Annotated in this window: 826 protein-coding genes, 26 tRNA genes, 3 other RNA genes, 9 pseudogenes and 4 riboswitches (2 of these 868 cut by a window edge); of the genes and pseudogenes, 300 read left to right on the top strand and 564 right to left on the bottom strand. The window is 61.1% G+C overall.

The window, feature by feature from the left end; translation table 11 throughout:
• The 5 genes from nrdF to sake_RS06280 all read right to left on the bottom strand — a co-directional run.
• A protein-coding gene (gene nrdF, locus sake_RS06300; RefSeq protein ID WP_129360140.1) for a class 1b ribonucleoside-diphosphate reductase subunit beta crosses the window boundary here: on the bottom strand, positions 1 to 847 show its 5' portion. 128 nt of this gene lie to the left of the window's left edge; only the first 847 of its 975 coding nucleotides appear in the window; its start codon is at positions 845 to 847; its stop codon lies beyond the left edge, outside the window.
• Between the two features lie 138 nt (positions 848 to 985).
• A complete protein-coding gene (nrdE, locus tag sake_RS06295) occupies positions 986 to 3,106 on the bottom strand; it encodes a class 1b ribonucleoside-diphosphate reductase subunit alpha (protein ID WP_129360141.1) in 2,121 nt (706 codons plus the stop codon).
• A gap of 29 nt (positions 3,107 to 3,135) precedes the next feature.
• Entirely contained in the window at positions 3,136 to 3,600 is a 465-nt protein-coding gene (gene nrdI, locus sake_RS06290; RefSeq protein ID WP_129359710.1) for a class Ib ribonucleoside-diphosphate reductase assembly flavoprotein NrdI, read from the bottom strand.
• A 176-nt stretch (positions 3,601 to 3,776) separates the two neighbouring features.
• Positions 3,777 to 4,013: a glutaredoxin-like protein NrdH gene (nrdH, locus tag sake_RS06285; RefSeq protein WP_129359711.1), complete on the bottom strand. Its 237-nt coding sequence runs from the start codon at positions 4,011 to 4,013 to the stop codon at positions 3,777 to 3,779.
• A 314-nt stretch (positions 4,014 to 4,327) separates the two neighbouring features.
• Entirely contained in the window at positions 4,328 to 5,428 is a 1,101-nt protein-coding gene (locus tag sake_RS06280) for an App1 family protein (protein ID WP_129359712.1), read from the bottom strand.
• Between the two features lie 42 nt (positions 5,429 to 5,470).
• Between sake_RS06280 and sake_RS06275 the strand changes: the two genes are divergently transcribed.
• Both sake_RS06275 and sake_RS06270 read left to right on the top strand, forming a co-directional pair.
• Complete coding sequence (locus tag sake_RS06275) at positions 5,471 to 5,707, top strand: hypothetical protein (protein WP_178945634.1); 237 nt, start codon at positions 5,471 to 5,473, stop codon at positions 5,705 to 5,707.
• Between the two features lie 59 nt (positions 5,708 to 5,766).
• A complete protein-coding gene (locus tag sake_RS06270; RefSeq protein WP_178945633.1) occupies positions 5,767 to 6,447 on the top strand; it encodes a metal-dependent transcriptional regulator in 681 nt (226 codons plus the stop codon).
• A gap of 13 nt (positions 6,448 to 6,460) precedes the next feature.
• On the opposite strand, the gene sake_RS06265 is transcribed toward sake_RS06270, so the two are convergent.
• From sake_RS06265 to sake_RS06240, 8 genes and pseudogenes are all read right to left on the bottom strand, one after another.
• Positions 6,461 to 7,336: a metal ABC transporter permease gene (locus tag sake_RS06265; RefSeq protein ID WP_129359715.1), complete on the bottom strand. Its 876-nt coding sequence runs from the start codon at positions 7,334 to 7,336 to the stop codon at positions 6,461 to 6,463.
• Positions 7,333 to 8,067 carry a metal ABC transporter ATP-binding protein gene (locus sake_RS06260; RefSeq protein ID WP_178945632.1) on the bottom strand — a complete coding sequence of 245 codons (735 nt, stop codon included), beginning with the start codon at positions 8,065 to 8,067 and terminating at the stop codon, positions 7,333 to 7,335. The genes sake_RS06265 and sake_RS06260 overlap by 4 nt, the downstream gene beginning before the upstream one ends.
• Positions 8,064 to 9,062: a metal ABC transporter substrate-binding protein gene (locus sake_RS06255; RefSeq protein ID WP_178945631.1), complete on the bottom strand. Its 999-nt coding sequence runs from the start codon at positions 9,060 to 9,062 to the stop codon at positions 8,064 to 8,066. The genes sake_RS06260 and sake_RS06255 overlap by 4 nt, the downstream gene beginning before the upstream one ends.
• 295 nt (positions 9,063 to 9,357) lie before the next feature.
• A pseudogene (locus sake_RS13440) lies at positions 9,358 to 9,600 on the bottom strand (aldo/keto reductase); the annotation flags it as partial.
• 59 nt (positions 9,601 to 9,659) lie between these two features.
• Positions 9,660 to 9,782, bottom strand: a pseudogene (locus sake_RS13435) (transcriptional regulator); the annotation flags it as partial.
• Positions 9,783 to 9,954: 172 nt separating this feature from the next.
• Positions 9,955 to 10,023 (bottom strand): annotated as a pseudogene (locus tag sake_RS13430) (hypothetical protein); the annotation flags it as partial.
• A gap of 319 nt (positions 10,024 to 10,342) precedes the next feature.
• Complete coding sequence (locus sake_RS06245) at positions 10,343 to 11,359, bottom strand: aldo/keto reductase (RefSeq protein ID WP_178945630.1); 1,017 nt, start codon at positions 11,357 to 11,359, stop codon at positions 10,343 to 10,345.
• A 619-nt stretch (positions 11,360 to 11,978) separates the two neighbouring features.
• Positions 11,979 to 13,028 carry an NAD(P)-dependent alcohol dehydrogenase gene (locus tag sake_RS06240; protein ID WP_178945629.1) on the bottom strand — a complete coding sequence of 350 codons (1,050 nt, stop codon included), beginning with the start codon at positions 13,026 to 13,028 and terminating at the stop codon, positions 11,979 to 11,981.
• Between the two features lie 89 nt (positions 13,029 to 13,117).
• Here sake_RS06240 and sake_RS06235 point away from each other — a divergent pair, with 89 nt between their 5' ends.
• Positions 13,118 to 13,684, top strand: coding sequence for a TetR/AcrR family transcriptional regulator (locus tag sake_RS06235; protein ID WP_178945628.1), 567 nt, complete (start codon positions 13,118 to 13,120; stop codon positions 13,682 to 13,684).
• Positions 13,681 to 14,112: a hypothetical protein gene (locus sake_RS06230; protein WP_178945627.1), complete on the top strand. Its 432-nt coding sequence runs from the start codon at positions 13,681 to 13,683 to the stop codon at positions 14,110 to 14,112. Before sake_RS06235 ends, sake_RS06230 begins: the two co-directional genes overlap by 4 nt.
• Before the next feature lie 125 nt (positions 14,113 to 14,237).
• On the opposite strand, the gene sake_RS06225 is transcribed toward sake_RS06230, so the two are convergent.
• The 15 genes from sake_RS06225 to sake_RS06155 form a co-directional block, all read right to left on the bottom strand.
• Positions 14,238 to 14,387 (bottom strand): hypothetical protein, encoded by a 150-nt coding sequence (locus sake_RS06225; protein WP_165000969.1) that lies wholly within the window; start codon positions 14,385 to 14,387, stop codon positions 14,238 to 14,240.
• Between the two features lie 30 nt (positions 14,388 to 14,417).
• On the bottom strand, positions 14,418 to 14,735 hold the full coding sequence (locus tag sake_RS06220; RefSeq protein ID WP_165000970.1) for a hypothetical protein: 318 nt from the start codon (positions 14,733 to 14,735) through the stop codon (positions 14,418 to 14,420).
• A 22-nt stretch (positions 14,736 to 14,757) separates the two neighbouring features.
• Positions 14,758 to 14,830 (bottom strand) — tRNA-Ala (locus sake_RS06215).
• 66 nt (positions 14,831 to 14,896) lie between these two features.
• Positions 14,897 to 15,181: an antibiotic biosynthesis monooxygenase gene (locus sake_RS06210; RefSeq protein ID WP_165000971.1), complete on the bottom strand. Its 285-nt coding sequence runs from the start codon at positions 15,179 to 15,181 to the stop codon at positions 14,897 to 14,899.
• Between the two features lie 173 nt (positions 15,182 to 15,354).
• Positions 15,355 to 15,427 (bottom strand) — tRNA-Ala (locus tag sake_RS06205).
• A 125-nt stretch (positions 15,428 to 15,552) separates the two neighbouring features.
• Entirely contained in the window at positions 15,553 to 15,978 is a 426-nt protein-coding gene (rsfS, locus tag sake_RS06200; RefSeq protein ID WP_129359722.1) for a ribosome silencing factor, read from the bottom strand.
• A gap of 31 nt (positions 15,979 to 16,009) precedes the next feature.
• Positions 16,010 to 16,909: a hypothetical protein gene (locus sake_RS06195; RefSeq protein ID WP_129359723.1), complete on the bottom strand. Its 900-nt coding sequence runs from the start codon at positions 16,907 to 16,909 to the stop codon at positions 16,010 to 16,012.
• A gap of 92 nt (positions 16,910 to 17,001) precedes the next feature.
• The gene (gene nadD / locus sake_RS06190) at positions 17,002 to 17,742 is read right to left on the bottom strand and encodes a nicotinate-nucleotide adenylyltransferase (RefSeq protein ID WP_129359724.1); all 741 of its coding nucleotides are present in this window, start codon (positions 17,740 to 17,742) and stop codon (positions 17,002 to 17,004) included.
• Between the two features lie 68 nt (positions 17,743 to 17,810).
• Entirely contained in the window at positions 17,811 to 18,050 is a 240-nt protein-coding gene (locus sake_RS06185; RefSeq protein WP_129359725.1) for a hypothetical protein, read from the bottom strand.
• Between the two features lie 76 nt (positions 18,051 to 18,126).
• Positions 18,127 to 19,434, bottom strand: a complete 1,308-nt coding sequence (locus sake_RS06180) for a glutamate-5-semialdehyde dehydrogenase (RefSeq protein WP_129359726.1) — start codon at positions 19,432 to 19,434, stop codon at positions 18,127 to 18,129.
• 122 nt (positions 19,435 to 19,556) lie between these two features.
• Positions 19,557 to 20,762, bottom strand: a complete 1,206-nt coding sequence (proB, locus tag sake_RS06175; RefSeq protein ID WP_129359727.1) for a glutamate 5-kinase — start codon at positions 20,760 to 20,762, stop codon at positions 19,557 to 19,559.
• A complete protein-coding gene (gene obgE, locus sake_RS06170) occupies positions 20,749 to 22,362 on the bottom strand; it encodes a GTPase ObgE (protein WP_178945626.1) in 1,614 nt (537 codons plus the stop codon). Before obgE ends, proB begins: the two co-directional genes overlap by 14 nt.
• A gap of 139 nt (positions 22,363 to 22,501) precedes the next feature.
• On the bottom strand, positions 22,502 to 22,759 hold the full coding sequence (gene rpmA / locus sake_RS06165; protein ID WP_129359729.1) for a 50S ribosomal protein L27: 258 nt from the start codon (positions 22,757 to 22,759) through the stop codon (positions 22,502 to 22,504).
• A 52-nt stretch (positions 22,760 to 22,811) separates the two neighbouring features.
• A complete protein-coding gene (gene rplU / locus sake_RS06160; protein WP_129360143.1) occupies positions 22,812 to 23,123 on the bottom strand; it encodes a 50S ribosomal protein L21 in 312 nt (103 codons plus the stop codon).
• Between the two features lie 295 nt (positions 23,124 to 23,418).
• Complete coding sequence (locus sake_RS06155; protein WP_371811978.1) at positions 23,419 to 26,433, bottom strand: Rne/Rng family ribonuclease; 3,015 nt, start codon at positions 26,431 to 26,433, stop codon at positions 23,419 to 23,421.
• A 470-nt stretch (positions 26,434 to 26,903) separates the two neighbouring features.
• Here sake_RS06155 and sake_RS06150 point away from each other — a divergent pair, with 470 nt between their 5' ends.
• Entirely contained in the window at positions 26,904 to 27,548 is a 645-nt protein-coding gene (locus sake_RS06150) for a vitamin K epoxide reductase family protein (protein ID WP_238147613.1), read from the top strand.
• Positions 27,549 to 27,635: 87 nt separating this feature from the next.
• Here sake_RS06150 and ndk read toward each other — a convergent pair whose 3' ends face one another.
• From ndk to ileS, 5 genes are read right to left on the bottom strand one after another with little or no spacing between them, the layout of a single operon-like run.
• Entirely contained in the window at positions 27,636 to 28,049 is a 414-nt protein-coding gene (gene ndk / locus sake_RS06145) for a nucleoside-diphosphate kinase (protein ID WP_129359731.1), read from the bottom strand.
• 10 nt (positions 28,050 to 28,059) lie between these two features.
• Complete coding sequence (locus tag sake_RS06140; RefSeq protein ID WP_129359732.1) at positions 28,060 to 29,316, bottom strand: hypothetical protein; 1,257 nt, start codon at positions 29,314 to 29,316, stop codon at positions 28,060 to 28,062.
• A gap of 4 nt (positions 29,317 to 29,320) precedes the next feature.
• The gene (locus tag sake_RS06135; protein WP_129359733.1) at positions 29,321 to 29,764 is read right to left on the bottom strand and encodes a DUF4233 domain-containing protein; all 444 of its coding nucleotides are present in this window, start codon (positions 29,762 to 29,764) and stop codon (positions 29,321 to 29,323) included.
• Positions 29,765 to 29,773: 9 nt separating this feature from the next.
• On the bottom strand, positions 29,774 to 31,300 hold the full coding sequence (locus sake_RS06130; protein ID WP_129359734.1) for a folylpolyglutamate synthase/dihydrofolate synthase family protein: 1,527 nt from the start codon (positions 31,298 to 31,300) through the stop codon (positions 29,774 to 29,776).
• A complete protein-coding gene (ileS, locus tag sake_RS06125; protein ID WP_243155746.1) occupies positions 31,297 to 34,590 on the bottom strand; it encodes an isoleucine--tRNA ligase in 3,294 nt (1,097 codons plus the stop codon). The genes sake_RS06130 and ileS overlap by 4 nt, the downstream gene beginning before the upstream one ends.
• Positions 34,591 to 35,067: 477 nt before the next feature.
• Here ileS and sake_RS06120 point away from each other — a divergent pair, with 477 nt between their 5' ends.
• Positions 35,068 to 35,457: a hypothetical protein gene (locus sake_RS06120; protein WP_129359736.1), complete on the top strand. Its 390-nt coding sequence runs from the start codon at positions 35,068 to 35,070 to the stop codon at positions 35,455 to 35,457.
• A gap of 22 nt (positions 35,458 to 35,479) precedes the next feature.
• Here the strand turns inward: sake_RS06120 and cobA are convergent, their stop codons facing one another.
• The 7 genes from cobA to sake_RS06085 form a co-directional block, all read right to left on the bottom strand.
• Positions 35,480 to 36,688, bottom strand: a complete 1,209-nt coding sequence (gene cobA / locus sake_RS06115; protein ID WP_178945623.1) for a uroporphyrinogen-III C-methyltransferase — start codon at positions 36,686 to 36,688, stop codon at positions 35,480 to 35,482.
• A 12-nt stretch (positions 36,689 to 36,700) separates the two neighbouring features.
• The gene (locus tag sake_RS06110) at positions 36,701 to 38,077 is read right to left on the bottom strand and encodes a sulfate adenylyltransferase subunit 1 (RefSeq protein WP_178945622.1); all 1,377 of its coding nucleotides are present in this window, start codon (positions 38,075 to 38,077) and stop codon (positions 36,701 to 36,703) included.
• Positions 38,078 to 39,040 carry a sulfate adenylyltransferase subunit CysD gene (gene cysD, locus sake_RS06105; RefSeq protein WP_129359739.1) on the bottom strand — a complete coding sequence of 321 codons (963 nt, stop codon included), beginning with the start codon at positions 39,038 to 39,040 and terminating at the stop codon, positions 38,078 to 38,080.
• Between the two features lie 29 nt (positions 39,041 to 39,069).
• Positions 39,070 to 39,774 (bottom strand): phosphoadenylyl-sulfate reductase, encoded by a 705-nt coding sequence (locus sake_RS06100; RefSeq protein ID WP_129359740.1) that lies wholly within the window; start codon positions 39,772 to 39,774, stop codon positions 39,070 to 39,072.
• Positions 39,771 to 41,492 carry a nitrite/sulfite reductase gene (locus sake_RS06095; protein WP_178945621.1) on the bottom strand — a complete coding sequence of 574 codons (1,722 nt, stop codon included), beginning with the start codon at positions 41,490 to 41,492 and terminating at the stop codon, positions 39,771 to 39,773. The genes sake_RS06100 and sake_RS06095 overlap by 4 nt, the downstream gene beginning before the upstream one ends.
• Before the next feature lie 202 nt (positions 41,493 to 41,694).
• Entirely contained in the window at positions 41,695 to 42,465 is a 771-nt protein-coding gene (locus sake_RS06090; protein ID WP_178945620.1) for a sirohydrochlorin chelatase, read from the bottom strand.
• A gap of 9 nt (positions 42,466 to 42,474) precedes the next feature.
• The gene (locus tag sake_RS06085) at positions 42,475 to 43,266 is read right to left on the bottom strand and encodes an SDR family oxidoreductase (RefSeq protein WP_129359743.1); all 792 of its coding nucleotides are present in this window, start codon (positions 43,264 to 43,266) and stop codon (positions 42,475 to 42,477) included.
• Positions 43,267 to 43,411: 145 nt separating this feature from the next.
• Here sake_RS06085 and valS point away from each other — a divergent pair, with 145 nt between their 5' ends.
• Together valS and sake_RS06075 are read left to right on the top strand one after the other, a co-directional pair.
• On the top strand, positions 43,412 to 46,030 hold the full coding sequence (gene valS, locus sake_RS06080) for a valine--tRNA ligase (protein WP_129359744.1): 2,619 nt from the start codon (positions 43,412 to 43,414) through the stop codon (positions 46,028 to 46,030).
• A gap of 123 nt (positions 46,031 to 46,153) precedes the next feature.
• The gene (locus tag sake_RS06075) at positions 46,154 to 47,707 is read left to right on the top strand and encodes an LssY C-terminal domain-containing protein (protein WP_178945619.1); all 1,554 of its coding nucleotides are present in this window, start codon (positions 46,154 to 46,156) and stop codon (positions 47,705 to 47,707) included.
• Here the strand turns inward: sake_RS06075 and sake_RS06070 are convergent.
• The 7 genes from sake_RS06070 to sake_RS06040 form a co-directional block, all read right to left on the bottom strand.
• Positions 47,704 to 48,324 (bottom strand): DsbA family protein, encoded by a 621-nt coding sequence (locus sake_RS06070; RefSeq protein ID WP_178945618.1) that lies wholly within the window; start codon positions 48,322 to 48,324, stop codon positions 47,704 to 47,706. The genes sake_RS06075 and sake_RS06070 overlap by 4 nt on opposite strands.
• A gap of 71 nt (positions 48,325 to 48,395) precedes the next feature.
• The gene (locus sake_RS06065) at positions 48,396 to 48,884 is read right to left on the bottom strand and encodes a hypothetical protein (RefSeq protein WP_129359747.1); all 489 of its coding nucleotides are present in this window, start codon (positions 48,882 to 48,884) and stop codon (positions 48,396 to 48,398) included.
• 183 nt (positions 48,885 to 49,067) lie between these two features.
• Positions 49,068 to 50,363, bottom strand: coding sequence for an ATP-dependent Clp protease ATP-binding subunit ClpX (gene clpX, locus sake_RS06060; RefSeq protein WP_129359748.1), 1,296 nt, complete (start codon positions 50,361 to 50,363; stop codon positions 49,068 to 49,070).
• Positions 50,364 to 50,643: 280 nt separating this feature from the next.
• On the bottom strand, positions 50,644 to 51,327 hold the full coding sequence (locus sake_RS06055; protein WP_129359749.1) for an ATP-dependent Clp protease proteolytic subunit: 684 nt from the start codon (positions 51,325 to 51,327) through the stop codon (positions 50,644 to 50,646).
• A gap of 61 nt (positions 51,328 to 51,388) precedes the next feature.
• Positions 51,389 to 51,991 (bottom strand): ATP-dependent Clp protease proteolytic subunit, encoded by a 603-nt coding sequence (locus sake_RS06050; RefSeq protein ID WP_178946288.1) that lies wholly within the window; start codon positions 51,989 to 51,991, stop codon positions 51,389 to 51,391.
• Between the two features lie 360 nt (positions 51,992 to 52,351).
• A complete protein-coding gene (gene tig / locus sake_RS06045; protein WP_129359751.1) occupies positions 52,352 to 53,689 on the bottom strand; it encodes a trigger factor in 1,338 nt (445 codons plus the stop codon).
• Between the two features lie 156 nt (positions 53,690 to 53,845).
• Positions 53,846 to 53,918: transfer RNA gene (locus tag sake_RS06040), tRNA-Pro, on the bottom strand.
• 118 nt (positions 53,919 to 54,036) lie between these two features.
• On the opposite strand from sake_RS06040, the gene sake_RS06035 reads away from it, so the two are divergent.
• Positions 54,037 to 54,107: transfer RNA gene (locus tag sake_RS06035), tRNA-Gly, on the top strand.
• 122 nt (positions 54,108 to 54,229) lie between these two features.
• Here sake_RS06035 and sake_RS06030 read toward each other — a convergent pair.
• The gene (locus sake_RS06030; protein ID WP_178945617.1) at positions 54,230 to 55,126 is read right to left on the bottom strand and encodes an Fpg/Nei family DNA glycosylase; all 897 of its coding nucleotides are present in this window, start codon (positions 55,124 to 55,126) and stop codon (positions 54,230 to 54,232) included.
• 47 nt (positions 55,127 to 55,173) lie between these two features.
• A complete protein-coding gene (locus sake_RS06025; protein ID WP_129359753.1) occupies positions 55,174 to 55,668 on the bottom strand; it encodes a ribose-5-phosphate isomerase in 495 nt (164 codons plus the stop codon).
• Between the two features lie 112 nt (positions 55,669 to 55,780).
• On the opposite strand from sake_RS06025, the gene pepN reads away from it, so the two are divergent.
• Both pepN and sake_RS06015 read left to right on the top strand, forming a co-directional pair.
• Entirely contained in the window at positions 55,781 to 58,327 is a 2,547-nt protein-coding gene (pepN, locus tag sake_RS06020; protein WP_178945616.1) for an aminopeptidase N, read from the top strand.
• Between the two features lie 51 nt (positions 58,328 to 58,378).
• Positions 58,379 to 58,774 carry a globin gene (locus tag sake_RS06015; protein ID WP_178945615.1) on the top strand — a complete coding sequence of 132 codons (396 nt, stop codon included), beginning with the start codon at positions 58,379 to 58,381 and terminating at the stop codon, positions 58,772 to 58,774.
• Between the two features lie 30 nt (positions 58,775 to 58,804).
• Here sake_RS06015 and sake_RS06010 read toward each other — a convergent pair whose 3' ends face one another.
• Positions 58,805 to 59,500 (bottom strand): hypothetical protein, encoded by a 696-nt coding sequence (locus sake_RS06010; protein WP_178945614.1) that lies wholly within the window; start codon positions 59,498 to 59,500, stop codon positions 58,805 to 58,807.
• A gap of 153 nt (positions 59,501 to 59,653) precedes the next feature.
• Between sake_RS06010 and sake_RS06005 the strand changes: the two genes are divergently transcribed.
• Positions 59,654 to 60,508, top strand: a complete 855-nt coding sequence (locus tag sake_RS06005; protein WP_129360145.1) for an acyl-CoA thioesterase II — start codon at positions 59,654 to 59,656, stop codon at positions 60,506 to 60,508.
• An 88-nt stretch (positions 60,509 to 60,596) separates the two neighbouring features.
• Here the strand turns inward: sake_RS06005 and ettA are convergent, their stop codons facing one another.
• The 3 genes from ettA to sake_RS05990 all read right to left on the bottom strand — a co-directional run bounded on the left by ettA (position 60,597) and on the right by sake_RS05990 (position 63,461).
• A complete protein-coding gene (ettA, locus tag sake_RS06000; RefSeq protein WP_178945613.1) occupies positions 60,597 to 62,279 on the bottom strand; it encodes an energy-dependent translational throttle protein EttA in 1,683 nt (560 codons plus the stop codon).
• Positions 62,280 to 62,302: 23 nt separating this feature from the next.
• A complete protein-coding gene (locus tag sake_RS05995) occupies positions 62,303 to 62,752 on the bottom strand; it encodes a hypothetical protein (protein WP_129359758.1) in 450 nt (149 codons plus the stop codon).
• 133 nt (positions 62,753 to 62,885) lie between these two features.
• Complete coding sequence (locus sake_RS05990) at positions 62,886 to 63,461, bottom strand: single-stranded DNA-binding protein (protein WP_178945612.1); 576 nt, start codon at positions 63,459 to 63,461, stop codon at positions 62,886 to 62,888.
• A gap of 353 nt (positions 63,462 to 63,814) precedes the next feature.
• Between sake_RS05990 and ctlX the strand changes: the two genes are divergently transcribed.
• Positions 63,815 to 64,807, top strand: coding sequence for a citrulline utilization hydrolase CtlX (gene ctlX, locus sake_RS05985; protein WP_371811977.1), 993 nt, complete (start codon positions 63,815 to 63,817; stop codon positions 64,805 to 64,807).
• Positions 64,808 to 64,904: 97 nt separating this feature from the next.
• The gene (locus sake_RS05980) at positions 64,905 to 65,120 is read left to right on the top strand and encodes a hypothetical protein (RefSeq protein WP_178945611.1); all 216 of its coding nucleotides are present in this window, start codon (positions 64,905 to 64,907) and stop codon (positions 65,118 to 65,120) included.
• 88 nt (positions 65,121 to 65,208) lie between these two features.
• Here the strand turns inward: sake_RS05980 and sake_RS05975 are convergent.
• Together sake_RS05975 and mptB are read right to left on the bottom strand one after the other, a co-directional pair.
• Positions 65,209 to 65,281, bottom strand: a tRNA-Arg gene (locus tag sake_RS05975).
• 60 nt (positions 65,282 to 65,341) lie between these two features.
• Complete coding sequence (gene mptB / locus sake_RS05970; protein ID WP_129359769.1) at positions 65,342 to 66,820, bottom strand: polyprenol phosphomannose-dependent alpha 1,6 mannosyltransferase MptB; 1,479 nt, start codon at positions 66,818 to 66,820, stop codon at positions 65,342 to 65,344.
• A 182-nt stretch (positions 66,821 to 67,002) separates the two neighbouring features.
• Between mptB and orn the strand changes: the two genes are divergently transcribed.
• Both orn and sake_RS05960 read left to right on the top strand, forming a co-directional pair.
• Positions 67,003 to 67,632 carry an oligoribonuclease gene (gene orn, locus sake_RS05965; RefSeq protein ID WP_129359770.1) on the top strand — a complete coding sequence of 210 codons (630 nt, stop codon included), beginning with the start codon at positions 67,003 to 67,005 and terminating at the stop codon, positions 67,630 to 67,632.
• A gap of 135 nt (positions 67,633 to 67,767) precedes the next feature.
• Positions 67,768 to 67,843, top strand: a tRNA-His gene (locus tag sake_RS05960).
• 91 nt (positions 67,844 to 67,934) lie between these two features.
• Here sake_RS05960 and sake_RS05955 read toward each other — a convergent pair.
• The 7 genes from sake_RS05955 to sake_RS05925 form a co-directional block, all read right to left on the bottom strand.
• Complete coding sequence (locus sake_RS05955) at positions 67,935 to 68,549, bottom strand: energy-coupling factor transporter transmembrane protein EcfT (protein ID WP_178945610.1); 615 nt, start codon at positions 68,547 to 68,549, stop codon at positions 67,935 to 67,937.
• The gene (locus tag sake_RS05950; protein ID WP_129359778.1) at positions 68,546 to 69,238 is read right to left on the bottom strand and encodes an energy-coupling factor ABC transporter ATP-binding protein; all 693 of its coding nucleotides are present in this window, start codon (positions 69,236 to 69,238) and stop codon (positions 68,546 to 68,548) included. The genes sake_RS05955 and sake_RS05950 overlap by 4 nt, the downstream gene beginning before the upstream one ends.
• Positions 69,235 to 70,356, bottom strand: coding sequence for a thiolase family protein (locus tag sake_RS05945; RefSeq protein ID WP_178945609.1), 1,122 nt, complete (start codon positions 70,354 to 70,356; stop codon positions 69,235 to 69,237). The genes sake_RS05950 and sake_RS05945 overlap by 4 nt, the downstream gene beginning before the upstream one ends.
• 55 nt (positions 70,357 to 70,411) lie before the next feature.
• Positions 70,412 to 71,560 (bottom strand): AMP-binding protein, encoded by a 1,149-nt coding sequence (locus tag sake_RS05940; RefSeq protein ID WP_178945608.1) that lies wholly within the window; start codon positions 71,558 to 71,560, stop codon positions 70,412 to 70,414.
• Positions 71,557 to 72,150, bottom strand: coding sequence for a biotin transporter BioY (locus tag sake_RS05935; protein WP_371811957.1), 594 nt, complete (start codon positions 72,148 to 72,150; stop codon positions 71,557 to 71,559). Before sake_RS05935 ends, sake_RS05940 begins: the two co-directional genes overlap by 4 nt.
• 139 nt (positions 72,151 to 72,289) lie before the next feature.
• Positions 72,290 to 73,183, bottom strand: coding sequence for an anti-sigma factor domain-containing protein (locus tag sake_RS05930; protein ID WP_129359781.1), 894 nt, complete (start codon positions 73,181 to 73,183; stop codon positions 72,290 to 72,292).
• Positions 73,170 to 73,889: a sigma-70 family RNA polymerase sigma factor gene (locus sake_RS05925; protein WP_238147617.1), complete on the bottom strand. Its 720-nt coding sequence runs from the start codon at positions 73,887 to 73,889 to the stop codon at positions 73,170 to 73,172. Before sake_RS05925 ends, sake_RS05930 begins: the two co-directional genes overlap by 14 nt.
• 325 nt (positions 73,890 to 74,214) lie before the next feature.
• Here sake_RS05925 and def point away from each other — a divergent pair, with 325 nt between their 5' ends.
• Positions 74,215 to 74,796 (top strand): peptide deformylase, encoded by a 582-nt coding sequence (gene def / locus sake_RS05920; protein ID WP_178945607.1) that lies wholly within the window; start codon positions 74,215 to 74,217, stop codon positions 74,794 to 74,796.
• A 39-nt stretch (positions 74,797 to 74,835) separates the two neighbouring features.
• Here def and sake_RS05915 read toward each other — a convergent pair whose 3' ends face one another.
• Complete coding sequence (locus sake_RS05915; protein WP_129359783.1) at positions 74,836 to 75,597, bottom strand: YaaA family protein; 762 nt, start codon at positions 75,595 to 75,597, stop codon at positions 74,836 to 74,838.
• 28 nt (positions 75,598 to 75,625) lie between these two features.
• Between sake_RS05915 and rnpB the strand changes: the two genes are divergently transcribed.
• Positions 75,626 to 75,996: RNase P RNA component class A (gene rnpB, locus sake_RS05910), an RNA gene on the top strand.
• A gap of 25 nt (positions 75,997 to 76,021) precedes the next feature.
• Here rnpB and sake_RS05905 read toward each other — a convergent pair.
• Positions 76,022 to 76,930 (bottom strand): Nif3-like dinuclear metal center hexameric protein, encoded by a 909-nt coding sequence (locus tag sake_RS05905; protein WP_178945606.1) that lies wholly within the window; start codon positions 76,928 to 76,930, stop codon positions 76,022 to 76,024.
• A gap of 95 nt (positions 76,931 to 77,025) precedes the next feature.
• Here sake_RS05905 and msrA point away from each other — a divergent pair, with 95 nt between their 5' ends.
• The 3 genes from msrA (at position 77,026) to epsC (ending at position 79,367) form a co-directional block, all read left to right on the top strand.
• Positions 77,026 to 77,553 carry a peptide-methionine (S)-S-oxide reductase MsrA gene (gene msrA / locus sake_RS05900; RefSeq protein ID WP_178945605.1) on the top strand — a complete coding sequence of 176 codons (528 nt, stop codon included), beginning with the start codon at positions 77,026 to 77,028 and terminating at the stop codon, positions 77,551 to 77,553.
• A gap of 83 nt (positions 77,554 to 77,636) precedes the next feature.
• Entirely contained in the window at positions 77,637 to 78,572 is a 936-nt protein-coding gene (gene cysK / locus sake_RS05895; protein ID WP_129359786.1) for a cysteine synthase A, read from the top strand.
• Between the two features lie 210 nt (positions 78,573 to 78,782).
• Positions 78,783 to 79,367 (top strand): serine O-acetyltransferase EpsC, encoded by a 585-nt coding sequence (epsC, locus tag sake_RS05890; RefSeq protein ID WP_129359787.1) that lies wholly within the window; start codon positions 78,783 to 78,785, stop codon positions 79,365 to 79,367.
• A 75-nt stretch (positions 79,368 to 79,442) separates the two neighbouring features.
• Here the strand turns inward: epsC and gndA are convergent, their stop codons facing one another.
• From gndA to sake_RS05875, 3 genes are all read right to left on the bottom strand, one after another.
• Positions 79,443 to 80,972 (bottom strand): NADP-dependent phosphogluconate dehydrogenase, encoded by a 1,530-nt coding sequence (gndA, locus tag sake_RS05885; RefSeq protein ID WP_178945604.1) that lies wholly within the window; start codon positions 80,970 to 80,972, stop codon positions 79,443 to 79,445.
• 187 nt (positions 80,973 to 81,159) lie between these two features.
• Positions 81,160 to 81,232: transfer RNA gene (locus sake_RS05880), tRNA-Val, on the bottom strand.
• Positions 81,233 to 81,363: 131 nt separating this feature from the next.
• A complete protein-coding gene (locus sake_RS05875) occupies positions 81,364 to 81,777 on the bottom strand; it encodes a DUF3052 domain-containing protein (RefSeq protein ID WP_238147618.1) in 414 nt (137 codons plus the stop codon).
• Between the two features lie 350 nt (positions 81,778 to 82,127).
• Here sake_RS05875 and aceE point away from each other — a divergent pair, with 350 nt between their 5' ends.
• The 5 genes from aceE to fabF all read left to right on the top strand — a co-directional run bounded on the left by aceE (position 82,128) and on the right by fabF (position 88,793).
• The gene (gene aceE / locus sake_RS05870; protein WP_178945603.1) at positions 82,128 to 84,869 is read left to right on the top strand and encodes a pyruvate dehydrogenase (acetyl-transferring), homodimeric type; all 2,742 of its coding nucleotides are present in this window, start codon (positions 82,128 to 82,130) and stop codon (positions 84,867 to 84,869) included.
• A gap of 102 nt (positions 84,870 to 84,971) precedes the next feature.
• The gene (locus tag sake_RS05865) at positions 84,972 to 85,874 is read left to right on the top strand and encodes an ACP S-malonyltransferase (RefSeq protein ID WP_129359790.1); all 903 of its coding nucleotides are present in this window, start codon (positions 84,972 to 84,974) and stop codon (positions 85,872 to 85,874) included.
• Positions 85,875 to 85,903: 29 nt separating this feature from the next.
• Positions 85,904 to 86,932 (top strand): beta-ketoacyl-ACP synthase III, encoded by a 1,029-nt coding sequence (locus sake_RS05860; RefSeq protein ID WP_178945602.1) that lies wholly within the window; start codon positions 85,904 to 85,906, stop codon positions 86,930 to 86,932.
• A 215-nt stretch (positions 86,933 to 87,147) separates the two neighbouring features.
• Entirely contained in the window at positions 87,148 to 87,390 is a 243-nt protein-coding gene (locus sake_RS05855) for an acyl carrier protein (protein ID WP_129359792.1), read from the top strand.
• Positions 87,391 to 87,524: 134 nt separating this feature from the next.
• Positions 87,525 to 88,793: a beta-ketoacyl-ACP synthase II gene (fabF, locus tag sake_RS05850; RefSeq protein ID WP_129359793.1), complete on the top strand. Its 1,269-nt coding sequence runs from the start codon at positions 87,525 to 87,527 to the stop codon at positions 88,791 to 88,793.
• Positions 88,794 to 88,952: 159 nt separating this feature from the next.
• Here fabF and sake_RS05845 read toward each other — a convergent pair whose 3' ends face one another.
• The 22 genes from sake_RS05845 to ftsY all read right to left on the bottom strand — a co-directional run bounded on the left by sake_RS05845 (position 88,953) and on the right by ftsY (position 108,820).
• Positions 88,953 to 89,459, bottom strand: a complete 507-nt coding sequence (locus sake_RS05845) for a DUF3145 family protein (protein ID WP_129359794.1) — start codon at positions 89,457 to 89,459, stop codon at positions 88,953 to 88,955.
• 182 nt (positions 89,460 to 89,641) lie between these two features.
• On the bottom strand, positions 89,642 to 90,592 hold the full coding sequence (locus sake_RS05840; protein WP_255411249.1) for a tyrosine recombinase XerC: 951 nt from the start codon (positions 90,590 to 90,592) through the stop codon (positions 89,642 to 89,644).
• Positions 90,589 to 91,437: a uroporphyrinogen-III synthase gene (locus tag sake_RS05835; RefSeq protein WP_165000976.1), complete on the bottom strand. Its 849-nt coding sequence runs from the start codon at positions 91,435 to 91,437 to the stop codon at positions 90,589 to 90,591. Before sake_RS05835 ends, sake_RS05840 begins: the two co-directional genes overlap by 4 nt.
• 104 nt (positions 91,438 to 91,541) lie before the next feature.
• Positions 91,542 to 92,711 carry a DNA-processing protein DprA gene (locus sake_RS05830; RefSeq protein ID WP_178945601.1) on the bottom strand — a complete coding sequence of 390 codons (1,170 nt, stop codon included), beginning with the start codon at positions 92,709 to 92,711 and terminating at the stop codon, positions 91,542 to 91,544.
• Between the two features lie 162 nt (positions 92,712 to 92,873).
• On the bottom strand, positions 92,874 to 94,409 hold the full coding sequence (locus sake_RS05825; RefSeq protein WP_178945600.1) for a YifB family Mg chelatase-like AAA ATPase: 1,536 nt from the start codon (positions 94,407 to 94,409) through the stop codon (positions 92,874 to 92,876).
• Positions 94,409 to 94,780, bottom strand: coding sequence for a YraN family protein (locus tag sake_RS05820; protein ID WP_178945599.1), 372 nt, complete (start codon positions 94,778 to 94,780; stop codon positions 94,409 to 94,411). The genes sake_RS05825 and sake_RS05820 overlap by 1 nt, the downstream gene beginning before the upstream one ends.
• Positions 94,781 to 94,932: 152 nt before the next feature.
• Positions 94,933 to 95,697: a ribonuclease HII gene (locus tag sake_RS05815; protein ID WP_243155745.1), complete on the bottom strand. Its 765-nt coding sequence runs from the start codon at positions 95,695 to 95,697 to the stop codon at positions 94,933 to 94,935.
• Positions 95,694 to 96,482, bottom strand: coding sequence for a signal peptidase I (gene lepB, locus sake_RS05810; RefSeq protein WP_129359799.1), 789 nt, complete (start codon positions 96,480 to 96,482; stop codon positions 95,694 to 95,696). The genes sake_RS05815 and lepB (sake_RS05810) overlap by 4 nt, the downstream gene beginning before the upstream one ends.
• A 59-nt stretch (positions 96,483 to 96,541) precedes the next feature.
• Positions 96,542 to 97,207: a signal peptidase I gene (lepB, locus tag sake_RS05805; protein WP_371811955.1), complete on the bottom strand. Its 666-nt coding sequence runs from the start codon at positions 97,205 to 97,207 to the stop codon at positions 96,542 to 96,544.
• A 5-nt stretch (positions 97,208 to 97,212) separates the two neighbouring features.
• On the bottom strand, positions 97,213 to 97,563 hold the full coding sequence (gene rplS / locus sake_RS05800) for a 50S ribosomal protein L19 (RefSeq protein WP_129359800.1): 351 nt from the start codon (positions 97,561 to 97,563) through the stop codon (positions 97,213 to 97,215).
• A gap of 240 nt (positions 97,564 to 97,803) precedes the next feature.
• Positions 97,804 to 98,628 (bottom strand): tRNA (guanosine(37)-N1)-methyltransferase TrmD, encoded by an 825-nt coding sequence (gene trmD, locus sake_RS05795; protein ID WP_129359801.1) that lies wholly within the window; start codon positions 98,626 to 98,628, stop codon positions 97,804 to 97,806.
• On the bottom strand, positions 98,625 to 99,203 hold the full coding sequence (gene rimM / locus sake_RS05790; protein ID WP_129359802.1) for a ribosome maturation factor RimM: 579 nt from the start codon (positions 99,201 to 99,203) through the stop codon (positions 98,625 to 98,627). The genes trmD and rimM overlap by 4 nt, the downstream gene beginning before the upstream one ends.
• A gap of 124 nt (positions 99,204 to 99,327) precedes the next feature.
• The gene (locus tag sake_RS05785; RefSeq protein WP_129359803.1) at positions 99,328 to 99,570 is read right to left on the bottom strand and encodes an RNA-binding protein; all 243 of its coding nucleotides are present in this window, start codon (positions 99,568 to 99,570) and stop codon (positions 99,328 to 99,330) included.
• 2 nt (positions 99,571 to 99,572) lie between these two features.
• The gene (gene rpsP / locus sake_RS05780; RefSeq protein ID WP_129359804.1) at positions 99,573 to 100,010 is read right to left on the bottom strand and encodes a 30S ribosomal protein S16; all 438 of its coding nucleotides are present in this window, start codon (positions 100,008 to 100,010) and stop codon (positions 99,573 to 99,575) included.
• A gap of 219 nt (positions 100,011 to 100,229) precedes the next feature.
• On the bottom strand, positions 100,230 to 100,940 hold the full coding sequence (locus sake_RS05775; RefSeq protein WP_178945598.1) for a response regulator transcription factor: 711 nt from the start codon (positions 100,938 to 100,940) through the stop codon (positions 100,230 to 100,232).
• Positions 100,937 to 102,208, bottom strand: a complete 1,272-nt coding sequence (locus tag sake_RS05770) for a sensor histidine kinase (protein ID WP_129359806.1) — start codon at positions 102,206 to 102,208, stop codon at positions 100,937 to 100,939. The genes sake_RS05775 and sake_RS05770 overlap by 4 nt, the downstream gene beginning before the upstream one ends.
• Positions 102,209 to 102,375: 167 nt before the next feature.
• Positions 102,376 to 103,479, bottom strand: coding sequence for a hypothetical protein (locus sake_RS05765; protein ID WP_129359807.1), 1,104 nt, complete (start codon positions 103,477 to 103,479; stop codon positions 102,376 to 102,378).
• Between the two features lie 77 nt (positions 103,480 to 103,556).
• Positions 103,557 to 104,048 (bottom strand): NUDIX hydrolase, encoded by a 492-nt coding sequence (locus sake_RS05760; RefSeq protein WP_129359808.1) that lies wholly within the window; start codon positions 104,046 to 104,048, stop codon positions 103,557 to 103,559.
• A gap of 10 nt (positions 104,049 to 104,058) precedes the next feature.
• The gene (ffh, locus tag sake_RS05755) at positions 104,059 to 105,636 is read right to left on the bottom strand and encodes a signal recognition particle protein (RefSeq protein WP_129359809.1); all 1,578 of its coding nucleotides are present in this window, start codon (positions 105,634 to 105,636) and stop codon (positions 104,059 to 104,061) included.
• A gap of 177 nt (positions 105,637 to 105,813) precedes the next feature.
• Positions 105,814 to 106,152, bottom strand: coding sequence for a P-II family nitrogen regulator (locus tag sake_RS05750; protein ID WP_178945597.1), 339 nt, complete (start codon positions 106,150 to 106,152; stop codon positions 105,814 to 105,816).
• Between the two features lie 59 nt (positions 106,153 to 106,211).
• Positions 106,212 to 107,471 (bottom strand): ammonium transporter, encoded by a 1,260-nt coding sequence (locus tag sake_RS05745; RefSeq protein ID WP_255411250.1) that lies wholly within the window; start codon positions 107,469 to 107,471, stop codon positions 106,212 to 106,214.
• A gap of 245 nt (positions 107,472 to 107,716) precedes the next feature.
• Positions 107,717 to 108,820 (bottom strand): signal recognition particle-docking protein FtsY, encoded by a 1,104-nt coding sequence (ftsY, locus tag sake_RS05740; RefSeq protein ID WP_129359811.1) that lies wholly within the window; start codon positions 108,818 to 108,820, stop codon positions 107,717 to 107,719.
• A 94-nt stretch (positions 108,821 to 108,914) separates the two neighbouring features.
• On the opposite strand from ftsY, the gene sake_RS05735 reads away from it, so the two are divergent.
• Positions 108,915 to 110,210 (top strand): MFS transporter, encoded by a 1,296-nt coding sequence (locus sake_RS05735; RefSeq protein WP_178945595.1) that lies wholly within the window; start codon positions 108,915 to 108,917, stop codon positions 110,208 to 110,210.
• Between the two features lie 24 nt (positions 110,211 to 110,234).
• Here sake_RS05735 and smc read toward each other — a convergent pair whose 3' ends face one another.
• The gene (gene smc / locus sake_RS05730) at positions 110,235 to 113,849 is read right to left on the bottom strand and encodes a chromosome segregation protein SMC (protein WP_178945594.1); all 3,615 of its coding nucleotides are present in this window, start codon (positions 113,847 to 113,849) and stop codon (positions 110,235 to 110,237) included.
• Positions 113,850 to 114,107: 258 nt separating this feature from the next.
• Between smc and sake_RS05725 the strand changes: the two genes are divergently transcribed.
• From sake_RS05725 to sake_RS05715, 3 genes are read left to right on the top strand one after another with little or no spacing between them, the layout of a single operon-like run.
• Positions 114,108 to 115,139 (top strand): 3-oxoacyl-ACP synthase III, encoded by a 1,032-nt coding sequence (locus sake_RS05725; protein WP_129359814.1) that lies wholly within the window; start codon positions 114,108 to 114,110, stop codon positions 115,137 to 115,139.
• A gap of 28 nt (positions 115,140 to 115,167) precedes the next feature.
• Entirely contained in the window at positions 115,168 to 117,975 is a 2,808-nt protein-coding gene (locus sake_RS05720) for an alpha/beta fold hydrolase (protein WP_178945593.1), read from the top strand.
• On the top strand, positions 117,972 to 119,096 hold the full coding sequence (locus sake_RS05715) for an NAD(P)-dependent oxidoreductase (RefSeq protein ID WP_178945592.1): 1,125 nt from the start codon (positions 117,972 to 117,974) through the stop codon (positions 119,094 to 119,096). The genes sake_RS05720 and sake_RS05715 overlap by 4 nt, the downstream gene beginning before the upstream one ends.
• A 582-nt stretch (positions 119,097 to 119,678) precedes the next feature.
• Here the strand turns inward: sake_RS05715 and sake_RS05710 are convergent.
• The 3 genes from sake_RS05710 to sake_RS05700 form a co-directional block, all read right to left on the bottom strand.
• On the bottom strand, positions 119,679 to 120,773 hold the full coding sequence (locus tag sake_RS05710; RefSeq protein WP_082470087.1) for a cation diffusion facilitator family transporter: 1,095 nt from the start codon (positions 120,771 to 120,773) through the stop codon (positions 119,679 to 119,681).
• A complete protein-coding gene (locus sake_RS05705) occupies positions 120,770 to 121,141 on the bottom strand; it encodes a metalloregulator ArsR/SmtB family transcription factor (protein WP_047978437.1) in 372 nt (123 codons plus the stop codon). Before sake_RS05705 ends, sake_RS05710 begins: the two co-directional genes overlap by 4 nt.
• A 121-nt stretch (positions 121,142 to 121,262) precedes the next feature.
• Positions 121,263 to 121,895, bottom strand: a complete 633-nt coding sequence (locus sake_RS05700; RefSeq protein WP_030014533.1) for a TetR/AcrR family transcriptional regulator — start codon at positions 121,893 to 121,895, stop codon at positions 121,263 to 121,265.
• 165 nt (positions 121,896 to 122,060) lie between these two features.
• Between sake_RS05700 and sake_RS05695 the strand changes: the two genes are divergently transcribed.
• Complete coding sequence (locus sake_RS05695; protein WP_030014534.1) at positions 122,061 to 123,626, top strand: MFS transporter; 1,566 nt, start codon at positions 122,061 to 122,063, stop codon at positions 123,624 to 123,626.
• Positions 123,627 to 123,948: 322 nt separating this feature from the next.
• Here the strand turns inward: sake_RS05695 and sake_RS05690 are convergent, their stop codons facing one another.
• Positions 123,949 to 125,457 (bottom strand): multicopper oxidase family protein, encoded by a 1,509-nt coding sequence (locus tag sake_RS05690; RefSeq protein WP_030014536.1) that lies wholly within the window; start codon positions 125,455 to 125,457, stop codon positions 123,949 to 123,951.
• 206 nt (positions 125,458 to 125,663) lie between these two features.
• Positions 125,664 to 126,149, bottom strand: a complete 486-nt coding sequence (locus sake_RS05685) for a DUF6153 family protein (RefSeq protein ID WP_178945591.1) — start codon at positions 126,147 to 126,149, stop codon at positions 125,664 to 125,666.
• 103 nt (positions 126,150 to 126,252) lie between these two features.
• Between sake_RS05685 and sake_RS05680 the strand changes: the two genes are divergently transcribed.
• From sake_RS05680 to sake_RS05645, 8 genes are all read left to right on the top strand, one after another.
• On the top strand, positions 126,253 to 126,462 hold the full coding sequence (locus sake_RS05680; protein ID WP_030014538.1) for a heavy-metal-associated domain-containing protein: 210 nt from the start codon (positions 126,253 to 126,255) through the stop codon (positions 126,460 to 126,462).
• Positions 126,462 to 127,409 carry a hypothetical protein gene (locus sake_RS05675; RefSeq protein ID WP_030014540.1) on the top strand — a complete coding sequence of 316 codons (948 nt, stop codon included), beginning with the start codon at positions 126,462 to 126,464 and terminating at the stop codon, positions 127,407 to 127,409. Before sake_RS05680 ends, sake_RS05675 begins: the two co-directional genes overlap by 1 nt.
• A gap of 50 nt (positions 127,410 to 127,459) precedes the next feature.
• Positions 127,460 to 129,748 carry a cation-translocating P-type ATPase gene (locus tag sake_RS05670; RefSeq protein WP_030014541.1) on the top strand — a complete coding sequence of 763 codons (2,289 nt, stop codon included), beginning with the start codon at positions 127,460 to 127,462 and terminating at the stop codon, positions 129,746 to 129,748.
• 49 nt (positions 129,749 to 129,797) lie between these two features.
• Positions 129,798 to 130,139, top strand: a complete 342-nt coding sequence (locus sake_RS05665) for a hypothetical protein (protein ID WP_030014542.1) — start codon at positions 129,798 to 129,800, stop codon at positions 130,137 to 130,139.
• 151 nt (positions 130,140 to 130,290) lie between these two features.
• Positions 130,291 to 130,887: a YdhK family protein gene (locus sake_RS05660; protein WP_030014544.1), complete on the top strand. Its 597-nt coding sequence runs from the start codon at positions 130,291 to 130,293 to the stop codon at positions 130,885 to 130,887.
• 89 nt (positions 130,888 to 130,976) lie between these two features.
• Positions 130,977 to 133,127, top strand: coding sequence for a heavy metal translocating P-type ATPase (locus tag sake_RS05655; RefSeq protein ID WP_030014545.1), 2,151 nt, complete (start codon positions 130,977 to 130,979; stop codon positions 133,125 to 133,127).
• 11 nt (positions 133,128 to 133,138) lie between these two features.
• Positions 133,139 to 133,480: a metal-sensitive transcriptional regulator gene (locus sake_RS05650; protein ID WP_202410719.1), complete on the top strand. Its 342-nt coding sequence runs from the start codon at positions 133,139 to 133,141 to the stop codon at positions 133,478 to 133,480.
• 93 nt (positions 133,481 to 133,573) lie between these two features.
• Positions 133,574 to 134,230, top strand: coding sequence for a CueP family metal-binding protein (locus tag sake_RS05645; protein ID WP_223246099.1), 657 nt, complete (start codon positions 133,574 to 133,576; stop codon positions 134,228 to 134,230).
• 265 nt (positions 134,231 to 134,495) lie between these two features.
• Here the strand turns inward: sake_RS05645 and sake_RS05640 are convergent, their stop codons facing one another.
• Positions 134,496 to 135,353, bottom strand: a complete 858-nt coding sequence (locus sake_RS05640; RefSeq protein ID WP_308495846.1) for a bile acid:sodium symporter — start codon at positions 135,351 to 135,353, stop codon at positions 134,496 to 134,498.
• A gap of 231 nt (positions 135,354 to 135,584) precedes the next feature.
• Here sake_RS05640 and sake_RS05635 point away from each other — a divergent pair, with 231 nt between their 5' ends.
• The 4 genes from sake_RS05635 (at position 135,585) to sake_RS13620 (ending at position 139,239) form a co-directional block, all read left to right on the top strand.
• A complete protein-coding gene (locus tag sake_RS05635; protein WP_178945590.1) occupies positions 135,585 to 136,007 on the top strand; it encodes a MerR family transcriptional regulator in 423 nt (140 codons plus the stop codon).
• A 46-nt stretch (positions 136,008 to 136,053) separates the two neighbouring features.
• On the top strand, positions 136,054 to 136,416 hold the full coding sequence (locus tag sake_RS05630) for a helix-turn-helix transcriptional regulator (RefSeq protein ID WP_030014549.1): 363 nt from the start codon (positions 136,054 to 136,056) through the stop codon (positions 136,414 to 136,416).
• The gene (locus tag sake_RS05625) at positions 136,413 to 138,533 is read left to right on the top strand and encodes a cation-translocating P-type ATPase (protein ID WP_082142010.1); all 2,121 of its coding nucleotides are present in this window, start codon (positions 136,413 to 136,415) and stop codon (positions 138,531 to 138,533) included. Before sake_RS05630 ends, sake_RS05625 begins: the two co-directional genes overlap by 4 nt.
• Positions 138,534 to 138,615: 82 nt before the next feature.
• Positions 138,616 to 139,239 (top strand): hypothetical protein, encoded by a 624-nt coding sequence (locus tag sake_RS13620; RefSeq protein WP_223841873.1) that lies wholly within the window; start codon positions 138,616 to 138,618, stop codon positions 139,237 to 139,239.
• Positions 139,240 to 139,285: 46 nt separating this feature from the next.
• On the opposite strand, the gene sake_RS05615 is transcribed toward sake_RS13620, so the two are convergent.
• Genes sake_RS05615 through sake_RS05605 form a run of 3 tightly spaced genes read right to left on the bottom strand, consistent with a single transcriptional unit; the run spans position 139,286 to position 141,411 of the window.
• Complete coding sequence (locus tag sake_RS05615; RefSeq protein ID WP_030014552.1) at positions 139,286 to 140,578, bottom strand: APC family permease; 1,293 nt, start codon at positions 140,576 to 140,578, stop codon at positions 139,286 to 139,288.
• On the bottom strand, positions 140,571 to 140,906 hold the full coding sequence (locus sake_RS05610) for a PadR family transcriptional regulator (RefSeq protein ID WP_030014553.1): 336 nt from the start codon (positions 140,904 to 140,906) through the stop codon (positions 140,571 to 140,573). Before sake_RS05610 ends, sake_RS05615 begins: the two co-directional genes overlap by 8 nt.
• Positions 140,899 to 141,411 carry an iron transporter gene (locus tag sake_RS05605; RefSeq protein ID WP_030014554.1) on the bottom strand — a complete coding sequence of 171 codons (513 nt, stop codon included), beginning with the start codon at positions 141,409 to 141,411 and terminating at the stop codon, positions 140,899 to 140,901. Before sake_RS05605 ends, sake_RS05610 begins: the two co-directional genes overlap by 8 nt.
• A gap of 80 nt (positions 141,412 to 141,491) precedes the next feature.
• Between sake_RS05605 and sake_RS05600 the strand changes: the two genes are divergently transcribed.
• From sake_RS05600 to sake_RS05570, 7 genes are all read left to right on the top strand, one after another.
• Positions 141,492 to 141,713, top strand: a complete 222-nt coding sequence (locus sake_RS05600) for a hypothetical protein (protein WP_178945589.1) — start codon at positions 141,492 to 141,494, stop codon at positions 141,711 to 141,713.
• A gap of 150 nt (positions 141,714 to 141,863) precedes the next feature.
• On the top strand, positions 141,864 to 142,961 hold the full coding sequence (arsB, locus tag sake_RS05595; protein WP_030014556.1) for an ACR3 family arsenite efflux transporter: 1,098 nt from the start codon (positions 141,864 to 141,866) through the stop codon (positions 142,959 to 142,961).
• Positions 142,958 to 143,974, top strand: a complete 1,017-nt coding sequence (locus tag sake_RS05590) for a metalloregulator ArsR/SmtB family transcription factor (protein ID WP_030014558.1) — start codon at positions 142,958 to 142,960, stop codon at positions 143,972 to 143,974. The genes arsB and sake_RS05590 overlap by 4 nt, the downstream gene beginning before the upstream one ends.
• A 17-nt stretch (positions 143,975 to 143,991) precedes the next feature.
• On the top strand, positions 143,992 to 144,414 hold the full coding sequence (locus tag sake_RS05585) for an arsenate reductase ArsC (protein ID WP_030014560.1): 423 nt from the start codon (positions 143,992 to 143,994) through the stop codon (positions 144,412 to 144,414).
• Complete coding sequence (locus sake_RS05580) at positions 144,411 to 145,460, top strand: ArsO family NAD(P)H-dependent flavin-containing monooxygenase (RefSeq protein WP_030014561.1); 1,050 nt, start codon at positions 144,411 to 144,413, stop codon at positions 145,458 to 145,460. The genes sake_RS05585 and sake_RS05580 overlap by 4 nt, the downstream gene beginning before the upstream one ends.
• A gap of 98 nt (positions 145,461 to 145,558) precedes the next feature.
• The gene (locus sake_RS05575) at positions 145,559 to 145,846 is read left to right on the top strand and encodes a hypothetical protein (RefSeq protein ID WP_178945588.1); all 288 of its coding nucleotides are present in this window, start codon (positions 145,559 to 145,561) and stop codon (positions 145,844 to 145,846) included.
• A gap of 169 nt (positions 145,847 to 146,015) precedes the next feature.
• The gene (locus sake_RS05570; protein WP_035810208.1) at positions 146,016 to 146,447 is read left to right on the top strand and encodes a low molecular weight phosphatase family protein; all 432 of its coding nucleotides are present in this window, start codon (positions 146,016 to 146,018) and stop codon (positions 146,445 to 146,447) included.
• Positions 146,448 to 146,453: 6 nt separating this feature from the next.
• Here sake_RS05570 and sake_RS05565 read toward each other — a convergent pair whose 3' ends face one another.
• From sake_RS05565 to sake_RS05555, 3 genes are read right to left on the bottom strand one after another with little or no spacing between them, the layout of a single operon-like run.
• Positions 146,454 to 147,656 (bottom strand): MFS transporter, encoded by a 1,203-nt coding sequence (locus tag sake_RS05565; protein WP_223841872.1) that lies wholly within the window; start codon positions 147,654 to 147,656, stop codon positions 146,454 to 146,456.
• A 25-nt stretch (positions 147,657 to 147,681) separates the two neighbouring features.
• A complete protein-coding gene (locus sake_RS05560; RefSeq protein WP_030014564.1) occupies positions 147,682 to 148,746 on the bottom strand; it encodes an NAD(P)/FAD-dependent oxidoreductase in 1,065 nt (354 codons plus the stop codon).
• Positions 148,743 to 150,071, bottom strand: coding sequence for an FAD-dependent oxidoreductase (locus tag sake_RS05555; protein WP_178945587.1), 1,329 nt, complete (start codon positions 150,069 to 150,071; stop codon positions 148,743 to 148,745). The genes sake_RS05560 and sake_RS05555 overlap by 4 nt, the downstream gene beginning before the upstream one ends.
• A gap of 74 nt (positions 150,072 to 150,145) precedes the next feature.
• On the opposite strand from sake_RS05555, the gene sake_RS05550 reads away from it, so the two are divergent.
• Both sake_RS05550 and sake_RS05545 read left to right on the top strand, forming a co-directional pair.
• Entirely contained in the window at positions 150,146 to 150,490 is a 345-nt protein-coding gene (locus sake_RS05550; protein WP_030014567.1) for a helix-turn-helix transcriptional regulator, read from the top strand.
• 23 nt (positions 150,491 to 150,513) lie between these two features.
• A complete protein-coding gene (locus tag sake_RS05545; RefSeq protein WP_223841871.1) occupies positions 150,514 to 151,005 on the top strand; it encodes a GNAT family N-acetyltransferase in 492 nt (163 codons plus the stop codon).
• Between the two features lie 183 nt (positions 151,006 to 151,188).
• Here sake_RS05545 and sake_RS05540 read toward each other — a convergent pair whose 3' ends face one another.
• From sake_RS05540 to merA, 6 genes are all read right to left on the bottom strand, one after another.
• Positions 151,189 to 152,163 carry a hypothetical protein gene (locus sake_RS05540; RefSeq protein WP_030014570.1) on the bottom strand — a complete coding sequence of 325 codons (975 nt, stop codon included), beginning with the start codon at positions 152,161 to 152,163 and terminating at the stop codon, positions 151,189 to 151,191.
• A 128-nt stretch (positions 152,164 to 152,291) separates the two neighbouring features.
• Positions 152,292 to 152,429 (bottom strand): zinc finger domain-containing protein, encoded by a 138-nt coding sequence (locus sake_RS13420; protein ID WP_371811952.1) that lies wholly within the window; start codon positions 152,427 to 152,429, stop codon positions 152,292 to 152,294.
• A gap of 465 nt (positions 152,430 to 152,894) precedes the next feature.
• The gene (locus sake_RS05530; RefSeq protein ID WP_243155760.1) at positions 152,895 to 153,782 is read right to left on the bottom strand and encodes a cytochrome c biogenesis CcdA family protein; all 888 of its coding nucleotides are present in this window, start codon (positions 153,780 to 153,782) and stop codon (positions 152,895 to 152,897) included.
• A gap of 39 nt (positions 153,783 to 153,821) precedes the next feature.
• The gene (locus tag sake_RS05525; RefSeq protein WP_030014573.1) at positions 153,822 to 154,337 is read right to left on the bottom strand and encodes a TlpA disulfide reductase family protein; all 516 of its coding nucleotides are present in this window, start codon (positions 154,335 to 154,337) and stop codon (positions 153,822 to 153,824) included.
• Positions 154,334 to 154,564 (bottom strand): hypothetical protein, encoded by a 231-nt coding sequence (locus tag sake_RS05520; RefSeq protein ID WP_371811951.1) that lies wholly within the window; start codon positions 154,562 to 154,564, stop codon positions 154,334 to 154,336. The genes sake_RS05525 and sake_RS05520 overlap by 4 nt, the downstream gene beginning before the upstream one ends.
• Positions 154,565 to 154,666: 102 nt before the next feature.
• A complete protein-coding gene (merA, locus tag sake_RS05515) occupies positions 154,667 to 156,091 on the bottom strand; it encodes a mercury(II) reductase (RefSeq protein WP_030014576.1) in 1,425 nt (474 codons plus the stop codon).
• A gap of 104 nt (positions 156,092 to 156,195) precedes the next feature.
• On the opposite strand from merA, the gene sake_RS05510 reads away from it, so the two are divergent.
• The 4 genes from sake_RS05510 (at position 156,196) to sake_RS05495 (ending at position 158,811) form a co-directional block, all read left to right on the top strand.
• Positions 156,196 to 156,585: a heavy metal-responsive transcriptional regulator gene (locus sake_RS05510; protein ID WP_030014578.1), complete on the top strand. Its 390-nt coding sequence runs from the start codon at positions 156,196 to 156,198 to the stop codon at positions 156,583 to 156,585.
• A 406-nt stretch (positions 156,586 to 156,991) separates the two neighbouring features.
• Complete coding sequence (locus sake_RS05505) at positions 156,992 to 157,402, top strand: carboxymuconolactone decarboxylase family protein (protein ID WP_082470090.1); 411 nt, start codon at positions 156,992 to 156,994, stop codon at positions 157,400 to 157,402.
• 191 nt (positions 157,403 to 157,593) lie between these two features.
• Complete coding sequence (locus tag sake_RS05500) at positions 157,594 to 158,091, top strand: abortive infection family protein (RefSeq protein WP_051687641.1); 498 nt, start codon at positions 157,594 to 157,596, stop codon at positions 158,089 to 158,091.
• 78 nt (positions 158,092 to 158,169) lie between these two features.
• The gene (locus sake_RS05495) at positions 158,170 to 158,811 is read left to right on the top strand and encodes an Abi family protein (protein WP_197964457.1); all 642 of its coding nucleotides are present in this window, start codon (positions 158,170 to 158,172) and stop codon (positions 158,809 to 158,811) included.
• Here sake_RS05495 and mutM read toward each other — a convergent pair.
• From mutM to coaD, 5 genes are all read right to left on the bottom strand, one after another.
• The gene (mutM, locus tag sake_RS05490; protein WP_178945586.1) at positions 158,762 to 159,703 is read right to left on the bottom strand and encodes a bifunctional DNA-formamidopyrimidine glycosylase/DNA-(apurinic or apyrimidinic site) lyase; all 942 of its coding nucleotides are present in this window, start codon (positions 159,701 to 159,703) and stop codon (positions 158,762 to 158,764) included. The two genes, sake_RS05495 and mutM, sit on opposite strands and share 50 nt — an antisense overlap.
• Positions 159,696 to 160,430 carry a ribonuclease III gene (rnc, locus tag sake_RS05485; protein ID WP_129359818.1) on the bottom strand — a complete coding sequence of 245 codons (735 nt, stop codon included), beginning with the start codon at positions 160,428 to 160,430 and terminating at the stop codon, positions 159,696 to 159,698. The genes mutM and rnc overlap by 8 nt, the downstream gene beginning before the upstream one ends.
• Before the next feature lie 9 nt (positions 160,431 to 160,439).
• A complete protein-coding gene (gene rpmF, locus sake_RS05480) occupies positions 160,440 to 160,643 on the bottom strand; it encodes a 50S ribosomal protein L32 (protein WP_129359819.1) in 204 nt (67 codons plus the stop codon).
• 2 nt (positions 160,644 to 160,645) lie between these two features.
• Entirely contained in the window at positions 160,646 to 161,158 is a 513-nt protein-coding gene (locus tag sake_RS05475; RefSeq protein ID WP_129359820.1) for a DUF177 domain-containing protein, read from the bottom strand.
• A gap of 212 nt (positions 161,159 to 161,370) precedes the next feature.
• Entirely contained in the window at positions 161,371 to 161,841 is a 471-nt protein-coding gene (gene coaD, locus sake_RS05470) for a pantetheine-phosphate adenylyltransferase (RefSeq protein WP_129359821.1), read from the bottom strand.
• 126 nt (positions 161,842 to 161,967) lie between these two features.
• Here coaD and sake_RS05465 point away from each other — a divergent pair, with 126 nt between their 5' ends.
• Complete coding sequence (locus sake_RS05465) at positions 161,968 to 163,215, top strand: aminotransferase class I/II-fold pyridoxal phosphate-dependent enzyme (protein WP_238147620.1); 1,248 nt, start codon at positions 161,968 to 161,970, stop codon at positions 163,213 to 163,215.
• A gap of 38 nt (positions 163,216 to 163,253) precedes the next feature.
• Here the strand turns inward: sake_RS05465 and rsmD are convergent, their stop codons facing one another.
• The 5 genes from rsmD to sake_RS05440 all read right to left on the bottom strand — a co-directional run bounded on the left by rsmD (position 163,254) and on the right by sake_RS05440 (position 168,683).
• Positions 163,254 to 163,817 (bottom strand): 16S rRNA (guanine(966)-N(2))-methyltransferase RsmD, encoded by a 564-nt coding sequence (gene rsmD, locus sake_RS05460; protein WP_129359823.1) that lies wholly within the window; start codon positions 163,815 to 163,817, stop codon positions 163,254 to 163,256.
• A 71-nt stretch (positions 163,818 to 163,888) separates the two neighbouring features.
• The gene (locus sake_RS05455; protein WP_178945585.1) at positions 163,889 to 166,165 is read right to left on the bottom strand and encodes an ATP-dependent DNA helicase RecG; all 2,277 of its coding nucleotides are present in this window, start codon (positions 166,163 to 166,165) and stop codon (positions 163,889 to 163,891) included.
• 3 nt (positions 166,166 to 166,168) lie between these two features.
• Complete coding sequence (locus sake_RS05450) at positions 166,169 to 167,125, bottom strand: DAK2 domain-containing protein (protein WP_129359825.1); 957 nt, start codon at positions 167,123 to 167,125, stop codon at positions 166,169 to 166,171.
• 10 nt (positions 167,126 to 167,135) lie between these two features.
• Positions 167,136 to 168,272 (bottom strand): thiamine-monophosphate kinase, encoded by a 1,137-nt coding sequence (locus tag sake_RS05445; RefSeq protein WP_129359826.1) that lies wholly within the window; start codon positions 168,270 to 168,272, stop codon positions 167,136 to 167,138.
• Between the two features lie 3 nt (positions 168,273 to 168,275).
• Positions 168,276 to 168,683 carry a hypothetical protein gene (locus sake_RS05440; protein ID WP_129359827.1) on the bottom strand — a complete coding sequence of 136 codons (408 nt, stop codon included), beginning with the start codon at positions 168,681 to 168,683 and terminating at the stop codon, positions 168,276 to 168,278.
• Between the two features lie 929 nt (positions 168,684 to 169,612).
• On the opposite strand from sake_RS05440, the gene sake_RS05435 reads away from it, so the two are divergent.
• Complete coding sequence (locus tag sake_RS05435) at positions 169,613 to 170,098, top strand: DUF3515 family protein (RefSeq protein WP_243155744.1); 486 nt, start codon at positions 169,613 to 169,615, stop codon at positions 170,096 to 170,098.
• 48 nt (positions 170,099 to 170,146) lie between these two features.
• Here the strand turns inward: sake_RS05435 and sake_RS05430 are convergent, their stop codons facing one another.
• From sake_RS05430 to leuC, 6 genes are all read right to left on the bottom strand, one after another.
• The gene (locus sake_RS05430; protein WP_129359829.1) at positions 170,147 to 171,274 is read right to left on the bottom strand and encodes a D-alanine--D-alanine ligase family protein; all 1,128 of its coding nucleotides are present in this window, start codon (positions 171,272 to 171,274) and stop codon (positions 170,147 to 170,149) included.
• A 53-nt stretch (positions 171,275 to 171,327) separates the two neighbouring features.
• The gene (locus sake_RS05425; RefSeq protein ID WP_243155743.1) at positions 171,328 to 172,440 is read right to left on the bottom strand and encodes an NAD(P)H-dependent glycerol-3-phosphate dehydrogenase; all 1,113 of its coding nucleotides are present in this window, start codon (positions 172,438 to 172,440) and stop codon (positions 171,328 to 171,330) included.
• A gap of 60 nt (positions 172,441 to 172,500) precedes the next feature.
• A complete protein-coding gene (locus sake_RS05420; protein WP_178945583.1) occupies positions 172,501 to 173,316 on the bottom strand; it encodes a 1-acyl-sn-glycerol-3-phosphate acyltransferase in 816 nt (271 codons plus the stop codon).
• A 2-nt stretch (positions 173,317 to 173,318) separates the two neighbouring features.
• Positions 173,319 to 174,650 (bottom strand): UDP-N-acetylglucosamine 1-carboxyvinyltransferase, encoded by a 1,332-nt coding sequence (gene murA, locus sake_RS05415; RefSeq protein ID WP_129359832.1) that lies wholly within the window; start codon positions 174,648 to 174,650, stop codon positions 173,319 to 173,321.
• Positions 174,651 to 174,889: 239 nt separating this feature from the next.
• Positions 174,890 to 175,489, bottom strand: a complete 600-nt coding sequence (gene leuD / locus sake_RS05410; RefSeq protein ID WP_129360156.1) for a 3-isopropylmalate dehydratase small subunit — start codon at positions 175,487 to 175,489, stop codon at positions 174,890 to 174,892.
• Between the two features lie 9 nt (positions 175,490 to 175,498).
• Entirely contained in the window at positions 175,499 to 176,944 is a 1,446-nt protein-coding gene (leuC, locus tag sake_RS05405; protein ID WP_178945582.1) for a 3-isopropylmalate dehydratase large subunit, read from the bottom strand.
• Positions 176,945 to 177,126: 182 nt separating this feature from the next.
• On the opposite strand from leuC, the gene sake_RS05400 reads away from it, so the two are divergent.
• Positions 177,127 to 177,852, top strand: coding sequence for an IclR family transcriptional regulator (locus sake_RS05400; RefSeq protein WP_129360158.1), 726 nt, complete (start codon positions 177,127 to 177,129; stop codon positions 177,850 to 177,852).
• Positions 177,853 to 178,500: 648 nt separating this feature from the next.
• On the opposite strand, the gene sake_RS05395 is transcribed toward sake_RS05400, so the two are convergent.
• From sake_RS05395 to sake_RS05335, 13 genes are all read right to left on the bottom strand, one after another.
• Positions 178,501 to 178,573, bottom strand: a tRNA-Glu gene (locus tag sake_RS05395).
• A 126-nt stretch (positions 178,574 to 178,699) separates the two neighbouring features.
• Positions 178,700 to 178,771: transfer RNA gene (locus sake_RS05390), tRNA-Gln, on the bottom strand.
• 230 nt (positions 178,772 to 179,001) lie between these two features.
• Positions 179,002 to 180,525 carry a glutamate--tRNA ligase gene (gltX, locus tag sake_RS05385; protein WP_129359833.1) on the bottom strand — a complete coding sequence of 508 codons (1,524 nt, stop codon included), beginning with the start codon at positions 180,523 to 180,525 and terminating at the stop codon, positions 179,002 to 179,004.
• A gap of 68 nt (positions 180,526 to 180,593) precedes the next feature.
• The gene (locus sake_RS05380; RefSeq protein ID WP_129359834.1) at positions 180,594 to 181,370 is read right to left on the bottom strand and encodes a fumarylacetoacetate hydrolase family protein; all 777 of its coding nucleotides are present in this window, start codon (positions 181,368 to 181,370) and stop codon (positions 180,594 to 180,596) included.
• 109 nt (positions 181,371 to 181,479) lie between these two features.
• Positions 181,480 to 182,577: a branched-chain amino acid aminotransferase gene (locus sake_RS05375; RefSeq protein WP_238147623.1), complete on the bottom strand. Its 1,098-nt coding sequence runs from the start codon at positions 182,575 to 182,577 to the stop codon at positions 181,480 to 181,482.
• A gap of 94 nt (positions 182,578 to 182,671) precedes the next feature.
• Entirely contained in the window at positions 182,672 to 183,739 is a 1,068-nt protein-coding gene (locus sake_RS05370) for a 3-isopropylmalate dehydrogenase (RefSeq protein WP_178945581.1), read from the bottom strand.
• Between the two features lie 87 nt (positions 183,740 to 183,826).
• A complete protein-coding gene (locus sake_RS05365) occupies positions 183,827 to 184,420 on the bottom strand; it encodes a hypothetical protein (protein WP_129359836.1) in 594 nt (197 codons plus the stop codon).
• The gene (locus tag sake_RS05360) at positions 184,417 to 185,025 is read right to left on the bottom strand and encodes a hypothetical protein (RefSeq protein WP_129359837.1); all 609 of its coding nucleotides are present in this window, start codon (positions 185,023 to 185,025) and stop codon (positions 184,417 to 184,419) included. Before sake_RS05360 ends, sake_RS05365 begins: the two co-directional genes overlap by 4 nt.
• Positions 185,026 to 185,132: 107 nt before the next feature.
• A complete protein-coding gene (metG, locus tag sake_RS05355; protein ID WP_129359838.1) occupies positions 185,133 to 186,686 on the bottom strand; it encodes a methionine--tRNA ligase in 1,554 nt (517 codons plus the stop codon).
• A 144-nt stretch (positions 186,687 to 186,830) separates the two neighbouring features.
• The gene (gene serA / locus sake_RS05350; RefSeq protein WP_129359839.1) at positions 186,831 to 188,435 is read right to left on the bottom strand and encodes a phosphoglycerate dehydrogenase; all 1,605 of its coding nucleotides are present in this window, start codon (positions 188,433 to 188,435) and stop codon (positions 186,831 to 186,833) included.
• A gap of 125 nt (positions 188,436 to 188,560) precedes the next feature.
• Positions 188,561 to 189,586: a ketol-acid reductoisomerase gene (gene ilvC, locus sake_RS05345; protein WP_129359840.1), complete on the bottom strand. Its 1,026-nt coding sequence runs from the start codon at positions 189,584 to 189,586 to the stop codon at positions 188,561 to 188,563.
• A gap of 172 nt (positions 189,587 to 189,758) precedes the next feature.
• Positions 189,759 to 190,268 carry an acetolactate synthase small subunit gene (gene ilvN / locus sake_RS05340; RefSeq protein ID WP_129359841.1) on the bottom strand — a complete coding sequence of 170 codons (510 nt, stop codon included), beginning with the start codon at positions 190,266 to 190,268 and terminating at the stop codon, positions 189,759 to 189,761.
• A gap of 2 nt (positions 190,269 to 190,270) precedes the next feature.
• Positions 190,271 to 192,088 (bottom strand): acetolactate synthase large subunit, encoded by a 1,818-nt coding sequence (locus sake_RS05335; RefSeq protein ID WP_129359842.1) that lies wholly within the window; start codon positions 192,086 to 192,088, stop codon positions 190,271 to 190,273.
• Positions 192,089 to 192,499: 411 nt separating this feature from the next.
• Here sake_RS05335 and sake_RS05330 point away from each other — a divergent pair, with 411 nt between their 5' ends.
• The 3 genes from sake_RS05330 (at position 192,500) to sake_RS05320 (ending at position 193,242) form a co-directional block, all read left to right on the top strand.
• Complete coding sequence (locus sake_RS05330; RefSeq protein WP_129359843.1) at positions 192,500 to 192,952, top strand: hypothetical protein; 453 nt, start codon at positions 192,500 to 192,502, stop codon at positions 192,950 to 192,952.
• A gap of 112 nt (positions 192,953 to 193,064) precedes the next feature.
• Positions 193,065 to 193,137, top strand: a tRNA-Lys gene (locus sake_RS05325).
• Positions 193,138 to 193,169: 32 nt separating this feature from the next.
• Positions 193,170 to 193,242 (top strand) — tRNA-Lys (locus sake_RS05320).
• A gap of 98 nt (positions 193,243 to 193,340) precedes the next feature.
• Here the strand turns inward: sake_RS05320 and sake_RS05315 are convergent.
• Complete coding sequence (locus sake_RS05315; RefSeq protein WP_238147624.1) at positions 193,341 to 193,883, bottom strand: MarR family winged helix-turn-helix transcriptional regulator; 543 nt, start codon at positions 193,881 to 193,883, stop codon at positions 193,341 to 193,343.
• A gap of 152 nt (positions 193,884 to 194,035) precedes the next feature.
• Between sake_RS05315 and bcp the strand changes: the two genes are divergently transcribed.
• From bcp to sake_RS05275, 8 genes are all read left to right on the top strand, one after another.
• Entirely contained in the window at positions 194,036 to 194,515 is a 480-nt protein-coding gene (gene bcp, locus sake_RS05310; protein WP_178945580.1) for a thioredoxin-dependent thiol peroxidase, read from the top strand.
• 119 nt (positions 194,516 to 194,634) lie between these two features.
• Positions 194,635 to 194,720, top strand: a tRNA-Leu gene (locus sake_RS05305).
• 114 nt (positions 194,721 to 194,834) lie between these two features.
• The gene (locus sake_RS05300) at positions 194,835 to 196,454 is read left to right on the top strand and encodes an ABC transporter substrate-binding protein (RefSeq protein ID WP_178945579.1); all 1,620 of its coding nucleotides are present in this window, start codon (positions 194,835 to 194,837) and stop codon (positions 196,452 to 196,454) included.
• Positions 196,455 to 196,630: 176 nt separating this feature from the next.
• Positions 196,631 to 198,112: a malate:quinone oxidoreductase gene (locus sake_RS05295; protein WP_129359846.1), complete on the top strand. Its 1,482-nt coding sequence runs from the start codon at positions 196,631 to 196,633 to the stop codon at positions 198,110 to 198,112.
• Positions 198,113 to 198,351: 239 nt separating this feature from the next.
• On the top strand, positions 198,352 to 199,422 hold the full coding sequence (locus sake_RS05290; RefSeq protein ID WP_178945578.1) for a YihY/virulence factor BrkB family protein: 1,071 nt from the start codon (positions 198,352 to 198,354) through the stop codon (positions 199,420 to 199,422).
• Between the two features lie 8 nt (positions 199,423 to 199,430).
• Positions 199,431 to 200,270 (top strand): alpha/beta fold hydrolase, encoded by an 840-nt coding sequence (locus tag sake_RS05285; RefSeq protein WP_178945577.1) that lies wholly within the window; start codon positions 199,431 to 199,433, stop codon positions 200,268 to 200,270.
• A gap of 121 nt (positions 200,271 to 200,391) precedes the next feature.
• Positions 200,392 to 201,492: an S-(hydroxymethyl)mycothiol dehydrogenase gene (locus tag sake_RS05280; RefSeq protein WP_129359849.1), complete on the top strand. Its 1,101-nt coding sequence runs from the start codon at positions 200,392 to 200,394 to the stop codon at positions 201,490 to 201,492.
• A 2-nt stretch (positions 201,493 to 201,494) separates the two neighbouring features.
• A complete protein-coding gene (locus sake_RS05275; RefSeq protein WP_178945576.1) occupies positions 201,495 to 202,148 on the top strand; it encodes an MBL fold metallo-hydrolase in 654 nt (217 codons plus the stop codon).
• 26 nt (positions 202,149 to 202,174) lie between these two features.
• Here the strand turns inward: sake_RS05275 and sake_RS05270 are convergent, their stop codons facing one another.
• Genes sake_RS05270 through sake_RS05260 form a run of 3 tightly spaced genes read right to left on the bottom strand, consistent with a single transcriptional unit; the run spans position 202,175 to position 207,806 of the window.
• Positions 202,175 to 203,551 (bottom strand): MFS transporter, encoded by a 1,377-nt coding sequence (locus sake_RS05270; RefSeq protein ID WP_129359851.1) that lies wholly within the window; start codon positions 203,549 to 203,551, stop codon positions 202,175 to 202,177.
• Positions 203,548 to 206,643 carry an AAA family ATPase gene (locus sake_RS05265; protein WP_178945575.1) on the bottom strand — a complete coding sequence of 1,032 codons (3,096 nt, stop codon included), beginning with the start codon at positions 206,641 to 206,643 and terminating at the stop codon, positions 203,548 to 203,550. Before sake_RS05265 ends, sake_RS05270 begins: the two co-directional genes overlap by 4 nt.
• On the bottom strand, positions 206,640 to 207,806 hold the full coding sequence (locus sake_RS05260; RefSeq protein WP_178945574.1) for an exonuclease SbcCD subunit D: 1,167 nt from the start codon (positions 207,804 to 207,806) through the stop codon (positions 206,640 to 206,642). The genes sake_RS05265 and sake_RS05260 overlap by 4 nt, the downstream gene beginning before the upstream one ends.
• Before the next feature lie 75 nt (positions 207,807 to 207,881).
• Here sake_RS05260 and sake_RS05255 point away from each other — a divergent pair, with 75 nt between their 5' ends.
• Positions 207,882 to 208,925 carry an ADP-ribosylglycohydrolase family protein gene (locus sake_RS05255; protein ID WP_178945573.1) on the top strand — a complete coding sequence of 348 codons (1,044 nt, stop codon included), beginning with the start codon at positions 207,882 to 207,884 and terminating at the stop codon, positions 208,923 to 208,925.
• Positions 208,926 to 208,938: 13 nt separating this feature from the next.
• Here the strand turns inward: sake_RS05255 and sake_RS05250 are convergent, their stop codons facing one another.
• The 7 genes from sake_RS05250 to clpS all read right to left on the bottom strand — a co-directional run bounded on the left by sake_RS05250 (position 208,939) and on the right by clpS (position 214,198).
• Positions 208,939 to 209,802 carry a phosphotransferase family protein gene (locus sake_RS05250; protein ID WP_129359856.1) on the bottom strand — a complete coding sequence of 288 codons (864 nt, stop codon included), beginning with the start codon at positions 209,800 to 209,802 and terminating at the stop codon, positions 208,939 to 208,941.
• Between the two features lie 15 nt (positions 209,803 to 209,817).
• Positions 209,818 to 210,483: an RdgB/HAM1 family non-canonical purine NTP pyrophosphatase gene (rdgB, locus tag sake_RS05245; RefSeq protein WP_129359858.1), complete on the bottom strand. Its 666-nt coding sequence runs from the start codon at positions 210,481 to 210,483 to the stop codon at positions 209,818 to 209,820.
• Complete coding sequence (gene rph / locus sake_RS05240) at positions 210,480 to 211,241, bottom strand: ribonuclease PH (protein ID WP_129359860.1); 762 nt, start codon at positions 211,239 to 211,241, stop codon at positions 210,480 to 210,482. The genes rdgB and rph overlap by 4 nt, the downstream gene beginning before the upstream one ends.
• 70 nt (positions 211,242 to 211,311) lie before the next feature.
• Entirely contained in the window at positions 211,312 to 212,106 is a 795-nt protein-coding gene (locus tag sake_RS05235) for an MBL fold metallo-hydrolase (RefSeq protein WP_178945572.1), read from the bottom strand.
• 33 nt (positions 212,107 to 212,139) lie between these two features.
• Positions 212,140 to 213,153: a glutamate racemase gene (murI, locus tag sake_RS05230; protein WP_129359864.1), complete on the bottom strand. Its 1,014-nt coding sequence runs from the start codon at positions 213,151 to 213,153 to the stop codon at positions 212,140 to 212,142.
• Between the two features lie 138 nt (positions 213,154 to 213,291).
• Positions 213,292 to 213,846 carry a DUF2017 domain-containing protein gene (locus sake_RS05225; protein WP_129359866.1) on the bottom strand — a complete coding sequence of 185 codons (555 nt, stop codon included), beginning with the start codon at positions 213,844 to 213,846 and terminating at the stop codon, positions 213,292 to 213,294.
• A 4-nt stretch (positions 213,847 to 213,850) separates the two neighbouring features.
• Complete coding sequence (gene clpS, locus sake_RS05220; RefSeq protein WP_129359868.1) at positions 213,851 to 214,198, bottom strand: ATP-dependent Clp protease adapter ClpS; 348 nt, start codon at positions 214,196 to 214,198, stop codon at positions 213,851 to 213,853.
• A 78-nt stretch (positions 214,199 to 214,276) separates the two neighbouring features.
• On the opposite strand from clpS, the gene sake_RS05215 reads away from it, so the two are divergent.
• Entirely contained in the window at positions 214,277 to 215,587 is a 1,311-nt protein-coding gene (locus sake_RS05215; RefSeq protein WP_255411252.1) for a nicotinate phosphoribosyltransferase, read from the top strand.
• Positions 215,588 to 215,660: 73 nt separating this feature from the next.
• Positions 215,661 to 216,296: an isochorismatase family protein gene (locus tag sake_RS05210; protein WP_129359870.1), complete on the top strand. Its 636-nt coding sequence runs from the start codon at positions 215,661 to 215,663 to the stop codon at positions 216,294 to 216,296.
• Here the strand turns inward: sake_RS05210 and sake_RS05205 are convergent.
• From sake_RS05205 to sake_RS05185, 5 genes are all read right to left on the bottom strand, one after another.
• Positions 216,280 to 218,064 carry a DEAD/DEAH box helicase gene (locus sake_RS05205; protein ID WP_129359872.1) on the bottom strand — a complete coding sequence of 595 codons (1,785 nt, stop codon included), beginning with the start codon at positions 218,062 to 218,064 and terminating at the stop codon, positions 216,280 to 216,282. The genes sake_RS05210 and sake_RS05205 overlap by 17 nt on opposite strands.
• A gap of 153 nt (positions 218,065 to 218,217) precedes the next feature.
• Positions 218,218 to 218,547 (bottom strand): DUF3039 domain-containing protein, encoded by a 330-nt coding sequence (locus tag sake_RS05200; protein WP_371811976.1) that lies wholly within the window; start codon positions 218,545 to 218,547, stop codon positions 218,218 to 218,220.
• A 91-nt stretch (positions 218,548 to 218,638) separates the two neighbouring features.
• Positions 218,639 to 220,216 carry a hypothetical protein gene (locus sake_RS05195; RefSeq protein ID WP_178945571.1) on the bottom strand — a complete coding sequence of 526 codons (1,578 nt, stop codon included), beginning with the start codon at positions 220,214 to 220,216 and terminating at the stop codon, positions 218,639 to 218,641.
• Positions 220,198 to 221,109 carry an ABC transporter ATP-binding protein gene (locus sake_RS05190; RefSeq protein ID WP_129359878.1) on the bottom strand — a complete coding sequence of 304 codons (912 nt, stop codon included), beginning with the start codon at positions 221,107 to 221,109 and terminating at the stop codon, positions 220,198 to 220,200. The genes sake_RS05195 and sake_RS05190 overlap by 19 nt, the downstream gene beginning before the upstream one ends.
• A 152-nt stretch (positions 221,110 to 221,261) precedes the next feature.
• Complete coding sequence (locus sake_RS05185; RefSeq protein ID WP_178945570.1) at positions 221,262 to 222,230, bottom strand: tetratricopeptide repeat protein; 969 nt, start codon at positions 222,228 to 222,230, stop codon at positions 221,262 to 221,264.
• 144 nt (positions 222,231 to 222,374) lie between these two features.
• Here sake_RS05185 and sake_RS05180 point away from each other — a divergent pair, with 144 nt between their 5' ends.
• The gene (locus sake_RS05180; protein ID WP_178945569.1) at positions 222,375 to 223,757 is read left to right on the top strand and encodes an AI-2E family transporter; all 1,383 of its coding nucleotides are present in this window, start codon (positions 222,375 to 222,377) and stop codon (positions 223,755 to 223,757) included.
• A gap of 12 nt (positions 223,758 to 223,769) precedes the next feature.
• Here sake_RS05180 and sake_RS05175 read toward each other — a convergent pair whose 3' ends face one another.
• Together sake_RS05175 and sake_RS05170 are read right to left on the bottom strand one after the other, a co-directional pair.
• Complete coding sequence (locus tag sake_RS05175; protein ID WP_129359884.1) at positions 223,770 to 224,564, bottom strand: alpha/beta hydrolase; 795 nt, start codon at positions 224,562 to 224,564, stop codon at positions 223,770 to 223,772.
• A gap of 77 nt (positions 224,565 to 224,641) precedes the next feature.
• Positions 224,642 to 224,977 (bottom strand): ATP/GTP-binding protein, encoded by a 336-nt coding sequence (locus sake_RS05170; protein WP_129359886.1) that lies wholly within the window; start codon positions 224,975 to 224,977, stop codon positions 224,642 to 224,644.
• Between the two features lie 61 nt (positions 224,978 to 225,038).
• On the opposite strand from sake_RS05170, the gene nucS reads away from it, so the two are divergent.
• On the top strand, positions 225,039 to 225,734 hold the full coding sequence (nucS, locus tag sake_RS05165) for an endonuclease NucS (protein WP_129359888.1): 696 nt from the start codon (positions 225,039 to 225,041) through the stop codon (positions 225,732 to 225,734).
• A 212-nt stretch (positions 225,735 to 225,946) separates the two neighbouring features.
• On the opposite strand, the gene sake_RS05160 is transcribed toward nucS, so the two are convergent.
• The 13 genes from sake_RS05160 to sake_RS13415 all read right to left on the bottom strand — a co-directional run bounded on the left by sake_RS05160 (position 225,947) and on the right by sake_RS13415 (position 238,786).
• On the bottom strand, positions 225,947 to 226,213 hold the full coding sequence (locus sake_RS05160) for a F0F1 ATP synthase subunit epsilon (protein WP_129359890.1): 267 nt from the start codon (positions 226,211 to 226,213) through the stop codon (positions 225,947 to 225,949).
• 2 nt (positions 226,214 to 226,215) lie between these two features.
• Positions 226,216 to 227,676 carry a F0F1 ATP synthase subunit beta gene (gene atpD, locus sake_RS05155; protein WP_129359892.1) on the bottom strand — a complete coding sequence of 487 codons (1,461 nt, stop codon included), beginning with the start codon at positions 227,674 to 227,676 and terminating at the stop codon, positions 226,216 to 226,218.
• Positions 227,677 to 227,734: 58 nt separating this feature from the next.
• Entirely contained in the window at positions 227,735 to 228,664 is a 930-nt protein-coding gene (locus tag sake_RS05150; protein ID WP_129359893.1) for a F0F1 ATP synthase subunit gamma, read from the bottom strand.
• Between the two features lie 58 nt (positions 228,665 to 228,722).
• Positions 228,723 to 230,360 carry a F0F1 ATP synthase subunit alpha gene (gene atpA, locus sake_RS05145; RefSeq protein ID WP_129359895.1) on the bottom strand — a complete coding sequence of 546 codons (1,638 nt, stop codon included), beginning with the start codon at positions 230,358 to 230,360 and terminating at the stop codon, positions 228,723 to 228,725.
• 141 nt (positions 230,361 to 230,501) lie between these two features.
• Positions 230,502 to 231,320: a F0F1 ATP synthase subunit delta gene (locus tag sake_RS05140; protein WP_129359896.1), complete on the bottom strand. Its 819-nt coding sequence runs from the start codon at positions 231,318 to 231,320 to the stop codon at positions 230,502 to 230,504.
• The gene (locus tag sake_RS05135) at positions 231,320 to 231,871 is read right to left on the bottom strand and encodes a F0F1 ATP synthase subunit B (protein ID WP_238147626.1); all 552 of its coding nucleotides are present in this window, start codon (positions 231,869 to 231,871) and stop codon (positions 231,320 to 231,322) included. Before sake_RS05135 ends, sake_RS05140 begins: the two co-directional genes overlap by 1 nt.
• 52 nt (positions 231,872 to 231,923) lie before the next feature.
• On the bottom strand, positions 231,924 to 232,133 hold the full coding sequence (gene atpE, locus sake_RS05130) for an ATP synthase F0 subunit C (RefSeq protein WP_129359897.1): 210 nt from the start codon (positions 232,131 to 232,133) through the stop codon (positions 231,924 to 231,926).
• A 116-nt stretch (positions 232,134 to 232,249) separates the two neighbouring features.
• On the bottom strand, positions 232,250 to 232,984 hold the full coding sequence (gene atpB, locus sake_RS05125; RefSeq protein WP_129360163.1) for a F0F1 ATP synthase subunit A: 735 nt from the start codon (positions 232,982 to 232,984) through the stop codon (positions 232,250 to 232,252).
• A 154-nt stretch (positions 232,985 to 233,138) separates the two neighbouring features.
• Positions 233,139 to 233,429, bottom strand: a complete 291-nt coding sequence (locus sake_RS05120) for an AtpZ/AtpI family protein (protein WP_129359898.1) — start codon at positions 233,427 to 233,429, stop codon at positions 233,139 to 233,141.
• Positions 233,426 to 233,857, bottom strand: coding sequence for a hypothetical protein (locus sake_RS05115; protein WP_129359899.1), 432 nt, complete (start codon positions 233,855 to 233,857; stop codon positions 233,426 to 233,428). Before sake_RS05115 ends, sake_RS05120 begins: the two co-directional genes overlap by 4 nt.
• Positions 233,858 to 233,910: 53 nt before the next feature.
• On the bottom strand, positions 233,911 to 234,939 hold the full coding sequence (locus tag sake_RS05110) for a glycosyltransferase family 4 protein (protein WP_178945568.1): 1,029 nt from the start codon (positions 234,937 to 234,939) through the stop codon (positions 233,911 to 233,913).
• Positions 234,936 to 236,846, bottom strand: a complete 1,911-nt coding sequence (locus tag sake_RS05105) for a nucleoside-diphosphate sugar epimerase/dehydratase (RefSeq protein ID WP_129359901.1) — start codon at positions 236,844 to 236,846, stop codon at positions 234,936 to 234,938. The genes sake_RS05110 and sake_RS05105 overlap by 4 nt, the downstream gene beginning before the upstream one ends.
• Positions 236,843 to 238,786 (bottom strand): glycosyltransferase, encoded by a 1,944-nt coding sequence (locus sake_RS13415; protein WP_178945567.1) that lies wholly within the window; start codon positions 238,784 to 238,786, stop codon positions 236,843 to 236,845. The genes sake_RS05105 and sake_RS13415 overlap by 4 nt, the downstream gene beginning before the upstream one ends.
• A 223-nt stretch (positions 238,787 to 239,009) precedes the next feature.
• Between sake_RS13415 and sake_RS05095 the strand changes: the two genes are divergently transcribed.
• Positions 239,010 to 240,065 carry an NAD(P)-dependent oxidoreductase gene (locus tag sake_RS05095; RefSeq protein ID WP_129359903.1) on the top strand — a complete coding sequence of 352 codons (1,056 nt, stop codon included), beginning with the start codon at positions 239,010 to 239,012 and terminating at the stop codon, positions 240,063 to 240,065.
• Between the two features lie 91 nt (positions 240,066 to 240,156).
• Here sake_RS05095 and sake_RS05090 read toward each other — a convergent pair whose 3' ends face one another.
• The 18 genes from sake_RS05090 to sake_RS05005 all read right to left on the bottom strand — a co-directional run bounded on the left by sake_RS05090 (position 240,157) and on the right by sake_RS05005 (position 259,933).
• Entirely contained in the window at positions 240,157 to 241,179 is a 1,023-nt protein-coding gene (locus sake_RS05090) for an L-threonylcarbamoyladenylate synthase (RefSeq protein WP_243155742.1), read from the bottom strand.
• Positions 241,180 to 241,233: 54 nt separating this feature from the next.
• A complete protein-coding gene (gene prmC, locus sake_RS05085) occupies positions 241,234 to 242,157 on the bottom strand; it encodes a peptide chain release factor N(5)-glutamine methyltransferase (RefSeq protein WP_243155741.1) in 924 nt (307 codons plus the stop codon).
• 15 nt (positions 242,158 to 242,172) lie between these two features.
• Entirely contained in the window at positions 242,173 to 243,255 is a 1,083-nt protein-coding gene (gene prfA, locus sake_RS05080; RefSeq protein WP_129359905.1) for a peptide chain release factor 1, read from the bottom strand.
• Between the two features lie 131 nt (positions 243,256 to 243,386).
• Entirely contained in the window at positions 243,387 to 245,402 is a 2,016-nt protein-coding gene (gene rho / locus sake_RS05075; RefSeq protein WP_238147652.1) for a transcription termination factor Rho, read from the bottom strand.
• Positions 245,403 to 245,919: 517 nt separating this feature from the next.
• Positions 245,920 to 246,951, bottom strand: coding sequence for a homoserine kinase (gene thrB, locus sake_RS05070; protein ID WP_129359907.1), 1,032 nt, complete (start codon positions 246,949 to 246,951; stop codon positions 245,920 to 245,922).
• Between the two features lie 5 nt (positions 246,952 to 246,956).
• Positions 246,957 to 248,057 carry a threonine synthase gene (gene thrC / locus sake_RS05065; RefSeq protein ID WP_178945566.1) on the bottom strand — a complete coding sequence of 367 codons (1,101 nt, stop codon included), beginning with the start codon at positions 248,055 to 248,057 and terminating at the stop codon, positions 246,957 to 246,959.
• A gap of 71 nt (positions 248,058 to 248,128) precedes the next feature.
• The gene (locus sake_RS05060; RefSeq protein WP_129359909.1) at positions 248,129 to 249,427 is read right to left on the bottom strand and encodes a homoserine dehydrogenase; all 1,299 of its coding nucleotides are present in this window, start codon (positions 249,425 to 249,427) and stop codon (positions 248,129 to 248,131) included.
• Positions 249,428 to 249,456: 29 nt separating this feature from the next.
• Entirely contained in the window at positions 249,457 to 250,944 is a 1,488-nt protein-coding gene (locus sake_RS05055; protein ID WP_178945565.1) for a diaminopimelate decarboxylase, read from the bottom strand.
• Entirely contained in the window at positions 250,945 to 252,603 is a 1,659-nt protein-coding gene (argS, locus tag sake_RS05050; protein ID WP_178945564.1) for an arginine--tRNA ligase, read from the bottom strand.
• Positions 252,604 to 252,628: 25 nt separating this feature from the next.
• Positions 252,629 to 253,519 carry an urea transporter gene (locus tag sake_RS05045; RefSeq protein WP_178945563.1) on the bottom strand — a complete coding sequence of 297 codons (891 nt, stop codon included), beginning with the start codon at positions 253,517 to 253,519 and terminating at the stop codon, positions 252,629 to 252,631.
• A gap of 41 nt (positions 253,520 to 253,560) precedes the next feature.
• Positions 253,561 to 254,655, bottom strand: coding sequence for a HoxN/HupN/NixA family nickel/cobalt transporter (locus tag sake_RS05040; RefSeq protein ID WP_129359913.1), 1,095 nt, complete (start codon positions 254,653 to 254,655; stop codon positions 253,561 to 253,563).
• A 38-nt stretch (positions 254,656 to 254,693) separates the two neighbouring features.
• Positions 254,694 to 255,596, bottom strand: coding sequence for an urease accessory protein UreD (locus tag sake_RS05035; protein ID WP_129359914.1), 903 nt, complete (start codon positions 255,594 to 255,596; stop codon positions 254,694 to 254,696).
• Positions 255,597 to 256,208: an urease accessory protein UreG gene (gene ureG, locus sake_RS05030; protein WP_178945562.1), complete on the bottom strand. Its 612-nt coding sequence runs from the start codon at positions 256,206 to 256,208 to the stop codon at positions 255,597 to 255,599.
• A 25-nt stretch (positions 256,209 to 256,233) separates the two neighbouring features.
• Positions 256,234 to 256,947 (bottom strand): urease accessory protein UreF, encoded by a 714-nt coding sequence (locus tag sake_RS05025; RefSeq protein ID WP_178945561.1) that lies wholly within the window; start codon positions 256,945 to 256,947, stop codon positions 256,234 to 256,236.
• Complete coding sequence (gene ureE, locus sake_RS05020; protein ID WP_129359916.1) at positions 256,928 to 257,416, bottom strand: urease accessory protein UreE; 489 nt, start codon at positions 257,414 to 257,416, stop codon at positions 256,928 to 256,930. The genes sake_RS05025 and ureE overlap by 20 nt, the downstream gene beginning before the upstream one ends.
• 29 nt (positions 257,417 to 257,445) lie before the next feature.
• Complete coding sequence (ureC, locus tag sake_RS05015; protein WP_129359917.1) at positions 257,446 to 259,161, bottom strand: urease subunit alpha; 1,716 nt, start codon at positions 259,159 to 259,161, stop codon at positions 257,446 to 257,448.
• Positions 259,162 to 259,186: 25 nt separating this feature from the next.
• Positions 259,187 to 259,615, bottom strand: coding sequence for an urease subunit beta (locus sake_RS05010; RefSeq protein WP_129359918.1), 429 nt, complete (start codon positions 259,613 to 259,615; stop codon positions 259,187 to 259,189).
• 15 nt (positions 259,616 to 259,630) lie between these two features.
• Positions 259,631 to 259,933 carry an urease subunit gamma gene (locus sake_RS05005; protein ID WP_178945560.1) on the bottom strand — a complete coding sequence of 101 codons (303 nt, stop codon included), beginning with the start codon at positions 259,931 to 259,933 and terminating at the stop codon, positions 259,631 to 259,633.
• A 191-nt stretch (positions 259,934 to 260,124) separates the two neighbouring features.
• Here sake_RS05005 and sake_RS05000 point away from each other — a divergent pair.
• The 3 genes from sake_RS05000 (at position 260,125) to hrpA (ending at position 265,308) form a co-directional block, all read left to right on the top strand.
• Positions 260,125 to 260,200 (top strand) — tRNA-Arg (locus sake_RS05000).
• Positions 260,201 to 260,271: 71 nt separating this feature from the next.
• Positions 260,272 to 261,150, top strand: a complete 879-nt coding sequence (locus tag sake_RS04995) for an alpha/beta hydrolase (protein ID WP_178945559.1) — start codon at positions 260,272 to 260,274, stop codon at positions 261,148 to 261,150.
• Between the two features lie 42 nt (positions 261,151 to 261,192).
• Positions 261,193 to 265,308, top strand: a complete 4,116-nt coding sequence (gene hrpA, locus sake_RS04990) for an ATP-dependent RNA helicase HrpA (RefSeq protein ID WP_129359921.1) — start codon at positions 261,193 to 261,195, stop codon at positions 265,306 to 265,308.
• Positions 265,309 to 265,580: 272 nt separating this feature from the next.
• Here hrpA and sake_RS04985 read toward each other — a convergent pair whose 3' ends face one another.
• On the bottom strand, positions 265,581 to 266,006 hold the full coding sequence (locus sake_RS04985) for an HIT family protein (RefSeq protein ID WP_129359922.1): 426 nt from the start codon (positions 266,004 to 266,006) through the stop codon (positions 265,581 to 265,583).
• Positions 266,003 to 266,677: an MBL fold metallo-hydrolase gene (locus tag sake_RS04980; RefSeq protein ID WP_129359923.1), complete on the bottom strand. Its 675-nt coding sequence runs from the start codon at positions 266,675 to 266,677 to the stop codon at positions 266,003 to 266,005. The genes sake_RS04985 and sake_RS04980 overlap by 4 nt, the downstream gene beginning before the upstream one ends.
• 179 nt (positions 266,678 to 266,856) lie before the next feature.
• On the opposite strand from sake_RS04980, the gene sake_RS04975 reads away from it, so the two are divergent.
• Positions 266,857 to 267,324 carry a Fur family transcriptional regulator gene (locus sake_RS04975; protein ID WP_238147629.1) on the top strand — a complete coding sequence of 156 codons (468 nt, stop codon included), beginning with the start codon at positions 266,857 to 266,859 and terminating at the stop codon, positions 267,322 to 267,324.
• Here sake_RS04975 and sake_RS04970 read toward each other — a convergent pair.
• The 6 genes from sake_RS04970 to sake_RS04945 form a co-directional block, all read right to left on the bottom strand.
• Entirely contained in the window at positions 267,288 to 268,235 is a 948-nt protein-coding gene (locus sake_RS04970; RefSeq protein WP_178945558.1) for a metal ABC transporter permease, read from the bottom strand. The two genes, sake_RS04975 and sake_RS04970, sit on opposite strands and share 37 nt — an antisense overlap.
• A complete protein-coding gene (locus tag sake_RS04965) occupies positions 268,235 to 269,065 on the bottom strand; it encodes a metal ABC transporter ATP-binding protein (RefSeq protein ID WP_371811948.1) in 831 nt (276 codons plus the stop codon). The genes sake_RS04970 and sake_RS04965 overlap by 1 nt, the downstream gene beginning before the upstream one ends.
• Before the next feature lie 89 nt (positions 269,066 to 269,154).
• Positions 269,155 to 270,126 (bottom strand): metal ABC transporter solute-binding protein, Zn/Mn family, encoded by a 972-nt coding sequence (locus tag sake_RS04960; protein WP_178945557.1) that lies wholly within the window; start codon positions 270,124 to 270,126, stop codon positions 269,155 to 269,157.
• 95 nt (positions 270,127 to 270,221) lie between these two features.
• Positions 270,222 to 271,373: a hemolysin family protein gene (locus sake_RS04955; RefSeq protein ID WP_129359926.1), complete on the bottom strand. Its 1,152-nt coding sequence runs from the start codon at positions 271,371 to 271,373 to the stop codon at positions 270,222 to 270,224.
• On the bottom strand, positions 271,370 to 272,764 hold the full coding sequence (locus sake_RS04950) for a hemolysin family protein (RefSeq protein ID WP_129359927.1): 1,395 nt from the start codon (positions 272,762 to 272,764) through the stop codon (positions 271,370 to 271,372). The genes sake_RS04955 and sake_RS04950 overlap by 4 nt, the downstream gene beginning before the upstream one ends.
• Positions 272,765 to 272,976: 212 nt before the next feature.
• Positions 272,977 to 274,455 (bottom strand): GuaB1 family IMP dehydrogenase-related protein, encoded by a 1,479-nt coding sequence (locus tag sake_RS04945; RefSeq protein ID WP_178945556.1) that lies wholly within the window; start codon positions 274,453 to 274,455, stop codon positions 272,977 to 272,979.
• 333 nt (positions 274,456 to 274,788) lie between these two features.
• On the opposite strand from sake_RS04945, the gene sake_RS04940 reads away from it, so the two are divergent.
• The 3 genes from sake_RS04940 (at position 274,789) to sake_RS13615 (ending at position 279,647) form a co-directional block, all read left to right on the top strand.
• Positions 274,789 to 278,607, top strand: a complete 3,819-nt coding sequence (locus sake_RS04940) for a multifunctional oxoglutarate decarboxylase/oxoglutarate dehydrogenase thiamine pyrophosphate-binding subunit/dihydrolipoyllysine-residue succinyltransferase subunit (protein ID WP_129360168.1) — start codon at positions 274,789 to 274,791, stop codon at positions 278,605 to 278,607.
• A 172-nt stretch (positions 278,608 to 278,779) separates the two neighbouring features.
• On the top strand, positions 278,780 to 279,379 hold the full coding sequence (locus tag sake_RS04935; RefSeq protein WP_129359929.1) for a GDSL-type esterase/lipase family protein: 600 nt from the start codon (positions 278,780 to 278,782) through the stop codon (positions 279,377 to 279,379).
• 193 nt (positions 279,380 to 279,572) lie between these two features.
• The gene (locus tag sake_RS13615; RefSeq protein WP_371811975.1) at positions 279,573 to 279,647 is read left to right on the top strand and encodes a 50S ribosomal protein bL37; all 75 of its coding nucleotides are present in this window, start codon (positions 279,573 to 279,575) and stop codon (positions 279,645 to 279,647) included.
• A gap of 204 nt (positions 279,648 to 279,851) precedes the next feature.
• Here sake_RS13615 and rsrA read toward each other — a convergent pair.
• A pseudogene (rsrA, locus tag sake_RS04930) lies at positions 279,852 to 280,097 on the bottom strand (mycothiol system anti-sigma-R factor); the annotation flags it as partial.
• A gap of 35 nt (positions 280,098 to 280,132) precedes the next feature.
• Positions 280,133 to 280,879: a sigma-70 family RNA polymerase sigma factor gene (locus sake_RS04925; RefSeq protein ID WP_129360169.1), complete on the bottom strand. Its 747-nt coding sequence runs from the start codon at positions 280,877 to 280,879 to the stop codon at positions 280,133 to 280,135.
• 248 nt (positions 280,880 to 281,127) lie between these two features.
• On the opposite strand from sake_RS04925, the gene sake_RS04920 reads away from it, so the two are divergent.
• From sake_RS04920 to hisN, 4 genes are all read left to right on the top strand, one after another.
• Positions 281,128 to 281,640, top strand: a complete 513-nt coding sequence (locus sake_RS04920; RefSeq protein ID WP_129359931.1) for a DoxX family membrane protein — start codon at positions 281,128 to 281,130, stop codon at positions 281,638 to 281,640.
• A 129-nt stretch (positions 281,641 to 281,769) separates the two neighbouring features.
• Complete coding sequence (aroA, locus tag sake_RS04915; protein WP_197964456.1) at positions 281,770 to 283,140, top strand: 3-phosphoshikimate 1-carboxyvinyltransferase; 1,371 nt, start codon at positions 281,770 to 281,772, stop codon at positions 283,138 to 283,140.
• Positions 283,140 to 284,249: a ribosome small subunit-dependent GTPase A gene (gene rsgA, locus sake_RS04910; protein WP_129359932.1), complete on the top strand. Its 1,110-nt coding sequence runs from the start codon at positions 283,140 to 283,142 to the stop codon at positions 284,247 to 284,249. Before aroA ends, rsgA begins: the two co-directional genes overlap by 1 nt.
• 37 nt (positions 284,250 to 284,286) lie before the next feature.
• Positions 284,287 to 285,126: a histidinol-phosphatase gene (gene hisN, locus sake_RS04905; RefSeq protein WP_129359933.1), complete on the top strand. Its 840-nt coding sequence runs from the start codon at positions 284,287 to 284,289 to the stop codon at positions 285,124 to 285,126.
• 84 nt (positions 285,127 to 285,210) lie between these two features.
• Here hisN and sake_RS04900 read toward each other — a convergent pair whose 3' ends face one another.
• A complete protein-coding gene (locus tag sake_RS04900; protein WP_129359934.1) occupies positions 285,211 to 285,960 on the bottom strand; it encodes a DUF4190 domain-containing protein in 750 nt (249 codons plus the stop codon).
• 195 nt (positions 285,961 to 286,155) lie between these two features.
• Positions 286,156 to 286,528, bottom strand: a transfer-messenger RNA (tmRNA) gene (gene ssrA, locus sake_RS04895).
• A 225-nt stretch (positions 286,529 to 286,753) separates the two neighbouring features.
• On the opposite strand from ssrA, the gene prfB reads away from it, so the two are divergent.
• Together prfB and smpB are read left to right on the top strand one after the other, a co-directional pair.
• Positions 286,754 to 287,872: a peptide chain release factor 2 gene (prfB, locus tag sake_RS04890; RefSeq protein WP_129359935.1), complete on the top strand. Its 1,119-nt coding sequence runs from the start codon at positions 286,754 to 286,756 to the stop codon at positions 287,870 to 287,872.
• Positions 287,873 to 287,920: 48 nt separating this feature from the next.
• Positions 287,921 to 288,397 (top strand): SsrA-binding protein SmpB, encoded by a 477-nt coding sequence (gene smpB, locus sake_RS04885; protein ID WP_129359936.1) that lies wholly within the window; start codon positions 287,921 to 287,923, stop codon positions 288,395 to 288,397.
• Here the strand turns inward: smpB and sake_RS04880 are convergent.
• From sake_RS04880 to glf, 5 genes are all read right to left on the bottom strand, one after another.
• The gene (locus tag sake_RS04880) at positions 288,394 to 289,473 is read right to left on the bottom strand and encodes a hypothetical protein (protein ID WP_238147630.1); all 1,080 of its coding nucleotides are present in this window, start codon (positions 289,471 to 289,473) and stop codon (positions 288,394 to 288,396) included. The two genes, smpB and sake_RS04880, sit on opposite strands and share 4 nt — an antisense overlap.
• Positions 289,474 to 289,554: 81 nt before the next feature.
• On the bottom strand, positions 289,555 to 290,310 hold the full coding sequence (locus tag sake_RS04875) for an ABC transporter ATP-binding protein (RefSeq protein ID WP_129360173.1): 756 nt from the start codon (positions 290,308 to 290,310) through the stop codon (positions 289,555 to 289,557).
• Positions 290,311 to 290,355: 45 nt separating this feature from the next.
• Entirely contained in the window at positions 290,356 to 291,219 is an 864-nt protein-coding gene (locus sake_RS04870; protein WP_178945555.1) for an ABC transporter permease, read from the bottom strand.
• The gene (locus tag sake_RS04865; protein WP_178946281.1) at positions 291,216 to 293,222 is read right to left on the bottom strand and encodes a glycosyltransferase; all 2,007 of its coding nucleotides are present in this window, start codon (positions 293,220 to 293,222) and stop codon (positions 291,216 to 291,218) included. Before sake_RS04865 ends, sake_RS04870 begins: the two co-directional genes overlap by 4 nt.
• Before the next feature lie 20 nt (positions 293,223 to 293,242).
• The gene (gene glf, locus sake_RS04860) at positions 293,243 to 294,430 is read right to left on the bottom strand and encodes a UDP-galactopyranose mutase (RefSeq protein ID WP_129359938.1); all 1,188 of its coding nucleotides are present in this window, start codon (positions 294,428 to 294,430) and stop codon (positions 293,243 to 293,245) included.
• A gap of 428 nt (positions 294,431 to 294,858) precedes the next feature.
• On the opposite strand from glf, the gene sake_RS04855 reads away from it, so the two are divergent.
• On the top strand, positions 294,859 to 298,908 hold the full coding sequence (locus tag sake_RS04855) for an FtsK/SpoIIIE domain-containing protein (RefSeq protein WP_178945554.1): 4,050 nt from the start codon (positions 294,859 to 294,861) through the stop codon (positions 298,906 to 298,908).
• On the opposite strand, the gene sake_RS04850 is transcribed toward sake_RS04855, so the two are convergent.
• Positions 298,801 to 299,244: a hypothetical protein gene (locus sake_RS04850; RefSeq protein ID WP_129359940.1), complete on the bottom strand. Its 444-nt coding sequence runs from the start codon at positions 299,242 to 299,244 to the stop codon at positions 298,801 to 298,803. The genes sake_RS04855 and sake_RS04850 overlap by 108 nt on opposite strands.
• Positions 299,245 to 299,542: 298 nt before the next feature.
• Between sake_RS04850 and sake_RS04845 the strand changes: the two genes are divergently transcribed.
• On the top strand, positions 299,543 to 299,791 hold the full coding sequence (locus sake_RS04845) for a WhiB family transcriptional regulator (protein ID WP_129359941.1): 249 nt from the start codon (positions 299,543 to 299,545) through the stop codon (positions 299,789 to 299,791).
• A gap of 114 nt (positions 299,792 to 299,905) precedes the next feature.
• Here sake_RS04845 and sake_RS04840 read toward each other — a convergent pair whose 3' ends face one another.
• A complete protein-coding gene (locus sake_RS04840) occupies positions 299,906 to 301,486 on the bottom strand; it encodes a sensor histidine kinase (RefSeq protein ID WP_129359942.1) in 1,581 nt (526 codons plus the stop codon).
• A 305-nt stretch (positions 301,487 to 301,791) separates the two neighbouring features.
• Between sake_RS04840 and sake_RS13290 the strand changes: the two genes are divergently transcribed.
• From sake_RS13290 to sake_RS04825, 3 genes are all read left to right on the top strand, one after another.
• On the top strand, positions 301,792 to 302,010 hold the full coding sequence (locus sake_RS13290) for a helix-turn-helix domain-containing protein (protein ID WP_197964465.1): 219 nt from the start codon (positions 301,792 to 301,794) through the stop codon (positions 302,008 to 302,010).
• Positions 302,011 to 302,234: 224 nt separating this feature from the next.
• Positions 302,235 to 303,098 carry a hypothetical protein gene (locus sake_RS04830; protein ID WP_178945553.1) on the top strand — a complete coding sequence of 288 codons (864 nt, stop codon included), beginning with the start codon at positions 302,235 to 302,237 and terminating at the stop codon, positions 303,096 to 303,098.
• A 90-nt stretch (positions 303,099 to 303,188) separates the two neighbouring features.
• A complete protein-coding gene (locus tag sake_RS04825) occupies positions 303,189 to 303,701 on the top strand; it encodes an Rv3235 family protein (protein WP_129359944.1) in 513 nt (170 codons plus the stop codon).
• 187 nt (positions 303,702 to 303,888) lie between these two features.
• Here the strand turns inward: sake_RS04825 and secA are convergent, their stop codons facing one another.
• The 10 genes from secA to sake_RS04775 all read right to left on the bottom strand — a co-directional run bounded on the left by secA (position 303,889) and on the right by sake_RS04775 (position 316,945).
• A complete protein-coding gene (gene secA / locus sake_RS04820; RefSeq protein ID WP_178945552.1) occupies positions 303,889 to 306,654 on the bottom strand; it encodes a preprotein translocase subunit SecA in 2,766 nt (921 codons plus the stop codon).
• A 216-nt stretch (positions 306,655 to 306,870) separates the two neighbouring features.
• Positions 306,871 to 307,572, bottom strand: coding sequence for a ribosome hibernation-promoting factor, HPF/YfiA family (gene hpf / locus sake_RS04815; RefSeq protein ID WP_129359946.1), 702 nt, complete (start codon positions 307,570 to 307,572; stop codon positions 306,871 to 306,873).
• A 174-nt stretch (positions 307,573 to 307,746) separates the two neighbouring features.
• On the bottom strand, positions 307,747 to 308,595 hold the full coding sequence (locus sake_RS04810; protein WP_178945551.1) for a ComF family protein: 849 nt from the start codon (positions 308,593 to 308,595) through the stop codon (positions 307,747 to 307,749).
• 90 nt (positions 308,596 to 308,685) lie between these two features.
• The gene (locus sake_RS04805; protein WP_178945550.1) at positions 308,686 to 310,395 is read right to left on the bottom strand and encodes an LpqB family beta-propeller domain-containing protein; all 1,710 of its coding nucleotides are present in this window, start codon (positions 310,393 to 310,395) and stop codon (positions 308,686 to 308,688) included.
• Positions 310,392 to 312,014 (bottom strand): MtrAB system histidine kinase MtrB, encoded by a 1,623-nt coding sequence (mtrB, locus tag sake_RS04800; protein ID WP_371811974.1) that lies wholly within the window; start codon positions 312,012 to 312,014, stop codon positions 310,392 to 310,394. Before mtrB ends, sake_RS04805 begins: the two co-directional genes overlap by 4 nt.
• Positions 312,015 to 312,089: 75 nt before the next feature.
• The gene (mtrA, locus tag sake_RS04795; RefSeq protein ID WP_129359950.1) at positions 312,090 to 312,779 is read right to left on the bottom strand and encodes an MtrAB system response regulator MtrA; all 690 of its coding nucleotides are present in this window, start codon (positions 312,777 to 312,779) and stop codon (positions 312,090 to 312,092) included.
• 160 nt (positions 312,780 to 312,939) lie between these two features.
• Complete coding sequence (locus sake_RS04790) at positions 312,940 to 313,980, bottom strand: hypothetical protein (RefSeq protein ID WP_129359951.1); 1,041 nt, start codon at positions 313,978 to 313,980, stop codon at positions 312,940 to 312,942.
• On the bottom strand, positions 313,977 to 314,366 hold the full coding sequence (locus sake_RS04785) for a chorismate mutase (RefSeq protein ID WP_129359952.1): 390 nt from the start codon (positions 314,364 to 314,366) through the stop codon (positions 313,977 to 313,979). Before sake_RS04785 ends, sake_RS04790 begins: the two co-directional genes overlap by 4 nt.
• A gap of 80 nt (positions 314,367 to 314,446) precedes the next feature.
• Positions 314,447 to 315,622, bottom strand: coding sequence for a tRNA 2-thiouridine(34) synthase MnmA (mnmA, locus tag sake_RS04780; RefSeq protein ID WP_129359953.1), 1,176 nt, complete (start codon positions 315,620 to 315,622; stop codon positions 314,447 to 314,449).
• A 114-nt stretch (positions 315,623 to 315,736) separates the two neighbouring features.
• On the bottom strand, positions 315,737 to 316,945 hold the full coding sequence (locus sake_RS04775; protein ID WP_129360175.1) for a cysteine desulfurase family protein: 1,209 nt from the start codon (positions 316,943 to 316,945) through the stop codon (positions 315,737 to 315,739).
• A 132-nt stretch (positions 316,946 to 317,077) separates the two neighbouring features.
• On the opposite strand from sake_RS04775, the gene sake_RS04770 reads away from it, so the two are divergent.
• A complete protein-coding gene (locus sake_RS04770) occupies positions 317,078 to 317,542 on the top strand; it encodes a tRNA (cytidine(34)-2'-O)-methyltransferase (RefSeq protein WP_129359954.1) in 465 nt (154 codons plus the stop codon).
• A 50-nt stretch (positions 317,543 to 317,592) separates the two neighbouring features.
• On the opposite strand, the gene sake_RS04765 is transcribed toward sake_RS04770, so the two are convergent.
• Entirely contained in the window at positions 317,593 to 319,197 is a 1,605-nt protein-coding gene (locus tag sake_RS04765; RefSeq protein ID WP_129359955.1) for a S1C family serine protease, read from the bottom strand.
• Positions 319,198 to 319,463: 266 nt separating this feature from the next.
• Here sake_RS04765 and sake_RS04760 point away from each other — a divergent pair, with 266 nt between their 5' ends.
• The 3 genes from sake_RS04760 to sake_RS04750 all read left to right on the top strand — a co-directional run bounded on the left by sake_RS04760 (position 319,464) and on the right by sake_RS04750 (position 322,299).
• The gene (locus sake_RS04760) at positions 319,464 to 321,065 is read left to right on the top strand and encodes a TPM domain-containing protein (protein WP_178945549.1); all 1,602 of its coding nucleotides are present in this window, start codon (positions 319,464 to 319,466) and stop codon (positions 321,063 to 321,065) included.
• A 115-nt stretch (positions 321,066 to 321,180) separates the two neighbouring features.
• A complete protein-coding gene (locus sake_RS04755) occupies positions 321,181 to 321,897 on the top strand; it encodes a PspA/IM30 family protein (protein WP_129359957.1) in 717 nt (238 codons plus the stop codon).
• Between the two features lie 93 nt (positions 321,898 to 321,990).
• Positions 321,991 to 322,299, top strand: coding sequence for a helix-turn-helix transcriptional regulator (locus sake_RS04750; RefSeq protein ID WP_129359958.1), 309 nt, complete (start codon positions 321,991 to 321,993; stop codon positions 322,297 to 322,299).
• Between the two features lie 59 nt (positions 322,300 to 322,358).
• Here the strand turns inward: sake_RS04750 and sake_RS04745 are convergent.
• The 3 genes from sake_RS04745 to sake_RS04735 all read right to left on the bottom strand — a co-directional run bounded on the left by sake_RS04745 (position 322,359) and on the right by sake_RS04735 (position 326,925).
• A tRNA-Met gene (locus tag sake_RS04745) sits at positions 322,359 to 322,432 on the bottom strand.
• Between the two features lie 209 nt (positions 322,433 to 322,641).
• Positions 322,642 to 325,653 (bottom strand): UPF0182 family protein, encoded by a 3,012-nt coding sequence (locus tag sake_RS04740; protein WP_243155740.1) that lies wholly within the window; start codon positions 325,651 to 325,653, stop codon positions 322,642 to 322,644.
• A gap of 186 nt (positions 325,654 to 325,839) precedes the next feature.
• Entirely contained in the window at positions 325,840 to 326,925 is a 1,086-nt protein-coding gene (locus sake_RS04735) for a PDZ domain-containing protein (protein WP_178945548.1), read from the bottom strand.
• 232 nt (positions 326,926 to 327,157) lie between these two features.
• Between sake_RS04735 and sake_RS04730 the strand changes: the two genes are divergently transcribed.
• Positions 327,158 to 328,564, top strand: coding sequence for a zinc-dependent metalloprotease (locus sake_RS04730; protein ID WP_178945547.1), 1,407 nt, complete (start codon positions 327,158 to 327,160; stop codon positions 328,562 to 328,564).
• 46 nt (positions 328,565 to 328,610) lie between these two features.
• Here sake_RS04730 and sake_RS04725 read toward each other — a convergent pair whose 3' ends face one another.
• The gene (locus sake_RS04725) at positions 328,611 to 329,192 is read right to left on the bottom strand and encodes a M48 family metallopeptidase (protein ID WP_165000984.1); all 582 of its coding nucleotides are present in this window, start codon (positions 329,190 to 329,192) and stop codon (positions 328,611 to 328,613) included.
• Positions 329,193 to 329,316: 124 nt separating this feature from the next.
• On the opposite strand from sake_RS04725, the gene sake_RS04720 reads away from it, so the two are divergent.
• Positions 329,317 to 330,072: a hypothetical protein gene (locus sake_RS04720; protein WP_129359962.1), complete on the top strand. Its 756-nt coding sequence runs from the start codon at positions 329,317 to 329,319 to the stop codon at positions 330,070 to 330,072.
• On the opposite strand, the gene sake_RS04715 is transcribed toward sake_RS04720, so the two are convergent.
• Both sake_RS04715 and nudC read right to left on the bottom strand, forming a co-directional pair.
• The gene (locus tag sake_RS04715; RefSeq protein ID WP_371811946.1) at positions 330,063 to 331,841 is read right to left on the bottom strand and encodes an ATP-dependent helicase; all 1,779 of its coding nucleotides are present in this window, start codon (positions 331,839 to 331,841) and stop codon (positions 330,063 to 330,065) included. The genes sake_RS04720 and sake_RS04715 overlap by 10 nt on opposite strands.
• A gap of 14 nt (positions 331,842 to 331,855) precedes the next feature.
• The gene (gene nudC, locus sake_RS04710; protein ID WP_178945546.1) at positions 331,856 to 332,821 is read right to left on the bottom strand and encodes an NAD(+) diphosphatase; all 966 of its coding nucleotides are present in this window, start codon (positions 332,819 to 332,821) and stop codon (positions 331,856 to 331,858) included.
• Between the two features lie 176 nt (positions 332,822 to 332,997).
• Between nudC and sake_RS04705 the strand changes: the two genes are divergently transcribed.
• Positions 332,998 to 334,125, top strand: a complete 1,128-nt coding sequence (locus sake_RS04705) for a phosphotransferase (protein ID WP_243155739.1) — start codon at positions 332,998 to 333,000, stop codon at positions 334,123 to 334,125.
• A gap of 9 nt (positions 334,126 to 334,134) precedes the next feature.
• Here the strand turns inward: sake_RS04705 and sake_RS04700 are convergent, their stop codons facing one another.
• Complete coding sequence (locus sake_RS04700) at positions 334,135 to 337,836, bottom strand: ATP-dependent DNA helicase (RefSeq protein ID WP_178945544.1); 3,702 nt, start codon at positions 337,834 to 337,836, stop codon at positions 334,135 to 334,137.
• Entirely contained in the window at positions 337,776 to 341,096 is a 3,321-nt protein-coding gene (locus tag sake_RS04695) for an ATP-dependent DNA helicase (RefSeq protein WP_178945543.1), read from the bottom strand. The genes sake_RS04700 and sake_RS04695 overlap by 61 nt, the downstream gene beginning before the upstream one ends.
• Before the next feature lie 226 nt (positions 341,097 to 341,322).
• Here sake_RS04695 and sake_RS04690 point away from each other — a divergent pair, with 226 nt between their 5' ends.
• Entirely contained in the window at positions 341,323 to 342,045 is a 723-nt protein-coding gene (locus sake_RS04690; protein ID WP_129359968.1) for a 3'-5' exonuclease, read from the top strand.
• On the opposite strand, the gene hemL is transcribed toward sake_RS04690, so the two are convergent.
• The 8 genes from hemL to hemE all read right to left on the bottom strand — a co-directional run bounded on the left by hemL (position 342,042) and on the right by hemE (position 351,149).
• On the bottom strand, positions 342,042 to 343,379 hold the full coding sequence (gene hemL / locus sake_RS04685) for a glutamate-1-semialdehyde 2,1-aminomutase (RefSeq protein ID WP_243155738.1): 1,338 nt from the start codon (positions 343,377 to 343,379) through the stop codon (positions 342,042 to 342,044). The two genes, sake_RS04690 and hemL, sit on opposite strands and share 4 nt — an antisense overlap.
• Positions 343,380 to 343,423: 44 nt before the next feature.
• Entirely contained in the window at positions 343,424 to 344,380 is a 957-nt protein-coding gene (gene hemB, locus sake_RS04680) for a porphobilinogen synthase (RefSeq protein ID WP_178946277.1), read from the bottom strand.
• A gap of 92 nt (positions 344,381 to 344,472) precedes the next feature.
• The gene (locus tag sake_RS04675) at positions 344,473 to 345,351 is read right to left on the bottom strand and encodes a uroporphyrinogen-III synthase (RefSeq protein ID WP_165000985.1); all 879 of its coding nucleotides are present in this window, start codon (positions 345,349 to 345,351) and stop codon (positions 344,473 to 344,475) included.
• A 2-nt stretch (positions 345,352 to 345,353) separates the two neighbouring features.
• Complete coding sequence (gene hemC / locus sake_RS04670) at positions 345,354 to 346,328, bottom strand: hydroxymethylbilane synthase (protein ID WP_129359971.1); 975 nt, start codon at positions 346,326 to 346,328, stop codon at positions 345,354 to 345,356.
• Positions 346,325 to 347,644, bottom strand: coding sequence for a ferrochelatase (locus sake_RS04665; RefSeq protein ID WP_129359972.1), 1,320 nt, complete (start codon positions 347,642 to 347,644; stop codon positions 346,325 to 346,327). The genes hemC and sake_RS04665 overlap by 4 nt, the downstream gene beginning before the upstream one ends.
• Positions 347,641 to 348,366, bottom strand: a complete 726-nt coding sequence (gene hemQ, locus sake_RS04660) for a hydrogen peroxide-dependent heme synthase (RefSeq protein WP_129359973.1) — start codon at positions 348,364 to 348,366, stop codon at positions 347,641 to 347,643. Before hemQ ends, sake_RS04665 begins: the two co-directional genes overlap by 4 nt.
• A gap of 123 nt (positions 348,367 to 348,489) precedes the next feature.
• Complete coding sequence (gene hemG, locus sake_RS04655; RefSeq protein ID WP_129359974.1) at positions 348,490 to 350,037, bottom strand: protoporphyrinogen oxidase; 1,548 nt, start codon at positions 350,035 to 350,037, stop codon at positions 348,490 to 348,492.
• 5 nt (positions 350,038 to 350,042) lie between these two features.
• Positions 350,043 to 351,149, bottom strand: coding sequence for a uroporphyrinogen decarboxylase (gene hemE, locus sake_RS04650; protein WP_178945541.1), 1,107 nt, complete (start codon positions 351,147 to 351,149; stop codon positions 350,043 to 350,045).
• A 127-nt stretch (positions 351,150 to 351,276) separates the two neighbouring features.
• On the opposite strand from hemE, the gene sake_RS04645 reads away from it, so the two are divergent.
• From sake_RS04645 to sake_RS04625, 5 genes are all read left to right on the top strand, one after another.
• Entirely contained in the window at positions 351,277 to 352,590 is a 1,314-nt protein-coding gene (locus sake_RS04645; RefSeq protein ID WP_178945540.1) for a glutamyl-tRNA reductase, read from the top strand.
• Between the two features lie 232 nt (positions 352,591 to 352,822).
• The gene (locus sake_RS04640; protein ID WP_165000986.1) at positions 352,823 to 353,380 is read left to right on the top strand and encodes a TetR/AcrR family transcriptional regulator; all 558 of its coding nucleotides are present in this window, start codon (positions 352,823 to 352,825) and stop codon (positions 353,378 to 353,380) included.
• 105 nt (positions 353,381 to 353,485) lie between these two features.
• Positions 353,486 to 353,719, top strand: coding sequence for a DUF3107 domain-containing protein (locus sake_RS04635; RefSeq protein WP_129359978.1), 234 nt, complete (start codon positions 353,486 to 353,488; stop codon positions 353,717 to 353,719).
• 323 nt (positions 353,720 to 354,042) lie between these two features.
• Positions 354,043 to 355,689: a DEAD/DEAH box helicase gene (locus sake_RS04630; RefSeq protein ID WP_371811944.1), complete on the top strand. Its 1,647-nt coding sequence runs from the start codon at positions 354,043 to 354,045 to the stop codon at positions 355,687 to 355,689.
• Positions 355,690 to 355,707: 18 nt separating this feature from the next.
• Positions 355,708 to 356,553, top strand: a complete 846-nt coding sequence (locus tag sake_RS04625; protein WP_371811973.1) for a site-specific DNA-methyltransferase — start codon at positions 355,708 to 355,710, stop codon at positions 356,551 to 356,553.
• Here the strand turns inward: sake_RS04625 and sake_RS04620 are convergent.
• Entirely contained in the window at positions 356,550 to 357,389 is an 840-nt protein-coding gene (locus sake_RS04620) for a PHP domain-containing protein (RefSeq protein ID WP_129359979.1), read from the bottom strand. The genes sake_RS04625 and sake_RS04620 overlap by 4 nt on opposite strands.
• Before the next feature lie 61 nt (positions 357,390 to 357,450).
• Here sake_RS04620 and sake_RS04615 point away from each other — a divergent pair, with 61 nt between their 5' ends.
• The gene (locus sake_RS04615) at positions 357,451 to 359,004 is read left to right on the top strand and encodes an aminopeptidase P family protein (RefSeq protein ID WP_129359980.1); all 1,554 of its coding nucleotides are present in this window, start codon (positions 357,451 to 357,453) and stop codon (positions 359,002 to 359,004) included.
• 91 nt (positions 359,005 to 359,095) lie between these two features.
• On the opposite strand, the gene sake_RS04610 is transcribed toward sake_RS04615, so the two are convergent.
• Positions 359,096 to 359,962: a general stress protein gene (locus sake_RS04610; RefSeq protein ID WP_178945539.1), complete on the bottom strand. Its 867-nt coding sequence runs from the start codon at positions 359,960 to 359,962 to the stop codon at positions 359,096 to 359,098.
• Positions 359,963 to 360,072: 110 nt separating this feature from the next.
• On the opposite strand from sake_RS04610, the gene sake_RS04605 reads away from it, so the two are divergent.
• The 3 genes from sake_RS04605 to sake_RS04595 are packed head-to-tail and all read left to right on the top strand — an operon-like array spanning position 360,073 to position 363,233.
• Complete coding sequence (locus sake_RS04605) at positions 360,073 to 361,362, top strand: magnesium transporter MgtE N-terminal domain-containing protein (RefSeq protein WP_129359982.1); 1,290 nt, start codon at positions 360,073 to 360,075, stop codon at positions 361,360 to 361,362.
• 49 nt (positions 361,363 to 361,411) lie between these two features.
• Positions 361,412 to 362,089: a DUF1003 domain-containing protein gene (locus tag sake_RS04600; RefSeq protein WP_178946275.1), complete on the top strand. Its 678-nt coding sequence runs from the start codon at positions 361,412 to 361,414 to the stop codon at positions 362,087 to 362,089.
• On the top strand, positions 362,082 to 363,233 hold the full coding sequence (locus sake_RS04595) for an Mrp/NBP35 family ATP-binding protein (protein ID WP_178945538.1): 1,152 nt from the start codon (positions 362,082 to 362,084) through the stop codon (positions 363,231 to 363,233). The genes sake_RS04600 and sake_RS04595 overlap by 8 nt, the downstream gene beginning before the upstream one ends.
• A 100-nt stretch (positions 363,234 to 363,333) precedes the next feature.
• Here sake_RS04595 and sake_RS04590 read toward each other — a convergent pair whose 3' ends face one another.
• The 5 genes from sake_RS04590 to dapE all read right to left on the bottom strand — a co-directional run bounded on the left by sake_RS04590 (position 363,334) and on the right by dapE (position 366,796).
• Positions 363,334 to 363,693, bottom strand: coding sequence for a twin-arginine translocase TatA/TatE family subunit (locus tag sake_RS04590; protein ID WP_129359984.1), 360 nt, complete (start codon positions 363,691 to 363,693; stop codon positions 363,334 to 363,336).
• Positions 363,694 to 363,790: 97 nt separating this feature from the next.
• The gene (locus sake_RS04585; RefSeq protein WP_129359985.1) at positions 363,791 to 363,961 is read right to left on the bottom strand and encodes a DUF3117 domain-containing protein; all 171 of its coding nucleotides are present in this window, start codon (positions 363,959 to 363,961) and stop codon (positions 363,791 to 363,793) included.
• A 108-nt stretch (positions 363,962 to 364,069) separates the two neighbouring features.
• Positions 364,070 to 365,410 (bottom strand): hypothetical protein, encoded by a 1,341-nt coding sequence (locus sake_RS04580; protein WP_129359986.1) that lies wholly within the window; start codon positions 365,408 to 365,410, stop codon positions 364,070 to 364,072.
• Positions 365,407 to 365,613, bottom strand: a complete 207-nt coding sequence (locus sake_RS04575) for a hypothetical protein (protein WP_129359987.1) — start codon at positions 365,611 to 365,613, stop codon at positions 365,407 to 365,409. The genes sake_RS04580 and sake_RS04575 overlap by 4 nt, the downstream gene beginning before the upstream one ends.
• Positions 365,614 to 365,668: 55 nt before the next feature.
• On the bottom strand, positions 365,669 to 366,796 hold the full coding sequence (dapE, locus tag sake_RS04570) for a succinyl-diaminopimelate desuccinylase (protein WP_178945537.1): 1,128 nt from the start codon (positions 366,794 to 366,796) through the stop codon (positions 365,669 to 365,671).
• A 77-nt stretch (positions 366,797 to 366,873) separates the two neighbouring features.
• On the opposite strand from dapE, the gene dapD reads away from it, so the two are divergent.
• Together dapD and galE are read left to right on the top strand one after the other, a co-directional pair.
• Entirely contained in the window at positions 366,874 to 367,839 is a 966-nt protein-coding gene (gene dapD / locus sake_RS04565) for a 2,3,4,5-tetrahydropyridine-2,6-dicarboxylate N-succinyltransferase (RefSeq protein ID WP_178946274.1), read from the top strand.
• A gap of 24 nt (positions 367,840 to 367,863) precedes the next feature.
• On the top strand, positions 367,864 to 368,880 hold the full coding sequence (galE, locus tag sake_RS04560) for a UDP-glucose 4-epimerase GalE (protein WP_178945536.1): 1,017 nt from the start codon (positions 367,864 to 367,866) through the stop codon (positions 368,878 to 368,880).
• Between the two features lie 328 nt (positions 368,881 to 369,208).
• Here galE and sake_RS04555 read toward each other — a convergent pair whose 3' ends face one another.
• From sake_RS04555 to sake_RS04510, 10 genes are all read right to left on the bottom strand, one after another.
• Entirely contained in the window at positions 369,209 to 370,492 is a 1,284-nt protein-coding gene (locus tag sake_RS04555; protein WP_178945535.1) for a citrate synthase, read from the bottom strand.
• A gap of 258 nt (positions 370,493 to 370,750) precedes the next feature.
• Positions 370,751 to 371,884: a succinyldiaminopimelate transaminase gene (gene dapC / locus sake_RS04550; protein ID WP_129359992.1), complete on the bottom strand. Its 1,134-nt coding sequence runs from the start codon at positions 371,882 to 371,884 to the stop codon at positions 370,751 to 370,753.
• 11 nt (positions 371,885 to 371,895) lie between these two features.
• The gene (gene fdxA, locus sake_RS04545; RefSeq protein ID WP_129359993.1) at positions 371,896 to 372,219 is read right to left on the bottom strand and encodes a ferredoxin; all 324 of its coding nucleotides are present in this window, start codon (positions 372,217 to 372,219) and stop codon (positions 371,896 to 371,898) included.
• A gap of 182 nt (positions 372,220 to 372,401) precedes the next feature.
• A complete protein-coding gene (locus sake_RS04540) occupies positions 372,402 to 373,688 on the bottom strand; it encodes a PIG-L family deacetylase (protein ID WP_178945534.1) in 1,287 nt (428 codons plus the stop codon).
• Positions 373,689 to 373,718: 30 nt separating this feature from the next.
• Positions 373,719 to 375,635: a translational GTPase TypA gene (gene typA / locus sake_RS04535; protein ID WP_129359995.1), complete on the bottom strand. Its 1,917-nt coding sequence runs from the start codon at positions 375,633 to 375,635 to the stop codon at positions 373,719 to 373,721.
• 194 nt (positions 375,636 to 375,829) lie between these two features.
• Entirely contained in the window at positions 375,830 to 377,518 is a 1,689-nt protein-coding gene (locus tag sake_RS04530; RefSeq protein ID WP_178945533.1) for an ABC transporter ATP-binding protein, read from the bottom strand.
• A gap of 3 nt (positions 377,519 to 377,521) precedes the next feature.
• Positions 377,522 to 378,598, bottom strand: coding sequence for an ABC transporter permease (locus sake_RS04525; RefSeq protein WP_129359997.1), 1,077 nt, complete (start codon positions 378,596 to 378,598; stop codon positions 377,522 to 377,524).
• Positions 378,591 to 379,517, bottom strand: coding sequence for an ABC transporter permease (locus tag sake_RS04520; protein WP_129359998.1), 927 nt, complete (start codon positions 379,515 to 379,517; stop codon positions 378,591 to 378,593). The genes sake_RS04525 and sake_RS04520 overlap by 8 nt, the downstream gene beginning before the upstream one ends.
• A 151-nt stretch (positions 379,518 to 379,668) precedes the next feature.
• On the bottom strand, positions 379,669 to 381,306 hold the full coding sequence (locus sake_RS04515) for an ABC transporter substrate-binding protein (protein WP_129359999.1): 1,638 nt from the start codon (positions 381,304 to 381,306) through the stop codon (positions 379,669 to 379,671).
• A 255-nt stretch (positions 381,307 to 381,561) separates the two neighbouring features.
• Positions 381,562 to 383,364, bottom strand: coding sequence for a BCCT family transporter (locus sake_RS04510; protein ID WP_129360000.1), 1,803 nt, complete (start codon positions 383,362 to 383,364; stop codon positions 381,562 to 381,564).
• A gap of 260 nt (positions 383,365 to 383,624) precedes the next feature.
• On the opposite strand from sake_RS04510, the gene pgi reads away from it, so the two are divergent.
• A complete protein-coding gene (gene pgi / locus sake_RS04505) occupies positions 383,625 to 385,307 on the top strand; it encodes a glucose-6-phosphate isomerase (protein WP_129360001.1) in 1,683 nt (560 codons plus the stop codon).
• A 212-nt stretch (positions 385,308 to 385,519) separates the two neighbouring features.
• On the opposite strand, the gene sake_RS04500 is transcribed toward pgi, so the two are convergent.
• The 3 genes and pseudogenes from sake_RS04500 to sake_RS13610 all read right to left on the bottom strand — a co-directional run.
• A complete protein-coding gene (locus sake_RS04500; protein WP_371811972.1) occupies positions 385,520 to 385,798 on the bottom strand; it encodes a DUF1540 domain-containing protein in 279 nt (92 codons plus the stop codon).
• Between the two features lie 291 nt (positions 385,799 to 386,089).
• On the bottom strand, positions 386,090 to 386,527 hold the full coding sequence (locus tag sake_RS04495; RefSeq protein WP_129360003.1) for an NUDIX domain-containing protein: 438 nt from the start codon (positions 386,525 to 386,527) through the stop codon (positions 386,090 to 386,092).
• Positions 386,528 to 386,626: 99 nt separating this feature from the next.
• Positions 386,627 to 386,806, bottom strand: a pseudogene (locus sake_RS13610) (hypothetical protein); the annotation flags it as partial.
• A 281-nt stretch (positions 386,807 to 387,087) separates the two neighbouring features.
• Between sake_RS13610 and sake_RS04485 the strand changes: the two are divergent.
• The gene (locus tag sake_RS04485) at positions 387,088 to 389,310 is read left to right on the top strand and encodes an NADP-dependent isocitrate dehydrogenase (RefSeq protein ID WP_129360004.1); all 2,223 of its coding nucleotides are present in this window, start codon (positions 387,088 to 387,090) and stop codon (positions 389,308 to 389,310) included.
• Between the two features lie 174 nt (positions 389,311 to 389,484).
• On the opposite strand, the gene sake_RS04480 is transcribed toward sake_RS04485, so the two are convergent.
• From sake_RS04480 to sake_RS04455, 6 genes are all read right to left on the bottom strand, one after another.
• The gene (locus tag sake_RS04480; protein ID WP_178945532.1) at positions 389,485 to 390,447 is read right to left on the bottom strand and encodes a DUF2382 domain-containing protein; all 963 of its coding nucleotides are present in this window, start codon (positions 390,445 to 390,447) and stop codon (positions 389,485 to 389,487) included.
• A 543-nt stretch (positions 390,448 to 390,990) separates the two neighbouring features.
• The gene (locus sake_RS04475; protein WP_178945531.1) at positions 390,991 to 392,490 is read right to left on the bottom strand and encodes a sugar porter family MFS transporter; all 1,500 of its coding nucleotides are present in this window, start codon (positions 392,488 to 392,490) and stop codon (positions 390,991 to 390,993) included.
• 278 nt (positions 392,491 to 392,768) lie between these two features.
• Positions 392,769 to 394,178, bottom strand: a complete 1,410-nt coding sequence (locus tag sake_RS04470; RefSeq protein ID WP_129360181.1) for an amino acid permease — start codon at positions 394,176 to 394,178, stop codon at positions 392,769 to 392,771.
• Positions 394,179 to 394,453: 275 nt separating this feature from the next.
• Positions 394,454 to 394,954, bottom strand: coding sequence for a thiol peroxidase (gene tpx, locus sake_RS04465; RefSeq protein ID WP_129360007.1), 501 nt, complete (start codon positions 394,952 to 394,954; stop codon positions 394,454 to 394,456).
• Positions 394,955 to 395,001: 47 nt separating this feature from the next.
• On the bottom strand, positions 395,002 to 395,445 hold the full coding sequence (locus sake_RS04460) for a SufE family protein (protein ID WP_129360008.1): 444 nt from the start codon (positions 395,443 to 395,445) through the stop codon (positions 395,002 to 395,004).
• A complete protein-coding gene (locus tag sake_RS04455; RefSeq protein ID WP_178945530.1) occupies positions 395,442 to 396,347 on the bottom strand; it encodes a sulfurtransferase in 906 nt (301 codons plus the stop codon). Before sake_RS04455 ends, sake_RS04460 begins: the two co-directional genes overlap by 4 nt.
• Positions 396,348 to 396,596: 249 nt before the next feature.
• Here sake_RS04455 and sake_RS04450 point away from each other — a divergent pair, with 249 nt between their 5' ends.
• From sake_RS04450 to sake_RS04440, 3 genes are read left to right on the top strand one after another with little or no spacing between them, the layout of a single operon-like run.
• On the top strand, positions 396,597 to 397,931 hold the full coding sequence (locus sake_RS04450) for an LLM class flavin-dependent oxidoreductase (protein ID WP_178945529.1): 1,335 nt from the start codon (positions 396,597 to 396,599) through the stop codon (positions 397,929 to 397,931).
• Positions 397,932 to 397,940: 9 nt separating this feature from the next.
• Positions 397,941 to 398,903: an LLM class flavin-dependent oxidoreductase gene (locus tag sake_RS04445; protein ID WP_178945528.1), complete on the top strand. Its 963-nt coding sequence runs from the start codon at positions 397,941 to 397,943 to the stop codon at positions 398,901 to 398,903.
• Between the two features lies 1 nt (position 398,904).
• Positions 398,905 to 400,839, top strand: coding sequence for an FAD/NAD(P)-binding domain-containing protein (locus sake_RS04440; protein ID WP_165000987.1), 1,935 nt, complete (start codon positions 398,905 to 398,907; stop codon positions 400,837 to 400,839).
• Here the strand turns inward: sake_RS04440 and sake_RS13410 are convergent.
• From sake_RS13410 to sake_RS13525, 3 genes and pseudogenes are all read right to left on the bottom strand, one after another.
• Positions 400,836 to 400,991 carry a hypothetical protein gene (locus tag sake_RS13410; RefSeq protein ID WP_243155737.1) on the bottom strand — a complete coding sequence of 52 codons (156 nt, stop codon included), beginning with the start codon at positions 400,989 to 400,991 and terminating at the stop codon, positions 400,836 to 400,838. The two genes, sake_RS04440 and sake_RS13410, sit on opposite strands and share 4 nt — an antisense overlap.
• Positions 400,988 to 401,793, bottom strand: a pseudogene (locus tag sake_RS04435) (low temperature requirement protein A). The gene sake_RS13410 and the pseudogene sake_RS04435 overlap by 4 nt, the downstream one beginning before the upstream one ends.
• Positions 401,794 to 401,822: 29 nt before the next feature.
• Positions 401,823 to 401,978: a low temperature requirement protein A gene (locus tag sake_RS13525; protein ID WP_238147660.1), complete on the bottom strand. Its 156-nt coding sequence runs from the start codon at positions 401,976 to 401,978 to the stop codon at positions 401,823 to 401,825.
• A gap of 225 nt (positions 401,979 to 402,203) precedes the next feature.
• Between sake_RS13525 and sake_RS04430 the strand changes: the two genes are divergently transcribed.
• Positions 402,204 to 404,219 (top strand): potassium transporter Kup, encoded by a 2,016-nt coding sequence (locus sake_RS04430; RefSeq protein ID WP_238147638.1) that lies wholly within the window; start codon positions 402,204 to 402,206, stop codon positions 404,217 to 404,219.
• A 154-nt stretch (positions 404,220 to 404,373) separates the two neighbouring features.
• Here the strand turns inward: sake_RS04430 and sake_RS04425 are convergent, their stop codons facing one another.
• A complete protein-coding gene (locus tag sake_RS04425; RefSeq protein ID WP_129360013.1) occupies positions 404,374 to 405,729 on the bottom strand; it encodes a nitrate/nitrite transporter in 1,356 nt (451 codons plus the stop codon).
• 157 nt (positions 405,730 to 405,886) lie between these two features.
• On the bottom strand, positions 405,887 to 406,831 hold the full coding sequence (locus sake_RS04420) for an NADP-dependent oxidoreductase (RefSeq protein ID WP_129360014.1): 945 nt from the start codon (positions 406,829 to 406,831) through the stop codon (positions 405,887 to 405,889).
• A gap of 136 nt (positions 406,832 to 406,967) precedes the next feature.
• Here sake_RS04420 and sake_RS04415 point away from each other — a divergent pair, with 136 nt between their 5' ends.
• Positions 406,968 to 407,663, top strand: coding sequence for a mismatch-specific DNA-glycosylase (locus tag sake_RS04415; RefSeq protein ID WP_178945527.1), 696 nt, complete (start codon positions 406,968 to 406,970; stop codon positions 407,661 to 407,663).
• A gap of 137 nt (positions 407,664 to 407,800) precedes the next feature.
• Here sake_RS04415 and sake_RS04410 read toward each other — a convergent pair whose 3' ends face one another.
• Positions 407,801 to 408,556: an SDR family oxidoreductase gene (locus sake_RS04410; RefSeq protein WP_178945526.1), complete on the bottom strand. Its 756-nt coding sequence runs from the start codon at positions 408,554 to 408,556 to the stop codon at positions 407,801 to 407,803.
• 64 nt (positions 408,557 to 408,620) lie between these two features.
• Here sake_RS04410 and sake_RS04405 point away from each other — a divergent pair, with 64 nt between their 5' ends.
• Both sake_RS04405 and sake_RS04400 read left to right on the top strand, forming a co-directional pair.
• Positions 408,621 to 409,307, top strand: a complete 687-nt coding sequence (locus tag sake_RS04405) for a TetR/AcrR family transcriptional regulator (protein ID WP_178945525.1) — start codon at positions 408,621 to 408,623, stop codon at positions 409,305 to 409,307.
• Positions 409,308 to 409,406: 99 nt separating this feature from the next.
• Positions 409,407 to 409,988, top strand: a complete 582-nt coding sequence (locus sake_RS04400; RefSeq protein WP_178945524.1) for a YdeI family protein — start codon at positions 409,407 to 409,409, stop codon at positions 409,986 to 409,988.
• A 465-nt stretch (positions 409,989 to 410,453) separates the two neighbouring features.
• Here sake_RS04400 and sake_RS04395 read toward each other — a convergent pair whose 3' ends face one another.
• A complete protein-coding gene (locus sake_RS04395) occupies positions 410,454 to 411,047 on the bottom strand; it encodes a TetR/AcrR family transcriptional regulator (RefSeq protein ID WP_129360019.1) in 594 nt (197 codons plus the stop codon).
• Positions 411,048 to 411,536: 489 nt separating this feature from the next.
• Between sake_RS04395 and sake_RS04390 the strand changes: the two genes are divergently transcribed.
• The 4 genes from sake_RS04390 to sake_RS13285 all read left to right on the top strand — a co-directional run bounded on the left by sake_RS04390 (position 411,537) and on the right by sake_RS13285 (position 414,891).
• Positions 411,537 to 412,379: an SDR family oxidoreductase gene (locus sake_RS04390; protein WP_129360020.1), complete on the top strand. Its 843-nt coding sequence runs from the start codon at positions 411,537 to 411,539 to the stop codon at positions 412,377 to 412,379.
• Positions 412,380 to 412,470: 91 nt separating this feature from the next.
• Positions 412,471 to 413,403, top strand: a complete 933-nt coding sequence (locus sake_RS04385; protein ID WP_129360021.1) for an alpha/beta hydrolase fold domain-containing protein — start codon at positions 412,471 to 412,473, stop codon at positions 413,401 to 413,403.
• A gap of 106 nt (positions 413,404 to 413,509) precedes the next feature.
• A complete protein-coding gene (locus sake_RS04380; RefSeq protein ID WP_178945523.1) occupies positions 413,510 to 414,301 on the top strand; it encodes a GDSL-type esterase/lipase family protein in 792 nt (263 codons plus the stop codon).
• A gap of 425 nt (positions 414,302 to 414,726) precedes the next feature.
• Positions 414,727 to 414,891: a hypothetical protein gene (locus tag sake_RS13285; protein ID WP_197964455.1), complete on the top strand. Its 165-nt coding sequence runs from the start codon at positions 414,727 to 414,729 to the stop codon at positions 414,889 to 414,891.
• Positions 414,892 to 414,902: 11 nt separating this feature from the next.
• Here the strand turns inward: sake_RS13285 and sake_RS04370 are convergent, their stop codons facing one another.
• On the bottom strand, positions 414,903 to 415,892 hold the full coding sequence (locus sake_RS04370) for a YafY family protein (protein ID WP_178945522.1): 990 nt from the start codon (positions 415,890 to 415,892) through the stop codon (positions 414,903 to 414,905).
• A 113-nt stretch (positions 415,893 to 416,005) separates the two neighbouring features.
• Here sake_RS04370 and sake_RS04365 point away from each other — a divergent pair, with 113 nt between their 5' ends.
• A complete protein-coding gene (locus tag sake_RS04365; RefSeq protein ID WP_129360024.1) occupies positions 416,006 to 416,416 on the top strand; it encodes a VOC family protein in 411 nt (136 codons plus the stop codon).
• 77 nt (positions 416,417 to 416,493) lie between these two features.
• Here sake_RS04365 and sake_RS04360 read toward each other — a convergent pair whose 3' ends face one another.
• Positions 416,494 to 417,573, bottom strand: coding sequence for a KR domain-containing protein (locus sake_RS04360; protein WP_129360025.1), 1,080 nt, complete (start codon positions 417,571 to 417,573; stop codon positions 416,494 to 416,496).
• A 76-nt stretch (positions 417,574 to 417,649) separates the two neighbouring features.
• Between sake_RS04360 and sake_RS04355 the strand changes: the two genes are divergently transcribed.
• The gene (locus sake_RS04355; RefSeq protein ID WP_129360026.1) at positions 417,650 to 418,231 is read left to right on the top strand and encodes a TetR family transcriptional regulator; all 582 of its coding nucleotides are present in this window, start codon (positions 417,650 to 417,652) and stop codon (positions 418,229 to 418,231) included.
• A gap of 157 nt (positions 418,232 to 418,388) precedes the next feature.
• Here sake_RS04355 and sake_RS13405 read toward each other — a convergent pair whose 3' ends face one another.
• From sake_RS13405 to sake_RS04340, 3 genes are read right to left on the bottom strand one after another with little or no spacing between them, the layout of a single operon-like run.
• Complete coding sequence (locus tag sake_RS13405) at positions 418,389 to 418,541, bottom strand: hypothetical protein (RefSeq protein WP_243155736.1); 153 nt, start codon at positions 418,539 to 418,541, stop codon at positions 418,389 to 418,391.
• Positions 418,542 to 418,593: 52 nt separating this feature from the next.
• Positions 418,594 to 419,679, bottom strand: coding sequence for a redox-regulated ATPase YchF (gene ychF / locus sake_RS04345; RefSeq protein ID WP_178945521.1), 1,086 nt, complete (start codon positions 419,677 to 419,679; stop codon positions 418,594 to 418,596).
• A 19-nt stretch (positions 419,680 to 419,698) separates the two neighbouring features.
• A complete protein-coding gene (locus sake_RS04340; protein ID WP_178945520.1) occupies positions 419,699 to 420,157 on the bottom strand; it encodes an OsmC family protein in 459 nt (152 codons plus the stop codon).
• Between the two features lie 99 nt (positions 420,158 to 420,256).
• On the opposite strand from sake_RS04340, the gene sake_RS04335 reads away from it, so the two are divergent.
• The 5 genes from sake_RS04335 (at position 420,257) to sake_RS04315 (ending at position 422,274) form a co-directional block, all read left to right on the top strand.
• A complete protein-coding gene (locus sake_RS04335; RefSeq protein WP_178945519.1) occupies positions 420,257 to 420,412 on the top strand; it encodes a hypothetical protein in 156 nt (51 codons plus the stop codon).
• Positions 420,413 to 420,417: 5 nt separating this feature from the next.
• A complete protein-coding gene (locus tag sake_RS13605; RefSeq protein WP_178945518.1) occupies positions 420,418 to 420,534 on the top strand; it encodes a hypothetical protein in 117 nt (38 codons plus the stop codon).
• Positions 420,535 to 420,653: 119 nt separating this feature from the next.
• Positions 420,654 to 420,812, top strand: coding sequence for a hypothetical protein (locus tag sake_RS04325; RefSeq protein ID WP_178945517.1), 159 nt, complete (start codon positions 420,654 to 420,656; stop codon positions 420,810 to 420,812).
• On the top strand, positions 420,809 to 420,961 hold the full coding sequence (locus sake_RS04320) for a hypothetical protein (protein ID WP_178945516.1): 153 nt from the start codon (positions 420,809 to 420,811) through the stop codon (positions 420,959 to 420,961). Before sake_RS04325 ends, sake_RS04320 begins: the two co-directional genes overlap by 4 nt.
• Before the next feature lie 107 nt (positions 420,962 to 421,068).
• Positions 421,069 to 422,274 carry a DNA recombination protein RmuC gene (locus sake_RS04315; protein ID WP_129360029.1) on the top strand — a complete coding sequence of 402 codons (1,206 nt, stop codon included), beginning with the start codon at positions 421,069 to 421,071 and terminating at the stop codon, positions 422,272 to 422,274.
• On the opposite strand, the gene sake_RS04310 is transcribed toward sake_RS04315, so the two are convergent.
• Positions 422,271 to 423,203, bottom strand: a complete 933-nt coding sequence (locus tag sake_RS04310; RefSeq protein ID WP_129360030.1) for a hypothetical protein — start codon at positions 423,201 to 423,203, stop codon at positions 422,271 to 422,273. The genes sake_RS04315 and sake_RS04310 overlap by 4 nt on opposite strands.
• Before the next feature lie 98 nt (positions 423,204 to 423,301).
• On the opposite strand from sake_RS04310, the gene xseA reads away from it, so the two are divergent.
• On the top strand, positions 423,302 to 424,627 hold the full coding sequence (gene xseA, locus sake_RS04305) for an exodeoxyribonuclease VII large subunit (protein WP_178945515.1): 1,326 nt from the start codon (positions 423,302 to 423,304) through the stop codon (positions 424,625 to 424,627).
• Between the two features lie 65 nt (positions 424,628 to 424,692).
• Positions 424,693 to 424,932, top strand: coding sequence for an exodeoxyribonuclease VII small subunit (locus sake_RS04300; RefSeq protein ID WP_129360032.1), 240 nt, complete (start codon positions 424,693 to 424,695; stop codon positions 424,930 to 424,932).
• Positions 424,933 to 424,993: 61 nt separating this feature from the next.
• Here the strand turns inward: sake_RS04300 and sake_RS04295 are convergent, their stop codons facing one another.
• The 3 genes from sake_RS04295 to sake_RS04285 form a co-directional block, all read right to left on the bottom strand.
• Positions 424,994 to 426,214 carry a pyridoxal phosphate-dependent aminotransferase gene (locus tag sake_RS04295; protein WP_129360033.1) on the bottom strand — a complete coding sequence of 407 codons (1,221 nt, stop codon included), beginning with the start codon at positions 426,212 to 426,214 and terminating at the stop codon, positions 424,994 to 424,996.
• Between the two features lie 132 nt (positions 426,215 to 426,346).
• Complete coding sequence (locus sake_RS04290; RefSeq protein WP_129360034.1) at positions 426,347 to 427,378, bottom strand: ABC transporter substrate-binding protein; 1,032 nt, start codon at positions 427,376 to 427,378, stop codon at positions 426,347 to 426,349.
• Between the two features lie 46 nt (positions 427,379 to 427,424).
• Positions 427,425 to 427,856: an NUDIX hydrolase gene (locus tag sake_RS04285; protein ID WP_197964454.1), complete on the bottom strand. Its 432-nt coding sequence runs from the start codon at positions 427,854 to 427,856 to the stop codon at positions 427,425 to 427,427.
• 96 nt (positions 427,857 to 427,952) lie between these two features.
• Here sake_RS04285 and sake_RS04280 point away from each other — a divergent pair, with 96 nt between their 5' ends.
• Positions 427,953 to 428,978, top strand: coding sequence for a mechanosensitive ion channel family protein (locus sake_RS04280; RefSeq protein WP_129360035.1), 1,026 nt, complete (start codon positions 427,953 to 427,955; stop codon positions 428,976 to 428,978).
• Here sake_RS04280 and sake_RS04275 read toward each other — a convergent pair.
• Positions 428,914 to 429,816 (bottom strand): LysR family transcriptional regulator substrate-binding protein, encoded by a 903-nt coding sequence (locus sake_RS04275; RefSeq protein ID WP_129360036.1) that lies wholly within the window; start codon positions 429,814 to 429,816, stop codon positions 428,914 to 428,916. The two genes, sake_RS04280 and sake_RS04275, sit on opposite strands and share 65 nt — an antisense overlap.
• A 90-nt stretch (positions 429,817 to 429,906) precedes the next feature.
• Between sake_RS04275 and sake_RS04270 the strand changes: the two genes are divergently transcribed.
• Positions 429,907 to 429,979, top strand: a tRNA-Ala gene (locus tag sake_RS04270).
• 173 nt (positions 429,980 to 430,152) lie between these two features.
• Here the strand turns inward: sake_RS04270 and sake_RS04265 are convergent.
• The 4 genes from sake_RS04265 to galU all read right to left on the bottom strand — a co-directional run bounded on the left by sake_RS04265 (position 430,153) and on the right by galU (position 434,998).
• Positions 430,153 to 430,629, bottom strand: coding sequence for a DedA family protein (locus sake_RS04265; RefSeq protein ID WP_178945514.1), 477 nt, complete (start codon positions 430,627 to 430,629; stop codon positions 430,153 to 430,155).
• 496 nt (positions 430,630 to 431,125) lie between these two features.
• Positions 431,126 to 432,685 carry a CYTH and CHAD domain-containing protein gene (locus sake_RS04260; protein ID WP_178945513.1) on the bottom strand — a complete coding sequence of 520 codons (1,560 nt, stop codon included), beginning with the start codon at positions 432,683 to 432,685 and terminating at the stop codon, positions 431,126 to 431,128.
• Between the two features lie 133 nt (positions 432,686 to 432,818).
• Positions 432,819 to 433,910 (bottom strand): hypothetical protein, encoded by a 1,092-nt coding sequence (locus tag sake_RS04255; protein ID WP_178945512.1) that lies wholly within the window; start codon positions 433,908 to 433,910, stop codon positions 432,819 to 432,821.
• A 173-nt stretch (positions 433,911 to 434,083) separates the two neighbouring features.
• Positions 434,084 to 434,998, bottom strand: coding sequence for a UTP--glucose-1-phosphate uridylyltransferase GalU (gene galU / locus sake_RS04250; RefSeq protein ID WP_129360039.1), 915 nt, complete (start codon positions 434,996 to 434,998; stop codon positions 434,084 to 434,086).
• Between the two features lie 200 nt (positions 434,999 to 435,198).
• Here galU and sake_RS04245 point away from each other — a divergent pair, with 200 nt between their 5' ends.
• The 3 genes and pseudogenes from sake_RS04245 to sake_RS04235 all read left to right on the top strand — a co-directional run bounded on the left by sake_RS04245 (position 435,199) and on the right by sake_RS04235 (position 436,957).
• Positions 435,199 to 435,831 (top strand): 5-formyltetrahydrofolate cyclo-ligase, encoded by a 633-nt coding sequence (locus tag sake_RS04245; RefSeq protein ID WP_178945511.1) that lies wholly within the window; start codon positions 435,199 to 435,201, stop codon positions 435,829 to 435,831.
• 41 nt (positions 435,832 to 435,872) lie between these two features.
• Positions 435,873 to 436,016: pseudogene (locus tag sake_RS13400) on the top strand (FmdB family zinc ribbon protein); the annotation flags it as partial.
• A gap of 257 nt (positions 436,017 to 436,273) precedes the next feature.
• Positions 436,274 to 436,957: an SAF domain-containing protein gene (locus tag sake_RS04235; protein ID WP_129360042.1), complete on the top strand. Its 684-nt coding sequence runs from the start codon at positions 436,274 to 436,276 to the stop codon at positions 436,955 to 436,957.
• Between the two features lie 411 nt (positions 436,958 to 437,368).
• Here the strand turns inward: sake_RS04235 and sake_RS04230 are convergent, their stop codons facing one another.
• From sake_RS04230 to groES, 9 genes are all read right to left on the bottom strand, one after another.
• A complete protein-coding gene (locus tag sake_RS04230; protein WP_178945509.1) occupies positions 437,369 to 441,625 on the bottom strand; it encodes a DNA helicase in 4,257 nt (1,418 codons plus the stop codon).
• Between the two features lie 205 nt (positions 441,626 to 441,830).
• Positions 441,831 to 443,429, bottom strand: a complete 1,599-nt coding sequence (gene guaA / locus sake_RS04225) for a glutamine-hydrolyzing GMP synthase (RefSeq protein WP_238147639.1) — start codon at positions 443,427 to 443,429, stop codon at positions 441,831 to 441,833.
• 158 nt (positions 443,430 to 443,587) lie between these two features.
• Positions 443,588 to 444,151 (bottom strand): DUF3817 domain-containing protein, encoded by a 564-nt coding sequence (locus sake_RS04220; protein WP_238147640.1) that lies wholly within the window; start codon positions 444,149 to 444,151, stop codon positions 443,588 to 443,590.
• Entirely contained in the window at positions 444,141 to 445,151 is a 1,011-nt protein-coding gene (locus sake_RS04215; protein ID WP_178945508.1) for an SURF1 family protein, read from the bottom strand. The genes sake_RS04220 and sake_RS04215 overlap by 11 nt, the downstream gene beginning before the upstream one ends.
• 90 nt (positions 445,152 to 445,241) lie before the next feature.
• Complete coding sequence (locus tag sake_RS04210) at positions 445,242 to 446,375, bottom strand: GuaB3 family IMP dehydrogenase-related protein (RefSeq protein WP_178945507.1); 1,134 nt, start codon at positions 446,373 to 446,375, stop codon at positions 445,242 to 445,244.
• Positions 446,376 to 446,413: 38 nt separating this feature from the next.
• Positions 446,414 to 447,931, bottom strand: a complete 1,518-nt coding sequence (gene guaB / locus sake_RS04205) for an IMP dehydrogenase (protein WP_243155757.1) — start codon at positions 447,929 to 447,931, stop codon at positions 446,414 to 446,416.
• A 238-nt stretch (positions 447,932 to 448,169) separates the two neighbouring features.
• Positions 448,170 to 450,287: an acyltransferase family protein gene (locus sake_RS04200; protein ID WP_178945506.1), complete on the bottom strand. Its 2,118-nt coding sequence runs from the start codon at positions 450,285 to 450,287 to the stop codon at positions 448,170 to 448,172.
• A gap of 648 nt (positions 450,288 to 450,935) precedes the next feature.
• A complete protein-coding gene (gene groL / locus sake_RS04195; RefSeq protein ID WP_129360049.1) occupies positions 450,936 to 452,522 on the bottom strand; it encodes a chaperonin GroEL in 1,587 nt (528 codons plus the stop codon).
• A gap of 53 nt (positions 452,523 to 452,575) precedes the next feature.
• Positions 452,576 to 452,872 (bottom strand): co-chaperone GroES, encoded by a 297-nt coding sequence (gene groES, locus sake_RS04190; protein ID WP_129313947.1) that lies wholly within the window; start codon positions 452,870 to 452,872, stop codon positions 452,576 to 452,578.
• Between the two features lie 233 nt (positions 452,873 to 453,105).
• Here groES and sake_RS04185 point away from each other — a divergent pair, with 233 nt between their 5' ends.
• Complete coding sequence (locus sake_RS04185; protein WP_178945505.1) at positions 453,106 to 454,380, top strand: class I SAM-dependent methyltransferase; 1,275 nt, start codon at positions 453,106 to 453,108, stop codon at positions 454,378 to 454,380.
• Positions 454,381 to 454,500: 120 nt separating this feature from the next.
• On the top strand, positions 454,501 to 455,655 hold the full coding sequence (locus tag sake_RS04180; protein WP_129360051.1) for a glutamate--cysteine ligase: 1,155 nt from the start codon (positions 454,501 to 454,503) through the stop codon (positions 455,653 to 455,655).
• Between the two features lie 11 nt (positions 455,656 to 455,666).
• Here the strand turns inward: sake_RS04180 and tsaD are convergent, their stop codons facing one another.
• Genes tsaD through alr form a run of 5 tightly spaced genes read right to left on the bottom strand, consistent with a single transcriptional unit; the run spans position 455,667 to position 459,977 of the window.
• Entirely contained in the window at positions 455,667 to 456,803 is a 1,137-nt protein-coding gene (tsaD, locus tag sake_RS04175) for a tRNA (adenosine(37)-N6)-threonylcarbamoyltransferase complex transferase subunit TsaD (protein WP_178945504.1), read from the bottom strand.
• Positions 456,800 to 457,360 (bottom strand): ribosomal protein S18-alanine N-acetyltransferase, encoded by a 561-nt coding sequence (gene rimI / locus sake_RS04170; protein WP_178945503.1) that lies wholly within the window; start codon positions 457,358 to 457,360, stop codon positions 456,800 to 456,802. Before rimI ends, tsaD begins: the two co-directional genes overlap by 4 nt.
• Positions 457,357 to 458,088 (bottom strand): tRNA (adenosine(37)-N6)-threonylcarbamoyltransferase complex dimerization subunit type 1 TsaB, encoded by a 732-nt coding sequence (tsaB, locus tag sake_RS04165; protein WP_129360054.1) that lies wholly within the window; start codon positions 458,086 to 458,088, stop codon positions 457,357 to 457,359. Before tsaB ends, rimI begins: the two co-directional genes overlap by 4 nt.
• Before the next feature lie 24 nt (positions 458,089 to 458,112).
• Complete coding sequence (gene tsaE / locus sake_RS04160) at positions 458,113 to 458,646, bottom strand: tRNA (adenosine(37)-N6)-threonylcarbamoyltransferase complex ATPase subunit type 1 TsaE (RefSeq protein ID WP_243155756.1); 534 nt, start codon at positions 458,644 to 458,646, stop codon at positions 458,113 to 458,115.
• Positions 458,647 to 458,705: 59 nt separating this feature from the next.
• Positions 458,706 to 459,977 (bottom strand): alanine racemase, encoded by a 1,272-nt coding sequence (gene alr / locus sake_RS04155; protein WP_178945502.1) that lies wholly within the window; start codon positions 459,975 to 459,977, stop codon positions 458,706 to 458,708.
• A 107-nt stretch (positions 459,978 to 460,084) separates the two neighbouring features.
• Here alr and sake_RS04150 point away from each other — a divergent pair, with 107 nt between their 5' ends.
• The 3 genes from sake_RS04150 (at position 460,085) to sake_RS04140 (ending at position 463,777) form a co-directional block, all read left to right on the top strand.
• Entirely contained in the window at positions 460,085 to 461,377 is a 1,293-nt protein-coding gene (locus tag sake_RS04150) for a glycosyltransferase (RefSeq protein WP_178945501.1), read from the top strand.
• A 32-nt stretch (positions 461,378 to 461,409) separates the two neighbouring features.
• A complete protein-coding gene (locus sake_RS04145; protein ID WP_178945500.1) occupies positions 461,410 to 462,177 on the top strand; it encodes a phosphatase in 768 nt (255 codons plus the stop codon).
• A 112-nt stretch (positions 462,178 to 462,289) separates the two neighbouring features.
• Positions 462,290 to 463,777: a sugar transferase gene (locus sake_RS04140; RefSeq protein WP_129360059.1), complete on the top strand. Its 1,488-nt coding sequence runs from the start codon at positions 462,290 to 462,292 to the stop codon at positions 463,775 to 463,777.
• On the opposite strand, the gene sake_RS04135 is transcribed toward sake_RS04140, so the two are convergent.
• The 5 genes from sake_RS04135 to sake_RS04115 all read right to left on the bottom strand — a co-directional run bounded on the left by sake_RS04135 (position 463,771) and on the right by sake_RS04115 (position 471,063).
• Entirely contained in the window at positions 463,771 to 465,420 is a 1,650-nt protein-coding gene (locus sake_RS04135; protein WP_178945499.1) for a bifunctional ADP-dependent NAD(P)H-hydrate dehydratase/NAD(P)H-hydrate epimerase, read from the bottom strand. The two genes, sake_RS04140 and sake_RS04135, sit on opposite strands and share 7 nt — an antisense overlap.
• Positions 465,411 to 465,815: a holo-ACP synthase gene (locus sake_RS04130; protein ID WP_129360061.1), complete on the bottom strand. Its 405-nt coding sequence runs from the start codon at positions 465,813 to 465,815 to the stop codon at positions 465,411 to 465,413. Before sake_RS04130 ends, sake_RS04135 begins: the two co-directional genes overlap by 10 nt.
• Positions 465,816 to 465,912: 97 nt before the next feature.
• A complete protein-coding gene (gene glmS / locus sake_RS04125) occupies positions 465,913 to 467,787 on the bottom strand; it encodes a glutamine--fructose-6-phosphate transaminase (isomerizing) (RefSeq protein WP_129360062.1) in 1,875 nt (624 codons plus the stop codon).
• 115 nt (positions 467,788 to 467,902) lie between these two features.
• The gene (locus tag sake_RS04120; protein ID WP_178945498.1) at positions 467,903 to 469,045 is read right to left on the bottom strand and encodes a mannitol-1-phosphate 5-dehydrogenase; all 1,143 of its coding nucleotides are present in this window, start codon (positions 469,043 to 469,045) and stop codon (positions 467,903 to 467,905) included.
• Positions 469,042 to 471,063: a PTS mannitol transporter subunit IICBA gene (locus tag sake_RS04115; protein ID WP_129360064.1), complete on the bottom strand. Its 2,022-nt coding sequence runs from the start codon at positions 471,061 to 471,063 to the stop codon at positions 469,042 to 469,044. The genes sake_RS04120 and sake_RS04115 overlap by 4 nt, the downstream gene beginning before the upstream one ends.
• A 244-nt stretch (positions 471,064 to 471,307) precedes the next feature.
• Here sake_RS04115 and coaA point away from each other — a divergent pair, with 244 nt between their 5' ends.
• The gene (coaA, locus tag sake_RS04110) at positions 471,308 to 472,264 is read left to right on the top strand and encodes a type I pantothenate kinase (RefSeq protein ID WP_129360065.1); all 957 of its coding nucleotides are present in this window, start codon (positions 471,308 to 471,310) and stop codon (positions 472,262 to 472,264) included.
• 125 nt (positions 472,265 to 472,389) lie between these two features.
• Positions 472,390 to 472,815: a large conductance mechanosensitive channel protein MscL gene (gene mscL / locus sake_RS04105; protein WP_129360066.1), complete on the top strand. Its 426-nt coding sequence runs from the start codon at positions 472,390 to 472,392 to the stop codon at positions 472,813 to 472,815.
• 93 nt (positions 472,816 to 472,908) lie between these two features.
• Here mscL and glmM read toward each other — a convergent pair whose 3' ends face one another.
• From glmM to sake_RS03910, 39 genes are all read right to left on the bottom strand, one after another.
• Positions 472,909 to 474,267, bottom strand: coding sequence for a phosphoglucosamine mutase (gene glmM, locus sake_RS04100; RefSeq protein WP_129360067.1), 1,359 nt, complete (start codon positions 474,265 to 474,267; stop codon positions 472,909 to 472,911).
• Positions 474,268 to 474,287: 20 nt separating this feature from the next.
• Positions 474,288 to 475,400, bottom strand: a complete 1,113-nt coding sequence (gene ppk2, locus sake_RS04095; protein ID WP_129360068.1) for a polyphosphate kinase 2 — start codon at positions 475,398 to 475,400, stop codon at positions 474,288 to 474,290.
• A gap of 139 nt (positions 475,401 to 475,539) precedes the next feature.
• Positions 475,540 to 476,043: a 30S ribosomal protein S9 gene (gene rpsI, locus sake_RS04090; protein ID WP_129360069.1), complete on the bottom strand. Its 504-nt coding sequence runs from the start codon at positions 476,041 to 476,043 to the stop codon at positions 475,540 to 475,542.
• Positions 476,044 to 476,076: 33 nt separating this feature from the next.
• On the bottom strand, positions 476,077 to 476,520 hold the full coding sequence (rplM, locus tag sake_RS04085) for a 50S ribosomal protein L13 (protein ID WP_129360070.1): 444 nt from the start codon (positions 476,518 to 476,520) through the stop codon (positions 476,077 to 476,079).
• Between the two features lie 291 nt (positions 476,521 to 476,811).
• Positions 476,812 to 477,861, bottom strand: coding sequence for a tRNA pseudouridine(38-40) synthase TruA (locus tag sake_RS04080; protein WP_371811933.1), 1,050 nt, complete (start codon positions 477,859 to 477,861; stop codon positions 476,812 to 476,814).
• A 112-nt stretch (positions 477,862 to 477,973) separates the two neighbouring features.
• A complete protein-coding gene (rplQ, locus tag sake_RS04075) occupies positions 477,974 to 478,693 on the bottom strand; it encodes a 50S ribosomal protein L17 (protein WP_178945497.1) in 720 nt (239 codons plus the stop codon).
• A gap of 96 nt (positions 478,694 to 478,789) precedes the next feature.
• Entirely contained in the window at positions 478,790 to 479,797 is a 1,008-nt protein-coding gene (locus tag sake_RS04070; protein ID WP_129360072.1) for a DNA-directed RNA polymerase subunit alpha, read from the bottom strand.
• A gap of 173 nt (positions 479,798 to 479,970) precedes the next feature.
• Entirely contained in the window at positions 479,971 to 480,375 is a 405-nt protein-coding gene (rpsK, locus tag sake_RS04065; protein WP_129360073.1) for a 30S ribosomal protein S11, read from the bottom strand.
• 28 nt (positions 480,376 to 480,403) lie between these two features.
• Positions 480,404 to 480,772, bottom strand: coding sequence for a 30S ribosomal protein S13 (gene rpsM, locus sake_RS04060; protein WP_129360074.1), 369 nt, complete (start codon positions 480,770 to 480,772; stop codon positions 480,404 to 480,406).
• A 152-nt stretch (positions 480,773 to 480,924) separates the two neighbouring features.
• Positions 480,925 to 481,038: a 50S ribosomal protein L36 gene (gene rpmJ, locus sake_RS04055; RefSeq protein WP_030014999.1), complete on the bottom strand. Its 114-nt coding sequence runs from the start codon at positions 481,036 to 481,038 to the stop codon at positions 480,925 to 480,927.
• Between the two features lie 130 nt (positions 481,039 to 481,168).
• Positions 481,169 to 481,390: a translation initiation factor IF-1 gene (infA, locus tag sake_RS04050; protein WP_005505018.1), complete on the bottom strand. Its 222-nt coding sequence runs from the start codon at positions 481,388 to 481,390 to the stop codon at positions 481,169 to 481,171.
• A gap of 300 nt (positions 481,391 to 481,690) precedes the next feature.
• Positions 481,691 to 482,866: a 23S rRNA (adenine(2503)-C(2))-methyltransferase RlmN gene (gene rlmN, locus sake_RS04045; protein WP_129360075.1), complete on the bottom strand. Its 1,176-nt coding sequence runs from the start codon at positions 482,864 to 482,866 to the stop codon at positions 481,691 to 481,693.
• A 38-nt stretch (positions 482,867 to 482,904) separates the two neighbouring features.
• Positions 482,905 to 483,732: a type I methionyl aminopeptidase gene (map, locus tag sake_RS04040; RefSeq protein ID WP_178945496.1), complete on the bottom strand. Its 828-nt coding sequence runs from the start codon at positions 483,730 to 483,732 to the stop codon at positions 482,905 to 482,907.
• Positions 483,733 to 483,860: 128 nt separating this feature from the next.
• A complete protein-coding gene (locus sake_RS04035; RefSeq protein WP_129360077.1) occupies positions 483,861 to 484,424 on the bottom strand; it encodes an adenylate kinase in 564 nt (187 codons plus the stop codon).
• A complete protein-coding gene (gene secY, locus sake_RS04030; protein ID WP_129360078.1) occupies positions 484,421 to 485,731 on the bottom strand; it encodes a preprotein translocase subunit SecY in 1,311 nt (436 codons plus the stop codon). Before secY ends, sake_RS04035 begins: the two co-directional genes overlap by 4 nt.
• Before the next feature lie 234 nt (positions 485,732 to 485,965).
• Complete coding sequence (rplO, locus tag sake_RS04025; protein ID WP_129360079.1) at positions 485,966 to 486,436, bottom strand: 50S ribosomal protein L15; 471 nt, start codon at positions 486,434 to 486,436, stop codon at positions 485,966 to 485,968.
• Positions 486,437 to 486,438: 2 nt separating this feature from the next.
• Complete coding sequence (gene rpmD / locus sake_RS04020; protein ID WP_129360080.1) at positions 486,439 to 486,648, bottom strand: 50S ribosomal protein L30; 210 nt, start codon at positions 486,646 to 486,648, stop codon at positions 486,439 to 486,441.
• Positions 486,648 to 487,358, bottom strand: a complete 711-nt coding sequence (gene rpsE, locus sake_RS04015) for a 30S ribosomal protein S5 (protein ID WP_129360081.1) — start codon at positions 487,356 to 487,358, stop codon at positions 486,648 to 486,650. Before rpsE ends, rpmD begins: the two co-directional genes overlap by 1 nt.
• Positions 487,355 to 487,717, bottom strand: a complete 363-nt coding sequence (gene rplR / locus sake_RS04010) for a 50S ribosomal protein L18 (RefSeq protein ID WP_129360082.1) — start codon at positions 487,715 to 487,717, stop codon at positions 487,355 to 487,357. The genes rpsE and rplR overlap by 4 nt, the downstream gene beginning before the upstream one ends.
• Before the next feature lie 2 nt (positions 487,718 to 487,719).
• Entirely contained in the window at positions 487,720 to 488,256 is a 537-nt protein-coding gene (gene rplF / locus sake_RS04005) for a 50S ribosomal protein L6 (protein WP_129360083.1), read from the bottom strand.
• A gap of 27 nt (positions 488,257 to 488,283) precedes the next feature.
• The gene (gene rpsH / locus sake_RS04000; RefSeq protein ID WP_129360084.1) at positions 488,284 to 488,682 is read right to left on the bottom strand and encodes a 30S ribosomal protein S8; all 399 of its coding nucleotides are present in this window, start codon (positions 488,680 to 488,682) and stop codon (positions 488,284 to 488,286) included.
• Positions 488,683 to 488,753: 71 nt separating this feature from the next.
• On the bottom strand, positions 488,754 to 489,314 hold the full coding sequence (gene rplE / locus sake_RS03995; protein ID WP_129360085.1) for a 50S ribosomal protein L5: 561 nt from the start codon (positions 489,312 to 489,314) through the stop codon (positions 488,754 to 488,756).
• On the bottom strand, positions 489,314 to 489,649 hold the full coding sequence (rplX, locus tag sake_RS03990; protein ID WP_129360086.1) for a 50S ribosomal protein L24: 336 nt from the start codon (positions 489,647 to 489,649) through the stop codon (positions 489,314 to 489,316). Before rplX ends, rplE begins: the two co-directional genes overlap by 1 nt.
• A 3-nt stretch (positions 489,650 to 489,652) precedes the next feature.
• Positions 489,653 to 490,024: a 50S ribosomal protein L14 gene (gene rplN / locus sake_RS03985; RefSeq protein ID WP_129360087.1), complete on the bottom strand. Its 372-nt coding sequence runs from the start codon at positions 490,022 to 490,024 to the stop codon at positions 489,653 to 489,655.
• Positions 490,025 to 490,492: 468 nt separating this feature from the next.
• Positions 490,493 to 493,042, bottom strand: a complete 2,550-nt coding sequence (locus sake_RS03980; protein WP_178945495.1) for a hypothetical protein — start codon at positions 493,040 to 493,042, stop codon at positions 490,493 to 490,495.
• A 160-nt stretch (positions 493,043 to 493,202) separates the two neighbouring features.
• Positions 493,203 to 494,012, bottom strand: coding sequence for an ABC transporter ATP-binding protein (locus sake_RS03975; RefSeq protein WP_129360089.1), 810 nt, complete (start codon positions 494,010 to 494,012; stop codon positions 493,203 to 493,205).
• A complete protein-coding gene (locus tag sake_RS03970) occupies positions 494,009 to 495,091 on the bottom strand; it encodes an iron chelate uptake ABC transporter family permease subunit (protein ID WP_197964453.1) in 1,083 nt (360 codons plus the stop codon). The genes sake_RS03975 and sake_RS03970 overlap by 4 nt, the downstream gene beginning before the upstream one ends.
• Complete coding sequence (locus sake_RS03965; protein ID WP_178945494.1) at positions 495,088 to 496,101, bottom strand: iron ABC transporter permease; 1,014 nt, start codon at positions 496,099 to 496,101, stop codon at positions 495,088 to 495,090. The genes sake_RS03970 and sake_RS03965 overlap by 4 nt, the downstream gene beginning before the upstream one ends.
• 54 nt (positions 496,102 to 496,155) lie before the next feature.
• Entirely contained in the window at positions 496,156 to 497,166 is a 1,011-nt protein-coding gene (locus sake_RS03960; protein WP_129360090.1) for a plasmid partitioning protein, read from the bottom strand.
• A gap of 19 nt (positions 497,167 to 497,185) precedes the next feature.
• The gene (locus sake_RS03955; RefSeq protein WP_178945493.1) at positions 497,186 to 499,507 is read right to left on the bottom strand and encodes a hypothetical protein; all 2,322 of its coding nucleotides are present in this window, start codon (positions 499,505 to 499,507) and stop codon (positions 497,186 to 497,188) included.
• 74 nt (positions 499,508 to 499,581) lie between these two features.
• Positions 499,582 to 500,616: an ABC transporter substrate-binding protein gene (locus sake_RS03950; RefSeq protein WP_178945492.1), complete on the bottom strand. Its 1,035-nt coding sequence runs from the start codon at positions 500,614 to 500,616 to the stop codon at positions 499,582 to 499,584.
• 168 nt (positions 500,617 to 500,784) lie between these two features.
• Positions 500,785 to 502,254 carry an MFS transporter gene (locus sake_RS03945; protein WP_178945491.1) on the bottom strand — a complete coding sequence of 490 codons (1,470 nt, stop codon included), beginning with the start codon at positions 502,252 to 502,254 and terminating at the stop codon, positions 500,785 to 500,787.
• A gap of 32 nt (positions 502,255 to 502,286) precedes the next feature.
• Positions 502,287 to 503,123 carry a thioesterase domain-containing protein gene (locus sake_RS03940; protein WP_243155735.1) on the bottom strand — a complete coding sequence of 279 codons (837 nt, stop codon included), beginning with the start codon at positions 503,121 to 503,123 and terminating at the stop codon, positions 502,287 to 502,289.
• Entirely contained in the window at positions 503,101 to 510,249 is a 7,149-nt protein-coding gene (locus tag sake_RS03935) for a non-ribosomal peptide synthetase (protein WP_178945489.1), read from the bottom strand. The genes sake_RS03940 and sake_RS03935 overlap by 23 nt, the downstream gene beginning before the upstream one ends.
• 108 nt (positions 510,250 to 510,357) lie before the next feature.
• Positions 510,358 to 511,395 (bottom strand): Fe2+-enterobactin ABC transporter substrate-binding protein, encoded by a 1,038-nt coding sequence (gene fepB / locus sake_RS03930; RefSeq protein WP_178945488.1) that lies wholly within the window; start codon positions 511,393 to 511,395, stop codon positions 510,358 to 510,360.
• 51 nt (positions 511,396 to 511,446) lie between these two features.
• On the bottom strand, positions 511,447 to 512,262 hold the full coding sequence (locus sake_RS03925) for an ABC transporter ATP-binding protein (protein ID WP_178945487.1): 816 nt from the start codon (positions 512,260 to 512,262) through the stop codon (positions 511,447 to 511,449).
• Entirely contained in the window at positions 512,259 to 513,392 is a 1,134-nt protein-coding gene (locus tag sake_RS03920; RefSeq protein ID WP_129360097.1) for an iron chelate uptake ABC transporter family permease subunit, read from the bottom strand. The genes sake_RS03925 and sake_RS03920 overlap by 4 nt, the downstream gene beginning before the upstream one ends.
• Positions 513,389 to 514,468 carry an iron chelate uptake ABC transporter family permease subunit gene (locus sake_RS03915; protein ID WP_207718914.1) on the bottom strand — a complete coding sequence of 360 codons (1,080 nt, stop codon included), beginning with the start codon at positions 514,466 to 514,468 and terminating at the stop codon, positions 513,389 to 513,391. The genes sake_RS03920 and sake_RS03915 overlap by 4 nt, the downstream gene beginning before the upstream one ends.
• A 148-nt stretch (positions 514,469 to 514,616) precedes the next feature.
• Positions 514,617 to 515,294 carry a hypothetical protein gene (locus tag sake_RS03910; protein ID WP_178945486.1) on the bottom strand — a complete coding sequence of 226 codons (678 nt, stop codon included), beginning with the start codon at positions 515,292 to 515,294 and terminating at the stop codon, positions 514,617 to 514,619.
• A gap of 135 nt (positions 515,295 to 515,429) precedes the next feature.
• On the opposite strand from sake_RS03910, the gene sake_RS03905 reads away from it, so the two are divergent.
• A complete protein-coding gene (locus sake_RS03905) occupies positions 515,430 to 516,734 on the top strand; it encodes an esterase family protein (protein WP_129360099.1) in 1,305 nt (434 codons plus the stop codon).
• Positions 516,735 to 516,865: 131 nt separating this feature from the next.
• Here sake_RS03905 and rpsQ read toward each other — a convergent pair whose 3' ends face one another.
• The 30 genes from rpsQ to gcvP form a co-directional block, all read right to left on the bottom strand.
• Positions 516,866 to 517,138 carry a 30S ribosomal protein S17 gene (gene rpsQ, locus sake_RS03900; RefSeq protein WP_129359331.1) on the bottom strand — a complete coding sequence of 91 codons (273 nt, stop codon included), beginning with the start codon at positions 517,136 to 517,138 and terminating at the stop codon, positions 516,866 to 516,868.
• Positions 517,135 to 517,461: a 50S ribosomal protein L29 gene (gene rpmC, locus sake_RS03895; protein WP_129359329.1), complete on the bottom strand. Its 327-nt coding sequence runs from the start codon at positions 517,459 to 517,461 to the stop codon at positions 517,135 to 517,137. The genes rpsQ and rpmC overlap by 4 nt, the downstream gene beginning before the upstream one ends.
• 2 nt (positions 517,462 to 517,463) lie before the next feature.
• Positions 517,464 to 517,880, bottom strand: coding sequence for a 50S ribosomal protein L16 (rplP, locus tag sake_RS03890; protein WP_129359327.1), 417 nt, complete (start codon positions 517,878 to 517,880; stop codon positions 517,464 to 517,466).
• Entirely contained in the window at positions 517,881 to 518,708 is an 828-nt protein-coding gene (rpsC, locus tag sake_RS03885; protein ID WP_129359325.1) for a 30S ribosomal protein S3, read from the bottom strand.
• Positions 518,709 to 519,074, bottom strand: coding sequence for a 50S ribosomal protein L22 (gene rplV, locus sake_RS03880; RefSeq protein WP_129359323.1), 366 nt, complete (start codon positions 519,072 to 519,074; stop codon positions 518,709 to 518,711).
• 62 nt (positions 519,075 to 519,136) lie between these two features.
• Positions 519,137 to 519,418: a 30S ribosomal protein S19 gene (rpsS, locus tag sake_RS03875; protein WP_030015038.1), complete on the bottom strand. Its 282-nt coding sequence runs from the start codon at positions 519,416 to 519,418 to the stop codon at positions 519,137 to 519,139.
• Positions 519,419 to 519,430: 12 nt separating this feature from the next.
• Entirely contained in the window at positions 519,431 to 520,270 is an 840-nt protein-coding gene (gene rplB / locus sake_RS03870) for a 50S ribosomal protein L2 (RefSeq protein ID WP_129359321.1), read from the bottom strand.
• Between the two features lie 35 nt (positions 520,271 to 520,305).
• Positions 520,306 to 520,608 carry a 50S ribosomal protein L23 gene (gene rplW, locus sake_RS03865; protein WP_129359319.1) on the bottom strand — a complete coding sequence of 101 codons (303 nt, stop codon included), beginning with the start codon at positions 520,606 to 520,608 and terminating at the stop codon, positions 520,306 to 520,308.
• Positions 520,605 to 521,228 carry a 50S ribosomal protein L4 gene (gene rplD / locus sake_RS03860; RefSeq protein ID WP_129359317.1) on the bottom strand — a complete coding sequence of 208 codons (624 nt, stop codon included), beginning with the start codon at positions 521,226 to 521,228 and terminating at the stop codon, positions 520,605 to 520,607. The genes rplW and rplD overlap by 4 nt, the downstream gene beginning before the upstream one ends.
• 5 nt (positions 521,229 to 521,233) lie before the next feature.
• On the bottom strand, positions 521,234 to 521,890 hold the full coding sequence (rplC, locus tag sake_RS03855; protein ID WP_129359315.1) for a 50S ribosomal protein L3: 657 nt from the start codon (positions 521,888 to 521,890) through the stop codon (positions 521,234 to 521,236).
• 16 nt (positions 521,891 to 521,906) lie between these two features.
• Positions 521,907 to 522,215, bottom strand: coding sequence for a 30S ribosomal protein S10 (gene rpsJ / locus sake_RS03850; protein ID WP_030015043.1), 309 nt, complete (start codon positions 522,213 to 522,215; stop codon positions 521,907 to 521,909).
• A gap of 479 nt (positions 522,216 to 522,694) precedes the next feature.
• Positions 522,695 to 523,318 (bottom strand): hypothetical protein, encoded by a 624-nt coding sequence (locus sake_RS03845; RefSeq protein WP_178945485.1) that lies wholly within the window; start codon positions 523,316 to 523,318, stop codon positions 522,695 to 522,697.
• A gap of 14 nt (positions 523,319 to 523,332) precedes the next feature.
• Entirely contained in the window at positions 523,333 to 524,934 is a 1,602-nt protein-coding gene (locus sake_RS03840; protein ID WP_178945484.1) for a GMC oxidoreductase, read from the bottom strand.
• A 335-nt stretch (positions 524,935 to 525,269) separates the two neighbouring features.
• On the bottom strand, positions 525,270 to 526,460 hold the full coding sequence (tuf, locus tag sake_RS03835) for an elongation factor Tu (protein WP_129359310.1): 1,191 nt from the start codon (positions 526,458 to 526,460) through the stop codon (positions 525,270 to 525,272).
• A 181-nt stretch (positions 526,461 to 526,641) separates the two neighbouring features.
• Positions 526,642 to 528,756, bottom strand: a complete 2,115-nt coding sequence (gene fusA / locus sake_RS03830; protein WP_129359308.1) for an elongation factor G — start codon at positions 528,754 to 528,756, stop codon at positions 526,642 to 526,644.
• Positions 528,757 to 528,822: 66 nt separating this feature from the next.
• Positions 528,823 to 529,293, bottom strand: coding sequence for a 30S ribosomal protein S7 (gene rpsG / locus sake_RS03825; RefSeq protein ID WP_129359306.1), 471 nt, complete (start codon positions 529,291 to 529,293; stop codon positions 528,823 to 528,825).
• Positions 529,293 to 529,667, bottom strand: coding sequence for a 30S ribosomal protein S12 (gene rpsL / locus sake_RS03820; RefSeq protein WP_129359304.1), 375 nt, complete (start codon positions 529,665 to 529,667; stop codon positions 529,293 to 529,295). Before rpsL ends, rpsG begins: the two co-directional genes overlap by 1 nt.
• 398 nt (positions 529,668 to 530,065) lie before the next feature.
• Entirely contained in the window at positions 530,066 to 530,851 is a 786-nt protein-coding gene (locus sake_RS03815) for an IclR family transcriptional regulator C-terminal domain-containing protein (RefSeq protein ID WP_129359302.1), read from the bottom strand.
• Positions 530,848 to 531,573, bottom strand: a complete 726-nt coding sequence (locus sake_RS03810; protein WP_129359300.1) for a 3-oxoacid CoA-transferase subunit B — start codon at positions 531,571 to 531,573, stop codon at positions 530,848 to 530,850. Before sake_RS03810 ends, sake_RS03815 begins: the two co-directional genes overlap by 4 nt.
• Entirely contained in the window at positions 531,570 to 532,256 is a 687-nt protein-coding gene (locus tag sake_RS03805; RefSeq protein WP_129359298.1) for a 3-oxoacid CoA-transferase subunit A, read from the bottom strand. The genes sake_RS03810 and sake_RS03805 overlap by 4 nt, the downstream gene beginning before the upstream one ends.
• 6 nt (positions 532,257 to 532,262) lie before the next feature.
• Entirely contained in the window at positions 532,263 to 533,453 is a 1,191-nt protein-coding gene (locus tag sake_RS03800; protein ID WP_129359439.1) for a thiolase family protein, read from the bottom strand.
• A 49-nt stretch (positions 533,454 to 533,502) separates the two neighbouring features.
• The gene (pcaC, locus tag sake_RS13600) at positions 533,503 to 534,780 is read right to left on the bottom strand and encodes a 4-carboxymuconolactone decarboxylase (RefSeq protein ID WP_129359296.1); all 1,278 of its coding nucleotides are present in this window, start codon (positions 534,778 to 534,780) and stop codon (positions 533,503 to 533,505) included.
• Positions 534,777 to 536,015: a lyase family protein gene (locus sake_RS03790; protein ID WP_178945483.1), complete on the bottom strand. Its 1,239-nt coding sequence runs from the start codon at positions 536,013 to 536,015 to the stop codon at positions 534,777 to 534,779. The genes pcaC and sake_RS03790 overlap by 4 nt, the downstream gene beginning before the upstream one ends.
• Before the next feature lie 3 nt (positions 536,016 to 536,018).
• Positions 536,019 to 536,663, bottom strand: a complete 645-nt coding sequence (pcaG, locus tag sake_RS03785) for a protocatechuate 3,4-dioxygenase subunit alpha (protein ID WP_129359292.1) — start codon at positions 536,661 to 536,663, stop codon at positions 536,019 to 536,021.
• Positions 536,663 to 537,496, bottom strand: coding sequence for a protocatechuate 3,4-dioxygenase subunit beta (gene pcaH, locus sake_RS03780; protein WP_129359290.1), 834 nt, complete (start codon positions 537,494 to 537,496; stop codon positions 536,663 to 536,665). The genes pcaG and pcaH overlap by 1 nt, the downstream gene beginning before the upstream one ends.
• Positions 537,497 to 537,741: 245 nt before the next feature.
• On the bottom strand, positions 537,742 to 541,635 hold the full coding sequence (locus sake_RS03775) for a DNA-directed RNA polymerase subunit beta' (RefSeq protein WP_129359287.1): 3,894 nt from the start codon (positions 541,633 to 541,635) through the stop codon (positions 537,742 to 537,744).
• Positions 541,636 to 541,688: 53 nt separating this feature from the next.
• The gene (rpoB, locus tag sake_RS03770) at positions 541,689 to 545,204 is read right to left on the bottom strand and encodes a DNA-directed RNA polymerase subunit beta (protein ID WP_129359285.1); all 3,516 of its coding nucleotides are present in this window, start codon (positions 545,202 to 545,204) and stop codon (positions 541,689 to 541,691) included.
• A 346-nt stretch (positions 545,205 to 545,550) separates the two neighbouring features.
• Positions 545,551 to 546,999: an L-serine ammonia-lyase gene (locus tag sake_RS03765; RefSeq protein WP_129359283.1), complete on the bottom strand. Its 1,449-nt coding sequence runs from the start codon at positions 546,997 to 546,999 to the stop codon at positions 545,551 to 545,553.
• A 56-nt stretch (positions 547,000 to 547,055) separates the two neighbouring features.
• Positions 547,056 to 548,240, bottom strand: a complete 1,185-nt coding sequence (gene gcvT, locus sake_RS03760; RefSeq protein ID WP_178945482.1) for a glycine cleavage system aminomethyltransferase GcvT — start codon at positions 548,238 to 548,240, stop codon at positions 547,056 to 547,058.
• 28 nt (positions 548,241 to 548,268) lie between these two features.
• Positions 548,269 to 551,142 (bottom strand): aminomethyl-transferring glycine dehydrogenase, encoded by a 2,874-nt coding sequence (gcvP, locus tag sake_RS03755; RefSeq protein WP_178945481.1) that lies wholly within the window; start codon positions 551,140 to 551,142, stop codon positions 548,269 to 548,271.
• 26 nt (positions 551,143 to 551,168) lie between these two features.
• Positions 551,169 to 551,265, bottom strand: a riboswitch (glycine riboswitch).
• Positions 551,266 to 551,357: riboswitch (glycine riboswitch) on the bottom strand.
• A gap of 181 nt (positions 551,358 to 551,538) precedes the next feature.
• On the opposite strand from gcvP, the gene sake_RS03750 reads away from it, so the two are divergent.
• Entirely contained in the window at positions 551,539 to 552,969 is a 1,431-nt protein-coding gene (locus sake_RS03750; RefSeq protein ID WP_238147558.1) for an MFS transporter, read from the top strand.
• Positions 552,970 to 553,062: 93 nt separating this feature from the next.
• Here sake_RS03750 and sake_RS03745 read toward each other — a convergent pair whose 3' ends face one another.
• Genes sake_RS03745 through modA form a run of 6 tightly spaced genes read right to left on the bottom strand, consistent with a single transcriptional unit; the run spans position 553,063 to position 557,458 of the window.
• Entirely contained in the window at positions 553,063 to 553,533 is a 471-nt protein-coding gene (locus sake_RS03745; RefSeq protein ID WP_178945480.1) for a molybdenum cofactor biosynthesis protein MoaE, read from the bottom strand.
• Positions 553,523 to 554,008 carry a MogA/MoaB family molybdenum cofactor biosynthesis protein gene (locus sake_RS03740; protein ID WP_178945479.1) on the bottom strand — a complete coding sequence of 162 codons (486 nt, stop codon included), beginning with the start codon at positions 554,006 to 554,008 and terminating at the stop codon, positions 553,523 to 553,525. Before sake_RS03740 ends, sake_RS03745 begins: the two co-directional genes overlap by 11 nt.
• Positions 554,005 to 554,496, bottom strand: coding sequence for a cyclic pyranopterin monophosphate synthase MoaC (gene moaC, locus sake_RS03735; RefSeq protein ID WP_178945478.1), 492 nt, complete (start codon positions 554,494 to 554,496; stop codon positions 554,005 to 554,007). The genes sake_RS03740 and moaC overlap by 4 nt, the downstream gene beginning before the upstream one ends.
• Complete coding sequence (glp, locus tag sake_RS03730; protein WP_178945477.1) at positions 554,493 to 555,776, bottom strand: gephyrin-like molybdotransferase Glp; 1,284 nt, start codon at positions 555,774 to 555,776, stop codon at positions 554,493 to 554,495. Before glp ends, moaC begins: the two co-directional genes overlap by 4 nt.
• Positions 555,769 to 556,644: a molybdenum ABC transporter permease gene (locus sake_RS03725; protein ID WP_238147557.1), complete on the bottom strand. Its 876-nt coding sequence runs from the start codon at positions 556,642 to 556,644 to the stop codon at positions 555,769 to 555,771. Before sake_RS03725 ends, glp begins: the two co-directional genes overlap by 8 nt.
• Positions 556,628 to 557,458 (bottom strand): molybdate ABC transporter substrate-binding protein, encoded by an 831-nt coding sequence (modA, locus tag sake_RS03720; RefSeq protein WP_129359268.1) that lies wholly within the window; start codon positions 557,456 to 557,458, stop codon positions 556,628 to 556,630. The genes sake_RS03725 and modA overlap by 17 nt, the downstream gene beginning before the upstream one ends.
• Positions 557,459 to 557,674: 216 nt before the next feature.
• On the opposite strand from modA, the gene moaA reads away from it, so the two are divergent.
• Genes moaA through sake_RS03700 form a run of 4 tightly spaced genes read left to right on the top strand, consistent with a single transcriptional unit; the run spans position 557,675 to position 560,838 of the window.
• Positions 557,675 to 558,715, top strand: coding sequence for a GTP 3',8-cyclase MoaA (gene moaA, locus sake_RS03715; RefSeq protein WP_238147556.1), 1,041 nt, complete (start codon positions 557,675 to 557,677; stop codon positions 558,713 to 558,715).
• 3 nt (positions 558,716 to 558,718) lie between these two features.
• The gene (locus sake_RS03710) at positions 558,719 to 558,988 is read left to right on the top strand and encodes a MoaD/ThiS family protein (RefSeq protein WP_178945476.1); all 270 of its coding nucleotides are present in this window, start codon (positions 558,719 to 558,721) and stop codon (positions 558,986 to 558,988) included.
• Positions 558,989 to 558,991: 3 nt separating this feature from the next.
• Entirely contained in the window at positions 558,992 to 559,648 is a 657-nt protein-coding gene (locus sake_RS03705) for a molybdenum cofactor guanylyltransferase (RefSeq protein WP_129359262.1), read from the top strand.
• Positions 559,645 to 560,838 carry a molybdopterin molybdotransferase MoeA gene (locus tag sake_RS03700; RefSeq protein WP_178945475.1) on the top strand — a complete coding sequence of 398 codons (1,194 nt, stop codon included), beginning with the start codon at positions 559,645 to 559,647 and terminating at the stop codon, positions 560,836 to 560,838. Before sake_RS03705 ends, sake_RS03700 begins: the two co-directional genes overlap by 4 nt.
• 447 nt (positions 560,839 to 561,285) lie before the next feature.
• On the opposite strand, the gene rplL is transcribed toward sake_RS03700, so the two are convergent.
• The 8 genes from rplL to sake_RS03660 all read right to left on the bottom strand — a co-directional run bounded on the left by rplL (position 561,286) and on the right by sake_RS03660 (position 566,746).
• Complete coding sequence (gene rplL, locus sake_RS03695) at positions 561,286 to 561,675, bottom strand: 50S ribosomal protein L7/L12 (protein WP_129359258.1); 390 nt, start codon at positions 561,673 to 561,675, stop codon at positions 561,286 to 561,288.
• Positions 561,676 to 561,795: 120 nt separating this feature from the next.
• Positions 561,796 to 562,335 carry a 50S ribosomal protein L10 gene (rplJ, locus tag sake_RS03690; protein ID WP_129359256.1) on the bottom strand — a complete coding sequence of 180 codons (540 nt, stop codon included), beginning with the start codon at positions 562,333 to 562,335 and terminating at the stop codon, positions 561,796 to 561,798.
• Positions 562,336 to 562,636: 301 nt separating this feature from the next.
• Positions 562,637 to 563,692: an ABC transporter ATP-binding protein gene (locus sake_RS03685; protein ID WP_178945474.1), complete on the bottom strand. Its 1,056-nt coding sequence runs from the start codon at positions 563,690 to 563,692 to the stop codon at positions 562,637 to 562,639.
• A gap of 167 nt (positions 563,693 to 563,859) precedes the next feature.
• Entirely contained in the window at positions 563,860 to 564,555 is a 696-nt protein-coding gene (gene rplA / locus sake_RS03680) for a 50S ribosomal protein L1 (RefSeq protein WP_129359252.1), read from the bottom strand.
• A gap of 136 nt (positions 564,556 to 564,691) precedes the next feature.
• Positions 564,692 to 565,120 (bottom strand): 50S ribosomal protein L11, encoded by a 429-nt coding sequence (rplK, locus tag sake_RS03675; RefSeq protein WP_129359250.1) that lies wholly within the window; start codon positions 565,118 to 565,120, stop codon positions 564,692 to 564,694.
• 240 nt (positions 565,121 to 565,360) lie between these two features.
• Complete coding sequence (nusG, locus tag sake_RS03670; RefSeq protein ID WP_238147555.1) at positions 565,361 to 566,212, bottom strand: transcription termination/antitermination protein NusG; 852 nt, start codon at positions 566,210 to 566,212, stop codon at positions 565,361 to 565,363.
• Between the two features lie 82 nt (positions 566,213 to 566,294).
• Complete coding sequence (secE, locus tag sake_RS03665) at positions 566,295 to 566,579, bottom strand: preprotein translocase subunit SecE (protein WP_129359245.1); 285 nt, start codon at positions 566,577 to 566,579, stop codon at positions 566,295 to 566,297.
• A 94-nt stretch (positions 566,580 to 566,673) separates the two neighbouring features.
• A tRNA-Trp gene (locus sake_RS03660) sits at positions 566,674 to 566,746 on the bottom strand.
• Between the two features lie 307 nt (positions 566,747 to 567,053).
• Between sake_RS03660 and sake_RS03655 the strand changes: the two genes are divergently transcribed.
• Entirely contained in the window at positions 567,054 to 568,265 is a 1,212-nt protein-coding gene (locus sake_RS03655) for a pyridoxal phosphate-dependent aminotransferase (RefSeq protein WP_129359437.1), read from the top strand.
• Positions 568,266 to 568,474: 209 nt separating this feature from the next.
• Positions 568,475 to 569,506: a 6-phosphofructokinase gene (locus tag sake_RS03650; RefSeq protein WP_129359243.1), complete on the top strand. Its 1,032-nt coding sequence runs from the start codon at positions 568,475 to 568,477 to the stop codon at positions 569,504 to 569,506.
• A 110-nt stretch (positions 569,507 to 569,616) separates the two neighbouring features.
• Here sake_RS03650 and sake_RS03645 read toward each other — a convergent pair whose 3' ends face one another.
• The 3 genes from sake_RS03645 to sake_RS03635 form a co-directional block, all read right to left on the bottom strand.
• A complete protein-coding gene (locus sake_RS03645) occupies positions 569,617 to 570,768 on the bottom strand; it encodes a folate-binding protein YgfZ (protein WP_178945473.1) in 1,152 nt (383 codons plus the stop codon).
• Entirely contained in the window at positions 570,765 to 571,370 is a 606-nt protein-coding gene (locus sake_RS03640) for an FABP family protein (protein ID WP_178945472.1), read from the bottom strand. Before sake_RS03640 ends, sake_RS03645 begins: the two co-directional genes overlap by 4 nt.
• Positions 571,371 to 571,541: 171 nt before the next feature.
• On the bottom strand, positions 571,542 to 572,237 hold the full coding sequence (locus sake_RS03635) for a hypothetical protein (RefSeq protein WP_129359237.1): 696 nt from the start codon (positions 572,235 to 572,237) through the stop codon (positions 571,542 to 571,544).
• 277 nt (positions 572,238 to 572,514) lie between these two features.
• Here sake_RS03635 and sake_RS03630 point away from each other — a divergent pair, with 277 nt between their 5' ends.
• The 8 genes and pseudogenes from sake_RS03630 to sake_RS03600 all read left to right on the top strand — a co-directional run bounded on the left by sake_RS03630 (position 572,515) and on the right by sake_RS03600 (position 580,864).
• Entirely contained in the window at positions 572,515 to 573,201 is a 687-nt protein-coding gene (locus sake_RS03630; RefSeq protein WP_178945471.1) for a response regulator transcription factor, read from the top strand.
• A 137-nt stretch (positions 573,202 to 573,338) separates the two neighbouring features.
• Positions 573,339 to 574,403, top strand: a pseudogene (gene mshD / locus sake_RS13385) (mycothiol synthase); the annotation flags it as partial.
• A 6-nt stretch (positions 574,404 to 574,409) separates the two neighbouring features.
• Positions 574,410 to 576,701 carry an RNA degradosome polyphosphate kinase gene (locus sake_RS13380; protein ID WP_371811971.1) on the top strand — a complete coding sequence of 764 codons (2,292 nt, stop codon included), beginning with the start codon at positions 574,410 to 574,412 and terminating at the stop codon, positions 576,699 to 576,701.
• A gap of 63 nt (positions 576,702 to 576,764) precedes the next feature.
• Positions 576,765 to 577,709, top strand: a complete 945-nt coding sequence (locus tag sake_RS03620) for an NUDIX hydrolase (RefSeq protein ID WP_129359231.1) — start codon at positions 576,765 to 576,767, stop codon at positions 577,707 to 577,709.
• A complete protein-coding gene (locus tag sake_RS03615) occupies positions 577,699 to 578,529 on the top strand; it encodes a thymidylate synthase (RefSeq protein ID WP_178945469.1) in 831 nt (276 codons plus the stop codon). The genes sake_RS03620 and sake_RS03615 overlap by 11 nt, the downstream gene beginning before the upstream one ends.
• Positions 578,526 to 579,146 carry a dihydrofolate reductase gene (locus sake_RS03610; RefSeq protein WP_129359227.1) on the top strand — a complete coding sequence of 207 codons (621 nt, stop codon included), beginning with the start codon at positions 578,526 to 578,528 and terminating at the stop codon, positions 579,144 to 579,146. The genes sake_RS03615 and sake_RS03610 overlap by 4 nt, the downstream gene beginning before the upstream one ends.
• A 113-nt stretch (positions 579,147 to 579,259) precedes the next feature.
• Positions 579,260 to 580,399, top strand: a complete 1,140-nt coding sequence (asd, locus tag sake_RS03605; protein ID WP_129359225.1) for an aspartate-semialdehyde dehydrogenase — start codon at positions 579,260 to 579,262, stop codon at positions 580,397 to 580,399.
• A 9-nt stretch (positions 580,400 to 580,408) separates the two neighbouring features.
• On the top strand, positions 580,409 to 580,864 hold the full coding sequence (locus sake_RS03600; RefSeq protein WP_238147554.1) for a GntR family transcriptional regulator: 456 nt from the start codon (positions 580,409 to 580,411) through the stop codon (positions 580,862 to 580,864).
• On the opposite strand, the gene sake_RS03595 is transcribed toward sake_RS03600, so the two are convergent.
• From sake_RS03595 to sake_RS03555, 9 genes are all read right to left on the bottom strand, one after another.
• Positions 580,861 to 581,370: a PGPGW domain-containing protein gene (locus sake_RS03595; protein WP_129359223.1), complete on the bottom strand. Its 510-nt coding sequence runs from the start codon at positions 581,368 to 581,370 to the stop codon at positions 580,861 to 580,863. The genes sake_RS03600 and sake_RS03595 overlap by 4 nt on opposite strands.
• A gap of 212 nt (positions 581,371 to 581,582) precedes the next feature.
• Complete coding sequence (locus sake_RS03590) at positions 581,583 to 582,671, bottom strand: UDP-N-acetylmuramate dehydrogenase (protein WP_178945468.1); 1,089 nt, start codon at positions 582,669 to 582,671, stop codon at positions 581,583 to 581,585.
• Between the two features lie 51 nt (positions 582,672 to 582,722).
• Complete coding sequence (locus sake_RS03585; RefSeq protein WP_238147553.1) at positions 582,723 to 584,048, bottom strand: MFS transporter; 1,326 nt, start codon at positions 584,046 to 584,048, stop codon at positions 582,723 to 582,725.
• A gap of 251 nt (positions 584,049 to 584,299) precedes the next feature.
• Complete coding sequence (locus tag sake_RS03580) at positions 584,300 to 584,761, bottom strand: MaoC family dehydratase (protein WP_129359217.1); 462 nt, start codon at positions 584,759 to 584,761, stop codon at positions 584,300 to 584,302.
• 2 nt (positions 584,762 to 584,763) lie between these two features.
• Positions 584,764 to 585,222, bottom strand: coding sequence for a MaoC family dehydratase N-terminal domain-containing protein (locus tag sake_RS03575; RefSeq protein WP_129359215.1), 459 nt, complete (start codon positions 585,220 to 585,222; stop codon positions 584,764 to 584,766).
• 270 nt (positions 585,223 to 585,492) lie between these two features.
• Positions 585,493 to 585,566: transfer RNA gene (locus sake_RS03570), tRNA-Met, on the bottom strand.
• Positions 585,567 to 585,620: 54 nt separating this feature from the next.
• Positions 585,621 to 585,692 (bottom strand) — tRNA-Thr (locus tag sake_RS03565).
• An 80-nt stretch (positions 585,693 to 585,772) separates the two neighbouring features.
• On the bottom strand, positions 585,773 to 587,701 hold the full coding sequence (locus sake_RS03560; RefSeq protein WP_178945467.1) for a DEAD/DEAH box helicase: 1,929 nt from the start codon (positions 587,699 to 587,701) through the stop codon (positions 585,773 to 585,775).
• A 279-nt stretch (positions 587,702 to 587,980) separates the two neighbouring features.
• Positions 587,981 to 589,447: a DUF2079 domain-containing protein gene (locus tag sake_RS03555; protein WP_178945466.1), complete on the bottom strand. Its 1,467-nt coding sequence runs from the start codon at positions 589,445 to 589,447 to the stop codon at positions 587,981 to 587,983.
• Between sake_RS03555 and sake_RS13520 the strand changes: the two genes are divergently transcribed.
• Both sake_RS13520 and sake_RS03550 read left to right on the top strand, forming a co-directional pair.
• Positions 589,446 to 589,577, top strand: a complete 132-nt coding sequence (locus sake_RS13520; protein WP_255411238.1) for a hypothetical protein — start codon at positions 589,446 to 589,448, stop codon at positions 589,575 to 589,577. The two genes, sake_RS03555 and sake_RS13520, sit on opposite strands and share 2 nt — an antisense overlap.
• Before the next feature lie 8 nt (positions 589,578 to 589,585).
• The gene (locus sake_RS03550; protein ID WP_178945465.1) at positions 589,586 to 590,587 is read left to right on the top strand and encodes a DNA-3-methyladenine glycosylase; all 1,002 of its coding nucleotides are present in this window, start codon (positions 589,586 to 589,588) and stop codon (positions 590,585 to 590,587) included.
• 41 nt (positions 590,588 to 590,628) lie between these two features.
• Here sake_RS03550 and trxA read toward each other — a convergent pair whose 3' ends face one another.
• The 3 genes from trxA to sake_RS03535 form a co-directional block, all read right to left on the bottom strand.
• A complete protein-coding gene (gene trxA / locus sake_RS03545; protein ID WP_129359207.1) occupies positions 590,629 to 591,039 on the bottom strand; it encodes a thioredoxin in 411 nt (136 codons plus the stop codon).
• Positions 591,040 to 591,229: 190 nt separating this feature from the next.
• Positions 591,230 to 591,311 (bottom strand) — tRNA-Tyr (locus sake_RS03540).
• Between the two features lie 184 nt (positions 591,312 to 591,495).
• A complete protein-coding gene (locus sake_RS03535) occupies positions 591,496 to 591,819 on the bottom strand; it encodes a hypothetical protein (protein ID WP_129359205.1) in 324 nt (107 codons plus the stop codon).
• 174 nt (positions 591,820 to 591,993) lie between these two features.
• Between sake_RS03535 and sake_RS03530 the strand changes: the two genes are divergently transcribed.
• Positions 591,994 to 592,485 carry a YajQ family cyclic di-GMP-binding protein gene (locus sake_RS03530; RefSeq protein ID WP_129359203.1) on the top strand — a complete coding sequence of 164 codons (492 nt, stop codon included), beginning with the start codon at positions 591,994 to 591,996 and terminating at the stop codon, positions 592,483 to 592,485.
• A 33-nt stretch (positions 592,486 to 592,518) separates the two neighbouring features.
• Here the strand turns inward: sake_RS03530 and htpX are convergent, their stop codons facing one another.
• Positions 592,519 to 593,415, bottom strand: a complete 897-nt coding sequence (gene htpX / locus sake_RS03525) for a zinc metalloprotease HtpX (RefSeq protein WP_129359201.1) — start codon at positions 593,413 to 593,415, stop codon at positions 592,519 to 592,521.
• 243 nt (positions 593,416 to 593,658) lie between these two features.
• Between htpX and sake_RS03520 the strand changes: the two genes are divergently transcribed.
• Both sake_RS03520 and sake_RS03515 read left to right on the top strand, forming a co-directional pair.
• A complete protein-coding gene (locus sake_RS03520) occupies positions 593,659 to 594,210 on the top strand; it encodes a Fur family transcriptional regulator (RefSeq protein ID WP_129359199.1) in 552 nt (183 codons plus the stop codon).
• A gap of 50 nt (positions 594,211 to 594,260) precedes the next feature.
• Positions 594,261 to 595,760 carry a catalase gene (locus sake_RS03515; protein ID WP_178945464.1) on the top strand — a complete coding sequence of 500 codons (1,500 nt, stop codon included), beginning with the start codon at positions 594,261 to 594,263 and terminating at the stop codon, positions 595,758 to 595,760.
• 113 nt (positions 595,761 to 595,873) lie between these two features.
• On the opposite strand, the gene sake_RS03510 is transcribed toward sake_RS03515, so the two are convergent.
• Complete coding sequence (locus sake_RS03510; protein ID WP_178945463.1) at positions 595,874 to 597,316, bottom strand: SseB family protein; 1,443 nt, start codon at positions 597,314 to 597,316, stop codon at positions 595,874 to 595,876.
• Positions 597,317 to 597,442: 126 nt separating this feature from the next.
• Between sake_RS03510 and sake_RS03505 the strand changes: the two genes are divergently transcribed.
• A complete protein-coding gene (locus tag sake_RS03505; protein ID WP_178945462.1) occupies positions 597,443 to 598,807 on the top strand; it encodes a DUF6882 domain-containing protein in 1,365 nt (454 codons plus the stop codon).
• Between the two features lie 183 nt (positions 598,808 to 598,990).
• Here sake_RS03505 and sake_RS03500 read toward each other — a convergent pair whose 3' ends face one another.
• Positions 598,991 to 599,632, bottom strand: coding sequence for a TetR family transcriptional regulator (locus sake_RS03500; RefSeq protein WP_129359190.1), 642 nt, complete (start codon positions 599,630 to 599,632; stop codon positions 598,991 to 598,993).
• Positions 599,633 to 599,749: 117 nt separating this feature from the next.
• Between sake_RS03500 and sake_RS03495 the strand changes: the two genes are divergently transcribed.
• From sake_RS03495 to sake_RS03475, 5 genes are all read left to right on the top strand, one after another.
• Positions 599,750 to 601,486 carry a CocE/NonD family hydrolase gene (locus sake_RS03495; protein ID WP_178945461.1) on the top strand — a complete coding sequence of 579 codons (1,737 nt, stop codon included), beginning with the start codon at positions 599,750 to 599,752 and terminating at the stop codon, positions 601,484 to 601,486.
• 117 nt (positions 601,487 to 601,603) lie between these two features.
• Positions 601,604 to 602,305, top strand: coding sequence for a hypothetical protein (locus sake_RS03490; RefSeq protein WP_129359186.1), 702 nt, complete (start codon positions 601,604 to 601,606; stop codon positions 602,303 to 602,305).
• A 145-nt stretch (positions 602,306 to 602,450) separates the two neighbouring features.
• A complete protein-coding gene (locus tag sake_RS03485; RefSeq protein WP_129359184.1) occupies positions 602,451 to 602,945 on the top strand; it encodes a VOC family protein in 495 nt (164 codons plus the stop codon).
• A gap of 21 nt (positions 602,946 to 602,966) precedes the next feature.
• Entirely contained in the window at positions 602,967 to 603,470 is a 504-nt protein-coding gene (locus sake_RS03480) for a VOC family protein (protein ID WP_129359182.1), read from the top strand.
• A 98-nt stretch (positions 603,471 to 603,568) separates the two neighbouring features.
• Complete coding sequence (locus tag sake_RS03475) at positions 603,569 to 604,090, top strand: nuclear transport factor 2 family protein (RefSeq protein WP_178945460.1); 522 nt, start codon at positions 603,569 to 603,571, stop codon at positions 604,088 to 604,090.
• A gap of 258 nt (positions 604,091 to 604,348) precedes the next feature.
• Here sake_RS03475 and sake_RS03470 read toward each other — a convergent pair whose 3' ends face one another.
• The 7 genes from sake_RS03470 to sake_RS03440 all read right to left on the bottom strand — a co-directional run bounded on the left by sake_RS03470 (position 604,349) and on the right by sake_RS03440 (position 611,094).
• On the bottom strand, positions 604,349 to 605,782 hold the full coding sequence (locus sake_RS03470; protein WP_178945459.1) for a sugar porter family MFS transporter: 1,434 nt from the start codon (positions 605,780 to 605,782) through the stop codon (positions 604,349 to 604,351).
• Between the two features lie 171 nt (positions 605,783 to 605,953).
• Positions 605,954 to 606,748, bottom strand: coding sequence for a creatininase family protein (locus sake_RS03465; protein ID WP_129359176.1), 795 nt, complete (start codon positions 606,746 to 606,748; stop codon positions 605,954 to 605,956).
• Positions 606,745 to 607,719 carry an aldo/keto reductase gene (locus sake_RS03460; protein WP_129359174.1) on the bottom strand — a complete coding sequence of 325 codons (975 nt, stop codon included), beginning with the start codon at positions 607,717 to 607,719 and terminating at the stop codon, positions 606,745 to 606,747. The genes sake_RS03465 and sake_RS03460 overlap by 4 nt, the downstream gene beginning before the upstream one ends.
• Complete coding sequence (locus tag sake_RS13595) at positions 607,706 to 608,194, bottom strand: HtaA domain-containing protein (protein ID WP_178945458.1); 489 nt, start codon at positions 608,192 to 608,194, stop codon at positions 607,706 to 607,708. Before sake_RS13595 ends, sake_RS03460 begins: the two co-directional genes overlap by 14 nt.
• Entirely contained in the window at positions 608,191 to 609,438 is a 1,248-nt protein-coding gene (locus tag sake_RS03450) for a cytochrome P450 (protein ID WP_129359170.1), read from the bottom strand. Before sake_RS03450 ends, sake_RS13595 begins: the two co-directional genes overlap by 4 nt.
• A 1-nt stretch (position 609,439) precedes the next feature.
• Positions 609,440 to 609,901, bottom strand: a complete 462-nt coding sequence (locus sake_RS03445) for a flavodoxin domain-containing protein (RefSeq protein WP_129359435.1) — start codon at positions 609,899 to 609,901, stop codon at positions 609,440 to 609,442.
• A gap of 11 nt (positions 609,902 to 609,912) precedes the next feature.
• Entirely contained in the window at positions 609,913 to 611,094 is a 1,182-nt protein-coding gene (locus sake_RS03440; RefSeq protein ID WP_178945457.1) for an FAD-dependent oxidoreductase, read from the bottom strand.
• A gap of 352 nt (positions 611,095 to 611,446) precedes the next feature.
• Here sake_RS03440 and sake_RS03435 point away from each other — a divergent pair, with 352 nt between their 5' ends.
• A complete protein-coding gene (locus sake_RS03435) occupies positions 611,447 to 612,238 on the top strand; it encodes a GntR family transcriptional regulator (protein WP_129359166.1) in 792 nt (263 codons plus the stop codon).
• A gap of 281 nt (positions 612,239 to 612,519) precedes the next feature.
• Here sake_RS03435 and sake_RS03430 read toward each other — a convergent pair whose 3' ends face one another.
• From sake_RS03430 to sake_RS03420, 3 genes are all read right to left on the bottom strand, one after another.
• The gene (locus sake_RS03430; RefSeq protein WP_129359434.1) at positions 612,520 to 613,527 is read right to left on the bottom strand and encodes a polyprenyl synthetase family protein; all 1,008 of its coding nucleotides are present in this window, start codon (positions 613,525 to 613,527) and stop codon (positions 612,520 to 612,522) included.
• A 134-nt stretch (positions 613,528 to 613,661) separates the two neighbouring features.
• A complete protein-coding gene (locus sake_RS03425; protein ID WP_129359164.1) occupies positions 613,662 to 614,996 on the bottom strand; it encodes a geranylgeranyl reductase family protein in 1,335 nt (444 codons plus the stop codon).
• Between the two features lie 4 nt (positions 614,997 to 615,000).
• Positions 615,001 to 615,702, bottom strand: a complete 702-nt coding sequence (locus tag sake_RS03420) for a demethylmenaquinone methyltransferase (RefSeq protein ID WP_178945456.1) — start codon at positions 615,700 to 615,702, stop codon at positions 615,001 to 615,003.
• A 110-nt stretch (positions 615,703 to 615,812) separates the two neighbouring features.
• On the opposite strand from sake_RS03420, the gene sake_RS03415 reads away from it, so the two are divergent.
• From sake_RS03415 to sake_RS03400, 4 genes are all read left to right on the top strand, one after another.
• Positions 615,813 to 616,505 (top strand): TetR/AcrR family transcriptional regulator, encoded by a 693-nt coding sequence (locus sake_RS03415; RefSeq protein ID WP_129359160.1) that lies wholly within the window; start codon positions 615,813 to 615,815, stop codon positions 616,503 to 616,505.
• The gene (locus sake_RS03410) at positions 616,486 to 619,017 is read left to right on the top strand and encodes an MMPL family transporter (RefSeq protein ID WP_178945455.1); all 2,532 of its coding nucleotides are present in this window, start codon (positions 616,486 to 616,488) and stop codon (positions 619,015 to 619,017) included. The genes sake_RS03415 and sake_RS03410 overlap by 20 nt, the downstream gene beginning before the upstream one ends.
• Before the next feature lie 70 nt (positions 619,018 to 619,087).
• Complete coding sequence (locus tag sake_RS03405) at positions 619,088 to 619,813, top strand: TetR/AcrR family transcriptional regulator (protein WP_165000944.1); 726 nt, start codon at positions 619,088 to 619,090, stop codon at positions 619,811 to 619,813.
• 29 nt (positions 619,814 to 619,842) lie between these two features.
• On the top strand, positions 619,843 to 622,332 hold the full coding sequence (locus sake_RS03400) for an MMPL family transporter (RefSeq protein ID WP_178945454.1): 2,490 nt from the start codon (positions 619,843 to 619,845) through the stop codon (positions 622,330 to 622,332).
• 98 nt (positions 622,333 to 622,430) lie between these two features.
• Here the strand turns inward: sake_RS03400 and menD are convergent, their stop codons facing one another.
• A complete protein-coding gene (gene menD / locus sake_RS03395) occupies positions 622,431 to 624,200 on the bottom strand; it encodes a 2-succinyl-5-enolpyruvyl-6-hydroxy-3-cyclohexene-1-carboxylic-acid synthase (RefSeq protein ID WP_178945453.1) in 1,770 nt (589 codons plus the stop codon).
• Between the two features lie 107 nt (positions 624,201 to 624,307).
• On the opposite strand from menD, the gene sake_RS03390 reads away from it, so the two are divergent.
• The 7 genes from sake_RS03390 to sake_RS03360 all read left to right on the top strand — a co-directional run bounded on the left by sake_RS03390 (position 624,308) and on the right by sake_RS03360 (position 631,443).
• Positions 624,308 to 625,369 carry an iron ABC transporter permease gene (locus sake_RS03390; RefSeq protein WP_129359149.1) on the top strand — a complete coding sequence of 354 codons (1,062 nt, stop codon included), beginning with the start codon at positions 624,308 to 624,310 and terminating at the stop codon, positions 625,367 to 625,369.
• Entirely contained in the window at positions 625,366 to 626,196 is an 831-nt protein-coding gene (locus tag sake_RS03385) for an ABC transporter ATP-binding protein (RefSeq protein ID WP_178945452.1), read from the top strand. The genes sake_RS03390 and sake_RS03385 overlap by 4 nt, the downstream gene beginning before the upstream one ends.
• A 73-nt stretch (positions 626,197 to 626,269) precedes the next feature.
• Positions 626,270 to 627,304, top strand: coding sequence for an ABC transporter substrate-binding protein (locus tag sake_RS03380; RefSeq protein WP_129359145.1), 1,035 nt, complete (start codon positions 626,270 to 626,272; stop codon positions 627,302 to 627,304).
• Positions 627,301 to 628,119: a Rossmann-like domain-containing protein gene (locus sake_RS03375; protein WP_129359143.1), complete on the top strand. Its 819-nt coding sequence runs from the start codon at positions 627,301 to 627,303 to the stop codon at positions 628,117 to 628,119. Before sake_RS03380 ends, sake_RS03375 begins: the two co-directional genes overlap by 4 nt.
• Positions 628,120 to 628,139: 20 nt before the next feature.
• A complete protein-coding gene (locus sake_RS03370; RefSeq protein WP_129359141.1) occupies positions 628,140 to 629,387 on the top strand; it encodes an MFS transporter in 1,248 nt (415 codons plus the stop codon).
• Positions 629,384 to 630,382, top strand: coding sequence for a hypothetical protein (locus sake_RS03365; RefSeq protein ID WP_165000943.1), 999 nt, complete (start codon positions 629,384 to 629,386; stop codon positions 630,380 to 630,382). The genes sake_RS03370 and sake_RS03365 overlap by 4 nt, the downstream gene beginning before the upstream one ends.
• Entirely contained in the window at positions 630,379 to 631,443 is a 1,065-nt protein-coding gene (locus sake_RS03360) for a pyridoxal-phosphate dependent enzyme (protein ID WP_238147550.1), read from the top strand. The genes sake_RS03365 and sake_RS03360 overlap by 4 nt, the downstream gene beginning before the upstream one ends.
• On the opposite strand, the gene sake_RS03355 is transcribed toward sake_RS03360, so the two are convergent.
• Together sake_RS03355 and sake_RS03350 are read right to left on the bottom strand one after the other, a co-directional pair.
• Complete coding sequence (locus sake_RS03355) at positions 631,427 to 631,846, bottom strand: GNAT family N-acetyltransferase (protein ID WP_178945451.1); 420 nt, start codon at positions 631,844 to 631,846, stop codon at positions 631,427 to 631,429. The two genes, sake_RS03360 and sake_RS03355, sit on opposite strands and share 17 nt — an antisense overlap.
• A gap of 1 nt (position 631,847) precedes the next feature.
• Positions 631,848 to 632,888, bottom strand: a complete 1,041-nt coding sequence (locus sake_RS03350; protein WP_129359135.1) for an o-succinylbenzoate synthase — start codon at positions 632,886 to 632,888, stop codon at positions 631,848 to 631,850.
• A gap of 151 nt (positions 632,889 to 633,039) precedes the next feature.
• Here sake_RS03350 and sake_RS03345 point away from each other — a divergent pair, with 151 nt between their 5' ends.
• Positions 633,040 to 633,981, top strand: a complete 942-nt coding sequence (locus sake_RS03345) for a phosphatase PAP2 family protein (RefSeq protein WP_165000942.1) — start codon at positions 633,040 to 633,042, stop codon at positions 633,979 to 633,981.
• Positions 633,982 to 634,059: 78 nt separating this feature from the next.
• On the opposite strand, the gene sake_RS03340 is transcribed toward sake_RS03345, so the two are convergent.
• The gene (locus sake_RS03340) at positions 634,060 to 635,046 is read right to left on the bottom strand and encodes an MBL fold metallo-hydrolase (RefSeq protein WP_243155734.1); all 987 of its coding nucleotides are present in this window, start codon (positions 635,044 to 635,046) and stop codon (positions 634,060 to 634,062) included.
• A 26-nt stretch (positions 635,047 to 635,072) separates the two neighbouring features.
• Between sake_RS03340 and gluQRS the strand changes: the two genes are divergently transcribed.
• The 8 genes from gluQRS to sake_RS03300 all read left to right on the top strand — a co-directional run bounded on the left by gluQRS (position 635,073) and on the right by sake_RS03300 (position 644,708).
• Positions 635,073 to 636,041: a tRNA glutamyl-Q(34) synthetase GluQRS gene (gene gluQRS, locus sake_RS03335; RefSeq protein ID WP_129359129.1), complete on the top strand. Its 969-nt coding sequence runs from the start codon at positions 635,073 to 635,075 to the stop codon at positions 636,039 to 636,041.
• Positions 636,028 to 636,972, top strand: a complete 945-nt coding sequence (locus sake_RS03330) for a DMT family transporter (RefSeq protein ID WP_178945450.1) — start codon at positions 636,028 to 636,030, stop codon at positions 636,970 to 636,972. The genes gluQRS and sake_RS03330 overlap by 14 nt, the downstream gene beginning before the upstream one ends.
• A 153-nt stretch (positions 636,973 to 637,125) precedes the next feature.
• On the top strand, positions 637,126 to 638,640 hold the full coding sequence (gene putP / locus sake_RS03325; RefSeq protein ID WP_129359125.1) for a sodium/proline symporter PutP: 1,515 nt from the start codon (positions 637,126 to 637,128) through the stop codon (positions 638,638 to 638,640).
• A gap of 78 nt (positions 638,641 to 638,718) precedes the next feature.
• Complete coding sequence (locus tag sake_RS03320) at positions 638,719 to 639,684, top strand: 1,4-dihydroxy-2-naphthoyl-CoA synthase (protein WP_129359123.1); 966 nt, start codon at positions 638,719 to 638,721, stop codon at positions 639,682 to 639,684.
• 41 nt (positions 639,685 to 639,725) lie between these two features.
• Positions 639,726 to 640,937 carry an AMP-binding protein gene (locus sake_RS03315; protein WP_178945449.1) on the top strand — a complete coding sequence of 404 codons (1,212 nt, stop codon included), beginning with the start codon at positions 639,726 to 639,728 and terminating at the stop codon, positions 640,935 to 640,937.
• Between the two features lie 106 nt (positions 640,938 to 641,043).
• A complete protein-coding gene (locus tag sake_RS03310) occupies positions 641,044 to 641,919 on the top strand; it encodes a 1,4-dihydroxy-2-naphthoate polyprenyltransferase (protein ID WP_129359119.1) in 876 nt (291 codons plus the stop codon).
• Between the two features lie 4 nt (positions 641,920 to 641,923).
• Positions 641,924 to 643,246, top strand: coding sequence for an MFS transporter (locus sake_RS03305; RefSeq protein ID WP_178945448.1), 1,323 nt, complete (start codon positions 641,924 to 641,926; stop codon positions 643,244 to 643,246).
• A gap of 523 nt (positions 643,247 to 643,769) precedes the next feature.
• Positions 643,770 to 644,708, top strand: a complete 939-nt coding sequence (locus sake_RS03300) for a LysR family transcriptional regulator (RefSeq protein WP_129359115.1) — start codon at positions 643,770 to 643,772, stop codon at positions 644,706 to 644,708.
• A 10-nt stretch (positions 644,709 to 644,718) separates the two neighbouring features.
• On the opposite strand, the gene sake_RS03295 is transcribed toward sake_RS03300, so the two are convergent.
• Positions 644,719 to 645,012 (bottom strand): DUF4229 domain-containing protein, encoded by a 294-nt coding sequence (locus sake_RS03295; RefSeq protein ID WP_129359113.1) that lies wholly within the window; start codon positions 645,010 to 645,012, stop codon positions 644,719 to 644,721.
• A gap of 74 nt (positions 645,013 to 645,086) precedes the next feature.
• Between sake_RS03295 and sake_RS03290 the strand changes: the two genes are divergently transcribed.
• Positions 645,087 to 645,452 carry a PLD nuclease N-terminal domain-containing protein gene (locus sake_RS03290; protein ID WP_178945447.1) on the top strand — a complete coding sequence of 122 codons (366 nt, stop codon included), beginning with the start codon at positions 645,087 to 645,089 and terminating at the stop codon, positions 645,450 to 645,452.
• Between the two features lie 91 nt (positions 645,453 to 645,543).
• On the opposite strand, the gene ccsB is transcribed toward sake_RS03290, so the two are convergent.
• The 10 genes from ccsB to sake_RS03240 all read right to left on the bottom strand — a co-directional run bounded on the left by ccsB (position 645,544) and on the right by sake_RS03240 (position 654,515).
• Entirely contained in the window at positions 645,544 to 646,659 is a 1,116-nt protein-coding gene (gene ccsB / locus sake_RS03285; RefSeq protein WP_129359109.1) for a c-type cytochrome biogenesis protein CcsB, read from the bottom strand.
• Positions 646,660 to 646,738: 79 nt separating this feature from the next.
• Positions 646,739 to 648,364 (bottom strand): cytochrome c biogenesis protein ResB, encoded by a 1,626-nt coding sequence (locus tag sake_RS03280; RefSeq protein ID WP_238147549.1) that lies wholly within the window; start codon positions 648,362 to 648,364, stop codon positions 646,739 to 646,741.
• A 60-nt stretch (positions 648,365 to 648,424) separates the two neighbouring features.
• Entirely contained in the window at positions 648,425 to 649,192 is a 768-nt protein-coding gene (locus sake_RS03275; protein ID WP_129359105.1) for a cytochrome c biogenesis CcdA family protein, read from the bottom strand.
• 8 nt (positions 649,193 to 649,200) lie between these two features.
• Positions 649,201 to 649,839 carry a TlpA disulfide reductase family protein gene (locus sake_RS03270; RefSeq protein ID WP_178945446.1) on the bottom strand — a complete coding sequence of 213 codons (639 nt, stop codon included), beginning with the start codon at positions 649,837 to 649,839 and terminating at the stop codon, positions 649,201 to 649,203.
• 123 nt (positions 649,840 to 649,962) lie between these two features.
• Positions 649,963 to 650,640 carry a histidine phosphatase family protein gene (locus sake_RS03265; protein ID WP_129359100.1) on the bottom strand — a complete coding sequence of 226 codons (678 nt, stop codon included), beginning with the start codon at positions 650,638 to 650,640 and terminating at the stop codon, positions 649,963 to 649,965.
• Positions 650,641 to 650,707: 67 nt separating this feature from the next.
• Positions 650,708 to 651,013, bottom strand: coding sequence for a glutaredoxin family protein (locus sake_RS03260; protein WP_129359098.1), 306 nt, complete (start codon positions 651,011 to 651,013; stop codon positions 650,708 to 650,710).
• A 101-nt stretch (positions 651,014 to 651,114) separates the two neighbouring features.
• Entirely contained in the window at positions 651,115 to 651,213 is a 99-nt protein-coding gene (locus sake_RS03255; RefSeq protein WP_003792170.1) for a 30S ribosomal protein bS22, read from the bottom strand.
• A 181-nt stretch (positions 651,214 to 651,394) separates the two neighbouring features.
• Positions 651,395 to 652,360, bottom strand: coding sequence for a FadR/GntR family transcriptional regulator (locus tag sake_RS03250; protein WP_129359096.1), 966 nt, complete (start codon positions 652,358 to 652,360; stop codon positions 651,395 to 651,397).
• A gap of 61 nt (positions 652,361 to 652,421) precedes the next feature.
• Positions 652,422 to 653,246, bottom strand: coding sequence for a helix-turn-helix transcriptional regulator (locus sake_RS03245; protein WP_178945445.1), 825 nt, complete (start codon positions 653,244 to 653,246; stop codon positions 652,422 to 652,424).
• A gap of 96 nt (positions 653,247 to 653,342) precedes the next feature.
• Positions 653,343 to 654,515 (bottom strand): acetoin utilization protein AcuC, encoded by a 1,173-nt coding sequence (locus tag sake_RS03240; RefSeq protein WP_238147548.1) that lies wholly within the window; start codon positions 654,513 to 654,515, stop codon positions 653,343 to 653,345.
• Between the two features lie 160 nt (positions 654,516 to 654,675).
• Between sake_RS03240 and sake_RS03235 the strand changes: the two genes are divergently transcribed.
• Together sake_RS03235 and sake_RS03230 are read left to right on the top strand one after the other, a co-directional pair.
• Positions 654,676 to 656,085, top strand: coding sequence for a TrkH family potassium uptake protein (locus sake_RS03235; protein WP_238147547.1), 1,410 nt, complete (start codon positions 654,676 to 654,678; stop codon positions 656,083 to 656,085).
• Positions 656,078 to 656,746: a TrkA family potassium uptake protein gene (locus tag sake_RS03230; RefSeq protein ID WP_129359090.1), complete on the top strand. Its 669-nt coding sequence runs from the start codon at positions 656,078 to 656,080 to the stop codon at positions 656,744 to 656,746. Before sake_RS03235 ends, sake_RS03230 begins: the two co-directional genes overlap by 8 nt.
• Positions 656,747 to 656,817: 71 nt before the next feature.
• On the opposite strand, the gene proC is transcribed toward sake_RS03230, so the two are convergent.
• The 5 genes from proC to sake_RS03205 all read right to left on the bottom strand — a co-directional run bounded on the left by proC (position 656,818) and on the right by sake_RS03205 (position 664,368).
• Positions 656,818 to 657,669, bottom strand: a complete 852-nt coding sequence (gene proC / locus sake_RS03225) for a pyrroline-5-carboxylate reductase (RefSeq protein ID WP_129359088.1) — start codon at positions 657,667 to 657,669, stop codon at positions 656,818 to 656,820.
• A 177-nt stretch (positions 657,670 to 657,846) separates the two neighbouring features.
• On the bottom strand, positions 657,847 to 658,647 hold the full coding sequence (locus sake_RS03220; RefSeq protein ID WP_129359431.1) for a sugar phosphate isomerase/epimerase: 801 nt from the start codon (positions 658,645 to 658,647) through the stop codon (positions 657,847 to 657,849).
• Between the two features lie 32 nt (positions 658,648 to 658,679).
• Entirely contained in the window at positions 658,680 to 659,663 is a 984-nt protein-coding gene (locus sake_RS03215; RefSeq protein ID WP_129359086.1) for a Ppx/GppA family phosphatase, read from the bottom strand.
• A 1-nt stretch (position 659,664) separates the two neighbouring features.
• Positions 659,665 to 662,514, bottom strand: coding sequence for a type I DNA topoisomerase (gene topA, locus sake_RS03210; RefSeq protein ID WP_178945444.1), 2,850 nt, complete (start codon positions 662,512 to 662,514; stop codon positions 659,665 to 659,667).
• A gap of 201 nt (positions 662,515 to 662,715) precedes the next feature.
• Positions 662,716 to 664,368, bottom strand: coding sequence for a methyltransferase (locus sake_RS03205; protein ID WP_238147546.1), 1,653 nt, complete (start codon positions 664,366 to 664,368; stop codon positions 662,716 to 662,718).
• A 63-nt stretch (positions 664,369 to 664,431) separates the two neighbouring features.
• Here sake_RS03205 and sake_RS03200 point away from each other — a divergent pair, with 63 nt between their 5' ends.
• On the top strand, positions 664,432 to 665,523 hold the full coding sequence (locus sake_RS03200; protein ID WP_129359080.1) for a glutathione S-transferase C-terminal domain-containing protein: 1,092 nt from the start codon (positions 664,432 to 664,434) through the stop codon (positions 665,521 to 665,523).
• Here the strand turns inward: sake_RS03200 and sake_RS03195 are convergent.
• Positions 665,520 to 666,428 (bottom strand): rhodanese-related sulfurtransferase, encoded by a 909-nt coding sequence (locus sake_RS03195; protein WP_178945443.1) that lies wholly within the window; start codon positions 666,426 to 666,428, stop codon positions 665,520 to 665,522. The genes sake_RS03200 and sake_RS03195 overlap by 4 nt on opposite strands.
• 68 nt (positions 666,429 to 666,496) lie before the next feature.
• On the bottom strand, positions 666,497 to 666,940 hold the full coding sequence (locus tag sake_RS03190; protein ID WP_243155733.1) for a pyridoxamine 5'-phosphate oxidase family protein: 444 nt from the start codon (positions 666,938 to 666,940) through the stop codon (positions 666,497 to 666,499).
• Between the two features lie 119 nt (positions 666,941 to 667,059).
• On the opposite strand from sake_RS03190, the gene sake_RS03185 reads away from it, so the two are divergent.
• Positions 667,060 to 669,600 carry a Zn-binding domain-containing protein gene (locus sake_RS03185; protein ID WP_129359076.1) on the top strand — a complete coding sequence of 847 codons (2,541 nt, stop codon included), beginning with the start codon at positions 667,060 to 667,062 and terminating at the stop codon, positions 669,598 to 669,600.
• Here sake_RS03185 and sake_RS03180 read toward each other — a convergent pair.
• The 8 genes from sake_RS03180 to sake_RS03145 form a co-directional block, all read right to left on the bottom strand.
• Positions 669,535 to 670,014, bottom strand: coding sequence for an Rv3654c family TadE-like protein (locus sake_RS03180; RefSeq protein ID WP_238147544.1), 480 nt, complete (start codon positions 670,012 to 670,014; stop codon positions 669,535 to 669,537). The genes sake_RS03185 and sake_RS03180 overlap by 66 nt on opposite strands.
• A complete protein-coding gene (locus tag sake_RS03175; protein ID WP_129359074.1) occupies positions 670,011 to 670,472 on the bottom strand; it encodes a TadE family type IV pilus minor pilin in 462 nt (153 codons plus the stop codon). The genes sake_RS03180 and sake_RS03175 overlap by 4 nt, the downstream gene beginning before the upstream one ends.
• 112 nt (positions 670,473 to 670,584) lie before the next feature.
• Entirely contained in the window at positions 670,585 to 670,842 is a 258-nt protein-coding gene (locus sake_RS03170; RefSeq protein ID WP_129359072.1) for a DUF4244 domain-containing protein, read from the bottom strand.
• A 62-nt stretch (positions 670,843 to 670,904) separates the two neighbouring features.
• Positions 670,905 to 671,453: a type II secretion system F family protein gene (locus sake_RS03165; protein ID WP_238147543.1), complete on the bottom strand. Its 549-nt coding sequence runs from the start codon at positions 671,451 to 671,453 to the stop codon at positions 670,905 to 670,907.
• Entirely contained in the window at positions 671,450 to 672,154 is a 705-nt protein-coding gene (locus tag sake_RS03160) for a type II secretion system F family protein (protein WP_178945442.1), read from the bottom strand. The genes sake_RS03165 and sake_RS03160 overlap by 4 nt, the downstream gene beginning before the upstream one ends.
• Before the next feature lie 176 nt (positions 672,155 to 672,330).
• Positions 672,331 to 673,428: a TadA family conjugal transfer-associated ATPase gene (locus tag sake_RS03155; protein ID WP_243155754.1), complete on the bottom strand. Its 1,098-nt coding sequence runs from the start codon at positions 673,426 to 673,428 to the stop codon at positions 672,331 to 672,333.
• A 5-nt stretch (positions 673,429 to 673,433) separates the two neighbouring features.
• Positions 673,434 to 674,816 (bottom strand): hypothetical protein, encoded by a 1,383-nt coding sequence (locus sake_RS03150; RefSeq protein WP_178945440.1) that lies wholly within the window; start codon positions 674,814 to 674,816, stop codon positions 673,434 to 673,436.
• Between the two features lie 146 nt (positions 674,817 to 674,962).
• Entirely contained in the window at positions 674,963 to 675,247 is a 285-nt protein-coding gene (locus sake_RS03145; protein WP_243155753.1) for a CHY zinc finger protein, read from the bottom strand.
• A gap of 112 nt (positions 675,248 to 675,359) precedes the next feature.
• On the opposite strand from sake_RS03145, the gene sake_RS03140 reads away from it, so the two are divergent.
• Positions 675,360 to 677,135, top strand: coding sequence for a bifunctional 3'-5' exonuclease/DNA polymerase (locus sake_RS03140; RefSeq protein WP_178945439.1), 1,776 nt, complete (start codon positions 675,360 to 675,362; stop codon positions 677,133 to 677,135).
• Positions 677,136 to 677,198: 63 nt separating this feature from the next.
• Here sake_RS03140 and sake_RS03135 read toward each other — a convergent pair whose 3' ends face one another.
• Both sake_RS03135 and nth read right to left on the bottom strand, forming a co-directional pair.
• Positions 677,199 to 677,939 (bottom strand): CoA pyrophosphatase, encoded by a 741-nt coding sequence (locus tag sake_RS03135; protein WP_371811920.1) that lies wholly within the window; start codon positions 677,937 to 677,939, stop codon positions 677,199 to 677,201.
• Entirely contained in the window at positions 677,929 to 678,807 is an 879-nt protein-coding gene (nth, locus tag sake_RS03130) for an endonuclease III (RefSeq protein WP_129359059.1), read from the bottom strand. The genes sake_RS03135 and nth overlap by 11 nt, the downstream gene beginning before the upstream one ends.
• 190 nt (positions 678,808 to 678,997) lie before the next feature.
• Here nth and acs point away from each other — a divergent pair, with 190 nt between their 5' ends.
• A complete protein-coding gene (gene acs / locus sake_RS03125; RefSeq protein WP_178945438.1) occupies positions 678,998 to 680,935 on the top strand; it encodes an acetate--CoA ligase in 1,938 nt (645 codons plus the stop codon).
• 89 nt (positions 680,936 to 681,024) lie between these two features.
• Entirely contained in the window at positions 681,025 to 681,456 is a 432-nt protein-coding gene (gene aroQ, locus sake_RS03120) for a type II 3-dehydroquinate dehydratase (protein WP_129359054.1), read from the top strand.
• Positions 681,457 to 681,495: 39 nt separating this feature from the next.
• On the opposite strand, the gene sake_RS03115 is transcribed toward aroQ, so the two are convergent.
• The gene (locus sake_RS03115; protein ID WP_129359052.1) at positions 681,496 to 682,674 is read right to left on the bottom strand and encodes a MarP family serine protease; all 1,179 of its coding nucleotides are present in this window, start codon (positions 682,672 to 682,674) and stop codon (positions 681,496 to 681,498) included.
• Between the two features lie 286 nt (positions 682,675 to 682,960).
• On the opposite strand from sake_RS03115, the gene sake_RS03110 reads away from it, so the two are divergent.
• On the top strand, positions 682,961 to 683,638 hold the full coding sequence (locus sake_RS03110; RefSeq protein ID WP_129359050.1) for a Crp/Fnr family transcriptional regulator: 678 nt from the start codon (positions 682,961 to 682,963) through the stop codon (positions 683,636 to 683,638).
• Positions 683,639 to 683,727: 89 nt separating this feature from the next.
• Here sake_RS03110 and sake_RS03105 read toward each other — a convergent pair whose 3' ends face one another.
• From sake_RS03105 to sake_RS03095, 3 genes are read right to left on the bottom strand one after another with little or no spacing between them, the layout of a single operon-like run.
• The gene (locus tag sake_RS03105) at positions 683,728 to 684,708 is read right to left on the bottom strand and encodes an NUDIX hydrolase (RefSeq protein ID WP_243155732.1); all 981 of its coding nucleotides are present in this window, start codon (positions 684,706 to 684,708) and stop codon (positions 683,728 to 683,730) included.
• Entirely contained in the window at positions 684,701 to 685,183 is a 483-nt protein-coding gene (locus sake_RS03100; RefSeq protein ID WP_129359048.1) for a RidA family protein, read from the bottom strand. Before sake_RS03100 ends, sake_RS03105 begins: the two co-directional genes overlap by 8 nt.
• 4 nt (positions 685,184 to 685,187) lie before the next feature.
• Positions 685,188 to 685,388, bottom strand: a complete 201-nt coding sequence (locus tag sake_RS03095; protein WP_129359046.1) for a hypothetical protein — start codon at positions 685,386 to 685,388, stop codon at positions 685,188 to 685,190.
• A gap of 202 nt (positions 685,389 to 685,590) precedes the next feature.
• Between sake_RS03095 and sake_RS03090 the strand changes: the two genes are divergently transcribed.
• The 6 genes from sake_RS03090 (at position 685,591) to sake_RS03065 (ending at position 695,693) form a co-directional block, all read left to right on the top strand.
• Complete coding sequence (locus sake_RS03090; RefSeq protein ID WP_129359044.1) at positions 685,591 to 687,744, top strand: transglycosylase domain-containing protein; 2,154 nt, start codon at positions 685,591 to 685,593, stop codon at positions 687,742 to 687,744.
• 6 nt (positions 687,745 to 687,750) lie between these two features.
• Complete coding sequence (locus sake_RS03085; RefSeq protein WP_129359042.1) at positions 687,751 to 688,704, top strand: metallophosphoesterase; 954 nt, start codon at positions 687,751 to 687,753, stop codon at positions 688,702 to 688,704.
• 77 nt (positions 688,705 to 688,781) lie between these two features.
• A complete protein-coding gene (locus tag sake_RS03080; RefSeq protein ID WP_178945437.1) occupies positions 688,782 to 690,710 on the top strand; it encodes an ABC transporter ATP-binding protein in 1,929 nt (642 codons plus the stop codon).
• Positions 690,703 to 692,541, top strand: coding sequence for an ABC transporter ATP-binding protein (locus sake_RS03075; protein ID WP_178945436.1), 1,839 nt, complete (start codon positions 690,703 to 690,705; stop codon positions 692,539 to 692,541). Before sake_RS03080 ends, sake_RS03075 begins: the two co-directional genes overlap by 8 nt.
• A 25-nt stretch (positions 692,542 to 692,566) precedes the next feature.
• Entirely contained in the window at positions 692,567 to 695,494 is a 2,928-nt protein-coding gene (locus sake_RS03070; RefSeq protein ID WP_243155731.1) for an FAD-binding and (Fe-S)-binding domain-containing protein, read from the top strand.
• 122 nt (positions 695,495 to 695,616) lie between these two features.
• Positions 695,617 to 695,693 (top strand) — tRNA-Pro (locus tag sake_RS03065).
• Between the two features lie 111 nt (positions 695,694 to 695,804).
• Here the strand turns inward: sake_RS03065 and sake_RS03060 are convergent.
• Positions 695,805 to 697,292 (bottom strand): MFS transporter, encoded by a 1,488-nt coding sequence (locus sake_RS03060; RefSeq protein WP_129359036.1) that lies wholly within the window; start codon positions 697,290 to 697,292, stop codon positions 695,805 to 695,807.
• A 176-nt stretch (positions 697,293 to 697,468) separates the two neighbouring features.
• Between sake_RS03060 and sake_RS03055 the strand changes: the two genes are divergently transcribed.
• A complete protein-coding gene (locus tag sake_RS03055) occupies positions 697,469 to 698,536 on the top strand; it encodes an NAD(P)-dependent alcohol dehydrogenase (protein ID WP_129359034.1) in 1,068 nt (355 codons plus the stop codon).
• A 290-nt stretch (positions 698,537 to 698,826) separates the two neighbouring features.
• The gene (udk, locus tag sake_RS03050) at positions 698,827 to 699,447 is read left to right on the top strand and encodes a uridine kinase (RefSeq protein ID WP_129359032.1); all 621 of its coding nucleotides are present in this window, start codon (positions 698,827 to 698,829) and stop codon (positions 699,445 to 699,447) included.
• Between the two features lie 36 nt (positions 699,448 to 699,483).
• Here udk and sake_RS03045 read toward each other — a convergent pair whose 3' ends face one another.
• The 3 genes from sake_RS03045 to sake_RS03035 are packed head-to-tail and all read right to left on the bottom strand — an operon-like array spanning position 699,484 to position 702,733.
• The gene (locus sake_RS03045) at positions 699,484 to 700,365 is read right to left on the bottom strand and encodes a hypothetical protein (protein ID WP_178945435.1); all 882 of its coding nucleotides are present in this window, start codon (positions 700,363 to 700,365) and stop codon (positions 699,484 to 699,486) included.
• Positions 700,362 to 701,867, bottom strand: coding sequence for a CoA transferase (locus sake_RS03040; RefSeq protein WP_178945434.1), 1,506 nt, complete (start codon positions 701,865 to 701,867; stop codon positions 700,362 to 700,364). The genes sake_RS03045 and sake_RS03040 overlap by 4 nt, the downstream gene beginning before the upstream one ends.
• The gene (locus tag sake_RS03035; protein ID WP_178945433.1) at positions 701,864 to 702,733 is read right to left on the bottom strand and encodes a 3-hydroxyacyl-CoA dehydrogenase NAD-binding domain-containing protein; all 870 of its coding nucleotides are present in this window, start codon (positions 702,731 to 702,733) and stop codon (positions 701,864 to 701,866) included. The genes sake_RS03040 and sake_RS03035 overlap by 4 nt, the downstream gene beginning before the upstream one ends.
• Before the next feature lie 167 nt (positions 702,734 to 702,900).
• Here sake_RS03035 and sake_RS13510 point away from each other — a divergent pair, with 167 nt between their 5' ends.
• On the top strand, positions 702,901 to 703,785 hold the full coding sequence (locus sake_RS13510; protein WP_165000940.1) for a LysR family transcriptional regulator: 885 nt from the start codon (positions 702,901 to 702,903) through the stop codon (positions 703,783 to 703,785).
• A 101-nt stretch (positions 703,786 to 703,886) separates the two neighbouring features.
• Here sake_RS13510 and sake_RS03025 read toward each other — a convergent pair whose 3' ends face one another.
• From sake_RS03025 to sake_RS03010, 4 genes are all read right to left on the bottom strand, one after another.
• Positions 703,887 to 704,525 (bottom strand): HNH endonuclease family protein, encoded by a 639-nt coding sequence (locus sake_RS03025; RefSeq protein WP_197964451.1) that lies wholly within the window; start codon positions 704,523 to 704,525, stop codon positions 703,887 to 703,889.
• A 218-nt stretch (positions 704,526 to 704,743) separates the two neighbouring features.
• The gene (locus tag sake_RS03020) at positions 704,744 to 705,388 is read right to left on the bottom strand and encodes an LUD domain-containing protein (protein ID WP_129359024.1); all 645 of its coding nucleotides are present in this window, start codon (positions 705,386 to 705,388) and stop codon (positions 704,744 to 704,746) included.
• A 2-nt stretch (positions 705,389 to 705,390) separates the two neighbouring features.
• Entirely contained in the window at positions 705,391 to 707,151 is a 1,761-nt protein-coding gene (locus sake_RS03015; RefSeq protein ID WP_178945432.1) for a LutB/LldF family L-lactate oxidation iron-sulfur protein, read from the bottom strand.
• A gap of 2 nt (positions 707,152 to 707,153) precedes the next feature.
• The gene (locus tag sake_RS03010) at positions 707,154 to 707,957 is read right to left on the bottom strand and encodes a (Fe-S)-binding protein (RefSeq protein ID WP_129359020.1); all 804 of its coding nucleotides are present in this window, start codon (positions 707,955 to 707,957) and stop codon (positions 707,154 to 707,156) included.
• Between the two features lie 421 nt (positions 707,958 to 708,378).
• On the opposite strand from sake_RS03010, the gene sake_RS03005 reads away from it, so the two are divergent.
• Positions 708,379 to 710,043 carry an L-lactate permease gene (locus tag sake_RS03005; RefSeq protein WP_178945431.1) on the top strand — a complete coding sequence of 555 codons (1,665 nt, stop codon included), beginning with the start codon at positions 708,379 to 708,381 and terminating at the stop codon, positions 710,041 to 710,043.
• Between the two features lie 36 nt (positions 710,044 to 710,079).
• Positions 710,080 to 710,811, top strand: coding sequence for a FadR/GntR family transcriptional regulator (locus sake_RS03000; protein WP_129359016.1), 732 nt, complete (start codon positions 710,080 to 710,082; stop codon positions 710,809 to 710,811).
• Here the strand turns inward: sake_RS03000 and sake_RS02995 are convergent.
• The 3 genes from sake_RS02995 to sake_RS02985 all read right to left on the bottom strand — a co-directional run bounded on the left by sake_RS02995 (position 710,775) and on the right by sake_RS02985 (position 714,376).
• Positions 710,775 to 711,698, bottom strand: a complete 924-nt coding sequence (locus tag sake_RS02995; RefSeq protein WP_178945430.1) for a phosphoribosylaminoimidazolesuccinocarboxamide synthase — start codon at positions 711,696 to 711,698, stop codon at positions 710,775 to 710,777. The two genes, sake_RS03000 and sake_RS02995, sit on opposite strands and share 37 nt — an antisense overlap.
• 73 nt (positions 711,699 to 711,771) lie before the next feature.
• Entirely contained in the window at positions 711,772 to 713,064 is a 1,293-nt protein-coding gene (purD, locus tag sake_RS02990) for a phosphoribosylamine--glycine ligase (RefSeq protein WP_178945429.1), read from the bottom strand.
• 91 nt (positions 713,065 to 713,155) lie between these two features.
• Positions 713,156 to 714,376 carry an LLM class flavin-dependent oxidoreductase gene (locus sake_RS02985; protein ID WP_243155730.1) on the bottom strand — a complete coding sequence of 407 codons (1,221 nt, stop codon included), beginning with the start codon at positions 714,374 to 714,376 and terminating at the stop codon, positions 713,156 to 713,158.
• 145 nt (positions 714,377 to 714,521) lie between these two features.
• Here sake_RS02985 and sake_RS02980 point away from each other — a divergent pair, with 145 nt between their 5' ends.
• The 3 genes from sake_RS02980 to sake_RS02970 are packed head-to-tail and all read left to right on the top strand — an operon-like array spanning position 714,522 to position 717,320.
• Positions 714,522 to 715,571: an ABC transporter substrate-binding protein gene (locus sake_RS02980; protein ID WP_178945428.1), complete on the top strand. Its 1,050-nt coding sequence runs from the start codon at positions 714,522 to 714,524 to the stop codon at positions 715,569 to 715,571.
• 8 nt (positions 715,572 to 715,579) lie between these two features.
• Positions 715,580 to 716,443 (top strand): ABC transporter ATP-binding protein, encoded by an 864-nt coding sequence (locus sake_RS02975; RefSeq protein ID WP_178945427.1) that lies wholly within the window; start codon positions 715,580 to 715,582, stop codon positions 716,441 to 716,443.
• A gap of 7 nt (positions 716,444 to 716,450) precedes the next feature.
• Complete coding sequence (locus sake_RS02970; RefSeq protein WP_178945426.1) at positions 716,451 to 717,320, top strand: ABC transporter permease; 870 nt, start codon at positions 716,451 to 716,453, stop codon at positions 717,318 to 717,320.
• Positions 717,321 to 717,428: 108 nt separating this feature from the next.
• On the opposite strand, the gene sake_RS02965 is transcribed toward sake_RS02970, so the two are convergent.
• The gene (locus sake_RS02965) at positions 717,429 to 718,046 is read right to left on the bottom strand and encodes a TetR/AcrR family transcriptional regulator (protein WP_238147538.1); all 618 of its coding nucleotides are present in this window, start codon (positions 718,044 to 718,046) and stop codon (positions 717,429 to 717,431) included.
• Between the two features lie 116 nt (positions 718,047 to 718,162).
• On the opposite strand from sake_RS02965, the gene sake_RS02960 reads away from it, so the two are divergent.
• The 6 genes from sake_RS02960 to purM all read left to right on the top strand — a co-directional run bounded on the left by sake_RS02960 (position 718,163) and on the right by purM (position 724,510).
• A complete protein-coding gene (locus sake_RS02960; protein WP_129359002.1) occupies positions 718,163 to 719,674 on the top strand; it encodes an MDR family MFS transporter in 1,512 nt (503 codons plus the stop codon).
• A 128-nt stretch (positions 719,675 to 719,802) separates the two neighbouring features.
• Positions 719,803 to 720,798 carry an asparaginase gene (locus tag sake_RS02955; RefSeq protein WP_129359000.1) on the top strand — a complete coding sequence of 332 codons (996 nt, stop codon included), beginning with the start codon at positions 719,803 to 719,805 and terminating at the stop codon, positions 720,796 to 720,798.
• Positions 720,799 to 720,801: 3 nt separating this feature from the next.
• Positions 720,802 to 721,212: a sterol carrier family protein gene (locus sake_RS02950; protein ID WP_129358998.1), complete on the top strand. Its 411-nt coding sequence runs from the start codon at positions 720,802 to 720,804 to the stop codon at positions 721,210 to 721,212.
• A complete protein-coding gene (locus sake_RS02945) occupies positions 721,209 to 721,565 on the top strand; it encodes a hypothetical protein (RefSeq protein WP_178945425.1) in 357 nt (118 codons plus the stop codon). The genes sake_RS02950 and sake_RS02945 overlap by 4 nt, the downstream gene beginning before the upstream one ends.
• Positions 721,566 to 721,678: 113 nt before the next feature.
• Positions 721,679 to 723,328, top strand: coding sequence for an amidophosphoribosyltransferase (gene purF / locus sake_RS02940; RefSeq protein ID WP_178945424.1), 1,650 nt, complete (start codon positions 721,679 to 721,681; stop codon positions 723,326 to 723,328).
• A gap of 30 nt (positions 723,329 to 723,358) precedes the next feature.
• Complete coding sequence (gene purM / locus sake_RS02935) at positions 723,359 to 724,510, top strand: phosphoribosylformylglycinamidine cyclo-ligase (protein ID WP_129358992.1); 1,152 nt, start codon at positions 723,359 to 723,361, stop codon at positions 724,508 to 724,510.
• 159 nt (positions 724,511 to 724,669) lie between these two features.
• Here purM and sake_RS02930 read toward each other — a convergent pair whose 3' ends face one another.
• Both sake_RS02930 and sake_RS02925 read right to left on the bottom strand, forming a co-directional pair.
• The gene (locus tag sake_RS02930) at positions 724,670 to 724,876 is read right to left on the bottom strand and encodes a DUF3073 domain-containing protein (RefSeq protein WP_178945423.1); all 207 of its coding nucleotides are present in this window, start codon (positions 724,874 to 724,876) and stop codon (positions 724,670 to 724,672) included.
• Between the two features lie 172 nt (positions 724,877 to 725,048).
• Entirely contained in the window at positions 725,049 to 725,993 is a 945-nt protein-coding gene (locus sake_RS02925; RefSeq protein WP_243155729.1) for a Sir2 family NAD-dependent protein deacetylase, read from the bottom strand.
• Between the two features lie 99 nt (positions 725,994 to 726,092).
• On the opposite strand from sake_RS02925, the gene sake_RS02920 reads away from it, so the two are divergent.
• Positions 726,093 to 727,355, top strand: coding sequence for an alpha-hydroxy acid oxidase (locus sake_RS02920; protein WP_197964450.1), 1,263 nt, complete (start codon positions 726,093 to 726,095; stop codon positions 727,353 to 727,355).
• Between the two features lie 137 nt (positions 727,356 to 727,492).
• Here the strand turns inward: sake_RS02920 and clpB are convergent, their stop codons facing one another.
• Positions 727,493 to 730,093: an ATP-dependent chaperone ClpB gene (gene clpB, locus sake_RS02915; RefSeq protein WP_129358984.1), complete on the bottom strand. Its 2,601-nt coding sequence runs from the start codon at positions 730,091 to 730,093 to the stop codon at positions 727,493 to 727,495.
• A gap of 167 nt (positions 730,094 to 730,260) precedes the next feature.
• Positions 730,261 to 730,848, bottom strand: a complete 588-nt coding sequence (locus sake_RS02910; RefSeq protein WP_129358982.1) for a hypothetical protein — start codon at positions 730,846 to 730,848, stop codon at positions 730,261 to 730,263.
• Positions 730,849 to 730,968: 120 nt separating this feature from the next.
• Here sake_RS02910 and sake_RS02905 point away from each other — a divergent pair, with 120 nt between their 5' ends.
• From sake_RS02905 to trmB, 4 genes are all read left to right on the top strand, one after another.
• Complete coding sequence (locus sake_RS02905) at positions 730,969 to 731,634, top strand: HAD family phosphatase (RefSeq protein ID WP_178945421.1); 666 nt, start codon at positions 730,969 to 730,971, stop codon at positions 731,632 to 731,634.
• A 125-nt stretch (positions 731,635 to 731,759) separates the two neighbouring features.
• Positions 731,760 to 732,188 (top strand): hypothetical protein, encoded by a 429-nt coding sequence (locus sake_RS02900; protein WP_129358978.1) that lies wholly within the window; start codon positions 731,760 to 731,762, stop codon positions 732,186 to 732,188.
• A gap of 227 nt (positions 732,189 to 732,415) precedes the next feature.
• Positions 732,416 to 733,936, top strand: a complete 1,521-nt coding sequence (locus sake_RS02895) for a sodium:alanine symporter family protein (RefSeq protein WP_178945420.1) — start codon at positions 732,416 to 732,418, stop codon at positions 733,934 to 733,936.
• A 95-nt stretch (positions 733,937 to 734,031) separates the two neighbouring features.
• Positions 734,032 to 734,811: a tRNA (guanosine(46)-N7)-methyltransferase TrmB gene (gene trmB / locus sake_RS02890; RefSeq protein WP_129359422.1), complete on the top strand. Its 780-nt coding sequence runs from the start codon at positions 734,032 to 734,034 to the stop codon at positions 734,809 to 734,811.
• A gap of 38 nt (positions 734,812 to 734,849) precedes the next feature.
• Here the strand turns inward: trmB and sake_RS02885 are convergent, their stop codons facing one another.
• The 5 genes from sake_RS02885 to sake_RS02865 form a co-directional block, all read right to left on the bottom strand.
• The gene (locus tag sake_RS02885) at positions 734,850 to 735,290 is read right to left on the bottom strand and encodes a heat shock protein transcriptional repressor HspR (RefSeq protein ID WP_129358974.1); all 441 of its coding nucleotides are present in this window, start codon (positions 735,288 to 735,290) and stop codon (positions 734,850 to 734,852) included.
• A 3-nt stretch (positions 735,291 to 735,293) separates the two neighbouring features.
• On the bottom strand, positions 735,294 to 736,334 hold the full coding sequence (locus tag sake_RS02880) for a DnaJ C-terminal domain-containing protein (RefSeq protein ID WP_129358971.1): 1,041 nt from the start codon (positions 736,332 to 736,334) through the stop codon (positions 735,294 to 735,296).
• Positions 736,335 to 736,511: 177 nt separating this feature from the next.
• Positions 736,512 to 737,135, bottom strand: a complete 624-nt coding sequence (locus sake_RS02875) for a nucleotide exchange factor GrpE (protein WP_129358969.1) — start codon at positions 737,133 to 737,135, stop codon at positions 736,512 to 736,514.
• Positions 737,135 to 738,994 (bottom strand): molecular chaperone DnaK, encoded by a 1,860-nt coding sequence (gene dnaK / locus sake_RS02870; RefSeq protein ID WP_129657298.1) that lies wholly within the window; start codon positions 738,992 to 738,994, stop codon positions 737,135 to 737,137. Before dnaK ends, sake_RS02875 begins: the two co-directional genes overlap by 1 nt.
• 225 nt (positions 738,995 to 739,219) lie before the next feature.
• On the bottom strand, positions 739,220 to 739,963 hold the full coding sequence (locus sake_RS02865; RefSeq protein WP_178945419.1) for a hypothetical protein: 744 nt from the start codon (positions 739,961 to 739,963) through the stop codon (positions 739,220 to 739,222).
• Between the two features lie 218 nt (positions 739,964 to 740,181).
• Between sake_RS02865 and sake_RS02860 the strand changes: the two genes are divergently transcribed.
• The 7 genes from sake_RS02860 (at position 740,182) to fmdA (ending at position 745,806) form a co-directional block, all read left to right on the top strand.
• Positions 740,182 to 740,769, top strand: coding sequence for a DUF4282 domain-containing protein (locus sake_RS02860; protein WP_129358962.1), 588 nt, complete (start codon positions 740,182 to 740,184; stop codon positions 740,767 to 740,769).
• 39 nt (positions 740,770 to 740,808) lie between these two features.
• Positions 740,809 to 741,315, top strand: coding sequence for a low molecular weight protein-tyrosine-phosphatase (locus sake_RS02855; RefSeq protein ID WP_129358960.1), 507 nt, complete (start codon positions 740,809 to 740,811; stop codon positions 741,313 to 741,315).
• Positions 741,312 to 741,914 (top strand): hypothetical protein, encoded by a 603-nt coding sequence (locus tag sake_RS02850; RefSeq protein ID WP_178945418.1) that lies wholly within the window; start codon positions 741,312 to 741,314, stop codon positions 741,912 to 741,914. The genes sake_RS02855 and sake_RS02850 overlap by 4 nt, the downstream gene beginning before the upstream one ends.
• A gap of 39 nt (positions 741,915 to 741,953) precedes the next feature.
• Positions 741,954 to 743,189: a multidrug effflux MFS transporter gene (locus sake_RS02845; RefSeq protein ID WP_178945417.1), complete on the top strand. Its 1,236-nt coding sequence runs from the start codon at positions 741,954 to 741,956 to the stop codon at positions 743,187 to 743,189.
• Positions 743,190 to 743,244: 55 nt separating this feature from the next.
• Positions 743,245 to 744,126 (top strand): aminotransferase class IV, encoded by an 882-nt coding sequence (locus sake_RS02840; RefSeq protein WP_178945416.1) that lies wholly within the window; start codon positions 743,245 to 743,247, stop codon positions 744,124 to 744,126.
• Between the two features lie 91 nt (positions 744,127 to 744,217).
• Positions 744,218 to 744,508 (top strand): FmdB family zinc ribbon protein, encoded by a 291-nt coding sequence (locus sake_RS02835; RefSeq protein ID WP_178945415.1) that lies wholly within the window; start codon positions 744,218 to 744,220, stop codon positions 744,506 to 744,508.
• Positions 744,509 to 744,549: 41 nt separating this feature from the next.
• Positions 744,550 to 745,806, top strand: coding sequence for a formamidase (gene fmdA / locus sake_RS02830; RefSeq protein ID WP_178945414.1), 1,257 nt, complete (start codon positions 744,550 to 744,552; stop codon positions 745,804 to 745,806).
• A 72-nt stretch (positions 745,807 to 745,878) separates the two neighbouring features.
• Here fmdA and sake_RS02825 read toward each other — a convergent pair whose 3' ends face one another.
• From sake_RS02825 to sake_RS02805, 5 genes are all read right to left on the bottom strand, one after another.
• Entirely contained in the window at positions 745,879 to 747,297 is a 1,419-nt protein-coding gene (locus sake_RS02825) for an FtsX family ABC transporter permease (protein ID WP_129358948.1), read from the bottom strand.
• 1 nt (position 747,298) lies between these two features.
• Positions 747,299 to 748,090: an ABC transporter ATP-binding protein gene (locus tag sake_RS02820; protein WP_371811919.1), complete on the bottom strand. Its 792-nt coding sequence runs from the start codon at positions 748,088 to 748,090 to the stop codon at positions 747,299 to 747,301.
• 138 nt (positions 748,091 to 748,228) lie between these two features.
• Positions 748,229 to 749,020, bottom strand: coding sequence for an energy-coupling factor transporter transmembrane protein EcfT (locus sake_RS02815; protein ID WP_178945413.1), 792 nt, complete (start codon positions 749,018 to 749,020; stop codon positions 748,229 to 748,231).
• Positions 749,008 to 750,669, bottom strand: coding sequence for an ABC transporter ATP-binding protein (locus sake_RS02810; RefSeq protein WP_178945412.1), 1,662 nt, complete (start codon positions 750,667 to 750,669; stop codon positions 749,008 to 749,010). The genes sake_RS02815 and sake_RS02810 overlap by 13 nt, the downstream gene beginning before the upstream one ends.
• Complete coding sequence (locus sake_RS02805) at positions 750,666 to 751,337, bottom strand: ECF transporter S component (protein WP_178945411.1); 672 nt, start codon at positions 751,335 to 751,337, stop codon at positions 750,666 to 750,668. The genes sake_RS02810 and sake_RS02805 overlap by 4 nt, the downstream gene beginning before the upstream one ends.
• A gap of 56 nt (positions 751,338 to 751,393) precedes the next feature.
• Positions 751,394 to 751,493: riboswitch (TPP riboswitch) on the bottom strand.
• Positions 751,494 to 751,634: 141 nt separating this feature from the next.
• On the opposite strand from sake_RS02805, the gene sake_RS02800 reads away from it, so the two are divergent.
• Positions 751,635 to 751,907, top strand: coding sequence for a DUF4235 domain-containing protein (locus tag sake_RS02800; protein ID WP_129358940.1), 273 nt, complete (start codon positions 751,635 to 751,637; stop codon positions 751,905 to 751,907).
• 72 nt (positions 751,908 to 751,979) lie between these two features.
• Here sake_RS02800 and mnhG read toward each other — a convergent pair whose 3' ends face one another.
• From mnhG to sake_RS02770, 6 genes and pseudogenes are all read right to left on the bottom strand, one after another.
• On the bottom strand, positions 751,980 to 752,453 hold the full coding sequence (gene mnhG / locus sake_RS02795) for a monovalent cation/H(+) antiporter subunit G (RefSeq protein ID WP_129358938.1): 474 nt from the start codon (positions 752,451 to 752,453) through the stop codon (positions 751,980 to 751,982).
• A gap of 126 nt (positions 752,454 to 752,579) precedes the next feature.
• Positions 752,580 to 752,837: pseudogene (locus tag sake_RS02790) on the bottom strand (monovalent cation/H+ antiporter complex subunit F); the annotation flags it as partial.
• Positions 752,834 to 753,418, bottom strand: a complete 585-nt coding sequence (locus sake_RS02785) for a Na+/H+ antiporter subunit E (RefSeq protein WP_129358934.1) — start codon at positions 753,416 to 753,418, stop codon at positions 752,834 to 752,836. The pseudogene sake_RS02790 and the gene sake_RS02785, both read right to left, overlap by 4 nt.
• Before the next feature lies 1 nt (position 753,419).
• Positions 753,420 to 755,045, bottom strand: a complete 1,626-nt coding sequence (locus sake_RS02780; RefSeq protein WP_129358932.1) for a Na+/H+ antiporter subunit D — start codon at positions 755,043 to 755,045, stop codon at positions 753,420 to 753,422.
• The gene (locus sake_RS02775) at positions 755,042 to 755,617 is read right to left on the bottom strand and encodes a Na(+)/H(+) antiporter subunit C (protein ID WP_129358930.1); all 576 of its coding nucleotides are present in this window, start codon (positions 755,615 to 755,617) and stop codon (positions 755,042 to 755,044) included. Before sake_RS02775 ends, sake_RS02780 begins: the two co-directional genes overlap by 4 nt.
• Positions 755,614 to 758,775, bottom strand: a complete 3,162-nt coding sequence (locus sake_RS02770) for a Na+/H+ antiporter subunit A (protein WP_178945409.1) — start codon at positions 758,773 to 758,775, stop codon at positions 755,614 to 755,616. The genes sake_RS02775 and sake_RS02770 overlap by 4 nt, the downstream gene beginning before the upstream one ends.
• A gap of 206 nt (positions 758,776 to 758,981) precedes the next feature.
• Between sake_RS02770 and sake_RS02765 the strand changes: the two genes are divergently transcribed.
• Complete coding sequence (locus sake_RS02765; protein WP_129358925.1) at positions 758,982 to 760,319, top strand: MFS transporter; 1,338 nt, start codon at positions 758,982 to 758,984, stop codon at positions 760,317 to 760,319.
• On the opposite strand, the gene sake_RS02760 is transcribed toward sake_RS02765, so the two are convergent.
• The 3 genes from sake_RS02760 to dcd are packed head-to-tail and all read right to left on the bottom strand — an operon-like array spanning position 760,240 to position 763,223.
• Positions 760,240 to 761,322, bottom strand: coding sequence for a MauE/DoxX family redox-associated membrane protein (locus tag sake_RS02760; protein ID WP_129358923.1), 1,083 nt, complete (start codon positions 761,320 to 761,322; stop codon positions 760,240 to 760,242). The two genes, sake_RS02765 and sake_RS02760, sit on opposite strands and share 80 nt — an antisense overlap.
• Positions 761,323 to 761,357: 35 nt before the next feature.
• Positions 761,358 to 762,629, bottom strand: a complete 1,272-nt coding sequence (locus sake_RS02755) for a hypothetical protein (protein WP_178945408.1) — start codon at positions 762,627 to 762,629, stop codon at positions 761,358 to 761,360.
• A 9-nt stretch (positions 762,630 to 762,638) separates the two neighbouring features.
• A complete protein-coding gene (gene dcd / locus sake_RS02750) occupies positions 762,639 to 763,223 on the bottom strand; it encodes a dCTP deaminase (protein WP_178945407.1) in 585 nt (194 codons plus the stop codon).
• A 95-nt stretch (positions 763,224 to 763,318) separates the two neighbouring features.
• Between dcd and sake_RS02745 the strand changes: the two genes are divergently transcribed.
• Positions 763,319 to 763,392 (top strand) — tRNA-Gly (locus tag sake_RS02745).
• 81 nt (positions 763,393 to 763,473) lie between these two features.
• Here the strand turns inward: sake_RS02745 and sake_RS02740 are convergent.
• Together sake_RS02740 and sake_RS02735 are read right to left on the bottom strand one after the other, a co-directional pair.
• Positions 763,474 to 764,127 carry a class I SAM-dependent methyltransferase gene (locus sake_RS02740; RefSeq protein WP_129358916.1) on the bottom strand — a complete coding sequence of 218 codons (654 nt, stop codon included), beginning with the start codon at positions 764,125 to 764,127 and terminating at the stop codon, positions 763,474 to 763,476.
• A gap of 9 nt (positions 764,128 to 764,136) precedes the next feature.
• Positions 764,137 to 764,844, bottom strand: coding sequence for a hypothetical protein (locus tag sake_RS02735; protein ID WP_178945406.1), 708 nt, complete (start codon positions 764,842 to 764,844; stop codon positions 764,137 to 764,139).
• A gap of 59 nt (positions 764,845 to 764,903) precedes the next feature.
• On the opposite strand from sake_RS02735, the gene sake_RS02730 reads away from it, so the two are divergent.
• Positions 764,904 to 765,896 (top strand): hypothetical protein, encoded by a 993-nt coding sequence (locus sake_RS02730; protein WP_129358912.1) that lies wholly within the window; start codon positions 764,904 to 764,906, stop codon positions 765,894 to 765,896.
• A 21-nt stretch (positions 765,897 to 765,917) separates the two neighbouring features.
• On the opposite strand, the gene sake_RS02725 is transcribed toward sake_RS02730, so the two are convergent.
• From sake_RS02725 to sake_RS02650, 16 genes are all read right to left on the bottom strand, one after another.
• On the bottom strand, positions 765,918 to 767,852 hold the full coding sequence (locus sake_RS02725) for an NHL domain-containing thioredoxin family protein (RefSeq protein ID WP_178945405.1): 1,935 nt from the start codon (positions 767,850 to 767,852) through the stop codon (positions 765,918 to 765,920).
• Positions 767,853 to 768,020: 168 nt separating this feature from the next.
• Positions 768,021 to 770,291: a cytochrome c oxidase assembly protein gene (locus sake_RS02720; protein ID WP_178945404.1), complete on the bottom strand. Its 2,271-nt coding sequence runs from the start codon at positions 770,289 to 770,291 to the stop codon at positions 768,021 to 768,023.
• A gap of 79 nt (positions 770,292 to 770,370) precedes the next feature.
• Positions 770,371 to 771,693: a Dyp-type peroxidase gene (locus tag sake_RS02715; protein ID WP_129358905.1), complete on the bottom strand. Its 1,323-nt coding sequence runs from the start codon at positions 771,691 to 771,693 to the stop codon at positions 770,371 to 770,373.
• Between the two features lie 12 nt (positions 771,694 to 771,705).
• Complete coding sequence (locus sake_RS02710; RefSeq protein ID WP_129358903.1) at positions 771,706 to 772,383, bottom strand: copper chaperone PCu(A)C; 678 nt, start codon at positions 772,381 to 772,383, stop codon at positions 771,706 to 771,708.
• 14 nt (positions 772,384 to 772,397) lie between these two features.
• A complete protein-coding gene (locus sake_RS02705; RefSeq protein WP_165000939.1) occupies positions 772,398 to 773,045 on the bottom strand; it encodes a copper resistance CopC family protein in 648 nt (215 codons plus the stop codon).
• A gap of 80 nt (positions 773,046 to 773,125) precedes the next feature.
• Positions 773,126 to 773,764 carry a hypothetical protein gene (locus sake_RS02700; RefSeq protein WP_178945403.1) on the bottom strand — a complete coding sequence of 213 codons (639 nt, stop codon included), beginning with the start codon at positions 773,762 to 773,764 and terminating at the stop codon, positions 773,126 to 773,128.
• 185 nt (positions 773,765 to 773,949) lie between these two features.
• On the bottom strand, positions 773,950 to 774,234 hold the full coding sequence (locus sake_RS02695; RefSeq protein WP_129314580.1) for an HU family DNA-binding protein: 285 nt from the start codon (positions 774,232 to 774,234) through the stop codon (positions 773,950 to 773,952).
• Between the two features lie 68 nt (positions 774,235 to 774,302).
• Entirely contained in the window at positions 774,303 to 774,608 is a 306-nt protein-coding gene (gene rpsN / locus sake_RS02690) for a 30S ribosomal protein S14 (protein WP_129358897.1), read from the bottom strand.
• Between the two features lie 5 nt (positions 774,609 to 774,613).
• On the bottom strand, positions 774,614 to 774,784 hold the full coding sequence (gene rpmG / locus sake_RS02685; RefSeq protein WP_030015328.1) for a 50S ribosomal protein L33: 171 nt from the start codon (positions 774,782 to 774,784) through the stop codon (positions 774,614 to 774,616).
• Positions 774,785 to 774,786: 2 nt separating this feature from the next.
• A complete protein-coding gene (rpmB, locus tag sake_RS02680) occupies positions 774,787 to 775,023 on the bottom strand; it encodes a 50S ribosomal protein L28 (protein ID WP_129314578.1) in 237 nt (78 codons plus the stop codon).
• A gap of 276 nt (positions 775,024 to 775,299) precedes the next feature.
• Entirely contained in the window at positions 775,300 to 776,157 is an 858-nt protein-coding gene (locus tag sake_RS02675) for an SGNH/GDSL hydrolase family protein (protein ID WP_129358895.1), read from the bottom strand.
• 131 nt (positions 776,158 to 776,288) lie between these two features.
• Positions 776,289 to 777,272: a siderophore-interacting protein gene (locus sake_RS02670; protein WP_129358893.1), complete on the bottom strand. Its 984-nt coding sequence runs from the start codon at positions 777,270 to 777,272 to the stop codon at positions 776,289 to 776,291.
• Positions 777,269 to 778,090: an ABC transporter ATP-binding protein gene (locus sake_RS02665; protein WP_129358891.1), complete on the bottom strand. Its 822-nt coding sequence runs from the start codon at positions 778,088 to 778,090 to the stop codon at positions 777,269 to 777,271. Before sake_RS02665 ends, sake_RS02670 begins: the two co-directional genes overlap by 4 nt.
• Positions 778,091 to 778,095: 5 nt before the next feature.
• Complete coding sequence (locus sake_RS02660) at positions 778,096 to 779,172, bottom strand: iron chelate uptake ABC transporter family permease subunit (RefSeq protein ID WP_243155727.1); 1,077 nt, start codon at positions 779,170 to 779,172, stop codon at positions 778,096 to 778,098.
• Positions 779,169 to 780,209 (bottom strand): iron ABC transporter permease, encoded by a 1,041-nt coding sequence (locus tag sake_RS02655; RefSeq protein WP_129358889.1) that lies wholly within the window; start codon positions 780,207 to 780,209, stop codon positions 779,169 to 779,171. Before sake_RS02655 ends, sake_RS02660 begins: the two co-directional genes overlap by 4 nt.
• 12 nt (positions 780,210 to 780,221) lie before the next feature.
• On the bottom strand, positions 780,222 to 781,283 hold the full coding sequence (locus sake_RS02650) for an ABC transporter substrate-binding protein (protein WP_129358887.1): 1,062 nt from the start codon (positions 781,281 to 781,283) through the stop codon (positions 780,222 to 780,224).
• Between the two features lie 270 nt (positions 781,284 to 781,553).
• Here sake_RS02650 and sake_RS02645 point away from each other — a divergent pair, with 270 nt between their 5' ends.
• The 4 genes from sake_RS02645 to sake_RS02630 all read left to right on the top strand — a co-directional run bounded on the left by sake_RS02645 (position 781,554) and on the right by sake_RS02630 (position 785,574).
• The gene (locus tag sake_RS02645) at positions 781,554 to 782,288 is read left to right on the top strand and encodes an HAD family phosphatase (RefSeq protein ID WP_129358885.1); all 735 of its coding nucleotides are present in this window, start codon (positions 781,554 to 781,556) and stop codon (positions 782,286 to 782,288) included.
• 272 nt (positions 782,289 to 782,560) lie between these two features.
• Positions 782,561 to 783,253 (top strand): hypothetical protein, encoded by a 693-nt coding sequence (locus sake_RS02640; RefSeq protein ID WP_129358883.1) that lies wholly within the window; start codon positions 782,561 to 782,563, stop codon positions 783,251 to 783,253.
• 57 nt (positions 783,254 to 783,310) lie between these two features.
• The gene (locus sake_RS02635; protein WP_129358881.1) at positions 783,311 to 784,813 is read left to right on the top strand and encodes an FGGY-family carbohydrate kinase; all 1,503 of its coding nucleotides are present in this window, start codon (positions 783,311 to 783,313) and stop codon (positions 784,811 to 784,813) included.
• A 14-nt stretch (positions 784,814 to 784,827) separates the two neighbouring features.
• On the top strand, positions 784,828 to 785,574 hold the full coding sequence (locus sake_RS02630) for a GolD/DthD family dehydrogenase (protein ID WP_129358879.1): 747 nt from the start codon (positions 784,828 to 784,830) through the stop codon (positions 785,572 to 785,574).
• Positions 785,575 to 785,651: 77 nt separating this feature from the next.
• Here the strand turns inward: sake_RS02630 and xylB are convergent, their stop codons facing one another.
• From xylB to sake_RS02610, 4 genes are all read right to left on the bottom strand, one after another.
• Entirely contained in the window at positions 785,652 to 787,040 is a 1,389-nt protein-coding gene (gene xylB, locus sake_RS02625) for a xylulokinase (protein ID WP_129358877.1), read from the bottom strand.
• A gap of 89 nt (positions 787,041 to 787,129) precedes the next feature.
• On the bottom strand, positions 787,130 to 788,635 hold the full coding sequence (locus sake_RS02620; protein ID WP_129358875.1) for a mannitol dehydrogenase family protein: 1,506 nt from the start codon (positions 788,633 to 788,635) through the stop codon (positions 787,130 to 787,132).
• 69 nt (positions 788,636 to 788,704) lie between these two features.
• Positions 788,705 to 790,396 (bottom strand): dihydroxyacetone kinase family protein, encoded by a 1,692-nt coding sequence (locus sake_RS02615; RefSeq protein WP_178945402.1) that lies wholly within the window; start codon positions 790,394 to 790,396, stop codon positions 788,705 to 788,707.
• Positions 790,397 to 790,525: 129 nt separating this feature from the next.
• Positions 790,526 to 791,620 (bottom strand): zinc-binding dehydrogenase, encoded by a 1,095-nt coding sequence (locus sake_RS02610; RefSeq protein WP_129358871.1) that lies wholly within the window; start codon positions 791,618 to 791,620, stop codon positions 790,526 to 790,528.
• Positions 791,621 to 791,763: 143 nt separating this feature from the next.
• Here sake_RS02610 and sake_RS02605 point away from each other — a divergent pair, with 143 nt between their 5' ends.
• A complete protein-coding gene (locus tag sake_RS02605; RefSeq protein WP_129358869.1) occupies positions 791,764 to 792,711 on the top strand; it encodes a sugar-binding transcriptional regulator in 948 nt (315 codons plus the stop codon).
• A gap of 242 nt (positions 792,712 to 792,953) precedes the next feature.
• Here sake_RS02605 and sake_RS02600 read toward each other — a convergent pair whose 3' ends face one another.
• A complete protein-coding gene (locus sake_RS02600) occupies positions 792,954 to 794,375 on the bottom strand; it encodes an RbtT/DalT/CsbX family MFS transporter (protein WP_129358867.1) in 1,422 nt (473 codons plus the stop codon).
• Between the two features lie 412 nt (positions 794,376 to 794,787).
• On the opposite strand from sake_RS02600, the gene sake_RS02595 reads away from it, so the two are divergent.
• The 3 genes from sake_RS02595 to sake_RS02585 all read left to right on the top strand — a co-directional run bounded on the left by sake_RS02595 (position 794,788) and on the right by sake_RS02585 (position 797,571).
• Positions 794,788 to 795,675: a MetQ/NlpA family ABC transporter substrate-binding protein gene (locus sake_RS02595; RefSeq protein ID WP_129358865.1), complete on the top strand. Its 888-nt coding sequence runs from the start codon at positions 794,788 to 794,790 to the stop codon at positions 795,673 to 795,675.
• Between the two features lie 127 nt (positions 795,676 to 795,802).
• On the top strand, positions 795,803 to 796,861 hold the full coding sequence (locus sake_RS02590; protein ID WP_371811918.1) for a methionine ABC transporter ATP-binding protein: 1,059 nt from the start codon (positions 795,803 to 795,805) through the stop codon (positions 796,859 to 796,861).
• On the top strand, positions 796,858 to 797,571 hold the full coding sequence (locus sake_RS02585) for a methionine ABC transporter permease (protein WP_238147534.1): 714 nt from the start codon (positions 796,858 to 796,860) through the stop codon (positions 797,569 to 797,571). Before sake_RS02590 ends, sake_RS02585 begins: the two co-directional genes overlap by 4 nt.
• A gap of 87 nt (positions 797,572 to 797,658) precedes the next feature.
• Here sake_RS02585 and sake_RS02580 read toward each other — a convergent pair whose 3' ends face one another.
• The gene (locus sake_RS02580) at positions 797,659 to 799,365 is read right to left on the bottom strand and encodes a long-chain-fatty-acid--CoA ligase (protein ID WP_178945401.1); all 1,707 of its coding nucleotides are present in this window, start codon (positions 799,363 to 799,365) and stop codon (positions 797,659 to 797,661) included.
• Positions 799,366 to 799,413: 48 nt separating this feature from the next.
• On the opposite strand from sake_RS02580, the gene sake_RS02575 reads away from it, so the two are divergent.
• Genes sake_RS02575 through sake_RS02565 form a run of 3 tightly spaced genes read left to right on the top strand, consistent with a single transcriptional unit; the run spans position 799,414 to position 801,391 of the window.
• On the top strand, positions 799,414 to 799,557 hold the full coding sequence (locus sake_RS02575) for a hypothetical protein (protein WP_165000938.1): 144 nt from the start codon (positions 799,414 to 799,416) through the stop codon (positions 799,555 to 799,557).
• 53 nt (positions 799,558 to 799,610) lie between these two features.
• A complete protein-coding gene (locus sake_RS02570; protein WP_178945400.1) occupies positions 799,611 to 800,342 on the top strand; it encodes a sugar O-acetyltransferase in 732 nt (243 codons plus the stop codon).
• A complete protein-coding gene (locus tag sake_RS02565) occupies positions 800,339 to 801,391 on the top strand; it encodes a hypothetical protein (protein ID WP_178945399.1) in 1,053 nt (350 codons plus the stop codon). Before sake_RS02570 ends, sake_RS02565 begins: the two co-directional genes overlap by 4 nt.
• A 156-nt stretch (positions 801,392 to 801,547) precedes the next feature.
• Here sake_RS02565 and sake_RS02560 read toward each other — a convergent pair whose 3' ends face one another.
• The 6 genes from sake_RS02560 to sake_RS02535 form a co-directional block, all read right to left on the bottom strand.
• Positions 801,548 to 803,221, bottom strand: coding sequence for a dihydrolipoamide acetyltransferase family protein (locus sake_RS02560; protein ID WP_129358857.1), 1,674 nt, complete (start codon positions 803,219 to 803,221; stop codon positions 801,548 to 801,550).
• 26 nt (positions 803,222 to 803,247) lie between these two features.
• Complete coding sequence (locus tag sake_RS02555) at positions 803,248 to 804,252, bottom strand: alpha-ketoacid dehydrogenase subunit beta (RefSeq protein WP_371811917.1); 1,005 nt, start codon at positions 804,250 to 804,252, stop codon at positions 803,248 to 803,250.
• A gap of 2 nt (positions 804,253 to 804,254) precedes the next feature.
• Positions 804,255 to 805,418 carry a thiamine pyrophosphate-dependent enzyme gene (locus sake_RS02550; RefSeq protein ID WP_129358855.1) on the bottom strand — a complete coding sequence of 388 codons (1,164 nt, stop codon included), beginning with the start codon at positions 805,416 to 805,418 and terminating at the stop codon, positions 804,255 to 804,257.
• Positions 805,419 to 805,512: 94 nt separating this feature from the next.
• A complete protein-coding gene (locus sake_RS02545) occupies positions 805,513 to 806,661 on the bottom strand; it encodes a histidinol-phosphate transaminase (RefSeq protein WP_178945398.1) in 1,149 nt (382 codons plus the stop codon).
• An 81-nt stretch (positions 806,662 to 806,742) separates the two neighbouring features.
• Positions 806,743 to 808,266 (bottom strand): hypothetical protein, encoded by a 1,524-nt coding sequence (locus sake_RS02540; protein ID WP_178945397.1) that lies wholly within the window; start codon positions 808,264 to 808,266, stop codon positions 806,743 to 806,745.
• Entirely contained in the window at positions 808,254 to 808,796 is a 543-nt protein-coding gene (locus sake_RS02535) for a hypothetical protein (RefSeq protein WP_178945396.1), read from the bottom strand. The genes sake_RS02540 and sake_RS02535 overlap by 13 nt, the downstream gene beginning before the upstream one ends.
• Before the next feature lie 195 nt (positions 808,797 to 808,991).
• Between sake_RS02535 and purB the strand changes: the two genes are divergently transcribed.
• Positions 808,992 to 810,443, top strand: a complete 1,452-nt coding sequence (gene purB, locus sake_RS02530; protein ID WP_129358844.1) for an adenylosuccinate lyase — start codon at positions 808,992 to 808,994, stop codon at positions 810,441 to 810,443.
• A 79-nt stretch (positions 810,444 to 810,522) separates the two neighbouring features.
• Here purB and sake_RS02525 read toward each other — a convergent pair whose 3' ends face one another.
• The 5 genes from sake_RS02525 to sake_RS02505 all read right to left on the bottom strand — a co-directional run bounded on the left by sake_RS02525 (position 810,523) and on the right by sake_RS02505 (position 814,334).
• Complete coding sequence (locus sake_RS02525) at positions 810,523 to 811,350, bottom strand: di- and tripeptidase (protein ID WP_178945395.1); 828 nt, start codon at positions 811,348 to 811,350, stop codon at positions 810,523 to 810,525.
• 115 nt (positions 811,351 to 811,465) lie between these two features.
• Positions 811,466 to 812,305 (bottom strand): spermidine synthase, encoded by an 840-nt coding sequence (locus tag sake_RS02520; protein ID WP_129358842.1) that lies wholly within the window; start codon positions 812,303 to 812,305, stop codon positions 811,466 to 811,468.
• Positions 812,302 to 813,225: a cation diffusion facilitator family transporter gene (locus sake_RS02515; RefSeq protein ID WP_129358840.1), complete on the bottom strand. Its 924-nt coding sequence runs from the start codon at positions 813,223 to 813,225 to the stop codon at positions 812,302 to 812,304. The genes sake_RS02520 and sake_RS02515 overlap by 4 nt, the downstream gene beginning before the upstream one ends.
• Before the next feature lie 80 nt (positions 813,226 to 813,305).
• Entirely contained in the window at positions 813,306 to 813,647 is a 342-nt protein-coding gene (locus tag sake_RS02510) for an acylphosphatase (RefSeq protein WP_178945394.1), read from the bottom strand.
• A gap of 9 nt (positions 813,648 to 813,656) precedes the next feature.
• Positions 813,657 to 814,334, bottom strand: a complete 678-nt coding sequence (locus tag sake_RS02505) for an NAD(P)H-binding protein (RefSeq protein WP_178945393.1) — start codon at positions 814,332 to 814,334, stop codon at positions 813,657 to 813,659.
• Between the two features lie 175 nt (positions 814,335 to 814,509).
• On the opposite strand from sake_RS02505, the gene sake_RS02500 reads away from it, so the two are divergent.
• Both sake_RS02500 and sake_RS02495 read left to right on the top strand, forming a co-directional pair.
• Positions 814,510 to 814,585: transfer RNA gene (locus sake_RS02500), tRNA-Thr, on the top strand.
• A gap of 271 nt (positions 814,586 to 814,856) precedes the next feature.
• Positions 814,857 to 815,708 carry a CoA ester lyase gene (locus sake_RS02495; RefSeq protein WP_129358834.1) on the top strand — a complete coding sequence of 284 codons (852 nt, stop codon included), beginning with the start codon at positions 814,857 to 814,859 and terminating at the stop codon, positions 815,706 to 815,708.
• A 94-nt stretch (positions 815,709 to 815,802) separates the two neighbouring features.
• Here sake_RS02495 and sake_RS02490 read toward each other — a convergent pair whose 3' ends face one another.
• Positions 815,803 to 816,552, bottom strand: coding sequence for an ABC transporter ATP-binding protein (locus tag sake_RS02490; RefSeq protein ID WP_371811970.1), 750 nt, complete (start codon positions 816,550 to 816,552; stop codon positions 815,803 to 815,805).
• Positions 816,553 to 816,557: 5 nt separating this feature from the next.
• Entirely contained in the window at positions 816,558 to 817,694 is a 1,137-nt protein-coding gene (locus tag sake_RS02485) for an ABC transporter permease (RefSeq protein ID WP_129358832.1), read from the bottom strand.
• A gap of 137 nt (positions 817,695 to 817,831) precedes the next feature.
• Here sake_RS02485 and sake_RS02480 point away from each other — a divergent pair, with 137 nt between their 5' ends.
• Together sake_RS02480 and sake_RS02475 are read left to right on the top strand one after the other, a co-directional pair.
• Positions 817,832 to 819,157, top strand: a complete 1,326-nt coding sequence (locus sake_RS02480) for a sensor histidine kinase (RefSeq protein ID WP_197964449.1) — start codon at positions 817,832 to 817,834, stop codon at positions 819,155 to 819,157.
• The gene (locus sake_RS02475) at positions 819,154 to 819,789 is read left to right on the top strand and encodes a response regulator transcription factor (RefSeq protein WP_129358828.1); all 636 of its coding nucleotides are present in this window, start codon (positions 819,154 to 819,156) and stop codon (positions 819,787 to 819,789) included. The genes sake_RS02480 and sake_RS02475 overlap by 4 nt, the downstream gene beginning before the upstream one ends.
• Positions 819,790 to 819,877: 88 nt before the next feature.
• On the opposite strand, the gene sake_RS02470 is transcribed toward sake_RS02475, so the two are convergent.
• The gene (locus sake_RS02470; RefSeq protein WP_129358826.1) at positions 819,878 to 820,063 is read right to left on the bottom strand and encodes a hypothetical protein; all 186 of its coding nucleotides are present in this window, start codon (positions 820,061 to 820,063) and stop codon (positions 819,878 to 819,880) included.
• 126 nt (positions 820,064 to 820,189) lie between these two features.
• Here sake_RS02470 and sake_RS02465 point away from each other — a divergent pair, with 126 nt between their 5' ends.
• Positions 820,190 to 820,645 carry a MarR family winged helix-turn-helix transcriptional regulator gene (locus sake_RS02465; RefSeq protein WP_129358824.1) on the top strand — a complete coding sequence of 152 codons (456 nt, stop codon included), beginning with the start codon at positions 820,190 to 820,192 and terminating at the stop codon, positions 820,643 to 820,645.
• Between the two features lie 180 nt (positions 820,646 to 820,825).
• Here the strand turns inward: sake_RS02465 and sake_RS02460 are convergent, their stop codons facing one another.
• Positions 820,826 to 821,326, bottom strand: coding sequence for a dehydrogenase (locus sake_RS02460; protein ID WP_238147532.1), 501 nt, complete (start codon positions 821,324 to 821,326; stop codon positions 820,826 to 820,828).
• A gap of 326 nt (positions 821,327 to 821,652) precedes the next feature.
• Between sake_RS02460 and sake_RS02455 the strand changes: the two genes are divergently transcribed.
• Genes sake_RS02455 through sake_RS02440 form a run of 4 tightly spaced genes read left to right on the top strand, consistent with a single transcriptional unit; the run spans position 821,653 to position 825,054 of the window.
• The gene (locus sake_RS02455; protein WP_178945392.1) at positions 821,653 to 822,786 is read left to right on the top strand and encodes a PLP-dependent aspartate aminotransferase family protein; all 1,134 of its coding nucleotides are present in this window, start codon (positions 821,653 to 821,655) and stop codon (positions 822,784 to 822,786) included.
• Positions 822,787 to 822,802: 16 nt separating this feature from the next.
• Positions 822,803 to 823,636 carry a transporter substrate-binding domain-containing protein gene (locus tag sake_RS02450; protein WP_178945391.1) on the top strand — a complete coding sequence of 278 codons (834 nt, stop codon included), beginning with the start codon at positions 822,803 to 822,805 and terminating at the stop codon, positions 823,634 to 823,636.
• Between the two features lie 13 nt (positions 823,637 to 823,649).
• Positions 823,650 to 824,324 (top strand): amino acid ABC transporter permease, encoded by a 675-nt coding sequence (locus tag sake_RS02445; RefSeq protein ID WP_129358818.1) that lies wholly within the window; start codon positions 823,650 to 823,652, stop codon positions 824,322 to 824,324.
• The gene (locus sake_RS02440) at positions 824,317 to 825,054 is read left to right on the top strand and encodes an amino acid ABC transporter ATP-binding protein (protein ID WP_129358816.1); all 738 of its coding nucleotides are present in this window, start codon (positions 824,317 to 824,319) and stop codon (positions 825,052 to 825,054) included. Before sake_RS02445 ends, sake_RS02440 begins: the two co-directional genes overlap by 8 nt.
• A gap of 357 nt (positions 825,055 to 825,411) precedes the next feature.
• On the opposite strand, the gene sake_RS02435 is transcribed toward sake_RS02440, so the two are convergent.
• From sake_RS02435 to sake_RS02425, 3 genes are all read right to left on the bottom strand, one after another.
• On the bottom strand, positions 825,412 to 825,618 hold the full coding sequence (locus sake_RS02435) for a YbdD/YjiX family protein (RefSeq protein WP_238147531.1): 207 nt from the start codon (positions 825,616 to 825,618) through the stop codon (positions 825,412 to 825,414).
• Positions 825,619 to 825,639: 21 nt separating this feature from the next.
• A complete protein-coding gene (locus sake_RS02430) occupies positions 825,640 to 827,922 on the bottom strand; it encodes a carbon starvation CstA family protein (protein WP_178945390.1) in 2,283 nt (760 codons plus the stop codon).
• Between the two features lie 86 nt (positions 827,923 to 828,008).
• Positions 828,009 to 829,073 (bottom strand): NAD(P)H-quinone oxidoreductase, encoded by a 1,065-nt coding sequence (locus sake_RS02425; protein ID WP_178945389.1) that lies wholly within the window; start codon positions 829,071 to 829,073, stop codon positions 828,009 to 828,011.
• A 116-nt stretch (positions 829,074 to 829,189) separates the two neighbouring features.
• Here sake_RS02425 and sake_RS02420 point away from each other — a divergent pair.
• From sake_RS02420 to sake_RS02410, 3 genes are all read left to right on the top strand, one after another.
• A tRNA-Ser gene (locus sake_RS02420) sits at positions 829,190 to 829,277 on the top strand.
• Positions 829,278 to 829,527: 250 nt separating this feature from the next.
• Positions 829,528 to 830,130, top strand: coding sequence for an adenylate kinase (locus sake_RS02415; protein WP_178945388.1), 603 nt, complete (start codon positions 829,528 to 829,530; stop codon positions 830,128 to 830,130).
• A gap of 21 nt (positions 830,131 to 830,151) precedes the next feature.
• Positions 830,152 to 831,423, top strand: a complete 1,272-nt coding sequence (locus tag sake_RS02410) for an FAD-dependent oxidoreductase (protein ID WP_178945387.1) — start codon at positions 830,152 to 830,154, stop codon at positions 831,421 to 831,423.
• Between the two features lie 155 nt (positions 831,424 to 831,578).
• Here sake_RS02410 and araA read toward each other — a convergent pair whose 3' ends face one another.
• From araA to sake_RS02395, 3 genes are read right to left on the bottom strand one after another with little or no spacing between them, the layout of a single operon-like run.
• A complete protein-coding gene (gene araA / locus sake_RS02405; protein ID WP_129359413.1) occupies positions 831,579 to 833,087 on the bottom strand; it encodes an L-arabinose isomerase in 1,509 nt (502 codons plus the stop codon).
• On the bottom strand, positions 833,087 to 833,845 hold the full coding sequence (locus tag sake_RS02400; protein WP_178945386.1) for an L-ribulose-5-phosphate 4-epimerase: 759 nt from the start codon (positions 833,843 to 833,845) through the stop codon (positions 833,087 to 833,089). The genes araA and sake_RS02400 overlap by 1 nt, the downstream gene beginning before the upstream one ends.
• 59 nt (positions 833,846 to 833,904) lie before the next feature.
• Positions 833,905 to 835,539 (bottom strand): xylulokinase, encoded by a 1,635-nt coding sequence (locus sake_RS02395; RefSeq protein WP_178945385.1) that lies wholly within the window; start codon positions 835,537 to 835,539, stop codon positions 833,905 to 833,907.
• A 335-nt stretch (positions 835,540 to 835,874) separates the two neighbouring features.
• Between sake_RS02395 and sake_RS02390 the strand changes: the two genes are divergently transcribed.
• Together sake_RS02390 and sake_RS02385 are read left to right on the top strand one after the other, a co-directional pair.
• Positions 835,875 to 836,867 (top strand): LacI family DNA-binding transcriptional regulator, encoded by a 993-nt coding sequence (locus tag sake_RS02390; protein WP_178945384.1) that lies wholly within the window; start codon positions 835,875 to 835,877, stop codon positions 836,865 to 836,867.
• Positions 836,868 to 837,182: 315 nt separating this feature from the next.
• Positions 837,183 to 838,637, top strand: a complete 1,455-nt coding sequence (locus sake_RS02385; RefSeq protein ID WP_178945383.1) for a sugar porter family MFS transporter — start codon at positions 837,183 to 837,185, stop codon at positions 838,635 to 838,637.
• 193 nt (positions 838,638 to 838,830) lie between these two features.
• Here sake_RS02385 and sake_RS02380 read toward each other — a convergent pair whose 3' ends face one another.
• Together sake_RS02380 and sake_RS02375 are read right to left on the bottom strand one after the other, a co-directional pair.
• Positions 838,831 to 840,270 (bottom strand): NAD(P)/FAD-dependent oxidoreductase, encoded by a 1,440-nt coding sequence (locus tag sake_RS02380; RefSeq protein ID WP_371811969.1) that lies wholly within the window; start codon positions 840,268 to 840,270, stop codon positions 838,831 to 838,833.
• Entirely contained in the window at positions 840,156 to 841,646 is a 1,491-nt protein-coding gene (locus sake_RS02375; RefSeq protein WP_178945382.1) for an APC family permease, read from the bottom strand. The genes sake_RS02380 and sake_RS02375 overlap by 115 nt, the downstream gene beginning before the upstream one ends.
• Positions 841,647 to 843,109: 1,463 nt before the next feature.
• Between sake_RS02375 and sake_RS02370 the strand changes: the two genes are divergently transcribed.
• The 3 genes from sake_RS02370 to sake_RS02360 all read left to right on the top strand — a co-directional run bounded on the left by sake_RS02370 (position 843,110) and on the right by sake_RS02360 (position 847,112).
• A complete protein-coding gene (locus sake_RS02370; RefSeq protein WP_178945381.1) occupies positions 843,110 to 843,376 on the top strand; it encodes a stress protein in 267 nt (88 codons plus the stop codon).
• 232 nt (positions 843,377 to 843,608) lie between these two features.
• On the top strand, positions 843,609 to 844,796 hold the full coding sequence (locus sake_RS02365; protein ID WP_178945380.1) for an alcohol dehydrogenase catalytic domain-containing protein: 1,188 nt from the start codon (positions 843,609 to 843,611) through the stop codon (positions 844,794 to 844,796).
• A gap of 48 nt (positions 844,797 to 844,844) precedes the next feature.
• The gene (locus sake_RS02360) at positions 844,845 to 847,112 is read left to right on the top strand and encodes a catalase (protein ID WP_178945379.1); all 2,268 of its coding nucleotides are present in this window, start codon (positions 844,845 to 844,847) and stop codon (positions 847,110 to 847,112) included.
• A gap of 94 nt (positions 847,113 to 847,206) precedes the next feature.
• Here the strand turns inward: sake_RS02360 and sake_RS02355 are convergent, their stop codons facing one another.
• The 5 genes from sake_RS02355 to sake_RS02335 form a co-directional block, all read right to left on the bottom strand.
• On the bottom strand, positions 847,207 to 847,932 hold the full coding sequence (locus tag sake_RS02355; protein ID WP_178945378.1) for an MgtC/SapB family protein: 726 nt from the start codon (positions 847,930 to 847,932) through the stop codon (positions 847,207 to 847,209).
• A gap of 67 nt (positions 847,933 to 847,999) precedes the next feature.
• Complete coding sequence (gene ctaD, locus sake_RS02350) at positions 848,000 to 849,706, bottom strand: cytochrome c oxidase subunit I (protein WP_129358786.1); 1,707 nt, start codon at positions 849,704 to 849,706, stop codon at positions 848,000 to 848,002.
• A gap of 92 nt (positions 849,707 to 849,798) precedes the next feature.
• Positions 849,799 to 851,682 (bottom strand): transketolase, encoded by a 1,884-nt coding sequence (locus sake_RS02345; protein WP_178945377.1) that lies wholly within the window; start codon positions 851,680 to 851,682, stop codon positions 849,799 to 849,801.
• 402 nt (positions 851,683 to 852,084) lie between these two features.
• The gene (locus sake_RS02340; RefSeq protein WP_243155725.1) at positions 852,085 to 852,798 is read right to left on the bottom strand and encodes a class F sortase; all 714 of its coding nucleotides are present in this window, start codon (positions 852,796 to 852,798) and stop codon (positions 852,085 to 852,087) included.
• An 18-nt stretch (positions 852,799 to 852,816) separates the two neighbouring features.
• Positions 852,817 to 853,620, bottom strand: a complete 804-nt coding sequence (locus tag sake_RS02335; RefSeq protein WP_178945376.1) for a hypothetical protein — start codon at positions 853,618 to 853,620, stop codon at positions 852,817 to 852,819.
• A 352-nt stretch (positions 853,621 to 853,972) separates the two neighbouring features.
• On the opposite strand from sake_RS02335, the gene sake_RS02330 reads away from it, so the two are divergent.
• Entirely contained in the window at positions 853,973 to 854,590 is a 618-nt protein-coding gene (locus sake_RS02330) for a sigma-70 family RNA polymerase sigma factor (RefSeq protein ID WP_238147529.1), read from the top strand.
• Positions 854,584 to 855,405, top strand: a complete 822-nt coding sequence (locus sake_RS02325; RefSeq protein WP_165000936.1) for an anti-sigma factor domain-containing protein — start codon at positions 854,584 to 854,586, stop codon at positions 855,403 to 855,405. The genes sake_RS02330 and sake_RS02325 overlap by 7 nt, the downstream gene beginning before the upstream one ends.
• A gap of 52 nt (positions 855,406 to 855,457) precedes the next feature.
• On the opposite strand, the gene sake_RS02320 is transcribed toward sake_RS02325, so the two are convergent.
• Positions 855,458 to 857,437, bottom strand: a complete 1,980-nt coding sequence (locus sake_RS02320; protein WP_178945375.1) for an FAD/NAD(P)-binding domain-containing protein — start codon at positions 857,435 to 857,437, stop codon at positions 855,458 to 855,460.
• A gap of 123 nt (positions 857,438 to 857,560) precedes the next feature.
• Here sake_RS02320 and sake_RS02315 point away from each other — a divergent pair.
• A tRNA-Ser gene (locus tag sake_RS02315) sits at positions 857,561 to 857,652 on the top strand.
• A 343-nt stretch (positions 857,653 to 857,995) separates the two neighbouring features.
• Here sake_RS02315 and sake_RS02310 read toward each other — a convergent pair.
• The 6 genes from sake_RS02310 to upp form a co-directional block, all read right to left on the bottom strand.
• Complete coding sequence (locus sake_RS02310) at positions 857,996 to 859,036, bottom strand: YdcF family protein (protein ID WP_129358775.1); 1,041 nt, start codon at positions 859,034 to 859,036, stop codon at positions 857,996 to 857,998.
• A 377-nt stretch (positions 859,037 to 859,413) separates the two neighbouring features.
• A complete protein-coding gene (locus sake_RS02305; protein WP_178945374.1) occupies positions 859,414 to 859,788 on the bottom strand; it encodes a multidrug efflux SMR transporter in 375 nt (124 codons plus the stop codon).
• Positions 859,789 to 859,790: 2 nt separating this feature from the next.
• Entirely contained in the window at positions 859,791 to 860,105 is a 315-nt protein-coding gene (locus sake_RS02300; RefSeq protein ID WP_129358771.1) for a multidrug efflux SMR transporter, read from the bottom strand.
• A 14-nt stretch (positions 860,106 to 860,119) separates the two neighbouring features.
• A riboswitch (guanidine-III (ykkC-III) riboswitch) is annotated at positions 860,120 to 860,185 on the bottom strand.
• Between the two features lie 10 nt (positions 860,186 to 860,195).
• Positions 860,196 to 860,729, bottom strand: a complete 534-nt coding sequence (locus sake_RS02295; RefSeq protein WP_178945373.1) for a histidine phosphatase family protein — start codon at positions 860,727 to 860,729, stop codon at positions 860,196 to 860,198.
• Between the two features lie 118 nt (positions 860,730 to 860,847).
• Positions 860,848 to 861,651, bottom strand: a complete 804-nt coding sequence (locus sake_RS02290) for a winged helix-turn-helix domain-containing protein (protein WP_129358769.1) — start codon at positions 861,649 to 861,651, stop codon at positions 860,848 to 860,850.
• A 650-nt stretch (positions 861,652 to 862,301) separates the two neighbouring features.
• Complete coding sequence (gene upp, locus sake_RS02285) at positions 862,302 to 862,940, bottom strand: uracil phosphoribosyltransferase (protein WP_178945372.1); 639 nt, start codon at positions 862,938 to 862,940, stop codon at positions 862,302 to 862,304.
• Positions 862,941 to 862,969: 29 nt separating this feature from the next.
• Here upp and tadA point away from each other — a divergent pair, with 29 nt between their 5' ends.
• From tadA to sake_RS02260, 5 genes are all read left to right on the top strand, one after another.
• Positions 862,970 to 863,440, top strand: a complete 471-nt coding sequence (tadA, locus tag sake_RS02280) for a tRNA adenosine(34) deaminase TadA (protein ID WP_178945371.1) — start codon at positions 862,970 to 862,972, stop codon at positions 863,438 to 863,440.
• Positions 863,441 to 863,674: 234 nt separating this feature from the next.
• Positions 863,675 to 864,373 (top strand): multidrug ABC transporter ATPase, encoded by a 699-nt coding sequence (locus sake_RS02275; RefSeq protein WP_129358763.1) that lies wholly within the window; start codon positions 863,675 to 863,677, stop codon positions 864,371 to 864,373.
• A complete protein-coding gene (locus sake_RS02270) occupies positions 864,370 to 866,832 on the top strand; it encodes a YhgE/Pip domain-containing protein (RefSeq protein ID WP_178945370.1) in 2,463 nt (820 codons plus the stop codon). Before sake_RS02275 ends, sake_RS02270 begins: the two co-directional genes overlap by 4 nt.
• Positions 866,829 to 867,497, top strand: coding sequence for a TetR/AcrR family transcriptional regulator (locus sake_RS02265; RefSeq protein ID WP_238147528.1), 669 nt, complete (start codon positions 866,829 to 866,831; stop codon positions 867,495 to 867,497). Before sake_RS02270 ends, sake_RS02265 begins: the two co-directional genes overlap by 4 nt.
• A 63-nt stretch (positions 867,498 to 867,560) precedes the next feature.
• Positions 867,561 to 867,648 (top strand) — tRNA-Ser (locus sake_RS02260).
• Between the two features lie 160 nt (positions 867,649 to 867,808).
• Here the strand turns inward: sake_RS02260 and sake_RS02255 are convergent.
• Genes sake_RS02255 through sake_RS02235 form a run of 5 tightly spaced genes read right to left on the bottom strand, consistent with a single transcriptional unit; the run spans position 867,809 to position 873,066 of the window.
• Positions 867,809 to 868,666 (bottom strand): anchored repeat-type ABC transporter permease subunit, encoded by an 858-nt coding sequence (locus tag sake_RS02255; protein WP_129358757.1) that lies wholly within the window; start codon positions 868,664 to 868,666, stop codon positions 867,809 to 867,811.
• Entirely contained in the window at positions 868,663 to 869,424 is a 762-nt protein-coding gene (locus tag sake_RS02250; protein WP_178945369.1) for an anchored repeat-type ABC transporter ATP-binding subunit, read from the bottom strand. Before sake_RS02250 ends, sake_RS02255 begins: the two co-directional genes overlap by 4 nt.
• Positions 869,414 to 870,409, bottom strand: a complete 996-nt coding sequence (locus tag sake_RS02245) for a choice-of-anchor M domain-containing protein (protein WP_178945368.1) — start codon at positions 870,407 to 870,409, stop codon at positions 869,414 to 869,416. The genes sake_RS02250 and sake_RS02245 overlap by 11 nt, the downstream gene beginning before the upstream one ends.
• Before the next feature lie 45 nt (positions 870,410 to 870,454).
• On the bottom strand, positions 870,455 to 872,035 hold the full coding sequence (locus sake_RS02240; RefSeq protein WP_238147527.1) for an anchored repeat ABC transporter, substrate-binding protein: 1,581 nt from the start codon (positions 872,033 to 872,035) through the stop codon (positions 870,455 to 870,457).
• Positions 872,032 to 873,066: a TIGR03773 family transporter-associated surface protein gene (locus sake_RS02235; RefSeq protein ID WP_178945366.1), complete on the bottom strand. Its 1,035-nt coding sequence runs from the start codon at positions 873,064 to 873,066 to the stop codon at positions 872,032 to 872,034. The genes sake_RS02240 and sake_RS02235 overlap by 4 nt, the downstream gene beginning before the upstream one ends.
• 332 nt (positions 873,067 to 873,398) lie before the next feature.
• Here sake_RS02235 and sake_RS02230 point away from each other — a divergent pair, with 332 nt between their 5' ends.
• The 3 genes from sake_RS02230 to hrpB all read left to right on the top strand — a co-directional run bounded on the left by sake_RS02230 (position 873,399) and on the right by hrpB (position 879,995).
• Complete coding sequence (locus sake_RS02230; RefSeq protein WP_178945365.1) at positions 873,399 to 876,281, top strand: choice-of-anchor M domain-containing protein; 2,883 nt, start codon at positions 873,399 to 873,401, stop codon at positions 876,279 to 876,281.
• A 160-nt stretch (positions 876,282 to 876,441) separates the two neighbouring features.
• Positions 876,442 to 877,380 carry an ornithine cyclodeaminase family protein gene (locus sake_RS02225; RefSeq protein WP_129358745.1) on the top strand — a complete coding sequence of 313 codons (939 nt, stop codon included), beginning with the start codon at positions 876,442 to 876,444 and terminating at the stop codon, positions 877,378 to 877,380.
• Positions 877,381 to 877,424: 44 nt separating this feature from the next.
• Positions 877,425 to 879,995 carry an ATP-dependent helicase HrpB gene (hrpB, locus tag sake_RS02220; RefSeq protein ID WP_243155724.1) on the top strand — a complete coding sequence of 857 codons (2,571 nt, stop codon included), beginning with the start codon at positions 877,425 to 877,427 and terminating at the stop codon, positions 879,993 to 879,995.
• Positions 879,996 to 880,064: 69 nt separating this feature from the next.
• Here hrpB and sake_RS02215 read toward each other — a convergent pair whose 3' ends face one another.
• Positions 880,065 to 882,305 (bottom strand): RecQ family ATP-dependent DNA helicase, encoded by a 2,241-nt coding sequence (locus sake_RS02215; RefSeq protein WP_178945363.1) that lies wholly within the window; start codon positions 882,303 to 882,305, stop codon positions 880,065 to 880,067.
• Between the two features lie 153 nt (positions 882,306 to 882,458).
• On the opposite strand from sake_RS02215, the gene sake_RS02210 reads away from it, so the two are divergent.
• Positions 882,459 to 883,187, top strand: a complete 729-nt coding sequence (locus sake_RS02210) for a VTT domain-containing protein (RefSeq protein ID WP_238147525.1) — start codon at positions 882,459 to 882,461, stop codon at positions 883,185 to 883,187.
• Here the strand turns inward: sake_RS02210 and sake_RS02205 are convergent.
• The 8 genes from sake_RS02205 to sake_RS02170 form a co-directional block, all read right to left on the bottom strand.
• Complete coding sequence (locus sake_RS02205) at positions 883,184 to 884,413, bottom strand: cytochrome P450 (protein WP_129358739.1); 1,230 nt, start codon at positions 884,411 to 884,413, stop codon at positions 883,184 to 883,186. The two genes, sake_RS02210 and sake_RS02205, sit on opposite strands and share 4 nt — an antisense overlap.
• Complete coding sequence (locus sake_RS02200; protein WP_165000933.1) at positions 884,410 to 885,456, bottom strand: polyprenyl synthetase family protein; 1,047 nt, start codon at positions 885,454 to 885,456, stop codon at positions 884,410 to 884,412. Before sake_RS02200 ends, sake_RS02205 begins: the two co-directional genes overlap by 4 nt.
• A 130-nt stretch (positions 885,457 to 885,586) precedes the next feature.
• A complete protein-coding gene (locus sake_RS02195; RefSeq protein WP_178945362.1) occupies positions 885,587 to 887,173 on the bottom strand; it encodes an FAD-dependent oxidoreductase in 1,587 nt (528 codons plus the stop codon).
• Positions 887,151 to 887,516, bottom strand: coding sequence for a lycopene cyclase domain-containing protein (locus sake_RS02190; protein ID WP_178945361.1), 366 nt, complete (start codon positions 887,514 to 887,516; stop codon positions 887,151 to 887,153). Before sake_RS02190 ends, sake_RS02195 begins: the two co-directional genes overlap by 23 nt.
• Entirely contained in the window at positions 887,509 to 887,865 is a 357-nt protein-coding gene (locus sake_RS02185; RefSeq protein WP_129358730.1) for a lycopene cyclase domain-containing protein, read from the bottom strand. The genes sake_RS02190 and sake_RS02185 overlap by 8 nt, the downstream gene beginning before the upstream one ends.
• Positions 887,866 to 888,110: 245 nt before the next feature.
• Positions 888,111 to 889,049, bottom strand: a complete 939-nt coding sequence (locus sake_RS02180) for an aldose 1-epimerase family protein (protein ID WP_178945360.1) — start codon at positions 889,047 to 889,049, stop codon at positions 888,111 to 888,113.
• Positions 889,049 to 889,393 carry a hypothetical protein gene (locus sake_RS02175; protein WP_129358726.1) on the bottom strand — a complete coding sequence of 115 codons (345 nt, stop codon included), beginning with the start codon at positions 889,391 to 889,393 and terminating at the stop codon, positions 889,049 to 889,051. Before sake_RS02175 ends, sake_RS02180 begins: the two co-directional genes overlap by 1 nt.
• A 27-nt stretch (positions 889,394 to 889,420) precedes the next feature.
• The gene (locus sake_RS02170; RefSeq protein WP_129358724.1) at positions 889,421 to 891,097 is read right to left on the bottom strand and encodes a sodium:solute symporter family protein; all 1,677 of its coding nucleotides are present in this window, start codon (positions 891,095 to 891,097) and stop codon (positions 889,421 to 889,423) included.
• A 216-nt stretch (positions 891,098 to 891,313) separates the two neighbouring features.
• Between sake_RS02170 and sake_RS02165 the strand changes: the two genes are divergently transcribed.
• Genes sake_RS02165 through galK form a run of 3 tightly spaced genes read left to right on the top strand, consistent with a single transcriptional unit; the run spans position 891,314 to position 894,560 of the window.
• The gene (locus tag sake_RS02165; RefSeq protein WP_129358722.1) at positions 891,314 to 892,114 is read left to right on the top strand and encodes a DeoR/GlpR family DNA-binding transcription regulator; all 801 of its coding nucleotides are present in this window, start codon (positions 891,314 to 891,316) and stop codon (positions 892,112 to 892,114) included.
• Positions 892,111 to 893,238 carry a galactose-1-phosphate uridylyltransferase gene (galT, locus tag sake_RS02160; RefSeq protein WP_178945359.1) on the top strand — a complete coding sequence of 376 codons (1,128 nt, stop codon included), beginning with the start codon at positions 892,111 to 892,113 and terminating at the stop codon, positions 893,236 to 893,238. The genes sake_RS02165 and galT overlap by 4 nt, the downstream gene beginning before the upstream one ends.
• Positions 893,235 to 894,560 carry a galactokinase gene (gene galK / locus sake_RS02155; protein ID WP_129358717.1) on the top strand — a complete coding sequence of 442 codons (1,326 nt, stop codon included), beginning with the start codon at positions 893,235 to 893,237 and terminating at the stop codon, positions 894,558 to 894,560. The genes galT and galK overlap by 4 nt, the downstream gene beginning before the upstream one ends.
• A gap of 17 nt (positions 894,561 to 894,577) precedes the next feature.
• Here the strand turns inward: galK and crtI are convergent, their stop codons facing one another.
• From crtI to sake_RS02140, 3 genes are all read right to left on the bottom strand, one after another.
• Entirely contained in the window at positions 894,578 to 896,209 is a 1,632-nt protein-coding gene (gene crtI / locus sake_RS02150; RefSeq protein ID WP_129358715.1) for a phytoene desaturase family protein, read from the bottom strand.
• Positions 896,206 to 897,114, bottom strand: a complete 909-nt coding sequence (locus sake_RS02145) for a squalene/phytoene synthase family protein (RefSeq protein ID WP_178945358.1) — start codon at positions 897,112 to 897,114, stop codon at positions 896,206 to 896,208. The genes crtI and sake_RS02145 overlap by 4 nt, the downstream gene beginning before the upstream one ends.
• Before the next feature lie 67 nt (positions 897,115 to 897,181).
• Entirely contained in the window at positions 897,182 to 897,826 is a 645-nt protein-coding gene (locus sake_RS02140) for a CPBP family intramembrane glutamic endopeptidase (protein ID WP_178945357.1), read from the bottom strand.
• A gap of 70 nt (positions 897,827 to 897,896) precedes the next feature.
• Between sake_RS02140 and sake_RS02135 the strand changes: the two genes are divergently transcribed.
• Positions 897,897 to 899,357 carry a tryptophan-rich sensory protein gene (locus sake_RS02135; protein ID WP_178945356.1) on the top strand — a complete coding sequence of 487 codons (1,461 nt, stop codon included), beginning with the start codon at positions 897,897 to 897,899 and terminating at the stop codon, positions 899,355 to 899,357.
• 75 nt (positions 899,358 to 899,432) lie between these two features.
• On the opposite strand, the gene sake_RS02130 is transcribed toward sake_RS02135, so the two are convergent.
• Positions 899,433 to 899,663, bottom strand: coding sequence for a hypothetical protein (locus tag sake_RS02130; protein ID WP_129358707.1), 231 nt, complete (start codon positions 899,661 to 899,663; stop codon positions 899,433 to 899,435).
• A 114-nt stretch (positions 899,664 to 899,777) separates the two neighbouring features.
• A complete protein-coding gene (locus tag sake_RS02125) occupies positions 899,778 to 900,236 on the bottom strand; it encodes a ribose-5-phosphate isomerase (protein ID WP_178945355.1) in 459 nt (152 codons plus the stop codon).
• Between the two features lie 189 nt (positions 900,237 to 900,425).
• Between sake_RS02125 and sake_RS02120 the strand changes: the two genes are divergently transcribed.
• Together sake_RS02120 and sake_RS02115 are read left to right on the top strand one after the other, a co-directional pair.
• A complete protein-coding gene (locus tag sake_RS02120; protein WP_178945354.1) occupies positions 900,426 to 900,875 on the top strand; it encodes a thioesterase family protein in 450 nt (149 codons plus the stop codon).
• A gap of 67 nt (positions 900,876 to 900,942) precedes the next feature.
• The gene (locus tag sake_RS02115) at positions 900,943 to 902,640 is read left to right on the top strand and encodes a long-chain-fatty-acid--CoA ligase (protein WP_243155723.1); all 1,698 of its coding nucleotides are present in this window, start codon (positions 900,943 to 900,945) and stop codon (positions 902,638 to 902,640) included.
• Positions 902,641 to 902,859: 219 nt separating this feature from the next.
• Here the strand turns inward: sake_RS02115 and brnQ are convergent, their stop codons facing one another.
• A complete protein-coding gene (gene brnQ, locus sake_RS02110; RefSeq protein ID WP_178945353.1) occupies positions 902,860 to 904,269 on the bottom strand; it encodes a branched-chain amino acid transport system II carrier protein in 1,410 nt (469 codons plus the stop codon).
• A 222-nt stretch (positions 904,270 to 904,491) separates the two neighbouring features.
• On the opposite strand from brnQ, the gene sake_RS02105 reads away from it, so the two are divergent.
• Entirely contained in the window at positions 904,492 to 905,238 is a 747-nt protein-coding gene (locus sake_RS02105; protein WP_178945352.1) for an SDR family oxidoreductase, read from the top strand.
• A gap of 200 nt (positions 905,239 to 905,438) precedes the next feature.
• Here the strand turns inward: sake_RS02105 and sake_RS02100 are convergent, their stop codons facing one another.
• Entirely contained in the window at positions 905,439 to 907,019 is a 1,581-nt protein-coding gene (locus tag sake_RS02100; protein ID WP_129358697.1) for a helicase HerA-like domain-containing protein, read from the bottom strand.
• 219 nt (positions 907,020 to 907,238) lie between these two features.
• Between sake_RS02100 and sake_RS02095 the strand changes: the two genes are divergently transcribed.
• From sake_RS02095 to sake_RS02085, 3 genes are all read left to right on the top strand, one after another.
• Positions 907,239 to 907,424 (top strand): hypothetical protein, encoded by a 186-nt coding sequence (locus sake_RS02095; protein WP_129358695.1) that lies wholly within the window; start codon positions 907,239 to 907,241, stop codon positions 907,422 to 907,424.
• Positions 907,425 to 907,546: 122 nt separating this feature from the next.
• Positions 907,547 to 907,984, top strand: coding sequence for a VOC family protein (locus sake_RS02090; RefSeq protein ID WP_129358693.1), 438 nt, complete (start codon positions 907,547 to 907,549; stop codon positions 907,982 to 907,984).
• A 130-nt stretch (positions 907,985 to 908,114) separates the two neighbouring features.
• Positions 908,115 to 909,461: an MFS transporter gene (locus sake_RS02085; RefSeq protein ID WP_129358690.1), complete on the top strand. Its 1,347-nt coding sequence runs from the start codon at positions 908,115 to 908,117 to the stop codon at positions 909,459 to 909,461.
• Between the two features lie 391 nt (positions 909,462 to 909,852).
• Here the strand turns inward: sake_RS02085 and sake_RS02080 are convergent, their stop codons facing one another.
• Positions 909,853 to 910,401 carry a GNAT family N-acetyltransferase gene (locus sake_RS02080; RefSeq protein WP_129358688.1) on the bottom strand — a complete coding sequence of 183 codons (549 nt, stop codon included), beginning with the start codon at positions 910,399 to 910,401 and terminating at the stop codon, positions 909,853 to 909,855.
• A gap of 42 nt (positions 910,402 to 910,443) precedes the next feature.
• On the opposite strand from sake_RS02080, the gene sake_RS02075 reads away from it, so the two are divergent.
• Positions 910,444 to 910,956, top strand: a complete 513-nt coding sequence (locus sake_RS02075) for a GNAT family N-acetyltransferase (RefSeq protein WP_197964448.1) — start codon at positions 910,444 to 910,446, stop codon at positions 910,954 to 910,956.
• A 67-nt stretch (positions 910,957 to 911,023) separates the two neighbouring features.
• On the opposite strand, the gene sake_RS02070 is transcribed toward sake_RS02075, so the two are convergent.
• A tRNA-Ser gene (locus tag sake_RS02070) sits at positions 911,024 to 911,111 on the bottom strand.
• Positions 911,112 to 911,268: 157 nt separating this feature from the next.
• Here sake_RS02070 and ffs point away from each other — a divergent pair.
• The 6 genes from ffs (at position 911,269) to sake_RS02040 (ending at position 919,403) form a co-directional block, all read left to right on the top strand.
• Positions 911,269 to 911,365, top strand: an RNA gene (gene ffs / locus sake_RS02065) — signal recognition particle sRNA small type.
• A 127-nt stretch (positions 911,366 to 911,492) separates the two neighbouring features.
• Positions 911,493 to 914,669: a DNA polymerase III subunit gamma and tau gene (locus sake_RS02060; protein ID WP_178945351.1), complete on the top strand. Its 3,177-nt coding sequence runs from the start codon at positions 911,493 to 911,495 to the stop codon at positions 914,667 to 914,669.
• 84 nt (positions 914,670 to 914,753) lie between these two features.
• On the top strand, positions 914,754 to 915,545 hold the full coding sequence (gene recR / locus sake_RS02055) for a recombination mediator RecR (RefSeq protein WP_371811913.1): 792 nt from the start codon (positions 914,754 to 914,756) through the stop codon (positions 915,543 to 915,545).
• A gap of 226 nt (positions 915,546 to 915,771) precedes the next feature.
• Positions 915,772 to 917,067, top strand: coding sequence for an aspartate kinase (locus sake_RS02050; RefSeq protein WP_129358681.1), 1,296 nt, complete (start codon positions 915,772 to 915,774; stop codon positions 917,065 to 917,067).
• Positions 917,068 to 917,070: 3 nt separating this feature from the next.
• Positions 917,071 to 918,033, top strand: coding sequence for a 3-methyladenine DNA glycosylase (locus tag sake_RS02045; protein WP_371811912.1), 963 nt, complete (start codon positions 917,071 to 917,073; stop codon positions 918,031 to 918,033).
• Between the two features lie 197 nt (positions 918,034 to 918,230).
• Positions 918,231 to 919,403: a polysaccharide deacetylase family protein gene (locus tag sake_RS02040; RefSeq protein WP_178945350.1), complete on the top strand. Its 1,173-nt coding sequence runs from the start codon at positions 918,231 to 918,233 to the stop codon at positions 919,401 to 919,403.
• Positions 919,404 to 919,639: 236 nt separating this feature from the next.
• Here the strand turns inward: sake_RS02040 and sake_RS02035 are convergent, their stop codons facing one another.
• Together sake_RS02035 and sake_RS02030 are read right to left on the bottom strand one after the other, a co-directional pair.
• Positions 919,640 to 919,930, bottom strand: a complete 291-nt coding sequence (locus sake_RS02035) for a hypothetical protein (RefSeq protein WP_178945349.1) — start codon at positions 919,928 to 919,930, stop codon at positions 919,640 to 919,642.
• A gap of 120 nt (positions 919,931 to 920,050) precedes the next feature.
• Positions 920,051 to 920,401: a DUF488 domain-containing protein gene (locus tag sake_RS02030; protein ID WP_178945348.1), complete on the bottom strand. Its 351-nt coding sequence runs from the start codon at positions 920,399 to 920,401 to the stop codon at positions 920,051 to 920,053.
• A 296-nt stretch (positions 920,402 to 920,697) separates the two neighbouring features.
• Between sake_RS02030 and sake_RS02025 the strand changes: the two genes are divergently transcribed.
• Together sake_RS02025 and sake_RS02020 are read left to right on the top strand one after the other, a co-directional pair.
• Positions 920,698 to 921,759, top strand: a complete 1,062-nt coding sequence (locus sake_RS02025) for a glucose 1-dehydrogenase (protein ID WP_129358672.1) — start codon at positions 920,698 to 920,700, stop codon at positions 921,757 to 921,759.
• A protein-coding gene (locus sake_RS02020; RefSeq protein ID WP_178945347.1) for a glycoside hydrolase family 15 protein crosses the window boundary here: on the top strand, positions 921,756 to 922,746 show its 5' portion. 836 nt of this gene lie beyond the right edge of the window; 991 of the gene's 1,827 nt are visible here — the first part of the coding sequence; its start codon is at positions 921,756 to 921,758; its stop codon lies beyond the right edge, outside the window. Before sake_RS02025 ends, sake_RS02020 begins: the two co-directional genes overlap by 4 nt.

The raw sequence follows: 922,746 nt of genomic DNA, 5'->3' as shown, positions 1-922,746 counted from the left end.
CATCGGTCACCGACGACGGGAACATAGCCTCGTAACCCAAGTTCATGAGAGCCTTGTTCGCGTTGTAGTGAAGGAACTTCTTGACGTCCTCGGAAAGGCCGACGCCGTCGTAGAGCGAGTGGGTGTAGGCGACCTCGTTCTCGTACAGTTCGTACAGCAGATCGAAGGTGTAATCCTTGAGCTCCTGGCGACGCTCGGCGCTTTCCTTCTCCAGCCCGCGCTGGTACTTGTATCCGATGTAGTAGCCGTGCACGGCCTCGTCGCGAATGATGAGGCGGATCAGGTCCGCGGTGTTGGTCAGCTTGGCGTGGCTTGACCAGTACATTGGCAGATAGAAGCCCGAATAGAACAAGAAGGACTCCAACAGTGTGGAGGCCACCTTCTTCTTGAGCGGGTCGTCTCCCTGGTAGTAGTCCATGACGATATTGGCTTTCCTCTGCAGGAACTCGTTCTCACGGGACCAGCGGAAGACCTCGTCGATCTCCTTCGTCGAGCACAAGGTCGAGAAGATCGAGGAGTACGACTTGGCGTGCACAGACTCCATGAAGGCGATGTTGGTGTACACGGCTTCCTCGTGCGGAGTCAACGCGTCCGGCAGGAGGGCGACGGCGCCCACGGTGCCCTGGATAGTGTCCAGGAGGGTCAAGCCGGTGAAGACCCGCATGGTCAGCTGCTTTTCCTCGTCATTCAACGTCGCCCAGGACTGGACGTCGTTGGACAGCGGGACCTTTTCGGGGAGCCAGAAGTTACCGGTCAACCGGTCCCAGACCTCGAGGTCCTTCTCGTCGGGTATGCGGTTCCAGTTGATGGCCTCGACGTTGTGGACCAGTTCGACCTTTTCGCTCATCATGACGGGCATGACTCCTTTTGCGCTCGCGGCGCCTCGTCGCGTGGAATTCGGAATGTATAGGGGCAGCGCCCTCGGAGAATGGGACGCCAGGGCCTGACGAGGGCCGGCGATACCTGCACCGACCCTCGATTGGCACTACAGCATGCAGGAAACGCAGCCTTCGACCTCGGTGCCTTCCAAAGCCAGCTGACGCAAGCGCACATAGTAGATCGTCTTGATCCCCTTGCGCCACGCATAGATCTGGGCCTTGTTGATTTCGCGCGTCGTCGCAGTGTCCGGGAAGAACAACGTCAGGGACAGTCCCTGGTCCACGTGCTGGGTGGCAGCGGCGTAGGTATCGATGATCTTCTCGTAGCCGATTTCGTAGGCATCCTGGAAGTACTCCAGGTTGTCATTGTCCAGGTACGGGGCCGGGTAATAGACACGACCCAGCTTGCCTTCCTTGCGGATCTCGATCTTGGAAGCAATCGGGTGGATCGAAGAGGTCGAGCCGTTGATGTAGGAAATCGAACCGGTCGGCGGGACAGCCTGCAGGTTCTGGTTGTAGATACCGTGTTCCATCACGCTGGCCTTGAGGTCCTCCCAGTCCGACTGGGTCGGAATGTGGACCTCGGAGAACATCTCACGCACCCGGGGAGTCTGGGGCTCCCACGTCTGCTTGATGTACTTGTCGAAGAATTCCCCCGAAGCATAATCCGACTTTTCGAAGCCCGCGAAAGTCTCGCCGCGTTCGATCGCCAACTTGTTGGAAGCGCGCAAGGCGTGGAAGAGCACCGTGTAGAAGTAGATATTCGTGAAGTCGATGCCTTCTTCGGATCCATAGAACACACGTTCACGGGCCAAATACCCGTGAAGGTTCATCTGACCCAGGCCGATCGCATGGGACATCGCATTTCCTCGCGCAATCGAGGGAACCGATTCGATATCCGACATATCCGACACGGCCGTCAGACCGCGGATCGCGGTCTCAATGGACTGGCCGAAATCCGGAGAATCCATGGTACGGGCAACGTTCAATGACCCGAGGTTGCACGAAATGTCCTTGCCGATGGTCTCGTAGTCCAGCCCCGGCTGGTATTCAGAGGGCTGGGATACCTGGAGGATTTCGGAGCACAGGTTCGACATGATGACTTTGCCGTCAATCGGGTTGGCCCGGTTCACGGTGTCCTCGAACATCACGTACGGGTAGCCCGACTCGAACTGAATCTCCGCAAGGGTCTGGAAGAACTCGCGAGCGTTGATCTTTTTCTTCTGGATGCGCGAGTCATCGACCATCTCGTAGTACTTCTCGGTGACGTTGATGTCGGAGAAAGGCATACCGTAGACGCGTTCAACGTCGTACGGAGAGAAGAGGTACATCTCTTCGTTGCGCTTGGCCAGCTCGAAAGTGATATCCGGGATCACGACGCCGAGCGAGAGGGTCTTGATGCGGATCTTCTCGTCCGCGTTCTCGCGCTTGGTATCGAGGAACCGGTAGATATCCGGGTGGTGCGCGTGCAGGTATACGGCACCCGCACCTTGACGCGCGCCCAACTGATTCGCATAGGAGAACGAGTCCTCGAGCAACTTCATCACGGGGATCACGCCGGAGGACTGATTCTCGATCTTTTTGATCGGCGCACCGGACTCACGCAGGTTGGTGAGAGCGAAAGCGACGCCGCCGCCTCGCTTCGACAACTGGAGAGCCGAATTGATCGAACGACCGATCGACTCCATGTTGTCCTCGATGCGCAGCAGGAAGCAGGAGACCAACTCGCCGCGCTGCTTCTTGCCGGCGTTGAGGAAGGTCGGCGTGGCCGGCTGGAATCGACCCGAGATGATCTCCTCGACCAAGTTGGTGGCCAGCTCCTCGTCACCGCGTGCCAGGGAAAGAGCCACCATGACCACCCGGTCCTCGAAGCGCTCAAGGTACCGCTGACCGTCGAAGGTCTTCAGGGTGTAGGAGGTGTAGAACTTGAACGCCCCCAGGAAGGTCGGGAACCGGAACTTCTTGGAATAAGCAAGCTTGGACAGAGACCTGATGAAGTCCATCGAGTACTGTTCCAGAACCTGGGGCTCGTAGTACTGGTGCTCGACCAAGTACTTGAGCTTCTCCTCGAGGTCGTGGAAGAACACGGTGTTGTTGTTGACGTGTTGCAGGAAGTACTGGCGGGCAGCCTGCCGGTCGGCATCGAACTGGATCCGACCGTTCGAGTCGTACAGGTTCAACATCGCGTTGAGCTCGTGGTAGCCCAACCCCTTGTACTTCTCCGGGATGGTGGGGTCATCGTGACCGCGTTCGGCGTTCACTCCGGGTGCGGGAAGTTTTGTGTCCAAAACGCTTTCAATCCTTCGTTGACGCGGGCAACATCATCGCTGGTGCCCATGAGCTCGAATTTGTACAGGACGGGGACCTGACATTTCACCGCTATCTTGTCTGCCGCGATGCAGTACAGCTCCCCGAAGTTGGTGTTCCCGGCCCCGATGACGCCGAGCAACATTTCTCGGTTTTTCGGTTCTCTGAGGAACTTCATGACTTGCGGAGGGACGGCCCCGCCCGAGCGGGGACGACCGTAGGTCGGAACGCACAACACGAAAGGACGGTCCATGCGGACAGTGTCTTCTGCGGTGCGCAGAGGAAGTCGAATCGATTCGACATTCAACTTCTCGACGAATTTGTGCGTGTTGCCGGAGACGGAGGAGAAGTAGACGAGCACGGGCTCGTTTGCCGACACCGGCTTGCCGCGTTGATCTTCAAGCACGGTTTCCATGTAGGGCGCCCCCAAAAAAAGCTTGTGATCTGATGCGTGGTTTTCACATCACTGGGCCTAGTCGAATGATGCCCCGCTGACATATTTAACGCCCGGGGCCGCGGAAATGTTCCGCTGCTCGCCACCGGACGTGCCCAAACGCCTCCACACGGTGGTGGACGCGTTGTGGCGCTCGCTCAGGAGGCGAGAGCGGCTTCGAGGGTGCCGATCTTGTCCGGGCGGAATCCCGACCAGTGATCGTTCTCGGTCTCGACGACCGGGGCCTGCATGTAACCGAGGCCTTTGATGTGTTCGAGTGCTTGGGCATCCTCGGTCACGTCGACGACGTCGTAGGAGATCCCACGCTTGTCCAGGGCGCGGTAGGTCGCGTTGCACTGGACGCAGGCAGGCTTAGTGTAAACGGTGATGGACATGCAATCTCCTCTTGCAGTGGTGTGGCAACCTCTGTTCCCATCCACGGTTTCGCTATGGAGAACCGTGGAGTGGGGCCGGTTGAAGGGCTCGGCCCAATACTACATCTAGTGTCGCACGGAAAAAGGCCCCACAACATATTAGGTTTTTCACCAAATGGGTTATCCCCAGCCTGTGCAAATGACACCGGTGTAGTTGTACCGCGGAAACACGCGGACGAAGCTTTCCAGAACGCGTTCTGACCACAAATTGTCCACAGACACGAGGGCGGAAAATTTTCCGTCGTGCTCAGAATGAACGTGTCGCGAAGAGAAACCTAGAGCAATCCCGAGTGTTTGAGCTTGTCCGAAAGGGTGCCGCCGTCGTTGGCCTCCATCCAGAGCGATCCCGCGGCGATTTCCCGTGCCCGATCATCTCCCCAGACCCGTCCGGAAGCGAGAACCGTCTCCCCTACGGATAGATTACGGATCACGATCGCCGCCACGTTCTTCGGATACCGGAGGGCGAACCCGTTGTAGATATCAGGATCACGCTGGCCGTCGTCACCCACCAGGATCCACTTCATATCCGGGAACTCCTTCGCGAGACGTTTGAGCGAATCGACCTTGTGGGCAGCGCCGGAACGGAACCAACGCGTTCGAGTCGGCCCCCAATCGGTGAGCAACAAGGTACCTTCCGGATACGCATTTCTCGACAGAAAGCGACGAAGAGTAGGTGCCACGTTCCACGCGCCCGTCGACAGGTACATGACCGGCGACTGGGGGTGGGCACGGTGAATGCGTTCGAGCAGAACGGGCATACCCGGCGTGGGCATTCGAGCATGTTCGGACAGAACAAAAGAGTTCCATGCCGCGAGAAGCGGTCGCGGAAGCGCCGTGACCATGATCGTGTCGTCGACGTCGCAGATAATCCCTATCTTCTCGTCATCCGGAACCACGTAAATGCTGGACGAGACAGTCCTTGATCCCGCGGTACTCATTCTGACCTCGTGTATTCCGGGAGGCAGCTCAATATCGAGCTGCACGTCGAGGACACCGCCTCGATCGGCAGAAACCTGGAAATGTCGATCCGCGATCACGACGTCGATCTCAGCGTTGGAGATGGGCACGGAGGTGAATGACCGCCACCCGCGGGCTGGGCTGGTTGCCCGCTGGTCCCCCGCAAAGGACTCGATGATGTCAGAGAACAACATGGTCTTATACAACGCCCTGCCGAGGACACGAACCCAGCTGGTCGTTCCGTATCCGACAAAGGCAACGATGACCGGTTCGTTGCCGGCTTTGACCGCGGACTTGGCGCGTCGCTCGTGAATACGGTCTGCGACCCGATACGCGATATTCACGGCCTCGCGCCCTACCGAGGGCGATCGGCGCTTCTGTGGGACGAATCGTCGGGCCAGAGGCCGGGAGTCAGGCATGGGTCCAGTTTGTCATATGACCCGTGCGCCCGGGGCGAGTACGTGACCCCTGAATGTGGCGAACGGAACCGATTGCAACGACTGCCCTTGGGCTTCATCGAAAACCTGGTCGGAGGGCTGTCGCACTATGCTTCCGTCCCGGCCGGCGTGATCTACAGCTCCGGGGCACGTCACCACCGCAGAATGGTTCAGGGCCGGTTTCTTCGCCTCATTCATCAACGGCCTGATCTGGACGGTTATCGGCTCCGCATGGATGTTCGTGATCGGAATGTGGAATGAGCGGCACCGATTCACGGTCCATGTCGAGGCTTGCAGACTGATTCCGTACGATGGTTGACATGTCCGTCACGTCATTGACCGAAAGCACGCAGAACTACCTCAAGACCATCTGGTCGCTCAACGAGTGGTCCGACGAACCCGTCACGGCTTCCGCGATCTCCGCGGCAACCGGGTTGCGGTTGTCCTCGGTCTCTGACGCGGTCCGCAAACTCACCAACCAAGGCTTCCTCAAGCACGCCCCGTACGGAGCCGTGGACTTGACGGAGCAAGGCCGTCAACATGCCGTCGCCATGGTCAGGCGCCACAGACTGTTGGAAACTTTCCTCGTAGAGACTCTGGGGTACACCTGGGATCAAGTCCACGACGAGGCGGAAGTCCTCGAGCACTCCGTCTCGGATTTCATGATTGAGCGAGTTGCCGAACTCTTGGGCCATCCGGAACGGGACCCCCACGGTGATCCGATCCCTTCGGCAGATGGCACGGTCAAGTCCCCGTCGGCCACTCGACTGACAGACGTACGACCGGGTCAGTCGGTCCAGGTAGAGCGGATTTCCGATTCGGACCCACAACTGCTCCAGTATTTTTCGGCCCAGGGCCTTGCCGTCGGGACGAAACTCAACACATCTGCCGGTGCCCCCTTCTCGGGTGCGCTTGACGTCTCCGTGGACGGCGACGGGGCCTCGCTGAGTTTGGGGCGCGAGGCCACCGACGCCATCTTCGTCTCGGAAGACTTCTCGTAGTCTCGTTGCACCGTCAGTCGATTCGCTCTACCCCGGGTCGGCGACCTCGGGCGACGAGAAGCCGTGCCAACTGGCCGTTCCTGGGCGCCAGAAGATAGACGACGAGGAACAGAGCCCCTTGGCACAGAACAACCGTTCCTCCCGTGGAAGTATCCGCGAAATAACTCGTGTAGATACCCACCAGCGAGCACAACGAAGACAACACCGGTGCGACCACAAGCATCCGTGACATTCTTTCGGTCAGCAAACGGGCAGTCGCTCCAGGGATGATAAGCATCCCGACCACGAGGACCACGCCCACGGCCTGAAGCGCGACCACGCAGGTCAACGCCAAAACGCCAAGCAACGTCGCACCAAGAATGCGTGGGTTGACGCCGATATTTCTGGCGTGTCCCGGATCGAACGCATAGAGACTCAGATCGCGTCTTTTGAAAATCAACACCGCCAAGCACACGCCGGCGAGCGCAGCGACCTGCCTGAGATCCGAAGGCGATACACCCAACAGATTCCCGAAAATGATGTGGTTGAGGTCGACTTGGGACGGTGTCACGGAGACCAGGACGAGTCCCAGGGCAAAGAGAGTTGTGAAGACTATCCCGATGGATGCGTCCTCTTTGATGCGTGTGGTCTCCTTGACGCCTCCGATCAGGGCCACCGCGAGCAGCCCGAAGATCGCCGCGCCAAGGGCGAATGGCAGTCCCAGCGCGTAGGAGAGCACGACGCCGGGCAGTACCGCGTGCGAGACCGCGTCGCCCAGCAATGACCATCCCGTAAGTATCAGCCAGCAGGACAGCACCGCGCAGAGGACCGAGGCCAAGAGCGTGGCCGAGATGGCTCGGACCATGAATTCGAATTCGAACGGTTCGAGGAGAATGTGGACGAGGCTCATTCTTCGCCTCCGAATGCCAACGCTAATTTCTCGGGTCTCAGCACGTCGGAGGCCTCGCCTCTGTAGACCACACGTCGTCGCAGGAGGATGGCTTCGTCGGCCCATTGGGCTATGTTGTCTATCTCGTGCACGGTGATGAGTACGGTGATTCCATCATGGGCCAAATCGCGCAGGACCTCCGTCATGGTCTGAGCGGAAACCCGGTCCACCCCGGCAAACGGCTCGTCGAGGAGGAGGACTTGGGCGTTCTGAGCAAGTGCTCGCGCGAGGAAGGTTCTTTTCTTCTGCCCTCCGGAGAGGCGACCTATCTGTCGTTGCGCAAATTCGGCCAGACCCACGCGTTCGAGCGAACGATTGACAGCGTCCTTGTCCTGGGCCCGGGGGCGTCTGGAAGGTCCCATTGATCCGTATCTGCCCATCATCACGACGTCGTGGACACTGACGGGAAAATCCCAGTCAACGGCCTCGGCCTGAGGCATATAGCCTAACAATCCTGATTTCTGAGCTTGTTTGACCGTGCGGCCAAGGATTCTCACGGATCCCGCCGTCGGGCTGAGGGCGCCGGAGATCGCGTTGAAGAGCGTGGACTTGCCGGACCCGTTCATCCCGAGGAGGGCACATACCCTTCCTTGCCGGACGGTGAAGGTCACGTCCTGCAGTGCCCGGTACTTTCCGTAATCCACGTTGATTCCATTGATTTCGATGGCCGGTGCTTCCGCCGAACCGCTCAATGGCTTGCCTCGTGTTTCCGACCGGTCAGTCCGTCGGAGATCACGCGGGCGTCGTATCTGAGCAAATCGAGGTATGTGGGGACCGGTCCGTTCTTATCCGAGAGCGAATCGACGTAGAGTGTTCCGCCGAATTGAGCGTCTGTGCTCCTGACGACCTGCTGCATGGTGCTGTCGGAAACCGTTGATTCGCAAAACGCAGCTGGTGTCTGGTTGGCTCTGACGTCTCGTGTGACTTCGGAGACGCGTTGTGCCGACGGTTCCGCGTCGGAGTTGACCGCCCACAGGTACTGCTCTTTGAGACCGGCATCGCGAGCGAGATAGGAGAATGCACCTTCACAGGTGAGCAGGGTCCGACGGTTTTCCGGAATTGCGTGAAGAGTCGAGGTCAGTTGATCGTGAATATCTTTCAGCTGCTCTTTGTAGGCCGAGGCATTTTTCTCGAAGTCCTTCCGATGATCGGGGTCCAGTTCTGAGAGGGCCTTCTGAATATTGTCGGTGTACTTTTCCGCGGCCACCGGGCTCATCCATGCGTGTGGATTCGGCTTCCCCTCGGCTTCGCCCTCGCCGATGGATATGGGTTCGACTCCATCAGAGAGCGTCGCTTTGGTCGCCCTGGAATCCTGTGTGAACTTTTCGAACCAAGCTTCGAGGTTCATCCCGTTTTCGAGGATGAGGTCGGCTTTCGAAGCTTTCTTGATGTCCTCCGGGGTCGGTTCGTATTCATGGATCTCGGCCCCAGGCTTGGTAATCGATTCCACCTGGAGGTGGTCGCCAGCGATGGCTTGTGTCATATCGGCCAACACCGTGAACGTCGTGAGGACGACCGGCTTCTTGTCGTCACCGGCTGCCTTGCTGTCCTCTCCCCCGGCGCATGACGCGACCACGGGTACCACCGCCAGCAGCGCCGGTATTTTCAACAGTCGTGACAACAAGGGGCGACGACGAGGAGCCGGGATCTCAGGGCGGGGTTGGTCGGGTGACTGCTCTCGATGCATCTTGGCTTCCTTGCCTCAGTATGGGTGCGGGCGAGAGCGGGTGGGCGTGTCCATGAGTTGGAGCTGGATCATTTTCAAGGAGTACCCCTCGGGGTGCCCACCCGCCTGCCAACATCATATGTTCGACTAAGCGAACTTTCCACTACCAGTTGCACGTAGTTGGTGAAAAAGTTGTCCTCCGGCTGCCGCTTCAAGGTTGACCGAAGTCAGCCACGCCTCCACAGTGGGGGCGGCGCCCTAAGCGGGCTCAGACTTCGGGAATATTGGGGCCGAAGGATTCGGCGCTCGCCGTAGTCGCGGACTTCTCGAAGGCGTGCAGGGCATCGTCGTAGCCGTAGTCGCTGATCCACAGCTTGGTTTCGATGAAAACGCCGGACCGGTCGACGTCCGATTGTTTGATACCTTGGCCGACTTCACGTTCATTGAAGTATGAGGCTGCGGTGTCGATGAGTCGATATCCGGCACGCAGAGCATCCTCGACGGTTGCAGCGGTGGTTTCGGGTGGTGTTTGGAAGACGCCGAAACCCAGTGCGGGCATGTCGCAACAATGTTGTCGGCATTCTGCTCCCAGTCGGGGAAAAATACATGTGCCGCCGGATTCAGGAAAGTGAAGCGGGCAGTATTGCCGCGGTTTGCTGGATCATTCAACAGCGGCGAGTACAGGGCCTTGCCGAGGGAATTCGCGGAGACGAAGTCCATCTTTCGATCTCGGACCCACATAGGGGCTCCCGTGACAGCATCCAGGAACCGCTGTATCGAGCGGTTTCATAGTCTGTTCGTGGTCCCGTTTGCCTCGTGACAAGGATGGTCCCGCGGACCCAGCCAGATCGACCAGATGATCGTATTCGGCTTCGTCGAGTTGAAGCGCCCGTGCCAGCGCGGTCAGAAGCTCGGGAGATACTCCGGCCATGCTTCCGCGTTCCATCCGGGCGTAGTACTCGACGCTGACTCCGGTGAGCATCGCTACTTCTTCGCGTCGCAATCCCGGAACGCGGCGTCGTCCGCCGGCGATGATCCCCGCCTATTCAGGAGCGATCTTGTCCCGGCGGGATCTCAGGAATTCCGCGACCTGCATTCTGTGATCCATAGATCAAGGCTGGCGTTCGACCGATCCGCGCTGGCAGGAACTGTCAGTACACGGGTCACGAGTGTTACTACCCCCGACTGTGCCAAGCGTTGTTCCATGCGGATATGGATTCTCCGACAACTGTGACGAGAAGGACCGGCGGCCCTGCCTTCGCGCGTAGCTTGGGCGGAGGCGGGGCCGCTGGCTTGCTTGCCTAACGCCTTCTCGCTTTGGAAGACAATTCGGCCGCACCGTAGCTGTTGTCTTCCGGGTTGACCGTGACCCCGGGTGCGACGATTTTATCGATCCGGTCCAGGACGTCCGCTGGAAGAGTGACGTCGGCGGCGGGAAGATACGTCTCGAGCTGTTCCATCGTTCTCGGTCCGATGATCGCGCTCGTGATCCCTGGATGGTTCAGAACGAAAGCAATCGCCATCTCAATGAGCGACATTCCCGCTTGCTCCGCGAGCAATGCCAGGTCTTCGACCACGGTGAGCTTCCGCTGGTTAGCTTCCACGGACATATCGAACCTGGCGCCGGGGCGTGCTTGAGAGGCCGGCACGGACGCGCTGTTCTCGCGCCAACGACCCGACAGCCAACCACCCGAAAGAGGGCTGTAGGAGAGAGTGCCCATACCGTAGCGGCGCACTGTCGGAAGCACGTCCTCTTCAATGCCCCGAACGAGGATCGAATAGGGCGGCTGTTCGGTGACGAAACGCTCGAGATTCCGCTCGCGCGAGGCCCACTGGGCCTCGACAATCTGCGATCCCGAATAGGAGGACGAGCCGATGTATCGGACTTTCCCCTGCCGCACAAGGTCGGTTAGCGCGCCGAGCGTCTCCTCGACGTCGGTGTGCGGGCTCGGACGATGCACCTGATAGAGGTCGATATGGTCGGTTCGTAGCCGGCGGAGGGAATTTTCGACTTCCCGCATGATCCAAAGACGTGACCCGCCTCGCGCGTTCGGGTTCTCGCTCATCGGCATGAAGAATTTCGTGGCCAGGAAGATCTCGTCACGGCGACCCTTGAGAGCTTGGCCGACGATCTCTTCTGAGACACCGCCGGAGTAGACGTCCGCGGTATCGACGAAGTTGATGCCGGCGTCCAACGCTCGATGAATGATACGGGTAGCGTCGTCGCGGTCATCATTGCCCCAAGGGCCGAACATCATTGCCCCGAGACACAGAGGACTGACCGATACACCGGTACGGCCGAGAAGACGGTTTTCCATCGCATACCTGCTTTCACTGTTTGACCATCCGCGAGAATTTTCGGGGAACTGCGCCCCTGGACGTACGTATTTGATGCCGATCGCGGCGGAGGCCTCTTCCTTTGAGGCTAGAAGGGAAGGTAGATACGAACAAGGCACTGCCAGTGCGCGTATCGGTCGAAAGCCTCAGCGCCCCGATGCCAGGCCACATCGAAGAGCCCCGCCCGTGAATCCACGAGCGGAGCTGTTGATATCAGTCCTGCGATATACGTCTAGGTGGACGCGGGTGGACTCATACCGAACACCTGGCAGAGGTTCGAGCGGCTCGGTTCCCTCTGGGAGCAGGCGAAAGTCGGTCTTGGCGACGAATCGCGAAGTGCCGTCGAGTACGAACCCGGCGCCGTCGTTGGGGATGAGCACTTCACCGGAAAGCCAGTCGGCCTCGGCTTCTTGGTCACCGCTGAGCCCATATTTCCTCTCATCCGAGAGTAAAACCCGGGCCCGCACTCAAGCACGAAGTGATCGAGTTCTAACACACTGCTGGTTCGCCTGCGAGTCAAAGGCTGGGCACCGATCTCCAGGTGCACGACACTTTTTCCGTTCGGGATCAACGTGCAGAAAAGGGCACTGCCGTCCACCTTCAGAAAATGGTGTCGTGCCCGCCCGTCAAGGTAACTGACCCAGCGTCCGCCGGGGACCCGATTGTGACGACGATCTTGCCCTGGACTCCCCCAGCCTCAAGCCTGGCCTGCGCGTCGCCGATGCGCTCAAGGGGATAAACGCTGTCAATGACCGGTCGCAGGTGTCCGTCCTCTGCGAACCGGGCAACCTCCTCAACTAATGCGGCGGTCGGATGACCTCGAAAGAACTGGATACGGCGTTTGCCGAATATGCGGGAGACGGCGATTCCGCCCAGGCTTCGCATCTTATGTTCTATGTCGAAGGAGATTGTGACCAGCCGCCCGTGAGAGGGGATCAGTCGCCGCAATGCCCATAAATCGGTTCCCCTGGCATCGAAAACTACGTCGTACGTTCCAATCGACGCCAGCGATGTGCGATAGTCAATTACTTCGTCCGCCCCGAGAGCGCGCACGAACTGTTCACTTGTGGGACTAGCTAAGGCTGTAACGTGCGCGCCATACATATGGCCGAGTTGTATGGCGATGCTTCCTACTCCGCCCGCAGCACCACGCACCAGTAACCGCTCACCACGGCGCAGTTGTGCTTTGTCCCGAAGTCCGACGAGGGCAGTTGTTGCACCAGACAACAGACTCACTGCATGGGTTGCATTCCACTCTAGAGGCATCCGTGCGATCCTCCCCGAGTCAACCGCGACCAACTCAGCAGCAGAACCGGCTGAGCCGAGTTCATCGACAGTTCCCCATACCCAATCTCCTACGGAAAACCCCGTGACACCGTCGCCGAGCTCGACGACTTGCCCGGAAAAATCAATGCCAACGAACCTGGGAAGAGACACGCGAGCAATCGTCCGCAGCTTGCCCTGACGTTGCCAGATTTCTCCGGCGTTCACTGTTGTCGCCGCGACTCGGATAAGAACCTGCCCGCTCGCTGCCTCAGGAGTTGGTATACGCATCACCTCCAACACCTCTGGGCCTCCATAGCGCCGGAATCCTGCCGCTTCGATCGTCACGATTTTGATCTCACTCTCGTCTCGATGTCCTTCGTACATGTGACACTAGCCAGAGAAGTGGGCAAGGTGCCCCTTTCCTAGCAAAGCGAGAGAATGACGCTGTCAACCCTCTCAGATTGAAGGCTCTCGTGATTGAAAAAAGTGGACGCAAGGATGCCCGTCGAAACCGCGCTCGCATCGTGGCCGCAGCACGCAAGGCGTTCGCCGACGATGGGCTTGACGCTTCGACCGTTATGATCGCGCGTCAAGCCCATGTCGGCACCGCTACGCTGTACCGCCATTTCCCGACGCGTCTCGACCTGATCGATGTTGTGTTTGACCAAGAGGTCGAGCATTGCTTGTCTCTACTCGCCGACGCCGCCAGGTCCTCAGACCCTTGGCAGGGACTGCGTGAGGCAATCGATGCAGTTGTCGACCTCGAACTCGCCGTCCCTGGCCTCGCGACCCGGATCGCTGGCAGTGAGCGGTCCGCGCCCCTACTCGTTGGTTTTGACCGTCGCGTGCAGCAGGACCTTACGCTCCTCGCCACTCGTCTCCGCGATGTGGGACGGGCCCGCACTGACCTCGTCGGTAAGGACATAGAACTCCTCATTGCGAGCGTCCGAACGATCGCAATGAGATGGCATACCCATGCCAGAGCGCGTTGCCGACGCTTCTCCACGATTATGATTGAGGGACTGAAAGAGCGCCCTTGACGGGGCTAGCTAGCCTCGACATTTCATGGGTGTTCTGCGTTGAGTGCGGACGGCGGCTGATCGTGCAGGACTCCCGTACCAAGACCGGCCGCGTATACAATACTTCGTCTGCCACCGCCGCCGCGACTCTCTCCGCCGGCGACGCAAAGCCCGGCCAACCGCTCAGGTCGAGCAACGAGTCGAAGCCCTGTACCGCACGATCGATTTGCCCCCACCAGCGCGAGCGCATCGAGCACGTCGTGCTCGCTACCCTCCACCGGCAGCAGGCGGAAAACAACGAGCGGCCCGAAGACATCGCCGAGGGACACAAACAGAAGTCGTGGTTGCTGGGTGGCTTGGTCGAGCATCGTGGCGAGTTGTGCTGCGGGATCGGCCTGGTCTTCACCGGGCGTGAGGCGCGGTGCGAGCGCGGTGAACGCCGCCGCTGACCCCACCCGCCCCGCTTACTTCCGCAAGCACAGGCGCACCGAGCTGGGACACGTTGGGGCCTGAGGCTCGGTCACCCCCGATTAAGAACGCATCCGCAGCGAAGCCGCAAACAAACTCGAACGCCTCACAGTAGAAGCCCTCGACCGAAGTAGCACAAATCCAGGGCGTGCTCGGGCAGGTATGCGGCACCCTCGCGGAGTCCACGAACGATGAGCAGAAGCTGCTCGCAGGCCAGAAGGCCAAGCTCGAAGCCGAACGCCTCAAGCTCGTCCAAGCCCACTACGCCGACGCGATTCCCATCGACCTACTCAAGACGGAACGAGACCGCATCCGCGCCAGCCTCCAAGCGATCACCGGCCTCCTCGGCACCTTGGAAACGACCTACGACAAGGCCAAGGTCGCACTCGATGCCGTCCTCGGCCTCCTCACCGACATCGACGAGGTCTACGCCAAGGCAGAACCGTCCGAACGACGGATGCTCAACCGGTCCCTGTTCGACCGCATCACCATCGATGACGAGGACGACGCTACCCTCGAACCCAACGAAGCGATCCAGACGATCCTCGCCACGAAACCCAAGCCACACAACGAAAGAACCTTGCCCCGCGATGATGCGGAGCAAGGTTCTTTCGTTGTACTTTACGTGGAGCTGAGGGGACTCGAACCCCTGACCCCCTGCATGCCATGCAGGTGCGCTACCAGCTGCGCCACAGCCCCAAGAACTTCTATAGCTTAGCAGAGCTCGTCGCCGGATGCGGAATCCGGGCGACGAGCCAGCCGGTCTCAGTCCAGGTCCACTACCTCAAACTCGAGCAGTCCCTCGGAGTTCGAAACCGTGGACTTGGGGTCCCTGGGTTGGCGTTGCGAGGCCCACGCCTGGAAACTCGCTTCATCGGCCCACCGCGTCACCACGAAGTATTCCTTCTGTTCGCCGGCGGGGCGGAGAAGTTCGAATCCTTCGAAACCTGGGGCGGAATCCACGGAATGCTTGCGTTCGGCGAATCGACGCTCGAGTTCCTCGTTGGCCCCGGATGGAACGGACAATTTGTTGATTTTGACGACGGTCATCGTCGGCCTCCTTGTACGTTGATACGTCCATTTTAGGCCGGATCCGACATATACGTCCTGGTCGCCTCCGGCCGCGACGGGCCATGAACGAGGTCCGCAAGCGTCAGAGTCGGGCACTATTAAAAACCATCCCCCGATAACCTTTTTGGTCATCGGGGGATGGTATCCACGAGTGGAGCTGAGGGGACTCGAACCCCTGACCCTCTGCATGCCATGCAGATGCGCTACCAGCTGCGCCACAGCCCCATATTTTCATTGACAATCAATGATTTATTTGTTGCCAGCGTCGGCAACTCCTCTACTATACGAACACCGTGGGGCGGGGCGCAAACCGACGGAACGTGATGTGCCCCACCCTGAGCGGGTTCCGTTTAGGAGCGAGGCTCAGGTGCAAGCTCGCTCGCGTCCGGCAGCTCCTCGACCTCGTCGAGCTCGCTCTCCACGCCCAACGGGATGCGGGGAGCTTCGGCCCAGAGCCGGTCCAGGGCGTAGAACGCGCGCTCTTCCTCGTGCTGAACATGCACGACGATGTCGCCGAAGTCGAGAAGCACCCAGCGTCCGCCGGATTTTCCTTCCCGACGCAGCGGTTTGATATCGAGCTGCTCGCGCAATTGGTCCTCGACCTCGTCGACGATCGCGTCGACAAGCCTCTCGTTCGAGGCCGAAGCTATTAGAAAGCCGTCGATCAGGCCCATGATCTCAGAAACGTCATACGCGTTGAGTTGGGTAGCCTGCTTGGACTCTGCGGCACGGGCCGCAAGCTTGATGGCATCGACTGATTCTTGTGTTGCGGTCATGGTGTCCTTTCGGGACGGTTGTGCGGCCTCGTCAGATGAGGAAGATGATTCCCAACACCACGGCCACAATGAGAAGTAGAAGAACAACGGTGATCAAAGCGATCCGCCCACCGGATTTCGGAGCCTTACGGTCCATTCCGGACAGGTCCAGCCCGTGGGCATCCATCGCCCGGACGGGCTTGACGTCCGCGGGCTCCGACTCGGATGCAACCGTCGATTGGCTCGGCTCCGCCACATCGGCATCGCCCTGTGAACGAGACGAAGGACTGTCAGCCGACGAAGACTCCGCGTCCTCGACCTCGGTCGTGTTGGACCGACCGCCCACGGGCTCATCCTGCGAAGCGACCGAAAATTCGGCGGCCGGAGAGGGTTCCACGTTGTCCGGAGCTGCCTCAACCTGGGATGCAGCCGCACCCTGACCGGAGACGGACCCTTGCGAAGTAGAAGAACTTGCCGGTCCCAGGACCACGGGAACCCCCATAGTCACCGGGCCCAGAATGTGCTCATCGTAGTCGCGTTTGATATCTGTACTGCTGAATCCGGAAAGGTGCGCAGGGTTGATCGACAGACTAGGTGTGTCCGCAACGGTGCCGGACTCCCCCAGGATGTGCCGTTGGACGGCGTTGAGGACGTCCTCTTCCTGGAACTGGACCGCAGAGGCGTCCGCGGCGATCAAGGTCTCGAATTCGTCGTCCTCGCTGAGCTCCACGAACTCGCCGTTCTCATTCAGTGCCCCGGCCAGTGCCTCGAACCGGTGCTGAATCTCCAGAACCTCTGGCGGCGGCTCGTGGACAGGAACAATCGGAACGCCCTGGGTGTGGAGCGGCGGTTCTCCCCTGACCTCAGACAGGTGCTGACGCCGGTAGCGGGCAAGGCGACGCGGACCATACGCCTCCGGTGCCGGAGGGACCTTCGTTCCGTCCTCCGCCACGTACACCTTTTCCGGATCCGAATAAATATCGGTGGTGGTGGGAAGATTGCTACTCAGCTGAAACTCCTTGACGTGTCCGCTCGTCGCGCATGTTAATGTGCTCTTCTCGAGTCTACCGGGGTTGTCATAGCATCGTGATCCCCCGGCAGGCGATCAGGATTCCGACGATTGTTGTCGTCACCGGAATCCTCGTGCGGATCATACAGGTTGTACTTGTTGATGTACTGGACGACTCCGTCCGGCACGAGATACCACACGGGTTTTCCCGCTGCGGACCGTCGTCGCACGTCGGTAGAAGAGATCGCCATGGCTGGGACCTCCAGAAGCCCGACTCCATCCCCATGATACGGCGCAGACAGCTCGTGGCCAGGCCGGGTCACTCCTACGAAGTAGGCGAGATCCCACATTTCTGCGGCGTCCTTCCACGACAGAACCTGCGCCATCGCGTCCGCCCCGGTGATGAAGAACAGATCGGCATTGGGGCGAATCTCACGCAAGTCGCGGAGGGTGTCGACCGTGTAGGTCGGTCCGGGACGATCGATATCGACTCGCGAAACAGTGAACCGAGGATTCGAGGCCGTCGCGACCACGGTCATGAGGTACCGATGTTCCGCCGAGGAAACTTGTTTGTCCGCTTTCTGCCACGGTTGACCCGTGGGCACAAATACGACTTCGTCGAGATCGAAGACGGATGCGACCTCACTCGCGGCCACAAGGTGCCCGTGGTGAATGGGGTCGAACGTGCCGCCCATGACGCCCAGGCGAGTACGCCCCGGGCGGCGAGGGGGAACGGGCAGGCCGTCGGCGGTGGTGGCTTTGAGCTGAGGATTCATGGAACACAGAACCGGGACCGCGCGCTGCGGAACGCCTGCGCGGGCCCCGGTCTCCCTATGACCGTCGTCTAACGGTGGTGCTTTTCGTTGTACTCGGTCATTGCGTCTTGTTCATCCGGTGAGATCTCGGCGGGATTGGACAAGCCATCGCGACGGACCCCACGGCCCGAGAAGGAAACAACGACCAACAACATGAGCAAGAAGAGGCAGAAGAAGATCACGGCAACCAACCAATGGGGAATACCGAGGTCGTAGCCGGCGCTTTCTTCCGCGACGGTTGCGGAGGCCAGAATGGCTGAGTTGAGCATGTGCCTAATGATCCCTTCCGGCGTGCCGCCCAGGGCGACCGCCGCTTAATTCCGGTGCGATGAAGTCACCCCTAGTTTAGCCCCTTGTGTGGCCTTCTCCTCGCACAACCCATTGTGAGGAAGTCAATTGAGCCAAACCCATCGGCCCGCGGGCATGGAGCTTCTGCGTCGAAATTCCGACCTCGGCTCCGAGCCCCAGCTCGCCTCCGTCGGTAAACCGCGTAGATGCATTGACCATCACGGTCGCCGAATCGATGCGAGCGACGAACTCATCAGCCTTTCGGAGGTCATTGGTGATAATGAGTTCCGTGTGACCGGTCGAGTACCGCTGAATGTGATCCAGGGCCTCGTCCATCGAATCCACGACACGAACGGACATTTCCAAAGCGAGACTCTCTGAGTCCCAGTCGCCGTCTTCCGCTGCAACGACCTGACCTGAGTATCCTCCGGCAAGCGCTGCGGCGGCTTCGTCGACGTGCAGGCGGACGTCGGCATCAAGAAGGCCTGTGAGCACGGCCTCAGCCGCCGGGGCGTCCTTCTGGATCAGCAGGGTCTCGGCCGAGTTGCAGGCTGAGGGACGGTGGATCTTGGAGTTCACAACCAACGGAACAGCATTTTCTTCGGTCGCCGTGGTGTCAAGGTAAATGTGCACATTGCCCTCGCCGGTTTCGATCACCGGGACGCGCGCGTTGTTCACGACGGACTGGATGAGGTTTCCGCCGCCTCGGGGAATCAGCACATCGACCTTGCCGCGCGCGAGCATCAAAGCGTTGGCCCCGTCGCGGCCGTACTCGTCGACCGATTGGACGCAATCCATGGGCAGGCCCGCGGAGTCGAGGGCATCGCGGATTACGCCGACCAGGGCTTTGTTGGTTTCAAGCGCTGCGGAGCCGCCCCGCAACATGGCAGCATTTCCGGACTTGAGGGCCAGGCCAGCAATATCGACCGTGACGTTCGGGCGAGCCTCGTAGATGGCTCCGACGACGCCGAGCGGGACGCGAACCCGGGAAACCCGAAGTCCGTTGGGCAGGATCTGGCCGTCCAGGACCTCGCCGATCGGATCGACCTGCGAGGCCAAGTTCTTGAGCGCCTCGATCAAACCGTCGATGCGGTCGTTGTTGAGCGTCAGCCGGTCAACTAGGTTCTCGGCGAGCCCTTTCTCCTTGCCACGGGCGACGTCAGCCTCGTTCGAGCGAAGGATGACTTCGCGTTGGGCATCGATCGCCTCGGCGATACGGAGCAACGCCCGGTCTTTCCGGCTTCGGTCCGCGGTGGCCAGCGTGCGTGAAGCCGCGCGGGCGTCATCGGCCAGCGCATTGACCGCAGACTGGATGTCGTCCGGAACGGAAAAAGTGGACTCTTGTGCCTGTACGTTTTGGCTCATGACCCCAACCTTAGCGGGAGCGTCGTTGGGAATCAGCCGCTTTCACTCTGAGTAAAAGCCACTGCCCTCCCCAACGACGCCACTCTCCCTCCCCTCACGGGCGGAGCGCATCCCCTAGAGGTTCAATACTTACGGCGTAAAAGAGCGAGATTGTCGACGTGGACCAGCACACCGTCGAATCCCTCCCCGAGCTCGTCGAGGGCGTCATCGGTATGTTTGCCTGCCGTCTTGGCGCAATCCTCGCTCGAATACGCGGCGATGCCATGGGCGATAGTCTTCCCGTTCGGCGCCTTGAGCGCGATGGCCTCTCCCGGCCGGAAGATGCCTTCGACTTTGGTGACACCGGCGGCGAGCAGTGAGGTGCGGCGACGAATGGCTTTGACGGCACCGTCGTCCAGAGTCAGGGCTCCCTTGGTCTTGGCCAATTGGGCCAACCACACCAGTCGGACCGAGCGGCGCCCGCCCGTCGGCTTGAACCAAGTGCCGACGTCCTGGCCTTCGAGAGCTGCTGCTGCATTGGCCGTGGAGGTTACCAGCGCCGGAATCCCGGAGCTGGAGGCGATCTTGGCTGCCTCAACCTTGGTGACCATGCCGCCGGAGCCGACGCCGGCTCGACCGATCGTACCGATTTCCACGCCTTCGAGGTCCTTTTCCGGATCCGTCACTTCCGGAATCCGCTCTCCGCCTTCCGCAGGGTGCTTGGTGTAGAGAGCGTCCACGTCCGACAAGAGCAATAAGGCGTCCGCCTTGATGGTGTGGGCCACCAACGCAGCGATGCGGTCGTTGTCCCCGAATTTCAGCTCGTGGGTCGCGACGGCGTCGTTTTCATTGACGATCGGAAGCACGTTGAGGTCCAACAGGCGTTCCAACTGCCGGTGTGCGTTGTGGTAGCGGTTGCGGTGCATGAGATCCTCGGCCGTGACCAGGACCTGCGAAATCGTGACGTCGTACCTGGTGAAGAGCTCGGTGTACCGGGTCATGATCAGTGACTGCCCCACCGAGGCTGCAGCCTGCTGTGTGGCGAGGTCCTTGGGACGACGGCTCAACCCCAAGGGAGCCAGACCCGCTGCGATGGCGCCCGAGGACACGAACACCACCTCGACGTTGCGCGCATGGGCTTTGGCCAAGACATCCGTGATCGTCGCGACTGCCAACTCGTCCAATGAGTTGGCGATCGAGGTCAGAGACGATGAGCCGACCTTGACCACCACGCGCCGCGCCTTGGGAATGTCCGACCTGCTCTCAATGGGGCTGATTCGGTTCTTCCCGCGGTTTTCCGCGGAACGCTGTACCTCAGTCCTCTTGAGTTTGCCTCTAGCCTTGCTCATGCCCTGATTCGTCTCCTTGCGTGTCGCTCGTCCCGGCCGCTGACTCCCGTGCTTTGCGTTCCCGCCTTTGTTCCACGGATTCGGTCCATTTGCCCGCGAGGCGCTCGGATTCCAGCTCGTCACGTGCCGCAGCTCGTGCGTCCTTTCGCTGCTGGTAGTCCTCGCGCTTCTCAGCACGCGTGGGCCGAATGAGTTCTTCGAGACGGACGTCGGATCCGCGTGGACTCGTCAGATTCTCCGCACCGGTCACCATAGTCGGCTCCCAATCGAAGATCACTGCGTCCGCCTCTGATCCGATGACCACGGCGTCGCCGGGTTTGGCGCCCTGTTTGAATAATTCGTCTTCCACACCGAGCTTAGCGAGACGATCGGCCAAGAACCCCACTGCTTCATCATTTGAGAAATCGGTTTGCTTGATCCAACGCTCCGGCTTCTCACCCAGCACGCGGAAGAGCGGCTCCAAATTCCGTTCTTCATGACGGATCGTGAACTCGGATTCTCTCTTGCGGCGGTGGCCTCGGGGCCGGATGACGGCCGGGGCCGGCTCCTCGACCTCCGTCTCGGCTTGATGGGCGCGAGCTTCCTCGACAAGCTCTGCCATGGCGAAAGTCAGTTCGCGCAGCCCTTCGTGCGAGGCCGTGGAAATCTCGACGACCCGCAGTCCGCGGTCCTCAAGATCGTTTCTCACGAACTCGGCCAATTCACGAGCTTCCGGAACATCGATCTTGTTCAGAACCGCAATGTGAGGCCTTTCGACCAGTGGAGTTGAGGTTCCCGCCGAAGGATCCACCTCATATCGCGAAAGTTCCGCGTTGATGGTCTCGAAATCGCTGATGGGGTCCCTACGGGGTTCAAGGGTCGCGCAGTCGATCACGTGCACGATGGCGGCGCAGCGCTCAACGTGACGCAGGAAGCGGTGGCCGAGGCCCTTCCCGTCCGAGGCACCCTCGATCAGGCCGGGTACATCGGCCACCGTGAAGCGGGTATCCCCCGCTTCCACAACGCCCAGATTGGGCACCAACGTGGTGAACGGATAGTCGGCGATTTTGGGGCGAGCAGCACTGATCGCAGCGATCAGCGAGGACTTGCCGGCAGACGGGTAGCCAACCAAGGCGACGTCGGCGATCGACTTCAGCTCGAGAACGATGTCCCGCGTCTCGCCGTCCGTACCGAGGAGAGCGAAACCAGGAGCCTTGCGCTTGACGGAGGCCAGCGCGGCATTTCCGCTGCCGCCTATTCCGCCGTGGGCCGCGATGAATTCATCGCCTTCACGCACGAGATCCGCCAGGACCTCTCCCTCTTTCGTCTTGACGACGGTCCCCTGCGGCACGGAAAGGATAAGATCCTCACCGTGGCGACCGTGGTTGAGAGCGCCGCGCCCGATGTCTCCCTTGGGAGCCGTCTGATGCGGGGAGTGATGGTATTCCAGCAATGTGGTCGATTGACCGTCAACCCGGAGGATCACATTGCCACCGTGACCACCGTTGCCACCGTCAGGTCCGCCCAAAGGCTTGAACTTTTCTCGACGCACGGACACGCAGCCGTCGCCGCCCGCCCCGCCGCTGGCGTGCAAAACGACCCTGTCCACAAAATTCGCCACACAAACTCCTCGAACTGACACGTGCGCTTTTGGTGATTCTAACGATTTTAAACGAGAAAAGAGGGCGTGCGCTGCGAATGAGCACATGCCCTCTCATCTCTGCCGGTCAAAATGGCCGGGCAGTGAAGCAACGAGTGAGTTACTCGGCCGCTTCCAAAATGTTGACGACCTTACGACCCCGACGACGGCCGAATTCGACCTGGCCAGCGGCCAGAGCGAAGAGCGTGTCGTCTCCCCCGCGGCCGACGTTGTCGCCCGGGTGGAAGTGGGTACCGCGCTGGCGGACGATGATCTCGCCGGCGTTGACGGCCTGGCCGCCAAAGCGCTTCACACCCAGGTACTGGGGGTTCGAGTCGCGACCGTTACGGGTTGAGCTTGCACCTTTTTTATGTGCCATACCTGCCTACCTTCGGTTAAAATTTTCTGACGGAAAACCGTGCTGTCGGTTACTAGGCGTTGATGCCGGTGATCTTGACCTTGGTCAGATCAGCACGGAAGCCCTGGCGCTTTTTGTAACCGGTCTTGTTCTTGTACTTCTGGATAACGATCTTCGGACCACGCAGGTCCTCGACCTTCTCTGCAGTGACCTTTGCGGATGCCAAGCTCTTGGCATCTGCAGTGACCGACTCGCCGTCGACCAGCATCAGCACGGGCAGCTCAATGGTGCTGCCGGCCTCGCCGGCGACGCGGTCAAGGGTCACGAGGTCTCCGACGGAAACCTTTTCTTGGCGGCCGCCAGCGCGGACAATCGCGTACACCACTTGGGAACTCACTTCTCTCGACGTTATATGTACAAAGTTTCTAGGGAGGGCGCCTGCTCAGACGACCCCTCACTGAGACGGAGGGCCGGCCTTCTCGCTTCCAACGGCATAAACCGCGGGCATTGCGCTCTCATGCTCATCTCCCGTCTCAGCCCGCTTCGAACGGCCCGGACCATAACGCCCGTCATGAGGTGGCAATGAGCACCGACTAACAAGCCTACGGTACCGCACGAAGACGGGCAAGTGGAGGTGATGCGTGTCGCCGTCGTTCATGGGCGACCCGCATCACATTCCTCTACTCCGGGCGCCGGATTTCGGAAGCCTTGACTCCTACGCCCAGCATCGGGACATCCTCATTCGACGACGAGGTCTCGGCGGCAGCCGAATACGAGGCTGTGGACACGGATCCGCCCTGGGCCTTTCCGCTCTCACCCGCTTGGATCGTTCCCCCGACTCCCGTGCTCGAGGCCGCACGCCGACTCCGTCGCTTCTTCGGTTGAGTGGCCTGGGGCGCGGTTGCGGCCTTCTCAGCAACAGGTTCCGGCGTATTCGACGGCTGCCCGGGCGTCGCAACGCCGGTCAGATTCTGATCATTCTCCGGCTCCACAACCGCCCGTGACGTCTTGCGCCGCGGAGTATCTCGCTGCTGCGGCTTGTCGGAACGCTGTTGATCAGCCTTTTTGTCCTGATTCGATTCCTGCGCAGGTTTCTTACGACGTCCGCCGCGGCCACCGGGCTTCATGTCCTGAAGCGCCTCGAGTGCCGCACGACGCGCCGCTTCTGCGCCTTCTCGACCTGAGCGGTTCCGAGCAGCATCACGACGTCCGCGTCGGACCGGACGAACTTCACGATCCTGCTGGTCCTCTTCCGAAGCCTCCGCCTCGGAAACCGGCTCCTCCGAATTGTCGAGGTTGCTTGAGGCCCCCTTGTTTTCGAAAGCTGCCGCGAGAGAATCGAGACTGAACGAGCCTTGCTCGCCGTAGGACTCTTGCTCCTCGTCCACCTTGGAGCCTTGAGGCAGGCTGACGACCTCACCCTGAATCGTCACGACGGCGTCCGGCTCACCCTCGGCTACACCCTTCTGGTGACCGCTCGAACGGTCCTGGCCGGAAGCGTTGTCGGAGGCCTGGGCCTCGTTGGACCCAGTCACGGGACTGCGGTCCTTATTTCGCTTGCGGCGCTTGCGCTTCTTCGCGGACTTCGATTCGCCCGATTCGGGTGTGTGCTGTCCACGGTTGAGTGAATCTTCACCGGTTTCGGAGGATTCTGAGTCTTCCTGATGAGAGGAAGCTGCCGCTATATTCGCCAGAGCATTGCGCGCGGCCTCGGCCTTCGCCTCGTCCTGCTTCGGGTGCTCGTCGTGATTGCGCTGTTTGCCGCGGTCCTTATTGCGCTTGCGGTCGTTTCGACCGTTGTGCTCTGTCCCTGCACCGCCGGCGCGACCCTTGAGCGGCTGGTCGTGGACGATGACGCCCCGGCCTGCGCAGTGCTCGCACGTCTCGGAGAAGACCTCCAGAAGGCCCGTACCCATGCGTTTGCGCGTCATCTGGACCAAACCAAGCGAGGTCACCTCGGCGACCTGATGTTTGGTCCGATCCCGACCCAGGCATTCGATGAGTCGACGCAGGACAAGATCGCGGTTCGATTCCAGAACCATGTCAATGAAGTCAATGACGATGATTCCGCCGATGTCGCGCAGACGCAGTTGACGGACGATCTCTTCGGCGGCCTCCAGGTTGTTCTTGGTCACGGTTTCTTCCAAGTTTCCGCCGGAACCGGTGAACTTTCCCGTGTTGACGTCGATGACGGTCATCGCCTCGGTGCGATCGATCACCAAGGAGCCTCCGGAAGGCAAGAAGACCTTGCGATCAAGTGCCTTGGAAAGACCTTCTTCAATGCGGTAATGGTCGAAGAGGTCTTCCTCGCCATCCCACTTCTTGAGTCGGTCGATCAGATCCGGTGCCACATAGGTCACGTACGCCTCAATGCTGTCCCACGCTTGGTCGCCCTGAACGACCATGGCGGAGAAATCTTCGTTAAAGACGTCGCGAACCGTCTTGATGGTCAGGTCCGGCTCTTGGTAGAGCATCTCCGGAGCCAAGGTCTTCTTGGACTTGGACTTGGACTCGATGTCTTCCCACTGCGCGCGCAATCGGTTGATGTCATGGGCCAGCTCTTCTTCGGCAGCACCTTCTGCGGCCGTGCGGACTATGACTCCCGCCCCGTCCGGCAGTTTGTCCTTGAGGATCTTCTTGAGACGGGCCCGCTCGGTATCCGGCAATTTACGGGAGATGCCCGTCATTGACCCGCCCGGTACGTAGACCAGAAAACGGCCGGGGAGAGAGACCTGGGAGGTCAAACGCGCACCCTTGTGCCCGATGGGGTCCTTGGTCACCTGGACCAGAACCGAGTCCCCTGATTTGAGCGCGTTCTCGATCTTGCGAGGCTGGCCATCGAGTCCGGAGGCGTCCCAATTGACCTCGCCGGCATACAAGACGGCGTTGCGCCCGCGACCGATGTCTACGAATGCGGCTTCCATGGACGGAAGTACGTTCTGGACCTTGCCTACGTAAACGTTGCCGATGAGCGAGTCCTGCTGGGTTTTGGACACGAAGTGCTCCGCCAGGACGCCGTCTTCCAGAACGCCGATTTGGATCCGATCGTCTTTCTGACGAACGATCATCTGGCGTTCAACCGATTCACGACGGGCTAGGAACTCCGCTTCGGTGATCACATGACGACGCCGTCCGGAGGCGCGGGAATCGCGGCGACGCTGACGCTTCGCTTCGAGCCGCGTCGAACCCTTGACCGAAGTGACCTTATTCGAGGCCGCCCCCTCGGTCAGACGCGGCGTCCGGACCTTGGTCACGGTGTTGGGCGGGTCGTCGTCGTTCCCGCCCGTCAGTTCGAGGTCTTCTCCACCCCGCCGTCGACGGCGACGGCGGCGGGAAACGACTTCGCCGTCTTCGGTCGAGTCGTCTTCCTCCGGTTCTTCGTCGTCTTCGTCGGAGTCCTCGTGCTTTTTCTTGGCCGAGGCTGCGGCTTTGATTTCGTCGAGGTCCGGAGCGTGGAAAAGAAGAGAAGTCGGAGACAACGCAGCTACTGGAGTGCTCGGTTCTTCTTCCTCCCCCGCTTGGTGTTCTTGTCCCTGCCCCGAAATATCGGATTCGGCCGGCTGAGAAGCCTCGGGCGTTCCGGATTCCTGGCGCTCGACGTCGGTTTCGGCGGTCTCCTGCGAATTCGCTTCGGGGGCGTTCGTGGGTTCGTCCACTTCGGCCCCGCCTTCTGCGGCGGTGCCTTCGTTCTGCATGCTCATGTTTAGTTAGTACTCCTATGGAGCCGATCCCGAGCCGCACCCGCGATCTGGCCATTCAAGTCGGTCCTGCCGCGATCTACGCGACGACCGGAAGTCGTTCTCTACCCGGGTGGGGCTCATCGAGCCTGCGCTGTGGAGATGCCGGCGAAGGGCTCCACACGGGCCAATGGATCCGCCGAGCTTCGCATCTCGCTGAAGTCTTGTGCAAAGGTGGTCTTCGCTTCGTTGTCCGAAGCGGTGCACGGCACCTGTCGGCGTCACATTGGGCTTCGAGCCGCGTGCGGCGCGGCTCTCACCTCTCTCAGTATCGCACAGCCAAGCCTTGGCTCGCTGTTCATTGAATTGCCAGCGACCTTTGAGACGAATTCGTAACACCTCAAGTACTACATTCACGTTGCCTCGATAAGATGAATCCGTACGTGCACAGAAGGTTACTGTGCGGAACCGACCCCAAGGAATGACCAGTGAGCACATCCAGCGTCGATCCCGCGCCACGGCGTCGCGCGAATCCGTCGATTTCGAGCACCACCGATGCACGTGAAAAACCATTTGCTTGGCTTCTGGTCACCACAGGCGCTATTGGGTTCATAGCCTCCGCGGCGTTGGTCTTCGAGAGGCTCCAGGTATTTCTCGACGCCGGACACAAGTCCAGTTGCGATATCAATGCACTTCTCAACTGCGGAACCGTGATGCGTACACCGCAGGCCGAACTCTTCGGGTTCCCCAACCCTTTCATCGGGATCGTGGCCTACGCCGTCATCCTTACGATCGGCGTGGGACTCTTCGCAGGAGCTCGCTTCGCACGCTGGTACTGGATCTGCGTCGAAGTGGGAGTGCTCCTGGGGTCACTCTTCACTTTTTGGCTGTGGTACGAGACCACCTTCCAGATTGACGCTCTGTGCCTCTACTGCATGATCGTTTGGATCGTTCAGACCGCGTTGGCGGTCAATGTCACCATGCGGAATATCCGAACAGGGGTGATTCCCGTATCTCCCCGCTTGGCCGAGTCGCTGCCCGGATGGTCCTGGTTCCTCGTCATTATGATTCTCTTGGTTCTCTTCGGAATCATCTTCATCCGGTTCTTCTCTAATATTCTTTCAATGATTTGAGCCAGTCTCTCAACGACGAGGCCCCCGCAGACTGCGTCTGCGGGGGCCTCGTCGTTAATTTCCATAGGGCGTCGCGCCCGGGCGTGTCTAGCCGAACCAGATGCCGATCTCGCGTTCGGCAGACTCGGGCGAGTCCGAACCATGAACCAAGTTCTTCTGGACTTTCTCTCCCCAGTCCCGGCTGAGATCCCCACGAATGGTTCCGGGGGCCGCAGCGGTGGGGTCCGACGGTCCCATCAAGGTCCGAACGGACTCGATGACGCGGTCGCCCTCAACCACTGCCGCCACCACGGAGCCGGACATCATGAATTCGAGGAGAGGCTCATAAAAGGGCTTGCCCTTGTGTTCCTCGTAATGCTGCTCGAGGATCTCACGGGTTGGCGTGAGCTTCTGGAGCTCAACAATCTTGTAACCCTTGGTTTCGATGCGGGACAGGATGGCGCCGATGAGATTGCGCTCGACTCCATCGGGTTTGACCAGGACCAGCGAACGTTCGGACATCAATGAACTCCTAAATATGGGGTAAGTCTCCGCTCTCGATCCTAACGGGGCGGAAGAGGCGCGTTGCCGTGACCCCGATCTCATTCAAGACGGAGGTGCCGAAAGTTATGGTTCCAGCAAGCAGCGAATGCGGGTGCAGTCTCTCGAGAAGACGGTCCCGAGATGCGATCCGTAGGCGACCCTCCGTTTCGGCCGAGAGATCGTAGTCCAAATGATCGCTCACAAGGGGTACGAAGAAATGCTCGACGCTCCGGTCCTCGAGCCACCGAGCCATCCCCTCAATATTTTTGGTCGTGGGAACCGACCAGTACACTGTCGATACCTCGCCCCAGCGTTCTTCGGCCCGTTCGACCGCCGCCGCCAGACCTGACGGATCGATGCACGCGTCGAGGCAGAATTCGGCCCCATTCCGAGTCACATAAAACTGCCCTCGACCGGGCCGGTCCAATTCAACGGTGCCCGAATACGGTTCCCGTCCCAGTACCCTCGCGGCGTACTTGGCCAGTTCACACCCCAAATTCTGATTCTGGCTCAGGAAATCTCCGGCCGGAATCTCGTGCGGTTCAACAGCACGACTCGCGCAAAGAGAGCGCATCACGTCTGTCACAACGCTGTCCTGCGGAACGGTGAAAACAATGTCGCGAGGTCGGATCAGGCCGAACTTCTCTCGCGCAACATCGGCCAGAGTAGGTCCGAATACATCCAGATGCTCGGGAAATACGCTCGTAAAACCCACGGCCAGGCGGTCGAAAACGGAGATTTCGTCGTGCGAGCCGCCCATCCCGGCTTCATGGACGATCACATCCGCTCCGTTCGCCTGAAGCATCGCATGGCCCATAACCGTGAACAGGCCCGTCGGCGACAGGTAACCGTCGGGCTCGACGTAAGCGCGACGAACGGCGTCTTCGGTTCGCCAGAGCCACCGGTTGTACTCGTCTACACCGACTACCATTCCGTCCAGGCTGAACCGGTCAAGATTCGACAGAATGCCCGGGGACGCGACCAAACCGGTCCGGAAACCTGCGGCGCTCAGGTACGCCGCGGCGGTCGCCGCCGTCTGGCCTTTGCCTTTGGATCCCGTGACGAGCACGGTAGGTGTGGACTGCGTGCCGCCAAGGGACTCGAGCACGGACCGGGCAGCGGCGACATCACGATGAAGGCCAGGCCTTTTCCGCCCCCACGATCTGAAGATTGCCTCTGATTCGAGCTCCAGATCGATCTGTGCGGGGTCGGGTTCTCCGGCGTCGCCGCCCACCCATGGGTTCATCCGGTCAGGCCTGCCCGTGGGTGCGCTCCCACTCCTGCTCGGCTTCCCAGCGTTCCTTCTTCTCTCTGTCGATCTTGGTACCCGTAACCATGGAGTACCACCATGCCGCAAGGAAGCAGAGACCGACGATGAACATCGCGGGAAGAAGGAAGCCGGTAGCAACCAAGAGCAATTGGAGGATCCAGCCCATCGCGTACCCCCACGACTTCCTCAGGACCGCACAGTTGTAGACGAATGCCGCAGCCAGGACGATTCCCCCGACCATCACCGTGATCTTGGTTCCGGTACCAGAATGCAGGTGTTGAAGACCGAAATACGCCAATGTCCCGAAGAACACGACGAAGGCCTCTAGCAGAAGCACCGTCGAGGCGAACATGACTTTGACCGAGCCGGGTTTCTTGACCTGGCCGGGACGCCACTCGCGTTGTGCCTTTGTCAGGCGTGCCATGTGATCCTCCTACCGTCCGAGAAGTACGCGTGCTTCGCCGACGACGGTGACCGAACCCGTGATCAGCACGGCGGCGTCCAACTCTTCACGGGCTGCGGCATCCGAAATCGCCGCAACCGATGCGTCGTCGATGCGTTGATGGATTTCGATCGCGTCTTCGTCGAAACCTGCGGTCAACGCGAGATCAGCGAGTTCCTCGGCGGGAATGGCCCGTGGTGACGTCGATGCCGTCACGTACAACCGCGTTTCGAAATCCGTGGACTCCGCGTACTGTTCCCGCATGATCTCGAGCATCCCCAGCGCGTCCTTGTCTCTCAGGATTCCTACGACAAGGTTCAGTTGCCTGATATCGAAGGATTCACGAACCGCGGCAGCGGAAGCGACTATTCCATGGGGATTGTGCGCTGCATCCAGCACCACGACCGGGGCGGTTCGGACGACCTCGAGCCGGCCGGGTGAGGTGACCTCTTCGAAAGCCGTACGGATGAGATCAATAGACAGCTCTTTCTCCCCGCCTCCCAACAACGCTTCGACGGCGGCAATCGCCAGGGACGCGTTCTCGGCCTGATGCTCTCCGAACAGTGGGAGGGCCACATCGGGGTATCGAGCAGCCAACCCCTGTATCGTCACGACCTGGCCGCCGACCCCCGGGGTCCTTTCCGTCACGCCGAATTCGACGCCTTCGAAACGGAATTCGGCCTCGCGCTCTCGGGCCCGACCCAGGAGAATCTCCGCCACCGAAGGCTGTTGGGCGGCCGAGACCAGGAAACCGGCGGCTTTGATGATGCCGGCCTTCTCCGAGGCGATGTCCTCAACCGTGTCTCCCAACATGTGAGTGTGATCCAGATCGATAGGAGTCACCACGGAAACCTGCGCGTTCGCAACGTTCGTGGCGTCCCACTCTCCGCCGAGGCCGACTTCCAGGACCATGATGTCCACCGGGGCATCGGCAAAGATCGCGAACGCCAATGCCGTCATGGCTTCGAACTCGGTCAGAGGTACATCGCCCTGATCCGCCAAACGCTGGTCGACGAGCTCCAGGGAAGGACGAATTTCGTCCCACACCCGGACGAACGTGCGGTCATCGACGGGTTCGCCGTCCACGCAAATACGTTCGTTGACGCGCTCAAGATGCGGCGAGGTGTACCGGCCGGGGCGCAGATCATGGGCCATCAGAAGCCGTTCCACGAGACGAGCCGTGGACGTCTTTCCGTTGGTCCCGGTGATGTGGATGACCGGGGCACTATGTGCCGGATCTCCGAGGAAATCCATGGCCATCCGCATCGCATCCAGCCGCGGAGCGATCTGAGTCTCCGGCGCTCTTCCCTTGAGCTCCGCGAAGATGGATTCGACCGAAAAGGCGTCGTCACTCGTCTCCCCTGAATCATCCGACGTCGGCGAGGCCACATCGGCGTCCTCGTCTAGGTCGATGTCTTCTGCTTCCTCGATGTCCTCCGGGCCCAACGGGCTCAGCTCCTCGGGAAGGTCCTCGGACGGGTCCTGGGAATCGTCGTCGTTGAAAGGTTGGTCGCTCATGCATCACTCTTTACGGTTTCGTCGGCTACCGTTTCCACGGTCACGGACGGTTGTGAGTCTTCTTCCAAGACCAGTTCGGTCGTCAGAGTCTCCCCCGCGACCAGTTTTTCATTCGCACGCAGCGCCTGGACGACCTCAGCCGAATCACGAACGACCGTCCGAATCCGATCGGAGACCTGAAGACCTGCGTCTTTCCTCGCTTGCTGGATCACACGAACCATGTCGCGGGCAGTTCCTTCCGCCTGCAGGTCAGGCGTGAGTCGAGTATCGAGCACGATGAAACCACCGTCGATGACTGAGACTGCTTGGTCCGCGTCGTTGCCCTCTGCGACCACGGTTTCCAGTTCGTACTCACCTTCGTGCAGGGCAAGGCCGGATTCCAGCGTCTCGCTGCCCACGACGACGGTGCCATCCTGCTCGACCTTCCAGTCCCCGGACTTCGCAGCCTTGATGGCGACCTGGACCTGTTTTCCCAAACGAGGTCCCGCAGCCCGAGCATTGACCTTGAGACTGCGCGAAATGCCATACGACTCCGCCGAAACCTCCTCGGACTCCAAAACGATGACCTTCTTGATATTCAGTTCAGAGGCGATGATGCTGGCGAATGTGCCAGCCAGCTCCTTGCCCCGGGGAACTGCGACCGTCATGGTTGCCAAGGGCTGACGAACACGAAGGTTCTCGGCCTTCCGCAGAGCCGAGCCGGCCGAGCAGATGGATCTGGTGGTCTCCATCAGGTCGATCAGATCGTGCTCCTGCGCCAGGACCCCCTCCTTCGGCCAATCCGTGAGGTGTACGGAACGGCCTCCGGTCAACCCGCGCCAGATCTCTTCGGCCTCCATCGGCAGCAAAGGGGCTGCGATACGGCACGCGGTCTCCAAGCATGTGTACAGAACGTCGAATGCCGCGATGTCTTCGTCGAAGAAGCGCTCGCGTGAGCGACGCACGTACCAGTTGGTCAGGGCATCTGCGTAGACGCGGAGGTGCTCGCACGCGCTCCAGACGTCGTACCGCTCGAAATCCGCCGTGGTTTCTTCGATGAGCTGCCGCGTCTTCGCCAAGATGAAACGATCCATCACGTTCTCGCACGAATACCGGAAGCGAGCGTCGTAGCCACGACCGTCGAAAGCCGCGTTCGAGTACAACGTGAAGAAATGATAGGCGTTCCACAGAGGCAGCATGACCTGCCGAACGCCCTCACGAATTCCGCGTTCGGTGACGATCAGATTGCCGCCGCGAAGGATCGGTGAGGACATCAGGAACCAGCGCATCGCGTCGGATCCGTCTCGGTCCAAGACCTCGGTCACATCCGGGTAGTTCTGCAGTGACTTGGACATTTTCTGTCCGTCCGAGCCGAGAACGATGCCGTGGGAGATCACATTGGTGAAAGCCGGGCGGTCGAAGAGCGCCGTAGCGAGGATGTGCAGAGTGTAAAACCATCCACGGGTCTGCCCGATGTATTCGACGATGAAATCGGCCGGGTAATGGTTCTCGAACCATTCCTTATTCTCGAATGGATAGTGAACCTGCGCGTACGGCATCGATCCGGAATCGAACCACACGTCGAGCACGTCAGGTACACGACGCATTGTCGATTTCCCGGTGGGGTCATCGGGGTTCGGACGAGTCAGCTCGTCGATGAACGGGCGATGCAGATCCGGCTTCCCCTCGTGGTTGAGCGGCATTCTGCCGAAGTCTGCCTCCAACTCGGCGAGCGATCCGTAGACGTCCGTCCGCGGATAATTCGGATCGTCCGAGACCCATACCGGGATCGGCGAGCCCCAATACCGGTTTCGAGAAATCGACCAGTCGCGAGCGTTGTCCAGCCACTTGCCGAACTGACCGTGCTTGACGTTTTCCGGGATCCAGTTGATGTCCTCGTTGAGCTCGACCATCCGGTCCTTGAACTCGGTGACGGAGACATACCACGAGGTGATGGCGCGGTAGATCAGAGGATTCCGGCACCGCCAGCAATGCGGATAGGAGTGAACATACGATTTCTCCCGCAACAGCACGGCCTTGGAACGCAGGTGCCTGACGATCGGCGTATTGGATTCGAAGACCTGCAGTCCGACGATGTCTTCGAGCTCGGTACCAGTGAAGAGGGGCAGCACTTTCGCTCCCTCATCGATCGTCAGGACGACGGGGATTCCGTAGCGTTCGCAGGTTGCTTGGTCGTCTTCACCGTAGGCCGGGGCCTGATGAACGATCCCGGTGCCGTCCGTCGTCGTAACGTAATCGGCCAGCAGGATCTGCCACGCGTTTTCGGTCGGGTATTTGTCGGTGTCGGCGAAAGTATCGAAAACCGGTTCGTAGCGAATCCCTTCCAGATCCTTGCCCTGGTAGTGGGTTTCGACGGCGCCCTGTGCCGCTTCGACGTCCTCGTAACCCAGATCCTGCGCGTAATCGGCCAGACGTTCGGCCGCAAGCAAGAAGCGGCTCGCCTCCGCGGCGGTCCCGTTGGGGCCGGCGGGGACGACGACGTAGTCAATCTCGGGTCCGACGGCCAGGGCAAGGTTGGCGGGGATCGTCCAAGGAGTAGTGGTCCAGCCGATGGCCGCAACTCCGGCGAGTTCATGGCTGATCTCGGAGTCACCGTCTTTGAGCATGAACGCGACCGTCACGGTGGGATCCTGACGGTCCTTGTAGACGTCATCGTCCATGCGCAGCTCATGGTTGGACAAAGGAGTCTCGTCCTTCCAGCAGTATGGAAGGACCCGGAACCCCTGGTACGTCAGTCCCTTGTCATGCAAGCGCTTGAAAGCCCAGATGACCGATTCCATGTACTCGACGTTCAACGTCTTGTAGTCGTTCTCGAAGTCGACCCAGCGCGCTTGACGGGTGACGTACTTCTGCCACTCGTCGGTGTACTTGAGGACGGCAGACCGGCACGCATCGTTGAATTTGTCGATGCCCATCTCTTCGATCTGCTGCTTGTCGGTCATACCGAGCTGCTTCATCGCTTCGAGCTCAGCCGGCAGGCCGTGAGTGTCCCAGCCGAAGCGTCGGTCGACTTTGTTTCCGCGCTGGGTCTGATAGCGGGCGACGAGATCCTTGACGTAACCGGTGAGCAAGTGACCGTAATGCGGCAACCCATTCGCGAAGGGAGGACCGTCGTAGAACACGAATTCTTCGGTAGAACCTTGACCGCGGTCACGCTGCTCAATGCTCTGAGCGAAGGTGCCGTCCTCGCGCCAATACTCGAGGACGCCCTCCTCCAGGGCAGGGAAAGAAGGGGAAGCCGGAACGGCATCCGAAGAGTTGCTGGTGGCCTTGGGATAGTGAGTGCTCACGCGGTCATCCTGGATCTCGAAATGGAACATTCGGTTGCGTCAGGACGCCGAAACGACGCGGTACCACCTCACTTGCCGAACAACTGGGACTGCCCGCGGTGGCCATGGAAAGGCCACCGCGGGAGTGTCTCAGCGGACTCGGCCGCTTCATGACGGCTGTCTCGGGCCTACCCGTCCGGGTCTAATAAGGCTGTATCTATTCCGTGAATTCCCGCGCCGCAACGCATAGGTGGGACATCACAGGTACTGCCCGTTCTTCCGGATTGCTCGCCGGTGATGGCCGGGTCTTCGCACTACCTCTCAGTCTAAGCAGTAGTGACATCCCTGTCTAACCCCTGACCGTGATTAAAATCGGGGCGCGGTATGAGCGCCGAGCGGGTGGTTCGATACCCAATACGACCATTCAGGCCACCATTGTCCCGAGCCTTACCGAGGCGGATTGCGGGGGTATCGGATTCACGGTCCTAGACTCGACGTATGACGACTTATCAGCAACGCAAAAGTGCACGTCGGTCCGCTCTCCTCCACGGCGCATTCTTGGCCACGGCGGGGACCCTGCATTTCCTCCGCCCTACAGTATTCGAAGGGCTGGTTCCGCCCCGCCTCCCCGGCTCGGCGCGGACATGGACCCTTGGCTCAGGCGTCGTGGAGCTCGGCGTGTCGGCCTTGCTGCTGATTCCCCACACTCGTCGCGTCGGAGGGCAAGCAGCCACGGCCCTGTACCTGGGGGTGTGGCCCGGGAACTTCAAGATGGCCTGGGATTACCGCCATGAGGAGCCTGCCCGCAAGGTACGAGCTTTCGGCAGGCTTCCGCTCCAGCTGCCTCTGATCACCTCAGCGCTCAAAATTGCTCGGCACGCGCGCTGACCGGATTCCTCGACGATCCGTTTCAGACGAATTCAGGGGATAAGCGGACGACGTCGCCCACGACGATCACCGCCGGCGCCCGAACCCCGCGTTCCCGTGCAACTTTACCGATCGTCGACAAAGTCCCGAAGGTCGTACGCTGTTCAGGGGTCCAGCCGCGTTCGATCACGGCAACCGGTGTCGAACTCGGCCTTCTTCCCGCATCGATCAGGCGGCTTGCGGTCTCGGAAAGTCGCGTGACTCCCATGAGCAATACCAAGGTGTGCTCGGCGCCCCCGGGTACTTCGGCAATGTGCTGATGTCCGGTAATCACTGAGAACCCCGTCGCCACGCCTCGATGCGTCACGGGTATCCCCGCGGCAGCCGGCACGGAAATCGCCGAAGTCACGCCTGGAACGACCTCGGTTTCGATCCCGTGAGCAGCGCAATACTCAACTTCCTCGCCGCCGCGGCCGAGCACGAACGGGTCGCCGCCTTTCAGACGTACGACGCGCAACCCCTTTCGAGCTTCCTGGACGAGGATTTGGTTGATGTCGCCCTGAGGAACCGGATGGTGGCCGGCTTTCTTGCCGACCTCGATCACGCGGGCGTCCTCTCGGATCCTTGTCAGGACCTCGCGTGGTCCGAGTCGGTCCGCGACCACGACGTCCGCCATGGCGACGAGGAACCGCCCCCGAACCGTCAATAGATCCATGTCTCCGGGGCCGCCCCCGACCAGCGCAACGGTCCCGGGCACTTGGTCTGCCGCCAGTGCGGCTGCCCCCGAGCGTGGCCTGACGGGCGCCTCACCGGCGTCGAGAGCAGCCGATACCCACGAGGAGACGGCCTTGGCACGTCGGGGGTCCCTGCCCGCGTTGACCGCAACCGTGACTCCGTGGGCTTTCGCAACGCTCGGGACCCAGGCGGTCCCGGCGTGGGGATCGCCGCCTTTGACGCAGAAAATCCTTCGTCGCTCGGCTTCCACGGCCACCTCATCCTGTGCGAACGGTTCTGACGTGTGGGCAAGAACCAGCCAGACCTGATCGAGATCGGAGCTCTGGAAGCCTCGCTCGTGCCATACGAGTTCTCCGCGATGACTTTGTTCTCGTATCTCCTGGCTGACGCTTGGGGCGACGACGATGACGTGAGCTCCGTCGGACACGAGCGCACGTATGCGACGCGTCGCGACGGGACCGCCGCCGACGACGAGCACCTCGCGCCCGCGCAGTTGCAAGCCGAGTGGGTAGGTCATGGGCTCGTGTCGTTACCCTTCGGCCATCAGCCAGTCGTCGGCGGACGCCTCGGCCTCGGGTTGCTCCGGTGCAGCAATGCCCGCTCCCAGGGTGTCCCCCGATTGAGGGTCAATAACCAGAAAAGCTCCCGTTTGACGGTGTGATTCGTAGTCTTCCACCGGCAACGCCGACGCGGTCTTGAGCCTGACCGAACCGATATCATTGAGGTCGAGCGTCTCCGACGGGATATCCGCCAGATTCGTAAGGTCCAGTCGCCCCCGTACCTCCTCGATTATCGCCTTGACGGTGGCTGTGCCGTGTTTGACAAGAACCTTGGACCCGGCAACCAACGGATTGCTCGACAACCAGGCAATCCGCGCCCCGAATTCTCGGTGAGCGGTCGGCACTTCTTCGGCGTCCGTCAGCATGGATCCCCGTGTCAGGTCCAGCTGGTCATTGATTTCGAGCACGACCGACTGAGGAGAACGAGCCGAGACGATCCGGTCCGACCCGCTCCAGATAGCGGTCACGCGTGTCCTCCCGCCGGTGGCCGCGACGGCGATCCGATCGCCTACGTTGATGGACCCGGCCGAAATCTGGCCCGCGTATCCCCGGAAGTCGCGGAATTCGTCCTCGTCCAAGCCTTGGGCCAAAGATCCCTGCGGCCGGATGACGGTCTGCACGGCCATGCGGAAGGGCTCAGCCGTCTGGAGGCTGCGGTCTCGATCCGGTAATTCTTCCAGGAGACCCAAAAGGGTCTCACCGGTGTGCCACGGGGTCTTTGCGGACGGGCTCACCACGTTGTCGCCCTTGAGGGCGGACACGGGCACGGTCAAAACCGTGTCGATGCCAAGCTCCGTCGCGACCCGGCGGATATCCTCGACGATTCCTCGATACGCTGACTCAGCGTAATCGACCAGGTCGATTTTGTTGACCGCGACAATCACATGCGGCACGCGCAGCAAACGGGCCACGGCCAGGTGTCGCCTGGTCTGTTCGAGGACCCCGCTCCGTGCATCGACCAGCAGAACCACCGCGTCGGCCGTCGATGCTCCAGTGACGGTGTTCTTGGTGTATTCCACGTGGCCCGGGCAATCCGCGAGAATGAAATTTCGCGTGTCGGTCGCGAAGTACCGATAGGCGACATCGATCGTAATCCCCTGTTCGCGCTCGGCTCTCAACCCGTCGGTCAGCAACGCGAGATCGAGTTCCTCTCCGGAGGACCCGAAGCCGCGTTCAGCCGATGTGCGGGCCACGGCTTCCAACTGGTCGGCCAGAATCGCCTTGGAATCGAAGAGAAGCCGCCCGACCAGCGTCGATTTTCCGTCATCGACGGACCCGGCGGTCGCGAACCGGAACAGTGTCCGAGTATTCATGCTCGAAGCCGCGAGCGTATCGGTGATGGTCATTTAGAAATACCCGTCCTTCTTGCGGTCTTCCATGGCCGCCTCGGAAATGCGATCGTCGGCTCGCGTTGCACCGCGCTCGGTAAGAGTCGAGATCGCGACTTCTTGGACCACGTCGGAGGCGGTCGACGCCGTCGATTCGACGGCACCCGTGCACGACATGTCACCAACGGTGCGGTATCGAACCACGCGAGGCACGACCTCCTCGTGCGATTCCGGCTGGGAGACTTCCCCGACGGCCCGAATCATCCCGTCGCGCAGGAAAGTATCACGTTCGTGCGCGTAGTACAGGCTCGGGATCTCGATCCCCTCACGCTCGATATAACGCCACACGTCCAATTCGGTCCAGTTGGACAAGGGGAACGCCCGAACGTGTTGTCCCGGTGTGTGGCGCCCGTTGTACAGGTTCCACAGCTCGGGCCGCTGGCTACGAGGGTCCCATTGACCGAAGTCGTCTCGGAGACTCAGAACGCGTTCCTTGGCCCTGGCCTTGTCCTCATCGCGGCGGCCCCCACCGAAGACCACGTCGTAGCCATTGTGGGAGATTGTGTCGAGGAGGGGGATCGTCTGCAGCGGATTTCGCGTTCCGTCCGCTCGTTCTTCGAGTTCTCCCCTGTCGATGTACTCCTGCACGGATCCGACCACGAGTCGTGTTCCGAGCCGCGCAACCGCCCGATCGCGATAATCCAGCACCTCGGGAAAATTGTGTCCGGTATCTATGTGGACCAGTGGGAAGGGGATCTTGGCCGGGAAGAATGCCTTGGCGGCAAGGTGGGTCATGACCACAGAGTCCTTGCCCCCGGAAAAGAGCATTGCGGGCCGGTCGAACTCCGCGGCCACCTCACGGATGATGTGCACGGCCTCCGACTCCAGAATGTCCAGGTCGGTCAGGTTCTGGCCCGTGGGCTGGCTCTCGAGGTAGCTTTCGGCCACGCGGGCCGTGCCGGATGTGATGTCGGTGCTCATGACGTCAGTCGCTCTTTCGATCCTTGCGGTCACAGGTGGATCCCGCATTCTGTCTTGGATTGACCGGCCCAACGACCGGCGCGCGGATCCTCGCCTTCTGCTACTCGGCGCGTGCACGGCTGGCACCCGATCGAGGGGTACCCGTCGGTCAGGAGCATATTCACCGGCACTTTGTGCTCGTTGGCGTAGTCGACCAATTCGTCGAAGGACCAGGGAGCCAAGGGGTTCACCTTGATGAGACCGTGCGTATCGTCCCACGTGACCAGAGGCGTATTCGTCCGGGTGGGCGCTTCCTCCCGGCGCACTCCGGTGAACCATACTTTGTAGCCTTCGAGCGCCTTGTTGAGAGGCTCGACCTTGCGCATGCGGCAGCACGCGGTCGGATCGGATCCGAACAGATCCTTGCCATAGGTTTTGTCTTGTTCCTCAACCGTCAGCTCGGGTTTGAGGTCGACGATGTTGACGTCCAAGCTTTCCTGGACCATGTCGCGCGTTCCCATGGTTTCAGCAAAATGATATCCGGTGTCGAGGAAAAGCACGTCCACGCCGGGCACCTGGTCTGCGACCAGCGCGGGCAGGACGGCATCTGCCATCGAGCAAGCCACGGCGATATCGGCGGTGTCGAAGTTTTCCGCAACCCAAGAGATGACGTCCTGGGCCGAGGAGTCCCATTCGAGGCGTTCCTCGCCACTGCGGGCAAGGGACCGAAGTTCAGTCTCCGAGGTGGCGGTCATACTAGCTCCTCTTCGTCGGCGTTCTTGGCCCAGCGAGCGAAGGTTTCCCCTTCTTCGCGTGAGGCTATGTACCGTCGGATCAGCTTCTCGACGTATTCGGCGACATCGTCGGAAGCGACCTTCAAGCCCCGGACGGTCCGCCCGAGCTCGCCCGCGGCGTCATTTCGGTAATTGGCCAGTCCTCCGCCGAGGTGCACTTGGAATCCCGAGGTCTGTCCGCCTTCCCCGTCAGGGATGATCTGACCCTTGAGCCCAATATCGGCGGTTTGAATACGCGCGCACGAGTTGGGGCAACCGTTGACGTAGAGACTCAGCTGTTCGGGAAGTTGATCCCGTACGTCGGCTAGCCTCTCTTCGAGTTCTCCGACGACCCTCGTCGCGGTGTCCTTGGTCTCGACGATGGCCAGCTTGCAGAATTCGATACCGGTGCACGCCATGGTGTCCCGCTGGAAGACGGACGGTGCCGCCGTCAGCCCGAGTTCATCGGCCTTCTCGACGAAGGAGGCGACCGATTCCTCGGGAATGTCCAGAACCACCAACTTCTGGTAGGGCGTCGTACGCAGTCTGGCCGAACCATGCTGTTCCATGAGGTCCGCCAGGGCATTGAGCGTCGCGCCATTGACTCTGCCCACCATAGGATTCAGACCGACATAGTATTTGCCGTCCTTCTGCGGGTGAACACCCACGTGATCGCCAGAGTGTTCAGGAGCGATCGGCTCCGGGCCGTCGGCCAGCGAATAGCCCAGGTATTCGTCCTCGAGGACTTGTCGGAATTTCTCCGGGCCCCAATCGGCCATGAGGAATTTCAATCGGGCGCGGTTCCGCAGTCGGCGGTATCCGTAGTCGCGGAAGATGCGGATGACGCCGTGCCATACCTCGGGCGCCTGCTCCGGGGTCACGAAGGCCCCAAGCCTTTTGGCGAGCATCGCGTTGGTCGAGAGCCCGCCCCCGACCCACAGGTCGAAGCCCACCCCGTGCTCGGGGTGTTGGACCCCGACCAAGGAGATGTCGTTGATTTCGTGCACGACGTCCTGGCTGGGGTGCCCTGAGATCGCCGTCTTGAATTTTCGGGGCAGATTGGCCAGTTCCGGATCGCCAATGAATCGACTCTTGATGCCGTCGATCACCGGTGTCGGATCCAGAATCTCATCCGCCGCGACGCCGGCCAACGGAGATCCCAGAATTACGCGGGAGACGTCACCGCAAGCTTCCGTGGTCGACAGGCCTACGCTCTCGAGCCGACGCCAGATTTCGGGAACGTTCTCGACCTCGATCCAATGCAGCTGTATGTTCTGCCGGTCGGACACGTCCGCGGTGCCGCGCGCAAATTCTTCCGAGATTCCCGCGACGGTTCGCAGTTGCTCGAGACTGAGCTGGCCGCCGTCAAGCCGGATACGCATCATGAAGTAACGATCTTCGAGTTCACGGGTATCGAGCTTGGCCGTGCGTCCCCCGTCGATGCCCGGGCGTCGCTGGGTGTAAAGGCCCCACCAGCGGAACCGACCGTGCAGGTCGTCATCGGTGATCGCGTCGAAACCCTCGTGGGCGTACTGCTCTTCGATGCGCTGCCGCACGTTGAGCCCGCTGTCCTCGAGCTTGAACTCTTCGTTGTGGTTCATCGGCTCAGTGCCGTCGATCTTCCACTGTGCGTTCGGCTTTTTGGCGCGCGGTTTTGCGGACGCGGCGCCTCGTTGGTTATCCCGTGTGTCTGCAACCATGCATGGAACTCTAGGAAGACTGGGCGACCAGCAAAAGCCCGAACTCAACACGCATCAACACAACGTCTTTCGGAGTCACACTCGACCTCTGCCGATGGCGAAATGCCTGCATGCCGGCACAAGACAGCCTGAAGGGCGCACCGCGGCGATCAGCCTCGCCGATTCCCGACCACTGGTTGCCTCCGAGGGTCCGAGGCTTCGTTCACGCACTGTCCGGCTGAAGAAACCGATGAAAGCACTCCGCTGCGCGGGAGAGCGCAACCTCCGAGACAAGCTCCAGGGAGCGCGGGTCATCCGTTCTGAGCAGAGTATCGCTCACACTGTCTGCATCAGTATCCATCAAGCGGTCCTGGAACGTTCCTGGAGCAAGGATGTAGGAGGAGACGAATACGCGTGGGGCACCTTGACGTCTGCACTCATCGACCGCTTCTGAGACCGTGGGGCTGGCCGCCGCCCCGAATCCCAGGCCAACCGGCGACTGAAGAACCCTTTCCAGGTACGAGGCCTGCGTTTCCGCGTCAGCCTTTCCAGCGGCAACCGATGACCCCACGACGCCCATGACGACGGCATCGCCCCGCCGCCATCCGGTCTCTGCGAGCCGTCGTGCCTGAAGCCGCGCCAAACGTACCGACGGGCCCAGTGGGTCGGCCGCGACGATCTGATGGTCGACCGTTTGGAAGGTTCCGGACCCGGCTTCACCGAACCGTCGGGCCGCGTTCTTGAGGTCAACCCGTGTGTGGAATCCGGTTGACAGAAGAAGCGGAATGATTATTCCCGAACGGTCAATGGGCAGGCCGGCAACGACGTCGCCGACCTCGGGCTTCTGAACGTCCACCGAAGCCCCATGAACTTCCTGCGGAATTCTACGGTTGATCGACTCGACCAGAGCCGCAATCGTTCTTTGCCCGAGTTCATTTCGCGTACCGTGCCCGCAAGCCACGAGGTGGAGGTTTTCGAGGATTCCAAGATCCATGGAGAATTCCTAAGACTGGCGAATCACCTTGTACTGCGCAGCCTGAGCAACCGGGCGCATCGTGATCTGGTCCAAATTGATATGGTGCGGAAGCGTCACCGAAAACGCGACGACTCGCGCGACGTCTCCCGCGGTGAGAGGCTCTTTCACTCCCTTGTACACGTTGTCCGCGGCCGACTGGCTACCACCGAGCCGCTTGACGGAGAATTCTTCGGTCCGGACCATTCCCGGGCAGATCTCGACGACACGGATGTTGTTTTCGGCCTCTTCGAGTCGCAGAGCCTGCGTCATACCTCGTTCCCCGAATTTCGCGGCGTTGTATCCGCCGCCCCCTTCGTATCCTGCTTCCGCAGCGGTGGACGTCAGGTTCATTACGGTGCCTTGACCGTTCGCCCGCAACGCGGGCAGGAACGCCTGCGTCATGTTGAGGGTTCCGACGACGTTGAGTTCGAACATTTGTTTCCAGTCCTCGGGATTTCCGCTTGCCACGGAGTCGACACCGATAGCGGCGCCCGAAATATTGAGCAACGCGTCGACGGTTCCCTGCTCTTCGATAACCCTTTCGGCAAGCTCCTCTACGGCTTCCCTGTCCGTGACATCCAATGCGTGAGGGATGACACCCGTCTCCTTGGCCAACTCCTCGAGTCGCTCGAGTCTGCGGGCCACGGCATAAATCGTCCACCCCTGCTCCGCAAGCTGGCGGGCCGCTTCTCTTCCGATTCCGGAGCTCGCTCCGGACACGACCGCGATCTTCGTAGCTTTGGTTTGTCGGGGCGAGTTGTCTGTGGTCTGCTGCGTCATGGTCCAAGACTACAAACGGATCCACACGTTCGATAGTAGAATCTCTATTTGTCTGGACATTACGACAAAATAGGTAACACTGTCCGACCTCATGCGTCGGGTCATCGCGTGGGCTGTTTCCGCGAAGCCGTGACAGAATGTCGGCATGGCTGAATTCGACCAGGGCACAGACACGCCCACCACAGTGACCGTTCCCGACAAGCCCGGACTCGAAGGGCTCGAGGAGAAGTACTCGCAGTTCTGGCGCTCCGCCGGGACTTACGCATTCAACGAGGACACCGAGCGGGCCTCCGTCTATTCTATCGACACCCCTCCGCCTACGGCCTCCGGTTCGTTGCACGTGGGCCACATGTTCTCCTACACCCAGACGGATGTCATCGCCCGCTATCAGCGGATGACGGGCAAGAACGTTTTCTATCCCCTTGGCTGGGACGACAACGGCCTACCGACGGAACGACGCGTCCAGAATTACTACGGCGTACGATGCGATCCCACGAAGCCCTACATCGAGGATTACCGGCCACCCGAGAAGCCCGCGAAGAACCAGCGCGACTGGGATGTGGTCTCACGCCAGAATTTCATCGAGCTGTGCGAAGAGCTTGCCGTCGAGGACGAAAAAGTCTTCGAACACCTCTTCATGACTTTGGGCCTCTCCGTCGACTGGGACCGGACTTACCGAACCATCGACGATCACTCCCGAAAAGTTTCCCAGCTGGCTTTCCTCAAAGACCTCCAGGCAGGTAACGCGTACATGGCCGAGGCGCCGACCATGTGGGACGTGTCCTTCCGTACAGCCGTCGCGCAGGCCGAGCTCGAGGACAAAGAACGCGAGGGCGCCTACCACCGCGTGTCTTTCCACCGCCCCGATGGCGGCAAGGTTTGGATCGAAACCACCCGCCCTGAGCTGCTCCCTTCCTGCGTGGCTTTGGTGGCCCATCCCGATGACGACCGTTACAAGGATCTCTTCGGAACCACCGTGACCTCCCCGCTGTTCGGCGTCGAGGTTCCCGTCAAAGCTCATGAGCTCGCCCAGCCCGACAAAGGCTCGGGCATCGCCATGATTTGCACCTTCGGCGACACCACGGACGTAACCTGGTGGCGAGAGCTCCAGCTGGACACGCGTGCGCTGATCGGCCGTGACGGTCGCTTCAGCAGGGAGACCCCCGAGTGGATTACCGACAGCGCAGCGCGCGAACGATACGAACGTTTGGCCGGCGCCACGGTTTTCTCCGCCCAGAAGGCTGTCGTCGAAATGCTCGCCGAGTCCGGCGAGATGGAGGGCGAGCCGAAGAAAATCACGCACCCGGTCAAGTTCTATGAGAAGGGCGACAAGCCGCTCGAGATCGTGACCTCGCGCCAGTGGTACATCCGCAATGGCGGACGGGACGCTGATCGGCGTCAAGACCTCATCCAGCGCGGGCGCGAAATCCAGTGGCATCCCACCTTTATGCGATCTCGTTACGAGAACTGGGTCGAAGGCCTCAACGGAGACTGGCTCATCTCGCGGCAACGCTTTTTTGGGGTCCCGTTCCCTCTGTGGTACTCGGTCGACGAGGCGGGCGAGCCGGATTACGACAATCCGATCCTCCCGGACGAGAACCAGTTGCCGGTCGATCCTGCGGCGCAGGCTCCGAAGGGATTCGACGAGTCCCAGCGGAATCAGCCGGGTGGATTCACTGCCGATCCGGATGTCCTCGACACGTGGGCGACGTCTTCTTTGACGCCACAAATAGCAACAGGCTGGGCCGTGAATGCGGGTCTGCACGAGAAAACATTCCCGATGGACCTGCGTCCCCAGGGCCACGACATCATCCGAACTTGGCTGTTCAGCTCCGTGGTACGTGCCGAGACTCTGGCGTCGACGATCCCGTGGACCAATACCGCGCTGTCGGGGTGGATCCTTGACCCGGATCGCAAGAAGATGTCCAAGTCCAAGGGCAACGTCGTTGTTCCGGACGAGGTTTTGACCAAGCACGGGGCGGATGCTGTCAGGTATTGGGCCGCTTCCGCGCGTCTGGGCGCAGACACCGCCTACGACGAAGGCCAGATGAAGATCGGTCGTCGCCTGGCCATCAAACTGCTCAATGCGTCCAAGTTCGTCCTGATGCAAGGGGTCGACGAGTCATCCATCATAGGTCGGGGAGCAACTGCCGACGTCGTGACGAACGGCTTAGACCATTCATTGCTCGCCCAGCTGGGCGCCGTCGTCAACGCCGCAACTGAAGCTTTCGACAAATACGAGTATGCGCGCGCGCTGCAGATGACCGAGTCATTCTTCTGGACGTTCACGGACGACTACGTCGAATTGGTCAAGGATCGCGCCTATGGCGCCAGAGGAGAGGCTGAGCAGGCCTCCGTGCACGCGGCACTCGCAACCACGCTCGATGCGCTCCTTCGCCTCTTCGCACCGTTCCTCCCGTTCGCCACAGAGGAAGTCTGGTCCTGGTGGCGGGAAGGCTCAGTCCACCGCGCATCCTGGCCGACGACTCAAGGCTGGGCAGAAACGGCCGAGTCCGGAGATCCCGAAGTGCTGACTGTGGTCGGCCGGGCGCTGTCTGGACTTCGCAAGTCGAAGTCCGAGGCAAAGGTCAAGCAGCGCACGGAGGTTTCCTCCGCAACCATCTCTGCTCCGACCGAACAGATCGCTCAATTGCGAGCGGGGCTGGAGGATCTCAAAGCCGCTGGCAACGCCAGAGAGATCGAGCTGGCCGCATCGGCCGGCGACATCGGAGTGTCAGACGTCGAGCTGGTACCGGGCGAATAACCTGATAGCAGTGAGTCTTCCGTGACAGGCCGCAGTGTGCGGAAGCTCTGCTCGAGAAAGGCTCGGCCCCGCATTCTTCCGACCGCGGGGCCGAGTCAGTACGACCCGAGGCAAAGGACCCCCATGAGAGACGATCCGAATTATCCCGTTTACCAGGGAGACACGGAAAAGTCCGGAGAAAGCCGAATCAAGCAACAGTTTTCGGACAGCCGAAGGCTGGTCGACGGATTGTCCGACAAGATCTATTTCGTCTTCGCCGGTCTGGCATCCCTCTGGTTGGCCGTTGTGTCCTTGACCGAAGCGGTGCACCTGAGTTGGTGGTCCGTCCTCTTCATCTTGATCTTCTGGGGCCTGGCCTCCTACCTGACGCTCCCCCGGATGCACCGGATCCTGACCAATATTTACGTGCCCGACTACTTCTTCGGCCGCACGCAAACCAGCGACGGTCTCCTCGGGGATCCCGTCAATCTTTCCTTCAAGGCTGAAGAAGACGACATCCATGAGGCAATGACCAACGCCGGATGGACCAAGGCTGAAAATGTGTCCCTGAAGAGCTCCTGGCGGATCGTCGTCTCCTCCTTGCGCAAGAGCTCCTATCCGGAGGCACCCGTCAGCCCACTGATGCTATTCGGTCGAAAACAGGACTTTGCCTACCAGCAGGAAGTCGGGGGCAACCCCAGCAAGCGTCACCATGTGCGCTTCTGGAAGACCCCTAAAGGTTGGAAGCTTCCCGGAGGTTTGGAGGTCGACTGGTTGGCCGCGGCCACCTACGACCACGCTGTGGGTTTGTCCCTCTTCACTTTCCAAGTAACCCACAAGGTCGATCCGGACACCGATCAGGAGCGCGACTACGTCGTATCCACCCTCGAATATAAGAACCCGGGCGTCAGCCACGAGACGCTGAATGACTTCATGGGCGGCTACAACTCGCGCAACGGGGGCGGGGATCACATCAATACAGACGGGAACCTGCCGATCGTCGACCTCGACGAGGTCGTCCCCGGTGATCACGAAACCGAGCAAGCAAAAGACCCCGACCACAAGCACCGAAACCTGTCCGAACTCGCCAAGAAGGCCCCGCCGGATGTCTGGATCGCGGCCGGGCTGGTGTCTTTGGTGGCACTTCTGCAGCTCGGCCGAAGCCTTTTCCGAATCTTCAGTCCGGGTGTCATCGAGGAAGCCGACAACGACCTCTCGGTGTCAGCTCGCAATTTCGTCAACGATACGGGCAACGACCTGTGGAACTATGCCCTGACAATCGTGACAATCGGGGTGACTCTCGTCGCCTTATTCCAGGTCTTGTTGGCGATCAACGTTGTCCGGGGGCATCATAGGGCCCGCCAAATCAACCTAGCCTTTTTAGGGGCAAGCTTCATCGTGGTCGCGATTCAGATCGTGACCGATACCGCGGACTCGAGCAATGTCTACGCGGTGTTCGTGCTCATGGCCAGTCAGGTTTTCGCCATGCTTTCGTACACGTCGGACGAAGCCGTCAACTACACCTGGGCCAGCTCACAAGAAAAGCGCCGAGCCAAAGAGGCCCGGCGCAATTCCGGTCGAAGGACTTCTGGGGACTCCCCGGATCACTCGAGAACGAAAAGCGACTCAGACTCTGTGCATCCTCGCGGCAGCCAAGTCAGCGATTCCGGCCGGTCCCAGAAATCCGAGAAGGTCTAGTCGAAGATCGGCCCGTTCGTGCGGGACCTTTTGAGTTCGAAGAATCCGGGGTAAGAAGCAAGGGCGAGCGTTCCGTCCCAAACTTTGGCCGCGTCCTCGCCCTTGGGTGCCGGTGACATCACCGGTCCGAAGAATGCGGTGCCGTCAACCGAGATGATCGGAACCCCGACATCGTCGCCGACCAGCTCGAGAGCCCGTGCGTTGGATCGACGGAGTTCCTCGTCGTAGGTGTCCTTCTCGGCATAGTCCGCAAGTTCGGGCGGCAGCCCGGTTTCCTCGAGAGCTTTGTCGATCGCCGCTCGGAATCGACGCCGGTTGTCGGACTCATCGGTCTTCTCGGGGTGAAGTGCCGTCCCCACCGCGTCGTAAAAGGGCTTGACCTTTTCCTGGCCCTGCTCCTCACGAACGGCCATCGCGACGCGCGCGGGACCCCACGAAGCGTCGATGTTCTTCCGATAACCGGCGTCCAGGTCTTTGCCTTCGTTGAGTACTGCGAGGCTGAAGGGGTTCCATGTCACCTCGACATCACGGAGCTCCTCCACTTCGCTCATCCAGCGCGAGGTCATCCATGCCCACGGGCAAATCGGGTCAAACCAAAATTCGGTATTCTGTGTCACTGGTAATCCCACTCCTTGGAAATGACAAGCTGTGAACTGTTCCAGTGGGTGTAACGCAGCGCTCAAAGAATTTATGCCCGGCCGTGATGCGCCAAGTCTCGGGATTCAGAATCCGTGGTTTCACGAACCACTTTCTTGTTCTCGGACAAGTGCCCTCGGCGGAGCCGGTGCAGGTCAATCGCGTAGTTCGCCGCTGACAGCAGTATCAAAACCAGTGATATCCACCCGTAGGTCGGTTTGACCGAGGATTGGTAACTCAAACTGACCGCGTTGGTGCCCACGAGAATTCCCAAAATGAGCCACCCATAAGCCACCGCACACGACGTCACGATGAAACCCGCCGTTATGGAATCACGTGTCCGAGGTTCCGGCTCGATTCCACAGCGAACCGCTACCGCGTACATGGACAAACGGACGACCCCCACGATCGCCAGAACGAGAAAAAAGCCGACGGTCTGGTCGGAAAGACTCAAGATTCTTTGGTCCACCATGACGGTGACCGCAAAAACTCCCGTAATTCCCCAAAAGGAGGAAACGGCTATTCGCAAGATTCGGTGCATGTCATCTCCTGTGTGGTTCGTGCCGTCGCCGGACCAAGCTAAGCACGCGCGAAAGCACCACTCAAACTGAGGAGAAAATCTTGATGAAACCGTTATCGAAATGCAGTGATCACACGTCACGGAGACCGAATCGTGATCTTTTGCTGTGCCCTATCGCTGACTTTTCAAAGGTGAAACCAATGTCTAGGACGCATCTTTCTTCTCGGCATCCAACATGTCTCGAGTGACGATCTGGGGTTCGGCGCCGTTCCGGATCACTTCACTCGTGATGATGACCTGCGCGACGTCCTCACGTGAAGGAATATCGAACATGACGGACTGGAGAAGATCTTCCAGGATGGAGCGGAGCCCACGAGCGCCTGTCCCCCGTTCCATGGCCAATTCCGCGATTGCCCGGATCGCGTCGTCTTCGAATTCCAACTCGACGTCGTCCAGAGCGAACATGCGCTTGTACTGTTTGATCAAGGCGTTCCTCGGCTCCGTCAGAACACGGCCCAGTGTCTCGACATCGAGGCTGGACAGACTCGTGAGAACGGGAAGGCGACCGATGAATTCGGGAATCAGCCCGAACTTCAGCAGATCTTCCGGAAGGAGCTTCTGCAGGATGTCGGTTTCCTTGGAAGCCTGCTCTATGGGTGCGCCGAAACCGATCCCCTTTTTGCCGACCCTTGAACCAACGATGTCCTCGAGGCCAGCGAATGCACCAGCGACGATGAAGAGCACGTTCGTCGTATCGATTTGCAGAAATTCCTGTTGAGGATGTTTGCGTCCCCCCTGCGGAGGAACTGCGGCCACGGTGCCTTCGAGGATTTTGAGGAGTGCCTGCTGAACTCCTTCGCCGGATACGTCCCTCGTGATCGACGGATTCTCGGATTTGCGCGAGATCTTGTCGATCTCGTCGATGTAAATGATCCCCGTTTCCGCTTTCTTGACGTCGTAGTCGGCGGACTGAATCAACTTCAACAAGATGTTCTCGACGTCCTCGCCAACGTAACCGGCTTCGGTCAGGCTCGTGGCATCGGCCATCGCAAAGGGGACGTTGAGTTTCTTAGCCAAGGTTTGGGCCAAGTAGGTCTTGCCGGAACCCGTCGGTCCGACCAGAAGAATGTTCGATTTGGCCAGGTCGACGTCCTCGCCGCCCGTTGCAAGCAATGACTGACCGCTCTGCGGCTGCCCCGAGTCCTTCGCCTGAATGCGCTTGTAGTGATTGTAAACAGCCACCGAAAGGGCCTTCTTGGCAGGTTCCTGGCCGATCACGAATTCTTGCAGATACTCGAAGATCTCTCGGGGGCGAGGCAATTCCATCGAAGTGATCTCAGAGACTTCGGCAAGCTCTTCTTCGATGATTTCATTGCATAACTCGATGCATTCGTCGCAGATGTACACGCCAGGTCCCGCGATGAGCTTGCGCACCTGCTTCTGCGACTTTCCGCAGAAAGAACATTTAAGCAGGTCCGTGCTCTCACCGATTCTCGACATGCTGGCTCCTCATCTCTGAAGGTCTTGCGTGGAAGCCACGTGACGGGTATCCGTACATCATGGATGGCTCGCACTCACTAGGCTACAGGTTGACAACGTCCTGGGCATTATTCGCGCCACTTCAGTGCCTCGAAAATCGGCCCATGACCACCGCGTTCATACGCCTGAGAGGACCAGGTGTCTATGCCGGGAAGCGTTGAGGGGAGGGTCCTGACAGACGACGACGCCGTCCAGTTCGTTAGTATCGAACCGGACGGCGTCCTTTGAGAATCAGCCGAGATCAGTCCTGCGTATTGATCTGCGGCTTGTTGATCTTGCGAGACTCGAGGACCTGGTCAATGAGTCCGTACTCGTGCGCGTCCTTCGCGGTAAGGATCTTGTCCCGCTCGATGTCCTTGTTGATCGTCTTGGAATCCTTGCCCGAGTGCAGAGCGAGGGTATCCTCCAACCAGGTGCGCATCCGCATGACTTCGTTGGCGTGGATCTCGATATCCGATGCCTGGCCCCCTTGCTGGCCTGCCAGTGCGGGCTGGTGAATCAGGACCCTGGCATTCGGCAGTGCCAGACGCTTGCCCGGAGTACCCGCGGCCAACAGGACCGAGGCGGCCGAAGCAGCCTGACCCAAGCAGACCGTCTGGATCTCGGGTCGAATGTATTGCATCGTGTCGTAAATCGCCGTCATCGCCGTGAATGAGCCGCCGGGCGAATTGATGTACATCGTGATGTCACGGTCCGGATCCTGGGCTTCGAGCACGAGCAGCTGAGCCATAATGTCGTCGGCGCTCGCATCGTCAACCTGGACGCCCAGGAAAATGATGCGGTCTTCGAAAAGCTTCGCGTAGGGGTCCTGGCGTTTGTAACCGTAGGGAGTCCGCTCTTCGAAGCTCGGAAGAACGTATCGGTTGGAAGGCATCTCGACGCCGGTTGCCGCGGCGCCCTGAGCATGCGGTGAATTGAAGTTCATGTGTCTGTTTCTCCTGAAAAGTCTGTGCCTTGATCGCCTTGGGCCCGTGGCCCACGCGGTCTTACTTCTCGTCCTTGAGCGTTCCCCCGCCGCCGGAGACCGAACCGGCGCTCTGGGCGATGTGATCGAAGAACCCGTATTCGAGCCCTTCGTCCGCGGTGAACCAGTTGTCGCGGTCGTTGTCTTCCAGGATCTGCTCCACGGACTTGCCGGTTTGCTCCGCCGTCAATTCTGAAAGACGACGCTTCATCGACAGAATCAACTCAGCCTGGGTGCGGATATCCGAAGCAGTACCGCCGATGCCGCCGGAAGGCTGGTGCATGAGGATCCGTGCGTTGGGGGTCGCGTAGCGCTTTCCTCGAGTGCCCGAGGAAAGGAGGAACTGCCCCATTGATGCGGCCATACCTGTCGCGATGGTCACCACATCGTTCGGGATGAGCTGCATGGTGTCATAAATCGCCATCCCTGCCGTGATCGAGCCACCCGGGGAGTTGATGTAAAGGTAGATATCCGCTTTGGGATCTTCCGCAGACAAAAGAAGCATCTGCGAGCAGATCAGATTCGCGTTGTCGTCGCGTACCTCGGAGCCCAACCAAATGATGCGTTCCTTGAGCAACCGGTTGTAGACATGCTCGTCCTGGCCGTTGCCCGTCTCGCGACTCATGACGGGCTGATTATTCGCCGCGCCCTGTCGGGTACCCGCGTCGTATGGAAGGTTATGAGCCATAATGCTTCTGACCTCTCTCGATGTCTTGGAGTTACTCCGGACCCTGACATTTCAAGGCGCCGGGTCACTTGTTCTGCCTTCGAGACTAGTAGGCGAATTCCCTCCTCGCCCGGGTTAGCACCAATAGTTCGCTGATGGCGTGCCGTGCCCTCCCCGTCGGGCCACGTTTTCGCTCATAGCACCACTCACGTTGCGTTCCTGCGGTCATATTGCAGGTACGACGAAGGGGGCGAAGACCGGTTCCCCGGTCTTCACCCCCTTCGTCGTACCTGTTGCGCTCGAGTGCGAGCGAATCAACTATGCTTCGGTGGACTCGACGTCTTTCTCGGCTTCGACGGTCTCTCCATCGCCCTGCGGCTTGATGTACGAGGACAGGTCGACCGAGTTACCTTCAGAGTCCACGACCTCGGCCTTCTCCAGAACGCTGGCAAGCGCCTTGGAGCGACGAACCTCGCCGACCATCATTCCGGCCTGACCGGAAGAATCCAGCATTTGCGCGAACTGGTTGGGGTCCATGCCGTACTGCGAGGACATTGAGATGATGTAGTCGATCAGTTCGGACTGTTCGACGCCGACTTCTTCCTTGTCCGCGATGGCATCCAGAATGACTTCGTTGCGGAAGGCGCGTTCGGTGTTCTCGCGAACCTCGGCACGGTGCTCTTCGGAGTCGTGGTCTGCTTCGGCGTTCGGATTATTGAAGTGCTGCTCGATCTGGTCTTCGATGACCTTCTCGGGAACCGGAACCTCGATGAGCTCGACCAACTTGTCCAAAACCTTGTCGCGAGCGGTATTGCCCTGCTCCACGACCTTGGCCTGGGCAGCCTGGTTCTTGAGGTCTTCCTTCAGCTCGTCGATCGTGTCGAATTCCGAAGCGAGCTGCGCGAAGTCGTCGTCGGCCTCGGGCAATTCGCGTTCCTTGACCGCGGTGACCTTGACCTTGACGGTAGCTTCCTCGCCCGAGTGCTCTCCGCCGGCCAACTTGGTCTCAAAGGTGGCGTCCTCGCCAGCGGACAAACCGGTGATGGCTTCGTCGAGACCATCAAGCATGGTGCCCGCACCCACCTGGTAGGAAAGGTCATTCGCGGCGTCGACTTCCTCGTCACCGATCATCGCGTTGAGGTCCAGCGTCACGAAGTCGTCCTGAGCGGCGGGGCGCTCAACCGACTTGAGGGTCCCGAAACGACCGCGCAGCTCGTCGAGGGCCTTCTGCTCGTCCTCGGCAGTGACCTCCACGGCGTCGACCTCGACCTTGATGTCGGAGTACTCGGGGAGCTCAACCTCCGGGCGAACGACAACCTCGATCGAGACAGAGACATCCGCCTCGCGGTCCTGTTCTTCCGGCTTGTTCTGAACGGCGACCTCAGGCTGAGCCAAAGGAGTCAGCTCGTTCTCGGACAAGGCCTCCTGGTAAAAGCCGTTGAGGCCTTCGTTCAGTGCGTTCTCCACCACAAAGTCAAACCCGACGCGCTGCTCGATGAGCTGGTTGGGGATCTTGCCCTTACGGAAGCCAGGCATCTGGATCTGCTCGGCCAGTTCCTTGTAAGTCTTGGTGAGAAACGGCTTGAATTCCTCGAAAGGAACATCAACCTGGATCTTTGCCAGGGTCGGATTCAGTTTCTCGACGGCGGTCTTCACTTCCGTTGATCTCCTACGATTCGGGGTCAGGAACCGTCCCGCTGTCTGCGGGACAGTATGTCGAATACCTCTGATTTTCAGGTGTCAGAGTCACATCGTGACCTCACGAATACTGAGCCACTAGGGCCGGCATTCGTCGGTCCAAATGTTCCAACGTCGGGGCGACAGGACTCGAACCTGCGATCTCCTGCTCCCAAAGCAGGCGCGCTAGCCACTGCGCTACGCCCCGTAAGGCATACGCTAGTTTATGCGTGAATGCCCCAATGTGCGAATCTTTCCTGCGACACGGTCCGTGATCGATTTGACGAACGGTCCAAAGGTGCGGTTATATTGTCGAGGCCCACCCCGGGGATGTAGCTCAATGGTAGAGCCTCAGTCTTCCAAACTGATTACGCGGGTTCGATTCCCGTCATCCCCTCTCTGGTCAATCCGCCTCCGAGAATTCGGAGGCGGATTTGTTTAAAGCCGATCATCTGAACACCGCTTTCGACGTCCTGATTCGTCTCCATCTCTCCGCTCTTCACGGCGTGAGTCGGCGACTCAGGCTTGGCAGACCGTGCACCAATAGAGCTTTCGGCCTGACATTTCCTCCATCACGATGGTTTCTCCTCCACACACCCGGCACGTGTAACCGGCACGCGCATAGACATAATTCGCGTGGGTCGGCCATGCCTCGGTGGACGAGATGCCCGGTCGATGTTCGGGCGCCGTCGTGACGATGCGCCCCAATTCGACGCCCGCCCGCATAAGCTTGACGTTGTCACGCCACAGCATCGCCGTGGTCTCCTCCGAGAGTTGATGGGAGATCACGTGCGGATTGAGACCGGCCCGGAAAAGAGATTCGGCACGAAAGATGTTCCCTATGCCCGCGATGACTTTCTGATCCATCAACACCGCCCCAATGGGCCGCGACGTCTTGGAACAGGAACGGTAGAAAGGTTCGGGGTCAGCTCCGTGGTCGAGCGGGTCAGGACCCAGAGTCTTGCGAAGTTCCACGACACCGGTTGGTTCCAGAACTCGGCACGTCGTCGCTCCTACCAGATCGGCCCACCCGTTGCCGGACTCCAGCCGAACTCGGGTCGTAGGTTTCGGTGCAGGAGGCCCCGAATATTCGGAAGCCGGATCGTCAGATACCCCGATGGTCTCGCTTTCACCCATTTTTCGCGGTGCGCCGATGGAGGAGGCCGCACGGAATCCGGCGTCCCCACCGAAGGTCCACGCCCCGTACATGCCCAAATGCACGTTGAGCGTCAGCTGGTTGTCGAACTCCAGAAAGAAATGCTTGCCGTGAGCGTACGACTCGACGGCCGTGGCACCATCCAGTAATGCGGCCCCTTGCGCGAACCTTCCCTGAGGGCTCGAAGCCCTCAGAGGCTGCCCTACGAATGCATCGTGAAATCGCTGGGCGACACGATGTATCGAATGCCCTTCAGGCACGACCTCTCCCCCTGGCGTTGACGAATTGCGTGCGCCGAGACTCGAATTCAGTCATCGGTATCGAGGTGTTTGCCCTCGATGTGACCGGTGTTTTCGAACTCTTCCATCTGACCGATCCGGCGGACGTGTCGTTCTTCGCCGGGGAAACTCTGGGCCAAGAAGACCTTGATGATGTCCAAGGCTTCTTCTTTCTCGTGCTGACGGCCCCCGACGGCAACGACGTGCGCATTATTGTGCTCACGGGCAAGTGCCGCAGTTTCATGGTTCCATGCCAACGCCGCACGGATCCCCGGAACCTTGTTTGCCGCCATTTGCTCGCCGTTGCCGGAACCACCGAGGACGACACCCAGGGAATCGATTCCGTTTTCCCGGTCCTTCCGTACCGCGAGAGCCGCATTGATGCAGAAGGCCGGATAATCGTCCTGCGGATCGTACCCCTGTGGGCCGTGATCGACCATGTCATAACCAAGTTCAGTGAGTGATTCGATGAGGTAGCGGCTCAGGTCGAGCCCCGCATGGTCAGTGGCAATATGAACGCGCACGTCTTATCCCGTCCTCGTAGATTAAGCGATGAAATCGTGTGGCGCGTTCAAGCCTACCGGCTCCTGTAATAACCTGAGAGGCAGACCGAATTCTCATTGAAAGGTGGCCCACATGCCGGGACTCAATCTGACGCGCCAGGAAGCAGCCGAACGCGCAGAGGTCGTGACAAAGGTTCGTGCCTACCGCGTTGACCTGGACCTGACTGCTTCGGAGACATATTTCCCCTCGACCACCACCGTTGAATTCGAAGCCGTACCGGGTTCTTCGACCTTTATCGATGCCATTACGGAACGGGTCCACTCCGTGACCCTGAACGGTCAAGAGCTGGATCCGGCGGAAGTCTCGGACGGTGTCCGAATTGCTCTGCCGGACCTGGCGGAGATCAATCACCTGACCGTCGTCGCCGACGCCGCTTACACCAATACCGGCGAGGGTCTTCACCGTTTCGTGGACCCCGTCGACGGAGAAGTGTATTTGTACTCCCAGTTCGAGGTCCCGGATTCCCGCCGCGTCTTCGCTGTTTTCGAACAACCCGATTTGAAGGCAGAGTTCACGTTCACCGTGAAGGCCCCCACGGCCTGGAACGTCATTTCGAATCAGCCGGTGGCCCAACGCGAGGAGGGTTCCGAGGCCGACATATGGTCCTTCCAACCCACTCCGCGTATTTCCTCATACATCACAGCGCTCGTGGCCGGTCCGTACTCGAAGGTGTCCGATGCTCTGACCACCACTGACGGCCGGACCATCTCTCTGGATATTTACGCGCGCAGATCCTTGATCGAGTACCTGGACCATGAAGAGATCTTCACGCTGACCAAACAAGGCTTCGAATTCTACGAGCGTCAGTTCGGGGTTCCCTACCCCTTCGACAAATACGATCAGCTCTTCGTCCCCGAGTTCAACGCAGGGGCCATGGAAAACGCTGGCTGCGTCACGATCCTCGAGGACTACATTTTCCGTTCAAAGACCACCGATGCCATGATCGAACGGCGAGCCATCACGGTTCTGCACGAGCTGGCACACATGTGGTTCGGCGATCTCGTGACCATGAAGTGGTGGAATGACCTGTGGCTCAACGAATCGTTCGCGGAGTTCATGTCACACCTGAGCGCCGCGGAAAACACCCGATTCACGCATGCCTGGACAACATTCTCCGCGATGGAGAAGACATGGGCGTACCGCCAGGATCAGTTGCCTTCGACGCACCCGATCGTCGCGGACATCAAGGACCTTCATGACGTCCAGGTGAATTTTGACGGCATCACGTATGCCAAGGGCGCTTCGGTACTTCGCCAACTGGTCGCTTGGGTCGGCCAGGAAGAATTCATGAAGGCCCTGAATGCGTACTTCTCCAAACACTCATGGGGAAACGCAACGCTGGCCGATCTTATGGTCGAGCTGGAGGCCACGTCCGGGCGGGAATTGCAATCCTGGTCCCGAGCCTGGCTGGAGACCGCAGGTGTCAATACGTTGACCCCGTCGGTCGAGGTCAACGAAGACGGAATGATCACCCTTTTGGAGGTCATCCAGACCGCGCCCAATGAGTACCCGACGCTCCGTCCGCACCGCATGACGGCCGGTTTCTACGATTTCATCGACGGGAAGCTGGTTCGTGTGCACGGCGTCGAGTTCGACGTCGACGGCGAACGGACGGAAATTCCGGATACGGCGGGGCGCCAGCGTCCAGCACTCATACTGCTCAACGACGAAGACCTCGCGTATGCCAAAGTTCGTCTCGACGACGCATCGTTCGACACCGCCAAGACTCATCTTCGGGACTTCGAGGAGTCCCTGCCCCGAGCAGTCGTGTGGGGTGCGGCGTGGAATGGCACGCGTGACGGGCAGATTCCGGCACGACACTTCGTCGACTTGTTGTTGGACAATATCGGCGCCGAGACGGATTCCACCACGATCCTGACGCAGCTTCGCAATCTCGCGACGACCCTGCGCATGTATGTCCGGCCCGATGCCCAGGAAGAGACTCGGGAGAAAGCAGCCTCCAAGCTGTGGGAAATCTCCCAGTCGGCTCCCGAGGGTTCCGATCAACAATTGCAATTCGTACAGGCCTTCGCCTCCCATGCGACGAGTGACGAACAGCTTGACACCGTCGAATCGCTGCTGGCCGGTTCGACCCGGCTGCCCGGGCTGGCCATCGACAAGGACCTCGCATGGAAGCTGCTGACTGCGCTCGTGGCCGCTGGCCGCAAGGGCCTTTCTGATATCGACTCCGCCGCCGAGTCAGACAAGACGTCGACCGGGGCCCAGCGTGCCGCCCAGGCGCGGGCAGCAATACCGACGCACGAAGCCAAGGAGAAGGTTTGGGAGCTCGTGGTCGAAAGCCACGATCTTCCGAACGTCATCCAGCGCTCCGCGATCGCAGGATTCAACACGACCACAAGGGACTCCTTGATCAGGCCCTTCGTGTCCCGGTACTTTGCGTCGATCGAAAAACTGTGGAGGGAGCTGTCCCACGAAATCTCGCAGCAGATCGTCACCGGTCTCTTTCCGCAGATCGTAGACCGCGATGTTCTCGACGCTGCGGAAGAATTCCTGGTTCAGTTGGGCGAGGGCAAAGATTCCCTCAGGCGCCAGGTCATGGAAGGTCGGGACTCCATTGAACGCGCGCTGCGCGTCCAGTCAGCCGATGTGATTTCCTAAGCGATCTTGGGACTTCTCGGCAGCCGGGCTCGTCAGTAGAATGATTTTTCTATGACGAGTCCGGCTTCTTCTGCACCCAGTCCGTACGAACAGATCGGCGGGCACGACGCTTTCCACAAACTGACCACGGAATTCTACGACCGTGTAGCTGCGGATCCGGACTTTCGGGCGCTATACCCCGAAGAAGATCTGGAGCCCGCGCGCGAACGGCTCGAGATGTTCCTGGAACAATATTTCGGCGGGCCCACGACTTATAGTCGACGCAGGGGCCACCCACGTTTGAGGATGCGTCATGCGCCGTTCGAAATCGACTCATGGGCACGGGAAACCTGGTTGAAGTTCATGCGCGAATCGCTTGACACCTTGGATCTTCCACCCATGCTCGATGGCATGATGTGGGATTATTTCGACCGGGCGGCCAGAGCCATGACCAATACCCCTGGCTAACCGGGCCCCGTCCCGGCCGCGTGCTCCGAACTACAGGTTGCTCCCCGGGCGGGAGAGTATGTGACCGCTTTCATTGGATATGCGGTGCCATGGTCCGCACGTGTAGACATCGAAGCCCTTGACCGATTCATTGAATCCCAACACTGTAGCCCCGAAGGCCGCACCTGAGACCATGTCGAACGACGTCGCCGTCCCCCAGATTCGGGCTCGAACGGTGCTGACGACGGCTCCACCGGGGTTCGAGGGCAATGCTTGTTCGACTGCAGACATTCCGTCACGCGCTATGGTTTCCACGGTTTCCGAGTCCAGATGTCCTTGACGTATCCAGCCGGAGGACGGAGGTACTATTCCGGACCACGGTGCATGGACCGTCGTTGGCGGAATCTCGATCATGCCGCCCGTTTTGTCGATCCGAGCAAGCCGATCAAGCACTGCCGCAGCTTCAACAGTGACATCTATCTCCGACGGTTCCGACAGATGCAAAGCGCGCATCCCGAGAACAGTCGGAACCTGTTCGAGAAGAGTTTCCGCGCTCATGACGGGGACCCATACGGCCACGACGGACCCATGGGCTTGAAGCCTCACGGCCGATGACGAATCGATGGACCTTACCCGGGACAACAGGGTCGCAAGATCCTTGGCTTCCCGGAGGTCGGCGAATTTCAGTGGTGCGGAAGAGGACGGTGTGGGCATGATTTCACGATCGACGGGGACTTTTGTATCCATTATGTCCTTCCTCGCCCGAGCCGACATCGTCGGCACGTTCGCTTTGCCCCTTATGACACAGGATTCGACTGGCTCTAAGATCGATGGGTGAGTACTTTCCACGATTCCCAGATTCCTGCGGAGGATTTCGATCCGACCCGCTCTCTGTTGAGTATGCTCGACCTCGAGCCGAATACTCCGTTACGGACCACGGAGGATATATTCGTCGGCTACACCGTCAGCCCGGAAACGCCACGGGTTTTCGGCGGTCAGGTATTCGCTCAGTCCGTCATGGCGGCCAGCCGAACGGTGGATCCCGACCGACCGATCCACTCGATGCACGGATACTTTCTGCGCCCGGGAGATGTCACCAAGCCCATCACCTTTGGCGTAGAGCGCATGCGGGACGGAAGGTCATTCTCAGCTCGCCGTATTCACGCTTATCAAGACGGGAAAGTCATTCTCTCGTCTATCGCGTCGTTCCAAACACACGCACCGGGGATTGAGCATCAGGAGCCGATGCCGACCGACATCCCGGAGCCCGAGAGTCTGCGCAGTCCCAAGGAACTCTGGGGGCACCTGGACCATCCCCTGGCCCGCCGCGTGGTCCACGGTCGGCCTTTCGAGATTCGCTACATTACGGACCCGATCTATTTGAAGCCTTCCGAGTCTCGGGAACCGGTCAATGCGGTGTGGTTCAAAACCCATGGGGCTTTACCTGATGACCCGTTGATCCATCGCGCGGCGATCGCTTACGCCTCGGATTACACCCCCATGGATCCGATCCTCCGGGGCCATGGAAAAACGTGGCAGGACCCAGGTCTGACCATGGCGTCTCTGGACCACGCGATTTGGTGGCACCGTCAGGCACGGGCCGACGAGTGGTTGCTGTATGTCCAGAACTCCCCTAATGCATCGAATTCACGCGGGCTGTCCTGCGGACGAATTTTCAACAGGGAAGGCCTTCTGGTAGCCACGACCACTCAAGAGGCCATGGTCCGCGTCCGTGAAGACGGCGCGGATTCGTGATGCGAGGTCACGCCTTATGAGCCTGCACCGGTAACGACGACGGCCGCTCCCCTATGAGGGTGAGCGGCCGTCGTCGTTACTGAGGTCTCTAGTCGCGTGTGAGGCGACGATGAGTCAGGCGATGGGGTCGAGCAGCGTCGGGCCCCAACCTTTCGACCTTATTTTCTTCATAAGATTCGAAGTTGCCTTCGAACCAGTACCATTTGTCCGGTTCTTCCTCGGTGCCTTCCCAAGCAAGGATGTGAGTGGCCACGCGGTCGAGGAACCAACGGTCGTGAGAGACGACCACGGCACAGCCCGGGAAATCAAGGAGTGCATTCTCGAGCGATGCGAGAGTTTCCACGTCGAGGTCGTTGGTCGGCTCGTCGAGGAGAAGAAGATTTCCACCCTGTTTAAGCGTCAACGCGAGGTTCAGTCGGTTGCGCTCACCACCGGAGAGGACGCCCGCTTTCTTCTGCTGGTCCGGCCCTTTGAATCCGAAAGCCGAAACGTAAGCTCGCGAAGGCATTTCGACTTGACCAACCTGGATGTAGTCGAGGCCGTCCGAGACGACTTCCCAGAGCGATTTCTCGGAATCGATGTTGGCTCGGTTCTGATCGACGTAGGCGATTTTGACGGAGTCGCCGATTTTCAGATTTCCACCGTCCAACGGCTCCAAACCAACGATCGTCTTGAACAGTGTGGACTTGCCCACGCCGTTCGGCCCGATCACGCCTACGATGCCGTTGCGCGGCAACGAGAACGACAGATCTTTGATGAGGCTTCTGTCTCCGAAGCCCTTTTGCAAGTCCTCGGCTTCGATGACCAGATTGCCCAGCCGGGGTCCCGGAGGTATCTGGATTTCCTCGAAGTCGAGTTTGCGGGTTTTCTCGGCTTCTGCCGCCATCTCTTCGTATCGCGCGAGGCGAGCCTTCGATTTGGTTTGACGACCCTTAGAACTCGAACGAACCCAGTCGAGTTCGTCCGCCAGGCGCTTGGCGAGCTTGGCGTCCTTCCTGCCCTGGACTTCCATGCGTTTGCGCTTGGTCTCGAGGTAGGTGGAGTAATTGCCTTCGTATCCGTACAGGCGTCCGCGCTCCACCTCGCAGATCCACTCGGCGACGTGGTCCAAGAAGTAGCGATCGTGGGTTACTGCGAGGACGGCGCCCTCGTAGGACGAAAGGTGCTGTTCGAGCCAGAGCACGGACTCGGCATCGAGGTGGTTGGTGGGCTCATCGAGCAAGAGAAGATCCGGCTTCTGCAAAAGCAGTTTGCACAGTGCAACACGACGGCGCTCGCCACCGGAGAGCTTACTGACTTCCGCGTCGCCGGGCGGGCAACGCAGGGCGTCCATAGCCTGTTCCAGTTGGCTATCCAGGTCCCAGGCGTTGGCCGCGTCGATGTCGCCTTGCAACTTGCCCATTTCTTCCATGAGCGCGTCGAAATCGGCGTCCGGGTTGGCCATCTCTTCCGAGATCTGGTTGTAGCGATCAAGTTTTTCCTTGATCACTCCAACACCTTCCTCGACGTTGCCAAGAACGGTTTTCTCCTCGTTGAGGGGCGGTTCCTGCAACAGGATGCCCACGGAGTAACCGGGGCTCAGTCGTGCTTCACCGTTAGACGGTTCATCCAGACCAGCCATGATCTTGAGGATGGTGGACTTACCGGCGCCGTTGGGGCCGACGACGCCGATTTTGGCGCCTGGGTAGAACGACATGGTGACGTCGTCCAGGATGACCTTGTCGCCCACCTTCTTGCGGGCTTTAGACATCGTGTAAATAAATTCAGCCATATGGACAAGGCTACTATGTTTGCCTAGCCCGTGTAGGCATGCCCAATCATGCAACGTCCGGTGCTGAGCGCAGGCGCGCCGACGGCGGTCACCGTCCGATCAGCCCGAACATCGACCATGACGCATTGCTCGTGGGTTTTGACCGCCGCGTCCACGTTGTCCACGTTCAACCCCGTGGGCGTGCTGTCCTGGCCGGTCTCCACATCGTCGCCGCTCCGCCCGCTCTGTATGATCGCCTCGCGAACGCGGGCTTCGGTCACGTCGCCATCGGATAACGCGGCCTCAACGGCTTCCTTGATCTTGGCTGCATCTACTTGGACCTGGTCATCGGAGCTTGTCGCGCCGGATACTTCTCCGACTGGCGTCTGCGGTTCTGCCCCGGCCGTGGAACACCCGGAAATACCGCCGACCAGCCCGAAAGCGACCAGTACGATCGGCCATTGTCTCCGTGATGATCTTTGACCCTTGCCCACATAAACCCCCGTTCGCATCCACGTGACGACGAAACGCCCATGTCCGACGTCGACGTCATAATACTTCCACCGTCGTTCTCATACCGAGCGATCCTCCCTTCGGACCGATGGATCCCAGCTGGAAGGCCGAGCACTACGAAGAAACGAATAGTTGGCGTTCGACACTCGCGGCTTGGGCGGTCGCCCCGTTGTCTCGCTCACCCTCCGCACCACCTATCCCGCCACATGTCAACCGTCCAGGGCTTTGCGCGGCGCTTTCGGCGGAATCTTGAGATTCTGGGAGGTTCCCCCATGAACCGCGGACCTTGTTTGAGGTGCCCGACGTGATCTCCCCTTGCCTGCTCCGGCTTCCTCCAGCGCGAACAAATGTCGAGGTGCCGAAAGCCAGATCGAGGCCCACAGACCGTGCTTCGATGTCCACGCTCGTCCGTTTTTCCCGATGCGCCGTTTCCCAATTCCGGATTTTGAGTTTTCCCTGCACCAGTAACGGCTGGCCAACGTCCACGCTGGCGGCAACGTTGGTGCCCAACGAACGAAACGAATTCACGGTGAACCAGTTGGTGTGGCCCACGGTCCAATCGCCTGTTTTGCCGTCGAACCAACGCGCCGTGGAAGCCAGACGAAATGAGCACACGGCGGTCCCGTTGGGGAGCGTTCGCAGGTCCGGTTTCGTGGCGACGAAGCCGCGAATAGTCACGTAGTCAGTCATATCGGATCCTCCAGTCCATTCGGTCCACGTCGCGAGCTACGCGATCGCACGTCCTGGAAAGAGCTTGCCTCAGAATCTCGCCGCGCCTCCGGTCCGTTCCTCGATAAGGCGTGTGTTTGTGGATAACTCGCCCACGCCAACGACGGTTTGCTCTGTTTGGGAGGACTCACGTGGGCACTCGGTTCAGGACACCAAATTTCCATATTGAACAGCAGAATGGTGCATTTCGACTCAAAAACTAACAATCTGTTCTCATTTTAGGAATTTCGGACCCATATTGCTGTTCTATATCGTCTTATGCGAGCCGTTCGACCGCGATCCGGATAAGGAGTGCCCCGTTGACCCAGCGCGTTGTGAGCGAAGCAAACCCGAGCGTGGAGGGAGATCATCCACAGAGCCGTGCCTGTTCAGGGGATGCCCGGCCCCACCAAGCCCCACAACAGATAGTCCTGGTACGTCCGCATCGATTCGCGCCCAACCCCTTCACGGAGTTGGACAACCGTTTCCAAAGCCGGCCCGCCCAGGACCCAAGTCAAGTGGCACGCCTTGCTTTCGAGGAAGTCACTTGCCTTGCCGGGAAACTAGAAGAACTGGGCCTCGGCGTCGCGGTCTTTGAGGACCTTACGAACGAAACTCCGGACAGTGTCTTCCCCAACAACTGGTTCAGCACGCATGATGACGGAACCATCGTCCTCTACCCCATGCATGCCCCCAACAGGCGCGCCGAACGGCGCGAGGACGTTCTCGCCCACCTGCGAAAAAGCGGAGTAGTTCGACGCGTCGTCGATTACAGCGCTGCCGAATCCGAGGGGCAGTATTTAGAGGGAACCGGAGCCATGGTCCTCGACCATGTCCATCGGCTTGCCTACGTGTGCCGCTCCCAGAGGGCCTCGGATCGATTGCTCGACAGGTTCTGCTCGGATCTGGGTTTTCAGCCGGTGGTTTTCGACGCCCTCGACGCCCGAGGCGTACCCGTTTACCACACCAACGTTTTGATGTCCGTTGGAACCCACATGGCCCTCATCGGGGCAAGTATGATCCGCGATCCCAGGCAACGAGCCATGGTTCTCGACAGTCTGCAATCGACAGGCCGTCAGGTTATAGAGCTCGAAGAATCTCAGATCCAGAGATTTGCAGGCAATTGCTTGGAAGTATCTGCCGTCGGCGGACCGACGCTCGTCCTCTCCACGACGGCCGCCTCGAGCCTGACGCCGCAACAACGCAGGGCGATTTCCGCCCACGCGAATCTCGAGCCGGTCGATGTATCAATGATCGAGTCGGCAGGTGGTTCGGTTCGTTGCATGATGGCGGGCAACCATTTGCCTCCACGACTAGCAAAGCCCTAGTCGCCCGAATACGACGTTTCAACCAGTGGTGCGCGTTCCCGCAAATTTGCTCAAATTTCCTAGCTGACCAGGGCAAACAGGTGCCTATACTCGGCACATGAACGAATTCCCAGAATCCATCCCGCAGAATGGACCGATCTTCCCCTACACGGTCGGCGATACTTTTGCCGGTGCAACCATCACCTCGGCATTGAAGCGCGGAGGACACGTTGCCATCGAACTAGAAGATGGCAGACAAGGAACCTACACCGACCAGTCGAATATGCTCGGAGCATGGAAGCTGGTCTCCCAGAGCCGATCCAGCGACTCGTGAATCTGCTCGAGCAGCCCACCCGGTCCCGACTCACAAAAAGGAACCCCGCCATAGGCGGGCACATGGCCCGATATGGCGGGGTTTTTCGTGCCCCAGGAGGGAGTCGAACCCCCGACCAAGAGATTAGAAGGCTCCTGCTCTATCCACTGAGCTACTGAGGCGTGGCCAAGTTGACCTCGTCTAGATTACCGCGCAAGGCCGTGGCTCTCCACTCCGCGATGCTAAACGATTGCGCTGACCCTGCGTTCCCGCCGAAAAACGCGCCGGGTCGATGGATCGATGAACATGATGTACAGCCCGTACATCAGAGCAACAACGGCCGCGACGAGACGACCCATGTTCACGTCCAAGCTCAGATAAGGGAAGACATCCAATTGATCGGACACGGCCCACATCATGAAAAAGAGCGTGGTCAAAAGGAAGAAATCGACGTGCCAATCCGAGCGGATTCCCGTGGCAGCAAAAAATGGGATGAGCCAAACCACGTACCAGGCCTGAATCATGGGGTTGAGCATGACGACAAGCGTCAAAGCGATCGTGATGCGCCGAATCAATTTCTCGTCCCGTCCCACGAATGCGAGAATCGCGGCGCCGAGCACGCCCACCATTTGGCCGATCTTCTGCACGAAGGATTGGAGGTCCCCACCGGGTAAGCCCACGGAGTCGCCCCACAAGCGAACCAAGAAGCTGAACAGCCCGACCGGGGCGTACCAGATCCACACGCCGCCCGTCGTCGAAAGCGCTCCGACCCAATCGAAGCCGAACCCATTCGCGAGACCCATGAGCCACAGTTCCAGAAGCGCGATCCCTGCGGTGAGGAACCAGTATACGAATTTCCTGGGCCACGAAGCACCGCGGCCAGCCCAGAGCAGGCCGATGAACGGGAGGATCAGCAACGCTATCGGCTTGACCGCAACCGCGATGGTCGTGAGTGTGATTCCACCCAGCCCGCCGGCGGTATTCCTCCATCGAGCAGAGACATACACCGCGGCCATCATCAGACCGATCATCAAGGCATCATTGTGCGCGGAGACCACGAAATGCACCAAGAACATTGGGTTCGCCAAGCACAGCCAGCAGGCCCTCGTAGGATTGACGCCGTGGAGCTTGGCGAGTTTGGGAAGAAAATAGGCGATCAGGGCCACGCCTATGAGCGCCACTCCGCGGAATAGATAGAAAGCGATGTCCGGAGAATCGCCGGCGACTTGTACTACCAATCCTTCTATCCACAGAAAGACGGGACCATACGGCGGAGGGGACTGACTCCACAATTGATCTGCGCCGTTTTGCAGGAAGTTGTTGACCGAGGAGACTCCGGCTTCATACGGGTTCAGACCCGACTGGTAGAGACGCCCCTGAGCGAAATAAGAGTAAACATCGCGGCTGAACAGCGGGAATGCGACCATCAACGGGATAGACCAAGAGATGATCGCCGCAGTGACCCATTTCTTGGCCGTTTTCTGCGCCCAATCGACCTTCTGGCTCAATCGCATCCATTCGCGCGTCAGGGCCATGGCGCCGATGGAGGTGACGACAATGCACAGAACTACCGCGCCATCGGTATACCTCAGCGAGATAATCCACGGTTGAAGCCGTAGGGAGGAGATGGGTGCGAGCCACCCAATACCGAATGATCCGAACATCAGCAGGAGGGAACCGATCGTTCCCATAATGATGGTGCGGAGCGGGCTCCGTTGCACGAACCGGGGTTCCCTGGTGCGTCGCCTCCGAAGCATCGCGCTGTGGCTCAAGCTTCCCCCTGCAGATATCTCGTGGCCTGAAGTCCGCCAGAACTGGGGCGAGACTCCGTTCGATTTTACAGACACAGAAGGGAACGCGCCGACCCTTAGGCGAGGAAGGGACCGCGAGGTAGGTTTGAAGGGTGTCTAAAACGAATGAACGAATAGTATGGATCGACTGCGAGATGACCGGCTTGGACCTGGAGCGCGACGCCCTGATTGAGGTCGCGGTCCTGATCACGGACGCAGAATTGAACATTCTGGACGACGGCCTGGACGTTCTAATCAAACCGGAGCCTGAAGCCTTGGCTCAGATGAATGATTTCGTACGGAACATGCACACCACCTCGGGTCTCCTCGACGAACTCGACGAAGGCCTGTCCATGTCCGAGGCCGAAGACTTGGTTCTGGCGCACATCAAAAAATATGTGCCGGAAGCCGGAAAAGCCCAATTGGGCGGAAATTCGATAGGAACTGACAAGACGTTCCTCTCGCGGGACATGCCGCGCGTCATCGAGCATCTGCACTACCGAGTTGTCGACGTCTCGACGGTCAAGGAGCTCTCCCGCCGCTGGTACCCACGGGCTTATTACCAGGCCCCGGCCAAAACAGGGAATCACCGCGCCCTGGGAGACATCAAGGATTCGATCGTCGAGCTTCAGTACTATCGCGAAGCCGTGTTCGTGCCCCAACCGGGTCCGAACTCCGACGAGGCACGGGACATCTCGCGACGTTTCTCCCCTGCTTCCTCCGACGGGAATTCAGGCGAATAGCCCACGGATTCTACGAGTCGTGACGCTTATCACTCCAGTGACGTGGCGTCGAATTGGCTCCGTCGGCGCCGCTCATGTAAGCTCTAATTCGTTGTCCGATCGCAGGTTGTCAGCCGCGAAGGACATCGCATCTTGGTGGGCGTAGCTCAGTCGGCAGAGCGCCTGGTTGTGGTCCAGGAGGTCGCGGGTTCAACCCCCGTCGCTCACCCCAAGTACGAGGCCCGAATGTTGCCGCAGGATTCCCTGGACGCAAGCATTCGGGCCTCGTTTTCTGTATACCGTAACGGAACTCTCGGCCGGTCTCACTCCGCCTCGTCTGCACCACCGATTCCTCTGGCTTCCAACGCATCCCCGACCTGGTCCGCGTGCTGGAGCGTCAACACCAGAACCGGCATGACCCACGCCCAAGGAGCAATCCGGGCCCCTCGAGCCTTCTGTGCGTCCCGGACTTCGCGGATGATCCCGCCCAATTGGTTGACCGAGGTTAAGGTCAGGGCCATGGCCAATCCGACCCGTTCCGGGTTGATTCCAAGACGCCGGAAGGGTCCGAGTACGCGTTCACAGGTTTCGATCATGCCTTGCACGGGAGTCGTGCGCGTGACCACCTGAGCCAGCATGATCACCGAAATCACCCGGACCGTATTACGGACCGCTTCCAAGGGCTCAAGGAAAACGGCCTGTGTCACGGCCAGAAAGGCAACCAACACGACAAGTCCTCTCAGATCGCGCAGAAACAGCCCTATACCCAAGCCTGCGAGCGCGTAGCCCGCGGGCGCTATGGCAATACATACGCCGATGGTCCACCAGGTCGCGGGGGCCAAGGAGAGCGCCAGAGCGAAGAGCGCAAAGAGCAACAGCTTGACGCCTGCCGGGAGGCGGTGGACGAAGCTGTATCCCGGGTAGTAGAGCGAGATCATGCCAAGACCCGTTCGTAGGTTTCGATGACTTCGGCCGGCTCGCCTTGTGCTGCGAGTTTTCCGTCGGCGATGAGAATTGCCTGGTCGCAGCGACGGGCGAGGTCCAGGTCGTGAGTTACCAAGAGAACTTGTGGGGCCGCCGGCTCGAGGAGGCGACGCGCGATGATTCTGCGGTGCCGTGCATCCAAGAGGCTTGTGGGTTCGTCGGCAATGACGAGATCCGGTTCCCCCACGAGCACCGAGCACAGAGCGAGGCGTTGCATCTGTCCGCTGGAGAGAGCGTGGCAGGGCCGTTCGGCGAGGTCCTCGAGTTCGTGCAGTCGGATGGCTTCCTCGACCTTGGCCGCGGTCTCTTCCCGGGTGAGCCTGCGTCCGCGCAACGTGAGAGCTATGTCTTCGCGAACCGTGGGCATGATGGTTTGCGCTCCCGGATTGGCGAAGACGAAGCCCACTGCGCGCCGTAGCCGTTTGACGTTCTTGACGGAATCGATCCCGTTCACCGTCACATAACCGGAGGAAGGACGCACAAGCCCCGCTATTGCTTTGGTCAGTGTCGACTTGCCGGAGCCGTTCTCGCCGATAATCGCAATGCGAGGCGCCTCCAGAGTTGTGGTGACTCCGTCCAGCAGGACGGTGTGCCCCTCGGGTCCGTCCGCCTCGACGCGCAAATTCTCAATGCTGATGCTCATTCCACGTACTCCAGAATCATTGTTGCGCCCATCCCTCCGCCAATGGCGCAGGTTGTCAGCCCCAGGGAACCAGGTCCTTCATGTCTGAGTCGGTGCAGGAGTCTCACGAGGCTCACTGCTCCGGATGCGCCCCATGGATGACCCAAAGCCAGAGCGCCGCCCCACGAGTTGACTCGTGGGTCGATCTCTCCATGATGGCTCATCCCCAGAGCGTCGAGTACCGCGAGAGCTTGCGCCGCGAATGCCTCGACGACCTCGATGGCCTGCAGATCGTCGATCCTCAGGCCTGCTCTGTCCAGGGCCTCACGGGTTGCTGCTACCGGTACGATCCCGGGAAGAGACGGGTCTCCCCCGGTCATTGTCGAGGCCAGGACCTTCCAGTGGGGGCCGGTGATACTGTCCTGGGTTGTCACGACGACGCCCGCTGCACCGTCCGAAATGCGCGCGGTGGTGCCTGGGGTGACCGTGGCACTCGGCGCGTCGGAAACAGGTGAAAAGCGTCGGAGGGCGTTGCTCCCGAGGCGCCGCGGACCATCGTCAATAATCGTTGTACCGGCCGGGTCCCGGGCCACGGAGACCGTCTCTGCTCGGAGGAAAGACTTCGCTCCTAAGGAAAGCTCGTGACTGCGCTCCGCAAAGGATTCTTGGCTTTCGCGTGAGATGCCCTTCAGGTGGGCCAGCTCGTCGGCGGCTTCGATCATGTCCGGATCGGGGAATCCGCGGGGCGCAAAACGTGCCCGTGCAAACGGAACTCCGTGGTGCGAACGCGTCGGAGCGGTCGACGCGGATTCGGCTCCGCCGGCGATCATGGTCGCTCTTGTGGCCGCGACGTGATGCATGGCCTGTTGGACGGCGGCCAAACCAGAACCGCACTGAGCGTCGATACCCCAACCTATGCACTCTTGGCCGAACCCCGCAGCCAATGCCGCATTCCGTCCGAGGTTGCCCCCTGGGCCGGTGCAATTGCCGAGTATCACACCGACTGGGCGCTGGCCGGTTGTCGTTGCCAATTCTGCCAAGACCATGGCGGCCAATTCTTCGACACCGTAGTCCGCGAGCGCGCGTGATCGACCGGTGATGGGGGTCCGGAGCCCGGCTGTTATGGCAATGTTCTGCATGGGATTCCTTGTAGTAGCCGTTCGCAGGGCTATGGATTACCAGCTAACGGTGTGTTCAGCGAAGCGCCTGGAATTCTTCGGGCGAGAGTCGCCGGATTTTGCCGACCCCTGTTCGAGGCAGGTATTCGCATGTTTTCCATAGCCTGGGAAGCTGAGCTGGGGTCAGATGACGCCGGGCCATGTCTTGAATGGACGTCAATGGTGGCGGGCTCTCTATCCGGTTCGTCTCGATGGCCGCGGCCACCAGATGCCCGGCACGCCCGTTGGGGATGCCGAGTACGAGTGAGGCGGATACTCCCGGCATCGAGTTGAGCACATCTTCGACCTCGGCGGGTATGACGGTGGCTCCCGCCGTGAGAATGGCGTCATCGTCACGACCGTGAAGCTCCAGCAGACCATCGTTGAGTCTTGCCCTGTCTCCGACTGTTGCCCATGGCCCGTCGGCTCTGAGGCCACTACCGGTGCCCAGTACGGCAAGTGCGCGTTGACTTGTCCGGACCCAGAGGATGCCGTCCCGGATTTCAAGATCTACACCGGGGAAGGCACGGAGACCATCCCCGGCGTCGGCGGCCACCAGGGACAGCTCTGCTGCGCCAAAGTAGCTCACGACGTGCAGTCCGTGGTCCTCGGCTCTAACCCTGAGCGGCGCAGGCAGTCTGTCTCCTCCGACGATCGCGGACTTCAGAGCCGTCGGGTGGCCGGCGTCGAGGAGGTCGACTACGTCTCGCAGGTGCCACGGGGTGCCGTGCATGACCGTGGTTTGGGCGATGTCATCGGGAACGATTCGGCGCGTCCTCGGAACGTGGAAGCGGAACCCTGTGAATTCTGCGTGGGACGCAGCATAGGTAGCCATGGACGAGACCGGGTGGACGGGGATCAGCATCAGGTCCTCTGAACCGATCTTCGCCAATCGGTTCAGACCCGGATATGAGATATCCCAAGAGTGTTGGGTTCTCACGACGATGCGTGGTTCCCCTGTAGTGCCGGACGTCAGGGCGGCCCACGCTGCCTGGCTCGGAACTCTTGCTTCGGAAGCCCTCTTGACCAAAGAATTCCATCGAGCTTCGCTCCAGCGCTCGTCACCGACGAGAGGGACGCCTCCCTTGCGCCGGATGGACAGCGCTTCTCGCAGAACGTGTCCGTGATCCCGCCCCTTCACGACGCGGATACGATGCGGGGAAATGTCGCCGTCCGTTGGTGTCACTTCTGGAATGCTCTCGGGTAGGCCTTCCAGAGCCCCATGGTCACGAGAGTGGCGATAACGACCTTGATGAGATCGCCGGGGAGGAAAAGCAGCGATGCCGTAGCGGTCTGGGCCAAGGACATTCCGGTCACGGCCGCCTGCACGGGTATTCCGACTGCGTAGAGCGAGATCATGCCTCCGAGGATGCAGCCAACAGATACTTTAACCCATGTGGGGCGCCCATTTCCTGCTCGCACGACGACGCCGACCACAGCCGCTCCCAGGATCCACGCAACGAGATAGCCGGCGCTCGGGCCGACGAATGCGCCCAAGCCGCCGCGCCCTCCAGAGAGCAATGGCAATCCCAAGGCGACGAGCGCCAAGAACAGCGTCATGGACAATGCGCCCCGCCATGGACCGAGAACAGCACCGGCAAGCATGACGCCTAACGTTTGTGCCGTAATCGGGACCAACCCGGGAAGCGGGATGTTTCCTGGCATCCCCAGGACCCCGACCAGGGCCGCGAAAACCGCAATGTAGGCGATTGAATGTGCAGCCGAGGCGGGCGCCGCAGGAGTGGCCGTCGGGGTGTCACGGGATACTGAACTCACTGTCTGCTCCATTTCTTTCACGGACGCCGTGGGCCCATGAGACCGTGAAGGGCCAGTCGAATCCGACTGTCGGATTTTGAACAGTGTTCAGATTAGCCGAGAAGTGCACAATTTTCCGCATTGATGTCTTATGGGTTCGTCAGCTTTCGGATTCGAGCATGAACGGATCGCCCGTAGGCGAGGTCGCGTCCTTGTTTTCCACAGTCACACCGAATGCCGCTACGTCACGAAGGTCCTGGTCCGTCATGGTGGTCATTTCACCGCCCGAAGCCGAGTCGGAGGTCTCTCCGGAATTCAGGGCTCCCTTGCCGATGACCTGATGATCTTTGTCCATGAGCCACATCATGTAGACCTTGCCCTCGGGCAGTTTCGGGAGATCATTCGTCGCGACTCCCGCCATGTTGTGCGAGGCGGAATACATCACGGAAATATTCGCGCCATCCATATTTCCCTTGGCCAACGAAAGATCGGAGGCCGCGGAGAGCTGGCCAATAACCGACGTCGACGAACTCGACTGGGCTTGCGCCGCGGAGAGTTCGGATCGGGTCGCATCGAGCTGACGCTTCTGATCCATTCCCCAGACCCCTGCGAAGACTGCCAGTCCAGCACAGGCCGCGGCCACAACACCGGAGGCAACATTCCAACGGATGCGGGCTTTGAGGCGGTTCGGAGGCAGTTGGTTGAGAGACTTCCCATCGGCCGGGCCCGAAGAGTCATGCTCCGAAACGACCGGGAAGACTCTCGACGGGTAGTCCTCCTCGAGAGTGTCCACTCCTCCAGCTGCGTGCCGAGGGACGCGATTCAGCTGTGGAGTCGCCTGAATCTGACGCATCACCCGTTCCTTGAGGGCCGCGGGCGGCTGTTCTGCCGGAATCGACTGGCCCAGGGCAGCGCCCACCTGACTCCATTGATCCGCCAGTTCTTTCTGCTCCCGAGAGGCCTCGGCCTCGAATCTTTTCTGCTCCTCGGGCTCCAGAGCGTCGAGCGCATATGCAGCGACGGCGTCCTCCAAAGGATTTTCAACTCGCTTCATATTCGCCTCCCAACTCGGACCGTAGCCGCTTCAATCCCTGTCTCATTCTCGTTTTCACCGTGCCCAGCGGTATCTCCAACATTGTGGCGATCTTGCTCTGGGACAAGCCGCCAAAGTACGCCAATGTCATCACCTCTACCTGGGTTTGCGGTACACGCGAGAGGGCCGCGTGAACGGATTCGCTCTCGAGGCTCTGCTGGACGGTGGACTCGACGTGCTCATACGTTTCCCTGAACTCGGTTTTCCCCGTGCGCATCTCCCGATCCCAGGCCGACTGTGTCGCACGGACCCTGTCCACCGCCCGGCGATGGGCAATCACCGTGACCCAGGATCCCACCGCGCCGCGGGAAGGATCGTATTGAGGAGCTTTCTGCCACACCTCGAGGAAGACTTCCTGGGTGACTTCCTCGGCGTGGGAACGGTTGCGCAGAATGCGCTGGACGAGACCATAAATCCGAGGAACCAGCAGGTCGTACAAGCGCTCAAAACAGTTCTGGTTGCCCCTCGAGGCACAGCCCATCAAGGCTTCGAGCAGATCGTGCTCGCTTTCCGAGGCCCTGACGGCTTCCGCCACTTCAGGATCCCGGGGCTCTTCGTCCGTGGCACGGAAGCTTCGGGCCATAATCACCATTGTCATTCCGCCGGCCTGTAGACCGGGCTCGAAACCACCTAGTTTTCCAGAGGCGGTCTTGCGCTGAGTGATCACACGTCAGATGATCCGACGGTGAGATGGACACCGCAACAACCTCTGCACAAGGGGTCGCCGAACGTCACATCATGTTTTCTCCCGTCATCCTAGTCTTTATTCGGTCCACTCATCTGAAGGTGAAGCCTCGACCCACGGACAAGCGAGCATCAACGAATCATCGGAAGTTGCCGAACTGGTTATATGAAGTATTCGGAGCCGCCCACCCAATCGGTTTTCTCCCCCACCTGGTGGGGACCCCATAGCACCCGCCCGAAGAGCCAATCGACAGAAAGATCGATACGGTATGGGTAGACATCAACACTTGATCTGCACTGGAGACCTCATGCCCGTACGCCCCATCGTGATTACCGGCGAACCCGTCCTGCACGCACCGACGCAATCAGTCACGGTCTTCGATGACGATCTGCGCACGCTTGTGGCCGACATGTACGAGACCATGGACCTCGCCCATGGAGTAGGCCTTGCGGCAACACAGGTCGGCGTCCCGTGGCGGCTTTTCACTTTCTCCTATGAAAACGACGACGACGCCCCCGACCGAGGGGTACTCATCAATCCCCGTCTTACGCTCGGCAAAATTTCCGAGGTGGAACCGGACAAGGAAGAAGAAGCCGAGGGCTGCCTTTCGGTACCGGGTCTCTCCTTCCCGCTGAAACGCGCCGATTGGGTCCGAGTCAATGCCCAGGACGAGTTCGGAGCACCCATCGAGTTCGAGGCAAATGGGTGGTTCGCGCGGGTCATGCAACACGAGACCGATCACCTGGACGGCAAGCTCTACGTCGATCGCCTCAATGAGCGATGGGGAAAGCGAGCCAAGAAAGCCATCAAGAAGGAAGGCTGGGGGGTTGCCGGCCTGACGTGGACGCCCGGGGTCGACGAGGACCCATTCGGCCACTCCGAAGATTAAACATGAGGTCTAACTTGACCTTTGAACTTCGCGTATCACCTAGTCACTACCGAGAACCAAAGTCAAGGATTGCCCCGAACCGCCCCCTTCCTGAAACTCAACTTTCCATTGAGAGTTAAGAATCTCGACGAGTTCTGGGACGCTCTCAGGCACCATTTCGGATTCGAGGAGCGCTCGGGCGACTTTCCCGCGGAAATGTTTGGCCATATGTGAGACGACCTGACGTTTGCCATCGAGTTCCCGTTCGACCCGAATCGTCACCGTCCTCTCGGAGGGTGCCCTCCATGCCGCCGCATAGCTCGATGACCTGCAATCGATCACCAGATGGCCTCGGCTGTATTCGTCCAGAACCGGCTTGAGCTCCGATCGCCACCACGCCGCGAGGGTGCCCTTCGGTGCGACCCTGGACCCCATGGACAAGCGATAAGCAGGTATTACATCTTCTGGTCGCACCGCTCCCCACAACGCGGAGATGACCACCACGGACCGTCGAGCCCGCTCCTTGGCATTCGTCGAGAGGCTCGGGTAGTCCAACGCGTCGAAAAGCACCCCGGTGTAGACGTCTAGCGCCGGTGCGCTGGCTTCGTGAGCGAGACGAGTGTTCCGTTGGACCTCCGTGGTCAAGCTAGGACCCGTTTTAAGGAAGTCGGCAGCGTCGTCACGAGAGCTGACCTCAATGAGCCGCTCGAGCATGGCTTCGCGGGCTTCTGTGAGTTCGGGAAAGCTCAGCTCCGAAAGGTTGACGCTCGGACCTGAATCGGGAGCGGTCTTGGACTCTGAGGGAGGAAGCAAAATCAACATCCCTTCCAGTGTAGAGTTGTCCAACGGACGGGTCGGCCGGGCGATCGCGCGGCGTGTATCACGCCTCGAGGAAAGTCCGGGCTCCGCAGGGCAGAATGGTGGATAACGTCCACTCGGGGCAACCCGCAGGCCAGTGCCACAGAAAGCAGACCGCCCGCCTCGGCGGGTCAGGGTGAAACGGTGGTGTAAGAGACCACCAGTTCCCGCGGTGACGCGGGAAGCTCGGTAAACCCCATTCGGAGCAAGGCCAGACAGAGTGCGTCACGAGGGCTGCTCGCCCCAAGCATTCGGGTAGGCCGCTTGACCCCTTGAGCAATCAAGGGGCTAGATGGATGATCGCCGCTGCGCAAGGGAAACCGAGCGCCAGTACAAAACCCGGCTTATAGGCCGACCCGTCCCCCGCAAAGCAGAGAAAACGTAACGTCTATTGGCCTGCGGTCCGTCGTTCCCGCGCATAGCCGATCGCATCCGGTTCCGTCGACGCGGATGACGGGGCGGAATCCGGATGAATTGTGAAATCCCAGGGATCAGTATTGAGACTGCTCAACAGCGTTTCGACCTCATACCCTTGCGCAGCCAGCCTGCTACGGAGCATCCGTGCGCCATGAGCGAGCCACAGTTCTTCACTCGCGAAATGCGAACAGTCGATAAGGTACGGCTTTCCCCCGGCCAACAGCGCGCGTTCACGTGCTTCTGACGCCGGATGGTGCCGAAGATCTGCAGTGACGTAAACGTCGGCTTCTGCGCTCCGAACCTCGGCGAACAACGAATCTCCCGCACCGCCGCACACCGCAACGCGGCGCACGACGCCGTCCCTCGGGCCAGCGATTCGGAGCCCCCCAGCGGTCGGCAGCAAAGTGGAGGACAGCCTCTGCCCCAATCTCTCGAGCGTGATTTCCTCCGGAAGGTCACCTACCCGGCCGATCCCGGTCTCGGAATCGGGGTCACACAACGGAACGGAAGTCTCGATTCCACAGGCTGTCATCAGCGCATCAGAGACGCCTCCTGCCATGCTGTCCGCATTGGTGTGGGAAGCCAACAGGCCGCATCCGCCTTCAATCAAAGTATGCAATACGGCGCCCTTGTCGCTGGACGCCGGCAGAAATTGGGCGCCGCGGAGCAACAACGGGTGGTGGGTCAGGAGCAATTGGCACTCGGCCCCGACCGCTTCCCGCGCAGTGGCTTGGACGGCATCTACCGCGAACATGATTCTTCGGACGAGCTGGTCTCCTCGTCCGCTCACCAGGCCGCTCGCGTCCCACCCTTCGGCGAGCGAAACTGGCCAGAGTTCATGAGCTGCACGGACGACGTCGTTCAAGCGAGGAGTCTTCATGAATCCAGTCTAAGGATTGCCGTATTCATTGCCACGGCTCCCCCAACAGCGAACCCCGGTGACGTCACGGCTCCGGGAGGACCAGAATGGAGCGCATGAAAGAATTCACCGTAGCCGCCGGATGTTTCTGGTGCTTGGATGCCGTTTACCAACGAACTCGAGGAGTGGAGTCCTCGGTCTGCGGATACACCGGAGGCCGCACGTCCCACCCGACCTACGAAGAAGTTTGCGGCGGCAGCTCCGGTCACGCCGAGGCGATACGAGTCCGATTCGACGAGAACGTGGTTCCGGAAGACGTCATCATGGACATGTTCTTCACGACCCACGACCCCACCAGCTTGAACAGGCAAGGGTACGACGTCGGGACTCAGTACCGTTCGGCCCTGTTCTATAAGGACGAAGAAGAGAAGAGATTCTTCCAGAGCCAGATCGACCGGGCTCAACAGCTCTTCGACCGGCCGATCGTCACGACTTTGGAGCCGCTCGAAACTTTTCACCCGGCAGAAGACATTCATCAGAACTTCGAACGTGAGAACCCCAACAACGGGTACTGCCAAGTGATCATCGATCCCAAGCTCCGCCGAGCCAGGGAATATTACAAGATGTGGCTCGTAGCCGCCTAAGGCGGCACTCACGGGCTACCGTAGTGAAACAGTACGGGACCTTTCTCGTTTACGCCGTTTTACAGCTCTAGAAAGGCGACAACATGGCTAAAATTCTCGACAACGTCACCGAGGCCATTGGGGCGACCCCATTGGTCAAGCTCAACCAGCTGGACAAGGACCTGCCCGGCAACGTGGCGGTCAAACTTGAGTTCTACAACCCCGCTAATTCCGTCAAGGACCGCATCGGCAAGGCCATCATCGATGCCGCCGAGAAGTCGGGACAGCTGCGTCCGGGTGGGACCATCGTCGAGGGCACTTCCGGCAACACCGGCATTGCCTTGGCCATGGTCGGTGCCGCACGGGGGTACAAGGTCGTTCTGACCATGCCCGAGACCATGTCGACCGAACGTCGAGTGATGTTGCGCGCCTACGGCGCCGAAATCGTCCTGACCCCGGGTGCCGAAGGCATGCGCGGCGCCGTGGACAAGGCCGCCGAGATCGTGGAGAACTCAGACAACGCCGTCCTGGCCCGTCAGTTCGAAAACGAAGCAAATCCCCAGGTTCACTACGACACCACCGGACCCGAGATCTGGGATGCCACCGATGGCGAGGTCGACCTGTTCGTTGCGGGCATTGGCACAGGCGGAACCATCTCGGGCGCGGGCAAGTACCTCAAGGAGCAGAACCCGGACATCAAGATCGTTGCGGTAGAACCTTCCGATTCCCCGCTTCTGACCGAAGGCAAGGCCGGCCCTCACAAGATCCAAGGCCTCGGTGCCAATTTCCTCCCGGAGACGCTGGATCGCGAGATCTACAACTCCGTAACCGACGTGAACCTCGACGACGCCGTCCGCGTCGCCCGACAGCTCGGTGCAGAAGAAGGCATCCTCGGCGGTATCTCTTCCGGAGCCAACGTCTGGGCCGCATTGGAAGAGGCCAAGAAGTCCGAGAACGAAGGCAAGCTCATCGTGACCGTGGTTTGCGACTTCGCGGAGCGTTACATTTCGACCGTTCTGTACGAAGACATCCGCGGCTGATCACCACTCACGTTTCAGTACGCAGCCTGTGCCCACGCGAGAATTCGTGTGGGCACAGTTCTGATTTCGGCCTCCGTCCCCGTTTGCGGGAATAGGGGCGGCAAATCAGCGGTTGAACCCAGACGAAGCATCTGCATCCCACCTGTACCTCGCCGGCAGCCGAGTGCCTCAGAGCCCTCTGCGCCCGCACCCCACGATGAAAGCGACACCGTGAGTTTCCTCAGCCGTCTCAGGGAAGACCTGACCACAGCACGCACGCACGACCCCGCAGCGCGAGGGGACCTTGAAATTGTCCTCAATTACTCGGGACTTCACGCCATTTGGATCCACCGGATAACTCACCGGCTGTGGCAGAAGAATGAGCTTCGCACCCTGGCCCGCACCCTTTCCCAGCTCACCCGCTGGCTCACCGGGATCGAAATCCATCCGGGGGCAACCATCGGTCGACGCTTCTTCATTGACCACGGTATGGGCGTCGTGATCGGCGAGACCACCGAGATCGGTGACGACGTCATGCTCTACCACGGAGTGACCCTGGGCGGCCGTTCCCTGGAGAAAGTCAAGAGGCACCCCACACTCGGGAACCGCGTCACGGTCGGGGCGGGCGCCAAAGTTCTTGGACCGATTGTGATCGGAGACGATTCAGCGGTCGGCGCCAACGCCGTCGTCGTGCACGACGCCCCCGCTTCATCGATCGTCACCGGGATCCCGGCCGAGGCACGTCCCCGGACCCCGGAGAAGAAAGCACCATTAGTCGATCCGGTGACCTACATCGACCCGGCCATGTGGATCTAAAGTCTGCTTCTGTTGACGAAAACGCCCGCTCGCGATTCACTGCGAGCGGGCGTTTTCGTCAATAACCGGGTCGAACTACTTGGTCTGCCGGCCCACGGGAGCAGGAGCCTTCTCGCCCGCGCTGCTGACCTCTGAACGGTCCTCGGACCACAAGGTGTGGAAGGTTCCGTCTTCGTCGACGCGTTGATACGTGTGAGCGCCGAAGAAGTCCCGTTGTCCCTGTATCAAGGCGGCGGGAAGACGGCCCCGACGGAGGCCGTCGTAATAGGACAGTGACGAGGCGAAGACCGGGACGGGAACGCCCAGGGCCGTAGCCTTGCTGACCACACGACGCCAGGACGGCAGCAGATCTTCGAGGGTGCTCAGGAACCCGGGAGCGAGCAACATGTTCACCGGCGCGTTGTCTCCCTTGTACGCCTCCATGATCTCCGCAAGCAGTTCGGCACGGATGATGCAGCCGTTCCTCCACAGCGACGCGATGGTGTCCAGCTTGAGGTCCCAGCCGAATTCTTCGCCGGCGGAAGAGAGCATGTCCAAGCCCTGGGCGTAGGAAACGAGCTTGGAAGCGTACAAAGCCTTGCGCACATCTTCGACGAACTCGGGATCGCCCTTGGCGACCCCAGTTGCTGCGATCAGGCCCGCGGGCAGCTTCTCCTGCGCTTCTTCGCGCGCAGCGGGATTGGATGAAGACAGTGCACGCGCGAAGACTGATTCAGCGATCCCCGACACGGGGGAACCGAGATCAAGAGCAGACTGAACGGTCCACCGACCTGTTCCCTTCTGTCCCGCCTGGTCGACGATGACGTCCACGAGCGGTTTACCGGTCTTCTCGTCCACCTGGGACAGCACCTCTGAGGTGATCTCGATCAGGTACGAATTCAGATCGGTCTTGTTCCACTCCTGGAAGACCTCGGCCTGCTCCTGGGGTTCGAGGTCGGCAACGGAGCGGAGGAGATCAAAGGCTTCCCCAATAACCTGCATATCGGCATATTCGATGCCGTTGTGGACCATCTTGACGAAATGACCGGCGCCATCTGTATCGATCCACGCGCAGCACGGGGCGCCGTCGTCGGCTTTGGCTGAAATCTTTTCGAGCATGGGACCGAGAGACTTGTAGGACTGCTTGGAGCCACCCGGCATGATCGACGGTCCGTTGAGAGCTCCTTCTTCGCCACCGGAGACTCCGACACCGACGAAGTGCAGGCCGTGTTCGGCGCACTCCTTCTCGCGTCGGATCGTGTCCTTGAAGTAGGAGTTTCCGCCGTCGATGATGATGTCGTCCTGGTCCAACAACGGGATCAAGGATTCGATCACGGCGTCAACCGGCGCACCGGCCTTGACCATGATAAGGATCCGCCTTGGACGTTCCAGAGAGTCGACCAATTCCTGCAGGGTTTCGGTCCGGATGAATTGACCGTCCTCGCCGTGTTTGGCCAACAGCTCGTCGGTCTTGGCTGTGGTGCGGTTGTGCAACGCAACGGTGTAACCGTTGCGGGCCAGGTTGCGCGCCAGATTGGCGCCCATAACCGCCAGACCAGTCACACCGATCTGCGCCTTGCCGGAATTTGCCTCGGACTTTTGGGGAGAAGTGCTTTCAACTGCCATGAGTCCAGATTACGCGCAAAACGTTGCTGACGAGCAGGGGCACCCCGAAAACTGCTTCGGGATCGCACACGGCGTACACATGACCGGAACATGACGACGCGGTGGGGACACCGTGAGCTGATCTTCCCCTACAGCAACGCAGACGGCCGGCTCCTTCTTGTGAAAGGAACCGGCCTTGTGCTGTCGGTGGGTCCTACCGGGATCGAACCGATGACATCCACGGTGTAAACGTGGCGCTCTACCAGCTGAGCTAAAGACCCTTGACAATCGAGTGGGCCGCTTTTACAGCGGCCAGCACCCGATCTGATTGATTACAGTACATGAACCGATGAACCGGTGTTAATTCGAGAAGGGCTTCAACGCCGTGGCGTTGAACACACCCTCTCGAGACTCAGAATCGAGTCGTCACCAGTCGTGTCGCGGACCACTCTTCGCTGACCTGAACACTCGTGGTGAGCTTGAGGCCGGCCGTCGGAGCCGCTTCCTGAATATCGGCAGGTGGCACATGACCGTCCCGCCCCGCTTTCGGGGTCATGACCCAGACAACACCGCCCTCGTCCAGGGTGGTCAGCGAGTCGACAAGGGCGTCCACGAGGTCACCTTCGCCATCTCTCCACCAGAAGAGAACGGCGTCCACAACTTCCTGGTCTTCTTCGTCGAGGAGCTCGGATCCGGTGACGTCTTCCAGATCGTCCCGAAGGGCGAAATCGACGTCCTCGTCATATCCGAACTCTTGGATGAGATCCCCATCCTTGAAACCAAGCAGGACAGCCGGACGATCTCCGGCGGTCTTGGTCTCGCTCACGTATTTTCCTCCTGAATATTGGATCGCTCCGGACATGCCCCGGACCGAGCTTTGCGATGGGTGCATCGCAATCGCGTTGACTCTAAGCCAACACTGGATTGCCTACACTATCAAGTAGAACCAGGCAGTGGGTGATCCCGAACACTGTTGAAATTCTAGTTTCCCAATTCTACGGGGATCGAAGGGCTATTTTGCCCTCCAAGCCGGGGCCGATCAACGTCAAAAGTCATCCTGACCCGATCAGTTGTGACACCATAGGACTAAAGCCCAGGTGGGTCGAGTGTGCCTGCCGTTATCATCCCGTCACGGGATGTGAGCTTTCTCCTCACATCGACAAAGAGAGGTTCAACGTGGCTCCCTCAGAGACGAATGACCACATCCTCAGTGCCCTCACCCTGGGCCTGTCGGATCAGGACCACGAAGAGACGTCAGAATGGATCGAGGCATTTGATGCCTTGGTCGAGGCACAGGGCACGGAACGTGCGCAGTTCATCATTCGACGCCTTCTCCAGCGTGCTGGTGCCAAGAGCATCCAGGTCCCGACCGTCACCACCACGGACTACGTCAATACGATCCCCGTGGATCAGGAACCCGAATTCCCCGGCGACGAGGAAATCGAGCGCCGGTACCGTGCCCTCATGCGTTGGAACGCTGCGGTCATGGTCCACCGTGCGCAGCGCCCCGAAATCGGGGTAGGTGGTCACATCTCCAGTTACGCAGGTGTCGCCACACTGTACGAAGTCGGTTTGAACCACTTCTTCCGCGGCCAGGACCACCCGGGCGGCGGAGACCAGATCTATTTCCAGGGCCACTCCTCGCCCGGCAACTATGCCCGCGCATACCTCGAGGGCCGTCTGACTGAAGAGCAGCTCGACGGATTCCGGCAGGAAAAGACCAAAGGCGAGAATGGCCTGCCGTCCTACCCGCACCCCCGGTGTAAGGACGATTTCTGGCAGTTCCCGACCGTTTCGATGGGCTTGGGACCCCTCAACGCGATTCACCAGGCCCAGTTCAACAAGTACCTTGACAACCGCGGTATCAAGGACACCTCGCAGCAGCACGTCTGGGCTTTCCTCGGCGACGGTGAGATGGACGAGCCGGAGTCACGCGGCGCTCTTCAGCTCGCCGCCAATGACAAGTTGGACAACCTGACCTTCGTCGTCAACTGCAACCTCCAGCGCCTCGACGGACCGGTTCGCGGTAACGGCAAGATTGTTCAGGAACTTGAAGCCTTCTTCCGCGGCGCAGGCTGGCACGTCATCAAGGTCCTGTGGGGCCGCGAGTGGGACGAACTGCTGGACAAGGACCAGAACGGCGAGCTCGTTCGCATCATGAACGAGACCTTGGACGGCGATTACCAAACATACAAAGCCGAATCCGGTGGATTCATTCGCGAGCACTTCTTCGGCCGCTCCCCCGAAACCAAAGAGATGGTTTCGGACATGTCCGACGAAGACATCTGGGCGCTCAAGCGCGGCGCGCACGACTACCGCAAGGTGTACGCGGCCTACAAGCAGGCCATGGAGACCAAGGGGCGGCCGACCGTCATCCTCGCACAGGGCGTGAAAGGCTACGGCCTCGGAAGCCACTTCGAGGGACGCAACGCGACACACCAGATGAAGAAGCTGACGCTCGAGGACCTCAAGGTCTTCCGTGACCGTCTGCGTATCCCGATCTCCGATGAGGAACTCGAAAAGGACCTCTACGGAGCGCCGTACTATCATCCGGGCAAGGACTCGCCCGAGATCAAGTACATGCTCGAGCGTCGCAAGGAGCTCGGCGGATTCATCCCCTACCGTGACGGGTCTCAGCGCGAGCTCGTTTTGCCTTCCGACAAAGCCTACTCGGTAGCGAAAAAGGGCTCTGGAAAGCAGATGGCCGCCACGACCATGGCGTTCGTCCGCTTGCTCAAGGACCTCATGCGCGAGAAGGAATTCGGCAAGCACGTTGTGCCGATCATTCCCGATGAGGCCCGCACATTCGGCATGGATTCGTTCTTCCCGACATCCAAGATCTACAACCCGAACGGGCAGAACTACCTCTCCGTGGACCGCGAGCTGATGCTGGCCTACAAGGAGTCCGCGCAGGGACAGCTTCTTCACGTAGGCATCAACGAAGCCGGGGCTACCGCCGCATTCACCGCGGTCGGTTCTTCGTACTCGACCCACGGCATCCCCATGGTTCCGGTCTACATCTTCTACTCGATGTTCGGTTTCCAGCGCTCAGGCGACGCCTTCTGGGCGGCCGCGGATCAGCTCTCCCGCGGATTCATCGTGGGCGCGACCGCTGGACGCACGACCTTGACCGGCGAGGGTCTGCAGCACATGGACGGGCACTCGCCCATTCTGGCCTCGACCAACCCGGCAGTCCGCCATTTCGATCCGGCGTACGGCTACGAGATCGCGCACATCGTCAAGCGCGGCCTCGAGCACATGTACGGTACCGGAGACGAAGACCACAACGTCATGTACTACCTGACGGTGTACAACGAGCCGATCGTTCAGCCGGCCGAGCCGGAGGACGTGGACGTCGAGGGCATCGTCAAGGGCATCTACTTGCTCAAGCCCGCCGAGGTCGACGGTCCCCGGACCCAGTTGCTCGCATCCGGCGTGGGTGTTCCGTGGGCGCTTGAGGCGCAAGAGATCCTCGCGAAGGATTGGAACGTTTCCGCCGATGTGTGGTCCGTGACGTCCTGGAACGAGTTGCGTCGTGACGGTCTTGCGGCCGAGCGGGAATCGATGCTCAACCCGGAGGCGCCGGCACGTGTACCGTTCGTGACCCAGCAACTCGAAGGAGCTGTGGGCCCGATCGTCGCGTCGTCCGATTTCGTCTCCGAGGTTCCGGATCAGATTCGTCAGTTCGTTCCGAACGAATTTGCAAGCCTGGGGGCCGACGGTTTCGGGTTCTCCGACACTCGTGCCGGTGCCCGGCGCTTCTTCCACATCGATGCGCACTCGATGGTGGTCCGTGCCCTGGAGATGCTTGCACAACGTGGCGAGGTGGATGCGGACGCGCCCTCCAAGGCGATCGAAAAATACGATTTGTTGGACGTCAATGCGGGAACCAGCGGCAATGCCGGTGGCGACTCGTAATCGATGAAATCGGCGCTGTGGTCGGCTCCTGTGAAGGGGTCCGGCCACAGCGCTTTTTACTGCGACGTGACTGATTCGAAGGATTCTGGAAAGCTGGACATCGTGTTAGCAATACTTTGCCCTGGACAGGGCTCACAAAAACCCGGATTTTTGGCCCCGTGGCTAGAGTTAGATGGCGTTTCCGAAAGGCTCTCGACCCTCGGAAACGCGGCGGGCCTCGATCTCATCCACTATGGCACCGAAGCCGACGAGGAAACCATCAAGGACACCGCGATCGCACAACCGCTGATCGTTGCGGCAGGAATAGTCGTCGGCGAGCTTCTCGGGGAGCGTATCGGTGAAAGACGAGTTCTGTGGGCAGGCCACTCGGTCGGTGAAGTCACCGCCGCAGCGCTCTCCGGTGTCATGACGCCCGAGGACGCGATGCGTTTCATCAAGGTTCGCGGCGACGGCATGGCGAGGGCCTCCGCAGCCGAACCTTCAGGAATGGCGGCCGTACTGGGCGGCCAGGAAGAAGACGTCCGTGCTGCCATTGAGGAAGCCGGTCTGACCGCAGCTAACGCGAACGGCCCCGGCCAGATCGTGGCGGCCGGATCTGAAGACAAACTTCAAGCCTTTGCCGAGAACCCACCCGCAAAGACGCGCGTCATTCCGTTGAAGGTTGCCGGCGCGTTCCACACTTCCTACATGCGCCCGGCGGTCGGCGACCTGCAGGAGATCGCCCACGAGCTGCCGACGCACGAACCCGTCACAACCCTTTTGTCCAACAAGGACGGCAAACCGGTCACCTCCGGTGCGGCGGCCCTCCAAGGCTTGGTCGACCAAGTGACCCGCCCGGTCCGTTGGGACCTGTGCATGCAGACCATGCTCGACGAAGGAGTGGACCAGATCCTCGAACTTGCTCCAGCCGGAACGCTTGTCGGCTTGGCCAAACGGGGCATGAAGGGGATTTCCGCGACTGCACTCAACTCGCCCGACCAACTCGACGACGTCGTCACCGAGTAAAGCCAGCCCAGCGAGGAAAAGAGACCAGCGTGGTGACTCTCAAGACCAAACCCGTTCAGAAGTCAGCCAAGATCCTCGGCCTTGGTGCCGCCCGGCCGGACGTCGTCGTGACCAATGATGACGTGTGCCGGTGGATCGACTCATCTGACGAATGGATCCGGACACGGACCGGTATCAATACGCGGCGTCGGGCCGATGCCGATACATCCGCCTTCGACCTCGCGGTCGAGGCTGCCAAAGAAGCTTTGGACAGTTCAGGTGTCGCGGCCGAACAGATCGATGGCGTCATCGTCTCGACGGTCTCGCATCCTTACGCGACCCCCTCGATGGCCGCCAAACTTGCGGAGGAAATCGGTGTCACGCCTGCCCCCGCATATGACATTTCGGCGGCTTGCGCCGGATATTGTTACGGAATCGCCCAAGCCGACTCGCTCGTCAGGGCAGGTACGGCCAGGAATGTGCTCGTCGTCGGAGTTGAGAAGCTGTCCGACTTCATCGACAATTCCGAACGCTCCATTTCGTTCTTGTTGGGCGACGGCGCCGGCGCGGTCGTCATCGGGGCTTCCGATGAGCCAGGGATCGGCCCTACGGTGTGGGGCTCCGACGGGTCCAAGTGGGAAACCATCAATATGACCCACTCCATGCTCGAGCTACGCAATCGGGACTGGGTCAACAATCCGGTCGAAGACGGCGAGAAGGTGTGGCCTACTCTGTACCAGGACGGTCCGACCGTTTTCCGGTGGGCAGCGTGGGAGATGGCGAAGGTTGCCCAACAAGCTCTCGACGAAGCAGGCCTCGAGGCCGAAGATCTGGGCGCTTTCATTCCCCACCAGGCGAATATGCGCATCATCGATCAGATGATCAAGACCCTGAAATTGCCTGAGAACGTGGTGGTTGCTCGCGATATCGCGGATTCCGGCAATACCTCCGCGGCATCGATTCCGCTGGCCACCCACCGGCTGCTCCAGGAAAACCCTGAGTTGTCAGGACGTCCCGCCCTCCAGATCGGCTTCGGCGCCGGACTGGTCTATGCTGCGCAGGTCGTCATCCTCCCCTAGCCGCCCAAGCCGGAGCAACTGGCTCCGCCTCGGATCAACAAGATGTAAAACCCAGCACGTCAGGCAGAGATATCTACCGGCGCGTCGGGCATCGAAACGATACAGTAAATAACGGATAAAGCCCGTGAACGCGGGACCCCACGGCTCTGCGGAGCCGCATGCATCCCACGCGCCGCGCGAACGTCGCGTGATCACGAATCAAAGGAGTACACACCATGGCTGACAAGAACGAGATCCTCTCCGGCCTGGCCGAGATCGTCAACGAAGAGACGGGCGTCGAGACCGCGGACGTTCAGCTCGAGAAGTCCTTCACCGAGGACCTCGATATCGATTCGATCTCGATGATGACCATCGTCGTCAACGCCGAAGAGAAGTTCGGCGTGACCATTCCGGACGAAGAGGTCAAGAACTTGACCACTGTGGGCGACGCAGTCGATTTCATCGCCAACGCTTCCTAGGAGTTGTTGGGTACGGGCGCGGTGCCTCGGGTGCCGCGCCCTGGCTTCTCCCCAAGTGTTACCCCCGCCCACGGATAGGTCGTCCGGTGCGGACCATGCCCCGAATCCACGGGCGGAGATAAGAAAGACGTGAGATGAGTCAGAAAGTAGTAGTCACTGGCCTTGGGGCGTTCAGTCCCATTGGCGGGACCGTATCCGAGACGTGGGAGAACGCCCTTCAGGGTGTCTCCGGCATCAAGGCCATCACCGAGGACTGGGTTTCGCAGTACGATCTGCCCGTTTACATCGCGGGTCGCGTCAGCCAGTCAGTTGAAGATTCCGAATTCATTTCCAAAGTCGAGTCCAAGCGCCTTGACCCATCGGGCCAGTTCGCTGTCATCGCCGCACGGCAGGCATGGCAGGACGCTGGTTTCAGCGCTTCGGACGCCGAGGAAGCCGAAGAGCTCGACCCCGAGCGGCTTGCGGTCTCCTTCGGTACCGGAATCGGGGGCGTGTGGACCTTGCTGAATAGCTGGGACACTCTCCGGGAGCGTGGTCCCCGGCGCATTCTGCCGATGACGGTCCCGATGCTGATGCCGAACGGATCCTCGGCAGCCATCGCACTGAATCACAAAGCTCGCGCAGCGGCACAAACCGTGGTTTCGGCATGTGCTTCCAGCACCGAGTCCTTGCACGTCGCGCTCGATCTGATTCGCAGCGGCAAGGCCGACGTCGTCATCTCGGGAGGTACCGAATCGGCGATCCACCCCATGACTTTGGCGTCCTTCGCGAAGATGCAGGCTTTGTCCAAGCGCAACGACGACCCCGAACGCGCGTCACGACCGTACGATGTTGACCGTGACGGGTTCGTGATGGGCGAAGGGTCGGCCGCACTGATTCTGGAGTCGGAAGAACACGCTAAGGCCCGTGGGGCCCGCGTATATGCCGAGCTGGCAGGTACCGGTGTTTCCTCGGACGCCTACCACATCACTGCCAATGATCCCGAAGGTTCCGGAGCCGCGCGCAGTATCGACGAAGCCTTGAAGGCTGGCGAAATCGATCCGAAGGACGTAGTGCACGTCAACGCTCACGCGACGTCGACCCCGGTGGGCGATCCCGCGGAAGCGACCGCTCTGCATGTGGCCTTGGGTTCGCACACGGACCACATTGCGGTTTCGGCGACCAAGTCCATGACGGGACACCTTCTGGGTGCTGCCGGAGCTCTCGAAGCGGTCATGACCGTTATGGCGTTGAAGGACCGGAAGGCACCTGCAACCATCAACCTCGAGAACAAGGATCCTGAGATCGACCTGGATGTCGTGACGGATGCTCGTGATTTGCCGGCCGGAGAGATCGTGGCGTTGTCCACGTCGTTCGGATTCGGCGGACACAACTCGGTTGCTGCATTCCGCACGGTGGACTGACCTGACGGTCCAAGGGCCGGTCCCTGGCGGGCCGGTGCTTTCAAATAAAGACGAGGACGCCCGGACAGGATCACCTGTCCGGGCGTCGTCGTCCCTTGATGCGTTGCGGCGCGGGAAGTCTAGGGTTTGTGGGGCCGTGGGCTGCCGAGAGACCGTGTCTCAGCCGACTCGGTGGAGATATCTGACGTTCGAAGGTTCGGTCGCGCAGGCACGCAACGGTTCGAGTTCGGTATCCCATGCTTCACCGAGTGCCAGCGAGAACTGGCGGAGGAGCGCTGTGGCGTCACCGCGAGCGGCCTCGTAGGCATAACGCACGCGATCCTCGGTGATGACGGTATTGCCCGTCGAATCAATCATCGCGTAGAAGATACCGAGTTCCGGCGTGTAGGCCCACCGTCCTGCGTCGGCTCCGGGGCTGGCGTCTTCGAAGACTTCGAAGCGGATGTTCTTCAAACGACGAAGCGCCGAAGCTATCAGCGCGCCAGTGCCCTGAGGCCCTTCCCATTCGAGGGTCGTCCGGACCTGATCCACGGTAGCCGTCTGGTCACACCACTGAAGATCCGTTGACTGACCAGCCACGGATTCTAGCGCCCAACGAATATGAGGGCACAACGCTTTCGGGGCTGCGTGTACGTGCAGAACCCCCTGAGTCGGAATCATGCTCACAGTAGCTCCCCTGTAATCGACAGATACGTCTTCCCCTACGATCTGTTAGCGGTTCGCTCTGATGAGTCATTCCTCAACGATCACCATTGTGCCCGATCATGGTGCGGAGCACAAAGCCCCGTCGCAGATGAACGGCGAATTCCCAGGCTCGGTGTTCGTGACGGCCAGTGGGCCTGCCTCTTTTACGCCCGGGGGTGAGCCCTGCGGTAGGTCTTGGCGAGCCGGTCGACCGAGACATGGGTGTAGATCTGGGTTGTTGCAAGAGTTGAATGGCCCAACATTTCCTGTACTGCCCGTATATCCGCACCCCCGTCAACCATGTGAGTCGCCGCGGTGTGTCGGAAGACGTGTGCCCCCGACGCGCCGGTACTCGTGGCCCGCGCCAGGATCTCGTTCAAGTCCTCCCGAATCTGGCGTTGCCCCGCACGGGTTCCTCTCGTGCCTACGAACAGAGCGCTTTGAGCGCCCTTGACCCATTGCGTCCGACCGGACTCCAACCAGGCCTCAACAGATTTCATCGCGGGCAGCCCGAGGGGTACCGTTCGTTGTTTATCGCCCTTGCCGACCACGGTGATTGTTCTGCGCTCCGCGTTGATACTCGAAAGGTCCAGCCCGCATAATTCCGAAATTCGCAGACCCGCACTGTAGAGCAGCTCGACCACGGCGATCGTACGAAGGACATGAGGGTTTCCCGGCCTTTGCTTGAGATCATGTTCGAGAAGGGACAGGATTTCCTTCATGTCTTGCCCACTCAGGACCTTGGGGAGGGATCTTCGGCCTTGGGGCGATTTGAGCCGGGCCGCCGGGTTGTTCGTGACAATGCCTCGGCCCTCGGCCCAGGCGAAGAAGGAGCGAACGCTGGACGCTTTGCGAGCCATGGTGCTTCGAGCTTCGTCACGTTGGTACCCCTCCGCAAGCCAGTTGCGAAGCTCCTCGAGCTCGATCTGCCCGAGCGAATCCGCACCGGCCTCTTGAACCGATAGGAACAGGTCTTTCAGATCCGATGAATAGGCCCGAACCGTTTCAGGACTACGGGCTTTCTCATACACGAGGTAATTCTCGAATCCGCCCAAAGCTTGTGCGAATTCCTCTCCGAGCTCACGTGTGCGCGGACTGGCTTCTCGTTTTTTCACGACGTTGTTTCCCCCAAAGAGGCCTCGGGGAAAGATTCTGCCCACATGGCGACACGCTTCAAGAGCGCTCCGAGTCGAAACCTTTGCGGGACGATCGCTGTCAGACCCGCATCCAGGAGCGGCTGTGCCGTGACTGATCCGACGGCGAAAAGGCCCGTCGTGGCGTCCGCCGAAAGGCGACGCAAAGCCTCTCGCTCCTGAGCAGAGACGTGTCGCATCCACGCCTCTGCTCCCCCTGCTGAGGTAAACAGCACGCCGACCCGTTCGCCCGTGGTCGCGTCGATGATGCTTCGGCGGATGGCGTCGGAATCTGCGGATTCCGCGTACTTGTACGTGACGACGGGCGTGACCTCGGCTCCCAGGGAACGTACGACATCGTCGAGACCGTCGGCACCCATGCCGTGGTGCTGGACGACGGCCTTTGTTCCGGTGAGGTCCTCCCCCTCAAGATAACGAGCCACATCGTCCGCCGTTTCCTTCTGGGATACCCACTCCACGTTCAGCCCCTCGGCGAGGATCGCTCCGTTGGCTTTGGCGCCCCGAGCCAAAAAACGTGCCCCACGCAGGGCACCCAGGAGAGGCTCTTTGAGGCCGGCCTGATCTGCAGCGGCCAACCACCCTCTCAACCCCACGCCCGTGGTCACAATGACCAGATCGGGCGGGGACTCGATGATTCTCCGGGTAATGCCCGGTAGGTCCTCGTCTTCCAAGACGGGAGTGGTGATGATCGACGGGCAGTGAAAGACCTGAATGCCTTTACGGCTGAGGGAAGACTCTATGTCGTCGGCGCGTCGTTGCGCCGTAACGTGAATACGCACCGGCTGATCGCTGCTGCTTTCGGACATGTCGCCATTCTCCTCGCCAGTTGGTGGAAATGAACCCAGGGGGCTTGAACTACTGTACCCACCCGCTTCGGAAGCAATGACGAGGCGTCGTTCCGACACCGAGCTCATGACTGGACTCGCGCGCATCTCCACAGCCCTTCCACGTTCTCCGCCATGCCTTTACTCTCCAACTGCGCCAGGGCAGGAATGACGTCTCGAATGTCGAGGCCTGCTGCCGCACATAGTCTTTCCGGCCGCACGGGATGCCCGAAGGGCAATGCATCCCGAACCAATTGTTGTACTTGGGTCAGGTCGCAATGCGTGTCACTCGCACTGGAAGCGATGAAGTCCGACGCCTCACCGGGGAGAGCACGAACCGGCGGTGCTCCCCCATCTCCTGTCGGGGGCGAGGAAGCAGGCAGCAATTGCCTGACATCCTCCGTTGAGGTCACGATGTAAGCGGGAGTCTCTTTCAGCAGCCGGTGGCATCCAGCAGACTGGGCGCTGAAAACTGAGCCTGGAACCGTTGCGACGGGACGTCCCATATCCGAGGCATGATGAGCGGTGTTAAGGGCTCCGGAACGCCATCTGGCCTCGACCACCAGGACCAGGGTCGACATGGCCGCTATCAGTCTGTTGCGTTGAAGGAAGCGATGTCTCATAGGGCTGCAACCTGGATTGACCTCAGTTAGCACGAGGCCGCTCTCAGCTATGTCGCGGAGGAGGCCCTCGTGCGCCCGCGGATAGGACCGATCTATCCCGCAGGCCAGAAAGGCCACAGTACTGGGGCGGTTGGTGGCCGTCGTCATCGCGGCTTTGTGCGCGGCCGCGTCAATCCCGAATGCGGCCCCCGAAAGGATCCCGTATCCTTCCGCGGCGAGATCACCCGCGAGATGCGACGTGACGGAATTGCCGTACGGAGTGGAGTCTCGACAACCCACGAACGCGACGTTCGATTCCGCCGGACGGTTCAGGCCGATCCGGTCGCCGAGCCCCCACAGGCCTATGGGCTGCAGAGGACCGAGATTCCGCAGATCCTCCGGCCAGTCTTCGTCTTCCGGAGTTGCCAGCCATGCACCATGCCTGTTCATGGTCCGCTCCAGTATCTCGGGGTCTTCGAGCGGAGCTCGGCTGGCCCATCGGCGTCTCGCGTTGAGAAAATTGTTTCCCGTGACGGAGCCCATTCTTTCGGGTGAACTCGCCTCGATCGAGGCGAGTTCCTCCTCTGTCAGTCCTCTCCTCTCTGCCACGATCCGGTACGCGTTGTCGGCACCTAGGCTCTCGATCAGTGTCATGCCAGCCCAATCTTGCGGCTCGAAAATATGCATCAGCTGTATTCGCGCGTTTCGCATTTGCCGGTCCCGATCGTGTGTTTTCGGCCGTGCTGTATCCACTTCGGCATGGCGCCCAGGTGTCCGGTCATGCATAGTTCCTTTTCCTCTCTCGAACACGCTCTTTTAGAACTTCGCCCCGGAGCCGATCCGGAGCCCGATTGCCGCATCGATGTCCTCGATTCGTGGGGATCCCACGCCGGCCAGATCGGCGAGACTCCACGCGACACGCTGGATACGGTCGCATCCGCGGAGGGTTACGTCTCCCCGATCCAGCAAACGGGTCAAGGAGCCTAAGACCTTCGGCGACAACCTGAGCTGATGACGAAGGTGCCTCCCGCGCAGTTGCGCGTTGGTTGAAATCCCGAGCGGTCCAAGTCGCTCACGGGCCGCCTGTCGCGCTCGGACAACCCGCGCAAGAACCTCTGCCGACCCCTCGGCCGGGCCACGAGCGGCAATATCCGCTGAGGACAATTTGGGGATCGTGATATGCATGTCGATCCGATCCGCCAAAGGTCCCGAAAGCTTCGACAAATATGTTCGACGTTCCCGTGACGAACACGTGCACCGGTCCGCCATCCCACTGGATCGGCCGCAGGGGCACGGATTGGCCGCAACAACGAGTTGGAACTTCGCGGGGTAATGAGCGCTCGCCCTCGCCCGATCTATTGTGACCCATCCGGATTCCAAGGGTTGCCGGAGTGCATCGAGGACACCGCGCCTGAATTCGGGAGCTTCGTCGAGGAAGAGTACTCCGTGATGAGCGCGAGAAATCGCGCCCGGCTGAGGAATCCCGTTGCCACCGCCCACGATCGCCGCCGACGAGGCAGTGTGGTGGGGAGCCTCCCACGGGGGATCCACGATCAGTTGATTCACGCGCGACTTCTGCGAACCAATCGAGTGCACGGCAGTAACCTCAAGCGAGGCCTCGGCGTCCAAACGCGGGAGGATGCCGGGCAACCGCTCTGCCAGCATGGTTTTTCCCGAACCCGGTGGTCCGACCATGGACAGGTGGTGACCGCCGGCCGCGGCTATCTCCAGGGCCCAACGGCCCTGCTCCTGGCCGAGCACATCGGAAAGATCCGGGGTCACGTGGCCTTCCACAGCAGGATCCAAGGGACTCCGGCGGGCGGGTGGTCGCACGAGTTTGGACGGTTCGGCCCCCGACCATTCCAAAACGTCAGCTAACGCTTCGAAACAGTAAACCCGGGCACCGGGAACAAGCTCCGCTTCCGCGCGATTCTCCGATGCGACCACCACACGTGGATACCCCGCCCCTACCGCGGCGTTGACCGCGGGAAAAACCCCGGGCACGGGACGCAGCGAACCGTCCAGACCCAGCTCGGCCAAGAACACGTATTCCTCCGTCGGACGGGCGTACCCCGAGGCTTGGACTGTTGCCATCACGATGGCCAGATCAAATGCAGACCCGGTCTTCGGCAAGGTCGCAGGCGTCAGACTCACCGTGATTTTTCGAGGGACCAAAGGCATACCGGAGTTCTTGGCAGCAGAACGGATACGTTCTCTGGACTCCATGAGAGCAGTATCGGGAAGGCCCAACAGGACAAATGCAGGCAGAGTCTGACCGATATCGGCCTCAACCTCAATCATGTGGCCGCTCAGCCCTAACAGAGCCACCGAAAAGGTACGCGCGAACCCCATCAGATCACGCCTTCCCTGTGCTCCAGGGAGAAACACCGCGGGCCACCCACCACCGAAACAGCATCCACGCGAAGACCACCCGGATAGATCCCTGTTTCGCGAGCCCACAAATTTCCCAGCAGGCAAAGTTTTTTGGTCTTGGCCGGACCAATAGCCTCGAAAGGATGTCCGAATTCCAGTGACGAACGGGTTTTGACCTCGCAGATCACCAAACGCCCACGATCCGATGCAACGATGTCCAATTCGCCTCGGACAGAAGTCTCACGTGGATCAGGACGCCAGTTCCTGTCCACAATTTTCCAACCACGAATTTCCAAGACGGCCGCCGCAAGGTCCTCGCCCCACCGACCGATCTTCGCCCGTTCGTCCATGTCTTACCTCCCACAGAAAGGATGCGACATCAAGACCCCGGCGGATCCTCAACTCGGGGCGGAATCAAACAACTGTGGAGAAGTCACACACATTCATGGCAACCAGACTTCGGTGGACGATCCAACACGATCGCCAAGAAAGAACAACCGGGTCAGCCTCGGCTGCCCCAGGCCGCCCGCAACTGCTCCGACGACACGCCCAAAGACCACGAGAGACGATGCAGCGCACACGGACCATCGGCGTCCAGGGCCGCACGATGAGACGAAGAGCCATAACCCTTGTTCCCCTCCCAACCGTAGGCGGGATACTTCAGCGCCAGCGACTGCATCACCGAATCACGCTCGACCTTGGCAACCACACTCGCCGCGGCAATGCTCGCGCACCGGTAATCACCCTTGACCTGCATTGTCACTGGCAATTCCCACCCGACGGCGCCGTCCATGCGCTCAGTCACGGGATCCGGCTCCGTCAAGGACAGCAGATCCGCCACACGAGTCAACCAGTCGTGTTTTCCGTCCAACAGTACGGCCGAAGAGTTCATACGGTCCTCACCGACGGCGAGGGCCACCTTGTTCATCGCGCGTAAACCCGCGAGCCGCAACGCCTGTGTCATACCGAGCGCGTCGATTTCCTCGGGTGAAGACGATCCAGTCTCAACATGAATCCACGACCTGATAGCAGGGACCATCGCTTCACGCCTCGGGGCGCTGAGCACCTTGCTGTCCGTGAGGCCCGGGACTTCCAGCACCGCATCAGCAGGGACCCACGAGGCACCAACGGTCACGGGACCGGCCAGTGAGCCGCGCCCGACCTCGTCCATCCCGATGACGCCGAGGTGCCCCTGACCAAAAAGACGTCGTTCAACACTGAGGTCGGCGCCCTCAGCGTAAGCTGACGTCTTTTTCGTGGTCATCATTGGCCGCCGTGGCTCGCCTCGGAACTGGGGATGTCTTTGAAGACATCGTCCGGGGTAGACAACCACGTCCAGCGGCTCACCGGCCAAGCGATCGTGAATGCTCGTCCTTCGATGTCCTTCTTCTTCACGAATTCATTGCCCTCTTGGATGTGGTAACGAGAGTCGGCCGAGGCATTACGGTGATCACCCATGACGAAGTACTCACCATCCGGGACAGTCACATCGAACGGGAAATCCGAGGGTTGTGCTCCCGGATAGAGGTACGAGGACTCGTCAATAGGCTTTCCATTGACCTCGACCTTCCCATCGGAAGAGCAGCAGCTGACGTGATCACCGCCTTGCCCGATGACTCGTTTGATGAGGTAATTCTGTGACGAATCTGGAAGCACCCCAACGAAGGACAGCGCCTCGCGCACAGGATTGGTACTCGCAGGGTTCTGGTTCTCCGGAATCCAGTGCTGTGTGTCCTTGAAGACCACGATGTCGCCGCGTTTGGGGTCATTGAAGTAGTTTCCCGCGACGTTGACGAAAATTCTGTCGTTGAGCTCCAACGTGTTTTCCATGGACCCCGAGGGGATGTAGAAACCGCGAATCAGGAACGTTTTGACGATGAAAGCGATGATCAACGCATAGACGATGACCAGCAGTACTTCCTTGATCTTTGGCCAGAGGCCCTGGGGTTCTTCTTTTCCCTTCTTGTCCCGTGCCGCATGGGAGGAAGGTTGCACCGAGTCCGGGGATCCGTCCGCGGGCTCACCGGATGCGGAATGCTGGCCAGGTGTCATAGAGGTGTCCTTCTCTCACTTGCTATGGTCTGGGTTTAGTCTACTGACCGCCCTCGCGCTCAGCGATCAATTTGGGATATCCGGTTCAGTGGCCAGATCACGGCGACGGGCCGCCCAATGATCTTGTCCGTCTTGATCAGACCGCCGCCCGGGGCAGCAATCAAAGACCTGGAATCGTTGGAATCCGAGCGGTGGTCGCCCATGACCCACATCCTGCCCTCAGGCACGACGACGTCGAATCTGGTCCCGGATGGTGCGTCGCCCTGCATGATGTAAGGCTCATCCTTGGGTTGCCCGTTGACGGTGATGCGGCCGTCGGCCGCGCAACAGTGCACGTGATCACCAGGTACACCGATCACTCTCTTGACGTACACGCCTTGACGAGTCCCGACACCGAGCCACGAGCCGATTTCGCCAATAGTGTCCGTGAGCTTATTGGCGCCGGAGTCGTAAGGAGCAAGAGATCCGGTTCCGTCAAAGACGACGATGTCGCCGCGATTCGGATGATTGCTGCCCGGACGCCATACTGCGACACGATCGTGTTCTTGGAGCGTCGGCTCCATGGAAGCAGAGGGAATGTAGAAGACCTCGAGAAGCAAGCCTCGGACGAGGACCATGATCAGGACGGCTATGACTAGGGCCACCACGACCAAGCGCCGGCTCCCCCACGGGAGCCGGCGCTTCGAGTCTGCGGCCGTAGCAACGGCCTGCGACGGGTTCGTCAAGAACCTTATGCGTTGTCGCGCTTCTCGCGGATACGCGCAGCCTTGCCGTGACGGTCACGCATGTAGTACAGCTTGGCGCGACGAACGTCACCGCGGCTCTGGACCTCGATCTTGTCGAAGATCGGGGAGTGAACCGGGAACGTACGCTCCACGCCTACACCGAAGGAGACCTTGCGAACGGTGAAGGTCTCGCGAACGCCCGCACCCTGTCGGCCAACCACGTAACCGCGGAAGACCTGGACACGGGAGCGATTGCCCTCGATGATGTTCACGTGAACGTCCACGGTGTCACCCGGGCCGAAGTCCGGGATGTCCGTGCGGAGGTTCTTCTGGTCAATGAAATCCAGAGTCTGCATGACGATATTCTCCTCAATCGATGCCGCAGGCCACCGACTGATTGGTACGACGGAGGCTTCCGGGATTGACCCGAAAATGCTTCCGAAGTGATGTATCAGCCAAGACATGATTGGTGTCTTGGTGCCGTCTTCCGTCAGGTCGCTCTTCCCCCTGCGGCAGGGGCGTGCCCGGAGACGGCGCAATTTTTCATTTTGCCACAGTCCAGAGGCTAGTTCCACAGACACGGACCGTGGCCGCGGTTATTCCGTATCGCTCTCGTCACGTTCGACCGCCAAGGCCTCGAGAACCGCGCGGTCTTTCCGGTCCCACCCGGAGGCAGGCACGGATTCGATCAGGTCCGGGCGCCGTCGTACGGTCCGCTCCAATTGCCAGTCCCGCCGCGCTCGAGCGATTGCCGCGTGATTTCCGGATAGAAGAATCTCCGGGACCTCCCGGTCACGCCACACGGCCGGCTTGGTGTAAACCGGATATTCCAAAAGACCGTCAGCGTGGGACTCTTCGACCAGAGATTCGGGGTTGCCGATCACACCGGGAAGCAACCGCGCCGTGGCTTCGATCATGGCCAAGACCGCGACCTCTCCCCCGTTGAGCACATAGTCCCCAAGGCTCACGGGCATGACTCGGAATCTCTCACCCGCCCACTCGAGAACGCGCTCATCGATACCCTCGTATCGGCCGCATGCGAAGACTACGTGCTCTTCTCTCGCAAAATCTTCGGCCATGCGTTGCGTAAAGACCGATCCAGCGGGAGAAGGGACCACCAGCAACGGGCGCGGATCCGCGCCGTCATCCGAAACGGCATCGTCGGAACTTCGGGAAGACTGAGGCGACGCATCCAGTACGGCTTCGAAAGCCTGCGCCCATGGCTCGGCCTTCATGACCATGCCGGCACCACCGCCGTAAGGAGTGTCGTCCACGGTGCGGTGCCGATCAGTGGTGAACTCCCGGAGGTCACGGACAGACAGATGCAACAGCCCAGAACGACGAGCCTTGCCGATGAGGGACAGCTCCAGAGGTTGCAGGTATTCGGGAAATATCGACAGAACATCGTAACGAGGATTCATTCGGAATCGCCTTCGGCCTCGTCGGGGGCCTCGTCGGCGACGTTCAGCTCAAGGAGACCAGGCGGAGGGCACACCACGACGAAGCCGTCCTCGAGATCCACGTCCGGCACGATTTCTTCGACGAACGGAATGAGCGCCTCACTGCCGTCTTCAAGCTCGACGACCAGCAAATCCTGTGTCGGTCCGGTCGTCAAAGCGGCAACCCGGCCGATACGGTTAGTCAGCTCGGTGACCTCCGGCGAGGGTACGGAGTAAACATCCAGGCCCTTGAGCTCGTGCTCGTAATACCCCGCCGTATCTTCCGCTCCCTCCGTCTCCATCATGAGCTTGTGGTTGCGCAGCGTTTCCGCATCGTTCCGGGACCTGACCTCGTCGAATCCGAGAATCATGACGCTCTTATTCCACCGGACGGAGTTGATCGTTAGATACCCGTTCGGGGCCAGAACGGTCGACGGTTCAACCTCGATTGCGGACCCCTTGATCAGGCGCGTCGAAGGATCATCCGTGTACAGCTGAACCGTGACTTCCCCTTTAATCCCGTGAGGCTTACCGATTCTTGCGACCTGAACCTGCACCGCGTCTTTCTCCTTCCTGATGGGCAGCGAACGGCCCACGCCGTACACCGGAAATATAACAGGCCCGCTTCCGCCACACGGGCGGAAACGGGCCTGTTAGCGCGGCTAAATGCCGCAAAGCATGCTATCGACGCCGATCGGTATCGATCACGTCGACCCTAACCTGCTCACCGTCAGCCAGGGCACCGATCACGGTGCGAACAGACTTGGCCGTTCGACCACCACGCCCGATGACGCGTCCGAGATCTTCCGGATTGACCCGGACCTCGAGGGTTTGACCCCGTCGGCCCGAACGCGAGCGAACTTCGACGTCTTCGGGATGATCAACGATCCCCTGCACGAGGTGCTCCAGAGCTTCGGAAAGCATAATTACTCAGCAGACTCTTCGCTGGTCTCGGCCTCATCGGCCTTTTCCGTGGAAGACTCAGCAGCCTCGGCCTTCTCTTCACTCTTGGGAGTGATGGCCTCGGGAATGACCACGGAATCCTTCTCCGGGACCTGGAACTCGGGCTTGGCCTCGACCGGCTTGACGGTCGATTCTGCGTTGCCCTCACCCTTGAACTTGGCCCAGTCACCGGTCAATTTGAGCAGTGCCAGAACCTGTTCGGTCGGCTGAGCGCCGACGGACAGCCAGTACTGAGCACGCTCGGAATTGAGCTCAACCAGTGAAGGGTTCTCGGTCGGCTGGTAGATGCCGATCTCCTCGATTGCGCGGCCATCTCGCTTGGTGCGGGAATCGGCAACGACAATACGGTAGCGGGGATCGCGGATCTTACCCAGACGCTTCAGACGAATCTTTACAGCCACTTGTGTGGACTCTCCTGTATCTATACAAGGTCGGTTCCTATTACGTCAGCTACCCGTGGGGCGGGGTTGTCAGTCAGGAACCTGCGGACCAAATGCTGCACGGTGAGAGGGGCCGCGCACATCGAGTACCCGTCAAGTATGCCAGAGGCAACCACGGTTGACCAGCAGGAGAAATCCGGCGCCGACGTCGGGTGCGTCACGCGATGGACGACCGGAGCTTCACGACGGCTGGGCCAAGCCCGTCCGGTAGGCAAAGATGACAGCCTGGACACGGTCTCTGCTACGGGTTTTCGCGAAAATCCGTGACACGTGAGTCTTGACGGTTGCCAAACCGAGGAAGAGATCGTCGGCAATCTCGGAGTTCGACTTCCCCTGGGCCATCAGGGTCAGGACTTCCTTTTCGCGCTGCGAAAGGGCTTCGACCGCCAGAAGGTCCTCCGGATACATGGTTCGATGCTGAGACTCCTCCGCGGGAGGTTTGTCTGTCACTCCGGAGCCCGAGGGTTCCTCCACGATGCGTTGGATCAATGGGAGGGTCACTTCGGGGCTCAGCAGAGCCTGACCGCCGGCCACGGCTTCTATCGCCGTCACCAAGTCTTCGGCGCTCGCGGTCTTCAAGAGAAAACCGCTCGCCCCGGCCTCCAAGGCGCCAAAGAGGTAGTCCGAACGATCGAAGGTCGTGAGCATGATGACCTTCCCGAGGCCCTCCTGGACTACATGTCGGGTGGCCGTGAGACCGCTCATTCCAGGCATCTGGATGTCCATGAGCACGACGTCTACAGGTTGCTCGCGCAATTGATCCAACGCGGATTGAGCGTTGGCCGCTTGTCCCACAACCTCGATCCCAGGCTCGACGGAGAGCACGAGAGAAAATCCCGAGCGGACCACGGTTTGGTCGTCGACGAGGAATATCCGCAACGGTTGGATCATGCCGGTTCCTTTTCGGGGGACGGTTGGGCATCATGAAGTGGGACCGTGAACCGGGTCTTCCAACCGGGCCATGGGGTCAGCGGACCGTAGACGGCTTTACCGCCGAGAACAGATGCGCGTTCTTCCACCCCACGCAGGCCCGAGCCCGTACTGGGGGCCAGGCCGTGGTCCTCGGGACGCACAGGGTTGCCACGATCGGCCACCTCGACCTCGAGCTCGTTGGTTGTCCACGACGCCCGTAACAGGACTTGGGCCTCGGTCGCATCGGAATGCTTGAGCACGTTGGTCAGTGATTCCTGGACCATCCGATAGACCCCGTGGTGAAGAATCGCCGAGAGACCCGGCCCCTCAAGGGTTTTCCCGTCCTCGGCGGATACGGATAGTCGGACCCTCAACCCCATGGATTCGAAATTTTTCGCAAGTTGAGGAAGATCCTGGATCGTCTTGCTCTCGCCTGTCACAGTTCCGACGTACTCGTCGCGGTTGTCGGATTCGCGCAGCAGTCTGAGCACGGTTTGCAGTTCCCCAATGCCCTCGCGCGTGCTCGTCTCGATGGCTTCCAAAGAATCCCTGACAAGCTTCGACTGCGCCTCGTTGAGGCGCACCGTCCTGCCGTCGTCGCCGGCGGCAAGAATGCGACGCGCTCCTCCAGCTTGAAGCCCCACACCGGTGAAATGGTGTCCGATCGAGTCATGGAGATCGCGGGCCAGGCGGAGGCGTTCTTCCGCAACTGCATTCTGGGCGAGACGGTGGGACTGGCTTCTGATGGTCCGAGCCTGTCCCTCCAGACGATAACGCCGCAGCGCCGCGCGCCATGACGCACGGCCGAAGGCCGCCGCACCACACACGTAAGCGAGATTGATGGCCGTCGCGTAGACCGCATAGGCCAGAACCGGGTCAAAGGGCCCCGCGGGCTCAGCACCGTTTTCTTGAAGGTCGTGCAGGATGTCCTCCGAGCCAACCCATGTGAGCATCAGCCAGGAGGTGAAACTGACCACCACGACCAGGTTAACGACCCATACGGCACGCCGACTCCGAGACCAAGCCACCGCCGTGTAAATCGCTGTGAAGTAACTGACTTGGAAAACCACGGACACAGAAACGGTGGTCGCCATGTAGAACATGGGGACGAACACCGCGCTCGCGACGATCAACGTGATCAGAGGAAAACGGCGACGGACCACCAGACACAACGGAGTGACCCCTGCGCCGATATAGGCGGCCGTGCTCGGTCGGCCGTCTCCCGCGCCTCCTCCGAAACTCTGCATGAGCGTAAGGGTCAAGACGCTCGTGCAAACAAGCAGGAGCGCCAGAAGGACATCGTTCCGTTGTTGCGACGAGCTGGGCCGCGGTCGTTTCCAATTCGGGTTCCGGTCGTCATCGAGCCATCGGCGAAGGGCCCAGACTCTCCTGTCGGACGGTGACACCGCGGGGTCTACTTTTTGCGGCGGAGAATCCAGGCCCCAAGACCCACGCCGGCTGCGGTGGCGATGGCCCAGCCTCCGCGTTTGACGGAATTGCTCAGACGCAAGGCGGCCTCCAGATCCGACTTCGGGCCCGAACTTTGGCCGGAGCCCTCGTCCGCCGGAACGAATTTCTCGTATCCAGGCTGATCGGACATGGATTTGCGGCCGTCGATGATCTTGGCGGGCATGTCGGACAGGCCCAGGAGCTGCAGGACAGATTCCGGGGCATATCGCCCATTGTCGTCGGCGGCGTACTTTTCGAGGCGTCGTGAGCTGACCGGATCGAGCCCGAAGGCCTCCGTCAGATTGTCGACGGCTCGGATTCGAGCTGCGTCGCGGACCTCGATCTCTTCCTGTCCCGCGATCTCCGACTGAAGTGCCCCAGCGGGCGAATCCGAGGGATACGTGAAAACCGCCCCGCGGACAGGGCCCCACGAGAGGGTGATGGGCTCTCCGACGGTCGGGCAGAAAGTCGCGGCCCGGTGCTCCCCGTCCGTGTCCAGGACGACCGCACGCCGAGGCAATTCGTCGACGAGGCTGAGCAGGTCTTCATAGTATTCACAAGTCACGACGACCCAGCGCTCGCCCGATGAGGCGATCTCGAACCAGCCTTCCGGTTGTATGGAGCGGATCGCCTGCCGAAGGGTCCGTGATGAAGTCTCGAACATTCCGACTGCGCTCGGCGTATGGGTTATACCGTCACCGGTCTGCCAGGACGCGTATTCCAGTCCTGGGAAGGCCAGGATCGTTTCCATGAACTCGCCCAGTTCCCCACCCAGACTCAGCTGACCGTGTTCATCCGCTCGGGCCACGTGAGTAATCTCCCCGCGGATATGAACAGGCACCATGAGGCGCAGGTTGTTGTCGCCGGTCGTGTACAGCGCAGGAACGGACTGTTCGCGAATGAGCTTCAGAATCCGCTCGCGCTCGGCGTCTGCTCCGGCGCCGGTCACAACGACGCCGCCTTCAGGGGTCTCGGTCAGTCGTCGATGAAGATCCAAGCGCACGGGGACCCACTGCCAGGAGATTCCGTCCTGGTTCGGGGTCCGGTCAGTGCGATGGTCGTCGGTCACGTTGCGCCTGTCCTTACGTATCGTTGGTGCTTATCACGGTACCCGCGATTCTGGACCGATGGCCCGAGAATCCGAGCTTAATTCCATTGGTTCGAGCTGAGTTCGATGACGGCCTCGGTTCCCCGAACCGAGTGCGCTTGCCGCAGTCGTTCGGAGAAACCGCCACTGAGGTAAGAATCCAACGCGTTGAATTCAACGAACTTGTATTCCGTCAACTCTTCTTCTTGCAATTCAATGGGTGCGTCGGAGGATACGACGCCGCCATCATAGATGAAATATGCCGAATCTCCCCAGTCGCCCATGTTCAGGCCGTGGAAGACCAGAAGCATTCTGCCCCAGGGAAGTTCCAGACCCACTTCCTCGAGGACTTCCCGGAAGCATCCCTCCTGCGGAGATTCGCCTGCCTCAACTGTGCCCCCGGGCAGGGACCAGCCGTCTTTGTAATTCGGCTTGACGATCAGCAAGCGATCCGACTCGTCCGTGATCAGTGCCCCGGCGGCAAGGCGCCGGCGCGGAAGCGAGGCGACGAACGCCCGGAAGTCTTCATCGGACAAGTAAGTATCAGCCATATTTACAGGTCTACTTGTCCCCGAGGAATTTCTCAAAGCCCTTGGGCAAATTCATGGAGTCCATGTCGAAACCCTCTTGTTTCCCGAAACTCGAGCCGTTCTTCTGAGCTGGCTTCTGCGTCTGGCCCTTGAGCTCTGCCTCGCGCTTGGCCGGGTTGCCCGAACGTCCCTTTTTCGCATTCTTGCCTTTGACGGCCTTGCGGTTCTTCTTGGGGCCGCCTGACCCACCCATACCGGGCATACCACCCGGCATACCGGGAACGCCCTGGCCGGAAGCCATGCGTTTCATGAGCTTTTGGGCCTGGCCGAACCGTTCCATGAGCTGGTTGACTTCGGAGACGGTCACGCCGGAGCCACGCGCGATACGGGCACGCCGGGAACCGTTGATAATCTTGGGCGCAACTCGTTCATGCGGGGTCATCGACCGGACGATGGCCTCGACGCGATCGATCTCGCGGTCGTCGAAATTCTCCAGCTGCTGACGCATCTGGGCAGCGCCCGGCATCATCATCAGCATCTTCTTCATCGATCCCATTTTGCGGATCTGCTGCATCTGGGACAGGAAGTCCTCGAACGTGAAGTCCTCACGGTCCTGGAACTTCTTGGCCATTCTGTCGGCCTCAGCCTTGTCCCAACTGGCTTCCGCCTGTTCGATCAAGGTCAGCACGTCGCCCATGTCCAGGATGCGGCTAGCCATGCGATCCGGGTGGAACTGCTCGATATCCCCGACGTTCTCGCCGGTCGAGGCGAACATGATGGGCTTGCCGGTCACTGAGGCAACCGACAGGGCAGCGCCGCCACGAGCATCGCCGTCGAGCTTGGACAGCACCACGCCGGTGAAGTCCACGCCCTCGTTGAAGGCGAGCGCAGTATTGACCGCGTCCTGCCCGATCATCGCGTCGATGACAAAAAGGACTTCATTCGGCACGATCGCGTCGCGAATATCGCGCGCTTGCTTCATGAGTTCCTGGTCCACACCGAGTCGGCCAGCGGTATCGACAATGACGACATCGTGCAGCTTGGCACGCGCGGTCGTCACGCCGTCGCGGGCCACCTGGACCGGGTCCCCCGTGGGGTCGTCGAACTCGCTCGTGGTGCCGGGGTGCGGGGCAAAGACCGGGACACCTGCGCGTTCACCGACGACCTTGAGCTGTGTGACCGCGTTGGGGCGTTGGAGGTCGGAGGCAACGAGCATGGGCTTGTGCCCCTGGGCGGTGAGCCATTTGCCGAGTTTTCCGGCGAAAGTGGTCTTGCCGGAGCCCTGGAGACCGGCCAACATGATGATCGTCGGACCGGTCTTGGCCATGTTGATGCGACGGGTCTCGCCACCGAGAATGCCCTGGAGCTCCTCGTTGACGATCTTGACGACCTGCTGAGCAGGGTTCAGAGCTTCCGAGACTTCGCTGCCTGTTGCTCGTTCCTTGATCGAGGCCGCGAATGCTCGCACCACCGGTACCGCGACGTCGGCGTCGAGAAGGGCACGCCGGATTTCGCGGACGGTGGCATCGACGTCGGCTTCGGAGAGGCGGCCTTTGCCGCGCAGGTTCTTGAAGGTCGATGCTAGGCGGTCGGACAGAGAATTGAACACGTGAAGTGGTCTACTTTCGGTGCAGTCGTTTCGGTGCTGTGGTCTCCGGGAGCGGTGTCCGCGGGACACCGCCGGCCTCGGTTGGTCGGTCGGCTTACAAGACTAGCACCGGTCACCTCGCCCAGCGGCATAGTTTCCACACCGCGAACTGTCCGTCCGGCCAGCCGCCGCAGTGTCTCAGATGGCTTGCTCCCCACGTTCTCCTGTGCGCACTCGTACAATCTCTTCGATGGGTTGGATCCAGACTTTCCCGTCTCCCGTGGTCCCAGTATTGGCCGAGGAGACGATGACCTCAACGACATCGATGGCTTGCTGCTCCGTAGCCAGGATTTCCAGCCTGACCTTGAGCAATAGATCCACGGCGTATTCGGCACCCCGGTAGACCTCGGTGTGGCCCTTTTGTCTGCCGTATCCTGCGGTTTCGGAGACGGTCATGCCGTGTATCCCGAATGCTTCGAGTGCTTCCTTGACGGATTCGTATTGCTCCGGGCGGACAATTGCAGTGACGAGTTTCATGTGTGCCTTTCATCGGATGCTCTTGCGGCATGAGGTGGTGCTTCGGTCGCTACGGCGAATCAGCTTCGGACGCCGATCTGCCCCGACGTTCCGGAGACGAAGGCGTATGCCGTCTCGGCGTGGGATGCCAAGTCAATGCCTTGGACTTCCTCTTCTTCACTAACCCGGAAGCCAATGGTCTTCTTCAGGACCATGGCGATCACGAAGGTCATGATCGCCGTGTAAGCGACGGTGATGACGGTAGCGACCACCTGGGCAATGAGTTGGTCCACGCCTCCCCCGTAAAACAGACCCGCATTTCCTGTCGACGGTGTTGCAATGAACCCGAGGGCCACGGTGCCGATGATCCCCGCGACCAGGTGAACTCCTACGACGTCCAACGAGTCGTCGTAGCCGAAGCGGTACTTCAACCCGACCGCCAGTGCACACGCCATTCCCGCGATGATTCCGAGCACAATCGCCCAGCCGGGATCGACATTCGCGCACGCCGGGGTGATGGCCACGAGCCCGGCAACGATCCCGGATGCGGAACCCAGTGACGTCGCGTGACCGTCCCTCAGACGTTCCACGAGCAGCCACCCGAGCATTGCGGCCGCGGGGCATACCAGGGTATTGATCCAGATCAATCCGGCCTGAGTGGCGTCGGCCGCTGCGCCCGCGTTGAAACCGAACCACCCGAACCACAGCAACGCAGCACCGAGCATCACGAAGGGCAGGTTATGCGGTCGCTGGTTGGGGTCCTTCCCGAATCCTCGGCGTACGCCGAGAATCAGGCACAGGACAAGGCCCGCGACGCCGGCGTTGATGTGAACGACCAGTCCGCCCGCGAAGTCGATCGCCTCACCCAGAACGGAACCGATCGCTCCCTCCGCCGTGAAGAGTCCGCCATCGGCCCAGACCATGAAAGCCAAGGGCGCGTAAACAAGGGTGATCCAGAGAGGAACGAATACACACCAGGTTCCGAATTTCGCTCGGTCAGCGATCGCTCCCGAGATGAGGGCGACCGTGATGATCGCGAAAGTCGCGGAGAAACCCGCGGCCATGAGGTCGCCGGAATCCAGTGAAGCGCCGAGGCCGAAGTCCGCAAACGGACTGCCGACGACGCCCGGGATCATGTTCTTCCCGCTGGACATCGAGGATCCCCACAGAACCCAGACGACGCCCACCAGCCCGATAGAGATGAAGCTCATCATCATCATGTTGAGCGCTGCTTTGACCCGGGTCATGCCTCCGTAGAAGAACGCAAGGCCCGGCGTCATGAGCAGGACGAGTGCGGCGGCAATGACGGTCCACACGTCGCTTGCTGTCAGTTGGTCCACGGCCGTTTCCCTTTCGCGAGTGGGATCCAGGATGCGGATCCTCGGCTGATTGGTACAAAAATCAGTTTCCACTCGCTGTGTTTCGGGTTCCTTCACGCCGAGTTTCGAGGGTGTAACGGCAGGGTTCCGAACGTTGCCAGCTCATTTCATCGTGTTTCGGGCAGATGAACGAAAGGCCCGGCCGATGCCGCACGTCTGCGGATCTGCCGGGCCGTCGCACCGTCATACAGTGACGTGGCTGTGTTTCAGTCGATGAGCGCCTCGACGAAACCTTCAGGATCGAAAGGCGCCAAATCGTCCGGTCCCTCCCCGAGACCGACAAGTTTGACGGGTACACCAAGCTCATTCTGGATCGCCACGACGATTCCGCCCTTGGCTGTACCGTCCAATTTGGTCAGGACAATCCCCGTGATATTCACGACCTCGGCGAAGACTTTCGCTTGGACCATCCCGTTCTGGCCGGTCGTAGCGTCGATCACAAGCAGAACCTCGGTAACAGGCGACACCTTTTCGACGACGCGCTTGACCTTCCCGAGCTGGTCCATGAGCCCAGCCTTGTTCTGCAGCCTCCCCGCGGTATCGACCATCAGTGTATCGACCCCGCGTTTCTTGGCCTCGCTGGCAGATTCGAAAGCCACCGAAGCTGGGTCGGCGCCCTCGGTCTGGGAGCGGACGGTATCGACGCCGACGCGTTTCCCCCAGGTCTCGAGCTGGTCGGCCGCGGCAGCACGGAACGTATCGGCTGCCCCGAGCAAGAGGGTTTTCTCCTCGGCGACCATCACACGGGCAAGCTTGCCGACTGTCGTGGTCTTGCCGACGCCGTTGACGCCGACGACGAGGACCACGCCAGGGTTGTCGCCGCTGCCGTCAAGGCCGAGCTCACGGTCCATGGTGGGGTCGACGATTTTGAGCAGTTCCTCGCGCAACATGGTTTTAACGCGGGACGGATCATCTGTGCCTTCGATGCGAACGCGGGTTTGCAGGGCTTCGACCAACCGCTGTGACGGTTCAGAGCCGAGGTCGGCCATGAGGAGGGTTTCCTCGATTTCGTCCCAGACGTCCTGGTCAATTTTCTCGCTCGACAACAAAGCAAGCAGGCCTTTGCCGAGCATCGAGTTGGACCGGGCCAGACGCGCGCGAAGCCTTTGAAGCCGTCCGGCGACCGGTGCGGGCGTTTCGTACTGCGGTCGGGCTTCTTCTTCGACGGGAGGTGCCGCGTCGTCCTTGTCCCGGGTTTCGGGGTAGCCGCCCTTTGGCGCCTTGGGGCCTTTGAGAAACACGAAAGCCAGGCCGCCGAGGACCACGACGCCGGCCAAGATGTACAGGATCAGGATCAGTGTGTCGTTCACGTTTCCAGCTTGCCACATGCCGCCGCATCCAGGCAGCGGCTTGTGGACGCTTCCCCGTTCGCCCGGAGATTCCGCTACGGGTAAGGTGCTTTCCGTGACTGCCGAACCTCCCGAAAGCGAACCCCATATTGATGGGCCCACCGGTGGCGAGAGCATCCGCGAAAGCGGCAGACGGTCTTTGCCTCGGCCTCCGGTTCCGACCGATCTGAAGGTGTTGGTCGTCGCCGCGTTCGTGATCGCCGCTGGATACGGGGTCGTGGCTCCCGTTCTGCCCCAATTTGCGACATCATTCGGTGTAGGGGCCGCGGCAGCCGGAGCCGTCATGTCGGCTTTCGCCCTCATGCGGGTCGCCTGGGCACCTGCCGCGGGACCCATCATGTCCCGCATCGGTGAACGCCGCACCTATCTGACAGGACTAGCCGTCGTCGCGTTGTCCTCTGCCATCACCGCTTTCGCGCCCAACTATGCGCTGTTGGTGATCCTGAGAGGACTTGGCGGCATCGGTTCGGTCATGTTCTCCATCTCCGCGATGGGTCTGATTGCGCGTCTCGCTCCTCCAACCATTCGAGCCAAGGTCTCGGGATACTACGCGACCTCGTTCATGCTCGGAAGCATCATGGGTCCCGTCATCGGCAGCCTGACCGCCACGTGGGGCCTCAGGGCGCCCTTCATCATCTACGCCCTCGCGCTGCTTCTGGCCATCGTGGTCGCCGCGTGGAAACTACGCCCCGCGGATGCCACCACGGATACCGGTTCCGTCCTGCTGCCGATGAAATTCCCCGAAGCCCTATCCATCGGCAGCTATCGCTCACTGCTCGTCACGAGTTTCGCCCATGGTTGGGCTAATCTCGGTGCGCGAGTCGCCATCATTCCTCTGTTGGCCACTGGGCTGGCGGCTTCGGTGGGGGCGCCGGCCCAAGGCTTCGGCTCCGGGGCGAGTATCGCCGGTATCGCATTGGGTATCTTCGCTGGAGGATCGGCGCTGGCCCAGATCATTTTCGGCGGGCTCTCCGACCGATGGGGACGCAAGCCTCTGCTGATCCTCGGCCTTTCCTTCTCGGCGGTTCTCACCGGGATCGTCGGTCTTTCTCCGGGGCCGTGGGTCTTTTGGATCCTGTGCCTCATGGCAGGGCTCAGCACCGGCTTGTACACCCCGTCCATGCAAGCGACCCTGACCGACGTCGTGGGATCGCGCCGGTCGGGCGGAAACGTCATGTCCGCATATCAGGCGTGTGCCGACGTGGGGCAGATCATCGCGCCCGTGATTCTCGGCGCCGTCGTTGACCGAGTAGGCTTCGGCCCGGCTTTCGGAATCTCCGGCGCACTTCTCGGAATCGCGGCGCTCGTCTTCTTCCTGACCCCGCGCACGTCATTCCCGCAATCCGGTTGAGGACCGCACCCCACTCGGCGACGATCACCGCAAGTCGGCGAGTTTTTGCGAAATCACCTGGGTGATGCCGTCGCCGCGCATCGAGACGCCGTACAGGGCGTCGGCGATCTCCATAGTTCGTTTCTGGTGTGTAATGATGATCAGCTGCGAACTAACCTGCAGCTCTTTGAGGATCGTCAGAAGCCGCCCGAGATTACGATCGTCCAGTGCCGCTTCGACCTCATCCATCACGTAGAACGGCGACGGCCGAGCCTTGAAGATCGCAACCAACATCGCTATTGCTGTCAACGAGCGCTCGCCGCCCGAGAGCAGAGACAACCTTTTGACCTTTTTGCCGGCCGGCTTGGCGTGAACCTCGATGCCCGTCGTCAACATGTCGCTCGGATCGGTCAGGACTAGTTTTCCCTCGCCACCCGGGAAAAGCGTTGAGAAGACCCGGACGAATTGCTCCTGAGTGTCGTGGAAGGCCTGGGTGAAAACCTGCCTGACATGATCGTCCACGTCACGAATGATCTCTTCGAGGTCCGAGCGCGAGGCTTTGAGGTCCTCGAGCTGCTGCACCAAGTACGTGTGGCGTTCCTCCAAGGCCGCGAATTCCTCGAGCGCCAGAGGGTTGACCTTGCCCAGCGCTTTGAGGTCTTTACGAGCCTTGGCCAGACGCTTTTCCTGAACTTCTCGGACAAAGGGTTCCTCCCCCTCTACCTCGCCGGCGTCGTCGAGCACGGGAATCGGAAGGTGCGGCCCGTAATCCGAGACGAGCGTTTCCGCCGTGAGGCTCAGCTCTTCGAGAATCGTCTCTCTGAGAGATTCGAGTTTGGCCTCCCGAGTCGCTCGCTCGAGTTCTCCCGAGTGCGCCTTGGAACGCGTCGAATCCAACTCGTCGCGGATCTTCTTCTCTTCTTCGCGCCCTTCGGCCAGGCGAGACTCGATGCCGGCCCGACGCGTCTGGACTCGTTCACGCTCATCCTGGGCGACATTCAGGGAAGCTTCAATGCGTTCCCTCACGGTGCCGATCATCGCCAGCACCAGGCTCGTCGCGGCGTATTTTGCCTTCCTCTGTTTCTCCTGCCGTTCGACTTCGGCGTGTGCGGCGCGTTCGGAAGCCACCGAGCGCAACGCGGCGTCGTACCTCTGCTTCAACTGGTCAATCTGTCCCTGAGCACCACGCAGGCCGAGTAGGGCCTCGGTCTCCCGTGATCTCGCTGCTTTGGCCTCGTCCGCAGCCTCATTGCGCATTTTCTCGGCCCGTTCCAGGGCCTGACCCCCATCGTGGTCCTGAAGTTCCAATGCGGCCGAGACAGCGCCCACGGCCTGTTTGAGCCGGTCGGCGACCTCCGGTTCCCTTGCTTTGAGCTCATCCAACCGGCGAAGCGCCTGTTCGACTTCCTCTTCCGTCGAGGAGACCAAGGTCCTCGCCCTCGACAAAGCGGCAGCGCTCGCGGTGGACTCGCGGCTGATGCGCGCGAATTCTTCGCGAGCGGCGCGTGCCTCATCGCGAACTCGACGGTGTTCTTCGGAGGCTTCACGGTGTGCCCTCTCGGCCGACGCATAGACGCGGCCGAGCTCGTCGACACGTGCCTGTGCCGCTTCGATCCGCGCGAAGATCTCGAGCCCTGATGCGCCCTCGGCGCTTCCCCCGCGAACTTGCTGTTCCTCGACCACGGTTCCGTCCGAAGCGACTATCCGCCAGGCTTCAGGGAGAACGACACCATGCTCCGCATCATCGATGAACCGCTCACGCAGCTGTGCGGCTGACCTCGCGTCGGGGACAAGCGCGCACCGACGCAAGAGTGAGCGTGCCTCGTCCGCGAGTCGCCCTCCGGCAATGGCCTGAGGCGCCCAGGTCACGTCGACGACACCATCGGACTTCAGCGCCCCGAGGTATTCCCCGAATGCCTCATGACCTTTTGTCCCAACGTCCCCCACCTGGCTGGTTGGGCCCAGCATCAGGCTCAGGACGCCGAGGCCGGCAGCGCGCGCTTCATCCAAGATGGTCCCGAAATCCTCTGTTTCCGAGAGGGCGAGCCCATCAGCAACCGGTCCCAATGCGGTCGATACGGCCGCCGCGGATTCGTGGTCCACCGCAAGCTGCTCGCGAACTCGCGAGGTCTGTTCACGGAACCTTTCGAGGATCGCCTCCGTAGCGTCCGCGGCCGGCATGGATTCTTTCAGGGCCTCTACACGAGCCCGGGCGGCGTCGTGCTCGCGACGGACCGAATTCAGTTCCGTCGCCGCGGCATCCAGGGCCGTTTGGCTCCTTTCGGTGGCAGCGTGGGCGGCATCCGATGCTTCCGAGGCAGTCGAGGTATCTTCCTCAGTCGGCCCGGAAACTTCGGTTTGTCGCTCCAATTCGACGCGGTAATCCTCGAGACGCTGACGAATCGCCTCGACTTCGCGTTCCTGTTCCTCGCGCCGAGCGGTCAGCGTCTCGTGTTCAGATCTCGCCGTGGCCATTTTGCCCCGAAGCGAAGCGATGTTCTCGCGTTGCTCGGCGGCCGCGGCGAGAAGGTTCGCATGGTGCTCTTCTGCGGTTCGGGCTTCCTCTTCCCGGTCCAGACGAAGTTTTCCGTATTCTTCATGCCTCGCGCGCGCTTCGACCAGGGCTGCATCCGCTGCCTCAAGGTCGGAGGCGATCCGATCCGCGTTCTCTTGGAGCCGCTCGGGGTCGCGAAGATGCGCACGTCCCACGGGCGTCGATTGGGTTCTCAACCGCTCCTGCGCGAGTTGGGTCAAAGACTCGAAACGCTCCCGGAGCTGGGACAATGCGTACCAGGTATCTCGCGCGCGCGTAACCTCTGGACTCACCCGCGAAGCTTCCGCCTCCAATTCGGCGATCCTCCGAGACACCTGCTCGTGCGCAGACTCCCGGGCCTTGAGCTGCTCCCGGACCTTCTGGAGCTCATCCGCGTCCGTGTCGAGCGCGGTGGAGGCCTGAACCCAGTCGTCCGCATAGATACGGGCCCTCGCATCACGGACATCGTGCTGGATCCTCTGCGCTCGTCGCGCGACCTTGGCTTGCCGTCCCAGCGGAGTCAGTTGACGCCCTATTTCACCCGTCAGATCTTCGAGACGGGAAACGTTCGTTTCCATGGACGCGAGTTTGCGAAGAGTCTTCTCCTTGCGGCGCCGGTGTTTGAGAACGCCTGAGGCTTCTTCGATGAAACCTCGCCGTTCTTCCGGGGTCGCGTGAAGAATGCGGTCAAGCTGGCCTTGCCCCACGATAACGTGCATTTCCCTGCCCAGACCCGAGTCCGAGAGCAGCTCCTGGATATCGAGAAGGCGACATGAGTTCCCGTTGATCGCGTACTCGGAGCCACCGGTGCGGAACAGCGTCCGCGAGATCGTGACTTCGGAATACTCAATGGGCAGAGCGCCATCGGCGTTGTCGATTGTCAGAGAGACATGGGCGCGACCGAGCGGGGCCCGACCGGAGGTACCAGCGAAGATCACATCTTCCATTTTTCCGCCGCGCAACGACTTCGCACCCTGTTCCCCCATAACCCAGGACAGGGCGTCCACGACATTCGATTTCCCCGAACCGTTCGGTCCGACGACCGCGGTGACGCCGGGCTCGAATTCGAAGGAAGTTGCTGATGCGAAAGATTTGAATCCCTTGACCGTCAACGTCTTGAGGTGCACGCCGCCTCTTTTCCTTCCGGTCTGTTCTTCTCTGCCTCGACCTGGGCCGACCGCATATCCCGGCCACGACCGCCCACTCTATCGCGAGATTCAGGGCTGCCGCTGGAATGGCGCCGAGGGTCCAAACAGACGGAGGAGATTTATGTCAAGGGTGAAATCGCCAGTCATCCGCAAAGCTGGTTGTAGAGTAGTACCTCGAGTGCCACTCACGTAGTTCTCAAATCAGACCCGTTCACTTCCGGATAAAGGCTCGTTTAATTGACCGCTAACTCGTCTATCCACCACCGTAATTCAGCACTTCTTTCAGTGACCAAGGTGGAGGCCGAAGAGGTTCTGCCCTCCTCATATTTCGACGAGCAGCTGGCAGGAACGTACAAACGCCTCAAAATGCCCAAGGGTCTCCTCGAACGCCTTGCAGGCATCAGCGAACGCCGTTCGTGGTCGGCAGACAGCTCGTTCGAACACGGCGCGGCACAAGCCGGACGCGCAGCCCTGGAAGAGGCCGGAATCAAACCGGAACAAATCGGTCTCTTCGTCAATACTTCGGTGACTCGCGACAATTTCGAGCCGGCCGTGGCTGTCGGAATTCACCACGAGATCGGTCTCCCCCGGCATGCGCTGAATTTCGACATGACCAACGCGTGCCTCGGCTTCGTCAACGGTCTCACCGTTGCCTCCTCGATGATCGACGCAGGAGCCATAGAATACGCGTTGATTGTGTGCGGTGAGGACCCTTCGCCGTGGCACGAGACGGCCCTGAATATGCTCAATCGTGCCGATTCGACGCGCGACGACGTTTTGGCTCAGTTCGCGACCCTGACCCTCGGTTCGGGTGCCGCGGCTGCCGTTGTAGGACGGGCGGACCGTCACCCGGAAGGACACCAGATCCTTGGGTCCATCTCGCGCGCAGGTACCGAGCACAAGGACTTGTGCATAGGCGGCGAGGCCGGACAAGGCATGAGCACGGACGCCACAGGGCTTCTCAAATACGGTCTGGAGCTCGTGACCGATGCCTGGGACCGCGCCCACGAAGACGGCTGGGACTGGAACGACATGGATTCCTACATCACCCACCAGATCTCGACGTCCCATACGAACGCCATCATTGACGCCGTCGGTATCGATCGTGACCGCATCCCTGTGACGTTCCCCTACTGGGGCAATGTAGCGGCAGCAGCACTGCCGATGACCCTGGCCCTCGAGGCCGAACGTTTGAAGCCTGGCCAACGCGTCCTCTGCATGGGCGTCGGGTCCGGATTGAACACCGCCCTCATGGAAATCGCCTGGTAGCAACCGCCAACGCACAGAAGAGGTACTCATGGCCGCCGCGAATCGGACATCTCGCCCCACGCCACAGCCCGGGCCGATCCCTTTGAAGCGCTGGCCCGGAGTGGCCAGGCACGCGAGCAGGACGTTGCGTGTCAAGTCGAGCGCTGCCGTGGATCCGGGAACGTACCGGACCTGGCACTTCCTCGACAACGCTCCCGAACTCGAACGGGCCGGCCTCGAACCTGTAGGCACGGTGCTCTGCGTCCACGGGAATCCGACCTGGTCCTATCTTTGGCGCGACGTCGTCGCGGCCGGCTCCGACGCCGGCAGTCGCCCGTGGCGTGTTGTCGCGATCGACCACCTGGACATGGGCTACTCGGAGAGGACCGGGACGGAACGAAGTCTTCAAGACCGGATACGGGACCTGGGCGACTTCACCCAGGCCTTGGGCATCGACGAGAACCCAGGTCCCGAAGGTGTCGTGACGCTGAGCCACGATTGGGGCGGCCTTATTTCCCAAGGCTGGGGCGTCGAGCATCCGGAGCTGCATCGGGGCCGGATTTTCACCAACACGGCCCTCTACCACGCAGAGGGCGAAAAGATCCCCGGCGCACTGCGCCTCGCACTGCATCCGGCCGTACACAGCCGGGGCACCCAGTCCACAACCGCTTTCTTGGACGTGACTCTCTCACTGCACCGCGGCGAATGGGATCCAGAGACCAAGAAGGCGTACCGGTCCCCGTATCAGTCGACCAAGGACCGCAACGGTATTCGAAACTTTGTCGCGGACATTCCGATGGACCCGCAACATCGCGCCTACCCGGAGATGCAACGAATCGCCCGTGCCGTAGCCGATGACGACCTTCCTTGCCTTGTGCTGTGGGGTCCCGCCGATCCCGTGTTCAAACAGCGCTACCTGGACGACATCCTTTCCCGGAACCCCGAGGCAACATTGCATCGCTTCGACAAAGCCGGTCACCTGGTCGCGGAGGACGAGGACATTGCTTCCGTCCTGTTCACTTGGCTCGACGAAGCCTTGCTGGGGTCCCCCAAAGTGGTCGAACGCCATCGGGTCGTCCGAGAGAAGGACCGCAAGTCCTCTCCCCTGGCCCTGGACTACAGGCCCATGATTTCCGAGTTGGACGAAAGGCGCGCCGACGACTCTCCTGCCGTCGTGGACATGGGTCCCGTCAACCATGGAGCGAGACCCAAAGCCACGGGCAAACATGCCACGGCTCCGTTGGCAACGATACGAAGGCAATTGTCCTGGCGTGAACTCGCCGAGAAGGTCGACCACACGGCGGAAGTGCTCCGGGACCTCGGGGTTCAAGCCGGAACCCGCGTCAACCTCATGGTTCCGCCTGGCTCCCGGCTCACGACGCTGATCTACGCGTGCCTGAAAATCGGTGCAGTCATCGTCGTCGCGGACACCGGCCTCGGGATGAAGGGGCTAACCCGCGCGTTGCGCGGTGCTTCCCCGGAGTTCCTGGTGGGCATCCCCCAGGCGATGCTTGCGGCCAAGGCCGCTGGGTGGCCCGGTCGCCGCGTTCTGGCAGGGACGGCTCATTCATCAACCCTCAGGCTGCTCGGCGCCGAGGCGGGTATCGATTCTCACTTTGTCCGTGAGCCTCAGCCCACGACGCCGTGGAATGCACCCCAGCCGGACAACGTTGCGGCAATTCTCTACACGTCGGGCTCGACCGGACCGGCCAAGGGCGTCGCCTATACCCACCGGCAGCTGTCGTCGATGCGAGACGCCATCCAGAACACGTACAGTCTCTCCGAAGGGGCAGGCCTCGTTGCCGGCTTTGCTCCGTTCGCACTCCTCGGACCTGCCCTGGGCGCAACATCTGTCACGCCCGATATGGATGTGACCCAGCCCAAGACGTTGACGGCCAAGGCTCTGGCTCAGGCGGTCGAAGCGATCGAAGCCACCGTGGTTTTCGCGAGCCCCGCTGCACTCATGAACGTCGTGGAGACGCGGGAGGACATGAGCGAGGACGAGCGCGAGGCCATGCGGCGAGTGGGTCGCCTGCTCTCGGCCGGGGCGCCGATTACGATGCCGCTGCTCGAGTCCATGGCGGAAATCTGCCCCAATGCCAAGCTGCATACCCCGTACGGCATGACCGAGTGCCTGCCGCTGACTGATATCAACTTGGACCAGATTCGCGAGGCCGAGAAGGACTCGGATCCGGAAGATGGCGTCGAAGGCGCGGGATCCGGTGTTTGCGTCGGGACCCCGGTATACGGCGCACGCGTACAAGTCGTTCCACTCGATGAACAGGGCAACGCGACCGGCGAACCCACACACGTTCAGAACGTTACCGGCGAAATCATTGCCGCGGCTCCCCACGCCAAAGACCACTACGATCGCTTGTGGTGGACCGAACGGGCGTCGGACACCATTCCCGGCTGGCACCGGACCGGCGACGTCGGGCATTTCGACGCGAGCGGGCGCCTCTGGGTCGAAGGGCGTCTCACTCACCTTCTGTCAACGGAGGAAGGACTCTTGACGCCGGTTGCGGGAGAGACGGCGGCCGAAAAGATTTCGGGCGTGCGTCGCGCCGCCGTCGTCGGAGTCGGGCCGTGGGGGGCTCAGGTTCCGGTGGTCGTGGTCGAGAGAGAATCCACGGCGGCGCGGGGAGGATCTCGGGCGGTCAAGGACGGCCCGGCTCCCCGTGCATTGGCACGCGCGGTCCGAGCCTCAGTGGAGTCCGCTACCGGCGTTCGTGTCGCCGCTGTCCTTCAGGTTCGCGAACATCCGACGGATATTCGACATAACTCCAAGATCGACCGGCCACGCTTGGCCACGTGGGCATCTTCGGTGCTCTCCGGGGGAAAAGTGAGGAAACCATGAACCAGAATGCACGCTGGAACGCGCCCAACCCGCGATACCGTCGGGACATTCTGCCGGACAGCTCGTTGCGGGCTTCCAAGGAACGAACCGTCGTCGTCACGGGTGCAAGCGGACTACTGGGCTCACGCGTGGCCATCAAGCTCATCGAACGCGGTTACACCGTCCGGTGTTTTCAGCGCCGGGATGCGGCGGCCGTACGTGAATCCCTGCAGGAAAAGGGCCTCACGAGGTTCGACCAGCACCGCGGGTCCATCACCAACGCGGACCACGTCGCCCGTGCCTTGGACGGTGCCGACGCCGTGATTCACCTCGCCGCCAAGGTCTCGGTAACAGGCCCTTGGGAGGAATATGTCGAGACCAATGTGACGGGCACACGCCTTCTCCTGGAAGCAGCACGCTCGGCGGGGATCCACAAATTCGTCTATATTTCCTCCCCTTCGGTCTCCCACGCAGGCTCGGCCTTCATGGGCCAGGCCAACGAACCGGCCGATCCGGAGAATGCCCGCGGCAATTACGCTCGATCCAAGGCTTACGCTGAGAAGCTTGCCCTTGACTACGATGCCGAGGACTTCTTCGTCGGCGTGGTCCGCCCTCACCTCGTTTGGGGCCCCGGGGATACGCAGCTCGTGGAGCGTGTCATCGAACGTGCCGCCCGCGGCGGCATCCCCCTTCTGGACGCAGGTGCGGCCCTGATCGATTCGACCTACGTCGACAACGCCGCTGAGGCTATTGTCCGCGATTTCAAACGACTCAAGTCGGTTCACGGCAAGCCCTTGGTCGTGAGCAACGGCGAGCCGAGGACTGTCGGTGAACTCATGACCATGATGTGCGAGGCTGCAGGTGTTCAACCGCCGCATCGCACGGTGCCAGCGTCCCTGGCCAAATTCGCCGGCGGAGTCGTGGAGAAAATTTGGCAGAAGCGCCCCGGTCACGACGAACCTCCCATGACTCGTTTCCTGGCGGAGCAGCTGTCAACCTCACACTGGTTCGACCAGCGCGAAACCCACGAGTTACTCGACTGGCGGCCTGAAGTCTCCATCGACGAGGGCATGGAATGCCTGCGTCGGTATTACCGTCCCCGTAATAGCGAGAACACGGCGTCTTTGCGCCCGCTCGTCTGAGCTTCGGGCGGGTCGGCGGCTTGTCACGCCCTGGTGAAGCCTCGAGGGGTCCGCTGGCACGTGGGGCACCGGTAGGACGATCGGTTCATGAACGCCTCGCGGATTATCAGGGTGTCACTCCCTTCGGTCGCGCACCGTCGGCAAGGTTTGCCCTCGCGTCCGTACACGTTGAGACCCCGTTCGAAGTAGCCCGACTCGACAAGTTTGTGACGTTCACTCACAAGCGAGTCGAGTCGCCAGTCGACTCGCGAATGAATCGGCACTCGACTCGCACTCCCAATCCAGCAGGGCAGGACGCGTTGAAGACCATGATACTGAGGTGAGTCGCCGGGGTGGTCCGGGCGCTTCAATGGAGGCATTCGGCCGCGGCGGCGACGTCGAGCCACTCCTCTTCGGGCGTCGGCGCTCCTCCAGATCTTCAACACCTGCCGGTCGTCGCCTCCTGTAGCCCGCCTTGGACGCTCGCCCTAACGGGACAGTTTTCTGAGACCGGCCCTCGCATGATCGCGGGGCATCGGTCTCGTCTCGAGAAGGAGATGCATACGAGCCGCTCCTAAACGACCAGCCGCATGACGGATCCAGTCACCGCCAGACCGGGGCCACTCGGACAGACATCTCATCCACATTCGGCATGTGCTGCTTCACCGAACTCTCCGCCTCCGCGGCCAGCCGGTCGGCGTCGGAGAGGCTCGTCGCGGAGGTGCGGACGAGCGCGTCGCCATGGAGCCTGTGCCCGACCCAGCGCATCCGCACCCGTTCCACCGACTCGACCTCGGCCAGATGCTCCAGGGCGTGCTCGGCGCGGTCGACGAGCTCCGGCTCGACGCCATCCATCAGCCGTCGGCCGACCGAGCGCACGGTACCGACCAGCAGCACCGCGATCATGGCCGAGATCAGCAGGCCTACGATCGGGTCGGCGAGCGGGAAGCCGAGCAGCACGCCGATCCCGCCGGCCACGACGGCCAGAGAGGTGAATCCGTCGGTGCGGGCGTGGATGCCGTCTGCGACCAGGGCGGCCGAGCCGATCTTCCTGCCCACGCGGATGCGGTAGACCGCGACCGCCTCGTTGCCGAGGAAGCCGATGATGCCGGCGGCGATCACCCAGCCGATGTTCTCCATGGGCCTGGGGTTGAGCATGCGGTCGATCGCCTCCCAAGCGGCGATGACTGCCGACAGGGCGATCATCAGGACGATGAACAGCCCGGCGAGGTCCTCGGCCCGGTTGAAGCCGTAGGTGTACTTCCGCGTGGCGACCCGACGGGACAGCACGAACGCGATCCACAGCGGCACCGCGGTCAGGGCGTCGGAGAGGTTGTGGATCGTGTCGGCCAGCAGCGCTACCGATCCGGAGAACGCGACGACGGCGGCCTGCAGCACGGTCGTTGCCAGCATGAGCACCAGGCTGATCTTCAGCGCGCGGATTCCCTCGGAGTGGGCTTCCATCGCGTCGTCGATCGAGTCGGCGGCGTCGTGGGAGTGCGGGACGAAGATCCCGTACAGGAAGCCCTTGAACCCCGTCGGGTGGGAGTGACCGTGCTCGCCGTGGTCATGGGAATGGCCATGACCGTGCGTATGCCCGTGGTCCTGGCCGTGATCACGATCCGCGTGATCGTGCGCGGACGCTCCGCTCTCCTGCTCGTGGTCAGCGTGCGGATGGGCGTGGCTGTGCTCCGTCATGCTTCTGCTCGTTCCTCGTGGTGGTGTGCCGGGACCTGCCCATTGGCGACAGAGTGCTCGGCCTGGAAGATCGCGTCGGACACCAGCTGGGAGGCGTGCTCGTTCTCCAGCCGATAGAACACCCGCTGCCCCTCCTGCCGGGTCGACACGATCCGGGCCATCCGCAGCTTCGCCAGGTGCTGCGACACCGCGGCCGGCGACTTGCCCACGCTCTCGGCGAGGTGGTTCACCGACAGCTCGTCGCTGCGACGCAGCGCGAGGACGATCCGGACTCGGGTCGCGTCGGCGAGGAGCCCGAACACCTCGACGGCAAGTTCCACGTACTGACTGTCGGGGTCGAGCCCGCATATCTGCTTATCTGCGTCCATACGCAGATTATTGCATACTCGAACGTAAGTGCGCATCGATGAGTGCCCCACGAGACGCCACCGGCCGCCCCACGTTCGGCTCGCGAGGACGACGAATTGCCCTGGCCGGCGATTCGGCGGGTCAGTTGTGATCGTTGGCGGCGAAGGCAGAGTGCAGGGTGACGACGATGACGCGGGCAGCGTCATCTCTGTCGAGCCGGCCGGCGGTGACTTCCTCGGCTGCGGCGTTCATGGTCAGGTGAGTGACCGCGAGGAGCCAGTCGACAGGCAGATCCGCACGGAAGACGCCCTCGCGCTGGCCGCGCTCGAGAAGGCCCCGCATCCGGGCTTCGGCCTTCTCGTGCATCTCGCGGATGCGGGCCGGCTGCAGCTCGCGCTGAGCCACCACGAGCACGGCGCGAATGTGCTCCAGGAGCATCCAGCTCGGGGCGATCAGGGCCTCGAACGCCTGGCCCGGATCACCGTCGAGAGGCACGTCGGCCAGGACGGCCTCGGCTCGTTCCAGGCTGTCGGCGAGGGTCGCGTCGATGAGCTCGGCACGCGTCTTGAAATGCCCATAGAGGGTCATCCGACCGACCCCCGCCTCGGCGGCGATGCCGGCGACGGAGGCATCAGGGTCCTTCCTGAGCGCATCCGGCGTCGCCGCGAGGATCTTCGCCCGATTGCGCTGGGCGTCTGCCCTCTGGTTGGCCGTCTTTCCTCGCCGCACCGGCTTCTGTTCACCAGCGCCGGCCGCGCCCTTTCCGTTCGGCATACCCACCTCTAACTCGTACGGGAATATACGAGCTAGTATAGCGGTTAGAAGTCGTACACCGATGCTTGACTTCGGCTGAGGGCCTCCCGGCCCGTGACAACCCTGTCGAGAACGAAAGGACCAATGGAGCCATGAGAACGACGACGCAGAACAAGGAGGTGCGCCATGTCTGAGACGAATGCACCTGCACCCCGGACCGGGGCGAAGCAGTGGTGGGGGCTCGCGGTCCTCGTGATCCCGTCGACCCTGCTGTTCATGATGCTGACGATCTTGTTCCTGGCGGCCCCGAACATGGCTGCTGATCTGAACCCGACTAGCGCACAGCTGCTGTGGATTCTCGACATCTACGGGTTCGTCATGGCCGGATTCCTCGTCGCGATGGGCGTCCTCGGCGACCGGATCGGCAAGCGTCTGCTTATGGTGATCGGCGCGGTCCTGTTCGGAATCGTGTCCATCGCTGCGGCGTTGACGACCAGTCCCGAGCTGATGATCGCCTGGCGCGCCATCCTCGGCGTGGGAGGAGCCATGATGCTCCCGTCCACGCTGGGGCTGATCTTCGTGCTCTTCGCCGACCCGAAGGCGCGAGGCGTCGCGATCGGCGTCTGGGCCGGCGGGATCTTCGCCGGTGTCGCCCTCGGACCACTGCTGTCCGGCCTGCTGCTCGAGGTCTTCGGCTGGCAGGCGACGTTCCTGGTCGCGGTGCCCGTGATGGCGCTGGTGGCCATCGGCGCGCCGCTGCTGCTGCCTGAGCACAAGGATCCGACCGCGAAGATCGATCTGCTCAGCGCATTGCTCCTGGTCGCTTCGCTGCTGGCCATCATCTACGGCGTCAAGCGCTTCGCCACCCAGGAGCCGGCCGGCCCGTCGATCGGCCTGCTGATCGCCGGAGTACTGGTCGGGCTGTGGTTCGTGATCCGGCAGCTGCGCGCGACCCAGCCCCTGCTCGACGTCCGGCTGTTTGCCAACCGCACCGTCAGCGGAGCACTCGCGGTGTTCCTTCTTTCGGCCGCGGCGCTGGGTGGGGTGTATTCGCTGTTCACCCAGTACCTGCAGCAGGTGCAAGGGCTCTCGCCTATGCAGGCCGGACTGTCGATTTTGCCTGCCGCGGCAGTTCTCATCGTCGTCTCGACCCTCTCGCCGATGCTCGCCCGGAGGTTCCGGCCGGGCAACGTGATCGCCGTGGGCCTGCTCACCCAGGTCGTCGGCTACATCCTGTTCACCCAGCTCGACGCCGTCACCGGTCTCGCGCTGGTGATCGCGAGCTTCGTCGTCACCTACCCCGGGGTCGCGCCCTCCATGGCGCTGACCACGGACCTGGTGGTGAGCTCGGTCCCGCCGGAGAAGGCCGGCGGTGCCTCCGGGCTCGCGACGACCGTCAACGACCTGGGCATCTCACTCGGTGTCGCGGTCATCGGCAGCATCGGGATCGCCGCCTATCGCAGCCAGATCAGCGACTCCTTGCCCGATGGGCTGCCACCGGAGGCGGCGGCCGCGGCCGAGACCGGGATCGACGGGGCCATCGCCGCCGCCGGACAGCTGCCGGGCGACGTCGGAGAGGCACTGACGACCGCGGCCCAGCAGGCGTTCACCAGCGGACTGAACGCCGCTGGGATCACCTCCGCGATCATCGCCGCCCTTGCCGCGCTCATCGCCGCGATCGGTCTGCGGCACATCCGCCCCACCGGGCAGGCTCACGTCGACGCCGAGAAGGAGCCCGCTCAGGAGTCGTGACGCATCCTCGACCGTTCGTGTCCGGCGGACGGATGAGTCCGCCGGACACGAACGCCGACACCCGCCGCAGGTACACCGAGACGGCGGCTGACCCGTCCCGCGACGAGGCCGCCGAAACACGCCGAAGGAGTCCCGATGACCACGCTCAGAACCACCATCGACACTGTCCGACACTCACCGACGTTGCGGCGTGTGCTGCACTGTCTGTTCCGATGCGCCGCGTCGGGGGCATCGGACCGTCTCCCCCGGGTCACGAAGACGCCATGTCCGCGCAATTGAGGCGCAGGGCCGCGCACCCGGTAAGGTGCGCGGCCCTGATGCGTCAGTTCTCCTGGTAGGCGATCGTCGTCATCATCCCGGCTTCCCCGTGGTAGACGTTGTGGCAGTGGGTGAGCCACCGCCCGGGGTTGTCGGCGTCGAACTCGACGCGCAGCGTCGTGCCGGGCAGGACGATCGAGGTGTCCTTGCGCGGCCCGCCGCCGGGAAGCTGGTAGGTGTGCCCGTGCAGGTGCATCGGGTGCCACATCGTCGTCGAGTTCTTGAACTCGAGGGCGACCCGCTCCCCGTCGGCGATGCCGAGGGCGTCGCGCATCGGTTGGTCCATGTTCATGCGCTTGCCGTTGATCGCCCAGTCGTACTTTTCCATGCTTCCGGTCAGCTCGAGGGTGAGCGTGCGGTCGACGCCGCGCTTGGGAAGTGCGACCTCGCCGGCTGCCCTGAGGTCGGCCGCTGTGGCGGGATTTTTCGTCTGCGGCAGCGTCGTGTCCTTCGCGGGTGCGCTGCCCGATGCGGTGCGCAGGACGGCGAGGGCCTGGTCCTGCTTCCCCAGGGCCTCGGCGACGACCGCGAACGCGCCGTCGCCGGCGGTGATGATCGCGTCGTAGCGCTCCCCCATGCCGAGCACGACGCTCTCGGCCTCGAAGGCCTCGACGGGGAATCCGTCGGTGTGGGTGATCGTCAGCGGGTGCTCGCCGACCCCGAAGCGGAAGGCGGTGTCGCCGCCGGCGTTGATGATCCTCAGCCTGATCCGCTCCCCGGGCTTGGCGGTGAAGGTCTGGGGGTCGTTCGCAGGCGTGCCGTTGATCAGGTAGAGGGGGTAGTAGACGTCGCCGGCGTCGCCGCCGAGTAGCGGCGAGGTCGCGCCCATCAGGGTGTTGCCCATCCGCATCGGCCCCATGTCCATGCCGCCGTGGTCCATCATCCCCTTCTCGAGCTCGGCGAGGACCTCGTCGGGCGTCGCGGTGACGCCGTCCAGCCAGTCATCAAGAACGATCACCCATTCCTGGTCGTAGTCGCCCTTCTCGTGCGGATCGTCGATGATCAGCGGCGCATACAGGCCGCGGTCGAGCTGCACGCCGACATGCGGGTGGAACCAGAACGTGCCCGGCTCGGGCAGCGTGAACTCGTAGTCGAACGACCCACCGGGCTCGATGGGCTCCTGGGTGAGGCTCGGCACTCCGTCCATGTCGTTGCGCAGCGCCAGCCCGTGCCAGTGGACGCTGGTCGGATCGGGCAGGTCGTTGGTGAAGTCGACCTTCAGGGAGTCACCGACGTTGCCGCGCAGCGGCTTGGTCGCCGACGCTCCCCGATAGGCCCAGGTCTTGGCGGTCTTCCCTCCGAGGTCCAGGGTGACCGGCTCGGCGGTCAGCGCACGCCGCACGATCGTTCCGGTGCGGCGGCGCTTCGCCTCCGCGGAAGTGACTGCGGTGCTGCTGGACCCAATGAACGAGGTTGTCTTAGTGGCAGTGGTGCTGCATCCGGCGAAGCCGGCGGCAGTCAGCGTCAATGCGCCGACAGACAGGAACTGTCGACGATTCAGGGTGGAATGCATGGGTGATGTCCTTCTGTGTCGATGGTGAACGGGACCACGACATCGCGCCCGCGCGCTCGACGAACACGGGTGATCGGAGGCACAGAGCCGCCTGGGCCCGGAAGATGGGCCAGCGTTTTGGGACACGGTGTCGTGGCAGGCACGGCAGGGTCGTGGACCCGCCGAGGTGGCTGACTGAGGAGCGCCGCATCGGCGCTCCTCAGTGCTCACGTTCGGTAGATCGACAGCTCCAGATGCGTCAGCGCGAACCGGCGGGGCGTCTCGGACGGCGACGACGGCATGGGCGCAGAGACGAGTGTGGGCACAGCTGCGACGGACGGAACGGGGAGGGCCGGAATGCTCTGGGTCGTAGGCGCGGAGACACAGGTGGAGTCGCCGCTGTTCATGGCGTCTGCGCAGCCTCCGGAGCCGTGCACCGGACCCTGTGCTCCGGTCGCGCTCGACATGGAGGCGATAGACGTCATGCCCGTCATGCCGGGCGACTGCGAGGACGCGTGAGCCGGCGACGCCATGGGGGTCGTCGCCGCTGCCGGTCCGCCGACCAGCGCGTGCATGCCGAGGAGACCCGTGATCAGCAGCGCCGTAAGAATGATCAGCTGCAGCCAGTGCCGGCTGCGGCAGGGTTCATCGGTCGCGGTCTCCACAGCCCCAGCATACCCCGGTGGTGTATCCCCTCGACACGTGGGGATCATTCAGCGGCGAGTCCGCATCCCCTTGCGGGAATACCCGTCAGGGGTATACGGTTGCACTCACACAGGTACCCACCGGGGGTACCCAAATTGAGGAGGTTATGCGATGACTGCGAACGAGTACCAGGTGACGGGCATGACCTGCGGGCACTGCGAGATGTCGGTCCGCGAGGAGGTCAGCGAGATCTCTGGCGTCACCGATATCCAGGTCAGCGCGCAGACCGGCAAGCTCGTCGTCTCCGCCTCCGGCGAGGTCGACGACGCGAAGGTCCTGGCCGCGGTCGAGGAAGCCGGCTATACGGCGGTTCGCGTCTGATGAAGGCACCGGTCAGGCTCGCGGCCTACGGCGCTGGGCTGGTGGTGGCGTTCGGCGCGGCCTTCGGGCTCGCCGGCGTCGTCGTCCCCGACAGCGTCTTGGCCGCCTGGGCCAAGAGCAGCGACACGGGCTCGCACGGCGAGGGTCACGGGGACACGGAGGAGCAGAACATGGAGCACGCGATGAACGGCGTCTCGGCCAGCGCTGCCGGCTACGTCCTCTCTCCCGTCACGGCCCCATCAGGCACCAATGATGCCGGCAAACTGAGCTTCCGGATCCTCGATGAGGACGGGAAGCCGGTGACGGAGTACACGAGGACTCATGAGAAGGATCTTCACCTGATCGTGGTGCGCACCGACGGGACGCAGTTCCGCCACGTGCACCCGGACTTGGACGAGGCCACCGGCACCTGGTCGGTGCCGTCGTGGAACTGGGACGAGGCAGGAACCTACCGCGTCTACGCCGACTTCACCCCCGCCGGGAAGGACGCCGAGGGCGTCACGCTCACCCGTGCCGTCGAGGTCGCCGGCGACTACGCCCCGGTCGAGGCGACGGTCTCGCGCACCGACGAGGTCGACGGGTACACCGTCACCCTGGACGGAGAATTAAACGCCGGGAGCACGAGCGACCTGACGGCCACCGTCGAGCGCAACGGCAAGCCGGTCACCGCGCTCGAGCCGTACCTCGGCGCATTTGGCCACCTGGTCGCGTTGCGCGAGGGTGACCTGGCCTACCTGCACGTGCACCCCGCCGGCGACGAACCCCAAGCGGGGTCGACCGGAGGACCAGACGTCAGCTTCGCCGCCGAGGTCCCCACCGCCGGCCGATACCTGCTGTACCTGGACTTCCAGATCGACGGCAAGGTCCGCACCGCACAGTTCGTGGTCGACGCCGGGCACGGCGACGGCACCCAGGCAGACGACGAATCACACTCGGGCGGCCACTGATCCCCAAAGGGCCAGTCCGTCGACGAAGAAGCAACAGGAAAGGACACGCGGTGAGCACCCAAGCTGCAGCGAACACCCAAGCGCCGCTAGTCGCGGACGCCGGCATCGAGCTCGAGATTGGCGGGATGACCTGCGCCTCCTGCGCGAACCGGATCGAGCGTAAGCTCAATAAGCTCGACGGTGTCTCCGCCACGGTCAACTACGCCACCGAGAAGGCCAAGGTCACCGTGCCCGACGGGTACGACCCCGCCCTGCTGGTCGCCGAGGTCGAGAAGACCGGCTACACCGCTGCCATGCCCAAGCCCAAGGACGCGACGCCGTCGGGCCCGACCACGGACGATGGTGAGGCTCCCGACTCCGAGCTGACATCGCTCAAGCACCGCCTCATCGGCGCAATCGTGCTCACCGTCCCGGTGATCGCCATGGCCATGGTTCCTGCGCTCCAGTTCACCTACTGGCAGTGGGCCTCCCTGGCCCTGGCCGCACCGGTGATCGTCTGGGCGGCCTGGCCGTTCCACAAGGCAGCGTGGACCAACCTGCGCCACGGCACCGCGACCATGGACACCCTCATCTCCATGGGCACGACCGCGGCGTTCCTGTGGTCGCTCTACGCCCTGTTCCTCGGCACCGCCGGGACGCCAGGCATGACGCATCCCTTCGAGTTCACCATCGCTCCCTCCGACGGCGCGGGCAACATCTACCTCGAAGCCGCGGCCGGGGTGACGATGTTCATCCTCGCCGGCCGCTACTTCGAGAAGCGCTCCAAGCGCCAGGCCGGTGCCGCGCTGCGCGCCCTGCTCGAGCTCGGCGCGAAGGAAGTCTCGGTTCTGCGCAATGGGGCCGAGGTCAAGATCCCGACCTCCGATCTGGCCGTCGGCGACGAGTTCGTCGTCCGCCCAGGTGAGAAGATCGCCACCGACGGCACCGTCGCCTCCGGAACGTCGGCCGTGGACGCGTCCATGCTCACCGGAGAGTCCGTGCCAGTCGAGGTCGTCGCCGGCGACCCGGTCACGGGCGCGACCGTCAACGCCGGCGGCCGCCTGGTCATCCGCGCGACCCGCGTCGGGTCGGACACCCAACTGGCACAGATGGCCAAGCTCGTCGAGGACGCCCAGACTGGCAAGGCCGCGGTCCAGCGCCTGGCCGACCGGATCTCTGGCGTGTTCGTTCCGATCGTCATCGCCATCTCGGTCATCGCCCTCGGCGCGTGGCTCGGTGCCGGGTTCCCCGTCTCCGCCGCCTTCACCGCAGCGGTCGCGGTCCTCGTCATCGCCTGCCCCTGCGCCCTCGGCCTGGCCACTCCCACCGCCCTGCTGGTCGGCACCGGTCGCGGCGCGCAGATGGGCGTGCTGATCAAGGGTCCCGAGGTTCTCGAATCCACCCGCAAGGTCGACACTATCGTCCTCGACAAGACCGGCACCGTCACCACCGGCAAGATGACCCTGGTCGAGGCGATCACCGAGCCCGGCGTCGACCGCGCCGAGCTGCTCCGCCTGGCAGGCGCTCTGGAGGACGCCTCCGAGCACCCCATCGCCCAGGCCATCGCCAAGGGCGCGGTCCAGGAGATCGGGCAGCTGCCCACTCCCGAGGACTTCGCGAACATCGAGGGCAAGGGCGTCCAGGGAGTCGTCGACGGCCGCGGCGTGCTCGTCGGCCGGGAGTCCCTGCTGGCCGACTGGTCGCAGCACCTCTCCTCCGACGTCGCCGCCGCCAAGGCCGCAGCCGAGGACGAGGGCAAGACCGTCGTCGCCGTCGGCTGGGACGGACAGGCCCGCGGAATCCTCGTCGTCGCCGACGCCGTCAAGCCCACCAGCGCCGAGGCGATCCAGGGCCTGAAAGACCTGGGCCTCACCCCGGTCCTGCTCACCGGCGACAACGAGGCCGTGGCCAAGCGGATCGCCGCCGAGGTCGGCATCGAAAAGGTCATCGCCGAGGTCCTGCCCAAGGACAAGGTGGATGTCGTTACCCGCCTCCAGGACGCGGGCAAGGTCATCGCGATGGTCGGCGACGGCGTCAACGACGCCCCCGCCCTCGCCCAGGCCGACCTTGGCCTGGCGATGGGCACCGGCACCGACGTCGCCATCGAGGCCTCCGACATCACCCTCGTGCGGGGCGACTTGCGGGCCGCGGTCGACGCGATCCGGCTCTCCCGCAGGACCCTGGGCACGATCAAGTCGAACCTGTTCTGGGCCTTCGCCTACAACGTCGCGGCCATTCCGGTCGCGGCGCTGGGCATGCTCAACCCCATGCTCGCAGGCGCGGCGATGGCGTTCTCCAGCGTCTTCGTCGTCGGCAACAGCCTCCGCCTGCGCGGGTTCCGCAGCGTCGCCAAGCAGTGACGCCGCAGAACCAACCATCATCCGAACACACGAAAGGCATCCACCGAGAATGAGAATCGAAGACCAGGCACCCACCAGCTGCTGCAGCACCTCCCCCGCAACCGAGACATCCGCAGCCGAGGCACCGGTCAGCGCAGGATCCGGCTGCTGCGGCACGACCGGCGCAGAGAACCACGCCGCGAATTCCGGCCATCGCGAAAACCTTCTCGTCGAAGGAAGCGACGACATGACCACCTGCCCCGTCATGGTCGGCAATCCGGTCAACAAACAGGACGCCGAAGAAAAGGGCCTCTTCCGTGACTACGACGGGCAGCGCTACTGGCTCTGCTGCCCAGGCTGCGGACCGACCTTCGACTCCGATCCAGCCAAGTACGCCGCCAACATGGCCTGATCCTTCGATGCCCCGGGGCTGCAGTATTACTACTGCTGCCCGGGGCGACTGGATCGAAGCTGAGCGATTCCACGCCCACCGATCGATATTTGACCTATACCCCATAGGGGTATAATGTTGATCGGACTACAATGAATGGATAGGAGACTTTATGCGCAAGCGCCTCATGACCACCGTCGCCGCAGGAGTGCTCGGCGGAGCACTCGTGCTCTCCGGCTGCAGCACCGGAGGAGACCAGGACCAAGCGACCCCCTCGTCGACCAGCCAGCACGAGGGCCACGGAAGCAGTGGCAGCAGTTCTGACAGCGGCGGGATGGAGCATCCGATGGACGGCGGCCCCGCCCCCGAGGGCATCGAGAAGGCCGCGTCGCCGAAGTATCCGGTCGGCACCGAGGTCAAGCTCACCGCCGATCACATGGAGGGCATGGACGGCGCACCGGCCACGATCGCCGGGGCCTACGACACCTATACCTACGCGGTGAACTTCACGCCCACCACCGGCGGGGATCCGGTCAAGGATCACAAGTGGGTCGTGCAGGAGGAGATCAAGGATGCCGGAGACCAGCGAGTGGCCGACGGCACCGAGGTCACGCTGGAAGCGGAGCACATGGAGGGCATGAAGGGCGCGAAGGCGACCATCGCCTCCTCCACCGACGAGACCGTCTACATGGTCGACTATGAGTCCGACGGCATGAAGATGACCAACCACAAGTGGGTCGTCGAGAGCGAGATCAAGCCGGCCTCCTGAGCCGGCCGCCGCGGGCCCTGAAGGGTCCGCGGCGAGACACGACCCGATCGAAGGGAAGACCGGGGAAGAACGAGGGGAAGCGAAGAGCAATGACGGACCCGACCACGCATCACCATCACCACGGCGACGTCGCCGACGAGACCACCGAGTCCGGCCACGTTGACGACTCGCATGCCGAGCACGAAGGCCACACCATGGAACACGGCGACCATGCCGGGCACGGCGATCACGGCAGTGGCCATGGTGGTCATGCGGGCCACGGCGACCACGTCGGCCAGTTCCGTCGACTGTTCTGGATCAACCTCGTCATCGCCATCCCGGTGGTCGCGTTCTCTCCCATGTTCGCCATGCTGCTGGGCTACTCGGTGCCCGGCTGGGCGGGCTGGGTCGCCGCAGTGCTCGGCACCGTCATGTACGCCTGGGGCGGCACCCCGTTCCTCACCGGTGCCGTCAGCGAGCTGAAGAGCCGCCAGCCCGGGATGATGCTGCTGATCGCGCTCGGGATCACCGTCGCGTTCCTCGCCTCCTGGGCCGCCACTCTCGGGCTCGTCCATCACGAGCTCGAGTTCTGGTGGGAGCTGGCGTTGCTGATCGTCATCATGTTGCTGGGCCACTGGATCGAGATGCGCTCCCTGGCCCAGACCACTTCGGCGCTGGACTCCCTGGCCGCGCTGCTGCCCGATGAGGCCGAGCGGATCGAGGGCGACGACGTCGTCAAGGTCGACCCGGCCGAGCTGCGCGTCGGCGATGTCGTGATCGTCCGCCCCGGTGGCAGCGTCCCCGCCGACGGCATCGTCGTCGACGGCCGCGCCGACATGGACGAGTCCATGATCACCGGCGAGTCACGCCCCGTCGCCCGCGGCGAGGGCGAGAACGTCACCGCCGGCACCGTCGCCACCGACTCCGGCCTGCGGGTGGAGATCACCGCCACGGGCGACGACACGGCGCTGGCGGGCATCAACCGGCTCGTCGCTGAGGCGCAGGGCTCTTCCTCCCGTGCACAGCGCATCGCCGACCGCGCCGCTGCCCTGCTGTTCTGGTTCGCCCTCGTAGCCGCCCTGATCACCGCAACAGTCTGGACCCTCTTCGGACTGCCCGACGACGCGGTCATCCGCACCATCACCGTCCTCGTCATCGCCTGCCCCCACGCTCTGGGCCTGGCGATCCCACTGGTCGTCTCCATCGCCACCGAGCGCGCCGCCCGCGGCGGCGTCCTGGTCAAGGACCGCCTCGCCCTGGAGTCCATGCGCCAAGTCGACGCGGTCCTCTTCGACAAGACCGGCACCCTGACCAAGGGCGAGCCCACCGTCACCGGCGTCGAACCGACCGCAGGCATGGATGCCGACCAGGTGCTCGCCCTGGCCGCATCCGCCGAGGCCGACAGCGAGCACCCCCTCGCCCAGGCCATCGTTACCGCCGCCAAGGAGAAGAGCCTCACCCTCGAGCCGTCCAGCGGATTCACCTCTTCCCCCGCGGTCGGCGTCACTGCGACGGTGGCCGACCAGGAGATCCGCGTCGGCGGACCCCGGCTGCTCGAAGAGACCGGGCAGGACGAGGTCGACACGGCAGACGCGTGGCGGGCAGAGGGCGCGATCATCCTGCACGTCCTCCGTGATGGCAAGGTGATCGGTGGCCTCAAGCTCGCCGACGAGGTTCGCCCAGAGTCCCGCGATGCCGTCGACGCCCTCCATGAGCTCGGCGTCGAGGTCGTCATGATCACCGGTGACGCCGAAGCGGTGGCGAACGAGGTCGGCCAGGAACTCGGCATCGACCGCGTCTTCGCCGGCGTTCGTCCCGAGGACAAGTCCGCGAAAGTCGCCGCGCTCCAGCACGAGGGCAAGAAGGTCGCCATGGTCGGCGACGGCGTCAACGACGCCCCCGCGCTGGCCCAGGCCGATGTCGGCATCGCCATCGGAGCCGGCACCGACGTCGCCATCGCCTCGGCCGGGGTCATTCTCGCCAGCTCCGACCCGCGCAGCGTCTTGTCGGTGATCCAGCTGTCGAGGGCCGCCTACCGGAAGATGAAGCAGAACCTGTGGTGGGCCGCCGGCTACAACCTCATCTCCGTCCCGCTCGCGGCCGGCGTCCTCGCACCCGTCGGGTTCGTCCTGCCGATGTCGGTCGGCGCGATCCTGATGTCGATCTCCACCGTCGTTGTCGCCCTCAACGCCCAGCTGCTGCGGCGCATCGACCTCACCCCCGAAGCCAGCACCCGCTCCGTCCTGGAGCGCCAGAAGTGAAGGACACAACCATGGCCAACGACACTGCCACCGACAGCACCGAGATCAGGACCGACACCGGGACCCACCAGCACGGCTACATCAGCGACAAGGACCGCTACCGCAACCGCATGAAGCGCATCGAAGGCCAGGCCCGGGGGATTACGAAGATGATCGACGACGAGAAGTACTGCATCGATATCCTCACCCAGGTCTCCGCCCTCACCCGGGCCCTGCAGGGTGTGGCGACCGGCCTGCTCGATGACCACCTCAAGCACTGCGTCCTCGACGCCGCCAAGCAAGGCGATGAGGACGCGGCTATCGCCAAGATCCAGGAAGCCAGCGACGCCATCAACCGCCTCGTCCGCTCCTAACACCTTGGGATTTCGCTCCGCGCAGGCGTGAGCTGAGCATCGTCCCGCCTTCGGTCCCGGGGCGGGACGGAGGCGGAGATCGGGCCTGACGACATGACCAACATCTACCCGAGAGAAGAGCTCGATATGACCCCTACCCTTGCCGCACCAATCCGACCCTCCAGAAGCCGGCAGGGACTCGGCGCGACCATAACCGCGCTGGCAGCCAGCGCCGTCCTCCTGCTCAGCGGCTGCGCCGGTGCTGACCCATCCCCTTCCGCAGGATCCGATCAGTCTCTGGTAGCCCACCACGGCCTCGATGGCCTGGACGCCCGGGAAATCATCAAGCGTCTTGACACGATGCCGGTCATAGACCGCTCAACCGAACTCATGGCTTCGATCGAGCCCGACCAACTCGTCCTCACCGACGATCAGAACAACCAAACCACTCTGCCGATGCCAGAGGACGACTTCTACGTCTCTATCGCCCCGTATCTCGAGCAGACCCACGAGTGCTACTTCCACAGCCTCACTACCTGTCTCGGCGAGCTCGCCAACACTGACGTCGATGTCACAGTGGTCAACACGACGTCGGGCGAGACCATCCTCGAAGATTCGCTCACGACTTACGACAACGGATTCATCGGACTCTGGCTGCCCCGCGGTATTGATGCGACGCTCACGGTCAGCACCGAAGACCGCACCGCGAAACAGGACATCTCGACCCGCCTCGACGACCCCACCTGCTTAACCACTCTCCAACTGACGTGACGCCCGGATGCTGAAGACGCCGAGGAAGTGCGGATCACCGACGATCAGAGAGCCCCGCCTTCACGAACACCATCCGGTCGACGTGTAGCCGGCATCGACATCCTTCAAAATGGATGCATGTCTAATCAAGCAGTGCCTAGTACCGGCCGACCATCGACATCCTCGCCGCCGCCAAGGCGCTCATTGCTTGACCGTCGGAGTGCGGCAGCCCTCCGAGGACTCCTGCCGACCCGTTGAGGCGCGAGGGCAGCTTCGACTACGAAACCTACGCGGACGCGTCGGCAGCCGGCACGAGTTCCGGCACCAGCAGCGGCACGAACCGGACGAACACGACCATGGCGACGAGCTCGACGAGCGTCTGGGTGACCACGACCAGCGGTGCCAGGTCAAACGCCGCGGGCAACGCGAGCACCAGCGGGAGCACGACGAGCGAGTTCCGAGTCGCGCCGCTGAACACGACGGCGCGCCTGCCGGGCACGTCGAGGCCCGCCGCGCGGCTGACCAGCATCCCCACCGGCACCATGACGGCCGCGAAGAGGACGAAGACCGGCACCGCCAGGAGCAGGGAGCCGGACCGGGCGCTCACCCCGGCGACCTGCGAGGCGACCACGACCGCCAGGGTGGCGACCATCAGCGGCACCATCGCGCCCATGACGATCTCTTCGACCCTGCGCCCGATGCGCCATCGGGCGGCGGCGAGCTGCGTGAGCGCGGCGGCGACCAGCGGCAGGGCGATGATCAGGACGAAGGCCTCGACGAAGGGACCGAACTCGACGGAGCCGACGAACTCCGCGTCGATGAAGATCCACAGGTACAGCGGCAGCAGGAGCATCTGGGCGATCATCAGCAGCGGGGCCGCCGCCAGGAGGCGCTCCTCGTCGCCGCCCGCGAGGCCGGAAAAGACGATGACGTAGTCGATACACGGGGTCAGCAGCACGAACAGCACCCCGACGAACAGCGCCTGGTCGCCGGCGACGATCCGCGACAGCGGCCAGACGACCAGCGGCACCAGGACGAAGTTGACGACGAGGACCGTCGTGAGGAAGCGCCAGTCCTTGAATGCCCGGCCGAGCCTGCCGAACGGGATGCTGAGGAACGTGGCGTAGAGCAGAAGCGCCAGCACCGGGTGAATCGCGTGCTCTGCCGGGTGGGCGATCGTGGGCCGGGACAGTCGACGACGGCCCCGAGGGCCAGTCCCGCGACGTAGAGCGCGACCTGGTGCCTAACCATCCATTCCATACTCGCGCGCATGGGTCTCCTTCTCTGTCGGGCTGGGCGCATGCACTGCGCCGTTTTAAACGCTAGACCTTGAACCCGGGTTGAAGGTCAAGCCGGAGCGCCCTATGGTCGGAACATGAAGATCTCCGAGGTCTCCGAGCGCACCGGGGTGCCTGCGAGCACGCTGCGTTACTACGAGCGCCTCGGCATTCTCGCAGCGGACCGGAGCCCGAACGGGTACCGGGACTTCGACGGGGGCCACCTCGAGCGGCTGGACTTCATCACCGCGGCGAAGCGGCTCGGCCTCGAGCTGCCCGAGATTCGCCGGCTCATCGAGCTCGTCGACGACGGGACCTGCACGGGGGTGAAGGCAACGCTGCAGCCGCTGCTGGCCGAGCAGATCGCTGCCGTTGAGCAACAGCTTCGGTCACTGACACGGCTGCAGGACCAGCTGCGGCAGGCGCGGGACCACGTCGACGGCTGCCCCGACAGTGACGAGCCCTGCCGGTCGGAGTGCGCATTCAGGGCCTTCGCCGGAACGGCTGCCCAGCAGGGCTGATCGCACGGGCTGGCCAATCGGTCAGCAAACACTGTATGGTCAGTACATGCTGACCATTGCTTCACGCGTCGACGTCATGAACCGCCTCGGCCGCGCCATGTCCGACCCGACACGCTCACGGATCTTGCTGTCCCTCCTCGATGAGCCTGGGTACCCGGCAAGACTCGCCCGGGAGCTCGAGCTAACGCGCACGAATGTGTCGAACCATCTGTCCTGCCTGCGGGGCTGCGGGATCGTCGTCGCCGAGCCCGAGGGCCGGCAGACCCGCTACGAGATCGCCGACCCGCACATCGCCGCAGCCCTGACCGCGCTCGTGGACGTGACGCTGGCGGTGGACGAGAGCGCACCGTGCTTGGACCCGGAGTGCTCGGTGCCCGGCTGCTGCGACGCCGACGGGGCTGTGCGATGAACGATGAGTGCTGCGGCGTCGACGAGCCGCGCCATCCGAGGGCGGAAAACCGCCGCTCGTCCCTGCAGCCGATCGGCACGGACGCACCCAGGGCATCGGGCGATGCCTGCTGCGGGCCAGAGACCGTCCCGGCTGCGGTACACGACGACGGCGACGCCTGCTGCGGGCCAGACCCGGCGCGGAGCCCATCGGAACCTGGCGCGGAACCGGAGTCCCGCCCGCCGTGGTGGAGGGACCTCGCCCTGCTCCCCTCAGCGGTCGCCGGCCTGTTCCTCGTCGCCGGGTACGCGCTGGACTGGTCCGACCTGGACGTCGCCGCGCTGGTGACCCAGTGGATCGCGCTGCTGGCCGGCGCGTGGACGTTCGTGCCCGGCGCGGTGCGCCGCCTGATCCGTGGACGGCTCGGCGTCGGCCTGCTGATGACGATCGCCGCGGTCGGCGCGGTGCTGCTCGGCCACGTCGCCGAAGCCGCCGCCCTGGCTTTCCTGTTCTCCCTGGCCGAGACCCTGGAGGATCGGGCGATGGACCGCGCCAAGGAGGGACTGCGCGCGCTGCTCTCGCTGGTCCCGCAGACCGCCCGCGTCTCCCGCATGGGCGGAGTCGCGACCGTGCCGGTGGCCGACCTCCGCGAACTCGACCTGCTCGTGATCGGAGCCGGTGAGCATGTCCCGACCGATGGCGTGGTCGCCGAGGGCCGCTCGAGCGTCGACGCCTCCGCCGTGACCGGGGAGTCGATCCCCGTGGAGGTAGGACCGGGCGACCCCGTGCCAGCAGGCGCGGTGAACGGGTCCGGGTCCCTGCTGGTCGAGGCGACCGCAGACGGACGGGACAACTCGCTGACACAGATCGTCGCCCTGGTCGAGCAGGCCCACGCCCGCAAGGGAGAGCGCGCCCGGCTGGCCGACCGGATCGCCCGTCCCCTCGTCCCTGCCGTCCTCGTCGCCGCGGCCCTGGTCGCGCTGCTCGGGCTCGTCGTCGGCGACCCGTGGACCTGGGTCGAACGGGCCCTCGTCGTCCTCGTCGCGGCGTCGCCGTGCGCGATGGCGATCGCCGTGCCGGTCACCGTCATCAGCGCGATCGGGTCCGCCTCAAGGTTCGGCGTCGTCATCAAGTCCGGGGCCGCCTTCGAGCAGTTCGGCACCATCCGCACGGTCGCCTTCGACAAGACCGGCACCCTCACCCAGGGCCAGCCGCAGGTGACCGAGACCCGCACCGCGCCGGGCGGCAGCCAACAGGACGTCCTCGCGTGGGCGGCGGCCCTCGAGGCGACCAGCACCCATCCCCTGGCGGCGGCGATCACAGCGGCCGCGCCGGACTCCCCGGCGGCGAGCGAGGTGGCCGAGGACGCCGGGCACGGCATCGCCGGCCGGGTCACCGGCCGTTTCGTCAGGGTCGGCAGTCCACGCTGGATCGCCCCGGCCGGCCTGCGGACCGACGCCGACGAGCTGGCCGAAATGGGCATGACGGTCGTCGTGGTGGAAGCCGACGGTGAGGTCGCCGGCCTGATCGGCGTGCGCGACGAACTCCGCCCCGAGGCCACCGAGACCGTGCGCATGCTCCACGACCAGGGAATCGGCACGGTCATGCTCACCGGCGACGACGCCCGCACCGCCCGCGCCCTGGCCGCCCAGGCCTGCATCGACGACGTCCGCGCCGAACTGCTGCCAGCCGACAAGGCGGAGGCGATCACAGGTCTGGCCGCAGCGCGGCCGACGGCGATGGTCGGCGACGGCATCAACGACTCCCCCGCGCTGGCCACCGCGACCGTGGGCATCGCGATGGGAGCCACCGGTTCCGCGGCCGCGGTGGAATCCGCCGACATCGCCTTCACCGGCCACGATCTGCGCCTGATCCCCGCCGCGTTCGCGCATGCTCGCAGAGGCCGGCGCATCATGACGGCCAACATCGTCCTCGCGCTGGCGATCATCGTCGTCCTGTTCCCGCTCGCCCTCTTCGGGGTGCTCGGCCTGGCCGGAGTCGTCCTCGTCCACGAGGTTGCCGAGGTCGTCGTCATCCTCAATGGCGTACGCGCCGCGCGCAGGCCCATCGCGGCGAGCCGAGGGCTGCCTGCAGCCTCGGACCTCCAGCCGGCGCACGGGACGAAGGCGAACCGATGACCATCGAGGCCCAGCGCTTCGGGAGACGCCCGAACCGGGAGCCGCTCGAGGAGACCCGACGCCGACGGAAAGGACCACGACCATGAAGATCACGCTCCAGTACTTCGACGGCTGCCCGAACTGGGAGATCCTCGACTCCAAGATTGCCGAAGCCCTCGACGGGCGATCTGGCGCGGAGGTCGTCCACCAACGGGTCGAGACACCCGAGGACGCCTCGCGCCTCGGCTTCCACGGCTCCCCGACCGTACTGATCGACGGCGTCGACCCGTTCGCCGAAGACAGTGCGCCGGTCGGCCTCGCGTGCCGCATGTATCGGACTCCCGACGGGCGGGCCGGGTCGCCGACCGTCGCGCAGTTGCGCACGGCCATCCGTGGGGCCTCGCGGGACGTCCGCGAGAGCGCCCTGCAGGGTCTGCCGAACGCGGTGCTCATCGCCTGCACGCTCACGCCGGACGCCGGCAAGGAGCAGGTCGAGAAATGGCGGGCCTTCGACGACGGATATCTCCTCGACGTCGAACGCGGCGACGCCCGGATCATCGTCCACTACGCGAAAGCCGACGACTCCGTCCAGCGTCTTCACGACCTCGTGGCGGTCAAGAGCGCCTGCTGTTCGTTCGTCGACTGGTCGATCGACGAGAGCCACGCCGACCTGCGCCTCGTCGTCACCGGCAGCGCGGAGCAGCTCGCGGCCCTCGACGTCGGGTAAGCGTGCACTTCCGCCCAGTCGCCTCACTCCCCCGGGGCGCGGCAGGTCAGTCCGACTCTGCCCCTGGGCCGGGCTTTTCACGTCGATGCAGGACGATCCAGCGGCCGAGCAGGCCGACGGCGAACATGGCCAGTCCAGCGATGATCGACTGCCAGGGCAGGGTCGCGATCAGGACCAGGCAGCCGAGGACGCCGAGGACGTTGAGCCAGCGTGGCCAGCGGCGGTCGGACGGCGGCTGGGTGAATGCGGCGGTGTTGGCGATGCCGTAGTAGATGAGCACGCCGAAGGAGGAGAATCCGATCACGCCGCGCAGGTCGGTGGTCAGCACCAGGACGGACACGACGACGGCGAGGGCGATCTCGGCGTGGTGGGGCACCTTGTGACGGGGGTGGACCGCCGACAGCCAGAACGGCAGATCGCGATGCCGGGCCATGGCCAGGCTGGTGCGGCCGATGCCGGCGATCAGCGCCAGCAGCGCCCCGAGGCTGGCGACCGCGCCGCCGATCCGGACCACCGGGCCCAGCCCGCCGACCCCGGCTGCTTGCACGGCTGTGGTCAGGGGTGCTGTCGCGGCGGCGATCTTGTCCGGCCCGGCGGCGAGCAGGACGCTCACGCCGACGACCAGGTAGATGATCACCACGATGATCAGGGCGATGGGGATGGCGCGCGGGATGGTGCGCTGCGGGTCGCGGACCTCCTCGCCCATGGTCGCGATCCGGGCGTAGCCGGCGAAGGCGAAGAACAACAGCCCGGCCGACTGTAGGATCCCGTACGGCCCGCCGACGGTCAACGCCGGCCAGCCGCCCAGGTTCGTCGGCGAGGGTTGGCCGACGGCGAAGATGCCGACCACCAGCACCGCCAGCGCGACCAGGGTGATGGCGACCAGGATCCGGGTCAGGCCGGCGGTCTTGCTCACCCCGCGGTAGTTCAACGCGGCCAGTCCGACGATGCCGGCCACCGCCACCAACCGCTGGGCCCACCAGGGGCCGGGCACGGCGTAGGTGGCAAAGGTCAGCGCCATCGCCGCGCAGGAGGCGGTCTTGCCGACCACGAAGCCCCAGCCAGCGGTGAACCCGAACCAGTGACCGATGCGCTCTCGGCCATAGATGTAGGTGCCTCCCGAGGTCGGGTAGACCGCGGCGAGCTGGGCCGAGGCGGTGGCGTTGCAGTAGGCGATCACCGCCGCGATTCCCAAGCCGATCAGCAGGCCGGTGCCGGCCGCCTGGGCCGCCGGCCCGAAGGCGGCGAAGATGCCGGCACCGATCATCGACCCGAGCCCGATGATCACCGCGTCGCCGGTGCCCAGGCGTCGATCCAACTGCGGAGTCGGTTCACTCATCAGGTGTCATCCCATCGGGAGCGTCGGGGGTTTCGGTGTGGAGGATTTCGCGCGCGAGTTCGGTCAGGGCCTGGCGTTCGTCGGCCAATACGGCCCGGCCGGCGTCGGTGATCTGGTACAGCCGCCGGTTGCGCCCCTCCACCGTGGTCTGCCGCGAGGTCAGCAGCCCCTGGTCTTCCAAGCGATGCAGGGTCGGGTACAGGGTGCCGGGGCTGATCTGATATCCGTGATGGCCGAGCTCCTCGGCCATCCATGCGCCGTGGATCTCGCCCTCGGCGGCGTGATGCAGGATGTGCATCCGCACCGCGCCCCGGATGAACTCACTCATCGGCGGCACCGAGATCGAGGGTGAAGTCCAGGCTCGAGGGCTCGTCGGTGCCGGTCAGCGCCGACGCGCCGATGTGGACCCACACTCGATAGCTGCCTTCGGGGTCGAGGGCGACGTTGTTGCCGTAGTGCAGACCGGCCGTGCCCTTGCGGGGCCGGGCCACCGGCACCAGCCCCAGCCCCGTGAACTCCGGTCTATCGTCATCGTCGCCGTCGAGGCGGATGACGTCGACGGCGACGTCGAGGTACGGCACCGGATGCCCGGTGTCGACGTCGTAGATGTGTGCGTCGAGGTTGAACAGATCCGCCGGTGGATCTGCCGGGCCGGGCTCGGCCGCGATGTTCTCCACCACTTCGTCCGCCCGGCCGGCGAACACGGCACCGCCGCCCGCATTGGCCGGCTGCTGCCAGTCCTCGGCGTCGAACATCCGGGCGATCGGCCCGACGGCCACATCCACCCGCAACCGGCCGAAGGTTCGCGTCTCCGGCGATCCCCATACATGCATCGCAGTCCCCTTCCCTGATCTATCGGATGCCGATATCGTAGACCGATATTGAAGGCCCAGTCAACGAGAGGAAGCCAGTCATGTCTGATCCGACACAGTTGGCCGAGCACGACCCCCGCCGCCACACCAGCCAGGTCCGCGAGCGGCTGTCAGAGGTGACCGCACACCTGTGTCAGAACGTCACCAAGATCGACGACTCTTGGGCCCAGGCGCTGTTCGAGACCACCGCCGAAGCCCTGGCCGGCCTGGAGAAGGCATATATCGACTTCGAATTCCACGACGAACCCGCCTGGCGATCCTGATTCCTGAATCGGCCGGGACCGGCGCTTCCCTAGGCCGACGCCGCCCGGCAGGGAACTCGATCCAGCGGCGATGTCCTGCGGTGGCAGGTAGCTGCTCACCTCTGGAGGTCCGAAGTTGCCCACTGCATCGAAGCCTGTCAACATAGAAGCATGTCGAATCAAGCGGCGTTCGCCGCACCTCCCGTGACCCGACGGCTCTCAACCCTCGACAGGTGGCTGCCGGCCTGGATCGGACTCGCCATGGTCGCAGGCCTCCTGCTCGGCCGCCTGGTGCCCGGCGTCTCCGACGTGCTCGCCCGGCTCGAGATCGCCGGCATCTCAGTGCCGATCGCACTCGGCCTGCTGGTGATGATGTACCCGGTCCTGGCCAAGGTCCGCTACGACAAGGTCGCCGCGGTCACCGGCGACAAGAAGCTCCTCATCTCCTCTCTAGTGCTCAATTGGCTCGCCGGGCCGGCGATCATGTTCGCCCTGGCCTGGCTGCTCCTGCCCGACCTTCCCGAATACCGCACCGGGCTCATCATCGTCGGTCTGGCCCGGTGCATCGCCATGGTCGTGATCTGGAACGACCTGGCCTGCGGCGACCGCGAGGCGACCGCGGTGCTGGTGGCGATCAACTCGGTCTTCCAAGTCGTCATGTTCTCCGTCCTCGGCTGGTTCTACCTCAGCGTCCTGCCGAGCTGGCTCGGCCTGGACACACAAGGGCTCGAGGTGTCGATGGGCCAGATCGCCCTCAACGTCCTCGTCTTCCTCGGATTACCCCTGATCGCGGGATTCGCCTCGCGCTGGATCGGCGAGAAGCGCAAGGGCCGGGACTGGTACGAGGAGAAGTTCGTCCCGAAGATCGGGCCGTGGGCGCTCTACGGGCTGCTGTTCACCATCGTGCTGCTGTTCGCCCTCCAGGGTGAGCAGATCACGAGCCGGCCGCTGGACGTCGTCCGGATCGCCCTGCCGCTGTTGGTGTACTTCGCCGTCATGTGGTTCGCGGGCCTGCTGTTGGGCAAGGGCATCGGCCTCGGCTATGCACGGTCGACCACACTTGCATTTACCGCGGCGGGCAACAACTTCGAGCTCGCCATCGCCGTCGCGATCGGCACCTTCGGTGCGGCCTCTGGCCAGGCTCTGGCCGGCGTCGTCGGACCGCTCATCGAGGTGCCCGTCCTCGTCGGCCTCGTCTACGTCTCCCTCTGGGCCGCCAAGGCGTGGTTCCGCACCGATCCCTATAACCAGGAGGTACGAACGTCATGACCGACATCGCGCTGACGCCAGCCGCCCCCGATGAAGACTGCCCACCCCAGGTGCCGCCGATCTCAACAGCCCTCGGCCAGGAGGTTGCCGCGACTCTCACGGGCACACTCAAGGCCCTCGCCGACCCATTGCGTCTGCGGATGCTCTCGGCAATCGCTGCCGATCCTCGCGGAGAGTCGTGCGTGTGCGATCTCGCCGACCTCGCCGAGGTCTCACAGCCGACCGTCTCCCACCACCTCAAGGTCCTCCGGACAGTGGGGCTGCTCAATTCCGAGCGCCGTGGGACTTGGGTCTGGTACAGCATCGCGCCAGGGAAGAGTGCCGCCGTCGCCGCCTTGCTCGAGGGGTTCGCGCCCGCGGCCGTTGCCCCCAGCGTGGAACCGGAGACGACGGCCGACGCGGAGCTGGAGAGCATGGACGAGCACATCAGGCGTCTGGCCGCCGACCTCGCGGACGCGACGTCACAGCTGCCGCGGGAGACCGTCACCAGCATCGTCCGGGAATCGTACACGGCGCTGGCCCGGTCGGCGAAGATCACACGCTACCTGGTGCCCCTGACCGAGCGCTTCGCCCGGCAGCGACTGGCCGACCTCACCCGCAACCGAGCAACCGCACCGCCTCAGGTGCTGTTTGTCTGCGTCGCCAACGCAGGTCGTTCCCAGCTGGCCGCGGCGCTGACCCGCAGCCTGTCCGAGGGCAGGGTCATCGCCCGGTCCGCCGGCTCGACCCCGGCGACGGGCATCCACCCGCACGTGCGCGACCTCGTCGCCGACATCGACCGCGAGGCCGCCGACGAGGCGTTCCCCAAGCCGCTCACCGACGACGCCATTCGCGCTGCCGATGTCGTGGTGACCATGGGCTGCGGCGACGCCTGCCCCATCGTCCCCGGAGTCCGGTACGAAGACTGGGCTGTCGGCGACCCGGCACTGGCATCGCCGGAGGGACTCGCCGCTATACGCGACGACATCGCTGCACGCGTCAGCCGGCTCCTCGCCACCTTCACCACCGAATGAACGAGAGAAGCACAGACATGAGCGATCAAACACCCTCCGTCCTGTTCGTCTGCGTCCACAACGCCGGCCGCTCCCAGATGGCCGCCGGTTGGCTGCGCCACCTCGCCGCGGACCGCATCGAGGTCCGCTCGGCAGGGTCAATGCCCGCCGAGCAGATCAACCCGGTCGCTGTAGAGGCCATGGCTGAAGAGGGGATCGATATCATCGCCGAGGAGCCCAAGGTCCTCACCACCGAGGCCGTGCAGGACTCCGACGTCGTCATCACGATGGGCTGCGGTGACGCCTGCCCGTTCTTCCCCGGCAAGCGCTACGAGGATTGGAAGCTCGACGATCCCGCTGGCCAGGGCATCGAGGCGGTGCGCCCGATCCGCGACGAAATCAGGTCCCGGATCGAGACGCTCACTTCAGAGCTGCTCGGCCAGGACCCGGCGCTGGCGTGAGTGACGTCGTCGTCATCGGAGGAGGCCAGGCCGGACTCGCCGCAGGATACTTCCTCCGCCGCGCCGGCCTGGACTTCGTCATCCTCGACGAACAGGAACGACCGGGCGGGGCCTGGCAGCACGGCTGGCAATCGCTCAGGATGTTCTCCCCAGCCCAGTACAGTCCTCTACCCGGATGGCCGATGCCTGCCCAGACCGGCGAGGTGTTCCCCACCGCGAGCCACGTCGTAGACTACCTCGAACGATACGAGGAGCGCTACGAGTTGCCTGTGCGCCGTTCGGTCGGCGTCACAAGCGTCCACCGGGAGCACGAGCGTTGGACCGTGGACACGGACGCGGGCTCTCTGAAGGCCGCTGCGGTGATCAGTGCCACCGGCACGTGGCAGAGCCCCTACCTGCCGTACGTCCCCGGTCAGGACACGTTCTCCGGCAGGCAGCTGCACACCGTCGACTACGACTCGCCCGACATGTTCGCCGGCCAACGGGTCGTGGTCGTCGGAGGAGGGAACTCCGCCGCACAGATCCTCGCCGAGGTCTCCACGGTCGCCGAAACGCTGTGGGTCACGCGGCACCCACCGCGATTCATGCCAGACGATGTCGACGGCAGAGTGCTCTTCGACGTCGCTACCGCCCGCGAGGCAGCCCGTCGCTCTGGCCGGGACCACGACGGTGTGTCCGGACTTGGAGACATCGTCATGGTGCCTCCCGTGCAGGCCGCTCGAGATCGCGGCGTCCTGGACCGTTCGCCCATGTTCGACCGCCTCAGCCCGACGGGAGTCTCCTGGAACGACGGCCGCGAGCACGAGTGCGATGCGATCATCTGGAGCACCGGCTTCCGCCCTCACCTAGGCCACCTGAGCGGGCTCGGACTGACGCGCGAGCACGGCCATCCCGCCACCGACAGTACTCGGAGCATTGACCACCGCGGGCTGCATTTGCTCGGCTATGGCGACTGGACCGGATTCGCCTCCGCCACCATCATCGGCGCGGCTCGCACCGCCAAGCCCGCCGTCGCCGAGATCGGCGCTCGGATGGCTAGGGCTTAACGCTGATGTCGGACGTATCGATGGCGCAGATGATATTGACGTCTATCGATGCGTCGCGTAGATTCTATATAGATCATCATCGAATCAAGGAGTGGCAGATGGACTGCTGGGAACACGAAACGGCCGGCCAGGGTCCTGTCCCCGCCGTCGCATTCTGCCGGCACTGCGGCGCGGCGCTGTGCCGGGATCATGCGACAGTCTGTACGGACGAACGCGTTCGCCAGAACGGCATGGGATCGCCCACGCGCCTGCTGCCTGACGGCCGGAAGATCTGCTGCTCGACCTGCCGCGAAGCTTTCGTCGAGTCCGTCCCCGTGCACCGAGCGGAGCAACGCCTGCGCGATCTGGCAACCACCGGGCCAGAGTCCGCAACCGCGTCGTGCTGACGCGGCTGGCGCGCCTCTGTTGATGAGTGGTGGGCATAAACGCCATCCACTGGTCCCTCGACAATGACGAGCCGCTGGCATGCGGGGACTGCTCGGCCGCGATGACATCGCGGCCCGTGCCCGCGAGCTCCTGGTGGCTCTTAACATCGACTGAACAAAGGTAGACATCGTGATCGAGAAGAAGCCGTCCATCCTATTCGTCTGCGTCAAGAACGCAGGCAAGTCGCAGATGGCCGCCGCACTCATGCGCCAGGTCGCCGGCAACTCCGTCCGGGTGCACTCGGCGGGCACCTCCCCCGGGACGGGGCTCAATGCCCTGTCCGCTGCCTCTGTCGCCGAGGTCGGGGCGAGCATGGCCGACGAGCACCCGAAGCCGATCGATCCCACTATGTTGCAGACTGCGGACCGCGTCGTCGTAATCGGCGACGAGGCTGTCGTCGAGCCCGTGCCGGGGATGGCCGGGACTATCGAGAAATGGACGATCGACGAGCCCTCGGCGCGAGGGATCGAGGGCGAGGAACGAATGCGCCTGGTCCGCGACGAGCTCGCCGAGAAGGTGCGCCAACTTGTCGGCGAACTCGCTGCAGGGCCCGTGGCCTGAGCTGGGTCAGGCCGCTCGCGAGGACGCGACGCCCGCCGAACGCGGGGTCCCCGTGGACGAGCTGGCGACCATGAGCACGGTCCCCACCGCGGCAACCGCGGCCAGGACCGCAAACCCGGTTGCGTAGCTACCGGTGACCTCGGCAAGGACCGCACCGGCCCCGGGAGCCAAGGCGGTGGCCAGCAGGACCGGGAGGCCGAGGACGCCGGAGAGGCGGCCGTATCCGCGCGCGCCCCACCGGTCGGTGACCGCGGTCGCCTGAAGCAGCGTCGCGATGCCGCGCCCGACCCCGGCGGTCATCGACGCCGCGACCAGCAGACCGACCGGCCCGGGGACCACAGCGAGCACCGCGGTGCTGACGGTGACGAGGCCGAACACGGTCGCGGTGCGCACGGTCAGCGAGGCATGCCGGGCAAGAGCGGTGTAGACGAGCCGACCGGCGACCTGACCGAGTCCGCCGAGGCCGAGCACCCAGGCGGCGGCCTGAGGACTCAGGCCGCGCTCGAGCATAAGAGGCACCAGAGCCAGCAACGCAGCGTACATGGCCAAGGCGACCAAAGTCAGTCCAGCGGCAAGCCACCGGAACCGTGAGTCCCGGACGACGCCGGCAGCGTAGGCCTTCTCGGCCTCTGGCTCCTCCGCGTCGGCATGCACCGGGTGGGGCCAGGGGCGTCGCAGCACGAGCGAGTGGATCGGGACGGTGAGGGCCGCCAGCACGACCGCCGCCCAGAAGTACGTGCCTCGCCATCCCAGCTGTTCATACGCAACTGCGGTCAACGGCGCGAAGACCGTGCTCGCCAGTCCGGCCACCAGCGTCAGCGTGGTCAGCGCGCCGAGCCGGCCGGCAGCGAACCAGCCGGTGATCGCGGCGAAGGCCGGCGGATAGAGGACTCCGGCCATGGCGACTCCGGCCAGCGCCCAGCCGACGATGAACACCAGCAGGTTCGTCGACGCGGCGATCACCACCAGCGACACGACGCCGAGACCCGAGCCAGCGGTCATGACGAGACGGGGTCCGTGCCGATCGATGAAGCGCCCGACCGGCACCCCGGCCAACGCCGACACGGCCAGGGCCACAGAGAACGCCGAGGTGACGGCCACCGGCGACCAGCCGGTATCCACGCTGATCCGCGGAGCCAGGACCGGGAAAGCGTAGTAGAGCAAGCCCCACGAGACGATCTCGGTCACGCACAGCGCAGCCAGCACCATTGCCCGCCCAGGCTGCACAGCAGCCTCAGCCAACGACGACGCCTCGCAGTTGCCTGGCCAGGGCATCGACGACGTAACCCGCGTCGCGGTGGACTCCACGCAGGGTGTTCGACGAGAACGAGCGCTGGAACTCCAGGCCCAGGAAGGCTAGGCCGGGCCGCACGGTCGAGACGCCGCGATCGTGCCTCGGCGCGCCGGACTCGTCGAGGACGCCGAGGGATCGCAGGTACGGCAGGTGCGGCCGATAGCCGGTCGCGAAGACCACCGAGTCCACGCGCTCCCGCGAGCCGCCAGGCCACACGACGCCGTCCGGGACGTACTCCGCGAACATCGGTCGCTCGTCTGGATGCGCTGCCTCGAGCGCCGCCCTGTACTTTCCGGCGTCGATGACCGGTGTGCCTGTGATAATCCTGTTCAGGACCGACGGCGGCAGGAGGTCGGCGCGGGTGAGTCGCAACCACCAGTGCAGGTCACGCCCGGCGATGACCTGCGGCGCGTACCGGACCCGGTCCCGCACCGCCAGCGAGGCCTGGGCGTGGTCGGCGAGCTCGTGGGCGATCTGGACGGCGGAGTTGCCCGCCCCGACGACCACGACCCGCTGACCGGCGAACTCCTCGGGCGACCGGTAGTCGGCCACGTGCAGGACCCGGCCCTGGAATGCCTCCCTGCCTGGGATCGTCGGCACGTAGGGGCTGGCAAACGAACCCGAGGCAGCGATGAGCGCGTCCCCAACCAGGCGGCTCCCGTCGGCCAGATCCACGGCAAAGCCCGGGCCGTCGGCGGCGACCTCGGTGACGCGGGCACCAGTGCGGACCTCGACGCCCAGCCACTCTGCGTAGCTGCGCAAGTAGTCGGCGACCTCGTCGCGTCCCGGGTACCCGTCGGGGTCGCCGGGGAACGGGTGACCCGGGAAGGCGCTGTACCGGCGCGGAGAGAACAGCCGCAGGCTGTCGTAGTAGCGCGGCCACGACCCGACTGGCTCGTCACCGGCCTCGAGCACCACCGGCTCCCAGCCTCGGTCGCGCCCGGCACGGGCCGCGGCGAGGCCGGACTGCCCGCCGCCCACGATCAGCAGGCGACCGCGGCTCATCCGTCGGTCCTCGTGCCGATCTGGACCAGCTGGGGCGCGGGTGTGCAGCACCCGCCCGACGTCGCCTGCTCCGGGGCGTCGAACAGGCCGGACCCGCCGCACACGCCGGTGTCGGGCAGCTCCAGCTCGACACGGTCAGCCGCCTCGTGATCCCCGGCGAGCTCGGCGACGACGCTGCGGACCTGCTCGTATCCGGTCATCGCCAGGAACGTCGGCGCGCGGCCGTAGGACTTCGCGCCGACGATGTAGAAGCCCGGCTCCGGGTGGGCGAGGTCAGCGGCTCCCGTGGCGCGCACTGAGCCGCAGGAGTGAAGGTTCGGGTCGACTTCAGTGGCGACCTTCGTCGGAGCCTGCAGGCGGACGTCGAGGTCGAGGCGGACCTCGGAGAGGAACGACAGGTCCGGTCGGAAGCCCGTCGCGACGACCACTCGGTCCGCGGGCTCGAGCCGCCGCCCGTCTTCGCCCACCAAGACTGCCCGACCATCCTCGACGAGGACCCGCTCGACGCGGAACCCGGTGACGAGGTCGACGTAGCCGTCCTCGACGGCCTTCTTCGCCCGCTGGCCCAGGTCACCGCGCTCGGGCAACTCGTCAGCCGACCCGCCACCGAAGGCGTTGCCGACGGTACCGCGGCGCAGCGCCCAGGTCACCCGGGTGCCTGGCTCGCGGCGGACCACTGCCGCGAGGTCGCCGATTGCTGTCGCGGCCGAGTGGCCGCTGCCGACCACGACGACGTGCTTGCCAGCCAGTTCGGCGGCCTCGTCGCGGCTCGGCGTGCGGTGATCAAGCAGGCCGGCTTCGACGGCGGCGTGTTCGCCGAGGGCGGGCAGTCCCTCCGCGCCCGCCGGGCTCGGGGCCCGCCAGGTCCCGGAGGCGTCGACGACGGCCTGGGCTTCGAGCCTCTCTTCTTCGCCGTCAGCGCGGCGGACGTGGACGACGAACGGCTGCTCCGCGCGGCCGACGTCGACGGAAAGGTCGCGGCCCTTACGGCCCACGCCGACGACGCGGTAGCCGTACCGGACACGGTCGCTCAGAGTCTCGGCCAGCGGCGTCAGGTACTCCTCGACCCACTGGGCCCCGGTCGGGTAGCCGGTCTCGGGCGCGCTCCAACCGGTCGGCTCGAGCAGCCGGCGCGACGCTGGGTCAATGAGTTCAGACCATGGCGAGAACAGGCGGACGTGGCCCCACTCGGCCACGGCCGACGCTGGACCGTCGCCCGACTCCAGAACCAGGGACTCCAGGCCTCGCTCGAGCAGATGAGCGGCGGCGGCCAGGCCCTGCGGACCGGCTCCGATGATGACGACGGGATTCACTTCAACCTCCATGTATTGATGTTCTTCGATGGGTCGAGCTTGCCTCACGTATCGACAGATGTCAATGCGTGAGGCAGAATGGAGGCATGAGCACTCCCCCAGCCATCGAATCCGCGGCCGACGTCGCGCCCTGCTGCGTCCTCGGCGAGACGATCGACGACACGGTCGCCCAGGATCTCGCCAGGGTGTTCAAGGCCCTCGGCGACCCCACCCGGGTCAAGCTCATGTCCCTCATTGCCGGAAGCAGCGCGGGCGAGATGTGCGTCTGCGATCTCACCGAGCCCGTCGGGCTATCACAGCCGACCGTCTCCCACCACATGAAGCTGCTCGTCGAGGCCGGCCTCGTCGAGCGCGAGCAGCGCGGCCGCTGGGCCTACTACCGGCCCACCATCGACACTCTCGCCGCCGCAGCCAAGGCGCTCATCACCTGATGGAAGGCGTGTCGACCAGGCCCATGACGCCGACCGACTGGCCCGCCGTCGAGGCCATCTACCAAGCAGGCATCGCGTCCGGGCACGCCACCTTCGAGACCGAACCGCCGCCTGACTGGTACACGTTCGCGTCGAGCAAGCGCCCGGACCTCATGCTCGTCGCCGTCGGCGGTGACGACTGCGTCCTCGGCTGGGCCGCAGCCGGCCCCGTCTCGACCCGCGCCGTCTACCGAGGTGTCGTCGAGCACTCGGTGTACGTCGATCCCGACGCGGCCGGATGTGGCGTCGGTTCACGGCTCCTCGCCGACTTCCTCGGCGTCGCCGACCGATCAGGCGTCTGGACGCTCCAGTCCTCGGTCTTCCCCGAGAACGCAACCAGCCTCAGGCTCCACCAGAGAGCTGGCTTCAGGGTTGTCGGACGGCGCGAGCTCATCGGGCTGATGCCGTGCGGACCTCTTGCCGGTCAGTGGCGGGACACCGTGCTCATCGAGAGACGTGTCCCCAAGTCTGGCTGAGTTCTTCCCTGACAAGGCAAAGAAATCGCATCGCAACGCCTGAACCAAGGCGACAGCCTGCGGAAACCACGTCGCAGCGACCGCGTCGACCAGGACCAGCCTGTGCTACCTTGAGAGCACTACATCCCCCACGCCTCTCCACGATGCGCACTTGGGGGATTTTCTCTGCCCATGTTTGCAAGTTCAGACCTGTCGGTGCTGAGCCTTATCGAGCTCCGCCAGCACCCGGCTTGGATTCTTGATGAGGTCGAACAGGCTGCTTACCCGGCGCGCCCACCGCGCTGGGTCGTCACCCTCAGCAAACGCGGCAGCCGAGGCGAATTGGTCATGGAGGTTGACCGGTAATCGGTCAGCCAGCTCCGTACCGAGCTCGCCAGCGAGGCCGGCTCGAGGAGACGAAGGCCGCAAGAATCTGCCCAGCTTCCCGGTCGCTGGGACCGGTTTGTCCGATGCACCCTCAAGGGCTGCGACGGCGTCAATCACCCAGTCGGCCTTCCAGGAATCCGAGAGCGGCACGGCGACCCGCTGGACCCCGGCGATCGCATCTCGTCCCAGCGCCAGGGAGAGCCCTCCGGGGTCCTCGTGGTAGTTGAGGTACCGGGTGACGTCGACTCCTGGAGGACAGACCTCGGCGAGGACGACGTCGCCGAGCCAGTTGCTGGGATCGACGATCCAGCCCTCCCGCTCGGTGACAGATGGCTTCAGGTGCACTCGGTAGAGGTAGAACTGGCTGCCGTGGTCAGCCTGGTCGCGCATTCGCCGCAGCATGTTGTGGACCGCGGCCTCGTACGTGCCGACATGGAGCGCCTTCGCCTGCTGCCTCGCGGCCCACGCGGCGACCCTCTCGTCGCCGCCCATCATCCTTCGGATCCCAGGCGTCAGGTCCGCCGCCGGGTCGAACTCGCTTGTCGGCCAGTCCGGCTGCGTGCTCGTGTGGTACCAGGAGAACTGAGCGACTTGGTCGTCGTTCAGGGCCGGGTCGCCAGCATCGACCGTCACGCGTGGTGCGTCCTCGTGCTCGCACGTCAAGCCGCAACCGGGGCACTTCTCTCCGCTCTGCTCCCAGCGGTCGATCCAGTCCAGGTCGACGACGAAACAATGGCCGCAGCCGGTACACAGCATGCGCCGATCGCGCCAGAAGTTGATGAATCGTTCCATGGCTCCATTGTCTCGGCAAATCTCGTGGAGCCGTGGGACCCAGGACGGCACGAATCTCTCGTAGCTATGGAAAGTGTGCGAGGATCTCGTCCGGCCAGTCGTAGTCGTGCCGGGCACAACCGCCGAAGCTAGCGTTTCCGTTGGCAGCGCGGGCAAAAATGGCTCGAGCGGTTCCTGAACTTCTCCCGTACGATTGGAGTACCGCAACGGTTGCACGGGTGACCTTCCCGCCCATAGACATTCAACGCATAACGTCCCGACTCCACACGATTGAGACGTTCATGTACTGCGAGTCGACTCGCCAATCGACTCGCAATTGAAGAGGCACTCGACTCGCACTCCCATTCCAGCAGCGCCGGACGCACTGAAGAGCACGATACAGGTGTGAGTCGCCGGGTGGTCCGGATGCTTCGACGGAGGCATTCGGCCGCGGCGGCGACGTCGAGCCATCCCTCATCGCGCGCGCTCCTCCAGATCTTCGACACCTGCCGGTCACCCGCCTTGGACGCTCGCCCTACAATGTTCTGAGACCGGACCTCTCGCGCGATCGGGGAGGTCGGGTCTCGTCCTGCCAAAGGGATGTCTGCGAGACGGCGTCGCGGCTACTGCTTGACGAACCGCGTGCACGACGTCGACCTGAGCGCCCACGCGGCGTCCTACCTCACGCCGACCGCTCTGATGACGAACGGCGTGACTCGCACTCCTTGCCGACCACGCTCGTACGGGCCTGGTCAGCCCTGTGCGGTCGATGCGTCGGGCTCATCGTCTGCCGAGCGCGGCGACTCTGCGCCGCAGCAGTCCTCGGTCGTCATCCGGGCCGACGTCCGACGTCGCCGTTGGAGCGCCCCGACCACTAGGGCCAGCAGCACCGCTGCGATGGAGAGTCCAGTAATGAGGACGGTCTGTCCCTGGAGCCAGCCGGACACCGCCGCGGAGACGGCGGCGATCCCGTCGGTGCGGCCGGAGGCCGGGGCGTCGCTGGTGGCGGCCGGAAACCAGTACCACGTCAGGTAGATCCCGGTGAGCACGAGGACGGCGGCGGTGACTTTGGGGCCGTAGCGAGCGAGTGCCGCGACGCGTCGGGTGAGCAGGGAGCCAGCGGTGGCCGTGGTCATGGCGACGAGCAGCAGGACGGTGGCCGAGCCGGCGGCGTAGACGCCGAAGACGAGGAGCAGGCCGGAGAAGCTGGCGGTGGCCTGGGCCTGAGCGATGACCGCGAGGAGGACCCCGACGGTGCACGACAATGACGCCGCCGCGTAGCCGACACCGAAGACGACCATTCGGACAGTGCTTGGCAGCCTCTCGGTCGCTCGGCCGGGGATGCTGGGCAGTCGAAGGGAAATCGATCGGCCGGCCAGCATCGCCGCGCCGAGCAGCACCAGCACGGCTCCGACGGCGAGCCCGAGCGCTGGAGCCGCCTGAATCAAGCCCCGTGCCCCGGCGCTCACCACGACCCCGGCCAGCGCAAGCGTGCCTGCGAACCCGATCGAGAGCGCGAGCCCTGCCCGCAGGGCCCGCAGAACGCGGACCGAGACCGGGGAGGCGTCGGCGTCACCCAGCGTATGGGCGATCCATGCCGGGAGTAGCGCGAAGCCGCAGGGGTTGACCGGGGCGATCATGCCGGCGGCGAAGGCGAGGGCGAGCAGGCCGCCCATGGCTCAAGCCCCGGCCTTCGCGAGCTCGGCGGTGATCGTCTCGGCATCGGGGTCCGTGGCGCGGAAGGTCACCTGGCCGTCGGCGTCGACGACGATGAGGGTGGACAGAGCAGCGACTTTGAACCGCTGGGACACGGCCGCGCCCTCGTCGATGGCGGCCGGGACGTGCTCGGCCCCGACGTACTCCATGAAGCCCTCGATGGTCTCCTCGGACTCGCGCGGATCCATGTCGACGGCGAGGAAACTGGCCTCGTTGCCGTTCTCGTCTGCGATGGTGACCGCTTCGCCGAGGAAGCGGACGCCATTGACACATTCGCCGCAGCCGACGGAGAAGAAGAACACCGCGGTGGGCTTCCCGGCGGCGGGCAGGCTGATCTGCTGGCCATCGAGAGCGGCCACCGTCACCGGTCCATCGCTCTCGGCCGCGTCGCTGCTGCCGCAGCCGGTGAGACCCAACGACCCGACAGCCAGGACGCCTGCGATTGAGATCGCCGTCCGGCGGGAGATACGGTACGTCATCTGTCTTTCTCCTCCTTCGTTTCGTCTCCTTGGTCGGCACCTGTCTGCGGGGTGGGTGGACAGCAGCCTTGGACGTCGTTGCGGCGTCGTCGTCGCAAGCTGGCGATCACCGCGACCGCCACGACGACGAGTCCGGCACTGATGACCCAGGGACTGCCTAGCACGCCGCCAACGCCCGCGAGCGCGCCGCCGGCGATGAGGAGGGGCAGTGCGCAGCAGAGGACCATCAGCAGTCCTGCACCCGCCACCAGCAGGCCGCCGCTGCTATGCCTCCTATCGTGGTCGGATCCCATCTCGTTCCTCTCTCTCCGCCTCGCCTCGTCGCGCGCTTACGCGCAGCACGACAGTTTCGAGACGTCGGTGGTGAAGGCCTTGGCGGCGATGCGGATGCCCTCGGCCATGGTCAGATACGGGGCCCAGGCGTCGGCGACCTCAGCGATGGTCTTGCCCAGCACGTGGACTCCGGCAGCCGCCAGCTCACCGGCGTCCTTCGCTACCGCGGTCAGGCCGAGGATCTTCCCGGTGTCGGCATTCGCCACCATCTTGATGAAGCCGCGGGTGTCGCGGTTGACCAGTGCCCGCGACACGTGGTGCAGCGGCAGCACTCGACAGTCGCAGCGGATCCCGGCGTCGAGGGCCTGCTGCTCGGTCATGCCGACCGCGCCGATCGCCGGGCCGGTGAACGTCACCCGCGGCAGCCGCGCGTAGTCCACCGACCGATGGGCGTCGGTGAAGGCGTTCTCCGCGACGAGGGTGCCGTGGTGCGCGGCGACGTAGACGAACTCGGGGTGCCCGGTCACGTCGCCCGCGCCCCAGACCCGCGGGTTGGACGACTGCAACTGATCGGTGACCACGACCTCCCCGGCGTCGCCGGTCTTCACTCCGACCGCGCCGAGGTTCAGCCCGTCGGTGACTGGCCGGCGGCCGAGCGCGACCAGGACGTGTCCGGCGCGGAACTCCTGCGACCCGCCGGACACATCCGCGGTGACAACCACCTGGCCGCCGCTCGCGTCGCGGACGACGCGGAGGGGAACCGCACGGCGGACCACCCGAATGCCCTCCTCGGCGAAGACCTCCTCAAGCGTCTTGGAGACCTCCGGCTCCTCCTTCGACGCCAGCCGTGAGCGCACCAGCACGGTGACCTTCGACCCGAGCCGGGCGAACAGCTGGGCCTGCTCCAGGGCGACGTAGCCGCCGCCGAGCACCAGCAGCGACTCCGGGACCCCGGTTAGCTCCATCGACGTGGTCGACGTCAGATACCCGGCCTCCTCCAGGCCGTCGATCGGCGGGGCCCACGGCCGGGAGCCGGTCGCGACCAGAAAGTGATCGGTCTCGACGGTCTCAACAGTCCCGTCAGACGCCATGACCTCGAGGAGAGGAACATCGGGCGTGCCTGCGAACGAGGCGTCACCCCGCAGGACCTGCCAGCCGTAGGAGTCGGCGACGTCGACGTACTTCTCGCCCCGCAACGACTCGACTAGTGCCTGCTTTCCGCCGACGAGGCCGGGCATGTCGACCGGTGCCGCGCTCGTCATGATGCCCGGGAACCGGCCGGTCGCATCCGCGGCGACGTGCCGCGCCTCCGCCGCGGCGATGAGCGCCTTCGACGGCACGCATCCGGTGTTCACGCACGTCCCTCCGAAGGTGCCGCGCTCGATCATCACCACCGACTTGCCGAGCGTGCTCGCGCGGATGGCGGCGGCGAACGCGCCGCCGCCGGACCCGATGACGGCGAGGTCGTACTTCGTAGGCATCCTTGCTCCTGTCGACGCTTGGACTCTTCGTCTTTCTCAGCCATACTGGACCTTCCAGTGCAGGGGAAGGTCAAGAGCGGCGCGCCGCGCGACGGGAGGCAGCGATGCGGATCGGAGAACTCGCCGCGGAGACAGGCACCACGACGAAGACACTGAGGTTCTACGAGGAGCAGGGACTGCTCTCGCCAACCGACCGGACACCGGCCGGGTACCGCGACTACACGCCGGAGGCCGTCGCGCGGATCGACTTCATCCACCGCGGCCGAGCAGCCGGCCTCACCCTCGCCCAGATCCGCCAGATCGTCGAGATCCGTGATGCCGGTCGTGCGCCGTGCGAGCACGTGCGTGACCTGCTCGACGCGCGGCTGAACGACATCGAGCAGCAGATCGCTCAGCTCGGCGCGCTGCGCGACACGATCGCAGAGCTCCGGGAGAACGCCTCGCACCCGGAACCCGATACATGCAGTGTCGATCAGGTCTGCCGATACGTGTGATCGGTGAATTGAATCTTTGCTGCGCATAGGTGGGTAGTTCACGGAGTGTCGGCTGCGGCTGACGCGAGCCAGCACCCACCTATGCACTTAAGGTCATTGGGTCCGGTGCGGTGCCTATGGGGCGGTTATGCCAGACCCTGCGATCCCCGCACCACTAGCGAAAACTGTGCGATCATCACAAGTTCATTCGATGTCAGCTGCGCATCATGGGGCTGGCGAGTTCGAGCGATGCCGGTGTCGGCAAGACGATGCTCTATGTCTGGACCGCATAGTCCAGTGTCGTGGAGTTCATCCCCCGACGAAGCGGCGCTCTGCGATTCGCCCACCGGTATGAGCCCGGCGGCTGAGCGTCGTCTCGTCGGTGAGATGTCAACGGGACGCCCGCGGCGCACGGCCGTTGGGTGTAATGGCGGTTCCTCCCTCCGCCGCTTCCGGAGGTTTAACGTCGATCACGAACGGGACGAGTCTCGTTCTCGGTGGACCCGCAGGAGGATCGCATGGCAAGGAGAAGAGCAGGGCACAGCAGCTGGTAGGCGACGTCGCCCCGAAGCTCGCCGAACTGACCGACGAGGTGCTGTTCGGCGACGTCTGGGCACGGGCTGAACTCTCTCGGCGCGACCGCAGCCTGGCGACCGTCGCGGCCCTGACCGCGCTCGGGCGGACCGACCAGCTGCGGTCTCATCTCAACCTGGCACTCGACAACGGAGTGACCCAGGAGGAACTGGCCGAGGTCGCGACGCACCTGGCCTTCTACGCCGGGTGGCCGGCGGGGATGAGCGCGGCCACCGTCCTCAAAGAGGTCCTCGATGCCCGCTGAGCAGATGACCATGCTTTCGAAGCCGGCGACGTCGAAGGCCCCCGCCCTGGTCGCCGGCCGCAGCCCCGACTGGGTCCTGGCCGATCGTCCAGGACACGTCTATCGGCTGGGTCAGCACCGATGGCCTGCGGGACAAGTGGGTCCGGATCCTGCGCGAGAACGGCTTCGACGTCGACGAGGCCAGCGGCACCGTGCGCATCGGCCGGGCCGGGGCGAAGCTGACCGAGCACGCGCTCAACGCCCTCCCCGACCCGCAGTCCATCCAGGACCACCTGCGCAGGCTCGGCGACAGCGTCGACACCGACCCACGGCTCGCCGTCAGCACCGCCAAGGCGCTGATCGAATCGACCGCCAAGTGCGTCCTCACCGCCCGCGGGCAGAGCTATGCCCGAGCAGCCAAGGTGCCCGCGCTGGTCAAGGCCGCCCAGGTATCGCTCGGCCTCGCCCCCAAGTCGGTCAGCGACGAGGACCGAGCGCTCCGCCAGGCCCTGCAGTCGCTGATCACCCTCACCCAGAGCGTCACCGAGCTCAGGAACAGCGTCGGCATCGACCACGGAGCCGAGGAAGTGCCCAGATGGGTGCGCCCGCGGCACGCTCGCCTCGTCGTTGGCGCGGCCCAGGTCTGGTGCCAGCTCATGCTCGAGACCCTCGCCGATCCCGACGCCCCCTGGCGTCACTCGGAGGCTTGACTCTTACCAGCATTGGCTGCCGACGGGCTCCTCTTCGGTTTCGGCGTTCGATTGCCGGGCGATCTCGTCTCGGCTACTATGGACTCACCAAGACCGGTTCCGCCTACCTCGGTAGGTCCAGGGCCGGTCCTCATTCTTTTCTGGACGGTGCAGTTGGACGGAGCAGTCAAGGAGTACCGCTCCTACGACGAGCAAGTCGACCTGCTCATCCAACGCGGCATGGACGTCGGGGACCGCGACGAGGCCGTCGCCCTGCTGCGGCGCGTCAGCTACTACCGGCTCAGCGGGTACTGGTACCCGTTCCGACAGATCGTCGGGAGCCAACGCCAGGACGACTTCTACTCCGGGACCCGGTTGGCCGACGTCGCCGCGCTCTACGAGTTCGACGCCCGGCTGCGCACCGCGGCCTTCGCCGAGCTGTCCCGCATCGAGCTCGCCATCAGAGCACTGCTGGGTCACGAGCTCGGCCGCGTCGACCCGTGCGCGCACCTGGAGCCGAATCTACTCGGTCCCACGGCCCGCAGCGGTGGTTCCTACGCCGACTGGCTCGCCGGCTACGAGTTCGAGCTGCAGCACGCCCAGCGAGGACTTCGTCGAGCACCACCGGCAGAAGTACGGCGGCAGGCTCCCCGTCTGGGCCGCTGTCGAGCTACTCGACTGCGACGTTCAGCTAGCGTCTTCGCTGGCAGACCGGGCAAAGATGACTCGACCGGTTCATGAAGCGCTCGCGCACGATCGGGGTGCCGCAGCGCTTGCACGGGCGACCCTCCCGTCCATAGACATTCAATGAGCTTCTTCCCGACTCGCCGTTGACGTTGACGTACAACGCGTCGAAGCTGGTTCCGCCTTCGGCCAGCGCCTCGGTCATGACGACCGTGCACGCGCTGAGCAATTCCTGGGCCTGGGATTTTGTCAGGGATCGTGCCGGTTTCGCATAGTGAATCCTGGCCCGCCACAGCGCCTCGTCCGCATAGATATTGCCGATCCCTGAAATCGTGTTCTGGTCGAGCAGCACGCGTTTGATGCCGCTGGATGTCGCTCTCAGGCGCCGCCGAAACGATGCCTCGTTGAAGTGGGGGTCCAGAGGGTCTCGGCCGATGTGGGCCACGGTCGAGGGGATCTCGGGGAGCCCGAGAACGCTGGTCGAAGCGGCGGGAACGGGGGCACCGGACTCATCGGTCACGTTCACGACCGGGTCGAGGTACATACCGCCGAAAATGCGCTGATCCACGAACCTCAGTTCGAGTAGCTCACCGTCGGCTCCCCTGAGCGTCCAGCGTATTCGCAGATGACGTTCGGGCGGAGCCATCGATGGTTTGAGGAGCGTTTGTCCGCTCATTCCGAGGTGAACGACCACGGCCCTGGGGTCGCAGACCGGATCCTCGTGCTCCCGGCTTTCCGTTCCGCGCGTCAGCCTTAACCACATGTATTTGCCGCGTCGGCAGACGTCGCGGATTGTTCCGCCGACCAGTGAGGAGGAAAAGGTGTCGACGGGCCCGGTGTGGCGACGCAGGGAGCGTGCGTCGAGTACCTCTACCGCTTCGATTCGCGCACCGAGGAGGTGCCGGGCAAGCCCGGACCGTACGACCTCGACTTCGGGAAGTTCAGGCACTTTCCGATGCGTCCGCGCGGAGCAGAGTCGTCGGCGCGTCTTCTTGGGACGTAAGGTAACGGTAAGCGGCCTCGGCCGCGGCCCTCTCCGCATGTTTCTTTGCGGACCCGGTGCCCACCCCGTACACCTTGTCGCTGATTTCCAATTGAGCTTCGAAGACTCGGGCGTGGTCCGGCCCAGTACCGGTCACGACGTACTGGATGTCACCCAGATCGAGTTCGGCAGCCAATTCCTGGATCTCCGTCTTCCAATCGCGCCCGGCTCCAAGGACGAACGCGTCATCGAGCAGAGACCCCGTCAAACGCAGGACGAGATCCCGGGCGCATTCGTCACCGCATGAAATGAAGGTCGCTCCGAAGAGAGCTTCCATCGTGTCGGCCAGAATCGAGTCCTTGTCGTCACCGTGGGTCAGCAATTCACCCCGCCCGAGTCGGATATGGGGCCCCAGGTCGAGGGACCGTGCGATCGCGGCAAGGGAGCGTTCGGACACGACGGCGGCGCGTCGCTTGGCCAATTCGCCTTCCGAAAGGTCCGGAAAACGGTTGTACAGCTCGGTGGTCACCGCCAGGCCGAGTACGGAATCGCCCAGGAATTCGAGCCGTTCATTGTGCGGCAGCGGCCCGTTCTCGTAAGCAAATGATCGATGAGTGAGCGCAAGCTGAAGCGTCTCGGCGTCTATGTTGACACCGAGACGCTTCAGGAGCTCTCCGTTTTTCACGGTAGTCATAAGGACGTCTTAGACGTCAGCCACCTTGCGGCCCTTGTACTCGAGGTACAGCGGGGTGCCGGCGGAATCGGTAACGACCTTCGCTTGGTGGGGAAGGCTGTACGTCACCTTGCCGTTTTCAACGGTCTTGACCAGCTGAGGCGCGGTTGCCTTCCACTGGGAGCGACGTGCGCGCGTATTGGCACGGGACATTTTCCGCTTGGGAACAGCCACGGCTATCTCTCTTCTCTCGTCTCGGTTGTCTCGTTTGCGGTCTCCGCACCGAGCAGCCCGGTTAGGGCCGACCAGCGAGGATCCAGAACCTCGTGGTGATGATCGGGATTTTCGTCCAGGCGCACTCCGCATTCGGAGCACAGTCCCTGACAATCTTCTCGACACACGGGCTGGAACGGCAGTTGCGTTATGACCGCATCCCGCAGAACCGGCTCGAGATCGATCGAATCGTCCTCGACGCGGTACTGCTCGTCTGCTTCGTCTTGCGACGGGCCTTCAGGTGCAGGTTCAAAAACATACAGCTCTTGAATGTCAGCCGAAACCGGATAATCGATGGGATCCAGGCACCGGCTGCACTCTCCATGAACTTCCACGGAGGCAACACCACTAACCAAGATACCATCATGCACCGATTCGAGGCGGAGGTTGAGCATGATGTCCGAACCTTCGGGCGCTCCGATGAGAGCATTCCCGAGGTCTTTGGGCGCGGCCACGGTCTCATCGAGAGTATCCATGGTCCCGGGGCGCTTGGCCAGGTCCCTGACCGTAAACCTCAGGGACGATGAATTGTCATGCTTGATGATGAACTCCTGAATCCGACGTGATGACCGACTGTCCAGCCTACTCAGGACTGCCCGACCCCACAAGCCTCAATCACCGTGCAGCTTCCTCCTGTGCTTAACATCATAAGCCAGTAGGATCGCGGGTGTCCGAAGGTGTGGAGAGGCTATTCATCCAGGCGTCGCGCGACCGAGCGCGGCACGAAACTGCGAATGTCTCCGTCGAAGGATGAAACTTCTTTGATGATCGACGAGGACAGGTGACCGTTTTTGGGGTCTGCCGCGAGGAATACCGTCTCGACGCCGCTGATATTGCGGTTCATGGTGGCCATGGGGGCTTCGTATTCGAAATCTTTGGAGTCACGCAGCCCCTTGACGATGGCCGTCGCGCCTTTTGTCCGAGCGAAATCCGCGAGAAGACCATCGGACATCGGTTCGACCGTGACCCCGTCGAGCCACCCGAAAACTTCTCCGACCATATCGAGGCGTTCCTCGAGGCTGAATCGGTATTTCTTGGCAGGATTATTGGACACGGCAACGATCACTCCGCCAGAAAAGATTTTGGTGGCGCGCGTGATGACTTCGACGTGTCCGTTGTGAATGGGGTCGAATGAACCCGGGCAAACGGCAAGACTCATGCCACCAAAGTATCAGGAGCCGTCAGAGCGGACATCCCACGCCAACCTGTCATCGATCACGACGCCGTGTCGGATGAAATATGTGATCCTGCCTACGATATAAGCATGTGTGTTCACCAGACTCCCTTGACCAGTACGGAATCGACTTCTTGCGGCACTCGCTCTGCTGTAGCTCCTCCGTGGAAACGGCTCGCCGAAACCGCGGGCCTGCTGGATCCGAATGGTCGTCTGTCCTCGACGATCTTCGAGGAAATGAGCGCACTTGCGGTCACATACGACGCCATCAACTTGGGCCAAGGCTTCCCCGACACCGACGGGCCTGATGTCCTCGCGGCGGCCCTGAATCGTGCCGTGGCCGCCGGGAAGAACCAGTACTCCACCATCGCAGGGTCACCGGAACTACGCGCGGAACTGGCCCAGCACGAAGTGCTGCACGGACGGCGTCGCCCCGATGCCGAATCGGAAATCACCATTACGGCCGGTGCGACCGAAGCGTTGACCGCTTCAATGCTCGCTTTCCTCTCTCCCGGCGACGAAATCATTCTTTTCGAGCCGTTCTACGACCTCTACCCTGCTATCGCCGGATTGACGGGCGCGGAGATCGTGACCGTTCCTCTGCTTCCGCCGACCTTCGCCCCGGATGCCGACCGGCTTCGCGCAGCCTTTACGGACCGTACGCGCATGGTCCTCGTCAACGACCCGCACAATCCCACGGGCACGATATTCGATCCGGAGACGATGTCTCTGATAGCGGAACTGGCCGCGGAAAAAGATGCCATCATCCTCACAGACTCGGTTTACGAACATTTGGCATTCGATCGGGAGACCGTTGATCCGGCTTCCCTCGAGACAGGCCATGACCGCACGATTCGTGTTTCCTCCGTTTCCAAGACGTTTTCTATTACGGGATGGCGGGTCGGCTGGGCCATCGCACCGCCAGAGCTGACCCGCGGTCTCCGGGTGACCAAGGGGTACCTGTCCCACTCGGCCGCGGCTCCCGCGCAATGGGCTGTGGCCCAAACCATGCGCTGGGCGCGTCAGACAGATTTCTACGCGGAGTTGAAGGACCAATACCTGAATCAGAGACAAACGCTCCTCGAGGGATTGACCGGCGGAGCGTTCAACCCAGTCAGGCCGGAAGGGACTTTCTTCGCCGTGGCCTCGACGGAGAATGTACCGGCGTCATGGGGCAAGGACGGCATCGAGATAGCTGAAGCTCTTCCTCGGAACGCAGGGGTCGCCGTCGTGCCTCTGCAGGCGTTCGCCACACCGGAGAACCGGCATTTGTACGCGAATTGGGTGCGCTTCGCATTCTGCAAACGACCAGATGTGCTCCGGGAAGCCGCGGAGAAATTGGGGACTGCGGGTTTGTGACGAGCTCGTAGCCTCCGTGGCTCACCGCACGGTGATACTTAAGCTTCCGGTTCCGCGAACCACAGGGAAGTCTCACCATACGTTCGATGGCCGAAACGTCGGAGGCTTGTCCCCCACTCGGGTTCGAGGCTTCGGGTCGAACGTTCCACGACGACGACGGCATCGCCGGCCAGTGCGGGAGCCATGACCTCGAGCAAGGTCGCGAGTTCAGCCTCGGACATGGCGTACGGAGGGTCGACAAAGACCAGGTCCCAGGGACCTTCGCCTCGCTTCAGATATGTGGCGGCCGACGAGCTGACGACCTGGATACGAGCGGGTACCCCAGATTTCTCGAGTGTCCGCCGGTTGTGTGTGCAGGCCTCGAGAGCGGCACGGTCGCGATCCACGAGGGTCACGGCCGCGGCACCGCGGCTCGCAGCCTCAAGCCCAAGTGCACCGGAGCCGGCGAAAATATCCAGAACGTGAGCTTCACGCACCACGTCGTAAGTTTCCAGACGAGAGAACAGGGCCTCTTTGACACGGTCGGTTGTCGGACGAGTGTTCTGCCCTTTGACTGATGCCAAGCGGCTCCCGCCAGCCACCCCGGCAATAATGCGGCTCATAGCGTGATTCCTCCATCGCTTCGTCGAGTCACCAGGGCGCCTTGCCCCGGAGTTCGACTTTCAAGTGTGAACTACCCTCGATACAAGTATTCGGTGTTCGCTTGGTCCCCGGCTTCCCGTACGGCGCGCAACAGATCCGGGGCCTCGATCAGATCCGGGTCCCGCTCCACAAGAGCTCTCGCATCCGAACGGGCCTGCTCGATGATCTTCGCGTGACGAAGCACGGATAGATTTTTCAGAGCGGATCGGTGGCCCGACTGGCTGTCTCCGAGGATGTCGCCCTCTCTGCGTTGTTCCAGGTCAAGAGTGGACAATTCGAAACCGTTGCGCGTCGAGGCCACGGCCTGCAAGCGCGGCATAGAGGGTCCATCGGAATTTTGCTCTGTAACCAGCAAACACGTCCCCTCAAGACCTCCACGGCCAATTCGCCCTCGCAATTGGTGGAGGGTCGAGATGCCGAGCCTGTCCGCATCCATGATGATCATGAGGCTTGCATTGGGGATGTCGACTCCGACCTCGATGACGGTGGTTGCGACCAAGATATCTACTTTTCCAGCGGCCATGCGGTTCATGACCTCTGCCTTCTCTGCCCCGTCCATACGCCCGTGGAGCGTGGCCAGGCGAGTTCCCGCCAGGGCAGGCAAGGAGGCCAGCTTTCGGTTCAGGCCTTCTACGGACTGCAAGGGGGAATCCGGCGCATCATATCCGCCGGTGGCCGCCGATGTCGGAGCGTCGTCGCCGATCGTAGGGACCACAACGAATACCTGACGACCTGCGTCAACCTCTTCCCTCGCCCGTTGCCACAAGCGACCTTCCCAGGCCGGGTGGTCCGCAAGTGAGACAACGTGCGTCGAAACCTCTTGGCGTCCGGCAGGAAGTTCGTCGAGGACGGATACGGCCAAGTCGCCGAAGACTGTCATAGCGACCGAACGCGGGATTGGGGTCGCCGTCATGACGAGCCGATGCACCGGTTCGCCATCGCTGCCGGCCAGCGAGTGACGTTGCCGCACCCCGAACCGGTGCTGCTCGTCCACGACGACCAGTCCCAGAGAAGCGAACGAGACGTTGTCCCCCAGAAGCGCGTGTGTACCGATCACGATTCCAGCCGCGCCGCTGGCTATGTCCAGCAAGGCTTGTCTCTTCGCACCCGCCGACGTGGAGGACGTGAGCACCACGACGCCGACGTCCTCGGCGAGCGGGCCCAGGGTGTCAAGGATTGAGCGAAAATGCTGAGTCGCCAATACTTCGGTCGGCGCCAACATGGCGGATTGGCCCCCAGCGTCAACGACCTGCAGCATGGCTCGCAGGGCAACGAGAGTCTTGCCCGATCCGACGTCTCCCTGAAGAAGTCTGTTCATCGGACTCTCACGGGAGATGTCCGCGGCTATTTCCTCTCCGACGCGACGCTGCCCGTCCGTCAGCCTGAAAGGAAGGTTCGTGTCGAAGACCTCGCGTACGCCTCCTGGCCGCGCCGGGTACGGGCTGGTGCGTTGAGCGTCGAGAACGGCAGCCCTCCTCGCCAGAACTGTCTGGAGCACCAGGGCCTCTCGATACCTGAAATATCGCAGAGCCTTGTGCGGTTCTTCCTCGTCACGCGGCCGATGGATGGCCTCATAGGCTTGAGGTGCGGTCATGAGCCGGTGCCGCGTGCGGAGATCCTCGGGCACAGGATCCGTGCACTGCCGCAAATCAACTGTGTCCAAGACCACCGCGACGGACGCCGCAATCCTGTCAGTGGTGTATTTGGCGGTGGCAGGATAAACGGGCAATGGTGCGACCGATGGGTCCGGTTCATCCCCAGGAGCCCCTGCTTGGCCGGTGTCGGTCAGAACGGCGTAGTGCGGATTGGTCAAGGTCAGTTGTCCTCTGAACTCGTTGACCATCCCGGAGAACATGACGTGGTCCCCCGCGGCCAAGTCTTTGGATGCCGTCCACGCATTGAAGAAGGACAAGGTCATGACGTTGCCCGGAGCTGGGCTGTCCGAAGGAACCATGCCGGAAGCGGCCAACCCGTCCAAGCGACCACCGAATCCGCCGTCCACGCGGCCCGCCTGCGTTCCTTCCGGGGCGAGCTGATCGGTCACGGTCACTTCCGCAATCGAGCCTCGTCGAGTGTGTAGCCTCCGCGTGCTCACGGACAAGATCCGAGAGATGATCGAAACGTCCTGACCAAGCGTCAGATCCGCGAATCGAGTCAGTTCACCCCGCGGGAGATAGCGTCGCGGAAAGTACTCCAGCAGTTGGCCCACGGTTTCGAGTTCCAGGTGCCGAGCAATGGCTTCTGCTGTTTTCGGATGCAGAACCGAGCGAAGAGATCGTTCTTCCGGAAGCTCGGGCTTTTCGCCCATGATCTATTTTTCCTTCGCAGACAGAGACTCGGTCGTGATGTCGACGGGTTTCCCATAAGGGCTCAGAATCGACATGGCGTCCGATACTTCTCGTACGTGTACGTGCACTTTCCACCGAATTTTCTCGGTGGTCGTTTGCGATACCGCGGACATGATCACCGAGTCACCGGCTTCCGAGAGTTCGTGACGGACCTGGGCCGCCGAAAGTGCGTCCAATTCGACGCTGCACATGAACTCGACACCGTCCTCACCGATCTCCGCGCCATCCGCGGTGGTGGGCTCCGCAGCGCTTTTCCTGACAGGCTCCGCTATGTCGGGAACCAACAATTCCGCATAAGGCCGCTGGTCAGCACCAGGGAATTCTTCTCCGCGCACGATATGTGCCAGGACGTCCACGATGATCAGCATTCCGAGGGCGCCTGCGTCCACCCGCCCGGTGTCCCGGAGTACCTCAAGTTGTGTGCTGGTCCTCCGTACGGATTTGTGTCCGACCCCGACCAAGTGCTCGATCATATTGCACAAGTTCTTATTCGAGTCGTCGGCGTCTTCCCAGGCTCCCGCGGCGCGGGTGATGTCGTTGACGAAAGACAAGATCGTTCCTTCGACAGGGTCGTGGAGAGCGCCGAGAACACGAGTACGGGCGTGCTCGAGCGCGCGCGCGAAGCCGAAAGCCGTGAGCCGGGATTCGTCCCGAAGTGGCCCAGCACAACCTGCGAGCACGACGGCAAAGAGAGTTCCGGAGTTGCCTTTGGCTTCCTCGAGGCAATGGCGTCCGCAAATCTCGAAGAGTTCGCCAACCAATGACGTGTTTACCATTTCGGCGGCTTGGGCACCCGCGCGCACGGTAATCGCCATATTAGTCCCGGTATCCGCGTCCGCTACGGGGAAAACGTTGAGGGCATTGAGCTCATCCTGGTGCTGATCGAGGGCATCTGCTGCTACCGACAGCCAACGGCGCATAAAAACGGCGCTAGATCCAGTCCTTTGCTGCAAAATGATCCCATCCCCTGTTTTCTCGGGTCCTCCCGTCCACACTGACCTGTGGCTCCCGATCGTCTGATTCTCGACACGAGCCTATCGCAATCACCCCATCCGGAAGTCGAGCTGTGGATGGGAGGCAGGCAAGAATTCCATGGTCTTCTCCACCAGCCAGAACCCAATCCAGCGGGTTCTTTCCGACGAGGTCAGCAGCCGTCTGCAACGGCGCGCACAGAGTTCCCAGGCCCTGCGTGTCCACCTCGATCCCCACACCGGAAGCCCGGGCTATGCGGTCGGCATCCATCACGAGTCCATCGGAAACGTCGATCATGGCCGTGGCCCCAGCGGCGGACAATTCACGGGCGAGGGCCAGAGGCGGCAGAGGCCGCAACTGGCAGGCTGCCAAGGCCGCGAGAGAATCCGCAGGTGCAGCCCACGGCAGATCCCCGCTCCCCTCCTCCGTGAATGCAAGCGGAGGCTCGCCGTTTTCGTGCAGGAGGACGTCCAGCCCAGCGGCCGCACGCCCTACCGTGCCAGCCAGAACCACCAGATCCCCCGGACGAGCGCCCGACCGCAATACCGCAGGCAAAGCCGTGCTGACGAGGTTCGGTCCCGCAACAGCCTCTTCCGTTCCTAGACCGACCAGTCCGAAAGCCGCCACGGTGGCCGAGAGCTCCGTGCCAGACCCGACGTCGCCGCCACCCACGGTGCAGCCCGAGGCGCCGAGCCTCCGGATGGCCGCACAGTAGCCGAGAGCCATCTGGCGGACCATCTCGAGGGGAGTTTGTGGCGGGAGGCTCAGACTGATCACGAGCCCCGTGGGCACAGCCCCCATAGCGGCGACGTCCGCGAGATTCTGGGCGGCGGATTTCCACCCGAGGTCAAAGCCGCCGACGTCGTATCCGCATGGATACGACATGAGATAGTCCTGACCCTGAGTTTGCGTGTCGATGGTGACGACGGTACGACCGCGGGACTGATCGTAGATGGCGCAATCGTCGCCGGGTCCGAGCAGAAGACGGGACGCGCCATCGCGAACCATCGCGAGGTTATGAGCATCGAAGATCTCGAGCATCGGGCGGAGAAGCTGTTCCTCGGTGACGTCCGATACGGTGTGCCGCAGGGCCACGGCTTATTGCTCGTGCTTCTTGTGAGACAGGGTTTTGGAGGTCCGCGCCAACACCGTGCCCACCCCGCCGAGAGCCAGGGCAGTGAAAACGAGAATCGGGATCGGGCCACGCAGTGCCGTGAGGTTACGGTGGTTGCCGGCCTCTTGATGCTCCCCGGAAGTGCTCGCCTGTTGGCCGACGTCGTTGACTCCGGCATTGGCGTCCGAGTCCACCGGGTCGGCCGCCGGGGCGTCGGATTCCTTGCTGTTCAGATAATGGCTGACCCAACTGGATATACCCGTCACGTCGCCGACGGATCTGCCGGTATTTGCCGCTGCGGCTTCGCCATCACCGGAACCCTGTCCTGTGGATTTCGTGTTGCCGTCGCCGGTCTGAGGCGCACCTGCCTGACCGTTGGTTCCAGCGGGCACCTGTGTTGCCTTGCTCCCCGATGCGGGCTTTTCGCTCGACGAGGGATCCGAACTGGTATTTCCCGGTACCGTGCCCTCGTTTCCATTGTTTCTCGACTCTCCGATGCCTCCTCCCGGTTGGGGAGGTACCGCACCTTGACCCGGATCCGGCACAGGCTGAGCGTCCGTGGGGGCAGGTCCTGGTGCCTGAGTCGGTTCCTGGGTCGGCTCCTGTGTAGGCTCCTCGGTCGGCTTCTGAGCGGGTTGACTACTTGGGTTTTGAGTCGGGGTGGCTGTCGGGTCGTCGCTCGGCTGCTCCGTTGGCTCGCCGCTCGGGTCGGCAGTCGGTTGCCCTGTTGGCTCGCCGCTCGGGTCGGCAGTCGGCTGCTCCGTGGGTTCCTGAGTGGGGGTACCAGTAGGGTCCGAGGAGGTCGGCGGCGTGGCCTCCGATGAACTACTCGTTGAGTCGTCCGTGGGTGAGTTGCCGTCGGATTGACCCGATGAGGGTTGGGTGACGGTCGGGGCAGCCGGTCCCGTCGAAAAGCTGGGAGCGTCCGTCATATTTTCCGCAGCCGCGGCGGACACAGTTGTGAGACCCGCCACGCCGATGACTGCGGCGCATGCCGCACAGCGATACGCCAATCGCTGTCTTGCGCGGCTTTTCTCGTCCGGCATGTGGCTGCTACGAATGATTCCTACCTCTTCGAGATGTTCTGGTCAGTCGGGCGGCCCACGAACGAGAACCTTTGTCCTGTGACAATACCCCTTGGATGTCAGATAGCTGGGGTATCCTCGAGGACGTGAATTCACATCGTCTTTCCCGCCTCAGAACGTTCAGTTTAGGACGCTCCGTTGCAAAGGTACAGAATGGCTGGTCAGCGCGAAAGGCGTGGGCCTGTGGCCTCGCTGCTTCCGCCCTAGTGCTCAGTGGATGCTCGTCCGCGGTAACGGTGGACGCAGCCCCTGATGCCACGAATCCGGATTGCGCCAGAGCTCTCGTCGCGATGCCGGACACACTTGCCGGGCAAGACAAGCGGGAGACCACGGCCCAGGCCACTGCGGCGTGGGGCGATCCTGCGACGGTCATTCTCAAGTGCGGGGCGCGCGTCAAAGAACCGGTCCAGGATCCGTGTGTCCGGGTCAACGACGTCGATTGGACCCTGCGGCAAGACGGAGAGTCCGAAGAGTCGCCCGAGCGGAATGAATCTTCGAGCTCGTCCTCAGGCACGGGCGTCGACCAGGGTCAGTCTCTCGACGGAACAGGGACGTGGACAGCCACTTCCTTTGGACGCTCCCCTGCCATCCAGGTGACGTTCGACGCTGCCAAGGTCAATTCCTCGACGTTGCTGGTGGATCTTCAATCGGCCGTGAACCGTATTCATCAGACCAAGGAATGCACAGACGTCTCTGACAATCTGGACTTGTCCAAGAATTGACGGTCCGTGTCGGGAGCCGAGGATCACGGTTACACCTCGTAGCTGCGATCAGCGCAGCCCCGGGGTCCTGTCCAGAGCCAAGCGGATCAGGCGGTCCACGAGCTGACCGTAATCGATCCCGGATTCTGCCCACATCATCCCGTACATTGAAATCGGGGTGAAGCCCGGCATCGTGTTGACCTCGTTGATCACCACGCGTCCGTCGTCCGTGTAGAAGAAATCGCAACGGGACAGACCTTCTCCGTCAAGGGCCAGAAAAGCCTGAACCGCTTTTTCTCGGATGGACTCCCGGACCTCTTGTGGCAGATCGGCCGGGCAACGCAGTTCGGACGAGGCGGTCTCGACGTATTTGGCCTCGAAGTCGTAGAAAGCGTGATCATCTCCGACCATTTCGATTTCGCCCGGGTGGGATGCTTGCGGAAGCTCGTGACGGAATCCGTCCAGGACCGCGCACTCGATCTCCCGGCCGCTGATCTCTTCCTCGACGACGATCTTCGGGTCCAAAGCCTGCGCCTGGTCGATGGCTTCCTCGAGATCCGCCCAGTCTGCCACACGGGTAATGCCGCAGGAGGATCCGGCCCGAGCCGGTTTGACGAAGACGGGGAGAGCCAATTCCTGGATCTTTCGCAAGCTGGCTTGCCGATCGTTGACCCAATCGCGGGCCGAAATCACCCGATAAGGACCTACTTCCAGGCCAGCCGATTCGAAGGCGACCTTCATGAAATGTTTGTCCATACCGACCGCGGAAGACGTCACGCCCGCACCGACGTACCGGAGGTTGGCCAATTCGAGCAATCCTTGGACCGTTCCGTCCTCGCCGAAGGGGCCGTGAAGCAGAGGGAAAACGACATCCAGATGAGGGCCCTCGCCGAAGGTGCCGTCATCGTACTTGAGATACATTCCCTGGTTGGAATCGCCCATCGGCAGCGAGACGCGAGGACCTTCCCCGGAAAAGCGGGGAAGCACTACGCCATCCATCAGTTTGTTGAGTTCTTCTTCGCTGCTCAGGTGCCAGGTCCCCTCGGGTGTGATGCCGATCAGAACTGGTTCGTACTTCTCGTGGTCGAGGACCCCAAGGACCCCCTTGGCGGTGATGAGTGAAATCGAGTGCTCGGAAGAGACTCCCCCGAACAAGATCCCAACGGTGGTGCGACCGGTCGATGCAGTGGTGGTCATGGGCTCTCTCTCACGAAATTCTTGGGTTGATGTTCTCTGGTGACCCGGACGAGTCAGTGCCCCGGAGCGCTGGTTCCTTCGGGTCCTCCGTGCGGAGTCTCCGCTTTGAGCTGACGTCCAAGCAGCATCGGCTGGAGCTGGTCGACGGTGACTTGCGAAGCCAGGACCGCCGAGACCGCCTCGGCGATCGGCATTTCGACGCCGTTGCGACGAGCCAGTTCCAAGACCACCGGAGCGGATTTGATGCCCTCAGCAGTCTGGGTCATGCGAGCCGTGACTTCCTCTTCACTCAAGCCCAGGGCCAGAAGCTTTCCGGCCGTGTGATTTCGAGAAAGAGGTGATGAACAGGTTGCCACGAGGTCGCCCATTCCCGCTAGTCCTGCGAGCGTCTCCGGTCGTCCGCCGAGGGCCACGGCCAGCCGCGTAGTCTCGGCGAGACCACGCGTCATGATGGACGCTTTGGAGTTGTCCCCGTAGTCGCGCCCCTCGCAGATGCCTACGCACAAGGCGATCACATTCTTGACGAGTCCACCGATTTCCACGCCAACGACGTCGGCCGAGGTGTACGGGCGGAAATAGGACGTGGCGCATACCCTGCTGACCAACCCGGCCGCATATTCGGAAGGCGATGCGACGACGGAGGCCGTGGGCTGGTTCTGGATGATTTCCTTGGCCAGGTTGGGGCCCGAGACGACAGCAATCCGATCCTTTCCGCCCGGGAAGACCTCGGCGATGACTTCGGACATTCGCAGGCCTGTACCTCGTTCCAGACCTTTCGCCAAGGACACGAGGACCGCATCGGTAGGGACGAGGGCGGCCATGGATTTCAGCTGCTCTCGCAAGACCTGAGCCGGCAGAGCCAGCACGACGACGTCAGCGCCGTCGAGCGCCTCGCGAGGATCCGCGGTGTATGCAAGATTCTCGGGCAAACGGACATTCGGGAAATATCGGTCGTTGACACCGGTTTTGGCCATAGCCTGCATCGCGGACTCATCGCGTCCCCAGAGGATGGTCTCCCAGCTGGGGTTCTGCTTCGATTCCGTGCGAGCTGCATCGGCGGCGATTTTGGCGAAAGCGGTACCCCAACTGCCCGCTCCCAAAACCGCCACCTTGCGGGGCGTCGGAACGGTTGGCGGAACGCTAGGGGCCTGGGCGGTATCGCTCACGATGTTCCTTCCGGTCTTCTGCCGCGTCGTTCGTCGCCGCGGAGTCTTGCTGATCTTTGGTCAATCCTCGTTCCACGAGGTTCGACCAACCCTCTTCTTCAGGTGGGGGTCCCACCGACCAGCCGGGGCCTTCTCACCGCGAAGTTCTTCGACGAGGGCCGTCAGCGCATCCATCATCCGGTCGGTGGCTTCGGAGAGTGCCTTTTGGCTGACGTGTTCCGTGCGATCCTCTCCCCGGAGATCGGATAGGTCCAGCGGATCGCCGACCAAAACGTGTACTCGTTTCCTCGGGAAGGGACGCGGACGCGTGGCCTTGGGTGCCAGGAATTCCTGATCGCCCCAATGCGCGATCGGAATGACCGGTGCGCCCGTGGCTAATGCAAGACGAGCCGCACCCGAGCGACCCGCCATGGGCCAGAGTTCTGGATCCTTGGTCAAGGTGCCTTCCGGATAGATCAGCACGGCTCCGCCAGCGTCGACCACCGCCCGTGCGCTCTCCAAGGACTTGCGTGCTTCCATCGAACCGCGAAATACGGGAATCTGGGCTGTGCGGCTCAGAACGGTCCCGAGGACAGGTACGCGGAACAGGGATTCCTTGGCGAGAAAACGGGGAATGGTTCCTGACATGTAAACGGGGTAAGCCACCGACATAGGGTCAACTTCCGTCACATGGTTCGCGATGACGATGTACCCCTCATCCCGTTTGAGTTTCTCGACCCCGGTCCATGTCTTGCCCATGGCAAGATCCAGGACGCGCCGTACCACGAAGGCAACGCAGTGGAACAGGATGTTTCCGCCACGGCTGGGCGTCGTGGTCTTGATGGGTCGGTTCTTCCTCGTCTTTTTCCCCTGCGTTGCCCGGTCCTCGCCCGCCATTGCTACTTGGCCGCCATATTCTCGAGGTCGAATTTGGCTCCCAGGCCCTCGAGCTTATCGACGAATCGTTCGTAGCCACGGTTGATGAGTTCAACCCCCGTAACGTGCGATTCTCCCTCACCGGCAAGCGCCGCGATGAGGTGGCTGAAGCCCCCTCGCAGGTCGGGGATGTTGATGTCTGCCCCGTGCAACGGAGTCGGTCCGGAGATGACCGCCGAGTGAAGGAAGTTACGCTGACCGAAGCGGCAAGGCACCGACCCCAGGCACTCGCGGTGCAGCTGGATCGAGGCGCCCATTCGATTCAGCGCACCGGTGAATCCGAATCGGTTCTCGTACACGGTTTCGTGGACGATCGATACACCGTCAGCCTGCGTCAACGCGACCACGAGCGGTTGCTGCCAGTCGGTCATGAAACCCGGGTGAACGTTGGTCTCGACGATGAGCGAGTTGAGCTTTCCGCCGGGATGGTAAAAACGGATGCCCTCATCCGTGATGTCGAGGCCACCGCCGATTTTCCGGAAAGTATTGAGGTAAGCCATCATGTCTGCCTGCTGGGCTCCGCGGACGAAGATGTCGCCGCCGGTAGCCAACGCCGCCGAACCCCACGAGGCCGCTTCGATCCGGTCTGGCAGCGCACGATGGTTGTATCCGCTGAGGTTGGGCACACCTTCGATATGGATCACCCGGTCGGTCTGGACCGTGATGATCGCACCCATCTTCTGGAGGATCGCGATGAGGTCCATGATCTCGGGTTCGGTGGCCGCTCCACGCAGCTCGGTGTTGCCTTCGGCGCGCGTTGCTGTCAGCAGGACCTGCTCGGTCGCCCCGACGGACGGGTACGGCAGGTCGATTTTGGCGCCCTTGAGTCCCTTGGGTGCCGTCATCCGGATACCAGAGGGCAACTTGTTGACCTCGGCGCCGAAATTCCGAAGCACTTCGAGGTGGTAATCGATGGGACGATCGCCGATTTTGCAGCCGCCCAGATCGGGGATGAACGCCTCCCCGATAGCGTGCAACAAGGGGCCGCACAGGAGAATCGGAATGCGGGAATCGCCGGCGTGAGCATCGATGTCCGCGTGTCGCGCGACGGACACATTGGTCGGATCGAGACTCAAATCGCCGTTTTTCGGGTCCTTGGTCACCGTGACGCCGTGCAAGGACAGCAGGTCAGTGACAACGTTGACATCTTTGATCTCGGGAACGCTGCGCAATACCGACGGAGTTGCACCGAGCAGGGCCGCGACCATGGCCTTCGGGACAAGGTTCTTCGCTCCGCGGACCGATACTTCTCCGCGAAGCGGCTCGCCGCCCTCAATGTGCAATGCGCCGATCATAAAGTTCCAATCCTCGTGTGTTCAGGCCCCGTGGGCCCCAGTGATTCTGGCGTGTCCGCAGGTGACACGCATTCTTGAGCTATTTTACGGTACCAACGCCGAGACAGATTCCCGCCTTCCACCGGACTGCAGCGAACACAATACCGGACCGAATTGGTCCTGCTTAACGTCGGCGGACCGCGGCCCATACACCGTAGGTGTGTCATGGGCGCGGCCCCTCAATGGATGCTTCGTCGAGGTCAGGACTTCGCCGGTAGCGTACGTGGCTTGAACGCGGGCCTCGTCTCTTCGAAACGAGTGATCTGGTCCTCTTGCTGCAGGGTCAAGGAAATATCGTCGAGTCCGTTCATGAGGCGCCAGCGCGTGTACTCGTCGATCTGGAACGGCACTGTCAGCGAACCGCACGTCACGTTCTTGCTCTCCAGATCCACGGTCACTTCAATCCCCGGGTTTTCCTCGATGGACTTCCAGATCAACTCGATGTCCTGCTGGTCCAACTGGGCCGCGACGAGGCCTTGCTTACCCGAATTGCCACGGAAGATATCAGCGAAGCGGGCCGAGAGAACGACCCGGAACCCGTAATCCTTCAGGGCCCATACGGCGTGTTCGCGTGAGGAGCCGGTACCGAAGTCCGGCCCGGCCACCAGGACGGAAGCATTCCGAAAAGGCTCTTGGTTGAGGACGAACTCGGGATCCTTGCGCCACGCCGCGAACAAGGCGTCATCGAAACCGGTTTTGGTGATGCGTTTCAGATAAACCGCAGGAATGATCTGATCAGTGTCTACGTTCGAGGCGCGTAACGGCGCCGCGACTCCGGTATGGGTCGTAATCGGTTCCATCATCTTCTCCTAAATGTCCAGCAGATCGGAGGGTGAGCTCAGGGTGCCTTTGACCGCGGTTGCCGCAGCGACCAACGGCGATACCAGGTGGGTACGTCCACCCTTGCCTTGACGGCCTTCGAAATTCCGGTTCGACGTCGAGGCACATCGCTCTCCGGGCTCCAACTGGTCCGGGTTCATTCCTAGGCACATCGAACAACCGGCAAAACGCCACTCGGCTCCGAAATCCTTGAATATCTGGTCCAATCCTTCTTCCTCGGCCTGCAACCTCACCCGAGCCGACCCAGGAACCACCATCATCCGCACGCTTTCAGCTTTGCTGCGACCTTCGATGATGGCCGCAGCAGCCCGGAGGTCTTCAATACGCGAATTGGTGCAGGAACCCAAGAACACGGTGTCGACCGGAATGGCCTTCATCGGCGTTCCGGCTTTCAGATCCATGTATTGCAGCGCCTTGGCCGCCGAGGCCTTGGATCCCTCGTCCGGTGCGTCCTCAGGATCGGGAACGCACTCGGACAGCGGGACGCCTTGACCTGGATTGGTCCCCCAGGTGACGAACGGCTCGAGCTCATCGCCGTCGATGACGACTTCGCGGTCGAATTTCGCGTCGTCGTCGGTGCGCAAAGATTTCCAGTACTCGACAGCCCGGTCCCATTCCTCGCCTTGAGGTGCATGGGGCCGGCCCTGAACGTAGTCGAAGGTCGTCTGGTCGGGAGCGACCATGCCCGCACGGGCCCCGGCTTCGATCGACATATTGCAAATGGTCATGCGACCTTCCATCGACAGCTCCTCGATGGCGGTTCCCCGGTATTCCAGGACGTACCCTTGGCCCCCACCCGTGCCGATCTTCGCGATCACGGCAAGAATGATGTCCTTTGCCGTCACGCCCGGTTTCAGGTGACCGTTGACGGTGATCGCCATGGTTTTGAAGGGCGCCAGCGACACGGTCTGCGTTGCCATGACGTGTTCGACCTCGCTGGTTCCGATACCCAAGGCCAAGGCCCCGAATGCGCCGTGGGTCGAGGTATGCGAGTCGCCGCAGACCACGGTCATCCCAGGCTGCGTGAGTCCGAGCTGGGGTCCGACGACGTGCACGATTCCCTGTTCGGCGTCACCGAGTGAGTGAATGCGCACGCCGAATTCCTCGGCGTTGGCGCGCAAGGTTTCGATCTGCTGACGCGACGTCTGATCCGCGATCCGGGAGAAAATATCTTCCGTAGGAGTGTTGTGGTCTTCCGTGGCGATCGTGAGATCGGGTCGCCGCAGTTTCCGCCCGGCAAGACGCAGTCCTTCGAAGGCTTGGGGCGAGGTCACCTCGTGCACAAGGTGAAGATCGATGTAGATGAGATCGGGCTTGCCGTCTTGCCCCGATACGACTCGATGGTCTGCCCAGACCTTTTCGGCCAAGGTCATTGGGCGATCCGGTGAATCCGCCATGGTGTCCTCCGAAGTCATGTGTGTTTGCGAAATTCATTGTGCCGAGGATTCGTCAGGGCTTCCACAACGTGGACTTGCATTCCAGCATTTGAGACTCCACCATGGTGGGTATGAGTGAAACCCCTGATCCAAAACCGACCACAGGCCTGGCCGCGGGAGATACAGATGAAATCCTCGGAGGCATGGGTACGGCCAATCCCATGTCGGTCAGGGTTCACCCCAGCGGCGTAGGCGTTCTGGACAAGGCCACCCACATTCTGGATTGCCTGGAAGCGGGCCCGGCCAGTCTCTCCCAGCTCGTGGAGGCTACCGGGCTCGCGCGCCCCACCGCCCATCGCCTGGCCGTCGCCCTGGCCCATCACCGCCTGGTGGCGCGCGACGTCCAAGGCCGATTCGTCCTGGGGCCGAGGCTCGGCGAGCTTGCCTCGGCCGCGGGCGAAGACCGCTTGATTGCCGCAGCCGGCCCGGTGCTCAACCAGTTGCGCAACCTCACCGGAGAGTCGGCACAGGTCTACCGACGGCAAGGAGAGTGGCGTATCTGCGTCGCGTCCGCCGAGCGCCCGATCGGCCTGAGGGACACCATCCCGGTGGGTACACAGCTATCCATGAGGGCCGGATCTGCCGCGCAGGTGCTCATAGCCTGGGAGGATCACAATCGCCTCCTTGAAGGGTTACGCCAGGCTCGCTTCTCAGCAACCGTGTTGTCAGCGGTCCGCCGCCGGGGTTGGGCACAGTCGGTTGGTGAACGGGAACGGGGCATCGCTTCGGTTTCTGCACCGGTGCGCAATCCTTCGGGGAAAGTCATAGCTGCCGTCTCAATATCCGGACCTATCGAGCGGTTGACCCGCCAACCTGGACGCTTGCACGCCGACGTCGTCAGCCAGGCAGCACGTCAACTCACGGAAGCCTTACGAGCACCTCAGTGAGGTGTTGGGACGCCACGTCTTCGCCGGAACACCGGGAAGTTCACCCAGGACCTTCTGCGCCCAGGCATAAGCCTCTGAGGCCTTCCCACGGTCACGGCGGCGTGACCCCTGCAGCCCTCCTGACAACTGCTCATTGACTCCAAAGCCCTCCAGGACTCACTCGCGTCCTACGGCGTTCAGGCGATCGTCGTGGTTGAGGATTGCAAGAATCTTGCCGCCGCACCAGGGCAGCCTTGGGTGAGATCAATGTGAATCACATGATCCGAGTACTTCTGAGGGCAAACGCCCACTCCATGACATCGACACGCACAGCGAACCCCTCGGGCTCTCAAGTCATTGGGTTTTCACGCTCCGTAGAAGCTACTCCTGGATGATGCCCAATCCGGCCTCACACGCACCGATGAGGGGTGCGGTCCGATAATGTGCGGGCAACTGGACCGAGCTGTACAAGTCATCGAGCCTCCACGGTGCCATCCAGGCATATCCCGTATCGCCTCAGGCGATATTCACACCGAGGTCACGCTGTCGTCACATTTTCTGGTGTCTGAAACGAATGCCCCTCAGATACCCTTGTCTGCGGGCGCCATCGGGATAGCGGCGTTAAAAGCAAAAAGTCCGGCACAGACGTGCCGGACTTTTTATAGCCTGTGACCCCAACCGGATTCGAACCGGTGTTGCCGCCGTGAGAGGGCGGAGTACTAGGCCGCTATACGATGGGGCCAGGTGTCTTTGCGAAGAATTCCTTCCCCGCTATGACGACTCGACTCAGTTTACACATAACTGCGAATAGTTCCAAATCGAGATTTGTGAATTGCACCACATAGAACATTACCTATGGATACATTCGCTGGGATACCAGGACTCGAACCTAGAACGACGGTACCAGAAACCGCTGTGTTGCCAATTACACCATATCCCACTATGTCGTGAAGTTTTGGCCTTCCGACCGCATCTCCGCAACGAATAAATACTCTACAGCCCCACCTTGCACCATGCAACCTGAAGTGGCGTGGTCTCCGCCACCCTACCCCCACCTGGGCAAAACCGTGGACCAAGCCCTGTCAGGGGCCCTGAGACCCCATCTCTCTCCGGGCCCCCACGCGGGCTCCTGTCCAGGTGGCAGGAGCCGCGCCAGAGGCGTCGTAGGGCTCAGGCCTCTGAGGCCGCCGCCAAATCCTGTCGAAGCGACTCGATACGGGCCAAGGAGGAATCGCGTCCGAGGATTTCCAGCGACTCAAAAAGTGGCGGGGAGATCCGTGCCCCCGAGACCGCAATACGGACAGGCCCGAAGGCGAGACGCGGCTTGATTCCCAAGCCGTCGACGATGGCGGTCCGAAGGGTCTCCTGGATCGATGCAGCGTCCCAGGATTCGACGTCGGTCAAGGCCGCGTGCGCAGCGTCCAAGACCTCGGGTGCGGAGTCCTTGAGCTGCTTGCGCGCGTCGTCGGCAATCTCGATTTCACCGTCAGCACGGAACAGGAACCCGAGGAGCCCCGGAGCTTCACCCAGCAGCTGCATACGTTCCTGAACCAGTGGAGCCGCCTCGCGGAGAATCTGCCGTTCACGCTCGCTCAGCACGTCGTCTACGATGCCTGCATCCCTGAGGTAGGGCAAGAGACGGTTTTCAAAATCCTGGGGTTCCAGCATTCGAATGTGCTGACCGTTGATCGCTTCCGCCTTTTTGACGTCGAATCGAGCCGGATTGGCCAAAACGTCGTGAACGTCAAAGTTCTCTATCAGCTGGTCGACGGTGAAGATATCTTCGTCCGGCGAAAGAGACCAACCCAACAAAGAAAGGTAATTGAGCAGGCCTTCTTTGATAAATCCTTCGTCGCGCAGTAAGAAGAGATTCGATTCCGGGTCTCGTTTGGACAACTTCTTATTGCCTTGCCCCATGACATAGGGGAGGTGTCCGAATTCGGGAATGAATTCGGCGACTCCTATACCCACCAATGCGCGATATAACGCAATCTGGCGGGGGGTCGAGGAAAGCAGGTCTTCGCCTCGCAGCACGTGGGTAATTTTCATCAGAGCGTCGTCGACGGGGTTGACCAGCGTGTACAACGGGCTTCCGTCGGCTCGGACCACGACGTAGTCGGGAACTGAGCCGGCTTTGAACGTGATTTCACCACGGACCACATCATTGAATGTGATGTCTTCATCCGGCATCCGCAACCGGAGCACCGGCTTGCGCCCCTCAGACCGAAAAGCAGATATCTGCTCCTCCGTCAGATTCCGATCGAAGTTGTCATAGCCGAGTTTGGGGTCTTCTCCCTTGGCGCGATGGCGCTCTTCGACCTCCTGCGGGGTCGAGAAATCTTCATAGACGTATCCCCCGTCGATCAGCTTCTGGATAACATCTCGATAGATCTCGCCCCGCTGGGACTGGCGGTACGGCTCGTGAGGGCCTCCCACCCCGACGCCTTCATCCCACTCAATGCCCAACCAGTGAAGGGATTCGAGGACTTGGTTGAAGGACTCCTCCGAATCTCGCTTGGCATCCGTATCCTCGATTCGGAAAACGAGCTTGCCTCCGGTGTGTCGGGCGTGGGCCCAGTTGAACAGCGCCGTTCGGACCATCCCTACATGGGGCGTGCCAGTAGGTGAAGGGCAAAAGCGTACGCGCACGGGGCGGTCTTCACTCACGGTCGGCTTGATAGCTTCGGTTGTCATAATGCTTGGCTACTCATCGCTTTCGTTTTCAGTAGTATGCGGGGAACTCCCCCGCCATTCGCGTGTTACTAGGCCCGACGCATTCGGTTGACGAGCGCCCCGATGCCGCCGACCTCGATCTCGACTTCTTGCCCGTCTTCGACCAGACCGACTCCGGCGGGTGTCCCGGTCAGGATCACGTCCCCTGGCAACAAAGTAAAGGCATCAGAAATGCGGGAGACGAGCTCGGCCACGCCGAAGATCATGTCCCGCGTCGTTCCATCCTGCTTGAGCTCGCCATCCACCCATGACTTGATGGGCAGGTCATCGGTATCCAGCTCGGTCTCGATCCACGGTCCCAAAGGGCATGAACCGTCGAAGCCTTTCGCCCTCGCCCATTGCAGATCCGTCTTCTGCAGATCCCGCGCAGTCAAGTCATTGCCGCAGGTGTATCCGAAAACCACCTCGGGCACGCGCTCGATCGGGACCGATTTGCACATGCGACCGATCACTACGGCCAATTCGGCCTCGTAGGAGATCTCCTCGCTGAAATCCGGGAGGGTCACGGGATCACCGGGGCCGACGACCGAAGTATTCGGCTTCAGAAAGAACTGCGGCGATGTCGGCGCCTGGTTGCCGAGTTCACTTGCATGTTCGTTCCAATTTCGGGCAACACCGACGACTTTGGAGCGGGGAATGATGGGGGCGACCAGACGAACGTCCGCAATCGGGTACGTCTTTTCGGTCGGGTTAATTCCTGTGTAGAACGGGTCGCCAGCCAGAACAGTCAGGGTTTCCTGGCCGTCCTCACCGTCGACGCGTCCGTAAAACAGCTGGTCCTCGGCAGTAAATCGTGCAATGCGCATACGTCCAGGTTAGCGCGTACGCGGCGCACCGTGGCCACCCTTCACCGGCATGAAGCACCGGATGGTTGCGACCGCCGCTCGCAAGTGGCTGCAGTGCCGGCACATCGGGTCAGATCACCCGCGTCATCCACCCGAAGCGATCCTCGACTCGTCCGGTCTGAATGCCAGTCAGCTGGGCGCGCAGCCATTGAGTGACTCTACCGTTCGTCTGGCTCGCGGCAGGGATCTCACCATCTTCGTAGAGCAAACGGCCCATCGGAGCAATTACCGCGGCCGTGCCACAAGCAAAGATTTCGGTGATGTCGTCCTTTGCGATCCCTGCCTGCCACTCGTCGACCGTGATTGTCCTCTCGACCACCTTCATTCCGCTCTCCTGCGCCAGCTCAACGATCGACTTGCGCGTGACACCCTCCAGAATGGTGCCGGTCAACTTGGGTGTGACCAGAGTCCCGTCTTTGAGAACGAAGAAGACGTTCATGCCCCCGAGTTCCTCAACCGCGTGATTTCGATGCTCGTCGGTAAACATGACCTGCTTACAGCCTTTGGCTTCCCCTTCGAGCTGCGGAAGAAGACTCGCCGCATAGTTTCCGCCGCACTTCGCTGCGCCCGTGCCTCCTTGGCCGGCGCGAGCATAATTCTGGGACCACCAAATATCCACGGGCTCGGGACTGCCAAAATAATTGGCCGCGGGCGACGCGATGACCTCGAACAGGGCCTCACGAGTGGGGCGAACCCCCAAGAATTTCTCGGTCGCAATCATGAAAGGCCGGATATACAGGGAGGTGCCCTCCCCCTCAGGGATCCACCGCGAGTCCTTCTCGACCAGAGCATGAACCGCATCAATGAAAATCTCGGTCGGAAGCTCGGGCAACGCCAGTCGCTTCGCTGAGCGACGGAACCGGTCGGCATTCGCCTCCGGACGGAACAGCCACACGGATCCGTCTTGATGCCGATAGGCTTTCAGCCCTTCGAAGATTTCCTGCCCATAATGGAAAACCGACGTGGCCGGATCGAGACTCAAGGGTGCGTAGGGCTCGATTCGTGCATGCTCCCATTCACCACCGGTCGAATAGTCCCCAGTCCACTCGACCTTTGCAACGTGATCGGTCGTGAACTCGCCGAATCCAGGAGCAGCCAGAATTTCAGCGAGCCGCTCGGAAGGGGTCGGATCCTGGTTCTCGGTGATGGTGAATGAGGAAGTTCTCAAGGTGGGCTCCGTTTCGAGCGAGTGTGCTGATGTTCTGTTGTCCGCGAGGGTGACCGCATCTTTGCGGCAACCGTCGCGTCCGGCGTTGGGGCGCTCAGGAGATTCCGGCGAGAATGGCTTGTCCGATGTCCACCGTCGTTCTTCGCTCGGAACCGTGATCCCTCATGTCGGCCTCGACTGCTTCTTCGATGTTACTCGCCGCACGTTCATGACCAAGATGACGCAACAAAAGAGCGCCCGCGAGTATGGCGGCCCGAGGATCGGCGATTCCTTGCCCAGCGATGTCCGGAGCCGAACCGTGCACCGGCTCGAACATCGACGGTGCCGTGAACTCGGCGTTGATATTCCCGCATGCGGCGTAACCTATACCGCCCGAGATCGCACCGGCCTGGTCCGTCAGGATGTCCCCGAACAGGTTGTCCGTCACGATGACGTCGAATCGTGAGGGATCCGTGGTCATGTAAATCGTTGCGGCGTCGACGTGAATGTAATCGGTGGAGACCCGTGGGTACTCATCCGCGATACGGTCGAAGATCCGCCGGTAGAGCCCCCCGGCGTGAACCAGTACGTTGTGCTTGTGGACCAAGGTGACGTGCTGACGTTCGCGGGAGGCGGCAAGGTCGAAAGCATAACGGATCAGACGTTCGACTCCGTGAGCGGTGTTCACGGAGACTTCGGTTGCGATCTCGTGTTCGGTGTCCTGTCGGACCGTGCCCCCGTTCCCGACGTACGGACCTTCGGTCCCTTCTCGGACGACGACGAAGTCTATGTCGCCGGGATCGCTCAGGGGAGACACCGCGCCGGGGTAGAGACGCGACGGGCGCAGGTTGATGAAATGATCGAAGGCAAACCGGAGCTTCAGAAGAATTTCGCGCTCGATGAGGCCGGACGGGACCTTCGTCGAGCGCGGGTCGGCCCCGACGGCGCCGAAGAGAATCGCGTCATGTTCTCGCAGAGACGCGAGTTTGTCCTCGGTCAACGTCTCCCCTGTTCTGAGCCACGCTTCGGCGCCGAGCTCGTAGGGTGTCGGCGAGACGTCGATACCTTCGCGCCGGGCCGCGGCGGTCAGAACGGCAAGGGCCTGTTCGGTAACTTCGGGGCCGATGCCGTCACCTGGGATGACGGCCAAATCGATATTTCGGGATTCCGTGCTGTCGGTCATGGGACTAAGCTAGCTCCGCCGACGGTGACGTGACCACATAGTAGGACGGCTTCTCACCATGTGAACCAGACGTTACTTCTCCACGGTTCAGACGCCCCGTACCAGGAGCATTGCAACACCCGCCCAGGCTGCGGCCCAGAGGAATGAGGCGAAGGTTCCCAGGATGAACCGTTCGACAGCATCGGGCTTCTTGAGCTCGGTGAATCTGCCCAGGGCCTTGATGGCTGCCAGGACGGTCAGGCCCGTTGGCCATCCCATCAGCAGGGTTACGGCGACGCCGGCACGTTCCAGAACTCCGATCCACAGACCGCCATGAAGGGAAGAATCGCGCTCGGGGTCTTCGATGTTCTGTTCGGCGGCGTCCGTGTCTCGTTTGCCCGAACGGTAAATTCGTCCGCTGCGCAGTGACAGCTGCAGAACCGCCGCCGTTACCGGGGATCCCGTCATCGCCGCTGCCGCTGTGCCGAATACTACGGAGAGGACCGCCACGAGCGGTTCGGAGCGGGCCGAATATCCCTGGATGGCCCCACCGGTCGCCAGCAGGGCCGCAGTCGCGAGAAACAGGACGTTGGCAATGGTCCAGATGCGACGAGCCCGGATACTGAGTGCCGGGACCCTGAAGCAGGTAAAGGCCCCGAGAAGAGCGGAAATGATCATGATCAGAAGGGCTATTTGGCTCAATCGGCCCGCTCCTTCTCTCCGGGACGACCGGGAGCATCTAGATACTCTGCCCAGCGGGTCATTTCTCGCTTGAGGTCTTCGAGTTCACGATACATACCTGCGGCCAACCGGCCGGATACGGCCTGTTGACTGATTCCCAACTGCGCGGCTATTTCCGCCTGCGTCTTGCCGGCGAGGGCCCACTCGTATGCTTCTCGCGTGGTGTCGCGGCGCTTCCCCCAAACCGCGATGACGGTCCGTAGACCCGCCTGGATTCCCGCGCCTAAGGGCGAGTCAGATCTGAACCCGAGGTGGTGCGCACCCGATTTCTTGGCCTCGTCGACGGCGTGGCGTGCGTTGACGTACGCCGTTCCCCGCCCCTCACGGGCAGTCCTCGGCAGGGGCTCTTCGATACGTCCTTGCCCCAAACCGCAGTGCCATTGACCGCCCGATGCCAGGGTCAGAGCACAGGCGATCGCTGCGTCGGCGTTGTCGAACACCGCCTGGGCCTCGTCTCCGGCTGTTCGGTCAAAAGGCAGCACGGCCTCACCCGAGACGGAAACCAACTGGGGCACGGCGTCGGACCTTTTTCTGGAACCCACTTGATCGACGGTCAGAACGAACATGCTTCGATCCTTGCACCCTATCGCTCAACTTACAAGGTTAGAATCCGGTTTCTATGACTACCGGATTCTAACCTTGTATTAACAATTACAAGGGCGGTCGTTGTTTTCTACTCGCTGGGTGCCTCGAAACGAGGAAAAATCCCCTGCGGAGCCGGCAACGCGGTCCCCGCTACGATGCGCTGCGGCAACGCTGCAAAGAGTCTTTGGTCTCCTTCGGGCTGTCCCAGCTGGTCCAACAACTTGGCCATCGAACCGGGCATGATCGGTTGGATCAGGATAGCCACGATGCGAAGACACTCAAGGGTCACGTACAAGACCGTTTCCATCCGTGTTTGGTCCGTCTTGCGCAGCTTCCACGGCTCCTGCGCCGTGAAATAGCGGTTCACATCGGCGATGACCTTCCAGATCCGATCCAAGGCCCGGTGATAGTCCAGGCTCTCGAAATCCTCCCGCACCGAAACGTACAGTGCATCGGCTGATTCCAGAATGGCCTGGTCCTCCGCCGTGAATTCATCGGGGCTCGGGACAGCCGCCTCGCAGTTCTTCGCGACCATGGACAGCGAACGCTGTGCCAGGTTGCCGAGGTCATTCGACAGGTCGGAATTAATGCGGGAAACGATCGCAGGAGCACTGTACGAGCCGTCCTGGCCAAAGGTCACTTCACGGAGAAGGAAGAAGCGCAAGGGGTCGACGCCGAAGCTCTCGACCAATTGCTCCGGATCGAGTACGTTGCCCACGGACTTGGACATCTTGGCCCCGTCGACGAGAAGGAATCCATGTGCGAAGACCTTTCGCGGCAAGTCCAGCCCAGCCGACCACAAGAATGCCGGCCAGTATATGGTGTGGAAACGCGTGATGTCCTTGCCGATGACGTGGAAATCCGCAGGCCAATACTTTCGGAAGAGTTCGCCGTCGGTATCCGGGAAACCGAGCCCGGTGATGTAGTTGGTGAGGGCGTCGACCCACACATACATGATGTGCTTGTCGTTTCCCGGAACGGGAATCCCCCAGTCGAAGGTGGTTCGAGAAATCGAGAGATCCCTCAAACCGGATTTCACGAACGAAGCGACCTCATTGCGACGGTATTCCGGGTACGCAAACCCCTCTGATGCGTAAAGGTCCAAGAGCCGGTCTTGGTACTTGGAGAGCCGGAAGAAGTAGGATTCCTCTTCGGTCCACTCGACCTCGGTGTCGGTAGGGATCGCATACCTAACGCCATCTTTCCGGACTTCGGTCTCGTCTTCTCCGTAGAAGGCCTCATCGCGTACCGAGTACCAGCCTTCGTATTTGTCGAGGTAGATGTCTCCGTTGGCTTCCATGCGACGCCACATCTCCTGGCACGAGGCCACATGATCCGGGTCCGTGGTGCGTATAAAACGGTCGTAGCTGATACCCAGGAGATCGTCCATCGCCTTGATTTTGGCCGAATTCTTTTCGGCCAGATCCTTGGCGGTGATGCCCTGTTTTTCGGCCGAGGTCTGCATCTTCTGACCGTGTTCATCCGTGCCCGTCATGAACCGGACGTCGTATCCATCCAGGCGCTTGAAACGTGCCATGACGTCTGTCGCAATGTGCTCATACGCGTGACCGATGTGGGGATCGCCGTTCGGGTAGACGATCGCTGTGGTGATGTAGAACGGCTCGGCTGATGTGGAAGTCATGGCTCCTACTCTATAAGGAGAACTCGAGGCTTATCGGCCCCGGATCGGTGGACTGTGAATACTGCATTTTCCGGTTTCGTCGAACACGACGCCGCCCGCGCATCACGGTGAACAGACGGCGTCGCGATGAGAATTCGACTGTGCTCAGTCCGCGAGGGAGACGAACGCGGTACGGTCGGCCTCGATCGTCGACTTGATCGAAGAGACCATCTCGGGGGAAGCCGGAGAATCAAGGGCCAGAACGGACAGCGCCCGCTGTTCCTTGGCTTGGCTCTCCCCACGCGAAACCTGCATTCCGGCGATGTTGATGCTCGCGGTCCCGAGCAGGGTACCCATGGAGGCGATGACGCCGGGACGGTCGCGGTAATCGAGAATGAGCATGTGGTCCGTCAGCCCAACCTCGAAATCGAAGCCGTTGACCCCGGTCAGTTTCTCGACCAGCTTGGGCCCGGTCACGGTACCGGAAACGGAGACCTGGGTCCCATCGGCAAGGATGGCCGACAAGGTGGTCTCGTTGCGGAACCCCTCGACTTCGGTGGTCGTGACCAAGGTCGTTTCGATCTCACGCTGCTCTGCAATCATGGGAGCGTTGACGTAAGAAACCTTCTCGGAGACCACATCGGTGAATACGCCCTTGAGTGCGGCGAGTTTCAGCGAGGACACGTCTTTGTCCGCGATTTCCCCGGCGACCTTGACCTCCACGCTCGTCAGGGGCGAATCGTGGGTCAACGCCGTCAGGACTCGACCCAATTTCTCCGCCAACGGAATTCCTGGGCGCACGTCTGAGTCGATGGGTCCGCCGGCGACGTTCACGGCATCAGGGACGAGTTCGCCCTCGAGGGCGAGTTTGACAGATTTGGCAACCGATACTCCCGCTTTCTCCTGCGCTTCGACGGTCGAAGCGCCCAGGTGCGGAGTGGTCACGACGTTGTCCATGCCCACGAAGCCCACGCCCTCGGGGGGCTCGGAGACGTATACGTCAATTGCCGCGCCCGCGATTTTGCCCGCCCGAAGCGCGTCGGTGAGGTCATCCTCGTCGATCAGCCCGCCGCGGGCCACATTGACGACAAAGGCGGAAGGCTTCATGAGATCGAATGCCGCGGCATCGACCATGCCGATCGTGTCCGGTGTCTTCGGCATGTGAATCGTGATGATGTCGGATTCCCGGAACAACGTGTCCAGGTCCACCATCTGCGCCCCGAGCGATGCGGCACGCGAGCTCGTGACGAACGGGTCGTAGGCCAGGATTTCCGTACCGAACCCCCGAAGCCGTTCTGCGACCAACCCACCGATGCGCCCGAGCCCGATGATGCCGACCTTCTTCTCGAAGAGTTCGACGCCGGTGTACTGGGAGCGCTTCCACTGCCCGTCTCGCATTGAAGCGTCGGCTGCCGAAATATTGCGGGACAGACCGAGAATGTGGCCGACCGTCAGCTCAGCCGCGGAAATGATGTTGGAGGTCGGCGCGTTGACGACCATGACGCCGGCCGCAGTGGCCGCGGCGATGTCGACGTTATCGAGGCCGACTCCAGCGCGAGCAACGACCTTCAGGCGACGGGCCGCGTCGAAGGCTTCCGCGTCCAGCCGGGTCGCGGAGCGAATCATGATCGCGTCCACGTCGGCTATATCGCGCAGCAACGATTCGCGGTCGGCGCCATTAGTCTTGCGAATTTCGAAGCCCTCGCCGAGGGCGTCGACCGTCGCGGGTGAGAGTTCCTCGGCCAGAAGGACAACAGGCGTTTCAGTCAAAGTCGGATTCCTTTGGTGATTGTTCGGTGCCGGAAATTGGGGAAATGAAAGACAAAAGGGGAACGGCCGGTCATCCGTTGCAGCGGATGACCGGCCGTTGGAGAACCGTCATCAGGTTCCGACGTTTAGCGGGCTGCCGAGCCGTCGGTGTAGTCGGCGTCGGATGACTTCCAGGAGAACAGCTTGCGCAGCTCCTGGCCGGTCTTCTCGATCGGGTGGGATGCGCCCTTCTCGCGGAGTTCCTGGAACTCCTTGCCGCCGTTGGCCTGATCATCCATGAAGCGATGGGCGAAGGTTCCGTCCTGAATGTCCGAAAGAACGGCCTTCATGTGATCCTTGACCTCGGGGGTGATGATCCGGGGGCCCGAAACGTAGTCGCCATACTCCGCGGTGTCGGAGCAGGACCAACGCTGCTTGGTGATTCCGCCCTCGTTGATCAGGTCGACGATCAGTTTGAGTTCGTGGCACACCTCGAAGTACGCAATCTCGGGCTGGTAACCGGCCTCGGTCAGCGTTTCGAATCCGTACTGGATCAACTGCGAGACGCCGCCGCACAAAACAGCCTGCTCGCCGAAGAGATCGGATTCCGTCTCCTCGGTGAAGGTCGTCTTGATGACGCCGGCGCGGCTGGCACCGAGACCCTTGGCATAGGCCAGAGCAAGCTCGAAGGCCTTGCCGGATGCATCCACCTCGACGGCGACCAAGGCCGGAACACCGCGGCCCGCTTCGAACTCTCGGCGCACAGTGTGGCCGGGGCCCTTAGGTGCAACCATCGCGACGTCGACGCCGTCGATCGGCTGGATGTAGTCGAAACGAATATTGAACCCGTGGGCGAAGAACAGGGCATCGCCGGGCTCAAGGTTCGGCTCGATCGATTCCTTGTAGATCTTTGCCTGGACCTGGTCCGGGGTCAGGATCATGATGACGTCGGCTTCTTCGACGGCTTCCGCGACGGTCAGGACGCGAAGGCCTTCAGCTTCTGCCTTGGCCCGCGAGGACGAGCCCTCGGCGAGGCCGATACGAACGTCGATGCCCGAATCCCGAAGGTTCAGCGCGTGTGCGTGACCCTGGGATCCATAACCGATGATGGCGACGGAACGGTCCTGGATCGCCGCGAGGTTTGCGTCGTCGTCGTAAAAGATTTCAGCCATGGGATTGAGAACTCCTCTATCTTCCCCGCGGGCTCTTGCCCACGGTTGATGGTCTTCAGTGGCCCGGCCACTAGGTTTTAAGCCTAGCCTGCCGGGTCATGGTGCACCGGAATGTACCGATGCATGACAGGTTTATGAACGCTCCGCGAGACAAGTGATCTCGCCGAGACAACTAATTGCGGAGGGCCCTCTCGCTCATCGAGCGCACTCCGCGCCCGATGCCGAGAGTTCCGGCACGAACGATTTCTCTTATGCCGAAGGGTTCCAACACCTCCAAGAGGGCCCGGAGTTTCTCCGGGGCTCCCGTGGCCTCGATGACGACGGACTCGGTGGAGACGTCGACGATCGAAGCGCGAAAAAGGTCTGCAGCCTGCGTGACTTGGATCCGGGTTCCGGCATCCGCGCGGACCTTGATCATGATGTGATCGCGTTGCACCGAGGTCTCCGATGGCAATTCCACGATCTTCAGAACATGAATCAACTTGTTGAGTTGCTTGGTGACCTGCTCGAGCAGGACCCCGTCCGCGTCAACCACCACAGTAATTCGGGAGATTCCCGGGACTTCGGTGGCGCCCACGGCGAGGGAGTCAATATTGAATTGCCGCCTTGCGAACAATCCGGATACCCGGGCGAGCACGCCCGGTGTGTCTTCGACCAGGACAGACAGCGTGTGACGAGTCATTGTTATTCCTCTCCGTTCCAGTCGGGCGACGTGTCTCTGGCAATCTGAATCGCGTCATTGGATACTCCTGCCGGGACCATCGGCCAAACCATGGCATCCGGACTGACAGTGAAGTCGACCAGCACGGGCCGGTCGTTGATCTCCAACGCTTTTCGGATGGTTTCGTCGACGTCCTCATCGCTCGTGCAACGGAACGCGGCGCACCCGTAGGCCTCGGCCAACTTGACGAAGTCCGGGATCCTCCGGGAATCATGACCCGTGTTCAGGTGGGTGTTGGAGTAACGGCCGTCGTAGAACAGGGTCTGCCACTGCCGCACCATGCCCAGCGAGGAATTGTTGATCACGGCAACCTTGATGGGGATGTCATTCAGGACGCAGGTCGCCAATTCTTGGTTGGTCATTTGGAAGCAGCCGTCCCCGTCAATCGCCCACACGACCCGGTCCGGATCACCGACCTTCGCTCCCATTGCTGCGGGGACGCTGTAGCCCATCGTGCCGAGGCCCGCCGAGTTCAGCCATTGGCGCGGCCGCTCGTACCCGATGAACTGGGCGGACCACATCTGGTGCTGTCCGACCCCAGAGACGTAGATTGCCTCGGGACCGGTCAACTGACCGATCCGCTGGATGACGTGCTGGGGCGAGCCCAAGCCGTCGTCCGTGGGGACGTATCCGAGGGGGTACTCGTCCTTGATCCGATTCAGCATGGCCCACCAGCCGCCGAGGTCCCTGCGTCCTTCTTCACGCTGAACCTCCTCGACGCATTCGACCAGTTCTGGGATGACGGACTTCAAGTCCCCCACAATCGGCACGTCCGCGACACGGATCTTCGAGATCTCCGCGGGATCGACGTCGACGTGGACGATCTTTGCGTCCGGAGCGAAGGAATCGACGACACCGGTGACCCGGTCGTCGAACCGCGCGCCCAGGGCGACGAGCAGGTCCGCTTTTTGCATTGAGGTGACAGCCGGGACGGAACCGTGCATACCCGGCATCCCCAGGTGGTGCGGGTCCGAATCGGGGAATGCGCCGCGCGCCGTCAGAGTCGTGACCACGGGTGCGTCGGTCACGCTAACCAGTTCCGCTAGTTCCCGTGACGCGCCGGCACGAAGGGTTCCGCCGCCGACGTACAAAACCGGCTGCCGGGCGGCATTCAGCAACTTCGCTGCTTCTCGAACTTGCTTGTTGTGTCCTCGGACAACCGGGTGATACCCGCGCAGCTGCATGTCCACCGGCCAAGTGAAGGACATCAGGCCCTGCTGGGCATCTTTGGTGATATCCACGAGCACGGGGCCGGGACGGCCGGTCGATGCCAGATGAAAGGCTTCCATGATCATGCGCGGAACATCCTCGGGACGGGTCGCCATGTAGGAGTGTTTCGTAACGGGCATCGTCATGCCGACGATGTCTGCTTCCTGGAAAGCGTCCGTTCCCAAAACCTTGGACGACACCTGCCCCGTAATCGCAACCATGGGGACTGAGTCCATATGGGCATCGGCCAGGGCGGTGATCAGATTGGTGGCACCCGGGCCGCTCGTGGCGATGCAGACGCCGACCTTTCCGGTTGCCAGAGCATATCCTTCAGCTGCGTGCCCGGCGCCCTGCTCATGACGAACGAGAATATGATTGATGATCTCGGAATCCAGTAGCGGATCATACGTGGGCAGAATCGCCCCGCCGGGAAGACCGAAAACATCGGTGACTCCAAGTTTTTCCAGCGTGCGAATGACCGCTTCCGAACCAGTAATTCTTGGGGCGCTGCTCTGCGACCCTGAAGTCGAGGCGGCAACCGTGGCCGGCGTCGCCGACGATTCGTTGCTCATGTGATCGTCCTTCTGCTTCTGCTGTGTGCTGCGTTGCGGCGGTGTCTGTGAGTCCGCCTGGTGCTCGTTCGTCTCCGGTGGGATTCGACCTGACACGAAAAAACCCCTCGACCTAGATGTCGGTGAGGGGTCTGCGCGGTACGAGATTTTCTCGTTCTAGGCCAGGTTTGCCGCGCGACCCGCAATAATAAGCGAGACGCGTACACCGGTAAGAACGAGAGACTCGTGATGTGCCATGAACTCATAATCCGGGTCGGGACGTGAAAGGGTCAAAAACGTTTCAGAATGTGAAATCCACGCCACATATTCCGTTCGCATCCGTTCGCGACGGCGAAAGGCGTCGCATGTCAGCAATGACATGATGTGTGTCAAACCATTCGGTAACGGACCGGACCTGGATAGACTCTAAACATGTCCCCCGAAACGGAGTCCCCCCTGAACCTGGCGGAACGGTTGCACACCGTCTTCGACAGTCAGGTCATGAACTACGGCGCATACAACTTGGTCTACGCGACCGGCCGCGCTACTTACAACGAACCTTCCGCCGTTGACCGCCAAGTCACTCCGCAACGACATTTCATCCTCGGTTATCGCCGTTATCCCTCAGAGGTGATCGTGGCGCCCTTCGACCCTCGGGTTTTGGCTTCTTTGGGGCTTCCGATTGCCATCGACAATACGAACCTCGTGGATGCCACAAGCACGGCTCACGGGGAACTCGTCCTCGAGACGACTTCCGGGTCTTCCTTCGATCTGAAGGTGCTGCCTCTCGTGGAGATCGAAACTGCGTACGGCGCCGAAGTCCTCGAGCAGGAGGCCGATGCCGAGGACTTCTTGTCCTACATTCAGGACCTCGTCTCGGTCTGACGTTTCCTGCGTCACAGTGGCGGGTTTCAACTTGCACGGGATGATGCCCCTGCGTATAGTTTCTTTTCGTTGCCGACGCGGTGGGATCTAGAGTCCCCACGCGGAATGGTATGCGCCTCTAGCTCAATTGGCAGAGCAATTGACTCTTAATCAATGGGTTCCGGGTTCAAGTCCCGGGGGGCGCACGGAAGCCTTGCTTCTCGCCCATCAGCGGTAAGCGCCTCTAGCTCAATTGGCAGAGCAATTGACTCTTAATCAATGGGTTCCGGGTTCAAGTCCCGGGGGGCGCACAAATCAAGACCCGGTCCTTTCGAGGGCCGGGTCTTTTGCTGTCCAGGATCTTTCGACCCCGAGAGGGATGAGTCCTCGAGGCCATGGCTCCAAGCGGCTAGTCGGCGGTCGGCTCGGCGGCAGGGTCCGCCGTGGGACGCTGAGAGGCCACGCCTTCAGCAACCCAACGAGCCTCCTCCGGAAGGCTGTCAATGGTTTCCTTCACGATCTTAAGCGGCATCGTGTCGGTATCCGAGAGATCCATGATGACTTGTTCGAGCGCCTCTCGCAGCTCGCCATGCTCGAGAACGCCGGTGCCTGCGAGCGCTTCTTCGATCTCTGTGGCTTCGTGCAAGGCCCGTCTTCCCTTTTCCGTGATTACCATCAGGTAGCTTCGACGGTCCAGGTTGCTTCGCTGTCTCGCGATGTGACCGTAGGCCTCGAGGCGCGTCAGCGTCTTTCCCATGGTTTGCGCCTGCACGCCCACCTTGTGCGCTACCTGGGCCTGGGTCAGGCTGCCTTCTCGGCTGATCACGTCCAGGGCCATGACCCCGGCATGGGTCAGGCCTAGGGACTGCAGCTGTCGATTCCAATTGTGCTCGAGCATCCTTGCTGCGGTGGACATCAATCGACTGATCGACCATTCCTGGAGATGAGGCATGGCTGAAATTATAAGCACCCCATTCTGGACGGGGCGGAAGGGCTCAGTGATATTACGCCCGTACAATGGCCGGACACGTTACGTATTCAGCTGTACGACGGTCGGTGACCATTTTCTCGGGCGCCGTCCCCGCGATGACTGGGAGTTCTCATATGATAGATGCCACGCGACTTTCCACCGGTGACGCCGCACCCGCCTTCACATTGAAGGACGCGGAGGGGAAGGAAATCTCTCTCAAGGATTTTTCGGGTTCGAAGGTGGTCGTCTACTTCTACCCCAAGGCGTCGACGCCGGGGTGCACGACGCAAGCGTGCGACTTCCGGGACAATCTGGCCTCCCTCGAATCCCATGGATACCGGGTGATCGGCATATCGCCGGACAAACCTGAGGCCTTGCAGAAATTCGCCGGTGACCAGTCCCTCACTTTTCCGCTCCTCTCGGACCCGAATCACGACGTCGCAGAAGCATACGGGGCATGGGGCGAGAAGAAGAACTATGGCAAGGTTTCCGTCGGCCTGATTCGATCGACCATCGTGGTGGATGAATCCGGCAGGGTAGAGACCGCTCAGTACAATGTCCGTGCCAAGGGTCACGTCGCCAAGCTCCGCCGCGACCTGGGGATCGACGCCTAGAATCGTTGCCAGTTCATTCTCAGCTCCGTCGCACGCGTGTCGGTCGAGGTGCGGCAACACGCCGCCGGGATCGCCTGCGCGCTGATGTAGACTGTGCCAGTCGCCGAAGTGACTGGCATGCGCGAGTGGTGGAATTGGCAGACACGCAGGATTTAGGTTCCTGTGCCGTGTAGGCGTGCGGGTTCAAGTCCCGCCTCGCGCACCATTTCTCCGGGCCTTTGACGTGTTCCATGAACGAGTATCGGGCCGGAGCCCCTGAAAGTGTTCCGCACCGTCGTGGGATGTGACCCATGACGGCAGCCCATCGAGGAGTTGACACGTGGCAACGACCCGCCGCAGGTTCCTGACCGGTTCGCTGGGAGTCGCTGCCCTGGCACTGGCAGGTTGCGGGCGTCAGCCCCCCGCTGCCCCGGAAGCGAGCGGCTCGAGCGCTTCGTCGGAGACCACATTCGTTTTCGGTAACGCCGCAGCTGCCCCGACGCTGGATCCGTCTCTCACATCGAATCTCGAGACGTCGCGAATTGCCGCTCAAGTGCTTGAGCCTCTGGTTAAAGCAGATCAGGATACCGGCAAGCCGATACCGGGCCTGGCAACCGATTGGACGGTCTCCGGCGACGGGCTGACGTATACGTTCACCTTGCGTCAGGGCGTCACTTTCCATGACGGCACCAAGTTGACCGCGGACGCTGTCTGCCGGAATTTTCAACGCTGGTCCGAGAATACGAAGACCGAGCAGGTCAATCAGACCGCGTACCAAGCCATCTTCCGATCGACCAAAGCGGATGGGACATCCCGCCCGTCCATTTATCGTTCGTGCACCGCCTCGAGCGAGAGGACGGTCCAACTCAGAATCTCGACCCCGTACCCCTCGATCGTCAAGGCTCTGACTCAACCGGCATTCGGGATCGGTGCGCCCAGCGCATTCGACGACAACTCGTATGCTTCGCATCCCGTGGGCACGGGACCGTTCGAGCTGAAGAATTGGGATGGGCAAACGGCCGAATTATCGCGCTTCTCCGGCTACTGGGGCGAGGCAGCCCACATCAGCAAACTCAAATTCGTGACGGTCTCGAGCACACAAAAGCGGTATTACGAGATTCTCATGGGCAACATCGATGCCTACGATCAGATCGGCATCGACGACTTCGTGAACCTTGCACGTCGTGGCTACCAAATTCAGCAACGTGATCCGTACTCGGTTGCCTACGTCAGCATGAACCAGCAGTCCAGCGCCCTGTCGGACATCAAAGTCAGACGCGCCGTAGCGCACGCGATCACGCGTTCCGAAATCGCAAATACCTACTATCCCGATGGCACGAAGGTTGCGAATGATTTCGTGCCGGAGCTCTTCAAGGTCAGTGGATCGGATACGCAATCCGCTTATCGACAGGACCAAGGCCTCGCAAAGAAACTCCTCGAGGAGTCCGAGTACAACGGAGAAGAGCTGCAGTTCTTCTATCCGACGGATGTCTCCCTGGCGTACGTACAGAGTCCTGAAGCAGTCTTCGCGAAGATCGCCGGCGACCTGACTTCGGTAGGCTTCAATATCAAGCCGATGCCGATTAGCTGGAGCGACGACTACCTGACCAAAATCAACGAGTCCAACCCCAAGCGCGCCTTTGCTCTGACCGGTTACATGGGTGCCTTCCGCGACCCGGATGACTTCTTGTCGCCCCTGTTCAGGCAGGAGAACCCGCAATTCGGCTTCTCGAACAGCGACCTTTTCGAACAGGTCCGCAAGGCCTCGTCCATGTCGGACGGGGACGATCGGAACGACTTGTACAAGAAAATCAACGAGTCCGTTGCAGATCTCATGCCCGCTGTTCCTCTGGCATTTCCTATTTCGGCGGTCGCACTGAATTCAAGAGTTCTGTCCTATCCGTTGACGGCAACAGGCGTTGCAAATTTCGCTCGAATCGAACTGCGAGACCAGAAATGACGGCGTCCGACTCATTTCGCCAGAGGTACGAGGTCGGGGTTCGACCCGCACGAGTGCGCGAGATAACCTGAGAGGGAGAATGCGTCCGCGACATCCGGACGGACGCCACCCGCCCCGCGAATCCTCGGCGGGAACCCAACCGCGCATCAACGCGGAAATCATCACAGGAGATATCCATAGTGACACAGACTCACACGACCGACGTCGTCCTGGTGGGCGGCGGCATCATGAGCGCGACCCTCGGCGTCTTGTTGAACGAACTCGAGCCGAATTGGGACATTACCTTGTTCGAGCGCCTCGATCGCGTCGGCGCTGAGAGTTCCAACGCTTGGAATAACGCTGGTACCGGCCACTCGGCCCTCTGCGAGCTCAATTACTCCCCCATGAGCTCCGACGGAACCGTGGATCCGTCCAAGGCTTTGAACATCAACGAGCAATTCCAGACCAGCCGCCAGTTCTGGTCCACACTCGTCGAAGACGGCAAGATTACGGATTCTTCTTTTATCAATTCCGTCCCGCATATGTCCCTGGTGTTCGGTAAGGACCACAGCGAATATCTGAAGACTCGGTACAAGTCCCTGAGCGCCCAGAAGCTCTTCGAGCGTATGGAATTCTCACAGGATCCTTCGCAGATTGCTGAATGGGCGCCGCTGACTATGAAGGGACGCGATTCGAGCGAAACGGTCGCGGCCAATTATTCGCGTGAGGGAACCGACGTCGACTTCGGAAACCTCGCCCGCCAATTCACCGAGCATCTCGAATCCAAGGGCGCGGACATCCGATTCGGTCATGAGGTCCAGGATCTCCGCCAGGAATCGGACGGCTCGTGGAGCCTGCGTGTTCGTAATCGACTCAATTCCGAAGACGACCTGTTGGTCCGCGCGAAGTTCGTATTTCTCGGTGCCGGCGGCGGCGCCTTGCCGTTGCTTCAGAAGTCCGGAATTCCGGAGGGCAAGGGTTTCGGCGGTTTCCCCGTCTCGGGTCTGTTCTTGCGCAATTCCAGGCAGGAAACGGCCTCGCAGCACAACGCGAAGGTATACGGCCAAGCCTCCGTGGGCGCGCCGCCCATGTCAGTGCCTCACCTTGACACTCGGTGGGTCGATGGAAATCGCTCCTTGTTGTTCGGGCCGTATGCCGGGTTCAAGACCAACTTCTTGAAGCAAGGTTCCATGCTGGACCTGTTCAAGTCGGTCAAGCCGGACAACCTCTACCCGATGACTCGGGCAGGCTTGGACAACCTCGGGCTCGTGAAATACCTTCTGACAGAGCTCACCAAAAATCATCAAGCAAAGATCGACGCGCTGCAGGAATACTACCCGGCCGCGGACGGCAGCGAATGGGATCTCATTACGGCAGGTCAGCGCGTCCAGGTCATGCGCAAAGACGCCAAGAAGGGGGGCGTCCTCCAGTTCGGCACCGAGCTCATCACCAAGGGTGACGGGTCGATCGCCGCACTCCTTGGCGCCTCCCCCGGCGCGTCCACGGCGGTACCTATCATGCTGAACCTCGTGAAGAAGTGCTTCCCTGATCGTTTCGACGCGTGGTCCCCCCGTATCAAGGAACTTGTCCCTGCTTATGGTCACAAGCTCAACGACGAGCCCGAACTAGCCGACGAGATCATGGGGCATACCGCCAAGGTTCTCGGCATCAACAACTAGATGCGCTGACCATAGCGTTGTGGTCATCACGGTGCCCGTTGCCTCATTCGAGGCAACGGGCACCTTTGCACCAGGCAGAAGCAAACCGCACGGACGCCGAAACAAGAATTCGGCAACATTCTTCCCAGCGGCGTGGGACACAGTCGGATTTCGGGTACGTTATAGGCAGGCAACATGCGTTGCTCACACCCTGCACCGCGCGATTGAGTCGTGCCCAAGAAACCACGGGATCGTTATTGATGGAGCTATCCGAACAAACAATCCACAAGTCAGAACATACGTCGAAAGCGGCTCATCAGGGCAAGGCCAAAAAGCTTTCCCAGATCAGCAAGCCCGGCTGGGGCTACGTGTTCAAGAGGACGATCAATTCGTTCACGGGCAATGGAGGTACGGACCTCGCGGCCTCGTTGACTTATTTCGCCGTGCTGTCTTTGTTCCCCGGTTTATTGGCGGTCGTCTCGCTGCTCGGAGTTTTCGGAGAAGGTGAAACCACAACACAAGCAATTCTGGACTTCGTTCGCCCGTACGCTCCGGAAGAGCTGATGAGCTTGATCAAGGAGCCCGTCTCCCAGCTGACCAGTTCGACGGGGGCGGGAATCATCGCCCTGATCACCGGTATCGTTGGTGCCCTCTGGACGGCCTCCGGTTACGTCGGAGGCTTCGGGCGAGCTCTGAACCGCATCTACGGCGTGGTCGAGGGGCGTCCCATCTGGAAATTGCGTCCCATCAATTTGGTCGTGACTTTCTTCATGGTCTTGATCGTGGTGGTCATGATGATGGTGCTCTTGCTCTCCGGTGGTGTGCTGCACGCGGCGGGCGACTGGATCGGCCTCGGTGACACTGCGGTCGCGGTGTGGAGCTGGGCGCGTTGGGTCGTGCTGTTGATCCTCGCCGTAGCGCTCATCGCTTTGCTCTACTACGCGACGCCGAACGTCAAACAACCCAAACTCCACTGGCTGAGTCCGGGAGCGGCTTTTTCCCTCATCGCGATGGCCGTTGCCGGTGCGGCCTTCGGTTTCTACGTTTCCAATTTCGGCAATTACAACGCAACGTACGGAACCATCGGCGGCGTCATCGTGATGCTGTTGTTCATATGGATCATGAACAACGTATTGCTCTTCGGTGCGGTGCTGGATTCCGAGCTCGAAAGAGCCCGTGAACTCGAGGCTGGCATCCGGGCCGAGGATCACCTGCAGCTTCCGCCTCGCGACACCCGTCAGGCCCACAAACAAGTCGAAGCTCGTCAGAAATTCGTCGACGAGGGACGCAAATTGCGTCTTCAGAATGATCGTTTGGACTATTCGGACTAGGACCCGCCGTGCCCGAACTTCGCTGGACCCGCGTCACCGGCCGTCACGCCGAGGACGCGGGTTTTCCGCCTCTGGTCGCGATCCACGGATTCGCGACGACAGTCACGCAGTGCTGGCTGGCCACTGGCTGGCTGCGTCGACTTGGCAGCTCAAGGAACCTCATTTTCATCCATATGCCGTGGCATGCCGACGAGTCGGTCACTGATGCCCTGAATCGCCTCGATTCCCGGCGGAAGGTCACTCACGGCAGTATTGAGATCGAGGACTCGGCGCGGCACCCCTTGGGCCCTCTCGATGTTCTTGATGCGTTGTCCGAAGCTGTTCGACAGGCCCTCATCTCCAGTCCTCAGGACACAGGTTGGTCCCGGGCGACTTCGGTAGACCTCCTTGGATATTCTCTTGGTGCCAGGCTCGCCTGGGACTTTGCGGCAGAAGAACCGTCCTTGATACGGCGAGTGGCATTGGGTGGGCTCCCCGCCCATGACGGCTTGGCTGAAGTCTGCCGTGTGCTGAGCGCCGGATCCTTCGCAAGCGTTACTCGGCCGTCGTCAGCTACGGCCGAAATCGAACAGTTCGTCCACGATTCTGTCTTGGACAAGGCCGGATTGATGCTGTGTGCCGAACGGTTGAGTTCGCCGCCTTTCACCCCGTCTTTCGAAAACGCCCCGAAACAGCCCTCACTTCTGGTGACCGGGCAGGAGGATCAGATCGCCAAGGATTCGGCGGAGCTTCTGCGTTACCTCAACGACGGAGCCTGCTTCATCGAGTTACCGGGCCGCACGCACGTCGATGCTCTGACCTCCGGAGAATTTGCCCGTGCGGTCGTCAGACATCTCGGCGAAGATTAAGCCGTGAAGTGAGCTGACAGACTTGGGCCTGAGACATTGTGGTTGACTGATGTTAACGGTGGCCCCCTGACAAGTGGCACACCGCGACCCAGCCCATTCACTGCTCTCCAAGGAGGCTCTCATGCAGAAGGTCAAGGCCGTTATTTCTCGTGAAAAGGACGCACCGGTCGAAGTCACCACGATCAACGTTCCCGATCCCGGTCCGGGCGAAGCGCTCGTCAAAGTTCTGACCTGCGGGGTCTGCCAAACGGACCTTCATTACAAGCGCGGCGGCGTGGGAGACAACTTCCCGTACTTGCTGGGACATGAGGCTTCCGGCGTGGTGGAAGCCACCGGCGATGGCGTCACCGAGGTTGAGCCCGGTGATCATGTGATCCTGAATTGGCGCGCTGTATGCGGCGAATGCCGTGCGTGCCGCAAGGGCCAGCCTCAGTACTGCTTCGACACGCACAATGCCGAACAGAAAATGACCCTCGAGGACGGTACCGAGCTCGAGGCGGCACTCGGAATTGGGGCGTTTGCCGAGAAGACTCTTGTGGCCGCCGGTCAGTGCACCAAGATCGAGGGCGATCTGGACACGGATCAGTATGGCGCCGTCGGACTCTTGGGTTGCGGTATTACTGCGGGCATCGGGGCCGCGATCAATACGGGGCAGGTTGCACGCGGCGAATCCGTTGCCGTGATCGGTTGCGGAGGCGTTGGTACGGCGGCGATTGCGGGTTCGGCACTGGCAGGGGCGACAAAAATCATTGCCGTGGACATCGATGACGAAAAACTGAAGACGGCCCGCAGCCTGGGTGCGACCGATACGGTCAACTCCTCATCGCACGACCCGGTGGAGACCATCCGCGAATTGACCGGTGGGTTCGGCGCGGATCTCGTGATCGATGCCGTGGGCATCGCCAAAACCTTCGAGCAGGCGTTCCAGGCTCGCGATCTGGCCGGACGAGTAGTCCTGGTAGGGGTGCCCGACCCGGGGACCACACTGGAGCTGCCCTTGGACGAGGTTTTTTCACGCGGCGGCTCCATCAAGTCAGCTTGGTACGGGGACACTCTTCCGTCGAGGGACTTCCCTATGCTCGTCGACCAGTACCTCTTGGGCCGTCTGGATCTGGACGCATTCGTCTCCGAAAAGATCGGTCTGGAAGACATCGAACCCGCATTTGACAAGATGCAGCAAGGAAAAGTTTTGCGATCAGTCGTCGAAGTATCGGAGGCCTAGAAATGGCACAGAGCACCGTCCAGCACGTAGAAACCAGTGGAACCTTCAGCCTCGACGGCGGAACCTGGGACGTCGACAATAACGTATGGGTCGTGGGCGATGCACAGGGTTGCGTCGTGATCGACCCGGCCCACGATGTGGATGCTGTTGCAGAACTGGTCGGTTCCCGAACGGTCGAGAAGATCCTCCTGACCCACGCTCACGATGATCACGCGGGGCTCGCGGTCGAAGCGGCCGAGCGATTCGGCGCGCCTGTGTTCTTGCACGCGGAGGAGCAACCTCTGTGGAAGCTCACACACGGCGAGCCGGCACCGTCCTTCCAGCGGCTGACGGACGGGTATGAGATTTCCGTCGGAGACGCTACCCTGACAGCCATTCACACTCCTGGGCATTCGCCCGGTTCAGTGTGTTTCTATTCGGAAGATCTCCAGTGGAATGGTAAATCGCCGGTTCTGTTCTCCGGCGACACTCTGTTCCAGGGCGGCCCAGGCGCAACCGGACGGTCGTACAGCGATTTCCCCACGATCATCGCCTCGATCAGTGAGCGGCTCCTCATGCTACCCGAGCAAACGGTTGTGCTGACGGGTCACGGACCCTCCACGACGATCGGCGATGAAGCGCCTCACCGACAGGAATGGATCGACCGAGGCGAATAGGAACCGAAGCTCCTCGGCGGCAATCATCAGCCGCTCGCGCTGTGCTTGCCGCCGAGGATGTCCGATTCGAAATTCCTGCGCCACAGGTAACCGTAGGTGTGGCCCAGGACGAGGTACACCGCGGCGCTGAGGACCGGCAGCAGAAGGGCCGTGTTGTACCCCTGGGAGTCCCCGAGGACCGTTCCCCACACGAGTCCCAGGGCCGTACCGCCCAAAAGGGCTGCGAAGGTTGACGTCATCACGAGGTCCAAGGCATCCGCGGGCGTAATGGCCGTCGCCACGGAATCCGTGACGATCAGGGCGATACCGACCGCGAACCCCAAGAAGATCAGGGCAATTGCCATGGTTGGGATCGATCCGGGCATCGAGGCGGGAAGAGCGACCAGAGTCAATGCGCAGCCCCAGAAGAGCCACGCGCCCCAGGTCCAGGTACGGACTTGGAGAAGGTTGGCTGCGATCGCCGCGACCAGAGAACTGAGTCCCAGGACCGCGTAGAGCAATCCCACCCCCTCGACGGAATCGAAATTCTGGCTCAGGCTCACGAGCGAGGACTGCATGGACCCCAAGAGCAACCCGAGAGTGCCCATGCCGATGACGGGCAACCACATGAGTTTCCGACGGGTTGCATTGTCCTTTGCCTCCTCCGGACTCACATTTTCCGGTTTGGGCAATGGGGCCTCCGCGTGACGAAGCCGAGTGAGAGCGAAAGCGGTCACTGTGACCACGTTGATGGCCGCGACGAGCAGGAGTGCCGCGTGCGCGTGCCACAACAGCGACGCCACACCGGTGACTGCGGCTCCCAAAGCAATCGCGACGACGTCGGCCACGGATTCGAAAGCCAAAGACGAGCTGAGAAGTTTCCGGTCCGCCAGGCGGTGTGATTCATCCGCCCACCGTATTCGGGCCAGAGCTGCTACCGGGGCGGATGTCGCTCCCGTCAGGATGCACCCCGCCAGAAGGCCGGGGACGGAACCCTGGGATGATTGTTGCATCTTGACAGACTCGCTGATGAGCCACAGGATCGAGGCAACGTTCGAGAATACGCAGAAAAGAAGGACGAGTCTCTGGCCGAACTTCTCGGCAATGGCTCCGTATATGGGGACGACTACTGCGATGCTGAGCGCGACGGCACCGGCGGCGAACCCGCCGAGCAGGATCTCATCCGTCCAGGACACGATCATGATCAGGGTACCCAGCGGCAACATAGCCACGGGCAGTCGGGCAATCACGGAAATGGCGAGATACCCCAAGCCGGCTAGGCCGGTGAGGACTCGCAAGCGGTCCATCGTGCTTTCGGAGCGGCGGCCTCTTCGCCCCGCGTCCCCGTGCTCTTTGGGCTGCTCGTCGGCGGGGCGACGTTCTGAGACAACAGACGGTGAGTCGGTCTGTGACGGATTGATCATGCTGTCTTCGACTCCAATGACGAACCGCTGGGGGAACTTTTGATTCTCACGTGCTGGGGAATTCTCGTTTTCATGTCGGCGACGTGGCTGACGAGTCCGATGACTCGGCCATTTTCGCGCAAACCGTCGATAGCATCCATGACGCCGTCCAATGTGTCTTCGTCCAGGGAACCGAATCCTTCATCAACAAAAAGTGTATCCACCTCTATGCCCCCGGCGCGTGCTTGGACAACGTCCGCCAGCCCCAGAGCGAGACACAGCGAAGCCATAAAGGTCTCTCCCCCGGACAACGAGGTTGTCGGACGAGCCTCGGAGGTCCATGCATCGAAGATCTCCAGGCCGAGACCGGACTTTCTATTCTTTCCGGCAGCCGCGTCAGTGTGCTGGATGCTGAACCTACCGTTGGTCATCTCGCGCAACCGCACCGTGGCCGCGCCCGCAATTTCCTCCAGCTGAGCGGCCAGGACAAACGTCGTCAGCGACATACGCTGTTGATTCTCTCCGCCGATTCCGGAGGCGACGTCCGCAAGGTCCTTGAGCTTCCTCGCTTTCTCCGCGACGTCGCGTACACGATCCTGCAGGGTTTCGTCCTGCTCGGAGACGCGTTTGATCGAACCCAGACCTTCGCGGAAGACCGTCTCGCGAGACAGCGCTTCTTCATGCTGGCTCGTCTTGGCTTCGGCTTGCCGCCGAGCCTCGTCAAGTCCCTCCGCATCGGGCCGAGTCTCGCCGTCGCCCATACGCGCCAGTAGGGACCGATGCCATGGCGCGTTCCACGCTTCGTCGAGCCTCGCCCTTTCTTCCTCGTCACGGCGCAGCTCCTCCCGCATGGCTTCCAATGCCTGGGGTTCAACCAAATTTTTCTCGACGGTCTCGAGGTCTCCGAATCCGCTGTCAGAAAGAGCCTGCTCAAAACTCTGCTGGAGTGCTCGAGCGTTCTCGCGCAATGCCTCCACATGACCTCGGTGTTGAGTCGTTGACGACCGGTTGTTACGCAGTTGTTCGATCCTGCGCTGGATCGTAACCAGCTGGTCCCGGGACGGGACGTTCTTCAAGGCACGTACGGCCTCATCGTAACGACCGTCGAGTTCTTTGATCCGTGAGTCGAGGACTCCGACCTCGAGTTCCACAGAACGCAGCCGCGGCTCGATTTCCCGGATTTCCTCTGCGATCGATTCTTGTTGCCGCTGAACGACCTCGACCCGCCGTTGTTTCTCAACCAGTGATTGATGTTGCTCGGTCGCAGCGCGAGCCGCGGATTCGGCATCGGTCACGCTCTCCATGGCTCCCTGGCTACGAAGCTCCGCTTCGACCCGCTTCAGCTCCGCCGTTTGAGTGAAGGTTTCCTTGGCACGTGCTTCGGCTCTTTCCCGTTCTGCGGCGGCCTGCTCGAGAACCTCTTCCGAGACGAGCGGATCGTCCGACGAAGCGTGCGTTGGTGCCGGCGACGGGTGCTCCTTCGAGCCGCAGACAGGGCAGGGCAGGTCGTCCTGCAGCTCATCGGCCAGCACTCTGACTGCTTGTTGGAACCTGCGGCTCATGAGCTCCTCGACGCGTTGCGAGGCTCTTTGCCGTTGTTTCTCGGCCCGCTCGGCTTCCTCGGCAACCGTGCTGATACGTTCCCGGATGGCCACGATACGGCGCGAAAGTTCCAGGACTTTCGAGGACTCGGCCAGTGCCGCGGAAGCTTCCGGCAAGCCTTTCAGCTCCATTGCGAGCTCATCTTGTTCCTGGGACAGAGCGTCCTTCGATTGCTCGATGGTCTCAAGGCGAGACGCGGCTTCGGAGGCCTGTTTCCGGAGTTCTTCGCGTCTGTCGAGCGGGGCCTGACGGGAGGCCTCGAGATCCTCGACTTCCCCAACACGCCTCAGCAGCTCGTGGACTCGCTCACGGCGCCGATCAAGAAGCGCTCCGTACTTTTCTTCGTCGGCGTCGCTCTCGCCCGACCAATACGCCTTTTCAAGCCTTCTTTCTTCCGCAGTCTCGACGTCGACCGATACTGGTTCAGCAAGCAATGCCCGCGAGCGCGACCGCAGCTCATCGAGCTCCTTCTCCTTCTCTGCCAGAGACCTTTCGCCAAGTGACAATCTCCTCCGTGCCTCGTCTACGGGGACCGCACGTTTCGCGGCTTCAACTCGTCGACGCCGGAGAACAACACACTCCTCCGATTCGGTCACGATTTGCCGTCGCTCCACGAGGCGGTCGTGTTCGGCCCACTCCCCTAGGCCACGTTGCAAAGCATCCGCACGCCGATTCATTTCGGTCGACTCTGCGCTCAGACGCTTTCGGATCCGGGAGGCTTCCTGTGCCGCCTGCTCGAGACGACTCGCCGCGCCCTGCATATCGATCACCTCGACGTCGCCCGCGCTGTCCAGAAGCCCGTCAGTCGGAATCTCCAGACGCCTCAGAAGGGAAGCGACTTCGACGTGACCCCGTCTGATGTCCGTCGTCAAGGACTTCAATTCTTCGGAAGCGGAGTCGGACCTGTCCTTGAGCACGTCCCGTATTCCGGAGTACAGCTCGACGGGGAATAGCCGGCGCAACAATTTTTCTCTCTCGTCCGAGGTCGCGGAGAGGAACCGGGCGAACTGTCCTTGGGGCAGCATCACGACTTGAGCGAATTGTTCACGGTTCAGACCGAAGATCTCGTTGATGATCTTGCCGGCCTCGTCATGGCGAACGGACAGGACGTCCCATGCGGAGTCCGCGTCGGAGGCATAGCTTTCAACGGGGCGTCGAGAGAGCGTGACTTGCGCGTTCTGGGTCACCCATCCGCTTTTCGCTCGCTTGGAGGGGCGAGACCACTCGGGAGAGCGCCGTATTCTGTACCGCTGACGGCCAACCGTAAGTTCCAACTCGACATAGGGTGCCGTCCCCGGCTGAGCAAAATCCGAGTAGAGGCCTTTTGAGTTCTCCGGGCGCGTTGTGGAACCGTAGAGGGCAAAGCAGATGGCATCGAAGATCGTGGATTTTCCGGCGCCCGTCGGCCCGCTCAATAAGAAGATTCCGGCGCTGTTCAGCGGTTGGAAGTCGATCTTTTCTTTCCCTGGGAACGGTCCGAACGCGCACAGCTCGAGATGGTGAATCCTCATGCCTCGGCTCCCTCGGCAGAGGACGCATCCACATCGGAGGCTGCTCTGCGTTTCTCGGCCTGGCCTACGGCAGAGACGATCTCCGCCCGCTCATACGGATCCAGCTCCCGGCCGCGGACTTGATCGTAGAAGGCCGCGCACGCTTCGACGGGCGATTGTGCCCTGGCCAGGCGGGAAGAGTATGAATTCTCATTCGCCCCGGCGAGATTCGCGAAGTTGAGCTCCAGGGCGTCCGGAAAACGAGTTCTGAGCCGTTCCATCGGGTGGGCCGGGCGTCTTCGGTCGGTCACGGTGATCTGGCACAGGCATGACTCTGCCCAGGAATACTCGGGCGAGGACATGAGCTCTTCGAATTCACCCGTGAGGCAGGCCAAGTCCAGCGTGTGCTCCCACTCGTGGTCTTCGACCGTCAGAGCGTCTTCGGAGGTCTCCAGGAGCCAGAATCCTTTGGTGTGGCGCGCTTCCGAGAAGGAGAAGGCCAGGGGCGAACCGCTGTACCTCACGTTCCCGCGCACAATCTGCCTCCCGTGCAAGTGTCCGAGTGCCGCATAGTCGAACCCATCGAAGAGGTTGGCGGAAACCAAGCCCAGGTTGCCGGTGTCCAGGATTCGTTCCGAGTCGGAGGCCTCGGCCCCGCTCGCGAAACAATGGGCCATGACGATGGCGTGTTGATTCGAGCGCCGCTGTCGATCCGTCGCCGCTTCGGCCACGGCCGCGCCCAGCACCTCGTGGTGAGTGGGGTTCGAACCGAGCTCGGCAGCGGCGGACCGTGGGTCGAGGTACGGGATACCGTAGACCAAGGTGCCGTCCTCCAGAGTCACGGGACGTCGGATGTCCTCAATCCGCGTGCGGAAATGGACTCCTGCAGACTCCAACAACTGTGACGCAAAGCCAAGCCGTGCTGCGGAATCGTGATTTCCGCTCGTCACGACGACCTCGATCTCTTGAGCCCTGAGCCTGGTCAGCAGACGCGAAAACTGTTCGATGACGTCGGTACGGGGCGAAGCCTGGTCGTAGACGTCTCCCGAAATCAGCACCGCCCCCACCTCCAGGTTTTCGCAAACCGAAGCCAGCTCGTTGCACCACAGTTCATGGTCGTGGAACAGGGACCGTCCGTGGAATGAGCGTCCGAGGTGAAGATCCGAAGTATGAAGGATTCTCATAGTTTCAACCTATCCCGCCTGAGCGACAAGTGAGGACCGCACGATGTCCCGGCCCTCGCAGATAGAATGACCCGTATGCCCGACATAGCCAGCCTGCCTTCTTCGCTCACTCCGCTGGATCCTGCCTACGAGGACACCGTGCGTCGCCTCACCACGATTGCTACGACCGTCGCTCCAGCGCTGTCCATCGGGGCCCTGGCCGCGTTGGAGGGCATGAGCGACGTTGTCGAGTGGGCCTCTCACGGACAGTCGGCTGACGAGACAGCATCGATCTGGCTCCAGAATTTCCGGTGGGCTCGAATACTCGGTCTCACAATCTCCGATGACGCACCGGTTCCACCAAGAACGGGGTGGGAAGACCTCGTCCTCGACGACCAACCTCGATTCTCACCGCGGCTATCCGAAATCGACCCGGTCAGCGCCGAGGCGCTGGTCCTGGGCCATATGCAGTATCCGGCACGGCATGCGTTCCCCGAGGCGAGTTCGGCGGCTTTTCTGCCGAGACTGACCCCCTTGGCCTTTTATCCCCAGAACTCGGCGCCGCACCTCGGCCAGCTCGCGGCCAACATTACGTCCCTCACGCACGGTTCGCCCGAAGCGCTGGCCTCCGGCATCGCTTGGGTTTTCCTGCTCCGGTATTGCCTCTCGCCGGAGCTATCGGAGGACAGCTCGGACACGGAACGAGTTCTCGACGCGTGCAGGAAAGTGACCGGGTTTCTGCCTCCTTTGGACGGAAATGACACGGAGGTTCCCCAGGGGCTCCGCGCCCAATACGCAGCTACGGGCAGCTCATCGCGCAGCCTCCGGGGGATTTTTTCCTCCGCACCGCTGACCACGGGCGTTCTGAGGGACTACGCGGGACATCCCGGCGCGTCTTCTGTTGACAGACCCGAATGTGTTGAGGCACTGGCCAGCGCAATCGGCAGCGCAGCGGGCTCCTCCTCGCAGCACGGCTCGATTCGGGTCTCCTCGCACCTCGGGCTGGTGTTACGGGAAGCAATACGCTTGGGGAGCACCGGTGATCTGCCCGCTCCCGCTCTCCCCCGGGCCCTGGAATCCTGTCTCGAACGATGGATCGGCGCGATGCACGCCTGGGTCAGGCTCGTTCCGTCCAGGTGAGCGCCCCGGACTATCATCCGGGAAGATGTGCCTTGTGATCATCGAACCAGGCGTCGGTTCGCTCGAGCGATTGCCGAGTGATGGCACCGCCACCGCCATTGACGACGGCATACCCGACGGACTGGAGCGGCATGAGCCGATGCACAATCTTGCCTCGTTCGGCCCAGTCCTTGCCCACGCACTTGGTGATGACGTCCCAACCGTACCAATTTGCGGCGGCGGCGATGTCCCACGACGGGTCGCCCATTGCCGCGTGATCCCAATCGATGACTCCGGTCATCTTGTCCTTGATCCACAAAATATTGTGGCCGGAAAAATCCGAGTGGATGATTCTGGGCTCAACGGGGTCCATCGCTAGGACGTCGTCGATCAGGCGGTGAGCAATCCGCCGGTTTCCCGGAAAGAGCAGCGGGACGACGCGCTCCCGCAAGGTCTTTTCCCAATCATCGCTGCCCCAATGCTGGTGGGCCGGCTCCAGATAAGGTTCGAGCGGCACTGGGTCCATTCCTCCGATGGCGCGCAGCGCTCGGCCGAGAGGTCGAGCGGGCGCCGGCCCGATGTCGCGTGCCTCGCCAGGGATCCAGCTCAACCCGACCGCTGTGAATCCGGATCGGGAGATCACACGCGTCAGCGGGCGCGGAACGGCGAAAGGCAGGTCGTCCGGAAGCGCACGCAGTAGTTGCGTCCTTCTGCCCATCGACTCCCCAGCGCTGAGGGTCTTGGCAACCCTCACGCTGAGGCGATGGCCCGCATTGACGACGATGTGGGCAGAGCCGTTGGAGTGGACGTCCCATTCTTCGGGACCCACGGTCACACCGGCCTGATCCAATACGGCCTTGATGAGGGGGAAGTATCGCATCTGGGCGAATCTGGACATGCGGGACAAGGATAATTACCTCTGTGCGAGATCCGATGAAAGAGCTGCATGGATGTGCGGGACCAGGGCCGTGAAGGCTCGGGCCCGATGGCTGATGGAGTTCTTGATCTCGGACGAGATCTGGGCCGCGGACAGTCCGGCGTCTTTTCCCTTCAGCTCGCTGGGAGCGAATATTGGGTCATAACCGAAGCCGTTCGTTCCGGTGACCCGATGCAGCAAACGACCGGGCATCTGCCCGTGCTCGACGGCTTGGAATCCGTCGGGTCCGGCCACGCTGGCGGCGCAGTGGAAATGAGCACCACGGTGCTCATCCGGGATGTCGCTCAGCTGGGCCAGGAGGAGTTCGACATTCGCGGCATCATCCCCGTGAGTTCCCGACCATCTGGCCGAGAAGATTCCGGGTGCGCCGTTCAGAACATCGACGCACAATCCCGAGTCGTCCGCGACGGCCACCAGTCCGGTGGCCTCGGCGACGGCGTGGGCCTTCAGAAGCGAGTTCTCGGAAAAGGTTGTCCCGGTCTCAGCAACATCCGGTGCCTCGACGGCGCTCGCATCAACGACTTGCGTGTCCACGTCGAGCCCGTCGATGCGGTCCCGAAGGATCTCCCGGAGCTCAACCAATTTGCCCGTGTTGTGGCTCGCCAAGACGACGAGCGGGGTGCCCTGCTCGGTCGAGGTCATACTGTTTCTTCCAAAGTCTTCTGCTGGATCGCTGCCAATTCGGACGTGCCTGTCAGCGCCAAATCGAGCAGGAGGTTGAGCTCGTCCCGGTCGAAGGGCGTGCCTTCGGCAGTTCCTTGGACCTCCACGAAGGAACCAGAGCCGGTCACGACCACGTTCATATCGGTCTCCGCCCGGACGTCCTCGACATAAGGAAGATCGAGCATCGGGGTGCCATCAATGATTCCCACGGAGACAGCGGATACCGAATCCGTCAAGGGAGACTTCCGCCGGTTGATGATGCCTTCGCGCTGGGCCCAAGCAATTGCTTCGGCGAGCGCAACGTAGGCGCCCGTGATGGCCGCGGTGCGAGTGCCGCCGTCGGCTTGCAGGACATCGCAGTCCAGGACCACGGTGTTTTCGCCGAGGGCCTTGGTGTCAATGACCGCGCGCAGTGAACGGCCGATCAGTCGCGAGATTTCATGCGTCCGACCGCCGATTTTGCCTTTGACGGATTCGCGCGCCGAACGCGTATTCGTTGCGCGGGGCAGCATTGCGTATTCCGCGGTGACCCATCCTTTGCCTTCACCCTTGAGCCAGCGCGGTACGCCCTCGGTCAAGGAAGCTGTGCACAGTACCCTGGTATTTCCGAACTCGATGAGCGCCGAACCTTCGGCATTCTGAGACCACCCTCGCGTGATGGATATGGGCCTCAGTTCGTCGACGGCTCGCCCGTCTGCTCTCGTAGCGGCTTTGTTCGGGGAAGTCTGAGAAGTCATGCCTTCACCATACCGCCGGAGGCGCTGAATAGCTCACGATGACTCAAGCCCTCAACGACCGTTTCCCTGCTTATGACGGACCCACCGTGTAGTCGGACAGTGGCGTTACGATCTCCGCCGCTCCGTGGAAGAACTCACGGGCCTCCGCCAGAACGATTTCCTTGTCGTTCCACACGGGAAGATGCGTTAGCAGAAGCCGACGGGCATTGGCCTCTCGCGCAGTTTGACCGGCTCTAGCACCGGTGAGATGGATGCCGCGCAGGTTGTCGTCGCGCCCCTCCATATAAGCGGCCTCGCAGAGAAATAGATCCGCGTCCAGCGCCGCACGAGTGAGTCCCTCGCACGCATCGGAGTCCCCCGAATAGGCCAGGACGACGTCGCCCTGGGGACCGTGCTCGGTCACACGCAGGGCAAAAGGATCCTGAATGGGGTGGACAACGCGGAAAGGCTCGACGGTCAAGGGACCGATGTCCACCGGTTGGTTCTCGGCCCATTCGTTGAACCGGAACTGATCCTTGAGACCCGGCTCCGGCGGCATACTGTGCGTGCGTGCGAGATATTCGTCGGTTCCCTGAGGGCACCACACATCGATGGGACCGGTTGACCACCCACGCGGATCCCAGCGCGCGGCAATATAGAGCCCGGCGAGGTCAACGCAATGATCCGGATGAAGGTGGCTCACGAGCACGGCATCGATCGTGCTGAGCTCGATGTGGCGCTGGATCTCTCCGAGGGCACCGCTTCCCATGTCCAGGAGCACTCTCCAGGTCTTCCCCGAGGAGTCCACCGAAGACACCAGGTAACAGGACGCAGGGGATTCCGGACCGGCGAATGATCCGGTGCAACCGATGATTTTCAGTTCCATGATGTTCCTCTTGATCCTTCGGGGATCTCGTAGTTAGCGGGAATCGCTCCGCGGGAGCTCTGCTGGGGGTGTGGAATCCTCGGGTCCGCTCGGGGCCACATTCACTCGAGCATGGTTCTGATGCTCGGGCGAGACGACGGCGAGCGAAGCCGTGGGATAGGACTCGGCGATACTCGTCGAATGTCGGACCCCGGTCACCGCGGGCCCCAGGAACCGTTGAGCTATGTATTGGAAGGCCTCGGGGTCTCCCGTGGACACGAATTCGTGCTCCGGAGGGGTCGCTTCCGTGCGGAGAAGGTCTTGATTGGTCAATGCCCGGAACAGGTCCTTGGCGGTCTCCTCCGAGGAGGTCACCAAGGTCACTCCATGGCCGAGCACATAGGAGATGACGCCAGTGAGAAGAGGATAATGAGTGCATCCCAAAACGACGGTGTCCACGCCCGCGTCCTGGAGCGGAACGAGATGACGCTCAACCGTTTCCAACAGTTCCGGTCCGGTCGTGATGCCTCGCTCGACGAACTCCACGAATTCAGGACACGCTTCGGACCAGATTTGAAGGTGAGGCGCGGCGGCGAAGGTGTCTTCGTAGGCTCGGGAGGAGATCGTCGCCGCGGTACCCAAAACACCGATTTTTCCGTTACGCGTGGCCGCCACGGCCCGCCGAACGGCCGGCTGAATCACCTCGACGACCGGGATTCCGTACTTCCGCGTGTAGCGTTCCCGGGCGTCCCGCAGTACCGCGGCGGAGGCCGTGTTACAGGCGATGACGAGGGCTTTGACCCCTGAATCGACGAGATCGTCCATGACCCTCAGAGCGTTGGCCCGGACTCGGGCAATCGACAGGGGGCCGTACGGTCCGTTGGCGGTATCGCCCACGTAAATGATTTTCTCGTGAGGCAGCTGGTCCATGATGGCTCTGGCGACCGTGAGCCCCCCGACCCCCGAATCGAAGACCCCAATGGGCGCGCCAGGGGTAGGAGACGCAGGTGCGGTACTCCCCCACGCGGTGAGGTTCGAAGGTTCAACGGAAGGATGTTGGCTGTTCATGTTGCTTTCGAGGGTAGCGGTAAGTGACCTGATCAAGTGCATCGACGAGGCTTCCCGCCGAACAATGCGTCGAACTTCACCCTGGTCAGACCGCAGAGGATCCGCAGGCCAACGCGCGGAATCAGAGTACTTCGGACGTCAGTCGAGGTCTGAGAGCATGGCCTCGACCAAGGAGTCCTGCAACCACGAGACGAACTGGTAGACCAGCGACATATAGGACTCCACATCGTGCGCCTGCGACCAGTCACTGTACGAAGCAACCCGTTGTGCATCGTCCTCCGAGTCGATACCGAGGCGGGTCGCCAAGACGAGCCGGACATCGTTGAGGGCCGAGGCGAAAGCCATGGAGTGTTCGCGGTCCAGATGCAATTTGGGTGATTCGCAATCCATGGCCGCCATGCGGAGGTTGCCGATTTTCGCTTCGCGCACAGACCGTTCCGTCAGCCGGCGGAATTCAGCGGCCTCTTCGTCATCGTCGCTGGCCTGCGGCAGGAGGCGGGCCAGCGCGGGGTCCTCCGGCACGTCCACATCACCTGAAATGCCTACCATTTTCGCGAGAGGGTCCTCGTCGTCGGGCGTCTCGGGTTCGAGAGTAGTAATGACGTCCTGGAACAGCTTGATGAGCAGTTCGCGCTCCGGCCCTTCGAGGCCGCCGCTGATACCTTTGCGCCCGTTTCGGAATTCTTTGGCCATCGTCTTATCCGCCGTCCTTGTCGAATGTCGCCCACAGACCGTAGCCGTGCATTGCGCTGGTGTGCCTTTCTGCTTCTTCCCGGCCACCGGTGAAGACGACTGCTTTGCCGTCTTGGTGAACGGCCATCATGAGCGAACGGGCTTTGGACTCCGAATAGTGGAAGTGCGCCCGGAAAACGTAGGTCACATAGCTCATGAGGTTGACCGGGTCATTCCAGACGATCACTCGCCACGGGGTGTCTTCCGTGGGTCGTTCAAGAAGCCCCACGTCGCTGGACGGGGCTGATTCTGGGGACGTTTCCGCGGCAGATTCACTGGCCACGGGCAGATTCTGTGCAGACTGGCTGACCATAATGGACAATCTTAGACGTTTCGGGTCGCCCGCGTCTGCCACATTTGTTCCGATGTTGTGCCTGGGTAGGCTTGAGGGGTGAGACCAGACTCCCCCGCGCTCCTGACGGACCATTACGAACTGACGATGTTGCAAGCCGCAATTCGTGCCGGTATGCACGAAAGACGTTGCGTCTTCGAAACCTTCACGCGCCGTTTGCCGGCTGGCCGGCGGTACGGAGTCCTCGCGGGAACGGGACGTTTCCTCGAGGCGCTCGAGAAATTCACCTTCGACGACGAACAATTGGCCTTTCTCGAGGAACAACGGGTCGTCGACGGACCGACCCTCGAGTACCTCGCCGGTTTCCGTTTCTCCGGTTCCATCCGTGGATACAGGGAGGGCGAGGCGTTCTTCCCGCATTCGCCAGTCCTCCAGGTCGAAGCGCCTTTTGCCGAAGCATGTGTGTTGGAGACGCTGCTCCTGTCCATCCTGAACTTTGACTCCGCCGTGGCGTCGGCTGCTTCCCGTATGACCGGAGCTGCAGGAGACAGGCCATGCCTCGAAATGGGCTCTCGCCGTGCGCATGAGGAAGCGGCGGTCTCGGCCGCCCGCGCGGCGGCAATCGCTGGGTTCGTCGGAACCTCCAATCTGGAGGCCGGACGTCGTTACGGAATCAACACCATCGGGACCTCGGCCCACGCGTTCACGCTCTTGTTCGACGACGAGGTATCGGCCTTCCGCGCCCAATTGGATTCCTTGGGACTGGACACGACGCTCTTGGTGGATACCTACGATGTCGAACAGGCCGTGCGGACGGCCGTCGATTTGGCGGGCACCGAACTCGGTGCGGTCCGTTTGGACTCCGGTGACCTGGTGGCGCAGGCCTTCGCCGTCAGGGATCTTCTCGATACGCTGGGCAATCGGGACACCAAGATCACAGTGACCTCCGACCTGGACGAATACGCGATCGCCGGTCTCGCCGCGGCGCCAGTGGACTCATACGGCGTAGGAACACGCCTGGTCACTGGATCGGGGGCACCGACGTCGTCGATGGTCTACAAAATGGTCGCGCGCCAGGACGCCAATGGTGACTTGGTGTCCGTAGCAAAACGATCACAGGGTAAGGGCTCGATCGGCGGTGCGAAGCACGCGGGCCGTCGTCGTGATCGCAAGGGTACGGCAACGGCCGAAGCCATCGCCCTGGATCCTGCCCTACTCGAAGCCGACGATTTCCGCCCGCTGATGCACACGCTCGTTGCCGACGGCGAAGTGTTGCCGGGTGCCACGGGCCCAGATGGTGTCCGCGCGGCGGCCGAACGCCACAGGCAATCGACCCAAGAGTTGCCCCGCGCAATTCGCAGGCTCTCGGAAGGCGAACCAGCGCTTCCCACGGAGTTCCTCGACCACTAATCTTGACCCCCAGAATATGGCGGCGCCAGGACGGCTGTGCGTCTGCCCCCCCCTCTTCCGCGGAAGGACCAGTATGACAAGAGCACTCATCATCGTCGATGTCCAAAACGATTTCTGCACCGGCGGGCCGCTCGAAACCGGGCGTGGTTCCGAAGTCGCCTCTCTGATCTCCGGATATCTGCAGACCCACCACGCCGCATACGACGTCGTGGTTACGACTCAGGATTGGCATATCGATCCGGGCGCCCATTTCAGTGACAAGCCCGACTTCAAGAATTCCTGGCCGGTACATTGCATCGCGGACACGGCAGGTTCCGCGCTGCATCCGGACCTTGAGACGGACTACGTCGAGGCCTATTTCCGCAAAGGTGAGTATGAAGCCGCCTATTCCGGATTCGAGGGACTTTTGGCCCCTGAGGAATCCGTGATGACCGGCGAGCATGAACCCGGCCAGATGCCGGAGGACACGCTCAAAGTCTCGCTCGACGACTGGCTCCAGGAACAAGACGTGACCGACGTGGACATCGTCGGCATCGCGACCGATTACTGTGTGCGGGCCACTGCCCTGGACGCCGTGGACGCGGGGTACGAGACGAGGGTCCTGGTCGACTTGACCGCCCCTGTTGCCGAGGATTCCGCGGAGGCAGCGATTGAGGAGCTCGAAGACGCCGGCGTCGACGTGATCGATTCTTCTAGCGTCGGCCGATGAACCAGTTCTGCAATTTGTCGATACGAGCCTGGATCTGCTCCGCGGTCGCCTGAGCGACGGGAGGGCCTCCGCATTCGCGCCGTAACGCATTGTGGACCGAACCGTGAGGTTCGCCTGTGCGGGCGGCCCAGGCCGAGACGTTTTTCGCCAACTTCTGACGCAGGTCTTTGAGCTGTCGGTGATCCGGCACCGACGATTGAGCGGGCCGTGGAGCGCTTCCTGTGGACTGCTGATGACGTTGCTTCAGAAGGGTTCCAACCTGATCAGCATCCAAGAGACCAGGTATCCCGAGGAAGTCCTGGTCGTCCGAGCCTACTTCATAGCCGTGATAGTCCTCGCCGTCGTAGAGAACCCCGTGGAACGACGCCTGTGATCCGATGGCCTCGAACTTTCCGGAGGCCAAACGGGAACTCGCCTTCTCCTCCTGATTTGCCTCGTCGATCAGGTGGTCGTCCAGACCTTCGTCGGCGGCGATGATTTGTTCTTCGTCCGGAGTATCCTTCAGATCCAGCGCGTGGTCCCTTTCCGCCTCCATCTCTTGGGCCAGGTACATCAGGACCGGGACCGAAGGCAGGAAGACGGACGCGGTCTCGCCACGTTTACGGGCACGCACAAAACGTCCGATCGCCTGCGCAAAAAAGAGGGGGGTCGAGGTCGACGTCGCGTACACGCCCACGGCCAGACGAGGCACGTCCACTCCCTCTGAGACCATGCGCACGGCGACCATCCATCGATCCTCGGACTCCGAGAATCGATCGATCTGGTCCGAGGCGGTCTTGTCGTCCGAGAGCACCACAGTCGGTCTGGAACCAGTGATCTTTTCGAGTCTCGCGGCATATGCGCGTGCGTCTTCGTGATTGGACGCTATGACCAGGCCCCCGGCATCGGGAACGGTTCGACGGACTTCGGTCAATCGGCTGTCCGCTGCCGCCAGAACTGAAGGAATCCATTCGCCTCGGGGATCCAGCGCAGTGCGCCAGGCCTGAGCGGTGATGTCCTTGGTGAAGCCTTCGCCCAGATCGGCCGCCATTTCCTCGCCCGAACTGGTCCGCCAATGCATCTTGCCGGAATAGGCCATGAAGATCACCGGCCTGACCACGTGGTCCGCCAAGGCCGGCCCATAGCCGTAAGAATAATCCGATTGCGAGCGCAGCAGCCCTTCCTGGTCTCGTTCGTACGTGACGAACGGGATCTGGGAGGAATCCGAACGGAACGGGGTACCGGTCAGCGCGAGCCGACGGTGCGCAGGGTCGAAGGCTTCTTTCAGTCCGTCGCCCCAGGACAAGGAGTCGCCTGCGTGGTGGATTTCGTCCAGGATGACCAAGGTCCGCGCGTTCTCGGTACGCGCCCTGTGGAGGAGCGGCTTGTTAGCCACCTGGGCATATGTCAACGCAACACCCAAATAGCCTTGGGCGTGGTGCCCGTCGGAGTTCTTGAAGTTGGGGTCGATCGCGATACCGACTCGGGCGGCGGCATCGGCCCACTGGGACTTCAGATGGTCGGTGGGGGCGACGACGGTGATGCGCGAGATCGTCCCTCGGTCGAGAAGTTGTTTTGCCACGCGCAGCGCAAAAGTGGTCTTGCCCGCACCGGGGGTCGCGACGGTCATGAAATCGCGCGGCTCGGTATCGAAGTATTTTTCCAGCGCCTCGGCCTGCCACGCACGCAGTTTCGGTGCCGTGCCCCAGGCGGCGCGATCAGGATAGGCCGGGGGAAGGTCGGCGGCTGCACCACCGAACAATGAAGGCTGGGAGAGGTCTTCGGGCACTGGTGTCTGCTCACTCCTGAAGATGATCGAGGATCTCTGGCCGTGATGTTCGCACCACGGCAAAGACGCCGCGCACTGCGACGGCGTCTTGCTCTTGTTGCCGCTCCGCGCGGCGGGTGGAAGGGTCAGCCAGGGGCTGCCACTGCTCTGGCTCTATTCGTCGTTGTTCTTGTCGTCGTCCTTGCCTCCGCGCATGGATTCATAGATCTCTTTGCATTCCGGGCACACGGGGAATTTCTCGGGGTCGCGTCCGGGTGTCCAGACTTTACCGCACAAGGCGATGACCGGGTCGCCCGAAAGGGCTGACTCCATGATCTTTTCTTTGCGTACGTAATGGGCAAAGCGCTCGTGATCTCCGGGCTCGGCGAGCTCCCGGGTTTCTTCACGCTCGATGGTTGCGGTCCCGCCACCTGGGGTGGTGCCGTAACCGGTGTCATCGAGCGGTTCGGACGAGGCGAATACGTCAAGGGGTCGGTCAAACATCATGGGGATATTCTACGCCTGTACCCCAGACGTTCTGAATCGATGAGCTCCTTCATCACGTCCGGGGCACTTTAGCGTCAACCACGCTGGACTACTGGAAACGCGTCAGGTCCTGGTACAGCTCGGGAGCGCGACGCTCATACCAGCCTCCACCGATTCTGACGCCCAACCAGAGCACCAAGGAACCGTAGATCGGTCCGACGAGAAGGATGATCCAGTCAAAGACTGCGTTTCCGGTAACCATCGAGAGGATCAGGAGGATCCACACAGGCAGCGCCATCACCACGATCAGGAGGCTACCGACCATTTGGACCAGGGCGTTGGCAAGGCCCGCATTGTTCTTCCGAGACTTCCAGGGGCTCTCCCCCGGCGCTGCGACCGGGAGTGCATACCGTACCGACACGCATGCCCCCACGCCGAGACCGGCCAGAAGCAGACACAGCCCCAAACCGAGGTTGGCCGGAATCCCTCCCGGATTGCCTTGGAGCAGCATCGCGATGACCGAGACCAGGACCACGACCGGCACGAAGATGACGGACATTCCGATGGAACGGCCCCACCGATCTTGGGCTCCGGTGATCGGTGACGTGAGGTGGAGAGCAAATGCGGTGTTGTCATACGACACCGAATAGGTGCTTTGCCATGCCAGCATCCAGCCGACCAAAGGGGCGACGATAGTCAACGAGGCGCCGCCGTTGGACATCCCCGTGAACCAGAAGACCACCAGAAAGCCGGGTGCCACCAGCAGGTTCAGATTGAGGCGCGGATCCTTGAGGTAATACGTGGCCGTTTTCGCGGCGATCCCACCTACCTGTGTCGCAGGGAACCGCGAGAAGAGCCCCAGCCATTTACCGGATTTGGTTCTGCCGCCGGATGCCCCCGATGCATTGCCCACATGGCTGGTTTGGTAGGCGATGACCTTCTGCCAAAGCAACAATGCCCCGGTGGTATAGAGAGCGGTGACCACTAATCGCAGGACCAGAACGAACCAGGCACGCTGGGCGACGTCGCCCGGAATCGCCCACGCCGCGCCGAATGGCGTCCATCCGACGACCGAGGCGACAGTGCTGATCCAGGTGGGCGAGAACAGTCCTTCGGTCAGCGTTCCGACCAAGGGTCCGGCGCACAGGAGTGCCAGGAAGAAGACGGCACCGATCCCTTCGGCCAGAAAACGTTTCTGGCGTATGGCCATCCCAAGCGCGCTCATAAGCCGTGAGCAGATCATGAGGAGCACGAAACCAATGACACCCGCGAGGATGGCCGCTGCCACCGGGAGCGGTGATGTCCAGCTAACCGCGGGGAAAAATGCCCCCACCAGCGTCATCATGCCGAAGATGCTGATGAATGAACCTAGGAGTTGCCCACCCAATATCTCCTGCGGTTTGAGCGGATAGGGCGCCAAGAGATCAGGGTCGAGCGTCGAGTCCTGGCCGGTGGCGACGACGGGCACGATGCACCACAGTAATGTCACCACGGCACCGAGAATCACCGCGCTACCTTGAGCGGTCGAGGCCTCGCCACCACGTTGGACCATGAAGATCGCGAAGACCATGAAGAGTCCGAACAGCCCGTAGATGCCGCCAATGACTGTTCCCGCGAGCGCCCAGCCACTTCGTTTCAGGGACGCTACGAAGTAGGCCCATTTGAGACTTAGGAGGTTCCCAACCATGAAATCCCCTCCGATTCGACGCGGCCGCCGACCAGCTCGACGAACTTGTCTTCCAGGCTCGAGCCTCCACGGACCTCCTCGACTGTGCCTGAGGCGAGAATATGGCCTTCGTCCATGATCGCCACGTGATCACACATGCGTTGGACGAGGTCCATGACGTGACTCGAGACAACGACTGTCCCGCCGTGGCGCACGAATCCGGCCAGGATGTCTCGAATATTCGACGCGGACACTGGGTCCACGGATTCGAATGGTTCGTCGAGCACCAGGACCTCGGGCGCGTGCACCATTGCCGAAGCGAGGGCGACCTTCTTGCGCATGCCAGCGGAATAGTCGGTCACCGTTTTGTTGGCGGCATCGGTCAGATCCATCGCGCGCAACAGGTCGTCCGTCCGTTCCAGGACGGTCTCCTTGTCAAGTCCGTGCAGGAGGCCTGCATAGGTGATGAGTTGGCGACCGGTCAGGCGGTCGAAGAGGTGAACGCCGTCCGGCAGAACACCCACGAGCTTCTTCGCGTCACGAGGCTTTTCCCAAACGTCCACCCCACGGATGGTGACGGCGCCCCCAGTGGGTCGCAGCAGGCCCGTCGCCATGGACAGCGTGGTCGTCTTGCCCGCACCGTTGCGGCCGACGAGCCCGTACATCGTGCCAGAAGGAATGTCCAGGTCGATTTCGTGGACGACCTCCCTGTTCCCGAACACTCGAGTCAGGTTCCTGATCGATATCGCTTGCCGGACGATGCCAGGCTGGGCCGGCGCGATATCGGAATCGGTATTGGTCGGGATCTGTCGGTCCTGGACTGAGGGAGCCTCTTCTCCGAAACGGGGAGGTTCGCCTGCTCCGGGAGAAGACCCTGGTTGAGGGCTTTCTGGGTAGTTCTCATCGCTTTTCATGGCTAAATCACATCACACTCCCATAACGGCGTCATCAACCCTGGGTCGGAATCCGTTCGAGAGATGCACCGAACCGGCAATGCCCGGAGGGCCACCAGCGCCTGGCTGATGGCCCTCCGGGCGTTGCGGAGAGAATCCGAAGCGGCCTTTGCCTAGAACAAGGCCCTCATGAGGGCCCCGCGAGCCTTGACCACGCGCTCGTCCTCGGCCCCGACCACCTCGAAGAGGTCAAGCAAACGCTCGCGCACGGTGTCCTTCGTCTGTGCATCGGAACGCTGGATCAGCCGAATCAAACGGTTGAAAGCATCTTCGACGTGACCGCCCGTGACGTCGAGGTCCGCAACAGTCAGTTGCGCTTCAATGTCCTCCGGGTTGGAGGCCGCGGCTTCCCGGGCCTGTGCCAAATCCTCGTTGTCGACGCGTGCGAGGAGCTCGACGCGCGCCAATCCGATTTTCGCGTCGTGATCCGCAGGCTTGTCGCGAAGCGCTTCCCGGTATGCATCGGCCGCGGTCGAGTAGTCCCCCTGCTCCATCGCGTCCTGGGCCTTCTGATGGAGTGGGGGAAGAGGAGCAGGCTCGGTGCTCTCAGGTGCGGCGGGCACCGGTTCAAAGGTGCCGGTGATCTGGGCCTGTTGAGCCAGTTGAAGAACTTGGCTCAAAAGCGCCTGAACCTGGTCGGCGGGAACGGGTGAATCGTACATCGGCGCCGGACGCCCGCCCAGCATGGCGACGACGGTCAGCGAACTCTGGGCTTGGAAAGCCTGGGCGATTTCGGGTGCCTGATCGATGTCGACCGCAGCCAGCAGGAGACGGCCACCGGCTTGGTTGATGAATTGTTCGAGCTGACGGACGGAATCCACGGCTTGCTGGTCTGCACCGCGAAAGAGGGCGAAGATGACCGGTCCCTGACCGGAGATTTGGGCTACTTCCTGGAACTGCTCCGTCGTGGTGACGTCTCGGCGGTAGGTCTGAGCCCCGCCCGCGGTGGGCTGTCCGGCCGCCCGCTGCGTATCCGCGCCGCTCATCTGCGAGAGATCCGGTGCGGAACGGACCGATGCCGGAATGTTTTCTTCGGGCTGCGGCTCTTGAGGTTCGGCGTTACCGAATGTTCCTGAGGTCATGGCGTCATTCCTTTCCCGCTCGGGGGTCCCGAGGTGAAGCAACTTATTTCCTTTATCATCTCAAACACGCGGGAAGGGCCCCAACCGCGTCCGCCCTCCGGGTAATCTCGACTGGGGAGGACCTTCATCGCAGAGAGGATACGCATGCCAGGTAACAAGCGCCGGGTGAGGACCCCGGTTGATCGTGCCGTGGGCCGTTTGCGTTCCTTGATTGGCAAGAAAGGGCCGTCTACTGCGTTCCCCGGAGCCAAACCGCGTCCGAAGTTCGAATTGCCCGACGTCGTGGATCTTCCGGAGGACGACCGTCGAGAGGACTCTTGCAAACCTTCCCCGACTGCGGGCGAACTGAACCGGAGCAGCCTCGGGCCGTCGGGCTCGGCGGTTGACGACGGCGATTCCCGTTCATCTCACGGCGAGTACTCGTCGGCCGCTGCAGATACCTCACCCAGCCGGCCGGATACGCGCGCTGAATACGCATCGGCCGCACGGACTCCGGTTCAGTTCGGTTTCCTGGTGACTGTGGGGGTCGGACTTGCTCTGCTGGTCTATTACCTGGCCGTCAATGTCGGCGCCCTCGGAGGATGGATCACTGGGGCGATGTTCATTGCCCTCGGCCTTGACCCCATTGTGCGGTGGTTCGAGTCGAAGGGTCTGCCGCGCATCCTTGGCGTGGCCATCGTACTCTTGGCCTTTGCCGGGATCATCGTGCTGATGGCGACCGTGGTCATTCCGAGCATCGCCCGCCAGGCCCTGGGCTTCATCAATGGATTTCCGCAAACCTTCAACGACTTCCTGTCATCGCGATTCATGGAAGAACTCGACGACCAATTCGGGATTCGCGACAAAGTCGAGAACGAGGCGGGCCACTTTTTCCAAACGGCCTTCAGCGACTCGAGCCTCGTCGGCAACTTCCTTAATAATCTGATCAATGCAGGGTCGACGATTGCCCAGGTGGTCACGGGCACACTGATCGTGATGTTCTTGGCCCTCTACTTTGTGACGTCCCTGCCCTCGATCAAGGCTTGGGGCATTCGCCTCGCACCCCGTTCAAAGCGTGCACGAGTAGCCGAACTGACCGAGAAAGTCACTCAGTCCGTGGGCAATTACGTCATGGGGCAGGCCGTCGTCGCACTTCTGAATGCCATCTTCGCGCTGATCATCATGTCACTCGTCGGCGTCCCGTTCCCGTTGTTGTGCGCCTTCGTCGTACTGCTCTTGGCGTTCATACCGTTGGTCGGAGGCGTGGCCGCCGGGATCCTGGTTACCTTCATAACTCTTCTCCAAGGATGGCAATCCGCGGCCGTCTACGCGATCTGCTATTTCGCGTACTTGCAGATCGAGGCGTACTTCATCTCTCCGCGCATCATGAAGAAAGCTGTCGCGGTTCCCGGGTCCGTGGCCGTGATCGCCGTCGCCGGCGGTGGCGCGCTCTGGGGCGTCCTGGGAGCCATCATTGCTATCCCGGTCGCCGCGTCGGCGCTCCTGCTGGTCAGAGAGATCTTCATTCCGCGCCAAGACAGGCGATAACGCGCTCGTCGATCACTCCTGGGGTTCGGTACCGATGGCGCCTTCCCAGACGGTTTTGAGGTGCACTCGTTGCCCCGCGATCGTCGAAACGATCTCGTCGTGGGCCCGACGCACATACTTTTCCCCTACCCACAGGTGCTTGGCCCCGTCGATACCGATCACGTCGGCCTGCGGAATGACGGAAAATCTTTCCCGTGCCTCCGCTGGTTGCAGATAGTCGTCCTTTTCAGGGACCAACGCGGTCAGCGGAAGACCGCTCCGGGCCCAGGACCTCAGGTCTTCTTCCGTTGCACGGTGCAGTGGAGGTGACAACAGGATCGCCCCGCTCACTGAGGAGCTCACGGGCTCGTGGGAAGCGTATTTGAGGGCGAGTTCGGTTCCGAAGGACCAGCCGATGATCCAAATATTCGGCAGTCCTCGGTCTTTGAGGAATCTGAGGGCCGCGAGCACGTCGGCTTTCTCTCCCAGCCCTTCCTCGAATTCGCCGTCGCTGGTGCCGCGAGGCGAGGACGTCCCCCGTGTGTTGAATCGAAGGACCGCCATATGGGCCAGAGCGGGAAGCCGATACGACGCCTTCTTGTACACGTGGGAATCCATGAATCCGCCGTGGGTGGGCAGCGGGTGCAGACACAGCAGGGTCGCGGCCGGGTCGGCTCCCTCGGGCAGGGCCAACTCCCCTACCAGCGTTTTTCCGTCCTCGGTTCTGATTTCGATGTTCTCGCGGCGCGCGGGAAGAACCGTTGCCGAGCCGATTTCGGTGGGGCCATTGGTCGTAGAATCCGTTTGCGCAGGTTGTGAAGTCGCCATGGCCACAATTCTAGGGGCGAGTACTCATCGGGAGCGCCTTCACGGCCTCCGCAAGGCGTATTCGGGCCTTCATGAACTCAGTGGATATCCCAACATTTGGTGTGCCAGTGCCTACGCTCCTCGATGGCCCGTTGCTCGCCGAAAATATAGTCGTTTCTCCACACCACGTAATGAGCTGAACGCGTCGCGATACGTCGACCGCATCCCGGGCACGTGTACGTCTTCCTTGCTCCCGACGCCGGGACGAAGCGCACGTACCACTCGCCTCCGGAGTCCCGTTCGATACGAGGTTCGGGGTCGAGGGCTCGCGATATATCTCCTCCGGTCAGATCCGAGAACTTCTGCCACTTGCTGGGACCCGCTTTGCCGTGGCCCGATTGGGCCCTTCGTGGTGTTCGCCGAGATCCTGCCATGCCTTTTATTCTGGCACAGGAGCGACTGCGCCTCACGCGTACGGCCGGTAGAGTAATGCGAGTGCGTCTAGTGATAGCTGATTGTTCCGTAGATTATGAAGGCCGACTCAAGGCTCATCTTCCGCTGGCTACCCGCCTGCTCATGGTGAAGGCCGACGGTTCCGTTCTCGTTCATTCGGACGGAGGGTCGTACAAGCCGTTGAATTGGATGTCTCCGCCAGCAACGGTTCGTATCGAATCCGCCGAGGACCACGACTTCGACGACGACGCCGTCGAGAGGTGGATCGTCCAGGCGGCGAAATCCGATGATCGCCTCATCGTTCGCATTTTTGCGAAGCACCACGAGTCGGATCACCAATTGGGTGTGGACCCCGGTCTCATCAAGGACGGAGTCGAGTCCGATCTGCAGCGTCTGCTCGCGGAACAGATCGAAACACTCGGCAAGGGATACAGCCTGATCCGCCGGGAGTTCCCCACGGCCATCGGCCCAGTCGACATTCTGGCCCGGGACGCGACGGGGCACACCGTAGCAATTGAGCTCAAGCGTCGAGGCGACATCGATGGTGTCGAGCAGTTGACGCGGTACCTCGAGCAGCTCAATCGCGATCCGGTTCTCGCCCCTGTCCGCGGCATCTTCGCCGCACAGCTGATCAAGCCACAGGCCAAGACCCTCGCGGCCGATCGCGGAATCTCCTGCGTAACCCTGGACTACGACGCCATGCGCGGCGTCGACGACGCGGACGGCCGCCTTTTCTAAGACCCGGTTTTCCCGTAATGCAGCCGGCCGTCATCCTTCTCCGAGAAAAGACAGCGGTCGATGACCAGATCAGCAGCCCGCGGAGTCTTTCTCGACGGCCGCCGTCCAAGAGGACGGAAGATTGCCCTATCGATACCACAGCGGAAAGGCCCGGCACTGATTCAGTGCCGGGCCTTCCGTTCGATCGCTGGGGATCGATTGTTCACATGATGTTAGAACTCAGAGCTGCTCGTGGCCGCTATCACGACGGTGTCGTTGGATACCGTGAGGAATCCTTCTTGCAACCGAGCCGTTTTGCGTTCTCCGTCCACCGGGTCGATGACCAATTCCCCGTCATCCGCTAGGAGGGCGAGGGTGGGTGCGTGGCCGGCCAGCACACCGATATCACCGGCGGCCGTCCGGGCGCGTACGTACTTGGCCTCGCCCTGCCACACGACGGCTTCGCGAGAAACCACTTCTACCTTCAGGACGGGTGCCATGATCAGTTACCGCCCTGTTCCTTGAGCTCGGCCCACTTGCGCTCGACGTCGTCCAGGCCGCCGACGTTGTAGAAGGCCTGCTCGGGCACGTGGTCCAGGTCGCCGTCGCAAATAGCGGTGAAGCCCTCGATGGTTTCCTTGATGTTGACGGTGGAACCCTCAACACCGGTGAACTGCTTCGCGGTGTAGGTGTTCTGGGAGAGGAACTGCTCGATACGGCGGGCACGCGACACAACGACCTTCTGCTCCTCGGAGAGCTCGTCGACGCCGAGGATCGCGATGATGTCCTGAAGCTCCTTGTTCTCCTGGAGAATCGACTTCACACGAATCGCGGTGTCGTAATGAGCCTGACCGATGTACTGCGGGTCCAGGATTCGCGACGTCGAGGACAGCGGATCCACGGCCGGGTACAGACCGCGCGAAGCGATATCGCGGGAGAGTTCGGTTGTGGCGTCCAAGTGAGCGAACGTGGTGGCAGGGGCCGGGTCGGTGTAGTCGTCGGCCGGCACGTAAATGGCCTGCATGGAGGTAATCGAGTGACCTCGGGTTGAGGTGATGCGCTCCTGCAGAACACCCATCTCGTCGGCCAAGGTGGGCTGGTAGCCCACGGCAGATGGCATACGGCCCAGCAGGGTCGAAACCTCGGAACCGGCCTGCGTGAAACGGAAGATGTTGTCGATGAACAGCAGAACGTCCTGGTTCTGAACGTCACGGAAGTACTCGGCCATGGTCAGGCCGGACAGCGCGACGCGCAGACGTGTTCCCGGGGGCTCATCCATCTGGCCGAATACAAGTGCAGTGTCTTTGAGGACCCCCGCTTCTTCCATCTCGACCCAGAGGTCATTACCCTCGCGGGTACGCTCGCCGACACCGGCGAACACCGAGGTGCCGCCGAAGTTGCGGGCAACACGGGTGATCATTTCCTGGATCAGAACCGTCTTGCCAACGCCGGCGCCGCCGAACAGACCGATCTTGCCACCCTGAATGTAGGGGGTCAGAAGGTCGATGACCTTGATGCCGGTTTCCAGCATCTGGGTCGAACCTTCGAGCTGCGCGAAGTTCGGAGCCTTGCGGTGGATGGGCCAGTAGTCGCTGGCCTCGATCTGGTCGTCGTCGACGTCGAGGGAGTTGCCCAAAACGTTGAAGATATGGCCTTTGACGCCGTCGCCCACGGGGACCGAGATGGCATCGCCGGTGTCCTGGACCGGCGTGCCGCGGACGAGTCCATCGGTCTGCTGCAGGGAGATGGCACGGACCAAGCTGTCGCCCAGATGCTGAGCAACCTCGAAGGTGATCTTCTTGGTCTGTCCGCCGATGGTCAGTTCGGTGGTCAGAGCGTTGTAGATATCCGGGATCTGGTTGGCCGGGAACTCGACGTCGACCACAGGGCCGATCACGCGAGCTACGCGTCCAACGCCGCCCTGGACCGACGCGGAGGTCGATTCGTTCATGGTGGCAGTCATTCTTTCACTTACCTCTTCGCAGAGAATCTCTGTACGTAGTGTCTGTACGTGGGGGTGGTTAGGAGGCGGCGAGGGAATCGGCGCCAGCGACGATCTCGCTGAGCTCCTGGGTGATCTCGGCCTGGCGTGCGTTGTTCATCAAGCGGGTGTACTTCTTGACAAGGTCGTCCGCGTTGTCGCCGGCGGACTTCATCGCCCGTTGACGCGCGGCCAGCTCGCTCGCTGCCGCCTGAAGGAGGCAGGAGAAGATACGTGTCTCGATGTACCGCGGCAACAATTCGTCGAGTACCTCTTCGGCGCTCGGCTCGAATTCGAAGGATGCGGCATTGTCGAACTCATCATCCCGGAACTCCTCACCGGGCAGAATTTCCTCGCCCAATTCCTTGGAGTCCACCACGGTCAGTGGCAACAACCTCAGGATCTTGGCCTCCTGGGAGACCATCGACTTGAACTCGGTGTACACGATGTGCAGGTCGTCGACGCCGCCCTCTTCGAACGCCGTGGAGTAACGATCGAGCAGAACCTCACCGATTTCACGTGCGGTCTCGACATCGGGGTTGTCGGTATTGCCCGACCACACCTTTTCGAAGGACCGTTCACGAAAATCGAAGTACTGCTTGGCCTTGCGCCCCACGAGGTACAACTCGACCTCGCGGCCGTCGCGACGCAACCGCTCGATCAGGCTCTCGGCTTTCTTCAGCACATTCGCCGAATACGAGCCGGCAAGGCCTCGGTCGCTCGTCATGATCAAGACGGCGGAACGTCGAGATTCCGATCCGTCGCTGATGAGCGGATGCGAGATCGACGTCTGCGTGGCCACCGCACTCACGGCCCTGGTCAGGGCATTCGCGTAGGGACCCGTTTCACTGGAGCGCTTGCGGGCACGGTTGATTCGGGAGGTCGCGATCATCTCCATCGCCTTGAAGATCTTCTTCATGGACGACGTCGAAGCAATCTTCTGGCGGTAAACCCTAATTTGGGCTCCCATAGAGCTTCCTTTCAGCCCGGACGATGCACGGCCCTTGCGAGCCGTGCATCCTCAGGTCTTATCGCTTGACGATCTGTTCCTGATCGACTTCCGAATCGTTCACGGGGGTGTGCTCCTCGTGACCGGCGCGGACCGCACCAGCACCATCGTTCTGACCGGCCATGAAGTCGCGCTTGACGTTGTCGATCGCGGTCTTCAGCTCAGCCAGGGTATCGTCCTCGAGCTTGCCGCTGTCGCGGATCGCCCCCAGGACGTTGGTCTGGCGACGAAGATGGTCGATGAAACGCTTCTCGAACTCGAGCACGTCGGAGACTTCAACCTCATCCATGTAGCCATTAGTACCGGCCCAGATCGAAACGACCTGTTCTTCGACCGGATACGGCGTGTACTGCGGCTGACGGAGCAATTCCATGAGTCGCGCACCGCGCACCAACTGACGGCGAGAAGTCTCGTCCAGGTCGGAAGCGAACATTGCGAAGGCCTGCATCGAGCGATACTGAGCAAGGTCCAGCTTCAGCGTGCCGGAAACCTTCTTCATGGCCTTGATCTGTGCCGAACCACCCACACGCGAAACCGAAACGCCGACGTCGACTGCCGGGCGCTGGTTGGAGTTGAAGAGATCCGACTGCAGGAAGATCTGGCCGTCCGTAATCGAGATGACGTTGGTCGGAATGAACGCCGAGACGTCATTCGCCTTGGTCTCGATGATCGGCAACCCGGTCATCGACCCTGCGCCGAGCTCGTCGGAGAGCTTGGCACAACGCTCCAGCAGACGAGAGTGCAGGTAGAAGACGTCACCCGGGTAGGCTTCGCGTCCCGGCGGGCGGCGCAGCAAGAGCGACACGGCACGGTAAGCTTCGGCCTGCTTGGACAGGTCATCGAAGACGATGAGGACGTGCTTGCCCCCGTACATCCAGTGCTGACCGATTGCGGAGCCCGCGTAAGGAGCCAGGTACTTGAAACCGGCAGCATCCGATGCGGGCGAGGCCACGATGGTCGTGTACTCGAGGGCGCCGTTCTCTTCTAGCGTCTGACGAACCGAGGCGATAGTCGAGGCTTTCTGTCCCACGGCCACGTAGATGCAGCGGACCTGCTTGTTGACGTCGCCCGACTCCCAGTTGTCCTTCTGGTTCAGGATCGCGTCGACACCGATCGCGGTCTTGCCGGTCTGGCGGTCGCCGATGATGAGCTGACGCTGCCCACGGCCGATCGGGATCATGGCGTCGATCGCCTTGAGGCCGGTCTGGAGAGGCTCGTGGACCGACTTGCGCTGAGTCACGCCGGGGGCCTGAAGCTCCAGAGCGCGGCGTCCCTCGGACTCAACCGGTCCGAGATCGTCGATGGGCTGGCCCAAGGGGTCGACCACGCGACCCAAGAAAGCGTCGCCCACGGGAACGGAAAGCACTTCCCCGGTCCGGTGAACTTCTTGTCCTTCTTCAATGCCGGCGAATTCGCCCAGTACGATCGCGCCGATGTCACGGGTGTCAAGGCTCTGGGCCAGGCCCAGAGTGCCATCTTCGAAACGAAGAAGTTCGTTCGCCATGACCGAGGGCAGACCCTCGATGCGAGCGATACCGTCACCTGCACTGCTGACGCGTCCGACTTCGACACGCTGTGCGTCGCCGGGTTCGTACGATGCCGCGAACTCGTCGAGCGCGCTGCGGACATCATCGGCATTGATGGTCAAATCGGCCATCTTGTGTCCCTGCTCTCCTAGATTGGTGGTCCCATTGCTTCTGGAACCGAGTGTACGTGTATGGGTGGGTCGCACCGTGAATTCTTCAATCCCTCACGGGCGACCCAGCTGTGTATCAGACTGAATCGCCGTGGAAGGCGCTCACGAGGAAGACACCGAACGGTCAAGATTCGAGATCCGGGACGACACGGTTCCGTCGATGACTTCGTCGCCGACCTGAACCTTGAGACCGCCCATCACCTCGGGATCTACCGTGACGTCGAGGGTCATGTCCCGTCCGTAGACCGTGGAAATGGCTTTCTCGAGCCGTACGAGCCGTTGCTCGTCCAATGGGGCGCTCGTCGTGACTTTGGCGATAAAACGCTGCGAGAGCGCAACCAATGTCTCGGCGAACTTCTCGGCCAAATCGGCGGGCTGAACACCGCGGGGATGCTCCACGACCTGATTGATCAGGAGGCGGCCTTCCTCTGTCCGTGCGGCACTGATTCGAGCTGCAAGTTGCTTCTTCGCGGCATTGTCAGCCCGCTGATCAGTCAGCGCAGTCTGGACCTCAGGGTCAGCCTGTACCGTCTTCGAAAATCTCAACAAGTCCTCGATGACGGTCGACAAGGTGTCCTGGCCGGCACGATTTTCTGCCGCAAAAGCGGCAGCCAGTACCCCGAGGTGCTCAAGAGCATCTGCAAAGTCCCGTTCTGCCGACCAGCGAGAGGCCGCGGCACGAGCCACGGTTTCCCGAACGGCCGGGTAAACCTTGCCTTCCAATACGCTAGAAGCCACCTTCCCTCGCTGTTCGGATTCGCGGGAAGGATCCGTCAGACCACGGCGCAGAGCACCGTTGTGATCGATCAATTCCGCAACCGAAAACAGCTCTTCGCTCATCGAGGCGTTGGCCTCGCTGGAAAAGCGCTGTTCAAACAGCTGGCTCAGCTTCTTGAGTGATTCAGTCGATACTCCTGCCATTACTTGGTTGCACCTGCACTTCGCTGCTGGGATGCTTCAAGGTCGGCGAGGAAGCGGTCCACCACGCGGTTGGAGCGATCGTCGTCATTCAGCGACTCCCCAACGATCTTGCTGGCGAGTTCGGTGGCCAGAGTGCCCACCTCGGTCCGCAAGGAAACCAGTGCGGCCGAACGCTCGGCCTGAATGGTTTTCTGTGCATTCTCGGTGATCCTGGCAGCCTCGGCTGTGGCACGCTCTTTGTGTTCGGCGACGATTTGTTCGCCTTCCACGCGAGCGTCCTCGCGGATCTTCTGCGCTTCGAGTCGAGCAGACTCCAGCTGCTGGTTGTACTCTTCACGAGCAGCAGCAGCCTCGGCCTGAGCCTTTTCGGCTTTGGCCAATCCACCCTCGATAGCCTCCTTGCGATCCTGGTAGATCTTCTCGAAGGTCGGGGCGATGAACTTGACGACGATGTACAGAAGGATCAGGAACCCGAGGCCGGTGATGAGGACTTCCCACCAGTCAGGGCGAAGGGGGCTTGCACCCTCTTCCGCTGCCATCAAAAGTGACATAAAGGAGATTCCTGTTCTCTAGTTCTGTCTAGGGGTTGAGCAGCCTGCGGGGCTACTGGATGAATGCCAGAACCAGACCCAGAATCGCGAGAGCCTCAACCACGGCGAAGCCCAGGAACAGCATAGGCTGCAGGACGCGCTGGGACTCGGGCTGACGGGCAACGGAGGTCATGTAAGCCGCGAAGATGAGGCCGACGCCGATGCCGCCGCCGATGGCTGCGAGACCGTAACCGATGGCACTGAGCGAACCTGTAATTTCCATTGGCTATTTCCTTTCGTGATGCCCGAGTTCGGGCTTAATGTGCCGCGAGGGCATGTCTATGGCGGTGGATTCGACCGATGGGCAGGTCAAACCCCGATCCAGGTTTCCCCGGAATTCTAGTGTGCTTCCGCCACGGCGCCCTGAAGGTACACCGCGAAGAGAAGCGTGAAAACATATGCCTGGATGGCCTGAATCAACAGTTCCAGGAAGAAGAGGAAGATTCCGAAAACGCCGGAGAAGAGGGAAGCCACAATTCCGAGCCCTCCGACCTGAGTGATCAGGAATGCGGTCAGGCTGGCTGCGACCATGATGGCCATGTGGCCGGCGAACATGGTCGCGAACAAACGCAGGGAGTGGGTGATCGGGCGAATAATCAGGTTCGACAAGAACTCGATCGGAATCAGGATGATGTAGAAAACCGGAGGCACGCCGGAAGGCATGGTCATGGCCTTGAAGAAGCCGCCCACACCTTTGTTCTTGATACCCGCACCGACCCAGCAGAGATATGCGAAACCGGCCATGAAGTAGGCGCTGCCGGCGTGCGAGAAGGTCGGAAGCTGGAAGAAGGGGATCGAGCCCCAGAGGTTGTTGACCAGGATGAAGAAGAAGGACGTGAACAACAGGGGCACGAACGGCTTGAAGTGGTGAACTCCGATGATGTCCTTGGCCAGAGAGTTGCGGACGAATCCGTAACCCATTTCTCCCGCGAACTGGAGTTTGCCAGGAACCATGGCGCGACGACGGCCGGCGACCATGAAGAATACGGCCACCACGGCGACCGCCAGCAGCATCAGGAGCATCTGCTTGCCGAAGCCGAAGCTACCGACGTTGAACAGATCAGGCAGATGCATGTCCTCGATCGTGGGGGCCTGATATGCCGCGACGACGTGCCCGGTTTCCAGCAAGGCGTGTCCTTTCTCAGGAAGGTTTGCGTCCTCGAAGCCAGAGATTGCTCAAGGCCTCGATCAAGTATTCGGTCAGTTGCTTGAGGGAGGTCTGAAGCGACTAGTCGTCGCCGTCCCGCGGCCGCATATGGAGGTACACCAAGTAGAAACCGGCGAAGGCCCCTATGCCAGCGCCGAGCCACACGATCCATCGTGTCCCCAGCAAGCGATCCAGCCCAAAGCCTACCAAACTCCAGAAGGCCGTACCGATCACTACGTAGAGAAGGACCATGATCGACCCGGACAATCCGCCCTGGTTAACGAGGTCCCCGGCGTTGCGAAGATCTTGGTTTTCCGGCTGATCCCGGAACGCTCTGGACCTGGGATTGCCTCCCTGGCGATCCGAAGTCATGAGTCTTTTCCGCCCTCACAGTGGTTGGTCTTCTCCGCGTGCCGAGTAGGCACCGAATCGGCTGATGAGAAATATGGTATCCGGAGACGCCGGATTACCCATAGTTGAGTTCCCAGGATCGTCACTACTGCCCAGATTGCCGCGGCAAGCGCCCATGCTCCGGACCACGACTGCGGGAACGGCACCACGAGCAGCAAAGCTGCGCCGACCATGATCTTGATGACGTAACCGACGAGCAGAAACAGTGCAGGGTCCTGCCCCAGGCGAGTTACGAGCAACGTCACGAACCACGTTACAAGCGCGGAAATCACAACGATTCCCAACCCGAAGACGGCGGCGGGGGCCGCGTGCCTCACGTCATAAATGGCCGCGATGATGACGAAGATCACAAAGGAAACGGCAAGGTTGCCCAAGGAAGCTTCGCTCATAAAAAGCGCGGGTCGATCGGTTTGCCGGTCCCGCCTCAGCCACGGAAGCGGCTTCATGACGCACTTCTCCGCATCTTCCCAAGGATTGTCGGCAGTGCCAGATAGAGGATCACGATGCAGACCACGAGGAGACCCATCCACATCAGCCCGTCCACCTCAAAGGGCAGGGCCACTACGGTAATCACTGTCACCGCAACGGTCGCGAGCGTCACCACGAGCGACGATGCTACGTGGCTGAATCCCAGGTCAGTCAGTTGCTGATAGACGTGCTGACGATGCGGTTGATACCAGGCTTCGCCGCGGTAGATCCTCTTGACGAGGGTGAAGCCCGTGTCCGCGAGATAAATGACCAGCGGGGACAGAATGTACTCGACGTAAATATTCGAAAGAAATGCGCCCACCGCGCAGCAGGCAATGGCACCGCCGAGAAAATACGAGCCGGTATCGCCAAGGAATACACGCTTTCCGGCCAGGTTCCAGGGCAGGAACGCCAGGAAGGCACCTGCGATCGCGGCACCGCAGACCACAAGCCATGTGAGGTGAGTGGCCCATCCCGCGTAGGCATAAGCCACTCCCACGACTAGGCCTTGCAATCCCGAAATCCCGTTGAGCCCGTCCATGAAATTGGCGACGTTGATATATCCGGCGATGGCGAGCATACCCACGGGGATCCACCAGGCCGGGGTGCCCAGAATGTACGTGAGCGCCGAAGTCACCGCCAAGCCGATGAGGAGTTGAAAACCGGCCCGCCATCTGACGGGAAGTCCCCGGTAGTCCTCGGCCCAGCCGAGAGCGGCCGAAGCGATCATTCCGACGACGACCGCCACCATAACCGACCGGTCGACGTCGACGAGCGCCATCAGGGTGCTCATCCCCAACGCGAGCAACGCGGCGATAGCCGTCGCCAGGCCCATTCCCCGGACGGTAGGAACCGTATGGGAGGACCGGTGGCCCGGGATGTCCACGATGCCCAGCCACCTCAGGAAGGGCAGGACCGCGAAGGGCAGGACCAAGCCGAGCACCAGGGCCGTCAGGGCCGGGATCAGAAATTGTGAGGGTCCGGGAGAGGCTGTCTCTATCATGCTGACTCTTCACGGCCGTCGTCATCGGGGCTCGACGCAGTTCCGTCGTTGGATGCACGCTCGGCCCACGTAGGCGACGCCTGACCAATCACGGGCATCTCCTGCGTCGTGGGGATATTTCCCCTGACTTTCCATTCATGGCGATCCAACCGGGCGGGATCGAGCTGGGTTGATTGCGTGTGAGAGATCTGTGGATGGCCCCGATGGGTCCCCAGCTCCCCTGATCCGACCAGGTCCTCGTGCAGTTTCTCGCCCTGCCGCAGGCCCGTGAAAACGATCTCGATGTCGTTGCGGCCACTCATCTGGATGAGATGACGCGCGACGTCGTAGATGCGGACCGGTTGGCCCATGTCCAGAATGAGCACCTCGCCCGGAGCGCCGATGGCACCGGCTTGAATGACGAGCTGACAGGCTTCCGGAATGGTCATGAAGTAGCGAGTGGCCTCTTTGTCCGTCACCGTGATCGGGCCGCCGCGACGAATCTGTTCCGTGAAAAGAGGCAACATCGATCCCCGGGACCCGAAGACATTGCCGAAACGCACCGAAGCGTAGCGTCCGTCCGTGTGATGTCCCATCCAAGCGGTCATTTTCTCGGCCATCCGTTTTGAGTGGCCGAGCACCGTGGTCGGGTCAGCAGCTTTGTCGGTCGAAACGTTGACGAAAACCTCGACGTCCACGGAGGCCGCGGCCTGAAGGACGTTGCGGGAGCCTTCGACGTTGGTCTGCCATGCTTCGTTGGGGTACTGCTCCAACAAGGAAACATGTTTGAGGGCCGCGGCATGGAAGACGACCTGCGGACGGCGCGTCGCGAAGATGGAGTTGAGCGCTTCCTGATCCCGAATGTCCGCGAGCACGGTGTCCTGCCCGTCGAGAAGGCCACGCCCCGTCATCGAAATCTGGGTGGCCTGAAGAGCCGATTCGTCACGGTCCAGCATGATGAGCTCGGAGGGCGAGAAATGTCCGATCTGTCGGCACAGTTCTGAACCTATGGAGCCCCCGGCGCCAGTGACCAGAACACGCTTGCCCGTCAGGTACTTGGCGATGCCCTCCACGTTGATGTCCACGGCCCGTTGCCCCACGATGTCCTCGAGGCGGATGTCCCGCAGATCCAAGGTGTTTCCCGCCGTATTGCCGAACATGTCTCGAAGCGGAGGGGCCGTCAGAATCCGCACGTCCATGCCTTCGAGCTCTTCGTTGATCTGTGTCATAAGCGACGATTTGACGTTGGCCATCGCAATAATCAGAACACGGGCATTCGCGCGCCTCATGACCTGGCGCAAATGCGTGATATTGCCGGAGACCGGAACCGAATTGATGCGCAGGTGCTTCTTGGCTGGGTCGTCGTCGATCAGCGCAACGGGCAGATACGGCGAATCCTTGTCCTGCACCATTTGGGTGATCAGGGTGTTGGCCAAGAAACCCGCACCATAGACGACCGCGTGCGGAGCATGGGCGCTGGGTTTCGACTTCGATTCCACGTACATGCGCTTGAGATAGCGCACCGCCGCCATGAACAGCAGGGCGAAGGGGAAAGCGATCAGGGGAATGGACCGCGGCATGTGCAGAGAGACTCCGAAGAACAGGAGCACGATCTGCACCAGGGCAGTCACGATGACCGTGACCAGCATCAAGGCCTTGGCCTCGTCAAAGCTGCCAAAACTGTATCTGCCGCGGTACAACGCGAACACGCTGCCAACGACCAGCTGCGCAGCGACGGCCAGCACGCAAACGAGTACAAGACCAGGGGTGTGCACGAGCTTGTAGTCCATCTCGTAGCGCAGGAAGAGGCTCAGAAGAACCGCCACGACCCAGGCGACGGAATCCAGGAAGACCTGGGTCCACAACCAAAGACGCGGTCGTTCGTATCCGGTACTCGACCGCTCGCCGGATAGTGCGGAGCCGCTCATAGGGGCTGGTTTCCTTCCTGTGACGCCTCATTCTCTCTCATGACGGAGCGCACCCCCGGGGTTCGTCCATCCTGAATACAAGAAACGCTCGATCCTCGTCTACCGATCAACGCACGGTAGGTTCCGACCCTCCACTGCCGCGGTATGAGCCGGTATCCACCGCGCAACACCACATTACGCGCCCACCGGACGGGGCCGATGAACCCGGAGGCACGGAGGTGTCGTTGAAGGTCCAGTTCCCGAATCGCGGCCGGAACTCCACCGCGCCGATCCCACGATGCCGCCCCCGCGCGGTATTTCACGAGCGGTTCGGCAAAATTCCCCAAAGCGTACCCGGCGTCGAGCATGCGAACCCAGAGACCGTAGTCCTCTGCGCCTGGAATCGTCTCGTAACCTCCCACGTCACGAACCGCCCGGGCGTCCAGGACTACCGTCGGATGGCACAGGGGGTTGCGCACGGTCGCAACCCGTCGAATCGCGCGCTCATCGGTTTCAACTTTACGTATAGATTGAACCTCGCGAAACTCTTCGTCCATCTCGTACATGGCGGACCCCACGGCCTGGTGGCGACCTTCGAGCACGGACGGAACCATCAACTCGAATCGTTCCGGAACGGACTCGTCATCGGCGTCGGCGCGGGCGACGACGCGAAAGCTGCACGCGGCCAGTCCGACGTTCAAGGCATTGGCCAGGCCGCCGTTGCGCAGAAGCCTCTTCACCTGGACCGGTATTCCGTGGTTTTCGACTTCTCTGACCGAGCTCAGGATTTCTTCCTCGAGTTCGGCGCCGACCGGGCCATCGACCACCAGCACAACTTCATCCGGAGCCAAGGTCTGTTCCCAAACATTCGATGCGAAAGCTCGGCGTAACGCCCCTGGCGTGTCACGGTGGTACACGGGCATCAGAAGAGAGAACCCCTCTTCCTCAGGTTCATGTTGAAGCTTTGTGGCCGATTCTTGCTCCGGAGTCGAATGGGAATCAAGGTCATATATGCCGGAGAGAGCCTGGCGGTTGCTCCTGGGGGCACGCAATGCGTCCCAGAAGCCACGCGCCAAATACTTGGTCAATGCCTGGCGGTTCGAGCTGTTTCGGAAAGTCCTGACCCACAGCCGGCCCGTCGCACCCCCGTAGAGAATCTTCTCCCACGGGGCCAGGGACTGACTTCGGCTGAAAACCCAGAGTTTGTTGCGCACGTCGTTGTAGAACCGAGGACCCGGGTCCACGTCCGTTGTGCCGAAAGTCTTGGTGTGGTGCGCCACCACCGAGGACGGCAGAGATATCGCATCCCGGAATCGCGCGAGGCGAGTCGAATATTCGAAATCGTCGTTCCAAATGAAGTAATCGACAATCGGAAGGCCCACTCTCCTCATGGCTGCAGCATCCATGAGAAGGGAAACGAACGATCCGGAACGGATCGTTTTGCCTCCGACTTTTTGCGCTCGTTCTTTCTGCTCTCGTGTCGCCCCGATGCGCTCGATCATCGAATTCATGGGATGTTCCCTGCCATCGGTCCACACGACATTACTGGCGATGAATGCCGGACGTTCCTCAGGCGCATCGGAATAGTCGACCCAGGCTTCCACGGATTCCGCAAGTGTGTCGGCCAGTGGCTCGGTGTCATCGTCCATAACCCAGACCAGGTCGGCGTCGTGAACGGCTAGTGCCCGATCGATGCCGACTGCAAATCCCCCGGCGCCACCGAGGTTCTGGTTGAGACGAACCCTGTCGATCGGCAAGCTGTAGTCGAGGTTCTCCAGGAATTGAGGGGTCTCATCCGTGGAGGCATTGTCCACGAGGACCACTTGATCCGGGACACGACGGCCGTTGGCTACGCCCGAGAGAGTCTTGCGGAGGAGGTGAAGGCGGTTGAAAGTCACGATGACGGCCACCACCCGCGGGTTCGGGGTCTTCCCCCGCCCTGCGACGGATTTCGGCTGCACTCTGTCCTTTCCCCTCGCACACGTCGGCCCGACGGTACGAGCTGATCTGTTCTCCGGGGCGGCTCGTGCCCGCATGGTGAAGTTAGCGCGATTTGGTCAGTAAAGTGGTCTCAAGAAGGTGCGACGATCGCACCCGATGAACGGCAACTGACAGTTTACCGCGGCATGTAGCTCAAATCGGGGCTATCAACGCGATCAGTTGCGTCGACGAAAGCGAGGAAGCATGAGTCAGAGTACCTGGCGAGTTCTCGGGGCCACAGGTTTCGCGGGGTCGGCCATTATGACCAGACTCCAGCAGGAGGGGATCAGTGCCTCCCCCGTGTCCGCGCCGCGGCTGGCGACGTCGTCAGAGTCAGCCGGCCAAGTGATCTCCGAGGCCAGGCGACTTGAATCCGTGATCGACTACTTGGCGGACTCTTTCGCAGGCGCAGACGTAGTGGTCAATGCCGCCGGCTTATCAGCCCCGGATCAGAATGATTTGCCATCTTTGGTCGGAGCCAATGCACTGTTACCCACCGTGGTCGTAGTTGCCGCGCAACGCACCGGCGTGAGGCGCGTGATCCATTTGAGTTCGGCGGCCGTACAGGGAGCGCGTCCCGTACTGGATGCGTCCGAAGCCACTGCCCCTTTCTCTGCGTATTCCTTCTCCAAAGCCTTGGGCGAAGACTGCGTCCTCAGGCTTCGCGATTTCATCAATGCTACTGCCCATGCCGGCGCGGCTCCCGGCTCGGCAGCCTCAGACTTTCCTCCTGCTCCCAGCAAGTCTCCGGCCCAGGTCGAGCCGAACCATGCGGCGGAATTGTGCATCCTCCGCGCCACTTCTGTGCAAGGTTCCGGGCGCAAAACAACGTCGAATCTCGCGCGTGTCGCATCCTCGCCGCTGGCTGTCGTCGCCGGAAACGGTGACCGAGCCACTCCCGTTACGTCGGTCCATGCCCTAGCCGAATATGTCGTAGCGGTCGGTAAGTTCGCGGGAAAACTGCCGTCGATTGTTCTCCAGCCTTGGGAAGGCGCCACAACGGCGTCCGTCATCCGCGACGCCGGACGACGCAATCCCCGTAGGGTTCCGGCCTTCGTCCTGCGTCTTGGCGTCAAATTCGGCCATGTTCTCTCCTCGGCGATGAACGAGCGGCTCCAAGGCGCCGTTCGACGGGCCGAGCTGATGTGGTTCGGCCAGGGTCAGGACGACACCTGGGCTACCGAGAACAATCTCCTCCCGGAGCGGCGTATCGGTGCGGTCCTGAGGGAAGCGCATACCGCGACCGGCTCCAAGCGTTAGTCGCCGACTACGCGTGCACCAGCCGAGAAAGGGGGCCCGTCGATCGTTGTCGATCGGCGTGCCCCCTTTGTCGACTTGGTATGACCCCGACCTACTCCTGTTCGCCCTGATTCTGCGGAAAAAGAAGGGCTCGAGCTTCGTCCACGCCCAGTGGCCGTGCGTCCTTGGCGCGTTCCGTCCTCGTCGATGAGCGGCCATCCGTGACTTTGCTCCGCAACTGGTCGACGGGCTGGTGGTCAGCGCCCCGACTCGATGCGGCATCCGCCGTGAGCAATCCGGCCTCGACCGAGCCTTCGGGCGCCGACGCGGCCCGGGGTCCGTCTCCGGGACCGCGCACAGGTTCGTCCGTCACGCCGGAGGGCCCTTCATCGGCCGGCAACTCCAGGGAGTTCTCAGCCTTCGGCGAAGATATGGAATCCTTCTCTTGCTCCAGCTGTTCCAGAGTGATTGCGGTACGAGCCACGCTCTTGATCTGCTCCAGGCTGATCGCGCCCAGGCGGACCACGACAGGTCGCTCTCCAGTGACATCGACGATCGTCGAGGGGGCGACGTCGGCACTGTGCATCTCCGGATCGCGACCCACCGGACGGACTCCGGCATCGACGATGGCTTCAACCCTCTCGCCGAGTTGGTCGAACGCCTCTTCCCCGTTGGTTGCGGCGGTCAGCCCCGTCCGGTTGGCGCTCGAAACCGCCAACGGGCCGGTGCGCCTCAGGATCTCCCGGGTGAGTTCGTCGTCGGGAACACGCAGGGCGACGGTGCCCTGAGTCTCCCCGAGATCCCAGTTAAGAGAAGGCTGCGAAAAAACAATAAGCGTCAGTGCCCCTGGCCAAAAAGCTTCGGCGAGGGCCTGGGCGTCCGAGCTGAGATCGTCTGCGAGCCCAGGGAGCACGCTCGAGTCGGCTATCAGCACGGGAGGCGGCATTCGGCGCGATCGGCCCTTGGCGTTGAGCAGCTGTTGCACCCCTCCGCGAGAAAAAGCATCCGCGGCGATTCCGTACACCGTATCCGTGGGAATCACTGCGGTGCGGCCATCCAGCATGGCTTTTTCAACTGCGGAAAGAGCGGCCTCGCGCTCTTCCTCGGTGGTGACGGGGTATACGGTTGCGGTCACGATCGATGCGTCTTTCGTTGCTTCGGTTGATGGTCCCGTAGTCCACGGGATATCTCAGACACCAGAGTAACCCTTGGTTGCCCGTGGGCGTCCGGTCAAGTCTGTAATGGTCTCAATAGTGTGGAAACCCATAGTCGAAAAGATTTCGGCGGCGCCTTCGGCCTGGACCTCCGCGTGTTCCATAACGAGCATTCCACCGGGCAGAAGCAGTTGCGCCGCACGCCGGACTATCCCACGCGGGATCGCGAATCCGTCCTCGGATCCACCGTACAAGGCCATGTCCGGGTCGTGCTCGGCGACCTCAGGGTCCTTGGGGATTGCGCCGCTGGGTATGTACGGAGGATTGCTGACGACGGCGGTCACGCTCGATTCCCAACCGATGAGTGCTTGTGCCGCGTCATCGACGATGATCTCCACCGGCAGTCCCGTGAACGCGACGTTTCGCCGGGCCCACGCGGCTGCGCTCGGCGACAGCTCGACGCCGTAAACCTCACATTCCGGGTTCTCCTGCGCCGCCGCCAGCGCAAGGGCACCGGAGCCCGTGGCCAGATCCACGACCACCGGCCGCTCCCCTCGAGGGGATTGCCGCAAGAAAGTATTCAACTCGTCGATCAGTACTTCGGTCTCCGGACGAGGAATGAACACCCCGGGCCCGACGTCGAGGCTCAGATGACGAAAATATGCGCGGCCGGTCAGGTGCTGAAGCGGAATGCGCGAGGAGCGGGCCACGACGAGTTCATCGAATCCCGCGGGGGTTCCGACGTTTCCTGCCATCGCCCACGCAACAACTTGTCCCCGCGAAACGCCTTCTCCGTGCTCGGCCCGGAGCAGGTGCGCGGCCAACAATTCGACATCGGCACGAGGGGATTCGACGCCTGCCCTGCGCAATCGGTTCTCCGCCTCGCGGAGGGCGAGCCCCAGAGGCATCTCCTCGAGCACTCGGCTGGGATCGGAACTGGGAGACTCGCCGGCGGACATCTGACACGGCACTTTCTACTCGGAGTCCTGACCAAGCGCCGCGAGGCGGTGTTCCTCATCCATCTGGATCGCGGATTGCACCACCGGTTCGAGGTCTCCGCCCATCACGGTGTCAAGGTTATAGGCCTTGTACCCAGTCCGGTGATCCGCGATTCTGTTCTCGGGGAAGTTATACGTACGGATACGTTCGGAACGGTCCATCGTCTTGACCTGTGACTTCCGGTGCTCGGCTGCCTCGGCGTCGAGTTGCTCCTGTTGATGTGCGAGCAAACGAGCACGGAGAACGCGCATCGCGGCCTCACGGTTCTGCAACTGTGATTTCTCGTTCTGCATTGCCACCACGATTCCGGTGGGCAAGTGAGTAATACGCACCGCGGAGTCCGTCGTGTTGACTGACTGTCCGCCGGGGCCCGAAGACCGATAAACATCGATTTTGAGATCGTTCTGGCTGATATCGATCTCTTCCGGCTCATCTACTTCGGGGAAAACCAGCACGCCCGCGGCGGACGTATGGATTCTGCCCTGCGATTCCGTGACCGGCACGCGCTGCACGCGGTGCACACCGCCCTCGTACTTGAGGTGAGCCCAGACGCCTTCAGCAGGGTCAGTCGAACTGGACTTGACGGCCATTTGGACGTCCTTGTAACCGCCCAAATCCGATTCGGTCGAAGAGAGGATCTCAGTTTTCCATCCCTTGCGCTCGGCATACCGGGCATACATTCGCAGGAGATCACCCGCGAAGAGAGCAGATTCGTCACCGCCCTCGCCGGCCTTGACCTCGAGAATTACGTTACGGCCGTCGTCCGGGTCCCGGGGAATCAACAGGCGGTGCAACCGTGCCTGGGCCTCGTTGAGAGCCTCTTCCAGGGATGGCACTTCCGCGGCGAATTCTGGATCTTCTCCGGCCATCTCGCGCGCTGCTTCGAGGTCACCTTCCAGCGTTTCGACCTTCCGGTACGCCTCGACGATGCCGTTGAGCTCAGAATACCGGCGTCCGAGCTTGCGGGCCTTGCCTTGGTCGGCGTGCACGGCGGGGTCGGCCAGCTGCCGTTGCAGTTCCTGGTGCTCATCGAAGAGGGATTGGATGGAATCGAGCATGGGGTCCTCGGTGATTGAGATTGTGGTGTGGCCTCCATTATCTCACTCGCTCCCGTGGCCACAGGCAGGGAGCGCGAAAAAACCGACGCCCGGCCCCACGAAGAGTGGATCCGGGCGTCGGTTCAGGGACGCTAGTCGTCCGACTTGGAGCCCAACGTGGTCTTCTGCACCTGAAGCAGGAACTGCACGTTCGTCGGGGTATCACGAAGTTTGCTGGTGAGGACCTCGAGGGCCTGCTGTTGGTCCAATCCGGCCAGCACACGACGCAACCGCCACATGATCTTGATCTCGTCCGGCGACAAGAGGTTCTCCTCGCGGCGAGTTCCGGATTCGTTGACGTCCACGGCCGGGAAGATGCGCTTGTCAGCAAGCTGGCGCGAGAGGCGCAATTCCATGTTGCCGGTGCCCTTGAATTCCTCGAAGATCACCTCGTCCATCTTGGAACCGGTCTCGACCAGAGCGGTTGCCAGGATCGTCAGCGAGCCGCCTTCCTCGATGTTGCGTGCGGCGCCGAAGAAACGCTTGGGCGGGTACAGCGCCGCGGAGTCCACGCCACCACTGAGGATACGACCGGAAGCCGGAGCGGCGAGGTTGTAGGCGCGTCCAAGGCGAGTCATCGAATCGAGGAGGACGACGACGTCGTGCCCCATCTCCACGAGCCGCTTGGCACGCTCGATGGCCAGTTCTGCAACGGTCGTGTGGTCGTCGGCAGGTCGGTCGAAGGTCGAAGCAATGACTTCACCCTTGACAGTGCGCTGCATGTCCGTGACTTCCTCAGGACGTTCGTCAACCAGCACCATCATGAGGTGAACCTCGGGATTATTGGTGGTGATCGCGTTCGCAATCGACTGCAGCATCAGCGTCTTGCCCGCCTTGGGTGGCGAGACGATCAGGCCGCGCTGGCCTTTGCCGATCGGGGCAACGAGATCGACCACGCGTGGGCCGATCTTCTTCTGCTCGGTCTCAAGGCGAAGACGCTCGTTGGGGTACAACGGGGTCAGCTTGTTGAATTCCACACGCTCGCTGAGCTCTTCCGGCTTCTTGCCGTTGACGCTGGTCAGCTGAACCAAAGCGTTGAACTTCTGGCGGGAATTATTCTGGTTTTCGCCCTCACGCGGCGCGCGGATCGCGCCGACGACGGCGTCGCCCTTGCGCAAGTGATTCTTCTTGACCTGGGCGAGCGAGACGTAGACGTCGTTGGGACCGGGCAGGTAACCGGAAGTGCGGACAAAAGCGTAATTGTCCAGTACGTCGAGGATACCGGCAACGGGCAGCAGGACGTCGTCCTCGGTCACCTCGGTGTCGTCGACCTCGGGCCCGTTGTTCCGACCACGCCGGCGATCGCGACGGTCGTTGCGGTTTCGGTTGCGACGGTTCCGACCCTTGCGGTCGTCGTCCTCCGGGCCGTTGTTATTGCCCTTGTTCCGGTTGTTCCGACGATCGTTGTTGTTCTTGCCGCCGTCGTTCCGGTTGTTGTCCTCGGAGTTGTTCTCCTTGGGACCGTTGTCCTTGGAGCCGTTGTCCTTGGGACCGTTGTCCCTGGAGTTGTCCTTGGACCTGTTGTTGTTCTTGTTGCGACGATTCCGGTCGTTATTGCCCTTGTCGTCATTCTTCGAATCCGAACGGCGCTCGTTCTGCCCGTCCTGATCCTGCGAGCCGCCCTGGTTGTTGCCGCGCTGATCATTACGCTTGGTGCGCTCCTGATCCTGCTCACGGCCATTGTGGCGTTCCGCGTTGCGGTCCTCGCCGCGTTCGCGCTGGGAAGACTCGGCAGGGCGTTCCTGGGAGCCCTCGTTCTTCTGCCCCTCCTCGTCGGACTGCGGGACGTCATTCTTGACGTTCCCGCCCGACGTGGCCCGACGTGAGCGACCTCGCTGGGGACGCTCGGACTGGCCTTGTGCTGCGGGCTTTTGGCTGTCCTCGGAACCGTTCTGATCGGATCCCTCGGATTGCCCCTTATTCTGATCCGAGCCCTTGTCGGCCTTGGACTTGTTCTGAGCAGCCTTCTCGTCTCGGTCGGCGACGGCCGAACCGCGCTGATGGGCCGCAATGGCCTCGACCAGTGCAGACTTCCGCATGCGTCGAGCGCCAACGATGCCGAGCTGAGAGGCTAGCGATTGCAACTGCGCCAATTTCAAGGCGCTCAATCCGCCGCTGCTTTTCCCCTGCTCTGCGGCCTGGGACTCGGCTGTGTTTTGCGTGTTTTGAGATTCTGGAGACTCGTTGTTCTGGCGAGTCTGTTCAGCCGAACCGTTGGTTGGCTGTTCCGCACCCGATAGGTCGGTCGATACGGTCACGAAGGATCCTTCCCCCTCGACATGGCCCTCGTATATTGAAACGAGACCCGAATATTAATGGTCAGCACGCACCGCCAGAAAAAACGCGGTACGCACGAAGTCCCCGCACCAGATAGCGCAGAGATCAATGACGCGGTCCTTGCCCTCGCCGCCTCGAAGAATGTCGATTCGACGACGCGCAGGGATTTTCTTGAAATGACTGAGCGTACTCGACCCGTAGGCCGGGTAAACCCTCATCCCCAGAAAACCAAAGCTCAGGGACGATCAGCTAACGCGTCGATCCACCAGATTGGTGAACCATCATGATCCGGTCCCACTCAAACGCCAATCATTCCGATTGACCGTGCGACCGGCGAGAACCGAAAGCTTATAGAAGCTTATCGGACTCGACGTGCTCAACTATAACACCGTTGCGATCAATGGTCAGCCTTTCGACATCCCAATTTACGCGGCGATCTCCGAAGTAATTGGACGGCGCCTGCGCAAATTCCTCGATGAGCCCCGCCGCGCGGTCCGCCGAGTCGGCGTTCTCCGCCAGGACGAGAACCGTCGGCCCGGCGCCGGAAACGATGGCGGCAAGACCTCTCCCCCGCAGGTGCGTTACCAATCCAGCGGTCGGTCCCATGGCACTCGCACGGTACTGCTGGTGCAGAAAGTCCTCCGTGGCAGCGAACAGCTCGGAGGGATCGTCTTTCATCGCGTGAACCAGCAAAGCGGCGCGCCCCGAGTTGCTTGCGGCCTCGCGGTGCGGAACAGACTCGGGAATCAAACCACGGGCGATCCGAGTGGGTACTTCGTAATCCGGAATCGCCACGATCGGGACGACGTCGCTATGGACCTGGACCGACACAGAATGAAAGCCGTCCGGGCCGGAATAAGAAATGACCAGCCCACCGAACAGGGACGGTGCGACGTTGTCCGGGTGCCCTTCCATCTGGGAGCAGATCTGCAGAATAGCGTTCGATGTCAGTCGCAGGCCCTCAGGCACCATGGCGTTGGCCGCGACGACGCCGGCCACGATCGCCGACGCAGAAGATCCCATGCCTCTCGAGTGAGGAATGCTGTTCCGGGCCGTGACCCGCAGCCCTGGCAACTCATGCATTCCAATCGCCCGCCATGCGGTGCGCATGGCACGCACGACCAAGTGATCTTCTGTCTGGGGAACGGTCTGGCTGCCCTCGCCGCTCACGTCGAAAGCGAGGCGACCGGAAATTCTCTCCACGGTCACCTCGTCGTAACGTCCCAGGGCCAAGCCGAGGGAATCGTAGCCGGGACCCACGTTTCCCGTGGACCCGGGAACCGTGACGCGCACCCTGGTGCCCAGGGGGATGATATCCGGCCCGAAGGACGCTGCAGATTCGCCGTCGACAAGGGAGGTCGGCCTGATGTCCATGCCCATGGTGATTACTCCAAGCCGAGGGCATCGGCAACCGAGACGACGTCGAAGTCCACCGTAGTGGGCTCTACGTCGTCGCCGTCTGCTCCCCGCAGGGCCCACTGGGGATCCTTCAGACCGTGCCCGGTCACCGTGATGACGATCGTCGCACCGCTCGGGGCTTCTCCGGCCCGATGCTTCTTCAAAAGTCCTGCGACGCCCGCAGCCGAGGCCGGCTCGACGAAAACGCCTTCTCGGGAGGACAGCCAACGGTGGGCTTCGAGGATCTCGTCGTCGGTCACGGATTCGATGAGGCCCTCGGACTCGTCCCGAGCCATTTCGGCCTTGTCCCAGGAGGCAGGATTGCCAATCCGAATCGCAGTTGCGATGGTCTCCGGCTCACTGACTGGGTGTCCCAGAACAATAGGTGCGGCACCTGCCGCTTGGAAACCCCACATCTTGGGCCGCTTCGTCGCAACGGGCTCAATGGTTTCTCCCGCATCGTTGACGTAGGGCTGCGAGTACTCTTTGTAGCCCTTCCAGTACGCGGTGATGTTTCCAGCGTTTCCGACCGGGAGCAAATGATAATCAGGGGCATCTCCCAGGACGTCGACCACCTCGAAGGATCCTGTCTTCTGACCCTCGATGCGTGCGGGGTTGACCGAGTTGACCAGGAACACCGGGTAGTTCTCGGCGAGTTTCCTCGCGACCTCAAGGCAATTGTCGAAGTTGCCGTTGACCTGTAGCAGTTCGGCCCCGTGTGCGATCGCTTGCGAGAGCTTACCCATTGCGATCTTTCCGTCCGGAACCAGCACGGCGCACTTCAGGCCCGCCTGCGTCGCGTAGGCCGCAGCTGAGGCTGACGTATTGCCCGTCGAAGCACACACCACGGCTTCCGCGCCCTGTTCCTTGGCCGCGGTGATGGCCATGGTCATCCCGCGGTCCTTGAACGAGCCGGTCGGGTTCATACCCTCGAACTTGATGTACACCTCGTTGCCGGTGTGCTCGGAGAGCTTGGGGGCACGGATCAGAGGAGTTCCGCCCTCGCCGAGGGTGACGACTTCGGTCTTGTCGGCGACCGGAAGGCGGTCGCGGTACTCGTTGATGACTCCTCGCCAAACGTGTGCCATGGGGTTCCTTACGTTAGTTATCTCTGGCCCGGGTCGTTCCCGGTCGGACGGATGAGGAAAGAGAGGTGGCGCTAGCCCTCGACCTGAATCACGGAAGCAACGCTGTATACCGTGGACAGCGAGGACAATTCGTCGATCGTGGACTGCAGGTTCTCGTCACTGGTCTTGTGGGTCACGATGCGAATCGTGGCGTGGTTGCCTTCGATGTCCTCGTGTTCACGATGCTTGGTCTGGTGCATAGTCTGGATCGAGACACCGTGCTCGGCGAAGACGTTCGCGATCGCGGCGAGGACCCCGAGCTGATCCCGAACGCGCAGACCGACGGTGTACCGCGATACGACGTTGGACAACGACGTGGCCCGGAGCTTCGCATACGCATAATCCGGGACTCCTGGGCCCCCGAGCATGCTGCGGCGGGCCAAGGAAACGAAATCACCCAAGACGGCCGACGCCGTCGGTGCTCCCCCCGCGCCGGGACCATAGAACATGAGTTCTCCAGCATCCCGCGATTCGACGAAGACAGCGTTATAGGCGTCCCGGACACTCGCGAGCGGATGAGAGCGAGGAATCAGGGTCGGATTCACGCGAATGTTCACACCCTCTCCGTCGAGCTCGCAGACGGACAGAAGCTTGATCACGTACCCGTCGCTCGCCGCGGCGGCGACGTCGTCGGCGGTGATGTCGGTTATGCCTTGGCAGTGAACATCATCGATCGTGAATTCGGAATGAAACGCCAGCGAAGCGACGATTGCGGCTTTCGCTGCGGCGTCCTGCCCCTCGATGTCCGCGGTCGGATCGGCCTCCGCATAGCCCAATTGCTGGGCTTCAGCCAGGGCATCGTCGAACTGGGCCCCTGTCGAATCCATCGCGTCCAGGATGAAGTTGGTCGTTCCGTTCATGATGCCCAGCACTCGGGTGACTTGGTCGCCCGCGAGGGAGTCGCGCAATGGTCGCAGAATCGGGATAGCACCCGCGACAGCCGCTTCGTAGGAAAGCTGCGCGTTGTTCGCACTGGCCGCGCGCTGAAGTTCCGCCCCGTGGGCGGCCAGAAGAGCCTTGTTTCCCGAGACCACGTGCTTGCCGGCATTCAGCGCCCTGAGGATCCGTGACCGCGCAGGTTCCATGCCGCCGGTGAGCTCGATGACGACATCGGCTTGGTCGATCAGGGACTCTGCGTCCGTGGTGTAGAGAGAAGGGTCGGCTGCGTAATCGCGGTCCGCTTCGAGGCTGCGCACCGCGATCCCGACCAGCTCGGGAGTCGCGCCGATACGTTGCGCCAACTCCGCAGAATCTTCCGTGAGTACCCGTGCGACCTGCGATCCCACGGTTCCGGCGCCGAGGAGCGCCACCTTGATCGTCGGTTCGGTCATAGTTTCTCCTAGCAAGTCGGTATGTCGGCTCAGAGGCCGGCGTCCCTGGCGAAAAGGTCTTCCTCGGTTTCACCGCGCACGATCACGCGTGGAGGGCGCCCCGAGGAAGTCGCTACCACGCCGGGACGCGGAAGGTAGTTGTAGTTGCTCGAGAGCGCCCAGCAGTACGCCCCAGTGGCCGCCACGGCAAGAACGTCACCGCTCGCGAGGTCGGCGGGCAAGTAGCAATAACGAACCACGACGTCGCCGGATTCGCAGTGTTTGCCCACCACGCGGGAAAGAACTTGTTCTCCGCTGGGGGCCCGGTTGGCCACAACAACGGAGTAATCCGCGTCGTACAGAACCGGGCGCGCGTTATCCGACATGCCACCGTCTACTGAGACGTAGCGACGCACCTGAGTCCGGCCGGATCCGGAATCGATCGCAACGTCCTTGATGGTTCCCACGGTGTACAGCGTGGTGCCCGCGGGTCCGGTCAATGCGCGGCCTGGCTCGATCGAAATGTGGGGTATGTCCAGTCCCAGTGACGAGCAGGTATCCGCGACGCTGCGTGCCAGATCACGGGCTATGACGTCGGCGCGTCGAGGGGTATCCCCCTCGATGTAGCCGATGCCGTAGCCGCCGCCCAGGTCAAGTTCGGGGATGTTCGCGTCAATTCGGTTCGATACGTCTGAAATGAATGTCAGCAGTCGCTGGGCAGCGAGGCCGAAGCCATCGGCCTCGAAGATCTGGGAACCGATGTGGCAGTGGAATCCGCGCAGGTCCAGCCCGTCCAACGCATCCGCGGTCAGGGCAGCGAGCATCGCCACAGAGTCCGAGGAGGCAACCGCCGTTTCGGACCACAGTGATGCATCGACGTCGGATTCGGCCAATGCAGCCGTCCCTTCGGCCAGCGACAACCCGAACTTCTGGTCCTCGTGGGCCGTGGCGATGAAATCATGCGTCTCGGCATGCACACCGGGGGTGATGCGAATCATGACTGGGGCCGTGACGCCCATGTTGCGTGCGATGCGGTCGATCATGAAAAGTTCGGGAACGGAATCGGCTACGATCCGTCCGAGACCGTTCTCGAGTGCCCTGCGAATCTCGTTTTCCGATTTGTTGTTGCCGTGCAGGGCAATTCGCGCCCCCGGCATGCCGGCGGCAAGTCCCAGGGCAAGTTCTCCCCCGGACGCCGTATCCAAGTTGAGCCCTTCTTCCCGGGCCCACCGTACGACGGCCGAGCAGAGGAACGCCTTTCCGGCGTAATAGACCGAGACCTCGGCGCCGTATTCGCCAAAGGCCTTTTCGAATGCGGTGCGGTACTCGCGAGCGCGGGTGCGGAATGTCTCTTCGGAATAGACGTATTGCGGTGTTCCGAACTGCTCGACAAGGCTGGAGGCAGTCTGGCCGTCGATGGTCAGCTCGCCCGAGCCGTCACGACCATAAGAAGGGGTCCAGATGTGCCGGTCCAGCTCTGCCGGGTCGGAGGGAAGGCTGAGCCATTCCGGGACCACGGTCGACTGTGCCTTGCCCATTTACATCCTCTCCGGTGCGGTGACGCCCAAGAGGTGCAAACCATTGGCCAACACCTGGGTCGTGGCATCGTTCAAGGCCAGGCGAGTCCGATGGATAACGGTTATTTCTTCGTCGCCCTTGGGCGTTACGCGGCACGCGTCGTACCAACGATGGTATGCACCCGCCAGACGCTCCAGATAGCGAGCCACACGATGCGGTTCGCGGAACTCCGCGGCTTCGACGAGCACACCGGGGAACTGCCCCAAGGCCGCGAGAAGTTCCTCATCCGCCGGAGTGCTCAACAACGAGGCGTCGAAGCTCTCCGCCGAACGCGTCACTCCGGCGTCGGCCGCGTTACGGGCTACCGCGCACGTGCGAGCGTGCGCGTACTGAACGTAGAACACAGGGTTCTCGTTGGACCGCCGGGTGAGCAGGTCCAGATCAATGTCGATGTTGGAATCGACCGAGTATCTGGTCAGAGAATAGCGCGCGGCATCGGTTCCCACGGCATCGACCAGATCTTCCATGGTCACGACTGTGCCGGCCCGCTTGGACATCCGGATGGCCTTGCCGTCGCGGACCAGATTGACCATCTGGCCGATCATGACTTCGACAGCATCCGGGTCGTCGCCGATCGCCGCCGCGGCGGCCTTAAGCCTGGCAATGTAACCGTGGTGATCGGCACCCAGCATGTAGATCGCCAGGTTCGCGCCCCGAGCCCGCTTGTCGGCGATGTAAGCAATGTCGCCGGCGATGTATGCAGCGTTTCCGTCAGATTTGATGACGACCCGATCCTTGTCGTCGCCGTAGTCGGTCGACCGGAGCCACCACGCGCCGTCTGCGAAGTAGAGTTTGTCGCTGCCCTTGAGCTGCTCGAGGACCCGATCAACCTCGCCGGAATCGAAGAGCGAGTTCTCGTGGAAATAGACGTCGAAGTCCACCCCGAAATCGTGCAATGACTTCTTGATGTCCTCGAACATCATCGCCACTCCGTATTTCCGGAATACCTCCTGAGGATCATTCGATTCCAAGGCGTCGGGCACTTCACGGAGCACACGCTGTGCGATGTCGTCGATGTACTGCCCGCCGTAACCGTTCTCTGGGGCCGCCTCGCCGCGAGCTTTGGCCAGCAACGAACCGGAGAATCGATCGATCTGCGTCCCGTGGTCATTGAAGTAGTACTCGCGGGTGACCTGAGCACCGTTGGCCGTCAGGATGCGTGCCAGCGAGTCGCCCACGGCTGCCCAACGCGTGCCGCCGAGGTGAATCGGCCCAGTGGGGTTGGCGGAGACGAATTCCAAGTTGATGTGCATGCCGTCGAGCTTGGTGGACCAACCGTACGACGCTCCGGCCTCGAGAATGTTCTGCGCCAGAACACCGGCTGCGGCCGCGTCGAGAACAATGTTGAGGAATCCCGGACCGGCTATGTCCACGTCGGACACGCCGTCGATCGCGATGATCCACTCCGAGAGGACCTGGGCTACCTCACGAGGGTTTTTGCCCACACGCTTGGCGAGCTGCAGAGCGATGTTGGTGCTCCAGTCACCGTGCTGGCGATTCTTGGGACGCTCGACCTTCACTTCTGGCAGGGCTTGTCCCTCGACCAGCTCGAGCTGCCCAGAGTCGATGGCCTGGTGGAGGCACGCGGATATTGCATCGGAGAGTTCTTCGGGAGTCACTCGTCCAGTCTACAAGGATTGTCTTTCACTCCACCTTCGTGACGGCGCGAGGAAAGATTCGGGCCTTCCGAAACTTCACCACGACCATGACGAGCCACATCGAGAGGAGGAAGGGCCAGGTGAACACGGGGCCTCCCGTGAGCGCCAACAGATGGTTGAAAGCCAAAGTCAGCCCGACGCCGGCGACGACGGCGCCGGCCCGCACACCCCATGGCCTCTCCGGTAGCACGACGGCGCCCAGGGCAATCGCTGCCAACACTGCCGAATAGCCGGTCAACCCGGCGCTCAGGTTCGCCGTCGGAGAGTGAACGGCAATGCCGAACCCAATAGCCAAAGCGCTGCCCGCGAGGGAAGCCACACCGATCTTCCAGGATCCGAGAAACAACGAGAGGACGATCACGAGGCCGGTCACGAGACCCGTTGAGAGGATGACCTCCGAGAAATCCTGGAACAGTCCGAGCTCATAGCCGGAAAAGGAGCTCACCGGAGTCGCACTCGACTCGGTTCTGAGCAGGGGCACTATTGCACCGTGCTCGAGTCCCGCAATGATGCAGAAGGGCGCGGTGGAGACCGGCAGGTCGAACCGCCGGAGCCACGGCAAGGACCACAGCCACCGGATCATTTCATGGACGGGGATACATGCGAAGCTGCCTACTACCGTCACAAGAACCGCGGGCCACGTGCCGCCCAACTCCCACGCCGCGGCCGCACCGACCAATGCCCCGTTGTAGCCCATGAGTCCGTCATCGATCTCTGACCGGCGATGCTGGAGGAAGTAGGCACCGAAAGTCTGAACGAGGCTTCCCAGCACGACGAGTCCCGCAATGCTCCACGAGGAGAACGAAAGCCCTATGACGATTCCCAGACCGGTCAGCGCGCTCCGGACAAAGAAGATTTGGCCGAGGCCTCGAGCCACGACGGAAGCAGTTGAGATAAGGGGCGCATACATGTGAACGTTCAGGCCCCGATCCGTTCACTTGTCGACGGGCCGGATTCGGCAGATTTGTGTCGCCGACGTTCCGTCAGGGCAAATCCCGCCCAGACTGCAACGAAACAACCGACGAGAACCAATCCTGCGTCACCCAAGTCGATCTCGGCCAGCCACGTGGTCACAGGATCCTTCAGACCCAAGAGTCCGTGGAAGAAGCCACCCAGCGTGAGGATGGAGATCAGGAGCGCGGCGAGCGATGAGACGGCGGTGACGGTTGCGTTGAATCGTATTCGGGACGTGTTGTCTGCCAGCGCAGAGGAGTACAACCGCATCATTCCGAGGCCGTTCAAGGTGTCGCATAGCGTCATCGCTGCGGTGAAGGCAAAGGGAAGGCCGAGCAATGCGACAGCAGGCACCCCTGCCAACGACGCACTGGCCGTCAGCAACAGCAGTCCGATCGTCGTCGCCGTGTCGAATCCGAGGCCGAAGAGGAAACCAATGACGAAGATGTCACGAGGACTGCGCACTCTGGACAGGGGTCCTCTGAGCAAACGGGATACCAAGCCCCAGTTTTCGTCGAGATCGTGTCGATGTCCCTGAGGCAATCTGTGGCCCGTCCGCGCCCTGCGGATCAGTCGAACCGCGATTCCGCTGTTGTACAGACCAAGGACCAACAGGTAGAAACCCGATACACCGGCTCCTATCAGCCCGAGCACGAGATTCGCCGTGCTCCCCTCCTCGAACGCGCCGTGGACGAAGTGCACGCCTGCTATGACCATGATTCCGGCGAGAGTTACGACCATGGAGTGGCCCAAGCTGAATGCAAACCCTACGCTCGCCGGATTCCTTCCGTCGGCGACGAATTTACGCGTCGAATTGTCGATCGCGGCTACGTGGTCCCAGTCGTAGCTGTGTTTCATTCCGGCGACATAGGCCGTCAGCACGACGCCGAGCGCCAAGGGCTGCGATCCGGGAACGAATGCGGTCAGCAAGAGACCGAGGGCGATGAGATGAAGCGAACCTACGGCGCCCAGGGTGAATCCGACTCGGGTCCTGAGAGGCAGGCTTTCCCTGCGTGTGACGTAGCGGCTGTAGAGCGCCGAGGCAGACACATCCGTCATCGACTCTCCCCTTTCTAATAGGCGTGATTCGAGGGCAATCAGTACTTACGGAGGTTCATCCGTCCCTGGTTGCGCAGTCGCGACCTGACTTCGTTCGCGACGGCGAGGTGCAGGTCGTGGATATCAGCGGTGCTGTGGGCAAGGCTTCTCATGGCCCAGCACGCGAGACCGTCTTGTCGTTGAGCTCCGACTCGAGTCATCCCGGACATGGTGTTCGAGGCGTCCATGATGTCCGCGAGGTCCTCGTAGAGTCGCTCGTCCAGGCGCCGATCCGCGACGAGAAGCTGGCCCGTATGGCTGTGCCCCTCCATGAATCCCACGCCGGAGACTTCCGTTCCCTCGCCCGGTTTGATCCGAAGTTGGTCCACGGCCACCCGACGTCGGCCACCTTCCGTCCGGGCCCGAATCTCGGTGCGCATGCGCAGCTCCTGGTATGCGAAGCTCGCTCCGGTGGGCGACCATCCGGGTGTGATGATTTCGCAGGTCAGCAACGAGGACTGAGGGTGCATGTCGATCACGGTGTCCTGGAAGTACTGTCCTTCCCTGTAGACGATCAGCTGGTCGGGCACGGATTCCAGGGTTGCTCCGCGGCCGAGCGAAATGCGCATGCGTTGACGTGCCGGCCCTTGCGGAGTCTTGTAGACCTTGGTCGCTGACTGAGTCGTGAGGAGAAGGGAAGCATCGTCCTTGACCTCGATGTCTATCTCGTAGACGTCTGATCCGAAGTAGGCGCCACCGGGATTGACCATGGTGTAGACCACTTGCCCCGACGAATCCAGGTACAGGGGCTTGAGGACCCGCAGGGCGTTCTCGTGGTATTGGTCCGCCGCGAACGACCGGCCGTTCCGGACATCGATTCCAAGACGCAACCGTCCTGCCGAGTCACCGCACGACGTCGGGCGGCCCCAGCCCCTGCTGTCCGCTGTCTCCCGATCTTTCACTTAGGCAAGGTCCATCATGAGGACATCTGTGCGTATCCATTTCAGAACGGCTTCGAGCCCTTCGTCGGTCACCAGGTTGGTCATGGCAAAAGGTTTGTACTGGCGGAACACCCGCGAATCGGCCTCCATGACGGACAGGTCGGCGCCGACATACGGGGCCAAATCGGTCTTATTGATAATGAAGAAGTCGGATTTGATCATGCCTTGACCAGCTTTCCTGGGGATTTTCTCCCCCTGAGCAACGTCGATGACGTAGATCGAGAAGTCCACGAGCTCTGGACTGAAGGTCGCGGAAAGATTGTCTCCGCCGGATTCGACGAAAATGATCTGCAGATCCTCGTGCCGCTTCCTCATTTCCCCGATGGCGGCTTCGTTCATGGACGTGTCTTCGCGGACGGCCGTGTGGGGGCATCCACCCGTTTCCAACCCGATGATTCTGTCCTCCGGCAGGACTGAGTTGCGGGCGAGGATTTTGGCATCCTCGATCGTGTATATGTCGTTCGTGATCGCGGCCATGGGTATCTCCTGGCTCATGGCGCGAGAGACGCGCTCGATCAGCTGTGTTTTTCCGGCGCCGACAGGGCCACCGATCCCTATAATCACAGGTTCCATTGTTCTTCTCCTTCAATTCGTGTTTTCAGCTCATGAAGAGGCGCGCACGCTGACGCTCATGTGCCATTTGGGCAATCTCGAGTCCAGGCGATATTGCCCCGAGGTCTTCGGCCCTCAGCTGCCTGGACGCTTCTACAGCGCGCAAGACTTCGGGTTGCAGCGCTGCGACGATTCGCTGTCCTGCGTTCTGCCCCAGTGGGATCCCCCGCACGGCGTTCTGTGTCAGCGAGATCACCGAGGCGTAAACATGAGAGGCAACGGCCTCGTCTTCCGGGACCCCCAGGTCACGCGCGAGCACTGCCATTGAGATGGCCTGATGGCCGTGGCTTCTTCCGTCATCGACCGACCGGGCGTAGGCCTCGGTCCAGCGTCCCGAGTAGCTGGCCGCGCCGATGGACAGAAGCCGACGCCCCATGGTGATCCCCCCGTCACGTATCTGCCGTGGCAGGGCTTGGGCGATAATCAGTTCGTCCAGGTCCACGATTTCTTCTTCACAGGACGCACGGTAGACGATACGGATGGCCGCCGCGTCGGTGTACGTCAGTTGTTGCTCCACGAACATGCGCAGCCAATCGGCGAAAGTATCCTCGTCGTCCAGTTCCCCTCGGCTCATGTACGTTTCGAATCCGAGCGAATGACTGAAGGCTCCGGTCGGTATCGCGGAATCCGTCAGTTGCATCAGACCCATCAAACGAGTCAGTGCCGTGGTGCCCTCCGGTTCAGTGGGTGTGTTCTGCATGACGGAACGGCACAGGCATCACACGTTCTTGACGCGCGTAGTCAACGTTTTCTTCGTGGAGGAATCTCTCGACGGTGTGGTCGTACTGAACGACCATGACCTCGGCTTCGTACTCGCTGTTCTCGTCGAAGAACTGCGCTTGCAAATGCCGGTTCCCCAAGCTGTGCGCGATGCGACCCATGTGGAAGATCGAAATCGGCCGGATGACCAACACGTCCGTTGGCAAGACGCGCACGATAACCGCGGAGTCGCCGTCTTCTCCAGGGACAGCCAAGACATCCCCGTCCTTGAGGTCCGGGGACCGAGACGGAAGGCGGAGCCCCAATTCGTTTCCATGGTCCGTGGTCAGCCGTTGGATCCGTTTAACCAGGTCCTGGCTGGGGAGTACGACTTTCTCGACGTGACGGTCCGCAACGAGGGCCTGGCCGTCGGGTTCGTGCACGTTAGCGAGTACGCGGGTGACAATCATGAGCTGTCTCCTGGGCTGGATGGTTCGGTTCAGAATAGGAAGTATCGCTGGGTCAGAGGCAGGTCCTCGGCCGGCTCGCACGTGATCGGCTCGCCGTCGACCTTGACTTCGTAGGTTTCCGGGTCGACTGACAACTTCGGTGTCTCCCCGTTGAATCGGAGATCAGCCTTAGTCAGGTTGCGTATACCGTGGCACGTTCGGATGACCTTGTTGAGCCCCAGCAGACGAGGTACTTGAGCCTGGACCGCGACCTCGGACAGGAACGTGATCGAAGACGAAGCCGTCGCCTGTCCGAAGGCTCCGAATGCCTTTCGGTAATTCCGGGGCTGCGGGGTCGGGATCGATCCATTCGGATCCCCCATGGGACCGTGGACCATTTGTCCGCCCTTGATGATCAGATCTGGCTTGGCCCCGAAGAACTTCGGCTCCCAGAGGACCAGATCCGCGAATTTCCCCTCTTCGATCGAACCCACCGAGTCCGAAACGCCGTGTGCGATGGCCGGATTGATGGTGTACTTGGAGATGAATCGCTTGATGCGGAAATTGTCTCCCGCGGTTCCTTCGTCCTCGGCGAGCTTGCCTCGTTGTTTTTTCATCGAGTGGGCTACCTGCCAGGTCCTCAGGACTACCTCACCGACGCGGCCCATTGCCTGCGAGTCAGATGAGGTCATCGAGAAGATTCCCATGTCGTGAAGGACGTCCTCCGCGGCGATCGTCTCTTTGCGAATCCGCGAGTCCGCGAAGGCGACGTCTTCGGGGATGTCGGCTCGAAGGTGATGACACACCATGAGCATGTCGAGATGTTCCTCGATCGTGTTGCGGGTATAAGGCAACGTCGGATTCGTCGAGGCGGGCAGAATATTGGGCTCCGCGGCCAGTTCGATGATGTCCGGCGCGTGCCCGCCACCTGCCCCTTCCGTATGGAAGGTGTGGATGACCCTCCCGTCGATGGCCGCTTTGGTGTCCTCGACGAAGCCGGCTTCATTGAGAGTGTCGGTATGGATGGCGATTTGGACGTCGTACTGGTCTGCTACCTGCAATGAGGTATTGATCGATGAGGGCGTCGCACCCCAGTCTTCGTGAACCTTCAGTCCAATGGCTCCCGCACGGATCTGCTCGCTCAAGGGCGAGACCGACGAACCGTGCCCTTTGCCGAGAATCCCGAAATTCATCGGGAACGCTTCGAACGACCGGAGCATATTGTGAATGTTCCATTCACCGGGAGTGATCGTCGTGGCCTTCGACGATTCGCTGGGTCCTGTTCCTCCGCCGATCATGGTCGTGATCCCTGAGACCAAGGCCGTTTCGATCTGGTCGGGGCTGATGAAGTGGATGTGAGAATCGATGCCGCCAGCCGTCAGGATTTTTCCTTCGCCGGCGATAACGTCCGTCGCAACGCCGATGACGATGTCGACTCCGTCCATGGTGTGAGGGTTTCCGGATTTGCCGATCTTCATGATGTGCCCGTCCCGAACGGCGACATCGGCCTTGTAGATTCCGGTCCAATCGATGACGATGACGTTGGTGATCACCAGGTCGGGAACGCCGACGTCCCTGACCAATTGACCGTTCTGGCCCATGCCGTCACGGATCACTTTCCCACCGCCGAACACGGCTTCTTCGCCCGGGGTCGTGAGATCCTGTTCTATTTCGGCGAACAATTCGGTGTCCGCCAAGCGCACGGCATCTCCGGTCGTGGGGCCGTACAGATTCGCGTATTGGTCGCGGCTCAGTTCAAAGCTCAAGAATTTCTCGGTTCTTTCCAGGCGCTCAGCGCGTTTGATTCGAATAGTCGTCGTCGTCCCGGCTGGGCAGCGGATCCGGGGCGTCGCCGGCCGCCGACTCGTGACGGGCCGGCGTGGATTCGTCCCTCAGCCCCGTCGACTGGGCGGCGTCGAGCGGCCCGTCCACGAGGTCGCGGAACCCATAAACGGTCCGGTCGCCGCCCAAGGCCACCAAATTCACGGTCTTTCGGTCGCCAGGTTCGAAGCGAACCGCGGTCCCGGCCGGAATGTCGAGCCGGAATCCACGCGCAGTGTGCCGGTCAAAGGCCAACGCGCGGTTGACTTCAGCGAAGTGAAAGTGCGAACCGACCTGGACGGGCCGGTCCCCTCGGTTCAGGACGTCGAGGGTTATGGTCTCTCGACCTGAATTGCATTCGATAGGCGACTCTGCGAGTCGGTATTCTCCGGGTATCACGATGAAAGTCCTTTCCTAGCGAATGGGTTGGTGAACCGTGACGAGCTTGGTTCCGTCAGGGAACGTGGCTTCGACCTGGACGTCGGGGATCATCTCGGGGACACCTTCTTGAACGTCGTCGACGGAAAGAATCGTGGCGCCCCAGCTCATGAGGTCGGAAACACTTCGTCCGTCCCTGGCTCCTTCGAGCAATTCGTAAGTGATGACCGCTACGGCCTCCGGGTAATTGAGTTTGAGCCCCCGCGACTGACGTCTCCTGGCGAGATCGGCTGCCACAACGGTCAGCAGTTTTTCTTGTTCGCGGGGTTGCAGGTGCACGGCGATTGCTCCTCGGGCGAAGGAAACCGGCGCATTGGTCGTGCCAAACGCCGGACTATTTAGCGAAACTATGTTTCTCGCTTCTATTATTTACTCCCCGGTTCTGGAAGATTCCTGGAAAACGTTCGAAGAAAATGTAGAGCGTCGGGTTGTCCTCGCCGACCGCATTTCCTGGTATGCTGGTACGCGTTGCCCTCGTAGCTCAGTGGATAGAGCGCTTGCCTCCGGAGCAAGAAGTCGTAGGTTCGAATCCTATCGAGGGCACCATCTGACCCCGTCCCGTTCGCTCGGCGGCGGGGTCAATTCGTATCGATTCAGGTCCATACGGAGGAAATGACATGCTCGGCGGATTTTACGCAGAGCCCGGAGATGCCAATCGCTCTTTCGACCTCTACCCGCCGGCTGGTCCGGTCGTTGGACCCGCTCCACTTCTGATTCACCTTCACGGTGGCGCTTGGCGGTTCGGGGACAAGTCTTCCCTCTTGTATTCCGATAATGGACAGCATCATTGGCGCGAGCGACTTCAGGCCGCTGGCTTCGCGGTGGCTTCCATCAACTACCGGTTGTCACATCGGTCGTTCTTCCCTGCACAGCTGAATGACGCCAAGACCGCGGTACGGTTCTTCCGTTCGCAAGCCAATGAGTTCGACATCGATCCCACCCGAATCGCTGTATCCGGGGCCTCAGCGGGAGGCCACCTCGCCCAGCTGCTCGCCGCGACGCCGGATTCCGGTATCCCCTACCTCGAGGGACAAGGGGGCCTTTCAGAATCCACCGACGTGACCTGCGCCGTGAGTTTCTATGGTGTCAGCGACCTCCGGTCAATTTTCGACGACCGCATGCTATGTGGTTTCCCGGCAGATCACCCCGACGACGACGGTGCAGAACGACGTCTGCTCGGCTCGTCGTACCCCGCGACTCCGGGTTCTCCGGCCGAGGCAGCGTGGGCACGCGCGCACCCTATTGACTATGCTCGTTCGGACGATCTCAGCCCAAACCATCGCCCCGTTTTCTATGTTCACGGAGATTCGGACTCCTGTGTGCCGTGGAAGCAATCCGGCGACGCCCACCGGGCGCTGCGGGGACGCGGCATTTCGACCGCTCTCGAAATCGTGCCGAAGGCCGAGCATTCAGACGCGCTCATCTTCCGGGACGAGGCACGAATCGAGCGCATCATCGGGTGGATCCGTGCCCACTGGGTGACCCCGCGGGACTGACCGTGCCCGTCGGTGCGGAAGGCCGGTAAACTGGGACGCAATATGTCTGATCAGCCCGTAGCATCCGCTTCCGTCCCTCTCCACATCACCTATCCGGAGTCCTTGCCCGTCTCTGCCCGCAGGGAAGACATCATGGAAGCCATCCAGGATAACCAGGTGGTCGTGATCGCCGGCGAAACCGGTTCGGGCAAAACTACGCAGATCCCCAAAATGTGTCTCGAGCTCGGGCTGAACGAGGCCGGTACCATCGGCCACACGCAGCCGCGCCGATTGGCCGCCAGGTCCGTTGCCGAGCGTATCGCCGAGGAATTGGGGCAAAAAATCGGCCAGACGGTCGGCTATCAGGTCCGATTCACCTCCGAGGTCAGTGATCGGACCGCGATCAAACTCATGACGGACGGGATCCTTCTCGCCGAGATCCCGCATGATCCGTTGCTCAAAAAGTATTCCGCGATCATCATCGACGAGGCCCACGAACGGTCCTTGAATATCGATTTCATCTTGGGCTATCTCAAGCGAATCCTCCCCCAGCGCCCTGACCTGAAGCTCATCATCACGTCGGCGACCATCGATCCGGACCGTTTCGCCCGGCATTTTGCTCCGAGCTTCGACCCAGTCGAGGAACGTGCCGAGGACGAGAAACTGCCCGATGACGCGGCGCCGGTGATCGAGGTTTCCGGCCGCACGTACCCCGTCGAGATTCGTTATCGTCCCCTGAGCGGTTCTCCGGAAACTTCGGACGACGAGACCGGCGACGGCCTGGAGGTCGATGACAGGGACCCCTTGGATGCGGTATGCGATGCTGTCCTGGAGCTTAAGAAAGAGGATCCAGGCGACATTCTCATTTTCTTCTCGGGAGAGCGTGAAATCCGCGATGCCGCGGACGCGCTCGAGGATCTGTCCAAACGCGAACGGTCCCTGGCCGGAACCGAGATCCTCCCCCTCTTCGCGAGACTCTCGATGGCAGAACAACATCGGGTATTTCGGCCTTCCGGCAAACCCCGTATCGTGCTGGCGACCAACGTTGCCGAGACCTCGCTGACTGTCCCGGGCATCAAGTACGTGATCGATCCTGGTACCGCCAGGATTTCTCGGTATTCCGTGCGGACCAAAGTCCAGCGTCTGCCGATCGAACGAATTTCCCAGGCCAGCGCGAACCAGCGTTCCGGACGTTGCGGACGTGTTTCGGACGGCATAGCAATTCGCCTCTATTCCGAAGAAGATTTCGATTCCCGCCCCGAGTTCACCGATCCCGAAATACTGCGCACCAATCTCGCATCGGTGATTCTCCACACGATGTCGATCGGCGTCGTGCACTCTCCGGGGGATATGGAAAGATTCCCCTTCGTACAGCCGCCCGCCAAGCGTTCGATCTCCGACGGTGTGAATGTGCTCCGCGAGCTGGGAGCCCTCAAGGATGCGCCCGCCCAAGCGACTCCGGAAAAATTCGATTCACAGCCACGACGCGGACACGGCAAACGAAAGTCCAGGCCCTCGCCGTTGACCGCCGTCGGCCGTCAGCTGGCCGCTTTTCCGGTGGATCCGCGGCTCGGACGCATGATTGTCGCTGCCCAAGATCACGACGTGGCCAAAGAAGTCATGGTTTTGGCCGCTGCCCTGACGATCCAGGATCCCCGTGAAAGACCCACGGAGAAGAGGGCTCAAGCGGATCAGTTCCATGCGCGCTTCAAAGACGATACCTCGGACTTCTCGAGCTATCTCCTGCTCTGGCAGTACCTCCAGGAAAAACAGGAAGAATTATCGTCTTCCCAGTTCCGGAAGATGTGTCAACGCGAGTTCATCAACTTCTTGCGAGTTCGGGAGTGGCAGGACCTCTACGAGCAATTGCGGCAGCTTGGTTCGCGGGCAGGCATCAGAGTTTCCCGCGGGCGCCGGATTCGCGTCGGGGGAAGTGAGGAAGCCGTCCATCGATCTCTTCTGACCGGTCTGTTGAGTCATATAGGCCTCAAGGACGAGCGCAGACACGAATACCAGGGGGCGCGGGGTACCCGGTTCTCCATCTTCCCGGGATCCGGTTTGTTCAAGAAGAACCCGGACTGGATCGTCTCTGCGGAACTCGTGGAAACCTCCAAGCTTTGGGCTCGGGTGAATGCCTCAGTGGATCCTCGATGGGTCGAAGACGCGGCCGGGTCGCTGCTCAAGCGGACCTATTCCGAACCGCACTGGTCGGCCAAGCGCGGTTCCGTGATGGCTTATGAAAAGGCGACCCTATTCGGGGTTCCGGTCGTCACGGATCGACCCGTGAACTACTGGCGTATCGACCCGGTGCTCTCCCGCGAATTGTTTATTCGGAAGGCCCTCGTGGAAGGCGACTGGCGCACGCGTCATCGTTTCTTCCAACGGAACCGAAAACGCCTCGCCGAGATCGACCAGCTCGAAGCGCGGCTTCGACGTCGTGATCTGCGCGTCGATGACGATGTGATCTTCGATTTCTACGACGCTCGGATCCCGGCGGACGTCGTCTCGGAACGTCACTTCGACCGGTGGTGGAAGAGGACTCGTCCGCAGAATGAGCATCTTCTGGACCTCAACCCGGAGAACCTCATCGACGAAGAGGCCCGGGACTACGACGAATCCCAATTTCCTCGCACGTGGGTTCTGCCTACTTCGGATTCGGAGCTCAGGCTGGATCTCTCCTATGAGTTCGCGCCCGCGGCCCCGGGTGCGAGCCCGGAAGCCGATGGCGTATTCGTCCAGGTGCCGATTGTCTTTTTGAATCAGATCCCTCAGGAGCCATTCGAGTGGTTGATTCCGGGGCTGCGGCACGAATTGGTCACGGCCCTCATCAAGTCCCTCCCCAAGGCCTCGCGCAAGAATTTTGTTCCTGCACCGGATGTCGCTCGAGATGCGGTCGAGGCGCTCGAGACAGATTTCGATCCTGCACACGACGAGCTGCTCCCCTCACTCGAGCTGGTGCTCCGTCGGCTCAAGGGACACGTTATTCCCTCTGGGTCATGGAACTGGGACGCCGTTCCGGAACACTTGCGGATAACTTTCCAGGTCCGCGATGCGAAGAACAAACTCCTCGGGGAAGGCAAGGATCTCGCAGCCTTACAGGAGCAACTACGACCTCAGATACGGTCGGCACTGGCCGCTTCGTTGGGGGCCTCTCCGGAAGCCCTCGCTCGTCTGACGGAACAGGGGCGTGCCCCCGAGCCGGCACCGATTCCACAAAACAAGCTCCAGGGGAAAAGCAGTAAACCGAGTTCCGGTCAAGACCCCACGCGGCTCACCCCGGGAGCGGGTGTCGTCGAGGTTTCTGGCCTCAGGGATTGGCCGGAAACGGACGTTCCGCCCAAGATCACCCGGACCATTTCCGGGCAACGGGTCGAGGGATATCCAGCCCTGGTCGACGAAGGCGAGACCGTGGCCGTGCGTGTTCTGGCCTCCGAATCCGAACGGAATCGGGCACAGCGAAAGGCAACGATCCGTTTGCTGTCCTTACGAGTTCCTTCACCCCACAAATACGTGTCGGAACATCTGAAGAACCAGGAAAAAATCGTCTTCACGCAGAACCCCCACGGTTCGGTCGACTCGTTGATCGCCGACTGCACCGTTGCTGCGCTGGACAAACTCACCCCAGAGACCGCGCCCGTCACCCGTCAGGAATTCGAAAGCCTGTTCCACGAAGTCCGAGCCGAACTCATCGATACCGTGTTCACGGTGACGAGTTTGGTTGCTGAGATCCTCAAACAGGCCAACCAGGTGCGCAAACAACTCAAGTCCTCAGCCTCCTTGGCCGTTATCAACAACTTCAACGACATGAAAGCCCAACTCGAGCACCTCGTGTACCCAGGTTTCGTGGCTTCCACTGGTTACGAACGTTTGGTCCATCTCCCGAGATACCTTGAAGGCATGAGTCGCCGCATCGCGAAGATCGGCGAGCGCGTCGGCAAGGACACGACGCTGATGCTTGAGGTCCAGGAACTCGAGGACGAATACGATTCCGCTGCCGAGAAGTACGCGGTGGACGGGGAGGTACCTGCTCAGCTCGCGGACATCGGCTGGATGATCGAGGAGCTCCGAGTAAGCTACTTCGCTCAGGAGCTGGGAACTTCACGGCCCGTCTCCGCCCAACGGATCCGGAAATCGCAGAAGCAGGCTATCGACATGTTGAATCAGTCAGGACGTGCATAACGGTTCCGACGATTCGAAGACTGGCCGGCCTGGCGCAATTCGGCGGTTGAGATACCGCAGGACTGCGGTCAGCCTCCCGTGGGCATCGTCGGATTCAGCCAGGCCGAGCTTCACGAAAACCCTGTGCATGTGTTTCTCGACTCACCCCTCGGTGATGACGAGCCGCTCCGCTATCCCGGAGTTGTGATGCCGCTTAGCTATGAGTTGGAGCACTTCGGTTTCCCTCGTGGAGTCGGGCCGCCCCGAGTCACCCGATCCGAAAATCCTTCGTCTCAGGATACTTCGGCCTCGGAATGCCCGGCTCTGGTCAACACGTCACGAATAGCGGCAGCTGCCTCGTCCATGCTGTCCTGGTCGGGATCATTGTCCACTTGGTCGAAGCTGAATTCCTCGATCGAATTGGTGGGCCACACGTGCAGGTGCGCATGAGGCACTTCGAACCCTTGAATCATCAGGCCTACACGAACGGGGTCGTAAACTTCATCGATGGCCTGCCCGATGGTCTGACAAACCTTCATGAGATGCACGGAAAGGTCCTGAGGCAGGTCAACCCAATGGTCGACCTCTTCACGAGGAACAACCAGGACATGGCCCATGGACAACGGCGCAATTGAGAGGAACCCGACGGCGCGCTCGTCCTTCCACACGAAGCGGGCAGGCAACTCGCCTTCGATGATCTTGGTAAATACCGTGCTCACATTGTCTCCTCGATAGTGATGGATTCCCCGGTTTCCAGGCGGTGGTACTCGCTACCGTACTTGCCCCCGAAGTTGGTCAAGTGATTGGTCAACATGGCTTTGCCGTTTTCGGCTAGAAGCCCGTCATGAAGGGGGTAGGCGTGATGGGGCCGAACCGACGTCAAGAAGTCCACGACCTCGTGCAACTTGTTCCACGGAGCATGAATCGGGACCAAGAGGTTCCGAACCTGGGCCCTGTGCGGAACGATCAGGCTGTCGCCGGGATGATATATGTTGTCGTCCACCAGAAATCCGATATTTTCCACCACAGGCACGAGTGGATGGATCAAAGCATGCTGGCCGCCAAAGGTCCGTATGGCGTACGGTCCGAGGTCAAAGGACTCCTCGCCGTGGACCTCATGGATCCTCCCGGGGTGCTGGACCGACTCGCTCATCTCCCGGGCAACGGGACCAGGTGCGTAAACCTGGACATCCGGCCGTGTATCGAGGTACTCATTGACCGTGTCGCGGTCGTAATGGTCCGGGTGCTCGTGTGTGATGACCACATAATCGACTCCTTCGAGAGCCGTTCCGATCTCCGCAGCATCGGAGAAGTTGCCGGGATCGAAGACGAGAACGGATCCGTCCTTTTCCAGTCGGACGCATGAGTGCGTGAACTTGGTGAGTCGCATAACACCCAGAATATCGTCCTGAGCTGTTCGGGGTAAGGGCAGTGTCGAGCCGTTACGCCCTGGGCGATGCCGAGGATCCATCACACCTAGAATGAGGACAATATGGTGCGAAAGAGCAACCGCACCGTGGGCGGGCATCGGGCCGCCTTCAGACATCGGTAAGAAAGAGGATTGAGGCCGTGGCCGCGCAGCAACCCGCGCACGAAGGATCCGAGGGGTCCGCAGGAGCGCGAATGACCCAGGAATTCCGCAATACTCGGCAGCGCAGAACGGTGGTCGAGGCGTTGGATACTCTGGAAGAATTTCACTCAGCCCAGGACTTCCACCGCATCGTCTCGGATCGAGGAGGCAGGGTTTCGTTGGCCACCGTCTACCGCATCCTCCAATCTCTTGAGGACACCGGCGAAGTGGACGTGGTCCAGTCAGATGACGGCCAAGCCCTGTACAGGAAGTGCCTGGCCGATGATCACCACCATCATCTTCTGTGCCGTCGCTGTGGGGCCGCGGAAGATATCGAAGCCGACGTCGTCGAGCAATGGGCCGAACAGGTTGGATCCAGGTTCGGTTTCACCGAAATCGCACATACCATCGAGCTCACCGGATTGTGCGCTCAGTGCACTCGCGAGGTTGCGCGTTCCTCATCATGAGGTGAGGCGGCAACCGGCATTTTTCTTCCGGACCCCGTCACTCGCCGACGCACCGTTCCCACGATCCGGCAGACGATGTAGATCAAGAAGGAAATGGTTGTGACATAAGGGCTGATGGGCAGAGAGCCCGCCAGCGCGAGCATGATTCCGCCCACGGTGGATATTTCGGCGAAGACGACCGAGAGAACCACGGCCTTGACCGGCGACGCCGTCAGTTGGATCGCCGCCGCTGCTGGCGTGATCAGGAGCGCCAGAACCAGAAGCGAGCCGACCACTTGCACGGACAGAGCAACCGAGATGCCGAGCAACAGCATGAAGACCATTGCAAGGCCTCGCATCGGAACACCCTTGGCGATTGCAACGTCAGGATCGAGACTTGCAAAAGTCAGGGGACGCCACACGATGAGCAACCCGCCGATCACAACGACGGCCCCGATGGCCATCTCGGATACCTGAGCTGCGTCGACGGACACGATCTGCCCCGTCAGGAGCGAAAACTTATTTGCCGATCTGCCTTGGTACAACGAGAGGAACAGGATTCCGAGCCCGAGGCCGAAAGGCATCAGCACACCGATGAATGTGCTGTTGTGGCTTGCCCTGGCCCCAAGGATCCCGATGATCGCCGCGGCTGCGATCGACCCCAGCAATGACCCGGTGATCACGTCCATCCCGACGAGCAGGAAGAATGCGGCACCTGCGAAGGAAAGTTCGGCTATTCCGTGAACGGCGAAAGAGCCGTCACGCATCATCACGAATGTCCCGATGAAGCCCCCGATGAGAGCCAGAATGGCTCCCGCGACGACGGACTGGCTGAGAAGAACAAACAGTTCACCGTAGTCTTCGAAGACAAAAATCCGGCTCCAGAAATCGCCGACGGCGACCAGCGACGGGGCTAGTGCATCAATGAGCATCAGGCTTCCCCTCCGATGTCGTGCGCGTGGCAGTCCGAACCAGAGGCCTCGGAAGCAGATCCGGCGCCCACGACGATATAGCGACCGTCGACCTGGACCACGTTCACCGGTGCACCGTAGACACGCGTGAGGGTTTCCGTGGTCATGACTTCCTCGACGCTGCCCACCGTGAATCGACCGTTGGCCAGATACAGCACGCGGTCGACGTCGTCGATGATCGGGTTGATCTCGTGAGTCACAAAAACCACCGTGGCACCCGACTCCTCTCGGTAGTCTTCTATCAGTCTGCTCACCGCGCTCTGATGGCGCAGGTCCAAGGAAAGCAGCGCCTCGTCGCACAACAACAGCCTGGGCCGGGACGCCAGGGCTTGGGCGACACGCAACCGTTGTTGTTCTCCACCGGACAACAGCCCCACAGGAACGGCCGCGTATTCCGTGGCACCGACGCGTTCCAACGACTCGTCAACACGGGCTCTGCGCTTCCGGGACAGCAGCCCCGGCCCCCAGCGATGCCCGTCCAGTCCCATTCCCACCAGGTCTCGGGCCCTCAATGGGGTATCCGGCGAAAACGGACGCTGTTGGGGCACATAACCGATCTGTGGATTACCGCGCCGCACCGTCTCCCCCAGCACGCGGACTGAACCGCCCGAAAGAGGCAGAAGCCCGAGCAAGGTCTTGAGGAACGTCGATTTGCCCGATCCATTCGGACCCAGGACAGCGAAATACTCGCCCTGGGGAATATCCAGTGTCAACTCGGTCCAGAGGGTGCGCTCCCCAAAGGACAGCGCAGCACGGTCCAGAGCGATGCTCGGAGGCTGCAGTGGGGACACAATAAAACTCCTTGACGAGGCGGTATGTGGTAACAAATACGGTGACGCCGGATTGGGGCCGGCGTCACCGTTCGGGAAGGCAGGTCAGTTTACGACTGGCTGTCCAAGGCAGAGGAAATATTGTCCAGGTTCATGTTCATCCAGCCGACGTAATCCTGGTCATCGGGAAGGGTCTCGGTGAAGGAAACCGTCGATACGTTGTGGTCCTCGGCGTATTTCTTGACGTCCTGGGTCTGCGAAGACTCGGTCTGCGAGTTGAACCCCAGTAAAGCGATGTTACCGGAGTCCAGCTCGTCTTTCAGAGACTTGATCACGGAAGCCGGTGCGTCAGTGTCGCCCTCGATCGCTTCGCAGAAGTCCTGAGGAGTTGCGTCCTTGAGGCCAGCAGCCTGCAGCAAATATCCGGGAACCGGTTCGGTCGCCAAATACTGACGGCCATCGCCCTTGAGCGAGGAGGCTCGCTCCTGTAGCTTTCCGAGCTTATCCCCGAGTTCCTGTTCCCGCTTGGAATAATCATCCTTGTGATCCGAGTCGAGACTTCCGAGTTCGTCGGAAATCTTCTTGCTCACGGTCTCCATGACTTTCGGGTTGTACCAGACGTGCTCGTTAAAGGAGCCGTGATCGTGGTCGTGCTCATGACCCGAGTCGGAATCGTGATCGTGGTCATGACCGCCCGCTTCGCCTGCTCCGGGCAGCCCGGAGAGCTCGACGGCGTCAATCTTCTTTGCATCGGATCCTTCGCTGATGTCTTCCATGAAGGCGTCGTATCCGCCGCCGTTCTCAACGATCAGATCGGCGTCCTTGGCCTTGAGTCGGTCCTGCGCGGTCGCCTCATAGGAGTGCGGGTCCTGGCTGGTGGAATTGATAATGGGTTCGACCTTGACGTTGTCCCCTGCAATGGACTTCACGATGTCGGAATAGACGTTCGTGGAAGTCACCACCGTGATTTTGTCGTTCTCCGAACGACCTGAGGAGCCCGAATCCGAATTCGAGCAACCCGTCAGAGCGACCCCGCCGATTGCGGCGATGGCCACAGCCCTGACCCAGCCCTTACCACGCATGTTTTCTCCTTCTAGGCACCATTCAATAAAAAGCGAACGAATCGCATCTGCAAAAAGTCTACTCAGATGCGAATCGTTCACAATTTAGCGATGGCTTATGCTTCCTTGGTAGGGCGCTTCGCGGTGGCCGCCGTCGCGCCTCGGCCCGAAGTTTTCGGGAGCATCGAACGTGCGCTTTCCTCACGGTAAGAAATTCCGGTGCGTCGATAGTCCATGGCCTGCGTTGAGTCCTTGACCTCACCGATCAACTCCTCCAGCACGTCCTCAAGGAACAGAACGCCGATCGTCTCGCCACTCTGTGCAACGACGCGGGCGACGTGCCCGTGAGTACGTTGCATCGTGCTCAGGGCGTCCTCGACGGTGGTGTCCGGTCGAAGGTTGATCAGCGAACGGACCCTGGTCAACGGGGTGGGCTGGCGATAACGCTCGTCGGGGATCGACAAGACGTCCTTGACGTGAAGGTACCCCAGGTAGCTTCCATCGTCGGATTTCAGCACGAAACGCGAAAAGCCGGTTCGTCCCACGGCTTTTTCAAGGTCGTGGGGAGAGCAGTCTGAAGGCAGGGTGACTAACCGATCCACCGGGACCATGACTTCCCCGACACTTTTTTCCGAGAATTCCAGCGCTCCGGAGAGCATGCCGTCCGCGTCGGTGACCAACCCTTCTGCGGTTGATTCCTCGACAATCGTCTGCAATTCCTCGAGTGTGAACGTAGAAGAGACCTCGTCCTTGGGCTCGACTTTCAGGATCTTTAGAGCCGAATTGGCGAGCCAGTTAAGGAAGACGATGATCGGCTTGACCGCATGAGAAATCATGACCAGCGGCGGGGCCAGGACCAGCGCCGCTTTGTCGGCAACCGAAACGGAGATGTTCTTGGGAACCATCTCACCGAAGATCACGTGCAGGAACGTCACCAAGAGCAGTGCCAACAAGAACCCCACGATGTTCGCCGCCGAGGAAGGAACCCCCAGGTTTGTCAGCGGCCCGGCCACAAGGTGGTGAACCGCGGGTTCGGCAACGTTCAGGATCAGAAGCGAGCAAACCGTGATGCCGAGCTGACAACAGGCCAACATCAGGGACACATGCTCCATGGCCCGCAACGTGGTTTGCGCACGCTTGTTGCCGGCCTCGGCGAGCGGTTCGATCTGGGAACGACGCGCTGACATGATCGCGAATTCGCCGCCCACGAAGAATGCGTTCCCCGCGAGGAGAACTACCAGCAGTGCTAGGGAAACCCAATCGTTCATCGAGTGCTCGCATTCTTTGCCGGGCGGACGGCGTCGATGCTGCCATCCACGGCCCTTACCGGGCCCAGGTCCTCGGTAAGGGTTTCGTCAGATCCGTGCACGGAGGGGGTGAAAAGGATCCGTTCCACACGGCGATGGTCCATTCGCTCGACTTCGAGGATTCCCGTTTCGATCGGCACGGTGTCACCGATTTCGGGGATGCGTCCGAGCCGATCCATCATGAAGCCGCCCATAGTCTCGAAAGCAGGATCGTCGTCGACGTCCAAAGGGGTGACTTTTTCCGTGACTTCATCCGGACGCAGAAGTCCGGGGAAATGCCAACGGCCGTCCGCAGTCTCGAGAACGCCAGGGACGGCGCGATCGTGCTCGTCCGCAACCTCGCCGACGATCTCTTCGACAAGGTCCTCCAGGGTTGTGATGCCCGCGGTTCCGCCGTATTCGTCAAGTACGACAGCCACCTGCAACGCAGCTTCGCGCAGTTGTCTCAACAAGGCATCGAGATGGATGGTCTCCGGGACCCGGAGCACCTCATCCATCAGCGCGCCGGCCTGGACGGTATCTCGCCGGTCAGGAGGCACACCGACGGCCCTCTTGATGTGGACCACGCCTTTCACATCATCCTGGTTCTCACCGTACAACGGGAAGCGAGAATGTCCGGTTTTCCGGGCCTCGGCAATGACCTCGTGGACGTTGGCGGTGGTCGGCAACATGACGACCTGGCGACGGGCAGTCATCACGTCGGAGGCGGTGTGTTCGGAGAAGTTCAAGGTCCGTGCCACGAAATTCGCGGTCCCGACGTCGAGGGTTCCAAGATCGGCGGAACGCCGAACCATGGAGGATAGCTCCTCCGGTGAACGGGCACCAGAGAGCTCTTCCTTCGCTTCGAGACCCATGAGGTGAAGGACTTTGTTGGCGCTACCGTTCATGACGATCACGAAAGGTTTCATCAGTGCGGTGAAGGCAAGTTGATACCGGGCTAGCGCCTTGCCGATCCTGAAAGACTCCGCGATCGAGAGGTTCTTGGGTATGAGCTCACCCAAGGTCATCGACAGGAGGGTCGCAATGAGCATCGAGACGATCAGGGTCGACGCGGATGCAACAGCCGGGGCAATGCCCCACCCGTCTATGGTTTCGGTCAACAGACCTTGGATCCCGACGTCGAGCGTGTAGCCCGTCAACAACGTGGTGATTGTGATGCCCAACTGGCAACTCGACAGTTGCGTGGACAATGATTTTAGGCATTTCAGGAGCGGTTCGGCCTGCCGATCGCCATCTTGAATATGGCGTACGACTGTGGGTTGGTCCAATGCCACGAGTGAGAACTCGACCGCGACGAAGAATCCGGTGCCGAGAATCAGGAGGATGCCGGCCAGAACGAGTAACCATTCCACGGGATCAATTCACCGTCCCGGAAGTGTGGCGGCGCGCAAGAGGCGGCCCAGGATGAGAGCAACTAAAAGGGTCGTCCATAAGGCTTTTAGTGTAGCGCGGGGTCTCCCCCAGCGGTATGCGAGGCTCAAGAAAACCTCGAGTTTTCGACCCGGGCGAACAAGAACGCCGTCGCCTCAGAGGCGACGGCGTTCGTAAAACATGCCGATCTGGGCTAGACGAGCCACGAGCGCGAACGCGCACGTCCTTCGTCGTATCCAGAAGCTGCCTGGACTCCCACAACAGCCCTTTCGTGGAAGGCCGCCAAGTCGTTGGCGCCCGCGTAGGTCAGCGACGAACGCAAGCCAGCGGTGATTTTGTCCAGGACGTCCTCGGCACTCGGGCTCTCCGCGTCCAGGTACATGGTCGAGTTGGAAATGCCTTCCTCGAACATTGCCTTACGGGCCCGGGTGAAGGAGTCTTCCTGCCGCGTACGGTGTTTGACCGCGCGCGTCGAGGCCATACCGAAACTTTCCTTGTACAGGCGCCCTTCGTCGTCGTGATGCAGCTCCCCCGGTGATTCGTAGGTCCCGGCGAGCCACGAACCCACCATGACCTGACTTGCCCCGGCCGCGAGCGCCAAGGCAACGTCACGCGGGTACTTCACGCCGCCGTCGGCCCACACGTGTTTTCCGAGTTCCCGGGCAGCGGCCGCACATTCCAGGACCGCTGAGAATTGCGGCCGGCCGACGGCCGTCATCATGCGCGTCGTGCACATCGCGCCCGGCCCCACGCCCACCTTGACGATGTCAGCTCCCGCTTCGATGAGATCCCGCGTTCCGTCAGCGGAAACCACGTTCCCGGCCACGATGGGCACCTGGGGGTTCAGGGACTTGACGGCGGCCAGGGCATCGAACATTTTCTGCTGATGACCGTGAGCGGTGTCGACAACGAGCACGTCGGCCCCGGCGTCGAGCAGTGCACGCGCCTTGCCGACGACATCGCCGTTGATCCCGACCGCGGCACCGGCGATCAACGCGCCGGAACCGTCCAGGGCCGGTTGGTACGTGGTCCCGCGCACCGCACCGGAGTGCGAGAGGACACCGGCGTACCGTCCGTCGCGAACGACCACGGCCAATTCGATGCCGAGCTCTTCGCACTGGGCAAAGACCGAGCGCATGGCGATGGTTCTCTGCTCACTTCGCCACGGGGCTTCTGGAGCCAAGTCGGCCTCGTCGATAACCAGGGGAAGAGGATGCATGACTTTTTCGACCGGCGCAGCCGGGTCCTCATGCTGGCTTTCTTCGCGACGTACGACGCCGACGGGTCGGCCTTCCTCGTCCACGACGACCGCCTCACCGAAGCGTCGGTCCCCCAAACGGCGCAAGGCGTACTCGATCGATGTGTCCGGTGAAACGATCACCGCGGACTCGACAAGAGGACTCGCGCCCTTGACCTCTTCGATGATCCGCCGAGCCGCGTCGAGGGGAACGTCCTGGGGAAGAATAGCCACGGCGCCGCGCCGCGCCAGAGTCTCCATCATTCGGGCCCCGGCCACGGCCGTCATATTCGCAGCTACCACGGGAATCGTGGTGCCAGTGCCGTCTTCGGTCGAAAGGTCGACGTCGAATCGCGATGCGACCTCGGACCGCGAGGGTACGAGGAAAACATCGTTGTAGGTCAAGTCGGTTGAGGGGGTATTCAAGAATCGCACTTGTCTCATCTTACCGAGAGCTATCGAATTCCGATATGAAGCCCGGACGATGCCCAAATACCGGACCACTGGGGTGTCGACGGGCACAAAGGACTGTGATGTGCCGGTCGGAGGTGCGACATGGGCCGTTTTCAGGTGGATAACGTCGGCGCAACCCTAATAGACTCAAGGGCAGAGGTTGCGCCTCCCGCATCGTCGCGGGACACTCGGCGGCTCCCTAGGGCGTTGTAGCCCGGAGAACCACCGCGCTTCGGTAGCATCCACAAGAGGGTACGGAAGATTGACCGCTCAATCTTCCGGACAGAAACAGCTAATGGAAGAGGCGTGAAGCTAGTGCCAGATCAGCCACATCACCAGATCCCTGAGGAATTTGCAGGTAATGAGTGGCTCGTAGATGAGCTCTTCGAGCAATACCAGCAAGACAAGAACTCGGTGGACAAGAAGTGGTGGCCCATCTTCGAATCCATGCAGGAACAAGAGAGCAAGAGCTCGCCGTCCGGCACCCAGTCCAGTGTTCAGGCCGCGAAGCCCGCAGCGCCCGAACCGTCGGCTTCAGCGAAGCCGAAGAAGCAAGAGGCTCCGGCGAAGCCATCCGCAAAGCCCGCGTCGCAGCCGGCGCAGAAAGCCTCCACCCAGAAGGCCGGCGCCAAGAAAGAAACCGATGCTCCTCAACAGGCAGGGGCCGAGGCCAAAGAATCTCCCACGACCAAGCGTCCCATTCCCGCTCAGCTGCCGGAGGGCGCCAAGAGCAACGTGGAGACGGAAGAAGACAAGGTCGAGACTCTCCGCGGGCCGGCCAAGGCCGTCGTGACGAATATGGAGGAGTCGCTCACGGTCCCGACCGCGACGACGGTACGAGCCGTTCCGGCCAAGGTTCTGATCGACAACCGCATGTTGATCAATGACTACCTCAAGCGTTCGCGCGGCGGAAAAGTCTCGTTCACTCACATTATCGGGTACGCCGTGATCAAGGCTCTCAAGGCCTTTCCTTCGCAGAACGTGGTCTACGGCGAGAATGAGAAGGGCCGTCCCGCGGCCATTCATCCCGCCCACATCAACTTCGGTTTGGCCATTGATATGCCGAAGCCCGACGGATCCCGCAACCTCGTGGTTCCGAATATCAAAAAGGCCGAGACCCTCAACTTCGCCGAGTTCTGGGGTGCCTACGATGACATGGTCAAGCGCGCTCGGGACAACAAGCTCTCGGTCGAGGACTTCAAGGGCACCACGGCATCATTGACCAACCCGGGCGGAATCGGAACCGTCCACTCGGTCCCCCGCCTCTCCAAGGGCCAGGCCTGCATCATCGGCGTCGGTGCCCTGGATTACCCTGCCGAGCGTCGTGGAACGTCCCCCAAGACTTTGGCGCGGGAGGGCGTCTCCAAGATGTTGACGCTGACGTCCACGTATGACCACCGAGTCATCCAGGGCGCGGGTTCCGGCGAATTCCTCAAGCTGATCGATCAGTACCTGCTCGGTGAGCACGGCTTCTACGACGAAATCTTCGAGGTCCTCCGTATACCCTTCGAGCCCGTGCGCTGGGCCGTCGACAACCAGGTGAACCCCGAGGAAGAGGTCAACAAGGTTGCACGAATCCAGCAGCTGATCCACGCGTATCGCGTTCGTGGCCATCTCATCGCGGAGGTCAACCCTCTCGAATACGTGATGCGCAAGCACCCGGATCTCAACATAGCGACCTACGGCCTGACCCTTTGGGACCTGGACCGTGAGTGGCCCACGGGAGGGTTCGGGGATGCGTCGAAGCTCTCCCTGCGGAACATTCTCGATCTTCTGCGCGATGCGTACTGCCGGACCCTGGCGGTTGAGTACATGCACATCGAGTCCCCCAGCGAGCGCCAGTGGTTCCAGCAGCAGTTGGAGCACGGCTATACCAAGCCGAGCCGGGACGAGCAACTGCGCATCCTGGGCAAACTTAATGCCGCCGAGGCATTCGAGACCTTCCTCCAGACCAAGTACATCGGACAGAAGCGCTTCTCTCTCGAGGGCGGAGAATCGCTGATCCCGTTGCTCGATTCGATCATTTCGGGCGCCGCTGATGACGGCCTCGCGGGTGTCGGCATCGGGATGGCCCACCGTGGCCGTCTCAACGTGCTGACCAACATTGCGGGCAAGTCCTACGCCCAGGTGTTCCGCGAGTTCGAGGGTGAGCAAGATCCTCGCCTTGTTGGCGGGTCGGGCGACGTGAAGTACCACCTCGGAACCGAGGGCGTCTTCACATCGGACACCGGCAATGAGACGCAAGTTTATCTCGCGGCCAACCCGTCGCACCTCGAAGCGGTCGACCCTGTGCTCGAAGGAATCGTCCGAGCGAAACAGGATCTCCTGGACGAAGGTGGCGATTCGGAGAACTCCTACGGAGTCCTGCCCATCCTGGTCCACGGTGACGCCGCCTTCGCTGGTCAGGGCATCGTGGCCGAGACCATGCAGATGTCGCAGCTGCGCGGATACAAGGTTGGCGGCACGGTGCACATCGTCGTCAACAACCAGGTCGGCTTCACCACGACTCCGGGCGAGGGCCGCTCCTCAACGTACTCGACCGACGTCGCCCGCATGGTCCAGGCGCCGGTCTTCCATGTGAATGCGGATGATCCTGAGGCCGTGGTCCGCGTGGGCCAGCTGGCCTTCGAATACCGTCAGCGCTTCAACAAGGACGTCGTGATCGACCTCGTGTGCTACCGCCGCCGCGGCCACAACGAGGCCGATGACCCGTCGATGACCCAGCCGATGATGTACCAGCTCATCGAGGCCAAGCGCTCGACCCGCAAGCTGTACACTGAGTCCCTCATTGGCCGCGGCGACATCACGCAGGATGAAGCGGATCGGGCGCTCAAGGACTACCAAGAGCGCCTCGAGCGGGTGTTCACGGAAACCCACGAGGCCCAGACTTCTTCCGCACCCCTGGTCACGGGGGATGCTGCTGCCGTGTCGAACATCGAGCGTCCCGCTGCTCAGCAGATCGAGGACTCGGTCTATTCGCCGGATACTACGGCCGTCTCGCGGGAAGTCGTCGCCCGCGTGGGCGAGGTCCACAATGAGATGCCGGAAGGCTTCCAGGTTCACAAGAAGCTCGGCCAGCTGGTCAAGAAGCGCTACGAGATGTCGACCAACGGCAAGATCGACTGGGGCTTCGGCGAATTGATTGCTTTCGGTTCACTGCTCATGGAAGGCGTCCAGGTCCGCATGTCGGGTCAGGACGTCCAGCGCGGTACGTTCGTCCAGCGCCACTCGGTTCTTCACGACACCCAGTCGAATGCCGAGTGGGTGCCGTTGCGGAATTTGGCGGATGACCAGGCCAAGTTCATGATTTACAATTCCTTGCTCTCCGAGTACGGCGTCATGGGCTTCGAGTACGGCTACTCCGTGGAGCGTCCGGACTCGCTAGTCATCTGGGAAGCGCAGTTCGGCGATTTCTTCAACGGCGCCCAGACGATCATCGACGAATTCATGTCTTCGGCTGAGCAGAAGTGGGCCCAGCGTTCCTCGCTGGTGCTCATGCTTCCGCACGGTTACGAAGGTATGGGCCCGGACCACTCGTCCGCCCGCATGGAACGTTTCCTGCAGATGTGTGCGGAGAACAACATGACCATCGCGGTTCCGTCCACCCCGGCCAACCACTTCCATCTATTGCGTCGTCACGTGTACAGCAGGCCTCACCGCCCACTGGTCATCATGACGCCGAAACAGCTCCTGCGTCTCAAGGCGGCGACATCATCGGTCGAGGACTTTACGCAGGGTGACTTCCAGACGGTGATTCCGGACCAATTGGGTCTCAATGACTCGGATGTCAAGCGAGTCATCATGGTTTCGGGCCGGCTCTACTACGATCTGGCTGCCCGCCGCGAGAAGAAGGGCCTCAGCCAGACGGCGATTGTCCGAGTCGAACAGCTTTACCCGCTTCCGCTCGACGAGATCAAGGAACAACTGTCGCGGTACCCCAACGCCGAAGTGGTCTGGGCCCAGGACGAGCCCGCCAACCAGGGTCAGTGGCCTTACCTGACGACAGCGTTGTTGCCGCTCTTGGACCGTGAGATACGCTTGGTGTCCCGGCCTGCCTCCGCGTCCCCCGCGACAGGCACCGGCAAACGTCACCAGGCCGAGCTCGAGCACCTCGTTCAGCAGGCCGTCGAGTAAATCTCGGCATGTCGTCCACGAGCCCTCGTATTTCCCATGTTTCTATGGTCAATGCGAGGGTTCGGACATGCGGGCGCAGCAAAGAACGTTTATCGTTACGTTAGATGCACTCGTTGAACGTCCGTAATCGGGCGGCCAACGATCTGACGCCGAAGACAACAGAAAGAATCTCGTGGAGCAACGAAACATTCGGATCGTGGCGGTCGGCGACGACCTGCTGGCTGGTATTGGTGACCCGCGCGCCCTTGGTTGGTTCGGCCGGGTCATGGCGCGTACGCCCCAGAACGTGGCGCCTGTCGTCTCGTACAACTTGGCCGCCCCCGGTGAAGGCAGCGAGACCCTCAACGAGCGTTGGTTCGAGGAGGCTAGTCGTCGTTTCGCTAGCGGAGCGGACAACCGGTTGGTCATTGCGCCGTCGACCTTCGACATCGACACGGGCCTCACGAACGCCCGCAGTCGGCTGAATCTCGCCAACATGGTGGATTTGGCCTCGCAGAACAACATCAAGGTCCTGGTCGTCGGTCCCCCGCCCACCCTGGATTCCGAGCAGAACCGCCGTATCGCGGACCTTTCCGCGGCTTATGCGGACGTTACGACCCGACGACGCCACGTCTACGTGGATACGTTCAACCCGTTGCAGCACCACGAGCAGTGGCGCCAGGATCTGGCCGCAAACGATGGACGCCCCGGTCAGGCCGGTTACGGATTGATGGCATGGCTGGTCCTGCATCGCGGCTGGTACTCCTGGTTGCAGCTTCCGGAACAGCACTGACTCTCGGTTGGACCGAGATCACGCTCGCATTTTTCGGTGGCGATGTGCACCGGCGTCGTGTTGTCTGGCAGAATGATGCACAATGCCCATTGCCTGATCCCGCGCGCCCCTGCGCCGGGTGGTCCGCGGTGGGCTGACCATTTCAGGGCCGCTCTTCATACGTGAGTACGAAGATGCGCGGAAGGAGGCTCATATGAGCAAGCGTGGACGTAAGCGTAAGGATCGTCGTAAGAACGCAGCCAACCATGGCAAGCGGCCTAACTCCTAAGGAGTTGGCTTGGCCGTGGCACCGGCCCTCGCCTTGTGCGAAGCGGCTGGGCTGCCGAGAAAAAGGGCTGAGATGCTTGAAAGCATCTCAGCCCTTTTTGTTCCTTGGGGCGTGGCCCAGTCAGGAAGCCAGCGGGCGGTCCGAGGCGTCGTCGCCTGCTCCACCCAGAGCCGAATGGTCGTGTTCTGAAGCGTCGGTGCTGCCGCGCAATGAGTCGATTCTTGCGAGGATCGATTGTTTGAGCTCTTCCGGCGCGGGCTCGCAGCATGAGCGCTTGACCGCTGACCGGATCACGCATTCCAGGTCATACTCTCGAGCACACGTCTCGCACTCATTCAAGTGCTTACAGATGTCTTCGATGTCTTCCGCGGAGAGAGCGCCGTCGAGGTATTCATAGATCCGATGGATCTTGTCTTCGCGGCATCCGCCGGTCTCTTGGCAGTCTGTCATAATCCTTTCCTTCCTCACGATGGGCGTTCTCACCGCTATTTGGCGCCCTGGGCGCCTGTTGAATTCTTGGTCTTCTTATTTCCGGAGCCGGTTTTTCGACCGCCTTCGGTGCTGAATCCGAGGCCGGAGGCGTATTCGGCCAGCTGTTCGCGCAGGAGCCTGCGTCCTCGGTGGAGGCGGGACATGACGGTACCAATCGGGATATCGAGGATTTCTGCGATTTCCTTGTACGCGAATCCCTCGACGTCCGAGTAGTAGACCGCCATCCGGAAATCTTCCGGGAGGGACTGTAGCGCGCTTTTGACGTCACTGTCCGGCAGATGCTCGAGCGCCTCCGACTCCGCCGACTTCAACCCTGATGATGTGTGGGCCGAAGCCTGGACCAGCTGCCAGTCCTCAACGGAATCCGTATTCGCCTGATGCGGCTCGCGTTGCCGCTTGCGATACAGGTTGATGTACGTGTTGGTCAGGATGCGATAGAGCCACGCCTTGAGGTTCGTACCCGGCTTGTATTGGTGAAACGCAGAAAAAGCCTTCGTGTACGCCTCTTGGACGAGGTCCTGTGCATCCGCCTGATTTCGGGCCATGCGCAAGGCGGCAGCATACAACTGATCTATATATTGCATGGCTTCCCGCTCGAAACGAGCCTTGCGCTCTTCGTCCGATTCGCGGGACAGATCGACTGTGTCCACGGATTCCTTCCGCTTGGGCCTACTGATGAATTCATCCCAGTCTAGAAGGTTTGTCGACGTAGATGCTCCGGACGTCGGCCCGGACGTCATCAACGGCTTTTCCAACGTTGCCGTCACCCTGCATCACCCCTCAGCACTGCTCAGTATTTGTCGTCGTGAATTTCAACGGACCCGCGGTTCGTTATATTCCGTCGTATTGGTTTTCTGTTCGCAGGGCACGAAACGGCAGGCGTACCTGTATCTCCGTGGACCCGATCACATAGGATGATCGTGAACCCACGGGTTTTCGTTCGGCATCCTCCGTTGCCGAGAACGAATTCCCACGTTGAGGAGGAATCATGACCATCGTTCGCAAACTTGCTCGCCCCCTGTTGGCAGCATCGTTCATCTACAACGGTGTCAACCGTCTGCGTACCCCGGAGTCGGCCAAGCACCTGAAGCCGGCTATCGATGCGGCAGCGAAAGCGGCACCGCAGCTCGCTCCCTTGCGCGGCCAGGAACGCCTCGTCGGACAGGCCATTGCCGCGACTCAGGTCGGCGCCGGTGCGTTGTTCGCCCTCGGCCGCTTCCCGCGTCTTTCCTCCACACTGTTGTTGGCAGCAGGCACGATCAACGCTTACGTCGACTTTGCGAACGCCGAGGCTGACACCAAGGAAAAGAAGGAAGCCCGCATCGCGGATGGCGTCAAGAATGCCTCTCTCGTGGGCGCCGTCGCCTTGACGTCAGTCGATACGGAAGGAAACCCTTCTTTGGCCTGGCGCGCCGGAAAACTCAGCGCGGACGTCAAAAAGAAGTCCAATAAGCTGGGCGACGGTCTGAAGAAAAAGTCCGAAGACGTTTTCGGCAACTGATGCAGCGTGAGACCAGGCGATGTGATCGCCTGTGATCGATCCGGGGGTCCGCATTCGTGCGGACCCCCGTTCGCGCTTAAAATATTCGGTGTACTCCCCAACCCATACAAGAATCAGCCGAGGTACCTCTTGAATCCTTCCGTTGCCCGCGACTGGCGCGCCCCCGTGGTCTTCCCCGACTCCTCGTGGAGCGCACGTGTCCGAGTGCCAGGTTCCAAGTCCCTCACCAACAGGTACTTGTTCCTGGCGGCGATTGCCGACGGGCCCAGCACACTTCGGGGAGCCCTCGAATCCAGGGATTCGAACCTCATGATGGAGGCACTCGAAAGGGTCGGCGCACGTTTTGAACGTGATGGCCAGCTGGTGAGGGTCGATCCCGTCTCCCTAGACGAGCACCCCTCCGGTGGTCACGCTCGTTTCCCTGACACGGTTGAGATTGATACGGGACTCGCGGGAACCGTCATGCGATTCGTCCCGCAGCTCACGGCGATACTGGGAGTCCCGGCCCGGTTCGACGGTGATGCGGGTGCCCGGCAGCGTCCCATGGCGCCGGTCATCGATGCCCTTCGTCAATTGGGCGCGACGGTGGACGATGCGGGCACAGGAACCCTTCCTTTCACCATTCTTCCCCGCGGTGCGGCTGCCGAGGGCCGTGAGCGCGGAGAAGGGACGCGTGTGATCCACATCGACGCGAGCACTTCGAGCCAGTTCTTGTCCGCGGCGATGCTCAGCGGATGCCTCCTACCGGGCGGCCTCACGATCCGGCATGAGGGTTCGGGTATTCCGTCGATGCCTCACGTTGAGATGACTATCCAGACGCTCGCCGAATACGGCGTCACGGTCCGGACGAATCATGATTCCTCCTGGAGCGTCCTTCCGGCGATACCTCGTGCCCACGACGTCGCCGTCGAACCGGATCTCTCCAATGCGGGGCCGTTCCTCGCGGCAGCTGTGGTCACCGGTAATACGGTAACGATTCCCGATTGGCCCGCAACCACGACCCAAGGCGGCGATCACTGGCGGCGGATCCTTCCCGAGTTCGGGGCCGAAGTTCATCGTCAAGGGCCTGATCTGAAAGTTACCGGCCCGCGAGGAGGAGCCCTCACCGGCCAGTTGCCGGGGGTCGACCTCGATCTCTCCGAAGCCGGCGAACTTGCTCCCACCGTGGCAGCCATCGCCGCTCTCGCCCAGCAGCCCTCACGGCTGCGAGGAATTGGGCATCTTCGCGGTCATGAGACCGACCGTTTGAAGGCGCTCGTGACGGAAATCAACCGTCTGGGCGGTCGGGCGGAAGAGACCGAGGACGGCATACGGGTGCTGTCTCCCGTTCGGCACGGCGGCCTCTTCGAAACCTACGAAGACCACCGTATGGCCACGGCCGGGGCGGTCATCGGGCTGGCGGTTGACGGCGTCGTCGTGGAGAACGTGGACACCACATCCAAGACGCTGCCGGACTTCACCACCCTGTGGGAAGGCATGCTCGAGGGAGGAGACATCTAATGCGTCGACGCTCTTCCCAGTCATGGGACGAATCCGATGTTCATGTCAGGGCCAACAAGAAAGGTTCCCGGCCCCGGACCAAGGACCGGCCCGCGCACGAAGACGCCGTGATTGGACGCGTGGTCACCGTTGACCGCGGCCGATACACGATCGATCTCGGAACAAGCGGGCCCGGAACCCAGATCACGGCGGTCCGGGCAAAGGATTTGCGACGTACCCCTATCGCCGTTGGCGACCTCGTCGGCTTGGTCGGAGACACCTCGGGGTCGGAAGGATCATTGGCACGCCTCGTACGTCTCGAGGAGCGCTCGACAGTCCTGCGCCGAAGTGCGGATGACACCGACCCCATTGAAAGGGTCGTTGTGGCCAACGCAAGCCAACTGATCATCGTTGTAGCCGCGGCTCACCCTACCCCGCGGACCGGTTTCATCGACCGATCGATCGTCGCGGCGTATGACGCGGGCATTGAGCCCATCCTCTGCATCACCAAAACCGATCTCGGCGACCCCGCTCCCCTTCGGGATTATTACGCGAATACCTCACTGCGAATTCTGACCAGCTCTCCGGAAGGCTCCGCGGAAGGGCTCACCCGCGTCGGCCAGCACGAAAGTCTGACCCTGAATGCGGCCCTTCTCGACGGCGTGCAGGCCCAGCTCGACGGCCACGTCAGCGTGTTCCTCGGCCACTCTGGGGTCGGAAAATCGACCCTCGTCAATGCCTTGGCCGGTTCGTCCCGGTCCACGGGCGGCGTCAACGAGGTCACAGGCCGCGGGCGGCACACCTCCTCATCGGCACTGGCCATTTCCCCGGCTTGGGGTGCGGCCGGTACGTGGGTCGTGGACACGCCCGGAATCAGATCGTTCGGCCTGGCCCACGTCGCCAAGGAGACTATGGTCGGGGCATTCGAGGATTTGGCCCCTGGGTCGGCCGACTGCCCGAAAGGATGCACGCACGCAGTCAACGCCATAGGGTGCGGAATCCAGGCTCTCGTGGATTCCGGCAGGGCCGGAGACTACGCGGGGCAGAGACTCGAGTCGCTACGGCGCCTACTGGGAGTAGCCACCGAAGAAGGACTGGACGATGTGAAGGAACTTGGCGCGACCTCCTAACCGGGCGGCGCCTCGAGCATGGGATAGCCTAGAAAGCATGACTTCAATGAGCCCCTACAACGATGACATGCGTTTGGCGCACGTCATCGCCGACGCCGTTGACCGCTACACGCTCGGAAAATTTCAGGCTCAGGACTTCACGGTTGAAACGAAGCCGGACTTGACTCCGGTCACGGACGCCGACCGCGAGGCAGAACAACTGATCCGTTCACATCTTTCCCGTGCTCGGACCCGTGACGCCGTCGTGGGGGAGGAATTTGGGGCAACCGGTTCCTCACCTCGCCAGTGGGTCGTGGATCCCATCGACGGTACGAAGAATTTCGTCCGGGGAGTACCCGTGTGGGCAACGTTGATCGCGCTGATGGACGAGGGCAAGCCGGTCGTCGGGTTAGTATCTGCGCCTGCCCTTCAGCGACGCTGGTGGGCGGCGGAAGGAAGCGGCGCTTTCGCGGGCCGTTCAATTGCTAAGGCGAGGCGCCTCGGCGTGTCTGCAATAAGCTCGCTGCACGACGCTTCGCTGTCCTTCTCATCGTTGTCCGGGTGGAAGGATCTCGGCCGTCGCGAGCAGTTCCTCGATCTCACCGACCAGGTATGGAGAGTCAGAGCCTACGGAGACTTCTGGTCCTACTGTCTCCTGGCCGAAGGCGCAGTCGATATAGCCTGCGAGCCTGAACTGAACCTGCACGATATGGCGGCTTTGGTTCCGATCGTGACCGAGGCGGGAGGCCGGTTCACCTCCGTCGATGGCGAGGAGGGCCCACACGGCGGCAATGCCGTCGCAACCAATGGACATCTGCACCGCAGAGTACTCGACAAGCTGGCCGCCGGTGATCCGGAGGCCTCGTTGTCGGGTGAATTCATCCCCACCGAATCCTAGAGGTATTCTTCAGCACGAAAAGGCCCCGCTACCGAATCACGGTAGCGGGGCCTTTTCGTGTCAGCCTCCTCGCGAGACCCGGAATCAGTAGTTCGACTGGATGTAAGAGTCAACGCATTGTTCGAATTCTGCGCTGTTGGCCGAGGAGTATCCCCCGCACTGTTGGGCGGCGTCATTGGCAACCGACAGACCGATCGCAAAAAGCACGCCGACAATAACAGAAAGAATCACGCCGATCGCACCGAGAACGATACCGATGATCGGCATGGCCTTACTGGCCCCTTGGGTTTTGCCGAGCTTCCTGACCGCGACGATACCGAGCACTATGGCTACGATTCCGGCAATCCCAGGAAGGACCAACCAGCACAGGACGACGCTGGCTATACCGCAGATGAGGGCGGCCAGACCCATCCCCCAACCATTCGGACGCTCCCCTGCCCGAGACGGGTATTGCTGATAATTCGGCTGGCCATAATTATTCGGCTGGTACTGAGGTTGACCCGAGTCATTCATCGGATAAGCCTGGGTGTTAGGAGCACCGTACCGAGGCTGCCCGTTGTACTGGTCGTTGGACGGTTGTTGGCCGTAGTCGTGCGGCAACGGTTGATAGCCGCGTTCTTGTTGGCCATAACGATTTCCGTCGTCGGGCTGACCGCTGACGGAGGAGCCGTGGGAAGGGTAGTTACCGTACTGGGGCTGTTCCTCGGTCGCTTCATGGCCCCCGTTGCTGTGTTCTCCGTAGGAGGCTTGGGGGTCTCTCTGGCCGAAGCGCGGAGCCGAACCGTTCTCTTCGGAGTTTGGCTCGTGGTTCTCAGATGAGGGATTGTTGGTCATAGGAGACTTCTCCTCGTTTCCGTGGGCTCGACGTGGTTCACCGCATATGTTGTATACAGGCCATTTAATCACACCACCAGATTCGGATTGCCGGCTCCGTTCTCGGGAAGAGTCTATAGAACGGCTATACGGCCACCAGGCTGTTGCGGATATGACAATGCCCGGGCCTCACGCATGAGGTCCGGGCATTGTGAAAAGTGGAGATGCGGGGAATCGAACCCCGGTCCGATGCAGCTTTGCCAGGGTTTCTCCGGGCGCAGTTTGTGAATCGGTGTTTTCGGCTCCGGCACTCCCACAAACTGGTTGCCGCCGAACCTATCCGCATAAAAGTCCCCTAGCCCCCTACGGAGAGGGACTAGAGCAGTGGCCTTCTAAACTGATACTAGGAACCGGGTCGAAAGCGAACCCGGGCTAGCAGACTGCTCTGGCTACTTACGCAGCGAGAGCGAAGTCAGTGCGCTTTTCAGATTTGGCACTTATTGTTTTGCAGAGAACGTTAACGAGATGACTCTACATTCTCGGCCCGCTTCACCTGCCGCAACTGGCATCGTCGAAACCGATCATCCCCATATTTGGTTTTCAATCTACGTTCCCGGAGGGCCGTCAAATATTCTTACTTTTCAACCCTTCGGACTTCCCTACTATACCCCCTTCAAGACGCTTTGGAAACCCCAACTACCGCCGAGAGCCCGAAGTCTGCGCGGCCGAGGCGGAGGCGCGAAGCCGTCTCTTATTCGCCCTGACTCACCTCTTCGGAGGCTGAGGGCTAGACAATCGACTAGACTTGGTGGATATGGCTTCCACCGACTTTTCCGCAGCAATCAAGGACCTCCGCGCTACCTATGCTCAAATAGAGCAGGTCAGCGACGTCGAGGGGCTCCGTGCGACCATCGCGGAACTCTCAGAAGCCGCGGCCGCTCCCAATCTCTGGGACGACCCCGATGCGGCTCAGAAGGTCACTTCCAAGCTCTCGCACCGTCAATCGGAGTTGGATCGCCTCGAGAAGCTTCTGGGCCGAATCGATGACCTCGAGACCATGGTCGAGCTGGCTCGGGAAGAGGAAGACGCGGATCTGCTCCACGAAGCCGACTCGGAGCTTTCCTCGATTCAAAAGGCCTTGGCCGATCTCGAGATCGTTACGTTGCTTTCGGGAGAATACGACCCTCGGGAAGCCGTCATCACGATCCGTTCCGGAGCCGGCGGCGTCGATGCAGCCGATTTTGCCGAGATGCTCATGCGGATGTACCTGCGCTGGGCCGAGAAGCACGGTTATCCGGCCAAGGTGCTGGACACGTCGTATGCGGAGGAAGCCGGACTCAAGTCCACGACCTTCGAGATCAAATCCCCCTATTCTTTCGGCAGGCTTTCAGTGGAGGCGGGCACTCACCGACTCGTTCGCATCTCCCCGTTCGACAACCAAGGTCGGCGACAAACCTCGTTCGCGGCGGTCGAGGTCATCCCCTTGATCGAGCAGACAGACAGCATTGACATACCGGAGAACGAGATTAAAGTGGATGTGTTCCGCTCTTCCGGCCCGGGCGGTCAGTCGGTCAATACAACGGACTCTGCTGTTCGCATGACGCACATACCCACCGGCATCGTCGTCTCCATGCAGAACGAGAAGTCGCAGATCCAGAACCGGGCCGCCGCCCTGCGCGTTTTGCAGTCCCGTTTGCTTCTTCAGCGCCAAGAAGAAGAAAACGCGAAGAAAAAAGAGCTTGCCGGTGACGTTAAGGCCTCATGGGGAGACCAGATGCGTTCCTATGTTCTGAACCCCTACCAAATGGTCAAGGATCTTCGGACCAACCATGAGGAAGGTAATCCCAGTGCGGTTTTCGATGGAGCGATCGACGACTTCATCGACGCCGGAATCCGATGGCGCGCCGGTCAACGGCAGTCGGACCATTCATAGTCCATTCACCGATGCCCTGACGGGCAGAAGAACCAGATCAACAGACTCATGGCTAAAAAGAACGACGACGGGCGCAAGGTCATAGCGACCAACCGCAAGGCCCGTCACGATTACACCATCCTGGATACGTATGAAGCCGGGATTGCCCTTCTGGGTACTGAGGTTAAGTCCTTGCGAGACGGAGGAGCCTCTATCGTGGATGGCTTTTGCCAGATGACCAGAGGTGAGCTCTGGCTGGAGAACATTCACATCGCCGAATACGGTCACGGCTCGTGGACTAATCACGAGGCTCGACGGCGTCGGAAGCTCCTCCTCCACCGTCAAGAGCTCCACAAGCTGGATCAGAAGACCAAGGAAACCGGCTTCACGGTCGTACCTCTTCAACTCTATTTCCGCGATGGCAAAGCGAAGGTCGAAATCGCTCTGGCCCAGGGCAAGAGAGAATACGACAAAAGGCACGCCCTGCGCGAGGCCCAAGACAAGCGTGAGGCCCAGCGCGCCATGCGCTACCGCAATCTCGGTTAGCGGGAGGGATTGCCTCCCGTCGGATCATCCTGCTGGGTATATGCACGCTGCCGCTCCCTCGAGCCCATGGTGATGTGGCGCAGGTCCATCTGGTCATCGAAGCCTGACCCTAGGGCACCGGCAACGACCCCCATGGAGGCGCTCAACCACGCGATGGCCATGTAGTTGGTGATACTGACGTCACCTCCGATCACACTCGCCATGAACGTCGGGTCGATAACAATGACCCCTGCCACGAAGATGAAGACCCACAGCGCTATATACAGTGCGACGACGCAGAACAGCAGGGTTGTGACGGTGGACAGGTTGTACAGCAGCACGATCACGGACAACCGGTCGTATTTCGGTTGTTCCCAAAGCCGATTGCTGAAAAGCAACCAGCCGACCATCGAGATCACCGCAAGCGCAGAAATGACGAACAACCTGTTGGAGCTCAGGGCCTCGGACATCTGCCAGATCGAATTGTAGAATATGCCGAAGGCACCCGTTGCAGAAGCGGCCGCCAGCGCCCTCGAGAGCTTGGGCGCCGTCCGCCACGGCTCGTTGGCCATGATGACGCCGAACACCGTGCGGGGCAGCCCCGTCCGGGGGTTGGCGAGCATGATCATGCTGGATCTGTCATCACGACTGACCCACTGCCCCCAACCATCGTCGATGTAGGTCTCCGCGACGTGCTCCGCGTTCATGAGTCGGTATGTGCAGTCGGTGACGACCCGCAGAAGTTTGGACTTGGTCGCCCACGCTCCCAGCGTCGGGCAGGAAATCACGGCGACTCGCTCATCAGGATAGGCTTCGGCGATGAGCGGGCGTTTGTCGAGGTAACGCGGGATCTCGGTCAGCAGGACGACCACATCGACTCGTCCCTCCGACAGATGCTCCACAAGGCGGGTCTCGAGGGTGTTGTCTGGTCGAATCCGGATGAGTTCGCTCTGCGTTTCTACCCTGATCTTCAACTTGGAGAGCACCTGCAGGCGGTTCTCCAAAGAGTCGCGAATCGCGGACAGCCTGCCCGTCGGAAGGCCGGGGTCGGCAATTACGTGTACGACCATTTCTGCGGGAGCCGGCGCGTTTGTCATTTGCATCACTTTACCCCCGTAACCCCCTTAAACGAGTAGTGGCCCACTGCCAAAAAGCAGTGGGCCACCCCCGTAATAGTCCTAGCCGTCCGGCCGAAGATGCGCGACGGCGTCCCGGATGTCGCCGTCTTCGACGATCTTGCCGTTTTCGAGCACGACGCCTCGCTCGCACAGGCGTTTGACCATATCGAGGTCGTGGCTCACCACGACCAGGGTCCGGCCCCGCTGCGAAAGCTCCTTGATCTTCTTGATGCATTTTTTCTGGAACGGCTCATCACCGACGGCCAGAATCTCGTCCACCAGGAAGATCTCGGGATCGGTATGCACCGCGACGGCGAAAGCCAGCCGCAAATACATACCCGAGGAATAGAACTTGACTTCAGTATCGATAAATTGTTCGATCTCCGAGAATTCGACGATGGAGTCGAATTTCTCGTCAATCTCCTCCCTGGTCATACCCAGGATCGCGCCGTTGAGGTACACGTTGTCCCGGCCGGTTAGGTCAGGGTGGAAACCAGCGCCAACCTCAATGAGCCCAGCGATCCGGCCTCGGGCCACGAGGTCGCCTTCATCCGCGTGCATAACCCCGGAGATCAATTTCAACAAGGTCGACTTGCCGGAACCGTTCAGTCCGAGAAGGGCAACACGCTCACCCTCGTGAATATTCAGCGAAACGCCGTCGAGGGCGTTGAATTTCTCTGAAAGATCGCCCTTGCGCCCTTTGATGAGCCATACGAAGGCTTCCTTCATCGAACGTGTGTGCCTCAAGACGAAGCGCTTGACCAGATTGTCGATTTTGATGACTACCGGTTCCGACGAAGGAACGTACGGCGGCATCGGCTTCGAGAGCTCGGGGTCGTTATCGAGCCATGACACTATGAATCAGAGCTCCTGTGCAAAGTTGCCCTCGAACTTGCGGAAGAGCAAGTCACCGATGACAACGGTAACGATAGCGATCACGATGGCGAGCGGAGTCCACAACGTCAGAAGATGGGGTGGAACGTGCCAATCCATACTGAGCGTGGGGTACCAGAAAGCGTAGTGGAAAAGCTCCACAGCAACGGTAATCGGGTTGGACAAGTAAAGGTGAAGGACCCAGTCCGGGGCCTTGTCAGCGACTCGCTCCCACGGGTACATAATCGGGGATGCCCAGGTCAGGACCATGACCAACAAGTCCACGAGATTCTCGGAATCGCGGAAGAAGACGTTGGCGACGCCGAAGATCAGTCCCAGACCATAAGCGAAGGCCGTCAGGATACCGAGGCCGACCACAGCGCACGCCAGTTGCATAATGTTGGGGTGCCAGCCCACCACGAAGTCCGCTATCAGAAGGACCAGAAGTTGAGGCACGAAGTGAATGAGCCCAACCCAAATGGTCGAGACCGAAAACAACTCCCGTGGAAGGTAGATCTTTTTGATCAGCGCCCCGTTGCCAACAAAGCACCTGGCCCCGTTCCCAAAGGCTTCACCGAAATAATTGATGAGCACGATGCCGGAGAACAGGTAGACGGCGTAATTCTCGAGACCCTTGTTCAACTCCAAGAAGACGCCGAGGGCCATATAGAAGACAATGAACTGTACGCCGGGCTTGACGTAGGACCAGAGGATACCGAGAATCGAGCCGCGGTACCGGACCTGGAGTTCCTTGTCGACGAGGAGCCGAAGCAGGAATGTGTGCTTGAAGACGTCCAGCAGGCCCCGGCCTCGACCGGGGCGCTGAAACTCTCTATTGCTGATATCTGTCATCGCTTCAGTTCGGAATCCGTATGCTGATCGAAGGTTTGCTTCCATGCCTCAAGTGAGGTGATGCGAGATGCCGCCTCGCGATACTGCTTCCTGAGGGAAGACCAGTTGCGCAAGATTTCGGCGTGCAGCCGCGTCGCCTCGACGAGCTTATTCCGCAACTGCTCCGGCTGGCGACGGTACCACGAGACCGCGGTGCCTTCCGCGTTGGAAACCAGTGCGGAATCGTATTGAGACATTCGCCACCACCGATTGTCCTGGTGCGCGATGTGCGTCTGCGGGTGCTCGTGGAAGGCAGAGTCAACGGGCTTGATGAGCTGCTTGGTGACCGTTTTGATAGCCCACGGGACGAGGGATTTGTATGACGGTGCCCGGAAGCCTCGGCCGTTTCGGGGAGGCTTCGACATATAGGGTTCGGGGAACGCCTCGATGTCCTCCTTGAACTGGGCGTCGGAGTATTCCTTCATCAGTGCCCTGATTTCCGGAAGACGTTGCGGCTGGATCTCGTGCAGCTGATCCGGCCCCTGGAGCACGTCCCGCAACGCCAGGATGCGGCCATGTTCGGTGAAGTACTGCATGGAGATCAAATGCTTGACGTCCGCATAGGACGATTCGCGCAAGAGCCTCCCGCCGCGTTCATACGGCGAGTGCAGCAGCGCTGCGATGATCCGGTTACGAATGTGGAAGTAGGCTTGCCATCCGACCAAGTCGTCCTTGTCGATCCAGGAGACGTGCCATACTGCGGCGCCAGGCAGCGAGACCGTGTGATAGCCGGCCTTTTTGGCCCGGAGCCCGTATTCGGCGTCGTCCCACTTGATGAAGACCGGCAACGCCAAGCCCAGTTCCTTGATGACCTTGGTCGGGATGAGGTCCATCCACCAACCGTTGTAGTCGACGTCGACGCGGCGATGCAGCCACGGGGTGCTCCGGAGATTCGACTTGAGGAAGTCGTGACCCAGGGTTTGCTCCTCGTGCGGCTGATCCGGCTGGAATCGATAAGTATTGACGATCTCGCCGAACGTGTGTAGAACCGTCCGGTTGTACAGATCGAACATGTGGCCGCCCACGATGGTCGGCTTGCGGCAAAGATCAGCGAAAGTCAGAAGACGTATGATCGATTCCGGCTCCACCACGACGTCGTCGTCCAAGAGCAACGCGTAATCGCTGCCGTTCTCCACGGACTCGTACATGCCGCGGGAGAAACCACCGGAACCGCCAAGGTTCGATTGGTTGATGATCCGGAGCTTGCCCTGCAGTGTAGCGGCGACTTCTTCGAAATCGTCCTCGTCCTGAACCTTCTTATTCCCCTGATCGACGATCAGAAGTTCTTGGATCGCGTCCAGCGCTTCCGGGCTCTGGGCCAAGGAACGAAGATTGTTGAGGCAAAAATCCGGCTTGTTCAGCGTCGTGATTTCGAGCGTAATCCGGCCCGGTTTGGTTTCAGCTTCGGTGTAGCCGTTCCAATCCGCTTTCTCCAGGACCAGGGACTCATTGCCGGCGACCAGGTCGAACCAGTACCAGCCGCCGTCACCGAAGGGCTTGAGTGGCAGATCGAAGGTCGAGTGCGATTTTCCGGAGACCCGGCGGGAGTCCACGCGCTGAAGCGAGCCTCGCGCATTGGACTTGTAAATGATGACCGTGCCCTCACCCTGGGTGTGGACGGACAGGCAAATATCTTCGATACTCGTCCAGCGTTTCCAGTACGAGGCAGGGAAGGCGTTGAAATAGGTCGCGAAGGACAAACGCGATCCGGCACGAATCAGAGTCGAGCGTCGGTCGATGAAATCTTCCGCGTGCGTGTCCGACATGGGGCTGGATGCATAACCATCGGACTCTGACGAGGTCTTCTTGGACGACGACAGGGCGTCATTGGTGCCCAGAGAACCGTTCATGGTCGACAGCTGCACGCCCGTCGCCTGCCCCGAGTCGACGTACAGCGGAACCGTGTCCATCTGTTCGGCCGGAGGGAAAATGACGCGCTGAAGGGTCTTGAGGTTCTTGGTCATGGGTTCGGTCGGTTGACTGCTCACGCGTCCACTCCCCCGCTTTCGAGCTTCTGGCCGCCTTGGAAGTGCGACCTGATCTTGTTGTCGAACATAGACAGCGCAGAGCCGATGGCCATGTGCATGTCCAGGTATTTGTAGGTTCCGAGGCGTCCACCGAAGAGAACCGATTCTTCTCCGCGGGCCAAGTCGCGGTACTTCAACAACCTCTGACGGTCCACGTCGGTGTTAATCGGGTAATAGGGCTCATCACCCTTTTCTGCGAAACGGGAGAACTCGCGCATGATGACGGTGGCGTCCTTCGTGTAGTCCCGTTCCGGGTGGAAGTGACGGAACTCGTGAATACGTGTGAAAGGCACGCCCTCGTCCGGATAGTTCATGACCGAACAACCCTGGAAGTCCTCCATCGGGAGCACCTCTTCTTCGAGATCAATCGTGCGCCAGGACAGATCCCCCTCGGCATAGTCGAAGTAGCGGTCCACGGGACCCGTGTAGACGACCGGTACCTGGCCGAGAACCTTGGAACGAGAGAACTCGTGGCTGTCATCGAAGAAATCCGTGTCGAGGTGAACCTCGATGTTGGGGTGATCGGCCATACGTTCGAGCCAGGCGGTGTAGCCGTCGACCGGGAGGCCCTCATGCGTGTCGTTGAAGTACCGGTTGTCATAGGTGTACCGGACGGGGAGACGATTGATGATCGACGCCGGCAGGTCCTTGGGATCGGTCTGCCACTGCTTGCCAGTGTAGTGCTTGATAAACGCTTCGTAGAGCGGACGACCAATGAGCTGGATGCCCTTGTCGTTGAGGTTCTCCGGATCGGTGCCCGCAAGTTCCCCGGCTTGCTCCTTGATGAGATCCCGGGCTTCCTGAGGGCTGTACGCCGAGCGGAAGAACTGGTTGATCGTCCCCAAGTTGATCGGCATGGGGAAAACCTCGTCATTGTGCCGTGTGTAAACGCGGTGGACGTAGTTGGTGAACTCGGTAAAGCGGTTGACGTAATCCCACACCCGCTCGTTGGAAGTGTGGAACAGGTGCGCACCGTAGCGGTGGACCTCGATTCCAGTCTTCTCTTCCTTCTCGCTGTAAGCGTTACCACCGATGTGCGAACGGCGGTCAAGAAGGGCAACCTTGAGTCCCAACTCCGTCGCCGCTTGCTCGGCGATGGTCAATCCGAAAAGACCAGATCCTACGACCACTAGATCTGCGTTCACGCAAAACTCCTGTTGCTCTTGAGCCAGGGCCGCTGATGGGCCCGAGGGCTGACGTGTCCGCGTCCGACCTTTCGATCGCACACGGATCTCTCGATTTCGATCCTAGTAGAAAGCATGCGGCGACAAATCATCTGTTGACCCACAGCATCGATTCTCCAGGAGTCCCGACCTACCAAGCTACAACACGGTGGTGAGACATGCCTTAAGCCCAGCCGAACATCGAGAAGTTTTTCAGAAATAACCCTCAACCAGGACCAACGCCTTCGCCCGTCCACAACCGTATTGACCCCGGGGGTATCCGGGGTAACGGTACACAATTGTTGGCCGCTTTGGTCATTTCGGGCGAAGACCGCCCCCTTGCAGAGTTAGATCACGGTATGGAGCTCAATATTTCGATTTTTGATCCAACGGTTTCACGAGGGTTTTCGATGAGGATCTCAGCCTCTGTCGGAACGCAGGGGGCACTCATCGAAGACCTCCTCAACGAGCACATCGGCCGTCAAACAACGTGGCATGTAGGAGGTATCCCACTTCATCAAGCGAAGTTCGGATCCCCACCGTTCGTCGAGGGAGCCATGATTCGCGCTTCAGAGGGTTCGTCCCCGCCAGCTGAGCCAGCGCCCTTCAGAATCACCTGCACCGAGGGTTTCGCAGCCGGAACCAACTTCCCGGTCAGGAGGGGTAGTTTCACCATGGGGCGGGACCTCACGGATATTTCTTTGAGCAACCCGCATCTACCTCCTTTCGCGGCCACGCTGAACGTCACTGATCAACATGCCGTCTTCCGTCCAGCCGATCAGAAACCTGTGACCAAGCTCGCATGCGGTGAGATCATTACTGTCAACGGGTCACGCCTCGAGCTTGAGGACTGGACAACAAAACGTCCCCTGTCCGTGTCGCACCTTCCCTTGCCCGCACAAGATCTCCGCTTCGCCAGCGATTCGGAGGGTCGGAAAATCTTGCTGTTCACCAGCCTCGTGCCGATCCTGTTCGGCGTGGTGACCGCATTGGTCTGGAACATGTGGTTCATGCTCCTCTTCGGATGCTTGAGTTCGATTGTGACCTTGGCCCACTGGTGGGCCAAGGGCCGAGGCAAGGGCCGTGATCGAAAACTGTTCGCAGAAGCCCGTTCCCGCGAGCTCAATTCCATCGCACGCCTCGTACCTCCCATCGGAGCCCGAATTGCTGAGGTCGTTGTTCGACTCGAGTCTTCTACGGAGTGGAGCAGAAGTCCTCCATCGCCGCGTGGACGACGTCCCCATGAGACGTCTGCACAAGAGCTGTGGGTCAGGTGGGGGCGAGGCCCTCGCGCTCTTCATATTTCGGATAGGTTTTCGAGTCCGACCTATACGGCGCAGAACATGCCTGTGTTGACGAGCCTTCGGGTCCCCCATCTCCTGCTGATGAGCACGGACGGTCGCGACGACGGCATGGCTACGTTGCTTGCCCATTTGCTGGTGGACGGTCTACCCCTTGAATGGGCCGCTTGTCCTGCAGACTGCGACATCTGTCGAGAGTTTTCACGACGGTGGGGACAGCTCGTGAATTTCTCGGACGACAGTGCTCCGTCGCTCTCGAATCCTCCCGTTTCGCTGGTATGCGCGAACCGATTCACGCTGGAGAACGGTCCAGGCATGATCGTTTTCATCGGATTGGACTCTCCTCGCCTCTCTCCGCCTGCCGCGTGGGACGGGATTCTGGTCAGCCCATCCCCCGACGGACTCGTGATCAGGCCCGAAGGCACGGCGAAGGACGGCTGCATAGGGGCGGTGAGCGGAGTCGGACTGACGTGCTCTGCACCGGATATTCCACCGCTGGACCTCTTGGAGATATTGGTCCACGTCAATCGTTCTCTGGTACCCGTCAACCGGTCCGTGACCTCCTGCCGGCTGTCCACTCGGGAAGACCTCGCCATCGAGACTGCTTCGGACCGCTGGTCACTGTCGCGAAAGGATGCAGCGCTCATGGTTGATTTCGGGAAAGACGCCAAAAGCGGAAAGCTCTTGAGCTACGACTTGAATGAAATCGGCCCACATTGCGTGGTTGCCGGGACCACCGGATCAGGGAAATCAGAATTCTTGCGAGGAATTCTCACTTCCTTGGCTCTGCGGTATCCGCCGGACCGTATTGGGTTCATCCTCATCGACTTCAAGGGCGGTACCAGCTTCGGACCTGTAGCTCGTTTGCCGCATGTCCACTCGGCTCTCTCCGATCTGGACGAACCTGTCATCCTCCGAGGCTTGGCCTTCATCGAGGCGGAAATTCGCCGCAGGGAATCGCTCTTCGCGGACGTCAAAGCACACTCGTGGCCGGAATACACCAAAGGGTTCCGTGGTGATTCCGGCACGAAGCGGTGCCCGCTACCGGAAATCCTGGTCGCCGTCGACGAGTTCAGAATCCTGGTCGACACATTCCCCACTGCCATGGACAGGCTCATGCACATAGCGGCGGCAGGCCGATCACTCGGAATCCACCTCGTCATGTCCACCCAACGGCCACAAGGCGCAATTTCTTCCGATATTCGGGCGAACGTATCGGTAAACGTCTGTTTCCGCGTCGCCTCCGAACCCGAACCCGTCGGCGTGATCGGCACTCCCCAAGCAGCAGAACTTCCGGCGACTAGCCCAGGCACGGGATACGTGAGCGTTGCCGGCGCGGTCCTGCATTTTCACGCCATTCATGTGGATGCTCTTCCCAGGACCCCACCGCTCAAGCCTTTGAGGATCCCACGGTCATCACACCAGGAAGTGGGTTCTGGCCGAACGGGCAAGACGTCCGCTTCGACAGACTCGATTCTCGGCGAACATATCGCCGAATTCACGGAACGGGTTCGGATGATCGAATCGGGTTCCACGGCTCCGGTCATACCTCCGCGCCTGGACAATCGGATTTCCCGATTCTCGGATCCGCACATGGTGGCTGGCAGTATGGCTACAGTTCACTCTCCCGGCCTGTACCTGGGCCACGGCGAAATCCCCCGACGTGCTAGGCAAGGCCCTGTGCTGTGGACGGGTCGAGAACTCGGCGCGCTCGAAGTCGTCGGACCTGTTCAGCGTCAGCTTAGTTTTGCAACAAGACTCTTGATGTCAGCGGCAACGGCGAATCAGCCGATCTACGCAATCTCATGCGATCCGGAACTTCACCTTACGATCACTAAGGCGTCGACGGCAGGTCTGGATATTCGTGGCGCGGCCGATCTGGCGGACCCGCTCTTCGTTGTAGAAGTCCTCACCGAACTCATTCGCACGCCACGGAGCAGCCCTTCGAATCCTGTCCTAGTGATCGTTCAGGGCACCGACAGGCTCCTCGAGAGCTTCGTGGCTTTCGGCTACGACCTCGCGAAGAACATTCAGGATTTGGTCGTTGCTCACGGCGCCCACTGGAATCTCGCGCTTCTCGGGGGCAAAAGACTTCCGCCCGACATCCGACAATACTGCCCCGCCAAAATCTTTGCCCAAGATTCGGATTCCAATGAATTTCGTCTTTCTCACCCACGCGAATCCGCCGAACTGCTCGACGACCTGTGGATCTGCGAAGGAACGATGACCCGGAACCGGGGACCCTTGGGACTGCTTCCGCCTTCGCGGAATGCAACCAGGGACCTCACCGATCTGGTCCGGGCGAAACAGGAGAGCGATTCGACAAAACGGCGACCGATCGCACCTGTCGTGAATTTACCGATGATGAGGAGGCCGCGGCCGAAATTGACGTGGTGCCTGCCAGACCATCGCGGATCGAGGGTTCGAGTGACCGACCCAGAGCCGTATCCAGCTGGCCCGGGGCAAAAGCCCGGAATCGAGCTCCTGGTAGGCGTAAGCTCGCCTCTGCCGAAGGAATGTCGCGCGCTGGCCGTCCCCGGAGAAGCACTTGCGTTGGTCTACGCGTCACGCACCACTGAAGAACAGCTCCTGGACGTACTGACGAATTTTAACCCACATCTGGGCTGGCGAATCTTCGAGGCGGGAAACAATCCAATGGCGTCTGGGCTGGGTCAGGTGCTGGAACATACCCCCGCAGGCTCAGGCTCAAACGTGGCCGTTGTCCGAGACGTGCCGAGCTGGCCTCTTGCCGAGATGGATCGGGTCGATGAGATCGTTCATTCCCACCGTTTGGCGATTCTCACTTTTCCCATGGGATCACCGGCGACGATCACCTGCCGATGGGCCGAATCGATACGCTCCTCGACGAGCGCGATTTTCGCGGGCCCGATCCAGAATGGTTCGTGCGGGTTTCGGCCTGAGCCAACGCCTCCCTACAAACTCCGCCTCGATGAAGACGAAGGATTGGTCCTGTCACATGGGACGTGGGAGCGCTTCAAGATCCCCCGTATGGCTAGAAGCTCTCGGAGACCGCGTCACGCCGAAGCGGAGCTATCTCTCGCGGAGTCCGTTCGCTCGCAGAAGATGGTTCTGGACAGCGGCGCTGAACAACAGCACACCGACAAGTACTCCGTACAGGACGGGAACGGCCACGAGTAACCAGCCCCACGCGGATGCCATCTGAAGTGCGATGACAATCAGAAAGATCTGGGTCAACAATATGAGAGCCCGCGGCCACAGACTGCCCTTGACGGTGCTCCGTGCTGCTCCTATTAGCCACAGGCCATAACCGATGTACAGAAGGGACATAATGACGATGGCGCCGAAAGGCATGGCGTGGTCCTGGAAGAAGACTTCGACCGTTTGAAAAATTCCTGCTCCGACAAGACAGAGACCCTCGAGGCCGACAAGACCTGCCAAGACGAAAACGGGGCGGGAAGGACTCACCCGAGGCTCATTCTCCAAGCGTGCTTCTTCCGATCGAGAGTCAGTCATGAGCCCATTCTAACGGGACCGATTCGAACCGACTGATCCACCAGAAATTCCCGCTCGACCGCGTGATCACGCCTGGGATGGTTTCCGTGTCAAGCGCTCTCGAGTGTGAGATAAAACATCACTAATGTGTCAATTTGACAGACGGACCCTCTTGTTCACGAGAAGTTTACGTGGGAACCTTTAAGAAGTTCTCAATCAAGCCCCCGTCCTGGGGGCTCTTTATTTGTATTACTCGCTGGCGAACCGATTTTGGCGCGTCATGACGGGGCATCACATGTGAAACAAGGAGCGTGCATCGATGGATTGGCGCAGTCGCGCAGCCTGTCTCGAAAAGGACCCTGAGCTTTTCTTCCCGGTTGGAAATACCGGTCCGGCCCTCCTTCAAATTGAGGAGGCCAAAGCCGTCTGCCGAAGCTGCACCGTCATGGACACCTGCTTGCAGTGGGCCATGGAAACCGGCCAAGACTCCGGTGTCTGGGGAGGAATGAGCGAGGACGAGCGACGCGCGATGAAACGCCGCGCCGCACGCGCCCGCCGCGCGTCCTAGACGTTTACGTCTGACTGGACACACCCCCTCGTATTTATGGCGCCGCCCTCGGAAGATTTCTTCTTCCTGGGGCGGCGTTTTCCGTTGGGTGCCGACTCGATGAGACCGCTCAGACTATGACCGGTCAGCTGCCCGCTCGGGAATTTGTGCGGTGATGACCACTTCCGTTCCGCCACCGTTACGCGGACGCCAGACTATGGACCCCTTGAGCTCACTGGCGACGAGGGTCCGAACGATCTGCATTCCAAGGCCCTCTCCCTCGGAAGGAGGCCGGTAGGCGGAGACGCCCGATTCCTCGATGTAGCTGTCCCCCATCCCGATGCCGTCGTCCCCCACCGTCACGATGAGTTCTTGCCCACCATCCGCAGCATCCACTCGACGCCCATCGAGCGTAACGGTCCCGGAATGCCCATCGAGTCCGTGCTCAACAGCGTTGGCCACGATTTCGTTGATGATCAAGGCTAGCGGCGTGGCCAGTTCACTGGGAAGCTGGCCGAACTCGCCCGTCATTTCGGTTGAAACCGCCTGTCCTGGGGAAGCCACCTCAGCCGCAAGATGGAACTGGCGATTAATCAGGTCGTCAAAATCAACGTTCTGCGTCAGCCCCTGCGACAGGGCCTCATGCACCATGGCGATCGTGGCCACACGACGCATGGCCTGCTCCAATCCCAGTTTCCCCTCGGAGGAAGTCATTCGCCGGGCTTGCAGGCGCAACAATGCTGATACAGTCTGCAAATTGTTTTTGACTCGGTGGTGAATTTCTCGGATCGTCGCGTCCTTGGTCATTAATTCCAATTCGCGACGGCGCAATTCCGTCACGTCACGGCAGAGGAGCAACGCCCCGAACCGCTCCTCCCCACGTCGCGTCTGGCGTCTCAAGGGGACTGCCCTGAACGTGATGCTGACCTTGGACGTGCTGACCTCGCCCCTCCAGGGCATACGTCCAGTGAGAACGAGCGGGAGAGTCTCGTCCGCTTTCTCGGCGGCGGGGAGAAGGTCCCGAGTCAGATCGGCCAGAAGGTTCCCGGTCAACGCGTCCGCGAATCCGAGTCGCCGGTAGACCGATACAGCATTGGGAGATGCAAAAGTGACACGACCTTCGGCGTCCAAACGGATAACGCCATCGCTGACCCTCGGGTTGCCGCGCGAAGTCTCATTCGACGAGCTGAAGTCCGGCCACGCCCCACGGGCCACCATACTGAGGATCTCTCGTGCGGTTTCACGGAAGACAGTGTCGAGTCTTCCCTGCATCCGACCTGATTGTTCGCCGTGGTGCAACGACAGGACGGCTACTGTTCGTCCGTTTCTGACGAGAGGGTACAGAACCACGCGCATCGTCGACTCCGCATTCCAGTCGACCCTGTCCAAGAACTGAGTCGCCTGGTCGTACCAACAAATGCGCGCGGCCGTCTCCACCTGCGAGCTCATTCGAAGCCCCACCATGTCTCGATGGAAGACGGTTTGCGTTGTCGAGGGCCGAACGTGAGCCATCCCGGAGAATCCGGCTTGCGGAGCGGGACCGCCTTGCCCTTTTCCGCTCCGCTCACTCGATTGAAATTCTTCAGGGAACCACAGCACAAGGTCACCTTGTGCGAGATCGGCGATCATTTGCCAATCCCCGACCAAAAGGTGCAACCACTCTGAGTCGCCCGGACCGAATTCGCCGGTTTTAAGTAGAGGTTCCGCGAGCGTCATATCATCCTTGCAAGTGGAGTGGCTATCTACTCACCATCTTAGAGGCCGCCAAGGTGCCCTCCGTAGTCGTTGCGTCGGAATAGCTCGACTAGATATGAGCCCCGTCAGCATCTGACAAGCAGTCACGACGACTCAGGCCCTCTATGGTCGGCTCCCCGTTCTGTGGAATGTTGTCGTCGATCGGGGTGACCGAAAGTATTTCACATTTGGGTGAACGACTTGAGGCCGCGAACAACCCGAGATATATACGGTGTGTACTCTCGGACGAACCGCCGATTCTCGGCATCTCGGAAGGAATCCTGCCCGTGACCGCGCGACGCTTTCTTACTTTGGCTGACGTCGCGGACATCCTGAATATCTCCATATCACAAACGAGAGCTCTGGTACGTTCCGGGGAGCTTCCCGCTATCCAGATCGGCGGTCGGGGCCAATGGCGGATAGAACGATCAGTCCTCGAGGACTACATCGCGGAGGGGTACAGAAAGACGGCGGAACTCATCCACCATCGAGACGACGTCGTTTGATAGCCCCCCCTGTCCCTGCCCCTGGGACCGTGTGCTCTGGCGGTGAGACGCTTTTCGTCGTCCGTAAATGAGTGTTGTCGATGAATCTGCTTGTTGCAGGCTATGTATTGACTCTTGGTCCAGCATTTCGCCTTTTCTTCATCCACAGGCCTTTACGGAAGCCCCGGGTGCACTGTAAATATAGATCATCAACTCGCACCAAACGGCATCAAAGGAACACCGTGATGACCAAAAGCCCACAAGCTCGTCCCCACCCCGGCCGATCGCATCTCGGAAAGACCAGTCCACGGCCGGCAGCCCTCCGTTTTGCCGCAGGTTTCGGCGCCGTAGCAGTTCCGCCCCTGCTCTCCATATACATGGTCTTGCGGTTGGGGGTCGGCGAGCTGGCTCTCAGCGTCCTGTCCGGAACAGGCGGCACAGAGCCGTCTGCCGACGAACTCATCATGGGGCTCTGTGCAACGGGCGCTCTCATCATGTCTCTGTGGTGGTGTGTTGAAGGGACATCCGTACTCATCGCCGTCGCGGCAGGATCTAGCTCGTCCCAGCGTAGACAGAAGAGCCGGCGCAATACCCCGATTCTCCGCAGGGTCTTGGGCCTTGTGTTGGGCACTCACATCATTATTGGATCGGCGCCGTCCTTGGCGACTCCGGGGAGCATATCCGGCGACCCCGCCGCCCTCGGGACGACTCCCCCAGATTCACTGTCAGCCCAGGTGAGCCCTCTCTTCGGTGGTTCCCCCGTTCGTCCGGAACCTTCCGAGCCTCGTTCTGACCAGCGAACACCCTCCGATCTGGATGCGCAATCCACCGAGAAACCGTCACCCTACTTCGCCAGCATGAACGAACCTCGCGGGCTTGCCGCGGGTTCGAATGACTCCGGCTCGGTGGAATATCGGGAATGGGTTGTCCATCGCGGTGAATCTCTGTGGTCCATAGCAGGTCACTTGGCCGGGCCCGGTGCCACGGACGGAGACATCCTCCGAACCATGCACGCCCTGGAGTCGGAGAACCGGTCGGCTCTCCGAGGCCGGCCTTACCTGATCCATGCCGGCACGGTGCTTGCGGTGCCCCATCGATTCTCGTCATAGTCACGGGATTCTATGGGTCCGGAGAGCAGTCTGTGACCCGGCGATCGCTTCTTCTCCCTCTCAACATCCCTGATCATGAAAGGATCTCCCATGAGCTCACGACCAGAGCATCGAGGCCGTCGGCGCGTCAACAAACGAGGGACCGTCCTGTCCATCGAAAATCTGCGCGGTACGCCACGGGCGCACCCCGAAGGGCCACCTTCTTTCTACAAATGGCGCGATCATTCGACAGACCCTCGGGAGGAGCTTCGGCGGGTCCACGCCATAGCCGGCACGATGGGTGTGGCAATTATCGAAGTCATCTCGGGCAAACGATCTCCGAGCCAGCTCGTCCGGTGGGTGCATCCGAGAGTCTTGGAGCGCATCGAGAGGAGGGCTACGATCGAGACCGCGGAAGGCCCCGTTGCCGCCGAACCCATTTTCGGGAACAAGCGTTTCAACCCGACCAATCTGAGACCTCGACGGGTCCGCGCCATACCCGTTGGACACAACGAATACGAGGCGAGCGTCGTCGTGGGCAACGGTGACCGTTGCCGGGCTTTGGCCCTCCGCATCCACAAGGCGAGAGGTCAGTGGCAAATCATTCAGGCCGAAATCGGCTAGTCTGCATCATCCCGCCGCGCCGGTTCTCCAGCCAGCGGTCCGTTCAAACCCGAACATTCCCCGGTCCGCGAAGGGCGGACCTCGACAATATGAATCTGGGACCGGATGCCGAACATACAATGTTCAGCCTCCGGTCCCATATTCGGGTCAGCCCGTAGCACAGGGCCCCGCGGCGATCACGCGAAAGTTATTTGCGCTTCTTGCGGCTCTTCTTCGTGCTGCCCCGCCCACGAGCGGGCTTCTGCTCGGACGCCCCTGACACGGTGTCCCCCGACGAAGCCGCGGTGGTTGCCGTCGAAGACTCTCCCCCGGACGAAGCAGGCGCCCCATCCGCTGGCGCTTCGTCCTCGGGGTTTGCCTCGATATGGGATTCCTCGCCGCCGTCCTCACTCGGAGCCGAGAATCGGAGGAACTTCGGCTGCTGAGGAATGGTCAGCGCTTGCGAAGACATCTGCGTACGCTGCTTCGTGAGGTCGAGGTTGAACAAATATGCAACCGTCTCTTCGCGAATCGCGTCCATCATCGTCTGGAACATCGCGTAGCCTTCACGCTGATATTCGACGAGGGGATCGCGCTGGGCCATGGCTCGCAGGCCGATGCCTTCCTTGAGGTAATCCATCTCGTAGAGATGTTCGGGCCAATGCCGCCCAATCACGGAAAGAACGACCCGACGCTCGATGTTGCGCATCGCATCGGATCCGACCTCTTCCTCACGAGTCTCGTAGATGACTTTCGCATCGGACAGGATCTCTTCGATGAGCTTTTCCTGGGTGATCTTCGAGCGACCGCCCACCGACTCCTCGAGGTCTTCGATCGAGATGCTGACAGGATATATAGTCTGCAGCGACTCCCAGAGGCGTTCGAGGTCCCAGTCTTCCGCGTGCCCCTGCCTGGTCTTGTCCTCAATAGCCGAGGTCAGGACCTCGTCGATGAACTTCTGGACTTGCTCGCCTATATCGTCGCCCTCAAGGATCTTCGCACGGTCCGAATAAATGGCCTCGCGCTGACGGTTGAGGACGTCGTCGTACTTGAGAATGTTCTTACGTTGTTCGGCGTTCCTGGCCTCGACCTGATTCTGCGCAGATGCAATCACTCGGGTGACGATGCGATGCTCGAGAGCCGTGTCGTCCGGTGCCCCGGCCATGAGCCGGCCGGCGGCCGCCCCGTTGAATAGACGCATGAGGTCATCGGCGAGTGAGAGGTAGAAACGGGACTCACCCGGGTCGCCCTGGCGACCGGAACGGCCGCGCAACTGATTGTCGATGCGGCGAGACTCATGCCGCTCGGTGCCCAGCACGTACAAACCACCGAGCTCCGTGACTTCCTCATGCTCCTTCTTGGTCGCCTGCTCGCACTCGGCCAGGACCTCGGGCCACTTGGCTTCGTATTCTTCGGGACGCTCCTGAGAGTCGTAACCCAGCTCGGTCATACGGTCCACCGCGTCGAATTCGGCGTTGCCACCGAGCATGATGTCTGTACCGCGACCGGCCATGTTGGTCGCAACCGTGACGGCGCCCTTTCGGCCGGCCTGGGCGACGATCGCTGCCTCACGGGCGTGGTTCTTGGCGTTCAGCACCTCGTGCGGAACGCCTTCCTTGATGAGAAGCTTGGACAAGTACTCGGACTTCTCCACGCTCGTGGTACCCACCAGAACCGGCTGGCCCTTCTCGTGACGCTTGGCGATGTCCTTGACGACGGCCGCGAACTTGGCGACCTCGTTCTTGTACACCAAGTCCGGCTGGTCCTTACGAATCAGCGGCTTATTGGGATCGATAACGGCGATGCCCAGCTCATAGGTATTGACGAATTCCGCGGCCTCCGTCTCAGCGGTACCGGTCATGCCGGAGAGCTTGTCATAAAGGCGGAAGTAGTTCTGCAGTGTGACAGTCGCCAGAGTCTGGTTTTCGGCCTTGACCTCGACCTGTTCCTTGGCTTCGATCGACTGGTGAACGCCCTCGTTGTACCGGCGTCCCGGAAGGATGCGCCCCGTGTGCTCGTCCACGATCAGGACTTCGCCCTTCATGACAACGTAATCCTTGTTGTTCGTGAACAGCTCTTTGGCCTTGATCGCATTGTTGAGGAATCCGATCAGCGGCGTATTTGCGGATTCGTAGAGATTGTCGATGCCCAAATGATCTTCGACCTTCTCGATACCGCTCTCGAGCACGCCGACGGTTTTCTTCTTCTCGTCAACCTCGTAGTCTTCGTCGCGAACCAGCGTCTTGGCAACTCGGGCGAATTCGTTGTACCAGCGGTTCGCTTCCCCCGACGACGGGCCGGAAATGATGAGCGGCGTCCGAGCCTCATCGATGAGAATCGAGTCGACCTCATCCACGATGGCGAAGTTGTGTCCGCGCTGCACCCGGTCGTCCACGGTCCAAGCCATATTGTCCCGGAGATAATCGAAACCGAACTCGTTGTTCGTACCGTAGGTGATGTCGGCTTCGTACTGTTTCCGGCGCACCTCAGGGGTCTGCTGGGAGACGATCACGCCGGTCTCAAGGCCGAGGAACCGGTAGACACGCCCCATCAGATTGGCCTGATACTCGGCCAGATAGTCATTCACCGTGACGACGTGGACGCCCTTGCCCGTCAGCGCATTGAGATATGCGGGGGCCGTTGCGACCAGAGTTTTGCCCTCACCGGTCTTCATCTCTGCGATGTTTCCCAGGTGAAGGGCGGCGCCGCCCATCAGCTGAACGTCGTAATGCCTTTGTCCCAAGGTCCGTCCCGCAGCCTCGCGAACGACAGCAAATGCCTCGGGCAGGAGGAGGTCGAGCGATTCACCCTCCTCGATGCGTTTCTTGAAGGAGTCAGTCTCGGCACGCAATTCAGCGTCCGTGTACTCCTTGAAATCATCTTCCAACGAGTTGATGGCATCGGCATAGACCCTCAATTTTTTGAGCAGTCTTTTGTCTCCGGTGCGGAGAACCTTTTCCAAGAAGGATGCCACGAGTACTTACTCCTAGTAGCTGACGAGATTCCAAGTGCAGTGACCACGGTTTAAGGCCATGCGGGGCCGCCATAGGTGCTACCCCAACAGCCCAGTCTACGTAAGTCTAAACAAGGCGCCTGGGTTTTGCCTTAGTAGCGACAAAAATTGTGGGTTGAGCGCGTCTCGCCCGGGCCGTATTGGCCCGGGCGAGACAATCGTCTTCAACGCGACACGTCAACCTTCAGTAACGGGTTTGTACATCCTGGTTTCGTTGAGCCCTTCCGGCGGAGCGTCGTCCCCGAGAACGATTACCCCGTACGTCCAACCTTTGCGGCGATAGACGGCCGCCGGCCTGTCCAATTCCGAATCCACGAACAGGTAGAAATCGTGCCCCACGAGCTCCATGCGATCCACCGCTTGATCCACGGTGATTTTTTCGGTGGGGAACGTCTTCCTGCGGATCTCGACTGGGGAGACATCGTCGGCCAGCGAGTAACCGTCGTCGAAAGAATCCTGCTGGTCGTCTCCGGGTTGCTTTTCCAAGACAATATCTTCAATAGGCACCTGGCCTCCGGACGACCCGTCAATCACCGGGATTGATCCGGTTGCCTCCGAGACCGATTGTGGCCGGTGGTTGCCGCGGTGGATCTTTCGGCGGTCCCTTGCTCTGCGGAGCCTCTCGAGCAGCTTCGCGTAGGCGTCCTCGAATACGGCGAATTTGTCCGATCCTTGAGCTTCGGCACGAAGAACAGGGCCTTTACCATGAACGGTGATCTCAACGGTGATGGCTTGAGGCCCGTTTCCGACCTTGCTGACCTTCACATCAACGACGTCCATGTGGTCGTTGAGCTTCTCGAACTTCTCGACCTTTTCCTCTGCATACTCCCGAAAGCGATCCGGGACCTTGACGTTGCGTCCGTATACATTGAGTTCCACGATGGCCTCCCGCGGTTGGGGCGAGGTGAGGTCTCGCTGGCTAGCGAGTCGCGCTCGGGCCCTCGAGCCTCACAGGGAGCGGATCTGACCGTCTCCTTGACTCAACGTTAATTGACGAAGAACCTTTCGTCACCCACCCGATCAATGTGACGCGCTAAACATTCGGAGTTTCTCTCAGGGCGCACGAACACTCGCGATGACGGCCGCTCCCACCACTGTGGCGCCGGCTTTCTCGATGGCGCGTTTGGACTCCCGGAGGGTCGATCCCGTGGTCGCCACGTCATCGATAAGGATGCATGTGCGCCCCTGGAGTTCAGGTCGGAGTCCCATCAACCGGGCGGGTACAGACAAAGAGACATGCATGGACCCGTCCGCGCGCTGCGAACGCTGGCGAGCGCTCAGGCCCTTTTGTCCGTTCGCACGGCCCGTCATGCAGGAGACGACCCCACGAAAGTGAGTCTCCCTCCTGATAAGCAGCGGAGCAACGCGCAAGCCACCGTGTCGTTTGGCCTCGTGGAGTCTGCTGCTCGATCCGACGGCCTTGCGGATGAGCAGCTCGCTGGGTACGAATCCACGCCTCCTGAACGCCGCGGCCGAAGAGGGTACGGGGACCAGCAAGACGGTGTCAGCTCCCCAAGACGAGCCCCGCGTGCGGTATTGCGCTGGCCAGCGGCCTTTCATGGCCTCGGCAACGGACCGCGCCAACGCTCGACCGAGAAATGGCGCGACGTCGACCCGCTGGGCGTTTTTGAACGCAAGGAGAAGCCTCGCCAATTCGTGACGGTAGGAACCGGCCGCGAAGCAAGGAACCTGCGAGGGCCATTGGGGCAATGAATCGGCGACATCCCGCGGACAAGAGACAAGCCTGTGCACGAGAGCTCGGCAAATCCGGCACACGGGGCCTCGCCCTTCAGAACACCCCGCGCACGGTTGAGGAAAAATCAGCTCCACGGCGTCGGCCAACGCGTCCGTCAGGCGCAAGGCCATCCGATCGCAGGTCTGCAGCGCATCGCTTTTTTCCACGCGGATCCCTCCTGTACGGCATCGTCACCATAATGATGACTGACGCTCTGGTGGAGTCCGCCGGAATTCGGGAATCTGTGGACGGAAAAATTATCCCGAATAGGCCAGGTCTCTGACCTTCGTGTCGACTCTGGTCCAAGACGTCCCCGTCAGCGAGTACGTGTCCGTACTGGTTTGGGCGTAAATGGAGTCCTTGCCATTGCCACCGGAGATGTGTTCGATATCGGACAGCCCATTGACGTCATTGGTTTCACCCGCCAGCGAAACCGTCTGCACGGTTCCGTCCTGCGTATTCGCGACGACCACGTCAGTATCGGATATCCAGGAAGCCTGCGTTGCGTTGCGAGTTGTACCGACCCGCAAGGGCTCTCCCAAACTCTCCGGGGCGCCCTGGGCGTTACGTTTGATGCCACTGACCCATACGCGGGCGTTGTCGCCTTCGCCGGTGACGACCAGAGCCCGCGAACCGTCACGAGAAATCCTCAGGGACTGAATATGCTGGTCGCGAAGCCAGTCCGCCTCGACCTTCTGAGGCTCGTCGCTGTCGCCCCCGGAGTCGAGGGCGTAAACGGACCCTTCAGTGCCACCAGCCCACACCCATTTGTTCGTGTCGACGCTCGGCGCGGTAATGGACTCTTCCATGTCGGTGTCCAGCGCCTTGCCCGAGGTTGTCCTCACGGCAAGGTGTTCTCGGTCCTCATCGGTGTATGCATAGACACGTCGCTGTGAGTCCATGGTCGGCATCGACGGCTGAACTTGGCTCGGGGCCAGGCCTGAAACTTTTCGGGACTGGCCGTCCGCGTACGTCACGAGGTCACCTTCCAACACGCCGACTTGCGGACTGGGGACCTGCGGATTGATCGTGGCGGCCTGGTAATCCCCAAGTTTGCCTGTCTCGACGGCTTTATCATCGACCGAGAGTCTCACGCTCTCGACGGAATTGGTGCTCTTTAACGTCTGCTCGAGTTGGGTATTCAATCGTTCGAGCGTTAGTTGGTTCGCGTCAGACACGTCAGTTCCCGCGAGCCCCACTTCAGCGGAGGAATTGCTGATCGGGACAGATTGGCGCATCAGGCTCGTTCCGTTCGGCACCGCGGTAGCAACTGCTCCTTCCAAATAAGGAGCCGGGCCTTGCAGCAGGACTCTCACGACCGACGTCGCCACGGTCGATCTGTTGGCGAACCAACGAATATCGGGGACCGCGTAGCTGAAAGTCGGGTCGTAGAAGTAAAGCGTGAACGAACGGAACAGCTGCTCGAACTCCGAACGGGACAACATCGTGCCGTTGGGAATCGATGCGATCCGCCATTGCCCGTTAACCTGTGTGAACTTGGCGGCGACCTGCTGCTTGTCTGGGTTCCTGAACGAGGTCGCAATCCCTCGACCGTCGATGGATGTCGACACGTTGACCTCGGCCGTGGCTTGCTGGTCGCTCTGCCCCGAATCGATCTTGACGTCGTCTGAGTAAACCAGAGTCCGGTCCTCGGGCTTCCAGCTCCCGGCCAATTCCGTTGTGAGGTATTCACGGGCCACAGAGTAGTCGTTCTCTACTCCGGTACCCGCCTTGATGAAACCGTTCAGGACCTCCGAGGGGGAGGCGCCATTCTGCGGTCCTGAAGGGCTGAAAGCTGGAGACGCCGACGAGGCGCTGGCATCGGGTTCGTTGTAGTGGTACACAGGGCCACTGGTCGGAATCCTCCCGCACCCGACGAGGAGGAGTCCAACCACGCCGACCCAGGCCACCGCGCGCACGATCGACGTCCGTCGGCCGGACCAAGTCCTCCGTTGGTGTCCGCTCATGCTTCAGTGCCCTCCTGCGATCCGTCTTCGTCTTCGCCGTGACTGTCCTCGATCTCAGGGATCGAAGCGGGTGTGTCGGGGACTCCCTCCGGCGGCAGGCCGAGAGGCGAATCTCCCGCGGGTCGCCCCCCTTGTTTGGGAAGCGTCAAGCGGAAACATGCACCATGATCGAGTTCGCCCCAGGCCTCTAATCTGCCTTGATGAAGTCGAGTATCTTCCGCCGCGATCGACAGACCGAGGCCGGTACCGCCCAAGGTTCGCTTGCGCGAAGGATCGGCACGCCAGAAACGATTGAAAACCTCACGCGTCTGTTCCGGAGTCATCCCCATGCCATGGTCGCGGACGGCAACGGCGGCGTCGAGATCGTTGGCCGCAATATGGACGTCGATTGGCTTCCCTTCGGAATGCTCGATCGCGTTGACGAGCAGGTTCCTGAGCACTCTTTCAATGCGTCGCGGGTCCATTTCCACAGAGCAACGCTGTTCCGTCCCGTGCAGTCGAACTTCGAGTCCTTGTTTGTCCAAGTGCGGACGCACGGATTCCACGGTGTCCTCGACAAGGTCGCCCAAGTCAACCGTGCTGGAGTCGAGGGTCGCCGAGCCGGCGTCGAAGCGGGATATCTCAAGGAGGTCGGACAACAGCGACTCGAACCGATCGACTTGGTGGTAGAGAAGCTCCGTGGATCGCTGGAAGGACGGATCCATGTTGTCCCGACCGCCGTACAACAGCTCGGCCGCCATCTTGACGGTGGTCAACGGGGTGCGCAGCTCATGGGACACGTCCGAAACGAATCTTTGTTGCATTTTCGACAGCGTCTCGAGCTGAACAATTTGTTCCTGAATGCTGTCGGCCATGTGGTTGAAGGATGTGCCAAGTACCGCCGCTTCGTTCTCGCCCCGGACGACGACTCGCTCACCCAGGTCGCCGCGCGACAATCTTTCGGCCGAGCGCGCCGTCTGCGAAATGGGGCGAATGACGGAGCGCGTGACCCACCAGACAATAGTCGCGACGAAGACCAGAAGGATTGCGAAGCCCGCCACGATGACCAGCTGGATGTAATCCAGAGTCCCTTGCGATGAGGACAGATCATAAACAAGGTAAAGGGCGTAATCGTTGCCCTGGTTCAAATGGACTTTGGTGCCCACGAAGATCACAGGCAGCTCGGGACCGTTCCCGTTGGCTTGAACCTTCGAGGACTGCCAGAACACGCCGTTCTGGGCAGCGACCTGTTTCTGCAAGTCCTGCGGCACGGACGACGACGTCATCCAGTCGTTCTGACTAAGGGGACCCACGTAGCCCTGCCCCTGGTGGTATTCCACCGGAATAAGAATCCACTGGCGCTTTGCGTCGGCCCCGTGATTCTCCAGAATCGTGAGTGTTTCGCGCATGAGCGACTGGACCTCGTTCTGGTCCGAGGTCACCGCATTGTCGAATATCTTCTGGACGTCGGAGAACCCGCTCGAGGATTCTTCGAGGGCCTGCTCCTGACGCTCTTTGAACAGACTGTTCGCGATCTGAGTCGAGAGGAAGTTGCCGGCAAAAATGAAAGCCACCAGAGCAAGCGAGGTCGCCACGATCACCGCGGAGAATTGGAGAGATTCCCGCCATTGTTTGCGGATGCCCCTAATGAAAGCGGGAACTGCGCCAAAAAAGCGCCTCGCTCTACTATGTGGTGTGTGCTTTGCCATGTCCTCTTAGCGTCGCACCTGGCTCGCGTTGGCCTTGTACCCAACCCCTCGCACGGTCTGAATTAGGTCAGGTTTTTCTGGGTCCTTTTCGATCTTAGCGCGGAGCCGCTGAACGTGGACGTTGACAAGCCTCCGGTCTGCATCGGAGTCGTAACCCCAGATTCGATCGAGGAGAAGGTCTCTGGACAGCACTTGGCCCGGTTCCTGTGCAAGATTGACGAGCAGATCGTACTCGAGCGGAGTCAGGCGCACCGTTGCCTCACCGCGGGTCACGGCCCGACCCGCCAAATCGATACTCAGATCGCCGATCTCAATGCGTTCGGCCGAACGGGCATCACCGGTCCGCAGCCGAGTCCGGATTCGAGCCAAGAGTTCGGCAGGCTTGAAGGGCTTGGCGATGTAATCGTCGGCGCCTGCCTCGAGACCACGAACCACGTCTTCCGTATCCGACTTGGCGGTCAACATGATGACCGGGACGTCCGAGGTTTCTCGGATACGCTCGCACACCTGGATACCGCTCATTCCTGGCAGCATGAGGTCCAGAAGAATGAGATCCGGATCGTAGCTTTCGAAGGCGCTCACGGCACGGTCTCCCGCGTCGCAGAATGTGGGCTCGTAGCCCTCGTTGGTCAGAACGATACCTACCATCTCCGAGAGGGCCTCGTCATCGTCCACTACCAAAATTCGCGCCTTCACTCGCGCTCCTTTCCAGTTCCCCTGAGGTTACCCACGACGGGCACAACAAAACCAGGTTGAAGTCGGCATACTGTTCCATGCAACATTACGCGACATCAGTACGCAATATCCTTTCGGTGCCGACAGTGAAGCAATGAATGTCACGTAAGAGCCGGTCTGATTACTCGCGTGACAGGTCGAGCAGACCCTCCGCAATCGCTGCGCTCCGGGTCTGAACGGTCAAACCTCGTTCAGGTGAGACGGTCGAGAGGTCATCTTCTTCCTCGATCGTCACCTTGGCGAGATCTTGTGCCCCAAGTCCGAGGTCCCGCCACGTTCTCCAGAAAGATCGAATGGTCTCCACAGTCTGGTCCTGGGCTCCGCTACCGGTGACGCCCAACCACGCCGATTGTCCTCGGTCGACGGCGCCGGCGATGCGTTCCCATTCGTCAGCTCCCCGACCGTGCGGACGGGCCGCAATGGCGTCGAAGAACCGCCCGAATTCCATGTCGGGAACCGGGCCACCGACGTCGATGACGGAGCCGACTCCGTGACGTTGGGTGGCTTCCGCGATATCCGCCAGTGAATTCCGAACCTCCGCACGAGGAATCGACCTCAAGGTTCGATAGCCACTTGAGGTAGGGATCTGACCCGCGAGAGCTTGCTCCAGGTCGGGCTCGCACCATCTGACGGTCAGTCCCTCTCCGTCGACCGCTGTTCTGAGGGCCCGCGTCAAAGAGCCCAGCCCTTCGCACAGCGAATCCGCCAGCTCCCGACGGGCGCCGTGGTCACTCAGCACGGCTTCCCCATTCCTTAATTTGAGCTCAGCGGCCAGGCTCACGGGTCCGGTCAGCGACACGACGGTGTGCCCTTTGTGCCCCCGACCCGCAGAACCGATGACATCCGCCAGTATGTTGATATCACTGTGCAACTGCGACGCTGCCGCCCGGGACTCCTTGCTGGGACGCGCCCCAAGTCGCCAGCCGAAGGGTTGACCGTCCGCGTAGAGCTCCTCGAGAGATGCGATGGTTCGGGCCGTACGTGTTGCCGAGAACCCGCGTTCGGGCAGTTCGGGCAAAGGAGAAAGGTGAGGAGCACCCAATTCGCCACGGACGCCGAGGAGAGATTCGTAGAACTCGGTTCCCGAGACTCTCCCTCTGGATGAGGCCACAATCCTGTCCCCGCGAGGGCTGTGGCCTCCGGACGGCGAGTTGAGCGTCATTCCTCGCCCTCCACGGCCTCGCTGTCCCGACCGTTGTGATCCTCCGCGATGCGCTCGTGGTGTCGAATGACCTCGCTGATGATGAAGTTGAGAAATTTCTCGGCGAATTCGGGATCGAGGTGGGCGTTCTTGGCGAGATTCCTGAGACGTTGGATCTGAGCTGCTTCGCGGCCGGGATCCCCAGGAGGCAATTGATATTGCGCTTTCAGGTATCCGACCCGTTGCGTCGCCTTGAACCGTTCAGCGAGCATGTGGACGAGTGCCGCGTCAATATTATCGATCGTGCTCCGCATCTGGAGAAGCTCCTCGAAAACGGAGGGGTCGACGTCGTTCAAGGAACTGGCGCGGGCATCAAATGTTTCGCGGGGCTCTGGAGTCTGCGTCATAGTGAGACAGTCTACGGTTCCCTCGGCCGTCTCCGCATACCGAGAGCAACTTCTGACCGCAGCGCTGTCACCAACAGCATTCAGCCGACGATGTCGGGTCGCGAGAGCGAATATGCGCGGTTGATGGTCGCCTGCCCCAGCACGCGGGTTCCTTGGTAAATGACAACGGTCTGACCAGGTGCTACACCACGCAGGGGCTCGTCAAGACGTACGACCAGTTCGCGCGCGGCTTCGCCGTCGACCTCACCGATCTCCAGATGTGCCACCGCAGGAACCGGATCAGCGTGCGCACGCACCTGCGCCTTGATCTGAAAAGATTCCGAGACGGCACCGGGATGGTCCAGGCCGGTACCGAACGCCTGCACTTCGGGAACCGGAAGACCCGCCCATGTCTCTCGGATCCCTCGGATCTCGTCGACCGCAAGCATCTCTTTGGAGCCCACGACGACCTCATTGGTCTTAGGACGGATCTCGAGGACGAAGCGCGGCTTGCCGTCCGACGCGGGGCGACCGATCGACAATCCCTTGCGCTGACCCACGGTGAACGCGTGCGCACCCTTGTGAGTTCCCAGAACCTCGCCCGAAGTGTCCTTGATCTCTCCCTCTTCAAGGTCAATGCGTTCTTCAAGCCATCCTCGGGTATCGCCGTCCGGTATGAAGCAGATGTCATGCGAATCGGGCTTCTTGGCGATGGAAAAACCGCGTTCCTCGGCTTCGGCTCTCACCTCAGCTTTGGTGGGCGTCTCCGCGAGAGGGAACATCGAATGCTTCAACTGCTCATGAGTCAATACGCCCAAGACGTAGGACTGGTCTTTGGCCCAATCGGCTGCGCGATGCAGCTCAACGTTGCCGTCCTCGTCCTGGACGACCTTGGCATAGTGGCCCGTGCACACCGCATCGAAGCCGAGGGCAACGGCCTTCTCCAGAAGGGCTGAAAACTTGATTTTCTCGTTGCACCTCATGCAAGGATTCGGGGTCCGACCCTGGGCATACTCGTCGATGAAATTATCGACGACGTCTTCCTTGAAACGGTCCGAGAAATCCCACACGTAGAACGGGATCCCCAATTTGTCGCATACACGACGCGCGTCCATGGAGTCCTCAATCGTGCAACAGCCCCGTGAACCTGTGCGGAGAGTCCCGGGCATACGGGAGAGGGCAAGATGCACGCCGACGACGTCATGTCCCGCGTCCACTGCTCGTGCCGCCGCAACCGCGGAGTCGACACCCCCGCTCATCGCTGCCAATACCCTCATGTGTCCTCTTCCTCAACGGTTCTTTGGTCGGCTTCGCCACGGTACAACGTCCGCGGGCACGGCGCTATTCCCCTCGTCACCGTGCCCTGCACCCCGTGGACCGCGAATATCGGATCAGCTCCAGGGACCACTGGGAGCATGGTCGGCCATTCCCGCCTTGACCGCCTGAGCGTAGGCGGCCGGCAACGCGTCCAAGAGGGCGTCGACGTCGGCTTCCGTCGTAGAGACTCCCAGGGTAAATCGCTGGGCGCCTCGGGCATCGATCTCTTCAACTCCCATGGCCAAAAGCACTTCAGAAGGCCGGGGAACCCCCGCGTTGCAGGCGGAACCCGTCGAGGACAGGACACCGGACATGTCGAGAAGAAAAAGGAGCGAATCCCCCTCGCAACCCGGGAAGGTGAAGTGGGCATTACCGGGGAGACGACTCTCAACGGCCAGATCCCCGGGTCCGCGCAGCACGGCCTCCGGAATTCTGTCCTGGATGCCCGCGATCAAACGATCGCGCAAGTTCTTGATTCGTGCAGATTCTTCGCCCATGCGCGCGCAAGCCTGCTCCGCTGCAATACCGAAGCCCGCAATGGCGGGCGAGTCGATCGTCCCCGACCGGACGTCGCGTTCTTGGCCGCCGCCGTGGATCACCGCGGTCAAAGGCGCCTGACGTTTGGCGACCAGGGCCCCGATCCCCATCGGAGCCCCGATTTTGTGGCCCGAGATCGCCATCGTCGTGCACCCCGTACCGTGGAAGTTCAGGGGAATCGCGCCGAAGGCCTGCACTGCATCCGTGTGAAAAGGTACATCGGCATCCTCGCAGACAGCCGCCAGAGCGGATACGGGTTGCACCGTGCCGACTTCGTTATTGGCCATCATGACGGTCACGAGCGCGACGTCGTCGGATCTACCCGCCAAGAGGTCCTTCAATTCGTGAGGATCCACGCGTCCTTCGACGTCGACGCTGAGCCATTCCAGGCGAGCGCCCTGATATTTCTCAAGCCAAAGCGCGGCATCCTTGACCGCGTGGTGCTCGACGGGGCTGAGGATGATGCGGTCCCGCTCAGGGTGATTTTCCTGCCTCTTCCAGAACATGCCTTTGACGGCGAGGTTGTCCGCTTCTGTGCCGCCGGAGGTGAAAATGACCTCTGCCGGGTCCGCGCCGACGGCACGGGCGATCTGTTCGCGTCCGGACTCCACGACCATGCGAGCCCGGCGTCCTGCTGCGTGCAGGGATGATGCGTTCCCTCCGGTACGCATCTGGTCGATCATGCCTTGCAATGCCGCTTCATTGACGGGCGCGGTAGCCGCGTTGTCGAGGTAAACGCCCTGCACTGCGGATGCTCCTTCGGTCACGAGTTCGATTGTTGGGACGGGGGCCTACCCCGCCCGACGCACCCATTCTAGTGCTCGTGTCGATGTTGCCCGATGAGACGGAGGACGATGCCGCGGCTAGACTTGCTCGACGTGTTCAACATCTTGTTCTATACCCCCGAAATTCCCGGCAATACCGGTAACGCTATCCGACTGGCTGCAGTAACCGGGGCCCATCTTCACCTCGTCGAGCCGCTTGGATTCAATTTTGCCGATGCGCATCTGCGGCGGGCAGGACTCGATTACCATGACTTGGCCGTCGTGACGGTTCATCCGAACCTTGATGCGGCCTGGGCGGCGCTGGAAGGGTCACGAATGATCGCGTTCAGCACTCGGGGCACCAAAAATTTCGCCGACGTGAAGTACCAGGAGGGCGACACGTTGATGTTCGGCCCGGAGTCCGTCGGCCTGCCGGACGAGGTTCAAGACAATCCTCGGATCGACGAATTGGTTCGTATTCCAATGATCCCGGGACGGCGCTCCCTCAATCTAGCGAATTCCGCGTCGATCGCGCTCTATGAGGCGTGGCGCCAACACGATTTCGGTGGGGTTCTGTAGGCCGACTTCCCGAAGCGCGCTCCTCGCCTCGGGAAGCCAGGACATTGGGTCTACTGCCCTGAATCGTCGGCGTCGCCCAAGGTGACCTCGCCGTCCTGGGTGTTGCCACCTCGCGTGTAGCTGATGCCGACCTTCTCGTTGGCCCGGGCTTCCCGAACTGCTGCCGTCAGGGACTCCGCATCCGAGATCGCGTGGTCGTTGAGTTTGGTCACCACATCGCCCTTCTTCAGCCCGGCCTTTTCGGCGGGCGAGCCTGAGACGACGTTCTTGACCACGGCACCGTTGGTGAATGAGCTGTCCGGGCTTGTCCCGCCCGACGCAGGATTCGACGAAACGCTGGCTCCGAGGTAGCCATGTGAGGCCTTGCCGTTGTCGATGATCTCCTGACCGATGCGCTTGGCATAGTTGATCGGTATGGAGAAGCCGACACCAATGTTTCCGGAGGAATCCGAACCCGAGCCGCCGCTCGACTGCCCCGCGGACGCTATGGCCACGTTGACGCCGATCACTTCCCCCTTGGAGTTGACCAGCGCACCCCCGGAGTTGCCGGGATTGATCGCGGCGTCGGTTTGCATGACGTTCAATGCGATCGTCTTGTTGGACTGACTGTTCTTGGTTCCGCCATCCTTGTCCGGGAATTGGAATTGGAAGGGCGAGGACCCTTGTTGGGAGTCGTCCTGACCGGAGTCGCTCTCATCGGGTGCCGCCGAGGAAGCTACCGAGATAGTGCGCGACAGATTCGATACGATGCCGTCCGTAACGGTCCCGTCCAAACCGAGCGGTGCGCCGATAGCCACCGCGATGTCCCCGACATTGAGTTTGCTCGAATCCGCCGTAGAAGCCGGGGTGAGGTTGAGACCCTGGGGGTCGACCTTGATAACCGCCAAATCCGAGGTGGGATCGGTCCCTACGACGTTCGCTTGCTTGACGGTACCGTCCGAGAGCTTGACCTGGATCGAGGCGTTACTCGTCGTACCATCCAGCGTGACAACGTGCGTATTCGTCAGGATGTGCCCCTCGTCGTCCAGAACGACGCCGGAGCCCGATCCGCTCTGCGAACTGCCCGATACCGAGATGGTCGCGACCGATGGGGAAGCCTTCTGAGCGGCCGCGGACACGGCGTTAACGGAATCCTGGTTATTGACGATCGTCGTCTTGGGCGTTGTGGATCCCGAGGCTGACGTCGAATGATTGTCTATGAGCGCGCCGGCTCCTGCCGCAACTCCCCCGCCGAGCAGGGCGGCAAGAAGCATTCCACCGATGAGTGTCCCTGTGCCGAAACGATGATTCTGACGAACCCCGCGAGCGTTCGCTCCGTAATAACCCTGCTGCGTGTAGGGGTTCTCGTTGTAGTACTGGCCGTTGGTGGCGGAACCGTACTGATATCCGTAGGGATCCTGGGGAGAGTAACCTTGGGGGGCTTCCCGCGTGCCGTCGAAGCTCTGATGTGAGTCTGGTCCGGACTCGTCCTGTTGGCCGTAGGCCCCGGAACCCGATTGCCCATACTGAGGGAATGGTTGCGTGGGAACGCTGTGGTCGACCCCGTCGGCGTCCCCGGTTTCTCCGTGTCCTGCTCCCGGATCCTGTGGCTCACGACCGGAGCCTTCGGACCAGTTGTCGGGATTTTGACCATACTCATCGGGGTTTTTGGACATGTCTTGCCTTTCATCTCATGGATCGAGGCCGAGGTCATTTTATGCTGGTGCTGACCGGGTCGGACCAGAAGGATCTGAGTCGACTATGACGCACTCGACTGTGGGCGACTTGTGCGAAATCTGGACATTTCCTGGGACTTCGCAGGGCCGAGGTGTCCACACATGCTCTGCGCGAAGATCCTGTGGATTTCCCGAGGGCCGAGCAGAAAAACCACTTAGACTGGTGCGCAAGAGTTCCCGCCCCGACCACGCTTGCGAGGTTACCCATGAATTCGTCAGTACGTCACGCACTCGGTGTCGCGCTGGGTTCCTCGGTAGTGGCAAAAGGACTTGTGGCATCTCCCGTCGCCGCCTCAGCCGCAGCCCCGCAGAGTGATACAGGTGCTCCGCTCGCCGCAGGGGTTGGTAGCGCGTTCAGTGCCGGCGCCGGCCTCGGACTTGTCCTCGTCATTGTTGTCCTCGCTTGGTGGTACATGACCTCGAAGAGGAAATCCCGTAACCAGAGGTCCCGATATGCCGAAGCTCAAGCCCGGTACGCCGATGACGGGCCTCCCCCGCCTGCCGACATCGCAGATCTGCGCGCTGAAGCCGGCAGTCTCCTCGTCAGTACCGACGATGTCATCGCGCAGAGCGAGCAGGAATTGGCCTTCGCGCAAGCGCAGTTCGGTGATGAGCAGATCCGACCTTTTCAGACGGCCATAAATCAGGCCAAAGTCCACATGCGTCGGAGCTTCCAATTGCAGAAGCAACTCGACGACGAAATCCCGGATTCGGAAGAAGACCAACGCAGCTGGCTCACGGAGATTATTCAAGGTTGCCACTCGGCCCAAGAATCCCTGAAAAAGCAAGAAAAGAATTTCACCGAACTGAGACAGCTCGAACGAAACGCGCCTGATGCTATCAACTCGCTCACGCGAAGCATCTCGGCCCTGCGCGATGATGTGCCCACCTGGGAACAGGAACATCATTCGTTACTGACCGATTACTCTCCCGACGCAACTGATTCGGTCGCCGACAACCTCCGCCAGGCGACGGATCGATTGGATTTTGCGGACCACGCCGTCTCCGGAGCCCAGTCCAGTCTGGATGACGGCAATTCCTCCGAAGCCGTCGTCCGGTTGCGTGCAGGAGAAGAAGCCATGAGCCAAGCCCGGGCCCTCCTGGAAGCCATCGGACACTCCCGTGACGAGCTCCGACGCGCCGATGGTGCGCTGGCTGAAGCTACGGCTCAGGCTAAAACGGACCTCGCAGAAGCTCGCTCGCTCATGGAACGGGGCACATTTGCCGACTTAGCGGGCAGCACCGCCAGCGTCGAAACTGTCGTCACGGAAATCGAGGCCGAACGCGCTCGAGGACCCATAGATCCATTGACGCTGTCCCGTCGCCTATCCGAGTCCAGACAAGAATTGGATCGAGGGTTCGAGAGCGTACGCAACCAGAACGAACGGGATCGAGCGGCCCGAGAAACGCTTGCCCATACGATGCTCTCCGCCCAGGCCCGGCTGACCTCGGCATCGGATTATGTACGCGCGCGGCGAGGCGGGGTACAAGCCCAAGCAAGAACCCGCCTGGGCGAGGCAGAGAGGAATCTCGAAGAAGCTGAGAAAATGCGCCTGTCGGATCCGAGCGGGGCCTTGAATCATGCCAACCAAGCGATTCGCCTCGCTGAAGACGCCCAGCGGATTGCTGTGGGTGATGTCGACGACTTCAGCCGTCGCGGATACGGCCACGGAAACAACGGCTCTGCCGCGTTGGGCGGAATTCTCTTCGGAACAGGTTACGGCCGCAGCGGACCACCCGGCGGATTCGGAGGGCCGGGTATGGGAGGTCCCGGATTCGGCGGTGGCTTCACAGGCCAGGGCCTATGACCCGCCGACCATCCCAACCACCTCGCACTTGCACCACACCAAATACTCCTAGCCAGCCACACCCCATCGATCGCAAGGCGGACACCCCGTCTTCACCCAAGGAAAGAGGACTCCTATGGTCAAGCAGTCAATTTTCGGACGCATTGCTCAACTCGCCAAGGCCAATATCAACTCCTTGATCGACTCCGCGGAGGATCCGCAGAAGATGCTCGATCAGATGGTGCGGGATTACAAGAACAACATCGTCGAAGCAGAACAGGCCGTGGCTCAGACCATCGGCAACCTGCGCATGCTCGAAGAGGACCACGCCGAGGACGTCAAGGAAGCAGATGAATGGGGCCAAAAGGCCCTCGCCGCGTCCAGAACAGCGGATCAGCATCGCTCCAATGGTGATACGGCCAACGCCGACAAATTTGACAACCTGGCGAAAGTAGCCCTCCAGCGTCAAATGAGCGCAGAAAAAGAGGCCAAGGACGCCGAACCGCAGATCGCTTCGCAAACCGAGACTGTGGAAAAGCTCAAGGACGGTCTCAACAAGATGCGCTCCAAACTGGACGAGTTGTCACGAAAACGAGATGAGCTCAATGCGCGGCAGAAAACCGTCCAGGCCCAGAGCCAGGTCAACGATTCGCTGCGCGCGTTTGATCTCATGGACTCCACGAGTGAGGTCAGTCGCTTCGAGGACAAGGTTCGCCGTGAAGAAGCGCGAGTAAGGGGACAAGAAGAACTCGCCTCCTCCTCACTCGATGCACAGTTCGAATCTTTGGAGGACCTCTCCGAACAATCGGAAGTTGAGGCGCGACTGGCGGCGCTCAAGAACCAGAACAGCTAGACCAACACCCAGTACAATCACCGGCGGCGTCAGGACCCATCGCGGGCCTGGCGCCGCGACCATTGGGCCGCGAGGCCACGCAGGAGGATGCATATGAACGACGACGACCCGATTGAACTGGATTCATACCAGCCTGTTTGCGGATTATTTTCAGCACTCTCATCGCCCGCCCGGGCAGCGACCATCCATCTTCTCAGCGAAGGGGAAAAAACGGTGGGTGAACTCGTCGATCTTCTCGACATCTCGCAACCGCTGATGTCTCAGCATCTGCGCAGCCTTCGCGAAGCCCACCTCGTTACCGGCCGGCGTTCTGGCCGCTCGATCTACTACAGTCTGGCCGACGACCACGTCGCTCACGTATTTCTCGATGCCCTCAACCACAGCCGTCACGTCGAATCCTGAAACGACCACGTTAAAGCAAAAGACCACGTCAGCCAAAAGGCTGACGTGGTCTTTCTTCGTTGCGGGGGCAAGATTTGAACTTGCGACCTCCGGGTTATGAGCCCGGCGAGCTACCGAACTGCTCCACCCCGCGGCGACTTGTTCTACTATACGCACGCTCCCCCAGCCTCGCAAACGAAAAGACCTGTTTGTGGGTGAGGTCACCCAAAAAGAGGTGCACACCCGCATCTGCTCCTCATAAGGGGCCCTATCTGCTCCCGATGACAGCAAAAAAGCCGGCCCGCGAGAAAACACTCTCGCGGACCGGCGTTCCGGCTGCTCGACGATTACACGGAACCCGGCCTACTTCTCTTTCGAGGCGTCCGCGCCGTCAGCCTTGAGGGCATCGTCAAGGGCCTTGTTCAAACGATCCTGAGCTTGACCGTAAGCAGCCCAGTCTCCGTTCTTCATCGCTTCCGACGAGTCCTTCATGGCCTTGTTCGCATCGTCGAGGGACTTCTTCAAGTCCGGCGATTCTCCGCCGCTCGAGCTGCCGTTGCCGGAGTCCCCGCCCGATTCGGGATCGGCCGCGGATGTGTCGACGCCCGCATCCTTCGCTGTCTGCGCACCCGAATCACCATCAAACAACTTGTTGAGGGCTTCGTCGAGGGTCGGCGCGAAACCAACCTTCTCACCGAAACCGACCAGCACGCGGCGCAACGTCGGATACGACGCATCTCCACTGGACTGAACGTAAACCGGTTGGACATACAGGATGCCGCCGCCTACTGGCAGGGTGAGCAAGTTACCGTTGACTACCCGCGAGGCGCCCTGGCGGAGCAAGTTGAGCTCCGTCGAAACATTCGTGTCCGAATCGAACAGGTTCTGCGCCTGACCCGGGCCCGGAACCACTGATTGACGCGGAAGCTCCAGCAAATTCAGCTTGCCGTAATCGGGGTCCTTGACGCCATCCTTGCCGGTACCTGCGTCACCGTTGGCCGAGACGAAGCCATACATGACATTTCGAGTGTTCGAGTCAGATTGCTGCGGAATGAACGAGCTCGTCAGGGAGAACCTGGTGCGCTGGTCCCCGGGCATCTGCAAGGACATGTAATACGGAGGCAGATCCTGCGATTGTTCCTGCGTGGGATCCTTGGGCGTCTGCCAGACGTCGTCGCTCGCGTAGAAACTGTTCGCGTCCGTCACGTGGTACTTGTTGAGCAGCTCTCGCTGAACCTTGAACAAGTCCTCGGGGTACCGCACGTGATCCATCAGATCCGCGCTCATGTCCTTGTAGGACTTGACCGTCGTCGGGAAGACTTTCTGCCACGCCTTCAGCACCGGATCTTGGTCGTCCCACGCGTACAGGTCGACTGAACCGTCATAGGCGTCGACTGTCGCCTTGACCGAGTTGCGAATGTAGTTGACCTTCTCATTCGGCAACGCTTTACTTCCTCCAGCCTCCGTCTGGGAATCCTGTGTCGCGTCGCCAAGAGATGTCGGTGTCGAATACGGATAGTTGCTCGACGTCGTATAAGCGTCGACCATCCACACGACTTTGTTGTCGACGATAGCCGGGTACGGATTGCCGTCCACCGTGAGATACGGCGCCACCTTCTTGACACGGTCAGCGGGGTCGCGGTCGTACAGGATCTGTGAATCCGAGCGCACGGCGTCGGAGAGCAGGAGATCCGAAGACTGGTACTTGATCGCGTAGGCCAGCCGGTTGAACCAGCTTCCGACCTTCGGTCCGCCGTTGCCCGTGTAAGTGTATTTGGCGTCTCCGGAGCCTTCGTCGTCGGGGGTCTGGGGTCGGTCCAACTCGAGGTTGGGTTCGCCGTCGGACCCGCCCACGATCGAATAATTCGGGGAAGACTGCCCGAAGTAAATACGTGGCTGGTAGTCATCGGAGATGACACCCTTCGCGGAGATCCCCTCCTGCATGAATTTGGGTTTGCCATCGGCCTGAACCTGATTGCCATAGGCGGCAACCACACCGTAGCCATGCGTGTACACGACGTGCTGGTTGTACCACCCCTTGTTCTGGTCCGGGTTCAGCTCGCGGGCCGAAATGACGGTGTCCTCGTTCTGTCCGTCAACGTTGTACCGATCAACCGCCAGGGTCTTTCCGAATTGGTAGTACGGCCTGAATTGCTGAAGCTGTGCAAAGGAATTCGAAACGACGTTGGGGTCGAGAAGACGAATATTCGACACGGTCGGGGTGTCCCCGTCCAGTGCGCCCTTGCCCGTTTCGACGGTAGCGTCGTAATCCTGCATCTGCATGCCGCTGAGGCCGTACGCATCCCTCGTCATGTCAATGTTCCGCTGAATGTACTGGTTCTCCATCGACTGCTCGGTCGGAGTGACCTGGAAACGCTGCACAACCCACGGGTAAAGGCCCCCCGCCACCAGGGAAACAACGAGCAACATTGCGGTTCCGATCAGAGGCAAGCGCCACCGTCCGGCGAATGCCGAGTATGCGAAGAGCAACGCAACGATCAGAGCGGCCACGGAAAGAATCGCATTGGTCGGCATCACGGCGTTGACATCCGTGAAGAGCGCACCGGTCCAGGAGCCCTTGTTCGACAGCAACGTCGAGTAGCGAGCCAACCAGAAATTCACCGCGAGCACCAGAAGCAAGACTGCCGCGATAACGCCCATCTGAACCTTGAGCGCCTTGGTGGTCGTAATGCCCTTCTCATGCACGACGATGCCGCCGTACAGGTAATGAGTCACGAGAGCCCCGACACCAGACAGGACCAGAATGGTGATGAGGTACCCCGCGATCAAGCGCAGGAAAGGCAAAGTGAACATGAAAAAGGACATGTCGAAGCCGAACTGAGGATCTTTTTCCCCGAAAGGCTCCTGCATGAAGAACAACGCTACGGTGTCCCACTGAGCAAGCATGGTCATCCCGCCGAAAAGGCCCAAGACCACCGGGATGGCGATCATGAGGACCCGGCGCATCGGCTCGAGCGCCTGCTGATACCGCTCCATGTTCTGGTTGAACACGGACTGCAGATCGCTCACGGACTCCCCGTCGGCGGACTTCTCCTCATCGGTACTGGCCCTTTGAGGGCGCTCAGCAGGCCGCTTGTTCCAAGCGGTGCGAAGGCTCAGCCAGATGGCGATTCCCATGAGCAGCGCGCCTACGGCAAATACTGCGATCTTGATCAGATTCTCGCGGATGAAGACCCCGATGTACCCCAGTTGGTCGTACCAAAGGACCTCGGTATAGACCTGGGAGATATAAACGAAAGCAATGACCAAGGCCACGACGATGATGAACGTCGTCAGAAGAGGGCGTTTCTTCTTCTTACCGGTGGCTCCGGACTTGTCGCGGGGTGAACTTGGAGTCGATGGTCCTGTGGTCACGGGAATCCTCAACTAGCGGTGCGGTGGATGAGCGAAAGGGCAATTGCCATTCTCACAACACGGTCGACCCGATCTCACCGACCGGAAAACCGTGAACTTCCATTTTGCCCTTTTTGTGTGTGCAACTCCACTTGTGACCAGAAGAATTGAACTACAGTCCGGAATCCTCGTCCGCACTGCGACGGCCTACCCAGTACATTGCGGCAGCGAGGCCGGATCCTCCCCCTTGCCGACCTTCTCGACGGCGTTGACGGCGTCGTCGATCGTCGAAATTTTCACCACGGAAAGTCCGTCCGGAATGTGACCCACGACCTCATCGCAGTTCTCCGACGGGGCCAGGAATACGCTTGCTCCAGAATTCTTGGCTCCGATCATTTTCTGACGAATTCCGCCGATCGCTCCGACTTTTCCGTCCGCATCAATGGTCCCTGTACCGGCGAAATGTTTTCCGCCTGTCATGCTTCCTTCGGTCATTTCATCGATGATCCCGAGCGTGAACATCATGCCCGCACTCGGGCCGCCCACGGATTCGAGTCCGTAGTCGACGTGGAACGGGAAGTCGTAGTCGGACTTCAGATACAGACCAAGGCGGTACTCGCCCGAGGAAGGATCCTTCTGGGGCGTCGCTCGAATAGTTTTCTCTTCGCCGCCCGTGCCCTTCGTATAACCGAGCTCGATCGGAGTGCCCTTCCCGTCGGCAAGGGTCGTTTTGAGCTGCTCGTACGTCTTGAGAGGCTTTCCATCGATGGACTTCAGCACATCCCCTTTGTCGAGCTTCGCGGCGGCATCGTCAGTAGCTCCCTGCACGGTAAGCGTGGTGCTGTATTCGAGATTGAGATGCTTCGCCGCGGCCGCCTGGGCCGAGGATTGCGAATTAGTCATATCCGCCGTGTTCTGCGAGCTGACCTGTTGTTGGGTCATGGTGGGCTCGTAGAGCGCATCGGCGGGAAGTGCCGTCGAGTCTTTGTTGAACCAAGCGCTCAGGACATTGAGCGCACCCGTCGCACCGTTGGGGCCACCCGCGACGTAAACCGTCGTCATATCCAGGTCACCATCGGTCGGGTACGTGGGGTGGCCGGAAATCGAGATGAGTTGCTTTCCCTGGTAGTCACCGATCGTATTGAAAGTCGGTCCGGCCCCTTCCGTCACGAAATCGGGAGGAAGAAGGGCTCCTGCCGCGACCAGGCCGAGTGTTGCCAAACCTGCGATCGTTCCCAGTTGCGGTCGACGGAACCTCCTAGATCGCAGGGATCGGGTCTGGAGATGGGACATCGTCGAACTCTCTTACTTCGGTCAGCAAACTGCCCCGCTATGTTAACTCACTGAACTGGACAGCTCCTGGGGCGGACCTCGTCGAGTTGTGCGCGACGCCCGCCTATGTGCCATGAGCTGAAAAACCAGGGTGGGGACTGACGCGTCCGGTCCCATTGCTCTTTAATGAAGTCAAGAGAAGAAATGTCGTGAGCGCATTCGACCTCACGGCAACCAACGACCACGAGGTGTCATGAGTACGAATAATCCGTACAACAACGGCAAGAACGACGACAACGAGGACAACCCCTTCGAGGAGTTGTTCCGGAAGCTGTCCTCTGGTCAAGGCATCAACCCGGAGGATTTGCAAGGGATGGCCCTGCCGGTCGACCCAGCCATGATGTCCGGGATGTTCTCCCAGATTCAGTCGATGATGTCCGGGATGAACTCCGATGGCTCCCCGAATTGGGGCCAAGCACGCGAACACGCCCGTCGTATCGCCTCCGCGGAGAAAGATCCTTCGGTCACCAGCAACCAGAAGTCGGCCGTCAAGGACGCCGCGCAACTGGCACAGCTATGGCTCGATCCCGCGATCGATTTCGACCGTGCGTCGCTGTCTGATGAAGGCTGGTCGCGCAGCGAATGGATCGAGAACTGCTTCGATACATTCCGTGAGATCTCGGAGCCGGTTGCGAATTCCGTGACCGAGGCGATGAGCGAGGCATTGACGCAGCAGATGCCCGAGGAGATGAAGTCCATGCTGGGCCAGGGCGCCTCCGTGATCGGAGGCATGAGCGGCATGATGTTCGCCATGCAGCTGGGCCAAGCAGTCGGTGAATTGTCAAAGGAGGTCGTCTCCTCAACTGACATCGGTCTTCCTCTCGCACCCGGTCGCTCCGCTCTCCTGCCTTCGAATATCGCCGAATTCGGCGAAGGCCTTGACCTGCCCGCGCAGGAAGTCATGCTGTTCTTGGCGGTTCGGGAGGCGGCCCATATCCGGCTCTTCCACGCCAATCCTTGGTTGCGTGAGAACATCATGGAGCTCATCCAGCGATACTCTCGTGGTATCCATGTCGACATGGACCGGATCGAAGAGGCGACCCGGGACATGGACCCCATGAATCCCGAGTCGCTTCAGGATGCGCTGTCCGGCGACATCTTCAAGCCGACACTCACCGAAGACCAGGAAGTGACCTTGCGGCGGTTGGAAACGTTGCTGGCGCTCGTCGAGGGCTGGGTGGATCACGTCAGCACGGAAGCGACCAAGAATCTTCCGAGTGCCGCGGCGCTGACCGAAACTCTGCGGCGTCGTCGTGCCGGCGGTGGCCCGGCGGAGAAAGCGTTCGGATCCCTCATCGGTTTGGAGCTCCGTCCCCGCCGCCTGCGCGAGGCCTCACAGTTCTGGAAGGGCTACGAGGAAGAGCACGGCGTCGAGAAGCGCGACGCTCTCTGGTCCGCCCCTGAAAATCTGCCCACCGATGAAGACCTGGACCAGCCCGAAAACTTCGGCTCTGCACGCGACCTTTTGAACGCGACCGACGAGGAGATGGACGCCGCATTGGAGAAGCTTCTCTCGGGAGGCTACGACGAGGGCCAAGACGACTCGGGGTCAGGTTCCGATGGACCCGAGGATTCCGGTCGCGGGCCCCAGACTCAGTAGCCACCGACGTCACGATCAGTCGTCCCAGGCGGAAAACGCCGGCCCTTTACTCCCAGGGACCGGCGTTTTCTGTGTCCAAGCGGTGTCTTTCAAAAATAATGCCTTCCAAGAAGGCTTTGGCCAGCTCGACGTGCGGGAATTGAGCCTCGAGCTTTTTGAAATGGTTGTTGTGAGACGGTTCGACGAGATGACAGAGCTCGTGATGGATCACGTAGTCGACAACGAATTCGGGCGCACCCCACAGGTGGTGGGAGATTCGTATCCTGCCGGTTGCGGGAGTGGTTGAGCCCCACCGCGTGTTCTGATTGGTCACCCAGCCTATGGAGACCGGTTTGACGCGATCGTCGAGATAGGTCCGAGCGATCACCGATGCCCGCTCCCCCAGGTATGCGTCGGTCCGTCGAGGGTCGTCACGAGCCCCAGACCGTTCCGACAGCAATTTGGGAAGCAACCGTTCGAGGTAGTCCCGTGCGACCGGCGTCGCCATGGTGCCAGGCACCAGAAGGACGATCATTTTCCCTTCCCAGCGGGCGGAAATGGTCTTTCGCCGTCGTGCGGAACGTCTGATCTCGACCTCTGGTCGTGTACGCGTTGCGGCGAGCCGTTCGCGAGAAGGAAGTCCTGGCATCGACAGAAGCTTACCGGCGCGGGGCAAATACGGCCACGGACGAAGCCTCGCAGTGAGAGGGTACCGCACCGGCTGCCTGTGGATTACCCTGTTGCCGGGCGAGAGACCAGGCAAAGTTGGGGGCATGACTGACTTCCGTGTTCTTCACTCCACCGAAGCGCGTTTTCACACTGCGAGCCCGCCGAGGACCACATCCGTGCATTCCGCGACATTGACTCGGACGGGCCGGCCTAGGCCCCTGTTCATTGGGATTCCGGGGCCGGTGGCTGATGCCGTATCGCATTACGTGCGGACTTCGGCTGCGTTTCCCATGCTGTGCGATCGCTCGGCGGTGGACGCCCTCGACACAATGTCGAGCAGTTATCGCCCTTTCCACCGCGGGCGGCCCCGCGTACGGTGCCTCATGTGGACTTTGGCGACCTATGTGCCCGAGGTTCTGGTCAGCGGCGGACATCGCCCCGAAGACCGATATATCGAGGCCTTGTATCCGGGGCACGACCGGTGGGGCACGCCGAATCCTTGGCTGGGTGAACTCGTCGTTCACCCGGACGTCATCGTCCACACCAGCTGGCCCGAGCAGGAAACCGATTGGGACCTCCCGTTGGCACCGGACGTCCCCTGTCTGCAGCTCTGTCGAGACGAGCACGGAGAAGTACGGCCCTGCAACGCGACGACATGGGCCCGTCGGCGTTGCCCGGATTGTATTCTTGCGGCTAGCCCCGCGAAAGACTCCACCGGGTGCGAAACCGGATTGTCACCCACAGAACTATTGCGGCTCATGGACACGGTCGCATCCGGGAACCGGGGGCCGGACGAGGACCAAAGACTCTGGCCCGATTGCGTCTGCTCGCTCGGAGCCGACCAGGAGGTTCAGAGCTGAGTCCGCGGCGCTATGCCATCGAGGAAACGGGAGCGCTTTCGATGAGCTCGACCCCCGGGTGTGCGGGAGAGCGACCACGACAGGGTCAACCGCTCGCGAGCGCGGGTGGCACCCACGTACAGCAGCCTACGTTCCTCATCGATTTCGTCGCCGGTTTCGGCGAAGCTGATCGGCATGAGGCCTTCGCTCAAGCCGCACAGGAACACGGCATCCCATTCGAGGCCCTTGGCTGAGTGCAAAGACGCGAGCGTCACGCCGTTCATGACCGGCGCGTCCTGATGAGCAACACGTCGTGTCAGATCGTCGACCAGCATCGACATGGTAAATGTCGATTCGTCCGAGCCAGTCTTTTCCTCGTGAACCCTGGCGAGCCTGTCGGCCAAGGAGACCAAGGCGGCCAGTGACTCCCATTTCGAGCGCACAGAACCGGTACTGGACGGCGGCTTGTCGCGATACCCGAGCGATGCCAAGCAGTCCCTGACGAGCTGTGGGGCGGGCTCATCGCCGGCGGCTCTCGCTGACGAGCGAATCTGGAGTATGGCCTGTTTGACCTCAGGCCGGTTGAAGAACTTCTCGGTGCCTCGCAATTGGTAACCGACACCAGCATCCGTGAGTGCCTGTTCGATCGCCTGCGACTGTCCATTGGTCCGGAAGAGTACCGCAATCTCGGCAGGGTCGATGCCGTCTTTGGAGACCAAGTCCGACATGTCCTCGGCGATACCAGCGGCTTCTTGCTCGTCGTCAGCGTATTCGAACCATTCCACATCGGGTCCGCTGGGCCGCTGGGCACGCAATTCCAAGGGTGGCGCCCACGCCCCCGGGGTCGAGTCCCGCGAGGGCTTGCGAGCCGTGAGCAATCGATTGGCCAGGGTCACCACTTGAGGAGTGGACCGATAGTCCCGCACGAGCTTGATGACTTTGCCCTCCGGGTGACGGCGTGGAAACTCCAACAGGTGCCGCGAGGTCGCTCCCGTGAAGGAGTAAATGGTCTGCGAAGCGTCTCCGACGACGCACAGTTCGTCACGACCACCGAGCCAGCAGTCAAGTAGGCGTTGCTGGAGTGGAGAGACGTCCTGGTATTCGTCCACGACGAAGTGGCGGTATTGCTGGCGCACCGCTGCAGCGACCGCCGGATCTTCTTCGAGGATAGCGATCGTGGCGAGGAGAACGTCTTCGAAGTCGATGGCATTCCTCTCGGTTTTGAGATCCTCGTAGCCGCGCATGATCCTGGCCATGCTCAACGGGGTAAATCCCGTGGGCAGCTCCCGATGCCCCAGGTGCTCTTCCAACGTATCCGGCGTGAGCATCGAGACTTTTGCCCATTCGATCTCCGCGGCCAGATCCCGAATAATCGCGCGATCCGTACTGAATCGAAGGCGAGATGCAACTTCTGAGATGAATTGCGCTTTGCCCGAGATGAGCTGAGGCGGGGTCCCTCCTACGGCTTGGGGCCAGAAATACTGGAGTTGGCGCAACGCTGCGGCGTGGAAAGTGCGAGTCTGCACACCTGCTGCGCCCAAGGAACGAAGCCGATTCCTCATTTCATTGGCTGCACGGGAGGTGAAGGTCAGGGCGAGGACACGCTGTCCCACGTACGCGCCGGAAGCGATTCCGTATGCGATCCGATGGGTGATCGCCCGCGTCTTACCCGTCCCGGCTCCTGCTAACACGCACACGGGTCCCTGCAGGCTCGTGGCGACCTCTCGCTGCTCAGGGTCGAGGCCCTCGAGGATCTGGTCGGGGCTGGGCGGTTCCCCGGGGATCAGCAATTCGGCTGCGGTCTTCAGCGCTGAGTCGCCTCCTCAGTATCGGATTGGTTGTCGTATCCGGAAGGGCCCCGGTCGTCGAACTCCGCTGGCGATTGAGGCAAAGGTCCACCGTACCAATTGGCGATCAGGTGATGAGCGATCGAGACACTGTCCGGCAGGCGGATCTCCCCCGAAGTAACAGCGGCCTCGAGCTCGTCCCGTGTGAACCATCGAACGCTGGAAATCTCCTTGCCGTCCGGCCTGGCCGACTCGAGCCGAGTTGCATGCGCGACGAAACCGAGCATGAGCGAGCGCGGAAAAGGCCAGGGCTGCGATCCCAGATAGGTCGCCTCATCGATAGCGACGCCCGCTTCTTCGTAGATTTCCCGCGCAACGGCTGCTTCTAGGGACTCGCCCGACTCTACGAATCCCGCAAAGGTCGAGTAACGGTCTTCGGGCCACGCCGCCGAATGTCCCAGGAGGAGGCGATCCACGCCGCTGTCGTCCGTGTGGACCACGGCCGAGATCACGGCCGGATCGGTTCGAGGAAAGAGTTCCCGACCCTCTGATTCACAGATTCGTACCCACCCGGTGGGGTCCGGTTGGCAGGGGGAACCGCAGGTGGGACAGAATTTGTAGCTGGAGTGCCAGTTCATGAGAGCGATCCCGATGCTCAGCCACGTGCTTTCTTCCTTGCTCAGAACGGGAGCCGCGTCCCTGAGGCCCAGCCACTGGATGTTCTCACCACCGCTCTGTGAGCTCTGCTCGTGTTCCTCCGGCCAAGGATCACCGGCTTGGATGTCTTCCGGCCTGGTGTGCGGAGCGCGAGCCAGGAGTATCGGGGCCCGGTCCTCCGACGTCCCGAGGTATGCGACGACGTCGAGGCCTTCGGTGGGCGCAGCCCACGCAACGCCGGCGCGGCCCTCAGACCACGCCGTCGGAACTTTTCCCTGGTCAAGCATCAAAACTCGGGTTGAAGAATCGCTCAGAGCTGAATCCATGAGTTCGGTTCTCAGGCGCCCGTCGTCGATGCGCCGAATGGGGTATGTCCCCAGTAAATCGGGCCCAAGCGGGGGTGTGGGCTGTGTGACAAATTGGTGGTTCACGTGATCAGCTTGCTTCCATCTGTCTCTAGTACTCTGAACGAGTGAAATTAACACCGTTAACGTTAGCCGCTATGGCCTCGGCAGGAGTGCCGGGCCTCTTCCCCGTGGCCGCGTACGCGTACGAGGAAGACAACCCGGACTATGGTTCCGCGCTCGTTGTCGACTCCGCTCGCCAGCGGTGGATTGTGCGCGCTCCGCAGAATCATGAAGCCAGTGTGCGACTCGAGTCCGAGCACGTCATACTGCATTCATTTTCTCCGGGATTGCGCGCACGACTCCCATTCCAATTGCCCACGGTAGTGGGGTCGGCTGATAGTCGCGGCCTCAAGACTTTTGTGTATCCAGAGGTTCCTGGGGAAGTTTTGGACATCGAAGAACTAGCGCGGCGTTCCCACGTCGTGTCACCGGAACGAGACCCCCTCGCGACACAGATAGGCAAAGCCGTCGCCACAATCCATACGCTTCCGGCGGAGATGGTTCAGGAAGCCGACCTTCCGATGTACTCCCACGAACAGTGCCGCAAGAGGATGCTCTCGGAACTCGACCGAACGGCAAGCACAGGCAAAGTTCCCTCCGCACTCCTTCGGCGCTGGGAAGCCTGGCTGGAGGACGAGAGCATGTGGCAGTTCCGGCCCACCGTAGTCCACGGCGACCTGACCGAGGAGAATTTGGTTCTGGACGGAACCCGGCTGACGGCAGTCCGAGGATGGCATGACCTGCACGTCGGGGACCCAGCGCTGGATTTCTCTTGGCTGATGAGTTGCCCGGACCAGGAATTCACGGATTCGATCATCGAGGTCTACTCCGTCCAGCTTCCGCACGCACCCGACCAACATTTGCTTCGGCGAGCTTACCTTCACGCAGAGTTTGCGTTGGCTCAGTGGCTTGCCCGGGGCGTCGAGCAGAAGGACCGGGAGACCGTGGACGAAGCCGTCTCAATGCTCAGGACACTGGAAGATGATCTCCGAGAGTCCGGGGCCATTTCTTCGTCGTCGGCTACCTCGAACGTACGGTCGGTCTCCGAGCCCGCGGCGGCTCCTTCATCGCAGAGTGATCCGACGCGTGAGACCACCCCGGATTCGAGCGAGCCTGCCCGCACCTCGGCTAGCGCCGGCGCCCATGCGAGCGGACATGGGTCTTCTCGTGCGAAACCGAGCGAAGATCCGACGGGGCCTATTTCCACAATCGACGAGCCGTAGAGGAACTTTTCACTTGGTTTCTGAAGCTGTGTTTTGCATGCGGTTCACCAGGTCGATGAGTTCGGTCTCGTCCGCGACCTTGCGGGGCCTAATGGTTTTTCCGTGCGCGACGTAGTAGAAGGCCGCGGAGATGTCTTCAGGATCAACATCGTGAAGGCGCGCAAATCCCATCCTGTATACGGCCAATTGGACCGTTTTGTGCGTGAGGTCGGCTCCTTGGGGGACCCGACCGGTTTTCCAGTCGACCAATTCCCACTGAACTTTCCCTGAGGCATTCTGATTGCGGAATATCGCATCGATTCTTCCGCGGACCGTAAACCCAGCGAGCGGTGTTTCGATGGGGTATTCGATAGCCCACGGCTGGCGATCGAACCATGGGCTCGTCCGGAAAGACTCCTGCAGAGCAGCAAGTCCGGCGTCTTCTCCTTCTTCCGGGTCGGCCAAGCTCTCTCCAAGGTCCAACATTCCTGCGGCTCCGTAGTGCTCCTCGACCCATTCATGGAATCTGGTTCCTGCACGGGCCGATGTTTCGGGCCGACGCGGCATGGGCCTGTGGATCTGCTCGAGGATCCTCTGCGGATCCTGCGCGAGACCCACGAGCAGAGATGCACTGAGGTGCGTCGGCAGTTCAGGGCTTCCGCCGCCATCTCCTCTAGCCCGGTGAAGAGCCAGCAGGAGGCTTGTCTCTTCGGCCCAATCCGTCGGATCCGGCAACTCGTCCGATGGAAGACTCAGCGACGCGTCGGAAGCGGGCCACATTGACTCGGTACCGGATTCCGTGTCCATGTGAGACAGAACCAGCGACGCGGCTCTCTCGACGTCAACGCGCCGAGATACCACGGGCCCCGGATCCAGCTCCGCTGCACCGTGGTCTTCCGTCATGGCGAGATCGTTGAGTTCTTCCTCAGACTCCCATTCGCTGACGAAGGGCCTCGTCAGCGGGTCAAAGGGCCATAGAGCCGCATGAATCCGCTCGCCCTGTGGGTTCTTTGCTCCCTCCTCGGGCACCGGAGCCTCGTTGACCCACTCGATCGCGGGCGACGTCGGATCGAACTCCTCGGAAATCTCCTCCACGAATCGTGAAAGCGAATTGGGTTTGGCTTTGGTTCCGCTCCAGTGACTCGACGCGAGGAAGAGTACGCTCCTGGCCCTGGTCGTTGCCACATATGCCAGACGACGTTCCTCGGAGACGAGCCTGGCAAGATTGTGCTGGCTGAATTCTTGTCCGGACTCCTCGAGCTCTTGGGTTGAGCCGGCTCCGAGGTCTAAGGCAGGCAGGTATTTGGTGTCTCCGCGCAGCGTCCAGGGTAAAGCTCCGACATCCGAGAACCACGATTCGGTTTTGTCCGAGGGGAACCCTCCTTCCGTGAGTCCCTGCACGTAGACCTCATCCCATTCGAGGCCCTTCGCCGCGTGGACGGTCAGAATCTGCACGGCGGACGACTCTGAGGGCTGGACAGGCATGGCCAGACCGGATTCCTCAGCGATGGCCGCTTCGAGCCACGCAAGAAAAGCGGTTACTCCCGTCGCCGACGAGGTCACGGTGTACCGATGTTCCTTGAGTTCGGCGCTCTCGGCACCCTCTGCCCCGGAGGTCCCGCTGAAGCTGGAGCCGGCGTCCAGGCTGGCTGCCAAACGCGGTGCAGTCGCGCAATAGTCGGCTACTGCCTGATAAAAGGCATCTACGTTGGCTCGCGCCTGATGCACATCACGTCCCGGCTTGGATGCGAGTTCCAGGTCCAACATGGTGACGCGCTCAATGTGGTACAGCAGGCTCATCAGATCTTCGCCCAGGTAGCCCCGAAGTTCCTCCAGCTCTTGCTGAAGTCTGACAAGTCTTTGCCTGGCTTCCGTACTCAGTGATCGGCCGGCTGCTGAGGTCCATCCGGCCTCGGGAAGGGTCTCGATCGCTTCGATCAGGCTCGAATTTTCGCTCTGATCTCCTCCGGTGCGCAAGAGATCTTCGAGCCGTTGCGAAGCTTCATGCAGCTCGGCTTGTGGGTCGTCCGCGACAAGATGCTCTTCCCCTGGAACGCGACCTTCCGGTGTAGCGAGGTCCTCCGCAATACCGGTGAGAATGGATCTCTTGCGTCGACGGGCAAGGAAGTGTGCCCAGTCATTCAGTGCCATGAGATCCCGAGGTCCGATCCGCCAGCGCGCTCCTGCCAGGAGACGCATCAGAGAATCTGAACGAGCCGGATCGGACAACACCCGCAGGACAGCGATGAGGTCGGTTACTTCGGGCGTTTCAACAAGCCCTCCCAGGCCAACCAATTGATACGGCACCGATTGGCGTTCGCATTCCAAACGGATGGTCTCCATGTGGCGACGGGCTCGACAGAGGACGGCAGAGCTGGGAACCTCTCGACCCTCGCGGTCAGCGTCCGATCGATGCGCAGCGATAGTCGAAACGATGGCTTCGGCCTCGTCTTGGTCCGTTCCCCATATTCCGGTCATAAGCCGGCCTTCCGGGGCGTCAGGTCGGGCAACCAGGTCCGGGACGTGAACCGATGAAGCTGCGCGGACCCATTCTCCTTGGTCGGACAGAGGGCGCGCAATCCGATTGGCCGCGTCGAGTATCCGTGTTCCGTTTCTCCAAGCGACGGACAAGTAGTCGGCGTCTTGGTGGGGCGAGGGGAAGTAACGGTAGAAGTCGAAGAGCTGCCCTTCCGAGGCTCCTCGGAAACCGTAGATCGACTGTTTAGGGTCTCCCACGGCCATGACGCTGTGTCCGTTTCCGAACAGACTCGAGAAGAGGACCATTTGCGCATGGGACGTGTCCTGGAATTCGTCGAGCAGTACCACGCGATAGAGCTGACGCTGTTCGCTGCCCATGCAATCGATCCCTCGAGCCATGCTTGCGGCGTAGGCAAGCAGATCGCCGAAATCCATGACCTGCATAGCTTGTTTGATACGCCGATACCGCTCCGTCAGCCTTGCGACCAATAGTTTTTGTTCGAGCTTTTCGACGAGAGTTCCCCGGAGTTTCTCTTCTTTCTTGAGTTTCTTGGGGTGGTTGTTCGGCATATTCTTCAACGACGACAAGCTGCGCCGGCAGAAGTCCTCGACTTCTGCCGGGGTCCGCAGATGTTCTGCACATTCCCCCGAGAGTTGAAGCACTTCGGTGATGAGGGTCGACGCCGCCGGGAGCTTCTCCGGTAATTCCCCATCCCAGTTCTCGACAATCTGGGCAACCAGCTGGAAGCATTGCGCCTGTCCGAGCTGGGTCGCGTCCTTCTCAATGCCGATCCGGAGTCCGTATTCCGAGACCAACGATTTTGCATAAGCGTGGTAGGTGCTGACGGTGGGATCGAGAACAGGCTCGTCGGAATCGGCCTCGGGTTGGTAGAGGCCTTCCTCACGCAACGCGGCCAACCTCTGAGCCATGCGATGACGAAGCTCCCCGGCGGCTTTCTTGGTGAACGTGACTCCGAGGATTTCGTCGGGTCGGACCAGTCCATTGACGACCAACCACACGACCCGGTCGACCATAGTTGCGGTCTTGCCGGAGCCAGCGCCCGCAACCACAAGCCTCGGTGACAAATCTGCGCTGATGATCTTCGATTGTTCTTCGGTCGGCAGATTGTGGCCGAGAGCCGTTGCAATATCTTCCGGCGAGTAGCGAATCCGGTCTGAATTCTCGGTGCGGTTCACGGTTGCGTGACCTGCCTTCCTGACGAACACAAAGGACATATTTCTGGAAGACGGCATTTGAGGCCGAATCCTCCGGCCGAATCCGTGTGCCTGGCCTGGAACCGCTCATGGGCCACGAGCTCGGCACATTTTCGGATCAGGTCAACAGCCCAGTAATCCTGTTCTGTCAACGGTTCTTGGGACTGGACCTTGTACGCCTTGGTGGAGGTTCCCAGCTGAACCAGCGCAGCTCCACCGGACAGCTCGGTGATACTGGCACCGTCGAACCTCAGGGGTGTTTCTCGGACAGATGCAGGCTCACCGTGATCGAACATCACCGCTCCGGCGCCGGCCTCGAGCGCGACCTGATACGCGGCAAGCTGCGGATGCTGCGTGACGTCCGCGGCCGACGGAGCGCTCTTGCCCGTTTTGAGGTCGATCACGACATAACGGCCCAATTCATCGATTTCGAGACGATCCACTCTTCCGGAGAGCAGGGCATCCCTCGCTGGTCCCGGAACGAGCACTTCGAAGGCGCCTTCGACGCCGACGAGTTTCCGCCCGAGCGACGCACGGGAGTCCACCGCATACGCAGCAAATTTGCGAATCATGGTGACGGCTCGATCGTAGACGACCCGGGTCTCCCACGTATCCGACAAGCCCAGCGCCCCGAACCGTCGCTCCAGTTCTTCTTCCAGTTCATGGCCTGGGGCATCCGGCATGTTCTGGGCGATCTCGTGGATCAGGTTTCCGACGGATCTGGACAGGTCGGTTGCCGGTTCTCCGCCAGCGGAGCTGACGAACCAATCGAGGGGCGAACGCCGAATGGTTTCGAGTTTGGAGGGCGAAACCGGCACCGGATCATTGACATTAAGGGGTGCGCTCTCATCGGTCAGTGGAGCAAGCCCCCACCAGTCCCGTGGATGAGCCCCCGGAATGCCCACCATCTCTTCGCCCCGCCTGCTCCCGTTGCCTCTGGAGTCCGACGACTGTGGCTCTTGAGCAAGCCGCGCGAGTTGTTCTGCGGCCCGGAAAGCGAGCCCGGGATGGTCCGCGGATTGCGCCCAAAGTCGAAGTTCCGCGATCAGACCTCGCATGGTCATAGGGCGCCTGACTGGGCTCACGACCGCTTCCGACATGGCCACAGGATCAAGGATGTCGAGGAACTCGCTCGCCTCCTCCTCCTCATTCGCGACCGCGCTGACGACCAACTGCGACGTGCACCTGCTGATGGCGGTCGCGAACATTCGAAGTTCGTCGTACCGGGTTTCTCGCAGCCGGTTCCTACGGGTCACCCGAACCGCTTGCTCCACACCTAGGAGTACGACGTCGGAGAGTTCCGGTGTGCTCAGGAGACCGCCGCGTAGGGTCGTGTTCGGCCAACTCCCCTGCTGTACTGACGCAACGTGCACCCAGGCCCATTCGCGGCCTGCTGCAGAAGCGGGCGTGACCAGCGCAACCGCGGCGTGGTTCGTAGAGCGGGGAGCCAAAGTATCCATGGGGAGGTCCTGGCTGTCGATGTATTCCAGGAATTCCCTCGCGCCTGCACCCGGTTGCTGGTCCACGTAACGCTCAGCAGTTTCGAAAAGTGCGAGCATAGCATCGAGATCACGATGCGCGCGCTGGGCGGCAGGTCCGGTTCCCTTGGATGTACTGAGCCATTCTTGGGCGAGCCCACTGGTTTCCCACAGTGCCCACAACACGGTTTCAGCGGTGGATGTGTTTTCCTCCATGGCCCGCTTGCCGGCGCTCAACACGGAGTGCAACCTCTCAAGAGGCTCGTTGGTCCGGGTTCCAGAAGCATCCGAAGAATTGCGGTGAGGTGCTGCAGTCAGGGCCGAGGGACCCACACTCCCGTTGAGGACTTCCAGGATTAGCTCGTCGCTCGAACGAGTACCGCCCCGTCTCAATTCTGCTGCTCTCAGCGACTGACGGATACGTCTGACCGTATTGGGGCTGGCCCCACCAAGCCTCGATGTCAGAAGCGAAAGTGCCCTGGAAATATCCGCCGGACCGTGTTCCCCGCTGGCCAGCCACAGGGCATCCAGGAACGGGCGAACCGCGGGTTCCTCTCGCAAGGGCGTCTCGGCTACCGGGATGGATACTGGGATTCCGTCGGACTCCAGGTGGCGCTTGATCCTCGCCAATGAGGTACCGTCTCTCACGACCACGGCCATGTCCCCGAGCGGACGACCGCCTTTCACGTGCTCCTCGAGAATACCTTGCGAGATTAGCCTCAATTCGTGCTGGGCAGAAGCCGTCAGGCGGATCGCGATCTCGGCTCGAGTCGATCGTTCGAGTACAGCATCCGATGGTTCAGGCGAGCGATCGTGACGTGCTCTGGCGACCACGGGAATTCTCTCGCTCACGCGACGCACGGAATCCGCTATGGGGCTCGGCAGCCTGTGCTGTCGATCCAGTCGGCGAGTTTCGATCTCGGGGTAAGCCTTGAGCCGGGATCCTAGTTCCGCCAAGACCTCGGGCCTGGCTCCACGGAATCCCTGGACCACGGTATCCGTGCAAGCAGTCATCACCAGTTGGGGCGGGTTGACTGCGGCCGCCGGTGCCATCGACTCGAGGAGCCTCATGATGGCCGGCGTAGCCTCCTGGAGGTCATCGACCAGGATCAGACGCAAGCGCTCATGTTCTTTGGCCAAGAACTCGGGGTTGCTCTCGAGGAAGTTAGCGGCCTGGTGGATCAGTGCCGAGGGGTCGTAGGCCTGCGGCATCCTCAGCCGCCTCAGTTGTTCGTATTCCACGCGAAAGTCCGAGGCGGCAACCCACTCCGGGTGGTTCAGTGCATTCCCCAACTCGCGGACCCGTTCCGGGCTGAGATCGAATTCTGCGCAACGGTCCAGGAACTCGCGGATTTCGCGGCGGAATCCTCGCGTTTCCAGAGCTTCCTTCAGCTCCTCGGGCCACTGTGGCTGTTTTCCTAGGCCGTTCGAGTGGGCCAGCAACATCTCTCCGATCAGAACGTCTTGTTCCGGTCCGGTGAGCAACCGAGGCTCGAAGTCCACCCCTTCCAGCAGTCCTTCCGCGTGCGCCCGCCGCAGGATGTCGAATGCGTAAGAATGCCAAGCCCTTGCCGGTGGCGTGGAAATGGTCGCGGACAACTTTTGGGAGAATCCATCGCGCAACTGATCCGCAAGGGTACGCGTGGGAGCAAGGAGCAGAATCTCCTCCGCCGATGCGCCCTCCGCCTCGCCGCCACCCACATGATCGAATGCACATTCAATCAGGCTGCTGGTCTTGCCGGTTCCTGGCGCGCCCAGGACCAAAGTGGCGCCATGAGACCGGGACGGGAGACGGCTCGCGAGAGGATTCTTGGGGCTCATGTACCAATCTCACCACGAGCCACTGACAAGTTAAGGCGATTCGTCGACGTCGACTACATGTTGCAGAAGGCAACCACCAGTTTCCGACCAATCCACTACCTCGAGCAAACACCTCGGCACGATGTGTCCGGGCTATCCGGTTCCCAGGCAAGCGCCCGGGATCTGCAAACACGTTCGGCTCGGCAGTACGCGCGAGTCACCTATGAATCCGGGTACGGTGGAGTCCATGACGAGCGATGCACGTGTCGAAACGCCTCCCTGGACGCAAGGGCCCCGAGCCACCTTCGATCTGGAAACCACAGGACCCAATCCGCGCACCGCGCGAATTGTTACGGCATCGCTCATCCTCGTGGCCCCGGACGGCGAAGTGCTTCGCCACGGTGAATGGCTTGCCGACCCCGGAGTGCCCATCCCGGAAGAAGCCGCGGCCGTCCACGGGATTTCCACCGAATATGCCCAAGAACACGGAGCCCCGCTCAAACAGGTCGTCTACGAACTGGCCTCGGCGATCGGCGGGCTCTTCTCCGACGGCGTGCCGATATTTGCGTTCAACGCGGTCTACGACTTCACCGTCCTCGCCCGGGAATTGCATCGGCTCGAGTTGCCGGATTTGGTCCCCTACCCTGTTCTGGATCCTCTCGTCTTCAACAAGAAGGTCGACAAGTACCACAAAGGCAAGCGCACCCTGACGAATCTCACTCAGGAGTACGGCGTAGTGCTCGAGAATGCTCATACGTCGGCAGCAGACTGCTTGGCGACCGAGCGTTTGGCAACAGCCATGACCCAGAAGTATCCCCAGCTGGACATGCCAGCCGGGGAACTCCATGATCTTCAAGTCACGTGGGCCAAAGAACAAGCGGCCGATCTTCAGGCGTATTTCGACAAGATCGGCAAAAACTCCAAAGTCAATGGAGACTGGCCGATACAGGCCGAGTCCGAGCGCCCCTAGCGGGGTTCTTCTGCGTTTGCGGCCGCTCGAGCTGCGGCTGGCAGGGCCGATACGATGTGATCCATCGCGACGTCATCGTGGGAAGCGGACAGGAACCATGCCTCGAACGGCGACGGAGCCAGATAGACCCCGGATTCCAGCATCGAATGGAAGAACGGTCCGTAGCGGTACGATTCCGAGGCCTTGATGTCCTCGTAGTTCCGAACGCCCTGAGATCCGGTTCCGAATGCCACGGAGAAGATATTGCCCGCGGTCTGGATCGAATGCTCCACGCCTTCTGCGTTCAAGGCCGAGGTAATTTCCCGCTGGAGCTGCAACGAAACTCGATCAATCGTCGAGTAGACCTGACCCGTAGCATTTCGAAGGGTCGCGATTCCCGCGGCAACCGACAGCGGATTGCCGGAAAGAGTTCCCGCCTGGTAAACGGGACCGGTCGGCGAGAGATACTCCATGATCTCGCGGCGCCCGCCCAATGCAGCAATGGGCATGCCCCCACCGATGACCTTGCCGAACGTGAAAATATCAGGAGCCCAACCGCCTTCGCTTTCCGAAGTCAGCCCCCAGTATCCCGCCGAGGACGCCCGGAAGCCGGTGAGCACCTCATCGAAGATCATCAGGGCACCGTGTTCACGCGTCAGATCCCGCAGACCAGAGTTGAACCCCTCCGCGGGCGTCACCACGCCCATATTGCACGGGGCAGCCTCGGTGATAACGGCCGCAATCTCGCCCTCGTACTTGTCGAATGCGGTGCGGACTGCATCGAGGTCGTTGTAAGGGACCACGATAGTTTCGGCCGTGGTCGCTTCGGTCACCCCTGCAGATCCGGGGAGGGAAAGCGTCGCGACTCCGGATCCGGCTTCGGACAGCAGAGCATCCACGTGACCGTGATAACACCCGGCGAACTTGATGATCTTGTCGCGTCCCGTGTACCCACGCGCCAAACGGATCGAAGTCATGGTCGCCTCGGTACCCGTGGAGACCAAACGAATCTGTTCGATGGCCGAGCCCTTAGTCGCCGAACGATTAATCCGGTCGACTACCGTTTCGGCCAGCTCGGTTTCCCCCACCGTGGACGCGCCGAAGGACAGACCGTGATCAACGGCTGCGTGCACCGCCTCGATGACGGCCTCATGTCGGTGCCCCAGAAGGGCTGGACCCCACGAACCGACCAGGTCGACGTACTCTTTTCCGTCCGCGTCCTTCACGTAGGGCCCCTCGGCATCAACGATGAACGGTGGGGTGCCCCCGACCGAATTGAATGCGCGAACCGGAGAATTGACGCCTCCGGGTATGACTTTCTGCGAACGGTCGAAGAGTTCCTCGGATACGGTCAAGATGTCCTCCTGATGTGTGTGATGATCCAGTTGCCAGTGCTTTTCTACCGTTTTCCCTGCGCCAGCCATTGGGCGACCTCGGTCGCGTAATAGGTGAAAATCAGATCGGCCCCGGCACGCCGCATACCCGTCAGGGCTTCCAGAACGATGCGCTCACGATCTACCCAACCATTGGCCGCCGCAGCTTCGATCATCGCGTATTCCCCCGAGACCTGGTAGACGGCTACGGGAACGGTCGAGAAATCGGCGACCTCTCGAACGACGTCGAGATACGCCATCGCCGGCTTGACCATGACCATGTCGGCGCCTTCTTCGAGATCAAGCTGAGTTTCCAGGATCGACTCGCGACGATTCGCCGGGTCTTGCTGATAGGTCTTCCGATCCCCTTGGAGCGAGGAGCCCACGGCATCCCGGAAGGGTCCGAAGAATGCAGACGCATATTTGGCCGAGTAGGCCATGATCGAAACATCGTGGAACCCCTTGTCGTCCAAGGCCTCACGGATACCCGCGATCTGCCCGTCCATCATGCCGGACGGGCTCACGACGTGCGCTCCTGCCTCGGCTTGAGCGACCGCCATGCGTTCGTACAGTTCGACGCTGCGATCGTTGTCCACTATGACGTCGCCGGCGCCGTCTTCGGTCAGCGGCCCGCAGTGCCCGTGGTCCGTGAATTCGTCAAGGCACGTATCGGCCATGATCACGACCCGATTGCCGAATTCCCGGCGCACGGCACGGATGCCACGATTGAGGATTCCTTCGGGATCCCACGCGACGGAGCCCTCGGCATCTTTGTCCTCGTCCTTCGGCACTCCGAAGAGGTCGATGCATTTGACGCCGGCTCTCTCGGCCTGGCGGACGGCTTCGATGAGAGATTCGACAGTGTGCTGGTACTGACCCGGCATCGAGCTGATCTCGACCGGCCCGTCGATGCCATCCCGGACGAACAAGACCTGGATGAGATCCTCCGGATGGAGTCTGGCCTCGGCCACAATGTCACGCATCGCGGGATTTGTACGGAGTCGACGCGGCCTGCGGGTCAGGTCAAGTTCCTGACGTGCGTTGTTTTCCCTCACGGTCACCACTTCTTTCGTCGTCAATTCTTAAGTTTTCGAGGACTATTCGTGTCCCTGCCCAAGGCCCGAATCACGGCCTCGGCCAGATCCTCCGCGCCCGGGCTCTCGGACCGGAACGTTTCGAGGTGCAGATCCTGAGCTGCCCGCTCGGTGGTCCTACCGATGCAAATGACCGGGACCTTAACCGGGCCGAGGTCGTCGAGGGTCTGGATCAGGCGGGGCGAGGTTGCCACGATCGCTGAGAGAGCCGAATCTGCCTCGTCCCGAAGTTGCTTCATTGTGGCTTGGCGATCGAGGACGGTTGCTGACATTGCCGAGTCCGGCCTCGGGGCGACAAGGGGGCGATCGGCAGGATACGGCACGCGCTCGTAGACCACGGCTTCACTGACCCGCAGGCCACGTTCACGCAATCCGTTGGCAAGCTCCGCCCTGGCGGGTCTGCCGTGCACGCAGAGTACCTTTTGTCCCTCTTCAGAACCCATAACGTCCGTCCAGGCCGCCAACATTCCCATGGCGCTGTTCTCCTCAGGAGGTTCCACCGGAGCCAACCCGGCGTCCTGAGCGGCACGCCGTGTGGCCTCACCGACGCACCAGATTCTCGCCGATGCCAAGATTGACGAAACCGTCCTCAAACCGTGAGCTTCCAGCAATGCTCGAACGGCCCACACGCCATTGGCACTCGTGAAAGTAACGACGTCGTATGACTCCTGATGCAACGCATCCACCACGTGCTGGGCTTCTTTTCCGCCCACCAACTCTGCTTCGGACAGCGGGCTCAGGACAGGTTCCAGACCACGACGCCGCAACTGAACAATCAGTTCGCTCGACCGCTCAGGCCCCCGGGTCACGAGCACCCGGGGGCGAGGGGACGCGGTCGCCCCCGTCGGAGAGGCTTCCACCGTCAATCGATCGTCAACTCGGTGAATCGATCCGCCCCGCGCTCCAGCAGGAGTTCGGCCACCTTGGTACCCAGATGAATTGCCGCTTCGTCGTCCGCCTCGGCGCTCATGTGCTCACGGAGAGTTTCCGTGCCACTCGGATGAGCGACGACGGCGTCCAGGCGAAGCTTCCCGTCGGTGATCTGAGCATGAGCGCCGACGGGAGCCGCGCATCCGGCCTCGAGCCGGAACAGCAGCGACCGTTCGGCCAGAACCGCAATCCTGGTCTGGGAATCATCGATCTTGGCGAGGCCCGCCATGATCTGCGGAGCGGTCTCATGGGTACGGTATTCGACCGCGAGGCACCCCTGCCCCGCGGCGGGCAGAAATCTCGTGGGGTCCAGGAACTCCGTTACGACCTCGCTGAGACCCAGACGGGCCAATCCGGCGGCCGCGAGCACGACCGCGTCGAGGTCACCATGGGTCCCGCGTCCGACGCCCTTGTCCTTGGAAGCATAATGTTCCAACCCGCGCACGCGGGACAATCGGGTTCCGACGTTGCCTCGAATGTCCGTCACGACGCAGTCTGGCCGAAGCGCTCGAACCTGTGCGGCTCTCCGGGGAGAGCCGGTACCGATGGTTGCCCCTTCCGGCAATTCGTCCAAAGTCATTCCGTCCCGACCAACCAGGACGTCCCTGGAATCTCCACGGGGAGGATAGATCAGAGACAGCTTTCCGTCGAAGAGATCCTTGGTCGGAAGATCCTTGAGCGAATGAACCGCCACGTCCACGGCTCCGCCCAGAAGTTCCTGGCGCAGGGCCGCGGCGAAGACCCCGGTTCCGCCCAACTGTGCGAGGGGACCAGAGATGACGTCGCCGGTCGTCGTGACCGTTTTGAGCTCGGCATTCACGCCGGCATCCACCAGCATGTCCGCGACGTGCTGGGATTGGGTCGTCGCGAGCGCCGAGGCTCGCGTTCCTACGAGCACCTTGGTCATACCGTCTTGGACTCTTTTCCCGCGGCCACCGCATGGTCCGCGATCACGGGTTTGATCGCCTGAGCGCGAGCCGGGAGGCAACAATTCGTATCGCACCGATCGAACCATCCTTTGCCGCCGCATGCGCTGCGACGAAGCGCATCGAGCTCCACCGGGTCCTGGGAAGGCGCCGTATCCACGAATCGCTCGGCGATGAGGTCGCGCAAAGACCGCACGTATGCAGGGTGAGTTCCCGGCGTCGGGACCCTCACTGCCTGAATGCCCAAATCGTCGCACGTTTCCATGGCCTCGGTATCGAGGTCCCATTTGACCTCCATATGGTCGGAGACGAACCCCAGGGGAACCATTACGATGCCGTCCACGGAGCCCTCGAGCGCTTCCAGGGCATCGTTGATATCCGGTTCAAGCCACGGAGTCGAAGGGGAACCCGAGCGGGACTGATAGGCCAGCTCCCAGTCGCAATCCGCCAGCAGCTCTGGATTCGCTTCTTCGACCTGGCTGAGAATCGCTCGTGCCGCTTGCAGGTGCTTCTCGACGTAAGCCGAACCGCCTTCGTACTCGACCCCGCGGGGCCCGGCCTCGTTCGCAGCGGTCGTGGGCACGGAGTGGGTGCAGAACATGATGCGGATCCGACCATTTCCCGCCGCCGGTTGCGCCGTGGACCGGATCTTCTCCCTGAGCTCTTCGAGACCGTGGATCAGCCCTTCGACGAAGGCTGAGATGAAGCCGGGGGCGTCGTAATGTTGGCGAAGCTTGTCGATCTGGACTTCACCTTCCAGCTCAAGCTTCTCCAGAGCGATTCCGTAGTCCTCGCGGTATTGCCGGCAACTCGAGTATCCGGGGTAAGCGCTGGTCGCCAGCACCAGAAGTTTGCGGTACCCCTTGTCGTAGGCCTCCTGGACGACGTCGCTGACGTACGGCTCCCAGTTCCTGTTGGCCCAGAGAACCGGTACGTCCGGACCGTTCTCCTCGAGTTCTCGGCGCAATGCTTCGAGAAGGTTGCGGTTTTGTTCATTAATGGGACTGACGCCGCCGTTGGCCCGATAATGCGTTGCGACTTCTTCGAGCCGCTCGTCCGGGATGCCTCGTCCCGCGGTGACGTTGCGCAGGAAGGGAATGACATCGTCTTGGCCTTCGGGACCCCCGAAAGAGGAGAGGATCACTGCGTCGTACTTCTCGGGGGCCTGCGAGCGCGGGCGCCCGATGGTCTCTTCCGAGACGAAGTCGGTCACGCCTTCGAGAGTCTTCGGACCGTTCGTCGCCGTGTTGTTGGGATCGGTCCGGTTCGGAATCGGGTCCGCTTGCGTCATGTTCATCGGAGGACCTCCACAACCTCGTCGGCGCCGATGCGGCGTCCGGTATAGAACGGGGTTTCTTCACGCACATGCAATCGCGCCTCCGTGTTGCGGAAATGACGCATCAGGTCGACGAGGTCGACCAGTTCGGGAGCTTCAAGGGCAAGTACCCACTCGTAGTCATTGAGCGCGAAGGTCGCGATGGTGTTCGCGAGAACCTGCGGATAGTCCCGGCCCTTCATACCGTGGTTCTTGAGCATTTCGGAGCGGTGCTTTTCATCCATGTAGTACCAGTCCCAGGACCGCACGAACGGGTAAACGCAGACCCATGCTTCGGGGTCCTTACCTCGTGCGAATGCGGGGGCATGGTTACGCGTGAATTCGGCATCACGGTGGACTCCCATGGTTGACCACACGATTTCTGTACCCTCGAGCGCGGCCGTACGGCGAAAGTCGCGGACCGCAGCCTGAAGATCTTCCGGATTGTCCGCATGAGTCCAGACGAGAATGTCGGCGTTGTTCCGCATTCCGGAGACGTCATACATCCCGCGGACGGTCACGCCCTTTGCTTCCAATGCTTCGACTGTGCTTTCGAGCTCGGAAGCTGCCTCGGGCGTGTGCGCGTTCTCGGAAGCCTGGCTTCCGCGCGCGAACACGGTGTAGAGCGCGTAGTAGAGGCGATCATCGCCGGAAGCGGCCCGATTTTCCGCTGCCTGCGTGGTTCCCGAATTCTGTTCAGCCATGAGATGACCTGTCCTTTCAGTGCCTGCGCCTCGATCGGAGGCGTTTGGTGCGTCTATTTCGCGTATGGTCTCTGTGAAGTCCGGGGTCTGAGTGAGGTTCGGATTCCATGGACCGGCCACGCTTTACCCAAGATCGAGCTCCGCGATGGTCTTGCGCGTGTCCGGAACCAGCGAAGCCAGGCCCGTTCCGGACAGCCAGGCGCCGACGGAAGCGACCCGGCTGAGTTTCGAGAGGTTTTGCCGGAAGTTCTTGACCTTTTGGGCATGGCCCACGGCAACGTGAGGCATCGCCGTCTTCCACCGGACGACGTCGGCGCCCAGCAGGTACTTCCGGTTAAGGCTCGTGCCCATGATGCGGGACGCATCATGCAGGGCGAGGCTCATGAGTTGCTCGTCCGACAGCGTCAGTTCGGTGATCGATTGTCCTTGGGAGGTCGTGCCCCGTCCGTAGGAGAGTCGAAGGACATGGCGGTGCTCTCCGGCCCGGTCGGCGATCCACTGCCATTTTGCGGTGGCGTGAGTCAGTGCTTTGGCACGCACGGTGCGCACCTGATCGCTGACCAATACCCCGGTGCCACGGGGCGCGGAGTCCAGTGCAGGTGCGTCGAGAACGAGGGTCGCCAATGCGATTTCCGGTCCGCGTCGAGCTTCGGGCAGAAGGTCACTGTCCAGGTGCGGGCCGAGAAGGCGGACCGTCGTCGGGCCGTCCGTTGCAAGAACCAGCACGTCAGCCGTGAGGGCAGCTCTCTTGCCGGCCGCCCCTTCCTGCCGGCGGATCGCGATCCAGTTCTGGGTCACTTCATCTCGGTCGATCGCGATGACGTCGCAACCGGCCAACAACCGAACGCCACGACGGGTGAGATCGTTGACCAACGCTTCCGAAAGCTGGTTCATCCCGCCCTCGAGACCCGCTACCTGTGACCCTGCCGGAGCGTTGGCGCGAAGCACTGCCGCGGAGGCTCCGAGTGAACCGTAGGTCTTGATGCCCTCCCGCAGACCGGGCGCGACGGCGTCCACGTCGAGTTCGTCCGGGTGCGTCGAATGGATGCCCATCGTGACCGGAGCGACCAGGCCGTCCACGACGTGTTGGCCCATTCGTGCTTTGACGAGTCCACCCAGAGTTTTCTGGTGCGATCCTACGGAGGCCGGCAAGTAGCGGTCCATCGCGGCTCGTCGTTGCCCGGCCGAAGTGAGCGCGGGACGCAATTGAGGATCATTCGGATTGGCGGGAATGCCGAGTATCCCTGAAGAAGGCATCGGTACCGGTCCGCTCGGCAGGTACAGCCACGAGCCCGCGCGAGACGGGACCGTGCGTGAATGCCCCAGCCCGAGATCGTCAATGAGCTCCGCGACCGAGCCGTTACGAGTCGCATAGGATTCCGCGCCCGAGTCGAGGACCATCCCTGCTACCTGGTGCGCGCCGACGGCTCCGCCGAAATGGTCCCGGGTCTCCGTGAGAACGACCCGCAATCCTCTTTCCGCGAGTTCGCGTGCGGCAAGCAGTCCGGATACACCGCCTCCGACGACGAGAGCGGTTCTGGCCTTGCGCTTCCGCGCGCCCGAAGAGGACTTAGCGGACGTGGCGGAGGAATCCTCCGACGACGCGGGCGTTTCGGCGCTCTTGAGGGTCTTGGCCTGGGCCGGAGTGACTTTCTGAGGTTCGGGTGCCATCGACGCTAACTTTCATGTATGAGTTCGACGAGCCGGGTCAGCACGGCGGGGTCCGTGCTCGGCGGGACGCCGTGACCCAGATTCACGATGTGAGCCACGGCGGTCTTACCCTTCGAGAGTACGTCCATGGTGTGCTTCTGCAGAACATCCCACCCCGCGTCGAGCAAAGCAGGGTCGATATTGCCCTGGAGCGGGGTCTCCGGGCCCACCCGGCGCGATGCTTCGTCCAGGTCCAGCCGATAATCCACACCGATGACGTCGGCCCCGGCTTCTTTCATCGCCAGGAGGAGTTCTCCGGTCCCGGTACCGAAGTGGACACGAGGAACTCCATAAGGCTCAACGGCCGCGAGTGCACTCGCAGAATGCTTCATGACGTGTTCTCTGTAGTCGCGTTCCGGCAACGACCCGGCCCACGAGTCGAAGAGCTGGACCGCACTGGCCCCCGCCTCGATCTGAGCAGTCAGGAACTGCCCGGCGACTCGTGAAACCCAAGAGGCCAGAGCGTCCCATGCTTCCGGATCCCGATGCATCATGGTTCGTGGGCCCAAATGGTCCCGGGATGATGAGCCTTCGGCCATGTATGCGGCGACGGTGAACGGAGCCCCTGCGAAACCGATCAGCGGGGTCTCGCCGAGCTGGTTCACGGTGAGCGCTACTGCCTCACGAATCGGGTCGAAAGCCGAATCCGGGACCTCTGGCAAATGGCTGATGCGTTCCATCGTGTTGTAGGGGGCACCCATGACTGGCCCTCGCCCCGGCACGATATCGACATCCAGGCCAGCGACCTTGAGCGGCACAACGATGTCGGAGAAGAAGATCGCAGCGTCCACGTTGTGACGACGGACGGGCTGCATAGTGATTTCCGACGCCAAGGACGGTGTCAAACACGACTCCAACATGGTGGTGTCTTCACGTGCGGCACGGTATTCCGGCAATGAACGACCGGCTTGACGCATGAACCAGACTGGGGGGTGCTCAGGGCGGTCTCCGACCATGGCACGAATCATTGGTGACTGCGCTGTCCCTGCCGATCGCAAGGGATGACTGGACGGAAGAAGGGCAAGTTGCGCTTCGGTCAGCATCGGCCGTTGCGTGAGATTCGGAGTCGTCATAGTAGTTCCATTGTGCCAACTTGGCACGCGGTTTTTGCGGACAGGTTGTCATCACCACGACATGGTCGCGAGCCTCACTCCCGAACCATTTCACAGCCTCGTGGACCGTGGTTATTATGAGTGAGTCGTGGTTTTGTTTTCGCTGGTTTCATCGCACAAGAACGTTGACCTGAATACCGTCGCTCAGTTGTCGACGGGCGTCGGGGCGCTCAAACACACCCTCGTGGACGAGGGGCCTCTCAGTGGTTTGGTCACATTGTCGACCTGCAACCGCCTGGAGCTTTACGGCGAAGCGCCAACTCATCGAGATGGTGTTGGGCCCTCCCTCGAAGCCATCATGGACGAGATTTCCGAAGCGGCAGAGCTCGATCCCTCCTTCGTACGAGGCTCCTTCGAAGTTTTCTATGACGAGGATGCTGCCTCTCACCTCTTCACCGTCGTTTCTGGTCTGGAATCTGCCGTCGTGGGAGAGCGGGAAATCACGGGTCAGGTTCGCCGAGCTCTCGTGAATGCACGCGAAGAAGGATCCGCGTCTGGGGAACTGATCCGTCTCTTCGAGGCCGCTGCCCGAACCGCACGAACCGTGGGAACGCAGACTGCGCTCGGCGAACGAGGCAGGTCAATCGTCTCCGTGGCTTTGGATCTCGCCGAAGAGGTCACGCCCATTCCGTGGCAGCAGGCACGGACTCTTGTCTTCGGAACGGGAGCCTATGCAGGAGCAACAATGGCGGCACTCAGCGCGCGCGGGTGCGAGAACGTCTTCGTATACTCCGCTTCCGGACGCGCCGGAGAATTTACCGCCAAGCGCGGCGGAATCCCGGTGAACGATGAAAACCTGTCGGCGACTATGAGCTCGGCCGACGTCATCATCGGATGCAGCGGTGGCTCGGTCCCCTTCTCTTCGGAAACTTTCCCCGAGGGGAACCGCATCGTCGTCGACCTCGCGCTCACACGGGATTTCGACCCATCGATCGCGGATCTGGACGGCGTGGAACTGATTACTCTCGAGTCTGTTCGACTTGCGGCACCCGAGGAAACGAACGAATCGGTCTCCGCTGCGCGGGAAATCGTCGATCGGTCCACGCGCGAATTCCGCGCCCACCGCAATCAGCAGAACGTTGACGCTGCCATAGTGGCCCTCCGACGCCACACGATGGAGGTACTGGACGCGGAGATGGACAAGGTCCGTCACCAGTACGGATGCGGCGCACAAGCCGATCAGCTGGAATTCGCCATGAGGCGAATGATGCACTCGTTGCTCCACACCCCCATGGTCAAGGCCCGGAAGCTCGCGGCCGAGGGCAGGGAACAAGAATTCATGGATGCGATCGAGGCCCTGTATGACATTTCCGTCGCAGAGCCGGAATCCGAAGACCTTCCCGCGGTCAGTCCATCGCGTGAAGTTCGACACGACTTCCAGGAACAGTCAAAGGCATCCTGACTAGGGTAAATAAGTCCTATAGTAGATCCGTGACCCTTGGCGGATCCGCACAGTAGACTTTCAGTTTTCTGAGCGAAGTATCCCCGGTGGGTCATCGTCGGCGTGGCCCCACCCCAAGTCGACCCTCGACTCGTCATGATCAGCAAAGGACTTCACGATGCCTGGCTCACCAGACCCTTGTCCGCGCGCCGGGGCAGCGACTCGCATGCCGGGGCCTAAGAGGCGGCGGCAGTTGCTTTCCACCGCGCGCAAACACTTCGCCGAACACGGATTCCACAACACCACGATGGAAGACATTGCGGAGTCGGCCCAGGTGTCCAAGCCCGTGCTCTACCAGCACTTCACCGGGAAGAACGAGCTCTACTGCGCGGTTCTCGACTCGAGTATCGAGCTTTTCGAGAATCAGGTCATCACTCCCCTGCTCAGAGACATGGACAATGAGACTCGGACCCGAAAAATGATCTCGAACTTCATCGACGTGGTCATCGACGATCACGACGCGTACCGCATTATTTTCGACTCGGACATGCGGGGCGACCCTTCGGTCGCTACGAAGATCGACGGACTGGTCTCTCGGGTTTCCCAGAGGCTGAGTCGAACCCTGCAGGTCAACAGCGCACTCGATGCCGAGGACTGCGACTTTCTCGCCCAGACTCTGGTGGGGCTGGCAACATCCGCTGCACGAGTGGTTTCTTCGACGAACGACGCCGAGAAGCAGGTACGACAACGGTTCCTGCTCTTCAAGCTCGCGTGGCGCGGCATCGAGAGCGTCGACAAAAGCTGGGCCTGACTCCCGCGCTCAGCGAAATCGAGGGCGAACCGCACGACCGCTCCGACCTCGTTGAGTAGGCTGGGGCACAAAGCAGTTCCCGCCGCCATCCGAGGAGGAATACGCATGGAAATCAAGATCGGCATCAAGGACGTGGCCCGAGAAGTCGTCGTGGAGTCCGAAGAGACCCCCGAAACGATTCAGGAGCAAGTCGCCGAGGCGCTCGAGAAAGAAACTCTCCTGAAGCTCTCCGACAGCAAGGGCAACATTACCCTCGTCCCGGGCGCCTCGATCGGCTACGTCGAGATCGGTGCCGAAACTCGCCGGCACATCGGTTTCGGTCCGTTCAGCGAGGGCTGATCCGAACACCGTCAATACACCGCTCAAGAGGAGGACCCGCCCGAAGTGGCGTACGTCCTCCTCTTGACGCGTATTGCGAGATATAATAAACCAACACCTGGATGCCCGGTCGTTGCCTGTTGAGTTGACTTCCGCCACGTTGCGCCATCTCGGCCCCGAGGCAGTGCGCATCACCTGATGATTGTTGCGATCGGCTTCCTACCGATCCTTTCGACCGCAAACAAATTCCGAGACCCGCGCTCCCGGCGCGAGGCCAGGTCACAGCGCGACGACACACATCGTCCGCCCCGCGGTCACACCATCGACCGAGCGGAGCTCATCCCGTGAACGAAGAAAACAACAACGAGACCACCGTGCTCGAAGAAACACCTGAAACCGTGCAGGAGAAGCTCGTGGCCGAGACTCCTGCCGTGGACGAGGTCGCCCCGGAAGAAGACAAGACTTTTGCCGATTTCGGGGTCCGCGACGACATCTGCGAAGCCCTCGCCGAAAAAGGGATAACTCATCCCTTCCCGATTCAATCCCTGACATTGCCCGTCGCCCTGTCCGGCCAGGACATCATCGGCCAGGCGAAAACGGGAACCGGAAAAACCCTGGGATTCGGTTTGCCCGTACTTCAGCGCGTCGTCGGGCGCGGTGACGACGCATGGGGTCGACTCAAGTCCCCGGGCGCACCCCAGGCCTTGATCGTGGTTCCTACCCGTGAACTGGCCGTCCAGGTCGGAAACGACATCTCGGTCGCCGCCAAAAAGCGCAATGCGCGTGTAGCGACGATCTACGGCGGACGGGCTTACGAGCCTCAAATCGCCGAGCTGGAAAAGGGCGCCGAGGTAGTGGTGGGTACGCCGGGTCGCCTCATCGATCTGCACCGTCAGAAATACCTCAATCTCTCCCAGGTTGGAGCGGTCGTTCTGGACGAGGCCGACGAGATGCTGGATCTCGGCTTCCTGCCCGACGTCGAGCGTCTCCTGTCCTCCGTACCCGAGGTTCGCCAGACCATGTTGTTCTCTGCAACCATGCCGGGTCCGGTGATAGCGATGGCCCGACGCTACATGTCCCACCCGATGCACATTCGTGCCTCGACCCCGGACGACGAAGGCGCAACCAAGAAGGACATTCGACAGGTCATCTACCGCGCTCACCCGATGGACAAGGACGAGCTGATCGCCCGTGCTCTGCAGGCCAAGGGGCGCGGACGGACCATTATCTTCACCAAGACCAAACGAGCGGCCGCGCGCCTTGCGGACGAGCTCGTCAAGCGCGGATTCGCTGCCGGCGCCATCCACGGTGACCTCGGCCAGGGAGCTCGTGAGCAAGCGCTCCGGGCCTTCCGGAATGAAAAAGTCGACGTCCTCGTGGCTACCGACGTCGCCGCTCGCGGTATCGACGTCGAGGACGTCACCCACGTGGTCAATTTTCAGTGTCCGGAAGACGAAAAGATCTATCTGCACCGCATCGGCCGTACGGGGCGAGCGGGCAACAAGGGAACCGCCATAACCCTCGTCGATTGGGACGACGTCCCCCGGTGGTCTTTGATCAACAAAGCGCTGGACCTCGGAGTGCCCGAACCGGTTGAAACCTATTCTTCTTCCAAGCACCTCTACAACGATCTGAACATTCCGGCTGGTACAAAGGGCAAGTTGCCCGTGAGTCAGCGCAAGCATGCCGGATTGGGTGCAGAAGCGGTTGAAGACATCGACGGCGGCCACTCGCGCAAGCCTCGCACTGGCGGACGCGACGACAAGGGCGGGAACCGCTCGGGAAACGGTGGCCGCAGGAACAGCCCTCGCGGTGGGCGGTCCTCCGGATCCCGGAATGATCGGAAGCAGCCGGACGAGAAGTCGTCGCGCAATCGTTCGGAGAACCATACGACCGAAACGGACTCCAAGCAGTCGGAGGCTCCTCGGCGCCGTCGCCGTCGTCGTCGCAGTGGCGGGGACTCGGGCAATCAGGCACGTTCGGGTCAGTAGATCCTGCCACTCGTGGGAATCGAGCTGACGGGCCCGGACCTCATCATCCGGGGCGACAATCAGGACGTGCTTGCGCAATTGCCGAGCAGCGAATTTTCGATGATCTACGTGGACCCGCCCTTCAATACGGGGCGGGCCCAAGTTCGCCGTAGCCTCAGGAACCAGCGGGTCGAGCCCGACCAGGCTGACCGTAAGGGATTCAAGGGACAGAGCTACACGAGTGTCCTCGAATCCCTCTCGAGATACGACGACGCGTTCGAGGACTACTGGTCATTCCTGCTTCCGAGACTCGAAAAAGCCCGGGAGCTGCTCGCCGAATCGGGCACCCTGTATCTGCACTTGGATTATCGGGAAGTTCATTACGCCAAAGTCATGTGCGACATGATCTTCGGCCGCGAGTGTTTTCTGAACGAGATCATCTGGGCGTACGACTACGGGGCGCGCGCGAAAAAGCGTTGGCCGGCCAAGCACGACAACATCCTGGTGTACGTGAAGAACCCGAAAAAATACCATTTCGACTCGGAAGAAGTCGATCGGGAGCCCTATATGGCGCCGGGACTGGTCACACCAGAGAAAGTGGCGCGCGGCAAATTGCCGACCGATGTCTGGTGGCACACCATCGTCTCGCCCACGGGCAAGGAGAAGACCGGATACCCCACGCAGAAGCCTATGGGTTTGTTGCGCCGTATGGTTGCGGCCTCGTCCCGTCCCGGCGAGTGGTGCCTCGATTTTTTCGCCGGTTCGGGAACCCTCGGCGCCGTTGCCCAATCGCTCGACCGCCGCTTCGTGTGCGTCGATTCGAATGATCAAGCGATCGAGGTGATGCGCCAGCGGCTGCCGCAGGCGAAGCTTCTCGAAGCCTAGAGACACACGCCGCGCGACTGCGCCTGGATTTCCTCCAAGGACTGCCTCGTCGTGGTGTTCTCTCCGAGCCGATTCGGTTTCCCCGCACCGTGATAGTCGCTGGATCCCGTCACGATGAGGTCATGGTTCCGGGCGAAGTCGAGTAGCCATTTGCGATCGTCCTCGGAATTGTCACGGTGATACACCTCAAGACCGGCCAATCCCGCCGCAACCATCTCTTCGAAGACTTCCGGTCCCACGACTCGGCCCCGGGAGCTCGCCAGGGGGTGGGCGAACACCGGAACTCCACCGGCTTCTCTGACGAGGGCAACGGCAAGAGCAGGGTTCGGCGCATAGTGGGGCACATAGTATTTCGTCCGGGTGGTCAGAATAGTGCCAAAGGCCTCGCTCCGATCCTTGCACACGCCCTTCGCGACGAGGGCATCGGCGATGTGGGGACGGCCCACCGTCGCGTCTTTGCCGACCTGGTCCTCCACATCCTGCCAGTTGATAGGAAAGTCCTCACTCAACCGCTCGACCATCTTCTGTGCCCGGGTGAGGCGTGCCGCGCGTGATTTCTCAATTTCCGATCTGAGTCCTGGGGCCTGGGGGTCGTGGAGGTAGCTCAGCAGATGCACGGAGACTCCGTCGTCCGAGGCACACGAGACTTCCATTCCCGGGACGAATTCGATACCGCATCGTGACGCCGCCTGCGCGGCAGGTTCCCACCCGACGGTCGAATCGTGGTCGGTCAGCGCGACCGCTGTGAGCCCGGCTCGAGCCGCCTGCTCCACGACTTGGGCGGGGGTTTCTGTCCCGTCGGAAATATTCGAATGGGTATGAAGATCGATGCACACACATCCAATCTACTCGGTGCCCGTGGACGCAGGGGCGGTACTTGGGCGATATCGTGGAGTTATGACTTCGAATAATTCCCCAGAAACACAGGATTCCTCTGAACAGCAGCCGCTCGAAGAACGCGTCGGAAATCGGTCCCAGCCGCCGCGCTCTCATGCTTTCAAGGAATTCATGGGCACGAACTGGGCACCTTCCGCCAAAGCGCTCCCCCAGCGTGCCTCGGTTGCCGACTTCGCCGCGCAGCGACGTGCGGCGTTGTCGGCAAAATTCCCCGGCGAGCGCCTCGTAATTCCGGCAGGACCGCTCAAGACCCGCTCGAACGACACGGACTATCGTTTCCGCCCTCATTCCGGTTTTGCCCACATGACGGGTCTCGGCGTCGATCACGAACCGGACGCCGTTCTGGTCATGGAGCCCCTGGACGAGCCGGAAGCCGACGGTTCGGCCCATGAGGCGACTCTCTATTTCCGCCCTCTGGCAGGACGCGATTCGGAGCAGTTCTATTCCGATCCGCGTTACGGCGAATTCTGGGTCGGCCCCCGTCCGACCTTGGAAGAAATCGAGTCGGAGTACGGCATCCAGTGCCACGATCTCTCCGACGTCGAGGTCGCAATCACCAAGAACGCAGGGCCCCAGGCTCTTGGCGGGGTCCGGGTGCGGTTGTTGCGCGAGGTCGATCTGAACGTGGATGCGCTGGTCGACACCTCTCGGTACAACACCAGCGTGGACCTCGAGGAGTCGGATTCGCTCGACAGCCAGCTGACCGAGGCTCTCTCCGAACTGCGCCTCGTCAAAGACGAGGAAGAAATAGCCAACCTTCGGAGATCCATAGCTTCGACCAAGGTCGGTTTCGAGAACATCATCCGGGCCCTCCCCCAGGCGCGCGATCATCACCGCGGCGAACGCATCGTCGAAGGCGCATTCTTCGCGGCCGCGCGCGCCGAGGGCAACGACGTCGGTTACGAGACCATCGCCGCCTGCGGGAACAACGCAACCGTGCTGCACTGGATTCGGAACAACGGAACTGTCGAGGACGGAAAGCTGATCCTCGTCGACGCCGGAGTCGAGGACGATACCTTGTACACGGCGGACATCACCCGCACGATGCCGGTCAACGGCACATTCTCTCCCATTCAGAAGAAGGTCTACGACGCCGTCCTGGAAGCTTCCGAAGCCGCGTTCCGCGCCGCGGTACCAGGCAACAAATTCCGTGACGTGCACGCGGCGGCCATGAAATCCCTGGCCGAGTCCCTCGACTCGTGGGGGCTGCTTCCGTGCACCGTCGAAGAAGCTATTTCCGACGAAGGCGGCCAGCACCGTCGCTGGATGCCCCACGGGACGAGCCACCACCTCGGCCTGGACGTCCACGACTGTGCACAGGCCAAGCGCGATCTCTATCTCGATGGAACCATCGAGCCGGGGATGGTCTTCACGATCGAACCGGGCCTGTACTTCAAGGAAGACGACCTCGCGATTCCGGAAGAATATCGCGGCATCGGTATCCGGTTGGAGGACGACGTGCTCATTACCGCCGACGGACCGGAGAACATGAGCGCCGACTTCCCGAGGACCACGGAAGCCATCGAAGCCTGGATCGCGGAACTCTCCCGGTAGAACCGACCCCAGTGAACACGACGCCCCCGGACCACGAGGTCCGGGGGCGTCTTCGTTCTTGAGTTCTTTCTCCGAGGCCTGCGGCCGGCGTCTATCCGCGAGGAGGGTCAGGCCGCTCTTCTGGGGAAACCGGCCCTTCCCGACCTTCCGTCGTTTCGGGGTCGCCGGTGGAACGGGGTGGCTGGTTCTCGGCACGAATACCGAAACGGGGCCGCCCGTCGGGCAAGTCCTTGAAATCCCGTGCCTGGGAACGGTCCGTGGATTCGCCGGGCGCCTGTCCCCCTGGTTGAGGTTCTGCGGCCGCAGGCCCCTGCGGAGCTTGCGGAGCATTTCCGCGTTCTTGGGGGTCCGGCTGGCCCCACGGCCCCTGACCGCCGGGCTGACTGGGTCGGGTACCAGGCTGCTGCGATGAGCCGTGTTCGTCCTGCGGGAAGTAGGGCTGTTCACGAGGTGTGGGCCGAAGCGTGGGACGGTTCGATGAGCCTCCGAGGAGGCGCCGCGCCTCGCCTGCTTCTTGTGGCGAGCACACCAGGTCGTAGCTGCCCGCGACGAGTTGTCCGACCGCAGTGAAGCTGCGGTGCCCACCACGACGGGAGAAACCGACAATCGCCAGGATCATCCAGAAAGCCACGCCAAGTGGTATCGATGTGAGGAATGCCGACAAAGGAGACTCGTGGCTGAAGACCATGAGAAGAAAACCGAGCACGACTCCGTAGAACAGGCCTTGCAAGGCGCCGGAAGCCGCGACACGAGCATAGGAAAGGGTCCCGACGACGTGCTCGACCTGTCGCAGGTCCGAGCCGACGATTGCGAGATTCTGCACGGGAAAACCACGATCGGCCAGGAGGTCAACCGCCCCCTGCGCATCCTGGTACTTGGAGAACTTCCCCACGGTGACGGACCCCGCGAGCTGTTCGGTCCGCATCGCGGCGAGTCTGGACTTTCCGGAATTTGCCATACTAGCCATTTTCCCTGACCACGGGCTTGACCGCCAACCATAAGGGTGTGTATCGCCACAGGTGAACCGAGAGGATGTTTCCAGCGGGTACATGTGAGTAATCTGATTGAGTGAGCAACGTACCGAGCAGAATCTTCATCGCCAGGCTATTGGGCCTTGATGTTTTCGATCCCGTAGGCGACCGACTGGGCCGGCTGCGGGACGTCGTCGTGCTCAACCGAGACGCCCAGCGCAAACACCTGCAACCGCTCGTGGTGGGTATTGTGGTCGAAGTCCTCGGGAAGAAGCCTGTCTTCGTCCCGATGACCCGAGTCAACAGCATGGACGCGACCCAAGTCATCGTGACCGGCCTGGTCAATCTTCGCCGATTCGAACAGCGTGGCGCCGAAGCTTTGGTCATCGGTGAGTTGTTTGACCGCAAGGTCCATTTCAAGGACAACACCGGCGAGGCCACGATCGAAGACTGCGCGATGGAGCAGACCAAGAACGGTGATTGGAAAATCACAGAGCTCTTCGTTCGTCGGACGGCAAGTACGGGTCGGCTCATGCGTCGCAAGAACGAGACCCTTGTGGTCGACTGGGAAGACGTTGTTTACGGCACCGCCATGGACCCCCAGGGGGCCTCGCACTTCTTGGCGACTCACGAGGACACCCAACCCGCCGACCTCGCGGATGCTCTCCACGACCTGAACGACAAACGCATGCTCGAAGTCGCCGAGGAGCTTCAGGACGAGCGCTTGGCCGACGTGCTGCAGGAATTGCCAGAAGAGGACCAAGTCCAGATCCTGTCCAACCTGGACATCAAACGCGCCGCAGACATTCTTGAAGAGATGGAACCGGACGACGCGGCCGACCTCCTCAACATGTTCACGGATGCCCAGCGCGAAACCTTGTTGCAGAAGATGAAGCCGGACGATGCAGAGGACGTGCGCCGCCTTCTCGAATACGAGGAAGGAACCGCAGGCTCACTCATGACCCCGGTGCCGATTATTTTGCCCCCGGAGGCAACAGTAGCCGAAGCCTTGGCGCACATTCGTCAGGAGGAGATCAGCCCGGCCGTCGCCGCGGCCGTTTTCGTGTGCCGTCCTCCGCTCGAGGCACCGACCGGCCGCTACATCGGCATGGTTCATATGCAGCAGCTGCTGCGTTTTGCCCCGCCCGAACCCGTCGGCAACATCATCGACCGGAGTATCGAGCCGATCCCGGACGTCGCTTCCCTGGAAGACTTGTCCCGGGTGCTGGCCACTTACGACTTGACCATTATCCCCGTCACCAACGAGCACGACAGGCTCGTCGGGGCTGTGACCATCGACGACGTACTCGATGCGCTCCTCCCAGAAGACTGGCGCACCAACGACGACGGAACTCCCGTCCGAAAGGTGGGACGCAAATTTGAGTGAAACGACCAAAAGCCGTAGAAGCCGTGATACCCACCGCGCTGGCCTCGACATGCCGCTGGCCAGCAAGCCCAAGTGGTACCAGCGCTATCGACCCAACCCCGAGTCATTCGGCGTCATGACGGAATCCTTCGCACGGTGGATGGGCACGCCCCAATTCCTCGTGTGGATGACGATCTTCGTGACCGTGTGGCTCTTGTGGAACACCTTGCTCCCGGAGAGTTGGCAGTTCGACCCCCGCGCGCTGAACTTCACCCTGTTGACACTCATGCTCTCGTTGCAGGCTTCCTACGCCGCACCGCTGCTGTTGCTGGCTCAGAACCGGCAGGACGACCGCGACCGCGTCGTCGCCGAAGAGGACCGTCAGCGAGCACAGCAGAATCTCGCGGACACGGAGTATCTGACCCGGGAGATCGCCGCCCTGCGCATCGCTCTGCGAGAGGTCGCTACCCGCGACTTCGTCCGCTCGGAGATCCGAGACCTCCTGGAGGAAATCGTCCAGGACGCGCGGGACCAGGGCAAAGTCGAGGCCGAGGATGCCGGCGAACAACAGCGGAAGAAGTCGGACTTGTCATGGCCGGCTAAAGAGGCCGAGCCCAAGACCTCGATCCTGGATATCGCGAAAGCAACCGACGGAGCTTCCGGCTCGAGCACCGCACCGCCTCAGCGGAGAACACCCCGTGAGGCGTCTCCAAGGAAACCCGATGAATTGAGGAAACCCGATGAATGAGGCCCTGCGTGCAGCACTCTCGGGAGTCATCGACCCCGAGCTGCGCCGCCCGATCACCGAACTGGGAATGGTCACCGATGCGGAGTTGGACGGGGCCACCGCGCATATCGGCATTAAACTGACGATCGAGGGGTGCCCTCTCAAAAACACGATCCAGACCGACGTTCGCGAGGCCGTCTCTCAGGTGGACGGCGTCGAGGACGTCGAGATCGACCTCGGCTACATGGACGCGGAGGCTCGAAACCGGCTCAGGGACCAATTGGGTCATACCAAGACCAACCCCTTTGCGGATCCGGCAAACCTGACCCAGGTCTACGCAATAGCCTCGGGCAAAGGCGGCGTCGGCAAGTCCACCGTCACGGCGAACCTCGCGGCGTCGTTGGCCTCGAGCGGTCTCTCGGTAGGGATCGTCGACGCCGACGTGCACGGGTTCTCGATCCCCGGGCTGCTCGGGATCACTCAGCCGCCGACCAAGCTCGAGGACATGATCCTTCCCCCAGTGGTAGAAGTCCCCGAGTCGGAAAGAACCGGGCTGGGCAAGGACCGGATTCCGGGATCGATCAGAGTCATTTCGATCGGTATGTTCGTCGAAGACAATCGACCCATCGCATGGCGCGGTCCGATGCTGCACCGGGCCCTCGAACAGTTCCTGACGGACGTCCACTTCGGAGACCTGGATGTTCTGCTTCTCGACCTGCCGCCGGGTACGGGCGATATCGCTATTTCCATGTCCCAACTCGTCCCCAACGCGGGACTCGTGGTCGTCTCCACTCCCCAGGTTGCCGCCGTAGACGTCGCCGAACGCGCCGGAACCATGTCACTTCAGACGGGCCAGAAAGTCGTGGGCGTCGTCGAGAACATGGCCGCGATGATCATGCCGGATGGCACCCGCATGGACATATTCGGTTCCGGGGGCGGTGAGAAGCTCTCTGAGCGCCTCACGGAATCTCTCGGTGCTGACGTCCCCTTACTCGGATCTGTTCCCTTGGATCTGGCCCTTCGCGAAGGAGGAGACGACGGGGTGCCTGTGGTCTGGTCGAACCCGGTATCGCCGTCGGCAGTCGCTCTGAGGGACGTCGCAGAAGGGATTCGGGGACTCAAACGAGGTCTCTCGGGCCGGAGCCTTCCGCTGGATCTGCACTAGCCCTGGCGGATCGAGGTGAAACCGATCCGGAAGAGCGCATATGACAAGGCCGGACGATGCTAATCGTCCGGCCTTAGTGATTCTTATAAAGTTCTCGGGGTCAGGTTGCTTCCGTGTCGTACGGCGCGAGCTGACCGGGTGACAAACGGCTGGTATTGGTCGCCGGCGGAGTCGATGCCTGGGTCTGCTCCTGTTTCAGCTCCTCGTCGTCTTCCAAAAGGGCCTCGCGTACGATCCGCCGAGGATCATATTGCCGAGGATCATAAGCCCGCCAGTTGATGTCCGACAGCTCTGGGCCGAGCGTGTCCTTCATGTCATCCTTTGCCTCCATTGCTGTACGACGCAATGACTTGATGAGGTCCTTGAGCTGCCGCGCGTACTCAGGCATGCGCTCAGGACCTATCACCACAAAGACGATAACGGCCAAGACGAGGAACTCGGCACCGTTGATTCCAAACACACCAGAACATTACCAGCCCTAACCGGGTACGAGCCGTCCTTTGTGATGGAGGCCTATGTGGCATGCGCGTCGTCGCCGTGCCTGGTGTTCCCCGGCGTCACGAATGCGTGATGGGATCCAGGCATTCCTTCAGAGACTGAGCCTCGTCCTTGGTGATTTCGAGGACCAAACGGCCTCCGCCCTCAAGGGGAATCCGCATGATGAGGGACCGGCCCTCTTTCGCGACCTCCATGGGTCCTTCACCGGTTCTCGGCTTCATCGCGGCCATTGTTGCTCCTTGTCGGATTGACGCTCATCGCCGAGGAACAGAGGTCCCCCGGTTGCCCAATGATAGCTCCATCACCTTAACAACCAGGTTGCGGTCCCGATGTGACCTCTACGGTGGATAGTCACCGCCACTAGGCAGTTCTTTCCAATGCCATAGCCACCCAATCCAAATAAGTTGCCCCAGGGCTGCCCCGACGAGCAGTGTTGTGCGGTAAGCGCGCGAATCCGAGACAGCCACCAGAGGCGCTGCAAGAGGAAACACTGGAAGCAGCAACCGGAAAGTGGAGGACTGCGGAAACAGAAAGACCAGCAAATACGCGACATAGGCGTAACACCAGTACCGGATGTTACGCGGCAACGTCGTCAAAACGGCCCGGCTATGCATTACCCACAAGAAGCCGACGACCAGCATGAGAAGTACAAGGGGACCCGGTTCTCCCAGGTAATTCAGCGCTTGGTCGATCCAGGGTTGGAACGGAAGGAGATGCTCTCCGCGCCAGGCGGTTTCCGTCGCCGTGTACGCGTCGTATCGGCCGGTAGCGATCCACGCAATGGCGGGCCACGCCAGAGCGCAGACGCAGGCAAAGAGCCCCACCGCGAGATACCGGGCCGAGGCTCCGAACGCCACGACAAATCGTCGGCGACCGGTTGCTTCGATCTGTCCTCGGTAGGCGATGACGAATCGCGTCAGCCACCAGCATCCCATCGCAAGGGCGATCGGGACCCCCACAGGTCGGGACAAGCAGGTCGGGATCAGCACTATCGAACAGATGACCAGATTTCCGCGGACCAGAGCGAGGAGAAATCCCGCGAGAAACATGAAGTTCATGGACTCGGCGTAAGGCACTTGAAGGATCGGCGCGACCGGGCTCAGGAGGACCAAGGCCGTCGTCCAGAGCGCGAAACCGTCGATACCGTGACCCGGCTGCTTCAGGCCCAACCCGTGAAGGATGCGACGTGGGGAAACATATTGCTCCCCACCTACGTCTTCAGTACGGGTCGCGACGGCCCGTGCAGATGTGAATAGTCCGTAGAGAAGAATCGAAGCGACCGCTCCGCACGCTATCGAGACCAGGCCTCCCGCCGCTGGCCAGGAAAGGCCGGTCACCTTCATCAGAACCGACGTCGTCATGGGGAACAGTGGATAAAAGGCCCAGGGGTTCTGGTCGACGGTGCCCGACATATCCACTGGAAGGACACTCGGATATCCGATCTCGGCGATATGCCGATACCAATCGCTGTCCCAGATACCGATGAACTGCAGATAACTCAGGGGTCCCGCTCCCCAGGGACTGGCTTGCTGTTGCCGCCCGACAAGAGTGAACGCCGCCCATCCCCAAATGCGCGTAGCAGTGTAAACGCCCAACACCCAAGTCCAAATGGGCAGTCCCAGGACCCATAGCCTGAAGCTGGCCACCGCGTGGGTCATGAGGTGTTTCGCGGGACTCACGTGTGGTTACTATGTGTGACCGGGCGTTCGGTGCCGGAAGCACCTTGGCCGTCTTCCAGAGGCCCTCGTTCGGGTCCGGGGCAGTCGATACCATCGCGAGATGCATACTCGGCACCGGAAAGCCGGTCGGCTCCCAGAACGGCGCACGAGATGAGGACGGCCGCCAAGATGACGAAGGTCAGTCCCACCAGGATAAAGTTCATACACTCATTCTGGACTATGAGAATGAAAATCGCCTGAGACGATGTCCCACCACCTCTAGGAGGTCAGCCACCGTTCGAGCGCGTTCAGGCAGTCGTGGACTTCGGAGGCGAAAACGTGCTCGTTGTCGGAATGGGCCAGTAAGGCGTCGCCCGGTCCGAAATTCACCGCCGGAATTCCCATTGCGGAGAATCGTGCGACGTCGGTCCAGCCATATTTCGGGTGGGGGTCGGCTCCGACCGAGCGGACCAGTTCTTGAGCGAGTGGCGCATCCAAACCCGGTCTGGCCGCGGGCGAGGCGTCCACGATGTCGAGTTCGTATCCTTCGAAGAGCTCTCGCATCCGGACCATCGCCTCGTCCAACGTCTTGTCCGGGGCGAAACGGTAATTGATGTGAACGTTGCATGAGTCGGGAATAACGTTGCCTGCCACCCCTCCTTCGATCTGGACCGCGTTGAGGCCTTCCCGAAAATCCAGGCCTTCAACGGTCACGCTGCCCGGCTCGTACTCTTCGAGAATCCGGAGAACACGCCCCAGCTTGTGAATAGCGTTCTCGCCCATCCAAGCTCGCCCGGAATGGGCGGCAATACCGGAGGTGTGGATCCAGAAACGCATCGTGCCGTTGCAACCGCCCTCGATCCGGCCGTCCGTCGGTTCGAGCAGAACAGCAAAATCGGCGTCGGTCACCAGTTCTGGGGCGACTTTCAGCAGTTTCCCCAGCCCCGACGCGTCGCTGGATACCTCTTCATGATCGTAGAAGACGTACGTGATGTCACGGCCCGGCTGAGTCAGGGTCGCCGCCAGTTGGAGCTGAACCGCCACACCCCCCTTCATATCGGTCGCGCCACGCCCGTACAGGACCCTGCGGCCCTCGGACTGGTCCCATTCCGAAGGAACGGTGCCCCTCGCTCCCGGGGTCGAGGGAAGGGGAACCGTATCCAAGTGACCGGCAAGAACAACTCTTTCATCCCGTCCGAGCTCCGTGCGGGCGACCACGGTGTCACCATGGCGTTGGACGGTCAAGTGTCCGAGTTCTCCCAGTGCTCGTTCGACCGCGTCGGCAATCGGCTCCTCGGCATCGGAGACCGAATATATGTCCAACAAGTCTGCCGTCAGCTGTGCGACGTCTTGGGTCAGGTTCAGGGACGGGACGTTTCGAGGCTTCGTTGAGCTGTGGGGAGTCATGCGTTCACCTTAGTATCGTCTTACGATTCGGTACGACCCGGGCTCACACTACGGAACATCGTCCAGGTTTTCGTAGACTGGGAAACATGACTTCAAGTACGAGCGCCGAATACGCAGCAGGCTTGGGCCTGGCCACCGTCGTGGCCGCCGGCCCCAACAAGGGACAGGTCCTGGACGTCTGGTATCCAGCCCCAGCCCTTTCAGAGACCGCGGAGACCTCCGTGCGCGACGCCCTGGAGGCCTCACAGGGCCCTGACGTCGCCCGCAACGTAGAACTGAAGGTTATTGAGACCTCCGTTCGGCTTCAGGAGGAGCCCGTCGACGCGGCAGATGTGTATCTGCGGCTCCATGCCCTCTCGCACCGCCTCGTCGTGCCGAATTCGATCAATTTGGACGGCGTCTTCGGGAAACTCGCCAACGTGGCGTGGACCAATTTCGGCCCCGTTCTCGCTTCCGAGCTCGAACAGGTGCGTTTGGCGCTGCGTACACGAGGACACGTGACTGTTTACTCGGTCGACAAATTTCCGCGCATGGTCGATTACGTGGTGCCCACCGGTGTCCGTATCGGCGATGCCGATCGCGTGCGCCTGGGCGCTCATCTCGCGGACGGCACAACCGTCATGCACGAGGGCTTCGTCAATTATAATTCCGGAACGCTGGGCCACGCCATGGTCGAGGGCCGCATCAGCCAGGGCGTCGTGGTCGGTGACCACACCGACATCGGCGGCGGCGCGTCGATCATGGGTACGTTGTCCGGAGGTGGCAAGGAACGCGTCCGCCTCGGCGAACGCGTGCTTCTCGGCGCCAACGCCGGTGTGGGGATATCGTTGGGCGACGACTGCGTCGTCGAGGCCGGGTTGTACCTGACCACTGGAACCCGCGTGACTGTAGTCACGAGCCAGGAATCGAAGGTCGTCAAAGCCGCGGACCTATCCGGGACCGCGAATTTGCTGTACCGCCGCAACTCCCAGAGCGGCGCCGTGGAAGCAATCCCCCGCGCGACTGGATCCGTTGAACTCAATTCAGTCCTGCACGCCAACTAGTTCACCCACCGTTAGGAAATAGACATGAAGATCATGGTGACCGGCGGTGCCGGCTATATCGGCAGCCATACGGTTCTGGCTCTTCTCGAAGCCGGGCATGAGGTTGTCGTTATGGACAATCTCGCGAACTCGTCCAAGGCCTCGCTGGAACGGGTCAGCGATCTCGCCGGTGGCAAGCGTGCCGAATTCCACGAAGTGGATTTGTTGGACGCTCCGGCGATGAACGAGCTTTTCGAATCGTCCAGGCCGGAGGCGGTGATCCATTTCGCAGGGCTGAAGGCAGTCGGCGAATCGGCGGAAAAACCGCTGTGGTACTACAACACCAACGTGGCCGGAACGATCAATCTCCTGCAGGCGATGGATCAGTCGGGGTGTCGTTCAATCGTATTCTCGTCATCGGCGACCGTCTACGGCGCTCCCGAGGAGATGCCTCTCACCGAGAAGCTGCCCATGGACGCTCAATCCTGTTACGGCCGAACTAAAGAGCACATTGAAGACATGCTGATCGACGTGGCCCAGTCGGACGAGTCCTGGAATGTTGCTCTTCTGCGGTACTTCAACCCCGTAGGTGCCCATGAATCCGGACAGATCGGCGAAGACCCCACGGGGGTTCCGAACAACCTGCTGCCTTTCATAGCGCAGGTCGCGGTCGGGCGCCGCGACAAGCTCAAGGTTTTCGGCGACGACTACCCCACACCGGACGGTACCGGTGTGCGGGATTACATCCACGTCGTCGATCTCGCGGAAGGTCATCTCAAGGCCCTCGACTACGTTTCTCAACGAGGCGGACTCCATACGTGGAACCTCGGGACGGGCAACGGTTATTCGGTCCTCGAGGTGCGCGAGGCTTTCGAAAACGCATCGGGCAAGGAAATCCCGTACGAGATCGTGGATCGCCGGCCGGGGGACGTCGCCGTCTCTTACGCGGATCCCTCTTCTGCCCTGGCCGATCTCGGCTGGTCCGCGAGCCGAGACATCGCGACCATGTGCGCGGATCACTGGCGGTGGCAGAAGAACAATCCCAACGGATACGAGGGATAGACAGCGGACCGGGATCGCGCGTGCATTTCGGGTTGCATAGCGGCCCGTAATCCACCCCATAGCCCGATTCGCTGTCAGTAACTCGCAGTGGACACCCATGTTCCCACACCATGAGGTAGGCGAGGTCCGGTGTGGACATTATTCCGGCGGACGTCGTCCGTGCTTGCCGCTGATCAGCGACCCCGGGCGGGTTGAAGGCGCCCTGCATTCTGTGGCGAGGGCCAAGGGATATGCGAACCGCCTCAGATAAAAATCGGGCCGTTGCGTGCATCCCTGTTCGTAGGTGAACCCGAGATGCACGCGACGGCCCGAATCTGAGTTGGTCTGGCTACTCGACCCCGGGGTAACGACGCTCGGTCTCACCGGTGTAGACCTGGCGAGGGCGGCCGATCTTGGTGGACGGATCCAGCATCATCTCACGCCACTGGGCGATCCACCCGGGCAGACGACCGATGGCGAAGAGCACCGTGAACATCTGCTCCGGGAAGCCCATCGCCTTGTAGATCAGGCCCGTGTAGAAGTCCACGTTCGGATAGAGCTTGCGCTCGACGAAGTAGTCGTCGGCCAGTGCCTTGTCCTCGAGACGCATCGCGATCTCGAGGAGCTCGTCGTCGCCGCCGATCTTCTTCAGGATCTTGTCCGCGGTGGCCTTCACGATGCGGGCGCGCGGATCGTAGTTCTTGTACACCCGGTGGCCGAAGCCCATCAGGCGTACGCCCTCTTCCTTGTTCTTGACTTTTTCCATGAAATCCTCGGGGCTGATGCCCTCGGACTGAATGCTGCGAAGCATGTTCAGGACGGCCTCGTTTGCGCCACCGTGCTTAGGTCCGTACAGAGCATTGATGCCAGCGGAGACGGAAGCGAACATATTGGCATCGGACGAGCCGACCAGGCGGACTGTCGAGGTCGAGCAGTTCTGCTCGTGATCCGCGTGAAGGATCAGCAAGAGGTTGAGTGCCTCTGCAATGTCCGGATCCACCTCGTAGTCTTCTGCGGGAACGCCGAAGCACAGCCGCAGGAAGTTCTCAGCGTAATTGAGGTCATTCTGCGGGTAGAGCATCGGCTCGCCCTTGGACTTCTTGAATGCATACGCCGCCAGGGTCGGCACTTTGGACAGCAAACGGATCGTGGAGACCTCGACCTCGTGCTCGTCGTGCGGATCCAACGAGTCGCTGTAAAAGGTCGACAGTGCGGACACCGCCGAAGCCAGAACCGGCATCGGGTGCGCGGTCCGAGGGAAACCTGAGAAGAAGATCTTCAGATCCTCGTGGACCATGGTGTGGGTCCGGATCATACGATCGAATTCATCCAACTGCGTTTGCGTTGGCAACTCACCGTAGATCAACAGGTAGGCGACCTCGACGAAGCTCGCTTTCTTGGCAAGATCTTCGATCGGGTAACCACGGTACCGCAGGATTCCGGCATCGCCGTCGATATAGGTGACAGCGGACTTGACGTTGGCGGTGTTCATGAAGCCGGGGTCGTAGGTGACGTACCCCCCGGTTTCGGAACGAAGTTTGGCGATGTCGAATGCGCCCGTCCCGTCAGTCGGTTCGACGGCCGGGCAGTCGACGCTCGTACCGTCGAAGGTGAAGGTCGCGTTATCGGTCATATTTCCTCCCGTTTGCGTGTGTCCTCCGCCGTGACATGCCAAGCCTCGGGGGTCGCCCTGGTGCCGGCACAAAAGCGCCGCCCTGCCATAACGGTCAGGGCCGCGGCGTGGGCGGGGACACAGATTATCTCTGCATAGCCTACCCTTTGCAGACATACCGTCACGAATCATCCTCGCGATGTGCACGGACATTTCACCGCGCTTGACGCGGCGAAATAAGACACTTCGATATCCGCCGCCCGCCAGGGTCTCCTCGAGTCAGGCCTTCGATAGCCGCCGGACGGCCGCTTCGATACGTTCGTCGCATGCGGTCAGAGAGATCCGTATGTGTCCGTCTCCCTCGTCACCGTAGAAGACCCCGGGGCCGACCACGATGCCAAGATCGGCAAAACGACCCACCGTGGTCCAGGTGTCCTCCCCCATGGTTCCCCATAGATACAGTCCGGCCCGTGATCCCTCGATCGACAAGCCGTATTGCTCGACGGCGGGCTTCAGGGCCTCACGCCGGGACCGATAAAGAGCTTTCTGGTGCGCGACATGATTCTCGTCGCCCAGGGCAATCGTCATGGCATCTTGGATAGGACGCGGCACGATCATGCCCGCGTGTTTTCTCGAGTTGATGAGGTTCGCGATCAGACCCGTATCCCCCGCAACGAATGCCGCCCGATATCCGGCGAGGTTGGATTGCTTGGACAGGGAGTAGACGGAAAGAAGGTTGGTCATCTCGCCACCGGAGACTCGGGGATCAAGAACGGACGGCACACGCTGGCCACCTCGTTCTTCGTCCCAGTCGCCCCATCCCAATTCCGCATAACATTCATCGGACGCCACGACGGCGCCGAGTTCACGTGCCTCGCGCACCATCTGGGCCAAAGATGTCGCATCCCTCACCGTGCCTGTGGGGTTACCGGGTGAATTCACCCACACGAGCTTCACGCGGGAACGAGTCTCTGCATCCAGATCTTCCAGATTGTCTGCAGCGACGGCACGCGCCCCAGCAAACCTCGCCCCGATATCGTAGGTGGGATAGGCAACGACGGGGCGCACAACGACGTCGTCCTCACCCAGGCCAAGGAGGAATGGCAACCAAGCCACCAGCTCCTTGGAGCCTACGGTCGGCATCACGGATGTCTCGTCCAGACCTTCTACCCCACGACGGCGCGCATACCATTGGACAATGGCCTGCCGAACTTCCGCGGTTCCCTGCGTGGTCGGATACCCCGGAGCATCTGCCCCGTCGGCCAAAGCCTGCCGGATGACGTCAGGGGTCGGGTCGACCGGCGTACCAATCGACAGGTCCACCGTGCCATCCGGATGACCGGCGGCGCGTTCGCGATAAGGAGCCAGGGAGTTCCAGGGGTAATCCGGCAGGCTCAAACCGAAGGAAGACATGCGGGCCGGTCCTATTCTTGGTTCTGGGGCGGCAGCCCGGCAATCAAGGGGTGATCGTGGTCGATGACGCCGGTCCGAGCGGCCCCACCGGGCGAACCCAAGTCATCGAAGAAATCGGCATTCGCCGTGGTATAGGCATCCCATTCTTCGGGAACGTCGTCCTCGTAGTAGATCGCTTCGACGGGGCACACCGGTTCGCATGCGCCGCAGTCCACGCACTCATCCGGGTGGATGTAAAGGGACCGCTCACCTTCGTAAATGCAGTCGACGGGGCATTCTTCAACGCACGCGCGGTCCTTGACGTCGACGCAGGGCTGGGCAATTACGTATGTCATTCAAACCTCTCATCGGTACCGGGTCCCCGGTCGTCGCGGTTCGGTTCGTTGCTCCGCGGCAAGTCTGTTGAACCATCAGTCTAGTCGTGCATGTGGCGCAGACTCACGTGGGTACTTCACACTGTATGAGTTATCACGTCACAAGGCGGTTGCGGTTAAGCCGCGTGAAGTCTTGCGTGACGTTACGAATTTCGGGTCTTCAGGATCGCGCGGTTGGAGATCCATTGGCCGATCATCGTCATCACCAGGGTCCCGAGTACCCAGGCAATCCCGACCTGGCCGATCGGAACTTTGGGATTCGGAATCACCAGGAGCGAGTCCGACCGGGCGTAGATGAAGAGCCCGATTTCCAGAAAAGCAATGGTTCCGGGAAGAACCGTGGCCCAGGCCTTACGGGTGTAATGCGAGACCCACAGCGTTGCGCTCAGCACCAGCAGGAGAGCCAAGAAAAGACCCCAGGGGAGGTACCACCCCGAAAAATAGCTGATCGAAGCGTGGAACATGGTTCCGATGAAACCGATGACCAAGCCCAACCCCACTCCGGCGATGGCGGAGTTGATCGGGCCGGCTGCCACGTTCTTTCGCTCTTCACGCGATTGATCGACGGATTCCGCAAGAAGTCTGAACGATTCTGCTCCGCTGATCTTCTGTTCAATGTTATTCGAGTAGTGGAAGGTCCTCCCCTCCCCCACGACGACCTGCGTCGCGTGGGCGGCCATGGCACGCTTTTTGGCCGCGGCATCCCCTTGGACGACGGCTTGCTGTCTCTCGTCCTGCGGATCCGCTTCGCCTTCCACACCCCAGACCAGAGCCGGCTGAGCCTTGCGGGACAGCATGGAAAGGGCCTTGAGGGTCGCCTCATGGGTTCTTTGGTGGTCGGGATGTCCGTAGCCGCCGTCGACGTCGTAACTGACCACGACGTCGGGACGGGACTTCTCGATGACCCTCGCGATGGCCGCGGCAGATTCCTTGAGCGGCGCGTGCGTCAGGCAGTCGGCAGCCGCGTTCTCGGCTGCCGCAGCGCGACCGTGCCTGCCCCACGACATCCCAGAGTCGCGGAAGAAACCTGGGCTCTTGGACCGTTCAGCGAACCAGTGGCGTCGAACGCCCAGCTCGCGGCACGCGGCCTCGAGCTCGATTTCCCGGAGCGCACCCAGCTTCTCTCCTCGATCCTCGGAGGGACGATTCCGCACGTCCAACGCTGCATGCTCTTCACCGATGACCTCTCCCATTTCACCCCGGGACATGGTCAGAAGATCGACCTTGGCCCCGGCTCGCGCATAGTAGCTCATCGTCGCCCCGGTCGAGGTGGACTCGTCGTCCGGATGCGCGTGGATGAACAATATGGTCGCTTGCCGAGGATCCAGATCCTCCGGTAGCAGGGACGGCACCGCGTCCGGCGACGTGTACTCGGCCTGTTCGGGGTAAAACGGTTCAGGATGGGAACCGTGTGTTTCGGGGTTGGTCATCGGTGAAGACGTGCTGTCTGATTCCTCGGATTAATTGGCGCGGTTGCGGGCACGGAAGGCACGGACACGCTCATTGGCGTCGAGGATGACCTTCCGGATGCGAATAGCCTCGGGCGTGATCTCCACGCACTCGTCCTCACGAGCGAATTCGAGGCACTCTTCCAACGTCAACTTGCGCGGAGGCGTAAGGTTCTCGAAGTTGTCCGCGCTGGCCGAACGCATGTTGGTCAGCTTCTTCTCCTTCGTGATGTTGACCTCCATGTCGTCGGCGCGAGAATTCTCGCCCACGATCATGCCCTCGTAAACTTCCGAAGTCGGCTCCACGAAGAACGTTCCGCGCTCCTGCAGATTCATCATCGCGTAGGGAGTCACGACGCCCGCACGGTCAGCCACCAGCGAACCGTTGGTCCGGTATTCGATGTCTCCGGCCCACGGCTCGAAACCGTCTGCGTAGGAGTTCGAAATGCCAGCACCACGGGTCTCTGTCAGGAACTGCGTCCGGAAGCCGATGAGGCCACGAGCAGGAACGCGGAACTCCATGCGTACCCAACCGGTGCCGTTATTGGTCATCGTTTCCATGCGGCCCTTTCGGCTCGCCATGAGCTGCGTGACGGCACCCATGAATTCATCCGGGACGTCGATCGTCATGTACTCGATTGGTTCGTGGACCTTGCCGTCCACGACCTTGGTGACGACCTGCGGTTTGCCCGCGGTCAGCTCGAAGCCTTCGCGACGCATCTGCTCGACCAGGATCGCGAGCGCGAGCTCGCCACGCCCCTGAACTTCCCAGGCATCGGGACGCTGAGTAGGCAGAACGCGGATCGATACGTTGCCGATCAATTCCTTGTCCAGACGGTCCTTGACCTGACGAGCCGTGACCTTGGCGCCTTTGACGCGACCGGCCATCGGGGAGGTGTTGATACCGATCGTCATCGAGATCGCCGGATCGTCCACCGTGATCAGAGGCAACGGATTCGGATTCTCGGCGTCCGTCAGGGTCTCGCCGATCGTGATGTCTTCGATGCCTGCGACGGCGACGATTTCGCCGGGACCGGCCTCATCGGCCGAGACACGGTCGAGGGCTTTGGTCTTGAGCAGTTCGGAGATACGAACGTTCTTGAGCTGTCCGTCCTGGCGGGCCCAAGCGACGGTCTGGCCTTTCTTGAGGGTTCCGTTGAAGACGCGGAGCAGAGCCAGACGTCCGAGGAAGGGTGAGGAGTCCAGGTTGGTCACGTGCGCCTGGAGAACACCGGCCGGGTCGTACGTCGGGGCCGGAACGTGATCCAGGATGGTCTTGAATAGAGGTTCGAGATCTTCGTTGTCGGGGATCTCGCCGTCAGCGGGCTGCTCGGTCGAGGCGCGCCCGACCTTGCCGGAAGCGTAGACGACCGGCACGTCGAGGACGGCGTCGAGGTCGAGGTCCGGAACTTCCTCGGACAGGTCTGAAGCAAGACCAAGGAGAAGGTCCATGGTCTCGGAAACGACTTCTTCGATTCGCGCGTCCGGGCGGTCTACCTTGTTCACGACGAGGATGACCGGCAGCTTGGCGGCCAGCGCCTTGCGCAGTACGAAGCGAGTCTGCGGGAGCGGACCTTCGGAAGCGTCAACGAGCAGGACGACGCCATCGACCATGGAGAGGCCGCGTTCTACCTCGCCTCCGAAGTCGGCGTGGCCGGGAGTATCGATCACGTTGATGGTGACGGTTTCCCCGTTCGCTGCGGGACCCGAATACTCGACGGTGGTGTTCTTCGCGAGGATCGTGATGCCCTTTTCACGTTCCAGGTCACCGGAGTCCATCACACGATCTTCGACGTCCGCATGGTCAGAGAATGCGTGGGTCTGTTTGAGCATGGCGTCGACGATGGTGGTCTTGCCGTGGTCAACGTGGGCCACGATCGCGACATTGCGGATGTCGGTTCGCGTAGCGGTGCTGGAAGTTTCAGTCATACGATAAGGCTCGCTTTGCTGGAGAGTGGCTGGTGTGACGTCATGGTGGGCCACAGCGTCGGCGTAATTTTCAGGCGCGTTCATGCGCGACCGCATGGGGCCAGTACCCATCATAGCCAGGTCGTCAAACGCCGATGCCCGGGGCTCCCACCATCGTGGCGGAAACCCCAGGCATCACCGGTCGCGAATTTTGCTCAGGCGGCCTCGGGCGGGATCATCAGGCCCGCTCCGGGAATGGCCGCGAGCAGCTTGTTCGTGTAGTCGGTCTGGGGATCTTCGAACACGGAATCCGTGGACCCGGTCTCGACCATCTTCCCTTTTTCCATGACGCACACGTTGTCCGCGATTTGGCGAACCACCGCGAGATCGTGGGTGATGAAGAGATACGTCAAGCCGAGCTCGGACTGCAATTCGGCGAGTAGGTTCAGGATCTGCGCCTGTACCAGGACGTCCAGGGCGGAGACCGCCTCATCGCAGACGACGAGTTCAGGGTTCAACGCCAGTGCACGAGCGATGGCCACACGCTGGCGCTGGCCGCCGGACAGCTCATTCGGGTATCGAGCCATCATCGAATGCGGGAGTTGAACTTGGTCCAGGAGCTCGTTGACCTTCTTCTCGCGCTCGGACTTGGTGCCCACCTTGTGAACACGCATGGGTTCTTCGATCGTCCGGAAAATGTTGTACATCGGGTCCAGGGAACCGTACGGATCCTGGAAGATCGGCTGCACTCGACGCCTGAACTTGAACATTTCGCGACCCTTGAGGCCTGCGACGTCCCGGCCGTCGAAGGAAATGTTCCCCTTCGTGATGGTCTCGAGGCCCAAGAGCATGCGGGCCACGGTCGACTTGCCAGAACCCGATTCCCCGACAACCGCAGTCGTCGTACCTCGTGGGATCGAGAAGGTGACGTCATCCACGGCCGTGAACCGCTCCGATTTGCCCCAAGCGCCCCGCAATTTGAAGACCTTGGTGAGATTCTGGACCCGCACGAAGTCTTGCTGCAGAGTCGCCTGAATCTCGGTCTTCGGGCGTTCGGCCAGAAGATCCTCGGCTTCCCGCCCGGTTTCCTTGGCCACCTGGATACGTCGAGAGGCCAAAGACGGAGCGGACTCGACGAGCTTCTTGGTGTAGGGATGCTGAGGGTTGCGGAGCAGATCCAATGCCGGTCCGGCCTCGACCACGCGGCCCTTGTACATCACAACGACTTTGCGGGCCCGTTCGGCGGCCAAACCGAGATCGTGTGTGATCAGCAGGACGGCCGTTCCGAGGTCCTGGGTCATGGTCTCCAGGTGATCCAGAATGGTGCGTTGCACGGTCACGTCGAGGGCCGAGGTCGGCTCATCGGCGATCAACAGGCGCGGCTGGCACGACAGGCCGATCGCGATGAGCGCGCGCTGGCGCATACCGCCGGAGAATTCGTGAGGGTACTGGCGAGAACGTTTTTCGGCGTCCGGAAGACCTGCCTGCTCCAGAACGCGGCTGACATCCTTGTCTGCGCTGGGCAGACCATTCGCTTTGAGCGTTTCCTTGACTTGGAACCCGATCTTCCACACGGGGTTCAGGTTCGACATGGGGTCCTGAGGCACCATGCCGATCTGGTTGCCGCGAAGCTTAACCTTCTCCGCCTCGCTGATGTGGGTGATGTCTTTGCCGTCGAAGATGATATTGCCGCTGGAGACTCGGCCATTGCTCGGAAGCAAACCGATTGCCGCGAGTCCTGAGGTCGACTTGCCGGATCCCGACTCTCCCACGATGGCCACGGTCTCCCCCGGCATCACGGTGAAGTTCGAGTCCTTGACAGCCTCTATCTCACCCGTGCTGGTTTTGAACGTGATTCCCAGGTTCTTGATTTCGAGCAGCGGTTTCACTGTTTCTTCAGTCATGGGTCACTTCTTCCGGGACTTGGGATCGAGCGCATCACGGAGGGCATCGCCTAGCATGATGAAGCTCAGAACCGTGAGGGACAAGGCCAAACCTGGCCAGAACACGGGCATGGGGTTGGAGCGGAACGCGTCCTTGCCATCGGAGATGTCGTTGCCCCAGCTCATGATCTCGGGCGGCAGACCGATACCGAGATAGGACAGCGTCGACTCGGCAACGATGAACGTGCCCAATGAGATGGTCGCGATCACGATGACCGGGGCCATGGCATTGGGGATGATGTGTTTCATGAGGATTCCGAATGACGAGACTCCCAGCGAACGAGCGCTGGTCACGTAATCCGCATTGCGGACTTCGACCACGGCACCACGCATGATTCGCGCGACCTGCGGCCACCCCAGCAGCACGAGAATCAGGACCAGCGTCCACACGCCGCGATTCTCGCGGAATGCCGGAAGCTGCATGATGACCAATGCGCCGAGAATCAACGGCAGAGCGAAGAAGATATCGCCCAAACGGGCGAGGACCGCGTCAACCCATCCGCCGAAGTACCCGGCGATGGCACCGACGATTCCACCGATCACGACGACGCCGAGGGTCGCGAAGAGACCGACGGTCAGTGACGCCCGGGTGCCGGCGATGACGCGCGAGTAGACGTCGCACCCTTGAGCTGTGAAGCCCATGATGTGACCCGACCCGGCCTTGCCGTTGGAATTCTCGAGGAGGCACTGACCGCTGGCAGGGTTCTCGGTCCAAAACAGTTGCGGGAAGAAGGCGATCACAACTGCCAGAACGATCAGGATTACCGAGAAGATGAAGGTCGGTTTGGTGCGGAGTTGTCGCCACGCGTCTTTCCACAGACTCAGCGGAGCTTCGTCCGTAACGGAGGAATCCGTGGCCACCACGGGGGTCTCATCGATATCGGCGATGAAGTGCTCGATCGCGACGGCCGATCCCCCGAGATCTTTCTGATTGCCCGCGACCGCATGTTCCGCGGCTTCGGGCTGAATCCGTTCACGCATGTTTTCTTTGGCTTCTGCGTTCTCGGATGGGTTGATTTCTGAACTTTCAAATTTATGCATAGCGGATCCTCGGGTCGAGCCAGGCGTAGAGCAAATCAACCAACAGGTTGGCCACGCAGAAGATCAGGACCATGATCGAAACGATGGACACCACCGTAGGGGCATCTCCGAGCGTGAGTGCTTTGTAGAGCTGGGAACCGATTCCGGGCACATTGAAGATCCCCTCGGTAACCACGGCACCGCCCATCAGCGCTCCGAGGTCCGCGCCGAGGAACGTAGCGACCGGAATCATGGAGTTACGAAGAACATGGACCCTTATCACTCGTCCACGGCTCAGTCCCTTGGCGGTTGCGGTGCGCACGTAGTCTGCGTTGACGTTCTCCGCCACCGACGTCCTGGTCAGGCGCAGGACATAGGCGAATGAGACCAGGCCCAGGACCACGGCCGGCAGGATGAGTTCTCCCCAGCCTGCTGCGCCCGAGACGGTCGGCTTGGCGAGTCCCAAACGGACGCCCACGAAGAACTGCATCATGAAGGCCAGGACGAAAATCGGGATGGCGATGACGATCAGCGAGATGACCAGAACAGTCGAGTCGAAGAGCTTGCCCTTTTTGAGTCCCGCGTACAGACCGAAGATCACGCCGAAGACTCCCTCGAAGATCAGCGCTTCGATGGCCAATCGTGCGGTGACGGGGAATGCGGATTCGAGGATCGAGCCAATCTCGCGGCCCGAGAAGTTCACGCCCAGGTCTCCGGTGAAGAGCCCTCCGAGATAATGGAGGTACTGGACCAGGAACGGGTCGTTGAGTCGGTATTTCTCGGTCAATGCCGCGGCGACGCCAGGGGTGCAGCCCTTCTCGCCGCAGAGAGCAGCAAGCGGGTCACCTGGGAGCATGAAGACCAAGAAATAGACCAGCAGCGTCGCGCCCAGGAATACGGGAACGAGCTGGAGGAGACGTTTGAAGAGGTACCACAACACGGCTTAGATCATCCCCAAGCCTGATAGGTCGACTCCGCGTCGATGGTTCGTTTGGCTAGAATTCATAAGTATCTACCTCAGAGGCAAGCGGAGATGGAGGGCCGCACAGCGGCCCTCCATCTTCTGAGTTATATGGCCGATTCCGGCACGGTCAGGAGGATTTCTCCACGTTGTAGTACATCGGGGTACCGTTCCAGGACGCCTTGACGCCGGAAACGCTCTCCGACCAACCGACGTTGGCCTGTGAGTACCACAGCGGGATGGCGGGAAGGTCCTCGAGCAACATCGAGTCGGCTTCCCGGAAGGCCTTGTTGGCCGCATCCTTGTCGGTGGCGGCGAGACCCTCATTCAACTTCTTCTCGAACTCAGGGTTGTCGTATTTCGAGTCGTTCGAGTTGGCGCCCTTGGTGTACGTCGGCTCCATGAAGTTGTAGAGCGAAGGGTAATCCCCGAGCCAGCCCGAACGTACGGCTCCGGTCAGCTTGCCTGAGGTCGCGTCAGTGCGGACTTCCTTGAAGGTCGAGTAGGACTTGCCTTCTGCATCGATGCCCAGGTTGTTCTTGATCTGGTTCGCTACCGCGTCGACCCACTTCTTGTGTCCGCCGGCATCAGCGTTATAGGCGATGGTGAATTTCTCGGACGTGTCGTAGGGCTGCATCTTCTCTGCTTTGTCCCAGAGCTCTTTGGCCTTGTCCTTGTCGAACTTGGTGTTGTCCGAGTTCTCGATTTTGTCCTTGTAGCCTTCCAGCACCGGTGCGGTCATGTCCGTCGCCGGCTTCCGAGTGTTGTTCAGGATCACCTTGGTGATCTCATCGCGATCGATTGCCATGGACAGCGCCTGGCGACGCAGCTTACCGGCTTCGCCGCTCCAGTTCTTGAGGTAGTACGGGATGGCGATCGTCTGGTTTCCGGCGTACGGCTTGTCCAGGCTGCGGTCACCCAGGTCGTCCTTGTAGTTGCCCAGAGCAGAGGTCGGAATCTGTTGCAGAACGTCCAAGTTATTGGCGAGCAGGTCCTGATAGGCAGTATCCGGGTTCTGGTACAGCTTGAAAGTGATACCACCGTTCTTGGGCTTCTCCGGACCGTCATAGTCGTCGTTCTTGACCAGATCGATCTGGGTGTTGTGCTGCCATGCCCCTTCCTTGGCCATCTTGTAGGGACCGTAGCCGACCGGATTCTCACCGAAGGCCTTCATGTCCTTGAAAGCCGATTCGGGCATGGGGACGTAGGCGGCGTACCCGAGGCGGAGATCGAAGTCCGACTGCGGCGAGTTCAACTTGACGGTGAACGTGTTGTCGTCCTTGACCTGCAGGCCGGACATCTTGTCTTCTGTGGATCCTTCTCCGGATACAGCGTCGTATCCTTCGATCGGGCTGAAGAAGGTCGAAGCTGCCTGTGCGTTCTTGGCGGCCGCCCCGTAATTCCAGGAGTCCACGAAGCTCTGGGCCGTGACCGGCTCACCGTTGGTGAACTTCTTGTCCTTCTTGATCTTGATAGTCCAGTTCTGGTTGTCGTCCGAATCGATGGACTCGGCCAGATCGTTTTGCGGTTTCCCGTCCTCGTCGTACGAGATGAGGCCATTGAAAATGTTCTCTACGACGACACCGCCGCCATTTTCAGACGTGTTGGTCGGTACCAACGGGTTCTGCGGTTCGACGCTGTCGGCTGTGATGACGGCGGACGAGTCGGCGTCTCCGCTTCCGGCGGAGGATCCCCCGCCGCAACCGGTAAGAGCCAATGCGGAGATCACCGCAACGCTCGCGAACGTTGAAATGCGTGAGAATCGCATTTCGCCTCCTAGGAGTGATTGATCGATGTGATAAGCGCGCGCGATGCCCCGTGGGTAACGTTTCAAGGCCCCGCGTACGAGCGGAAACTTGTGATGCATGACACGCTTGGAAGAAGTCTAAACCACATTTGTTGCTTGTATGTAACCGCCGTGTTGCCTTCGACGCTCCGGACGCGCAAAAGGCCCGCTCCACCAAGGGAGCGGGCCTTTTGGATTATTTTTTGTACTCCGTTTTCAACGGCGTGTCAGCCGCCATCAGTCCTTCATGGAGCGCCACGGCAATTTGCCGCTCCGCTTCTTGGCGCCCGAGGTCGACGCCGAAGACGCACCAGAAGCAACCGCAGCTTCCGCGGCTTCCACGGCCTCAGCTTCCATGCGGTCGTTCCAGTGCTCCTCGAGCTGGCTGAAGTTGGCCGAAACCTGGCTATTGACGCTCTCGGAGATTTCGTCTGCGATCTCGTTCCGGACTTGGCGCCGCTGAGCCCGAATGAACAACTGGTGTTCGGCCTGCAGTGATTTGAACAGCGAGATGCACATGAACACGATGACCACCGAGAACGGCAACGCCGTCAGAATCGAAATCGTCTGGATGGCGTTCAACGAGTTCTCTCCGCCCGCCCAGAGCAGGGCCGTCGCGGTGCCGCCGGCGACCAGGACCCAGAAAACTCGAACCCAAGTCTTCGGGTTCGGGGAGCCGGAAGAAGAAATCATGCCCAACACCAACGCGCCCGAATCGGCCGAGGTCACGAAGAAAACGATAATCAGAATCACTGAACCGATGATCAGCGCGCCGGAGGCCGGCAAGTCCTGAAGCATCGTGAACAGGATGCCTTCGCTGTCCAGGTTCGCAAGTCCGCCGTCACCGAAGAGCTCGGTATGCAGCGCAGTACCGCCCATCACGGAGAACCAGAAGAACGACATCGCCGCGGGGACCAGAAGAACGGCGAGAACGAATTCACGAACGGTGCGTCCCCTGGAAACACGAGCAATGAACATTCCGACGAAGGCCGACCACGAGATCCACCAGCCCCAGTAGAAGGTTGTCCAGGTGCCTGCAAACTCCTGACCTTCAGCACCGTCGAGCGCGAAGGTCGAGAACGTCAACTCGATGACGTGCTGCAGGTAATGGCCAATGGCCTGAACGAACTCACGGAGCAGGAAGATCGTGGGTCCCATGATCAGCACGAAGAGTACGATCACCGCCGCCAGAATCAGGTTGCCGTTCGAAAGCCATTTCATGCCCTTCTCGAGGCCGGTGACCACCGAGAACAAAGTGACGGCCGAGAGAAGGATGATGATCATGGTGTAGCCCATGTTGCTGGTGGCGTCGATATTCAGGAAGCCAAGGCCTGACGCAATCTGCATCACGCCGAGGCCCATCGACGTCGCGACGCCGAACAGCACCCCGACCAGGGCCACGATGTCGATGACATCTCCCCAAATGCCACTGATTCGGTCCCCGAGGAGAGGTTTGAGCGAGTACCGGATGGACAACGGCAATTTCTTCCGATGGGCCGAATAGGCAATCGCCATACCGACGATCACGTAGATGGCCCACGGGTGCAGGCCCCAGTGCAGGAAGCTGCGGGACATACTCTGCTGAGCCAACTGCTCCGGCGAACCCCCCACCTCTGGCGGAGGCGTTATGAAGTGAGAGATAGGCTCCGATGCGCCGTAGAACACCAGCCCAATGCCCATACCTGCCGCGAACAGGAAGGCCAGCCATGTCATGAACGAATAGTCGGGTGTGGAATCGTCCGGTCCCAGCTTGATGTCGCCGAGCCTGCTGAAGCCCAGATACAGCGCAAAGACGACGAAGACGGCCACAATTGCCGTGTAATACCAGCCGAAATATCCGATGACGTCCGTTTGCAGCGCAGTAAATAGTTCATTGGCCTGATGCGGAAATATCATAGTGATGCTAATAAAAAGCGCCATGATGATTGCCGCAGGTATAAAGACTCTTTTGTCGATTGCCCCGCGCTTCATCTTCTCGTGCAAGCGATCTGGGACGCCGCCGACCCGAAGGTCCGGCTTCCTGGTCAAGAAGTTAGCCATGCAATCCTCGTTCTGTACCTCATTTAGTGATGCGTGTCGTGCGCAGACAGCGGTCCGCCAACTGCTCGTATCTACAAAGTCACACACATGCCTTCGCAGTAGCGGCCCGAAAAGCAAGCACACTTATTTATAGCCTAATCAATCTTTTGAACCGTTGACCAACTGGACCGATTCGAGACGCCAACCGTGTGCAATGATCCCTTCGGTTCGGCACCGGAACGCTATGGAATATCCCGGCCCGGCATAGGAGAATGGAAACCATGAGTGCATCACAGATTCCCGACATCACGTCCACCGAAGCCTGGAAAGAACTGACCCGGCATCATGCGGTCCTCGAGCCCGATCTCAGAGAATGGTTCGACCAAGACCCCCAGCGCGCGGAGGAGTTCACCCTCACCGCCGGCGATCTCGTCGCGGATCTCTCCAAGAACCTCTTGACGAGCGAAACCCGCCGGTTGCTTCTCAAACTTGCGGAACAGGCGGGTGTCGAGGAGCGTCGTGACGCGATGTTTGCCGGCGAACACATCAACGTGACGGAGGACCGCGCTGTCCTGCACACGGCGTTGCGTCGCCCCAATGGAGCCGCGCCGATGCTCGAGGTCGATGGACAAGACATCGACCAGGACGTGCATGAAGTCCTCGCCAAGGTCTACGATTTCGCCGATCGCGTGCGGTCCGGTGAGTGGACCGGGATCACCGGTCGCCCCATCGAGACGGTGGTCAATATCGGCATCGGCGGCTCGGACCTGGGCCCTGTCATGGCCTATGAAGCACTCAGGACGTATGCACAGGACGGTCTGACCGCTCGATTCATCTCCAATATCGATCCCACTGATGCAGCCGAAACGGTAGCGGATTTGGATCCCGAGACAACGTTGTTCATCGTCGCCTCCAAAACATTCGGCACCCTGGAAACCCTCACCAACGCCCGTGTGTGCCGCACCTGGCTGCTCGAGGCCCTGCGAGAATCAGGTGCACTCTCGGACGCCGAAGACACCGAGGCCGTGGCCCGCCACTTCGTGGCCGTGTCCACTGCCCTAGACAAGGTAGAAGCTTTTGGGATCGACCCAAAGAACGCGTTCGGTTTCTGGAATTGGGTCGGCGGCCGCTACTCCGTGGATTCCGCGATCGGAACCTCTCTGGCCGTGGTGCTCGGCCCGGACGTGTTCGAGGAGTTCTTATCCGGTTTCCACGCGATGGACGAGCATTTCCGTTCGGCACCGGCGGAGAAGAACCTTCCATTGCTCATGGGATTGCTCAACGTTTGGTATGTGAATTTCTTCGGTGCCGCCTCGCACGCGGTTCTCCCCTATGACCAGCATCTTCACCGCTTCCCAGCTTATCTGCAGCAGTTGACCATGGAATCGAACGGAAAATCCGTTCGCTGGGACGGATCCCCCGTGACCACCCAGACCGGCGAGATTTTCTGGGGCGAGCCCGGCACCAATGGCCAGCACGCCTTCTACCAGTTGATCCACCAGGGCACCCGCGTGATCCCTGCCGATTTCATCGCGTTCGCGAATCCGAGTCACCCGACCAAGGACGGCAAGACCGACGTCCATGAGCTTTTTCTCGCCAATTTCTTCGCCCAGACCAAGGCCCTGGCTTTCGGGAAGACAGAGGAAGAAGTTCGAGCCGAGGGCACCGACGAGTCCGTCGTTCCCGCTCGGGTATTCTCGGGCAACCGGCCCACGACCTCCGTGATGGCACCAGCGCTGACGCCTTCTGTTCTAGGTCAATTGATTGCCCTCTACGAGCACATCACTTTTGTCGAAGGGACCGTCTGGGGAATCGACTCATTCGATCAGTGGGGCGTCGAGCTGGGAAAGCAACTTGCCCAAGATCTTGCCCCCGCCGTCGGAGGAGATGCCGACGCGGTCGCCAAAGAGGATTCCTCAACGCGTTCGTTGATTTCGTACTACCTCAACCACAGAGACAAGTAGAGCCCGAGCGACTCCTCACGCGATCTGCCCCGCCTCGCATTCATGATGCGAGGCGGGGCAGATGTGCAGGGTCGGCGTATTCCCTTTTTCGGCCGGTCTGCACACGAGAGGATCGAGTCAGTTCATCCGGGCTGGAATACCGCTACGGATTCGCCCGTCGGATTGCAGATTTCTCACCACGCGTCACGGGTGACGGACGCTCCTCCGCCCGATCAGGCCGGTCGGTAGGTCAAGCAGTCCGCTCCGGAAGTCGCAGAACCGACTTTGACTGACTCCGCCCCACACATGAGGTCTTTGTTGAAGATGCATTCGATCCGCTGGCAAGCTCCGACATGCGCTTGAGCCCGGGGCAAGCCACCATCGGCGTCCAAGGAGATGAAAGTTCCGCAACTGGCATCCTGCGGTTCGCCCGTGATGGTCACAGCAAAGGCAGTGCAACCATCGTGATTGAACGAGCAATTTGAAACAGTGCATTCGGTGACATCTGTCATGACGGACATGGCGATCATCCCTTTCGATGAATGAGGTATTTCACACCCAATTATCCGGAGTTAACTGTTTCACGTCCAGTAAGACAAAGCTCACCAGAATTCGGTCAATAGAGTCATGATTTTTTACCGAAATGAATAGGATATGACGATGTTTCCTATTCTGCAAAAGTGGCCGAACAGGCCCGTCGCGGGGGACATTCTGAGGGGAGCGGCCTATTTATCCGGGTCAGTACGGCCTACCTGAATCTGTCCCTTCCCGCACTTGATCGAATAAAGTCACGAATTCCTGGGCTAACGTCCCAGCTCGCTTCGTTCCGTGGAAGCCAGTAGCGGAAATACACAATCTCGTGTGAGGGGTGCAATGTCGGGCTCGGCCAGAGAGTCGGCAGGCACGCTCCACCGCAATTCTTCGATTTCCGCGAGCGGAAAGATCGGCGTCCGAACCACATACTCAGGCGAACGGACCCAATCGAAAACATGTGCCACGAGTTCGTGGCCGGCTTCATTGGCTGCTTGTGTTTCCCAGCGGCCGAGGACTTCGAGCTCATGTGGAGCAATATCGACGCCGAGCTCCTCCCGGACTTCACGTACCGCGGCCGCACGCGGCTCTTCACCGGTCTCTGGTTTTCCTCCGGGGAACATGAAGGAACTGGTGCCGCGTTTGCGAACGGTCAGAACCCTTCCCTGGATATCCCTCATGACGACTGCGGAAACGGTTATTCGTGGCATGAGCCAAGTTTAGGTTCGTCCCCGCGGCGAGACGAAACCGTGCCGCCGCCGTAATCCATTGCCCGATAGCGAGCCCTTACTGTTCGGACGAATAATCCCTCAAGAGGACCGGTGATGGTGTTCGTCGTCTTTGGTCCCGCAGACAAGCGTCACGACCTCAACCTTCGGCAGCTCTTTGAGTACTTGTTGCGTAGGGTCGTTGTTGTCCAGTCCGTCCGATATTATTTCGCGAACTCCTCGAGTTTTTTCCGGGTCATGACCGAACCTTGTGCGCAGGCCAGTGGAAGGGGAACGGTCTTTCCCTCACTGCTCGATGGCGGCGTCCTTGCGTGTGATCCCGCGCGGCCGCCTCCAGGCCACCAGGATCCGTGTGCCGTCCGGGTTACAGACTCTCGTACACGCGGTTGATGTGGTGAATCGTCATATTCCGGAGGCTATCCGCTTGTGTTCCGGGAAGGAAGAAGGACGTTAGGTCATCTCGGAGGTGAGCACCGGCACGTCCGGTATATTGGCCAGTGGAAATAACCCGCGAAATCAAGCAGGGAGTACGCCGAAAACCCATGTCGAAAATCATTTACACCCATACCGACGAAGCGCCGTTGCTGGCGACCTATTCTTTCAAGCCGATCGTCGAGGCATACGCGAACAGCGCCGGGGTCGCGGTGGAAACCCGCGATATCTCGCTGGCCGGGCGCATCATTGCCCAGTTCAACGATGTGCTTCCCGATGACCAGCGGGTCAATGATGCCCTGGCCGAACTCGGCGACCTCGCCAAGACGCCCGAGGCCAACATCATCAAGTTGCCGAATATCTCGGCATCGGTTCCGCAGCTCAAGGCGGCCATCAAGGAGCTCCAGGCAGATGGTTACGACCTCCCGGACTACCCGGACGAGGTCAAATCCGAGGCCGACGCCGATGCTCGCCGGCGCTACGACCGAGTCAAGGGTTCGGCGGTGAACCCCGTCCTCCGTGAGGGCAACTCGGACCGTCGCGCACCTCTGTCCGTGAAGAACTACGCGCGGAAGAACCCGCACACCATGGGGGCTTGGTCGAAGGATTCGAAGACCAACGTTGCAACAATGGGCGATAAGGACTTCAAGTCCAATGAGAAGTCCGTGATCCTGCCTTCGGATGACACCCTGACCATCCGTTTCACTGCTGATGACGGTTCGGAGAAGATCCTCAAGGACGGATTGAAAGTCCTCAAGGACGAGATTGTCGATTCCACCGTGATGAGCGCGGCCGCTTTGGACGAGTTCCTTGCCGCCCAGGTCGCTCGCGCGCGTGAAGAGAACGTGCTCTTCTCCGTACACCTCAAAGCGACGATGATGAAGGTTTCCGACCCCATCCTGTTCGGCCACGCCGTGAAGGCCTATTTCCCCGACGTTTTCGAGACCTATGGTGACAAGCTCACCGAAGCCGGACTTTCTCCGAACAACGGCCTGGCTTCGATCCTCAACGGTTTGGATCTCCTTGACGAGGACACCGCGAAGGGCGTCAAGGAAGGCATCGAGCGCGGCCTGGAAGAAGGACCGTCGCTGGCCATGGTCGATTCTCGTAAGGGAATCACCAACCTGCACGTACCGTCGGATGTGATCGTCGACGCCTCGATGCCGGCCATGATTCGCACGTCCGGCCACATGTGGGGTGCCGATGACGACGAACACGACACGCTCGCTGTCCTTCCCGATTCCTCGTACGCCGGCGTCTACCAGGCCGTCATCGAGGATTGCCGCGAGAACGGCGCCTTCGACCCCACGACCATGGGATCCGTCCCGAACGTGGGGCTCATGGCGCAGAAGGCCGAGGAATACGGTTCTCACGATAAGACCTTCGAGATTGAGGGGAAGGGCGTCGTCGAAGTCCTGAACTCTGCGGGCGAAGTCCTGTTGTCCCACAACGTGGAAGGCGGAGACATCTGGCGCGCTTGCCAGACCAAGGATGTCGCGGTTCGCGATTGGGTCAAGCTCGCAGTTCGTCGCTCCCGCGAGTCCGGGACTCCGGCCGTGTTCTGGCTGGATTCAGAACGCGCTCACGACACCAACCTGATCAAGAAGGTCAACGAGTACCTCGAAGCGGAAGACACGGACGGGCTGGATATCCGCATCCTCTCCCCCATCGATGCGACCAAGTTCTCTATCGATCGGATCCGTCAGGGCCTGGATACGATTTCCGTTACCGGAAACGTACTCCGCGATTATCTGACGGACCTGTTCCCCATCCTGGAACTGGGAACCTCCGCCAAGATGCTCTCGATCGTTCCGCTGATCAACGGCGGTGGACTATTCGAAACCGGCGCGGGTGGCTCGGCTCCCAAGCACGTTCAGCAGCTGGTTTCGGAGAACCATTTGCGCTGGGATTCCCTCGGTGAGTTCCTCGCTTTGGCCGCGTCCTTCGAGCACCTCGCCAGCACGACCGATAACGATAGGGCCCGTATTCTTGCGGAGACGCTCGATGCCGCTACGGGCACCTTCCTCGAAGAGAACAAGTCCCCGTCCCGCAAGGTGGGTGAACTCGACAACCGAGGCAGCCACTTTTACCTGGCGACATACTGGGCGGAGGAACTGTCCCGTCAGAGTCGCGACAAGGACCTCGCGGAATTGTTCGCGGGAATCGCCGAACAGCTCAAGTCCAACGAGGACAAGATCGCCCAGGAGCTTTTGGATGTCCAGGGCTCTTCGGTGGATCTGGGCGGTTACTACTGGCCACAGGACGCAAAGGCGGACGCCGTAATGCGACCTTCAGAAACCCTCAATGGGATTCTGGCGCAGTTGACCAAGTAACGGTCCGCTGATCTGAGAGGCTCCCCGGAACGCGAAAGCGTTCCGGGGAGCCTCTTTGTTTTCCGTCTGCGCCCGGAAGCTGCACGAGGTACCGTGCGGAACCGGTTGATGCAAAGATGCCCCGAACATCGCCTTCGCAACGCTCGGGGCATCTGTCATGCCAATCATCCGATATCAGTCACGACGATTGCCTTCTTCATCAACTTCGATTTCTTCCTTGCGGACCTGCCCGGATACGGTCTCGGTGTCCTCACGGGCCTGCTTATTGAGAGAGACTCGCTCGGTCGCAACGGTCTCGGTGTCGACGACAGGACGTTCTTCGTATGCGGTCACCGTGACCTCCTCGTCCTTACCGAACTCGTTGCCATCGGCCGCTTGGCGGGCCTCTGCGGAGTCCGGATCGATCTTGGTGCGCTCGACCTGAACCTCTTCGTGTCGAACCGGGACCTCAACGGTTTCGGTGTCCGTCTTGACGTGCTTGCGGAGTCGCACCTGACCCGTCTCACGGCGCTCGGTCTGGTCTGTTGCCTCGAGCCGCTCCTCGTGAGCCACTACGTCGTTGTCGGCAGCACCGTGACGGCCGGTTGCGGCCTGGTCCGCGGTTCCGCCTCGCGTCTGGGCCTCAGCCTGTCCATTGCTGTGGCGACCGGTCCCGGCCTGGGTATCCTCACGCCCATTCACCGTACCTGCTGCCGCAGTTCCGGCCGCAGCCGTTCCAGCGGCAGCAGTACCGGCCGCCGCATTGCCATGCTCCTGGCCTGTCCGATTACCTGCCTGCCCACGCTGGGCATCGGCGTTGCCACTGTTGTCTCGTCCCGAGTTGCTGCCGTCCAGCGAGTAGTACTCGTAGATACGCTGCTCTTCCTCGGGGGTCAACGAACCGTCGTCATCGATGTTCGGGGCATCTTTGACGAAATCCTTGTCATAAGGAACCGTCAGGCCGTCATCGGAAGCGCGGGCTTGGTTCAAGGGCACAAAGGTTTCCTTGGAACCGAAGAGGCCGGTATTGACCGTAGCGAACGTCGGCTCGTTGGTCTGGTCGTCGAGATAAATCTCCCCGACCTTGCCGATCTTGTCGCCGTTGTTTCCGTAAACTGTGCTGTTGCGCAGGGACTCAATGTTCTGGTTATTAGTCATGGTCACTACCTTCTGATCGCTGGTCGGTTGAATTACCAATCCAATTCGAAACCAAGTGATTCCGAGCTATATAAACAACCTAACCACATAGCAACTCACGGTCAACGTTTTTTCCTTCCACCACGGGCGAAATTTCATATAAGGATAAGTTTCTTTCAATGGCAACAATCGTTCATTCCCCGGCAATATGCCCGAAATGGAGGGAAATGGCGTGCCACACAAACCCACTGTTGTCCATATTTTCCCACATGGTTGTCGAGGATTTTAGGGATACTCCAAGCCTTTGGCCAGCCCCTGAACATGCCCCGGAGAGTGCCAAAATGGGACGAATGCGCAGAAGGTGCCTTATTCAGTCGCTCCAATCGATGTCATTGCAATGGTCTGCGATCCCGCTCGTCGGCAAACATTCAGGGGGACCCTTCAAGAATCCGGACGAGATGCGCAACGCCCGAGGCCACTCCCACAAGCTATGACCTCGCGGGTGCGCCCTCGGGCGTGGGTACTCATTGCGGCGGACGCGCGCCTTTTTAGTCGTTCGTGCGCTCAGGCTCGTTCCTGGGCCAGCCGCTTGCGTTTCAAGGGGAGGAATTCCTCGTCACGCAGGCTGGACTCGATGTCTTCAAGACTTCGGTCCTTGGTCTCGGGGACCCGGAAGTAGATCACGATCCACGCAATCACGTTGAGGGCCGCATAGACCATCATCGCGCCGCCCGGCGACAAGAAATTGACCAGTGTCAAGGCCGTGGAGGTGACCAAGAGGTTCGAGCCCCACAGTGCCATCGCGTGCAGGCTCGTGGCCGAAGTGCGCACCTTGAGTGGATAGAGTTCGGAGCCCATGAGCCAACCCACGACCTGGATACCACCTGCTTGGAAAAGCATGAACAGCACGAGGAAGGTCAGCATGAGCGGCAGGTTGGGGTCGTTGCCGCCAACGGAGAGAGTGATACCGAAAAGCAAGATCCACAGCGCCGCAAACGGCAGTGTCCACAACATGAGGGTCCGCCTGCCCATGCGATCCACGATGAACCGACCCACCGCGGTCATCACGACGTAGACCACGCCGACCATGACGTTGATGCTGAGACCGATATCCGACGGCAGACCAACGTGCGTCAACAAAGTCGGCGTGTAATAGATCATCATCTCCAGGCCAGTAATCTGCGTGAAAATCGCGACGGCGACACCCGCAATAATCGCTGGTCGCATCCATTTCTCGGTGAACATTGCGGACCATTCGCTCTTCGCGGCCTGCCGCTGCGCTTTACGACGAGTGCGTTCGATGTCACGGATCTCCGATTTCGCGGTTTTTTCACTGGGTCGAACCCACTCGAGCACTTGGGTCGCCGTATCGACCTCTCCCTGACTGACCAACCACCGCGGGCTTTCAGGCAGCGGAATCATGCCGATCACCAGCACGATGGCCGGAATAGCGGCGACAACGATTTTCCAGTGCCATTCCACATCGCGCAGGAAGTAGTTGACGAGTGCCGCCGTCAGAATCCCTACACCGATCGCGATATTGAAGAAAGTCACGTAGCTGCCGCGCTTGTTCTTCGGGGCAAGCTCCGAGATATAGGTCGGAATGGTCTGGGTTGAACCGCCCACCGCCAGGCCGAGGAAGAAACGGCTCGCCATCATGATGTAAGGATTCGGCGAAAGGGCGCAGAACACGACCCCGAGGACGAAGACCGATGCGACCGTAATGATTGTGATGCGCCGCCCGAAGCGACGAGCGAAGAAGCTGGCCCCCAGGGCGCCCAGGACGGCACCGGCGAGAATGAACGAGGTGATGAACTCGGCCGTTATCCCGTGTTCGCTCACCCCGTAGTCCTGAGCGATCTGCGCGAGGGTTCCGGAGATGACGCCGGTGTCGTAGCCGTAGAGCAAACCCCCGAGCGCTACCAAAAGGGAAGCAGAGAGGACGCGGAGTCGCGCCGTGCGGCGGGGCTCCTCGCTCAACGCGGCTGCTCGAAGCGAACCCGTGTCCGGGCTGTGCGGCCCCGAACCTTCCGGCATATTCGAAGAAGAACTTTCGGTGGTCATCAAGCACTCCTGACGGTCAGAGAAATATGATTCACTTCCAGGCCGCCGAGGCCATCCGTCAAAAACTTCGACCGGGACGGATGCCACCGGTCGGTCCAGGAGCGGTGCAAAAAAGCGGTGCACCGTGGATAAAAATATCCGCAGGCCCACCGCTTTGTGTCTCCGTGCAGGTTATCAACAGGGCTTTCCCACGGGCAAGGTTATCTACCTCATCCGGATCTGCTCAGCCGGTGCATGGAGGACTTCGCCGGGGAAGCGACGCGAAGTCGTCACATGCCTCAGACATTGTGGTTTCGCGGAGCCAACGACTGAACGTCAGCTTCCTCCAAGGTCACCGATTTCGAGCGAGTGATGAGTTTGTGCCCAAGCCACACCAGCAAGAAGACCGGCAACCCGATGTAGGAACTCAACACATGGAAAAGCTGGCCCTTGAAAACGGCCTCGTAGTTCTGGCCAAGGATGACCACAATGCACAGCACGAAAGCGATAATCGGCCCCAAAGGAAAAAGGGGCGCCTTGTACGGGAGGTCCTTGAGATCAAACCCCTGCGCCACGTAGGCCCTGCGGAATCTGAAATGGCATACCGCTATCCCGACCCACACGATGAATCCTGAAAGACCGGAGATATTGACCAACCACGTGTAGGCGGCACCTTGCCCCACCACGGCCGTGATGAATCCGGCCAGGCCGACACACGCCGTCGCGATCAAGGCGGGCATGGGTATCCCGCGCTTATTCACTCTGGCAAAAATTTTCGGTGCCTTGCCTTCGAGCGCGAGGGAAAGAAGCATACGGGTCGAAGCGTAGAGACCTGAATTGCCCGCTGAAAGGATGGCCGTGAGGATCACGGCGTTCATGAGGGAAGCGGCAAATGCGACCCCGGCTCTTTCGAAAACCAGGGTGAAGGGGGAGAAAGCGATATCCGATTCGTCGCTTCTCAGCAGGTTCGGGTCGGTGTACGGAATCAGAAAACCGATCACCGCAATAGCTCCAATGTAGAAGAGCATGATGCGCCAGAACACGGAACGCAACGCTTTGGGGACGTCCCGGCGCGGATTCTCGGCTTCGCCCGCGGCCACACCGATCATTTCGGTTCCCTGGAACGAGAAGCCGGCGATCATGAAGACCGAAATGATCGAGATGAACCCACCGCTGAAGGGTGCGTCCCCTTCGGTCCAATTCGAGAAGCCCGGGGAGTTCCCGCCGATGATGCCCACGATCATCAGGATCCCGGCAATCAGGAAAACGATGACGGCCGCAACCTTGACGGCTGCCAGCCAGAACTCGCCTTCGCCATAAGCGCGTGCCGACAGCGCGTTGAGCGCCGTCAGCAAGACCAGAAACACTGCAGCCCAAATCCAGCCCGGCACGTCGGGCAGCCAGAACGACATGATGAGCCCGGCCGCCACCAGTTCGGCGGCAACCGTGATGGCCCAGTTGAACCAATAGTTCCATCCCATCGCGAAGCCGAAGGACGGGCTCACAAATCGCGTAGCGTACGTCTGGAACGATCCGGCCACCGGCAGATGGGCGGCCATTTCCCCCAGAGATTGCATGAGCAAGAGGACCATCAGACCGATGACGGCGTAGGCCGCGAGTGCGCCTCCTGGGCCAGCGTCCGCGATGGTTCCGCCGGAGGCGAGAAAAAGTCCAGTGCCGATGGCGCCGCCAATGGCGATCATCTGCATATGCCGGTTCCGAAGCCCACGCTTGAGGCCTTCGGGCGTGAAATTCTCCGACTCGGTGCTACTGCTGGACACAATTCTCCCCAGGGGTTGAACGCCAAATTTAGTTCAGGCTACCACCCGGATCCCCGAGGAATGGCGCTCACAAAAGGGAACCTACCAACATGCCATAATTCAGGTTCGGTTCTTTCACATGAAGTGGTTCGGACGCGAAAACACCCCGTCACGGGGCCCGGGCTCCGTGACGGGGTGAAGTCTGTTCCTGCCGATTTCTCGGTTTAGCCCCGGGCGGCCGTAATCGCCGAATCGTAGTCGGGTTCCTGACCGATTTCCGGGACGAGCTGGGTGTAAACCACTTCGCCTTGAGGGCTGATCACGACGACGGACCGCGCCAGGAGCCCTTCCATCGGACCGTCGGTGATCCGGACCCCGTAGTCATCGCCGAAGGTAGAGCGGAACCCCGAGGCGGTCACGACATTGTCGATACCCTCGGCACCGCAAAAGCGACCCAGTGCAAAGGGAAGATCGTTCGAGACGCACACGACCGCAACATCGTTGAGGCCGGCTGCTTCTTCGTTGAACTTTCGGACACTCGCCGCGCAAACTCCGGTATCCACCGAAGGAAAGATATTCAAGACGATGGTTTTTCCCTGGAAGTCGTTCTCGGTGACTTCCCCCAAGTCGGTTCCTGCCAGGGTGAACGCGGGAGGGGTCGATCCTTTGTCGGGCAAGTCGCCCGAGGTCTGGGTCGGATTTCCCTTGAAGGTGATTTCAGCCATGTGTATTCCTCTGTCTCGTGTATTCGCTCAGCTGGACGATGAACTGCCTACTCGGTTTTCTCGGCGACCTGACGCTGAATGCGCGCCAGCATGCCGCTCATCCCATTCAACCTCAAAGGACTGACTGCCTGGGTGAGGGAGAGCCGCAACGGCAAGTCCGAGGGGACGCCAGCGACGATGTCGGCAGATTTTCCGTCGAGTCCTTCGTGGAGAATCCCCGCGAAACCTCGAGTCGTGGGAGCTTCCGGTGGCGCGGAGAAGTACAGACGAACGGTGCTGTCCTCCTCGACCTCGGTCACGAGGAAGATCGGCGACTGGCACTCCGGCACGGGCTCGAGCAACTCGGGGTGGTCCTTGAACCGAGCGGGAAGCTCAGGCAGGCCGTTGCTGAATTCGAGGAGGAGCTGCAGACGGTCCTGAGGCGGAAGTTCGGCAAACTCTTCCACGATCTCCTGCAGTGATTCGGGAAGTTCGGTTGCGGTCTGGGTCATGATGCTGAAGGTGCCTCTCCGGGCTCTTCGCCCTGAACGATGGGTACACGGACGGCGTTGCCCCACTCGGTCCATGAGCCGTCGTAATTGCGCACATTGTTGAATCCGAGCAGGTGTTCCAGAACGAACCACGTGTGGCTAGAACGTTCGCCGATGCGGCAGTACGCGATGATGTCCTGTTCCGGCTCGAGGCCAAGCTCGTCCTGGTAAATGCCACGCAACTCGTCTGCGGACTTGAATGTACCGTCCTCATTGGCCGCACGGGCCCACGGGACGGAATGTGCCGTTGGGATATGGCCTCCGCGAAGAGCCCCTTCCTCAGGGTAATTGGGCATGTGCGTCCGGCGCCCTGTGTACTCGTCGGCGCTTCGCACGTCGATCAGTGGAAGGCTGCCGATGCTCTCGCGGACCTGCGGAAGGTATGCACGGATGCGCTCATCCTCGCGTTCGACGACGGGGTACTCCCCCTGCGCCGGCGAGGGCACGTCAGTTGTCACATCGCGGTCTTCCTCGATCCACTTGGCACGGCCACCGTTCATGAGTCGAACGTCCTGATGTCCGAACAGTGTGAAGACCCACAGCGCGTACGCGGCCCACCAATTGGATTTGTCGCCATAGACAACGATGGTCGTATCCCGGCTGATGCCCTTCTTGGACATGAGCTCAGCGAATGCTTTTCCGTCCACATAGTCTCGGGTCACGGGATCGTTGAGTTCCGTGTGCCAGTCGACCTTGACCGCACCAGGAATGTGGCCGGTCTCGTAGAGGAGGACGTCTTCGTCGCTTTCCACGATCACGACGCCCGGATCCTTGGCGTGGTCTGCGACCCACTGCGTGCTGACGAGTCGTTCCGGATGCGCATATTCGGCGAACTTCGCGCTGTTGTCATTCGGTGCTGACACTTTTCCTCCGTTGGATAGCGGGAACTCTTCTTGGGAGAACGCCCTGGGGCATCTCTGTTATTCCCGAATTTACAGCTTTGGCACATGCAATGCTTTCGGACATATTTCGGACTGTGACAGTGGCGTTCCACTTGCGCAGGAAGACTCCTACGCTGAAATTTCAGCCAAGTGCTCTGACCAGATGGCAGGCCCCAAGAGGCTCCCCAGTCCAAACGATCAGCACGAGTCATTTTTCGAGTGAGGAGCAGGATGAGCCAACGTCAGGTACACCTTGCGGCGCATTTCCCCGGGGTCAATAACACCACGGTTTGGTCGGACCCTAAATCCGGTTCCAATATCGATTTCTCCAGCTTCAAACATTTCAGCCGAACGGCAGAACGCGGGCTTTTCGATTTCGTGTTCTTGGCCGAGGGCCTGCGACTTCGTGAGCACAAAGGGAAAGTTTTCGATCTGGACACTGTCGGTCGTCCTGAAACGGTCACCGTATTGTCCGCGTTGGCCGCTGTCACGGAACACATCGGTTTTGCAGGCACGTTGAGTGCGACTTTCAACGAGCCTTATGATTTGGCCCGAAAATTGGCGACTCTCGATCACGTTTCCGGCGGACGGGCCGCGTGGAATGTGGTCACCACCAATGACGCCTTCACCGGCGAGAATTTCCGGCGAGGCGGCTATCTCGACTACGCGGATCGTTACCGCAGGGCTGTCGATTTCATTTCGGCCGCACGGCAGATGTGGGAGTCCGACGCCGGGCCGTTCGAATTCTCCTCGGAATTCTTTGACATTGCGGGGCGTTTCCCCGTGCACAAGACTCCGCAAACCCACCCGGTACTCTTCCAGGCCGGTGATTCGCCTACAGGCCGTGATTTCGCGTGCGCCAATGCGGACGCGATTTTCACGCGGCATTCCGGCCTCGAAGGCGGACAGGAATTCTACGCCGACATTTCCGACCGTCTTGCACGATTCGGACGTTCCAAGGATGACCTGTCGATCTACCCTGGGGTCACCTACATCATCGGTGATACACATGAGGACGCCGTCGAACGTTCCCGCCAGGTCGCTTTCCAGCAGGTCTCCGGTCCTGGAGCCATCGCTTTCCTCGAAAGGCAGTGGGGAAAGGACCTGAGCGCCTACGACCCCGACGGACCGCTTCCGGACATCGAACCGGATTTCGAATCGGAATCGTTGACCCAGGGACGCGTGCGACGGGTCAAGGATCCGCGTCCCGTCGTCGAGGAATGGCGTCGTTTGGCGAGGGACAAGAATTTGTCGATTCGCGAGCTGGTCGTAGAAGTTTCCGGGCAGCACTCCTTCGTAGGAACGCCTGCAGAAATCGCCGGTCAAATGGACCTCTACGTCCAGGAGCGTGCCGCGGACGGTTTCATCCTGATTCCCCACCTCACCCCTGGCGGACTCGACGAATTCGTCGACCGGGTGGTTCCTGAGCTCCGCTCGCGAGGCGTCTACCGGGATGGTTACCCGGGCCGAACCCTCCGGAAGAACATGGGCCTGCCAGACTACCGGCCAGAAAAAGAATGGGCAGCATCCCGCGAGCGCGCGGACGAATCCCGGGAAGAAAACTAGGAGGACAGCATGAACTTACCTCTTGCCGTGGCGGTTTCTCCGCAGGCCACCGCCGATCTTCACGCTTTGGCCCGTCTGGTCGCCCGGGCGGATTCGACGGCCGGTACGGTACCGCCTGTCCGCTGGCTCGTGGTCCGCGACGATTTTGTTTCGGGTCTGGACGCGCTGACGCTTTCCGCGTGGTTGGCCCCTCAGTCCACGCGCCTGCAGCTCATGCCTGAAGTGCCGGTGACCCATAACGAGCCGTTCCATATCAGCACCGCGACGGCCACTCTCGACTTCGCGGCAGAGGGCCGTGCCGGATATTCCCCTACTGTGCAGACGGAGAACGCTCCCGCCGCCGCAGCCGGAAGGCGCGCCGCCGCTGATTCCGAACAGACCTGGCGGGAGGTGCGGGATGTGGACGACGTCGTGACCCGGCTTTGGACCTCGTGGGAGCCCGACGCCGTGATTCGGGACGAATCAACGGGTCGGTTCATCGATCGCGAAAAGGTCCACTATGTTGACTTCACCGGTACTGATTCGGTCGGTCAGCAGTTCACCGTCAAGGGGCCCTCGATCACTCCGCGTCCGCCGCGCGGCGAATTGCCTGCACTCGTGAGGGTCTCGGACGAACCATCCGCACGAACCGCGGCCGACATCGCGGATATCGCTGTACTCGACGCCGATGCGTGCCCCACGGCCGAGGCTGGGCGTCGGTTGTTGGATCTGTTGATTGAAGGCTCGGCCGACCCCACTATTCTGATGAGCGTCGCTGTGACCGAGCAGGGGCGGACTGCTCGCGGCGGGACCTCTGAAGCGGAGCTGTCGGCTCTAGTGGACGAAGCCAACGAATTCCTGGGGCACGCCGGCGGCGTGGAGGAATCCGCTGGGTCACCGCGCGAGCTCACGGGTATCGAAGGAGTACTTCTCGATTCCCCGACCGCCGATGCCGCCATAGCTGCGCTCGCCGGTGGCGAACGGGATTCTTGACGTGCCGACTTCCATAGTCTTTGTGGGTGGCGGCCCTAAAACGACCGGGGTTCTCCTCGCTCTCGCGGCTTCGATGCGACCGGAAGCCCCGGCCCTGGACGATCCGGTGGATGTCCATGTGATCGAACCATTCGAAGCCGGTGGCGGGCGCATCTGGCGGCATGAGCAGTCTCCGACGTTGTGGATGAACTCCGTGGCCCGGGACGTGACCATCTTCGCTGACCAGGACGCCTCGTTGACGGCCCCGCCGCTCACTGGTCCCGACCTTGCAACGTGGGTCGAGGGTGCGGGTCGGAACGTCCTCGAAGAGCGTGGGCTGGGTGACTACGTCGAGGGCTTCACACCGGAGAGCTTCGCACCGCGTCAGGTTCAGGCCGCATACTTAGCCTGGGCCTTCGACAGGGCCGTCGAGTCTATGCCGGACGCCGTTCACGTGCATGTGCACCGGTCATTGGCGGTCAAGGTTCTCTCTTCCGGCGATCGCCGCAGCGTCTTTCTGGAGTCGAGCAGCAATGGATCTGCCCGAATAGACGCCGATGTGGTGGTGCTGGCACAAGGTTTCGTGGAAATCGAGGACGATGCGGAAACCCGCATGCTGAAGACTCAGGCCGAAGAACTCGGGTTGTCGTACATAGCGCCCGGATACACGGCCGATGTAGATCTCTCCGGTCTGGAGCCGGGGCAGGACGTGTTGGTTCGGGGCTTCGGCCTGGCATTCATCGACGCCATGATGATGGTGACCGAAGACCGTGGAGGAGTATTCCAGTCAAGTGGTGCCAGGACTCGGTATCGGCCTTCGGGCCGGGAACCGGTCCTGTGGGTCGGTTCTCGGCGAGGGGTTCCCTACCATTCCAAGCTGGGTTATCTCCCCAAGGGTATGCGCGTGGGCCCGACTCGGTATGTGACCAAGGAAAACTTCGCACGTCTTGCCGATGATGCGAAGGTCGAGGGACCGGGAAGGCTCACCGTCCTGGACGACGTGATGCCGTTGCTGGACATGGAGTTGTTCGTCGCGCATTATTCCGAACTTGCGTATCGGCACCCGCAGCGTGCCGAATTCGCACCCGACGACATCCGAGACAGGGGGGATGAGTGGAGCAGCATTTTCCTCGCGGGAAACCGCTCTCATGCCTCCGACCTCAGGAACGAGCTGGATCGATGGGCGCAGAGCCTGGTGCCGGATCCCAGAGACCATTACGATCTCGCGCGTATAGACCGACCCTTCGCCGCGCGTGATTTCGATGGTAGGGAGGACGTCGAACAAGCCGTGTCCGACTATGTGCGGGGCGACCTCGACCGCGCCGCCGATCCTTCCTACTCGCAGGACTCGGCTCGTTTTCACGCCTTGGTCGGGGCCTACTATGTGGTCCGAGAGCTCGTCGCCCACGGAGAATTCTCGGCCGAAGATCGTATTCAGAATTTCGACGCCGGACTCCACGGCCTCTTCTCCTTTATCGCCTCGGGCCCTCCGCCCGAACGTCTGGAGAATCTGCTCGCATTGCATCGTGAGGGATTGGTTCGGTTCTTGGGTCCGGAGGTACGGGTTTGCGTACACGACGGCGCGTTCGAAGCGGCCTCCCCCGCGTACCGGGAAGTGGTGCGCACCCGCTCGATGTTTGACGCTCGACTCGCGAGAGTCAGCGCGAAGCGGGCCAAGGACACTTTGCTGCGCGACTTGATTCGACAGGGTGATCTGAAGGTTGAGAGTCAGGGTGGGATGGCCGCCAAGTTCCTGATCGATGAGAACAATCGCGCCCTTGATTCTCGCGGGGTTCCCCAGGACGACCTCTTGATGGTCGGTCCGTCGGTTGCGGGCTCGGTCGAAGAAGCGTTCTCAAGGCCAGGAACCGATGCCCACGTTTTTCGGGACAATGAGAGGCTCGCCCAGCGTCTGCGGGAATTCATCCCGACGCCCTCGACGGCCCGAATCCTTTAGACGGTCGGTGCCTCCGTCGGATCGGCCAGTGGCGCGCGAATAACCAGCACGTCGACGACCGCCGCGATGACCAAGGCAGTCACAGCAACGGGTAAGGGAAGCACCGGGTCGAGGAGCACCAGGAGCGCGCCCAATGGATCCGCGGCATTCACGACGCCGTCCGTGTGCTTTCGGAAAGCGATCCACCAGATCGCCATGAGGAATACGGCGACCGGCAGAGCAACCGAATAGATGCAGTGAGAGACGGTAGGTGGGAGCGATGGGACAAGTTGTCGATTTCGATTTCGATTCCCGCGGAAAAGGCCCCAGCGGCCGCGAAAACGAAATAGTGGACATACCCATAACGAAGTGATGCTCCGAGGCTGGAGATCGAGCGGTGGTGCGGAGGCCAGAAATAGATCCACCACAGGCCGGCCGTGACCACGAGCGCGAGAATGGCTATGGCCACCAGCTCACCCAATTTCTCGGACTCATGCAAGGCTTCGATAATCGCATTCGCGGAAGCGGCCAGGGATTCTCCGAGCACGATCAAGGTGAAGAGGCCGTACCGTTCGGTGACGTGGTGCGGATGCCACGGCGTGCTTCCGATTCGTTCGGCCACGACCGGAACCGAAACCTCGACGAGCATCAGAAGCACGAAGCCGACGACTTGGGTCGTCGACGCGGGAACCATCAGCCAGGCGACCCAGAGAACCTGGGCGAAGAGGACCCCGAAGGCGAAATCAATGCTGCTCGGCCTGCCTGGCCGCCTGACCTGGCAGCGCGCAACCATTGAAAGACCATTGCGACTCGCATGAGCACATATCCAATGACCACAACCGTGTAGTTGCTTTCGGTGAAGGCGGGATCGAGTCCAGCTGCGAGAACCAGGACCCCGGCCATCTGCACGATGGTGACGAGTCGGTAGAGCCAGTCGTCGGTGTCGAATGATGTTGCAAACCATGTGAAATTCATCCATGCCCACCAGATACCGAAGAACGCCATCAGATAGTGTGCCAGGGCTCCGCCGATGTCCCCTCCGACATCAACTGGTGAAGATTCTGCGCCGCTGTGCTGACAGCGACCACGAAGACCAAATCGAAGAAAAGCTCGAGCGTGCTGGCGGCCCGGAATTTCTCTGTTGGATTCCGTGGGCCCATCGGGACGAGCCGAAACCGGGCTGGCGAAGGTGCTGTATGCATGAGACGGCCTGTCTGCGCCGGGGTGCAGCGGGGACTGCGGAACTCTCGTAGCCTACAATCAACGGTTTTAGTTCGCTGTCCTAATAATGGTCCGGGGCTCATACATGACCATGCTTCACTTCACACTATCTGCTCCGCGAATTGTATTGCCGGCCCCCATCCGTGGTGGCACAATCATCCTTCGTGAACAAGACAGCTGGTTCTAATTCGGATTATTTATCCTCGTCAAACGGTAATTCCGCAGCGGAGAACTCACCGGGGCAGGAAGAGGATCCGAAGGGCGAAACCATGGCATTGGCCCTCGGAGCACCCCGTCCCAAGTCCAAGGCACCGGTCGCGTTGATCGTCGCCGCAGTCGGCGTCGTCTTCGGGGATATCGGAACCAGCCCCCTGTACTCAATGCAAACGGTGTTCAGCATTCACCACCGGGCCATCGGCCCGACCCAGCAGGACGTACTGGGCGTGATTTCCATGGTCATCTGGTGTCTGCTGCTGATCGTGACGGTGGCCTACATCGGATTCATCATGAAGGCCCACAACCAAGGCGAAGGCGGGATCCTGTCCCTCGCTTCGCTCATCTGGCACAAGCTCGGAAAATCGTCCCACCGGGCCGGGGTCGCCATCGTCCTCGCCGTCATCGGCGCCTCCCTGTTCTACGGAGATTCGCTGATCACCCCTGCGATTTCGGTGATGAGCGCGATCGAAGGCGTCGAGGTCGCAGACCCGGGATTCGCCGAATACATCGTTCCGATTTCGGTGGTGATTCTTTCCACCCTGTTCGCGATCCAACGTTGGGGAACCGGCTCAATCGGCAAAGCCTTCGGACCGATCATGGTCACGTGGTTCCTGGTGCTGCTGGTCCTGGGGGTCCCGCATATTTTTCAGAACCCGTCGATCTTCCGTGCTCTCTCGCCCACTTATGCGATCGCATTCGCCCTCGACCGGCCCTTTGTTGCGTTCATCGCCATGGGCGCTGTGGTCCTGGCGGTCACAGGCGTCGAAGCGTTGTACGCGGACATGGGGCATTTCGGCCGCAAGCCCATCATGCTCGCCTGGCTGTCTCTCGTGCTTCCCGCTCTGGCTATCAACTACCTCGGCCAGGGCGCGATGATCCTGGACCATCCCGAGACCATAGAGAATCCTTTCTTCCATCTGGCACCTCATTGGGCGAGGATCCCACTCGTGGTTCTCGCGGCCTGCGCGACGGTGATCGCCTCCCAGGCAGTCATTTCCGGTGCCTTTTCGGTATCGCGTCAAGCCACACGGTTGTCCTTGCTGCCCCGGCTCCGAGTCGTGCAGACCTCGAAGGACCAAGGCGGGCAGATCTACATGCCCACAGTCAATCTCCTGTTGTTCCTGGGCGTATTGACTTTGGTCCTCGTGTTCCGTTCCTCCAGCAATTTGGCCGCGGCCTACGGCTTGTCCGTGACGGGCACGCTCCTGCTGGAGCTGTCGCTCTTCCTGCTGTTGGCTCATGCGGTGTGGAAATGGTCCTTCATCCGAGTCGCGACGTTGGCATTCTTCGTCGGCGGACTGGAGCTTCTCCTGTTCGGGGCGAATGTGGTCAAGGTTCTCTCCGGGGGCTGGTTGCCGCTACTCATCGCCGCGTGCTTCATCATCGTCATGCTGTCGTGGCGCCGAGGTTCGCGCATCATGTGGGGCCGACGGGCCGAGATGGAGGGTCCGATCGAAGATTTCGTGAATTGCATCCACGGATCGGATGTCCAACGGGTGCCCGGGGTCGCCGTATACCCGCACGGCAACCCCTCCACGACTCCCCTGGCACTGGGCTCAAACCTCGAGTTCAACCATGTGTTGCACAGGAATTCCGTGATCATCACCATGAAGAATGTGGGGGTCCCGCACGTCCGGAGCGACAAGCGCATTCACGTTACCCAGCTGGGCGATCCGCAGGACGGAATCATCCACGTGCTCTGCCGCGTCGGTTTCAACGACTCTCAGGACGTACCGCAAGCGCTGAGGCTCACGAAGGTCGAATACCCTGAGCTCGAATTCGATCCCTCGGAAGCCGTATACATACTCTCGGTTTTCCGAATAGAACCGGGCGAGGAAATGTGCATGCCCCGATGGCAGAAGGTCCTGTTCCGCTTCTTGGAGAAATTCTCGGCAAACCGCACTCAGGCGCTGCATTTGCCGCTGCACCGCACCACGGTCATGGGCGCTCAGGCCGAGCTCTGAAGCACTTCGCAACAGGGAGGCACCCGAGGGTGCCGACGTCGTCGCCGGCGCCTTTGCACCAAAGTCGACGAAGGAGGTTCCACCGGACAGGCGATCATGTTTCCGAATTCCGACCGTGCGGGTCCCGACCGGACATCCCTCCTGGTCCGGCCGATCAGCGCGCTCGCTCCTTGAGGTAACGCTTGGCCTTGGGCATTTCGATGAGGATCATCGCCGCGCCGAGGACCCAGAGGGGGATCTGCACGGACATAGCGACTTTGAAACCATGCAGTGAATACGTGCTGGGAGTGCCTGCGCCTTGCAGATCCAAGACGAATCCGATCAACAAGACCGTTATCAGGGCCGCACTGAAGCCACCCATGTTGACCAGTCCTGTTGCGACGCCGCGTTGACGCTTGGGCGCGTGCGTGCGAACGATGTCGAATGCGGTCATGGACAACGGTATTCCGCCGCCCATGATCGCGCCGTAAATCAGGGTGACGGAATAAGGTGCGGCTCCTGGCCACAGTAAGAGCACCATCCATGCGGCGAACATGATGACGACGCCGGACAGAGACAGCATGACGCGGTGTTGAGAGTATTTCGCGAGGATCGGGCCGAAGACCAGGGCACCGATCATGGAGGCCACAATGGCAACGTTAAGAACAAGGTGTGCGGCGGCGTTCGAGTAGCCCAGTCCACCCGTCAGGAACGGGGTCCCCCACAGAAGTAGGAAGCTATCGGGGGCAAACATCGTGGAGAAGTGCACCCAGAAGGCCAACCTGACACCGGGTCTTTTCAGGAGCGATGTGATAGCTGGGAAGACGCCGGTGGAGCCGGGCCCGACCACGGGCAGCACCTCGGTCAGGATGATGGGGCCGGTATCAGCAAGAACCGGGGAGGACATGGTTTGTATGCCCTTTTTCTTGCCCGTCACCCGCTCGATGATGGTTCCCGAACCGGGGCCGTCTCGCATCACGAAGATTACGAAAACCAGGATCACGGCGCCGATCGCAGTGAGGCTCGCGAACCCGGTCATCCATCCGAAGACCCCGACCACGGCGGCCAATGGCGCAACCGCGACGAGCTGGCCGATTTGGCCGGCGAGTCCCGTCAGCTGGTTGACCAGGGGTGCCTGGTCACGCGTAAACCATTCTGCCGCAAGCCGAACCACCGATGTGAATATTCCAGCATCGCCGGCACCGAGAAGAATTCGGGCGAAGACCGCCACCGGGATCACGTCGGTCGAAGCCAGAATGAGCTGAGCCACAGACATGCACAGTAGTCCGACGCCAATGACCCATGAGGTTCCGAATCGGTCGAGGCAGACGCCTACCGGGATCTGGCATAGGGCATAGACAACGAGCTGAAGGACGAGAAAAGAAGAAAGGACCGTCGCCTCAGCGCCGAAATGCTCCTGAGCGGTTGGGCCCAGGGCCGAGAAGGAGCTGCGGTTCACCAGAGCGAACATGTACGCGGCCAGTCCAACAGCCCAAATAAGCCACTTGATGTGCAGTCTCCGGGTCATCATGACCTGACTTTATCTCCGTGCGATGGTGCGCCGTCCAGACATTGCACTACCATGACGCCGATTCCCTCCGCCTCGGAGGTGAGCGCGAATGCCTCAATAATTCGTCGAGGGCGAGCGAGAGGCTGCCGCGTCCGAAGCCTCCCACCACGAAAAAATATCAGGCAGTCAGATCCAGGACGATCCGGCCGCGCACTCCCCCGGATTCGAGTTTCCTGTGCGCTTCTGCGGCCTGTCCCGCCGGCAGCGTCTCGGCAACCCTCAACGTGAGCGTCCCGTTCTCAGCTTGGTCGCGAAGTTCGGAGAGCATCTGTCGGTCTTCTGCCACGTCCCAGACCATCACCGGATGGACCTGGAGACCTCGGGTGCCGTCACCCTTGTATCCGCGGAATGTGGCGACCGAGCCACCATCCTTGACCGCCGGAAGGACTTGTTCGGACTGAATCGAGGCATCCGCCAACCCGTCCACACCCTCCGGAACGATTTCGCGGATCCTGTCCGCGACGTCGTCGCCACGTGGCACAAGATGATCCGCACCGAAGGAACGCACGAGTTCCTCGTCCTTCTCGGCGGTGTCGGCAACTACGGTAAGACCATCGGCCTTGGCAAGCTGAATAATGTACCCCCCGAGAGTACCTGCGCCACCCGTCACAGCCAGAGTCTGACCGGGTCGGAGGTCAAGCAGGTTAAGAGCCCGTCGAGCTGTCAGGGCGTTCATGGGCAATGTGGATGCTGCGGCGTCGGAAGCATTCGAGGGTGCTCGGACGACGGAACCAAGCGGCAACACAATATCCTCGCGGTAAGCGCCGTGAGATCCGGAAGGCTGCACCACTGCGACCACGCGGTCCCCGATCTCCAAGTCAGTATCCGCTCCGGGCCCGAGCTCGGCAACGACACCGGCGACGTCCATTCCCGGAACATCCCCCGGATCTTCGGCCCTGTCCTTCTCCGAGCGCTGCCCGGCGCGAACGCCGGTGTCGGTCGGGCTCACGGCCACCGCCGTCACCGCGACCCTCACCTGTTCGGGTCCGAGCTCCTCTGCGGGAACGTCGATTTCATGGAGGGCCTCGGGTCCTCCGTACTGGGTTACTCCGTAAGCACGCATACAACCTGTCTAGCACTGTGCTCGAGCACCCACAACGGTTATGCAATAACGATTAACGTGGCCCTTCACGGCATGACCAGGCCGGGCCTCGAAGCCACATCGTCCGTTATGTGGTTTCCGCGTAGAGTGAGGGCCCATGACCTCAGCCTTGCCGGAGAATTGGGAACCGTGGCGTAGCCGGTCGCATCTGGGCGACCGGCGCCCCACCCGCAAGGAGACCGCACACGCCGTCAGCTCGGGGAATGGACGCGAAGACGTGCTCCCTTATCCTCGGGACGAGCAGAACACGGGGCTCGTTCGGATACTCATCATTGGGATCAACCCGAGTCCGTGGACGGCCGCCGTCAATGCCCCGTTCGCGCGACCGGGAAACCGATTCTGGGCCTCACTCGAAGCCGCCGGAATACTGGATCGTCGCATCGACGCCTCCCGAGGTCTTTCCCCCGCGGATGAGAGGATACTCGCCGAACGAGGCCTCGGAATCACCAACCTCGTCTCCCGCCCTTCCGCACGCGCAGACGAGCTTTCACGCTCCGAATTGCGTGACGGCGGATCCCAGCTGGTCGAGCGCATACGCGTCATCAGGCCACAGGCTGTGGCCGTGGTAGGAATTACGGCATTCCGCGATGCGTTCGCAGCTCCGCGAACGATTATGGGGCTTCAGCGTACAGGCGCCTTGGCCGACTGGCCGGACGACGTCCAGTTGTGGGTGCTACCCAATCCTTCCGGGCTGAACGCGCACGAGAACATCGAATCCCTTGCCCAGAAATGGCGCGAGGTGTGGGAAGCCACGGTTCCACCGGCTGTGCCGCCGGCGACCGACACCGTCTAACCGCTCGGCCACTAACCTTTCGCAGGGTTGGCCTCACTGCTGCTCCTCGCCTCGCCTAGGAATACCATGCGGTCGAGTGCGAACACCGTGGTACGCAGTCTCCACCCCATGCGTCGTCCTGGGTCATCCAGCACAGGTCAGCGAGTTGTATAACCTCCGTTGGCGAAGATGGTCTGGACCGTAATCCACCAACCCTCCGACGCCAAGAAACGGACGATGGGTGCAATGTCTTCGATCTGGGTCAGGTGGTTTCCCATGGCTTGGGATTTGTGGAACTCGACGCGCTCCGGGGTCTCCTGCCCGTAAAAGAACGGCGTATTCATGGGGCCGGGCGCGACCGCCGTCACCGAAATTCCGCGGTCGGCAAACTCCTTGGCGGCCGCCCGGGTGGAGTGCTCGACGGGCGATTTGCCGCCGGCATACGTGGAGTAACCATCCGTCAATGCAGCGAGGAGTGCGGTCACAATCGTGATGATCTTTCCGCCATCAGCGAGTCTCTTGCCGGCCTCCTGGATGAAGAAATATGCCGCTTTGGCGTTGGTGTCGAACATCGAATCGTATTCGACCTCGGTCGTCTCAGCGATGGGCTTGCGGAGGACCTTTCCCACCGTGTTCACCGCTACGTCGATCGTGCCGATCGCGGCCTCTGCTTCCGAGACGAGACGCGTGATGTTCGCCGGAACAGTCAGGTCGCCCTGAATGATTTCGGCTTTGACCCCTGCGGATCGGACCGCCGCCAGGGTCTGTTCGGCCTTGGTGCGACTGGAATCGGAGTTGTAGTGGATCGCAACGTTTGCGCCGGCGTCAGCAGCCTGCCGTGCGACTAGTCCGCCGAGATTCTTGGCGCCTCCGGCGATGAGGACGTTCTTGCACATCAGGGTGTGATCAGTCATTTCAATACCCCCATATCAGCGATATGCAACTCAATATCAGCGATACGTTCTGTACGATAACAGCATGACAGAGCGTTCCGGAACCGGCACCAGAGAAAGGCTCATCTCGGCGGCTGCAGACCTCATTACTGCATCCCCCGGCGAAGAAGTCTCCCTGCGCGCCGTATGCGATGCTGCCGGGGTCAAAATGCCGACCCTTTATCACTTTTTCGGATCCAAACAGGGGCTCATTGACGCGGTCATAGAGCACGGCTTCGATCTCTACCTGGGCGGGAAGGCATCTATGGAACCCTCCGGTGACCCGATTCAGGACATTCGGTCGGGGTGGGATGCTCACGTCGATTTCGGACTCGCCAACCCTGGTTTCTACACTTTGATGTACGGAACCGTGAGCCCAGGGCATTCGCCGGCACCTCAGTCACGGGCGAGCGATATCCTGCGTGGGCTCACCACCCGAGCGGCCGAACAGAATCGCCTCGTCGTCTCCCCCGAGCAAGCCGCCGCACACGTTCTCGTGGCCAACACCGGCGTGACTCTCCGACAAATAGTCCTCGCGAAAGCCGATCCGGAGCTCTCCGAGGCAGTACGCGAAGGAGTTATCGCCGCAATCACCGGAGCTGATCCCCGGAAAGACGACCCGCTCGCCGCGGCCATCGAGATCGCGGCGGCCAGCCCAGAAACCCTGGGGAAGGCGGAAACCCAGTTGTTGATCGAGTGGCTGACCGCCCTCGGTCGAGGCCGCCCCCGCTGACTACGGTCCGCCCGGATAGAGCCGGACCAGGTCGGACTCGACCGCTGAGTCCGACCGCGGAGCCCATGCCGATCTGAAAGAGGAAGATAAGCCGAGCCCATGACCTCATCCTCCACCGACTCGCCCCTTGTCGTCGCCGGAACCAACGCCTGGCGGGAATGGCTGGAAGTCAACGACGACCATTCCGACGGCGTCTGGCTCATGCTCGCGAAGAAAGGCACGACTTCACCGACCTCCCTGACGTACCAGGAAGCGCTCGAAGAAGCTCTGTGCAGCGGATGGATCGACGGGCAGCGCAAAGCATTCGACGAATATGTCTTTCTGCAACGCTTCACGCCACGACGGACCGGATCAGTGTGGTCACAGCGGAACGTCGCCGTCGTGGCCCGTCTCGTCTCAGAAGGTCGCTTGCGGCCACGCGGAATCGACGAGATAGAACGTGCCAAAGCCGATGGGCGTTGGGAACGCGCCTATCCTGGTTCGGCCGCGGTCGAGGTCCCGGTGGAGCTGACCGAGGCGCTCGCCGCGGAGCCTGCGGCCCAAATTGCTTTCGCCGCACTCAGCCGCTCCGAGCGCTACAGCGCTCTCCACCCCATTTTGACCGCTCCGAATGAGGCATTGCGTGCCAAGAGGGTGAACCGACTCCTGATGCGATTGAAGACCCGTCGAGCGGACGATTGATCCCCTGCAAAGGTGGAAACTAGTCAAGGGGAGTTATCGGGGGAAGGTCTCGGGCCAATGCCATCGGTTCGGAGTGCGCCCGGACCGCAGGATAGTCTAACTGTTCAAACCGGGCCGCCCGGAAGCCGCATTCCCCCTCCCGCAGCTTAAGACGGGCACGGGGCCGGTTCGTTCAGTTTGGGAACGACTTCTTCGGGTTGGGGCGTGCAGAAGCCCCTTGCTGAAACCAACGAGTCGACCAGAGGCGAGATCCGAGATGAGATGACGCCCTCGGCGCTCATCTCGGCGGACCGGGCTCGAAGTCAAACTCAGGGTGCCCACCTGCCCAAGAATTGGCTAGTTCGATCCCCACGTGGGCAAAGCCCTCTTCGTTGCGTGTCGCACTAACTTCGAGGACGTCTGGAACCGTCCTGAACCGCCAGCCCGCGAGCGCAGCCCCGCCAGCCTAGGCGTTATCGCTGGCTCTTACCGCTCCCGAACGACACCCAAACCAATGAACACGACATCGATAAGTTCATTGACGACCGCCTGGTCAACTTCCTGGCGCGTAAGTACTCGAATCAGCACAGCACCAAGTAGCGCCTCCACGGCAGCGTGAACTGGCGCCTCTTCCCGCACCTGCCCGACTTTGATCGCGTCTTGGAAGCGAGAGACAAGGGCTGCACGCGTTTTTCGCGTGACCTGGTCCTCGTATTGTGCAGCGACCGCGGCGTTCTCGGCAGTCGCGGAAGTGGTGGCCCGAAGCAGTGCAGCGTTGTCCGGGTTGGCTGTTGCGTGAGCGAAATCGCTCATCCAGGCGGTGATATCCCTCCGGATGTCGTCTGAATGAGCAACCGGTATGGTCGGTGAGAGATTGCCGTGGAGGATGCCTTCTGCGACGAGCGCACTCTTTGTGGGGTACCAACGATAGATTGTCTGTTTACCGACCCCCGCCATCGCTGAAACCCGGTCGATAGAAAATTTGTCGTATCCGCGCGCAACAAGCTCGTCACGCGTTGCTTCAAGGATGGCCAGTCTAGACTTCTCGCTACGAGCACGGCCCGGTCGTCCATTTGCCATGACACCATCTTCCACGTATTTGCAAAAGATTCAGAACTACAACTTGCGCGAAAGCCCAGCAGGAAAGCTGGGCTGGCATCGGCTGGTCCGGCCCTTCAAGCCTTTACTCGCGATGATCCTGAGGACCGTCATGGTAGACCTTCGTCCCGTCGTACGACGTTCATGGATAGACGCCTCCTCTTCCCATGGCAAAGATCTCTACGATGGTATGGCCAGCAGCATCAGTCGCTCGCCAGGTAACTCGCGATCCGGAGCCGCTCTCGTTTGCCTTCCCCACATTGGGTCGGGAATCTCGTCCGCCGCGTGCTTCTCCTGGTGGCCACACTCGGTGAGCACTCACACGTTCTTTACCAAGCACAGCATCGCGCTTCGCTGAGAGAAAGGGCTGAAGGTTCCACCACCGCGCGAGGGCTATACCTTCTGGCCAGCTCAAGCGTAGAGTCTTGCACCATAACGAAGACAAATTGTCTCGATTTCAAAAGGACTCGGATGCCTGAGAAACAAGTTGTGGTCATCATTGGTGTGGGCGCGATGGGTGAAGCCATCGCCCGTCGACAAGGCGCAGGTAGTCAGATCGTACTGGCTGATTTCGACGAGGATCTTGCCACCGGCAAAACCGAAGCTCTGCGCGCTGACGGGTTCGATGCGATAGGAGCCGCGGTCGATGTATCGGCCCGCGAGTCTGTGCGGGCCTTGGCGGACAAGGCTCGAGCACTGGGGCCAATTACCCAGGTGGTTCATACTGCGGGCCTGTCACCAGTTCAGGCGCCGGTTGATGCGATCCTGCGTGTTGATCTATTGGGGGTCGCAATCGTTCTCGAAGAGTTCTCCACTGTTATCAGTGCTGGAGGCGCCGGAGTCATTATTTCCAGCATGGCCGGTCATATGAAGTCGCCGATGTCGCCCGAAGTTGAATTTGCGTTGGCGACTGCCCCGGCAGATGAACTTTTGGCACTTCCGTTCCTTTCTGCCGACTCAGTCGGGGACACGGGCGCCGCTTATGGTTTGGCCAAGAGGGCGAATCAACTCCGCGTTCAGGCAGCCAGCCGCTCGTGGGGTGCCCAGGGCGCACGGATCAACTCCATCAGTCCGGGAATTATCTCCACTGCCATGGGGCAGTTAGAGCTCTCAGGAGAAAATGGACAGGCAATGCTGGCCATGATCGGCGTTTCCGGGACCGGCCGAATCGGCACGCCTTCAGATATTGCCGATGCCGCTGCATTTCTTCTCAGCCGAAATGCATCCTTCGTCACCGGCACTGACCTGCTTGTCGATGGTGGAGTGGTCGGGGCCGTACGCACAGATCCAAATTTCACCAGCTCACTTACCTGATACCTGTATCAGCGGCGAGTTTCACGTCGTATATTCCCACCCCGTGGGCCAGCAGTCATGAATTTCTACGGTCCAGGAAAGGCAACCACCCATGACCGATCCCTCATATCCGGTGCCCTCTACCATCAGCCCACAGGCTCAGCGGTGGCTCGGATTTCGCAATCCGGCCACGCAGTTTCCCGAACGCGGCGACACCGAAGGGTGGATAAATCTTGTAGAACAGAGCAACGAATATATCGCCCGGCAGTTCCTCGGTCACGAACTCCCCGTCTCAATCGACACTCTGACAGTTGACGAGGTAACCGTTTATGTTGCCAGGCCAGGCGGCGTTGGTGAGAAGCCGGACGAGTTAATCTATCTCAACTTCCACGGAGGCGGTCTGTTCATGGGTGGCGGAGACGCATGCCGCGCGATGACTGCGGTGGCCGCGCTCTCCTCCAACCAGGTCACATGGGGCGTTGATTATCGAATGCCACCCATAGACCCCTACCCGGCGGCCCTCGACGACGCGACAACCGTTTATCAGCGTCTCTTGGAATCGCATGATCCGAGAAGAATCATCGTCGGCGGAGGTTCTGCCGGGGGAAATCTCGCCGCTGCCCTTGCGCTACGGGCCAAGAACGAAAGTCTACCGCTGCCTGCTGCACTCATTCTCAATACCCCGGAAATCGACTTGACCGAGTCTGGTGATACTTTCACCGTTCTCGATGGAGTCGACAATGTCCTCAGCAGCCTTGCAACGGTGAACGATCTCTATGCCGATGGCGCGGACCTCACTGATCCGTATCTGTCGCCGATCTTCGGCGACCTCACAGGGTTTCCTCCGACGTTTCTCCAAAGCGGTACGCGAGATCTCTTCCTCTCGAACACGGTACGCATGCATCGCAAACTTCTCGCGGTAGGGGTTGAAGCCGAGCTCCATGTATTCGAAGCGATGCCGCACGGAGGGTTCGGGGGCCAAAGCCCCGAGGATGAGGACCACGCAGCCGCGCAACGAGCCTTCATCGCCAAACACACACGCTGAGTATGCCGGCATTTATTGAAGTGTTGAGAGCATCCGTCGTTCCAGTGACACAACGACTTCTAGCGTGTCACTAACTTGTCCGCCGTTCGACAGAAAGCAGCTTGCGATGTCCGAAAAACGCACCTTTGTATCACTGGGAAGCTCATTTGCAGCGGGTCCAACCATCGAGCCAGTCGCCGACCCTGATGCGATGCGGTCGAAACGCAATTACGCGCATATCGCCGCTGAAGTTATGGGTGTCAATTTGATCGATCTCACGGTATCTGGAGCAACCACCTCTACCATCCTTGAGGAATCACACCGTACAGGCACTGGCGCCACGTTTGCCCCTCAAATCCAGGGAGTCCCAGCGAATGCGGACATCGTGACCGTTACCGCGGGAGGCAACGACCTCCACTTCCTCGGATCCATGCTCTACACTGCCTGGTCCATGAAAGCCCCCAACAGCCCCCTCACGCAGATGATGGGCCAGGAGTTGGCAACCGGGATTCCCTCACCGACCGAACATTCCATCGAAGCAGTGGTGAGCGGACTGACACGTATCGTTTCGGCAGTCCGGGACCGAGCGCGAAGCCCCCGGATTCTGCTGGTCGACTATCTGACCATCATCCCCGCGGATGCCAGAGCACGAGCCTCGCTGCCTTTCACTCCTAAACAGACGGAGTCTTTCGCGGATATACAGGCAGCCCTGGCTGCTGCTTTCCGTTTGGCGGCTGAGAGGTCAGGCGCAGAGCTGCTGGCGGCGTCGGAATTGAGTCGGGATCATGGTCTTGGCACCAAAGAGCCTTGGATATTCGGGTTCAAGTCCGAAGTAGAATCTACTTCCGGGTCGTACCACCCGAATGAGGATGGGATGCTTGCTGTCGCCCACGAGATAGTCCGTCATCTCACTGTTTGACACCGTTATCAAGCAGGAAATCGGAACAGATGAGGAGTGAAGGTTCGAGACCCGACCTACCAACCAATGGCTGCGGGGGACTTGCATTGGATCGAGCCATGTGGCTGTTCTGAGAGTTTGGGTATGAGAAGACCTCGATCGGTGGCCTCACCCGAGAGCCAGGCATCTCGGCTCCGAGCCTGTAGACCTCTTTCGGCGACAAGCGTGCACTCTTCGACGAGGTTGTCGCCCGGTACCAGGCGGACCCGAGGCCGGTGACCCACGCCGGGACCGGAAAGAACAGTCCCCGCGATCTTCTGCAAGCGATGCTCGACCGCGCGGTAGTCGAGTATTCAAATAATGGGCACCCCCACGGATGCTTCGTGAACAGTGAGCCCCTGCTCGTAGGCGAACGTGCTCATAACCGCGCGCCAACGACACAAATAATGCAAGAGACTTCCGACAATGAACAGGACGAAGGCTCGTTGGCGGCCCTGGCCGCTTTCACACAGGTCCTACTTGCCGGGTTGGTCGTCTACACACGTGACGGAGCGTACGAGAATCAGCTGCAGCGCGTTGCCGAGAACGCCGGTCAAGCCATTCCGTCTTGACCGAATCAAGATCAATCTAAGATGTCATCGGCCGTGTGCAGCATCCTCGTCGCCGTGGCCCTCACCCGGTCTCGGAGTTCATTGGGACGATCGATCACCACCTCACAGTCGAGTGCCGCGATGACGGACGGTAGCCAGTCGAGGTTCTCGGCATGGATCTCGGCTCGATACCAAGACGGTGCGTCTTCGCATCCTTGGTCCGCCGTACGGTCCAGCCCCTCGAGTCGGGCGACGCTGAGCGGCAGATGTGCCCGGATGCGATCCGCTGTCTGGCGAATGCGCAGCACGACGTGCCACCGGTAGTCCGCATTGGCAAAGGACTCGAGGAGGTGACCTTCTGTCTCGTGCGGCCGCGGCAATGCGAAGGTTCCACCAATTGAGCGGACCGACCGGATACGGTCTACCCGGAATGTACGTTCATCCTGCCTGTCCGTGTCGAATGCGAGGAGATACCAGCGATCTGAGTGCGCGACCAGGGCATAAGGGTGAATCGTGCGCCACGACAGGCCCCCTTTGGCGCTGAGATAGCGCAGGTCGAGGACGTCTCGATGGTTCACGGCCTCCGCCAGAGTCAGCATCACGGCTGGGTCGGGTGCCGCTCCCCCATACTGGGACGAACCCGTCATCACTCCGAGCAGCATGTCGATCCGCTTCGCATCAGCGGTCGGCATCGCTCGTTTGATCTTGGATAGGGCAGTCTGCGCGGCAATCCCGGGTTCACGTGATGCTGCCTGCGCATTGGCAAGTCCGAGGAAGACCGCGACCACTTCTTCTCTGCTGAACATAAGCGGGAGGACGCGTTGGCCGGGTGCGAGCCGATATCCGCCGTACCGCCCTCGTAGAGTTTCGACCGGCACTCCCAGATCGTACAGACGCGCCGCATCTCTGCGAATCGTCCGTTCGTCGACGTCGAGGCGTTCTGCCAGCTCGGAAACAGTGCGCAGTTGCGCGGATTGCAGTAGTTCGAGCATGTGCAAGGCTCGCGCGGTGGGACCGACCATGACACCCATCATTCCTCAAATACCGGACAGGTATCGCCCGGTATAGGTATTAGCGTCAAGTCCGTGGCCGGGTTCGTAGGTCACTTTCCGATTCACCTCAGGAGGAAACAGCAATGCAATTGGCAGCCACCCGCATCATCACCGACAACGTCGACGCGCTCGTAGCGTTCTACGAAACAACCACTGGAATCACCGCCAACCGGCTTCACCCGATGTTTGCTGAGCTCCGCACTCCGACCGGCACGCTGGCCATCGCCAGCACTGCCACGGTTCCGCTACTCGGGGACAATGCCGCCGAGGCTCGCGCGAACCGCAGCATCACCTTGGACTTCCTTGTCGACGATGTCGATGCGACCTACGCGAGACTTCAGGATCTTGTCGAAGTATTCGTCAATCAACCCACGGACATGCCCTGGGGAAATCGTTCCCTGCTCGTCAGGGATCCCGACGGGAACCTGATCAACTTCTTCACACCGATCGGCAAGGCATCCCGCTCCCGATTCGCGACCGACGCTCAGGAGTAGAACCTTGAAATGTAGTGAGGGCACGCAGGCGCCCGCTCAGCGTGCTTCCCAGTCACCGAACACCACGTCCTCGACGATTACTCATCAATAAACACTCCGCCAGCCTCCGCTGCTATCGCGGGACCGAAGGCTGCTGCAGGTGTGAACGCTCCATGAGGCTTATCTCCAGAAGCCATCCTGGCAACGATCGCCGCCAGGATGGCGACGGTGTAGTCCATGGCATCGTCGGCGCGTAGCCAACCTTGCCGTCGCGCGCCCTCCGGCCAGGTGATGACAGCGTGCCCCCAAGTGTGCGGTCGCGGGGCCGGAGCATCCTTTGTCTTGGATGCGGCCATCAACCGGATCATGAGCCTCCGTACCGCCGGGAGCTTGACCAGGCGGCCAACCAACGGCAGGAATGACCGCAGCACAGGTGAGGTCGGGGCGAGAGCGGAGGTGAAATCAACGTTCGGCGCTGCACTGACGTTGCGGGCGGCGAGCAATTCCCCCGAGGGCACCGCAGCAGAGGCCACGGTGGTCCCATCCGGCAGCGCGTGCCGCTGCAGGTTTGACCCGAGCCGGACAGGGGCGAGCCTGCCTTCGCGGTAGCTCAGTCCACCGGTACTGAGTACTTCCACGGAGGTGTGCGCGAACGCCTCACCGAGCACGCCGCGCTCGGAGGCAAACGAAGCCAGCGCGTCAACCCGCACGGCTTCCGGAGTGGGCCGCCCCTGACAGAGGCGGGCAACGACAGCCTCTGTTCCGACGACACCGAACCCGGCACCCGTGATCAGCGTACTTGCGGCATCGTTCGCCTCGTCGCCCATCTCGAGGAGGGCACGCAAGGCGGTCAGATCGTTGGCCAGGTCGATATAAGCGCCGCCTGGCATGCACGCACGCGCGATGACGGTCGCGGTCTCCGTATACGAACCGAGCAGATTAACTACCATTTGCGGGCGGTCGTGCCGCACAGCCTCAACGATCGCGTCGGTGCCCTCAAGGACCCGCATCCTCGCATTGCCCCCTACCCCGGCCCGCACCCGTTGCAATCGGGCCTCACTCCGCCCCACAAGGACTACGCTGCGCCCACCGTCTTGCACCAAACGCGCCGCCAGAGCGCGACCAACTCGCCCTGTCGCGCCGAGGATCCAGATCTCTTCGCTGATCTTCCCACTCATGGGGACTCCTTTTGCGATTGCACTGTGTGTTATCACAATGATGGCACAGAGTGCAGTCGTCGGCTAGCCTAGAGATATGCCTCGTTGGAAACCCGATGCCGGTGATAGGTTGCGCCGCGCGGCGCTGGATCTGTTCTCCGAGCGCGGCTATGAAGCCGTCACCATCAGCGACATCGCCGAACGTGCAGACCTCACGCGCAGATCGTTCTTCCGCTACTTCCCGGACAAACGTGAAGTGCTCTTCGCTGGCTCCGACCAAATCGTCAACGCGCTCGAGCGTCGACTGGAGCTCGTGTCTCCGAACTCCGCGAAAGCCGAGGCCTTGCACGTGCTCAACGAGGTAGGCACACACCTTCTCGGCGACATCGACGCCCAGCGGCGGAGACAGGCGATCATCGCCTCCAGTGCAGAACTTCAGGAACGCGACCGCACCAAGACGGCAAGCATCGGCGCGGCCATCGCGCGATCACTCATACGACATGGGGACGATGAAGCCGACGCCGCACTGATCGGCGCCCTGTGCGCCGAAGCTTTCCGCTCCGCTTTCAACCGTGCTCTGACAGACCACACGCACGCGAGCTTCACGGATCACCTCACAAGAGCGCTCGGCACCATCAGGTGGTTCTCTACCGACACCACGTTGACAGACATGCGGTAGGCATGGTGAACCACGCGTGCCGATTCTCCCAACGATGACCTGACGACGCCGGACGAGCTTGACGCACGATAACCAGTGGGTAGCCACAAGGCGAAGTCCACGAGAGATGGTCTCTGACAGCGCGCCCCTGCGCGTTAAATCGAGCAGGTCCAGACGCCTAGTTCATGCATGACATCGCCGTGGGGAGATTCGCTCCTATTCGCCGCGTCTCAGCAACACCGCGCGAGGTGATCTCGGCGGGGCCGCACTGCTCGGCAACGATGTCGTTACTCTGCTGGTTGCGGAACTGGGACAGGGTCACGGAAGTCATGAACCCATGGTGCAGCTTGCGCTCCGACGATCCGCAGGGATGCGTTCGGACGTTAGACGTTGAAACGGAACTCCACCACGTCGCCATCCTGCATCACGTAGTCCTTGCCCTCCATCCGGACCTTGCCGGCGGATTTGGCTTCGGCCATCGAGCCCAAAGAATCCAGGTCCTCGAAGGAAACGATTTCCGCTTTGATGAAGCCGCGCTCGAAGTCCGTGTGGATCACGCCGGCGGCCTGGGGGGCGGTGTCGCCCTTGCTGATCGTCCAGGCACGGGATTCCTTTGGACCGGCGGTTAGGTACGTTTGTAGGCCGAGCGTGTGGAAACCGGTCCGGGCGAGCTTGTCCAGGCCGGACTCGTCCTGCCCGGACATCTCCAACATCTCGCGGGCCTCGTCCTCGTCCAGTTCGACGATATCGGCCTCGAGCTTAGCGTCCAGGAACACGGCTTCGGCGGGCGCAACCATATCGCGCAGCTCCTGCTGGCGTTCCTCGGACTGGAGGACACCATCGTCGCAGTTGAAGACGTAGATGAACGGCTTTGCGGTCAACAGATTCAGCTCACGCAAGTAAGCCGTCTCCAGCTTGGCGCCGGGAGCCCCGCGGAAAATCGTCTCCCCCGCTTCCAGAATCTTCTGGGCCTCCTTGTACGCCTCGAGCTGGGCGGCGTCGCCCTTCTTGATCTTGACCTGCTTCTCAAGGCGCGGAATCGCGTTTTCGAGAGTCTGCAGATCGGCCAGGATGAGCTCAGTATTGATCGTCTCCATATCGGAGGCGGGGTCGATCTTGCCATCCACGTGCACGACATCCGGGTCGTCGAAAGCACGTACAACCTGCGCGATCGCGTGGGCCTCGCGGATATTCGCGAGGAACTGATTGCCCAGGCCCTCGCCCTCCGAAGCACCCTTCACGATTCCAGCGATATCCACGAAGGACACCGTCGCGGGCAGAATCCGTTCGGACCCGAAGATCTCGGCGAGACGATCCAGCCGGGGATCCGGAAGATTCACCACGCCAACATTCGGCTCGATCGTCGCGAACGGGTAGTTCGCGGCGACGACGGTGCTGCGGGTCAGTGCATTGAAGAGGGTCGACTTGCCCACATTGGGCAGCCCCACGATTCCGATAGTTAAAGCCACATTGACTTACCTTACCGGCCTAGTCCTCAACCCGCATACTGACATCCGTCTCATGCTCAACCGTTCGGGAAACGGTGCAGTCCTTGGTGCGTGCCAGCTCCACCAAACGCGGCACCATGGAGGCCGCTTTCTCACCGACCTCGCTTTCCGGGAACTTCACGGTGAAAGCCAGCTCGACGTCGCGCAACCGGCTTCCGCCTTCATCGTCCTTGTACTTGATTCCGCTCGAGACAACGCGGAATTCCTCGGGCTCCGCCCTGCGGGAGGTGACCACGTCGACGTCCACCGCTGAGCACCCGGCGATCGCGGCCAGAAGAAGCTCGACCGGGCTCATGAGCCCCTCGCCTTGTCCGAATTCGACCGAGTCGCCGGAGGAGTTGGTCGCACGATAACGGGTCTTGCCGAGCCTCTGCACCTCGACGGAACGGTAACCGGGGTCGTCCTCACGGGGAGTTTGTGCTTTCGTATTCTCGCTCATGACCTCATCCTGCCCCATCCGAAAGCCCTCACAAACGTTATGGTCAAATCGTGACATGACGTATGCGTACCGGCTCCCGGGAACGGGGAGCCTTGAAACATGGAAGACAAGGTCATCGAGGCCCAGGGCCTCATTAAGAGTTTCAGGGACGGGTCGGGGCGAGGGTTCAATGCCGTCGACGGGATCGACGTCGAAATCGGAGCTGGTGAGATCATCGGCATGTTGGGCCCAACGCGGCCGGAAAGTCCACTCTGATCGATATGATCCTGGGTCTGACCAGACCGTCCTCGGGATCCGTCGAAATCTTCGGGGAGACTCCGCACGCCGCGATCTCCCGGGGTCGGATCGGCGCGGGCCGCATACTCGTCGACGGGTAGATCGACGAGTATGCGGCCACGCTGCACCGCGACAAGTCACGGCGATACTGCCCGACGACCTCGATGCCTCGTCCCTGCCCGAAGTCCGGTCGGTCTCGACCGACGGGGACCGAACCACCATGACCACGAGCCTCTCGGATGAACTCGCCCGCTATCTGCTGACAAGCACCGTAGATCGGGACCTCTCGGTCTCCTCAGGCTCCCTAAAATATGCAGTTCCCGCGCTGACTTCGGATCGGACGGTCGAGATTCCGCCCCGTTCCGGGCTCGCCAATTGACCAGCGGCTACCCGACGGATATCGCAACTTTCACCCTGATCGACCTTCGACGAACCCTCGCGGATCGTTCCGGCGTCGCCTTCTTCTCCGTAATCCGGAAGACGAGTGCGAGCAACCGGTTCGAGGCACTGGCCAACAGTTGGGTCTGAAGCCACGCGTGCCGGCAGGATACCAAGGGGCTGAGGTGGCCAGTCCGTGCAGGTTCGCACACCTGTCATTTCCTTAAGTTGTCAGTCGCCACTGGCAGAGTAGAAATATGACCGCACTTCCCCTTGTACTCTCAGCGCTATTGGCTCTCATGATCGGAGGGGTGCTCGGGTTCGTCCTGGGCGCCCGTTCACGGACTTCGGGAGTAGATCTTGCCGAAGAGAACTCCCGGTTGAGAAATGATCTGTCCGCCGCAGTGGAGGGCAAGGAACTGTTGGCTCAACGTGTGGAGAGTCTCGAGGAACGCGCACGTACGGACCAGGACGTATTGCGTGCCCTCGCCCCGGTCAAGAACCAGTTGGCGACGGTCGAGCAGCAGGTGCGTCAGATGGAACGCGAGCGCGCCGACCAATTCGGCTCCGTCAGGGAAGCATTGGAGGTCTCACGTCGAGGCCAGGATGAACTGCGGGAATCCACACATCATTTGTCGAGTGCGCTGCGTTCCACTACGGCCAGAGGGACGTGGGGAGAGACGCAGCTTCGTCGTGTCGTCGAGGCGGCAGGAATGGAACGCCACGTGTCCTATTCCGAGCAGGTCGTTTCCGAGGTCCAGGACGAGACGGGGAAGATTCGACGCCTCCGCCCGGACATGGTGGTGACCCTTCCGGGAGGCAAAGAGTTGGTCCTGGATTCCAAGGCTCCGTTAGATGCATATCTCGAGTCCCAGGAAGCCATCGAGGAAGCGGAAAAGGCGGCGTGGGAAGGCAAACATGCAAAAGCAGTGCGTTCGCACGTGGACGCTTTGGCGTCCAAACGGTATTGGGATGCTCGTGAGACGTCGCCGGAAATCGTGCTGTGTTTTCTGCCCATGGAATCTGCTTTGTCGGCCGCCTTACGTGCCGACTCAGGCTTGTTGGACTATTCCTCGTCCCGCGGTGTAGCGCTGGTATCCCCGGTCTCCTTGTTGGCTTCCCTCAAAGCGGTAGCGCTCTCGTGGCGGCAAGAAGCCGTCTCGCAGAATGCCCGTGATCTGCTGGCCTTGTCACGCCAACTGTACGAGAGGCTCTCCAGCGTTGGAGGGCATCTGCAGAGCATGGGGCGCGCCCTGAGCCGTAGCGTCGAGTCCTATAATGCGATGCTTGGCTCGATGGAATCACGGGTCTTCGTGACGGCCAGGAAAATCAACGAAATGGATCCCACGGCTCCGTCGGATGAGCGGCTCGAGGCCAGTCCCGTGGACGTCTCGCCGAAGCCCCTGACCGCACCCGAGTTCCAAGATCTTCGTCCCGGGGCCAACGACCCATCCGGCGACTAGAACGTATGCGACGTATTGCCTTGTCGCGCGGAGGTCAGGACGTGACCGATGACAAGTACGAGAGCAATGCCCAGCCCCACACCCATGCTGGTCAGCGCCCAGGTCTGCACGTTGGCCGTGATCGCCTCCCCGAAATGCTGAGCGATGAGCCCCTCGGTGCCCTGAACAGCGCCCATCTGGGTGTTGAACCGGGCCGACAGAACCGTCATCGCCAACCACGTGGCCAGGCCGGTGCCGGCCGAGGCCAGGGCCAGAAAAAGCGCTTTGGAACGGGGCGCCAGAAGAGCCGCGAGAAGTGCTACGACCAGGGCCGCCGCACCCAGGGCAGGGGAAACGGCGGACAGAGACTGCGCACGGTGCAGGAACTTTGCCATGGGCGCATCGCCCCCATCCTGGGGAGCGTTTTCCAATTCGACGCGGTGTGAACCTTCGTCAAGACCCAAGTCCAGGTGGACAGTGCTCTGCACCCGATCGTTGAAGGCCTGGTACAGCGGCCCTGCGTCCACCATCAGCGTCGATGACGAGGGATCGTCGAAGTTGGCGGAATGGGTAGAGGAGGCCATCTCCTTCCACGTTTCCCGAAAGTCCTTCGAGTCGACGACGCCAGCAACGGTGGACCGCACCAGATTCGATGCGCGGTCCTTGGCCCAACTCTGGATTCCTGCAAAAGTCCCGGTGTCGGACCCGTCCCCCAAATATTGGTTCACTTTCTCGGAACTCATGATGTCTTGTGCAACGTCGTCAGCAAGCTGCGAACGGAACTGCTCATCCTGAACCACGCTGTTGGCGCTCGACACGAAGTGGGCTTCATCGCTCACCGTAAATTGGAACCAAATCAGAACCAGGGTCAGGGCAGCCAGGCACACGGAAAGTACGGCCGCTATGGACGCGGACACCCAACGGAGCGTTTGTGACGGGGAGCTGGACATAAGGCAACCGTAATCGCTCGGCACAATTCACGCTGTATCTTCGTCCACAATGCGGCCGGGATCCTTATTCTGTCGGTCAGGCCTGGTAGTCATTAACCATGAGCAACTCGCCATCCTCAGATCAGCCAGATCGCACCGAAGCAGGGTTGGGCGCAGCCGACCAGACACAGAGGCCGCCCCTGCCGAACCTCGCGCGAGACACAACCCCGGAGAACCCGTGGCCATTGCACTTGCTCTCTGCCAAGATGAACCAATATATCTCCCGGTGCGACCCCATTTGGGTCGAGGGGCAGATCATCGAGCTCAAGAAGCGCGCCCGTGTCACCTACTTGACACTGCGGGACCTCGAAGAAGAAATCTCCGTACCCGTGAGCTTGTTCCCCAAGGAGACCGCCCGGATTGAGGGCGACTTGGAACACGGAATGCGAGTCATTGTCCGCCTCAAACCGGATTTTTGGAAGAAAACCGGTCGGCTTTCCATGCTGGGCAGCGGGATACGGCAGGTCGGCCTCGGAGACATGCTCGAGCGCATCGAACGCCTCCGCCGGAAACTCCAAGCAGAGGGCCTGTTCAATGCGGCGCTGAAGAAACCCTTGCCGGTGCTGCCACAGAAGATTGGGCTGATCACAGGCCGTGATTCGGATGCCGAGAAAGACGTCATCCGCAACGCTCGGTTGCGATGGCCCGGAGCCCAATTCGAAGTCAGAGAGGTCGCTGTTCAGGGGGTCAACTCGCTTTCCCAGGTCACGGCGGCACTCGGCGAACTTGACGAAGACGCATCCGTGGACGTGATCGTCATCGCCCGAGGCGGAGGCGCGCTGGAAGATCTGCTGCCTTTCAGCGAAGAAGCGATGATCCGCGCCGTAGCCCAGGCGAGCACACCGGTGGTCTCGGCGATTGGCCACGAGGCCGATCAGCCACTTCTCGATTACGTTGCTGACTGGCGAGCCTCGACCCCCACGGATGCAGGCAAAACCGTCGTACCGGATGTCGAGGAAGAACGATTGCGCATCGGCCAGGCGCGAGCCACGACCGAACGCGTGGTCAGGCTTTTCATCGATCGTGAGTCCAACGGTTTAGCCCAGTACAGATCCCGGCCGGTCCTGGCACACCCCGAAACCATGCTCATGGCTCGAGAAGAAGAGACCGATGCGGCAAGAGCGCGTGTATTGCGCGCCGTCACCGTATCGTTGGATCGCCACCAAGAATCCGTCGCTCATCTGCGGTCTCGGGTCAGGTCCCTTTCCCCTCAGAAAACGCTGGACCGGGGATACGCGGTGGTTCAGAGTCGGGACGGGTCCGTCGTACAAGATGCCCGAACCTTGGAGCCCGGAATCCCTGTCGAGGTTCGTGTGGCTGCAGGAGGCTTTGAAGCCACCGTGGACAAGATCCGCGACGACGATCCCAGGGACCAACCCGGCTGAAACACGACATAACAACCCGACCATTGAAGAATGAGAACAGACCGAAACCCTCGCAAAGGAGCCCCATGCCACAAGAAGACTTCACCCCCGTTGAAGAGCTCAGCTACGAACAGGCTCGGGAAGAATTGATGGGAATCGTATCCAAACTCGAGTCCGGCGCCTCAAGCCTCGAAGAATCCCTCTCCCTGTGGGAGCGCGGGGAAGCACTCGCACAACGGTGCGAAGAATGGTTGGACGGTGCGAAGAAGAGGTTGGACGCGGCGAAAGAGCGCCGCGCCCAATCGGATCAGGAACCTTCCCAATAGCGCTTCCTGGCATGGAAGCCACAGTGCGAATGTTCGATGTCTTCCAGGGCCAAGACTCACGTCAGTTCTGGTGATACCCGCTCAGGAATTCACCGATACGGTCCAAGGCCGTGTCCAGTGTCTGGACGTCCGGCAGGGTGACCAGACGGAAGTGATCCGGTGCTTTCCAGTTGAACGCGGTGCCGTGGCTGACCAGAATTTTCTGTTCCTTCAAAAGGTCTAGGGCGAAGCGCTCGTCGTCCACGATCCCAAATTTCTCTGCGTCAAGCTTCGGGAACAAATAGAGTGCGCCCTTCGCCTGCTGGCATGTTACGCCGTCGATGCTGTTGAGCTTCCTATGAGCGATGTCCCGCTGTTCACGCAGCCTGCCCCCGGGCAGGATCAAATCGTTGATCGATTGATAACCACCCAGGGCTGTCTGAATCGCATGTTGGGCAGGGACGTTCGCGCACATACGCATGTTGGCGAGGAGTTTAATGCCCTCAACGTAGTCGCTGGCTTTCCACATCGGTCCCGTGATCGCCAACCATCCGGCACGGTATCCTGCCACGCGATAAGCCTTGGACAGACCGGAGAACGTCAAGCACAGGGCGTCCTCGCCGGCCAGAGTAGCGGTGTTGATCATTTCCGCATCGTCGTAGGTGATCTTTTCGTATATCTCGTCGGAGAACAGGATGAGGTCGTGTTCCTTGGCGAGGTCCACGATCTGCTGAAGGGTCTCCTTGGAATACACCGCCCCGGTCGGGTTATTGGGGTTGATGATCACGATGCCCTTGGTGTGAGGAGTGATCTTCGACGCGATATCTTCGATATCCGGATTCCAGCCGTCTTCTTCTGAGCACTGGTAATGGACGGGTGTACCACCGGAGAGGGCCACAGAAGCCGTCCACAAAGGATAATCCGGCGTGGGGACGAGGATTTCGTCACCCCGGTTGCACAAGGCTTGGAGAGACAACGTGATCATTTCCGAGACGCCATTGCCGATGTACACGTCGTCAGTGTCGAGGTTACGGATCCCGCGCGTCTGGTAGTACTGGACGACAGCAGTTCTCGCCGAGTAGATCCCCCGTGAGTCCGAATACCCCTGAGCCTCGGGCAAGTGACGGATCATATCCATCATGACCGCGTCCGGCGCTTCGAAACCGAATGGTGCGGGGTTGCCAATGTTCAGGCGAAGGATGCGATGTCCTTGCGCCTCCATTTTCTGGGCTTCCTCGAGTACCGGGCCTCGGATGTCGTAAAGGACGTTATTCAGCTTCGTTGACTGCCGGAATTGTGCCATGTGATTTAGAGTACCCTCCATCTGAGCGTGAACAGATTTATGTCACGATCGCCTTCGCGAAGGTTTCAGATTAGCTCACTGGCCGCCATCCGCCGCCATAACCACAACGTGTTTTCACCGCATTACAGGTCCTCAGGAGTCATTTTCCTTGAGCCAGAATCGTGCCGCATCCTGAGCTGAAATCGGACGGTCACCCGTTGTGAGTCTGTTGAGGAATTCCAAGTCCCCGGTCCCTAACTTGCCGGAAAGGTCGTTGATGGCGTTCTTCGCCGGGGACGGCAACTCCTTCGATCGAACCACAGGAACGACTTGTTGGGCGATAAAATTGGCCTTCGGATCTTCCAGAACCACATAGCCGTTGTCCTTGACGGCTGCGGAGGCAGTGAACAGATCGGCTACACCGACGCTTCCGTCGGCCAGCTGATCCGAAAGCTTCTCCTGGTCGTCTTCCTCTTGGTAACTTCCGGGCTCGCACCCGTAGAGGCTTTGGAGCCCCTTGCTGCCGTAAGCCTTGTCCTTGAAACCGCTGGGCACCCCGAACTTCAGTTCCTTGCAGTGGGCCGCGAGATCATCGATCGTGGAAAGTTTGTATTTGGCCGCAGTGATCTGATTGACCACCAGAGCATCCTTGTTCTCAGCAGTGGCGGTGTTGAGCGTTGTCACCCCTTCGGGCAGAACCTTGGGCAGCGTCGAGGAAATATCGCTACTGGACATTCCGTGAATATTGAAGGCCGGTCTCGGGGTGGGCGTCGTCGACGGTGTCATGCTTGCGCGAGGGTCGCTCGCGTCGCTCTCGCTGGCCGTCGGAGTGGCGGTAGCCTGCGGGTTCTCGGCGCCCCCGTCGGTCAGATCGAGCAGCAGATTTCCCGAGTAATCAGGGGTGATGTCGACGGAATTCTCGTCTCCCCTGGCCATCTGGTTCACGTAGTCGGTGCGGCTGTCCGGAGAGTCGACTACGTCGGTCTTGTACCCGGCGTGAGACAGAACCCCCGCATAGAGGTAGGCAACCACTTCGGATTCGTGTGATATCCCTTTCCCGATGCGAATGGTCCGGAAGTCTGATGCCGACGGGTCGGGGTCGGCCTCACCTGCACCTGAGCAACCACTCAGCACGACGGCGACGGACGTCAACAACGCAATGACCGGCAGCATCCAACGCTTCACAGTAATCTCCTCGTGGCATTAGGGGTGGGGCAGGCTCTCGCTGCCCTCAATAGGCCAGTCCGTACTGTTTGGCCGCAACTTCGACCAAGGATACTTTTCGGATCTTGGGAAGATCCTCGAGCGGAACCCATGCGACATCGTCCGTCGATCCACCGATGTCGGTCACCTCCGCTTTCCCGCCCGTGATGATCGCACGGTACAGGATACGCAAACTGTGGAAGGGCCGCTCACGACCGTCGTCGTAATACTTGCTGTCTACTCCGAGGATCCCATCGAGCTGGATGTCGTACCCGCTTTCCTCGTATGCCTCACGGATAACAGCTTCTTCGGCCGTCTCGCCGATTTCCAGACCGCCGCCGGGAAGTGTCCATCCGGCTCTTTCAGGGTGCCGCTCCCCCGTCCAGTGGGTCAGAAGCATTTTGCCTTGTTCAATGATGACCGCATAAGCGGCAGGTCGGGTGTCCATCTCAAGAGCCATGGGTTCAATCTTAGTTGCACATGCGTTTATGCACGTCCAGCGTGTACTGAGTTGATATTTGGCACTGTCTCAACGTGCTCTCCTAAAATTGAACTTATGAAACTCACAGCCGAGAATTCCGGCAACCTCCTCACGGACGTCTCAAGTCTGGACTTCTGGCTCGATCATCCGCTGCGAATCGTCCTGATCTTTTTGATCGCCCTGTTGATCAACTTGGTCGCGAGGACCGTGATCCACAAGGTCACGGACAGTATTGCGCGGGGCACGAAAGCCAGGGTCGTGGCCAAGAAGAACAGCAATGGACCTCAGGAATGGGTCGAAGACGCCGTCACGGCCCGTCAGAGGCAATCCCAACGGGCCAAAACCGTGGGATCCGTTTTGCGTTCCGTCGCGACCATCGGCATTTGGACGATCGCGGTGCTGATGATCATTTCGGAACTCGGGTTCAACATCGCTCCGGTGATCGCCAGCGCCGGAATCGCCGGTGTTGCCTTGTCCTTCGGCGCCCAATCGCTCGTCAAGGACTACTTGGCCGGCGTCTCGATCGTGGCCGAAGACCAGCTCGGTATCGGGGATGTCGTCGATCTGGGCGAGGCCAGCGGAACCGTCGAGTCAGTAGGGCTGCGCGTGACGCAGGTGCGCGACGTCGAGGGAACCCTGTGGCACGTCCGCAACGGCGAGATCCTCCGCGTGGGCAACCAGTCCCAAGGTTGGGCTCGAACCATCGTGGATGTCCCCGTCCCCTACAACTGCGATATCGATCGTGTCACCAGCTTCCTGCTCGATGCCGCAGAGCGAGTCAAGACCGAGACCGAAGTCGGCCACTCGATTCGCGGCAAACCCGAGGTTTGGGGTGTTGAGGAGATGACCGGCGAGTACCTGACCATGCGAATCGCGATTCGCACGGCTCCTCTTCAGCAGTGGGACGTCGCCCGCGTCCTCCGCGTCTATGTCAAACAGGCTTTGGACCACAATGGTCTGCACATTCCTCTGCTGAACCAGTCAGTGATTCACGGAACGCAAACCATGCCAATCGTCTCCGCGCGGTCAAACGGCACTACTTCTTCTTCCCCCTCGACTTCGAGCGAGGATTCTTCGCCGAGCGAGCCTTCGAAGAATTAGCTCCTCCGGACGATGACGCCCGGCCCGGTTTCCTTCGAACCGGTGCCGGGCGTTTTGTGGTTCGGCCGGTTACTTGTTGATCAGCCTTCGCACCCGAAGCACCACGAGAGCTCGACGCTTTACGGCCTCTCGTGATCCCCACGAATTCCTGAAGGACACTTTCGTCTTCGTCGCTGCGCGATCCATCGACGTCCTTGGTCCACACGAGCGCAACCGATCGTCTCGGCATGTCTTCGACTATCCGGTACGTCAGGTCCTTGCGGTGGTGGTGCCGCGCGACGGACATCGGCACGATCAATAGGCCCAAGCCCGCAGCAACCAGTTCGACCGCATCCCCCGTGTCGCGCATACTCGGCAATTTCCGTGGATTAGCATTCCGGTTTTCGTTGCTAACCGCCGCCCACTCCGGAATGTTCTCGGGTTCTTGAAGCATGAATTCCTCGGCGAGCTCCTCGAGTGGAACTTCGTCGAAAATGGTCAGGACGTGGTCGGCCGGCAGTAGCACAACGGGCTTCTCTTCGTAGAGATGAACCGCGTGAAAACGGGTTTTATCCAGGCATTCCGGTTCTGCCTCGGTACGCACCAGAACCATGTGGGCGTCTGCCGAAGTGAGCGAACGCAGGCCGGTTCCCTCCTCCAGGGCGAGTCTTTCGAGGGGCGTCGACCGGCCGAATCTCTCATCCCACCGGGCGAACCATTTACCCGGCATGACCCCGGGTACAAACCCCACCGTCAACCCCTCGCTGGGCGGACCGATAGGCTCCTGACGGCCCGTTGGCGCAGGCGTGCGAGGGGCGTCGTCGTGATGGGGGGAATTCTCGGAGGGCGAGTCGCTCATGGTGCTAACTTATCAGCGGTGCTCCTCCCTCCGGATACCGTTTCCGAGTTGTGCACGAGCGCGCTCGGGAGTACGGTAGAGGGGTTGCTCGGGGCTATAGCTCAGTTGGTAGAGCGTTTCGTTCGCAATGAAAAGGTCAGGGGTTCGATTCCCCTTAGCTCCACGTCGACGTTCCAGCAGAAACCCCGTTCCGTGAATTCAGGGAACGGGGTTTTGCCGTTTCCGGAAGCTTGGTCCTCGCAGGATGCCGCGCATCGGGCCGTTCGGCGGACGGAAGACTGCCTCACTGTGCCCGTGCGGTCCGGAGGTGGCTCGCATCCTGGAAAAGGCTGGGGCTTATAGCTTCGTCGTCTGGCTCGACCGGACGCGTCGCGGCCAGTACTTGATCGCGACGATCGCCACGATCACGATGAGGATCGCGACGGCCGCGAGCCACGGCCGCTGAAGCCAGGCCCACACCACAGCCATGCCCACCGTGCCGTAGATAGTTCCCCAAATGAGGGTTCCGACGAGCATCGCGGGTACCCACCGAGGCAGAGGCATGCGTGTGAAACCCGTGACGCCAATGACGGCGGTCTGGAACCCGACCGTCAGGAAACAGGCAGGCACGGCGAGGACTCCCCAGCGATTAACAAATGCTTCGGCGTGCCTGTACAGAGGCGTTTCGAAGGCTGCCCTCAGCTTGCCTGCCCTTCGGCCCCCGGCCGCAGCAGCCCTGCCGATCCCGTATACGAGTGACGTGCGGACGACGCCGACACCCCAGAAGAAAAGGATCGCAATCCCGAGGTCCAGGCTTTCGATCCATCCATGCATATCGTCTAGCTTACCGAAGATTCCCCGGCTCATCAGGTTCGATGGACCACACTCGGGCCCAAGCCTCAAGAGTTGCAAGGCTCGCGGCGGGATCGCATGCCTGAACCTCAAGGCCATCGGCTGTGACCTTTGTCATTTTTGCAGCGTCCGCCAAGAGAGAATCCACTGCTGAACAAGGCCATATGGCACTTAGGGACAGCACGTCGTCAAGAAAATGCAGGCAATCCTAAATTAGGGGTAGCGGACCCTCAGGACATTAGGTAATGTTTTTATTACCAAATAGCCGGGAGGCAAACCTGGGACGGTCGCTTTCGAGCGAACTTACAGCGGTCGGCGCCTCCAGTGAGTGAAGACCTTCTTCCTGTGTGTGATGCAAAGAGTGGGCCTCGGGGAATCCCCGGGGCCCACTCGTCATTAATTCTGGCTCCCAGAGGCCTGAAGCTATATGCGGCGGCAGCATGCTGCGCACCAACCGTTTACACTCCGGACCGATGACTTAATGGATGTGCCGCACCTTCACGACCCCCTTCTCCAGGGATTCCTTCAATCGGGTGTCGACCTCTCCCGCGAGGAGCCCCACGGCGTATCGATCCAAACCCCTGCGCTGGAAAACCCGTGCCGCCCGTTCCAGCCACTCTCTCGTGACGTTCAGATCCAGAATCTCGCCGAGTTGGGATTGGATTTTCTTCGACCGCTTTCTCTCCGAGGTGACATCTTTGACCCGTTTTTTCGGTACCTCTGACTCGGCCCACAGGGACTCGATCGCGTACCGCAACGATTTCGCAGCCTTTCGTACATCGTGGAGATTCTCCAGGACCTCGCCGATCGTCGGGTCGTCCAGGTCTTGGACCCGTCCACTTCGTTTGTACAATCGGTCGCTCAGGGTATCCAGCATCGTTTTGGCGATTTTTTTCGATCCCCAGCCGGAGGCGACGTCGTCGAGCCGGGGCTGCCGAGCGAACTCCCTCAGATCTTTCATCAGAGCGAGGTGTTCCGCAGATGACAGCCGGCTCCTGGCTACGCGAACAGCCGCCTCTTCGTCCTCATCGAGCAATGCGCTCAGCTGCTCTTGAGCCACTTTGGTCAGACGGTTCCACCCATCTTGTGCACCCAGGATTTCACGCACGACTTCGAGGTCACGCGCATCGCTCAGCGCCACGCCGGTCGTCTTGATCCTGCCATTCAGACACTTTTCGGCATCTCTGTCGATGATCCCGCGTAGCCCTCTCAGTACGCCCCGGATGCCACGAAATCTGATTCGAAGTTGATGTACCGAATCACTGACACCGACTCGAACACCGAGGTCAAGCGCAGGGACATCGTCGAGGAACTCATGGATGACGGCAGAAATCAGGGATTGCGAGCCAGTGAGATGGGGTCCGCCAGCTTCGTCCCCGCGGTTCCGAGGGACCTCGATGCCGGCATCGGCGTCGAACTTCGGATCCTGCCCGAGCGCGCGGGAAATCTTGGCCACTGCACTCGACGACGTTGCGCCGACCTGTTCCAGAACCTCCTCGACCTCTTTGAAGACTTCGGCTTGCGCCTTCAGGGAGAGATCCTCTGCCAGAAGCTCGACTTCCCATTCCCGCCAGGCCCTCTCGATTCCTGTGGCGTAGTCGGTCGAGCGCACGGAATCATCGCACAGCTCCGCGATCTCCTGGCCATCCCGGTCCCGAAGAATCGTGCGTTCGCGACGGGTTGTCAACCGTGCGATCGGGCTCAGGTTCTCACCGACGGTGATGCCTGATAAAACGTCCTTGACCGCAGCCGGCATCGTGTTTTCGTCTTTGAGAAGCCCGAAATGAACTTCTTGGCGCCCTTCCCCCAGTACGAACTTGATGTGCCAGCCTTCATCATGGCCACCACGACGCCGGCGCAGGATGACCTTTTCACGGGCCAGATCGCGCGAATCCGTATCGAAGTATGTTGCGTCGAGCTCTTGGATCTGAGGCTCCACCTCGGCAATGAGCCGTTGGAGGCCACTCAGGTCAGGCGTGAGGTCACCATCGGCCGGAGCTTCGTATTTGCGTTCAATTTCTTGGTGCGTTGTACTCATGATCCTCAATGCTCTTGGTTCGTTAGCGCCCGTCTCGGACGCAGGAGTGGCTCGCGAATACCGGAAGCATTTCAGGGATATCACACAGCCCGCCGGGTTCCCGACGGGCTGCGTGATATCAGGTGGTCCGCGGTCAGGCTCGCCTACGAGAAAGTACGTCGTCCAAGTTGAGAACGGAGTCACCCTTCTTGGCCGCTTCCGCCAAGGTGGAAGACGTTGATTTCGGCTCCGTCGGGACTTCCACAGGGCTGGGAGCTTCGCGGCGCGCCGCAGGAGCATCGACGTACGTCGGCTTGGGCAATTCGACCGGCGACCACTGACTGGTCGCCGGGGTGAAAGCCACCGGCTTGCCGGCGGCTACACGGCGGGCTTGTTCACGCAGAGACTCAATGTCCAATCCGGGCTCTTCAACATTCGGAACCTCCTGGGCACCGGGCATGCCTGATCCGGCGGACGGCGCATCATAGGTCACGGTTTCGACCGATCCCACGTCTGCAACGGGGTCCTGCGGTTTTGCCGAAGAACTTTCGTTGTCGTACACACCCTGAGACTGCTTGACGACGAGGCCCTCTCCCTCGGCAGGGTCGTCGGCCGTGGTCAGGTAGTCACCTTCGACGACCCATTCGTCGGAGCGGTCATCTTCCTCAGACGGTGCCAGGTCCCGAGACGCGTTCTGAGAGATCGCCCGACCGGGCCCCATGAGACCTCGGTCTGAAAGCGCCAAGTATCGCAGGCTGCCGAAGGCACCAAGCCCCACGATCAGAAGGAAGACCGGCAAAGGCCAGGCGATAGCAGTGAACGGGGCGAGAATTCCGGTGATCAGCCCGAATACGAGGGCAATCAGGCCGATAACAGCCGCGACAGTTCGTCCTGTACGGATGCGGGGCTTTACAGCCTCCGTAGCTGATCCGTGCGAGGTGGACCTCGGTGGACGGGGAACGCGTACTCCCTCGTGCCGTTTCTCTTCCTCGTAGACCACGGAGGTTTCCGTGGATGCCCCGGAGGAGACGTGTGGGGACTGGTTACTGTTCATGTCATTCCTTTGACGCAGTAGCACGTGGTCCCGGGGGAAGGCGGGTTCTGTGTTTTCCATGATATCGGTAGCCATGACTTGGGCGACCACCGAAGGCCGACGACGTCGATCGATGCTGCGCACCGACCACGCGACGAGGATGAAAGCGACGATCAGCAGAATGCTGGAAGCCGAAACCCATGAGAAAGACACGCCTGTAGTTTATCGTTCTTGTGGCGTACACCAACTCTCTGTCTCCTGGCGTGTCACCTGATAAATCCCTGCGTTTCACAGACGCAATCCGAAACACCTTCGGAATACGACGAATGCGGGGCCCCTCACGAGGACCCCGCATTCACGGACACGTTGGCTTTGCGATTAGTGCATCATTCGGAAGGCAGCGTTTGTACGAATTCCTTGAGCCACGACCGAAGACCGGGGCCCAGATCTTCGCGCTCGGCCGCCAAAATCACATTTGCCTTCAGATAAGAGAGCTTGTCTCCGGTGTCGAAGCGACGGCCGTTAAAGACAACCCCGTACACGCCTTCCCCTTCTCCGGTGCCTTGGCCGAGCGTCTCGAGCGCATCGGTCAGTTGGATTTCGTCACCACGTCCGGGAGGGGTTTCCTCAAGAACGTCGAAGACATGCGGGTGCAGAACATAACGACCGATGATCGCCAGGTTGGAAGGCGCATCTTCCGGTTTGGGCTTCTCGACCATACCGGTGACCTTAACGTAATCCTGCCCCTCGACGGGCTCCACCGCTGCACAGCCATACGCGCTGATCTGATCCTGCGGGACCTCCATGAGGGCCACAACGCTGCCGCCGGTTTCCTCTTGGGCCTGGATCATGCGCACGAGCAGATCTTCTTGCTCGTCGATCAAATCGTCGCCCAGCAACACGGCAAAAGGCGAGTTCCCAACGTGCGTCTTCGCGCGGAGGACCGCGTGGCCAAGTCCCTTCGGGTCACCCTGACGAAGGTAGTGCAACTCCCCCAGTGCGGTGGCTTGTTGAACCGATTTGAGGAGATCGTCTTTGCCGGAGGCCGCGAGTGACGCCTCCAAATCGGGGATGCGGTCAAAGTGATCTTCCAAGGCTCGTTTGGAACGGCCGGTGATCATGAGGATGTCATCGAGACCCGCGGACACGGCCTCTTGAACCACGTATTGGATGGCTGGACGGTCGACGACCGGCAGCATCTCCTTGGGGCTGGCTTTGGTGGCCGGCAGGAACCGAGTACCTAGTCCTGCGGCCGGAATCACAGCCTTGGTGACTGGTTTCTGTGAATGATTTGCGGACATACCTTCAGAATAGCTGAGGATCTGGGAAAAACCTTGGGTTTATCAAGGTTGCTTCGTAGCCTTGCCTTTGTTTGTCATGCGCCGTGTAATACCGCGACGGATCTCCTCGTTCGGATTCGCTTTCCCCGTAAACCGAATATTGGGAGATGGACTACGGTAGGAAGCCCTAGGCCGTTGCACCCGAAGCCGGAGGATCGCCGATGAACACCAGCAAGCTCGTCCGGGCAAAGTCAGACCTTCGGACGAAACTGCTCGCGGCACGCGTCTACCGGTGTGAACAGGACAGCGAGGGTGTGCAGCGCCGGCTCCTGGCGGATTCCTGGCGAAATGCACTTTTGGATTTCGTGATCGAGACTGTCCCGATCAACGGCACGGTATGTGCCTTCCTGCCGACCGCGACCGAGCCCCCGATCCGACCCGCCCTCAGATCAATATACGAATCCGGGAGGACGATTCTGGCGCCCATCTCGCGACCGGGCAGGGTCCTTGACTGGACACGCTGGACCCCGGATACCCGGGTCGAGATCAGCCGATTCGGAATCCAGGAACCGGTTGGCCCTCGCCTCGGCGCAGAAGCCTTTGTTCAAGCCGAACTTCGGCTCGTACCGGCTCTGGCGATCGATGCTCGAGGTGTGCGGCTCGGCTACGGCGGCGGGTTTTACGATACTGCTCTCGAGGCCGCGGCACACGGACCTCACATCGCCGCCGACATCGGCATTTGTTTTGCCGACGAATTTCTGGAGGCCGGGCGCGTGCCTTCGGAATCGCACGATGCGCGGTTGCCCCAGGTCTGCACCGATGAAGGATTCACGAGAATTCGTCAGTCGCCGTAAAATAGGTTCGCCGCATCCCACCGATTCAGAGGAGACTCTTCATGCCCGTTTACGCGTATGTGTGCAAGAACTGTCAGCATGCATTCGATATCCGTCAGGCTTTCACGGACAACGCGTTGAAAGAGTGCCCCGAGTGCCATGTGAGCGCACTGCGAAAGAAGTTCAACACTGTTGGGGTGAGCTTTAAGGGAAGCGGCTTCTACAGCACCGATTCCAAGTCTTCGTCCAATTCTTCTGGCTCCGGAGACTCGGCCGGAGACTCGTCCTCCGGCTCTTCCTCGACGTCGACTTCAGCGTCCACGACGACGACATCCTCCGGTAGCGATTCCTAGGTTTCCCACATGTGATTTTCTGACTCAGACGCCGGACAGGTTGTACCCAAAAGACTGTTTCTGGGCCAGAGCCGAATGGAGGAGGCCGGGGACTTTGCGACCGTAGGCCTATGCGTATTTTCCGGCATCAGGCCACGCGCCGCGGGTTCCACAAGACCGTTCCGATCAGTGTCCGCCTCCGCTCCCGGGTCAGCCGCCGAGCACGCTTTCTGGGGGTCGTCCTGCTGGTCGGGTCCGCCGTGGCCAGCGTGTTCCTGAAACCTTCGATACAGGGCTCGAGTGCTGAAATTGTGGTAGCGAAGCGAGCTCTGCCCGCGGGACACAGGATTTCGGAGGCCGACCTCGAATCCATCGAGGTCTTGGGGGCGTGGGCCGATTCCGTGCCAGAGGCCAGTGCGCGAATCGATTCTCTGACCGGTTCCAGGCTCGCTGTGCCGGTTGATCTCGGCCAACAGGTTACGGCCTCGATGACGGTCTCCGCCCACCTCATTCAAAGATTGCCTGACGGAATGGTTGCCATGGGTCTGCGAGTCCGAGACCCGGATTCTTTGAAGTTCATAGGACAGTCGGCGCCGGTTCACCTGTTCGTGGCCGGAAACCATGGCGAACAGGTCAAGGCAGAGGGGCTGCTGATATTGGCTCCGGAAAATCCACAGAATTCACCTCTCCTCCAGAATTCGGGCTCGAATTCAGGAGGAAACTTGGCATTCTTTGCCGTTGATCCGTCCACCGCGGAGCAGTTGGCCGGATTGAATAGTGAGGCTGTCGTCGTAGCCAGAAGCCCCGAAGGATGATCCGGGATAGTCGCCGTAATACCGATATTTCCGGTGCCACCCGAGTCTTCGATGCCGCAGCTGGGTTGCGGAATTCTCATCGGAAGAGAACGAGGCGAAGAGTTCAATCCCAATGAGGGGGCCGCTGTTCGCGCAGCCACCGGCTTCGAGCGTCTTCGGGCTGGGCCGTCCCCGATGCTTTGGACGAGCCGGAACCGCTTGTACTCTGGCCATGAAGCGTCGGTGCAGATCCGGCAATACCTGCCAACCGTTCCGGTTCCCCTTGGCTCGCGGAGGTGCCGCCGGTCGCGCGTCGCGGTCCACGGTGGCGGAATTTTCTCGCGCCCCCAGTATCTTTGTCGGTCTCGCGGGGACCTGCGCCCGAAGATTCGTTGTCGGGCGCAGGCGTACCGCTGTCAGAAGGACCGGAGGTCATCGCTGCTCCGGTACCTCGGGGGTCTCAAGCCCCAAGTAACCCAGTATGCGATCGGCAACCGACTGGGGGTCGGCGAATACATCGACCGTCCACAAGGACACGTGGTTCCAACCGGTGCGCTCGAGCCTTTCGGGTCTCAACCGCGATCTCTCACGAACTGACAGGGACGCGTACTGAGTCGTCCCGTCAGTCGACAAGGCAACAGGAAGTTGCATGGCCGCCCCGCCGTTTCCGTCTGCTGTTCCGGCTGTTCGTGCCCGGGGGCTCAGAACCGCCCCCGCGGACATCGACTCGGCTCGTGCAGTGGCCAAACCATCGATTTCCTGTCCAGGCGTCACTGAAACCTCTGCCCCGGCCACCCTCAAGCGACGAGCAAGGTCGGCCAAGAGCCAATCCGCCTTGTATTCCTCTTCATTGGAATCGTGGACTGACAGAAACTCGCTGATCGCGTGTTCGGGCGCCAAGATGGAAGCCTGCTCCGGCTCGGAAACGGAGTGCGCGGCCTCATAGGATTCCAGGAAGCCCACCAAATCCGTCATCCCGTTCCGGAGTTCGCTCTCGCGGAGCTGATCAAGACTCAACGAGCTCACCACTCGAGTGTGGAACCTCGCTGTAGACATCGCCTTCACGAAGCGCTGGCGCCCGTGTTCGTCGGAGAGCTGCCCGAAGTGCGATGCTCGGGACCCTGCCTCCGGAGCAACACCCAAACTGAAAATCACCCGATCGCGAGTCAATCCCTGAGCACGTGCCAGATCGAGGACGCGGAATGGCTCCAATCCGGGCTCGAAGAAATCTCGGAGCTCCGGATGAGAGTCCAAGTCCCTGCGAATCCCTTCGGCAATGCGCGCAGCGTGCCGGGGGCTGGCGGTCAGGACGGCAAGAGACTGCCGCGGATCACGTGAAGCATGCTCAAAAACCATGTCCACGACGGCGCGCACCTCGGCTTTCGGGGACTCGATGACGGGAGCCCCTACGCGGTCGTCGGGTTTCTGTTTGCGCAAATAGTCGACCCTCATCGAACGTGCGCCGCTGACTGCTTCTTCCCCGAAGGGCATGGCAGACAAAGCGCCGTCGTAGAAGTGTTCGTTCAGATAAGAAACCAGAGCCTGGTCACGGCATTCATGGATACGTCCCAATGTTTTGCCCGGCAGGACCTGACTCAGCACATGCATCGCGGAATCGACGCGCTCATTCGACGGTGTCTGATCGTCACCGGTGGTCGGGGAAACGATGAACGGTTGCGGATATCCCGAATTCTCGTCCCCGAACGCAATGACCTGCCGCGTCCTCGCCAGGGCCGCCAAGCACGCTCCCAAGGGTGTGGATTCGGCATCCAAGACGATGACCGCGTCCACGGTTGCCGACGGAGGCAGGGTACGGCCTACGCCAAACGGGCTGGATAGCCACAATGGTCGCAGCCCGGCCAAGATATCCGGAGCCCTGCGCAGATATCCTGAAAGGGGAATAGGAGCCCCTTTGAGTATCTGACGCAATTCCTTGGCCTGCACAGGCTTCAGGTGGACCCGCTGGTTCCAACCGCGCGCCGCAGCATACCGAACGCGAGCGGGTCCCGAGGCGACGTGGGCCACGTCGGCCCGACGGAAAGCCGACTCCCACTCGGAAAGCGTTTTTCCACTGACCAAGTTCACTTCGGGCCGCTCGAGCATTATTTCGAACGCAGACTGCCACCATGCGAGGTCCAGCTCGGCCGCGACCTGGTCGGTGGCAACGTGCCGCTCTTCGAGGTCTTTGAGCAAGTCCTCGAGGCCCTTTCCGCGAAGAATATGGGTCAGTTGTTCACGTTCGGGAAGCGTATCCAACAGGATGCGGTCGTTGGCCATAGCTTCGAACGTCTCGAGCAGGTCAGGAATCGGCAGATTGAAGTAGTCCTTCCGGACAGGGCTCTCCTCCATCACGATCGAAAGATCGCTCAGGTTGTCTGCTACTTCGGCATACAGCTTCCCGATTCTCTCGAGGTTCCCCGGCATTCCGACGGTTCGGCCTTCGACCGCCCAGCTCTGCCATTGCTCCCGCTGCGCCTGAACCTCGATGAGGGCCTGGTGCAAATCCGAGATGTGCACCTGAGGAATGATGTACTCCTTGGCGGCCCGGCGCAGACGCGAGCGCTGAATCGCGGACATGTCGATTCCGCGTTCCCGACGCCAGGTCGAGGTGCCCGTCGCCGCGATCAAGTCCGTAACAGGACGGTCGAATATATCTCCATTGAAACGGGATAGAGAGTTCCGAATCCCTTCGAGCAAATCGAGTTGCTTTTTCCAACCCGCCAGTGTTCTTTCGGGCTTAAGACCTATCCCGTCGAAACCTTCGTTGATTTCGCGACGCAGCTCACGCGCGGTCTGCAAAAGGCTCTGGACCAGGGCCCGGGCTTGTTTGGTCTCTTCCGTGTTGACCAGCCGAGCACCGTACCAGGGCGCGGTGCGCGTCGAAGGGTTGAACGCGCGGAGTTCCGCAGCCCGCTCCAACTGGGACACGGTCTCGGAGCGATCAACGGTAGCGTCCATGACGGCACGCTTGAAACGCACCCGCGTCGACGGCCCTGGATCCCGAGACGTCAGTTCCGCGAGCGTCTGCATCGCTTGGAGGGGTGTCACTCCCCAGCGTTCGTCCCTCCAATGGAGCGAAGTCACGTGCTCGGCAAGCTGGCGCCTCATGTTCCTGAGTTCATCGTGCAATCCCGCAAGCCGCGGCTCAACCGCCTGTTCGTATCGGACGATGGTTTCGATCAGGTCCCGGGCCAGCCCCTCAGGATCGGTCTCTTCGCCGAGTTCAAGGGTCAGGTCGGACAGCTCGAGGTCAGCCACACGACGCCGCACATTGTGCAACGTTTCTCGACGCTCGGCCAGAATCATGACCGATTTGCCCTCGGAGAGGAGACCGGCCGCGACGTTGAGCGCCGCACGCAGATGATGGGTTCCGGACGGCGCCGTGACCGTCATCGACTCGCCGGCACGAGCACGCTGAACAATCTCGGAAACCGTATCGTCGGCATCGTAAACCAGGGTCTCGTCAGCCGGGTCCACCTCATTCGCTGGTAGAGGATTCGAGGTGAATTCACGGGGTTCCCGTGGCGCGTTGATCTGGGCGCGGTTGAGGTCGGAGATGTCTCGCAATAGTCCCGACGTCGCTGTTTCGGGCAGTTCGCCCACGGTGTCCGCAAGATCCGCGAAGGTCGAGATCACGGTACGCGCTTCGATATGCATTCCCGGAACGTTCATGCACACCGCGCGCATAGCTTCCAGAACCGCCTCCGGCGTAAGCCGGGACCCGGATGTGGCCTTTCGATGCACCCCGTTGGCGAAGAGGTCGATTCCGAAGTCACGCCGCAGTTGGCGGGCCATCGCCGGGTTCAGCCGCGCAGGACCGTTGATCCGCAGCTCGAAGTCGTCTCCGTCGGGATGAGGATTGATCACGATCGGGGCCAGGAGCACGGGTGCGATGTGACGCCGTTCCCCGCGGGCCCCGTCGGGGATTCCGGAGGGGTTCAGCTTGGCGAACCACGATGCCGTGCCGGCGGCGAGGAACCCAGCTTCGAGACCGTGGTCGGCATCAAGCTCAAAGATCTTGCCTCGTATTGCTCGCGCAGAGCGGACCCCGTTGGTGAACGTCGCACGATCACGCAGAATAGTCGACAGGCGGGTCTTGCGTCCGGCGAGCAACTGAGCATATCCGGATGGGTTGGACCCCGAAAGATCGATGTGCACGTTGTCGACCGGGTTGAAGTCCAGCAGGGCGTCCGGTCCCGTGTACACGTCCACTTGCCGCAGCCATCGGTCGAGAAGCAGCTCGTTATTGTCCGCCGAATCCGCTTCGTCAGGCCCCTGGTCGTCGGTTGACGGCGCCTCTGACGGGTAGTTCTCTTGATCGTCATCGGGCATTGCTTCAGGGCCCCTGCTCCGGCTCACCTGAGATGCAGCGGGTTCCGATGACGAATGACCCGGCTCAGTGCTGTGCCCCGCATCATCGCCGGAACCGTCAACCGCACGTGCCTCGGACCAATCAGCCAGCGACGTTACGGACTCCGGACGAGTGGCGTCGGACCCGTCGGTTCGGACACGAGCGATCCGGAGGTCGTGGGTTCCGGGCGTTGAGGCATTATCCTGCGTAGAAGACTGGTGACCTTCAGAGGCCTCTGCGGCGTTCTGAGGGCTCGCCCAAGGAACGGACGAGGGATTCGAGGTCGCTCCCTCGGACGTGTCCTGTTCGTTCTGATCGGCGGAGTGTGGCTTCGTCACGTTGCCTCTGCTTCCGGTGTGGTCGGCGTATTCTTCGCACATCTTAGGGGTCGCGGCTTCACCGCGCACCATCTCTATAGTAGAAGCACACCGAACGGGATTCCGTATAGACGTCCAAATTCCTTCGCCGCGGGGAAGACAATGGTCCGTCTCGATCAGTTCGAGACGGACCATTGTCTTTCGGGCGGACCCTGAATCTACGGGTTTACTCCCATTCGATGGTTCCCGGAGGCTTGGAGGTCACGTCGAGCACGACTCGATTGACTTCCTCGACCTCGTTGGTGATCCGATTCGAGATGCGCGCCAGCAAGTCGTACGGGAGCCGCGACCAATCTGCCGTCATGGCGTCCTCGGAGGAGACCGGGCGAAGAACAATGGGATGCCCATATGTTCTCCCATCCCCTTGCACGCCCACCGAGCGAACCTGGGACAACAGGACGACCGGCATCTGCCAGACTTCGCTGTCCAAACCTGCCTTGGTCAGCTCGGCGCGAGCAATGGCATCCGCGGCCCGGAGCACGTCCAGGTTTTCGCGGGTCACTTCGCCAATCACTCGAATGCCTAAGCCTGGTCCGGGGAAAGGATGCCGAGCGACGATCTTTTCGGGGACTCCGAGCTGACGACCGATCGCACGAACTTCGTCCTTAAACAGGGTACGAAGGGGCTCGACGAGGTCAAAAGCGAGGTCCTCGGGCAAGCCGCCGACGTTGTGGTGGGATTTGATGTTCGCGGCGCCTTCACCGCCGCCGGACTCGACCACGTCGGGGTACAGCGTGCCCTGCACGAGGAATTTGATGTCCTCTCCAGTGCCTCCGACTTCGGCAACCAGTTTCCGTTGGGCGTCTTCGAAAGATCGAATGAACTCTCGGCCGATGGCTTTGCGCTTGGCCTCGGGGTCCGCGACCCCCTCGAGAGCCGACAGGAACCGGTCCGATTCGTCGATGGTGACGACCTTGATGCCCATCGTTTCGGCGTAGTCTTGTTCGACCTGCTCGCGTTCACCGGCCCGCAGCAGACCGTGGTCAATGAAGAAGCAGGTCAGCTGGTCTCCGACGGCCTTGTGCACCAACGCCGCCGCGACCGAGCTGTCGACGCCGCCGGACAGCGCACAGATAACCTGCGCGTCTCCGACCTGGGCGCGAATCTTCTCAACTTGCTCCTCGATCACGTTGCCTGTGGTCCACGTCGGCTTCAGACCCGCCACGTTGAACAAGAAGTTCTCCAGAACCTCCTGGCCGAAATCGGAATGCTTGACTTCAGGATGCCATTGCACGCCACCCAGTTTTCGCCCTTCGTGGACGAAGGCCGCGACCGGAGCCCCTTCGGTGCTCGCGAGCACCTCAAAACCCGCGGGTGCCTCCGTCACGGAGTCGCCGTGGCTCATCCACACGTTCTGTGCGACCGGAGTGCCCGCGAGGAACGAGACTCCCCCTCCTGTGAGGGTTGCGTCGGTCGCCCCATACTCGCGGAGGCCGGTTTTTGCCACGGTCCCGCCAAGGGTCTGCGCCATCACCTGGAATCCGTAGCAGATGCCGAAAATCGGGACGCCGGATTCGTACAGTTCGCGGTCCCCCGCTGGTGCACCGTCTGCATAGACGCTGGAGGGCCCGCCGGACAGCACGATGGCCGCGGGCTTTTTGGCCAGCATCTGCTCGGCCGACATCGTGTGCGGCACGATCTCCGAGTAAATATTGGCGTCACGGACGCGGCGTGCGATGAGTTGGGCGTATTGCGCCCCGTAGTCGACGACCAGAACGGGACGATCTTCCAACTCGGTCGTCGCCGAGGTTTCGGATTGGGTCACTGCCATACCTTCGGTTTTGTTGGGTGCGATGCGGAGTTTCCCCAAGATGTGTGGGGTCTCGTTATTGCCAGTTTAGGGCAACCGGCCGGGCCTCCCGGAAACTACGGGGCATTCCAGGAGAACTTCGCCGCCCGGACGCGGCCTCCGGCGTGATGGAGCTAATACCGTTTGGTGGATTTGGGGTTCGCGGCGACCTGCGAGACCGTCTCGCGGTGGATGCGACGCTCGACGATGAATGACAAGAAGGGAACGACACCGCCCAATGCCATCACGATCAGTTGCGGCAACGGCCACCTCATGAGGAGCCAGAGACGGAAACAGGCCAACAGATAGATCACGTAGAACCATCCGTGGATGATGAGGATTCCGGTCGATATGTTGAGGCCGCCCGTGAGATTCCCGGTGTTGCGGTTGAGCCATCCCAAGGCCACACTGTCCCCGGTCGAGGCGTTGGTTGCCCCGGCCATCAGGTCGTAGCCGAACACATATCGAGTGATCATCTCGACAACCAGGAGAAGAAGGAAGGTACCCGAGATCCACGCACAGTACTTGTATATCCCGAGCGCGCCCCTGATCTGAGCCTGGGTTCCGCCGAATTTGCGACGAGTCGCGCGAACGTTTCCCGCTTTCTGAGGCGTCGCGTCAGGAGGCAAAGGAACTGACTTGCCATCCGTACGCTCCACGGGACGGGGCTGATTGTTGGGGGTTGGCTTATCGGCCACCTTGGTCACCTCGTTGGTTGTCGTACGTGGACCCGGAGGAGTTCTCGGCAACGACATCCGTGCCGTCTTTCTCCCCGGTTTCAGGTTCATCGAAGTAGTAGTACTCACGGGCTTCGGAATCGTAGTAGAAATAACGACCCGTGGATTCCTCGTAGAACATATTGCCCTCCCCTGCTGGGAGGATTTCGTAGTACTTCTCGGGATGGATCATGCGTTCGTGCGAGTCAGCAAGCATGCGCCACCACAGGTATATGGCAAAGACTGCGAAGACGACCCATTCGATCGCGTAGAAGATATTGAGCCAGTTGACGGAGTGATCGACGACCTGCTCACTATGAATCGTGGCGAGATTCCCGTGTGGATCTGCCAACTGAGCGTCGGGCTTGACGTGCCCGTCCGAGTCAACTTGAGCCGGCTGCCCGACGGGAGTTTCTGCCACGGCGGTAATTGTTCCCGCATAAAGAGGCGTGTCCCACAGATTGGCCAATTGGGCCGTCGCCGCCGAGCCCAGAGCGCCTGCAGTCTTCGTGTCCTGCGAGGTCACCGGGGCCTCGTTGGCTACAAGCCGTCCGACCACGCTCATTTCCCCGGTGGGCTCTGTCCCAATCTTTCCGGGATCGCTGTCGGTCGTGAATCCACGGGCCACGGGCACGGAGTATTTCTCGCCCGTTTCCTGCGGCTCGGCGTCGATGGCGAATTGGCTGACCACCCAATAACCTTTCGTGCCATCGTTGACCCGACCTTCGACCAATCGGCTCGTGTTCTCGACGTAGTGCCCCTTGGCCTGAACCATCGAGTCGGCTTGGCTCTCCAGGACAGGTTCTGAGGGGTTCGCCACGTCTTGAAGCGGTTGCACGGCTTCTTTAGCCGGATTCGCATGGATCTGGCCGGAGTCGGCCGTACCAAGCTGCCACTTGCTCAAGAGCATGAACCCGGTGGCCAAGGCCAGAGCGAGCAACAGCGCACCCAGCCATCTCGGGGTAAAAGCTAATTTGAGCACGGCTTCCAGCCTATCGGTCGGACCTGGGACTTCCCCAAGTCAGCAGGGAATCGACCCGTCACGGAGCAAAGGGGCCAATTCATTCGTCGGTCAGTACTGTGGTCGGCCCGTCAGCACAACTTCTGAGCGTTGGAATTCCTTCAGAGTCGAATAGCCCGTCGTGGCCATCGCCCGTCGGACCGCTCCCATGAGGTTCGACGTCCCGTCGACATGATGCGACGGCCCGTACAAGACTTCTTGGAGAGACCCGACCTGGTTCATGGGAGTACGTGTTCCGCGGGGGAATTCGTGATGGTGAGCTTCCGGACCCCAGTGGTATCCCTGACCAGGTGCTTCTGTTGCACGGGCCAACGGCGCCCCGATCATCACGGCGTCCGCGCCCATGGCCATGGCCATGATCATATCGCCCGACTGCCCCAGGCCACCGTCCGCGATCACGTGAACATAGCGGCCGCCGGACTCATCAAGGTAGTCACTGCGTGCCGCCGCGACGTCGGAAATCGCCGAGGCCATGGCCGCATGGATCCCCAGTGCGCGACGAGTCGTGGTCGTTGCGCCTCCTCCGAATCCGACCAGAACCCCGGCCGCACCGGTGCGCATCAAATGCAATGCAGGAGTGTAGCCGGCGGCTCCACCCACGATCACGGGAACATCGAGTTCGTAAATGAACTTCTTGAGGTCCAAGGGCTCTTGGTTCTGCGAAACGTGTTCGGCCGAGACTGTCGTGCCACGGATGATGAACAGATCGGTCCCCGCATTGACAACGGTTTTGTAGAACTCTTGGGTTCTTTGGGGAGTCAGCGAGCCGGCCACGACGACGCCGGCCTCGCGAATCTGCGCCAGCCGTTCGGTGATCAGCCCCTCTTTGACGGGCTCCGCGTAGATCTCCTGCATGCGGCTGGTCACATGCGACATGTCGTCACGGGCCAGCAGCGATATTTCGTCGAGGTAGGGCTGCGGGTCGTCGTACCGAGTCCATAGCCCTTCGAGATTCAGCACCCCAAGACCGCCGAGTTTTCCCAACGCAATGGCCGTTTCCGGGGACATTACCGAATCCATAGGCGCACCCAGGATGGGTGTATCGAATTTGAAGGCATCAATCTGCCACCCGGTGCTGACATCGCGCGGATCCCTAGTACGGCGGGCCGGAACCAATGCCACTTCGTCGAGCGAGTAGGTTCGACGCGCACGTTTGGAGCGGCCGATTTCAATGTCGTTGGTCAAGATCTTCCTTCCGCACGCCGTCACCCGGCGTGACCGAGCTAGCGACGGTAGTTGGGGGCCTCGACGGTCATCATGATGTCGTGAGGGTGCGATTCCTTGAGACCGGCCGGGGTGATGCGAACGAATTTGCCCTTGTTCTTGAGCTCCTCGATCGTCATCGAACCGACGTAGAACATCGTCTGGCGAAGCCCGCCTTCCAGCTGGTGCAGAACCGCAGAGAGAGGGCCACGATATGCGACCTGCCCTTCAATGCCCTCCGGGATCAGCTTGTCCTCACTCTTGACGTCAGCCTGGAAATAACGGTCCTTGGAGAAGGAGGCGTTCTTGCCCCGAGTTTGCATTGCACCCAATGAACCCATGCCGCGGTACGCTTTGAACTGTTTCCCGTCGATGAAGATCAGATCTCCCGGCGACTCGTCGCAACCGGCCAGCATGGACCCGAGCATCACGGAGTCGGCACCGGCAACCATAGCCTTGCCGATTTCGCCGGAGTGCTGGAGTCCGCCGTCTGCAATCAGTGGAACGCCCGCCGGAATGGTCGCTTTGGCGGATTCATTGATCGCGGTGATCTGCGGGACCCCGACTCCCGCGATGATACGGGTCGTGCAGATGGACCCCGGGCCGACGCCGACTTTCACGGCATCCGCACCGGCATCGACGATCGCCTGAGCGCCTTCACGGGTAGCGGCCTGTCCACCGATGATGTCCACGTGCTCGGCCGCAGGGTCCTTCTTGAGGCGGGCGATCATGTCCAGTACACCCTGCGAATGACCGTTGGCGGTATCGATGAAGAGAGCGTCCACGCCCGCGTCGATCAGCGCCATCGCGCGTTCGTAGCCATCGCCGAAGAAGCCGACTGCTGCCCCCACGCGGAGCCGGTCTTCTTCGTCCTTGGTCGCATTGGGGTACTGCTCAGTCTTGGTGAAGTCCTTGACGGTGATGAGTCCGGTGAGTCGTCCGTCGTCGTCCACGAGGGGCAACTTTTCGATCTTGTGGGCAGCCAAGAGGCCGAACGCCTCTTCCTTGGCCATGCCCTCGTGCCCGACTACCAGGGGCATTTTGGTCATGATCTCTTCGACCGTGCGGTCTTCGAATTCGTCCTCGGACAAGTACCGGGTGTCCCGGTTGGTGATGATCCCGAGGAGTTTCCCTCCGTTGTCGACGACGGGCAGTCCGGAGACTTTGAAGTGTCCGCACAAATCGTCCAGTTCACGGAGACTCGCTTTCGGGGAAATGGTCACCGGGTTCGTGATCATGCCCGATTCGCTTCGCTTGACGCGGTCAACGTGTTCGGCTTGGTCCTGAATCGACAGGTTTCGGTGGATGACTCCCATGCCGCCGAGGCGGGCCATAGCGATGGCCATCCTCGAATCGGTGACGGTATCCATAGCAGCCGATATAACCGGAGACTTGAGGTTGATTCTCCTGGACAAGCGCGTCGTCGTATCCGCCTCGGAAGGGTTGACGTCGGTATTTCCCGGAAGGAGAAGGACATCGTCGTACGTCAGACCCGTCAGGCCGAAGGGATCGTCAGACAGTGCGGTGGGCTGGGTCAAGGGAATAGGACCTTTCACGTCTTGTGTCTCGGCGAGCGCCTCTCGGCACCCCGAGCTATTGCCTTTCATCATATGACGATACCCCGGCAGGTCGCTCCCCCGGCCCGGCGGTTGGTGACTGAAACCATGCCTTGTTCGTTATGAGCCGGAAGATGACTCCTCCGGTTGGCGTGCCTGTCCGATTCTCGACCTCGCGCTGGAGGCTTCGTTCCGAGGCGAGATCCGAGATTCCATTTGGCTATCGCGACGCCAAGGCATCACCGGAAATGTTCGCGGCGTCGTCGAAACGCTGGTCGAAGAACTTCTGCATACTCCTCACGTATGTAGCCGTCAGGTGGTTGTCGTCGATGTAGGTATAGACGTTGCCCACCGCTGGCGGGCAACCGCCATCAGGGCAAACCAAATCGTCCATGTCAACCGACCCGTATCCGGGAATATCCTGCCGCCATGGCGCTGTCGGATCCGGGGTGTGGGCGGTCACGTGCGGGAAGGTGCAGTCTTCGAAGCTCTTGCCCTGCTCACACTCGGTATGGGATTCGCCGAAGCGGGCGTTGTCCCTGATACCGATCACGCCGACGCCTTCGCTCGTCCACTTGCGTACTTGATCTTCGGTCCCCGCCCGGATTCCTTCGGCCGCACCGTCGTAGGACGAGAAGGTGGACTGAATGACCAGATTGTCGGGGTGCCAATCACCGATGGCGGTCTCGGCCTTCGGAAGCCATTCCTGGCACTCCCCGGAGAACCAGTTGTCGTCCTCGCTGGTAAAGAAGCAACCGGGATGACGAACGAAGGTGAGATCCCAGTTGTCGTCCTGAGCTTTCTGCTTCAGAGCCGTCATCCACTGTTCGGTGTGGCTATTGCCCACGGCCACCACATGCTTGCTCGGACGATCGTTCTTGACCACTCGGTAGCACTGCTCACCCGTCAAGCCATGCAGATCCTTGTCGAAGCCTTTGTCCTTCGAGCATTCCTCTCCGAGCCCGTTGACCTCCGCGAAATCATCGCTTCGCGTCAACGCGGTGGGGAGCAAACCTGCCTTCGCATCGCCCTTGTAGGTGTAATCCGGGTCGAGAATCTCCGCACCCGGATTGTTCTTGTCTGCAGAGGCTTCGATCTTGTGGGTCACGTATGCGATGCGTGCCTGCCAGGCGAGCACGGAACCCGCTCCGACGACGACGCAAGCGAGGATCACGACGCCGGCCCGCCATCTCTTGGTCTCGGACCACTTCCACCGACGAATCGGGGTATCGATCAGCTTCGTCAGCAAGTACGCGAGAATAATCGACAGCACGAGCAGCCCCACACCGGAGAAGAAACCGGCTTTCTCACGACCTGTCAAAGTCAGGTAGAACACCAGCAACGGCCAGTGGACCAGATACAGACCGTAGGAATTGGAGCCCAGCCATACCAACGGTTTCCACTTCAACAGGCGGTCGGCTCCCCATCGAGTGGTCGATTGCCCGCAAATGATGATGAAGCTTGCCGCCAGTGTCGGCCACAGGGCGATGAATCCAGGGAACTGGCCCTGGACGTCCAGCAATGCCCCGCACAGAAGAATCGCGAGCAACCCGACCCAGTTCAGCACCGCACCCACACCGGTTCTGACGCGGATCCACGGCAGCACGATGGCAACCAGGGACCCCATAGCGAACTCCCAGAGCCGCGCGAACGTGTTGAAGTACGCCGCCGTCTGGTTCGAGTAGGTGTAGTACACCGAGAACCCGAAGGAGATGATGAAGACAACCGCGAAGATGATCGCCAGTATCACCCGTGCCCGAGCTTGGAATTTCCGGACCACCAAACTGCCGAGCGCAAAGAGCAAAGGCCACATCACAAAGATCTGGCCTTGGATCGACAACGACCAGAAGTGCCGGAACGGCGAGGCCGCGCCGGAATCCGCAGCATAGTAGTCAACCGCATTCGCGATCGAGAACCAGTTCTCGTAATAGAAAATGACCGAGAACGCCTCGTGCATGATCGAGAGCCATCGATCCGGCGAGATGAAAAGACGGGTTGCGATCAGGGAGCCGGCCACGATGATGGCGACCAAGGGCATGATGCGTTTGAAGACGTGAACCCAGTACTTGGTCAGCTCCGACCAGCCGACCTTGACGCCGCGCTCGATCTTTCCGGTAAAGGAAAGGGTCATTAGGAACGCGGAGATCATGAGGAAGACATCGACGCCGCCAGAGACCCGACCGAACCAAATGTGGTAGATCGCCACCAGCAGCACCGCAAAAGCTCGGAGACCCTGGATTTCAGGTCTAAAAGCTCGTTTCTTGCGCGGGCCAGCCTCCGGCGCTTGCGCTTCCTTCACCGGTGAGTCAGGCCCACCTGTCCCGTGCGTATCAGTCATTCAAGATCCTGTGTCAGCCTCGGATGAGGCGATATCTCGTTCAATTCGTGTGATGCGAAGCGCTCCGGAGATCGCTCCCAGGGAGTCCATTACCCTCGGTCGGACATTCGGTGTTCATAATAGGCGCCTGTGGAGGAAACTTAGCGAATCAGCGATGGCCAACTCACCAGCAAACCTTTCAGCGTGTTGGTGGGCAATGCTCAGCGAGCGCATCGGCCCAAGACGGAACTCCTGGATTCCCGGTGTAGTTTATTTTTGAATATTCGCGTGCCGCCACAATGTTGACGAATGCTACATCGACATATGACGTTTAACACGCGTCTGACGAACGACTGTTCACCGCATGTTCCTTTTCTTGATTCGGACTCTTGTCGGCATAGTTCTGGACGGCGCTGACGGACGTTGCCGTCAGCTGATTGTCGTCGACGCAAGTGTAATCGTTGCCGACCGCGAGCGAGCAAATGCCGGGGGGACGAGATCGTTCACGGCCATCATCCCAAGCCCTGGGGCTTTCCGGCTTCGGTCCTGCGGATGAGACCGCGGCGGTCCCGTCGCATCTCATACTCCCCTAGGTCGACGCATCGATACATCAAAAAACGTCCCCGCCACTAAAACGTGGCGGGGACGAATGAATCGCACGAACGAGTGCTAGTCCTCGTCCTCCTCGGGTTTGTCGACAACCAACGTCTCAGTGGTCAGGACCAGTGAGGCGATGGATGCCGCATTCTCGAGCGCTGATCGGGTGACCTTGACCGGATCGATGACTCCGGCCTTGATGAGATCCTCGTATTCGCCGGTCGCGGCGTTGTAGCCTTGGCCAGGCTCGAGGTCACGGATGCGGGAGGCCACAACGTAGCCATCCGCTCCTGCGTTGTCCGCAATCCAGCGCAACGGCTGCACCAAGGAACGACGGACGATATCGACCGCAGTCCGAGCATCCTCGGACTGCAACCCCAGGTCGGCGTCGAGTGCCTTGGACGCGTGAACCAAAGCGGAACCGCCACCTGCGACGATGCCTTCTTCGAGCGCAGCACGAGTCGAGGACACGGCGTCCTCGATGCGGTGCTTGCGTTCCTTGGCCTCGACCTCAGTGGCTGCTCCGACCTTGATGACCGAGACGCCGCCGGCAAGCTTGGCCAGACGCTCCTTGAGCTTCTCGCGATCCCACTCGGAGTCGACGCGCTCGATCTCGGAACGCAGCTGAGCGACCCGCTCGGCAACATCCTCGGCAGATCCGCTGCCGTCGACGATCGTCGTGTTGTCCTTGGTGACGGTCACGCGGCGGGCGTTACCCAGCTGTTCGAGGGACACGGAGTCCAGAGAGATGCCGAGTTCGCTGGTGATGACCTCGCCACCGGTCAGGACAGCCAGGTCCTGCATGATCGCCTTGCGACGGTCACCGAAGCCCGGGGCCTTGAGCGCAACAACATTCAGGTTGCCGCGCAACTTGTTGACCACCAGCGTGGACAATGCTTCACCGTCGACGTCCTCGGCGATGATCGTCAGCGGCTTCTTGGCCTGAACGACCTTTTCCAGCAAGGGCATGAGGTCGGCGATCGCCGAGATCTTCCCTTGGTAGATCAGAATGGCCGAGTCCTCGAGAACCGCTTCCTGCCGCTCCGCGTCGGTGACGAAGGAGGGCGAGAGATAGCCCTTGTCGAACTGCATGCCTTCAGTGACGGACAGCTCGATTTCGGTCGAGGAGCCGTCTTCGATGGTGATGACGCCGTCCTTGCCGACCTTCTCAAAGGCTTCGGCGAGGAGCTCGCCGATCTGCGGAGACTGAGCCGAGATGGCCGCTACTTGAGCGACTTCTTGGCCTTCGATCTCGCGGGCGTTCTCGCGGAGACGCTCGGAGACCGCTTTGACCGCCGCTTCGATACCGGTCCGGATCTCGCTCGGTGCAGCCCCGGCTGCAACGTTTCTCAGACCCTCATTCACAAAGGCCTGGGCCAAAACGGTAGCCGTCGTGGTGCCGTCACCGGCAACATCATTGGTTTTGGTGGCGACTTCCTTGGCCAGCTGTGCGCCAAGGTTCTCATACGGGTCATCGAGCTCGATCTCGCGAGCAATGGTCACGCCGTCGTTGGTGATTGTGGGAGCGCCCCACTGCTTGTCCAGAACGACGTTGCGACCACGCGGGCCGAGAGTCACCTTGACCGTGTTGGCGAGCTTGTCCACACCGGCCATGAGGGCCTTGCGGGCTGCATCGTTGAATTCCAACTGCTTTGCCATGAACTACATGACTCCTTACACAGGTCTAGAAAAAGTGCGGGATTGTCGAGTTGTTACTTCTCGACAACGGCCAGCACGTCACGTGCCGAAAGCACGAGGAATTCCTCGCCCGAGTACTTGACCTCGGTTCCGCCGTACTTGGAGTAGATGACGACGTCGCCTTCCTGAACGTCGACGGGAACACGGTTGCCCTTGTCGTCAACGCGGCCGGGGCCAACGGCCACGACCTTGCCCTCCTGGGGCTTTTCCTTGGCGGTATCCGGGATGACCAGGCCGGATGCGGTGGTCTGCTCAGCCTCGACGGGCTGAACGACAATACGGTCCTCGAGAGGCTTGATGGAGACGGACATGAGTGACCTTCTTCCTTGGATGGATCAATTCTTGGCGTGAGCCGTGAGGGGCGTGCCAACCGTCGTCGCGGTGCCGATTGAGCGCCAGGCCCATTTAGCACCCTGAGTCCCAGAGTGCTAAAGACGACTCTATTCGGAGGGTTAGCAGAGGGTCAAGGCGAGTGCCAGGTTTCGCCCACAGCGGGAAGAAAGTGTCACGTCGGCCGCCCACAAGCCCCCGGTAGGGTGGTCCCGTGACGCATTTATTCACTTCCGAGGAGCTCAAGGCCCTCGATGCGCTGGAGTACAGGGAAGAGAACGCATTGGCGCTCTCCACGGCTCTGCGCAAACAAGGTTTTCCCCCCGATAGGGCCTCCGCACTCCTGACCCAAGCCAAACTCCGAGCGCAGGCGCGACTGAAATTCGGCCAGGAAGCCGAACGAATGCTGTTCACCAGGCCCGGACTCGAACAAGCTACTCGCACCAGCGTCGCCCAGTGGCACGCACGCCGGTTCCAACGAGCGGGCATCGATTCGGTCGCCGATCTGGGATGCGGAATCGGGTCCGACTCCGCGGCATTCCTGCGCGCCGGTCTGTCCGTTCTATCCTATGAAATCGATCCTGACACCGCGTCTGTGGCCCGCCACAACCTGTCGATACATGCCAAGTCCGAGGTGCGCACCGAAGACGTCACGAGTATCGACGCCACGGCCTTGCACACGGTCGATGGGGAACCGATCCGTGCGCTATGGCTCGATCCTGCCCGACGCGAGACGGAACAAGGTCGCGTCAGCCGACTCTTCGACCCTGAGGCCTTTGCCCCGCCGTTCTCCCAGATCGAACGCTGGGCGTCGACCGGCATCGCGATGGGGGTCAAGATGGGTCCGGGAATGGAGCACGCCGACATACCGGGCCATGCCGAGGCGGAGTGGGTCAGTTGCGGCGGAGACGTTGTCGAGCTGATCCTTTGGTTCAACGGGTTGGCTCGCCCTGGTGTCAGGCGGTCGGCCACGGTTCTGGACTCCGACCCTTTGGAGCCGCACGTGATCGCGCATTTCTCCTCCGGGTCGGAATTCGGCCACGACGTCGACGGGTCATTGTCCGAACCTCGTACAGGCCCTCCTGCGGCGTACCTCTATGAGCCTGACGGAGCCGTGATCCGCGCGGGACTCATCGATCAGCTGGCCTCCACCGTCGAGGGTCATTTTTTGGACCCGCGGATCGCTTATTTCACGTCCGAGCAGGGGCTCAATATTCCCGGAGCAACGTGTTGGGCCGTCGAGGAGGATCTGCCGATGGGGGCCAAGACGTTGAAGAAGTGGGTCCGAGATCACGGGGTCACAGGGCTGACGATCAAGAAGCGAGGGGTCGACGTTGTACCCGAAACTCTGCGGGGCCAATTGCTGACTGGTACCAAGCGCGGCAAGAAGACGTCCACGGGCCGGCACGCAACTCTGATCCTGACTCGCTGGGAGTCCCAGGAAACTGAGCAACGCGCCGCGTTCGTCGTCCGCCGAATGAGCCGCTGACCGTCTCCACGCTCCAGGACACGACTTCCTTGTGAACTCGCGTGTCGCCGACGACCGAATGCTCGGTTTCCGCATCTGACGCCCGGCTAAGATGAACTGACCCAAACCGGGAGGACGCACATGATCCCCTTTTCAAGCTCCGAACAGTCGAGCCTCGGCGTCGAGTGGGAAATCGCTCTCGCCGACCGTGAATCAGGCGACCTCGTCTCGGCCGCCGCAGAGATCCTCGCGGCCCTCGAATCTTCGCACCCTCAATACATAGAGCCTGATGGTTTCTCTCCTCAGATCACTCGGGAGTTCCTGGCCAATACCGTCGAGGCCGTCACCGGTGTATGTGAAAACGTATCGGAAACCATTGATCAGCTCTCGGAGCTCGCAGACGTCATGCGGCAGGAGGCCGACCCGTTGGGCGTGGATTTGTTCTCCGCGGGCACCCATCCTTATGCGAAGTGGACCGAACAGCCAGTCTCGGAGAAGGACCGGTATCAAAAAGTTTTGAACCGTACCCAATACTGGGGACGCCAAATGCTGGTTTACGGAGTACATGTTCATGTCGGTGTCGATTCCCGAAGCAAAGCGCTGCCCGCGGTGAATCAACTCGTCAACTACTATCCGCATCTTTTGGCGCTGTCGGCGAGCTCCCCTTATTGGGCGGGCGTGGACACCGGATACGCCTCACAGCGGGCCATGGTTTTCCAACAGATTCCTACATGCGGTCTCCCGTACCAGTTCGAGGAGTGGACCGAGTACGAGCAGTACATCGATGGTCTCATCGCAACCGGAATGATCGCCGAGGAATCCGAAAATCGTTGGGACATCCGTCCCGTTGCCCGGTACGGCACCGTCGAGATGCGCATCTGCGACGGCCTTGCAACCCTCGAAGAAATCGGCGCCATCACCGCGCTGACCCAATGCATAGTCGAAGAGGTTTCCCGAATAGTCGACGACGGAGGCCGGATCGGCACAATGCCTCGATGGTTTGCCGAGGAGAACAAGTGGAGGGCCTCGCGCTACGGGTTGGATGCCGAGGTCATCACGGACGGAGACGGTACGGTTGCGCCCGTCCGTGAGCACACCGCCGCGTTGGTCGAGAGGTTAGAACCGATTGCCCGAGAACTCGGCTGCGCCAAAGAATTGGCGGGCGTGCATCGAATACTCGAGCGCGGTCCCGGTTATCTGCGTCAACGTCGGGTCTATGAAGAGCACGGGCAACAGTTGCGGGCCGTCGTGCGCGACACGGTCGACCTCACCCGTTACGGTTATCCCGAAACCTGATCGATGAAATTCTAGGACGGTTCCTGAACCCCGGGAACAGAGACGGTCGTGACCTGCATTGAGGGATCGACCGTAAAGTCCAGACCACTGGGAACGACGCCGCCCATAACCAATCGAGCGCCGAGGGCCGCGACCATTGCCCCGTTGTCGGTACACAGTGAAAGTTGTGGAACCACGAGTCGGATGCCATGGGCAGTACATCTCGCGGCAGCCAATTCCCTGAGCCTCGAGTTCGCGGCGACTCCCCCGCCGAGCAAAAGGGTGTCTATCCCATTCTCGCCACAAGCCAACATGGCCTTGGCCGTGACGACGTCCGCGACGGCTTCTTGGAACGACGCGGCGATGTCGGCGACAGGAAGCCTCCGCCCGTCGGCTTCTATTCCTTCGACAACGCGTGCCACCGCCGTTTTCAAACCGGAAAACGAAAAATCATAACGGTGGCTACCAGGTTTGTCGGGAGTGCCCATGTATTTCGACGCGGTCAGACCCCGGGGGAAAGCGAACGCCTTCGGGTCTCCCCCAGATGCCGCGTGATCAATTGCGGGTCCGCCCGGATACGGGAGACCAAGGATTCGTGCGACCTTGTCGTATGCCTCCCCTGCCGCATCATCCAAAGTTGCCCCAAGCAACGTGACGTCTCGGGAGACATCGGTGACCTTGAGAATCTCGGTGTGACCGCCCGAAACCAACAGTGCGCCCAGACCGGCTGGAAGCTGCCCCGTGACGTCGAACCCATGACCTTCGATTCCGCTGTCCTCGAGAAGTCCGACACCCACATGAGCGACAAGATGGTTGATCGCGTAGAGCGGCTTACCCGTGGCGACGGCGAGCGCTTTTGCGGCGCTGACCCCGACCATGAGGGCCCCGGCCAATCCCGGTCCGCTGGTCACGGCGATGGCGTCGATGTCCTCGAGTCCGATCCCGGCCTCATGGAGAGCGGCCTCGAGGGCGGGAGTCATGGCCTCAAGATGAGCGCGTGATGCGATTTCCGGAATAACGCCGCCGAAGCGAACGTGCTCTTCCATCGATGACGAGACGGTGTTGGTCAATAGCCGATGACCTGCAACGATCCCTATACCGGTCTCATCGCACGAGGATTCGATGCCCAGCACGATCGGCTCGGACGCCCGGGCGGGGGTCTTGCTCAATGGGTTGGTCCCTTCTTGTTTAGGTCCCGGGCACCGGTCAAGTCCAAACTCATGATGACGGCGTCGACGCTGCCCTGATAGTAGCCTCGACGCTTGTGAACCTTGTGGTACCCCATGGATCCATAGAGGTTCTGTGCCCGGGGGTTGTCCGCACGGACTTCCAACATCATGGTCTCGGCCCGCATGGCACGCGCCTGATCGTGCATCCGGGTCATGAGCCATCGCCCGATCCCACGGCCCTCGTGATCCGGCAGTACAGCAATGGTTTGAACGTCCCCGGTCTCCGCGATCGCCATCATGCCGGCATATGCAACGACGACTCCGTCTTTTTCGACCACCGTATACCGGCGCGAGGGGTGTCCGATCTCGGCGAGGAACATGTCCACTGGCCAGGCGTCCTCGGGAAAGAGCGCCAGTTCCAGGGCGTGCACGACATCGATATCGTCGATCGTCATAACCCGGGCACGGTATTCGGCAGGAAGTCCGCGCGCATCTATCGCCAGGTCTGTTTCCGGAACGGATACCGCTGGCCGTGGGCCGATGCCGGGTTGGCTCATCGTGTGGCTCGCTTTCGACCGGCGGGCACTTTGGCATCCGATTCCCGCAGATACAGAGGGGAGGTCGTCTCGAGAGCCGCGTTCAAACCCGATCGCAGCGCGGATGCGACCAATAATTCGGCCAATGGCTCGTCTTCCTCATGACCTGTCAAAGCTTCCAGGGCGACGTTGTACAACCCGACGCCCTTGCCCGCGGTAGGCAGATCCGGGTCAAGCTCAGTGGCGTTCCCCACGGTGGGCCCCGAAATTCTTTCGTACCCCGGTTCTGGGGAGAACCGGGAACCAGGGTCGGAGAGACGGTAGACGGCACTGTAGACTTCGCGCCGGCGAGCATCCGTTGCAACCCGGAACTCACGAAAACCTGCAGAACGGGCGTCTCGGAAGGAGCCTTCGGCGATCGCGTCGAGGCTGACAGCGCCTCGAACCGGTACGGCCCACGCCCACGCCATGGTCCGGGCGGTCGTGATTCCTGCGCGAAGCCCAGTGAAGGGCCCTGGTCCGAGGCCCGTCACGATCATTCCGAGGTCTTGTCCGCGCACCCCAGCAGTGTCCAGGAGACGACGGATACCGGGAGCCATCGCCTCCGCATGCGACCGGGTGTCGTGGGTACGGAAACTACCGAGGGTTTCGAGCGGGCCCACGTACGGCTCGCCGCCGGCAGCGTGGTCGTCGACTTCGATGAGGGCGCCGCTGGCTATGGATGATGTATCGCAACCAAGTATGAGCACGCCATACAGTCTAATGCTCGCCCCTTACTCCTCAGCCGCACCCCGGAACTTGCGGGCCAATTGATCCACTTCCGCCGCTCCCCAACGCTGACCGGTGAAAGTGATCTTGGCCCGCCGCGGGTCGAGGTCTTCTTCCTCACCTTCGATCATGGGGGCGTCATCGCCGAGTGACCTTTCCAAGGTGATGTCGACCCGTGAATCGCTCAAGTGCTCCACGAGGTCTCGGCCCCATTCGACGACGGTTACCGAGCGGTCCATCGTGTATTCGAGGTCCAGATCGTCGACTTCTTCCGGGCTCGACAGCCTGTAGGCGTCCACGTGAACGAGGTCTGGGCCACCGGGACGGGCACCTTCCGGGTCGTTCGGATGAATCCGAGACAGCACGAAGGTCGGCGAGATGACATTGCCCCGCACGCCCAGCCCGTATCCGAGTGCGCGTGTGAACGTCGTCTTCCCGGCCCCCAGCTCACCGGTCAGAACCACAAGGTCTCCGGAGCGAAGGTTTCCCGCGAGCGCGTGGGCCACACGGGCCGTTGCCTGGGGTCCGTGGAGTACCAGTTCGACTTCGTGGCTTTGGGAATTGGGGCCGGTCGACGACACCGGGTCGCTGGGAAAGCTCACGCGTTGTCCTCCCGCAGATAGATTCGATCAACTCGCGGCGAGATCCTCGTCACGATCTCGTAGTTGATGGTTCCGGCCGCAGTAGCCCACGCGTCGACCGACGGGTTCTCCCCTGATCCGAACAGCACGACCGGGGCGTGCAAGTATCCTAAGTCCGGATCCGACAGTCCCGGCCGTCCGAGATCCACGACCATCTGATCCATTGCAATGCGCCCGACTTCCGGGAAGGTTCTGGGTTCGGCCCCCGTCGGGTAGATGCGCACGGGGCCACCGGTCGCGATGCGAGGTATCCCGTCCGCATATCCAACGGGGATCAGGGCGAGCGTCGTCGGCTCGGTCGTGTTGTACCGCAATCCGTAGGAAACTCCCTGCCCAGCAGGGACCTCCTTGACCGAGCTGATGAAAGTCTGCAACGTCATGGCAGGCCTCAGCCCCCAGGCTTCCGGAGGTGTATCCGGGATCGGAGACAACCCATAGAGCGCAATCCCCACTCGAACGGCATCGGCCGTCATCCTGTTCCGGTCCCCGGTGGAATAGCGCTCAGCGGTCAGTGTGCCCGGGCTATTGGCGACGTGCGTCAACTCGGGGTTCAACCCGGCGTCGCGAGCTATGCGCACGGCCTCGTCGAACCGATCCAATTGGCCATCCGTCTCTGGCCGTTCCGGCTCGTCCGCGACGGCCAAATGCGAAAAGATTCCGACGACACGGATAAGTCCCTCGGACTCGAGTTCTGAGGCGCGGCCCACCAGCTCGGGCCAGTCATCGACTGTGCAACCGTTTCTTCCGAGTCCAGTATCGATCTTGAGGTGGATTTTCGCTGGGATTCCGGTGCGCGAGGCGGCGTCGCCAGCGGCTTCGAGGTCCCACCCGGAGACGCCGAGCTCGATGTCGTTTTCGAGCGCCGCGTCGAAATCGGTCACGTGCGTGTGGAGCCAGGCCAGCATGCGACCGTCAATGCCCTCCGCCCGCAGGTCGAGGGCTTCGCGGACGTGAACCAGGCCAAGAGCATCGGCACCGGCTTCAAGGGCGGTCCGCGCCACGGGAATCGCTCCGTGGCCGTAGGCATCGGCTTTGACAATCGCGATCAGTTTCGCAGGCGCCGCGATTTCCTTGATGCGCTCGACATTGGCCGCGATGGCCGTCAAATCGATCAAAGCGGCTCGTTCTGGCGGTGCTTGGCTTCCCCCGGGTGCGGGTCGGTCGCAGGACTTGGAGTTCGTGTGCGATGCGGACTCGTCCGGACCGCTGGATTCTTCTGCGGTTTGCATGCGGTTATTCTCTCACCTTCTCGACGATGCTCACTTCGAGGTTCTTCCGACAGCGGCACCAACTGCGTCATCGGCGGCGTGTGCCGGTGTGACGTATTGTTGAGCCCGTGTGGACTTCAGACGCGAGCGAACAGGAATCGGTACACCTCTTCAGCATGCACACTTCTCCTTTGGCCCAGCCAGGAGACGGACATGCGGGCGGCATGAACGTCTACATCGCGTATCTGTCACGGGCACTCGTCGCGCAAGGATTTGACGTTGAGGCTTTCACCTTGGCCACTGAGCCGTCGCAGGTTCCGAATAATCACGATTCCGATCCTTCCGTAGCGTCCGCGGCGTCCACGCAGGTTGTTCCCGGGTACGTGGTCCACACGATTTATCTTCCGGAGGCGCGCGCGGCTTCCAAGGAAGAGCTCGCGGATTTGACACAGCTTTTCGGTAAGGCCTGTGCGCGTTACGCCCAGAATCGTTCCCTGTCGCCTGACGTCGTTCACGCTCACTACTGGTTGTCCGGCGAAGCCGCTTTGGCCTACCGAGAAGCGTTAGGGGTCCGCGCCCCCTTCGTCCTCACGCTCCACACGACCGCTCTGGTCAAAAATGCGCACTCCGGCGACGGAGAACAGAAGGAGCCGGCCTCGCGGGCGGCCGCCGAGCGCCGTCTCATCGGCCTCTCGGACGCCGTCGTCGTCAACACCCGCCACGAGGCCGAGCAGATGCTGAGTCTCTACAACGCCGCTGCTGATTCTCTTCACATTATTCCGCCGGGGGTGGACACCGATGTCTTCAAGCCTTCGGACGTTCCCGAAAATCGCTCGGAGCCACGCAACCCCGAATTCACGGTTCTCTTCGCCGGCCGCCCGCAGCCCCTCAAGGGACCGGAGATACTCATCGAGGCCGTCGCTCTCGCTGTCAAAGATGTGCCTTCCATACGTCTGGAAATCCGCGGCACCGCATCCGAGGAGTACATAGCTTCCCTTCGGAAACTTGCTCGGGACCGGGGCATTCTCGAGCGGTCCAATTTCATACCTGCGAGCGGCCGCGAAGAGCTAGCCGAGGCTTTCCGCCGATGCGATGCGGTAGCCTGCCCGTCCTCCTCCGAGACTTTCGGCCTCGTGGCCCTGGAAGCCCAGGCCTGTGGCGCCCCGGTTCTCGCTTCCGACGTGAGCGGATTGCGAGTCGCGCTGAACGGCGGGGAATCCGGGATTCTCGTGGGTAGCAGAACTCCGCGTGCGTGGGCACGCCAGATCGTCCGCGTGGCCGGCTCCCCCGCTCTCCAGGAACAGCTCGCCACGGCCGGCCTGCGCCATGCTCGCACTTTGACGTGGGATGAAGCAGCCAGGAAGACGGGAAATCTGTATTCCGAACTTGTCCGCCCGACCGCCGCGCAAGCCATCCTGTAAATCTCGGACTACCCGCTCGACGAAGGAGAAACATGCCCACCCAGGACCTCAGCGCCTTGGCAGAACACTTGGAAAGAACGCATATCACCGGCGAAGTCGCGACGGCGCGGGAGATAAACCTCGCACACATCACGGGATTCCTGGAAGGCAACGAGCATCTCGAATTCGACGTCGAGCCCAAACGAACCTGGACCTGGGACCAGGTCTTCGATCTCATGGTCAGGCGATGCGGTATCAATTCCGATCGTGACCATGTCGAAGGCCAAGACACCATCGGAACCGAGCTCTGCCTGAACGCTTTGAACCGCTATCGTCGCCGATTCTGGGAAGCGGTCAAGGCAGGCGACTCCATCCTGTTCGCGACCGGCCACCCCGCTGGGCTCTTCCCGATTTATCAGCACATGGCCGCCGCTGCCCGGTCCGATGGAGCGAATGTGATCGAAATTCGCGAGGGCATCCCCTTCAAGGGAGGAGACCTTCGTCAGATCAATGACGTTGTGATGTTCCAGCAATACGGTTCTCTGGCACATACCCATTACCCCGAGCCGATGCGACTGGTACTCGAACAGCTCCAAGACGGAGGAGGACGACCGGATTTCGTGGTCGCCGACCATGGGTGGGCCGGCGCCGCGGCCTCCGCAGGTATCCCGACCATTGGCATAGCGGATTGCAACGATCCTGGCCTCTTCGTCTCGGAAGCGCAAGAAGAACTGGAAGTCTGCGTTCCGATGGACGACAACGTCTTACCGGGTTACTACTCGGCAGTAATCGACTACATACTTGCAGGGACAAGCAATTGACGCCGTAATTCGGTAGTATTGTTCCGTACTCTGCAGTAATATTCCGTCTGCCCTTGGCATTCTCGGCGGATTAACTGTTATTGGCTTGTTGCGGTAGGGGGACCCGCTGGCTATGACTACGTATCCGGGCTTGAGCGCGCCCAAAAAGACGACCGTCCAAAGAATGTCGTGGAACAACAAGGCCGTGAAGGCATTGTCCCTGACAGACGCCGCTGCGATAGCGATCGCCGTGCTCTCGGCTCAATTTCTACGATTCGGTCGGGACGGCTCCGAACTACTTCCGTTCAGGGGCAACGATTCCATCGCGTACGGAATCATCTCGTTCCTGTTGGGCACGACCTGGTGGATAGCGATGTGGCTGGGCGGGGCCAGGGATTCACGCATTCTCGGCGCGGGCAATGACGAATACCGGAAAGTCATCTCATCCTCGTTGTGGGTATTCGCGGGAATTGCCATCCTCGCCTATGCGTGTAAGGCTCAGTTGGCTCGGGGGTACGTGCTGATTGCTGCGCCCCTGGGCATTGTTCTTCTTCTCGTTCTACGTCTGATGTTTCGTCGCTGGATAGTCCGTCGGCGTCACGACGGCGGTGCGTTAATTCGAGTTCTCATCATCGGTGACGCCGAGTCCACGGCTCATCTGGTTGGCACCATGGAGCGAGCAAGAAATTACGGATACGTTCCAGCAGGCGTTTATTTCGCGGGCCTTCCGGATGCCGAGAAATTGGCATCCCACGGCAACGTCCCAATTCTCGGATACAGTCCCAACCCGGTTAAGATCATGGAGGTTGTGCGAGAACATGCCATTGACGTGGTGGCCATGTCCACCGGCCATCTCATATGGCCCCGAAATATGCGCAAGCTGGGCTGGCTGCTCGCGGAGGAACGCGTCGGTTTGATGATGGCTCCCGCACTGACCGATATTGCGGGACCACGTTTTCACACCCAGCCCCTCAATGGTCTGCCCCTGATTCACGTATCGGCGCCGAGAATGGGTGGTCCAGCAGCATTCACCAAGAGGGCCTTGGACATCCTGGGAAGCGCTGCGGGGCTCTTGGTCCTCTCACCGTTACTGATGTGCTTGGCAGTGATGGTCAAAATCGATTCGCCGCACGGCCCCATCCTCTTCTCTCAGAAACGCGTCGGCCACCGGGGTCGGACCTTCTCAATGTTCAAATTTCGGTCCATGGTCCCTAACGCTGAAGAGCTCAAGGCGCAGCTCTTGGAGCAGAACCAAGGTCAGGGCGTCCTCTTCAAGATGGTCAACGACCCTCGAGTAACTCGCATGGGCAGGTTCATGCGCCGGTATTCGTTGGACGAACTCCCGCAATTGTGGAACGTGCTGATCGGCGACATGTCCCTGGTCGGCCCCCGGCCACCGCTGGACGATGAAGTCCAGAGATATGAGGAAGACGTTCATCGACGACTCCTGGTCAAACCGGGCATCACCGGTCTCTGGCAAGTATCAGGGCGCTCGAACCTGTCCTGGGAGGAATCGACGCGTTTGGACCTATATTACGTCGAGAACTGGTCGGTCATCGGGGACCTGATCGTCCTCTGTAAAACGGCCCGGGCCGTCGTGGGGAAAGACGGCGCCTACTGACCGGCCAACCGGCCCAGGGCCTCTGGAATCCTGGCAGCCGCAACCGTCGGCGGCACGGGCCCCGGGTACAGGGTGCTCATGGCCCGCTGCACCAGCAGCCCCGCGGCGGCTACGCGTCCCCAAGAATCGACGTCGCCAGAATCAGCGTCCCCGTTTTCCACGCGTGCGGCCAAAGCTGAGATTCCCGCCCCCAGGATTCCCGTCAAGGTGTCCCCCGATCCTGCCGTCGAGAGCCAGTTGCTATTTCCCGAATGCACCCACACCGTACTGGGCCCGGCGACGACCGTGGTGGCGCCTTTGAGCAAGATCGTTCCTCCGAGAACCTTCTGCGCGGTCCGGGCCCAGACGAGCGGCGATGCCTCGATGTGATCTCGCGATGGAAAACCATCCTCCGGGAAGTCCTCGCGAGGCCATCCCGACTGTTCAGCCGCTTCCGCGAGCTCGGAAGACCCTCGGGTCCTCAGACGCGAGAACCATTCCAGAGCCTGGGCCAGCTCCCCTGCGTGAGGGGTCATAAGAACGTGCGGCGACGCGCGAACGCCATCGGCCGCGTCCCTCGCGAGGATATCGATTGCGGCGGCGTCGGCAACCAACGGCAAGCCGGAATCGATGGCATCACGGATGTCATGCTCTCGGTCCGAGCCGGTTGCTCCCGAGCCAATCGCCCAGGCCTGAACGCGATGCGCCCCGACCGATTCAGTTCTTACGGCTTCAGGACACGAGACGGCAACGGTGCCGGCCAGGAACTCACCGCCGGTATAACGGACCATGCCGGTCCCCGCATTGATCGCCGCCCGGAGGCACATGAGTCCGGCGCCGGGGAATTCATCGCTCCCAACGACAGTACCCAGGACGCCCCGAGAGTATTTTTGATCGCCTTCGCGTGGCAAGGGCCAAGCGGCCGGGAAATCGCTGTTCTGCAGGACCTGAACCGTAGATTCAGGGAGGCTGTCGCTGATCCCCAAATCCAGCACCACGATCTTTCCGACCAGGCTTCGGGAGGGTGTGGCCACCAGCCCGGTCTTGGCTCCGATGAAAGTAATGGTGATATCCGCGGGAAGAACCGGGCCGAAGACTTGCCCTGTCGTGGCGTCCAGTCCCGAGGGGGCATCGCATGCGATGACCAAAGGCCGCTTCCGCGGGCCCGCTTCCGTTCCCCCTTTAGTTCTGGTCAACTCCGCAGTGATGCCCCGTACAACCTCCTGAGCCAGGCCCCGAAGACCGCCTCGGCCGCCTGTTCCCAGGATTCCGTCGACGATCAGGTCCGCATACTTCAGCTCCTCGAGAGCGACTCCGACGGCGTCGGCCGAGGGCATGCTGGAAAGACTGATGATGTTCCCGCCGGCGTCTTCAAAGGCGATGCGTCCTTGTTCATGACAATCGCCCTCGGTGAGAAGTGCCGTGACTTTCATGCCTTCCGACCGCAGAAAAGCTCCGGCGAAGAGCGCGTCCCCGCCATTATTGCCCTTGCCGACGAGCAAAAGTCCGTGCTTTCCGAAGACCGTCCCGGTGCGCTCGGCCAGTAGTCGGGCCGCGGTCTCCCCCAGACCGTGGGACGCGCGTTCCATGAGCGGTACCCCGGCGTCTACGTGCGGCTTCTCGGTCTCTTGGATTTGACGTGCCGTGTATGTTTTCAGCCCCATGTGATCTCCTCGAGTCGCTGCGCTACGGTAAGTTCTTCCCCGCTCAAGCGTTCCGCAATCACGCTGGCCATGGCCACCCCGCCGTCATGGGTGATACTCACGTGCCAGCGGTTGATGCCGAGCCGCTCCGCGGTTTCCTGGATGGTCCCGGTTACCACGAGCCGGGGCGCACCATACCGGTTCTTCTCGATCCAGCAATGTCTCCAGATCATTCCTGGGGGTGCGTGCAGCGCCTTGGCCACCGCTTCCCGGACGGCAAAACGCCCGGCCAGCGAGCGCGCTGGGAGCTCCCGTTCTTCTTCCGTGAAAAGTCTTTCACGCAATCGAGGAGTACGCCCGAGTATCTGGGCGAATCGATCGATATCAACGACGTCCACTCCGGTTCCCATGATCAACGCCAAGCTCCTTTTCCCGCGGTCCGGATAAGCCCGGATGCCCGAAGATACACGAAACGCCCGCCACACGGGTGCAGCGGGCGCCTTCGCGAGGTCATTACTCGACCGTCACCGACTTTGCGAGGTTACGCGGCTGATCGACGTCGTAGCCCTTGGCTCCGGCAAGTGAGCTGGCGAAAATCTGCAACGGCACAGTGGCCAGCAGAGGCTGCATCAGGCTGGGCGCCTGGGGTACGTAGATGATGTGGTTGGCATATTGCTTGACATCTTCGTCGCCTTCTTCAGCGATCACGATGGTGATGGCACCGCGGGCGCGGATCTCCTGGATATTGGAGACCACCTTGGCATGCAGGGAATCGCGTCCCCGAGGAGAGGGAACGATGACAAAGACCGGTTGCCCTTCCTCGATCAGGGCGATCGGGCCGTGCTTCAACTCTCCCGCGGCGAATCCTTCGGCATGGATGTACGCGATTTCCTTGAGTTTAAGCGCGCCCTCGAGTGCGACGGGGAATCCGACGTGTCGTCCCAGGAAGAGGACAGATGAGGCATCCTTCATCTGGATGCCCAGGTCTTGGACCTGCTTTTCGCCGTCGATAACCTGTTGGACCTTCTCGGGCATATTCTGCAATTCGTCGAGGATCTCCACGACCTCATCCGAGTACATGTTGCCGCGCAATTGGGCAAGATAAAGGCCCAAGAGGTAAGCCGCGGTGATCTGCGCAAGGAAGGCCTTGGTCGAAGCGACCGCGATCTCCGGACCTGCGTGGGTGTACAGCGAGGCATCCGATTCACGAGGAATGGAAGATCCGTTGGTGTTGCAAATAGCGATGACCTTGGCTCCCTGCTCGCGTGCGTGACGAATGGCCATGAGCGTGTCCATCGTCTCGCCCGACTGCGAGAGTGCAACGACAAGAGTCTTCTCGTTGACGATCGGATCCCGGTATCGGAACTCATGAGCGAGTTCGACCTCGGTAGGGATACGGCACCAGTGTTCGATCGCGTACCGTGCAACATGACCAGCGTATGCCGCGGTTCCGCAAGCGATCACGACGATCTTGTCCACGGACCGGAGCACAGCCTCGTCGATATGGAGTTCATCAAGGGTCAAGCGGCCCTTTTCGTCCAAGCGACCCAGCAGGGTGTCGCGAACAGCGGCGGGCTGATCGTGAATTTCCTTGGCCATGAAGGACGAGAAACCGCCCTTCTCAGCCTGCGTGGCATCCCATTTGACCTCAAAAGGCTTGCCTTCTGCCGGGTTGCCGTCGAAGTCGGTGATCTCGTAGCTGGCGGCGGTGACGGTCACGATCTGGTCGTTGCCCATTTCCACGGCCTGCTTGGTGTAATCGATGAAACCCGATACATCCGAGCCCAAGAAATTCTCGTTCTTGCCCAGGCCGATAACCAGCGGGGAATTGCGCCGAGCGGCGACGATCCGGTCTTCGTGGTCCTGGTGGACGGCCAACAGGGTGAACGCCCCGTCGAGCCGACGGCAAGTCATGCGCATAGCCGTCGTGAGATCGCCTTCGGCATCATTGTTGTAGTAATCGGCCAGAAGGGTGGCGGCGACCTCCGTGTCCGTTTCCGACACGAAGTCATAGCCCTTGCCGACCAGCTCCGAACGGAGCTCGGAGAAGTTTTCGATGATGCCGTTGTGGACTACGGCCAAACGACCGTGGTCGACGACATGCGGATGCGCGTTCGCGTCCGTGGGCCCACCGTGGGTTGCCCAGCGGGTATGCCCGATACCGAGCATGGCTTCAGGGAGCGGATTGGATTCCAGCTCCGCGTCCAGGGCGGCGACTTTGCCCGCCTTCTTGCGGTAGTCGACCCGATTTCCCGAGACGACGGCCACACCGGCTGAGTCGTATCCGCGGTACTCAAGCCGGCGAAGCCCCTCGAGAACAACGTCGAGCGCATAGTACTGACGTTCGGCCGAGCCGGGCTCGCCTACATATCCAACGATTCCACACATGTGCTCAGCTTATCCCAAGCCAAGGCGTGCTTTCTTCCTTCCTACCCGTGATGTGGAACGCGGCCCCGGTCCTGATGCAGGAACGGGGCCGCGGTGCGCTATTCGCTGCCCCCGGTCACGCCTGCGAGAAAGCCTCGGACAGCGCCGTGAACAGCGGGTGAGACGGTTCGATGCCGGTCAGTTCGGCAACCAACGAATCCGTGGCCGAACGGTTACCGCGCGCGTCGGCCAACCGGCGACGCAGTTCAACGGATTCAGGGTCCTCGGGAACGTCGAATGCAAGGGCCGCGCCGATCGCCGAGACCAGTGCCTCAGCGGAATGACCGTTTTCGGCAAGCTCCGCGGCCGGTCCGACGAAGCGCTCGTTTCGAGAGATTTTGCGCAGCGGCGCGCGACCGACTCTCTCAACCGTGTCCGGCAGGTGCGGATTCGTGAACCGTGTCAGGATCTTGTCCACATAGGACTGTTGCACCTCGGGCGCGAATCCGAACTTCTCGACGAGCAACAGCTTGGTCTCCGCCAACACGGACTCGACTTTGGCACGCACGTCAGTATCCTCCAGAGCGTCAGAGATCTTGGAGATTCCCGCTCCATAGCCAAAGTAGGCGGTCGCGGCGTGCCCCGTGTTGACAGTGAAGAGCTTGCGCGTGATGTACGGGGCCAGGTCCTCCACCCAGGTGACTCCCGGAATGTCTGGGGTCCGTCCATCGAACGGAACCGAGTTCACGGCCCATTCGTGATAAGTCTCCACGGTGACATCGAGTCCTTGACCGGGTGCTTGATTCGGCACGATACGGTCGACCGCGGTATTTGCGAAAATAGCGACGTCGTCCGCCTGCGGATAGACCTCTCGAATCGCCTCGGCGAGACCGTCGGTCGCGTTGATCGCGTTCTCGCATGCCATCACGGCTACCTTGCCCTCGCCCGATTCGGCGCGTGCCCGGAGGCCTTTGGCGATGGCGGGGGCGATGATCTTGAGGACCGTGGGGCCGACTGCCGTCGTGACGATATCCGCGGTGCGGATGTGCTCGATCAATGCGTCCGGGTCATCAGCAGAGTTGACTCCGGAAAAATTGGTCACCTCAATATCGCGGGGTTCGTTGCCGACCTCGTGAACGGTGTAAGACTGCTGGGCGTTGAGTGAATCGATCAGCGGTTGGGCTACATCCGCGAAGACCAATTCGTAGCCGGCCTCGTGGAGCAGGACGCCGACGAATCCGCGCCCGATGTTTCCGGCGCCGAAATGCAAGGCTTTCATGCGTTGACCTTTCCGAAGATCTCAAGGATCTCCTCAGGTGTCTGGGCGGCCTCGAGCTGGGCCACCGATTCTTTGTTCGAGAAGATCTTTGCAATTTTCTGCAACAAATTCAGGTGCTGGCCACCGGCACCTGCGATGCCGATGACAAACCGTGCCTGTTTGCCGTTCCAGTCGACTCCGTCGTCGTAACGAACAAAGGACATGGCCGAGGAGTGAATCGCCGATTTCGCTTCGTTGGTACCGTGGGGAATAGCGAGACCGTTGCCCATGAACGTCGAAACCGAGCCTTCGCGCGCGTGCATCGAGTCAATGTACGAGGCATCGACTTTGCCCGTATCCACGAGCAGATTGCCCGCCTCGTCGATCGCCGTGTCTCGACTCGTGGCCGCACCGCCCAGAACGATCGAGGAAACGCCCAGGATTTCCTGGTCGCTTCCGTCCTGACTGGGCGCGTCGGTGGGCGTCGACGTCACCCCGGCTGCCGTTGACCCTGCTGAATCCGCGGCCGGTTCTTCGTTCGGCCCGCCTTCTCGCTGTTCCCGGATCAGCTCGACGATTTCGTCGTATCTCGGCGAACTCATGAAATTGTCCACGGTGACGTGTGCAGCCGACGGGGTCGGAGCCGCCGCGCGATCGGCCAGATCCTCGTGGCTGACCAGGAGGTCGAACTCATCCTGCAGGGAATTGATCGCTTTGTTGACCACGGTGATGTCGTTGCCGTATCCGGCGTCCTTGATCTTGTTGCGCAGCACGGAAGCGCCCATGGCGGATGAGCCCATACCGGCGTCGCAGGCGAAAACGATCGATCGGATCGTCGTGTTCTTGCTCTGGTCTCCCGCGAGAGTACCGGCCACAGAGGACTTCTTGCCCTTCATGCGCTCCATGTCGGATGTGGCCTTGGCCAGGTCATCTTCGCCCTGTTTCGAGGCCTTGAGAATCACCGAGGCGATCACCAGAGAAACGATCGTTGCTGTGACCCACCCGAAGGTCACGCCCAGCATCGCGTTCGGCGGCGCATTGACGTAGAGGAAGATCAACGAGCCCGGGGCCGCTGGTGAGCGCAGGCCCGCGTTGAACAGGAGTTCCACGAAGACCCCTGACATTCCGCCGAAGATGGTCGCGATCAACAGCTGCGGCTTCATCAGAACGTAAGGGAAGTAAATCTCGTGAATGCCGCCGAGCGCGTGAATCAGAGCGGCTGCGGGGGCCGACGCACGCGCGCTCCCGCGACCGAAGATGATGTACGCGAGGAGAACCCCCAGGCCGGGACCTGGGTTTGATTCCAGGAGAAACAGGATCGATTTGCCCTGCTGCAGCGCCTGATCCGTGCCGAGAGGAGTCAGGATTCCGTGGTTGATCGCATTGTTCAGGAACAGGACCTTGGCCGGCTCGATCAAGATCGATGCGAGAGGCAGCAGACGCATGTCGATGAGCCACTGAACTGCTACACCCGCAACATTCATCAGCAGGTGCATGATCGGGGCCAACCAGAACATCGAAGCGATCGAGAGGCCCGCGCCGATGATGCCCGAGGAGAAGTTGTTGACCAACATCTCGAACCCGGGTTTGATCCGGCCCTCCATGAACTGGTCGAACTTCTTGACGATCCATGCTGACAAGGGGCCCATGATCATGGCTCCCAGGAACATCGGGGAGCCGGGGCTGTCCCCGATGAAGACTGGGCTCGAGGTAGCCAGGATGACGCCCATGGTAGCCACTGCGCCGACGACGCCGCCTCGGACGTCGTGAATCAGCTTGCCGCCCGTGTACGCGATGAGGATGGGCAGCAGATAGGTGACCATGGGACCCAGTGCGGCATTGATGTATTCATTGGCGAACGGCCCCTGACCTCCTTGTGGGTCTTCCGACCAGAGGAACAGAGCCGTGAGCAGACCCCAGGCAATGAATGCGCCGATGTTCGGCATGATCATGGAGGAGAGGAAAGTTCCGAATTTCTGCACGCGCACGCGCGCGCCGACCTTCTTCTTCTCGCTGGAAGCGGTAGATGTGGTAGACACGATGACTCCAGGTTCAGGGGGATCACGTTCTCCGAACCGGGATCAGAACCCAGGACCAAACGAGGATCCGGGGCCACGTGGCCGAGAAAGTGAAAACGACAAAACCGGTGACCGACGAAGACATCCGCGGGCCCGGCTTGGCTGTATCCTATCCGGTTCGCCCGAGCCGAAGATACTCTCACCCCAGAGGGGTCCTGCTGAAATGGATTCGGAATAGTCGGCAAGCAGCCGTAGACTTTTTTCAATGAGCCAAGCGACGGCATTATCACGCACTTCTCCGTTCGTGTCGCTCGACCGGGAAACCTGGTCGCGCCTATCGGACGAAATCGATGTGCCACTCTCATCAGAAGAAATCGAAAGACTCCGTGGACTCGGCGAGACCCTCGATGTCGAGGAAGTCCGCCAGGTTTACCTTCCCCTCTCGAGATTGCTCAACCTGTATGCCAATTCGGTCGGGGACCTGAACCAAAAGACGAACCAGTTCCTTCACGAGGATCATCAGCGCACGCCCTTCGTGATCGGCGTGGCCGGTTCCGTGGCCGCTGGCAAGTCCACGACCGCCCGTTTGTTGCGAGCCCTGATGAGCCGTTGGCCAACCACCCCCAACGTTCAGCTGGTCACTACGGACGGATTCTTGTACCCCAATGCGGAGCTCGAAGCCAGAGGCCTGATGCAGCGCAAAGGGTTCCCCGAATCCTACGACCGGCGAGCTATTCTCCGCTTCGTTTCGGAGATCAAGTCAGGCGCACCCGTTGTCACCGCCCCCAAATATTCGCATTTGACCTACGACATCCTCGAAAACGATGAGACGGTGGTTACTCGCCCGGACGTTCTCATTGTCGAGGGGCTAAACGTTCTGGCCCCGGCACAGTTGCGCCCCGACGACAAAGCCGCATTGGCATTGAGCGATTTCTTCGATTTTTCAATTTATGTGGATGCACGCACCAGCGATATCGAGCAATGGTACGTCGACCGTTTCCTCAAACTTCGAAGTTCTGCGTTCGCCGATCCCGAGTCGTATTTCCGCAAATACGCGAATCTCTCGGACGAGGAAGCGAAGAGCACGGCTTTGGACATCTGGCGGCGCATCAACGAGCCGAATCTGCTGCACAACGTCAGACCAACCCGAGGACGAGCCAAACTCATCCTTTCCAAAGACGCTGACCATTCGACTCGACGGGTACTCCTTCGGAAGAACTGAAGACATTTCGTACCCATAGGTACGGAATATGAGTGGCAGAACTCACCCGGGGTTTTCTAACACCGCAATTGCAAAGCTACGCAAAATTCGCCCCCTATGGGTGATTCTTTGGATAGTATGTCCGCATGATTAAAGGATTCAAAGAATTTATCATGCAAGGCAATGTCATCGACCTTGCGGTCGGTGTCATCATCGGTAGTGCATTCAGCACCGTCATCAACGCTCTCGTCGAGTCAGTTATTATGCCGGCCATCTCAATGCTGGTCGGCTCCCCCAACTTCGATGATTTCCTGGTCTTCGGCCAGGTCAAGGTCGGCGTGTTCTTGACCGCCGTCGTCAACTTCCTGCTCATCGCCGCGGCCCTCTACTTCTGCATCGTCATGCCGATCAACACCATGAACGCTCGCCGTGCCCGCAGGCTCGGTTTGGAAGAAGAAGACGACACCGAGCCTGAGGTCGCGTTGCTCACCGAGATCCGTGACGCCCTGATTTCCAACAAGAACGTCACGGGCGCATCCTCGTACATGGATCCCGAAGCCAACAAGAACTGACACCGTACGGCTCGTTCCTCCACGAGCAGGAAGGCCCCGCACCATTCGGTGCGGGGCCTTCCTGCTCGTGGAGATGTATTGGAGCGTCAGCGGCTACAGGGCCAGCTCTTTCGCCACGACGTCGGCCAAACGGCTCGCATGGTGATCGACCGATTCCTGGTCGGGGCCTTCGACCATCACCCGAACCAGGGGTTCGGTGCCGGAGGGTCTGAGCAACACGCGGCCGTCCTTGCCGAGTTCCCTCTCTACCGAGGCGACTGCACGCTGCACGGCATCATTCGAATCTGCGGCGGCCTTGTCCACGTTGGGAACGTTGATCATCGTCTGCGGAGCACGCTCGAACCGGTGTGACAAGGTGGACAGGGTCAGGCCGGTCCGGCTCACCTCGGCGGCCAGATGCAGACCGGTCAGGATACCGTCTCCGGTCGTCGCGTAATCGCTCATGATCACGTGTCCGGACTGCTCGCCGCCCAAATTGTAACCGTACTGGTTCATCGCCTCGAGGACGTATCGGTCCCCCACCTTGGTGCGAAGCATCGTCACGCCTTCGGACGCGAGGTACTGCTCCATCCCGAGGTTGGTCATAACGGTAGCGACCAGGGTGTTGTCTTTGAGTTTTCCGGCGTCGCGTCGTGCAAGCGCCAAAACCGACATGATGGTGTCACCGTCCACGATCTCGCCGCGTTCGTCGACGGCGAGGCAGCGGTCCGCGTCGCCGTCGTGGGCGATCCCCAGATCGGCGCCCAGCTCCTTGACCTTGGCTTGGAGACCTTCAAGATGGGTTGAGCCCACGCCGTCATTAATGTTTGTACCGTTAGGTTCGGCGGCCACCACATGGACCTTCGCCCCCGCAATGCGGAAGGCGTCCGGTGAACATCCAGAGGCAGCACCGTTGGCGCAATCGAGGACAATGCTCAGCCCGTCCAGGGATAGTCGACCGGGCAAGGTGGACAGCAGGTGGGTGACGTATCGGTCCTCGGCGTCGGAGAACCGGGAGATCTTGCCTACCTGCCCACCGTCGGGGAAACGGAAATCCTGCGATTTGAACAATGCCTCGATCTTGTCCTCCACGGCGTCCGGAAGCTTCTTCCCGCCACGGGCAAGGAACTTGATTCCGTTGTCGTAGAAAGGATTGTGAGAGGCAGAAATCATCACGCCAAAATCCGCGTCCAGATCCGCTACCAAATACGCTGCGGCCGGAGTCGGCAGCATCCCGGCGTCGTATACGTCCACTCCCGAAGAAGCCAACCCAGCCATGATCGCAGCCCCGATGAATTCACCGCTGACGCGGGAATCATGCGCTATGACTGCTTTGGGGCGTTCACTTCCGGGAACCTGATCGAATCCGAGTACGACAGCGGCCGCCTGCGCCAATTCCAAAGAGGAGCGTGCACTCATCTGTTCACTGTTGGCACGAGCTCGAACACCGTCGGTTCCAAATAATCTAGACATCGAAAATCATTCTACGCATGTCAGTCGGCGTCCTCCGACTTGACCACCGGAAACCCATCTCGGTTGTTCTGTTCCTCGGCCTCGAAGACGTCGGAAGCCGGCCCCACAATCAGCGGATCGGGCTGGCCGACGACGCTGTGATCCTTATTCGGGTACTCGAACTGGGACAGGACGTACCGCATGGCTTCCAAGCGGGCCCTCTTCTTGTCGTTGGACTTCACGATGGTCCAAGGAGCATCACCCGTATTCGTGTAGAAGAACATCGCTTCCTTCGCCTCTGTGTAGTCGTCCCATTTGTCGAGGGAAGCGAGATCAGTGGGAGAGAGCTTCCACTGCCGTACCGGGTCCGTGCGTCGCGCCTCGAACCGTGCGACCTGCTCGGCTCGGGTGACCGAGAACCAGAACTTGATCAACTTGATCCCGGAGTTGACGAGCATCCGCTCGAGTTCCGGAGTCTGGCGCATGAATTCGTAATACTGGTGCGGCGTGCAGTAGCCCATGACCCTCTCGACACCGGCACGGTTGTACCAGGAGCGGTCCATCATCACGATTTCGCCGCCCGAAGGAAGATGCTGGATGTAACGCTGGAAGTACCATTGGGTTTGTTCGATCTCGGTCGGTTTCTCCAAGGCCACGACCCGGGACCCCCGTGGATTCAAATGCTCGGTGAACCGTTTGATCGAACCGCCTTTGCCCGCGGCGTCACGCCCTTCGAAAATGAGCAGGATCTTCTGACCTGTCTCCTTGACCCACAATTGCAGCTTGAGGAGTTCGATCTGCAGTGCGCGTTTGGTCTTGTCATATTCTTTGCGCTTGAGCTTCTCATCGTAGGGATACCCGATCTTCCAGACTTCCGAGGTCGAATGTTCCTGGTGCAACCGGTGCTGGAGCGAGGCAATCTCGTCCAATTCTGCGGCATAGTCCTCAGTCACGGAGACCCGGCGTTCCTGTTTTTTGAGCGCTTCGGTCACGGCAGGCGTCGCTTCCTTGCCGGCCCCACGGGCCTTGGTCCCCCGGACGGTGATCTGTTCGGCCGCTTGGCGGCTTTTTGCCGATGCTTGTCCCGAGCTTTTCCGGCTTGCGCTTTGTTCTCCGGACGGCTCGGAGGTGTTCTTGCGTTGGGTGTGCGTCATTGAACATCTTTCCTTTCCCCAGTGCGGACAACCTCTATTTTATGCGCTGCTCGCGGACAACCGGGGCGCATCGAAAACGCAAAAACCCCTCACCGTCCCGAACGGACGATGAGGGGTTTTCGAGCAGTTTCGGAGCGGTTTAGCGCTTGGAGAACTGCGAAGCCTTGCGGGCCTTCTTGAGACCGGCCTTCTTGCGCTCGATGACGCGGGCGTCACGAGTCAAGAAACCAGCCTTCTTGAGGGCCGCACGATTGTTCTCGAGATCAATCTCGTTCAGCGCACGGGCCACGCCGAGACGCATTGCCCCGGCCTGGCCGGACGGGCCACCACCGTGAACGCGGGCGATGACGTCGTATGCACCTTCGAGCTCGAGGAGCTTGAACGGATCGTTGACTTCCTGCTGGTGCAGCTTATTCGGGAAGTAGACCTCGAGCGGACGACCGTTGACGGTCCACTGTCCCGAACCCGGGATCACGCGGACGCGGGCGATAGCCTGCTTGCGGCGGCCAACTGCAGCCCCGGAAACGGTGAGAGCCGGACGCTCGGTCACAGTGGCTTCGGCGACTGGCTCGGTGGACTCGGAGGTGTAGCTGGTGACTTCCTCGCCCTCGGTATTAATCTGGTCTTCAGTATTCTGAGCCACGATTTCTCCTTGTAGTTGTCTTCGTAGGCCCGATTACTGGGCGATCTGGCCGAACTCGTAGGTCTTGGGCTGCTGAGCAGCATGGGGGTGCTCAGCACCCGCATAAACCTTGAGCTTCTTGATTTGCTCGGCCGCGAGCTTGTTCTTGGGCAGCATGCCCTTGACAGCCTTCTCGACAGCCTTGGTCGGGTTCTTCGCCAACAACTCGGTGTAGGAAACGGACCGCAGGCCACCCGGGTAACCGGTGTGGCGGAATGCACGCTTCTTCTCGAGCTTGGCGCCGGTCAGAGCAACCTTCTCAGCGTTGATGATGATGACGAAGTCACCGGTGTCCACGTTAGGAGCAAAGGTCGGCTTGTGCTTGCCGCGCAGCAGTGTTGCGGACTGGCTGGCAAGGCGACCCAGGACAACGTCGGTGGCGTCGATGACATGCCACTGGCGATCGATGTCGCCGGGCTTCGGAGTGTACGTACGCACGTTAATTTGCCTTCGTGTCGGAATTACTTCATTGGCGCTAGTTGGGTGTCACGCCAGATCAGGTGCGCTCGAAGGGGTCTGGGTGAGGGCCAGACAACATCCGTTCCGTCCCGAAGTCTCGCCGCCAAGGTCATCCCTGTGCCCTGCAACTGGGCGAATGAACCGGGCGCATGAACCGAGGTGGGACACGCACAACAGCTAGTAACTATACCGGAGTATTCTGGCTTAATCCACAGGTAAGAGAAAGTCCTCCGCGATATCCCCCACACCGGCCTCCGATGGCCGGCCCGCTCAGTGATCCGCCTCCCTCCTGGCTCGGGTCTGCTCCGCGCGCGTCGCCCAGTCGGCGGGATCCGAGGGATACGTGATCGATTCCAGAACCAGACCCTCCGGAGGAGCAAGGCGAACGCTGGAGTCCCGAACCGGCACGGCAATTCTGGAATCCAACCACGCAAGGTCTCTCTTGCCTTCGGCGACCGAAACACACGAACCGATGATGGACCGGACCATGTTGTGGCAAAAAGCATCTGCACGGATACGAGCTTCGATGAGGCCGCCTACAGTGCGCTCGAATCGAACCGACTTCAGGTCACGAATCGTGGTCGCACCCGGACGAGGTTTGCAAAACGACAAGAAGTCGTGCAGTCCCAGCAGACGCTCGCCCGCCCTGTTCAACGTGTCAACATCCAAGGCAGACCTGGTCCAATACGATGTTGTCCGGTTCAAGGGCCCCTGGCGCTCGAGCCCGTCTGCGATCCTGTAGACGTAGGAACGTGACATTGCCGAGAAGCGAGCGTCAAAACCCGCCGGAACCAGTGCGGCTGATCGAATCACGATCGAGCCCGTAGCGGCACCGCGGGAGCCGGGCCTCAAGGGAGGCGCAACCGAGGACAGGAGCCGGGCCAGGGCACCGTTCATTTTCCGGACAAACGATTCGCCGGGAGTATCCGGCGCGGCGTCGCTCCCCTTACGGGCGCGCCCTCTCAACCGGTTCCAGACATCCGACGGAAGATCGAAGTGGACCACTTGGTGGTCCGCGTGCACTCCAGCGTCGGTGCGACCGGCCACCGTATAGCGGACGTCCTGGCGAAGAACGAGGCGCGCTGCTTCTTCGAGGCACCCCTCGATGGTCACGAGACCGGGCTGCTTGGCCCAACCGGAAAATGGCGCACCGTCATAACAGAGGTCCACGCGAACCCGCACGCTGGTGCCTTCCGGAACCGCGACCATGCCCAGATCCCCGACCACGCTTTCGTCTCCGACCGACCCGGGGGCCGGACAAACCATCGGGTCTGGGGAATTGAGCCGATTCGACGATACGACAATGTCCTTCTGACTCATGACGTGTCCTCCGCTTCTCCGGACAATTACAGGGATACCAAGAACAAAGCCCCGCCCACCGCAATGGTGGACGGGGCCTCAATCATCGCGCAACGCAGCGCAGAAGGGATCCTTACTCGGAAACCTTCTGAGCAGCAGCGCCACCGGCCGGTGCGTAACCGGCAGCGATAGCGGATTCTGCGGTGTCGAACCAGATCTCGGCGCGAGTGCTGGAGTACCAGCGCGAACCGGGAACATGGTACTTCATGGAATCGCGGTTGCCCTTGACTTCGAAGCCCTCGGGGGCTTCGCCGGACTCGAGCGGAGCGTGCGAACCTGCGGGCATGTCCGAAGCCGGAGCCTCGGGCGCTGCGGCTTCCTCGGCTACCGGCTCAGCGGCCGGTGCCTCGGTGGTCGCGGCGGAATCCGCCTGGTTGGCGGAAGCCGCGGCGTTGGCCGCCTGGGTTGCTTCGTCAACAACAGCCTTCGACGCTACGGGCTCCATCACGAGCTCGATCACAGCCATGGGCGCGTTGTCCCCTGAACGCGAGCCGATCTTGGTAATGCGGGTGTATCCACCGGGGCGCTCGGCCATGGCCGGAGCGATCGTGGTGAACAGCTCGTGGACGACCGACTTGTCCGTCAACGAGCGCATGACGCGACGACGAGCCGCGAGATCCCCACGCTTGGCGAAAGTGATCAAACGCTCTGCCACCGGGCGAAGACGCTTGGCCTTGGTCACGGTGGTCGTGATGCGCTTGTGCTCGAAGAGCTGCTGGGACATGTTGGCCAGAATGAGGCGCTGGTGTGAGGGGCTACCGCCGAGGCGCGGCCCCTTTGTGGGAGTAGGCATATGAGTTTCTCTCCATTGGTCATGGTTCCCGCGAACTCACATCGCGAGGACCAAAGATTGGTGTGAACTGTGGTCGGCTCGTCGCCGTCCGAGGGATTAGAAGGACTCTTCCTCGTCGACCTCTTCGTCCTCGGCCGCGCGAGCCGCCAGATCGAAGCCTGCGGGCGAATCCTTGAGGGACATCCCCAACTCAGCCAGCTTGTCCTTGACCTCGTCGATCGACTTGGCACCGAAGTTCCGAATGTCCATCAGATCCGCCTCGGAGCGCGTCACGAGTTCACCCACAGTATGGATTCCCTCACGCTTGAGGCAGTTGTACGAACGCACGGACATGTCGAGGTCCTCGATGGGCAGGGCCATATCAGCGGCCATGGACTCGTCGGCCGGAGAAGGTCCTACCTCGATGCCCTCTGCTTCGGTGTTCAGTTCCCGAGCGAGCCCGAAGAGCTCGACCAAGGTGCTGCCTGCAGAGGCAACCGCGTCGCGCGGAGCGATGGCTTCCTTGGTTTCGATATCGAGCACGAGGCTGTCGAAGTCGGTACGCTGCTCAACACGAGTCGCCGCAACGCGGAAAGTGACCTTGAGAACCGGGGAGTAGATCGAGTCGACCGGAATACGGCCGATCTCGGACTCTCCGGCGCCGGCCTTGTTCTGCGAGGCAGAAACGTAGCCGCGGCCACGCTCGATCGTCAGTTCGGCGTTGAAACTTCCCTTGGCGTTGAGGGTTGCGATACGGAGCTCCGGGTTGTGGATCTCCACACCGGCCGGAACCTCGATATCGCCAGCGGTCAGCTCGCCAGGGCCCTGCTTGCGCAGGTAAGCAACGACGGGCTCGTCATTCTCGGACGAAACCGAAAGCTTCTTGATGTTCAGGATGATCTCGGTGACATCTTCTTTCACGCCGTCCACGGTGGAGAACTCGTGCAGCACACCGTCAATACGGATACTGGTCACGGCGGCACCGGGAATGGAGGACAGAAGCGTGCGACGCAAGGAATTACCCAGCGTGTAGCCGAATCCGGGTTCGAGGGGCGAGATCGTGAAGCGCGAGCGGTTATCCTCGACGACTTCTTCACTCAGGGTAGGGCGCTGTGCAATGAGCACTGATGTTTCCTTTCAGCGAGCATCCGCTATATGACGCAACACAGGTTGGGGAAAACAAGGGATAAGGGGCCGCGGTTGCGGCACCCGGATGTCTCGTGGCCGGAGCCACGAGACCCCAGGCTTGCGGCTCCCGAACAAGGGATACACCAGCCTGGCGGACGGCAACGTCTGGATCAGACGCGGCGGCGCTTCGGGGGACGGCAACCGTTGTGCGCGCTCGGGGTCACATCAGAGATGGAACCTACCTCAAGGCCGGTGGCCTGGAGCGAGCGGATAGCGGTTTCGCGACCCGAACCCGGACCCTTGACGAACACGTCAACCTTGCGAACACCGTGCTCCTGAGCGCGCTTTGCGGCGGACTCAGCAGCCATCTGCGCGGCGTACGGCGTCGACTTGCGCGAACCCTTGAAGCCCATTTCACCGGCGGAAGACCAGGAAATCACGGCACCCGAGGGATCGGTGATCGATACGATGGTGTTGTTGAATGTGGACTTGATGTGCGCCTGACCGGCGGCAATATTCTTTTTATCCTTGCGGCGGGGCTTACGAGCGGCCGCAGCACGAGTCTTTGGGGGCATTAAAAACTTCTCCTACGCGAAAGGGTGATTACTTCTTCTTACCGGCGACCGTGCGCTTCGGACCCTTACGGGTACGAGCATTGGTCTTGGTGCGCTGGCCGTGTACGGGAAGGCCGCGGCGGTGGCGGAGTCCCTGGTAGCTACCGATTTCAACCTTGCGGCGGATGTCGGCGGCCACCTCGCGGCGGAGGTCGCCCTCAACCTTCAAGTTGCCTTCGATGTAGTCACGCAGCTGAACGAGCTGGGCGTCGGAGAGGTCCTTGACGCGGATGTCCGGGCTGATGCCGGTGGCGGTCAGGGCCTCGAGGGCACGGGTCTTACCCACGCCGTAGATGTACGTGAGAGCAATTTCCACGCGCTTTTCGCGGGGAAGATCTACTCCTGCGAGACGAGCCATAGTGGCGGTTCTCCTTGTAGTTGATCCAGAGGTTTACAGCATCACTGCCCGAGTTTCCCCGGTCTCCGGCCTCTGTATCCGGAGGTATCCCACTGATGGGGTGCGGTGCCTTGTATTAGATGCCGGCGGTAACCGGCTGCATCAGAAGGCTATTAGCCCTGACGCTGCTTATGGCGCGGGTTACTGCAGATAACCATGACCACGCCATGACGGCGGATCACTTTGCAGCTATCGCAGATGGGCTTCACGCTCGGCTGAACCTTCATCGCATTCCTTTGCGTTGTTGCAACTTGTAGTTGTTACGAGACCCGACACGCAGTCGAATCCCATGCACGCAGACAGGCACCACCCGTCTGGGCGGTGCCCTTCACCCTCCGCACGAGGCGGAGATGAGATCTACTTGTAGCGGTAGACGATGCGACCACGTGAGAGATCGTACGGAGAGAGTTCAACAACCACGCGATCCTCGGGGAGGATTCGAATGTAGTGCTGACGCATCTTTCCGGAGATGTGTGCAAGAACCTTGTGACCGTTGTCCAGCTCAACGCGGAACATTGCGTTGGGCAGGGCTTCCACCACAGAGCCCTCAATCTCGATTACGCCGTCTTTCTTGGCCATATCCTCCGCTAACGTCGGTGCCTCACGCGCTGTGCGAGAGGCAATTGAATGATTCTTTCTGCCATCACACCACCAAAAATGTGCGCGCGCACGGCAGACACAACCAACAGACAAGTGTACGCCATACTTTGCTGTATGTTAACCCAGCGACCGACCAGGAACCATTGTGACTTCCCTCGCCGGGATATTTTCACTCCGACCGAAGGTCAGAAGTCCACGATGCCGGTGCAGCAGTAGCAGTAGCGTGCATAGGTTCCGCCCCGACGGCTCGCAGCCATGACGCGAGGGCCATCAACTCCCCTAGCTCGCTGCCGCCAGCTGGCCGCACGCCCCGTCGATGTCGGATCCGCGAGTGTCCCGGACCGTGGTCGGGATGCCGTGTGCCCTAAGACGCTCGACGAAGTTCTGCTCGACGCCGGGGCGCGAGGCGGTCCACTTGGAGCCGGGTGTCGGGTTGAGCGGGATGGGATTGACGTGGACCCAGCCCCGGCCCCTCTGTGCCAGCTTCTTGCCCAGCAAGTCGGCGCGCCAGCCCTGATCGTTGATGTCCCGGATGAGCGCGTACTCGATCGAGACACGACGTCCGGTCTGACGGTAGTAGTCATACGCAGCGTCGAGGGTCTCGTCGACCTTCCACCGGTTATTGATCGGGATGAGCTCGTCCCTGAGCTCGTCGTCCGGGGCGTGGAGGGACAGAGCCAAGGTAACCGGCAGGTTCTCTTGAGTGAACTTGTACATCCCAGGAACCAAGCCAACCGTCGACATTGTGATCCCTCGAGCCGAGATCCCTAAACCTTCCGGCGATGGGTCGATCAGTCGATGTACGGCGCCCAGCGAGGACTTGTAATTTGCGAGGGCCTCGCCCATGCCCATGAAGACGATGTTCGAGATACGCAAGGGCTTGGTTTCTTCTGGACCGTCCTCGGCGTTTTCCAGCCCCTTCATCGTCTTGACCATGCGCGCGCCCGCTACCACTTGTTCCACAATTTCCGCAGTGGAAAGGTTCCGAGTCAGGCCTGCCTGACCGGTCGCGCAAAAGGGACAGTTCATACCGCAACCGGCCTGCGAGGAGATGCACATGGTCACGCGGTTGGAATACCGCATGATCACGGATTCCACCAGAGCACCGTCGAAAAGACGGTGCACCAGTTTAAGGGTGTCTCCACCATCGGCTTCCAAGGTGTTCACCGTGGTCAGCAGCTTCGGCATCGCGTCGGCAACCATCTGCTCACGGGACGCCACCGGAAGGTCCGTCATGTCCTGGGGGTCCGTGACCAAACGCTCGAAATAGTGCTTGGACAGCTGTGAAGCCCGGAACGGCCGGTGACCGAGTTCTTGGAGAAATTCTTTACGCCCCGCGAGATCCATATCCGCGATGTGGCGCGGCGGTTTGGCCCGTCGGGGAGCTTTGAGCAAGATTTTGCCGGGCTCGGGCCGGGAGGTGATCTCCACGGGGGTCGAAGTCTCGGATGACACGGTAGTGCCCCTTTTCCTGTGTGCGGCGTGTGTGGTGCTTAGTCGGGAATCGGGGCCACTGAGACCCCCAGGGCGGCCAGTTCTTCAGCACCGCCGTCTTCAGCGGTCAGAACCCAGATGCCGTCCCGATGAAATGCCACCGAGTGTTCCCATTGGCTCGCATGGGAGCCGTCGGTAGTCTTGACCGTCCAGTCGTCGTCCAAGATCACGGTCTCCGTCGATCCTGTCACAAGCATCGGTTCGATCGCCAGGGCCATGCCTGACTTGAGCCTGGGACCTGAGTCACGAGTGCGGTAATTCGGAACGTCGGGGGCCATGTGCATTTCGGTTCCGATTCCGTGGCCCACGTAGTCCTCGACAATCCCGTAGGTCCCGCCCGATTCCTTGCGGATGAAGTCCTCGATGGCAGTGCCGATCTCCCCCACTCGCCCAGCTGTGGCCGCGGCGGCGATGCCGTGCCACATCGCGGCTCGGGTCATTTCTGACAGCTCGTGGTCCTGCCTGGTCGCGGTCCCGACCAATACGGTGCGCGCAGAGTCCCCGTGCCATCCGTCGACGATTGCGCCGCCGTCGATCGAGATGATGTCCCCGTCGCGCAACGGTTCATCGTTGGGAATGCCGTGGACGACGATGTCATTGGGAGAAGCGCAGATAGTTGCTGGAAAGCCGTAGTAACCGAGGAAGTTCGACGTCGCGTGATTTTCCGTGAGCACTTCGCGGAAAGTTTGGTCCAATTGTGCCGTTGTGACGCCGGGGGCAGTCGCTGCGACGGCGGCGTCGAGCGCTCGTGAGGTCACGACGCCGGCACGCGCCATCGCACGGAGCTGCTGGTTGGTCTTGTACTCGATTTTGCGTCGGCCGAACATCCGGGCACTTCCTCATCACGTTTTGTTTGGTTGGTTCATCCGGACCAGTCGCCGGGTAGGAAGACGGGCCCCCGACTTCAATGTGTCGGGGGCCCGTTGTTGGGTCTCCTGGGAGACTGGAAGTCGAATTATCGAACGGCAGCCAGCAAACGCTGACTGACCTCGTCGATGCTTCCGAGTCCATCCACGCGAGTCACGATGCCTCGTGCCTCGTACAACCCGACGATCGGCTCGGTTTCCTGGGCGTAAACCTCCAGACGGTGACGGATCACCTCTTCCGTGTCGTCGCTACGACCCTGATCCTTGGCGCGTCCGAGGAGACGCTGAACGAGCTCCTCGTTGTCCGCAGTCAGCAGCAGGACACCGTCGATCTTCTGACCCAGGTCATTGAGGATCGAATCGAGTTCCTCGACTTGCGCCGTGTTGCGGGGGTAACCATCCAGCAGAAAGCCGTGACTCGCGTCCTCCTGGGCCAAGCGATCCCGAACCATGCGATTGGTGACCGAATCGGGAACCAGGTTACCGGCGTCCATATACTGTTTGGCCTCACGACCCAGTTCAGTTTCTTCCTTGATGTTGGCCCTGAAGATATCGCCGGTGGAAATCGCCGGGATCGACAATTCCTCGGAGATCTTGACGGCCTGTGTTCCTTTTCCGGCGCCGGGAGGCCCGATGATGAGCAAACGGTTCATCGCAGAAGTCCTTCATAGTGTCGTTGTTGCAACTGAGCGTCGATTTGCTTGATGGTGTCCAGGCCGACGCCGACCACGATCAGCAGCGATGTGCCACCGAACGGGAAATTTTGGTTCGCATTGAACATCACGAGTGCGATCAGAGGTATCAGCGCCACGATGCCCAAATACAGCGATCCCGGGAGGGTGATGCGGTTCAGGACGTATCCCAAATACCGCTCGGTCGGACGCCCGGCACGGATCCCGGGGATGAATCCGCCGTACTTCTTCATGTTGTCCGACACCTCTTGCGGGTTGAACGTGATCGAAACATAGAAGTAGGCAAAACCAACGATCAACAGGAAGTACAAGATCATGTAGAGCGGGTGATCGCCCTTGACCAGGTTGCCGTTGATCCAATTGACCCACTCAGGAGGAGGTGTTCCGTCCTTGGGAGTCGAGAACTGCCCGATCAGCCCGGGCAACATCAGCAGGGACGACGCGAAGATCACCGGGATCACGCCGGCCATGTTGACCTTCAGCGGGATGTACGTGGTTGTGCCGCCAATCGTGCGCCGGCCGACCATCCGCTTGGCGTATTGGACGGGAATTCTGCGCTGGGATTGTTCGACGAACACCACCGCGACGATCACGACGAGACCGATACCGAGGATCGCGGCGAAAACGCCCCATCCCTGGGTCTTGAAGATCTGGCCGAGTGCGGACGGGAAGGAAGCGGCGATCGACGTGAAGATCAGCAAGGACATACCGTTGCCGACGCCCTTCTCCGTGATCTGCTCGCCCAGCCACATGATGATGCCTGTGCCCGCGGTCAGGGTGATAATGATGACGATGATCATGAGGATCGAATCATCCGGGATAACCGGGAGCGGGCAGTTGCCCAGCAGAGCACCCGAGCGAGCCAACGAGATGATTGTCGTGGCGTTCAGGAGCGCCAGGCCCATGGTCAGGTAGCGCGTGTACTGGGTCAGCTTCTGCTGGCCCTGACCGCCTTCTTCATGCAATTCCTGGAATCTCGGAATCACGACTCGAAGAAGCTGCACGATGATCGACGCCGTGATGTACGGCATCACACCCAAGGCGAAGATCGACAATTGTAGGAGCGCGCCACCACTGAAGAGGTTGACCATGTCGTAGATACCACCGGTGGTACCTCCCATGGCGATGCACTGCTGGACGTTCCCGTAGTCAACACCCGGCGCTGGCACGAAAGTACCGGCGCGGTAGATCACAATGACCGCGAGTGTGAACAGCAGCTTGCGTCGTAGGTCGGGGGTTTTGAACGCCCGTCCGAAAGCGCCGAGCACTTGGCCTCCTGTAAAAGTTTGTTCAGTTGGAATCCCGGCGATTGCCGTCCGCAGACAGCTGCCGAGCCAATAGGTCCCTCGTCAGTCTAACGGCAATGCGTCACGGGAACCCGATTACGTCCGTCACTCCGCCACAACGCGCCGGGATGCAGACAAGATGAGGCCCCTCCCCGGACTTCCGGGGAAGGACCTCATCCCTATGAAATGCCTTCGAGCATCAGCCCGATCGCAGTTCTACTTGCCGGTTGCGGTGGCGGTGCCACCGGCGGCTTCGATTTTCTCCACAGCGGATGCGGAGAGCTTGTCAACGGTGACGTTGACCTTGACGGTCAGGTCGCCTTGGCCCAGAACCTTGACGGGCTGGTTCTTGCGAACCGCACCCTTGGCCACGAGGGAGTCGACGGTGATGTCGCCGCCCTCGGGGAACAACTCCGAGATACGGTCCAGGTTTACGACCTGGTACTCCACGCGGAACGGGTTCTTGAAGCCACGGAGCTTCGGAAGGCGCATGTGCAGCGGAAGCTGCCCGCCTTCGAAACCTGCCTTGACCTGGTAACGAGCCTTGGTGCCTTTGGTACCACGACCAGCGGTCTTGCCCTTGGACCCTTCACCGCGGCCCACGCGGGCCTTGGCTTTGTGAGATCCCTTGGCCGGACGCAGATCGTGGAGCTTGATGGCCTGGCGCTCTTCGTTGGTATCTGCCATTTTTACTTGACCTCCTCAACCTTCACGAGGTGAGCGACGGTGTTGACCATACCGCAGGTCACCGGATCGGCGGTGCGGACAACCTTGTTGCCCGGACGCTTGAGTCCCAGTGAGCGCAGAGTGTCGCGCATGTTCTGCTTCTGGCCAACGTAGGACTTCATTTGCGTGATCTCCAGCTTCGAATCGCTGGGCTGAATACGCTTACCGGACATTACGCACCTGCCTTCTCATCGCGCATGAGGTAGCTGGGGATGACCTCGTCGTTCGGCAGGCCACGGCGGGCTGCAACGGCAACGGGCTCTTCCAGCTGACGCAGGGCCTCAATGGTCCCGTGCACGATGTTGATCTGGTTCGTGGAACCGAGGGACTTGGACAGCACGTCGTGGATGCCAGCACACTCGAGCACCGCACGCACCGGGCCACCGGCGATAACACCGGTACCGGCCGTAGCGGGTCGGAGCATAACAACACCAGCGGCCGCTTCACCCTGCACGCGGTGCGGGATGGTGCGGTCCTCGACGCGGGGAACGCGGAAGAAGTTCTTCTTGGCTTCTTCAACGCCCTTGGCAATGGCCGAGGGAACTTCCTTGGCCTTGCCGTAGCCGACGCCGACCAAACCTTGCCCGTCGCCTACGACGACGAGTGCGGTAAAGCTGAAGCGACGGCCGCCCTTGACGACCTTCGAGACGCGGTTGATGGTGACAACGCGCTCGATGTACTTGTCCTTTTCCTCATCGCGGCCACCGCGTCCACCGCGGCCACCACGATCGTTACGGTCATTGCGACCACGGCCGCCGCGCTCACCGCGGTTGCCGCCGCGACGGTCGTCGCGCTTCGAGGAGTTGTCTTTCTCGGAGTTCTCAGTTGCAGCGTTGTTCTCTGCCACCTGATTTTCCTTTTCGTTTGCGGTCTGCTCGCTCACAGTGCCAGCCCACCTTCCCGGGCGCCTTCAGCAACAGCGGCCACACGGCCGTGGTACTTATTGCCGCCACGATCGAATACGACGGACTCGACGCCGGCGGCCTTGGCACGCTCGGCGACCAGCTCGCCAACGCGCTTGGCTTTGGCGGTCTTGTCCATATCGGTTGCGGAACGCAACTCGGCTTCCAGGGTGGATGCCGAGGCCAACGTGTTGCCCTGAGTATCGTCAATGACCTGCACGAACATGTGCTTGGTCGAACGGAATACCGAGAGACGGGGACGCGCGGCGGTACCGGAGACGTGCTTGCGAACGCGCGTGTGGCGACGCTTGCGAGCAGCGAACTTCGTCTTATTAGCCATGTTTACTTACCAGCCTTTCCGACCTTGCGGCGGATCTGCTCGCCCTCGTAGCGAACACCCTTGCCCTTGTAGGGGTCGGGCGCGCGGAGGCTTCGAATGTTGGAGGCCACCTGGCCGACCTGCTGCTTGTGAATACCGGAAACGGTGAGCTTGTTGTTGCCCTCCACGGTGAAAGTGATTCCTTCCGGAGCCTTTACCGAAACGGGGTGGCTGTAGCCCAGCGCGAATTCCAGGTCGGAGCCCTTGGCCAGCACACGGTAACCGGTGCCAACGATCTCGAGCTTCTTGCTGTAACCCTCGGAGACGCCGATGACCATGTTATTGATCAGCGTGCGGCTCAGGCCGTGCAGCGAACGAGACTCGCGTTCGTCGTCGGGACGGTTGACTGTGAGGGTATCTCCATCGAGGGAGACGGTGATCGGCGAAGCGATCTCCTGGGAGAGTTCTCCCTTGGGACCCTTGACGCTCACGAGGGAGCCGTCGATCTTTACCTCAACACCAGCCGGCACCGAGATGGGGAGACGTCCAATACGTGACATTCTTCTCTTCCTTTCTCTTGTGACCGACTACCAGACGTATGCCAGGACTTCGCCGCCCACGCCCTTCTTGGAGGCCTGCTTGTCGGTAAGCAACCCCGAAGACGTGGACAGGATGGCGATGCCGAGGCCACCAAGCACCTGAGGCAGGTTGGTGGACTTCGCGTAAACGCGCAGGCCCGGCTTGGAAATACGACGAACTCCAACGATGGAGGACTCGCGGTTGGGACCGAATTTGAGGTCGAGAGCGAGGGTCTTGCCGACCTCTGCCTCTTCCTCGTGCCAGTCCTTGATGTAGCCCTCGGCCTTGAGGATGTCAGCGATCCGGGCCTTGAGCTTTGAGTACGGCATGGACACGGAATCGTGGTGTGCCGAATTAGCGTTGCGCAGACGCGTAAGCATATCTGCGACAGGATCTGTCATGGTCATGTGGGCACTTGCCCTTCCTCGTTACGGTTTCCGCTCTCCGGAAGACCGGAAGCGGACCTGAAACGTAGCAGTTAGTTGGTCTTGAACGGGAAACCGAGCTGGCGGAGCAGCGCGCGTCCCTCGTCGTCGGTCTTGGCTGTGGTAACCACGGTGATGTCCATGCCGCGCACACGGTCGATCGCATCCTGATCGATCTCGTGGAACATGGACTGCTCGGTCAAACCGAAGGTGTAGTTACCGTTGCCGTCGAACTGGCGATCCGAGAGTCCGCGGAAGTCACGGATTCGGGGAAGAGCCAGGGAAATCAGACGATCGAGGAATTCCCACATACGGTCTCCGCGAAGAGTCGTGTGGCAGCCGATGGGCTGGCCTTCGCGCAGCTTGAACTGTGCGATCGACTTCTTGGCGCGGGTCACCTGAGGCTTCTGACCCGTGATGAGGGTCAGATCGCGCACGGCCGAATCGATGAGCTTGGAGTCGCGTGCAGCTTCTCCGACGCCCATGTTGACAACGACCTTGACGAGCTTCGGCGACTGCATGGGGTTGCCGTAGTTGAACTGTTCCTGCAGCGCCGGAACGACCTCGTCCTTGAACTTGGTCTTGAGGCTGGGGGTGATCTTGGTTTCGGTCATTAGAGGTCCTTACCCGAGCTCTTGGACACGCGCACGCGAACGGTGCGGTTACGTCCGTCACGCTCTACGGTCTCTTCGCGGTAGCCAACGCGGCTGGGCTTCTTGGTCTCGGGATCGACGATCGCGACGTTGGACACGTGGATCGAGGCCTCGACCTTCTGAATGCCGCCACCTTCACCGGTGTTGGGATTGGCCTTGGTGTGCTTGGTGACAACCTTGACGCCCTCGATGAGGACGCGATTGGTCTCCGGGAATACCTTCAGGACCTTGCCCTGCTTGCCCTTTTCGGAACCAGAAATGACCTGCACCAGGTCACCGCTCTTGATCTTAGCCATGAGTTAGAGCACCTCCGGAGCAAGCGAGATAATCTTCATGAACCGCTTGTCGCGCAGCTCGCGCCCGACCGGCCCGAAAATACGGGTACCGCGGGGCTCGCCGTCGGTGTTCTTGAGGATCACTGCCGAGTTCTCGTCGAACTTGATGTAGGAGCCGTCAGCACGACGGGTCTCCTTCTTGGTACGAACGATGACGGCTTTGACGACGTCACCCTTCTTGACGTTTCCGCCAGGAATTGCGTCCTTGACGGTGGCGACGATGATGTCGCCAATACCTGCGTAGCGACGGCCAGATCCACCGAGAATACGGATAGCAAGGATTTCCTTGGCTCCCGTGTTATCGGCGACCTTGAGCCGTGACTCTTGCTGAATCACTGAATACTCCTGTCGTCTCGCCGGTTCTCACGACGCCGCCAGAAGATCTCTGACTGACGCGACGCGGGCCTTGCGGAACACTGTGTTCGGGATGATTGACGCACCGGTCTGCCATTTCATCAGGAATGGAAGTTGGCGGTTGCGCCTGGGACTGTCCATGCCAGGAACATCTGGTCCCGCTTCGATGGCGGGCGCATGCACCCGTTGACAGCGGCATTATGCACTGGCACGAAAAATCCGTGGTTGCGCGCAGGCCGAGTCGACCCACACAAGTAATCAAGGCTACCACAGGGCAACTCCCCCGAACAGGGCCAGATAAGCCACAACGACGGGAGGTACTTGACGTTCATCACCTCTCCGTCGGTTGAGACGACGACCGGGGCCGTGGCGGGTCATTGCGAACCGCCTCGGCCCCGATATTGTGCGCCATCAGAGGACTGCGCGAGGTGCACTCAGCGCGTCGCCAGATCAGTGCGCCTTCTTGCGCCGAAGAGCCACCACCGCGGTGCCGGCAGCCGTGGCCGCCGCGCCCAGGCCGGCAACCCACATCAGCTTGCCGGCTCCAGTGCTGGCCAGGCCGGACTGCGTGGCGGGTGCGGAACCCTTCGAGACGGCCGGGGTCTGAGAGTTCACCCCCGTCCCGCTTGTTGCGGTCTGGCCCTGAGAGCCCGAGGCCGATTCGTTGCCGGTCGGGCTGTTGGCGCCGGCGCCGGCTTCATCGTGATCAGCGATGCTTGCCGGAGCCTTCTCGCCAGCGTCACCGGCATCTGCAGGATCACCAGTGGCGGCGGGCCCTCTTCCGCTCTTCATTCCGTCATCCTTTCCGGTCTCCCCTGACGGGGCTCCGGAACCCAGCTGACCGGGTTCCTTATCTGCCCCATCAGCGCCAGGCGCCTTCTGCCCCGAGCCCGGGCCTTCATTTCCGACGCCGGGGTCCTGCTTTACCGGGTCGGTCGGGGTCGGGCTTGGCGTCGGGTCCTGCTTTACCGGGTCGGTCGGGGCCGGGCTTGGCGTCGGGTCCTGCTTTACCGGGTCGGTCGGGGCCGGGCTTGGCGACGGGCCCGGCTTTACCGGGTCGGTCGGGGCCGGGCTTGGCGACGGGTCCTGCTTTACCGGGTCGGTCGGAGGAGGCACCATCTCGCCGACCTTCGAGTCAACCAGAGTGCCGTACCCCTGGAACACCTTCGTCGTCGGGGTCACGCGCTTGGCTTCGGGTGTATCACACGTCGGTTGTGCGACGCTGATCTGGAAGTTCGCGCCACGGCTCGCGTCGCCCTCTTTGAGGGAGCCTGAGAGGAAGGAAAGCGTGTGCGTTGTTCCGGGACCCCAGGCGCCTTCCTTGACGGTGGAGTTTGCCGTGGTCGGATACGGCAGGTTCATCTCCCAGTTCCCCTGGGCGTCCGCCTCGACGGTTGCGATCACTGCATTGCCATCGATGGAAACCGTACCCTTGTCGTACTTGACGGCCACCGTGGACCCTCCGGTTCCATTCGGGTGCTTCCACCCCGTTCCCGAAACCTTGATGGCCTGCCCCTCGGAGACCACGGTGGCCCCCGTGACCTTGGCCCCTGCGTCTTGCTTGGACTCGACGGTCTTGACGCTTGCATCGGCGCCTGATGCACCCTTGTTCTGGCCATTGACGGTTCCGGTTGACGTTGCGGTCAGCTTGACGAGAGTGTCCGCGTTGATCGGGGTCGGCTCGGCGGGCTGCCAATCAGCGGGTGCGCCCTCAGTTGCCTTGTTCTGCACGCCCAAAACGGACGTCGAGGAGGTGGTGAACTTTCCGGTCCGGTAATCGATGGTGAAGGGCACTTCCGCGTTCTTGTACGCCCCACCCTTGTCGACGGCGAACACACCTTTGGGGGTCACAATCACGTCGTTAACACCGAAGGGAGCGTCCACGGAATTTTTGGGAACGATAGCGGCGACGGTGTGGGTGCGGCCGTCAATCACATATACACCCCTGTCAGGAGACTTGCCGTCGAAATCAGTGAGGTAAACGACGTCGTTGTCCTCATCCGCGTCCAGAGACAGCGCCCTTCCACCAAGATCGATCCACTTCTTGAACTCGCCCGTGGTCTTGTCATAGACACCCACACCGGAGTTCTTCCCTTTGTCGCCCTGGGACGAGACATAGATTTCATTGAGCGAGTGATCCGCCACGACGTCGGAGGCGTAGAGATTGGCCTCGGGATCATGCTTATGGAGCTTGACCACCTGAATCGGCTTCGAGAGGTCTTTCAGGTCGTAGATCTTGACCTCATCCCTCATACGGACCGGGAAGTAAGCCTTCCCTTCAGATTCGTCCACCCACATATTCATGACGGTCGTGGCCCTGTCCTCGACATCGGCCACGTTGATCTTCTGCAGGAATGCGTAGGTCTTTGTATCGAAGACCACCACCGAACCCCGAACGCCAACGAAGGCTTTACCGTCTGCGATGCGAACCTCGCGTGGATGGGTGAATTCAACCTTCGCGCGCTCCTCGGGCGAAAGCCTGGAGGTCGAAAAGACCTCCTTCAAGGTGGCCTGGTCATAAGCGGTGACCTCGTTCGCAATGGTGTTGGTCACCCATACCGTGTTGTTCACATCGTCCACATCGATCCCGAAGGGCCCCTTGAGCTGAACACCAGCAACCTCAGTCCCGCCCCTCGGAATATACGGCACGGTGTCCAGGGCAACGGTCTTCTCGATTTTCATGGTCTGCGGGTCGATCTTGGCAAGAGTGGCCGTGGTGTTGGCCCCGCCAAGGGCCGTACCGGTGGCCCAGAGAGCGTCATTCTTCTTCGAATACGCCAGCTGGTACTGTCCCGGCAGGCCTTGGGTCTGCTCAGCACGGACATCGAAGCTGCGATACTCGCACGCTGCCGAGGCTGCACCGTGAGCCGGAGCCGTTGCGGCGCCCACCCCGTCTGCCTGCGCCGCCGTGAGCGTGCCCGCGAAAGTCAGGGCCGTTGCCGCAGAGACAGTCGCCCATACCTTGAATCCTCGAGGGCGGAAATTGTTGTAAGAAAACATAGTGATCCTCATAGTTTTCTGGATGCGATTGATGTCCATGAGCCGTCGGCGGGAATATCGGTTCGTTTGCCGCATTCGCAGAAACCGGACCGGATTATCACAACGACAACCCTTGGTACGTGTTAAAGCTAACCTACTCTCGCGCTTAAGGTAACCTTAGTTATCGTTGCAATGTGCTTTCCTCGGGGACGACCAGGGGCGCACCGGTCACGGGGTCTTCCACGACCAAGGCGTCGAGGTCGAACACGTCGCGGATCAGGGCGGCATCGACGATCTCACGGGGCCTTCCCTGGGAGATGATCCTTCCGTCCCGCATCAGGACGAGTCGGGTGGCATACCTAAAGGCGAGGTTGAGGTCGTGGAGAACCATGACGATCGTTCGGCCCGTGCCATGGAGTCGGCGAGTCAGATTGAGCACCTCGACCTGGTGAGTGATGTCCAGGTAAGTGGTGGGCTCATCGAGCAAGATCAAGGGTGTGTCCTGGGCCAACGTCATCGCGATCCAGACCCGCTGGCGCTGCCCGCCGGAAAGTGCTTCCAAGGACCGTTCTCTGAGTGACAGAACATTCGCCGCTGTCATCGCGTCGACACACGCGCGTTCGTCCTCATCGGTCCACGCACGCAACAGCGACTGATGCGGGTAACGCCCACGAGCGACGACGTCGGCGACGCTCACCCCCGAGGGAGCCTCCGGGGTTTGCGGCAGCATCGCCAACACCCGGGCAATGTCCTTGGTACGGCTCTTGTCCATGGCGGCGTCGTCCAGGAAGATCTTTCCCGCGGATGGAGTCAGCACCCGTGACAGCGTCTTGAGCAGAGTGGACTTTCCACAGGCGTTCGGCCCCAGGATCACCGTTAGCTCGCCGTCGGGAACCTCGAAGTCAATCCCAGGGAGCACCGCGTCCTGCCCGTAGCCCACGGTGATCCCTTCGGCGCGCAATCTGCTCCGACGAGCCGTCGTTTCGTTCATGCTCTCCTCCGTTCCATGATGATCAGGTACACCAGATACAGGCCGCCCAACGCGCCGGTCACCACGCCCGCGTTGAGCGAAACGGGCAGGAGATACTGGCCCGCCACATCCGCGCAGAGGACGGTTACCGCCCCCATGAGTGCCGCGGTGATCAGCCCTGCGCCGCGCGAGGGGGTCAGGCTCCTGCCGATGTGCGGGGCCGCCAGTGCCACGAAGGCCAGCGGGCCGGTGATCGAGGTGGCCAGACCGACCAGGAGCACTCCCACGAACATCCCGGTCACTCGCCACCCGTTGACCCGTATCCCCCTCCCGACGGCGAGTTGGTCCCCGAACCGGAGCATCGCCATCGGCCTGGAAGCCTTCATCAGGAGCGGGGTCAGAATCAGGAGCCCGGCCGCAATCAGGAGCGTTTTGCTCCAATTCATGGTGTTCAGAGATCCCGCGAGCCAGGAGGCTGCGGTCTGCGCCTGCGTCAACGAAGCCCGAACCACCAGGAGCGAGTTGACCGCGCCCAACGTGGCTCCGGTGCCAATTCCGATCAGAACGAGTCGGTATCCTCGCAGCCCGGTGCGCCTGGTCAACAGGTACACCACGAGGGCCGTGCCGAATCCGCCCAGGATCGCTCCGGACGCGACACCGAGTGGACCGGCGTCGAACACGAGGATCTGCAACAACGCTCCCGTGGCCGCACCATGGGTGAAGCCGATGACGTCGGGGCTGCCCAGGGCGTTGCCGGAAAGAACCTGGAAGATCGCACCAGAAAGACCCAGCGCGGCGCCCACCCCGATCGCGGCGACCACCCTGGGCAACCGGACCTGGTTCACGAAGTAGATATCGAGCCGGTCTCCCCTGCCCATGAGTGCCTGGTACACGCCCGAGGGGCCGAGGTCCCGTTCGCCCTGTGTCATGGCCCAGGCCGAGACCGTCACCACCACCAGGACGAGAATCAGGTGCACGACCAGCTGGCGAACCGGGATGTCCGCGCTGATGCCCCGCCTCACCGAGAGGACGGAACGGCCCGAGAGGTCCTTTCGGAACGGTCCTTTGCCGATTCCCCGACGGTTCGTTGTCGCGCTCACAGGGACCTCACCCGCCGACCGGACATCATCGCCATGAACAAAGGGCCTCCGGCCAGGGTCGCGATGATTCCTACCTGCGTCTCTTGCGGTGCGATGACGATACGGGCCAGGACGTCCGCCGCCAGCAGCCATGCGGGCCCCAGAAGGAGGGACCCGGCGTTGACCCATCGGACGTCATTGCCCACCGCCCGGCGGACCACGAATGGGACGGCCAGTCCCACAAAGGCCACCGGGCCCATGGCCGCGGTGGCCGCCCCCGTCAGCAGGGCCACGGAGACCAAGGTGATCGTCTGCGTCCTGACGAGTCGGACGCCGAGTGCGACGCCGGATTCCTCCCCAAGGGCCAAGGCATTGATCGAAGGGCCCACGGCAACGGCCAGAATCAGCCCGAGCGCAATCATGGGGCCGACCGACTCCACGATCGCGATGTCCCGCCCCTCAAGGGAGCCAGCGACCCAGAGTCGAAACTCGTCGAAGGCGTCCCGGTTGGATAGGACCAACGCCTGGTTGACCGCGGCCAGAGCCGCGGAGAGAGCAACACCCGCGAGCGCAAGGCGAACAATCGATCCCGTTTCCCCACGGCCTAGGACAAAGACCCCGGCGCCGGCTACGGCCGCTCCCACGAGCGCCGCGAGCATGTAGAGGTGGATGTTCAGCGGCCCGAACAGCACCACGGACAGCACGACGGCGACGGAGGCGCCCGAGTTGACACCCATCAGCCCAGGTTCCGCCAGGGGGTTGCGCGTCAGCGACTGCATCAGGGAGCCCGCGACTCCGAGGGCCGCCCCGCAGAGGAGACCCAGCAGGGTACGGGGTATCCGCTGTTCCATCACGATGGTGCGGGCAGTAGCCGAGCCTGCCCCGCGGAAGACTTCGGCGACGTCGGAACCGGTCAGCCCGTTGGATCCGAAGCGCAGCGAGGCAAGAACGGACGCCACCGCACAGACCCCGAAGAGTCCGCACCAGACGACTCGACCCAGCGAATGCCGCCGCCCATCCGAGACCGTCATGGAGTCGACCACGATGGCAGTGCCACGAGAGGGATGATCACCTCGCACCGCCGCCTAGGATTTCTGAGTCGTGGCGCGACGGCGTCGGACATACCAGACGGTCGCGGCGATCAGGGCCATGACAACGAAAGCGATGGTGCCAACCCAGGGGAATTCAACGGAATCTTTCTTGGTTTCGGTCGAAGCGTTCTCGGCGTGGCCCCCGGTTTTCTTGGCTGTGGCACCCGGGCTCGCCGTTGCCGTGCGCTTCGACTTGTCCTTGGCGTCGTCGCTCTTTCCGCTCTCCGCGTTCTTGTTCTCTGCGCCGTCGTGATGCTCCGAGCCGGACTCGTCGCCTGCGCCCGAGGACCCGGCCATCAGCCGGTCGTATTCTTCCTTGGAGATCGGGTGGCCGTCGGCATCGACATACTCGATCGCGTCGTCGCCCCGGCCGTTCTCACCGGCTCCCCCGGTCTGCTCCCCGGGCTGGCTGAGGTTCGGTCCTTGCCCGTTCCCGGACGATCCTTCGCCATTGCCCCCGTGATTCGCCGCATGATCGCCGGATCCTGCATCCTGCCGCGTGCCTCCGGAGAGAATGTCTTCCGACGTGACGTTATAGCGGTGACCCCCCGAGGAGTTCTGGTTGACCCCGGCCGTGGTGAATTCCGGGCTGATGTTGGTGAAACCCTTGCTTCCCTTGCCCGGTAGGAGCTCCGTGGCCAGGAAACGGAGGGTGTGCTTGCCATCTTTCAGGTCCTTCGGCAGGATGAACGAGCCGTCCACGCGGCCGCTGCCATCTGATTTCTGTTGGTGAACCACGCACGCGCCCTGAGCGGCGTCGGCGGGACATGCATTGCCGTTGTCGATCTTGACGTAGACCTGCTCGTTCTTTGGGAATCCGGTCAGGGTGAAGTGGATGGTGTCACCGGCTTTGAGCATGCCCGGCGAGACGGAAGACGAGGTACCCTGCGTGCTACTCTTCGCGCCGCCCGGCGGAAGCGCAGAGGATGCCGTGATCCCCAGCAGGAGAACGCCAACCACGGTCCACAGGACCATGAGTGACCGATGGAAGTGCGAGCTGATCATGATGGTTTCGATTCCTTCCTTATTCCTCTGAAGTCTCCGAAGTAGGATCGGATGGCTTGCGAGTCGAGTACAGAATCACGGCCAGAAGAAGTGCCCCGGCGAGTGCGAGCAGCACGTTGTTCCAGGTGAAAACCTTATGGATGAACGTTGCTTCCTGCCCGTCCGCGCTCTGCTCCTGAAATTCCCGGTCCTGCGAGTTCCGCGCCTGGCTCCGAGCAGACGGGGAGACCGAGGGGCTTGCCGTGTGGTGAGAGGCCTTCGGGGATTCCTGGAGCGCGGCCGCAACACGTTTGGCGGGCCCTTGGGGTTGATGCCCCAAGGAGTGTGTGGCCGGAGCAGGGGCTCGGAGCACGCGGAGCACTCGGGCGTGGCGCGGGTTCTGGTCCTGGACCCGGCCCAGGTTCGTCATCTCACGTACGGCCGCAGCGCTCACGGGGGCCGCGGCGGAAGCGCTCGTCTGCTCCGATCGAGACTCGTTGCCGGACACCGTTGCCGCGTTTTCCCGGGGCTGCCGCGGCACCGTCGACCCTTGAGCGCGATTGTCATTGACAGGGCCGGCACCAGCCTGTGAGTTTCCGTGGCTTTCGGGAATCGTGAGCAGATCCCAACCCAGCAAGCTTCCGAAGTCCTCGCTCTCTCCGCTCTGGACCACGAGGCGGTAGTCGCCCGCCACCGCGTCGTCGGGCAGGTCGTAGCTCAAAGAGCGGTTCGAATCCAGGCGGGTCCAGCCGTTGCCCCACTGGCTACGAGGCGCTGCCTCGGCGTAAGGGGTGGCCCTGACCCATTGCCTGGGTTGACCACCGGGCACTTCGACCGTGATCCGCGTGCCCTCGCGGTTCACCCGGACGCCCCGGCGCGAGCCCTCCGAGAGTTCATCGAGTCCGAGCGCGGGCGGTGCATCGTTGGGACGGTACTCGCCTAACGTGAAGTCGAGGACGCCTCGGCCACCAAAGCTCATGGAGAGATCGCCAGGGCGGAGGGAGCCCGAAAGAAGGCGCAGGGTGTGGCCGCCTTCGGAGAACGCGGGTGACGATGTAGAGGTCGTTCCATCCGGCAGGGCGATCCATGTGTCGAGGACCCCGGTGGACGGGTCAGGATCGACGAGTGCCCAGATGGTCTTGTTGGAGTGAATTTCTTCGTCCCGTCGGGAGATCGCGCCGTCATCCAGTTTCACCGCGACCTTAGGGGCCCCCGTCTGGCCACCGGGGTTGCACCATCCCTCGCCGACCAGATGGACCTTCTCACCGCGGGCGATGGTCTTGTTCTCTATTCGTGCGGTGGGCCGGCTCGCCTGCGTGGTGCATTGGACGTCCGAGATTTCCTGAATGGGCTCGGCCGCCTTTCCATTGACCGGGATCGGCGCGGTGACGGCTCGACGCTGCACATCCCCGTCAAGGTTCCGGCCGGACTGCGCCGTGATGGTCATGTATTGCCCGGTCTTGCCCCGGCGCAACTCGTCGGGAGCTTTGACGGTGATGTCGAAGGATCCCGTCGGGTCGATCGTGTACAGGCCGTGTTCGGGGTCCTCGGGGCCCGAACCCTTCGGGATGAGAAGAACCCAAGAGGTCGGATCCTTGGATTTCCCGAGAGAGGCCAGATGATCGCTGATGGCCTGGTCGCCACGGGAGTATTGGTCGATGCGCCCGGATGGTGCCTGGTAGTTGACCTTGATCGACACGATGGAGCCGGACTTTCCGTCTGCCGTCTTCCATCCCTTGCCGACCAGGTGCAGCGTGGAGTCTTCCCCGGTGGTGAAGGGCGCGACGTCGATGGTTGCCGGCGCGCCGGAATCCGCCGACGACGTCGCAGAAACCCACGGCAGCTCTGAAGCGGGCGACCCGGCTTTTCCGGACACCGATACCTTCAGAACGGCGTTGCGTGGCAGGTCACCGTCTTTGAGGCTTCCGCTCAAGAAGTGGATCATGTGGTTGGTACCAGGGAGCCATGGCTTGTCCGAGTTCCCCTTCGTGGGGAAAGGCAGCTCTGCGGAGAAGGTTCCATCGGGGCCGGCCTCGAATTCGCTGACGACGCTCTCGCCGTTCACGGCCACGGTGCCTTTGTCGTATTTCACGGCGATCCGCGCTCCCCCGGCGACGGAATTCTTCCAACCTCTGCCTTCAACGCGGATCTTGCCCTCGACGTCGACCGTCCGGGGCCCGGAGACCTCGGCGGTTTGTTCATTGGTCTTAACGGACTGTCTGTTCGATGCGTCGTCGGCCGCGGCACCGGGAAGGACCAGCCATGCGGTCAGGACCAGGAGCAGAGCGAGCAGGAGCGAGAGGAGTACCCTGGTGTGCGAGCGAGAGCGGGCGATGGTGCGAGAGGATCCGATATTCATCATGGGTTATGGAGTTCTTCGATTACTGGCAGGAAAGGTGCCGGAGCCGCTCAAGTGACCCCGGCCGACTTGGTCGCTCAGGGGAGCTCGGCGAGAATGTCGTCGACGATGCCGTTCATCAGCAACGGGCCGCCGGTTGAGGTCCAACGGGATCCATCGACGGTGATGATGTGGTGGTTCTTGTAGGCGGACAGGTCGGTGAAGCCCGAGGTCTCCTCGGCCGTCTTGAGCGCCTGGACGGCACCGTCCCGGTCGGCAGTGGAGTCCGAGTGCGGATTCGCCTGGCTAGCGCCGCCTAGCGTTCCGAAGAACAGGTAGTCCGCGTCGATGGTCGCGAGGTTCTCCAGGGAGACTGGATCCGAATGTCCCCTCCCCTCACGGTCCTGGGATTGCGGCCGCTTCAGGCCGAGCCCCTCCAAAACCTGGCCCGCCGGAAGTTCTTTGAGAATCAGAGACGGACCACTGCCCTGCCACCGAACGATCGAGAAGGTCTTGTCCCCGTAAATCGGTGCGAGGCGAGCCTTGCCCTGTTCGATCTTGTCCCGGAAAGCAGTCTTGACTTCCTCACCCTTTGTTTCCAGGTTCAGCGCGCGGGCAGCGGTATCGAAGTTCAGCTCCCACGGACCGCCGGCGTAACCGCAGAAGACCAACGGAGCTATCTGACGCAGGATCTCCAAGACGTCCGGTCTATTGTTCACGCTGGTCCCGTCAACGATGATCAGGTCGGGCTTGAGGCTGGAGATCTTCTCGTAGTCCAAGTCCCCGATGCCGCCGACCAGAGGAATGTCCTTGGCCTTTTCCGCCAGATATCCCGGGACGGAATTCTGTCCACGGCCGGAGACGGTGCCCACCGGGGTGACGCCCAGCGCAAGGGCCGCGTCCAGGGTGGGCTCGGACAGCGCGACAACGCGACTCGGCTTCTCCGGCACGCGCACCTCGGCGTCATCGATGTCCTTGACCACGCGCTCGGAAGTATTTTCGGAGTGCCCGCCTGAGGCGAAGACGCCGCATCCGGTGAGGCACACCATGGTAATCACCGCGACCACCAGGGCGATGACCGGCCTCAAACGATTCCGTGGAGTGCGATCACGCCGACGCGCCGAGTGATTCATTATTAACCGTTCCCTTATCCCTTGATATGGCTACCCTCAGTTTACTGTCTTTTCGCGGTTCTTGTCATCGCTGAGCTGGCTTGGGGAAACGTTGGGAACGGCCCGAAAAAAGGTCCTCGCATCGGCAGTCCTCGGATTGATTTCTTCGCTCAAGTCCCTGCATTCATGTCACTCCTGAGGACCCGTCGCTCGGTCCCATACAGCACACGGAATGCGCAAGGTCGCAGGGATCGTGAGCAGAACAAGAAGAAGTACAGCGCAGCCAGCCAAAGCTCCGGATACCATCGGATAAGTTCCGGAGCTCCATCCCATGGCAGTAGTGACGACGACTACTCCCCAGCCGCTGAACAATGAACGCTGCACCATGAACAGGGAGGTCGCGGCATCGGTCCGATGCGCCTCTATCTCCCAGAATGCCGCACCCTGGGTCAGTAGCACGGTTTGGCTCAGGGCCACCCCGAAGCAAAGCATGAGCACGGCCGTGCCCCAACCCCCAGCAATGGGTGAAAAGATCAACGCCGCTAATGCGAGGAATCCGCCGCCAACAGAACCTGCGAGCACCACGGGTCGCGTTCCGAACCGCGATTTGAGATGGAGCATGATCTGACCGCCCACGAGCAAGCCCAATGTCTCCGGAAACATCATGAAGCCGATCTCGTGCGGCGGTACTCCACGCCCGCCAAGTACCAGAGGCAGTGCGACAAGGAACCCTGCGAGACCCGCCGAGGCGCAGGAGACGATCCAAGATCCGGTGCGATATGTCTGCAACCGAAAAAGACCAAGGTCAAAGGCCGGTCGGCAGACCCGTCGGGTACGACGAACTGCACCAAACACTCCGAGTGCGCCGATAAGCGTGAGTGCAGCCGCCAGAGCAACAGCCCCGACTTGGACAGGTCCACCCGGGTCGAGACCGGCAACCAGCAGCGGGCCTCCGATAGCCAACGCTCCGCAGGAGAGACAGCCCGTGATTAGTCCGTAAACATCGAATTTGCCTTTCGGCTTCCCTGATCCAGATTTCAGTTGATTGTCCGAGGGCGACAAAGGTTCCTGGTCAGGCTCGGAACCGAGTCTGGCCGGCGTCAGTAGCATCAACGCAGCCAACGTGGTAAGCACCGCCAAAGGAAACATAACTCCGAAAATCCAGCGCCACCCCAAGTGCTGGACAATCATTCCCCCAAGTACTGGTCCGAGCATTGGTGCAATTGTCAGAGGAACCAGAGTGATCCTGGCAATGCGGAGTCTCTGTTCACCCGTGGCTCCTCGGTACATCATTGCCAGGCCAACAGGTACGAGAATCCCGGAGCCAGCACCCTGAACTGCACGGCCTAAGACCAGGACTTCGAGGCTTGGTGCAAGCATCGCTATCAGCAATCCTGTGGCGAAGACGGCCAGGCAGCATACGAAGGTTCGGCGCGTGCCCAGCGTCGCTCCGGCCCAGCCTGCCATAGGCAGAGTAACTGCAGAGGCAATGAGGAAAGACCATTCGACTGCGCCCAGCGCGGGGGCAGGGACGCTGAGCTCCGTGGCAAGATCCGGCAAGGCCGGATTGATCACGGTGCCATCGAATCCGTTGAGGGCCATCGCCAACAGATAGACGATAATCGCAACGACAGGGCACTTTTGATTCGATTGACCCATGGACACAGCGTCCTGAGTTGGACTTTTCCGGCTCATTGCCGGTGCCTTTCGCGGTTCGGTCCGACCGCTCCGGGCCTGCACCCCGTGGCTTCTTCCGATACAGCTGTACGTCGCTCCCCCGGAAGTGGCTCAGGTTCATCCCGGTCTGATGAATGTGATCCACGCTTCTCGATGTGACCTGCCAGAGTCCGCCCGATCTGCGCCAAAGGACCGGGCTGGGTCATTTCCCGATGAGTGCAATCGATGTCATGAACGTCCAGACGGCCGTCAAGGAACCGATTCCACTCACGAGGGTCATGGTCGGGTCCGATCCCGGCTCGAGCCGCCCGGAAGAACAACACATCACCGTGGAAGTCTTCGTGCGAGTACTCACGCAAGATTCTGGCTGTGTTCCGGTATGTCCTGACGAGAGCCGCGAGCGTCCTTTCTGGGAGCCCTGCCATGGGAGAAGATCCGTCGGCGAGAATTCTGCCCAGTTCGACGATTGCCGTTTGTTCGCTCGCGCCTTCCCAGGAGCATCCAGCCAATGCGGAGTCATCGAGACCAGCCATCGCAAGAACTGCCGACACTGCATCGTCGAGCGGAGGCTCTCCTACTCCGCTCTCTGCCTCCGAAGGATAAGCATCGAGCAAGCTGACCGTCCCGACCTCGGCACCGGCCGCCTGCAGCTGCGCAGCCATGACATGGGCGACCATTCCGCCCAACGACCACCCCACCAGGTGGTACGGTCCGTGAGGTTGGATTTTCCGGATGGCTTGGACGTAGTCCCGGGCCATTTCGGCGAGGGATCGAGGCTGGGCCTCGGGATCAAGAACTCCACGCGCTTGCAACCCCCATACTGGAAGATCATCCGGAAGGAATTTGGGCAAGCCTGCGTAACACCACGACAGTCCGCCTGCCGGATGGATGCAGAACACTCCCCCCATTCCTTGAAGGACTCAGTTGGCGGGCACGACCCAACGGCAGAAGTACCTGGAGGTCCGCATCAGACCTCTGCGAGCCCTCCCCAACATCAAGAACGCGGGCCAGCAGCTCAGGAGTTGGGTAGGCCATCAGCGTTCCGACACGCAGATGCTGCCCGGTGGCTTCACAAATTGCAGCGGTGGCGGGCACTGCAAGCATGGAGTGTCCCCCAAGATCGAAAAATGAGTCTTCAGCCGAAACCGTCTCCAAGCCGAGGGTTTCGGCAAAGCATGTGGCCACGATACTTTCCGAGGCCCCCAGAGGCGGCCGCCCCTGGCTCCGACGCTCGGCCGGTGCCGGCAGCGCGGCCTCGTCGAGCTTGCCCGTGGGAGTCAGCGGTACCTCGGAAATCACGACGACGGCGGACGGAGTCATCTGAAGAGGCAACAACTCTGCCGTTCGCCGTCGCAGAGCCATCGGATCTGCCGTTGCTGGATCGGGGCCAAGAACGTGGAGGACAAGCCGCTCGTCGTTTGTTCCTATTCCCTCAACACGCACGTGGGCCCAGACGACGTCCGGCAAAGACCTAGCCGCCGCTTCGATCTCCCCGGGCTCAATCCGAAATCCTCGCAGTTGAATCTGCCGATCCGAACGCCCGCGGAAATCCAAGATGCCATCGCGCCTGCGGACGGCCAAGTCGCCACTTCGGTACATTCTTGCCTGACTCGGGAGCAAGCCTGCTTCTTCGAGCATGGATGGGTATCGAGCAGCGAAGGGATCGGGAACGAAACGTTCCGCGGTCAGCTTAGGCCGAGCAGTATATCCAGCCGCCACCCCCGCCCCTCCGACATGGATTTCTCCCACGACGCCGTCCGGGACGGGATTGCCGAACTCGTCCAGAAGGTAGACGGAGAGATCCGGGATAGGTTCGCCGACCAAACTGATTCCGCCATTCTCAGGCTCCAGGCTGTCATAGTCCAAGGGCATATAGGTCACGTGGACGGTCGTCTCGGTGATTCCATACATGTTGACGATCTGCGGACTGCTCGGTTGGTGACGCTGATGCCAGTCACGTACCACGGCCGGATCCATCACCTCACCGCCCAGGATGATCGTGTGCAAGTCCCATGAGGACGTGCACGACGTTCGTCCTGTGAGCTCCGCCCCTGGATCGACATCCGTCTGAGCACCCTGACCCTCTGCGAGCGCCTCGTCTTGCGCCACGGAGGCCTCGGCCAGAACCAACTGCCCAAAGGCCGACGGGGTCTGGTTAAGGACTGTGACACGTTCCTTTCGAAGCAGACGCAAGAAGTCGTCCGGGCTGCGGCTGATCGACCGAGGTACGACGACTACCGAGCCTCCGTGCAGCAGCGCCCCATACATCTCCCAGACGGCGAAGTCGAAGGCGAAGGAGTGGAACAGGGTCCAGACATCGTCCGAAGAGAAATCGAACCAGTGCTGAGTAGACCGGAACAGACGGAGGACATTGGCCTGGCTTACGACCACGCCCTTGGGACGGCCGGTCGAGCCTGAGGTGAACACGATATACGCAGGATCCTCCGGGCGAGGAACACGGTCCTGGGCGACACAAGATTCGACGACGGACCGCCTGGTCGAAGCGGCTTTTCCACCATCGGCGTCGTCGGACAGTGACCCTAGTTCTATGAACGTCGCCTCGGGTGCAGAAGCCTTGAGCGCATCCACGAATTCGGGAGAGAGCGAAGCCCCCGTTCCCAGCTCGTCTCCAGCTGCGTACAACACCGCCTTCGGTGCGCTGTCCTCCAAGGTACTCCGCAACCGCCCTATCGGATACCCCGGGTCTAGCGGAATGTAAGCGACCCCCGCTCTCAGGCACCCGAGCATTACCGTGACCTGACGGGGTGACCGCTCCACCAACAAAGCCGCTCGATCACCAGGTCCGAAGCCACGGAGGATCAGACAATCCCTGATCCGGGCGGACTCGGTGTCCAAGTCTGCGTAGCGGAGTTCGGTACGCTGACCGGAACTCGCTACGTCCTCGCCGGTCGGGTCTTCGAACGGGCAGTCAAGAGGCGAAGGCGGACCCACCACCGCGACGCGGTCAGCGTACTCCTCAAAGCTCCGTTCAATCGCCTCGGTCAGAGACTCGGATTCCCCTGCCCGATGCAGGGCCCTGTATTCGAGCATCCGCTTGGCTTCGTTCTCGGCCGTGAGCCATGCGGTTTCGACCAACGGTCCATCACCGATCCGGCTCTCGGGATGTTCGACGGCTCGACGCAACAGCTTCTCGAACCAAGTCGACAAGTCCTCTACCGTTTGGTGATCGAAGATGTCCGAAGCGTATTCGAATCGAATTTCGATTTTGTCCCCGTCTCCGGGCGCATAAGAGATCTCGCACGTCAGATCAAATTTGGCTGTTCCCGTGCCCAGAGTCTGCGGATAGGCGACGCCCACGTCGGTTCCGAAGTCGACCGCATGGTCGCCAATGTTCTGACTCACGAGCATGACCTGGAACAACGGATGACGTGAGGGGCTACGATCTGGAGCCACAGCGCGTACGACCTCGTCGAATGGCGTTCGCGAGCGTTCCAACATCGTCAAGGACTCTTCTCGAACACGCTCGAACAATTCTTCGAAGCGAGGATTGCCAGAAGTGTCCGTGCGGGTCACGAGGGTATTGGCCACGAATGCGACTTGTTCCTCTTCGGCCGCAGAAGCCCGGTTGCTCGAGATCGTGCCAATAGGCACATCGGTTCCGGCGCCTGTTCGCGTCAGAAGTGCCGCCAGTACCCCCTGGAATATCATGTGCGGAGTCAGGCGGTGGGCACGAGCCACCGAGTAGAGAGCCTTACCAACGGCTCTGTCGAGCGTCATCCGGACCTCGCCGCCGACGCGGTCTCGTATCTGTGGCCGCTCCCTGTCGGACGGAAGCGCAATTTCGGTCGGAATCCCGGACAATGCCGATTTCCATGCCTCCAGCTCCGCGTCCGACGCGGCTCGGTCACCGCGGGTTTCGTCTATCAGCACCTGTGGAGTGCAGGAATCGATGGGCTTTAGAAGTGGGCCAGTTTCGACGGCAAATTCCGACGCATCCCCGCTGGCGTGAACTCTGTAGGCTGCGGCGAGCGTGCTGAGGACCGGGCCCAGGGACCAGCCGTCGGCGGCGATGTGGTGAAGAACCAAGACCAGCCCCTCACCCCGGTCGGCGCAGACACGCCACGCTCTCAACGGCAACTCACGGCTGACATCAATCACGAGATCCAAAGCGTCGACCAAGTCCGGGTTCCCCACCGACTGTGCCGCCTCGCGCACTCGAAGAGCAGCCTCAACTTCCTCACGTCTCCATTCGCGAATTGTGGGGCGGCCTTCGTCGTCGGCGGGGAAACTGCAATGGAGGTTGCGCCAACGCATCGCCGTGTCCACCAGAGCCAGGGCTAGGGCCTCCGGGTCAAACACACCAGGAAACCGTAGAACCACGGGGATCGAATACAAAGCGGATGGACCCTCGAGCTGTTCGAGGAACCACAACCGTCTTTGAGCAGCTGTCAACGAATTCGTAGAACTTGGGGATTCGCCGGCTTCGCGACGCTCCACCTCATCTGGTCCGGATCCGACGAGAGGCTTCACACCCAGGTCTGCATCTTCACCGATTCTGACGCTGTCATGGGTCTGGAGCGAGGAAGCAATCTCCCCAATCGTCGGAGCGGCAAACACTGACCGGAGGTCCGGCCCATTCATAGTGGATCTGGGTCCGTGACCCCCCTCGTATTGACGAAGCCGGCCCACGAGGCGCGCGGCAGTCAACGAATGGCCTCCAAGAGCAAATAGGTCGGAGTCGGTCTTCAGAGACTGCGGATCCCGTCCAAGGAGTTCTCCGAAGACCTTGGCCACACGACGTTGTACCGGATCCATGTCAGCCCATCCGAGGCCTCGGCCGTCGTAGTCCGCTAGCCTCAATGGAAGACTCTGCAGCTGTTTCCGGTCGACTTTGCCACGCTCGGTTAACGGCAAAGCTTCCAGCCGTATGAGGGCGGTAGGGACCATTGCAGAGGGAAGACGGTTTCGCAGGGAAGCCAACAGCCTCCGACGTTCCCCCTCGTGGAGAGGATTGCCGCGGACCACGTAACCGACCAATATCGGACCATGGCCAGCGTCGCGTACTGCGACAACCGCCTGTCGCACGCCAGGCAGATCGAGGAGTGCGCGCTCGACTTCCTCAGGTTCAATGCGGACTCCCCGGAGGGAAAGCTGGTTGTCCGCCCTTCCCAGGAAGGACAACGCCCCATCCCGCTCACGGCGTACAAGGTCACCGGTGCGGTAGGCGCGCGTTCCATCGGCCATGTGAAAAAATGCATGGTCTGTCTCTTCGAGCCGGTCCAGGTATCCGCGGCTCACTGACCCACCGGCTACGGCAAGTTGCCCGGGGAATCCCGTAGGACATTCTCGATCCCACCCATCCAGGACGAGCGAAAATTGCCCGGGAAGACTGTGTCCGATGCTGGGCCGGTCGTGGTCGCAGATTGCAGCTACTAGGGAGTCAACGGTGTTCTCCGTCGGACCGTAAGCATTTGCAGTGAGCACTCCCGTTCCAGCAATCTTGCGGAGACGGTCCCACAGGGAACCAGAACAGGCATCACCGCCAATGAATACGCTGGTCACCGGGTCTGTGCCGCCTGGATCGAACCCAGCATCAAGCAGGTGCTCGAGTACGGCTGGGGAAATATCCATGATGTCTGCCCGGTGCTCACGGATTGCGGCAATATGCAGGGCGGCTTCGCGCAGACATTCTTCGGAAGGGACCAATAGAGTGTGGCCGAGCAACCAAGTGCACATTGGGCTCAGCCCTGAGTCGAAGGCAAATGAATGTTCGTGGACAGACACCATGGGTTCTGTCTGGCGTCTCGCTCCTTTGTCGGCTGCCTGATGACGATCCTTGGCCCGGAGACATGCCGGCAGGTACAGACCACCTACGGTGCGCATGAAGTGGTCGAGATTCCGGTGTTCGACGACGACCCCTTTCGGCGTACCCGTCGAGCCCGAGGTGAACAGAACATAGGCGACGGCGTCTTCCGAGACTGCCCCGCTGCGCTCCGCGTCGGTCACTGCGCTAGGATCGCGGCCTTCCAGGCTGGCGCAGGTTTTCGGGTCGTCAAGATCAATGACCATCGGGACCGGTTGATTATCCGCCACGGCCGTACGGTCGGCGTCTCCGGCGATCACCACGGCCCGGGGCTTGGCGGCAGCAATAACTGCTCGAATACGGCCGCCCGGCCAAGCCGCATCCATGGGAACGAATGCCGCACCGACCTCCAAGACGGCAAGCGGCGCAAGAATGCCCCACGTATTTCTGGAAGTGAGCACCGCCACTCGATCGCCTGGGACAATACCGCAGGCGAGCAATTCCCTTGCAAGTTGATGCGTACGGACTGAGGCCTCTGTGCGTACAAGGTCTGCATCAGGTCCAATGAGTCTGCCTCCCGTACCGATGGGGTCCGAACCGGAGTGGACGAGGGACGTGGTTCCCCTCAATGCTGACGTCGGCTGGGAGAGATGCCGAATCAAATCGACGATTCGAAGGCCTTCGACTCGTTCCATGGCATGATGCGCGAAGGGCCCGGGACGATCCAAGATATTGAGTGCAGAAGCCGTTGATTCCGCTCCGTCCTGCGGAGGGCGACGGATGGGGAGCTCACGGAGCAGAGCTTGTTCCTCTTTCCTCCGACTTCTGGTCAAGGCTTCGTAGAGAGCACCAAAAACCTCGGCCATTCCGCGTAGGCCCGTGTCGTCCACGGATCCTTCGGGAGTCTGCAAGACGGCTTCAGACCGGCTTGAATCCCCGGCCCGCACGTCCAAGACCAATCCCTCAACAGGTCCGTCCCATACGGGACGAGCGCGCCCGGAAGCAGCTCCCCAAGTCACTGCTCCATTGAACGGAACGATGTTCAGCTCTGCTTCGACCAGTGCACCTCCAGGGCCCACCTCACGATCGAATCGTAGGGTTTCCTGTCGAAAGCGCTGGTGCGCACTGGCTTCTCGCCAGGCCTGACTGACTCGGTCCAAATACGTCCCGACGCTCTCGTCCGGATGGGAGGTCAGGCGTACCGGGAGCATATTTTGGGCCGTGCACGGAGTTTCTCTCAACACGGCATCGCCGCGCCCCATCATGTGCACTCCGATGAGTGTCTCCTCCTTGTTTCCAGCCGCCATCACTGTCAGCCCCAAAGCACCAAGCAATAGGACAGGATCAATCCGCCACCCACCCTTCGGCTCATCAACTACGGTCCGCACAGACCGACCGCTCAAGCCACGAGGCACAACTGGAACGACGTCCTCTTCTGGCTCCTGGCCGGTCCAGAATGTGCGATCCTCGCTATGGGCCTGGCTTCCTTCATACGCGGAGAGCGCCTCGATGGCGTGACAAAAGCCATCCAGGTCATCCCAACTGGGCAACACTGTTGTTGGGTCCGGAACGCTGTCCGGGTCCGCCGTCGCTGCCGTGCAGGCTTCGGCCAATGCTTTGGACAACAGAGAGAATCCGAAACCGTCCAAGGCCAGGTGGTGTACGCGGAGGAACCATTGCGCTGATTCCGGACCGGTCACCAACAGACATGCATGGCTGACGACACCCCGGTGCAACGCCGGCGCGACATTCAAAGCCCGTTCGATCCAGGCACGGGCTGCCTCGGCTGGGTCTTGAGCATGGCTCAAGTCCACGATCTCAGGGACCGGAGGGCACGCATCAAGAGAGATCCGTGGCACGTCTGCGCACGCGTCCACCGCATGATTCCCAGGAGGTTCGGCCTCGCAAGTTTCTCCCCCAGTCTCGGTTGTTGCAGTTATCCGCATTCGGAGTGCTGGCACTGAGGCAAGGACGCCGGCTACGGCCCGTTTCCAAGCCGCTACATCGATCGGCCCGGTGAGCTCCGTAACCTCAGAGACCATGAGATCAGCAGGATCTTTGGACAACCGATGTGCCATCCAGAGCCCTTGTTGGGCCGGCGTCATCGCGTATGTGTTGCTCAGCCTGGCTTGAATCGCAGCCAGCTTTTCAACCGCTGAATCGTTGCGTTCTGGATTGAGAGAAGCATGAGCCGAAGGTGCCTCGGGATTCATGGTGGTCCTTTCCGAAGAATACGGCGTCGAGGGGAAGAGAAAGCTACGGGCGAGGAGCAGGGTCCATGCCGAGCGCACCAACTCCGACACTCCCCGCCCGCACAGCTGCTACTTGGCGAAGTCCTTCTCGAGAGAATCGAGCTCCATCTTCGCGGAGTAGTAATCCAGGCGGAACGTCTCACCCGGGGTGTAGTAGACCTTGCCATCCTTGACCGCCGGCGAGGTGTTGAAGGCCTTGTCCTCGTGGATCACCTTCTTGTTGCTGTCGTCCGCGGCCACGGCGAGCCACACCTTGCCGGGCAGGCCCTTCTGGACGTTCTCCGGGGACAGATTGACCATGTCTCCGCGGTCCTTGCCCATCGAGGTATCACCCTTGACCTCATCCGGGATGGTGGTGATCTTGAAGCCCAGTTTCTCGAGAATCTGGACCTGAGGAGCCTTGTCGGTTAGGGCCGCGGCGCCCGAACCATCACCGAACACAATGAATGGGGAGACCTCTTCTTCGGGCACCTTGATCTTGTTCTTGACCTCCGAGAGGCGCTGGTCGAAGTCCTTGATGACGTCTTCTGCGGCCTTCTCCCGCCCCGTTGCCTCGGCGACCTTGGTGGTCACGTCCTGCCAGGACTTGTCGGAGTAGTCCACGACCAGGACGGGGGCGCCCATCTTCTTGAGCTGATCGACCTTGTCGAAGACGGAGTCACCGGAGTTCTTGGCGACGACGATCAGGTCGGGTTCGTAGTCGGCGACCTTCTCGATGTTCGGTGAATCATTGGACCAGAGCTTCTTGACGTTCTTCTCCGTGGCCGCCTTGGACCACTGGTTGAAGAATCCTTGATCGTCCGAGAGATCCGGGACGTTTTCCTTGGTCGCGCCGGATGCCACCACGGGTGCACCCACGGCCAGCAGCGAGCCGGTCAGCGTCGTCGACGTCGACACGATCTTCTCGGGCTTCTTGTCGATCTTGAGCTCGCCGTCGTCGGTCGTGATGGTGCGTGGCCATTTCTCTGCAGAGGACGAGGAAGCATCGGCGGATGCCTTGGAGGACCCGGAATCCCCACACGCCGCCAGGGCAATGGCCAACATCAGGGCCACGGCGAATGCGAGTGCCCCTCGGACCCATAGCATTTTGGTTGCAACTGCTCTCATTTAGAGCCCCTTTCTTACGGCCCGCAGGCCGTGTCGAGTGCGCTCGTCCGATCAGGGTCGAGCGATTGATGCTCCGTCCTCGCGGTCGGCGACCCTCGGAACAACCATGGGTGTTCCCGTTACGGGGTCTGGGACGACGAGGCAGGAGAGTCCGAAAATGTCGTGCACCGTCTTCTCCGTCATCACGTCGGCAACCTCACCGGTGGCGACGATGCGGCCGTCGCGCATCGCGATGAGATGGTCGGCATAACGGGCGGCCTGGTTGAGATCATGCAGAACGGCGACGATCGTGCGGCCCTCTGAGATCTTGAGCCGACGGCAGAGTTCAAGGATCTCGAACTGGTGAGAGAGGTCGAGGAAGGTCGTCGGCTCATCGAGGAGGACGGTCTCTGTTCCTTGCGCAAGGACCAACGCGAGCCAAACCCGTTGACGCTGCCCGCCGGACAGCTCGTCGACAGGCCTGTTGGCCAGATCCTTGACCCGAGTCAGTCGCATGGCTTCTTCGACGGCGTCGTGATCGGCCGCGCTCCACTGGCGGAAAATGCCTTGGTGGGGCGAGCGCCCTCGGGCCACGAGGTCCCGGACCAGCATCTTCTCCGGCGCTGTGGCCGATTGCGGCAGGAGGCCCACACGACGAGCGACTTCCTTGGTCACCAACGAATGAATATCGACGCCGTCAAGACGCACCGTGCCCGCAGCCGGTTTGTGCAATCTGGCAAGGGCTCGCAGCAACGTCGACTTGCCGCACGCGTTGGGCCCGACGATCACCGTGAACGTCCCCGGGGGAACCGAAACGTCCAGTGCCTCGGAAATCATACGGTCTGAGTAGGAGAGGGCAACCCCCTCGGCGCACAGCCGGGCATTCATTGTCTTTTCCTCGCTTCCGTCAGAAGGAGACCCATGAAGTAGATTCCGCCGACCGCCGAGGTGACGATGCCAACCGGCATCGAGTCGAGCATGCTCTGGCTCAGGACGTCGGCCGCCAGCAACAAGAAAGCACCGAAAAGTGCCGAGACCATCAGGGATGCCGTCGCAGTCCGGCAGAGCATCCGAGTCAGATGCGGAGCCACCAGAGCCACAAAGGAAATCGGGCCGGCAGCCGTGGTAGCCAAAGCAACCAGTGCGGTGCCGAGGAGAACCAGCAGGATCTGCGCACGATCGACGCGCGTTCCGAGACAAACGGCCAGGTCCTCCCCCAGGTCCAGAACCTGAACCTCCCGGAACATGGCCAGAACCAACGCCTGAATCAGAAGAGTTGCGGGCCCGACGGCGATAATTCGTTCCCATCCCGCTCCTGCAAGAGAGCCGATAACGGAGGTTATTGCCCCGAAAGCGGTATCGCTGTCCGTCCGCAGGATCAACCAGCGGTTAAGACTTCCCAGCATCGAGGAGATGGCGATGCCGGCCAGGATCAACCGCAAACCGCCGAACCCACCACGGAAGGAGAACATCCAGATCGCAGTACCCGCGACCAACCCACCGATCAGGGCGGCGATTGGGACCGGAACTAGAGTCCCTCCGAAAAGAACCACCGACACCAGGATTCCCGTCTGAGCTCCCATCGTAAATCCGATGAGATCGGGGCTGCCCAGAGGGTTACGAGTCAGGACCTGGAACACCGCACCTGCGGTTCCCAGCGCTGAGCCAACGACAATCGCCAGCACTATGCGCGGAATCCGGAGTTCGAATACAACGAAGCGGGCCGAAGCTCTTCCCTCGCCGATGAAAATCCGGAAGACCTGTTCGAATCCGACCGAGGAACCGCCCAGACCGACCGCAAAAAGCCCCAGAACCACGGTCACTACCGCCAGAAGACATCCAACGATCAGTACGCGTCGCTCGACCAACACGCTGAGACGCGTGCCAGCCCGGAACCACCAGTAACCGCGGGGCGCACTCGGAACCAGAGCCCCGCCGAGATAACGCCCTTTTTCGGAACCTGCGGCTGCGTTGGCATATGGAGAGTCACCGCGGCGGGACGTGGCCCGGAGGATCATCGACGATCTCCCCTCAGCCTGACCACCATCCACAAAAGCGCAGGCGAACCCACGAAGGCGGTCAGCACACCGACCGCTATCTCGGAAGGCCGGGCGAGGACACGTCCGAGGACGTCCGCGACCAAGAGGAGACTAGGGCCTCCGACCAGGCACAGAAGGATGATCCATCCTTGGCGAGGACCCATGACCCATGATGCGAACAACGGCACCACGAGGCCCACGAATCCAATAGGACCCGCGACAGCGGTCGCAGTCGCGCACAACACGGTCAGGGCCACCAGTGATATACCGCGAATCAAAGCGACGTTCGTCCCCAAGGCCTCGGCGACGTCGTCGCCGAGGGCCATGTCGGAGAGCCCCCTCGCGCTCAGCAAGACCATGAGAAGTCCCGCCAGGACGGGCACGAGAACCCAGACCACGGGCACATCCTGCCGGGTGAGGGCACCGACGTCCCAGTAGCGGAAGGTGTCGAATACCCGAGGACTGAGAAGCAGGAGCGCACCAACGATGCCGCCGGAGGCCGCGGAGAATGCAATCCCCGCGAGGACCAGCCGGACAGGAGAAGCTTCTCCGCCTCCGGACGCGGCAATCACATAGACCACGACGGCCGCGGCCAACGCCCCGATCGCCGACAGGAAGAACTGAGAAACGACGGACGTCAGGTTGCCCAGGCTGGCCCCCAGAACGATAGCCAGGGACGCGCCGGAATTGACACCGAGCAGTCCGGGGTCCGCTAGCGGGTTGCGAGTCACGGCCTGCATGACCGCGCCTGCAACCGCGAGCGCGGCACCCACCACGATGCCGATCAAAGTTCGAGTCACTCGCATGCCGCTGACGATGTAGCTCTCGTCGGATTCATCCGGGTGCCAGACCAAGTGCCAGACGCGGTCTATAGGAATGCTCCGAGAGCCGATGGCGATCGATGCTCCGCAGCAGAGCAGCAGCAGGGCCGTACCCAGAACAACGACGCCCAGACGAGACCTGAAGGAGCTGAGTCGCCCTTCCCTCACCACGGCCGAGGAGGCGTCCGCGGAATCCATGGACGTGCGCACGGCATGCGAGGAGGAAGAGGTCACGATGGCTCCAGCGAATCATGAGGGGCGATCCGACGCGCCAGGCGCGTCTCATCTTGAAGATAAGGCCAGGCACACCTTAAGTCCAGTTAAGGCTCCATAGATTTGCTAACCAGTCATCGCTGGGTCCGGTCGAGTTCGAGGGCTTGGGTCACCCGCTCAAACGACGACGGCGCAGTTCCACGGCGTCCTCACGCTTCCAGGCCAGAGCGACGACAACGCGGTCGACGGACGGGAACGCCGCGTCGAAACCATCAGGGACAGTACCGCTCTCCAGCAAATCCTGGAGGCCCCCAGCCCCAGCCTTCGTCAGTGCCTCGGCCCTGGCCCACTGTGACCAGGAAGCGGCGCACGGGACGGATAAGCCGTCTGGAACCACCAGGTCGATGCCGAGACGCGGCACCCCGCAACCGACGGCCGCGGCAACGCGTCCCTCATGATGCGACCAGCTCAGTGCCCGCTGCCCCGGCCCGGTCCACTCCTGGACGATGGCAATCGGACGGCCGTGAGCTTCGCGGCGGAGACATCCCGGACGGTCACAGCGTTGCTCCACGCGCCAATCCGCCGGGCGCGCGCCCGCGGCGCCCGGCCCATGCAGCTCCCTGTGCGCGCAGGCCAACAACCAACGACCGAGCAATCGGGCGGCCACCATCTCCCGCTGGGCCCACTGGCTTTGGGTTCGGGCCAACCGCTGGACAAATTTCGGCCCGAACGGACCCGGATCATTCCCCAGTGCGGCTTCGATCGGCTGTACTGGGTGCTCGGCCCACCAGATTCGGGTCACCCGACCAGGCCCCGGGGCGGCAAATGTAGATTCGCGCTCCATCATGCGACGCTCCTTCCGAAAGACCGCGGCGAGTGACTCAGCGTGGCCCTGCGACAGCAACAAGGCACACCGCCTGTACCGGAAACAGGCAAATGTATCGTAATCTCCGGACGCCATAGTTCTTTTCAGAAAGGTCCGATGATGCCATCCGAACCAGAGTTTCTTCCGCCGATCCCGCAGCGACTCAAACCGCGGGCGGGCCTCGAATTGTTGGAGGAATCAGGAAGCATCGACGCCTTTTTTGCGGAACTCGGTTCCCGTGGCGGATTGATCATAGAGGACCGTCCTGCTAGCGGAACAGCCGTCGTCACGGTCGCGCGCAAGGCCCACGGTGCGGAGGAACGCGTCGCACTTCTGCTCGCGACCACCACTCACATGCATCGGACCCATTTGGAACCGTTCCTCCTGGACCGCTATGACGCTTTCGGCGCAGCGTTCCATTTGGGGGCTTTCGAGCTTCCCCGCGAGCTGCGCACGGAGATCACGTTGCTTCCCCAAGATCCGTGGGACCCCGAGGTCGGTCAATCGAGACAACGCTGGCGATCAACTTTTGCTCTCACCGAGGCTCCGTCCCGGAGTCTGCCGGTGATTCGCTCCTCGGACGGCGGAGAAGCCAACCTCCTGGCCCTGCCAGGCGCCACGCCCCACCGGTTCACCGACGACATCGGCACCAGAGCTTCACAAGACTCATCCGAACGCACCATCGCCAGCATGCCTTCCGAACGATGGCGCGAAAACCTGCCGAAGCATGGAGACTTGAAGGAAGAGGCCTGGTCCTCAACCGTGATGAACGTTCCAGTTCGATCCTGGACGTGGCGGCCCGCCCAAGAGTACGGTGCCCCGGAAGTCACCGCACTCGTGACGGACGGGGACCGGTACACGAGTGAGTACACCCTGGTCCCAGCCCTAGAACGGGCAGTCGCCGAATACGCTCTGCCTCCGCTGTCGGTGATCTTCTTCGCACCGGACAGACCTTCGGACCGGCCCCATATGCTCGGGGCAAACCCAGACCTGCCGCGGTTCATCCAGGAAGAGCTTCTTCCGCGAGCATCGTTCCACACGCGTATCCTTTCCGATCCGCAATTGCGCGCCATTGCCGGAGCATCCCTCGGGGGACTTGCGGCGGCCGACGTCGTGCGCAGAGCGCCGGACCTCGTGGGATGCGGAATAGTCCAATCCGCCTCTTTCTGGTGGCCTGACGAGGATTCCCCCAGCGAACAGTTGCATCAATGGGAGGAAAACCCAGCACCGTCACAATGCACCCGAATCTTCCACGAGGTCGGCACCCTCGAAGGCCATCTTCGCGCAGAGAACCGTCGCTTCGCGGACCTGTTGCGTCGACTCCAAATCGACCACGTCTCCCGCGAGTACGTGGGAGGACACGACTACGTGTGCTGGCGCGGCGGGGTCATCGACGGTCTGATCCATTTCTTCGGCGGCTGACCACAAAAGGACGCCTGACTAAAGCCCCGAACGAACGCCTCAAACCTCCCACCCCAGCCCCCTTAACGCAAAAACCCCCTCCCGCACGAAGCGGGAGGGGGTTTCCGTAGGAGCGGATCGCCCAGCGTGCCTTACTTGGCGCGCTCGACGATGTCCACGATCCGCCAACGCTTGTTGGCTGACATGGGACGGGTCTCCATAATGCGCACGAGGTCGCCAACGCCGGCGGCGTTCTGCTCGTCGTGCACCTTCACTTTGTGGCTACGACGCATAACCTTGCCGTACAGACCGTGGGTCACGTGGTCTTCGACCTCGACGACAACTGTCTTGTCCATCTTGTCGGAGACGACATAGCCGCGACGGGTCTTGCGGAGATTACGCTCTTCCGTCTTCTGTTCACTCACTTGGCATCACCTTCGGTAGCGCTAGCCGTGTCGGCCTTCTTCGCTGCCTTTGCAGCCTTCTTGTCGGCCTTCTTGTCAGAGGCATCGTCCGAAGACTCGGCCTCGGGTCGGATGCCCAGTTCGCGCTCACGCAACACCGTGTAGATGCGCGCGATATCGCGCTTGACAGCCTTGAAGCGGCCCGCATTCTGGAGCTGCCCGGTGGCCTTCTGGAAACGGAGGTTGAACAGCTCCTCCTTGGACGAACGCAGCTTCTCGGTGAGAGCTCCGTTGTCCAATTCAGCCAGCTGCTCGATGGACTGATCCTTGGATCCTACTGCCATTTCTATTCACCACCTTCGCGACGCACAATGCGTGCCTTCATGGGGAGCTTGTGGATTGCCAGGCGCAAGGCCTCTTTGGCGACTTCATCGCTCACGCCGGCCAGTTCGAATACGACACGACCGGGCTTGACGTTGGCAACCCACCACTCAGGCGAACCCTTACCGGAACCCATGCGGGTTTCGGCAGGCTTCTTGGTCAGCGGGCGGTCCGGGAAGATATTGATCCAGACCTTACCGCCACGCTTGATGTAGCGGGTCATGGCGATACGAGCAGCCTCGATCTGACGGTTAGTCACATACGCGGGTGCCAGCGCCTGAACGCCCCACTCACCGAACGAAACGGTGGTGCCGCCCTTGGCGACGCCGCTGCGCTTCGGGTGGTGCTGCTTGCGGTATTTTACGCGACGGGGAATCAGCATTTATGCCTCACCGTTTTCTGCAGTCTTGGCTTCGTTGGCGGGGGCCTCCGAAGCGCTGTTCTGCTGCTCGTTGCGTCCACCGCGACGACCTGCGCCACCGGCGGTGTTACGACGACGACGTTCGCCGCCTCCGCGACGATCGTTACCGCGGCGGTTGCCCTGTGCGGCCTGCTGAGCAGCAAGTTCCTTATCGGTCAGATCACCCTTGTAGATCCACACCTTGACACCGATGCGACCGAAAGTGGTCTTGGCTTCGAAGAAGCCGTAGTCGATGTTTGCGCGGAGGGTGTGCAGGGGCACGCGGCCCTCTCGGTAGAACTCCGAGCGGGACATCTCGGCACCGCCGAGACGACCAGCGCACTGGATACGGATGCCCTTGGCTCCGGCCCGCTGAGCGGACTGGATGGCCTTCTTCATCGCGCGGCGGAAAGCCACACGAGAAGCGAGCTGCTCGGCGACTCCCTGCGCCACCAGCTGAGCGTTGACCTCGGGGTTCGAGACCTCGAGGATGTTCAGCTGGATCTGCTTGCCGGTGAGCTTCTCGAGCTCGCCGCGAATGCGGTCGGCTTCGGCGCCACGACGGCCGATCACAATGCCCGGGCGCGCAGTGTGGATATCCACACGGACGCGATCACGGGTGCGTTCGATCTCGACGTTGGCGATGCCTGCGCGCTCCATGCCGTTCGACATGAGCTCACGGATCTTCACGTCCTCGCGGATGAAGTCCTTGTAGCGCTGGCCTTCCTTGTTGGAGTCAGCGAACCAGTGCGACTTGTGGTCCGTAGTGATCCCCAGTCGGAATCCGTGCGGGTTAATTTTCTGTCCCACTTAGCGGTCCTCCTCATTATCCGGGGTAGCGAGAACCACGGTGATGTGGCTGGTTCGCTTGTTGATGCGGTATGCACGACCCTGAGCTCGCGGTTGGAACCGCTTCATGGTCGGGCCCTCGTCGACGAACGCTTCACTGATGAAGAGTTCTTCTTCCTTGAAAGCGACGCTATCGCGATCAGCGAGCTGGCGGGCGTTGGCCACTGCCGACTCGACGATCTTGAATACCGGTTCCGAAGCACCCTGCGGGGCAAACTTCAGAATCGCCAGTGCCTCATTCGCCTGCTTGCCACGAATCAGGTTGACGACGCGCCGGGCCTTCATAGGCGTCACGCGAACGTAGCGCGCAGATGCCTTGGCTTCCATTGCCTATCTCTCTTTCGTCTATTGCCGAAGAGTTACACGCTGCTAAATCGGTCCGAACCGATTTAGCGACGCTTACCCTTGCGGTCGTCCTTCACATGGCCGCGGAAAGTCCGCGTGGGAGCGAATTCGCCGAGCTTGTGCCCGACCATCGACTCGGTGATGAACACGGGTACGTGCTTGCGTCCGTCGTGCACGGCGATCGTGTGCCCGAGCATGTCGGGGACGATCATCGAGCGGCGGGACCACGTCTTGATGACGTTCTTGGAACCCTTATCGTTCTGAGCGGCAACCTTCAGGAAGAGGTGCTGGTCAACGAAAGGGCCCTTCTTCAAACTACGAGGCATGTTTCAGGCTCCTTAGCGCTTGTTCTTGCCAGTACGACGACGACGCACAATGAGTTTGTCGCTTTCCTTATTGGGGCGACGGGTGCGTCCCTCGGGCTTGCCGTTCGGGTTGACGGGGTGACGACCACCGGATGTCTTGCCCTCGCCACCACCGTGGGGGTGATCGACGGGGTTCATGACGACACCGCGAACGGTCGGGCGGATGCCCTTCCAGCGGTTACGGCCGGCCTTGCCCCAGCTGATGTTGGTCTGCTCGGCATTGCCGACCTGACCGACGGTTGCGCGGCAGCGGACGTCGACGTTGCGGATTTCGCCGGAAGGCAGACGGAGCTGACCGTACTTGCCTTCCTTCGCGACCAGCTGGACCGAAGCACCGGCTGAACGAGCCAGCTTGGCACCGCCGCCGGGGCGGAGCTCAACGGCGTGGATCACGGTACCAACAGGGATGTTGCGCAGCGGCAGGTTGTTGCCGGGCTTGATGTCCGCGTTGGGGCCGGACTCCACGACGTCGCCCTGCTTCAGGCGGTTCGGCGCGATGATGTAACGCTTGGCGCCATCGACATAGTGCAGCAGCGCGATGCGCGCCGTGCGGTTGGGATCGTACTCGATGTGTGCGACGCGAGCATCGACACCGTCCTTGTCGTGACGGCGGAAATCGATCAAACGGTAGGCCCGCTTGTGTCCACCGCCCTTGTGACGGGTCGTGATGCGACCGCTGTTGTTTCGTCCGCCGTTCTTGGACAACGGACGCAGCAACGACTTCTCGGGAGTCGATCGCGTGATTTCTGCGAAGTCGGCAACGCTCGAGCCACGGCGGCCCGGCGTTGTCGGCTTGTATTTACGGATAGCCATAATTTAGTTCCTCGTTAAAGTGGTCTCCGCGGGCGCTAGGCCTGCGGACCGCCGAAGATATCGATGGTGCCTTCGCTCAGGGTCACAATCGCACGCTTGGTGCTCTTGCGGGCTCCCCAGCCGAAGCGCGTGCGCTTCCGCTTGCCGGCACGGTTGATGGTGTTGACGTTGGAAACCTTGACGCCGAAGATACGCTGAACGGCATCCTTGATTTCCGACTTGTTCGAGCGAGTGTCGACCTCGAAGGTGTACTTGCCCTCGTCGATCAGCCCGTAGCTCTTCTCCGAGACGACAGGCGCAATGATGACGTCACGGGGATCCTTGATGGTGGCGCTCACTTGGCGTCCTCCTGGTTCTTTCCAGCCTTGCTGGCGATTGCCACAAACACGTCGTAGGCATCCTTCGTGAAGACCACGTCGTCGGCGCGCAACACGTCGTACGTGTTGAGCTGGTCCGCGTACAGGACGTGGGCGAACTCGAGGTTGCGAACGGAAAGGGCGACGTTATCTTCCTTGCGGTCGATAACAACCAGCACGTTCTTGCGAGAGGTCAAGTCCCTCAGGGCGGCCTTGGCTGCCTTGGTGGAGATCTCAGTGACGAGCGAATTGACCACATGAATGCGGCCGTGGTTCGCACGGTCGGAGAGGGCACTGCGCAGAGCTGCGGCCTTCATCTTCTTGGGCGTGCGCTGCGAGTAGTTGCGCGGCACAGGTCCGTGCACGACGCCGCCGCCGGTGTGCTGAGGCATACGGACCGAACCCTGACGGGCGCGGCCGGTACCCTTCTGCTTGAACGGCTTGCGTCCTGAACCGGAGACCTCGCCGCGGTTCTTCGCCTTGTGGGTGCCCTGGCGGGCAGCGGCCAACTGCGCGATGACGACCTGGTGCATCAGAGCCTCATTGGGCTCGACGCCGAAGACATCGGCCGGCAGATCAACCTTTACGGTTTCAGTAGCCATTGGAGTTAGGCTCCCTTCACAGCGGTGCGAACCAGAACGACGCCGCCCTTGGGACCAGGAATGGCACCCTTGATCAGCAGAACATTGTTCTCGGTGTCGACACCCTGAATCGTGAGGTTCTGGGTGGTGTGGCGGTTGTTGCCCATACGTCCAGCCATACGCATTCCCTTGAATACGCGGGCGGGGTAGGACGCGCCGCCGATGGAACCCGGCTTGCGGTGGTTCTTGTGCTGGCCGTGCGAAGCACCGACGCCCTTGAAGCCGTGACGCTTCATAACACCTGCAAAGCCCTTGCCCTTGGTCTTGCCCACGACGTCGACGCGCTGGCCGGCTTCGAAGAGCTCGACGGACAGTTCCTGACCGAGGGAGTACTCGGAGGCGTCCGCGGTGCGAACCTCGACGAGGTGGCGGCGCGGAGTGGTCCCGGCCTTCTCGAAGTGTCCGACGAGGGGTTTGGTTACCTTGCGGGGGTCAATCGCACCGAAACCGATCTGAATGGCGTTGTAACCATCGGTGTCCTGACCGCGCAGCTGGGTGACAACATTGGAATCGGCCTTGACGACGGTGACCGGCACAAACTTGCCGTTCTCGTCCCAGACCTGGGTCATGCCAAGCTTGGTGCCCAGCAGGCCCTTCACCTGGCGCTCGAATTTGGTAGTCATTGGGATGCGATCCTCTTTACAGCTTGATTTCGATGTTCACGTCTGCCGGCAGGTCCAAGCGCATGAGCGAGTCAACAGCCTTGGGCGTGGGGTCGACGATGTCGATCAGCCGCTTGTGCGTACGCATCTCGAAGTGCTCGCGGCTGTCCTTGTACTTGTGCGGCGAGCGGATTACGCAGTACACGTTCTTCTCGGTGGGCAGCGGCACGGGGCCAACAACCGTCGCACCAGCGCGCGTCACCGTCTCAACAATCTTCCGAGCCGAAGAGTCGATGACCTCGTGGTCATACGACTTCAGCCGGATGCGGATTTTCTGTCCCGCCATCTGTCGGACTCTCTTTCTTCAAGTACTTCCCTGTGTAGGGACCTCGAGGGCCCCTCTGTATGGCGTCTTCTGGCAGCAACCGCTCGTATTCCGGACGATGGACACCGTCCAGATTCCGTGCGGATTCCTGGCGCCGCCTCACACGAACTGAATCCGGCATTCCCGGGTTCCTCAATTCGTTGAAGCACCGACCCCCGAACTCGGGCGTGTCGCGAAGTGTTCGCACACGTCAATCCAGAGTCGTTCGGACCGGGTCATTTTGGGCTTGGACGGACCTGCTCCGTATCCCTGGGATTCGGGCAGGTCAACGCCAACAAGCGCTTGAACAACGTTGTCTATCCTGCCAGAGGCTCTCAAGGACGCGCAAGCCCGGATTCTCGAAGTGGCCAAAGACACTCTCCACAGCGATGGTCCGGGGCCGACCATATCGATCGGTCCCGGACCATCAAGGAGATCATGACAGCCAACGGTCCAAGGTGTCAGAAGACGCTCGTGAACGGTACGTGCCCAATCCTGAGACTGTTGTCGTCGTAGTCCCCATCTCGTTCATCTTCCACCCAGGCCGCCACCAGCACATTGAAGGCTACATGCACGAAGGGTGGGTTGACGAAGTACCGCAACGGAATCTCTAGACTCTGCCCTGGTCCGAGCTGGCCAGCGCACTTGTACGTGAACCTGGCGCCGGGTCCAGATGCCGCTCCCCTCCCGTCTTCGGACCAGAGAACAGTCGGGTTGGTCGTAACTGCCTTGAGCCTATTCGCACCCCAGGGCGAGTAGTCCGAAATATAGTCGCGGATGGTGATCTCGACGGTGCCGCTAGGATTCACGGCAGTCACACGTCCGACATTCGTGATCCGAATCCGAGGAGGTAGAGATCCCCGACCCGCGATACGGTCACCCGTTGATTTTCTGTATACGGGAATCTCTTGCTTCGGCTCCCATTTCTCTAGATCGTACGGTGGGTCGATGACGTCGATGGCCAGATCGGTCTTCCAACTGCTGGCCATCGCAGGCACGGCACTCGTCGCCGCGATGACGGGCACGGCCCAGGCGGTCGTCATGAGGGTCCGGCGCTTGAGACGTGTATGGCGATGTTCTGCCATGGTGTCCACCTCTGCTAGAACCGTTGCGCCGAGACCAACCGGTCCATATTGCGTTCTGCGAGGGCCGTGATGGTCACGAACGGGTTGACGCCGATCTTGGCCGGAATGAGGGAACCGTCCATGACAAAAAGCCCCGGGACACCTTTGACCTCCCCCTGGAGATCGGTGACCTCCCCCAGCACCGCCCCGCCCAACGGGTGATACGTGAAGTAGTCGGAGTATGTCTTGTTCTGTTCGAAGAGATCGGCTCGGGGCCCGGTACCCGGGTTGGCGAGATTGATGCGGTTGAACAGCTTGCGCGCCGCTCGCACGGACGGTTCGGAATGCCCCGGACCCCAATCGAGCTCCATCTTGCGGCTTCCACGGTTCCATGTGAAGGTGCCCGTGTTCGGATTGTTGGTGATTGCGAGGTACACCCCGGTCCTGAGATCGATTCCCGCCGGGAACGGTGCGATTTCGGCGAACACCGAATCCACGGAATCATCCCAGTTGGACAACCCCATCACGGGAATCGTCGACTGACGCGCACCGGACCATGTCCTGAGTCTGCGGGCGTGCATTGTATTGCCGTTCGGCCCCCATCCCCGCCCCAGGTACTCCGACATGCCTGTGATAGCGCCCTCGGCCTGCGCGGAGAGAAGCAGCCTGGTCGTACCGACGGAACCCGCCGCCAAAACCACGCGGTCGTAATCCCTCGTACGCTCTTCGATGAGGTTTCCGTTGAAGTCGATGGTCTTAGTTCGGAGCTGGAAGGTTCCGTCCGCCTTGCGCTCAATGGACTGCACCTCCGTCATCGGGATGAGATTAACCCGCCCCGTGGACAAAGCCTCCTTGAGTAGCGTCTTGGGCAAGGAATTCTTGCCGTGGTCGTTGCCGAAGATCACCTGCTTGTCCAAAGCAGACCGTGGCACCTGGCCATAGACTTCCTTCCGCATGTAGTCGAAGTCGTAGACATTGGGGACCATAACGTGGTCGATGCCGGCCTTTTTGGCCTGCGCCGCACTGACCCTGGCGAACTGGTACCACGGAGTGTTCATAACCAGGTCCATGGCGGGATCGTGCACCCTCAGGTCGCTGTTCGCACGGGGGAAGTACACGTTGTACATTTCGTCCGCGTCCACTTGGGGCAGAACCATTTCGAAGAAGGAACGGCGCGGTGTCACGGCCATGCCCCCGTTGACCAGCGACCCGCCTCCAACGCCTCGACCGACGTAGACCTTCATGTTGGCGAAGTACTCGATGTCCAAGGCTCCGGCACCCGGGTCGATGCGCCGATTGACCAAGTCCATGCCACCGAGATAGCTGAAGGGCATGTCTGTACGGGCTTTGAACCACATGGAACGTGAGGAGGGTGCAGTCATCGTGGTGAAGACCCGCCCATTGATCGGCTTCATCTTCTCCCAGTCGGTTCCCATTTCGATCAGGTCGACCTGCCTGCCCATCGAAGCCAGCTTGCGCGCGGCGACCGCTCCCCCATATCCGGAGCCGATGATCGCGATTCGCGTGGATCCCTCGGTTGCAACCGCCGGCTGTGCGGCTCCGGCAACGGCGGGAGCAGCGGCGGCGGCAACCGCCGTTGCTTTCAAAAGTGTTCTGCGAGTTATGTTGAACGACATAGTTCCACCCTTAGAAGTGCGAGTAATAGGTGAATCTCGTAAGTAACGAGCCGCTCTCATTTTATACTTTTCTTGAAATCTTCACTTGAGGTCTTCTTTTGCAGAATCCTGGCAGGGCGGGCCTACAACGCCCGCGTGGAGGCCAATTTCCCTCCCGTGGCTAACGCTTCGACGCAGAATCTGACCAGTTTCGTGGACAGGAATTTCATCATTTCCCGAGGTGACCGAGACAATACATCGGAGAGCAAAAGAAAAGGGCCCCGGCAAAAGCCGGGGCCCTTTCTAGGACGGTCATCGCAATATCACGCGCTGGCCGCCGGGATCACAAAGAAATGTTACTTGGTGATCTTGGTAACGCGACCCGAACCAACGGTGCGGCCACCCTCACGGATAGCGAAGCCGAGGCCCTCTTCCATAGCGATGGGCTGGATCAGCTCAACGGTCATCTCGGTGTTGTCGCCGGGCATAACCATCTCGGTGCCCTCGGGCAGAGTGATGACGCCGGTAACGTCCGTGGTGCGGAAGTAGAACTGCGGGCGGTAGTTCGAGTAGAACGGGTTGTGACGGCCGCCCTCATCCTTGGAAAGGATGTAGACGTTCGCCTCGAAGTTGGTGTGCGGGGTGATCGAACCCGGAGCAGCAACAACCTGGCCACGCTCGACATCGTCACGCTTGAGACCACGCAGGAGCAGGCCGCAGTTCTCGCCGGCCCATGCCTCGTCGAGCTGCTTGTGGAACATCTCGATACCGGTAACGGTGGTCTTCTGGATCGGGCGGATGCCGACGATCTCGACGTCCGAGTTGAGACCCAAGGTACCGCGCTCGGCGCGGCCGGTCACAACGGTGCCGCGACCGGTGATCGTGAAGACGTCCTCGATCGGCATGAGGAACGGCTTGTCCTTGTCGCGAACCGGGTCCGGAATGAAGTCGTCAACGGCCTCCATGAGGTCCTCAACCGACTTGACCCACTTCTCGTCGCCTTCGAGGGCCTTGAGAGCGGACACGCGAACGACGGGAGCGTTGTCCCCGTCGAATTCCTGCGAAGACAGCAGCTCGCGGACCTCCATCTCGACGAGGTCGAGAAGTTCCTCGTCCTCCACCATGTCGGCCTTGTTCAAGGCGACGAGGAGGGAGGGGACGCCAACCTGACGGGCGAGCAGAACGTGCTCGCGAGTCTGGGCCATGGGGCCATCAGTAGCGGCGACCACGAGGATAGCGCCGTCCATCTGGGCAGCACCGGTGATCATGTTCTTGACGTAGTCAGCGTGACCGGGGGCGTCAACGTGAGCGTAGTGACGCTTGTCGGTCTGGTACTCAATGTGAGCAATGTTGATGGTAATGCCGCGCTGCCGCTCCTCAGGAGCGGAGTCGATCATACCGAAGTCCTGCTTCTCATTCAGGTCCGGGAACTTGTTTGCGAGAACCTCGGAAATTGCAGCAGTCAGCGTGGTCTTACCGTGGTCAACGTGACCGATGGTACCAATGTTGACGTGCGGCTTGGAGCGCTCGAACTTTGCCTTAGCCACTATGTTCCTCCTAGAACGTTTGATGGAAACTTGCGCTGGCTTTCTGCGCAGTCCGTGGTTGAAGACGGATTCCTGATCAACAATAACGGAAAATTCATCCCGTATGAAAACCAGCGCAAGCTTCCGAGGCTTTGTTTATTTGGGTTGGGAAGGCGGCCCGGAAGAGCCGCCGTGCGGAGAATTACTCCCCGCGGCTCTTCTGGATGATCTCCTCGGCAACTGCCTTCGGGACCTCTGAGTAGCTGTCGAAAGCCATCGAGTACACCGCACGGCCCTGCGTCTTGGAACGCAGGTCGCCGATGTAGCCGAACATTTCGGACAGCGGCACCAGGGCTGATACCAGCTTGACGCCGGCAACATCTTCCATGGATTGGATGTGGCCACGGCGCGAATTCAGGTCACCGATGACATCGCCCATGTACTCCTCGGGAGTACGAACTTCGACGGCCATCAGCGGCTCGAGCAGCACCGGGTTGGCGCGACGTGCGCCTTCCTTGAATACCATCGAACCGGCGATCTTGAAGGCCATCTCGGATGAGTCGACGTCGTGGTAGGCGCCGTCAACCAGGGTGGCCTTCACGCCAACCACGGGGTATCCCGCGAGGATGCCGAGCTGCATCGCACCTTGGATGCCGGCATCCACCGAAGGGATGTATTCACGGGGCACGCGGCCACCGGTGATCTTGTCCTCGAACTCGTAGAGCTCTTCGGAGTCAAGAGCGATCGGCTCGAAGTTGACCTGCACCTTCGCAAACTGACCGGAACCACCGGTCTGTTTCTTGTGGGTGTAGTCGACCTTCTCGACGGCCTTCTTGATCGTCTCGCGGTACGCAACCTGCGGCTTGCCGACGTTGGCTTCCACGCGGAACTCGCGCTTCATGCGGTCCACCAGGACGTCCAGGTGGAGCTCGCCCATACCACCGATTTCGGTCTGGCCGGTCTCGTCGTTGAGGTTGACCGTGAAGGTCGGGTCCTCAGCGGAGAGCTTCTGGATAGCGGTCGAGAGCTTCTCCTGGTCACCCTTGGTCTTGGGCTCGATGGCCACGTAGATCACGGGCTTGGGGAAGGTCATCGACTCGAGGACGATCGGATTGGCCTGATCGCACAGCGTATCGCCGGTCGTGGTCTCCTTGAGACCGATCGCGGCGTAGATGTGGCCGGCCTGGATCTCCTCGACCGGATTCTCCTTGTTGGAGTGCATCTGGAAGAGCTTGCCGATGCGCTCACGGCGACCCTTGGTCGAGTTGAGAACCTGCTGACCCGAGCTCGCGATACCGGAGTAGACGCGAATGTAGGTGAGCTGTCCGTAGAACGGGTGAGCAGCGACCTTGAAAGCGAGGGCCGAGAACGGCTCGTCCTTGGCAGGACGGCGAGTCAGCTCGACCTCTTCGTCCTTCGGATCGTGACCGATCATCGGGGGCACGTTCAGCGGGGACGGGAGGTAGTCGATGACCGCATCGAGCATCGGCTGCACGCCGCGGTTCTTGAACGCCGAGCCACAGAAGACCGGGTAGGCCTCGTTTTTGACGGTCAGCTCGCGGATGCCGGCCTTGAGCTCGTCGATCGTCAGCTCTTCGCCCTCGAGGTACTTCTCCATGAGCTCTTCAGACGTCTCCGCGACCTGCTCGACGAGCTGGTTGCGGTACTGCTCAGCACGCTCCTGAAGATCCTCGGGGATCTCGCGGGTTTCGTACGAAGCACCCAACGTCACGTCGCCCTTGGAGTCGCCAGGCCAGACGTAGGCCTTCATCTCGAGCAGATCGATGACGCCGATGAAGTCGTTCTCGGCACCGATCGGCAACTGCATCACGATCGGGGTAGCACCGAGGCGCTTCACGATGGTGTCGACCGTGAAGTAGAAGTCGGCACCCAGCTTGTCCATCTTGTTGACGAAGCAAACACGGGGAACCTCGTACTTGTCAGCCTGACGCCACACGGTCTCTGACTGGGGTTCAACGCCCTCCTTGCCGTCGAAGACGGCAACGGCGCCATCGAGCACGCGCAGGGAACGCTCCACCTCAACGGTGAAGTCGACGTGGCCCGGCGTGTCGATGATGTTGATCTGGTTATTCTTCCAGAAGCACGTGGTAGCCGCGGAGGTGATAGTGATTCCGCGTTCCTGTTCCTGGGCCATCCAGTCCATCGTGGATGCACCGTCGTGGGTCTCACCGATCTTGTGATTAATACCGGTGTAGTACAGGATGCGTTCGGTAGTGGTGGTCTTACCGGCATCGATGTGAGCCATGATGCCGATGTTGCGGACCTTGTTCAGGTCGGTAAGCACGTCAAGTGCCACGATGTTTCCCTTTCAGGTGGATCAACCGGATGGCCCACCCGCACGGAGCGGGCCAGCAGGAAGAAATTACCAGCGATAGTGAGCGAAGGCCTTGTTGGACTCGGCCATCTTGTGGGTATCTTCGCGACGCTTCACAGCGGCACCGAGACCATTGGAAGCATCCAAGATCTCGTTCATCAGGCGCTCGGTCATGGTCTTTTCGCGGCGGAGCTTGGAGAAGCCAACCAGCCAGCGAAGAGCCAGCGCGGTCGCGCGGCCCGAACGGACCTCGACCGGGACCTGGTAGGTCGCGCCGCCGACGCGGCGGGAGCGAACCTCGAGCGAAGGCTTGATGTTGTCCATCGCCTTCTTGAGGGTCGTCACAGCATCGGTATCGGTCTTCTGAGCCACGCCTTCGAGCGCGCCGTAGACGATGCGCTCTGCGGTGGACTTCTTGCCGTCCTGCAGGACCTTGTTGATCAACTGCGTCACGAGCGGGGAACCGTAAACCGGATCGACCACGAGCGGACGCTTGGGAGCGGGACCCTTACGAGGCATTACTTCTTCTCCTTCTTTGCGCCGTAGCGGGAACGAGCCTGGCCACGGTTCTTGACGCCCTGAGTATCCAGTGCGCCACGAACGATCTTGTAGCGAACACCGGGGAGGTCCTTCACACGACCGCCGCGAACGAGCACGATGGAGTGCTCCTGGAGGTTGTGTCCCTCGCCCGGGATGTAAGCCGTAACCTCGACGCCGCCGTTGAGCTTGACGCGGGCGACCTTACGCAGAGCGGAGTTCGGCTTCTTGGGGGTAGTCGTGTAAACACGGGTGCAAACGCCGCGCTTCATGGGGCTGCCCTTGAGTGCGGGCGCCTTGGTCTTCACGACCTTGGGAGTCCGGCCCTTGCGGACCAGCTGCTGAATTGTAGGCACTTTTGAGTTCTCCGTTTGATCTTGGCTTCCCCGGAAGGAAAGCCTTGAAATGTATGCCTCGTGCGGAGTGGCCGCGCTGAGAGCACTGATAAACCGGTCTAGCGTTTCTTGGAAAATGGGCACAATTAACCGATGGCATTTTGACACAAAAAATAAAAAAGTGTGTCAGAGGACCGTATCCATACCTGCCATTGATTCCGAAGCCCATCCCGGTCGCATACTGTGAGAAGGCTTCCGAGCTCGCAACGTAGAAGAATCCTAAAAAACCGACGTCGCACCGCTCAGACACACTACACACAGCACACTCGCACTGAGACTGAGTACTTCGTGGTTAACAGTACCCCAGGATCAGCGTCTTGGCGAATGGATGTGGCGGACGTGACCCTTCTCAGCTCCACTCAGGAAGGGAAGCTGAGCCCGGCTCCGGAACGATAGGCGTGACCGATCCTGAGCGAGGTCTCCCGCAAGCGAGGCAGGATCTTCTCCTGAAGTCTCTCGGCGCGCGCATTGTCGGTTCCGACGCGCATCGAGACGTTGACCGCAGCCACGTGCCGGCCTTTTGCATCGAGCACAGGAGCGGCCACCGAACGAAGTCCAAGTTCCAATTCCTGGTCGACGATTTCCCATCCCCGCTTCTGTACACGCAGGATGCGCGCGCGCAGTTCATCCACATCCGTCACGGTGTATTCCGTAAATTCTTCGGGCCCCTGCCGATCGAGATACTCCTCAAGCTGCTTCTCCCCCAGCCCGGCCAGAAGCACACGTCCCATTGAGGTCGCGTGCGCGGGGAAGCTGGTCCCCACACTGATGGCGACGTGCATGATCCGACGGGCGTGGACCCTGGCGACGTATATGATGTCGTCACCTTCCAGAACCGACATCGACGTGGACTCCCCCACCCGGCCGGACAGCTCTCGCAGATGCGGGTATGCGAGATCCGGCAGTGACAGGCTGGAGAGGTAGGAATAGCCGATGCCCAGAACGGTCGGGCTCAACCGAAATTCTTTCCCGTCCGTGTGTACGTAGCCGAGTTCCACCAGGGTGTGGAGGAAACGCCGGGCCGTGGCGCGAGTCAGCCCCGTCTTCTGCGCAACTTCGGACAGGGACATGCTCGCGTGATCGGCGTCGAAGGCTCGCAGGACCGATATTCCGCGTGCCAAGGACTGCACGTATGCATCGCTCATGGCCGCGCCGAACCCGTGGGTTCCGATGCACCGGGTTTTTCGTCGCGGTCCGAGAGGGGACCGTGCAATTCAAGGTCGAGCTCTTCGGCGAGCTCCTCGGCATCAATCCCGAACGTCTCGCGAACATGGACTCTCCCTCGGTCCAACTCGAAGATCGCTACATCGGTGTACGCGCGCGAAACGCAACCGACCCCAGTCAGCGGGAACGTGCACTCCCGGACCAACTTGGCAGAACCGTCCTTGGACCGCAGATTCATCATCACGAAAGTCTGTTTGGCCCCGATCGCCAGGTCCATCGCACCGCCCACGGCCGGAATCGAACCTGGCGCGCCCGTAGACCAATTCGCCAGGTCCCCGTTCTCGGCCACCTGAAAGGCCCCAAGGACACAAATGTCCAGATGTCCTCCACGCATCATCGCGAAGGAATCCGCATGGTGAAAATAGGACGTGCCCGGTGTTTCCTTGACCGGGATCTTGCCGGCATTGATCAGGTCTGGGTCGATGTCCTCGCCGTGTGCCTCAGGTCCCATGCCCAACATCCCGTTCTCGGTATGCAAGGTCACGCCGTTCTCCGGATCGAGGTAGTCCGCGACTTTGGTCGGCTGTCCGATTCCGAGGTTGACGAACGCTCCCGCGGGGATGTCCTGAGCTACCTTGCGGGCCATTTCCTCCCGGGTCAGGGGCTTCTCGGTGATTCGAGGGGTCTGGTGGAGTGAGCTCATGAGCCTGCGCCTTTCGTTGTGACGTCTGCGATCTTCACGACCGTGTCCACGTAGATTCCGGGGGTCACTACGGCTTCCGGATCAATGCTTCCGGTCTCGACCTTCCGAGCGACCTGGACGATGGAATGGTTCGACGCGGCAGCCATAATCGGCCCGAAGTTTCTCGCGGTCTTCCGGTAGGTGAGATTCCCGACGCCGTCGCTTTCCTCGGCCTTCGTCAAAGCGAAATCCGCCCGCAAAGGGTATTCCAGAACGTAGTGGACACCGTCGATCTCGCGCGTTTCCTTGCCTTCGGCCAATTCGGTTCCGTAGCCGGTGGGAGTGAAGAATGCTCCGATTCCGGCGCCGGCGGCACGGATCCGTTCGGCGAGGTTCCCCTGGGGCACGACCTCGAGCTCTATTTCGCCGGAACGGTATTTTTCGTCAAAGTGCCACGAATCCGTCTGTCGCGGAAAGGAACAAATGATCTTTTTGACTCTCCCCAGCTCTATGAGCCGGGCAAGACCAACGTCACCGTTGCCCGCGTTGTTGTTCACGACCGTCAGACCGGCCGCACCGTTGTCGATCAGGGCATCGATCAGCTCAACGGGTTGACCCGCGACCCCGAAGCCACCGATCATAATCGTCGAGCCGTCCGAAATGTGGCTCACGGCCTCTGCAGCTGTGTTCACGAATTGCGTCATCGACTCTTACCTTCCCTCGTCGTTCTCCAGCACCACGGCCAGTCCTTGCCCGACGCCAATGCAGATCGCCGCGACTCCCCAACGGGTTCCGGATTTCCTCATCGAGCGCGCCAACGTGCCGAGGATCCTGGTACCGGAGGCGCCCAGCGGATGGCCGATCGCTATGGCTCCACCGTGCGCGTTGACGATGCTCGGATCAATTCCCCACGCGTTAACGCACGCCAGGGACTGGGCGGCGAAAGCCTCGTTGAGCTCGACGGCTCCCACATGAGACCAGCCGATACCGGCTCGCTCGAGGGCCCGGTTAGCCGCTTCGACCGGGGCATAACCGAAGTATTGGGGCTCATTGGCCGCCGATGCCCGGCCCGCTATGCGCGCGAGCGGATCGAGACCGATCAGATCGGACGCCTTTTCGCTGCCCAGGAGGGCGGCCGACGCCCCGTCGTTAAGCGGTGAGGCGTTACCGGCCGTGACTCGACCATTGTCCTTTCGGAACACGGTGCGCAGAGACGAAAGCGTCTCGGCTGTACTGTCTGGACGCAATGATTCATCCCGCGTCAAGTCGGTGCCGGGCACCTGCTCGACCAGGTCATCGTAGAAACCTGACGCCCACGCCTCCGCCGTCAGCCGGTGCGAACGCGCGCTGAATTCGTCCATCTCTTCGCGTTCCACGCCGTACTTCTCGGCCAACCGCTCGGTCGCTTCACCGAGTGAGACCGTCCACTCGTCTTTCATCTGGGGATTGACCAAACGCCATCCGAGGGTTGTGGAAGCCAAATTCAGATCACCGGCGGGAAATGGTTTGCTCGTCTTCGGCAGGACCCAGGGGGCGCGGGACATGGATTCCACGCCGCCGGTGACCACGACGTCGGCCTCGCCCACGTTGATGGCACGGCTAGCTTGCATTGCGGCGTCCAGGGAAGAACCACAGAGTCTGTTGATTGTCGTGCCCGGCAAGGACTCGGGCAGTCCCGCCAGAAGGGTTGCCATCCGAGCGACGTTCCGGTTCTCCTCCCCCGCCCCGTTCGCGTTGCCCAGATAGACCTCATCGACTGACTGTCCGTCAAGCCCCGGGGCTCGCTCGACGAGTCGGCGAACCACGAATGCAGCCAGATCATCGGGACGGACGCCGGACAGTCCTCCGCCGTACTTTCCAAAAGGGGTGCGAACCGCGTCGTAGACATACGCAGAGTGCAAGTCGTTCATTGGGGTCCTTCCAGGTGTTCGTGAGCGTGGTATGTGGGTCTTAGAGGTCGCCGAGCCCGTCCAGGACTTCGTGAGCCCTGGCGAACGCCGTGTTGGCTGCGGGGACACCGCAATAGATGGCCGATTGCAGGATGACCTCCTGGATTTCTGCGACGGCGACGCCGTTACGACGCGCGGCCCTGACGTGCATCTCGAATTCAGACCAGTGGCCCAGAGCGATCATGGCCGTCAGTGTGATCGCACTGCGCGTTTTCCGGTCGAGACCCGGCCTGGTCCAGATCTCGCCCCACGCATATCGGGAAATGAGATCTTGAAAAGGAGCCGTGAAGGCGGTCGTCCGGGTCTCGGCCCGGCTCACGTGCTCATCGGACAAGACTTCCCGCCGCACCTTCATCCCTGCGGCCTTCACGTCCGCGCGGCTCATGGTCTGGTCCGGCAGGATCGGCGACGAATCCTCGGCACTTCGGGTGGAGTCCTCCGCAGACCCCGGTGACTGTGAGCGGAAGAAGTCGACAATCTCGTTCGCGGCACGCTCAGGCTGCTCGGCAGGCAAGAGGTGTGCGGCCTCGTCGAAGACCACGGCCTTCGAGTCCTGGACCGCGTCGGCGATTTGTCGGAGGCTCTCGGGAGGCGTGGCGACGTCGTGCGACCCCGCCAAAGTCAGAACCGGAACCCGGACGTCGCCGAGGCGCTCCCGTACATCGAATCGGGCCAGAGCCCGGCACACGAGACCGTAATTGTGTCGGTCGGCCTCTTGGAGGCTGTGCAGGAGTTCGGTGCCGACCACGTGCTCTTCACCCAGGAATCCGGGTGCGAACCATTTCTTGGCCGATCCGATCACTTGGGTGGGGGTACCCGAGGTCTCGACGAGCTGCGCGCGCTCGATCCAACCGGATGGATCACCGATTTTGGCCCCCGTGCAGATCGCGGCGATCGCCTTCAGCTCATCGGGGTGGGCCAGTGCAAGGGCAAGTCCGACTGCGCCGCCGACCGAAACCCCGGCGTAGAAATACGCTTCGGTCGGGGTACCGCGTTCCTCCTGGACACGGCGAGCAAGCACGTGCACGCTCTCGGCCAGCTCTTCGACGCTGAACTCCTCCTCGACGACACCGCCCCGGCCATGACCGGGCAGCTCCCACCCGACGAGATCGTATCCCTCCCTCAGGTGCTCAGCGGCAGGCGCCCACAAAGGCGTCACGGAAGTCCCGAGCGAGGGCCCGAGGACCAGCAGCGGCTTGGCGCGTCGTATCTGTTCATCCTGACGCGTTCCCTCGAGGTTCTCGCCAAGGGCCACTGGGGTAAGTTCCGGGATGCTCATTGGTTCTCCTTTGCGTGCTTCCATCGACGTGCGGCGGTGCGAGCTTGGTCGGCACTGTTGCCGATATTCCGCTTTTCCGGTACGTCGCTCCCGTCCAGGCACAGATTGGCGTTCATGGCATCGGCGTGAACCTCGAGGTCGGGCACCAGATCGGACAACATCGTGCTCGCCACGATCCCGTGCTGGGCGACCGACCGAACAGGTTCCCACTCCAGGTGCCACGCGAGTTCGGATCTTTCCTCGACGGCGAGGGCCTCGGATTCCAACAGCGCGCCCATGGATCGGGCAGCCACGACCGCCGAGCGTCGGATGAGGATCGACATGCTCGGATTCCGTTTGTGGGGCATCGACGACGATCCACCGCGTCCAGCCGCGATGGGTTCCGCGAGTTCGGCGATCTCGTCCCTGGACGAGATCACGATGTCGCCTGCAATCTTGCCGCAGGCCGTTGCCGCTTGCGCCAGAGGTTGCACCGCATCGATCATCGGGCGACGACGCGTATGCCAAACCTGCTCGACCGCGGGGCCGTTCAAGCCAAGTCGTTGCGCCCACATCAGCCCGAGGCGGTCTGGAGCGGGCATGTTCAAGGATTCGTCATCGTGAAGGTTCATCAGGTCGAGAACCGCCGCGTTCGTTCCAGCGGCGCCACCCCCGGAGACCGGAAGCCATAGAAGTCCAGGATCCGTCGCCCGTACCGCGGCCGCGACGGCGTCCAGCCATCGGCCCACCCTGGCACCGAAAGTCGTGGGCAAGGCATGCTGACCCAACGTCCTGGCCGCCATCGGCGTCTCGGCGTGCATTTCGGCCATCGCGGACAGATCGTCCGCGGCCTGGCACAGTGCCGCATGGGTTTTTCCCAACGAGTCCCTGATCACAAGCATCAGGGCCGTGTCCAGGACGTCCTGGCTCGTGAGCCCCCGGTGCACCAGAGCTGTGCCTGGGTCGTCCCCGTTCGGCGAAGCCTCTGCGACCTTGGACTTCAGCACTTTGACCAGGCCGATCACGGGGTTGCCGCCGCCCTCGGAGCCTTCGGCGATCTCCGGCAAGTCATCGTGTAGGCAGGATTCGATCACCGAAGCGATCCGCACGGCGCTCGGGGCATCCGCGAAACCCGCGTCGGCCTGCGCAAGAACCCAGGCGGATTCCGTGCGGACCAGAGCGTGAAGGATAGCGGCATCCCCCACCACGGACTCGGCACGGTGGCCTCCGGGGACCAAAAGATCCGTGAAAGACATGCCCTAGCTCTCGATTCCCGGGAACTTCAGAAACACGGTTTCGTCCTCGCCCTGCAGGCGAATGTCGTGGTGCAACGACCCGTCGTCACGTCGGGTGGCAATGAGGGTTCTGCGGCGGTCCGCTGGCAGGGACCGCAACAGCGGATCCGCAGCCAACGCTTCGTCGTCCTCCGGAAGGTAGACGCGTGTGAAAAGGCGGTTGAGGAGACCACGCGCGAAGACCACCATCAGGAAGTACGGTGCGTGACCGCGGCCTGTGGCCCCGGGATCGACCGTCGTGAAATTGTACGTCCCCAATCGGTCCACGGCGTGGCGCCCCCATCCGGTGAAGGTGAATCCGTCACGGTTCAGCGACCCCGTCTCGAAAGGAATATTCCCGTTTTCGTCGGCTTGCCAGATCTCGATCATCGCGTCGGGGACGACCTCGCCCTCCCCGTCGAATATTTGACCGAAGAGGCGCACGGAATCCGGACGCGACTGACTCACGAGCTCATTGCCGCCCCGATAAGGCAGGCCCATTTCCTCGTGAGCCGTCGCGTATCCGAAGAAAGGTCCGATCGTCTGTCCGGGCGTCGGTGTGAGGTCCTCAGGCGCCTCGTCAACGGGTTGGCCGTAGCTGACAGGAATTGCGGTTTTCTCGCGGTTCATCACTCTGCATCCTCCGGTTCCATCCAGGTGCGGTTGCTGCCACCCAGTACGATGTCCCAGTTGTAGCCCAGCAGCCATTCATGTTCGGATACGCCGTGGTCGTAGGTTGCGACCAAGCGTTCGCGTGCCTTCGGATCGACAATGGACTGATATATCGGGTCCAGGGCAAAGAGCGGATCTCCCGGGAAATACATCTGCGTGATCATGCGCTGTGTGAAATCTGTACCGAACAACGAGAAATGAACATGCGCGGGTCGCCAGGCGTTGCGGTGGTTCTTCCAGGGGTAAGGTCCCGGTTTGATGGTTGTGAATTCGTAGGAGCCGTCCTCACCAGTGATGCATCGCCCGACCCCGGTGAAGTTCGGGTCAATCGGCGCCGGATGCTGATCGCGCTTGTGAATGTACCGACCCGCGGCATTGGCCTGCCAAATCTCCACGAGTTGATGGCGCACGGGACGTCCGGCCGAATCCATGACGCGGCCGCGGATCTTGATCCTCTCACCAATGGGCTCGCCCCCGCCCTGAATCGTCAAATCGGATTCCAGCTCGTGTATGTCACGATGGCCGAATGCCGGCGAGGTCAGCTCGATCAGTTCCGGATCGGTGTGATGCAGGTCCTTGGTCGGGTGCCGCAGGACCGAACTGCGATACGGCGCATAGTCGAGTCGCGGCTGGCTTTCCTCCGCTCCCGATGATTGGTACTGGTCCTTTTGTTCCCGAACTTGCCGGTTGATGAAGTCTTGGCTGTCCGCAGCGGCGTCGGGGTTCGTCACCGTCCGTTCGGTGAAGTTTTCTTCGTCCAGATTTTTCTCGGCGTGGTCTTCGACCGCCATGTCGATCTCCCTTCCGCAACGGGTGTGATGCATAACCCGTTCAGTGGTCAATCTACCGGCTGCCCGTTCGTAATGTGACTCGGCGTACGCAATGCGAACGGGTGCACAACACCTCGTGAAAGCTCGATTCGCTGTCCGTGGTCTGGAAGCCCTGACACAACGACGATGGCCGGCCCTCTCCATCGGGAGAGAACCGGCCGTCGTCAAGCGTGGGGCGGACTCAGCCGCTCACGTGCGTTTTATATTCAGTTGCTGCCGAAATCGTAGTCATCCAAAGGGATGGCCTGGAACTCGGCCGCCACGGAGGAGTCGTTCTCGGCCGCGTAGCTGAAATCACCGAACCCGGTCGAGTTGGCGTACAGCTTCTCGCGAGCTTCCTCGGTCGGCTCGACCTCGATGTTGTTGTAACGATCGAGACCGGTACCGGCCGGGATGAGCTTACCGATGATCACGTTCTCCTTGAGACCGACCAAGGGATCCGACTTGCCCTCCATCGCGGCCTGGGTCAGGACGCGAGTGGTCTCCTGGAAGGAGGCCGCGGAGAGCCACGAATCCGTCGCCAGCGAAGCCTTGGTAATACCCATGAGCTCCGGACGACCAGCCGCGGGACGCTGCTGGTTGACCATGGCCTTCTTGTTGGCCTGCTGGAATGCGACGGTCTCCACGAGCTCACCCGGAAGCAAGGAAGTGTCTCCCGACTCGATGACCGTGATACGACGTGTCATCTGGCGGATGATGACTTCCACGTGCTTGTCGTGGATGCCCACACCCTGAGACCGGTACACACCCTGGACCTCGTCCACCAGGTGCTTCTGCGCCTCGCGAGGACCGCGAATACGCAGAACTTCCTTCGGATCCACGGCGCCGGAGACCAGCTGCTGGCCGACCTCCACGCGGTCGCCGTCTTCAATGAGCAGACGCGCACGGCGGAGGATCGGGTAGGCAATCGCCTCGTCGTCCTTGTTGTCCGGGGTCACGATGATCTTGAGAGCCTTGTCCGTGTCCTCGATCGACACACGGCCTGCGATCTCGGAGATCGGCGCGACGCCCTTCGGGGTACGAGCCTCGAAGAGCTCCTGAATACGAGGCAGACCCTGCGTAATATCCTCTGCCGAAGCAACACCACCAGTGTGGAAGGTACGCATGGTCAGCTGGGTACCGGGCTCGCCAATGGACTGGGCGGCGATAATGCCGACGGCCTCGCCGATGTCCACCAGGTTTCCGGAAGCCATCGAACGGCCATAGCATTTTGCGCACACGCCGACCGCAGACTCGCACGTCAGTACCGAGCGAACGCGAACGTTCTGAATGCCCGCCTTGTACAGCGTCCGGATCACGGTGTCCGACACGTCATCGCCCGCGTTGGCTAGAACGTTTCCGTCCTCGTCCTTCACATCGACCGCAAGAATACGACCGTGGATCGAGTTCTCGACGTCCTCGTGCAACATGACCGAGCCGGTGTCCTCGTCGATCTGGACGAGCGGCAGGTTCAGTCCGCGGCGCGTCTGGCAATCCAGCTCGCGGACGATGACGTCCTGCGAGACGTCGACCAGACGACGCGTCAAGTAGCCCGAGTTGGCGGTACGCAGCGCGGTATCCGCGAGACCCTTACGGGCACCGTGGGTAGCGATGAAGTACTCCAGAACCGACAAGCCCTCACGGTAGGAGGACTTGATCGGGCGGGGCATGATCTCGCCGCGGGTGTTGGCCACGAGACCACGGATACCCGCGATCTGGCGAACCTGCATCCAGTTACCGCGAGCTCCCGAAGACACCATGCGGTTGATCGTGTTGAGATCCGTCAAGTTGTCGCGCATGGCCTGGGCGACCTCGTCGGTCGCCTTGGTCCAGATGTCGATCAACTCGGAACGGCGCTCGTCGTCGTCGATCAGACCCAACTCGTACTGGCCCTGGATCTCGTCGGCCTGCTTCTCGTAACCGGCCATGATCTCCGGCTTGGCCGGAGGTGTCGCGATATCGGAGACCGCAACGGTCACGCCCGAGCGAGAAGCCCAGTAGAAACCGGTGTCCTTGAGGTTGTCCAAGGTGCGAGCGACGTCGACCATCGGATAGTTCTCCGCCAGATCGTTGACGAGCTGGCCGAGCCCCTTCTTGTCAGCGATGCCATGGAACCACGGGTAATCGGCAGGAAGGGTCTCGTTGAAGAGAACCTGACCGACGGTGCATTCGACCAGAACGGGCTGACCCTGTTCCCAACCCTCGGGAGCTTCCCATCCTTCGTACGGGACGAAGTCATCGAGCACGATCTTCACGCGTGAGTTCAGGTGAATCTCTTTGCGTTCCATGGCCATGAGCGCTTCGGCCAAGGACGAGAACGCGTGGCCCTCGCCCTTTTCGCCTTCGCGCACCGTGGTCAAGTGGTAAAGACCGATGATCATGTCCTGGGACGGAACCGCCACGGGACGACCGTCGGAGGGCTTGAGGATGTTGTTCGAGGACAGCATCAGAACACGCGCCTCGGCCTGCGCCTCGGGGCTCAGCGGCAGGTGCACTGCCATCTGGTCACCGTCGAAGTCGGCGTTGAACGCGGAGCACACGAGCGGGTGCAGCTGGATGGCCTTGCCCTCGACGAGTTGCGGTTCGAATGCCTGAATACCCAAACGGTGCAGAGTCGGCGCGCGGTTCAGCAATACGGGATGCTCAGTGATGATCTCTTCGAGAACATCCCACACCTGCGGACGGAAACGCTCGACCATTCGCTTGGCCGACTTGATGTTCTGAGCATGGTTCAGATCGACCAGGCGCTTCATCACAAACGGCTTGAAAAGCTCCAGGGCCATCTGCTTGGGCAAACCACACTGGTGCATCTTCAGCTGGGGCCCGACGACGATCACGGAACGACCCGAGTAGTCGACGCGCTTGCCCAAAAGGTTCTGACGGAAACGTCCCTGCTTGCCCTTCAGCATGTCGGACAGTGACTTCAGCGGACGGTTGCCAGGTCCGGTGACCGGGCGGCCGCGACGGCCGTTGTCGAACAGCGAGTCAACCGCTTCCTGGAGCATGCGCTTTTCGTTGTTCACGATGATCTCGGGGGCACCGAGATCCAGCAGGCGCTTGAGACGGTTGTTGCGGTTGATCACGCGACGATACAAATCATTGAGGTCTGAGGTCGCGAACCGGCCGCCGTCCAGCTGAACCATCGGGCGAAGCTCCGGGGGAATGACCGGAACCGCGTCGAGGACCATGCCCAAAGGCGAGTTGTTGGTCGTCAGGAATGCGTTGATGACCTTGAGGCGCTTGAGCGCACGGGTCTTCCGCTGCCCCTTGCCGTTCTGGATGATGTCGCGCAGCGCTTCCGCTTCGCCGGCCATGTCGAAGTTCTCGAGACGGTTCTTGATGGACTCGGCGCCCATCGACCCCTCGAAGTACATGCCGTACTTGTCGACCATGGAACGGTAGAGCGCCTCGTCGCCCTCGAGGTCGCTGACCTTGAGGCTCTTGAAGCGGTCGAAGACCTGATCCATGTGTGCGATCTCGGCATCGACACGCTTGCGCACCTGCGCCATCTGGCGCTCCGAGGAGTCGCGCAGCTTCCGCTTCTCGGCGGCCTTGCCGCCTTCGGCCTCGATACGGGCAAGTTCTTCCTCGGTTTCCTTCGCGATTGCCGCAATATCGGCGTCGCGCTCGGTCTCGAGGGCTTTCTTGTCCTTGTCGTGTGCCGCCTGGAGATTAGGCAGATCGTCGTGACGACCTTCCTCATCGACCCAGGTGATCATGTAGGCGGCGAAGTAGATGATCTTCTCGAGATCCTTCGGCGCCAAGTCGAGCAAGTAGCCGAGGCGTGAAGGAACGCCCTTGAAGTACCAAATGTGTGTCACGGGCGCGGCCAATTCGATATGGCCCATACGCTCACGACGCACCTTGGCACGAGTCACCTCGACGCCGCAGCGCTCACAGATGATGCCCTTGAAGCGCACGCGCTTGTACTTGCCGCAGTAGCATTCCCAGTCGCGGGTCGGACCGAAGATCCGCTCGTCGAACAGGCCTTCTTTCTCCGGCTTCAGGGTTCGGTAATTGATGGTCTCAGGCTTTTTGACCTCACCGTATGACCAGTTTCGGATGTCTTCCGCGGTGGCCAGGCCAATCCGCATCAGGCCAAGTGAAGATTCGTTGGACATGGGGTCCTTTTCTCTCAAAAACTCTTGAAGGATCTGGTGTGGATGAGTGAGATTTAGACTTCCTCAACCGAGCTGGGCTCGTTGTGGGAGAGGTCAATACCCAATTCATCTGCAGCCCGGAATCCTTCATCCTCCGAGTCGCGCATTTCGATCGCATTGCCTTCGGTCGAGAGAACCTCGACGTTCAAGCACAGAGACTGCATTTCCTTGATGAGCACCTTGAAGGACTCGGGAACACCCGGTTCTGGGATGTTGTCGCCCTTCACGATGGCCTCGTAGACCTTGACGCGTCCGTGGACGTCGTCGGACTTGATGGTCAGGATTTCCTGCAGGGTGTAGGCGGCGCCGTACGCCTCGAGTGCCCACACCTCCATCTCGCCGAAACGCTGTCCGCCGAACTGAGCCTTACCGCCCAGCGGCTGCTGGGTAATCATCGAGTAAGGACCGGTCGAGCGGGCGTGGATCTTGTCGTCCACCAAGTGGTGCAGCTTGAGGATGTACTGGTAACCCACCGAGATCGGCTCCGGGAAGGGTTCGCCGGTACGACCGTCGAACAAGAGTGCCTTGCCCGAACGGTCGATGAGACGTTCACCGTCGCGGTTCAGATTGGTGTGATCCAGCAGGTCGAAGATTTCCTCTTCATCCGCACCGTCGAACACCGGGGTTGCAACCTTGGTCGGGCCGGATTCCTTGGGGAAATTCGGCAGGTTGTCCAGCCACTCAGGGTTGCCCTCGATCTTCCAGCCCTGCTGGGCCAGCCAACCGGTGTGGACCTCGAGGACCTGACCGATGTTCATACGTCCGGGCACACCCAGCGGGTTCAGGATCACGTCGACAGGAGTTCCGTCGGCCATGAACGGCATGTCTTCGACGGGCAGGATCTTGGAGATGACGCCCTTGTTGCCGTGACGGCCGGCGAGCTTGTCGCCGTCGGTGATCTTGCGCTTCTGAGCCACATAGACGCGGACGAGCTGGTTGACTCCGGGAGGCATGTCCTCATCGTCTTCGTCCCGGTCGAACACGCGAACGCCAATGACCGTACCGGACTCGCCGTGCGGAACCTTCAAGGAAGTATCGCGAACTTCACGAGACTTCTCGCCGAAGATCGCGCGCAACAGGCGCTCTTCCGGTGTCAACTCGGTCTCGCCCTTGGGCGTGACCTTGCCGACCAGGATGTCGCCGGCCTCGACCTCGGCACCGATGTGGATGATGCCTCGCTCGTCGAGAGCCGAGAGGACGTCCTCGGAGACGTTCGGGATGTCGCGGGTGATCTCTTCCGCGCCCAGCTTGGTATCGCGGGCATCGATCTCGTGCTCCTCGATGTGAATCGAGGTAAGAACATCCTCGGAGACCATGCGCTGGGACAGAATGATCGCGTCCTCGTAGTTGAGGCCTTCCCAGGACATGTAAGCGACCAGCAGGTTCTTGCCGAGAGCCAATTCGCCCTGATCAGTCGACGGACCATCGGCGATCAGACCGCGAGCACCCACGCGGTCCCCCTCGGAAACGACAACACGGTGGTTGTAGCAGTTGCCCGGGTTGGAGCGCAGGAACTTGGCGATCGGGTACGACGTCGTGGTGCCGTCATCGTTGGCGATGACGACCATGTCGGCCGAGACTTCGCGAACAACACCGGCCTTTTGGGCCAGCACGGAATCGCCGGAGTCCATCGCGGCGTAGCCTTCCATGCCGGTGCCGACGATCGGGGATTCCGATTCGAGCAGCGGCACGGCCTGACGCTGCATGTTGGCACCCATGAGGGCGCGGTTGGCGTCGTCGTGTTCGAGATACGGGATCAGTGACGTACCAACCGACACCATCTGGCGTGGGGAAACGTCCATGTACTGGACATCGTCGGCCGGCTTGGCCTCGGCCTCGCCGGAACCGTCCGAGGCACGGCACAGCACGTATTCCTCGACGAAGTGCTGGTCATCGGTCAACGGCGCGTTGGCCTGAGCGATGATCTTGCCCTTCTCGTCGTCCGCGGTCAGGTAGACAACCCTCTCGGTCACCTTGCCGTTGATGACCTCGCGGTACGGGGTCTCGATGAAGCCGAACGGGTTGATGCGCGCGAAGGTCGCGAGTGAGCCGATAAGGCCGATGTTCGGGCCTTCAGGAGACTCGATCGGGCACATGCGTCCGTAGTGGGACGGGTGCACGTCGCGGACCTCCATGCCCGCACGGTCACGGGACAGACCGCCGGGGCCGAGGGCGTTGAGACGACGCTTGTGCGTCAGTCCAGCCAACGGATTGTTCTGGTCCATGAACTGCGAGAGTTGCGAGGTGCCGAAGAATTCCTTGATGGAGGCGACGACGGGGCGGATGTTGATCAGGGTCTGCGGCGTGATGGCCTCGACGTCCTGAGTGGTCATGCGCTCACGAACCACGCGCTCCATGCGGGACAGACCCGTGCGGATCTGGTTCTCGATCAGCTCGCCGACCGCACGGATGCGGCGGTTGCCAAAGTGATCGATGTCGTCGGTGTCGACCAGGATGTCCTGCTCAACGCCGTCGCGCTTGCCCTTGATGGACTTGCCACCGGCGTGCAGGGTCACGAGGTAACGAATCATCGCGACGATGTCTTCCTGGGTCAGGACCGAGGAATCGTTGTCGCCAATGGGCTTGTCCACGCCGAGCTTGCGGTTGATCTTGTAACGACCGACCTTGGCCAGGTCGTAACGCTTCGGGGTGAAGTACATGTTGTCGAGCAGCGACTGGGCCGCGTCGACCGTCGGCGGCTCACCCGGGCGAAGCTTCTTGTAGATATCGATGAGAGCTTCGTCGCGAGTCTCGACAGTGTCCTTCTCGAGGGTTGCACGAATCGAATCGTACTCACCGAATTCCTCGAGAATCTTGGAGTCGGTCCAGCCGAGTGCCTTGAGCAGTACTGTCACGGACTGCTTGCGCTTGCGGTCCAGGCGCACGCCGACCTGATCGCGCTTGTCGATCTCGAGCTCGAACCAGGCACCGCGCGAGGGAATAATGCGCGCTGAGTAAATGTCCTTGTCCGAGGTACGGTCCACGGCCTTTTCGAAGTAGGCACCGGGCGAACGAACCAGCTGGGAGACGACGACGCGCTCGGAACCGTTGATCACGAACGTGCCGGACTCGGTCATGAGCGGGAAGTCACCCATGAACACGGTCTGCTGTTTGATCTCACCGGTTTCGTTGTTCATGAACTCGGCCTTGACATATAGCGGGGCCGAGTAGGTGGCATCACGATCCTTGCACTCCTCCATGGAGTACTTCGGATCAGCGAATTCCGGTTCCGAGAAGGACAAGGACATGGTGCCCTGGAAGTCCTCGATCGGTGAGATCTCTTCGAAGATCTCCGTCAGGCCGGAAACACGGGAAACGGAGTTGTCGTCGGTCTTGTCCGCTTCGGCAACGCGCTGAATCCAGCGGTCGTTGCCAACCAGACGATCGAAGCTCTCCGTCTGCAGGGCCAGCAGGTTGGGAACGCTGAGTGGTTCGTGAATCTTTGCGAATGAAATGCGTGAGGCGGAACCGTCGTGCGGGTTTCCCTCCGCTTGAGCGGCATCATAATTGGAGGTGCTCGAGGCGACCAAGATTGGATCCTTCCACAGACCTGTCTGTACACGAAGGCTTGCCCGGATCCACGGTTTCCCACGTTCCGGCGGGCGATCTTAGGCACACGAGGTTCGGCCCAGAAATGGGCGATCTCTGTGAGTCGGTGGTCGTGGTTGCCTGGAAGCGTGAGCTGGATCCATCAGTTGTACCCACCGCTATATGAAGGCACAAAAATTTAGGGAAAGCGCAAATTTTTACTCTACACGGTTCCGGCAGTTCTGTCCACCCGCGATGGTGCCAGTTCGTCGCCGTAAGCTGGAAGCTCTGCTCGGTCGGCGGCGTTGGCATCCGGCCGAATTGCCACCTCGAGGGGAATTCGCTCCGTCAGCACTCGACCACGTTGACGGCCAGACCGCCCTGAGAGGTCTCTTTGTACCTGTTGGACATGTCGACGCCGGTCTGCCGCATCGTCTCGATGACTTGGTCCAGGGAGACCCGGTGTTCCCCGTCTCCGCGCATCGCCATCTTCGCTGCGTTCACGGCCTTGGCCGCGGCCATGGCGTTCCGTTCGATGCAGGGGATCTGGACGAGACCACCGACCGGATCACAGGTCAACCCGAGATTGTGTTCCATCGCGATTTCGGCGGCGTTCTCGACCTGCTCGACGTTGCCACCGAGAACCTGCGCGAGCCCCCCGGCCGCAATCGACGAGGCCGAGCCCACTTCGCCTTGGCAACCGACTTCGGCCCCGGAGATCGACGCGCGTTTCTTGTACAGCGTTCCGACCGCGGACGCGGCGAGGAAGAAGTCGATAACCGCTTTCTCGCGGACTTTTTTCCCTCCGTGGCGGATCGCAGGAATGTAGTTCACCGCGTAGTGGAGCACCGCCGGCACGATTCCGGCCGCACCATTCGTCGGAGCCGTGACGACTTTGCCCCCGAAGGCGTTTTCCTCGTTGACCGCGAGCGCAATGAGATTGACCCAGTCGATCGCGTACTGCGGATCCTTGTTGGGATCTTCATCTAGCAGTTCCCGATGCCAGCGCTGGGCCCGGCACCGGACCTTGAGGGCACCTGGCAGATACCCGATGCGCGTCAGCGAGGATCCGATGCATTCACGCATGACGCGGTAGATCCGAAGGATCCCGGCCTCGACGTCCTCGCGAGAACGCGCCGTCATCTCGTTGGCCATCTTGAGTTCCGCAATCGAAATGCGTGCCTCGTTGGCTTGTGAGATCAATTCCTCGGCGGAGTCGAACGCGTACGGAACGTCCGTGAGGCTGTCTCCCCCGGCGGCCTCTTCTCCTTCTTCGATCACGAATCCGCCGCCCACGGAAAAGTACGTCCTCTCGTCCAGCATCAGCCCGTCCGCGTCAGTCGCGGTGAATCGAATGCCGTTGGTGTGCCGTTCCAGGACGGTCAGCGGCCGCAGCACCATCGCCGCTTCGCTGACCTCGACCTCGGGTCCGGATACCAAGAGGTCCCGGCCGGCCTCGGACGGGGCCACCTCGGGGCCGAATCCAGCGAGCACGAGTTTTCCGGTTGCCTGGTTCTCGGAAACTAGCCTTTCCGCCTCTGCGACGTCAATGGTCTCCGGGACCCAACCCACGAGTCCCTTGACGACCGCGGACATGGTTCCGTGTCCTGCGCCGGTTGCGGCCAAGGAACCGTAGAGGTCGACCTTGACCCCTGCGACCTCGTCGAGGCGGCCGGCACCGATCAGTTCGGTGACGAATCGGTTGGCAGCCCTCATAGGCCCCACGGTGTGGGAGCTCGAGGGACCCACACCGATGCTGAACAGGTCGAAAATGCTGATATCGGTGGTGCTTTTCATGGCCTTCCACACCTCCCCTGGTACTTGTGCTCCGGCGGAACCGGAAGTCACGGAATCTATTTCGATCGGCTGTAGAACGGCAGTTCCACGACCTCGAAATCATTGGATTTTCCGCGGATGTCGACCGCGATGGTTGTTCCCACGTCGGCTTGTCGGGCCTCGACGAAAGCCAGCGCTACAGGGTAGCCCAGGGTCGGCGACGGAATCCCGGAGGTGACTTCCCCGATCTCCCGACGATCGTCCCCATCGCCTTCGATCAGGGTCGAACCGGCACGTGCGGGCCGTTTGGACAGGCCTTTGAGCCCGACGAGTACCCGATGGTCTGCGTCCTCTGCGGCGCTTTTCGCCTTCTCCAACGCGCTCTTGCCGACGAAGTCCGCCTTGCTCTTGAGCGCGCTGTCGACCATTCTTCCCAATCCCGAGGTAAAGGGAGAGATATCGGCTCCGAGCTCGTGGCCGTAGAGCGGCATGCCCGCTTCCAGTCGCAAGGAGTCGCGGGCAGCCAGGCCCGCAGGCACGACCCCTTTGTCCTGCCCCGCCTCTTGGAGAAGTTTCCAAAGGACCTCGGCCGACTCATTGGGTACGTACAGTTCGAATCCGTCCTCACCCGTGTACCCGGTGCGGGCGAGCAGAACGTCGACGCCGCCCACGGTCGCGGGCGCGGACGCATAATACTTGAGTCCGGAAAGTTCTGTGCCCCCGTCGGCGAGGTGGAGTTCATCGAGGACATTCTCCAGGACTTCGGCCGCAACGGGTCCCTGCAATGCAACGAGCGAGGTGGCCGCGGTTTCTTCGTGGACGCTCGCATCGAATTCGGTTCCACGGACGGTGAACTCGCGGAGGACGGCGTCCGCATTGGAGGCGTTGGGAACGACGAGGTATTCCTCCTCGGCCACACGATACGTAATGAGGTCATCGACCAACCCGCCTTGTTCATTGGCCATCACGGAGTACTTCGCGCGGCCGACGGTGAGCTTGGAGAAGGAAGAGACCAGCGCATAGTCGAGAAGCGCGGAGGCATCTGGGCCCGTGATCCGTATTTCGCCCATGTGGGACAGGTCGAAAAGACCGGCGGCCTCTCGAACCGCTTTGTGTTCGGCGACGTCGTTGTCGTACTTCAGCGGCATTTCCCAACCGCCGAAGTCGGTGAAGGACGCACCGAGGGCTTCGTGAACGCCGTACAGGGCCGTCTTGCGGGGGCTTTCGGGGTTCGGAATGTAGTCCTGGTTCTGAATCGTCATGGCAATGCTCGTTTCTCTTCAGGAGTGGTTACTCGGAGGTGGATTCGGCACTCGTTGCTTCGAGGTCGAAGGCCTCGATCGGAGGGCATTCGCAGACGAAATTGCGGTCGCCCGCTGTACCGTCGATTCGGCCGACCGGTGCCCAGTATTTGTGGCGACGCAAGCTCGTCACGGGGTAACCGGCCTTCGAGCGTGAATATTCCCGATCCCACTCATCGGCCGAGAGCATCTCAGCCGTATGCGGCGCCAACCGCAAGACCGACTGCTCGGCGTCAACCTGTCCCTCGGCCACCTCGGTCATTTCGGCGTGGATTTGGGCCATTGCCTCGATGAACCGTTCAAGTTCCTCGAGGTCTTCGGACTCGGTGGGCTCGACCATGAGCGTCCCGGCCACGGGGAAGGCCAGCGTCGGAGCATGGAATCCGTAGTCGATGAGGCGCTTGCATACGTCCTCCGCGGTGATCCCCGAAGCTTGCGTCATGGGTCTGAGGTCCAAGATGCACTCGTGGGCAACCAAGCCGGACGGACCCGTGTACAGCACGGGGAAATATTCGTTGAGGCGTTTGGCCAGATAATTCGCGTTGAGGATCGCAACCTCGGCCGTTTGCCGAAGCCCCTCGCCGCCCGTCATCGCAATGTACATCCAGGAGATCGGAAGAACCCCCGCAGAACCGAAGAAGGCCTGCGAAACGGCCTCCACCCGCTTCGAGTCGGCGCCCGATTCAGCGTCGAGCTCGGCGGCATCGCCCGGCAGATACGGAGCCAGTTGTGAGGCCACGGCGACTGGCCCGACTCCCGGGCCGCCCCCGCCGTGCGGGATGCAGAACGTCTTGTGCAAATTGAGATGAGAGACGTCGCCGCCGAACTCGCCCGGAGCGGCGAGGCCCACCAAGGCGTTGAGGTTCGCGCCGTCGACATAGACTTGACCGCCCGCATCGTGGACCAGCTCACAAACCTGGGTCACGGTCTCCTCGAAGACGCCGTGGGTCGAGGGGTAGGTGATCATGATGCCAGCGAGCTGCTGTCCGTATTTGTCGATTTTGGCCTTCACATCGTCGACAAGGATCGATCCGTCTTCCGCAGTGGCCACCGAAACGACTTTCAGCCCCGCCATCACGGCCGAGGCCGCGTTGGTACCGTGCGCCGAGGCCGGAATCAGCACGACATCGCGCCCGGATTCTCCTCGGTCACGGTGGTAATCGCGGATTGCCTGAAGGCCCGCGTACTCACCTTGTGATCCGGCATTCGGCTGGAGCGAGACGGCCGAGTACCCAGTAATGGCGGTCAGCCAGTCCTCGAGGTTCTTGATCAGCTCGAGCCAGCCCTGAGCCTGGTCTCTGGGCGCGAGCGGATGAATATTCGCAAACTCGGGCCATGAGATGGGTTCCATCTCCGAAGCAGCGTTGAGCTTCATGGTGCAGGAGCCCAAGGGAATCATCGTGCGGTCCAGAGCGAGATCCTTGTCGGAAAGCTCCCGAAGGTAACGCATCATTGAGGTCTCACTGCGGTGACTGTGGAAAGTGGGATGGCTCAGGTAGTCGTCCTGGCGCAGCGACTCAGCGGGCAGGTCGAACTCCCCCGGCGCATCCGAAGGAGCGGAGCCGAACGCGGACAGCACCGCGTCGAGCTGCTCAAAAGTATGAGGTTCTCCGAGGCTGATGCCTACGCGATCGGCATCGACCCTGCGGAGGTTTATGCCCTTGTCCAAGGCGGAGGCCACGACGTCATCCGCACGGCCGGGAACAATCGCCGTCACGGTATCGAAGAAGACCCGATGAGCCAGCTCGATCCCTCCGGCTTCGAGTCCCGCGGCGAGGTAGGAGGCCTTGTCGTGGATTTCCTCCGCAATCCGACGCAGTCCTTCCGGACCGTGGTACACCGCGTATGCGCCGGCGACGATTGCGAGCAGCGCCTGCGCTGTACAGATATTCGACGTCGCCTTCTCGCGTCGGATGTGCTGCTCGCGGGTTTGCAGCGACAAGCGATACGCAGGACGACCGGTTGCGTCGGTGCTGACTCCGACCAACCGCCCGGGAAGCGAGCGCTCCAGCCCCCGGCGAATCGCGATGAACGCAGCGTGCGGTCCGCCGAAGAAGAGAGGCACTCCGAAACGCTGGGAACTGCCGATCGCGATATCGGCCCCCTGGGATCCCGGCGACGTGAGTAGAGCGAGCGCGAGGGGGTCCGTCGCGATCGTGACCAGAGCATTGCGCTCGTGTGCCATCTCGACGAGGTCGGTGTTGTCGATAATCTGCCCGTCCGCACCGATCTGCGCGGCGAGGACCCCGCACAGTTCGCCGTCCGGCAGCCCTTCCGAAAGGTCGGTCGTGACGATGTCGATCCCGAGGGTAGACGCCCGGCCTTCGATAATTCGCAGAGTCTGAGGCAGCAACCGCGAATCTACGACGACCTTGCCGGCCTTGACCTTGCGGTTGGCCCGGCGCATCATGACCACGGCTTCGGCTGCGGACGTGGACTCGTCCAGCATTGAGGCGTTGGCGATGTCCATCCCCGTAAGGTCCATGATCGCGTTCTGGAAATTCAGCAAGGCCTCGAGGCGACCTTGAGAGATTTCCGGCTGATACGGGGTGTACGAGGTATACCAACCCGGATTTTCCAGGATATTGCGACGAAGGACGGCTGGGGTGATGGTCTCTGAATACCCTTGACCGATCATTTGGACCTTGACCTGATTGCGGTCGGCGAGGCACCTGATGCGTGCGGCGGCCTCGTGCTCGCTCAGGGCTTCGGGTAGTCCGGGCAGTTCGAGTGATGCGGATTTACGGATAGAACCGGGAACCGCGGCATCAGCCAGGGCGTCCAGGGATTCGAAGCCGAGCTCCTCGAGCATCGAGGTGACGTCTGCGGTACGGGGGCCAAGGTGGCGATCGAGGAAGGACATGATCTCTCCGGGGTCGGCGGAACTATCCTCCCCGCTCTGTGCCTTGACCTGAGAGTTTTCAGCCGCGGAATCTCACGCGGCCTTGCCCCTTCGGCGGGACCATGGAGCCCCTTTCCAGAGTTGCCTGGCACTACGGTTCATTGGCCTGAGAGTTTCCCGGGGAGGGTTTGCTCCTTCGGCGCCCGGTCCAGCCGAGGCTCTCCCGCAGTGCTTGAGCGGCAATTTTCCTTAAGTGTGCCACATCCCACGGGCACGGGCGAACATCGGCCCCCGGCATCGTCGAGGTGGCGCTCTGACAAGGGAAGAAGCCCTTTTTCTCGCAAGACTGCCGTCTCGTGGCCCAGTGACGATGTGGTCCACTAGCCGGATCTGGATAGCAACGTTATGTTTGTCACCATGAAGTCAATTACCAGCTTGATCCCAGCTCGTCTGGACCGCCTGCCGTGGAGCACATTCCACACCATGGTGATCGTTGGTCTGGGAACCGCATGGATTCTCGACGGTCTCGAAGTCCAGATCGTCGCGGCCAATGGCTTCGCGCAGACCCTCAACATGTCCACGACCCAGATCACCGGGGCGGCCACTGCTTACCTCTTGGGTCAGGTCCTGGGCTCGCTGTTCTTCGGCGCTCTGACCGATCGGATCGGTCGGAAGAAGCTTTTCATCCTGACGCTTGCGGTCTACCTGATCGGTTCGGGCATTGCAGGACTCTCCTTCGCCCCGTGGTTCCTCTATATCTGGCGGTTCGTGGCAGGCGCCGGCATCGGCGGCGAGTACAGCGCGATCAATGCCACTATCGACGAACTGATCCCGGCGAAATATCGAGGTCGCGTGGACCTGATCGTTAATGGGACCTACTGGGGCGGTGTGATGATCGGGGCGATCGCGACGATCTTCCTGCTGGATCCCAACCTCTTCCCGATCGACTGGGGCTGGCGCATAGGGTTCTTCATCGGCCCGGTGCTGGGACTGATCCTCATCTTGATACGTCGCCACATCCCGGAATCCCCGCGCTGGATGCTGACACACGGGCACGGTGAACAAGCCGAATCGGTTGTGGATGGCATCGAGGACGATGTCCGCTCTCGCGGTCGGGAGATCCCAGAGGTCGACGAGAGCAAGGCTTTGCGGATCAAGCCCGAAGAGAAGCTGCCGTTGAAGTCACTCGCCCACGTGTTCCTCAAGCAATATCCGACTCGCACGGTCCTGGGTATCACTTTGATGGTGACACAGTCCTTCCTCTACAACGCGATCTTCTTCACCTATGCGATCGTGCTGGAGACTTTCTACGGGGTGAGCCACTCGGCGGCCGGCAAGTACATGATCCCGTTCGCACTCGGGTCGCTCCTGGGGCCAATCCTGCTGGGGCGACTTTTCGACACGATCGGGCGCCGCAAAATGATTTTCGGAACCTATGGACTCGCTGCGGTGATACTGGCTGCTTCCGCGATCTTGTTCTCCATGAACGTCTTGGGACCGATCACTCATACGATCTTCTGGTGCGTGGCCTTTTTCTTCGCGAGCGCCGGCGCCTCGGCCGCATACCTGACCGTCTCGGAGATCTTCCCGATCGAAGTTCGTGGCCAGGCGATCAGTTACTTCTTCTCGATCGCGCAGGTCGCCGGCGCGGTCGCCCCACTCATTTACGGTGTTCTCATCGGCACCGGCGAGCACCGCGGGCCTTTGGTCTGGGGTTATCTCATGGGCGCGGTAATCATGATGGCTGGGGGCTTGGTCGCGTGGTTCCTCGGCGTCGATGCCGAGAACAAAGGGCTGGAAGACGTGGCAGAGCCCCTGACCAAGGAAGTCCCGACGGTCCACCCCTAGGGGACGAGGGTCGGCATCGGACTGTGGCGTGCTTTTCGGGCCATCGCACGATCCGATATGCCCGCCGTAACCCAGTTCACGCACGCCCTGGCCTTACAGGCCTACCCAGTCGACCGTTCCGTCGTCCAAAAGCTGTTCTTTCCAGATCGGCACTTCCGCTTTGACCGTATCTGCCATGTCTTCGCAGGCCCGAAAGGCGGTTCCGCGGTGAGCCGCGGCCGCCATGATCGTCAGAGCCGATTCGCCGATTTCCAAGGGACCGATCCGGTGAACTGCCCACAGCCTGACTTCGGGGTTCCGTGAGGAGACCTTCGCGGCCACCTCCCGCATCATCTCCCCGACCTGCGGATGCGCTGTATAGGTCAGCCCATGGACACCACGTCCCTCGTCGTGGTCCCGGACGACGCCGTCAAAGACCACGAGGGCCCCCATGGCGCGGGTCAGGGTCGCCGACCGTGCTTGGCCCGCCAGCGGTTCGAGAGGTTCCTCGATCACATCGGCCCTGACCACGACGCCGGTTTGCTCGGCCACGTACGCCGGGTCCCTGGAATGTTCAGTGGTCATGACGATCCTCCAATTGATCCAGAACGTGCCGGTAGATTCCATCCAAAACAGCGATTCCATCCTTGACTCCGCCCGGGGAACCGGGAAGGGTCACCACAAAGCTGCGGCCGATCACTCCCGCGACGCCTCTCGAAAGGATCGCGGTCGGTGTCGCCTCGAGCCCCTTGCGCCACAAGGCATACATGACGCCCGGGATTTCGTAGTCCAGGTGCGGAGCGACCGCCTCAACCGTTCGGTCGTCGGAGCTCAGACCCGTGCCCCCGGATGTGATGATCAGCCGTGGCCTCGCACGCTCATTGGCAACCGCCGTCTCGAAGACTTCCGCAAAGTGCGCGTCCTCGACCACCATCGGATCCGGACTCGAAAAGCCCTCGGAGCGCAACCAGTCGACCAATTTCACGCCCGAGTGGTCCTCGTAGACTCCTCGCGCCGCCCGAGTCGAGGCAACGAGCACCAGCGCCGTCCGTCCGGTCATCGGTCCTCCTCGATGGACCAGGAGCCGGATTTACCGCCCGACTTGGCCAGTACACGCATGTCGGTGATCGTGGCATGCTTGTCAACCGCTTTGATCATGTCGTACAGCGCGAGTGCGGCCGTACTGACTGCGGTCAGCGCCTCCATCTCGACGCCTGTCACTCCGCGGGTCTTGACCCTCGCCTTGATCCGGACGCCGCCCTCGAGACGATCGAAATCCACCGTGATCTTGCCCAGAGGCAAGGGATGACACAAAGGAATGAGGTCCGGGGTCTTCTTGGCACCCATGATTCCGGCTATTCGTGCCACGGGCAATGCGTCGCCTTTGGGAAGATCCGCGGCATACATGAGTCCGACGACGTCAGGGCGGGTCCGGACGGTGCCGACCGCGGTGGCTTCCCGACTCGTCTCCTCCTTGCCGGTCACGTCCACCATATGTGCCGAACCGTCGTCGCGGACGTGGGTCAACTGGTCGTTATGTTCTGTCATGAATTCTCCTCAAGGTGCTCCAGAGCCGGGGTCAACGGATGGACTCGTACGGCGGACCCGCGGGGCAAGTCAGCTTTCGGCGGCACTTCGATCAGGCAATTCGAGGCAACGGATTGCGCAAGCAGATGTGAGCCCGGTCCCCCGACGGCCTGGACCCAGAAGGTGGCGTCGTCGCGAGCTTTGAGGAGGCCACGTCTGAACTGAGTCTTTCCCTGAATACCACGAAGTCCCTGGGACACGAAGGCAGTGACCGGGTGCCGTTCGAGCGCTGCCTCCCACATACGGGCGGCCAAAGGAGCGACAAAGAGTCGGAAGGAGACGAGGGTACTCACAGGATTTCCCGGTAGCGCGACGACGGGGACGCCGGCGAGCGCGGCATAGCCTTGGGGGCCGCCGGGTTGCTGAGCGACGTGTCCGAACCAGGCGTGGACCTCCGACTCCAGGACCTGTCGAACGACCTCGAATTTCCCGTGGCTAATGCCTCCGGAAGTCACGATAAGATCAGGCTGAACTCGTCTGGCGGCTTCCGTCAGGCGGGTACGCAGCTGGTCGGCGTCGTCGCCGGTCACGATTTTCTCGGCGACCTCCAGGCCGTACTCCTGGCACAGTGCCTCGAGCATTGGACCATTGGCATCCGGGATCTGGGCGTTGTCCAACGGCGCCGTCGAATCCGCGGAGACTTCTTCTCCCCCAGTACAGATCATCACCCGGGGCCGGGCCCATACCTCGACCGTCGCGATACCTTGGCTCGCCAGAACCCCGATGGCCTGGGCGCTGAGTGGTTTGCCCGCCGGGACGAGGGTTTCTCCCCGAACGAGGTCCGATCCGGCCATACGGAGGAACTGCCCGTTCGGGACGGCAGGAACCTGCAGGTGTTCTCCGGTGGCCACGAATTCAGTCGGATTACACTTTTCCACCGGCACGACGGCGGCCGTTCCCTTGGGCAGCTTGGACCCGGTCATGATCGGGCAGACGAGGTCGGCTCGATCCAACCCTCTGGGATAGTCGCGGGCGGGGTCGGTCCCCGCGGGCAATACGGGGCCGGCAACGAAAGTACGATCCTGTGACCGGTTCGCCTCGGCACTGAGCGCGTAGCCGTCCATCTGGGAGTTGTCGAACCGCGGCGAGTCCTCCGAGGCAATGACGGGAGCCGCGAGGATACGCCCATATGCCTTACCGAGAGCTAAATTTTCGCTCCGTGGGCTCGCCCCGAGGGATGCAACCAACCGGGTCAGAGCTGTCAGGTGCTCGCCCGGTGAACGCGGTGCCGAGTCATGCATAGGAGTTCCCCGCCTTTCGAACTTTTCCCAAGAATCTCGCGAGGAGCATCAACCCCACGACCAACAAGTACAGCGCCAGTAGCATGATGCAGCTGCCGAGTGCCGCGTCGACGTCGTTGGAACTGAGACCGATCTCTATGTTGAGCGGAATGGTCCTGGTCGTTCCTTCGATATTTCCGGCGAAGGTAATGGTCGCCCCGAACTCACCGAGCGCCCGCGCGAAACTCAGGAGACCAGCGGTCAGAAGTCCAGGCCCCGCCTGAGGCAGCAGGACCTTGCGAATGATCTCACCGCGCGTTGCCCCCTCGGTGGCCGCGATCTCCTCGTAGCGGCGAGGTATCGCGGAGAGCGCCGTCACCGCCGTCGAGACGAAGAACGGCATCGACACGAATACCTGGGCCAGAATCACGGCCCACGACGTGAATGCGATGGTCACATCCGCTTCGGCGAGTATCTTTCCGAACAGTCCGTTGCGACCCCAGAAGAACATCAGGGCCAAGCCGGAAACCACGGGCGAGAGCACCAACGGCGCATACACGATGAAGGCGATCGGGCCGCTGAATGCGGATGCGAGTCCTGCCGTCCCTATGCGGCCGGATTCATTGGTTCGAGGCCGGCCGGTGCGGGTCAGCATCAGCGACAACGGAATTCCGACGACGACGCAGCACACCGTGGAGACACAGGCCGTCGTGACCGATAGCTCGAGGGCTTCCATCGCGGAAGGCTCCGTCAGGAGGTGACCCGCCCGCGACCACGGGATCTTGACGATCAGTCCGACCAGCGGCCCCAGGACCAACAGCAGTGCGATCCCGGCCGGGACGTACATCCATGCCGGGAACGCATAATTCGAATTATTCGTCCGAGCCAAAGCCGTACTTCTCGAGGATCTGTTTGGCGTCATCGCTCTTGAGCCACTTGTAGAAGTCTTTGGCCTCGCCGTTCTTCTTGCCGGTATCCGTCAGGGCCGCAGGGTACTGATTGTTCTGAATTCCCTTGAGGTCGATCGTCGAGATGTCCTCGTTGTTCTTCTGCATGTTCAGCGCGTCCGTGGAGTACACGAATCCGGCGTCCACTTCTCCCTGGCTGACTTTGGTCGACACGGCCGATACATTGGCTTCTTGGCTCGCGTTGTCGAGTTTGACGCTCGCCGCATCCAGGGCTTGCTGGGCCAAGGTCCCGCACGGTACCTCGGCGGCACAGACTGCGACGGGTTTGTCCGCGGCATCCTGAATAGAATGGACATTGCCCGGGTTGCCGGGCGCAGTCACCAACTGCAGTGTATTAGTCGCGATCACGGACGTGTCGTGGGAATCCTTGAAGGCGTCGAGTTTAAGGGCCTTGTCCATGTTCTGCTGGTCTGCAGAGACGAATATGTCCGGGGAGGCTCCCTGGTCAATCTGCTGCACCAGTGCCGAGGAACCCGCGTAATTCCACTTGATATCCGTGTCGGAATGGCTTTCCTTGTACTTTGAGGCCAATTCGTCCCCCGCTTTGTTCAGCGAGGCCGCCGCGAAGACATTGATGGTCTTGTCGTCGGCGGAGCTCGAATCATTGGATTGGCCTCCACACCCGGTCAGGAGGATCAGGCCGACCGCGGACGTCGCGATGGCTCCTATCAGTCGGCCTCGACGGCCCCGCAGACGGGCCGAGTTCTGGACATCAGTGTTCCGGTGGGCTTTCATACTTCGTCCTCCATTGGGTGCTCGTCGTGGCCATGGCCCTGACAGCGAATGTACCGCAGCACGAGGGTCCGTTGGCGGTCTGTGGCGTGAAGCCAGCTCCGCGTCCCTCCGTTATAACTCGTAGTCAACGGATGATTCGGGAGGTTCGGAGAGTTTCCCGCAATCCGACAATCACGAGTACCGTGGGAACTGAACGCTCTACGCGAGGAGGCGGCATTGGGACTCTTGGAAGACCAGTGGGGACGTGTGGCCAATGATCTCCGGCTGTCCCTCATCGACAAATGCAACCTGCGGTGTACGTATTGCATGCCCGCGGAAGGCCTCGATTGGCTGGGGAAGAACGAACTCCTGAGCGCCTCCGAGGCGGTTCGGATTGCCGACATCGGCGTCAGACTCCTGGGTATTCGAGAGGTGCGCTTCACCGGTGGGGAGCCCTTGGTCAGGGCTGATCTGGCGAACATCATCGGTGATCTCCGCGGCCTTCATCCCGATCTGCCGATGTCGATCACGACCAACGGCATCGGTTTGGAAAAGAAAATCGACAAATTGGTTGACGCGGGTCTGAACCGTATTAACGTTTCCTTGGACACGGTCTGTCCGGAAACCTTCGCGAAGATCACCCGGCGAGATCGCCTGCCTCACGTTCTCAGGGGGCTCGAAGCCGCGGCTGCGGCGGGAATACACCCCATCAAAATCAACGCCGTCCTCATGCGTGGGGTCAACGACGATCAGGCCGGGGAATTGCTCGATTGGTCCCTTCGCCACGGCTTCCAGCTTCGTTTCATCGAACAGATGCCTCTCGATGCCGACCACGAGTGGACTCGCAGTGGCATGGTCACCGCAGGGGAAGTTCGAGAACGGATTTCCGAGGATTTCGAGCTGAGGCCGCAATCGGAGCCTCGCGGCTCCGCGCCGGCCGAATTATGGGACGTACGTCCCTTGGCGGCCCAGGGTTCGGAGGAAAAGGCCGACGTTCTCGGCCAGGTCGGGATCATCGCATCCGTGACCGAGCCCTTCTGCGAAGCCTGCAGCCGTACCAGAGTTACCGCGGACGGCAAGATCCGCAGTTGCTTGTTCTCCCACGAAGAGACGGATTTGATGGCCGCTCTGCGAGACGGGTCAAGCGACGAGCAGATAGCCGATATCTGGCGCGCGGCCATGTGGGCCAAACCCAAAGCCCACGGTCAGACCAAGGTCGGACTGGGTACACCAGGATTCGTCCAGCCCGACCGCAGTATGAGCGCGATCGGGGGCTGAGTAATGGTCGCGATTCATTATTTCGCGGCTGCCCGAGCGGCCCGGGGCCAGGCCCTTGAGACCGTGGAGCCGGCTCATGCAGGGGTCGGGACGCTCGGTGAGCTCGTGGACTGGTTAGGCCGCGAGCACACGCAGCATAGAGCCTCGGACATGACCCTCGCCGAGGTCTTTCCTCGCTGCTCGTTCTTGGTGGACGGGCGGCGGGCAAGCCACGAGGCGTCTTTGGACGGCGTCGAGCGGATCGACATCATGCCGCCTTTCGCCGGAGGTTAGCCCATGGTCACTGTGCACCATCCAGATTTCCTGGCGCTCGTTCTGGCCGGCGGACGCTCGTCGCGTCTGCACGCGTCGTCACCGGCGTCCTCCCCCGACAAGCCGTTGCTGAAGAACGGCGATCGCACACTGTTGTCCGCAGTCCTTTCGGAATTGGAAGAGCACACGAGCGCGGGACCATCCGAGTCCGTCGTCGTCGGGCCGGACGATTTGCCGGTCCCCCTGGCCTCCGGAGTGGTGCGGGAAGACCCGCCGTTCTCGGGTCCGGCCGCAGCCATTCGTACGGGTCTCCGAGCACTTGCCGAACGCGGTCATGTCAACGCCCGCGGCACGTGGGTTTTTCTGGTCGCATCCGACATGCCTCGTTCCGGCCCCGGGCTCCAGGCCCTTGCCCGGGCCGTCGAGGCCGGACCGGAGGAAGCCTCGGCCTACATCGGGTCCGACAATGGCCGCTTGCAGCCGCTCTTATCAGTTGTTCTCCTCGAGGCTGCGTTGAAAGTCTTCGACGGAACGCCGGCCGACGCTTCGGTCATGTCCCGTTTGAAGCGCCTGGATCCCGTCGCGGTGGAGATTCCCGACGGGTCGAGCGCCGACGTCGACACGTGGGAAGACGCCGTGGCTCACGGTTTCACGGCCATGAGCAAAGGGAGCGACCGATGAAACGCGATTGGTTCGACGTGCGCGAAGCATTGCATGGACTCGCCGGTGACATCGGTCGGTCCGTGGACAGGCCAGAGGACGTCCGTCTCGAGGACGCTTTGGGTTCCACGACGTCCAGAGCCGTTGCGAGCCCTATACCTGTGCCGCACTTCGATTCCTCGGCCATGGACGGGTTCGCCGTGGCTGGTCCGGGACCGTGGCGCCTGACCTCGGACCCCGTCCGTTCTTCGGGCGAACGCAACATCCACCGTCGCACCGGACAGATCGAGGCCGGAGAGGCCTGGCCGGTTCTGACCGGTTCCGTGCTGCCCGAAGGGACCGAGGGGGTGGTCCGCGCCGAGCACACCGAGACCCTTGGGTCGACCGTGCGTTGCCTCCCGGGACATCCCTACATTCCCGATCGGGACATGCGGCGCCGCGGCGAGGAGATGGACCGGGGCACCGAGCTGGTCGCGGAAGGAACCGTGCTCGGCCCCCGACACCTCGCTCTGCTCGCGGCCTGCGGCATCGACATCGTCTCTGCGCACCGGCCCATGACAGTCAGCATGGCCTTCACCGGCAACGAAGTTATCCCCTCCGGAGTCCCGCAGGCCGGAGAAGTTCGTGACGCCTTTTCCGCCCAGTTTCCGCACCTGTTGCGGGGTTGGGGAGCGAACGTCACCGAACGAACGAGGCTCCACGACGACCGCGGCGTCATCCGCGAATGGATCTCCTGGGCGAGCGGTGACCTCGTGATCCTCACGGGAGGTTCGGGCTCCTCACCCCAGGATTTCGTGCGTCAGATCCTCGAGGAGATGTGCACTGATCTCGTCGCTACGTCGATAGCCGTCCGCCCCGGGCACCCGACGATCGTCGGCCGCCTGCCCGGCGACCGGATCGTTCTGGGACTGCCGGGGAATCCCCTCGCTGCGCACGCCTCGCTCTACAGTCTTGCACCGGTCGCTCTCGCCGGATTCCTGGGACGGGATATGCCGAGCCTTCGACCCGCCGTTCTCGGCCGCGACCTGCCACCTTCGCGCAGGGGAAGCACGAGCCTCGTTCCGTGCATGCTCAACGGCAACGTCGTTCGTCCCTGCCCAGGCACGCAAGCCCACATGCTCTCGGGCCTTGCCATAGCCGACGTCCTGGCTGTCGTGCCGCCGGACGGAGTCACGGAGGGGCAGTCCGTCCCTTGCCTGCTCTTGGATTGATGTCCCCGGCTGAGAGGCTGTCTCGGCGTCCTGGCACAATCCCGGATACTGCTGACGCAGACCTAACGGATCATTGCCTCCGTATGGCCTCGCTGGTGGCAAAGAGGGCCTTCCAGTATTCTCCCGTTTTTCCAGCATGGCTATGCTGATCACGCTGTTCAGAATATCGACATGATCCACGTCCGGATAGCGGATGCCGACGACGTTCACGACGTGTGCTGCATCGCTCATGTCGTCCTCGATATCGATCGATGACCCGCCGGATCCTCATTCCAGGATTCGCAGTTGAAGCGCAGATACATCGGCAACCTACGACGGGAAGGGCGCGCTATACCCGGGGCCAGCCAACTCCTTTGCCTCTGACACATCCCCCTATCAATTTAAAAAGAAGAAGGCTCCCCCACCAGACGGTGGGAGAGCCTTCTACCAAAGAAATTCCGGAAGGAATTACTTGAGGGTGACGGTAGCGCCTGCGCCCTCGAGCTGCTCCTTGGCCTTGTCGGCGTCTTCCTTGGAAGCGCCTTCGAGAACCGGCTTGGGAGCGCCGTCGACCAGGTCCTTGGCTTCCTTGAGGCCGAGGGAGGTCAGGGCACGAACTTCCTTGATAACTGCGATCTTCTTGTCGCCGGCCGACTCGAGAACGACGTCGAACTCGGTCTGCTCTTCAGCAGCATCGGCACCAGCGTCGCCACCGGCGGCCGGAGCAGCAGCAACGGCGGCGGGAGCAGCAGCGGTGACGTCGAAGGTCTCCTCGAAGGCCTTGACGAAGTCGGACAGCTCGATCAGGGAGAGCTCCTTGAAAGCCTCAATGAGTTCTTCGGTGGTCAACTTAGCCATGTGTTTGGCTCCTTCTTATGTCTTGTTGCAGAGGTTTCCTGCAACGGATCTTGGATTCTCCTGCTCCCCAGGCTGAGGTGCAGGGCCAACGGATTCCCGTTGATGACGTCCGGGGACGTCTTAGGCAGCGGATTCTCCACCCTGCTCCTCGACCTTCGCGCGCAGAGCCTCTGCGGTACGAACGGTCTTGGACAGCGGTGCCTGGAACAGCGCAGCGGCCTTGGACAGGGTGCCCTTTGCGGCACCGGCGACCTTGGCCAGCAGCACCTCGCGAGATTCAAGATCCGCAAGCTTCTTGATGTCAGCTTCATCGAGAGTCTTACCCTCAAAGTAACCACTCTTGATGACCAGCTGGGGGTTGTCCTTGGCGAAGTCACGCAGGCTCTTGGTCGCTTCAACCGGTTCCCCGGTGATGAAAGCGATAGCGGTGGGGCCATTCAGGTCATCGAAGTTCAAGCCTTCGATGCCGGCTTCCTTGGCCGCGATGGCGGTCAGCGTGTTCTTCACCACGGCATATTCAGCGTTCTCACCGAGTGAACGACGAAGCTCTTTGAGCTTGGCCACGGTGAGACCACGATACTCAGTCAAAACAGCAGCGTCCGAGTTGGAGAAAAGCTCCCTCAACTCCGATACAGCGGCCGCCTTTTCCGGTGTCGCCATGGTACTCCTTCCGGTCTGATTGCCGGGCGCCCATGAGCTCACAAAAAATGCCCCGCACAGATGGCGGGGCACAGCGAAACCTCAACATGCATCTGAATGCACGGAGTCCAGTTGTGTCACGTTCACCTGCGCTGGCGGTTCCTTGGGAGAACTCTTATGGCGGATAAACACACCCGAGGGGCGTGCAAAACCTACGACCGGCGGTCTTTGGTACCTCAAGTAAACCACACGCCCGCCGAGCGAGCCACCCCGTGTCGTTGATTGCGATACACCTCACTCCATCCGCAGCCCACCGCGGTTGCTAGCCGATACGTCGCCCCGTGCCTTTCTCGAATTCGTGCACGTGTTCCGGATGAACGCGCAACCGTGCGGCATCCCCGGCCTGGGGCGGTGCGCCTACCCGGCCTTCCACCCCGGAAGGCACCAAGGCCCGCAACGGGCCGAGATTGGGTTCAACGGGGTCGAAGTCGACCAACGTGGCTTCCCCCAAGAATGACGACGTCGCGACCGTGCCGTGGAAGCTCAAGCCGCGGTCCGACGGAGGATCAGTCTTTTCGAGATGATCGGCGTCCTTGACCACGACGCAGTTCTCGGGTCTGAACCCCCGGATGACCTCCCCTTCTCCGGCAACGAAGTTCATCGGATAGCTCCCTAAGAAACCGGCGACGAAATGAGTCGCGGGGCGGCGCCAGATCTCGTGGGGCGTACCGACCTGTTCCAGACGGCCCTCGTTCAAGATCGCGACAGTGTCCCCCAGGGCGAATGCCTCTTCAACCTGATGCGTTACGTAGAGCATCGTCAGCCCAGTCTTGCGCTGAATTTCTCGGAGGTCTTCCCGGATTTCGCGAGCCAGTGATTGGTCGAGATGGGCCAGTGGCTCGTCGAAGAGGTACAGCCCCACATCACGTACGAGCGCACGGGCGATTCCAACCCGCTGTTTCTGCCCTCCGGACAATTCATGGATGCGCCTCGGGCCCAGGTCCGGGATGTGCATCATGTCCAGGACTGCCTGGGCCGCTTCACGCTGTCCCCGTGAGTCCCTGCGAACCCTCGAGCCACCCGCTGATTTCAGGCGAAGGGGGAACAGGATGTTTTCCATGACGGTCAGGTGCGGGTACAGGGGCGTGTCCTGAAACGCGACCGACGCGTCTCCCAGACGAACGGAGGGGCCGTTGAGCGTCACCGCTCCAGAAGTAGGAGTTTCGAGGCCCGCCGCGACCCGCAACATCGTGGTCTTCCCTCCACCCGAAGGGCCCAAGACCGTCATGAGCGTGCCCGACTCTAGCGTCAGGTCGAGGGACCTGAGGACCTTGGCCCGCCCGAAAGACTTCGTCACGCCCTCAAAGACCAGACTCATGGCGGTTGCCCTCCCTCGATGCAAAAACGATCATGCCAGTTTAGCCCTCAGAAGGCGGGCAGTGAACGCACATGGCCCCGCACCGTCGCTCAGGACGGCACGGGGCCATGTGTTCACTGAGATCTTGAACGATCGGTCAGATCGCGCGAGATCACAGACAAGAGAATTTACTTCTCCGCCGCGGAAGGATCCACGGGGACGCCGGGGCCGAAAGTAGTGGCCACGGTCATCTTGGAAATGTAACGACCCTTGGAGGAGGAGGGCTTCAAACGAACGATCTCTTCGAGCGCCGCACGGAAGTTCTCTTCGAGCTTCGCAGCGTCGAAGGAGGACTTGCCGATGATGAAGTGAAGATTGGCGTTACGGTCGACACGGAAGTCGATCTTGCCACCCTTGATGTCTCCCACGGCCTTGACGACGTCCATCGTGACGGTGCCGGTCTTCGGGTTGGGCATCAGGTTACGAGGACCCAGAACCTTGCCGAGACGACCGACCTTGCCCATCATGTCCGGGGTTGCCACGGCGGCGTCGAAGTCGACCCAGCCGTCGGCAACCTTCGCGATGAGCTCGTCGGAACCGACGTAGTCCGCGCCGGCTTCTTCGGCCGCTGCGGCCTTGTCCCCCTGGGCGAAGACGACGACGCGGGCGGTCTTGCCGGTGCCGTTGGGAAGGTTCACGGTGCCGCGAACCATCTGGTCTGCCTTGCGGGGATCGACCGAAAGGCGCATTGCAACCTCAACGGTTGCATCGGCCTTCGAGGAGTTGATCTCCTGCGCGAGGGCGATCGCATCGGTGATGCCGTACAGCTTGTCCTGATCGATCTTCGCTGCGGCTGCCTGGTACGCTTTGCTGCGCTTTGCCATCTGCTTATTTCTCCTTGTGCAGTTGTGGTCTATCGGACCGCGCTGGGCCCTGCCACCGACCCGTTCTAGGACGGGCCTCCCGCGTCCGGCGCGGGCTGAATGAATTATTGAAGAACTGTCGATTTATCCCGGAGGATTATTCGACGGTGATGCCCATCGAACGGGCGGTGCCGGCGACGATCTTGGACGCTGCGTCCATGTCGTTGGCGTTGAGGTCGGGCATCTTGGTCTCGGCGATCTCGCGGACTTGGTCCATGCTGATCTTGCCGACCTTGTTGGTGTGCGGAACACCAGATCCCTTGGCAACGCCTGCGGCCTTCTTGATGAGTTCGGCGGCCGGAGGAGTCTTGGTGACGAAGGTGAACGAGCGATCCTCGTAGACAGTGATCTCCACGGGGATCACGTTGCCGCGCATGGATTCGGTTGCGGCGTTGTACGCCTTGCAGAATTCCATGATGTTGACGCCGTGCTGACCGAGCGCGGGGCCGACCGGAGGTGCCGGGTTAGCGGCGCCTGCCTGGATCTGCAGCTTGATAAGGCCTGAGACCTTTTTCTTGGGAGCCAATTGAGGTCCTTTTCTTGAATGGGGCTTACCGACGCACAGGAGCGTACGACGGCGGTGGGTCGCCGTGGCGCGGCGACCTCACGTGCGCACGCCAAAGCGAACGAGCACACGCGATCACAAGTCTAGCCCCGAATGCGAAGGTTTCTCCACTTGACGGGACCAAACTCACTCCGGTAAACGCAAATGCGCGGTCTGCCGTTGACAGGCAACACCGCGCATTGCGATACGGGTCGAATGGAATCAGATCTTGGTGACCTGGTTGAAGCTCAAGGTCACGGGGGTCTCGCGCTCGAACAGCGATACAAGAACCACGAGCTGTTGAGCTTCGGGCTTGATTTCGGAGATTGTGGCCGGAAGGGTTTCGAACGGCCCCTCCTTGACGATGACGGATTCCCCGACTTCGAAACCCACGTTGAGCTGGGGCGCAACCTCTGCGGGGATCGGCTCCCCGGCTTCCTTGGCTGCCTCGGCCTGCTCGGCCTCGAAAACGGGAGCCAGCATGTCGACAACCTCGTCCAGACGGAGAGGAACTGGGTTGTAGGCGTCCTGTCCCACGAATCCGGTCACGCCCGGCGTGTGGCGGACGACGCCCCAGGACTCGTCCGTGAGGTTCATGCGCACCAGGACATAGCCGGGAATGCGAACACGCCTCACGGTCTTGCGCTGGCCGTTCTTGATCTCGACGACTTCTTCCATGGGCACCTGGATCTCGAAGAGGTCGTCTTCCATGTTCATGGACTGGGCACGGGTCTGCAGGTTGGTTTTGACCCGGTTCTCGTACCCGGCGTAGGTGTGAATCACGTACCAGTCGCCCTCTTGGCGGCGGAGTTTGGACCGGAATTCCTGCATCGGGTCGACGTCGGCATCCCCCTCAGAGGCTTCGGAGACCTGCTCGACGGTGTCGTCGAAGTTGGCGGACGCATCTTCGGAATTCTCTGAATCCTCTTGGGCAGCAGAGACCAGGGTGGACTCGGTCTGCTCGAAGCCGGATTGGCTGGACTGCTCCGCGGCGTCGGCCTGCTCTGCCTGCTCGGGAGAGGTCTCCTCGACCTGGTTCTCCGCGGCGGAGTTCTCGAGTTCCTGCTCGGACACTGCGTTTCCTGCTTTCTTGGGGGTGTTCTCACCTGCGCGACCGAGCGCTCGGTCACGCGGCGGGTTCGTCTGAAATCTCAGTCTAGCCTTGGGCGCCCGTGGGCTTCTGACCGAAGCTACCATCGCCGAAGAGCCAGAAGGCTCCTTGGCCGAACAGGTAGTCGAGGCCGAAGATCAACAACAGCATGAAAGCGACGAACACCAGGACGATGATGACGTAGTTCAGGAGTTCGCGCTTGGTGGGGCTGACGACCTTTTTCAGCTCAGCAATGACTTGTTTGAAGAAGAGAAAAATACGTCCGAAGAAGCCGCGCTTCTCGGTGCTGGCATCTTCCTCGGCGGCTCCCGCAGCGGCAGCTCTAGCCATTCGGTACCGCCCCTTTCGTTCGTTATGGCTTGGACGTTATGCAACGCTCTCGACTATATGCCACGAATTGGGTCTTCGTGAGGGGATGATAATGCAGGGCAGACAGGACTCGAACCTGCAACCTGCGGTTTTGGAGACCGCTGCGCTACCAATTGCGCCACTGCCCTTCGGCGGAAAACCACCATTCGCCTTCAGGTACGCATGTGCCGCACGGGCATACGCAATCCTCGGTGGCGAGCACCGAACGTCAACTTTAGCGGCTTTGGCCAAGCACCGCAATTCATGAATTCGCATTCGCCTCACTCCCTGCTCGCCGGCCTCGGAACCTTCGAGGCTCTCCGGCAGGAAACTTTCCACAAGAACCACTCCGGGCGTGTTTCCTGGACGGCACGACGCATAGGATTGTCCGTAGCACCGACGCGCCGCGCAAGCCGGTGCGGCTATCCGGAACCGTCTTCGACGAAAGTGAGCACCATGCCGTCCCACGAACGCATCTCCGCGCGCATTGCAGCCATAGCCCCATCCGCCACTCTGGCCGTGGACTCGAAGGCCAAGGCACTCAAGGCCGAGGGACGGCCCGTGATCGGCTTCGGGGCGGGCGAGCCAGATTTTGCGACCCCCAGCCCCATTGTGAATGCGGCCCGCGAGGCTTTGAACGACCCCGCAAACTTCCGTTACACGCCGGCCGCGGGCCTTCCGGAATTGCGCAAAGCCATCGCGGAGAAGACCTTGAGAGACTCGAAGTACTCGGTGGATCCGTCCCAGGTGATCGTGACCAATGGCGGGAAACAAGCCGTGTACGAGGCCTTCGCTGCCGTGATCGAGGAGGGCGACGATGTCCTGTTGCCAGCCCCCTACTGGACCACGTACCCCGAGGCGATCCGCTTGGCCGGCGGCAATCCCGTCGAGGTCTTCGCTGGCTCCGAGCAGGAGTACAAGGTAACGGTCGACCAGCTCGAGGCAGCGTATTCTGACCGCACCAAAGCCCTCATCTTCGTATCTCCGTCCAATCCCACGGGCGCCGTGTACAGCCCGGAAGAAACCACGGCGATTGGACGTTGGGCCGCCGAAAAGGGGATCTTCGTCATCGCGGACGAAATCTACGAGCACCTGACGTACGATCAGACGCCCTTCACCTCGATCGCGACGGCGGCACCCGAGTTGGGTGAGAACGTCATCGTCCTCAATGGAGTAGCCAAGACGTACGCTATGACCGGCTGGCGTGTGGGATGGATGATCGGCCCGGCCGACGTCATCAAGGCTGCTTCGAATCTCCAGTCCCATCTGACGTCCAACGTGAACAACATTGCCCAGAGGGCCGCATTGGCCGCGATCACCCAACCGATGGATACCGTCGAGGAGATGAAAGAGGCTTTCGACCGACGGCGCCAGAGCATCGTCAAGGGCCTCAACGCGATCAATGGAATCACATGCCCCACCCCTAAGGGCGCTTTCTACGCTTACCCTGATGTCACGGGCCTCATCGGAAGCACCATTGCGGGCAAGAAGATCAATTCTTCCACCGATCTCGCCGAGGTCATTCTCGAGGAAGCCGAGGTTGCCGTGGTTCCGGGCGAGGCGTTCGGCCCCTCGGGGTACCTTCGCCTCTCGTATGCACTGGCGGACTCCGACCTCGAGGAGGGCGTGACCCGCATCCAGAAGCTGCTCGCGGGCGCACAGCGCTGAGCGCCCTCGTCGCGACTGCGGAACGGACAGACTCGAGCCTCTTGCCCGGAAAAACAACATAAAACAACATAGCCATGAACAGACCGCCCCGATGACCCACATATATCGGGGCGGTCTAGGCATTTCTTGTGCGTTGGATATCCACAAATTCCCAACTGTTCGCTACACTGAAAGCAGACACTTTGGTTGGCTCGTAGCGAGGAGACCCCATGAAAATCGGACTTCTGACAAGCGGTGGCGATTGCCCCGGACTCAATGCCGTGATTCGAGGTGCGGTGCTCAACGGCGTCAAAACCTACGACGACGAATTCGTGGGTTTCCGGGACGGCTGGAGAGGTGTGGTCGAGGGCGACATTATGGATCTGCCGCGCACGCGAGTCCGCGGATTGGCCCGCACCGGCGGAACTATCTTGGGTACGTCACGGACCAATCCTTTCGACGGACCCAACGGTGGCCCGGACAAGATTTCCATCATGCTCGAGCGCAATGCGATCGACGCGATCGTCGCGATCGGCGGCGAGGGGACTTTGGCAGGCGCGAAACGTTTGGCCGATGCCGGGCTTCCCGTCGTCGGGGTGCCCAAAACCATCGACAATGACCTCAGCGCAACGGATTACACCTTCGGTTTCGACACGGCCGTCTCCATCGCAACGGATGCCATGGACCGACTTCGCACAACCGGGGAGTCTCACCACAGGTGCATGGTCGCGGAGGTCATGGGCCGACACGTTGGCTGGATCGCGTTGCATTCCGGGATGTCGGCGGGCGCCCACGCCGTGCTCATCCCGGAACAGAAGGTGCCCATGACGCAAGTAGCGGACTGGGTGCGCGAGGTTCATGAGCGAGGCCGTTCACCGCTCGTCGTCGTCGCCGAAGGCTTCATTCCCGAAGGATTCGACGAAGTCGTGCATGAAAAAGGCCTCGAGAAGGACGGCCGTCCCCGATTGGGTGGGATCGGCGAGTACGTCACGCACGAGATCGAGCGTATGACCGGCATCGAAGCTCGCAATACGACGCTGGGGCATATCCAGCGGGGCGGCGCCCCCACCGGATTCGACCGCGTCTTGGCCACCCGCATGGGTATGGCGGTCGTTGACCTGGTGCACGACAAAGAATGGGGCAAAATGGTTGCCCTGCACAGCACGGACATCAACCGCGTTGACTTCGCCGAGGCCCTCAGCGGTCTCAAATCTGTTCCCCAGAACCGCTGGGACGAAGCAAAGGTCCTCTTCGGTCGCTGATTCGTCATCAAAAAAAGACACCAAGCGCCGCACCCTCAAGGGTGCGGCGCTTGATTTTTTGTTCCTAGGAAAGTCCTCCTGCCGGAGAACTGCGGGGCACGGCCGGCTAATCAGCGCAGAAAATCGTTTCGATTGCGTCGCCCGACCGCTTGCCCGGCATCGGGACTGACCACAACGGTCTGCGCGGCTGCGTACTCGACCGACACGGGTTCGGCCTCCCGATCAGGCGATTCCCCGGGCGCGACGTGGGAGGACGTGTCACGGACGATCAGCCGGGAATCCGGGTCCACGCTCCGCTTGACGACGGCCAGAGCGATCGGACCCGACTCATGGTGCAGGGCCACGCTCGTGACCCGACCGACAGAGCGCCTACCGCCTTCCACGAAGATCTCCGAGCCTCGGACAGGAAGCGTGTGTTCGGAACCGTCCAGATCCAAGAACACGAGGCGGCGAGGAGGATGGCCCAGGTTGTGGACCCGAGCGATCGTCTCCTGGCCTTTGTAGCAGCCCTTCGACATGTGCACCGCGGTTCGCATGAGATCAAGCTCGTGCGGAATCGTGCGTTCGTCCACCTCGGTCGCGAAACGGGGACGCCAAGCTTCGATGCGCAATGCTTCCAGGGCCCAGATGCCGACCCACTCGACGTCGAGAGAAGCCAAGTCGCCGCGGGGTATCAAGGTCTCCCAATAGCTCCATGACTGACCGGGATGATTCTCGGCCTCCGCATAGGAGGTGCCGCCCGGGCCTACCCTGGGCCACGGGTCCTCCCAGACCGGAGCGTCTGAGGCGATTCCCGACCTGCCTCGAATATCCGATGTCGAGCCGATCACCGCGAAGTCGTCCGTCTCGTCGGAGACCTCTACACGAAGCATGAACCGCATCGAATCGAGGAAACCCACAAGGCCTTCTTGCTGTCCCGCCTCGACGATCAGCCAGACCTTTTCCGGGCCGACCACCACATGGGGCTGGTATTCAATGCGTCCTTGCGCCGAGAGAAGGGTGGTCTCGGTGCTCGCTCCAGCCGGCAATCCATCGATGACCTGGGATGAAAGAGTCGTGAGCCAGCTGGCTCGGTCCTCGCCCGCGACTGAAACCACTCCCCGATGGGACAGGTCGACAACGACCGGGCGCTCCCCCGAAGACCGTTCGAGCCAACGTTGCTCCCTCGTGGGGTCTCCGTAGTGAGCGGCGACGCCGTCGTCGCAACCCGCGGCTTCGACCGCGCCGTGCACCTTCAGCACCGGTGATGAGTAATTGGTCATGAGACCTCCGTCTTGCGAAGTCGAGCCGAAGCATGCGAACCCATTTTCTGCCCAGCCGCAGCCATGTCCCATGCCCACATCAACTCCCCGTTGACGAGGCCGAACATGCGCGACGCCGCAGTGTATTCCTTGGCATTCGCTCCGCGCATCACGGCATCGGTCGCCATTTGGACGCGGGGCCCCTCGATGGCTCCGACATACAATTCGCTGACCCCGCCCGGGTGATTGATAGTTGCCAGAATGTCGAAGCCCTGGTCCGCGTTGCGGAGCTTCTCGACGTCGGCAGCAGTCGACAGGGCGGGCTCTTCCGCACCAGGAAGCAGGCCCGGGCCTAAGTCCTTCTCTCCCAGCTTGCGATCCAGCTGCCAGAACCCGGTCTCCACTTTGATGGGGCGAGTTCTGTTTCCCTCGTCGTCCAGAAGATAGGACTCAGCCCTGTACTCGAGATAAGGCAGGCCACTATGGCTGAAGTCGACGATCTGGCCGAATTGGCGTTCCTCGGCGTCGGCGTAACCCAGCACGCCCACTCCCTCCCAATGGCCGAGGAGCCAGGCGAAAGGGACGAGTTCGGGGGTTAGATCCGTGGGGATTTCAATAGGCATGAGTCCATCTTAAACGCCAAAAGCCCGAGCATCCATGCCCGGGCTACTGACGATAAATGTTGCTTTACTTCTGGCCCCGGAAAAGACCGCCAATAACGAGCACAGCGCAACCTGCGATCGACAGCGATGCCAGTCCCAAGAGAGTCAGGAACAGGATTTCGAGTGCAATGATCATGAAACCCAAGTTATCACGCGATTGATGAGGAACGCGCCCGCATACCCCAGAATCCCCAAGAACGCGACCGGGGTTACGCCCAGTGTCATGGCACCTCGTCGAGGACCGTCTTCCGGCCCTGCCGCAATCATGCGGGCCCCGACGGCTCCGATGCACAGCGCGAGGACCAAACCGGCGCCCCACACGATGACGCTCGCCTGTGCTTCATGATGAAGCAGTGACATACCGACCCAGCCCGAGGCGCTCACGGAGGTTAGCACCCCAACCGCAGCGGTGATCGTTGATTCGAGACGGGCGGGGGCACCTTCGCCGCGAGCGAGTTCGACCATGAAGGCCACGACGACGCCTATTGCCACCACTGCGGGAAGCAGCGTGAGCAATTTTCCCATGGGGGCTAGGAAGACCAGAGCACAACTGGCCCAACCGCAAGCCGCGAAAATAGCGCTGTGGGACAGGACGTTCTTGCGTCCTCTCCACTCAGCGATACCCGAGGCGGCAGGCCAGCCCCAGGCTATGATCGCGACCATCAGCACGGTCGCGAAAAGCGAGACCCAGGGTTGCAGGATCGCGCCCAACAGGGAAACGACGAGGGCGACGACGCTCGATGCGGCCACGAGCCAATAGCGTTGCTTGCCCTCCGTCCCAACGGTTCGCAACGCGTGGGTGCCAGGAGACACATCGCTGTGCGCCACAAATTCCTCCAGGGTCTTTCAACGGCTTGCCGGGTTCGGCAGGTGTAGTCGTCGAAAGCTGCCGATCGGTCTTTCGTCCTCAGTCTAGCCACCGGTTGGGTCGGGGCAACGAAACGTAGCATGGCGGTTCCTGACGGAGACTTGCCTATACTGACCGACAAAAGGCAACGGAGCCCTCTCCCGCGCGGTGGACGCATATTGTCGGTATCGCGCTTTGACAGAGCGCTCCCGGACAGCCTTATCCGGTGCGCATGAGTAATCCGGAAGGACGACGCCGATGGTCAAGATCCTCGTGTTGAGCGATGCGCCTGGTCCCTGCTCGGATATAGTTCCCTCGCTCGGGCTTCTCGCGCATGAGACCGAGGTGCGTCCGACGTCAGCTTCGGTTTCGGAGATCGAGTCCCGAGCGGCCGACCTGGTTTTTCTCGATGGCCGGGAAGCCTTGCTCACCGCCCGCAATACCGCGCAGTTGCTCAAGGGAACCGGTCTCGAAAACCCCATCATCATGGTTCTCAGTGAAGGCGGCATGGCCGCGGTCTCTCCCTCATGGCTCGTGGATGACATCCTCTTGGCCGCTGCGGGACCCGCAGAAGTCGAAGCGCGCATACGCCTGGCGGGGGTCAAAGCAAACGAAGGCATCCTGGATGAAGACGTCATACGCTGCGGAGACATCGTCGTGGATGAAGCTTCCTATTCGGCCAAGGCCGGATCCCATACCTTGAATCTGACCTACAAGGAGTTTGAACTACTGAAGTTCATGGTCCAGAATTCCGGACGAGTTTTTACGCGGGCCCAGCTGCTGTCCGAGGTCTGGGGGTATGACTATTACGGCGGAACCAGGACGGTCGATGTCCATGTTCGCCGTTTGCGCGCAAAACTTGGACCTGATCATGACCAGTTGATTACCACGGTCCGGAATGTGGGATACAGCCTCACGGAATTGCGGCATCCGGCCGAGGAATAGGGTCTCTCGGCCGTGGTTGACGCCAGGGCCAAAAAGTTCATCCACAGTTGAGCGTTCAGGGCATCGCGCGTCTGCGGGGCTAAAGGCCCTGCTTGTAGAGTGGAAGGTGACACGGCGGCGTCACGACACCGCCGATAATGAAGCGACTCGGATTGGGTAGGTACGCGGTGAATTCAGCGCCCGGAAATGCGACTTCTCGATACTCCGTGGATAGAACACGTCCGTATCCGGAGCTTGTCCGGCACGTGGAGGCCCTTGTCCAGCGTGTCCATTCACAGGACGGTGCCAACCCGTTCTCCGAACAGACCCTGGTTCAACTTCGGCGGGCTGCCGAACAGAACCGCCAGGATGCATCGGCCCCCATTGTCATAACCGCTTACGAAGACGAGAACCTCGTTGGTGTCGCGGTTGCAGCAGCCCCCGACGAGGCTGAGTCGAACGGCACGGTCGAGGGTGCCGTCGCTCCGGGCCATCGCGGAGAAGGCCTCGGCCGAGCCATCGCGGAGTTCCTCCTTGGAGACCAAGGACTCGGGGAAGACGTCAACAAGTATCGGGTGTGGATACACGGGTCCGGCGTCGCCGACAAAACCCGTGACTACTCAGCACCTTTGGCCGCAGTCTCTCTCGCCAACAGCTTCGATTACGTTCCCGTGCGTGAGCTCTGGAAAATGCGCCTCAACCTCACACCGCAGTCACGACGTTCCATCAAAGAGGAAGCCGAGAAACACGCACCGGAACCGCCTGTACACATCCGGACCTTCCAGGATTCCGATGCCGAAGCATGGGTGCGCCTCAACGCACGTGCTTTCGCGGACCACCCGGAGCAGGGACAACTCGGGCTGGAAGATCTTCAGGCCCGCCAGAAAGAATCATGGTTCCGTCCGGAAGGTTTCTTCCTCGCCGAGTCCGAGCAGGATTCCAGCGGAAAACCCGCGCTCTTGGGATTCCACTGGACCAAGATCGAAGAACAAGCCAATGGGTCCCGTGAAGGCGAGGTCTATGCCGTTGGGGTCTCCCCGGATGCACAAGGAACTGGTCTGGGGCGGATCCTGACCCTGGTCGGGATGGACTACCTGGCGCAATTCGGCGAACAAGACGACCCCTCGGAAACGCCGCTCGATGCCATCGTTCTCTATGTCGACGCTGACAATTCCGCGGCAGTTGGACTGTATGAGTCACTGGGTTTCCGTCCGTGGGACGTCGACACCATGTATGCGCCGTCCTCGGCCGTTTCGGACGAGGAAGAAACCCTCGCGAAGCCCGAGCCATCCACCGATTCGGGTCAGAACAATCTGACCCAGCCGGGCCAGTCCACCAACATCGCCAAGATCGAACGTGCGGAAACGCGTGGGGATCGCATCGATGCACCGGAACAATTTTCGACGCCGTTGCTTCAGGGAGATTTCGGCCCGGAACGATTCGCTGACCGGGAAGCGTCGTGGCTGGACTTCAACACGCGTGTCCTCGAATTGGCCGAAGACCCCTCGCTCTACTTGCTGGAGCGGCTCAATTTTCTGTCGATCGTCGCGTCAAACCTCGACGAGTTCTTCATGGTCCGTGTTGCAGGACTCAAACGTCGCATTGCCACAGGTATCGCTGTCCCCTCGGCCTCAGGGCTTACCCCGGACGAGCAGATGGAGCTGATCAGCGAGTCCGCTCACCGGCTGCAACAGCGCCATGCCGAAGTCTTTCATCAGAAGGTTCTTCCCGAGCTCGAGAACGCGAAACTCCACATCGTCGGTTGGGACGATCTCGAGGGCCAGGCCAAGGAGCGACTCACCGCCCAGTTCCGGGAGAGAGTCTTCCCGATCCTCACCCCGCTGGCCGTGGACCCGGCACACCCTTTCCCGTATATCTCCGGCTTGTCGCTGAACCTGGCGGTCATCGTTCGGAACCCTCAGACCGGCAAAGAACTGTTCGCGAGGATCAAGGTTCCGGACCAATTGGATCGGATGATTTCCGTCGATGGCTCGAGGAACGCCAATTCTCCGTCCAGAACCGCGCGGTTCATCCCCCTCGAGGCCATCATCGCCGAACATCTCGATCAGCTTTTCCCGGGCATGGAAGTCGTCGGGCACCATGTCTTCCGCGTCACGCGCAACGAAGACCTCGAGGTCGAAGAGGACGATGCGGAGAACCTCCTCCAGGCCCTGGAGAAAGAGCTTCTGCGTCGCCGTTTTGGGCCGCCGGTCCGGCTGGAGGTCGAAGACACCATCAACCCGGCAATCCTGGATCTTTTGGTCTCGGAACTCAGGGTCGACGATTCCGAGGTATACCGCCTGCCGGCGCCCCTGGATCTGAGGGGCATGTCCAGCATCGTCAAGGTCAATCGCCCCGCGCTGCACTACCCGAAGCACATCGCTCATACCAGTCGGTTCCTCAACGCGGCGGAAACGGCCAAGGCGGCAGACGTGTTCTCGGCAACGCGCGAGCACGACGTACTTCTCCAGCATCCTTATGATTCCTTTGCCACGAGTGTTCAGGCTTTCTTGGAACAAGCGGCCTCCGACCCTCAAGTCATGGCGATCAAGCAGACGCTCTACCGGACTTCGGGCGACTCCCCCATTGTTGACGCACTCATCGAAGCGGCGGAAGCCGGCAAACAGGTCTTGGCCGTGGTTGAGATCAAGGCTCGATTCGATGAGCAGGCAAATATTTCCTGGGCTCGCAAGCTCGAGGAAGCCGGCGTTCACGTGGTCTACGGGATCGTGGGGCTCAAGACGCACTGCAAGCTCTCCCTTGTAGTTCGTCAGGAGTCCGACGGCCTGCGCCGTTACTGCCACATCGGGACGGGAAATTACCATCCGTCCACCGCGCGCTTCTACGAAGATCTGGGACTGCTGACCTGTGACTCTCAGGTCGCAGAAGACGTCTCGCGCTTGTTCAATCAGCTCTCCGGTTACGCTCCCAAGACGGCCTACAAATCCTTGTTGGTTGCGCCCCGGTCCTTGCGGTCGGGACTGATCGACCGCATCAATCGCGAGATCGCCCACAAGCGCGCTGGATTGAATGCCCAAATTCAGATCAAGTGCAATTCGATGGTGGACGAGGCCATCATCGATTCGTTGTACCGCGCCTCGCAAGCTGGAGTCGAAGTCAACATTGTCGTGCGTGGCATTTGCGCCCTGCGGCCTGGGGTGCCTGGGCTGTCCGAGAACATCAAGGTGCGCTCGATCCTGGGCCGTTTCCTCGAACACTCGAGGGTTTTCACCTTCGAGAACGGTGGCAAGCCCGTGGCATACATAGGTTCGGCGGATATGATGCACCGAAACTTGGATCGCCGGGTCGAAGCGCTTGTGCGCATCAAGGATCCAGTGCATATCCGGTACCTTATGGGAGTGATGGCCATGTACATCTCCGAGAAGACTGCCAACTGGCATCTCAGCTCGGACGGCAAGTGGACACGCTTCTCACGGGCGGAGGACGGAACACCCCTCCGAGATATTCAGTCCTGGCTCCTGGAGTCCCGGGCCAAACGAGGAATGTACCCGGGCCAGTAGCCGAGGCTCCATCCGAATTCGACCACGCATCACGTTCGCTCCGCACCGAAGGATTCATTCTCGATGTCAGACCATTCGAAAAGTTCCCCGGCAGTCATAGCTGCTGGTGCCATCTGTTGGCGCGAGGCAAGCGCGGGCCTCGAGGTCCTGATCATCCACCGCCCGAAGTACGACGACTGGTCATGGCCGAAAGGAAAACAGGATGACGGTGAATCCATCCCGGAGACCGCCGTCCGCGAGGTGCATGAGGAGGTCGGCCTCAAGATCACCCTGGGTCCGCCCCTCGCCAAGACCACGTACAAGGTTTCGCGCGGCAAAAAGGATGTCCACTACTGGGCCGCGGAGATCCCCGTTGGAAAGAAGGCGCGGGAAGACAAAGGCGAGGTGGACCGACTCGAATGGGTGAGCCCGAGTGCTGCCCGCGAGGCCCTGACCAATTCGTCCGACAGGTACCCTCTCGACCGGTTACTCGAGTTGTACGAGTCAGGAGACCTCCGGACTCGCCAACTCATCGTGGTCCGACACGCCAAGGCCAAGCCCCGATCCACGTGGTCGCGCGCGGAAAGTGACCGGCCGTTGGCCGCGACCGGAAAACGACAGGCGCACGCCGTCTGGCGTTTGCTCGACGCATGGAAACCAGGAAAAATCGTTTCCAGTCCGTGGTTGCGGTGTATGCAAACGGTCGCCGGTTATGCGAAAGCCAATGGGCTGAGCATCAAGGAAAAGAACCGGCTCACCGAGGCGGAGCACAAACGCAAGCCGGCAAAAGCGGCCAAGCTCATGGAAGCGCTTTTCGAATCTCATCATTCGACGGTCCTGTGCACCCATCGGCCGGTACTGCCGACGATCCTCAAAGTGATCAATCACCACCTCCCCAAGGATCTGCGCGATACCCTGCCGGCCAAGGATCCATACCTGACACCCGGGCAGATGTTGGTGCTCAACATCAGTCTGAAGCACCGTGAACGCGTTATCTCCGTAGAAAAGATTGATCCTTTTGACGACTGACTCTCCCTCCGTACCCACTCCCTATGAAGACTTGTTGCGGGACATCCTGGCCCACGGCAACCATCGGGGGGACCGCACCGGAACCGGTACCACATCGGTTTTCGGACGACAGATGCGGTACGACCTATCGGTTTCCTTCCCTTTGCTGACCACCAAGAATGTTCGGTTCAAGGCCGTGGCACTCGAGTTGTTGTGGTTCCTCCGCGGTTCGACCAACGTTCGGTGGTTGCAGGATCGCAATGTTCATATTTGGGACGAGTGGGCCGACGAGAACGGGGATCTGGGTCCGGTCTACGGTGCGCAATGGCGCTCCTGGCCGACTCCGAGCGGCGAGTCCATCGACCAAATAGCCAAGGTCATCGAATCGTTGAAGGCGAGCCCGTACTCTCGGAGACACATTGTCAGCGCGTGGAACCCCGCCGAGGTCGACGAGATGGCGTTGCCGCCTTGCCACGCCCTGTTCCAGTTCTACGTCGAACCCGTAGAGGGCGGTCCGGATAGGCTGTCCTGTCAGCTGTATCAGCGCTCGGCCGATATGTTTTTGGGAGTTCCGTTCAATATCGCCTCATACGCTTTGCTGACTCGTCTGGTTTCCGACCAGGTGGGTTTGAGTCCCGGAGAGTTCGTCTGGACCGGTGGGGACTGCCATATCTACGACAACCACCGCGATCAAGTGGAATTACAACTCTCCCGCGAACCCAGGCCCTATCCGACGTTGAACATCTCGCACCGTGACTCGATCGACCTGTACGAGTACGAAGATCTCACGGTTCAAGGCTACGATCCCCATCCGTCGATCAAGGCTCCCATCGCGGTATGAGCGAGAGTGTTCCGAACGACTCAATGCCACGATTATCGGCCATTTGGGCGCAAGCTCGAGGACGAATCATCGGGCGCCAGGGCTCAATGCCCTGGTCGGTCCCTTCTGACCTGGCGTTCTTCAAACGCGCAACCTCGGGCGGGCCGGTCGTCATGGGCCGTACGACGTGGGAGTCCTTCCCTGCGCGGTTTCGCCCTCTGCCCGAACGAACCAATATCGTCCTCACCCGGACTTTGCCTTCCCCTGCCGACCCTGTGACCGGCCTCGCCTATCACGACGGTGCGCTCTGGACCAGTGACCTCGCCAAGGCCCTCGAAACGGCCCGACGAGCTCCCCGTTCTGGGGAGGATTTGTGGGTCATCGGCGGTTCGCATCTCTACGAACAAATTCTTCAGTTGAGGGCTGTGCCCGGAGTCCTCGACGGCCGAGTGACCCGCGTGTTGGTCACCGAGCTGGACATCGACGTCGCGGGAGACCGCAAGGCTCCGGAGCTGGGAGCTGAGTGGCACGTCGAGGAAGCGACCGGCGGCATAGATGAACGAGGCAAAGTTGCCGGTCCCTCCGGCACGCTTCAACCGAGGCCCGTTCCCTTCCGGTTCCTCGAGTACCGGAGATAGTCTCCCCTTCTCTGGCCCTGGGTCCGGAACCAAGGTCACCAGATGACAATCCCGGATTGACGTATGTCACGCACATGAGACCAGATGTCGCGACTCTCGCTACACTGGACAACATGGCTTTTCAGTCCGGAGATTCGGTAGGTTTTGTCGGTTGGCGCGGCATGGTGGGTTCAGTTCTCATGAAGCGCATGGAGGAAGAGAAGGACTTCCAGGGAATCACCCCGGTATTCTTCTCGACGTCCAACGCGGGCGGGCCCGCACCCCAGTATCAGGGCGCGCCGGAGGGCGGCACGCTCAAGGACGCGTACGACATCGATGAGCTCGCCGAACTCCCCATCATCGTGACCGCCCAAGGCGGTGACTACACCAAGGCCGTCCATTCCAAGTTGCGCGAGCGCGGCTGGGACGGTCTCTGGATCGATGCGGCGTCGACGTTGCGCATGAATGACGACTCCGTCATCGTCCTGGACCCCGTCAACCGCGACGTCATCGATCGGGGGCTGGATCGCGGGATCAAGGATTTCGTCGGCGGAAATTGCACGGTCTCCTGCCTGCTCATGGGCTTGGGCGGACTCTTCCGGGAGGGGCTCGTCGAGTGGACCACGGCCATGACCTATCAGGCAGCTTCCGGCGGCGGCGCCCGCCACATGCGGGAGGTCCTCAAGGGCTTTCGGGACATTGCCGGGGCGGTCTCCGCAGAGCTTGACGATCCCGCATCGGCGATTCTGGACATCGACCGGACGGCGCTTGACATGCAGCGCTCCGGTGACCTGGACACGCAACAGTTCGGTGTGCCCCTGGCCGGCTCTCTCATCCCGTGGATCGATGCGGACCTGGGCAACGGTCAGTCCCGCGAGGAATGGAAGGCGGACGCGGAGACCAACAAAATTCTGGGTCTCTCGGACGACGAGCGAGTGATCATGGACGGCTTGTGCGTGCGCATTGCGGCCATGCGCTCTCATTCCCAAGCGCTCACCATCAAGTTGACCGATGACCTGCCTGTCGAAGAAATCGAGCACATCATCGATCAGGACAACGAATGGTCAAGGGTCATTCCCAATACAAAGGAAGCGACCATGGACGCCCTGACTCCGGTCGCGGCGTCGGGAACGCTCTCGATTCCCGTGGGCCGTATCCGCAAGCTGGCAATGGGTCCGGAGTACATCTCGGCCTTTACCGTCGGAGACCAGTTGTTGTGGGGAGCGGCAGAACCCCTCCGTCGCATGCTGAATATCGCTACTGGAACGTTGTAGGAGCTCGTCGTGCCGGACCGGGAACCCAAGGACACTGGGTCGATCACCCCGAAGAACATCGATTGGAATGACGACGCCGCAGCGCGCGAATTCTTTGCCGTTCGCCTGGACTCGGGGGTTCCTCCGTACGCCCAACTACGACGCCGCGTCGTCGAGGCGAGACACACCGGAGAACTCGGATCCGGAACACGGTTGCCACCGGTCCGCAAACTTGCCGCTTCGCTTCACCTGGCCAATAACACGGTGGCCAAGGCCTACAAGGAGCTGGAGGCCGCTGGCGTCGTCGAGACGAAAGGGCGCGCCGGAAGCTTCGTGCGCGCGGGTTCCGGCTTGGAGGAAAAGGCCCTCAAGATCACCCACAAGTTTCTGGCGGATCTGGAGAACATTGGGTTGCACCAGAACGAGGCCGAAGCATTGCTACGACGGGTGATTGACGAGACGTCCCCTCTGGACGAACACCCCTAGACCTTGGGGACACGGCGGATACGCCGTGTACGCCCTTGTGCATGAGGCAGTACCAGCCCAGGCGAACTCGTCGGGCGGTGCGGGGCACAGTTGTGGCTTCGCCTGAACTGAGCGTCCAAGAATTCCTTGTGTTGCTTCTTGGCGATGCGTGCTCGGGCTCTCTGCTCCTGGGTACGCTCACGGCGGAGCGCACGCGCTGCTCGCCATGCAGTGAATCGGTGCCACACCGCGACGACCTTTGACTTGGCCCACTGGTTGAAGCGATGAATGATCGGGTATTCGGTCGCCAATACCCCCAAGCCCAAGAAGATCGCAAGCCAGCCCGGACCCGGAGTCACCAACATGATGACGCCGGCGAGCACAATCACTCCGCCCACCGCAGAGACGACTACCTTGTGCAATAAACGCAGCACGGGGTGGCGACCGGTGAATTCCCGGAAACGGTACAAAGCGTGATGCAACCGGCCCTCTCGCTGGCCTTGCTCGATTTCTTTCTCGATTCCCACGGGGCACCCCCTGCTCCTGGACGGAATTCGGTGCGGTGATCGCACGGGCCCGTCACGGGGCCGCACGCCCCGCGGACCTGCTTTTCCTGTTCTCCAGCTTAGTAGCCAGAACACGAGGAGTCGCCATGTTCGGCGAATCCTTATGCGTTGAACATCGAGTATCTCGTTTTCACCTGTGATTTGCCCGAGATAATGAGAAGAAATTCCCCGAGCTAGAGGTGTGTGCCCACCAGAACGGGCTCTGCTTCAAGGGTTACCCCGAACTTTTCGCGAACCCCATCACGGACAGCGCGGGCGATCGCCACGACGTCTTCCGCACGCGCTCCCCCGCGATTTGTGATCGCGAGTGTGTGTTTGGTCGACAAGGAAACCCGCCCCCCAGCGACGGACACGGAATCACCCTCCAAGCCGTAGCCTTTGTCGAAGCCGGCGTGCTGAATGAGCCATGCCGCCGAAAGCTTGGTCTTCGACTCATCGACCTGCCCGGAAGGGTCGAGCACCGGGTAACGCGGGGCGTCATCCGGCACCTGTTCTTGAGTCTCTGCCGCGATGATGGGGTTCGTGAAGAAGGATCCTGTACTGAATGTGTCCCGATCCCGGGGGTCGAGGACCATGCCTTTGCCCGCTCGGAGCCCGAGCACGGTTTCTCTGACTGTTTTCGCCTCCGCCCGGTCCCCGACTTCGACGCCTAGGCGCTGGGCAAGCTCCGTGTAGCGAATCGGCTGCGAGAGGGGGTTGGACTCGAGCGCGAAATCCACGGAGAGAACAACATACCTCGGTGAGCCGTCGTGGATCTCTCGTTTCAGCATCGAAGTACGATACGCGAAATCCAGGTCATCACCCGTAAACGTCAGCCGTTGCCGTGTTTTGCGGTCGTATACGCGGGCGGCACGAAAATGCTGCGAGATCTCTGTGCCGTATGCACCGACATTCTGCACGGGGGTCGCCCCGGTGATCCCGGGGATTCCCGAGAGCGTTTCGAGTCCGCTCAATCCCAATTCCACGCTGTGACGAACCAGACCGTCCCAAGGTTCGCCCGCCGCGCTGCGAAGAGTCACGCGGCCATCGTCATCGGCGACGACGTCCGTGCCGCGCGAAGCGATGTGGAGGACGGTCCCATCGAATCCGGCGTCGCCGACCACCAGGTTGGACCCGCCACCCAGCACGAGAACGCGTTCCCCCGCGTGATCGGCTTCTTGGACGGCGTTCACGATCTCGTCGTCATTTTCTGCTCGCACGTAGCGTCGGGCAGGGCCGCCCACGCCAAGGGTCGTCAATTCGCTCAAAAGGGTCTCAGTCACGCCCTCCAGTCTAACCAGCCTGCAGGTGCATCCCAGACCGCGCAAGGCACGCTAGTCTTCCTCTTCGTCGGCTCCGTCGTGGGATTGCCTCTCGCGAAGAGCCTCTTCCATGCTCATCTGCGGCGCCGAGTTTCCCGGCTTCTCTGTGGTGGGGCCGGCATCGGGCTGGTTGATCCAATGGGCGGTCGAGTCGTCCTCTGAATGTTCAGCGGTCCGCCGGCGAGCCTTTTCGGGTGTGCGTAGCTGCGGCACGAGGCACAGGGACACGATCACCAGAAGGAGTACGACGGCGAGGCCGTTGCGGACTCCGAGGGCTTCCCCGAGGACTCCGAGAAGGGGCGGACCGCCCAGGAAGGCGCCGTATCCGATCGTCGAAACCACGGAGACCCTCGCGGAGGCCCGCACCGGGTCGTCCGCGGCCGCCGACATCCCTACGGGGAAGCCGAGTGCTGCACCGATGCCCCATACGAAAATCGCGACCATCCCAAGCCCGATCCACGGAGAGACAACGAACGTCCCCAAACCGATCACGGCGAGAACGCAAGCAATCCGCATCACCATGATGCGCCCGTAGACGTTCAGGAGTCCGGTGCCAAGAAGCCGTCCGGTCGTCATTGCGGTCACGAAGAGCCCATAGCCGATGGCACCGACTGACGCGCTCGCTCCGTACCCGTTGGTCAGGGCCAACGCGACCCAGTCATTGGCCGAGCCCTCCGCAAGCGCCATGCCGAGAACGAAGATCCCGAGGAGGACGGTCCGCTTCTCGGACCAAGCGTGCCGAACTGAGAACGTCCCGTGGCCGGAGTCGACGATCGCCATCAGGCCGGTGGTCCCCGGTTGGATGTCCTCGCCCTCGTGGCGTGTGTAACGCATCGCCACGGCGACCAGGACGATCACGACCACGTAAACGCTCAACATGTGCCAGAAGACCGAGACGTCCATCGCAGTCATCGCGGTACCGACGACCGAACCGATGACCGTACCGACCGAGAAGCAGCCGTGCATCAACGGCATACGCTGCTTCTTCAGTGCACGCTCGACGGCGGCGCCTTGCACATTGGCCGCGACGGAGAAGGTGGCTTGGCCCAGTCCGAATAGCGCCAACCCGATTCCAGCAACGAGGACGGAGTGCAGGAAAGAAACGCCCACGGCGAGACCAAGGCCCCCGAGCATCATGAAGACGAACGTTAGCCAGAGCGTCTTCTGCGCACCGAGCTTCATCACGACCATGCCCGAGGCCGATACGGACAGGAACGCGCCGAGAGTCTGGGACAACAACAGAATTCCCAGCGGACCTGCGCTGAGGTCGAGCTCTTGTGCGATCGCGGGAACGCGCACAAGCCAAGCGGAAATGGACAGCCCACTGGCCAAGTACACGCCGAGAACAGCATAGAACCAGGAGCGCGTGGAGATCTGCTGAGCCTTGATAAGCGAGCCTCTTTCCGTGCGAAGCGCGTGCGGATGGTGTGATGGAACGCGAGAAAAAATAAACGTGCCGCCCCTGGCCCCCTGCGAGAAAGAGTCTTACAACCTTCAAGGGGAAAGGGCCGGCACGTTATCGCGTCGGTTCTTAATTCCAGACGAGCACCCCGTGCTCAGTCAAGAGACATCGGATATACGGCGAAGTTTTACAAACGAACGATTGCTTGGGCCTTGACCAGGACCTTCTGGGTCTTGCCCTCCACGTCGGGGGCCGAAACCGCGAGGTCGACACGAGCCGTACCGTTTTCTGCGTCCACGGCCCCGATCTTGCCTTCCACAGTAATGATGTTTCCGCCGGTGTCCGGCGTATGGTCGCCCTGCGCGTCCGGGACGAGAACGGGCTTGGTGAATCGGGTCTGGTAGTCGACGATCCGGCCAGGGTCCCCTACCCAGTCGGTCACGATCTGCACCGCGGCTCCCATCGTGAACATACCGTGAGCGATCACGCCGGGCAGCCCGACGGAGCTAGCGAAGCGTTCGTTCCAGTGGATCGGGTTGAAGTCACCACTGGCCCCCGCATATCGGACAAGATCCGCCCGGGTCACGTGGATCTCGCGCGATCCGATGACCTGGCCCTTTTCGATGGACTCAACAGTCGGCTTCTGCATAGCTACTCCTCACCCCGGACGAGAAGTGAAGAAACCGCGGTAGCTACCGGTTCGCCCTTCTCGTCTACTATTTCTTCGCGCGTGGTCACCATTGCTCCGGCCCCCATGCCCCGGACGGCGTCGACGTAGACAGTTGCTGAAAGCTCGTCTCCGGCGACGATGGCGCGGTGGTGCGTAAAACGCTGGTCGGCGTGAACTACTCGTGAAAAGTCGATCCCGGCGGTCGGGTCCTGGATGAGTTCGGCATCGGCGGCCTGACTGACGATAATAGCGAAAGTCGCCGGCGCGACCAGGTCCGCATACCCGAGTTCCCGAGCCGACTCGACATCGAAGTGAGCGCGGGACTCGGCTTTCACCGCCCGTGAGAATTCGCGGATCTTTTCCCGGGACACCGAATAGACCGGAGCGTTCGAGTAAACACGCCCCTGGAGGTCTTCGGCAATGCCCTGATGTTCAGACATGGTACTCCTTGCTGAAGTGGTGCGTAGATGGTTATCGAAAACCACATTACCGGCAGCTCGTACCACCGCTTCTTTGGACTCGTGGTTTCTGCGGAACTGTCGCACACCGGAGTTCGTGTCCGCCCGCGGCCGCCTTGACCGTTCCGGTGAAGGGCACCGGCCAAAGCCTTGGAATAACCTCACAAGAAATCCGGAGAGGTCATGGGCTAACCGGCATATCAACAAAAAATCCCGTCCGGACCGGCTGAGCGAGTCGAACGGGACTTGTTGTAGCGGTGGACGGGCTCGATCCGTCGACCTCACGATTATGAGTCGTGCGCTCTAACCAGCTGAGCTACACCGCCAAGCATGAAAGCGCCCACGTAAAGCAAGTGCTCCACGCAGGCCCTCAACATGAGAGCCCCGACCGGGAATCGATCCCGGGACCTCCATCTTACCAAGATGGCGCTCTACCACTGAGCTATCGGGGCAACGACATAAAACTATACAGTCAGGCGGATAGTCCGACAAATCCGTACAGAGTGCCGTTCCTCACAGGTCCGTGAGGGTCTTAAAACTTCCTGAATCCACCCTTGCGCGCACCCCGGTCGTTCCGGTCGCCACGGAAGCCACCACGGTCCTCACGAGGGCCGCCACGGCCCCCACGGTCTCCGCGGTATCCGCCGCGTCCTCCGCGGTCGCTACGGAAGCCACCACCACGGTTTCCTCCGCCCCGGTTCTGACCGCCACCACGATCCGGTTCAATGTCGATCGTGTTTCCATTGATCTGGATATTCCGGAATTCGTTGATGTTCAGGTTCTCGGGCAAGTCGACCAGCGAGAATCCGCCACGGATGTCGATGTTGCCGACCTGAGAACCGTCGAGGCCGCCTTCGTTCGTAAGCGCTCCCACGATCGAGCCGGGTGAGACTCGCTGCTCGTGTCCGACCTGAATCTTGTACGTGGTCAGGCCTTCGTCACTACGTTTGCGTCCACCGCGCTCCGGGCGCCCTCCACGATCACCACGATCGCCGCGTTCTTCGCGCCCACGGCTTGCCGTCTTGGTCGGCAGTTCGTCCACGAGGAAAGAACGGCCGTTCTGAGCGATCACTGCAATGGCGGCCGCAATATCCTGCGCCGGAACATCGTGCTCGTTTTCGTACTTCTCAACGAGTTCCTTGAAGACGGTCAGGTCTTCGGACTCGATGGTGTCGGTGATCTGCTGTGCGAAGCGCTGCAGGCGATTCGCATTGACATCGTCCGCGGTCGGCATGTGCATCGGCTCGACCTTTTGGCGCGTCGCCTTCTCGATCTGGCGCAACAGGTACTTCTCGCGTGGCGTCATGAACAGGATCGCCTCACCCGCACGGCCCGCACGGCCGGTACGACCAATACGGTGGACGTAGGATTCGGTGTCGTGCGGGATGTCGAAGTTGACCACGAGGCTGATGCGCTCGACGTCGAGGCCGCGAGCCGCAACGTCCGTCGCAACGAGAATGTCCACGCGTCCGTCACGCAACGACTGCACGGTGCGCTCCCGCAGGTTCTGCGGGATATCGCCGTTGATGGCGGCGGCCTGGAATCCACGGGCCTTGAGCTTCTCAGCGACCTCTTCGGTTTCCTTCTTGGTACGCACGAATGCGATGACGCCGTCGTACTCCTCGACCTCGAGCACGCGGGTCATGGCATCCAGCTTGTGGGAGTGCATGACCTGCATGTACCGCTGACGGATATTGGCCGCGGTGGTGGTTTTGGACTCGACGCGCACCTCAATGGGGTCATTGAGGTACTTTTCCGCGAGTTTGCGGATGGTTTTGGGCATGGTCGCCGAGAACAGAGCGACCTGCTTGGTCTTGGGGGTTTTCGCCAGGATCTGCTCGACGTCTTCGGCAAAGCCCATGCGAAGCATTTCGTCCGCCTCGTCAAGCACAAGGTGCTTGATATTCGAAAGGTCGAGCGACCCGCGCTTGAGGTGGTCGATCACACGACCGGGGGTTCCGACGACGACCTGCGCACCGCGGCGCAGTCCTGCCAGCTGAGGGCCGTAAGGAGATCCGCCGTAAACCGGCAGAACCGTGAAATCAGGCATTTCGCTCGCGTAGGAGGAGAACGCCTCGCCGACCTGCAAGGCGAGCTCACGGGTCGGAGCGAGGACGAGCACCTGGGTGTCGCGGTTGGGGCCGTTCACATCAGAGAGCTCGGCGAGATGGGACAGGGCAGGGACAGCAAATGCTGCGGTCTTGCCGGTACCTGTCTGCGCCAGGCCGACGACGTCGCGCCCTTCGAGCAGCAACGGAATCGTCTCGGCCTGAATCGGAGAAGGCTTCTCGTAGCCGACCTTTTCGAGCGAGGCGAGCACTCGGCCGTCGAGGCCCAGGTCAGTGAATTTTACGGAGTTGTCCTCGGCTTCTACCGTCTCGGCAGCGGTGTTCGAGGAGATTTCGGGCAGGGTCTGGTTGGTTTCAGTCACCAATTGGTCCTTATGGGGTTGGGGTTGCACGCACCGTCCCTCATGGACGGCGGCCGGTTATGTCCCCTTGAATCTGCCCGCGAACACGCCCTGAGTTTTCAGGGCCGAATGTTCCTCCTATGGGCGCACCTCTACCGATCTCGTAGATCAGTGAATTTCGGTGAGCACGGCGGCGAGCTATTACACGTCATGCAACGGCCGGGTCCTTCTATCAGTTCAGGACTGACTCGGCACAAAACGGGGAATCCCGGTATTGATGTCTACTTTACCGTATTGAACGAGTTTTGCCGCTCGTTGGTGACGTATCGCTCACCAAGAGCGCTGGAGCACCACGAGCCCATCGTTGTCAAAGGCGATCGTGTACTCCGACCCGTAGCGAGCCTCGGCCTCAGTTGTCGGCCCCTTCGCACCGGGGCCGTTCCAGGTTCCCGACGCCTGGTCCAGGACGATGAATTCGGGGGCCGGGTCACCCTTCGTCCCTATCCACCGAACGTCGTGCCGAGGGACTAAGTACGTGAGAACCGAAAGATCGCTGGCCACGCTCGTGCCCTCGGGAACCACACGGATCGCGCGCTGTTTGGCGTCGACATTCTCCGGCAGCGGCGCCTGTGCAGTCTCGATCGTCGCGGCCAAGGGAGAATACGGCACCAGAACCAGCCCGACCACTGCGGACAGAACCGGTCCCACGGTTGCCATGCGTTCAACAGCTCGTCGGAGCACACCCCCTCGTACCGCCCTGGTCCGCAACGCGGCGTCGAAAACCGCTGCGAAGAGGATAGGCATCAGCACAAGGTTGTAATGCCATGTCGGATCCCAGTAGCCCGAATTGTTGGACAGAAATCGCCACGCCAGCGTTGGAACGCCGACCCAGACGAGCGGCGAACGAAGAAAGGCTCCGGCTCCTGTGACCACAAGGATCATCAGGGTTTGTGTTTTGACCCAAGGGTAGAACATCAGGCCGAAAGACTGCAGGGGATCGGCGACGGCACCCACAATGTCCACTTTGTCCCCGTACGCAAATTGACCGTGCGGGTTCAGCCAAGGAAGGATCACGAAAACCGCGAGCGCACTCCAAGCAAAGCCCCAGAGCATGAGCCCCATCCCCCGTCGGGCATTCCCTGTGCACAACGTCCGGATATTCACGATGCGGCCCGCCCGAACGCCGAGCCCTCTTCCGCGGGCCGATCGTGCCGTGACGAGCAGTCCGATCATAGCCGTCGAAACGCCAAGGTCCTCTTTGACGAAGACCAACGGGACGGACCACAGAACCGCCGCTCGCAACCGCCCCGTGGACAGGTAGCACAACGCCAGGCTCATCAAGGGTATTGCGAAAGATACCTCATGAAACTGCACGCGGATTCCTTCGAGTACACCGAAACTCAGCGCGAACCCCAGCGAAAGGCACACGCCACGCAGAACGCCCAAGTGGCGCGTTCCAAACCAACCGAAAACCGCCACAGCAGTCGCCAGCAAGGCGTCTTGGACGACCATGAGGGTAAGGCCCGATGGCGACATGGCGTACAGGGGCCCCAAGAGGACAAGAATCGGGTGGAAGTGATCCCCCAGCAGGTTGAACCCGGCCCCCTTGATATCCACGATCGGGGCTGAGAAACTCGCATACTGCTTGGCCGCTTGGGCGAAAATAGCCAAGTCCCAGGACGGCGTCTGCATCCTCCCCCACTGCTGCAAGGACATGAATACATAGACAGCCAGGGAAACAGTTCCCATCAGAGCGGCGACGACCTTGGGGTGCCAACGCCCCGGTGTACGAGGCATGACTCGCGATACGGAGATTCGACGACCGACGGAGCGAACCGGCGAGGAACTACTCATCGTGGATGACCTGCAGACTGTCGTGGATTCGGATCTCTGGCGCGTCGGAACAGACCGTTTCGTCATGCGATGATGGACCGCATGTCCACCGTATATGCATCCGAACGGCGCCTGGTGCCTCAGGCACCCGCGGATCTTGCGCGGACTCTATCGGTCCTGAGGCGCGGGAAGCACGATCCGACAGTCTACGTGGAATCCGCACCTGGCCGGACTCGGGTATTCATGACCGCGCGCGCCCCGGAGCACGAAGGCTCAGGCGTCGCCGCGGTCCTCGAGCAGGTCGCTACCTCGGGACTGGTGGCTTGGGCGCCGATCGACATCGTCGCGTGGGGCGAGGAGCCTCGAGAAGTCGAACAGTTCCTGGCTTCCGCCGATCGCCTCACCGGGCTCGACGACGACTGGTCGACCTTTGCTGCATCTGCCGAATTCTCACTTATTCCGCACCACGCTCGCTCTGCGTATCGTCTCAAACCTGGTTTGCGGCTCAGCGCTACGGGGTGGGTTTTCAAACAAACGGTCACGGCCGTTTTCGAACAGAGAGTGACCGGAAGCGAAGCAATAGGCGCTTGGCAACGGCTCGTTCGCCGAAACGGTTCCGCCCCACCGCCCAGCCCACCGGGGGTCGCCTCATTGCCCGAAGGCATGTCAGTCTTCCCGACTCCCAGGAAATGGTTGTCCATTCCATCGTGGGAGTGGCGGCGGGCCGGCGTCGACGCACACCGGGCCGATGCGATACGGCGCGTCGCCGATAACGCTCCCGCCCTGATCGACCTGACCGCGACGGCAGACCCGGGGTCCGTAGCCCGCGGACTGGCAGGAATCCGCGGAGTCGGGCCATGGACCATTGCGGAAGCCATGCAAAGGTCACACGGATTGGCCGACGCCGTCAGCGTAGGTGATTACCATGTGGCGCACGGTGTCTGTTTTGCGCTGGAAGGAAAGCGGGGGGACGACACTCGCATGCTCGAGCTCCTCAAGCCGTGGGCCGGGAACCGCCAACGAGTTGTGCGGATGCTCGGGCTATCCGGCGTTAAAGAGCCCCGGCGAGGACCGAGGGTTGCCCCTCGGTCTCTCGCCGGTTGATTGAAGTCTTTGGTCACCGGGGCGCAGGCGCCCCTGAATGGTTAGGCCTGGCCGGGGTCCCCGCCGGGCTGGCTCTCCTGCTGGGCCGCTTCCTTTTCGGCTTGGGCAATCTGCTCGCGGACTTCGTCCATGTCGAGGCCTTGGACGGCCTCGATGACCTGCTCCAGCTGAGACCCGTTGAGGGCACCCGGTTGTGCAAAGACGAGCGTCTGCTCGCGGAAAGCCATGAGAGTCGGAATCGAGGTGATCCCGGCTGCAGCTGCCAGCTGCTGCTGGTCCTCGGTATCGACCTTGCCGAACACGACGTCCTCGTACTTCTCCGAAGCGGACTCGAAGACGGGGGCGAACTGCTTGCAGGGCCCACACCATTCGGCCCAGAAATCGACCAGGACGATGTCGTTGTTCCCGATCGTGTCGTTGAGATTCTCTTGCGTCAGTTCAATAGTCGCCATGGCGTAGACACTACATATTGCGCGCCAACCGGCCCAAAGACTTTCACCAATAGCTCACAGAACGGCGGGGTAGCAAAAAACCGGGTGGCGATATGCATATGAGCTTCGCCCCCGGCCGCGCGGGCGATGTGGGCGTTAAAAGCAAACAAGCCGTGAACTGACGATCGAGTTCACGGCTTGTGCGCAGCGGTGGCAGGTGAGGGATTCGAACCCCCGTAGGCAGTGCCAGCTGATTTACAGTCAGCCCCCTTTGGCCGCTCGGGTAACCTGCCGAGCATTCCCTCGATCCCAGAAGGACCGTAAGGAACCGCGCTCCCGTCAACGGGAGCGGGTTCAACAGTACCCAAAGACTCGCGAGATACACAAACCGCCTACCGTATTCCGAAGGCTTTGTGATCAACCACACTCTTGCGGTCCCGCGTCAGGGCCTCCTGCCAGCCACGGATTCGCCCCAATCTAGGCGGTCGGGGACGCGGCCTGCTCTTCGAGAAGCCGACTCTCCATGCGCGCCAGGAACTTTTCGAGTTGGTCCTGGGTGATCTCTCCTCGGGCCAGTGAAGCTTCAAGATCTTCACGAACCCCGGCGAGCCGATGAAGGAGCTCGGGATTGACGAGCCTCTGCCCGGCCTCGCCATCACTCACGACGGACCTGCGACCATGCGAGATGATGACCGAGCGGTTGGACGTTGAACGGTATGTGGTCAGATCCGAGACATACCGTTTCGTGACGTTGGCACGCGAACCACGGGGGCCGCCATTGAATCTCGAGGTGGTGTTCATGATTCCAGTCTGGGACGCATACCTGTGAGGACCACCGGAATCAGATGACGATTCGATAACGATTCAGTCCAGGTTGTCTCACAGTGCGGCATCGTCACTTTGAACCCGTCCGAGCACGGGGCACACGTGCTTTAAGCTGGGACCGATCCCATTCCTCGACGATAGGAGTCCACCGTGGCCAGCGAATCCTCATTCGACATTGTCAGCAAGGTCGACACGCAGGAAGTGTCCAACGCTCTCAACCAGGCAGCCAAGGAGGTTTCCCAGCGATACGACTTCCGCGGAGTCGGAGCCTCCATCGATTTTTCGGGAGAAAAGATCCTGATCAAGGCGAATTCAGAAGAACGCGCCAAGGCGGTCCTCGACGTCTTCAAGTCCAAGCTCGTCAAACGCGGAATATCACTCAAGTCCCTCGACGCGGGCGAGCCGTTCGCTTCCGGCAAGGAGTACCGCATCGAATCCTCAATCAAGGAGGGTATCGCTCAGGACCAAGCGAAAAAGATCTCCAAGCTGATCCGGGACGAGGGCCCCAAAGGTGTGAAGGCGACCATTCAAGGGGACGAGCTGCGAGTTTCGTCCAAATCTCGGGACGATCTCCAAGACGTGATGGCGACCCTCAAGTCCGCGGACCTCGACGTGGATCTTCAGTTCGTGAACTACCGGTAGGTATCACCGGCATTTCGGCGTCAACGCCTCGCGTTAGTTATAACGCGGGGCGTTTCCGCCGTAACCAGCCATATTCTCGAGTCGGGCAATGCGCTTGTCCATCGGAGGGTGCGTTGAAAACAGATTCTGGGCTTGGGCCATGCGGAACGGATTGGCAATCATCATGTGAGCCGCATTGACCGTTCTCTGGTTCTCCGGGTCCATCGGGACCTGCTGAGTTCCCTGCTGAAGCTTTCGGAGCGCCGAGGCGAGCGCCAACGGGTCATCGGTCAGCTGAGCACCGTCCTGGTCGGCGTCGTATTCGCGAGTCCTGCTCACCGCAAGTTGGATGATCGTCGCGGCCAAGGGTGCCAGAAGCGCCATAAGGATCGCTGCAATGGGATTTCCACCGCGTTCACGGCCGCCGAATGCCCCGCCGAAGAACATCATGATTTGGGCGACGGAGGTGATCACACCGGCTATCGCCGCCGAAATCGAAGATGTGAGGATGTCCCGGTTGTACACGTGCATGAGCTCGTGGCCCAGGACCCCTCGGAGTTCCCTCTCATTGAGCAATTGCAGGATGCCCTCAGTGCAGCACACGGCAGAATGCTCGGGATTGCGACCTGTCGCGAAAGCATTGGGCGACATGGTCGGCGCGATGAACAACTTGGGCATGGGCTGGTTCGCCTTGGATGAGAGCTCTTCGACGATCCGGTACATACCCGGCGCTTCTTCTCTCGAAACAGGGCGCGCCTGCATCGACGCGATGGCGATCTTGTCACTGTTCCAGTAACTGACAGCGGTCGCGATCAGGCCGCCGATGGCAAACAACCAGATGAAGATGCTGCTGCCACTACCTGCAGAGAGGACGGCACCGACCGCGAGCAGGACGCCGAACATCCCGCCCATGAGAAGGACGGTTTTGAGTCCATTGAAATGATTGTGCATGTTTCCGCGCATCTCCTTGCGTGGCCGTGGGTTCTGGCGCGCTGAGCCCTGGGCGCAATAATCACCCAGGGACTCGAGATGGTTCAACTGTAAAGCACTTCGCGCCCTGAAACGACTGTGTTTTCCGAGGGCCAACCGCAGAGCTTGCCAAATCTGGACTTGGCTTGGGCACACGTGGACACGATGAATTTCCACAGGGAATTCTTATTGTGAGCGACTCAAAATAACGCTAGACTGAGGAACATGACATCGGTTCAGCCAAATACCAGCAACGCGCCCGAGGGCAGCTCCCTCGATCACTTGCGCGCCGACTGGTCCGGCGAACTCCGTTCCCACGGTCGGCGGGTTACCAAGCAACGTCTAGCGGTGTTGTCCGCAGTTCACCGGAACCAGCATTCCCCCGCGGAGGACATCGTCGAATACGTGCGGGACGAACTGCCGAATATCACCGTCCAGTCCGTGTACGTCGTTTTGGCGGACCTCACGGAGATCGAATTACTGCGGAAATTCCAGCCGCCGAGCACACCGGCACTCTACGAGACGCGAGCATCCGACAACCATCACCACGCCCTGTGCGTGGTCTGTGGCCGCGTCGAGGACGTGGACTGCGCTGTCGGCGAAGCGCCTTGCTTGGCTCCAAGCGATGCCCACGGTATGACGATCATCGCGGCCGACGTCGTCTACCGCGGAATCTGCGCCGATTGTCAGTCCGAACGGGCCGCAACCGCTGCGAACGGTCCACACTCTGCGGCAGCGGCCGCGGGTCCACATCTGTCCGGGCTCACCACTCACTGAGTCCGGCAATCACCACACAACCACGCACATTCAAAAGAAGGAGATCACAGATGACTGAGTTCGTTTCGAACCAGAGCACCACGGATCCGACGAAGCCCTCGACCACCGAGTCGGGCGCACCTCGCGAGTCCGATGCCAATTCATTGTCATTGGGCCCCAACGGCCCTCTGATGCTGCACGATGTCGCCCTCGTCGAGAAGCTCGCACGCTTTGACCGCGAGCGCGTGCCGGAACGCAGCCCCCACGCCAAGGGTTCGGGTGCTTTCGGCGAACTCGAGATCACCGAGGACATCAGCCGCTACACCAAAGCGAAGTTCCTGCAGAAGGGTGCCAAGACGCCGATGCTGGCTCGCTTCTCCACCGTGGCCGGCGAGCTCGGCTCGCCGGATACGTGGCGAGACGTCCGCGGCTTTGCGCTGAAGTTCTACACCGAAGATGGCAACTTCGACATGGTCGGCAACAACACCCCGGTGTTCTTCGTCCGCGACCCCATGAAATTCCCCGACTTCATTCACTCCCAGAAGCGCACCCCGGACTCCGGCCTGCGCAGTGCAAACATGCAGTGGGACTTCTGGAGCCTCTCCCCCGAGTCGGCCCACCAGGTCGCCTACCTCATGGGTGACCGTGGTCTGCCCCGCAGCTGGCGCAACATGAACGGCTACTCGTCCCACACCTACATGCTGGTCAACGAATCCGGCGAGAAGTTCTGGGTCAAGTACCACTTCCTCACCGAGCAGGGTGTGGAGAACATGACCAACGAAGAAGCCGAAGAGCTCGCAGGCTCCGATGGCGACTACCACCGTCGTGATCTCTTCGACGCGATCGCACGCGGCGAATACCCTTCGTGGCGAGTCGAGATTCAGATCATGCCGTACGAGGACGCCAAGACCTACCGGTTCAACCCCTTCGATCTGACCAAGATCTGGTCGCAGAAGGACTACCCGCGCATCCCCGTCGGCCGTTTCACCCTGACGCGCAACCCGCGGAACCACTTCGCGGAGATCGAGCAGGCTGCCTTCAGCCCCTCGAACACGGTTCCGGGAACCGGCGTATCCCCCGACAAGATGCTGTTGGGACGCGTGTTTTCCTACCCGGATGCACAGCGTAACCGCATCGGAACCAACTTCAATCAGTTGCCGGTCAACGCGCCTCTCGTGAGCACCAATTCGTACGACAAGGAAGGCCAGATGGAGTACCACCACAGTGGTGACGCTCCGGTCTACGCTCCGAACTCTTACGGTCGTGCATATCAGGACGAGCAGGGCCCGGTGGAGAATGGTTGGGAATCCGATGGCGAGCTCGTTCGGGCCGCCTACACTCTTCACTCGGAGGATGACGATTTCGGCCAGGCACACACCTTGGTCCGCGAGGTCTACGACGAGGGCGCACGCGAGCGCCTGATCGAGACCGTCGCCGGAATGCTCGGTGATTGCGAGGAACCGGTTCTCTCCAACGCCATCCAGTACTGGAAGAACATCGACCAGGAAGTCGGCGAGCGCATCGAGTCCGCAGTCAAGCAGAACGAGGGCGACGACGTCCCCGGCGCATAATGACGCGCTGCCTCTGAGCGTGGGCTGAACCGCCCGAAGACGAAGCGGGGCTTCCCACCATGTGGTGGGAAGCCCCGCTTTTCATGGTCACGGGCGTCGTCTCCCGGCGAAACCTAGGAGCTTTTGGTCCGCAACTTCTCCTGAAGCGCCGCGATCTCTAGCAGTTCCTTAACCTGCGCCATCGGCAAGCGTGCGCTGGGGCCGAAGGCATTGATCATGACCTCAGTCGCTCCGGATTCCACCGCCAGTCGCATGGCATCGAGGGCCGGGACCGAGCGCACCTGCAGACGAGGATCGAGGGCAGCGACTTCGGGGGCGGAAGTAAACAACAGGAACGTATGGGGGTCTTCGTCTCCCTCGGTCTGGGCGAAGACGGGACGCAAGCCCTGATCGTTCTGCCTCATCCCCAGGAGCAAGACGGATGCAGGTCCCATGAAGGAGCCGGTGAGTTGCTGCATTTTCTTACCCAACAGAGCATTCTTTGCAGCATCGTTACGTGGTGTATTCATGGCCCATTCGACCTGGGGGCCTTCGATGCGGCAAGAGTCCGGGGCATTGGGTTCGACGATGATGTCCGAGAGGGTCTCGTCCGCGACGAAATTCTGCAGAACGGACACGCCCGGTTCCCTCCTGAGAACAAGGTCTTTGGCGTTCCGACCCGATCCGGAGATGACTCGGCGGGCGGTTTCCTCACGAAGATACACGGCCAGTGAACGTCTGCCGTCATTGCCGAGGACCGCTTGGACACGGACCTGGGAGCCAGGTCCGACTTGCTCGCCGTTGGGCCCCGGGACCAGATCTGACCCGGAGATGTCCAGAAGAACCTCGCCTCCCATGAGGCACCGCAGAACGTTAGCGATCGTCTGTTCCGTCGGTTTCCGTGCGAAATGGGACAAAGCACGCTCCACCTGAGGGTTCACGGCCTCACTCGGCCGTTCAGACACCGAGAATTCGTCCTCGTGGAACTGCGAAGCCACAGATGGTCTCTGTTCGTGACCAGGAGTCTCGGTGGCCGGGGCGGCCTGGTCCTCGGGCAGATAACCTCGTGTTCGCTCAACCATCCACTCCGGCAGGTTAATTCGATCACGGGGAAAAGTTTCCCAATCACTCACGAGGTCCTCGGCAGCCAGCGGCGACTCCTGGCCCCAGGTATCCGGCTCGTCGTCGAAGTTGAGGTCCGTTCCTACCTGGTATTCGGGATCCGGCCACCCCTCCGCCTGGATAATGAGGCTCGCCGACAACCAGGCACCTTGTGCCCGCGTATAGGTTGCTTCGCGGAGTTCACGCAAGATCGGGACCACTGTCGAGTCCTCGTCGACCAGACCGGTAGACCCGGTCACTTCTCGCTCTCCGCGAAGTTCAGTAATGCGAGCGAGGTAGGAGCCTGGCTCCCGACGCGAAGGCTTCAGATCGGCGATGAGTTGATCCCAACCGGGTTCGGTCGTGGTCGAAGACAGCAACCAGTGCCCCAAGCGGTTGACCGCTTCCCCGGTGCGTCGTTGCCGTTCCGCCTCAGGCAGTTCCTCCGCCGCGTGGTCGTGGGCTGTACTTGGCATGCAATGTTCCTTAGCTGGTCAAGTGCCGCGTCGCCGTCCTGTGGCGACCTTTGCTGATTCGAGCCTACACAGTCGAGTCGGACTCATGAGGCCGCGGCACTGGCGTTTACTTGCTAGCCTGTTTTCATGACGAAAACTCTGCAGGACTTGATTGACGAATCGATCTTCATCTCCACCGAATATCAGGCTCGGCTCGCCGAGCTCAGCGGCAATTCCGACTGGTCGGTGGATTTCTCTGCCCCGTCATTCACTCTTGAGTCCGACCCCTCGGTATCCCTGAGTCCCTATCTGCTCGGCACCGAGTCCGAGCAGCGCGGCTCGTGGATCTGGTCCTGGCAAGAGCTGGGGCACTTCCCCGACGTCGTCGTAACCTCGGCCGTCCAGGCCCGTGAGGCCGGTGAGCATTTGGGGGTTCAGGAACTGACCACCGACGAATTGGTTCTTTCGGAAGGGCTTGCTCGCCGGCTGACTTTGGCTGCCAAGGCCGTCACCGGTGTATTCGCCCACTACCCGGCCGTTGCCGGCGGCGGCGTGCGCGCTTGGCTGCTGGTCGATGGACCAGAGCTCGAATTGCCTGAACCCACGGTCAACCGTATGGGCCGGGTCATGGCCGAAGCGCTTCAGACCAATACGGCCGTCCACCACCAGCGCGCGGTCGACTCCTACGCACGCCTTCGCGGCGCTCACATCTCGTGGGATACGGAAGCGTGCGCCGTCGTCACGGCCACCGATGGGGCCTTGCGCTTGTGGTTCGACGAGAACAAAATCTCCGGAATCGAGCCGGCCGAACCCGCCGTCGGCCAACGTGAACTGGACCGCGCGGCACAGGAAGCCGACCAGCATCGCCAAGCTCTCCGAGACGAAGCGCGTCGCGCGCTCAAGATTGCACAGCGCGAATCCGAGCAACAGCGTCAGGCTCGTGAAGAGGCGGAGGCGCAACGCGTTGCGGCCACGGAAGCCGCGGTTGCCCCTGGGGCCGAACAGCAGCCCGCAGTATCTCTCGAGGACACGGAAGGCGTCGAACGCACGCATCCCGAAGGCCAGGACCTGCCCTTCGATCAGGAACCCCGCGAGAATGCCGAGCCGGGCCTCGTCTCGACGCACGTGGTCACGGAGGAAGAGGCTCCCGAGCCTGCCGTTTCCCCGCAAGTCAGCCAAGATGAAGCGGTCACCGATACACACCCGATTGTCGAGAAGCCCGCCGAGTCCGAGCCTTCTGAGGCACAGGATGAGCAGGATCAGCCATCGGCGCTGGAACGTCTGCGTGCCGAACAGGCGCAGAACGAAGCCGCCCGCGTAACCCCCAACTCGCCTCACGAGGCAGAAGGATCGGAACCGGCAGAGACCGGTTCGACCGCTTCCTCGGAGCTACCCTCCGCAGGCGAGGAACGCGTATCGGCCCGCAGCGACGTCGAAACCGACGAGTCCCAGGACCAGGAAGATCAGGGGACCAAGAAGAAGGGCTTCTTCAGTCGCTTCTTCGGTCTGTAGAACACATCGGGCGGTGACGAGCCGGTATCGGTTCGTCACCGTCTTCGCATGCGCCCGGTGTCGCTGAATGTCGCGGGCGACACAACTTTGGTGCTCTGCGGCACCCCTGATGAGCGGCCACAGCTAGCTAACGGTATTCGGCGTACCTCGCGGGCCTGCCTGCGGGTGACCGTAAACTGCGGCTCATGTCCGCTGATTGTCCGTGGAGGCATCGTCTGAGCCTTCCACGAGAATGGACTGGATCGCAGGGCCAACCATTGCGACGATCGATTCGTGATCAGCAGCGGCCAACGTCGGAACGCCAATGATCCGACGGCTGGTGATAATGCCGACCAGCATAGCCGAGGCCATGCCTGCTCGCATCGCCCGGTCCTGGCTGTCTCCCATCTTTGCTCCGCGTTCGAGTCGGGACTGGATGAATTCCCGCAATTGAGCCTTCGCGTGTTCGTTCACGATTGCCCCTCGGAGCATGGCCATTAGTGGTTCGGATTCCTCGGCCGGTCCTTCCCAGGCCCTGAGGTATGCGCGGACGACCCGTTCCCCAAGCTGCTCGTCCGGTCCGTCGAATGCCGTATCGAATCGGTCGAGTGCGGATGCGGGGACGTCCATGACGGCGGCGAAAAGACCATCTTTCGAACCGAAGAACTGCATCACCAGCGAGGCGTCGACCCCAGCATCGGCGGCAACGTTTCGAATGGTGGTCGAGGCGTACCCGTCATTCGCGAAGCGCGCCTTCGCAGCGGCCAGTACAGCCAGGCGCGTATTGCTGGGGCCGGAACGTCGCCCGATGCGCGGCGACTGCTCATTCTTGTGTTGGATTGCCATAACCAAAATCTATCGTGGCCCAACCTTTTTCTCAACAGGTGTTGAGTTTTTAGGGGGTCGGTCGTACGCTCAATACAACAGCGAGATCACACAGGCTTCGGCACGAAGGAGATCACGATGACCGATCAGAAGATGTACGTACCCTCCCACCCCCTTCCCGACCAGCGGACAGGTTCTCTGACGCCTTTCGATCCGGGTACTCGGACTTTCGAAGCGGGGTTCCAGATCGCTCCACAGTTCAAGCCGTTACCGGTCGACATCGTCTTGGACAAGGACGTCGCCGTACAGTTGCGCGATGGCACAACCCTCTATGTCGATGTATTCCGCCCGGTCGGCACCGAACCGGTACCCGTGATCGTCGCGTGGAGCCCGTATGGCAAAGGTCAGGGCACCTCCCCCAGCGTGACGGGCGTGTTCGGGCTGGTGGGTCTGGATAATGCGAAGGTCTCCGGGCTCGAGAAGTTCGAAGCGCCAGATCCGGCCTACTGGTGTGCCAAAGGCTATGCGATTTGCAACCCTGACATACGCGGCGTGGTGGACTCGGAAGGGGACAGCGTCATTTGGGACCGGCAGGAAGGGCGCGACTGCTATGACGTGATCGAATGGCTCGCGGAACAGGAGTGGTGCTCCGGCAGGGTCGGAATGAGCGGTACTTCCTACCTGGCTGTCTCACAATGGTTTACCGCCGCCGAGCAGCCGCCGCACCTCGTCGCGATCAACCCGTGGGAAGGTGTCAGCGATGTCTATCGCGACCTGGTGATGCGCGGTGGAATGCCTGATACCGGCTTCGCTCAGCAGCTTCAAGAAGGAAGTTTCTTTGGGAAGAATCAGAAGGAGGATCTCCTCTCCGAGGTCGAGCGCTACCCTCTGATGACCGATCTCTGGGAGAACAAGATTCCGGAGTTCGAGAAGATCACCGTACCCGCGTACGTCGTGGCCAGTTATTCTAATACTCTGCATACCGCCGGGACCTTCCGTGCGTGGCGACGGATTGCATCTGAGGAGAAGTGGCTTCGAATCCATAATGGTCAGGAATGGCCCGATTACTACGATGAAGCGAATGTCGAGGACCTGCGTCGGTTTTTCGACCATTTCCTGAAAGATGAGAACAATGGATGGGAGCAGACGCCTCGCGTGCGGTACTCCGTGCTCGATCTCGAGGGCGGAGACCAAGTCAGGATTCCTGCGCAGTCGTTCCCGCCTGAAGGCGTCGAATCGAGGAAATACTATCTCGACGGTCGTACGCGGACCTTGGCGACTGCCGCTCCGGCAGAAGCGGTCGAATCCTCATATGCGGTAGACGCGAATCCGAACGCGGTGTCCTTCATCACCCGATTCGAGAAGGAAACGACGCTGGTCGGATACCCGAAGGCTCATCTCTACGTCGAAGCTCGCGGCGCCGAGGACATGGATCTGTTCGTCCTCGTACAGAAGCTGGACCGATTCGGTACACCCCTGCAGGCGTTCACGGTTCCGAATCAGAGCGCGAGGGCCCACGATCTTACCGACCATGGCGCAACAATCCTCCGGTACAAGGGTTCCGACGGGCGACTTCGTGTATCGGCACGGCATCTCGACGAAACGCTTTCGACCGACGATGTGCCCGTGCACAGTTTCGACCGCATCGAGAAACTTTCTGCGGGCGAGGTGGTCGAGATCGAAATCGACCTGTTGCCGATCGGTCTGGCGTTCTATCCGGGCGAACAATTGCGCTTTGTCGTGAGTTCCCGGAACTTGCTCGGTACGCTGATGCCCGCGATCCGTGAGTATGTCGGCGCCAATGAAGGACAGCATGTCCTGCACACCGGTGGCAATCGCCCGTCTCACCTCCAGTTGCCTGTCCGAAACAGCTGACACACATCCAAAGTTGCCGGCACGAAGAAACTCAGCATTTCTCGTGCCGGCGACGTCAACCGACTGTAGAAAAGCAGCCGCCGAAACCCACCCGTATGCACTGGGAGCACGACCCTGATGAATTTTGACCTGCCCACAACCGCCCCGCGCCTCACCGAACCGAGGGTTCACCTCTCCGGTCAGGACAGCGACCGGAGCATTGACGAATTCGAGCGGTTCTCCGCACGGCGGGCGCTAGGGCTCATGAAACGAAGGCTCGGTCGCGAGCGTCTGTTGGAGCTCCTGAGCGAAGAGATCGAGGCAGGTGAGGCATTCCTGCGAAGCCACCTTCAGCGGTCCGAGGGAGAAGAAACCACCGGAACGACGACGTTGCGCGCACACGGCATCACGGCCGCGGAGTTCGGCATCTGGCTCGCGGGCGCCTTTGCTCGCGAGGATGTCATGATCGCTGGCCACCCCGAGCACTACTCAATCCACGCCGAACCCGGCCAGAGTGTCAACATCGTAGAAACCCTTGACGAGTACGTCTGTTCGTTCTTCATGCGCCCATGGAATGACAGCGTCGTTCGTGGCCAAGAGTTGCCTGGCCTCGCCGAGGAACGTCCGGCCGAGCGCCGGTCACACATCCTCCTCGCCGACGGGACCGTGATCGGTTCGATCGCGAACGCGTTCGAGGAAGAGTCAGACGGGTTCACCGCGAGACTGTCCGTCACGCTGCCCTCGACGTGCGCGCCCGACGTGATCGAACAACATCTCGAGCACTTCGCTGTCGAGTTCCGATTCTGGATCTTGCAGGCAGCTGCCGATCTGGCCGCCTAGAAGGTTGGCCGGCAGATGTTCATATCTATCGCTGGCGCTATTGATAGCGACAAGGCCGGAACAAGGCTTTCGCCGAGGTGCGAATTCCAAAGATCACGCCTGGGGCAATCGGCCGCACCGGCACAAGGCTAGAAAGGAGAGCTTCATGAGCGCTCTGGTAAGACAACTCGAGCACGTGTGCATCACCGTGCCCAAGCTCAACACGGCGCTGGCGTTCTATCGGGACGTCTTGGGTTTCCAGTCCGTGTTCGAGACGGAAAATGAGACCGCGGATGGCCGACTGCTGGGATTTGATCAGGATGGAATAGGCATCGCTGCCCATCACATCCTCACGGTCGGCGCTGACCCGAAGATAGCCACTGCGATCAACCTGGTCGAATACACCGAACCCAAATCGGTTGTTGACGATGGCCCCTACCCTCCGATGAATCACACTGGACTGAGCCGGATGTCTTTGGTCGTAGACAGTGTGCAAGATGCGTTCACGACGATCCGGTCTTGTGAAGGTGCTGAAATCGTTTGCCCACCCCGAGAAATCTCCATTCAAGAGCCAGAGGCCACGTTCACCTCACAGTGGTTCAGTTTCAGAGATCCCTTCGGAGTGTTCATCACGATGACGGAGCCCCTCCCTACCGATTAGTTGAAAAGAAGGAGAAGACTAGTGGCACAAGAAATCAACCGACTCTTCCACGTCTGCATCGCGGTGCCTGACATCGAGAAGGCGCTCGAGTTTTATCAAGGAGTGCTCGGTCTTCAATCCGTGGGCAGCCTGAGGAACGAAAAGTCCGACGGCGCGATGCTTGGATTCCCCGGAGAGGAAATCGAAATACACGCCAACCACCTGTGCGGCAAACAAGCCGAGAACGCTACCGTCATCGACCTGATCGAGTTCGTCAACCCGACCACCGACGTCGACGAAGGTCCGTACCGACGTATGAATCAGGTCGGCATCACGCGAATAGCCTTCGACGTCGACGATGCCGATGCAATTTACGAACGCCTTCGTGCACACGGCGACATCGAGATCCTAAGCGAGCCGGCCACCGTCCAGGCTCCCACTGACGGATTCTTCCGGATCGTGACCTTCAAAGACCCCCACGGCATCGTGCTGGAAGCCATTGAACACCGTCTGGATCCCTTGATTCCAACAAATCGACAAGCGTGAATACGACGAACCTCGGCTCTCTGACAAAAGCTACAGACGACGAATGTTGAAGGGCTCTGACGTCAGACCTACTGACCGCCCTGAAAGGTGCAATTAAAATGGTTGAAAACGACAAGGCAGCAATCATTGAGGTGCTGAACCTCTACGCCCTCGCACTCGACGCACACCAATGGCACCTGTTCGACCGGGTGTTTACCGAAGACGTCAGCGCAGATTTCGGGCCTGCTGGGGCCGAATGGACCGGACTGGAGAATTTCAAGAAGTCCTTCGCTGAGTTCCATGACCGGCTCGACAGCCATCAGCACACGATGATGGGCCAGCTGGTCCATGTGAAAGGTGACATGGCCTACGCGTTCAGCTACGGGAACTGGCTCCTCATTCGAGCTGACGCCGAGGGAGGCCCAAGCTGGGTGGGCAATGGTTGGTACCACGACGTGTTGGTCCGTACTTCAAGGGGGTGGCGTATTCAGAAGCGCGTTTGTCGACTGTTGGACTGGACGGGAAATCCTGCCGTCCCGGAGCCGCACAAGGAACACCAACCGGATATGGACACCAATTCCCTTCACCAGTTCGCGGAGGCGAAGCAGGTCAGCTTCCTGGAAGCTCTCGACGAGAGATAGACAAGCATGTTTCGCCACGGACCGGTTCTTCCGACCACGGTGAAGCGCGCGTGACCGGAGATACGAGAAGGACCGGTTCTAGACAGATGCAAGCTCTCGGGAGCACGCATCTGGTACGGAAACAGCCTCCGCGTGACCTCTGGCGACGCCACAGGACCGGGTGCGATCTGTAGTACGCCCGAACCTGTTCCGGTTCCGCGTCTAGGATGTGATGGCCGCTGCCGGCATGAGGTTCGATTCCCGTGCGCCCTGCAATGCTTACCGCGGAACGGTATAGATGGCACCGGTCGTGACGTCTTCTTCAAGTTCCTCGAGGGAACGCCCACGGGTCTCGGGCACAAATTTCAGGACGAAAAGGAAAGAGAGCACGTTCGCGATCGCGAAGAGAATGAACAGGCCCATGCCCAGGGTTCCGACAATCGACGGTACAAGCAGAGCAAGAGTGCCGTTGGCCACCCATAGGACGAATACCGAGATGCCCATACCGATTCCTCGCATGTGCAGGGGGAAGACTTCAGAGAGATAGACCCACACTGCGATGTTCAAGAACAGCTGAATCGAACCGATCAACACCACGATGAGGGCAAGAAAGACCCAAGGGCGCGCCACGTTACCGACGGGCAGGAGCGTCATGGCGATTGCGATGAGCACGTGGGACAGGGCGGTCAGGCCAGTTCCGTAGAGGAAATTGGTGCGGCGGTTGATTCGGTCCATCAAGGAGAGCGCGATGGCTCCGCCAATGACCGCGATCACTCCGGGAGCGATATTGACCCAGCCGAGCATCGACTCGCTAAAGCCCGATTCCGCAAGGAGTCGCTGACCGTAATACATGATCGCGTTCACGCCCGAGAACTGTTGGATAACGCCCAACACACAACCGATGATCAGGATGAGGACGAGGTTCTTGTTGGATAGCACGGCCTTGAGGCCGAGCTGCTGGGTGTGCTCCTCCTCCGTGGTGACCTCTTTGACCTTGACAATCTCCGCCTCAGCACGTTCCTTGGGGCGAACCGTCTTCAGTACCGCGAGAGCTTCGTCGTTGCGATCCTTCTCAATAAGCCAGCGGGGAGATTCGGGCATACGGAGCATACCGAAGAACAGGACGATGGCGGGCAGGGCACAAATGGAGAACATAACGCGCCAGATGCCGTCGATGTGCCCCAAGGTGGCAGCGAGGATGGCGTTGACGACGAAGGCGGCGAGCTGGCCAATGACGATCATGAGTTCATTGCGTCCTGCCAGTGACCCTCGGATCTCGAAAGGCGCCATCTCCGCCAGGAAGACGGGGACTACCGTCGATGCGCCTCCGACCGCCAGCCCGAGCATAATGCGCCCGATAACGAGGACTGCATAACCCGGAGAGAAGACAACCGTCAGTGTGCCGAGGAAGAAGAGTACGGCGAGGGCGATGATGGTCGGACGCCGTCCAATCCGATCTGAGAGCCTACCTCCGATCATCGCCCCGAAGGCAGCCGCGAAGACGAGGGAGCTGAGAACCACGCCGACCTCCAGGTCGGTCAGGCCCAATTCCGTCTGCATCGGACGCTCTGCTCCGTTGGAGACGCCGGTGTCATATCCGAAGAGCAGGCCCCCGAAGGTGGCGACGAGGGCGACGAGGCCGAGTCGCTTTTTGTGCGGACCGGCAGTAATCGGAGGCAAGGGTGTGGTGTTATTCGCAGATGAGGCTGACATATACACTCCTCAGGTCATATCACCCCACATCGGAGTGATTTAGTTAGTAATCGGATTCTGATATTTGAATGATGGAATTTTTTGTTTAAATAACCCATTCTGAGTGATTTCAGTTGGATACAGCTCTATTTTTCCGCGTGGCCGGACATTGCTATCAATAACGGCAGGACGCTAAAACCTTGGGTGATGCTCGGTCGTAGTGCATTGTGAATCAGAATTGTGCGGGGCCTGACCTTCGGCATCTGAGGTCTGAGCGGCCAACCAGCCCCCGAGGTGCTTCAGCAAAGATGTTCCCTCCTCAATCTTCGCCTCGCGCGGGTCCGGTCCGAAGACACCCCAGAGTGGTTGGCTCTGCTCGTGACGGTATTCGCCGTAGGGATCGACTCCCGGGCCTTCTGTGCTTGGGACCCCACCGGCCGGAAGTCGCTCCAGATGTACAAGCTCCGGCGCAATTCCAGCCAGAAGTGTCGTCTCGAACCGTCCCGCGTGGTCTGGCGGCAAGGGGGCCGTGTCACATCTGTTGACTGCCGTACCCACCAGCCGGAGGGAACCCGAAGCACGGTCGCGCCATACGCTCGTCACATCGTCGACCATGTCCAGTTGCTCGGGGGCGAAATGTCCGCTGAAGACGACGGCGGTCTCGACGCCCAATTCCTCCAGGCGCACGAGCGTCTGTAGCAGGTGCCTCGAGATTCCGTCCCCGTCAGACATCATGATTGTCCAGGGATAATCGCGATGCCCACCTCCGAAGCCCTGAAATATCGGTGGGAGGACGATCCCTCCGGTGGTCCGGGCAGCTTCGAGACATACGCCGTGTGCGGTGAGGGCGTCCAGCCCGATGGGCAGGTGCGGACCGTGGAACTCCAATGTCCCCAGGGGGATGTAAGCGGTCGGCGCCGCATCGATCAGCGTCTGGACCTCTTGATAGCTGAGGAATTCTGCGCGTGCGTATCGAGGCCGGCTCATGTGTAGTAGTTCCTGATCCATCCGTGCTTGGCCAACTTCAGACGCAGTTCTTCGGGGAAAGGCTTACCGTCGGAATAACTGATGTTTCGCCGAATGTTCCGGGAGCTGCTCATCCCGGCGATGACGGTGGAGACCTCCGGTGAGGAAAGGACGTATTTGATAGCAGCTTCCGCCAGGCTCGAGTAGTAGGGCCTGACCACTTCTTTTAGTGCCTCAACGCGTTGAAGTGTCTCAGCGAATCGCTCTCCCCGGAACATCTCTTTCTGCTGCGAGCCTTCTTCCCAGGAGTCATAGGTCTGGGGAGTCCAGAGCCCGGAAAGTGAGCCCGAATCGAAAGCCACGCGGTCGATGATTGCTGTATCCGTGGTAGCTGCTGCGGGAAATAATTCCTGAGCAGGACGTTGCTCGAACATATTGAAAATGACCTGGATCGAATCGACCAGACCGAGTTCGGCCAGCTGTAGCCCTTCGTCAGGCCGGTAATCGCGAATGGAGACGCCGATCTTGTCGATTTTCCCTTCAGCACGCAGCTCGTTAAGGGTTTCCATCCAATCAAGTTCGCCGATACCGGATCGTAACCAGCAGTGGAGTTGGAGCAGATCGAGTCTCTCGACGCCGAGTCGATTCAGCGAATCCTCGACGCTTTCACGCAGGTACCAAGCGGGATAGCGTCCGCGCATTTGAGGGTCGTCATGATCGGGCGCGGGCCACTGGATCGGCTGAACCTTGGTGGCCACATAGATCTTCTCTGTCCCCCACTGACGCAGGGACTCGCCGATGATCTTCTCACTATGGCCGGATCCGTAGAGCTCTGCCGTATCTACGAAGTTGATTCCTCGTTCATAGGCTTCGAGGAGGGCATCGACGGATTCTTCGTCGTCGACGTTTCCCCATTGACCGCCTAGCTGCCACCCTCCGAAGGAGATCTCGCTGACCTTCCAACCGGTGCGGCCAAAGTTACGGTACTGCATATATCCCTTTCGATAGTCGTTCTGTGCCGAATTCCGCCGGATGCCCCCGAGGGAGAATTGTTAGAGGGCGCAAACGATCCCCCGGGCGATAAATGTCCCCCAGGACGAAGGCGCCGTCGTCCGTGAGAGTGACTTTCTCGAAGACCAAGCGCTCGCCGGGGCCTTCTCGGCCGTTTGATAACGTGGCGATGCAGCAATCTGCGCCATTCACGTGTGCGCAGACTTCCTGATTGCGATGGATCCTGAAGTCTTCGAACATGACGCTCAGCATTCCGCGGTGTCCCCCGAACCGAACGAAGCCGGTGCAGTGGATATCGCCGGTAGGCTGCAGTATCCCGGGGAACAGGAAGGCGTGGTCCTCGGAACGCTGAGCGCCATCACCGACCTTCACTCGCCCATCCGGTAAGGCTTCGACATAGGACACGAAGCTGCTCCGTATACCCCACTCGATGACGACGTTCCGTGACGTATTCATGATGTGAAGACAACCGGAAGCTTGCCGAATCCCCGGACAAGCTGCTTTTTCCAACGCTCGGGGGTTCCGGTCACCCGAATTCCAGGACCATTGACCAACTCCTCGATGAGAATGCGGGCAGCCAAACGGGCGAATGGCGCCCCCATGCACGCGTGAATTCCGTCGCCGAAGGACATGATCCGGTTGGCCGGTGTGAAAATCCTGGTCAGGTCGAAAGCATCAGGGTTCGGGTAGACTCTCTCATCCCTGTTGGCCGACCCTTGCAGGAACATCACCCGGGAATCTTTGGGGATAGTCGTTCCCGCGAATTCGAGATCTTCATTCGTCTGGCGCGACAGATTCTGGCCTGGGGTCTCGTAACGCAGCGACTCCTCGACGAACTGAGGAATCATCGATGGGTTTTCCTTGAGGAACGGTTGCAGTGCCGGGAAGCGGTCCAGGATGGCAATGCAGTTGGTCATCAACGAGGCCGGTGCGTCGCTGGCAGCCGAGAGGACCAGGTGAGCCAGACCCTCCTGTTCCTCAGGGAGTACCTTTCCGGCGTGCACTGCATGCAGGATCTGCGTGAAGGCGTCCGAGCCCTTGCTGCTCGCACCGGACTCGGCCTGTTCTCGCCGGGCGGCAAATCGGTCGGAGAGTATCTGTTCGGTTTCCCGGTTCGCTGCCGCTGCATCGGCCGGGACCCCGTACTCTCCCACGATGCGGACCATGGCCCGCTCGAGGTGGTGGGTGAATACTTCGTTGTCTTCCTGGGGAGCTCCTAACAGCGTGATGCCCATGCCGATGCCCATTGGTATCGCGACATCCGTGGCGAAGTCTCCGCCTCCTCCATCCCATATTTTTCGCAATAGCTCGCGGACATAGGCACGGACGTCGTCTTCTTTCTCGAGAATGGCCCTGGCAGAGAAAGTCCGGCGAATCGCCGCCCGGAGCGCTGTGTGGCGCGGTGGATCGAGGGTGACGAGCATACCTTCGCCGTATGAATCGTGGGTCCCGTCAATGTCGTTGCCGAAACGGTTGGAAAGCCTCTCGTGGTCACCGAGCCCGGCTCGCACATCGGCATACCGGGAGACCACGTACAGGTCTCGTTCTTGGTTGTAGTAGACGGGTGCGTCGTCTCGGAGTCTCTTGAAGAGGTCGTACGGATAGTCGTAGTCCGCATAGGAAAGAGGGTCGTAGTGGACTGTCAGGTCCGGAGGAATATCGACTTTTTGATCGGCGTGGGCTGTCGTTGTAATACTCATATCAGGCCACCGCCTTCAGATTGATCTCCTCCAGAACTTCCTGCGCCCACGTCAGAGCCTCCTCATTCGGCAAGGACCCATCGCCTGCATCGTGGCGGCCATAAGTGCCGATCCGCGTTGCGCCCAAGGCGGTGAGGCGTTTGTCGATATGCTCACTGCCTTGGCTATAGGTATCCTCGTATGTGCTGTCGCCCAGGCCGAACATCGCATAATTCATTCCCGCAAGTTCAGGACGTTCGGCGTCGAGCAATTCGGCAAAGGGAACCGCGCTGGAGGGAAGGCCGCCTTCACCATGGGTGGAGCAGACCACCATGCAAAGAGTCTCAAGGGCGAGATCTTCAAGACCAGCGTCGGTCATGTCGATGGCCCGGATATCCACCTGATCGGAAAACTCGTCCACGATGTCGTCGGCCACCGTCTCAGCATTCCCTGACTCAGTTCCATAGAGAACTAGTACATTCATGACAATCTCCTTCATCCGTTGATCGCTGTGGTGTTGTTGATGCTTTGTGCGTTGGAGCGCTCTTGGTCCTCGACGATCGAGTCCACGACCATGCGGGCATCTGCACGGTTGTCGGGGATAGTCCCAATAGGTCCACGGCGATACCATCCGACGCAATAGATTCCGTCGGCGAGTTTCCCCCGGGAGATATCGGAAGCAGCAGTTTCGAGTGTCCTACGGCTCAGAACGTCGTCGGCGATTTCGGTGAACCCCACCGCGGTGCACACAGAATCGGCTTCCAGGCTCAATCTCTCCGGGGTCCCCGCGGTTCTCCGAAAAACTGCCTCGCTCACCCTGTTTTCTCCCTCCAGGTGATCCGGAGTCCAGCCGAAATGTAGATTGACGTGCCGGGACGCGCTAGAGGGGGATCCCTTGATCAAGTCCGCAATGGCTTCGGTCTTCTCGCCAGCGGTTTCCTCATCGGCCGACGAGAAATTCGAAAGATCGCACCCGAAGCCGACATCGGGCATTTTCCCTAGCTCACGGATCATGGTGGTATCGAATTTCGCCCGAGATACCGCAGATCTACCTACGACGTCGATGGATGTGATCTTTTCCACATCGAGTGCGGTGATGACGTCAGTGGGGACTCCGAGCTGGGCGAGCCTCACGGGCGGAGTAATGAGGAGTCGCACCAGATCGACGGCCACATTGCCGTTCCCGACCACCACAACATGCCGGCCCAGGCGTACATCGTCCGTCCGGCGCTCAGGATGCCCGTTGATCATGCGCGTGATAGTCCCTGCCCCGTAGACGCCTTCGTGACTCGGCGCTCCATCCGCGCGGTGAAAACCATCGATCTTGCGGTCGGCCCAGAGCCCAGTGGCCAGGACGACGACATCGTATTCAACGGTCAACTCTTCGAGGGAGATGTCACGTCCGACCTCCACGCTCCCCTGGAACCCCACTCGTTCTTTGGTGAAAAGCCGTTCGAACTGATGAGAGATCGCCTTGGTACCCAGATGGTCGGGGGCGACCCCGTAACGAATCAACCCATATGGAGAATTCAGCCTATCGAGCATATCTATCTCGGCTTCACGCCATTTCTTGCGCAAGAATTGGGCGGTATAGCAACCCGACGGACCGCTTCCCACAATAACGATCCGCGGCTGTTGAATAGCCGCCTTTATCTCTTGATTGGGTGATTCCACCACTATTCTCGCAACCTCCTCAAGAGCCGGAATGCGACGGTTTGAAAACCGTTCAGTGGACAAAAATGTATCTCACGACATACGCATATTGTGCCCTAGCACATAATTCGGACCGGTTCACCTAGAAAGTTAGACCGGTGAGGTCGGTAGTTGTACAACATTCCATACAGCTCAGAACCCCGATGAAGAGGGGCGACGATCGCCTTATGCCTCAGACCGCATGATCCGGCTGGAGGGCCGCTCGCTCCAGCCGTTGTGCGTCAACCAGGAGCGAAGGTGCCCCAGCGGAGAGGCGACCGCCAGGACGAGGATCGGGGGGGGGGCTGGCAGGAGCGGAAAGGGATATTGTCAGAACATGGATTCATTCAGCATCGACCCGGAGTCGCCTCTGAGCACATGGGGACAAGTGCAAAGAGATCTACAGAGGCGTATCGAAGCGGAAGAATTTCAACCGGGTGACCGCCTGCCTTCAGAAACTGACCTGGCTGCCTACTACGGGGTAAGCCGAATGACGGTCCATCGTGCCGTTCAGTCCCTAGCCCGGCTGGGGGTTCTGGAGTCCAAGCGCGGGTCAGGAATATACGTGGCGTCGAGGCTCGATCAGGCCCGCTACGATGTCAATCTGCTGCGCCCTTGGAGGGAGCAACTTCTCGCGGGCGGGCATGTGGCCAGGTCTCGTTTGCTGGAGCGTTCGCGGGAATGCCAGGTCCACGACAGTCTCGCGTATCTCGTCGAGAACGACAGTGTCGAACAATTCACCTTCGGTCTCCATCTGCAAGAGGTGGACGGCACGCCGATCGCCATCACAAACTCGTGGGTTCCGTCCCGCGAACAAGAGATCGTGGTGGAACAGCCGGCATCCGCTCTCGCGATAGCGGTGGGCACTATACAAATTTCCTACGCCACGCGCAGCCAAGCGCATCTATTAGGGATTCCCCGGGACACTGCCCTGCTTGCCCTCGTCACATGCAGCAGGTTGAGAGAGACCGGGGAACTCATCGAACTGGCCAGGACCAGCTGGGTCGCCAACAGAGTTCGATTGAAATACGGTCGATCACTGACAGTAGGTCAGATCGACATGTCAGAACTACTCAGATTTCCCCAGGCCGGTGAAACAGCACCCACTCGCAAACGGCCACGTCCGTGACTGGCGCCAAAACGCATCCTGCCTTTGCCGTATGTGAGCGTCCAGCTGCTCAGCGGCTTTCCGGCGAGCCGCTTAAGGTCGGTTCCGTGCCAGGCTTTCTGTTGAGGAACTCTCCGGTCCCAGCGCCGACGCGGTCGTTGAAAATAAGTCCCTTCGACACCATGGCCGAGGCCCTGAACATGATTCCAGGGGCCCTTCTCATCGGGCACCGAAAACAGCGCAATTCACAACAATTAGTAATGCGGCTCGTAGGGCCGTGGGCGGGGAACCGCAAGGAACCGTCAGGATTCCCGGTGCACTACGGCTTCTGCGAAGGACTTGAGAGCTTGCTTGACGGTTGTATCAGGCAGAGAATTCAAAGCACCGATGGCGTCGTCGGCCCACCTGTAAGCGATGTCCCAGGCCATGCTCGTGGCCGGATGGGCTCCCAGTGCCTCGACGGCCCGGGCCAGCGCCTCGTCCGTGCTGAGGTCGGCATCCATGAGATCCACCACGCGCTGCGCTTCCTCATCCCCATCCGAAGCAGATTTGCGCACCAGAATCGAGGGAAGCGTCGGAACCCCTTCGCGAAGATCGGTTCCAGGTGTCTTCCCGGAGGATTGGTGGGAAGCGGTGACGTCGATGACGTCATCGGCAAGCTGGAATGCGACCCCGACCAACTCTCCGTAACGAATCAGGGTTTGCACGGTTTCCTCGCTAGCACCCGCCAAATGTGATCCGTACTCGCAAGCGGCTGCAATCAACGAACCGGTCTTGCCTTCAATGACCTTGATGTAATGAGCCAGTTGGTCTTCGTCCGGATTCGCCCCGGCCGTCTCGTACAGTTGCCCGAGCACCAGCCGTTCGAAAGTCTTGGCCTGAACCGCCAGAGCCCTAGCCCCGAGGTCGGAGACGATCAGTGAAGCCCGCGAGAAAATCAGGTCGCCGGTAAGAATCGCGACGGAGTTTCCCCAAATCATGTGCGCGGCATCCGCCCCGCGACGTTTGGTGGCGTCGTCCATGACGTCGTCGTGGTACAGAGTAGCCAGGTGTGTCAGCTCGGTGACGACCGCGGCCTCGATGGCGTCGTCATTGATTCCCCCCGAAATCTCCGCGGCCAAAAGGGTCAGGAGCGGCCGTACCCGCTTTCCTCCGGCTTCGAGGAGATGACGGGAAGCGACGTCGGCCAAGGCATCCGTGTAGTGGACGGCCCGATCGAGACGTTCTTCGACTTCACCGAGGCTACGAAGGATCTTAGGACCAAGAATCTCGTCACGAGCGATCAGCTCGAATCCAGACGGCAATTGCATGTCTTCATACCCCGCGAAGGCTTGCGCGAAAGCGCTCTCGGGCTGGTCGTCATGCTGTCCGGGATGTGTATCAGTCACGGGCTTAACACTAACCGTTTCTCTCGGGGCCAAGGGCCGTTGGCTGCGGGCGGGATTCACCGGGTCGATGTCGCCGGGGTCAGGGATTCCACAAGGTGAACCACCCTGTCTGCCAGATGCCGCGGATCCTGGGGGGTCAGATCCGCCATGACGTCCACGACGATTTTCATCAAGGCGGGCCATCGCATGCCCAGCGACACCGACGCCTTCATGAGCGCGGGATGACCTATCAACTCGGCACAAGCACGGCCCAAGGTGAAGTGCGAACCCCAGGTCTGGCGAATGATGTCCGGGTATCGGTTAAGGATCAGCTCTCGCTGCGCCGGACCGTTGGCCGTGGCTGCATCCTCGATGACCCCCGCGGCGATTCGAGCCGACTGCATCGCGTTGGCAATGCCTTCTCCGTTGAAAGGAGAGACCATGCCACCCGCATCGCCCAGGAGCATCAGCCCCGGGATATAGTGCGGGGTGCGATTGAAAGCCATGGGTAGCGCCGCCCCAAGGACCCGCCCCGCCCGGTGCTCCGGATCAAGGGTCCACTCATCGGGCATGGCGCCGGTCCAGTCCGAGAGAACTTGGCGGTAGTCCAATTTCCCGAATTGCTGGGAAGTGTTCAGGATGCCGAGACCTACATTCGCCGTGCCGTCGCCGACTCCGAAAATCCAGCCGTAGCCAGGAAGCAACTCGGGTTTGCCCGAGGACTCGCTGCGATCGCCTTCGAGTTCGAGCCAGCCCTCCATCCAGTCGAGATCGCCCAGGGGTGAGTCATAGTAAGCGCGAACGGCAACTCCCATGGGCCGGTCGTCACGCTTTGCGAGTCCGGCGGAGACTGCGGCCCGAGTCGAGTTGCCATCCGCAGCCAGCACGAGGTCCGCGTAGAACTCCCGCGTCTGGCTGGTTCGGCGTCCTCGCTCGTCGTGAAGCTGCGCTCGGATACCGACAATACGGTCCGGCTGGCTCAGAACGCCAGCGGAGACTCCTTCCGGAGCCGACTCCAGTTCCTGGGCGCGAATAACCTCGTGGCCTGCGTGCCCTTCCAAGACGACGGCGCCAGCCGCACGAGCGTGCTCCGCGAGCTCTTCGTCGAAACCATAGCGTGTGCGAACCAGTCCGTAGCCGGGAATGTCGCCGGCAGATTCGAAGGGAACCTCAATGCTTCTGCCGGAAGCTCGCAGGCGCAGACCCTTCTGCAGGTGATAACCCTGCTCCGTGCCGTGCGGCAGCCCCATGAGGTCCATTTCCCGGACCGCGAGGGGCGTCAGCCCATCGCCACAGACCTTTTCCCGGGGAAACCGCGTCTTTTCGAGCACGGTCACCTCGTGACCTGCCTGCCCAAGCCAATATGCGGCCGTGGCCCCGGCAGGGCCCGACCCGACGACGAGTATCTTCATGTGCCTATGCCTTGAAACCCCTATGAAGCGCCACGATCCCACCGGTCAGGTTGCGATACTGAACCCCATGCCAGCCCGCTTCCGCGATGGCCGAGGCGAGCTGCTCCTGAGCCGGCCAATCGCGAATGGTCTCGGCCAGATAGGTATAGGACTCGGGGTTGGAAGAGAAGATGCTAGCGGCAGGGGGAAGCGCTCGCATCAAGTATTCCTGGTAGATCCTGCGGAACGGCGGCCACGTCGGCGTAGAGAATTCACAGATGACGAGCGTTCCGCCGGATTTGGTCACGCGATACAGTTCGCGGAGAGCTTTGGGGTATTCGGCGACGTTGCGCAAGCCAAACGACATCGTCACGGTATCGAATTCTTCATCTTCGAACGGCAGATCCGTGACGTCGGCACGGACAAAGTCGATCTCGGGATGACGGCGGCGTCCTTCGGCTAACATTCCCTCGGAAAGGTCCGCGGCGACGACGTCGAGCCCGGCCTCTGCATACGGAACGGATGAGGCGCCGGTGCCGGCCGCCATATCCAGGATTCGCTGACCGGGTGCAGGCTCTGCGGCTTTGACCGTGGCCTTTCTCCAGCCACGGTCCTGCCCCAAGGAGAGCAGTGTGTTCATGAGGTCGTATTTCGGCGCGACCCCGTCGAACATCGCGGAGACTTCCTCGGACTTCTTATCAAGATCAGCTCGGTTCACGCTGTCCATTCTGTCAGACGGCAGCGCGCCCCAGAACCGGGTCTGTGGAAATGAGCCGCAATACATAATGTGGCTTCGTTTCATTGCACCCAGTGCACCGACTCTTCTAAGCTCATCCCATGTCTATCGTCCCGCCGCGCGTTCAACCTGCCTCGACCCGTGGCGCCACGCAAGATCGTCGGAGCCTGGTGCGCGAGCAGAACCGACACGCGATCGCCGCGGCGGCCGCCGCGCTCGTTCGTCGCGAAGGGCCGCAGAGCCTGAACGTGGATGAGCTCGCTGCACGGGCGGGGGTTTCTCGCAGGACAGTGTTCAATCATTTCTCCTCGATCGAAGAAGCTGCGTTCGCCCAGATCAATGACGACTTCGATCGGCTCGCGGATGGGTTCCGGATCGGCCCGGGGCACAACGAGGAATCCATGACCTCTCATGTCACCCACGCCTTCACCGAATTCGTGCTGCGGCCCGAAGTACTTGAGAACATACGGGAGAGCGTCAGCACTGCCAGCCAGATGGTGAACTACCAGGGACTGGCGACGTGGGGACAGTCCTCGATGCAACGCATGATCAACCGTTTGATCGAGATCGTTCGCGGGGCATATCCATCTGTTCCGGTCATGCGGGTCCACATCCTCTGCCGGGTACTGCTCGACACCATCTGCGTGGCACTGCACGAAGCGCTCGGCGATGACGGCCTGGGCTCGACGACCGTCGAGACGCAGGACAAGGTCCGCGAAGCTCTCGACTACCTGACGACCATTTCATTCGATTCCGTCCTGAAGGGACCTGCCCATGGCATCGCTGCTTTATAAGATCGGACGCTTCTGTGCCCGAAAGGCCTGGCTCGTGCTTGTGGTGTGGCTCGTTGCCCTCGCTGCCGCGGGCGGCAGCTTCGCCGCTTACGGCGGCCAGCTCAGCAACGCCTTTTCCCTGCCCGGTTCGGAAACGGAGCGGTTGCAGAACCTCTTGAAGGACAAAGTCCCCGATGCCAGCCACGGCATGGGACAGGCCGTCGTCTCGACCAAAGATGGCAAACCTTTCACAGAGTCGCAGAAATCCGAGCTGGCGGACGCATTGTCGGATGCGGGCAAGGTCGACGGCGTCGCGTCGACGACCGATCCCTTCCAGACACAGAGCTCGCTCAAGGATTCGAAGTCCCAGCTCGACGATGCAGCCCGCAAGATTGAGGGCGCATGGCGGCAATTGGGCGACGGACAGAAGCAACTCGACGACGGGTACCAGCAGCTGAGCCAGGGGCAGACAAAACTGGACGAGGCCGCGAAACAAGCCTCTGGGGCACCTGATCCGGGGTCCGCCCAGGGGCAATTGGAATCGGAACAGCAGAAGCTGGATGATCAGCGCAAAACCTTGGACGGCAAGAAGGACGAACTCGACAAGAGCCGAGATCAGCTCCGGGACCAGCAGCGTGAGTATGACCGCAATCTGAAACTCTTCAAGCTATCCGAATCGGCGGCCATGGTTTCCACGGACGGGTCGACCGCCATCGCATCGATTTCCTTCGACGAAACCGAACAGAACATCAGCCAAGAAACCAAGGATTCGCTGCGACAAACCATCGATGATGCCGGGATCCGGGGCGTAGATATCAACTACAGCCAGTCCATCGCCCAGGATTTGGGCGCTTTGGCCGGGCCCTCGGAGATCATCGGCGTCGTGATTGCGCTCGTGGTCCTGCTGATCATGCTGGGGACCATCATTGCCGCGGGTCTCCCCCTCGTCACGGCACTGATCGGTGTGGGCATCGGTGTCCTGATCACCATGGCCCTATCCTCGGTCATCGAGATCCAGCAGATCACACCGATGCTCGGGCTCATGTTGGGGCTTGCCGTCGGAATCGACTACTCCCTGTTCATCCTCAACCGGCACCGAGTCAACCTTCGGCAGGGTCACGCACTCTCCCAATCCATCGCCTTGGCCAATGGAACCAGCGGAAATGCCGTGGTGTTCGCGGGCACGACGGTCATTGTCGCTTTGCTGGCCCTGAACGTCGTCGGAATTCCATTCCTGGGCATCATGGGCACGACCGCAGCCATGTGCGTGCTGATCGCGGTTCTGGTGTCCGTGACGCTAACCCCTGCCCTTCTGGGGATCATCAAATTGCATGTCCTGAACAAGAACGAGAGGGCCACCTACAACGGGCATGCCGGCAAACACGTTCACCTCAAACGGCTCGACGAGCCGCGCGGCTGGGCCAAAACGGTCACGCGCCACCCCGTTCTCGTCATCTTGGGCGCTATTGTCGTGCTCGGAATCATTGCGATACCCACCGCCTCAATGCGACTCGGCCTCCCGGACGCCTCGACTGAGTCCGTGGATTCGACCGACTACAAGGCGTACAAGCAGGTTGAGGACAAATTCGGCGCCGGGGCCAATGGCACCATTCTCGTGGTGGCCGAACTGCCGTCGGACACAGATCAGACCGCCGCACAAGATCTTCAGATCAAGCTGGCCGAGAAGATCCAAGATCAAGACGACGTCAAAACCGTGGTCCCGGGTCCCATCGCAGAGGATGAATCCGTGGAAGTCTTCCAGGTAACGCCTGACGAAGGACCCGCCGCCGAATCCACCGAGAAGCTCGTCAACAGTTTGCGCGACCTCTCCTCGGACACCGAGGCCCAGGACCATGTCACATTGGGCGTGACCGGCCAAACCGGGGGAAACATCGACATTTCCCAGATCCTGTCGAAAGCACTTCCGGGGTACATCGGAATCGTGCTCGGCCTGTCGTTCCTGATCATGGTGTTGGTCTTCCGATCGATTCTGGTTCCTCTCATTGCGACACTTGGTTTCCTGTTCTCTCTGTTGGCATCGTTCGGCGGCGTCGTCGCGATCTACCAGTGGGGTTGGCTCGGGCAGATTTTCCAGGTCCACGATGCTTCGATCGTGCTTTCGTTCCTGCCGACCCTGGCGGTGGGAATCCTGTTCGGGCTGGCCATGGACTACCAGATGTTCCTGGTCTCCGGAATGCGCGAGGCATATGCCCACGGAGCACCTGCTCGCAAGGCTGTCATCATGGGATACAACCAATCAGCTCGAGTTGTGGTGGCGGCGGCGATCATCATGTTCAGCGTGTTCGGCGGGTTCGTCTTCTCCGAACTGACCATGATCCGCCCCATCGGCTTCGGCTTGGCCTTCGGCGTACTCCTCGATGCCTTTGTGATTCGCATGACCCTGATCCCCGCAGCGATGCATCTGCTCGGCGAAGCGGCGTGGTGGATGCCTCGCTGGCTCGAGAAGATCCTGCCGAATGTCGACGTCGAGGGCGCTTCCCTCGAACGGAAGACCCAAGAAGACCAGCAGTAGCGATTGGACGTGCCCAAGGACACACGAGGACTCGTTGATCCTCAAAAGAATTTGCAATTACTGTAAATACATGAGTACTTCGACCCTGCCGACCGGTGACCGCCGCCATGCTCGGCGTGAGGCCACTCGCAAGGCGATTCTCGATGCCGCGGAGACCATCGTGCTCGAGGATGGGTTCGAGGCGCTCAAATCACGGACGCTGGCCGAGCGGGCTGGGATCTCCGAAAGGTCCCTCTTCAACCATTTCCCCAACCTTCACGATGTCATTCTGGCCAGAGTCAGCTCGTACCTCGTCCGGCTCCTGGACGAACCGAGCATTCCTGCGAGGTTGTCCGCGCACGAAATTCCCGAGGCGCTGGATCGGAAGTTCCGCGAGAGCTTCGATCGCCCCGGTGCCGACGAACTATTCGCAAGATTCTTGGCGCTGAGCATGCGACTAAGCCCGGACATGCTCGACATGTTGGGCCAACACATCCTGCGGACTCTGGCCAGCGTCGCCGAACAGCTCATGGAAGCCCTCGCCGAGAACTACCCCTCCCTGGATTTCGAACAGGGCGTCAAAATCCAGATGTATGTCTTCAACCTGACCACGGGCATAGCCTTCGGTCTCCTCCACGGCGTCAACCGGTTGGGCATCCTGGATGCCAGCCGATCCGGGCCGTGCTCAACGGGCAAGGCCCGTGTCACTCAAACCATTCAGGGAGCCGAGGCAATCGATCTGCTCACCCTGGAAGTCCTGCGCGAAGACCTCAACTGGGCCTTCGCGCAGGTGGCCAATGGCCGCCCTCGCATCTGACACTGAACCATCAACCATCGAGAGAAGTCATGGCAAAACTCCTATACCGTATCGGCGGATTCGCCGCGCGCAAGGCATGGGTGATCATCAGTCTGTGGATTGTGATCCTCCTGGCTTTGGGCGGGTCATACGCCGCGTTCAAAGGGGATCTGAGCTCCAACGTCACGATCCCTGGCACCAAGTCCCAACAGCTCCAAGACGAGCTGAGTGACAAATTCGACCTCAATGCGAACGCCGGTTCGGGCCAGGCAGTCGTCAAGACCGCAGACGGCTCCGCGATTTCCGACGAGCAGAAGCAAACCCTCGCCAGCGCTCTCCAGAAGGTCGGGAAGGTCGACGGCGTCGAGTCGACGACCAACCCGTTCGACGAGCAGAAGCAGATCGACCAGGGCAAGGCTCAGCTCCAACAAGCCGCCCCGCAGATCGAAGACGGCCAGAAGAAACTCGACGACGGTCAAAAGCAGATCGACGAAGCTCGCTCGAAGCTCAAATCTTCCAACGCGCCGTCAGATGCCTATAAGGAGATTGACGACAAGCAGAAGGAACTGGACGCACAGAAGTCACAATTCGAGCAGAAGAAGACCGAGTTCGACCAGAACAAGGCCAAAATCGACATGTCGAGCCAGTACTCCTCCGTCTCGGACAACGAGTCGGCGGCCCTGGCCAGCATCAGCTTCAAGGATGAGATCAACTCGGTCTCTCCAGACACGCTTTCCGAGGTGCGTTCGGACCTTGCCGACGCCGTTCTCAAGGGCCTCGACGTCCAATTCGATCAAAATCTCGAGGGCCAGCCCGATATGAAGCCCACCGCCGAAATCATCGGCGTCATCGTGGCCTTCATCATCCTGCTCATCATGATGGGCACATTCATCGCCGCCGGACTTCCGATTCTCATGGCCCTCGTCGGCGTGGGCGCGGCCATGCTCGGCACGTTCTCGCTATCGGGCGTCGTCGAAATGAACTCCACGACGCCGGCCCTCGGATCGATGCTGGGTCTCGCGGTCGGCATCGACTACTCACTGTTCATCATCAACAGACACCGCAACAACCTGGTGCGAGGCATGGGCATCAAGGACTCGGTTGCGCTGGCGACGGGCACCAGCGGCAACGCGGTGGTCTTCGCCGGCACCACAGTCATCATCGCCTTGCTCGCGCTCAACGTGGTAGGGATTCCGTTCCTGTCCGTGATGGGCAATGTCGCCGCGGCGTCGGTCCTGTTGGCCGTCGTGGTGGCCGTGACTCTGACGCCGGCCATGCTCGGGCTCATCGGCCGAAGGATCATTACCAAGAAGCGGTGGCAGACGATACAGCGACGTGCACGGCTCAGGGAGAATGCCCAGAGCGAGAACCTGGTCGGTGACGGGCAACTTCAGGACCGTGCCCATAAGGCGCATCTGGAACACGAGTCCTCGCCGCACGGGTGGCTGAAATTCGTCACCAAGCGTCCCATCGTCACCGCCATCGTCTCCGCCCTGGTGCTGATCATCATCGCCATCCCGATGACTCAGATCCGACTGGGACTGCCCGATGCCACGAGCTCCAGCCCTGATTCCGGCGCCTACAAGAGTTACAAGACCATCGAGGAGCAGTTCGGTGCGGGCCGGAACAGCACCATGGTCGCGGCCGCTCAGCTTCCGGAGGGAACCACCGAGGATCAGGCCAAGCAATTGCAGATCGACGTCGGACAGGATCTGCAGAAGCAGGACGATGTGGAGACCGTGGTGCCCGCCGCAATCTCCAAGGACAACAGCATGGTCATGTACCAGATCGTTCCGAAGGACGGACCCAGCGACGTCTCGACCAATGATTTGGTAAACGACCTGCGTGACCTCAAGGTCCACACCGACGACGGAGACGTGACCTTCGGCGTGGCGGGGCAGACAGCGATGAACATCGACATCTCCGAGAAGCTGTTCAAGGTGCTGCCCATTTACCTGGCCATCGTCTTGGGCCTCTCGCTTCTCGTGCTGATCCTGGTCTTCCGTTCAATCCTCGTACCGCTGACGGCGACCCTAGGGTTCCTGTTCTCGCTCTTGGCTTCGTTCGGCGCGACGGTCGCGGTGTTCCAGTGGGGCTGGCTCGGATCCCTGTTCGGGGTCACCGACCCCGGCCCGATCCTCAGTTTCCTGCCGATTCTTGCGGTTGGCATCCTGTTCGGACTCGCCATGGATTACCAAGTCTTCCTGGTCTCGTCGATGCGCGAGGCGTACAGCCACGGGCGCGGAGGCAAGAAGTCGGTCATCATCGGCTTCAACCACAGCGCCAAGGTCGTCCTGGCAGCCGCACTGATCATGGCCGGGGTCTTCCTCGGCTTCGTCTTCAGCGGCGAAGCCATGATCGCCTCGATCGGCTTCTCACTGGCAGCGGGTGTGCTATTCGACGCTTTCGTGGTTCGCATGACGCTCATCCCCGCGCTCATGTACCTCATGGGCTCGAAGGCGTGGTGGTTGCCGCGTTGGGTCGACAAGATCCTGCCGGACGTCGACGTCGAGGGCGCTTCACTGGAGCGCAAGGACTAGGAGCGTTCGAGCCGGGTGCGGGGGCGTTTGCCTGTCGTGCGCGGGGTTATTCCCCTGCGTACGGCAGACAGACGCCCCCGTTGTCGTACGGCCCCGAATCAGACGCGCTCCTTCCAGAGGACGCGCTCGTCGGCAAGTCCCTCCCGTGTACCCCGGACCTCGATCAGGGTGATACCGCGAATCGGAGAAGACAGCGCGCACCTCAGCGCTTCGGCGTCGTCCGCGCGGACATAATGGTGATGATGCACGGCAGCAAGGCGTTCCAGGTCCGCCATCTGCGGTGTCCCGAAGAAACGTTCCACGGCCCCCGACCACCCCTCATCCCGGGCCACGTTGCCGTGCTCGAGGGTCGAAAAGATCCCGCCGCCCGCGTCGTTGAACACAATGATCTGTAGGTCGGGCACGGTTTCCCCCGGCCCGATGAGCAACGATCCGGAATCGTGAAGGAGCGTCAGGTCTCCCAGGAGGAGGCGGACCGGTCCTTGCTCGGCCAGCGCGATGCCGCTTGCCGTTGCCACTGTGCCGTCGATGCCGGCAAGCCCGCGGTTCGCGTAGACTGCCGCTTCACGGTCCACAGTCTCGTCGATGGGGGCAAGGTCGAGATCACGGATGAGGTTGGATGACCCGCAGACGAGGGTTATCCCGTCCTTGTCGGTCGCTTCCCTCACCAATCGAGCAACGCCAGGCCCGTTGAGAACGCCGTTGCGGGCTTCGGCCTGTGAGAAGAGACCGTTGAGGGACCGGTCGAGGCGACGATCTTCACTTCTCCACTGTTCGAGCCAGGAGGCAGCGCATCGACCCGCGAAATTCCGGGCGTCCTCGAGGGTCTGTACAGGACGTTCTGGACGCCGATCGGGGCGGGCCCACGCCACGGGACGAGGCAGATAAATGATCGACTCGATGTCCTGGCGATGGAGAAGACTGTCCACAGACCGGGACAAGGTCGGGCGCCCGAAGAGGACCACACGCTCAATGAGTTTCCCGAGTTTTCCGTCAAGGAGCAATTGGTATGTGCCCAGAGCATTCGGACCGCCCCGGGCGCCCGAGGAGGGTTCTGCCAGCAACGGGGCTCCCACAGTTTCCGCAAAACGCCTGGCAATGGGGCCGGCTCCGTCTCCTGCGACCACTACTGTGCGCTGGGTGGGCCCTTCCCGTGCCCCATCCGCTGCATCCTCGGCGAGGACGTCGAGGACCGTGCGGTCAACGAGCCGGGGTGCCACCGGGGTGCGCACATCTGCCAATGACGAAGCCCACGCACGCAAGGTTTCGCGCATCCTCGCGTCCGGAGCCAACGGAGCATCGAAGGCGACGTTGATGTGCGCCGGCCCGAGCGGCCTAGGCGACGCATCCTCCCAGGATTCGGGGTCGCGCCCGGTCAGCGCGGCGAGGCAATCGGTGAATGCAACCGTCTGCTCCCCCGGCTCCGGTTCTGGGTAGGACGTGAGGTCGGCCCAGGCGCGCACGTGAGTGCCGTAGAGACCCGGTTGCCACGTGGTCTGGTTGGCACCGGTATCGCGTAGCCGCGGCGGGCGATCCGCGGAAAGAACCGCAAGAGGGACTTCGGAATGGTTTGCTTCCATCACGGCCGGCAACAATTCGCCGACCGCGGTACCCGAGGTCGTCACGACGCCGACCGGCCGTCCCGTGGCTTTGGCCAGACCGAGCCCCGTAAACGCGGCAGACCTCTCATCGATTCGGACATGAACCTCAACAATCCCGGCCTCCGAGGCGGCAGCGAGGGCATACGCCAGGGGTGCAGACCGGGACCCGGGAGCCAGAACTACCTGCCGCATACCGGACCGAAAAAGAGAGTCCAGCACGGAAACCGCGGTAAAAAACGCGTCCGGCTGGGAGTCTGAAGAAGTCATCAAAATTATTTTACGCCGGACCGTCTCACATGAAGCAGGCGTCGACTCAGGAGATCGCGTGGGGACGCTTTGGGATTTTAGATGAGAATGATTATCATTTACTTCTGATGAATCCTTCACTCGCCAGAATCACTCCACGACGCCAAGTGCTGCTGGCCTTCGGGCTGGCGGCCGTGCTCCTCGTATCGGTACTGCTCGCCATCTCGTGGGGCGCCGCCTCGATACCCTTGGACCGTACGACGGCCCACTTGTGGGCGGCCGTCACCGGCGGGACCATCGACTCCGCCGACGTAACTGATTACACGGTCGTCATCGACATTCGCACGCCGAGGGCAATCATGGCAGCGGTCGTCGGTGCAGGACTGAGCGCTCTGGGGATTGCCGCACAGTCCATGGTGCGCAATCCGCTCGCGGATCCCTTTATTCTGGGCATCTCTTCCGGTGCCTCGGTCGGTGCCAGCGCCGTGGTGTCCTGGGGACTACTTTCGGGGCTCGGGGTGTACGCGCTGTCCTCGGCGGCATTTGCCGGCGCATTGGCAGCATCGTTCCTTGTCTACGGGCTGTCGAGATCGTCGGGAGGTATTGCACCTGTACGGCTGATCCTGACCGGCGTCGTTCTGTCTTTCGGATTCCAGGCCCTGATGTCCGCGATCGTCTTCTTCGATGCCAAGGGCGACGCCGCCCGAACAGTGATGTTCTGGATGCTCGGTTCTTTGGGCGGGGCAACGTGGAGTCAGCTTCCGCTGGCCGGGGTCGTCACATGCGGGTGCATTGTCTACCTTTGGCACCGCGCCCCTGATTTGGATGCCCTGTCCATGGGCGACGGCTCGTCCGCGAGCCTCGGCGTCGATCCGGAGGCACTCAGGCGTCGGCTCTTCTTCCTGACCGTTCTCGGAACGGCGACCTTGGTCTCGGTCGCCGGAACCATAGGCTTCGTCGGATTGGTCATCCCTCACCTGACACGGATCGTGCTCGGTCCCGCGCACCGGACCGCTGTGGTCCTGGCGCCCTTGTTCGGGGCCGTGTTCATGGTCTGGGTCGATCTGATCAGCCGCATCGCCGTGCCTCCGCGTGAGCTCCCCCTCGGCGTGGTCACGGCGCTCATCGGCGTGCCGGTATTCATCATTCTCATTCGCCGTCGAGGTTACGTCTTTGGAGGATCGCGATGAATGCTCGGATCGGTCTCAGCCTTCAGGACGTGACGATCGCAGTCGCGGGCATCGAGGTGGTGCACGAGGTTTCGCTCGGTATCGGCCCGGGTTCGGTCGTCGGTCTGGTTGGTCCCAATGGTTGCGGGAAATCGACTCTGCTCAAAGCGCTTTACCGCGCCCTGCAACCCTGCCACGGTGCGATTCTTGTCAACGGCACTGATCTGGCGGGACTGCCCTTCAAGAAGTCCGCCTCGCTCATCGCAGCCCTCCCGCAGGAAGAGCGCGGAGAACTCGACTTCACGGTCGCCGAGGTCGTTTCCCTGGGTTCCCTCGCCAACCCGACGGCAACTCGTGAAGGAGGCAATCAGGCGGTCGAGAGCGCGATGGCCCGCACTGGTGTTGCGGAATTCGCCCACAGAAGTTTCCTGGATCTTTCTGGCGGCGAGCGCCAGAGGACCCTGCTCGCCCGCGCCCTGGCCCAGGAGACCCCGTATTTGCTTCTCGACGAACCGACCAATCACCTGGATCTGAGACACCAGGTCGATCTGGTCCGGGATTTGAGGAGCCACGCTCATTCCACGGAAAGCGCCGACGCCCCTGATGATGATGCGTCCTCGCCGTCCGACGAGACGAGGAGACCCAGCGTCGTCATGGCCCTTCACGATCTCAATCTCGCCGCCAGCTCATGCGATCGAATCATCGTGATGGACCGTGGCCGCATTGTCGCCGACGGTCCGCCCGCCGAAACGTTGGATCCGGACCTCGTCGAGAAGGTCTACAAGGTTCGTCCCATGGTGACGGCCCGTCCGGATACCGGGGCACCCTATTTTCTGTTTCCAATGTAATGCTGCCGCCCTCCTGAACACCCCGCGGCTGCACCACATGAATATTTCGATCAACCGACCAGAGGAGAACCCTATGAATCGCACCCCGACGCCGTCCAAACGCAGGCCCACCCGCTGGCGACACTCCGGAACGCTGTGTTCGGCCGGACTCGTGGGCATCTTGCTTCTCTCCGGTTGCGGAGCCTCAGTCCGGGAGGATTCATCCGATGCCTCAGAGAGGACCATATCCAACTGCGGTCAGTCGGCTACCTACCCCACGCCGCAGAAACCGGTCGCCTACGATGTATCCGCGATCGAGAAAATGTTCTCGCTGGGACTTGCCGATAGGATGCGCGGAATCGTCATGCCAAAGACGATCAGCAGCGTCGTCGACAAGTCCCCCTACCGTGATGACTATTCCAAAGTCGAAACCATCTCGGACACGGTTCTGGGACAGGAAACGTTGGTCAGCGCCAAGGCCGATTGGGTGTTCGCAGGTTGGCAGGCCGGATTCAGCGAGGAGCGCGGGGTAACGCCCGACTCTTTGGCGAAAGTGGGCATCCAGTCGTACATGCAGAACGAGACGTGCTTCAACTACAAAGGCGACCGGTCCAACCCAGAACCGTTGGAAGCCACCAACCAGGACCTCAAGGATCTCGGAAAGATTTTCGGGGTCGAGGACCGCGCCGAGAAGTTGGTCTCGGACCTGAACCAGCGCAAGGACAAACTCAAGGATGCACCCCGTCCGGAAAATCCGAGTCGGGTCTTCATCTACGATTCCGGGACCACCGAGCCATACACCGCGGGGCGTCGGACTGCCGCCAATTCGATCGTGGACCTGGCCGGTGCCCACTCCGTCACTTCTGATCTGGATGCCCGCTGGGACACCGTGGGCTGGGAATCGATTGTTACCGCGAACCCGCAGGCGATTGTCGTCGTTGACTACAACAAACAACCGGTCGAGGAGAAGATCAAGTACCTCAAGGAACAGTCTCCGGTCAGGGACTCTCCTGCCGTCAAGCACGACAACATTTATGTGATGGATTACGGCGAGGCCGTGGCCAGTCCTCGAAATATCGAGGCGGCCGAGAAATTGTCCGAGTACCTGAACGGAAGGGGTCTGCGATGAGCCTCGTCAGTCCAAACGAAATTCTCTCGACCGAGGACGTCATTCGAAAGGCAGCCGCTCAGGAAGACCACGCCGCGGCTCCTGCCGTCGCCCGAAGCGTTTTCTATGTGCAGCACGGCACGCGTCTGGCCGCCGGAGAACAGCTCTATCGAAATCAATACGTACTCGTCCGGGTCGACGGCGCGTTCGGGGCCTGTGCTTTCGAGGCCGGGGAACTCGGCCCGGAAATTTCCGAGCTGTCCGGCAGCCCGGTGCGAGAACTGCTCGAACACGGCTCGGCCCCGATTCGATTGGCGGCACTCGACGCGTGGCTTGCCGCCCGAAACCCGCATCGCGACGATGCGAGGGCGCGGCTCGTCCGGCTTCCCACGGGCACTCCCGACGAACGGGCCGCCGCACGCGACCACGCGGTGGCAAGTCTGCTCGACATAACCGCGGGCGATCGGGTCGCGCTGATCGGCGTGGTCAACCCCTTGATCGCCGCGATCAGGCAGCGCGGCGGAGAGCCACTGCCCTGCGATTACGGAATGCGAACCACGCAGTGGGGAGATCCTGTGAGCCGTGACATGGAAGAGGTTCTGGACCGGGCAGATGCGGTCATCGCCACGGGAATGACCTTGGGAAACGGGAGCTTCGATCGCATTCGAAACAGGTGCGTGGAGCGTCGGATCCCGCTCGCGGTCTACGCCCAATCGGGATCCGCAGTGGCCAGAGAGTTCTTGGGATGCGGGGTTTCGGCCCTGAGTGCCGAGCACTTCCCCTTCTCGCAGTTCAGCGCCGAGGAAACCCCTCTCTACGTGTACAAGGCGCTATGACAGAGGACCGAGGAGCACACATGCACCACGAGCACCCGACCGATTCCGATGCAACACTGACTGACCGAGCGATCGTGGCCAGGATCTGGCCGCTTCTGGGCGCGTGCGCCCTCGGACTAGTCCCTTTCACCGTTTATTCCAATTTTCTCGTCGAGATCACCCGGGACAGCGGTCACCACGCGACCCTGATGGGGAGTCTGCGCGGTGTAGGGGGCGTCGCCGCACTCCTCGTCGGGCTGACGTGCGCGCCTCTTCTGGACCGTATCTCCCGGCGCATGGCCACGATCGTCTCATTGGTCCTATTGGCGTCGGCCTGTTTGGTCGGGATCATCGGCTCGCCCTGGGCTTGGGTAATCTTCTGCCTGTTCGTCGGAGCGGGCACCTCGATCCTCAATCCGGCAGCCTCCGCAATGGCCGCCGACCGGTTCCGCGACGAGGCGACATCTGGACGGGCCGCAACGCAGGTCTCGTCCGTCATGACCTTGACTGCGGTGTTGTCGGCACCCCTTCTGGCAGTCCCGGCCGCGTGGTGGGGCTGGCGAGGAGACCTCGTCGCCACGTCGTTGCTCTGCCTCGCACTGGCGTGGTCCCTGAAGTCGGGGATCGGTTCCACGTTGGAAGACCGGTCCCCGAGACAGGAGGGCCTGCACACCGGTTACGTGCAATCGCTCAAGATAGCCGTCGGGCTGCCTTGCATTCCGGCGTTGCTGACAGCTTCGATGTTGCGGACGGCGGCCTTCATGGGGCAGCTCGCCTACCTGGCCGTCCTGTACAACGAGCGCTTCCAGGTTGGCCCAGGGCTCTTTTCCTTGGTCTGGACGCTCTCCGGGTTGGCATTCTTCCTCGGTAACTGGTTCGGCGGTGTCGCGCTGCGCAAAATCTCCAATTCGGTCATGACCGCGTGGATCGGCGCGATCGCTGCGGCACTCGGAACCGCGGCAATCATGTGGCTGTTCGGGACCCATCACGTGGCTTCGGCCCTGGGCGCCACAACGCTCTTGGGGGCGTCCCATGCGGTTCTGGCCGCCACGGTGACAACCCTGCTTGTACGCCAATCAGGAAGTCACCGTGGGACGGTCCTCGGGCTCAATGGTGCGGGCCAAAGCCTCGGAGTATGCATCGGAGCCTCGATTGCAGGGCTGGGCCTGGCCCTCTCCGGTTGGAACGGCGCGGGGATTGCCTTGGGGGCGGTGACGGCGTGTGCAGCCGTTGCGGCGGCCAGGGCCGCGTGGCATCTTCGCGCAGTCCGCGAAGGAGCGAATCCATGATTGATCCTCTCCTGCCTCACAGCGGGTCTTCTGCCAAGCTTCCCGCGCCTCGCCGGGAACATGCCTCCGTCTCGGCCCCCGAAGTCGATCCCACGCTGATCACCGGCCGGGGATCGTGCATAGGGCACCACGGCGAATTGCTCCAAGGAAGCTTCTGGGACCGATCCCGCGGCAAGTACGTTCCCGGCCTGCTGACCCTTCCGTTACCCAGCAGGCGGGCCTACGCGACCTTTCGCCCCCGGGATTCTCAGGCCGGTGTCCGTGTGCAGGGCGCCCATTCGAAATCGGCGAAAGCAGCCGAACTGACCTTGGAACTGTGTTCCCGGCGAGGCCTCAACCGGCCTACGGGCGGGCATTTGCACCTAAGCAGTGACATCCATCGAGGTTGGGGAATGGGCTCTTCGACGGCCGACGTCGTGGCAACGATTCGTGCTGTCTGCGATTGTTGCGGCCTGGTGCTGGACGAAAAGGAGGTCAGCGCGATCGCTGTGCGTGCCGAAACGGCTTCCGACCCCCTGGCCTTCGACACCACGCCGGTGCTCTTCGCACAGCGCGACGCTCACGTCCTGCAACGGTGGGAGCAACCGCTGCCGCCTCTGTGGTTGGTCGGGTGCAGACTCGACGTCGAACCGATCGACACGGTTTCCATGGGACCCACACGGTATTCGACCTCTGAACGAACCGAATTCGATCGTCTACGGGGCCTCTTGGATCGGGCCGTTCGCCGGCGTGATCCCAAGGCCCTGGGGAGGATTGCGACGCGCTCGGCACTCATCAACCAAAGGCATCTGCCCAAACCCCATCTCGGGCGGGTGCTGGATATCTGCGGTCGGACGGGTGGTGTGGGAGTCCAGATCGCACACAGCGGGAACGTCTGTTCCATCATGTACGACGCCACCGACCCCGGCGTCGCGTCGCGCGCCTTCGAAGCCCGCCGAGAACTCACCGACTTAAGCTTGCCGACAACCATCCACGAACTTTGGGAGAATCCGTGATCGACGAGGCGTCACCGAACAATGCCGACATTCCCCGAGCGATATCGAGGCACGCGGGTCAGTCGTTGGGTGCCCCCGACCTGATCGAGCTGGCGCCCCAGTTGTTCGCTCTGCGATTCGAGGTGATGAAGGCACGCTCGGCCCGTGCGGCTCTGGGTCGTCTCATGCAAGACGGCACGATCCGGGCCGGTTCGACGGTCATCGACTCGTCGAGCGGCATCTACGCGTACGCCTTGGCTCTCGCATGTCACGAGCTCGGAGTGCACTGTTACATCGTCGGTTCGACCACGATCGACGAAACTCTGCGCATACAGCTTGACCTCCTGGGGGCCGAACTCGAGCAGATGCCTCCTTCCGAATCATTGCGGGCCGACCAACACCGCCGTGTATCGCGAGTCCAGGAGCTGGTCAGCGCTCATCCTGAGTGGCACTGGATGCGCCAGTACCACGACGCGGTTCATTACCTCGGGTATGAACCTGTCGCTTCTGCTTCGGGCCGCCTCCTGCTCGAGAGAGGTTATCGGTCCGTTGATCTCGTCGCTCCCGTGGGTTCGGGGGTTTCCAGCGGTTCGCTCGCCCTCGGTCTGGCATCGTCGGGGCTCGATGTGCGACTCGTCGGTGTTCAGCCCTTCGGCTCGGTCACTTTCGGCTCGGAAGGAGTCGAAGATCCGGACATGCTCATCGCCGGGATCGGCAGTTCAATCGAATTCGAAAACGTCCGACATGATATGTATCACTCGATCCATTGGATCTCGTACGAGGTGGGACGGTCGGGCACCATATCTCTCTGCCGGGAGCATGCGCTCTTCGCGGGACTCAGCTCGGGAGCGGCTTACGCAGTGGCGCGCTACCTCACGCAGCATGAGGATCCTCAGGAGCGTTGCGTTCTGATGACGTGCCCGGATACGGGACATCGCTATCTCAAGGGAGTCTACGACAACGCCGCGAAAGTTCGGGAGGTCTCCACCTACGAACCTCACCGCCTGGTCTCGCCCGGAGAACGACCGAGGCTTCCGTGGTCGTCGGTTCTTTGGGGAGGCAAAGTCAGTCCCGTGGAATGACCATCCCCATCGATTGGGGCATCGCGTCTCTGAACCCCATGCTGTAATACAGCGCGCGCCCTGGTTTGTCCGCCATCAAGGTGATGTACGGGTCAGCCGGGGCGTGCTGTCGAATTCTTCGGATCAAAGAAGAGATCACTTCCCGACCGATGCCCCTGCCCTGGTGGTTGGGCAGCGTCGCCATATCGGCGATGTGGAAGTACCATCCGCCGTCGCCCAGGACCCTGCCCATGGCCACAACCTCCTCCGATTCCACGTGCCTCACGTGCGCCCAGGCCCACGAACCGGTCAGTGCCGGAGCAGCCTGTTCCGGGGTCTTCGGAGACAGTCCCGCTTCCGCTCTCAAACGCACGTAGTCCTCGAGGTCAGGCGCATCCCCGATCAGACGGTAGTCCTCTCGCATCTCATTCCTCCTCGCCATTGGGTTGCCTCCGGACGTGTCCGGTCTTCTCGGCCAACCGGGCGTAATTGTCTCGGAGCCGGCCCATCCACCAGTCGCGTCGGTGTCCGGGGGCTCGGAATTCTTCGAGTCGTGCCGGGTCGGGGGCTACTCGTCGGACCGGCAGATAGCCGTCCTCGGGAATCAACGGCTCATTCGTCAGGTCACCGGCGAGCAGGGAAGCCGTTCCCAAACCACAAGCGTGCTCCAGCTCAGGAATCGAAGCCGCGAGCGCAAGACCCGCACTCATTCCGACCGACGTCTCCAGGGCCGAGCTGACAACAGCCGGAAGACCGGCGTCGCGGATGATGCCCAGTGCATTGCGCGGACCGCCCAGCGGCGCGGCCTTGACCACGATCAAATCCGCTGCCCCCTCTTCCGCGACCCTTAACGGGTCCGATTCTTTGCGCACGGATTCGTCCGCCGCGATCCGCACGCCAAGACCTTCGCGAGCAATCGCCTGGCGCAATCTCGCGAGGCCGTCGATCGTGGGCACGGGTTGTTCAATGTATGCAGGAGCGAATTCAGCGAGCGCTCGGAGGGCATCCAACGCGGATTCGTGGTTCCATCCGCCATTCGCATCCATCTTCAGAACGGCCCCAGGAACGGCTCGTTGGACCGCACGCACTCGGGCGACATCGTCGTCAAGTGACTGTCCTTGCTCGGCCACTTTGATTTTGACTTCACGCACTTGACCGCGAGACCGAGAGAGTACCTCGGGGACGCGTTCCGGCCCGATGGCGGGAACGGTTGCATTGACAGGTACCTTGTCCCGGCGCGCGGCGGGGAATGGTTCCCATGCGGACTCTATGGCGGATGCCAGCCAGCGGGAAGCCTCGGTCGGTCCGTACTCCAGAAAAGGACAGAATTCGCCCCAGCCTTCCGGCCCTTGGAAAAGCAGAGCTTCCCGGTGATCGACGCCGCGGAACCGCACGTTGAGCGGCACGGAAACTACCGTTGCGGTGTCTTCCAATTGTTCAAGGCTGGGCCAGTCTCGCTCGGTCATGTCTCCACTGTGCACCTTTTCCTCGCGCAAGACTATGCAATGACATGGCGCTCAGGAAACGTTCAGGGAAATTCCGACGAATGGGCAGGTGATACTGGCATCCTGAACTGAAATGGGGTGGATTGATGAGCAGAAAGGGGGCCCGAGCCGTATGAGTACCGAGCCAACGCGAGAATTGGGCAACGGCCCTGAACGCGATTGGCCGTCGACGCATCGGAGACCGTTTCAGCCGCCAACTTTCGGAATCGTCGTCAAACACCTGGTCGTGATCGCGGTCATGATCGCAGGTTTGTGCGCAACGATCTGGACTTTCCTCTACAGCTATTCGGGCCAGTGGATCGACCAAACCGCACTCTCGGAAGTCAGCAACAACTTCCGCCAGTACAGCAAAGGTTCCGACGATCTTCTCAATGCACTTCCAGTGATCTCCGGAGTGCTAGCGGTGATCGGCATCGTCCTGGTTCTCGTGCGCCGGCACAGATTCCTTCCGGCGTTGATCGGCCTCCTGATGGCGGTCGGCGCAAATGCCACGACGCAAGTTCTGAAATCTTTGATCCTGGACAAGCCCGATTTGGGGGTCCAGGAAGCGACCATGAATTCTCTGCCTTCGGGTCACACGACGTTCGCCGCCGCGGCCGGGGCCGCGCTTTTCCTTGCCGCACCCAAGAAGTGGCGGCCGTTCCTCTCGCTGATCATGTTCCTGTTCGGCACGCTCACCGGCGTTGCGACTGTCATCAATGAGTGGCACCGGCCAGCCGATGTGGTGGCCGCGCTCTTCGTGGTGGGCACGTGGACCGGACTCGGCCTGCTGGTTCTGCGATTCATCCCGGCCGAGGACCACGACACATCGAGTACACGCCACACGGGGATGCTCATCATCCCCCTGATGGTCATCTCCGGCCTCTTCCTGGCTTTTTGTGCGATGGCTACCTACATGATCGCCACCCAGCAGCACTTCACAGGAGCTGCCCTCTTGGGAAGCTTGTGTCTGATCTTTTCCGTGGGCTTGCTGACCACCGCGCTAAACGTTTGGCTCCTGCGCCGCAAGCAGCCCGCGGACGAACGTCCGTATACCAAGGTCTGGACCTACTAGAGGCATGTTCCTGCAGACAACATGACGAAAAAGCGGCGGGCGCTGTACCCGCCGCTTTTTTGTCATGGAAGATCAAACCTACTGGGCGTGCTCTCCCGTGGTGATGGGACCGGTAACTCCGGTGGGTGTGTCCTCCACGGACAGGTCCTCGCCCATCATTCCCTTTTCCTCCAGCCATGCCAGCCGGTCCAGGAGGATACGCGTGACCCCGGCATCGTACGGCAGCTTGTACATGGCCGCCGTAGTCGGGCCGGCATCCGGGTTGGAGGTCGAAGCCGCGATGCGATCGATCGCCTCACGCATGGTCTCCGACTGGCGCTGCACGAATGTTCGTTCGACCGGGGTGCCGTGCCCGGGAACGAATACGTGGTACCGGTCCAGTCCGGCAACGGTTGCCAGGGTTTGGACCCATACCTCGGGGAAAGAATCGTCGAATGCGGGGTCCGCGCCCTGTTCGACGATGTCGCCCGTGAAGAGGATTTCGTCCACCCCCGCCAGGACATCGTTGTCGGTGTGCCCCAAGCCCAGGTAGAACAGCGTCACGGCGCGGTCTCCGAGATCGACGCGCGTGAAAGAAGCACGACCGCCATCCCCTGGGAGTAAACGCGTCGGCGGGACGATATCCGTGTTGGGACCCTGGTGATGAGCCATCTCCGGCTCGAGAGTCTCTACATAACCGCGCTGACGGTCCGCGTAACGTTCCATTGCCCTTTCCGCATTCGGATGGGCCCAGAAATCGGTAGCTCCGTCCGCCGCGAAAACGGCATTTCCGAAGAAGTGGTCATAATGCGCGTGCGTGTTGACGACCACGAAGGGAAGGTCCGTGATTTTGCGGGCAGCACGGAAGATTTCTGCGCCTTGCCGCGGTCCGGCACCAGTATCGATGACCATGGCCTTGTCCGCGCCAAGGATCAATCCGGTGTTCAAACGGTAGTCATCCGTCATGATGACATAGATCCCGTCGGCAATTTCCTGTGTTCGAGCCATATACACACGGTACTTGATCCGAAGTGATTCGCGGGGCATCCCGGCGGGGAAACTCGTCAGCCCAACGCGATCGCCCACTTGCTCCTTCTCGTTACTATGGGAGCATGTTCACCCCATCCGACCAGCACATTTCCGCCCAAGGAGCGGGGCGTTACGCACCGTCGCCTTCCGGAGATTTGCATCTCGGCAATCTCCGGACCGCCCTTTACGCGTGGCTCTTTGCGCGGTCAACCGGTCGCCGCTTCGTCCTGCGCGTCGAAGACCTGGATCGCGTGCAAGAAGGCTCCGCGCGGCGCCAGTTGGACGATCTCGCGTCCCTCGGCATCGATTGGGATGATGAGCCGCTCGTGCAGTCGAAGCGCACCCATGCCTATGACGTGGCTGTAAGTGAACTTCGTGCCAGGGGTTTGGTCTACGAATGCTTCTGTACTCGTCGGGAGATCCAGGAAGCGGCCTCGGCGCCCCACGGGGCTCCGGGCGCCTACCCCGGAACCTGTAGGCAACTGACGGACGAGCAACGAGCCGAAAAAGCCCTGTTCCGGCCCGCAGCCTTGCGCCTCCGAGCCGAGGCCAGCGACTGGACGGTATGCGACCTCTTCGCCGGTCGGTACACGGACACCGTCGACGACATGGTGCTTGTTCGCAACGACGGGCGGGCGGCATACAATCTCGCGGTGGTGGTCGATGATGCGCATCAGGGAATCGACCAGGTCGTCAGAGGGGACGACCTTCTTTCATCGACGCCTCGGCAGTCCTATCTTGCTCATTTGCTGGGCCTCGACGAGATCGTATACGCACATGTTCCGCTCGCCCTCAACCGCGACGGCAAGCGACTGGCCAAACGCGACGGCGCCGTCACGATGGCCAGACTTCGGGATGCGGGTCTTTCCTCCGCCGATATCGCGCGGATGATCGCCCAGTCAATGCCGCTCCGACCCGTACGCGGCTCCACCGGTCCACACCTGCCGGAAACCGCGCAGCAGATGCTCGAGGTCTTCTCGCCGGATGCGATATCCCATGATCCCTGGACTGTCCTCGATCCCTTGATGGAGTCTTCCTGTGCCGCTTGTTGACCGCATCTCACCCCGTCACAAAGGCACCACGGCGTTGCTCGCGGTGCTCGTGGGTTCAACCGGCATCCAGATCACAGCCGCTGTCGCTTCGACACTCTTCGAAAAATTCAACCCCGTTTCGGTCTCGGGTCTGCGCATGACGACGGCCGCGGTCGTTCTCCTGCTGATCGCGCGACCACGCTTCTGGCGGTTCACCCGGAAAGACTGGCTCTCGGTCCTGGCCTACGGGGTCGTCTCATCCTTGATGAATGTTTTCTTCTACCTCGCGGTCGATCGCATTCCGCTGGGCGTCGCCGTCACCATCGAATACCTGGGCGCATTTACCGTGGCCATGATGGGTGTCCGCAAGATCAAGGACGGCTTATTCGCGCTCGGAGCCCTCGCCGGTGTGGTTCTCATCGCAGGTCCGACTTTCGGCAACACCGATTTGCTGGGCTACGTCTTCGCCTTCATGGCCGCCGCGTCCATGACCGGATACACACTCCTGTCGGGAAAGATCGGCAACGGTACCGAGGCGACCTCCGGGATCCGCGGGCTGTCGGTGTCCATCGCTATCGGAGCGATCCTATGGTCGCCCGCCACCGCGCTCGCGGTGCCGAGAATGAATCTGGGGGATTGGGGCATCGCAATATTCATCGGTGCCGTGGGGCTTGCATTGGCTTTCTCGTGCGATGCCTTCGCAGCGACGCTCACCAATCCTGCCGTTGTGGGCGTATTCTTCTCCCTGGACCCGGTGGTTTCCTCGCTGGTCGGTCTTGTGCTGCTCGGTGAGCTACTGGCCGTTCCGGCCTACGTGGGTATCGCGCTGATCGTCGTTTCGGGCGCCGCCGTGACCTGGCGCGCCAACCGCTCCGCGGCGATGATCACGACGCATACCGAAGCCCTCCAGGTCCTGCATACCTCTCAAATGCCCAAGGCTCCCCGGAAATAACACCGACGCCCGTACCGAAATACCGTGCGCTCATCTATCTCATATTTAATATAATCCCTGTGATCTGGCATACTAAACGATTCAAAGTCTGCCCCGAATACCTTGGGGGCGGATTGCGACACTCATCAATCCAGACGCACCGGAGATTTTTTGATGTCAGATCAGACATTTCAGTACATAGCCCTGGGGATATATTTTCTGGGGATGATCGTGATCGGCCTCTGGGCCAGCACCAAGAACACCGACAACGAAGACTACATGCTCGGCGGTCGCTCTCTCAGGCCAGGGGTCGCCGCCTTGTCCGCCGGTGCGTCCGACATGTCCGGCTGGCTCGTGATGGGCCTTCCCGGGGCGATCTACGTCTCCGGCCTTCTGGACGCATGGATCGCTATTGGCCTGACCATCGGAGCATGGGTCAATTGGAAGCTCGTCGCCCCACGTCTGCGCGCTTATTCGGAGGTCGCAGGCAATGCGATAACCATTCCTTCCTTTTTCGACAATCGCCTCAAAGCCGACGGTCTTTCAAGCCGCGTGCTGCGCGTAACGTGCGGAATCATCATTCTTGTATTCTTCATTTTCTATGTCTCGTCGGGCATGGTAGCCGGGGGCAAGTTTTACCAGACCACGTTCGGTGGAAACTATCTGCTGGGCATGATCGTCATTGCCGCGATCACGGTGCTTTACACGTTCTTCGGCGGATTCCTTGGGGCTACCTTCACGGACGTGGCACAAGGTCTGCTGATGCTGATCGCGCTCATCATGGTCCCGGTCGTCGCCGTCATTCAGTTCGGCGGCCCATCGCATGTTCTCCATGCCGTCTCGGAGGCGAATCCGAACGCTCTGTCGCTCGTCAGTGGCGCTACAGTCATCGGCGTCATCTCCTCTTTGGCCTGGGGCCTCGGATACTTCGGCCAACCCCACATCGTGATCCGTTTCATGGCCCTCCGGGCCCCCAAGGACGCACCGACCGCCCGACGTATCGGAATTTCGTGGATGGTCCTCTCCGTATTGGGCACCATCGCCACGGCCCTGACAGGTATCGCGTATTTCTCGACGCACCCTGAGGCAAGCCTCACGGACACCAAATCCGCCGAAACCGTATTCTTGGATCTGTCCCAAATCCTGTTCCATCCTCTGGCGGCAGGCTTCGTCCTTGCGGCCGTGCTCGCCGCGATCATGTCCACGGTTTCGTCCCAACTCGTGGTTTCGTCGTCGGCCGCGGTCGAAGACCTGGCCATGTTGATCATCAAGCGCAAGCCTTCCCCCAAGGTCCAACTGTGGATGTCCCGGGGCGCTGTCCTGACGGTTTCGGTCATCGCGGCCCTGATCGCTCTCGACTCGGATTCCGCGGTGCTCGAGCTCGTGGCCTTCGCCTGGGCCGGCTTCGGTGCGGCCTTCGGACCGCTGATGCTGATGTCCCTGTTCTGGAAAAAGCTCACCGCAACTGGCGGACTGTGCTCGATGATTGTCGGCGCCGTGGTGACGATCGTGTGGCGGTACGTGTTCCAGGACCCCGAGTCCACGGGCATCCTCGCACTGTACGAAATCGTCCCCGGCTTCTTGGCCGCGCTCGTGGTCGGCATCGTGGTGTCCTTGACGACCCACAAGCAGTCGGAACGCGTCGAGCGAGAGTTCGAGGAGGCCAAGGAACTGGCCTCGGCCCGCTGACCTGCACCGCCCCCGATGTCCTGCCCGCGTGGTCCTCCCCGCGGGCAGGACGCGTAGAACACGGTTAGAATCGCAAAGATGACTACGCGCGAGAACTTCCCAGTGCCCCAGTCCGTTTCCGACACCTTCGATCCTCACCGGTGGCGTGAGGTCGAAGGCTTCGACGACTTCCAGGACATCACGTATCACCGGCAGGTCGAGCGGGACGCGTCGGGCCAGGTGGTTCGGGACCTCCCTTGCGTCCGCATCGCCTTCGACCGGCCCGAAGTTCGCAATGCTTTCCGCCCCGGGACCGTGGACGAGTTGTACCGGGCCCTGGACCATGCACGCATGACCAGTGACGTGGGAACTGTATTGCTGACCGGCAACGGCCCTTCGCCCAAGGATGGCGGCTGGGCCTTCTGTTCGGGCGGTGACCAACGCATCCGGGGACGCGACGGGTACCGTTACGCCGAGGGCGACACTGCAGATTCCATCGACCCGGCGAGAGCGGGCCGCCTCCACATCCTGGAGGTTCAGCGGCTGATTCGCACCATGCCCAAAGTCGTCGTTGCAGTGGTCTCGGGCTGGGCGGCCGGGGGCGGGCACTCTCTCCACGTGGTATGTGATCTGACCATCGCTTCTCGAGAATTCGGCAAGTTCAAACAGACCGATGCAACAGTCGGCTCTTTCGACGCCGGTTACGGTTCGGCCCTTCTGGCACGTCAGGTCGGTCAGAAGGCCGCGCGCGAAATTTTCTTCCTGGCCAGGGAATACGATGCCCAGCGCATGTACGAGATGGGCGCGGTCAATGAGGTCGTTGCACATGCCGACTTGGAAGAGACCGCTCTTCGATACGCCGCGGACATTGCGAGCCAATCCCCGCAAGCGATACGTATGCTGAAGTTCGCGTTCAATCTGCCCGACGACGGAATGGTCGGCCAGCAGGTCTTCGCGGGTGAGGCTACCCGCATGGGGTATATGACGGACGAGGCGGTGGAAGGGCGAGACGCCTTCTTGGGCAAGCGTGATCCCGATTGGTCCTCCTTCCCGTACTACTTCTAGTCACGGGGTGCACCGGAGCGCAGGGCTAGGCTGGAGGAGTCATGGATTTTTCTTCGCTCTCCCCTGCGCCCCCACCCTCAGCGGTTTCCGATGCCGCTCTTCACCTCGCCGGACCCGGATCCATCGGGCCGGAAGAGTTGTACCGAGGTCTCGGTGCGATCATCACCCGAGAGACCAGAGTCGGGGAAGAGGTCGCCGCGCTGGTCGTCGGGACCTCGGGCTCCACGGGACGCCCCAAAAAGACGGTGCTGAGCGCCCGGGCCCTGCGTTCCTCCGGACTTGCGACCGAGGTGGCCACGGGAACCGATGGCGGTGCCCATTGGTTGCTCGCGCTTCCGGTTCACTACGTGGCCGGGGCGCAGGTCGTGGCTCGTTCGATCTTGGCGGGTACACGACCTGTAACGACGGAATCCATTGTTTCCGGAAGCCATTTCACCGCACGGGACTTCCTCGACGCGGTCGACCGTCTCGGTGCGGGCAACCGAATGACCTCATTGGTGCCCACCCAAGTTCATGCTTTGCTCGAAGAGGTCGAATCCGGTGCAGTCCCGGAAACGGACATGCTCGAAGCGCTGCGCAGTTTCGATGCGATCCTGCTGGGAGGGGCCCCCGCGTCGTCCATGCTCTTGAGCCGTTGCGACGAACTACGGATTCCCCTCGTGCTGACCTACGGAAGCGCGGAGACAGCCGGCGGATGCGTCTACGATTCCCACCCGCTGCCCGGAACCCGTATTGCCATCGAGCCCTCCGCAGATGAGAGCGGTGCCGGACGAATCTGGCTGGGTGGACCAACCTTGGCCTCTGGGTACCTGGAGGACAGCGAGCGTACGGCCGAGTCATTCCGACGCGATCCAGAGGGGGTCTGGTGGTACCGGACCGACGATCTCGGAAGGTATACCCCGGAGTCCGGCCTGCGCGTCATGGGTCGAGCGGACGACGTTGTGATGACCGGCGGTATCAAAGTCTCCGCTCGTGCAGTCGCGCGTGTCCTCGAAGAGGATCCCACGGTACGCGAAGCAATAGTCGTCGGGGTGGAAAGCCCCCAATGGGGCCAGGAGATTCGTGCCGCTGTTTCCCGCAGGCCGGAGCGTGACCCCGACGCCAAAGCTCTGACCGAACTCGTACGCCAACGATTGGGGCCTGCGGCGGCGCCCAAGGAAATCGTCGTATTGGACCAGTTGCCGCAGGCCAGTACCGGAAAGCCTGACCAAGCCGCGGTCCGGCGGCTGCTGGAGGGCTCCTCCGTCCAGTAACGATTCTCGCTCGACTGGCGCGTTCCCGCCTCAGTGAGACAATGAATTGTCATTCCATGCATCTCGCCTGGCGCTCGTGTGCCCGGCTCGTCCGAGAGGAACCATCGTGGCAACCATTGCACAATGGGTCGAAGGCGCTCGTCTGCGCACACTTCCCCTTGCCGTCGCCCCCGTAATCGCGGGGACCGCAGCCGCGATCGAACTGAGAGAATTCCGCCCGGTCTGTGCCGTCTTGGCGTTGCTCGTGGCCTTCTTCCTGCAGGTCGGCGTCAACTATGCCAATGATTATTCGGACGGCATCAAGGGCACCGACGATTCACGGGTCGGGCCCATGCGCCTGACCGGTTCAGGCGCGGCCCCCGCCAACCACGTCAAATTCGCGGCCTTCGGATGTTTCGCCGCAGCCATGGTTTCTGGGCTGGCCCTCGTCGTGATCACGGGTCAATGGTGGTTTCTGCTCATCGGCCTCTCGGCAGTCTTTGCCGCGTGGGGGTATACCGGAGGAAAACACCCGTACGGATATATGGGGTTGGGCGATGTTTTCGTCTTCCTGTATTTCGGGCTCGTCGCGACGATGGGAACAACCTTCGCGCAGGCTTCGCAACTGTCGATAACGGCCGTGGTCGCCTCGGTTTCCATGGGTCTCATAGCGTGCGGTTTGCTGATGGCAAACAATATTCGGGATATTCCCACGGACACCGAGGCAGGAAAACACACCCTTGCAGTCCGACTGGGCGATTCACGGGCACGGCTGGCCTACGCGATCGAACTCGCTTTGGCTTTTGCTCTGATGCTCTTCACCGTCCCTGAGAACCCGTGGAACCTCTTGGTTCTGCTGGCCATACCCCTGGCCTTGCCCGCCACGCGAACCGTTCTGTCCGCGACGGACATGAGAAAACTGATCCCTGTCCTCAAGCAGACTGGCTTGCTCAGCGTGCTTTTCGCGCTTCTGCTCCTGGTCGCTTCAATCATCGGAGCCTGACTCATTGACCAATACTCCCGAGAATTCTTCTTCGGAACCAAGTGACGGCGCCGACCAGCCCGGATCCGGGGCCACGGCGAGAATGCCGGGTGCTCACCGGGTCACGGCCGCGTGGTGCATCGTCGTCCTGCTGATCGCATCGTGCTTGAGGCCCGCGCTGACCACGGTAGGGCCGGTTCTGACGCAGATCGGCGACGACACAGGCTTGGGCTCGGGCGGTTTGGGTCTCATCGGTGCGCTTCCGCTCTTGGCCTTCGCGGTTCTGTCCCCCATCATCTCGATCCCGGCGCAAAGGGTCGGCATTGAGAGGGTCGTTCTTGTTGCCCTCGTGGTTCTGAGCTTGGGGATTCTTCTGCGGTCAACGCCCGGTATCGCGTGGCTCTGGGTCGGAACCCTGCTGGTGGGCGTCGGCATCGCCATAGGCAATGTGCTGGTGCCCGTCATCGTCAAGCGCGATTTTGCGAAGCACGTGTCTCTGATGACGGGGCTGTACACGGCGGTTCTGTCGGTGGGCGCTGCTACGGCCTCGGGAATCACCGCTCCCCTGTCACACAGCCTTCCCGGTTCGTGGCGCTCGGCCTTGGCCCTCTGGGCTATCATTCCGGCAATCTGTGCGGCATGGTGGTTCTACCTGACGCGCAAGGCTCGCAGGAGCGAATACGAGCGCTCTGGTTCACTGGCGAAGGCGATCACGGGCTCGATTCCCGCGGTCCCTTCCGCAGTCGAGCCCAACGCTTCGAGAAAGGTATCGCTCTGGAAGTCTCCCATCGCGTGGCAGGTCACGATGTTCATGGGATTCCAGTCGCTCATCTTCTACACCGCGGCGAATTGGCTCCCGACGGTCGAATCGACGATCGGCATCGGCCCGGCCACCGCGGGGTTCCACCTCTTCTTGCTGCAGCTCCTCGGAATCCTGGGCAATTTGAGCGTGAGCTTCCTGGCCGAACGCGGCGCGTCCCAGAGCTGGCTCGCAATGGTTCTCGCGGGATTCCTCATCGTTGCCCTGGCGGGAGCACTCGTTGCTCCTCAAGCGGCAGCCTTGTGGGCCAGCTTCATCGGCATCGGCTGCGGCGGCAGCTTCTCACTGTCCCTCGCCATGATCGGTCTCCGGACCAGCAGCTACGCCCAGACCATGAAACTCTCCGGAATGGCCCAGTGCTTGGGATATCTGATGGCCGCTCTCGGCCCGTTGCTTGCAGGTTGGTTCGCCGAAGCCTTGGGCGGGTGGGAGCTCGTTCTCGTGATCCTATTGGTTCTTATGGTCGTTCATTTCATCGCGGGTGCATTGGCCGGGCGCAACCGCAAGATCGGTACCGTCAAGAAATAACGCACGGGACACAGGACCGTGTGCCGGTCGCTGACCGGCGAACTTTGCGGACCCCGGTATTCCGTCGGGGCTGTCAGCTCCGAGACCGGTTCTATTCTGCGCACGGTAGGGCCTCGCCTGCTTCCATGGGACGTGGCTCCCCCGGCGGGGACCACCCGCCCGGCAGCAAACACAGACCACGCCATACGGTCGCGCAGGCATCCGGCCATCCCAGCTTCCTCAAGGGAATCCTCTCGCTGCATTCAATGACGATCCGGCCGCACAAGAAGGCAACTACCAGGACAAGAAGTATGACAATCGCCGACACCGCGGCGAGAAACAGTAATGCGATGAGCTGATCCATGATGGCCCTTGATTCTTCTCAGAAACGTTTGTCGGTATCAGCTTCCGATGTCCGTGCTCGGTGGACCATAGTCAATTCCCGCACAATCATTCGGACGGCCCGAACGATGACGCCCCGTCCGGCGGCCGGTGTCTTACAGTAAGGACTGTCCAACCCTTCGCGAGCACCTGGAGTATACAGATGAGCCTGTCGCCCGATCTCCACCGACTGCGCCTGTTTCTGGCCGTGCTCGACTCAGGCTCCGTCACCCTGGCAGCCCGGAATCTGGGATTCGCCCCGTCGACCGTGAGCGAGCAAATGCGTACTCTGAGTCGTGAAGCGGGAGGAGAGCTGTTTCGTCGAGATGGAACAGGCATTGTCGCAACCGAACTCGCGCGAGTCCTGGAACCACATGCGCGGGCTCTGCTCGACCGATTCACCCGGGCCAACGCCGAGCTCCGGGTTCATCATCAGCAGGCCACCTCGAGAGTCAGCGTCGAGTTCACATCCAGCGTGGGAAGCTCAATACTGAGCCCAGCTGCTGCGGCATTTTCCCGGATTCATCCCGAGGTGAAGCTCGAACTCACTCTGCAGACGGACGCTCTCGCGTCTGCGGACAAGGTTCGCCACGGAGAATTGGATCTGTCCTTCTCATTCGTCCGGTTAGAAGACCTTGGCCCCGGCCTTGCCGCGCAGGCGGTTTTGTTTGATCCTTTTGTTGCGGTGGTTCCCGCGGACGATCCTTTGGCAGAAAGAAATGACGTCACTCTCGAAGAGCTCGGGCGCAGACCGTGGATAAGTCATGACCATCCGCTCGGCTCGTGCTCCCAAGGCCTCGTCGAACAGTGCCGAGGCGCGGGCTTCGAGCCTCCCTACGAGATCGCAACCGACACTTTCGAAACGGCCCTGGACCTCGTCGGCGCCGGACTCGGTATCGCGGTCATCCCGGCCCTTGCGCTGGCCCGGCCGCGCGAGGACGTCCGACACATCACGATCAGAAAGGGTCATTCCGAGACCCAAGTCCCGGGACGTTGCATGGTGATCCTCCATCGGCCCGATGCGTCTCAGCACGCCATGGATTTAAATGATCTACTGCTGCGCACGGGGCAAGAGTTCCTTGCTGACCGGCATTATCTCTGAGGACAGAAGTTCAGACGTCTCGGCCTTCCTGGCGGAGCTGCTCGTCGACGTACTGGTCCTCGACCTCGACGTCCTCGTCCCCAACCGTCTTCTTCACGCGCTTGCCACGGATCTTCTGCCAGAACCGACCGAAATCGCGACTGGCCGCATTGTGAAGCTTGGGGAAGGCCAAATAGGACACGGCGAAGGCAATCAGAATTGCAAACACCCCGGCCAGGACCAAACCGGTCTTCAGGAAGAGGCAGACCACGAAGACCACGGCCATCATGCCGAAGCGAAGCAGGGTGTAGTACAAGAAATTCACGGTGTTTAACTCTACTCTCCGGACCTGAAGGTCCGCTCGGTGTCACATGGTCCAGCCGCCGGTAAGCTGTATTCATGCGAGCAGTTCTGATCATCGTCGCGGCAGCCGTCGTCGTCGGCATGACCATTTACGCCCTTTTGGATATCTCCCGTACGGAGAAGCACCATATCGTGGCTTTGCCCAAGCCCGTGTGGTTCGTCATCGCGCTGGTGTTTCCGGTCCTCGGGCCCGTCCTCTGGTTAATCTTCGGCTACAAACGGCGGCCTCCCACACGTGGTGAGGGCCCGGCACCCTCGGGCCCACGCCCCGGAGCCGCTCCCGATGACGACGAGGCTTACCTCCGGTTCCTGGACCAGCAGACCGAGCGCCGCAAACGCGATGAAGACCGACGCCGCCGTGAGCAAGGCCGTGAACAGGACGGCAACGAGGGCGCCAGCTGAGACGGGTCCCTCCAAATACAAAAAAGCGCTGCGTGAAAAAGACCCCACAGTGGACGGTCTCTTTCACGCAGCGCTGTTTTACGGACGGGTTCTACAGCCCCGAGTAGGAGTGCAACCCGTTGAAGACCACGTTGACCGCAGTGAAGTTGAAGATAATGCACCCGTAACCGATGATCGACAGCCACGCAGAACGCGGGCCTGTCCATCCGCGGGTCGCACGCGCGTGCAGGTAGGCAGCGTAGACCACCCAGATGACGAACGTCCAGACTTCCTTGGTGTCCCAGCCCCAGTAACGGCCCCAGGCCTTGTTGGCCCAGATCGCGCCCATCGCCAAAGTGAACGTCCACATCACGAAGCCCACGGTATTGAGACGGAAGGCAAAGTTCTCCAGAGCCTGGGAGGAGGGAACGAGGCGCATGAATCCGAGCCCGGTCTTCTCCCCTTCAATCAGTTTGCGTTCGCGCCGGGACTGGATGAGCTGGAGCACCGCCATAGCGAAGGTAATGGTGAACACTCCCGAAGCCATGACTGCAACAGACACGTGGATGACGAGCCAATAGGACTGGAGAGCAGGTTTGAGGTGCCCGACCGGTGTGGGGAAGCCGATGGTTGCTGCAACCATCATGATCAGCGCAAGACCCGTAACCAGCGAGCCGATAAATCGAAGGTCGCGGAAAATCAGGGCAATCAGGAAAACGATCGAGACCACGAGCGCGCCCGTGGTGCAGAATTCGTACATATTTCCCCACGGCACGCGACCCGCCGCCAGGCCGCGCGTCACGACACCTACGACGTGGATCGCGCAGCCGATGATCATCACGGCCACCGCAACGTTTGCTGCTGGGCGACGCTCGCCCGTGTAGGTCATGGAATCGTCAGCGACGTAGGAACTCAGTTTGGCCCTCGTCTGGGCGTTGTAAGCACGTCCGCGACTTCCGCCACCTCCGCCTTCGATGAGGGCCGTCGAAACACCGGATCTGGAACCGGTACCCGAGGACGCGGCCCCGCTCTCGGCTGCACCCACTCCTGCGCCGGCCATGACCGGGGCCTCCTCAGGCGCTCGCTGCGCGGCGGCCTCAGCCTTTCGTGTGGCCTTCGAGTGGGAGGCCAGGTCCCATGTGAAGGCCACGAAAGACACCAGATAGGTCACCGCGGCCAGGAGCATGAATGTCTCGCTCCACTGGCCTAGGTTCTCGTTGATGGTCATGCTTCCCTTTCTGGGCCGGTAAGTCGTGCCGAGCGCCGATACGGGTGCTCGCGCGGTTGTTCGGCCCGATGCGAGAAAATTACCCCTCGCTGAATTCTAGTCCCCATTCCTGGGCGAAAATCTCGGTCAATTTGTCGGCTTCTGATGCGAGCCGCGGGTCTTCACCGCGCGCCAGGAGTCCGTATTCGACAACGACGGCCTTGCTTCCGTCGTCGAGCTGTGTCTCATGGGCCTTGACCCACAGGCGGCGCCTTGCCACGAACAACGAGATGATCAGACCGCCGAAAGCCAAGAGGAACGACACCAGGACCACGGGCTTGCCCGGGTCGTAGTGGATGTCCAATCCCGCGTAGCGTTTGACGCCTTCGAATTCGATGCTGCCCTTTCCGTCGGGAAGATCGAATTTGTTGTTGTCCTCGGTCAACACGATGCCACCGTGTTCCGATTTCATCGAGTTGAGCTCGTTCAACTTATTCGTGTCGAGCACGTAGACGTTCTGCGGGTCTCCTTTGTCCAGTCCCAAGTCGCCGGAGTACGAAGACAGGACGAGCGCGGGATTCGCCGGCGCGGCGTCGGCAGAATACGGCATCTGACCGGACTGGATGACGGCGGTGGGCAGGAACATGCCCACGAATCCGAGTTGGTCGGGACCGGCGTCGGGAACCTTGAGGACCATGGACGAGGTGAAGACCTTGTCCGTAGGCAACGTGACCACTGGGCCCTCGTACGCGACCTCGCCGTTTCCACCGGTGACCTTGACGACCGGAGCGTACCCGTTGCCCGAAAGGTATACGTTGTTGCCGTCGATATTGAGCGGCTCGTTGACCTTCAGGGATTCCTTCTTCGCCTCCGCGTTCGGGCTATCCTTGACGGTCATCTGAGCGTCGTAGCTGAGGTCCTGTCCGTAGGTCGACGATGTCTTGTCGCGGTCGTAGGTGACGTTCAATTTGTCCAACGAGACCGAGAAATTGCGGAGCCAGTCCGGGTTGTAGTTGGTTCCGGGTTTGAACGAGTCGTAGCTGATCAACGTGTTCACGTGGGAATCTCCCTCGGTCACGATCTTCTGACCGCTGTAACCGAACTGGCCGCCGATAGCGACGCCGACCAGGACGCCGATCATCGCGGCGTGAAAGATCAAATTCCCGATTTCCCGGACGTATCCCCGCTCGGCCCCGACGCTCGGGTAGGCCCGATCCTCCCGAATTTCCGTGCGGTAATGACGCTTGCGAAGGATTTTGTTGGCCGTGCGAACCGCGGTATCGGCGGTGAGTCCGCCGTCGACGGAGTCGACCGGGATCGTCAGAACACGGTGTTGAGGCAGTCTTTTCAGATTGCGCGGGGTTCGAGGCGGCTTCGCCCCGTAGGCCTTGGCGTGTTTGATCGCGCGTGGTATCACGCAACCGATCAGCGAGATGAACAGAAGAATATAGATTGCCGAGAACCAGGCCGAGGAGAAGACGTCGAAGAGCTGGAGTTTCTCTGCGATGGGTCCCCACGTCTTGTGCGAATCCATGTACTCCTGGACCTTCTGAGGGTCCTGGATGTTCTGCGGGAACATTGATCCGGGGACCGCCGCAACCGCAAGCAGCAGCAAGAGGAACAACGCAGTATTCATCTTGGTCAGCTGGGTCCATGCCCACCTGAGCATGCCAATGGGCCCCAGTACCGGAGCGTCTTTCTTGGCTGCCTTCTTCTTTTTACTCATGCCATCCATTTTCGGTAGCGGGTTTCTGCCGTAGTGAGCTCGGGTTCTCCCCGAGTCCGATCACACCGGGAGCTCATATCCGGGACTGGTTGCCTGGAGCCAGGACATCATGTCGGCCCACAAACCGGTCGCCATGAGCACCCCGACGACGACGAGCGCAAGGCCGCCGATCACCTGCAACGACCGGCGGTGCCGTTTCAGGAAGTCGAACATGTCCGCCGACTTCCGGAAGCCAAGGGCGATGACCAGGAACGGGATCCCGAGGCCCAGACAATACGCTAGCGTGAGGCCGATGGCCTTCAGGCTGTTGGGACCTTCGATGAAGACCAGGGCCTGAACGGCCGCAAAGGTCGGCCCAATGCAGGGCGCCCAACCGAGTCCGAAGGTGATCCCGAGGATCGGGGCGCCCCACAGCCCGGCAGGGGGTTTGGAATGAATTTTCCGGTCTCTCTGGAACCACGAGAAACCGCCCATGAAGACGATCCCCAGGACGATGACCATGAGCCCCAGGATCACCTGGATCCAGGTTTGTCCGCGTAGCCACGGGGCCGCTCCCAGCTGCGCCAGGACCACTGACATCAACACAAACACTGCGGAGAATCCCAGGATGAACAGCGCGGTTCCGGCGAACATGCGTCCGCGACGTTTCCGTTGCAGGTCGGTTCCCGTCAGGCCCGTGACGTAGGCCAAGTAGCCCGGAACCAAGGGAAGTACGCAGGGCGAGGCGAAAGAGATCAGTCCGGCGAGTGCGGCCAGCGGGATCGAGGCCCAGAGAGACCCCTCCAGCACTACGGAGCCAAAGGACGAGGAATCGGCGGCTAGATCCAATGCTCAACCTAAGAGTTCTTCGAGGACGAGGAGTCTTTTCCGTCGACCTGGTCCTGGAGCAGAGTACGGACCACGGATTCGTCGATCTGTCCGAGCACCCGGGCAGCGACTCGCCCCCGTGAGTCCAGAATGAGCGTCGTCGGAACGGCTTGCGCCGGAACGTACTGGGACAAAGCCATTAGGACGCCACCCGAGCGGTCCTCCACTGACTGGTACTTCACTCCGAAATTGCGTTCAAAGGCTTCCGCAGTGCCTTGCTCGTCGCGCAGGTTGATGCCATAGAAATTGGCCTTGTCGCCGAACTGGTCGAATAATTTCTGCAGATGAGGCGCTTCGGCCCGGCAGGGCGCGCATCCGGCATACCAAAAGTTCAGCAAGCTCGGTTTGTCGGTCAGGTCCGAGCCTTTGAGGGTCGTGCCGCCGAAGAGTTTGCCTTCGAAGTCAACGGGATCGCCACGGTCGGCTTCTTTGAATTCCGTGACCGAACCATCACCCGAAACATATCCCTTGCCGTCGGCCGAATTCGCTTGGTTCGCCAGATCGGAGTTGTCGTTGTTCGAACACGCGGTCAGGGCGGCCAGCCCAAGCACCGAGGCTGCCGATAGCAGGCCCCGGCGAGTCAGCGGGTTGGGATGAGAACTGGACATGGTGACTCTCTGAAAGATTGAGCGATGTTGTTATCGGCTCCGACCCACGGATCTGTCGGTCGGGCTCCGGACGGTTCGGACCTGCGCAAATTCACGCGACGAAGTACAAGTCCAACCGTTAGATTATGATCCGGGAAGCTGAACGACCCCTGAATACAACTCCGAAGCCGGTTCGCAATAAGCGATGCTCGGACGCTGCCCGGCGCCGATGTCGTCGAAGGTGAAGGAGGTCAGAGACGCGAGATTACACTGTCGCGTTCGAGGGTCATGAGGCAGCATTCGTCCCTCAACGCTGGATCTCGCCATCCAGATGGGAAGCTGATGCGACACGATGACCGCCTCCGCGCCGTCTCCTCCTCGGGCGACGGCCCGGACCGCGGCATCCTTGATCGCTGCGGACATCCGCTCAACTTGTTCCCGATACGGCTCTCCCCACGAGGGCCGCAGAGGATTCAGCAATTTCGGCCAGTGTCGGGGGTTCCGTATCAGTTCGGACTTGTTGACGTGCAGGCCCTCGAAATAATTTCCGGCTTCGATGACCCGTTCCTCTGGATGGATCGGCAGACCGAGCTTCTCCGAGATCGGGCGCGCCGTCTCCTGCGTCCGAGTCAAAGGCGACGCCGCCAAGTAAACGATCTCGGCACCGTTCTCGGCCCTGCGCGCAAGTTCGCGAGCCGCCAGTTCTGCCATGGCCCGGCCGGTTTCGGACAAATGGAATTCCGGGAGGCAACCATAGACGATGCGGTCCGGGTTGTGAACTTCACCGTGCCTCAATAGGTGAACAGTTGCGCTAGCACTCATGTCTTCAGTCTTGCAGATCCGGCATCCGGCGGCCATTCTATTGCGGATTTGTGGAAGGAGCTTTCCCTCATACATCTTCCGGATCGGACCCGGCGATCAGTCCGCGGAGAATCCGGTCAAGGCGCCGCTTGTCCACGCGCCAGAAATCACGCGGAATCCCGTTGACCCTGACAACAGGAATGTCCTGTGCATGTTGTTTGAGAAGATCCAAGTGTTCCTCGACGTTGATCTGCGTCCATTCGATGCCGAGCGGCTCGGTCACCTCCGTGAGGTCGGATTTCGCCGCCTCGCAGAGATGGCACCCAGGGCTCGTGAGCAGTTCAACCGAGATCTCCCGAGCGGCTTGCGCGGCGTCGTCGTGTTCTGCGGCCATGCCGTGACCTCCAGTCGTGTCGATGGGTGTGTCCGGATACGCATTCGGCCGCCCCTCGCGCTATGGAGGTGGCGGCCGAAGATGCTGGGCACAAGAAGTGTCTACTTCTTGTTGCGGCGCTGGTGGCGAGTCTTGCGAAGCAGCTTGCGGTGCTTCTTCTTCGCCATGCGCTTGCGGCGCTTCTTAATAACTGAACCCATAGGATCCCTACCTTGATAGTCGTACATCGATGGCAGACACGCTCAAGCGCGGCAAAGCCACCGGATGGCGTCCTTGTCCCCCGTACCGAGGACGGCGGAGGCTTGCGGTCAAAACGTTCGCTCACAAAGTTTCGTGCGGGCAAAGACAAGCCCAATAATGCGAAAACGTTCCTCCCATACCCTACAAGGTCGAGTCAAATTTCTTCGAATCGTCCGAACTCCTTCCGTCACCCGTCGGAGGACTGGACGAGGAGCCCCCGTTCTGCCCGTTATTCTCGACCGGTTCCATGGAATTCAAGGTTTCCGCGACGGTCGGGGCGGTATCGGGCATATCCACGTCCCGTTCCTTGGTGTCCGCGACACTGTGCGCCAATGTCGAAGAAGGCTCCAAAGGATGCACTTCCCCGTCCTCATCGGTCTCCGGCTGAACGAAGACCGAGCCCGAAGACCTTTGCTTACGATCCGGGTCCACACCGGCCTCGAGGTAATGCCCCTCGATGTGTTCGGCGACCATTCGAGCGGCGAGTTCGTTGTCGCCCGCCTCGATTGCCGCGTAGATCGCCCGATGTTCCGCGCACAGCCGTGTGGCGGTCGTCGACCACAACGGAACGTAGCCCACGAGCGACAAGGTGTACTCGTAAATCGAGTCCCTCAATGAGGTGATGAGACCTGTTACCAACGAATTACCGGCCAACCGGGTCAGTGCGACGTGAAAAGAGACTTCGAGGTGGTGAAAATCCTTGAGCGACAGATCGTCCCGAGCCATTTCGTCCATGATCTTGACGAGTTCCCGCATTGCTGGGTGTTCTCGGTCTGCACGGCGGAGGGCCCACGTTTCGAGTAATACCCGGGTGTGAACGATGTCCCGCAGGGGGTATTCGGCAGTAGCCATATGAAGTTTGAGGGCAGGACCTGCGCTTGCGGCGGGTTCACGAACCAGCTGCGCTATCATCTGGTGTCTCTTGCCTTCGTAAAGCCGGACGATGCCCATCGATTCGAGATTTTTCAGCGCCTCGTGCGTCGCGTTGCGGGAGGCCCCGACGGCATCAGAAATTCTGCGTTCGCTCGGCAGCTCTTGCCCAAGGACAAGGTTCCCGTCGAACAGCTCGTTCTCCAGCCATTGGAGGATCTTACGGTCGGTAGCCATGCGGTGATGAGTCTTTCACTGTCGTCAACGATGAGGTTCCAGGACGGAGAGGTCACCCCTCCTATCGCCCACGCTTTCTAGCAAACAGATTAGCCAAAAAACCTGATTGTTTGTTCTCTGCGGCCACGTGTTGAGCGCCCGAGACCCCTTTGGTGCGGCGCACTTCGGGGTCCAGAGGCTCCCAGCTCGTGGATTGCGTCGAGCCCTCCGTTTCCTTCTCCGAGGAGGGTTCGCCCCCGGGCAGTTCCGCGGTCGTCTTCTCGGTCTCGTGGTTGATAACGGCCGGCGTCAGGTCCGAGGTGAACTCCTCGACGTCGTCACCGCCCGCAGGCTGAGCACTCGCACTCAGAGGCGCAAGAGGGGTGAAGACAACCCCGTGGCGCTTCCTAACGACTGCAGGCCTTGTGGCCTCATGGGCGTCCACGGTGTCAGGTTCTGCCGGGGTGGCTTGTGAAGAAGTTCTTTCGGGACCGAGGTCACGGCGTTCCGAGACACCGGCAGAAACATTCTTCTGTGCCTGCACTCCGGGGTCCTCGGTAGAAGCCGATTCGGCGGTCGACTCGGTGGCTTCGTTACTGTTTTCTTCTTCTGCAGGGGCCCCGGTCTCCGGTCCCACAGTGTCGCCCTCTTCGGCGACCAGCTCCTCCGTCCATTCGCGAAGGTCGCGAAGCGGCTCGGGGTTCAGCGAGTAAAGCCTCCTCTGCCCTTGCGCCTTCATGGTCACCAACCCCGCCTCCCGAAGGACTTTGAGGTGCTTCGACACGGTCGGTTGACTCACGCCCAGTTCCGTGACGACGTCGTTGACCGGGTGCGGCCCGTTCTTCACGACTGTCAGAATCCGCCGGCGGGTAGGGTCTGCTACCACAGCAAACACGTCATTGCTCATGCCTCCACCATAACGGTGTATGCCCTATGACGTATGCATACACGCCCGCTTGGGTCCATTGAGAACTCTTGAGTCAGTTCAGGGACAGTCGATTCCTCAGTCAAACCAAGGGTCCAGCCCCCAGAGTGGGAAGACTTCCTTGCGGGTCGCCATAACCGATCTGTCGAGGACATCGGCCGGGTCGAACCCGATCTCCCATGAACGCCACCAGATGTCCGCTTCGTCACCCATCATATGGGCCGCACGGACGCCGTACTTCTCCGTGATGTAGGACCGCCAGCTCTCCGGAGTGGGCGTCGTGGTCTCGACAGGATGATTGGCCACGATCCCGATCAGATGCGCCCAAGCCCGGGGCACAGCGTCGAGGCAGTTGTATCCTCCGCCGCCGGTCGCGATCCATCGGTCTTCGCAGAGCTCATTCGCCAGGTCGGCGATGGACAAGGCCGCTTCGCGCTGAGCATCGACGCTCAACCGCATATGCGTCATGTCGTCCTTGAAATGCGAATCACAGCCGTGTTGCGACACGATGATTTCAGGGTCGAAAGCGCGTGCCAATTGAGGAACGATCGCATGGAAGGCCCGCAGCCAGTCGGCATCGGCCACAGTGGTCGGCAGGGCTACGTTGACCGCGCTTCCCGTGGCAGGACCATCGGCTCCGATCTCTGCGGCGAAGCCCGTACCCGGAAACAGGGACATCCCTGTTTCATGGAGCGAGATGGTCAGCACGCGCGGGTCGTCCCAAAAGATGCTCTGGGTCCCGTCCCCGTGGTGCGCATCGACATCGATGTAGAGAACACGCTCGACGCCGTGGTCCAGGAGGTACTGGATTCCCACCGCGCAGTCGTTGTACACGCAGAACCCGCTCGCGTGGTCACGGTGCGCGTGGTGCATTCCGCCGCCGAAGTTGACGGCGCGAGTGACCTCTTGGGCCATCACCGCCGACGCCGACCGCAGCGTCCCGCCCACGAGCCTGGCCGCGGCCTCGTGGACGCCTAAGAATCCGGGCGTTTCTTCTCCGTCGAGTCCGCTCCCCGGAACCTTGAGAGCCGGGTCCGCACTGACAGCCTTGACCGTGTCCACATACTCGCGAGAGTGAGCAGTCAACAGGGCGGCGTCATCGGCAATCTCGGGCCTCTCGATTTGAAGATGAGGAAGGTCGAAAAGCCCCAGTTCCTGGGCCAATCGCGCAGTCGCATCGAGACGACAGGGGTTCATGGGATGATAATCGCCGAAGAAATACGAGGTCATGGCGGGATCCCACGTCACCATCGCCGTCGGGTCCGCTCCTTGCCCACTTTCCTGAAAGTTTGTAAGTGACGTCACAGGGATATTGTGGCACGGGAGCAGGCAGGTCACGTACTCGGGCCGGTCAGATATCATGCCTACCGCTACGCTAGGTAGGGTCAAACATTCGTCGTCAGGAGTTCGCGTGCTGAGCAAGGACACGACCCTGACCGCGGAGCCTCGCCGGCCCGTGGATCAGGTGAAAGACCTGGTCAACCGAATCTTCGGGACCACGCCCGCACGGATTTCGATCACGTTGTTCTTCCTCGTGATCGTGTTGTGCTCACTTCTGCTGATGTTGCCCGTCTCGAGCAGATCGGGTCATCCCCCGGCCCTGGAGCAGGCAACGTTCACGGCGACGTCAGCAGTCACGGTCACGGGCCTGACCACTCTCACCACCTCGGCCCAGTGGACTCTGTTCGGGCAGTTCGTCATTCTTCTGGGCGTTCAGATCGGCGGTTTGGGCACGCTCACCATGACGTCTTTGCTGTCGATGGCGCTGGGACGCAAATTGGGACTGCGCACGAAGCTATTTGCCCAAGAAGGACTCAGCATTACGAGCAAGCAGGGGAAGCTCGGAGAGGTCGGATCTCTCCTACGCACCGTGGTCCTGACATCGGCCAGCATTGAGGCGACGATTGCCGCTATCCTGACTCTGCGACTGATGACCCTCGGGGAAAACCTTCAGCAAGCTCTGTGGCACGGAATCTTCTACGGTATATCCTCGTTCAACAACGCGGGTTTCACACCGCACACAGATGGACTCGTACCCTACGGCAACGACTGGTGGATTCTTCTTCCGCTCTGCGCGGGCGTCTGGGTCGGGTCCCTCGGATTCCCCGTGATCCTCGTTGTCAGGATGTTCGGCCTGCGATTGAGGCACTGGAACCTCAATGCTCGCATCACGGTCTTCGGCTCCCTGCTGCTCGTCGTCTTCGGGTCGATCCTCTGGGGTGCTTCGGAATGGAACAACCGGGACACGATTGGCAACGAAGGCGTCGGCGAACGCCTCCTTCACTCTTTCTTCGCCTCGGTCATGACGCGTTCGGGCGGGTTCAACCTCGTCGACATGGACCAGACGCACTCGATCACCAAGCTCCTCAGTGACCTGTTGATGTTCGTCGGAGGCGGATCGGGTTCGACCGCAGGCGGCGTCAAGATCACCACAATGGCCGTCATTTTCATCGCTATCGTCGCCGAAGCACGAGGAGACCAGCATGTGATCGCTTTCCGTCGCACTATTCCCGATACCGTTCTGCGCATTGCCATTTCGGTGGTCATGATGAGCGCAACGATCGTCATGCTCGGTACGGCGGCCCTGATGCTGATCTCGAATCATCCGCTGGACGAGATCCTCTTCGAGGTCATCTCTGCCTACGCAACATGCGGTCTGTCCGTAGGATTGTCGTCAGAGTTACCGGCCGCGGGATTGTACGTTCTGTCCGTCCTGATGTTCATCGGCCGTCTCGGAACCATTACCGTGGCCACGGGTTTGGCGCTGAGGACTCGCAGCCGTCTGTACAAGTATCCGGAAGAGAGGCCCATCATTGGCTGATCGTTCACCTCACAACGCCCCGGTTCTGGTCATCGGGTTGGGACGCTTCGGCGCCGCCACGGCGCAGCAACTCAGGCGTCAGAACAAAGAGGTCCTGGCCATCGAACGGGATCCGGATATGGTCCAGCGTTGGTCCGGGCTTCTTACCCACGTAATCCAAGCGGACGCCTCGGACATCGATGCCCTGCGTCAGGTCGGAGCGGGAGACTTCACCTCGGCCGTCGTGGGCGTAGGAACCTCGATCGAGTCGAGCGTTCTCATCACGGCAAACCTGGTGGACCTCGGTATAGAGAGAATCTGGGCCAAGGCGATCACCCCGGCCCACGGCAAGATCCTCTCTCGCATCGGGGCCCACTACGTGATTTTCCCCGAAGCCGACGCGGGTCGACGTACCGCACACCTCGTCTCCGGCCGCTTGCTGGATTACATCGAATTCGACGACGATTTCGCGATCGTCAAAATGTACCCGCCCAAGGAAACCCACGGATTCACGCTCCAGGAATCGGATGTCCGGAACCGTTATGGCGTGACCATTGTCGGTGTGAAATCGCCGGGCGAGGAATTCACGTATGCGACGGCGCGCACTAAAGTCACCTCGCGCGATGTGCTGATCGTCTCGGGCCAAGTCGATTTGATCGAACGCTTCGCGGCTCGCCCTTAGCTTCCCACCCGGTAGACGCCGCCCCGGTCCGGGAGCCCAAGGCGGCGTCGTGGGTCAGCAACCGGAAGAGGTCACCGACGGAATTCCTCAACCATTTCGGCGTTTCGGTGTGCCGAGGCCTTTGCGGCCTTCTCCGTCAGCTCGATCAGCCCCCCGTCCGCGAAGACATCGATGGCCCGCTCCGTGGTTCCGTTGGGGCTGCACACTGCTTTACGGAGCGCTTCGGGGTCGGCATCGTCGGCGTGGAGCAATTCGCCGGCACCGGATACCGTCTCCTTGGCGAGGAGACGAGCGGTTTCGGCGTCGAGACCCATGGACTCACCGGCCTTCTGCATCGCTTCAGCGAGGAAAAAGGCGTAAGCCGGACCGGAACCCGAGACGCCGGTGACCGCATCGATCTGATCTTCCTCGACGTCGATCACGGTGCCAGAGTTCTTGAGAACATCGTGGGCCAGATTGAGCTGCTCCGCAGTGCAGTGCGTGCCGGGGGCCAAAGCGATCACACCGCGTCCGACACGAGACGGCGTGTTGGGCATGGATCGGATGACCGGCTGGCCATCTCGCAACTGGCCTTCCAGCATCGACAGGTCGATTCCGGCCGCGACGGAGATGACCAAGGCCTCGTCTTTGAGGGCGTCCTTGATTTCGGCCGCCAGATCCAGAATGCCCTTCGGTTTGACGCCGAGCAGGACGACGTCGGCGTTCTCGACGGCATCGAGGTTGGCGGAATCGCTGTCCTCACCCGAATAGATGGCGACTGCCCGTTGGTCTTCCGGAAGTGACTCCTCGAGCTTGCGAGCGCTCTCAACGGAACGGGTGGTCGCACGGACCCGCTTCGGGTCGGTGCCACCGGCGAGCAACCCGGACATGATTGAGCCGTTCATGGATCCCGTTCCCAAGAAGGCGATGATGGGCTCGGACATTTGGTCCTCCTGTGAGGTTGCGGTCGTTCGTTCTTCCTCTACGTTAGCGAAGGCCAACACAGACTTTCATTCCCAGGGGACCTTGAGACGCAACCAAGTCGGTGCACATCAAAAGCGTTTAACGTTGTCAGTACCTCATAGGTGCGAGTGATAAGCGGATTTCAGGGGTGAGGACCCCTACTTCCCCAAGTGCCGGTGAGCGAATTCGAGGGTTTCAGACAACCATTCGTCTCGCTCACCGGCATTTTTGGCTTTGCGCGTGGAAACCTCGACCGCGACCACACCTTCCCACTCGGTCTCGACCAAGTGATGCAGGGTCTGAGCAACCGGTTGAGTCCCATGACCGGGGCGGGCGTGCTCGTCCATCACCGATTTGCCGGAGCCGTCGGTCAGGTGCACGTGGCCCAGACGGTCACCCAGCTGTCGAACTGCTTCCAGCGAATCCGTCCCAGACGCCGCGGCATGGGAGAAGTCCCAGGTCACCCACTCGTAGTTCTGGCCGAGAGGGGACCAGTGCGGGGCGTACATCAGAACTTCTCGTCCTCCGAAGCGCCACGGATACATGTTTTCAACCGCGATTTTCACGCCTTCACTGTCCGAGATGCGACGTACACCCTCCGGAAACCCCTTGGCGTATCTCCTCTGCCAAACAAACGGCGGATGGGCCACCATGACGTCCGCACCGACGCGCCTGACCATCTTCGCGGCGAGACGAATTTTGTTCCACGCGTCGCCCCAGACGTGTTGCGTCAGCAAAAGTGTGGGCGCGTGGATCGCCGAGATGGGCAGCTGGTATTCCTGCACGTAATCGAGAAGTTCGTCGGGATCACGGCTCAAGGGATTGCCGGTAATCATGATCTCCACGGAGTCGTAGCCCAGATCTCGCGCGATCGCGAAAGTGTCTTTGACGCCCAATGGAAAGACCGATGATGTCGACAGGGCCACGGGTCGCTGAGGCAGCTTCATTGCACCTTCCATGGCCCTCCCGGAAACCGATTCCTCCACGGCACTTACTCCTTTTTGTTCGGCGTCAATGACTTCGGGTCAACCATAGCCGCCGAATCTTGGGAATTGAGCCGATCCATTCGTCGCAGGATCAGGCCCTCTCGCAGTGCCCAGGGAACCGAACGCATGGTGTTGATCCCGTACATGTCCAACGCCGTCTCCGCGACGATTCCGCCCGCCAGGATTTGGGCTGCGCGCTTGGACGAGACTCCAGGCAGATCGGATCGTTCGTGGGGTGTCATGGCTTCCATCCTCCTGGTCCACAGACGAAGGTCTTCGAGATGGAATTCGCGTTTGACGTACGGACCGGCCGCATAGGGGGCGGCGCCGCAGATACGGGCCAGTGATCTGAAGGTCTTGGACGTGCCCACGACCATATTCGGAGACCCCGCTTTCTTCACCGTCTCCACGGCCGGCCTGAGCGTCTCCTTGACGTGTTTGCGCAACGCTTTGATCTCTTTGGGCTTTGCCAAATCATGGTGAATGAATTGTCGAGTCAAGCGACCAGCACCAAGCGGGGTAGATACCGCGACATCCGGCAAGGCATCGATACCGAGGGCCATCTCGAAGGACCCTCCACCGATATCCAAATCCAGGATCCTGCCGGCGCCCCATCCCTGCCAACGACGCACCGCGAAGTAAGTGATCGCGGCTTCCTGGTCACCGGAAATCTCCGTGAGGTTGACTCCAGTCGAGGACTTCACATGGTCCAGGACTTCTCCTCCATTGCCGGCTTCTCGGATAGCCGATGTGGCAAATGCCAAGAGATCCTCGGCGTCGTGGTCAGCAGCGAAATCACGCGCTTCGGTGACAAACTTGGTCAGCGCGTCCCGTCCTGCGTCGGAGATATCACCGTTCTGATCCAAGTACTGCACCAGCTGAAGCGGCATTTTGTGGGAGGCGTACGGTTCTGGACGTGAGCCCGGGCGCACATCGAGCAGGAGCAGATGAACCGTATTCGACCCCACGTCGAGAACCGAGAGCCTCACCTCAGTTCTCCTCTGATTTCACTGTCTTGGATCCTGAACGGGAGGGCGTCGACTTCTTCGCAGCGGAAGTCTTCTTGGATGCCGTCGTTTTCTTGGCAGCCGGAGTCTTTTTCGACGTCGACTTCTTGGCGGTCGACTTCTTCGCGGTGGATTTTTTCGCCGGCCCCTTGGCTCGCTTCTCCGCAAGTAGTTCTACGGCTCGCGTATGCGTCATGGACTCGATGGTCTCCGAGCGGGGAACCGTGACGTTGGTCTCCCCGTCCGTTACATACGGCCCGAACCGCCCGTCCTTGATCACGATCGGTTTGTCGTTGCTCGGATCCTTGCCCAGCTCGGCCAAAGGCGGCTTGGCGGCTGCGCGCCCACGCTGCTTGGGCTGTGCGTATATCGCGAGCGCTTCGTCGAGAGTGATCGAGAAGATCTGCTCCTCTGTACTCAGCGAACGCGAGTCCGTGCCCTTCTTGAGATAAGGACCATACCGGCCGTTCTGGGCGGTAATTTCCGTGCCTTCCTCGTCCTTGCCCACGACACGCGGCAGGGAGAGCAATTTGAGCGCGTCCTCGAGTGTGACCGTCTGAAGAGACATGGACTTCAGAAGTGAAGCTGTCCGGGGTTTCTCCTTCTTGGGTTTCTTCGGCGGCTTCGGCTTGCCGTTCTTGTAATACTCGACCGGTTGGTTGGCCAGCTCTTCCTCGGTAAGTTCAGGAACGACCTCGGTGACGTAAGGGCCGAACCGACCGTCCTTCGCCAAAATCGTCCGTCCGTTCTCGGGGTCTGTTCCCAGCTCACGTCCGTCGGCTTTGCCCTGTTCGATGAGCTCGGCAGCCTTCTGAGCGGTCAGTTCATCCGGGGCAAGATCGGCCGGGACGTTGGCGCGGATCGGATCCGTGACTTCGCCAGTCTCTTCATCAACCGAGCCGCCGGTCTCCAGGTACGGACCGTAACGGCCGACTCTCAAGGTCACGCCGTCGGTGATCTCGATCGAGTTCACCGCACGGGCGTCGATCTCTCCGAGATTTTCCACGATCGGCTTGAGACCGCTTTCGGCGTCGTTGCCGAAATAGAAACCCGTGAGCCAATCGACCCTTTGTTCCTCGCCCCGGGCGATTCTGTCCAGATCGTCTTCCATCTCGGCCGTGAATTCGTAGTCCACATAACGCGAGAAATGTTCTTCGAGGAGTCGCACCACGGAAAACGCCGTCCACGATGGCACCAAGGAACCCGAGCGGTTGTTCACGTAACCGCGGTCCATGATCGTCGAGATCACAGCGGCATAGGTCGAGGGCCGACCGATTCCCAGCTCATCCATGGCCTTGACCAGAGACGCTTCGGTGTATCGGGGCGGAGGTGAGGTCTCGTGTCCGTTGGCCTCGATATCGCGGCCGGTCAGCACATCGCCCTCGACCAATTTGGGCAGGCGTTTGTCGTCGCCGTCCTTCGCATCGTCTGCGTCTCGGGCGGCGTCCTTGCCTTCCTCGTATGCGGCCATGAAGCCACGGAAGGTGATGACCGTACCCGAGGCGGAGAATTCCGCCGTGCGCGAGTCGCTGGTCTGCGCTTCGAGTTTGATGGAAGCCGTCTGCCCCTTGGCGTCAGCCATCTGCGATGCGACGGTCCGCTTCCAGATCAGCTCGTAGAGCCTGAACTCATCGGGTGAAAGCTTGGACTTGACCGCCGACGGAGTGCGGAAAGAGTCCCCTGCCGGTCGAATGGCCTCGTGCGCCTCTTGGGCGTTCTTCGACTTCGAGGCATACAAGCGTGGCTTCGACGGTACGTATTCTGAGCCGTAGAGTTCAGTGGCCTGATTACGCGCCGCGTTGATCGCCTGATCGGACAATGCCACCGAGTCGGTACGCATATATGTAATGTGCCCGTTCTCGTACAGGCGTTGGGCAACCTGCATCGTGGACCGCGAGGAGAAACGAAGCTTGCGGGCCGCTTCCTGCTGGAGGGTCGACGTCGTGAACGGCGCGGCCGGGCGGCGGGTATACGGTTTAGTCTCGACCGACGAAACCGAGAATTCCGAGCCTTCCAACGCGGAAACCAGCCCGCGTGCCGCTTCTTCATCGAGGTGGGCGACCTTGGCGCGGGCGGCCGACTTCAAATCGCCGGAATCAGAGAAATCCTTACCCGTTGCGACCCTCATCCCGTCGAGGGATGAGAGCTTCGCCTTGAATCTCTCGGACGACTTGGTCTCGAAAAGGCCGGCCAAATCCCAGTACTGCGCCGAACGGAACTTCATCCGTTCCCTCTCCCGCTCGACGACGAGCCTGGTCGCGACAGACTGAACACGTCCGGCGGACAGTCCCTGAGAAACTTTGCGCCACAACACTGGCGAGAGTTCATAACCATAGATGCGGTCGAGCACACGCCGCGTTTCCTGCGCATCCACGAGAGAATCGTCGATGTCTCGTACGTTCTCGAATCCGCGTTCGACTGCTTCCCGAGTAATCTCAGGGAAAGTCACCCTATGCACGGGAACCTTGGGCTTGAGCACTTCGAGAAGATGCCAGGCGATGGCCTCGCCTTCGCGGTCCGCATCGGTTGCGAGGTACAGAGCGTCGCACTCTTTGAGCAACCGTTTGAGCTCGGTAACCTTTTTCTTCTTGTCAGGGTTGACGACGTAATACGGCGCGAAGCCGTGATCGATGTCCACGGCGAATTTGCCGACCGGAGTCTTCTTCAGCTCGGCGGGCAGCTCGGAAGGCTGGGGCAAATCCCGGATGTGTCCCATTGAGGACTCGACGATATACGCGTCCCCTAGGTAACCTCCGATGGTTTTGACCTTGGAAGGAGACTCCACAATGAGGAGACTCTTACCGGTCGTCTTGCCCTTGGCCTGTGTTGGCACGTCGCTCCTTGTGTCCGATCTGGTGGATACGCCCCCACAATAGCCGAGGAAATGAGACGGCTCGTCACGTATCCACAGACACGGTGAGATACGCCTCTCTCCGCCAAGGGGTTCTCGGACCACGCTACCGGTTTGCGTAATGTGCCGTGGCCCTCGCAATCGGCTTGGTCACCCAACCCACTTTTCTTGGGGCGCAGAGGTTCACCCTGCCTCGTGGAAGTCGAGGAACCCACCCTCGATCATTCGTCTGACATGGGACAAGAGGGCAACTGAGGCGTCCGGTGCTTCCCAGTCGAGCAACGCCGCGAGCGCGTCGATGATCTGACCGGCCGTCAACTCACCATCACATGCCGAGACGAAACCTGCGGCTTCGGTCGAGAGAAGCTCGGTCCGACGCAACCCGGCTCCCTGCCTGAGCACAATTACTCCCGGATGCTCGGAACCGGGCCTTTGATGCCGCTCCTCGGTCACGTCGTCGGCAACCGACAGGTGACTCGCACGAAGTTCGTTGTCGCTCAGTGGGGCGAGAGTATCTTGGGCCTCGATGGCTCTGGTCACGAAGGGCGCGATCGGTTGTTGGATAGGATGCTCTATTTTCTCGAATCGTAGAACCGAGGGCGTTCCGGTCGGCCGTCGAAGCCAGATCATCCCGAACCCGATGGAGACGACTCCCCTTGTCGAGAAGTCCCGCATATAGTCCAGATAAGCTTCTTCGAATGCCTGCGGGTCGCGATTCTGACTGGCGTCACGCAACCAAGTCTCCGCGTACTGCTCCGGCGAGGTCTCTTCGCGCTGGATGAACCAGGCCTCACAGTCATCAGGCAGCCACTCCCTCGGGCGCAGGTCCCAGGACTGTTTCCCAGTTTCCTCGTGAGCGTCTTCCAGAATTTCCCAGTTGCCCAGCATCTGCGCTCGTCCGTCGCGGTTCAGAACCTGCGGAATCCGGCGCACTAGGGTCGAGACGATGTCATCCCCCGGCAATCCGCCGTCGCGGTAGGTAAAACGATCATTCTCTCCTTCGCTCTCGCGCCGAGGCGTGATGACGAACGGCGGGTTCGACACGACGAGGTCGAAGCGATCCCCTTGGACGGGCTCGAGCAGACTTCCGAGGCGCAGGCTCACTCGCTCCTCCAGGTTGTCCGGGTCAATGCCCAAAGCCGGTGCGTTGAGGACGAGGTTGAAGCGTGTGATCCCTAGAGCCCGTGAGGAGATATCGGTCGCGGTCACGTGACGGCAGTGCCCCAGCAAATGGAACACCTGAATTCCGCACCCTGTGCCGAGGTCCAAGGCCTTGTCCACGGGCCGGCGCTCTGTGAACTGAGCCAACGTGAGGGAAGCCTGTCCCACGCCCAGAACGTAATCACGAGGCAACACCCCATCGGTCTGGTGCGCGCCCAGATCGGAGACGACCCAGAGGTCGGTTCCGTCGTCGGCCGAATGCGGTCGCAGGTCGAAGGCCGCGCGGAACATGGAGGAGCCTTGATGTGCCGGTGCGGACTCCGGGATCAGTAGATTGAGACGATCGAGTACGTCATAGGCACCCTCGCCCAGGGTCGCCTCGAGAGCCTCAGCGCTCGCAGCTCCTCCCAGCATGAAGAAATCGACGACACCTGCAAGTCTCCGCCGGCCTGGTTTCGCGGAGGCTCGTCCGCTCAAAATCTGCCGGATCCGGTGCTTGGCCGGAACCACCTGTTCCCTGACCATTGCTTCGAACGCTCCGTCCCCCAACAGGGAAAGGATCCCCTCATAAGAGAAATCGACCGCGGCCAACGCCTCAGCGAGGCTTTCCACGGCCGTGCCGTCATAGCTGTAAGGGGTTTCGGGCACGCGAGAGAATTCCGGTTGTGAAGTCACACCTCTAGCATACGAGGTGCAGAATTGGTTTACGGAGCAACCATTCGGGGGCATAGTGGGACTATGGAACAGAACCAAGATAGCCATTCCACTCGTGGGTCCTATGTCACCCAAGGAGAAGAATTCACCCGGGACACCAACTACATCGAGGACCGGATTCTTGATGGAACGGACCTGCCCGCTGGAACCGAAGACCGCGATCGTGGGGTTTGGCCGGTTGAAGCAGAACGTTATCGCCTGATTGCGGCACGCGCGTGTCCGTGGGCCAACCGAACGATCATCGCCCGCAGGCTTCTCGGTCTGGAAGACGCCTTATCGATCGGCATGCCCGGACCGACACATGACGCCCGTTCCTGGACATTTACATTGGACCCGGACGGTAAGGATCCGGTGCTGGGAATCGAAAGGCTCCAACAGGCGTTCTTCGCGCGCTACCCGGATTACCCCCGGGGCATCACGGTCCCCGCTATCGTGGACGTCCCGTCGGGAAAAGTGGTCACCAACGACTTCCCGCAGATCACCGAGGATTTTTCGAAGCAGTGGACCGCGTTCCACCGCGAAGGTGCCCCGGATCTGTGGCCCGAAGAACTCGAGGAGGAGATGCGTGAAGTCATGCAACGCGTCTTCACCGAAGTGAATAACGGCGTGTACCGTTGCGGCTTCGCGGGCTCGCAAGAAGCGTACGAGAAAGCCTATCGGAGGCTCTGGACCGCGATGGATTGGCTCGAAGAGCGCCTGTCCTCCCGGCGTTACCTCATGGGCGATCACATCACCGAGGCTGACGTCAGGTTGTTCACCACCCTGGCGCGATTCGACGTCGTCTATTTTTCGCATTTCAAGGCGAACCGGCAAATGCTCTCAACCTTGCCGAACCTGTGGGGGTACGCACGCGATCTCTTCCAAACGCCCGGCTTCGGCGACACGGTCGACTTCGAGCAGATCAAGGAGCATTACTACGGGGTGCAACGAGACATCAATCCGACGGGCATTGTGCCCGTAGGCCCTGATACCTCCGGTTGGCTGACCGATCACGGACGGGAACGTCTCGGCGGAAGCCCGTTCGACACCGAGAACGGAGCGACGCCGCCCGGGCCGGTTCGTGCAGACGAGAAGGTTGCGGCGGGTCACAACCCGCTCTATCCCGTCAGCGCCTAAACGGAGGAGGTCTGCCGGCCCTGGCGGGCGGTGGCGCAGCCGCTGGGACAGGCGAGGTTCTTCGCCGCACAGTCAGGGCACAAGAGAATAAGCTCCCGGCAGTCCTGATTACTGCAGTTCTCGAACTTGTTCGAGGCTGATCCGCAGGCCTCGCAACGACCGATCATCACGGCCTCCGGGGAGAACTCGATGTGCATTCTCTGGTCGAAAACGTAGAGGGAACCTTCCCACAACCCCGCGTCGCCAAATTTCTCGCCGTAGCGAACGATTCCGCCGTCGATCTGATAGACGTCCTCAAACCCCCGATTTTTCATGAGGGCCGAAAGGATCTCGCAACGAATCCCACCGGTGCAGTACGTGACAACTTTTTTGTCCTTGAGGTCATCGTATTTTCCGGATTCGAGCTCGGCCAGGAAGTCGTGCGTGGTTCGCGTGTCCGGCACCACCGCATTCTTGAATCGCCCGATGCGAGCTTCGAACGCGTTCCGGCCGTCGAAGAAGACGACATCGTCCCCGTTCTGCTCGACGAGTTCGTTGACTTGCTCCGGGCTCAAGTGGGTTCCTCCCCCGACGACGCCGTTCTCGTCCACCTTGAGTTCGTCCGCGGCGCCGAACGCCACGATCTCTTCGCGTGCTTTGACGGAAAGCCGAGGGAAGTCCTCGGCACCACCGTCGGACCATTTGAATTCCATGTCCCGGAATCCGGAAAACTGCCGAGTGGTGCGGACATATTGTTTGACCGCGCTGATCTCACCGCCGACGGTTCCATTGATGCCGTGTTCGGATACGAGAATACGACCTCTCAGCCCCCATTTTTCGCAGAGAGCGCGTTGCCAGAGCACGACGGACTCGGGGTCCGCGATGGGAGTGAACTGGTAATAGAGAACGATGCGAGAAAGAGCCACGAAAGTATTTTAGGCGATGCCCGCCCCGTGGTGAGCGTGATCTTCGGCCCGATGCTCCGGCGCCGGGCTCAGTCACCTAGCCGGAACCTTCGACCGGTGATCTCGGTCGGCGTGATCTCCACGAACTCAAGCTTCTCTGTGCGCACCCACGGGAACAGGGGCATCGCGGCCACCCGGTCCGTCTCTGCCGGATCGGTCAGCAGACGCGCGCTACCTCGCACTACGACGCTGTGCGCGACCGCCCCTTCAATTTTGTCCGTTTCCAAGGCCACATTCGGGTTCAGCTGAAGCTTGGTGAGTTTGCTCCCGGGAGCGGTTCTGAAATAGATCCGCCCGTCCGAAGCGAAGATGTTCAGTGGCGTGATGTCGATTTCGCCTTCGTCGACGGTGACGAACCGTGCGATTCGCGCTCGGGAAAGGACCTGCCAGCTCTCATCATGGGTCAGTTCCCGGACCCGGGGCCCATCATCATACGGACGCTTCTCACCTGAGATATTCATCGGCATGTTCATGGCTTCAGTTTGCCACGAACAGTTGATTTTGTGGCCACTTCGCGGCCTAAACACCGCGACTACGGACGCGGTCGAGATGCGGATCTGCGCCGCGATGACAAGGGTGTCACAATGGTCTAGTGCCGCAGCCCAATCACCTCCTCCGAGCGCTCAACCGAGGCGATAATCCACCGGAGGTCGTCCATACCCGCGTCCTACCCGAACGCGATGCTGTGACTTCGTCCTGGCCGGATTGGCTCCATCCGAACGTCGTCGACGCGTTTCAGGGCCTCGGAGTTCCAGAGCCGTACCGCCACCAGGTTCTCGCGGCCGACGCCGCGCATTCGGCCCAGGCTCGATCTGTCGAATATGCAACGGAGTGCAGATCCGCCGGAAGGCAGGTCTCGACAGGAAGAGGGCACCACGTCATCGTCGCCACGGGGACCGCTTCTGGAAAATCCATGGCGTACCAGATGCCGACGCTGGACGCGATCGTCCGAGGCTCGGTAGAGCCTGGTTCAAGGCTGCATTCAAGGGAAGCCACGGTACTTTATCTAGCGCCAACCAAGGCTCTTGCGGCCGACCAGCTGGCCTCGGTGCGATCTTTGGAAGTGCCTCAGGTTCGTGCGGACACGTACGACGGAGACACGGAGTTCGGCGAACGGGCCTGGATTCGCGATCACTCGAACTTCGTGTTGTGCAATCCAGACATGTTGCACGCGGGAGTTCTGCCGAACCACGAACGCTGGGCGAGGTTCCTGCGCCAGCTGCGTTACGTAATCGTCGACGAGGCTCATGGATATCGCGGAGTGTTCGGCGCTCACGTCTCGATGGCCTTGCGTCGACTGAGGCGCATCTGCGCACTTCATGGTTCCTCCCCGACATTCATCGGAGCCTCGGCGACCTCAGCCGATCCGCAGCGATCATTCTCAAAGCTCTTGGGGGTCGAGGAACCGAGGGTCTCTTCTTTCGTCCACGACGATTCGCCGCACGGGTCCGTCACGGTACTTCTCTGGGAACCGCTTTTGGAAGAAACAGTCTCCCGCGACGGACTTGCCCCGGGAGTACCTCGTGTGCCCGACACGACCAGCGCACTGCCGACGCCGTCCTCCCCAACCTCCCCCGTGCACACGCGCGGGTTCAACGGTGCGGGTCCGACGGGCGCTGGAGAAAACGGCGCACCGCGTCGTCGCTCGGCATTGTCCGAGGCAGCCGAGATGCTCACCGATTTGGTCGCGGAACGCATTCGGACCATTGCATTCATCAAATCCAGACGCGGGGCCGAAACAATGGCCGGTCAGGCTCAGGATTATCTTCAGGATATAGACCCCTCGGTGGCTCACAGGGTCTGTGCCTATCGTTCGGGATATCTTCCTGAGGAGCGGCGCGAACTCGAGCGCCAAGTCCGTTCGGGGGAAATGCTGGGTGTGGCCTCGACTCCTGCTCTCGAGCTGGGGATCGACGTCGCCGGCCTCGATGCGGTTCTGGTCGCGGGTTGGCCGGGGACGCGGGCTTCGTTCTTCCAACAAATCGGCCGTGCCGGCCGTGCCGGCCAGGAGTCCCTCGCGGTGTTCGTCGCAAGCGATGATCCCCTTGATACCTATTTGGCACATCACCCTCGGGATATTTTCGACACGACCGTCGAGTCGACCGTTTTCGACCCGAGCAACCCTTATGTTCTTGCACCTCATCTCTGTTCGGCCGCCGCCGAGAGGCCGCTGCGCCTGGAGGAGCTGAGCTTGTTCGGGCCGACTGCCGAGTCTGTGCTCGATACTTTGGTCCGCGATGGCTACCTCCGTCGACGACCGACCGGTTGGTTTTGGACACATCCCGAATCTGCCGCTGAAATGGTGGATATCCGGGGCGGCGGTGGTCATCGGTTACAGATCATTGACGCCGAGACGGGCGGAATCATCGGAACGATGGAATCCAGCCAGTCGCACTATCAGGCACACCCCGGGGCCATTTACGTGCATCAAGGAAAGACCTGGCACGTAGAAGAGCTGGACGAGGAGTCAAGAGCGGTCGTTGTCAGCCGCGCGCACCCCAACTTCTATACCCAGGCCCGGGACGTCACGGAGGTGAGCGTCCTCGAGACCGAAGACAGCAGGAGTTGGGGGACCGTGACTCTCAACCGCGGCCTTGTCCGAGTCCGAACCCAGGTGGTCTCTTTTCAGAGGAAAGCGTTGTCGAGCAATGACCTCATCGACGAGGAACCCCTGGATCTCGATGCGCAGGAGCTCGTGACACGAGCCGTCTGGTGGACCATTCCCCCGAATCTCATGACCACCGCCGGCGTCGTCGAATCCGACGTTCCCGGGGCCTTGCACGCGGCCGAGCACGCTTCGATCGGTCTGCTTCCACTCGTGGCAACCTGTGACAGATGGGATATCGGAGGCCTCTCCACCGCGCTGCACGTCGATACCGAGCTGCCCACGATCTTTGTCTACGACGGGTATCCGGGTGGTGCAGGCTTCACCGAACATGGTTTTTTCGTCGCGCGTTCCTGGCTCAAGGCGACGCTCGAAGCGATTGTCTCGTGCGAATGTGAGAACGGATGTCCCTCGTGCGTTCAGTCTCCGAAGTGCGGCAACAAGAACAATCCCTTGAGCAAATCAGGCGCCGTTGCCTTGCTCCGGGGCATGCTCGCTGAGGCGGCCCCCGATCTCCTCGGAAGATGAAGCTGCTTCCTCTTCTTCGGACGGAGGGGGGCCGGCACGAGAGATCCCGCGCGCCGGGCCCAGGACCGCGAGCATGGGGTGCAGCGAGACTTCGACTTCGACATCGACGACGTCACTTCTTTCCGGTGCTAGCGCGCAGTGAACGAGCCTGGCCCCGTTGTCCGCGCCCAACGAACGCGCGATGTCGCAAGGTTCCCCCGGGGTGATCCCTCGGGCCGCATCAGCCGCGGCAAGGGCTGCGAGGTCGGCAGACTTGGCCGCGCGATGGTTCATCAGGGCCACGTGGCTCACGCCCGAGACCAGCATCAGAAGGCTGATGACCATCATGACGACGACGATACCCATGACGGCCGCCGATCCTTGGTCGTCATCGCAATCACGGACCTGCCGCACATCGAATCGGATGACGCTCACGGCTCGGTACCGGTTTCCCGCTGAGCGTGCGCGTGCGAGGTGAGAACGAGATTTCCCCAGCTCCCGAGGATTCCGGGGGGCCGAGCTGAAACGCTGATCTCAATGTCTTGTCCGGACCGCTTGATGTCGACGCGAGCATCATCTCCCGCTATACCCCGAGCTACGTGTGACGTTTCTTCCCACGGTTCACCTCGCGCGGCTGACCTGGCCGACATCCGTGCGGCTTCTTCGACTTTGACGGCGCATGCTCCGACAGCTCCGGCACCGACGACGAATGCAACCAGAATGATGACGACCGGCATGACCACAGCGAACTCTGCCGTTATCGTTCCGGATTCGCCGTCTGGATTCAGAAAAGCTCTCGCTCGTGGGCAAGAGACCGATACATTTTTTCGGCGGCGACCAACGGCCGAATGCAACTGGTTACCCGAAGCGGCGTCTTTTCGTCCTATCTCCACTAGGTTTCCTTCCTGCACATGCGTGGTTTGATGCGTGGCTTCCTGAGTGCGGCATGAACGACGAGGGCGCCGAGAAGTCTTTAAACGGCTTCACGGCGCCCTGTTGAGGCCCCTATCCAGTCGAGAGTGCCGTTCGTATCACGCCGAGCAGGAGTTCCTTGACTTCTCCACTCTTGAGGATCACCACGAGGAGGCCGGCAAAGCCGACGGCAGCAAGCATCACGATTCCGTATTCGGCTGTCGTCGCGCCGAGATCCGGGTCGTCGGGCTCTCCCGCTGGCGCGAGAACAGTTTTCGCGAGTGCTCGTTCCGGATTGCCCGGAGCATTCTCCTCGATGAATCCGGTTTGGTCGGTCAACTGGTCGTGCATCTTTTCTTTCCTTTCTCAGCCGGCTTGTCGGTTGCCGGAGTCCAGCCGTTCGCAAGATCTGGTCATCGCCAAGTGGTCGGCATGAGCCCAATCAGTACGGGTATTACTCCCAAACAGATGAATGCGGGCAATGAGCACAGGCCCAAAGGAAGCACGAGCCTGACGCCGAGTGCCGCGGCCAATTTCTCCGCTTCGCGATGTTCCGAACGACGCATTTGCCCAGCCCTCGCCCGGAGCAAGGACGACGACGGCGCACCGGTGCGGACCGCGAACCCCAGAACCTCCCGGAGCACCGCTGCGGTCTCCGTTGCCCGCCCGGTCCCGACCACACTCCACGCGTTGTCCCATGAGATTCCGAGCCGGAGCCTCTCGGCGGCAGAAACGAAAGCCGGGGACCCCTCTATCCTGGCAACGATGCCAACCGCTTCGGTCAGCGGCAGCCCTGCGTCGAGAATGGTTGCGACCAGTTCGAGACATACCCGAGGACTCAACTCATGGGCTCTCTGGCGTACAGAAACGAGATCACCCTGGATCAATCGCGATGATCGGGTCCCACCCAATCGATAGAGAACGCAACCCACACACAGCACAAGCACAAGCACAATCGTCACGGATTCCACCTTCGGGGCCCCAGCAATTCTCTAGCGGCTCTCGCAAGGGCTCCAGGTTTCCATGCAAGCAATCCGGAGAGGTGCGCCAGGAACGGCTGCTGGCTGTGTTCTCCCTGGGCCATGAGGACTAAGCGTCTGCTCCAAACCGTGCCGATGAAGCCCAGAGTGATCCCCGCGGCCAAGGCCGCCTGCCCCCAAACTTGGCCGATGAGAATGCCGAGAGGATCGGTGCCCATCAGGGCGCCCAACCCCAGGCCCACTATGGGCAACGCGGAAAGAATTCTGGCCGTGGCACGCGGTCCTGCTAGCGCCGCCTCCCTGGCCGCCCATGCATCCAAATCATCCTCAACAGCCTCAGCGATCCTCTCCAGGACCTCTGCGAGCGACGCTCCCGTCTGTTGGGAAACCGTCCAAGCGGCCACGAGGGTATCGATGATCTGCCGCGAGGCGGTCGAACCGAGTTTCACCGACTCGAGAGCCCTCATCGGGTTCATTCCTGCCCCTGCGGCCCGGGCGGTCTGTTCCACAACGGAGGTAATATCTTTTTGCACGCGACTGGAATCCCGGTCAGTGACATGGGCGGGTCCGGCAGCCCGCGATTCTGCCAGTTCCAGCCACACCCGCTGTGTCGGTGCCCCGGCCCTGAGCAGTGCGGCGAGTTGTCGGATGGCCTCCGGCCAGAGCACCAGTTCCGCTTCCATCGGACGAGGCCGACAGGCTCCATTCACCAGAGAGAATATTCTGCTCTTCGCCTTGTTGTCTGGATTCGAGAGGCACGTCCACCTCGAGTTTCGCGCAAGAGATCTGCGGCCCATCCAATACAGGCCACACGCGCAGGCAATCGTCGTCAAAGCGTCCATCATCTGCCGCACTCCCCTCACGTCGCGGTGTTGGACTTCTTCGTCTCATGACCTGCCATGTACCGGCGTAGTTCCGCGCTCTGATCCGCCAACGTGAGCAGGTCGGACCAGGCCCGATCGTGTTTCGCCCCGCCATGATCGTCAAACTCTACGGCGATTGCTATCGCCAATTCACTGCCGCGGCCCGTCAGCACCCCGATGTGCCGAATCCACCGCTGCGACGCTGAACGGGACACGTGGACCACGACGTCGATCGCGTTGGCTGCTTGGCGTCCAACCGCATCCGGGCTGAGTCCGGCCAGGGCCCCGAGTGCCAGAAGCCGAGAAGGGACAGACGAAGCAGAATTGGCGTGAAGGGTTACTCCGCCGCCTTCGTGGCCAGTATTCATAGCGAGAAAGTAATCTTTGATTTCAGGGCCACGGCATTCCCCGAGGATCAACCGGTCGGGCCCCATCCGCAACGCCTCGCGGATGAGGTCGGTGAGCGACACCGCGCCTTGGCCTTCTGCATTGGAATGTCTGGTCCGGAGCGAAATGACATGAGGATGCGCCGGTGACAATTCCGCGGAATCTTCCAAGAGGATCAGCCGCTCCTTCGCCGGGCACAATTCCAGTAAAGAATTCAGAAACGTGGTCTTGCCGCTTCCGGTCGACCCGCTGATCAGAATTGATCGTTTTTTGGCCACGAGCGCCCTGAGCAGTTCCCCGGTTTCGGCAGTAAACATCCCATTGCGTTGCAACGATTCGAAACTTGGGCGGTTCGCGGGCTGGACCCTGATCGACAGATGCGTATGACTGGGCACGATGGGAGGTAGGACAGCGTGAAGCCTGTAGCCGTTCGGGGACTGCACATCGGCACACGGATGGCTTGCATCCAAACGCCGGCCCTCGGCCGAAATCACTCGCATTGCGAGTGCACGAACTGTGTCCTCGTCGGGAAAACGCAGATCTCTCCTCTCGAGCCCATCAACACCATCCGTCCAGATCTCATCGGGAGCGTTGACGTATATGTCCGTCAGGCCAGGTTCTTCGAGCAAAGGCTCCAAGACCCCCAGTCCTTGGAATTCGGCCCTTTTCGATTCCCACAAGGCAAGCTTTTCCCCTGCCGCAACCATCGAAATCACGCCCCATTTCTCTGCAGCAAATGCTCACGAGTCAGACAGGACCCCTGGCTGCCTCGGGTCCGGACGAGCTCACGCCCGGGTCTCTGCCCTGAACGCCCCTCGAAACGTCGTCGAGCAGGAAGTGCAATTGACGCGAACTGCTGGTCCACCGAGGGAACGACATGCCTTGCAACGTTTGAAAAATCCATGATCGAGTCCTTGAGGGCATCCACGATCTCTCCAAGAGTCCGGCGCAGGGGGCGCCTGTAAGCGACCTCGAGGAGGTGACCTGATTCATAGGCATCGTGCACCGCGATCACGTGAGGTATCGCGGTGGCCAGTGGCATTCCGATGGCCTGAGCCACATCCGCGTCAGAAACGTCGCACCATCGTGGGCCGGTTCCGACAGGAACAATCGGCAAAAGACGAGACCAACGCTGACAAGCGGCCTTGGCCTGGCACAATCCACGAAGGGTGAAGGGAACCAGGAGCAAGAGAGCCGAGCATCGAAGGACAGCGGTCGTCTCCAGGCAAGACCAAGACAACGGAACGGCACCGAGGTCAACTACCGGAACAGCCTCTCGAGCCAAGTCTTCGATCGTCTCCCACAGTTCAGCCTCGGAAACGCCGACCTCATCTGGCTCGTCAGGATCACCCGAAAGAATCGGCAACCCATGCGGGCTGGGAACGGCTGCCACTACTCCAGCCGGGTCGGGACGTTTCGGAAGCCTCCGGATGTCCTGCCACCTCAGTCCGCGCAGAGGATCCGGTGCCACGCAAGCCTCAAGTGCCGTACTTCCGGGCACTGCGTCGACAATGATCGGCGAATCGCCGTCCTCCAACAAACGCGAGCCGATCCACAGCGATGTAGTCGAGGTTCCGATGCCGCCGCACGTCCCGAGGACGCCGATCGTCGGGTGCTGACGATCAGTGCGTTGAGCACTCGCGAGCCGATCAGCGAGCCAGGCCCTGCCTTGTGGAAGCATCACAACGTCAGGCTGACGCCAAAAACGAGCGATTTTTCGGGCGGCGTCCCACGGATCTTCTCCCCCATCAAAGCCGGCCACAACCAAGGGGCCATGAGGCCCTGGAGACGAGGAGAGGCCTTTTTCGGCGCGTCCAGACAATGTCAAGGCTTGTTCGGCTTCCATGACCATCGCATCCAACGGTCCGATCAGCGGGTTCTCTCCCGGTCCCACTCGGCGGAGACCTATGTCTGCCGCTCGTGCCACGTCCTCGGTAATACGCATGAAGATCCGACGATCGCCCCAAGCGACCAGTGTGCGAGTTACGCCATTCGAAGGGTCTTTGTCCGGAGCCCGATTGACCAGTTCGTGAACAAAGGCTTCCGAGTCCTGGATGCAAGTGGGGCGATCAGATCGGTGGTTTTGGATGTCCATGACGACATCCTGGCGCAGTTCAAATGCGGTGCCTCCACCAACTAGTTGGTAAAAACCTACGTTGTGGGTTCTATCCGCAGAGCCTCCGCCAATTGCTGTGCTGTGGACGATCCGAGCCACGCAGCAACGCTCCCCTGGATGCTCTGCTACTCGATCTCAAAATACAGGTGATAGTGCAAGGCACAACGTTCGTTGAAATCCGAACCGCACCGAGGACAGCGACTTGCAGATATGTAATCGTGAATCGGCAATTCCGAGTTGCAAGCACCGCACAAAATCGCTGCCGTCTGACGCTCGTCGACACTCCACTGACTGGCTTCGTGGGATTCGGCCTCCGCGTGGCAGAGATGACATGGGTAATACCGGTCGCAACACTTGAAACGAATTGCAATGATGTCTTCTGGTTGGTGATAGTGCACGCAACGCGTCATACGGTCTACGGTCCGACCATAAACCATGGGTTGTATCGAATCGCCGGAACTATTTCTCGCGTCATCCACAGGCTTAAACCTACGCCTGGTGTAGAGCGGGATAATAGTTGACATGCTCATCGTGATTGGCCCCGAAGACTCCAGTACTGCTCCGGATACGGAGGCAGCAGCCTGGCGTGCCATCACGGTAGAAGACGGAAAGAGCGGTTCTACTCGACGATTCGGGCCGGAACAGTTGCCACAATTCGTCGGAGCGGTTCTTCGAAACTCTCACCACCCGGACCGAGTGCGATGGGTCTGGTCTTCCACTGCTGCCGTGTATCCGGCCCTTCTCCGGGCCGGTGTCTCGGTGTCGAGATGCTGGGATCTGGCGTTGGGCCAAGAGATCTTGGGCAATGCCGCAACTCTGCCCAGTAACGGCATTGACTACGCTCCGGTCGTCGATATCAACAAGGACTCCGGTCCTCTACCTCCCGGCCGCTTGTCCGTTCCTCGCATCGACCCGCATCAGATCTCGCTCTTTGACGCGCCCTCTCCTTCCCAAGCCCCACACGAAGCCACCGTTGACGATCTTCTCGCGGAGTTCCAGGCACAGTATCGAGCAGTCGAGGAAGCACCGGAGCGCCGGCGCCTTCGACTCCTGCTAGCGGCAGAATCGCAAGGTTCTCTTATTGCCGCAGAGATGTATCAGGAAGGGTTGCCGTGGAACGCCGAGATACACCGGCAAATCCTGGACGACCGTTTGGGGCCGATGCCACCCGAAGGCCAGCGTCCGGCCCGGATGCAAGAGCTCGCAGAAAGCATAGGAATAATGCTCGGATCGAGCCATCTCAATCCTGATTCTCCCCAAGAGCTCCTACGCGCGCTCAATTCGGCAGGGGTCGAGGTGACCTCAACCCGGAAATGGGATCTCGTGGCTTGGGCGGAGCACGGTGGAACACGTGCGGAATCGCGCAAAGAATTTATCGCCCCGCTGCTCAAATACAAACAGCTGTACCGACTCTGGACCGCAAATGGTTGGCAATGGCTGGATGAATGGGTTCGGGACGGCAGATTCCATGCAGCCTATGTAGTAGGAGGCGTCGTCACTGGTCGCTGGGCCGCACACGGCGGCGGAGCCATGCAGATTCCACAGACAGTCAGAGATGCCGTCCGGGCTGATCCCGATCACGTTCTAACCGTCGCGGATGCCTCCCAGGTCGAACCTCGTATCCTCGCGGCCATGTCCGGCGATGGCGCTCTGGCCGTCGCCGGACAAGGTAAGGACCTGTACGTAGGAATTGCAGAAATCGGTCGGAGGACGGGTTCGGCGCTCAAGGACAGACCGGCGGCCAAGATAGCCCTTTTGGGCGCGATGTATGGAGCCACCTCGGGGGAAGCCGGGGCGCTCGTCCCTCATCTCAAGCGCTTGTTCCCGGAAGCAATCGACCTTGTCGAGAGAGCCGCCACTGTGGGCGAACGGGGCGGTCAAGTAACCACGTGGCTCGGTCGTACTTCTCCGCTGCCGGACCAACGATGGTTCGACGCCGTCCGAGACGTCAGTACCGCAGCTTCGGAATCGCGTTCCCGAGCCATGTCCCGGTCGCAAGGCCGATTCACGCGTAACTTCGTCGTTCAGGGGACGGCGGCCGAGTGGGCCATGTGCTGGATGGGCGAAATCCGACGTCGGTTGCGGTCCGGAGGAGAAGGAGGCTCGCCGCTGCGCACCTCACTGGTCTTTTTCGTTCACGACGAAGTAGTCCTCCACGGCCCGGTGGCAGAGGCCGACAGCGTGGCACAAATAGTCACCGAGTCCGCGGGTGCAGCCGGGAGGTTGTTGTTCGGCAATGCTCCGGTGGATTTCCCTCTTACGGTCGCGACCGTCGGTTCCTATGCGGACGCGAAATGACTCGGGCCCCGGCGGCTCTCCCGACGCTGCCGGGAATCGGTTCTGCCCGCAACGACGCATCCATCACATGGGGGCCGGTACCGTTCGGGCTCGGTCCCAATCCTGGTCCCAACCGAGTTCGTGAAGAACGCGATCCAGAACCACTCCGGTAAACCCCCAGATCGTGACAGGCCCCGACGCCGAGGCTACGTCAAAGGCTGGTGATCTGTAGGTTTTCGGACCCCGGGTCACGGTGGCGTAATGCCGATTCTGCGGATCGATCAGGTCGCGCACCGGAACTCGGAAAACCTGCGACGACTCCGCGCTGTCCACTACCGCAACACGAGACGGGTCCTTCCACCAGCCCAGCACCGGCGTGACCATGAAATTACTGACGGGCAACGGTACCGGAGCCAGTTTCCCCAGAACCTCGACCCCGTCACGGTCGAGCCCCGTCTCCTCGACGGCTTCCCGCAGCGCCGCCTCAACGAACGAATCCTCTGCTTGAAGGTCTTCGGGGTCGACTTTCCCTCCGGGAAAGGCCGGTTGCCCGGCATGTTGGCGCAGGGAACCTGCCCGAACCACAATGAGGACATCGAGGTCGGCACCAACGCCGACGGAGGCGCCCGTGGTGGACGTTGCCGGCGCGTCGTCAAGCACGCCGAAAAGAATGAGGACGGCAGCATCCTTGGCAGTTTCGGGCTCCATGCCCCCGATTCGCCACGGTTCTCTGTCCTCCATGACGATTCCATGTCCTCGTACACCCAGACGCCGGAGGGCATCGAGAGCGGATTCCTGAGGCGAGCGGATAGGGTCATACCCCAAGGCTGTATCCTTCCTCACGCAGTTGGCGACGCGTCGCGCCTTCCAGGAACCGGCGATGAAGTTCTTCACGCCCGGGCGCAAATTCGTACTGGAGCAATTCCACCGCGGCGTCTTCGTCGGTTTCGCCCGAGCCGTAGGACGGGCAAAGGTCCGCGATCGGACACACACCGCAAGCTGGCACACGGGAGTGGCAGATGCGTCGACCATGATAGATCAACCGGTGGGACAGCATTGTCCAGTCCCGCGGTTCAAATAATTCGGAAATATCGCGCTCAACCTTGGCCGGGTCCTTCTGATCGGTAAATCCAAGTCGGCGGGCCAGGCGCCCGAAGTGCGTGTCGACTGTCAGACCGGGAAGGCCAAAAGCATTGCCCATGACCACGAATGCAGTCTTCCGACCTACTCCGGCGAGTTTGGTGAGCTCATCAAGGGTTCCGGGGACTTCTCCGTCGTATTCGTCGACGATCTGTCCCGCAAGTTTGATGATCGAGCGTGCCTTGGCACGGTAGAAGCCCAATGGATGCACGATTTCCTCGATGGCTTCGTGGTCGGCCGCCGCGAGCGCTTGTGCATCCGGATATGCCGCGAACAGCTTCTGCGTCACCAGGTTGACCTTGATGTCGGTGGTTTGTGCGGACAGGACCGTCGCGACCACAAGTTCGAAGGCGTTCTCGAAGTCCAATTCGGCAACCGCGTACGGATACGTCTCCCCCAGGATCCGATTGATTTTTCGTGCTCTGCGCACCAATCCCAGCTGCGTCTCCTGTTTGCCGAGTCGACGACGTCGAGCCGCGCCTGCCCGCGCCTTGTCCTCAGGTACGTATCGAATTTCAAGGCTGGGACGGGACTGGTTGTGTGCAGTGGTCATATTGGTCAAGCCTACCCAGAGCAGTGAGGCTCGGCGAAGCGAGGCAACGGCCTAGAGGCCGGCTGATCAGGGGATTTTCCTGCCTGCGAAACGCCGCCGCCCCAGTGATCCCAGTCACGAGATCTCTATTACAGTGGTTGCAAGGAACTTTCGCGGTTTTCCTGACCGCTTCGACCAGAAAGGAAGAAAAGTGAGCGAGACTCCTCAGACTTTTCCGCCCAACCAGGACTTCGCCGCACAAGCAAATGCTGGGGCTGACCTCTATGACCAGGCTGCTTCGCAAGGCACCGATTTCTGGGCCGAGCAGGCGAAGCGGTTCCTGCATTGGGACAAAGAATTCACGCAGACCCTCGACTGGACCAACCCCCCATTCGCCAAGTGGTTCGGGGATGGCGAGCTCAACGCCGCATATAACGCAGTCGACCGGCACGTCGAGGCCGGGAACGGCGACCGTGTGGCGATTTTTTTCGAAGGTGAGCCGGGCGATAGCCGCACTTACACTTACCAAGATCTCAAGGACGAGGTCTCGCGGGCGGCCAACGCGTTCCAGGAACTCGGCATAGAGAAGGGGGACCGCGTCGCGGTCTACCTCCCGATGATTCCGGAGGCCGTCATCACGATGCTCGCGTGCGCACGCATCGGCGCGGTACATTCGGTGATCTTCGGAGGATTCTCGGCCGACGCAATTCGCTCGCGTGTTGAGGACGGTGAAGCAAAACTCGTGGTCACCGCGGACGGATCCTTCCGCCGAGGCCAGCCGACACAGCTCAAATCCACCGTGGACAAGGCCCTGACGAAGGGCGGAGGCAGCGTAGAGCATGTCCTCGTGGTCAAACGCAACGGCGCGGACGTCGACTGGTCCGACGGTCGTGACGTCTGGTGGCACGAGACGGTCGAGAAGGCTTCCTCAGAACACCAGCCGGTCCCAAATAACGCCGAGGATCCGCTCTTCATCCTCTACACCTCCGGTACGACCGGCAAGCCCAAGGGAATTCTGCATACCACTGGCGGATATTTGGCGCATGCCGCTTACACGCATTACAACGTATTCGACATCAAGCCGGAGACGGACGTGTACTGGTGCACCGCCGACGTCGGGTGGGTCACCGGGCACACCTACATCACCTACGGACCGCTGCTCAACGGGTCGACCCAGGTCATTTACGAAGGGACCCCGAATTCTCCGCACCGTGGCCGTTTCTGGGAAATCGTCGACAAGTATGGGGTGACGATCATGTACACCTCCCCCACGGCGATCCGGACCATGATGAAGTGGGGCGAGGAAATTCCGGAACAGTACAAACTCGATTCATTGCGGCTCCTCGGAACCGTCGGCGAGGCCATCAACCCCGAGGCCTGGTTGTGGTTCCATCGCGTGATCGGCAAGGAACGTTGCCCGATCGTCGACACTTGGTGGCAGACCGAGACGGGAGGCATCATGATCTCTCAGCTTCCCGGCGTCACGGAAGCCAAGCCCGGTTCGGCTCAACGGCCGTTGCCTGGTGTGAGTGCCGAAGTTGTGGACGACTCCGGACAGAAGCTCGAGAACGGAAATTCGGGCCTGCTCGTCCTAACCGAACCCTGGCCGTCGATGTTGCGGACGATTTGGGGAGACGACCAACGATTCGTCGACACGTACTGGTCACGTTTCGACGAAAAAACCTACTTCGCCGGCGACGGCGCCAAACGTGACGAAGACGGCGACATCTGGGTTCTTGGCCGTGTGGACGATGTCATGAACGTTTCCGGTCATCGACTTTCGACACCGGAGATCGAGTCGGCACTTGTTTCTCATCATTCTGTTGCTGAGGCAGCAGTGGTCGGAGCCACCGACGAGACGACTGGACAAGCCGTGATCGCCTTTGTGATTCTCTCGGACGAAGCCGCCGCTGAGGGCCGCGATACCGAAGAGCTTGCAGCGGAGATCCGCGCTCACGTCGGCGAAGAGATTTCCCCTATCGCCAAGCCGAAGAAGGTACTGATTGTCCCCGAGTTGCCGAAGACCCGTTCGGGCAAGATCATGCGCCGGCTTCTGAAGGACGTGGCAGAAGACCGCCCGGTCGGAGACGTCTCGACGCTCGCAGATCAGACGGTCATGGACCAGATCACCCAGACGCTCAGCAAATAGAAGAGATTAGCTTCGATGCCAGGCGGCCGTGCCTCGTTCATGACGAGGCACGGCCGCCTGGCTGTGGGACGACGTGAAAGAATGACGGCATGAACAAACCGATCTTCGTGCTCAATGGCCCCAATCTGAATCTCCTTGGCGTACGCAAACCGGAGATCTATGGATCTACGACTCTTTCGGATATCGAGTCCACCGTTCGAAAGCGAGCGCAGGAGCTGGGCCTCGGGATCGAATTCATGCAGTCAAACCACGAGGGCACTCTGGTCGACGAGATTCAGCGGGCGCGCTCCGAGGCGGCCAGCATCATCATCAACCCGGCCGCATTCACGCATTACTCCGTCGCGATTCATGATGCCTTGGAAGCCGCAGAGCTCCCGGTCGTCGAGGTGCACCTTTCGAATGTTCACCGGCGAGAGGAATTCCGACACCGCTCCTTCGTCTCGTTACAGGCCGAGACCGTAATCGCTGGGGCCGGCGCATTCGGATACATCATGGCGCTGGAGTATCTGGCACAGCGTTAGCCTCGCAGGCTGCTCGCCACGCAACCACCCTGCCCTGAATCAGCCAGTCGTGCACTGCCCCGTCGGGACCGGTTCGGTCAGGGAATCAATGCTGTCCAGGACCGGAGCGAGTTCCGTCATGGAAAGCGCATAACCGGTTTCACCCTGCGTGGCCTTGGCGAAGATGACTCCGATGACCTGGCCCTGACTATTCAGAAGGGGCCCGCCTGAGTTGCCTTGCTCGACGTTGGCGGCCAGTTGATAAATCTCACGGGGCTTGCTGGTCGACCCGTCTTCGGCCGTCGTGGCGTTGTAGCCGAGGCCCTGGATCGAGGCGGAGCGCGACGTAAAAGGCCCTCCCAAGGGGTAACCCATGAAATTCGCCAGTTCCCCGGCCTGCCCGTTGTCTCCAGCCTTCAGGGGAGAAGCTTCGAGGCCGGGAACGTCAAGAACTGCCAGGTCGGTCGAAGCATCGTAGTAGACGGTTTTACCTTCGAAGCTCTGCCCCTGCCGGGTCTGAACCAGGGGGTTGCTCACGCCGGCGACGACGTGTGCGTTCGTGACGACTTTGTTCGGAGCGGCCACGAAGCCTGATCCGGACTGGTTCTGCGCACAAGCCTCGGCGGTCCCATTGATCTTGAGGACTGAATCCGATGCATTGCGCAAAGAATCGGTATCCGGCGTTTCTGACGGGGCAGCCTGCTGGGGGAAGAGTTGCTCGTCGAGACGAGGTATCCCGGACTGTTGCAGAACGGCGGCCCTTGCCTGCGCGATAGCCTGCTGAACTGGAGTGGGTGTCGCGGATTCCAGACCGGAGATCACCTTGGAATTACCGATCGTCGTGGTGATCGCCGAGACTCCCAGTTGGGCTGCGGAAAAGCTGAGTACAACAATCACCAATGCGCATGTCAGAACGTTGAGCAGGGCCCCGCCGATTCGATCGATGATGCCGAGGCCCGTTTTCTCGGTGAGCCTCCGCAGCGGACGGCCGATGGCCATTCCCAATGCCTGCCCGATGAGGATCAACAAGCCGATGCTGGCGATCGCGACGACGATCTTCCAACCTCCCTGGACGTGCTCCACCAACAACGGAGTCACGTAAAAAGCTGCAACTGCACCGAAGGCGAATCCGATCACGGACCCCAGAGTCATGAAGAAGCCGCGTGAATAGCCCGCGATGAAGTAGGCCAGCAGGATAAGGATGAGGATCCAGTCCAGAATCGTGAGGTCGGTCAGCATGATCACCAATCGTCGCGGTCACACCCCGAAAATCACGGCGGTCGGGGTGGCTCACAATGTTAGTCGCCGCTCCTGGAAAGAACCTAAGCCAATTCGACGTTCAGCAACCTTTATGCGAGGATATGGGCTCGTCTGTGGCGGATTCGACACACAACTTATACAGTGGATTTTGGATACGTTGAATTTGTCACACGAGTAGCCGACGTCGCGCCCATCCCGATTGAACATACGAGATGGAGTGGACGCGTGCGGCGGGCATTAAAGACCCGGATCAATGAGGAGAATTATGGATATCGAGGTTCTGCGCAGGGCGCCCCTTTTCGCAACACTGGATGATGAAGCTTTCGCCGCGCTAACCGAGGAATTGACCGAGGTGGACCTGTCCCGCGGTGCGACGTTGTTCTACGAGGGCGATCCGGGTGACCAGCTCTACTTCGTCGTCTCCGGCAAGATCAAATTGGGTCGCACGGCCTCCGACGGCCGCGAAAACCTGGTCGCGATCATGGGTCCGGGCGAGATTTTCGGCGAGATGGCTCTGTTCGATCCGGGCCCTCGCTCGACGTCGGCGACCGCAGTCTCCGAGTCCCGCTTGGCCGGTGTCAAGCACTCCAGCCTCAAGAAGGCCATGGACCGGAGCCCATCGATCTCAGGCCAGGTCCTGCAGGCACTCGCCCGTCGCCTCCGCCGCACCAACGAGAACCTTGCCGATCTGGTCTTCTCAGACGTCCCCGGCCGCGTCTCCAAGGCGCTCCTGGACCTTGCCGATCGATTCGGTCGTCCGGCGACTGACGGCATCCTGGTCGCTCACGAGCTCACGCAGGAAGAGCTCGCACAACTCGTCGGGGCTTCCCGCGAGACCGTCAACAAGGCCTTGGCCGAATTCGTGCAGCGCGGCTGGATCCGACTCGAAGCCCGCGCCGTCGTCATCCTCGACCTCCAGCGCCTGCGTCAGCGGAGCCGCTAGAGGTTCCACGGGACGTGCTTGAGCGTTCTGGTGCTGAAAGGGGGCCGGGTGTATATGCACCCGGCCCCTTTTTTATGCGGAAATGCGGACTACGAACCTTTTGCCCTGGTCTTGACGGCCTCTCGCGGTGGGGTGAAGGCCAACATGAGCTGTCCGTCCTTTTCTACGAGTTCCGGTTTCTTGACGTGGACCTGACGTTTCTTCGTCAGAAAGGCAATAGTCGTTTGGCAGGTCGCAACGGATTCGAGGACGGACAAAGTCCCCGGCGTCATCAACTCTTCAAGTGATTTTCCGCGGGTGTCCTCAAGATCGATCTCGTTCCCCAGCGCCGTCGACGTTTTGTCGGAGACCAATTCGCGTGCGGGGACCCAACGTCCCCACATGCCTTTCGACGCCAGAAGTTTCGGGCGTTGGCCCACGGGAACCACGGAAGCGAAGAAATGCGTGTCGAATCGCCGATGGGAGAAGTCAGGCGTCTGCCACCGTCCGAGGGGCTTCAGGAGATCCGTCCGGACTTTGAGTCCCCCGCGTTTGAGATAGGCGATGAAGCCCAGTTCGTGCCCAGCGATCGCTTCCCGCGAGGCCATCGTTTCGCTGGCTTCCGTATATTCGACGGTGTCTTGCTCATTCGGCCCGGCAAGCAGGACACCGACTTCCTCGAAGCTTTCGCGAATAGCCGTAACGACCGCGCTCCTGGCCTCGACAACGTCGTTGTGCCCCAGTTTCTGTGCCCACTGCGCGGGTGTCGGCCCGTACCATCCCACGGGATCGTGGTCCTCCGGCTCCACGGCACCGCCGGGGAAACAGATACGACCCAGAGGGGACGCCGGTGTCGTCCTGTAGGTGAGAAACGTCTCAAGCCCGTCTTTTCCCTCGCGGATATAGACGACCGACGCAGCCGTTTTCGCCTGGCAGCAAGCAGACCTGTCTTCTTCCGCCATCCACGCTCGCGCGGCGGTGGCCTCACGCGAGGTCAGCGGAAAATAATAGTCACCGGCGGGCTTCGGACAGGATGCTGGGCCGGTTTTCGCGGTTACCCGGTTGACGGGCAGTGCGAGAGGATTAGGCAAATTCAACGATGAGTTCCACTTCAACGGGTACGTCGAGAGGAAGGACGGCGACGCCGACAGCTGACCGGGCGTGAACCCCGGCCTCCCCGAAGGCCTTACCATACAACTCCGACGCGCCATTGAGAACCTGAGCCTGGCCCGTGAATTCCGGAACGGAACTGACGAAACCGGTGACCTTGACGATCCGGCGCACTCGGTCGAGATCACCGATCGCAGACTTCACCGCGGCCAGGGTGTTGAGGGCGCACACTCGAGCTTGGTCCTGAGCGTCTTCAATGCCGACCGTTCCCGGCTCGCCGCCGTCGGAGACCTTGCCCTTGAACGCGAATTCGCCGTTCTGGACCGGGATCTGGCCGGAAGTGTAGACGTAGTTCCCCGAAACCACCGCGGGCACATAGGAAGCTACGGGGACGGCAACGTCCGGAACCACAAGCCCTTCGGCTGCCAATCGTTCCTCAACCTTCGACGTAGCCATAGTCTTAGCCTTCCTTGGGGCGCTTGAAGTAGGCGATGGGGTTCGCCTGTGTCGGCGCGACCATATTGCCCGAGGGAGCATCGCCTGCCGGCGCAGCCCCCGGGAGGACCGTAACGAGTTCCCATCCGTCCTGACCCCAATTATCGAGGATCTGCTTGGTTGCGTGGATCATGAGCGGCACTGTCGCGTATTCCCATTGAGTCATGGTCCCAGCCTATCCACCCCCGCAACGCCGCGCTATTCCTGAGCGTCCGCGTTCCTGAAAGGCATATTGCCCGGCCCGACACAAAGTGGACTTTGGGTGCTCTCCCAGCGCTCATTCAGCGCAGTCTTGGACACGGAGTGATTTGTCCCCAGAGGGGGCCCAGAGGCGTACGTTTTCCTATATCGACTTGTATGCTGTTGGAATGGCTTCACCCAAGAAATCCGCTCGGCAGCGTGACCGACGAACTCCGAGCGACTTCATTCAGTTCCTTGCCCTCAGTATTGTTGCGGGGTTCGTGACCGCTGGCCTCCTCATTCCGCCGGCGGCCACAGCCGGTTTGACCGCGAGCGCCTCGATCAACTGGTTCAAAGGGCTCCCTGATGATCTCTCCGCTGGCCCTCTGTCGAAACCGTCGACGGTTCTGACGAGTGACGGGCAGAAGATCGCGACGTTCTATTCAGAGAATCGCAGCGAGGTCCCTCTGGACCAGATCTCCGACAACATGGTCAACGCCCAGCTGTCCATCGAGGATGACAGCTTCTACGACCACGGAGGTGTGGACGCGTTCGGTATCGGACGTGCCCTGTTGAACAACATCGTCCACCCTGGCTCGCGTCAGGGCGCTTCCACGATCACCCAGCAATACGTGAATAACCTGCTGATTGATCAGGCGACCCAGAGCGGTGAGGACGCCACCACGACCATGGGTGCCAACAAGGGCATGCTGGACAAGATCAAGGAAATGAAGCTCTCCATCTCGATGGAGCAGAACAAGTCGAAGGACGATATCCTCAACGGCTATCTGAACCTCGTCAATTACGGCGGAAGCAATTACGGTGTCCAGGCGGCCGCGAAGTACTACTGGGGCATCGACGCGAAGGACCTCAACGTCCAGCAATCAGCGTTGTTGGCCGGAATGGTTCAGTCCCCTGCTTATTACGATCCTCAAGCCAATCCCAAGGCCGCCACGGATCGGCGCAATACCGTGCTGCACACTATGCTCCAGCACGGAAAGATTTCGCAGGACCAATACGATCAGGCCAAGGACGCACCACTGGACTTGGACATTCACACCACGGAGTCGGGCTGTGAAGCCGCAACCGACGCCCCGTACTTCTGTGATTACGTCCGCAATGAGTTCCTGCAGGACAAGCGGTTCGGCGACAACAGTGACGAACGTCGGGCATTGTTGACGCGTGGTGGTTTGACCATCAAGACGACCTTGAAGAGCAAGGACCAGAAGACTGCCCAGGACCAGGTGAACCAGACCCAGCCGACTGACGACAACCCTGATTCTGTGAGCACCTCGCTCGTCTCGGTTCAGCCGGGTACGGGGAACATCCTTTCGATGGCCCAGAACTCCAACTACAACAATGGCAAGGGAGTCGGGAACACGGTGTACAACTACAACGTGGACTCTGCCATGGGCGGCACACCAGGGTTCCAGCCCGGTTCGACTTTCAAGGCCTTCTCCCTGACCGAGTGGATCAAGGAAGGCAACGGCGTGAACTCGACGATTGACGCTTCCAAGTTGAGCTATCCAGCGGGAACCAAATGGAGAGCCAGCTGCAAACCCGGCGGTTCGGTGGAGAACCCCGGCGCCAATGGGGCTTGGTCGTTCCAAAACGCTGAGGAAGGCTACAACAAGCCTATGACGGTCAATGAGGGCCTCTACAACTCGATCAACTCGGCCCTCTACGCGATGGACAACTATCTGGATCTCTGCAATATCGGCAAGACCGCTCAGGACCTTGGCGTGGTCAAGGGGGACGGTTCCGGAGACCAAATCCAAACCCAGGATTCCCTGGCCTCGCTCATTGGTACGGAAAACGTTGCTCCCATGGCTATGGCCAATGCTTTCGCGACCTACGCCTCGGAGGGCAAGTACTGCTCACCGCGTTCGATTGAGAGCATTACCGACCGCAAGGGCCAGGCCATGGACGTGTCTCCGGTTTCGTGCAACCAAGCCATCGACCCTGACGTCGCCCGAGGTGTGAGCTTCGTTTTGAAGAACGTCTTGACCAAGGGCTCTGCCTACCAACGAGGGATCGGCTTGGAGAACGCTTCGGCAGCCAAGACGGGTACCACGGACGATTCCACCCAAACCTGGACCGTGGGTTACACCCGCGGCGTCGCGACGGCATCGTGGGTCGGCAACGTGGACCTCGGTTCGCGGTCCCTCAATGGGCTTCGGATCGGAGGTCAGACCAAGGATTACGTGGATGGTGCGACGTACGCGGGCCGACAGTGGCAGGACTACATGAAGGCCGTATCTCGCGACTACAACACGGACCCCTTCACCAATCCTTCGGACCAGGTCCAGAGTGACGACATCAAGTCACAGAAGGCGGAGTAGCCAACGGTGAACCGATTTCGCCTTTCGGCGGCCTCCGGCACAGCTTCGATCCTCCCCACGGCCTTCAGGAGCGCGGGAATCGGGGTCGCGACGGGGGCCGCCGTCGTTGCGTACGGCCATTGTGTCGAATTGAACCGATTCCAGGTCAGGGAGGAAACCTTGCGGGTGCTCCCTGCCGGTGCCCCATCCCTCCGGGTTCTGCATATATCGGATATGCACATGATTCCGGGACAGCGGCGAAAGACCGAGTTCGTACACTCCCTGGCCGACTTGGATCCCGACCTGGTCATCAATACGGGAGACAATCTCAGCCATCTCGACGGCCTGCCACCGTTGTTGACTGCATTGGATCCGCTGTTGGAGTTCCCGGGAGTCTACGTACCCGGTTCCAACTGCTATTTCGCTCCCCGGCTCAAGAATCCCGCCCGCTACCTGTGGAAGCACACAGGAGATGAAAAGCGGGATGAGCGTGCTCCAGATGTCCTGCCATTTGCGCAGATGCACCAGGCCTTTGACGACCGCGGCTGGGTAGGTCTGATCAACCGGGCTCGCAGTCTTCGCATCCAGGGAGTTCGCCTGGATTTTTCCGGCGTCGACGACCCTCATTTGGGTTACGACAGTCATCCGGGCTTCGTTCACCCTGATGGAGCACGCGAGGAACCCTCGTTACGCATTGGGGTGATGCACGCCCCCTATATGCGCACGATTCGTCGTTTTGTCGATGACGGCGCGGAGCTCATGGTGGCTGGCCACACCCATGGGGGCCAGATCTGTCTTCCAGGGGGCCGTGCCATCGTCTCCAACTGTGATCTCGATCCTTCGCGAGCCAAAGGAATCTCTTACGAGGAGGGCGTCCCCCTCGAAGTCACGGCGGGTCTCGGTACCTCGAGATACGCGGCCGTCCGGTTGTTCTGCCCTCCGGAAGCAGTGCTGCTTCATCTGACCGCCCGACCGGCCTAGCAGCGACCCCTCGACTCCGGGTTCCCCCGAGGCGAAACCAGGTCTGACTGGCAAAAACGAAGAGTATCGTTTGCTTCGTGCAGCGTAGTCAGAGCCCGGAAGCCCAACAGTTGTTGTCCGGGTACATCGAACCTATTCGCACCAAGCTCGTCCTGGGCATCATTTCTGCCGTGGCGGCAACTTTGATGGGGCTGGCGATTCCTCAAGCGCTCCGCTTCGTGGTCGATGCGATCCAGAACCACAGCTCCGGTGCGGCCTCGGTGTGGGGCGGTGGAGCACTCGTCGCCGCCCTAGGCTTCTTGCAAGTCGTGTTCATCTGGCTGCGTCGCTACCTCATCATGGACCAAGCACTCCACATGGAGATGCGCATGCGCGAGGCGCTCTTCGAGAAGCTTGCCCGCCTCCCAGTCTCTTTTCACGATCAGTGGTCTTCCGGCCAGCTGCTCTCCCGGTCGACGTCGGATCTCGGCCTCATTCGTCGCTGGTTCAGTTTCGGAATCCCCAATCTGACGTTGATCGTGGTCACCGTCGTCGTCGGCGTCGGGCTCATGGCGTTCGACGCCTGGCCGCTCGCGCTCATCTATCTGCTTTGCGTCATTCCTGTCCTCGTGATCATCGCTCGGGCCATGAAACGTGTCCGAGCACTGACTCGAGAAGTCCAGCAGAGGGCAGGGGACCTCGCAACGTCCGTCGAGGAATCCGTGCACGGCATCCGGGTCCTCAAGGCACATGGAAGAGGCGAGCACTCCCTTGAGGAATTCTCCGATCAGGCGCAGGGACTGCGTCTCACGGAGATCTCCCGGACCAAAGCAATGGCGTCCCTCTCCGCCCGGACATGGCTCGTTCCCGAAATCATGATGGCAATATCCCTGCTTGTCGCAGGGTGGATCTACATGAACGGTCTGCTGAGCGTGGGTGACGCGGTGGCTTTCCTCGGGACGGCGGTCATCGTGACAGGACGCTTGCGCAGCGCAGGCATGATCATCAATCTCTATGAGGCCTCCCATGTTGCGGCGGAGCGACACCGACAGGTCATGGCCCAGTCGGATGAAGAGTCCGTTCCAGTTCTCGGCGTCACTCACCCGGCTGCGGGCTGGAATCCTGATGACCTGGATGCTATCCCTCCGCCCGCCGCATCCCTGGCGTTCGACGGAGTGAGCTTCGCCTACCCGAAAGACTCCGGAGGGGGCCGCATCCCGTTCGACGCGTCCGGGGCAGGTACGGCGAACGAGATCCCGGCACCGGAGAGGGCAACGATGGTTCTCGACGACGTCTCCTTCGACGTACGCCCAGGAGAAACCGTCGCTCTGGTCGGAACCACCGGTTCAGGAAAATCCACGATTCTGTCCCTCGTGGATCGTCTCTACTCCCCCTCGACAGGACGAATACTGGTGGACGGCATGGACGCGGCGGACTTGGCTCTCGATGAGCTCCGTTCACAAATCGCCATCGCTTTCGAAGAACCCACGCTGTTCTCGACGAGCATTCGGGAGAACGTCCTCTTCGGCCTGCCTGAGCCTGTGGGCCGTGACCTGGAGCCCATCGATTGGGAAGACCTCGACGAATCCCATCGAACCAACCGTCAGAAAATCCTGTCCGAAGCCCTCCACGTCGCGGACGCCGCATTTGCACTGACCCTTCCGAACGGCGTCGAGACCCAGATCGGGGAAGAAGGTCTGAGCCTCTCCGGCGGGCAACGTCAGCGCATCGCCCTGGCCCGGGCGATCGCGGCCCACCCGAGGATCCTGCTGTTGGACGACCCGTTGTCGGCTCTGGACACCAAAACCGAGGAGACGGTCGTGAGACGACTGCGTGAGACGTTGACGAATACGACCACGCTTCTCACGGCGCATCGCCCCTCCACCGTGGCGTTGGCGGACAGGGTCGCGCTCTTGAACGAGGGCAAGATCATCGCTTACGGGACGCACCGAGAGCTCATGTTGCGGGCCGAGTACCGACACGTCATGACGGCAGAAGACACCCTCGAGGAGGGCTACCGTGAGTGAACGACGCACCGCAGGTTTAGGTGTCCGCAATGAGGACAAAATCAATCTAACCAAGAGCGAGAGCAAGGCCGTTCGCAAACGCTCCTTCCAACTGCTGGCCTCCCTGGTCAAGCCGGTTCTCTGGCCGGCTGTAGGGACGTTGGCCTTGGTCATCGTGTCCGAGGGCCTGGGCGCATTGGGCCCCGCGCTGACCGGCTGGGGCATCGACATCGGATTGCCTCAACTGAAGCAAGGCCATCCGGCAGCGCTGATTGCGATAGTCGTCGCATATATTGTTTCGGCGGTGATATCTGCCCTGACGGTCTATCTGAACGAGACGATCACCGCCAAAATCTCTCAATCGATCCTGTACCGGATCCGGCGTAGAACTTTTGCGCACGTCCAACGGCTCAGTCTGGATTTCCACGAGAAGTACACCTCGGGCCGCGTCATTTCTCGCCTCACCTCGGATTTGGAGACGATGCGTGAATTCCTGGATTCGGGGCTCTCGCAGATCGCCTCCTCGTTGTTGTCGATGGTCATGATGGCCGTCATCGTGATCGCCCTCGACTGGCACACCGCTATTGTGATCGGAATCGCGCTGATACCGATGATCTCGCTGACGGTCTGGTTCAGAAAGAGATCCGAGGTCCAGTACAGAGCCCAACGCATCTCATCGGCCCAACTGATCGGCAACTTCACGGAAACCATGACGGGTATTCGCGCCGTCATGTCCTTCCGCCGCCAGCCGAGTGCGCGCCGTTCCTACATGAAATTCGCTGATCGATACCGGCAACAGAACCTCAGATCGGTCCGCCTCTTCGGCATATACATGCCGGGAGTCATGCTGCTATCCAACCTCACGGTGGCTGTGGTTCTGGTCGTCGGAGGCTACAACGTTCTGCACGGTGTTATCGCGGTCGGGGCCCTCTTGTCCTTGGTGCTCTATACGCAACGAATTTTCGACCCGCTGATGGATCTCTCGAGCTTCTACAACACTCTCCAGTCCGCTACCGCTGCACTCGAAAAGGTCTCCGGCCTTCTGGAAGAGCGTCCCAGCGTGGCAGACCCTGACCGGCCGCGCACTCCGGGAGGCACCTCAGAGATTCGTGGCAGATTACAATTCGACCAGGTCACGTTCAGTTATCGCGAAGAGGCCACCAACCCGGTCCTGCCCACCCTCGATTTGAGCATTCCGGCTGGCCAGAAAGTTGCCCTCGTCGGCCAGACGGGCGCAGGCAAGTCCACCATCGCAAAACTGATTGCCCGGTTTTATGACGTCAGCTCGGGGAGGATTCTTTTGGACGGCGTAGACCTGCGGGACCTGCGAGATACCGATCTTCGTCAAGAGGTTGTCATGGTCACGCAGGAGTCCTACCTCTTCTCGGGTTCGGTGGCCGACAACATCGCCTTGGGACGCCCCGGCGCGACCCGCTCGGAGGTTATTCGGGCGGCTCAACAAGTGGGCGCGGACGAGTTCATCCGCAAACTGCCCGAAGGGTATGATACGGATCTCAATAAACGCGGCGGACGGGTTTCGGCAGGTCAACGGCAGTTGCTGTCATTCGCCCGCGCTTTCTTGGCGGACCCGGCCGTCCTGATTCTTGACGAGGCGACCGCGTCCCTGGATCTGCCTTCCGAGAAGCTCGTCCAGCGCGGTCTGTCTGAGTTGTTGGGCGGCCGAACCGCCGTCGTCATCGCCCATCGTCTGTCGACCATCTTGGATTCGGAGCGCGTGCTGGTCGTCTCCGACGGTCGCGTGGTCGAGGACGGATCTCCTCAGGCCTTGATCGATGCGGGCGGACGATTCTCGGAGCTGCATGAGGCATGGCTATCCTCCGTGGAACGGTGATTGTCAGCCTTCTAGGATGGAAAACATGAGCTCCACCACACCGTTGACACCGCTCGCACATTCCCCGCTCGCCGTATCGGAGGCCCCGGCGAGCCCCGAATGCGAAGCCCTCGCGGTCAGTCTCGAGGCCGGATCCAGCGCCGCGGCGTCTTCGAAGGAAATTGACCGGCTCGCGATGGCGCATGACGCTTCGCATTATCTTCTGGTCCCTCAAGGCATTGTGCGACCGAGCTCGGCGGACGACGTCGCCGCCGTCATGTCCTCGGCTTCGAAAGCCGGGTTGCCCGTCACTTTCCGGTCGGGCGGCACCAGCCTCTCCGGCCAGGCCGTCTCCGATGGGGTCATGGTCGACACTCGCCGGGCCTTCCGCGGGCTTGAGGTGTTGGACGATGGACGGAGAGTTCGCGTGCAGCCCGGCGCTACCGTCGGAGCGGTGAACGGCGCTCTTCGACGGTATGGACGGAAAATCGGGCCTGACCCTGCTTCCTCATCCGCGTGCACGATCGGCGGAGTGGTCGCGAACAATTCCTCGGGGATGTCCTGCGGAACCGAGTTCAATACGTACCGGACCCTGGATTCCATGGTCTTGATCCTTCCTTCGGGGACCATGATCGATACGTCGGAGGCCGACGCGGATGCTCAATTGCGTCAGCAAGAACCACAAATCCACGAAGGGTTGCGAAGATTGCGACGCCGTGTGGTCGACAACCCGGAATCGCGCCGCATCATCGCGCATCAGTATTCGATGAAAAATACGATGGGTTACGGGATCAACGCATTCCTCGATTTCGAGGAACCGGTGCGCATTCTCGAGCATTTGATCATCGGTTCTGAAGGAACCCTCGGCTTCGTGGCATCAGCAACATTCAGAACCCTGGAGATACTTCCCGCCGCGTCAACCGGGCTCTTGGTTTTTCCGGACCTCATCTCGGCGACTTCCACGGTTCCCCTCCTCGTCGAGGCCGATATGGCGACCGTTGAGCTCCTCGACTCGACCTCGATTCGCGTGGCCCAGCGCTCAGGTAAGGTCGCCGACGCTCTGGCCCAGGTCGACGTCGACCAGCACGCGGCGCTCTTGGTGGAGTTCCAGGCCACGACCTCCAAGGAAGTCGTTGAAAGGTACGAGGCCGCTCGCTCGATGCTGGAGTCCTTGGATCTTTCATCTCCTGCGGAGATGACCACGGATTCCGGGCAACGCTCTCTCTTGTGGGCGGCTCGGAACAACTTGTACGCGACCGTGGCGGGCAACCGCCCTACCGGAACCAACGCACTGCTCGAGGACGTTGTGGTCCCCGTAGGGAGCCTGGGTGAGACCTGCCGAGACCTCGGCACCATGTTCGACGCGCACGGTTACGAGGATTCGGTGATCTTCGGTCACGCGAAGGATGGCAATATCCATTTCATGCTCAACGAGCGCTTCTCGGAGCCAAGCAAGCTGGAACGCTACCGCGAGTTCACCGAAGACATGGTTTCGCTGATCTTGGGAAATCGGGGGTCGCTCAAAGCCGAGCACGGAACGGGCCGCATCATGGCTCCATATGTGCGCCGTCAGTTCGGGGACGAGTTGTACGGGGTCATGTGCGAGGTCAAACGCTTGATCGACCCGGGCAGCATGCTGAACCCCGGCGTCGTCATCAACGACGATCCGGATGCGTATGTGCAGAATCTCAAGGTTGCGGAGACCGTCGAGGAAGAAGTGGACCGTTGCGTCGAGTGCGGCTATTGCGAGCCGGTATGCCCTTCCAAGGACCTCACCCTGACTCCTCGGCAACGAATCGTGATGCGTCGGGAGCTCGAGGCAGCACGGGCACGAGGGGATCACACACTCGTCCGGAAGTTGGAGGCCGACTGGGACTACGAAGGCGAACAAACGTGCGCCGTGGACGGCATGTGTGTCACCCGCTGTCCCGTGGACATCAACACGGGCGACTTGATTCGCCGTTTGCGCTCGGAAAAACAGCAACCCACCGAGAGCGCAGGGTGGAAGGTCGCAGCCGAGAACTGGGGGGCTGCGAATAACGCGGCCAATTACGGACTGCGTGCCGCCAAGCGCCTCCCCTGGCCCGTGCCGGTCGCCGCGACGAAACTGGGGCGGAAAATTCTCGGCGAAGACGTCATACCCCAGTACAACAAGCACTTGCCTTCGGGCGGCCGACGCCGCGCGAGTCGCGTCGATGATGGAGCCTCTTTCGTTTTCTTCCCGGCCTGCGTCAATTCGATGTTCGGTGCGGTGGATGGGATTGGGGCACCTGCCGAGGAGAGCGCGACGTCATCGCTGATGAACTTGGCGCATCGAGCAGGTTTGCGGTGGAACACGCCGGAAGGCATCGATTCGATGTGCTGCGGAACCCCGTGGAAGTCCAAGGGGTTCACCGATGGTTATTCCGTGATGTCCGATCGGGTGCTGGAAGGTCTCTGGTCTGCGACCCGCGGCGGAGAATTGCCTGTCGTTTGCGATGCGTCGTCGTGCACCGAGGGGCTCGAAACCATGAAGTCCAAGGTGCTCGACGCCGCGGCCACCGGCCCTCAGCAGGCTCCGGATGGCGAGGTTCGGGACTTCTCACGAATCCGTTTCGTGGACTCGGTCGAATTCGTCGCGACGGCGATTCTGCCGCTCCTCGAGATCCATCGGAAGCTCGACTCGCTGGTCCTACATCCGACGTGTTCGCTGACCCATTTGGGTCTGGGGCCTCAGCTCGAGGAGCTGGGGAACGCCGTTGCCGAGGAATGCCACGTTCCGCTCGAATGGGGCTGTTGCGCCTATGCGGGCGACCGCGGGATGCTCCATCCTGAGCTCACCCAGTCCGCAACCCGCGCCGAAGCAGCTGAGGTCAATGCGCGACGCTACTCGGCCTATGCTTCGTCGAACCGGACTTGCGAACAAGGCATGACCGAAGCCACCGGACAGACGTACCAGAACATTCTGCAGCTCGTGGAGTGGGCCAGCCGATAACCGGGTGGAAGGCGACGTGCCCGGGGCCACTCTTGGCCGGTTTGCCGGGCTATGGCGGATCCGCTATTCTAGAGAAGTTGCTTGACGCGATATTCGGGTTTCCCGTGCGGACAAGTCAACATCGGGATGTGGCGCAGCTTGGTAGCGCGCGTCGTTCGGGACGACGAGGTCGCAGGTTCAAATCCTGTCATCCCGACCAACAGTTCGAGCCGCGAGATCATCAGCATGATCCCGCGGCTCGAACTTTTTGAGACCGTAGGTCCATCGGAGATGAACCTACGGTCTCTTGCTTTTCGGGACCCGTATCCGGCTACGAGGCGACGCGTTCTTCCCGACGCCCTTGCACCAGGTCGCGAATGCCGATGCACCCGGCGAGGATCACCACGACCGCAATCACGAGAAGCCCGACGACCATCGCCGTCGACCAATCGGACTTGGCAACCAGGGCGAAAACGATTCCGGTGATCGCCGCGATGCCGATGGACGTGCCCACGCGTTGCCCGGTCTGGAGGACGCCGCCAGCCGACCCCGCGTAACGCATCGGAACATCGGCCAAAGTCAGCGTCTGATTCGGGCTCACGACGAGTCCCTGGCCGCCGCCGACGAAGGTCAGGCTGAGAAGCATCCACCACTCGCTGAGGCCAATTCGTCCGTGGAGGAAAACCAGCAATGCTGTCACGAGCAATCCGAATAGGACCGAACTCATCCCGATCAGAACCAGGGGTCGGCCGATTTTGACAATGTATCGACCGGCGACCGGTGCGCTGATGGCACTCGCGGTTGCCGCGGGGAGACCCATCATGCCTGAGGCCAGAGCCGTGTGTCCCAGACCTGACTGCATGTAGAGGGCAACCAGAACCCAGATACTGGTGACACCGACGAAGTACAAACCGATCAGCATGGTTCCGTTGGCGAACGATCGGGTCTTGAACAATTCCATGTCGATCATGGGTTCGCCACCGTTCCTCCGGTAACGCCTCTCCCAGAAGGCCCAGAAGACCAGCAAGGCTACAGCCACGACGATGGACCCCCAGATCCACGGTCCGACCGAAGATTCCACGAACGGGAGCATCACAAGAAGCACGGCAAGGCCGAAGGTCACCAGACCTACCGGATCCAAATCGGCTTTCCGTTTGGGTGCGGCACTCGTCGGGTCGATGACTGGCAACGACGACGTCGAGTGCTCGGGAGGAACCGGTTTCCAAGCGGTATCCGGAAGCCAAGCCCTGGCGAGCAAGAGGGCCACGATACAAATCGGAACGTTGACGAGGAACGCTGCCCGCCAGCCGATTTCCTGCCCGAACAGGCTGATCAGGATGCCGCCGAGCACGGGGCCGATGGCCACGGAGACACCGACGACGCCGCCGAACATTCCGAAGGCTTTGCCTCGTTGAGTTCCCTTGAAATATTGCTGAATGAGCCCGATGGCCTGTGGGTTGAGGAAACCCGACCCCAGCCCCATCGCCACTCGCGCGATATTGAGCACGATGGCCGACGGCGCGAGCCCGGACACCAGAGCCCCCAGACCGAACAGGCTGACACCTAAGATGAAAAGACGCCCCCTCCCGTACACATCCCCGGCACGGCCTGCCGCTACCAAGAGGACGCCGAATGCCAGCGCGTAGCCGGAGAGGACCCATTGCAATTCGGAGCTGCTGGCACCGATGGATGTCTGCACGGCGGGAAGTACGACGTTGACGATGGACACGCTGAGCAGGGACATGAAGAGAGGCACCAGGGTCAGTGCCAGGATCCTCTTCTGCTCGGTGTTGAACTTTCCTGGGGAATCTAAGGGCATAACTTCTACTTCTACTCGGGCCAGTCCGACACGTCCATGCCGGGTCGCACATCCCGAGTCACAATTCTGAGGAAACTCACACCCAATGATGCGTACGGCGAACGGCCCAGACATCACGGAGACATAGCCGTAGATTTATACGTGATTCATCTAGTACGACTTCAGGAGGCAGTTTCATGCCCATTTCAGTCAAGGCTCTCCAGAAAACCGGCCCGGACCAGCCGTTCAAGGTCGCCACGATCGACCGTCGCGATCCCCGGCCTGATGATGTCCTGATCGATATCAAAGCAGCCGGCATCTGCCACAGTGACATCCACACCATCCGCAACGAATGGGGCGAGGCTCATTTCCCGCTGACCGTCGGTCACGAGATTGCGGGTGTCGTCGAGGCCGTGGGCTCCGACGTGACCAAGTACAAGGTCGGAGATCGGGTCGGCGTCGGCTGCATGGTCAATTCCTGTGGCGAGTGCGAGGAATGCCGCGACGGACAGGAACAGAACTGCACCCGTGGCGGAATGGTCGGCACGTATAATTCCGAAGATGTCGACGGCAGCATCACTCAAGGGGGTTACGCCGAGAAGGTCGTGGTGAACCAGGACTTCGTTCTCCGCATCCCGGATGCCCTGGACTTCGACGTCGCCGCTCCGCTGCTGTGCGCCGGCATCACCACCTACTCGCCTCTTGCGACGTGGGATGCGGCGCCGGGCAAGAAGGTCGCTGTTCTGGGGCTCGGTGGCTTGGGGCACATGGGCGTCCAGATCGCCGCCGCGAAGGGCGCCGAGGTGACGGTGTTGTCGCGCACGCTGAAGAAGGAACAGGACGCCAAGGAGCTGGGCGCGACCCGAACCCTGGCCACCTCGGAGGAAGATTTCTTCAAGAATCATCGCGGTGAATTCGATCTGATCCTGAACACGATCTCCGCATCCATTCCGGTGGACAAGTACATGAGTTTGCTCAAGCCGCGGGGTGTCATGGCAGTCGTCGGTTTGCCGCCCGAGAAGCAGGAGTTCAGCTTCGGTTCGGTCATCGGCGGGCGCAAGGCGATTGCCGGTTCAAACATCGGCGGCATCCCCGAGACCCAGGAGATGCTCGACTTCTGCGCCGAGCACGGTTTCGGGGCGAAGATCGAGACGGTTTCGGTTCAGGAGGTGGACGACGCTTACGATCGCGTCGTCGCCGGTGATGTGAAGTTCCGCTGCGTCATTGACACTTCCACGTTCGACGACGTCGAGGTCGAGGCCTGATCGCCGATACGCTGAGGCGGTGACGGTCGGCCTGCGATGCGGACGACTGCATGAGAGCGCCGCGTGAATGAGACAGCCCTACGGGCAGTCTTGTTCACGCGGCGCTCCTTTTGTACGCCGAGGCCTCCTACCGACTGAGCGGGCGGAAATCGACGAAAGACGCAGTCTTCCCCAACCAGCGCTGATTTGTGGTCAGGCATGCACTCACCGAAGCACGTTTTTGGATATACCTGACTTCCGCATACGGCAGAATGGAGCAGTAGAAATCGAGCATCGGGAGCAGTTCACGCATGAAACCATTGGTCATCGGCATTGCCGGAGGCACTGGATCCGGTAAGACAACCTTGACCCGTGAGCTGGTCGCCAGCTTCGACAAACACGTCTCTGTGGTCTACCACGACAACTACTACAAGCGCCGCGACGATCTGTCCTATCAGGAGCGGTGCCAACTTAACTACGATGCCCCAGAAGCCTTCGACAACGAGCTGCTGATCCACCATGTGGATCAACTGGTTGCCGGGAAGAGCATCGAGTGCCCGATGTACGACTATGCGGCTCACAATCGGGCCGACGAGACCACGATCATTGATGCCCAGCCGATCGTGATCCTCGAGGGAATTCTCATATTCGCCGAGGACGAGATCTGCGAGCGCTGTGACATCAAATTATTCGTGGACACGGATGCCGACGTCCGCATCCTTCGCCGCATCAAGAGGGACGTTTTGGAACGCGGCCGTTCGGTGGAATCGGTGGAGAGCCAGTATCTTTCAACCGTGAAACCCATGCATGAGCTGTACGTCGAACCGTCCAAGAGGCGTGCGGACCTGATCATTCCCGAAGGAGGCGGTAATCTGGTCGCCTTGGACATGCTGATTCACCGGATCAACCGTCAGCTGGAGACCAGCCGCTGACGGCGTGACGGATACCGACGTCGTCCGACTCCGAGATCAGCACATGGCCAGACCCGTCATCGGACCTTCGAAAGCAGCGAGAATTCCTTCCTCGCCGCTCGATCCGGGAAGCGGGACCACTCGGATGGCCCCGGACAGGTCCGAGACGAATACCGTCTCGCGTTCGACGTCAACGGCAAGACCGATCGCTTCCTGGAACCCTTGGGCAAGGATCTCCGGTTCCTCACCCTTCTTGGCTGGCTCGGGGATCGCACCGCGGTTGAGGGTGTTGCCCTCCGGCCCTGCTCCCCTGTCGGTCCAGTAGATGTATCCGTCACTGAGTTCGATATCGATGGGTTCCGGCAGGTCTTCCCACAGCGTCTCAACGTCGGGCAGGTCTGCTCGGCCGTCAGTCGGGTTCAAAGGCGCACGCAGGATCCGCCCGAGGCCTCCTTTGGAAGGACCTTTCTGTGTCCAGTAGATCCACCCGCGCTGCTCGTCGACGGCCACGCCGACGCATTCATCGAGTTGGTCCCCGGGCTCTTTCGACACTAGATCCGCCAACTTAGTCCCGTCCGTCCGACACCTCGTGACACGGCATCCCTCGCGGTCGGACCAATAGAGCCTGGGGCCGTGTCCCGTGAGTTGTTTTCCGGTCGTCAAGCTCCCGTCGGGGACGAGATCGCGGAATTCGGTTCCATCCAGACCAATGGCGTGGAGGCCGCCGTTGCTCCGTGAGAAGTCGAGACCGGTTTCATCGGCGAGGGAGAAGTCCCCTGCGGGCTCTCCCATAGTCGTCCAGTACACCGTGCCGTCCAATACGACGATGCCGTCTGGGAACGGTCCGGCGTCCTCGACGAGAACTTCTGTTTGCCCGGTCGAGGTGTCTATGCGGAAGATCCTCGAGGGCACAAGCTGAAGGGCCAACAAGTGCGTCATCTTTCGTTTCCTCCGATCCAATGTGGTTTATGAGATCCTCGTGGGATCAACGGGTAGGCGTATGCCCCGGGCGTTCGAGACATGCTGACTTGTTCGGCGACACCTTGGTAGCGCCCGAGAGGTGTTTCCGTGGTGAAGGTTTTCGGCGGCAGGTATTCGTGCCCTGGCGCCTTTCCCGCGGTCGCTTGGGCGTAATCCTTGTCGAAGATCCCGAGGCTGCGCATCCAGAGGGCTGTACGGGTCAAGGAGACGGACACCTTGTAAGAGCCTCCGTGCTCGGCTCGCAGCATGAGCGCCCGCAGGATTCCGAGTTCCAGGAACCACGAGGTGATGTAGTCATTGACCACGGGCACCTGAGGAAGCGATGGCACCCCGTCCTGGCCCTCATCGATCAGGACACCGGCAAGTGCCCCGGCTGTCTGGTCGAATCCAACGCGCCCCGCCCAGGGGCCGGTCTCACCATTGAGGTTGACACTCGCGTGAATGATTCCGGGCCGCGCAGCTGACGCGTTCTCGGCGTCCAAGTTGTGTCGACCCAAGTACCCTGGTCGGCGGTTGGCAAAGAAGATGTCCGCACCGCGAAGAAGATCCTGCATGGTTGCCGCATCGTCCTCGCGTTTGAGGTCCAAAGTGGTCGAGCGCATGCCGACATTCGACGTTCCGTAGAGCAGCGGGAGCTCGTATTCGTTCGGATCCCATACGTTCAGGACATCTGCTCCGTGAAGGGCAAGGGCTCGTCCGGCTCCGGCGCCCGCGATGATGTGGGCCCGGCCCAGGGCACGCACGCCCTCAAGGGGGTTCTCGATGCCACCGGGGAGGGGTTCAGGGTCACTATCCCCGATCTTTTCCACCACGACGGGAGGCATATTGGAGAGGACTTGGTCGTACTGTTGGGTCGCAATCAGCTCGTCCGTGGTCCTGCACATCGGCATGATCACTCCGGCCTTTTCGCCGGCCTCCTCGAGATCAAGGGCCTTCCACTGCGATATCGCTTCTGCTACGCGATCCCGGCTCTCCGGTACGTCCAGTAGCTTCGCGGTATCGTGGCGAAGTTTCGGATAGGGCCCCATGGGGTGCATCCAGCGCCCGTCCGCGGTCCGGTAGAAGCTCGAGGTTGAGAATGTGTCGCTCACGGCCACTGGGTCGCCCATAGGGTATCCATTGAGCAGTTCCCACCGTTTCTCGTAGAACGGGCACAGTCGGCGAGGCGCGGTACGCAGATCCATCGAAATATCTTGGCCTCGGCCGCCCCTCATGCGCCATAGTGCCGCAACAGCGACCGATTTGGCGACGAGAGCTATCGAAGTGCCGCCAGCCAAGCGCAAAACGTCGGGAAGCACGGGATCGCTTCCCACGAAGTCGATCGTCCCGCCGGAGTCCTTCGGGGAAAGCCCCACACATCCGAGGAGGTCCGTCAGAGCGGCATGCGGGTCGAAATCATCTTCTGTTGCGGGGGCGCTTCGCAGGCAAGCCGTCAATTCGTTGTGGGCTGCTCGGCTCATCGGGTTTCCTCCTCGTCACCGCACCTGGTCAGTGCGTCGAGCACCGCTCTGGTCCGGCGGTCCCGCCTTTCCATCAATTGAACGTACGCAGCGTCGCCGACCCCGTAGGCATCTTCGACTGCTTCGTGAAGTTCGCCTTTGCGAGTCGGGTCCGGATGGCCGGTGCGGAAATCCATCTGTGCTCCGACGTGGGCGTCCAGATGTCGAATGCCTCCTGGTCCTCCGCCGAGGTGGCGGGATTCGAACGGCCCGATGGTCGACCACCGCAACCCGAGCGAGTTCCGGACCAAGGTGTCCAGCTCGTCGGGGGCGATGATGTCTTCCTGGACCAGATAGGCTGCCTCATCATTGAAGGCCTTCTGCAGCCGGTTCCCAACGAAACCGCGAATTTCTCTTTTGAGACGCACGGGTTGGCGCCCGAGTTCGCGGTATACCTCTATAGCGCGTTGGATCGATTCCTCAGACGTGCTCGCCGAAGGGACGACCTCGACCAAGGGCATGAGCTGCGGTGGATTGAAGGGATGGCCGACAAGGATTCGTTCGGCGGCCGGATTGCCCTCACCCATGGCCGAGGGCAAGAGAGAAGAAGAGGACGATGCGAGGACCGCGTTCGGGGCCGCGTGCTCGGCGGCTGCCGCGAAGAGCTCCTTCTTAACTTCGATCCGTTCGGGTCCATTCTCCTGAACGAAGTCAGCGCTCTCCAGGGCACGGGCTAGATCCGGCTCAGCTGTCGCGCGGATTCCGGTCAGGGCCTCCTCCAGGTCGGGTCGTGGATCGGATACGCGCACTTCCCAGCCGGCATCCGAGAATAAGCGCGCCCAGGACTGACCGATGACCCCGGCCCCGATAATCGTGACAATTGACAATTCTTTGTGCTCCTTCCAGCGACGGGAGCAAAGGCACTCGACCGGGTCCGTCCGTTACGATGGGCGCCGCGTTTCCTCTCGCTTCCGGTACTGAATCTAGGCCGCTGGCGTTTTCGAGGGAATGACCAAGTTTGCGGTCCGATTATGATCAATGCGATAACAATGATGTGGACGTCAAACATTTGCGCTATTTCCTGGCTGTCGCTCGCGAGCTGAATTTCACCCGAGCGGCCCGTTCTCTCTACATCTCGGTGCCTCCGTTGTCCCAGCGAATCCGTGAACTGGAAACCGAGCTAGGAAGCACCCTCTTCGAACGCAACACGCGCCACACCAGCCTCACTCCGGAGGGAGAGCGACTGTTACCCTTGGCCGCACGTATCGTCGCGGATATGGATCGCGTTCCCGAAACCGCACAGGGCACGGATCGACGTGTGCACGTGAACCTTGGCATACCCGACCTCCTGGGCATGCCCCAGCGGAAACGGCTCGGGGAGCTCATGGATAGGACATCACGAGACTTCGACGTCAAAGTGCGACACACCGCTTCGCTCGATATCGACAGGGCGCTGATAACCCGCAGTATCGACGCGGGGCTCTCCAGGGTCCGCTCGACCCACCCAGATCTCGCGGAAGAAGTAATACTTTCCGAACGGTTGTCGATCGTCTGCGATGCCGCTCACTTCCCCGAACCCCAAACCATCCGTCCTGCGGACCTGACCGATTTCACCGTGGTGGAGGGCCCTCCGTACTGGGATCTGAGAACGGAAGCGGAACGCGCACCTCTCCGCAACGCCGGCATCCGATTCGATCCCTCCCTCACATACACGGATCTGGGCGGAATGCTGCTGTTGCTGCGGAAACATCCGCGGTTCAGCATCGTCCCGACGGACGCCGACATGATCCGCGGTCTGGACCCGGACGAGTTTTCCGTGCATCCGCTGAGCAAGGATGTGCCTCCGATGACGCTGAGCCTTGTACACCGCAGGGCGGACGACTGGCTCCAGGACTTTGCGAGACGATGCGTGATCATGCTCCGTGACAACGAAGGCTGAGAGCCGGTACTCGGGGCAGTCCCCCAAAACCTTGAGAATCGCTTGCTTTTCTTCGGGCGTTACGCTCAGGCTGTAACGGGCCTTGATCTTGAGCTGCCGCGTCACATACGGCAGTGAAATTCTCGGCGCGGCGGAAGCCAACGAGATGCATCGCTACCTCCCTTGTCCTCGTTGGCGCGGCCGTCCACGGCCAGGAGGTTATCGGGGTCGTTGGCGAAAGTCCGTCGCTTCTCGTTCGTCCACTCCGATGCCCCGGAGGCCCAGGCATTCGACAACGCCACCACGTGATCGATCTGGACTTTTCGCGATTCCTTCCCTGCGATGAATTCGATGGGCTGACCCGTGTAGGGGTCCTCAAGCGTACCCTTCTCGACGACGCATAGCCGCCGATCACGAAAAGTCACCCTGGCCAGGTCCCTGGCCAGAATGTCATTCCGCGTGTCGCAGCCGTTGTGGTCCTCATCCGACCATGCCCGCCCGAAGGATTCTCTGTGGTACGCGTCACGGGGCTTATGGTTTTCCACGGATAGGGCGGCCAAGTATCCGGCCGAATCCTCCGAGAGGACGACGGTTCCCGCCCCGCCCTGGGTCCATGTGTGGACCCTTTTCCTGAGCCCCTCTCCCTCACGGCCATTGAGAACCCCCAGGCAAACCAGCACCACAACAGCCAGAGCGACGACCACAGACCAGACCGATCCCCGGACGGCCCGATCGCGAGACTTCAAATTTTTCGACCTCATGGCCAGAAAGATTCCACGATGCCGGGAATCGGACCTTCAGATCGTGCCGATATGACCGCCTCCTGTGTGCGCAGGGCAGCGATCGCCAATTCCTGAGGGTCTGTGGAGGCATCTCAGACAAAACACCGCCCCCCCCCCCCCCCGATCTCTACGGCTTCCAAACTGCCGTGACCGGGGGCGGTGCTCTTCTTCTCACGGGAGATGTGCCCGCGCCTGACCTATCTATCGAGAATGATCACGTCCAGGGTCCTGGGCCCGTGGACCCCCTCCACGCGCTGAAGCTCAATATCCGAGGTCGCCGAGGGCCCGGAAATCATGGTGATCGGGCGCTCCTCGTTGACACGGTGCAAGGATTCCGGGATCAGCTCGACAATCGTGTCCGCCGGGACCACACAAATGTGATGGTCAGGTACCAGAGTAATCGCACGGCGCCCCTCGGAATCCGAGGCGTTGAGAAAAATCGTTCCCGTCTCCGCGCAGGAGACGGTCGACGAGGTCACCACCGCGTCGACCGCGTCCAGTTCACGATCGGTCAACGACCCGGCCTTCTGACCATTCCCCGAGTCAACGAGGTGGCGTCGGGCGGCGCTGTCCTCGGGCAACCATGCAAGGTCCAGCCCCTTGGGAATCACATACCGGGACGACTTCCCCAGGAGCTTCTCGATGCGTTCGGCCACCGTCTCGACGGTTTCCTCATAGACGTTCGCCTTGTAGTCGACCAAACGGTCGACCAGCATTTCACGGACTTCCTGCGCGGATTTCTCCGATTCGGTCCGGTATGCCCGCGTGGCAACGGGCGCCACCGGGCTATCGACCAGCGATGCCCGGACCCGCCTCAGAATCTCTGCCTTTGCTTCCGACATGGTCAGTCGCGCCCTTCCTGGGAACCTTGGGCTTTGCCCTGGTTTTCTGCCGAGTCCGATTCAGTGTCCTTGAGCAACTCATTCTCCCGCCGGGCGATCTCGGGGTCGCGCCGCTGCTCCTTCTTGAGCTCTTGGGCTTGCTTCTCGGCCCCTTCGCGTTGATCCTGAGCCTCAGAGGCATGCTGATTGTGCAACTGATCTGCGAGTCCGGCGTTCTTCGCCATCAGAGCGTCGATATCAACCTTTTCGGATCCCGCACGCTGCTTCGAACCGTTCTTCTTGTTCTTCTTCCACCAGTGGCGGAAGGCCTGCTTGGGCGGCTCCGGAATGTCTCGGTATTTCGTCCAGCCACCCACGAGGCCCGGGAGCCAGTTGATCTTGTGATCGCGTCCCGCCGCAAGACGCCCCGCCGGCAAACCGCGTTCTGCAAGACCGAGAAGTTTAGAGTTGGAGAACATCGCCTTGGCACCGGCCATGATCGCGTCCATCTGGTCGGGTGCCTGACGCTTCGTGCCTTCTTCGCCCTTGCCGTGTTTGGCATCCACGTCTTTGCCGCGCAGGTGAACCAACACGTCAGGGATGTTGATCTTGACCGGGCACGCCTCGTAGCAAGCACCGCACAACGACGATGCGTAAGGAAGCGAGTTGTTCTCTTCTGCTTCGACTCCGGTCAGCAACGGCGAAAGGATAGCCCCGATCGGGCCCGGGTAAACCGACCCGTAGGCATGTCCGCCGGCCCGCTCGTAAACGGGGCAAACGTTCATGCAGGCCGAGCACCGGATGCAGTGGAGCGCTTGGCGCCCCATCTCATCGGCCAATGCCGCCGTGCGACCGTTGTCCATGAGAATCACGTGAAGATTCTGGGGCCCATCCCCCGGAGTCACACCGGACCACATCGAGGTATAGGGGTTCATGCGCTCGCCCGTCGAGGAACGGGGCAGAAGCTGCAGGAAGACCTCCAGATCCTGGAAGGTCGGGACCAGCTTCTCGATGCCCATGAAAGAAATGAGTGTGTCCGGCAGAGTCAGGCACATACGCCCATTGCCTTCGGACTCGACGATGGTCAGCGTGCCGGAATCAGCAACGCCAAAGTTGGCGCCCGAAATCGCGACCTTGTTACGGAAGAATTTCTCACGCAGGTGGTGGCGGGAGGCCTCGGCCAATTCCGCAGGGTTGTCCGAAATATCCGGATTGACGCCCGGCATCTTCTTCAAGAAGATGTCACGGATCTCCGAGCGATTGCGGTGGATCGCGGGAACCAGGATGTGTGATGGCTTGTCCTCGCCCATCTGCACAATTTCCTCGGCCAAGTCAGTCTCGACAGCGGAGATGCCTTGTTCTTCGAGGAACTCGTTGAGGCCGGTTTCCTGAGTTGCCATCGACTTGATCTTGATGACTTCTTCGACTTCTTGTTCCCGGATGATATCGAGAGCGATCTGATTCGCCTCGTCGGCGTCCCGAGCCCAGTGAACGTGTCCGCCGCGCTCGGTGAAATTCTTCTCGAACTGCTCGAGGAGCTCGGGAAGACGAGCCATGACTTCTTGTTTGATCTCGGATCCGGCGGTCCGCAGATCTTCCCAGTCGGGAAGTTCCCCGACGACGTTGGCGCGCTTCTCGCGAATCGTATGCGTCGCAAAGCCAAGGTTGGCGCGCAATTGCTCGTTCTTGAGCTCCCGGCCAGCGAAGGACGTGAAGGATTCTTCGGCAACGATATTGCCGGTTCCGTGGAAGACCTTGGGCATGCCCAACTGTGTAACGGTCATGGCTACTTTCCTCCTGTAGTGGTGGTCATCGCCACCGGGCCGGAGACTTCGAGCGGGTTTTCTTTGGTGCTGGCAAGGATCTCGGCGAAGTGGAGGGTCGTGACGTCGGATCCCTTGCGCGAGAGGGCCCCATCGATATTCATGAGGCAGGAGACGTCACCTCCCGCGCACAACTCGGCGCCCGTCGATTCGATGTTCTTGACCTTGTCCGCGGTCATTGCCCCGGACGTATCAGCGTTCTTGAAGGAGAACGTACCGCCGAAACCGCAGCACTGGTCGATGTCGGGAAGCTCAGCGAATTCCAGACCCTCCACGGTACGCACCAGGTCCGATTGGCGCGTGCCCAGCTTCATGATCCGCATGCCATGGCAACTCGAATGGAACGTGACCTTGTGCGGGAAGTAGGAACCGAGTTGCTCCGCGGCGTTCGTGATCCCCAAGACGTCGATCAGCAGCTTTGACAATTCGAAGGTCTTGCCTGCAACCTCTTCGGCCGCAATGGCTGTTCCCTCGTCACCGGCGTGCCGAGCAATCATTGGCTGCTGGTGTCCCAGGGAAACCACGCATGAGGCCGAGGGCGCGACGGCGACATCGTAGTCCCAGTCCGAGAACGACTCGACGTGGTTCTTGACGATGGGGTACGCGTCGTCGAAATAGCCACTGTTGACGTGCATTTGGGAACAACACGTCTGGCCGGGAGGGAAAATCACGTCGTGGCCGAGGCGTTCCAGGATGTCCACGGTCGCCTGGGCGACCCGCGGGTACATCGCGTCGACGATGCACGTTGAGAAAAGTGCGATCCGCATGGCGTCTCCATTCCAATAAGTGCGGGCCATTCTCCTCAGAATGGGACCAGGAGGATGCCCGCAAGACGCTCCCCACCTTAGTGACAATTTATTAACGACCTCCAATAAGGAGCACCTAAGTTACTCGAATTGCACCTGGGAAACCTTAACTGGCGCGTCATTTCAGGAAACACGACCGAATTAGAAAAGGTTTTTGTAACCTAAAAGCCTACTGCGCGACTACCGTGCCCGCGTCGCACTCCATCCACACTTACTCCGGTTTTGATTTCGTCAAGAACATCGGTATGGTGTCGGTCTGACCACAGAGTAATGCGGGACACACACCCCTATGAGCTCCTCAGCATTAGTGGCTTACTTCACTCACTGCATCAGCGTTGATGCTCGTCGAAACGCGTGCGTCAACCCACTCCAAGGAGACCGCGTGGACACATTCACAGCCACCACCAACGCCGTCGGCGGGTCGATAGGGCTCTCGGCGCTCGTCGCGATACTTCCACTCCTGGCCTTTTTCATCATGCTGCTCGGAGTCAAAGCCAGCGCGCATATCTCTGCACTCACGGCCCTTCTCGTATCCATCATCGTCGCGGTCATCGGCTTCAACATGCCGTTGGGACTGACCTTGATGTCGGGGACCCAGGGACTCGCTTATGGCGCGTTCCCCATCGTCTGGATCATCGTTACGGCGCTGTGGTTCTACCAGGTCACGGTCGAGTCCGGACGTTTCGAGGACCTTCGTCTGACCTTCGACCGCATCGGCGGCGGAGACATTCGCATCCAGGCAATACTGATCGCCTTCTGCTTCGGCGGGCTTCTCGAGGCCCTCGCCGGTTTCGGGGCCCCCGTCGCGATCACCGCGACCATGATTCTTGCCCTGGGCGTCAAGCCGCTGCGAGCAGCGGTCACCGTCCTGGTCGCCAACACCGCGCCGGTGGCCTTTGGCGCTCTGGCCATTCCGATCACCACCGCCGGAACCCTTACCGGTGAGAACCCGGCACATATCGGCGCCATCGTCGGCCATCAGGCCCCATTCGTCGCCGCGATCGTTCCGTTCATCCTCCTCTGGCTCCTCGACGGATTCCGAGGAGTTCGGGAGGCCTGGCCCGCAGCCCTGGTCATCGGTCTCTCCTTCGGCATCGCACAGTGGTGGTCGGCGACGCACTTCTCGTATGAGTTGACCGACATCGTGGCTTGCCTCGTGTCCCTCGGCGTCGCCGTGTTGTTCCTCAAGGTGTGGAAGCCGCGCGGCACGGAGGCATTCCGTGAACGCTTCGGCATCAAGGCCCCTCCGGCCTCAGAGAAGCTCAAGCCTGTCCGGGTTTGGATGGCGCTGCTGCCCTATCTGGTAGTCGTCGGTGTCTTCGCGATCGGCAAATTGTGGAAGGCAGGAGTCAGCATTCCCGCGGCTCTGGCGAAGACGGACATCAAGATCCCGTGGCCCGTCACATCCGGAAACATCGTCACCGCGGCCGGCAAACCGATTTCCGGCACCACCTTCAACTTCCAATGGCTGTCCAATCCGGGAACCATGCTGCTCATAGCAGGCTTGATCGTGACGGTGCTCTACGGCATATTCAACGAGAAGGGCCGTTACAAACTGGGCTTCGGCCACGCTATAGCCCAGCTCTGGTACTGCTTCTACCGCATGCGGTGGTCGGCTCTGACGATCGTTTCGGTCCTTGCCCTCGCGTACGTCATGAACTTCTCGGGACAGACCGTGTCCATCGGAACGTATCTGGCCTCGTTGGGCGGGATCTTTGCTTTCCTCGCGCCCACACTTGGCTGGCTGGGAACCGCGGTAACCGGATCAGACACCTCGGCCAATGCGCTGTTCTCGAACCTGCAACACACCGCGGCCTCCAACGCCGGGCTGGACCCGAACCTCATGCTCGCGGCCAACACCAGCGGCGGTGTCGTCGGCAAAATGATCTCTCCGCAGTCCCTCGCCATTGCGGCTACCGCTGTTGAAATGGAGGGCAAGGAATCGGAAATCTTCAAGAAGGTTGTGCCCTGGTCCCTCGCCATGCTCCTGATCATCTGCACCCTCGTGTTCTTGCAGTCCAACGTCTTGTCCTGGATGCTGCCTTAAACACCTAGTGACGATGCGAAGCTAGGGTTGTCTTCTGTGGAGAACAAGACCTACAGCATCGTGCTAAAGAACATCGAGGACCGGCTGCGCAGTGGCGAACTTTCCGTGGGCGACCGGCTCCCCTCGGAGCGCACTCTCGCGGAAGAGTTCGGCATTTCTCGGGCTTCTGTCAGAGAAGCAATTCGAGTCCTGGACGCGATGGGCCTCGTCCGTTCAGGCGTCGGCTCTGGCCCCAGCGCAGGAGCGGTTGTCGTTTCCGAACCTTCCGCCGCCCTTGGCTGGGGCCTTCGCATGCACTTGGCGTCCAACTTCCTGCCTGTGCGAGACGTGGTGTCGACCCGCGAGCAATTGGAGTCCCAAGCCGCGGCGGAGGCCGCGACCCGCTGGTCGAACACACAGGACAAAGTGGTGCTGACCAAGGCAAACCGCTTTCTCGACGAGATGGACGACCCCCTGTTGCCGGATGCCCGCTTCCACGAGTTGGATGCGCAATTCCATTTGCTCATTTCAAGCCTCGGAGGGAACGTCGTGATCACCACAATCTTGGATTCCCTACGTCAAGCCACCGTCGGTTACGTTCGAGAAGGAGTTCCTCGTCTCGGAGATTGGCCCAAGGTTCGACGCCGTCTCCAGGAACAGCATCGAGGCATCCTTGCCGCGGTTCGCGAACGCCGACCCGAAACGGCTGCCGAGCGCGTTCGCGAACACATCCAGTGGTTTTATGGGGTCGCTTACGCGGAGAATTCGAGGCCGGTCAATTTTTCGTAGGCCTCGACGTAACGTGCGCGGGTCTTGTCAACGATTTCCGCAGGCAACTCGGGCGGCGTCGACGATCCGTCCCATCCAGAAGCTTCGGAGGACAACCAATCCCGCACGAATTGCTTATCGAAGCTGGGTTGCGGCCGTCCCGGGCCCCACTGTGCGCCGTCCCAGAACCGTGACGAATCCGGGGTGAGGACCTCGTCGCCCAAGGTTACTTCCCCGCGGTAGGAGTCCAGCCCGAACTCAACCTTGGTGTCCGCCAGAATGATTCCGCGTTCACGGGCTATTTTTTCTGCGGTCCCGTAGATATAGAGCGTCAGTTCCCGGATTCTCTCGCCCATCGCGCGGCCGACGGCATCCGTCATTTCTTCGTATGTGATGGCTTCGTCGTGCTCACCGACCTCAGCCTTTCCCGTAGGCGTGAAAATGGGTTCTTCCAGGCGGGATCCGTTGACCAAGCCGTCCGGCAACTCGATTCCGCATATTGCGCCGGTGCGCCGATATTCCTTGAGGCCCGAGCCCGTCAGATAGCCTCGGGCGATGCACTCGACCGGGAACATCGACAGCGACTTGCAGATCATTGCTCGGCCCGCCACTTCGTCCGGGACATTGGTCGAGAGCACGTGGTTTGGTACCTGATCGAGTTGCTCGAACCACCAGAGGCTGAGCTGGGTCAGAATTTTTCCCTTGTCAGGGATGGGCGTAGCCAGGATGTGATCATATGCGCTGACCCGGTCCGTGGCCACGACCATGACGGACCCAGCGCGAGCCTCGGCGTTGTCGGCAAAGGAACAGCCGATGACGTCGTTGCCCTCCTCGGGGACGTAAAGGTCCCTGACTTTGCCAGAATAGATGTGCTTCCAGCCCGGAATGGTGGTGGGCTCTGGGGACATGCGCTGCGCTCCTGGGTGTGTGATTGATGTGCAGCCCCACGCCGCACGCGCGAGGCCCGATGCGAAGTGAAATCTATAAGGTAGGCACTTGGATCTGGCCTGCCGCGGCTTTCTGCGCGATATCTCGCCGGTACTGCGCGCCTTTCCAAGCGATCTTCTCGGCTCCCCTGTAGGCCCTGCTTCGGGCGTCTTCGAGGTCCTCCCCCAACGCAACGACGGCGAGAACTCGTCCCCCCGAAGTCACCACGGATGTGGTCCCGCTCAGCGACCGCTCGCGCCGGGTGCCCGCGTGCATGACCGAAACGCCCTCCAGGGCTTCCGCCTCCTCGAGTCCGGAGATTTCGTCACCCTTGCGCGGAGTATCGGGGTAATTCTCGGCGGCCATGACCACGTCGACCGCGGTGCGAAGGTCCCACCGGAGGGATTCCCGCCCGTCGAGTTCGCCTTGGGCTGCGGCAAGAAGCAGTTGGCCCAGGGGCGTCTTGAGACGGGCCAGCACCGCCTGGGTCTCCGGGTCTCCAAAGCGAGCATTGAATTCGATGACTCGGATCCCACGACTTGTCAGGGCCAATCCGCAGTACAGCACGCCCACGAAGGGAGTCCCACGGTCCGCCATCACGTCAACCGTTGGCTGGGCGACGCGCCGGACGACCTCTTCGGTGAAGTCTTCGGGAAGCCACGGCAACGGGGTGTATGCCCCCATCCCTCCGGTATTGGGGCCCTCGTCGTCATCGTGGATTCGTTTGAAATCCTGCGCCGGACTGAGCGGGACCGTTCGTTGCCCATCGCAGATCACGAACAGTGAAACTTCTGGACCGTCCAAGAATTCCTCGATGACGACCGACGAGCCGGCGTCAAAACAGGATTGGGCGTGAGCCAGAGCCTCATCGCGATCCTCCGTAACGACCACGCCTTTGCCGGCAGCAAGGCCGTCGTCTTTGACGACGTACGGCGCACCAAAAGCGTTAAGGCATTCCCTGACGGTCGCGGCGTCATGAGCGACGCGGGCCATGGCAGTCGGAACATTGGCCTCGGCCATGACTTCTTTGGCGAAGGCTTTCGAACCTTCCAGCTGGGCGGCGTCGGCGTTCGGACCGAATACCGGGAATCCGGCTTCACGCAGGGCATCGGCGACTCCTGCAACCAACGGAGCTTCGGGTCCTACGACGATCAGGTCCGCGTCCAGCCTTTCCGCCAGGGCCGTTGCCTCTTCGGGGCTGTTGGCGTCGATGGCATGAGTCGGAACGACAGCGGCGATTCCCGCGTTGCCGGGAGCCGAATGTACTTCCGTGACCGCCGGGTCGCGCAGGAGCGCAGCGATAATTGCGTGTTCACGCCCGCCCGGGCCAAGCACCAAAACCTTCATAGAGCAACAATAGCGAATAGGTAACGACGAGTACGCATCGCGTGCTATCGGGCCCGGCTGGAGCGGTTAATACAGCTACATCCTGCGAAGACTAGATGAGTCCGTCGGACTCGAGCAGGGGCCGAACCCCTTCACCGAACCAGAATGCTTCTTCAAGGCACGGATACCCGGAGAGCACGAATTCGTCGAATCCGACCGATACGTATTCCTTGATCAAGTCGGCCACCTCTCGGTGGGATCCCACCAGTGCCGTCCCGGCTCCGCCGCGGACCAGTCCGACACCGGCCCACAGCCCGGGGTGGATCTCCAAGTCGGAGGAGGAGCCTCCGTGCAGATCAAGCATCCGACGCTGGCCCTCCGACTCGGATTTTCGCAGGGCCTCTTGCTGCTTCCGAATCAGTGCGGGGTCGATATTGGCCAGCATTTTCTCTGCCACGGCCCAGGCCTCGGCCGAGGTATCCCTCGAAATCGTGTGCAATCTTATACCGAACCGGACCGTGCGCCTTTGTTCCTCGGCCAGGCCCCGGATCCAATCGATCTTCTCCTTCGCTTGCTGCGGCGGCTCGCCCCAGGTGAGGTACACGTCCGAGTGCGCCGCGGCAACGCGCCCTGCCGCCGGAGACGAACCGCCGAAGTAGATTTCCGGGCGCGGATCGGGCGGGTACGCCAACCGAGCTTGTTCGACGCGGACATGCTCACCGGCGTAGTCGAAGGGTTCTTCGTGATCCCACAACCGGCCGACGACATCCAGGAATTCACCGGTTCGTTCATAACGGCCCTCTTTGTCATTGAAGTCGCCAAAGGCTTTCTGCTCGGCCGATTCGCCACCTGTCACGATGTTGATATTGAGGCGGCCCTTGGTCATGTCCTGATACGTGGCCGCCATCTGAGCGCCCAAGGTCGGCGAGATGGCACCCGGCCGAAACGCGACCAAGAACTTCAGCGTCTCGGTGTGCTGGGAAATTGCGGCCGTGGTCAGCCATGAATCCTGGCACCACAAGCCCGTTGGCGTCAGGACGGACTCGAATCCGTTGTACTCGGCGGCTTGAGCCACTTGAGTCAGGTAGCGCAAGGAGGGAGGACGGATCGCAGCCGTACCCTGGACTTCCGCACCGTGGCCGCCGCCGACAACGCCCCGGGAGTCGGAGCTCGTCGGCAAGAACCAATGCAGTTTTATCGCGCCCATGGAATTCCTTAGGTTCGTAATCTTGATTTGCTCGACACGGTACGCCCCCACGTACACGGCCGAAATCACTGACGACATGCGGAGAAAAACGGCGTCATAAATTACGCCCAATTCCGTCTTTTCCATTTCTTACCTGCTTATTGATGTGGGAGAAGCGGATTCGTATTGTCTATTTTCAATAATTATCGGGAATCTGAATATAGATGAGCCGAGTCGTATTCAGGCACCCTGCAAAACCAGTTGATACCAATTTCCGTGGAGGAGAACACCCATGGTCGCCCCAGCTACTCCCCCGAATTCCCCACCCGGCCGCCGCCTTATCGGAAGGCGAAGGGCTTTGTCGGGCCTGGCCGGGTTGGCCGGAATCGCTGCCACGGCGTCGCTCGCCGGTTGCGGGCAGTCCTCCCAAGCCGCAGAGGCCAACCGGGTGGTGCGATATCAGGGTTGGCCCCAGACAGTGCTGTTCGCCGAGCTCGCCCAGGATCTGGGGTACCTGCCCATGGCGGAGCTGAAGTACATCGGCAATACGACGAGCGGACCACAGGACATACAGACCGTTGCGACGGGAGATTCCGACATCGGGCACGCCTTTTCCGGAGCCGTGATCAAACTGGTCGAGGCAGGAATTCCAATTCGGGCGGCATCCAATTATTACGGCTCAGACGAAGAGACTTATGTCGGGCTCTACTCTTCGAATGACGGAGACATCAAGAACCCTCTGGACCTCGTCGGAAAAACCGTAGGAATGAATACTTTGGGCGCACACTCCGAAGCTTTTATTTTTCAGTTATTGGAACATTCCGGCGCCACCCCCGAGCAGGTCAAGAACGTCACTTTGGTCCCCATCCCTCCCAGCGACATCGAAATCTCCATTCTTCGGGGTCACATCGACGCGGGTGTGATCGACGGCATCGCGCAGGATCTCGTCCGAGAGCACGGAACCCTCCGTGAGTTGGCCCGCGATGTCGACCTTTTCGGCAAATTTCCCGCTGGCCAGATGGTCATGCGCCAGGAATGGATCGACCAGAATTCGGACCTCGCCCGGGAGGTGGCCCACGGCTCCGACCGAGCCGTTCGCTGGGCCACCGAACAGCCTCGCGAAACGGTCGTCGAGCGCATGGTCAAGATCGTCAGCAACCGAGGCCGGGGCGAAGATCCCGCTCCCCTCCAGTATTGGAAATCCACGGGACTCACCCAGGGCGGGATCATGCAGGACAACGATTTTGCCCGGTGGGAAGAGTGGCTCCGTACTCGGAAAATCGTCAGCCAGCCGGTCGAGCCGGGAAAGTACTACACCAATGATCTCATCCGGCAGTCTTGAGGAGTCCCATGAGCGAGCATGTACCGAAAATAGAAATCAAAGGTCTCGGCAAGGAGTTCTCCACGCCCGGCCAGTCTGCGTCAACGCCCACGATCACGACCGTTCTGGACAATATCGATTTCAGTATCGAGCAGGGTCAATTCGTCACTCTGGTCGGCCCCTCCGGGTCTGGTAAAACGACGATCCTCGACCTATTGGCCGGGTTGACCTCGGCGACTACGGGGCAGATCTTGATCGATGGAAAGCCTCTTCGGGGGCCGGGACGCAATCGCGGCGTCGTTTTTCAGCAATACGCGTTGTTGCCGTGGAAGTCTGCCCGGGACAATGTGGTGTTCGTTCTCAAGAACACCGTGGACAAAGGTTCGCGTCTCAAAGCGCACGACCTACGTGTCAAGGCAGACCGCTTTCTTCGGTTGGTAGGTCTGGACGGATACGAAGACCGGTATCCGCATCAACTGTCCGGGGGAATGAAGCAGCGGGTCGCAATCGCGCGGGCGCTGTCCTACGAGCCGGAGATTCTCCTGATGGACGAGCCGTTCGGCGCGCTCGATGCGCAAACCAGGGAGACTCTTCAGAGCGAGTTGATCCGCATTTGGCAGGACACCGGGACGACGGTCCTGTTCATCACCCACTCGGTCGAAGAGGCCGTATACCTGGGCCAGCGCGTCGTCGTCCTGGAATCCCGGCCCGGTCGGGTCAAAGACGTCGTCGAGGTCGGAAACCATACGGTCGAACCCGGACGGGACGTACGTTCGAGCGAAACCTTCGTCAGGGCACGCCACGAGGTGTGGAGCCTACTGCACACTTCAGCGTCCGAAAATCCGGCCTCCCCGGAGGCCGAGACAGAACCCGCAACCGCCGGTACGCGTTAGGAATCCCATGAGCACCATAACTGCGCAAGCATCTGTTGATTCCGCATCGCCCACGTCACCGGACGCGGCCCGTGCCCCTTCGCCCGGCGGCCGCCCCCGTGGGCCGGCTAAACGGCGGCCGAGGCTCCGGAAAACTGTTCTGGGTTCCATTCCCATCGTCCTTTTCGCTGTGCTCTGGGAATTCGCTCCGCTTCTCGGAAGCCCAACCTTCCAGGTTTTCCTTCCGCGATTCCATGTGGTGGTCGGCGCGTGGTGGGATCTTCTGGTATCGGGCGAACTGTGGTCGCATTTCTCGGCCAGCCTCGCCCGGTCGTTGGTAGGATTTGCGATCGCCACGGTCCTCGGAATCGCATTCGGTCTGGTCATCGGCTGGTACCGGGCCGCCTACGAGATGCTGAACCCGCTTCTGGAGATTTTCCGAAACACGGCCGCACTGGCTCTGCTGCCAGTCTTCGTTCTGCTTCTGGGGATCGGAGAGCTGTCCAAGGTGGTCATTGTCATCTACGCGGCGTTCTTCCCGGTTCTGCTCAACACGGCGGCCGGTCTCAAAACGGTGGACCCGCTCTTGATCCGTTTCGGAAAGACGCTCGGGCTGAGCCAAGCGGCACTGTTCCGGCACATCATTCTCCCCGCGGCCGTCCCGACGATCTTCGCAGGGATTCGCATCGCGGGTTCGGCCGCGATTCTGGTGCTCATCGCGGCGGAGATGGTCGGGGCGAAGTCCGGTCTGGGGTTCCTCATCACCTCCAGTCAGAACAGCTTCCTGATCCCGCAGATGTATTCCGGCGTCCTGACCATTGCGCTGCTGGGACTGATCGTGAATTCGCTGTTGGTTGGGCTGGAATCGCGCTTCTCCCGGTGGCGCACGGATCAGTAGGATCGGACCGTCAAGCGGGCCGATCGGGCGGCCGGGATCGCACCGATCATCACGGAGCAATCAGGGCATATCTGGATGCTTGACTCGCCGTTCCCATCCGGCAACACATTATCGAGGCCATAGCCCCGTCCCGATGACCCTCCGCAGCTGCGCGCGGCATTCGCGGTAGACATCTACTGGTTCCTTCGCTGTCCCCTGGATAGCCAATTCGCCCCATTGTCGCCAGGCTACGTGCCACCCCATCAGGGCCGTCTCGCAGATCAGGAGCCCTTGAAGCCCTACGTAGTCGGGAAGCTGTTCCCTGAGTCGGTCGAGGAGTCGCTCGAGGAGCTCTTTTTCCTGTCCCGTGGCCGCCATATTGAACTCCGGGTCGGTCGCCAAGAGCCGAGAGATCCGACGGTGGTCCTCGATTTCGGACGCGGTTGGTTCGGACAGGGTCGCGTCCATCATGGCTTCCACAGTTTCGAGGACCGCGGTCGGCTCGGAGGCCGAGAATTCCACTCGGTCGATGGCCCGCACCATGGTGCGTTGGATCGGCAACGCGGCTTCTTCCTTGGTCGAGAAGTAACGGAAAAAGGTGCGTGGAGAAACACCTGCTCGAGCCGCGATCTCCGGAACTGTCGTCGCCCGGACGCCTTGCTGTTCGAAGAGTTCCAAGGCCGCACGGTGTATCTCCCGTTCGGTCTGCAGCTTGCGTCGAGTTCGCAAGTCAACCGTCTGATCCATGGGGACCTCCTTCGACATTACGGCCATGTCAAATATCACACGCCTATGGCACTTACGCCAAAGTGGCACTCCGTGACATTATCGGTGTTCACCCCTCACAGAAATCAGGTATGTGCATGTCCCCTGGTCCTTCGCCAGCGAGCCCGCAAACAGGGCAATTCTCGGAAGTCGTCGCCGCCGAGGCGCGAGCCACCCCCGAGGAACAACCCGAGGCGCTCCCGACCAAACACATCGTTGGCGTATTGGCTGTACTCGTAGTCTCCGCCCTCATCATGATCCTCAACGAGACGGTCCTGACCGTCGCCCTGCCGGACATTATGGCGGACTTCGATATCAGCGCCGCCACCGCGCAGTGGCTCACCACCGGATTCCTCCTCACGATGGCCTGCATCATTCCGACGACGGGCTGGATGCTCGAGCGATTCACCATCAAGCGTCTCTTCCTGGTCGCACTGTCGCTCTTCGTTGTGGGTACGGCAATGGCCGCCTTCGCACCGAATTTCGCGACGATTCTTGCCGGACGCGTCATTCAGGCGGGTGGCACGGGCATTGTTCTGCCTCTCCTCATGACCTCCACACTGATCATGGTCCCCCCGGCACACCGAGGAACCGTCATGGGCCTCAACTCGGTTGTCATCGCGGTGGCCCCTGCCGTTGGCCCGACTCTCTCCGGAATCATTGTCAACGCGCTGAGCTGGCACTGGGTTTTCCGCATGATGCTCCCGCTGGGCGTCATCGTCCTGCTCGTCGGTTTCTTCCTCCTCAAGCCCACTGGCCACACCCGGAAGCTCCCCTTGGACCTGGCTTCCGTCGTACTGGCAGTTCTGGGCTTCGGTGGCATCGTGTACGCGATGGGCTCCGTGAGTGCAATCGCAAAGGGCCACTTGACCCCGCTGATCGGTTTGGTCGTCGGCATCATCGCGCTGGTCCTCTTCGCCTCACGCCAACGGAAACTTCAGAAGGCATCCGGATCGGCTTTGCTGGATCTGCGCCCCTTTGCAGTGCACAACTTCCGGCTAGCGGTTTCCGTGCTCATGATCGCGATGGCCGTGATGTTGGGATCCGTTATGGTCCTGCCGATCCTGATGCAGTCCGGTATGGGCATCAATGTGATGACGGTCGGGCTGGTCATGTTGCCCGGCGGTCTCGTGCAAGGTCTGTTGTCACCGCTGATCGGGCGCGTTTACGACAAATTCGGGCCTCGTCCCATGGTCATTCCCGGCACGGTCATGCTCACCGCCGGGCAGTGGCTCTTCTTCCTGATTCACCCGGATACCAGCGTCGGATTCATCGTCGGGGTTCACATTGTCTTCAGCCTCGGCATGGCCATGATCATGACGCCGATGATGACCGTCGCCTTGGGATCTCTGCCTCAGAGCCTCTATAGCCACGGTTCGGCCATCATGAACACCCTGCAACAACTCGGTGGGGCCACGGGCACGGCGATCCTGACCGCGGCTCTGACCGTGGGCACCGGAATCGCCGTCGCCGCAGGCTCTTCGGCCGGTGAGGCACAGGTCAGCGGCTCTCACGCGGCCTTCTTCGTCGGAGGGGTTCTGGGCATTGTTGCGGTCATCGTGGCCCCCTTCATCCACAAGATCAGGGAAACACACCTCCGGATCGACTAGTGCGGCGTCCGATAGAGATCGGGGCGGCATCGACGCGGACAGACTTCCACCACGATGCCGCCGGCCTTTGTGTTCACCGGACGGGTGGGCACAGCCGTTGCACGGGCGGCCGTGGAACAATGACTTCTATGCAGACTTTCAGCTGGGAAAATGCGGCCGAGCTGGCCGTCGTCGAGCGGAGCGGCTTCGTGGAGTCCCGCCACATTGGCGCGGCCGCGGTGGTCTCACCCGAAGGCGAAATCGTCCACGCTGTCGGCGACGCCGATGCCCCGATCTTCCCCCGCTCGACTCTCAAACCGTTTCAGGCCATCGCCTCGCTCAAGGCGGGCGCTCCCTTGCGCGGCGCGGAGGTAGCCATCGCCGCAGGTTCGCACGAGGGCTCATTCGAACAGATCCAAGTGGTCGCGGACATCCTGCAGGATGCGGGGCTCTCGCCGCGCGATCTGCAGTGCCCCGAGGCCTTCCCCAAGGACGAACGCGCGCACTCCTACTTGCTCACGCATGACATGGGAAAACAACGTATCGCGTTCAACTGCTCCGGAAAGCACGCCGCATTCCTTGCGGCTTGTGTCCACAACGAGTGGGACACCGGGACATATTTGGAACCGGACCACCCATTACAGCGACTCGTTATGGAGATCGTGGAAGAGTTCACGGGCGAACCGGTCCAGACCATCGGTGTGGATGGATGCGGCGCACCCGTTCCGGCATTCAGCTTGAACGGTTTGGCGCGGGCATACGGAACTCTGGGCGAGGGAATACGCAACATCAAGGCGGATGCCCGAACCGCGACCTTGGCGACCGCCATGGCCGATTATCCGGAAATGGTCCAGAACCACGGCAAACCCAACACCCTCGTCATGGAAGAGCTCGACGTCATCGCCAAATTCGGCGCGGAAGGGGTCTTGGCCATCGGCACTCGGGACGGCGCGGCGGTAGCGGTCAAGTCGTTGGACGGATCCTTCAGAGCTGTCACGCTGGTAGCCCTGACTCTCCTGGCTCGGCAGGGCTACATCGCCCAGGATTCGGTCGAAGCGCTCCTGCCCCGCGTGCTCCAGCCCATCACGGGCGGAGGCAAGCCGGTCGGCCAGGTGCGGCTCGGATCCGCGTTCGAGGAGGCTTGACCCATGGCACGGCGCAAGATCACCGACGACGTCGGCCTGGCAGCGCTCCGTTCGTGGGAATCCGACCCCACGGCGACGGACCGTAAGACCAAAGCCGCTGCCGTCCGATACGCTCTCGAGGAATTGGCTCACCGCGCCCCCGGCAATTCGGTCGAGGTCCGAGTCCCGCCATTCGGCGTCACTCAGGCCATCGAAGGCCCGCGGCATACCCGCGGCACTCCCCCGAACGTCGTCGAGACTACTGCGGATACGTGGTTGGGCCTTGTTACCGGCCTCATGACTTGGGAAGAGGCCCGCGCAGGCGGCACGGTGGATGCGTCTGGGAACCGTAGCGACCTCTCATCCCTCCTACCCCTCTTCTCAACCCGGACCGCGATGAAGCGCGCCTCGGAAAAAGGTAACCTGAAGCAATGACCGAATCCTCTTCTGCTCACCCAGAATCCGACGAGCCCTTGGCCCCCCGGGAGTCTCCGAATCCTGACCGTGGTCCCTCCGAACGCGAGGTGCTCGTCCGTCGCGCGCCCTCGGTCATTGCCTTCCTCATCACCGGCCTGGTGCTGGGCCTGATCGTCGCCGCGATCTCAACTTTCTTGGGCCCGGCGGACCAGAAATACACCCTTGGCGCAATCTTCGGCATGATGGCCGTCATCTTCGGAACCCTGGGCGCAGTTCTCGGCGCCGTTGTCGGGCTGATCGCCGACAGAATTTCCCGGAAGAAAGCCACAAGGTTCCGCGCGGTACGCATCGACGACGATCCTGAAGACTGATTCACCTCTCGCAGGACGGCTGGTTCCGGATAGACTTGGACTCGTTCCCGCTGCTCAGCGCCGGCGGCAACGGCGTTGAAGAACACTGACCGCACATTCAGGAAGAAGCTTTCGTGGTTCGACCCGACGGAAAACTGTCACACGACCTCCACCCAGAGGACAAAGGCCCCCAGGACGAATGCGGTGTTTTTGGTGTCTGGGCTCCGGGCGAGGACGTAGCGACTCTCACCTATTTCGGTCTTTACGCATTACAGCACCGCGGGCAGGAGTCCGCGGGCATCGCGACGAGTAACGGCGAACGCATCTCGGTGTACAAGGACATGGGCCTGGTTTCGCAAGTATTCGACGAAACCATCCTCGGCACGCTCGGCGGGCACATGGCAATCGGTCATTGCCGTTACGCCACCACCGGCGCGACCACGTGGGCCAATGCCCAGCCGACCCTCGGATCAACGCCGCATGGCACCGTTTCTCTCGCGCACAACGGCAATCTCACCAATTCGGCGGATCTCTACGATCGGCTCATCGACAAGTCAGGTTTCCCATCAGCAGGTGAAGTCGCTCAAGGAAATACCACCGATACCGCGTTGGTCACCTCGCTCCTCGCAGAGCACCCACACGATTCGCTCGAGGAAGCAGCAATGGAGCTGCTCCCCACCTTGCAAGGCGCGTTCTGCCTCACTCTGATCGACGAGAACACGCTTTATGCTGCCCGTGATGCTTACGGCGTCCGTCCACTCGTTCTCGGCCGCCTCGATCGCGGGTGGGTCGTGGCCTCGGAGTCGGCTGCTTTGGACATCGTAGGTGCAACCTATGTCCGCGATGTCGAGCCCGGTGAATTCATCGCGATCGACGAAGACGGCGTGCGTTCCCGCCGATTCGCCGAGCCGACGCCGGCAGGTTGCGTGTTCGAGCACGTGTATCTGTCGCGTCCGGATGCGGTGATCAACGGCCGCGCGGTGTACGAGTCTCGCGTCGAAATGGGCCGCCAGCTAGCACGAGAACATGGCGTCGAAGCCGATTTGGTCATGCCCACCCCCGAATCCGGAGTCCCTGCTGCCATCGGTTTCGCAGAAGAATCAGGGATTCCGTACGGAAACGGTCTGGTCAAGAACTCGTACGTCGGCCGAACCTTCATCCAGCCGACCCAGACGATGCGGCAAATGGGGATTAAACTCAAGCTGAATCCGTTGCGCAGTGTCGTTGCGGGTAAAAAACTGGTCGTCGTCGACGATTCGATCGTTCGCGGCAATACTCAGAGGGCTCTGGTGCGGATGCTCCGCGAAGCCGGTGCAGCCGAGGTCCACGTCCGTATTTCGTCCCCGCCGGTCAAGTGGCCTTGCTTCTACGGGATCGACTTCGCCTCCCGGGCCGAGCTGATCGCCAACGGTATGTCCGTCGATGAAATCGGCAAGTCCCTCGGCGCGGATTCACTCGGGTACATCTCGGAAGACGGAATGATCCAGTCCACCGAGCAGCCCAGGCATCGGCTGTGCACCGCGTGCTTCACGGGCGATTATCCCATTGCTCTGCCCGACGCCGATCGTCTGGGTAAGAACTTCTTCGATGCGCATCGTTCCTCGTCCACGGGCCCGACGGCGTCGGCGCGGGCCCAGCGTCCGGCCTCGTCCGACAACTCGGCGTCCAGAGACACGCAAGAAGACGAGCAGGCGATGGCCGAGAACTCCTCGTGCGAACCCGGCCCGGACTCGGACCTGGAATCGCTGGTTCTCCCCCAAGACCGAGCTCCGCACAAGAACTGACAGCACCCCACCGATCTCAAAGGACCATAGATGGCTCAACCCCACCAGACCACCGCGGGCCTGACGTACGCGAGCGCAGGCGTCGATGTCGAGGCCGGCGATCGTGCCGTCGAGCTCATGAAAGAAGCCGTCAAGCAGACCCACAAACAAGGCGTCGTCGGCGGTGTCGGCGGCTTTGCGGGACTCTTCGACATCTCGGCCCTGACGCAATACCGGAAGCCATACCTTGCGACGTCGACGGACGGCGTGGGAACCAAAGTGGCGATCGCCCAGGCTCTGGATATTCACGACACGATTGGTTACGACCTGGTCGGCATGGTAGTAGACGACATCGTCGTCGTTGGTGCCAAGCCCCTGTACATGACCGATTACATAGCCTGCGGCCGCGTGGTTCCCGAGCGCATCGCGGATATCGTACGAGGAATCGCTTCTGCATGTTCCGTGGCAGAAACCGCCCTGGTCGGCGGGGAAACCGCGGAGCATCCGGGCCTCCTGGGCGAGCATGAGTACGACGTCGCCGGTGCGGCCACCGGAATCGTCGAAGCTGACGAGCTTCTCGGACCGGATCGCGTGCGCGAGGGCGACGTCGTAATCGGCATGGCTTCTTCCGGCATCCACTCGAACGGCTATTCACTGGTCCGCAAGGTCATCAATCTCGCCGGCTGGTCCCTGGACCGGGAGGTCTCCGAATTCGGCCGCACCTTGGGCGAAGAGCTGTTGGAACCGACCCGGGTCTACGCCGCAGACGTTCTCGATCTGGCGCGCACCTTCCCGGTATTGGGCGAAGACGGCCAGCTCGGTCACGGCGTCCGCGGATTCTCTCATGTCACCGGCGGGGGCCTCGCGGCCAATCTGGCCCGCGTTCTCCCGCAGGGTCTCGAGGCCCGCGTGGATCGGGCCTCTTGGGAGATCCCCGCGATTTTCCGCGTCATCGCCGAGTTGGGCAAAGTTCCGGAACCGGACCTGGAACGTACGCTGAACCTCGGTGTGGGCATGATCGCGATCATAGATCCGTCCGTGGCGGACGACGCCGTGAGGCACCTCAACGATCGCGGGGTGAATTCGTGGACGCTGGGAACCGTCGCTCAAGCGGATCCGCCCGCAGACAAGGGGCCCGACTACGTCCAGGGAGCCAAAGGCGTCAACGGTGGCGCGGTCCGCATGGTGGGCTCCTACAGCTAGACCTCAGACCCGCTTCGCGGACGGCGCTTGCACCATTGTGGTGGGGGCGCCGTCTGCTGGCTCGGCTCAAACAGAATATTAAACAGAAGCGCACCGGTTGACGTGGTCAACCGGTGCGCTTCTGACGATTGGGTGGCAGGCGCCAACGCCCGAATGAGCTTATCGATCCTCTGTGGAATCGTCACCGTACTCGTCTGCATAACCCGAGTACTCGTCCTCATTCGAGTGGACATCGTCTCGCTCGGCTCGCCGATCCTTCGCCGCGCTAAGTTCTCGTTCGAGCGCCGAATAATCGGTTTGCGGGCTGAAGTATTTGATCTCCCGCGCCTGCCTCGTTGCCTTAGCCTTCTGACGGCCGCGCCCCATGGCGTGACCCCCTCTTATCGCTCGCTCCGGCGGCGGCACTGTGATGGGCACACAATGCGGCACCGGAATATCCGTCAATCTTCCGTCTGTTAAGGGTACATGGTTTGTCAGTAGTATGCTCACCGAGGAACGTACGTGACACGGGCATCCGGTTCAGCCCTGGAAGAAAGCGCTATAGTCCCAGCTCATCGAGCAGCGAGAGAAAGGCCGGTTCCACCGGGCTCCGCCAGAGGTAAGTGGCCCTCGTATCCGCGCGCCCGGGGCCACCATTGATGACGGCCAATGGCTTTCCTTGCCGCAAACCGTCCAGGACGATGCGCAATCCGCTCATGACGGCCAGCGACGACCCCGCCACGAGAACGGACGTGCACGCGGCGAGCATCTCACGAGCGGCCTGCTTCCGAACGGTCGGCACGGGCTCACCGAAGTACACGACGTCGGGCTTGAGGAGCGTCGAGCCGCATACGATGCAACCGACCATGTGAAAACGTTCGACCCATTCCCCCGTGAGCTCGACGTCGCCGTCCGGGTTCACCAGGCTCGGATCCAGGGTAATGGATTCCAGGTAGCCCGGATTCGCATCCTTGAGGCGGAGGTCGAGGGCACGCCGATCTTCCGTGTGCCCGCAGACGAGACACGCAACCCGGCCGAGGTCCCCGTGCAACTGCACGAGGCTCTTGCTGCCGGCCTGCGCATGGAGCCCGTCGACATTCTGTGTCACGACGCCACCCACGAGGCCTTCCTGCTCGAGCTCCGCCAGGGTGTAGTGCACAACATTGGGTGCGGCTTGATTCATGAGGCGCCAGCCGACGAATGATCTGGCCCAGTAGCGGTGCGACGCATCCGGGTCATGACGGAATTCCTGGTACGTCATGGGGCGATGTCGTCGGAGGGAACCCTTCGGTCCCCTGTAGTCCGGTATCCCGGACCCCGTCGAAACCCCGGCTCCCGTGACGACCAGCACCGGCCCCTGCCGGAGAAGGTGGGCGATGCCTTCGCGGGCTTCTCTCTCCGGTGTCGCCGTTGCCGTTTCATCCACCACCCTGGCGATGGAACGAAGTGCCGCTTGATGCGCGTTGCCGAGGCGATCCGCGGCGTCGGGGGCTGGAGAAGTCACACTCCCACAGTATCGGACGTCCATGAGCTCCTCACAGGTGTTTGGCGCTGCGCAAAGACTAGGGTGTAAGCCCAGACCCGCTCGAGGAAGAGAAGAGCCATGTCCATGAAATCCGCCACGAAGAACCGTCTGGCCCCGCTGACCAGGCAGTTCCCGGACCGTCAGATGCTCAAGGATTTCATTAAGCTCGAAGGCCTGCGCGTGGACAGACGAGCTCACCGCCTCGAACGTGCCCAGGATATATGGGACCTTCGCGAGATCGCTCGCCGCCGCACACCCAAGGGCCCCTTCGATTATGTGGATGGCGCGGCAGAGCGCGAGCTGTCCCTCGGTCGGGCCCGGCGGACCTATGACGATTTGGTCTTCCACCCGCAGGTCCTGCGCGACGTTTCCGATGTGAGCCTCGCGACGACCGTCTGCGGCTCCGAGGCCTCGATGCCTTTGGCGATCGCACCGACTGGTTTCACGCGCATGATGCACAGCGAAGGCGAAATTGCGGGCGTGCGTGCAGCCCATGCGGCTGGGATCCCGTTTTCGTTGTCGACGATGGGAACCGAGACGATCGAACGCGTCGCCGAAGCGGGCCAAGACGGGCGCACATGGTTCCAGCTCTACCTCTGGAAGGAAGATCGGGATACCTCCTTCTCACTCGTGGACAGAGCTGCACAAGCAGGCTTCGACACCTTGCTCGTAACGGTGGATACACCGGTCGCCGGTGCACGCCACCGCGACGCGCGCAATGGCATGTCCTTTCCGCCCAGGCTCACACCCAAGACATTCCTCAATGCTTCCTACCGACCGGAGTGGTGGATCAATTTCCTGACCACTGCCCCGCTGGGCTTCACGAATTTCGGAGGGACACCGAGCCACAGCCTCGCAACGATTGGGGACATGTTCGATCCAAGTCTCGACATCAGCGAATTGAGGTGGCTTCGTTCCCAGTGGAACGGGCATTTGATCGTCAAGGGCATCCAGACCCCGGAGGACGCCGAGCGTGCGGTCGAGGCTGGGGCAGACGGGATTGTGCTGTCGAACCACGGTGGCCGTCAGCTGGATCGCGCCCCTGTTCCGCTCCTTATGCTCCCCAAGGTGCGCCAGCGCCTGGGCGAAGACGCAACCATTCTGATCGATACGGGAATCATGTCCGGCGCGGACGTTGTCGCGGCCGTCGCTTTGGGTGCCGATGCCGCCCTGATCGGCCGCGCGTACCTCTACGGCCTCATGGCTGGCGGTGCGGAAGGCGTCGAGCGCGGACTGTCTATTTTCCGTAACGAGATGCAGAGAACCCTCCAGCTCATGGGCATCCCGGATATCAATTCGGTCGGCCCCGACCACGTCGGAATGCACTGGCGTACCCTCTAAGCTGCTTCGAAGCAGAGTCGATCGACAACAAACGTGACGAAGGCACCGGTTGCGGACACAACCGGTGCCTTCGTGCCGATCGAATGTTACTGGCGGCAAGAGACCAGCTCTGCCTCGGTCTGCTGGCGGGCGGGATCCTAGCGGCTCGACGTCACCGTTAGCCCGTCCGCGGCGACGTCCGGATTGACGTCCACGTGGACGACGTCGCCGTCGTGAATGTCTCCGGACAGGATTCCCTTGGCCAAACGGTCGCCGATTTCCCGTTGCACCAGTCGGCGCAAAGGCCGCGCGCCGTACGCCGGGTCGTACCCGGTCATCCCCAGCCATTCGGTCGCCGCGGGCGTGACGTCCAGGGAAAGCCTCTTGTCGCCCAGGCGTTTGCCCATCGCTTGGACCTGGAGGCTCACGATCTTGGACAGGTCCTCGCTCGAGAGCGGATCGAACATGATGATCTCGTCCAGTCGGTTCAGGAACTCGGGTTTGAAGGACGCGTTGACCACGTTCATGACGGCCTCGTGCTTTTCCTTGTCGTCCAGGGTCTGGTCGACCAAGAATTGGCTCCCGAGGTTCGAGGTCAGGATCAGGATCACATTCCGGAAATCGACGGTTCGGCCCTGGCCGTCGGTCAGGCGGCCGTCGTCGAGAACCTGAAGCAGGATGTCGAATACCTCGGGGTGGGCTTTCTCCACTTCGTCCAGGAGAACCACGGAATACGGACGACGTCGCACGGACTCGGTCAGTTGCCCGCCTTCCTCGTATCCGACGTATCCGGGAGGCGCACCGACCAAACGGGACACGGAATGCTTTTCCGAATACTCGCTCATGTCGATGCGAACCAAAGCGTGTTCGTCATCGAACTGGAATTCCGCGAGCGACTTCGCCAGTTCCGTCTTGCCTACACCTGTAGGCCCAAGGAACAGGAACGAGCCGATCGGACGATCCGGATCCGCGACACCGGCACGCGAACGACGAACGGCGTCTGCCACGGCGCCCACGGCAGTCTTCTGCCCGATGAGACGCTTCCCCAGTTCGGATTCCATATTGAGCAGCTTCTCGGATTCGCCCTGAAGCATTCTGCCGGCCGGGATTCCCGTCCAGTTGGAGATGACCTCCGCGATGTCGTCGGCAGTGACTTCCTCGGAGACCATCGTTTCCTTGGCGGTCTGCTGCTGATTCTCTTCCTTTTGAGCCGCATCGAGCTCCTGCTGTTTCGCGGGGATCTCCCCGTACAGGAGTCGGGAAGCCTCGGCCAGGTTGCCTTCTCGCTGCGCCACTTCGGCTTGCGAGCGCATCTCGTCGATTTGGGTCTTGATGTCACCCACACGGTTCAGACCAGCCTTTTCGGCCTCCCACCGCGCGTTCAGCGCCGAGAGCTCTTCTCTCTTGTCGGCCAGGTCCACACGGAGAGCCTCCAACCGCTCGATCGACGCCGGATCCTTCTCATTGGACAGAGCCAGCTCTTCCATGGTCATGCGGTCCACGGCGCGGCGGAGCTCGTCGATCTCCTCAGGGGCCGAGTCGATCTCCATCCGCAGACGCGAAGCGGCCTCATCCACGAGGTCGATCGCTTTGTCCGGCAGCTGACGCCCCGTGATGTACCGATTCGACAACGAGGCGGCGGCAACCAGCGCGGAGTCGGCGATCTGCACCTTGTGGTGGGCCTCGTAGCGCTCCTTCAGCCCGCGAAGAATCCCGACGGTATCTTCCACGGTAGGCTCACCCACGTAAACCTGCTGGAATCGACGCTCGAGCGCGGCGTCCTTCTCGATGTTCTCCCGGTACTCGTCCAACGTGGTTGCACCGATGAGGCGCAGCTCCCCACGGGCGAGCATTGGCTTGAGCATATTCCCGGCGTCCATCGAGCCTTCGCTCGCACCGGCACCCACGAGGGTGTGCAACTCGTCGATGAAGGTGACGATCTGTCCTTCGGACTTCTTGATCTCGTCGAGAACCGCCTTAAGACGTTCTTCGAACTCGCCACGATATTTGGCACCGGCGATCATCGAGCCGAGATCCAGGGAAATGAGACTCTTGCCCCTCAAGGACTCCGGCACGTCACCCGAAACCATCCGCTGGGCCAGGCCCTCCACGACGGAGGTCTTCCCGACGCCCGGTTCACCAATGAGCACGGGGTTGTTCTTGGTACGGCGCGATAGAACCTGCACCACTCGGCGGATCTCGGAATCGCGTCCGATCACCGGGTCCAGTTTTCCGGAGCGCGCGACGGCGGTCAGGTCCGTACCGTACTTCTCGAGGGACTGAAACGTCCCTTCCGGATCCGGCGACGAAACGTTCTGGTCCCCGCGTACGGAGGGAAGGGTCTTCTCAATCGCGTCAACCGTTGCACCAGCATCGGCCACGGCACGGGCGGCCTCGGTATCTGACACCTGGGCCAGACCGAGGAGGAGAACCTCCGTGGAGATGTAGTCGTCACCCAGCTTGGTTCCGGCCTCCTGCGCATTCTGGATCGCTTTGAGCGACTGGCGCGAGAATTGCGCTTGAGCGACCGAAGACCCGGAGGACGAGGGCAATTTCTTAATCAGATCACTGGCCTGCGCCGAGAGCGCGTCGATGTCGATGCCGAGAGATTTGAGCACCGCAACGGCAACTCCTTCGCGCTGGTCGAGAAGCGCCTTGAGGATGTGTGCTGGCTCGATCTGAGGGTTCCCCGCAGTCTGAGCGTTCATGTTTGCGGCGTTCAGAGCCTCTTGGCTCTTGGTGGTGAATTTAGTATCCAAGATGGGCTCCTTTGCTAGTCACTAATGGATTGCGTCTGAGGTGTTCAGCTAACTTGAGTCTACTACGCTCAAGTTCGGCTGTACAGGGATTCCCAAAACGTTTTCCACAGGTTTTGCAGTGATTCGGCGGGATTCTCGGGTCTTCACTCCTGCCGACACCGCGCTCTTCAGTACTCGCCGTCGTTGTAATTCATCGCGTCCAGAACCTCGTCCTCTGTCGCGGGCCGACCGCTGGATTTTCGGGCGCTGTATCGCTCATGGTTGATCGCGATGATGAGCGTCGCAAATGCTCCCACGAAGGTCAGAATCGCGAAGGTGTTGCCGAATCCAGCCGAAAGCCCAACGAGGTCATGGCCGAAAACTTGGGAGAGGGCAGAGACAGTCTCGCCGTTCACGCGGTCAGGGATCAGGAATCCGAAAACCCCGGCCAAGATCCAGGTCAATGCCTGGATCGAGGCGAGCATCCCAGACGTCGAGCGAGCTTCGTACCGATTCGCATCCGTATACATCCGCCATGACGCCAGGAGCATGACTACCAGATACAACGGTCCGACGCTGACCAGGAAGGTCCCGACGAGCGTGCCACCGGCACCGAAGAGCGATCGCCCGGTCGTGACCCAGATGGCCCCGACCAACGCCATCGGGAATCCGATCCAGGACGATATGCGCAGCAATGCTGCATCCCGCCTCCCGGGCAACTGACCGGACGGGGCTAGGGCTTCAGCGGGACGGGCAACGGATTCGGCAGAACTCACAAGACCAGTGTATGAGATGCGGCTCCGGCACGGAGTGGCAGATTCGGGTATTCAAACGTCCACGAATCGCGGGATCCTCCCACCCCATGTGGGTGATACGGGCACCAGTAGGCTATTGGCATGACTTCTTCTCTCCCCGCAGCAATTTTCTTCGACCACGACGGCACTCTGGTGGACACCGAGCCTTTGTGGGCCCAGTCCAAATCTGACCTGGCCGTCCAGTTCGGCAAGACATGGACGGAAGAAGACACCCTCGCTTGCTTGGGCCGCCCGATGACGGACACGCTCATTCGCCTGCAAGAACTCGGCATTCCCCTGTCCAAGCCGGAGCTACTGGCACGATTGACCACCGACGCCCGCGAGATCATCTCGCAAACCGAGGTACCGTTCCTTCCCGGCATCTCCGATCTTCTCGAAGAACTGGCCCAAGCACGGATTCCGACGGCGATCGTCACCAATGCCACCGCGGAAATCGCGAATATGACTGCGGGCCGGGCCCCGGAAGGTTTGATCCGCACCGTGATCGGTAACGAAGACGTCACCGACCCCAAGCCGAATCCGCAGCCCTACCTCATGGCCGCGCAGCGTCTCGGCGTCGACCCCGAAGACAGCGTCGCCGTGGAGGATTCCCCCTCCGGTGTCGCGAGCGCTATGGCGGCAGGGATGAAAACGATCGTCGTCCCGGGGATGCAACCGGTCGGGCCCGATCAAGGGAGCATTCACCTGAACCACGAGGACCTGACCCTCGAAGCACTCCGCGGTCTGTTCGCCCCACGTCCGGCCTGACCCAGACCGTGTGACGGATTCCTAACGCGACCGTGCGGCCACGGTATAGAGTTGGAATCAGGTGGGTTGCGTCAATATAAACACTGATCAGCCCGGACCTATAAACCTTAAGAAAGGAAATGATCATGGCCTTTTCCCTCCCCAACGCGGTTCTCCGCGCTGTTCCCGGTGCATTCATCCTCAACTCCGGATACGGCAAGCTGAACCTCGACGAGCAGACCGCCGGCCAGTTGCAGTCCATGGCCGCCAACGCATTTCCCGCCGTCAAGGATCTTGACGCGGCCACGTTCGGCAAGGCCATCGCGTACTCCGAACTCGCTGTCGGCGGCGCACTGGTCACCCCCGTGATCCCCAGCCGCCTTGCCGGCCTGGCTCTGGGCGCATTCGCCGGTGGCCTGTTGGCCATGTATTTCAAGACCGAGGAGATGACCGAGGACGACGGCATCCGCCCATCCCAGGCTGGTACCGCCGTTGCCAAGGATTCGTGGATCGCCGCGATCGCCCTCGCGCTGATTCTCCAGGGCAAGGGCAAGAAGAAGGCCAAGAAGAAGTAGCCTTAGACGTCGACGACCCAGGACGCCGCCCACGCGTTTTTCGGACAGCAGTTCGGGAACGTATGGGCGGCGTTTTGTGTGCGCGACAGGCCCAGACACCCGAACGACCGCACAATATGGGCCGGGCCAGCAAGTATTGCTACCCTCATATCAGCCTGCGAAAAGCGTCGGAAAGTGTCGCTGACTAGCGACTATATCGAGTATCTTGCCTGGAACGAGGAATTCTAGTGGAACACATCAGTTCCATCATCAACGCGGTCGACAACTTCGTCTGGGGCCCATGGTTACTCTTGCCGCTTCTCCTCGGTACCGGAGTGTTCCTGACTTTCAGACTTTCGGGTATCCAACTCCGCTATTTCGGAAAGGCGATGTCGCTGGCCTTCGGACGACGTAGCCGGCAAAGCGGGGAAAAGGGCGAAATCTCCTCCTACCAAGCCATGGCAACGGCCTTGGGCGCTACGGTGGGCACGGGCAACATAGTAGGTGTAGCACTCTCGATCCACATGGGCGGTCCGGGCGCACTGTTCTGGATGTGGGTGACCGCGCTGGTCGGGATGGCGTCCAAATACAGCGAATGTTTCCTCGGAGTACGCTTCCGCACCCGGGACAAGAAGGGAGAGCTGACGGGAGGGCCGCAGGTTTACCTCGTCCGAGGCATACCCAACAGATTCGGGTGGCTTCTCTCCGTCACATTCGCTGCATGTGCCGTCGTTGCGACTTTCGGCGTCGGCAACATGACGCAGTCCAATGCCATTGCGGCAAACCTGGACAATACTTTCTCCGTGGCGCCATGGGTCACCGCCGTGGTCATCGGGATCATGACGCTGATCGCCCTGCTCGGAGGCATCAAGTCCATATCCAAGATCACGGTGTTCTGCGTGCCTCTCATGATTGCGCTCTACGTCTTCGGGGGCCTCTACATCATTGGCGTCAACTACGAAGGGATCCCGCAGGCCATCGCCCTGATCTTCGGAAATGCTCTGACTCCCCACGGCGTCGGAGGAGGGATCGTCGGTTCTCTGCTGATGACGATCCAGATCGGGGTCGCCCGCTCCTTGTTCTCCAACGAGTCAGGCATGGGCACGGCATCGATCCCCTCGTCGATCGCGCAAACTTCCCATCCCGTCCGCCAGGGCCTCGTCTCGATGACGCAGACTTTCGTGGACACACTTGTTGTTATCTCGATCACTGGATTCGTGATCATCACCACCGGCGTGTGGGAGAAGGACGATCCTGACGTCATGACCTCTCATGCTTTCGCGACGGGTTTGCCAGGCAACTGGGGCGGAGCGGTGGTGACTGTCTGTCTGGTGCTTCTGGGGTACTCGACCGTTCTGGGTTGGGCCTACTACGGAGAACGGTGCATCGAGCGCCTCGGCGGGGGCACCTTCGGGATCACGACTTACAGGGTCATTTTCGCTATTGCCTGCGGTTTCGGAGCATTGGCCCCCTTGACTCTGGTCTGGAAATTCTCGGACGTCATGAACGGCATTATGGCGATCCCGAACCTCATCGGACTCATTATTCTGTCCGGCCTCGTGGTTCGGGAGACCCGCCATTATCTGCGGCACGACCCGGATTTCGAGGCCAGTACCGCAGAGATTGACGAGTTCATGGGCTCCGACCTCGGTGCCCTGGACGCGCAGATCGACCATCAGGTCGATTTGTCACAGAAGCACTCGACCCTGTCCCACCCGGAAGCCCCGGAGGATGCGAGCGAAGAACCCGCAGGCGTCGGGGGCGGCTGAAGGGCGTGCGATAAGCTGATGCGGCGGCCCGGTTGATCCACGGATCCTTCCGCGACATACGTCAGCGCGCGGGAGCTCATCGGGCCACCGCAACCCTGCCGCCCCATCAGATCACCGGAGCATCCTTGAGCGACGTCCCCCAGAAATTCCATCGCCAGCCTTACTCTTTCGTCCGACGAGGCGACCGACTCACTGCTCGCCGCCAGAAGGCATGGGACACCTACGCTCCGACACACGTCCTGGATGTTCCTCGTGAGATAACGGATACATCGGTGGCCGAGTCCGCCGAATTCAACCATGAAGCGATCTACGGGAGAAAAGCGCCTCTCGTCGTGGAAATCGGTTCCGGACTGGGCGAGGCCATCGTTCACGCTGCGAGCGAGCATCCGGAGAATGACTATCTTGCCGTCGAGGTCTACAAACCCGGAATCGCAGACTTGCTCCTCAAGATGGGACAGGCCGAGATCACCAACGTCCGCTGCGTCCAGGCGAACGCTCCCGAGGTGCTCGAGAATCTGCTTGAGCCGGATTCAGTGGACGAAATCTGGGTCTTCTTTCCGGACCCCTGGCACAAGTCGCGCCACCACAAGCGCCGCCTGGTCTCGCCCGGATTCACCGAAAAAGTCGCGCGCGTTCTCAAACCGGGCGGTATCTGGCGTCTGGCCACCGATTGGGAAGAGTACGCCTGGGTGATGCGCGAAGTCATGGAAGCCGCACCGGACTTCGACAATTTGTATGCAGGCGAAGGCGCAACCGAAGAGGATCCCCACGGCGGATGGGCTCCACGCTGGGAAGGGCGCGTCCTCACAAGTTTCGAGCGCAAAGCAGGCGAGGCCGGACGCAGAGCGCACGACCTCGCCTATCGTCGTCGTTGATGAGGCGGCACCGCCTGTCGATTCCCGACGCTGAAGCCTTACCGATACGGAAGCTGGGGCCTAGCGATAGCCAGCGCCTTACTGGGTGTTTTGGCGCTGGGACGTTGACCACGGCCCAGCTTCACGACGTCGCCGCCGATCGTCGCGGCAAATACCCGGGAGGATTCTTCCAGTCGGTCCTGGGCGTCCTGCAACTCCTGCGTGAGCTCTCTGACTCGGGCTTGCAACGCGTCGACTTGGTTCTCCAATTGGAGAACCCGCTTGATTCCCTCGAGGGAGACCCCTTCGTGGGACAGTTGCTGGATCTGCCGGAGCCGGACGACGTCCTTCTGCGAATAGCGTCGCGCGCGCCCCGGTAGCCGCGACGGTGTCACCAAACCGAGCCGGTCATACTGCCGAAGCGTTTGCGGGTGCATCTCCGCGAGCTCGGCCGCAACCGAGATCACGAAGAGTGGTTGGTTCACGTCGCCGAATTGCATGGGTTACACGACCTTTGCCTTCTCCGCCAGGCCGGCCCTCGGATCGCCTTGGGAGGCCAGCTCTGTGAATTTCTTGAGCGCCTCTTCGGCCTCCGGGGACAGGTCCTGGGGCACCTGAATCTCCGGAATCACGTAGAGGTCGCCGGTGTGCTTCTTCGTCTTCACGCCTCGGCCTTTGACACGCATTCTGGTGCCGGGCTCCTGGCCGGCCTTGAGACGCAGGCGAACTGTTGATCCGTCGGTGGTCGGCACGGACAGGACCGTGCCAAGTGCCGCTTCCTCGTAGGAAACGGGAACACGGACCGTGAGGTTGTCTCCATCCCGTTCGTACAACTCGTGCGGGCGGACGTGCACCGTGACGATCAGATCAGACTTGCCGCCCGGACCGATGCTTCCTTTGCCGCGAAGGCGGACTTTCTGGCCATCACGCACGCCCTCGGGCAGACGAATAGTCGTGCTGCGTTGATCGGGACGGTTGACCTTGACTTTGGCGCCCTCCAGGGACTGACCGAAGTCAATGGTCACGCTGGCCTCGACGTCGGGGTTACGGGGCGCCTGTTGTTGGGCGCCGAACGGGTTCTGGCCACCGAAGTTGCCGCCTCCTCCGAACAGGTCCGCAAAAGGATCCCCACCGGAGGAGCCGTACTGCACGCGAGGCCCGCCCGCGCCGCCGAACGGGCTGCCGCCGTACGTGGTCCGCGTTCGGCCGCCACCGAACATATCCCCGAAGAGGTCCTCGAACCCACCGGCACCGGCAGGTCCCCCCGGGCCGCCTTGCCCGCCAGAACCAGCGCTGAATCGAGCTCCCGAGCCCATGGCACGGATGGCATCGTACTGTTTGCGCTGTTCGGGGTCAGAAAGGACCGTATTGGCCTCGGAGACCTCTTTGAATTTTTTCTCTGCGGCCTCGTCCCCGGGGTTCTGATCCGGGTGATACTTGCGCGCGAGTTTGCGGTAAGCCTTCTTGATGTCGGCTTCGCTGGCATCCTTGGAGACGCCCAGAACCTTGTAGAAGTCTTTTTCTAGCCAATTTTCGCTAGCCATTGACGCCTCCTTTCAAAGCGTTGCGTGGTGTGTTCTCTTCCGCTCTTGTATATCTCAAAATAGTGGAAACGAACGACGCCGAGGCCCTCCCCCGCCACAGAGGCAGAGGTTCGGTGCCCCGGCGTCGATTCGCTGGAGGCGGTGCGGCTGGGCCGAGACCGCCGGTCGGGCCTCTGGTCAGCCCTCGGCTACCGCCACAGCAACCTGGGCAGGACGCAGAACGCGGTCCTGGACCCGGTATCCGCTGCGGAAAACCATGGACACGTGGTCGGGTTGGACCTCGCTCGTGGGCTGCTGCATCACGGCTTCGTGGACCTTGGGATCGAACTCTTCGCCGGTATCGCCATAACGCTCCAAGCCGTGCTTCGTCAGCGCGTCCTCGAACTTGTTGGCGATCGACGCGAACGGCCCGTCCTCCAGATCGCCCGCCTTGCGAGCCGCATCGATATCGTCGATGACGGGGAGCAAGGAACTCACCACGTCGGCGACCACGAACTGTCGAAGCTGGTCCCGTTCTTTCTGGGACCGGTTCTTGAAGTTCACGAATTCGGCTTGCAGACGGCGCAGATCCTCGAGGCGCTCGTTCGCGGTCCTCTCAGCCTCCGTTGCAGGGTCCTGTATGGGCTCCGCCTCGGAGGGGTCCGCGGCGGCCTCCGCCGCGGACCCGTCCTGACCGTCAGCCTCAGCACCTACACCCTCGGCGGTCTCCGCCTCGGGAGCCCCTTCCGCGTCGGGAGCGTTGAAGGCGTCCTCCAGCGGGTCGTTTCCCTCAGGGTTATTGGTGTTGTTCGGCTCAGTCATTAGTTCTTCTTTTCATCCTCATCGTCAATGACCTCGGCGTCGACGACATCCTCGTCATTGGCATCGGCGTTCGCCTCGGAGGTGTCCTCCGTCTCGGCTCCAGCCTGCGCCTGCGAGTAGATCGCTTCGCCGAGCTTGGTCTGAGAAGCCTGAAGCTTCTCGAATGCGGACTTGACCGCGTCGTCGTCGTCGCCCTCAAGGGCCTTCTTGACCTCGTCGACGTCTCCCTGAACCTCGGTCTTGATGTCCTCGGAGACCTTGTCCTCGTTGTCCTTGAGGAGCTTCTCGATCTGGTAAGCGCTGGACTCCGCGTTGTTGCGCAGATCTGCGGCCTCACGACGGGCCTTGTCCGACTCGGCGTTGGCCTCTGCGTCCTTGACCATGCGGTCGATGTCTTCCTTGGACAACGAGGTACCGCCGGTGATGGTCATCGACTGCTCGGTGCCGGTGCCCTTGTCCTTCGCGGAGACGTTCACGATGCCGTTGGCGTCGATGTCGAAGGTCACCTCAACCTGCGGGACACCACGAGGGGCCGGAGCGATACCGGTCAGCTCGAAGGTGCCGAGCGACTTGTTGTCACGGGTGAACTCACGCTCACCCTGGAAAACCTGGATCGACACGGAGGGCTGGTTGTCCTCTGCGGTTGTGAAGGTCTCGGAACGACGCGTCGGGATGGCCGTGTTGCGCTCGATGAGCTTGGTCATCACACCGCCCTTGGTCTCGATGCCCAGCGACAGCGGGGTCACGTCGATCAACAGGACGTCCTTGCGGTCGCCCTTGAGCACACCGGCCTGCAGGGCAGCGCCCATGGCCACGACCTCATCCGGGTTCACGCCCTTATTGGGTTCCTGTCCGCCGGCCAGCTTCTTGACCTCTTCGACGACCGCCGGCATACGGGTCGAACCACCGACGAGCACGATGTGCGCAATATCAGCAACCTTGATACCGGCTTCCTTGATGACGTCGTTGAAAGGCTTCTTCACGCGGTCCAGAAGGTCCTGAGTCAGGTCCTGGAACTTCGCGCGGGAAAGCTTCTCGTCCAGGTGAACCGGGCCGTCGGAGGTCACCGAGAGGTATTGCAACGAAATGTTGGTCGACGAGGCCGAGGACAGTTCCTTCTTGGCCTGCTCGGCTGCCTCGCGGAGACGCTGCAAAGCAATCTTGTCCTTGGACAGATCCGCGCCTGTCTTGGACTTGACCTGCTCGAGAAGCCAGTCGACGATGCGCTGGTCCCAGTCGTCACCGCCAAGGCGGTTGTCACCCGAAGTCGAGCGAACCTGAATCGTCGAGAACCCGTCCTCGTCCTTGCCGACTTCCAGCAAGGAGACGTCGAAGGTGCCGCCACCGAGGTCGAAGACCAGGATGAGCTCATCTTCGTTGCCCTTGTCCAGCCCGTAGGCCAGAGCAGCCGCAGTGGGCTCATTGACGATACGCAGGACGTTGAGTCCGGCGATCTCGCCGGCTTCCTTGGTGGCCTGGCGTTCGGCGTCGTTGAAGTAGGCGGGAACGGTGATGACGGCGTCGGTCACGGTGTCATTGAGGAAGGACTCGGCGTCGCCCTTGAGCTTCTGCAGGGTACGTGCCGAGATTTCCTGCGGGGTGTACTTCTTACCGTCGATGTCGGTGTTCCAGTCGGTGCCCATGTGGCGCTTCACCGAAGAAATGGTGCGATCCACGTTGGTCACTGCCTGGCGCTTGGCGATGTCGCCGACCAGGGTCTCGCCGTCCTTGCCGAATGCAACAACCGACGGAGTGGTGCGAGCGCCCTCGGCGTTCGCGATGACGACGGGCTCGCCGCCCTCGAGTACGGCAACCACAGAGTTGGTGGTACCGAGGTCAATGCCTACTGCACGTGACATATGGTTTTTCTCCTTACGTAGTCCGAAAACCGGGGCACATTCCGGCACTCACGACGCTGCTTCCGCAGGGGAGGCCATCGATCTTGCGCACCCGGAGGTCTCACTTCTTGAGTTGTCCTGACTCAAGTCTGCCACTTCTCGGAAGAATGTCAAGAGACTTGAGCGAAGTCGACTCAACTTTATTTACAGAAGACCGCCCAGGTTACGGACGTGGCCGGAAACCGATCACCACTCCTTCCCGCCGAGCTCCTTCTTGGCATCATCGGCCGTTCCGGCATTGCCGATGGCGGCCCAGTGGTTACCCTCGAGACCCCATTCGCCTTTGTCCTCATCCATGACCGGGGCATTCAGTGCATCGCTCAATGACGACTTCACATCGGCCTCGTGTTCGGAATAGATGCCGACGATGAGCTTGCTGTCCTCCTTCGCACCAGACAGGGCCTGGAAGTCGCTCAGATCGATATTCGAGCAGACATACACCTGAGCGTCATCAGGGAAGTTCTCCTTAGGCAGAACAGAGTTCAGCAGCGTCTTGTCCAGATCACTGCATTGCCCCGCCCCCTGAGCGGATCCAAGATTCTGCACCTTGTCCCGAAAATCGCCCTCATCATTGATCTTGCGCCCGCCCAGCACTCCGGCGAACACGAGGGCGAGGATGACGACCAGGGCTATGACGATCACGCCGCCACCTATAGACAGACCAAGGATCAAACCTTTGCGAGATTTTCGCTGTCCCTCCCCGTACACCTGACGTCCGGGGTGCGCACCTGGGGGAAATTGCTGAAAATCCGTCGGTGGGTAACCCGTCTCATGCGACGTGTTGGGCTGGTTGGGACCGGGAGGTCGCAACGGACCCCAATTGGGCTCATTGGGCTCGTTGGGCTCGTTGGGCTCGTTGGGCTCGTTGGGCTCGTTGGGCTCGTTGGGCTCGTTGGGCTCGTTGGGCTCGTTGCCGGGATGATGACTCATGATCAGACCTTTCTTGCCCGCTATTTCGGAGCGATTGTGCATTTTTCCAAGCGTATGTAATCCAAAAGACATCTAACAGTGTTTCGATCTCGCAGACAGGAAATTCACGGCGAGACGGTGATTTGCGACAGTTCAATGAATAGACTGATCACATGGCACTTTTACGCGAGTGACTTGCCTTAACTTATGAGAATTCAAAAGTACAGGGAGTATTGACCATGTCTGATCACGAGCACGAGGAATCAAACCAGCAGGGCAATTCGTCGAATAATGGGAACGGGTCGAGGGCGGACAATTCGAAATCCCATCAGGATCCCCATCAGTCCGACGGACCGTGGCAGCCGCCGCAGAACTCCTCTCGCGGCTACGGACAGGCTCCACACGGTCAGGGTTACGGACAGAACCCTCAGGGTCAGCCGAATTACCCCCAACAGAATGGATATCCGGGACAACCGGGGCAGCCGCAGCAACAGGGTTACGGCCAACCAGGCTACGGACAACCGCGGGGCCAGGGTGAGCCGGGATTCTTCCAGGCCATGTTCGACCTTTCGTTCCGTCATTTCGTGACCATCAAGTTTGCCTCGGTCATCTACGTCATCGGCTTGGTCGTGATCGGCCTGGGCTGGCTCTTTTCGGTTATTGTGGGATTCGCGGAAAACGCGTGGGTTGGACTCATTTTCCTGATCCTCGGGGCCGTCGTGGCGTTCGTGTACATTATTCTGTTCCGCGTGACCCTCGAGTTCTACGTAGCAATGGTCCGGACATCGCAGAACACGTCCATCCTTGTGGAGCGTGATCGGCGCTGAACTCACATGTCGCCGCCCGGCCCCGGTAACGTGGTGACCATGTATCGCATTGTTACCGTTTGCACCGGCAATATCTGCCGCTCCCCCATGGCCGAATACCTAGTACGCAACGCGGCGCAGGACGCCGGGCTGAGTGGCGTTGTCGTCACATCTGCTGGTGTGAGCGACGAAGAACAAGGAAATCCCATCGATCCTCGGGCTCGGAAAGTCATGGACCGGCTGGGCATCGACACCAGCGGCCATTCTGCCCGCCAGGTCACGCGCCAGGATTTGGAGGACAACGACCTCATCCTGGCTCTGGACGTCCCTCATTTCAGGGCTCTCCGCCGCATGGCCGCAGACGAGGCCCAAGCTGCCAAGATCCATCTCATGCGCGAATTCGATCCTTCCGCGGCCGGCGAGCCGGTCGAAAAAATCGGCATCTATGACCCGTGGTACGGCGATGCCTCGGATTTCGATCGGACTTTCGGAATGATCGAGGATTCCGTCCAAGGCGTGATCGACGAGGCATCTCGGCACCCGGAGGCACGGAACGAGGAATCATGACGGTCGATCCTCGCAATTGCGCATACGAACGCCAACCGATCTGGGTCATGTCCTCGCACACGATTCTGCCGAAGGACGAGCAGGACTTATGGAAGGCCATCGGCCAGGCACGCTCGCTCGCGTCGGGCCCTGAACCGTTTGTCGTGGCGATTGACGGGCGCTCCGGTGCGGGCAAGTCGAAGCTGGCTGGACGTCTCTTGGAACGTGCGCGCGCCGAAGACGGATCAGATACCGTCGCACTCTTCCACCTGGAAGACATTTATCCCGGGTGGGAAGGCCTCGAAGACGGCATCGACATGTATGCGGAGCTGCTCGAGCGCTTGATGCGCAATGAGGACGCGACCTGGCGAGCCTGGGACTGGACGCGGAATCACTATGCGGAGGAAACGCAAGTACTGAGCGCAGACCCATCGCTCATCATCGTCGAAGGCGTCGGTTCGACCGCGCCGGGACATCCAGAAACGCGCCCTCACTTCGGGGTTTGGCTTCATCTCGAGGCGAATATCCGCAAGTACCGTGCCCTCAAACGCGATGGCGACATGTACCGGCCCTATTGGCAGTTGTGGGCCTCGCAAGAGGATAGGCTGTTCGCGCGGTAATTCGGCGGCACTTTCCGCATACGGGCAACAGGGTGCCCCGTGAGGCGCCATCAACCTGAGAAACGTGAGGTCAGATTGAACCCCACCGCATCGCGCATCCCGGTGCCTCTCCTCATCCTGCTGGGGACGCTCACCGGCATAGCGCCTTTGGGTACAGACATGTATCTGGCGGCTTTCCCCCAAATGACGCAGGACCTCGGAACGGCGGCCTCGCTGGTCCAGCTGACGCTCTCAGCATTCATGGCTGGCCTGGCGATGGGCCAGATTATCATCGGTCCGCTATCAGATCAGTGGGGCCGGCGGCGTCCCTTGGTGATCTGCTCATTCATTTGCGTGCTGGCCACCATGGGGTGCGCGCTGGCACCGACTGTCCACCTCCTGATCGGCTTGCGGTTCTTGATGGGATTCACCGGTGCGGCGGGACTCGTTCTGGCTCGTTCAGCGATCACCGACCTCACGGAAGGACATCAGACTGCCCGATACATGAATTTCATGATGATGATCAACGGGATCTCACCGGTCCTGGCCCCGACTCTGGGTGGCATCATCCTGGGATTCGCGCCCTGGCGCGCCGTGTTCTGGGTCCTCACGGTGATGACCCTCGTGATGGCCATCGGAGTGTTCTTCCTGTTTCCCGAATCGTTGCCGAAGGTCCGCCGGCACGGAGGAGGGCTCGCGGCTTCCGGCCGCGGCATAGCCTGCGTCGTTCGCCGCCCTGCGTATATGGCATATATGCTCGCGTTCGTCTTTTCCTTCGGAACCTTGTTCTCCTACATTTCCGGTTCCACCTATGTGCTGCAGAACAACCTCGGGCTCACGGCCACCCATTATGCTCTGGTTTTCGCGGCCAATTCCTTCGGGATCCTAGCTTTCTCCTGGGTTTCGAATCTCTTGCTGAAAAGATTCCGTCCTCAAGGAATTGGGTTAGGCGGCATTGTCATCTCAAATGTGGCGACACTGTCTTTTCTGGTCCTCGCACTGTGCGGGCTCTCCCTCGTTCCAACGCTCGTGTGTCTCTTCGTCACCGCCGCGGCCCAAGGACTGGTCTTCGGAAATGCGACATCGTTGGCGCTCGGGCACGGTCGAGATTACGCAGGGGCGAGTTCGGCATTGGTTGGCGGACTTCAGTGCACAATGGGCGGGATCGTTTCCCCGCTCGTCAGTGCCGCTGGCGCGAATGCGGTGATCCCCATGGCGGCAATGATGGTCGGTTGCAGTCTGATTGCCTTGGTTCTTTTCCTGCTCGCGTCCCGAATTTTCGAACCGCGAATCTGAAGATCCGCGCGGGTCCTCGAACAACGCTCTTGCGGTATGGCGTTTAATGAGGTGTATGACACCCACGGTTGTTCGCATAGATCAGAATTCTCCGACCGGAACGGTCCTCGACGCCTCGACTCCCCTGATTCGAATCGACGACGAAGGCTATACGCGTGGAGACGGAGTGTTCGAAACGATGCTGGCCGTAGACGGTTCGATTCGCAAATTCGATCTCCATCTCACGAGGCTCGGGAACTCAGCCCGCCTCCTTCACCTCCCGAATCCCAGCGAGGACTCGTGGCGATCGGCATCGGCCCTGGCTCTCAAATCCGCAGGAAACGGCACACCATCTTCTCTGGGAGCCGAGCACACGGTGAAACTCCTCATTAGTCGCGGAACGCCGGAAGACGGTCCGTACGGGCTCGTCGTCGTGAGTTCCGTACCGGACTCGACCATCGCTCAACGCGAGGAAGGCGTCAAGGCGCTCCTGCTTCCACGCGGACACGATCCCGCTGAAGACACGGCCTACCCATGGCTTCTGGCCGGCGCCAAAACCCTTTCCTACGCGGTCAACATGGCCGTCCTGCGACACGTCAGGTCCCTCGGCGCACAGGAAGCCATTTTCACGGCTTCGGATCGACGAATTCTCGAAGCTGCGACCAGTTCCGTGATCATGGCTCGTCAGGAAGGCGACCGACTGCGACTCTTCACCCCGGAACCCAACCGGGGGATTCTTCCGGGAACCACTCAGGGCGCAATTTTCCAAGGAGCGCGGGAGGCAGGTTGGGAGGTCGGCTTCGGACCGCTCTACCCGACGGACCTGATGGAGTCCGATGGTGTCTGGCTCACCTCATCCGTCCGCCTGTTGGCACCGGTGACCCATCTCAATAACCAAGAGCTCGTTCTCAACCCCGGCCTCACGGGTGAATTGATGAATTTTCTTCGTTCCCGCTAGGTAATATGCGGTTTTTCCTTTGACCGGTCATCACGGCGGGCGTAGCCTCAAGGCGTTAGTGTTTTGGATCACAGCATCATTTGGGGTGTGCATGCCGCTGTACGAGTTCCGGTGTCCGCGTTGCGGGGTCTTCGAAGCCCAGCATTCTATGTCCGCTGTCCCCGCCGAGCGGCAGTGCCGCACCTGTGTCGAGACCGCAACGCGCATCTTCTCCCCAGTCGGCCTTTCGAAACTCGGCACGGCCCGGGCGACGGCAATGAGTGAGGCCGAACGCTCGGCCCATGAGCCCGACGTCGTAACCCGCCTCCCCGGTCCGCCTGTCCCCAAGGCCCCACCACATACCTCCCACGATCCGCGACACCTCAAGCTTCCTCGTCCCTGAGGTCTCAAGCCCCTGTTCATCGTTCGATCGAGAGGAACACCATGCCCGAGGTTCTATTTCCGCTGGACTCCGCCAAGCCATTCTCCGAACAGGAGAAAATCGGTCACAACCGGTGGCACCCGGACATTCCTCCCCTCGAGACCCTGAAGCCGGGCGAGCCCTTCCGGGTGGATTGCCGCGAGTGGTTCGACGGCGCGATTAAGAACGACGACTCCGCCGACGACATCCGGGATGCACCCATCGACGTCGTCCACGCTCTTTCAGGACCTTTTGCCGTGGAAGGTGCCGAGCCCGGCGACCTACTGATCGTGGACATCCTGGATCTGGGTCCCATTCCCCAGGAAACCGGCCCGCTAGCAGGCCAAGGCTGGGGATACACAGGGATTTTCCCCAAGAACAACGGTGGGAGCTTTCTCGTCGACCAATTTCCGGATGCCTACAAGGCCGTTTGGGACTTCACCGGCGACGTCGCCACATCGAGACATATCCCCGGAGTCAGTTTCACGGGCATCACCCATCCCGGGTTGATGGGAACCGCGCCGTCCACCGATCTTCTGGCCAAGTGGAACAAACGGGAGGGCGATCTGATCGCAACCGACCCCAACCGTTTGCCGCCCCTGGCACTTCCCCCTGAGCCCAAGAGCGCAATCCTTGGGCAGCTCGAAGGCGCGGAATATGATCGTGTGGCATCCGAAGCGGCTCGGACCGCCCCTCCCCGGGAGAACGGCGGCAACCAGGACATCAAGAACTTCACTAAAGGCTCGCGCGTCTTCTATCCCGTGTTCGTCAAGGGCGGCAACTTGTCGGTCGGCGATCTGCACTTCTCACAAGGCGACGGAGAGATCACCTTCTGCGGCGCGATCGAGATGGGAGGGTACATCGATCTGCGTGTCGATGTTCTGAAGGGCGGCATGGAGACCTATGGCGTGAGCGAAAATGCCATCTTCATGCCTGGCCGCACTGCACCCCAGTACTCGGAGTGGCTTGCCTTCTCGGGAACCTCCGTAACACTCGACGGCGAACAACGCTATTTGGACTCCCAGCTGGCTTATCAGCGCGCAATCCTGCATGCGATCGACTATCTGACCAAGTTCGGATACTCCCCAGAACAAGCATTCCTGTTGCTGGGCGCCGCCCCGATCGAAGGCCGGTTCTCAGGCGTCGTCGATGTCCCGAATTCCTGCGCAACCGTTTATCTGCCCACGGAAATCTTCGATTTCGATGTCAGTCCTCAGTCCTCGGGGCCGGTGCAGATCGATCCTGGAATGGGTGCGCCCCGTTCGGCGAATCCAGCTTAGGACTGTTTCGGCCGCAACCCGCACTACGGGCGCCCCCCCAATTCGATCCGAGGGGCGCCCGTCACATCGTCGTTAGGTCAGCGCGAGGGCCCGGACGGGCGATTCCTTGGCTGTCTGGCGCGCGGGGAGTGCGGTGGCGAGGCCGGTAATGGCCAGGCATCCGACGACCACGCAGACGAGCACGGTCCACGGCGGTGTCGGTCCGAAAACTCCGACACCATCGACCGCGGCGAACATGCAGAAGGTTCCGGCCCAACCGTAGAAGAGACCCAAAGGTATGCCCAGGCATGCCGCAGAAAGCGTCAGTTGGGCAGTTTCCCCGAAGATCATGCGCCACATTTGACTCGTGGACAGTCCCACGGTCCGGAGCATCCCCAACTCGCGACGACGTTGCAGGATTGCGGACTTCATATTGTTTGCCACCCCGATCGCGGCGATGACCACCGAGAACGCGACCATTCCGTAGACGAAGAGCAGTGAGTTGTCGACCATCTGGTTGACGACTGCCACGTCCTCGGGGCGGTACTCGCCACTACCGGCCATACGCTGGACCACCGATTTCAAGGTCGAGCCGAGAGTGCCGAACATCACCACGAGCGTGATTCCAATGACCAGCCCCATGGAGGTCCGCGCCGAGCGCAGAGGGTATCGCCGCGAATTGGCGACGGCCATCCGCCCCGAGGTCCCGTGACCGACCACTTTTCCCGAAAGGGCGAAAAAGGGCGGCATAATCCACGCGGATCCCAGGCCGATACCGCCAAAGCTCAGGAACCCTCCGAAGACCGCGGGAAGGACCCCCGCGGGGCCCGTCAGCCCCATCATGAGTCCACCGCCGAGGAACAATGCTCCCAACACGACCAGCGCTATCGAGAGCCCGAGTGTCCAAACTCGCTTGCGCAGAGTCTTCAGGGCCGGTTCGGCGCTTCGGCGCGAGCCTTCGAGAGGAGAGACTGACAGAACCGGACGCGCTCCGTTCCACGCGGCAATCCAACTCGTGAGGGCCACCAGCACGGCGGCAGTAATCATCCACGGGTTGGTTGCTGTGACTTGCAAACCACTACCGGCGCCGTTCGCCTCCGCGGTCAAGGCGATAACCCATGTCGTCACGGCGCCCAGGCCGAGTCCGACGACGGAACCGATCAGTCCGATCAGAAGCCCCTCGCAAGCTACCGCACGCCGCAGCGTCGAGGCTTTCGCACCGATCAAACGAAGAAGCGCCAGCTGCTGTGTTCGGCCCGCGACAACGATGGAAAATGTATTGACCACCACCATCGCCGCGACGAACAGGGCGATCGCGAAGAACGTCATCGAAGTCAACAGGAGCATGACCAACAGCGTTCCTTCGGCCTCGCCTCCGGGATCGAGAATTTTGTGCAGCAGCCCCACGGCCCCGATAAGGCCGGAGCCGAACATCGAACCGATGACCACAACGAGGAGGGTCGATAGGTGCTGTCGAGGATGGTGAGTCAGTTCACGCACGGCATTTTTCACGTCAGTTCACCTCCAAGGAAAGCATCATCTGGGCGATGTCCTCAGCCCGAGCGGAGCTGTTGCTCTGGTGAACAATCTCGCCGTCCGCCAGGTACACCACCCGATGGGCGTGAGCCGCGGCTTTGGGATCGTGTGTGACCATGACGATTGACTGCCCGAGCTCTTGGGCGGCCATTCTCAGCAGCTGGAGGACTTCCAGCGCCGAGCGCGAATCCAGGTTGCCCGTCGGCTCGTCAGCCAGGATCAATGCCGGTCGGGTAGCCAGCGCGCGCGCAATTGCAACTCGTTGTTGCTGGCCTCCCGACAGCTCTGCAGGACGGTGGTTGACGCGCTCGGAGAGTCCCAACCGGTGAAGAAGGTCCTCGATCCACGCACGCTCTTGACGGTCCGGCGAACGCCCGTCCAGGTGAAAGGGCAGCAGGATATTCTCTCGAACGTCCATGGTCGGCATCAGGTTGAAGGCCTGGAATACGAACCCGACACGACGACGCCGAATCTCGGTCAGTGCGGCGTCGTCGAGATGCGTGATTTCCTGCTCTCCGATCCACATCCGTCCGCCGCTCGGGGACTCGAGTCCGGCCATGAGATGCATCAACGTGGATTTTCCCGATCCGGACGGTCCCATCACCGCGACGAATTCGCCTGGAGCGACGTCGAGGTCGACATTGCGGACAGCCGAAACGACGTTGCTGCCTTGTCCATATGATTTGCTGACGTTCTCGGCCCGAGCGATGGGCATGACGGCCCGGGGCGCTCCACCGGGTGCCTGGGCTTCACGAGTCTGGGGTGACATTTTTCGCTCCAAAGATGCTTGATGGCTGGTGCATCTCTTACTTTTCCGCTGATGGCGTCCGCGGACAGTGGAGCGAGCAGTATTTGGAGGTAGAGCTGGGTCTAGTCTGTCCAGGTGGAGCGCACCCTAGACACGGCCCTAGTAGAAGAAGCGATACGTGCCCAAGGCCAGCGAAAGACCGATGGCCGCAGCGGGAATCCCAAGTCCAATGACCAAGGCGACGGCATCCCGCCACGAGTACTCCGGGCGATGCACCCAGGTTCTCGGTCCAGCACCGAAACCGCGTGCCTCCATGGTCACGGCCAGTCGGCTCGCTCGACGCAAAGCCTGAACGATGAGCGCGAAAGCTTGCGCCGTGAACCCAGTAATGCTCCCGATGACGCCGCGGTCTGCGCCCATACCCCGGGCGCGTCGCGCGGCAGCGAGAGTTTCCCACTCCGTGATCATGATTCCTACCAGCCGGAATGCCGCCACGGCCGAGAGCACGAAGCGCGCCGGCAGTCTGAAAGTCTGGGCCAGCGAATCGCCGATCTCTCTGGCATCCGTGGTCAACAGGAGCAGCACCGAGACCATCGCGAGAGCGCCACCACGCAAAGCGATCGCGATCCCTGCATCCACCGAGTCGGTGGTGAGCAACAGCGGGCCGAAGTCGAGCACGGTCCTGCCGGTCTTGGCGGACAGAAGGGCCGTTGCCCACCCGCTGAATAGCGCCGCCGTGAAAACAGGCCATAGCCGAATGAGGATATTCCAGGGATTGATGCGGCAGCCCGCCATGACGAGTACCAGTGCGATCAGGCCGACGCTCGACGTGACCCAGTCCGCGCTCGCCAAGAAAGCTATGGTCAGAACAAAGAGCAGGACGATCTTGACGGCCGCGTTGACTCTCCCCAACCCCGACTCGGCGGCGCTGGCATTGTTCAAGAGGTCCATGCCCGGTCTCCTGTTCGAACCGCGTGCTGCCGCGTCCCGGCAACGTTGAGGCCGTTCAACCTGTACTCGCTGCCTCCGAGAGCTTCGATGAAGGCATGATCGTGAGTCACCGAGACGACCGCCGTACCCGCGTCCAGGACCTCGCGCAGCAGATCGACCAGGCTGGCCCAGGTGACCGCATCCTGCCCGAAAGTCGGCTCGTCCAGGATGAGAACATGAGGACGAGCCGCGAGCGCAGTACCGACTGAGAGTCGCCTTTTCTCCCCGCCGGAGAGAGTAAACGGGTTCGCTTCCGCAACGTGGCTCAGGCCGAGACGTTCGAGCAGCTCAGCCGCCCGATCCTCGGGGTATTCCCCGTCGCTTCCGGAGAAGACGCCGCGCGGTGCCGCATCGCGGGCCAATCGTGCGCCGAGGGCAAGCTCCTCGGCGACCGATGCTTTGACGAATTGGTGTTCCGGTTCCTGAAACACAGTTCCTATCCGCGCAATCAGCTGGCTCGAGCTCCACAGCAGGGGATCCCACGAGGGGCCGCCGGATCGGTCAAGCTCTCGCCTCGCCCCTGCGTATCGGAGTGCATCGGACGCCGCAACATAACCCGCGGCCGGTGCGAGCAGGCCGGCCAGGGTCAGAGCCAAGGTGGATTTGCCGCAACCATTTGGTCCCGTGACCGCCAGATGCTCCCCTCGACGTATACGGACGCAAATATCCGAAGCCGCGACGGTCACTTCCCGGTGTGCCGGGACGGGTCCTTCCGCCGAGCGAGCGGTCGCGCGGCGTCTTTGCCTGAGCCACTTGCGCGCGGGTGCTTGACGAGACACCGCGAGGTCGTGCGCCTCGAGAAGCGCTTCGCCGTTCCCCCGTCCCTGAACCGCCCCCGACCCCTTGCTCGGAAGCCGGGGAACGTAATCCGGGACCCATACTCCTGCTTGGAGCAATTCCTTTCTCGCCTCATCCAGAACCTGCCGTGGAGGTCCGTCGTGGCTGATTCCCCCGTGCGGACTGAGCACGATCACTCGATCGACGAATTCGGACCAGACCGAGACTCGGTGCTCGACTACGACCAGGGTCGAACCGTATTCCTCCGCAGCGTTCAACACGGCGTCGCGAACTTCGATGACGCCATCTGGGTCGAGGTTGGCCGTCGGTTCGTCCAACAAGATCAGCTGGGGTTCCATGGCCAGAACCCCTGCCAATCCAAGCCGTTGTTTTTGGCCGCCGGACAGCGCCGACGTGGGACGCTCCCACGAGAGATCCAAACCGACCGAACGCAGAGCTCGTTCGCACCGCGGAACGATAACCGCGGGGTCGGCTCCCAGATTCTCCGGGCCGAATGCGAGGTCGTCTCCTACGCGTGACAGGACGATCGACGATTCTGGGTCTTGTTGCATCAGACCGACCGCGCCCCTCGATTGTTCGGGCCCGAGGCCATTGATCGTTGCCCGCCCCAGAACGGCGTCGCCGTCATCGTCCACGAGCACACCCGCCAACGCGTGGAGCAATGTCGATTTTCCTGCCCCTGAAGGGCCTAGTAGCAAAACCCTTTCACCGGCCCGAATATCCAGATTTACACCGTGGAAAGCGGGTGCCTCTCGACCAGCGTGGTGCCAACCGAAGTTCTGGGCCAGGACCCGGGCCCCGTGAACCGTCACGGGCGAACCCTGCTGCGCCGAGCATCACGACCTGCGGCAACGGAACCGAGAACGCCCGTCGAGATCAATGCCCTCATCAAGGCCCAACCCAGAAGTCCCGCGATGACGACGCCGGAAATCGTGCCGCACACGATGTAGACGACCTGATACTTTGCTTCCCAGAAGCCGTAATACATCATGACCTCGCTGACGCCCATGAATACGCCGGAGACGCAGCCGGAAAACATGGCCACTGCAAGCCCGAACCTGCGGTACAGGAATAGAGCGAAGACGATCTCGGCACCGATGCCCTGAATCAACCCTGACAGCAAAACGCCGGCGCTGTAATGGGTGCCCAGTAGGGCTTCGATAACGGCCGCGAGAATCTCACAGTAGATCGCGGCACCGGGTTTCCGAATTACTAAGCCGCCGACGACTCCCGCGATGAGCCAGCCTCCACCGATCAGGCCCGACAACGGTGGGAAACCAACCGTCGCGGTCTGCGTTGCCGGCGAAACGGCATTAGACCAGATCCAGAAGATCACGCCGCAGACAACGGCAAGAACCGAGGCGATCACGATGTCGATCACGCGCCACGAAACTTTCCGGCGCTTCGGATGTTTTCCGCTCCCGGTCTCGCTCAACGACTGGACCGTTTGACCGGACTCGTGATGGGATGTGGTGTTCATGGGTCTTCCTCCTGCAATTTTCAGGAGGGGAGGCCGTACCCGTACTGTTCTTGGATACGCCCGAGATCTCGACTCCCTACGTCGGTGCTAACCGCATCAGGTCGAGGGTCTGCTTTCGCACTCTCAGCCTCATCCGAGGCTCCCCTGTCGTTCTTGAACGTCCCCCAGTCTATCTGACTCATTTCACTTCCGGTGAATCGCCCAGCAGATTGGGACAAAGGCAAACTCGTACGATTAGGCTAGAGAGAGCTGAACGTGACCGGCCGCACCGCCGGTGCGAATGAAGAGGAGAGATGGATGAGCAATCCCGTTATCAAGATCGGTTCCACGGTTGCGTCCTTGGCCGGAGTATTCGCGGCCAATAAGGTCATGACGCTGGGCTGGAAGAAGGTTACCGGCAATGAACCGCCGTCGAGCAATCCGGACGCCGAGGAAAGCATCCGCGACATCGTCATTTGGACCGCGATCAGCGGTGTCGTCGCGACCCTCATCAAATTGAGCGTCACGCGGCTGGCCAACAAGATGGAGCACAAGGAAGAAGTCGAGACCGGCGGCCAGGCCGAGGTCTGATAGCCCTCCCCTCGATACGAACAATGGCGGGCGCGTGAATCCTTCACGCGCCCGCCATTGTTCTCACGTCGCTCAGTCCCGCTCTGCCTCCAGGTCACTTTCGGGTTTGGCCTGCGCATCGTTCCCGAGACCGGCGGCGTCGGCGTCGACGTCGCGCGGCTCGTCGGTTGCTTCAGCAGGAGCCTCTTCTTCTTCCTCTTCACGGTTCATCTGCTCCACGAGGTCGGCAAGCTCGTTGACCGTGAGAGCCGATGCCGTGAAGTGACGATTGCGGAACCCGGAACGTCCTACCATGTGCGAGGAGACGGGTACCGCCAGGATTTGGAGGGTCCACGCCAATACGAGCGCTGGAACCAGAGCCCATGAACGCGCCGCGAATCCGATCCCGGCCAAAAGCAAGAACAAACCGAAAACCTGCGGTTTGGCCCCTGGGTGAAGTCTTGAAAGAACGTCCGGAAAACGGACGATGCCGAGCGCGGCCCCGAGAGACATGAGGCAACCGAGGATCAGGCAGATCCCGGTCAGGATGTCGAATACGAGGTCCATCTAACGATCACCTCGCTGTTTCTTGGTTGTGCTGGGGGAAAGTTTGGAAGGCTTGCGAGAACCAGCAGGCTTCGCGGGCGAAGTGCTCTCTGCCGAACCTGCCCGAGATTCGCGTTCATCCTTGCGTTCGCGTTTGTTGTTTGCGAAGCGAGCAACAGTCACGGACCCCAAGAAACCGACCAGGGATATCACGACGAGCATGGTGATGTTCTCGTAACTGTCCCGGTAGACCATGTCCACTGAGAGCCCCGCACCGACGATAGCCAGCAGCACGTCGGAGGCGATCACGCGATCCAACAGTGAAGGCCCCTTGGCCAGGCGAACTATGGTCCCGATCGCAGCGAGCACCAGAATGACGCCGCAGATGACAATGACGACGGTCATTGCGACACCTCCTCAAGGCTTCCGGATTTCAGGGCCTCGTGACTTTCCTTGGTGCCCATCACCCGGATGACCAAGTTCTCGATGGATCTCACGCTCTCTTGGAACGCGCGCACTTCGTCTTCCGTGTTGATATCGATCACGTGGAAGTAGATCGTGGCACTCCGGCGATCGACCTCAACCACCAGGGACCCCGGAATGAGGGAAACGATATGTCCGACGACGGTAATGAGAAGATCACTGTTGATACGCAACCGGACGGATACCACCGCCGATTTCGGCGCGCCGCGTGGTCTCACCGTGAACCACAGGATCTCGAAACTCGCCTTGGCGATCCACCACACGAATTTTGTGCCCAGGACCGCGCCCCAGAAAACGTTGAATCTTCCCGATAGCTGGACCGGAGGGAGGTAAAAGACCCGGACGATCACCAGAGCCATGATCAGCCCGAAAGCCAGGTTTCCTATCGAGAAGTCCTGCCACAGAGCACCCCAGACCAAAACCAACCAGAAGATCAGGGGCAACTCGGTACGCAGTGTGTTCTTGGGACGCACGCGAGGCGCGCGGTGAGCGGATGGACTCATCTCAGTGGCCCCCTTCCGCAGAGGTTCCGTGGTCCTGCCCCAAGACCGCATCGATGTAGACCTGCGGGTCGCTCAGGTTTCCCGCGGCTTGATGAGAAAGGTCGAAGAGCGGCCCGGCCAAAACGGTGATCGCGACGCCGACCGCCACGAGGCCAATGGTCGAGGCCATCATCGGACGGGGCAGCAATGTCACGTCCTTGCCGCGGTAGCGACGGGACTCGACGTCGAGCTCACCAGAGGTCCTCACCCCGTAGTTACCGTCCTGGTCCTTGGCGAGCAGAATGGGATCCGGGAACTCCGCGTCCTCGGGTTTCCGCCAGAACACGCGATTCCAGATTCGGGCCAACGTCAGCAAGGTCAGCAGCGATACGAAGACGCCGACTCCTGCCAAGGCATAGCCCTGCCATGTACCGGCATGTACGCTCGCGTCAATCAGTCCGACCTTGCCGAGGAATCCCGAGAACGGCGGAATACCACCGAGATTCATGGCCGGGATGAAATACAGAATACCTAGAACCGGGGCAATCTTGGCCAACCCGGCCAAACGGTCGGTATTCGCGGAACCACCACGACGTTCGATCAAGCCGACCACCATGAAAAGACTGGTTTGGATCACAATGTGGTGCGCGATGTAGAAGACCACGGCCATCATGCCTTCCGGTGTGGCCAAGGAGATGCCCCAAATCATGTAGCCGATGTGGCTGATCAGGATGAAGGAAAGAGTTCTCTTGATGTCACTCTGCGTCAGGGCACCGAGGATTCCGACGATGAGAGTGGCCGCCGCGACCAAGGCCAGCAAATTGTCCACCCGGCTTCCCGGGAACAGCAGGGTCTCGGTGCGAATGATCGCGTAGACGCCAACTTTGGTCAGCAACCCGGCGAACACCGCGGTCACCGGAGCGGGCGCGGTCGGATACGAGTCCGGAAGCCACAGGGACAGTGGGAAGACCGCTGCCTTGATCCCGAAAGCAACCAGGAGCATGAGGTGAAGTTGAAGCTGCGTCCCGACCGGTAAGTCAGGCGCCTTGGCCGCGATATCGGCCATGTTCACGGTCCCGAGTGCGGCGTAGATCATTCCGATCGATATCAGGAACAACATCGACGAGATCACGGAAACGACCGTGTACGTGATGCCGGCCCTGATTCTGGGGGCCGAACCGGACATTGTCAGCAGCACGTAACTCGCGGTCAGGAGGATTTCGAACCCGACGTACAGATTGAAAAGATCGCCTGCGAGGAAGGCATTCGACACGCCCGCCAGCAAGACCAGGTAGGTCGGGTAGAAAACCGAGATCGGGGCGTCGGAATCTCCGTCCGCCAGGCCCTGACCGGTCGCGTAAATCATCACTGCGAACGAAACCAACGTGGAAACCACGAGCATCAGCGAGGACAGTTGGTCCACGACCATCACGATGCCGAATGGAGCGGCCCAGGCTCCCAGAGTCACGGATTGTGGGCTCGTTCCCCATGTGGAAACCAACAAGACCGATTCGAGGCTCAACGTCGCGAGCATTGCGATGATCGACAAGAGACGCTGCGCATTGGGGTGTCGGTACAGCGTGAAGTTGGCCCCGGCCGCCATGAGCGGAAAGACAACGGCGGCGGGGGCAAAGTCAACAGCGTTCACGCGTGCCACTCCCCTTGGTCACGGTCGCCACGCCCGAGGTGAGGGTGATGCTCCCCGGCAAAGCCGGGCGACTCGTCGTCCGAGGACGAACGGGCACCCTCTCGTTTGGTTCGCTCGGCATGTTTGCGCTGGCGATAGGCTTCCTCTCGTTGTTCCTCGGAGCCCTCGAACTCAGACGGTTCGATGGGAGCGGCGTCGTCGTCTTCCGGATCGTAATCAGGCTGGGCGGCGACGCGACGGTCCTCGGCGTCGTCCTGGATGTCGTCCCGGCGGGAGAGAACCCAGCTGCGGTAGATCATGCCAAGCATCAGCGCGGTGACCGAGAATGAAATCACGATGGCTGTCAGGACCAAAGCCTGAGGCAACGGATCGAAGTATTCGTCTCCGTCGACCGCCGGGTCGAAGAAAGCTGGCAGCCCAGACAACCCACCGGTGTGCAGGATCAGGATATTGGTTGCGTTGGTAATGAGCATCAAACCCAAGAGGACCTTGGTCAACGATTTCTCGAGGATCAGGTAAACGCCCACCGCGTAGAGGACGCCCATGACCAAGAGCAGTGCAGCATCGATCATTGCGCTCCCTCCCCTGAATTAGTCGACGATTCGGACGCCGTTTGAGCCTTGCCTCGTGAGGAAGACTCGTGCACCGGCTCCTCTTCGCTTGTGGCGGTGACCGGTCCCGAAGGAATGACGGAGGTCTGCGGTCCACCCGAGCGCCGGACCTTGATGCGGCGACGCTTCCGGCCAGTGATCCTGGCTTTTTCCCGTTCTTTCTCGCGCTCTTCCTCGAGGACGGAGTCGATTCTGCCTCCGAGGCTCCGGAGCACGTCCAGCACCAGACCGATCACGACGAGGTACACTCCGACGTCGAAGATCGTGGAGGTCACGAAGTGGACCTCCCCGAAGAGCCACAGGTCGAGGTTGACGTTGTACGAGGTGAAAACTGTCCCGCCCCATGCCAGGGGAAGAAGCGCGTAGAGGGCCGCGATGATCATTCCCGAGCCCAGCAGAACACCGGCGTTGAGAGGCGTCGCTTCTTCGAGTTCATAGCGCCCGCCGGCGAGGTACCGAAGGCCCAGTGCGAGTCCGGCAAGCAGGCCGCCCGAGAAGCCCCCACCGGGCAGATTGTGACCGGCAAGCAACAGGTAGACGGACGTGAGCATGATCGTGTGGAACAACAACCGGGTGATGACTTCGAGCATCAACGAACGGTTTTCTGGCGCGAGGGTCCGGCCCGCGACGAGGAAGGGATCTCGTTTCACATTCATGAAGCGCCCGGCGACACGGACCCCGGGGCTCAGCCCGGTTCGCCCCGCGTACCGCTTGGTCACAGCTTTGATGCGTCCCGTGTCGAGGTCAGGATTGTTGCCGCCGCCGTCCTGGCGGCCGGCGATGAATATCAAACTGGCCACGCCCGTGGCCGCAAGGGCGAGGACCGAAATCTCTCCGTAAGTATCCCAAGCACGCATGTCGACGAGCGTCACGTTCACGACGTTCTTGCCGTGCCCGATTTCGTAAGCCAGTTGCGGCATATCCACTGAAATCGGCGCCTCGGTGCGCGAAGAAATCGAGAAAGCCGCCAAGGCCATCATGAACAGGCCGAAACCTGCCGCAATCGCGATGCGGATGGGCTTCCTGGTCGTCTTTCTCTGGCCCATACCGGATGGCAGCATCCGCAAGGCCAGGACAAAGGCGATCAGCGAAATGGTTTCGACCAGGAGCTGGGTCAACGCCAGGTCAGGCGCTCCACGAAGCGCGAAAATCAGGGCAAGGCCGTAGCCGGTGACCGAGACCATGAGGATGGCCAGGAACCGTTTGTTGGCCCGAACCGCGACCAACGATGCACCCACCATGACAGTCGCAATGGCCCACTGCGCGGGTGAGTCCGACCAAACGAAGGAATTCAGCGGCGGAGTCTCGACGATGAAAAGACCGATAGTCGGCACGACGACCGCCGTCACGAGGATGACCGCAAGATAGAAGCTCAAAGAACCCCGCTGCGTGTACCCCGTAATTCGGACGGCCAGGTAGTCGATTGCCCCAATGACAGCGCGGTACACGGTGTCCGCGGTCGGGAGGCTCGGCAAAGCGAGTTGGAATCGTTGGATGGGCACGCGAAGGGCGAAGAGCCCAAAACCCAACGCAATAATGACGAGGGAGAGTCCGAGCGCCGGGGTGATTCCGTGCCACAGCGCCAAGTGCTGTTCCAGATGGCCGCCCGATCTCGCGTAGTCGTAGACCATCGCGTGCAGAGGTTCCGGAAAGAGACCGAAGGCGACCGTCAGAACCGTGATGAGTCCGGGGGCCAGTGCGAAGTTGAAGGGGATCACATGGAAGTCGGTCGCGTGAACCGAGCCTCCCTGGATCAGATCCGGATGGGCGTCTCCGGCCTTTTTGGTTGCGAATGCACCCCAAATGAACCGAGCACTGTACGCCAGCGTCAGCACTGAGCCGAGCGCTATGCAGACCAGGACCACCGCGGATTCCGTGGTATTCAGCGTCCCCAGACCGTGGCTCAGTCCCTCGACGCCCAATTCGAGGATGCCTTCCTTCGTCACGAAGCCGGCCAGTGGGGGCAGACCCGCCATGGACGCTGCGGACAGGATGGCCATGACGAACAGCCCTGGAGCCTTCCTCCAGATACCGGAAAGGCGGGTGATCTCACGGGTACCGGCCTGGTGGTCGATAATTCCCGTGGCCAGGAACAAAACCGATTTGAAGAGCGAGTGCGCGACCATCATAGCCAAACCGGTATATATCGCGCCCGGACTCCCGATGGCGACGACCGTCATGATGAAGCCAAGCTGGCTCACGGTCCCGTACGCGAGGATCAGTTTGAGATCGAATTGCTTCAGCGCTTGGTAACCGCCGAACAGCATGGTGAACAGGCCGACCACAACCACCAGACCGGTCCAGGGAGCGACATCGGCGAACCCGGGCGCAAGTCTGGCAACGAGGTAGATACCGGCCTTGACCATGGCGGCCGCGTGGAGGAAAGCCGAGACCGGCGTTGGGGCGGCCATGGCACCCGGCAGCCAGAAATGCAGGGGGAACAAAGCCGACTTCGACAGCGCTCCGACCAGGATCAAAACGAGGGCTGCGCCAACCGCGACCCCGCCACCCGGGGCGTTGATGGTCTGAGGAGCTCGTGCGACGACGTCGGACAGGAGGTAGGAATCGCTGGCGATGCCCAACATGATGACGCCGATGAACATCGCCAGACCACCGGCCGTTGTGACGATCAAGGCTTGGAGGGCCGCCCGGCGAGCGAAGAACCGCACGTGAGCGAATCCGATCAACAGATACGACAGGATGCTCGTGACTTCCCAGAACACGAACATCACGATCATGTCGTCCGCCGTGACCAGGCCGAACATGACGCCGGCGAATAACACCAGCTGGGCTCCGAAAGCCCCGGAATATTGGTTGGTGTGTTTGAAGTACGACGCGCAGTAGAAAAGGATCGGCGCACCGATACCGAGAATCATCGCGGAAAGAATCCAGGACAATGGATCCAACCGGAAAGTAAGACTGATCCCCAATTGCGGGATCCATGGAAAGCTCTCAGTGACGTCGTGCCCGCCGAAAACACCAGGGGCGGTCGTGCAGAGCCATATGAAGGAGACTGCGGGGACAACCGCAAGGCCATAAAAACTGGTGCGGCCCCATCGTCGGAAACATGCCGGGGAGATGAGGGCCGCTAGGCCATGGACCAGGATCACGAAGCTCACGCAGGATCCTCCTCTTAGGGCCTCGGGGTCTGGTCCCCACTAAGAATACCAGCGCAGTTATGTGTCGTTTGCCGGGCAAGCTGAGAGCTGACTATTACGTTATGCAATGCAAATGTGCGAGCACCTGAGCATTCCTCTCCACGATCCGAGACTTTAGGAGTTCGTGGAGGCGCGCGAACCTCCGACTCGCTTGTACCCTGAGCACTATGAGCTATGACACCTCCGCGGAGGTCCCTGCCCAGACCAGGAAACGAAAGCCCGTGCTCCCCTGGGCACTCTGGGACGCGGGGGCCTCGAGCTTTCACGCCGTCATGACGACCTTCGTCTTCAACGTCTATCTGACGAGCGAGCTCTTCGGCACGAAAACGCACACGACGCAGGTTCTCTCCGCAGGCCTTGCGATCGCGGGTCTGGTCATCGCGCTGACAGCCCCTGTCACAGGACAGAGAGCCGATCGCAACGGATCACGTCGGCGGTCCCTCGCCGTGACCACGGCAGGTGTCGCTTTATGCGTCGCTGCGTGCTTCTTCGTTCGCCCCGATCCGTCCTATCTCTGGTTGGGAGTAGGGCTGATCGCGCTGGCCAATGTCTTCAGCGAAATCGCCACCGTGCACTACAACGCCCTTCTTCCCTCGGTATCGACGCCGGAAACCGTCGGTCGAGTCTCCGGAACAGGATGGTCCTTCGGATACTTCGGCGGAATCATCGCCTTGGTGATCGTTCTCTTCGGATTCGTATCACCGGGCTTTCCGGGTCTTCCTCATGAAGATTCATTGAATTTGCGAGCCGTGGCCCTTTTCTCCGCGATCTGGCTCGCCGCTCTGTCCCTGCCGATCCTGATTCGTTTCCCTGGAGTCACGGCCCCCGAAAGCGGATTCGGCTCGGCCACGGGCGAGAATTTCACCGGAGTCCGAGATTCTTGGGTCGTTTCATACCGCCGCCTCGGGCGCACTCTGCGCCGTATGTACCGAGAAGAACCCGTAACCCTCAAATTCCTCATCGCCTCGGCCGTCTTCCGGGATGGCCTGGCCGGGGTGTTCACTTACGGGGGTGTACTTGCCGCGGGGACCTTTGGCTTCTCGACGAGTCAAGTGATCGTCTTCGCCATCGCTGGCAACATCGTTGCTGGTCTCGGCGCAGTACTGGGTGGCCGTCTCGACGATTCCCTCGGACCGAAACGCGTGATCCTGGCGTCGCTCATTGGTTTGCTCATCGCGGCGGCTCCCCTTCTGTTCTTCCAGGCCCCCGGCTTGTTCTGGGTCTGCGGTCTGGCGCTCTGTGCTTTCGTCGGGCCAGCGCAGTCTGCCTCCCGTACTTACCTCTCCCGTCTCACGAAACCCGGCGACGAAGGGGAATACTTCGGCTTGTACTCCACGACAGGCCGGGCCATGAGTTTCCTCGCCCCCGCGCTTTTCGCACTGTTCGTCGGCCTCCTCGGGGCCCAGGTTTGGGGGATCCTAGGGATCATGCTGGTTCTTGCCGGGGGCTTGGTTCTTGCCGCGCGGCTTCCAGCTCATCCTGGATGTCCTGGACAAAAATGGTGATGTCCGGTGCACCATTGACCGGGCCACCGGCGAGCAGGCCGTCGGCCCCCAGGAGGACGGCGCTCGGGGTTCCCGTCAAGCCCAACAAGCCCCCCATGAAGTCGCCGACGTCGTATAGGGCCGAGTCCCAGAGCGAGGCGTCGGCGACCGTCTCCAGGATCTCCTTGCGCGACCCGGTGACCAGGTGGACCCCAACCGATGGGCCCAGGGCCTTGGCCCATTCCGGTGCGGAGGCGATGATCTCCGCACATGAACCGCAACCGGGCGAGATGTAAAGGAGCAGGCGCGCTTGAGCCGAGGCCAAACGCGTGAGTGCGACGAGTTCCCCCTCGGAGTTCTTGACGACGACCCCGGGAATCGGATGCCGCACGTATTCCTCGGCGTCGTCGTCCTCAGCGGAAACCGGTTGGGTGGGCGACACTGCGGCGTCCGGGCCCTCAACCGGATGGTGCTGCCGGGCGGAGGCTCGTTTGGCTTCCGCGGCGCGGCGGGATGCCGGGGAGATCGCGAGAAAGAGGATCCCCGCACCACAAGCAAGTCCCACGATCCACAGGAGATCGTTGCCCGAGGCTTGGGCAAACAGCCCGGGCGATGATGTGAAGAATGACGCGACGAGCCAGAAAGCAGAAAGAAGAACAAGCCCTGTATTGCGCCACAGCGTCCAGTGGGTCACAGGATCCGAATTGGCCTTTCCGAAACAATTGCACGCGACGGGCTGATCGAAGCCCAGGGCCTGATATATCAAGGCCCAATACGCTGCGAACAGAGCGAAGGCAATCAAGGCCACGACCGGGGCCAACCAGCCAGGCGTCACGAGAAGAAGAACACCGAGAGCGATCTCGCCCCAGGGGAATGCGGATCGTAGCCACGGTCGGTCCAGGGCCGATGGCACCTTGAGGTCTTTGAACGCCGCGGCAACGCCATTAGGGTCACGGAGCTTGGCGAGCCCTGAAACCCACAGGACGACGGCAAGAATCAGGGCCGGAAAGACAAGTGCGGTCATGCTGATTTCTCCGATTCGATGTGCGGAGCCGTACGCTATCGCGCGTCGACTCGAATAACGGTCTTATCGTTGACGATGTCCGAAAGTATCCGGTTGAAGACACCTTCCGGAGGAGGGCCGTACGTCTCGCTCAGTTTGTTCTCGAGTTCTTGTCGCGTTCTTCCACGCTCCGCCTCGATCCAGAGATCTGCACCGAGCCTCGTGTAAATGACCGTTCGGTTCACGTGCATCAGCAGGACTCCGTCCTCAGTGCCGATTCCGCAAACATGACTGTTCCGGGCAAAAGTACCCGAATTTTCGACCGGCCCGCTGGACTCTGGTCTGGTCTCGGGAAGTTGCGGATCCGGCACGTCCCAATACGGTTCCGCCGGAGGAAAGTATCTCCACTCCTCGGCGGAAGGAGGCTGACCGGCGAGCTCGGACAGCAGTGCGGGGAGGTCGGCCGCCTCCCGATAATCCACGGCCCTGATCCCACCCACTCGGTCGGCCAGAAGCGCAAGGCCTCGGAGACCATCGGGCGTACGGGCCAGTCCGGAGGACTGTTCCGCCAGAGCCTGCAGCCCGTTCAGCAACGGCATATTGCTGACGCCTTGGCCGGATTCCGTTCGTTCGCCGCTACTGCCCAACTCGAGGTTGCTGCTTGCCGCGGACAGCTCGCTTTCGCGCCGCAGAATGACGATGTGCGCGAGCCTGGGCTCGGGTTCCCTCGCTTTCGCCACGGTGCGCAGGCCCAGCTCCGAAGCGGCGATCTGCGCTTTGGGCTCGCCTGGCTGCCGAATGATTGAAAGCGGCTTGGAATACGGAAAGACTCGTAGGGTATTCGGGTCGATCGCGCAGGTCTCATCGCTCAGATAAACCCAGCCGTTCCGGGCAAGAGCCCGAGCTGCCGTAGTCTTGCCCCGTCCAGAGGGCCCTACGAGTGCGACGACTTCGCCGGTTTCCGGATTCATCAACGACGCGGAATGAAAAAGATGTAACTCCACGACGTGATGCCGAATCAGAGCGAGAGTCACCGATGAGGTGAATTCCTGGGCCGCGGTGGCAATATCAGCGTCACTGACCACGACCGCCGAAATAGGCTGCCCAGCCGTTTCAGCCAGCTGATGGAAAGGACGGTCCTCCGTGACCAGAGCGATGGTCACATGACCCGGAATGGGGTCGGACGTGGGCGAAGAGGCGCGTTGCGGCTTGCAATCCGCCCAGGATGCGACCAAGGATTCGATGAATCGACTGGACACATCGGATTGAGCGAAAACGTCGACGACCGCCCCCATAGCCCTCATGGTAAACACAAGGGTCTCGGTCATTGTCTGTTTCTAACTCCCGAATACGTCGGTGGTGTGGAAATTCTGATAGCTCCGTGAGGCTGTCGGCCCCCGTTGGCCTTGGTAGCGATTCCCATAGGCCCCGGAACCGTACGGGTGGTCCGTCGGCGAGCTCAATCGGAAGAAGCACAGCTGACCAACCTTGGACCCAGGCCACAACAGGATCGGCAATGTGGCCATGTTGGACAGCTCGAGGGTCACATGCCCCGAAAAGCCGGGGTCGATGAATCCAGCGGTCGAGTGGGTCAGCAACCCGAGACGCCCCAACGAGGATTTTCCTTCCAAGCGGGCTGCGATGTCGTCGGGCAAAGTGACCTGCTCGTAGGTAGAGCCGAGAACGAATTCTCCGGGGTGCAGGATGAACGGTTCCCCGGGTTTGGTCTCGATCAAACGAGTCAGCTCGGGTTGGTCCTCCCGAGGGTCGATGTATGGATACTTGTGGTTGTCGAAGAGCCTGAAGTACCTGTCCAAGCGAACGTCGATGCTTGCCGGCTGCATCATCGAAGGATCGTAAGGATCCAGCTGTATGCGTCCGCGCTCAATGTCCTGGCGAATGTCGTGGTCTGAGATCAGCACGCTTTAAGAATAAGACATCCTCGGCAATCTCCTTATACCGGTTCGCACCGATTCAGACGATGCGCTAGGATGGCTGCTGGTCCTTGATGGACTTTGCGGCTGTAGCTCAATGGTAGAGCGCACGCTTCCCAAGCCTGATACGCGGGTTCGATTCCCGTCAGCCGCTCCATAACACATGGCAATGGGCCGCGGATTTTCTTCCGCGGCCCATTCTTCGTATTGCCCGAGACCGGTCGGCGAATGTGTGGGCCTAGCTCAGCAGGCTTGTTCGTTGGCCCTGGTCGTTGGCCGGATTCACGGGTTTGCGGAGAATCGACACCAGGAAATTCGATTCCTGGTCGAAGGGCTCCAAATCCCAGGTTCCCAGAGTCAAACTGGGCTCGAGTCCGGCCGCTTCCGCATCGGAAAAATAGTCTTCGAATGCGTATCCGCGGCCGCCTCCGAAGCCGATCGCGGCCCGTCCCCCGGGAGTCAGCACGGTCCGAAATCCTTCAAGGACTGCACGACGTGTTGACGGCGCCAGGAAAGTCATGACGTTTCCGGCACAGACAATCACGTCGAACGTGCCCAAAGACTCTGCTGGAAGGACCGAGCCCAGTTCCGCGAGGTCACCCGTCAGCCAAGTCGCCGAAGGATGATCACGATTCGCTTGTTCCACGAGTTCGGGATCCACATCGACCCCGACCACCTGATGCCCGCGCCGGGCCAATTCCCCACCCACTCGCCCCGGACCACACCCTGCGTCGAGGATCGCGGAGCTGCGATGCGTCATCGCGTCGATGGTTCGCGCCTCGCCGTCCAAGTCCGCACCGTTGGCCCGCATGGTCTCAAATCGCTCTATGTACCACCGGGAATGCCCCGGATTCTTTTGTTTCTGGATCTCCCACAATGACGGTTCACGCATATGAAGAGTCTAATCCGCCCCGTGAGTCAGGCCCTCATGAGCGCCCAGGAGCTCGGGCCATATGCCCAGAACGAGGATCAGCGCAAGAAAGATGAGCCCCAGTATGGCGATCAGCGTCGACCGGAACGCAGGATGCAATTCGGTCCAACTCACGAGCCCCTTGTGTTCGGCGGCGAGTTCGGTGACGTTGATCGAGCTGTACATGGTTGTCTGCGGCGTGATCTTGCCCGAGAGTTTGCGGAGGGTTTTGGTATCCCATACACGCCCATCGAAACGCATCAGTGACTTTCCCCGGGAGCCGATGAACCACAGACCTGGAATTCCCCGGTACCTCAGTCGCGACCAGGTTCCTTCACTCGCCCTCAAGGCTGCTTTGGGCTTGAGTTTCTCCACGAACACGGTATGTTCCACACTGTTCCGCGGGACGGCTTTCCAACCGATCAACCGGCCTCTGAGAATATGCGTGTCCGTCACCACGGCCACAGCTGGCTTCAAAATCGAGTAGACGGCTGTGGCTGCCAAGAGCTCCATGACGAGCACCACGATCACAAATGCCGCCGCCGGACGTTTGAAATACAGAATGGCGAGCAGTGCAATCGCGAGAAGGATCGTCGGGAGAACAGACAGGATTCGGCGACCGTAGGAGTTGATGCGCGGGTAGAACCCCTCTTGGAGCGTGCCGTACTTGGCGGGAACATCCCTTAGGTTTTCTGCCATGCTTACAAGCCTATTCGATGCGCATCCGTCGAATTTTCACGGCCGATATGCTGGTACTCATGTTTCCCCGATCCCCCGTAGCACGCGCACTTGCCACCTTTTGCGTCGGATTGCTCGTCGCGGTAGCTCTCGCAGTGGCCACGATGGCGTTGATCGCCCAGTATGCATTCGGCCCCACCGCACCGGTTCGGGACTATATCCAGGCCATCCAGAACGGGGACGGACGCAAGGCCATGGCTCTGCTGGACGCAGAAGTTCCCGATTCGAATGCTGCCATGCTGGACGGGCGACCGCTCTCGGAAGCAACCAAGACCCTTGACCATGTCGACTACACCGTGCGACAGACCTCCGGCGACTCCGCCGTGATCACCGTGACCTATCAACTCAACGGAACGACGTCGAACACCGATTTCCCTGTCCACCGGACCGGCGTCCACGCCGGATTCCTCGAGGATTGGGCCATCGACTCGACGACCCTTCCCACGGTTGAGGTCTCCGCTCCCAGCGTCGAGACGGCAACGGTCAACCGCCAAAAGGTCGGTGTGCCGGGAAGTGACGAGAAATTCTCGGTCTTCTACCCCGGTGTCTACACAGCCGAATACTCGTCCTCGCTCTTGGAAGCGCCGGAAACCACCACGACAGTGACCAATTCGGATTCGGCCAAGGACGTATCGCAAAAACCGGTTCTGTCTCTGAAGCCGGCACCGAGTCACCATGCCCAGGACTCGATCAAGTCCCAAGTATCCGAGAAACTCGACGCGTGCGCCCAGCAGGATGCTCTGTATCCGAAAGGCTGTCCTTTCGAGTACGACTTCCAGGGGCGTGTCCAAGGAGACGTGCACTGGAGCATCCTCGAGTATCCGGACTCTTCGGCAACGATCGACAAGAATGGCCAATGGAAACTTTCAAACCCTAAGGGAAAAGCCCAAATAGAATTTCAGTCGCTCGACCTCTTCACGGGAAAAGTCAGCACCGTCAAGAAGACCGTTCCATTCCAGCTGAACGCCGGATTGCAGGTCAACGGTGATCAGGTCACCGTCAACACCAAGTAAAAACCGCCTGGGCGGCTGCTGTCAGTTGACCCCCCGCAGGTCTAGCGTCATGGTGCGCTCATCCTTCTCGTCGCCCGTGACCCGAACCGGGATGCCCCAATCCTGTTGGTAGAGGTGACATGCGGCATGATCCGGGATCTCACCGCCAGGCTCACCATCGCAAGCTGCGGCCCGAGCCGTAACGTGGAGGACGGCGTCAGTGATCTCCGGATTCAACGTCAACGTCCGAGCCAGTCCTTGCTGGGCACCTGAGCCTTCTGTGATGAATTCAGGCGGGGTGGCCGAGATCTTCAACTGCGTGGGATCGCCCCAGCGGTCATCCAGTTTCTGTCCACTGGGAGCCGAGAACCGGGAGACGATCTCCAGAGTTCCTCCCGCCAGAAGAGACGGCGGCCGTTGCGTCTGGGAAGCTCCCTCGTCAACCCGCTGAGCTTCCTTGGGGATGGGCAAGCGAACCACCTGGTGAGCATTCGCCTCGACCACGAGGAGAAGGGGCTCTTCACCTTCCCCTCTGTCTTCGAGCAGAACGTCCGAGGGCTCGGCCAGATCACGGGCCAAGGTAGTCAGTTCGGCCGTCGCAGGATCCCACCGCCGCACGGCGCCATTGTACGTATCCGCGATTGCTACTGACTGGTCCGGCAGAACTGCGACACCCAGGCAATGCTGCAATCGAGCTTCTTCGGAGGAACCATCGCGGAACCCGAAGTCAAATAACCCTTGGCCGACCGCCGAGGTGACCACCGGACCGTTTTCCTGGAATGAAATTTTTCTCAGTGCCGAGGTCTCCGAATCGGCAACCCAAATGGTTCCGTCCGCCGCTTGAGCCAGGCCGGAGGACTGGGCGAACCATGCCTCCGCAGCGGTGCCGTCGAGCAGGCCTTCCGCTCCTGTCCCCGCCAAAACCTGGACCGTGCCGGAGACAGGGTCAAAGGAAAAGATTTGGTGCGTACCGGCCATTGCAACGATGAATGACTCGATGGCATCGGACCATACGAGGTCCCACGGCGAAGATAATGAGACGGATTGGGGGTCGGCCTCGGGATCGATGAAGTTGGGGTCCCCCGTGCGCGCACCCTCCGCGTCGAGCAACCGCTGCACCCCGTTGCCGGCCACCGTGGTAACTTCCCCAGTGTCCAACCGAACACCACGAAGGCGGTGGTTGACGGAGTCCGCGACGACGACGTCGTACCCGACCTGGGCTCGCAACTCTTCCGGCACGATCGCCAGGCCCTGCGGCTCGTTGAAGCGGGAGTCGTCGGCCGAACCGTCCTGATACCCCTTGGCATTGCCTCCCCACGTCCGGAGCACCTTTTCCAGCGACGCATCCAGCTCGACGACGCGGTGTCGACCGGTATCCGTAACAAGGTACGTCTGTCCTTGAGCTTCCTGTGCGCGCAATTCGGCAGGAAGGGCATTGATCTTGCCCGGGAAGGAAAGGATCCCTTCCGATTTGGGGCGAGGCACGTAGGGGCCGCTACCCCGGTGCAGAGTCCCTTTGGCCTCGTGTTCCTGGGCCAGCTCGTGAACAAGGGAAACGAGCCCTTGGACGTGTCCCTCACCCGAGAGGTGGGCGACGATGTAGCCTTCCGGGTCCACGACGACGAGGGTCGGCCATGCACGGGCCGTGTAGGCCTGCCACGTGCTCAGCTCAGGGTCGTCCAGTACCGGATGCTGAATGTCGTACCGGTCCACGGCTGCGGCCAGGGCCTCGGGGTCCGCTTCGTGCTCGAACTTCGGTGAATGGACGCCTACCGTCACGAGGATGTCCGAGAACTCCTCTTCCAGGGGCCGCAGCTCGTCCAGGACGTGCAGGCAATTGATGCAGCAAAAGGACCAAAAATCCAGAACGACAATCTTGCCGCGCAGATCCGACCAATTCAGGTCTTTACCTCCGGTATTCAGCCAATTTCGGCCGGTCAATTCGGAGGCACGTACTCGGGGCGCGCGTTCAACCATCGGATCCTCTTTCCTGAAATCTTCCACGGTTCGTTCTGGACTGTTCGTGGGTGCTTGCAGAAGGGTAACAAGCCGTAAGGCGCGGATGTTCCCTGTTTCGTAGCAACGTCATGCGACGGTGGATGGGCGTCATATTCCGGTGATGTACGCCGCCATGGTGGAAGGCAGTTACCGCCGCTCCCCCGGGCGCGATTCGATGCCTTCGTTGAGCTTTTCGAACATCTCGTTGTACGCCTCCAACTCGGCGTCGCCATCGCGATCCGCCTGGCGGTCGAGCCTCTTCGCCAGGCGTCCGTCGGCAATAGACCATTGCACGCCGACGACGACCGCAATCAACATGGTCGGGATCTCTCCCATTCCCCACATGATGGATCCGCCCAATTTCTGGTCAGCGATGGCCGACAGCCCCCATGGACGTCCGAGATTTCCAAACCAGGAGGCCTGCAAAAGGGCGTTGGAGCTCATCAGGGCAATTCCGACGAATGCGTGGTAACCCAGGGTCGCGATGAGAACGACCAGGCGGAGCGCGTATTGAGGTCGTCGAGGAATGGGGTCGATGCCGATCAGGACCAGCAAGAACATGTAACCGGTCAAGAGGAAATGGATCATCATGAACTCGTGCCCCACGTGGAAACGCAGCGCTACGCCGAACAGCGGGGTGAAATAGAAGATCACGATCGACCCTGCGAAGTTGACTCCGGCGACGATCGGGTTCGTGACGATCTTTGCCCAGGTGGAATGCGTGAATCGCAATATCCACTCACGGGGACCCCGAGTACCGTCCTGTCGCGGCTCCAAGGCTCGGAGCAATAACGTTACTGGTGCCCCCAAGACCAAGAAAATTGGAATGATCATGGTCAAGAGCATGTGCTCGACCATGTGCGCCGAGAAGAGGACACGCGCGTATACGGTCAAGGACCCCGAGGTCGCGAATGTCAGGAAAGCGAGCCCCAAGAACCACGAGAACAACCGCAAGGGGTTCCAGGTCCCGCCTCTGGCCCGGACCTTGAAGAACGCCCAAATATAGAACCAGAGAGCAAGAACTGCAATAGCTACCCACAGCCAGTCCCAGCGCCAGGTCGTGAACCACGAAGCCGTCGTCGGCTCCGGCGGCATCTCGTACCACGTGATAATGCGGGCCGGCGAGGCATCCGGCTTCAGCTCTTCGGGAACCGGCGGAGCCGTTCGGGAAAGGGTCACTGCCACACCGGAGACAGTGCCCATAATGATCAGCTCCGCCAAAATGACCTGCCAAATGCCCCGGAATGCGCTGACGGCACCGGATTCGATGCGCGGGATGAGATACATCCGGTGAGCTGCGCCGGCAATACCCAGAAGAATGGTCAAACTTGCCTTGGTCACGATCAAGGCACCATAGGTGGTACCGAGATCCGACAGACCGAAAATGCGGATATCGGCGTTGATGATGCCTGAGACCAGGACCATGACGAAGCCGACCAGCGCGACAGCCGAATAACGGCGAAGGACCGCGACCGCGATCGGCACCCGTCGAGCGTTTGCGCTGAGCGACCCGCGGGTCTTCTCGGGCACGGTGCCCGTCCCGGCGTCGGGTCCGGAGAGCTGACGGGACAAATACGCAAGCACCACGAGGCCACCAAACCAGAGGCTCACACCCAATAGGTGGAGCCCCAGGGAATTGACCGCGCCCATATGGTCATCACCGCCCGAGGAGTGCCCGCTCAGGGCAAGCGCCACCAGAGCGATCATGGACACACCGAAAGTCAACAAGAGGCCCAGCAGCTGGCGCACGGCGAAGATCAAGGTCGTCACGACCGCCGCAACGACGACGATCGTCGTTTGCTCCTGTCCACCTGCGATGCTCTGCATGTAGCTGAGCAACTGCGTCGTAAATGCTTTATCGCTGCCGACGGAACTTCCCGAAACATCGGCATAGGACAGGACGAGCACGGCGACTGCCGCGATAGTCCACGTCATCGCGGCGACCGCGCCGAAGTTCAGAGCCGAGGTGAAGGGCGGATACTCGGCGTTGCTGTTGTCCTCGGCCTGCTTGAGCTCTTCGGCCTCGTCTGCAGACGCATTGGCCAGGGCCTCGACGCTGGCGTCATCCGCATCGGCGGCGCGCTTGACCCGGGCGCCTCGGCGTCCGCGTCGAGTCGCGTCGACAGCGTAGCGGGGGATGAAGAAGACCGTGAACAGCAATGAACCCATGGTCGCCGCCATCGCGACATTGTGAATCGCTTCGGCCACCGGCAGAGCCCAGCGGACGAACGGTCCGGGATCGTTGAGATCCGTCCCGGCCGCGGTGCCCGACAGGATGAGCGAAACGACGAGGAATACGAGGGTCGTACCCGGGACCACGAGCAACCACGGTCTGTGCAGTCCGCGCGCGATTCCTTGCGGTATCTCTCGCCGTGGCGCGGTGGTCTTACCGGCGGCCTTCGGCTTGCTGCTCGTCATCAAATCCTCGGATCGAAAGTGGTGTGTGGGTGTTTGCGCGACCTCGGCCGAGGCCGACCGAGGTCGCGCAGAGCCGGACCTACGTACGGAACAGGAAGTCCCCGATGAAACCGCCCTCTTCGCATCCCGGAGGAATCGCGAAGACCGCGGACCCAATGGGGACGGTCCAGGTATTGAGCATGTCCAACTCGGCCAGACGTTTTTGAATGGGTACGAATTGTTTGACCGGATCGGCCTGGTACGAAGCGAAGATGAGCCCAGTACGGCTCACTCCGCCTTCGCTGGAGCCGGCTTTCGCTAGGCCAGACGCGTTCGAGACCGGTAAATCATAATTGTACGGCCGTCTCAGAATACGTTCGACCGGGGTTTGAGCGGTCGCCCTTCTGATATGAGCGTAATCAGCGATCACCGGAAAACCGACCGGCGTCTTAGCGGAAAGGTCAGCCGGGTCCGTTTCTTTCTGCCCGGTCAGTGGGGCACCGTTGGACAGTTTGCGTCCGACGGAGTCCTCGCGCCCAGGGTTGTCCACCTCATCCCACGTATCCAAGTTCATGTGGATACGGCGAATGACCAACGAGGTTCCCCCTTCGGCCCAGGGTTCGAGCCCGTCAGCCTTTCCGTAGACGATGTCGTCCATGCTGGAGTCGTCCGTACTCGGATTGATCGTTCCATCGACCTGGCCGAACAGGTTCCGCATTGTCGTCCCTTTTTTCAAAGAGCCCGCTGCGTTACGAAAACCCTCCTGTATCCAGTGCACGCTGCCGAAACTGCGCGTGTCCTTGAGGAGCATGCGCTGTGCGTGGGCCAATGTCATTTTGTCATCGCAACAGATTTGCAGCAGGAGATCGGACTCGCCGTACTCGTCGCCGAGTCGATCGATCTGTTCAAAAGCCGGAAGAGGTTTGAGCCAAGACGGTTTGGACTTCGGATCGACCAGGTCAAAGATCTTCTGCCCGAAACCAATGGTGATAGTGAGATTGGCGGCTATTTCAGCGAGCTCGGGTTCCTGATCATTGATCGGGCCTTTCCCGGATGTCAGCGACGCAGCGTCGTCGCTCACGATGCGAAGCATACGGCGAACGTCGGCCGAAGCCACGCCCGGGCGTAAACGAAGCCCGATGAAGTGACCATAGGCCGGCGCCGGAGTCGCGACTCCGGCCTGCCGCTTTCCGTAGAAACCAACTGTTGACGAAGCGAGCGATGTGCCCCCATTCACGGCTTGGGGATTTCCCCCATTGTCTTCGCCCGAGGGCGTCGACGAGCCGCGGTGGCCGCCGCGGCGAGCGAGCTCGACGCTCGCTCCCGCGGCGGCACCTACGGAGGCAGTGGCCCCTCCGACGAGCAGATGTCTACGGCTCCACAGCGAACGCCGTGGCGCCGGAGTTTCCTGTTTGTCGGACATGGGGTCGCTCCCTTACGACGAGCAGCTGGGAAGCTTGCTCGAGCTCGGGCTCATGGACGACATGTCGTGACCGGAGTGATCGTTCATGTCGTGTCCAGAATGATCGCTCATGTCGTGATCGGAGGTCTGTTCCGAAGACGAACCGGATTCTTCGGACGGATCGTAGTTCTCCTTGGCCCCCGAGTAGTCCCGGATCGGCGCGTCGACAACAAGGGACTTGTCGTCCGAGGTCTTCAGTGTGACCTTGAGGCTGTCACCGGCCAACATCGAGCACTTCAAGTCCATCAGCATAATGTGGTTTCCGCCCGGCTTGAGGTCAAGCGATTCACCAGGTTTGATCGTGAATCCGTCCTTTTTCTCTTGCATTGACGAAGCGCCGGTTTTGCTGTCGGTCACTGTCTCGTGCAACTGCGCCATGTCAGAGGCCTGAGTTTCCGCCTGGGTCACTTTGACCTCGTGATCCGATGTGTTGGTCAGCGTTCCGAATACTGCAGTCATGCCCGAATCTGCCGCTTTGGCCCACGGGTCCTTGACGGCAAGGCCTGAGTCCGAGGAATTCGCTCCGGAGGAAGCCGAGGCCTTGGAAGAGCTGTCATGACTTGCTTCCTGGGACCCACCGCAACCGGTCAACGCAAGAAGAGTACTCACAGCGAGGGCGGCGGGGACAAGAACAAAACGAGTTTTTTTCATGTTAGTCACCGCCGTCAGCGCCTTTCGTCGTTCTTCTTGGCGCGAACCCGCGCGATGAGCAGCACAACGACGGCCAGAACCGCTAGAGCGATGACAGCACCGATGACGGCGCTCACCCATACGGGCAGACCTGAACCCTGCTCCTTCTCGTCCGAGTCATTCGCACCGGCGGAAGAGGAATCATCGCTCGGAGCGGCTGAGGCTTCATTGGTTGCCGATGCCTGGTCCCCTGAACCGCCCTGGCCCACGGTGAAGTTGAAAGCCCCTTCGATCGGGTGGCCGTCTTCGGAAACAACCCGCCAAGCTACTTTGTAGGTTTCGTCCTTGGCATCCGAGGAGACCTTCTGGGTCACTTCTTTGCCCTCGACGGTTGCATCACCGGTGCTCACGGTATTGCCCTCGGAGTCCGTCACGATGACCTTGTTGCCGTTGTGAACTTTGGTGATGTTTCCGGAGAAGGTCAATGTGACGTGGTCAGGGGCAGCGCTGACTTTGTCGTCCTGAGCCGGATCCGTCTGCACGAGTTGGTCGTGCGCTTGAGCCGCCGTACCGCTCATGAAAAGTGCCACGATCACCAGCGCAATTGTCGCTGGCACGGCTGCGATGCGACGTCGCATCGTCGAGTTTTCAAGGTTTTTAGTTCTTGTCATTGTCAGGGCCATGCCTGTACTCTCTTTCGTCGCTGAATTCTCCGGGTGTGGCATGGGCGAAGGCCCAGGCGACTGACCCGGAGTCATTGGATTTATGCGGAGACGAAAGGTACGGGAGGCCCCCGGAGCGCGACGGGGCCGGGATAGGCCATGTTCACCAGAACCCGAACCATACCGGCCACTGGCAACGGGCGGAACGCAGGAACTACCGCGACGGGTTTGGGCAGGAGGGGAGAAACTCGCTCAAGCCCGATCCGAACGGCCAACGACAGCGCGGCCAAAGCGGCGTCCCCGCGGCGAATAGCGAGGTAAGTCAGCAATGCTGCCGCAAGGTGCATCATGACCATGCCGATCGAAAGGTCAGTTGATTGCCCGCTGACGGACGCGGTCAGAGAACCGCTTCCGTGGGACATATGGGCGGCATGACCAACCATGGGCTCGCCGTTGGCCTGCGTCATGACGACACCATGGCCTGTCTGTGCGAAGAGCCAGTGAAGAATCCCCTGGGAGCAAATAACGCTCAAAGCGGTTGAGAAAACCGACCATCTGATGCCGGAAACCAGCACGCAGACAAGCCCGGACAGTGCCCAGCAAACGGCCACGAGGGCCGGCGGTGGGACATGCCCCATGGCCAGGACGTGGGAAATGACGCCGGCGAAGGTCGCGATACTCGCCAAACTCCAGCCACGAACGAGGCGGGACAAACGGGTCGGCGTGGCACGGAGAGTCACGACGGTCCACCCCCTGAGTTCCTCGACATGACAGCGATCAGCCTGAAAGACGCACTCAGTCTACCAATGGTTTCGCCCTGGGCGATCCCCTAGTACGTAGGATCACACGGCGTCCACTGGGCACAAAGAAAGCCCCGCGTTCCTGAAGAGGAACGCGGGGCTTTCAAGCGTCTGCAGTCGGATGACTACTTCTTGGCAACAGCTGCTTTGAGCTTGGAACCAGCGCTCAACTTGACGCCATGACCAGCGGGGATCTTGATGGCCTCGCCGGTCTGCGGGTTACGACCGGTGCGTGCTGCACGATCGGTGCGCTCCACCGACAACCAGCCGGGGATGGTGATCTTCTCGCCCTTGGAAACCGAGGATTCGAAAACCTGGAAGACAGCATCCAGAACGCCATTGACGGCGGCCTGACTCATGCCCGACTTCTCGGCAACCTCTGAAACGAGTTCGCTACGGTTCTTAGCCATATCTGTGTCCCTCCTGAGACTTGAATTTTCTTGGCTCAAGCCGACTATACCGGCCTACAACCGAAAAATTACCAGCTTGACTTGGTAATTCCCGGCAATTCGCCTCGGTGCGCCATTTGGCGGAAGCGAACACGGGAAATCCCAAACTTCTGGAAGGTACCGCGCGGACGACCGTCGATCTGGTCGCGGTTACGGATACGGATAGGAGAAGCATTGCGGGGAAGCTTCTGCAAGCCCAACCGGGCCTCTTCGCGCTCCTCCGGGGATGCGTTCTCATCTACAAGGGTCTTCTTGAGGGCAGCACGCTTCTCCGCGTAGCGCTCAACGATGACCTTGCGCTGCTCGTTACGAGCGATCTTGGACTTCTTGGCCATTGCTCTTAGCGCTCCTCTCGGAAATCAACGTGCTTGCGGACAACCGGGTCGTACTTCTTCATGACCAGGCGGTCCGGGTTATTGCGGCGGTTCTTGCGGGTTACGTAGGTGTAACCGGTGCCGGCAGTGGACTTCAGCTTGATGATCGGACGAACGTCCTTGGTATTCGATGCCATGCTTAAATCTTCTCCCCGCGTGCAAGGATGTCGGCTACGACCGCGTCGATACCGCGGCTGTCAATAACCTTGATGCCCTTGGCGGACACGTTCAGCGTGACATTGCGGCGAAGGGACGGGACCCAGTAGCGCTTCTTCTGAATGTTCGGATCGAACCGGCGCTTGGTGCGGCGGTGCGAGTGCGAAATGCTGTGTCCAAAGCCGGGAACAGCTCCGGTCACCTGGCAGACGGCTGCCATAGTTTCTCCTCCAAATGTTGACAAAATGACGGTGCGCAGTTGTTGCCTACACGAATGCGGGCCTTCCGAGCGCTCCGTCACCTACTTAGAGCACCGGGTTATTCGCCGGGCCAGAGTGTGGAACAGGCGCCTGCGTGAGATTTTCAGGTCCTGCCCCCGCCGCGGGATAACGGTGAAGCTTTCTTCGGTGCCGAGAGGTGGACTCACCACTACGACAGCGTTAAATACTATGGAATAGCCGTACCAAGCGCAACCTGCCCAGGGCAGAACATGGTCTTAATCACCGGATTCGGCCGCCTCATCAACCCTAGGCTCCGTCACCGTCATACTTTGAAGCTCGGGGTATTTCGGTGACAGTAAATCGCCTGATGAGGTCCCTCTCAGTCTACGCCCGACCCACGGCAACGCGAATTCGCGCACCCAATCGACATTGGCACGGGTCGTTTGCACGCGTGAAACACGACGCATTTGCGGCAGAGGCTCCAAACCGAGATCCACCGCCGGGGTCACGTCCAGCGCTTCAAGGACCTTGCCCGCAAGCTTTCGGTGGCCCCGGGTATTCATATGCAAACGGTCCGGTGCCCAGTAGCGAGCATCCGAGAATTCTTTGCTCATGCGCCAGAAATCGACCAAGATCACTCCGTGACGATCAACGATTTCCCGCAGGAGTTCGTTGTAGATCGCCGCGCGACCCCGGGTTCCCTTGAAGACACCGTAGAAATTCTTCGCATCGAATCCGGTAAAGGTCAGAACGTGAGCCCCGCTCGACCGCAGACGCGAGATCGCATCCTCATAGCCGACCATCAGCTCGTCCACGTCCACGTTGGGCCGCAGAATGTCGTTTCCGCCGCCGTAAATGCTTACGAGCGTCGGCTCCAGAGCCAATGCCGCCTCGATCTGCTCATCAAGAATCGGCCCCATGGTTCGGCCGCGAATCGCCAAATTCGCGTACGTCGTCCGAGGGAAACGGAGCGTCAGCTGCTCCGCAACACGGTCGGCCCACCCGCGGACTCCATTCGGGCGCGTGGGGTCGTCGTCCCCCACTCCTTCCGTGAAGGAATCCCCGAGGGCCACAAATCGGATGGGCTCCCGCTCTGCGCGATCTTCCGATTCCGCATCGGCGACTGTGGACATAACTCTCCAAACCAACGTGTGCTTCCATGGATCACAGGCAATTCTCCCCCATGCGAAGCACCCACACCCACGACGTTATGCCCGCCCACAGCGCACCGCAACACGCCCGGGCAAAAAAGCCGGGCATGGACCTAGGACTCCGCGTGGCCTGCTTTCCAGTAGCCCATAAAGGAAATGCTCGACTTCTCGATATTGGCTTCGTTAACACACACTCGGCGCGCTGCACGAACCACGGAGGCCTCACCCGCCAGGTAAACGTACGTGCTGCCCGGGTCCTCAGTGGTCTTCCACACGATTTCATCCGCGGCAACTTTGACCCCGAGAGGGCTGTCCGCGTCATCCTCGTGCGGTTCGATGCCCAGCGCCTCGCGCAATGCCTGAAGTGTGAGTTTGCCTCGGACCATGCCTTCTCGGCGTTCGAGCCAGTGGAGTTCGACGTCGCCGTGCCGACGGGCTTCCTCGATCAACGGCTGTGCATGGCGGTCCAGTTCAGCGTTGCCCTCGGGGACCTCCAACAGGAATCGGGCATGAGCCCCCTGCGGCAAGGTGCGCAGGACCGACATAGCGGCGGGAACAGCAGTTTCGTCGGCGCAAACGATGACCGTATCGGCCTGCTCGGGCTTCCACATCGACCAGAGCTGCCCTTCACGGGACGGGCCGATAAAGCTCAAACTGTCGCCGACCTTCGCCCGGGAAGCCCAGGTCGCGCCGGGCCCCATCTCGGACGGCTGGTCACTGTCTTCGGATTTTCCCTCCGCAGGATGCAGGACGAAATCGACATCGATTTCGACTCCCTGGCTTCCAGCAGGAGATGTCCAGGTCCGGGAATCCCGAAGGGTGTAGGTACGGATCCAACCGCCGCGTTCCTTGGGATCCGCGGCGAACCAGTCCTTCCGCCAGGTGTCGTTGAGATCCAAGCGCACGGGGCCCGAGAGCTCAGGATGCGGAATGAAGAGCTTCAGATAGGAATCGAGGACCTGACCGCTCCCGTCTCCCGCCGGGGCAGCCAACCTGGTCAGCTGTTCGGATGCGAGCCGGATTCGTACGAAGTCACGGCTCAGGCGTTCCGTCCCCGTGACCTCGGCTTCGAAGAGTTCCATGGGGATGTTGCTCATACCAGTTCCTTTCTGGGGGTCGGTACGACGACGGGTGACCCACCCTCATCCGGGCTAACGACTGCATCGAGGCCGAAGACATCGGCCAAATTTTCTCGAGTCAAGACCTCAGCCGGCCGACCCGACATCTTGATCTCGCCGTTCTTCATGGCCACAAGGTGGTCTGCACAACGCGCTGCCAAGTTCAGCTCGTGAAGGACCAGAACCATCGTGGTTCCCCTCGCGCGATTGAGGTCCACGACGAGGTCAACCAGGTCCACCTGGTGAGCGAGGTCGAGGTACGTGGTCGGCTCGTCGAGGAGGAGGACATCGGTTTCCTGGGCCAGAGCCATCGCAATCCACACGCGTTGACGTTGCCCGCCCGAGAGCTCCGCCACGGGAATCTCGGCGAGCTGATCGGTATGCGTCGCTTCCAACGCCCACGCGACTGCGGCGTCGTCCTCTCGGGATGCTTTGGAAAACATGCCCTGATAGGGATATCTTCCTCGGGACACAAGGTCGGCGACCGTGATTCCGTCCGGCGCCACCGGATGCTGCGGGAGCAGCCCCACGCGGCGTGCGAAGTCTCGCGAACCGTACTTGGACAGGTCTTTGGAGTCGAGGTGAACTCGACCGCCGGCAGGCTTGAGCAAACGAGAGAACCCGCGCAACAGCGTGGACTTGCCGCATCCGTTGGGTCCAATGATCGCGGTGACCTGACCGGCAGGGACCTGGAAGTCCAGGTTCTCAACGATGTTGCGGCCACCGTAATTGAGAGTCAGCGATTCTGCGCACAGACGCAGCTGTTGGGATGAGGAAGAAGTTCGGACTTTGGTCATAAGGATCAGGACCTCTCTTTCTGGGCTGCGGCGACCAGCCACAGCAGAATGGGCGCACCCACGATGCCGGTCACGACACCGACGGGGAGCCGACCGCCCGGAATCAGATTTGCGGCGACGAAGTCGGCCAGGACAACGATGGTCGCGCCGATGAGCGCGGAAGCAGTCACGGAGTGTCTGCCGCCCACGCATTTGCGGGCAATCGGCCCGGAGACGAATGCGACGAAGGTGATCGGCCCCGTCATGGCGACCGCGAAGGCCACCAACGCAACGGCCAGAGCCACGTAGAGCCACCGGGTCACGGTCACGGGAACACCGAGCCCCGAAGCCAGTTCGTCTCCCACCTCCAGAGAGTGAAGGTTCTTGGAGAAAATTGCGATCAGGGGCAGGACGATCACCAGGACGACGCCAAGCATCGAGATTCGCTGCCAATTAGCGGACCCGAGCGAGCCGGTCAGCCAGATTGCGGCATCTGCAGCTTTGTAGATGTTCACGCGAGACAGCAGGTAATTGGCCAGAGCCACCGCGAGGACTGATATGCCGAGGCCGATCAGGATGAAACGGTTGCCGACCATCCCTTCACGCCCGATGGACAGGCTGAAGATTACGACCACGCACACCACGGCGCCGATCAGACCGCCTACGGCCATCCCGGTTCCGGCCGCGCCGAACAAGGAAACCGCGACTATGGCCCCGAGACTCGCGGAAGAATTCACGCCGATAATGTCCGGGCTGGCCAGAGGGTTGCGGAGGAGCAGTTGGAAGATTGCTCCGGCGGAGCCGAAGGCGAGCCCCGCGAAGGCCCCCAGAATCGCATGGGGAAGCTTGTCTTGCAGAACGATGAACTTTGCACCGGCCGCACCCGGAATGGTCTTGCCGGAAAGAATCGAGAAGAAGTCAGGAATTGTGACCGTATAGGTACCGAGGAGGACCCGGACCGCGATGGCACCCAGCAGGGCCACGGCGAGAGCGACGACGGCCACGACCGGTCGCGCGGCTCTGCGGCGTCGCATCGCAGACACATCGTAGGCCAGGGTGCCTTCTGGCTTCTTCTCGGTCCGGTCTTTGACGGTAACGCTCATAGGTTGACCGCCTTCCGTGAACGGATGAGGTAGATGAATATCGGGACCCCGACGATCGCCATGGTCACGCCGACTTCGATTTCCGTGGGCGGCAGGAGGACTCGCCCGACGACGTCGGCCCACAGGAGGACGACGGGACCTGCGAATAAGCTCAAGGGCATGATCCACCGGTAATCGGGGCCGATCACCGCACGCAGAGCATGCGGAATCATCAGACCGAGGAACGCGATGGGCCCGGCGAGGGCAACCGCACTTCCGCACAAGGCAGTGATTCCCACGAAGATGACGAATCTTTTGAGGGCGACTTTCTCGCCCAAGGACTTCGCCATGTCGTCGCCCAAAGCAAAGTTATTGATCGAGGATGCAAGGCCCACGGTCAGCACGAGCCCGAGCGCGATCAAGGGCAGAACCGTCAGTAGATCGCCGTAGGTCGCCCGGGAGAGGGAGCCGATCTGCCAGTGCCGGAATTCGTCCAGGGTTTCCTGTCCTTGCAGAATCAAGGCGTTCGTCACCGACAACGCGCCCGCACTGAAGGCCGCACCCACCAGGGCCAGCTTGATCGGCGTCGCCCCTTCCCGACCTATGCTTGCGATGGCATACACCAGTACTGCCGCAAAAGCGGCACCGACCAGCGCCCACACCGCATAGGCCGCGGCACCCGAAGCACCCACGAGGGCGATTCCGAGAACGACGAAGCATGTAGCCCCGGAATTGATACCGAGAATCGCCGGATCGCCCAGTGGGTTGCGGGTGACGCCCTGCATCGCGGCGCCGGCGGTCGCGAGGACGGCTCCGATCACGACTCCGATGACTGTCCGGCTGAGACGACCGGACATGATGACGGATTCCGGGGATCCCGAGCTGGGATCCAGGAGAGCGTCAAGTGCGGAGACCGGATTGACGGGTTTTGAGCCGATGAACAGGGATCCCAGGACTGCTATGAGAAAAAGGGCGAGTACGCCGACCAGGACCGCGCCCCTGCGGGACCGCTCTTTGGCCGGCGTACTGTGTCGAAGGGATTCGACTGCTGTGGACATCAACGATTCGAACTACTTCTTGCCGTTCGTCACGGCGTCGGCGATCTGCTTGACGAAATCGGTCTCGTCCAGGAGCCATTCGATACCCAACGGGGTATTGCCCATACCGAGGCCCTGCTTCTTGTCGTAATCCAGAACAGCAGCGTCCTTGGCTACTGCGGGAATTTGCTTGAGGACATCATTGGATTTGATTTTTTCAATGCTTTCGGCCGAATCGACCCACGAGTACAGCATGTCCGAGCTCAACTCGGATGCACGCTCGTTGGACCAGGTGCCGTAGAAAGTCTCCGCCTTGACGGACTTGGCGGCATCGGACATCTTCATACCGAGGGTCTGCAGGAAGTTCACGCGACCATCGCCTTCCGTGTAGACGCTGATCGTAGGCTGCGCCTCGGACACGGAAAGATTGGACGCTACGAAGGTCGCATCCTTGAGCTGTCCGTACTTGCCGGCCTCATCGCTCAACTTGGATTCGACCTTCTTGACCACGTCTTCGGCGGCGGAGCTTCGCCCCAGCGCTTTCCCGATGGTGCGGGTCGAGTCCTGCCACGGGACCATCCAGCCGTCCTTGTGGTCCTTGTTGTAGACAACCACGGGAGCGATTTCCTTGAGCTTGTCGAAAGTCTCCTGGTCCATGCTGCCGACCGCGGACACGATGAGGTCCGGCGAGAGCTTGGCGATCTCTTCGAAATTGGTCCCATCGGTTTCCGAGAAGCGAGTGGGCAACTCGCCGCCGAGCTCCTTGACCTTGTCGTCGAACCAGTCGGTCGAGTGGTTGTCGTTCTCGCCCCAACCCACGTAACCCGAACCGATCGGCACTACACCCAAGGCGAGCACGATCTCGGCATTGATCCAGCCAAGGCCGACAATTTTCTTGGGCTCGGATTCGATTGTGGTTTCACCGAACGACGACTCAAGGGTTACCGGGAAGGCGTCGGCATCGGCCGAGGACGACCCGCCGGAGGACGAAGAATCCTTGTTGTCGTTGGAACCCGTCGAGCAACCAGCAAGAGCGAGCGCGGCAGCCGAAGCGGCAGCCGCCTTCAGGAAGGTGCCACGAGAAATGGAAACCATAATGTGTTTTATCTCCTATGAAGCTGGGGCCCGAGTCGCCCCCAAATGGGTCCGAACCGCGAGGGTTCAAGTATTGATGAGGATGCCAAGTCAGGCACCAATTCGCCGATGATCTAAGGCAAGCCTCATCATACTATGGCCTGGGCGTAATTAGCATAGGTAATTGTGACGAAAAGGGTATATCCGCCGAGATGTCGGCCTCGGGTTGCTGACGGCTAGCCTTGACAACCTCTGCTCGCATGGACGGCTCCATCCTGGAAGGATGGAGGTATGACTTTCACTCGCCGATCTGCGCCCCTGAGCCCCTCCACTTTTCCCGCCGACTGGACTCCTACCACCGTGGTTTTCGATTGCGACGGAGTCCTCATGGACACCGAGAAATCATGGGTCGCGACCATTGCCCGGGTCAGCCACGACCTCGGACTGGACAGCCCTCAAATCCTCGCCGACAAACTGACGGCCCTGCCCGCCTCGACGATCGCCGAGGCCCTAGCCCGTGAAGAGCTACCCGACGATGCGCCGCAGGCGGAGATCGAAGGCCGCGGATCGGAGATCCTGTCACTGCTGTCCGACTTGGACGTTCAACGCATCGAACAGGGAGTCGATCTCATTCCGGGTGCAATGGAGCTGGTCCGCGAGTGTTCCGAGGTGCTGCCCGTCGGAGTCGCTTCCAATTCCACGCGAGCAATTCTCGACGCCAAGCTGGAAACCACAGGGTTCAAGCATTTCCTAGGAACATGGGTTTCCTGTGACGACGTACCTCACGGCAAACCTGAACCAGATATGTACGTGAAGGCAGTGAAAGACCTCAAGGGCTCGTGCGACCGCGCACTGACATTCGAAGATTCCGGTCCAGGCGCCACGGCGGCCGTTGCGGCTGGAACCCGGGTTGTCGTCCTCGCCGAGGACGTCAGCGCTTCTCCCCCAGCGCACTTTGCGACGTCGAGCTTCGAAGACCCCGAATTCCGTCAGTCCATGCGTACTTGGCTGGGAGCTGCAGGTTAGGACGGACCCGGCATACGCGGATCGCCGTTTAACGAGGCAACACCCGGAAGATTCGAGGCTCGCACTTCCTCGAATCACCGGGTGTTGCCTTGTCAGGGTAACCAACCCTTCTGAAATTTTGGTGCACCCGAGCTGAGTCGATCCTGAAAATCGAGTTCGCTGCCGGCTACCGGCGCCCGGGTTACAACCCATCGTCAACCGGCCTACCATGGAAAGACAGGATATCCACGACGTTCCGGAATGTCGCAGACGGTCGAAGGGAGTTTCCGGTCATGAGCAGCACCCGAGATGCCAGAAACGGCCCGGAAGGCGAATACGAGGCTCCGACCTACGGCATCAGAATCCCTGAGTCCGAGTGGACCGGCTCGATGCTTTCCCCGACCGGCGAACAGTCTGAGCCACGGGAGCCCCAAAGCCTCCGCGCTCGCGCAACCGCGTACCGACGCATGGTCGGTGGACTCTCCTTCGCCAGCTGCATGCTCGGCATTCTCATGGTCTTCGGGCTCGTTGCGGCCGCGCATCCTCGCTGGGCGTTTGTGGGGATCGCCCCGTTATTGGTAGGTATCGCGGGGCTTGTGTCCGTGCGCTGGCGTCTTGCGCCGGCCTTCCGAGATCAAGAGGGCCGCAAACCCACGCGCTACATGAGCCGATGGTTCTGGGCGCCCGTGATCATGGTTGTTCTCAGCGCGGCGTTCTTCGTGGTCAGCTACATGGTCCCTCGTTGGATGGAGGGCTCCGACGCTGTTCTCGTGCGCAATCACGTCGTAATGTGGTCCGAGTTGGGATTCCTGTTTCTCCTCCTGGCAAGCCTGTCCGCGGGCCTCATTGCGCTGGGCCTGTGGAGCACACCGGATCACGACGACGCAATTCTCCGCCAGACGGATTATGCCGAACGCCGCCGTGCCAAAGACAGCGGCCAAAGCCGAGATCTTTACGATTCCGATTGGATCAAGGGCAACGGATAGCGATACAAACCGTCCTCCGAATGGCCCTGCCATGTGATCTGTACCAATATGGACTACATGGCAGCATCTGCATTCTTCGGTCTCGACGTCGGCACATCCAGTACCAAGGCGGTCCTGGTCTCTCCCGAGGGCATGGTCCTCGACTCACGAACACTTGAGCACGAGGTCGAACGATTGCCCAACGGCGTCGTCCAAATGGACATGAACATCTGGTGGAATGAATTCCGGGAACTCTACGCGGATCTCGTCCGTATCAACGCCGTGCAGGTCCGAGGCATCGGCGTATCCGGGATGGGCCCGTGCATCGGAGTCGCGACCGGTGACGCGCCGATCGCTCCGGCTGCCCTCTACGGGGTGGACTACCGGGCACGCGATGAGATCGAGGAAATCTCCGCAGAGCTCGGACAACTGGAAATCCTCAAGCATTTCGATTCCCAGCTCACGTCCCAGGCAGGCGGCCCCAAACTTTTGTGGTTCGCCAAGCGATACCCAGAGGCATTCGCCGAGGGTGTTCGCTTCTACATGCCGTCCAGCTGGATCATCCAGCATCTGACGGGCGAATACGTTCTGGATCGCCACTCCGCGAGCCAGTGCACACCCCTGTATGACCCGGAAACCCAGGAATGGGACACCGAGATGTCCGAACGCTTCGCCGCCGGTGTGGAATTGCCCCGGCTCGGCTGGAGCAACGATATTTGCTCCAGGACGCGACCCGTCGAGGATTTGCCCGAACTCGAAGAGGGTATCCCGGTGATTTACGGCAGTATCGACGCTTGGTCAGAACAGGAATCGGTCGGAGCCACCGACGACGGCGAGCTGTTCCTCATGTACGGGACCACGCTGTTCCTCATCGCCAATTCCCGCGAGCGCCTCCGCCACTCGTCCATGTGGGGAACGACCGGAACTCGACGAGGCACCCGCAACCTCGCGGGTGGATTGGCCACGTCGGGGGCGCTTACCCAGTGGTTTCGGGAGATATCCGGAGTCCAGGACTACGCCCGGCTCATCGAGGCCGCCGGACAGGTCAGTCCGGGGTCGGATGGCCTCCTGACGTTGCCGTACTTCGCGGGAGAGCGGACACCCATCCAGGACCCCGACGCACGGGGCGTCATGATCGGGCTCACCGTCGAGCACGGCCGCGGGCATGTGTACCGATCCCTCCTCGAGGCCACGGCCTTCGCTGTCCGACACAATATCGAGGTTATGGAGAAGGCAGGCGCGAGCATCGAATCCATTACCTGCGCGGGCGGCGGTGTCGGATCGGACCTCTGGCCGCAGATCGTCTCTGACGTCACGGGTCGGCCTCAACGCATCCACCGATACAGCGTGGGGGCTGCATACGGGGACGCCTTCATGGTCGCCCAGACGCTCGGCGTCGTGGCGAATCTCGACGATTGGAACCCTGTCGAAAAAGTCATTGAGCCACACGAAATTCCCGTCTACGACGCCCTCTACGAGGACTATCGCAGCCTGTACGAGGCGACCGCGCAGATTCAGCATCACTTGGCCGGGCTGGGCAGCGGACAAGCCCGCGCATCCGACCCGCCGACCGACTCATAACCCAAGGAGTAGAAATGACCGAGAAATCTTTTGCCGGCAAGATCGCGATCGTCACGGGAGCCGCGAGCGGTATCGGCGCGGCCATCGCCGAGCACCTGGCCGAAAAGGGCGCGCGCATAGCCGGCGTGGATGTCTCGCCCGCTCTCGACGACGCCTTGGCGTCCCTCCCGGGTGAAGGCCACGCGGGGTTCCGCGCCGACCTTTCGGATCCGGAGGAAGCGGTCCGCGTGGTCGACGGCGTCGTCGACCGACTCGGCACGCCGCACATCCTGGTCAATTCGGCTGGCGTGGTCTTTCTCAATCCTGCGACGGATCTCGCCGCCGAGGATTGGAAGAAGACCATCAACATCAACCTGAGCGGCTCGTTCTACATGGCCCAAGCGGCCGGGCGCGTCATGACGACCGCAGGCTACGGGCGCATCATCAATCTCGCCTCACAGGGGGCAGTCGTCGGATTGGACCAGCACGCGGCCTACTGTGCATCCAAAGCGGGAATCGTGGGGTTGACCCGCGTTCTCTCGCTCGAGTGGGCTCCCCGTGGTGTCACGGTCAATGCGGTCTCCCCGACGATTGTCGAAACACCTTTGGGCAAGAAGGCTTGGGCCGGGGAAAAAGGCGAGCGGGCCAAGGAGCAGATCCCGGCGGGCCGGTTCGCGCTGCCCGAAGAGGTCGCCGCGATGGTCGGCTACCTCGCCTCCGACGACGCCGCGATGGTGACGGGATCCAATATGATCATCGACGGTGGCTACACGAGCGTCTGACCGATGCGGGGGGCGACCTCCCGCCGTGGAGATCCTTCGGAGGCCGGCCCGCTTCGGGTCTCAAACCTCCCCAGGGCTTACTTCGCGTCAGGGTAGAGACGATTGCGGAACTCTATGTACCGCTCGTACACCTCGGGCGTAGGATCCGCGATGACTTCCTCGGTATTCGCGGTTTCCCACACCGGGGGCTCGGTCTCGCCGGAAAGGACCCAAGCAGCCTGGCGGGCAGCCCCCAATGCGACGAATTCGCGGGACTCGGGCAACAGAATGGGGCCGCCGATCACTCCGGCGAGAATCTTCTGGAAGGCCTCGGACTTGGCGCCGCCACCGATCAGCAGGACGCGTTGGGGTTCGGTCCCGGTCTGTTTCTGCACTTTCTTGAGGCACTCGGCCATCGAACAGGCTAGGCCCTCCATCATTGCGCGGGCCATGTTCTGACGGGAGAACTCCGAGCCGAGTTCGAGGAATTGTGCACGAGCTTCCGGCAGATTGGGGGTCCTCTCCCCCGCGAAGTACGGGACGAAGACCGCGCCCCCAGATCCCGGCTCCGCAGCCAGGGCCAGAGCCGAGAGCTCTTCGTGGCCGATTCCCAGAAGGTCTGCGGCCCTGTCGAAGACCTGCGCGCCGTTCAGTGTGGTGGCCAGCGGCAGGTAGCGACCGGACGCGTCCGCGAATCCCGAGATCGACCCCGAGGCATCGTGTGACGGCACATCGCTGACCACGGCCACGACCCCGGAAGTGCCTATCGAGATACTGACATCACCCGGTTTCATGCCGAGCCCGAGCGCGGCTGCGGCGTTGTCCCCCGTGCCCGGGCCGATCAGCGCTCCCGAGGCTGTCTTGCCCACGACTTGATGCGGCTCTGCCAGGCGCGGCAGGCTGACGTCATGCCCGGCGGCCCACGCGGCGACCTCAGGCAGCCATTCGCGAGCGGAAGGATCGTAGTACGAGGTTCCGGAAGCCTCGCCGTGGTCGGTCCAAAGCTCATCCGATTCATTGAGTATCCACGTCAAATAGTCGTGCGGCAGAGCAATCCGATCGATGCGTTCGGCATTTTCCGGTTCATTCTCCCGGACCCATAGGACCTTGGTCGCGGTATAGGAGGCCACGGGCACGCTGCCGGTTCGACGCGCGGCCTCGTCCGGCCCTCCGAGCCACGCAAGCAACTCTTCGGCCTGCGGTGCCGAACGGGTATCGTTCCACAAGAGTGCAGGGCGGATGACCTCGCCGGCGTCGTCGAGTAGAACCATGCCGTGCTGCTGGCCGCCGATCGCCACGGCTGAGGCACGAGGCAGAAGCTCCTCGGTGACCTCCTCGATCGCGCTGACCCAGGCAGCGGGGTCCACTTCGGTGCCCTCCGGGTGGCTCGCGCGCCGCTCGTCGACAACCTCACCGGTCGCCGCATCGACCAGAACGGCCTTGCAGGACTGGGTGGAGGAATCCACGCCCAAGACGTAAGTGCTCATGCAGAACGCTCCTTCACAACAACTTGTGGCATTGAAAGTCCCCGGCAGGTGCATAGTTACCCGCCGGGGACCCGCAATGCCACGGTATATCAATCGGCCAGGAGCTTCTCCAACGTCTTCAGGCTGCCCACCTCATGCAATGAGCGAAGAACCTTGACGTATTCCTCCGTGAACCGCGATTGCTCAGCCAAGTCACCGAAGAAATCCTTGTCCCGCAAGAATGCGAGTTCATCGTCCTTCTGCGCCTGCGCCGCAGCCCGGACTTTGTCTTCGGCGTTGTCCACGATCTTGATGGGGCGTCCTTGCTCATCGATCCCTTCGGCGTAACGGGCCCAACTGGCCACAATGGCTGCCGAAAGACGGACGTCCCCGCCGTCCCGCAAGTTGTCCTGGACCACCGGGATCAACCATTTGGGAATACGATCCGAAGATTCGGCACACAGGCGCGGAACGGTGTCCTTGACGTACTTATTCGTGAAACGGCTGATCAGGGTACGAGCGTACTCGTCGACGTCGATACCTTCCAACGGATCGAGTGTTGGTTTCGCTTCCCTCATCATGTAGGCCATGAGGAAATCGGCAATCAGCGGATTCGAAACGGCTTCATCGACCTTGTGGTAACCGGCCAGATGCGCGAAATAGCACAGTCCCTGGTGCGATGAATTCAGCATCCGAAGCTTGAGCTTCTCATACGGTTCGACGTCATCGACCATCTGCACTTCGACGTCCTCATACGGCGGGCGGCCGTTGACGAAGTCGTCCTCCATGACCCACTGGATGAAGTCCTCGGTGACCACCGGCCACCCGTCTTCGTATCCGAAGGTGTCCTGAACGTACGTCCGGTCTTCGTCGGTCGTGGCCGGCGTGATGCGGTCGACCATGGAATTCGGGAAGCTCACGTGCTCCTCGATCCATCCTGCGAGCTCGGCGTCCAAAGCCCTCGCATGCGCCGTAAAGACGTTCTTGGCCATATCGCCATTGGCCTGAATATTGTCACAGCTACGGACAGTAAATGGCGTGATGCCACGCTCCCGGCGCAGCTTCAGAGCCTGCGTGACCAGGCCGAATACCGTACGCGGATGCTCGGGATCTGCCAGATCGGCGGCGACCAACGGGTTTTCGAGGTCGTAGGCGTGCGTGACCTGGTTGAAGTTGTATCCACCCTCGGTCACGGTCAGCGAAACGATCTTGATACTTTCCTGGGCCAAGTATTCGACCGCCCCGGCTGGATCCTCCGGCGCCCACACGTAATCGATGATCGATCCGATCACTCGAGTGTCCTCGTGGCCATCCGGGAAGCGCGCGACCAGAGTGTAGAGGTAATCCTGCTCGGCCAAGGTATCGCGCATGAATTTGTCATTGGGCAGAACGCCCATGCCGCAGATGGCAAAATCTTTGGCCTCTCCCTGAGTGAACAGCTCGTCCAAGTACCGTGCCTGATGAGCGCGGTGGAAGCCGCCGACTCCGAAGTGCACGACGCCGACGCTCAATTCGTTCCGGTCATAGGCCGGAATCCGGAAGGTGCTGCCTTCGACGAGGCGGGACTGCGCGGTCCGATCGATCTCCTGCAGGGTGGAATTCTTGAGTTTGACCATGGTTGCGGCCTTTCCGTGGCGAGCGGCTTTTCCCGGCAGCTCGCCCTCGATACTTAAGGGGGACTGTGGCTAGAGGCTCTTGCCGAGAAGCTCGAGGATCATCGACATCGAGATCGCTCCGGGATCCGGATGGCCGACCGATTTTTCGGCTAGCGGGCGGGCACGTCCTTTTTGGGGCCGGAGTTCAGCGGTCTTCTCGGCACTGTCCTTGGCCGCCTCTGTCGCCTTTCCCCAGGCCTCGCTGAGATCGCCTTCCTGGGACTCGAGCGTATCCGCGAAGGGCAAAAGGGCATCCAACAGGGTCTTGTCCCCAACTTTGGCACCACCCAGGGTGACCATGGAATCGGCGAAAGTGCGGACGGCACGGACCAAGTCTTCGTCCGTGAAGCTCTCGGCGGCGTCGTCGATCGTGTTGGCGGCCGCTTCGAGTGAAGCGCCCCAGAGAACACCCGACGTTCCGCCGGCCTGCATGGCCCAAGAGCGTCCCGCGGCTTTGATCAGCGACGCCGGGCCGGCCTTCTCTGGCGCTTCCTTGACGGTGGTCAGTGCGGCATCGCTGCCTTTGACCATACCGCGCCCGTGGTCGCCGTCGCCGGCGTAGGAATCGATTTCGCCGAGGTACGTCTCCTGGTCGTGCATCAGTTCTGCAACCGAGGCGACCGCCTTGCGAACGCGCTCGGAGATCTCGAGTGCTGCTGGGCTGGCTTCGACGAGAGACTCCTCGTCGAGCGCAGAAACCTTACCCTCGTAGGTCTCCTCGATGGTCTCCAGCGGCGCCGACTGCTTGCGGTATGCAGCGGCGTAGGCGTCCGCGGTCCAGAGAGGCTCCAACTCGTCGTCGAGCCACAGGACGGTCAGGGAGACTCCGCCCATGTCGAGGCTCGTGACCAGCTCGCCGACTTCGGGGTCCACAATCTCGTATCCCGCTTCGCGCAGCAGCGGAGCGATCGTGCGGTAGAGGAGGAAAAGCTCCTCGTACTTGGTGGTCCCGAGTCCGTTGACGATCACGCCGATGCGTCCGCCGGGATTTTCGGGCGCATCCTTGAGCACGGTGCGTACCAGAAGCCGGCCGAGCTCGGCAGCCGAGGGGCGAACGTCGTCGCGTATCCCGGGTTCACCGTGAATCCCGAGGCCTACGCCCATTTGTCCCGTCTTGACCTCGAACAGCGGTGTTTTGGCGCCAGGCATCGTGCACCCGGAGAATGCCACGCCGAGTGTGCGCGTCCGTCGGTTGGTCAGATTTCCGAGCCGCTCGACCTCGTCCAGGCTCTTGCCCGCCGCCGCGGCCGCGCCCATCGCCTTGAATACCGTGAAATCGCCCGCAATTCCTCGACGATTGTCGAACTCAGGGTCGGAAGCAATGTCGTCCTTGACCACAACGACCCGGGTGTCGATCCCTTCGGCGCGCAACATTTTTGCGGCAATACCGAAGTTCATGTTGTCGCCCGCGTAATTGCCGAACGTCAGGACGACGCCCTTGCCCTGGTCAGCCGCTTTGGCCACCGAATACACGTGGGCAGCAGACGGTGAGGTGAAAATGTTGCCGACCACCGCCCCGGAGGCGAAACCGGGGCCCACGAGACCAGCGAAGGCCGGATAGTGGCCGGAACCGCCGCCGACGATCACCGCGACCTGGGGAGTTTTCGGGGGCAGAGAAATCACTCCACCCGGGACCTGAGCCAACCGGTCCGAATACAAATCGACGAATCCTTCGAGCTGTTCATCGGAGAATTCGGCGGGATCATTGTAAAGCTTGGTCATGGGAGCGGTCTCCTCCTGGTGATCTCCGGGTGAGGCGCGAGCCGCTGACCCGGTTGTCAGGTGTGCGGGTGGCCCTGGCGTCGGGCCGCTTCGTGCGGGCCGGAATGCTCCGGCCCGCATTAGGGCTGATTACGGCTGGGGAAGGATCGAGACCTTGATGGACGAGCCTGCCGAATCGGCGACGCTGTCCAGGGCCTCCTGGAACTTCTCCAACGGGAACTGGTGCGTGCAGACTTCATCGAGCGGCAATTTGCCGGACTCGATGAGGCTGATGGCCTTCGGCCACGTGTACGGCCCGAGGTGGGCGCCCAGAACGCTGAGCTCTTTGTCATCCGAAATGATGGACCAATCCACGGACACATCCTGGCCGAAGACCGAGTACTCGACGTAAGTTCCGAGCTTGCGGAGGAGGTTGAGACCCTGCCCGACAGCTGATGGATGACCCGTGCACTCGATGTAGACATCGGCACCGTATCCGTCGGTCATCTCCTTGATCTTTGCAACCGCGTCCTCGTTGGCGATGTTGATGGTCATGTCCGCGCCGCACTTCTTCGCGAGCGCGAGCTTGGCGTCGTCCATGTCCAGGGAAATGATCTTGAGAGGATTCTTCTCGCGGACGCCCATGATCGCGCCCAATCCGATGGGGCCTGCGCCGGCGACCACGACGACGTCCTCGAACTTGATGTTCGCGCGCTCGACTGCGTGGAGCGAGCAAGCAAGAGGCTCGGCGAATGCGGCGTGCTGAGGCTTCACGTCTCTGGAAATCTTGTGAACCCGTGCGCGTTTGGGAACGAGCATGTACTCGGCCATTCCACCATTGAAGTTGCGGAAACCGAACATGTCATGCGGTCCGCACATCCAGTACTCGCCACGGAGGCAGAAGCGGCATTCCTCGCACGGAACGATCTGCTCGACGACAATCCGGTCGCCTTCGTGGACTCCGTGGTAGTTGAAAGCCTGGTCCGTTCCTGAGACCACGGTTCCGGTGATCTCGTGACCGGGGATGATGTCTTCCTGGGCCCACTGCGGACGGTTCTCGTCGCCCCAGAACTTCACGGCCCCGTGATAGCACTTCAGATCGGAGGCGCACACTCCCACCGCCTCGACCTTGATGATCAAGTCATCGGTACCGAGTTGCGGTACCGGTCGGGTCTCCAGGGTGTAGTCCTCGGGCTTATTGCAAACGACTGCTCGCATCTCGGTCGGTAGAGCGGTGGTGCTCATGGTCACTCCTTTGTGTCGCACGCGTATGTCACGCACCACACATTCTTGAAGACCCGAGCACATATGTCAAGCACATATGTTCACATCGTGAGTGATCGGGGTTACGATGTAGCGAAACCTATAGCACTACGAGCGAGTACTTCATGGATGACAAGAAGAACCTCAGGGACCTGTACGACGTCGATCGCCTCTACGCGGTTGCGCGCATGTACTACGAGGAAGAAAAAGGCCAATCCGCCATCGCGGAGGCTTTCAAGGTCTCGCGGCCAACCGTCAGTCGCATGCTGACGCACGCCCGGACCATCGGCATGGTGCAGATCCGGATAGTCCATCCGGACGCCGAGGGTCGCTCCGACCTGGCCGAGAGGCTCCGCTCCGCCCTGCATCTCGAAGAGGTTTACCTCGCCCGAGGCATGCAGCCCTCGACCATGGGCCAGGGAATGCTCCCGCCGGTGCAACGGGCGCTCGACGCCATGCACCTCGCACCGGGCGACGCGCTCGTCATCTCGTCCGGAATGGCGCTCTACGGCATAGCCCAAATGCGGCTTTCACGCCTCGATGGGGTCAAGTTGGTCCCTTCCGTCGGCGGTGTCTCCGAACCGGAGGCCTGGCACCAGACCAACGAGATCGTTCGCATGCTCGCGCAGAGCACGGGAAGCACACATTCCCCCCTCTTCGCGAGCGCAATCCCGTCCAAAAGCATTTACCAAGCCCTGCAAAAGGATGAATCCTTCGCGGAGGTTCGTCGGCTCTGGAGCTCCGCGAAAGGAGCGCTCGTCGGCATCGGCTCTCCGACGACGGGCCGAACCTCGCTGTCTTCCGCGATCCCGAAGGACAGCTTGCCCGATTCGATCGGCGACGTCTGCCTGCACTTTTTCAACAGGGAGGGCCGAGAGCTTACCTTCCCTGGCTCCGAGCGGACCGTCCGCATTCCCACAAAGGACCTTGCCGCCATCCCTTTCTCGACCGCAGTGGCCGTGGGCGAGGAAAAGTGCTGGTCCATCGTGACCGCGGCGTCCATGAAATACTTCCGCCGGCTGGTCACGGACGAAGCCACGGCGACGCATATCCTGCGCGCGCTGCGCACTTAAAACGGGAGGCACCGCCCGGGTCGACCTAGCCAAGCCCCAAAGCAATGAGCTTCGTCGCCGAAGCCTCATGAAGCCGAGGAACAGACCTATTCATTGAAGGGTCTTCGAGCCGGTGCTGAACCGTTGGATTCTCCCTGAAACGGTCCCCGAAGGCTGAGGGCCCCGGGAGAAAAACCCTTAAACGATCGACGCCCATGTGCCACCGATCTGGGCAACACATGGGCGTCGTATCCTCGAACCGTCTAGTCGCGGCTGTCCGGTTGCTGGATTGTCACGTTGTTTTCGTTAGCCTCCTGGATCGCGAGGGCCTGGGTATCGGCCTCCTTGATCTTGCGGCGATGCTCCGGATCGTCCTGCTCGGTGCGCAAATGGCCGACCATGATGAAGGCGCAGGCGTACAAAGCCACGAATGCCCAAATCACGGTGGAATTCTGGGCAAAACTGCTCATGCCCATTGCACCGGTGATGTTCAGGACGATGGCGACCACGGCGGTCCCCAAGAAGGTGGCGCCGCCCGCGGCGGTGGTATACATGGCCATAGCGGCGCCGCGGTGATCAGGGGCGTTGGCCGGCATGATGGCCCCCATCGGCACGAAGCCCGCCAGGAATATGCCATAGCAGATACCGGCGATCACGGCGAGAATGTATCCCCAGTTGGACCCTGCGGGCACCATGTGGGGCACGTACCACCACGCGAGCAACGAAACCGCGGAGGCGAAGACGCCGAACCAACGGACCGTTGTGACCCAGCCGAGGCGGTCGCCCAAGTTACCGAAGAACGCATTGAACAGAATGTTTCCTGCGTAGACGCACACCGTCATCGCGAGCCAGCGAGACTGCCCCCAGCCCAATGTCGTACTGATCACCGCGGGCATGATGATGAACATGCCGAACTCGGGTGCGGTGTTGATCAAACGAACCAGGAAGCCTTGAAGGACCTTGCTGTTGGTGAAAGTCAGGCGAAGGCCCGAGAGGATCACCTGCGAAGCGGTCTCACCCTCGGGGGCAATACGGCGTTTTCCCTTCTCGTCATGGCATCCGAACCACACGAGCAGGAAGCCGACGATGTTGAGAACGCAGGAGAAAATGATCGCTCCGGACTCGCCGACCACGCCACCGCCAAAGGTTGGGATGGCGCCGATGGCGACCAACGAGCCGAGGGTCGGCAGACCACCGGTGAACATCACGTAGAACCAGCCAATGGCGGTACCGGCCTTGGACTTCAACGCGGTGATGTTGACCCACACCAAGAAGGAGAAGGTGAACAATGGCATGCCGAATCCGCGGAAGAAATAGGTGACCGCAACCAGCCAGAAGATCCCGCTGGCCATGGCCAGAAGGAATCCGATCTGGAAGACGGCCCACACGAGGAAGCCGATGAGCATAACCCTCTTCGGCCCAATGAGGTCGGAAAGAGCGCCGGAAAGGTAGCTGCCCACCGCCACGGCCAAGGAATACGAGGCGATAATCCCGGCGACAGCACTCTCAGGGCTGTGCAGAACCTCCACGAGGTGCGGGGTCAAAATATTCGACTCGACACCGAGGCCGGTCATGAACAGCAGGACTCCGAGGAAGCCCCACTTGAGAACCGAAGGTATGCCGATACGGTCGAGGTAATGCCCTTCGACCTTGAGAGGTACCGAAGGATCTGCGGTGGAAGACATAAGGTGCTCCTTCTTGGGGGCTCGACGTCCGTCCCCGTTGACAAACTCCGCCTACGGGACCTCGCCGTCATCCGGTGATGGTAAAGAACGTGAGGCGTCCCACAGGCATGCGGTTAGCTTAGGCGCGGATCGCCACTTCGCACAACCGTTCTGAACAAATGTGCACGCGGATAGCGTCCTGGGAGAAGACCGACCTGACCTCCCGGCTGGAAAATGCGCGCCCTTGGCAACGGCGCAGCCCCCGCCTTCCGTCAATATTTCGAATTATGACGCCCCGTGAAAGGTGTGACTACACATCTCCGTCGCTTCAGTTCAGGGTCCGAGCGCGTGTTGTAATGGGGCTGACGCGGAGGCTCCGGGCCATTCCGTCGACCCCAAAAACTCACCGCACCGAGTAGAGAGATTCATAGCCGTGAAGAAAAAACTTGGCGCCCTCCTGGCGATTGTTCCCTTAACCCTTGGGCTCGCCGCATGCGGGGGCAACGACACCCCCAGCGGCCCCGAAACCAAAGACGGCAAGACGGTCGTGAAGGTCGCCATCGCCAAGGAAATGGAAGTCAATACCGCCCTCAAGGAAGAGGCTGCCAAGCAGGACATCGACATCGAGTACAAAGAGCTCGACAACTACACCGAGGCCAACCCGCAGTTGACGCAGGGTCAGGTTGACCTGAACTGGTTCCAGCACATCTCCTACTTGGCCAATTACAACGTGGACAACGACGACGATCTTCAGATCGTCGGGCCCACCGCGATCTTCCCGATGGGCCTCTACTCGAAGAACCACAAGTCCCTCGACGAGATCCCGGAGGGCGGAAAGATCGCAATCCCGAACGACGCGGTCAATCAGGCTCGCGCGATCAACGTCCTGAAGTCGGCAAATCTTCTGAAGCTCAAGAGCGATACTCTCCAGCCGACCGAAAACGACATCGACAAGGACAACTCCAAGGTGACCGTGACCTCGGTCGAAGCGAACCAGACCGTGACCTCGATGTCCTCGGTGGATGGTTCCGTGGTCAACAACGACTTCCTCGATGATGCAGACCTCGATCCCAAGAATGCCCTCTTCCAGGACGACGCATCCCAGGATTCGGCCCTCCCGTACGTCAACCTGTTCGTCGCACAGAAGGGGCAGGAGGACAACGAGACGTACAAGAAGATCGTGGACATCTACCACAGCAAGCCCGTTCAGGACGCCCAGCAGAAATCGTCCAAGAACACCGCCGTCGTGGTGGACACCGACGTCAACAAGTTGCGCGATGTCCAGAAGAAACTCGAGGACGAGAACAAAGAAAAGAAGTAAACCAGAGTTTCACCACTCGTCTCGGTGATCGACGCCGGCCCGACAGCTCAGCTGCCGGCCGGCGTCGTCCGCTCTCACGGTGTGAAACGATCGAACCCCTCAACAGTCGACAAGCAAGGGAATGCACATGACCGAGCACACGAGTCCCGTGTCCGAGGCGCACTCTTCGGACATGGTGGTCCTCGATCACGTCTCCAAGGTATTCAAAACCGGGAAGAACCCCGTCAGAGCCGTGGACGACGTCTCGCTCACGATCAAGCGTGGACAGATCTACGCGATCATCGGCTATTCAGGTGCCGGAAAGTCCACATTGGTCCGCCTGATCAACGGCCTGGAAGCCACCACATCGGGAACCTTGACGGTGGAGAATACGACAATCTCAGGGGCCAAGGAGGCCGACCTGCGCAAGGCCCGAACCAATATCGGCATGATCTTCCAGCAGTTCAACCTCATGAACTCAAAGACCGTTTCCGGTAACGTCGATTTCCCGCTCAAAGTAGCGGGCTGGTCGGGTGACCGCCGCAAGAAGCGGGTCGAGGAGCTCCTGGAGTTCGTGGGGCTGGGTGAGAAGGCCAAAAGCTACCCCGATCAGCTGTCGGGTGGTCAGAAACAGCGCGTCGGCATTGCCCGCGCCCTCGCGACCGAGCCCTCTCTTCTCCTCGCCGACGAATCCACTTCCGCGCTGGATCCTGAAACCACGGAGGAAGTTCTCGGACTTCTGAAGAAAGTCAACGAAGATCTGGGGATCACCGTCGTCGTGATCACCCACGAAATGGACGTCGTCGCCTCGATCGCGGACCGAGTGGCCGTGATGGAGAAGGGCAAGGTCGTGGAAGAAGGCAATGTCTACGACGTCTTTTCGAATCCTCAGACCGCGCCCGCTCGGAGGTTCGTGTCCACGACCGTCAAACCGACCCCTTCCGGCGACCGAGCCAGCGAGTTGATGGAGCGCCACCGTGGCTTCCTCGTCAGCGTCGAGGTCACGGACCAGACCGAATTGGGAGATGTCCTCTCACGGCTCGGTGATCGCAACGTGCGCTTCAACATCGTCGAGGGCGGCCTGGAAACCCTCCAGGGACGCACCTACGGAAAGCTCACCCTTGAGCTGCTGGGCGAGGTCTCCGCGGTCGATGCCGCCGTTGAACAGCTGAAACTCGTTACACTCGTCCAGGAGGTGCGCGCATGATGTCGCTGAATCCCCACTCCCTCATCGCCGCCACCATCGAGGCAAAGCCCAAGACCGACTGGAGCGAGGTCCGCCCTGATCTGGTGCAGGCGACCTTGGAAACCATCCAAATGGTCGCGATCACCATGGTGATCGCGGGCATCGGAGGGTTCCTGATCGGTTTGCTGCTGTACACGACCCGTCGCGGGAATATCTTGCAGAACAGGCCCCTGAATTGGGTCCTCAACCTCGTGGTGAACTTCGTTCGCCCCATTCCTTTCATCATCCTTCTCGTTGCCCTGGGGCCAGTGATGCTCGCGACCATCGGCACCACGATCGAGATGAAGGCCGCCGTATTCGGCATGGTCGTCGCCGCGATCTTCGCCGTCGCGCGGATCGTGGAGCAGAACTTGGTGTCGATCGACCCGGGAGTGATCGAAGCAGCCCGGGCCATGGGTGCCTCAAAGGCTCGCATCATGTTCTCGGTCATCCTTCCCGAGGCTCTCGGCCCGCTCGTTCTCGGTTACACGTTCCTGCTCATCGGTGTCGTCGACATGTCCGCAATGGCGGGTTACATCGGCGCCGGCGGCCTGGGCGATTACGCACTGTCCAAGGGCTACCAGCGTTTCAACTGGGATATCACCATGGCTTCCGTGCTGATCATCATCGTGATGGTCCAGTTCGTTCAGCTTTTCGGAAACTGGCTCGCCCGCAAGATTATGCGGCGATAGTCCGTTTCGGTTCCCTTACGACGACGCCCGCCGTGCCTTCTCGAGAAAGCACGGCGGGCGTCGCCGTAGTTGCTGACGGGCCGGAGCCTACAGCTTCTCCATAACCTCTTTTTTGACCTCACGGCGCAGCGTTTTGCCGAGCATCGAGCGGGGGAAATCCTCCAATTCGACGATGCGGCGAGGGACCTTGTACCGGGTGACTTTGGTGTAGCAGTGCTGACGCAGAGCTTCGGCATCGAGGGCGTGGCCGGCAGCCATGATGACGGCCGCCACCACTTCTTCCCCTCCTCCCTCGGCGGGAATTCCTACGACCGCAGCGTCCTTGACCGTATCGAATGTCTTCAAAGCGGTCTCGACCTCGGAAGGAGATACGTTGAATCCCCCGGTGATGATGACTTCTTTGAGCCTGTCGACGACGAAGAGGAATCCGTCGGCATCCATGGTCACCACGTCTCCGGTGCGCAGCCAGCCGTCCGCGGTCACGGTCTGCCTCGTTGCTTCTTCGTTCTTCCAATATCCGCGGAACACCTGGGGGCCTTTGACCCACAACTCGCCGGCTCGCCCGTCCTCGACGTCCTGGAGCGTTTCGGGGTCGACAATACGGATATCGGTTGAGGGGAAGGGCGTCCCGATGGACCCCGCTCTGCGCGATTCGTTCAACGGGTTGCAGGCGACCAACGGCGCGCATTCGGTCAGTCCGTACCCTTCGACCAAATAACCTCCGGTTTTGGCTTCCCAATCGGCCACGAGCTGCGACGGCAGGTTCATCGCACCGGAAACGGAATACCGGATACCGGAGAGGTCAGTGCCCCGTTCATTGGCCATGTCCAGCATCCGCTGGTAGACGGGTGGCACTGCGGGGAGAATAGTCGGTTTGGACTTCTTCATCGCACCGAAGACGAGGTCGAGGTCCACGGTGGGGAACAGAACGAGCTTGGCCTGGACTGCGACGGCGACCCCCAGCCCGAGAGTCATTCCGTAGGCGTGGAACAGCGGCAACAGAGCATAGATGACTTCCTCGTCGTCCAGTCCGATCCATTCTTGCCCCATTTGCGCATTCGACTCCAGATTCCGGTGCGTCAGCATGACGCCCTTGGGATCCCCCGAGGTTCCTGACGTGTAGAGCAGAAGAGCCGTGTCATGGGCGGTCGGCCGATGATGGTCTTCTGCGATCGGCTCGTTCTTGAGCATCTTGCGCCACGGGGTAGTGTCGGGGGCCGGCCCCTCGAGCTTTTCGCGGGAGTCCTTGGCCTTTTTGAACGGCAATTTGAGGGCCAGCCGCATGTGCGTCGGCATCGCCTCAACCAGGTTGACCGAAACAATCTCTCGAGGGCGGACGTCCGCAGGCTGATGCGTGACTTTGTCCGCGATCTTGTCCCACACGAAAGCGATCTTGGCGCCGTGGTCCTCGAATTGATGCCTCAGTTCGCCTTCGGTGTACAGCGGATTGTGCTCGACCACTACTCCGCCCACCCTCAGAATCGCGTAGAACGCGACGACGTGCTGCGGGCAGTTCGGCAGAATTACGGCGACACGATCCCCGGGTTGGACGCCCAGGAGACGCAGCCCCTCCGCAACCCTGTTGACCTGGTCCCCGAGGGTTGCGTAACTGGTCGCCGCGCCGAAGAACTCCAGGGCAGTTTTGGATCCTGCCGCTCGCACGGATCTCTCCATCACGTGGACCAGTGAGGTCTCCGGGAGATCAAGCTCGGTTGCGGTGTCAGGATTGTAATTCTTGAACCACGGTCGTCGATTCGTCAGGGGCCCTGAGGCGTCTGTCTGGGGTTCTGGCATATATGAGATTCTGCCATGAGGGCCTCTGCACCTGGAATACTGTCCACCATGAGTGCACGCCGCAATACGCAATGGACAAAAGACGAAGTCCGAACAGTCATGAGGGAAATCAACAAAAGAATGCTGATCGGGGTCGGCATCGCGATCCTGGTCGGATTGTTCATCATCGGACTGGCCGCCCTGTTCTCCTGAATTTGCTCTTCCCATCTGGCCGCATGGAAGCGGTCACGGAAAGGTTCCGTCGAATGACCACACCTCAGACAAGTCACGATGACATGACCATGCGCGAGCGCATGCAGGCCGGACTCCCGTACCGGGGCGAGACTACGGCAAACGAGACCAATAACTCTGCCGACCTGACACATCGCACGTCCGCCGAAGCGGCGAGAATGACGGAGCGCTATCACCGGCTTGATCTGGAAGAGGATCCGGCCGCCCTCACCCTCTTGGGCGAACTGCTGGGAAGCATGGGCCGAGATGTTCGTATCCGAGCGCCGCTTCAGGTCGATTACGGGTACAACATCCACATCGGCGATCGGCTCTTCGCGAATTTCGGGCTCACGGTCCTGGACGTGTGCGAGGTCAGGATCGGCGACGACGTGCAGATCGGCCCGAACGTCCAATTGCTGTGCCCAACACATCCGTTGAACCCGGTGGACCGCAGGAGGGGGTGGGAAGGCGGGCTGCCCATCACGATCGAGGACAACGTCTGGCTGGGTGGCGGCGCAATCATCCTGGCTGGCGTCACCGTGGGCCATGATTCGGTGGTGGGAGCGGGTTCGGTGGTCACACAGGACATTCCGCCGTATTCCGTGGCCGTCGGATCGCCCGCGCGAGTCATCAAGACCGTAGACCCCGAAGAGCGTTCGGGACAGTACGCCGTCGAGAATTTTCCACGCGCGTACAGGGAACAAGTCGCCGCGGAATCGCATGGCCCTGGAGACACACGAACGACAACAGGAGAGGAACTCGTATGAGGAACCGGAACGAAGGACCGTGGGACGAGGGTCGGGGCGGCGAATCCGATGCCGATGTGAACGACCCGAACCGTACGATCCCCTTGGACGGCGATCCCACGGAGGTGCTCTCCGACCAGCGGAGCCAGCAAATCGACGAGGACCGTACCGAGGTACTCGACGGCGGTCGGACGGAGGTCCTATCGACCGACGATCAGCGAACACAGATCCTGGATCACGGATCATGGGGCTCCTCGGCCGCTGAGGACCCGAATGTCACCCGACCGCTCCCGTCGTACGGTGAGGCATCGACGTCGCCGACCGCGCAGAGGAGCTCCGGCCTCGAATACGACGATCAAGCCTCCGTGCCTCAATCCGGTCCGCGGGAGTTCACCCCAACGGAGTACCCCGGATCAGGCTCCTCGCAAGCCCGGCAGACGGCGGTTCCGCCCGGAGGCCCCGGTCAGCCGGGGGGCTATGCGGGCCAAACACAGGCGCCGTCCGGCGCTGACCTGCGGGCGATGGTGGTGCGACGCCAAAAGGCTGAATACGGCCGGCTCCAGCTCCTCCCGGGTCTCTTGGGGTGGCTCGTCGCGATGACGCTCATCGGTTTCCTGACGTGGATCGTCGGGGCTGTTGCCCCTAGTGCGGCCGGAACCAGCGTTCCCGCTCACGTAGGGGACTCGATGCAGAATCTCGTCCAGGGTTCCGGGAACGGGGCGGTATGGGGCGCCGTTTTCGGTGTGATCTTCTTCGTCTCGTATGTTGCCGGTGGATACGCCGCAGGCCGCGCGGGACGATTCTCCGGGGTCAAACAGGGCGTGGCCGTGTGGCTCTGGCAGCTCATGGGAACCGCAGTGACGACTGTGTTGACGCTGTTTCTGGCGGATCGCATGGGAAACAGCGTGCCGCTCGGCTCGGTTCAGTCGCTCGGAGGTTCGGACTTCATGTGGGGACTCGCCGCGGCGGTCTCCGCGCTCATCGTGGGTCTTATCGGGGCGATCCTGGGTGGCCTGTGGGGCACACGCTTCCACCGCGCGGTAGACCGTTGGGGCTTCGAGGGACGCTGATCTTCGCGGCGGATACGGGTCGCTGAAGAGCTATACCGTCTCGCCCTCTCGAGTCGGGACCCAGCGCAGAAGACGCTCCCTCGTTGCTTCGATGCCGAAAGGCGACGAAGCAACGAGGGAGCGTCTTCATGCGGCTCGCTCCGTGAAACCAGCCGCTTACATGTCCAGCAACAGCGCGGGCTCTTCGAGCACGGCGGCGACGTCGGCCATGAACCGCGCCGAGAGGTCGCCGTCGACGATGCGGTGGTCGAATGACCCGCCCAATGTGGTGACCCAACGCGGGATGACCTCACCGTCGACGACCCAAGGCTTCTGCTTGATCGTTCCGAAGGCGAGGATCGCGGCCTCGCCCGGGTTGATGATGGGAGTTCCGGTATCGATTCCGAGCGCCCCGATGTTGGTGATCGTCATCGTCCCCCCGGACATCTCTCCCGGTTGTGTCTTTCCTTCCCGTGCTTTCTGGGTCAGTGCGTTCAGGGCCACAGCCAATTCACGCAGAGAGAGGTCCTGGGCGTCCTTGATGTTCGGCACCATCAGCCCGCGCGGTGTTGCCGCGGCGATACCCAAATTGATGTACCGCTTGATCAAGATCTCCGAATCCGTCCATTGGGAGTTGACCTGCGGATTCCTGGCGGTGGCCCAGATGACGGCTTTGGCCAGGATCAACAACGGTGTGACCTTCACGCCCTCGAAAGTGGGAGAGGTTTTGAGACGCTTGACGAATTCCATGGTCCGGGATGCGTCCACGTCCACGAAGATCGAAACGTGCGGAGCCTCGAAAGCGGATTTGACCATGGCTTTCGCGGTTGCTTTGCGGACGCCCTTCACGGGAACGCGTTCGACGCGTTCCTCGGGGCCACCGCGTTGGACCCAGAAGTTGGATGGTTTGTGGCTTTCAACATCCTGAGCGTGGGCCGCGTAGTTAACCAGGTCGCGTTGTGTGACTTGGCCCTGGGGACCGGTCGCGGGAACGTCGGCGAGGTCAATGCCCAGATCCTTGGCGGCCTTTCGCACAGGCGGTTTGGCCAAGGTCGGCCGCCGCGGTGGCTCCGTGCCGACGGTACGGTGCGCAGCGGCATGCTCCATCGGCTGGTCAACGGCTCGACCCGGCAATCGTTTGAGAGCCCCACGACCTTCTTCCGCCAGGCGCTTCGCTCGCTCAGCAATCCCCGTGCCAAAATTTCCGCCCTGGATCGGCGCGCGGTTCAGGAGCTGAGTCAGGAGGGTCTCCGACGGCTCATTTCCTTCTCCCGCCGCGCCAACCTGGTCCAATCGGCCCTGACGCGTGGCCCCGCCCCCGATCGGGCGTTTGCGCGCCCGTCTCTTGACCGGATCGGCTTTGGGGCCCGAACCTACGAGCGCGGCGGTCTGGTCTTCGGAGGATGCCGACGTCGAGCGTGAGCTCTCGCCGTCGGTCGCGTCCGCCCCTGTGGTTGAGGCGTCTGCTTGAGCCGTCGGTGCCGCTTGCGCAGCGAAGCTATCGGCTTCCTTTTCCGCGACAGGAACCTGGGAATCCGGTTCGTTGACCGTGGGCGGGCCGATCGTATCGGATTCCGCAGCAGCGCCTTCGGGAGAGCCTCCGTCGGCGGAAGCGGTGGCCGAAACGGAGATCAACGGGGCGCCTACTTCGACGGTTGCGCCTTCTTCGGCGATGATGCGTTCAACCGTGCCCGCGAACGGGGAAGGGAGCTCGACGACGGATTTTGCGGTTTCGATCTCGACGAGCACGTCGTTGACATGGATCGAGCTTCCGGGCCGGACCTTCCACGAGAGGATCTCGGCCTCGGTCAGGCCTTCCCCAACGTCCGGCAGATGAAAAATCGAAGACAATGTGAACTCCTGAATTCCGGGGCTGACTAGTAATTCAGCGAACGGTCGATGGCCTCGAGCAAACGGTCGATGCTGGGGAGGTAATCTTCTTCAACGCTGGCCACGGGGTAAGGCATGTGGTATCCGCCGACTCTGAGGACAGGAGCTTCCAGACTGTAGAAGCAACGTTCCGCGATGACCGAAGCCAGCTCCCCGCCCATGCCGCCGAAGGTCGGGGCCTCGTGTGTGACGACGAGTCGTCCTGTTTTGTTGACCGAACGCTCGACGGAGTCGAAGTCCAAGGGCGAAATCGAACGCAGGTCAACGACCTCGATGCTGAGTCCGTCCTCGCGCGCCGCATCCGCGGCCGCGAGCGCGACCGGCACGAGCGGACCGTATGCGGCCAACGTCAGGTCGCGACCTTCGCGAACTATTTGTGCACGTTGAGTCGTGGGGACCCGGGCAGCGCGTTCGACGTCGCCCTTGAGCCAGTACCGTCGCTTCGGTTCCAAGAAGATCACGGGGTCCTGAGAGGCGATTGCTTCCCGAAGCATCGAGTAAGCGTCCTGGGCATTCGACGGGGACATCACTCTGAGGCCGGCGGTATGAGCGAACAGAGCCTCCGGGGATTCGGAATGGTGCTCGATCGAGCCGATATTCCCGCCGTACGGGATACGGATCACGACGGGCAGACTGATGGCTCCGCTGGAGCGCGCGTGAATCTTGGACAGCTGAGAGGTGATCTGGTTAAAGGAAGGAAAGACGAATCCATCGAACTGGATCTCGCAGATTGGACGATAACCCCTCATGGCCAGACCTATGGCGGTTCCCACGATTCCCGCTTCGCCGAGCGGGGTATCCATGACGCGGTCGGCTCCGAATTCGTCTTTGAGCCCCTGAGTCACGCGGAAGACTCCGCCCAAAGTTCCAATGTCTTCGCCCATCAAAAGGACCTTGGGGTCCTCGTTCATGGCGTCTGACATCGCCGCGTTGAGCGCTTTGGCCATGGGCATCGATTCCACTGCACTTGCCTGTGCTGATACGTCGCTCATGGTCAGCGGCCGCCTTCCTGGGTTTCGGCTTCGTCGAACCCCGCTTCGTACTCGTGGAACCAGGCTCGTTCTTGTTCGACGAGCGCATTCTCTTCGGCGTAAACGTTCTCGAAAGCATGATCGAATTCCGGCGGCTCCATGGCGAGGACCGCCTCGCGAATCGATGCACCGTATTCTTTGGCCTCCGCGTTGGCTTCCTCGAAGAACGCGTCGTCAACGCCTTCCAGGCGAAGATGCTTTTCCAGGCGCACGAGGGGGTCCTTGGTCGTCCACTCGTCTTCTTCGTCACGAGTCCGGTACTTGGTCGGGTCGTCGGCCGTGGTGTGGGCGCCGAGACGGTACGTTTCGGCCTCGATCAATACCGGACCTTCCCCGCGGTGGATCTTTTCCATGGCATAGGCCGTGACGGCCTGGACTCCGAGGATGTCATTGCCGTCCACGCGGATTCCTTCGAATCCGTATCCGGCGGCGCGCTCGGCCAAAGGCAGGCGAGACTGCGTGGAGAAGGGAACCGAAATCGCCCATTTGTTGTTCTGGATGAAGAACAGAACAGGGGCGTCGTAGGAGGCGGCGAAGACCATGGATTCGTGGGCTTCCCCTTCGGTCGACGAACCATCGCCGAAGTAGACGACCGTCGCCGAAGACTCCTCGGAACCCTGCGCAACCTCCTTATTCACGTGCTGGTCGAGTTTCTGTCCCATGGCATATCCCACGGCATGCGGAATTTGAGAGGCCAACACGAAGGAGTACAAGTTGAAGTTGTGTTCCTTGGGGTTCCATCCTCCGGGCGAGTATCCGCGGAAGATCCTCATCAAGTCTTTGAGATCGACACCGCGCTCAAACGCCAGCGCATGCTCCCGGTAGGAGGGGAAGATGTAGTCGCGCTCGGGTATGGCGCGTGCCGAACCGATCTGCGCGGCTTCCTGACCTTTGGACGGAACCCACAGTGCAAGTTTGCCTTGCCGTTGCAGGGAGGTCGCTTCGTCGTCGAAGCGCCGAACTTTCAGCATATTGGCATATGACCCTTTGAGGTCCTCGAGGGTGACGTTCTCGATGTAGGGATCAAAGTCCGGATCCGAACCGCGGTGACCGTTCTCGTCCAGAATGGTCACCCGGTTCAGACGGCCCTCGGTCGCCCCGGGGTGGGGGGTTTCCGCGGTTTCCATGAGTCCTCCCATGTGGCTAGGTTGTCCGGCGCCCGGCTGGTCCGCCGGGTCGCGTTATGCGCAAGTCCCGCGGATCAAAAAATACACCCTTAGCCTACCTGCCGGAGTTGCCCAGGAACTCTCCGGCGATCCGAATGAATCTCGAATTCGCCTCATCTTCTCCGATGCTGACCCGGACGCCTTCGGGCTGGAACGCACGCACGGACAACGCGTTCTCATCGGCTAGCTGCGCGAAGTCCTGAGATTTTTCGCCCAAGGGAAGCCATACGAAGTTCGCACGGGTCGTAGGGATGTCCCAACCCTGTTCCTCCAGGGCATTGACGACGCGCGTTCGCTCCGAGACGAGATGCCGGACCTGTTGCTCGACGTCGTCGGCGTGTTCGACCGAAGCGATGGCAGCTTCCTCGGCCAATTTGGTCACGGCGAAGGTCGTGGCCGAAACGCGGAGGTACTGTGTGACTTCCGGGTGCGAAATCGAGTATCCGACCCGCAAACCGGCGAGCCCGGCGGCTTTGGAGAATGTGCGGAGGAGCACGAGGTTCGGGTAGTCGGGGTAGAGATCTATACCCTCCGCGAGCCCGCCTTCGCTTCTTTCCTGCTCGTTGAGTTCGGAAGCCTGGCAGAACTCGAGGTAGGCCTCGTCCAACACAACCACGATGCGGGACGGGACCTTGGCCATGAATTCCTGGACCTTTTTCTTTGTCAGGGCCGGCCCGGTCGGGTTGTTGGGTGTGCACAGGATGACAACCTTGGTGCGATCGGTGATCGCATCGGCCATGGCGTCCAGATCATGCTCGCCGTTGGCCAAATTGGGTATACGCACTTCCTTGGCTCCCGCAAGACCTGTGACGATCGGGTACGCCTCGAAGGATCTCCACGGGTAGATGACCTCATCCTGGCTGCCGTCTTCGTTGCCACCCGCGAAGGCCGCGAGGATCTGGGCGAGAGCTCCGAGGCTCCCCGCACCGGTGACGATGTCATCCGGGTCGACACCGAGGTGCCGTCCCAGAACCGCGCAAAGCTCCGTGCACAACGGATCGGGATAACGGTTGGATGTCGAAAATTTCTGGATCACTGACTGAACAGCCGGAACCGGGCCGAAGGGGTTCTCATTCGAGGACAACTTGTATTGTTGAAGGCCTTCGACCGCACGGGGCGGCTTCCCCGCGGCGTACTTCGGCAATGCGCTGAAGACATGTCGCGGGGTGATTCTTTCGTCATGGGGGATCAGATTTTCGCTCATGAATTCCACTGTATCCGCTCATTCGAGCAAAAGTGTCAACGGTCACGCCAACGCTCTCCGTGCCATGCTTGAGGTCGACCGTCACTTCATCCTGCGGTCATAGGACTCGGATGATGCTTCGAAAGTCAGGGTCTGAACGGATGCCCCGACAGGAATCGCTTCCTGAATCATTCGTTGCTGTTCTTGCCCCTCGGAGGTCCGCGCCAATTCGCGGTCGGCGACCCGAGCGGCCCGCACATATGTCTCGGCGTCGTGCGTCATCTGGATTGCCCCGCCTTTCCCGACGTTGCTGCTCACGACGACGGCGTGATCGTTGCCTGGGTCGGAGCCCCCGCCGGTCAGGACCGGGACCGGATCGTTCACGTCTGCCAGGTGAAGGACTTTGGTCTTCGGGTCGACTCCTCGGTAGGTGACGGTAGGCGTCCCCGTGGTCACTACCCCACGGATGGTGTACCGCCGCGAAAATTCTCGGTTCGCAGCAAGGCTCATGGCGGTCATTCCGCCTTGGCTGAAACCGGAGAGAATGACGGGGTCCGTGGATCCGGCGCCTGCCTCCTGGAGAGCTCGATCGACCATCTGCATGAGCCCTGGGGACTCCGATAAGGGCGTACCGGGGCTTGTGGTCACGACGTCGAGGATACTGTAGGCGCCGTCAGGATCCGTTCGGCTCGAAAGATTGTCAAAGTCAGTCCCGGGGATCGAGACCACGAAGGATTTCGTGCCATCCGGTCTGTGCACGACCCTCACGTCGATATGGGCCAGGGACACGCGGTTCTGGGGACCGTGAGCGGCATCGTGCACGATATCGCGTTCCCCTGCCTTCTTGAGGCCCTCCGCAATAGTAGATACGTTGGCCGCCTCGCTCATCACCGTCATGGCAGAAGACTCGACGCGCCGGAAGTCTCTCAAACGAACGAGCCCCAGGCCCATGCGCCGCCTGAGCTGTTTGACCCGGGCGACGTCCAGGCGCAGATGTTCCAGGGGAATGCCGCTGCCCTTGATCGATGAACGCGTTGCTGCGGCCGTTCCGCGGACCGAGGCGTCGGCCGCGAGAATCGCACCACCCGTGGCCGCGAAGGTTCCCACGGCGGCCAGGAGGCCCAGAGGATTACCTCCGCTGAACATCGCGGATCCGTAAAGATGGCGGTAGGGAAGAGAGTGGACAGCGTCAAAGCCGCTGACCAGAACCTCAGCGAGGTGCTCTGCCTCCTCATAGGACGTCCGGGCCAGATGGAGTTTCGCACCGTACTCGGCCACGGACGACCCTAAGGACAGTAGAAGTTTCTGCGCTTCGTCGAGCTCCTGCGCGGCCACGACCGCTTCCGAGGAAATGCGGGCCCAAAGGTGTTCGATCTCGGTCCGAAGAGCAACGGCCGCGACCACGGCTCCACCGTAGATTTCTCCAGCTCCCTGCAATTCGGCCTCGAGGCGGGCAATCTCTTCGGTGTCGATCCTTTGCTGCGACGTTGACGTGCGCACCGTCGCGCTACCGGCAGGCACTGCGCCCCAACCGACCTGGAATGCGCCCGTTGCTTGGGCCGGGGCGAGTCCGAAGATGCACCATTCGCGAAGGCTGGCGTTCCACGGCGTGGTCATTGTGCACACCCGTGGTTTCCTGCGGCCACGGCGGCCAAGGCGTCTCGGACGAGGGAGGATTCCACGGTGTTCTCGTATGCGCTCCTCAGCTGCCGGACTGCGTTGGAGTCCAGCAGGGCCGCGGATCCGAAAGCGGCCGTTCCCACCGCCTCTCGGGATCGAGTTTCCGCCTCCGAAGCGACCCGACCGGCGGTTTGCACCATTTTCTCTTCCCAACCCGCCAACTCGTGTGAGATCTGTTCGAGCCGATGACGGATCTCCACGCCCGCCCGCCGTACACGGGATTCTGCCCTGCGCATCGCTTCTTCTGCGGCGTGAGATCGTGCGGCTTGGCGGCGAATGCCCTCCCGGAACAGTTCCGCCGCCGCGGATTCCCACGTGGTCTGGGCCGTCCCCTCGACTCTTGCCCCGGCTGACCGTACGGAAGCCAATTGCCCTGCCAATTGTTCCGCGAGGTCCGTGAGTCTTTCTTCGGCGGCCATTCCCGCACGCCGTACGACCATGGGCGCCACCAGCCCCAGCGCGGACACGATATCCATTTCTTCCCTTTCCTCCCCCGGGGAAGCGGATCACTTGTCCGCTTCGATGCCGAACATCCTGGCCCATGGAGAGTCGGGGCGTCTCCCACAGCGTCCGGTATCCCGCCACCGTGTGGACAACCGTTGAGTTCCTTCAGTGTTGATTGCCCTGTGGACAAACTCGGAGGGGCGTGGTGGCCGTGCCACAATAAAGGCATGGCCAATTCTTCAGAGAACACCAATCTGTCCAGTTCGACTCTCCCGAACGGGCGCACAAGCCTGACCCAGGTCTCCCCTCCCATTGCCCTCGGGCCCCTGGACGGTCGGTACCAGCCCCAGACCACACCGTTGACGGATTACCTCTCGGAAGCGGCGCTCAATCGCGATCGCGTGCACGTCGAGGTCGAATGGTTCATCTACCTCTGCCGCAATGAGGTTCTGCCCGGTCTTGCCCCTCTGACGGAGGACCAGGTAGCGGGTCTGCGCGCCATCGTGACCGATTTCGACGCCGACTCGATCAAGGAATTGGCCGAGATCGAAGCCGTGACAGTGCATGACGTCAAGGCGGTCGAATATTTCATCGGAAATCGCCTCGATGCACTGGGCCTAGGTCATCTCAAACCGCTCGTGCATTTCGGATGCACATCGGAAGACATCAACAATCTTTCCTACGCCGTGGGCATCCGGGACGCGGTCCACAACGCGTGGGCACCTGCCGCGCGGGAGCTCGTCGGTGTGGTGACCGACCTGGCCGAATCGGCCCGTGATATTCCCATGATGTCCCGGACCCACGGGCAGCCGGCGACGCCGACGACCCTCGGCAAAGAAATGGCCGTCCTCGCGTTCCGCCTCCAGCGGCAGATCAAACACGTGGAAAACCAGGAGTTCCTGGGCAAGATCAATGGTGCGACCGGCACATACGCCGCTCACTACGCTTCTGCACCCCAGGTCGACTGGCAGAAGGTGTCTCGCGGTTTCGTGGAGCACCTTGGCCTGACCTGGAACCCTTTGACGACGCAGATCGAGTCGCACGATTGGCAGGCGGAGCTTTACTCGAGCATCGCGCACTTCAACCGTGTGCTGCACAATCTCTGCACGGATATCTGGTCGTACATCTCAATCGGATATTTCCGGCAGATTCCGGTCGAGGGAGCCACGGGCTCGTCGACCATGCCTCACAAGATCAATCCGATCCGCTTCGAAAATGCCGAGGCCAACCTGGAAATCTCGTGCTCGCTTCTGGACACGCTCGCAGAAACACTCGTGACCTCCAGGTGGCAGCGCGATCTGACCGATTCTTCTTCGCAGCGCAACATCGGCGTGGCCTTCGGCCATTCGATGCTCGCAATGTCCAACGTGACCAAAGGCTTGACCAAGCTCGACGTCGCAGAAGACGCTCTCGCACGGGACCTCGACAGCAACTGGGAGGTCCTGGCCGAGGCAATTCAAATGGTCATGCGCGCGGAAGCGATCGCCGGGGTCGAAGGAATGGACAACCCCTATGAGCGGCTGAAAGATCTGACACGCGGGCATCGCGTGGACCAGGAACGCTTGGTCGAGTTCGTGTCCGGCTTGGGCCTTTCCCCCGAAGCGGAAGAACGACTCAAGAATCTGACGCCCGCAACCTACAACGGGATCGCTGGCCGGCTCGTCGACTACGTGAAGTAGCGAGCCCTCACGGGATCACGCTCAGTTGCGCACATCCGTCTCCGCTGGAAGAGGGTGTGCGCAACGGAGCGGAGAAGAATTACTCGTCCGTCCCGGCGCCCTTGGCCTTGGCGTCTTTGTCTTTCTTGTCAGCGCCGGCCGGGAGATCGCCCGCAAGTGCTTGGGCCTTCTTCTCTTCCTGCGGATCGTCGAACTTCGGTGCCCTGCCGTCCAGCTGGAGAGAGTCCGGGAACAAGGAGGGTGCCTTGCCAAAGGCTTCCTTGGTCGATTTGATGACCTGACGGCCCAGTGCAAGGTTGGCGCCGCCGCCGACGACGGCCCCCAGACCGAACGGCAGGGCCCGGCCGAGCATCGCTCCGGATTGACGGGCCAGGAAGCGCTTGACGAACATATTGCGGATGGTCTTGGAGACGCTGAAACCTTTCCCATCGTCCTTGCCCATCATGAGGCCCCATTTATTGGAGATTCCGGCTGTTCGCCCGGACTGCCCCAAGATCTGCTGCATGAGAACGGCGCCGTCTTCGCCGAGCATGAGGGCCATGACCATGGTGCGGGCCTTCTCGGGGTCCTCCACGTGAGCCCCGAAGAGCTCCGCCATGGACTGCGCGTAGATCGCGGTGCGTTCAAGGTACCCGCCCACCGCCACGACCGATAGGCCGACTGATGTGACAGTGCCGATCCCCGGGATGAACGCAGAGGCGCCCACGGCGCCACCGCCGACCGTGACATCGCGCAGATAGAGCTTTTCCAAACGATGTGCGATCTGCTCCGGGGTTTCATCGGGGTGCTTTTTCCGGAGTTTTTTGATCGAGGTGACGACGAGCGGCCGTTGAACCCGCAAAACGGTGTCCAGGGCCTTGTTCAGAGCCGGCTTTGGTTGCCCGCTGTCGTCGAATGCGTTTTTCATTGCGGAATCAAAGGGAAACTTCGGTGCCATACTCACATCTAACCACGCGCACGCAAGTGCACAACCGCACTCAGCCGAGAGCGCATAAACCACAGGCCACCCATCGAGGGCGTCTTTACGATCCCAGTTTTCGGGTGAAATCCTGCGTCTGGAGAGGGTCCAGAACCTCAGCGGGGTGCGGCCCTGCTTCCTTCCAGCGCTGCACGAAGTCCCGGGACCCCGTGGACAATCCCGGCCCGGCCGCGAGAATCAAGTTACCTTCCTGACGGCCGGAGATCATGGTTGCATCTGCCAACGTCCAGGCTCCCGAGGCCGTCCCGATCCGAGGGTCCTCGCAGGCGGTGTCTGACAGGAATTGTGCTTGTCTGGCAAAGAATCGAAGACCGGGGTCGTCACCCACATTGACGACCAGAACGCCTCTGTCGGAGAGTGTCGCGAGCGCTTCCGCGTAGAAGTCCCGGCACGCCAAATGTTCGGGTGAATCCTTGCCCGAGAATATATCGACGAAGACCAGGTCCAGCCCGTCACCGCCCTCGGACCTCGCGTCTTGCGTCAGTCTGGAAAGCGCTGCACGGGCGTCGTCGGTCAGCATGTTCAAACGTGTACCGGCGGGAAGCGGCAATTCGCGCAGGACCAATGAAGGCAGCTCGCGCTCGATCTCCACGGCTGTTTGGGGCGATCCCGGTCGGGTGGCTTGAATATATCGGGGCAACGTCAAACCACCGGCCCCTAGATGCGCGGCGGAAATCGGCTCGCCCGGAGGGGCGATCGTATCCACGATATTGCCGACGCGGCGAAGGTACTCGTAGAAGATACTTTCGGGATGATCAAGATCGACATGCGATTGTTCGGCACCCCCGATGTCCAGGACGTAGCCGTTGTCGCTGAAGCCGTCCGGAAGAATCACCGCGTTGAGTCCCGAGAGCCCCAGATGGACGCTGTGGCCTCGGCTCATACGATGAATTCCCCGGCTTCGTGGTCGTAGTGACTCTTCGGTTCGAGTTGGATCGTCGAATGGGCAATCGACACGTCGAAGTGCTCGGAAATGCACTTCTGAATTTCGCAGAGCAACTGCGCGCTCTGCCCGTCCTTGAAGCTCTCGTCGTCCAGGACCACGTGGGCAGTCAGAACGGGAAGGTCGGTCGAAATCCTGCTCGCGTGGAGATCGTGAACTTTGACCACGCGAGGATGGTCCTCGAGGTGCCGTTTCACGTCTTCCATGTCGAGCCCCGGTGGGGCGCTCTCCAAGAGTACGCTGACCGACTCTCGCAGAATGAGAGCAGCTCGCGGAATGATCAGGGCACCGATGAGCAACGCGACCACGGCGTCGGCTTGCATCCAGCCGGTGGAGGCAATGACGAGCGCTGAAATGATCACGGCAACCGAGCCCAGAGCATCGTTGACGACTTCCAAAAACGCGGCCCTGAGATTAAGGTTCTTCTCCCCGCCGAACAGGACGACAATGGCCGCGATATTGCCGAGGAGTCCCACGATGCCGAAGACGATGAGTTCTCGGTCGGCGATCGGCTGCGGGTGGGAGAACCGTTGAATTGCCTCGATGATCACCATGATTCCGACGACGATCAGTACCGTCGCCTGGACCGCGGCCACCAGGATTTCCACCCGTTTCCACCCCCACGTCCGATGGTCCGTGGCGGGCCGGGATGAGAGCACCGCGGCGCCGAGGGCCATTGCCAGCCCGGCGGCGTCGGTCAAGACATGAACGGTGTCGAAGAGCAACGCCAAAGAACCGGTGAGCACGGCACCGATCATTTGGGCAAGGAATATGAGAATCGAGATGCCGAAGGCGACCGCCAGACGTGTGCGCCCCGCACCGGCACCGTGCTGATGACCGTGATCGTGATTGTGCCCCATCGGAACCGCACCTCCATTCATAAGCGTTTACTTATATTTTATCGCAGGGGGTGTGCGTGGTGAAGGGCAGTTCTGCGGTATTACCTCACATCGAATTCCCTGAACTCACCGGTGGGTTCAGGCCTCGATTGATCGACGTCACTGACGTGACCTGCCGTATCTCCGGAAGTCAGCGCGGCATACAATGCGTCCACGCCTTTCCGCGAGCCTTCGGCCACGATTTCCACGCGGCCGTCCGGCAGGTTTTCCGCGTAGCCGATCAGTTCGTGTTCCTGGGCGATGCCGCGAGTCCACCAGCGGAATCCGACACCCTGGACTCTCCCGGAGACCAGCGCTTCCAAGCGCGCCTCCGGGAGGGCTGCGGCGACGTCGGATCCTGCCGGAGACTGATCCTTGCCTCGGATGGAATCCCAGAGTCCCATGGGGCTCCCCTAGGCCAGCTTGTCCGTCGCGGGTGCGTCCGCGAGAGCCTGGGCGATCGGGGTATCACCGTCGGTGAAGGGCAAAGCCTTGCGCACGGTGGTCTCGTCCGCGAGGGCGGCCGCCAGGACTCGAGCCACGTTGGCGCGGGATGCCTTGTTTCCGCCTGCTTCGGTGGTGACGTTGATCTTGCCGGAGGGCTCGTCGAGCGAGAGCGCGGTCGGGCCCATGATGGTCCAGTCCAGACCGGTCTCGCGCAAATGCTGATCCGCTTCTGCCTTCGACTGGGCGTAGGCGTAGAAATCGTCGTCCTCAGGAACGCCGTGATCGAAGGAGGCGCCCAGGTAGGAAACCATGAGGTAACGCTTCACGTCGGCATTCTCCGCGGCGTCCATCGATCGGATTGCTGCGTCACGATCGACCTCCCACGTGCGCTCGGGGTCGCCGCCACCCACACCTGCAGACCAGATGATGGCGTCGAAGTTCTGGTCCTTGAAGACCTCGGTCATCTGCTCGGTCGAGAGATCCGAGATGTCCTTGACCAGGGCGTTGGCGCCGGTCTCTTCGACGTCGCCGACTTGGTCCTGCTTGCGGATGATCGAGGTGACGGTGTTGCCTTCGTCGACCAAAAGTGGTGCCGTCAGGAGCGCGATCTTGCCGTGTCCACCGATAATTCCTACGTGTCCCATAGTCAACTCCTTTTGAAAGCGTTTGTCTGTCTTCCACCACAACCATCGCACCCACGCATTTATGCCGTAACCCCTTCTGATCGACGGGTCATATGAGTTGGTGGCATCCGGATATCTTCTGCTAAAGTGACATTCGCGCTGTGGAGCGGTCCGTGACCGCAAAGCGTGAGCGCAGGCCTCCTTAGCTCAGTCGGTAGAGCGTTTCCTTCGTAACGAAAAGGTCGCCGGTTCGATTCCGGCAGGGGGCTCCATGTAACAGTAAGGCCCCGGAACCACGCTGGTTTCGGGGCCTTACTGTTGCATCCGTGGACGCGATCCTTCGAAGAAGCTGAATCCGATGTGGGCCGTTCCCCGCGCCGTCGTTCCGTGAACAGGAAACGACCGAAGGACCCTGGACGCGCGGACCGGAATCAGCACCGCTGGGGTTGGAAGCCCGCAGCACGGGCCGGCACGCCCCTCGCCCTTCAACCGAAGCATTTGCCACAATGAGGACGAAACTGAGTTAACGAGTGAGGTTTTAATTTGACGACTACTTATCATCGCAACGAACGCGCCGCGGACCTCCCAGCACGCCTCTCACGTTCTTGGTTGCTGACTTCTGCCGTGAACGTTGCCTCCTTCGAGCCGAATTACGAGTCGGAAGCGGACTCGATCATCCTCGACATGGAAGACGCGGTCCCGGCCGACCAGAAGGAACAAGCCCGCGAGAACGTCGTCAACGCCCTCAACAACGGCATGCGCGCGTGGGTCCGTATCAACGACATCACCACCAAATTCTGGGAAGACGACCTGGCCGCACTGACCAGTGCCAAAGGTCTTCGCGGATTGGTGCTGGCCAAGACCGAGCATCCCAATCACGTCACCCGCACGGCCATGATGTCCCACGCGGGCACACCGGTCATTGCACTGATCGAGTCGGCCGTCGGGATCGTCAATGCGGTCGACATCGCCAAGGCTCCCGGAACTTTCCGTCTGGCTTTCGGTATGGGTGACTACCGCAAGGACACCGGCATCAGCGATGACCCGTTGGCACTCGCGTATCCGCGATCGGCCTTGGTCATCGCATCCCGCGTGGGAGAGCTGCCGGGACCGATCGATGGTCCCGCCAACGGCGTGGATGACAAGGGACTCTTGGACGCCAGCCGGTTGAGCGCATCGATGGGTATGACGGGCAAGCTCACGCTGAACCCTGCCCAGACCGACACGATCAACCACGGTTTGGCTCCTTCCGAAGAGGAGATCAGCTGGGCCCGGGAGATGCTGGAGAAAGACGAAGGCGGTTCGGTCCCGAAGGACGGTTCCTACTTGCCCCGTCTCGCCCGTGCGCGGAAGGTATCCGAGCTGGCTCAGACGTACGGAATGTGGGGTCGCTGACCCAAAGCCTGACCGCTCCGCCGCGTCACCCGAGCCCGTATGCGTGCAGAAGGCCCCGGACCCTTGAGGGTCCGGGGCCTTTTTGGGTGAGTGGTCAGGAAAGCTTCCCGTCACGCATCGTGACCACCGAGTCGACCTTGTCCAGCAGGTCGGTCTCGTGGGTGACCATCACGGTCGCCACGTTGAATTCCCGGGTGACCTCGCGGAGCAGCTCGACGATCTCGAGGGAACGCTCGTGGTCCAGGGCCGAGGTCGGCTCATCCGCCAGGAGGAGAGCCGGGTTGCCCATCAGCGCACGAGCAATATTGACCCGTTGCCGCTGTCCTCCCGAAAGCTGATGCGGACGGCGATCCCCCGCACCTTCCAGGCCGACCCTCGCCAACAGTTCGTCGGCCGCGCGGCCGCGTTCCTTGAACTTTGCGCCCCGCAGTCCACGAATGTGTTCTCCTACCAGCAGTTGCTCTCGTGCCGTGAGCGACGGAATGAGGTTGGGTTGCTGAAAGACGACGCCGATCTGCTCGCGACGCAACCCTGCCCTCGTCTTCTCCGGCTGCCCGACTGCCTCGATACCGTTGACCTTGACCGAACCGCTTGTGGGTTCGACGAGGGCCCCGGCCACCGCCAGCAGGGAGGATTTGCCGGACCCCGACTCCCCGACGAGCGCGGTCATCGTCCCGCGCTCTGCCCGGAAGGTAACGGCGTCGAGGGCGGTTACGGTCCGCGGCTTGCCGTCCGCAGTGGTGCCATCCGGATATTCCAGGGTGGTTTCGTGAATTTCTAGGGCTGGCATTGATTCCTTCTCGCGATGCTGGGTTCCTGCTACATGTTCTGCGACGTGGGCCATCATGCTTAGTTGCCTCCTAGGGCGATGAGCGGATCAATTTTTGCGACCTTGCGTACTGCGACGAGGGAGCCGAGCATCCCGAGCACCCAGATCCCGGCGGCGGGCAAGAGTGTTGTGCCCGCGCTCAACTGGAAGGGCACACCGTTCTGCGCCAACCAGCCGAGGCCCGCACCGAGCCCGAGCCCGAGGACCGCTCCGACTGCAAGAACGATGCCCGCCTGACCGACGGCGTCCTTGATCAGGTAGCGGCCACCGGCACCGAGAGCGCGGAGAATCGCGATGTCACGAGTCCGCTGGATCGTCCACACGGTCAGGAAGGAGACCGTCACGAGTGCCGAGATCCCGTAGAGGAAGGCCTGCATGGTCAGCAGTGAACTGTGTTCCGAGGAGTAGGCGGGAAGCCCCGAGAAGGAATCCTTGACCTTGGACACCACGGTACCGGTCTTGTCGGCGGCGTCGTTCCAGGCGTCCTTGCTCAGGTCGCCCTTGAGAGCGACTGCGGTGCCGACCACAGCGTCCTCACCCTCTGAAGGGACGTGGGCGACGGACTGCCATCCGGCGGTATCCACCCAAGCGATGGGGCTGTGGCTGTAATACTCGTCCGGGACGACGCCGCTGACCTTGAATTTCTGGCCCGAGATGTTGACCTCGCGCCCGACGCTTGCGCCTTGGTCGTCCGCGATGGACTGGGATACCACCACGCCGCCGGAGCCCGGCTCGGTCGAACCGTCGATGGCCTTCCCGACCGCGTCACCGACGGTGTTGGAATCATCCGGGACGCCGACGACCGCAACTCCAGCGCTGCCTTCGGCCGCGAGCTGCGTCTGGGCGAAGCCGACCGGGACTGCAGAGTCGACGTCGTCGGTTTCCTCCCACTTCTGAGCCTGGCTCTGCGTGATCTGGGAGGCCGAGTAGTCGACCTTCGCTTCATGTTCCGAATCCGAGCCGGAGACGCTTGTTGCCGGAGCTCCGAAAGCGAATCTGTCCGGATTGATGGCGGTGAGCCCCGATGTGTTTTGTGAAGCAAGGCCGCCGGTCAGCCCGGTGAGCATGACCAGCAGAAGCGTGATCAGCCCGACGACCGAACCGATCAGGGCGAACCTCCCCTTGGCGTAGAAGACGTCTCTGATACCGACGAACATCTTGGTTCCTTTCGAGTGGATTTCGTTGGTACCCACTCTTCCGCGCATGCCTCACGCGCACATCGGAAGGAATGCTGAACCTCGGGTCATCCATTCGGTTGATGCCCGGTCAGCCCTTCCCCGCTAGTGTGGGAGGTGTGAGCTCCCCGAACACCCTTGCGCCCCAGGCGGCCCCGAGCCGGGTCCTGCAGACATTGCGCATCGCTCTGCACGTGATGTTCGCTTTCCTCCTGGTCTTCGGGTTGATTCGTTATCTCGGCGGAAGCTCCGACACCCCGAGTACGGTGCCTGCGATCTGCGCGATCTGTTCCGTCGTACTCTTGGGCGCTATCTACCTCACCGGAACCGTGTGGGAGAACAGGTATGCCCGAGCGTTGCGGTCGGGTCACGTCACGACCGCGGCGAATCCGCGCCGTTTTGCCGGGTGGTGGCTCGGAGGCGTCACCGTTGTCTGGATCGCGCTGCTCATCATCTCGGCGAACTTCGTGTGGGTCGTTTTTCCTCTAATGTTCCTTTTCCTGCACCTGCTCAAGCTGTGGCAGGGGGTCATTGCGGTCGGGGTGCTCTGGGCAATGGCATCTTTCGTGCCCCTGTGGGAACTGGCCCGTGCCGACCAATTGGACAGCTTCACCCCGGGATCGCTTCTGGGCCCCATGCTGGGCGCAGGCCTGGCGATCATCATTTCCACGGCATACCGGTCATTGCACGACGAAGCGCTCCACCATCTGCGCGTCGCCGAGGCCCTGCGCATCGCGCAAGCCGAGCTCGCCGAGAAAGAACATCAGGCCGGCCGCATGGAAGAGCGCGAGCGACTGGCACGCGAAATCCACGACACTGTGGCCCAAGGACTGTCGTCCATAGTCCTCATGTCCCGTGCGACCGCCGGAAGCCTCGCCGCGGGACGTCTGGACGAGGCTGGGTCCTGGGTCGGGACCATCCAGGAAACTGCATCGGAGAATTTGGACGAGGCCAGGCGGTTCGTCAAGGACTTGTCCTCCCCCGAGCTGGGGCAATCGCTCCTTCCCGCACTGCGCGTGACGTGCGAAAGGACGCAGAGCCAGGCTGCGGCGTCTGGCCAGTCCTTGCGTTGCGAACTCCGCGTCGAAGGCAAGGACGCAGCCGATCTTCCCCAACCCGTCACCTCCGCGCTCTTGCGCGCCGCCCAAGGAAGCCTCGCCAACGTCGCAAAACATGCGAATGCAGACCTCGCTGTGGTGACTCTTGCGGTCTGGGAGGCCGAAGTCACCTTGGATATCTTCGACGACGGAGACGGCTTCGACCCCGCCGCCGGTCTGAACGATTCGTCAGAAGGCGGTTACGGCCTCATAGGATTGCGTCGTCGCCTGGAGACTTTGGGAGGCAGCCTTTCGGTCGACTCCTCTCCTGGCGAAGGAACAGCTGTCGGGGTTCGTATCCCGCTGACCTCTGCGCACACCGCAAGCGACAACGAAGGGGGAGCATGAGCTCCAAGATCAGGGTTCTATTGGTCGACGATCACCCCGTGGTGCGAGCTGGATTGCGCGCTCTCTTGGACGGATTCGACGAAGTCGTGGTCGTGGCCGAAGCCGGCGACGGCCGGTCAGCCCTCGAGATCGCTGAGTCGAATACCGGAACCGACCAGGCCATTGACCTCGTGGTCATGGACATACAGATGCCCGAGATGGACGGGATCACCGCTACCGCCCGATTCAAGGAGATGCAGGGTCCGCCGGTATTGATCTTGACGACGTACGATACGCAGGCCGACATCGTCGCCGCGGTGCGAGCCGGTGCCCTCGGATATCTCTTGAAGGACGCACCTGCCGAAGCCCTTCGACGGGCCGTCGTGGATACCGCGGCAGGCAAGAGCACCCTGGCCCCGGAGGTCAGTGCGGCTCTCATGGCCAGCATGCAACGTCCCGAGCAGAACCTGTCGGAACGGGAGACCGAGATACTGCGCCTGTTGGCCACCGGGTTGAGCAACCGTGAGCTGTCCAAGAAACTGTTCATTTCCGAGGCGACCGTCAAGACGCATCTCGTGCACATCTACGGGAAGCTCGGCGTCGAGAATCGGACGGCCGCGATATCCAAAGCTCGCGAGAGCAAATTGATCTGATCCTCTCCTCCGAGTTGCCAAATGGCCCCGTTTCAGTATGAAAACGGGGCCTTTGAACGATGCGAAGTGTCCCTCCGGCAGGAGGGAGTTAGCTTTCCGACTTCCTCTGCTCGTGGAGGGCCTTGCGGCGGTTGTACTCGCGCTTGAGACGCTGCCGAGGGTCACTCTCCGAGCTGCCCTGGGCAGGTCCGATAAACAGCAGGAGGGTACTGACGGCTCGATTCTGGAGTCGGAATCCCAACGAGAACTGATCGCCTTTTTGGGGCTTGCTCATGACTGTCCCTCCATTAGTTTGTGTACAAACTCATTGTACGCAAACTATGACGTCAGGCAATCCGGTTTAGAATCTATTGCGGCCACGACAGCACACGAATCTCCTCACGGGTAGGGAGCGACACGAATGAACAAACCGGACTTCCCCACGGAAGATCCCCTCGCCTTGGAAAGCCAGGTCTGCTTTGCGATTTCCTTGGCTTCCCGCAGTGTGATCGCCGCGTATCGGCCTGTCTTGGAGCCGCTCAAGCTGACACATCCGCAATACCTGGTCATGCTCGCCCTGTGGCAGCGATCCCCTATTTCGGTCAAGGAATTGGGTGAACGCCTGAGCATCGACTCGGGAACGCTTTCCCCGCTCCTCAAACGCCTCGAGACGCAGGGCTACCTCACCCGAGACAGGAATTCCCAGGACAACCGGTCCCTCGACATAGCCCTGACCCGGACCGGCAAGGAGTTGAGGAATGAGGCCGAGAAGATTCCGGGAATCATGATGCAACGACTCGGCATGGACAAAGAAGAACTACAGGCCCTTCACTCGTCGATGATGAAAGTCGTCAACCACGTACGGGCTCAGGGCTGAGGCGACCGTCCGCCTCAGGCCGCCGGGCACCAGAAACTGCCGCTGACTCCCCCACCGCTAACGCCTTCACCGACCGAGGAGCCGCTCGTCGCACCGTTCGAGGCGTACACGCACTCCGAGCCCGACCAGAGACTCGGCGAGACTGTAGAGCGCTCGACGAAACACCACAGATCAAGCCCATTAAGCGGCCGAAACGTCCCCATCGGCAGATTCACCCGAGCCCTCGACGAGCCGGAGGAGCCGAGCAGCCTCCGCAACCTGCTCTTCGACCGTGACTACTCGCCGCTCGACCGACTCAACCTTGGAGCATCCGCCCGCGCATGCACCGTCGCATCGCATCATGGCCAAGGCCTCAGCACACAATGCCAGCGAATTGCCCGCCTTGGACAGGGCCCGGTGCAGATCGGCGTAATGACCTTCCCGCGAGGCCGGAACATCGGTTGAATCGCTGGGCGCCACCCGCTGTGCACCGGTTGCTATCCCTCGTACCTCGGGCAAGAGGTCGGCCAGTCTATTGGCGGCCGGAATGAGGGCATCGAGAGAGGCCTCGTCATCCACCCTCTCCAGAATCTGGTGGAACCGGTCGAGGCCGCGCCGAAAACGGTCATGGGCACGGCGCCATACGCCTTGCCCCATATCGGCGGAGTCACGCCTCCCCTGGACGAAATCCTTGAGCCCCACGGTCCCTCCTCTCGCATGCCCGCCATCAGCGGGTTAGGTCTACCTCACTAGGATACAGGGTCAATGACTTATTGACACACTGTCACTTCACGAAGCCGACGCCAAGATCTTCAGGACAATGCGCAGTACCTTCCCAGACGGTTGGTCCTGAGCGATCGGATCAGACGGCCATGCACTCACGCCTGTCGCACCGGAGATTCCCAGCGAATCGCAACGCGGCGTCATACAGCGGACCTTCTCGATGCCCCAAGGAATTTTCCAGCATTGAATAGTCGTTGAGAGGTCAGATTCACGACTCTCCAGTAACTCGAAAGGTATGCCCGAACATGGCAGGCTTCACGACTCGAACCATCCACGCTCTCGAAGATGTTGAGAAGGGCGCGGTAACGCCACCGGTCTATGCGGCGTCGACCTTTCTCCAGCCGACCGAAGGCGGCGAGGGAGAATACGAATATCAGCGGGGCGGCAACCCTACCCGCGACAACGCGCAGCAGACTCTCGCAGCACTGGAGAATGCCACTCACGCATTTCTGTACGCGACGGGCATGGCCGCAACCGCGGCGGCTCTAGGCACCTTGCGGGCCGGTGAGTCCGTCATCATGTCGTTGCCCGTCTACGGCGGCAACTATCGCTTCGCGACCATTGAGCTGCCCAAGCGCGGGGTAGAGCATCGTTTCGTCAACGATCCCAATGCGCTGACCGATGAGGACTTCGACGATTCCGTCACGATGGTCTTCCTGGAGACGCCGTCCAACCCGACGTTGCGCGTCGCCGATATCCGGCGGATCGCGGATTTAGCGCATCGCCACGGCGCGGTCGTCGTCGTGGACAATACTTTCCTGACCCCTTACCTTCAGCGTCCGCTCGATCTCGGGGCCGATATTACGGTTCAGTCGGCCACCAAATACCTTGCCGGACACGGCGATCTGCTGGGAGGCGTTGCGGCAACCAACGACGAGGCGCTCTCAGAAGAACTGTTCAAGGCTCAGCTCATTTCCGGTGGGGTGCTCTCCCCCATCGATTCGTACAGGCTCCTCCAAAACGTCAAGACCCTCGCCCTACGCATGGATCGCCAGCAGGAGAACACCCGACGCGTCATCGAGGCCATCCAGGACCATCCTGCAGTCGCCCGAATTCACACCCCAGGTTCGTACAGCGCCGAGGAATCCGAGATCCAGAGCCGGCAGGCGGACGGGCCCGGCGCGGTGTTCTCGATGGAGATCGCGGACGGCAAGAACATCCAAGCCTTCCTGGGCGCGCTCAGGGTCTTCGGATTCGCCGTGAGCCTCGGCGGCATCGAATCTTTACTGTGCCTTCCCGCAAGCATGACTCAAGGCGCCTATTCTGAGAAAGACCTAGTCACAGCGGAGATTTCCGAAAACCTCGTGCGAGTGGCCGTGGGCATCGAGGACTCGGAAGACTTGATTTCCGACCTCGTCGGCGCGTTGGACGTGGCCTAAGGTCGAAAGGAAGACCATGACATCACTACCTACCCGGCGACATGCGCTCGGGCTCGTCGGCATGGGGGCCTTTGGCGCCTTGCTTACGGCGTGCTCATCGGAAAGCTCAGGTGACGACGCCGCGACCACGGGTACCGGTCTGCAGGCCATCCAGAACAACGGAACTCTTCGAATCGGCATGGAAGGCACCTTCCGGCCTTACGGATACCACGACGGCTCGGGCGAACTCGTCGGCTTTGAGAAGGAGATCGGTGACCTGATCGCCCAAGATCTCGGTGTCAAGGCCAAGTACGTCGAGACGCAATGGGACTCGCTCATCGCAGGTGTCGATGCGGGACGCTACGACATCATCATCAACAACATCTCGGCCACGGACGAACGCAAAGCGAAGTTCGACTTCTCGGTCCCGTACGCCGAAAGCCAGGGGAAGGTCGGAGTCGTCGAGGATTCCCCGATGAAGACCACCGACGAGATCTCCGGCCATTCGGCAGCCCAGACCGAAACCTCGAATTTTGGTCAGCAGATGGCCGCCGAAGGAGCCAACCTGGTCCCGGTGACCGGCTTCGACGAAGCCGCGATGCTGGTTTCTTTTGGCCGCGTGGACATGACCGGAAACGACTTCGTCACCTTCCAAGCGTTCTTCGAACAACGGCCGGACCACAAAATTCGACTGCTCGATGGAAACCTCGGCGATCCCTCGCAGGCCGCAGTCCTGATGGGCAAGGGGCAGGAACAGCTCAAACAGGCCATCGATCAGTCCCTCAAGAAGCACATGGACGACGGAGATTTGAAGAATATCTATCAGAAGTACGTCCAGACCGACCTGACTCCTACGTCAGCCACCTCGTGAGCGAAGCGAAACCATGAACGAAACTTTGAATCTCTGGGCACAGTCACTGCCCCAGTTGCTGATGGCGACTATCAAGGTCACCATCCCGCTGAGCATCATAGCGTTCGTCCTAGCGCTGATCGTCGCCGTGCTCGCCACCGCGATGCGCATGGGCCGTATACGAATTCTGCAATGGATTTCTCGCTTCTACGTTTGGTTGTTCCGTGGAACACCGATTCTGGTGCAACTGTTCATCATCTTCTACGGGTTGCCCGCAATAGGGATCACGCTTTCGGCCTGGACGTCCGCGATCATTGCGTTCACCTTCAACACCGGCGCCTACGCCGCTGAGACGTTGCGCGCCTCGGTTCAATCGATTCCTCGCGGACAGCTCGAGGCGGCAAAGACATTGAACTTGACCAGTTGGCAGACCCTCCGTCACGTGGTGGCTCCCCAAGCCATGCGGATTGCCCTGCCGCCGCTGGGGAACGACCTGATCGACCTCGTCAAGGGGACCTCGCTGGTCATGGTCATTACCCTGGCCGATGTCTTTCAGGTGGGGCGCCAGATCGCGGCAACCAATTTCCAACCGCTGGCTCTCTACATCGAAGTCGCAGTCATTTACCTGGTGATTTTCACGATCCTGTCGTTGATCCAGAGCCGGGTCGAAAAAGCTTCCTCGCGCTACATCAGGAGCACCAATGCTTGAGCTGAAAAACGTATCGAAGTCCTTTGGGGACAACACCGTCCTGAACGGTGTGGACCTGCAACTGCGTGAGGGCGAAACAACGGTGGTTCTGGGCCCCTCAGGTTCCGGCAAATCGACCCTGTTGCGCATCATGGATCTGTTGGAGGTGCCTGAATCCGGGACCTTGCTCATCAACGACGACGCGGTCGAATTCGGCGGCCGTCTCTCCGATGCTCAGATTCGGTCCATACGCCGGCATTCGGCCATGGTCTTCCAGGGCTACAACCTCTTTCCCAATCAGAACGTATTGAAAAATGTATCGCTGCCACCGGTTCTGAATGGCAAAGTTTCGCCGTCGGAGGGCGAGGCCCGCGCCAAGGAACTACTCCGCAAGGTGGGCCTGGCGGATCGACTCACGGAGTATCCGGACAACCTCTCCGGCGGTCAGCAGCAACGCGTGGCGATTGCACGAGCCCTGGCCGTCGCCCCCGACTATCTGCTCTTCGACGAGCCGACCTCCGCGTTGGACCCTGAGTTGGAGGCCGAAGTCATCAAGGTTCTGGTCGATCTGGCCGAGGAGAAGCGATCACTGGTCGTCGTGACCCACAACATCCAGTTCGCTCGGAAGGTTGCCGACCGCGTGATCTTCCTCGACGACGGTCACCTCGGCTTCGACGGCGCCCCCGATGAGTTCTTCTCTTCCGAGAACGAGCGCATCAAGCGTTACCTCAATACGTTCACGGCAATCTGAGGCCGCGACGCCCCCCCCGTTAGCTTTTTCGGGGCGTCATCATCCACGAGGATGAAGGCTTAGGTCACCAGCCGGCCCCGGGATGACGTTGCCCATCCCAGTCGCGCATGATCCGAAGGGCCGGGTGTCACCGGGACCGGTTTGGTCCACCCGGATCGCTCATAGAAGATCGGCCCAACTGCCTGGGGCTTTGTAACGTGGATGCGAACAGGCGAACTACCCGGTCACCTCACTCTATTGATGGAACCCACCTCGGAGAAGGTGACCACCGTAGAAGCACTCCCACACAAAAGCGGCGCCCGCCCTTCTCCTGCACATAGGCAGGAGAAGGGCGGGCGCCGCTTTTGTGTGCAGCCGCTAGCAACACCTCGCGCCAGGATTGGCTTCCTGGTGGTCGGTCAGCGAACGCCAATATTCTTTCTCGCTCATGGGCGGCTCGGAGTTTCCATGGCGTCGATGGTAGTCCAGGTAGCGTTCATACTTGTCCGCGCCCAGAACGCCAGAAGCGAACCGAACGATTGCGGACTTTCGGATCTTGTTCATGAGGGTCAAGAATTCTTTCATAATGTCCTCTCCGGACGGAGCCTAATGTTCCCTTGCCGCCACCGTGGGCTTGTCAGCGCCGGCGTCGTACTCGGCCCACTCTTTTTCGAGGGCTCGCTCCGCCGGGGTCGGGATGAGCCCGGCTGGCGCATAGAACTTCGATTCGACGAAGGGATCCTCGTGGTCCTTGCCACGATGGCCGTTCACCGCCCGGATCGTCACGATCAGGGCCGCGATGACAACGATCAGTGTCAGCACCACGAAGAGGATCGATAGGGTCCCCTGGACGAACGTATTCCGGACGACGGCTTCGATTTCGGCGGGCGACTTGGCGGTTCCGAATTTCTCGGCGCCCGAGTCCAGAGCGGACTTGGCAGCGGAGTAATTGGACCAGTAGCCAACCTTCGGATCGCTCGAGAAAATCTTCATCCACGAACCGGTCACGGTGACGACGACGTCGAAGGCAAGCGGAAGCGCGATGATCCAGAGGTATTTGAATCGGCCCTTCTGCGCCGCGATGGCCAAGCAGACTGCCAAGCCGACGGCGGCGAGGAGCTGATTGGCGATACCGAACAACGGATAGAACGTGTTGATGCCACCCAATGGGTCGGTAACACCCAGGATCAGAATCGATCCCCATCCCGCGACCATGATCGCCGTAGTGACCCATGCGCCGACTCTCCAATGCGGATCCCGGAACTTTGGGACGAAGTTTCCGAGGGTATCGGAAAGCATGAAGCGCGAAACACGTGTACCCGCGTCCACGGCGGTGAGGATGAAGAGCGCCTCGAACATGATCGCGAAGTGGTACCAAAAGCTCATGAGGTTGAGCGACGGAATCATGGAATGCATGATTCCGGCCATGCCAACCGCGAGGGTCGGGGCGCCACCGGTTCGCGAGACGATCGTGTTCTCGCCGACGCCCTGGGCCGTCGCCGTGAGCTGGTCCGGAGAGACGTCGACGCCGGTGAGTCCGAGCGAGTTCACGAAAGCAGCCGCGCCTTCGACCGTTCCACCGGTCGAACCTGGGCCGGCGTTCATCGCGAAGTAGATACCTCGGTCCACAGTGATCGCGGCGACCAAGGCCATGATCGCCACGAATGATTCCATGCACATTCCGCCGTAGCCGATGAAACGGGCCTGACGTTCCTTCTCGACCATCTTCGGCGTCGTACCGGAAGCAATCAGCGCGTGGAATCCGGAAAGCGCGCCGCAAGCAATGGTCACGAACAGGAATGGGAACAAGGAGCCAGAAAAAACCGGTCCGTCAGACCGCGAAGCAAACTCACTGAACGCCGGAACCGAGATCTCGGGCCGTACCACGATGATTCCGACGGCCAGCAGAATGATCGTCCCGACCTTCATGAAAGTCGAGAGGTAATCACGCGGTGCAAGAAGCAACCAAACGGGCAGGACCGCGGCGATGAAACCGTAAATGATCACAAACCATGCCAGCGAGACACGGTCAAGAGTGAAGAGCTGGATCCCCAGTTCCGAGTGTCCGACCCAACCGCCCACGATGATCGCCGCGAGCAGCAAAACGAATCCGATCACGGAGACTTCCATGACCTTGCCTGGTCGGATGTACCGCAGGTACACGCCCATGAACAGGGCAATCGGAATGGTCATACCTACCGAGAAGACGCCCCACGGCGACTCCCCCAACGCGTTCACCACGACGAGCGCCAGGATGGCGGTAATGATGATCATGATCGCCAGGGTTGCGACGATCGCCGCATAGCCGCCGACGACGCCGAGCTCATCACGAGCCATCTGACCGAGTGAACGGCCTCCACGTCGCATCGAGAAGAACAGGACAAGATAATCCTGCACGGCACCGGCCAGGATCACACCCGCGACGATCCAAATCGTGCCTGGCAAGTAGCCCATCTGAGCGGCGAGAACCGGTCCGACGAGCGGCCCGGCCCCGGCGATGGCCGCGAAGTGGTGTCCATAGAGAACACGGCGGTCAGTCGGCATGTAGTCTTTGCCGTCTTCGTTGTACTCAGCGGGGGTAGCTCGCCGGTCGTCCGGTTTGAGGAGCTTGTTCTCGATGTATTTCGAGTAAAAGCGGTAGGCAATGAAGTAACTGCACACCGCCGCGAAAACGAACCAGATGCCGTTGACGGTTTCTCCCCGGACCAAAGCGACCATGACCCAGCTGAATCCGCCGACCAGCGCGATCAACACCCATACGAGGATTTTCTTCCAGGTCCAATTGGAATGTTCCTTTTCCAGGACCTCAGGAGCCACGTGATTGGGTGGGCGCCCGTCGGCGGATTCAGGGGGTCGATCGACCGGGTGAGCAGATGCGGTACTACTCATCGTGAGCCTCCATTGCTTCGATAGTGTGAGTGATTTCTGCGACTCAAATCATCTTGGCACATGGCGGTCGTCACGAATTATTTATTTCAATGCATCACCAATACTGTCTTGCCCAGCTGTTCCCCTGAGTCGAAGTACTCGTGCGCGGCTTGGACATCATCGAACGCGAAACGGCGTTCCACGGCCGGGTCGATCAGTCCGTCGGCGATCAGCCGCCACACCGCGCCGGCCATGTTGCGCAGAATCTCGCCCTTCTTCTCAGATGTACGACCGCGCAGCGTTGTTCCGCGGACCGTCGCTCGTTTGGACATCAATCGGGCCAGATTCAGTTCGCCTGTAGGACCGCTCTGAACGGCAATCACGGTCAGCAGACCGTTGAGGCTGAGCGACTTCACATTGTCCGAGAGGTAGTCTCCTCCGACGACATCGAGGATGGCCCGAACGCCTTGGCCCTCGGTTTTGTCCTCGATCACCTCGGCGAAATCTTGGTCCCGGTAGTTGATGACCACGAGCTCCCCGAGCCGCTTCGGCTTGGTCTTGCGCTGGTTGGCCTGTTCCTGCCGAGTCGCCAGGTCCTTGACCCAATCGGCTTTCTCCTGGGTGCCGACGGTCGTGAACACGTGGTATCCAAGGGCACGACACAGTTGAACCGCGTGTGCGCCTATACCTCCCGTGCCGCCGTGGATGAGAACTGACTGCTCTCCGTCCTTCTGCTCCGGCCCATCCGGGTTAAGCCCGCCGGGCCCGAATAGATTGGACCACACGGTTGCGCCGACCTCCGGCAACGCGGCCGCATCGACGAGATCGATTCCAGCCGGCGCCGGCAGCACTTGCGCATGATTGACGACGACCTGCGTCGAATATCCGCCTCCGGCCAGGAGCGCCACTACGTTCTGGCCCTGTTTGAGGAACGAAGTTCGGGCGGCGTCGTCTCCCAAGTGCGCAATGGTTCCGGAGATCTCCAGTCCGTAAACGTTCGAAGCACCTTTTGGCGGCGGGTATTTGCCCTTTCGCTGCATCGTATCGGCTCTGTTGAGACCGGCTCCGCTGACGTTGATCAGCACATCGTCCGGTCCAACCTCGGGCGTCGGCTCTTCGGTGATGCGCAGCGCTTCCGGGCCACCGTGTTCGTTCTCTACGACGGCTTTCATCCTCTACCTGCCTTCCAACGGGGTTGCAGTCTTAGACAAGCCATAGCGACTGGCTGTACCATTGACAATCGCGCTATGGAATCGCTCGCCAGTCTAGGCGGGTAACCTGAACGCAGGGAAGCTTGTCCGAGCGGCCGAAGGAGCCGGTCTTGAAAACCGGTGTGCGGCAACCCCGTACCATGGGTTCAAATCCCATAGCTTCCGCAGTATGAGGAGCCCCCGGTTCGTTGCACAAGCAGCGGTCCGGGGGCTTCCTCGCTCGAATACCGATGCCGGCGCAGGCCGAGATGCGCAGCAACGAAGTCGTTGCCTTCTCTCCGATGCAGCAAGGGCCTCAGGAAAGTGCCGAGCGAGTTCGACAATCATCCTTGCGTCACCGAAACCCCGGCCCTTCAGCCGCTTTCCGTTTCATGAGGCACGGCAGCGTACGTCCGCATTCGAAGAGGAATCGCTTATGAGTCAGATAGCACCTGACCGCATCTCGAAGGCGGATCGAATCCTCGTCTTGGGCGTCTCAGGATGCGGCAAATCCACCGCGACACGTCGGCTGGCCTGTGCGATCTCCGCACGACCTTTCGACTTTGACGACCATGTCCTCTGGGCACCGGCCTGCGACGGAGCCTGGACTCACCGGAGTCCGACCCAACAGCGGCAACGGGCCCAATCCATCGCCGCTCATCGTCGCTGGGTTCTGGCAAGTTTGGGGAGCGAATGCGCAGATGTGTTCCTGCCCCGAACAGACCTCATCGTTTATCTCGCCTATCCTCACCGGGTGACGCTGAGTCGTTTACTCCGGCGGACGCTGCGTCGCGTACTCTTCAATGAGGAAGCCTGCAATGGCAACCGCGAGTCCTTGTGGCGGCTGTTCACCCGGGACTCAATAATCGGCTGGTGGTGGCAGACTCGGAACAGAGCCCGAACCGAAATCCCTCAGTACGACGCCGACCCAGCGGCCCCCGCAATGGTCGTGTTACATCACCCCCGAGAATTGAATCGCTTGACAGAGGTCCTCGCCGCGACCTCGTCCAACGAAGCAACCATTTCCGGCGAATCCTGACCCTACGAAAGTCAGTTCATCATGAGCACCAGCCCCACCAACCCGGCACATGACCATCTGCTCCAGGCAACGTGCGCTATCGTCGGCGGCGGCCCGGCGGGCATGGTCCTGGGGCTCTTGCTGGCCCGCGCAGGCATTGAGGTCACGGTGTTGGAAAAACACGCGGATTTTCTGCGTGATTTCCGAGGCGACACGGTCCATCCGACCACCCTGACCCTCTTGGACGACCTCGGGCTCTTCGACCGTTTCGATCGCCTCCCCCAGTCGCATATCTCCCAGGTGAAGGTCCCAGCCGAGGACGGTGCCGATGTTGTGGTCGGGGACTTTACGAGACTGCCCGTGCGTCACCCCTATATAGCTATGGTCCCGCAATGGGATCTGCTCAACCTCATTTCCGAAGCCGCCTCGCACGAACCGCGGTTCACCCTGCTCACCGAGCACGAGGCCACGGGAACCGTACGCGAAGGAGAACGCGTGATAGGAGTCGATTTCACCGCGCCGCAAGGCAACGGTCGACTACTGGCTGACCTTACTGTCGCCTGTGACGGCCGATGGTCCGCTGTTCGTGCATCGGTCGACCTGCCGACCAAAGAGTTGCCCGTAGATTTCGATGTCTGGTGGTACCGCATCACGACCGAACGGAACATTGGGGAAGCTCTTCTGCCACGCACCCACAACGGACACGCGGTGATCGCAATCCCGCGCCGCGGATACGTCCAAGTCGCGCAATTGGGCCGCAAGGGAACCGACAGCAGCATCCGTGCAAGGGGCATCGAGGTTTTCCGCGCCGAAACTGCGGATCTGCTGTCCGATCTCACGGAAGACGTCTCCAGCATCGAGTCGATGGACGACGTCAAGCATCTCGATGTGCGCGTGGATCGTCTTCGACGGTGGCATGCCCCGGGCGTCTTGTGCATCGGCGACGCTGCTCACGCCATGTCTCCGGTCGGTGGAGTCGGCATCAACCTCGCCGTACAGGATGCGGTGGCCGCGGCCCGACTGCTCGCCGGGCCACTTCACCAGGGGAAGCTTCTGCAGGTTCACGGAGACCGAATACTCGCGCGCGTTCGCCGGAGAAGGCTGGTGGCCACGGTGCTCACCCAGAATGTGCAACGACTCATGCACGCCAAGATCGTCATGCCGGTGCTGAACGGAATGGAAATCCGGGTTCCGAAATTCCTCAAGGTCCTCCTCAGACGTTTCCCGTCCGTGACGACTGTCCCGGCCTACATCGTCGGGATAGGCGTCCGCCCCGAGAAGGCACCTACGTGGGCTCGGCGAGGGGGCTTCTGAATCGAGGTCAGCTGCAATGACCGGGGAATCGATGGTTGTGCCACCAGATATTCACCAGGCATAGATCTCACGCCTTCTCAGAAGGCTTCAACCCGCACGCCACCAGCTCATCACCGCAGGACCCGCCGGTCCGCCGTCTGACCCTTGCTGACGAATCAGAACCCTTGGGCCACGCGGTAGTAAACGGAGTTCCAGCGAAGAGTTTCCTCGAACCGGTTCACGGTAGTGTCCGCATCGATCTCCGCGAGTTCAACCTGAGCGATTTTGGCAAAATCTCGCCAAGTATCCAGGTCAACCTGCGTCGAAAGCACCGTGTGGTGGGCCGCACCGGCCGCCAACCAGCAGCTGACCGACGTCGGGAAATCCGGTTGGGGTTGCCATACCGCGCTGGCCACGGGCAAGTTCGGCATCTCTTCGTCGGGCTGGATGACATCGACGACATTGGCAGTGAGCCTGAACCGGTCCCGAAGGTCGGACATCGCAACGACGACTCCGGGACCTGAATCCGCATTGAACTTCATTCGTACGGGATCCTCGCGGTCGCCGATACCGAGAGGGTGTACTTCAACGGACGCCTTCGACGTCGTCAGCGATGGACACACCTCCAACATGTGCGCGCCGAGAATCTTCTCCTCACCACCGACCATGTTGTAGCAATAATCTTCCATGAGGCTTGCCCCGCCCGGAAGCCCGAACCCCATGACCTTGGCGATCCTGATGAGGGCACCGGTTTTCCAATCGCCTTCTGCCCCGAAACCGTATCCATCAGCCATCAAGCGTTGCACCGCGAATCCAGGCAGCTGGCGAAGTTCGCCAAGGTCCTCGAAGGTATCCGTGAACGCCGATGCTCCTGTGGCTTCCAGAAAATTCCGTATCGCAGACTCCTGGCGGGCCGCATATCGCAAGGAACTATGCGATGGGCCGCCGGGCACCAGCTCAGGAGATACGTCGTATTCCACCAAGTATTCGTCGACGAGACCGTCCACCGTCGCCTCAGGCACGGCCGCCACGGCCTCGGCGAGTTCATTGACGGACCAAGTGTTGATCGACATGCCGAAACGAATTTCGGCCTCGGTTTTGTCGCCTTCAGTGACAGCGACATTGCGCATGTTGTCGCCGAAGCGGACCATCTTCATGTTCTGCGCCTCGTTCCATCCGGCTGCAGCGCGTGCCCACGCTCCTATGCGACGCGTCGTGGATTCTTCGCTGACATGTCCGACCACACTCACTCGGGGGATCCCCATGCGAGTGAGGATGTATCCGAATTCCCGGTCACCGTGGGCCGCCTGGTTGAGGTTCATGAAGTCCATGTCGATCGTGGACCAGGGCAATTCCGCGGCGGCCTGGGTATGCAGATGCAATAACGGCTTACGAAGGGCCTCGAGGCCTCGGATCCACATTTTAGCCGGAGAAAAGGTATGCATCCACGCGACTACGCCGATGACATTGGGTGCGGAACCGGCTTCGAGGATCGTTTGAAGGATGGGCTCGGAGTCCGTGAGGACCGGTTTCCACACCACCTTGACCGGAAGATCGGAGGTTTCATTCAGCGCAGCGACCACTGCCTGTGACTGCTGCGCCACTTGGGACAGGGTTTCTTCCCCGTAAAGGCCTTGACTGCCCGTCAGAAACCACAGTTCCTTGGACGCGAAAGGGTTCTTCATCATGATTTTGGTGCTCCTTGACTTGAACGAATGGGATCGGGAGTCTGTTGGCCGTAAACATTGTGGTAACGGTCGTACAGATGCTCGGCGACGTCGTCGGACAGAACCAATGGCTCGCCGACCTGGCCGGCGACCACCATCGTCTTGGCCACTTCTTCGACCATGACCGCAGCCTTGACCGCAGCCTCTGCTGTGGGGCCTATCGTGAACGGCCCGTGATTCTTCATCAGGACGGCAGGCGACCTGCTGTCCCGCAAAGTTTCGACGATTCCGCGGCCGATGGAATCGTCGCCGATAACGGCGAATGGTCCAACGGGTATCGATCCGCCGAATTCGTCGCCCATCATCGTCAGGGCACACGGAATTTCGCGGCCGACCGCGGCCCAAGCCGTCGCGTAGGTCGAATGCGTGTGGACGATCCCGCCTACTCCTTCCATGTGCCGGTAGACATAGGCGTGGGCCGCCGTATCTGAGGAGGGGCGATGATGGCCTTCCACGAGGTTTCCGTCGAGATCGCACACAACCATTGAGTCCGCGGTGAGATCCTCGTAGCGGACCCCGGACGGCTTGATTACGAAAAGATCGTCCGGGCCGGGACCTTCCCCCGGATTCCGGATCACCCGTTCCGAAACATTTCCTGCGGTCCACACCACAAGGCGCCATCGCGGCAATTCGGCGTGCAAGTGCGCAACGCGCTCCTTGGCCTCGGCAATGGCTTCTCTGCCGGAAAAAACGGGCAAGTTCGGCTGGTGAATCATAGGTCGCAAGCTCCTCGTGCGAATCTCATGGGTCTCAGGGGGTCGTCTCGAAGGAGAACTCAAGGAATGGTTCGTCCGGCAACCATTTGCACATCTAATGCATCGCGATAACGCTGGAGGTATCGCTCAAAGCCAGCAACGTCCGAAGGCCGCGGCTCGGTCCGACGAGATACGGAGGATGCAAAAATGTGCCGTTCCAAATAGTCGGGCAGAGAATCTGCGTTCTCGGTCCCAGCAAAAGCTGCGAGCAACGCGATGCCCCAGGCGCCGCCTTCGCTGGCTTCCTCGGAGACCACGACGGGCGTCTTGGTCGCGGCTGCCAAGAATCGTTGTGCGACCCCGGCCGTCTTGAAGAGACCGCCATGCGCACTGAGCGCCTCCAAAGCCACGTTCTCTTCCTTCAGGATGTTCAGACCAATCACCAGGGGGGCTAAGATTCCGTAGATCTGGGAGCGCATGAAGTTCGACAGCGTCAGACGACTGCCAGACGAACGCACGGTCAGTGGCCGTCCTTCCTCGAATCCCATAACCGGCTCGCCGGCAACATTGTTGAAGCTCAGAAGCCCGCCGGCATCGGTGTCGCCGCTCAGCGCCTCGGTCAGTATGATCGAGTAGGCCTCGTCCAGGTCGATGTGCTCGCGAGTGCCGAATGCGCTGGCCACCTGCGTGAAGAGGCCAACCCATTGGCTGAGTTCGGATGAGCCGTTGTTGCAGTGGACCATGGCAACGTCGTCGCCAGCGGGGGTCGCTACGAGGTCGATTTCGTGGTGCACCTCGGAGAGCTGCTTATCCAGGACCACCATCGCAAAAATACTGGTTCCCACGCTCACGTTTCCGGTAGCCGAACGAACCGCGTTGGTGGCCACCATTCCGGTACCTGCGTCGCCTTCCGGAGGACACAACGGGATCCCGGGGTGCAGCTCACCGGACGGGTCGAGGAGCCGGGCACCAGCCTCGGTCAGCACACCCGCGCGCCGCCCCGCACGAAGACAACGGGGCAGGACTGTTCTGAGATCCCCAGATGGCAGATCACCGCCGAAGGCAGCGTTGAACTGTAGGAGCAGACGCTCGTCGTAATCACCGCCCGTGGCATCGATCGGGAACATGCCGGAAGCGTCACCTATTCCCACGACCTTCTCCCCGGTGAGTCGCCAGTGCACGTAACCGGAAAGAGTCGTCAGGAAGGTCAATCGGCTCACGTGGTCTTCTCGATCCAACACGGCCTGACGAAGATGCGCGATGGACCACCGCAAGGGAATATTGATCTGGAAGAGGTCGGTGAGTTCTTCGGCGGCGGCCGCCGTGGTTGTGTCCCGCCACGTCCGGAACGGGACGAGCAGCTCATCCCGGGAATCGAAAGCCAGGTATCCGTGCATCATCGCGGAGACTCCGAGAGCCCTGAATGATCTCGGAGTCACTGCGTAGTTCTCTCTGAATCCGGCGACAAGGTCCGCGTAACTGGCTGCCACACCCGCCCACACGTCGTCGAGGTCGTAGCTCCAGTGCTCACCGACGCGGTGGCTCTCCCAGGAGTGGATCCCGGTACCGATCGTCGTCCCGTCGGACAGGATCGCGCACGATTTGATCCTGGTTGACCCAAGCTCGATGCCCAAATAGGCATCACCGTTCTCCAGAGCTACGCGGGCCGCCGTCCGCGTTTCATCGTTGTTTGTATTCCGGTCGTCCCGTGTCATGTGGAAACTTTCCGTGGTCTTTCCGTTGGGAGGAAACGACGCCGTCGTCGTCCCGCCAGGATGATGTTATCGCTAACATTTGCGACGTAGGTCTCATCCTGCAACAAGTTGCCCACCTTGGCAAGCACCAATCCGTCACATACGGGGCACATCCAGCACCCGCAGAGGCGGGCCCGGACAGCTGTTTCCATTACCGTTGGACTAGAGCACGACCGCCCTCGACCCGCTTGCACAACATTGCGGCCGCTTCGTCGTCGGACAGAAGCTGCCCGCACCCGCGGCGGTCCATGACACCTGGAGAAGAACACCTTATGGCCACATCACACCGTCCGAGCATGGCCGAAGTAGCTCAACTCGCCAAGGTATCCCACCAAACGGTGTCCCGCGTGATCAACGGCTTCCCTGGAGTGCGCCCCCAGACACGGGAACGCGTTGAGCAAGCAATTCGCGAAACCGGGTACCGCCGTAACCATGCCGCGCGAACCCTGGTGACCAACAAATCCGGCCTCATCGGCGTCGTAACGAGTGGATCTGCCCTCTTCGGGCCAGTCAACACGCTGGTGGGAATCGAAGAAGCCGCGCGACTTCGCAACTATTCCACGTTGCTAACAACGCTTCGCGAAGGATCCAAGGCCGAATTCGACGCCGTCGTGGGGCAGCTTCTCGATCGCGGGGTCGAAGCCATAGTCATCATTGCCGCTCATGAAGAACTCGTCCACTACGCAGGGGCCACGACTATTGGGGTCCCGCTCATCGTAGTCGGCCCGAGCCGCACCGAAGCGTCCGATCTGAGCACGATGAGCGTGAACCAGGAACACGGAATGAGACTGGCCGTCCAGCACATTGCTGCGCTCCACCACAAACACATCCTCCTCCTGAGCGGGCCTCACCACTGGATCGATGCCCAGCAACGTCTCCGAGCAGCCACCGATGAGTGCACAAAGTTGGCAGTGAGCTTTGAGACAATCGAAGGCGATTGGTCCCCGGAATGCGGGTACCGCATAGCCACGGACCTCATGTCTCGCACCGACAAACCTCAGCCAACCGCCATCCTGTCCGCCAACGATGCGATGGCCCTGGGCGCTTTGTCCGCATTCAGGGATGGAGGGTGGAGCGTTCCGGAAAACATCAGCGTGATGGGCTTCGACGACCTCCCCGAATCGGGATACTTCCAACCCCCACTCACGACCGTCCATCAGGATTTCCGCGCTCTGGGCGGGCGTGTGGTCGCCGCCCTGGTCGCCCAGCTCCAAGACGCGCCGGCCGACCCGACACCCGTCGACCCCACACTCGTGATCCGTCGCTCAACAGCATCGCCGAGGGCCTGACCCGCTCATCCAAGGGCGCCCAAAGGAAGCATTGACAAGCCCTAAAAATGTGAACTAGCCTACACATCAACGTAAATGTTAGCGCTCTCATTTTTGGCCAGACTGTCTCCCGACCGTCAAACATCTGCGTACAACATGGAAAGGGCAGTGCATCAGCGTGGACAACTGCGCGTCAGAAGAGTCCGTCACCGACCACATGCACGGCTTCGGCCATTGTGGGCAGCATCGGTCTCGTCGACGTCGTCGACTCACGATCATGTGCTCCCTTCCTCGACGATGAGAAGTGGGCCGAATGGGCTCACAAGGAGTGAGATCATGCCCGCAGCAGATCACAAGATTTCCAGCAAATTCATATACTTCTTCGGTTCGTTCGGTGGCATCCTCTTCGGGTACGACATCGGCGTCATGACCGGCGCCCTCCCATTTCTGCAGAACGATTGGGAGCTGCACGACAATGCGACAGTCATCGGCTGGATCACCTCCGGTGTGATGTTCGGAGCCATTTTTGGCGGCGCCCTTGCCGGGCAACTCTCCGACCGTTTCGGCCGCCGAAAGATGATTCTGGCTTCAGCCCTGGTTTTCGTGGCGGGATCGGTCCTGTGCGGAATCGCGCCCCACCAGGGAGATTTCTACCTGGTACTGATGCGAATCTTCCTCGGCCTCGCCGTGGGCGCAGCGTCTGCTCTGGTCCCCGCGTACATGTCCGAGTTGGCTCCGGCCAAGCTCCGCGGACGCCTGTCGGGACTCAACCAAACAATGATCGTTTCCGGCATGCTGATTTCGTATCTTGTGGATTTCTTCCTCAAGGACCTCCCCGAAGCCTGGGCCTGGAGAACCATGCTCGTCATGGCAGCCGTTCCCGCCATCATCCTGTACTTCGGCGTTCTCCGTCTGCCCGAGTCCCCGCGATTCCTGGTCAAGCACGGAAAGGATCAGGAAGCCCTCCGGGTCCTGGGATTCATTCGCAAGGGCGATGACATCACGAGGGAACTCACCCTGATCAAGGAGACAGCACAGCTCGAGTCCCGAGCACAGAAGTCGACGTCCTTTGCGACCCTGTTCAACGGCAAGTATCGGTATCTTGTCATCGCGGGCGTCGGCATCGCCGCGTTCCAGCAATTCCAGGGCGCCAACGCGATCTTCTACTACATCCCGCTGATCGTGGAGACGGCCACGGGAAGCTCTGCCAGTAGCGCTCTTCTGTGGCCCATTGTCCAGGGCGTCATCCTGGTCCTGGGTTCCCTTTTGTTCCTGGTGATCGCGGACAAGTTCAACCGACGAACCTTCCTCATCATGGGTGGGCTCGTCATGGGTCTCTCATTCATCCTGCCGGCCCTGATCAACACCGTGTTCAGCGATGTGAACCCCATGATGATCGTGATCTTCCTGAGCCTCTACGTGGCGTTCTACTCGTTCACCTGGGCGCCCCTGACCTGGGTGATTGTGGGCGAGATCTTCCCGTTGGTCATCCGCGGACGTTCGAGTGGGGTCGCTTCGTCGTTCAACTGGATCGGCTCCTTTGCGGTTGGTTTGCTCTTCCCGATCATGACGGCATCCATGCCGCAAGAAGCCGTATTCGCGATTTTCGGAGTCATCTGCATCCTCGGAGTGCTATTCGTGAAGTTCTTCGTCCCGGAGACACGAGGCCGCACATTGGAAGACATCGAGACCAACTCGATGCCTATCCAGCAGATCCGTCAGGAACAGGCGACGGTGATCAACGACTTCGACAGGACGGAAGAGACCACCTCGGACCAGTCTCGTCCGTGACGTTCTTCGGCCGAGTAAGGACCGAGAGCGCGCCATGGCAGCGGCCCGCTCTCGGTCTTTGCTCCGACCATCGTCGCGCACGACAGGCGCGCAACGTGCTGAACGACTGCCCGGGGTCAGTTGGTCTGGATAAGCCTCACACCACGGCCGGTTCACCGCTGCGAGGAAGACTTCTCTGAGCGTTCAGGGACGCTCAAGCAAGTTCACGAATCAACCGCCGAGAAGCCGAGAGCCCGGTCTCTATTGCCCCGTCCACGACGACGCCGCGCCATCCCTGCGCCCAGTCGGCTCCGGCGAAACGCAAGCGGGTCCCGGTTTCGTGGAAATGATGCCACCCATTGGTGAACTGTCCTTTCTTGAGTGTCGCCCATGCCTGACCACTCCATTTGTCAGCGACCCAATCGTGCCCAGTGCAGTCCACGACTTCCAGATCAGGCCGCCATTGATCCACGATCTTTTGGGCCGACTTCGGGTCGCTCACATCGACTTGGTCATGCTGGGAACCGAAGCAGACACAGATGGTATCGCCGTCGGGCAGAAAGTACTCGCTACGTAGAAGCGCTCCCCGGGCAGGGGTCGGCGCATAGCCAAAGATGCTGTGGTGCCCCTTGATCTTGATCCAAGTCTTGCATCCGGTGGAATTCCATTTTTCCTTGAGCACCGACCTCATGGCCGGCGGCAGTCCGGGCTCGAACTCGATGTTCTCCAGAGCGCCTAGCGGAACGGTGACGATCACGGCGTCGCAGGCAATGGATTCACCGTTCTCCAGGGTGACGACGGATGAGGAAGCGTCGTGGCGGATTTTACTGACGGGCGTATTCAGCCGCAGCGGACAGTTCAGGTCTTGGGCAATGTTCTGATAGATGCCGCGCATGCCGTTAGTGAGTTTGAACCGCAGGGTTTGGTCGTCCATGAGGGACTGCCGGTGATCCGACAAGGCGACCCATTGTTTGGCCATGAGCGACGAACCGCGGTTCGGATCGCCGATGTAACCGGCCGACCAGTAGGAATCGCAGAGGTCAATCTCTTCTTGACTGAAGTCCCCTTGGCGCAGAATATCCAGGACGCTCGTCTGATCCGCAGCCAGAAAACGCTGGCGGATTTCCTCCGGGCCGTCGAACTCATTCGACAGTACATGCAACGGATTATGAGGGTACGGGAAGAACTCCTTCGACCCTTCGAAAATCGCGTTCATTGGCCGTTCCATCAAACGGTCGATGTCGGCTTCGCTGCCTGATCGCACTTCACCGTTGGTTACCCAATAGGCCTGATCCGTGTAAGGGCTGGGATAAATCGTTTGGCCGTAGCGCGTTATCTCGCTCCAAACGTGGGGCTGCATCCAATGGACCCACGTCGCGCCCATTTCGAGGGTGTGACCCATCCGTTCATCGGTCCAGGCCCGGCCGCCTATGCGATCACGGGCTTCGACGACTTCGACCTCGAAGCCGGCCGTGTGCAGTTCGCGCGCAGCTACCAACCCGGAGAACCCGGCACCGACAACGACAATATGGGGATTAGTCATGAGAAATTCCTTTCTGAGGGAAGACGTATTTCGGAGGGTCCGGTCACGCGGTCGAGACCTTTGGTCGCCAACACAGTTTCTGGTCGTCGGCGAATAATGACCTGCCCCCAGATCAGCCCTAGGACGCCCGAGACGATAATGATGCCCGGCATGATGAACACCAGAGCCGAGGGGTTGTCTGGACCTATCATGAGGTCGAAATTCACGAGGATGAGCAGGGCCACAGCCCCTAAACCAAGGGTCGCCAAGGATGGTGCTATGTACCGGGTGAAAGGACCATGCCCTTGGGGATTGCGGACGAACCAAACCAGGATCGCCACCGAGGTAACGGCGAGCAGAAATACGAGCCCGAAAGCTGCAGCATTGGTGAGCCAGGTGAACAGGGTCGTGATGGGAAACATCTCCCCCATATCGGACCCGGCACCGAGGAATGCAAAAATGACGACGACGATCAGTGCCAACATGGACTGTGCCAGGGAGCCGCCGACGGGCGCCCCTGCCCGTCCGGACTTGGCGAGTGGGCGAGGCAGTACTCCCGACCGACCGAGGGCGAAGAAGTACCTCGCAGCCGCATTGTGGAAAGCAATCAAAGCCGCGAGCAAACTCGTGACGAACAAAATGTTGGAGATTTCCGAGAGGGCGGGGGCGAGCTGAGAAAGCCAGACGAAGATCAGGTCGGGTCCGAACTCGGCGGCCTGCTGGTTGATCGCACCAGGTCCGATGCCCATGGCCAAGCACCACGACGAGAAGGCATAGAACACGGCGATAATGCCGACAGCAATGAACGTCGCTCGAGAAACCGTCCTTCGCGGGTCCTTGGCCTCTTCGGAATAGATCGCTCCCGATTCGAACCCCATGAATGAGGCAACGCCGAAAGCCAGAAGGACGCCTATTCCGTTGGTGAAAAAGTCTCCAGGTCTGATGGTTTGAGCTGAGATGCCCTCAGGAGCAGTGAACAGACCGACGACGCAGACGACGATGACGACGAGGAATTCGAGGCTGACGAGCACTCCCAGTACTTTGGCCGACAGGTCCACATTGTTGACACCCAGCGCACCGACAATGAGCCAGCCCATGAGGGCCGCACCCCACCAGGGGAAACTAAACCCTGTCCAACTACTGAGCAAGGTTGCGAGGGAGAACCCGAACAGCCCGTACAGTCCAATCTGCATCATGTTGTAAGAGACGAGCGCGAGGATTGCGGCCCCGATTCCTTGCCGCCCACCAAGGCCCTCCGTGATGTAGGCGTAGAAAGCCCCTGCGTTGTGGATATGTCCGCTCATGGCTCCGTAGCCGATCGCGAAGAGCATCAGAATGATGCCGAGAGCGACATAGCAAAGGGGCACACCGAGGCGCCCCGAGACGGCGAAGCTCGTCGGAACACCACCGGCCAGCACCGTCAATGGAGCCGAGGCAGCAATGATCATGAATACCAGTGAACCGGTGGAAAGATGTCGAGCGCCGAGCCGCGAGGATCTCTCTGTCATGGGAACCTCCCTTGTGAGTGAAGAACACTCCATCAACTGTGCGCCACGACACACCGGTTGCGGTTGTGCCTGCGTGCTGAGGGGTTGGCCGTCAGTGCCCCGCATGCTGTGCGAAAATTTCAGCACAAGGACAGAGGCGACTACCGCAAAGCCACCCTGAGGCCCGCGATGGTCGCCGCAGAGCTGAGTCGCCAACACGTCCGTTGCTTGACCGACGATATTTCCGCCCAAGCGGGACTCATGGACCTGACCATCGACAGATGCGTTCGCGGCTCACCTCGCCAGCGCGATTGCGGCTATGGGTTCCCCGCATGGAACGCAATCACATTCGGCGATCGAAGCACCCAGCGGGGTGCTGGTTTCCGACCATTTGATCGAGAAGCAAAGTGACCTCGAAGGGTGCAGGGCCCGAATACCGGAGCGCCCGGTAGAGATCAAATTGCAGGTCGGTTCGTCACGAACGCCGCTGACCCACACCGGCCCTTTCGAATACCCCATGCTCGACTTGAGTTTATTCGCCCAGGTGCCCGAGTTTTTGAGAAGCCGCGTCCTCTTGGTCAGTAACCTCTACTTCCCAGCCACAAGTGCAGACCACTTCGAAACCGGTCGGAGACAGAGATTCCGTCACCGGATGAATTTCCACGCCATGGTCCATCCCACGATGGTGTCACAACCTGCTTCCGGAACCATTTCTCTGGATTTAACAATGACACCCCCCCCCTTCCGGGCTCTGGGACACGTGCGAGCTCTTTGGCCGTGGTCCACCCGGGGGATTCCCCCGCGAAGCGGCTCCCCTGGCTGCTCGCCGAACACTGTCTTCGATGCCTCAGGCGACCTGTCCAGGGATTTTCACCCCGTCCCTCACCTCCGGCCAGGCCGCATTTCCGGAGAAGCACACTGCCGGAATTGCGACTACATACTGGCCGCCACAGCAATATATTCACAACCCGAAAACAGCCTCGGAACTGTTACCCACTGGTACAGGTACTGACTTATTAGTTGTTGTTACGGACACCAAACGAAGAAAATATGCCTGAGTATCATATTCACAGTGGCCGACAGCACTGAACCCCACGGTAACCAAAGCATGACTAACCAGGAGGATAAGCGTTTTCGACGCCGATTTTTGCTTTCGAGATATAGTTTTTATAGCTCGACGACACAATAACCGTGATCCGTGCGAGGGCAATCTCGGACAAAACATGTGCGCTTCAGTCCGAGCTGCCAGGGTCGAGGAGCCGATCGAGAGAACGACTCCTCGACCCCCTTATATTTAACAGTCATTTCTCAGGCGATGTGAACCTCAACTCGTAAAGGAATTTTTGGGCGAATCGTCGAGGCGGAGACGAATTCGGTCAAGAAAATCCCGGAAGGCGCTTGATAAAGAAGCTGCGAGAGAGTTTCATGGATCATGAAGCGCACAGCCCTAAGACAAACCTCCCAATATTGGAAAGGGCATGATTATGGCTGACAAAAACAACCCTGGACAGTTCGGAAATCGCGAGGACACCGCAGAACAAGCCCATAGGGGCGGTGAGCAGAGCACCGGAAGCTTCGGAGACAAAAACGCTGCCGACCCGCGAGAAGCTGGTCGGGAAAGCACCGGAAGCTTTGGCGAGAAAAACTCGGCCGACCCGCATGAGGCCGGCAAGGAGGGCGCTGAGGCCCAGTCCACGGAGGGCAAGGCCAAGGCCGTCATAGAGGCAAACAGTCCAGCTAAGCATTCCTAGCTGACAAGTCGGCCGGTAGGGATCCAGGGGTTCCTCGGATTCTAGTCCGCCCGACTTTTCCGGCTTTTTGCGGGAAATACTCCTCCGGCCCAGGGCCAAGACCAACAGCATCCTGGCCGGTCACATGCCGATCCTCATCACACAGAAGTTCAAGGGCGCAGCCTCCCGGGCGAACGTAGTCTTCAGCCGCCCGACGGAACGGACGCGGTTCCCATTAGGAAGAAGGCCGATCATGAGAGCAGTAACGTGGCAGGGCAAACGCAACGTCAGTGTAGAGGACGTACCGGACCCGACCCTGCAGCTGAACGACGACGCCATCATCCGTATCACTTCAACCGCAATCTGCGGTTCTGACCTCCACCTCTACGAAGTGCTCGGGCCATTCATGGACCAAGGCGACGTCGTCGGACACGAGCCTATGGGCGTCGTCGAAGAAGCAGGGCCGGAGACGAACCTGACCGTGGGATCACGCGTCGTCATTCCGTTCACTATTTCCTGCGGTCGGTGCTGGATGTGCCGGAGAGGGTTGTACTCCCAATGCGAAACGACCCAGGTCACCTCTGCAGGCAGTGGAGCTCAGCTCTTCGGCTATTCACGGCTGTACGGATCGGTTCCCGGCGGCCAGGCTGAATACCTGCGGGTCCCGCACGCCGACTTCGGTCCTATTGAGATCGGCAGCGCAGAAGACGGGCGCGAAGCACCGGACGAGCGTTACCTTTTCTTGAGCGACATTCTTCCGACCGCTTGGCAGGCCGTCCAGTATGCTGATGTCCCGTCCGAGGGAACCATGGTGGTCTTTGGCCTGGGCCCGGTCGGACAGTTCGCGGCGCGTATTGGCGTGCACCGGGGATATACGGTCTTCGCAACAGACCCAGTATCGGAAAGGCGTCAGATGGCGGAGCGTCACGGCGGGACGGCCCTGGCACCCACCGACGAGGCTTACGAAAAGATCAAAGACGCCACCGAAGGCCGCGGGCCGGACGCCATCGTCGACGCCGTCGGGATGGAAAGCCACCATTCTCCCGCGGGAAAACTCGCACACCAGGCTTCGAGCCTGCTTCCGGACAAGGTCGCCCGCGGCGTGATGAAGAACGCCGGGGTCGATCGGCTTTCGGCTTTGCACGATGCCATCTCGTTGGTGCGGCGCGGCGGCACGCTCTCCTTGAGCGGCGTCTACGGCGGCCAGGCGAGCCCCATGCCGCTGCTGCAGATGTTCGACAAGCAACTGCAGATTCGGATGGGCCAGTGCAACGTCAAGCATTGGATCGACGACCTCTTGCCCCTGGTCGATGATCCGAAAGATCCCTTGGGTGTGGAAGACCTCGTCACGCACTCGCTTCCACTGGAGCAAGCGCCGGAAGGGTACGAGATGTTCCAGAAGAAGATGGACGGTTGCATCAAAGTCGTCCTCAAGCCGTAGACCTGACGACCGAACACTCACGGGTCAATCAAGGGAAAGGCAATAAAAATGTCACACAATCAGCAAGATCACTCGGAAGCACACGAGCCTGCAAAGGGCCAGGAGTCTCAACCGATTCCTACCCCGTCCCCAGGCCGTCCCAACGTCGAGAGTCCTTCGGCCAAAGAGCCGACTAACCCCCAGCCTCCGTGGAGTGTCAGTGAGGATCAGCACAAGGTCGTGCCTCGCACGCCGACGGGAGAAGTGGCCAACGAGGACCCCGATTCGATTGCTCAGCACGGTTCATTCCTGACGACCTCCGCCGGCTCCCGATTGCGGGACACCGATCACTCGCTCAAGGCCGGAGAACGCGGCCCGTCCCTACTTCAGGATCACCACTTCAGAGAAAAGATCACGCACTTCGATCACGAACGTGTACCGGAACGAGTGGTCCACGCCCGTGGTGCCGGCGCCCACGGGTTCTTCGAGGCTTACGGCAATGCGGATTCGGTCACCAGGGCAGGATTCCTGGCTCAGGGCAAGAAGACACCGGTATTCGTGCGGTTCTCAACGGTCTTGGGATCCCGGGGGTCCGCCGACTCGGTGCGAGACACCCGCGGTTTCGCGACTAAATTCTACACCGAAGAAGGCACCTTCGACCTGGTGGGAAACAACATCCCGGTGTTCTTCATCCAGGATGCGATCAAGTTCCCGGACGTCATCCACGCGGGCAAACCGCACCCGGACCGTGAGATCCCCCAGGCACAGAGCGCCCACGACACGTTCTGGGACTTCGTCTCTTTGCACACCGAAGCACAACATCACACGATGTGGAACATGTCCGACCGCGGGATCCCTCGTTCGTACCGGATGATGGAGGGCTTTGGCATCCACACGTTCCGGTTGCAGAACGCATCGGGAGAAACGTGTCTGGTGAAATTCCATTGGAAGCCCAAACTCGGTGTTCATTCCATGACCTGGGAAGAAGCCCAGATCACTGGGGGCATGGATCCCGACTTCCACCGCAGAGACTTAGCCGACGCTATCGAGTCCGGTGCCTACCCGGAATGGGAACTGGGAATTCAGGTTTTCGAGGACACTGTCGAACAGATGTATGAAGGAATTGACCTCCTGGACCCCACCAAAATCGTCCCTGAAGAAAAGGTGCCGGTTCAGCTCATCGGTCGGATGGTCCTCGATTCCAACCCGCGCAATTATTTCGAGGAGACCGAACAGGTTGCGTTCCACCCCGGTCATCTGCCGCCAGGAATCGACGTCACCGACGACCCTTTGTTGCAGGGGCGCCTGTTCTCATACATTGACACGCAGCTGACCCGCCTCGGCGGACCGAATTTCAATCAGTTACCCATCAACCGACCGCATGCCCCGGTCAACGATATGTTCCGAGACGGATACGGGCAGCAGGCCGACCATACCGGCGTCGCGCCCTACAAGCCGAATTCCTTGGACGGCAATAATCCATTTGCCGCAACGGAAGCCGATGGGGCCTTCACGGACCTGCCCGTTACGGTTGCCGAGTCAGTCAAGACCCGCGCCGCTCCCGCGAGCTTCGACGACCATTTCAGTCAGGTCAGACTGTTCTGGAACAGTTTGACCGACATCGAAAAGGACCACGTCGTAGGTGCATATTCATTCGAGCTCGGAAAAAGCTACGAAACGGCAGTCCAAAAGCGCCAGGTAGAGAATCTCGCCCGGATCGACAAGTCGCTGTGTCAGCAAGTGGCCGACAGCCTGGGCCTGCCCACGCCTGATGCCCAAGGGCTCGCGCAAACCGGCGACGACCGGAGCCCTGCCTTGTCGCAGATCAGGGGCGCATGGCCCGTGGATGGTCGGGTCATCGGCATCGTCGTGGATCCCCAAGACCCTCCGGAAGGATTGGCAGATCTCCACGAGAGCATCGTCGAATCCTCCATGGTCCCGAACATCGTGTCCACCCGCGGCGGCGAAGTCTCCGGCGTACCCGTCACCAAAACTCTCACGACCGTTCGCTCCGTGGAATTCGACGCAATCATCCTGGCGGGTGCACCGTCCAAGAAAGCGGCGGACTCCAAACGTCAGGATGCCAAAACCGGCGTCCGAGCCGGCTCCGGCCTCGATCCCCGCGTGGATCTGCTGCTCGACGAGTCATGGAGACATGGCAAGGCAATCGGCGCTTGGGGACCCGGGACGGATGCGCTGCACGGCGCCGGATACTCGCTCGACGATCCGGGCATCGTCACGGGCTCAAGTCCTGATGAGGTGCTGCGAGGAATGACCGACTTGCTGAGCAAGCATCGCGTGTGGGAGCGGTTCGAGACCACGAGCGATTCCGTCTAAACGGGATCTCCGGAGACAAAAACAACCGATTCTCAGGTGGCCGTTGCCGGCTTTCGGCAACGGCCACCGCTAGTTCTTCCTGGGTCTGAGAACTCTAATCCTCGTCGTTGGGACCGCCCTCAGTGTCCTGTGAAATCCTGACGCTGACCACTCCCGAAAGCTCCGTCAAAGTGGCGACGAGAGAACGCAGTGGCGGGCGTCCCCGAAATCTCGCGCGCAACACTACTTTGTCGCCGATTCTCTCGGTCGACTCGATCTGCGCCGTATAGCCCATCGACGTCGCTTCGGACAAGATATCCCTCAGGATTCCGTGCCCATCAATGTAGGTGAGCCGGAGAACGTTCCGGTCCGACGCCCCGGGAAGCCTCGTCACGATGGGCATGAGGACGGTTGTGGCAATCAAGTACAGGATCGTACCTTCAATTGCGATCCACGGCAGTCCCGCCCCCGCGGCCATGCCCACGGCGGCCGTGACCCAAATGGATGCGGCCGTGGTCAACCCGCGCACAAAATTCTTGCGGGTGAAGATCACTCCCGCACCGAGAAAGCCTATTCCGGAGGCGATCTGCGCAGCGATCCTCGAAGGGTCCAGTACGACGTCGGAGCCCAGCAAGGTCCCGAACCCATAGCCCGAAACGATCGTGAACAACCCGGAGCCTGTCCCCACGAGGATGAGGGTGCGCAGGCCAGCTTGCTTCTGACGAAGCTGACGTTCGAAGCCGATGATGCTCGACAGGACGAACGAGGTCAGGAGCAGGCTCGATGTCAGAGCAAAATTCGATTCCGGCCCCAGGGTCCAGATATCCGTCGCCGCAGCCATCGTGTGCATCCCCTACTTTCCGGCCGGAGCAGCCTCAGCTTCCGTCAGACGTCCACCCACTATCTTCTCAGTTGTTGACGCGATCAGCCGCTCTGCGGGCGGCCGACGCGACGTCGTGGTTGGTGGACAGCTCGGGATGGTGCAGATCCAGTGCAGGCCGTTCCGAGCGGATTCGCGGCAGGGCCGTGAAGTTGTGACGCGGCGGCGGGCAGGATGTCGCCCATTCCAGGGAGCTTCCAAAGCCCCACGGATCATCGACTTCAACCTTTTTGCCGTTGCGGGTCGTGATGTAGACGTTCCAGAAGAACGGCAACATCGACACCGCCAGAATCATGGCGCCGACGGTCGAGAACTGGTTCATCCAGGTGAAACCGTCCTCGGGCATGTAATCAGCATAACGACGCGGCATTCCGTCCACACCCAGCCAGTGCTGGATCAGGAAGGTCGTGTGGAAACCGATGAACAGCAACCAGAAGTGGATTTTGCCCAGTCGTTCGTTGAGCATCTTGCCGGTGAACTTCGGCCACCAGAAGTAGATGCCACCGAACATGCAGAACACGACCGTTCCGAAGACCGTGTAGTGGAAGTGCGCGACCACAAAATAGGTATCGGACAAGTGGAAGTCCAGCGGAGGAGTAGCCAGGATGATCCCGGTGATGCCGCCGAACAAGAAGGTCAGCAGGAATCCGAAGATCCATAAGAGTGGCGTCTCGAAAGTTATGGATCCCTGCCACATCGTGCCAATCCAGTTGAAGAACTTCACACCGGTCGGAACCGCGATCATCATGGACATGAACGCGAAGAACGGAAGCATGACCGAACCGGTGACGTACATGTGGTGGGCCCACACGGTCACGGACAGCGCACCGATGGCGATCGTCGCGTAGACGAGTCCCTTGTACCCGAAGATCGGTTTGCGTGAGAACACCGGGATGATCTCGGATGCGATGCCGAACATGGGTAGGGCCAGGATGTAGACCTCGGGGTGCCCGAAGAACCAGAAGAGGTGTTGCCACAGGATCGAACCGCCATTTTCGGCGTCGAAGATATGGCCGCCCAGCCTGCGGTCCATGCCGAGCGCGAAGAGCGAAGCCGCCAAAGGCGGGAAAGCCATAATGATGAGTATGGCGTTGATCAAGGCCGTCCAGGTGAAGAGCGGAACCCGCCACATGGTCAGCCCGGGTGCGCGCATGCACAGAATCGTCGTGATGAAGTTGACGCCGCCCATGATGGTGCCGAAGCCCTGTAGGGCAAGGCCGAAGACCCACAGGTCGCCACCGACACTCGGGGTGTACGTCGACGAGTTCAACGGCGCATAGGCAAACCAGCCGAAGGACGCTGCTCCCTGCGGGGTGATGAACCCGGCGATTGCGACCAGCGAGCCGAAGAGGAAGAACCAGAACGCCAAAGCGTTGAGACGCGGAAAAGCGACGTCCGGAGAACCGATCTGCAATGGAACCAGCACGTTGGCGAACCCGATAAACAGCGGGGTTCCGAACATCAGCAGCATCAGGGTGCCGTGCATGGTGAACAACTGGTTGAACTGATCCTTGGTTTCCAGGATCTGCATTCCGGGCTGGAACAGCTCAAGACGCATGACCAATGCCATGATGCCTGCCAGCAGGAAGAACGTGAAGGACGCGATCATGTACATGTAGCCGATGGTCTTGTGGTCCGTGGACGTGAGCCAATCGACCACAATCCTGCCCCGGGACCGGGGGACATTGCGCGTAACGGCTGGGCTCTCTGAAGCCGAATACTCAAATGTAGACATCACGTCACCTTTCAAACGCCGGGCGAAGAACTGCCGCGGGGACAGGCCCTCGTTCACGGACCGACTCTCGCGGGTACCACTTCAGAATCAGATCAGATTGTCGATGAACCTCCGTTGGCCACTTGTTGTTCTGCTGCTTCGACAATGTGCTGGGCATCGATTCCCGCCCAATCGAGCAGCTCGGCGCTGGTACCGGATCCCGGCATGCCTTCAACTGCGAGATGCGTGACTCGCAGAGGAGAGACCTGTCCGGCAAGCACGGAGACGACCGCCTCGCCGAGGCCACCTTCTGGATGGTGGTCTTCAGCGATCACGACATTCCCGCCCGCGGCCTTCACGGCTCCTCGGAGGGTCTCTGCGTCCAGGGGTTTGACCGAGTAGCAATCGACGACCCGTGCGGAAATTCCCTTCTCGCTCAAGGCGTCCGCCGCGGCGAGGCACTCGTGAAGAGTGACTCCGGCCCCGATGAGAGTTACCTCGTCATCGTCGCCGGCTCGCAATGTCTTTGCACCACCGATGGGGAACTTCTCCTCTTCGGAGTAGATCACGGGCAATGTACCGCGAGTTGCGCGCAGATAATTGATTCCCGAACGGTCCGCCATCTGCGCGGTCAGAGCGGCCGCGCTGACGGCGTCACTGGGGTAGACGACCGTGGAACCGTGCACGGACCGAAACATCGCGAGGTCTTCGACGCCCATTTGGGAAGGACCGTCCGGACCGATCTCGACCCCCGCGTGTGACCCTGCGATACGCAGATCCGCACCGGAGATCGCGGCCATACGGATGAAATCGAAAGCTCGGGTCAAGAATGCGGCGTAGGTCGATGCGTAGGCCTTGTAACCACGGACGTTCAGGCCGGTTGCGGCGGCGATGAGCTGTTGCTCGGCAATAAACATTTGGAAGTAACGCTCGGGGAAGGCTTCCCCGAAATCGTCGGTGTGAGTCGAGTTTCCGACCTCCGCGTCAAGAGCGACCAGCCGAGGGCCACTGTGGCCGAGTGCCACGAGTGCGTCGCTGTACGCCTGACGGGTCGCGACTTCGTCACCGATTTCGTAGGACGGCAACTGGACCTGCGTCTCTTCGATTCGATGAGGTTCGCCGGTCTCTTCAGGGGCGAGACCGAGCACTCGGAGGTCACGTTCACCGCCCAGTTCGCTGATCGCTCGGTCCGCCGCGTCCTCGGGCAACGGCTTGCCGTGCCAATCGTCCTTGTCCTCGATTTCGGAGAATCCCTTGCCCTTGATCGTCTGGGCGAGAATCACGGTCGGGCGGCCGCCACCTGTGCCGGCAGCGGCAAGAGCATCGTCGATCGAATGCAGGTCGTGGCCGTCGATTTTCACCGCCGCAGCTCCGAAGGATTCGGCCCGGCGCATATAAGTCTCGATGTCCCACCCGTGTTCGGTGGGGCCCGTCTGGCCGAGCCTGTTGACGTCGACGACGACGACCAGGTTGTCCAGCTCGTAGTAGGAGGCCTTGTCGAGTGCTTCCCATATGGAGCCCTCCGCCATTTCGCTGTCCCCGCACAATACCCAGGTGGTGTAGGGGAGTTTGTCCAGGTATTTCCCCGCGAGGGCGATGCCGACGCCGTCAGGCAGTCCTTGTCCGAGCGAACCTGTTGCCACATCGATCCACGGCAACTCCGGCGTCGGGTGGCCCTGAAGCCGTTGCCCGAACTGCCTGTACCCGGTCACCATCTCATCATCGGATATCTGGCCTGCGGCCTTGAGAACCGAATAGACGAGGGGCGATGCGTGGCCCTTGGAATAGATCAGGTGATCGTTGTACGAGCTCTTCGGATTGTCCCAGTCGTAGCGCAGATGCCGGCTGATGAGAACGGCAAGAACGTCTGCCGCTGACATCGACGAGGTCGTATGGCCGGAGCCTGCTGCGGTGCTCGAACGGATGGAATCCACGCGTAGCTGCGCGGCGAGTTCGGCGATGTCGGAAAAGCTATCCCGTTGGACATTGGTGCTCATGAAATGCCTCCTCATGGGTGCAGTGTTGAGCAAGCTGTCTTTACAGCCATCGACCGTTGCGCTCTGTTCGCGGACACAAGGCCTACTCCCATAGTGTCACTTGGGTCACCGACCCGAAAGGGGCCCTCGAAGTTTGGGTCTTGCTGGAACGGGGCGGACGGCTCGCCGAGAAGATCCATACCGGCGTGCTGCACATGGATAAGCACTCGGTAACTCAGGGGGATTGCCCTCCGGAAGCCGCGGGCGGCCTGACTAGGAACGCGAGCGTACTGCCTGGGGTCTTCAGGGATTCGCGGAGGGGATCTGAAATGACTTAACCATCGAGACGTCAGCTGATCCAGGCAGAGCCAGGGGGGCTGCAGATACCGAACGCATCTGCGGTCTGCCTATCTCCTGCTCGACTTATTTTTGGCGGTCCAGACTCGCGTAGACCACGTAATTGTCGTCGAAGAGGCCGGAAGAGGCGTCGTAACCGTCGCAGGTGATCAGACGCAATTGGGCGTCATCCGTGTGGCCGTAGACTTCGGCGGTCGGGAATCGGTCCTTCGAATACGCCTTGCCCTTCTTGACCGTGAATCGGGCTTCGGAGCCGTCTTCCCGAGCCACCGTGACCTGGTCCCCTGATTTCAACGACCGAAGGTCCGCGAAGACCCCGTCTCCCCCATCCGTCGCGTTGACGTGACCGAGGAATACGGACGGGCCGCGCTCTCCTGGCGTCGGTGATTGGTCGTACCAGCCTGCCGGTGAACCAGGATCGCCCGGGGGCACCTCGAGTCGATGGTTCTTGTTCAGGCCGAGTCTGAGAGGCTTGGTATCGACCCCGATCGAGGGAATTCGCAGTGAGGTCGGGCGCGAAGATTTCAGGACCGCTCCCCCACCGCCTTGTGTCTCGGTCCTTGTCGGTTCCGGGGAAGTCGGGTCGCTGTGCGTTGGTTCCGGAGTAGATGCCGAGGACTCGTTGTTGGGTGACTGCGATGTCGCCGGCGTAGCGTCGGACGGCTCGGGCGTGGCTGTGCCTTGTCCCGGGTCTGGGGCACAGGCCGATACCAGCAGGACAGCGGCAGCCGCGGAGACCCTGAGGAATCCGCGGCCGCCAGCCAAGAAATCAGCCATCATGCTGTACCGCTTCCGGGCCTAGGCCCGCTGACGACGACGCAGGTACACGGCTCCGCCACCGACAGCGACCAATCCGGCAGCACCGGCACCTACAGTGATCACGATCGAGGCGGGATCGGTCTTCTGCCCAACGCCGGTATCGGCACCACCATCGGGGACATCACCCATTTGCGAAGCGTTCAGGGTCCCGCAGGCAGCCGGCAGGGTCGCGGCCAAAGGCAACGAATCATCCAGCGGACTCATCTCCTGCTGAGCCGTCTGGCTCAGATTCGCCGGGTCCACACCGTGAACGACCATGACCGCGGTCCCGTCTTTCAGGGCCTGCTGGGTCGCATCATCGATGTCGATGCTCCGTTCGTAGGTGTAGGAGCTACCGCCGGGGAACCGGTCCACGGCCAGAGCAGAATCCGGGCTGGTATCGCCGGTCTCGGTCAGTGACGAGGCGATCATCCCGTAGGCGGGGTGGGCTTCCGGGGTGCTTACGGCGCCGTCGCCGTTCTGGTCCAGTTCCGGGCCCGGGCAGGTCCCGGCGGCTCCGATGTGGATGTGCTGGGCGTGGGGGAAGGGGCCGTTCTGGAAGGTCTCGGCAGCGCCTTGGACGGTCATGCTCACGGTGGCTTTGTTTCCGTCGACTTTCACGCTCGCCTCACCGGTGGTCCCGGAGTTATTGAGGCTATCCAGGTGGGCCATGGTCGTCCACGATCCCTCGTCGGTGGTGGTTGATTCCTGGGTGTGGCCTTCGTGGGCGGTGGCCGGTGGGGCCGATAGGGCCAGGGCTGCTAGGGCCAGGGCGGGGATGGTTAGAAGTAGTGGCTGTCGCATGGGGTGCTCCTCAGTGATCGGTGCTCGCTGCGTCCCGCTGATTGCGGTACGTATGTGTGAGCTTCGACACCACAACCCGTGCGGATGGGTATTACCCTATTTTTTTCTGAGAATTCTCGGAGTCCCTGTCTTCGTGTACCTGACGCCGCTCACCCAGCAGTTTTCGGCCGGAATCTCCAAACCGATTTCGGCAACCACCCATCCAAGACCACCGTGGGAACGAAGAGAAGGTATATTTCGACAGTGCACCTGGGGAGATAACCTGTGGCATGGTCCGTGAGGTGGCCTGCCCGCAGGGGGCGAATGATGCCGCGGTACACAGGTGCAACGGCACGACAGTTAGCGAGATCATGTGAGTTCGACGTCAGATACCCCGGGGGATGCTGACGGAGCGCCGAGAAGAGTCGTGAACGATGCGGATGAAGCCTATCGGGCCGAAAAGCTCGCCCGTAGCGCCCAGGGCGATGAATCCGCTTTTGCTGACCTCTACGATGCCACCGTCTCGGTGGTCTATGGTGTCGTGATTCGATTGCTGCGCTCCAGTGACCTTGCCGCCGAGATCGTTCAAGAGGTTTATCTCATGGCATGGCAGCAAGCGGAGAAGTTCGACCCCGCTCGGGGAACGACCAAAGCATGGCTGTGCACCATGGCCCATCGTCGAGCCGTGGACAGAATCCGCTCCAGCACCCGCCGACGTGACCGCGAGGAGCATTATCAGGCCGATGAACAGGCCACTGCCTCCGAGGATCCGACCTGGGAAGGTGTGGAGTCGGGCTTGGACAGCGAAGACGTGCAGACGGGGCTTGCGCAGGTGAGCGAGGTTCAGAGACAGGCCTTGAATCTGGTGTACTTCCGAGGGTTGAGCCACCAGGAGGTGGCCGAGCATTTGAAAATCCCTCTGGGTACAGCGAAATCCAGAATCAGGGACGGATTGGTCAGTCTTCGGACGGTATTGGGGGAACAGTGGTAGATAACAGTGCAGAGGGGCGTGATCAGGGCGGCGACGTCCATTCGGACGCTGCACTTTATGCTGTTGACGCCCTCGAGGTAGAAGAAGCACGTGCTTTCGAAGCCCACTTGACCATTTGCTCTCGGTGTCAGGAAGAGGTCGACTCTTTCCGCGTGACCGCCGAAGGGCTTGCGGAAGCCGTGGCGGTAGAACCACCAGCAGAGCTGAAAACGCAGGTGCTCGGCGCTGTTCACCGCGAATCACGACGAGGCACTGATAGCGGGCGGGCACCGACGGGCCAGACCGCTGCCGAACCCGAGCCCGGTTCACAAGCCAGAGTGTTTCCGCTCGGGACGGCGAGGCCTCGCCGCAGCCGCTGGCTTCTTGCCGCGGCCGCAGTCATTCTGGTGCCTGGTCTGGCGTTGGGAGGTTGGAGCCTAGGTCATCAAGCCGGCCAGGACAGCCAGCAGGTGACCGCAGACCAACAGCATCAGCAACAACAGCAGCAACGCCAGGACGAACTACTGACCGCACCGGATGTGGCCGTCAAACACGTGAGTAAGGACGGGGCCTCCGCGACGGTGGTTACTTCCCGCGAACGAACCGCCGCAATGTTTGTCGGTTCGAATTTCACCGATCCAGGACACGGCAAGCAGTATCAGCTCTGGCTGATGAAAGATGGGGCTCCCGTCCCGGACACGACCTTCAACGGTGGCGACTCCAGCGTTTGGCTGACCGGCGATGTTCGCGACGCCGAAGCCGTGGCGGTGACGGTTGAACCTGAGGGAGGGTCTCAGACCCCGACCAGCGACGTGATGATGGCCGCCGAAATCTAGCGGAGCCTAACTGCTCCCACAAAACCTGGCCCAGGGCCGGTCACGGGTTTAGCTACCCCAGGACTGCCCTGGCGACCTCGTTGGAATCGGCAACGGTACTGGAACCGAATCTGAGCTCTGCGTCCGCCTCCGCCGCAATAGCAGTCCCCCATTGCGTCGAAGACAGTTGTAGCCCCAGAACGAAGATTCCGGCCTCGGTTTCGCCGGAAGCCCTGACGAGTCGGTGAGGCGATTCTGTGACCTCCAGGCCTTTCGAAGGCACCGGGGCCGGGGAATCGGCCAGGTGCATCTGCCACGGCCGTGCAAACCCGTCCTCGAAAAGACGCCCGAGCAAAGGTGACGTACTCACCCGAACGTCGTTGGCCGGTGCCAGGGCCTCGACGAGCCAATCAGCGTGGACCGGTTCGCCTCGCACCCAGGGGGATGATGCGATGAAACATCCTGCATTCTCGTCCGCGCCGAAAACAGGGTCCGGCCCCAGAAAACGTACGACGCCGGCCCGTGCCAACGCCGCCATCTGTTGGATTCTGAGCACTGGCGGACCGGAAGCAAGGCCCTCGACCAATCCACCGAATTTGCGTTCGAGTCCACGGATCCATGACTCATCAGAAATTCCATGATCCTGAACGGCGTATTTCACTATGGCGCGTGCCTGATTCATCGACCCAATAGCCATTTTGATAGGACTGTCTTCGCCCAAGAAGGAGGCGGCGACGTCGCGATCCAAGAAATGAACCACGGCCGCGGCATATTCCTCGTGAGAGTCGAAACTCTGGCCCTCGAACGGCCTCGAAAGGCGCTCCGGAGCCAAGATCAGATTCGGGGCAACCCGGTCCGTGACCAAGCGGTCCAGACGGCTCCACCATGAGCTATGTTCGGTGTCCGACAAGATCGCCTCGACTTGGGCGAGAAATTCGAATGGGTCGCCGTGAATCGCATCTGGCTCGGTACGGACAAGGGTTCGGTAGTAATTCCATTGGGCATCCCTCCGAATCAGCGGCCAGTAGTCGACCTCGAAGTCGATTTCCCTCCCTTCGGACTGCGCCCTTTGCTGGGTTCTGTCCACATAGTCTCTGGTGAAGAACTTGTTTTGCGTGGACCGCGGATAGTAGGAATCCAAAACGGCTTTGGCCCGGTAGGGAGTCCCACGGCGGGATCCGGCCCAGATCTTGGGCTCACGGCCGCTCGGTTGATATGTGAGGCGATGCGGGTGGTCCCCGTCGACCTCGAATGTTCCTCCGCGCCCTTCGGTCAGCTGAGCGAGCACGTCATGGAAGTTCAGCCCCATGCCACGAATCAGCACATCCTCCCCTTCCGGGAGAGCGGCCCACCGAACGTCCGCCGGAATCGCAGGCGGCCAATAGTGCAACCGCCTGCTCGCGGCGAATTCCATGAGGTCCTGCTGGTCATCACGCAATTTGGCATCGGTGTGCCCCAGTGCCAGAACGACGCAATGAGCTGACAAGACGACACCGTCGCCCAGTTCAACGAGATAAGGTCGTCCCGTATTTTGCTCCCCATATGCGATACGCACGGCCTCCTGGGGGTGATAGTTCAAGCTCATGGTTTTCGGCAATCCGGCCCGGAGGCGAGCAAAAATATCCGAAAGATAAGTGCCGTAGAGCTTCCGAGACGGGAATCCTTCGCGTGTCAGAGCATGGACCTCGGCCAGGTCTCCGTCGGAGAGGCCGATGAGCGGGAAAGAGGAATCGGCGGTGACCCGGGCTCGCCACTCTTCGAAGCTGAGGCCCCGCACCGCAGAAATGGGGCGAGGATAGGATCCGTCGGAAGGAGCGGACGTGACCGTGACGTCCGTGGGAACGACCGTCGGGAAAAATGACGGGGTGTTCATCAGAAAGAGTCTCGACTGGTCTGTGCGCCACACGTGCCCCGGCCCCGGAGGGAAGGGGTCCACCAGGTGGACCTCAACGTTCTTGTCGGAGCGGCTTGCCGCGTGAGCGGCCAGCCTCTCGACGGTCGACAGCCCTCGCGGACCAGCCCCAATTACCACGATGCGTTGCGTTCTTCCCATGCTTCCAAGAGTAGTGCTCCTATCCCGGAGACTCGGTTTTGACCATCACGTGCGTTTATCGGTACGCTGTTAAGGTTGTTCGACGGCGATATTCGTTTAACACGAATGAAGCCGTGTTCACCTGGAGACGTGCCAGAGCGGCCGAATGGACTTCACTGCTAATGAAGGGTCGGGGTTAAACTCGACCGGGGGTTCAAATCCCCCCGTCTCCGCCACGCACCCCCGGGGGTCCTTGGAACACCAAGGACCCCGGGGGTTTTCTTTGTCCCCAGGGCCTTTGACTCGACAACGAAAGGTCCCAAGTCTCTGGCGCTCTTTTTGGCCCGTTTCCCGAGCAACTGACATGCACTCGAGGGATGAGGCGAGGCTCATGGGCCACCAGAAGGTGTATCGATACCTCCAGGACAACCGTGAGGCCCGAAAACCAAGGCCGGTACTCGGATCATCTCGATACGCCGCACCCACGGAAACGCCACGGGAGGCCGTCCGGCTATGGACCGGACACACCATAATGATTCGGTGAAAGCCGTCGCGACAGAATCCCATTTTCGTCAATGATTACCGCTGCTGAAGCGATTCCCAGAGCGCCAATACGGTAACGACGACCAAGGGCAAGCAGGCAATACAATTGAGCCACCGATGCTGTTCAACAATTGCAACGAACTCGCGGATAAAAGCGCTCGGAATAAAATAACGAGCTGTCGGAGAGCCAACCACGGCGGCTTTAATTCCGGCCCGACGAGTCAAACTCGCGGCTCGCAAGACATGATAGTTATTGGTCACCACCACACAATCCTGCATCCGCCCCGCATTGGAAATGATCGATGTCGAAAACCGGATGTTCTCCCACGTGTTGCGCGACTTCTCCTCGGGGTACACATCAGCCGGATCAGCACCGTGCTCAACCAGGTACTCAGCCATCGCTTGCCCCTCCGGCCGCGACTCGTCGCCGCCCTGCCCACCAGACGGCACTAAAATCGGGCGTGCATCTCGGTCTGCACCCAGACGATAGATCTCAAGCGCCCGATCCAGGCGGCTACGCAGCAACGGAGGAACGGCCCCATTGATCAGCCCTGAACCGAGCACAATGATTGCAGAAGGATACAGCTTTCGAGACATTCGACCATACACAACCGAGTAGACCGCAAAAGAGACAAAAGCAACACTGAAGTATGTAGCCAAAAGAGCGATTAAGACGCCCAGAGCAACGGCATAAATACTCAGAGGATAAGGGATCCGGCTCCACCCGAATAATACCCAGAGGAGTATGGGAAGACCCAGCAGGAGCAAACCTGCAAACAGCGAAAGCAGGTTGCCCAGTCGCCTTCCCTCGTATCTCAGCATAACGACGCCGTTTGCAATCAAGGCAATCGACAGAATCACTAAAGCAATCGGCGTCACGACAAACATCGCGACGACGACCGGCCACGCAACCGACTCGTTTCTTGCCAACAAGGTCAGCCCAAGCAGGAGGCAGACGCCAACCCCAATGGTCAGGAAAACCCCATTGCGTATCATCCGAGGGTCTCGACGCCGCCCCCATGCATAGAGGAGGAAGAAAAAACACGCCAGGGCAGAATGAGTCACTTCAATTTCCATGCACCAATTCTCACATGGTTCTCATTAGTGTATCGACCGCCGCCCCCAGGCCGTTACACAAATTGCATAAAACTATCGGCCGAGTCACCAGGAAACCGCCACGAGGAAATGAAGGGTTCACATTTGGGGGAGCAGCTTCTCCACGAAGTGATAGCCCCCTCGAAGCATAAGCCTCATCCCGAGCGTGATGCCCGCAGATTCCTGGGATGCCATGATTCAGGGGACGAGTGTTTCTTGATGCTCATTGCTTCGACGCGGCAACGACATGGCGACGCCGAATTCCGGTCCCGCTCTGGGTCGGAAGAATGAAAGCCCTTGGGCCGCGAAGAACGGCGGCTCAAGGGCTTTCATCGCCGCTCGGACGTCATGCAACGAACTCAGCCGGAGACGTGGCTAATCGTCTCGTTGCTACCGGCGGATTGGTCCTTCGCCGGTCGGGACGGCATAAGCTTCAGGCCAACCGTGGCCCCGACGATCCCGACAATGCAGAGGATTTTGAGAGCGGAAACCGATTCGGCCCCGGTCAGCATGCCGTAGACCACGGTAAGGGCGGCACCGATTCCGGTCCAAATGGCGTACGCGGTGCTGATAGGGATGGTCTTGACGGCCCAGCCAAGACCGCCCATGCTTCCGATGAGGGCGATCACGAAGAGGATTGTTGCTGGGTAATAGGTAAATCCGTGTGATTCTCCCAGGGCTGTTGCCCACACGGCTTCGAGCACCGCGCTGACAAGTAATATGATCCAGGCCATGTTTAGCTCGCCACCTTCAGCCCGACGAGGGAAATAATGAGCAGGCCGAGCAATGAGAGACGACCAAAAGTCGCTCGTTCCTGCCGGGTCACGAAACCCCAGATCAGGGTCAAGGTAGCGCCAATGCCGACCCAAACGGCGTAGGCCGTGCCCACGGGAATGGATTTCATGGCGAATGCGAGGCCTGCGAGGCTCACAACCATGGCGACAACAAAGAGAAGGGCCGGCTTCCAACGTCGCAACCCGTGCGATGCGGACAGCGCCGCAGCCCAAACCATCTCCAGCGCGCCGGAGACGATCAAAACGAACCATGCCACGACAGTTCTCCTCCTTCGAGTCAGTCTTGTCGTGGTGCGGGTACTGCTCCCTCGTCCGCAGGCCTGGGTGGAGACCTCACGTGGAAGATATCAACGTTCGATGAATGTGCGCAATATGGCGTCCGCCCCATCGAGCGCGGCCCACGGTTTCTGCGAGCTCAGCACAGCGAGGCCAGCGGGCGGAAAATTCGACGAGACGCCCATCATGGCTTCGTAGTCCGAGTCCCGGGAGGCCAAGGACAGTACCGCATCCTGCACAGCCGGATAATGAGCAATGACCAAGAGAGAGCGCACCGTATCCGGGGTCCGGCCGATGGCCGCGAGCAGCTCCTGAGTCGGCGCGTTGTATAAGCGATCCTCAAGGCTCGCCGTCGGTGCCTTGTCCGCCAGCTCGTCGCATATCCACGTGCACGTCTGACGGGTTCGCAACGCGGACGAAGTGATGATCATCTCGGGCACGACGCCGTTCTCGACCATCCACCGACCGACCCGCGGAGCATCGGCATGCCCGTTCGCTGTGAGCGGGCGATCGAAGTCGCTCGTTCCCCAGGGCATATCCGCCTCGGCATGACGCATGATCATCAAGGTCTTGGCTTGGGAATGGGGATCGATCAGCGAACTCATGGGGCAAGTCTACAAACTGGTGCACAGGATCGACGTCGACCTCGCTCGTGCACATGCCTGGGCGCAAAAAACCGGGCGGGGCCCAAAGGCCTCGCGCGGAATCACAATAACTGGATGGTCAGATGGAGTACTCCGGTGCGGCCCACACGACGACCTCGGGATGCTCGTAGAAGCGATAGCCCTGCCCACGAACCGTGCGGACCGTATTGGAGAGCCGCCCCAGCTTTGAACGCAGTCGCCTGATGTGAACGTCGATCGTGCGTTCGTTCGGAGTCTCGTCCGCATCACGCCACAAGGATTCGAGAAGCTCCTCGCGACCAGCTGTGCGGCTCGAGTTCTCGACCAAGTAGTTCAAGAGCTCGAATTCCTTGTACGTCAGGTTCAGCACCTCGCCGTCCAGGAAAACCTCCCGGCGGGACAAGTCAATGAGCACACCGGCAGGCTGACTCGGCTTGGTCTCCGCCGCGGGCACATGACCATTCTGCACCCCTTCAGCCTGGCTCTTGGGAGCGGTGGGGTCGCCCAACGCATCCCGAACCACATCGAGGTCGGAACCCTCAGCGCCCGCGGGGGCGATCGCGACGGCGGCATATGACTCGGCCTGCGGGACCAAGGTCTGCGCGTAAGCGCGGATATCCTGGACCATGCGGACCAGGGAGGTGCCGTTCTGGGCCGCTACGTCTTCATTGAGTCCGACGTACAGCACGAACCCACGAGCCTCGTTGTCGGCCGTCACGGGTCGGATGGATGTGCCGTTTTCGGCCTCGTGGCTCGGCACGGAGGGGTTCATCGCACGCAAGGACCGGTAGTCAGTAGGTTCGCCGATGGCTCCGCGGCCGGTCATACCTCCGGGCCGCATCGGAGTAGCGCCGTTCGCACGATTGCGCTGGGAAATGTGCACGTATCCGGGTGCGCCTGACATTAGATCGCCGTCCTTCTACAATTCGGACCTCGCACGGCATGAGCCGTTGGAATGATTGATGACGGTCGCGGTGATGCCCACGACCTACGGACCGACACCGACCGAAGAGACCCGAGCGGATTTCCCCAATGGAGTGATCAGACCTTTGACTCCATGCTCCACCCGTTCTCAACTTCCCGCAAGTAACAATCGGTTGAACCGTCCGAACTGTGAGACAATATGTCTCAAATATGCATTGCAACGTTCGAGTTATGCATACTGCATTTTGCTTCCCATCACGATGTGACCCCCTTTGTCGTCGCAGGATAACCCGCAAACCTGGGCAGACATGAGTCCCCAGAAGCTGGAATTCACGAAAAATATGAATTGTCAAGGGCTCGGTTGCGCATATTTTTCTCGCCCCGCATCTTCCCCAGGTTTTGCCCAGGAACAAGCGGATTTGTCTTGACAAAACTGGCGAGTACGCAACTCGCCTCTTCGGTATGTCGCCCACTCGCCGCGCGAGACGGTTTCATGATGCGAACCTCCGCACGTGCATCCACACACAGCCAGCTCCTCCGGAGCCAACACCACGGACCGCACTTGAGGGAGGTGAACTTTACCGGGAAAGTTATGGCGCGTGGTATTTGTCACAGGGGCCGATTCGGCCCTCAGTCAACGACGCCATACAGCCGGTCCCCGGCATCACCCAACCCCGGCACGATGTACGACTTCTCGTTCAGTCGCTCATCCTGCGCGGCCAGGAACAGATCGATATTGTCCAACTCCCCAACGCCCTCGCCCAAGGCTTCAATACCCTCGGGCGCAGCCAGGATACAGAGACACGTAATGTGATCGGCTCCCCGCTCGCGCAAGAATTTGATGGACTCGATCAAAGTTCCACCGGTCGCGAGCATCGGGTCGAGAACATAAACCTGGCGTCCCGTGAGGTCATCCGGCAGGCGCTCGGCGTAGGTCACAATATCTAGAGTCTCCGCGTGGCGAGCCATACCGAGAAAGCCGACTTCCGCCGTCGGGATCAATCGCGTCATTCCGTCCAGCATTCCCAAGCCGGCGCGGAGAATGGGGACGACGAGGGGTCGCGGTCGTGAAATAACGACACCCTGCGCTTCGGAGACTGGAGTCTGAACCGTTTTGGGCTCCACGCGAATATTGCGCGTGGCCTCGTACGCCAGAAGAGTGACGAGTTCATCGACCAGCTGACGGAACTGCGGGGACGAGGTTTCTCGGTCCCTCAATACGGTGATCTTATGGCTGACCAAGGGGTGGTCCAGAATCTTGACTCGCATGGGTCCAAACTACAGCAGACAATGGATGCATGAAGCACTTTTCGAATCTCCACAACGCGTGGATGGGGCTCGCACTGGCCGAAGCGAGGGCGACTCGCACCAGCGGCGATGTACCCATAGGTGCCGTGGTCATGGATTCCGCAGGAAACGTCGTGGGCAGGGGCCGAAATCGACGTGAGGCCGACGCCGACCCCGTCGCTCATGCGGAAGTGCTCGCCATCCGCGAGGCAGCGGCCCAGGCGGGACGATGGCGCCTGGACGACTGCACGCTCGTCGTCACGTTGGAACCATGTCCGATGTGCGCAGGCGCGATTCTCCTCTCCCGGATCCCCCGGCTGGTCATGGGCGCTTGGGACGACAAAGCCGGGGCCGTCGGGTCCGTCTTCGACATTCTCCGCGAGCGCCGACTCAACCACTGGGTCGAGGTCTTTCCAGACGTCAGGGCCGAGGAATGTGCCCAGCTCCTGCAAGATTTCTTCTCGGAAAAGCGCCTCCCCTAAGACCTCTGGCAACGCCTCGGCAACCGGAGCACCCCAAGTGCATAGGGTCACTTTATTTTAAGGCGTTTTCACTAGAACTGACCGGTCAGTACAACTAGCATGGGAAACGTCAACACGTAGCCCTCCACCCGCCGACCGACGACCAAGTGCGACGACCAAGTGTCCAAGCCCTGTGAGGCTGGCTTCTCATGGGGCTATCCGCATCACCATCGCACCACACGAGGAGTTACACCCGTGCTCGAAGTCGAGGCCATTCAGGCAAAGGGTCGCCACGCTCCATTGGTGGAACCGACCTCATTCACCGTGGAAATCGGAGAATTGATCCTGGTTCAGGCGAACAGCCAGTTGCAGCGCTCCGCATTGTCCCTGGCGCTCACAGGGCGAATGCGCCCAGATGCGGGGAGTGTCTCTTGGGACGGAAGCGACTCCCGAAAAACGCTCCGCCGCAGTTCCTCATTGATCGACTCCCCGGCCATCAACGAGATGGAAAATCATATGCGCGTGCGCGACTACGTGGCCGAAATGCTTTCCTACATGCCCCATAAGTTGCTCCATCGCCCAAACGCGGCACGTTGGCTCCACGAGAATGACCTCGAGGACCTGGACAACCTATGGGAGGAGCAGCTGACCGGCGATCAGAGAATCAGGCTCATGGTCGCCTTGGCGCGTCATGACCAACAGGCCGATCTTCTCGTGTTCGACACCCCGTCTCGCCACGCCAACCATTCGTACACGTGGCTTCCCAGTCTTCACCGGTTGGCCCGGGACGAGAACCACCGGCGGGCCGTCGTCGCGGTAGTGCCGCACATCAGCGACTCATGGCACGGACTTCGTGCAACGCTCGGCGAGACCACGAGCGAACCGTACATCCCGTCGGGACTGAGCCTTGATGAACTCTTCACCCCACAGATCTCCCAGGAGGAGCACGCGTGACTTCCCTTCGCCTCGCACTCACTGAGCTCAAGCGCATGACCGGAGGGGTCTTCCCCAAGTTGGTCATGGTTGCGCTCGCATGCATCCCGCTGCTCTATGGCGGCATTTACCTGTACTCCAACTGGGACCCGTACGGAAAGGTTGACCACGTCAGCGGCGCCATCGCCATGGAAGACTCCGGAGCCCAGGGGCCGGACGGCGCGTCGGTCAACACCGGCCAGTCCGTCGCGGACAAGCTCCATGACTCCAAGGACTTCGACTGGCACGACGTTTCCTCTCGAGACGAAGCCGTCAAGCAGGTCGAGAAAGGCGACACCGACTTCGCGATCGTGATCCCGAAGGACTTCTCGCAACGCCTCCTGTCGACCTCCGAGTTCAAGCCCAGCGCGGACGGAACCCCGGGGAAAGTGGACCCTGAGAAAGCCGGCCTCGAGTTCGTCACCAATGACGCAAACAACTATCTGCTGACCAATATTGTGACCAAGGCCGGCACCACGATTCGCGACCAGGTAGCTCAGGAAGTCGGCGACGAGACCGCCCAACAGATGCTGGCGAGCTTCACTGATATCCATGGTCAGCTTTCCGACGCGACCGACGGATCGAAGAAACTTTCCGACGGAGCGGTGAATCTTTCTTCGGCGGTCGATCAGCTCAAGGAGGGCACCTCGTCGCTTGCCAATGGCGCAGTGCAGCTCAATGACGGCTCGCATTCCCTGCTCGACGGCGAGAACCAACTGGTCGACGGCAATGCTCAGGCCGTCGACGGAGCCAAGCAGCTCGACAGCGGCGCCCAACAGCTCAACGGGGGCGCAACGACTCTGGCGGACGGCACGTCCCAGTTGGCCGATGGTTCCTCGCAGCTCAAGGACGGAACGTCGTCGCTTTCTTCCGGCTCATCCCAGCTTGCCGAGGGCACGTCCAAGCTCTCGGACGGCGCCGGCCAACTCTCACAAGGTGTCACGACACTCAACCAGAAGGTTCAGCAGTCCGGAGTCAACGACATCGGGAACGACCTGACCGCGATGTGCAAGGACCTCTCCGAAGTCAACACCTCCGATCCTTCCGGCCGCCTTGGTGAGGACGTATCCAATTCCGTGGTCTCAGAGGTCGGCGCGGCCACCTCGGAACAGGTCCAGCAACTCGTTGACCAGGGTGTGCTGGATCAGGATCAGGCGAAAAAGGTCGTGGATTCGGTCTCCGGTGAGCAGACCAAGTCGCGTGTTTCCAAGGCGACGACCGACCAGCTCAACTCGGTGGAGAACACCGACGCAGGTGCCTCACTGCAGAAACTGCGCGATTCAACTTGCGCCTCGGACGGATCTTCATTGGTGGCCGGGAAGATTTCCGAGCTCACCACAGGAATCTCGCAGTTGAATGACGGGGCTTCCGGAGTCGCGAACGGTGCGAAGAGCGCCAATGATGCCGCGCAGAAATTGGCTGGTGGCGCGTCGACCCTGGACCAGAAGACCGGTGAACTCGCTTCAGGGGCTTCCCAAGTCAACGACGGGGCACAACAGCTCAAGGACGGAACGGGCACGCTCGCCGGCTCGACCGGAACTTTGGTCGGCGGCTCGCAACAGCTGTACGACAACCAGGTCAAAGCCCGTGACGGAGCCCAGCAGCTTGCCGACGGCACCAGTGAGGCAGTGAATGGATCAACCCAGCTCGACGACGGTGCCGGGCAACTCCAGAACGGCTCGTCAGAGTTGTCCAAAGGTTCCCAAGATCTGACGAATGGCCTCAAAAACGGTACCGATCAGGTCCCCAACCTGAACAAGGACGAACAGTCCTCCCTGGCTTCGGTCATGTCCGATCCGGTCTCCGATGATCACAGCTCCTTGGCCAGCGCCCGCAACTACGGTGAAGGTATGGGACCGTTCTTCATCGTGCTGGCCCTGTGGATCGGCATCCTGATGGCCGGTCAGTTCCTCCGAGCCAATAACGACCGGGCTTTGGCCTCCAATACCTCGAGTTTCAGGGTCGCCCTCGGTTCCTGGGTTCCGTTCGCGGTGGTTGGCCTGGCCCAAACGGTGGTTCTGTTCGCCGTCGTGAAGTTCGGTCTCGGCTTCCAGATGGAACACCCTTGGCTCGTATTCTGGTTCCTGTTGCTCACCTCGACTGCCTTCAGCGCGTTGGGACAGGGGCTGATCTCACTGCTCGGCGCTCCGGGCAAGCTTTTGGTTCTGATTCTCTTGATCGTGCAACTGGTCACTTCCGGAGGCATGATGCCGTACGAGACCCTGCCCGAGTCCTTGAAATGGTTGCACCACGGATTGCCGATGGGTTACGCGATCACTGGGGTCCGCCGCCTCGCCTACGGGGTCAATGAAGGCTCTGTTCCCTCCTTGGTGTTGATCCTCGTGGTCTATCTGGTGGTCGGCTTGCTCATCGGACTCCTCGGATCGGTCAAGGACCGCACATGGACCCTCAAGAAGCTGAACCCGGAGGTAGAACTGTGACGAACGTTGAGAGCCAGAACCTCGGAGAGAATCCGGGGCCGATCAGACGTCGCCCGGGCCGTACCAACCGAACCCAGCTCAAGCTCTTCGAAGCAGCGATGGTGATCATGAGCGAAAAGGGTCCCACCGCGACGACGGTCGAGGAGGTCGCCGCAAAGGCCGGGGTATCGAAAGGGACCGTGTACTACAACTTCGGTTCCAAGAAGTCGATGGTCGACGGTTTGTTGCGGTACGGCGTCAAGTTGGTCCTGGAGACCATCGAGGACGCAGGCGAAGGAATCGCCGATCCCCGGGACCGGATCGCTCGAGGAGTCATCGCTTCGCTGCGCTTCTTGGAGGGACAACCCGGCTTCGCGCGCCTCGCCGTCGCGGAGATGTGGCGGCCTCATGGGGGAACATCGGAAGTCCTGGCGGAACAGCGCTCTGTGATCATCGACCGGGTCACGGATCTGGTGGACGACCTGGACGAGAGCTACGAGACCGCGGAACATCCAGATAGTCGGTCGATTGCCGTAGCCCTCTTCGGTTCAACCTTCATGCTGGCCATGGACCGGGAGATGAATCTGTCGGTGCGGACCACCCAGGACGCAGCCCGTGCGGCGCTGAAGATCGTCGACGGATATATCGTCGGGCGAAGGTCGGACGTGACGAAGACGATACCGTGATGCCCGATGGCACGGCCCCTCAAGTTGAGTCGGCATCGATGAGCCGGTAAAGTGACCGAAGTTGGTGACGTGTCCGAGCGGCCGAAGGTGCGACACTCGAAATGTCGTGTACGGTAACCCCGTACCGAGGGTTCAAATCCCTCCGTCACCGCTCAGTAAGAGGCCCTCGCATCCTTGTGTTTACCGCAGGATGTGAGGGCTTCTTGAGTTCTCTGGCAGGTCGCCTGCTTCGGGCCGAAACGTGCATCGGGCTGGTCCTGCTATCCAGAAATGCACGTTTCAGCATGATTCGCGATCGGCTGGCCAGCGTTTCAGACACTCACGGCCGCGCCGCGGGCTCGGCCACGAAGGCCCGCGAGCGCCCAGCAGACGAAGAATCCGGCAACCATCGTAAGAACTATGGTTCCACCGGCGGGAAGATTGATCGACCAGGACATGTACAGCCCGGTCGTGGCGCAGACCGTCCCGAACACGGGGGCGAGGACGAGCATGGAACCGAGTCGCTGGCATAGTAGGCGCGTCGCCGCCGCAGGGATCACGATGAGTGCCAGAACCAGCACGTTGCCGATAGTCTGCAACGAGATGACAACGCTCACGGTCACCACCACGGACAAGAGGATATCCAGCCCCAGAACCGGAAGCCCCGACGCCCGGGCAGTTTCCTTGTCCACGCTGACCGTCACGATCTCCTTGTGAAAGAGCGCCAGGACCAGCAGTAGTCCGGCACCGGCCAGTGTCCCCATCATGACGTCATGGTCGGAGACCCCGACGATAGAGCCGAACAGGAAGTCTTCGACTGAGCCGGAGTAGCCCGGTGCCCGCGAGATGACCACAATGCCCAGGGCAAAGGCACCGGCGAAAAGAATGCCGATGACCGAATCTTCCTTCAGCCGTCGGTTCTGGCTGAAGACGGCGACGAGCACCGCGGTCAGCACACCGGCGACCAGCCCTCCGAGTGCCATGTTCCCGCCGACGACGAAAGCTACCGCGAGTCCGGGAAACACTGAATGGGCCACGGCGTCACCAATGAAGACCATCCCTCGCATCACGACATGGCACCCGACGACGCCGCACACGATCGAGGAGATCACAACGGCCGCCAAAGCCCTCGACAAGAACGTCAGATTCGGGTTGAAGAGGTCACTCGCGAACTCCCACGGGGTAATCATGAGTGTTCCTCCTGAACGTCGGAACGAGTGATTCCACACGACGCCAGGGGACGACCGCGCAACCATGTATTGAGGGAGGCGGCGTCGAGCTCCGACGCCGGAGCATCCACGTCGATGTGCCCCCTCAGCCCGCAGATCCGTGAGCAATCGGTCAGGGCCCCCAGAACATCGTGGGTGCTCATGACGATACCGAGCCCGTCCCTGGCGAGCGCGGTGTACAGCTGGCTGAGCTTGTCCTGGGTCGGGGCGTCGACTCCGGTGAAGGGCTCGTCGAGCAGCAGGAACCGGGGATCGGTCGCGAGCGTCCGTGCGAGGAGCACCCGCTGCCTCTGTCCTCCTGAGAGCTCGCCGATGCAACGACGACGCAGATCGACCAGACCCGTCCGATCCAGGGCTTCATGGACCGCAGCCCAGTCCGCGATTTTCGGTCGACGGAACCACCCGATCCTGCGGGTTCTTCCGATCATCACGGTGTCTTCTACCGTCAGCGGGTAGTCCCACGCGAAGTGGTGCTTCTGCGGCACATAGCCCAATGCGGCACGGGCACGGGCTGGCGCATGGCCCGCGACGGTGATCTTCCCGGCCACCGGTGATACCAACCCCAGTATTGTTCGAAGCAGGGTGGTCTTTCCGGTTCCGTTGGGGCCGATCAGCGCAACGAATTCCCCGGCTCCGACCTCCCAGTCCAGTGAATCGATGACCACACGCCCGCCCAGTGAGACGGTGAGACCGGAGATTTCCAGACGGTTAACGGTCATGGACGCTCCCCGCGTGCCGTCGCCGGTTCAGCGATGCCTTCTTGGCCCGCCGCCCCCTGCCGACCCACAACAGCAGCACGCCTGCCCCGACGAGGATGACGAGGACCAAGACAATCACAGGTGCCGAGAGGGCCTGCGCCTCGTTCTTCGCATCCTCATCGTGGCGGTCCACGTTCTCCGGCGGGCTCGGATCGCCCAGCAGGCCGGCCTTGTCGAACACCTGATTCGGGTCGGTCGAATCGCCGATCGCGAACTGCAGCCGCTGAGTATCGGATACCTCCGTCCCGTCGGAGAGCTTGCCGTGGACCCTGACCGTTACGAAGTACGTTCCGGGTTCGGTGAAAACCCAATTGGCATGGGTGTGTGTGTTGGACGGCACCCAGATGTCCTGAGGTTCCTCCTTGTCGGAATCCCACAGAACCTGGGGGCCTGAAAAATTGCCGTTCTCGAGGTAAAGGTTGAACCGGCCCGGACCTTCCACGCCCTCGAAAGTCAGGGTGGCCCCCGTCCCCAGACGATTCTGTACCTCCGGGTCCTGAGTGTTCCAACCTGGCCAGACGACGCCCTGGGCCTCGGTCTGGGGCACCACGTAAACGTCCTGCCCCGCTGGCACCCCCACGAAGTGGTAGTGGGGGTCGTCCGGGGTAGGCAGCCGAGCCGCGTCCCCGGCGCGGAGCACGACGTCGCTCGGCCGCCGCCATACGGGCTCACGATTGTGGTCGTCGTGGATCATAAGCGCCCACGCGCCGTCCACGAACTTCGGCCCCATATCAACGTGTCCGTGATCGATGACGATCCGCTCGTGTCCGACCTTTTCCTCGGTGGACAGTTTCTGTTCGAGTGCTTTGTCTTCGACGGACTGATTGGCTCTCGCGGAAGGGGTGTCCGACGGATCAGGCAAGGCCAGAGCCTGGCCCAACCCGACCGGGCCGAACGAAAGTGCCAAGGCAAGCACCTGTATCGCGATCTTGTGGTGTTTTCTCATATTCTCTGTGTTCAACGGTTCAGTAGGGAGACTCCCCCGGGTCTCTCAGGGTTCGAGGCACCGGGAAATCGTGGTGGCGTTGGCCCGCATCATGTCTTCGTAGTGAGGCGCCTGCTTGTCCAAAGTGTCCGAATAGAGCTCGCAGACCTCGACGTCGTGCTCACGGGAAACCTGTTGCAGAACATTTCCGCGGCCTATAGTTCCCTTGTCCACGAACACAGCCGGAATGTGCAGGTCTGTGATGGCGCGGGACAAGCGCCGCCGTTGTTGCAAACCGGGTTCGGTGCCGGGGGCCGGTGCCACAAACCCTTCAACTTTCAATCCGTAGGTATCGGCCAGGTAGCCGTAGCCGTCGTGGGTCGTGATCAGGCTGCGGCGTTGCTTCGGGATCGCGTCATAGATCGTGCGGAGTTCCCGGTCCAAACCATCAAGATTCCGCAACAGGTCGCGCGTGTTGGCCTCGAAGAGACTGGCCCGCGAAGGGGCAGCGGCGATCATCTGGTCCCGGATCACCTCGGCGGCGGCCTTCGTATTGGGCACCGAATGCCAGAAGTGAGGGTCGATCTCACCGTGAACGTGTTCGCCGAGGACGGCCTGGGCCAGCAGATAGACCTGCTCGCCCGGGCGACCCAGAAAACGGTACTGGGCGCCTGAGGGCAGCTCCTGCAAGGCCTTGGCCGGAACGGCGATCACGGTTTCGGCCGGGTCGTATTCCTTGGCCCCGTGGTCGGTCTCCGCACGGAGCACCATGCGGCTCTTGGTGAGATCCACGGTGACGTCCACATGGCCGCCGTCGAGTATATGGGCATGCGGCCCGATACTCTCGGCGGCTTCATGCGCGTCCGTGCCCACCGCGAAATACACGGTGGACGGAGGAACATCAACGCCAGGGGCCTGGGCACGGATTTCGACCTCGTGCAGACCGGATTCGGTGAAGCCCCAGGACAGGTGGGTGTGAGCATCCGGAGGCAAGTCGATCGATCCCAAGTCGCCGGTGATGTTACCGTCGGAACGCCGGCGGGCTCCGTCGGCCTCCGAGTCAGCGACCTTCGTGACACGACCGAACGTCCCCGAAACGAACGCAGCCGTATGTCCGCCGCCCTTGATGCGGTCGGTTCGGAACGTCACGCAAGACTCGTCGCTTCTTCCGGCAGAATCCTGCCGCCCGCCTTCTGATCTGAGCCCCAGCCACACTGTGTCCAGGGAGAGGTCCTCCGTCATCGGACGCAGACTCCCCCCGTACTTCTCGATCCTCTCGGCGACGGGGATGGCTCCTTTCGAGCCGTCCGAGAGGTTCGATTGCACCGTGCTACGCAATTTCTGTTGTTCGAGCAACATCCCGTTGGTGAGGGCCAGATCCGCGTACGCAATGTCACGGATGTCCCTCAAACCGGGTTCGTAGGAGTGGGGGTCCGCTCCCGCCGGAACCAGCGATGTCGCACGGGCCTCGCTTCCGCCGATCCTCTGGGCCAGGTCGGCCAGAATGGGTGTCGTCGCGACCACACGCAAAGGCTCGTTACCCGCGGGCGAGGTTCCGGCCGCATTCGGAACCACCGAACATCCGCTCAGCACCCCGCCCGTCACCAGGATCAGAACCGCCACGACTGCGCGAATGCGACCGGTCACGCCCGCCGACGCCCGCCGCGCAGCCCCCACACGATGAGACCGCCGCTGAGTAGCAGCGTCACGCCGTAGAGCGCGTTGACGAGCATGGCGTCTTCAACCGGCCCTGTTTCGGCAAGTTGTCCCGTGCCGGAGGCGGCTTGCTGCGCACCGTTGGTGGAGGCGCTGGCGGCGTTCGTCCCGGAGGTACCGGTGGTTCCGGCTCCGCCCTCCGACGGGCTGCTGTCCGTTCCACCGGTACCCTGCTGGTGGTTGCCGGGATCATGGCCCGCAGCTTTGTTGCCGCTGACTTTGTCGTCACCGGTCCAGCACTCGTCGGGGTAAGCACCGGCACCGGGATTCTTGTACGCGTCGGTGACGGCAGCCTCGCCGACCGCGAAACGCAGTTTGCTTGTGGAAGTCTTCTGCTCACCGTTCTTGAGCTTCGCGGTGAAGGTCACGGTCGCGGTGTAGGCCCCCGGCTTTGTGAAGACCCAGTTGCCGTGCTGGTGGGTATTGAGGGGGACCTTGTACGCGTTCTGCCCCTTGGTCGAGAACACCGGCGTTGCACCGTTGCCGAAGTTCCCGGTCAAGAAGACGCTCAGATCCCCTGGACCATCGACCGAATCCAGCGACATCGTCACGTCCTCGGCCCCTTGATCGACCAGTGCCGCGTCCTGAGTGTTCCATCCCAACCAGGGCACGTTCGCTTCCTGGCTGGCTCCGATGAGGTAGACCTCCGAGCCTTGTTGTGCAATGTCCTCCATACCCGCCGGCATCTTTTTCTTCGCGGCATCTCCTAGAGCGAATACCAGGTTTTGGCCGGTCTTCCACTGTGCCGGATGGCTCCGGTCATCTTTGACCGCGCTTTTGAGAGTCCCGTCCATCAGCCGGGCCCCGAAATCGAAGTGGCCTTCATGGACGACTTCGACTTCCGGAGCCTGGTTCGACGAGCAGACCTCGGGGCGGTCCGCGGCGATGGCCGATTGCACGGCCAGCGGTTGCGAGACGAGGCCTGCCGCGAGCGCGAGCGAAGTCAGTGAGGTGGCCGCCATGCGACGTCCCCAACGCCGGTTTTGGTGACTGTCATGTACTGAAGATGTGCGATTCATCGAGGTCCTTTCCATGCGACGGGCGACACCGCGGCAGAGAACAGCAAGTCGAAATGTTGGCTACTTTATAGTACATAATTAATAAAAATCATTCGCATCTTGAGTTATGGTCGTGCCACTCCCCTTGCGCCACATCGGGTTCGCCGCGGAGAACAAGCGACCGGGCGCGATCTTCCGCCATTTCATCGCAGTCACCCACCTTCTGAGAAAGGACGCCAATGCCCACAGTCAGGAGCCGCTTCTCGGGTCCACGATCGACTCCTCCGCCCTCATCAATGAAAGAATCGACTCGAACGTCTCGCACTGCAAAACCATGGCGTCGAGGAACACAATGGGTCACGGCCTGTTTCGCAGTCCTCGCCCTGGCGCTCGGATCGACGCCCGCGTGGGCGGGTCCCGACGACGGACGCACCGTCACCACCAGGGCGCACGTGGATGCCCCCAAGACGTACTGGAAGAACGGTCATTTCACGCTCTTCAACGAGTACAGGGGACAGGAACTGCCGTTGGAATCGACCGTCGCATGGGTTGGCAAAGGCTGGAACCGCTCCGGAAAGAATCAATACCAGTTCACGGTTACGGACAGCCCGAACCTCGACTTCCTGAAAGGGGCCGGCAAGACCTGGTACATGGCGCCCGGTCTGCCGATCAACAACCACGACCCCATTTGGATGGGCTTCGGTGCGGACACCGACATCCCAGTGGAGAAATTCCGCGACAAATCGTTCTTCCTCGATCTACTCTCGGTCGATGGGCCGGGCCGCGTCGAAATGCTCAAGTACACGGCCGACAATTACCCTCAGGACGTCGTCCGTTTGCTGAGCTCATCCGACGAAGGGTGGCACTTCCAACGCCTCGTGCCCGGCAGACACACTCACAACGAAACCCTCTACTCCAGACCGGGTCGCTACGAGCTGACCTACCGGACCGTGGCCCGTGGTACGGACGGAAGTACCATCCAGTCCAAGCCGACCACCATGGTGGTCCAGGTCGGCGGGCGGAAACCGTTGGAGGGTGCCACCGCTCCTCTCAAGGAGAGTTTCGACAAAGCCTCGGACGCGGGGCTGGACACCGCAAATTATCGATTGGCCGTTTCTCCCCACGCGGGCGAGAAGAATGACGGCGACGAGAAACTCAGCACAATATCCTTCGAGGCCGGAAAACCGGTCGAGGGCACCCTGACACTTTACAATCAGGGCTACTTCCTGACCGACCTGCCTGTGGAGAACGGCAAGGCATCCTGGGATGAGCTCATGGGTTTCGAGGATTCGTCCCTCCAGGGCATCTTCGTTCCCAAAGACGGTTCCGCGCCGCGCTGGATCAGCCCCGAATTGAAGTACGCCCCCGGCAAGCAGGCCCACGTCTCTTCCGATCAGGGCCACGGTGACTGGCCCGACAAGCACCCTGACCCGGCAAATACCGCATCGCCGACCAAACGCCACACCCCCGAGAGCACCGACTACACGATCGAGTTGACCCCGGTCGAGGAATATGGGCACACCAAGGTCACGGTCCGGTTCAAGGACCCGAAGTTCCGCGGCGTGGTCACCGGCGGGATCTACGACAACGCCGACTCTAAGCATCCGACGTCGACCTTTGAAACTCAGGTCACGGATGGCGTCGGGACCGCGTTCTACGAGACCGATTTCATCGAAGAATCCAGCGTTTTCCGAAGCACCGTCACACCCCACCCGGATATGAACGCCTTCGCCGATGCACGGCTGCTCGAGGGCCCTGTCACCAAGGACAAACCGCAGTCGATCACCGGGTCCCTGACGCTCGACCAGTCCTCCGACACGGATTCCCCGCAACCTGAGCCTTCGGCATCCGCGCCCCCAACCGTCGCACCCGGACCTTATCCTTCGGACCGGCCGGGCGATCCCAAACCGAAAGAGCCCTCGAACGACGACAAATGCGTGGATCCCGACCTCGATCGACGTCTGGCCTTGGACGACGGACACGTTGACATCGTCGGAAAAGGATCGAGCAACGGGCTTTCGGTTGCCCTGAGCGACGAGACGGGCCAACACAGCAAAGGCACGGTTGAACGCAACCTGAATGACGTCAAATTCATGGTCTCGAACCATGCCCGCCACAAGAGGAACGGCAGCGCGATGAAGGACCCGGCACTGGATTTCATCGGCCCCGAAGGTTCGGAATTCTATGGTCTGTCCCAGACGCAGAGCCCGGGAATCATCTGGCCCGGGTACAACACCCAAGGCATCGATTTTCCGACCTTCGACCAGAACGGCGTGAACCTGACCATCAAGCCCACCCAGATGCCGAAGGACGCACACTTCGGAATGTTCTCGGACGGAAATCTGGGAGGCAAGGTCAACGTGATGCTCGACTCCACGAAGAACAAGACCGACATCAACATCACCTACGGAACACATGCCCACGCAAACTGGGTCTTTACCAAACCGGGTGTCTATTCCTTTGATGTCTCCTACTCCGGGAAGAGCAGGGGCGGCACGTCAGTCCGCTCGGATACGCAGAACCTGCGGGTTGTCGTCGGGAATCCCACGGATGATCAGTGCGGTACCGGATGGACCGGTACCGGGGCCGGATCTGGTTATGACCATAAAACGGACAATACCCATGGGAAGGACGCCGAGGGTCAGCCCGATTCCGACCACTCCGGTAGCCACACCGATCATCATGGGGGCGCTTCCTCCGGGGATGGCGGTAAGAGCAATCTGGGGACCAACGGTGACGGTATGCACAATGGCGGCTCCGACAGCGAGGGCTCAGGAAACAGCGGTTCCGGCAGCGGCACTCGCGTTTCCGGCTCCGTGGTCAGTCCGGGGCCGCAGACATCGCTTGGGCGTGCCGCCGGAATTCCGCTAACCACGGCAAATACGTCGGATCCCGCGATGCACGCTGGGAGCAGCCACGTCTTCGATTCCGAATCCGGCACGTCGCTTCCCGAGGGCCACGGAGAATCGGAGGATCAGGGGATCGCCAACGGGCACCTCTTCGGCTCGAGGCCGCCACACGGCCCTTCGGCCCAGGCCGGAGGTTCGTTGGCCAAGACAGGCACATCGATCAATATCCCCCGAGCCGTCACGATCTGCACCCTGCTGCTCGGCTCGACACTCGTCGCAGTGACGGCGTACCGACGACGCCAGAACGCTCGGACGGATGCCGAGACCTGATCCTTCGGCCGGCTCCTCGCCAGAGGGGCCGGCCTTTTCGATCGCCCGCGGAATCTCCATCCCTTTTTGAGGGCACACGATCTCCAAGAGATCGGTAGACTCACGTGTGCAGACAGACGCGCTAGTCGGCCCGCAGGCAAGAGCGAGCCGTGGAGGATCAATGTCCGAATTGGCATCGCCCGACATCAGAAACATCAACGCCGAACAAGTGTTGGCTCATCTGCCGATGAGAGCCGCGGTGGACGCCCTGAAGCAAGCGCTTCTCCAGGGTTATGATCCGGCACAGGCGCACCCCCGCACTTCGGCGAAGCTACTCCACGGCGAATTCTTGATGATGCCCGGTGAGTTCGGCGACTACGCCGGCATCAAGATCCTGACTGTAGGACCGGAGAACCCCAGTAATGGAATTCCTCTGATTCAGGGCAATTACATGCTCTTCGATTCGGAGTCTCTGACCCCGCTGGCCGTGATCGACGGCGTGGCATTGACCGCAATTCGCACCCCTGCCGTCTCGGCGCTGGGCATCGAAATGTTGGCCGCTCCCGGTGCAAGCCGGCTCGTGGTGTTCGGGACGGGACCTCAGGCCGAATATCACGTTCGGGCGGCCGCGGCGGTTCGGGAAATCTCCAGCGTCAAGGTCGTCGGAAGGAGCGCCAACAAGACGGGGCGCCTCGTGGAAACGCTGATAGCTGAGGGCTTCAATGCCAAGGCGGGCACCGCGGAGGATGTCGCCCAGGCCGACATTATCGCTTGTTGCACGAGCGCCAAAGAACCGCTTTTCGATGGTGAAACCGTGCAGGATGGCGCAGTCGTCGTCGCAATGGGCTCGCACACACCGGATGCGCGAGAGACAGACGATGCTCTGGCCCGACGCGCTGCATTCTACGTCGAGGACGTGGAAACGGCGTTGCGGGAAGCGGGGGACGCCGTCATCGCGATCGAACGGCACCTCATCCGCCGTGGAGATCTGCACGACCTTTCCTCGCTCGTACTCGACGGGAAACGCGATCCGTCTCGACCCGCGTTGTTCAAGACCGTCGGAATGGGATGGCAGGACCTCGTCACCGCGAAGGCCCTGTTCGAGAATCTCCCGGGCTAGGTTCACCGTTTTGTGTCGCGGTATCCGAGAGGCACACTGACTCGGTGAGCATCTTCGACCTCGAAACCATGAGCGCCACCCTGCCTGCCGCGGGGCTCTTGCCCTCGCTGGGCACCTCGAGCAACGCCCGAGGAACAATCCGGGCCGTGGTCGAAGCGCCACCGGGTACGGGCAAGACGACTCTGGTTCCGCCGTACATGGCCAATTGGATCCACGAGCAGGCCGTCCGTGGCGAGGTCCCAGAACGAGTCGTGGTGACCCAGCCGCGGCGCATAGCAGCCCGTTCCGCCGCTCATCGCCTGGCGCAGCTGTCGAAGAGCAGCATCGGCGAACACGTTGGTTACACGGTCCGAGGCGAACGCAAAGTCTCCACCTCAACACGCGTGGAATTCGTGACGACGGGCGTGCTCCTCAGACGACTCATCCACGATCCCGCATTGGCCAATGTCTCCTGTGTGATCCTCGACGAGGTCCACGAGCGTCATCTCGACTCCGATTTGGCCTTCGGCATGCTCAGACAACTGGCTGAGCTCCGTGACGATCTCTCGCTGATCGCGATGTCCGCAACGCTGGACGCCGCACAGTGGGCCAAGCTTTTGGGCGATGACGGCGCCCCCGTTCCGATCGCGTCCGTGGCGAGCACCGCATTCCCGCTCACTGAGTTATGGGCGCCTCCCCCTGCAACGACCTTCGACGCACGCGGCGTGACACCCGATTTTCTGCGACACGTGGCCGCGACGGTCGAACGTCATCGGATCGACGTCAACTGTGACGTTCTGGTTTTCTTGCCGGGTGCCCGAGAGATCGACCGCGTGGCCGGGGACCTCAGGAATCGTTTGGGCCGTGACGCCGAGGTGCTGACGCTCATGGGCAGGACTCTTCCTCGTGAGCAGGACCGCATCTTGAAAGGTTCATTGGGTGGGCCGCAACGCATTGTGCTGTCCACAAATGTCGCCGAATCCGCCGTGACGGTTCCCGGAGTCCGGCTCGTCGTCGACGCCGGGCTGGACCGGCAGCAACGACTCGACGCTATGCGCGGAATGAGCGGCCTGGTGACCGTCGGTGCCTCGAAAGCGGCGATGGCCCAGCGTGCGGGCCGTGCCGCCCGCGAGGGCCCGGGCGTCGTCGTGCGGTGCCTGAGCTCCGCAGATTTCGCGGCACGACCTGCAACGACGCCACCCGAGATTGTCACGAGCGATCTGACCGCCGCGACGCTCGACCTCGCGTGCTGGGGTGCCCCGGGCGGAGCCGGGCTCAGGCTGCCGGATCCGCTTCCGGAACGCGCCCATACGAACGCGCGTGAGGTCCTGCACGCTCTCGGCGCCATCGACGACGGCGAGCGCGCGACCGAACTGGGCCGCAAACTCGCGAGCGTGCCCGCGGACCCACGGTTGGCGCGCGCACTGTTCGACGGTGCGCCGTTGGTCGGTTCGCGCTCCGCCGCAGAAATCGTGGCTGCCCTAGGATCGGATCATCGCGCACCGGGCTCCGACATTTGGCGTCTCATCTGCGCTCTGAGACGTGAAGGGGACGCGACATGGCGGCACGAGGTGCGGCGCCTCGAGAACGAGGTTGCAACCGCACCAGATTCGACTCCAGCGACCGAATCCGACGCCGCTTTGGTCACGGCGCTGGCCTTCCCGGACCGGATCGCTCGCCTGAGAGCGGCGGGAAGCGACGACTATCTCATGGCCTCGGGAACGGGAGCGTCACTTCCTCATGGTTCGTCTCTCAGGGGACAGGAATGGCTCGCGGTCGCGGAGGTCGGACTGGCCAACGGGCACCCGCTCATCAGGGCCGCTTCCGTTCTGGACTTCGACGCTGCCCAGCTGGCGGGCGCTGAGCTCCTCCAAGAGGGTGAAATAGCGGTCTTTGATCCCACCGGGGGCGCTCACAAGGTCACCTCTCGTCGGGTCAAAGCGCTCGGGTCCATCGAGTTGTCCTCGACGTCGTGCAAACCATCACAAGAAGCCGGACGCGCGGCGGTCGCAAACGCATTGGCCAAGCATGGGCTGCGGGAAGTTCTGAAGCCCAAAGATTCCTTCGATTCGCTTCGGGCCCGGATGGGCCTTCTGCATGCAGTCTTCGGTGCGCCGTGGCCGGATGTCAGGCTCGAGATGCTCTCGCACCGGGCCGAAGAGTGGCTGGGAAACCGACTCGACGTCATCGCTTCCGGCGGATCGCCCCACAACATCGATGTGGCTTCTGCCCTGCGGGGTTTGATGCCGTGGCCGGAGGCCGCGCACTTCGACGAGTTGGTCCCGGAACGCATTCTGGTCCCCAGCGGCTCACACGTGCGACTCCAATGGCCCGAGCCGGAGGAGCATGACCGTGGGCAGACCGTCCCGCCCGTCCTTGCCGTGAAATTACAAGAATGTTTTGGATGGGCAACCGGTCCCTCGGTCTGCGACGGCCGCGTACCGGTGACGCTGCATTTGCTCTCCCCCGCACGCCGGCCGCTGGCAGTCACCCAGGATCTCACCAATTTTTGGGAACGAGTATATCCACAAGTCCGGGCGGAGAACCGTGGCAGATACATCAAACACCCGTGGCCGGAGGATCCGTGGAACGCACCGGCCACGGCGAAGACCAAGAACGCCTCGCGGAAAAGATAGTTCCGCGCTCCGGTCGGCTGAATGCGCCTTCTCATGGTGTGTCCTCGCGCTGACCCTCGGATTCGGCTCTCACCCCTGCAATGCGAGGGCAAACGGTAGGACTCCGCTCGCACCCGCGCGGCGAACCTCCCTAGCGGCGATGGTCATAGTCCAGCGGGAATCGATGAGGTCATCGACTAGGAGGACCGGACCATTCAGATCGCGGATCCGATCCGCAAGTTCTGGCCCCACGTGGAACCTGCCCCATATGGCCGCAACGGAGAATGCGCTGTTGCCGCCTCCTTGTCCGGATGATGTGGCGGCATCAGGTGCGAGATCGAGCTCCCCCAGGTACGGAAGCCTGCCGGCCTCAGCCAGGCCACGCGCCAGCGATCCGGTCAGACGGGGTCTGGTGGTCGACGGGATGGAGACGACTCCGGCTGGGCGGACGGACCAGTCCCACTCGGCCAAGACCGCGACGCATGCCTTGCCCAAATCTGCGGGAACCTCGGTGTCGATCGGGGCTCCTCTTTCGTCACGCACAAATACCTCACGCAGGCGGTTGCCCCAACCGAGGTCGGTGAGCCGCGCCAAGGCCCGCCCTCTGTGAAACCGCTCGTCCTCGGGGATTTTGCCTTTGTGATCGATTCCGAGTTTGGGCAACCCGCTGGGCCACTGAGCCCGAGGTTCGACCGGAACGCCCACGCGGATCAGGCCGTGCTTGGCTCGACGGGATGCCTCTTCGTCCACATTCTCGGGGTACCAGGGACTGGCGCAGACATCGCATCGTCCACAAGGGCGTGCGGTCCGGTCGTCAAGCTGATCGGCCAGGAACTGCATGCGGCACATCCGTCCGGCCTCGTAGTCCAGCATGGCGTCTTGTTCCCGGCGCCGAGCCTCGGCAATGCGCTCGTACCGTTCAGCATCGTAGCTCCACGGCCTTCCCGTTGCTGTCCACCCTCCCTGCGTCCGCTCGACGGCGTCCTCTACCGCGAGGACTTTCAGCAAGAGTTCCAACGAGGTCCGCTTGACGTTGACCGCCGATTCCAGGGCCGCGACGGACAGGGCGCCCGAGGATTTTCCCAAGGCATCCAGAATGGCCTCCGCATTCTCCCGCGTGGGCATGGACGCGGTGGCGAAGTACTTCCAGATCTCCGGGTCCTCCCGCCCGGGCAGCAGGAGGACGTCCGCACTGTCCGTCGCGCGACCTGCGCGGCCAACTTGCTGATAATAGGCGACCGGGGATGAAGGCGCACCGAGGTGAACCACGAACCCCAGATCCGGTTTATCAAAGCCCATTCCCAGCGCACTGGTAGCGACGAGGGCCTTGACCTTATTGGCCTTGAGCTCTTCCTCGGCCGCTTCGCGCTCGACCGTATCCGTACGTCCGGTGTAGGCCCTGACGTGGTAACCGGACTCGCTCAGGATCCGGGCGGTGTCTTCTGCTGCGGAAACGGTCAGTGCGTAAACGATTCCGCTGCCGGGCAAATCTTTCAAGTGCTCGATCAGCCAGGCGATACGCGATGCGTTGTCCGGCAGAGTCAGCACGCCCAGACGCAGGCTTTCTCGGGACAGCGGCCCCCTGAGAGTGAAGACGCCATCCGCTGGCTTGGTTGATCCGGCCGGCGACTGCGTGGTCACTGCGTTCTCCCCAGGTCCTAGGGGATGTTCGGTTTCCCGGGACCCGAGAGGCCGTTGGGCGTTGACATCCAACTGCTCCTGTACATCCGTTACCACTCGCTCATTGGCCGTGGCCGTGGTCGCCAAGACCGGCACCGACTGAGGCAAGCCGCCGATCACATCCTTGATTCTCCGGTAATCGGGGCGGAAATCGTGCCCCCAGTCCGAGATGCAATGTGCCTCGTCGATCACCAGAAGGGAGCACGTATTCATCAATGTGGGCATCCACTCGTCACGGAACCGGGGGTTATTCAAACGCTCCGGACTGACCAGCAGGACATCGAGTTCGCCTGCTCGAATATGGTCACGGATCTCGTTCCATTCGGTGGCGTTGGCCGAATTCACTGCGGCCGCCCGCACACCGGCTCGTTCGGCGGCCGAGACTTGGTCTCTCATCAAGGCGAGCAAGGGGGAGATGATGAGCGCCGGGCCCCCGCCGAGTTCCCTCATGAGCAATGACGAGATGAAGTAAACGGCAGATTTGCCCCAGCCGGTGCGCTGAACCACGAGAGCTCGTGCACGATCCTGCACGAGAGCGCGGATGGATTCGAACTGACCTGGGTGGAAATTAGCTTCCTCGTTTCCGGTCAAGGCACGAAGATGCTGCCGAGCGCGATCGTAGAGTTCTGAGGCGGAAGGTGCAACGGTCATGCATCCAGTCTGGCAGGTCCGAGAACCCTCCCGAACGCGCCTGTGGACAAGCCCCCGCCCCAGGAGCTTCACGAACCGGCCCACAGTCGGCACACAGGTTCCCTACAGTAGACTGAAGCCTGCGTTCCCCTCGATTCGATACAAGGTAGCTTCATGTCAGCCATTGCGGACCTCAGCATTCAGATGCCCCAGCACCTCCACGCGCTGAGTGCACTGCCGACCCCGAGTCTCGGTCTTCTGGGGTTCAACCTCGAAGATGTTCTGGCCAATGCGGGCCCCTGGGTTCTGGGACTCGTGAGTCTGATCATCTTCATCGAATCAGGGGTGCTCTTCCCATTCTTGCCGGGCGACTCTCTCCTTTTCACAACCGGCCTTCTTCACGAGCAGCTCGGATTGAATCTCTGGATTCTGTTGGTCTGCGTGAGCATCGCAGCGATCCTGGGCGACCAGGTCGGGTACATGCTCGGCCACTACTTCGGACGCAAGATATTCTCCCAGCACGGGAAAATTCTCAATTACGAGAATCTGGATCGCGCGCACAACTTCTTCAACCGTTACGGCGGCAAAGCCCTGGTCTTGGCGCGATTCGTGCCGATCGTGCGCACCTTCGTTCCTTTGACCGCGGGAATGGCCAAATATCGCTATGCCGACTTCGCCAAGTGGAATATCTCGGGTGCGTTGCTCTGGTGCTTCTTGCTGACTTTCGCGGGAGTCTGGCTGGGAAACGTCACGTGGATCCGCGACAACGTCGACATGATCGTCATCGTCCTGGTTCTCGTTTCCGTCATTCCCATCGCGATCGAGGTCATGCGCGAACGTAAGAAAGCCCAGCGTCGCGAGGCTTCATCGAGCAACGACACCAACGGCAATTCCGAGGCCTAGGCCTCTTCCCGCGCACGGCCTCCGACGTTGAGGACGAGACCCCGGAGCCGATAGCCGGCAATCACAGAGTCCCATTCGACCACCGGCTCCTGCACGATCTCGGGATCGAGGGCCAAGAGCCGGATCAGCAGAGCGTCCGTCTCCCGAATGGCCAAATTCTCACCCGGGCATTTGTGCGAACCGGCTCCGAAACTCATTCCGGCGGCCTTGGCCCCGCCCGTGCCTCGGTCGGGGTCTATCGCGAACGGGCATTCGCCGGCCAGTTCCGGATCGACGTTGACCGCTCGGACGTCGATGTCCACGAGGTCACCGTTCGCAAAACCCTCGGGCGCCTCTTCCTCGGAAACAACCCTGCGGTAGAGATGGCCCACAACAGGTTCGAGACGAATGATCTCTCGCAGCATTCGTTCTCGCTCCGGCCGGTTGGCTGCAACGTAGCGGCCCCGCAGTTCTGGGTCGCGCAGCATATGCCAACAGGCCATCACCATGAACTCGCGGGTCGTGACCATTCCAGCGGTCCCGTAGGTCATGGACTCGACCAGGATGTCGAAGCGGCTGGCTCCGGAGCTCATGAGATGGCCCATCACGTCGGGCTGAGGATTGCGCCGGTGCTGTGAGATAGCCGGCGCAACGTCCCAGATGTACAGGGCGGCGACCGCGCGCAGCCCCCGGACCGCTGCCAGCGCCCAGTCCCGACGACGCCGCCCCAGGTCAGGGAGGGAATAGTCCGCGGGCGGTTGGCGGAAGAACAATTCAAGCCTCCGTGCGAGCCCGCGTGTTGACGAAGCCGTGAGGCCAACGATCTCCGCCGCGACGGCGACCGAGTAATGGAGGCTGACGTCATCAAGGCGGAACGTTCCGCGGCTCACCAACGCGTCAATCGCAGCTGAAGCTTTTGCGTCGATGTCCGCGGTGTAGCGCTTGTCGATCGTCGCGGGGGCGAAGAATCGTGCCAATTCGCGGCGTTGTTGGTCGTGCAGTTCCCCGTCCGAGATGAGGAGCGGACGTCTGCGAAACAGTCGATCCGGAATCCGTTCGGCGGTGAAGCCCGCTTGAAGTGATGCGCGCCCGGCCCGCAGGAATCCACGGGCCGCATCATAGGACCCGACCACCACGCGATATTTCTCGCGCCGTAGCCCATGTACCGGGCACCGCGGCTCGTCTGCAGGCCTGGCCCACCTCTGGTTCTCGTCCGCCCTGGAGGCATCACGTTCCGAAAACGTCATGAAACCCTCGAGGCGCTGTACCTGGTCATGTCGGTGAGGGTCGCGACGAGGGCGCTCGGAGCCCCGGAGGAGGCGATACGTTTCTCCAGAGAACACGCGGCGTCGTGGATCAACTGCTCAACGCGATCACGGGCTCCGGAGGCCAGCAAAGCCTCACGGATCGTCTCCGCGTCCTCGGGACGCAGGTCGGGATTGCCGAAATACGGCTCGGCCGCGCTCCACGCCTCATGTGATCGAGCGAAAGCAACCAGAAGTGTCTGCTTGCCTTCCCTCAGATCCGACATCACGGATTTGCCGGTTCTCGACTCGTTGCCGAAAACACCCAGAAGATCGTCCCGCAACTGATAAATGGACCCCAGGTCCCCGCCGATTCGTGCGAGCGACTCGGTGAGCCGCGGATCAGCCCCGGCGAGAACCGCACCGACCCGAAGGGGCAGTTCGAAGGAATAGACCGCGGTCTTGTCCTTCATCATCCCGAGAATGCTGGAAGTAGACGGCGTTCGAGCCGCCATGGTGAGCCACACGTCAGCGTGTTCTCCCCCGGCACTGCGAAGAATGGCCTCGTCGTACATATCCAAGGTCAACAAGCGCCGCTCTTCGGGCACATCGAGGCGCGAGAGAAGGCCTTGAGCGAGAGACAAAAGGATGTCACCGGCCAGGATCGCGGAGGCCTTGCCCCAGGTTTCCGCTTCCTGAGCGGAGCTTCCCCGTGCGGAGGCGTCAGCGTGGAATCGACCATAGATATTCGGCGCCCCACGTCGGAACAAGTCCCCGTCGATGACGTCGTCGTGCGCAAGAAGCGCGAGATGGAGAAGCTCCGAGGCGCAGGCGGCTTCCACGGCTTCCCCAGTATCCTCTCCGCCCAAGTCGTGGAATGCGCGGAGGAGCAGGAGGGGGCGTACTTTCTTGCCGTTGAGCGCCATGGCTTCCATGCAGTCAAAGAGGTCCTTGAAGGGACCCGTCATCGAGGGCACCTTCCGGGCGGCGGCCGTGAGAACTTCTTTGAGGCGCCGGTCGACGGCCTCGAGGTCCCCGTCGTTCACGGGGATCCCACTTTTTTGCCTTTGGCCTGAGCCGGTGGTCGGTGACGCTGAGTTCATTGTTCTTCCGTGTGGTTCATGGTTCAGGATTATGTCCGGTCCCCGTTGGGGGCACGGATCGTGCGCCGCACGGCTATGCGTCACCTCCCCGAGAGCGTGGCCTGCCTCGGGTCACGAGACGACGTGCTCGTCGGCCGGAATCCAGTAGTTTTCTCAGTGTCCGCGGATAAGCGTGCCGGGAAGCCAACGGCGGGGTCCACAGCTCGTGTCCCTGAACCGCCCAACCTTCCAGGAGGGCATTCGCCGCTTGCCACCCCGTGGTCGCGGCCCGCTCCATTAGAGCGACGGGATATTCGCACCGAATCGTGTCTCCCGCCAGCACGAGGGACGGATGTGGAGTCCGAACTTCTGGGCGGTCCTCCCAGGGCTCGAGGCCGACCAACGGACAGTCGTTCTCGATGAGGAGCACATCGTCCATGATCGAAGCGGTGCGCGTCTCCGGGTAGACCCGTGAGAGCTCGTCCCGGAGCCTGCGCTGAAGAGATGGCTCGTCCACGGGCTCGTCAAGCGCATATGCGTGTAGCTCGACGACGCTGCCACCGTGTTCTTCGGACCAGCGCGCCGCTCCTGTCTCGAAGCGTTCAAGGACGCTCACGTTATCCAGCGGCCCGAACCCGGTCGTTCCGAGGAACGCGGGACGATTCGACCCGACCGGCCGGTCCAGCCATAACCTCCACACGGCAAAGGGCGGCGCCTGTCGAATACCGCGCATCCGATCGAACCATTGAGGGGCATCGATCCCCGTGGTCTCCGTGCCCAAGCGACGCGTCGCGGCAGGGCCTGCCGCGAGCACGACGGCGTCGTAGTCCTCGCTCGTACCGTCGCCCATCAGAGCCCTCGCCCCCTGGGACTTCATGTCCAAGGATTCGACGCTGGTCCCGCGCCATTGAACGCCCAGCCCGGACAAATAATCCCGCAGCGGTGACCAGAGTGCCGTATCGAAATCGTCGGAAGCCGTGTCGAAAAGCAGCCCTTCGGATGATCCCAGGAAATAGGTGTGGAACATGGCCAGCATTTCCCCCGCCGCGAATTCCGTGGGCTTGGCGAAGAAACTGCGCGCAAAGACTTCTAGGGCAAGATGACGGGCTCGCTCAGGAAAGCCCAGGCGGTCCAGGAAATCCTGGGCGCTCTGGCCATCATGTTGACGGTAGGTTTCCGGGAAATCGACGTCCAGAAGTGACAGAGCGGCGTCCAGATCCACCCCGAGCAGATCTCGGGCGCGAAAGCTCGGACTCTGCACCACGAATCCGATGAAACTCCAGGGAGGAGTGCGGGGGATCTTCGCGAAGGAATCGGCCAGTCCGTCCGAGGAACGCAGAGGGTAGTCGGGAACGGCACGCAACGGACTCGGGCTCTTGGACGGTATCCGTTCCAAGAGGGAACGCAAGTTGTAGTACTGCCGGAAGAACGCGTGGAAGCCCCGGCTCATGGTGACCGTGCCCGAGGCCCCCTCGACAGTCCACGACCTCACGCGACCGCCGAGCTGGAGCTGCGGCTCGGCCACAGTGACGTGGATGCCTCTTTCGGCCAAGCCCGTCGCGGCGGACAAGCCGGCTATCCCTCCGCCAATGACCAGGACATGCCGCTCGGCGTCGGGACCCAGGGTTCCGGGGGTCGCCTCAATTCGTTGTGCGTGCTTATCGCGAATGGTGGGGGTCATGTGCCGCTTCCTCTTCTCGTGAGCCTGGGCGTGCTGAGCGAGATGAGCCGCTCCGAGAGGTCCATAGCATCAGGGTCAATGTGATGACGGCGAATCCGAAACCGAAATCCTCGATCGGAATGTCGAACGGCCAGCGAATCCCCAAGAATTCGTCCGGTGCATACCGCACGATCGGATTCGACAGACGGGTCAGGAAACCATCCATCGGGATCTGGAAAGAAACCATCACGATGATCGAGAGCCAGTACTTCACGGTGCGGAAGATGCCCGTTCTGAGCCAAAACAGCTCAAGAGCGACGACGACCAACATCGTCAGAACGGTTCCGATGGTGTATTCAAGCACGGTCGCCGCCACCTTTCCGGCGGGCTATCAGCCGACGGATGAGTTCAAGGACTCTCCCGATCGCTTCAAAGGTGAGAATCGCACAAATGGGAATGGCAACGAAGAAGGCAACTTCCTCAAGCGGCAGGGCACCCAAGAGGTCGATTCCCAATGTCTGCACAGGGTCATAGGTCCAATACCCCCGGGCGACTGCCACGGCGTCCCAGATGGAAAAGATGATGACGACCGGAAGCAACGAGAGGATCAATCGAAGCGGACTTCGGTAGACCTTGAGTCGGAAAACGAATTCCAAGGGAAACGTGAGCGCGAGGCACAGCACCAGGACGACGACGTAAGTCCACTCGGCCATTAGGCGCGTCCGTCAAGTTCTTCGCATGACGACGACGCGACAAGCTCCCCCTCGAACTGGCTGGCGTCAAACATAACAACACCGTACCAAATAGCTCCTAGTCAGAAGCCTGTTTTTCGATCCTTCACGATTTCGGGACGAGAATAGGCGTCGGGAGTCCTCCGCATCGCAACAAACACCAGCGGTGACCTCATTCACTCACCAAGGTATCAGCAGGGAACAATGAGAACGAGTGAAAGGAGGGGTCACACGTCGGATAATGCGGCAAGACGCCACCAAGCGCTGTGCGTTTGCCCCGGCTCGATGACCGTCAGGTCTTGGCCCGAGCGAAAAGCGTCGGCCGGCGCCGTCATAGGCTCGACCGCGACGGCCCGCCGCCCCGGCTCTCCCGTGGCCTGATCGTCGGTGTACACCTGAATCCAGTTGACCTCGGGCCCGCATTCCAGAACGACGCCGCCGCCATTCGGCGACGTGAGTTCGCAGGCCGTCCGTCCATCCTCGTTGCGCCCCAGCCCGCCGAGGGCTACGTCGTAGGAGAAATCGTCCAGGCGCCGACCCGACCGGAAATCGAAGTGGGTGTTGTCCACCGGGTAGGTTCCGAGGGGCAGCAACCTGTCCATATCGGCATCGATATATACCGATGCGGGAACTTTCAGGCTCCAGTCATTCAGTGCACCGGATTTCTGGCCGTCAGAGCCATCGGCGACAAGGTAAGGGTGCCCGGCGACCGCGTACGGGACGGACTGGTCGCCGAGATTGGTCGCAGATACCCGCCATTCGAGTCCATTGGACGTCAAGGAGTAGACCGCCTTGAGCCTCAGTTCGAAGGGATAACCGGGTTGGGGAACCAGATCCAGTCCCAGAATCACCTCCGCCGCGGTATGGGACAGAATCTCCCACCGTTCCCAGAGGACAAGTCCGTGAGCAGCATTATTGCGCTCGGGCTCGGTCAGGGGCAGGTGATGGGACGTGCCAGCGAATTCATAACGTCCATCTTGAATGCGATTGGGCCACGGAGCCAGGATCGCCCCGCTGCACCCCGGACGCAGGCCCTCGGGCGGTGTCGATCTGACCAGGTGTCCCCTCGGACCCCGCAACGAGGCGAGACTCGCCCCGACCACGGCGATCTCCGCCGAGTAGCCCCCGGCGGAGATCGCACAACGCTTTCCTTGCGGTCCGGACACTAGCCCAGCTTCCCTTCGCCTTCCGCCTTTTTGACCTCGACGTATTCGGCGCTGGCCACGATGTCTTCTGCGGGCACCGGCGCGAGCCGGTCCCACAGGAAGAACAGGCCCGAGACCACAAGCATCGAGATACCGGTCCACAGATTGATATGGATACCGCCCGTCTTGGCCGCATCGGCAACCGGATCCGCGATCCCCATGATCGTCACCAGGATGCCGTAGATCAGGAACAAGCCACCGATGATGCGGCGAAGGTCCGTGCGACGGGTTGAGCGGATCAGGTCCTTCTTTTCCGCCTCGCTCAGCTGCACGAGGCCCGGAGTCTCCTCTGAGTTCTCATTCATTTTGATTCTCCTCGTCAGTGCGAATTCTTACAGGAAGGGCAGATAGAGCAGGACGCATAGGACCAAGGCTACGGTGCCCAGCAAGGCAGGCGACCGGTACCACGCAGCATCGCCGGCGACGACATCGGATTTCACGTCAATGGATCCGACACCGTAGACGAGCCCCTTGAGTTCCTCGATGGGCTTGGCTCGGGTGAAGAATGTGACAATCACCGAGACCACAATGACGGCCACGAAAGAGTAGATCGCTCCGTACATGGTTTCCGCCGTCGCCGAGCCGAAGAGCGACTCGTCATTCAGATACGCGATCCAGACGATCGTCGGCGCAACGATTCCCGCAAGGTAGCCCCACAGGCCGGCTGCCGGCGACATCCGCTTCCACAAGAGGCCCAGGATGAAGACCGCGAACAGCGGCGCGTTGAAGAACGAGAACAACGTTTGCATGTACGTCATGATGTTCCCGAACTGAGCGGCAAGGAACGCGGTTCCGATTCCGACGATGACGCCGATGACCGTGACCCAACGTCCGACGGAGAGGTAGTAGTGATCGGGCATCTTCGGCTTGATGTATTCCTGCCAGATGTCATAGGTGAACACGGTATTGAAGCTGGACACGTTGGCCGCCATACCGGCCATGAACGAGGCCATGAGCCCCGTAACGGCCACACCGAGGACGCCGGAGGGCAGGTACATCTGAATCAGCTTGGGGATCGCCTCGTTGTACGTCAGACTTCCGTCAGCGAACTGATTGCCAACCGTTGCCGCGGCGATCAGGCCGGGAACCACCACGATGAACGGGATGAAGAGCTTCGGGAATGCACCGATCAGGGGCGTACGCCGTGCTGCTGACATGTTCTTGGCCGAAAACGCTCGCTGAACCTCGGTGAAGTTGGTGGTCCAGTAACCGAAGCCGAGAACGAAACCGAGCCCGAGGACGATAGCGAGCCAGTTGGCTCCGATGGGATTGGTGACGTCACCGATTCCGGTTCCCTGCCAAGCCGACAAGTGAAGGCGACTCACACCCTCGGTGTTCATGAGAGCTTCTTTCAAACCGGACCAGCCATGCACCCGGTGCAGTCCGACGATGGTCAACGGGACCAAACCCGCGATGATCACGAAGAACTGCATGACCTCGTTGTAGATCGCACCGGACAAGCCGCCGAGGGTGATGTACAGGAGTACGAAACCGGCGGAGATGATGATCGCGACCCACTGGGGCCAGCCCAGCATCGCTTCGATGATGATCGCCATCGCGTAGAGGTTGATTCCGGCGATCAGAACGTTGGATATCGCAAAAGCAATGGAATTGACTACGTGCGCGGGCTTTCCGAAGCGTCGCAGCATGAATTGCGGAACCGACCGGACCTTGGACCCGTAGTAGAACGGCATCATGACCAGGCCGAGGAATACCATGGCCGGCACGGCACCGACGATGTAATAGTGCAACGTCGCCATGCCGATCTCCGCGCCGTTGGCCGCCATGCCCAGAATCTCGGTAGCTCCGAGGTTTGCGGAGACGAAGGCGAGGCCGGTAATCCACGCTGGCATCGATCTTCCCGAAAGGAAGAAGTCCATACTGGTCTTGACCTTGCGCTTAGCCGCGATGCCGATCCCGAGGACCGTCGCGAAGTAGAGGAAAAGCATCAGGTAGTCGACCCATGAGAGGGACAACCGGATGCCGGAACTGGCGTCTGCAAGCATCATCGCTTGCCTCCTGGAGTGCTCGGGAGCGCACAAAAATGTGCGCTGCTGTTCAGAAATGTTGATTTCTGGAGCTTAGCCTACACGCGAGTGTGATGCTGTCAACTATTGACGGAGGGAAACCCCAAGAATCCAACAAAACGACCATGTTCCTTTTTGTTCGTTTTGTGCCATACTGTTGCTGATCCACAGTCCCGTCGTGTCAGCGGAAGGGTGACGATGCTCGCCGAACAACGCAAGAAGCGCATAGTCCAAGAGGTCCAGAAAAACGGCGCGGTTCACGTGCAGGACCTCGCCAAACTGCTGGATGTGTCCCCCATGACGGTCCGGAGGGATCTCGCTGAACTGGACGACCAGGGCTTCCTGACCAGAATTCACGGCGGAGCCGAATCCACGGCCTCAACCCTCGAACCCGCGTATGCAGAGAAAATGACCTTGAACGCCGAGGCCAAATCCGCAATCGCCCGAACGGCGGCCGACATGGTCGGCTCGAATCAATCCATAGGGTTCTCCGCCGGAACGACGTGCACACGGCTTGCCCAAGAAATCACGGGGAGGCACGACCTCGCGAATCTGACGGTGGTGACCAACTCATTGCCGGTAGCAGACGAATTCTTCAAGGCCCAGGACGTCCAGGAAGCGGACGGCAGAAAACATTCGACCCCGCACCAAGTGCTTCTGACAGGTGGAGAACGCACCCCCTCGGACGCGCTCGTGGGTCCGCTGGCCGACGCGACGCTGGGGTATCTGCACGTGGACACCCTCTTCATCGGAGCACATGGCGTCGGGCGCTCCGGGCTGACGACTCCGAACCTCGCGGAGGCCCGCACCAACAAGGTCCTGGTCCATTCGGCTCGCACCGTCGTCGCGGTATTCGATCACACCAAGTGGGGCATCACCGGCCTCGCGGGATTCGCCGACTGGCCTGAGGTCGACGTCGTGGTGACCAGCCCAGACCTGCCGGAGGACGCGCTGGAATTCTTGGAAGAAAAAATTGACAAGGTGGTCATTGCATCATGACGGAGAACGCCCTACCCCGCGTCACGCGGGGGGAACTCGCCGACGGTCGGGAAATCATCTTCTTCGATGACTCGGAACCCTATATTTCAGGGACCAGAACTCGATCGATTCACGATCCGCGTCCCCTCGAGCCTCGCCAGGTTCCTCCGCGCGAGTCGGCAAGCATTCGCATGGACCCCCTCACCGGTGAACACGTTGCACTGGCCGCCCACCGCATGAACCGCACGTTCCTGCCACCGGCGGACGAAGATCCGCTCGCGCCCGCCGGACAGGGAACCGTCCCGTCCGAGGTTCCTGAGCCGGAGTACGACGTCGTCGTGTTCGAGAATCGGTTTCCTTCACTGCAGGGCCCCTTCGAGCAGTACCGTGACGAACCCTTGTTCCAGGAGACCTCCCCCGCGGGACGGTGTGAAGTCGTCTGCTTCACTTCCCATCAGGAAGGCTCCTTCGCCGATCTGGGACACCAACGCGCTCGCACGGTAATCGAAGCATGGGCGCACCGCACGCGCGACCTGTCCGCGATCGAGGGCGTGGTTCAGGTGGTTCCGTTCGAGAACCGAGGCGAAGAGATCGGGGTGACCCTGCACCACCCGCACGGTCAGATCTATGCCTATTCCTATTTGCCTCCGCATACGGCGGCCGTTCAGAGGCAGGCCCACGAATGGCATCAGTCCACGGGCGGTGACCTGATCGGCGACGTATTGGCCGCAGAGCTCGAAGAGAAGGTCCGGGTCATCTCGGAGACGGAGCATTGGGTTGCTTATGTTCCCTTCGCAGCCAAGTGGCCGGTCGAATTCATGGTCGTTCCCCGTCGCCCGGCGAAGGACTTCACGGAATTGACCGGACAGGAGAAGGACGAACTCGCGGACCTCTATTTGGATCTCTTGGGTCGACTCAACCGCTTCTTCGAAGGCATCGAACAACTTCCATATATTTCGGCCTGGCATCAGGTTCCCGTGGCCGGAGGGGATGACATTTCCCGCATGTGGCTGCATGTGTTCTCGTTGCTCAGGTCTCCTGGAAAGTTGAAATACCTGGCCGGCTCGGAGTCTGCGATGGCCGCGTGGATCAGTGACACAACCCCCGAACGCATTGCCCTCCGATTGCAGGAAGTTGCCCAGTGAACACGCTCGCATGGAATTCGGCTCCGGACCGCAAGCAACAGATCGAGGGCGTGCGTGCTCTCTTCACCGAGGCTTACGAGGCGCAGCCATGGGCTGTCTTCTCGGCCCCCGGAAGGGTCAATCTGATCGGAGAGCACGTGGACTACAACGGCGGAACGGTGGTTCCGCTCGCGCTGCCCCACCGCACGTATGTTGCCGTGTCCCCTCGTCAGGACCACCTGGTCCGAGCCGTCTCGGCGGAGGAGCCCGGTGACTCTTTGGTCATCGATCTCGACGAGGTCGGCCCCGGACGGTTGAACAGTTGGCTGGCCTACGTGGCCGGGGTCCCCTGGGCCATGGTCGAGGAATCTCTTGCCGGGGGCCCTGATGGCAAGGATATTACGGGCGCGGACCTCGCTATCCGGTCCTCCGTGCCCGTGGGTGCGGGATTGTCCTCGTCGGCCGCGCTGGAGTGCTCGGTGGCCTTGGCCTTTGACGCGTTGGCCTCCGAGGCCGATGAGTCCAGGGCCTTGCTCGCGGATTCGGAGGAGGGCAGGGCTCGGCTCGCCACGGCTTGTATCCGCGCTGAGAATGAGATCGCGGGAGCCAGCACGGGCGGCATGGACCAGTCCATTTCCCTTCGGGCCCGTCAAGGCTCCGTCCTGACCATTGATTGCCGCGATTTTTCATCGAGTCCCCTCAAGATCGATGTGGCTCAGGCCGGTCTCTCACTGCTGGTGATCGACACTCAGGCGCCGCACCGTCTGGTCGATGGCCAGTATGCCAAACGGAGAAAAGGGTGCGAGGCCGCGGCCGAAGCTCTCGACGTTCCAACACTTCGCGATGCGCTCGGCGAACGTCCAAGCCAGGAAGACGTCGATCGTCGTCTGAAGGAATGGGATGCGATAGCCGCGGAGGGATCGATCAGCTTCCCGGAAGGGCATGATGATTCGTCGATGCGGGGCCTGGTCAGGCACATCTGGACCGAAATTCTCCGCGTGGACCGATGCGTGAGGCTCTTCGACGGCTCCGCCCCTCAGGCCGGGGACGAGGCATGGGCGTCGCTGGGCGATATCCTGAATGGTTCCCACGACTCGTTGCGGGACGACTACCGCGTCAGTTGTGCCGAACTGGACGTCGCGGTCGACGCTGCCCGGACCGCGGGCGCGTTGGGCGCCCGGATGACGGGTGGCGGTTTCGGCGGCTCAGCGATCGCGTTGGTCCGAAACGATGACGTCCAAGCCGTGGCCTCGTCGGTTGCCGAGGCGTTCGAGAAGTCCCGGTTCCGTTCTCCAGTCTTCCTCGAGGCTGTTCCCTCGCCCGCGGCGCGGCGGGATCTCTAACCCGTTCGTAGGCCGGGTCAGGAATCATCAGGCACTTCGGGCAACGGTCCCGGCGTGGTGTCGTGGCGCAATCTTTTGATCACGTTCTCTGCCGAGATCAGACACATGGGCAATCCCACGCCCGGAGCCGTCGTCGACCCGGCATAATAGAGGCCCTTGACCTTGCGGGAAGCATTCGATCCGCGCAGGAAAGCAGATTGTCCCAGGGTGTGAGCAAGTCCCAGTGCGTTGCCCCGCCAGGCATTGTATTCGTGTTCGAAGTCGCCGGGACCGGCCGTGTGGCGGATGACGATCCTGCCGGCGAGGTCGGGAATCCCCGCTCTTCGTCCAATCAACCCGATCACCGCGTCCACGATAGTTTCCAGGGATTCGTCCCCGGAAACGATGCCGTCCGCGATAGCCGGAACCGGAATGAGGACGAAGAGGTTCTCCTTCCCCTCCGGCGCGACCGAGGGATCGGTCGCCGACGGACGACACACGTAGATCGACTCGGAATACCGACCCTCGGGAGCATCCGAGCCGTCCCCCCGTCCTTTGCTCGGTCGAAAGATCGCCCGGAAATCCGGGTCCCAGTCCTGGCTGAAGACCAGAGTGTGGTGGGCCAGTTCGGGCAACTCGCCCTCGACCCCGAGATAGGCCAGAACGCATCCGATGCCCGGGTTCCTGTGCTTCCAGACAGCTTCGGGATAAGAGCGCAGTCCCCGAGGCAACAGGGCAGTCTCGGTATGGTGCAGATCTGCGGCGGAGACGACCACGTCCGTTGAAACCGTTTCCAGGGAGCCGTCCGGGCTCCGGTACCGGGTACCGCAGACCTGGCCTTTCGCGCCCCTTGACCGGCCCAAGGGCCCCGTGTCGATGGCTAGCACTTCGGAGCCAGTCCGAATCTCGACGCCGGCCTCTTCGGCCAAACGCACCAAGGAGTCGACGAACGTGCCGAAGCCGCCCTGCGGATACATCACGCCCTGGACCAGGTCGGTATGACTCATGAGCCCGTACATCGCGGGCGTTTTCCTGGGCTGGTTCGAGAGGAAAACCGCGGGATAATTCAGGATCTGGCGAAGTCGGGAATCCTCGAATCGCCGCGAGACGGCGCCTTCCATCGAGCCCAGGAGCAGCTTGATCAGGCGAGGAACCTTCCGAAGAATCTCCGGAGTCAGCACGGATCGAGGGGAGGAAAAAGTGGTGTACAAAAAGTTCGCTACCGCGAGGCGATACGTATCCGCCGCCTCGGCGAGGTAGCGACGGAGCTTCTCGCCGGCCCCCGGCTCGATGCGTTCGAAGAGCTCGGCGGCGGCATCCTCCCCCGAGACCACGTCCAACGGCTCGTGGGCACCCGAGTACACGCGGTACGCGGGATCGTTGAGAGGAACCAGGTTCAACTCACGTTCAGTCGAAGTGCCGATCAGCCGGTAGAAATGCTCGAAGGCATCCGGCATCAGGTACCAGGAAGGCCCTCGGTCCCATCGAAAGCCGCCTTCGGCCAACGTTCCGGCGCGGCCGCCGACCTCGGGGTTCTTCTCCAGGACGGTAACGGAGTAGCCCTCTCGTGAGAGCAGGATCGCCGTCGCCAGTCCCGCGACACCGGCACCGATGACCACGGCCCGAGCCGACGCACTGGGCCCCTCTTGACCTCTCCGAGGTTCAGTCATCGTTTTTCCTTCACAGGTGAGATCCCATCCACCGGACCGGGTCGGAACGATGTGAACCTCGCGGTACGGGCGCCCACGACCGCTTGGACCAGGATCTTTGCCTTCACGGCGTCGGGGACCCGTACGCGTTGATGCCGCAAGAGCGCAAGGGGAGTCCTTTCGAGACGACGGACGAGTTCACCGAAGAGCAAGTAGGCCGCCGTCACGCCAGTCCGGGACGATGCGGGAAGAGCCGGTAGAGACCTTCGGGCAATGCTGAGATCGCGCCGGATATCGGCGAGGGCTTCGTCTTTATCTCCTTCGGTTTCCAGGCCCAGATAGTCACGCCCGAGCTCTTCCTGATCCTCCGCGAGGTCCCTCAGAAAATTGATTTTCTGGAAGGCAGCCCCCAGATGCCGGGCACCGTCGACAAGGACCTTATGGTCCGGACCTTGCTTGGACCGTTCGGCCAAGAAGATATCCAGGCACATGAGCCCAATGACCTCAGCCGAACCGTAAATGTATTCGTCGAGCTCGCGGCCGGCGTACGAGCTCGTATCCGTATCGGCGCGCATGGACCTGAAGAATGCACGGATGTGTTTCTCCTGGATCGCGCACGTGCGGACAGTATCGCTGAAGGCGTGCACCACGGGGTTGGAGGAGAACCCAGTATCGATGGTCTGCATGATGTCGGCTTCGAAACGATTGAGTTCTCCGGATATCTGCTCGATGCTGAGGCCGGCTTCGGCCGCAGGTCCGTCAACGATCTCATCGGCCAGACGAACTACGGCGTAAAGATCCCGAACCCGAGATTTCACGGGTTCCCTGAGAAGACGCGTGGCGTTGCCGAAGGACGTCGAATAGCGGCCGATCACCCCGGTCGATACGGCATGGCAGGTCGCTGAGTATCTGCTGAGGTCACCCATGGTCAATTCCTTCCATACAACGGCGCGGCCGCCGCCCCGAGGTCGATTGGATGTCTGGGAGCATTGCTCACGACCCCATGAGTGGAGGCAAGACAACCAGCATGCCCAGGCTCCAGACCAGGTGGAGGGCTATGGGCGAGAACAAACGGCGCGTCGAGCGGGCCTCGAAGTAGGTCGCCCCGCCGATGATCACCGCGGCGAATACCAGGAGGGGCACGCCCATCGCGATCGTGACCGCGGTGTAGAGACCGACCGAGCACACGGCGACGACGCTCGGGCGGCCCGTGATATTGCGCGGAACCACATCTCGGAAAAACAGCTCTTCGGCAACACCGTTGACCGCCGTTGTCAGGACCGTCAGCCACAACGCACCTTGCCGAACGTTCTCGAGGAGGGAAACGACCGGATCGGCCAAAACCGGGAAAGGTCGGACCACCAATGCTCCGAGGGCGAAGACTGCCAGGAAAATGAGACCTAGGGCTGCGCCTCGGGCAAGATCTCTGCCCCACGCGGTTCGGGAGAAACTTTCTCGACCGCGTCCTTCGAACCACCAAGCGAGGACGTATACCGCCGCGGTGAAGAAAGTCGCGACGTAGAAGAGCACCGATCCCCTGTCCGCAGTTGACGCAGTCAGGAGTCCACCAGCGCCCACAAGGGCAGGAACCAGGACGACGAGCACTCGCGGGATCACCGATACGGATGCAGTGGGCATATGCATCAGTATTCCACGGCTGGCTAGGAGAAACAGTTTAGACTCAGGGTGAACCACGAAAGGAGAGCATATGACTGTCGAACACCAGGAGACCCGACTCGGTCTGGTCACGGGCGCGACGGGATATGTCGGAAGCAATGTCGTGACCGAGCTGCTGGACCGGGGATGGGCAATTAGGACTCTTTCCCGAAGCCGGGACAAAGCTTTGTCCATGCCATGGGGTGAACGGATTGTGCCCGAGGGCACGAGCGCCCGGGCGGGGCAGGTGGAAGTTGTGCAGGGCGATGCGTCCGCGGCGGAAGACGTGAAACGCGCCCTCTCCGGTGCGCACACGGCCTGGTACCTCCTGCATTCGATGTCCTCCGGCGATGACTTCATGCGTGACGAGAAGCAGATGGCCGAGACCTTCGGTGCGGCAGCCCGCGCGGCGGGCATCCGACGGATCGTCTTCCTCGGCGGACTTCATCCCGACGACGAGGAGCTCTCGGAGCATCTGGCTTCTCGCGTGGCAGTGGGCGAGATTCTCATGGATACGGGAGTCCCGACGGCGGCTTTGCAGGCGGGAGTAGTTCTGGGCGCGCAGTCCTCGTCATTTCAGATGCTTCGTCATCTGTCGGAACGTCTGCCGGGGGCGATTGGCCCCGCGTGGATCCAACACGAGATCACTCCGATCTCCGTCCGGGATGCGGTGTTTTATTTGGCGAGCGCTGCCGATCTGCCCGAAGACATGAACCGGACCTTTGACATAGGCGGACCGGACACTTTGCCGTATATCGACATGATGAAACGCTACGCCAGAACCTGGGGCAAGATCCCGCGTGTGGTGATCACCGCCCCCGTAACCACTCCCCAGCTCGCCTCGTACTGGATTTCTCTGGTCACGACGGTCGACCATTCTTTGATCAGCCCGTTGATATCGAGTCTTCTGCACGACACCGTTCTCAAGGAGCGTGACCTCGAGACAATGGTCGGCAGACCTCCCGGAGGGAACCAGTCCTTCGAAGACGCGGTTCATGATGCTCTCGACCGCCCGCAAACACGCCGGTGGACCAAGGTTTTCACGGGGGTGTCCCTGGCAGTCGGCGCGTGCGCCGTCCTCGGCTCGACCCTCACCGACCCGAAGAATTCTTGGTACAAGACTCTGGAGCTGCCTTCGTGGCAACCGCCGGCTGTGATTTTCCCCTGGGTCTGGACCACTTTGTACGCGGATATTGCGGCAATCAATGCGCTGACCATTGCAGACCTCCTGGAGAACGACGATCGCCCCGGGGCCCGTCGGCATGCTGCGGCGCTGGGCGTGAATCTTGCGCTCAATGCCGGCTGGCCGGGAATGTTCTTTCGGAGCAAGAAGCCTGCGTTCTCGACGGTGTGGGCCGCCGCCCTCACGGCAAGCTCAATCGACCTGGTGCGGCGCGCACACCGCTCGTCTCCCGAACGGGGCGTCCTCCTGGCTCCTTATGCGGCGTGGTCCGGTTTTGCCACGGTCCTCAACGGCGCGATCGCCCGACTGAACCGACCAAATAAGCACTAAGTGCGGCAATGGGCCCCTGGCACTCGCCAGGGGCCCATTGCAGTCTTTCCTGACGACTGCACGTCAGCTGGGGCGTTACCGTTCCGACGTACGGTGTTGATCACGATGAAACAGCGTGCCGCGCTCGAGAATCAGGGTCCAGATCACTATCACGGCCCATATTCCGGCGACCCATGGGGCGAAGAAAGAAAATTTCGGGACCAGAACCGTCGAGCCGATAATGATCACTGCCGCAGCCGCGCTCGTGGCCAGCAACAAGACAAGTACGAGCTGTTTATGGCCTCTTTGATACTCTGACTGATTCATGTCCAACTCCCCTGAGAGATATGGCGTATTCACTAGTCACCATACACTTTTATGTGTCGTGCAACACAGGGGCGTCTTCTTGAGCGAGTATTTTCCAGCCCGACCCAGAGGGCTCTAGTCGCCCTCGTAGGCACAGATCGCGTCAACCTTTGCCGCCGAGGAGGAATTCGGGTCGAATTCCAGCCCCAACCATTCTTTGACGAGGGTGCGTGCCAGCTCGAGTCCGACGACGCGTTCTCCCATGCACAGAACCTGAGCGTTATTGGACAGCACGGATCTCTGGACCGAGTAGATGTCGTGAGCCGTGACGGCACGAATTCCCTTGACCTTGTTCGCGGAAATTGCAACCCCGAGGCCGGTTCCGCAGATGAGCAAGGCCCGATCCGCCTCACCCGCGGCAATTTTCTCGCCGGCCGCGGTGGCCACGTTGGGGTAGTACGTCTCGTCATCCGTACCGGTCACACCGACGTCATTCACTTCCTCGACCCGCTCGTCAGCCTCGAGATCGGCTTTGAGAGCCTCTTTGTAGTTGAATCCTGCGTTGTCTCCACCGACGACGATTTTCAGGCCCATGGTGTTCTCCTTTCGTTACCGGGCATAACCCGCATTCCCTCATGATTATTTCTACAGGTTCACTCTCGGATGCGCGCTGGACGAGCTTGCCGAATGATCCACCATACCGAGGAGGATTACGCCGCAAGGAGTTTTCGCCTCAAGACTGGCTAGTATCGATGAGGCAATAAACCGGAAGGACCCCCACCCATGACCGAATATCCCGCCTTCGCCCGACCTCTCGAAATCCGTTGGTCCGATCAAGACCTCATGGGTCATGTCAATAATGCGCGCGTGCTGACCCTTATCGAGGAAGCCCGCGTCATGTGGCTGCGATCGCTCAACGGATGGGACCGCGACGTCAACCCCACCGTCGTCGTCCGCACCGAAATCAATTACCGTCGTCCAGTCCATTACGGGCCCGAACTCGTGATCGAACTTGGCATCGGTCACGTGGGCGGCACCTCCTACACCGTGACGTTCCGCGGGATCCAGGAGAACGCCGTGGTCTTCGACGGGCTGAACGTATTGGTTGGCGTGGATCCTGAGAACCTCACCCCGCGCACGCTCGGCGGCCAAGAGCGGCAACTTCTCGGTCGATACGGAACTTTTGACCCCGAGGACCCGACCGACCTCTCGGCGGCTCCGGTGAGTCACTGACGGACGAGGTCGGCGCCGCGATGGCCCGCACGTCCAATTGTGTCCTGGATCACTGAAGCGTAGGGTTTTGCTACGGAAACCAGGCGGCAACGATGCCCACGACAACAGTGACGAGGACCCCATGCTCGAAGGACTCCCTGCCACCACAGGCGACAATTATCCCCTCAACATGATTTCGCTCTTGCGCTACGCCGCAACCACCTTCCCCCAGAATGAGGTGGTGTACCGGGATTTGAACGGCTCGTGGAACAGAACGAATTACCGTCGTGAATTCGCTCGAGTCGGCAAGATGGCCGGAGCACTCTCCCGTGTGGGGATCGGCCCTGGAGACATGGTCGGAGTGCTGGACTGGAATTCCCAGCGTCACTTCGAGCTCTACTTCGCGGTTCCCGGATTGGCCGCCACCATGCTGCAGCTCAACCTACGTCTCGCCTCGGAGGATCTGGGATACGTGATCGAACACTCGGGCGCCTCCTGGGTCTGCGTTGACGAATCGCTCTTGCCCGTCGCTGAGGCCCACCGCGATGCGCCGGGCATCAAGGGGTGGATCGTCATGTCGGACCGACCCAGCGATCAGGTGGAGACCACGTTGCCCAACCCGGTTTTCCTGGAAGACCTGATGAGGGACGAACCGGAAGACTACCCCTTTGAGTGGATCGCGGAGCAAACGGCCGCTTACGCCGGGTACACGACCGGCACCACGGGCCGACCCAAAGGCATCCTCTATTCGCACCGGTCCATGTACCTGCACTCGCTCGCCGTGGTTTCTTCCCAAGCGGTTGACTACAACGCGACCATAATGCTGGTGACACCCATGTTCCACGTGATGTGCTGGGGTTTCCCTCAGGCCGCGGTCGCAGCTGCGGCCAAGGTCGTTCTTCCGGGACGATGGCAGGCGCAGGACATTGCCGTTCTCGCGCAAGCCCTCAGCGATGAGCACGTCACACTCGCCAATGGGGCACCCTCGATCCTCACCCCGATGCTGGAGTACTACCGTTCACTGCCTGAGCCTCCGGATCTCACCGGCCTGAGCATAGTGTGCGGTGCCAGCGAGCCTCCCCTGTCGCTGATGCAAGGTTTCAAGGAACTGACCGGCGGGGAGATCATCCACGCTTACGGAGCTTCCGAAACCTCGCCGTTGGTCACGACCAACGGGGACCTGCCGCCTGCCCTCTCCGACCTGTCCGACGAGGACGGATGGGACATCAGGCGCTATCAGGGTGTACCGATGCTGGGCGTCGAGATCAAGATCGAGGCCCTCGACGGTCAGCCCCAGCCGCACGACGGCGAATCGGCCGGAGAGCTATTGATCCGGGGGCCTTGGATTGCGACGTCGTACTACAATCGCCCGGATTCGGCGGACAACTTCGAGGACGGTTGGTGGCGTTCTGGAGACGTCGGTGTCATCAACGAAAACGGGTATCTCAAGTTGACGGACCGGCTCAAAGACGTGATCAAGTCAGGCGGCGAATGGATTTCTTCCATCGATATGGAGAATTCGATTCTGGACAATCCGAGGGTCGCGGAAGCCGCGGTGATCGGCGTTCCCGACCCCAAGTGGCAGGAGCGACCCGTGGCTTATGTCGTTCCCAAAGAGGGACAGACCGTCACGGAAGACAGCGTCATCGATCTGTTGTCCCAGCGGTTCGCCAAGTGGCAACTGCCGGAAAAAGTCATCGTTTCCTCTCAGCTGCCCCGCACGTCGGTGGGCAAGCTCAACAAGCGTCAGATGCGCGCGGATTACACGTCCAACCAAGCCAACTGAGGCTTTTCTGCCCTGACTCCGAGTTCTTTAAGACTTGTTCCACAGCTGGATCACAGTCTCGAACTCTAGAGTCGAAAGTACCTCAAAGGTGCGAGTGATTGACGGAGAGCGGCCCCCGGATTTATTCCGGGGGCCGCTCTTCTTAATAACCGTTGTGGTCCGCTCACCAGTTGGCCCCGCGGGTGCCGTCGGCGCCGATGCGGCCACGCAGCGATGACGCTACAGGGTATCTGCTCTGGACTGCGAGACGGCTCCGGTACGCACCTCGGCGTCGGCGACGGATTCGCCGCCCAGCGGCACGCCCTTCTTCGCCCCACCGGTCAGATCCACTATCACGCCGACGATCGCCGCCACGAAGGTCGGCACGAACCAGCCGAGGTCCTGCGAGTGTCCTGGGGACCACCCGATCAGCGGCGAGATGACCGAGGCGCCCACATTGAGGGATTCCAACGTCATGAGTGCCGCCCAGATGCTGGCGATGGTCAGTGCGAAGACGAACGTCCACTGGAGACGACGCCGAATCAGCGGCTCGATCAAGGTCAACAGGATCAAAGTGATAGCCGGAGGGTACAAGAACCCAACGATCGGGGCGGCAATTGCCAAGACCGTCTCGAGCCCGGTGGTCGATACCGCAAAAGAGATGAGGCAGAAGATGACAAGCCACGCCCGGTAGGACACGCTGGGCACGAGCTTGTTGAAGAATTCGGAGGTTGCCCCCAGAAGGCCGACCGCCGTCGACAAGCATGCGAGCACCACGATCAGCCCGAAAACGATTCCTCCCGGCATGCCCATGGTCTGATTGGCCGCGGCGGCAAGGAGTGCGGCACCGTCGGAATATTCTGCTCCATGAGGAATGAAATTACCGATGTATCCGAGGCCCAAATAGATCACCGCAAGGAAGATGCCGGCCACGATCGCGGACAGTCCGACGCCGCGCACCAATTTCGGGCCGGTCGGCAAGCCTTTGTACCGGAGAGCGGAGACGACGAGAATGCCGAACGCAAGGGCCGCAATCGAGTCCATGGTCAGATACCCGTTGACGAAGCCCGTGGCCGCGGGATGTGACGCGTAGTCGTCGACGGCGGACCCGGTTTGGTGATCGATCGTGAAAATACCCAGGACGATCAACAGGACCAGCAGGAGCAACAGCGCCGGGGTGAGGTACTTGCCGAGTTTGTCCGCCAAACCGTTGGGATTCAGCGACATCAGGAACGCGACGATGAAGAACGCCGCGGAGAATCCAGCGGCGGCCCACGTGGAATGCCATCCGAATATCGGCGTTGCCGCCGAAGAAAAGCTTACGGTCGCGGTCCTGGGCAAGGCGTAGAACGCTCCAATGGACAGATACGCCAGAATCGGGAAGACCAACCCGAAGATTCGACCTCCTCGTCGCGCGAGGTCCTGGACGTCATTGCCGGTGATGGCCACGGCGATGACCGCGAGGACGGGGAGCAGGACCCCCGTACTGATGAATCCCAGGATTGCGGGCAAGAAGTTCTCTCCGGATTCGACCCCCGTGATGGGAGGAATAATGAGGTTGCCTGCCCCGAAAAACATGGAGAAAAGCATCATCGCTGCGATGACGATGACGACCCCATTCCGGCTCTTGTGCGGCGCTTTCTGTGCCATGTGCGGCGTGGTTTCCTTTGTGCGATCGATTGGTCGGTCAGGGAGGGCGTGTCCGCCCTCAGGCTCAGGTGACAGGTTACTCTGTGTTGCCGCGAATCCTCGAGGAGGCCCAAGACCCGTCTCACGTCTTGAATTCGAAGGTCGGCACGGTGCATCGACTTCCGAAACGAGGTCGGGACTAGGCTGAAAGTTGATGCATCTCAGCTAAGGGAGGAAGAGATCATGATCCGGATCGCAGTAGCAGGAGCCACGGGATCCATCGGACGGCTCATCGTGGAAGCAGCCGAGCAGAATGATGTGGAGGTTGTCCCCCTGAGCCGGTATCACGGCGTCGATTTGTTGTCGGCAGAGGGCCTCGCGGGGAAGCTCGAAGGCGTCACCGCGGTGATTGACGCCTCTCAAGTAGGGGACCCGACGACGCAGGACCCGGTGACCCCTATCCTGGCCGCAGCACGGAATCTGATCGAGGCGTGCCGGTCCTCTAGCGTGGGACGCCTCGTGATGCTGTCGATCAATGGTGTTCAGGATGAGGGACTGCGGCAGTTTCCGTTCTACGACGCCCGCGCGCGGCAGGAGGAGGCTGTCGCTGAATCCGGTCTGGTGCACACGATCGTGAGAAGCTCCCAGTGGTTCGAATTCGCCCTCAACCCAGCGGCCATCGTCGAGGAGGAAGACGCCGTGGTGGCCCAAAACTGGTACATCCAGCCCGCGGCGGCTCGCAGTGTAGCCCGATACTTGGTCCGAGCGGCACTCGGAGAACACGGCGAGGGCGTGGTCACGGTTTGCGGCCCTGACGCGCTTCGGCTCCCTGAGCTCACGGAAGCCGTACTGCGTCACCGTGGTGACAACCGACCGGTTAACGTTGAGGAACCACCGCTTCCAGGCCTGGGAGATGGGAAGCTGCTGGCCCCGGCGGACTCGGATATCGTTACCCCATCTCTCGACGAATGGCTTGCCGAGCAGCGATAGGACTGTTTGCGAACCCGTTCTGAGGTCTCTGGCAGAGTTTTGCCCGCCGGCGACAAGGCTCTTAGCAGTTCATGTTCAGTTCGGATCCCTATATTGGGGAGTGCCTCATAGGTGCGAGTGATTGACGAGAAACGGCCCCCGGTTTGAAACCGGGGGCCGTTTTTCGTGTGCTCGAAGCGGTGCCGTCTTGCACGGGTGCCCTAGCCGAACAGCCCGCCTCCGCGACGCCCGCCGCCTCGGCGAGAGGTACCGAACAGCCCCCGGACAAGCTCGCGCCCGACCTGGGAAGCGACATTCGTGCCGACCCGCATGATGGCGTCGTTGCGTTTGCGACGATCGCGGCCCTCGTCCTGTTGTGGCTCTTTCGTGGACTGTGCCCGGTCGGACTGATCGGCTTTTCCCGCGTCCGGTTCCTTCTCCCGCGGCTGCGCCGCTTGGTCCTTCTCATTGAGTTTCTCGAAAGCGGAATAGGAGTCGACGACCTTGGAGTACTTGGGGGCGAGCTCGCTGTTCTGCACCACTTCATCCACTTTTTCCGGTGAGGCTGGCGCCATTCGCGACTGCGGCGCGTACATACGCGTCCACGCCACGGGCGAGGGCGCTCCCGTATCGGTCATGACTGTCACGATCGCCTCGCCGATCCCTGCAGAAGTCAGCAGTGACTCGAGATCGTAGGCGGACTTGGGGAAAGTCGAGACCGTTGCTTTGAGTGCTTTGGCATCTTCCGGAGTGAATGCGCGCAACGCATGCTGAACCCTGTTGGCCAGCTGCCCCAAGACATCTCCCGGAACATCCTTGGGCGTCTGCGTGATGAAGAAAATGCCGACGCCTTTGGAGCGGATGAGCCGCACGGTCTGAGTGATGGATTCGAGGAACGCTTTGGAGGCTCCGTTGAAGAGTAGATGGGCCTCATCGAGAAAGAACACGAGCTTCGGTTTGTCGACGTCGCCGACTTCCGGCAGGTGTTCGAAGAGGTCCGCCAGCAACCACATGAGGAACGTGGAGAAAAGCTGAGGCTTGGACTGCAGGTTGGCCAATTCGAGCGCCGAGATGATCCCTCGGCCGTCTTGAGCCGTGCGGAGCAGCTCTTCCGTGTCGAACTGAGGTTCGCCGAAGAACTTGTCCATCCCGTCGGACTCAAGGCCCACGATCTTCCGAAGGATCACGCCTGCCGTTGCCTTGGACAATCCTCCCAGCTCTCCGAGTGCCTGCTTTCCCTCGTCAGAGGTCAGGAATTGAATCACTGCCCGGAGGTCGGCAAGGTTGTACAGCTCGAGTTCGTGTTGGTCCGCGTAGTGAAAGATCAGCTGAAGACTGGATTCCTGGGTTTCGTTGAGGTCCATCACGCGCGAGAGCAGGATTGGGCCGAAGGAATGAATCGTGGAACGAACAGGGACTCCCTTGCCGTCTCCGCCGAGTGAGTAGAACTCCGTGGGGTAAGACTGCGCCTCCCATTGCTGCCCGATGGCCGAGCTCCGACTTTTCAGCTTTTCACTGGAATCGCCAGGCTCCGCCAGACCTGACAGATCACCTTTGACGTCGGCCAAGAAAACTGGAACACCATTCGCAGAGAGTTGCTCGGCCATCGACTGAAGCGTTTTGGTCTTTCCGGTGCCGGTCGCCCCTGCCACCAACCCGTGACGGTTCATCATGGACAGGGGAAGGGCCACCGGAACATCCGGTTGCGGTTCGCCGCCGCTCATCGCCACACCGAGGCTTACGGTTTCTCCTGCGAATCTATATCCGTTCGCGATTTTTTCGAGCTGTTCGTCATTAGCCATGTCACATACGTTACCCATTCAGCGGGCCACTGGAGCGTCTCGGAAACAAATTGTGGATATCCAATTTGATGCTCTCCATCCACTCCGTCACTGATTGCTGACGAGGCACATCGCAAGTTCCCCGGAAGATAGGCTGGCTCCGGGAGGGGGCGACCTTGCTCCCCCGTCCGTAGCTTCGGGTCTTCAGCAGTCCACCCCGATCACCGTCAGGAGATAGCCATGAAAAACATGTCCGACGTATTCCTCGTGTGCCTCTGCGTATTCGGTATAGCTCTCGTCGCGGAGCTCATCATGTCCTACATAGGCGGAATCAGCCCATGGATCCTCGTGGTCATCGTCCTCCTCGCGATTCCTGCTTCCATCCTGCTGGTGAGGTGGAGAAACCGACGGGACGGCCCGCAGTGACGTACGCCTTTTAGGACATTTGTGGCTGACCGCTCTTCCCGTGCGCTCATCGGGCGCATAGCGTGAGCGCATCAGCCCGATCCGATGGCAGGACCGGCCCGCAAGCATGACGAGGAGTCCCCATGTCCCTGACCCTGAATCCCTATTTGACGTTCTCTGGTGACGCCCGTGCGGCTCTGAACTTCTATCACGAAGCCCTCGGTGGCGAACTGACGGTCGCCACATTCGCCGACTTCGAGGCCCCAGTCCCCGAGGACGCCGCCAACCTGGTCATGCACGGCCAATTGGTGACCCGAACCGGAATCACCATTCTCGCCTCGGACGGAGGGATCATGGACCAGGCGACTCCCGGACTGGGCAACCCGCAGGTCGAAGTGGCCCTCCTGGGCAGCGCATCGGAAGACGAGAACGCCGCTCGAGGCTGGTTCGAAGGCCTCTCCCAAGGCGGAGAAGTCACGATGCCCCTGGAAAAAGCCCCCTGGGGTGACGTATTCGGGTCCTTCACGGACCAATTCGGCATTCGTTGGATGATCAACTTGGAGGCGCCCAAGGGACAGTAGTTCGACACGGTCGAGAATCAGCCGAAGTCACCTTCCGCCCTGATGTACCCCCAGGTCATGCGGGAATTTAGTTAAGGTACTATTGACAAAAACTCATGGGCCCAGGTGCCCCTGGCCTTGAAAGTTCGCTATGACCGCTACCACCTCAACCACGGCATCCCGCACCGAACGGCTCGACCATTTGCCGCTGTCGCGAAAGCACCTGCGCCTCCTCGGCGGTTCAGGAATCGGTTGGGCGCTCGACGCCATGGACGTCGGACTCATTTCCTTCATCATGGCCGCACTCGCGGCGCATTGGGGGTTGAACGCTACCCAGACGTCGTGGCTGGGTTCCATCGGATTCGTCGGCATGGCGCTCGGAGCCGCACTCGGTGGCCTACTGGCCGACAAATTCGGCAGACGCAAGGTCTTCGCTCTGACACTGTTGGTCTACGGCTTGGCCACGGGAGCATCGGCCCTTTCGGCCGGATTGGGTACGTTATTGGCCTTGCGGTTTATCGTGGGCCTGGGTCTCGGAGCCGAGTTGCCGGTCGCCTCGACCCTCGTATCCGAATTCTCGCCGCGCTCGATCCGGGGCCGCATGGTCGTGATTCTCGAGGCATTTTGGGCCATCGGCTGGATTGCCGCAGCGTTGATCGGCACTTTCGTCGTCACAGCCTCGCCCGACGGGTGGAGGTGGGCCCTCGCCCTGGGATGCATCCCGGCGCTCTACGCATTGGCGGTCCGCTTCGGCTTCCCCGAGTCCGTGCGATTTTTGGAATCCAGGGGTCGACACCAAGAGGCCGAGACCATCGTCCGCTCCTTTGAGGAGGCCTCGGGACAGGACTGGCGTTCGGAATCGGAGCACTCTACCCAACCGGCCAGGACCGCAGAACCGAGCAAGTCTTCAGGGGCAGAGTCTGTCTGGTCCCCGCGCCTGCGTCAGAGAACCCTGGCCTTCTGGATCATTTGGTTTTGCATCAACCTGTCCTACTACGGAGCCTTCATTTGGATTCCGTCGCTTCTCCACGCCCAGGGATACACATTGGTCAAGTCTTTCAGCTTCACGCTGGTCATGACTCTCGCCCAGATCCCCGGCTATGCACTGTCGGCACTCCTGATCGAGAGATGGGGGCGGCGCTCAACCCTTGCAACCTTCCTGATTGGATCCGCAGGCGCCGCGGCCCTGTTCGGCGTCTCGACGAGCGACTGGTCCATCATCTTCACGGGATGCCTCCTATCCTTCTTCAATCTCGGAGCATGGGGCGCCTTGTATGCCATCGGTCCGGAGCTGTACCCCACGGCCATCCGCGGCACAGGAACCGGAGCCGCGGCGGGATTCGGACGCATCGCTTCCATCATTGCCCCACTCATCGCTCCCCCGATACTTCTCCTCGGTGGACCATTGGCCCTCTTCAGCCTCTTCGCGGCCGCGTTCCTCGCCGCCGCTTTCGCCGCGCTCGCCCTCCCCGAGCTGAGAGGTCGCGCTCTGGAGTAAGCCGTCGCACTCCGGGCAGCAAAGGTGGGGCGGCGTCGGGCCAAGATATACGACGCCACCCCACCCGGCCTCCGCGAAAGTCGGCTTCGTTGCTCAACGTTGAGACGAATGCCTGAGGACCTCGGAGGGACACCTCCCCGGAGGCTTCCCCGGCTTGTGGCCGAAGGCGAAGGAGCCAGCGCGCTGCCGCCGCGTCACGTATGGCCCGAGCTCATGTGAGTGCGCGATGTGTCCTCAGAGGATACCGGCACTCTGGTACGTCCGTGACCAGGCCTTCCGACGTTGATATGCCGACCGCACGGGCCTATTCAAGCGGCACAGCCCCAGGTGAGGCGGCAGCTCCGGGCCGACCGCACTCCTCGTCGACCAACCATTGCACGAGTGACTAAAATCACTTCAAATTTTTGTTTCGGCGTGAGTATTTCTCGTTTCCCGACAGCCCCAAGGAGTACGTGCACTCGCTGACCCGCCGGCCATCTTGGCTCGCGGCAATAGATTCCAGGTGCATGCCTATCCGCTCGCACAGCGCACGGGATGCCGAGTTGGCCTCGTCGGCAACGGCAATGACGCGGTCGATCTCCCATCGCCGAGGCGCCTCGGCCAGGACAACACCAACCGCCTCGGTCGCATATCCCTGCGATCCGAAATCTGGATTGAACACGAATCCGAGTTCAGCCTCCCGAGGATCCTTCCCGCGGACCAGACCGACCTCACCCACGACGACGGCTGGACTCCGCAGCTCGACGAAGAGGACCAGCTCATCTCCCGACCTCATGAAATCGACGGATGAGTATGAGGCGATCTCCCGTCGCGTCTTCTGGCGCGTCCAGATTCCCCCGCGAAGGTACCGTGCCACATCAGGTCGAGAGCGGTAAGACAGCACGTCTTCAACGTCTTCTGCGCGGGGCAGTCGCAACCTGAGCCGGGAAGTTTCGATCATGGTCCGACTATAGGTCGAGCAGCAGAACCATAGAATTGCCGCATGACCATTACCGTGCGCCCCGCGACCGTGCGAGATGCACCCGGCATAGCCCAAGTGCATGTCGGATCTTGGCGGGAAACCTATCGTGGGTTGATGCCAGATGAAATCCTTGACGCCCCGGATCTGCTGAATCGTCGCCTTGAGATGTGGAAAGCCTCTCTCACGGAGGCTCGATGGCGCGAGCGCAGGATTTCGGTCGCCGAGCTCGAAGGCCGCATCGTGGGCGGAGCGATGGTGGGTTCGCCGAGAGACAACGACTCCAGCGGCGATGCCGTTCTCTACGTCCTTTACACATACAACGTGGTGCATGGAGCCGGGGCGGGGGCAAAACTGCTCTCAGCCGTGACGAGGCTCGACGAAGAAACCTCGCTGTGGGTGGCGGACCCGAACCCGCGGGCTCAAGCCTTCTACACCAAGCATGGTTTCGTGGCCGACGGAACACGGGTATTCGACGAGAGATTCCACATCAGCGAGATCAGAATGATCAGGACGCCACAGTCCGTGGCTCCCTGAACCGTGCCGAGATCCGGAATGCAAAAACCCCTGAACCTTTGACGAATCAAAAGCACAGGGGCTTGACTGGCGGAGGATGGGGGATTTGAACCCCCGAGGGCGTGAACCCAACACGCGTTCCAGGCGTGCGCCATAGGCCGCTAGGCGAATCCTCCAGGTGTTGCTCGATCCCGGCTAAACCGGAACCTCACGAAAGCGAACGGATTCGAGCTTACACAAGCGGGACCGACAGTGACAACTCGCTTTCCCCAAAGGTGGCACAGAACACGATCAGCTGGTGTGACAGGTGAACGGCGGCTGAGCTAAGCTATCGGAAGCCCCTCGCGTGGCGTCATCTTGAAAAACTCCCCCAGGACCGGAAGGTAGCAAGGGTATTCGGGCTCTGACGGGTGCGCGAGGGGTCTTCACATTAAAGCCCCACTACATCGGCATATCCCGCACCGTTCAAGGGTTACTGCAACGTACGCCAACCGGTTTCGTCCACAGGTCCGGCCTCACTGCTTAAACTGTCGGTCGGAACCAGTAGTGTTTCCTATGTGAGCACAGCCCTGTACCGCCGTTATCGACCCGAGACGTTCGAAGACGTCATCGGGCAAGAGCACGTGACCAACCCCCTCATGACAGCGTTGCAGAAGAATCGCGTGAACCACGCTTATCTCTTCTCCGGCCCTCGCGGATGCGGAAAAACCACCTCCGCGCGGATCCTCGCCCGCTGCCTCAACTGCGCCGAAGGCCCTACCGCACGTCCTTGTGGCAAATGCGAGTCCTGCGTCGATCTCGCTCGCGACGGCGCGGGGTCGCTGGACGTCATCGAGATGGACGCCGCATCCCACGGCGGCGTCGACCACGCCCGCGACCTTCGCGAACGAGCAACGTTCGCCCCTGTTCGAGATCGCTACAAGATCTTCATCATCGACGAGGCCCATATGGTCACTCGGGAGGGTTTCAACGCCCTGCTCAAGATCGTCGAAGAGCCCCCCGAGCACATCAAATTCATCTTTGCGACCACCGAACCGAATAAGGTCCTCGGAACCATTCGGTCACGCACGCACCACTACCCGTTCCGCCTCGTGGCTCCCGAAGTACTGCGGGGCTATCTCAACCACCTGTGCGACAAGGAAAGCATCCAGGTCGAACAGGGAGTTCTGCCCTTAGTCGTGCGAGCCGGTGGCGGATCAGTGCGGGATTCGCTGTCGGTCCTCGATCAGCTCATGGCCGGAGCCTCCGAAAGCGGAATCACGTATGACCTTGCCGTCGCCCTTCTCGGCTTCACCCACGCCGAATTGCTCGACGGGGTCGTGGATGCATTTGCGGCCGGAGACTCCCCTGCCGTATTCCACGCGGTGGACCGCGTTGTTCAGACCGGCCAGGATCCACGTCGTTTCGTCGAAGACCTCCTGGAGCGTTTCCGTGACCTGATCATCGTCAAGGCCGTTCCCGAATCCGCGGCACAGATTTTGCACGGCATGCCCGAGGATCAGATCGATCGAATGCGCGGCCAGGCCACTCAGCTGGGCGCCTCGGAGCTGTCCCGTGCGGCCGACATCGCCAATACCGCTCTGACGGAAATGACCGGGGCCACCAGCCCGCAACTGCACCTCGAACTTCTCTGCGCCAGAATCCTCCTTCCCACTGCGGACGACACGTCACGTGGCGTCAACGCGCGAGTGGACCGTCTCGAGCGGCGCATCAACTTCGGTTCCGTCGGAGCCGTACAGGCTCCCCTGCAGTCGGACCCGGCGGCGGCCACCACACCGGAGACCCCGGCCCAACATATTGCCGCCGAGGCTGTCAGCCAGGCCCCGGAGCCCACCGAAGAAGTCCCCGCATCCGGCGCGAGCGCACGTGAAGCGGCCCTGTCTTTGGCTCGCAAGAGCCGCGAGTCCGCAACGGAGGAAGCGGAATTGTCGGTCGAGCGAACCGCGGAAGAGCCTTCGGAGGACCACGCCGAGGCCGCTGAAGCACCACAACCGCGTCCGAACGACGAGACCGAGCAAGCACCACTCTCCCCGGCAGACCAAGAGCAGCCTGCCGCCGCCCCCGCACAGGAGACTTCCGCTCCCGACTCGGGCCAGGTGAACATGATCGAACGTTCATGGGCCGACGTCGTGGCCGCAGTCGGAAAGTACTCCAAGGTCGGCCAGGCCACTTTCCGCGAGTGCAGGCCAACACGCTTCGACAACGGCGTACTGTATGTGACCTCGAGCGGGCCGGGTATTCAGAGCCGCGTCGAACGCTTTGCCTCCGCGCTGAGCGGTGCACTCAAAGACACTTTGGGCCTTGAATGCGCCGTTTCACTCGACGACGGTCGCCCCGGCGGCGGGCCCGGCCGCGGCAGTTCCGAGCCCAACGGCAGCGGCCCCAGCGGTCAAGGCTCGTCCACCAGGGACCAGAATTCCCACGTTGCCCAAGGCCGCCGACCTGAGAATGCGCCGGCCCGGACCCCACAGGCTGCCGCAACCGAGGCGGACGACTGGCCCGGAGAAGAAGCTTGGAATCCAGCCGTCCGTCAGGCGCAATCGAAGGACCACCCCGCCGCTGAGACCACCGATTCCCCGCTCTCGTCGCGGGGAACCGTACAATCCCCGTCAACAGGAGCCGGCGATCCTTCCCCGATCATCCCGGAAGGCAGTCGAGGCGGGGAAGAAGCCTGGCAAAAACACGGCATTCCGCTCTCCCCTGATGAAGATTCCGATGAGCCTGAATGGTCCGAGGACTCCTCGGGTGAGTCCTTCACCGGCTGGAAAGTCGCTCCGATACCCAGCGATGAGGCCCCTCAGCCCGATGGTGGCAGACGAGAGGTATCGGCTTCGGAGACTGCTGGCTCAGCGGGCCCGGAATCCACGGAATCTTCGACCGTCCCAACGGGGAATTCTTCTACCCACCTGCACGTTGTCAAAGAAGACGAAGACACAAACCACAATGGTCAGCCTTCTAGGGACTCAGACTCTTTGGGCACGCAGCCGTCCGGGGAGAGCGAAGCCATCGCCGCCCCCGTGGAGGACGGGCCTCAGGGGTCTGACGCGAGTAGCGACGGGTCCGCCGAGGCCGAAGCGCGCGCGGGGCACCCATCGGCACCGGCGGCAGAAGAACGTCTATCGTCGCACGACTGGTCCGTAGCCGCGCGACAAGCCGGGGCTCCCGGAAAGGCTGTCGACGGCAGGGAGTGCGGTTGGCGTTATTCGGGCCCTGAGTCGGAGGAAAGCGCCAGCGAACATCCCTCCAAGTGGGGGCAGCGCATGCCGCATCTCACCGAAGTCGACGGCGGCGCACCAGAGCGCGGGACCCAAACGACTGCGACCACGAACCAGAATTCCCCTATCCCCGGCGGAGAGAAATCACGTCACCTGCACGCCGTGCGGGATGATGAAGAGGCTCAGCCGGGTAGGCCTCAAGGCCCGGCCTCAAGCCAGGCTGAGCAGACCGACTCAGGCGACGCACCCGGGGAGCAGTCCGCACCGTTCCGAGAACGGCACGCGGATGCCATTGAGGCGGGTTCCGGCAGCCCGTCGGGACCCGCGGTGGTTCGTGGCAGAAACGGCAATGTCCCCATCGATCCGAACGCCCCAGAGCCTCCGGACGACGAATGGGACGACTTCGTTCCCTCGCCTCACGATGAAGACATCGAGGACTCCTCAGTCTTCGGACAGGCAGCGATCGAAACCATCCTGGGTGGCCGTGTGCTCGAAGAACGGCCGCATCACCGGGGGTAAGTCCCCTGGTCAACAACACATTGGGTGGGTCGTGAAGACCCTCCGGAAGAGTGAGGATTCTTGTACCAAGGAGCAGTTCAGGACTTGATCGATGAACTTGGGCGTCTGCCCGGCGTCGGGCCCAAGTCCGCTCAGCGCATCGCCTTTTACATCCTCAATTCGCCCGCGGACGAGATGGAGAAACTTTCCGCGGCCATCACCACTGTCAAGGCCAAGGTTTCCTTCTGCGAAATCTGCGGCAACATTTCCGAGGCACCGAAATGCTCGATCTGTCGGGACGCCCGCCGGGACTCGTCGCTCATTTGCGTCGTCGAAGAGCCCAAGGATGTTTCCGCCATTGAACGAACTGGCAGCTTCACAGGTCGCTATCACGTCCTGGGAGGCTCGATTAACCCTATGCAGGGCATCGGGCCGGAGCGACTGCGCATTCGCGAACTCGTGACACGGCTGGCCGACGAGGAGGTCCAAGAGATCATTCTGGCCATGGACCCCAACCTCGAAGGCGAAGCCACGGCGACCTACCTTTCCCGCATGCTCACGCCCATTGGCATCACCGTCTCCAGACTCGCATCCGGCCTCCCCGTCGGCGGTGACCTCGAGTACGCCGACGAAATTACGCTCGGACGGGCTATGGAAGGCCGCAGGATACTGACCGCGGGCCAGCGTCAAACCGCATCGCCCGAAACTCCGGAGACGGACGATTCTCTTCCGGGAAACGACGCCGAGGAAACCGCCGTGACCAGCGACGAGCCGGTCGAGGAATCACCGAGGACCAACGAAGGAAAAATCGAGGCACCCGCGGAACAAGCAGACCCCAACCGTCGGTATCCAACGCCCCGGCGAGGAGAGAAGTTCGCCAACCCCTGGGCCGACTGACACCGCTCAGGAACCGACCAAAAGGTGATCCGCGACGCATATGTGACGTGATGACCTACTCAATCGCGCCTTGATGTGTCACATAGTGGAATACCCGACTCATTTGAGCGCGGGACCAAGGCACCGGATAGTCTGATAGGCGGCCCGAGTTCCACGCTTCCAGTTGCGCCCGGCCACAACGCCAGACCTTAACTTTTGTCAGACTCCTATCACCAAGGGAGACACCATGAGCCTTATCGTTCAGAAATTCGGCGGTTCGTCTGTTTCAGACGCCGAAGGTGTCAAACGGGTCGCCCAACGCGTCGTCGAAACCAAAAACCGAGGCAACGACGTCGTCGTCGTGGTCTCCGCCATGGGCGACACGACCGATGATCTCCTCGACCTCGCCAACGAAGTTTCGTCCAGGCCCGGCCCCAGCCGCGAACTAGACATGCTCCTCACCGCCGGCGAACGCATTTCCATGGCCGTGCTGGCCATGGCCGTCCACGAGCTCGGGGCACCGGCCCAGTCGTTCACCGGTTCTCAAGCCGGAATCATCACCGACGGCGTACACGGATCGGCCCGCCTCGTCGAGGTCCACCCGGACCGAATCCGGGACTCCCTTGAGGAGGGAAACATCGCCATCGTCGCCGGATTCCAAGGGATGAACCGTCAGACACGGGATATCACAACCTTGGGGCGTGGAGGCTCGGACACCACTGCCGTCGCCCTCGCATCCGCCCTCGGAGCCGACTATTGCGAGATCTATTCAGATGTCGACGGAGTCTTCACCGCTGATCCGCGGATTGTATCGACCGCGCACAAGCTCAACGGGGTCTCCAGCGAAGAGATGCTCGAAATGGCCGCCAACGGAGCCAAGATCCTTCACCTGCGTTGCGTCGAGTACGCTCGCCGATTCAAAATAAAATTGCACGTCCGCTCCTCGTTCAGCGACCTCGAAGGCACGTGGGTCATACCCACCGAATCGGATGCAGACGCCCCCGACCTGACTAAGGAGATCCCCTTGGAACAGCCCCTCATCTCCGGTGTGGCCCACGACCGAACCCAGGCGAAGGTCACCATCGTCGACGTCCCAGACGTGCCCGGTTACGCCGCCAAGATCTTCGGTTCCCTCAACGACGCCAAGATCAACCTGGACATGATCGTGCAGAACGTCTCGACACGTTCCGAAGCTCGCACCGACATTTCTTTCACCCTTCCCCAGGATCAGGGCGATACCGCGATCGAAGTTCTCAAGGGCGTTCAGGCCGAGATTGGGTTCGCGGACATCGAATACAACGACGCGATCGGCAAGCTCTCTCTCGTGGGAGCTGGGATGAAGTCCAACCCCGGCGTATCGTTCCATTTCTTCGACGCACTCTCCAGGGCCGGCGTGAACATCGACATGATCTCGACCTCAGAGATCCGCATTTCGGTGATCACCCGAGCGGACCTGCTCGACGACGCCGTACGCGCCGTCCACACCGCGTTCAGCCTCGACGCAGACGGCGAGGCCACGGTGTACGGAGGCACCGGCCGCTAACCGGTGAGTTTCACGTCTTCCACCACGCCGCATCCCGGCCCGGTTCACCTGACCGGGCCGGTTTGGCGTGACCTCGCCGAGGATCATCGAGAGCGCGCCGCGATCTACACCGAGCCGTTCCTCGAACGCCGTCATCACGGCCGGAAACACCCCGTGGAAGATTTCCTCTTCACGTACTACACGCTCAAACCTGGCCAGCTGACTCGCTGGCATCCCGGCCCCTGGGTCATACTCCTGGACGCCGCCGACCGTCTTGAATGGAAGTTCTACCGCCGCCCCAGTATCACGGAACTGCAAAAAACAGGGCTCTCCCCGGAAGAAGCACGGATCCAGCGTCCGACGGCGGCGACGGTCGATGTCGAGGCTTTCTTGGAAGCTCGCTCCACGGCTGTTGTATTCACACAGGAAATTCTCTCCCGTACGGTGTCCAAGCCCGGAAATTTCGGGTGCTTCGGCATGCATGAGTGGGCCATGGCCTATCGCTCCGAAGAAAACGATATCCGCCACGAGTACCTGGACCTTCGCCTGGGCGCGGACGGCACCGATTCCGTGGTCGAAACCCATCGCATCCACTGCACACACTTCGACGCCTTTCGGTTTTTCCAGCCGCAAGCCGTACCACGCAATGAAATACAGCCGACACGCGAGCAACAACGATCCCTGGAACAGCCAGGGTGTCTGCACGCCAACATGGACGTGTACAAGTGGGCTTACAAACTGCTCCCCTTCGTGGACTCCGCTCTCCTGATGGATTGCTTCGACCTCGCCTGGCAAGTCCGTGAAATGGACATGAGAGCAGCACCCTACGATCTGAAATCATGGGGGTACGAGCCCATTCCGGTCGAAACCGCACGAGGAAAAAAGCAATACGCGACACTCCAGAGAGAGTTCGCTGAGCGCTCAATAATCCTGCGACAGCGGCTCATGTCGACCTTGGATCGCGCAGACTCCACTTTGATGTCCTGAGGCCGCGGTTACCGTCCGCACACGGGTTCAGGGTTCAATGGCGCCGCTTCCCCGTTCCGTCTGTCACGGCCCGATGGCCCTTCGGATTCGATCGACCTGGCGTGCCCCGCGACACCCTCAGTCACAATCCTCACTTCCTGTGAAAACCTGGTGATGCTTCCGTAAATCCCCTCAAAACGCCCATCTGGAGCTCCCCCGTGAAGATCACCCGCCGGACCGCAGTCATCTCTTCATCGGCGCTGGTAGGGGCTGCCTTGCTTAGCGCCTGCAGCTCCCAGGACACCGAACCCGCGACCGACTCCTCCACCACATCGGCCCCCACATCGAATTCCCCCTCGGTCACACCGACCCAGCACAACATCACGTGGAAAGACAACACCGAGGTTTCACACTTGTTCTTCCACTCGCTGGTCGTGGATCCGAACCGAGCATTCGACGGCGACGATGAGGCAAACGGCTACCTGGATTACATGGTCACGATCAACGAATTCAGGAAGATCATCCAACAGGTCTACGACCGCAATTACGTCCTGGTCAGCCCCCACCAGCTCTACACAACCCGCCCCGGCGGCAGCGTCGAACTCAAACCCTTGGACCTTCCGGAAGGCAAGAAACCCCTGGTCCTGTCCTTCGACGACTTGTCCTACTACGAATACATGGACGGCGACGGATTCAGTGATCGACTGATCGTCCAGGACGGGAAAGTCCTCAACGAATACCGTGATGCTGACGGGAACAAAAAAATCGGCGCTTACGATCACCTGCCGATCGTCGAGGAATTCATCGAAGAACACCCCGACTTCTCCCACGACGGGGCCAAAGGCGTCATCGCAATCACCGGATACAACGGTGTACTCGGGTATCGGACCTCCGATATCTCCTACAAGGACGAGAACAAGAACATCGAAAAGGACAAGAAGACCGCAAAATCGGTCGCGGATGCCATCAAGAAAAACGGCTGGGAATTCGCAAGCCACTCGTGGGGGCACATCAACTTCACCAAATCTCCTCTATCGCACATCCAGGAGGACAACGAGAAGTGGCAAGCCGAGGTCGCACCGATCGTGGGCAATACCGATATGCTCATCTACCCCTTCGGGGCGGATATTTGCGGCATTGAGGAATACGGTAACGACAAGTTCCAATACCTCAAGGGCCAAGGATTCAATTCTTACTTCAATGTCGATGCCTCCACCCCGGCATGGGGGCAGGCCGGACCGAATTATCTTCGCGAAGCCCGGATCAATGTGGATGGGATTTCGCTCAAGCACGCGATCAAGGGAACATCCGATACGTTGCGCGAGTTCTTCGACCCGAATTCCGTCATCGACCCCGCACGCCCGAAATCAATCTCCGGAGCCTCCAGCTGACCTGGGCAGCCGACCAAGAGACTGCTGCCACTTGTCTTGGGCGGATCTAGGGAATGCGCGCCAGCGGGACACATTGAGAATACCGTCAGAGGCACAGGCAAGAATCCGCTCGAAAGCTCTGAAACAGAAGGACATTCTGCTCTAGATGCGGTCGAACGGATGAGGATCCGCCACTGTATTTGATCTCCGCCGGTATCGGGATCACGCCGATGGTGGCTTTCTGGGATCAGCGGGGTCTAGGAGCGCAGGTTTTGGGCATATGAGTCGATCTGTTGTTCGGCATCATCGTAAGCGGCCAGAACGTCTTCAAGCTCCACATCGGCAGGAAGTTGCGATGGGTCCTGGTGGGTCATCAGGAACTGCAGTACGGCTCGTGCCGTGACGTCGTCATCGGGCAGCATGCCGTTGGTCAGACGGGGCGCGGCGCCAATGTTGAGCGTGCATGAGGCCTCGCCGTCGAACGATTGCATGGTGGCCTGGTAAGCGCCGTCTCCTCGAGGCTCTATCCAGATCTCCTCAACTGACATGAGCTCATCTTCCGTCGTTCTCATCGAATCTGCTATCACTGTGTGGCTGCGGCCCGGATGGTTCCCGTCCCGGCAGGAGGGGTGAGACTGCCGCCGTGTCCGAGCTTGGCGGCTGACTGGTCAGTCGGAGAGAATCCGCGCCAGCACCGTCGCCTGGCTGTACTCGATGTCCTTGGTGGCAGTCAGTAGCGTCAGGCGTTTTCCTTTGACACTCTCGCGTAGGTTCTTGAGAGCCTGCTGGCCGATCTCGGTGGCCAGCTCATCGCGGTAGCGACGGGAGAATTCGTCAAACTTGTCCGGATCGTGCCCGTACCATTTGCGCAGTTCCGTGGAGGGGGCCACATCCTTATTCCAGTCATCGAGTTCGGCGTCCTCCTTGCGAATACCGCGCGGCCAGACTCTGTCGACGAGCACCCGCGTCCCATCATTGTGGCCAGATCGGTCATAGATGCGTTTGACGACAATGTTCATATCCCACGTATACACCGGATAGTCCGTACCGGTCGAGGCCCCTGACCGGGGCACCCCGCTTCCCTCCAGCCGGGACCATGATGTGACCTGACTGGTTAGGTGGCACCGATTTCGCGACGCTACACCTGGTATATCCCGAGTGTTCCGACGACGTGACTCGTTCAGGTCAGAGGGGACGTATGGCCCCGTCTGCTTCTGACGCACATGCAAACCAGCCCGCCACGGACGGATTACCGATGATCTGATAAGTTCTCCACCTGCTGGACGGAATGGACAGAGTCGGGTACCACTGAACTATGTACGCCCTAACCGTCAAGCCCGGTGAATCAGATTCAACCAGTGTCGAGGAAATACCCGAGCCACGTCCTGCTGATAACGAGTTATTGGTCCGTGGTCTCGCGATCGGTATCTGCGGGACTGACAAAGAGATCGCGGACGGGAAATATGGCTGGGCTCCTGATGGGGAGCAACATCTTGTTTTGGGTCACGAGTCACTGGGACGGGTAGAACAAGCACCCACCGGAAGCGGGTTTTCGGTGGGAGACCTTGTAGCCGGAGTCGTACGCCGCCCGGATCCGGTACCTTGTGGAGCTTGTGCACGCGGGCAATGGGATATGTGCCGCAACGGACGGTACACCGAGCGAGGGATTAAGCAACTCAATGGGTACGGAAGCCAACAGTGGACTGTAGAACCCGAGTTCGCGGTCCGTCTAGATCCGCGGCTGGGGCTAGCTGGGGTTCTGCTGGAACCAACAACAATTGTTGCCAAGGCCTGGGAACAAGTTGAGCGCATTGGCCAGCGCAGCTGGTTTGCCCCGCAGACGGTGTTGGTGACCGGGGCTGGTCCAGTGGGATTGTTGGCGGCGATGATCGGCGTTCAGCAAGGCTTGGATGTCCATGTTTTGGATCAACTCACGGAAGGACCGAAACCGGATCTCGTTCAGGCCCTTGGTGCGACTTACCACACCGGTAGTGTCACGGAGGTCGGCAAACACCATAAACCCGATGTGGTGATTGAAGCGACCGGAGCCGGGCAAGTCATTTTCGATGCCATCGCAGAAACCGGCCCGTACGGCATCGTCTGCCTGACAGGAGTTTCTGGAACGGGCACTCCATTGAAAATTGATGCTGGCCGCATCAACCGTGAGATCGTGTTGGACAACGATGCGATTGTCGGGTCTGTCAACGCCAACCTTGGTCACTACAAGCAGGCTGCCCAGATCCTCGCCAAGGCAGACTTAGGTTGGCTGGAGCGTCTTATCACCAGAAGAATTCCGCTCAAGAAGGCTCCCGAGGCCTTTACCTCTGGCGATCACGAGGTCAAGACCGTGGTTTTGCTCGATGAGGAGGGGTTGTGAGCGATAAACGTATCGAGGACTATGGACTGATCGGTGACCTGCACACCGCCGCCCTGGTAGGACTTGATGGTTCCATAGACTGGTTGTGCCTGCCTCATTTCGATGATCGGGCCTGCTTGGCCGCACTCTTAGACGACGAATCGGCAGGGTATTGGAGTCTTGCCCCGACCGGGCACGCGCGCCTGAGCAGACGTGATTACGATGCTCACAGTCTTGTGCTGCGCACACGCTGGGAATCTACAGATGGGATCGTAGATGTCATCGACTTCATGCCACCGCGAGACGAGGCCGCCAATGTAGTTCGTATTGTCGAAGGTGTCGAAGGACGCGTTCAGATGAGTACCTCGCTGTGTTTGCGGTTTGACTACGGCCGCATCACCCCGTGGATACACGCGGGCAACGACGCACCCGGAACCCCGTGCTCAGAAGAATTCGCGGCGGTTGCCGGGCCAGACGCAGTCTGGGTTCGCACGGATGTGCCGTTGCGCCACGAGGCCGGGACCCTGAATGCAACCTTCGATGTCTCATCAGGTAAGCAGATAGCCTTCGTTCTCACTCATAAGCCCTCCTATTTGCCTCCACCTGCTGCCATCAACGCCCGCCACGCGCTGAAGGAGACCACTCGTTTCTGGTCTCGGTGGATTGATCAGTGCACATACAACGGCCCCTGGAGCCGGGAGGTACATCGTTCGCTGATGCTGCTCAAGGCTCTGACCTACGCACCCACCGGCGGAATTGTTGCGGCGGTGACCACCTCGCTACCTGAACAGCTGGGAGGTAGTCGGAATTGGGACTACCGGTACGGCTGGCTCCGTGATGCGACATTTACCCTCGAGGCTTTGATCAACACGGGCTACACCGACGAGGCGCTGGCCTGGCGGGCATGGTTGGTTCGAGCAGTAGCCGGTGACCCGTCAAAACTGCAGATTATGTACGGGTTGGACGGAACCCAACGCATACCGGAAATGACATTGGACTGGCTCAACG

Source organism: Kocuria sp. TGY1127_2, from assembly GCF_013394385.1.
Classification (GTDB): domain Bacteria; phylum Actinomycetota; class Actinomycetes; order Actinomycetales; family Micrococcaceae; genus Rothia.
Note: the sequence above shows the minus strand (reverse complement) of the source record. Positions and strands in the feature narration are given on the sequence as shown.

Bases quoted from the DNA above. Each gene is read 5' to 3' on its own strand.
- nrdI (WP_129359710.1), bottom strand. From the start codon at position 3,600: ATGGAAACCGTGCTTGAAGATCAACGCGGCAAGCCGGTGTCGGCAAAC.
- nrdH (WP_129359711.1), bottom strand. From the start codon at position 4,013: ATGTCCATCACCGTTTACACTAAGCCTGCCTGCGTCCAGTGCAACGCG.
- sake_RS06280 (WP_129359712.1), bottom strand. From the start codon at position 5,428: ATGCCTGACTCCCGGCCTCTGGCCCGACGATTCGTCCCACAGAAGCGC.
- sake_RS06270 (WP_178945633.1), top strand. From the start codon at position 5,767: ATGTCCGTCACGTCATTGACCGAAAGCACGCAGAACTACCTCAAGACC.
- sake_RS06265 (WP_129359715.1), bottom strand. From the start codon at position 7,336: ATGAGCCTCGTCCACATTCTCCTCGAACCGTTCGAATTCGAATTCATG.
- sake_RS06255 (WP_178945631.1), bottom strand. From the start codon at position 9,062: ATGCATCGAGAGCAGTCACCCGACCAACCCCGCCCTGAGATCCCGGCT.
- sake_RS06245 (WP_178945630.1), bottom strand. From the start codon at position 11,359: ATGGAAAACCGTCTTCTCGGCCGTACCGGTGTATCGGTCAGTCCTCTG.
- sake_RS06240 (WP_178945629.1), bottom strand. From the start codon at position 13,028: ATGTACGAAGGACATCGAGACGAGAGTGAGATCAAAATCGTGACGATC.
- sake_RS06210 (WP_165000971.1), bottom strand. From the start codon at position 15,181: ATGACCGTCGTCAAAATCAACAAATTGTCCGTTCCATCCGGGGCCAAC.
- rsfS (WP_129359722.1), bottom strand. From the start codon at position 15,978: ATGACCGCAACACAAGAATCAGTCGATGCCATCAAGCTTGCGGCCCGT.
- nadD (WP_129359724.1), bottom strand. From the start codon at position 17,742: ATGAATCCTCAGCTCAAAGCCACCACCGCCGACGGCCTGCCCGTTCCC.
- sake_RS06185 (WP_129359725.1), bottom strand. From the start codon at position 18,050: ATGCTCAACTCAGCCATTCTGGCCTCCGCAACCGTCGCGGAAGAAAGC.
- sake_RS06180 (WP_129359726.1), bottom strand. From the start codon at position 19,434: ATGAGCCAAAACGTACAGGCACAAGAGTCCACTTTTTCCGTTCCGGAC.
- proB (WP_129359727.1), bottom strand. From the start codon at position 20,762: ATGAGCAAGGCTAGAGGCAAACTCAAGAGGACTGAGGTACAGCGTTCC.
- rpmA (WP_129359729.1), bottom strand. From the start codon at position 22,759: ATGGCACATAAAAAAGGTGCAAGCTCAACCCGTAACGGTCGCGACTCG.
- sake_RS06155 (WP_371811978.1), bottom strand. From the start codon at position 26,433: ATGCAGAACGAAGGCACCGCCGCAGAAGGCGGGGCCGAAGTGGACGAA.
- ndk (WP_129359731.1), bottom strand. From the start codon at position 28,049: ATGTCCGAACGTTCGCTGGTCCTGGTCAAACCCGATGGAGTCGAGCGC.
- sake_RS06140 (WP_129359732.1), bottom strand. From the start codon at position 29,316: ATGAACCCATGGGTGGGCGGCGACGCCGGAGAACCCGACCCCGCACAG.
- sake_RS06135 (WP_129359733.1), bottom strand. From the start codon at position 29,764: ATGGCACGCCTGACAAAGGCACAACGCGAGTGGCGTCCCGGCCAGGTC.
- sake_RS06130 (WP_129359734.1), bottom strand. From the start codon at position 31,300: ATGAGCGACCAACCTTTCAACGACGACGATTCCCAGGACCCGTCCGAG.
- sake_RS06120 (WP_129359736.1), top strand. From the start codon at position 35,068: ATGACGACTTATCAGCAACGCAAAAGTGCACGTCGGTCCGCTCTCCTC.
- cobA (WP_178945623.1), bottom strand. From the start codon at position 36,688: ATGACCTACCCACTCGGCTTGCAACTGCGCGGGCGCGAGGTGCTCGTC.
- sake_RS06110 (WP_178945622.1), bottom strand. From the start codon at position 38,077: ATGACCATCACCGATACGCTCGCGGCTTCGAGCATGAATACTCGGACA.
- cysD (WP_129359739.1), bottom strand. From the start codon at position 39,040: ATGAGCACCGACATCACATCCGGCACGGCCCGCGTGGCCGAAAGCTAC.
- sake_RS06100 (WP_129359740.1), bottom strand. From the start codon at position 39,774: ATGACCGCCACCTCGGAGACTGAACTTCGGTCCCTTGCCCGCAGTGGC.
- sake_RS06095 (WP_178945621.1), bottom strand. From the start codon at position 41,492: ATGGTTGCAGACACACGGGATAACCAACGAGGCGCCGCGTCCGCAAAA.
- sake_RS06090 (WP_178945620.1), bottom strand. From the start codon at position 42,465: ATGGATCTTGGAATCCTCGAAAACCTCCACCTCGTGGCTTGCGGGCAC.
- sake_RS06085 (WP_129359743.1), bottom strand. From the start codon at position 43,266: ATGACGCAGCAGACCACAGACAACTCGCCCCGACAAACCAAAGCTACG.
- valS (WP_129359744.1), top strand. From the start codon at position 43,412: ATGGCTGAATTCGACCAGGGCACAGACACGCCCACCACAGTGACCGTT.
- sake_RS06075 (WP_178945619.1), top strand. From the start codon at position 46,154: ATGAGAGACGATCCGAATTATCCCGTTTACCAGGGAGACACGGAAAAG.
- sake_RS06065 (WP_129359747.1), bottom strand. From the start codon at position 48,884: ATGCACCGAATCTTGCGAATAGCCGTTTCCTCCTTTTGGGGAATTACG.
- clpX (WP_129359748.1), bottom strand. From the start codon at position 50,363: ATGTCGAGAATCGGTGAGAGCACGGACCTGCTTAAATGTTCTTTCTGC.
- sake_RS06055 (WP_129359749.1), bottom strand. From the start codon at position 51,327: ATGAACTTCAATTCACCGCATGCTCAGGGCGCCGCGGCAACCGGCGTC.
- sake_RS06050 (WP_178946288.1), bottom strand. From the start codon at position 51,991: ATGAGTCGCGAGACGGGCAACGGCCAGGACGAGCATGTCTACAACCGG.
- pepN (WP_178945616.1), top strand. From the start codon at position 55,781: ATGCCGGGACTCAATCTGACGCGCCAGGAAGCAGCCGAACGCGCAGAG.
- sake_RS06015 (WP_178945615.1), top strand. From the start codon at position 58,379: ATGACGAGTCCGGCTTCTTCTGCACCCAGTCCGTACGAACAGATCGGC.
- sake_RS06010 (WP_178945614.1), bottom strand. From the start codon at position 59,500: ATGGATACAAAAGTCCCCGTCGATCGTGAAATCATGCCCACACCGTCC.
- sake_RS06005 (WP_129360145.1), top strand. From the start codon at position 59,654: ATGCTCGACCTCGAGCCGAATACTCCGTTACGGACCACGGAGGATATA.
- ettA (WP_178945613.1), bottom strand. From the start codon at position 62,279: ATGGCTGAATTTATTTACACGATGTCTAAAGCCCGCAAGAAGGTGGGC.
- sake_RS05990 (WP_178945612.1), bottom strand. From the start codon at position 63,461: ATGACTGACTACGTGACTATTCGCGGCTTCGTCGCCACGAAACCGGAC.
- sake_RS05980 (WP_178945611.1), top strand. From the start codon at position 64,905: ATGAACGAATTCCCAGAATCCATCCCGCAGAATGGACCGATCTTCCCC.
- sake_RS05955 (WP_178945610.1), bottom strand. From the start codon at position 68,549: ATGATCTCGCTCTACTACCCGGGATACAGCTTCGTCCACCGCCTCCCG.
- sake_RS05950 (WP_129359778.1), bottom strand. From the start codon at position 69,238: ATGAGCATCAGCATTGAGAATTTGCGCGTCGAGGCGGACGGACCCGAG.
- sake_RS05945 (WP_178945609.1), bottom strand. From the start codon at position 70,356: ATGCAGAACATTGCCATAACAGCCGGGCTCCGGACCCCCATCACCGGT.
- sake_RS05930 (WP_129359781.1), bottom strand. From the start codon at position 73,183: ATGAAGCGAGTTGAAAATCCTTTGGAGGACGCCGTCGCTGCATATGCG.
- def (WP_178945607.1), top strand. From the start codon at position 74,215: ATGCCCGTACGCCCCATCGTGATTACCGGCGAACCCGTCCTGCACGCA.
- sake_RS05915 (WP_129359783.1), bottom strand. From the start codon at position 75,597: ATGTTGATTTTGCTTCCTCCCTCAGAGTCCAAGACCGCTCCCGATTCA.
- sake_RS05905 (WP_178945606.1), bottom strand. From the start codon at position 76,930: ATGAAGACTCCTCGCTTGAACGACGTCGTCCGTGCAGCTCATGAACTC.
- msrA (WP_178945605.1), top strand. From the start codon at position 77,026: ATGAAAGAATTCACCGTAGCCGCCGGATGTTTCTGGTGCTTGGATGCC.
- cysK (WP_129359786.1), top strand. From the start codon at position 77,637: ATGGCTAAAATTCTCGACAACGTCACCGAGGCCATTGGGGCGACCCCA.
- gndA (WP_178945604.1), bottom strand. From the start codon at position 80,972: ATGGCAGTTGAAAGCACTTCTCCCCAAAAGTCCGAGGCAAATTCCGGC.
- sake_RS05855 (WP_129359792.1), top strand. From the start codon at position 87,148: ATGGCTGACAAGAACGAGATCCTCTCCGGCCTGGCCGAGATCGTCAAC.
- fabF (WP_129359793.1), top strand. From the start codon at position 87,525: ATGAGTCAGAAAGTAGTAGTCACTGGCCTTGGGGCGTTCAGTCCCATT.
- sake_RS05835 (WP_165000976.1), bottom strand. From the start codon at position 91,437: ATGTCCGAAAGCAGCAGCGATCAGCCGGTGCGTATTCACGTTACGGCG.
- sake_RS05830 (WP_178945601.1), bottom strand. From the start codon at position 92,711: ATGACACTGATCGAGAGCCTAGGTGCCGACAACGCGTACCGGATCGTG.
- sake_RS05825 (WP_178945600.1), bottom strand. From the start codon at position 94,409: ATGGGGTTCGCGCGTACCTTTTCGGTGGCTCTGTTAGGGCTGAGCGGC.
- sake_RS05820 (WP_178945599.1), bottom strand. From the start codon at position 94,780: ATGGACGAACGGGCGAAGATCGGTCGGTGGGGCGAGGACCTTGCGGCG.
- sake_RS05815 (WP_243155745.1), bottom strand. From the start codon at position 95,697: ATGATGACCACGAAAAAGACGTCAGCTTACGCTGAGGGCGCCGACCTC.
- lepB (WP_129359799.1), bottom strand. From the start codon at position 96,482: ATGACACCTGGCCAGCATTCCGCATCCGGTGAGCCCGCGGACGGATCC.
- rplS (WP_129359800.1), bottom strand. From the start codon at position 97,563: ATGCAGACTCTGGATTTCATTGACCAGAAGAACCTCCGCACGGACATC.
- trmD (WP_129359801.1), bottom strand. From the start codon at position 98,628: ATGAATCCTCGTTACGATGTTCTGTCGATATTTCCCGAATACCTGCAA.
- sake_RS05785 (WP_129359803.1), bottom strand. From the start codon at position 99,570: ATGCTTTCCGAAGCTCTGGAGCACCTCGTGCAGGGGATCGTTGATCAT.
- sake_RS05775 (WP_178945598.1), bottom strand. From the start codon at position 100,940: ATGATCCAACCGTTGCGGATATTCCTCGTCGACGACCAAACCGTGGTC.
- sake_RS05770 (WP_129359806.1), bottom strand. From the start codon at position 102,208: ATGCAGAGTTTCGGAGGAGGCGCGGGAGACGGCCGACCGAGCACGGCC.
- sake_RS05760 (WP_129359808.1), bottom strand. From the start codon at position 104,048: ATGGCTGATACTTACTTGTCCGATGAAGACTTCCGGGCGTTCGTCGCC.
- sake_RS05750 (WP_178945597.1), bottom strand. From the start codon at position 106,152: ATGAAACTCGTCACTGCAATTGTCCGCCCGGAGCAATACGAATCCGTC.
- sake_RS05720 (WP_178945593.1), top strand. From the start codon at position 115,168: ATGGCCGCCGCGAATCGGACATCTCGCCCCACGCCACAGCCCGGGCCG.
- sake_RS05715 (WP_178945592.1), top strand. From the start codon at position 117,972: ATGAACCAGAATGCACGCTGGAACGCGCCCAACCCGCGATACCGTCGG.
- sake_RS05710 (WP_082470087.1), bottom strand. From the start codon at position 120,773: ATGACGGAGCACAGCCACGCCCATCCGCACGCTGACCACGAGCAGGAG.
- sake_RS05705 (WP_047978437.1), bottom strand. From the start codon at position 121,141: ATGGACGCAGATAAGCAGATATGCGGGCTCGACCCCGACAGTCAGTAC.
- sake_RS05700 (WP_030014533.1), bottom strand. From the start codon at position 121,895: ATGCCGAACGGAAAGGGCGCGGCCGGCGCTGGTGAACAGAAGCCGGTG.
- sake_RS05695 (WP_030014534.1), top strand. From the start codon at position 122,061: ATGTCTGAGACGAATGCACCTGCACCCCGGACCGGGGCGAAGCAGTGG.
- sake_RS05690 (WP_030014536.1), bottom strand. From the start codon at position 125,457: ATGCATTCCACCCTGAATCGTCGACAGTTCCTGTCTGTCGGCGCATTG.
- sake_RS05685 (WP_178945591.1), bottom strand. From the start codon at position 126,149: ATGATCCCCACGTGTCGAGGGGATACACCACCGGGGTATGCTGGGGCT.
- sake_RS05680 (WP_030014538.1), top strand. From the start codon at position 126,253: ATGACTGCGAACGAGTACCAGGTGACGGGCATGACCTGCGGGCACTGC.
- sake_RS05675 (WP_030014540.1), top strand. From the start codon at position 126,462: ATGAAGGCACCGGTCAGGCTCGCGGCCTACGGCGCTGGGCTGGTGGTG.
- sake_RS05665 (WP_030014542.1), top strand. From the start codon at position 129,798: ATGAGAATCGAAGACCAGGCACCCACCAGCTGCTGCAGCACCTCCCCC.
- sake_RS05660 (WP_030014544.1), top strand. From the start codon at position 130,291: ATGCGCAAGCGCCTCATGACCACCGTCGCCGCAGGAGTGCTCGGCGGA.
- sake_RS05655 (WP_030014545.1), top strand. From the start codon at position 130,977: ATGACGGACCCGACCACGCATCACCATCACCACGGCGACGTCGCCGAC.
- sake_RS05650 (WP_202410719.1), top strand. From the start codon at position 133,139: ATGGCCAACGACACTGCCACCGACAGCACCGAGATCAGGACCGACACC.
- sake_RS05645 (WP_223246099.1), top strand. From the start codon at position 133,574: ATGACCAACATCTACCCGAGAGAAGAGCTCGATATGACCCCTACCCTT.
- sake_RS05635 (WP_178945590.1), top strand. From the start codon at position 135,585: ATGAAGATCTCCGAGGTCTCCGAGCGCACCGGGGTGCCTGCGAGCACG.
- sake_RS05630 (WP_030014549.1), top strand. From the start codon at position 136,054: ATGCTGACCATTGCTTCACGCGTCGACGTCATGAACCGCCTCGGCCGC.
- sake_RS05625 (WP_082142010.1), top strand. From the start codon at position 136,413: ATGAACGATGAGTGCTGCGGCGTCGACGAGCCGCGCCATCCGAGGGCG.
- sake_RS13620 (WP_223841873.1), top strand. From the start codon at position 138,616: ATGAAGATCACGCTCCAGTACTTCGACGGCTGCCCGAACTGGGAGATC.
- sake_RS05615 (WP_030014552.1), bottom strand. From the start codon at position 140,578: ATGAGTGAACCGACTCCGCAGTTGGATCGACGCCTGGGCACCGGCGAC.
- sake_RS05610 (WP_030014553.1), bottom strand. From the start codon at position 140,906: ATGAGTGAGTTCATCCGGGGCGCGGTGCGGATGCACATCCTGCATCAC.
- sake_RS05605 (WP_030014554.1), bottom strand. From the start codon at position 141,411: ATGCATGTATGGGGATCGCCGGAGACGCGAACCTTCGGCCGGTTGCGG.
- sake_RS05600 (WP_178945589.1), top strand. From the start codon at position 141,492: ATGTCTGATCCGACACAGTTGGCCGAGCACGACCCCCGCCGCCACACC.
- arsB (WP_030014556.1), top strand. From the start codon at position 141,864: ATGTCGAATCAAGCGGCGTTCGCCGCACCTCCCGTGACCCGACGGCTC.
- sake_RS05590 (WP_030014558.1), top strand. From the start codon at position 142,958: ATGACCGACATCGCGCTGACGCCAGCCGCCCCCGATGAAGACTGCCCA.
- sake_RS05585 (WP_030014560.1), top strand. From the start codon at position 143,992: ATGAGCGATCAAACACCCTCCGTCCTGTTCGTCTGCGTCCACAACGCC.
- sake_RS05575 (WP_178945588.1), top strand. From the start codon at position 145,559: ATGGACTGCTGGGAACACGAAACGGCCGGCCAGGGTCCTGTCCCCGCC.
- sake_RS05565 (WP_223841872.1), bottom strand. From the start codon at position 147,656: ATGGTGCTGGCTGCGCTGTGCGTGACCGAGATCGTCTCGTGGGGCTTG.
- sake_RS05560 (WP_030014564.1), bottom strand. From the start codon at position 148,746: ATGAGCCGCGGTCGCCTGCTGATCGTGGGCGGCGGGCAGTCCGGCCTC.
- sake_RS05555 (WP_178945587.1), bottom strand. From the start codon at position 150,071: ATGGAGGTTGAAGTGAATCCCGTCGTCATCATCGGAGCCGGTCCGCAG.
- sake_RS05550 (WP_030014567.1), top strand. From the start codon at position 150,146: ATGAGCACTCCCCCAGCCATCGAATCCGCGGCCGACGTCGCGCCCTGC.
- sake_RS05545 (WP_223841871.1), top strand. From the start codon at position 150,514: ATGACGCCGACCGACTGGCCCGCCGTCGAGGCCATCTACCAAGCAGGC.
- sake_RS05540 (WP_030014570.1), bottom strand. From the start codon at position 152,163: ATGGAACGATTCATCAACTTCTGGCGCGATCGGCGCATGCTGTGTACC.
- sake_RS05530 (WP_243155760.1), bottom strand. From the start codon at position 153,782: ATGATCGCCCCGGTCAACCCCTGCGGCTTCGCGCTACTCCCGGCATGG.
- sake_RS05525 (WP_030014573.1), bottom strand. From the start codon at position 154,337: ATGACGTACCGTATCTCCCGCCGGACGGCGATCTCAATCGCAGGCGTC.
- sake_RS05520 (WP_371811951.1), bottom strand. From the start codon at position 154,564: ATGGTCCTCTGCTGCGCACTGCCCCTCCTCATCGCCGGCGGCGCGCTC.
- merA (WP_030014576.1), bottom strand. From the start codon at position 156,091: ATGCCTACGAAGTACGACCTCGCCGTCATCGGGTCCGGCGGCGGCGCG.
- sake_RS05510 (WP_030014578.1), top strand. From the start codon at position 156,196: ATGCGGATCGGAGAACTCGCCGCGGAGACAGGCACCACGACGAAGACA.
- sake_RS05505 (WP_082470090.1), top strand. From the start codon at position 156,992: ATGGCGGTTCCTCCCTCCGCCGCTTCCGGAGGTTTAACGTCGATCACG.
- sake_RS05495 (WP_197964457.1), top strand. From the start codon at position 158,170: ATGGACTCACCAAGACCGGTTCCGCCTACCTCGGTAGGTCCAGGGCCG.
- rnc (WP_129359818.1), bottom strand. From the start codon at position 160,430: ATGACTACCGTGAAAAACGGAGAGCTCCTGAAGCGTCTCGGTGTCAAC.
- sake_RS05475 (WP_129359820.1), bottom strand. From the start codon at position 161,158: ATGGATACTCTCGATGAGACCGTGGCCGCGCCCAAAGACCTCGGGAAT.
- coaD (WP_129359821.1), bottom strand. From the start codon at position 161,841: ATGAGTCTTGCCGTTTGCCCGGGTTCATTCGACCCCATTCACAACGGA.
- rsmD (WP_129359823.1), bottom strand. From the start codon at position 163,817: ATGAGCCGCATTATTGCCGGGGTGGCTGGCGGGAGCCGCTTGGCATCA.
- sake_RS05455 (WP_178945585.1), bottom strand. From the start codon at position 166,165: ATGGGCGAAAAGCCCGAGCTTCCGGAAGAACGATCTCTTCGCTCGGTT.
- sake_RS05450 (WP_129359825.1), bottom strand. From the start codon at position 167,125: ATGCGCCGTTGGCTGTCGGTAGCAGCAGATGCCCTCGATCAGCACCAG.
- sake_RS05430 (WP_129359829.1), bottom strand. From the start codon at position 171,274: ATGACCACCACTGCATCGACCGGTCGCACCACCGTTGGGATCTTGTTC.
- sake_RS05420 (WP_178945583.1), bottom strand. From the start codon at position 173,316: ATGGCGGGCGAGGACCGGGCAACGCAGGGGAAAAAGACGAGGAAGAAC.
- murA (WP_129359832.1), bottom strand. From the start codon at position 174,650: ATGATCGGCGCATTGCACATTGAGGGCGGCGAGCCGCTTCGCGGAGAA.
- leuD (WP_129360156.1), bottom strand. From the start codon at position 175,489: ATGGAACCGATTACGACCCATACCGGAGTCGCGGCGCCGTTACGCGCC.
- leuC (WP_178945582.1), bottom strand. From the start codon at position 176,944: ATGACTTCGGAGGACACCATGGCGGATTCACCGGATCGCCCAATGACC.
- sake_RS05400 (WP_129360158.1), top strand. From the start codon at position 177,127: ATGTCGGTCAGGGTTCACCCCAGCGGCGTAGGCGTTCTGGACAAGGCC.
- gltX (WP_129359833.1), bottom strand. From the start codon at position 180,525: ATGACAACCGAAGCTATCAAGCCGACCGTGAGTGAAGACCGCCCCGTG.
- sake_RS05380 (WP_129359834.1), bottom strand. From the start codon at position 181,370: ATGCGCATTGCACGATTTACTGCCGAGGACCAGCTGTTTTACGGACGC.
- sake_RS05370 (WP_178945581.1), bottom strand. From the start codon at position 183,739: ATGACCGACAGCACGGAATCCCGAAATATCGATTTGGCCGTCATCCCA.
- sake_RS05360 (WP_129359837.1), bottom strand. From the start codon at position 185,025: ATGTTCGTTCTGACCGTCGATCAAGTGGGTTCCAGAAAAAGGTCCGAC.
- metG (WP_129359838.1), bottom strand. From the start codon at position 186,686: ATGACTTCCACATCAGCCGAGCCGTTCTACATCACCACAGCGATCGTC.
- ilvC (WP_129359840.1), bottom strand. From the start codon at position 189,586: ATGGCTGAAATCTTTTACGACGACGACGCAAACCTCGCGGCGATCCAG.
- ilvN (WP_129359841.1), bottom strand. From the start codon at position 190,268: ATGACTCGTCACACGCTGTCTGTCCTGGTCGAAGACACACCGGGCGTG.
- sake_RS05335 (WP_129359842.1), bottom strand. From the start codon at position 192,088: ATGAGCAACGAATCGTCGGCGACGCCGGCCACGGTTGCCGCCTCGACT.
- sake_RS05330 (WP_129359843.1), top strand. From the start codon at position 192,500: ATGTCCCCCGAAACGGAGTCCCCCCTGAACCTGGCGGAACGGTTGCAC.
- sake_RS05315 (WP_238147624.1), bottom strand. From the start codon at position 193,883: ATGCCTCATCTCCAGGAATGGTCGATCAGTCGATTGATGTCCACCGCA.
- bcp (WP_178945580.1), top strand. From the start codon at position 194,036: ATGATAGATGCCACGCGACTTTCCACCGGTGACGCCGCACCCGCCTTC.
- sake_RS05290 (WP_178945578.1), top strand. From the start codon at position 198,352: ATGGAGCTATCCGAACAAACAATCCACAAGTCAGAACATACGTCGAAA.
- sake_RS05280 (WP_129359849.1), top strand. From the start codon at position 200,392: ATGCAGAAGGTCAAGGCCGTTATTTCTCGTGAAAAGGACGCACCGGTC.
- sake_RS05275 (WP_178945576.1), top strand. From the start codon at position 201,495: ATGGCACAGAGCACCGTCCAGCACGTAGAAACCAGTGGAACCTTCAGC.
- sake_RS05270 (WP_129359851.1), bottom strand. From the start codon at position 203,551: ATGATCAATCCGTCACAGACCGACTCACCGTCTGTTGTCTCAGAACGT.
- sake_RS05265 (WP_178945575.1), bottom strand. From the start codon at position 206,643: ATGAGGATTCACCATCTCGAGCTGTGCGCGTTCGGACCGTTCCCAGGG.
- sake_RS05260 (WP_178945574.1), bottom strand. From the start codon at position 207,806: ATGAGAATCCTTCATACTTCGGATCTTCACCTCGGACGCTCATTCCAC.
- sake_RS05255 (WP_178945573.1), top strand. From the start codon at position 207,882: ATGCCCGACATAGCCAGCCTGCCTTCTTCGCTCACTCCGCTGGATCCT.
- sake_RS05250 (WP_129359856.1), bottom strand. From the start codon at position 209,802: ATGTCCAGATTCGCCCAGATGCGATACTTCCCCCTCATCAAGGCCGTA.
- rdgB (WP_129359858.1), bottom strand. From the start codon at position 210,483: ATGACCTCGACCGAGCAGGGCACCCCGCTCGTCGTCTTGGCGAGCCAC.
- rph (WP_129359860.1), bottom strand. From the start codon at position 211,241: ATGACTTCTCAGACTTCCCCGAACAAAGCCGCTACGAGAGCAGACGGG.
- sake_RS05235 (WP_178945572.1), bottom strand. From the start codon at position 212,106: ATGGAACTGAAAATCATCGGTTGCACCGGATCATTCGCCGGTCCGGAA.
- murI (WP_129359864.1), bottom strand. From the start codon at position 213,153: ATGAACAGCCAACATCCTTCCGTTGAACCTTCGAACCTCACCGCGTGG.
- sake_RS05225 (WP_129359866.1), bottom strand. From the start codon at position 213,846: ATGGCCAAAGAATTCCGAAACGGGCGCAAAGGTATCAGCGGCGGCCTC.
- clpS (WP_129359868.1), bottom strand. From the start codon at position 214,198: ATGGTCAGCCAGTCTGCACAGAATCTGCCCGTGGCCAGTGAATCTGCC.
- sake_RS05210 (WP_129359870.1), top strand. From the start codon at position 215,661: ATGACAAGAGCACTCATCATCGTCGATGTCCAAAACGATTTCTGCACC.
- sake_RS05200 (WP_371811976.1), bottom strand. From the start codon at position 218,547: ATGTTTGACCGACCCCTTGACGTATTCGCCTCGTCCGAACCGCTCGAT.
- sake_RS05195 (WP_178945571.1), bottom strand. From the start codon at position 220,216: ATGGTTGGGAACCTCCTAAGTCTCAAATGGGCCTACTTCGTAGCGTCC.
- sake_RS05190 (WP_129359878.1), bottom strand. From the start codon at position 221,109: ATGAAAAGCGATGAGAACTACCCAGAAAGCCCTCAACCAGGGTCTTCT.
- sake_RS05185 (WP_178945570.1), bottom strand. From the start codon at position 222,230: ATGACCTCAGGAACATTCGGTAACGCCGAACCTCAAGAGCCGCAGCCC.
- sake_RS05180 (WP_178945569.1), top strand. From the start codon at position 222,375: ATGCCAGGTAACAAGCGCCGGGTGAGGACCCCGGTTGATCGTGCCGTG.
- sake_RS05175 (WP_129359884.1), bottom strand. From the start codon at position 224,564: ATGGCGACTTCACAACCTGCGCAAACGGATTCTACGACCAATGGCCCC.
- sake_RS05170 (WP_129359886.1), bottom strand. From the start codon at position 224,977: ATGGCAGGATCTCGGCGAACACCACGAAGGGCCCAATCGGGCCACGGC.
- sake_RS05160 (WP_129359890.1), bottom strand. From the start codon at position 226,213: ATGGCACCCGTCCTGAAGGTAGAAGTGGTTTCTCGCGAAGCCGTCGTG.
- atpD (WP_129359892.1), bottom strand. From the start codon at position 227,676: ATGACTGCCACCATGAACGAATCGACCTCCGCGTCGGTCCAGGGCGGC.
- sake_RS05150 (WP_129359893.1), bottom strand. From the start codon at position 228,664: ATGGGAGCCCAAATTAGGGTTTACCGCCAGAAGATTGCTTCGACGTCG.
- atpA (WP_129359895.1), bottom strand. From the start codon at position 230,360: ATGGCCGATTTGACCATCAATGCCGATGATGTCCGCAGCGCGCTCGAC.
- sake_RS05140 (WP_129359896.1), bottom strand. From the start codon at position 231,320: ATGGCAGGAGTATCGACTGAATCACTCAAGAAGCTGAGCCAGCTGTTT.
- sake_RS05135 (WP_238147626.1), bottom strand. From the start codon at position 231,871: ATGTCACTTTTGATGGCAGCGGAAGAGGGTGCAAGCCCCCTTCGCCCT.
- atpE (WP_129359897.1), bottom strand. From the start codon at position 232,133: ATGGAAATTACAGGTTCGCTCAGTGCCATCGGTTACGGTCTCGCAGCC.
- atpB (WP_129360163.1), bottom strand. From the start codon at position 232,984: ATGCATCTGCCTGATCTGTTCAACGTCGGTAGCTTCGGCTTCGGCAAG.
- sake_RS05120 (WP_129359898.1), bottom strand. From the start codon at position 233,429: ATGACTTCGGATCGCCAGGGAGGCAATCCCAGGTCCAGAGCGTTCCGG.
- sake_RS05115 (WP_129359899.1), bottom strand. From the start codon at position 233,857: ATGAGCGAAGCTTCCTTGGGCAACCTTGCCGTTTCCTTTGTGATCTTC.
- sake_RS05110 (WP_178945568.1), bottom strand. From the start codon at position 234,939: ATGATAGAGACAGCCTCTCCCGGACCCTCACAATTTCTGATCCCGGCC.
- sake_RS05105 (WP_129359901.1), bottom strand. From the start codon at position 236,846: ATGAGCGGCTCCGCACTATCCGGCGAGCGGTCGAGTACCGGATACGAA.
- sake_RS05095 (WP_129359903.1), top strand. From the start codon at position 239,010: ATGAGTCAGAGTACCTGGCGAGTTCTCGGGGCCACAGGTTTCGCGGGG.
- prmC (WP_243155741.1), bottom strand. From the start codon at position 242,157: ATGTCCGCCGGCGAGTCTCCCAGTTCCGATCCCAGCCGAGTGCTCGAG.
- prfA (WP_129359905.1), bottom strand. From the start codon at position 243,255: ATGCTCGATTCCATCCAATCCCTCTTCGATGAGCACCAGGAACTGCAA.
- thrB (WP_129359907.1), bottom strand. From the start codon at position 246,951: ATGGGCATGGACATCAGGCCGACCTCCCTTGTCGACGGCGAATCTGCA.
- thrC (WP_178945566.1), bottom strand. From the start codon at position 248,057: ATGGCACACGTTTGGCGAGGAGTCATCAACGAGTACCGCGACCGCCTT.
- sake_RS05060 (WP_129359909.1), bottom strand. From the start codon at position 249,427: ATGACCGAACCGACGATCAAGGTGGCGCTCCTCGGCGCCGGAACCGTG.
- sake_RS05055 (WP_178945565.1), bottom strand. From the start codon at position 250,944: ATGGGCAAGGCACAGTCGACCGTGGTCCCGGAATGGCTCAGCCTTCCC.
- sake_RS05040 (WP_129359913.1), bottom strand. From the start codon at position 254,655: ATGACGGATGTGTCTGCCTCGGCGCTCTACAGCCGCTACGTCACACGC.
- ureG (WP_178945562.1), bottom strand. From the start codon at position 256,208: ATGGAACCTGTGATTATAGGGATCGGTGGCCCTGTCGGCGCCGGAAAA.
- sake_RS05025 (WP_178945561.1), bottom strand. From the start codon at position 256,947: ATGCAGAACACACCCACTGAACCGGAGGGCACCACGGCACTGACTCGT.
- ureE (WP_129359916.1), bottom strand. From the start codon at position 257,416: ATGATTGTCACCCGCGTACTCGCTAACGTGCACGAACCCGACGGCCAG.
- sake_RS04995 (WP_178945559.1), top strand. From the start codon at position 260,272: ATGCTCGGCGGATTTTACGCAGAGCCCGGAGATGCCAATCGCTCTTTC.
- hrpA (WP_129359921.1), top strand. From the start codon at position 261,193: ATGTCTGATCAGCCCGTAGCATCCGCTTCCGTCCCTCTCCACATCACC.
- sake_RS04980 (WP_129359923.1), bottom strand. From the start codon at position 266,677: ATGCGACTCACCAAGTTCACGCACTCATGCGTCCGACTGGAAAAGGAC.
- sake_RS04970 (WP_178945558.1), bottom strand. From the start codon at position 268,235: ATGCTCATTGATGCACTAGCCCCGTCGCTGGTCGCCGTCGGCGATTTC.
- sake_RS04960 (WP_178945557.1), bottom strand. From the start codon at position 270,126: ATGCGTGGTAAGGGCTGGGTCAGGGCTGTGGCCATCGCCGCAATCGGC.
- sake_RS04955 (WP_129359926.1), bottom strand. From the start codon at position 271,373: ATGAACGATTGGGTTTCCCTAGCACTGCTGGTAGTTCTCCTCGCGGGG.
- sake_RS04925 (WP_129360169.1), bottom strand. From the start codon at position 280,879: ATGACGTCCGGGCCGACGTCCGGAGCATCTACGTCGACAAACCTTCTA.
- sake_RS04920 (WP_129359931.1), top strand. From the start codon at position 281,128: ATGACCATCGTTCGCAAACTTGCTCGCCCCCTGTTGGCAGCATCGTTC.
- rsgA (WP_129359932.1), top strand. From the start codon at position 283,140: ATGCGTCGACGCTCTTCCCAGTCATGGGACGAATCCGATGTTCATGTC.
- hisN (WP_129359933.1), top strand. From the start codon at position 284,287: ATGACTTCAATGAGCCCCTACAACGATGACATGCGTTTGGCGCACGTC.
- sake_RS04900 (WP_129359934.1), bottom strand. From the start codon at position 285,960: ATGACCAACAATCCCTCATCTGAGAACCACGAGCCAAACTCCGAAGAG.
- prfB (WP_129359935.1), top strand. From the start codon at position 286,754: ATGGCTTCCACCGACTTTTCCGCAGCAATCAAGGACCTCCGCGCTACC.
- smpB (WP_129359936.1), top strand. From the start codon at position 287,921: ATGGCTAAAAAGAACGACGACGGGCGCAAGGTCATAGCGACCAACCGC.
- sake_RS04880 (WP_238147630.1), bottom strand. From the start codon at position 289,473: ATGACAAACGCGCCGGCTCCCGCAGAAATGGTCGTACACGTAATTGCC.
- sake_RS04875 (WP_129360173.1), bottom strand. From the start codon at position 290,310: ATGCCGCCGTACGTTCCTTCGTCGGAACCGGTAGTCATCAAAATCGAC.
- sake_RS04870 (WP_178945555.1), bottom strand. From the start codon at position 291,219: ATGACAGATATCAGCAATAGAGAGTTTCAGCGCCCCGGTCGAGGCCGG.
- sake_RS04865 (WP_178946281.1), bottom strand. From the start codon at position 293,222: ATGACCAAGAACCTCAAGACCCTTCAGCGCGTCATTTTCCCTCCGGCC.
- sake_RS04855 (WP_178945554.1), top strand. From the start codon at position 294,859: ATGAGGATCTCAGCCTCTGTCGGAACGCAGGGGGCACTCATCGAAGAC.
- sake_RS04850 (WP_129359940.1), bottom strand. From the start codon at position 299,244: ATGACTGACTCTCGATCGGAAGAAGCACGCTTGGAGAATGAGCCTCGG.
- sake_RS04845 (WP_129359941.1), top strand. From the start codon at position 299,543: ATGGATTGGCGCAGTCGCGCAGCCTGTCTCGAAAAGGACCCTGAGCTT.
- sake_RS04840 (WP_129359942.1), bottom strand. From the start codon at position 301,486: ATGACGCTCGCGGAACCTCTACTTAAAACCGGCGAATTCGGTCCGGGC.
- sake_RS04830 (WP_178945553.1), top strand. From the start codon at position 302,235: ATGACCAAAAGCCCACAAGCTCGTCCCCACCCCGGCCGATCGCATCTC.
- sake_RS04825 (WP_129359944.1), top strand. From the start codon at position 303,189: ATGAGCTCACGACCAGAGCATCGAGGCCGTCGGCGCGTCAACAAACGA.
- sake_RS04805 (WP_178945550.1), bottom strand. From the start codon at position 310,395: ATGAGCGGACACCAACGGAGGACTTGGTCCGGCCGACGGACGTCGATC.
- sake_RS04790 (WP_129359951.1), bottom strand. From the start codon at position 313,980: ATGACGCTCAACTCGCCGTCCGGAGGCCACAGCCCTCGCGGGGACAGG.
- sake_RS04785 (WP_129359952.1), bottom strand. From the start codon at position 314,366: ATGACGCAGACTCCAGAGCCCCGCGAAACATTTGATGCCCGCGCCAGT.
- mnmA (WP_129359953.1), bottom strand. From the start codon at position 315,622: ATGAGGGTATTGGCAGCGATGAGCGGGGGTGTCGACTCCGCGGTTGCG.
- sake_RS04765 (WP_129359955.1), bottom strand. From the start codon at position 319,197: ATGTCCAAAAACCCCGATGAGTATGGTCAAAATCCCGACAACTGGTCC.
- sake_RS04760 (WP_178945549.1), top strand. From the start codon at position 319,464: ATGAATTCGTCAGTACGTCACGCACTCGGTGTCGCGCTGGGTTCCTCG.
- sake_RS04755 (WP_129359957.1), top strand. From the start codon at position 321,181: ATGGTCAAGCAGTCAATTTTCGGACGCATTGCTCAACTCGCCAAGGCC.
- sake_RS04750 (WP_129359958.1), top strand. From the start codon at position 321,991: ATGAACGACGACGACCCGATTGAACTGGATTCATACCAGCCTGTTTGC.
- sake_RS04735 (WP_178945548.1), bottom strand. From the start codon at position 326,925: ATGTCCCATCTCCAGACCCGATCCCTGCGATCTAGGAGGTTCCGTCGA.
- sake_RS04730 (WP_178945547.1), top strand. From the start codon at position 327,158: ATGAGTACGAATAATCCGTACAACAACGGCAAGAACGACGACAACGAG.
- sake_RS04725 (WP_165000984.1), bottom strand. From the start codon at position 329,192: ATGCCAGGACTTCCTTCTCGCGAACGGCTCGCCGCAACGCGTACACGA.
- sake_RS04720 (WP_129359962.1), top strand. From the start codon at position 329,317: ATGACTGACTTCCGTGTTCTTCACTCCACCGAAGCGCGTTTTCACACT.
- nudC (WP_178945546.1), bottom strand. From the start codon at position 332,821: ATGGATTCAGCTCTGAGCGATTCTTCAACCCGAGTTTTGATGCTTGAC.
- sake_RS04705 (WP_243155739.1), top strand. From the start codon at position 332,998: ATGGCCTCGGCAGGAGTGCCGGGCCTCTTCCCCGTGGCCGCGTACGCG.
- sake_RS04700 (WP_178945544.1), bottom strand. From the start codon at position 337,836: ATGCCGTCTTCCAGAAATATGTCCTTTGTGTTCGTCAGGAAGGCAGGT.
- sake_RS04695 (WP_178945543.1), bottom strand. From the start codon at position 341,096: ATGAGCCCCAAGAATCCTCTCGCGAGCCGTCTCCCGTCCCGGTCTCAT.
- sake_RS04690 (WP_129359968.1), top strand. From the start codon at position 341,323: ATGACGAGCGATGCACGTGTCGAAACGCCTCCCTGGACGCAAGGGCCC.
- hemB (WP_178946277.1), bottom strand. From the start codon at position 344,380: ATGCGTGACATTGTGGCCGAGGCCAGACTCCATCCGGAGGATCTCATC.
- hemC (WP_129359971.1), bottom strand. From the start codon at position 346,328: ATGACCAAGGTGCTCGTAGGAACGCGAGCCTCGGCGCTCGCGACGACC.
- sake_RS04665 (WP_129359972.1), bottom strand. From the start codon at position 347,644: ATGAACATGACGCAAGCGGACCCGATTCCGAACCGGACCGATCCCAAC.
- hemQ (WP_129359973.1), bottom strand. From the start codon at position 348,366: ATGGCTGAACAGAATTCGGGAACCACGCAGGCAGCGGAAAATCGGGCC.
- hemG (WP_129359974.1), bottom strand. From the start codon at position 350,037: ATGGCACCCGAACCTCAGAAAGTCACTCCGGCCCAGGCCAAGACCCTC.
- hemE (WP_178945541.1), bottom strand. From the start codon at position 351,149: ATGACGACTCCGAATCTCACGCAACGGCCGATGCTGACCGAAGCGCAA.
- sake_RS04635 (WP_129359978.1), top strand. From the start codon at position 353,486: ATGGAAATCAAGATCGGCATCAAGGACGTGGCCCGAGAAGTCGTCGTG.
- sake_RS04615 (WP_129359980.1), top strand. From the start codon at position 357,451: ATGACTTCGAATAATTCCCCAGAAACACAGGATTCCTCTGAACAGCAG.
- sake_RS04610 (WP_178945539.1), bottom strand. From the start codon at position 359,962: ATGGCAAATTCCGGAAAGTCCAGACTCGCCGCGATGCGGACCGAACAG.
- sake_RS04600 (WP_178946275.1), top strand. From the start codon at position 361,412: ATGCCGCTGGCCAGCAAGCCCAAGTGGTACCAGCGCTATCGACCCAAC.
- sake_RS04595 (WP_178945538.1), top strand. From the start codon at position 362,082: ATGAATGAGGCCCTGCGTGCAGCACTCTCGGGAGTCATCGACCCCGAG.
- sake_RS04585 (WP_129359985.1), bottom strand. From the start codon at position 363,961: ATGGCCGCGATGAAGCCGAGAACCGGTGAAGGACCCATGGAGGTCGCG.
- sake_RS04575 (WP_129359987.1), bottom strand. From the start codon at position 365,613: ATGAACTTTATCCTGGTGGGACTGACCTTCGTCATCTTGGCGGCCGTC.
- dapE (WP_178945537.1), bottom strand. From the start codon at position 366,796: ATGACTCCCCACAGCTCAACGAAGCCTCGAAACGTCCCGTCCCTGAAC.
- galE (WP_178945536.1), top strand. From the start codon at position 367,864: ATGAAGATCATGGTGACCGGCGGTGCCGGCTATATCGGCAGCCATACG.
- sake_RS04555 (WP_178945535.1), bottom strand. From the start codon at position 370,492: ATGACCGATAACGCGACCTTCACCTTCGACGGTACGAGCGTCGACTGC.
- dapC (WP_129359992.1), bottom strand. From the start codon at position 371,884: ATGTCTTCCTTCGGTTTGAGCCTGCCGGATTACCCCTGGAACTCCCTG.
- fdxA (WP_129359993.1), bottom strand. From the start codon at position 372,219: ATGACATACGTAATTGCCCAGCCCTGCGTCGACGTCAAGGACCGCGCG.
- sake_RS04540 (WP_178945534.1), bottom strand. From the start codon at position 373,688: ATGACCAACCCCGAAACACACGGTTCCCATCCTGAACCGTTTTACCCC.
- typA (WP_129359995.1), bottom strand. From the start codon at position 375,635: ATGACTGAAACTTCCAGCACCGCTACGCGAACCGACATCCGCAATGTC.
- sake_RS04530 (WP_178945533.1), bottom strand. From the start codon at position 377,518: ATGACTGAAGAAACAGTGAAACCGCTGCTCGAAATCAAGAACCTGGGA.
- sake_RS04525 (WP_129359997.1), bottom strand. From the start codon at position 378,598: ATGCATAAATTTGAAAGTTCAGAAATCAACCCATCCGAGAACGCAGAA.
- sake_RS04515 (WP_129359999.1), bottom strand. From the start codon at position 381,306: ATGCGATTCTCACGCATTTCAACGTTCGCGAGCGTTGCGGTGATCTCC.
- sake_RS04510 (WP_129360000.1), bottom strand. From the start codon at position 383,364: ATGGCTAACTTCTTGACCAGGAAGCCGGACCTTCGGGTCGGCGGCGTC.
- pgi (WP_129360001.1), top strand. From the start codon at position 383,625: ATGAGTGCATCACAGATTCCCGACATCACGTCCACCGAAGCCTGGAAA.
- sake_RS04500 (WP_371811972.1), bottom strand. From the start codon at position 385,798: ATGACAGATGTCACCGAATGCACTGTTTCAAATTGCTCGTTCAATCAC.
- sake_RS04495 (WP_129360003.1), bottom strand. From the start codon at position 386,527: ATGCCACGAATAACCGTTTCCGCAGTCGTCATGAGGGATATCCAGGGA.
- sake_RS04485 (WP_129360004.1), top strand. From the start codon at position 387,088: ATGTCGAAAATCATTTACACCCATACCGACGAAGCGCCGTTGCTGGCG.
- sake_RS04480 (WP_178945532.1), bottom strand. From the start codon at position 390,447: ATGACTAATAACCAGAACATTGAGTCCCTGCGCAACAGCACAGTTTAC.
- sake_RS04475 (WP_178945531.1), bottom strand. From the start codon at position 392,490: ATGACCACCGAAAGTTCTTCTTCGAATATGCCGGAAGGTTCGGGGCCG.
- sake_RS04470 (WP_129360181.1), bottom strand. From the start codon at position 394,178: ATGCAGATGATCGCCATTGGCGGCGCCATCGGCACTGGACTTTTTCTC.
- tpx (WP_129360007.1), bottom strand. From the start codon at position 394,954: ATGGCTGAAATCACCTTCAAGGGAAATCCGACCCAGACCTCGGGCGAC.
- sake_RS04460 (WP_129360008.1), bottom strand. From the start codon at position 395,445: ATGACCCAGACCGCAACCGAACTTCCCGAATCACTGCAGGAGATCGTG.
- sake_RS04450 (WP_178945529.1), top strand. From the start codon at position 396,597: ATGAGCCAACGTCAGGTACACCTTGCGGCGCATTTCCCCGGGGTCAAT.
- sake_RS04445 (WP_178945528.1), top strand. From the start codon at position 397,941: ATGAACTTACCTCTTGCCGTGGCGGTTTCTCCGCAGGCCACCGCCGAT.
- sake_RS13525 (WP_238147660.1), bottom strand. From the start codon at position 401,978: ATGGGCCCACGGAATCCAACAGAGAAATTCCGGGCCGCCAGCACGCTC.
- sake_RS04425 (WP_129360013.1), bottom strand. From the start codon at position 405,729: ATGATGACCCGGAGACTGCACATCAAGTGGCTTATTTGGGCTGTTGGA.
- sake_RS04420 (WP_129360014.1), bottom strand. From the start codon at position 406,831: ATGCGTGCTTACGGAGTAACCCAGTACGGAGGACCCGAGGCCCTCCAT.
- sake_RS04415 (WP_178945527.1), top strand. From the start codon at position 406,968: ATGACCTCAGCCTTGCCGGAGAATTGGGAACCGTGGCGTAGCCGGTCG.
- sake_RS04410 (WP_178945526.1), bottom strand. From the start codon at position 408,556: ATGACTGATCACACCCTGATGTGCAAGAACGTCCTCATCGCCGGAGGC.
- sake_RS04405 (WP_178945525.1), top strand. From the start codon at position 408,621: ATGACAGAGCGTTCCGGAACCGGCACCAGAGAAAGGCTCATCTCGGCG.
- sake_RS04400 (WP_178945524.1), top strand. From the start codon at position 409,407: ATGACCTCATCCTCCACCGACTCGCCCCTTGTCGTCGCCGGAACCAAC.
- sake_RS04395 (WP_129360019.1), bottom strand. From the start codon at position 411,047: ATGGCAAATGGACGACCGGGCCGTGCTCGTAGCGAGAAGTCTAGACTG.
- sake_RS04390 (WP_129360020.1), top strand. From the start codon at position 411,537: ATGCCTGAGAAACAAGTTGTGGTCATCATTGGTGTGGGCGCGATGGGT.
- sake_RS04385 (WP_129360021.1), top strand. From the start codon at position 412,471: ATGACCGATCCCTCATATCCGGTGCCCTCTACCATCAGCCCACAGGCT.
- sake_RS04380 (WP_178945523.1), top strand. From the start codon at position 413,510: ATGTCCGAAAAACGCACCTTTGTATCACTGGGAAGCTCATTTGCAGCG.
- sake_RS13285 (WP_197964455.1), top strand. From the start codon at position 414,727: ATGCAAGAGACTTCCGACAATGAACAGGACGAAGGCTCGTTGGCGGCC.
- sake_RS04370 (WP_178945522.1), bottom strand. From the start codon at position 415,892: ATGGTCGGTCCCACCGCGCGAGCCTTGCACATGCTCGAACTACTGCAA.
- sake_RS04365 (WP_129360024.1), top strand. From the start codon at position 416,006: ATGCAATTGGCAGCCACCCGCATCATCACCGACAACGTCGACGCGCTC.
- sake_RS04360 (WP_129360025.1), bottom strand. From the start codon at position 417,573: ATGAGTGGGAAGATCAGCGAAGAGATCTGGATCCTCGGCGCGACAGGG.
- sake_RS04355 (WP_129360026.1), top strand. From the start codon at position 417,650: ATGCCTCGTTGGAAACCCGATGCCGGTGATAGGTTGCGCCGCGCGGCG.
- sake_RS13405 (WP_243155736.1), bottom strand. From the start codon at position 418,541: ATGACTTCCGTGACCCTGTCCCAGTTCCGCAACCAGCAGAGTAACGAC.
- sake_RS04340 (WP_178945520.1), bottom strand. From the start codon at position 420,157: ATGAGCGAGAATACGAAAGCACAAACTCCCCGTGAGGACGACCCCGGT.
- sake_RS04335 (WP_178945519.1), top strand. From the start codon at position 420,257: ATGGAAGACAAGGTCATCGAGGCCCAGGGCCTCATTAAGAGTTTCAGG.
- sake_RS13605 (WP_178945518.1), top strand. From the start codon at position 420,418: ATGATCCTGGGTCTGACCAGACCGTCCTCGGGATCCGTCGAAATCTTC.
- sake_RS04325 (WP_178945517.1), top strand. From the start codon at position 420,654: ATGACCACGAGCCTCTCGGATGAACTCGCCCGCTATCTGCTGACAAGC.
- sake_RS04315 (WP_129360029.1), top strand. From the start codon at position 421,069: ATGACCGCACTTCCCCTTGTACTCTCAGCGCTATTGGCTCTCATGATC.
- sake_RS04310 (WP_129360030.1), bottom strand. From the start codon at position 423,203: ATGTCCAGCTCCCCGTCACAAACGCTCCGTTGGGTGTCCGCGTCCATA.
- xseA (WP_178945515.1), top strand. From the start codon at position 423,302: ATGAGCAACTCGCCATCCTCAGATCAGCCAGATCGCACCGAAGCAGGG.
- sake_RS04300 (WP_129360032.1), top strand. From the start codon at position 424,693: ATGCCACAAGAAGACTTCACCCCCGTTGAAGAGCTCAGCTACGAACAG.
- sake_RS04295 (WP_129360033.1), bottom strand. From the start codon at position 426,214: ATGGCACAATTCCGGCAGTCAACGAAGCTGAATAACGTCCTTTACGAC.
- sake_RS04285 (WP_197964454.1), bottom strand. From the start codon at position 427,856: ATGGCTCTTGAGATGGACACCCGACCTGCCGCTTATGCGGTCATCATT.
- sake_RS04280 (WP_129360035.1), top strand. From the start codon at position 427,953: ATGAAACTCACAGCCGAGAATTCCGGCAACCTCCTCACGGACGTCTCA.
- sake_RS04275 (WP_129360036.1), bottom strand. From the start codon at position 429,816: ATGAGCGACTCGCCCTCCGAGAATTCCCCCCATCACGACGACGCCCCT.
- sake_RS04265 (WP_178945514.1), bottom strand. From the start codon at position 430,629: ATGCATGGATGGATCGAAAGCCTGGACCTCGGGATTGCGATCCTTTTC.
- sake_RS04260 (WP_178945513.1), bottom strand. From the start codon at position 432,685: ATGAGTACAACGCACCAAGAAATTGAACGCAAATACGAAGCTCCGGCC.
- galU (WP_129360039.1), bottom strand. From the start codon at position 434,998: ATGTCCGCAAATCATTCACAGAAACCAGTCACCAAGGCTGTGATTCCG.
- sake_RS04245 (WP_178945511.1), top strand. From the start codon at position 435,199: ATGAACACCAGCAAGCTCGTCCGGGCAAAGTCAGACCTTCGGACGAAA.
- sake_RS04235 (WP_129360042.1), top strand. From the start codon at position 436,274: ATGCGTATTTTCCGGCATCAGGCCACGCGCCGCGGGTTCCACAAGACC.
- sake_RS04200 (WP_178945506.1), bottom strand. From the start codon at position 450,287: ATGACTGATACGCACGGGACAGGTGGGCCTGACTCACCGGTGAAGGAA.
- groL (WP_129360049.1), bottom strand. From the start codon at position 452,522: ATGGCAAAGCAGTTGGAATTCAACGATGCAGCCCGCAAGGCCCTCATG.
- groES (WP_129313947.1), bottom strand. From the start codon at position 452,872: ATGTCCGTCTCCATCAAGCCTCTCGAGGACCGTATTGTCGTTCAGCCC.
- sake_RS04180 (WP_129360051.1), top strand. From the start codon at position 454,501: ATGATCCCCTTTTCAAGCTCCGAACAGTCGAGCCTCGGCGTCGAGTGG.
- rimI (WP_178945503.1), bottom strand. From the start codon at position 457,360: ATGAGCCAACCCGGCATCGGCCCACGGCCAGCGGTATCCGTTCCGGAA.
- alr (WP_178945502.1), bottom strand. From the start codon at position 459,977: ATGCAAACCGCAGAAGAATCCAGCGGTCCGGACGAGTCCGCATCGCAC.
- sake_RS04145 (WP_178945500.1), top strand. From the start codon at position 461,410: ATGCCCACCCAGGACCTCAGCGCCTTGGCAGAACACTTGGAAAGAACG.
- sake_RS04140 (WP_129360059.1), top strand. From the start codon at position 462,290: ATGACTACGTATCCGGGCTTGAGCGCGCCCAAAAAGACGACCGTCCAA.
- sake_RS04135 (WP_178945499.1), bottom strand. From the start codon at position 465,420: ATGGGGCTGAAAACATACACGGCACGTCAAATCCAAGAGACCGAGAAG.
- glmS (WP_129360062.1), bottom strand. From the start codon at position 467,787: ATGTGTGGAATCGTTGGATATGTAGGCGAGCCCGGCTCGGCCGAACGT.
- sake_RS04120 (WP_178945498.1), bottom strand. From the start codon at position 469,045: ATGAAAGCCTTGCATTTCGGCGCCGGAAACATCGGGCGCGGATTCGTC.
- coaA (WP_129360065.1), top strand. From the start codon at position 471,308: ATGAGCCAAGCGACGGCATTATCACGCACTTCTCCGTTCGTGTCGCTC.
- mscL (WP_129360066.1), top strand. From the start codon at position 472,390: ATGATTAAAGGATTCAAAGAATTTATCATGCAAGGCAATGTCATCGAC.
- glmM (WP_129360067.1), bottom strand. From the start codon at position 474,267: ATGTCTAGATTATTTGGAACCGACGGTGTTCGAGCTCGTGCCAACAGT.
- ppk2 (WP_129360068.1), bottom strand. From the start codon at position 475,400: ATGACGCACACCCAACGCAAGAACACCTCCGAGCCGTCCGGAGAACAA.
- sake_RS04080 (WP_371811933.1), bottom strand. From the start codon at position 477,861: ATGAGTCAGAAGGACATTGTCGTATCGTCGAATCGGCTCAATTCCCCA.
- rplQ (WP_178945497.1), bottom strand. From the start codon at position 478,693: ATGCCTACTCCCACAAAGGGGCCGCGCCTCGGCGGTAGCCCCTCACAC.
- rpsK (WP_129360073.1), bottom strand. From the start codon at position 480,375: ATGCCCCCAAAGACTCGTGCTGCGGCCGCTCGTAAGCCCCGCCGCAAG.
- rpsM (WP_129360074.1), bottom strand. From the start codon at position 480,772: ATGGCTCGTCTCGCAGGAGTAGATCTTCCCCGCGAAAAGCGCGTGGAA.
- rpmJ (WP_030014999.1), bottom strand. From the start codon at position 481,038: ATGAAGGTTCAGCCGAGCGTGAAGCCCATCTGCGATAGCTGCAAAGTG.
- infA (WP_005505018.1), bottom strand. From the start codon at position 481,390: ATGGCCAAGAAAGACGGCGTAATCGAGATTGAGGGCTCTGTGGTGGAA.
- map (WP_178945496.1), bottom strand. From the start codon at position 483,732: ATGTTCGGCCGACGCAAAATCGAGTACAAGACCAACCAGCAGCTCCGT.
- sake_RS04035 (WP_129360077.1), bottom strand. From the start codon at position 484,424: ATGAACCGTTTGCTCATCATCGGGCCTCCCGGCGCCGGAAAAGGAACA.
- rplO (WP_129360079.1), bottom strand. From the start codon at position 486,436: ATGGCAGATACCAACGAAGAGCGCCAGGCCATCAAGCTCCACGATCTG.
- rpmD (WP_129360080.1), bottom strand. From the start codon at position 486,648: ATGTCCGGTAAGCGTATTCAGCCCAGCGATTCGAAGCTGGAGATCACG.
- rplR (WP_129360082.1), bottom strand. From the start codon at position 487,717: ATGGCTAATAAGACGAAGTTCGCTGCTCGCAAGCGTCGCCACACGCGC.
- rplF (WP_129360083.1), bottom strand. From the start codon at position 488,256: ATGTCACGTATTGGACGTCTCCCCATCTCGGTGCCGGCTGGTGTTGAG.
- rpsH (WP_129360084.1), bottom strand. From the start codon at position 488,682: ATGACCATGACAGATCCTGTCGCAGATATGCTTACGCGTCTGCGCAAC.
- rplE (WP_129360085.1), bottom strand. From the start codon at position 489,314: ATGACCGAAACCAAGATCACCCCCAGCCTCAAGACCAAGTTCAAGGAC.
- rplX (WP_129360086.1), bottom strand. From the start codon at position 489,649: ATGGCTAAGATCAAGAGCGGTGACCTGGTGCAGGTCATTTCTGGTTCC.
- sake_RS03980 (WP_178945495.1), bottom strand. From the start codon at position 493,042: ATGTTTTCTTACAACAATTTCCGCCCTCGAGGATTCAAGGTATGGGCG.
- sake_RS03975 (WP_129360089.1), bottom strand. From the start codon at position 494,012: ATGAACGAAACGACGGCTCGTCGGAGCAGATTGCGCGCCGAAGGGATC.
- sake_RS03965 (WP_178945494.1), bottom strand. From the start codon at position 496,101: ATGACGGTCTCGGATGGGCGGCGGCATTCGCTGGGTCGAGTCGTCTGG.
- sake_RS03960 (WP_129360090.1), bottom strand. From the start codon at position 497,166: ATGATCAGCTCGCACTTCCATCGGTCACTCATGGTCCTGTGGACCGTG.
- sake_RS03955 (WP_178945493.1), bottom strand. From the start codon at position 499,507: ATGATGAATATCGGATCCTCTCGCACCATCGCCCGCTCTCGCTCGCAC.
- sake_RS03950 (WP_178945492.1), bottom strand. From the start codon at position 500,616: ATGAATCACTCGGCGCGTCGGCGTGATCGCACTCCACGGAATCGTTTG.
- sake_RS03945 (WP_178945491.1), bottom strand. From the start codon at position 502,254: ATGGGTCAATCGAATCAAAAGTGCCCTGTCGTTGCGATTATCGTCTAT.
- sake_RS03935 (WP_178945489.1), bottom strand. From the start codon at position 510,249: ATGAATCCCGAGGCACCTTCGGCTCATGCTTCTCTCAATCCAGAACGC.
- fepB (WP_178945488.1), bottom strand. From the start codon at position 511,395: ATGAGAGCAGTTGCAACCAAAATGCTATGGGTCCGAGGGGCACTCGCA.
- sake_RS03925 (WP_178945487.1), bottom strand. From the start codon at position 512,262: ATGAATGCCCGGCTGTGCGCCGAGGGGGTTGCCCTCTCCTACTCAGAC.
- sake_RS03920 (WP_129360097.1), bottom strand. From the start codon at position 513,392: ATGATCCTCCGGGCCACGTCCCGCCGCGGTGACTCTCCATATGCCAAC.
- sake_RS03910 (WP_178945486.1), bottom strand. From the start codon at position 515,294: ATGATGGAGCGCGAATCTACATTTGCCGCCCCGGGGCCTGGTCGGGTG.
- sake_RS03905 (WP_129360099.1), top strand. From the start codon at position 515,430: ATGATGCCATCCGAACCAGAGTTTCTTCCGCCGATCCCGCAGCGACTC.
- rpmC (WP_129359329.1), bottom strand. From the start codon at position 517,461: ATGGCAGTAGGATCCAAGGATCAGTCCATCGAGCAGCTGGCTGAATTG.
- rplP (WP_129359327.1), bottom strand. From the start codon at position 517,880: ATGCTGATTCCCCGTCGCGTAAAATACCGCAAGCAGCACCACCCGAAG.
- rplV (WP_129359323.1), bottom strand. From the start codon at position 519,074: ATGGAAGCCAAGGCATCTGCGCGCTACGTTCGCGTGACGCCTATGAAG.
- rpsS (WP_030015038.1), bottom strand. From the start codon at position 519,418: ATGCCTCGTAGTTTGAAGAAGGGCCCTTTCGTTGACCAGCACCTCTTC.
- rplB (WP_129359321.1), bottom strand. From the start codon at position 520,270: ATGGCTATCCGTAAATACAAGCCGACAACGCCGGGCCGCCGTGGCTCG.
- rplD (WP_129359317.1), bottom strand. From the start codon at position 521,228: ATGGCTACTGAAACCGTAAAGGTTGATCTGCCGGCCGATGTCTTCGGC.
- rplC (WP_129359315.1), bottom strand. From the start codon at position 521,890: ATGACTACCAAATTCGAGCGCCAGGTGAAGGGCCTGCTGGGCACCAAG.
- rpsJ (WP_030015043.1), bottom strand. From the start codon at position 522,215: ATGGCGGGACAGAAAATCCGCATCCGGCTGAAGTCGTATGACCACGAG.
- sake_RS03845 (WP_178945485.1), bottom strand. From the start codon at position 523,318: ATGGCAGAACATCGCCATACACGTCTCAAGCGCCGGACCCTCATGACG.
- sake_RS03840 (WP_178945484.1), bottom strand. From the start codon at position 524,934: ATGTCGTTCAACATAACTCGCAGAACACTTTTGAAAGCAACGGCGGTT.
- rpsG (WP_129359306.1), bottom strand. From the start codon at position 529,293: ATGCCTCGTAAGGGTCCCGCTCCCAAGCGTCCGCTCGTGGTCGATCCG.
- sake_RS03815 (WP_129359302.1), bottom strand. From the start codon at position 530,851: ATGAGCGATGCATACGTGCAGTCCTTGGCACGCGGAATATCGGTCCTG.
- sake_RS03810 (WP_129359300.1), bottom strand. From the start codon at position 531,573: ATGAGCTCACTCCACCAGACCCCTCGAATCACCGAGAAGCCCCTGACC.
- sake_RS03805 (WP_129359298.1), bottom strand. From the start codon at position 532,256: ATGACGCAATTCGTGAACACAGCTGCAGAGGCCGTGAGCCACATTTCG.
- pcaC (WP_129359296.1), bottom strand. From the start codon at position 534,780: ATGAGCATCCCGGAACTTACCCCAGTGGCCCTTGGCGAGAACCTCGAG.
- sake_RS03790 (WP_178945483.1), bottom strand. From the start codon at position 536,015: ATGTCTTTCACGGATCTTTTGGTCCCCGGAGGCCACCGTGCCGAGTCC.
- pcaG (WP_129359292.1), bottom strand. From the start codon at position 536,663: ATGAACCGCGAGAAAACCGCAATTCCTGTCAGCTACGGCCAACCCGTT.
- pcaH (WP_129359290.1), bottom strand. From the start codon at position 537,496: ATGGCGGTCGAAGACCACGCCGAGAAAAATCTGGACGAAGAAAACTTC.
- sake_RS03775 (WP_129359287.1), bottom strand. From the start codon at position 541,635: ATGTCCAACGAATCTTCACTTGGCCTGATGCGGATTGGCCTGGCCACC.
- sake_RS03765 (WP_129359283.1), bottom strand. From the start codon at position 546,999: ATGAAAAGCACCACCGATATCAGCATTTTCGACCTGTTCAGCATCGGT.
- gcvT (WP_178945482.1), bottom strand. From the start codon at position 548,240: ATGACGATTCAGAACCAGGACTACATTCCGAACCCCGAAAGCCCCCGC.
- gcvP (WP_178945481.1), bottom strand. From the start codon at position 551,142: ATGTCCTTCCTCGATCGCCACCTTGGCCCCCGTACCGCAGACGTCACC.
- sake_RS03750 (WP_238147558.1), top strand. From the start codon at position 551,539: ATGAAGTCAATTACCAGCTTGATCCCAGCTCGTCTGGACCGCCTGCCG.
- sake_RS03745 (WP_178945480.1), bottom strand. From the start codon at position 553,533: ATGACCACTGAACATTCCAGGGACCCGGCGTACGTGGCCGAGCAAACC.
- sake_RS03740 (WP_178945479.1), bottom strand. From the start codon at position 554,008: ATGACCGGACGGACGGCGCTGGTGCTCGTTGCCTCGACTCGGGCGGCG.
- moaC (WP_178945478.1), bottom strand. From the start codon at position 554,496: ATGACAGAACATAACGACCAGTTGACCCACGTCCGCGACGACGGTTCG.
- glp (WP_178945477.1), bottom strand. From the start codon at position 555,776: ATGCATGACTCGGCACCGCGTTCACCGGGCGAGCACCTGACAGCTCTG.
- modA (WP_129359268.1), bottom strand. From the start codon at position 557,458: ATGAAAGCCCACCGGAACACTGATGTCCAGAACTCGGCCCGTCTGCGG.
- sake_RS03710 (WP_178945476.1), top strand. From the start codon at position 558,719: ATGGTCGCGATTCATTATTTCGCGGCTGCCCGAGCGGCCCGGGGCCAG.
- sake_RS03705 (WP_129359262.1), top strand. From the start codon at position 558,992: ATGGTCACTGTGCACCATCCAGATTTCCTGGCGCTCGTTCTGGCCGGC.
- sake_RS03700 (WP_178945475.1), top strand. From the start codon at position 559,645: ATGAAACGCGATTGGTTCGACGTGCGCGAAGCATTGCATGGACTCGCC.
- rplL (WP_129359258.1), bottom strand. From the start codon at position 561,675: ATGGCTAAGTTGACCACCGAAGAACTCATTGAGGCTTTCAAGGAGCTC.
- rplJ (WP_129359256.1), bottom strand. From the start codon at position 562,335: ATGGCGACACCGGAAAAGGCGGCCGCTGTATCGGAGTTGAGGGAGCTT.
- sake_RS03685 (WP_178945474.1), bottom strand. From the start codon at position 563,692: ATGAGTCTGGTCTTTGAGGGCGTGACGAAGTCTTTCGGGCGGGCCAAG.
- rplA (WP_129359252.1), bottom strand. From the start codon at position 564,555: ATGGCAAAGCGCAGCAAAGCGTACCAGGCAGCCGCAGCGAAGATCGAT.
- secE (WP_129359245.1), bottom strand. From the start codon at position 566,579: ATGGCTAGAGCTGCCGCTGCGGGAGCCGCCGAGGAAGATGCCAGCACC.
- sake_RS03655 (WP_129359437.1), top strand. From the start codon at position 567,054: ATGCCGTCCCACGAACGCATCTCCGCGCGCATTGCAGCCATAGCCCCA.
- sake_RS03650 (WP_129359243.1), top strand. From the start codon at position 568,475: ATGAAAATCGGACTTCTGACAAGCGGTGGCGATTGCCCCGGACTCAAT.
- sake_RS03645 (WP_178945473.1), bottom strand. From the start codon at position 570,768: ATGACCAATTACTCATCACCGGTGCTGAAGGTGCACGGCGCGGTCGAA.
- sake_RS03640 (WP_178945472.1), bottom strand. From the start codon at position 571,370: ATGCCTATTGAAATCCCCACGGATCTAACCCCCGAACTCGTCCCTTTC.
- sake_RS03630 (WP_178945471.1), top strand. From the start codon at position 572,515: ATGGTCAAGATCCTCGTGTTGAGCGATGCGCCTGGTCCCTGCTCGGAT.
- sake_RS13380 (WP_371811971.1), top strand. From the start codon at position 574,410: ATGTATGCGCCGTCCTCGGCCGTTTCGGACGAGGAAGAAACCCTCGCG.
- sake_RS03620 (WP_129359231.1), top strand. From the start codon at position 576,765: ATGTCAGACCATTCGAAAAGTTCCCCGGCAGTCATAGCTGCTGGTGCC.
- sake_RS03610 (WP_129359227.1), top strand. From the start codon at position 578,526: ATGAGCGAGAGTGTTCCGAACGACTCAATGCCACGATTATCGGCCATT.
- asd (WP_129359225.1), top strand. From the start codon at position 579,260: ATGGCTTTTCAGTCCGGAGATTCGGTAGGTTTTGTCGGTTGGCGCGGC.
- sake_RS03580 (WP_129359217.1), bottom strand. From the start codon at position 584,761: ATGCAGAAGCCGACTGTTGAGTCCATCGAAAAGGGCCAGGTCATCGGA.
- sake_RS03575 (WP_129359215.1), bottom strand. From the start codon at position 585,222: ATGTCTGAACATCAGGGCATTGCCGAAGACCTCCAGGGGCGTGTTTAC.
- sake_RS13520 (WP_255411238.1), top strand. From the start codon at position 589,446: ATGACTCGCGATACGGAGATTCGACGACCGACGGAGCGAACCGGCGAG.
- sake_RS03555 (WP_178945466.1), bottom strand. From the start codon at position 589,447: ATGCCTCGTACACCGGGGCGTTGGCACCCCAAGGTCGTCGCCGCTCTG.
- sake_RS03550 (WP_178945465.1), top strand. From the start codon at position 589,586: ATGTCCACCGTATATGCATCCGAACGGCGCCTGGTGCCTCAGGCACCC.
- trxA (WP_129359207.1), bottom strand. From the start codon at position 591,039: ATGGCGACTATTGAACTGACGCAAGAGAATCTCAACGACACGATCGGG.
- sake_RS03535 (WP_129359205.1), bottom strand. From the start codon at position 591,819: ATGAACACCACCTCGAGATTCAATGGCGGCCCCCGTGGTTCGCGTGCC.
- htpX (WP_129359201.1), bottom strand. From the start codon at position 593,415: ATGCACAATCATTTCAATGGACTCAAAACCGTCCTTCTCATGGGCGGG.
- sake_RS03520 (WP_129359199.1), top strand. From the start codon at position 593,659: ATGACATCGGTTCAGCCAAATACCAGCAACGCGCCCGAGGGCAGCTCC.
- sake_RS03515 (WP_178945464.1), top strand. From the start codon at position 594,261: ATGACTGAGTTCGTTTCGAACCAGAGCACCACGGATCCGACGAAGCCC.
- sake_RS03510 (WP_178945463.1), bottom strand. From the start codon at position 597,316: ATGCCAAGTACAGCCCACGACCACGCGGCGGAGGAACTGCCTGAGGCG.
- sake_RS03505 (WP_178945462.1), top strand. From the start codon at position 597,443: ATGACGAAAACTCTGCAGGACTTGATTGACGAATCGATCTTCATCTCC.
- sake_RS03500 (WP_129359190.1), bottom strand. From the start codon at position 599,632: ATGGCAATCCAACACAAGAATGAGCAGTCGCCGCGCATCGGGCGACGT.
- sake_RS03495 (WP_178945461.1), top strand. From the start codon at position 599,750: ATGACCGATCAGAAGATGTACGTACCCTCCCACCCCCTTCCCGACCAG.
- sake_RS03490 (WP_129359186.1), top strand. From the start codon at position 601,604: ATGAATTTTGACCTGCCCACAACCGCCCCGCGCCTCACCGAACCGAGG.
- sake_RS03485 (WP_129359184.1), top strand. From the start codon at position 602,451: ATGAGCGCTCTGGTAAGACAACTCGAGCACGTGTGCATCACCGTGCCC.
- sake_RS03475 (WP_178945460.1), top strand. From the start codon at position 603,569: ATGGTTGAAAACGACAAGGCAGCAATCATTGAGGTGCTGAACCTCTAC.
- sake_RS03470 (WP_178945459.1), bottom strand. From the start codon at position 605,782: ATGTCAGCCTCATCTGCGAATAACACCACACCCTTGCCTCCGATTACT.
- sake_RS03465 (WP_129359176.1), bottom strand. From the start codon at position 606,748: ATGAGCCGGCCTCGATACGCACGCGCAGAATTCCTCAGCTATCAAGAG.
- sake_RS03460 (WP_129359174.1), bottom strand. From the start codon at position 607,719: ATGCAGTACCGTAACTTTGGCCGCACCGGTTGGAAGGTCAGCGAGATC.
- sake_RS13595 (WP_178945458.1), bottom strand. From the start codon at position 608,194: ATGAATACGTCACGGAACGTCGTCATCGAGTGGGGTATACGGAGCAGC.
- sake_RS03450 (WP_129359170.1), bottom strand. From the start codon at position 609,438: ATGAGTATTACAACGACAGCCCACGCCGATCAAAAAGTCGATATTCCT.
- sake_RS03445 (WP_129359435.1), bottom strand. From the start codon at position 609,901: ATGAATGTACTAGTTCTCTATGGAACTGAGTCAGGGAATGCTGAGACG.
- sake_RS03435 (WP_129359166.1), top strand. From the start codon at position 611,447: ATGGATTCATTCAGCATCGACCCGGAGTCGCCTCTGAGCACATGGGGA.
- sake_RS03430 (WP_129359434.1), bottom strand. From the start codon at position 613,527: ATGCAATTGCCGTCTGGATTCGAGCTGATCGCTCGTGACGAGATTCTT.
- sake_RS03425 (WP_129359164.1), bottom strand. From the start codon at position 614,996: ATGAAGATACTCGTCGTCGGGTCGGGCCCTGCCGGGGCCACGGCCGCA.
- sake_RS03420 (WP_178945456.1), bottom strand. From the start codon at position 615,702: ATGGACAGCGTGAACCGAGCTGATCTTGATAAGAAGTCCGAGGAAGTC.
- sake_RS03415 (WP_129359160.1), top strand. From the start codon at position 615,813: ATGTCTATCGTCCCGCCGCGCGTTCAACCTGCCTCGACCCGTGGCGCC.
- sake_RS03410 (WP_178945455.1), top strand. From the start codon at position 616,486: ATGGCATCGCTGCTTTATAAGATCGGACGCTTCTGTGCCCGAAAGGCC.
- sake_RS03405 (WP_165000944.1), top strand. From the start codon at position 619,088: ATGAGTACTTCGACCCTGCCGACCGGTGACCGCCGCCATGCTCGGCGT.
- sake_RS03400 (WP_178945454.1), top strand. From the start codon at position 619,843: ATGGCAAAACTCCTATACCGTATCGGCGGATTCGCCGCGCGCAAGGCA.
- menD (WP_178945453.1), bottom strand. From the start codon at position 624,200: ATGACTTCTTCAGACTCCCAGCCGGACGCGTTTTTTACCGCGGTTTCC.
- sake_RS03390 (WP_129359149.1), top strand. From the start codon at position 624,308: ATGAATCCTTCACTCGCCAGAATCACTCCACGACGCCAAGTGCTGCTG.
- sake_RS03385 (WP_178945452.1), top strand. From the start codon at position 625,366: ATGAATGCTCGGATCGGTCTCAGCCTTCAGGACGTGACGATCGCAGTC.
- sake_RS03380 (WP_129359145.1), top strand. From the start codon at position 626,270: ATGAATCGCACCCCGACGCCGTCCAAACGCAGGCCCACCCGCTGGCGA.
- sake_RS03375 (WP_129359143.1), top strand. From the start codon at position 627,301: ATGAGCCTCGTCAGTCCAAACGAAATTCTCTCGACCGAGGACGTCATT.
- sake_RS03370 (WP_129359141.1), top strand. From the start codon at position 628,140: ATGCACCACGAGCACCCGACCGATTCCGATGCAACACTGACTGACCGA.
- sake_RS03365 (WP_165000943.1), top strand. From the start codon at position 629,384: ATGATTGATCCTCTCCTGCCTCACAGCGGGTCTTCTGCCAAGCTTCCC.
- sake_RS03355 (WP_178945451.1), bottom strand. From the start codon at position 631,846: ATGCGAGAGGACTACCGTCTGATCGGGGATGCGCCTGACCTCGAGGAC.
- sake_RS03350 (WP_129359135.1), bottom strand. From the start codon at position 632,888: ATGACCGAGCGAGACTGGCCCAGCCTTGAACAATTGGAAGACACCGCA.
- sake_RS03345 (WP_165000942.1), top strand. From the start codon at position 633,040: ATGAGTACCGAGCCAACGCGAGAATTGGGCAACGGCCCTGAACGCGAT.
- gluQRS (WP_129359129.1), top strand. From the start codon at position 635,073: ATGTTCACCCCATCCGACCAGCACATTTCCGCCCAAGGAGCGGGGCGT.
- putP (WP_129359125.1), top strand. From the start codon at position 637,126: ATGTCAGATCAGACATTTCAGTACATAGCCCTGGGGATATATTTTCTG.
- sake_RS03320 (WP_129359123.1), top strand. From the start codon at position 638,719: ATGACTACGCGCGAGAACTTCCCAGTGCCCCAGTCCGTTTCCGACACC.
- sake_RS03315 (WP_178945449.1), top strand. From the start codon at position 639,726: ATGGATTTTTCTTCGCTCTCCCCTGCGCCCCCACCCTCAGCGGTTTCC.
- sake_RS03300 (WP_129359115.1), top strand. From the start codon at position 643,770: ATGAGCCTGTCGCCCGATCTCCACCGACTGCGCCTGTTTCTGGCCGTG.
- sake_RS03290 (WP_178945447.1), top strand. From the start codon at position 645,087: ATGCGAGCAGTTCTGATCATCGTCGCGGCAGCCGTCGTCGTCGGCATG.
- ccsB (WP_129359109.1), bottom strand. From the start codon at position 646,659: ATGACCATCAACGAGAACCTAGGCCAGTGGAGCGAGACATTCATGCTC.
- sake_RS03280 (WP_238147549.1), bottom strand. From the start codon at position 648,364: ATGAGTAAAAAGAAGAAGGCAGCCAAGAAAGACGCTCCGGTACTGGGG.
- sake_RS03270 (WP_178945446.1), bottom strand. From the start codon at position 649,839: ATGTCCAGTTCTCATCCCAACCCGCTGACTCGCCGGGGCCTGCTATCG.
- sake_RS03265 (WP_129359100.1), bottom strand. From the start codon at position 650,640: ATGAGTGCTAGCGCAACTGTTCACCTATTGAGGCACGGTGAAGTTCAC.
- sake_RS03260 (WP_129359098.1), bottom strand. From the start codon at position 651,013: ATGGCCGCAGAACACGACGACGCCGCGCAAGCCGCTCGGGAGATCTCG.
- sake_RS03255 (WP_003792170.1), bottom strand. From the start codon at position 651,213: ATGGGTTCAGTTATTAAGAAGCGCCGCAAGCGCATGGCGAAGAAGAAG.
- sake_RS03250 (WP_129359096.1), bottom strand. From the start codon at position 652,360: ATGGCTACCGACCGTAAGATCCTCCAATGGCTGGAGAACGAGCTGTTC.
- sake_RS03245 (WP_178945445.1), bottom strand. From the start codon at position 653,246: ATGAGCAATGACGTGTTTGCTGTGGTAGCAGACCCTACCCGCCGGCGG.
- sake_RS03240 (WP_238147548.1), bottom strand. From the start codon at position 654,515: ATGGTGACGTGGGATCCCGCCATGACCTCGTATTTCTTCGGCGATTAT.
- proC (WP_129359088.1), bottom strand. From the start codon at position 657,669: ATGTCCGAGCCCATCATCGCCTTCTTGGGAACGGGATCCATGAACGGC.
- sake_RS03220 (WP_129359431.1), bottom strand. From the start codon at position 658,647: ATGGAAGGTGCAATGAAGCTGCCTCAGCGACCCGTGGCCCTGTCGACA.
- sake_RS03200 (WP_129359080.1), top strand. From the start codon at position 664,432: ATGGAACAGAACCAAGATAGCCATTCCACTCGTGGGTCCTATGTCACC.
- sake_RS03190 (WP_243155733.1), bottom strand. From the start codon at position 666,940: ATGAACATGCCGATGAATATCTCAGGTGAGAAGCGTCCGTATGATGAT.
- sake_RS03170 (WP_129359072.1), bottom strand. From the start codon at position 670,842: ATGCACGACCAGTTGACCGACCAAACCGGATTCATCGAGGAGAATGCT.
- sake_RS03160 (WP_178945442.1), bottom strand. From the start codon at position 672,154: ATGGAAGCGGAACTGGTGCTCTGGCCGGAGGCCATCCGACAACTCGCC.
- sake_RS03155 (WP_243155754.1), bottom strand. From the start codon at position 673,428: ATGGTTGCGGCAGGGGAAAAGCTTGCCTTGTGGGAATCGAAAAGGGCC.
- sake_RS03150 (WP_178945440.1), bottom strand. From the start codon at position 674,816: ATGGACATCCAAAACCACCGATCTGATCGCCCCACTTGCATCCAGGAC.
- sake_RS03145 (WP_243155753.1), bottom strand. From the start codon at position 675,247: ATGACGCGTTGCGTGCACTATCACCAACCAGAAGACATCATTGCAATT.
- sake_RS03140 (WP_178945439.1), top strand. From the start codon at position 675,360: ATGCTCATCGTGATTGGCCCCGAAGACTCCAGTACTGCTCCGGATACG.
- nth (WP_129359059.1), bottom strand. From the start codon at position 678,807: ATGACCACTGCACACAACCAGTCCCGTCCCAGCCTTGAAATTCGATAC.
- aroQ (WP_129359054.1), top strand. From the start codon at position 681,025: ATGAACAAACCGATCTTCGTGCTCAATGGCCCCAATCTGAATCTCCTT.
- sake_RS03115 (WP_129359052.1), bottom strand. From the start codon at position 682,674: ATGCTGACCGACCTCACGATTCTGGACTGGATCCTCATCCTTATCCTG.
- sake_RS03110 (WP_129359050.1), top strand. From the start codon at position 682,961: ATGGATATCGAGGTTCTGCGCAGGGCGCCCCTTTTCGCAACACTGGAT.
- sake_RS03100 (WP_129359048.1), bottom strand. From the start codon at position 685,183: ATGGCTACGTCGAAGGTTGAGGAACGATTGGCAGCCGAAGGGCTTGTG.
- sake_RS03095 (WP_129359046.1), bottom strand. From the start codon at position 685,388: ATGACTCAATGGGAATACGCGACAGTGCCGCTCATGATCCACGCAACC.
- sake_RS03090 (WP_129359044.1), top strand. From the start codon at position 685,591: ATGGCTTCACCCAAGAAATCCGCTCGGCAGCGTGACCGACGAACTCCG.
- sake_RS03070 (WP_243155731.1), top strand. From the start codon at position 692,567: ATGAGCTCCACCACACCGTTGACACCGCTCGCACATTCCCCGCTCGCC.
- sake_RS03060 (WP_129359036.1), bottom strand. From the start codon at position 697,292: ATGCCCTTAGATTCCCCAGGAAAGTTCAACACCGAGCAGAAGAGGATC.
- sake_RS03055 (WP_129359034.1), top strand. From the start codon at position 697,469: ATGCCCATTTCAGTCAAGGCTCTCCAGAAAACCGGCCCGGACCAGCCG.
- udk (WP_129359032.1), top strand. From the start codon at position 698,827: ATGAAACCATTGGTCATCGGCATTGCCGGAGGCACTGGATCCGGTAAG.
- sake_RS03045 (WP_178945435.1), bottom strand. From the start codon at position 700,365: ATGACGCACTTGTTGGCCCTTCAGCTTGTGCCCTCGAGGATCTTCCGC.
- sake_RS03040 (WP_178945434.1), bottom strand. From the start codon at position 701,867: ATGAGCCGAGCAGCCCACAACGAATTGACGGCTTGCCTGCGAAGCGCC.
- sake_RS03025 (WP_197964451.1), bottom strand. From the start codon at position 704,525: ATGAGGTCGAAAAATTTGAAGTCTCGCGATCGGGCCGTCCGGGGATCG.
- sake_RS03020 (WP_129359024.1), bottom strand. From the start codon at position 705,388: ATGTCGGAAGCAAAGGCAGAGATTCTGAGGCGGGTCCGGGCATCGCTG.
- sake_RS03015 (WP_178945432.1), bottom strand. From the start codon at position 707,151: ATGACCGTTACACAGTTGGGCATGCCCAAGGTCTTCCACGGAACCGGC.
- sake_RS03010 (WP_129359020.1), bottom strand. From the start codon at position 707,957: ATGCGGATCGCACTTTTCTCAACGTGCATCGTCGACGCGATGTACCCG.
- sake_RS02995 (WP_178945430.1), bottom strand. From the start codon at position 711,698: ATGTCCCCAGAGCCCACCACCATTCCGGGCTGGAAGCACATCTATTCT.
- purD (WP_178945429.1), bottom strand. From the start codon at position 713,064: ATGAAGGTTTTGGTGCTTGGCCCGGGCGGGCGTGAACACGCAATTATC.
- sake_RS02985 (WP_243155730.1), bottom strand. From the start codon at position 714,376: ATGGAAAAGACGGAATTGGGCGTAATTTATGACGCCGTTTTTCTCCGC.
- sake_RS02980 (WP_178945428.1), top strand. From the start codon at position 714,522: ATGGTCGCCCCAGCTACTCCCCCGAATTCCCCACCCGGCCGCCGCCTT.
- sake_RS02975 (WP_178945427.1), top strand. From the start codon at position 715,580: ATGAGCGAGCATGTACCGAAAATAGAAATCAAAGGTCTCGGCAAGGAG.
- sake_RS02970 (WP_178945426.1), top strand. From the start codon at position 716,451: ATGAGCACCATAACTGCGCAAGCATCTGTTGATTCCGCATCGCCCACG.
- sake_RS02965 (WP_238147538.1), bottom strand. From the start codon at position 718,046: ATGGATCAGACGGTTGACTTGCGAACTCGACGCAAGCTGCAGACCGAA.
- sake_RS02960 (WP_129359002.1), top strand. From the start codon at position 718,163: ATGTCCCCTGGTCCTTCGCCAGCGAGCCCGCAAACAGGGCAATTCTCG.
- sake_RS02955 (WP_129359000.1), top strand. From the start codon at position 719,803: ATGCAGACTTTCAGCTGGGAAAATGCGGCCGAGCTGGCCGTCGTCGAG.
- sake_RS02950 (WP_129358998.1), top strand. From the start codon at position 720,802: ATGGCACGGCGCAAGATCACCGACGACGTCGGCCTGGCAGCGCTCCGT.
- sake_RS02945 (WP_178945425.1), top strand. From the start codon at position 721,209: ATGACCGAATCCTCTTCTGCTCACCCAGAATCCGACGAGCCCTTGGCC.
- purM (WP_129358992.1), top strand. From the start codon at position 723,359: ATGGCTCAACCCCACCAGACCACCGCGGGCCTGACGTACGCGAGCGCA.
- sake_RS02930 (WP_178945423.1), bottom strand. From the start codon at position 724,876: ATGGGGCGCGGCCGTCAGAAGGCTAAGGCAACGAGGCAGGCGCGGGAG.
- sake_RS02920 (WP_197964450.1), top strand. From the start codon at position 726,093: ATGTCCATGAAATCCGCCACGAAGAACCGTCTGGCCCCGCTGACCAGG.
- sake_RS02905 (WP_178945421.1), top strand. From the start codon at position 730,969: ATGACTTCTTCTCTCCCCGCAGCAATTTTCTTCGACCACGACGGCACT.
- sake_RS02900 (WP_129358978.1), top strand. From the start codon at position 731,760: ATGGCCTTTTCCCTCCCCAACGCGGTTCTCCGCGCTGTTCCCGGTGCA.
- sake_RS02885 (WP_129358974.1), bottom strand. From the start codon at position 735,290: ATGCAATTCGGCGACGTGAACCAACCACTCTTCGTGATCTCGGTTGCG.
- sake_RS02880 (WP_129358971.1), bottom strand. From the start codon at position 736,334: ATGGCTAGCGAAAATTGGCTAGAAAAAGACTTCTACAAGGTTCTGGGC.
- sake_RS02875 (WP_129358969.1), bottom strand. From the start codon at position 737,135: ATGACTGAGCCGAACAACACCAATAACCCTGAGGGAAACGACCCGCTG.
- dnaK (WP_129657298.1), bottom strand. From the start codon at position 738,994: ATGTCACGTGCAGTAGGCATTGACCTCGGTACCACCAACTCTGTGGTT.
- sake_RS02865 (WP_178945419.1), bottom strand. From the start codon at position 739,963: ATGAGTCATCATCCCGGCAACGAGCCCAACGAGCCCAACGAGCCCAAC.
- sake_RS02860 (WP_129358962.1), top strand. From the start codon at position 740,182: ATGTCTGATCACGAGCACGAGGAATCAAACCAGCAGGGCAATTCGTCG.
- sake_RS02855 (WP_129358960.1), top strand. From the start codon at position 740,809: ATGTATCGCATTGTTACCGTTTGCACCGGCAATATCTGCCGCTCCCCC.
- sake_RS02850 (WP_178945418.1), top strand. From the start codon at position 741,312: ATGACGGTCGATCCTCGCAATTGCGCATACGAACGCCAACCGATCTGG.
- sake_RS02840 (WP_178945416.1), top strand. From the start codon at position 743,245: ATGACACCCACGGTTGTTCGCATAGATCAGAATTCTCCGACCGGAACG.
- sake_RS02835 (WP_178945415.1), top strand. From the start codon at position 744,218: ATGCCGCTGTACGAGTTCCGGTGTCCGCGTTGCGGGGTCTTCGAAGCC.
- fmdA (WP_178945414.1), top strand. From the start codon at position 744,550: ATGCCCGAGGTTCTATTTCCGCTGGACTCCGCCAAGCCATTCTCCGAA.
- sake_RS02820 (WP_371811919.1), bottom strand. From the start codon at position 748,090: ATGTCACCCCAGACTCGTGAAGCCCAGGCACCCGGTGGAGCGCCCCGG.
- sake_RS02815 (WP_178945413.1), bottom strand. From the start codon at position 749,020: ATGGACCTCTTGAACAATGCCAGCGCCGCCGAGTCGGGGTTGGGGAGA.
- sake_RS02805 (WP_178945411.1), bottom strand. From the start codon at position 751,337: ATGAACACCACATCCCATCACGAGTCCGGTCAAACGGTCCAGTCGTTG.
- sake_RS02800 (WP_129358940.1), top strand. From the start codon at position 751,635: ATGAGCAATCCCGTTATCAAGATCGGTTCCACGGTTGCGTCCTTGGCC.
- mnhG (WP_129358938.1), bottom strand. From the start codon at position 752,453: ATGGACCTCGTATTCGACATCCTGACCGGGATCTGCCTGATCCTCGGT.
- sake_RS02785 (WP_129358934.1), bottom strand. From the start codon at position 753,418: ATGAGTCCATCCGCTCACCGCGCGCCTCGCGTGCGTCCCAAGAACACA.
- sake_RS02775 (WP_129358930.1), bottom strand. From the start codon at position 755,617: ATGATCGATGCTGCACTGCTCTTGGTCATGGGCGTCCTCTACGCGGTG.
- sake_RS02765 (WP_129358925.1), top strand. From the start codon at position 758,982: ATGAGCTATGACACCTCCGCGGAGGTCCCTGCCCAGACCAGGAAACGA.
- sake_RS02760 (WP_129358923.1), bottom strand. From the start codon at position 761,322: ATGACCGCACTTGTCTTTCCGGCCCTGATTCTTGCCGTCGTCCTGTGG.
- sake_RS02755 (WP_178945408.1), bottom strand. From the start codon at position 762,629: ATGACCGAGACCCTTGTGTTTACCATGAGGGCTATGGGGGCGGTCGTC.
- sake_RS02740 (WP_129358916.1), bottom strand. From the start codon at position 764,127: ATGCGTGAACCGTCATTGTGGGAGATCCAGAAACAAAAGAATCCGGGG.
- sake_RS02735 (WP_178945406.1), bottom strand. From the start codon at position 764,844: ATGGCAGAAAACCTAAGGGATGTTCCCGCCAAGTACGGCACGCTCCAA.
- sake_RS02730 (WP_129358912.1), top strand. From the start codon at position 764,904: ATGTTTCCCCGATCCCCCGTAGCACGCGCACTTGCCACCTTTTGCGTC.
- sake_RS02725 (WP_178945405.1), bottom strand. From the start codon at position 767,852: ATGGTTGAACGCGCGCCCCGAGTACGTGCCTCCGAATTGACCGGCCGA.
- sake_RS02720 (WP_178945404.1), bottom strand. From the start codon at position 770,291: ATGACGAGCAGCAAGCCGAAGGCCGCCGGTAAGACCACCGCGCCACGG.
- sake_RS02715 (WP_129358905.1), bottom strand. From the start codon at position 771,693: ATGTCCGACAAACAGGAAACTCCGGCGCCACGGCGTTCGCTGTGGAGC.
- sake_RS02710 (WP_129358903.1), bottom strand. From the start codon at position 772,383: ATGAAAAAAACTCGTTTTGTTCTTGTCCCCGCCGCCCTCGCTGTGAGT.
- sake_RS02705 (WP_165000939.1), bottom strand. From the start codon at position 773,045: ATGGCCCTGACAATGACAAGAACTAAAAACCTTGAAAACTCGACGATG.
- sake_RS02695 (WP_129314580.1), bottom strand. From the start codon at position 774,234: ATGGCTAAGAACCGTAGCGAACTCGTTTCAGAGGTTGCCGAGAAGTCG.
- rpsN (WP_129358897.1), bottom strand. From the start codon at position 774,608: ATGGCCAAGAAGTCCAAGATCGCTCGTAACGAGCAGCGCAAGGTCATC.
- rpmG (WP_030015328.1), bottom strand. From the start codon at position 774,784: ATGGCATCGAATACCAAGGACGTTCGTCCGATCATCAAGCTGAAGTCC.
- rpmB (WP_129314578.1), bottom strand. From the start codon at position 775,023: ATGGCAGCCGTCTGCCAGGTGACCGGAGCTGTTCCCGGCTTTGGACAC.
- sake_RS02675 (WP_129358895.1), bottom strand. From the start codon at position 776,157: ATGTCCACAGTCGCCGATGCGGAATCGGAAGATCGCGCAGAGCGGGAG.
- sake_RS02670 (WP_129358893.1), bottom strand. From the start codon at position 777,272: ATGAGCAACATCCCCATGGAACTCTTCGAAGCCGAGGTCACGGGGACG.
- sake_RS02665 (WP_129358891.1), bottom strand. From the start codon at position 778,090: ATGACCAAAGTCCGAACTTCTTCCTCATCCCAACAGCTGCGTCTGTGC.
- sake_RS02660 (WP_243155727.1), bottom strand. From the start codon at position 779,172: ATGAGCGTTACCGTCAAAGACCGGACCGAGAAGAAGCCAGAAGGCACC.
- sake_RS02655 (WP_129358889.1), bottom strand. From the start codon at position 780,209: ATGTCCACAGCAGTCGAATCCCTTCGACACAGTACGCCGGCCAAAGAG.
- sake_RS02650 (WP_129358887.1), bottom strand. From the start codon at position 781,283: ATGGTTTCCATTTCTCGTGGCACCTTCCTGAAGGCGGCTGCCGCTTCG.
- sake_RS02645 (WP_129358885.1), top strand. From the start codon at position 781,554: ATGACTTTCACTCGCCGATCTGCGCCCCTGAGCCCCTCCACTTTTCCC.
- sake_RS02640 (WP_129358883.1), top strand. From the start codon at position 782,561: ATGAGCAGCACCCGAGATGCCAGAAACGGCCCGGAAGGCGAATACGAG.
- sake_RS02635 (WP_129358881.1), top strand. From the start codon at position 783,311: ATGGCAGCATCTGCATTCTTCGGTCTCGACGTCGGCACATCCAGTACC.
- sake_RS02630 (WP_129358879.1), top strand. From the start codon at position 784,828: ATGACCGAGAAATCTTTTGCCGGCAAGATCGCGATCGTCACGGGAGCC.
- xylB (WP_129358877.1), bottom strand. From the start codon at position 787,040: ATGAGCACTTACGTCTTGGGCGTGGATTCCTCCACCCAGTCCTGCAAG.
- sake_RS02620 (WP_129358875.1), bottom strand. From the start codon at position 788,635: ATGGTCAAACTCAAGAATTCCACCCTGCAGGAGATCGATCGGACCGCG.
- sake_RS02615 (WP_178945402.1), bottom strand. From the start codon at position 790,396: ATGACCAAGCTTTACAATGATCCCGCCGAATTCTCCGATGAACAGCTC.
- sake_RS02610 (WP_129358871.1), bottom strand. From the start codon at position 791,620: ATGAGCACCACCGCTCTACCGACCGAGATGCGAGCAGTCGTTTGCAAT.
- sake_RS02605 (WP_129358869.1), top strand. From the start codon at position 791,764: ATGGATGACAAGAAGAACCTCAGGGACCTGTACGACGTCGATCGCCTC.
- sake_RS02600 (WP_129358867.1), bottom strand. From the start codon at position 794,375: ATGTCTTCCACCGCAGATCCTTCGGTACCTCTCAAGGTCGAAGGGCAT.
- sake_RS02590 (WP_371811918.1), top strand. From the start codon at position 795,803: ATGACCGAGCACACGAGTCCCGTGTCCGAGGCGCACTCTTCGGACATG.
- sake_RS02585 (WP_238147534.1), top strand. From the start codon at position 796,858: ATGATGTCGCTGAATCCCCACTCCCTCATCGCCGCCACCATCGAGGCA.
- sake_RS02580 (WP_178945401.1), bottom strand. From the start codon at position 799,365: ATGCCAGAACCCCAGACAGACGCCTCAGGGCCCCTGACGAATCGACGA.
- sake_RS02575 (WP_165000938.1), top strand. From the start codon at position 799,414: ATGAGTGCACGCCGCAATACGCAATGGACAAAAGACGAAGTCCGAACA.
- sake_RS02570 (WP_178945400.1), top strand. From the start codon at position 799,611: ATGACCACACCTCAGACAAGTCACGATGACATGACCATGCGCGAGCGC.
- sake_RS02565 (WP_178945399.1), top strand. From the start codon at position 800,339: ATGAGGAACCGGAACGAAGGACCGTGGGACGAGGGTCGGGGCGGCGAA.
- sake_RS02555 (WP_371811917.1), bottom strand. From the start codon at position 804,252: ATGAGCGACGTATCAGCACAGGCAAGTGCAGTGGAATCGATGCCCATG.
- sake_RS02550 (WP_129358855.1), bottom strand. From the start codon at position 805,418: ATGGAAACCGCGGAAACCCCCCACCCCGGGGCGACCGAGGGCCGTCTG.
- sake_RS02545 (WP_178945398.1), bottom strand. From the start codon at position 806,661: ATGAGCGAAAATCTGATCCCCCATGACGAAAGAATCACCCCGCGACAT.
- sake_RS02535 (WP_178945396.1), bottom strand. From the start codon at position 808,796: ATGGATATCGTGTCCGCGCTGGGGCTGGTGGCGCCCATGGTCGTACGG.
- purB (WP_129358844.1), top strand. From the start codon at position 808,992: ATGGCCAATTCTTCAGAGAACACCAATCTGTCCAGTTCGACTCTCCCG.
- sake_RS02525 (WP_178945395.1), bottom strand. From the start codon at position 811,350: ATGAAAAACGCATTCGACGACAGCGGGCAACCAAAGCCGGCTCTGAAC.
- sake_RS02520 (WP_129358842.1), bottom strand. From the start codon at position 812,305: ATGAGCCGAGGCCACAGCGTCCATCTGGGGCTCTCGGGACTCAACGCG.
- sake_RS02515 (WP_129358840.1), bottom strand. From the start codon at position 813,225: ATGGGGCACAATCACGATCACGGTCATCAGCACGGTGCCGGTGCGGGG.
- sake_RS02510 (WP_178945394.1), bottom strand. From the start codon at position 813,647: ATGGGACTCTGGGATTCCATCCGAGGCAAGGATCAGTCTCCGGCAGGA.
- sake_RS02505 (WP_178945393.1), bottom strand. From the start codon at position 814,334: ATGGGACACGTAGGAATTATCGGTGGACACGGCAAGATCGCGCTCCTG.
- sake_RS02490 (WP_371811970.1), bottom strand. From the start codon at position 816,552: ATGGCCCACGTCGCAGAACATGTAGCAGGAACCCAGCATCGCGAGAAG.
- sake_RS02485 (WP_129358832.1), bottom strand. From the start codon at position 817,694: ATGTTCGTCGGTATCAGAGACGTCTTCTACGCCAAGGGGAGGTTCGCC.
- sake_RS02475 (WP_129358828.1), top strand. From the start codon at position 819,154: ATGAGCTCCAAGATCAGGGTTCTATTGGTCGACGATCACCCCGTGGTG.
- sake_RS02470 (WP_129358826.1), bottom strand. From the start codon at position 820,063: ATGAGCAAGCCCCAAAAAGGCGATCAGTTCTCGTTGGGATTCCGACTC.
- sake_RS02465 (WP_129358824.1), top strand. From the start codon at position 820,190: ATGAACAAACCGGACTTCCCCACGGAAGATCCCCTCGCCTTGGAAAGC.
- sake_RS02455 (WP_178945392.1), top strand. From the start codon at position 821,653: ATGGCAGGCTTCACGACTCGAACCATCCACGCTCTCGAAGATGTTGAG.
- sake_RS02450 (WP_178945391.1), top strand. From the start codon at position 822,803: ATGACATCACTACCTACCCGGCGACATGCGCTCGGGCTCGTCGGCATG.
- sake_RS02445 (WP_129358818.1), top strand. From the start codon at position 823,650: ATGAACGAAACTTTGAATCTCTGGGCACAGTCACTGCCCCAGTTGCTG.
- sake_RS02440 (WP_129358816.1), top strand. From the start codon at position 824,317: ATGCTTGAGCTGAAAAACGTATCGAAGTCCTTTGGGGACAACACCGTC.
- sake_RS02435 (WP_238147531.1), bottom strand. From the start codon at position 825,618: ATGAAAGAATTCTTGACCCTCATGAACAAGATCCGAAAGTCCGCAATC.
- sake_RS02430 (WP_178945390.1), bottom strand. From the start codon at position 827,922: ATGAGTAGTACCGCATCTGCTCACCCGGTCGATCGACCCCCTGAATCC.
- sake_RS02425 (WP_178945389.1), bottom strand. From the start codon at position 829,073: ATGAAAGCCGTCGTAGAGAACGAACACGGTGGCCCGGAAGCGCTGCGC.
- sake_RS02415 (WP_178945388.1), top strand. From the start codon at position 829,528: ATGAGTCAGATAGCACCTGACCGCATCTCGAAGGCGGATCGAATCCTC.
- sake_RS02410 (WP_178945387.1), top strand. From the start codon at position 830,152: ATGAGCACCAGCCCCACCAACCCGGCACATGACCATCTGCTCCAGGCA.
- araA (WP_129359413.1), bottom strand. From the start codon at position 833,087: ATGAAGAACCCTTTCGCGTCCAAGGAACTGTGGTTTCTGACGGGCAGT.
- sake_RS02400 (WP_178945386.1), bottom strand. From the start codon at position 833,845: ATGATTCACCAGCCGAACTTGCCCGTTTTTTCCGGCAGAGAAGCCATT.
- sake_RS02395 (WP_178945385.1), bottom strand. From the start codon at position 835,539: ATGACACGGGACGACCGGAATACAAACAACGATGAAACGCGGACGGCG.
- sake_RS02390 (WP_178945384.1), top strand. From the start codon at position 835,875: ATGGCCGAAGTAGCTCAACTCGCCAAGGTATCCCACCAAACGGTGTCC.
- sake_RS02385 (WP_178945383.1), top strand. From the start codon at position 837,183: ATGCCCGCAGCAGATCACAAGATTTCCAGCAAATTCATATACTTCTTC.
- sake_RS02375 (WP_178945382.1), bottom strand. From the start codon at position 841,646: ATGACAGAGAGATCCTCGCGGCTCGGCGCTCGACATCTTTCCACCGGT.
- sake_RS02370 (WP_178945381.1), top strand. From the start codon at position 843,110: ATGGCTGACAAAAACAACCCTGGACAGTTCGGAAATCGCGAGGACACC.
- sake_RS02365 (WP_178945380.1), top strand. From the start codon at position 843,609: ATGAGAGCAGTAACGTGGCAGGGCAAACGCAACGTCAGTGTAGAGGAC.
- sake_RS02360 (WP_178945379.1), top strand. From the start codon at position 844,845: ATGTCACACAATCAGCAAGATCACTCGGAAGCACACGAGCCTGCAAAG.
- sake_RS02355 (WP_178945378.1), bottom strand. From the start codon at position 847,932: ATGGCTGCGGCGACGGATATCTGGACCCTGGGGCCGGAATCGAATTTT.
- ctaD (WP_129358786.1), bottom strand. From the start codon at position 849,706: ATGTCTACATTTGAGTATTCGGCTTCAGAGAGCCCAGCCGTTACGCGC.
- sake_RS02345 (WP_178945377.1), bottom strand. From the start codon at position 851,682: ATGAGCACCAATGTCCAACGGGATAGCTTTTCCGACATCGCCGAACTC.
- sake_RS02340 (WP_243155725.1), bottom strand. From the start codon at position 852,798: ATGATGGCTGATTTCTTGGCTGGCGGCCGCGGATTCCTCAGGGTCTCC.
- sake_RS02335 (WP_178945376.1), bottom strand. From the start codon at position 853,620: ATGCGACAGCCACTACTTCTAACCATCCCCGCCCTGGCCCTAGCAGCC.
- sake_RS02320 (WP_178945375.1), bottom strand. From the start codon at position 857,437: ATGGGAAGAACGCAACGCATCGTGGTAATTGGGGCTGGTCCGCGAGGG.
- sake_RS02310 (WP_129358775.1), bottom strand. From the start codon at position 859,036: ATGGAAATTGAAGTGACTCATTCTGCCCTGGCGTGTTTTTTCTTCCTC.
- sake_RS02305 (WP_178945374.1), bottom strand. From the start codon at position 859,788: ATGGCCTGGATCATATTACTTGTCAGCGCGGTGCTCGAAGCCGTGTGG.
- sake_RS02295 (WP_178945373.1), bottom strand. From the start codon at position 860,729: ATGAGTTCGCTGATCGATCCCCATTCCCAAGCCAAGACCTTGATGATC.
- sake_RS02290 (WP_129358769.1), bottom strand. From the start codon at position 861,651: ATGTCAGGCGCACCCGGATACGTGCACATTTCCCAGCGCAATCGTGCG.
- upp (WP_178945372.1), bottom strand. From the start codon at position 862,940: ATGCGAGTCAAGATTCTGGACCACCCCTTGGTCAGCCATAAGATCACC.
- tadA (WP_178945371.1), top strand. From the start codon at position 862,970: ATGAAGCACTTTTCGAATCTCCACAACGCGTGGATGGGGCTCGCACTG.
- sake_RS02255 (WP_129358757.1), bottom strand. From the start codon at position 868,666: ATGATTACCCCGTGGGAGTTCGCGAGTGACCTCTTCAACCCGAATCTG.
- sake_RS02250 (WP_178945369.1), bottom strand. From the start codon at position 869,424: ATGACCGTTAACCGTCTGGAAATCTCCGGTCTCACCGTCTCACTGGGC.
- sake_RS02245 (WP_178945368.1), bottom strand. From the start codon at position 870,409: ATGAGAAAACACCACAAGATCGCGATACAGGTGCTTGCCTTGGCACTT.
- sake_RS02235 (WP_178945366.1), bottom strand. From the start codon at position 873,066: ATGGCGGCCACCTCACTGACTTCGCTCGCGCTCGCGGCAGGCCTCGTC.
- sake_RS02230 (WP_178945365.1), top strand. From the start codon at position 873,399: ATGAAAGAATCGACTCGAACGTCTCGCACTGCAAAACCATGGCGTCGA.
- sake_RS02225 (WP_129358745.1), top strand. From the start codon at position 876,442: ATGTCCGAATTGGCATCGCCCGACATCAGAAACATCAACGCCGAACAA.
- sake_RS02215 (WP_178945363.1), bottom strand. From the start codon at position 882,305: ATGACCGTTGCACCTTCCGCCTCAGAACTCTACGATCGCGCTCGGCAG.
- sake_RS02210 (WP_238147525.1), top strand. From the start codon at position 882,459: ATGTCAGCCATTGCGGACCTCAGCATTCAGATGCCCCAGCACCTCCAC.
- sake_RS02205 (WP_129358739.1), bottom strand. From the start codon at position 884,413: ATGACGTTTTCGGAACGTGATGCCTCCAGGGCGGACGAGAACCAGAGG.
- sake_RS02195 (WP_178945362.1), bottom strand. From the start codon at position 887,173: ATGACCCCCACCATTCGCGATAAGCACGCACAACGAATTGAGGCGACC.
- sake_RS02185 (WP_129358730.1), bottom strand. From the start codon at position 887,865: ATGGCCGAGTGGACTTACGTCGTCGTCCTGGTGCTGTGCCTCGCGCTC.
- sake_RS02175 (WP_129358726.1), bottom strand. From the start codon at position 889,393: ATGAATGAGAACTCAGAGGAGACTCCGGGCCTCGTGCAGCTGAGCGAG.
- sake_RS02170 (WP_129358724.1), bottom strand. From the start codon at position 891,097: ATGATGCTTGCAGACGCCAGTTCCGGCATCCGGTTGTCCCTCTCATGG.
- sake_RS02165 (WP_129358722.1), top strand. From the start codon at position 891,314: ATGCTCGCCGAACAACGCAAGAAGCGCATAGTCCAAGAGGTCCAGAAA.
- galT (WP_178945359.1), top strand. From the start codon at position 892,111: ATGACGGAGAACGCCCTACCCCGCGTCACGCGGGGGGAACTCGCCGAC.
- crtI (WP_129358715.1), bottom strand. From the start codon at position 896,209: ATGACTGAACCTCGGAGAGGTCAAGAGGGGCCCAGTGCGTCGGCTCGG.
- sake_RS02145 (WP_178945358.1), bottom strand. From the start codon at position 897,114: ATGGGTGACCTCAGCAGATACTCAGCGACCTGCCATGCCGTATCGACC.
- sake_RS02140 (WP_178945357.1), bottom strand. From the start codon at position 897,826: ATGCCCACTGCATCCGTATCGGTGATCCCGCGAGTGCTCGTCGTCCTG.
- sake_RS02135 (WP_178945356.1), top strand. From the start codon at position 897,897: ATGACTGTCGAACACCAGGAGACCCGACTCGGTCTGGTCACGGGCGCG.
- sake_RS02130 (WP_129358707.1), bottom strand. From the start codon at position 899,663: ATGAATCAGTCAGAGTATCAAAGAGGCCATAAACAGCTCGTACTTGTC.
- sake_RS02125 (WP_178945355.1), bottom strand. From the start codon at position 900,236: ATGGGCCTGAAAATCGTCGTCGGTGGAGACAACGCAGGATTCAACTAC.
- sake_RS02120 (WP_178945354.1), top strand. From the start codon at position 900,426: ATGACCGAATATCCCGCCTTCGCCCGACCTCTCGAAATCCGTTGGTCC.
- brnQ (WP_178945353.1), bottom strand. From the start codon at position 904,269: ATGGCACAGAAAGCGCCGCACAAGAGCCGGAATGGGGTCGTCATCGTC.
- sake_RS02105 (WP_178945352.1), top strand. From the start codon at position 904,492: ATGATCCGGATCGCAGTAGCAGGAGCCACGGGATCCATCGGACGGCTC.
- sake_RS02100 (WP_129358697.1), bottom strand. From the start codon at position 907,019: ATGGCTAATGACGAACAGCTCGAAAAAATCGCGAACGGATATAGATTC.
- sake_RS02095 (WP_129358695.1), top strand. From the start codon at position 907,239: ATGAAAAACATGTCCGACGTATTCCTCGTGTGCCTCTGCGTATTCGGT.
- sake_RS02090 (WP_129358693.1), top strand. From the start codon at position 907,547: ATGTCCCTGACCCTGAATCCCTATTTGACGTTCTCTGGTGACGCCCGT.
- sake_RS02085 (WP_129358690.1), top strand. From the start codon at position 908,115: ATGACCGCTACCACCTCAACCACGGCATCCCGCACCGAACGGCTCGAC.
- sake_RS02080 (WP_129358688.1), bottom strand. From the start codon at position 910,401: ATGATCGAAACTTCCCGGCTCAGGTTGCGACTGCCCCGCGCAGAAGAC.
- sake_RS02075 (WP_197964448.1), top strand. From the start codon at position 910,444: ATGACCATTACCGTGCGCCCCGCGACCGTGCGAGATGCACCCGGCATA.
- sake_RS02050 (WP_129358681.1), top strand. From the start codon at position 915,772: ATGAGCCTTATCGTTCAGAAATTCGGCGGTTCGTCTGTTTCAGACGCC.
- sake_RS02035 (WP_178945349.1), bottom strand. From the start codon at position 919,930: ATGTCAGTTGAGGAGATCTGGATAGAGCCTCGAGGAGACGGCGCTTAC.
- sake_RS02030 (WP_178945348.1), bottom strand. From the start codon at position 920,401: ATGAACATTGTCGTCAAACGCATCTATGACCGATCTGGCCACAATGAT.
- sake_RS02025 (WP_129358672.1), top strand. From the start codon at position 920,698: ATGTACGCCCTAACCGTCAAGCCCGGTGAATCAGATTCAACCAGTGTC.